860 protein-coding genes, 17 tRNA genes, 9 rRNA genes, 16 pseudogenes, 2 riboswitches and 1 other annotated feature (1 of these 905 running past the window's edge) are annotated in these 922,746 nt (G+C 55.2%); of the genes and pseudogenes, 513 read left to right on the top strand and 389 right to left on the bottom strand.

Annotated features, from left to right (window positions below; translation table 11 throughout):
• Positions 1-68 precede the first annotated feature (68 nt).
• The 5 genes from ftsN to rraA all read left to right on the top strand — a co-directional run bounded on the left by ftsN (position 69) and on the right by rraA (position 4,570).
• Entirely contained in the window at positions 69-1,037 is a 969-nt protein-coding gene (gene ftsN / locus AM329_RS18780; RefSeq protein ID WP_003862037.1) for a cell division protein FtsN, read from the top strand.
• A gap of 94 nt (positions 1,038-1,131) precedes the next feature.
• Positions 1,132-1,662, top strand: a complete 531-nt coding sequence (gene hslV, locus AM329_RS18775; protein ID WP_003862036.1) for an ATP-dependent protease subunit HslV — start codon at positions 1,132-1,134, stop codon at positions 1,660-1,662.
• A gap of 9 nt (positions 1,663-1,671) precedes the next feature.
• Positions 1,672-3,003: an HslU--HslV peptidase ATPase subunit gene (hslU, locus tag AM329_RS18770; RefSeq protein WP_003862035.1), complete on the top strand. Its 1,332-nt coding sequence runs from the start codon at positions 1,672-1,674 to the stop codon at positions 3,001-3,003.
• 62 nt (positions 3,004-3,065) lie between these two features.
• Positions 3,066-3,992 carry a 1,4-dihydroxy-2-naphthoate polyprenyltransferase gene (menA, locus tag AM329_RS18765; RefSeq protein ID WP_086623599.1) on the top strand — a complete coding sequence of 309 codons (927 nt, stop codon included), beginning with the start codon at positions 3,066-3,068 and terminating at the stop codon, positions 3,990-3,992.
• Positions 3,993-4,084: 92 nt separating this feature from the next.
• Positions 4,085-4,570, top strand: coding sequence for a ribonuclease E activity regulator RraA (gene rraA / locus AM329_RS18760; protein WP_003862032.1), 486 nt, complete (start codon positions 4,085-4,087; stop codon positions 4,568-4,570).
• An 80-nt stretch (positions 4,571-4,650) separates the two neighbouring features.
• Here rraA and zapB read toward each other — a convergent pair whose 3' ends face one another.
• Positions 4,651-4,890 (bottom strand): septal ring assembly protein ZapB, encoded by a 240-nt coding sequence (gene zapB / locus AM329_RS18755; protein WP_003862031.1) that lies wholly within the window; start codon positions 4,888-4,890, stop codon positions 4,651-4,653.
• Positions 4,891-5,289: 399 nt separating this feature from the next.
• On the opposite strand from zapB, the gene AM329_RS18750 reads away from it, so the two are divergent.
• The 4 genes from AM329_RS18750 to fpr all read left to right on the top strand — a co-directional run bounded on the left by AM329_RS18750 (position 5,290) and on the right by fpr (position 9,642).
• Positions 5,290-6,135, top strand: coding sequence for an MIP/aquaporin family protein (locus AM329_RS18750; protein WP_003862030.1), 846 nt, complete (start codon positions 5,290-5,292; stop codon positions 6,133-6,135).
• A 21-nt stretch (positions 6,136-6,156) separates the two neighbouring features.
• Positions 6,157-7,665, top strand: a complete 1,509-nt coding sequence (glpK, locus tag AM329_RS18745) for a glycerol kinase GlpK (protein WP_003862028.1) — start codon at positions 6,157-6,159, stop codon at positions 7,663-7,665.
• A 123-nt stretch (positions 7,666-7,788) separates the two neighbouring features.
• Complete coding sequence (gene glpX, locus AM329_RS18740; RefSeq protein ID WP_023315041.1) at positions 7,789-8,799, top strand: class II fructose-bisphosphatase; 1,011 nt, start codon at positions 7,789-7,791, stop codon at positions 8,797-8,799.
• Between the two features lie 96 nt (positions 8,800-8,895).
• Positions 8,896-9,642: a ferredoxin--NADP(+) reductase gene (gene fpr, locus AM329_RS18735; protein ID WP_022652061.1), complete on the top strand. Its 747-nt coding sequence runs from the start codon at positions 8,896-8,898 to the stop codon at positions 9,640-9,642.
• Here fpr and AM329_RS18730 read toward each other — a convergent pair whose 3' ends face one another.
• Entirely contained in the window at positions 9,643-10,062 is a 420-nt protein-coding gene (locus AM329_RS18730; protein ID WP_003862022.1) for a DUF805 domain-containing protein, read from the bottom strand.
• 112 nt (positions 10,063-10,174) lie between these two features.
• On the opposite strand from AM329_RS18730, the gene AM329_RS18725 reads away from it, so the two are divergent.
• Both AM329_RS18725 and tpiA read left to right on the top strand, forming a co-directional pair.
• Positions 10,175-10,771 carry a DUF1454 family protein gene (locus tag AM329_RS18725; protein WP_032608109.1) on the top strand — a complete coding sequence of 199 codons (597 nt, stop codon included), beginning with the start codon at positions 10,175-10,177 and terminating at the stop codon, positions 10,769-10,771.
• A 111-nt stretch (positions 10,772-10,882) separates the two neighbouring features.
• Positions 10,883-11,650 (top strand): triose-phosphate isomerase, encoded by a 768-nt coding sequence (gene tpiA / locus AM329_RS18720; protein WP_003862019.1) that lies wholly within the window; start codon positions 10,883-10,885, stop codon positions 11,648-11,650.
• A 47-nt stretch (positions 11,651-11,697) separates the two neighbouring features.
• On the opposite strand, the gene AM329_RS18715 is transcribed toward tpiA, so the two are convergent.
• The 6 genes from AM329_RS18715 to cpxP all read right to left on the bottom strand — a co-directional run bounded on the left by AM329_RS18715 (position 11,698) and on the right by cpxP (position 17,843).
• Positions 11,698-13,002, bottom strand: coding sequence for an SLC13 family permease (locus AM329_RS18715; RefSeq protein WP_032608110.1), 1,305 nt, complete (start codon positions 13,000-13,002; stop codon positions 11,698-11,700).
• Positions 13,003-13,075: 73 nt separating this feature from the next.
• Positions 13,076-13,819, bottom strand: coding sequence for a CDP-diacylglycerol diphosphatase (locus tag AM329_RS18710; RefSeq protein ID WP_003862014.1), 744 nt, complete (start codon positions 13,817-13,819; stop codon positions 13,076-13,078).
• A gap of 111 nt (positions 13,820-13,930) precedes the next feature.
• Positions 13,931-14,920: a sulfate ABC transporter substrate-binding protein gene (locus tag AM329_RS18705; RefSeq protein WP_003862012.1), complete on the bottom strand. Its 990-nt coding sequence runs from the start codon at positions 14,918-14,920 to the stop codon at positions 13,931-13,933.
• A 231-nt stretch (positions 14,921-15,151) separates the two neighbouring features.
• Positions 15,152-16,114 (bottom strand): 6-phosphofructokinase, encoded by a 963-nt coding sequence (pfkA, locus tag AM329_RS18700; RefSeq protein WP_003862009.1) that lies wholly within the window; start codon positions 16,112-16,114, stop codon positions 15,152-15,154.
• Positions 16,115-16,298: 184 nt separating this feature from the next.
• A complete protein-coding gene (gene fieF, locus AM329_RS18695; protein WP_022652064.1) occupies positions 16,299-17,183 on the bottom strand; it encodes a CDF family cation-efflux transporter FieF in 885 nt (294 codons plus the stop codon).
• Positions 17,184-17,336: 153 nt separating this feature from the next.
• Positions 17,337-17,843, bottom strand: coding sequence for a cell-envelope stress modulator CpxP (gene cpxP / locus AM329_RS18690; protein ID WP_003862006.1), 507 nt, complete (start codon positions 17,841-17,843; stop codon positions 17,337-17,339).
• A gap of 150 nt (positions 17,844-17,993) precedes the next feature.
• Between cpxP and cpxR the strand changes: the two genes are divergently transcribed.
• Together cpxR and cpxA are read left to right on the top strand one after the other, a co-directional pair.
• The gene (cpxR, locus tag AM329_RS18685) at positions 17,994-18,692 is read left to right on the top strand and encodes an envelope stress response regulator transcription factor CpxR (RefSeq protein WP_003862004.1); all 699 of its coding nucleotides are present in this window, start codon (positions 17,994-17,996) and stop codon (positions 18,690-18,692) included.
• Complete coding sequence (gene cpxA, locus AM329_RS18680) at positions 18,689-20,062, top strand: envelope stress sensor histidine kinase CpxA (protein WP_003862003.1); 1,374 nt, start codon at positions 18,689-18,691, stop codon at positions 20,060-20,062. Before cpxR ends, cpxA begins: the two co-directional genes overlap by 4 nt.
• Positions 20,063-20,114: 52 nt before the next feature.
• On the opposite strand, the gene yiiM is transcribed toward cpxA, so the two are convergent.
• Together yiiM and sodA are read right to left on the bottom strand one after the other, a co-directional pair.
• The gene (yiiM, locus tag AM329_RS18675; protein ID WP_003862001.1) at positions 20,115-20,789 is read right to left on the bottom strand and encodes a 6-hydroxyaminopurine reductase; all 675 of its coding nucleotides are present in this window, start codon (positions 20,787-20,789) and stop codon (positions 20,115-20,117) included.
• Positions 20,790-20,855: 66 nt separating this feature from the next.
• The gene (sodA, locus tag AM329_RS18670) at positions 20,856-21,476 is read right to left on the bottom strand and encodes a superoxide dismutase [Mn] (RefSeq protein ID WP_003861999.1); all 621 of its coding nucleotides are present in this window, start codon (positions 21,474-21,476) and stop codon (positions 20,856-20,858) included.
• Positions 21,477-21,764: 288 nt separating this feature from the next.
• Here sodA and rhaT point away from each other — a divergent pair, with 288 nt between their 5' ends.
• A complete protein-coding gene (gene rhaT / locus AM329_RS18665; protein ID WP_022652066.1) occupies positions 21,765-22,799 on the top strand; it encodes an L-rhamnose/proton symporter RhaT in 1,035 nt (344 codons plus the stop codon).
• Here rhaT and rhaR read toward each other — a convergent pair whose 3' ends face one another.
• A complete protein-coding gene (rhaR, locus tag AM329_RS18660; protein ID WP_022652067.1) occupies positions 22,800-23,648 on the bottom strand; it encodes an HTH-type transcriptional activator RhaR in 849 nt (282 codons plus the stop codon).
• A 73-nt stretch (positions 23,649-23,721) separates the two neighbouring features.
• A complete protein-coding gene (gene rhaS, locus AM329_RS18655) occupies positions 23,722-24,558 on the bottom strand; it encodes an HTH-type transcriptional activator RhaS (RefSeq protein ID WP_022652068.1) in 837 nt (278 codons plus the stop codon).
• Between the two features lie 301 nt (positions 24,559-24,859).
• Here rhaS (AM329_RS18655) and rhaB point away from each other — a divergent pair, with 301 nt between their 5' ends.
• From rhaB to rhaM, 9 genes are all read left to right on the top strand, one after another.
• Entirely contained in the window at positions 24,860-26,329 is a 1,470-nt protein-coding gene (gene rhaB / locus AM329_RS18645; RefSeq protein WP_022652069.1) for a rhamnulokinase, read from the top strand.
• Positions 26,326-27,585, top strand: a complete 1,260-nt coding sequence (gene rhaA, locus AM329_RS18640) for an L-rhamnose isomerase (RefSeq protein ID WP_003861990.1) — start codon at positions 26,326-26,328, stop codon at positions 27,583-27,585. The genes rhaB and rhaA overlap by 4 nt, the downstream gene beginning before the upstream one ends.
• Positions 27,586-27,681: 96 nt before the next feature.
• On the top strand, positions 27,682-28,512 hold the full coding sequence (gene rhaD, locus AM329_RS18635; protein WP_003861989.1) for a rhamnulose-1-phosphate aldolase: 831 nt from the start codon (positions 27,682-27,684) through the stop codon (positions 28,510-28,512).
• A gap of 82 nt (positions 28,513-28,594) precedes the next feature.
• Complete coding sequence (gene rhaS, locus AM329_RS18630; protein ID WP_003861987.1) at positions 28,595-29,581, top strand: rhamnose ABC transporter substrate-binding protein; 987 nt, start codon at positions 28,595-28,597, stop codon at positions 29,579-29,581.
• Positions 29,582-29,656: 75 nt separating this feature from the next.
• Positions 29,657-31,159: a sugar ABC transporter ATP-binding protein gene (locus tag AM329_RS18625; RefSeq protein WP_032608115.1), complete on the top strand. Its 1,503-nt coding sequence runs from the start codon at positions 29,657-29,659 to the stop codon at positions 31,157-31,159.
• Complete coding sequence (locus AM329_RS18620) at positions 31,160-32,164, top strand: ABC transporter permease (RefSeq protein ID WP_022652071.1); 1,005 nt, start codon at positions 31,160-31,162, stop codon at positions 32,162-32,164.
• On the top strand, positions 32,161-33,165 hold the full coding sequence (locus AM329_RS18615) for an ABC transporter permease (RefSeq protein WP_032608116.1): 1,005 nt from the start codon (positions 32,161-32,163) through the stop codon (positions 33,163-33,165). The genes AM329_RS18620 and AM329_RS18615 overlap by 4 nt, the downstream gene beginning before the upstream one ends.
• Positions 33,166-33,262: 97 nt before the next feature.
• Positions 33,263-34,411, top strand: a complete 1,149-nt coding sequence (fucO, locus tag AM329_RS18610) for a lactaldehyde reductase (protein WP_022652073.1) — start codon at positions 33,263-33,265, stop codon at positions 34,409-34,411.
• Positions 34,408-34,722, top strand: coding sequence for an L-rhamnose mutarotase (gene rhaM / locus AM329_RS18605; RefSeq protein ID WP_022652074.1), 315 nt, complete (start codon positions 34,408-34,410; stop codon positions 34,720-34,722). The genes fucO and rhaM overlap by 4 nt, the downstream gene beginning before the upstream one ends.
• On the opposite strand, the gene AM329_RS18600 is transcribed toward rhaM, so the two are convergent.
• From AM329_RS18600 to AM329_RS18585, 4 genes are all read right to left on the bottom strand, one after another.
• Positions 34,710-35,987, bottom strand: coding sequence for an MFS transporter (locus AM329_RS18600; protein WP_003861977.1), 1,278 nt, complete (start codon positions 35,985-35,987; stop codon positions 34,710-34,712). The two genes, rhaM and AM329_RS18600, sit on opposite strands and share 13 nt — an antisense overlap.
• Positions 35,988-36,031: 44 nt before the next feature.
• On the bottom strand, positions 36,032-38,155 hold the full coding sequence (locus tag AM329_RS18595; RefSeq protein WP_032608117.1) for an alpha-galactosidase: 2,124 nt from the start codon (positions 38,153-38,155) through the stop codon (positions 36,032-36,034).
• A gap of 105 nt (positions 38,156-38,260) precedes the next feature.
• Positions 38,261-39,256 carry a LacI family DNA-binding transcriptional regulator gene (locus AM329_RS18590; RefSeq protein WP_003861974.1) on the bottom strand — a complete coding sequence of 332 codons (996 nt, stop codon included), beginning with the start codon at positions 39,254-39,256 and terminating at the stop codon, positions 38,261-38,263.
• Between the two features lie 17 nt (positions 39,257-39,273).
• The gene (locus tag AM329_RS18585; protein WP_003861973.1) at positions 39,274-39,822 is read right to left on the bottom strand and encodes a helix-turn-helix domain-containing protein; all 549 of its coding nucleotides are present in this window, start codon (positions 39,820-39,822) and stop codon (positions 39,274-39,276) included.
• Positions 39,823-39,925: 103 nt separating this feature from the next.
• Between AM329_RS18585 and AM329_RS18580 the strand changes: the two genes are divergently transcribed.
• Both AM329_RS18580 and AM329_RS18575 read left to right on the top strand, forming a co-directional pair.
• Entirely contained in the window at positions 39,926-40,585 is a 660-nt protein-coding gene (locus tag AM329_RS18580; RefSeq protein WP_022652076.1) for an AzlC family ABC transporter permease, read from the top strand.
• Positions 40,585-40,908 (top strand): AzlD domain-containing protein, encoded by a 324-nt coding sequence (locus AM329_RS18575; RefSeq protein WP_003861969.1) that lies wholly within the window; start codon positions 40,585-40,587, stop codon positions 40,906-40,908. The genes AM329_RS18580 and AM329_RS18575 overlap by 1 nt, the downstream gene beginning before the upstream one ends.
• A gap of 39 nt (positions 40,909-40,947) precedes the next feature.
• On the opposite strand, the gene AM329_RS18570 is transcribed toward AM329_RS18575, so the two are convergent.
• Both AM329_RS18570 and fdhD read right to left on the bottom strand, forming a co-directional pair.
• Positions 40,948-41,160, bottom strand: coding sequence for a DUF1471 domain-containing protein (locus AM329_RS18570; RefSeq protein WP_003861966.1), 213 nt, complete (start codon positions 41,158-41,160; stop codon positions 40,948-40,950).
• A gap of 114 nt (positions 41,161-41,274) precedes the next feature.
• A complete protein-coding gene (gene fdhD / locus AM329_RS18565; RefSeq protein ID WP_075155268.1) occupies positions 41,275-42,111 on the bottom strand; it encodes a formate dehydrogenase accessory sulfurtransferase FdhD in 837 nt (278 codons plus the stop codon).
• Positions 42,112-42,482: 371 nt separating this feature from the next.
• Here fdhD and fdnG point away from each other — a divergent pair, with 371 nt between their 5' ends.
• The 5 genes from fdnG to AM329_RS18535 all read left to right on the top strand — a co-directional run bounded on the left by fdnG (position 42,483) and on the right by AM329_RS18535 (position 49,242).
• A complete protein-coding gene (gene fdnG / locus AM329_RS18555) occupies positions 42,483-45,533 on the top strand; it encodes a formate dehydrogenase-N subunit alpha (protein WP_086623598.1) in 3,051 nt (1,016 codons plus the stop codon).
• Between the two features lie 12 nt (positions 45,534-45,545).
• A complete protein-coding gene (gene fdxH, locus AM329_RS18550) occupies positions 45,546-46,448 on the top strand; it encodes a formate dehydrogenase subunit beta (protein WP_003861960.1) in 903 nt (300 codons plus the stop codon).
• Positions 46,445-47,080 (top strand): formate dehydrogenase cytochrome b556 subunit, encoded by a 636-nt coding sequence (gene fdoI / locus AM329_RS18545; protein WP_003861958.1) that lies wholly within the window; start codon positions 46,445-46,447, stop codon positions 47,078-47,080. The genes fdxH and fdoI overlap by 4 nt, the downstream gene beginning before the upstream one ends.
• Positions 47,077-48,006 (top strand): formate dehydrogenase accessory protein FdhE, encoded by a 930-nt coding sequence (gene fdhE / locus AM329_RS18540; protein WP_023323896.1) that lies wholly within the window; start codon positions 47,077-47,079, stop codon positions 48,004-48,006. The genes fdoI and fdhE overlap by 4 nt, the downstream gene beginning before the upstream one ends.
• 315 nt (positions 48,007-48,321) lie before the next feature.
• Positions 48,322-49,242 carry an alpha/beta hydrolase gene (locus AM329_RS18535; RefSeq protein WP_023323897.1) on the top strand — a complete coding sequence of 307 codons (921 nt, stop codon included), beginning with the start codon at positions 48,322-48,324 and terminating at the stop codon, positions 49,240-49,242.
• An 8-nt stretch (positions 49,243-49,250) separates the two neighbouring features.
• On the opposite strand, the gene fabY is transcribed toward AM329_RS18535, so the two are convergent.
• From fabY to AM329_RS18505, 6 genes are all read right to left on the bottom strand, one after another.
• Positions 49,251-50,192: a fatty acid biosynthesis protein FabY gene (fabY, locus tag AM329_RS18530; protein WP_015569910.1), complete on the bottom strand. Its 942-nt coding sequence runs from the start codon at positions 50,190-50,192 to the stop codon at positions 49,251-49,253.
• Between the two features lie 44 nt (positions 50,193-50,236).
• Positions 50,237-50,674 (bottom strand): D-aminoacyl-tRNA deacylase, encoded by a 438-nt coding sequence (gene dtd, locus AM329_RS18525; protein WP_015569909.1) that lies wholly within the window; start codon positions 50,672-50,674, stop codon positions 50,237-50,239.
• Positions 50,671-51,552 carry a virulence factor BrkB family protein gene (locus tag AM329_RS18520; protein ID WP_003861949.1) on the bottom strand — a complete coding sequence of 294 codons (882 nt, stop codon included), beginning with the start codon at positions 51,550-51,552 and terminating at the stop codon, positions 50,671-50,673. Before AM329_RS18520 ends, dtd begins: the two co-directional genes overlap by 4 nt.
• A complete protein-coding gene (gene yihX, locus AM329_RS18515; protein ID WP_003861947.1) occupies positions 51,546-52,145 on the bottom strand; it encodes a glucose-1-phosphatase in 600 nt (199 codons plus the stop codon). Before yihX ends, AM329_RS18520 begins: the two co-directional genes overlap by 7 nt.
• A gap of 118 nt (positions 52,146-52,263) precedes the next feature.
• Positions 52,264-53,064: a DeoR/GlpR family DNA-binding transcription regulator gene (locus tag AM329_RS18510; RefSeq protein WP_022652079.1), complete on the bottom strand. Its 801-nt coding sequence runs from the start codon at positions 53,062-53,064 to the stop codon at positions 52,264-52,266.
• 34 nt (positions 53,065-53,098) lie between these two features.
• Positions 53,099-53,995, bottom strand: a complete 897-nt coding sequence (locus tag AM329_RS18505) for a sugar kinase (protein WP_032608121.1) — start codon at positions 53,993-53,995, stop codon at positions 53,099-53,101.
• A gap of 155 nt (positions 53,996-54,150) precedes the next feature.
• Here AM329_RS18505 and yihU point away from each other — a divergent pair, with 155 nt between their 5' ends.
• From yihU to ompL, 7 genes are all read left to right on the top strand, one after another.
• Positions 54,151-55,041, top strand: a complete 891-nt coding sequence (gene yihU / locus AM329_RS18500) for a sulfolactaldehyde 3-reductase (RefSeq protein WP_023323900.1) — start codon at positions 54,151-54,153, stop codon at positions 55,039-55,041.
• Positions 55,042-55,058: 17 nt separating this feature from the next.
• Positions 55,059-55,934, top strand: a complete 876-nt coding sequence (yihT, locus tag AM329_RS18495; RefSeq protein WP_039264662.1) for a sulfofructosephosphate aldolase — start codon at positions 55,059-55,061, stop codon at positions 55,932-55,934.
• A 14-nt stretch (positions 55,935-55,948) separates the two neighbouring features.
• On the top strand, positions 55,949-57,190 hold the full coding sequence (yihS, locus tag AM329_RS18490) for a sulfoquinovose isomerase (protein ID WP_003861936.1): 1,242 nt from the start codon (positions 55,949-55,951) through the stop codon (positions 57,188-57,190).
• A 16-nt stretch (positions 57,191-57,206) separates the two neighbouring features.
• Complete coding sequence (locus tag AM329_RS18485) at positions 57,207-59,231, top strand: alpha-glucosidase (protein WP_032608123.1); 2,025 nt, start codon at positions 57,207-57,209, stop codon at positions 59,229-59,231.
• A 45-nt stretch (positions 59,232-59,276) separates the two neighbouring features.
• Complete coding sequence (locus AM329_RS18480; RefSeq protein WP_032608124.1) at positions 59,277-60,659, top strand: MFS transporter; 1,383 nt, start codon at positions 59,277-59,279, stop codon at positions 60,657-60,659.
• 43 nt (positions 60,660-60,702) lie between these two features.
• A complete protein-coding gene (locus tag AM329_RS18475; protein WP_032608125.1) occupies positions 60,703-62,127 on the top strand; it encodes an MFS transporter in 1,425 nt (474 codons plus the stop codon).
• Positions 62,128-62,201: 74 nt separating this feature from the next.
• Positions 62,202-62,888, top strand: a complete 687-nt coding sequence (ompL, locus tag AM329_RS18470) for a porin OmpL (RefSeq protein WP_003861929.1) — start codon at positions 62,202-62,204, stop codon at positions 62,886-62,888.
• A 79-nt stretch (positions 62,889-62,967) separates the two neighbouring features.
• On the opposite strand, the gene typA is transcribed toward ompL, so the two are convergent.
• Positions 62,968-64,791: a ribosome-dependent GTPase TypA gene (gene typA / locus AM329_RS18465; protein ID WP_003861927.1), complete on the bottom strand. Its 1,824-nt coding sequence runs from the start codon at positions 64,789-64,791 to the stop codon at positions 62,968-62,970.
• A 377-nt stretch (positions 64,792-65,168) separates the two neighbouring features.
• Here typA and glnA point away from each other — a divergent pair, with 377 nt between their 5' ends.
• The 4 genes from glnA to AM329_RS25630 all read left to right on the top strand — a co-directional run bounded on the left by glnA (position 65,169) and on the right by AM329_RS25630 (position 69,440).
• The gene (gene glnA, locus AM329_RS18455; protein ID WP_003861925.1) at positions 65,169-66,578 is read left to right on the top strand and encodes a glutamate--ammonia ligase; all 1,410 of its coding nucleotides are present in this window, start codon (positions 65,169-65,171) and stop codon (positions 66,576-66,578) included.
• Positions 66,579-66,745: 167 nt separating this feature from the next.
• Positions 66,746-67,795, top strand: coding sequence for a nitrogen regulation protein NR(II) (glnL, locus tag AM329_RS18450; RefSeq protein WP_003861923.1), 1,050 nt, complete (start codon positions 66,746-66,748; stop codon positions 67,793-67,795).
• A gap of 11 nt (positions 67,796-67,806) precedes the next feature.
• On the top strand, positions 67,807-69,219 hold the full coding sequence (glnG, locus tag AM329_RS18445) for a nitrogen regulation protein NR(I) (protein WP_003861919.1): 1,413 nt from the start codon (positions 67,807-67,809) through the stop codon (positions 69,217-69,219).
• A gap of 110 nt (positions 69,220-69,329) precedes the next feature.
• Positions 69,330-69,440 carry a YshB family small membrane protein gene (locus tag AM329_RS25630; protein ID WP_017382667.1) on the top strand — a complete coding sequence of 37 codons (111 nt, stop codon included), beginning with the start codon at positions 69,330-69,332 and terminating at the stop codon, positions 69,438-69,440.
• Positions 69,441-69,488: 48 nt separating this feature from the next.
• Here the strand turns inward: AM329_RS25630 and hemN are convergent, their stop codons facing one another.
• Both hemN and yihI read right to left on the bottom strand, forming a co-directional pair.
• Entirely contained in the window at positions 69,489-70,862 is a 1,374-nt protein-coding gene (hemN, locus tag AM329_RS18435; protein ID WP_032608126.1) for an oxygen-independent coproporphyrinogen III oxidase, read from the bottom strand.
• Between the two features lie 188 nt (positions 70,863-71,050).
• On the bottom strand, positions 71,051-71,566 hold the full coding sequence (yihI, locus tag AM329_RS18425; RefSeq protein ID WP_032608127.1) for a Der GTPase-activating protein YihI: 516 nt from the start codon (positions 71,564-71,566) through the stop codon (positions 71,051-71,053).
• A gap of 579 nt (positions 71,567-72,145) precedes the next feature.
• Here yihI and yihA point away from each other — a divergent pair.
• Positions 72,146-72,775, top strand: coding sequence for a ribosome biogenesis GTP-binding protein YihA/YsxC (gene yihA / locus AM329_RS18415; protein ID WP_003861913.1), 630 nt, complete (start codon positions 72,146-72,148; stop codon positions 72,773-72,775).
• Between the two features lie 312 nt (positions 72,776-73,087).
• On the opposite strand, the gene polA is transcribed toward yihA, so the two are convergent.
• Complete coding sequence (gene polA, locus AM329_RS18410) at positions 73,088-75,880, bottom strand: DNA polymerase I (RefSeq protein WP_032608128.1); 2,793 nt, start codon at positions 75,878-75,880, stop codon at positions 73,088-73,090.
• Between the two features lie 439 nt (positions 75,881-76,319).
• Here polA and AM329_RS18405 point away from each other — a divergent pair, with 439 nt between their 5' ends.
• The gene (locus tag AM329_RS18405) at positions 76,320-77,228 is read left to right on the top strand and encodes an acyltransferase (RefSeq protein ID WP_032610145.1); all 909 of its coding nucleotides are present in this window, start codon (positions 76,320-76,322) and stop codon (positions 77,226-77,228) included.
• Positions 77,229-77,250: 22 nt separating this feature from the next.
• On the opposite strand, the gene dsbA is transcribed toward AM329_RS18405, so the two are convergent.
• The 3 genes from dsbA to AM329_RS18390 form a co-directional block, all read right to left on the bottom strand.
• On the bottom strand, positions 77,251-77,874 hold the full coding sequence (gene dsbA, locus AM329_RS18400) for a thiol:disulfide interchange protein DsbA (protein WP_003861908.1): 624 nt from the start codon (positions 77,872-77,874) through the stop codon (positions 77,251-77,253).
• Positions 77,875-77,901: 27 nt separating this feature from the next.
• Complete coding sequence (locus AM329_RS18395) at positions 77,902-78,888, bottom strand: serine/threonine protein kinase (protein WP_003861905.1); 987 nt, start codon at positions 78,886-78,888, stop codon at positions 77,902-77,904.
• 75 nt (positions 78,889-78,963) lie between these two features.
• Positions 78,964-79,233 carry a YihD family protein gene (locus AM329_RS18390; RefSeq protein ID WP_003861904.1) on the bottom strand — a complete coding sequence of 90 codons (270 nt, stop codon included), beginning with the start codon at positions 79,231-79,233 and terminating at the stop codon, positions 78,964-78,966.
• Between the two features lie 68 nt (positions 79,234-79,301).
• Here AM329_RS18390 and mobA point away from each other — a divergent pair, with 68 nt between their 5' ends.
• Positions 79,302-79,886 carry a molybdenum cofactor guanylyltransferase MobA gene (gene mobA / locus AM329_RS18385; protein ID WP_032608129.1) on the top strand — a complete coding sequence of 195 codons (585 nt, stop codon included), beginning with the start codon at positions 79,302-79,304 and terminating at the stop codon, positions 79,884-79,886.
• Positions 79,883-80,386 carry a molybdopterin-guanine dinucleotide biosynthesis protein MobB gene (gene mobB, locus AM329_RS18380; protein WP_003861899.1) on the top strand — a complete coding sequence of 168 codons (504 nt, stop codon included), beginning with the start codon at positions 79,883-79,885 and terminating at the stop codon, positions 80,384-80,386. The genes mobA and mobB overlap by 4 nt, the downstream gene beginning before the upstream one ends.
• 94 nt (positions 80,387-80,480) lie before the next feature.
• Here mobB and rrf (AM329_RS18375) read toward each other — a convergent pair.
• The 4 genes from rrf (AM329_RS18375) to AM329_RS18360 form a co-directional block, all read right to left on the bottom strand.
• Positions 80,481-80,596, bottom strand: a 5S ribosomal RNA gene (gene rrf, locus AM329_RS18375).
• Between the two features lie 72 nt (positions 80,597-80,668).
• Positions 80,669-83,572, bottom strand: a 23S ribosomal RNA gene (locus AM329_RS18370).
• A 182-nt stretch (positions 83,573-83,754) separates the two neighbouring features.
• Positions 83,755-83,830, bottom strand: a tRNA-Glu gene (locus tag AM329_RS18365).
• A gap of 84 nt (positions 83,831-83,914) precedes the next feature.
• A 16S ribosomal RNA gene (locus AM329_RS18360) occupies positions 83,915-85,456 on the bottom strand.
• 455 nt (positions 85,457-85,911) lie between these two features.
• Between AM329_RS18360 and AM329_RS18355 the strand changes: the two genes are divergently transcribed.
• Positions 85,912-86,619, top strand: a complete 708-nt coding sequence (locus tag AM329_RS18355; RefSeq protein ID WP_003862405.1) for a FadR/GntR family transcriptional regulator — start codon at positions 85,912-85,914, stop codon at positions 86,617-86,619.
• A complete protein-coding gene (mdtD, locus tag AM329_RS18350) occupies positions 86,616-88,049 on the top strand; it encodes a multidrug transporter subunit MdtD (RefSeq protein ID WP_003862403.1) in 1,434 nt (477 codons plus the stop codon). The genes AM329_RS18355 and mdtD overlap by 4 nt, the downstream gene beginning before the upstream one ends.
• On the opposite strand, the gene rbsR is transcribed toward mdtD, so the two are convergent.
• From rbsR to kup, 7 genes are all read right to left on the bottom strand, one after another.
• On the bottom strand, positions 88,015-89,007 hold the full coding sequence (gene rbsR / locus AM329_RS18345) for a ribose operon transcriptional repressor RbsR (RefSeq protein ID WP_003862402.1): 993 nt from the start codon (positions 89,005-89,007) through the stop codon (positions 88,015-88,017). The genes mdtD and rbsR overlap by 35 nt on opposite strands.
• A gap of 3 nt (positions 89,008-89,010) precedes the next feature.
• On the bottom strand, positions 89,011-89,940 hold the full coding sequence (gene rbsK, locus AM329_RS18340; RefSeq protein ID WP_003862399.1) for a ribokinase: 930 nt from the start codon (positions 89,938-89,940) through the stop codon (positions 89,011-89,013).
• Between the two features lie 108 nt (positions 89,941-90,048).
• Positions 90,049-90,939, bottom strand: coding sequence for a ribose ABC transporter substrate-binding protein RbsB (gene rbsB, locus AM329_RS18335; RefSeq protein WP_003862397.1), 891 nt, complete (start codon positions 90,937-90,939; stop codon positions 90,049-90,051).
• A 27-nt stretch (positions 90,940-90,966) separates the two neighbouring features.
• Positions 90,967-91,932, bottom strand: a complete 966-nt coding sequence (rbsC, locus tag AM329_RS18330) for a ribose ABC transporter permease (RefSeq protein ID WP_023315066.1) — start codon at positions 91,930-91,932, stop codon at positions 90,967-90,969.
• Positions 91,933-91,936: 4 nt separating this feature from the next.
• Positions 91,937-93,442 (bottom strand): ribose ABC transporter ATP-binding protein RbsA, encoded by a 1,506-nt coding sequence (gene rbsA / locus AM329_RS18325; RefSeq protein WP_003862393.1) that lies wholly within the window; start codon positions 93,440-93,442, stop codon positions 91,937-91,939.
• 7 nt (positions 93,443-93,449) lie between these two features.
• Positions 93,450-93,869: a D-ribose pyranase gene (gene rbsD / locus AM329_RS18320; protein ID WP_003862392.1), complete on the bottom strand. Its 420-nt coding sequence runs from the start codon at positions 93,867-93,869 to the stop codon at positions 93,450-93,452.
• A 225-nt stretch (positions 93,870-94,094) separates the two neighbouring features.
• Complete coding sequence (kup, locus tag AM329_RS18315; RefSeq protein ID WP_003862390.1) at positions 94,095-95,963, bottom strand: low affinity potassium transporter Kup; 1,869 nt, start codon at positions 95,961-95,963, stop codon at positions 94,095-94,097.
• A gap of 222 nt (positions 95,964-96,185) precedes the next feature.
• Here kup and ravA point away from each other — a divergent pair, with 222 nt between their 5' ends.
• Positions 96,186-97,682, top strand: a complete 1,497-nt coding sequence (gene ravA, locus AM329_RS18310) for an ATPase RavA (RefSeq protein WP_003862389.1) — start codon at positions 96,186-96,188, stop codon at positions 97,680-97,682.
• Positions 97,676-99,127, top strand: coding sequence for an ATPase RavA stimulator ViaA (viaA, locus tag AM329_RS18305; protein ID WP_032608131.1), 1,452 nt, complete (start codon positions 97,676-97,678; stop codon positions 99,125-99,127). Before ravA ends, viaA begins: the two co-directional genes overlap by 7 nt.
• Here the strand turns inward: viaA and asnA are convergent, their stop codons facing one another.
• Positions 99,128-100,120, bottom strand: a complete 993-nt coding sequence (asnA, locus tag AM329_RS18300) for an aspartate--ammonia ligase (protein ID WP_003862385.1) — start codon at positions 100,118-100,120, stop codon at positions 99,128-99,130.
• Between the two features lie 151 nt (positions 100,121-100,271).
• Here asnA and asnC point away from each other — a divergent pair, with 151 nt between their 5' ends.
• The 25 genes from asnC (at position 100,272) to phoU (ending at position 126,887) form a co-directional block, all read left to right on the top strand.
• Positions 100,272-100,730: a transcriptional regulator AsnC gene (gene asnC, locus AM329_RS18295; protein ID WP_003862383.1), complete on the top strand. Its 459-nt coding sequence runs from the start codon at positions 100,272-100,274 to the stop codon at positions 100,728-100,730.
• 90 nt (positions 100,731-100,820) lie between these two features.
• On the top strand, positions 100,821-101,270 hold the full coding sequence (mioC, locus tag AM329_RS18290; protein WP_003862381.1) for an FMN-binding protein MioC: 450 nt from the start codon (positions 100,821-100,823) through the stop codon (positions 101,268-101,270).
• Between the two features lie 374 nt (positions 101,271-101,644).
• Positions 101,645-103,534: a tRNA uridine-5-carboxymethylaminomethyl(34) synthesis enzyme MnmG gene (gene mnmG / locus AM329_RS18280; protein WP_003862379.1), complete on the top strand. Its 1,890-nt coding sequence runs from the start codon at positions 101,645-101,647 to the stop codon at positions 103,532-103,534.
• Positions 103,535-103,641: 107 nt separating this feature from the next.
• Positions 103,642-104,265: a 16S rRNA (guanine(527)-N(7))-methyltransferase RsmG gene (rsmG, locus tag AM329_RS18275; RefSeq protein ID WP_003862377.1), complete on the top strand. Its 624-nt coding sequence runs from the start codon at positions 103,642-103,644 to the stop codon at positions 104,263-104,265.
• Positions 104,266-104,881: 616 nt separating this feature from the next.
• Complete coding sequence (gene atpI / locus AM329_RS18270) at positions 104,882-105,262, top strand: F0F1 ATP synthase subunit I (protein WP_003862375.1); 381 nt, start codon at positions 104,882-104,884, stop codon at positions 105,260-105,262.
• An 8-nt stretch (positions 105,263-105,270) separates the two neighbouring features.
• Complete coding sequence (gene atpB / locus AM329_RS18265) at positions 105,271-106,086, top strand: F0F1 ATP synthase subunit A (protein ID WP_003862373.1); 816 nt, start codon at positions 105,271-105,273, stop codon at positions 106,084-106,086.
• A 49-nt stretch (positions 106,087-106,135) separates the two neighbouring features.
• Entirely contained in the window at positions 106,136-106,375 is a 240-nt protein-coding gene (atpE, locus tag AM329_RS18260; RefSeq protein WP_000429386.1) for a F0F1 ATP synthase subunit C, read from the top strand.
• Between the two features lie 48 nt (positions 106,376-106,423).
• A complete protein-coding gene (atpF, locus tag AM329_RS18255; RefSeq protein WP_003862370.1) occupies positions 106,424-106,894 on the top strand; it encodes a F0F1 ATP synthase subunit B in 471 nt (156 codons plus the stop codon).
• A gap of 14 nt (positions 106,895-106,908) precedes the next feature.
• Entirely contained in the window at positions 106,909-107,442 is a 534-nt protein-coding gene (gene atpH, locus AM329_RS18250; RefSeq protein ID WP_003862369.1) for a F0F1 ATP synthase subunit delta, read from the top strand.
• Between the two features lie 12 nt (positions 107,443-107,454).
• Positions 107,455-108,996: a F0F1 ATP synthase subunit alpha gene (gene atpA / locus AM329_RS18245; RefSeq protein ID WP_003862367.1), complete on the top strand. Its 1,542-nt coding sequence runs from the start codon at positions 107,455-107,457 to the stop codon at positions 108,994-108,996.
• Positions 108,997-109,047: 51 nt separating this feature from the next.
• Positions 109,048-109,911 carry a F0F1 ATP synthase subunit gamma gene (gene atpG / locus AM329_RS18240; protein ID WP_003862364.1) on the top strand — a complete coding sequence of 288 codons (864 nt, stop codon included), beginning with the start codon at positions 109,048-109,050 and terminating at the stop codon, positions 109,909-109,911.
• 31 nt (positions 109,912-109,942) lie between these two features.
• Positions 109,943-111,325: a F0F1 ATP synthase subunit beta gene (gene atpD / locus AM329_RS18235; protein WP_003862362.1), complete on the top strand. Its 1,383-nt coding sequence runs from the start codon at positions 109,943-109,945 to the stop codon at positions 111,323-111,325.
• Positions 111,326-111,345: 20 nt separating this feature from the next.
• Positions 111,346-111,765 carry a F0F1 ATP synthase subunit epsilon gene (locus AM329_RS18230; protein WP_003862360.1) on the top strand — a complete coding sequence of 140 codons (420 nt, stop codon included), beginning with the start codon at positions 111,346-111,348 and terminating at the stop codon, positions 111,763-111,765.
• A gap of 138 nt (positions 111,766-111,903) precedes the next feature.
• The gene (glmU, locus tag AM329_RS18225) at positions 111,904-113,274 is read left to right on the top strand and encodes a bifunctional UDP-N-acetylglucosamine diphosphorylase/glucosamine-1-phosphate N-acetyltransferase GlmU (RefSeq protein ID WP_022652099.1); all 1,371 of its coding nucleotides are present in this window, start codon (positions 111,904-111,906) and stop codon (positions 113,272-113,274) included.
• Between the two features lie 240 nt (positions 113,275-113,514).
• Positions 113,515-115,344, top strand: coding sequence for a glutamine--fructose-6-phosphate transaminase (isomerizing) (gene glmS / locus AM329_RS18220; protein WP_023323908.1), 1,830 nt, complete (start codon positions 113,515-113,517; stop codon positions 115,342-115,344).
• A gap of 448 nt (positions 115,345-115,792) precedes the next feature.
• Positions 115,793-116,356: a chaperone-usher fimbrial major subunit gene (locus AM329_RS18215; protein ID WP_023315071.1), complete on the top strand. Its 564-nt coding sequence runs from the start codon at positions 115,793-115,795 to the stop codon at positions 116,354-116,356.
• A gap of 81 nt (positions 116,357-116,437) precedes the next feature.
• A complete protein-coding gene (locus tag AM329_RS18210) occupies positions 116,438-117,130 on the top strand; it encodes a fimbrial chaperone (protein WP_044596304.1) in 693 nt (230 codons plus the stop codon).
• Positions 117,131-117,151: 21 nt separating this feature from the next.
• Positions 117,152-119,683 (top strand): fimbria/pilus outer membrane usher protein, encoded by a 2,532-nt coding sequence (locus AM329_RS18205; RefSeq protein ID WP_032608135.1) that lies wholly within the window; start codon positions 117,152-117,154, stop codon positions 119,681-119,683.
• A gap of 173 nt (positions 119,684-119,856) precedes the next feature.
• The gene (locus AM329_RS18200) at positions 119,857-120,861 is read left to right on the top strand and encodes an IS110-like element IS5075 family transposase (protein WP_000427614.1); all 1,005 of its coding nucleotides are present in this window, start codon (positions 119,857-119,859) and stop codon (positions 120,859-120,861) included.
• 244 nt (positions 120,862-121,105) lie between these two features.
• Entirely contained in the window at positions 121,106-122,050 is a 945-nt protein-coding gene (locus tag AM329_RS18190) for a fimbrial protein (RefSeq protein WP_048859489.1), read from the top strand.
• A gap of 246 nt (positions 122,051-122,296) precedes the next feature.
• Positions 122,297-123,337, top strand: a complete 1,041-nt coding sequence (gene pstS / locus AM329_RS18185; RefSeq protein ID WP_022652104.1) for a phosphate ABC transporter substrate-binding protein PstS — start codon at positions 122,297-122,299, stop codon at positions 123,335-123,337.
• A 127-nt stretch (positions 123,338-123,464) separates the two neighbouring features.
• Positions 123,465-124,424 (top strand): phosphate ABC transporter permease PstC, encoded by a 960-nt coding sequence (gene pstC, locus AM329_RS18180; protein WP_003861158.1) that lies wholly within the window; start codon positions 123,465-123,467, stop codon positions 124,422-124,424.
• Positions 124,424-125,314: a phosphate ABC transporter permease PstA gene (gene pstA / locus AM329_RS18175; RefSeq protein ID WP_003861156.1), complete on the top strand. Its 891-nt coding sequence runs from the start codon at positions 124,424-124,426 to the stop codon at positions 125,312-125,314. The genes pstC and pstA overlap by 1 nt, the downstream gene beginning before the upstream one ends.
• A 47-nt stretch (positions 125,315-125,361) precedes the next feature.
• On the top strand, positions 125,362-126,135 hold the full coding sequence (pstB, locus tag AM329_RS18170) for a phosphate ABC transporter ATP-binding protein PstB (RefSeq protein WP_003861154.1): 774 nt from the start codon (positions 125,362-125,364) through the stop codon (positions 126,133-126,135).
• Between the two features lie 26 nt (positions 126,136-126,161).
• The gene (gene phoU / locus AM329_RS18165) at positions 126,162-126,887 is read left to right on the top strand and encodes a phosphate signaling complex protein PhoU (RefSeq protein WP_003861153.1); all 726 of its coding nucleotides are present in this window, start codon (positions 126,162-126,164) and stop codon (positions 126,885-126,887) included.
• 94 nt (positions 126,888-126,981) lie between these two features.
• Here phoU and yieH read toward each other — a convergent pair whose 3' ends face one another.
• Positions 126,982-127,647 (bottom strand): 6-phosphogluconate phosphatase, encoded by a 666-nt coding sequence (gene yieH / locus AM329_RS18160; RefSeq protein ID WP_003861151.1) that lies wholly within the window; start codon positions 127,645-127,647, stop codon positions 126,982-126,984.
• A gap of 165 nt (positions 127,648-127,812) precedes the next feature.
• Between yieH and adeP the strand changes: the two genes are divergently transcribed.
• Complete coding sequence (gene adeP, locus AM329_RS18155; RefSeq protein WP_003861149.1) at positions 127,813-129,150, top strand: adenine permease AdeP; 1,338 nt, start codon at positions 127,813-127,815, stop codon at positions 129,148-129,150.
• Between the two features lie 86 nt (positions 129,151-129,236).
• On the opposite strand, the gene AM329_RS18150 is transcribed toward adeP, so the two are convergent.
• The 9 genes from AM329_RS18150 to rpmH all read right to left on the bottom strand — a co-directional run bounded on the left by AM329_RS18150 (position 129,237) and on the right by rpmH (position 136,756).
• Positions 129,237-129,803 (bottom strand): NADPH-dependent FMN reductase, encoded by a 567-nt coding sequence (locus AM329_RS18150; protein WP_003861147.1) that lies wholly within the window; start codon positions 129,801-129,803, stop codon positions 129,237-129,239.
• Between the two features lie 36 nt (positions 129,804-129,839).
• Complete coding sequence (locus AM329_RS18145; protein ID WP_032608136.1) at positions 129,840-130,586, bottom strand: 4'-phosphopantetheinyl transferase superfamily protein; 747 nt, start codon at positions 130,584-130,586, stop codon at positions 129,840-129,842.
• A 122-nt stretch (positions 130,587-130,708) separates the two neighbouring features.
• Entirely contained in the window at positions 130,709-131,680 is a 972-nt protein-coding gene (gene yidZ, locus AM329_RS18140; protein ID WP_022652106.1) for an HTH-type transcriptional regulator YidZ, read from the bottom strand.
• Positions 131,649-132,824, bottom strand: a complete 1,176-nt coding sequence (locus tag AM329_RS18135; protein ID WP_032608137.1) for an MFS transporter — start codon at positions 132,822-132,824, stop codon at positions 131,649-131,651. Before AM329_RS18135 ends, yidZ begins: the two co-directional genes overlap by 32 nt.
• Before the next feature lie 111 nt (positions 132,825-132,935).
• Positions 132,936-134,300 (bottom strand): tRNA uridine-5-carboxymethylaminomethyl(34) synthesis GTPase MnmE, encoded by a 1,365-nt coding sequence (gene mnmE / locus AM329_RS18130; RefSeq protein ID WP_015570136.1) that lies wholly within the window; start codon positions 134,298-134,300, stop codon positions 132,936-132,938.
• A gap of 72 nt (positions 134,301-134,372) precedes the next feature.
• Positions 134,373-136,016, bottom strand: a complete 1,644-nt coding sequence (gene yidC, locus AM329_RS18125) for a membrane protein insertase YidC (RefSeq protein ID WP_032608138.1) — start codon at positions 136,014-136,016, stop codon at positions 134,373-134,375.
• Between the two features lie 2 nt (positions 136,017-136,018).
• Positions 136,019-136,276: a membrane protein insertion efficiency factor YidD gene (gene yidD, locus AM329_RS18120; protein WP_001307474.1), complete on the bottom strand. Its 258-nt coding sequence runs from the start codon at positions 136,274-136,276 to the stop codon at positions 136,019-136,021.
• Positions 136,240-136,599 (bottom strand): ribonuclease P protein component, encoded by a 360-nt coding sequence (gene rnpA, locus AM329_RS18115; protein ID WP_003861126.1) that lies wholly within the window; start codon positions 136,597-136,599, stop codon positions 136,240-136,242. The genes yidD and rnpA overlap by 37 nt, the downstream gene beginning before the upstream one ends.
• 16 nt (positions 136,600-136,615) lie before the next feature.
• On the bottom strand, positions 136,616-136,756 hold the full coding sequence (gene rpmH, locus AM329_RS18110; protein WP_000831330.1) for a 50S ribosomal protein L34: 141 nt from the start codon (positions 136,754-136,756) through the stop codon (positions 136,616-136,618).
• Between the two features lie 637 nt (positions 136,757-137,393).
• Here rpmH and dnaA point away from each other — a divergent pair.
• Genes dnaA through gyrB form a run of 4 tightly spaced genes read left to right on the top strand, consistent with a single transcriptional unit; the run spans position 137,394 to position 143,406 of the window.
• Positions 137,394-138,788 carry a chromosomal replication initiator protein DnaA gene (gene dnaA, locus AM329_RS18100; protein ID WP_003861124.1) on the top strand — a complete coding sequence of 465 codons (1,395 nt, stop codon included), beginning with the start codon at positions 137,394-137,396 and terminating at the stop codon, positions 138,786-138,788.
• Between the two features lie 4 nt (positions 138,789-138,792).
• Positions 138,793-139,893, top strand: coding sequence for a DNA polymerase III subunit beta (dnaN, locus tag AM329_RS18095; RefSeq protein WP_003861122.1), 1,101 nt, complete (start codon positions 138,793-138,795; stop codon positions 139,891-139,893).
• The gene (recF, locus tag AM329_RS18090; RefSeq protein ID WP_003861121.1) at positions 139,893-140,966 is read left to right on the top strand and encodes a DNA replication/repair protein RecF; all 1,074 of its coding nucleotides are present in this window, start codon (positions 139,893-139,895) and stop codon (positions 140,964-140,966) included. Before dnaN ends, recF begins: the two co-directional genes overlap by 1 nt.
• A gap of 28 nt (positions 140,967-140,994) precedes the next feature.
• Positions 140,995-143,406 carry a DNA topoisomerase (ATP-hydrolyzing) subunit B gene (gyrB, locus tag AM329_RS18085; RefSeq protein WP_032608139.1) on the top strand — a complete coding sequence of 804 codons (2,412 nt, stop codon included), beginning with the start codon at positions 140,995-140,997 and terminating at the stop codon, positions 143,404-143,406.
• A gap of 33 nt (positions 143,407-143,439) precedes the next feature.
• Here the strand turns inward: gyrB and AM329_RS18080 are convergent, their stop codons facing one another.
• The gene (locus AM329_RS18080) at positions 143,440-144,375 is read right to left on the bottom strand and encodes a LysR family transcriptional regulator (RefSeq protein WP_003861115.1); all 936 of its coding nucleotides are present in this window, start codon (positions 144,373-144,375) and stop codon (positions 143,440-143,442) included.
• A gap of 114 nt (positions 144,376-144,489) precedes the next feature.
• Here AM329_RS18080 and AM329_RS18075 point away from each other — a divergent pair, with 114 nt between their 5' ends.
• The 8 genes from AM329_RS18075 (at position 144,490) to AM329_RS18040 (ending at position 152,777) form a co-directional block, all read left to right on the top strand.
• Positions 144,490-145,515 (top strand): NAD(P)-dependent alcohol dehydrogenase, encoded by a 1,026-nt coding sequence (locus AM329_RS18075; RefSeq protein WP_032608141.1) that lies wholly within the window; start codon positions 144,490-144,492, stop codon positions 145,513-145,515.
• 113 nt (positions 145,516-145,628) lie between these two features.
• A complete protein-coding gene (gene yidA, locus AM329_RS18070) occupies positions 145,629-146,441 on the top strand; it encodes a sugar-phosphatase (RefSeq protein WP_023295661.1) in 813 nt (270 codons plus the stop codon).
• 226 nt (positions 146,442-146,667) lie between these two features.
• Positions 146,668-147,357: a D-galactonate utilization transcriptional regulator DgoR gene (gene dgoR, locus AM329_RS18065; protein ID WP_003861109.1), complete on the top strand. Its 690-nt coding sequence runs from the start codon at positions 146,668-146,670 to the stop codon at positions 147,355-147,357.
• Entirely contained in the window at positions 147,354-148,232 is an 879-nt protein-coding gene (locus tag AM329_RS18060; protein WP_032608142.1) for a 2-dehydro-3-deoxygalactonokinase, read from the top strand. The genes dgoR and AM329_RS18060 overlap by 4 nt, the downstream gene beginning before the upstream one ends.
• A complete protein-coding gene (locus AM329_RS18055) occupies positions 148,216-148,833 on the top strand; it encodes a 2-dehydro-3-deoxy-6-phosphogalactonate aldolase (protein WP_003861105.1) in 618 nt (205 codons plus the stop codon). Before AM329_RS18060 ends, AM329_RS18055 begins: the two co-directional genes overlap by 17 nt.
• Positions 148,830-149,978, top strand: a complete 1,149-nt coding sequence (dgoD, locus tag AM329_RS18050) for a galactonate dehydratase (RefSeq protein ID WP_032608143.1) — start codon at positions 148,830-148,832, stop codon at positions 149,976-149,978. Before AM329_RS18055 ends, dgoD begins: the two co-directional genes overlap by 4 nt.
• Positions 149,979-150,158: 180 nt before the next feature.
• Entirely contained in the window at positions 150,159-151,496 is a 1,338-nt protein-coding gene (locus AM329_RS18045) for an MFS transporter (protein ID WP_015570129.1), read from the top strand.
• A 51-nt stretch (positions 151,497-151,547) separates the two neighbouring features.
• A complete protein-coding gene (locus tag AM329_RS18040; protein ID WP_022650088.1) occupies positions 151,548-152,777 on the top strand; it encodes a DUF3748 domain-containing protein in 1,230 nt (409 codons plus the stop codon).
• Here the strand turns inward: AM329_RS18040 and AM329_RS18035 are convergent.
• A complete protein-coding gene (locus tag AM329_RS18035) occupies positions 152,774-153,106 on the bottom strand; it encodes a YceK/YidQ family lipoprotein (protein ID WP_003861096.1) in 333 nt (110 codons plus the stop codon). The genes AM329_RS18040 and AM329_RS18035 overlap by 4 nt on opposite strands.
• A 247-nt stretch (positions 153,107-153,353) precedes the next feature.
• Positions 153,354-153,428, top strand: a sequence feature (ROSE (Repression Of Heat Shock gene Expression) occurs in the 5'-region of heat shock genes and acts as an RNA thermometer to modulate expression.).
• On the opposite strand from AM329_RS18035, the gene ibpA reads away from it, so the two are divergent.
• From ibpA to AM329_RS18015, 3 genes are all read left to right on the top strand, one after another.
• Complete coding sequence (gene ibpA, locus AM329_RS18025; RefSeq protein ID WP_003861094.1) at positions 153,422-153,832, top strand: small heat shock chaperone IbpA; 411 nt, start codon at positions 153,422-153,424, stop codon at positions 153,830-153,832. (Overlaps the previous feature by 7 nt.)
• A 136-nt stretch (positions 153,833-153,968) precedes the next feature.
• Positions 153,969-154,397 carry a small heat shock chaperone IbpB gene (gene ibpB / locus AM329_RS18020; protein ID WP_003861091.1) on the top strand — a complete coding sequence of 143 codons (429 nt, stop codon included), beginning with the start codon at positions 153,969-153,971 and terminating at the stop codon, positions 154,395-154,397.
• A 189-nt stretch (positions 154,398-154,586) separates the two neighbouring features.
• Positions 154,587-156,248, top strand: coding sequence for a putative transporter (locus tag AM329_RS18015; protein ID WP_032608144.1), 1,662 nt, complete (start codon positions 154,587-154,589; stop codon positions 156,246-156,248).
• Here AM329_RS18015 and AM329_RS18010 read toward each other — a convergent pair.
• Positions 156,228-156,962, bottom strand: a complete 735-nt coding sequence (locus tag AM329_RS18010; protein ID WP_003861087.1) for a GntR family transcriptional regulator — start codon at positions 156,960-156,962, stop codon at positions 156,228-156,230. The genes AM329_RS18015 and AM329_RS18010 overlap by 21 nt on opposite strands.
• A 222-nt stretch (positions 156,963-157,184) precedes the next feature.
• Between AM329_RS18010 and AM329_RS18005 the strand changes: the two genes are divergently transcribed.
• From AM329_RS18005 to AM329_RS17990, 4 genes are all read left to right on the top strand, one after another.
• Positions 157,185-158,807 (top strand): alpha-glucoside-specific PTS transporter subunit IIBC, encoded by a 1,623-nt coding sequence (locus tag AM329_RS18005; protein ID WP_022650091.1) that lies wholly within the window; start codon positions 157,185-157,187, stop codon positions 158,805-158,807.
• Entirely contained in the window at positions 158,804-160,126 is a 1,323-nt protein-coding gene (locus AM329_RS18000; RefSeq protein WP_023323917.1) for a 6-phospho-alpha-glucosidase, read from the top strand. Before AM329_RS18005 ends, AM329_RS18000 begins: the two co-directional genes overlap by 4 nt.
• Positions 160,127-160,218: 92 nt before the next feature.
• Positions 160,219-160,566 (top strand): YidH family protein, encoded by a 348-nt coding sequence (locus AM329_RS17995; protein ID WP_003861080.1) that lies wholly within the window; start codon positions 160,219-160,221, stop codon positions 160,564-160,566.
• On the top strand, positions 160,556-160,903 hold the full coding sequence (locus tag AM329_RS17990) for a DUF202 domain-containing protein (RefSeq protein ID WP_022650092.1): 348 nt from the start codon (positions 160,556-160,558) through the stop codon (positions 160,901-160,903). The genes AM329_RS17995 and AM329_RS17990 overlap by 11 nt, the downstream gene beginning before the upstream one ends.
• Positions 160,904-160,935: 32 nt before the next feature.
• Here AM329_RS17990 and dsdA read toward each other — a convergent pair whose 3' ends face one another.
• Together dsdA and dsdX are read right to left on the bottom strand one after the other, a co-directional pair.
• Positions 160,936-162,222, bottom strand: a complete 1,287-nt coding sequence (gene dsdA, locus AM329_RS17985) for a D-serine ammonia-lyase (RefSeq protein ID WP_032608145.1) — start codon at positions 162,220-162,222, stop codon at positions 160,936-160,938.
• 17 nt (positions 162,223-162,239) lie between these two features.
• The gene (dsdX, locus tag AM329_RS17980; protein ID WP_003861075.1) at positions 162,240-163,577 is read right to left on the bottom strand and encodes a D-serine transporter DsdX; all 1,338 of its coding nucleotides are present in this window, start codon (positions 163,575-163,577) and stop codon (positions 162,240-162,242) included.
• A 204-nt stretch (positions 163,578-163,781) separates the two neighbouring features.
• Between dsdX and dsdC the strand changes: the two genes are divergently transcribed.
• Entirely contained in the window at positions 163,782-164,708 is a 927-nt protein-coding gene (dsdC, locus tag AM329_RS17975; RefSeq protein WP_003861073.1) for a DNA-binding transcriptional regulator DsdC, read from the top strand.
• An 84-nt stretch (positions 164,709-164,792) separates the two neighbouring features.
• Positions 164,793-165,878 (top strand): annotated as a pseudogene (locus tag AM329_RS17970) (cellulase family glycosylhydrolase); the annotation flags it as partial.
• Here AM329_RS17970 and emrD read toward each other — a convergent pair.
• The 4 genes from emrD to tisB all read right to left on the bottom strand — a co-directional run bounded on the left by emrD (position 165,784) and on the right by tisB (position 168,640).
• Positions 165,784-166,968: a multidrug efflux MFS transporter EmrD gene (emrD, locus tag AM329_RS17965; RefSeq protein WP_032610147.1), complete on the bottom strand. Its 1,185-nt coding sequence runs from the start codon at positions 166,966-166,968 to the stop codon at positions 165,784-165,786. The pseudogene AM329_RS17970 and the gene emrD sit on opposite strands and share 95 nt — an antisense overlap.
• A gap of 175 nt (positions 166,969-167,143) precedes the next feature.
• A complete protein-coding gene (locus AM329_RS17960) occupies positions 167,144-167,977 on the bottom strand; it encodes a DMT family transporter (protein WP_023323922.1) in 834 nt (277 codons plus the stop codon).
• A gap of 62 nt (positions 167,978-168,039) precedes the next feature.
• Entirely contained in the window at positions 168,040-168,486 is a 447-nt protein-coding gene (locus AM329_RS17955) for a GNAT family N-acetyltransferase (RefSeq protein WP_003861064.1), read from the bottom strand.
• A 64-nt stretch (positions 168,487-168,550) separates the two neighbouring features.
• Positions 168,551-168,640 carry a type I toxin-antitoxin system toxin TisB gene (gene tisB / locus AM329_RS17950; protein WP_022646551.1) on the bottom strand — a complete coding sequence of 30 codons (90 nt, stop codon included), beginning with the start codon at positions 168,638-168,640 and terminating at the stop codon, positions 168,551-168,553.
• A 719-nt stretch (positions 168,641-169,359) separates the two neighbouring features.
• Between tisB and AM329_RS17945 the strand changes: the two genes are divergently transcribed.
• The 10 genes and pseudogenes from AM329_RS17945 (at position 169,360) to AM329_RS17895 (ending at position 179,335) form a co-directional block, all read left to right on the top strand.
• Positions 169,360-170,073: a hypothetical protein gene (locus AM329_RS17945; protein WP_032608147.1), complete on the top strand. Its 714-nt coding sequence runs from the start codon at positions 169,360-169,362 to the stop codon at positions 170,071-170,073.
• 197 nt (positions 170,074-170,270) lie between these two features.
• A pseudogene (locus AM329_RS17935) lies at positions 170,271-170,749 on the top strand (Hcp family type VI secretion system effector).
• A gap of 107 nt (positions 170,750-170,856) precedes the next feature.
• Positions 170,857-170,955 carry an ilvB operon leader peptide IvbL gene (gene ivbL, locus AM329_RS25620; protein ID WP_057979964.1) on the top strand — a complete coding sequence of 33 codons (99 nt, stop codon included), beginning with the start codon at positions 170,857-170,859 and terminating at the stop codon, positions 170,953-170,955.
• Positions 170,956-171,184: 229 nt separating this feature from the next.
• Complete coding sequence (gene ilvB, locus AM329_RS17925; protein ID WP_003861056.1) at positions 171,185-172,873, top strand: acetolactate synthase large subunit; 1,689 nt, start codon at positions 171,185-171,187, stop codon at positions 172,871-172,873.
• A 3-nt stretch (positions 172,874-172,876) separates the two neighbouring features.
• A complete protein-coding gene (ilvN, locus tag AM329_RS17920) occupies positions 172,877-173,164 on the top strand; it encodes an acetolactate synthase small subunit (protein ID WP_028014960.1) in 288 nt (95 codons plus the stop codon).
• Positions 173,165-173,246: 82 nt separating this feature from the next.
• Positions 173,247-173,840, top strand: a complete 594-nt coding sequence (gene uhpA / locus AM329_RS17915; RefSeq protein ID WP_032608150.1) for a transcriptional regulator UhpA — start codon at positions 173,247-173,249, stop codon at positions 173,838-173,840.
• A complete protein-coding gene (uhpB, locus tag AM329_RS17910) occupies positions 173,837-175,342 on the top strand; it encodes a signal transduction histidine-protein kinase/phosphatase UhpB (RefSeq protein ID WP_032608151.1) in 1,506 nt (501 codons plus the stop codon). Before uhpA ends, uhpB begins: the two co-directional genes overlap by 4 nt.
• Positions 175,335-176,645, top strand: coding sequence for an MFS transporter (locus AM329_RS17905; RefSeq protein WP_003861050.1), 1,311 nt, complete (start codon positions 175,335-175,337; stop codon positions 176,643-176,645). Before uhpB ends, AM329_RS17905 begins: the two co-directional genes overlap by 8 nt.
• 132 nt (positions 176,646-176,777) lie before the next feature.
• Complete coding sequence (uhpT, locus tag AM329_RS17900; protein WP_003861048.1) at positions 176,778-178,169, top strand: hexose-6-phosphate:phosphate antiporter; 1,392 nt, start codon at positions 176,778-176,780, stop codon at positions 178,167-178,169.
• Positions 178,170-178,330: 161 nt separating this feature from the next.
• Positions 178,331-179,335 (top strand): alpha/beta fold hydrolase, encoded by a 1,005-nt coding sequence (locus AM329_RS17895; RefSeq protein WP_032608152.1) that lies wholly within the window; start codon positions 178,331-178,333, stop codon positions 179,333-179,335.
• Here AM329_RS17895 and AM329_RS17890 read toward each other — a convergent pair.
• Positions 179,323-180,225: a LysR family transcriptional regulator gene (locus AM329_RS17890; protein WP_023323928.1), complete on the bottom strand. Its 903-nt coding sequence runs from the start codon at positions 180,223-180,225 to the stop codon at positions 179,323-179,325. The two genes, AM329_RS17895 and AM329_RS17890, sit on opposite strands and share 13 nt — an antisense overlap.
• 99 nt (positions 180,226-180,324) lie before the next feature.
• Here AM329_RS17890 and AM329_RS17885 point away from each other — a divergent pair, with 99 nt between their 5' ends.
• The 3 genes from AM329_RS17885 (at position 180,325) to nepI (ending at position 182,658) form a co-directional block, all read left to right on the top strand.
• A complete protein-coding gene (locus tag AM329_RS17885; RefSeq protein ID WP_003861042.1) occupies positions 180,325-180,777 on the top strand; it encodes a DUF1198 domain-containing protein in 453 nt (150 codons plus the stop codon).
• Between the two features lie 97 nt (positions 180,778-180,874).
• Positions 180,875-181,402, top strand: coding sequence for an SRPBCC domain-containing protein (locus AM329_RS17880; protein ID WP_032608153.1), 528 nt, complete (start codon positions 180,875-180,877; stop codon positions 181,400-181,402).
• 65 nt (positions 181,403-181,467) lie between these two features.
• Positions 181,468-182,658 carry a purine ribonucleoside efflux pump NepI gene (gene nepI, locus AM329_RS17875; RefSeq protein WP_032608154.1) on the top strand — a complete coding sequence of 397 codons (1,191 nt, stop codon included), beginning with the start codon at positions 181,468-181,470 and terminating at the stop codon, positions 182,656-182,658.
• Between the two features lie 48 nt (positions 182,659-182,706).
• Here the strand turns inward: nepI and AM329_RS17870 are convergent, their stop codons facing one another.
• From AM329_RS17870 to AM329_RS17845, 6 genes are all read right to left on the bottom strand, one after another.
• Complete coding sequence (locus tag AM329_RS17870) at positions 182,707-183,612, bottom strand: EamA family transporter (protein WP_023315096.1); 906 nt, start codon at positions 183,610-183,612, stop codon at positions 182,707-182,709.
• 144 nt (positions 183,613-183,756) lie between these two features.
• A complete protein-coding gene (locus AM329_RS17865) occupies positions 183,757-185,136 on the bottom strand; it encodes a carbohydrate porin (RefSeq protein ID WP_022650103.1) in 1,380 nt (459 codons plus the stop codon).
• Positions 185,137-185,274: 138 nt separating this feature from the next.
• A complete protein-coding gene (locus AM329_RS17860) occupies positions 185,275-185,577 on the bottom strand; it encodes a PTS lactose/cellobiose transporter subunit IIA (protein ID WP_014168006.1) in 303 nt (100 codons plus the stop codon).
• Between the two features lie 5 nt (positions 185,578-185,582).
• Complete coding sequence (locus tag AM329_RS17855; protein WP_032608155.1) at positions 185,583-186,959, bottom strand: glycoside hydrolase family 1 protein; 1,377 nt, start codon at positions 186,957-186,959, stop codon at positions 185,583-185,585.
• A 16-nt stretch (positions 186,960-186,975) separates the two neighbouring features.
• The gene (locus AM329_RS17850; protein ID WP_023293713.1) at positions 186,976-188,304 is read right to left on the bottom strand and encodes a PTS sugar transporter subunit IIC; all 1,329 of its coding nucleotides are present in this window, start codon (positions 188,302-188,304) and stop codon (positions 186,976-186,978) included.
• 11 nt (positions 188,305-188,315) lie between these two features.
• Positions 188,316-188,630, bottom strand: a complete 315-nt coding sequence (locus AM329_RS17845; protein WP_008500132.1) for a PTS sugar transporter subunit IIB — start codon at positions 188,628-188,630, stop codon at positions 188,316-188,318.
• A gap of 293 nt (positions 188,631-188,923) precedes the next feature.
• On the opposite strand from AM329_RS17845, the gene AM329_RS17840 reads away from it, so the two are divergent.
• On the top strand, positions 188,924-189,874 hold the full coding sequence (locus tag AM329_RS17840; RefSeq protein WP_003861033.1) for a LacI family DNA-binding transcriptional regulator: 951 nt from the start codon (positions 188,924-188,926) through the stop codon (positions 189,872-189,874).
• Positions 189,875-189,922: 48 nt separating this feature from the next.
• On the opposite strand, the gene AM329_RS17835 is transcribed toward AM329_RS17840, so the two are convergent.
• From AM329_RS17835 to AM329_RS17810, 6 genes are all read right to left on the bottom strand, one after another.
• Entirely contained in the window at positions 189,923-190,219 is a 297-nt protein-coding gene (locus AM329_RS17835; protein ID WP_032608156.1) for a YicS family protein, read from the bottom strand.
• Between the two features lie 82 nt (positions 190,220-190,301).
• Positions 190,302-191,459 (bottom strand): multidrug effflux MFS transporter, encoded by a 1,158-nt coding sequence (locus AM329_RS17830; RefSeq protein ID WP_022650105.1) that lies wholly within the window; start codon positions 191,457-191,459, stop codon positions 190,302-190,304.
• A gap of 49 nt (positions 191,460-191,508) precedes the next feature.
• The gene (locus AM329_RS17825; RefSeq protein ID WP_017694001.1) at positions 191,509-192,873 is read right to left on the bottom strand and encodes an efflux transporter outer membrane subunit; all 1,365 of its coding nucleotides are present in this window, start codon (positions 192,871-192,873) and stop codon (positions 191,509-191,511) included.
• On the bottom strand, positions 192,873-195,983 hold the full coding sequence (locus AM329_RS17820) for an efflux RND transporter permease subunit (RefSeq protein ID WP_022650107.1): 3,111 nt from the start codon (positions 195,981-195,983) through the stop codon (positions 192,873-192,875). The genes AM329_RS17825 and AM329_RS17820 overlap by 1 nt, the downstream gene beginning before the upstream one ends.
• Positions 195,983-197,104 carry an efflux RND transporter periplasmic adaptor subunit gene (locus AM329_RS17815; protein ID WP_022650108.1) on the bottom strand — a complete coding sequence of 374 codons (1,122 nt, stop codon included), beginning with the start codon at positions 197,102-197,104 and terminating at the stop codon, positions 195,983-195,985. Before AM329_RS17815 ends, AM329_RS17820 begins: the two co-directional genes overlap by 1 nt.
• A 147-nt stretch (positions 197,105-197,251) precedes the next feature.
• Entirely contained in the window at positions 197,252-197,821 is a 570-nt protein-coding gene (locus AM329_RS17810) for a TetR/AcrR family transcriptional regulator (RefSeq protein ID WP_032608158.1), read from the bottom strand.
• 185 nt (positions 197,822-198,006) lie between these two features.
• Here AM329_RS17810 and AM329_RS17805 point away from each other — a divergent pair, with 185 nt between their 5' ends.
• A complete protein-coding gene (locus AM329_RS17805) occupies positions 198,007-198,426 on the top strand; it encodes a GNAT family N-acetyltransferase (protein ID WP_022650109.1) in 420 nt (139 codons plus the stop codon).
• Here AM329_RS17805 and AM329_RS17800 read toward each other — a convergent pair.
• On the bottom strand, positions 198,423-199,070 hold the full coding sequence (locus AM329_RS17800; protein WP_003861018.1) for a TetR/AcrR family transcriptional regulator: 648 nt from the start codon (positions 199,068-199,070) through the stop codon (positions 198,423-198,425). The genes AM329_RS17805 and AM329_RS17800 overlap by 4 nt on opposite strands.
• Before the next feature lie 78 nt (positions 199,071-199,148).
• Here AM329_RS17800 and AM329_RS17795 point away from each other — a divergent pair, with 78 nt between their 5' ends.
• Together AM329_RS17795 and nlpA are read left to right on the top strand one after the other, a co-directional pair.
• Positions 199,149-200,648 (top strand): MDR family MFS transporter, encoded by a 1,500-nt coding sequence (locus AM329_RS17795; RefSeq protein ID WP_032608159.1) that lies wholly within the window; start codon positions 199,149-199,151, stop codon positions 200,646-200,648.
• A gap of 241 nt (positions 200,649-200,889) precedes the next feature.
• The gene (gene nlpA, locus AM329_RS17790) at positions 200,890-201,678 is read left to right on the top strand and encodes a lipoprotein NlpA (RefSeq protein ID WP_032608161.1); all 789 of its coding nucleotides are present in this window, start codon (positions 200,890-200,892) and stop codon (positions 201,676-201,678) included.
• 33 nt (positions 201,679-201,711) lie between these two features.
• On the opposite strand, the gene AM329_RS17785 is transcribed toward nlpA, so the two are convergent.
• On the bottom strand, positions 201,712-202,392 hold the full coding sequence (locus AM329_RS17785) for an EAL domain-containing protein (protein ID WP_032608162.1): 681 nt from the start codon (positions 202,390-202,392) through the stop codon (positions 201,712-201,714).
• A 76-nt stretch (positions 202,393-202,468) separates the two neighbouring features.
• Positions 202,469-203,089: a LuxR C-terminal-related transcriptional regulator gene (locus AM329_RS17780; RefSeq protein ID WP_015570093.1), complete on the bottom strand. Its 621-nt coding sequence runs from the start codon at positions 203,087-203,089 to the stop codon at positions 202,469-202,471.
• A gap of 570 nt (positions 203,090-203,659) precedes the next feature.
• Here AM329_RS17780 and AM329_RS17775 point away from each other — a divergent pair.
• The gene (locus AM329_RS17775; RefSeq protein ID WP_032608163.1) at positions 203,660-204,295 is read left to right on the top strand and encodes a LuxR C-terminal-related transcriptional regulator; all 636 of its coding nucleotides are present in this window, start codon (positions 203,660-203,662) and stop codon (positions 204,293-204,295) included.
• A 6-nt stretch (positions 204,296-204,301) separates the two neighbouring features.
• On the opposite strand, the gene AM329_RS17770 is transcribed toward AM329_RS17775, so the two are convergent.
• From AM329_RS17770 to AM329_RS17755, 4 genes are read right to left on the bottom strand one after another with little or no spacing between them, the layout of a single operon-like run.
• The gene (locus AM329_RS17770) at positions 204,302-205,366 is read right to left on the bottom strand and encodes a fimbrial protein (protein ID WP_022650114.1); all 1,065 of its coding nucleotides are present in this window, start codon (positions 205,364-205,366) and stop codon (positions 204,302-204,304) included.
• Between the two features lie 15 nt (positions 205,367-205,381).
• Positions 205,382-207,874 (bottom strand): fimbria/pilus outer membrane usher protein, encoded by a 2,493-nt coding sequence (locus AM329_RS17765; protein WP_032608164.1) that lies wholly within the window; start codon positions 207,872-207,874, stop codon positions 205,382-205,384.
• 15 nt (positions 207,875-207,889) lie between these two features.
• Complete coding sequence (locus AM329_RS17760) at positions 207,890-208,582, bottom strand: molecular chaperone (protein ID WP_001223973.1); 693 nt, start codon at positions 208,580-208,582, stop codon at positions 207,890-207,892.
• Positions 208,583-208,634: 52 nt separating this feature from the next.
• Positions 208,635-209,219 (bottom strand): fimbrial protein, encoded by a 585-nt coding sequence (locus AM329_RS17755; protein ID WP_022646579.1) that lies wholly within the window; start codon positions 209,217-209,219, stop codon positions 208,635-208,637.
• Positions 209,220-209,593: 374 nt separating this feature from the next.
• On the opposite strand from AM329_RS17755, the gene AM329_RS17750 reads away from it, so the two are divergent.
• The 15 genes from AM329_RS17750 to AM329_RS17680 all read left to right on the top strand — a co-directional run bounded on the left by AM329_RS17750 (position 209,594) and on the right by AM329_RS17680 (position 224,284).
• Positions 209,594-210,406, top strand: coding sequence for a winged helix-turn-helix domain-containing protein (locus AM329_RS17750; protein ID WP_022650116.1), 813 nt, complete (start codon positions 209,594-209,596; stop codon positions 210,404-210,406).
• A gap of 18 nt (positions 210,407-210,424) precedes the next feature.
• Positions 210,425-210,895, top strand: coding sequence for a hypothetical protein (locus AM329_RS17745; RefSeq protein WP_032608166.1), 471 nt, complete (start codon positions 210,425-210,427; stop codon positions 210,893-210,895).
• Positions 210,896-211,122: 227 nt separating this feature from the next.
• Positions 211,123-211,746: a common pilus major fimbrillin subunit EcpA gene (locus AM329_RS17740; protein ID WP_003860995.1), complete on the top strand. Its 624-nt coding sequence runs from the start codon at positions 211,123-211,125 to the stop codon at positions 211,744-211,746.
• Positions 211,747-211,791: 45 nt separating this feature from the next.
• Entirely contained in the window at positions 211,792-212,469 is a 678-nt protein-coding gene (locus AM329_RS17735) for a hypothetical protein (protein ID WP_022650117.1), read from the top strand.
• 6 nt (positions 212,470-212,475) lie between these two features.
• Positions 212,476-215,070, top strand: coding sequence for a CS1-pili formation C-terminal domain-containing protein (locus AM329_RS17730; protein ID WP_032608167.1), 2,595 nt, complete (start codon positions 212,476-212,478; stop codon positions 215,068-215,070).
• Positions 215,048-216,646 carry a hypothetical protein gene (locus AM329_RS17725; RefSeq protein ID WP_023315112.1) on the top strand — a complete coding sequence of 533 codons (1,599 nt, stop codon included), beginning with the start codon at positions 215,048-215,050 and terminating at the stop codon, positions 216,644-216,646. The genes AM329_RS17730 and AM329_RS17725 overlap by 23 nt, the downstream gene beginning before the upstream one ends.
• 6 nt (positions 216,647-216,652) lie before the next feature.
• Entirely contained in the window at positions 216,653-217,306 is a 654-nt protein-coding gene (locus AM329_RS17720; protein WP_006812468.1) for a hypothetical protein, read from the top strand.
• Between the two features lie 73 nt (positions 217,307-217,379).
• Positions 217,380-217,574: a hypothetical protein gene (locus AM329_RS17715; protein ID WP_022646586.1), complete on the top strand. Its 195-nt coding sequence runs from the start codon at positions 217,380-217,382 to the stop codon at positions 217,572-217,574.
• A 23-nt stretch (positions 217,575-217,597) separates the two neighbouring features.
• Complete coding sequence (locus AM329_RS17710) at positions 217,598-217,783, top strand: hypothetical protein (protein ID WP_001196016.1); 186 nt, start codon at positions 217,598-217,600, stop codon at positions 217,781-217,783.
• A gap of 67 nt (positions 217,784-217,850) precedes the next feature.
• On the top strand, positions 217,851-219,947 hold the full coding sequence (locus AM329_RS17705) for a peptidase domain-containing ABC transporter (protein ID WP_032608168.1): 2,097 nt from the start codon (positions 217,851-217,853) through the stop codon (positions 219,945-219,947).
• Entirely contained in the window at positions 219,944-220,693 is a 750-nt protein-coding gene (locus AM329_RS17700) for a hypothetical protein (protein WP_003860969.1), read from the top strand. The genes AM329_RS17705 and AM329_RS17700 overlap by 4 nt, the downstream gene beginning before the upstream one ends.
• A 6-nt stretch (positions 220,694-220,699) precedes the next feature.
• Complete coding sequence (locus AM329_RS17695; protein WP_022650120.1) at positions 220,700-221,950, top strand: HlyD family secretion protein; 1,251 nt, start codon at positions 220,700-220,702, stop codon at positions 221,948-221,950.
• Positions 221,951-222,039: 89 nt separating this feature from the next.
• Positions 222,040-222,819, top strand: a complete 780-nt coding sequence (locus tag AM329_RS17690; protein ID WP_032608169.1) for an MBL fold metallo-hydrolase — start codon at positions 222,040-222,042, stop codon at positions 222,817-222,819.
• Positions 222,820-222,844: 25 nt separating this feature from the next.
• The gene (locus tag AM329_RS17685) at positions 222,845-223,831 is read left to right on the top strand and encodes a GlxA family transcriptional regulator (protein ID WP_032608170.1); all 987 of its coding nucleotides are present in this window, start codon (positions 222,845-222,847) and stop codon (positions 223,829-223,831) included.
• Positions 223,832-223,954: 123 nt separating this feature from the next.
• Positions 223,955-224,284 carry a hypothetical protein gene (locus AM329_RS17680; protein ID WP_023315117.1) on the top strand — a complete coding sequence of 110 codons (330 nt, stop codon included), beginning with the start codon at positions 223,955-223,957 and terminating at the stop codon, positions 224,282-224,284.
• Here AM329_RS17680 and AM329_RS17675 read toward each other — a convergent pair.
• The 5 genes from AM329_RS17675 to AM329_RS17655 form a co-directional block, all read right to left on the bottom strand.
• Positions 224,262-225,065, bottom strand: coding sequence for a DUF4225 domain-containing protein (locus tag AM329_RS17675; protein ID WP_022646593.1), 804 nt, complete (start codon positions 225,063-225,065; stop codon positions 224,262-224,264). The two genes, AM329_RS17680 and AM329_RS17675, sit on opposite strands and share 23 nt — an antisense overlap.
• Before the next feature lie 175 nt (positions 225,066-225,240).
• The gene (locus tag AM329_RS17670) at positions 225,241-226,329 is read right to left on the bottom strand and encodes an AAA family ATPase (protein WP_006812462.1); all 1,089 of its coding nucleotides are present in this window, start codon (positions 226,327-226,329) and stop codon (positions 225,241-225,243) included.
• 146 nt (positions 226,330-226,475) lie between these two features.
• On the bottom strand, positions 226,476-227,435 hold the full coding sequence (locus tag AM329_RS17665) for a DUF523 and DUF1722 domain-containing protein (RefSeq protein ID WP_032608171.1): 960 nt from the start codon (positions 227,433-227,435) through the stop codon (positions 226,476-226,478).
• A 102-nt stretch (positions 227,436-227,537) separates the two neighbouring features.
• Positions 227,538-227,948 carry a hydroxyisourate hydrolase gene (gene uraH / locus AM329_RS17660; RefSeq protein ID WP_022650126.1) on the bottom strand — a complete coding sequence of 137 codons (411 nt, stop codon included), beginning with the start codon at positions 227,946-227,948 and terminating at the stop codon, positions 227,538-227,540.
• A gap of 99 nt (positions 227,949-228,047) precedes the next feature.
• Positions 228,048-228,773, bottom strand: a complete 726-nt coding sequence (locus tag AM329_RS17655) for a MerR family transcriptional regulator (protein ID WP_032608172.1) — start codon at positions 228,771-228,773, stop codon at positions 228,048-228,050.
• 117 nt (positions 228,774-228,890) lie between these two features.
• Between AM329_RS17655 and AM329_RS17650 the strand changes: the two genes are divergently transcribed.
• Positions 228,891-229,415, top strand: coding sequence for a lipocalin family protein (locus AM329_RS17650; RefSeq protein ID WP_003860954.1), 525 nt, complete (start codon positions 228,891-228,893; stop codon positions 229,413-229,415).
• Position 229,416: 1 nt separating this feature from the next.
• Here the strand turns inward: AM329_RS17650 and AM329_RS17645 are convergent, their stop codons facing one another.
• Genes AM329_RS17645 through AM329_RS17620 form a run of 6 tightly spaced genes read right to left on the bottom strand, consistent with a single transcriptional unit; the run spans position 229,417 to position 235,452 of the window.
• Positions 229,417-230,424 carry a fimbrial protein gene (locus tag AM329_RS17645; protein WP_032608174.1) on the bottom strand — a complete coding sequence of 336 codons (1,008 nt, stop codon included), beginning with the start codon at positions 230,422-230,424 and terminating at the stop codon, positions 229,417-229,419.
• On the bottom strand, positions 230,424-230,942 hold the full coding sequence (locus tag AM329_RS17640) for a fimbrial protein (protein WP_022650129.1): 519 nt from the start codon (positions 230,940-230,942) through the stop codon (positions 230,424-230,426). The genes AM329_RS17645 and AM329_RS17640 overlap by 1 nt, the downstream gene beginning before the upstream one ends.
• Positions 230,933-233,458: a fimbria/pilus outer membrane usher protein gene (locus tag AM329_RS17635; RefSeq protein ID WP_032608175.1), complete on the bottom strand. Its 2,526-nt coding sequence runs from the start codon at positions 233,456-233,458 to the stop codon at positions 230,933-230,935. The genes AM329_RS17640 and AM329_RS17635 overlap by 10 nt, the downstream gene beginning before the upstream one ends.
• A 23-nt stretch (positions 233,459-233,481) precedes the next feature.
• Complete coding sequence (locus tag AM329_RS17630) at positions 233,482-234,159, bottom strand: molecular chaperone (protein ID WP_023323945.1); 678 nt, start codon at positions 234,157-234,159, stop codon at positions 233,482-233,484.
• Positions 234,160-234,212: 53 nt separating this feature from the next.
• Positions 234,213-234,797, bottom strand: coding sequence for a fimbrial protein (locus AM329_RS17625; protein WP_023315123.1), 585 nt, complete (start codon positions 234,795-234,797; stop codon positions 234,213-234,215).
• Positions 234,798-234,849: 52 nt separating this feature from the next.
• Entirely contained in the window at positions 234,850-235,452 is a 603-nt protein-coding gene (locus AM329_RS17620) for a helix-turn-helix transcriptional regulator (protein WP_032608176.1), read from the bottom strand.
• A gap of 834 nt (positions 235,453-236,286) precedes the next feature.
• Here AM329_RS17620 and AM329_RS17615 point away from each other — a divergent pair.
• From AM329_RS17615 to AM329_RS17600, 4 genes are all read left to right on the top strand, one after another.
• Positions 236,287-237,075, top strand: a complete 789-nt coding sequence (locus tag AM329_RS17615) for a winged helix-turn-helix domain-containing protein (RefSeq protein ID WP_032608177.1) — start codon at positions 236,287-236,289, stop codon at positions 237,073-237,075.
• A gap of 1 nt (position 237,076) precedes the next feature.
• Entirely contained in the window at positions 237,077-237,556 is a 480-nt protein-coding gene (locus AM329_RS17610; protein ID WP_017693981.1) for a hypothetical protein, read from the top strand.
• A 353-nt stretch (positions 237,557-237,909) separates the two neighbouring features.
• The gene (locus AM329_RS17605) at positions 237,910-238,680 is read left to right on the top strand and encodes a GlxA family transcriptional regulator (protein ID WP_263740538.1); all 771 of its coding nucleotides are present in this window, start codon (positions 237,910-237,912) and stop codon (positions 238,678-238,680) included.
• A gap of 48 nt (positions 238,681-238,728) precedes the next feature.
• Positions 238,729-239,172 (top strand): GNAT family N-acetyltransferase, encoded by a 444-nt coding sequence (locus tag AM329_RS17600; RefSeq protein ID WP_017383639.1) that lies wholly within the window; start codon positions 238,729-238,731, stop codon positions 239,170-239,172.
• A gap of 32 nt (positions 239,173-239,204) precedes the next feature.
• Here the strand turns inward: AM329_RS17600 and AM329_RS17595 are convergent, their stop codons facing one another.
• From AM329_RS17595 to AM329_RS17575, 5 genes and pseudogenes are all read right to left on the bottom strand, one after another.
• Positions 239,205-239,792, bottom strand: coding sequence for a hypothetical protein (locus AM329_RS17595; protein WP_223831759.1), 588 nt, complete (start codon positions 239,790-239,792; stop codon positions 239,205-239,207).
• Entirely contained in the window at positions 239,789-240,154 is a 366-nt protein-coding gene (locus AM329_RS17590) for a tlde1 domain-containing protein (RefSeq protein ID WP_023323947.1), read from the bottom strand. Before AM329_RS17590 ends, AM329_RS17595 begins: the two co-directional genes overlap by 4 nt.
• A 9-nt stretch (positions 240,155-240,163) precedes the next feature.
• Positions 240,164-240,649, bottom strand: a complete 486-nt coding sequence (gene tssD, locus AM329_RS17585) for a type VI secretion system tube protein TssD (RefSeq protein ID WP_032608181.1) — start codon at positions 240,647-240,649, stop codon at positions 240,164-240,166.
• Positions 240,650-240,949: 300 nt separating this feature from the next.
• Positions 240,950-241,252, bottom strand: a pseudogene (locus tag AM329_RS17580) (hydroxyacid dehydrogenase); the annotation flags it as partial.
• A 58-nt stretch (positions 241,253-241,310) separates the two neighbouring features.
• Complete coding sequence (locus AM329_RS17575; protein ID WP_032608183.1) at positions 241,311-241,652, bottom strand: SymE family type I addiction module toxin; 342 nt, start codon at positions 241,650-241,652, stop codon at positions 241,311-241,313.
• A gap of 125 nt (positions 241,653-241,777) precedes the next feature.
• Here AM329_RS17575 and AM329_RS17570 point away from each other — a divergent pair, with 125 nt between their 5' ends.
• Complete coding sequence (locus AM329_RS17570; RefSeq protein WP_032610148.1) at positions 241,778-241,969, top strand: toxin-antitoxin system HicB family antitoxin; 192 nt, start codon at positions 241,778-241,780, stop codon at positions 241,967-241,969.
• Between the two features lie 49 nt (positions 241,970-242,018).
• On the opposite strand, the gene AM329_RS17565 is transcribed toward AM329_RS17570, so the two are convergent.
• Together AM329_RS17565 and AM329_RS17560 are read right to left on the bottom strand one after the other, a co-directional pair.
• Positions 242,019-243,356 carry a HEPN domain-containing protein gene (locus AM329_RS17565; protein WP_047930337.1) on the bottom strand — a complete coding sequence of 446 codons (1,338 nt, stop codon included), beginning with the start codon at positions 243,354-243,356 and terminating at the stop codon, positions 242,019-242,021.
• Positions 243,357-243,486: 130 nt separating this feature from the next.
• Positions 243,487-243,581: transfer RNA gene (locus tag AM329_RS17560), tRNA-Sec, on the bottom strand.
• Between the two features lie 287 nt (positions 243,582-243,868).
• Here AM329_RS17560 and AM329_RS17555 point away from each other — a divergent pair.
• Positions 243,869-245,260, top strand: coding sequence for a glycoside-pentoside-hexuronide family transporter (locus AM329_RS17555; RefSeq protein ID WP_032608186.1), 1,392 nt, complete (start codon positions 243,869-243,871; stop codon positions 245,258-245,260).
• Positions 245,261-245,272: 12 nt separating this feature from the next.
• The gene (gene yicI / locus AM329_RS17550) at positions 245,273-247,591 is read left to right on the top strand and encodes an alpha-xylosidase (protein ID WP_032608187.1); all 2,319 of its coding nucleotides are present in this window, start codon (positions 245,273-245,275) and stop codon (positions 247,589-247,591) included.
• A gap of 84 nt (positions 247,592-247,675) precedes the next feature.
• Here yicI and AM329_RS17545 read toward each other — a convergent pair whose 3' ends face one another.
• Together AM329_RS17545 and xanP are read right to left on the bottom strand one after the other, a co-directional pair.
• Entirely contained in the window at positions 247,676-249,370 is a 1,695-nt protein-coding gene (locus AM329_RS17545) for an AsmA family protein (protein ID WP_032608188.1), read from the bottom strand.
• A gap of 118 nt (positions 249,371-249,488) precedes the next feature.
• Complete coding sequence (xanP, locus tag AM329_RS17540) at positions 249,489-250,880, bottom strand: xanthine/proton symporter XanP (protein WP_003860925.1); 1,392 nt, start codon at positions 250,878-250,880, stop codon at positions 249,489-249,491.
• A 225-nt stretch (positions 250,881-251,105) separates the two neighbouring features.
• On the opposite strand from xanP, the gene gltS reads away from it, so the two are divergent.
• The gene (gltS, locus tag AM329_RS17535; RefSeq protein ID WP_023315156.1) at positions 251,106-252,308 is read left to right on the top strand and encodes a sodium/glutamate symporter; all 1,203 of its coding nucleotides are present in this window, start codon (positions 251,106-251,108) and stop codon (positions 252,306-252,308) included.
• 3 nt (positions 252,309-252,311) lie between these two features.
• On the opposite strand, the gene recG is transcribed toward gltS, so the two are convergent.
• From recG to gmk, 5 genes are read right to left on the bottom strand one after another with little or no spacing between them, the layout of a single operon-like run.
• Positions 252,312-254,393 carry an ATP-dependent DNA helicase RecG gene (gene recG, locus AM329_RS17530; RefSeq protein ID WP_015570052.1) on the bottom strand — a complete coding sequence of 694 codons (2,082 nt, stop codon included), beginning with the start codon at positions 254,391-254,393 and terminating at the stop codon, positions 252,312-252,314.
• Positions 254,394-254,396: 3 nt separating this feature from the next.
• Positions 254,397-255,086, bottom strand: a complete 690-nt coding sequence (gene trmH, locus AM329_RS17525) for a tRNA (guanosine(18)-2'-O)-methyltransferase TrmH (protein ID WP_003860922.1) — start codon at positions 255,084-255,086, stop codon at positions 254,397-254,399.
• A 4-nt stretch (positions 255,087-255,090) separates the two neighbouring features.
• Positions 255,091-257,205 (bottom strand): bifunctional GTP diphosphokinase/guanosine-3',5'-bis pyrophosphate 3'-pyrophosphohydrolase, encoded by a 2,115-nt coding sequence (gene spoT / locus AM329_RS17520; RefSeq protein ID WP_003860921.1) that lies wholly within the window; start codon positions 257,203-257,205, stop codon positions 255,091-255,093.
• 19 nt (positions 257,206-257,224) lie between these two features.
• Positions 257,225-257,500 carry a DNA-directed RNA polymerase subunit omega gene (gene rpoZ / locus AM329_RS17515; RefSeq protein WP_000135058.1) on the bottom strand — a complete coding sequence of 92 codons (276 nt, stop codon included), beginning with the start codon at positions 257,498-257,500 and terminating at the stop codon, positions 257,225-257,227.
• A gap of 54 nt (positions 257,501-257,554) precedes the next feature.
• Positions 257,555-258,178, bottom strand: coding sequence for a guanylate kinase (gmk, locus tag AM329_RS17510; RefSeq protein ID WP_006177710.1), 624 nt, complete (start codon positions 258,176-258,178; stop codon positions 257,555-257,557).
• 250 nt (positions 258,179-258,428) lie between these two features.
• Here gmk and ligB point away from each other — a divergent pair, with 250 nt between their 5' ends.
• The 8 genes from ligB (at position 258,429) to etk (ending at position 268,499) form a co-directional block, all read left to right on the top strand.
• Positions 258,429-260,099 (top strand): NAD-dependent DNA ligase LigB, encoded by a 1,671-nt coding sequence (gene ligB, locus AM329_RS17505; protein ID WP_032608189.1) that lies wholly within the window; start codon positions 258,429-258,431, stop codon positions 260,097-260,099.
• A 708-nt stretch (positions 260,100-260,807) separates the two neighbouring features.
• A complete protein-coding gene (locus tag AM329_RS17500) occupies positions 260,808-261,104 on the top strand; it encodes a hypothetical protein (RefSeq protein ID WP_022650140.1) in 297 nt (98 codons plus the stop codon).
• A 115-nt stretch (positions 261,105-261,219) separates the two neighbouring features.
• Positions 261,220-261,864, top strand: coding sequence for a YjbF family lipoprotein (locus AM329_RS17495; RefSeq protein ID WP_032608191.1), 645 nt, complete (start codon positions 261,220-261,222; stop codon positions 261,862-261,864).
• Positions 261,861-262,598, top strand: coding sequence for a capsule biosynthesis GfcC family protein (locus AM329_RS17490; RefSeq protein ID WP_032608192.1), 738 nt, complete (start codon positions 261,861-261,863; stop codon positions 262,596-262,598). Before AM329_RS17495 ends, AM329_RS17490 begins: the two co-directional genes overlap by 4 nt.
• Positions 262,598-264,691, top strand: coding sequence for a YjbH domain-containing protein (locus tag AM329_RS17485; protein ID WP_072163320.1), 2,094 nt, complete (start codon positions 262,598-262,600; stop codon positions 264,689-264,691). Before AM329_RS17490 ends, AM329_RS17485 begins: the two co-directional genes overlap by 1 nt.
• A 43-nt stretch (positions 264,692-264,734) precedes the next feature.
• Positions 264,735-265,868, top strand: a complete 1,134-nt coding sequence (locus AM329_RS17480; protein WP_003860914.1) for a polysaccharide export protein — start codon at positions 264,735-264,737, stop codon at positions 265,866-265,868.
• The gene (locus AM329_RS17475; protein WP_015570047.1) at positions 265,856-266,299 is read left to right on the top strand and encodes a protein-tyrosine-phosphatase; all 444 of its coding nucleotides are present in this window, start codon (positions 265,856-265,858) and stop codon (positions 266,297-266,299) included. The genes AM329_RS17480 and AM329_RS17475 overlap by 13 nt, the downstream gene beginning before the upstream one ends.
• A gap of 22 nt (positions 266,300-266,321) precedes the next feature.
• Positions 266,322-268,499 (top strand): tyrosine-protein kinase, encoded by a 2,178-nt coding sequence (etk, locus tag AM329_RS17470; protein ID WP_032608195.1) that lies wholly within the window; start codon positions 266,322-266,324, stop codon positions 268,497-268,499.
• A 26-nt stretch (positions 268,500-268,525) separates the two neighbouring features.
• On the opposite strand, the gene AM329_RS17465 is transcribed toward etk, so the two are convergent.
• Complete coding sequence (locus AM329_RS17465; protein WP_015570045.1) at positions 268,526-269,143, bottom strand: trimeric intracellular cation channel family protein; 618 nt, start codon at positions 269,141-269,143, stop codon at positions 268,526-268,528.
• 208 nt (positions 269,144-269,351) lie between these two features.
• Entirely contained in the window at positions 269,352-270,215 is an 864-nt protein-coding gene (locus AM329_RS17460; RefSeq protein WP_003860907.1) for a YicC/YloC family endoribonuclease, read from the bottom strand.
• Between the two features lie 125 nt (positions 270,216-270,340).
• Between AM329_RS17460 and rph the strand changes: the two genes are divergently transcribed.
• Positions 270,341-271,057, top strand: a complete 717-nt coding sequence (rph, locus tag AM329_RS17450; protein WP_015570044.1) for a ribonuclease PH — start codon at positions 270,341-270,343, stop codon at positions 271,055-271,057.
• A gap of 66 nt (positions 271,058-271,123) precedes the next feature.
• Positions 271,124-271,765, top strand: a complete 642-nt coding sequence (gene pyrE / locus AM329_RS17445) for an orotate phosphoribosyltransferase (RefSeq protein ID WP_003860903.1) — start codon at positions 271,124-271,126, stop codon at positions 271,763-271,765.
• Positions 271,766-271,847: 82 nt separating this feature from the next.
• Here the strand turns inward: pyrE and slmA are convergent, their stop codons facing one another.
• From slmA to coaBC, 3 genes are all read right to left on the bottom strand, one after another.
• Positions 271,848-272,444: a nucleoid occlusion factor SlmA gene (slmA, locus tag AM329_RS17440; protein ID WP_003860901.1), complete on the bottom strand. Its 597-nt coding sequence runs from the start codon at positions 272,442-272,444 to the stop codon at positions 271,848-271,850.
• 121 nt (positions 272,445-272,565) lie between these two features.
• Positions 272,566-273,024 (bottom strand): dUTP diphosphatase, encoded by a 459-nt coding sequence (gene dut, locus AM329_RS17435; RefSeq protein ID WP_015570042.1) that lies wholly within the window; start codon positions 273,022-273,024, stop codon positions 272,566-272,568.
• A complete protein-coding gene (coaBC, locus tag AM329_RS17430) occupies positions 273,002-274,213 on the bottom strand; it encodes a bifunctional phosphopantothenoylcysteine decarboxylase/phosphopantothenate--cysteine ligase CoaBC (protein WP_169803260.1) in 1,212 nt (403 codons plus the stop codon). Before coaBC ends, dut begins: the two co-directional genes overlap by 23 nt.
• A gap of 173 nt (positions 274,214-274,386) precedes the next feature.
• Between coaBC and radC the strand changes: the two genes are divergently transcribed.
• The 4 genes from radC (at position 274,387) to mutM (ending at position 276,578) form a co-directional block, all read left to right on the top strand.
• Positions 274,387-275,052, top strand: a complete 666-nt coding sequence (gene radC, locus AM329_RS17425; RefSeq protein ID WP_006812419.1) for a DNA repair protein RadC — start codon at positions 274,387-274,389, stop codon at positions 275,050-275,052.
• Positions 275,053-275,269: 217 nt separating this feature from the next.
• Positions 275,270-275,506 (top strand): 50S ribosomal protein L28, encoded by a 237-nt coding sequence (gene rpmB / locus AM329_RS17420; protein ID WP_002436699.1) that lies wholly within the window; start codon positions 275,270-275,272, stop codon positions 275,504-275,506.
• Positions 275,507-275,528: 22 nt separating this feature from the next.
• Positions 275,529-275,696, top strand: a complete 168-nt coding sequence (gene rpmG, locus AM329_RS17415; RefSeq protein WP_003024094.1) for a 50S ribosomal protein L33 — start codon at positions 275,529-275,531, stop codon at positions 275,694-275,696.
• A gap of 72 nt (positions 275,697-275,768) precedes the next feature.
• Positions 275,769-276,578: a bifunctional DNA-formamidopyrimidine glycosylase/DNA-(apurinic or apyrimidinic site) lyase gene (mutM, locus tag AM329_RS17410; RefSeq protein ID WP_003860879.1), complete on the top strand. Its 810-nt coding sequence runs from the start codon at positions 275,769-275,771 to the stop codon at positions 276,576-276,578.
• 2 nt (positions 276,579-276,580) lie between these two features.
• Here the strand turns inward: mutM and coaD are convergent, their stop codons facing one another.
• From coaD to rfaQ, 7 genes are all read right to left on the bottom strand, one after another.
• Complete coding sequence (gene coaD, locus AM329_RS17405; RefSeq protein ID WP_023315165.1) at positions 276,581-277,060, bottom strand: pantetheine-phosphate adenylyltransferase; 480 nt, start codon at positions 277,058-277,060, stop codon at positions 276,581-276,583.
• A gap of 3 nt (positions 277,061-277,063) precedes the next feature.
• Complete coding sequence (locus AM329_RS17400; protein WP_003860875.1) at positions 277,064-277,834, bottom strand: glycosyltransferase family 2 protein; 771 nt, start codon at positions 277,832-277,834, stop codon at positions 277,064-277,066.
• Positions 277,834-279,108, bottom strand: a complete 1,275-nt coding sequence (gene waaA / locus AM329_RS17395) for a lipid IV(A) 3-deoxy-D-manno-octulosonic acid transferase (protein ID WP_003860874.1) — start codon at positions 279,106-279,108, stop codon at positions 277,834-277,836. The genes AM329_RS17400 and waaA overlap by 1 nt, the downstream gene beginning before the upstream one ends.
• Positions 279,109-279,174: 66 nt before the next feature.
• The gene (locus AM329_RS17390) at positions 279,175-280,164 is read right to left on the bottom strand and encodes a glycosyltransferase (protein ID WP_023315167.1); all 990 of its coding nucleotides are present in this window, start codon (positions 280,162-280,164) and stop codon (positions 279,175-279,177) included.
• 11 nt (positions 280,165-280,175) lie between these two features.
• Complete coding sequence (locus AM329_RS17385) at positions 280,176-281,276, bottom strand: glycosyltransferase (RefSeq protein WP_022650148.1); 1,101 nt, start codon at positions 281,274-281,276, stop codon at positions 280,176-280,178.
• Positions 281,277-281,278: 2 nt separating this feature from the next.
• Positions 281,279-282,406 (bottom strand): glycosyltransferase family 4 protein, encoded by a 1,128-nt coding sequence (locus AM329_RS17380; RefSeq protein ID WP_023315168.1) that lies wholly within the window; start codon positions 282,404-282,406, stop codon positions 281,279-281,281.
• Entirely contained in the window at positions 282,403-283,473 is a 1,071-nt protein-coding gene (gene rfaQ, locus AM329_RS17375; RefSeq protein ID WP_072163321.1) for a putative lipopolysaccharide heptosyltransferase III, read from the bottom strand. The genes AM329_RS17380 and rfaQ overlap by 4 nt, the downstream gene beginning before the upstream one ends.
• Positions 283,474-283,623: 150 nt before the next feature.
• Between rfaQ and AM329_RS17370 the strand changes: the two genes are divergently transcribed.
• Positions 283,624-284,577 (top strand): polysaccharide deacetylase family protein, encoded by a 954-nt coding sequence (locus AM329_RS17370; protein WP_032608198.1) that lies wholly within the window; start codon positions 283,624-283,626, stop codon positions 284,575-284,577.
• Between the two features lie 26 nt (positions 284,578-284,603).
• Here AM329_RS17370 and AM329_RS17365 read toward each other — a convergent pair whose 3' ends face one another.
• The 6 genes from AM329_RS17365 to rfaD are packed head-to-tail and all read right to left on the bottom strand — an operon-like array spanning position 284,604 to position 290,789.
• Entirely contained in the window at positions 284,604-285,815 is a 1,212-nt protein-coding gene (locus tag AM329_RS17365) for an O-antigen ligase (RefSeq protein ID WP_032608199.1), read from the bottom strand.
• Positions 285,803-286,702, bottom strand: a complete 900-nt coding sequence (locus AM329_RS17360; RefSeq protein ID WP_032608200.1) for a glycosyltransferase family 2 protein — start codon at positions 286,700-286,702, stop codon at positions 285,803-285,805. Before AM329_RS17360 ends, AM329_RS17365 begins: the two co-directional genes overlap by 13 nt.
• Before the next feature lie 5 nt (positions 286,703-286,707).
• Entirely contained in the window at positions 286,708-287,817 is a 1,110-nt protein-coding gene (locus AM329_RS17355; RefSeq protein WP_032608201.1) for a glycosyltransferase family 9 protein, read from the bottom strand.
• Between the two features lie 3 nt (positions 287,818-287,820).
• The gene (gene rfaC, locus AM329_RS17350) at positions 287,821-288,804 is read right to left on the bottom strand and encodes a lipopolysaccharide heptosyltransferase RfaC (protein ID WP_032608202.1); all 984 of its coding nucleotides are present in this window, start codon (positions 288,802-288,804) and stop codon (positions 287,821-287,823) included.
• Positions 288,805-288,807: 3 nt separating this feature from the next.
• Positions 288,808-289,854, bottom strand: coding sequence for an ADP-heptose--LPS heptosyltransferase RfaF (rfaF, locus tag AM329_RS17345; protein WP_003860863.1), 1,047 nt, complete (start codon positions 289,852-289,854; stop codon positions 288,808-288,810).
• Positions 289,855-289,856: 2 nt separating this feature from the next.
• A complete protein-coding gene (gene rfaD, locus AM329_RS17340; protein ID WP_003860858.1) occupies positions 289,857-290,789 on the bottom strand; it encodes an ADP-glyceromanno-heptose 6-epimerase in 933 nt (310 codons plus the stop codon).
• A gap of 213 nt (positions 290,790-291,002) precedes the next feature.
• Here rfaD and kbl point away from each other — a divergent pair, with 213 nt between their 5' ends.
• Both kbl and tdh read left to right on the top strand, forming a co-directional pair.
• Complete coding sequence (kbl, locus tag AM329_RS17335) at positions 291,003-292,199, top strand: glycine C-acetyltransferase (RefSeq protein WP_032608203.1); 1,197 nt, start codon at positions 291,003-291,005, stop codon at positions 292,197-292,199.
• A gap of 9 nt (positions 292,200-292,208) precedes the next feature.
• Positions 292,209-293,237 carry an L-threonine 3-dehydrogenase gene (gene tdh, locus AM329_RS17330; protein ID WP_017383610.1) on the top strand — a complete coding sequence of 343 codons (1,029 nt, stop codon included), beginning with the start codon at positions 292,209-292,211 and terminating at the stop codon, positions 293,235-293,237.
• Between the two features lie 27 nt (positions 293,238-293,264).
• On the opposite strand, the gene AM329_RS17325 is transcribed toward tdh, so the two are convergent.
• Positions 293,265-294,179: a hypothetical protein gene (locus AM329_RS17325; protein ID WP_075155267.1), complete on the bottom strand. Its 915-nt coding sequence runs from the start codon at positions 294,177-294,179 to the stop codon at positions 293,265-293,267.
• Between the two features lie 15 nt (positions 294,180-294,194).
• Positions 294,195-295,400, bottom strand: coding sequence for a glycosyltransferase (locus AM329_RS17320; protein ID WP_032608205.1), 1,206 nt, complete (start codon positions 295,398-295,400; stop codon positions 294,195-294,197).
• A gap of 205 nt (positions 295,401-295,605) precedes the next feature.
• Here AM329_RS17320 and AM329_RS17315 point away from each other — a divergent pair, with 205 nt between their 5' ends.
• Positions 295,606-296,406, top strand: coding sequence for a glycosyltransferase family 2 protein (locus AM329_RS17315; RefSeq protein ID WP_023323978.1), 801 nt, complete (start codon positions 295,606-295,608; stop codon positions 296,404-296,406).
• 11 nt (positions 296,407-296,417) lie between these two features.
• Here the strand turns inward: AM329_RS17315 and AM329_RS17310 are convergent, their stop codons facing one another.
• From AM329_RS17310 to gpmM, 3 genes are read right to left on the bottom strand one after another with little or no spacing between them, the layout of a single operon-like run.
• Entirely contained in the window at positions 296,418-297,350 is a 933-nt protein-coding gene (locus AM329_RS17310; RefSeq protein WP_032608207.1) for a divergent polysaccharide deacetylase family protein, read from the bottom strand.
• 3 nt (positions 297,351-297,353) lie between these two features.
• Positions 297,354-298,613 (bottom strand): murein hydrolase activator EnvC, encoded by a 1,260-nt coding sequence (envC, locus tag AM329_RS17305; RefSeq protein ID WP_026094345.1) that lies wholly within the window; start codon positions 298,611-298,613, stop codon positions 297,354-297,356.
• Between the two features lie 33 nt (positions 298,614-298,646).
• Complete coding sequence (gpmM, locus tag AM329_RS17300) at positions 298,647-300,191, bottom strand: 2,3-bisphosphoglycerate-independent phosphoglycerate mutase (RefSeq protein WP_023315176.1); 1,545 nt, start codon at positions 300,189-300,191, stop codon at positions 298,647-298,649.
• Positions 300,192-300,439: 248 nt separating this feature from the next.
• Here gpmM and AM329_RS17295 point away from each other — a divergent pair, with 248 nt between their 5' ends.
• The 5 genes from AM329_RS17295 to cysE all read left to right on the top strand — a co-directional run bounded on the left by AM329_RS17295 (position 300,440) and on the right by cysE (position 303,549).
• Positions 300,440-300,871 carry a rhodanese-like domain-containing protein gene (locus AM329_RS17295; RefSeq protein ID WP_003860840.1) on the top strand — a complete coding sequence of 144 codons (432 nt, stop codon included), beginning with the start codon at positions 300,440-300,442 and terminating at the stop codon, positions 300,869-300,871.
• A gap of 11 nt (positions 300,872-300,882) precedes the next feature.
• Entirely contained in the window at positions 300,883-301,134 is a 252-nt protein-coding gene (grxC, locus tag AM329_RS17290; RefSeq protein ID WP_003860837.1) for a glutaredoxin 3, read from the top strand.
• Between the two features lie 31 nt (positions 301,135-301,165).
• A complete protein-coding gene (gene secB, locus AM329_RS17285) occupies positions 301,166-301,633 on the top strand; it encodes a protein-export chaperone SecB (RefSeq protein WP_003860835.1) in 468 nt (155 codons plus the stop codon).
• A complete protein-coding gene (gpsA, locus tag AM329_RS17280) occupies positions 301,633-302,652 on the top strand; it encodes an NAD(P)H-dependent glycerol-3-phosphate dehydrogenase (protein WP_006812398.1) in 1,020 nt (339 codons plus the stop codon). The genes secB and gpsA overlap by 1 nt, the downstream gene beginning before the upstream one ends.
• 75 nt (positions 302,653-302,727) lie before the next feature.
• Entirely contained in the window at positions 302,728-303,549 is an 822-nt protein-coding gene (cysE, locus tag AM329_RS17275) for a serine O-acetyltransferase (protein ID WP_022646641.1), read from the top strand.
• Positions 303,550-303,603: 54 nt separating this feature from the next.
• Here the strand turns inward: cysE and ppiC are convergent, their stop codons facing one another.
• Complete coding sequence (gene ppiC, locus AM329_RS17270) at positions 303,604-303,885, bottom strand: peptidylprolyl isomerase PpiC (RefSeq protein ID WP_006812396.1); 282 nt, start codon at positions 303,883-303,885, stop codon at positions 303,604-303,606.
• Positions 303,886-303,970: 85 nt separating this feature from the next.
• Between ppiC and rep the strand changes: the two genes are divergently transcribed.
• Positions 303,971-305,995 carry a DNA helicase Rep gene (gene rep / locus AM329_RS17265; protein WP_003860830.1) on the top strand — a complete coding sequence of 675 codons (2,025 nt, stop codon included), beginning with the start codon at positions 303,971-303,973 and terminating at the stop codon, positions 305,993-305,995.
• Between the two features lie 50 nt (positions 305,996-306,045).
• Here the strand turns inward: rep and gppA are convergent, their stop codons facing one another.
• The gene (gene gppA, locus AM329_RS17260; RefSeq protein WP_003860828.1) at positions 306,046-307,530 is read right to left on the bottom strand and encodes a guanosine-5'-triphosphate,3'-diphosphate diphosphatase; all 1,485 of its coding nucleotides are present in this window, start codon (positions 307,528-307,530) and stop codon (positions 306,046-306,048) included.
• 6 nt (positions 307,531-307,536) lie between these two features.
• Positions 307,537-308,805 (bottom strand): ATP-dependent RNA helicase RhlB, encoded by a 1,269-nt coding sequence (gene rhlB, locus AM329_RS17255; RefSeq protein ID WP_003860827.1) that lies wholly within the window; start codon positions 308,803-308,805, stop codon positions 307,537-307,539.
• A 144-nt stretch (positions 308,806-308,949) separates the two neighbouring features.
• On the opposite strand from rhlB, the gene trxA reads away from it, so the two are divergent.
• The 17 genes from trxA to AM329_RS17170 all read left to right on the top strand — a co-directional run bounded on the left by trxA (position 308,950) and on the right by AM329_RS17170 (position 324,103).
• Positions 308,950-309,279, top strand: coding sequence for a thioredoxin TrxA (gene trxA, locus AM329_RS17250; protein WP_006812392.1), 330 nt, complete (start codon positions 308,950-308,952; stop codon positions 309,277-309,279).
• A 341-nt stretch (positions 309,280-309,620) separates the two neighbouring features.
• The gene (gene rho, locus AM329_RS17245) at positions 309,621-310,880 is read left to right on the top strand and encodes a transcription termination factor Rho (protein WP_001054528.1); all 1,260 of its coding nucleotides are present in this window, start codon (positions 309,621-309,623) and stop codon (positions 310,878-310,880) included.
• Between the two features lie 240 nt (positions 310,881-311,120).
• Positions 311,121-312,224, top strand: a complete 1,104-nt coding sequence (wecA, locus tag AM329_RS17240; protein WP_032608208.1) for a UDP-N-acetylglucosamine--undecaprenyl-phosphate N-acetylglucosaminephosphotransferase — start codon at positions 311,121-311,123, stop codon at positions 312,222-312,224.
• 13 nt (positions 312,225-312,237) lie between these two features.
• Positions 312,238-313,284, top strand: coding sequence for an ECA polysaccharide chain length modulation protein (gene wzzE, locus AM329_RS17235; RefSeq protein WP_032608210.1), 1,047 nt, complete (start codon positions 312,238-312,240; stop codon positions 313,282-313,284).
• Between the two features lie 56 nt (positions 313,285-313,340).
• On the top strand, positions 313,341-314,471 hold the full coding sequence (wecB, locus tag AM329_RS17230) for a non-hydrolyzing UDP-N-acetylglucosamine 2-epimerase (RefSeq protein WP_032608211.1): 1,131 nt from the start codon (positions 313,341-313,343) through the stop codon (positions 314,469-314,471).
• Positions 314,468-315,730, top strand: a complete 1,263-nt coding sequence (gene wecC / locus AM329_RS17225; protein WP_022650164.1) for a UDP-N-acetyl-D-mannosamine dehydrogenase — start codon at positions 314,468-314,470, stop codon at positions 315,728-315,730. The genes wecB and wecC overlap by 4 nt, the downstream gene beginning before the upstream one ends.
• Positions 315,727-316,404, top strand: a complete 678-nt coding sequence (gene rffC, locus AM329_RS17220) for a dTDP-4-amino-4,6-dideoxy-D-galactose acyltransferase (protein ID WP_032608212.1) — start codon at positions 315,727-315,729, stop codon at positions 316,402-316,404. Before wecC ends, rffC begins: the two co-directional genes overlap by 4 nt.
• Before the next feature lie 4 nt (positions 316,405-316,408).
• Positions 316,409-317,539: a dTDP-4-amino-4,6-dideoxygalactose transaminase gene (gene rffA / locus AM329_RS17215; RefSeq protein WP_032608214.1), complete on the top strand. Its 1,131-nt coding sequence runs from the start codon at positions 316,409-316,411 to the stop codon at positions 317,537-317,539.
• A gap of 1 nt (position 317,540) precedes the next feature.
• Positions 317,541-318,791: a lipid III flippase WzxE gene (wzxE, locus tag AM329_RS17210; protein WP_032665664.1), complete on the top strand. Its 1,251-nt coding sequence runs from the start codon at positions 317,541-317,543 to the stop codon at positions 318,789-318,791.
• Positions 318,788-319,867 (top strand): TDP-N-acetylfucosamine:lipid II N-acetylfucosaminyltransferase, encoded by a 1,080-nt coding sequence (locus AM329_RS17205; protein ID WP_032608216.1) that lies wholly within the window; start codon positions 318,788-318,790, stop codon positions 319,865-319,867. The genes wzxE and AM329_RS17205 overlap by 4 nt, the downstream gene beginning before the upstream one ends.
• Complete coding sequence (wzyE, locus tag AM329_RS17200; protein ID WP_023323983.1) at positions 319,864-321,216, top strand: ECA oligosaccharide polymerase; 1,353 nt, start codon at positions 319,864-319,866, stop codon at positions 321,214-321,216. Before AM329_RS17205 ends, wzyE begins: the two co-directional genes overlap by 4 nt.
• A 12-nt stretch (positions 321,217-321,228) precedes the next feature.
• On the top strand, positions 321,229-321,969 hold the full coding sequence (gene wecG, locus AM329_RS17195) for a lipopolysaccharide N-acetylmannosaminouronosyltransferase (RefSeq protein WP_022646653.1): 741 nt from the start codon (positions 321,229-321,231) through the stop codon (positions 321,967-321,969).
• A 198-nt stretch (positions 321,970-322,167) separates the two neighbouring features.
• Positions 322,168-323,553 (top strand): amino acid permease, encoded by a 1,386-nt coding sequence (locus tag AM329_RS17190; RefSeq protein WP_017693946.1) that lies wholly within the window; start codon positions 322,168-322,170, stop codon positions 323,551-323,553.
• A gap of 102 nt (positions 323,554-323,655) precedes the next feature.
• Positions 323,656-323,732 (top strand) — tRNA-Arg (locus tag AM329_RS17185).
• Between the two features lie 67 nt (positions 323,733-323,799).
• Positions 323,800-323,875 (top strand) — tRNA-His (locus tag AM329_RS17180).
• Positions 323,876-323,896: 21 nt separating this feature from the next.
• Positions 323,897-323,982, top strand: a tRNA-Leu gene (locus AM329_RS17175).
• A 44-nt stretch (positions 323,983-324,026) separates the two neighbouring features.
• A tRNA-Pro gene (locus AM329_RS17170) sits at positions 324,027-324,103 on the top strand.
• A gap of 505 nt (positions 324,104-324,608) precedes the next feature.
• On the opposite strand, the gene AM329_RS17165 is transcribed toward AM329_RS17170, so the two are convergent.
• The 5 genes from AM329_RS17165 to hemC form a co-directional block, all read right to left on the bottom strand.
• Positions 324,609-325,820 carry a hypothetical protein gene (locus tag AM329_RS17165; RefSeq protein WP_032608217.1) on the bottom strand — a complete coding sequence of 404 codons (1,212 nt, stop codon included), beginning with the start codon at positions 325,818-325,820 and terminating at the stop codon, positions 324,609-324,611.
• 167 nt (positions 325,821-325,987) lie between these two features.
• Positions 325,988-327,187, bottom strand: a complete 1,200-nt coding sequence (gene hemY / locus AM329_RS17160; RefSeq protein WP_032608218.1) for a protoheme IX biogenesis protein HemY — start codon at positions 327,185-327,187, stop codon at positions 325,988-325,990.
• Between the two features lie 2 nt (positions 327,188-327,189).
• Entirely contained in the window at positions 327,190-328,383 is a 1,194-nt protein-coding gene (gene hemX, locus AM329_RS17155) for a uroporphyrinogen-III C-methyltransferase (protein WP_022646657.1), read from the bottom strand.
• A gap of 20 nt (positions 328,384-328,403) precedes the next feature.
• On the bottom strand, positions 328,404-329,144 hold the full coding sequence (gene hemD / locus AM329_RS17150; protein ID WP_003860818.1) for a uroporphyrinogen-III synthase: 741 nt from the start codon (positions 329,142-329,144) through the stop codon (positions 328,404-328,406).
• Entirely contained in the window at positions 329,141-330,082 is a 942-nt protein-coding gene (gene hemC, locus AM329_RS17145) for a hydroxymethylbilane synthase (protein ID WP_032608219.1), read from the bottom strand. The genes hemD and hemC overlap by 4 nt, the downstream gene beginning before the upstream one ends.
• A gap of 350 nt (positions 330,083-330,432) precedes the next feature.
• On the opposite strand from hemC, the gene cyaA reads away from it, so the two are divergent.
• The gene (gene cyaA, locus AM329_RS17140) at positions 330,433-332,976 is read left to right on the top strand and encodes a class I adenylate cyclase (RefSeq protein WP_022650172.1); all 2,544 of its coding nucleotides are present in this window, start codon (positions 330,433-330,435) and stop codon (positions 332,974-332,976) included.
• Between the two features lie 91 nt (positions 332,977-333,067).
• Here cyaA and cyaY read toward each other — a convergent pair whose 3' ends face one another.
• Positions 333,068-333,388, bottom strand: a complete 321-nt coding sequence (cyaY, locus tag AM329_RS17135) for an iron donor protein CyaY (RefSeq protein ID WP_003860816.1) — start codon at positions 333,386-333,388, stop codon at positions 333,068-333,070.
• A gap of 135 nt (positions 333,389-333,523) precedes the next feature.
• Between cyaY and AM329_RS17130 the strand changes: the two genes are divergently transcribed.
• From AM329_RS17130 to corA, 8 genes are all read left to right on the top strand, one after another.
• Positions 333,524-333,727, top strand: coding sequence for a lipoprotein (locus AM329_RS17130; RefSeq protein WP_003860815.1), 204 nt, complete (start codon positions 333,524-333,526; stop codon positions 333,725-333,727).
• 35 nt (positions 333,728-333,762) lie between these two features.
• Entirely contained in the window at positions 333,763-334,587 is an 825-nt protein-coding gene (gene dapF / locus AM329_RS17125; protein ID WP_022646661.1) for a diaminopimelate epimerase, read from the top strand.
• Positions 334,584-335,291: a DUF484 domain-containing protein gene (locus AM329_RS17120; protein ID WP_003860814.1), complete on the top strand. Its 708-nt coding sequence runs from the start codon at positions 334,584-334,586 to the stop codon at positions 335,289-335,291. The genes dapF and AM329_RS17120 overlap by 4 nt, the downstream gene beginning before the upstream one ends.
• Positions 335,288-336,190: a tyrosine recombinase XerC gene (gene xerC / locus AM329_RS17115; protein WP_022650173.1), complete on the top strand. Its 903-nt coding sequence runs from the start codon at positions 335,288-335,290 to the stop codon at positions 336,188-336,190. Before AM329_RS17120 ends, xerC begins: the two co-directional genes overlap by 4 nt.
• Positions 336,190-336,906 (top strand): 5-amino-6-(5-phospho-D-ribitylamino)uracil phosphatase YigB, encoded by a 717-nt coding sequence (gene yigB / locus AM329_RS17110; protein WP_003860811.1) that lies wholly within the window; start codon positions 336,190-336,192, stop codon positions 336,904-336,906. Before xerC ends, yigB begins: the two co-directional genes overlap by 1 nt.
• A gap of 79 nt (positions 336,907-336,985) precedes the next feature.
• Positions 336,986-339,148, top strand: a complete 2,163-nt coding sequence (gene uvrD, locus AM329_RS17105) for a DNA helicase II (RefSeq protein WP_017383586.1) — start codon at positions 336,986-336,988, stop codon at positions 339,146-339,148.
• 149 nt (positions 339,149-339,297) lie between these two features.
• Entirely contained in the window at positions 339,298-339,354 is a 57-nt protein-coding gene (gene ysgD, locus AM329_RS26140; protein WP_212743980.1) for a YsgD/CorL family protein, read from the top strand.
• A gap of 150 nt (positions 339,355-339,504) precedes the next feature.
• Entirely contained in the window at positions 339,505-340,455 is a 951-nt protein-coding gene (gene corA / locus AM329_RS17100) for a magnesium/cobalt transporter CorA (RefSeq protein WP_032608220.1), read from the top strand.
• 83 nt (positions 340,456-340,538) lie between these two features.
• Here corA and rarD read toward each other — a convergent pair whose 3' ends face one another.
• Both rarD and yigI read right to left on the bottom strand, forming a co-directional pair.
• Positions 340,539-341,435, bottom strand: coding sequence for an EamA family transporter RarD (rarD, locus tag AM329_RS17095; protein ID WP_017694744.1), 897 nt, complete (start codon positions 341,433-341,435; stop codon positions 340,539-340,541).
• 51 nt (positions 341,436-341,486) lie between these two features.
• Positions 341,487-341,954 (bottom strand): acyl-CoA thioesterase YigI, encoded by a 468-nt coding sequence (gene yigI, locus AM329_RS17090; RefSeq protein WP_006812366.1) that lies wholly within the window; start codon positions 341,952-341,954, stop codon positions 341,487-341,489.
• Between the two features lie 160 nt (positions 341,955-342,114).
• On the opposite strand from yigI, the gene pldA reads away from it, so the two are divergent.
• The 3 genes from pldA (at position 342,115) to rhtC (ending at position 345,586) form a co-directional block, all read left to right on the top strand.
• Entirely contained in the window at positions 342,115-342,984 is an 870-nt protein-coding gene (gene pldA, locus AM329_RS17085) for a phospholipase A (protein WP_003860803.1), read from the top strand.
• A gap of 90 nt (positions 342,985-343,074) precedes the next feature.
• Positions 343,075-344,904 (top strand): ATP-dependent DNA helicase RecQ, encoded by a 1,830-nt coding sequence (recQ, locus tag AM329_RS17080; RefSeq protein WP_003860800.1) that lies wholly within the window; start codon positions 343,075-343,077, stop codon positions 344,902-344,904.
• A gap of 61 nt (positions 344,905-344,965) precedes the next feature.
• Positions 344,966-345,586 (top strand): threonine export protein RhtC, encoded by a 621-nt coding sequence (gene rhtC / locus AM329_RS17075; protein WP_023323988.1) that lies wholly within the window; start codon positions 344,966-344,968, stop codon positions 345,584-345,586.
• Here the strand turns inward: rhtC and rhtB are convergent.
• On the bottom strand, positions 345,583-346,203 hold the full coding sequence (rhtB, locus tag AM329_RS17070) for a homoserine/homoserine lactone efflux protein (protein WP_003860798.1): 621 nt from the start codon (positions 346,201-346,203) through the stop codon (positions 345,583-345,585). The genes rhtC and rhtB overlap by 4 nt on opposite strands.
• A 111-nt stretch (positions 346,204-346,314) precedes the next feature.
• Here rhtB and pldB point away from each other — a divergent pair, with 111 nt between their 5' ends.
• From pldB to AM329_RS17055, 3 genes are all read left to right on the top strand, one after another.
• Complete coding sequence (gene pldB, locus AM329_RS17065) at positions 346,315-347,307, top strand: lysophospholipase L2 (RefSeq protein ID WP_015570002.1); 993 nt, start codon at positions 346,315-346,317, stop codon at positions 347,305-347,307.
• A gap of 31 nt (positions 347,308-347,338) precedes the next feature.
• On the top strand, positions 347,339-348,139 hold the full coding sequence (yigL, locus tag AM329_RS17060) for a sugar/pyridoxal phosphate phosphatase YigL (RefSeq protein WP_023299050.1): 801 nt from the start codon (positions 347,339-347,341) through the stop codon (positions 348,137-348,139).
• 82 nt (positions 348,140-348,221) lie between these two features.
• A complete protein-coding gene (locus AM329_RS17055; RefSeq protein WP_003860795.1) occupies positions 348,222-349,121 on the top strand; it encodes a carboxylate/amino acid/amine transporter in 900 nt (299 codons plus the stop codon).
• Here AM329_RS17055 and metR read toward each other — a convergent pair.
• Entirely contained in the window at positions 349,009-349,962 is a 954-nt protein-coding gene (metR, locus tag AM329_RS17050; protein ID WP_015570000.1) for an HTH-type transcriptional regulator MetR, read from the bottom strand. The two genes, AM329_RS17055 and metR, sit on opposite strands and share 113 nt — an antisense overlap.
• Positions 349,963-350,078: 116 nt before the next feature.
• Between metR and metE the strand changes: the two genes are divergently transcribed.
• Entirely contained in the window at positions 350,079-352,340 is a 2,262-nt protein-coding gene (metE, locus tag AM329_RS17045) for a 5-methyltetrahydropteroyltriglutamate--homocysteine S-methyltransferase (RefSeq protein WP_032608221.1), read from the top strand.
• A 47-nt stretch (positions 352,341-352,387) separates the two neighbouring features.
• Here the strand turns inward: metE and AM329_RS17040 are convergent, their stop codons facing one another.
• Entirely contained in the window at positions 352,388-353,194 is an 807-nt protein-coding gene (locus tag AM329_RS17040) for a dienelactone hydrolase family protein (RefSeq protein WP_023302906.1), read from the bottom strand.
• Between the two features lie 259 nt (positions 353,195-353,453).
• Between AM329_RS17040 and udp the strand changes: the two genes are divergently transcribed.
• The 9 genes from udp (at position 353,454) to tatD (ending at position 361,364) form a co-directional block, all read left to right on the top strand.
• Positions 353,454-354,215: a uridine phosphorylase gene (gene udp, locus AM329_RS17035; protein WP_003860792.1), complete on the top strand. Its 762-nt coding sequence runs from the start codon at positions 353,454-353,456 to the stop codon at positions 354,213-354,215.
• Between the two features lie 139 nt (positions 354,216-354,354).
• Entirely contained in the window at positions 354,355-355,812 is a 1,458-nt protein-coding gene (rmuC, locus tag AM329_RS17030) for a DNA recombination protein RmuC (protein ID WP_032608222.1), read from the top strand.
• 66 nt (positions 355,813-355,878) lie between these two features.
• Positions 355,879-356,634 (top strand): bifunctional demethylmenaquinone methyltransferase/2-methoxy-6-polyprenyl-1,4-benzoquinol methylase UbiE, encoded by a 756-nt coding sequence (ubiE, locus tag AM329_RS17025; RefSeq protein ID WP_003860790.1) that lies wholly within the window; start codon positions 355,879-355,881, stop codon positions 356,632-356,634.
• 13 nt (positions 356,635-356,647) lie between these two features.
• A complete protein-coding gene (gene ubiJ / locus AM329_RS17020) occupies positions 356,648-357,253 on the top strand; it encodes a ubiquinone biosynthesis protein UbiJ (protein ID WP_003860788.1) in 606 nt (201 codons plus the stop codon).
• A complete protein-coding gene (gene ubiB, locus AM329_RS17015) occupies positions 357,250-358,890 on the top strand; it encodes a ubiquinone biosynthesis regulatory protein kinase UbiB (protein WP_022650180.1) in 1,641 nt (546 codons plus the stop codon). The genes ubiJ and ubiB overlap by 4 nt, the downstream gene beginning before the upstream one ends.
• 76 nt (positions 358,891-358,966) lie before the next feature.
• A complete protein-coding gene (tatA, locus tag AM329_RS17010; RefSeq protein WP_003860787.1) occupies positions 358,967-359,221 on the top strand; it encodes a Sec-independent protein translocase subunit TatA in 255 nt (84 codons plus the stop codon).
• 3 nt (positions 359,222-359,224) lie between these two features.
• A complete protein-coding gene (gene tatB / locus AM329_RS17005; RefSeq protein WP_003860783.1) occupies positions 359,225-359,767 on the top strand; it encodes a Sec-independent protein translocase protein TatB in 543 nt (180 codons plus the stop codon).
• 2 nt (positions 359,768-359,769) lie between these two features.
• Positions 359,770-360,540: a Sec-independent protein translocase subunit TatC gene (gene tatC / locus AM329_RS17000; RefSeq protein ID WP_032608223.1), complete on the top strand. Its 771-nt coding sequence runs from the start codon at positions 359,770-359,772 to the stop codon at positions 360,538-360,540.
• Between the two features lie 41 nt (positions 360,541-360,581).
• Positions 360,582-361,364: a 3'-5' ssDNA/RNA exonuclease TatD gene (gene tatD, locus AM329_RS16995; protein ID WP_032608224.1), complete on the top strand. Its 783-nt coding sequence runs from the start codon at positions 360,582-360,584 to the stop codon at positions 361,362-361,364.
• Here the strand turns inward: tatD and rfaH are convergent.
• Positions 361,361-361,852: a transcription/translation regulatory transformer protein RfaH gene (rfaH, locus tag AM329_RS16990; protein ID WP_003860779.1), complete on the bottom strand. Its 492-nt coding sequence runs from the start codon at positions 361,850-361,852 to the stop codon at positions 361,361-361,363. The two genes, tatD and rfaH, sit on opposite strands and share 4 nt — an antisense overlap.
• A gap of 169 nt (positions 361,853-362,021) precedes the next feature.
• On the opposite strand from rfaH, the gene ubiD reads away from it, so the two are divergent.
• The 3 genes from ubiD to AM329_RS16975 all read left to right on the top strand — a co-directional run bounded on the left by ubiD (position 362,022) and on the right by AM329_RS16975 (position 366,095).
• Complete coding sequence (ubiD, locus tag AM329_RS16985) at positions 362,022-363,518, top strand: 4-hydroxy-3-polyprenylbenzoate decarboxylase (protein ID WP_032608225.1); 1,497 nt, start codon at positions 362,022-362,024, stop codon at positions 363,516-363,518.
• Between the two features lie 39 nt (positions 363,519-363,557).
• Entirely contained in the window at positions 363,558-364,259 is a 702-nt protein-coding gene (fre, locus tag AM329_RS16980; RefSeq protein WP_003860778.1) for an NAD(P)H-flavin reductase, read from the top strand.
• A 216-nt stretch (positions 364,260-364,475) separates the two neighbouring features.
• Positions 364,476-366,095, top strand: a complete 1,620-nt coding sequence (locus AM329_RS16975; RefSeq protein ID WP_032608226.1) for an ABC-F family ATP-binding cassette domain-containing protein — start codon at positions 364,476-364,478, stop codon at positions 366,093-366,095.
• A 38-nt stretch (positions 366,096-366,133) separates the two neighbouring features.
• Here the strand turns inward: AM329_RS16975 and AM329_RS16970 are convergent, their stop codons facing one another.
• Positions 366,134-366,421 (bottom strand): HTH-type transcriptional regulator, encoded by a 288-nt coding sequence (locus AM329_RS16970; RefSeq protein ID WP_003860776.1) that lies wholly within the window; start codon positions 366,419-366,421, stop codon positions 366,134-366,136.
• 330 nt (positions 366,422-366,751) lie between these two features.
• Here AM329_RS16970 and AM329_RS16960 point away from each other — a divergent pair, with 330 nt between their 5' ends.
• Entirely contained in the window at positions 366,752-367,462 is a 711-nt protein-coding gene (locus AM329_RS16960) for a DUF3053 domain-containing protein (protein WP_017383576.1), read from the top strand.
• Positions 367,463-367,705: 243 nt separating this feature from the next.
• A complete protein-coding gene (gene cspA / locus AM329_RS16955; protein WP_003860775.1) occupies positions 367,706-367,918 on the top strand; it encodes an RNA chaperone/antiterminator CspA in 213 nt (70 codons plus the stop codon).
• A 58-nt stretch (positions 367,919-367,976) separates the two neighbouring features.
• On the opposite strand, the gene ghrB is transcribed toward cspA, so the two are convergent.
• The 6 genes from ghrB to AM329_RS16925 all read right to left on the bottom strand — a co-directional run bounded on the left by ghrB (position 367,977) and on the right by AM329_RS16925 (position 374,007).
• On the bottom strand, positions 367,977-368,951 hold the full coding sequence (gene ghrB / locus AM329_RS16950) for a glyoxylate/hydroxypyruvate reductase GhrB (protein ID WP_023315194.1): 975 nt from the start codon (positions 368,949-368,951) through the stop codon (positions 367,977-367,979).
• Between the two features lie 27 nt (positions 368,952-368,978).
• Positions 368,979-370,259 carry an MFS transporter gene (locus AM329_RS16945; protein ID WP_017694735.1) on the bottom strand — a complete coding sequence of 427 codons (1,281 nt, stop codon included), beginning with the start codon at positions 370,257-370,259 and terminating at the stop codon, positions 368,979-368,981.
• 117 nt (positions 370,260-370,376) lie between these two features.
• A complete protein-coding gene (locus tag AM329_RS16940; RefSeq protein ID WP_022650188.1) occupies positions 370,377-371,315 on the bottom strand; it encodes a sugar kinase in 939 nt (312 codons plus the stop codon).
• A 3-nt stretch (positions 371,316-371,318) separates the two neighbouring features.
• Positions 371,319-372,068 (bottom strand): sugar phosphate isomerase/epimerase, encoded by a 750-nt coding sequence (locus AM329_RS16935; RefSeq protein WP_032608229.1) that lies wholly within the window; start codon positions 372,066-372,068, stop codon positions 371,319-371,321.
• Positions 372,069-372,170: 102 nt separating this feature from the next.
• Positions 372,171-373,187 carry a LacI family DNA-binding transcriptional regulator gene (locus AM329_RS16930; RefSeq protein ID WP_015569988.1) on the bottom strand — a complete coding sequence of 339 codons (1,017 nt, stop codon included), beginning with the start codon at positions 373,185-373,187 and terminating at the stop codon, positions 372,171-372,173.
• 157 nt (positions 373,188-373,344) lie between these two features.
• On the bottom strand, positions 373,345-374,007 hold the full coding sequence (locus tag AM329_RS16925) for an OmpA family lipoprotein (protein WP_022650190.1): 663 nt from the start codon (positions 374,005-374,007) through the stop codon (positions 373,345-373,347).
• A 122-nt stretch (positions 374,008-374,129) separates the two neighbouring features.
• On the opposite strand from AM329_RS16925, the gene AM329_RS16920 reads away from it, so the two are divergent.
• Entirely contained in the window at positions 374,130-376,499 is a 2,370-nt protein-coding gene (locus tag AM329_RS16920; protein ID WP_071886160.1) for a molybdopterin guanine dinucleotide-containing S/N-oxide reductase, read from the top strand.
• Here AM329_RS16920 and AM329_RS16915 read toward each other — a convergent pair.
• Together AM329_RS16915 and tag are read right to left on the bottom strand one after the other, a co-directional pair.
• Positions 376,468-376,908, bottom strand: a complete 441-nt coding sequence (locus AM329_RS16915) for an N-acetyltransferase (RefSeq protein ID WP_022650192.1) — start codon at positions 376,906-376,908, stop codon at positions 376,468-376,470. The two genes, AM329_RS16920 and AM329_RS16915, sit on opposite strands and share 32 nt — an antisense overlap.
• A complete protein-coding gene (gene tag / locus AM329_RS16910) occupies positions 376,886-377,467 on the bottom strand; it encodes a DNA-3-methyladenine glycosylase I (protein ID WP_022650193.1) in 582 nt (193 codons plus the stop codon). Before tag ends, AM329_RS16915 begins: the two co-directional genes overlap by 23 nt.
• 160 nt (positions 377,468-377,627) lie before the next feature.
• Here tag and AM329_RS16905 point away from each other — a divergent pair, with 160 nt between their 5' ends.
• The 9 genes from AM329_RS16905 to dppF all read left to right on the top strand — a co-directional run bounded on the left by AM329_RS16905 (position 377,628) and on the right by dppF (position 388,039).
• Positions 377,628-378,170, top strand: a complete 543-nt coding sequence (locus AM329_RS16905) for a lipase (protein WP_022650194.1) — start codon at positions 377,628-377,630, stop codon at positions 378,168-378,170.
• A 238-nt stretch (positions 378,171-378,408) separates the two neighbouring features.
• Positions 378,409-379,611 (top strand): MFS transporter, encoded by a 1,203-nt coding sequence (locus AM329_RS16900; RefSeq protein ID WP_022650195.1) that lies wholly within the window; start codon positions 378,409-378,411, stop codon positions 379,609-379,611.
• 239 nt (positions 379,612-379,850) lie between these two features.
• A complete protein-coding gene (gene eptB / locus AM329_RS16895) occupies positions 379,851-381,545 on the top strand; it encodes a kdo(2)-lipid A phosphoethanolamine 7''-transferase (RefSeq protein ID WP_023323998.1) in 1,695 nt (564 codons plus the stop codon).
• A 91-nt stretch (positions 381,546-381,636) separates the two neighbouring features.
• Positions 381,637-381,713, top strand: a tRNA-Pro gene (locus AM329_RS16890).
• Positions 381,714-382,334: 621 nt separating this feature from the next.
• Entirely contained in the window at positions 382,335-383,942 is a 1,608-nt protein-coding gene (gene dppA / locus AM329_RS16885) for a dipeptide ABC transporter periplasmic-binding protein DppA (protein WP_003860756.1), read from the top strand.
• A 161-nt stretch (positions 383,943-384,103) separates the two neighbouring features.
• Positions 384,104-385,123: a dipeptide ABC transporter permease DppB gene (dppB, locus tag AM329_RS16880; RefSeq protein ID WP_006810536.1), complete on the top strand. Its 1,020-nt coding sequence runs from the start codon at positions 384,104-384,106 to the stop codon at positions 385,121-385,123.
• 9 nt (positions 385,124-385,132) lie between these two features.
• The gene (dppC, locus tag AM329_RS16875; RefSeq protein ID WP_003862349.1) at positions 385,133-386,035 is read left to right on the top strand and encodes a dipeptide ABC transporter permease DppC; all 903 of its coding nucleotides are present in this window, start codon (positions 385,133-385,135) and stop codon (positions 386,033-386,035) included.
• A gap of 10 nt (positions 386,036-386,045) precedes the next feature.
• Positions 386,046-387,029 carry a dipeptide ABC transporter ATP-binding protein gene (gene dppD / locus AM329_RS16870; RefSeq protein ID WP_022650197.1) on the top strand — a complete coding sequence of 328 codons (984 nt, stop codon included), beginning with the start codon at positions 386,046-386,048 and terminating at the stop codon, positions 387,027-387,029.
• Complete coding sequence (gene dppF / locus AM329_RS16865; RefSeq protein ID WP_022650198.1) at positions 387,026-388,039, top strand: dipeptide ABC transporter ATP-binding subunit DppF; 1,014 nt, start codon at positions 387,026-387,028, stop codon at positions 388,037-388,039. The genes dppD and dppF overlap by 4 nt, the downstream gene beginning before the upstream one ends.
• 41 nt (positions 388,040-388,080) lie before the next feature.
• Here the strand turns inward: dppF and coaA are convergent, their stop codons facing one another.
• Complete coding sequence (gene coaA / locus AM329_RS16860) at positions 388,081-389,031, bottom strand: type I pantothenate kinase (protein ID WP_015569977.1); 951 nt, start codon at positions 389,029-389,031, stop codon at positions 388,081-388,083.
• Between the two features lie 317 nt (positions 389,032-389,348).
• Between coaA and AM329_RS16855 the strand changes: the two genes are divergently transcribed.
• From AM329_RS16855 to rpoC, 13 genes are all read left to right on the top strand, one after another.
• Positions 389,349-389,424, top strand: a tRNA-Thr gene (locus tag AM329_RS16855).
• Between the two features lie 8 nt (positions 389,425-389,432).
• Positions 389,433-389,517: transfer RNA gene (locus AM329_RS16850), tRNA-Tyr, on the top strand.
• A 116-nt stretch (positions 389,518-389,633) separates the two neighbouring features.
• Positions 389,634-389,708: transfer RNA gene (locus AM329_RS16845), tRNA-Gly, on the top strand.
• A 6-nt stretch (positions 389,709-389,714) separates the two neighbouring features.
• Positions 389,715-389,790, top strand: a tRNA-Thr gene (locus AM329_RS16840).
• A 118-nt stretch (positions 389,791-389,908) separates the two neighbouring features.
• A complete protein-coding gene (gene tuf / locus AM329_RS16835) occupies positions 389,909-391,093 on the top strand; it encodes an elongation factor Tu (RefSeq protein ID WP_023323999.1) in 1,185 nt (394 codons plus the stop codon).
• Between the two features lie 227 nt (positions 391,094-391,320).
• Positions 391,321-391,704: a preprotein translocase subunit SecE gene (gene secE, locus AM329_RS16830; RefSeq protein WP_003862342.1), complete on the top strand. Its 384-nt coding sequence runs from the start codon at positions 391,321-391,323 to the stop codon at positions 391,702-391,704.
• Position 391,705: 1 nt separating this feature from the next.
• A complete protein-coding gene (nusG, locus tag AM329_RS16825) occupies positions 391,706-392,251 on the top strand; it encodes a transcription termination/antitermination protein NusG (protein ID WP_003862341.1) in 546 nt (181 codons plus the stop codon).
• Between the two features lie 156 nt (positions 392,252-392,407).
• On the top strand, positions 392,408-392,836 hold the full coding sequence (rplK, locus tag AM329_RS16820; RefSeq protein ID WP_003862340.1) for a 50S ribosomal protein L11: 429 nt from the start codon (positions 392,408-392,410) through the stop codon (positions 392,834-392,836).
• Between the two features lie 3 nt (positions 392,837-392,839).
• Positions 392,840-393,544, top strand: a complete 705-nt coding sequence (gene rplA, locus AM329_RS16815; RefSeq protein WP_006810530.1) for a 50S ribosomal protein L1 — start codon at positions 392,840-392,842, stop codon at positions 393,542-393,544.
• Positions 393,545-393,833: 289 nt separating this feature from the next.
• Positions 393,834-394,331, top strand: coding sequence for a 50S ribosomal protein L10 (rplJ, locus tag AM329_RS16805; RefSeq protein ID WP_003862338.1), 498 nt, complete (start codon positions 393,834-393,836; stop codon positions 394,329-394,331).
• Positions 394,332-394,397: 66 nt separating this feature from the next.
• Positions 394,398-394,763 (top strand): 50S ribosomal protein L7/L12, encoded by a 366-nt coding sequence (gene rplL, locus AM329_RS16800; RefSeq protein WP_002445276.1) that lies wholly within the window; start codon positions 394,398-394,400, stop codon positions 394,761-394,763.
• A gap of 319 nt (positions 394,764-395,082) precedes the next feature.
• Positions 395,083-399,111 (top strand): DNA-directed RNA polymerase subunit beta, encoded by a 4,029-nt coding sequence (gene rpoB / locus AM329_RS16795; protein WP_008503453.1) that lies wholly within the window; start codon positions 395,083-395,085, stop codon positions 399,109-399,111.
• Positions 399,112-399,187: 76 nt separating this feature from the next.
• Positions 399,188-403,411, top strand: coding sequence for a DNA-directed RNA polymerase subunit beta' (gene rpoC, locus AM329_RS16790; protein ID WP_022650200.1), 4,224 nt, complete (start codon positions 399,188-399,190; stop codon positions 403,409-403,411).
• A 56-nt stretch (positions 403,412-403,467) separates the two neighbouring features.
• Here rpoC and AM329_RS16785 read toward each other — a convergent pair whose 3' ends face one another.
• From AM329_RS16785 to AM329_RS16740, 10 genes are all read right to left on the bottom strand, one after another.
• On the bottom strand, positions 403,468-403,785 hold the full coding sequence (locus tag AM329_RS16785) for a PTS lactose/cellobiose transporter subunit IIA (RefSeq protein ID WP_003862327.1): 318 nt from the start codon (positions 403,783-403,785) through the stop codon (positions 403,468-403,470).
• Positions 403,785-404,093, bottom strand: a complete 309-nt coding sequence (locus AM329_RS16780; RefSeq protein WP_010425948.1) for a PTS sugar transporter subunit IIB — start codon at positions 404,091-404,093, stop codon at positions 403,785-403,787. The genes AM329_RS16785 and AM329_RS16780 overlap by 1 nt, the downstream gene beginning before the upstream one ends.
• Positions 404,094-404,273: 180 nt before the next feature.
• Complete coding sequence (locus AM329_RS16775; protein ID WP_032608232.1) at positions 404,274-405,815, bottom strand: sensor domain-containing diguanylate cyclase; 1,542 nt, start codon at positions 405,813-405,815, stop codon at positions 404,274-404,276.
• 339 nt (positions 405,816-406,154) lie between these two features.
• A complete protein-coding gene (thiH, locus tag AM329_RS16770; protein WP_032608233.1) occupies positions 406,155-407,282 on the bottom strand; it encodes a 2-iminoacetate synthase ThiH in 1,128 nt (375 codons plus the stop codon).
• Positions 407,282-408,049, bottom strand: coding sequence for a thiazole synthase (gene thiG / locus AM329_RS16765; protein ID WP_022650203.1), 768 nt, complete (start codon positions 408,047-408,049; stop codon positions 407,282-407,284). Before thiG ends, thiH begins: the two co-directional genes overlap by 1 nt.
• A gap of 1 nt (position 408,050) precedes the next feature.
• Positions 408,051-408,251 (bottom strand): sulfur carrier protein ThiS, encoded by a 201-nt coding sequence (gene thiS, locus AM329_RS16760; protein ID WP_003862324.1) that lies wholly within the window; start codon positions 408,249-408,251, stop codon positions 408,051-408,053.
• Entirely contained in the window at positions 408,235-408,990 is a 756-nt protein-coding gene (gene thiF, locus AM329_RS16755; RefSeq protein WP_032608234.1) for a thiazole biosynthesis adenylyltransferase ThiF, read from the bottom strand. Before thiF ends, thiS begins: the two co-directional genes overlap by 17 nt.
• Positions 408,977-409,618, bottom strand: coding sequence for a thiamine phosphate synthase (thiE, locus tag AM329_RS16750; protein WP_032608235.1), 642 nt, complete (start codon positions 409,616-409,618; stop codon positions 408,977-408,979). Before thiE ends, thiF begins: the two co-directional genes overlap by 14 nt.
• Positions 409,618-411,513: a phosphomethylpyrimidine synthase ThiC gene (gene thiC / locus AM329_RS16745; RefSeq protein WP_023315206.1), complete on the bottom strand. Its 1,896-nt coding sequence runs from the start codon at positions 411,511-411,513 to the stop codon at positions 409,618-409,620. Before thiC ends, thiE begins: the two co-directional genes overlap by 1 nt.
• Positions 411,514-411,592: 79 nt before the next feature.
• Positions 411,593-411,702: riboswitch (TPP riboswitch) on the bottom strand.
• Positions 411,703-411,756: 54 nt separating this feature from the next.
• Positions 411,757-412,254: an Rsd/AlgQ family anti-sigma factor gene (locus AM329_RS16740; protein WP_022650207.1), complete on the bottom strand. Its 498-nt coding sequence runs from the start codon at positions 412,252-412,254 to the stop codon at positions 411,757-411,759.
• 95 nt (positions 412,255-412,349) lie between these two features.
• On the opposite strand from AM329_RS16740, the gene nudC reads away from it, so the two are divergent.
• The 6 genes from nudC to AM329_RS16710 all read left to right on the top strand — a co-directional run bounded on the left by nudC (position 412,350) and on the right by AM329_RS16710 (position 416,702).
• Positions 412,350-413,123, top strand: coding sequence for an NAD(+) diphosphatase (gene nudC / locus AM329_RS16735; protein WP_022650208.1), 774 nt, complete (start codon positions 412,350-412,352; stop codon positions 413,121-413,123).
• Positions 413,124-413,161: 38 nt separating this feature from the next.
• Complete coding sequence (gene hemE, locus AM329_RS16730; RefSeq protein WP_022650209.1) at positions 413,162-414,226, top strand: uroporphyrinogen decarboxylase; 1,065 nt, start codon at positions 413,162-413,164, stop codon at positions 414,224-414,226.
• A gap of 9 nt (positions 414,227-414,235) precedes the next feature.
• Entirely contained in the window at positions 414,236-414,907 is a 672-nt protein-coding gene (gene nfi / locus AM329_RS16725) for a deoxyribonuclease V (protein WP_003862312.1), read from the top strand.
• Positions 414,908-414,948: 41 nt separating this feature from the next.
• Positions 414,949-415,539: a YjaG family protein gene (locus tag AM329_RS16720; RefSeq protein WP_003862310.1), complete on the top strand. Its 591-nt coding sequence runs from the start codon at positions 414,949-414,951 to the stop codon at positions 415,537-415,539.
• A 186-nt stretch (positions 415,540-415,725) separates the two neighbouring features.
• Positions 415,726-415,998 (top strand): nucleoid-associated protein HU-alpha, encoded by a 273-nt coding sequence (gene hupA / locus AM329_RS16715; RefSeq protein WP_002445246.1) that lies wholly within the window; start codon positions 415,726-415,728, stop codon positions 415,996-415,998.
• A gap of 11 nt (positions 415,999-416,009) precedes the next feature.
• Positions 416,010-416,702 (top strand): DUF1481 domain-containing protein, encoded by a 693-nt coding sequence (locus AM329_RS16710; RefSeq protein ID WP_022646713.1) that lies wholly within the window; start codon positions 416,010-416,012, stop codon positions 416,700-416,702.
• 47 nt (positions 416,703-416,749) lie between these two features.
• Here AM329_RS16710 and purD read toward each other — a convergent pair whose 3' ends face one another.
• Together purD and purH are read right to left on the bottom strand one after the other, a co-directional pair.
• Positions 416,750-418,042 (bottom strand): phosphoribosylamine--glycine ligase, encoded by a 1,293-nt coding sequence (purD, locus tag AM329_RS16705; RefSeq protein WP_023324003.1) that lies wholly within the window; start codon positions 418,040-418,042, stop codon positions 416,750-416,752.
• Between the two features lie 15 nt (positions 418,043-418,057).
• On the bottom strand, positions 418,058-419,647 hold the full coding sequence (gene purH, locus AM329_RS16700) for a bifunctional phosphoribosylaminoimidazolecarboxamide formyltransferase/IMP cyclohydrolase (RefSeq protein WP_032608236.1): 1,590 nt from the start codon (positions 419,645-419,647) through the stop codon (positions 418,058-418,060).
• A gap of 563 nt (positions 419,648-420,210) precedes the next feature.
• On the opposite strand from purH, the gene AM329_RS16690 reads away from it, so the two are divergent.
• The 7 genes from AM329_RS16690 (at position 420,211) to aceK (ending at position 431,204) form a co-directional block, all read left to right on the top strand.
• Positions 420,211-421,752, top strand: a 16S ribosomal RNA gene (locus AM329_RS16690).
• Between the two features lie 198 nt (positions 421,753-421,950).
• Positions 421,951-424,854 (top strand): 23S ribosomal RNA (locus AM329_RS16685).
• A gap of 70 nt (positions 424,855-424,924) precedes the next feature.
• A 5S ribosomal RNA gene (rrf, locus tag AM329_RS16680) occupies positions 424,925-425,040 on the top strand.
• 224 nt (positions 425,041-425,264) lie between these two features.
• Positions 425,265-426,194: a homoserine O-succinyltransferase gene (gene metA / locus AM329_RS16675; RefSeq protein ID WP_003860360.1), complete on the top strand. Its 930-nt coding sequence runs from the start codon at positions 425,265-425,267 to the stop codon at positions 426,192-426,194.
• Between the two features lie 269 nt (positions 426,195-426,463).
• Positions 426,464-428,065 (top strand): malate synthase A, encoded by a 1,602-nt coding sequence (aceB, locus tag AM329_RS16670; protein WP_003860359.1) that lies wholly within the window; start codon positions 426,464-426,466, stop codon positions 428,063-428,065.
• A 31-nt stretch (positions 428,066-428,096) separates the two neighbouring features.
• A complete protein-coding gene (gene aceA, locus AM329_RS16665) occupies positions 428,097-429,401 on the top strand; it encodes an isocitrate lyase (protein ID WP_003860356.1) in 1,305 nt (434 codons plus the stop codon).
• A 51-nt stretch (positions 429,402-429,452) separates the two neighbouring features.
• Positions 429,453-431,204 carry a bifunctional isocitrate dehydrogenase kinase/phosphatase gene (gene aceK, locus AM329_RS16660; protein ID WP_032608237.1) on the top strand — a complete coding sequence of 584 codons (1,752 nt, stop codon included), beginning with the start codon at positions 429,453-429,455 and terminating at the stop codon, positions 431,202-431,204.
• Positions 431,205-431,227: 23 nt separating this feature from the next.
• Here the strand turns inward: aceK and iclR are convergent, their stop codons facing one another.
• Entirely contained in the window at positions 431,228-432,055 is an 828-nt protein-coding gene (iclR, locus tag AM329_RS16655) for a glyoxylate bypass operon transcriptional repressor IclR (protein WP_003860353.1), read from the bottom strand.
• A 193-nt stretch (positions 432,056-432,248) separates the two neighbouring features.
• Between iclR and metH the strand changes: the two genes are divergently transcribed.
• A complete protein-coding gene (metH, locus tag AM329_RS16650) occupies positions 432,249-435,932 on the top strand; it encodes a methionine synthase (protein WP_032608238.1) in 3,684 nt (1,227 codons plus the stop codon).
• A 116-nt stretch (positions 435,933-436,048) separates the two neighbouring features.
• On the top strand, positions 436,049-437,680 hold the full coding sequence (locus AM329_RS16645; protein ID WP_032610151.1) for a Na/Pi cotransporter family protein: 1,632 nt from the start codon (positions 436,049-436,051) through the stop codon (positions 437,678-437,680).
• Here AM329_RS16645 and AM329_RS16640 read toward each other — a convergent pair.
• Positions 437,677-437,964, bottom strand: a complete 288-nt coding sequence (locus AM329_RS16640; RefSeq protein WP_032610152.1) for an addiction module antidote protein — start codon at positions 437,962-437,964, stop codon at positions 437,677-437,679. The genes AM329_RS16645 and AM329_RS16640 overlap by 4 nt on opposite strands.
• A 6-nt stretch (positions 437,965-437,970) precedes the next feature.
• The gene (locus tag AM329_RS16635) at positions 437,971-438,273 is read right to left on the bottom strand and encodes a type II toxin-antitoxin system RelE/ParE family toxin (RefSeq protein ID WP_023315213.1); all 303 of its coding nucleotides are present in this window, start codon (positions 438,271-438,273) and stop codon (positions 437,971-437,973) included.
• A gap of 197 nt (positions 438,274-438,470) precedes the next feature.
• On the opposite strand from AM329_RS16635, the gene rluF reads away from it, so the two are divergent.
• Positions 438,471-439,343 (top strand): 23S rRNA pseudouridine(2604) synthase RluF, encoded by an 873-nt coding sequence (gene rluF / locus AM329_RS16630; protein WP_003860347.1) that lies wholly within the window; start codon positions 438,471-438,473, stop codon positions 439,341-439,343.
• Here the strand turns inward: rluF and AM329_RS16625 are convergent, their stop codons facing one another.
• The 3 genes from AM329_RS16625 to lysC form a co-directional block, all read right to left on the bottom strand.
• On the bottom strand, positions 439,344-439,616 hold the full coding sequence (locus AM329_RS16625) for a DUF3811 domain-containing protein (RefSeq protein WP_003860346.1): 273 nt from the start codon (positions 439,614-439,616) through the stop codon (positions 439,344-439,346).
• A 50-nt stretch (positions 439,617-439,666) separates the two neighbouring features.
• Positions 439,667-440,611, bottom strand: coding sequence for a ketopantoate/pantoate/pantothenate transporter PanS (gene panS, locus AM329_RS16620; RefSeq protein ID WP_032608239.1), 945 nt, complete (start codon positions 440,609-440,611; stop codon positions 439,667-439,669).
• Between the two features lie 93 nt (positions 440,612-440,704).
• Positions 440,705-442,054, bottom strand: coding sequence for a lysine-sensitive aspartokinase 3 (lysC, locus tag AM329_RS16615; protein ID WP_032608241.1), 1,350 nt, complete (start codon positions 442,052-442,054; stop codon positions 440,705-440,707).
• A 374-nt stretch (positions 442,055-442,428) separates the two neighbouring features.
• Between lysC and pgi the strand changes: the two genes are divergently transcribed.
• The 6 genes from pgi to psiE all read left to right on the top strand — a co-directional run bounded on the left by pgi (position 442,429) and on the right by psiE (position 448,792).
• A complete protein-coding gene (pgi, locus tag AM329_RS16610; protein WP_003860343.1) occupies positions 442,429-444,078 on the top strand; it encodes a glucose-6-phosphate isomerase in 1,650 nt (549 codons plus the stop codon).
• Between the two features lie 366 nt (positions 444,079-444,444).
• Positions 444,445-444,687 (top strand): exopolysaccharide production protein YjbE, encoded by a 243-nt coding sequence (gene yjbE / locus AM329_RS16605; RefSeq protein WP_003860341.1) that lies wholly within the window; start codon positions 444,445-444,447, stop codon positions 444,685-444,687.
• A 63-nt stretch (positions 444,688-444,750) separates the two neighbouring features.
• Complete coding sequence (locus AM329_RS16600; RefSeq protein WP_003860339.1) at positions 444,751-445,389, top strand: YjbF family lipoprotein; 639 nt, start codon at positions 444,751-444,753, stop codon at positions 445,387-445,389.
• Positions 445,386-446,123 carry a capsule biosynthesis GfcC D2 domain-containing protein gene (locus AM329_RS16595; RefSeq protein WP_023315215.1) on the top strand — a complete coding sequence of 246 codons (738 nt, stop codon included), beginning with the start codon at positions 445,386-445,388 and terminating at the stop codon, positions 446,121-446,123. The genes AM329_RS16600 and AM329_RS16595 overlap by 4 nt, the downstream gene beginning before the upstream one ends.
• Positions 446,123-448,219 carry a YjbH domain-containing protein gene (locus AM329_RS16590; protein ID WP_032608242.1) on the top strand — a complete coding sequence of 699 codons (2,097 nt, stop codon included), beginning with the start codon at positions 446,123-446,125 and terminating at the stop codon, positions 448,217-448,219. Before AM329_RS16595 ends, AM329_RS16590 begins: the two co-directional genes overlap by 1 nt.
• A 162-nt stretch (positions 448,220-448,381) precedes the next feature.
• On the top strand, positions 448,382-448,792 hold the full coding sequence (gene psiE, locus AM329_RS16585; RefSeq protein ID WP_000202963.1) for a phosphate-starvation-inducible protein PsiE: 411 nt from the start codon (positions 448,382-448,384) through the stop codon (positions 448,790-448,792).
• A 96-nt stretch (positions 448,793-448,888) separates the two neighbouring features.
• On the opposite strand, the gene malG is transcribed toward psiE, so the two are convergent.
• The 3 genes from malG to malE all read right to left on the bottom strand — a co-directional run bounded on the left by malG (position 448,889) and on the right by malE (position 452,650).
• Positions 448,889-449,779, bottom strand: a complete 891-nt coding sequence (gene malG / locus AM329_RS16580; RefSeq protein WP_023324006.1) for a maltose ABC transporter permease MalG — start codon at positions 449,777-449,779, stop codon at positions 448,889-448,891.
• Positions 449,780-449,793: 14 nt separating this feature from the next.
• Complete coding sequence (gene malF, locus AM329_RS16575) at positions 449,794-451,338, bottom strand: maltose ABC transporter permease MalF (protein ID WP_032608243.1); 1,545 nt, start codon at positions 451,336-451,338, stop codon at positions 449,794-449,796.
• 121 nt (positions 451,339-451,459) lie between these two features.
• Positions 451,460-452,650 (bottom strand): maltose/maltodextrin ABC transporter substrate-binding protein MalE, encoded by a 1,191-nt coding sequence (malE, locus tag AM329_RS16570; protein WP_003860330.1) that lies wholly within the window; start codon positions 452,648-452,650, stop codon positions 451,460-451,462.
• A 371-nt stretch (positions 452,651-453,021) separates the two neighbouring features.
• On the opposite strand from malE, the gene malK reads away from it, so the two are divergent.
• From malK to ubiA, 5 genes are all read left to right on the top strand, one after another.
• The gene (gene malK / locus AM329_RS16565; protein ID WP_003860329.1) at positions 453,022-454,131 is read left to right on the top strand and encodes a maltose/maltodextrin ABC transporter ATP-binding protein MalK; all 1,110 of its coding nucleotides are present in this window, start codon (positions 453,022-453,024) and stop codon (positions 454,129-454,131) included.
• A gap of 42 nt (positions 454,132-454,173) precedes the next feature.
• Complete coding sequence (locus AM329_RS16560) at positions 454,174-455,484, top strand: maltoporin (RefSeq protein ID WP_026080558.1); 1,311 nt, start codon at positions 454,174-454,176, stop codon at positions 455,482-455,484.
• Between the two features lie 114 nt (positions 455,485-455,598).
• The gene (gene malM / locus AM329_RS16555) at positions 455,599-456,537 is read left to right on the top strand and encodes a maltose operon protein MalM (protein WP_003860327.1); all 939 of its coding nucleotides are present in this window, start codon (positions 455,599-455,601) and stop codon (positions 456,535-456,537) included.
• 172 nt (positions 456,538-456,709) lie between these two features.
• Entirely contained in the window at positions 456,710-457,207 is a 498-nt protein-coding gene (ubiC, locus tag AM329_RS16550; RefSeq protein WP_022646736.1) for a chorismate lyase, read from the top strand.
• Between the two features lie 12 nt (positions 457,208-457,219).
• On the top strand, positions 457,220-458,089 hold the full coding sequence (ubiA, locus tag AM329_RS16545) for a 4-hydroxybenzoate octaprenyltransferase (RefSeq protein WP_023315219.1): 870 nt from the start codon (positions 457,220-457,222) through the stop codon (positions 458,087-458,089).
• A gap of 89 nt (positions 458,090-458,178) precedes the next feature.
• On the opposite strand, the gene plsB is transcribed toward ubiA, so the two are convergent.
• On the bottom strand, positions 458,179-460,599 hold the full coding sequence (plsB, locus tag AM329_RS16540; protein ID WP_003860322.1) for a glycerol-3-phosphate 1-O-acyltransferase PlsB: 2,421 nt from the start codon (positions 460,597-460,599) through the stop codon (positions 458,179-458,181).
• A gap of 154 nt (positions 460,600-460,753) precedes the next feature.
• Here plsB and AM329_RS16535 point away from each other — a divergent pair, with 154 nt between their 5' ends.
• From AM329_RS16535 to AM329_RS16520, 4 genes are all read left to right on the top strand, one after another.
• Positions 460,754-461,122, top strand: coding sequence for a diacylglycerol kinase (locus tag AM329_RS16535; protein ID WP_003860321.1), 369 nt, complete (start codon positions 460,754-460,756; stop codon positions 461,120-461,122).
• Between the two features lie 108 nt (positions 461,123-461,230).
• On the top strand, positions 461,231-461,839 hold the full coding sequence (gene lexA / locus AM329_RS16530; protein ID WP_003860318.1) for a transcriptional repressor LexA: 609 nt from the start codon (positions 461,231-461,233) through the stop codon (positions 461,837-461,839).
• Positions 461,840-461,902: 63 nt separating this feature from the next.
• Positions 461,903-463,240, top strand: coding sequence for an MATE family efflux transporter DinF (gene dinF / locus AM329_RS16525; RefSeq protein WP_032608244.1), 1,338 nt, complete (start codon positions 461,903-461,905; stop codon positions 463,238-463,240).
• A 119-nt stretch (positions 463,241-463,359) separates the two neighbouring features.
• Positions 463,360-463,569: a CsbD family protein gene (locus AM329_RS16520; protein WP_003860314.1), complete on the top strand. Its 210-nt coding sequence runs from the start codon at positions 463,360-463,362 to the stop codon at positions 463,567-463,569.
• Positions 463,570-463,616: 47 nt separating this feature from the next.
• On the opposite strand, the gene zur is transcribed toward AM329_RS16520, so the two are convergent.
• Positions 463,617-464,129, bottom strand: a complete 513-nt coding sequence (zur, locus tag AM329_RS16515) for a zinc uptake transcriptional repressor Zur (protein WP_003860309.1) — start codon at positions 464,127-464,129, stop codon at positions 463,617-463,619.
• Positions 464,130-464,246: 117 nt separating this feature from the next.
• Here zur and AM329_RS16510 point away from each other — a divergent pair, with 117 nt between their 5' ends.
• The 4 genes from AM329_RS16510 to pspG all read left to right on the top strand — a co-directional run bounded on the left by AM329_RS16510 (position 464,247) and on the right by pspG (position 467,671).
• The gene (locus AM329_RS16510) at positions 464,247-464,735 is read left to right on the top strand and encodes a cupin domain-containing protein (RefSeq protein WP_003860307.1); all 489 of its coding nucleotides are present in this window, start codon (positions 464,247-464,249) and stop codon (positions 464,733-464,735) included.
• A 192-nt stretch (positions 464,736-464,927) separates the two neighbouring features.
• Positions 464,928-466,214 (top strand): conjugal transfer protein TraF, encoded by a 1,287-nt coding sequence (gene traF, locus AM329_RS16505; RefSeq protein ID WP_202552625.1) that lies wholly within the window; start codon positions 464,928-464,930, stop codon positions 466,212-466,214.
• Between the two features lie 82 nt (positions 466,215-466,296).
• Positions 466,297-467,292 carry a tRNA dihydrouridine(20/20a) synthase DusA gene (gene dusA / locus AM329_RS16500; protein ID WP_023315224.1) on the top strand — a complete coding sequence of 332 codons (996 nt, stop codon included), beginning with the start codon at positions 466,297-466,299 and terminating at the stop codon, positions 467,290-467,292.
• Between the two features lie 136 nt (positions 467,293-467,428).
• Positions 467,429-467,671, top strand: a complete 243-nt coding sequence (pspG, locus tag AM329_RS16495; RefSeq protein ID WP_003860302.1) for an envelope stress response protein PspG — start codon at positions 467,429-467,431, stop codon at positions 467,669-467,671.
• A 184-nt stretch (positions 467,672-467,855) separates the two neighbouring features.
• Here pspG and AM329_RS16490 read toward each other — a convergent pair whose 3' ends face one another.
• Entirely contained in the window at positions 467,856-468,839 is a 984-nt protein-coding gene (locus AM329_RS16490) for a quinone oxidoreductase (RefSeq protein WP_003860300.1), read from the bottom strand.
• A gap of 60 nt (positions 468,840-468,899) precedes the next feature.
• Between AM329_RS16490 and dnaB the strand changes: the two genes are divergently transcribed.
• The 6 genes from dnaB to AM329_RS16460 all read left to right on the top strand — a co-directional run bounded on the left by dnaB (position 468,900) and on the right by AM329_RS16460 (position 474,569).
• Positions 468,900-470,312, top strand: coding sequence for a replicative DNA helicase (gene dnaB / locus AM329_RS16485; protein ID WP_003860298.1), 1,413 nt, complete (start codon positions 468,900-468,902; stop codon positions 470,310-470,312).
• 16 nt (positions 470,313-470,328) lie between these two features.
• A complete protein-coding gene (alr, locus tag AM329_RS16480; RefSeq protein WP_032608247.1) occupies positions 470,329-471,408 on the top strand; it encodes an alanine racemase in 1,080 nt (359 codons plus the stop codon).
• A 109-nt stretch (positions 471,409-471,517) separates the two neighbouring features.
• Positions 471,518-472,711: an aromatic amino acid transaminase gene (gene tyrB / locus AM329_RS16475; protein ID WP_023315226.1), complete on the top strand. Its 1,194-nt coding sequence runs from the start codon at positions 471,518-471,520 to the stop codon at positions 472,709-472,711.
• Positions 472,712-472,970: 259 nt separating this feature from the next.
• Positions 472,971-473,684: an acid phosphatase AphA gene (gene aphA, locus AM329_RS16470; RefSeq protein WP_003860292.1), complete on the top strand. Its 714-nt coding sequence runs from the start codon at positions 472,971-472,973 to the stop codon at positions 473,682-473,684.
• Positions 473,685-473,796: 112 nt separating this feature from the next.
• Complete coding sequence (locus AM329_RS16465; RefSeq protein ID WP_022650227.1) at positions 473,797-474,213, top strand: secondary thiamine-phosphate synthase enzyme YjbQ; 417 nt, start codon at positions 473,797-473,799, stop codon at positions 474,211-474,213.
• Positions 474,214-474,215: 2 nt separating this feature from the next.
• Positions 474,216-474,569 carry an MmcQ/YjbR family DNA-binding protein gene (locus tag AM329_RS16460; RefSeq protein WP_003860288.1) on the top strand — a complete coding sequence of 118 codons (354 nt, stop codon included), beginning with the start codon at positions 474,216-474,218 and terminating at the stop codon, positions 474,567-474,569.
• Positions 474,570-474,572: 3 nt separating this feature from the next.
• Here AM329_RS16460 and uvrA read toward each other — a convergent pair whose 3' ends face one another.
• Positions 474,573-477,395, bottom strand: coding sequence for an excinuclease ABC subunit UvrA (uvrA, locus tag AM329_RS16455; RefSeq protein WP_003860287.1), 2,823 nt, complete (start codon positions 477,393-477,395; stop codon positions 474,573-474,575).
• 251 nt (positions 477,396-477,646) lie between these two features.
• Here uvrA and ssb1 point away from each other — a divergent pair, with 251 nt between their 5' ends.
• Positions 477,647-478,171, top strand: coding sequence for a single-stranded DNA-binding protein SSB1 (gene ssb1, locus AM329_RS16450; RefSeq protein ID WP_003860284.1), 525 nt, complete (start codon positions 477,647-477,649; stop codon positions 478,169-478,171).
• Positions 478,172-478,232: 61 nt separating this feature from the next.
• On the opposite strand, the gene AM329_RS16445 is transcribed toward ssb1, so the two are convergent.
• Complete coding sequence (locus tag AM329_RS16445) at positions 478,233-478,514, bottom strand: YjcB family protein (RefSeq protein WP_003860282.1); 282 nt, start codon at positions 478,512-478,514, stop codon at positions 478,233-478,235.
• Positions 478,515-478,957: 443 nt separating this feature from the next.
• Between AM329_RS16445 and AM329_RS16440 the strand changes: the two genes are divergently transcribed.
• Together AM329_RS16440 and AM329_RS16435 are read left to right on the top strand one after the other, a co-directional pair.
• Positions 478,958-480,358: a sensor domain-containing diguanylate cyclase gene (locus AM329_RS16440; protein WP_003860281.1), complete on the top strand. Its 1,401-nt coding sequence runs from the start codon at positions 478,958-478,960 to the stop codon at positions 480,356-480,358.
• A 265-nt stretch (positions 480,359-480,623) separates the two neighbouring features.
• Positions 480,624-482,189: an EAL domain-containing protein gene (locus AM329_RS16435; protein WP_032608248.1), complete on the top strand. Its 1,566-nt coding sequence runs from the start codon at positions 480,624-480,626 to the stop codon at positions 482,187-482,189.
• 6 nt (positions 482,190-482,195) lie between these two features.
• On the opposite strand, the gene soxS is transcribed toward AM329_RS16435, so the two are convergent.
• Positions 482,196-482,522: a superoxide response transcriptional regulator SoxS gene (soxS, locus tag AM329_RS16430; protein WP_003860277.1), complete on the bottom strand. Its 327-nt coding sequence runs from the start codon at positions 482,520-482,522 to the stop codon at positions 482,196-482,198.
• A gap of 98 nt (positions 482,523-482,620) precedes the next feature.
• Here soxS and soxR point away from each other — a divergent pair, with 98 nt between their 5' ends.
• The 4 genes from soxR (at position 482,621) to AM329_RS16410 (ending at position 487,504) form a co-directional block, all read left to right on the top strand.
• Positions 482,621-483,079: a redox-sensitive transcriptional activator SoxR gene (soxR, locus tag AM329_RS16425; protein ID WP_003860275.1), complete on the top strand. Its 459-nt coding sequence runs from the start codon at positions 482,621-482,623 to the stop codon at positions 483,077-483,079.
• Between the two features lie 310 nt (positions 483,080-483,389).
• Positions 483,390-484,061, top strand: coding sequence for a glutathione S-transferase family protein (locus tag AM329_RS16420; RefSeq protein WP_023324014.1), 672 nt, complete (start codon positions 483,390-483,392; stop codon positions 484,059-484,061).
• Positions 484,062-484,355: 294 nt separating this feature from the next.
• Complete coding sequence (gene ghxP, locus AM329_RS16415) at positions 484,356-485,705, top strand: guanine/hypoxanthine transporter GhxP (RefSeq protein WP_023315228.1); 1,350 nt, start codon at positions 484,356-484,358, stop codon at positions 485,703-485,705.
• 152 nt (positions 485,706-485,857) lie between these two features.
• A complete protein-coding gene (locus AM329_RS16410) occupies positions 485,858-487,504 on the top strand; it encodes a Na+/H+ antiporter (protein ID WP_003860270.1) in 1,647 nt (548 codons plus the stop codon).
• 94 nt (positions 487,505-487,598) lie between these two features.
• Here the strand turns inward: AM329_RS16410 and AM329_RS16405 are convergent, their stop codons facing one another.
• Entirely contained in the window at positions 487,599-488,480 is an 882-nt protein-coding gene (locus tag AM329_RS16405) for a LysR family transcriptional regulator (RefSeq protein WP_003860268.1), read from the bottom strand.
• A gap of 102 nt (positions 488,481-488,582) precedes the next feature.
• Between AM329_RS16405 and AM329_RS16400 the strand changes: the two genes are divergently transcribed.
• Positions 488,583-488,993 (top strand): CidA/LrgA family protein, encoded by a 411-nt coding sequence (locus AM329_RS16400; protein ID WP_022650231.1) that lies wholly within the window; start codon positions 488,583-488,585, stop codon positions 488,991-488,993.
• Positions 488,986-489,675, top strand: a complete 690-nt coding sequence (locus tag AM329_RS16395; protein WP_032608249.1) for an LrgB family protein — start codon at positions 488,986-488,988, stop codon at positions 489,673-489,675. Before AM329_RS16400 ends, AM329_RS16395 begins: the two co-directional genes overlap by 8 nt.
• 32 nt (positions 489,676-489,707) lie before the next feature.
• Here the strand turns inward: AM329_RS16395 and actP are convergent, their stop codons facing one another.
• The 3 genes from actP to acs all read right to left on the bottom strand — a co-directional run bounded on the left by actP (position 489,708) and on the right by acs (position 493,716).
• On the bottom strand, positions 489,708-491,357 hold the full coding sequence (gene actP, locus AM329_RS16390) for a cation/acetate symporter ActP (RefSeq protein ID WP_023324016.1): 1,650 nt from the start codon (positions 491,355-491,357) through the stop codon (positions 489,708-489,710).
• Complete coding sequence (locus AM329_RS16385) at positions 491,354-491,668, bottom strand: DUF485 domain-containing protein (RefSeq protein WP_032608251.1); 315 nt, start codon at positions 491,666-491,668, stop codon at positions 491,354-491,356. Before AM329_RS16385 ends, actP begins: the two co-directional genes overlap by 4 nt.
• An 89-nt stretch (positions 491,669-491,757) precedes the next feature.
• Positions 491,758-493,716, bottom strand: coding sequence for an acetate--CoA ligase (acs, locus tag AM329_RS16380; RefSeq protein ID WP_022650235.1), 1,959 nt, complete (start codon positions 493,714-493,716; stop codon positions 491,758-491,760).
• A 423-nt stretch (positions 493,717-494,139) separates the two neighbouring features.
• Between acs and gltP the strand changes: the two genes are divergently transcribed.
• Complete coding sequence (gene gltP, locus AM329_RS16375) at positions 494,140-495,453, top strand: glutamate/aspartate:proton symporter GltP (protein ID WP_003860256.1); 1,314 nt, start codon at positions 494,140-494,142, stop codon at positions 495,451-495,453.
• Positions 495,454-495,536: 83 nt separating this feature from the next.
• Here the strand turns inward: gltP and AM329_RS16370 are convergent, their stop codons facing one another.
• From AM329_RS16370 to fdhF, 4 genes are all read right to left on the bottom strand, one after another.
• Complete coding sequence (locus tag AM329_RS16370; protein WP_032608252.1) at positions 495,537-496,211, bottom strand: tetratricopeptide repeat protein; 675 nt, start codon at positions 496,209-496,211, stop codon at positions 495,537-495,539.
• A gap of 121 nt (positions 496,212-496,332) precedes the next feature.
• Positions 496,333-496,485 carry a Hok/Gef family protein gene (locus tag AM329_RS16365; RefSeq protein WP_003860252.1) on the bottom strand — a complete coding sequence of 51 codons (153 nt, stop codon included), beginning with the start codon at positions 496,483-496,485 and terminating at the stop codon, positions 496,333-496,335.
• A gap of 100 nt (positions 496,486-496,585) precedes the next feature.
• Positions 496,586-497,955 (bottom strand): IS3-like element ISKpn8 family transposase gene (locus AM329_RS25250; protein WP_085949440.1). Its coding sequence is split into 2 segments (ribosomal slippage): positions 496,586-497,475 and positions 497,475-497,955, totalling 1,371 coding nucleotides; the frame shifts between segments, so codons are not numbered across the junction.
• A gap of 297 nt (positions 497,956-498,252) precedes the next feature.
• Positions 498,253-500,400 carry a formate dehydrogenase subunit alpha gene (fdhF, locus tag AM329_RS16350; RefSeq protein ID WP_077870377.1) on the bottom strand — a complete coding sequence of 716 codons (2,148 nt, stop codon included), beginning with the start codon at positions 500,398-500,400 and terminating at the stop codon, positions 498,253-498,255.
• A 256-nt stretch (positions 500,401-500,656) separates the two neighbouring features.
• On the opposite strand from fdhF, the gene AM329_RS16340 reads away from it, so the two are divergent.
• Complete coding sequence (locus tag AM329_RS16340; RefSeq protein ID WP_003860246.1) at positions 500,657-501,388, top strand: response regulator; 732 nt, start codon at positions 500,657-500,659, stop codon at positions 501,386-501,388.
• Here the strand turns inward: AM329_RS16340 and AM329_RS16335 are convergent.
• From AM329_RS16335 to AM329_RS16310, 6 genes are read right to left on the bottom strand one after another with little or no spacing between them, the layout of a single operon-like run.
• Entirely contained in the window at positions 501,370-502,389 is a 1,020-nt protein-coding gene (locus tag AM329_RS16335) for a carbohydrate kinase family protein (protein ID WP_003860244.1), read from the bottom strand. The genes AM329_RS16340 and AM329_RS16335 overlap by 19 nt on opposite strands.
• Positions 502,389-503,249: a ketose 1,6-bisphosphate aldolase gene (locus AM329_RS16330; RefSeq protein ID WP_023315233.1), complete on the bottom strand. Its 861-nt coding sequence runs from the start codon at positions 503,247-503,249 to the stop codon at positions 502,389-502,391. Before AM329_RS16330 ends, AM329_RS16335 begins: the two co-directional genes overlap by 1 nt.
• Positions 503,250-503,259: 10 nt before the next feature.
• Complete coding sequence (locus AM329_RS16325; protein ID WP_023315234.1) at positions 503,260-503,946, bottom strand: D-lyxose/D-mannose family sugar isomerase; 687 nt, start codon at positions 503,944-503,946, stop codon at positions 503,260-503,262.
• 49 nt (positions 503,947-503,995) lie between these two features.
• A complete protein-coding gene (locus tag AM329_RS16320; protein ID WP_003860240.1) occupies positions 503,996-504,937 on the bottom strand; it encodes an ABC transporter substrate-binding protein in 942 nt (313 codons plus the stop codon).
• Positions 504,938-504,983: 46 nt separating this feature from the next.
• Positions 504,984-505,961: a ribose ABC transporter permease gene (locus AM329_RS16315; protein ID WP_032608255.1), complete on the bottom strand. Its 978-nt coding sequence runs from the start codon at positions 505,959-505,961 to the stop codon at positions 504,984-504,986.
• A 2-nt stretch (positions 505,962-505,963) separates the two neighbouring features.
• Positions 505,964-507,478 carry a sugar ABC transporter ATP-binding protein gene (locus tag AM329_RS16310; protein ID WP_032608256.1) on the bottom strand — a complete coding sequence of 505 codons (1,515 nt, stop codon included), beginning with the start codon at positions 507,476-507,478 and terminating at the stop codon, positions 505,964-505,966.
• A 181-nt stretch (positions 507,479-507,659) separates the two neighbouring features.
• Between AM329_RS16310 and AM329_RS16305 the strand changes: the two genes are divergently transcribed.
• Both AM329_RS16305 and yjdP read left to right on the top strand, forming a co-directional pair.
• Positions 507,660-509,939, top strand: a complete 2,280-nt coding sequence (locus AM329_RS16305; protein WP_032608257.1) for a hybrid sensor histidine kinase/response regulator — start codon at positions 507,660-507,662, stop codon at positions 509,937-509,939.
• A gap of 69 nt (positions 509,940-510,008) precedes the next feature.
• Positions 510,009-510,332, top strand: a complete 324-nt coding sequence (gene yjdP / locus AM329_RS16300) for a DDRRRQL repeat protein YjdP (RefSeq protein ID WP_023324020.1) — start codon at positions 510,009-510,011, stop codon at positions 510,330-510,332.
• A 52-nt stretch (positions 510,333-510,384) separates the two neighbouring features.
• Here the strand turns inward: yjdP and phnP are convergent, their stop codons facing one another.
• The 16 genes from phnP to AM329_RS16220 form a co-directional block, all read right to left on the bottom strand.
• Positions 510,385-511,143, bottom strand: coding sequence for a phosphonate metabolism protein PhnP (gene phnP, locus AM329_RS16295; protein WP_023324021.1), 759 nt, complete (start codon positions 511,141-511,143; stop codon positions 510,385-510,387).
• 9 nt (positions 511,144-511,152) lie between these two features.
• Positions 511,153-511,587: an aminoalkylphosphonate N-acetyltransferase gene (phnO, locus tag AM329_RS16290; protein WP_015570217.1), complete on the bottom strand. Its 435-nt coding sequence runs from the start codon at positions 511,585-511,587 to the stop codon at positions 511,153-511,155.
• Positions 511,580-512,131 carry a ribose 1,5-bisphosphokinase gene (gene phnN / locus AM329_RS16285; protein WP_086623593.1) on the bottom strand — a complete coding sequence of 184 codons (552 nt, stop codon included), beginning with the start codon at positions 512,129-512,131 and terminating at the stop codon, positions 511,580-511,582. The genes phnO and phnN overlap by 8 nt, the downstream gene beginning before the upstream one ends.
• Complete coding sequence (gene phnM, locus AM329_RS16280; RefSeq protein WP_032608259.1) at positions 512,128-513,264, bottom strand: alpha-D-ribose 1-methylphosphonate 5-triphosphate diphosphatase; 1,137 nt, start codon at positions 513,262-513,264, stop codon at positions 512,128-512,130. Before phnM ends, phnN begins: the two co-directional genes overlap by 4 nt.
• On the bottom strand, positions 513,261-513,941 hold the full coding sequence (gene phnL, locus AM329_RS16275; protein WP_003860227.1) for a phosphonate C-P lyase system protein PhnL: 681 nt from the start codon (positions 513,939-513,941) through the stop codon (positions 513,261-513,263). The genes phnM and phnL overlap by 4 nt, the downstream gene beginning before the upstream one ends.
• Before the next feature lie 9 nt (positions 513,942-513,950).
• Positions 513,951-514,706 (bottom strand): phosphonate C-P lyase system protein PhnK, encoded by a 756-nt coding sequence (phnK, locus tag AM329_RS16270; protein ID WP_003860225.1) that lies wholly within the window; start codon positions 514,704-514,706, stop codon positions 513,951-513,953.
• Positions 514,703-515,548 (bottom strand): alpha-D-ribose 1-methylphosphonate 5-phosphate C-P-lyase PhnJ, encoded by an 846-nt coding sequence (gene phnJ, locus AM329_RS16265; RefSeq protein WP_032608261.1) that lies wholly within the window; start codon positions 515,546-515,548, stop codon positions 514,703-514,705. The genes phnK and phnJ overlap by 4 nt, the downstream gene beginning before the upstream one ends.
• Positions 515,541-516,605 (bottom strand): carbon-phosphorus lyase complex subunit PhnI, encoded by a 1,065-nt coding sequence (locus tag AM329_RS16260; protein ID WP_032608262.1) that lies wholly within the window; start codon positions 516,603-516,605, stop codon positions 515,541-515,543. The genes phnJ and AM329_RS16260 overlap by 8 nt, the downstream gene beginning before the upstream one ends.
• Positions 516,605-517,189 (bottom strand): phosphonate C-P lyase system protein PhnH, encoded by a 585-nt coding sequence (gene phnH / locus AM329_RS16255; protein ID WP_003860219.1) that lies wholly within the window; start codon positions 517,187-517,189, stop codon positions 516,605-516,607. The genes AM329_RS16260 and phnH overlap by 1 nt, the downstream gene beginning before the upstream one ends.
• A complete protein-coding gene (phnG, locus tag AM329_RS16250; RefSeq protein WP_003860217.1) occupies positions 517,186-517,638 on the bottom strand; it encodes a phosphonate C-P lyase system protein PhnG in 453 nt (150 codons plus the stop codon). The genes phnH and phnG overlap by 4 nt, the downstream gene beginning before the upstream one ends.
• The gene (gene phnF / locus AM329_RS16245; protein WP_003860215.1) at positions 517,639-518,364 is read right to left on the bottom strand and encodes a phosphonate metabolism transcriptional regulator PhnF; all 726 of its coding nucleotides are present in this window, start codon (positions 518,362-518,364) and stop codon (positions 517,639-517,641) included.
• A 20-nt stretch (positions 518,365-518,384) separates the two neighbouring features.
• Positions 518,385-519,164: a phosphonate ABC transporter, permease protein PhnE gene (gene phnE / locus AM329_RS16240; protein WP_023302942.1), complete on the bottom strand. Its 780-nt coding sequence runs from the start codon at positions 519,162-519,164 to the stop codon at positions 518,385-518,387.
• A 53-nt stretch (positions 519,165-519,217) separates the two neighbouring features.
• A complete protein-coding gene (gene phnD, locus AM329_RS16235) occupies positions 519,218-520,234 on the bottom strand; it encodes a phosphonate ABC transporter substrate-binding protein (protein WP_023324026.1) in 1,017 nt (338 codons plus the stop codon).
• A 22-nt stretch (positions 520,235-520,256) separates the two neighbouring features.
• Positions 520,257-521,045 carry a phosphonate ABC transporter ATP-binding protein gene (gene phnC, locus AM329_RS16230; protein ID WP_032608263.1) on the bottom strand — a complete coding sequence of 263 codons (789 nt, stop codon included), beginning with the start codon at positions 521,043-521,045 and terminating at the stop codon, positions 520,257-520,259.
• 173 nt (positions 521,046-521,218) lie between these two features.
• Positions 521,219-521,650, bottom strand: a complete 432-nt coding sequence (yjdN, locus tag AM329_RS16225; RefSeq protein ID WP_003860208.1) for a VOC family metalloprotein YjdN — start codon at positions 521,648-521,650, stop codon at positions 521,219-521,221.
• 80 nt (positions 521,651-521,730) lie between these two features.
• The gene (locus tag AM329_RS16220) at positions 521,731-522,066 is read right to left on the bottom strand and encodes a zinc ribbon domain-containing protein YjdM (RefSeq protein WP_003860206.1); all 336 of its coding nucleotides are present in this window, start codon (positions 522,064-522,066) and stop codon (positions 521,731-521,733) included.
• Positions 522,067-522,657: 591 nt separating this feature from the next.
• Between AM329_RS16220 and crfC the strand changes: the two genes are divergently transcribed.
• Positions 522,658-525,012 (top strand): clamp-binding protein CrfC, encoded by a 2,355-nt coding sequence (gene crfC / locus AM329_RS16215; protein WP_032608264.1) that lies wholly within the window; start codon positions 522,658-522,660, stop codon positions 525,010-525,012.
• Positions 525,009-525,887: a diguanylate cyclase regulator RdcB family protein gene (locus tag AM329_RS16210; RefSeq protein ID WP_032608266.1), complete on the top strand. Its 879-nt coding sequence runs from the start codon at positions 525,009-525,011 to the stop codon at positions 525,885-525,887. The genes crfC and AM329_RS16210 overlap by 4 nt, the downstream gene beginning before the upstream one ends.
• A 35-nt stretch (positions 525,888-525,922) precedes the next feature.
• Here AM329_RS16210 and kdgT read toward each other — a convergent pair whose 3' ends face one another.
• Positions 525,923-526,915, bottom strand: a complete 993-nt coding sequence (gene kdgT, locus AM329_RS16205) for a 2-keto-3-deoxygluconate transporter (RefSeq protein ID WP_003860201.1) — start codon at positions 526,913-526,915, stop codon at positions 525,923-525,925.
• 646 nt (positions 526,916-527,561) lie between these two features.
• Between kdgT and proP the strand changes: the two genes are divergently transcribed.
• A complete protein-coding gene (gene proP, locus AM329_RS16200) occupies positions 527,562-529,064 on the top strand; it encodes a glycine betaine/L-proline transporter ProP (protein WP_003860199.1) in 1,503 nt (500 codons plus the stop codon).
• A 32-nt stretch (positions 529,065-529,096) separates the two neighbouring features.
• On the opposite strand, the gene AM329_RS16195 is transcribed toward proP, so the two are convergent.
• The gene (locus AM329_RS16195) at positions 529,097-530,050 is read right to left on the bottom strand and encodes a nickel/cobalt transporter (protein ID WP_032608267.1); all 954 of its coding nucleotides are present in this window, start codon (positions 530,048-530,050) and stop codon (positions 529,097-529,099) included.
• 485 nt (positions 530,051-530,535) lie between these two features.
• On the opposite strand from AM329_RS16195, the gene AM329_RS16185 reads away from it, so the two are divergent.
• From AM329_RS16185 to rrf (AM329_RS16170), 4 genes are all read left to right on the top strand, one after another.
• A 16S ribosomal RNA gene (locus tag AM329_RS16185) occupies positions 530,536-532,077 on the top strand.
• 84 nt (positions 532,078-532,161) lie between these two features.
• Positions 532,162-532,237, top strand: a tRNA-Glu gene (locus tag AM329_RS16180).
• A gap of 182 nt (positions 532,238-532,419) precedes the next feature.
• A 23S ribosomal RNA gene (locus AM329_RS16175) occupies positions 532,420-535,324 on the top strand.
• A gap of 72 nt (positions 535,325-535,396) precedes the next feature.
• Positions 535,397-535,512: ribosomal RNA gene (gene rrf, locus AM329_RS16170) — 5S ribosomal RNA — on the top strand.
• Positions 535,513-535,607: 95 nt separating this feature from the next.
• On the opposite strand, the gene AM329_RS16165 is transcribed toward rrf (AM329_RS16170), so the two are convergent.
• A complete protein-coding gene (locus AM329_RS16165) occupies positions 535,608-536,228 on the bottom strand; it encodes a DUF2238 domain-containing protein (RefSeq protein ID WP_032608268.1) in 621 nt (206 codons plus the stop codon).
• Between the two features lie 222 nt (positions 536,229-536,450).
• On the opposite strand from AM329_RS16165, the gene AM329_RS16160 reads away from it, so the two are divergent.
• From AM329_RS16160 to AM329_RS16130, 7 genes are all read left to right on the top strand, one after another.
• Positions 536,451-537,326 (top strand): ParA family protein, encoded by an 876-nt coding sequence (locus tag AM329_RS16160; protein WP_032608269.1) that lies wholly within the window; start codon positions 536,451-536,453, stop codon positions 537,324-537,326.
• Positions 537,319-538,689 carry an SPI-7-type island replicative DNA helicase gene (gene dnaB-PI, locus AM329_RS16155; RefSeq protein ID WP_032608270.1) on the top strand — a complete coding sequence of 457 codons (1,371 nt, stop codon included), beginning with the start codon at positions 537,319-537,321 and terminating at the stop codon, positions 538,687-538,689. The genes AM329_RS16160 and dnaB-PI overlap by 8 nt, the downstream gene beginning before the upstream one ends.
• Positions 538,686-540,386, top strand: coding sequence for a ParB family protein (locus AM329_RS16150; RefSeq protein WP_032608271.1), 1,701 nt, complete (start codon positions 538,686-538,688; stop codon positions 540,384-540,386). Before dnaB-PI ends, AM329_RS16150 begins: the two co-directional genes overlap by 4 nt.
• A complete protein-coding gene (locus tag AM329_RS16145; protein ID WP_032608272.1) occupies positions 540,379-541,089 on the top strand; it encodes a DUF2786 domain-containing protein in 711 nt (236 codons plus the stop codon). Before AM329_RS16150 ends, AM329_RS16145 begins: the two co-directional genes overlap by 8 nt.
• A 6-nt stretch (positions 541,090-541,095) precedes the next feature.
• Positions 541,096-541,686: a DUF2857 domain-containing protein gene (locus AM329_RS16140; protein ID WP_006777722.1), complete on the top strand. Its 591-nt coding sequence runs from the start codon at positions 541,096-541,098 to the stop codon at positions 541,684-541,686.
• On the top strand, positions 541,683-541,931 hold the full coding sequence (locus tag AM329_RS16135) for a hypothetical protein (protein WP_004115572.1): 249 nt from the start codon (positions 541,683-541,685) through the stop codon (positions 541,929-541,931). Before AM329_RS16140 ends, AM329_RS16135 begins: the two co-directional genes overlap by 4 nt.
• Before the next feature lie 99 nt (positions 541,932-542,030).
• Positions 542,031-543,269 carry an STY4528 family pathogenicity island replication protein gene (locus AM329_RS16130; RefSeq protein WP_032608275.1) on the top strand — a complete coding sequence of 413 codons (1,239 nt, stop codon included), beginning with the start codon at positions 542,031-542,033 and terminating at the stop codon, positions 543,267-543,269.
• Here AM329_RS16130 and AM329_RS25810 read toward each other — a convergent pair.
• Positions 543,256-543,528, bottom strand: a complete 273-nt coding sequence (locus AM329_RS25810; RefSeq protein ID WP_127341289.1) for a hypothetical protein — start codon at positions 543,526-543,528, stop codon at positions 543,256-543,258. The genes AM329_RS16130 and AM329_RS25810 overlap by 14 nt on opposite strands.
• Positions 543,529-543,596: 68 nt before the next feature.
• On the opposite strand from AM329_RS25810, the gene AM329_RS16125 reads away from it, so the two are divergent.
• Genes AM329_RS16125 through AM329_RS16115 form a run of 3 tightly spaced genes read left to right on the top strand, consistent with a single transcriptional unit; the run spans position 543,597 to position 546,903 of the window.
• Positions 543,597-544,322, top strand: a complete 726-nt coding sequence (locus AM329_RS16125) for a PFL_4669 family integrating conjugative element protein (protein ID WP_032608277.1) — start codon at positions 543,597-543,599, stop codon at positions 544,320-544,322.
• A 1-nt stretch (position 544,323) separates the two neighbouring features.
• A complete protein-coding gene (locus AM329_RS16120; RefSeq protein ID WP_032608279.1) occupies positions 544,324-544,878 on the top strand; it encodes a hypothetical protein in 555 nt (184 codons plus the stop codon).
• A 15-nt stretch (positions 544,879-544,893) separates the two neighbouring features.
• Positions 544,894-546,903 (top strand): DNA topoisomerase III, encoded by a 2,010-nt coding sequence (locus AM329_RS16115; RefSeq protein ID WP_032608280.1) that lies wholly within the window; start codon positions 544,894-544,896, stop codon positions 546,901-546,903.
• Positions 546,904-547,243: 340 nt separating this feature from the next.
• On the opposite strand, the gene AM329_RS16105 is transcribed toward AM329_RS16115, so the two are convergent.
• The 3 genes from AM329_RS16105 to AM329_RS16095 are packed head-to-tail and all read right to left on the bottom strand — an operon-like array spanning position 547,244 to position 549,967.
• Positions 547,244-548,533: an ISL3-like element ISPpu12 family transposase gene (locus AM329_RS16105; RefSeq protein WP_032608281.1), complete on the bottom strand. Its 1,290-nt coding sequence runs from the start codon at positions 548,531-548,533 to the stop codon at positions 547,244-547,246.
• Positions 548,534-548,554: 21 nt separating this feature from the next.
• The gene (lspA, locus tag AM329_RS16100) at positions 548,555-549,067 is read right to left on the bottom strand and encodes a signal peptidase II (RefSeq protein WP_032608282.1); all 513 of its coding nucleotides are present in this window, start codon (positions 549,065-549,067) and stop codon (positions 548,555-548,557) included.
• Between the two features lie 3 nt (positions 549,068-549,070).
• A complete protein-coding gene (locus AM329_RS16095; RefSeq protein ID WP_004364974.1) occupies positions 549,071-549,967 on the bottom strand; it encodes a cation transporter in 897 nt (298 codons plus the stop codon).
• 95 nt (positions 549,968-550,062) lie between these two features.
• On the opposite strand from AM329_RS16095, the gene cadR reads away from it, so the two are divergent.
• From cadR to AM329_RS16025, 14 genes are all read left to right on the top strand, one after another.
• Positions 550,063-550,470 carry a Cd(II)/Pb(II)-responsive transcriptional regulator gene (cadR, locus tag AM329_RS16090; RefSeq protein ID WP_029396360.1) on the top strand — a complete coding sequence of 136 codons (408 nt, stop codon included), beginning with the start codon at positions 550,063-550,065 and terminating at the stop codon, positions 550,468-550,470.
• 448 nt (positions 550,471-550,918) lie between these two features.
• Positions 550,919-551,389 carry an STY4534 family ICE replication protein gene (locus AM329_RS16085; RefSeq protein WP_016807974.1) on the top strand — a complete coding sequence of 157 codons (471 nt, stop codon included), beginning with the start codon at positions 550,919-550,921 and terminating at the stop codon, positions 551,387-551,389.
• Between the two features lie 60 nt (positions 551,390-551,449).
• On the top strand, positions 551,450-551,986 hold the full coding sequence (locus AM329_RS16080) for a single-stranded DNA-binding protein (protein WP_016807973.1): 537 nt from the start codon (positions 551,450-551,452) through the stop codon (positions 551,984-551,986).
• 64 nt (positions 551,987-552,050) lie between these two features.
• Positions 552,051-552,293, top strand: a complete 243-nt coding sequence (locus tag AM329_RS16075) for a DUF4160 domain-containing protein (RefSeq protein ID WP_016807972.1) — start codon at positions 552,051-552,053, stop codon at positions 552,291-552,293.
• The gene (locus AM329_RS16070; RefSeq protein WP_004115558.1) at positions 552,277-552,525 is read left to right on the top strand and encodes a DUF2442 domain-containing protein; all 249 of its coding nucleotides are present in this window, start codon (positions 552,277-552,279) and stop codon (positions 552,523-552,525) included. The genes AM329_RS16075 and AM329_RS16070 overlap by 17 nt, the downstream gene beginning before the upstream one ends.
• 136 nt (positions 552,526-552,661) lie before the next feature.
• The gene (locus tag AM329_RS16065) at positions 552,662-553,327 is read left to right on the top strand and encodes a PilL N-terminal domain-containing protein (protein ID WP_044596300.1); all 666 of its coding nucleotides are present in this window, start codon (positions 552,662-552,664) and stop codon (positions 553,325-553,327) included.
• Positions 553,324-554,082, top strand: a complete 759-nt coding sequence (locus tag AM329_RS16060) for a hypothetical protein (RefSeq protein WP_032608284.1) — start codon at positions 553,324-553,326, stop codon at positions 554,080-554,082. The genes AM329_RS16065 and AM329_RS16060 overlap by 4 nt, the downstream gene beginning before the upstream one ends.
• A gap of 11 nt (positions 554,083-554,093) precedes the next feature.
• Entirely contained in the window at positions 554,094-554,816 is a 723-nt protein-coding gene (locus AM329_RS16055; protein WP_032608285.1) for a TIGR03759 family integrating conjugative element protein, read from the top strand.
• Positions 554,795-555,430 (top strand): transglycosylase SLT domain-containing protein, encoded by a 636-nt coding sequence (locus tag AM329_RS16050; RefSeq protein WP_032608286.1) that lies wholly within the window; start codon positions 554,795-554,797, stop codon positions 555,428-555,430. The genes AM329_RS16055 and AM329_RS16050 overlap by 22 nt, the downstream gene beginning before the upstream one ends.
• Before the next feature lie 5 nt (positions 555,431-555,435).
• Positions 555,436-555,969, top strand: coding sequence for an integrating conjugative element protein (locus AM329_RS16045; RefSeq protein WP_032608287.1), 534 nt, complete (start codon positions 555,436-555,438; stop codon positions 555,967-555,969).
• Positions 555,969-556,541 carry a restriction endonuclease gene (locus AM329_RS16040; protein WP_032608288.1) on the top strand — a complete coding sequence of 191 codons (573 nt, stop codon included), beginning with the start codon at positions 555,969-555,971 and terminating at the stop codon, positions 556,539-556,541. The genes AM329_RS16045 and AM329_RS16040 overlap by 1 nt, the downstream gene beginning before the upstream one ends.
• Positions 556,542-556,551: 10 nt before the next feature.
• Positions 556,552-557,040, top strand: a complete 489-nt coding sequence (locus tag AM329_RS16035) for a hypothetical protein (protein ID WP_032608290.1) — start codon at positions 556,552-556,554, stop codon at positions 557,038-557,040.
• Positions 557,033-559,132 carry a type IV conjugative transfer system coupling protein TraD gene (gene traD, locus AM329_RS16030; RefSeq protein WP_032608291.1) on the top strand — a complete coding sequence of 700 codons (2,100 nt, stop codon included), beginning with the start codon at positions 557,033-557,035 and terminating at the stop codon, positions 559,130-559,132. The genes AM329_RS16035 and traD overlap by 8 nt, the downstream gene beginning before the upstream one ends.
• A complete protein-coding gene (locus AM329_RS16025) occupies positions 559,125-559,883 on the top strand; it encodes a TIGR03747 family integrating conjugative element membrane protein (protein WP_006785966.1) in 759 nt (252 codons plus the stop codon). The genes traD and AM329_RS16025 overlap by 8 nt, the downstream gene beginning before the upstream one ends.
• Before the next feature lie 90 nt (positions 559,884-559,973).
• Here the strand turns inward: AM329_RS16025 and AM329_RS16020 are convergent, their stop codons facing one another.
• Positions 559,974-560,321 (bottom strand): FxLYD domain-containing protein, encoded by a 348-nt coding sequence (locus AM329_RS16020; RefSeq protein WP_032610154.1) that lies wholly within the window; start codon positions 560,319-560,321, stop codon positions 559,974-559,976.
• A gap of 184 nt (positions 560,322-560,505) precedes the next feature.
• Between AM329_RS16020 and AM329_RS16015 the strand changes: the two genes are divergently transcribed.
• Genes AM329_RS16015 through AM329_RS15965 form a run of 11 tightly spaced genes read left to right on the top strand, consistent with a single transcriptional unit; the run spans position 560,506 to position 569,005 of the window.
• Positions 560,506-560,853: an RAQPRD family integrative conjugative element protein gene (locus tag AM329_RS16015; protein ID WP_032608292.1), complete on the top strand. Its 348-nt coding sequence runs from the start codon at positions 560,506-560,508 to the stop codon at positions 560,851-560,853.
• Positions 560,853-561,095, top strand: a complete 243-nt coding sequence (locus tag AM329_RS16010) for a TIGR03758 family integrating conjugative element protein (protein ID WP_003029734.1) — start codon at positions 560,853-560,855, stop codon at positions 561,093-561,095. Before AM329_RS16015 ends, AM329_RS16010 begins: the two co-directional genes overlap by 1 nt.
• Before the next feature lie 35 nt (positions 561,096-561,130).
• Positions 561,131-561,517, top strand: coding sequence for a TIGR03745 family integrating conjugative element membrane protein (locus tag AM329_RS16005; RefSeq protein WP_006785968.1), 387 nt, complete (start codon positions 561,131-561,133; stop codon positions 561,515-561,517).
• Positions 561,518-561,529: 12 nt separating this feature from the next.
• Positions 561,530-561,886: a TIGR03750 family conjugal transfer protein gene (locus tag AM329_RS16000; RefSeq protein WP_004115534.1), complete on the top strand. Its 357-nt coding sequence runs from the start codon at positions 561,530-561,532 to the stop codon at positions 561,884-561,886.
• On the top strand, positions 561,883-562,542 hold the full coding sequence (locus AM329_RS15995; RefSeq protein ID WP_004115533.1) for a PFL_4703 family integrating conjugative element protein: 660 nt from the start codon (positions 561,883-561,885) through the stop codon (positions 562,540-562,542). Before AM329_RS16000 ends, AM329_RS15995 begins: the two co-directional genes overlap by 4 nt.
• Positions 562,542-563,492, top strand: coding sequence for a TIGR03749 family integrating conjugative element protein (locus AM329_RS15990; RefSeq protein ID WP_006785972.1), 951 nt, complete (start codon positions 562,542-562,544; stop codon positions 563,490-563,492). The genes AM329_RS15995 and AM329_RS15990 overlap by 1 nt, the downstream gene beginning before the upstream one ends.
• Positions 563,482-564,984 (top strand): TIGR03752 family integrating conjugative element protein, encoded by a 1,503-nt coding sequence (locus tag AM329_RS15985; protein WP_032608294.1) that lies wholly within the window; start codon positions 563,482-563,484, stop codon positions 564,982-564,984. Before AM329_RS15990 ends, AM329_RS15985 begins: the two co-directional genes overlap by 11 nt.
• 10 nt (positions 564,985-564,994) lie before the next feature.
• A complete protein-coding gene (locus tag AM329_RS15980; protein WP_016151320.1) occupies positions 564,995-565,363 on the top strand; it encodes a hypothetical protein in 369 nt (122 codons plus the stop codon).
• On the top strand, positions 565,363-565,773 hold the full coding sequence (locus tag AM329_RS15975) for a TIGR03751 family conjugal transfer lipoprotein (protein WP_032608297.1): 411 nt from the start codon (positions 565,363-565,365) through the stop codon (positions 565,771-565,773). Before AM329_RS15980 ends, AM329_RS15975 begins: the two co-directional genes overlap by 1 nt.
• Positions 565,773-568,631, top strand: coding sequence for a conjugative transfer ATPase (locus AM329_RS15970; protein WP_032608298.1), 2,859 nt, complete (start codon positions 565,773-565,775; stop codon positions 568,629-568,631). Before AM329_RS15975 ends, AM329_RS15970 begins: the two co-directional genes overlap by 1 nt.
• Positions 568,628-569,005, top strand: coding sequence for a hypothetical protein (locus tag AM329_RS15965; protein ID WP_032608299.1), 378 nt, complete (start codon positions 568,628-568,630; stop codon positions 569,003-569,005). The genes AM329_RS15970 and AM329_RS15965 overlap by 4 nt, the downstream gene beginning before the upstream one ends.
• An 84-nt stretch (positions 569,006-569,089) precedes the next feature.
• Here the strand turns inward: AM329_RS15965 and AM329_RS15960 are convergent, their stop codons facing one another.
• From AM329_RS15960 to AM329_RS15940, 4 genes are all read right to left on the bottom strand, one after another.
• On the bottom strand, positions 569,090-570,034 hold the full coding sequence (locus tag AM329_RS15960) for an Abi family protein (RefSeq protein WP_032608300.1): 945 nt from the start codon (positions 570,032-570,034) through the stop codon (positions 569,090-569,092).
• 209 nt (positions 570,035-570,243) lie between these two features.
• Positions 570,244-570,537 (bottom strand): hypothetical protein, encoded by a 294-nt coding sequence (locus AM329_RS15955; RefSeq protein ID WP_127341290.1) that lies wholly within the window; start codon positions 570,535-570,537, stop codon positions 570,244-570,246.
• A 248-nt stretch (positions 570,538-570,785) separates the two neighbouring features.
• Positions 570,786-571,906 (bottom strand): IS3-like element ISSen4 family transposase gene (locus tag AM329_RS15950; RefSeq protein ID WP_087744867.1). Its coding sequence is split into 2 segments (ribosomal slippage): positions 570,786-571,648 and positions 571,648-571,906, totalling 1,122 coding nucleotides; the frame shifts between segments, so codons are not numbered across the junction.
• Between the two features lie 33 nt (positions 571,907-571,939).
• Positions 571,940-572,794, bottom strand: coding sequence for an FRG domain-containing protein (locus AM329_RS15940; protein ID WP_071886161.1), 855 nt, complete (start codon positions 572,792-572,794; stop codon positions 571,940-571,942).
• Positions 572,795-573,002: 208 nt separating this feature from the next.
• Here AM329_RS15940 and AM329_RS15935 point away from each other — a divergent pair, with 208 nt between their 5' ends.
• The 5 genes and pseudogenes from AM329_RS15935 (at position 573,003) to AM329_RS15915 (ending at position 577,739) form a co-directional block, all read left to right on the top strand.
• Entirely contained in the window at positions 573,003-573,401 is a 399-nt protein-coding gene (locus AM329_RS15935) for a TIGR03757 family integrating conjugative element protein (RefSeq protein ID WP_032608304.1), read from the top strand.
• A complete protein-coding gene (locus AM329_RS15930) occupies positions 573,398-574,390 on the top strand; it encodes a TIGR03756 family integrating conjugative element protein (RefSeq protein WP_032608305.1) in 993 nt (330 codons plus the stop codon). The genes AM329_RS15935 and AM329_RS15930 overlap by 4 nt, the downstream gene beginning before the upstream one ends.
• Positions 574,390-575,864, top strand: a pseudogene (locus tag AM329_RS15925) (integrating conjugative element protein). The gene AM329_RS15930 and the pseudogene AM329_RS15925 overlap by 1 nt, the downstream one beginning before the upstream one ends.
• Positions 575,865-575,874: 10 nt before the next feature.
• Positions 575,875-576,213, top strand: a complete 339-nt coding sequence (locus AM329_RS15920) for a hypothetical protein (RefSeq protein ID WP_004115513.1) — start codon at positions 575,875-575,877, stop codon at positions 576,211-576,213.
• Positions 576,214-576,215: 2 nt separating this feature from the next.
• Entirely contained in the window at positions 576,216-577,739 is a 1,524-nt protein-coding gene (locus AM329_RS15915; RefSeq protein WP_029593071.1) for a conjugal transfer protein TraG N-terminal domain-containing protein, read from the top strand.
• Between the two features lie 24 nt (positions 577,740-577,763).
• Here the strand turns inward: AM329_RS15915 and AM329_RS15910 are convergent, their stop codons facing one another.
• On the bottom strand, positions 577,764-578,165 hold the full coding sequence (locus AM329_RS15910; RefSeq protein WP_004115509.1) for a hypothetical protein: 402 nt from the start codon (positions 578,163-578,165) through the stop codon (positions 577,764-577,766).
• A gap of 278 nt (positions 578,166-578,443) precedes the next feature.
• On the opposite strand from AM329_RS15910, the gene umuD reads away from it, so the two are divergent.
• Together umuD and umuC are read left to right on the top strand one after the other, a co-directional pair.
• Positions 578,444-578,881: a translesion error-prone DNA polymerase V autoproteolytic subunit gene (gene umuD / locus AM329_RS15905; protein ID WP_044596307.1), complete on the top strand. Its 438-nt coding sequence runs from the start codon at positions 578,444-578,446 to the stop codon at positions 578,879-578,881.
• A 2-nt stretch (positions 578,882-578,883) separates the two neighbouring features.
• Positions 578,884-580,155 carry a translesion error-prone DNA polymerase V subunit UmuC gene (gene umuC, locus AM329_RS15900; RefSeq protein WP_029591133.1) on the top strand — a complete coding sequence of 424 codons (1,272 nt, stop codon included), beginning with the start codon at positions 578,884-578,886 and terminating at the stop codon, positions 580,153-580,155.
• Between the two features lie 107 nt (positions 580,156-580,262).
• Here umuC and AM329_RS15895 read toward each other — a convergent pair.
• Positions 580,263-581,338: pseudogene (locus tag AM329_RS15895) on the bottom strand (IS3 family transposase); the annotation flags it as partial.
• Between the two features lie 167 nt (positions 581,339-581,505).
• Here AM329_RS15895 and AM329_RS15885 point away from each other — a divergent pair.
• Positions 581,506-582,474, top strand: coding sequence for an IS110 family transposase (locus tag AM329_RS15885; protein WP_028016388.1), 969 nt, complete (start codon positions 581,506-581,508; stop codon positions 582,472-582,474).
• 18 nt (positions 582,475-582,492) lie between these two features.
• On the opposite strand, the pseudogene AM329_RS15880 reads toward AM329_RS15885, so the two are convergent.
• A pseudogene (locus AM329_RS15880) lies at positions 582,493-582,657 on the bottom strand (transposase); the annotation flags it as partial.
• A 144-nt stretch (positions 582,658-582,801) separates the two neighbouring features.
• Between AM329_RS15880 and AM329_RS25600 the strand changes: the two are divergent.
• Complete coding sequence (locus AM329_RS25600; protein ID WP_223479944.1) at positions 582,802-583,350, top strand: hypothetical protein; 549 nt, start codon at positions 582,802-582,804, stop codon at positions 583,348-583,350.
• Between the two features lie 62 nt (positions 583,351-583,412).
• Here the strand turns inward: AM329_RS25600 and AM329_RS15870 are convergent, their stop codons facing one another.
• On the bottom strand, positions 583,413-584,084 hold the full coding sequence (locus tag AM329_RS15870) for a CPBP family intramembrane glutamic endopeptidase (RefSeq protein ID WP_048859499.1): 672 nt from the start codon (positions 584,082-584,084) through the stop codon (positions 583,413-583,415).
• A 969-nt stretch (positions 584,085-585,053) separates the two neighbouring features.
• On the opposite strand from AM329_RS15870, the gene AM329_RS15865 reads away from it, so the two are divergent.
• Positions 585,054-585,953: an integrase domain-containing protein gene (locus tag AM329_RS15865; RefSeq protein ID WP_006786007.1), complete on the top strand. Its 900-nt coding sequence runs from the start codon at positions 585,054-585,056 to the stop codon at positions 585,951-585,953.
• A gap of 66 nt (positions 585,954-586,019) precedes the next feature.
• Here the strand turns inward: AM329_RS15865 and AM329_RS15860 are convergent, their stop codons facing one another.
• Positions 586,020-586,637 carry a recombinase family protein gene (locus AM329_RS15860; protein ID WP_032608310.1) on the bottom strand — a complete coding sequence of 206 codons (618 nt, stop codon included), beginning with the start codon at positions 586,635-586,637 and terminating at the stop codon, positions 586,020-586,022.
• Positions 586,638-586,832: 195 nt separating this feature from the next.
• Between AM329_RS15860 and AM329_RS15850 the strand changes: the two genes are divergently transcribed.
• Genes AM329_RS15850 through AM329_RS15835 form a run of 4 tightly spaced genes read left to right on the top strand, consistent with a single transcriptional unit; the run spans position 586,833 to position 591,315 of the window.
• On the top strand, positions 586,833-588,515 hold the full coding sequence (locus AM329_RS15850) for a Mu transposase C-terminal domain-containing protein (protein WP_010791757.1): 1,683 nt from the start codon (positions 586,833-586,835) through the stop codon (positions 588,513-588,515).
• 2 nt (positions 588,516-588,517) lie between these two features.
• On the top strand, positions 588,518-589,426 hold the full coding sequence (locus AM329_RS15845) for a TniB family NTP-binding protein (protein WP_000393453.1): 909 nt from the start codon (positions 588,518-588,520) through the stop codon (positions 589,424-589,426).
• Positions 589,423-590,640 carry a TniQ family protein gene (locus AM329_RS15840; protein ID WP_000801210.1) on the top strand — a complete coding sequence of 406 codons (1,218 nt, stop codon included), beginning with the start codon at positions 589,423-589,425 and terminating at the stop codon, positions 590,638-590,640. Before AM329_RS15845 ends, AM329_RS15840 begins: the two co-directional genes overlap by 4 nt.
• A 60-nt stretch (positions 590,641-590,700) precedes the next feature.
• Complete coding sequence (locus AM329_RS15835) at positions 590,701-591,315, top strand: recombinase family protein (RefSeq protein WP_000904941.1); 615 nt, start codon at positions 590,701-590,703, stop codon at positions 591,313-591,315.
• Between the two features lie 52 nt (positions 591,316-591,367).
• On the opposite strand, the gene merE is transcribed toward AM329_RS15835, so the two are convergent.
• The 6 genes from merE to merT are packed head-to-tail and all read right to left on the bottom strand — an operon-like array spanning position 591,368 to position 594,515.
• The gene (gene merE / locus AM329_RS15830; RefSeq protein WP_001087809.1) at positions 591,368-591,604 is read right to left on the bottom strand and encodes a broad-spectrum mercury transporter MerE; all 237 of its coding nucleotides are present in this window, start codon (positions 591,602-591,604) and stop codon (positions 591,368-591,370) included.
• A complete protein-coding gene (gene merD / locus AM329_RS15825) occupies positions 591,601-591,966 on the bottom strand; it encodes a mercury resistance co-regulator MerD (protein ID WP_003465059.1) in 366 nt (121 codons plus the stop codon). Before merD (AM329_RS15825) ends, merE begins: the two co-directional genes overlap by 4 nt.
• 16 nt (positions 591,967-591,982) lie before the next feature.
• A complete protein-coding gene (gene merA, locus AM329_RS15820; RefSeq protein ID WP_000136268.1) occupies positions 591,983-593,629 on the bottom strand; it encodes a mercury(II) reductase in 1,647 nt (548 codons plus the stop codon).
• Positions 593,626-593,871 carry a mercury resistance system transport protein MerF gene (gene merF, locus AM329_RS15815; protein WP_000654684.1) on the bottom strand — a complete coding sequence of 82 codons (246 nt, stop codon included), beginning with the start codon at positions 593,869-593,871 and terminating at the stop codon, positions 593,626-593,628. The genes merA (AM329_RS15820) and merF overlap by 4 nt, the downstream gene beginning before the upstream one ends.
• Positions 593,872-593,873: 2 nt before the next feature.
• On the bottom strand, positions 593,874-594,149 hold the full coding sequence (gene merP, locus AM329_RS15810; protein WP_000735441.1) for a mercury resistance system periplasmic binding protein MerP: 276 nt from the start codon (positions 594,147-594,149) through the stop codon (positions 593,874-593,876).
• Between the two features lie 15 nt (positions 594,150-594,164).
• Positions 594,165-594,515: a mercuric ion transporter MerT gene (gene merT, locus AM329_RS15805; protein ID WP_001294667.1), complete on the bottom strand. Its 351-nt coding sequence runs from the start codon at positions 594,513-594,515 to the stop codon at positions 594,165-594,167.
• A 71-nt stretch (positions 594,516-594,586) separates the two neighbouring features.
• Here merT and merR (AM329_RS15800) point away from each other — a divergent pair, with 71 nt between their 5' ends.
• Positions 594,587-595,021 (top strand): Hg(II)-responsive transcriptional regulator, encoded by a 435-nt coding sequence (gene merR, locus AM329_RS15800; RefSeq protein ID WP_000429838.1) that lies wholly within the window; start codon positions 594,587-594,589, stop codon positions 595,019-595,021.
• Between the two features lie 99 nt (positions 595,022-595,120).
• The gene (locus AM329_RS15795) at positions 595,121-596,125 is read left to right on the top strand and encodes an IS110-like element IS4321 family transposase (protein ID WP_000427623.1); all 1,005 of its coding nucleotides are present in this window, start codon (positions 595,121-595,123) and stop codon (positions 596,123-596,125) included.
• Positions 596,126-596,306: 181 nt separating this feature from the next.
• Here the strand turns inward: AM329_RS15795 and AM329_RS15785 are convergent, their stop codons facing one another.
• The 3 genes from AM329_RS15785 to AM329_RS15775 form a co-directional block, all read right to left on the bottom strand.
• Positions 596,307-596,483: an integrase gene (locus AM329_RS15785; protein WP_074422537.1), complete on the bottom strand. Its 177-nt coding sequence runs from the start codon at positions 596,481-596,483 to the stop codon at positions 596,307-596,309.
• A 35-nt stretch (positions 596,484-596,518) separates the two neighbouring features.
• The gene (locus AM329_RS15780) at positions 596,519-596,845 is read right to left on the bottom strand and encodes a hypothetical protein (RefSeq protein WP_003100858.1); all 327 of its coding nucleotides are present in this window, start codon (positions 596,843-596,845) and stop codon (positions 596,519-596,521) included.
• 254 nt (positions 596,846-597,099) lie between these two features.
• Positions 597,100-597,456 (bottom strand): cupin domain-containing protein, encoded by a 357-nt coding sequence (locus AM329_RS15775; protein WP_003465043.1) that lies wholly within the window; start codon positions 597,454-597,456, stop codon positions 597,100-597,102.
• A 307-nt stretch (positions 597,457-597,763) separates the two neighbouring features.
• On the opposite strand from AM329_RS15775, the pseudogene AM329_RS15770 reads away from it, so the two are divergent.
• A pseudogene (locus AM329_RS15770) lies at positions 597,764-598,237 on the top strand (DUF4158 domain-containing protein); the annotation flags it as partial.
• Positions 598,238-598,477: 240 nt separating this feature from the next.
• On the opposite strand, the pseudogene AM329_RS25595 reads toward AM329_RS15770, so the two are convergent.
• Positions 598,478-598,594: pseudogene (locus tag AM329_RS25595) on the bottom strand (IS110 family transposase); the annotation flags it as partial.
• Between the two features lie 79 nt (positions 598,595-598,673).
• Between AM329_RS25595 and AM329_RS15750 the strand changes: the two are divergent.
• The 7 genes and pseudogenes from AM329_RS15750 (at position 598,674) to arsH (ending at position 605,148) form a co-directional block, all read left to right on the top strand.
• Entirely contained in the window at positions 598,674-599,642 is a 969-nt protein-coding gene (locus AM329_RS15750) for an IS30 family transposase (RefSeq protein ID WP_032608318.1), read from the top strand.
• Between the two features lie 181 nt (positions 599,643-599,823).
• Positions 599,824-600,384, top strand: a complete 561-nt coding sequence (locus tag AM329_RS15745) for a chlorite dismutase family protein (RefSeq protein WP_002718009.1) — start codon at positions 599,824-599,826, stop codon at positions 600,382-600,384.
• A 252-nt stretch (positions 600,385-600,636) separates the two neighbouring features.
• Positions 600,637-602,145: pseudogene (locus tag AM329_RS15740) on the top strand (Tn3-like element ISPa38 family transposase); the annotation flags it as partial.
• A 78-nt stretch (positions 602,146-602,223) separates the two neighbouring features.
• Positions 602,224-603,228 carry an IS110-like element IS5075 family transposase gene (locus AM329_RS15735; RefSeq protein WP_000427614.1) on the top strand — a complete coding sequence of 335 codons (1,005 nt, stop codon included), beginning with the start codon at positions 602,224-602,226 and terminating at the stop codon, positions 603,226-603,228.
• Positions 603,229-603,556: 328 nt separating this feature from the next.
• Complete coding sequence (locus AM329_RS15725; protein WP_050596970.1) at positions 603,557-603,841, top strand: hypothetical protein; 285 nt, start codon at positions 603,557-603,559, stop codon at positions 603,839-603,841.
• 255 nt (positions 603,842-604,096) lie between these two features.
• Positions 604,097-604,429 carry a helix-turn-helix transcriptional regulator gene (locus tag AM329_RS15720; protein ID WP_001549890.1) on the top strand — a complete coding sequence of 111 codons (333 nt, stop codon included), beginning with the start codon at positions 604,097-604,099 and terminating at the stop codon, positions 604,427-604,429.
• Between the two features lie 5 nt (positions 604,430-604,434).
• Positions 604,435-605,148: an arsenical resistance protein ArsH gene (arsH, locus tag AM329_RS15715; protein ID WP_025801347.1), complete on the top strand. Its 714-nt coding sequence runs from the start codon at positions 604,435-604,437 to the stop codon at positions 605,146-605,148.
• Positions 605,149-605,205: 57 nt separating this feature from the next.
• On the opposite strand, the gene arsC is transcribed toward arsH, so the two are convergent.
• The 3 genes from arsC to AM329_RS15700 form a co-directional block, all read right to left on the bottom strand.
• Entirely contained in the window at positions 605,206-605,634 is a 429-nt protein-coding gene (gene arsC, locus AM329_RS15710; protein WP_001549888.1) for a glutaredoxin-dependent arsenate reductase, read from the bottom strand.
• A gap of 49 nt (positions 605,635-605,683) precedes the next feature.
• Positions 605,684-606,967: an arsenic transporter gene (locus AM329_RS15705; RefSeq protein WP_001549887.1), complete on the bottom strand. Its 1,284-nt coding sequence runs from the start codon at positions 606,965-606,967 to the stop codon at positions 605,684-605,686.
• Positions 606,968-607,062: 95 nt separating this feature from the next.
• Complete coding sequence (locus AM329_RS15700) at positions 607,063-607,416, bottom strand: metalloregulator ArsR/SmtB family transcription factor (RefSeq protein ID WP_001549886.1); 354 nt, start codon at positions 607,414-607,416, stop codon at positions 607,063-607,065.
• A 483-nt stretch (positions 607,417-607,899) separates the two neighbouring features.
• Here AM329_RS15700 and AM329_RS15695 point away from each other — a divergent pair, with 483 nt between their 5' ends.
• Positions 607,900-609,378 (top strand): SulP family inorganic anion transporter, encoded by a 1,479-nt coding sequence (locus tag AM329_RS15695; RefSeq protein WP_001549885.1) that lies wholly within the window; start codon positions 607,900-607,902, stop codon positions 609,376-609,378.
• Between the two features lie 18 nt (positions 609,379-609,396).
• Complete coding sequence (locus AM329_RS15690) at positions 609,397-610,224, top strand: universal stress protein (protein WP_004118529.1); 828 nt, start codon at positions 609,397-609,399, stop codon at positions 610,222-610,224.
• 71 nt (positions 610,225-610,295) lie between these two features.
• On the opposite strand, the gene AM329_RS15685 is transcribed toward AM329_RS15690, so the two are convergent.
• On the bottom strand, positions 610,296-611,492 hold the full coding sequence (locus AM329_RS15685) for an MFS transporter (RefSeq protein ID WP_001549953.1): 1,197 nt from the start codon (positions 611,490-611,492) through the stop codon (positions 610,296-610,298).
• A 380-nt stretch (positions 611,493-611,872) separates the two neighbouring features.
• Positions 611,873-611,943, top strand: a riboswitch (Fluoride riboswitch).
• Between the two features lie 77 nt (positions 611,944-612,020).
• On the opposite strand from AM329_RS15685, the gene crcB reads away from it, so the two are divergent.
• Positions 612,021-612,395 (top strand): fluoride efflux transporter CrcB, encoded by a 375-nt coding sequence (gene crcB / locus AM329_RS15680; protein WP_004118534.1) that lies wholly within the window; start codon positions 612,021-612,023, stop codon positions 612,393-612,395.
• A 274-nt stretch (positions 612,396-612,669) separates the two neighbouring features.
• Entirely contained in the window at positions 612,670-613,818 is a 1,149-nt protein-coding gene (gene nhaA / locus AM329_RS15675; protein WP_011977829.1) for a Na+/H+ antiporter NhaA, read from the top strand.
• Between the two features lie 353 nt (positions 613,819-614,171).
• Here the strand turns inward: nhaA and AM329_RS15670 are convergent, their stop codons facing one another.
• A complete protein-coding gene (locus AM329_RS15670) occupies positions 614,172-614,504 on the bottom strand; it encodes a multidrug efflux SMR transporter (RefSeq protein ID WP_004118538.1) in 333 nt (110 codons plus the stop codon).
• Between the two features lie 131 nt (positions 614,505-614,635).
• The gene (locus AM329_RS15665) at positions 614,636-615,193 is read right to left on the bottom strand and encodes a recombinase family protein (protein WP_004118540.1); all 558 of its coding nucleotides are present in this window, start codon (positions 615,191-615,193) and stop codon (positions 614,636-614,638) included.
• Between the two features lie 160 nt (positions 615,194-615,353).
• Between AM329_RS15665 and AM329_RS15660 the strand changes: the two genes are divergently transcribed.
• Entirely contained in the window at positions 615,354-618,362 is a 3,009-nt protein-coding gene (locus AM329_RS15660) for a Tn3 family transposase (protein WP_004118541.1), read from the top strand.
• Between the two features lie 311 nt (positions 618,363-618,673).
• Here the strand turns inward: AM329_RS15660 and merD (AM329_RS15650) are convergent, their stop codons facing one another.
• The 6 genes from merD (AM329_RS15650) to AM329_RS15625 form a co-directional block, all read right to left on the bottom strand.
• Positions 618,674-619,021, bottom strand: coding sequence for a mercuric resistance transcriptional repressor MerD (merD, locus tag AM329_RS15650; protein ID WP_021443905.1), 348 nt, complete (start codon positions 619,019-619,021; stop codon positions 618,674-618,676).
• Complete coding sequence (gene merB / locus AM329_RS15645) at positions 619,018-619,656, bottom strand: organomercurial lyase MerB (protein WP_011405610.1); 639 nt, start codon at positions 619,654-619,656, stop codon at positions 619,018-619,020. Before merB ends, merD (AM329_RS15650) begins: the two co-directional genes overlap by 4 nt.
• A gap of 80 nt (positions 619,657-619,736) precedes the next feature.
• Positions 619,737-620,390, bottom strand: coding sequence for a phenylmercury resistance protein MerG (gene merG / locus AM329_RS15640; RefSeq protein ID WP_011405609.1), 654 nt, complete (start codon positions 620,388-620,390; stop codon positions 619,737-619,739).
• A gap of 35 nt (positions 620,391-620,425) precedes the next feature.
• On the bottom strand, positions 620,426-622,135 hold the full coding sequence (merA, locus tag AM329_RS15635; RefSeq protein ID WP_011405608.1) for a mercury(II) reductase: 1,710 nt from the start codon (positions 622,133-622,135) through the stop codon (positions 620,426-620,428).
• A gap of 187 nt (positions 622,136-622,322) precedes the next feature.
• A complete protein-coding gene (gene merP / locus AM329_RS15630; RefSeq protein ID WP_011405607.1) occupies positions 622,323-622,598 on the bottom strand; it encodes a mercury resistance system periplasmic binding protein MerP in 276 nt (91 codons plus the stop codon).
• A gap of 13 nt (positions 622,599-622,611) precedes the next feature.
• A complete protein-coding gene (locus AM329_RS15625) occupies positions 622,612-622,962 on the bottom strand; it encodes a mercuric transport protein MerT (protein ID WP_001294663.1) in 351 nt (116 codons plus the stop codon).
• 71 nt (positions 622,963-623,033) lie between these two features.
• Between AM329_RS15625 and merR (AM329_RS15620) the strand changes: the two genes are divergently transcribed.
• From merR (AM329_RS15620) to AM329_RS15535, 15 genes are all read left to right on the top strand, one after another.
• The gene (merR, locus tag AM329_RS15620; protein ID WP_032608321.1) at positions 623,034-623,468 is read left to right on the top strand and encodes an Hg(II)-responsive transcriptional regulator; all 435 of its coding nucleotides are present in this window, start codon (positions 623,034-623,036) and stop codon (positions 623,466-623,468) included.
• Between the two features lie 78 nt (positions 623,469-623,546).
• Positions 623,547-624,551 carry an IS110-like element IS4321 family transposase gene (locus tag AM329_RS15615; RefSeq protein WP_000427623.1) on the top strand — a complete coding sequence of 335 codons (1,005 nt, stop codon included), beginning with the start codon at positions 623,547-623,549 and terminating at the stop codon, positions 624,549-624,551.
• 727 nt (positions 624,552-625,278) lie between these two features.
• Complete coding sequence (locus AM329_RS25905) at positions 625,279-625,647, top strand: hypothetical protein (protein WP_154598151.1); 369 nt, start codon at positions 625,279-625,281, stop codon at positions 625,645-625,647.
• Positions 625,640-626,002 carry a hypothetical protein gene (locus AM329_RS15595; RefSeq protein WP_032608323.1) on the top strand — a complete coding sequence of 121 codons (363 nt, stop codon included), beginning with the start codon at positions 625,640-625,642 and terminating at the stop codon, positions 626,000-626,002. The genes AM329_RS25905 and AM329_RS15595 overlap by 8 nt, the downstream gene beginning before the upstream one ends.
• A 107-nt stretch (positions 626,003-626,109) precedes the next feature.
• The gene (locus AM329_RS15590; RefSeq protein ID WP_032608325.1) at positions 626,110-626,475 is read left to right on the top strand and encodes a hypothetical protein; all 366 of its coding nucleotides are present in this window, start codon (positions 626,110-626,112) and stop codon (positions 626,473-626,475) included.
• 86 nt (positions 626,476-626,561) lie between these two features.
• Positions 626,562-627,209 (top strand): hypothetical protein, encoded by a 648-nt coding sequence (locus tag AM329_RS15585; RefSeq protein ID WP_032608326.1) that lies wholly within the window; start codon positions 626,562-626,564, stop codon positions 627,207-627,209.
• A gap of 75 nt (positions 627,210-627,284) precedes the next feature.
• Positions 627,285-627,887 carry a DUF3085 domain-containing protein gene (locus tag AM329_RS15580; RefSeq protein ID WP_032608327.1) on the top strand — a complete coding sequence of 201 codons (603 nt, stop codon included), beginning with the start codon at positions 627,285-627,287 and terminating at the stop codon, positions 627,885-627,887.
• A 67-nt stretch (positions 627,888-627,954) separates the two neighbouring features.
• On the top strand, positions 627,955-628,302 hold the full coding sequence (locus AM329_RS15575) for a hypothetical protein (protein ID WP_029591441.1): 348 nt from the start codon (positions 627,955-627,957) through the stop codon (positions 628,300-628,302).
• An 81-nt stretch (positions 628,303-628,383) separates the two neighbouring features.
• On the top strand, positions 628,384-629,370 hold the full coding sequence (locus tag AM329_RS15570) for an ArdC family protein (protein ID WP_032608328.1): 987 nt from the start codon (positions 628,384-628,386) through the stop codon (positions 629,368-629,370).
• A 105-nt stretch (positions 629,371-629,475) separates the two neighbouring features.
• Complete coding sequence (locus tag AM329_RS15565; protein ID WP_032608331.1) at positions 629,476-630,408, top strand: DUF1281 domain-containing protein; 933 nt, start codon at positions 629,476-629,478, stop codon at positions 630,406-630,408.
• A 108-nt stretch (positions 630,409-630,516) separates the two neighbouring features.
• A complete protein-coding gene (locus tag AM329_RS15560; protein WP_032608332.1) occupies positions 630,517-631,200 on the top strand; it encodes an N-6 DNA methylase in 684 nt (227 codons plus the stop codon).
• A 557-nt stretch (positions 631,201-631,757) separates the two neighbouring features.
• Positions 631,758-632,866, top strand: a protein-coding gene (locus AM329_RS15550; protein ID WP_369798650.1) for an IS3 family transposase whose coding sequence is annotated in 2 segments (ribosomal slippage) — positions 631,758-632,019 and positions 632,019-632,866 — 1,110 coding nt in all. Because the reading frame shifts where the segments join, the coding sequence is not laid out codon by codon here.
• A gap of 222 nt (positions 632,867-633,088) precedes the next feature.
• Entirely contained in the window at positions 633,089-634,867 is a 1,779-nt protein-coding gene (locus tag AM329_RS15545; RefSeq protein ID WP_032608334.1) for a DUF262 domain-containing protein, read from the top strand.
• 402 nt (positions 634,868-635,269) lie between these two features.
• Complete coding sequence (locus AM329_RS15540) at positions 635,270-636,778, top strand: UvrD-helicase domain-containing protein (protein WP_032608335.1); 1,509 nt, start codon at positions 635,270-635,272, stop codon at positions 636,776-636,778.
• Positions 636,779-636,844: 66 nt separating this feature from the next.
• Positions 636,845-638,464 carry a conjugal transfer nickase/helicase domain-containing protein gene (locus tag AM329_RS15535; protein WP_032608336.1) on the top strand — a complete coding sequence of 540 codons (1,620 nt, stop codon included), beginning with the start codon at positions 636,845-636,847 and terminating at the stop codon, positions 638,462-638,464.
• A 494-nt stretch (positions 638,465-638,958) separates the two neighbouring features.
• Here AM329_RS15535 and pcoE read toward each other — a convergent pair whose 3' ends face one another.
• The 7 genes from pcoE to pcoA all read right to left on the bottom strand — a co-directional run bounded on the left by pcoE (position 638,959) and on the right by pcoA (position 645,810).
• Positions 638,959-639,393: a copper resistance system metallochaperone PcoE gene (pcoE, locus tag AM329_RS15525; protein ID WP_000723069.1), complete on the bottom strand. Its 435-nt coding sequence runs from the start codon at positions 639,391-639,393 to the stop codon at positions 638,959-638,961.
• 217 nt (positions 639,394-639,610) lie between these two features.
• Positions 639,611-641,011 carry a copper resistance membrane spanning protein PcoS gene (gene pcoS, locus AM329_RS15520; protein ID WP_001211180.1) on the bottom strand — a complete coding sequence of 467 codons (1,401 nt, stop codon included), beginning with the start codon at positions 641,009-641,011 and terminating at the stop codon, positions 639,611-639,613.
• A complete protein-coding gene (gene pcoR / locus AM329_RS15515) occupies positions 641,008-641,688 on the bottom strand; it encodes a copper response regulator transcription factor PcoR (protein WP_001188930.1) in 681 nt (226 codons plus the stop codon). The genes pcoS and pcoR overlap by 4 nt, the downstream gene beginning before the upstream one ends.
• Positions 641,689-641,742: 54 nt before the next feature.
• Positions 641,743-642,621 carry a copper resistance inner membrane protein PcoD gene (gene pcoD / locus AM329_RS15510; protein WP_229692861.1) on the bottom strand — a complete coding sequence of 293 codons (879 nt, stop codon included), beginning with the start codon at positions 642,619-642,621 and terminating at the stop codon, positions 641,743-641,745.
• Positions 642,622-642,676: 55 nt separating this feature from the next.
• Complete coding sequence (gene pcoC / locus AM329_RS15505) at positions 642,677-643,057, bottom strand: copper resistance system metallochaperone PcoC (RefSeq protein WP_000025662.1); 381 nt, start codon at positions 643,055-643,057, stop codon at positions 642,677-642,679.
• A gap of 39 nt (positions 643,058-643,096) precedes the next feature.
• A complete protein-coding gene (pcoB, locus tag AM329_RS15500; protein WP_001378118.1) occupies positions 643,097-643,987 on the bottom strand; it encodes a copper resistance outer membrane transporter PcoB in 891 nt (296 codons plus the stop codon).
• A 5-nt stretch (positions 643,988-643,992) separates the two neighbouring features.
• A complete protein-coding gene (gene pcoA / locus AM329_RS15495; protein WP_001378117.1) occupies positions 643,993-645,810 on the bottom strand; it encodes a multicopper oxidase PcoA in 1,818 nt (605 codons plus the stop codon).
• Between the two features lie 234 nt (positions 645,811-646,044).
• On the opposite strand from pcoA, the gene AM329_RS15490 reads away from it, so the two are divergent.
• Complete coding sequence (locus AM329_RS15490) at positions 646,045-646,494, top strand: copper resistance protein (protein ID WP_001023257.1); 450 nt, start codon at positions 646,045-646,047, stop codon at positions 646,492-646,494.
• Positions 646,495-646,782: 288 nt separating this feature from the next.
• A pseudogene (locus AM329_RS15485) lies at positions 646,783-647,519 on the top strand (peptidoglycan DD-metalloendopeptidase family protein).
• A gap of 33 nt (positions 647,520-647,552) precedes the next feature.
• On the opposite strand, the gene AM329_RS15480 reads toward AM329_RS15485, so the two are convergent.
• The 7 genes and pseudogenes from AM329_RS15480 to silC form a co-directional block, all read right to left on the bottom strand.
• Complete coding sequence (locus AM329_RS15480; protein ID WP_075155266.1) at positions 647,553-647,783, bottom strand: DUF2933 domain-containing protein; 231 nt, start codon at positions 647,781-647,783, stop codon at positions 647,553-647,555.
• A 6-nt stretch (positions 647,784-647,789) separates the two neighbouring features.
• A pseudogene (gene silP / locus AM329_RS26260) lies at positions 647,790-650,237 on the bottom strand (Ag(+)-translocating P-type ATPase SilP).
• A 126-nt stretch (positions 650,238-650,363) separates the two neighbouring features.
• Positions 650,364-650,801: pseudogene (locus AM329_RS15465) on the bottom strand (DUF411 domain-containing protein).
• A 36-nt stretch (positions 650,802-650,837) separates the two neighbouring features.
• Entirely contained in the window at positions 650,838-654,032 is a 3,195-nt protein-coding gene (silA, locus tag AM329_RS15460; RefSeq protein ID WP_075155265.1) for a Cu(+)/Ag(+) efflux RND transporter permease subunit SilA, read from the bottom strand.
• Positions 654,033-654,042: 10 nt separating this feature from the next.
• Positions 654,043-655,335: a Cu(+)/Ag(+) efflux RND transporter periplasmic adaptor subunit SilB gene (gene silB / locus AM329_RS15455; RefSeq protein WP_000157620.1), complete on the bottom strand. Its 1,293-nt coding sequence runs from the start codon at positions 655,333-655,335 to the stop codon at positions 654,043-654,045.
• A 113-nt stretch (positions 655,336-655,448) separates the two neighbouring features.
• On the bottom strand, positions 655,449-655,802 hold the full coding sequence (cusF, locus tag AM329_RS15450) for a cation efflux system protein CusF (RefSeq protein ID WP_001246155.1): 354 nt from the start codon (positions 655,800-655,802) through the stop codon (positions 655,449-655,451).
• A 27-nt stretch (positions 655,803-655,829) separates the two neighbouring features.
• Complete coding sequence (gene silC, locus AM329_RS15445; RefSeq protein WP_000475506.1) at positions 655,830-657,215, bottom strand: Cu(+)/Ag(+) efflux RND transporter outer membrane channel SilC; 1,386 nt, start codon at positions 657,213-657,215, stop codon at positions 655,830-655,832.
• 189 nt (positions 657,216-657,404) lie between these two features.
• On the opposite strand from silC, the gene silR reads away from it, so the two are divergent.
• The 4 genes from silR (at position 657,405) to AM329_RS15420 (ending at position 660,732) form a co-directional block, all read left to right on the top strand.
• Complete coding sequence (gene silR, locus AM329_RS15435; protein WP_000697968.1) at positions 657,405-658,085, top strand: copper/silver response regulator transcription factor SilR; 681 nt, start codon at positions 657,405-657,407, stop codon at positions 658,083-658,085.
• Entirely contained in the window at positions 658,078-659,559 is a 1,482-nt protein-coding gene (gene silS / locus AM329_RS15430) for a copper/silver sensor histidine kinase SilS (RefSeq protein ID WP_001377740.1), read from the top strand. The genes silR and silS overlap by 8 nt, the downstream gene beginning before the upstream one ends.
• A 244-nt stretch (positions 659,560-659,803) precedes the next feature.
• Positions 659,804-660,235 (top strand): silver-binding protein SilE, encoded by a 432-nt coding sequence (silE, locus tag AM329_RS15425; protein ID WP_000790485.1) that lies wholly within the window; start codon positions 659,804-659,806, stop codon positions 660,233-660,235.
• Positions 660,236-660,381: 146 nt separating this feature from the next.
• Entirely contained in the window at positions 660,382-660,732 is a 351-nt protein-coding gene (locus AM329_RS15420) for a DUF305 domain-containing protein (protein ID WP_000647571.1), read from the top strand.
• 168 nt (positions 660,733-660,900) lie between these two features.
• On the opposite strand, the gene AM329_RS15415 is transcribed toward AM329_RS15420, so the two are convergent.
• The 7 genes from AM329_RS15415 to AM329_RS15380 form a co-directional block, all read right to left on the bottom strand.
• Positions 660,901-662,727 carry an AAA family ATPase gene (locus AM329_RS15415; protein WP_001239419.1) on the bottom strand — a complete coding sequence of 609 codons (1,827 nt, stop codon included), beginning with the start codon at positions 662,725-662,727 and terminating at the stop codon, positions 660,901-660,903.
• Positions 662,728-663,290: 563 nt separating this feature from the next.
• Positions 663,291-663,590, bottom strand: coding sequence for a helix-turn-helix transcriptional regulator (locus tag AM329_RS15405; protein ID WP_001097216.1), 300 nt, complete (start codon positions 663,588-663,590; stop codon positions 663,291-663,293).
• 352 nt (positions 663,591-663,942) lie between these two features.
• A complete protein-coding gene (locus AM329_RS15400; protein ID WP_000262420.1) occupies positions 663,943-664,869 on the bottom strand; it encodes a hypothetical protein in 927 nt (308 codons plus the stop codon).
• 11 nt (positions 664,870-664,880) lie between these two features.
• On the bottom strand, positions 664,881-666,437 hold the full coding sequence (locus AM329_RS15395) for a TnsD family Tn7-like transposition protein (protein WP_001324699.1): 1,557 nt from the start codon (positions 666,435-666,437) through the stop codon (positions 664,881-664,883).
• 40 nt (positions 666,438-666,477) lie between these two features.
• Positions 666,478-667,926 (bottom strand): ATP-binding protein, encoded by a 1,449-nt coding sequence (locus AM329_RS15390; RefSeq protein ID WP_001049180.1) that lies wholly within the window; start codon positions 667,924-667,926, stop codon positions 666,478-666,480.
• Positions 667,926-670,049, bottom strand: coding sequence for a transposase (locus AM329_RS15385; protein ID WP_000351437.1), 2,124 nt, complete (start codon positions 670,047-670,049; stop codon positions 667,926-667,928). Before AM329_RS15385 ends, AM329_RS15390 begins: the two co-directional genes overlap by 1 nt.
• On the bottom strand, positions 670,036-670,878 hold the full coding sequence (locus tag AM329_RS15380; protein ID WP_000090707.1) for a TnsA endonuclease N-terminal domain-containing protein: 843 nt from the start codon (positions 670,876-670,878) through the stop codon (positions 670,036-670,038). Before AM329_RS15380 ends, AM329_RS15385 begins: the two co-directional genes overlap by 14 nt.
• 199 nt (positions 670,879-671,077) lie before the next feature.
• Here AM329_RS15380 and AM329_RS15375 point away from each other — a divergent pair, with 199 nt between their 5' ends.
• A complete protein-coding gene (locus AM329_RS15375) occupies positions 671,078-671,962 on the top strand; it encodes a site-specific integrase (RefSeq protein ID WP_226866570.1) in 885 nt (294 codons plus the stop codon).
• 195 nt (positions 671,963-672,157) lie between these two features.
• Here AM329_RS15375 and AM329_RS15370 read toward each other — a convergent pair.
• Positions 672,158-672,233: transfer RNA gene (locus AM329_RS15370), tRNA-Phe, on the bottom strand.
• Between the two features lie 169 nt (positions 672,234-672,402).
• On the opposite strand from AM329_RS15370, the gene AM329_RS15365 reads away from it, so the two are divergent.
• Positions 672,403-673,248 (top strand): AraC family transcriptional regulator, encoded by an 846-nt coding sequence (locus AM329_RS15365; protein WP_003855901.1) that lies wholly within the window; start codon positions 672,403-672,405, stop codon positions 673,246-673,248.
• Positions 673,249-673,285: 37 nt separating this feature from the next.
• Positions 673,286-673,876 (top strand): LysE family translocator, encoded by a 591-nt coding sequence (locus tag AM329_RS15360; RefSeq protein ID WP_032608340.1) that lies wholly within the window; start codon positions 673,286-673,288, stop codon positions 673,874-673,876.
• Here AM329_RS15360 and AM329_RS15355 read toward each other — a convergent pair.
• From AM329_RS15355 to aspA, 5 genes are all read right to left on the bottom strand, one after another.
• Positions 673,873-674,448 (bottom strand): transcriptional regulator, encoded by a 576-nt coding sequence (locus AM329_RS15355; RefSeq protein WP_003855905.1) that lies wholly within the window; start codon positions 674,446-674,448, stop codon positions 673,873-673,875. The genes AM329_RS15360 and AM329_RS15355 overlap by 4 nt on opposite strands.
• A gap of 49 nt (positions 674,449-674,497) precedes the next feature.
• A complete protein-coding gene (locus tag AM329_RS15350; protein ID WP_032608341.1) occupies positions 674,498-676,207 on the bottom strand; it encodes a protein-disulfide reductase DsbD in 1,710 nt (569 codons plus the stop codon).
• Positions 676,183-676,506: a divalent cation tolerance protein CutA gene (cutA, locus tag AM329_RS15345; RefSeq protein WP_003855908.1), complete on the bottom strand. Its 324-nt coding sequence runs from the start codon at positions 676,504-676,506 to the stop codon at positions 676,183-676,185. Before cutA ends, AM329_RS15350 begins: the two co-directional genes overlap by 25 nt.
• 113 nt (positions 676,507-676,619) lie before the next feature.
• Positions 676,620-677,921, bottom strand: a complete 1,302-nt coding sequence (locus AM329_RS15340; RefSeq protein WP_003855921.1) for an anaerobic C4-dicarboxylate transporter — start codon at positions 677,919-677,921, stop codon at positions 676,620-676,622.
• 116 nt (positions 677,922-678,037) lie between these two features.
• On the bottom strand, positions 678,038-679,474 hold the full coding sequence (aspA, locus tag AM329_RS15335) for an aspartate ammonia-lyase (RefSeq protein WP_003855923.1): 1,437 nt from the start codon (positions 679,472-679,474) through the stop codon (positions 678,038-678,040).
• A gap of 334 nt (positions 679,475-679,808) precedes the next feature.
• On the opposite strand from aspA, the gene AM329_RS15330 reads away from it, so the two are divergent.
• A complete protein-coding gene (locus AM329_RS15330) occupies positions 679,809-680,273 on the top strand; it encodes an FxsA family protein (protein WP_003855925.1) in 465 nt (154 codons plus the stop codon).
• A gap of 23 nt (positions 680,274-680,296) precedes the next feature.
• Here AM329_RS15330 and yjeH read toward each other — a convergent pair whose 3' ends face one another.
• Positions 680,297-681,544 carry an L-methionine/branched-chain amino acid transporter gene (gene yjeH, locus AM329_RS15325; RefSeq protein ID WP_003855927.1) on the bottom strand — a complete coding sequence of 416 codons (1,248 nt, stop codon included), beginning with the start codon at positions 681,542-681,544 and terminating at the stop codon, positions 680,297-680,299.
• A gap of 178 nt (positions 681,545-681,722) precedes the next feature.
• Here yjeH and AM329_RS15320 point away from each other — a divergent pair, with 178 nt between their 5' ends.
• Positions 681,723-682,016 carry a co-chaperone GroES gene (locus tag AM329_RS15320; protein WP_003855929.1) on the top strand — a complete coding sequence of 98 codons (294 nt, stop codon included), beginning with the start codon at positions 681,723-681,725 and terminating at the stop codon, positions 682,014-682,016.
• Positions 682,017-682,056: 40 nt separating this feature from the next.
• Positions 682,057-683,703 (top strand): chaperonin GroEL, encoded by a 1,647-nt coding sequence (gene groL / locus AM329_RS15315; RefSeq protein ID WP_003855930.1) that lies wholly within the window; start codon positions 682,057-682,059, stop codon positions 683,701-683,703.
• Positions 683,704-683,768: 65 nt separating this feature from the next.
• Here the strand turns inward: groL and iadA are convergent, their stop codons facing one another.
• The 3 genes from iadA to AM329_RS15300 are packed head-to-tail and all read right to left on the bottom strand — an operon-like array spanning position 683,769 to position 686,048.
• Positions 683,769-684,932: a beta-aspartyl-peptidase gene (gene iadA / locus AM329_RS15310; protein WP_032608343.1), complete on the bottom strand. Its 1,164-nt coding sequence runs from the start codon at positions 684,930-684,932 to the stop codon at positions 683,769-683,771.
• A gap of 10 nt (positions 684,933-684,942) precedes the next feature.
• Positions 684,943-685,404, bottom strand: coding sequence for a YjiG family protein (locus AM329_RS15305; RefSeq protein ID WP_023315248.1), 462 nt, complete (start codon positions 685,402-685,404; stop codon positions 684,943-684,945).
• Positions 685,401-686,048, bottom strand: a complete 648-nt coding sequence (locus AM329_RS15300; RefSeq protein WP_022650246.1) for a nucleoside recognition domain-containing protein — start codon at positions 686,046-686,048, stop codon at positions 685,401-685,403. The genes AM329_RS15305 and AM329_RS15300 overlap by 4 nt, the downstream gene beginning before the upstream one ends.
• Before the next feature lie 233 nt (positions 686,049-686,281).
• Here AM329_RS15300 and AM329_RS15295 point away from each other — a divergent pair, with 233 nt between their 5' ends.
• On the top strand, positions 686,282-686,635 hold the full coding sequence (locus AM329_RS15295) for a DUF4156 domain-containing protein (RefSeq protein WP_003855938.1): 354 nt from the start codon (positions 686,282-686,284) through the stop codon (positions 686,633-686,635).
• Between the two features lie 65 nt (positions 686,636-686,700).
• Here AM329_RS15295 and epmB read toward each other — a convergent pair whose 3' ends face one another.
• Complete coding sequence (gene epmB, locus AM329_RS15290; protein WP_023315249.1) at positions 686,701-687,729, bottom strand: EF-P beta-lysylation protein EpmB; 1,029 nt, start codon at positions 687,727-687,729, stop codon at positions 686,701-686,703.
• A gap of 40 nt (positions 687,730-687,769) precedes the next feature.
• Between epmB and efp the strand changes: the two genes are divergently transcribed.
• From efp to ecnB, 3 genes are all read left to right on the top strand, one after another.
• Positions 687,770-688,336, top strand: a complete 567-nt coding sequence (gene efp, locus AM329_RS15285) for an elongation factor P (protein WP_003855940.1) — start codon at positions 687,770-687,772, stop codon at positions 688,334-688,336.
• Positions 688,337-688,393: 57 nt separating this feature from the next.
• Complete coding sequence (locus tag AM329_RS15280; protein ID WP_006810410.1) at positions 688,394-688,525, top strand: entericidin A/B family lipoprotein; 132 nt, start codon at positions 688,394-688,396, stop codon at positions 688,523-688,525.
• Positions 688,526-688,633: 108 nt separating this feature from the next.
• Positions 688,634-688,780, top strand: a complete 147-nt coding sequence (gene ecnB, locus AM329_RS15275) for a lipoprotein toxin entericidin B (RefSeq protein WP_003855942.1) — start codon at positions 688,634-688,636, stop codon at positions 688,778-688,780.
• A 37-nt stretch (positions 688,781-688,817) separates the two neighbouring features.
• Here ecnB and AM329_RS15270 read toward each other — a convergent pair whose 3' ends face one another.
• Positions 688,818-689,417: a LuxR C-terminal-related transcriptional regulator gene (locus tag AM329_RS15270; protein WP_032608345.1), complete on the bottom strand. Its 600-nt coding sequence runs from the start codon at positions 689,415-689,417 to the stop codon at positions 688,818-688,820.
• A gap of 262 nt (positions 689,418-689,679) precedes the next feature.
• Between AM329_RS15270 and sugE the strand changes: the two genes are divergently transcribed.
• On the top strand, positions 689,680-689,997 hold the full coding sequence (gene sugE / locus AM329_RS15265) for a quaternary ammonium compound efflux SMR transporter SugE (RefSeq protein WP_003855944.1): 318 nt from the start codon (positions 689,680-689,682) through the stop codon (positions 689,995-689,997).
• Here the strand turns inward: sugE and AM329_RS15260 are convergent.
• Positions 689,994-690,524, bottom strand: a complete 531-nt coding sequence (locus AM329_RS15260) for a lipocalin family protein (protein WP_032608347.1) — start codon at positions 690,522-690,524, stop codon at positions 689,994-689,996. The genes sugE and AM329_RS15260 overlap by 4 nt on opposite strands.
• Positions 690,525-690,682: 158 nt before the next feature.
• On the bottom strand, positions 690,683-691,828 hold the full coding sequence (locus AM329_RS15255; protein WP_032608349.1) for a cephalosporin-hydrolyzing class C beta-lactamase ACT-45: 1,146 nt from the start codon (positions 691,826-691,828) through the stop codon (positions 690,683-690,685).
• Positions 691,829-691,960: 132 nt separating this feature from the next.
• On the opposite strand from AM329_RS15255, the gene ampR reads away from it, so the two are divergent.
• Positions 691,961-692,836: a LysR family transcriptional regulator AmpR gene (ampR, locus tag AM329_RS15250; RefSeq protein ID WP_003855952.1), complete on the top strand. Its 876-nt coding sequence runs from the start codon at positions 691,961-691,963 to the stop codon at positions 692,834-692,836.
• Positions 692,837-692,865: 29 nt separating this feature from the next.
• Here ampR and frdD read toward each other — a convergent pair whose 3' ends face one another.
• Genes frdD through frdA form a run of 4 tightly spaced genes read right to left on the bottom strand, consistent with a single transcriptional unit; the run spans position 692,866 to position 696,159 of the window.
• The gene (gene frdD, locus AM329_RS15245; RefSeq protein WP_000609653.1) at positions 692,866-693,225 is read right to left on the bottom strand and encodes a fumarate reductase subunit FrdD; all 360 of its coding nucleotides are present in this window, start codon (positions 693,223-693,225) and stop codon (positions 692,866-692,868) included.
• A 10-nt stretch (positions 693,226-693,235) separates the two neighbouring features.
• Positions 693,236-693,631: a fumarate reductase subunit FrdC gene (frdC, locus tag AM329_RS15240; protein ID WP_003855953.1), complete on the bottom strand. Its 396-nt coding sequence runs from the start codon at positions 693,629-693,631 to the stop codon at positions 693,236-693,238.
• 10 nt (positions 693,632-693,641) lie between these two features.
• Positions 693,642-694,376, bottom strand: coding sequence for a succinate dehydrogenase/fumarate reductase iron-sulfur subunit (locus AM329_RS15235; protein WP_003855955.1), 735 nt, complete (start codon positions 694,374-694,376; stop codon positions 693,642-693,644).
• A complete protein-coding gene (gene frdA / locus AM329_RS15230) occupies positions 694,369-696,159 on the bottom strand; it encodes a fumarate reductase (quinol) flavoprotein subunit (protein WP_032608350.1) in 1,791 nt (596 codons plus the stop codon). The genes AM329_RS15235 and frdA overlap by 8 nt, the downstream gene beginning before the upstream one ends.
• A gap of 310 nt (positions 696,160-696,469) precedes the next feature.
• Here frdA and epmA point away from each other — a divergent pair, with 310 nt between their 5' ends.
• Both epmA and yjeM read left to right on the top strand, forming a co-directional pair.
• Positions 696,470-697,447, top strand: coding sequence for an elongation factor P--(R)-beta-lysine ligase (gene epmA, locus AM329_RS15225; protein ID WP_003855960.1), 978 nt, complete (start codon positions 696,470-696,472; stop codon positions 697,445-697,447).
• Positions 697,448-697,625: 178 nt separating this feature from the next.
• Positions 697,626-699,125 (top strand): glutamate/gamma-aminobutyrate family transporter YjeM, encoded by a 1,500-nt coding sequence (gene yjeM / locus AM329_RS15220; protein WP_003855961.1) that lies wholly within the window; start codon positions 697,626-697,628, stop codon positions 699,123-699,125.
• Between the two features lie 36 nt (positions 699,126-699,161).
• Here yjeM and mscM read toward each other — a convergent pair whose 3' ends face one another.
• The 3 genes from mscM to rsgA form a co-directional block, all read right to left on the bottom strand.
• Positions 699,162-702,485: a miniconductance mechanosensitive channel MscM gene (gene mscM / locus AM329_RS15215; RefSeq protein ID WP_003855962.1), complete on the bottom strand. Its 3,324-nt coding sequence runs from the start codon at positions 702,483-702,485 to the stop codon at positions 699,162-699,164.
• 19 nt (positions 702,486-702,504) lie between these two features.
• Positions 702,505-703,473 (bottom strand): archaetidylserine decarboxylase, encoded by a 969-nt coding sequence (asd, locus tag AM329_RS15210; RefSeq protein WP_003855963.1) that lies wholly within the window; start codon positions 703,471-703,473, stop codon positions 702,505-702,507.
• A gap of 98 nt (positions 703,474-703,571) precedes the next feature.
• Complete coding sequence (rsgA, locus tag AM329_RS15205; RefSeq protein WP_003855964.1) at positions 703,572-704,624, bottom strand: small ribosomal subunit biogenesis GTPase RsgA; 1,053 nt, start codon at positions 704,622-704,624, stop codon at positions 703,572-703,574.
• Positions 704,625-704,731: 107 nt separating this feature from the next.
• Between rsgA and orn the strand changes: the two genes are divergently transcribed.
• The 4 genes from orn (at position 704,732) to AM329_RS15185 (ending at position 705,791) form a co-directional block, all read left to right on the top strand.
• Positions 704,732-705,277, top strand: a complete 546-nt coding sequence (gene orn / locus AM329_RS15200) for an oligoribonuclease (protein WP_003855965.1) — start codon at positions 704,732-704,734, stop codon at positions 705,275-705,277.
• A 196-nt stretch (positions 705,278-705,473) separates the two neighbouring features.
• Positions 705,474-705,549, top strand: a tRNA-Gly gene (locus AM329_RS15195).
• Between the two features lie 45 nt (positions 705,550-705,594).
• Positions 705,595-705,670, top strand: a tRNA-Gly gene (locus AM329_RS15190).
• A 45-nt stretch (positions 705,671-705,715) separates the two neighbouring features.
• Positions 705,716-705,791, top strand: a tRNA-Gly gene (locus tag AM329_RS15185).
• A 270-nt stretch (positions 705,792-706,061) separates the two neighbouring features.
• On the opposite strand, the gene queG is transcribed toward AM329_RS15185, so the two are convergent.
• Positions 706,062-707,201, bottom strand: coding sequence for a tRNA epoxyqueuosine(34) reductase QueG (queG, locus tag AM329_RS15180; RefSeq protein ID WP_032608352.1), 1,140 nt, complete (start codon positions 707,199-707,201; stop codon positions 706,062-706,064).
• Here queG and nnr point away from each other — a divergent pair.
• From nnr to rlmB, 14 genes are all read left to right on the top strand, one after another.
• Positions 707,200-708,723 carry a bifunctional ADP-dependent NAD(P)H-hydrate dehydratase/NAD(P)H-hydrate epimerase gene (nnr, locus tag AM329_RS15175; RefSeq protein ID WP_032608353.1) on the top strand — a complete coding sequence of 508 codons (1,524 nt, stop codon included), beginning with the start codon at positions 707,200-707,202 and terminating at the stop codon, positions 708,721-708,723. The two genes, queG and nnr, sit on opposite strands and share 2 nt — an antisense overlap.
• On the top strand, positions 708,716-709,177 hold the full coding sequence (tsaE, locus tag AM329_RS15170) for a tRNA (adenosine(37)-N6)-threonylcarbamoyltransferase complex ATPase subunit type 1 TsaE (protein ID WP_003855970.1): 462 nt from the start codon (positions 708,716-708,718) through the stop codon (positions 709,175-709,177). Before nnr ends, tsaE begins: the two co-directional genes overlap by 8 nt.
• A 16-nt stretch (positions 709,178-709,193) precedes the next feature.
• Positions 709,194-710,534 (top strand): N-acetylmuramoyl-L-alanine amidase AmiB, encoded by a 1,341-nt coding sequence (gene amiB / locus AM329_RS15165; RefSeq protein ID WP_003855985.1) that lies wholly within the window; start codon positions 709,194-709,196, stop codon positions 710,532-710,534.
• Positions 710,535-710,543: 9 nt separating this feature from the next.
• The gene (gene mutL / locus AM329_RS15160; protein ID WP_032608354.1) at positions 710,544-712,388 is read left to right on the top strand and encodes a DNA mismatch repair endonuclease MutL; all 1,845 of its coding nucleotides are present in this window, start codon (positions 710,544-710,546) and stop codon (positions 712,386-712,388) included.
• Positions 712,381-713,331, top strand: coding sequence for a tRNA (adenosine(37)-N6)-dimethylallyltransferase MiaA (miaA, locus tag AM329_RS15155; RefSeq protein WP_003855989.1), 951 nt, complete (start codon positions 712,381-712,383; stop codon positions 713,329-713,331). Before mutL ends, miaA begins: the two co-directional genes overlap by 8 nt.
• Positions 713,332-713,416: 85 nt before the next feature.
• Positions 713,417-713,728, top strand: a complete 312-nt coding sequence (gene hfq, locus AM329_RS15150) for an RNA chaperone Hfq (RefSeq protein WP_003855990.1) — start codon at positions 713,417-713,419, stop codon at positions 713,726-713,728.
• Positions 713,729-713,802: 74 nt separating this feature from the next.
• On the top strand, positions 713,803-715,083 hold the full coding sequence (gene hflX / locus AM329_RS15145) for a ribosome rescue GTPase HflX (RefSeq protein WP_003855991.1): 1,281 nt from the start codon (positions 713,803-713,805) through the stop codon (positions 715,081-715,083).
• Between the two features lie 56 nt (positions 715,084-715,139).
• Entirely contained in the window at positions 715,140-716,399 is a 1,260-nt protein-coding gene (gene hflK, locus AM329_RS15140) for an FtsH protease activity modulator HflK (RefSeq protein WP_032608356.1), read from the top strand.
• Between the two features lie 2 nt (positions 716,400-716,401).
• A complete protein-coding gene (hflC, locus tag AM329_RS15135; protein WP_003855994.1) occupies positions 716,402-717,406 on the top strand; it encodes a protease modulator HflC in 1,005 nt (334 codons plus the stop codon).
• A 71-nt stretch (positions 717,407-717,477) separates the two neighbouring features.
• The gene (locus tag AM329_RS15130) at positions 717,478-717,675 is read left to right on the top strand and encodes a DUF2065 domain-containing protein (RefSeq protein ID WP_003855996.1); all 198 of its coding nucleotides are present in this window, start codon (positions 717,478-717,480) and stop codon (positions 717,673-717,675) included.
• 104 nt (positions 717,676-717,779) lie between these two features.
• On the top strand, positions 717,780-719,078 hold the full coding sequence (locus AM329_RS15125; protein ID WP_003855997.1) for an adenylosuccinate synthase: 1,299 nt from the start codon (positions 717,780-717,782) through the stop codon (positions 719,076-719,078).
• Positions 719,079-719,270: 192 nt separating this feature from the next.
• The gene (nsrR, locus tag AM329_RS15120) at positions 719,271-719,696 is read left to right on the top strand and encodes a nitric oxide-sensing transcriptional repressor NsrR (protein WP_003855998.1); all 426 of its coding nucleotides are present in this window, start codon (positions 719,271-719,273) and stop codon (positions 719,694-719,696) included.
• A 38-nt stretch (positions 719,697-719,734) separates the two neighbouring features.
• The gene (rnr, locus tag AM329_RS15115; RefSeq protein WP_023315260.1) at positions 719,735-722,176 is read left to right on the top strand and encodes a ribonuclease R; all 2,442 of its coding nucleotides are present in this window, start codon (positions 719,735-719,737) and stop codon (positions 722,174-722,176) included.
• A gap of 63 nt (positions 722,177-722,239) precedes the next feature.
• Positions 722,240-722,971: a 23S rRNA (guanosine(2251)-2'-O)-methyltransferase RlmB gene (gene rlmB, locus AM329_RS15110; RefSeq protein ID WP_003856001.1), complete on the top strand. Its 732-nt coding sequence runs from the start codon at positions 722,240-722,242 to the stop codon at positions 722,969-722,971.
• A gap of 91 nt (positions 722,972-723,062) precedes the next feature.
• On the opposite strand, the gene AM329_RS15105 is transcribed toward rlmB, so the two are convergent.
• Entirely contained in the window at positions 723,063-724,337 is a 1,275-nt protein-coding gene (locus tag AM329_RS15105; RefSeq protein WP_032608357.1) for an MFS transporter, read from the bottom strand.
• 195 nt (positions 724,338-724,532) lie between these two features.
• Between AM329_RS15105 and AM329_RS15100 the strand changes: the two genes are divergently transcribed.
• Positions 724,533-726,155, top strand: a complete 1,623-nt coding sequence (locus AM329_RS15100) for an isovaleryl-CoA dehydrogenase (RefSeq protein ID WP_032608358.1) — start codon at positions 724,533-724,535, stop codon at positions 726,153-726,155.
• Here the strand turns inward: AM329_RS15100 and AM329_RS15095 are convergent.
• The 3 genes from AM329_RS15095 to bsmA all read right to left on the bottom strand — a co-directional run bounded on the left by AM329_RS15095 (position 726,152) and on the right by bsmA (position 729,007).
• Positions 726,152-728,083 carry a methyl-accepting chemotaxis protein gene (locus tag AM329_RS15095; protein ID WP_003856007.1) on the bottom strand — a complete coding sequence of 644 codons (1,932 nt, stop codon included), beginning with the start codon at positions 728,081-728,083 and terminating at the stop codon, positions 726,152-726,154. The two genes, AM329_RS15100 and AM329_RS15095, sit on opposite strands and share 4 nt — an antisense overlap.
• A gap of 170 nt (positions 728,084-728,253) precedes the next feature.
• The gene (yjfN, locus tag AM329_RS15090; RefSeq protein ID WP_003856009.1) at positions 728,254-728,529 is read right to left on the bottom strand and encodes a DUF1471 family protease activator YjfN; all 276 of its coding nucleotides are present in this window, start codon (positions 728,527-728,529) and stop codon (positions 728,254-728,256) included.
• A gap of 148 nt (positions 728,530-728,677) precedes the next feature.
• The gene (gene bsmA / locus AM329_RS15085) at positions 728,678-729,007 is read right to left on the bottom strand and encodes a biofilm peroxide resistance protein BsmA (protein WP_003856011.1); all 330 of its coding nucleotides are present in this window, start codon (positions 729,005-729,007) and stop codon (positions 728,678-728,680) included.
• A gap of 137 nt (positions 729,008-729,144) precedes the next feature.
• On the opposite strand from bsmA, the gene yjfP reads away from it, so the two are divergent.
• Positions 729,145-729,867: an esterase gene (yjfP, locus tag AM329_RS15080; protein WP_003856013.1), complete on the top strand. Its 723-nt coding sequence runs from the start codon at positions 729,145-729,147 to the stop codon at positions 729,865-729,867.
• On the opposite strand, the gene ulaR is transcribed toward yjfP, so the two are convergent.
• Both ulaR and ulaG read right to left on the bottom strand, forming a co-directional pair.
• Complete coding sequence (ulaR, locus tag AM329_RS15075) at positions 729,864-730,619, bottom strand: HTH-type transcriptional regulator UlaR (protein WP_003856014.1); 756 nt, start codon at positions 730,617-730,619, stop codon at positions 729,864-729,866. The two genes, yjfP and ulaR, sit on opposite strands and share 4 nt — an antisense overlap.
• A gap of 110 nt (positions 730,620-730,729) precedes the next feature.
• A complete protein-coding gene (gene ulaG / locus AM329_RS15070) occupies positions 730,730-731,794 on the bottom strand; it encodes an L-ascorbate 6-phosphate lactonase (protein ID WP_032608360.1) in 1,065 nt (354 codons plus the stop codon).
• A gap of 359 nt (positions 731,795-732,153) precedes the next feature.
• Here ulaG and ulaA point away from each other — a divergent pair, with 359 nt between their 5' ends.
• Genes ulaA through AM329_RS15040 form a run of 6 tightly spaced genes read left to right on the top strand, consistent with a single transcriptional unit; the run spans position 732,154 to position 736,561 of the window.
• Positions 732,154-733,554 (top strand): PTS ascorbate transporter subunit IIC, encoded by a 1,401-nt coding sequence (gene ulaA, locus AM329_RS15065; RefSeq protein WP_032608361.1) that lies wholly within the window; start codon positions 732,154-732,156, stop codon positions 733,552-733,554.
• Between the two features lie 12 nt (positions 733,555-733,566).
• Complete coding sequence (ulaB, locus tag AM329_RS15060) at positions 733,567-733,872, top strand: PTS ascorbate transporter subunit IIB (RefSeq protein ID WP_003856022.1); 306 nt, start codon at positions 733,567-733,569, stop codon at positions 733,870-733,872.
• A 9-nt stretch (positions 733,873-733,881) separates the two neighbouring features.
• The gene (ulaC, locus tag AM329_RS15055; RefSeq protein ID WP_003856024.1) at positions 733,882-734,349 is read left to right on the top strand and encodes a PTS ascorbate transporter subunit IIA; all 468 of its coding nucleotides are present in this window, start codon (positions 733,882-733,884) and stop codon (positions 734,347-734,349) included.
• Positions 734,350-734,361: 12 nt separating this feature from the next.
• On the top strand, positions 734,362-735,012 hold the full coding sequence (gene ulaD, locus AM329_RS15050) for a 3-keto-L-gulonate-6-phosphate decarboxylase UlaD (protein ID WP_003856025.1): 651 nt from the start codon (positions 734,362-734,364) through the stop codon (positions 735,010-735,012).
• A 9-nt stretch (positions 735,013-735,021) separates the two neighbouring features.
• A complete protein-coding gene (locus tag AM329_RS15045; RefSeq protein ID WP_022650261.1) occupies positions 735,022-735,882 on the top strand; it encodes an L-ribulose-5-phosphate 3-epimerase in 861 nt (286 codons plus the stop codon).
• Positions 735,875-736,561, top strand: coding sequence for an L-ribulose-5-phosphate 4-epimerase (locus AM329_RS15040; RefSeq protein WP_003856029.1), 687 nt, complete (start codon positions 735,875-735,877; stop codon positions 736,559-736,561). Before AM329_RS15045 ends, AM329_RS15040 begins: the two co-directional genes overlap by 8 nt.
• Positions 736,562-736,695: 134 nt before the next feature.
• On the opposite strand, the gene yjfY is transcribed toward AM329_RS15040, so the two are convergent.
• Complete coding sequence (yjfY, locus tag AM329_RS15035) at positions 736,696-736,971, bottom strand: DUF1471 family protein YjfY (protein WP_017383944.1); 276 nt, start codon at positions 736,969-736,971, stop codon at positions 736,696-736,698.
• Between the two features lie 340 nt (positions 736,972-737,311).
• Here yjfY and rpsF point away from each other — a divergent pair, with 340 nt between their 5' ends.
• The 5 genes from rpsF to AM329_RS15010 all read left to right on the top strand — a co-directional run bounded on the left by rpsF (position 737,312) and on the right by AM329_RS15010 (position 739,833).
• Positions 737,312-737,707: a 30S ribosomal protein S6 gene (gene rpsF / locus AM329_RS15030; RefSeq protein WP_003856034.1), complete on the top strand. Its 396-nt coding sequence runs from the start codon at positions 737,312-737,314 to the stop codon at positions 737,705-737,707.
• A gap of 6 nt (positions 737,708-737,713) precedes the next feature.
• The gene (priB, locus tag AM329_RS15025; RefSeq protein ID WP_003856035.1) at positions 737,714-738,028 is read left to right on the top strand and encodes a primosomal replication protein N; all 315 of its coding nucleotides are present in this window, start codon (positions 737,714-737,716) and stop codon (positions 738,026-738,028) included.
• 4 nt (positions 738,029-738,032) lie between these two features.
• Positions 738,033-738,260, top strand: coding sequence for a 30S ribosomal protein S18 (rpsR, locus tag AM329_RS15020; protein ID WP_000135199.1), 228 nt, complete (start codon positions 738,033-738,035; stop codon positions 738,258-738,260).
• 41 nt (positions 738,261-738,301) lie between these two features.
• Entirely contained in the window at positions 738,302-738,751 is a 450-nt protein-coding gene (rplI, locus tag AM329_RS15015; protein WP_003856039.1) for a 50S ribosomal protein L9, read from the top strand.
• A 152-nt stretch (positions 738,752-738,903) separates the two neighbouring features.
• The gene (locus tag AM329_RS15010; RefSeq protein WP_023315269.1) at positions 738,904-739,833 is read left to right on the top strand and encodes a DMT family transporter; all 930 of its coding nucleotides are present in this window, start codon (positions 738,904-738,906) and stop codon (positions 739,831-739,833) included.
• Between the two features lie 46 nt (positions 739,834-739,879).
• On the opposite strand, the gene AM329_RS15005 is transcribed toward AM329_RS15010, so the two are convergent.
• Positions 739,880-740,518 (bottom strand): OapA family protein, encoded by a 639-nt coding sequence (locus AM329_RS15005; protein ID WP_022650264.1) that lies wholly within the window; start codon positions 740,516-740,518, stop codon positions 739,880-739,882.
• A 231-nt stretch (positions 740,519-740,749) separates the two neighbouring features.
• On the opposite strand from AM329_RS15005, the gene fklB reads away from it, so the two are divergent.
• On the top strand, positions 740,750-741,370 hold the full coding sequence (fklB, locus tag AM329_RS15000) for an FKBP-type peptidyl-prolyl cis-trans isomerase (protein WP_008502892.1): 621 nt from the start codon (positions 740,750-740,752) through the stop codon (positions 741,368-741,370).
• Positions 741,371-741,684: 314 nt separating this feature from the next.
• The gene (gene cycA, locus AM329_RS14995; protein WP_003856045.1) at positions 741,685-743,094 is read left to right on the top strand and encodes a D-serine/D-alanine/glycine transporter; all 1,410 of its coding nucleotides are present in this window, start codon (positions 741,685-741,687) and stop codon (positions 743,092-743,094) included.
• A gap of 86 nt (positions 743,095-743,180) precedes the next feature.
• Here the strand turns inward: cycA and ytfE are convergent, their stop codons facing one another.
• On the bottom strand, positions 743,181-743,843 hold the full coding sequence (ytfE, locus tag AM329_RS14990) for an iron-sulfur cluster repair protein YtfE (RefSeq protein WP_003856046.1): 663 nt from the start codon (positions 743,841-743,843) through the stop codon (positions 743,181-743,183).
• Positions 743,844-744,088: 245 nt separating this feature from the next.
• Between ytfE and AM329_RS14985 the strand changes: the two genes are divergently transcribed.
• A complete protein-coding gene (locus AM329_RS14985; protein WP_003856047.1) occupies positions 744,089-745,738 on the top strand; it encodes a methyl-accepting chemotaxis protein in 1,650 nt (549 codons plus the stop codon).
• 80 nt (positions 745,739-745,818) lie between these two features.
• Here AM329_RS14985 and AM329_RS14980 read toward each other — a convergent pair whose 3' ends face one another.
• The 3 genes from AM329_RS14980 to AM329_RS14970 form a co-directional block, all read right to left on the bottom strand.
• Positions 745,819-746,784, bottom strand: a complete 966-nt coding sequence (locus tag AM329_RS14980; protein ID WP_032608363.1) for a DMT family transporter — start codon at positions 746,782-746,784, stop codon at positions 745,819-745,821.
• A 75-nt stretch (positions 746,785-746,859) separates the two neighbouring features.
• The gene (locus tag AM329_RS14975; protein ID WP_023315272.1) at positions 746,860-747,684 is read right to left on the bottom strand and encodes an AraC family transcriptional regulator; all 825 of its coding nucleotides are present in this window, start codon (positions 747,682-747,684) and stop codon (positions 746,860-746,862) included.
• Between the two features lie 81 nt (positions 747,685-747,765).
• Positions 747,766-748,614: an SDR family oxidoreductase gene (locus AM329_RS14970; RefSeq protein WP_032608364.1), complete on the bottom strand. Its 849-nt coding sequence runs from the start codon at positions 748,612-748,614 to the stop codon at positions 747,766-747,768.
• A gap of 84 nt (positions 748,615-748,698) precedes the next feature.
• Between AM329_RS14970 and AM329_RS14965 the strand changes: the two genes are divergently transcribed.
• Positions 748,699-749,085: a helix-turn-helix domain-containing protein gene (locus AM329_RS14965; protein ID WP_022650268.1), complete on the top strand. Its 387-nt coding sequence runs from the start codon at positions 748,699-748,701 to the stop codon at positions 749,083-749,085.
• 93 nt (positions 749,086-749,178) lie between these two features.
• Here AM329_RS14965 and AM329_RS14960 read toward each other — a convergent pair whose 3' ends face one another.
• Positions 749,179-751,122 carry a bifunctional 2',3'-cyclic-nucleotide 2'-phosphodiesterase/3'-nucleotidase gene (locus AM329_RS14960; RefSeq protein WP_032608365.1) on the bottom strand — a complete coding sequence of 648 codons (1,944 nt, stop codon included), beginning with the start codon at positions 751,120-751,122 and terminating at the stop codon, positions 749,179-749,181.
• Between the two features lie 190 nt (positions 751,123-751,312).
• On the opposite strand from AM329_RS14960, the gene cysQ reads away from it, so the two are divergent.
• A complete protein-coding gene (cysQ, locus tag AM329_RS14955) occupies positions 751,313-752,053 on the top strand; it encodes a 3'(2'),5'-bisphosphate nucleotidase CysQ (RefSeq protein WP_003856050.1) in 741 nt (246 codons plus the stop codon).
• Here cysQ and AM329_RS14950 read toward each other — a convergent pair.
• Positions 752,047-752,604, bottom strand: a complete 558-nt coding sequence (locus AM329_RS14950; RefSeq protein ID WP_022650270.1) for a YtfJ family protein — start codon at positions 752,602-752,604, stop codon at positions 752,047-752,049. The genes cysQ and AM329_RS14950 overlap by 7 nt on opposite strands.
• A 324-nt stretch (positions 752,605-752,928) precedes the next feature.
• Between AM329_RS14950 and AM329_RS14945 the strand changes: the two genes are divergently transcribed.
• Positions 752,929-753,135, top strand: coding sequence for a DUF1107 domain-containing protein (locus AM329_RS14945; protein ID WP_003856054.1), 207 nt, complete (start codon positions 752,929-752,931; stop codon positions 753,133-753,135).
• Between the two features lie 335 nt (positions 753,136-753,470).
• Positions 753,471-753,878 (top strand): hypothetical protein, encoded by a 408-nt coding sequence (locus tag AM329_RS14940; RefSeq protein WP_032608366.1) that lies wholly within the window; start codon positions 753,471-753,473, stop codon positions 753,876-753,878.
• An 83-nt stretch (positions 753,879-753,961) separates the two neighbouring features.
• On the opposite strand, the gene AM329_RS14935 is transcribed toward AM329_RS14940, so the two are convergent.
• On the bottom strand, positions 753,962-755,299 hold the full coding sequence (locus AM329_RS14935) for a hemolysin family protein (protein WP_022650272.1): 1,338 nt from the start codon (positions 755,297-755,299) through the stop codon (positions 753,962-753,964).
• A gap of 211 nt (positions 755,300-755,510) precedes the next feature.
• Positions 755,511-756,152, bottom strand: a complete 642-nt coding sequence (msrA, locus tag AM329_RS14930) for a peptide-methionine (S)-S-oxide reductase MsrA (RefSeq protein WP_003856057.1) — start codon at positions 756,150-756,152, stop codon at positions 755,511-755,513.
• 224 nt (positions 756,153-756,376) lie between these two features.
• Between msrA and tamA the strand changes: the two genes are divergently transcribed.
• The 3 genes from tamA to AM329_RS14915 are packed head-to-tail and all read left to right on the top strand — an operon-like array spanning position 756,377 to position 762,230.
• Positions 756,377-758,110 carry an autotransporter assembly complex protein TamA gene (tamA, locus tag AM329_RS14925; RefSeq protein WP_022650273.1) on the top strand — a complete coding sequence of 578 codons (1,734 nt, stop codon included), beginning with the start codon at positions 756,377-756,379 and terminating at the stop codon, positions 758,108-758,110.
• Positions 758,107-761,883 (top strand): autotransporter assembly complex protein TamB, encoded by a 3,777-nt coding sequence (tamB, locus tag AM329_RS14920; RefSeq protein WP_032608368.1) that lies wholly within the window; start codon positions 758,107-758,109, stop codon positions 761,881-761,883. The genes tamA and tamB overlap by 4 nt, the downstream gene beginning before the upstream one ends.
• Positions 761,884-761,885: 2 nt before the next feature.
• On the top strand, positions 761,886-762,230 hold the full coding sequence (locus AM329_RS14915; protein WP_017383925.1) for a gamma-glutamylcyclotransferase: 345 nt from the start codon (positions 761,886-761,888) through the stop codon (positions 762,228-762,230).
• Positions 762,231-762,371: 141 nt separating this feature from the next.
• Here AM329_RS14915 and ppa read toward each other — a convergent pair whose 3' ends face one another.
• Positions 762,372-762,902 (bottom strand): inorganic diphosphatase, encoded by a 531-nt coding sequence (gene ppa / locus AM329_RS14910; protein WP_006810347.1) that lies wholly within the window; start codon positions 762,900-762,902, stop codon positions 762,372-762,374.
• A 309-nt stretch (positions 762,903-763,211) separates the two neighbouring features.
• Here ppa and ytfQ point away from each other — a divergent pair, with 309 nt between their 5' ends.
• From ytfQ to AM329_RS14885, 5 genes are all read left to right on the top strand, one after another.
• Positions 763,212-764,168, top strand: coding sequence for a galactofuranose ABC transporter substrate-binding protein YtfQ (gene ytfQ / locus AM329_RS14905; protein WP_017383924.1), 957 nt, complete (start codon positions 763,212-763,214; stop codon positions 764,166-764,168).
• Between the two features lie 133 nt (positions 764,169-764,301).
• Positions 764,302-765,804, top strand: a complete 1,503-nt coding sequence (ytfR, locus tag AM329_RS14900; RefSeq protein ID WP_017383923.1) for a galactofuranose ABC transporter, ATP-binding protein YtfR — start codon at positions 764,302-764,304, stop codon at positions 765,802-765,804.
• Between the two features lie 10 nt (positions 765,805-765,814).
• Positions 765,815-766,840, top strand: coding sequence for a galactofuranose ABC transporter, ATP-binding protein YtfT (gene ytfT / locus AM329_RS14895; protein ID WP_161353898.1), 1,026 nt, complete (start codon positions 765,815-765,817; stop codon positions 766,838-766,840).
• The gene (gene yjfF / locus AM329_RS14890) at positions 766,827-767,828 is read left to right on the top strand and encodes a galactofuranose ABC transporter, permease protein YjfF (protein WP_017383921.1); all 1,002 of its coding nucleotides are present in this window, start codon (positions 766,827-766,829) and stop codon (positions 767,826-767,828) included. Before ytfT ends, yjfF begins: the two co-directional genes overlap by 14 nt.
• Positions 767,829-767,921: 93 nt before the next feature.
• The gene (locus tag AM329_RS14885; RefSeq protein ID WP_023315279.1) at positions 767,922-769,490 is read left to right on the top strand and encodes a methyl-accepting chemotaxis protein; all 1,569 of its coding nucleotides are present in this window, start codon (positions 767,922-767,924) and stop codon (positions 769,488-769,490) included.
• Between the two features lie 40 nt (positions 769,491-769,530).
• Here AM329_RS14885 and fbp read toward each other — a convergent pair whose 3' ends face one another.
• Entirely contained in the window at positions 769,531-770,529 is a 999-nt protein-coding gene (gene fbp / locus AM329_RS14880) for a class 1 fructose-bisphosphatase (protein WP_003856070.1), read from the bottom strand.
• Positions 770,530-770,708: 179 nt separating this feature from the next.
• Between fbp and mpl the strand changes: the two genes are divergently transcribed.
• A complete protein-coding gene (gene mpl, locus AM329_RS14875; protein ID WP_032608369.1) occupies positions 770,709-772,082 on the top strand; it encodes a UDP-N-acetylmuramate:L-alanyl-gamma-D-glutamyl-meso-diaminopimelate ligase in 1,374 nt (457 codons plus the stop codon).
• Positions 772,083-772,168: 86 nt separating this feature from the next.
• On the opposite strand, the gene yjgA is transcribed toward mpl, so the two are convergent.
• Entirely contained in the window at positions 772,169-772,720 is a 552-nt protein-coding gene (gene yjgA, locus AM329_RS14870; protein WP_003856072.1) for a ribosome biogenesis factor YjgA, read from the bottom strand.
• Positions 772,721-772,815: 95 nt separating this feature from the next.
• Here yjgA and pmbA point away from each other — a divergent pair, with 95 nt between their 5' ends.
• Both pmbA and cybC read left to right on the top strand, forming a co-directional pair.
• Positions 772,816-774,168: a metalloprotease PmbA gene (pmbA, locus tag AM329_RS14865; RefSeq protein ID WP_015572506.1), complete on the top strand. Its 1,353-nt coding sequence runs from the start codon at positions 772,816-772,818 to the stop codon at positions 774,166-774,168.
• A 42-nt stretch (positions 774,169-774,210) separates the two neighbouring features.
• Positions 774,211-774,597 carry a cytochrome b562 gene (gene cybC, locus AM329_RS14860; protein WP_022650280.1) on the top strand — a complete coding sequence of 129 codons (387 nt, stop codon included), beginning with the start codon at positions 774,211-774,213 and terminating at the stop codon, positions 774,595-774,597.
• A gap of 70 nt (positions 774,598-774,667) precedes the next feature.
• On the opposite strand, the gene AM329_RS14855 is transcribed toward cybC, so the two are convergent.
• On the bottom strand, positions 774,668-774,823 hold the full coding sequence (locus AM329_RS14855) for a Hok/Gef family protein (RefSeq protein ID WP_017383916.1): 156 nt from the start codon (positions 774,821-774,823) through the stop codon (positions 774,668-774,670).
• Between the two features lie 416 nt (positions 774,824-775,239).
• Between AM329_RS14855 and AM329_RS14850 the strand changes: the two genes are divergently transcribed.
• The 10 genes from AM329_RS14850 (at position 775,240) to AM329_RS14805 (ending at position 783,908) form a co-directional block, all read left to right on the top strand.
• Positions 775,240-775,578, top strand: a complete 339-nt coding sequence (locus AM329_RS14850; protein WP_026080657.1) for a PRD domain-containing protein — start codon at positions 775,240-775,242, stop codon at positions 775,576-775,578.
• Positions 775,579-775,588: 10 nt separating this feature from the next.
• Positions 775,589-775,951 (top strand): SFCGS family glycine-rich protein, encoded by a 363-nt coding sequence (locus AM329_RS14845; RefSeq protein WP_006810339.1) that lies wholly within the window; start codon positions 775,589-775,591, stop codon positions 775,949-775,951.
• Between the two features lie 2 nt (positions 775,952-775,953).
• Positions 775,954-776,253 carry a DUF4312 family protein gene (locus tag AM329_RS14840; protein WP_006810338.1) on the top strand — a complete coding sequence of 100 codons (300 nt, stop codon included), beginning with the start codon at positions 775,954-775,956 and terminating at the stop codon, positions 776,251-776,253.
• A 22-nt stretch (positions 776,254-776,275) separates the two neighbouring features.
• On the top strand, positions 776,276-777,052 hold the full coding sequence (locus AM329_RS14835) for a DUF4311 domain-containing protein (RefSeq protein ID WP_006810337.1): 777 nt from the start codon (positions 776,276-776,278) through the stop codon (positions 777,050-777,052).
• Positions 777,053-777,065: 13 nt separating this feature from the next.
• Positions 777,066-777,707 (top strand): DUF4310 family protein, encoded by a 642-nt coding sequence (locus tag AM329_RS14830; protein ID WP_003856081.1) that lies wholly within the window; start codon positions 777,066-777,068, stop codon positions 777,705-777,707.
• Between the two features lie 42 nt (positions 777,708-777,749).
• Positions 777,750-778,883 carry an amidohydrolase/deacetylase family metallohydrolase gene (locus tag AM329_RS14825; protein WP_022650282.1) on the top strand — a complete coding sequence of 378 codons (1,134 nt, stop codon included), beginning with the start codon at positions 777,750-777,752 and terminating at the stop codon, positions 778,881-778,883.
• Positions 778,867-779,985, top strand: a complete 1,119-nt coding sequence (locus AM329_RS14820) for a DgaE family pyridoxal phosphate-dependent ammonia lyase (RefSeq protein ID WP_032608372.1) — start codon at positions 778,867-778,869, stop codon at positions 779,983-779,985. The genes AM329_RS14825 and AM329_RS14820 overlap by 17 nt, the downstream gene beginning before the upstream one ends.
• Positions 779,982-780,722 (top strand): KDGP aldolase family protein, encoded by a 741-nt coding sequence (locus tag AM329_RS14815; RefSeq protein WP_023315284.1) that lies wholly within the window; start codon positions 779,982-779,984, stop codon positions 780,720-780,722. Before AM329_RS14820 ends, AM329_RS14815 begins: the two co-directional genes overlap by 4 nt.
• 119 nt (positions 780,723-780,841) lie before the next feature.
• The gene (locus AM329_RS14810; protein ID WP_023315285.1) at positions 780,842-781,978 is read left to right on the top strand and encodes a lactonase family protein; all 1,137 of its coding nucleotides are present in this window, start codon (positions 780,842-780,844) and stop codon (positions 781,976-781,978) included.
• Between the two features lie 19 nt (positions 781,979-781,997).
• On the top strand, positions 781,998-783,908 hold the full coding sequence (locus tag AM329_RS14805) for a transcription antiterminator (protein WP_032608374.1): 1,911 nt from the start codon (positions 781,998-782,000) through the stop codon (positions 783,906-783,908).
• A 32-nt stretch (positions 783,909-783,940) separates the two neighbouring features.
• Here the strand turns inward: AM329_RS14805 and nrdG are convergent, their stop codons facing one another.
• The 4 genes from nrdG to treB all read right to left on the bottom strand — a co-directional run bounded on the left by nrdG (position 783,941) and on the right by treB (position 790,171).
• Complete coding sequence (nrdG, locus tag AM329_RS14800) at positions 783,941-784,405, bottom strand: anaerobic ribonucleoside-triphosphate reductase-activating protein (RefSeq protein ID WP_032608375.1); 465 nt, start codon at positions 784,403-784,405, stop codon at positions 783,941-783,943.
• 140 nt (positions 784,406-784,545) lie between these two features.
• Entirely contained in the window at positions 784,546-786,684 is a 2,139-nt protein-coding gene (gene nrdD / locus AM329_RS14795; protein ID WP_032608376.1) for an anaerobic ribonucleoside-triphosphate reductase, read from the bottom strand.
• A 373-nt stretch (positions 786,685-787,057) separates the two neighbouring features.
• A complete protein-coding gene (gene treC / locus AM329_RS14790) occupies positions 787,058-788,701 on the bottom strand; it encodes an alpha,alpha-phosphotrehalase (protein WP_032608377.1) in 1,644 nt (547 codons plus the stop codon).
• A gap of 51 nt (positions 788,702-788,752) precedes the next feature.
• A complete protein-coding gene (gene treB, locus AM329_RS14785; protein WP_032610165.1) occupies positions 788,753-790,171 on the bottom strand; it encodes a PTS trehalose transporter subunit IIBC in 1,419 nt (472 codons plus the stop codon).
• Between the two features lie 306 nt (positions 790,172-790,477).
• On the opposite strand from treB, the gene AM329_RS14775 reads away from it, so the two are divergent.
• The 3 genes from AM329_RS14775 to AM329_RS14765 are packed head-to-tail and all read left to right on the top strand — an operon-like array spanning position 790,478 to position 791,886.
• Complete coding sequence (locus AM329_RS14775) at positions 790,478-791,170, top strand: hypothetical protein (protein WP_003863400.1); 693 nt, start codon at positions 790,478-790,480, stop codon at positions 791,168-791,170.
• Positions 791,171-791,172: 2 nt separating this feature from the next.
• Positions 791,173-791,361 (top strand): hypothetical protein, encoded by a 189-nt coding sequence (locus tag AM329_RS14770; RefSeq protein WP_003863399.1) that lies wholly within the window; start codon positions 791,173-791,175, stop codon positions 791,359-791,361.
• 45 nt (positions 791,362-791,406) lie between these two features.
• Positions 791,407-791,886 carry a type VI secretion system tube protein TssD gene (locus AM329_RS14765; protein WP_003863398.1) on the top strand — a complete coding sequence of 160 codons (480 nt, stop codon included), beginning with the start codon at positions 791,407-791,409 and terminating at the stop codon, positions 791,884-791,886.
• Between the two features lie 11 nt (positions 791,887-791,897).
• Here the strand turns inward: AM329_RS14765 and treR are convergent, their stop codons facing one another.
• Positions 791,898-792,845: a trehalose operon repressor TreR gene (gene treR, locus AM329_RS14760; protein ID WP_032608379.1), complete on the bottom strand. Its 948-nt coding sequence runs from the start codon at positions 792,843-792,845 to the stop codon at positions 791,898-791,900.
• A 387-nt stretch (positions 792,846-793,232) separates the two neighbouring features.
• On the opposite strand from treR, the gene mgtA reads away from it, so the two are divergent.
• Complete coding sequence (gene mgtA, locus AM329_RS14750) at positions 793,233-795,941, top strand: magnesium-translocating P-type ATPase (protein ID WP_039264680.1); 2,709 nt, start codon at positions 793,233-793,235, stop codon at positions 795,939-795,941.
• A gap of 200 nt (positions 795,942-796,141) precedes the next feature.
• On the top strand, positions 796,142-798,526 hold the full coding sequence (locus tag AM329_RS14745; RefSeq protein WP_032608382.1) for a beta-N-acetylhexosaminidase: 2,385 nt from the start codon (positions 796,142-796,144) through the stop codon (positions 798,524-798,526).
• Positions 798,527-798,620: 94 nt separating this feature from the next.
• Here the strand turns inward: AM329_RS14745 and gbpA are convergent, their stop codons facing one another.
• The 5 genes from gbpA to AM329_RS14720 form a co-directional block, all read right to left on the bottom strand.
• Positions 798,621-800,069: an N-acetylglucosamine-binding protein GbpA gene (gene gbpA / locus AM329_RS14740; RefSeq protein ID WP_032608383.1), complete on the bottom strand. Its 1,449-nt coding sequence runs from the start codon at positions 800,067-800,069 to the stop codon at positions 798,621-798,623.
• Positions 800,070-800,207: 138 nt separating this feature from the next.
• Positions 800,208-800,594, bottom strand: coding sequence for a 2-iminobutanoate/2-iminopropanoate deaminase (gene ridA, locus AM329_RS14735; RefSeq protein ID WP_003863373.1), 387 nt, complete (start codon positions 800,592-800,594; stop codon positions 800,208-800,210).
• A gap of 73 nt (positions 800,595-800,667) precedes the next feature.
• Entirely contained in the window at positions 800,668-801,129 is a 462-nt protein-coding gene (pyrI, locus tag AM329_RS14730) for an aspartate carbamoyltransferase regulatory subunit (RefSeq protein WP_003863370.1), read from the bottom strand.
• Between the two features lie 12 nt (positions 801,130-801,141).
• The gene (gene pyrB, locus AM329_RS14725) at positions 801,142-802,074 is read right to left on the bottom strand and encodes an aspartate carbamoyltransferase (RefSeq protein WP_032608384.1); all 933 of its coding nucleotides are present in this window, start codon (positions 802,072-802,074) and stop codon (positions 801,142-801,144) included.
• A 34-nt stretch (positions 802,075-802,108) separates the two neighbouring features.
• A complete protein-coding gene (locus AM329_RS14720; protein WP_022646880.1) occupies positions 802,109-802,213 on the bottom strand; it encodes a pyrBI operon leader peptide in 105 nt (34 codons plus the stop codon).
• Between AM329_RS14720 and AM329_RS25575 the strand changes: the two are divergent.
• Positions 802,193-802,310 (top strand): annotated as a pseudogene (locus AM329_RS25575) (hypothetical protein). The gene AM329_RS14720 and the pseudogene AM329_RS25575 overlap by 21 nt on opposite strands.
• 3 nt (positions 802,311-802,313) lie before the next feature.
• Here AM329_RS25575 and AM329_RS14715 read toward each other — a convergent pair.
• From AM329_RS14715 to arcA, 5 genes are all read right to left on the bottom strand, one after another.
• Positions 802,314-802,793, bottom strand: a complete 480-nt coding sequence (locus AM329_RS14715; RefSeq protein WP_032608385.1) for an arginine repressor — start codon at positions 802,791-802,793, stop codon at positions 802,314-802,316.
• An 80-nt stretch (positions 802,794-802,873) separates the two neighbouring features.
• The gene (locus tag AM329_RS14710) at positions 802,874-804,277 is read right to left on the bottom strand and encodes a YfcC family protein (protein WP_003863365.1); all 1,404 of its coding nucleotides are present in this window, start codon (positions 804,275-804,277) and stop codon (positions 802,874-802,876) included.
• Positions 804,278-804,323: 46 nt separating this feature from the next.
• Positions 804,324-805,328, bottom strand: coding sequence for an ornithine carbamoyltransferase (argF, locus tag AM329_RS14705; RefSeq protein ID WP_003863360.1), 1,005 nt, complete (start codon positions 805,326-805,328; stop codon positions 804,324-804,326).
• An 89-nt stretch (positions 805,329-805,417) separates the two neighbouring features.
• Positions 805,418-806,329, bottom strand: a complete 912-nt coding sequence (gene arcC, locus AM329_RS14700) for a carbamate kinase (protein ID WP_032608386.1) — start codon at positions 806,327-806,329, stop codon at positions 805,418-805,420.
• 10 nt (positions 806,330-806,339) lie between these two features.
• Positions 806,340-807,560 (bottom strand): arginine deiminase, encoded by a 1,221-nt coding sequence (gene arcA / locus AM329_RS14695; RefSeq protein WP_023305333.1) that lies wholly within the window; start codon positions 807,558-807,560, stop codon positions 806,340-806,342.
• 674 nt (positions 807,561-808,234) lie between these two features.
• Here arcA and AM329_RS14690 point away from each other — a divergent pair.
• The 5 genes from AM329_RS14690 (at position 808,235) to AM329_RS14670 (ending at position 815,047) form a co-directional block, all read left to right on the top strand.
• Entirely contained in the window at positions 808,235-808,687 is a 453-nt protein-coding gene (locus AM329_RS14690) for a YhcH/YjgK/YiaL family protein (protein ID WP_003862921.1), read from the top strand.
• A gap of 239 nt (positions 808,688-808,926) precedes the next feature.
• Positions 808,927-809,835, top strand: a complete 909-nt coding sequence (gene yagE / locus AM329_RS14685) for a 2-keto-3-deoxygluconate aldolase (RefSeq protein ID WP_003862923.1) — start codon at positions 808,927-808,929, stop codon at positions 809,833-809,835.
• A gap of 14 nt (positions 809,836-809,849) precedes the next feature.
• Positions 809,850-811,817: a xylonate dehydratase YagF gene (gene yagF / locus AM329_RS14680; RefSeq protein WP_032608387.1), complete on the top strand. Its 1,968-nt coding sequence runs from the start codon at positions 809,850-809,852 to the stop codon at positions 811,815-811,817.
• A 225-nt stretch (positions 811,818-812,042) separates the two neighbouring features.
• Positions 812,043-813,425, top strand: a complete 1,383-nt coding sequence (locus AM329_RS14675) for an MFS transporter (protein ID WP_032608390.1) — start codon at positions 812,043-812,045, stop codon at positions 813,423-813,425.
• A gap of 11 nt (positions 813,426-813,436) precedes the next feature.
• On the top strand, positions 813,437-815,047 hold the full coding sequence (locus AM329_RS14670) for a glycoside hydrolase family 43 protein (protein WP_032608391.1): 1,611 nt from the start codon (positions 813,437-813,439) through the stop codon (positions 815,045-815,047).
• A 4-nt stretch (positions 815,048-815,051) separates the two neighbouring features.
• Here the strand turns inward: AM329_RS14670 and xynR are convergent, their stop codons facing one another.
• The 4 genes from xynR to AM329_RS26135 all read right to left on the bottom strand — a co-directional run bounded on the left by xynR (position 815,052) and on the right by AM329_RS26135 (position 818,086).
• A complete protein-coding gene (gene xynR, locus AM329_RS14665; RefSeq protein WP_032610166.1) occupies positions 815,052-815,810 on the bottom strand; it encodes a DNA-binding transcriptional repressor XynR in 759 nt (252 codons plus the stop codon).
• Between the two features lie 199 nt (positions 815,811-816,009).
• Positions 816,010-816,621: a DUF3828 domain-containing protein gene (locus AM329_RS14660; RefSeq protein ID WP_223831780.1), complete on the bottom strand. Its 612-nt coding sequence runs from the start codon at positions 816,619-816,621 to the stop codon at positions 816,010-816,012.
• Positions 816,622-817,016: 395 nt separating this feature from the next.
• Positions 817,017-818,021: an ornithine carbamoyltransferase gene (argF, locus tag AM329_RS14650; RefSeq protein ID WP_010427327.1), complete on the bottom strand. Its 1,005-nt coding sequence runs from the start codon at positions 818,019-818,021 to the stop codon at positions 817,017-817,019.
• A complete protein-coding gene (locus AM329_RS26135; RefSeq protein ID WP_213014347.1) occupies positions 817,991-818,086 on the bottom strand; it encodes a hypothetical protein in 96 nt (31 codons plus the stop codon). The genes argF (AM329_RS14650) and AM329_RS26135 overlap by 31 nt, the downstream gene beginning before the upstream one ends.
• Before the next feature lie 99 nt (positions 818,087-818,185).
• Between AM329_RS26135 and rraB the strand changes: the two genes are divergently transcribed.
• The 8 genes from rraB to AM329_RS14605 all read left to right on the top strand — a co-directional run bounded on the left by rraB (position 818,186) and on the right by AM329_RS14605 (position 824,349).
• The gene (rraB, locus tag AM329_RS14645; RefSeq protein WP_008501374.1) at positions 818,186-818,611 is read left to right on the top strand and encodes a ribonuclease E inhibitor RraB; all 426 of its coding nucleotides are present in this window, start codon (positions 818,186-818,188) and stop codon (positions 818,609-818,611) included.
• Positions 818,612-818,657: 46 nt separating this feature from the next.
• A complete protein-coding gene (gene miaE / locus AM329_RS14640) occupies positions 818,658-819,416 on the top strand; it encodes a tRNA isopentenyl-2-thiomethyl-A-37 hydroxylase MiaE (RefSeq protein ID WP_032608394.1) in 759 nt (252 codons plus the stop codon).
• Between the two features lie 30 nt (positions 819,417-819,446).
• Entirely contained in the window at positions 819,447-820,169 is a 723-nt protein-coding gene (locus tag AM329_RS14635; RefSeq protein WP_032608395.1) for a hypothetical protein, read from the top strand.
• Positions 820,170-820,274: 105 nt separating this feature from the next.
• Positions 820,275-820,359 (top strand) — tRNA-Leu (locus AM329_RS14630).
• Positions 820,360-820,557: 198 nt separating this feature from the next.
• Positions 820,558-821,805: an integrase arm-type DNA-binding domain-containing protein gene (locus tag AM329_RS14620; RefSeq protein ID WP_032608396.1), complete on the top strand. Its 1,248-nt coding sequence runs from the start codon at positions 820,558-820,560 to the stop codon at positions 821,803-821,805.
• Positions 821,806-822,067: 262 nt separating this feature from the next.
• A complete protein-coding gene (locus tag AM329_RS14615) occupies positions 822,068-822,256 on the top strand; it encodes a hypothetical protein (protein WP_032608397.1) in 189 nt (62 codons plus the stop codon).
• A gap of 16 nt (positions 822,257-822,272) precedes the next feature.
• Positions 822,273-822,875, top strand: a complete 603-nt coding sequence (locus tag AM329_RS14610; RefSeq protein ID WP_020456332.1) for a restriction endonuclease subunit S — start codon at positions 822,273-822,275, stop codon at positions 822,873-822,875.
• Positions 822,868-824,349 carry an N-6 DNA methylase gene (locus tag AM329_RS14605; protein WP_032608399.1) on the top strand — a complete coding sequence of 494 codons (1,482 nt, stop codon included), beginning with the start codon at positions 822,868-822,870 and terminating at the stop codon, positions 824,347-824,349. The genes AM329_RS14610 and AM329_RS14605 overlap by 8 nt, the downstream gene beginning before the upstream one ends.
• Positions 824,350-824,394: 45 nt before the next feature.
• On the opposite strand, the gene AM329_RS14600 is transcribed toward AM329_RS14605, so the two are convergent.
• From AM329_RS14600 to AM329_RS14550, 11 genes are all read right to left on the bottom strand, one after another.
• The gene (locus tag AM329_RS14600) at positions 824,395-825,108 is read right to left on the bottom strand and encodes a M48 family metallopeptidase (protein ID WP_032608400.1); all 714 of its coding nucleotides are present in this window, start codon (positions 825,106-825,108) and stop codon (positions 824,395-824,397) included.
• Positions 825,108-828,203: a type I restriction endonuclease subunit R gene (locus tag AM329_RS14595; protein ID WP_032608401.1), complete on the bottom strand. Its 3,096-nt coding sequence runs from the start codon at positions 828,201-828,203 to the stop codon at positions 825,108-825,110. Before AM329_RS14595 ends, AM329_RS14600 begins: the two co-directional genes overlap by 1 nt.
• The gene (locus AM329_RS14590; RefSeq protein WP_032608403.1) at positions 828,200-830,230 is read right to left on the bottom strand and encodes a DUF262 domain-containing protein; all 2,031 of its coding nucleotides are present in this window, start codon (positions 830,228-830,230) and stop codon (positions 828,200-828,202) included. Before AM329_RS14590 ends, AM329_RS14595 begins: the two co-directional genes overlap by 4 nt.
• Positions 830,223-831,656, bottom strand: coding sequence for a DUF262 domain-containing protein (locus tag AM329_RS14585; protein ID WP_032608404.1), 1,434 nt, complete (start codon positions 831,654-831,656; stop codon positions 830,223-830,225). Before AM329_RS14585 ends, AM329_RS14590 begins: the two co-directional genes overlap by 8 nt.
• Positions 831,653-832,909 carry a restriction endonuclease subunit S gene (locus AM329_RS14580; protein WP_223831779.1) on the bottom strand — a complete coding sequence of 419 codons (1,257 nt, stop codon included), beginning with the start codon at positions 832,907-832,909 and terminating at the stop codon, positions 831,653-831,655. Before AM329_RS14580 ends, AM329_RS14585 begins: the two co-directional genes overlap by 4 nt.
• A complete protein-coding gene (locus AM329_RS14575) occupies positions 832,900-835,362 on the bottom strand; it encodes a type I restriction-modification system subunit M (protein ID WP_032608405.1) in 2,463 nt (820 codons plus the stop codon). The genes AM329_RS14580 and AM329_RS14575 overlap by 10 nt, the downstream gene beginning before the upstream one ends.
• A gap of 205 nt (positions 835,363-835,567) precedes the next feature.
• Positions 835,568-836,179, bottom strand: coding sequence for an inovirus Gp2 family protein (locus AM329_RS14570; protein WP_020456340.1), 612 nt, complete (start codon positions 836,177-836,179; stop codon positions 835,568-835,570).
• A 330-nt stretch (positions 836,180-836,509) separates the two neighbouring features.
• Positions 836,510-836,893, bottom strand: a complete 384-nt coding sequence (locus AM329_RS14565) for a putative zinc ribbon protein (RefSeq protein WP_071886165.1) — start codon at positions 836,891-836,893, stop codon at positions 836,510-836,512.
• Between the two features lie 10 nt (positions 836,894-836,903).
• Complete coding sequence (locus AM329_RS14560) at positions 836,904-837,437, bottom strand: hypothetical protein (protein WP_032608406.1); 534 nt, start codon at positions 837,435-837,437, stop codon at positions 836,904-836,906.
• Positions 837,438-837,544: 107 nt separating this feature from the next.
• Entirely contained in the window at positions 837,545-837,751 is a 207-nt protein-coding gene (locus AM329_RS14555) for an AlpA family transcriptional regulator (protein WP_020456342.1), read from the bottom strand.
• Between the two features lie 39 nt (positions 837,752-837,790).
• Positions 837,791-838,318 carry a hypothetical protein gene (locus AM329_RS14550; protein WP_223831778.1) on the bottom strand — a complete coding sequence of 176 codons (528 nt, stop codon included), beginning with the start codon at positions 838,316-838,318 and terminating at the stop codon, positions 837,791-837,793.
• A 608-nt stretch (positions 838,319-838,926) separates the two neighbouring features.
• Between AM329_RS14550 and AM329_RS14545 the strand changes: the two genes are divergently transcribed.
• The 14 genes and pseudogenes from AM329_RS14545 (at position 838,927) to AM329_RS14480 (ending at position 847,373) form a co-directional block, all read left to right on the top strand.
• Positions 838,927-839,667, top strand: a complete 741-nt coding sequence (locus tag AM329_RS14545; RefSeq protein WP_032608408.1) for a hypothetical protein — start codon at positions 838,927-838,929, stop codon at positions 839,665-839,667.
• A 91-nt stretch (positions 839,668-839,758) separates the two neighbouring features.
• A complete protein-coding gene (locus AM329_RS14540; protein WP_020456344.1) occupies positions 839,759-840,622 on the top strand; it encodes a GTPase family protein in 864 nt (287 codons plus the stop codon).
• A 98-nt stretch (positions 840,623-840,720) separates the two neighbouring features.
• Positions 840,721-841,545 (top strand): annotated as a pseudogene (locus AM329_RS25240) (DUF932 domain-containing protein).
• Between the two features lie 208 nt (positions 841,546-841,753).
• Positions 841,754-842,437, top strand: a complete 684-nt coding sequence (locus tag AM329_RS14525; RefSeq protein ID WP_020456346.1) for a DeoR family transcriptional regulator — start codon at positions 841,754-841,756, stop codon at positions 842,435-842,437.
• Between the two features lie 52 nt (positions 842,438-842,489).
• Positions 842,490-842,612 (top strand): hypothetical protein, encoded by a 123-nt coding sequence (locus AM329_RS26255; RefSeq protein ID WP_020456347.1) that lies wholly within the window; start codon positions 842,490-842,492, stop codon positions 842,610-842,612.
• Between the two features lie 63 nt (positions 842,613-842,675).
• Positions 842,676-843,542 (top strand): hypothetical protein, encoded by an 867-nt coding sequence (locus AM329_RS14520; protein ID WP_032608409.1) that lies wholly within the window; start codon positions 842,676-842,678, stop codon positions 843,540-843,542.
• A gap of 127 nt (positions 843,543-843,669) precedes the next feature.
• Positions 843,670-843,870 (top strand): DUF905 family protein, encoded by a 201-nt coding sequence (locus AM329_RS25570; RefSeq protein WP_050596949.1) that lies wholly within the window; start codon positions 843,670-843,672, stop codon positions 843,868-843,870.
• Positions 843,871-843,975: 105 nt separating this feature from the next.
• The gene (locus tag AM329_RS14510; protein ID WP_032608410.1) at positions 843,976-844,434 is read left to right on the top strand and encodes an antirestriction protein; all 459 of its coding nucleotides are present in this window, start codon (positions 843,976-843,978) and stop codon (positions 844,432-844,434) included.
• Positions 844,435-844,443: 9 nt separating this feature from the next.
• Positions 844,444-844,662, top strand: coding sequence for a hypothetical protein (locus tag AM329_RS14505; protein WP_020456350.1), 219 nt, complete (start codon positions 844,444-844,446; stop codon positions 844,660-844,662).
• A gap of 42 nt (positions 844,663-844,704) precedes the next feature.
• Complete coding sequence (locus AM329_RS14500) at positions 844,705-845,184, top strand: RadC family protein (protein ID WP_020456351.1); 480 nt, start codon at positions 844,705-844,707, stop codon at positions 845,182-845,184.
• Positions 845,185-845,192: 8 nt separating this feature from the next.
• Entirely contained in the window at positions 845,193-845,414 is a 222-nt protein-coding gene (locus AM329_RS14495; RefSeq protein WP_032608411.1) for a DUF987 domain-containing protein, read from the top strand.
• Positions 845,415-845,431: 17 nt separating this feature from the next.
• The gene (locus AM329_RS14490) at positions 845,432-845,749 is read left to right on the top strand and encodes a type IV toxin-antitoxin system YeeU family antitoxin (RefSeq protein ID WP_020456353.1); all 318 of its coding nucleotides are present in this window, start codon (positions 845,432-845,434) and stop codon (positions 845,747-845,749) included.
• A gap of 20 nt (positions 845,750-845,769) precedes the next feature.
• A complete protein-coding gene (locus tag AM329_RS14485; protein WP_032608412.1) occupies positions 845,770-846,111 on the top strand; it encodes a TA system toxin CbtA family protein in 342 nt (113 codons plus the stop codon).
• A 254-nt stretch (positions 846,112-846,365) separates the two neighbouring features.
• Positions 846,366-847,373 carry a restriction endonuclease gene (locus AM329_RS14480; protein ID WP_020456355.1) on the top strand — a complete coding sequence of 336 codons (1,008 nt, stop codon included), beginning with the start codon at positions 846,366-846,368 and terminating at the stop codon, positions 847,371-847,373.
• Positions 847,374-847,553: 180 nt separating this feature from the next.
• On the opposite strand, the gene AM329_RS14475 is transcribed toward AM329_RS14480, so the two are convergent.
• Entirely contained in the window at positions 847,554-848,423 is an 870-nt protein-coding gene (locus AM329_RS14475) for a phosphorothioated DNA-binding restriction endonuclease (protein WP_032608413.1), read from the bottom strand.
• 300 nt (positions 848,424-848,723) lie between these two features.
• Between AM329_RS14475 and AM329_RS14470 the strand changes: the two genes are divergently transcribed.
• Positions 848,724-849,197 (top strand): SymE family type I addiction module toxin, encoded by a 474-nt coding sequence (locus AM329_RS14470; RefSeq protein ID WP_072163380.1) that lies wholly within the window; start codon positions 848,724-848,726, stop codon positions 849,195-849,197.
• A 79-nt stretch (positions 849,198-849,276) separates the two neighbouring features.
• Here the strand turns inward: AM329_RS14470 and AM329_RS14465 are convergent, their stop codons facing one another.
• The 7 genes from AM329_RS14465 to trpS form a co-directional block, all read right to left on the bottom strand.
• Positions 849,277-849,648: a hypothetical protein gene (locus tag AM329_RS14465; RefSeq protein WP_032608414.1), complete on the bottom strand. Its 372-nt coding sequence runs from the start codon at positions 849,646-849,648 to the stop codon at positions 849,277-849,279.
• Positions 849,649-849,762: 114 nt separating this feature from the next.
• Entirely contained in the window at positions 849,763-850,011 is a 249-nt protein-coding gene (locus AM329_RS14460) for a bacteriocin immunity protein (RefSeq protein WP_032608415.1), read from the bottom strand.
• Between the two features lie 58 nt (positions 850,012-850,069).
• Entirely contained in the window at positions 850,070-850,294 is a 225-nt protein-coding gene (locus AM329_RS14455) for a colicin E3-like toxin immunity protein (RefSeq protein WP_032608417.1), read from the bottom strand.
• Between the two features lie 72 nt (positions 850,295-850,366).
• Positions 850,367-850,618 (bottom strand): hypothetical protein, encoded by a 252-nt coding sequence (locus tag AM329_RS14450; protein ID WP_032608418.1) that lies wholly within the window; start codon positions 850,616-850,618, stop codon positions 850,367-850,369.
• Positions 850,618-852,159, bottom strand: coding sequence for a colicin E3/pyocin S6 family cytotoxin (locus AM329_RS14445; RefSeq protein WP_032608420.1), 1,542 nt, complete (start codon positions 852,157-852,159; stop codon positions 850,618-850,620). The genes AM329_RS14450 and AM329_RS14445 overlap by 1 nt, the downstream gene beginning before the upstream one ends.
• Positions 852,160-852,162: 3 nt before the next feature.
• Complete coding sequence (locus tag AM329_RS14440) at positions 852,163-852,645, bottom strand: hypothetical protein (protein ID WP_032608421.1); 483 nt, start codon at positions 852,643-852,645, stop codon at positions 852,163-852,165.
• A gap of 251 nt (positions 852,646-852,896) precedes the next feature.
• Entirely contained in the window at positions 852,897-853,898 is a 1,002-nt protein-coding gene (gene trpS, locus AM329_RS14435) for a tryptophan--tRNA ligase (protein ID WP_032608422.1), read from the bottom strand.
• Between the two features lie 199 nt (positions 853,899-854,097).
• On the opposite strand from trpS, the gene fosA reads away from it, so the two are divergent.
• A complete protein-coding gene (fosA, locus tag AM329_RS14430) occupies positions 854,098-854,523 on the top strand; it encodes a FosA/FosA2 family fosfomycin resistance glutathione transferase (RefSeq protein ID WP_032608424.1) in 426 nt (141 codons plus the stop codon).
• Here the strand turns inward: fosA and AM329_RS14425 are convergent.
• The gene (locus AM329_RS14425; RefSeq protein WP_032608426.1) at positions 854,509-855,516 is read right to left on the bottom strand and encodes a LacI family DNA-binding transcriptional regulator; all 1,008 of its coding nucleotides are present in this window, start codon (positions 855,514-855,516) and stop codon (positions 854,509-854,511) included. The genes fosA and AM329_RS14425 overlap by 15 nt on opposite strands.
• Before the next feature lie 185 nt (positions 855,517-855,701).
• Between AM329_RS14425 and AM329_RS14420 the strand changes: the two genes are divergently transcribed.
• Positions 855,702-856,790 (top strand): cellulase family glycosylhydrolase, encoded by a 1,089-nt coding sequence (locus AM329_RS14420; RefSeq protein ID WP_032608428.1) that lies wholly within the window; start codon positions 855,702-855,704, stop codon positions 856,788-856,790.
• Between the two features lie 45 nt (positions 856,791-856,835).
• Positions 856,836-858,230, top strand: a complete 1,395-nt coding sequence (locus tag AM329_RS14415; protein ID WP_032608429.1) for an MFS transporter — start codon at positions 856,836-856,838, stop codon at positions 858,228-858,230.
• Between the two features lie 34 nt (positions 858,231-858,264).
• Here the strand turns inward: AM329_RS14415 and AM329_RS14410 are convergent, their stop codons facing one another.
• The 6 genes and pseudogenes from AM329_RS14410 to AM329_RS14385 all read right to left on the bottom strand — a co-directional run bounded on the left by AM329_RS14410 (position 858,265) and on the right by AM329_RS14385 (position 866,508).
• Positions 858,265-859,569 carry an McrC family protein gene (locus AM329_RS14410; RefSeq protein ID WP_032608430.1) on the bottom strand — a complete coding sequence of 435 codons (1,305 nt, stop codon included), beginning with the start codon at positions 859,567-859,569 and terminating at the stop codon, positions 858,265-858,267.
• Positions 859,566-861,629 (bottom strand): McrB family protein, encoded by a 2,064-nt coding sequence (locus tag AM329_RS14405; protein WP_032608431.1) that lies wholly within the window; start codon positions 861,627-861,629, stop codon positions 859,566-859,568. The genes AM329_RS14410 and AM329_RS14405 overlap by 4 nt, the downstream gene beginning before the upstream one ends.
• A gap of 132 nt (positions 861,630-861,761) precedes the next feature.
• Positions 861,762-862,583 (bottom strand): alpha/beta fold hydrolase, encoded by an 822-nt coding sequence (locus AM329_RS14400; protein WP_032608433.1) that lies wholly within the window; start codon positions 862,581-862,583, stop codon positions 861,762-861,764.
• A gap of 30 nt (positions 862,584-862,613) precedes the next feature.
• On the bottom strand, positions 862,614-864,233 hold the full coding sequence (locus AM329_RS14395; RefSeq protein ID WP_032608434.1) for an MFS transporter: 1,620 nt from the start codon (positions 864,231-864,233) through the stop codon (positions 862,614-862,616).
• Positions 864,230-864,637: a DoxX family protein gene (locus tag AM329_RS14390; protein ID WP_023324096.1), complete on the bottom strand. Its 408-nt coding sequence runs from the start codon at positions 864,635-864,637 to the stop codon at positions 864,230-864,232. Before AM329_RS14390 ends, AM329_RS14395 begins: the two co-directional genes overlap by 4 nt.
• Positions 864,637-866,508 (bottom strand): annotated as a pseudogene (locus tag AM329_RS14385) (amidohydrolase). Before AM329_RS14385 ends, AM329_RS14390 begins: the two are co-directional and overlap by 1 nt.
• Positions 866,509-866,728: 220 nt before the next feature.
• Between AM329_RS14385 and AM329_RS14380 the strand changes: the two are divergent.
• From AM329_RS14380 to AM329_RS14360, 5 genes are all read left to right on the top strand, one after another.
• Positions 866,729-867,415, top strand: a complete 687-nt coding sequence (locus AM329_RS14380; RefSeq protein WP_003863053.1) for a hydrolase — start codon at positions 866,729-866,731, stop codon at positions 867,413-867,415.
• Between the two features lie 61 nt (positions 867,416-867,476).
• Entirely contained in the window at positions 867,477-867,698 is a 222-nt protein-coding gene (locus tag AM329_RS14375; RefSeq protein WP_003863054.1) for a DUF1427 family protein, read from the top strand.
• Positions 867,695-867,955 (top strand): XapX domain-containing protein, encoded by a 261-nt coding sequence (locus tag AM329_RS14370; protein WP_023324098.1) that lies wholly within the window; start codon positions 867,695-867,697, stop codon positions 867,953-867,955. Before AM329_RS14375 ends, AM329_RS14370 begins: the two co-directional genes overlap by 4 nt.
• 23 nt (positions 867,956-867,978) lie before the next feature.
• Positions 867,979-868,359: a response regulator transcription factor gene (locus AM329_RS14365; protein ID WP_032608435.1), complete on the top strand. Its 381-nt coding sequence runs from the start codon at positions 867,979-867,981 to the stop codon at positions 868,357-868,359.
• Positions 868,360-868,368: 9 nt separating this feature from the next.
• A complete protein-coding gene (locus AM329_RS14360; RefSeq protein ID WP_032608436.1) occupies positions 868,369-873,954 on the top strand; it encodes an ATP-binding sensor histidine kinase in 5,586 nt (1,861 codons plus the stop codon).
• 3 nt (positions 873,955-873,957) lie between these two features.
• Here AM329_RS14360 and AM329_RS14355 read toward each other — a convergent pair whose 3' ends face one another.
• Entirely contained in the window at positions 873,958-874,575 is a 618-nt protein-coding gene (locus AM329_RS14355) for a response regulator transcription factor (RefSeq protein WP_032608438.1), read from the bottom strand.
• A 300-nt stretch (positions 874,576-874,875) separates the two neighbouring features.
• Here AM329_RS14355 and AM329_RS14350 point away from each other — a divergent pair, with 300 nt between their 5' ends.
• Together AM329_RS14350 and AM329_RS14345 are read left to right on the top strand one after the other, a co-directional pair.
• Positions 874,876-875,481, top strand: coding sequence for an ATP-dependent Clp protease proteolytic subunit (locus tag AM329_RS14350; RefSeq protein WP_003863062.1), 606 nt, complete (start codon positions 874,876-874,878; stop codon positions 875,479-875,481).
• 134 nt (positions 875,482-875,615) lie between these two features.
• The gene (locus tag AM329_RS14345) at positions 875,616-876,737 is read left to right on the top strand and encodes a cupin domain-containing protein (protein ID WP_022650334.1); all 1,122 of its coding nucleotides are present in this window, start codon (positions 875,616-875,618) and stop codon (positions 876,735-876,737) included.
• Positions 876,738-876,775: 38 nt separating this feature from the next.
• Here AM329_RS14345 and AM329_RS14340 read toward each other — a convergent pair whose 3' ends face one another.
• Positions 876,776-876,961 (bottom strand): hypothetical protein, encoded by a 186-nt coding sequence (locus AM329_RS14340; protein WP_010427252.1) that lies wholly within the window; start codon positions 876,959-876,961, stop codon positions 876,776-876,778.
• A gap of 219 nt (positions 876,962-877,180) precedes the next feature.
• Between AM329_RS14340 and AM329_RS14335 the strand changes: the two genes are divergently transcribed.
• The 3 genes from AM329_RS14335 to foxA all read left to right on the top strand — a co-directional run bounded on the left by AM329_RS14335 (position 877,181) and on the right by foxA (position 880,735).
• Positions 877,181-877,414 carry a DUF2171 domain-containing protein gene (locus AM329_RS14335; protein ID WP_003863067.1) on the top strand — a complete coding sequence of 78 codons (234 nt, stop codon included), beginning with the start codon at positions 877,181-877,183 and terminating at the stop codon, positions 877,412-877,414.
• 134 nt (positions 877,415-877,548) lie between these two features.
• Positions 877,549-878,505, top strand: coding sequence for an AraC family transcriptional regulator (locus tag AM329_RS14330; RefSeq protein WP_032608439.1), 957 nt, complete (start codon positions 877,549-877,551; stop codon positions 878,503-878,505).
• 121 nt (positions 878,506-878,626) lie between these two features.
• The gene (gene foxA / locus AM329_RS14325; RefSeq protein WP_107769404.1) at positions 878,627-880,735 is read left to right on the top strand and encodes a ferrioxamine B receptor FoxA; all 2,109 of its coding nucleotides are present in this window, start codon (positions 878,627-878,629) and stop codon (positions 880,733-880,735) included.
• 81 nt (positions 880,736-880,816) lie between these two features.
• Here foxA and AM329_RS14320 read toward each other — a convergent pair whose 3' ends face one another.
• Positions 880,817-882,232 carry a PLP-dependent aminotransferase family protein gene (locus AM329_RS14320; RefSeq protein ID WP_003863072.1) on the bottom strand — a complete coding sequence of 472 codons (1,416 nt, stop codon included), beginning with the start codon at positions 882,230-882,232 and terminating at the stop codon, positions 880,817-880,819.
• Positions 882,233-882,408: 176 nt separating this feature from the next.
• On the opposite strand from AM329_RS14320, the gene AM329_RS14315 reads away from it, so the two are divergent.
• Entirely contained in the window at positions 882,409-882,570 is a 162-nt protein-coding gene (locus tag AM329_RS14315; protein WP_003863073.1) for a DUF1127 domain-containing protein, read from the top strand.
• Between the two features lie 85 nt (positions 882,571-882,655).
• On the opposite strand, the gene AM329_RS14310 is transcribed toward AM329_RS14315, so the two are convergent.
• On the bottom strand, positions 882,656-884,044 hold the full coding sequence (locus tag AM329_RS14310; RefSeq protein WP_032608442.1) for a PLP-dependent aminotransferase family protein: 1,389 nt from the start codon (positions 884,042-884,044) through the stop codon (positions 882,656-882,658).
• Positions 884,045-884,146: 102 nt separating this feature from the next.
• Here AM329_RS14310 and AM329_RS14305 point away from each other — a divergent pair, with 102 nt between their 5' ends.
• The gene (locus AM329_RS14305) at positions 884,147-884,626 is read left to right on the top strand and encodes a carboxymuconolactone decarboxylase family protein (RefSeq protein WP_003863077.1); all 480 of its coding nucleotides are present in this window, start codon (positions 884,147-884,149) and stop codon (positions 884,624-884,626) included.
• Here AM329_RS14305 and AM329_RS14300 read toward each other — a convergent pair.
• Positions 884,613-885,515, bottom strand: a complete 903-nt coding sequence (locus tag AM329_RS14300; protein ID WP_003863079.1) for a LysR family transcriptional regulator — start codon at positions 885,513-885,515, stop codon at positions 884,613-884,615. The genes AM329_RS14305 and AM329_RS14300 overlap by 14 nt on opposite strands.
• 100 nt (positions 885,516-885,615) lie before the next feature.
• On the opposite strand from AM329_RS14300, the gene AM329_RS14295 reads away from it, so the two are divergent.
• From AM329_RS14295 to AM329_RS14265, 7 genes are all read left to right on the top strand, one after another.
• Positions 885,616-887,031 (top strand): aldehyde dehydrogenase family protein, encoded by a 1,416-nt coding sequence (locus AM329_RS14295; RefSeq protein WP_032608443.1) that lies wholly within the window; start codon positions 885,616-885,618, stop codon positions 887,029-887,031.
• A gap of 75 nt (positions 887,032-887,106) precedes the next feature.
• Positions 887,107-887,430 (top strand): antibiotic biosynthesis monooxygenase, encoded by a 324-nt coding sequence (locus AM329_RS14290; protein ID WP_003863082.1) that lies wholly within the window; start codon positions 887,107-887,109, stop codon positions 887,428-887,430.
• Entirely contained in the window at positions 887,423-887,818 is a 396-nt protein-coding gene (locus AM329_RS14285) for an amino acid-binding ACT protein (RefSeq protein WP_022650340.1), read from the top strand. The genes AM329_RS14290 and AM329_RS14285 overlap by 8 nt, the downstream gene beginning before the upstream one ends.
• Entirely contained in the window at positions 887,793-888,488 is a 696-nt protein-coding gene (locus tag AM329_RS14280; protein ID WP_032608444.1) for a helix-turn-helix transcriptional regulator, read from the top strand. The genes AM329_RS14285 and AM329_RS14280 overlap by 26 nt, the downstream gene beginning before the upstream one ends.
• A gap of 149 nt (positions 888,489-888,637) precedes the next feature.
• The gene (locus AM329_RS14275; RefSeq protein WP_003863089.1) at positions 888,638-889,108 is read left to right on the top strand and encodes a MarR family winged helix-turn-helix transcriptional regulator; all 471 of its coding nucleotides are present in this window, start codon (positions 888,638-888,640) and stop codon (positions 889,106-889,108) included.
• Positions 889,105-890,172 (top strand): HlyD family secretion protein, encoded by a 1,068-nt coding sequence (locus AM329_RS14270; protein WP_086527941.1) that lies wholly within the window; start codon positions 889,105-889,107, stop codon positions 890,170-890,172. The genes AM329_RS14275 and AM329_RS14270 overlap by 4 nt, the downstream gene beginning before the upstream one ends.
• The gene (locus tag AM329_RS14265) at positions 890,162-891,238 is read left to right on the top strand and encodes a DUF2955 domain-containing protein (RefSeq protein WP_003863094.1); all 1,077 of its coding nucleotides are present in this window, start codon (positions 890,162-890,164) and stop codon (positions 891,236-891,238) included. Before AM329_RS14270 ends, AM329_RS14265 begins: the two co-directional genes overlap by 11 nt.
• Here the strand turns inward: AM329_RS14265 and AM329_RS14260 are convergent.
• Positions 891,235-892,506 carry a DUF445 domain-containing protein gene (locus AM329_RS14260; protein ID WP_032608445.1) on the bottom strand — a complete coding sequence of 424 codons (1,272 nt, stop codon included), beginning with the start codon at positions 892,504-892,506 and terminating at the stop codon, positions 891,235-891,237. The two genes, AM329_RS14265 and AM329_RS14260, sit on opposite strands and share 4 nt — an antisense overlap.
• Before the next feature lie 167 nt (positions 892,507-892,673).
• Between AM329_RS14260 and AM329_RS25235 the strand changes: the two genes are divergently transcribed.
• Together AM329_RS25235 and AM329_RS14250 are read left to right on the top strand one after the other, a co-directional pair.
• A complete protein-coding gene (locus AM329_RS25235; protein WP_048901688.1) occupies positions 892,674-893,633 on the top strand; it encodes a hypothetical protein in 960 nt (319 codons plus the stop codon).
• 139 nt (positions 893,634-893,772) lie between these two features.
• Complete coding sequence (locus AM329_RS14250; RefSeq protein WP_032608447.1) at positions 893,773-895,143, top strand: NAD-dependent succinate-semialdehyde dehydrogenase; 1,371 nt, start codon at positions 893,773-893,775, stop codon at positions 895,141-895,143.
• A gap of 52 nt (positions 895,144-895,195) precedes the next feature.
• Here the strand turns inward: AM329_RS14250 and AM329_RS14245 are convergent, their stop codons facing one another.
• Positions 895,196-895,741, bottom strand: a complete 546-nt coding sequence (locus tag AM329_RS14245) for a YfaZ family outer membrane protein (protein ID WP_003856615.1) — start codon at positions 895,739-895,741, stop codon at positions 895,196-895,198.
• Between the two features lie 411 nt (positions 895,742-896,152).
• Between AM329_RS14245 and AM329_RS14240 the strand changes: the two genes are divergently transcribed.
• On the top strand, positions 896,153-897,511 hold the full coding sequence (locus AM329_RS14240; protein WP_032608449.1) for an esterase-like activity of phytase family protein: 1,359 nt from the start codon (positions 896,153-896,155) through the stop codon (positions 897,509-897,511).
• A gap of 56 nt (positions 897,512-897,567) precedes the next feature.
• On the opposite strand, the gene yjiA is transcribed toward AM329_RS14240, so the two are convergent.
• The 14 genes from yjiA to hpaG all read right to left on the bottom strand — a co-directional run bounded on the left by yjiA (position 897,568) and on the right by hpaG (position 911,784).
• The gene (yjiA, locus tag AM329_RS14235) at positions 897,568-898,521 is read right to left on the bottom strand and encodes a GTPase (RefSeq protein ID WP_032608450.1); all 954 of its coding nucleotides are present in this window, start codon (positions 898,519-898,521) and stop codon (positions 897,568-897,570) included.
• Between the two features lie 10 nt (positions 898,522-898,531).
• Positions 898,532-898,735: a YbdD/YjiX family protein gene (locus AM329_RS14230; protein ID WP_003856610.1), complete on the bottom strand. Its 204-nt coding sequence runs from the start codon at positions 898,733-898,735 to the stop codon at positions 898,532-898,534.
• Positions 898,736-898,800: 65 nt separating this feature from the next.
• Positions 898,801-900,954, bottom strand: coding sequence for a carbon starvation CstA family protein (locus tag AM329_RS14225; protein WP_003856608.1), 2,154 nt, complete (start codon positions 900,952-900,954; stop codon positions 898,801-898,803).
• Between the two features lie 219 nt (positions 900,955-901,173).
• Positions 901,174-901,431 (bottom strand): HTH domain-containing protein, encoded by a 258-nt coding sequence (locus tag AM329_RS14220; protein ID WP_003856607.1) that lies wholly within the window; start codon positions 901,429-901,431, stop codon positions 901,174-901,176.
• 120 nt (positions 901,432-901,551) lie between these two features.
• Positions 901,552-902,061, bottom strand: coding sequence for a 4-hydroxyphenylacetate 3-monooxygenase reductase subunit (locus AM329_RS14215; RefSeq protein WP_003856606.1), 510 nt, complete (start codon positions 902,059-902,061; stop codon positions 901,552-901,554).
• A gap of 17 nt (positions 902,062-902,078) precedes the next feature.
• Positions 902,079-903,641: a 4-hydroxyphenylacetate 3-monooxygenase, oxygenase component gene (gene hpaB, locus AM329_RS14210; protein WP_023324112.1), complete on the bottom strand. Its 1,563-nt coding sequence runs from the start codon at positions 903,639-903,641 to the stop codon at positions 902,079-902,081.
• Between the two features lie 177 nt (positions 903,642-903,818).
• Positions 903,819-904,751, bottom strand: a complete 933-nt coding sequence (gene hpaA, locus AM329_RS14205; RefSeq protein ID WP_022650348.1) for a 4-hydroxyphenylacetate catabolism regulatory protein HpaA — start codon at positions 904,749-904,751, stop codon at positions 903,819-903,821.
• Positions 904,752-904,760: 9 nt separating this feature from the next.
• The gene (gene hpaX, locus AM329_RS14200; RefSeq protein ID WP_003856603.1) at positions 904,761-906,104 is read right to left on the bottom strand and encodes a 4-hydroxyphenylacetate permease; all 1,344 of its coding nucleotides are present in this window, start codon (positions 906,102-906,104) and stop codon (positions 904,761-904,763) included.
• A gap of 21 nt (positions 906,105-906,125) precedes the next feature.
• Entirely contained in the window at positions 906,126-906,920 is a 795-nt protein-coding gene (hpaI, locus tag AM329_RS14195) for a 4-hydroxy-2-oxoheptanedioate aldolase (RefSeq protein ID WP_022650349.1), read from the bottom strand.
• 10 nt (positions 906,921-906,930) lie between these two features.
• Positions 906,931-907,734 (bottom strand): 2-oxo-hept-4-ene-1,7-dioate hydratase, encoded by an 804-nt coding sequence (gene hpaH / locus AM329_RS14190; RefSeq protein WP_015572593.1) that lies wholly within the window; start codon positions 907,732-907,734, stop codon positions 906,931-906,933.
• 65 nt (positions 907,735-907,799) lie between these two features.
• Positions 907,800-908,180 carry a 5-carboxymethyl-2-hydroxymuconate Delta-isomerase gene (locus tag AM329_RS14185; RefSeq protein ID WP_003856599.1) on the bottom strand — a complete coding sequence of 127 codons (381 nt, stop codon included), beginning with the start codon at positions 908,178-908,180 and terminating at the stop codon, positions 907,800-907,802.
• A gap of 9 nt (positions 908,181-908,189) precedes the next feature.
• Positions 908,190-909,041 (bottom strand): 3,4-dihydroxyphenylacetate 2,3-dioxygenase, encoded by an 852-nt coding sequence (gene hpaD, locus AM329_RS14180; protein WP_003856598.1) that lies wholly within the window; start codon positions 909,039-909,041, stop codon positions 908,190-908,192.
• A gap of 2 nt (positions 909,042-909,043) precedes the next feature.
• On the bottom strand, positions 909,044-910,510 hold the full coding sequence (gene hpaE, locus AM329_RS14175) for a 5-carboxymethyl-2-hydroxymuconate semialdehyde dehydrogenase (protein WP_023315340.1): 1,467 nt from the start codon (positions 910,508-910,510) through the stop codon (positions 909,044-909,046).
• On the bottom strand, positions 910,507-911,784 hold the full coding sequence (gene hpaG / locus AM329_RS14170; RefSeq protein WP_023315341.1) for a 4-hydroxyphenylacetate degradation bifunctional isomerase/decarboxylase: 1,278 nt from the start codon (positions 911,782-911,784) through the stop codon (positions 910,507-910,509). Before hpaG ends, hpaE begins: the two co-directional genes overlap by 4 nt.
• Positions 911,785-912,052: 268 nt before the next feature.
• Here hpaG and hpaR point away from each other — a divergent pair, with 268 nt between their 5' ends.
• The gene (gene hpaR / locus AM329_RS14165) at positions 912,053-912,493 is read left to right on the top strand and encodes a homoprotocatechuate degradation operon regulator HpaR (protein ID WP_003856591.1); all 441 of its coding nucleotides are present in this window, start codon (positions 912,053-912,055) and stop codon (positions 912,491-912,493) included.
• Positions 912,494-912,576: 83 nt separating this feature from the next.
• Positions 912,577-914,241: a methyl-accepting chemotaxis protein gene (gene tsr / locus AM329_RS14160; RefSeq protein WP_003856589.1), complete on the top strand. Its 1,665-nt coding sequence runs from the start codon at positions 912,577-912,579 to the stop codon at positions 914,239-914,241.
• A gap of 92 nt (positions 914,242-914,333) precedes the next feature.
• Here tsr and AM329_RS14155 read toward each other — a convergent pair whose 3' ends face one another.
• The 9 genes from AM329_RS14155 to AM329_RS14115 form a co-directional block, all read right to left on the bottom strand.
• Positions 914,334-914,843, bottom strand: coding sequence for a GNAT family N-acetyltransferase (locus AM329_RS14155; protein ID WP_032608453.1), 510 nt, complete (start codon positions 914,841-914,843; stop codon positions 914,334-914,336).
• Positions 914,843-917,134 (bottom strand): phosphatidylglycerol--membrane-oligosaccharide glycerophosphotransferase, encoded by a 2,292-nt coding sequence (gene opgB, locus AM329_RS14150; RefSeq protein WP_032608454.1) that lies wholly within the window; start codon positions 917,132-917,134, stop codon positions 914,843-914,845. The genes AM329_RS14155 and opgB overlap by 1 nt, the downstream gene beginning before the upstream one ends.
• Positions 917,135-917,405: 271 nt before the next feature.
• Entirely contained in the window at positions 917,406-917,870 is a 465-nt protein-coding gene (locus tag AM329_RS14145) for a DUF2501 domain-containing protein (RefSeq protein WP_032608455.1), read from the bottom strand.
• A gap of 101 nt (positions 917,871-917,971) precedes the next feature.
• Positions 917,972-918,709 carry a DNA replication protein DnaC gene (gene dnaC / locus AM329_RS14140; RefSeq protein WP_003856580.1) on the bottom strand — a complete coding sequence of 246 codons (738 nt, stop codon included), beginning with the start codon at positions 918,707-918,709 and terminating at the stop codon, positions 917,972-917,974.
• Positions 918,706-919,251: a primosomal protein DnaT gene (dnaT, locus tag AM329_RS14135; RefSeq protein ID WP_003856579.1), complete on the bottom strand. Its 546-nt coding sequence runs from the start codon at positions 919,249-919,251 to the stop codon at positions 918,706-918,708. The genes dnaC and dnaT overlap by 4 nt, the downstream gene beginning before the upstream one ends.
• 124 nt (positions 919,252-919,375) lie before the next feature.
• Positions 919,376-919,804, bottom strand: coding sequence for an organic hydroperoxide resistance protein (locus tag AM329_RS14130; RefSeq protein ID WP_003856578.1), 429 nt, complete (start codon positions 919,802-919,804; stop codon positions 919,376-919,378).
• Between the two features lie 84 nt (positions 919,805-919,888).
• Positions 919,889-920,341, bottom strand: a complete 453-nt coding sequence (locus AM329_RS14125; protein WP_032608457.1) for a MarR family winged helix-turn-helix transcriptional regulator — start codon at positions 920,339-920,341, stop codon at positions 919,889-919,891.
• Between the two features lie 44 nt (positions 920,342-920,385).
• Positions 920,386-920,859 (bottom strand): threonine/serine exporter, encoded by a 474-nt coding sequence (locus AM329_RS14120; RefSeq protein ID WP_003856576.1) that lies wholly within the window; start codon positions 920,857-920,859, stop codon positions 920,386-920,388.
• A complete protein-coding gene (locus AM329_RS14115) occupies positions 920,850-921,626 on the bottom strand; it encodes a threonine/serine exporter ThrE family protein (RefSeq protein ID WP_023315347.1) in 777 nt (258 codons plus the stop codon). The genes AM329_RS14120 and AM329_RS14115 overlap by 10 nt, the downstream gene beginning before the upstream one ends.
• Before the next feature lie 390 nt (positions 921,627-922,016).
• Between AM329_RS14115 and AM329_RS14110 the strand changes: the two are divergent.
• Positions 922,017-922,746, top strand: a pseudogene (locus tag AM329_RS14110) (LuxR C-terminal-related transcriptional regulator) (it continues 12 nt past the right edge of the window).

Genomic DNA, 922,746 nt, shown 5'->3' with positions numbered 1-922,746 from the left:
TCTGGTCAAAGCCCCGTCGCTTAAGTAACATGGCGGGCTGACGAACGAATAAATACAGCGAAACGATAGTGGCACAACGAGATTATGTACGTCGCGGCCAGCCGGCACCTTCGCGACGCAAAAAGAGTAGTTCAAAAAGCAAGCAACGTAGCCTGTCTGCTGTCTCCCCAGCCATGGTCGCCATTGCTGCGGCCGTGCTGGTGGCCTTTATTGGCGGCCTCTACTTCATTACGCATCATAAAAAAGAAGAGTCTGAAGCCCTTCAGGGTAACAAGGTCGTCGGCAACGGCCTTCCTCCTAAGCCTGAAGAGCGCTGGCGCTACATTAAAGAGCTGGAAAGCCGCCAGCCTGGCGTACGTGCGCCTACCGAGCCTTCTGCCGGGGGTGAAGTGAAGAATGCCGATCAGCTGACGGACGAACAGCGTCAATTGCTCGCTCAGATGCAGGCGGACATGCGCCAGCAGCCTACGCAGTTGAACGAAGTGCCGTGGAACGAACAAACCCCGGCGCAGCGTCAGCAAACATTGCAGCGCCAGCGTCAGGCTCAGCAGCAAACGCAACAGCAGCAGTGGACGCAGACGCAGCCGGTACAGCAGCCGCGTTCACAACCGCAGCAGCAGACGCGTACCGTACAAACTCAGCCTGTCCAGCAGCAACCGAAGGCGCAGCCGCAGAAGCAAACGGCACAGCCGTATCAGGATCTGTTGCAGACGCCTGCGCATACCACTGCGCAACAGCCAAAAACGCAGCAGGCTGCGCCGGTCACCAAAGAGACCGAGGTGCCGAAGCAGACGGCTGAGAAAAAAGATGAACGCCGCTGGATGGTTCAGTGCGGTTCGTTTAAAGGCGCCGAACAGGCAGAAACGGTGCGTGCTCAGCTGGCATTTGAAGGATTTGACTCACGCATTACCACCAATAACGGCTGGAATCGCGTAGTGATTGGACCGGTCAAAGGCAAAGAAAATGCCGATGGCACCATTTCCCGTTTGAAAGTGGCTGGCCACACAAACTGCATTCGACTCGCCTCCGGGGGTTGAAACCCCCAAAATCCCCCCCATCTATCATTTAATTCAGCCCTGAGCACAGGCTCAGGGCTTCTGTTTCCCGAATCTGTAACCAGGGGGTCTGCTCGTGACAACAATAGTAAGTGTACGCCGTAACGGCCAGGTGGTAATTGCCGGTGATGGCCAGGCCACGCTGGGTAATACCGTCATGAAAGGCAACGTGAAGAAAGTACGTCGTCTTTATAACGACAAAGTGATCGCCGGTTTCGCAGGCGGCACGGCTGATGCCTTCACGCTGTTTGAACTGTTTGAACGCAAACTGGAAATGCATCAGGGTCATCTGGTGAAAGCCGCCGTTGAGCTGGCAAAAGACTGGCGTACCGACCGCATGCTACGCAAGCTCGAAGCGCTGCTGGCCGTGGCTGACGAAAACGCCTCGCTGATCATCACCGGTAACGGCGACGTAGTTCAGCCTGAAAACGACCTGATTGCCATCGGCTCTGGCGGCCCGTACGCCCAGGCCGCAGCCCGTGCGCTGTTGGAAAATACCGACATGAACGCGCGCGATATCGCGGTGAAAGCGTTGGATATTGCAGGTGATATCTGCATCTATACCAACCACAATCACACCATCGAAGAATTACCGTCTAAAGCGTAAGGATCGCCCATGTCTGAAATGACCCCACGCGAAATTGTCAGCGAACTGAACAAACACATTATCGGCCAGGACAATGCCAAGCGCTCCGTGGCTATCGCACTGCGTAACCGCTGGCGTCGCATGCAGCTCGACGAAGAGCTTCGCCACGAAGTGACGCCAAAAAATATTCTGATGATCGGCCCGACCGGTGTGGGTAAAACCGAAATCGCCCGTCGTCTGGCCAAACTGGCTAACGCGCCGTTCATCAAAGTTGAAGCCACTAAGTTCACCGAAGTGGGCTATGTGGGTAAAGAAGTGGACTCCATCATCCGCGATCTGACCGATTCGGCGATTAAGATGGTGCGCGTCCAGGCGATTGAGAAAAACCGCTATCGCGCCGAAGAGATGGCCGAAGAGCGTATTCTCGACGTGCTGATCCCACCGGCAAAAAACAACTGGGGACAGGCTGAACAGCAGTCTGAACCTTCTGCTGCGCGTCAGGCATTCCGCAAAAAACTGCGCGAAGGCGAGCTGGACGATAAAGAGATTGAGATCGATCTCGCTGCCGCGCCAATGGGTGTGGAAATTATGGCGCCTCCGGGCATGGAAGAGATGACCAGCCAGTTGCAGTCCATGTTCCAGAACCTGGGCGGGCAAAAGCAGAAAGCGCGTAAGCTGAAAATCAAAGACGCGATGAAGCTGCTGATTGAAGAAGAAGCCGCGAAGCTGGTTAACCCGGAGGAGCTGAAACAGGACGCTATCGACGCGGTTGAGCAGCACGGTATCGTGTTTATCGACGAAATCGACAAAATCTGTAAGCGCGGCAACGCGTCCGGCCCGGATGTCTCCCGCGAAGGCGTTCAGCGCGACCTGCTGCCGCTGGTGGAAGGGTGCACCGTCTCCACCAAGCACGGCATGGTTAAAACTGACCACATTCTGTTTATCGCCTCCGGTGCGTTCCAGATTGCCAGCCCGTCTGACCTGATCCCGGAACTCCAGGGTCGTCTGCCAATCCGCGTTGAGTTGCAGGCGCTGACCACCGAAGATTTCGAACGTATCCTGACTGAGCCAAACGCTTCTGTGACCGTACAGTATAAAGCGCTGATGGCGACCGAAGGCGTGAACATTGAATTTACCGATGACGGTATCAAGCGCATCGCCCAGGCCGCGTGGCAGGTCAACGAAACCACCGAGAACATCGGTGCGCGTCGTCTGCACACCGTGCTGGAACGCCTGATGGAAGACATCTCTTATGATGCGAGCGACCTTAACGGTCAAAGCATTACCATTGACGCAGACTATGTGGGCAAACACCTGGATGCGTTAGTGGCAGATGAAGATCTGAGCCGTTTTATTCTATAATCGCGTTCAATGCATTTTCATCACTGTTGATGGGGGCTATGGCCCCCATTTTTATTGGCTAAATAACTATGACTGATATCAGCCGTACACAGGCGTGGCTCGAAAGTCTGCGCCCTAAAACGCTTCCTCTGGCTTTTGCCGCCATTATTGTCGGTACCTCGCTTGCCTGGTGGCAGGGTCATTTCGATCCGCTGGTAGCAGGCCTGGCGCTTGTCACCGCCGGGCTGCTGCAAATCCTCTCTAATCTCGCCAATGATTACGGCGATGCGGTAAAGGGCAGCGACAAGCCTGACCGTATCGGGCCGCTGCGCGGGATGCAAAAAGGGGTGATTACCCAGGCACAGATGAAACGGGCGCTGATTATCACCGTGGTATTGATTTGCCTGTCCGGGCTGGCGCTGGTGACGGTCGCGTCGAAAACCACCAGTGATTTCATTGGCTTCCTGGTGCTGGGCTTGCTTGCCATTATTGCAGCCATTACCTATACCGTCGGGACGCGTCCTTACGGGTATATTGGTCTGGGCGACATCTCCGTGCTGGTGTTCTTCGGCTGGCTGAGCGTGATGGGAAGCTGGTACTTGCAGGCGCATACGGTGATACCAGCCCTGTTCCTGCCGGCGACCGCCTGCGGTCTGCTGGCGACGGCGGTGCTGAATATCAATAACCTGCGCGACATCGACAGCGACCGCGAGAACGGTAAAAACACGCTGGCCGTGCGTCTGGGTCCGGTGAATGCACGCCGCTATCACGCCTTCCTGCTCATCGGCGCGCTGGTCTGCCTGGCACTGTTCAATCTGATCTCTCTGCACAGCCTGTGGGGCTGGCTGTTTGTGCTCGCCGCACCGCTGCTGATTAAGCAGGCCCGCTATGTCATGCGTGAACTCAGCCCGGCCGCCATGCCACCGATGCTGGAACGTACGGTAAAAGGCGCGTTACTGACTAACCTGCTGTTCGTCATCGGGATTGTCTTAAGCCAGACGCTGAGTTAGCTGACAAATATCAATTAACAATTGATGATTTTGCCAACAACGCATTTCGCACGATATACTGAACACATTCGCAGCAACAGAGCGTTAAACCTATGAAATACGATACCTCCGAGCTTTGTGACATCTACCAGGAAGATGTCAACGTCGTTGAACCCCTGTTCTCCAACTTTGGTGGACGGTCGTCGTTTGGCGGACAAATCATCACGGTGAAATGTTTCGAGGACAACGGGTTGCTGTACGATCTGCTCGAAGAGAACGGTCGTGGCCGCGTTCTGCTGGTGGATGGTGGCGGTTCAGTGCGCCGTGCACTGATCGATGCGGACCTCGCCCGCCTTGCGGTGCAAAACGAGTGGGAAGGGATTGTGGTCTACGGCTCCGTGCGCCAGGTGGACGATCTGGAAGATCTGGATATCGGTATTCAGGCCATTGCCGCCATTCCGGTTGGCGCAGCGGGTGAAGGCATCGGCGAAAGCGACGTGCGCGTTAACTTCGGCGGCGTGACCTTCTTCTCGGGTGACCACCTTTATGCTGACAATACCGGCATTATCCTTTCTGAGGATGCGCTGGATATTGAGTAGTTAATCGGTAAGCGAGATGCATAAAAAAGCCGGGTGGCGGCTACGCCTTACCCGGCCTGTTCAATTCATTCCCAAGGAAATCAGACTTCTTCCATACGTCCCAGCAGCGCCTGCAAGCGTTCCTGCCAGCCGTTCTGCTGTTCGCGCAGCTGGTTGTTTTCGCGCTCCAGTTCTTCGCGGCTGTGCTGAGCGTTCTGAACTTCCTGAGACAGGGAGTTGTTCTTCTCTTTCAGTTCTTCAATTTCCATTTGCAGCAGCGTGATGGTGTCAATCGCCTGCTGTACTTTCGATTCCAGTTTCTCAAACACTTCTAAAGACATGATCCTACCTCTCCTGAATTGCAAGGCGACGCTTTAACGTAAACGCGCACAACATATGTTCCGATTGTATGGAGCGCCGTCGCCCCTGTCCAGCGGCATGCCACGCAGATCGTGGTTTGCAACACTTTTCGGCCTCGTCCTGGTGCGTTCGCCGCATATACCCCTAAGTTGTTAACCCATAAGTTAAAGAAATGATTCAACCCACAATCATTACCTGATGCAAAAACGCGCTTTATGGCGCGAAAACGCTCATTTTATTGACACAGACCACACATTTCGATTTCGATATTTCTCGTTTGTGCTCGTTAACGATAAATTAACACTATGTCTACAGGGCATCGTGACTGTCACGGGCGGTCACGCAAACAATAAACATTACTCTTTTGCAGGATTCCGATTATGAGTCAGACATCAACCTTAAAAGGCCAGTGCATTGCCGAGTTCCTGGGTACCGGGTTGTTGATATTCTTCGGAGTAGGCTGTGTCGCTGCACTGAAAGTGGCGGGTGCCAGTTTTGGTCAGTGGGAAATCAGTATTATCTGGGGTCTGGGCGTGGCGATGGCCATCTACCTGACCGCAGGGGTTTCCGGCGCACATCTTAACCCGGCGGTGACCATCGCGTTGTGGCTATTCGCGTGCTTTGACGGACGCAAAGTTGTTCCTTTCATCATTTCGCAATTTGCCGGCGCCTTTTGCGCAGCGGCGTTAGTTTACGGGCTTTATTACAATCTTTTCATCGACTTCGAACAGACGCATCATATGGTGCGTGGCAGTGTCGAAAGTCTGGATCTGGCAGGCATTTTCTCAACGTATCCGAATCCGCATATCAATTTTGTGCAGGCGTTCGCAGTTGAAATGGTGATTACCGCTATTCTGATGGGCGTCATTATGGCGCTGGGCGACGACGGAAACGGCATTCCGCGCGGCCCGCTGGCACCACTTCTGATTGGCCTTCTGATTGCGGTGATTGGCGCATCCATGGGTCCGCTGACCGGTTTTGCGATGAATCCGGCGCGTGACCTGGGTCCAAAAACCTTCGCCTTCTTTGCGGGATGGGGCGATGTCGCCTTCACGGGCGGCAAAGACATTCCTTACTTCCTGGTTCCGCTGTTCGGGCCAATTGTAGGGGCGGCACTGGGCGCATTCGGCTATCGCAAATTAATTGGTCGCCACTTACCGTGCGACACCTGTGTGGAAGAGGAAAAAGAGACAACTTCCACCACACAACAAAAAGCTTCGCTGTAATCTGACTACGGGACACATACCATGACCGAAAAAAAATATATCGTTGCGCTCGACCAGGGCACTACCAGCTCCCGCGCTGTCGTAATGGATCATGACGCGAACATTGTCAGCGTGTCTCAACGCGAATTTGAGCAAATTTATCCGCGTCCAGGCTGGGTTGAACACGACCCGATGGAGATCTGGGCGTCACAAAGCTCCACGCTGGTGGAAGTGCTGGCGAAAGCCGACATCAGTTCTGACCAGATTGCCGCTATCGGTATCACCAACCAGCGTGAAACGACTGTGGTCTGGGAGCGCGAAACCGGTAAGCCCATCTACAACGCCATCGTCTGGCAGTGCCGCCGTACGTCAGAGATCTGCGAACAGCTGAAGCGCGACGGGATGGAAGAGTACGTGCGCAGCGCCACCGGCCTGGTGGTTGACCCCTATTTCTCCGGCACCAAAGTGAAGTGGATCCTCGACCACGTGGAAGGTTCACGCGAGCGCGCACGTCGTGGCGAGCTGCTCTTCGGTACCGTCGATACCTGGCTTATCTGGAAGATGACTCAGGGACGCGTTCACGTCACCGACTACACCAACGCCTCGCGCACCATGCTGTTCAACATCAACACTCTGGAGTGGGATGACAAGATGCTGGACGCGCTGGACATTCCGCGAGCGATGCTGCCAGACGTGCGTAAATCTTCAGAAGTGTACGGCCAGACCAACATTGGCGGTAAAGGCGGCACGCGTATTCCTATCGCCGGTATCGCCGGTGACCAGCAGGCAGCCCTGTTCGGCCAGCTGTGCGTAAAAGAAGGGATGGCGAAGAACACCTACGGCACCGGCTGCTTTATGCTGATGAACACGGGCGAGAAAGCGGTGAAATCAGAAAACGGTCTGCTGACCACCATCGCCTGCGGCCCGCGCGGCGAAGTGAACTATGCCCTGGAAGGCGCGGTATTCATGGCGGGTGCCTCCATTCAGTGGCTGCGCGACGAGATGAAGCTGATTAGCGACGCGTTTGACTCCGAATACTTCGCGACCAAAGTGAAAGACACCAACGGCGTGTACGTGGTGCCAGCGTTCACCGGTCTGGGCGCACCGTACTGGGATCCGTACGCCCGCGGCGCGATTTTCGGCCTGACGCGCGGCGTGAACTCAAACCACATCATTCGCGCGACGCTGGAATCCATCGCCTACCAGACGCGCGACGTGCTGGAAGCGATGCAGGCTGACTCTGGCATTCGTCTGCACGCCCTGCGCGTGGACGGCGGTGCAGTAGCCAACAACTTTCTGATGCAGTTCCAGTCCGACATTCTGGGCACTCGCGTTGAACGTCCTGAGGTGCGAGAAGTGACGGCGCTGGGCGCGGCGTATCTGGCAGGTCTGGCGGTTGGCTTCTGGCAAAACCTCGACGAGCTTCAGGAAAAAGCGGTTATCGAACGCGAATTCCGTCCTGGCATCGAAACCACCGAGCGCAACTACCGCTACAGCGGCTGGAAGAAAGCGGTGAAACGTGCCCTGGCGTGGGAAGAGCACGACGAGTAAGCCTATATTCCCTCTCCCCTGGGGAGAGGGTTAGGGTGAGGGGCTCCAACCGCACCGGTCCCCTCGACCCTCCCCACTCTGTGATAAACTTCGTGCAATTCCTTTTGATTGTACGAGTACCTCATGAAACGTGAACTTGCTATCGAGTTTTCCCGCGTCACCGAAGCTGCCGCCCTCGCAGGCTACAAGTGGCTGGGCCGTGGCGACAAAAATACCGCAGACGGCGCAGCCGTCCACGCCATGCGCATTGTGCTTAATCAGGTTAACATCGACGGCACTATCGTCATCGGTGAAGGCGAGATCGACGAAGCGCCGATGCTCTACATCGGTGAAAAGGTCGGGACCGGCAAAGGCGATGCGGTGGATATCGCGGTCGACCCGATCGAAGGCACGCGCATGACGGCGATGGGCCAGGCCAACGCGCTGGCGGTACTGGCGGTGGGCGATAAGGGCTGCTTCCTCAACGCGCCCGATATGTACATGGAAAAGCTGATCGTCGGTCCTGGCGCTAAAGGCGCTATCGACCTTAGTCTGCCGCTGGACGCCAACCTGCGCAATATCGCTGCGGCGCTGGGTAAAGCGCTCAGCGAACTCACCGTGACCATTCTGGCGAAACCGCGCCACGACGCCACCATCGCGTACCTGCAAACGCTTGGCGTGCGCGTATTTGCTATTCCGGATGGCGACGTTGCCGCCTCTATTCTGACCTGCATGCCTGACAGCGAAGTCGACGTGCTTTACGGCATCGGCGGCGCGCCGGAGGGTGTGGTCTCTGCGGCAGTGATCCGCGCGCTGGACGGCGATATGCAGGCGCGTCTGCTGCCACGCCATGAGGTCAAAGGCGACAGCGACGAGAACCTTCGCATTGGTGCAGACGAACTGGCGCGCTGCGCGGCGATGGGCATCGAGGCCAATAAAGTGCTCGCGCTAAACGAGATGGCCCGCAGCGATAACGTGGTCTTCTCCGCAACCGGCATCACCAAAGGCGATCTGCTGGACGGCATCACCCGCAAGGGCAACATGGCCACCACTGAAACCCTGCTGATCCGCGGTAAATCCCGCACTATTCGCCGCATTAAGTCCATTCATTATCTCGATCGTAAAGATCCGGACGTACAGACGCACATTCTGTAAAACCGTTTGATCGATAGAGCTTTCCGGCCCGAATGGGCTGGAAATGTTTCCCACAAGTACGGAAGATAGAAGAGAGAAACAGCACAGGAGAAGATCATGGCGGACTGGGTAACAGGTAAAGTCACAAAGGTACAGTTCTGGACCGATGCGCTATTTAGCCTCACGCTGCACGCTCCCGTTCATCCGTTTACTGCCGGGCAGTTTGCCAAACTCGGGCTGGATATCGACGGTGAACGCGTACAGCGCGCCTACTCTTACGTTAATGCGCCTGATAACCCGGACCTTGAGTTCTATCTGGTCACCGTCCCGGACGGTAAGCTCAGCCCGCGCCTCGCCGCGCTGAAGCCAGGCGATGAAGTGCAGATTGTCTCCGACGCGGCGGGGTTCTTCGTGCTGGATGAAATCCCCGACTGTGACACGCTCTGGATGCTGGCGACCGGCACGGCCATCGGCCCGTATCTTTCCATTCTGCAATACGGCAAAGATCTGGAGCGCTTTAAAAATATCGTGCTGGTTCACGCCGCGCGCTACGCCGCAGACCTGAGCTATTTGCCGCAGATGCAGGCGCTGGAACAGCGTTACGGCGGGAAATTAAAGATTCAGACGGTGGTCAGCCGCGAAACCGCAGACGGCTCGTTAACCGGCCGCGTTCCGGCGCTGATTGAAAGCGGCGCGCTGGAAGAGGCAGTGGGTTTACCGATGAATACCGAAACCAGCCACGTGATGCTGTGCGGCAACCCGCAGATGGTGCGCGATACGCAGCAGCTGCTGAAAGATACCCGACAGATGACGAAGCACCTTCGCCGCCGGCCGGGCCACATGACCGCTGAACACTACTGGTGATCAGCGGTACTTCACCTCAAGGGTATCTTTACCATATTTGTTCTCGCTCTGGGTGCCGATAAACGCGCCCAGTTCGACAACCATCATTACAAAGATAACCGTCGGCAGCAGTCTGCCCACCACCCATGGGAGGATTGAGGGCAGCAATGACCAGTTCCCCGCCACCAGCATCCACGCCAGGATAATCAGGAAAGCCCATGCGCCGGAGCGGCCACGATCGTGCAGACGTTTCACCACCACGGCGGCGGTTGGCCACAGTAAACAGACCAGCGCAAATGCCGCGGTTTGCGTGCTCAGCCATGCGTTGTAGGCAACAAAAAACAGAAGCAGCATGGCGACAACCCACGTTGCAATCCAGATCCAGAAGTCACGGCGCCCAATACGCCCTTTGAATGAAAACAGCCACTGCTGTATGGTCATGTAAGGTTCCTTATTATTGTTTAGCCCGCATTTTACCCTGGAGTTGTGACCTTTTGACAAGCCGACCAGATATCGTTTTAATCATGGGCAATGACGGCCAGGGGCAATGTTGATGAAAAGTTCGGCACACTCTCTTTATTTGTGTTTAGCGATGCTGAGCGCCAGTTTTTCCCTGTACGCCACGGAAACGGCTTCCCCGGTCACCGCCCCCTATCTTCTGGCGGGCGCTCCCTCTTTCGATCAATCTATCAGCCAGTTCCGCGAAGCCTTCAACAAAGAAAACCCCTCACTTCCGTTGGGAGAGTTCCGAGCGATTGACAGCGCCCGCGATACGCCGACCCTGACCCGCGCGGCCAGCAAAATTAACGAGAATCTGTATGCCTCTACCGCCCTTGAGCGCGGAACGTTAAAAATCAAAAGCATGCAGATCACCTGGCTGCCGATTCAGGGCCCAGAGCAGAAAGCGGCGAAAGCGAAAGCGCTGGAGTACATGAGCGCTATTCTGCGCGCCTTTACCCCCACCTTCACGAAAGTACAAAGCCAGCAAAAGCTGCAAAAACTACTTACCGCGGGGAAAAACAAACGCTATTACGCCGATACGGAAGGTGCCGTTCGCTATGTCGTCGCAGATAACGGCGAAAAGGGGCTGACCTTCGCGGTTGAACCGATTAAGCTGGCCCTATCAGACGCACTCGAGGGGGCGAATTAATGACAAAAAGCAAAGCCTTTCGAGGGAAAATCTCTATACTGATTCACAGACCATGCTGCCCTTAAGGGTGGCCATATTCCTTAATTCGCTTATTGAGCGTGGAGAATTGAAATGCGACATCCTTTAGTGATGGGTAACTGGAAACTGAACGGCAGCCGCCACATGGTAAACGAACTGGTTGCTAACCTGCGTAAAGAGCTGGCTGGCGTGACCGGCTGCGCGGTTGCTATCGCTCCGCCGGATATGTACCTGGATCTGGCTAAACGTGCCGCTGACGGCAGCCACATCATTCTGGGCGCGCAGAACGTTGACGTTAACCTGTCTGGCGCGTTTACTGGTGAAACCTCCGCTGAAATGCTGAAAGACATCGGCGCGAAATACATCATCATCGGCCACTCTGAGCGTCGCACCTACCACAAAGAATCTGACGAGTTCATCGCGAAGAAATTCGCTGTGCTGAAAGAGCAGGGTCTGATCCCGGTTCTGTGCATCGGTGAAACCGAAGCAGAAAACGAAGCGGGTAAAACCGAAGAAGTGTGCGCACGTCAGATCGACGCTGTGCTGAAAACCCAGGGCGCGGCAGCGTTCGAAGGCGCGGTTATCGCTTACGAGCCAGTCTGGGCGATCGGTACCGGCAAATCTGCAACTCCAGCGCAGGCACAGGCGGTGCACAAGTTCATTCGTGACCACATTGCAAAAGCAGACGCGAAAGTGGCGGAGCAGGTCATCATCCAGTACGGCGGTTCCGTTAACGCATCAAACGCAGCTGAGCTGTTCACCCAGCCAGACATCGATGGCGCGCTGGTTGGCGGCGCATCCCTGAAAGCAGACGCTTTCGCGGTGATCGTTAAAGCGGCAGAAGCGGCTAAGCAGGCGTAATTGCCTTTGGGGCGGGTGGCGCTTCGCTAACCCGCCCTACAAAACCACTACAAACGTCCTAATACGCTAAACCACAAATAATCCAGCGGCAGCAGCACCAGATACGTCGCAATCGCCAGCGCCAGGCAGAGCAGCATCCCCGCCTTCGCAGGCACTTTCCCTAAGCCCATCGCCACCACAATCGGCGACGCCTGATACGGCAGCAACGGTGTGGAATACCCCAGCACCTGAATCATGATCACCGACAGCAGCGGGAAGCCGGTCGCGTCCGAGAAGCTCTGCGCCAGCGTGGTGTACAGCGCCGGAACGCCATTGGCGGTCATAATGAAGTTGAGCGCCGTGGTGATCCCCGTCAGCGCCAGGAAGCTGGTAAACGGGCGATCTGCATCCAGCGGCATGATATGGAGCAACGCCTCGCCTACGGCCGCACCGATACCGGTCTGCGTTACCGTAATGGCCAGCCCGAGTATACCCGCGACGTAAATACAGGTACGCATATTCACCCCCGCCGAGAACTCCTCCCCGGTGATAAAACCTATACGCGGCAGCATAACGACGACCGAGGCCGCCAGCCCTGTCCACGCTGGGCCCACGCCGTGCCAGCTCTCCGTCACCCACATCGTCAACACCACCGCCAGCAGCCAGGCGAGCCGTTTTTCGTCACGCCCCATCGGTTCCGATGGCGCGAGATCCTTCGCCGGTTTCGGGTTGCCGGGGAACAGCCAGCAGATCAGGCCAATCAGAATCAGGCCTTTGAGAATACCCAGCACCGGGGTGTGCAGCAGCAGATACGGAACATAGTTCAGGTGGATGCCGTATGAGCCTTCCGCCGCGCCGCTCATCACCAGGTTGGGCACGTTGGCGGGCAAAATAGTGGCCGAGAGCTGGAAGGTGCCAAACCCGACCGCCAGCGCCAGGCCAAACCAGGCCCGCGAGCCATCAGGAATGCCGGCCCGCTTCGCCATCGCGGCGACAATCGGCATCAGCAGCGCAATACGTCCCATGTTCGACGGCATCACGAATGCCAGGGCATAGCTCAGTAGCACAACGCTTGCCACCATCAGCACCCAGGAGTCGGTAAGCTTTGCCGACAGCGCCCGGGCGGCCCTGTCCGCCAGGCCGGTTTTCCGAATCGCCACACCCAGCACAAAGCCGCTGAACACCAGCCAGAAGGCAGACGAGGCGAAGCCGCCGAAGATTACTTCCGGCGGGGCGATTCTGGCGGCCATCGCCGCCGTGAAAAACAGCAGCGCGGTGATAAATTCGGGCAACAGCGACGTCGCCCACAGCACGATGGTGACGCCGACGATCAGCGAGGGAAGCAGCAGAGGATGCGTTAACCAGAGCGACATACCTGTCTCCTGTAGAATTTTTCAGCAAGTCTACGGCGACAGGCAGGGCGAGTAAACGCTATTTATGGTGGGGTCACTTCAGGATATCGCATTGATGATCCTGCAATTCCTCAGCCGACGCGCGGTTAAAGGTAAGCAAATTACGCTCTGTCGCCAGCAATACAAACGAGCCGTCTGACTGCTGCGCCATCGCCAGCGCGAAGCGTCCCATATGGTCGCGCGCTTCTGGCAGCTCTTCCGCCAGCATCATAAACGGGCTGCGCTGCACCAGTTCGTTCTCCGTCACCCGACGGGCAAGGTATTCATGCCCTTCCAGCCCGCCCGGAAGCGGTAACCACTGGGTGCTGATTTGCCCCTGCGACGCGTTCAGCTTCTCGCGCACGTCTGGGCGCAGACAGGAGATGTGGATATGAAAATGGTTTTGCGTGCGCCCGGTCGGGGAGTTGATGGTTAGCGAAACGGCGCTGTCAGGCACGTCGGCCCCTCGTTTCATGCTCATAAAATGACGAGACTGCCATGCCAGCCAGAAGAAATTCGGTGTCTGCGGCTCTGTCAGCAATGGGCTTTCGGTGCCGTTGATACGGTACGTGGGCATCAGCAGGTATTGCAGCGGTCCGTTGCGGTCTTTGAACACCACGTAGCCCGCATCTGGCTTCACCTGCGCGCACGGTGCCGGGTTACGGTTATGCAGCTGGTTGGGCACACACTGGTCGAGAACGATATGACGCAACGCATTCGGATTACCCGCTTTCATCCAGTACACGCCGCCTGCGGCAAGGGCGATAACGATCAGAATCAGTAAGATAATTTTTTTCACAACGCGTTCCCTGTTTTCAATAGAGGCAAAAGAGTAACGCAAAATGATGACCAAATAAAAAACCCGGCGGATTTCTCACACCGGGTTACCGTGTCGTTCTTTGTAAAACGCTTAGCGCTTGCTGATCTGGTCGAAGGTGCCGCCGTTAGAGAAGTGCTCTTTCTGCGCTTTGGTCCAGCCGCCAAAAACATCATCGATAGTAAACAGCTTCAGTTTCGGGAAGGCGTTTTCGTATTTCTTCGCGACGGCCTCATCGCGTGGGCGGTAGAAGTTTTTCGCCGCAATTTCCTGCCCTTCCGGTGAGTAGAGGTACTTCAGGTAGGCTTCCGCCACCGCTTTGGTGCCCTTCTTATCAACAACCTTATCGACGACGGAGACGGTCGGCTCAGCGAGGATGGATTCGCTCGGGGTGACGATCTCGAACTTGTCTTTACCCAGCTCGTTGGTCGCCAGCAGGGCTTCGTTTTCCCAGGCGATCAGCACGTCGCCGATGCCGCGCTCGACGAAGGTGTTGGTTGCGCCGCGCGCGCCGGAGTCCAGCACTTCGACGTTTTTAAACAGTGCTTTGACGAAGTCCTGTGCTTTGGCCTGATCGCCGTTGTTGTGGTGCAGCGCGTAGCCCCAGGCCGCCAGGTAGTTCCAGCGTGCGCCGCCGGAGCTTTTCGGGTTCGGGGTGATGACAGACACGCCCGGCTTAATCAGGTCGTTCCAGTCTTTAATCTGTTTCGGGTTGCCTTTGCGCACCAGGAAGACGATGGTCGAGGTGTATGGCGCAGAGTTGTCCGGCAGGCGCTTGATCCAGTTTTTGTCGATACGGCCACGCTCCGCGATCGCATCCACGTCATAAGCCAGCGCCAGGGTCACCACGTCGGCTTCGATACCGTTGATCACCGATGTCGCCTGCTTACCGGAACCGCCGTGAGACTGGCGAACCACCACGTTATCGCCGGTTTCCTGTTTCCAGTGCGCCGCGAAAGCTTTGTTGTACTGGTCGTACAGTTCACGCGTCGGATCGTACGACACATTCAGTAACTGAATGTCCTTTGCCAGAACGCTGGTTGATGCCAGCAATAATGTTAACCCCACGCCCCATTTATTCATCGCCCAGCTCTCTTGTGTAGTGTTTTGATGAATGCAGCGTGCCAGAAAGCTAACCGATGATTAAAGAATAAAAAAAGATTGGCTATAACGTGGAGGAATAAAAAAAGTGAATGAGCGGACTGATGCCCTCACCCCAACCCTCTCCCACAGGAGAGGGAGCAACCATAAAAAACGGTAACCCAAGGGTTACCGTTTTGCATTTACCTTGCCGCCACCGGGCAACAGAGCCAATCAGTACAGTTTTTTCGCGCAGTCCAGCCAGTCACCTTTGAACGGACGCTTCATGTTTTCAATGGCATCGATGATGTCATGGTGAACCAGTTTCTCGTTCTGGATACCGACGCAGCGGCCGCCGTGTCCCTGAAGCAGTAGCTCGATCGCGTACGCGCCCATGCGGGACGCCAGGATACGGTCGTACGGGCCTGGGGAACCACCACGCTGAATGTGACCCAGAACGGTCGCGCGGGTTTCGCGTTTGGTTTCGGTTTCGATGTACTTCGCCAGCTCGTCAACGTCACAGATGTGCTCGGTGATAGCAACGATGGCGTGTTTCTTACCTTTCGCGATACCGGCTTTGATTTCAGCGACCAGATCTTCACGGCTAAATTCCACTTCCGGCACCACCACGAACTCACAGCCACCGGCAATTGCCGCTGCCAGAGTCAGGTCACCGCAGTAACGGCCCATCACTTCAACAATGGAAATACGCTGGTGAGAGGAAGAGGTGTCACGCAGGCGGTCAATCGCTTCCACAACGGTACCCAGCGCGGTGAAGTAACCGATGGTGTAGTCGGTGCCTTTAATGTCGTTGTCGATGGTGCCAGGCAGGCCGATGCACGGGAAGCCCATTTCAGTCAGACGTTTTGCACCCATGTAGGAGCCGTCGCCGCCGATAACCACCAGCGCATCCAGACCCCGTTTTTTCATGTTTTCGATAGCCACTTCACGGATGTGTTCGTCACGGAATTCCGGGAAGCGTGCAGAACCGAGGAAAGTACCGCCACGGTTGATCATGTCAGACACGCTGTAGCGGTCGAGCTGAACCATGCGGTCTTCATACAGACCCAGGTAACCGTCATAGATACCAAAAACTTCCAGACCTTCCGTCAGCGCTGCACGGACAACCCCACGGATTGCCGCGTTCATGCCCGGCGCATCACCGCCGCTTGTCAACACACCGATTTTCTTAATCATGACTACCTCTGAACTTAGGAATGCAAAATTGAAATCTGCTGCCGGAAGAAACTGTTCAACCGTCGAATACTGCAAATAGTATATCAATCCCTTCCAGCTGAATTGATTCAGGTCAGGCCATATGGTGGTAATTTATCCACAAAATGCTGCTCTGGCTCACTTTTTTACAACGAATTACGAAAGCTCAAAACGCCCTGGGTACGACAGAGCATGGGTCCTGGTGAATAATGACGTCTGACCCAGGGAAACGCTGCAAAATCGCCTGCTCCACCTGTTCAGCGACCATATGCGCCTGAACCAGTGGCAGGTTGTCTTCCATTTCCAAATGAATCTGAATAAAGCGGGTCGGCCCTGACTGCCGCGTACGAAGATCGTGAGCACCACTGACGCCGGGCCAGTTGGTCACGATGGCATAAATTTCATCACGTTCTGCATCCGGAAGCGCACGGTCAAGAAGCGACTGTACCGCGTCATACCCCATCCGCAAGGCGCTGTATAAAATATAGATCCCTATCCCTAACGCAAACAACGCATCGGCCCGATGCCAGCCATACCAGGCCAGACCAAGCGCAATAAGAATAGCCCCATTCATCATAACATCAGACTGATAATGAAGCATATCGGCCCGTACAGCCTGGCTTTGTGTTTTGCGTACAACCCAGCGCTGGAAAGTTACAAGAACAAGTGTGCTTATAAGTGCAACTACCGTTACGACCACGCCAACGCCCGGATCGTTCATCGGTGACGGCGAAACAAGATGCTGAATGCCGGTCAAAAACAGGAAAAGCGCAGAGCCCGAAATAAACATGCTTTGTGCCAGCGCGGCCAGCGATTCCGCTTTGCCGTGGCCAAACGTATGCTCTTCATCCGCCGGTTGCAGCGAGTAGCGCACCACCAGCAGGTTGGTCAGCGAGGCGGCAATATCCACCAGTGAGTCCACCAGCGCCGCCAGAATACTGACCGATCCGGTGTACCACCACGCGAAAATTTTAATGATCAGTAAACACGACGCCATCACCGTCGCGGCTATTGCGGCCCGGCTTACCAGCCGTCCATAGGATTGATTCATAAACACTCCTGTCATGCCATGGCGCTAGTATAACGGATGGTGGTGGAGTGAAAGGATGAATAAAGCGTTAACAAACCGGAACGATGGGCAAAAAAAACCCCCACATCATGTGGGGGAAGACAGGGATGGTGTCTATGGCAAGGAAAACAGGGTTTACTGGTTACTACGGGTACTGCTATTGCTACTGAAAAGCGTCATATCTGAGCTTCGCTGCATCCGTGCAACCTCACGCAACTGGTTCATACGTTGCTGATGTTTGGTATTCAAAACCGCTTGCTGCTCGGGCGTTAGCAGGTGGAACATCTGGTTGCGAACCTTCGCCATCTCTACCTGGCGGGCAACCTGTTCCTGCGCCATTTTTTCGGCCTGAGCGCGTACAGCGCTTTCGTCAAAATTTTCTGCGGTGACAAGGCGATGCATTGTCTCCATTTCGCTAACATTAACAGGGGGCTGGTCGTGTCTTGCCCTCTGCATCAGATCTCGCATCTGTTGACGCTGATGTTCGGTTAAACTTATGCCGTCAAACATATGGCTTTGGCTGCTGTGCTGCGTTGCGCCCTCTGCTGAGGAACCGTTATCGCTGATGATAGCTACAGCAGCCTGGCTAAACGCACTGAAGGCCAGCGTTGAGGCCATGACGGCAGCGGTAACTTTGCGCATCACTTGCTCCCAAAATCTTTCGTGTCGCGATTCAACGATAGACAGTCTACGATTCAGGCTGCAAACATGCGTCAGGGGGTGTAAAACAACGTAAAGTCATGGATTAGATAGCCTTGATGTCGTAATTTCTGCCTCGGAGGTATTTAAACAATGAATAAAATCCTGTTAGTTGATGATGACCGAGAGCTCACATCTCTTTTAAAGGAGTTGCTCGACATGGAAGGTTTCAACGTCCTGGTTGCCCATGATGGCGAGCAGGCGCTGAGTCTCCTTGACGACAGCATCGATTTACTTTTGCTCGACGTCATGATGCCGAAGAAAAACGGTATTGATACGTTGAAAGAGCTTCGCCAGACACACCAGACCCCCGTCATTATGCTGACCGCACGCGGCAGCGAGCTTGACCGCGTACTCGGCCTTGAGCTGGGTGCGGATGACTATTTACCTAAGCCGTTCAACGACCGTGAACTGGTGGCCCGTATTCGCGCGATCCTGCGCCGCTCTCACTGGAGCGAGCAGCAGCAGAATACCGACAACAGCTCACCTACGCTGGAAGTGGACTCCCTGAGCCTGAACCCGGGCCGACAGGAAGCGAGCTTCGACGGTGAAACGCTGGAGCTAACCGGCACCGAGTTCACCCTGCTGTATCTGCTGGCGCAGCATCTCGGCCAGGTGGTGTCGCGTGAACACTTAAGCCAGGAAGTGCTGGGCAAACGCCTCACCCCGTTTGACCGCGCCATCGACATGCATATCTCGAACCTGCGCCGTAAGCTGCCGGAGCGTAAAGACGGTCATCCCTGGTTCAAAACCCTGCGTGGTCGTGGTTATCTGATGGTTTCCGCTTCATGATAGGCAGCTTAACCGCCCGCATCTTCGCCATCTTCTGGCTGACGCTGGCACTGGTTTTAATGCTCGTTTTGATGTTGCCAAAACTCGACTCACGCCAGATGACGGAGCTACTCGACAGCGAGCAACGTCAGGGCGTGATGATCGAGCAGCACGTGGAAGCGGAGCTGGCAAACGATCCGCCGAACGATTTAATGTGGTGGCGCAGGCTGTTTCGCGCTATCGACAAGTGGGCGCCCCCCGGACAACGTCTTTTACTGGTCACCAGCGAAGGTCGCGTGATTGGGGCCGATCGCAATGAAATGCAGATTATCCGCAACTTTATTGGCCAGGCGGATAACGCCGATCACCCACAGAAAAAGAAATATGGTCGGGTAGAGATGGTTGGTCCTTTCTCGGTTCGGGACGGGGAAGACAATTATCAGCTCTACCTGATTCGCCCTGCGAGCAGTTCCCAGTCCGACTTCATCAACCTGCTGTTTGACCGTCCGCTTTTGCTGTTGATTGTCACGATGCTGGTCAGTTCCCCGCTGCTATTATGGCTGGCGTGGAGCCTGGCGAAACCGGCGCGTAAGCTGAAAAATGCGGCGGACGAAGTGGCGCAGGGCAACCTGAGGCAGCATCCGGAGCTGGAATCCGGGCCGCAGGAGTTCCTGGCCGCCGGAACCAGTTTTAACCAGATGGTCTCTGCTCTTGACCGCATGATGACCGCGCAGCAACGCCTGCTGTCGGATATCTCGCACGAACTGCGTACCCCGCTCACGCGCTTACAGCTGGGTACCGCCCTGCTGCGTCGCCGCAGCGGAGAAAGCAAAGAGCTGGAGCGCATCGAAACCGAAGCGCATCGTCTGGACAGCATGATCAACGATCTGCTGGTCATGTCGCGCAATCAGCAGAAAAACGCGCTGGTGAGCGAAACGGTGAAAGCCAATCATCTGTGGCATGAGGTGCTGGACAACGCGGCGTTTGAAGCGGAGCAGATGGGCAAATCCTTCACCGTTAACTTCCCGCCGGGGCCATGGCCGCTGTACGGTAACCCCAACGCGCTGGAAAGCGCGCTGGAAAATATCGTGCGTAACGCCCTGCGCTACTCGCACACGAAGATTGAGGTGGCGTTCTCGGTGGATAAAGACGGGATCACCGTCATCGTCGACGACGACGGTCCTGGCGTCAGCCCGGAAGACCGCGAGCAGATATTCCGTCCGTTCTACCGCACCGACGAGGCGCGCGACCGGGAATCGGGCGGTACGGGACTGGGGCTGGCGATTGTGGAAACCGCCATGCAACAGCACCGTGGCTGGGTGAAAGCCGATGACAGCCCGCTGGGCGGGCTCAGGTTAACGCTGTGGCTGCCGCTGTATAAGCGTTCGTAACCGTATGTGCCGGGTGGCGGCTTCGCCTTACCCGGCCTACTTTCTGCGGGAACTATTTCCCCCATAATCTCCGCGAACTGCTCTCGATCTTGCCGCTTATCCGCCGCTTCTGCATCGTTCTGGTCCAGCTGGTGGATAATCCCGCCGCTGACAGCAGACGGTGATACTGATCGTCATCAAACGGCATATGCCAGGCAATTGCGCAGGCCTCGTACACCGACACCTCACTCAAACGCGAAGCCAGCTCAAGCGGCGCATCCGCCGAAACCTGTCCCGCCTGCACAACGCGATACAGCCAGCCGGTTTTACCCGCGTTTTGCAACTGGGCCGACATATCCTGAATGCCGAAATGGTAATTAAGCTTAAAGCACGGTGAGCGCGGCTGGGTGACCTGAATCAAAGCATCGCCCCAGCGGTAAATATCGCCGATAAAGACGTTCTTCTCCGTCAGCCCCTCCGTTGAGAGATTTTCGCCAAACGCGGGGGCGACGAAGAGGTCAGCCTGTTCAGGAAATTCGGTTTTCCAGTGCTGATAGTGCTCGCGCGGATAGTGGCACAGCGCGCGATCGGGCCCGCCGTGGATTTTCTTTTCAGCCTGCTGGTCACCCGCAAGCCCGAGATCGGTCAACGTCAGCTCACCGTCGACCTGCACTTTGGCGATGGCACTCGGGCGGCTGCCTTCGTACTCCCTTACCTTGCCTGTAAACACATTCACCGGGTAATGCATCTCCACTCCTTCAGATACAAAAAAAGCGAGTCATCAGACTCGCTTCTCACAGGCGTCAATGCAACCTTATTTTTTAGCGGCGAAACGCGCTGCTGCTTCGTCCCAGTTCACTACATCCCAGAAGGCTTTGATGTAGTCAGGGCGACGGTTCTGGAACTTCAGGTAGTAAGCGTGTTCCCACACGTCCAGACCCAGAATTGGGAAGCCGGATGCGCCAGAGATAGCTTCACCCATAAGCGGGGAATCCTGGTTAGCGGTAGAAACGACCGCCAGTTTGTCACCTTTCAGAACCAGCCACGCCCAGCCAGAGCCGAAACGGGTTGCAGCGGCTTTTTCGAATTCCGCTTTGAAGTTGTCAACGGAACCGAAGTCACGCTCGATAGCCGCTTTCAGGTCGCCCTGAAGGGTGGTGCCGGTTTTCAGGCCTTTCCAGAACAGGCTGTGGTTAGCGTGACCGCCCGCGTTGTTGCGCAGCACGGTTTTCTTGTCTGCTGGCAGCTGGTCCAGTTTGGTGATCAGCTCTTCAACAGGCAGATTAGCGAACTCTGGCAGGCTTTCCAGCGCAGCATTCGCGTTGTTCACGTAGGTCTGGTGGTGTTTAGTGTGATGGATTTCCATCGTCTGCTTGTCGAAATGCGGTTCCAGTGCGTCGTAGGCATACGGCAGGGATGGCAGTGTATAACTCATAATCCTCTCCATTATTGTCGGGCGGCACAGCTGTTAATGCCGCGTAAGCAGTTGGTTCATTATAGTTAATTAAATGATATTGAAAATGATTATCAATGCCGTAGTTTTTATAAGGTTATTCGGTTTTTGAGAAATGAAGGAATTGTGAGTCTGCTCACGCGGTTAACGTGCTGATTGCCATTCAAAACAAAAGTGCGGCAACCTTCTGAAGGTTCCCAAACCGCCTCATTTTTACACTCATCAAGTCGGCGGGAAGCCTCCGGCTATAAAAACGATGAGGATGTAAAAATGAATCATGCGATTACGATGGGTATCTTCTGGCATTTGATAGGCGCGGCCAGTGCAGCCTGTTTCTATGCCCCGTTTAAAAAGGTGAAAGGCTGGTCATGGGAAACCATGTGGTCCGTTGGCGGTACCGTGTCCTGGCTGATTTTGCCGTGGACAATCAGCGCCATGCTGCTGCCCGATTTCTGGGGCTACTTCTCCTCCTTCAACGCCTCCACCCTGCTGCCGGTATTCCTGTTCGGCGCGATGTGGGGCATCGGTAATATCAACTACGGCCTCACCATGCGCTACCTCGGCATGTCGATGGGGATTGGCATCGCGATTGGCATAACGTTGATTGTTGGCACCCTGATGACGCCAATCCTCAACGGCAACTTCGATGTGCTGATCAACACCCAGGGAGGGCGAATGACCCTGCTGGGCGTGCTGGTGGCGGTGATCGGCGTGGGCATCGTCACCCGCGCGGGCCAGCTGAAAGAACGCAAGATGGGCATCAAAGCCGAAGAGTTCAACCTGAAGAAAGGGCTGCTGCTGGCGGTGATGTGCGGCGTCTTCTCGGCGGGCATGTCGTTCGCCATGAATGCCGCCAAACCGATGCACGACGCCGCTGCGGCGCTGGGCGTCGATCCGCTGTACGTTGCCCTGCCAAGCTACGTGGTGATCATGGGCGGCGGCGCGCTGGTAAACCTCGGCTTCTGCTTTATTCGTCTGGCAAAAGTGAACAACCTGTCGGTAAAAGCCGACTTCTCGCTGGCAAAACCGCTGATCGTCACCAACGTCCTGCTCTCCGCCCTTGGCGGCCTGATGTGGTATCTGCAATTCTTCTTCTACGCCTGGGGTCACGCCAGTATTCCGGCGCAGTATGACTACATGAGCTGGATGCTGCACATGAGCTTCTACGTGCTGTGTGGCGGGCTGGTTGGGCTGGTGCTGAAAGAGTGGAACAACGCCGGGCGTCGTCCGGTTGGCGTGCTGAGCCTGGGCTGCGTGGTGATTATCATTGCGGCCAATATCGTCGGCCTCGGCATGGCGAACTGATTACGCTGCCTTTCGACTGCGATGACGCCACTGAACCGGCGTCATCCCCACCTCACGGTTAAACACCACCGAGAAGTAGTTACTGTCCTCAAAGCCGCAGCGCATCGCCACTTCACTCACCATCAGCTCCGTATGCTGTAACAGGTACTGGGCGTGGCAGATGCGCAGCTGGCGCAGATAGTGGTTTACCGTCATCCCCGTCTGGGTGCGGAACTGCTGGCGCAGCGCGCGCTCGCTGCACTGCTCCTGCTCGCAGAATTTTTCCAGCACGAAACTCTTGTTCAGACTGCCCGCAAGCCGGGTGATGAGCTTATCCAGCAGCGCTTCCTGCATGGTGGCAGAGGGATTATCCGTAGCGTAACGATGGCGCTTCAGGGTCATCACCAGCTGGGCGAAAAGCAGCTCCGACATCTGGTTAGCCGCCGGATCGCTCTTCTGGCTCTCCTGCTCCAGCTGGGAAATCGTCTGGCGCACCTGAGCCATGCCGTTGCTGCTTAAGCGCCAGTGCGGTTCGCCTCTGGCATTATGAAAACCGGGGATATTGCCCGCCCAGTCGACATTCAGTTTAAGTCTGTCGGGGCAATAGATGACGTTCTGCAACACCAGATCGTTAACCGAGGCGTAGGAGTGTTTGTCTTCAGCGCGGATGTAGAACAGGTCTCCGCGCGTGATGCGGTAGGGACGGTCGTTGAGGACGTGCAGGCCATTGCCCCGCCACACCAGCACCAGCTCGCAAAACTCGTGGGTGTGCTCGGCGAAGACGTTTTGCGGGTAGCGGTCGGCCACCGCGACGGCCTGACTCGCGGAGGCAAAAAAATCATCTTTGCGAAGAATGAGCTGAGCAGCCACACCACAACCTCTACGGCGAATAACCGGACATTATTAGCCTTTTTGCAGCAAAAAAACGGTGACTGCCCTCGCGTTACTGAAGCAACGCGTCTTTCCCCTGACGAATATCGCGCGGCGACCAGCTAAACTCCCGGCGAAACAGCGTCGAAAAGTGGTTACTGTCGCCGAAACCGCAGCGATAGGCGATATCGGTGACGCTTTCGTCGGTATGACGTAAAAGGTGACGCGCTTTGATCAGGCGCAGACGGTTAAGGTAACGCTGCGGCGTCAGGCCGGTATGCTGCTTGAGCTGACGATGCAGCGTGCGCAGCGAGAGCGAAAAGTCATCCGCCAGCGTTTCCCAGCAGACATCTTCGGCGAAATGATCTTCCAGCCATGCCATCAGCTGATTCAGGCGCGCGTCGTTATTTTCCAGCCCTTCCACCAGGCTGCTGCGCCGCAGCAGCACCAGCAGCTGCATAAACAGCAGCTCGCGGGTAGCAATGGCGTGCGTCTCCTGTCCATCCTCGCTCTGCTCCATCTGGCTCACCAGCTGACGCACCTGCTGCAACGTGGACTGATTCACCCGCCAGTGCGACGGATAATGGCCGTCCTTCTCCTGCGGCAACAGCTGATTCAGCCCGGAAAGAAACTGGAACGCATCCGGAGAACGATAGAGCACATTGGTCAGGCACAGGTTGTCGGTATGTTCATACAGGTGCCTGTCGTGATCGCGCACGAAGCACACCGTACCGCCGCTGATGGTATACGGCTGACCGTTAAACACGTGGATGCCCGTTCCGTGCTCAACAATCACAATTTCATGAAAATCATGATGATGCTCCGGGAACGCAGCCTGAGGCAGCCGTGGCTCAATCGCGACCGGCGAAGCCCCCGTAGGAAAAAAATCGACGCTGTGCAGTACGGTCATAACGGCCCCCACCAATGAGAAAAGTTCTCAAAATAGTAATTAAGGCCTTTCACGCTCACCTTAAATTTTTGACAGCAAACCGCGCAAAAGCTGTCGGTTTTTCAAGAAACAGGCGGAAAGATCGGGAAATGCGGTCAGCGTCACACTGCCTGCAAACCCCGCCATTACTGGAAACTGTGAACTCCCTCACGTTCATCTTTGCTTTCTTGCCAGCGCGAGATTTGGGCTGTCAGTGGCGAGAAGGTGGCTATTTCTTCCCTTTCTTACACTCCTCGCTAATGACTTAAGAAAGGACCCGACCATGACTTTTCGCCATTGTGTGGCTGTCGATTTAGGCGCATCCAGCGGCCGTGTAATGCTCGCCACCTGGGACTGCGACCTGCACACCCTTACGCTTCGCGAAATGCACCGTTTCGCCAATTGTCTGCAAAAACAGGACGGTTTTGTTACCTGGGATATCGACGCCCTGGAAGCAGAGATCCGCACCGGACTTCACAACGTCTGCGAAGACGGTATTCGCATCGACAGTATCGGCATTGATACCTGGGGTGTGGATTACGTACTGCTGGACCGTCACGGCGAACGCGTCGGCCTGCCCGTCTCCTACCGCGACAGCCGCACCGATGGGCTAATGGCGCACGCCATCGCCCAGCTTGGCAAGGAGAACATCTATGGTCGCAGCGGCATTCAGTTTCTGCCGTTTAACACGCTGTATCAGCTGCGCGCGCTGGTTGAGCAACAGCCAGAGCTGGTCGAAAAGGTGGCGCATGCGCTGCTGATCCCGGACTACTTAAGCTACCGTCTGACCGGCAACATGAACTGGGAATACACCAACGCCACCACCACGCAGTTGGTCAACATCAACACCGATAACTGGGATGAACATCTGCTGGCCTGGACGGGCGCCTCGCCGTCCTGGTTTGGCGCGCCAACCCATCCGGGCAATGTGATCGGCCACTGGCTTTGCCCGCAGGGGAATAAAATCCCCGTTGTCGCCGTCGCCAGCCACGACACCGCGAGCGCGGTCATTGCCTCGCCGCTCGCCGGCAAAGATGCGGCCTACCTCTCATCCGGCACCTGGTCGCTGATGGGCTTTGAGAGCAAAACGCCCTACACCAGCGATGCCGCGCTGGCCGCGAACATCACCAACGAAGGCGGTGCCGAAGGGCGCTACCGGGTGCTGAAGAACATCATGGGCCTGTGGCTGCTCCAGCGGGTGCTGAAAGAGCAGAACATCACCGACCTGCCCGAGCTTATCGCCGAAACCGAAACGCTGAAGGCCTGTACCTTCCTGATTAACCCGAACGATGACCGCTTTATCAACCCGGCGCACATGAGCGCCGAAATCCAGGCCGCCTGTTTTGAAGCGGGGCAGCCGGTACCTTCCCGCCCCGCCGAGCTGGCACGCTGCATTTTTGACAGTCTCGCCCTGCTGTATGCCGACATCCTGAGCGAGCTGGCTGACCTTCGCGGCAAACCGTTCACACAACTGCATATCGTGGGCGGCGGCTGCCAGAACCAACTGCTGAACCAGCTCTGCGCGGATGCATGCGGCATTACCGTGGTGGCAGGTCCGATTGAAGCCTCCACGCTCGGCAATATCGGCATTCAGCTGATGACCCTGGACGAACTGTCCAACGTCGACGATTTCCGTTCGGTGGTGACGGCGAATAACAGCCTGACCACCTTCACCCCCCATCCCTGCCATGAAATTGCCCGCTACCGGGCGCAGTTTCAGCAAAAACGACTGACTAAGGAGCTTTGCGCATGACCACTCAACTTGAACAAGCCTGGGACCTGGCTAAACAGCGTTTCGCCGCCGTCGGCGTGGATGTCGAAGAGGCGCTGCGCCAGCTCGATCGTCTGCCCGTCTCCATGCACTGCTGGCAGGGTGATGATGTCGCCGGTTTCGAGAACCCGGGCGGTTCCCTGACGGGGGGTATTCAGGCCACGGGTAACTATCCTGGCAAAGCGCGCAACGCCACCGAACTGCGTGCGGATCTGGAGCTGGCGCTGAGCCTGATCCCCGGGCCAAAGCGCCTGAACCTGCACGCCATTTATCTCGAATCCGATGAGCCGGTCGCGCGTAACGAAATCAAACCGGAACACTTTACGAACTGGGTGGCGTGGGCAAAAGCCAACCGGCTGGGTCTGGATTTTAACCCGTCCTGCTTCTCGCACCCGCTGAGCGCGGACGGGTTTACCCTTGCGCATGCCAACGATGAAATCCGCCAGTTCTGGATCGACCATGTCAAAGCCAGCCGCCGCGTCTCGGCTTATTTTGGCGAGCAGCTTGGCACGCCATCGGTAATGAATATCTGGATCCCGGACGGCATGAAGGACATCACCGTAGACCGACTGGCCCCGCGTCAGCGCCTGCTGGCCGCGCTGGATGAAGCCATCAGCGAGAAGCTGGACCCGGCGCACCACATCGACGCCGTCGAGAGCAAGCTGTTCGGCATTGGCGCAGAGAGCTACACCGTGGGCTCAAACGAGTTCTACATGGGTTATGCCACCAGCCGCCAGACCGCGCTGTGCCTGGATGCCGGCCACTTCCACCCAACGGAAGTCATCTCCGACAAGATCTCCGCCGCCATGCTCTACGTGCCGCGCCTGCTGCTGCACGTCAGCCGCCCGGTGCGCTGGGACAGCGACCACGTGGTGCTGCTGGATGACGAAACCCAGGCCATTGCCAGCGAAATCATCCGCCACAACCTCTTTGACCGCGTACATATCGGCCTCGACTTCTTCGACGCCTCCATCAACCGCATCGCGGCGTGGGTTATCGGCACCCGTAACATGAAGAAAGCCCTGCTGCGCGCGCTGCTGGAGCCTGTCGCCGCCCTGAAACAGCTGGAAGAAAACGGCGACTACACCGCGCGCCTGGCGCTGCTGGAAGAGCAGAAATCCCTGCCGTGGCAGGCGGTGTGGGAGATGTACTGCCAGCGTCACGATGCACCTGCGGGCAGCCAGTGGCTGGATAACGTGCGGGCGTATGAGAAAGAGGTTCTTGCCGCTCGTCAGTAAAAAACATCGCCCGGCGGCGCGTTGCTTGCCGGGCCTACAGATAAGACCAGGCCGGGTAAGCGTAACGCCACCCGGCATTTTCAAAGGAACTACAGTATGCAGACCATCACCACCTCCTGGTTCGTCCAGGGCATGATCAAAGCCACCTCCGACGCCTGGCTGAAGGGCTGGGATGAGCGCAACGGCGGCAACCTGACGCTACGCCTGGACGACGCGGATATCGAGCCATTTGCCTCCGATTTCCACCAGAAGCCGCGCTATATCGCCCTGAGCCAGCCGATGCCGCTGCTCGCCAACACGCCGTTTATCGTCACCGGTTCCGGGAAGTTTTTCCGCAACGTACAGCTGGACCCGGAAGCCAACCTCGGCGTGGTGAAGGTGGACAGCGACGGCGCGGGTTACCACATTCTCTGGGGACTGACGGACGACGCGGTACCCACATCCGAACTGCCGGCGCACTTCCTCTCCCACTGCGAGCGCATTAAGGCGACCAATGGCAAGGACCGCGTAATCATGCACTGCCACGCCACCAACCTGATCGCCCTGACCTACGTGCTGGAAAATAATTCTGATTTCTTCACCCGCAAACTGTGGGAAGGCAGCACCGAGTGTCTGGTGGTGTTCCCGGACGGCGTCGGCATTCTGCCGTGGATGGTGCCGGGTACCGACGAAATCGGCCAGGCGACCGCGACGGACATGCAGAAGCACTCACTGGTGCTGTGGCCGTTCCACGGCGTCTTCGGCAGCGGCCCGACACTGGATGAAACCTTCGGCCTGATCGACACCGCCGAGAAATCCGCGGAGGTGCTGGTGAAGGTCTATTCCATGGGCGGCATGAAGCAGACCATCACCCGGGAAGAGCTGATTGCCCTGGGCAAACGCTTTGGCGTCACCCCGATGCAGTCGGCGTTAGATCTGTACCAATAACAACATCGCGCCCCGCTCACCGAGACGGGGCGAAAACCACCTGCAATCCCTACAACTAACTCAAGTCAGTGGAGTAAAAGCAATGAAAATAAAAGCAAGCTTGATCCTCACCGTTGCCGCTCTGGCGTTGTCCGGTTCCGCTTTAGCAGAAGTGAAAATCGCCCTGGTGGCGAAGTCCTTAGGGAATGGATTCTTCGAGGCAGCGAACGTCGGCGCGCAGGAGGCGGCCAAAGAGTTAGGCGATGTAAAAGTGATTTATACCGGCCCGACCACCACCACGGCGGAAGCGCAGATCGAGGTGCTGAACGGGCTGATCGCCCAGGGCGTGGATGCGATCGCAATTTCCGCGAACGATCCGGACGCCGTCGTGCCGGTGCTGAAAAAAGCGATGCAGCGCGGCATTAAGGTTGTGTCGTGGGATTCCGGGGTGGCGAAAGCCGGGCGTCAGATCCATCTCAACCCGTCCAATAACGCCCTGATTGGCGAAACCAACGTCAAGCTCGCCGCCGATGCCCTGAAAGCGCTGAACGTGGAGAAGGGCGAAGTAGCGGTGCTGAGCGCCACGCCAACCTCCACCAACCAGAACACCTGGATTGCGGAGATGAAAAAGGTGCTGCCGAAGTACCCGTCCGTCAATCTGGTGACCGTGGCCTACGGAGACGATCTCTCTGACAAAAGCTACCGCGAAGCGGTCGGCCTGCTGAAAACCTACCCGGAGCTGAAAGTCATCGTCTCGCCGTCGTCCGTGGGCATTGTGGCTGCCGCGCAGGCGGTGAAGGACCAGGGCAAGATTGGCAAAGTGTACGTCACCGGTTTAGGCCTGCCGTCTGAGATGGCGGGCGCGGTGAAATCCGGCGCGAGCAAGAGCTTTGCCATCTGGAACCCGATTGACCTGGGCTATGCCGCGACTTACTTAGCGGACGATCTGGTGAAAGGCACGGCCACGAAAGGTGAGGCCAGCATGGGCAAACTGGGCAAAGTGAAGCTGGATGCGGACGGCAACGGCGCGATGGCCGAGCCGTTCGTCTACGATGCCAGCAATATTGATAAGTTCTCGAAAATCTTTTGATCCTTTCCCCCCTCACCCTAGCCCTCTCCCAAAGGGAGAGGGTCGGGGTGAGGGTGAACCAAACGGAGAACTATCATGACCCCATTGCTACAGCTTTCTGGCATCACCAAGGTGTTCCCCGGCGTACGTGCTCTTGAGAACGTGCAGCTTGCGCTGTGGCCCGGCAAAGTGACGGCGCTTATCGGCGAAAACGGCGCGGGCAAGTCGACGCTGGTCAAAGTGATGACCGGCATATACCAGCCCGACGAGGGCGAAATTCTCTACAAGGCGATCCCCGTTCACCTTCCAACGCCGGAGTCGGCGCATAAAATGGGTATCACCGCCATACACCAGGAAACCGTCCTGTTTGATGAACTCTCGGTCACCGAAAATATCTTTGTTGGTCAGTACCTTCACAAAGGCTTCCTGAAAAAGCTCGACTGGCCGGAAATGCACCGCCGGGCGCAGGCTATTCTCGCCCGCCTTGAGGTGCAAATCGACCCGCGCGCAACGCTGAAAACCCTAAGCATCGCCCAGCGTCACATGGTGGCGATTGCCCGCGCGCTGTCGTTTGAGGCGCAGGTGGTGATCCTCGACGAACCCACGGCGGCGTTGTCGCAGCATGAAATCCTCGAGTTTTACCAGATTGTGGAGCGCTTAAAGCAGGAGGGAAAAGCCATCCTGTTTATCTCCCACAAGTTCGACGAGATTTTTGAGCTGGCCGATCACTACACCATTTTGCGCGACGGCGTGTTCGTCGGTGCAGGGGCAATAAATGAGATCACCGAGGAGCGGATGGTGTCGATGATGGTCGGGCGCGCCATTACCCAAACCTTCCCGAAAATCGACTGCGAAAAAGGCGAGACGGTGCTGGAGGTGAAAAACCTCTGCCATCCGACCGAGTTTGCGCATATCTCGTTCTCCCTGCGTAAAGGGGAAATCCTCGGCTTTTACGGGCTGGTGGGTGCCGGGCGTACCGAATTGATGCAGGCGCTTTCCGGCATCACGCGGCCATCGTCCGGGGAAATTATCCTCAACGGACAGCCCCGGCGCTTCCGCCAGCCTGCGGATGCGATCAAAGCCGGTATTGTCTGCGTGCCGGAAGAAAGGCAGAAACAGGGGGCGATTATCGCCCTGCCGATTGCCCAGAACATCAGCCTGCCTCAGCTTGGCACGCTCAATCCGAACGGCGTGCTGCATGACGACCGTGAATGGAAACTGGCGAACGAGTACGCCAAACGCCTGCAAGTGAAAGCCTTCAGCTGGAAGCAGGCGGTGGAGACCCTCTCTGGCGGCAACCAGCAAAAGGTGGTGATCGGCAAATGGCTGGCGACGCACCCTGACGTGATCATCCTCGATGAGCCAACAAAAGGCATCGATATCGGCTCAAAGGCAGCCGTTCATCAGTTTATGTCCGAGCTGGTCAGTCAGGGGCTGGCGGTGATTATGGTCTCGTCCGAACTACCGGAAGTGATGGGCATGGCGGATCGCATTATCGTCATGCACGAGGGGCTGATGGTGGCCGAATACCAGGCGGGAGACGCGACGGCGGAAACCATCGTCAGCGCCGCCAGCGGTGCAAAACAGGAGGCGGCATAAATGCTTAGCTCACTCTTAAAACACCGCGAAGCCCTGCTGGGCGCGGTGATTATCCTGATGATCGTCGCCATTGGCAGCCGCGTGCCATCGTTTATCGCGCCGGGCAACCTGGTGGAGATGTTTAACGACACCGCCATTCTGATCGTCCTCGCGCTCGGGCAGATGATGGTGCTGCTCACTAAAGGCATCGACCTGTCGATGGCGGCCAATCTGGCCCTGACCGGGATGATTGTCGCCCTGATTAACTTCCATTACCCGGACGTGCCCGTCTGGGCGCTGCTGATCCTCGCCAGCGCGCTTGGGCTGCTGATGGGCGCGATAAACGGCCTGCTTGTGTGGAAGCTGGGCATTCCGGCGATTGTGGTAACACTCGGCACCATGAGCATCTACCGCGGAATGATCTTTTTGCTCTCCGGCGGCGGCTGGGTGAACTCCAACCAGATGGGTGCAGACTTCCTCGGCCTGCCGCGTGCGTCAGTGCTGGGCCTGCCGGTGCTGAGCTGGTGCGCCATCGCCGTACTGCTGCTGGTGGGCTACTTCCTGCGCTACAGCCGCACCGGACGGGCGCTCTACACCGCAGGCGGTAACGCCACGGCAGCGTACTACACCGGGATCAACGCCGGGAAAATGCAGTTCATCAGCTTCTGCCTTTCCGGTCTGCTGGCCGGGTTCTGCGGCTACCTGTGGATATCGCGCTTTGCCGTTGCGTATGTTGACGTCGCTAACGGTTTTGAATTGCAGGTGGTGGCAGCCTGCGTGATTGGCGGGATCAGCACCATGGGCGGCACCGGCCGCGTGCTCGGCTGTCTGTTCGGGGCGCTGTTCCTTGGCGTCATCAACAACGCCCTGCCGGTGATCGGCGTCTCCCCGTTCTGGCAGATGGCGATTTCCGGCTCGGTCATTGTCATCGCTGTGCTGCTGAACGAGCGCGGCAACAAACGCAAAGGCAGGCTGATCCTGCGCGACGCGGCGCTGGCACGTCAGAAACTGGCGGTGAAACCATGAGCAAAATGATGACATCTGAAGAGTTCAAACCCACTTCTGCGCCGGGCATCTTCCAGCGTCTGCTGTGCTGGGAGGGCTTCCTGCTGGCGGTGACGCTGGCGGTGTTTGTGGTGAACGCGCTCGCCTCGCCCTACTTCCTCAATATCTGGAACCTCTCCGACGCGACGTTCAACTTCACGGAAAAAGCGATCATTGTGTTGCCGATGGCGATGCTGATTATCGCCCGGGAAATTGACCTGTCGGTGGCCTCCACCATCGCGCTCAGCTCGACGGTGATGGGCTTTTGCGCGGCGGCGGGCGTCGATACGCCACTGCTGGTGTGCGTGGGATTAGGCGTCGGGCTACTGTGCGGGTTGTTCAACGGCATTCTGGTGACGCGCTTTAACCTGTCGTCCATCGTCATCACCATCGGCACCATGAGCCTGTACCGCGGGATCACCTACATCCTGCTCGGGGACCAGGCGCTGAACAGCTACCCGGAGAGCTTTGCCTGGTTCGGCCAGGGCTACGTCTGGGGCGCGTTGTCGTTTGAGTTCGCGCTGTTTATCGTCCTGGCCACTCTGTTTGCCTTTGTGCTGCACCGCACCAACTTTGGCCGCCGCACCTACGCCATCGGCAACAACCCGACCGGCGCGTGGTACTCCGGCATCAACGTGAAGCGCCACAACCTGATCCTCTTCGCGCTGGTGGGGCTGATGTCCGGCCTGGCGTCGGTGCTGCTCACCTCGCGTCTGGGCAGCACCCGTCCGACCATCGCGATGGGCTGGGAGCTGGCGGTGGTGACGATGGCGGTGCTCGGCGGCGTCAACATTCTCGGCGGGTCCGGCAGCATGGTGGGCGTGATTATCGCCGCCTTCCTGATGGGGCTGGTGACCTTCGGCCTGAGCCTGCTCAACGTGCCCGGCATTGTGATGTCGGTGATTATCGGCGCGATGCTGATCGTGGTGATTTCGCTGCCGATTATTACCCGCCGGATTATGCAGCGAAGACGGATCTCATAGCCGGGTGGCACTGCGTTTACCCGGCCTGCTTAACCGTAGGCCCGCGCAAGCGCAGCGCCGCCGGGCATAAAATTCACAGTAATTAAGGAGAATTATCATGAGCTTTATGTTGGCACTCCCCAAAATCAGCCTGCACGGCGCGGGCGCGATCGGCGATATGGTCAATCTGGTGGCAAACAAACAGTGGGGAAAAGCGCTGATTGTCACCGACGGTCAGCTGGTGAAGCTGGGCCTGCTCGACAGCCTGTTTACCGCGCTCGACGCCCATCAGATGTCGTATCACCTGTTCGATGAGGTATTCCCGAATCCGACGGAAGCGCTGGTGCAAAAAGGCTATGCGGCATATCAGGATGCGGAGTGTGATTACCTGATTGCCTTTGGCGGCGGCAGCCCGATTGATACCGCCAAGGCAATCAAAATCCTCACCGCCAACCCCGGTCCGTCAACCGATTACTCTGGCGTCGGCAAGGTGAAAAACGCGGGCGTGCCGCTGGTGGCGATCAACACCACCGCAGGCACGGCGGCGGAGATGACCAGCAACGCGGTGATCATCGACTCCGCGCGGCAGGTGAAAGAGGTGATCATCGACCCGAACATCATCCCGGATATCGCCGTGGACGATGCCAGCGTGATGCTCGATATTCCCGCCTCCGTGACCGCCGCAACCGGCATGGATGCGTTGACTCACGCCATTGAAGCTTACGTGTCCGTCGGCGCGCACCCGCTGACCGATGCCAACGCGCTGGAGGCGATTCGCCTGATCAACCTCTGGCTGCCGAAAGCGGTCGACGACGGTCACAACCTGGAAGCGCGCGAGCAGATGGCTTTTGGTCAGTATCTGGCGGGCATGGCGTTTAACAGCGCCGGTCTGGGGCTGGTGCATGCCCTGGCGCACCAGCCGGGCGCGACGCACAACCTGCCGCACGGCGTGTGCAACGCCATTCTGCTGCCGATCATCGAAAACTTTAACCGCCCGAACGCGGTTGCCCGATTTGCCCGCGTGGCGCAGGCGATGGGCGTTGACACGCGCGGCATGAGCGATGAAGCGGCCAGCATGTCAGCCATTCAGGCGATTCGCGACCTGAGCGCCCGGGTCGGCATTCCGTCCGGATTTAGCCAGCTCGGCGTGACCAAAGCCGATATTGAAGGCTGGCTGGATAAAGCTCTCGCCGACCCGTGCGCGCCGTGTAACCCGCGCACCGCCAGCCGCGATGAGGTCCGCGAGCTGTACCTGGAGGCGTTATGATCCGCAAAGCGTTTGTGATGCAGGTAAACCCGGACGCGCACGAGGAGTACGCGCGTCGCCACAACCCGATCTGGCCTGAGCTGGAGGCGGTACTGAAAGCCCACGGTGCGCACCACTACGCCATTTACCTCGACAAAGCCCGCAACCTGCTGTTTGCAACGGTGGAGATTGAATCGGAGGAGCGCTGGAATGCGGTGGCAAACACCGATGTCTGCCAGCGCTGGTGGAAACATATGGCTGACGTTATGCCGTCTAACCCGGATAACAGCCCGGTGAGTGCGGCGCTGAACGAGGTGTTTTACCTGGACTGATGTGTTAACGCTGCTGCCCCAGCGGTAGCAGCAATCTCCCGCCTGCCACTCAGCGTAAACGCCGACACCACCGTGATCGCCAGCACGAAACAGCCCAGTATCAGATACGTCTCCTGGAAGCCGACCCGGTCATACATATTTCCGGCAAAGGCGGAGAGGAAGATCGCCGCCGACTGTTTGGCAAACTGGAAGCCAATCAGGTAGATGGTGGCCGACAGGCGCGTATCAAACACCCCGGTGATGTACTTGAATGCCCCCACCAGCAGGAACGGGACTTCCAGCGCGTGCAGCATCTTCAGGGCAATCACCTCCACGGCGGTGGTGGCAAACGACGATCCGATAATGCGCGTCGCCATGATCACCCCGGCAATCAGCAGCGTGTTTTTCGCACCGATGCGGTTAATGATCCACGGCGAGCAGAACATGATGATCGCGTTACAGATTTCCCCCGCTGTGGTGGCGAAACCAAAGGCGCGGGTCCCCTCCTGCGGCGTGGCGAAGAAGGTTTTGAAGAAGGTAGCAAACTGCTGGTCGAAGACGTCATATACGCAGGCCACGCCAATCACGTACAGGATGAACATCCACATTCTGCGCTGGCGGAACAGGTTGAACACGGTTTTAGCAGTGATCTGCCGCTGGTTCGCGCCCAGGGCGTTCATGACCTGCGCCGTCTGGTTGGGCTTCGGTTTCGCGACCACCAGCAGCAGCATCAGCAACAGCGCCGCCGCCGATCCCATCCAGAAAACATACGACGGATCGATGCCGAACAGGATGCCGCCCGTTGAGGCGCACAGCCCCCAGCCGAGACAGCCGAACATGCGCGCCTTGCCGTACTCAAAAAAGCTGTTGCGGCTCACGCGTTCAATGTAGGCCTCAATCGCCCCCGAACCCGCTGAGAAGACAAAGCCGATATACAACCCACCGCTCAGCGCCCCCAGCCAGATATTGGTTTTCAGCAGCGGGGCGAAGACGTACAGGAAGAACGGCGCGAACAGGAACAGCAGCACCGAAATGATCCAAAGCAAATGTTTTTTCAGCCCCAGCTTGTCCGAAATGACCCCCAGCACCGGCTGGAAGGCAATGGCCGACAGCGAGATGCAGGAGAAAACAATCCCCGTATGGGTTTTGTTCAGGCCGATGATGTCCGACAGCCAGATCGGCAGGAACGGAAAACAGGTGGCCATGATGAAGAAGTAGAGAAAGAAGAACAGCCCGAAGATCCAGAAGTTAGGGTTGTCTTTGTGGGTACAGGTTGTTGTGTTCATTATTTTTATCCTCAACGGAGGGCCGGTTGCCCGGCCCGTCACCCTTACACGCGTTCCACACCAATCAGAATGGTGGTTTCCGGATCCAGAATCGGCAGCGCAATACCCGCCTGCATCAGCCATTCACCGCTTACCGTTTGCGGCGCGTCCATCCACGCCGGCAGCTTGCGCATGGTGTGCCCGCCCTCGCCCGTAATCTGAATGTTCGGGTGATCGAGCAGCGTGATGCGGTACTGCGCGCTGGCGTCTAACCCCGGCATGCGCAGCGGCATCATCAGGGTGTAATCCGGCATCGCGAGCTGGCTGACCAAAAACAGCCCCTGCGTCTTGTCTTCGCTCACTATACCCTGCGCCAGGGTGGTGGCGTCCGGCATATCCACGCGCCACTGGGTGCCGTGATGAATGACCCCGCGCCACCGCTTATACAGCGCGGCGTAATGTCGATAGCCTTCACGCTCCTGCGCGTCGACGGTGAGCGGATCCAGCTCCAGCCCCATGTGACCAAACAGCGCCGTCAGCCCGCGGAACTGAATGCTGTGCTGGCGGAAGGTAGCGTGACATTTATGATGACCGATATGCGCCCCCATCACCTCCGGCGGGAAGAAGTAGCTCATGCCGCGCTGGATAGTGTTGCGCTCCAGCGCGTCGTTATTGTCGGACGCCCAGAAGCGGTGGCAGCGGGTCAGCACTTCATAATCGATTCGCCCGCCGCCGGAGGAGCAGGATTCAAACTCAATGTGCGGGAAACGCTCGCCCAGCACGTCCAGCAGGCGATAAAACTGGCGCGTCTGGGCATCGGCGGCGGCTTTGCCCTTGTGCCCTGGCTGCACCAGCTCGCGGTTCATGTCCCATTTCACGTAGTCGACCGCGTGTTCGCCCAGCAGCCAGCTCATGCGCTCGACCAGATAATCAAAGGCCTGCGGAATATTAAGATTGAGCACCAGCTGATGTCGCCCGGTCGCCTGGGCGTAGCCCGGCAGCGCCAGCACCCAGTCAGGGTGCGCGCGGTACAGATCGGAATCCGGGTTAATCATCTCCGGCTCAACCCAGATACCAAACTCCATGCCGAGCTGTTTAACGTGATCGATTACCGGCTTAAGGCCGTTCGGGTATTTTTTCTCGTCCAGATACCAGTCGCCCAGCGCGGCGTGGTCGTCGTTGCGGCCTTTGAACCAGCCGTCGTCAATGATAAAGCGCTCCACGCCCAGCGCTGCGGCCTCGTCGGCCATGCGCATGATGTAGTCCGGATCGTGGTCGAAGTAGATCCCCTCCCAGGTGTTGAGATGCACCGGGCGCGGTTTATCTTCCGGGAAGCGGATAACGTTATCGCGCAGGTAGCGGTGGAACTGCTGGCTCATGCCGTTCAGCCCGTGCGGGGAGTGGCTGGCATACAGGCGCGGCGTCCAGAGCGTTTCCCCCTCTTCAATCGCCATTTCACCCGGCAGGTAGAGCGCTTCGGCCTGCATATAGCGGCGGCCATCGGTTTTCGCCTCTGCGCGCAGGCGGTGGTTGCCGCTCCAGCCCAGATGCACACCCCAGACGTGGCCGTGCATTTCACTGAATGACGGCGTACCTGAAATCAGTGCCGGGAAATGTTCGTGGGAGGTTTTACCCCGACGGTTTTCAATCACGAAGCTGTCGTGCTCAAGCGTAACGCGGTGCGGCTGAAACTCCCTGATCCATCGTCCGTGGAAGGCCATCACCTCCTGCGCGCGTTCGGCCACCGGCAGCGTCACGGCAAAGCGATCCACCTGCCACGCCAGCGTTTTCAGGTTGGTTAACCCATGGCGCACCACCAGTACGCCGCTGGCATCCAGCGTTATTTCACTGGTCAGGCGCAAGCCTGCATGCTCGTCTTCAGCAGTGATTGTCAGGGCGTTTAACGCCTGCTGCACCTGCGTGGTTTTAAATACCGGCGATCCGTCCAGCCCCTGGCGATGCCCCTCGATGCCCGGCGAGCCAAACAGCCCATGCCCCAGCTCTGCCATCAGCGTGACGGGGGAGTCGACGTCCAGCCTGCCGTTAGCAACCGGGCGCGCAATACTCAGGACATCCTGCGGCGAGAAGTGCTGAAGGTGCGGCCCCCAGTAGAGAATTTCGGCGAACGGGTGGGTTTTTAGCACCACGTCAACCGTATTGCTTTCAAGTCGAAAAATGGCATCTTGCATCGGACATCTCCTGTCATCGGGATGTCCTGAGTTTTGATCCGAAACGTTTCGGATACAAACCAAAACGTTTCGGATCTGTGATCGGGTTTGGAATTTTTCGTGTGATTAGGCCGTCTGGCCTGGGGAGAATTCTGGCTGCCAGAGCACCTGAAGGGTGTCAATGTCGTCGCCGTTAATCAGCTGGCGCACCATATCGGCAATCTGTTTCCCGACGCCTTGACGGGTAGACTGGATCACCGCCGCGACGTCGATATCGACAATGCTGTCCTGCGGTAAGCCGTCATAGACCACCAGCGAGACGGCATTTTCACCGGTTAAGCGTCCCATCTGCGCCAGGGCCATCGCTGCGCCGTCGCCGTGGGTGTTGCAGTCGGTAATGATGGCCGTGGGCGGCTGCGGCAGGGAGAGAAGTTCTTGCGTGGTGGCATAACCCACGCGGCGCGAAGGAGGCATGGCGCGCAGCCATTCGCTGGAAAGTCCGGCTTCCCGCAGCGCGTCCAGGTAGCCCTGGCGGCGCTGGGTGATGAATGCCTGGTTGTTGCTTTCGCCCAGCAGCGCAATGCGCTGATGGCCTTTCTCGATCAGCCAGCGGGTGGCCTGATACGTACCGGCATAGTTGTCGAAATCGAACCACGCGTACGGCTGCGGAAGCTGGCTGCGGCCGAGCGCCAGGAACGGGAACCCGGCGGCCTGAAGCTGCTCAAGACGCGGATCGTGATCCAGCGTATGCGCCACTATCAGCGCATCCACGCGTCGGCTCTGCACCATGCGCATATAGCTGTGTTTATCGGCCAGATCGTCATCGGCAATCAGCAACAAATCGATTTCATGTCGCGCCAGTTCGTGGCTAATTTCGCCGACCATGTCCATAAATACGCTGTTATTGAGCGGAACAGGATGGACCGGGAACACCAGCCCGACGGCGTCGATTTTGCCCATCTTCAGGCGACGGGCAAAGGTATTTGGTCGGTAGCCACGGCGCTGGGCCTCCGCTTCCACGCGGGCGCGCGTCTCAGCAGAAACGTCGTCATATCCGTTGAGGGCGCGGCTGACGGTGGTAACAGACAGCCCCAGTTCTTTGGCAATGGCTTTAAGCGACATGATTTTCCGTATCTTCTTTAGTTTTGTTCCGCCACCAGCAGCGCGTGCGTATCGGGCTCCAGCGCCTTAAAGATATGCGGCTGGTCAGCGGGGTAGCAAATGTAATCTCCCGGGCCGAGTTCTTCCGCCGCGTCGATCAGACCGACCATCGCCCGCCCCTGGGTCACGATAATATGCTCAACCGAACCAGGCGGATGGGGCTGGGAAATACGGTCTGCCCCCGGCTGAGTCAGCAGCAGATAGATATCACGACGCGCGCCCGGCGGACACGCCGCGAGCAAAATCGCCTCGTAGTTCGCCTGCCCGGCGACGACTTTTGTGCCCTCGCCGCGGCGGATCACCTGCGTGACGGGTTGCTGCGGCTCCAGTAACCGGGCAAACGGAATATCCAGCGCCACGCAAAGCGACCACAGCGTTTCCAGGCTAGGATTGCCGTTGCCAGACTCCAGTTGTGAAAGCGTGGATTTGGCGATCCCGGCACGGCGGGCAATTTCCGCCAGTGAGAGCCCGGTTCGCAGGCGTTCTCGTACCAGGCTTTTGGCGATCACGCTGATTGGCTGCGTCATAAAAACGGCCTCTTTCTCTCTATAACGAACGAATCGTTCGCCTTGTAAAACGATTTTGATGCGTTCATTATAATGGAAATACGTTCGATATGGCTAAAATGGTATGAAGAAACACCTCTCCTGTCTGAAAGGCGACACGATAAAAGCGATCGTCCTGGTCTGCCTCGCGGTGGGCGTAGTCGGCATGTCTTATGGCTCACTAGCGATGGCCTACGGTTTCCCGCTGTGGGTGCCGTTTGTCCTCTCCCTCACGGTGCTGGCAGGCGCATCCGAGTTTATGTTTATTGGCATCGTGGCAAGCGGCGGCAATCCGCTGGCAGCGGCCGCGGCCGGTTTACTGGTAAACGCGCGCCATGTGCCGTTCGGCGTAACGGTGCGTGACCTGGTGGGCAAGCGCGGCCTGAGCTTTCTGGGCTGTCATATTATGAACGATGAAAGCGTGGTGTTCGGCCTTTCGCAAAAAACCGCCGAGCAGCGTAAAGCGGCCTACTGGCTGTGCGGCCTGGGCGTGGCAATTATCTGGCCGCTGGGGGCGGTACTGGGGGCGATGGTCGGCAAGCTGCTGCCAGACCCGGAAACCATCGGGCTGGACGCGGTGTTCCCGGCGATCCTGCTGGCGTTAGTGGTGCCGGCATTTAAAAACCGTACCACGCTGATCCGCGCCTGTAGCGGCGCAGTGTTGTCGCTGGCCGCCGTACCGTTTGCGCCGGTGGGTCTGCCGGTACTGCTCTCTTTGCTCGGCCTTGCCGCGAGGAAAAAATAATGGAAAACATGACGGTCTTTATTCTCGGCATCGCCATTCTTTCTGCCGGAACCTATCTGATGCGTCTTGGCGGAGCGAAGCTTGGCAACCGGCTGGCGCTTTCAGAACGGTCGCAGGCGCTGCTTTCAGACGCGGCTACCGTTTTGCTGTTCTCCGTCGCGTTGGCGACAACGTTTTATGAAGGGGACCATTTTGCCGGGATGGCACGTGTGCTGGGCGTGGGGTTCGCGGTGTTTCTGGCCTGGCGCAAAATGCCGTTAATTGTGGTGATCGTCGCGGCGGCGGTGGTGACCGCACTGCTGCGTCTGGCAGGCATAAACTAAAAAGCGCCCCAGGGGCGCTCTTTCGACGGTATAGCGGAATTATTTGTTCAGTTCAGCGGTCATGTGTACGCGGTTACCGGTGAATGCCTGGGTAATTTTGTAGGATGACGCGCCCGCTTCCTGAGCCTGTGCAGCGATTTTAGCTTCTGCACCATCCAGGGTAGAGGCGGATGCGGTCACTGTCTGCGCAGCGAAAGAACCAAAAGAGGTAGCCAGAGCGATTACTGCGACAAAAGTTTTGATGCTTTTCATGAGATAAACCCTTTCGTTAAGTTGTTTAGATAAGGCGCTGTGCCTTGATGAGATAAATATTAGACCTCATCATGAACAACTAAAAGCGGAAGGATTTGCTATACTCATTCAAAATTACTGATCAACTATCAATCGCTGCGGATGGGTGTAAATAGTTGCTCTACCCGGCTTGCAGAACCCCACCAGCGTCAGGTTGCAGCGCTCCGCCACTTCCACCGCCAGCGTGGTTGCCGCTGACACCGCAAACAGAATTTCCACGCCGCACATGGCGGACTTTTGCACCATCTCATAGCTGGCGCGGCTGGAGACTAACGCCGCGCCCTGCTGCCAGACGTTGCTTTCCCGAGCGCGGCGACCTAAAAGCTTATCCAGCGCGACGTGGCGGCCCACATCTTCATGACCGTCGGCAATGTTGCCTGACGGCAATATCCATGCCGCCGCGTGGGTACAGCCGCTGAGCTGACCGATGGGTTGCACGTCGTTCAGGTGCTCAAGCGCCCGATCAAGGTGCGCCAGATTGAACGTCTGGGTGAACGGCAGCGGGATAATGGGTTTGCCGATATCGTTAAGCTGTTCAACGCCGCACACGCCGCAGCCGGTACGTCCGGCCAGCGCCCGGCGGCGCTCTTTCAGCCCCATAAAGCGGCGGCTGGAGAGTTCGATTTGCACTTCAAGACCATTACAGGCATGAACCACATCCATGCCGTAGATCTCCTGCGGATGCGCAATGATGCCTTCCGAGAGGGAAAAACCTATGGCGAACAGCTCCAGATCTTTCGGCGAGGCCATCATCACCACATGCGAAATACCGTTGTAAACCAGGGCAACGGGGACCTCTTCCGCCAGAAAATCCGGCGTGGCATGTGAAATGTGAGGCGGTCTGTGTACCGACAGTTCCACAATACCCGCAGGCAGTGGCGACGCGTGGGCAACACGGTTTTGTTTAGACACAACGGTATTCCTGAACAACCACGGAAGTGAGCCTGCTATTGCAACACAAACGGCAGGCCTTACGCATAGTATGGATCAACTTTTCAGCAACCATTCTCCTACTCAATACGGAGGGGTGCAACCGATCACCTGCTACACCTCTTTAACATGCACAGGGTAAAATGTGATTGATATCACATTTTATAATCAATGCCGTGATAATACGTTCACTTTGTTTTAACCCCGTTGGAACAGGCGTACCGACATTGTGGTATTCTGGGCTTATCCCTCGGAGAAATGAGGGATTAACGCAAATTTTTCTCCTTTGCGGTTAATTCTCAACCGCAGAGTAAAACTACATAGCAATGTCGTAATGAACCAAGGAGTGACCCATGCAGGTCAGCAGAAGGCAGTTCTTTAAGATCTGCGCTGGCGGTATGGCAGGCACCACGGCGGCGGCACTGGGCTTTGCGCCCGGTGTAGCGCTGGCGGAAACACGGCAGTATAAACTGCTGCGCACCCGCGAAACCCGTAACACCTGTACGTACTGCTCCGTCGGCTGTGGGCTGTTAATGTATAGCCTCGGCGACGGTGCGAAAAACGCCAAAGCATCTATTTTCCACATCGAAGGCGATCCGGATCACCCGGTAAACCGTGGTGCACTCTGTCCGAAAGGGGCCGGTCTGGTAGATTTTATCCACTCCGAAAGCCGCCTGAAGTTTCCTGAGTATCGCGCTCCCGGCTCTGACAAATGGCAGCAAATCAGCTGGGAAGAAGCGTTCGATCGCATCGCTAAGCTGATGAAAGAAGACCGCGATGCCAACTTTATCGCGAAGAATGCCGAAGGCACCACCGTTAACCGTTGGCTCTCCACCGGCATGCTGTGTGCTTCAGCGTCCAGTAACGAAACCGGCTATTTAACCCAGAAATTTACGCGCGCACTCGGTATGCTCGCGGTCGACAACCAGGCGCGTGTCTGACACGGACCAACGGTAGCAAGTCTTGCTCCAACATTTGGTCGCGGTGCGATGACCAACCACTGGGTCGACATCAAGAACGCCAACCTTATTGTGGTGATGGGCGGTAACGCCGCTGAAGCGCACCCTGTCGGGTTCCGCTGGGCGATGGAAGCCAAAATCCACAACGGCGCGAAGCTGATTGTGATCGATCCCCGCTTTACGCGTACAGCGTCAGTGGCGGATTTCTACACCCCGATTCGTTCAGGTACTGACATCACTTTCCTGTCAGGCGTACTGCTGTACCTGATGACCAACGAAAAATATAACCGCGAGTACACCGAAGCCTATACCAACGCCAGCCTGATCGTGCGTGAGGATTACAGCTTCGACGATGGCCTGTTCAGCGGTTATGACGCCGAAAAACGCAAATACGATAAAACCAGCTGGAACTACGAGCTGGACGAAAACGGCTTTGCGAAGCGCGACACCACCCTGCAACACCCCCGCTGCGTGTGGAACCTGCTGAAAGAGCACGTTTCCCGCTATACGCCGGAGGTTGTCGAAAACATCTGTGGGACGCCGAAAGCGGATTTCCTGAAGGTGTGCGAGTTGATTGCGGAAACCAGCGCGAAAGATAAAACCGCGTCGTTCCTGTATGCGCTCGGCTGGACGCAGCACTCCATCGGCGCGCAGAACATCCGCACCATGGCGATGGTTCAGCTGCTCCTCGGCAACATGGGGATGGCAGGCGGCGGCGTGAACGCCCTGCGCGGTCACTCCAACATTCAGGGTCTGACCGACCTCGGCCTGCTGTCTCAGAGCCTGACGGGTTACATGAACCTGCCGAGCGAGAAACAGACTGACCTGCAAACCTACCTGACGGCCAGCACGCCAAAACCGCTGCTCGAAGGCCAGGTGAACTACTGGGGCAACTATCCGAAGTTCTTCGTCTCGCTGATGAAAGCCTTCTACGGCGACAAGGCGACGGCGGAAAACAGCTGGGGCTTTGACTGGCTGCCGAAGTGGGACAAAGGTTACGACGTACTTCAGTACTTCGAAATGATGCACCAGGGCCAGGTCAACGGCTATATCTGCCAGGGCTTTAACCCGGTGGCGTCGTTCCCGAACAAGAACAAGGTTGTCGAGTCTCTGTCGAAGCTGAAGTTCCTGGTGACGATTGACCCGCTCAATACCGAAACGTCGACGTTCTGGCAGAACCACGGTGAGTCGAACGACGTCGATCCGTCGAAGATTCAGACCGAAGTGTTCCGTCTGCCGTCCACCTGCTTCGCGGAAGAGAACGGGTCTATCGTCAACTCCGGCCGCTGGTTGCAGTGGCACTGGAAAGGCGCAGACGCCCCGGGCATCGCCCTGAATGACGGCGAGATCCTGGCCGGCATCTTCTTACGCCTGCGTAAGATGTACGCCTCTGAGGGCGGCGCAACGCCTGAGCCGGTACTGAACATGACCTGGAACTACTCGACGCCGGAAAACCCAGCGCCGGAAGAAGTGGCCATGGAGAGCAACGGTAAAGCGCTGGCGGACGTTATCGACCCGGCGACCGGTGCGGTGCTGGCGAAGAAAGGCGATCAGCTCAGCACCTTCGCGCACCTGCGCGATGACGGTACGACGTCAAGCGGCTGCTGGATCTTTGCCGGGAGCTGGACGCCGAAAGGCAACCAGATGGCCAACCGCGATAACGCCGACCCGTCGGGCCTCGGTAATACGCTGGGCTGGGCATGGGCGTGGCCGCTTAACCGCCGCATCCTCTATAACCGTGCCTCCGCTGATCCGCAGGGCAACCCGTGGGATCCGAAGCGTCAGCTTCTGAAGTGGGACGGCGCGAAATGGGGCGGCGTGGATATTCCGGACTACAGCACTGCCGCACCAGGCAGCGATGTCGGGCCGTTTATCATGCAGCCTGAAGGGATGGGCCGTCTGTTTGCTATCGATAAGATGGCGGAAGGGCCATTCCCGGAACACTACGAGCCGTTTGAGACGCCGCTGGGTACTAACCCGCTGCACCCGAACGTGGTCTCTAACCCGGCAGCCCGTATCTTCAAGAGCGATTTTGAAGCGCTGGGTAAAAAGGACAAGTTCCCGTATGTCGGCACCACTTACCGTCTGACCGAGCACTTCCACTACTGGACCAAGCACGCGCTGCTGAATGCCATCGCGCAGCCGGAACAGTTTGTGGAGATCGGCGAGAAGCTGGCGAACAAACTCGGCATTGCCCATGGCGATACCGTGAAGGTCTCCTCTAACCGCGGCTACATCAAAGCCAAGGCGGTGGTGACCAAGCGTATTCGCACGCTGAACGTTCACGGTCAGCAGGTGGATACCATCGGCATCCCGATTCACTGGGGTTATGAGGGCGTGGCGAAGAAAGGGTTCATTGCGAACACCCTGACGCCGTTCGTCGGTGATGCGAACACGCAGACGCCGGAGTTTAAGGCCTTCCTCGTGAACGTGGAAAAGGTGTAACGGAGACGACTTATGGCTTATCAATCTCAAGACATTATCCGTCGTTCCGCGACTAACGGTTTCACGCCCGCGCCTCAGGCGCGGGACCACCAGCAGGAAGTGGCGAAGCTTATCGACGTGACCACCTGTATCGGCTGTAAAGCCTGTCAGGTGGCCTGCTCTGAGTGGAACGACATCCGTGACGAAGTGGGTCACAACGTCGGGGTGTACGACAACCCGGCGGACCTGACCGCCAAGTCCTGGACGGTAATGCGTTTCTCGGAAGTGGAGCAGAACGACAAGCTGGAATGGCTTATTCGCAAAGACGGCTGTATGCACTGTGCGGATCCGGGCTGCCTGAAGGCGTGTCCGTCAGAAGGGGCTATCATTCAGTATGCCAACGGCATCGTCGACTTCCAGTCCGAGCAGTGCATTGGCTGCGGCTACTGCATCGCGGGCTGTCCGTTCGACGTGCCGCGCATGAACCCGGAAGACAACCGCGTCTACAAATGTACGCTGTGCGTTGACCGCGTAAATGTCGGCCAGGAGCCAGCGTGCGTGAAGACCTGTCCAACCGGCGCTATCCACTTTGGCTCTAAAGAGGATATGAAAACGCTGGCGGCAGAGCGCGTGGGCGAGCTGAAAACTCGTGGTTACGATAACGCGGGCCTGTACGATCCGGCCGGGGTTGGCGGTACGCACGTCATGTACGTGCTGCACCACGCCGACAAGCCGAACCTGTATCACGGCCTGCCGGAGAACCCGGAAATCAGCGCCACCGTGAAGTTCTGGAAAGGCATCTGGAAACCGCTGGCAGCGGTCGGTTTTGCTGCCACCTTCGCAGCGAGCATCTTCCACTACGTCGGCGTTGGTCCGAACCGCGCGGAAGAGGAAGACGATAACCTGCATGAAGAGAAAGACGAGGTGCGCAAATGAGAAAACGTGACACCATCGTGCGCTACACCGCGCCGGAACGTATCAACCACTGGGTCACCGCCTTCTGCTTCATGCTGGCGGCGATAAGCGGGCTGGGGTTCTTCTTCCCGTCCTTCAACTGGCTGATGCAGATCATGGGGACACCACAGCTGGCGCGTATACTGCACCCGTTTGTGGGCGTCATCATGTTCGCGTCGTTCATCATCATGTTTTTCCGTTACTGGCACCATAACCTAATCAATCGGGATGATATCTTTTGGGCGAAGAATATTCGTAAGATCGTCGTCAACGAGGAAGTAGGTGATACCGGGCGTTATAACTTCGGCCAGAAATGCGTATTCTGGGCGGCGATTATCTTCCTGGTCCTGTTGCTGGTGAGCGGCGTGATCATCTGGCGTCCGTACTTTGCGCCTGCTTTCTCAATCCCGGTGATCCGATTTGCGCTAATGCTGCATTCATTTGCCGCAGTGGCGTTAATTGTGGTTATCATGGTGCATATTTACGCCGCCCTTTGGGTGAAAGGCACCATTACCGCGATGGTGGAAGGCTGGGTCACCAAAACGTGGGCGAAGAAACATCACCCGCGCTGGTACCGTGAAGTCCGCCAGAAACAGGAAAAGTCATCTGAATGAGTATTCGCATAATCCCGCAAGATGAGCTGGGGTCGAGCGAGAAACGTACGGCGGAGTATATTCCGCCGTTGTTATTCCCCAGACTCAAGAACCTCTACAACCGCCGCGCAGAGCGTCTGCGCGAGCTGGCAGAGAACAACCCGCTGGGCGATTTTCTGCGTTTTGCCGCGCTGGTCGCCCATGCGCAGGAAGTGGTGCTGTACGACCATCCGCTGCAAATGGACCTGACCGCACGCATCAAAGAAGCCAACGAACAGGGCAAGCCGCCGCTGGACATTCACGTCCTGCCGCGCGACAAGCACTGGCATAAGCTGCTGCATTCGCTGATTGCCGAGCTGAAGCCCGAGATGAGCGGCACGGCGCTGGCGGTCATTGAGAACCTGGAAAAAGCCTCAGAGCAAGAGCTGGAAGAGATGGCGAGCGCGCTGTTTGCTTCCGACTTCTCGCTGGTGAGCAGCGATAAAGCGCCGTTCATCTGGGCTGCGCTGTCGCTCTACTGGGCGCAAATGGCGAGCCTGATCCCAGGCAAAGCCCGCGCCGAATACGGCGAAGCGCGCCAGTTCTGTCCGGTGTGTGGTTCAATGCCGGTCTCCAGCATGGTACAGATTGGTACGACACAGGGGCTGCGCTACCTGCACTGCAACCTGTGTGAAACCGAGTGGCACGTGGTGCGCGTGAAGTGCAGCAACTGCGAGCAGACCCGCGATCTGAACTACTGGTCGCTGGAAAACGAAGACGCAGCGGTGAAAGCCGAAAGCTGCGGCGACTGCGGGACTTACCTGAAGATTCTGTATCAGGAAAAAGACCCGAAAGTCGAAGCGGTGGCCGACGATCTCGCCTCGCTGATTCTGGACGCCAAAATGGAGCAGGAGGGCTTTGCCCGCAGCTCTATCAACCCGTTCCTGTTCCCGGGTGAAGGGGAGTAATCTCCTGTGACAGTGCCGGGCGGCGCGAGCTTGCCCGGCCTACACCTCGACAGCAATACCTGCCGTCTTATATGCCAGATGCTCTTCAGCCCGTAGTCCAGGATCCGTCTAAAGACGCGTTATCGCTTTAGCATCGCTTCCACGGCAAATCTCAGGCAACATCCGCACTTTATGTCTGTGACGAAAGCAGATAATAAAAAAGCTCTCGCCTTTGCGAGCAGCTTTCAAGACTTTTCCCCTCAATAATATTCTTGTTTTCTTTTGAATCAAACCAGGCTATAAAGCTGTACATTCATACAGTTAAAAGGTGTTTTCATGGCACTGGAAAAGGGTATTGAACGGCTGGTTCAAGGATTTATCGCTGCAGGTCGCCCCTCATCGCGTCGCCAGACAATTGAGGTACGACGAGCAGGCTATATTGCCAGCACGGAGCTTGCCGGGAAGACCGAAACGCGCGTTCAGCTGGAGACGCTTGTTCTTGAGGGTCTTACCATTCGGGTATTTTCACCTCTCAATGCGCCTGAAATATTGCCTGCTGCCATCTACTACCACGGCGGATGTTTTATCAGCGGCGGCTTTGATACCCATGACAACCAGCTCCGTCAGTTAGCCTACTACGGCAATTGCCGGGTGATTGCGATTCAGTACAGACTGGCGCCGGAGCATACCTTCCCCGCCGCACATGACGATGCTGAAAGAGGTGCGAATCTGGTCTGGCAGTATGCAGACGAATTAGGCGTGGATAAGAACCGACTCACCCTCTGTGGAGACAGCGCAGGAGGGCATTTGGCGCTGGTAACGGCGCTGCGGCTTAAGGTTAAAGGGCTGTGGCAACCTGCGCAGCTTATTCTTATCTATCCCATGCTCGACGCCACGGCCAGTTTTGAAAGCTATACCCTCAACGGCATGGATTACGTGATTACTCGCGATACCCTTTTGAGCGGCTATGAAATGTATCTGGCTGGAGCCGACCGTCAGCATCCTGAAGTCAGTCCACTGTGGCGCAACGACTTTAGCGGTCTGCCGAAGGTCCATATTGTTACCGCTGAGTATGATCCGTTACGTGACGAAGGCGAGGCGCTTTATCAGCGCCTCACGGCGCAAGGCGTGAAGTGTACCGCTCAACAATGGCGGGGTGTAATTCACGGCTTCTTCCAGTTGGGTGGAATTAGCCAGTCAGCGCGAGACATTATGCGAGATATTGCCTGGCGCATTAACCATGCCGGGCGAGAGTGAGAAGGAGACTACTCCTCCTCGTTCCCACCCTCTTCATACGCGCCATACGGCTTCGCAGGCAGAACGATATAGGTGCCTTCAAACACCGCGCCTGGCGTTTCATCGCCGAACAGCTCAACCTGCATCTGTACGCGTGCTTTACGTCCACGCGCCAGACGGTCGAGATCGCCGCCCAGTGCGCCCAGGTCAGCTACCGCGCTCGGCTTGCCGCTGATCGGCGCGCTGTAGCGGATATGGGCATCGGCCAGAATAATGGTGCCGCCGAGATGACGTTCGCGCAGCATCAGCCAGATCAGTCCCCATCCGGTGAGCGTGGCGAGTGAAAACAGGCTGCCGGCAAACAGGGTATGGTGCGGGTTCTGGTTGCCGGTTTCCGGCATGGTGGTGATAAATTTTTGTCCGGTATACTGCTGAATACGCACACCCATTTTTTCACTGAGCGGAATGTGCTGATACCACGCCTGCTGGAGCTGCCCGCACCAGTCGGCGCGATGGAGAATATCGTCCAGCGTGGCGATGGGTTTGATCATCAAAAAGTGACGAATCGGCGTAGTTTGCGGGGCGGTGATTTCCCCCTGATTCACGAAACCAAGCTTGGCAAAGAACTCAACGGCATCTTCGCGGGCGCTACAGGTGACGCGCTTGACCCCTTCCTGACGGGCAACGGATTCCAGCGTCATTGCCATCAGCGTTCCAAGGCCTTTGTCCTGCACGGAGGGATGAACGGCCATAAAGCGGATTGAAGCTTCGTTGTCGGCATTGATGTACAGACGTCCCACGGCAACGAGGTTGCCCTCTTCATCAACCACCATCTGGTGGTGCGCCATCGCGTCCCAGGCGTCGCGTTCAGAGCCTTTCGGTTGATGCAGTGGTTTGCGCAGCATTTCCCAGCGGAAATGGTAATAAGCGTCTAATTCTTCTTCCGTTTGCGGTACTCGAAGGTGATACATAGCTGTACTCTCTCTTGTTACCCGCGGCCATACCGCCAGTTGGCTCATACCTGGAGCCAGAATGTGACGGGGCCATCGTTCACCAGCGAAACCTGCATATCCGCAGCGAATCGTCCGGTTTGTGTATTCATGTCCTGTTGGCGACAGCGCTCAACAAAGTACTCGTATAGAGCTTCTGCGCGATCCGGTGCCGCGCCCTTCGAAAAACTCGGCCGCATGCCGCGTTCGGTATCCGCAGCCAACGTAAACTGGGAAACCACCAGCACGCTGCCGCCCGCCTGCTGAACGTTCAGGTTCATCTTGCCTTCCGCATCGCTGAAAATGCGGTAGCCCAGCACGCGCTCACATAAGCGGTTAGCTTTTTGTTCGTCGTCATCTTTTTCGACACCCAGGAGCACCAAAAGTCCTGGGCCAATTTCACCCGTCACCTCATCCGCCACGGTGACGCTGGCACGGGTTACGCGCTGAATCAATGCAATCATGGTTGGTCTGCTTCTTGTTGTTTTTCAGCTTCTGCTGCTTTTTTGAGTTCGCGGTAGACTCCGAGAGTGACAGTTATTTCGGCGCCAAGCAAGACGATACACCACGTCCAGTAGACCCAGACAAACAAAATGGGGATCACCGCCAGCACACCGTAAATCAGCTGATAAGAGGGGAACATGGTGATATAAAGCGCGAATCCTTTCTTGCCCAGCTCAAAGAGCAACGCCGCGACCAGCGCACCCACCACGGCATCCCGGTTGGGTACGCGCGTGGTTGGTACCACGCTGTAGAGCAGCCAGAACGAAAGCCACGATAAAATCAGCGGGAAGATACGCAGCACGTTATCGATCACGCTGTTTAAGTCGGTCGCCCAGCGCAGCGAAAGAAGGTAGGAGCTGATCGCCAGGCTTGCCCCCGCCAGCAATGGGCCAAGGGTTAAAATCATCCAGTAGACGGCAAAGGAGTAAACCTTCGGGCGGACTTTTTTGCTCCGCCAGATGGTGTTGAGCGCACTGTCGATGGAGTACATCAGCAGCAGCGCGGTAACAATAAGCCCACACGCCCCCACCGCCGTCATCTTGCTGGAGTTTGCGACAAACTGCTCAATGTAGTTCTGGATCACATCGCCGGTGGCAGGAATAAAGTTTGCGAAAACAAAATGGCGAAGCTGCATGCTCACATCGGCAAACATTGGAAATGCCGAAAAAAGCGCAAAAATCACCGCCACCAGCGGCACCAGCGAGAGCAACGACACGTAAGCGAGATTGCCCGCCAGCGTGGTCATGTTGTCCTCATCAATGCGATGCCAGAGGAGTTTCAGCCACGCCCTCAGCGGGCGCGTGTGGTGATTGGCTTTTTGATGAACGGTTTTTAGCATAACTGCTTCGCAAAGTAGTTCGGTATCGTCTCTTTTCCGGTCACCAGAATGGAGGTGATACCTAACTGATTAGCCCCTTCTATATTATCGGCGTTGTCGTCAAAAAAGACCGCATCCGCTGCCGTGAATCCTTCTTCCTGCAATACTGCCTGATAGATGCGCGCCTCAGGTTTACGCATCCCCATCTCCTGGGAGAGATACACTTTATCTGCCGCCGCGTGAATTTCCGGGTATTCATCCGGCCAGAAGGTGGTATGCAGGCGGTTAGTATTAGACAGCACGACAACACGATGCCCCTGCTCGCGCAGCTTGTGCATGATGTCGATCACTTCCGGGCGGATCGCGACAAATATGGCCTGCCAGCCGTGGGAAAACTGCTCGTAGCTTAACGAAAGACCCATTTCCTGGCAGAAACGCTCTGCGAACGCTTCGTCGCTGATCTCACCTCGCTCGTGCAGATGGAAAGTCTCACCCATCGCGAAATTCTGCTTTAACGTCGCCAGCGGAACACGGCTAAAATCGCTCCATGCGCCCAACACCCGGTTAAAATCGATATCGACGATTACATTTCCTAAGTCAAAGATATAAAGCATGTTTATCTCCTTTCGCCGTGGAGAAGTAACTGTAGCGGGAAAGAGAAACTTTAGCTATGCGCCAGATTCAGCTTAGAGAAAGGAAAGGCCCGAATCGCAATATCGGGCCATAGGATGATCAGCCAGCCTGCTGTTCTTCTCCGGAATTGACTTCGACAACCTCAACCTTGCTGGATTTGAGGTGATTTTGCAGCGCCGGGCCGGGCAGTTCATCAGTGAACAGCGCCGTCGCCTGCGCCACGTTGCCAATTTCAACCGCCGCGGAGGCGTGGTATTTCGTATGATCGGCCGCCAGTAAAATGTGGCGGGAGTGGGCAATCATGGTTTTCACCACGCTGGCTTCGTTAACGTCAAATTCCATCATCGCGCCGTCGTGCTCTATCGCCCCGACGCTGGTGACCAGGTAATCTGCGCGAAATCCTGACACGAACGCCGTTGCCGCAGGACCGATAATGCCGCCGTTATGCGGGCGCAGCGTACCGCCGGGCACCATCACCTCAAAGCGCGGATTCTTATAAAGAATGTGCGCCACCCGCAGGCTGTTAGTGATGATGCGCAGATGATTATGGTTAAGCAGTGCCCGGGCAACGTGCTCCACGGTCGTCCCGATGGTGATAAAAATGGTCGAACCGTCGGGAATATAGTCCGCAATCGCTTCGGCAATCGCCCGTTTCTCTTCGGTAAGCGAGACTTCACGCTGCTCGAACGCCGTGTTCATCACGCTGGATGCCCTGCCCGCCCCGCCATGATGACGCGTGATCAGCCCCTGCTCGCTGAGCTTACGGATATCCCGACGCACGGTTTGCGTCGACACATCCAGCAGCTGCGCCAGTTCATCAATGTTCATATAGCCGCGATCGGCAATCAGCGTCAGCAGCTGATCGTGACGCGGGTTGCCGGTCAGTTCGGTAAGGCTCATGGGCTGTCCTCTGAAAACCATCACGCCCCGCATTTTATACAAAAAGTGACAAAAAAGAGCGGGTTTGATCACAGTCGGGTATACCCGCGCGTCCACCGGGCTTTGTGCATTTCAGCGCTGCGACGGCGCTGGCAAAACGCACGGCGTCTGAAGTGGACGATTGTTGCCCCAGACTGACCGCCAGCGCACCGTGGAACACGTCGCCCGCCCCCGTGGTATCCACCACGTTCACCTCAAAGCCGGGCTGATGACACAGTGCGCCGTTTTCCAGCCAGAAGCAGCCGTCTCGCCCCTGCGTAACATACACATGTCCATTTGTGAGCGTTTGTGCTTTTTTCAGCGCGTCTTCGGTGTCATCCCGCTGCGTTAAACGCCGCAATCCCGGCGCGGAGAAGGCCGCGTGGTCGCTTAGGGCGATCAGCTCCGCGATGTCCTGCGGGGTGACATCCGCATCAAGCAACGTCGGTACGCCCTGCTGACGGGCCAGGGTAAATGCCTGTTTTGCCCCGTCATGCCAGCGCACATCGGCTAAGACAATATCCCACTGCGAGAAGTCGATTTCTTGCAGCCAGTCTGCCACCGCAGGGAGATCGGGGCTGGAATAGTTCGCTATAACACGCTCCCCGCTGCCGTCCACCAGCACCGCCGATTGCGACGATCGGGCTCCCTTAACTACGCGCGTGTAGCGGGTATTCACCCCCAGGGATTCCAGCTCCGCGAGCAGCCGTCTGCCGGTATCGTCGTCCCCCACCCGGCCAATAAAATCCACTTCCGCGCCCAGTTTCGCGGCTGCCACTGCCGCCGTTGCCGCCGGGCCACCGCCCACTTCCGTATAGTCTTTTGCGACATATTTCCCACCTTCTTTCGGTAAATCATCGAGATACCAGATGCGATCCAGCACGGTAATGCCGACACAAACGATGCGAGTCATGGTGATTCCTTCTGCGATTTCTGATGCCTTCATTTTAATTTCACCAAATGTTTAAAAAGTGACCCGTGTCAATTTTTTGACTATAAATTACAAATACGATCAAAAACAGACACTACAAACGCGCAAAAATTGACACGATGTGACAGGAGAGAGGCATGTCAGCAATCGCATTTATCGGCTTAGGACAGATGGGCGCGCCCATGGCGAAGAATCTGTTGAAACAGGGCCACCAGCTTAACGTTTTTGATGTGAACCCGCAGGCGGTTCAGGCGCTGGTAGAGAGCGGCGCTCGGGCGGCGGCTACGCCAGCACAGGCAGCAACGGACGCGGAATTCGTAATTACCATGCTGCCAAACGGCGACCTGGTACGCAGCGTCCTGTTCGGCGAGCACGGCGTGTGCGAAGGATTATCCCGCGACGCGCTGGTCATTGATATGTCCACCATTCACCCGCTGCAAACCGACGCGCTGATACGCGACATGGCTGAGCAAGGCTTCAGCCTGATGGACGTGCCCGTCGGACGCACCTCTGACCATGCCATCGCCGGCACGCTGCTCCTGCTGGCAGGCGGCACGGCCCAGCAGGTTGAGCGCGCCACCCCGGTCTTAATGGCGATGGGCAATGAGCTGATTAACGCCGGCGGGCCAGGCATGGGCATCCGCGTGAAGCTTATCAATAACTACATGAGCATTGCCCTGAACGCCCTTTCCGCCGAGGCCGCCGTGCTGTGCGAAGCGCTTGGCCTCTCCTTTGACGTGGCGCTCAAGGTCATGAGCGGTACGCCTGCGGGTAAAGGCCACTTCACGACATCCTGGCCGAACAAGGTGCTGAAAGGGGATCTTTCTCCCGCCTTCATGATCGACCTTGCGCATAAAGACCTGGGGATCGCCCTCGACGTGGCCAACCAGCTCCACGTTCCGATGCCGCTGGGCGCGGCCTCCCGCGAAGTTTACAACCAGGCTCGCGCCGCCGGGCGCGGGCGCGAGGACTGGACGGCCATTCTTGAACAGGTTCGCGCATCTGCCGGGCTGAAAAAATCACACTGATACGAAAGGACTGAGGAATGACGATGTACACCCTGAAAGATATCACCCGACCTTCCGGCGGTTTTGCGATGCTGGCCGTGGATCAGCGCGAAGCGATGCGCCTGATGTTTGCGGCGGCAGGCGCGCCGGTACCGGTAACCGACCAGCACCTGACGGATTTTAAAGTCAACGCGGCAAAAATTCTGTCGCCGTACGCCTCTGCGATCCTTGTCGACCAGCAGTTCTGCTATCGCCAGATTGTCGGGCAGCAGGCCGTGGCAAAAAGCTGCGCGATGATTGTTGCAGCCGACGAGTTTATTCCGGGGAACGGTATTCCGGTCGACAGCGTGGTGATCGACAAGAACGTCGACGCGCAGGCGGTCAAACGCGATGGCGGCAAAGCACTGAAGCTGCTGGTGCTGTGGCGCAGCGATGAAGATCCGCAGCAGCGCCTGGAGATGGTGAAAGCGTTCAATACGCTGTGCCACGATAACGGTCTGCTGAGCATTATCGAGCCGGTGGTGCGTCCACCGCGTCGCGGTGCCGCGTTTAACCGCGAACAGGCGATTATCGACGCGGCCAAAGAGCTGGGCGACAGCGGTGCCGACCTCTACAAAGTGGAGATGCCACTGTTTGGCAAGGGCACGCAGCAGGAGCTGCTGGCGGCCTCGCAAAAGCTTAACGAGAACATCGCCATGCCGTGGGTGATCCTCTCGTCCGGCGTTGACGATAAGTTATTCCCGCGCGCGGTGAGCGTGGCGATGCAGGCGGGGGCATCGGGCTTTTTAGCCGGTCGCGCCGTCTGGTCCTCTGTGATTGGCCTGCCGGACACCGAGCTGATGCTGTGTGATATTTCCGTACCAAAACTTCAGCGTCTGGGTGAGATCGTCGACGAAATGATGGCTCGCCGTTAAGAAAGGATCCGAACATGAAATGGTTTAACACCCTGAGCCATAACCGCTGGCTCGAACAAGAGACCGACCGCATTCTCGATTTCGGTAAAAACGCCGCCGTACCGACCGGCTTTGGCTGGCTGGGCAATAACGGGCAGGTGCGTAGCGATATGGGCACACATCTGTGGATCACCGCCCGCATGCTGCATGTGTACGCGGTGGCGGCGAACATGGGGCGCCCCGGCGCGTACGCCCTGGTTGAGCACGGCATTAATGCCCTGAACGGTCCGCTGCGCGACAAGCAGCACGGCGGCTGGTACGCCTGCGTAAACGATGAAGGCGTGATTGATGCGTCCAAGCAGGGCTATCAGCATTTCTTCGTTCTGCTGGGCGCGGCGAGCGCCGTCACCACCGGCCATCCGCAGGCACGCAAGTTGCTGGACGACGCCATCGAGGTGATTGAGCGCTACTTCTGGAGCGAACAGGAGCAGATGTGCCTGGAGTCCTGGGACGAAGCCTTCAGCAAAACGGAAGACTATCGCGGCGGTAACGCCAACATGCACGCCGTGGAAGCTTTCCTCATCGTTTATGACGTGACCCACGACCGCAAATGGCTCGACCGCGCCCTGCGCATCGCCTCGGTGATTATTCACGACGTGGCGCGCAAAGGGGAGTACCGCGTTAACGAGCATTTTGACACCAACTGGAACCCGATCCGCGACTATAACATCGATAACCCCGCCCACCGCTTCCGCGCCTATGGCGGCACGCCTGGGCACTGGATTGAGTGGGGCCGCCTGATGCTGCACCTGCGCGCCGCCCTGGAAGCGCGCTTTGAAACCCCGCCGGAGTGGCTGCTGGAAGATGCGAAAGGACTGTTCCACGCCACCATCCGCGACGCCTGGGCACCCGACGGGGCGGACGGCTTTGTCTACTCCGTGGGCTGGGACGGCAAGCCAATCGTGCGCGAACGCGTGCGCTGGCCAATCGTCGAGGCGATGGGCACGGCCTATGCCCTCTATACCGTGACCGGCGAGGCGCAGTACGAAGCCTGGTATCAGAAATGGTGGGATTACTGCATCAAGTATCTGATGGATTACGAAAACGGATCCTGGTGGCAGGAGCTGGACACCAATAACGAAGTGACCACCAAAGTCTGGGACGGCAAGCAGGATATTTACCATCTGCTGCACTGCCTGGTGATCCCCCGCCTGCCGCTGGCGCCGGGCTTAGCGCCTGCCGTCGCCGCCGGATTACTGGATAGCCAGGCCAAATAATTAAGACGGAGTTTTTATGCGTACCCTACACAATATTGACCTGAAAAATAACGAAAGTGGCTTCACCCTGCGCTGGCAGGACCGTCTGATTTTATCCCACACCGCGGATGCCCCTTGCCTGTGGATTGGCGCAGGTGAGGCGGATATCGAGATGTTTCGCGGCAACTTCAGCATCAAAGACAAGCTCAACGAAAAGATTGCCCTGACGAACGCGACCGTTACGCAGCAAAGCGCGGGCTGGGCAATCCGCTTTACCCGCGGCGATGCGGTAAGCGCCACGCTGCTGGTGGGCGTGGATGCGGAAGGCCGTCTGGAGCTGAAACTGAAAAATGATGCTCCCGGCCATAACCGCATCTGGCTGCGGCTGGCGGCGCAGCCAGAAGATCATATTTACGGCTGCGGCGAGCAGTTCTCGTACTTCGATCTGCGCGGCAAGCCGTTCCCGCTGTGGACCAGCGAGCAGGGCGTGGGCCGCAACAAGCAGACCTATGTCACCTGGCAGGCCGACTGCAAAGAGAACGCAGGCGGTGACTACTACTGGACCTTCTTCCCGCAGCCCACCTTCGTGAGCACCCAGAAGTACTACTGCCACGTGGATAACAGCTGCTACATGAACTTTGACTTCAGCGCCCCTGACTTCCACGAGCTGGCGTTCTGGGAAGATAACGCCACGCTGCGCTTCGAATGTGCGGAAACGTACGTCGATCTGCTGGAAAAACTGACCGGCCTGCTGGGACGCCAGCCGGAGCTGCCGGACTGGGTGTACGACGGCGTGACGCTGGGCATCCAGGGCGGCACCGAGGTGTGCCAGCAGAAGCTCGACACCATGCGTAACGGCGGCGTAAAGGTGAACGGCATCTGGGCGCAGGACTGGTCCGGCATCCGCATGACCTCCTTCGGCAAACGCGTAATGTGGAACTGGAAGTGGAACAGCGCGCTCTATCCGCAGCTTGATACGCGGATTGCGCAGTGGAAAGAAGAAGGCGTGCAGTTCCTCTCCTATATCAACCCGTACGTCGCCAGCGATAAAGATCTCTGCGAAGAGGCCGCGAAACGCGGCTATCTGACCAAAAACGCCGACGGCAAGGACTACCACGTCGAGTTCGGCGAGTTCTACGCGGGCGTTATCGACCTGACCAACCCGGCAGCCTACGACTGGTACAAAGAGGTCATTAAAAAGAACCTGATCGAACTGGGCTGCGGCGGCTGGATGGCCGATTTCGGGGAATATCTGCCGACCGATACCTTCCTGCACAACGGCGTGAGCGCGGAGATCATGCATAACGCCTGGCCTGCCCTGTGGGCGAAATGTAACTACGAGGCGCTGGAAGAGACCGGCAAGCTCGGCGAGATCCTGTTCTTCATGCGCGCAGGCTACACCGGTAGCCAGAAGCACTCGGTGATGATGTGGGCGGGGGATCAGAACGTCGACTGGAGCCTGGACGACGGTCTGGCGTCCGTCATCCCTGCGGCGCTGTCGCTGGCGATGACCGGGCACGGCCTGCACCACAGCGACATTGGCGGCTATACGACGCTCTTCGAGATGAAGCGCAGCAAAGAGCTGCTGCTGCGCTGGTGCGACTTCAGCGCCTTTACGCCGATGATGCGTACCCATGAGGGCAACCGTCCAGGCGATAACTGGCAGTTCGACGGCGACGCGGAAACCATCGCGCACTTCGCGCGCATGACCACTGTCTTCACCACTCTGAAGCCGTACATCAAAGCCGCGGTCGCGCAGAACGCGAAAAGCGGCCTGCCGGTGATGCGTCCGCTTTTCCTGCACTACGAGGACGACGCGCGCGCCTACACGCTGAAATACCAGTATCTGTTTGGCCGCGATCTGCTGGTGGCGCCGGTCCATGAAGAGGGACGCCGCGACTGGTCGCTCTATCTGCCGCAGGACACCTGGGTCAATGCGTGGACCGGAGAAACCTGCCAGGGCGGTGACATCACCGTTGATGCCCCGCTCGGCAAACCGCCGGTCTTCTATCGCCAGCAAAGCGAATGGGCCGATCTGTTTAGCACCTTACGTCATATCTGATAAGGCTCGCCCGCGGGGAAACCTGCGGGCAGACGGAGAACAATAATGAGTCAACATACTTCTGATCCGGCAACCCTGCGCCTGCCGTTTAAAGAAAAACTCGCCTACGGGATGGGCGATCTCGGCTCTAACATCCTGCTTGATATCGGCACGCTGTATCTGCTGAAGTTCTACACCGACGTGCTGGGGCTGCCGGGCACCTACGGCGGGATTATCTTCCTGATTGCGAAGTTTTTTACCGCCTTCACCGATATGGGCACCGGGATCATGCTCGATTCCCGGCGCAAGATCGGCCCGAAAGGGAAATTCCGCCCGTTCGTGCTGTATGCAGCCTTCCCGGTAACGTTGCTGGCGATTGCCAACTTCGTCGGCACACCGTTTGAAATCACCGGTAAAACGGTGATGGCGACGGTGCTGTTCATGCTGTACGGCCTGTTCTTCAGCATGATGAACTGCTCTTACGGCGCGATGGTGCCCGCCATCACCAAAAACCCGGACGAGCGCGCCTCGCTGGCGGCCTGGCGTCAGGGCGGCGCCACGCTCGGCCTGCTGCTCTGTACGGTGGGCTTTGTCCCGGTGATGAACCTGATTGAGGGTAACGGCCAGCTTGGCTACATCTTTGCCGCCACCCTCTTCTCGCTGTTCGGGCTGTTCTTTATGTGGTGGTGCTATAAGGGCGTTACCGAGCGTTACGTCGAGACGCAGCCTGCTAACCCGGCGCAGAAACCGGGGCTGTTGCAGTCGTTTCGCGCCATCGCCGGGAACCGTCCGCTGTTTATCCTGTGCATCGCTAACCTGTGCACGCTGGGCGCCTTTAACGTTAAGCTCGCCATTCAGGTCTACTACACGCAGTACGTGCTGAACGACCCGATCCTGCTGTCGTATATGGGCTTCTTCAGCATGGGCTGTATTTTTATCGGCGTCTTTATGATGCCCGGCGCGGTGCGGCGCTTCGGCAAGAAAAAGGTCTACATCAGCGGGCTGATGATTTGGGTGGCGGGCGATCTGCTTAACTACTTCTTCGGCGGCGGCTCGGTGAGCTTTGTGGCGTTCTCCTGCCTGGCGTTCTTCGGTTCCGCGTTCGTGAACAGCCTGAACTGGGCGCTGGTGTCCGATACCGTGGAATACGGCGAGTGGCGCACCGGCGTGCGCTCCGAGGGAACGGTCTATACCGGCTTTACCTTCTTCAGGAAGGTCTCGCAGGCGCTGGCGGGCTTCTTCCCGGGGATCATGCTCACCCAGATCGGCTATGTGCCGAACGTGGTGCAGTCCGCCGGGACGGTTGAAGGGCTGCGGCAGCTGATATTTATCTACCCGAGCCTGCTGGCGGTCATCACCATCGTGGCGATGGGCTGCTTCTACAACCTCAACGAGAAGATGTATGTGCGCATAGTGGAAGAGATCGAACTGCGCAAACGTACGGCATAAATGACGTGATTGAGCGCCCTGCGGGGCGCTTTGAGGATCGACCATGACACATAATACTGATCCGTTAACCCTGAAATTGAGCCTGCGAGAGAAGTGCGCCTACGGGATGGGTGATTTTGGCTCGAACCTGATGCTGTGTATTGGCACGCTGTATCTGCTGAAGTTTTACACGGACGAGCTGGGCATGCCCGCGTTCTACGGCGGCATCATTTTTCTGGTCGCCAAGTTCTTTACCGCGTTCACCGACATGCTGACCGGGGTGCTGCTGGATTCCCGGCGTAACATTGGCCCGAGGGGGAAGTTCAGGCCATTCATACTTTACGCCTCCGTTCCGGTGGCGCTGGTCGCGACGGCGCAGTTTATGGCCAACGACTTTAGCCTGACGGTGAAAACGGCCCTCGCCACCGTGCTCTTCATGATGTTTGGCCTCTGCTACAGCCTGATGAACTGCGCCTACGGTGCGATGGTCCCAGCCATCACCAAAAACCCGAACGAGCGCGCGCAGCTTGCCGCGTGGCGTCAGGGCGGCGCAACGGTAGGACTGTTGCTCTGCACCGTCGGCTTTATGCCGATTCAGGCGCTGTTCATCAGCCAGCCCTCACTCGGCTATCTGGTGGCCGCGCTGGTGTTCGTCACCGGGGGGCTGTTCTGCATGTGGTGGTGCTACAGCGGGGTGAAAGAACGCTACGTCGAGCTTACGCCCGATCACCATAAGCCCGGCATTCTGAAATCATTCTGCGCGATTTTCCGCAATCCGCCGCTGCTGGTGCTGTGCATCGCCAACCTCTGTACCCTCGCCGCGTTTAACATCAAGCTGGCGATTCAGGTCTATTACACCCAGTACGTGCTGAACGATCTGCATCTCCTGTCGTGGATGGGCTTTTTCAGCATGGGCTGCATTCTGATTGGCGTGTTTCTGGTGCCCGGCGCGGTGAAGCGCTTTGGCAAGAAGCCGGTCTATCTGGGCGGGCTGGCGCTGTGGGCGGTGGGCGACGTGCTGAATTTCTTCTGGGGGACCAGCTCCCTGCTGTTTGTGCTCTTTTCCTGCATGGCCTTCTTCGGCACGGCGTTTGTTAATAGCCTGAACTGGGCGCTGGTGCCGGATACCGTTGATTACGGCGAGTGGAAAACCGGCATTCGCGCCGAAGGGTCGGTGTATACCGGCTATACCTTCTCGCGCAAAATCTCCGCCGCGCTCGCCGGTTTCCTGCCCGGCATTATGCTGACCCAGATTGGCTACGTACCCCATGCCGTGCAGAGCGCGGGCACGCTGCTGGGTTTGCGTCAGCTTATTTTCCTCTGGCCGTGCGGCCTGGCGATTGTTGCCGCCGTGACCATGGGGCTATTTTATAAACTCAACGAAGCGCGCTTCGCCTTTATTATCGAGGAGATTGGAAAACGGAAGAAACAGACAGCAAATACCCCTGAGATAACCACCAACAATAAAGCGTCAGCAGTCACTTTATAACTATAAATCCGGCCACTATGTCCTTCCTGTTTAGCAGGAGGGAGGCCTTTCTGTACCTGATACATGGACAAATTATGAAAAGAATCATCACCGTACTGATCGTGTCGTCTGTGTCCTGCCCGGTATTTGCCGGGGCCTATGTCGAAACGCGCGAAGCCTACAACACCGCCTCAGAGCTGCACGAAGTGATCCTGCGTGCGGGCTATAACTTCGATATGGGCGCGGGGCTGATGTTCACCAACGCTTATAACGTGGGGAAATGGGACGAACTGAAACACAGCTATAACGAAATCGAGGGGTGGTATCCGCTCTTCAAACCGACCGACAAACTGACCTTCCAGCCCGGCGGCTTAATTAATGACAGCAGCGCAGGATCAGGTGGCGCGGTTTATTTAGATACCAATTACAAATTTACGGACTGGTTTAATCTGACGTTCCGCTATCGCTATAACCATAACAATTACGATACGCCGGACTATAACGGGCAGATGGATAAGAACGACACGCATGAATTCGCCAACTACTGGAATTTCAAAGTGACGGATGCGTTTTTCTACACCTTTGAGCCGCACTTTTTCCAGCGGGTGAATGATTACCACAGCAAAAATGGCAAAGATCATCACTGGGAAATTACTAACAAGTTCAGCTATAAAATCGACAGAAACTGGCTGCCGTATCTTGAGCTACAGTGGCTGGACCGATGGAATGATTACAACCGGGAGCAGTACCGGATCCGTTTAGGGTTACGGTATTCGTTCTAATAAAAAAGCCGCTGATCGCTCAGCGGCTTTTTCGTTGCCGGGTGGCGCATGCGCTTACCCGGCCTACGGCATAACCGAATTAGTCTTCTTTCGCACCGCGCATTGCACGTTTACGATCGTTCTCAGTCAGGTGACGTTTACGGATACGAATTGACTGAGGCGTCACTTCGACCAGTTCGTCATCATCGATGAATTCCAGAGCCTGCTCCAGCGTCATCTTGATCGGTGGAACCAGAACCGTTGCTTCGTCAGTACCGGACGCACGCATGTTGGTCAGTTTCTTACCGGTCAGACAGTTTACCGTCAGGTCGTTAGAACGGCTGTGAATACCGATGATCTGGCCTTCGTAAACTTCAGCACCGTGACCCAGGAACAGCTTACCGCGATCCTGCAAACCGAACAGCGCAAACGCAACCGCTTTACCCTGACCGTTGGAGATCAGCACGCCGTTGTTACGCTGGCCCACTTCGCCCGGACGAACGTCGTCGTAGTGGCTGAAGGTGGAGTACAGCAGACCGGTACCGGAAGTCATGGTCATGAACTCAGAACGGAAGCCGATCAGGCCACGGCTTGGGATCACGTAGTCGAGACGTACGCGGCCTTTGCCATCTGGATTCATGTTTTTCAGGTCGCCTTTACGCTCACCCAGTGCCTGCATCACAGAACCCTGGTGCTGCTCTTCAACGTCCAGCGTTACGTTTTCGAACGGCTCTTGTTTACGGCCATCGATTTCGCGGAAGATAACTTTCGGACGGGAAACCGCCATCTCGAAACCTTCACGACGCATGTTCTCAATCAGAACAGACAGGTGCAGCTCACCACGACCCGAAACGCGGAATGCATCAGCGTCTTCGGTTTCTTCAACGCGCAGCGCAACGTTGTGCACCAGCTCTTTGTTCAGGCGGTCAAGGATCTGACGAGAGGTAACGAACTTACCTTCTTTACCACAGAACGGAGAGGTGTTGACGTTGAAGAACATGGATACGGTTGGTTCATCAACGGACAGGGCTGGCAGCGCTTCGACGTTCTGCGGATCGCAGATGGTGTCGGAGATGTTCAGTTCACCCAGACCGGTGATAGCGATGATGTCGCCCGCTTCAGCGATGTCGCTCTCGATACGCTCAAGACCCAGGTGAGTCAGCACTTTACCAACTTTACCGTTACGGGTTTTCCCTTCGCTATCGATGATAGTGACCTGCTGGTTAGGCTTCACTTTACCGCGCTTGATACGACCAATGCCGATTACGCCAACATAGTTGTTGTAGTCGAGCTGAGAGATCTGCATTTGCAGGGTGCCTTCCAGGTCAACGTTTGGCGCAGGAACGCGGTCAACAATCGTCTGGTACAGCGGAGTCATGTCTTCCGCCATGTCTTCGTGATCCAGACCGGCGATACCGTTCAGCGCAGACGCATAAACGATAGGGAAGTCCAGCTGTTCGTCGGTCGCGTCGAGGTTAACGAACAGGTCGAAGACCTGGTCAACAACCCAGTCAGGACGCGCGCCAGGACGGTCAACCTTGTTGATCACAACGATAGGTTTCAGGCCGTGGGCAAATGCTTTTTTGGTCACGAAGCGCGTTTGCGGCATAGGGCCATCAAATGCGTCAACCACCAGCAGCACGGAATCCACCATGGACATCACGCGCTCAACTTCACCACCGAAGTCGGCGTGCCCTGGGGTATCAACGATGTTGATACGGTAGTCATTCCATTTGATAGCGGTGTTTTTGGCGAGGATGGTAATCCCACGCTCTTTCTCCAAATCGTTGGAGTCCATCACACGCTCTTGAGTTTCGGCACGAGCATCAAACGTACCGGACTGCTGTAGCAGCTTATCAACCAGGGTAGTTTTACCATGGTCGACGTGCGCGATGATGGCGATATTACGCAATTTTTCGATCACAACTTTGCCTCAGGCATTTAGAAATAGCGCGTTATTGTACACGGATTAATCGCACTACAAAACAGGATCACAAACATCCCCCGCAAACAAGTATTGCAGAGATGCTTTGTGATCGCTTTCACGGAGCGGTAAAAGGGCACTTTAACGTAAATTGCACCAATATGGTGCTCGATGTTCACACAGAAGCACTATAATGGTGCAACAAATCCAATGTGGTGCAGCCCTTCTGCACTATGGTGCGCATGATAACGCCTTTTTGGGGTGTTTTAAAAGTTGGCACAGATTTCGCTTTACAGAAATACAGTAAAAATATGGCAGCCCAGCCGATTTGAAGACCTCGTTACCACGACGACAATGACCAATCTGGAGAGTTAAGTATGTCCGCTGAACACGTTTTGACGATGCTGAACGAACATGAAGTGAAGTTTGTTGATCTGCGCTTCACCGATACCAAAGGTAAAGAACAGCACGTTACGATCCCTGCTCATCAGGTGAACGCCGAATTCTTTGAAGAAGGCAAAATGTTTGACGGCTCCTCCATTGGCGGCTGGAAAGGCATTAACGAATCCGACATGGTTCTGATGCCAGATGCAACCACTGCGCTCATTGACCCGTTCTACGAAGAACCTACGCTGATCATCCGCTGCGATATTCTGGAACCTGGCACGCTGCAAGGCTATGACCGTGACCCACGCTCCATCGCAAAACGCGCTGAAGAGTACCTGCGCTCTACCGGCATCGCAGACACCGTTCTGTTCGGGCCAGAGCCAGAGTTCTTCCTGTTCGACGACATCCGTTTTGGTGCTTCCATTTCTGGCTCCCACGTCGCTATCGATGACATCGAAGGCGCATGGAACTCTTCCACCAAGTACGAAGGTGGTAACAAAGGTCACCGTCCGGGCGTGAAAGGCGGTTACTTCCCGGTTCCTCCGGTCGATTCTTCACAGGACATCCGTTCTACCATGTGTCTGATCATGGAAGAGATGGGCCTGGTTGTTGAAGCGCACCACCACGAAGTGGCAACGGCTGGCCAGAACGAGATCGCTACCCGCTTCAACACCATGACCAAAAAAGCGGATGAGATTCAGATCTACAAATACGTTGTACACAACGTTGCGCACCGTTTCGGTAAAACCGCGACCTTCATGCCAAAACCAATGTTTGGCGACAACGGTTCCGGCATGCACTGCCACATGTCCCTGTCCAAGAACGGCACCAACCTGTTCTCTGGTGACAAGTATGCGGGTCTGTCTGAGCAGGCGCTGCACTACATCGGCGGTGTTATCAAACACGCTAAAGCGATCAACGCCCTGGCGAACCCGACCACGAACTCCTACAAGCGTCTGGTTCCAGGCTACGAAGCACCCGTGATGCTGGCGTACTCTGCCCGTAACCGTTCTGCTTCTATCCGTATCCCGGTGGTTGCGTCTCCGAAAGCGCGTCGTATCGAAGTGCGCTTCCCGGACCCGGCGGCTAACCCATACCTGTGCTTCGCAGCACTGCTGATGGCCGGTCTGGACGGTATCAAGAACAAGATCCACCCGGGCGAAGCCATGGACAAAAACCTGTACGACCTGCCGCCAGAAGAAGCGAAAGAGATCCCACAGGTTGCCGGCTCTCTGGAAGAAGCCCTGCAAGCGCTGGACGCAGACCGCGAGTTCCTGACCGCTGGCGGCGTGTTCACCGATGAAGCTATCGACGCTTACATCGCGCTGCGTACCGAAGAAAACGACCGCGTTCGCATGACGCCGCACCCGGTTGAGTTTGAACTGTACTACAGCGTTTAATTGTTTTGTTTTACTCGGCGCATACGCGTCGGGAGTAGTTGCCGTGGAAACTTTAGCCCATCTTCGGATGGGCTTTTTTCTCCACCAACAACCTGATCTCACGCGCTTTTTACCTCTAAAACGCTATACTGCACTAAAATAGTGCAACGACTCCAGGAGACTGCTGAATGGCAACTGGCACGCTGCCCGATGCTGGGCAGATCCTCAATTCTTTGATTAACAGTATTTTGCTGGTCGACGACGAGCTGGCGGTGCATTACGCCAACCCGGCGGCGCAACAGCTGCTCGCCCAAAGCGCCAGAAAACTGTTTGGCACGCCGCTGCCGGAACTGCTGAGCTATTTCTCGCTGAATATTGGTCTGATGCAGGAGAGTTTGCAGGCGGGTCAGGGCTTCACCGATAACGAAGTGACGCTGGTGATTGACGGACGCTCGCATATTTTGTCCCTCACCGCACAGCGCCTGCCAGATGGCATGATTCTGCTGGAAATGGCGCCGATGGATAACCAACGTCGTCTCAGCCAGGAGCAGCTTCAGCATGCGCAGCAGATTGCGGCGCGCGACCTGGTGCGCGGGCTGGCCCATGAGATCAAAAACCCGCTGGGCGGCTTACGCGGTGCGGCACAGCTTTTGACCAAAGCGCTGCCTGACCCTGCCCTGGCGGAGTATACCAACGTCATTATTGAGCAGGCGGACCGTCTGCGTAATCTGGTCGATCGCCTGCTCGGGCCACAGCAGCCGGGGATGCATGTTTCAGAAAGCATTCACAAGGTCGCGGAGCGGGTGGTGAAACTCGTCTCTATGGAGCTGCCGGATAACGTCACGCTGGTGCGTGATTACGACCCAAGCCTGCCGGAGCTGGCGCACGATCCGGACCAGATTGAACAGGTGCTGTTGAACATTGTGCGTAACGCGTTGCAGGCGCTGGGCCCGGAGGGTGGCGAAATTATTCTGCGTACCCGCACCGCGTTCCAGCTGACGCTGCACGGCGTGCGTTATCGTCTGGCGGCACGTATTGATGTGGAAGATAACGGGCCGGGGATCCCGCCGCATCTCCAGGACACTCTGTTCTACCCGATGGTCAGCGGTCGCGAAGGCGGCACCGGGCTGGGGTTATCCATAGCCCGAAATTTGATTGACCAACACTCCGGCAAAATTGAATTTACCAGTTGGCCGGGACATACCGAGTTTTCGGTTTTCCTGCCGATTAAAAAATAAAGGTGACGTTTATGCAACGAGGGATAGTCTGGGTAGTCGATGACGATAGCTCCATCCGTTGGGTGCTTGAACGCGCACTCACGGGAGCGGGATTAAGCTGCACGACGTTTGAGAGCGGCAGCGAGGTGCTCGACGCACTCACCACCAAAACGCCGGACGTTCTGCTCTCGGATATTCGCATGCCGGGCATGGACGGACTGGCGCTCTTAAAGCAGATCAAACAGCGCCACCCCATGCTTCCGGTCATCATAATGACCGCCCACTCCGACCTGGATGCCGCCGTTAGCGCCTACCAGCAGGGGGCGTTTGATTATCTGCCAAAACCGTTTGATATCGACGAAGCCGTTGCCCTGGTCGAACGCGCCATCAGCCACTATCAGGAGCAACAGCAGCCCCGCCACGCGCCGGATTTCGGGCCTACGACGGACATCATCGGTGAAGCGCCGGCCATGCAGGACGTGTTTCGCATCATCGGGCGTCTGTCGCGCTCGTCTATCAGCGTCTTGATTAACGGTGAATCAGGGACCGGTAAAGAGCTGGTTGCGCACGCCCTGCATCGCCACAGCCCGCGGGCGAAAGCGCCTTTCATCGCCCTGAACATGGCAGCGATCCCTAAGGATTTAATTGAATCTGAGCTGTTCGGCCACGAAAAAGGGGCGTTTACCGGGGCAAATACCATTCGTCAGGGACGCTTTGAACAGGCTGACGGCGGAACGCTATTCCTGGATGAAATCGGCGATATGCCGCTGGATGTTCAGACCCGACTGCTGCGCGTGCTGGCAGATGGCCAGTTTTACCGCGTGGGCGGGTATGCGCCGGTGAAGGTGGACGTGCGCATTATTGCCGCGACGCACCAGAACCTGGAGCTGCGCGTGCAGGAGGGGAAATTCCGTGAGGATTTATTCCATCGTCTGAACGTGATCCGTGTCCACCTGCCGCCGCTGCGCGAGCGTCGGGAAGATATCCCGCGTCTGGCGCGCCATTTCCTGCAAGTGGCGGCCCGTGAGCTGGGCGTGGAAGCCAAGCAGCTTCATCCGGAAACGGATGCCGCCCTCACCCGTCTGGCATGGCCTGGCAACGTGCGTCAGCTGGAAAACACCTGTCGCTGGCTGACCGTGATGGCCGCCGGACAGGAAGTGTTGATTCAGGATCTCCCCGCCGAGCTGTTTGAAGCCACCGTGCCCGAAAGCACCGCCGGACATGCGCTGCCGGACAGCTGGGCGACGCTGCTGGCGCAGTGGGCAGATCGCGCGCTGCGTTCCGGTCATCAAAATCTGCTCTCCGAAGCGCAGCCGGAGATGGAGCGCACGCTGTTAACTACCGCGCTTCGTCATACCCAGGGCCACAAACAGGAAGCGGCTCGCCTGTTGGGATGGGGTCGAAACACCCTGACGCGCAAGCTGAAAGAGCTGGGAATGGAGTGATCTTACTCCGCTGTGTAAAGGTTACTAAGTGAGCGCAAAGTGCCGTTATTTTGCGCTTTACTGTTCCGATGAGTTTTGTATGATCGTGCCCGGAAACAGGGGGGAGCATCATGCTGGAATCATTAGTGACTTTGCTTTCGAGCGGAGCAGCAGAAAGCCACACGCCACAAACTGCCGTTGCGGCGGTGCTGTGTGCGGCGCTGGTTGGGCTGTTTAGCTAACGAGCTGATGAAAAGCCGGGTGGCGCTTCGCTTACCCGGCTTTTCAACTTAAATCACCCGCGAGAACTGCTGTAAACGCGCCTTCTGACGCAGATAGGCATCGAAGCACATGCAGATATTACGAATCAACAGACGTCCTTTCGGCGTGACGACCACCGCGCTTTCCGACACATCCACCAGCCCGTCCTTCGCCAGCGGCGCAAGGAGTTTCAGGTCTTCGGCAAAGTAATCGCTGAATTGCAGATCCCATTGCGACTCCACCTCGCGGAATTCGAGACGGAAGTTGCAGATAAGCGCCTTAATCACATCACGACGGATGCAGTCGTCACGCGTTAACGCAATGCCGCGCCACAATGCGTTACCCGTTTCATCAACCTGCTGGTAGTACAGCTTCAGCTCTTTCTGGTTCTGAGCGTAGCAGTCGCCAATCATGCTAATGGCGGAGACGCCCATTCCGAGCAGATCGGTATCGCCCTGGGTGGTGTAACCCTGGAAGTTACGGTGGAGAACACCTTCGCGCTGGGCAATTGCCAGTTCGTCGTCAGGGCGGGCAAAGTGATCCATCCCGATAAACTGATAGCCGGTTTCGGTCAGCGAGGCGATGGTCTCCTGCAAAATGTCTAGCTTCTGCTGGGCGGAAGGCAGATCCGCATCTTTGATTTTGCGCTGAGCGGCGAACAGCGTCGGCAGGTGCGCGTAATTAAAGACGCTCAGACGGTCCGGGTTAAGCTCAGCCACGCGTTTAAGCGTGTAGGCGAAGCTCTCCGGCGTCTGCTTCGGCAGGCCGTAAATCAGGTCTATATTCGTTGAGGTAAAGCCGATTTCACGCGCATGGTTGAGTAAGGCAAAGATAAACGCTTCGTCCTGCTCGCGGTTTACCAGGCGCTGTACTTCTTTATTGAAGTCCTGTACGCCCATACTCAGGCGGTTGAAGCCTTCAGCGCGTAAATGATCCAGCACATCCAGCTCGATTTCACGTGGATCGACCTCGATCGAAATTTCGGCGTCGTCGTTAAAACTGAAATTGTCGCGCAGCAGCGCCATCAGGCGGCTGATCTGCGCTTTATTCAGATAGGTTGGCGTACCACCGCCCCAGTGAAGCTGGCTAACGTGACGCCCTTTAAACAGCGGTGCGCGGTGCAGAATTTCCTGTTCGAGCGCATCGAGGTATTGATCGGCTTTGTGCTGCTGGCGGGTAACGATTTTATTGCAGCCGCAGAAGTAGCAGAGCTTATGGCAGAATGGAATATGGACGTAGAGCGACAGCGGGCGCTCGGGATAGCGCGCCACAGCATGCTGAAAATCCGCCTCGCCGAAAGCGTCAGAAAACTCCAGCGCGGTGGGGTATGAGGTATAACGCGGCCCGGAATAGTTATATTTCTGGATCAGGGCAAAATCCCAGTCGATAGATGGTACAGACATGCTCACTCCTTCCGTTGGTGTCGCGTTCGTATACGGCGGCCCGTTCTGGTCCCGTTGCGGGCCATCATTCGGGTGCGCAGCCACTTCTGTCGCCGCGACAACCGCCGTAGTTTAACGAATAACCACACCAGATAACATATAACCGGAAGGGTTATAAGCAGGACGAGTGTACCTGCCGGGTGCAAATGTTAGTTTCCACCCTTCAGAAGACGCATCATATCTTCCTGCTTTTCGTCTTCCTCTTCGTCTTCTTCATCATCGTAGGACAGACCCAGCTTCTGCATCAGCTCGTCGATGCGATCCAGTTTGGCATCCACCCATGACTGCTCTTCGGCGGTCAAGGTTTCACCCTCTTCAAGACGTTCCAGCAGCGCGTCCAGGCGCTCATCGTTCTCCAGCAAATCCAGCTCAGCCTGCGGTGAAAGCATAGGTTTCTCGCTCTTTGGTTTGTGCTGCTTAGTGACCGGGGTGTCTGTCACGCCCAGTGGAATGGGAGTTTTACTGCCGATACGAGGATCTTTCTGCTGCTTGCTTTTTGCAGAAGCGCCTGCGGCACCGCCACCGTTAGCACGGCTACCCGCAGCATGGCCACGATGTTTTTTATCGCGTTTGCGATCGCGCGCTTCCTGATTCAGTTCTTCGCGCGTTTTGCGGCGTGCTTTTGCAGGGCGTTTCGCGCCCGCAGCGGAGGTCGGTTTTTTCATGATGTTTTATCTTTAAGTCGTTTTCTTCAGTATAGAATTGCGGCGAAATCTAGCAGAAAGCAAGCAAAGAAAAAAGGCGACAGAGCAATCTGTCGCCTTTTTTCCTGACTCACAACCCTTAACGGGTCAGACATTCCCTGTTTGCCTGCAACAAACCCTGTTTATCCCTTGGCTACTACCGTCCGTGATACGGTTCCGTTTCCTGTTAAAAACGCCTCCAGGCGCCGGTCATCCTGACAATCCTGAGTCTTCGCCTCCTGGCGCTCCTGACCCTTATCCTTAAGTCGTTATCCTGTTGGCATCCTCGCCGTAGCACACACTTTACCTTGTTCCTTTAAACTAACAAGCAACGAAAAGATACAAAACCGGATTTTCAGATAATTACTCATTAATAACTCTTTGAATTTTAATATCTTGAGTTTTTTAGCGCCTGCGATTTCTCTTAAATTTCTCATACGCTTAAGGGCAAATCTCTTACATTTCGCAGGGCTTTCACTTACATGTCAATGACGAAGGGAAAAGCCTTTTGCCCGCATTCAGGTATAATCCCCGCAGATTACGATTTTTGGAGACGACCACGTGACTACCTGGAACTACCAACAGACGCATTTTGTCACCAGTGCGCCCGATATTCGCCACCTGCCCTCAGACACAGGGATTGAAGTGGCATTTGCTGGCCGCTCCAATGCGGGAAAATCCAGTGCCCTGAATACGCTGACCAATCAGAAAAACCTGGCGCGTACCTCAAAAACACCTGGCCGTACACAACTGATTAACCTGTTTGAAGTGGCTGAAGGCAAACGCCTGGTCGATTTACCGGGCTACGGTTACGCGCAGGTACCGGAAGAGATGAAGATCAAATGGCAGCGTGCGCTGGGTGAATACCTGGAAAAACGCATGTGTCTGAAAGGCCTGGTGGTGCTGATGGATATTCGTCATCCGCTGAAAGATCTCGACCAGCAGATGATTGACTGGGCGGTGGCAAGCGATATTGCGGTGCTGGTACTGCTGACAAAAGCGGATAAGCTGGCGAGCGGCGCGCGCAAGGCACAGGTGAATAAGGTTCGTGAAGCGGTGCTGGCATTCAACGGTGATGTACAGGTTGAACCGTTCTCCTCGCTGAAAAAGCAGGGCGTGGATAAACTGCGTCAGAAGCTCGACAGCTGGTTTAACGATCTGGAACCGGCGACAGAAGCGGAAGCAGAGTAATAACAGGCGCGGCGATGACCGCGCTTTTTTTCGCCTGAAACTTTCTTTGCCGCAATAAAAAACGCCCCAGTCATTACTGACTGGGGCGGCTAAAATATTCAGCCAAATCCGATTACGTGAAGTAAAAGGTCTGAAAGATAGAACATCTTACCTCTGTACCCTACGTCGTTAACTCTACTCTTTTTTTATCGCTGGACAAAGCACTTTTTGTAGTTTTTTTTCATTCTTTACATAGGGAATTCTAATGATCGTCACAAAACGCGCGTACTTATGTTGCTTACTTACATAAAACGCGCGTTATTCCGTTAACCCTTAGTGAGCCTGATCCCAGTTTTCGCCGCTACCCACTTCCACCAGCAACGGAACGTCCAGCTTCATGCTGTTTTCCATCAGTTCATGGATCTTCTGAGAGACCGTCTCCAGATCGTCTTTATGAACTTCAAAGACCAGTTCATCGTGTACCTGCATGATCATTTTCACGCGCGGCTTCTCTTTTTCCAACCAGGCATCGACGGCGATCATTGCGCGTTTAATGATGTCCGCCGCAGTGCCCTGCATAGGGGCGTTAATCGCAGCACGTTCAGCACCCGCGCGGCGCGCGGCGTTGCTGGATTTGATGTCCGGAAGGTAGAGACGACGGCCATCCAGCGTTTCAACGTAGCCTTTCTCTTTCGCCTGCGCGCGGGTACGTTCCATATATTCCAGCACGCCCGGATACCGCTCGAAGTAGAGATCCATATACTTCTGCGACTCTTTACGCGGAATATTGAGCTGGCGTGAAAGACCAAAGGCACTCATGCCGTAAATCAGACCGAAGTTGATCGCTTTTGCGCTACGACGCTGCTCATTTGTCACGCTCTCCAGCGGCAGCCCAAACACTTCGGCAGCGGTTGCCCGGTGGATGTCCTTCCCTTCGGCAAAGGCCGTCAGCAGGCCTTTGTCGCGTGACAGGTGCGCCATAATACGCAGTTCGATTTGCGAGTAGTCCGCGGAGACAATCAGATAATCCTCTGGCGCAATGAAAGCCTGGCGAATACGGCGGCCCTCTTCATTACGCACCGGAATGTTCTGAAGGTTAGGATCGGTTGACGAAAGTCGCCCGGTCGCCGCCACAGCCTGGTGATAGGAGGTGTGCACGCGGCCCGTTTTCGGGTTGATCATCAACGGCAGTTTGTCGGTATAGGTCGATTTCAGCTTAGCCAGACCGCGGTATTGCAGAATAACTTTTGGCAGCGGATAGTCCAGCGCCAGCTCTTCCAGCACCTCTTCAGACGTTGAAGGAGCGCCGCCCGGGGTTTTCTTCAGCGGCTTGATACCCTGTTTTTCAAACAGGATGGTTTGCAGCTGTTTCGGTGACGACAGGTTAAATGCCTCGCCAGCAAGCTCATGCGCTTTCTGTTCAAGCTCGGTCAGGCGCTGCGCCAGCTCACCAGAGTGGTTATGCAGCACCGTTGGGTCGATTTTAACGCCATTGCGCTCAATGCGGGACAGCACAGGCACCAGCGGCATCTCAATGTTCTCGAACACATTCAGCGGCCCTTCGTGCTTCTGCAATTTCGGCCACATTTTGAGATGCAGCTGTAGCGTGACGTCAGCGTCTTCCGCGGCGTAGCGGCCTGCCTCTTCCAGCGCGATCTGGTTAAAGGTCAGCTGATTTTTACCCTTACCGGCAATTTCTTCAAAGGTGATGGTTTTGTGTTTCAGCCAACGATCGGATAAGGAATCCATATCATGGCGGCCCGCCACGCTGTCCAGAATGTAAGATTCAAGCATGGTGTCAAAAGCGATACCACGCAGCTCAATGCCGTAGTTTTGCAGAATACCGCGGTCATACTTCAGGTTTTGCCCGACCTTCAGCGCTTTCTCGTCTTCCAGAATCGGCTTCAGTAGTTCTAAGGCGCGCTCGCGGGAGATTTGCTCCGGCGCATCCAGATAGTCGTGAGCAACCGGAACATAGGCGGCAACACCCGGCTCCGTCGCGAATGACAGACCCACCATATTAGCCGTAATGTTATCAAGGCTGTCCGTTTCGGTATCGAAAGCAAATACTGGCGCTTTTTTCAGCTTTTCAATCCAGGCGACGAGCCGTGACTCTTCCAGGATGGTTTCATAGTTGTCGAAGGAGAGCGCTATCGCCTCTTCTTCTGCCTGCTCTTCGGCATCGACAACGATGGTCTCTTTCGGCTTCGCCGCAGGTTTAGCCCCTTTCGCCTGAAGCCATTTCCCGGCTTCAACATCCGCGGTCCAGCGTTTAAATTCGTATTTTCTGAACAGACCAAGCAGTTCGTCGGCGGCGGGTTCCTGCACTTCTAGCTGCTCGCAGGTAAGCTCCAGCTCTACGTCAGTTTTGATAGTGGCCAACTGATAGGAGAGATAAGCCACCTCTTTGTTATCGGCGAGTTTTCCGGCCATGGTTTTTGCGCCACGGAAGGTAAGACCGGCAATTTTGTCGGACTCTGCATACAGCGTATCCAGCCCGCCCAGCCCTTGCAGCAGCGCCTGAGCTGTTTTTTCACCCACGCCCGGCACGCCAGGAATGTTATCCGAGGAATCGCCCATCAGGGCGAGGAAATCAATAATGAGCTCTGGCGGCACACCATATTTGGCGACCACTTCTTCCGGGCCAAGAATGGTGTTTGTCATGGTGTTGATCAGCGTAATCCCTGGCGTTACCAGCTGCGCCATGTCTTTATCACCGGTACTGATCAGAACCGGGCGGCCTGCTTTTTCCGCTTCGCGCGCCAGGGTACCAATAACGTCGTCAGCTTCAACGCCAGAGACCGCCAGCAGTGGCAGCCCCATCGCTTTCACCATAGCGTGCAGCGGTTCAATCTGCGCACGCAGATCGTCAGGCATAGGGGGACGGTGTGATTTGTAATGCTCAAATAATTCATCGCGGAAGGTTTTACCCTTCGCATCAAACACCACGGCCGCATGGGTTGGGTGGTATTGCAGAATCAGGCTGCGCAGCATATTCAGCACGCCGTACATTGCGCCGGTAGGTTCCCCTGCGCTGTTGGTCAGAGGAGGAAACGCATGATACGCCCGATACAGGTAAGAAGAGCCATCGACGAGTATAAGTGGGTTTTCTGGGATCTGAACCATAATGTCCGTGCCTGTTATGAATTTATGGGTAAAGGATGCCACAGAAGGATGAAAACATCAGGTTTTAGCGCTTTATACAGAAAAAGATTTTGCGATCGGGAAGATCGCTCGCAAAACAAAACTGTGGATAAGTTTGTGCATATTTTTAATACAGGTGAATAACAGCTTGATAAAAGTGATATTGAAAACTTATTTATCTATTTAAATCAAACAATTAATACAAGATCAATTAAGATCACACCTCACTGATGGTTATTTAGTCTATGTGGATATAAGGCTTAAGCACCTTGTCTATAGGGAAAAATTCGAGGCCTGCCAGGAAAAGCCGCGGCCTCCTGGTGTGAAAGCGCCCTGGTCTGAGCGAATTTCTGATAAGATCGGCGCCCAGCACCGGATAGCCGGCTGCTCAATTACAGCTAACTATCTGAAAAAATTCATCATGTCGAGAATACTCGCTGCGATAACATTATTATTTAGCGTCATTTTAACTATTCTGGTTACTATCGCCTGTTCTGTGCCAATCATCGTTGCCGGAATAATTAAGCTCCTGTTGCCTGTCCCTCCGGTATGGCGCGCGGTGTCTGCTTTTTGTAATTTTATGATGTACTGCTGGTGTGAAGGCCTGGCGATCCTGCTGCATCTGAACCCCTGGCTGAAGTGGGACGTTCAGGGTCTGGAGAAGCTGAACAAAAAGAACTGGTATCTGCTGATCTGCAATCACCACAGCTGGGCCGACATTGTTGTATTGTGCGTACTGTTTCGCAAACACATTCCGATGAATAAATACTTTCTGAAACAGCAGCTGGCCTGGGTGCCTTTCATTGGTCTGGCCTGCTGGGCGCTGGATATGCCGTTTATGAAACGCTATTCACGCAGCTATTTGATTCGTCATCCGGAACGCCGCGGTAAGGACGTGGAAACCACGCGCCGTTCTTGCGAGAAGTTTCGCGCGCATCCCACCACCATTGTTAACTTCGTCGAAGGATCGCGCTTTACCGAAGAGAAGCGCCAGCAAACTCGCTCTCCTTATCAGAACCTGTTGCCGCCAAAGGCTGCGGGCATCGCAATGGCGCTCAACGTGCTGGGTGAGCAGTTCGATAAATTGTTGAACGTAACGCTCTGCTATCCGGAAAACGACAGGACGCCATTCTACGACATGCTCAGCGGCAGGCTGACGCGTATCGTTGTCCGCGTTGATCTGGTGCCCGTCAATACTGAACTGCACGGGGATTACGTCAACGATAAAAACTTCAAACGTCGTTTCCAGCTTTGGCTTAATACACTCTGGAAAGAGAAAGACGAGCAGATAGCGAAGATTAAATCTTCATACAAAAACGCCGGTCAGTGACCGGCGTTTTTCTTTATGGTTGTTACTTTTTCTCAACCAGGTATTTCACGGTATCAGCGTACTGTTGTACGAAGATATCCATGCTGGTCGTGTCCATACCACGCATATTCACCTGGTATTTGCCGTTAACATACATCGCCGGCACGCCCTGCAACTGGAAGTCAGCGGCAGCTTTTTCCTGCTGTGCCACGAGAGATTTCACCACAAAACTGTTCCAGGCAGCGTCGTAGTCTTCACCTTTCACACCGGCATCTACGAACACTTTACGGATATCTGCCGTAGTTTGTACGGTCTGGGTTTTCTGTACGGCTTCAAACATAGGCGCGGTGATCTTATCTTCCACACCCAGCGCAATCGCGACCGCCCATGCCTGAGTCAGATCTTTGCCCAGTGGGCCAAGGAACTCAACGTGGTATTTCGTCATTTTGGTGCCTTCCGGCAGCTTTTTCTTCACGTTGTCAGAAACATGAAGTACCTGCTCAAACTCGTAGCAGTGCGGGCAGTAGAAGGAGAAGAACTCCAGCACCTGAGGCTCGCCAGCAACAGGCTTGTCTAGCGTAATGTACTGCTTGCCGTCGGTAAACTGCGCAGCAGTTGCGCTAAATGCCAGAATCATACCAGCCAGCGCCAGCCAAATTTTTTTCATGATCAACTCTCTCCTGGGTGTGTCCAATTAATACATCGGCGTTAATTGCAAAGGGGGTTCCTGTAGAACCTTAACCTGCTCGGTAAATGTGGATATCTGGTTGCGCCAGTAATCCTCCCCGGTAAGCCAGGGGAAATTTCGGGGAAAAGCCGGGTCTTCCCAACGCCTGATTAACCACGCGAGATAATAAACAAATCGCATCGCACGTAAAGGCTCTATCAAGGCAATTTCGTCTGAATTAAAGGGGATAAATTCTTCATAAGCTTCAATTATGGTCTCAAGCTGCATGCGCTGCTCGGCTTTATCACCGTTGAGTAGCATCCATAGATCCTGCACCGCGGGTCCCATACGTGCGTCATCAAGATCGACAAATAGCGGCCCATCGCGCCAGAGAATATTCCCGGCGTGGCAGTCACCGTGCAGGCGCAGAGTAGTAATATCATCCCGCCAGCAGGCTTTTACAGCATCAATAAGCTTATCGGTCGCCGTGAGGAAATTATCCTTTAGTGCATTCGGGATCAGCGCCGATGTTTCGAATACCTGTCGCGGCTCAATAAGATATTCCTGAACACCAATCGTCGGACGGGCAACAAACGGTTTTTTACGTCCCGTCTGATGAATGCGCCCCAGATAGCGGGCAACCCATTCCATCTGATCGATATTATCTGCCTCAAACTGTCTTCCGCCCAGGCTCGGAAATACCGCGTAGTAAAAGCCCTGATGGGTCAGCAGCGTTTGGTTATTGAATTTAATCGGTGCCGCAACGGGAACATCATCATCCAGTAGATCGTGGGCAAACTGATGTTCTTCCTGAATTTGTTCTGCGGACCAGCGCTGTGGACGGTAAAACTTTACGACAAAGCGCTGGCGCTCTTCGTCCTGAAATTGGTAGACACGGTTTTCGTAGCTGTTTAAAGCGGTTAACCCGGAATCCACCCGAATACCCTGCTCGAACAGCGCATCCATAATGGTATCCGGGTGTAGTGTCTGGAAAGTAAAAGCCTGGTCGTTCATCCGATCATCCGGAAATTATACGAATGATTCAGGATATCATCTTGTGGCGATTTCGGTGGCTCCGCTTACAAGCTTTTACTCTTTAATTACGCCTCGGGCGCGCAGTAATGCGGTTTTAAAATCCTCTTCATAATCTTTCTGAATGCCAGGAATAACAGCATCTTTAGCCGAGTCACGCATTTTCAGGTGGTAGATCAGGATGTCGTCAGAAAGGTCCGCCAGTTCGCCATCAAAACCTGACTCTTTCGCCAGTTTCTGTAAAAATTGCATCAGATTCAGCTCTGGCTCTTTTTGCCAGGCCGGCTGGAGAAGCTCAATGACTTCATTAAGACGTTTACATTTCATGGTAGTGCTCCTTTCATTTAGAGAGACACGTTAGCAGGGTAAATCCCACAATAAAAGAGGCGATATTCGTGAATCAATGCCAGGAAATCATCGGGGTTGTTCTGGCCGGGGGCAGGGCAACGCGAATGGGTGGAAAGGATAAGGGACTTCAGCTCCTGAACAACACACCATTATGGCAGCATGTTGCTGATACGCTTGCAGATCAGGTGTCATCGATGGCGATCAGCGCTAACCGACATGTTGATATCTATCAGCGCAGCGGGTATCCGGTTTATCAGGATAACCTGGCGGACTACCCCGGTCCGCTGGCGGGAATGCTTTCTGTTATGCAGCAGTCGTACGGAGAGTGGTTTCTCTTTTGTCCATGTGATACGCCCTTCATCCCGTCCTGTCTGGTTGAACGTCTGGTGCAGCGGCGCGGTGGTGCTCCCGTCGTCTGGGTACACGACGGTGAACGCGACCATCCAACGATCGCATTGATTAATCGCTCGTTAATATCCGCGCTGGAAGATTACCTGGCCGCAGGAGAGCGACGCGTCATGGTATTTATGCGCCAGTCCGGAGGGCATTCCGTTGATTTCAGCGACATGAAATCGGCGTTTGTGAATGTAAACACGACGGAAGATTTGCAGATGATGCAGGAGAGAAAATGATACCCGTATTAGCGATCTCAGCCTGGAGTGGCACCGGGAAAACTTCGCTGCTAAAAAAACTGATACCTGCACTTTGCGCCAAAGGCATTCGTCCCGGATTGATTAAGCATACGCACCATAACATGGATGTCGATAAACCGGGGAAAGATAGCTATGAGCTGCGTAAGGCTGGCGCTGCACAAACGATGGTGGCGAGTAACCAGCGCTGGGCGTTAATGACAGAAACACCGGATGAAGCACCGCTGGATCTCGCTTATCTTGTCAGCCGGATGGATCACTCCACGCTGGATCTGGTGCTGGTTGAGGGGTTTAAGCATGAGGCTGTTGCGAAGATCCTGCTATTCAGAAGCGATGCCGGACATGACGTAAGTGAGTTAACGCTGGATGAACATGTGATTGCCGTGGCCAGTGACGTTGCGTTGACGCTGAAAGTACCGGTTCTGGATTTGAATAATGTGGAGGGGATTGCAGCGTTTATTTCGGCGTGGTGTGCAGTCTGAAATCTGCCGGGTGACGGCTTCTTAAGGCCTGCCGTTTTTCAGCAAACAAACGCAAAAAGGCCATCCTTGCGGATGGCCTCTTCACTTGTTTGATGCCTGGCAGTTCCCTACTCTCACATGGGGAGACCCCACACTACCATCGGCGCTACGGCGTTTCACTTCTGAGTTCGGCATGGGGTCAGGTGGGACCACCGCGCTAAAGCCGCCAGGCAAATTCTGTTAATCTGTATCAGGCTGAAAATCGTGTCTGTCTCTCGTTCGCCAAAACATCTTCGGCGTTGTAAGGTTAAGCCTCACGGTTCATTAGTATCGGTTAGCTCAACGCATCGCTGCGCTTACACACCCGACCTATCAACGTCGTCGTCTTCAACGTTCCTTCAGGAGACTCAAGGTCTCAGGGAGAACTCATCTCGGGGCAAGTTTCGTGCTTAGATGCTTTCAGCACTTATCTCTTCCGCATTTAGCTACCGGGCAGTGCCATTGGCATGACAACCCGAACACCAGTGATGCGTCCACTCCGGTCCTCTCGTACTAGGAGCAGCCCCCCTCAATTCTCCAGCGCCCACGGCAGATAGGGACCGAACTGTCTCACGACGTTCTAAACCCAGCTCGCGTACCACTTTAAATGGCGAACAGCCATACCCTTGGGACCTACTTCAGCCCCAGGATGTGATGAGCCGACATCGAGGTGCCAAACACCGCCGTCGATATGAACTCTTGGGCGGTATCAGCCTGTTATCCCCGGAGTACCTTTTATCCGTTGAGCGATGGCCCTTCCATTCAGAACCACCGGATCACTATGACCTGCTTTCGCACCTGCTCGCGCCGTCACGCTCGCAGTCAAGCTGGCTTATGCCATTGCACTAACCTCCTGATGTCCGACCAGGATTAGCCAACCTTCGTGCTCCTCCGTTACTCTTTGGGAGGAGACCGCCCCAGTCAAACTACCCACCAGACACTGTCCGCAACCCGGATCACGGGTCTACGTTAGAACACCAGCCATTAAAGGGTGGTATTTCAAGGGCGGCTCCACGCAGACTGGCGTCCACGCTTCAAAGCCTCCCACCTATCCTACACATCAAGGACCAGTGTTCAGTGTCAAGCTATAGTAAAGGTTCACGGGGTCTTTCCGTCTTGCCGCGGGTACACTGCATCTTCACAGCGAGTTCAATTTCACTGAGTCTCGGGTGGAGACAGCCTGGCCATCATTACGCCATTCGTGCAGGTCGGAACTTACCCGACAAGGAATTTCGCTACCTTAGGACCGTTATAGTTACGGCCGCCGTTTACCGGGGCTTCGATCAAGAGCTTCGCGTTGCCGCTAACCCCATCAATTAACCTTCCGGCACCGGGCAGGCGTCACACCGTATACGTCCACTTTCGTGTTTGCACAGTGCTGTGTTTTTAATAAACAGTTGCAGCCAGCTGGTATCTTCGACTGATTTCAGCTCCGTCCGCAGGGACTTCACCTACATATCAGCGTGCCTTCTCCCGAAGTTACGGCACCATTTTGCCTAGTTCCTTCACCCGAGTTCTCTCAAGCGCCTTGGTATTCTCTACCTGACCACCTGTGTCGGTTTGGGGTACGATTTCGTGTTACCTGATGCTTAGAGGCTTTTCCTGGAAGCAGGGCATTTATCACTTCAGCACCGTAGTGCCTCGTCATCACACCTCAGCGTTAACAAGGTACCGGATTTACCTGGAACCTCCGCCTACATGCTTAAACCGGGACAACCGTCGCCCGGCTGACATAGCCTTCTCCGTCCCCCCTTCGCAGTAACACCAAGTACAGGAATATTAACCTGTTTCCCATCGACTACGCCTTTCGGCCTCGCCTTAGGGGTCGACTCACCCTGCCCCGATTAACGTTGGACAGGAACCCTTGGTCTTCCGGCGAGCGGGCTTTTCACCCGCTTTATCGTTACTTATGTCAGCATTCGCACTTCTGATACCTCCAGCATGCCTCACAGCACACCTTCAACGGCTTACAGAACGCTCCCCTACCCAACAACACATAGTGTCGCTGCCGCAGCTTCGGTGCATGGTTTAGCCCCGTTACATCTTCCGCGCAGGCCGACTCGACCAGTGAGCTATTACGCTTTCTTTAAATGATGGCTGCTTCTAAGCCAACATCCTGGCTGTCTGTGCCTTCCCACATCGTTTCCCACTTAACCATGACTTTGGGACCTTAGCTGGCGGTCTGGGTTGTTTCCCTCTTCACGACGGACGTTAGCACCCGCCGTGTGTCTCCCGTGATAACATTCTTCGGTATTCGTAGTTTGCATCGGGTTGGTAAGCCGGGATGGCCCCCTAGCCGAAACAGTGCTCTACCCCCGAAGATGAGTTCACGAGGCGCTACCTAAATAGCTTTCGGGGAGAACCAGCTATCTCCCGGTTTGATTGGCCTTTCACCCCCAGCCACAGGTCATCCGCTAATTTTTCAACATTAGTCGGTTCGGTCCTCCAGTTAGTGTTACCCAACCTTCAACCTGCCCATGGCTAGATCACCGGGTTTCGGGTCTATACCCTGCAACTTAACGCCCAGTTAAGACTCGGTTTCCCTTCGGCTCCCCTATACGGTTAACCTTGCTACAGAATATAAGTCGCTGACCCATTATACAAAAGGTACGCAGTCACACCCGAAGGTGCTCCCACTGCTTGTACGTACACGGTTTCAGGTTCTTTTTCACTCCCCTCGCCGGGGTTCTTTTCGCCTTTCCCTCACGGTACTGGTTCACTATCGGTCAGTCAGGAGTATTTAGCCTTGGAGGATGGTCCCCCCATATTCAGACAGGATACCACGTGTCCCGCCCTACTCTTCGAGTTCACAGCATGTGCATTTTCGTGTACGGGACTATCACCCTGTACCGTCGGACTTTCCAGACCGTTCCACTAACACACAAGCTGATTCAGACTCCGGGCTGCTCCCCGTTCGCTCGCCGCTACTGGGGGAATCTCGGTTGATTTCTTTTCCTCGGGGTACTTAGATGTTTCAGTTCCCCCGGTTCGCCTCGTTAACCTATGTATTCAGTTAACGATAGTGTGTCGGAACACACTGGGTTTCCCCATTCGGACATCGCCGGGTCAAGGGTTCATATCACCTCGCCGGCGCTTTTCGCAGATTAGCACGTCCTTCATCGCCTCTGACTGCCAGGGCATCCACCGTGTACGCTTAGTCGCTTAACCTCACAACCCGAAGATGTTTCACTTCTGATTGCGAAAATTTGAGAGACTCGAACACACATGAGCTGTGTGTCGTTTCAATTTTCAGCTTGATCCAGATTTTTAAAGAGCAAATATCTCAAACGTGACTCGCAAGTCAGTTTTGAGATATGACGGCAGGTGACTTTCACTCACGAACCAGCAAGTGGCGTCCCCTAGGGGATTCGAACCCCTGTTACCGCCGTGAAAGGGCGGTGTCCTGGGCCTCTAGACGAAGGGGACGTACAGTCTCAATCGCAAGACGCCTTGCTATTTACTTTTCATCAGACAATCTGTGTGGACACTACAAAGGCAGGTTCTTTAAGGTAAGGAGGTGATCCAACCGCAGGTTCCCCTACGGTTACCTTGTTACGACTTCACCCCAGTCATGAATCACAAAGTGGTAAGCGCCCTCCCGAAGGTTAAGCTACCTACTTCTTTTGCAACCCACTCCCATGGTGTGACGGGCGGTGTGTACAAGGCCCGGGAACGTATTCACCGTGGCATTCTGATCCACGATTACTAGCGATTCCGACTTCATGGAGTCGAGTTGCAGACTCCAATCCGGACTACGACGCACTTTATGAGGTCCGCTTGCTCTCGCGAGGTCGCTTCTCTTTGTATGCGCCATTGTAGCACGTGTGTAGCCCTACTCGTAAGGGCCATGATGACTTGACGTCATCCCCACCTTCCTCCAGTTTATCACTGGCAGTCTCCTTTGAGTTCCCGGCCTAACCGCTGGCAACAAAGGATAAGGGTTGCGCTCGTTGCGGGACTTAACCCAACATTTCACAACACGAGCTGACGACAGCCATGCAGCACCTGTCTCAGAGTTCCCGAAGGCACCAAAGCATCTCTGCTAAGTTCTCTGGATGTCAAGAGTAGGTAAGGTTCTTCGCGTTGCATCGAATTAAACCACATGCTCCACCGCTTGTGCGGGCCCCCGTCAATTCATTTGAGTTTTAACCTTGCGGCCGTACTCCCCAGGCGGTCGACTTAACGCGTTAGCTCCGGAAGCCACGCCTCAAGGGCACAACCTCCAAGTCGACATCGTTTACGGCGTGGACTACCAGGGTATCTAATCCTGTTTGCTCCCCACGCTTTCGCACCTGAGCGTCAGTCTTTGTCCAGGGGGCCGCCTTCGCCACCGGTATTCCTCCAGATCTCTACGCATTTCACCGCTACACCTGGAATTCTACCCCCCTCTACAAGACTCTAGCCTGCCAGTTTCGAATGCAGTTCCCAGGTTGAGCCCGGGGATTTCACATCCGACTTGACAGACCGCCTGCGTGCGCTTTACGCCCAGTAATTCCGATTAACGCTTGCACCCTCCGTATTACCGCGGCTGCTGGCACGGAGTTAGCCGGTGCTTCTTCTGCGGGTAACGTCAATTGCTGAGGTTATTAACCTCAACACCTTCCTCCCCGCTGAAAGTACTTTACAACCCGAAGGCCTTCTTCATACACGCGGCATGGCTGCATCAGGCTTGCGCCCATTGTGCAATATTCCCCACTGCTGCCTCCCGTAGGAGTCTGGACCGTGTCTCAGTTCCAGTGTGGCTGGTCATCCTCTCAGACCAGCTAGGGATCGTCGCCTAGGTGAGCCGTTACCCCACCTACTAGCTAATCCCATCTGGGCACATCCGATGGCAAGAGGCCCGAAGGTCCCCCTCTTTGGTCTTGCGACGTTATGCGGTATTAGCTACCGTTTCCAGTAGTTATCCCCCTCCATCAGGCAGTTTCCCAGACATTACTCACCCGTCCGCCACTCGTCAGCGAAGCAGCAAGCTGCTTCCTGTTACCGTTCGACTTGCATGTGTTAGGCCTGCCGCCAGCGTTCAATCTGAGCCATGATCAAACTCTTCAATTTAAAAGTTTGATGCTCAATGAATTAAACTTCGTAATGAATTACGTGTTCACTCGTTGAGACTTGGTATTCATTTAGTGTCCGAGGACATTAAGAATCCATGTCACTTTGAGTGCCCACACAGATTGTCTGATAAATTGTTAAAGAGCAGTGCCGCTTCGTTTTCGCTGCGGCGCGGGGTGTGCATATTACGCTTTCCCGCTTCAGAGTCAAGCGTTTGTTTTGCTTTTCTCTGCTGACCCGGCGGCGTGTGTGCCGTTGTTCCGTGTCAGTGGAGGCGCATTATAGGGAGTTCTTCTGAAGTGACAAGAGGAAATTTAAAAAAAATTTCTGACCGTGTTTTTTTTCACCAAAAGCGATGAGATCCAGCTACAAATTGTTCTATTTGATGTATCTGCAACCACAATCACACCTGAGATGGCATAATTAGCCGCATCAATATCTAAGGAATAAAAGCGATGCCATTAAGCGCACAACAGCTGGCAGCTCAAAAAAACCTGTCCTATGTGCTGGCAGAGAAACTGGCGCAGCTGATCTTAGCGGGTAAATATGCTCCAGGTAGCATCCTGCCCAGCGAGATGGAGCTGGGAGATCAGTTTGGCGTTAGCCGTACAGCCGTTCGCGAAGCGGTAAAAACATTAACGGCGAAAGGGATGGTGCTTCCACGCCCGCGCATTGGCACCCGCGTTATGCCTCAGGGAAACTGGAACTTTCTCGATCAGGAGTTGCTCACCTGGTGGATGACCGAAGATAACTTTAATCAGGTCGTCGATCACTTTCTGGTCATGCGCAGCAGTCTTGAACCTCAGGCCTGTCTGCTTGCCGCCACGCTCGGCACAGCAGAGCAAAAAGCGCAGCTCAATACTTTGATGGAAGAGATGGTGGATCTGAAAAAGCACTTTAACCGCGAGCGCTGGATAGCGGTCGATATGGCCTGGCATGAACATATCTATAATATGAGCGGAAATCCTTTCCTGACCTCCTTTGCTTCTTTATTCCATTCTGTGTACCACACTTACTTTACCTCTATCACACAGGATGAGGTGGTGAAGCTGGATCTGCATCAGGCGATAGTCGATGCCATTCAGGAGAGCGACGGGCAGCGAGCCCTGAGTGCGTGCCAGGCGTTGCTGGCCGCGCCAACCCACCAGCAGGTAAATAAATGACAGAGAAAAAAGCACGCAGTATGGCCGGATTGCCGTGGATTGCAGCCATGGCGTTCTTTATGCAGGCACTTGATGCCACTATCCTCAATACCGCCCTTCCCGCCATAGCCCAAAGCCTTAACCGCTCCCCGCTGGCGATGCAATCCGCCATCATCAGCTACACCCTGACGGTGGCGATGCTTATTCCGGTCAGCGGCTGGCTGGCCGATCGTTTCGGCACGCGTAAAGTATTCATGCTGGCGGTGACGTTGTTCACCCTCGGTTCTCTGGCTTGCGCCCTCTCCACCTCTTTGACGGAACTGGTTATCTTCCGCGTTCTACAGGGGATAGGCGGCGCGATGATGATGCCCGTCGCGCGTCTGGCGTTATTGCGCGCCTATCCGCGCAGCGAACTGCTCCCGGTGCTCAACTTTGTGACTATGCCGGGGCTTGTCGGCCCGATACTTGGCCCGGTTCTCGGTGGCGTACTGGTGACCTGGGCAAGCTGGCACTGGATCTTCCTGATTAATATTCCGATTGGTGTGGCAGGGCTGATTTATGCCCGTAAATATATGCCGAACTTCACCACGCCAAGACGCAGCTTCGATATGGGCGGCTTCTTCCTGTTTGGCCTGAGCCTGGTCCTGTTCTCCAGCGGGATGGAGCTGTTTGGCGAGAAAATCGTAGCGACGTGGCTGGCGCTGGCCGTCATCCTTAGCGGGATTCTGCTGTTCCTTCTATATATACGTCATGCGCGTCGCCATCCGACACCGCTTATCTCTTTATCTCTGTTTAACACCCGAACGTTTTCCGTCGGGATCGCGGGCAATATTGCCTCGCGTCTGGGCACGGGCTGCGTACCGTTCCTGATGCCGCTGATGCTCCAGGTCGGTTTCGGCTATCCGGCCCTGATTGCTGGCTGCATGATGGCGCCCACGGCGATGGGCTCGATTCTGGCAAAATCGACGGTCACGCAGGTGCTGCGCTGGTTTGGCTATCGTAAGACGCTGGTTGGCGTGACGATCTTTATCGGATTGATGATTGCGCAGTTCTCTCTGCAATCTGCGGCGTTACCAATCTGGATGCTGATCCTGCCGCTGTTTGTGCTGGGTATGGCCATGTCGACGCAGTTTACGTCGATGAACACCATCACCCTTGCGGACCTCACCGACGAGAATGCCAGCAGCGGCAACAGCGTACTGGCGGTCACTCAACAGCTGTCGATCAGCCTCGGGGTTGCCGTAAGCGCGGCGGTACTGCGGTTTTATGAAGGGTTTGACGGTACTAATACCGTTGAGCAGTTCCACTATACCTTTATCACCATGGGCGCGCTTACCGTGGTATCGGCGGTGGTCTTTATGTTGTTAAAACCAAAAGACGGCCGGAACCTGATTAAAGAGCGTCACAAAGAGAAGGCTAAACCGAACCGCGTTCCATCAGAACAGGAGTAAGCTGCAAACGTTGCTGTTGCAGCGTGGGCTGGGCCATGCGGTGGATCAACACATCGATGGCCAGCTCGCCCAGTTCATCTTTCGGCTGATGGATGGTGGTCAGCGGCGGCGTCATGTAGCGCGCCAGTTCGATATCATCGTAACCGACGATCGCCATGTCGTCCGGGACACGTAATCCCGCCTGATAAAGCGCCTGATAAGCTCCGAATGCCATCGCATCATTACCGATAAACACCGCCTGCGGGCGCGGCTCTTGCGCCAGCAGTTTCTGCATTGCTTCAAATCCACCGTTAAATTCGAAATCGCCGGTGATGCGATAGCCATCAGGAATGGCAAGCCCCGCACGTTCCATGGCCGAAAGATAGCCTTCCAGACGCAAGCGCGCCGGGGTTTTATCCAGCGGGCCGGTAATACAGGCAATGCGGGTATGACCTTTATCGATCAGATGCTGAGTCGCCATATCGCCGCCCAGCAGCGAGTTATCCTGGATCAGATCGCTGGTGCCGTCGAACGGCGCCCAGTCCATCATCACCGTGGGAATAGAAGGGTAGCGCTGGATGATCTCTTTCGAAGGTTGATGCGTTTCGGTACAGAGCAGCAGCAGCCCGTCGACGCGTTTTTGCATCAGCGTTTCCAGGTTACGGTTCATGCGCTGCTCATCGCCTTCGGTATTGCACAGCACCAGGCTGTAGCCGCGCTCGAAGCAGCTGCGCTCCACGCCGCGCACCAGTTCAGAATAGAAAGGATTGGTACTGGCCGTGATCAGCATGCCGATGGTGCGCGTCTGGTTAAGCTTCAGGCTGCGCGCCAGCGCGGACGGCGCATAGTTGAGTTCTTTAATTGCAGCGTCAACTTTCTCCCGAATCGCCTCGCTGACGAAGCGATCGTTATTGATAACGTGGGAAACAGTCGAGGTAGAAACGCCCGCCATACGGGCGACATCTTTCATTGTGGCCAAGCGTTACCCCTGCTGACTTAAGAATTCATCAATCTCTTTACGCCATGGAACAGAAGGCTGAGCGCCTTTACGCGTCACCGCGATCGCAGCGGCGGCATGCGCGAAGCGGATCGCGTCATCCATTGCTTTTCCTTCCAGCAGCGCCGTTACCAGCGCACCGTTGAAGGTGTCTCCTGCGGCGATGGTATCAATGGCTTTGACCTTAAAGCCCGGCACGCGACGACCTTCGCCATTGACGCTAGCCCACACCCCACGGCTGCCGAGGGTGATGATCACGGTGCCGATGCCTTTATCATGCAGCGCAAGCGCGGCACGCGCTGCATCGTCATCATTTTCGACACGGATACCCGTCAGCTTTTCCGCTTCGGTTTCGTTCGGGGTGATAATATCCACCAGCGCCAGCAGCTCGTCTGATAATACACGGGCAGGTGCCGGGTTAAGTACGACAGAGGTATGATTTTCATGCGCAATTTTCGCAGCGGCCAGCACGCTTTCAACCGGTGACTCCAGCTGCATCAGCAGGGCTTCCGCTCCGGCGATGATTCCACGCTGCGCTTCGACGCGTTCAGTCGTTAACGCGGCATTAGCCCCCGCATGAATACCGATGACATTCTCACCTTCCGCATTGACGAAAATCAGCGCCACGCCGGTAGATTCCCCTGCAACCACGCTGACGGGTGCGATGTCGATGTTGTCGCTTGCGAGCTGTTTGCGTACGCGCTCGCCGGTATCGTCATCACCCGTACAGGCGATAAACGCGATATTCGCCCCGCTGCGTCCGGCGGCAACCGCCTGGTTTGCGCCCTTACCGCCGAACGCCACCTGATACTGATTGCCGGTGACGGTTTCGCCCGGAGTGGGGAACGTTTCAAGGTTAAGAATGTGATCGGCATTGATACTGCCAAGGACGACGAGGTTGCCTGCGGTTTTCATGTATTGAGGTGTCCATCTGAGAGCGCCACCGGTATTACCCGGTGGCGTATGCCACACTTTTCTTTTATTTGGTGTCCCTCAGGCAGCCAGCGACTGCCTGAATCGCCTTCACTGCTTAATGACCAGTTTCAGGTCAACAGGATATTTGGCCTGAACTTTTTCGCCCTTCAGCACTTTATCGGCAGTTTGCACGCCAGTCGCGCCAATCTGCTCAGGCAGCTGAGCGATGGTCGCAGCCAGTTTGCCATCATTTACTGCTTTTTCACCATCCGGCGTGCCGTCAAATCCGACAACCATCACATCTGATTTACCCGCAGTCTGGAGCGCACGCAGCGCACCGAGCGCCATTTCGTCGTTCTGTGCGAATACGGCCTGCACATCAGGATGCGCGGTCAGCAGGTTCTGCATGACGTTCAGACCCTTTGTACGGTCGAAGTCTGCCGGCTGGCTCGCCAGCACGTTGAATTTGTGCGCCGCTACAGCCTGCTGGAAACCTTCACCACGTTCACGGGCCGCGGAAGTCCCGGCGATACCCTGCAACTCAATCACTTTCGCGCCTTCACCGGCTTTCTTCGCGATGTAGTCGCCGGCGATTTTTCCGCCCAGTACGTTATCAGACGCAATGTGGCTGACCACATCCCCTTTCGTTGCCTGACGGTCAAGGGTGATTACCGGGATCTTCGCCTGGTTTGCCATCTTCACGGCATTACCGACCGCGTCGGAATCGGTTGGGTTGATCAGCAGGATTTTGGTGCCACGAACGGTTAAGTCCTGAACGTTAGCCAGCTCTTTCGCCGGGTTGTTCTGAGAATCCAGCACCACCAGGTTGTAGCCCAGTTTATCTGCTTCTTTCTGCGCGCCATCCTTCAGGGAGACGAAGAACGGGTTGTTCAGGGTAGAGACAACCAGCGCGATGGTGTCCTTCGCCATGGCGTTAGCACTTACGGTTGCGCTCAGCGCGACAGCAGAAACCAGGGTAGCCAGTTTTTTCATGTTCATATCTAAGATGTCCTGTAGTGTCGTCAGTTACTGTTTTTTGTTGTCTACCAGTACCGCCAGCAAAATCACCACTGCCTTAACGATCATCTGGTAATAGGAGGAAACACCTAACAAATTCAAACCATTATTCAGGAAACCGAGGATCAGTGCGCCGATCAATGTCCCAACAATGCGACCTTTACCGCCCGCAAGGCTCGTACCGCCCAGAACCACTGCCGCGATGGCATCCAGCTCATAGCCCGTACCCGCCGTTGGCTGTGCGGAAGAGAGGCGCGCCACTTCGATGATGCCCGCCAGAGACGCCAGCAGGCCGCACAGGGAGTAAACGATAATTTTGACTTTATTAACGCTGATACCGGACAGGCGCGTTGCCGCTTCGTTACCGCCCAGCGCATATATATAACGACCCAGACGGGTATGGTGCAGCATGTACCACGCCGCCAGGAAAACGATAGCCATGATCCAGACCGGGGTCGGGACACCCAGCGGGCGACCGATACCGAACCAGCCAAACAGATCGGCGTTATCGGTAAAGCCGGTATTAATCGGGCTGCCGTTGGTGTACACCATGGTCACACCGCGCAGCAGCAGCATCATCACCAGCGTGGCGATGAACGCCTGAACGCGACCTTTCGCCACAATTACGCCGGTTACGGCGCCAATTGCCGCACCTGCCGCCAGCGCAGCGGCAACGGCCACCAGCGCGTTGACCTCAATACCGACAATCGACGCGGCGATCGCGCCGGTGAGGGCCAGCAGGGAACCGACGGACAGATCGATACCCGAGGTCAAAATCACCAGCGTCATCCCCACCGCCATAATGGCGTTGACAGAGGTCTGCTGAAGAATGTTGAACAGGTTATTGACGGTAAAAAAGTTCGGGCTCATGGTCGAGACAATCGCGATCAGCACCAGCAGGGCAATCAGCGATTTTTGTTCCATCAGCCACGTCTTTGTGAAATAGCGGCGACCAGAAACAGCCTGGGTAGTCATCTTCTTACTCCTGATTCACGCGATTAAGCTTGCCCACAGCGGCAGCCATCAGAACTTCCTGGGTGGCCTGCTCGCGAGTGAATTCACCGCCGAGATGCCCTTCATGCATGACGATAATGCGATCGCTCATGCCCAATACTTCTGGCATCTCGGAAGAGACCAGAATGATGCTCAGACCGTCGGCCTTGAACTGGTTAATCAGCTGATAGATCTCTTTTTTCGCGCCCACGTCCACGCCGCGGGTGGGCTCATCGAGGATCAGTACTTTCGGGCGCGTCATCAACCCGCGGGCAATCGCCACTTTCTGCTGATTACCGCCGGACAACAGGCCAATCGCCTGCTCCATCGATGGGGTTTTAACGTTAAAGAGACGGATAAAATCGCTGACCGCCTGCTGCTCATCTTTGTGTTTCAGGCTGCCGCCGCTGCGGCTGAAATAGCCTAGCGCAGTCAGGGACATGTTCTCTTTTACCGACATGCCCAGCACTAAGCCGTCGCGCTTACGGTCTTCAGAGATATAGACGATGCCATTCGCCAGCCCGTCCTGCGGCGAGCGGGTGACCACTTCATGACCGTCAAGGGTAACGTAGCCGCTGGTGCGCGGCAGTGCGCCATAGAGCACTTTCATCAGTTCAGTACGCCCCGCCCCCATCAGGCCCGCGACGCCAAGGATCTCGCCCTTGCGCAGGGTAAAGGAGACGTCATTCACGCCCGGTCCGCAGAGGTTATCCACCTTCAGGCGGATCTCACCCGGCGCTTTCTCCAGATGTGGATACTGATCTTCGAGCTTACGTCCCACCATCATTTCGATCAGCGAATCTTCGGTCAGGGTTGCTACTTCGCGCTCGGCAATAAACTGCCCGTCGCGAAAGACGGTGACGTCGTCGCAGATTTCGAAGATCTCTTTCATGCGGTGTGAGATATAGACAATGCCGCGGCCCTGGGATTTCAGCTCACGGATCACGCGGAACAAGGATTCGGTTTCGGTATCGGTCAGGGCGTCGGTCGGTTCATCCATAATGATGACCTTCGACTCGAAGCTCAGCACCTTCGCGATTTCCACCATCTGCTGATCGCCGATGGAAAGGTCGCCCACCAGTCGGTCGCTCTTAAAGCGCAGATTCAGCTTCGCCAGCAGTTTGTCCGCTTCGGCATACATGGTTTTCCAGTCGATTTTGCCAAACCGGTTCACGAACTCACGGCCGAGGAAGATGTTCTCCGCAATGGTGAGCTGCGGGATCAGGTTCAGCTCCTGGTGGATGATGCCGATGCCCGCTTCCTGAGAGGATTTAGGGCCGTTGAAGGTGGTCTCTTTACCCAGCCACAGCAGCGAACCGGCATCGCGTTGGTAGATACCGGTCAGCACTTTCATCATGGTGGATTTGCCGGCGCCGTTTTCGCCCACCAGCGCCATGACGCGCCCGGAATAGACGTTCAGCGCCGCGCCGGAGAGGGCTTTTACGCCCGGGAACGATTTATCGATCCCTTTGAGTTGCAGTAATGCGTCCATGATGGCCTCAGAAGGTGACGCCAGCACAGAGAATGATATTCGCATACGGGGAACACTCCCCGCTGCGAATCACCGCCTGACTGTCTGCGGTTTGTTGTTTGAACTGCTCGTGCGTTGTGTAACGAATTTCTATGGTGTTTCCCTGGTGCTGTTGCAGTTGCTCAATGTGGCTGAGCAACGTTTCGTGGAGTTGCGGATTATGTTGTTTGATTTCCGCCGCGAGAATGGCCGCCTCAACCTGCATCTCCGCGGTGACCACTTCCAGTACCTGCATGAACGAGGGCACGCCCTGCGTTAACGCCATATCGATACGGGTTGTGCTGCGCGGAACCGGTAAGCCTGCATCGCAAACCACCAGCGTATCGGTATGCCCAAGACGGGAAATCACCGATGAGATTTCTGAGTTGAGTACTGTGCCTTTCTTCATTTTTTGCTCCACTAGCGAAACGTTTCGCTAAAAACAGTGTAGCCGCAGAAGTGTTCAGAAAACCATCATGACGTAACGGATTTGTGATCAACGTCGAAACGTTTCGCTAAGTGAAATGCAGAGGAGGTAAATGCAAAACGGTAACCGTCAGGTTACCGTATTTTATGGTTGCGCCCTCTCCCTGTGGGAGAGGGTCGGGGTGAGGGCATCAGCCCGCACGGAGTCTTAAATCTCGACCTGCGTGCCCAGCTCAATCACGCGATTAGGCGGGATCTCAAACTGGTCAGGCGCACGCAGGGCGTTACGTTGCAGAATGAGATACAGCTTGCCGCGCAGGCGCAGATACCATGGGCGCTTGCCGATGATCAGCGACTCGTGGGACATAAAGAACGACGTCTCCATCATGCGGCAACTCAGGCCTTCCAGACCGCAGCGGTGGAACACCTCTTCCACGTTCGGCGTTTCGCGCCAGCCGTAGCTTGCCACCACGCGCCAGAAGGTTGGCGACAGCTGTTCAATCTGTACGCGACGCACGTTGTGAACGTACGGCGCATCTTCAGTACGCAGCGTCAGCAGGATCACGCGCTCGTGCAGCACTTTGTTGTGCTTGAGGTTATGCATCAGCGCAAACGGGATTACGTTCAGCGCGCGAGACATATACACCGCCGTGCCCGGCACGCGCACCGGTGGGGATTTCTCCAGCGAGGCAATCATCGCCTCCAGAGAGTTACCGTGCTCATGCATACGACGCAGCAGGCGGAAACGTTCGCTCTTCCACGTCGTCATCACAATAAACATCACCAGACCCAGCGTCAGCGGCAGCCAGCCACCGGAGACAATCTTGTCGAGATTCGCAGAAAACAGCGGCACGTCGATACAGAGGAAGCCAACCAGGATCAGCCCCACGAGGAACTTATTCCAGTGCCAGTTACGGTACGCCACGGTGGTGGAGAGAATAGAGGTCAACACCATCGTTCCGGTTACCGCGATACCGTACGCCGCCGCCAGATTACTGGAGTGCTCAAAGCTGACGATGACAATCACCACCGCGAAGTAGAGCAGCCAGTTGACGAACGGAATGTAGATCTGGCCAGACTCCATCTCTGAGGTATGGATAATGCGCATTGGGGAGAGATAACCCAACCGCACGGCCTGACGCGTCAGGGAGAATACGCCGGAAATGACAGCCTGAGAGGCAATGACCGTCGCCAGCGTCGCCAGGATCAGCATCGGAACCAGCGCCCAGTCCGGCGCCAGCAGGAAGAACGGGTTTTTAATCGCTTCAGGGTGTGCAAGCAGCAGCGCGCCCTGACCGAAGTAATTCAGCACCAGTGAAGGCAAGACCACGCTAAACCATGCGACGCGAATAGGGAGTTTCCCGAAGTGGCCCATATCCGCATACAGCGCTTCAACACCGGTAATGGAAAGTACCACCGCGCCCAGCGCCACAAACGACACCACTTTATATTCCAGGAAGAAATGCACCGCCCACAATGGGTTCAGCGCGTGCAGGACATCCGGGTTGGCGATAATACTGCGTAAGCCCAGCGCCGCCAGGATCAGGAACCAGGCCAGCATAATAGGCGCGAACAGCTTACCCACCAGCCCGGTACCGTGTTTTTGTATAGCAAACAGTAACGTCAGCACGATAATAGCGAGTGGCACCACCCACGTATCAAGCTGTGGCGCGACAATCTCCAGCCCCTCTATGGCCGACATTACCGAAATCGCCGGCGTAATCACGACTTCTCCATAGAAGAAGCTGCCGCCAATCAGGCCAATGATGACCAGCACGGAGGTCATTCTTGCAGACGTATTGCGCCCGGCAAGGGACATCAGGGTCAGAATACCGCCCTCGCCCGCGTTATCAGCCCGCATAACGAAAGAGAGATACTTAAGGGAGACCACCAGGATCAGCAGCCAGAAGATGAGCGAGAGGAAACCAAATACGGCGTCACGCTCTACACCAAAACCAAACTGACCGGACAGACATTCACGAAGCGTATAAAGCGGGCTGGTGCCGATATCACCGTAGACAACCCCGATCGCCGCAAGCGTTACTGCGGGTAATGATTGCTTATTATCAGTGCTCATAGACTAGTCTTTTCGTTTGAATAACAAATGTGTGCTTAGTCCCTTGGCCCACAAAAAGCGCACAGTATGCACGATTCAATGCAAAATCGTACCCCTAAATGCAGCCACATTAATGTAGCGCAAAGAAAATAGCGCCGCACTTCAGCCTATTACCAGGCCAGACCGAAACGTCTATACTCGCTTCAATTAGCCGCCACGACGGCGAAAGGATGCAAAACTATTATGGCTCACTCACATTTATTAGCAGAAAGAATTTCCCGCCTCAGCAGTGCGCTGGAAAAAGGCCTTTACGAGCGTAGCCACGCCATTCGCCTCTGTTTACTGGCGGCGCTGAGCGGGGAAAGCGTGTTTCTGCTGGGGCCGCCGGGCATTGCCAAAAGTCTGATCGCACGCCGCCTCAAATTCGCTTTCCAGAACGCGCGCGCATTCGAGTATTTGATGACGCGCTTCTCCACGCCGGAAGAAGTTTTCGGCCCACTCTCCATTCAGGCGCTAAAAGATGAGGGACGCTATGAACGTCTGACGGCGGGCTATCTCCCGGAAGCGGAAATCGTCTTTCTTGATGAGATCTGGAAAGCCGGCCCGGCCATTCTGAATACCCTGCTGACGGCAATTAACGAACGCCGATTCCGCAACGGCGCCAGCGAAGAGAAGATCCCCATGCGCCTGCTGGTGGCCGCGTCAAACGAACTGCCCGAAGCCGACAGCAGCCTGGAAGCGCTGTATGACCGTATGTTGATCCGCCTGTGGCTGGATAAAGTCCAGGATAAATCAAACTTCCGTTCTATGCTGGTAAGCCAGCAGGATGAAAACGAAAATCCGGTGGCAGCGTCATTGCAGGTCACGGACGAGGAATACCACCAGTGGCAGGAGGAGATCGGCAAGATAAAACTGCCCGATCCCGTTTTTGAGCTGATCTTCATGCTGCGCCAGCAGCTTGATTTACTGCCCTCCGCGCCGTACGTCTCCGATCGTCGCTGGAAAAAAGCAATTCGCCTGCTCCAGGCAAGCGCGCTGTTTAGCGGCCGCGATGCTGTCGCTCCCATCGATCTGATCCTGCTGAAAGACTGCCTGTGGCACGACGCAGAAGGGATGAATCTGATGCAGCAGCAGCTGGACGTTTTGATGACCGGACACGCGTGGGGTCAGCAATCCATGCTTAATCAACTGGGGGCGATTGCTCAACGTCGCCTTCAGCTCCAGCAGCAGCAAAGTGACAAAACCGCGCTGAAGGTGAACCGTCTTGGCGGGATGTTTGCCCGTAAACCGCACTACGAACTGCCAGCCGGGCTGACTGACGCCTCGCTCACGCTTCTTCTTCAGCAGCCGCTGAAGCTTCATGATATGCAGGTTGTGCATGTGACTATCGAACGCGTTGCGCTGGTTCAGTGGCTGGATAAGGGCGGTGAGATCCGCGGTAAACTCAACGGTATCGGCTTTGCACAGCCGTTGTCGATGGAAGTCGACAGCAGCCAGCACCTTGTGATCCGCGACGTCAGCCTTCAGGGATCGCGCCTGGCTCTGCCGGGCACGGCCTCCGACACTGTGCCGGAGGAGATCAAACAGCAGCTCGACGCGCTGGATAACGAATGGCATCAGCAGCACACCCGCTTCAGCGAGCAGCAGAAATGCCTCTTTATCCATAGCGACTGGTTAGGTCGCATTGAAGCCAGCTTGCAGGATGTCAGCGCGCAGATTAAACAGGCGCGTCAATGCTAACGCTGGACACGCTTAACGTCATGCTGGCGGTTAGCGAGGAAGGGTTGATCGAAGAGGTCGTCATTACCCTGCTCGCTTCACCGCAGCTGGCGGCCTTCTTTGAAAAATTCCCGAAGCTTCGAAAAGCAATGACGGACGATCTTCCCCGCTGGCGCGATAACCTGCGCCAGCGGTTTAAGGAGACGGAAGTCCCGCCGGAACTGACAGAGGAAGTGGCTGGTTACCAGCAGTGCCAGCGGCTTTCAACGCCGCAGTTTATTGCCCAGCTACAGCAAACTCTGACGCTGCTTGATAACGTTCACTCCCCGTTTGCCAGCCAGGCCAGAGCGCTGGTCACGGACAACCCCAGCTTCACTCCCGCCCTGCATACGCTGTTTTTACAGCGCTGGCGACTGAGCCTTGTGGTCCAGGCCACGGCCCTCAATCAGCAGTTGCTGGACGAAGAGCGCGAACAGTTGCTCAGTGAGGTCCAGGAGCGAATGACCCTGAGCGGCCAGTTAGAACCGGTGCTGGTGGAGAATGAAAACGCCGCTGGTCGACTCTGGGATATGAGTGCCGGCCAGTTAAAGCGGGGCGATTATCAGCTGATCGTGAAGTACGGCGACTTTCTGGCGCAACAGCCGGAGCTGATGAAGCTCGCAGAACAGCTCGGCCGCTCCCGGGAGGCCCGGTCGGTCCCAAAGAAAGATGCGCCGATGGAGACCTTCCGAACGCTGGTACGCGAACCCTCCACCGTACCGGAGCAGGTGGACGGGCTACAGCAAAGCGATGACATCCTGCGCCTGCTGCCAACGGAACTCAGCACGCTGGGAATGACCGAACTGGAGTATGAGTTTTATCGTCGGCTGGTGGAAAAACAGCTCATTACCTATCGACTGCATGGCGAAGCCTGGCGCGAGAAGATCAGCCAGCGTCCGGTGGTGCACCAGGATTTTGATGAGCAACCGCGCGGCCCATTCATTGTTTGCGTCGATACGTCCGGATCGATGGGGGGCTTTAATGAACAGTGCGCAAAAGCGTTCTGCCTGGCCCTGATGCGCGTGGCGCTCGCCGATCGTCGTCGCTGCTACATCATGCTCTTTTCCAGCGAAGTGGTGGGGTATGAACTGACCAGCCCGCAGGGGCTGGAGCAGGCGATCCGCTTTTTAAGCCAGCGCTTTCGCGGCGGCACCGATCTGGCCAGCTGTTTTCGCAGTATCATTGAGCGCATGCAGGGCGGTGACTGGTACGACGCGGATGCGGTGGTGATTTCCGATTTTATTGCCCAGCGGCTGCCGGACGACGTCGTGAATAAAGTGAAGGAGATGCAGCGCGTGCACCAGCACCGTTTCCATGCCGTGGCGATGTCTGCACATGGAAAACCCGGCATCATGCGCATCTTCGATCATATCTGGCGCTTTGATACCGGGTTGCGTAGCCGCCTGCTCAGACGCTGGCGACGTTAATTAAAGAAGAGAACCGACGCTCTCACGTACCTGCTGCGGCCAGACCCCACACTGCACCTGACCGATATGGGACAGTTGCAACAGCAGCATGGTCAGACGAGACTGGCCAATACCACCGCCGATGGTCTGCGGCATTTCACCGCGCAGCAGCGCCTGGTGCCATTCCAGTTGCAGACGATCCTCATCACCGGTCACGGCCAGCTGACGCTTCAGTGCTTCAGCATCCACGCGGATCCCCATTGAAGAGAGTTCAAACGCATCTTCCAGAACCGGGTTCCAGACCAGAATATCGCCGTTCAGACCGGCATATTCGCTTTCGCCCACTGTGCTCCAGTCATCGTAATCCGGCGCACGGACGTCGTGACGTTTACCATCAGACAATTTTCCGCCAATGCCGATCAGGAATACCGCGCCAAGCTCTTTGGCAATGGCGCGTTCACGGCCTTTGGCATCCAGATCCGGGAAACGGCTCAGCAATTCCTGACTGTGAACAAAGTGGATCGTTTCCGGCAGGAACGGTGCCAGACCAAACTCTTTGCTTACGGCCGCTTCGGTCGCTTTGATCCCGGCGTAGATCGCCTCAACGGTAGACTTCAGCGTGCCAACGTGGCGCTCGCCGTCACCCATTACGCGCTCCCAGTCCCACTGGTCAACGTAGACAGAGTGAATGGGGGAGAGGCGGTCTTCATCGGGGCGAAGGGCTTTCATATGCGTGTAAAGCCCTTCGCCCGCACTGAAGTCGTGTTGTCCCAGGGTTTGACGCTTCCACTTCGCCAGGGAATGAACCACTTCGAACTGAGCGTCTGGCAGTGTTTTTACTTTTACCTGTACCGCTTTTTCGCAACCAGACAAGTTATCCTGCGTCCCGTCACCCACGCGGCTCAGAATCGGCGCCTGAACTTCAATAAGGCCAAGCTTCTCTTCCAGCTGGCGGGAAAAATGGGATTTAACGAAACTGATCTGGCGTTGTTTTGCGATGTAAGCGGTTTTCATTATTTATACTCCTGCGTCCTGTTGATACTGATTAAGCAACAGAACAGGCGCTTAATTCAATAACTCATCAACAAAAAGCCTCCTTCACTTTTGATTCGTTAAAATAAGACGCTAGAATAGAAGGAATCATTAATCTTCATAAGAAAAACCTATGGAAAATTATCAGATCGACAATCTGGACCGCGGCATTCTGGAAGCGCTCATGGCCAACGCACGCACCGCGTATGCCGAACTGGCGAAACAATTTGGCGTCAGCCCGGGGACCATTCACGTTCGCGTAGAGAAAATGAAGCAGGCCGGGATCATCACCGGCGCACGCATTGATGTCAGCCCGAAGCAACTCGGCTACGACGTCTGCTGCTTCATTGGCATTATTCTGAAAAGCGCCAAAGATTACCCCTCCGCGCTGGAGAAACTGAACGCGCTGGATGAAGTCACTGAGGCGTACTACACCACCGGGCACTACAGCATCTTTATAAAGGTCATGTGCCGATCCATTGACGCCCTCCAGCAGGTACTTATAAACAAGATCCAAACAATCGATGAAATTCAGTCCACTGAAACCCTGATCTCCCTGCAAAACCCGATCATGCGTACTATCCGCCCGTGATCGGGCAATTTCATTCCCACATTTTCCACAGGTAGATCCCAGCTCGTTCACAGCGTACAATGGCCGCCTCTTTATCTGAGCGAGCGATCAATGGCGGACATTACTCTTATCAGCGGCAGCACCCTGGGCGGTGCGGAATATGTAGCGGAACATCTGGCTGAGAAGCTGGAAGACGCGGGCTTTTCTACACAAACGCTGCATGGACCGCTGCTGGAAGATCTCCCGACTGACGGGGTCTGGCTGCTGATCACCTCCACGCACGGCGCGGGCGATCTGCCAGATAACCTGCAACCTTTATATGACGAACTGCTGGAACAACAGCCCGATCTGTCAAACGTCCGGTTTGGCGCTGTGGGGATAGGTAGCCGTGAATATGACACTTTCTGTGGCGCCATAGAGAAAGTAGAAGCTGCGGTGACCGCCTGCGGAGCAAAACAGCTGGGTGAAACGCTGAAGATCAATATCCTCGATCATGATATTCCCGAAGATCCAGCCGAGATCTGGCTCGCGGAATGGAAAAATTTACTCAAAAACGATTAAAGATCGTGCGAACAGATGTGGATAACTCTGGTTAAAAGCTCGTATTAAGCCGTAGTTATCCAAATAACAATGTTGGTTTAGTTTTTGACCTGTGTATAAAGTGGCGATCTGATCCCAGCTTATACGGTCCAGGATCACCGATCATTCACAGCAAACGATCCTTCCTAACCGCATGATCTTATTTATGGGATCGGACTTATCCACAAAGGTCTGCGATCCTAATAAGAGATCACAATAGAACAGATCTCTAAATAGAAAGATCTTCTTTTTAATAGCCCAGGATCCCAATGCTTTCTCGAAAGACTAAAGTTGAGTAGAATCCACGGCCCGGGCTTCAATCCATTTTCATACCGCTTTACGCGAGGCAGACCACCATGTTTTATCAGGATCCTTTTGACGTCATCATCATTGGCGGGGGTCACGCAGGCACTGAGGCCGCAATGGCCGCAGCGCGAATGGGTCAGCAGACCCTGCTTTTGACACACAATATCGACACGCTGGGACAAATGTCCTGTAATCCGGCGATTGGCGGCATTGGGAAAGGACACCTGGTAAAAGAAGTGGATGCACTTGGCGGCCTGATGGCGAAAGCGATCGATCATGCAGGCATCCAGTTTAGGATACTAAACGCGAGTAAAGGTCCGGCTGTTCGCGCCACCCGTGCACAGGCAGACCGTGTGCTTTACCGTCAGGCTGTGCGCACCGCGCTGGAAAACCAACCGAACCTGATGATCTTCCAGCAGGCGGTAGAAGATCTTATCGTGGAGAACGATCGTGTTGTTGGCGCCGTGACCCAAATGGGTCTCAAATTCCGCGCAAAAGCGGTGGTGCTGACGGTCGGGACATTCCTGGACGGTAAAATCCATATTGGTCTGGACAATTACAGCGGTGGTCGTGCTGGCGATCCGCCGTCAATTCCGTTATCTCGTCGTCTGCGTGAGCTGCCGCTGCGCGTAAGCCGCCTGAAAACCGGCACGCCGCCGCGTATTGATGCGCGCACCATTGATTTCAGCGTGCTGGCACAGCAGCACGGCGATAACCCGATGCCGGTGTTCTCGTTCATGGGCAATGCGGCGCAACATCCGCAGCAGGTGCCGTGCTACATCACGCACACCAATGAAAAAACCCATGACGTGATCCGCAATAATCTCGATCGCAGCCCAATGTATGCTGGTGTGATCGAAGGGATCGGCCCGCGTTATTGCCCGTCGATCGAAGACAAAGTGATGCGCTTTGCCGATCGTAATCAGCACCAGATCTTCCTCGAACCGGAAGGGCTGACCTCTAACGAAATTTACCCGAACGGCATCTCCACCAGCCTGCCGTTCGACGTGCAGATGCAGATTGTGCGTTCAATGCAGGGCATGGAAAACGCGAAGATCGTTCGTCCTGGCTACGCTATTGAGTACGATTTCTTCGATCCGCGTGACCTGAAGCCGACGCTGGAAAGCAAATTCATCCAGGGTCTGTTCTTCGCAGGCCAGATTAACGGCACCACCGGGTACGAAGAAGCTGCCGCGCAAGGGCTGCTGGCCGGTCTGAACGCCGCTCGCTTCTCTGCCGAGAAAGAGGGCTGGGCACCGGCGCGTTCTCAGGCTTACCTGGGCGTTCTGGTCGACGATCTCTGCACGCTGGGGACCAAAGAACCGTACCGCATGTTTACTTCTCGTGCGGAATATCGCCTGATGCTGCGCGAAGACAATGCCGATCTGCGTCTGACCGAGGTGGGCCGCGAGCTGGGTCTGGTGGATGACGAGCGCTGGGCGCGCTTCAACGAGAAGCTGGAACGCATTGAACAGGAACGTCAGCGCCTGAAAACCACCTGGGTGAATCCGCAGGCGGAAACTGCTGCTGAAGTGAATGCTCACTTAACAGCACCGCTGTCGCGCGAAGCCAGTGGGGAAGATCTGCTGCGCCGTCCTGAAGTCACCTACGAGAATCTGGTCAAACTGACGGCGTTCGCACCGGGCCTTGAAGACGCTGAAGCGGCCGAGCAGGTCGAAATTCAGGTGAAGTACGAAGGCTACATCGCGCGTCAGCAGGATGAGATCGAAAAACAGCAGCGCAACGAAAACACGCTGCTGCCGGAAATGCTGGACTACCGTCAGGTGACGGGCCTTTCCAACGAAGTGATCGCTAAGCTGAACGATCACAAACCTGTGTCGATTGGCCAGGCCTCACGTATCTCTGGCGTCACACCTGCCGCGATTTCGATTCTGCTGGTGTGGCTGAAAAAGCAGGGCATGCTGCGCCGTAGCGCGTAATGCTCTGTAAATAGCCCGGTGGCGCTGCGCTTACCGGGCCTACTGAACCCGTAGGGCGGGTTAGCGAAGCGCCACCCGCCACTTAAGTTTCTCAACAGGTATCCACCGTGCTCAATAAACTCTCTCGTCTGCTGGAACAGGCAGGTATTTCGCTCACCGATCACCAGAAAAATCAGCTGGTGGCCTATGTCGATATGCTGAACAAATGGAATAAAGCGTACAACCTCACCTCCGTACGCGATCCCAACGAGATGCTGATTCGCCATATTCTCGATAGCATCGTCGTGGCGCCGTATCTGAACGGTGAACGTTTTATCGATGTGGGCACCGGTCCGGGCTTGCCGGGCGTTCCGTTGTCTATTGTTCGACCGGAGAGTCATTTCACGCTGCTGGACAGCCTGGGCAAGCGCGTACGCTTTTTACGCCAGGTTCAGCATGAGCTGAAGCTGGAAAACATTACGCCCGTACAGAGCAGGGTAGAGGAGTTCCCGGCAGAGCCACCGTTTGACGGTGTTATCAGCCGCGCGTTTGCCTCACTCAATGACATGGTGAGCTGGTGCAAACACCTGCCAGCGGAGAAGGGGCGTTTTTATGCGCTGAAAGGGCAACTTCCGGGGGACGAAATCGAGCAGCTTCCGGACGGTTTTGTTGTCGAATCCATTGAGAAACTCCAGATCCCTCAGCTCGAAGGTGAGCGTCATCTGGTGATAATTAAGCCAAACACTTTTTAAAAAATTAATAAAAAATGTGGAATTTGTGCTGTTCTGATCGTGTTAAAAAGCAGCACATCCAGTCTGATTTGGTCGTCGTTAATTTAACCTTGTTGTTACCATGGATTTTCTTATGGTTAACCTGACGTGATTCGTTCACTCAGAGGATAGTCAGCCATGAAATTATCAGTCTGCTAAAAGTGGGTAAAAGCAACAAGAATGGAATGTTAAATATTTATTAAGAATGTCAATAAAAGGTTTTTGTTGTATACGGCTCTGTTTTAAAAATAGTTGCGGTTTTTTTGCTTTAATTTCATGCAGATGAAATTAATCGTTTTACGTCTTTGATAAATACCATTTTATCGCAAATGTGTATTTTGTGATCTCGTGCACGCTTTATCACCAACGTTTCCGCGCTGTTTGCAGTTTTGCCTGAAGGTCAACGCTTGGGTCAAAAGTTGAAAAATAGGACTGGGGAAAAATATTTAAACATTTATTCACCTTTTCGCTACTTAATGTTTGAAATCACGGGTACGCACCGTATAATTTGACCGCTTTTTGATGCTTGACTCTGAGCCTTAAAGGACGTTTTATACGACACGCGGCATACCTCGAAGGGAGCAGGAGTAAAAACGTGATGTCTGTGTCGCTCTTGAGTAGAAACGTTGCTCGTAAGCTTCTGTTCATTCAGTTTCTGGCTGTGATAGCAAGTGGACTGCTGTTTAGCCTCAAAGACCCCTTCTGGGGCATCTCCGCCGCGTGCGGAGGTTTGGCGGTGGTTCTGCCAAACGTGTTGTTTATGATTTTTGCCTGGCGTCATCAGGCGCATACACCTGCCAAAGGCCGCGTGGCCTGGTCCTTCGCTCTCGGCGAAGTGTGTAAGGTGTTGCTGACCTTTGCTCTACTGGTGATGGCGCTGGCGGTTTTGAAAGTGGTATTCATGCCGCTGATAGCAACGTGGGTTTTGGTGCTGGTGGTACAAGTTCTGGCTCCAGCTGTAATCAATAACAAAGGGTAAAAGGCATCATGGCTTCAGAAAATATGACGCCGCAGGATTACATAGGTCACCATCTGAATAACCTTCAGCTGGACCTGCGTACATTCTCGCTGGTGGATCCACATAACCCCCCGGCCACCTTCTGGACGATCAACATCGACTCCATGTTCTTCTCGGTGGTTTTGGGTCTTCTGTTCCTGGCCATGTTCCGTAGCGTTGCTAAAAAGGCGACCAGCGGTGTTCCAGGGAAATTCCAGACGTTCATCGAGATGATCATCGGCTTCGTCCATGGCAGCGTGAAAGACATGTACCATGGTAAGAGCAAACTGATTGCTCCGCTGGCCCTGACCGTGTTCGTTTGGGTCTTCCTGATGAACCTGATGGACCTCCTGCCTATCGATTTCTTACCTTGGATCGGTGAGCACGTACTCGGCCTGCCTGCACTGCGCGTGGTTCCGTCTGCCGACGTGAACATCACCCTGTCGATGGCGCTGGGCGTATTTATCCTCATTCTGTTCTACAGCATCAAAATGAAAGGCGTAAGCGGCTTTGTGAAAGAGCTTACCTTGCAGCCGTTCAACCACTGGGCGTTTATTCCGGTCAACCTGATTCTGGAAGGCGTTAGCCTGCTGTCCAAACCTGTTTCACTGGGTCTGCGACTGTTCGGCAACATGTATGCGGGTGAGCTGATTTTCATTCTGATCGCGGGTCTTCTGCCGTGGTGGTCACAGTGGATTCTGAATGTGCCATGGGCCATTTTCCACATCCTGATCATTACGCTGCAAGCCTTTATCTTCATGGTTCTGACGATCGTCTATCTGTCGATGGCGTCTGAAGAGCACTGATTTTTTACCAACACTACTACGTTTTAATTGAAACAAACTGGAGACTGTCATGGAAAACCTGAATATGGATCTGCTGTACATGGCTGCCGCTGTGATGATGGGTCTGGCGGCTATCGGTGCTGCGATCGGTATCGGCATCCTCGGGGGCAAATTCCTGGAAGGCGCAGCGCGTCAACCTGATCTGATTCCTCTGCTGCGTACTCAGTTCTTTATCGTTATGGGTCTGGTGGATGCAATCCCAATGATCGCTGTAGGTCTGGGTCTGTACGTGATGTTTGCTGTCGCGTAGTAGTTGTTTTAAAACCCCAAGCCACAGAAATTTAAGAGGTATTGTGCTGTGAACATGAACGCAACAATCCTCGGCCAGGCCATCGCGTTTATTCTCTTTGTCTGGTTCTGCATGAAGTATGTATGGCCGCCTTTAATGGCTGCCATCGAAAAACGTCAGAAAGAAATTGCTGACGGTCTGGCTTCCGCAGAACGCGCTAAGAAAGATTTGGACCTTGCACAGGCCAACGCGACAGACCAGCTGAAAAAAGCGAAAGCTGAAGCTCAGGTAATCATTGAACAGGCTAACAAACGCCGTTCTCAGATCCTGGACGAAGCCAAAGCTGAAGCAGAACAGGAACGTACTAAGATCGTGACACAGGCTCAGGCTGAAATTGAAGCTGAGCGTAAACGTGCTCGTGAAGAACTGCGTAAGCAGGTTGCGATTCTGGCTGTTGCTGGCGCCGAGAAGATCATCGAACGTTCCGTGGATGAAGCTGCTAACAGCGACATCGTGGACAAACTTGTCGCTGAACTGTAAGGAGGGAGGGGCTGATGTCTGAATTTGTTACGGTAGCTCGCCCCTACGCCAAAGCAGCTTTTGACTTTGCTGTCGAACACCAAAATGTCGATCGCTGGCAGAATATGCTGGCGTTTGCCGCTGAGGTGACGAAAAACGAACAAATGGCCGAGTTGCTTTCCGGTGCGTTAGCACCTGAAACTCTCGCCGCGTCGTTTATCGCCGTGTGCGGAGAGCAACTGGATGCCAACGGCCAGAACCTGATTAAGGTGATGGCAGAAAATGGTCGTCTCCGTGTGCTCCCGGATGTTCTCGAGCAGTTTGAGCACTTACGTGCCCTTAGTGAAGCTACCGCTGAAGTTGAAGTAACTTCCGCGACTGAACTGAGTGACGAACAGCTTGCGAAAATCACCGCCGCGATGGAAAAACGTCTGTCACGCAAAGTTAAGCTGAATTGCAAAATCGATAAGTCTGTAATGGCAGGCGTAATCATCCGCTCGGGTGATATGGTCATTGATGGCAGCGTACGCGGCCGTCTTGAGCGCCTTGCAGACGTCTTGCAGTCTTAAGGGGACTGGAGCATGCAACTGAATTCCACCGAAATCAGCGAACTGATCAAGCAGCGCATTGCTCAGTTCAATGTTGTGAGTGAAGCTCACAACGAAGGTACTATTGTTTCTGTAAGTGACGGTGTTATCCGCATCCACGGCCTGGCCGATTGTATGCAGGGTGAGATGATTTCCCTGCCGGGTAACCGTTACGCTATCGCACTGAACCTGGAGCGCGACTCCGTAGGTGCCGTTGTGATGGGTCCATACGCTGACCTCGCCGAAGGCATGAAGGTTAAGTGTACTGGCCGTATTCTGGAAGTGCCGGTTGGCCGTGGCCTGCTGGGTCGTGTTGTTAACACCCTGGGTGCGCCAATCGACGGTAAAGGTCCGGTTGAGCACGATGGCTTCTCCCCAATCGAAGTTATCGCACCAGGCGTTATCGACCGTCAGTCAGTTGATCAGCCAGTACAGACGGGTTATAAGTCCGTTGATGCCATGATCCCAATCGGTCGTGGTCAGCGTGAACTGATCATCGGTGACCGTCAGACCGGTAAAACCGCGATGGCAATCGACGCCATCATCAACCAGCGTGACTCCGGCATCAAATGTGTGTACGTGGCTATCGGCCAGAAAGCGTCCACCATTTCCAACGTGGTTCGTAAACTGGAAGAGCACGGCGCACTGTCTAACACCATCGTTGTGGTAGCAACCGCGTCTGAATCTGCTGCACTGCAATACCTGGCACCATACGCCGGTTGCGCAATGGGCGAATACTTCCGTGACCGCGGTGAAGATGCGCTGATCGTATACGATGACCTGTCTAAACAGGCTGTTGCTTATCGTCAGGTTTCCCTGCTGCTCCGTCGTCCACCAGGACGTGAAGCATTCCCGGGCGACGTATTCTACCTCCACTCTCGTCTGCTGGAGCGTGCTTCCCGCGTTAACGCGGAATACGTCGAGAACTTCACCAAAGGTGAAGTGAAGGGTAAAACAGGTTCTCTGACCGCCCTGCCGATCATTGAAACCCAGGCGGGTGACGTTTCTGCGTTCGTTCCGACCAACGTAATCTCCATTACCGATGGTCAGATCTTCCTGGAAACCAACCTGTTTAACTCCGGTATTCGTCCGGCGGTTAACCCGGGTATCTCCGTATCCCGTGTGGGTGGTGCTGCTCAGACCAAGATCATCAAGAAACTGTCCGGTGGTATCCGTACCGCGCTGGCACAGTATCGTGAACTGGCTGCGTTCTCTCAGTTCGCATCCGATCTGGACGAAGCAACCCGTAAACAGCTGAGCCACGGTCAGAAAGTGACCGAGCTGCTGAAGCAGAAACAGTACGCGCCAATGTCTGTTGCTCAGCAGGGCCTGGTACTGTTCGCGGCTGAACGCGGTTACCTCGAAGATGTGGAACTGGCGAAAATCGGTAGCTTCGAAGCCGCTCTGCTGGCTTACGTCGACCGTGATCACGCTCCGCTGATGCAAGAGATCAACCAGACCGGTGGCTATAACGACGAAATCGAAGGCAAGCTGAAAGCTATCCTCGATTCCTTCAAAGCAACCCAATCCTGGTAATCGTCCGGCGGCTTGTCTCAGGACAAGCCGTCTGGCATTGAGGAGAAGCTCATGGCCGGCGCAAAAGAGATACGTAGTAAGATCGCAAGCGTCCAGAACACGCAAAAGATCACTAAAGCGATGGAGATGGTCGCCGCTTCCAAAATGCGTAAATCGCAGGATCGCATGGCGGCCAGCCGTCCTTATGCAGAGACCATGCGCAAAGTGATTGGTCACCTTGCAAACGGTAATCTGGAATATAAGCACCCTTACCTGGAAGAACGCGACGTTAAGCGCGTGGGCTACCTGGTGGTGTCGACTGACCGTGGTCTGTGTGGCGGCTTGAACATTAACCTGTTCAAAAAACTGCTGGCGGATATGAAAGGCTGGTCCGATAAAGGCGTTCAGTGCGATCTGGCACTGATTGGCTCTAAAGGCGTCTCTTTCTTTAACTCCGTTGGTGGCAACATTGTCGCTCAGGTGACCGGTATGGGTGATAACCCGTCCCTGTCCGAACTGATCGGCCCGGTTAAAGTGATGTTGCAGGCCTACGATGAAGGCCGTCTGGACAGACTGTACGTTGTCAGCAACAAATTTATTAACACCATGTCTCAGGTGCCTACGCTCACTCAGATGCTGCCGTTACCGGCATCAGAAGATGACGAGCTGAAACAGAAAGCCTGGGATTACCTGTATGAACCCGATCCGAAACCGCTGCTGGATACCCTGCTGCGTCGTTACGTTGAATCTCAGGTTTATCAGGGCGTTGTAGAAAACCTGGCCAGCGAGCAGGCCGCACGAATGGTGGCGATGAAAGCCGCGACCGATAATGGCGGCAGCCTGATTAAAGAGCTGCAGTTGGTTTACAACAAAGCTCGTCAGGCCAGCATTACTCAGGAACTCACCGAGATCGTCTCGGGGGCCGCCGCGGTTTAACCAGGTTTACGAATTACGTAGAGGATTCAAGATGGCTACTGGAAAGATTGTCCAGGTAATCGGCGCCGTGGTGGACGTCGAGTTCCCTCAGGACGCCGTACCACGCGTGTACGACGCGCTTGAGGTACAGAATGGTAACGAGAGCCTGGTGCTGGAAGTTCAGCAGCAGCTCGGCGGCGGTATCGTGCGTACCATCGCCATGGGTTCTTCCGACGGTCTGCGTCGTGGTCTGGAAGTAAAAGACCTTGAGCACCCGATCGAAGTCCCGGTAGGTAAAGCAACACTGGGTCGTATCATGAACGTATTGGGTCAACCAATCGACATGAAAGGCGACATCGGTGAAGAAGAGCGTTGGGCTATCCACCGCGCGGCACCTTCCTACGAAGAGCTGTCCAGCTCTCAGGAACTGCTGGAAACCGGCATCAAAGTTATCGACCTGATGTGTCCGTTCGCGAAGGGCGGTAAAGTCGGTCTGTTCGGTGGTGCGGGTGTAGGTAAAACCGTAAACATGATGGAGCTGATCCGTAACATCGCGATCGAGCACTCCGGTTACTCCGTGTTTGCGGGCGTAGGTGAACGTACTCGTGAGGGTAACGACTTCTACCATGAAATGACCGACTCCAACGTTCTGGATAAAGTTTCCCTGGTTTACGGCCAGATGAACGAGCCACCAGGAAACCGTCTGCGCGTTGCGCTGACTGGCCTGACGATGGCTGAGAAGTTCCGTGACGAAGGCCGTGACGTTCTGCTGTTCGTTGATAACATCTACCGTTACACCCTGGCCGGTACTGAAGTATCTGCACTGCTGGGTCGTATGCCTTCAGCGGTAGGTTATCAGCCTACGCTTGCGGAAGAGATGGGTGTTCTTCAGGAACGTATCACCTCTACCAAAACTGGTTCTATCACCTCCGTTCAGGCGGTATACGTACCTGCGGATGACTTGACTGACCCATCTCCAGCCACCACCTTTGCTCACTTAGATGCAACCGTGGTACTGAGCCGTCAGATCGCGTCTCTGGGTATCTACCCGGCCGTTGACCCGCTGGACTCCACCAGCCGTCAGCTGGATCCACTGGTTGTTGGCCAGGAGCACTACGACACCGCGCGTGGCGTACAGTCCCTGCTGCAACGTTATCAGGAACTGAAAGACATCATCGCCATCCTGGGTATGGATGAACTGTCTGAAGAAGACAAACTGGTGGTAGCACGTGCGCGTAAGATCCAGCGCTTCCTGTCCCAGCCGTTCTTCGTTGCGGAAGTATTCACCGGTTCTCCAGGTAAATACGTTTCCCTGAAAGACACCATCCGTGGCTTTAAAGGCATCATGGAAGGCGAATACGATCACCTGCCAGAGCAGGCGTTCTACATGGTTGGTTCCATCGAAGAAGCCGTGGAAAAAGCCAAAAAACTTTAACGCCTTAATCGGAGGGTGATATGGCAATGACTTACCACCTGGACGTCGTCAGCGCAGAGCAACAAATGTTCTCTGGTCTGGTCGAGAAAATCCAGGTAACGGGTAGTGAAGGTGAACTGGGTATTTTCCCGGGTCACGCACCGCTGCTCACCGCCATTAAGCCTGGTATGATCCGCATCGTTAAACAGTTCGGTCATGAAGAGTTTATCTATCTGTCCGGCGGCATTCTTGAAGTGCAGCCAGGCAGTGTGACCGTTCTGGCCGATACCGCTATTCGTGGCCAGGATCTCGACGAAGCGCGAGCCCTGGAATCGAAGCGTAAGGCTGAAGAGCACATTAACAGCTCTCATGGTGACGTGGATTACGCTCAGGCGTCTGCGGAGCTGGCCAAAGCGATCGCGAAACTGCGCGTTATCGAGTTGACCAAAAAAGCGATGTAACACCGGCTTGAAAAGCACAAAAGCCAGTCTGGATCCCAGGCTGGCTTTTTTTTTCGGCCTTAATTCATGATGAAAAAGATGTAGAATTTTAAGCATCAAACGTTTTTACTTCTCACACAAACTACCGTCAGGATGCGTATGTTAAACAGTGCGATGAGCGTGGTGATCCTTGCCGCAGGCAAAGGTACCCGCATGTATTCCGATCTGCCTAAGGTGCTCCACACGCTGGCAGGAAAGCCAATGGTTCAGCATGTTATTGATGCAGCGAATGAATTAGGCGCCAGCCAGGTGCATCTGGTTTATGGACATGGCGGCAATCTGCTGAAAAAAACGCTGCGTGACGACAATCTCAACTGGGTGCTTCAGGCAGAACAGCTGGGTACGGGTCATGCAATGCAGCAGGCTGCACCCTTCTTCGCTGATGATGAAGATATCCTGATGCTCTACGGCGACGTCCCGCTGATCTCCGTTGAAACCCTCACCCGCCTGCGTGAAGCCAAACCGCAGGGTGGCATCGGTTTGTTGACCGTCGTGCTGGACGATCCAACCGGCTATGGCCGCATTACGCGTGAAAACGGCAACGTGACGGGGATTGTTGAGCATAAAGATGCCACTGACGAACAGCGCCAGATTCAGGAGATCAACACCGGCATCCTGATTGCGAACGGTGCGGATATGAAGCGCTGGCTGTCCAGACTCAACAATAACAACGCGCAGGGTGAATACTACATCACCGACATCATTGCGATGGCTTACCAGGAAGGGCGTGAGATTGCTGCCGTTCATCCGGCGCGTATCAGCGAAACGGACGGGGTAAACAACCGTCTCCAGCTTTCCCGTCTTGAGCGTATTTACCAGTCCGAGCAGGCAGAAAAGCTGTTGCTCGCGGGCGTTATGCTGCGCGATCCGGCGCGTTTCGATCTGCGTGGCACGCTGACCCACGGGCGCGACGTTGAAATAGATACTAACGTTATCCTGGAAGGTAACGTCACGCTGGGCAACCGCGTCAAAATCGGCACCGGCTGTGTGATTAAAAACAGCGCGATCGGTGATGACTGCGAAATCAGCCCGTACAGCGTGGTGGAAGATGCCCATCTTGAGGCGGCCTGTACGATTGGCCCATTTGCGCGTCTGCGCCCGGGCGCTGAGCTGCTGGAAGGTGCTCACGTAGGTAACTTCGTGGAAATGAAAAAAGCGCGTCTGGGTAAGGGCTCTAAAGCGGGTCATCTGACCTATCTGGGCGATGCGGAAATTGGCGACAACGTAAACATTGGTGCAGGGACGATTACCTGTAACTATGACGGCGCCAATAAGTTTAAAACCATCATTGGTGATGACGTGTTTGTAGGCTCCGATACCCAGCTGGTGGCGCCTGTTACCGTGGGCAAAGGCGTGACCATTGCCGCCGGGACAACCGTTACGCGCGATGTGGCCGAGAACGAGCTAGTGTTAAGCCGCGTTCCGCAGGTCAGCAAGCAGGGCTGGAAACGCCCGGTGAAGCAGAAGTAACGGATTTATACCCCTCACCCTAACCCTCTCCCCACAGGGGAGAGGGGATTGTTCGGTGCGGTGTTTTTCTCCCTCGCCCCTTTGGGGTGAGGGCCGGGGTGAGGGGATAACATAATCCTCCCCCCACAAGCAGTACCCATAAAAATAACCCCACTCTCTACAAGGCTCGGGGCGCCCGGAAAGGGCAAATACAGGTCAGCGACAACGCATGGCATAACGCCATAATCAGGAAATATAACTATGTGTGGAATTGTTGGCGCAGTTGCGCAGCGTGATATTGCTGAAATCCTTCTCGAAGGTTTACGTCGTCTGGAATACCGTGGTTACGACTCAGCCGGGCTGGCTGTCGTTGATGCAGAAGGTCATATGACCCGTCTGCGCCGTCTCGGTAAAGTACAGATGCTGGCCCAGGCTGCGGAAGAACATCCGCTGCACGGTGGCACCGGTATTGCGCATACCCGCTGGGCGACCCACGGTGAGCCATCTGAAGGCAACGCACACCCGCATGTGTCTGAACACATCGTGGTCGTGCATAACGGCATTATCGAAAACCACGAACCGCTGCGTGAAGAACTGAAAGCGCGCGGCTATACCTTCGTCTCTGAAACCGACACCGAAGTGATTGCTCACCTGGTGCACTGGGAGCTGGCAAAGGGCGGTACACTGCGTGATGCGGTGCTGCGTGCTATTCCTCAGCTACGCGGTGCTTACGGTACGGTGATCATGGATTCCCGCGACCCGTCCACGCTGCTGGCCGCGCGTTCCGGTAGTCCGATGGTGATTGGTCTGGGCATGGGTGAAAACTTTATCGCTTCCGACCAGCTGGCGCTGCTGCCGGTTACCCGTCGCTTTATCTTCCTCGAAGAGGGAGACATTGCCGAGGTGACACGTCGCAGCGTGACCGTATTCGACACGAAAGGCGAGCAGGTTAAGCGTCAGGAGATCGAATCAAACCTGCAATACGACGCGGGCGACAAAGGCGCTTACCGTCACTACATGCAGAAAGAGATCTACGAACAGCCAAACGCCATTAAAAACACCCTGACTGGTCGCATCAGCCATGGTGAAGTGGATCTGAGCGAGCTGGGCGCCAATGCCAACGAACTGCTGAGCAAAGTCGAGCACATTCAGATCGTGGCCTGCGGTACCTCTTACAACTCCGGTATGGTCTCGCGCTACTGGTTTGAATCCCTGGCGGGTGTGCCGTGTGATGTGGAAATCGCCTCTGAGTTCCGCTATCGCAAATCTGCGGTGCGTCGTAACAGCCTGATGATCACCCTTTCTCAGTCTGGCGAAACGGCCGATACCCTGGCGGCGCTGCGTCTGTCTAAAGAACTGGGTTACCTCGGCTCGCTGGCCATTTGTAACGTGCCGGGCTCTTCGCTGGTACGTGAATCCGATCTGGCGCTGATGACCAAAGCGGGTACCGAAATCGGCGTGGCTTCCACCAAAGCGTTTACTACTCAGCTGACCGTTCTGCTGATGCTGGTGGCGAAACTGGCGCGTCTGAAAGGCCAAGATGCTTCCGTTGAACACGACATCGTGCATGGCCTTCAGGCGCTGCCGAGCCGTATTGAGCAGATGCTGTCTCAGGACAAACGCATTGAAGCTCTGGCGGAAGATTTCTCTGACAAACATCACGCCCTGTTCCTGGGCCGTGGCGATCAGTATCCGATTGCGCTGGAAGGCGCGCTGAAGCTGAAAGAGATCTCTTATATTCACGCTGAAGCCTATGCGGCAGGCGAGCTGAAGCATGGCCCGCTGGCGCTGATCGATGCGGATATGCCAGTTATCGTGGTGGCACCTAACAACGAACTGCTGGAAAAACTGAAATCTAACATCGAAGAAGTGCGCGCCCGTGGTGGTGTTCTGTACGTCTTTGCGGATAAAGATGCCGGTTTCGCCAGCAGCGACAACATGCACATCATCGAGATGCCGCATGTGGAAGAGGTGATTGCGCCGATCTTCTACACCGTACCGCTGCAACTGCTGGCTTATCACGTCGCGCTGATCAAAGGCACCGACGTAGACCAGCCACGTAACTTGGCTAAATCGGTTACCGTTGAGTAATCACTTCCTGTAAAAAGGCTGCCATTTGCGTGGCAGCCTTTTTATTTGTTGCTACTTCTTTACACGCCTCATTTTTACTTTCTTGTGTACCCTATGGCGTAAAATGTTTCATGTAAAACATGTGGTTACATTTTTTTCGCTCTCCGTTTTTTGGACTTGTGCTGTTGCAAAAACGATCAAATAATAATTGTTTATTATTAAGATATTAATATATTCCTAAAATAATCCTCCTGCCAGTAGATATCGCATTTATTGTTTGTGGCTGATATTTATAACATGATTGAATCTGATACATTTCATTCATCCTTCTTAAAATAAAATATTACAAGCTGGAAAACTTATTTGTCAGAGGCGTTTTTAGGATCGTAATATTACGCCGCTTCAATTTTAATCATTTTATTTGGTTAATAAATAAAATATCAGCGATATAAAATTAATAGGGGTTGTCATGAAACTAAATGCTATCGCCAGCGCAATAATCTTGTCTTCATCCATATTATCTGGTGCTGCTCTGGCATCTGATGGTACTGTACATTTCCGTGGTGAGATCATTGATAGCGCTTGTGAAATTACCACCGTTACGAAAGAACAAAACGTTGATTTAGGTAAAGTCAGTAAAACGGCATTCAACGGTGTAGGCAGCACCTCCGCACCAACGCAATTCACTATCAGCCTGGAGAAATGCCCGCCAACCTATACCAAGGCATCGGTTCGATTTGACGGTACTGAAGCTGGCAATGGCGATCTGGCGATAGGTAACCCGGAAAAAACAGGCACGCCAGGCGACTTTACGGGTACAGGCGACGCGGTCACTGCAACGGGCGTAGCGATTCGTATCTATAACCGCGCAGACAACTCTCAGGTTGAGTTATACAAAGATTCTGCCACAACTGATATTGTGGATACTAAGGCCGATTTAAAATTCATTGCACGTTATATTGCAACCTCTACGACCGTAACGCCAGGTACAGCTAACGCTGACTCTCAGTTCACCGTTGAATATGTGAAATAATTACATTTATTAGTTAAAAGACGCCCTTATTCGCGTTGCTAATAATAAACATTTTAAGGGCGTCAACTAATGAGAGGCTGTATGGTTGCTTTTACACGTTTATTTAAAACATTCATGGCTGCGACAATGTGTCTCAGCTCGTCAATAGCCTGTGCAGGCATCATTGTCGGCGGCACGCGCGTCATTTTTTTGGCTGATAGTCCTGATGCCACTATATCGATTTACAACAAAGAGAGCGATCTGCCGTACCTGATACAAACCTGGGTCGACCCCTTTGACAAAGAAGATAAACATAAACCGCCTTTTACCGTCATACCACCCGTTTCCAGGCTTGAGCCAATGCAAGAAAAGGTCTTACGCGTACTTAAAATGGCCGGGACGTTGCCCACCGATCGCGAATCCGTTTTTTGGCTGAACATAAAAAATATTCCGCCATCCAGCAGTAAAAAAGAGACCAGCTCGCTGGAAATTGCGATTAAGACACGTATCAAACTGTTCTGGCGACCGGCGGCTATTACGTTAATCCCTGAGAAGGCGGTAGCGAACGTCGCATGGTCAAAACAAGGTCGGCAACTTATTGTTCAGAATAATAATCCTATCCATATCAATATCATGGATGTATCAGTTGATGGTAAAGACATACCAGTCAATATGATCAAACCCTTTGAAAAACTCTCGCTGACATTACCACCAGGAAGTGCAGGCCATACGCTTGTTTGGCGTTTTATTAATGATTACGGCGCCGTCAGCAACCCAGTAAAACAGGTGCTTTAATATTCTGATAGGGATGTCTTAATGATTGGCTTACGTCACTGCATTGCCATGATATCGGGGTTATGTCTGAGCATTCCTGTTCAGTCATTAGCACAGGACAGCCTGTTTAACCCGAAACTTCTGGAAATCGATCATCCGGTCGATGTCGATATTCGTCAATTTAACCGTTCCAACGCGCTTCCCCCTGGCAGCTATAAAGTTGATGTATTCATTAACGGCAAATTTTTTGAACGTAAGGAAGTGACGTTTGTGCAGGATGCTCCCGAGGACGAACTCCATCCTTGCTACGTCGCTATCAATGATGTCCTTATATCTTACGGCGTAAAGGTTGAGGCGTTGAAAACGCTGCGTGGAGTGGATAGCACCGCCTGCGTCAACCCCGCTCCGTTGGTGGAGGGATCACGCTGGCTATTCGACGGCAACAAGCTGGTGTTGAACATCTCCATTCCACAAATTTATCTTGATTCAGCGGCGTATGATTATATTAGTCCCTCGCGATGGGATGAAGGCATTAACGCCTTGATGACCAACTATGACTTTTCCGGTTCGCATACTCTTCGATCAAATTATGATTCTGAGGAGGATGACAGCTACTACCTGAATTTGCGCAATGGTCTTAATCTCGGGTCCTGGCGGCTTCGCAACTACAGCACAGTGGATTCGACAGCAGGCAGCGCTGAGTACCACTCCATCAGCAGCTATGTGCAGCGAGATATCGCCGCGCTACGCAGCCAGATCATGGTTGGCGATACCTGGACCGCAAGCGACATCTTTGACAGTACGCAGATCCGCGGCGTCAGACTCTATACCGATGACGACATGCTACCGTCCAGTCAGAATGGCTTTGCGCCGATAGTGCGCGGTATCGCAAAAAGCAACGCGACCGTGACGATCCGCCAGAATAACTATGTGATCTATCAGTCGGCGGTACCGCAGGGCGCGTTTGAAATCACCGATCTGAATACCACCAGCGGTGGCGGCGATCTGGACGTAACAATCAAAGAGGAAGACGGCAGCGAGCAGCGTTTTACACAGCCTTACGCTTCTCTGGCAATACTGAAACGCGAAGGACAGACCGACGTTGATGTCAGCGTCGGTGAAATGCGCGCTGAGAGCGGCTTTACACCCGATGTGTTACAGGCGCAGGTATTACACGGGATGCCGTGGGGATTAACGCTCTACGGTGGAACGCAGGTTGCGCAAGATTATGCCTCCGCAGCTATAGGGATGGGGAAGGATATGGGTGCGCTGGGTGCGATGTCGCTAGATATAACCCAGGCTCGCTCGTCTTTTGACAATGGCGACGAGGAAAAAGGGCAATCATACCGTTTCCTCTATTCCAAACGATTTGATGATACAGATACCAATTTTCGTCTCGTAGGATACCGGTACTCTACAGAAGGCTTTTATTCACTAACCGAGTGGGCATCTCGCCAGAATGATGTTTCTGATTTCTGGAACATGGGAAACCGGCGTAGTCGCCTGGAAGGTACCTGGACCCAATCGTTGGGGCCCGATCGGGGAAATTTCTACCTGACGCTGAGCCGTCAGCAGTACTGGCACACCGATGAGGTCGAGCGTCTGCTTCAGCTTGGTTACAGCAATAACTGGCGGCAGATATCATGGAACCTGACATGGAATTATACCGACTCGATCAACCGCTATTCCAGCGGCAGCCACAGCGACGACTACACCGATAGCGAACATATTTTTATGTTCACGGTTTCTTTGCCGCTCTCTGGCTGGTTGGAAGGGAGTTACGTTAACTACTCCATGACCCAGAATAATCATAACGACAGTAGCATGCAGGCCGGGATCGGCGGCACTCTGTTGGAAGGCCACAATCTGGCGTATAGCGTGCAGGAGTCCTGGACGAATACATCGAATAATACCCATAGCAGCAATGCCAGCCTGAACTACGACGGCACCTACGGATCGGTAAATGGCAGCTACGCCTATAGCCAGGATTCGCAGCGTATAAACTACGGGGCGCGTGGCGGTATTCTGATTCACCGCGACGGCGTGACCTTTTCCCAGGAGTTGGGTGAAACGGTGGCGCTAGTGGAAGCGCCAGGAGCGGGCGGCCTGTCGGTTGAAAACACGACCGGGGTAGCGACGGACTGGCGTGGATACACCGTCAAAACGCAGCTTAATCCTTACGAAGAAAACCGTATAGCGATTAACAGCAACTATTTTTCACGTGCTAACGTCGAACTGGATAATACCGTTGTTAATCTTGTACCTACCCGCGGCGCGGTAGTGAAAGCAGCGTTTAAAACTCGCATCGGCTATCGCGTTTTATTCAGCGTCATTATGGCTAACGGCAAACCTGCGCCGTTTGGCGCAATGGCGACGGCCGATCTGGATACGGGAACGGTAACCGGGATTGTGGGGGATAACGGCGAGCTTTATCTTTCAGGAATGCCCTTAGTTGGCCGTTTTAATATTACTGGTCAATCCATCTGCCAGGTTGAGTATCATCTCGAAGCGCCAAAGGACAATGGGCTGTTACAACTGCCGGTAACATGCGCTAATAACGGAGTATCAAATTGAATATCGTTAAATTAATCATCGTGCTGTGCATCTGCGCAGTGTGCCAGCACGCATGGTCTGCGGATACATATTGCGAAGCTAAAGGCGGTACACACCACAGCATACTTAATGAGATGGTCACTCCCTCCTTCCCAGTACTATGCTGAGGACAGGCTTTCATTCGGAGAACCATCATGGAAAACATTGCGCTTATTGGTATCGATCTGGGTAAGAACTCTTTCCATATTCATTGTCAGGATCATCGTGGGAAGGCCGTTTACCGTAAAAAATTCACCCGACCAAAGCTAATCGAATTTCTGGCGACATGCCCGGCAACAACCATCGCGATGGAAGCCTGTGGCGGTTCTCACTTTATGGCACGCAAGCTGGCAGAGTTAGGGCATTTTCCAAAGCTGATATCACCGCAATTTGTCCGCCCATTCGTTAAAAGCAACAAAAATGACTTCGTTGATGCTGAAGCTATCTGTGAAGCAGCATCACGTCCATCTATGCGTTTCGTGCAGCCCAGAACCGAATCTCAGCAGGCAATGCGAGCTCTGCATCGTGTCCGTGAATCCCTGGTTCAGGATAAGGTGAAAACAACTAATCAGATGCATGCTTTTCTGCTGGAATTTGGTATCAGCGTTCCGCGAGGTGCTGCCGTTATTAGTCGACTGAGTACCCTTCTTGAGGACAGTAGTTTGCCTCTTTATCTCAGCCAGTTACTGCTGAAATTACAACAGCATTATCACTATCTTGTTGAGCAGATTAAAGATCTGGAATCTCAGTTGAAACGAAAGTTGGACGAAGATGAGGTTGGACAGCGCTTGCTGAGTATTCCCTGCGTTGGAACGCTGACTGCCAGTACTATTTCAACTGAGATTGGCGACGGGAAGCAGTACGCCAGCAGCCGTGACTTTGCGGCGGCAACAGGGCTGGTACCCCGACAGTACAGCACGGGAGGTCGGACGACATTGTTAGGGATTAGCAAGCGGGGCAACAAAAAGATCCGAACTTTGTTGGTTCAGTGTGCCAGGGTATTCATACAAAAACTGGAACACCAGTCTGGCAAGTTGGCCGACTGGGTCAGGGAGTTGTTGTGTCGGAAAAGCAACTTTGTCGTCACCTGTGCTCTGGCAAACAAGCTGGCCAGAATAGCCTGGGCACTGACGGCGCGACAGCAAACTTACGAAGCATAAAGGCAGAAATACACCAGTTTAAACAATCATTCATCTGGTTTTGCGAATACTGATATTGATGATACTAACGGCCCACCGGCCTGTTGAGGAACCTGTAAAACGGAAAGGCTCATTGAAGCCGTATATTTTCTGGAGGTTCATCAGGCGCGGAACTCATCGAGGCGCGGGAATAAAATCCCATTCAGACGCCGGATAGATTCAAGCAAGCCAACTTGTCGTCAAAATCGGTGTTGCAAAAACGGGAGTGACCATAGATTCGTTTTCCGGCACTACGCTCAGCGCCTCACAGAATAAAGCTGGCCAGACAATTAGCAAACAAGTAGATAACGGTGGTCAGTATGAAGGGGTATGCCACTGTAATCGCGATTATAACTATGTTTACTTTACAGCCAAAGATAACCCCGCCTTGCAGAAAAGCGTCAGCCGAAATAAAGTGCAATACTATGTATTAGATGAGTATTTAGATGTTGGATTGTCGATCATGATCATGGGGCGCGGTTATATCAACGTTCCCTTTGAGGACCGGCCTAACAACCCCAGTGGTTATTACAACTGCGTTAATTCCCTTAATACGACCACCTTTACAAGCGGTTCCGACGCAACCATTTATTTTTATGTCAAAGAACCGTTTATCGGCACCGTTACTATTCCGTTGACGTTACTCGCTTCGCTGTATGCTAATACTTCTAGTGTATTAGCCACCGACTATGGCAATAAACTGGCTGATGTTTTTATTCAAGGGGATATTACCGCGCCGCAGGAGTGTGAAGTTAACGGCGGTCAAATCATTGAAGTGGATTTTGGTAAAATCTCTGCGTCTTCATTTTCATCTGTAGCGGGCACTGGCCTTTCCGATAAGAAAATACCCATCAAGGCGTCGGTAAGATGCACTGGGATGAGCTCAGGGCAAGATGTTGAAGTTTCACTCCATGCCACCCAGGCAGGCGCGTTTTCAACCATGATTGAGACAACAAACCAGGATGTGGGTATTAAGGTCTACGACGAGTTTAATCAAGAAGTGGATGTTAACGGCGGACGCATGGAAACGGACATGGGAACCCGTTCTCGACTGGGTGTGGAGACGGGTGAGTTTAATTTTTCTGCTGCGCCGGCGAGCGCGACGGGAGCCAGGCCTGAGCCAGGAACGTTTACCGCGACTGCCACCATTACGATGGAAATTAAAAACTGATTCGTCAACGGCTGTTTATGACAGCCGTTGTCATATTGCGCATTTTGAACCAGACTAAACATGCTTATTGTGACAATTTTATGGCAGGGAGTTGAATATATAATTATCATTTTCAATGACTTATATCCAACGCCTTGATTGTCATAAAACTGTCATATTTCGTACATTTATCTGTCACCTGTTTGTCCTATTTTGCTCATCGTAGCCACTTAAACAATGATTTACGAAATCCTTGCAGGAGACATTATGAAAGTTATGCGTACCACTGTCGCAACTGTTGTCGCCGCGACCTTATCGATGAGCGCTTTCTCTGCCTTCGCAGCAGCAAGCCTGACTGGCGCTGGTGCAACCTTCCCTGCGCCGGTGTATGCCAAATGGGCGGATACCTACCAGAAAGAGACCGGTAACAAGGTCAACTATCAGGGTATCGGCTCCTCCGGTGGCGTAAAACAAATTACCGCGAATACCGTTGATTTCGGCGCATCCGACGCTCCGCTGTCTGATGAGAAACTGAATCAGGAAGGCCTGTTCCAGTTCCCGACCGTGATTGGCGGCGTTGTGCTGGCTGTTAACATCCCTGGCCTGAAATCAGGCGAGCTGGTGCTGGACGGCAAAACCCTGGGTGACATCTACCTGGGCAAAATCAAAAAATGGGATGACGAAGCCATCACTAAGCTGAACCCGGGCGTTAAGCTGCCTTCGCAGAATATCGCGGTGGTTCGTCGTGCTGACGGCTCTGGCACCTCTTTCGTGTTCACCAGCTACCTGGCGAAAGTGAACGAAGAGTGGAAATCTAAAGTCGGTTCCGGCTCTACCGTTAACTGGCCAACCGGTCTGGGCGGTAAAGGCAACGACGGTATCGCAGCCTTCGTACAGCGTCTGCCTGGCTCTATCGGCTACGTAGAGTACGCCTACGCTAAGCAGAACAATCTGGCCTACACCAAACTGGTTTCTGCCGACGGCAAACCGGTTAGCCCGACCGAAGAGAACTTCGCCAACGCCGCCAAAGGCGCTGACTGGAGCAAATCCTTCGCTCAGGACCTGACTAACCAGAAAGGTGAAGACGCGTGGCCAATCACCTCTACCACCTTCATTCTGGTTCACAAAGAGCAGAAGAAACCAGAGCAGGGCGCAGAAGTGCTGAAGTTCTTCGACTGGGCATACAAAAACGGCGGCAAACAGGCTAATGACCTGGATTACGCCAGCCTGCCAGACAGCGTGGTTGAGCAGATTCGTGCTGCATGGAAAACCAACGTGAAAGACAGCAGCGGTAAAGCGCTGTACTAACAGGATATTTTTAACGAAGATGGCGGGTGGCGCGCAGCGATCCCGCCCTACGGTTTACTCTGTAGGCCCGGTAAGCGTCAGCGCCACCGGGCATATTCGTAAGACGTCTCATAAAGAAGAGTAATTTATGGCTGCAACCAAGCCTGCATTTAACCCTCCGGGTAAAAAAGGTGACATGATTTTCAGCGCGCTGGTGAAACTGGCTGCGCTGATTGTGCTATTGCTGCTGGGCGGCATTATCGTGTCCCTGATTTTCTCCTCCTGGCCGAGCATTCAAAAATTTGGTTTCGCCTTCCTGTGGACCAAAGAGTGGGATGCGCCGAACGATATTTACGGTGCGCTGGTGCCGATTTACGGCACGCTGGTGACCTCTTTTATCGCCCTGCTAATTGCGGTTCCGGTGAGCTTCGGTATTGCCTTGTTCCTGACGGAACTGGCGCCAGGCTGGCTGCGGCGTCCGCTGGGTATCGCCATTGAACTGCTGGCGGCCATCCCAAGTATCGTTTACGGCATGTGGGGCCTGTTTATTTTTGCTCCGCTGTTTGCAACGTACTTCCAGGAGCCGGTCGGTAACGTGCTTTCTGCCGTTCCGTTTGTGGGGGCGCTGTTCTCCGGCCCGGCATTCGGTATCGGCATTCTGGCGGCGGGTGTGATCCTCGCCATCATGATTATTCCGTACATTGCGGCGGTCATGCGCGATGTCTTCGAACAAACCCCGGTGATGATGAAAGAGTCCGCCTACGGCATCGGCTGCACCACCTGGGAAGTTATCTGGCGCATCGTCCTTCCGTTCACCAAAAATGGGGTGATTGGCGGCATTATGCTGGGCTTAGGTCGCGCGCTCGGTGAAACCATGGCGGTCACCTTTATCATCGGCAACACCTACCAGCTCGACAGCGCTTCGCTCTATATGCCGGGGAACAGTATTACTTCTGCGCTGGCGAACGAATTTGCCGAAGCGGAATCCGGGCTGCACGTCGCGGCGCTGATGGAACTGGGCCTGATCCTGTTTGTTATCACCTTTATTGTGCTGGCTATCTCCAAGCTGATGATTATGCGTCTGGCTAAAAACGAGGGGGCACGCTAATGGCAACTCTCGATATGCAAAATACCGCTCAGCTTGCGGAATCCCGTCGCAAAATGCAGTCAAAGCGCCGGATTAAAAACCGCATTGCGCTGACGCTTTCCATGGCCACGATGGCGTTCGGCCTGTTCTGGCTGATCTGGATCCTGATGTCAACCATCACCCGCGGCATCGATGGAATGTCCCTGGCGCTGTTCACGGAAATGACGCCGCCGCCGAACACGGCGGGCGGTGGTCTGGCAAACGCCCTGGCGGGTAGCGGCCTGCTGATCCTGTGGGCGACCGTTTTCGGTACACCGTTGGGCATCATGGCGGGTATCTATCTGGCGGAGTATGGGCGCAAGTCCTGGATCGCTGAAGTCATCCGCTTTATTAACGACATTCTGCTTTCTGCCCCGTCGATTGTCGTGGGTCTGTTTGTTTACACCATCGTGGTGGCGCAAATGGAACACTTCTCCGGCTGGGCGGGTGTGATTGCGCTGGCGCTGTTGCAGGTGCCTATCGTTATTCGTACTACTGAAAACATGCTGAAACTGGTGCCGGACAGCCTGCGTGAAGCGGCTTACGCGCTGGGCACGCCGAAATGGAAAATGATTTCGGCGATCACCCTGAAAGCGTCCGTCTCGGGGATCATGACCGGTATCCTGCTGGCTATCGCCCGTATCGCCGGTGAAACCGCACCGCTGCTGTTTACCGCCCTCTCCAACCAGTTCTGGAGCACGGACATGATGCAGCCGATCGCCAACCTGCCGGTGACGATCTTTAAATTTGCGATGAGCCCATTCGCGGAATGGCAGCAGCTGGCCTGGGCCGGGGTGCTGATCATCACCCTTTGCGTACTGTTGCTGAACATTCTGGCGCGCGTCATTTTCGCGAAGAAGAAACACGGTTAAATTTTTACGGCGCGGCAGCTCGCGGCGCCGAATGAGGAAATGAGTCAATGAGTATGGTTGATACTGCCCCGGGTAAGATTCAGGTTCGTGATTTGAACTTCTACTACGGCAAATTCCATGCCCTGAAGAATATCAATCTGGATATCGCGAAGAACCAGGTAACGGCATTCATCGGTCCGTCCGGCTGTGGTAAATCCACGCTGCTGCGCACCTTTAACAAAATGTATTCGCTCTATCCGGAGCAGCGCGCAGAAGGTGAAATTCTGCTGGACGGTGACAACATCCTGACCAATACCCAGGATATCGCCCTGCTGCGTGCGAAAGTGGGGATGGTATTCCAGAAACCCACGCCGTTCCCGATGTCGATCTATGACAACATCGCCTTTGGTGTGCGTCTGTTTGAGAAGCTCTCCCGTGCGGATATGGACGAGCGCGTGCAGTGGGCATTGACCAAGGCCGCATTATGGAACGAAACCAAAGATAAACTTCACCAGAGTGGGTACTCTCTCTCCGGTGGTCAGCAGCAGCGTCTGTGCATTGCGCGCGGTATCGCCATTCGCCCGGAAGTCTTGCTGCTGGATGAGCCGTGCTCAGCCCTGGACCCGATCTCAACCGGGCGTATCGAAGAGCTGATCACCGAGCTGAAGCAGGATTACACCGTGGTGATCGTGACCCACAACATGCAGCAGGCTGCACGTTGTTCTGACCACACGGCGTTTATGTACCTGGGCGAGTTGATTGAGTTCAGCGATACGGATGCGCTGTTCACCCGTCCGGCGAAGAAACAAACCGAAGATTATATTACTGGCCGCTACGGTTGATTTGCCTTAGTGCATGTGGAGAAACCATGGACAACCTCAATCTTAATAAACACATTTCCGGCCAGTTTAACGCAGAGCTGGAAAGCATTCGCACCCAGGTGATGACCATGGGCGGCATGGTCGAGCAGCAGCTTTCTGATGCGATCACGGCGATGCACAACCAGGACAGCGAGCTGGCGAAGCGCGTTATTGAAGGCGACCACAACGTCAATATGATGGAAGTCGCCATCGACGAAGCCTGCGTGCGCATCATTGCGAAGCGTCAGCCGACGGCGAGCGACCTGCGTCTGGTGATGGCGATCATCAAAACCATCGCCGAGCTGGAGCGTATCGGTGACGTGGCGGATAAAATCTGCCGCACCGCGCTGGAGAAATTCTCCCAGCAGCACCAGCCGCTGCTGGTGAGTCTGGAGTCTCTCGGTCGCCACACCGTGCAGATGCTGCACGACGTGCTGGACGCTTTCGCGCGCATGGATCTGGACGAAGCGGTCCGTATCTACCGTGAAGACAAGAAAGTTGACCAGGAATACGAAGGCATAGTGCGTCAGCTGATGACCTACATGATGGAAGATTCCCGTACCATTCCAAGCGTACTCACCGCGCTGTTCTGCGCGCGCTCAATCGAGCGTATCGGTGACCGCTGCCAGAACATTTGCGAATACATCTTCTACTTCGTGAAGGGGCAGGATTTCCGACACGTGGGCGGCGACGAGCTGGACAAGCTGCTGGCGGGTAAAGATCCGAAAGAGTGATTTTTACCCTCACCCTAACCCTCTCCCACAGGGAGAGGGGACCATTCGGTTTTCTCCCTCTCCCTGTGGGAGAGAGCCGGGGTGAGGGGAAAACTCAGCGAGTAATATCCCACCCGCGCGCCTTCCACAACGCTGGCAGTTGCGCCAGATCGGTAAAGGTCGTCACTTTTGGATGATCGATCGGCTTGTTGTGCGGATCGGCGCAGAAGTAAAACACCTCCATCCCCGCATCAATCCCCGACTGCGCGCCCGCAGACGAGTCATCCACCAGGATGCAGTTCTCCACGTTGACGTTCATCGCCTTCGCCGCGTGGAACATCAATGCCGGATCCGGCTTCCAGCGCTGGATATCGTAGCCACTGAACAGTTTTTCCGGGAAGTGGTGCAACATGTTCAGCTTGCCGAGCGAGTGCTGCATTTTGCTGACCGGGCCGTTAGAGACCACGCAGATCGGCACCGTCATCGCATCCAGCAGCGTGTTAGCGCCAGCGATAACTTCCAGCTCGGCGTCGAAGAGGCGTGCGACCTCGGCGCGGTACACCGGTTCCAGATCCGCTTTCGCCAGATCCACCCCGTGCTCTTCGTTAATGATGTCGATGATCTCGTACAGCTTCACGCCCTTAAAGCGTTTAAACACCTCTTCGAGATCGAGCGTAATACCAAATTCCTGGAACATGGCGACATACGCGCGGGAACAAATGACCTCACTGTCGACCAGCGTACCGTCACAGTCGAAAAATACCGCTTCAATTCCGGACATGCCTTTCCCTTTTAACAAGTTTAACGTTTTCGTACGGCAGTTCACCGGGACGCAATCGTTGCCGTATAAGCAAAATCAATGAAAAAAGTATCCCGTAACCGCCACTATTGTCGCATTTTGGTATAGGATAGCGACGAATTTTCCCTCCTTGTTCGGAAATTGATGATGAGTCAACAACACACTACCCAGACGTCTGGTCAGGGGCTGCTTGAGCGCGTGTTCAAACTGCGCGAGCACGGCACAACGGCACGCACCGAAGTGATCGCCGGTTTTACTACCTTCCTGACGATGGTCTATATCGTTTTCGTTAACCCGCAAATTCTGGGCGTGGCTGGCATGGACACCAGCGCCGTCTTCGTGACCACCTGTCTGATCGCGGCGCTTGGCAGCATCCTGATGGGCGTTTTCGCTAATCTGCCCGTGGCGCTGGCCCCGGCAATGGGTCTGAATGCGTTCTTTGCGTTCGTGGTGGTTCAGGCGATGGGCCTGCCGTGGCAGGTCGGGATGGGCGCTATTTTCTGGGGCGCGGTCGGCCTGCTGCTGCTGACCATCTTCCGCGTGCGCTACTGGATGATTGCGAACATTCCCGTGAGCCTGCGCGTGGGTATCACCAGCGGTATCGGTCTGTTTATCGGCATGATGGGGCTGAAAAACGCTGGCGTTATCGTGGCGAACCCGGAAACGCTGGTGAGCATTGGTAACCTGACCTCTCACAGCGTGCTGCTGGGCGTGCTGGGCTTCTTTATCATCGCGATCCTGGCGTCGCGCAACATCCATGCTGCGGTGCTGGTCTCTATCATTGTGACCACGCTGCTGGGCTGGATGCTGGGTGACGTACATTACAACGGTATCGTCTCTGCGCCACCAAGCGTCTCTACCGTGATTGGCCACGTTGATCTGGCGGGCTCGCTGAACCTGGGTCTGGCCGGGGTGATTTTCTCCTTCATGCTGGTCAACCTGTTTGACTCCTCCGGTACGCTGATTGGCGTGACCGACAAAGCGGGTCTGGCGGATGAAAAAGGCAAATTCCCGCGCATGAAGCAGGCGCTGTATGTGGATAGCATCTCGTCCGTCGCTGGCTCTTTCATCGGCACCTCGTCTGTTACCGCTTACATTGAATCCTCTTCCGGTGTGTCCGTGGGCGGTCGTACTGGCCTGACGGCGGTAGTTGTGGGTCTGCTGTTCCTGCTAGTGATCTTCCTCTCTCCGCTGGCGGGGATGGTGCCACCATACGCGGCAGCTGGCGCGCTGATTTACGTCGGCGTGCTGATGACCTCAAGCCTGGCGCGCGTGAAGTGGGAAGATTTGACGGAAGCCGTTCCGGCGTTTATTACCGCGGTGATGATGCCATTCAGCTTCTCGATCACCGAAGGTATCGCGCTGGGCTTTATCTCTTACTGCGTGATGAAGATCGGTACCGGCCGCTTCCGCGAACTCAGCCCGTGCGTGATTATTGTTGCGCTGCTGTTTGTGCTGAAGATTGTGTTTATTGATTCACACTAAGATGCTGGTGGTGTCAGGTGGCGCTTCGCTTACCTGACCTACGGGCAAAGTTCCCTCTCCCTGTGGGAGAGGGTTAGGGCGAAGGCTTACGCCTTCACCCGCTTAATATAATCCCCAAACGCGGTCAGCTGGCCAGAGAGATGGTCACGCGTACTCTGATCCACCACTTCACCCGTCTGCGGGTCGACCTTGTTCTGAATCACGCCGCCCATAAATTCCGGCTTGTTCATCACCATCGCATCCAGGAACACCAGGATCTGACGCAGGTGATACTGGCAGCGCGCGCCGCCAATGGCGCCCATTGAGCTGGTCTGGATCAGCACAGGTTTACCAGACAGCGGCTGCTCCGGTAAACGGGACAGCCAGTCAATGGCGTTCTTCAGACCACCCGGCACCGAGTAGTTATACTCAGGCGTCACAATCACCACGCCGTCAGCCTGACGGATCTGCTCGGCTATCGCTTCCACGCTTTGCGGGAACCCTTCTTCCTGCTGAACGTCAGCATCATAAAGCGGGATGTCGCCAATGGACGGCAGGGCACTGATCTCCATTCCCGCAGGCGCCAGCTGCGGCAGCGTACGGGCAACCATCCCGTTAAAAGAACCTTTGCGCAGGCTTCCCAGTAACGTAACAACTTTCAACGTATCAGACATGATTACTCCTGTTTCATCATGATGACCCTGGACGGATCAGCTATGGGTGTATGCTTTTTCTGCCGGTAAACTGGTTAATCGCATCAGGCGCGCGGCGGGCTCGTTGGCGCGCTCAGGGACATCCGGAAGACTACGCCAACCGCGAATACTGTCAAATTCCCAGATTTTCAGCCGTTCGATGGCGGGGCTCACCGCAACGGACCAGATCAGTACGTCCTCAGCGTCGCTGAGCGCCTCTACCAGCGAGGCTTTTGTCGCGCGCAGGCGTCCGGAGCCGGGGAGCAGCTGCAACAGGCTGGCGTCGTCTGACGCCGCGCCGTTCAGTTTGCGGATGCTCTGGCGAAGGGTGATGAGCTGCGCTCTGGCTTCAACAGGGTCGTTCTGGTTACGTATCCACAGCTTTTCATTGCTGGAGAGCGGGTATTCATCGAGCGCGTTAGCACCATGGAAGCTACGCGTGACGCGTTGCAGCTCCATATCCAGGCCACAATCACCTTCAGTCGTCAGCGCGACGCCAACAATGTTGCCGGTGTACGCAATGGAAAAATGGGGGAGTGCCGGGTCCGCAAAAACCGGGCGACCTTCTGGCTGGGTGATTATGTCCGGTAGTTCGCTAGTGCCGTAGAGCATAAAAAGCAGTTCTGCGAGGAGCGCTCTGGAAGCTAAAAACCGCGTCCTGCGGTGTTCAGGTAGTTTGAGCGCCTCACTGTGACAGGCTGAAGAAAGTCTGGCCGATACGAGATGCCCTTCCGTTAATGTTCCTCGTGCAAAGTGCGTAGCCATTTTTCGCTCCTTGATAATGGTCGTAGTCGGTTAAACGGTTACATGATTATCGCTTAACTTAGCTTCTGTTTTAATCAGTAAATGGAAATAAGAGAAGCCTGAGCACTGAACTTTACATTATCTTAGGCAAAAACCTGATCTGGTGCGGTATACAGCGCTTTAATTGTCTCACGCAGCCAGAGGATTTTCGGATTATGGCTGTTCCGTTTATGCCAGATCAGCGTGAAGGGTACGGTGAGCTTTTCTGCCTGCGCCTCATCGATGGGAATGGGCAGACAGACCAGATTACGCTGGTGGAGTTGGTTGTAGTGATGGCAGTAGTGCGGCGCAGTGGCTATGTAGTTGTGATCCGGCTGGGCCGCCATAAACATCGACTGTTCAAAACCGGGCAAACTCATGGCGATGTTACGCTCCCGGCCCATCTCCCTTAGCACCTCGTCGAGCGCCCAGGTGTCACTGCGTTCCCAGAAGATGCTGATATGCGGGTAGCGCAGAAACGTCTCCAGATCCCACGCTTCCTGGAGCGCGGGATGATCCTCGCGCAAATACACGCACGGACGGTCACTGAACAGGATTTCGTAGTCGATAAACCACGGCATCAGCTTTAGCAGTTCGCGCGAGCGAGGGTGCGTTTCACGCCCGGTGAAGCCCAGATCCACTTCTCCGCGCGTAATGGCGTCCAGCGAATCGTAATCCCATTGCCGCAGCTTCACCGTCGCCTGTGGGTAGCGCTCGTTCACCTGCTCCAGCAGGGTATTAAAGCGGATCAGCATCAGCGGTGTTTCGGCGGCGAGCACAAACTTAAGCCCGCCTGGAGAGCTATGGTGGAATTTATCGAGGATCTGATTGCCAATCTGCATCCAGTCGGCCAAATCCTGTTCCAGACTCACCGTCAGAGGCGTGGGCAGTAGCCCTAAAGGCGTTTTCACAAACAGCGGATCGTCGAACCAGTCGCGCAGCTTCGCCAGCGATTTACTCACCGCGGACGGCGTCACGTTCATCCGCTTCGCGGCTTTGGTGACGCTGCGCTCCTGCAACAAAAGTTGCAGGCAAAGTAAAAGATTAAGATCGAGACTGCTGATGGGCTTCTTCATAGTGCGCCGCGGGCTGGATGACCATAAGTAAGGTAATGCAGAGTATGCTACAGCCAATCAGAACCCCGATCAGCATATTCAGCGCGTTAAGGCCGATCACCGCCGCCAGCCAAATCCATAGCGAAGAACCGCAGACCTGCGCAATGCCCAGCACCGAGCTGGCCACGCCTGCCCGCAGCGAGAAGGGGCCAAGCGCCTGACTCATCGCCACACCAAAGCCGACGGAGAATCCGGCGCAGATCAGAGTAATGCCCACCAGCATTACAGCGTGTGAGGTGGCGGTCGCCAGGATCACGCCTGCGGCGAGAAACAGCGTCTGTGAGGTGAGCATCAGCGTGCGCTGGCGGAAGATGTTGAGCGCAAAGGGCGTTGAGAATGAAACCGCCATGCTCACCATCGCGGTTAGCGCCATCACCGTCGAATACTCACCGCGATCGAAGCCCATCGTCTCCATCAGCAACACCGGGGAAACGTTTACATAGGTGAGGATCACCGCCACGCTAAGCGTGGTGATTGCCAGCCGACTCAGGAAAAAGCGATTCACCAGCTTTTCAGCCGGATGGAGGGTTGCGGTGTGATATGGCTGTTGCGAACCGGGATGGGTCTCTTTCAGCACCGTCACGGACAGGATAAAGACGATGGCGCCCATGGCTGCCATGGTCCAGAAAAGACTCTGCCACGGAAATTTAAGCATAATCAGGTAGCCTACAACCGGTGCCAGCACCGGGATGATGCAGGTAATGCCGTTCAGCATCGACAGCACCTTGGCGCGGCGCTGGGCGCTCAAGGTATTGCGCAGAATGGCAAAGGCCACCACGTAACAGCCGCCTGCGCCAATGCCCTGGATAAAACGTCCTGACAGGAACATTGTGCTTTCCTGAGCCACTGAACAGAGTACTGATGCCAGCGCAAAGATAACTGCACCCGTAATCGCGACGGGCTGGCGGCCTGCTTTATCCGCGATTTTCCCGGCAAATACCATCGACGACGCCATTCCCGCGAGGTAGGCCGAAAACGCGATGTGCAGTTGCGCCTCGCTGGCACCCAGATCGCGGGCAATATGCGGTAGCCCCACCAGATACATATCAATGCCGGACGGATAAAGCAGAACTAATGCGAAACTACAAAACAGAAAACGCGCCATAAACCCCCCATAGATGCAGGCATGCAGGATAGGGGGTGAAAGGGGATTAGGCGAGTTGCCATTTGGACAATGGTGATTTCCCTGGAGGAAATCACCCTGTATTAACGTGAATTACTTACCAATGCAGAAGCTCGAGAAAATCCGTCCAAGCAGATCGTCCGACGTAAACTCCCCGGTGATCTCGCTCAGGTTCTGTTGCGCCAGACGCAGCTCTTCCGCCAGCAGTTCACCGGCCCACGCGCCGATCAGCTGGGCTTTACCCTGCTCAAGGTGGCGAGCCGCCTCTTCCAGCGCCTGCAAGTGACGACGACGCGCCAGGAAGCCACCCTCCATGCTGGTGTCGAACCCCATGCTCTGTTTGAGATGGCTTCGCAGGGCTTCCACGCCTTCACCGGTACGGGCCGACAGGCGAATAAGTGAGTGACCATTCACATCGCTGATGCCCAGCGTTTCGCCGGTAACGTCGGCCTTGTTGCGCACCACGGTGATCGGCAGTTTAGCCGGGAGACGGGCGATAAAGTCTGGCCAGATTTCAGCCGGGTCAACGGCGTCGGTTGTGGTGCCGTCCACCATAAACAGCACGCGGTCGGCCTGCTCGATCTCCTGCCAGGCGCGTTCGATACCGATACGCTCGACTTCATCGCTCGCATCGCGCAGGCCAGCGGTGTCGATGATGTGCAGCGGCATGCCGTCGATGTGGATATGCTCGCGCAGCACGTCGCGGGTGGTGCCGGCTATGTCGGTGACGATCGCCGCTTCACGGCCCGCCAGGGCGTTCAGCAGGCTCGATTTCCCGGCGTTGGGGCGTCCGGCAATGACCACCTTCATGCCTTCACGCAGCAGGCTGCCCTGGCGCGCTTCGGCGCGGACGGCATCGAGATCGTTCATCACCTGGTTGAGCTGAGCTTCAATTTTACCGTCTGAGAGGAAGTCGATCTCCTCGTCCGGGAAGTCGATAGCCGCTTCGACATAGATTCGCAGGTGAGTAAGTGCTTCCACAAGGTGATTCACGCGTGCGGAAAATGCCCCCTGCAACGAGTTCAGCGCGGAGCGGGCCGCCTGTTCGGAGCTGGCGTCGATCAGATCAGCAATCGCCTCGGCCTGCGCCAGGTCGAGCTTATCGTTGAGGAAAGCACGCTCGGAGAACTCACCCGGCTTCGCAATGCGCAGGCCAGGCAGGGTCAGAATACGTTTTAACAGCAGGTCGAGGATCACCGGGCCGCCGTGGCCCTGAAGTTCCAGCACATCTTCGCCGGTAAAGGAGTTTGGGCCGGGGAACCACAGCGCGATGCCCTGGTCCAGCGGTGTGCCGTCAGCATCTTTAAACGGCAGATAATCAGCGTAGCGCGGCTTTGGCAGTTTACCCAGCACCGCTTCGGCCACCTCACGCGCCTTCAGGCCGGAGATACGCAGAATGCCTACACCACCGCGTCCCGGTGGGGTTGCCTGGGCGACGATAGTGTCGTTATGGCTCATGGTTGCTCTCGTTCAATACAAATAAAAAAGGCGGTCAATCGACCGCCCTTATTTTAGCGTTAAGTTACCGAATCAGGACTTTTTCTTTTCGCGGCTATGCAGGCCACGTTTTTCCAGACCACGGTAAATCAGCTGCTGCTGGATGATGGTCACCAGGTTGCTGACGATATAGTACAGCACCAGACCTGACGGGAACCACAGGAAGAACACGGTGAAGATGACCGGCATAAAGGTCATGATCTTCTGCTGCATCGGGTCGGTCACGGTGGTCGGAGACATCTTCTGAATGAAGAACATCGTCACGCCCATCAGGATCGGCAGGATGTAGTACGGGTCCTGTGCGGACAGGTCATGGATCCACAGGGCGAACGGCGCGTGGCGCAGCTCAACGGAACCCATCAGCATGTAGTACAGCGCAAGGAAGATTGGCATCTGAATCAGCAGCGGGAAGCAACCACCCAGTGGGTTCACTTTCTCTGCTTTATACAGGGCCATCATCTCCTGGCTCTGACGCTGTTTGTCATCGCCCAGACGCTCACGCATAGCCTGAATCTTCGGCTGTAGCATACGCATCTTCGCCATGGAGGTGTACTGCGCTTTAGTCAGCGGGTACATGATGCCACGAACGATAAAGGTGATAACGATGATGGAGAAGCCCCAGTTACCCAGGAAGCTGTGAATGAACTTCAGCAGCTTAAACAGCGGCTGAGAGATGAACCACAACCAACCGTAATCCACGGTCAGATCCAGGTGCGGCGCAACGGCAGCCATTTTGTCCTGGATTTCCGGGCCGACCCACAGGGTGCTTGCCAGTTTACGGGTTTGACCCGGCTGCACCAGAACCGGCTGAGATTTGTAGCCGATGGCTGCAATACCGTTGCCGAGGTTCGCGGTGTAGAAGTTGTTCGTACCGTCGTTATTCGGTACCCACGCCGTCGCGAAATACTGTTGCAGCATTGCGACCCAACCGCCTTTAGAGCTGACGTTCAGGTTTTCGTTATCGGCAATGGTGTCGAATTTGTATTTCTCGTACTTGGTATCTGGCGTGGAGTAAGCCGCGCCACGGAAGGTATGCAGCGCAAAGTTGCTGCTTCCGGTATCACGGTGAGACGGCAGATTGATGGACTGCTTCAGCTGACCAAAGGTAGAGATTTCCAGCGGTTTCGCACCGGCGTTCTGTACGCTGTAGCCCACGTTCACCGCATACTCACCGCGTTTCAGGGTGAAGGTTTTGGTGAAGGTGTTGCCTGCCGCGTCGGTGTAGGTCATCGGGATAACCAGTTCGTTCTGACCATCAGCCAGTACAAACGTGTCATTCTCGACGTTGTACAGTGGACGCGCACCGTTAGCCGGATTATCCGGGCCATCACGACCGGTCAGGCCGCTCTGCGCCTGGTAGATAAATTCAGGCGTGGTTTCCAGTAACTGGAACGGTTCGGTAGACTTCAGTTCTTTCGGGTAGGTCAACAGCAGCGCCTGCTCAACATCACCACCACGGGTGTTGATAGTCAGCTCAAGCACATCGGTCTTAACCGTAATCTGTTTCCCCTGGCCACTGGCCGGTACGCCCTGGTCGGCGGCGCTACCCGCTGCGGTGGTCGTGGTCTGCGTGGTCTGCTGCTGGGGTTGAGGATTTTTATCCTGCTCCCATGCCTGCCAGATCATGAAAGACACGAACAACAAAGCGATGATAAGAAGATTGCGTTGCGAATCCATCGTTAGTGTTCTCTGGTATCAAAAGGTCCTGGAGGGACGGGGTCGTCTCCACCTGGGTGTAAAGGGTGGCATTTTAATACGCGTTTCACCGTCAACCAACTGCCTTTTATCACTCCAAACCTGCGCAATGCCTCAATTCCGTAGCTTGAGCATGTTGGCGTGAAACGGCAGTGTGGCCCGAGTAGCGGACTAATCAGGCGTTGATAGACCCGAATGAGGGCTATCAGGACCCGCGAGCCAGGCGACAGTGGCGGCGCCATAATTTTTCCAACGCTTCCGAGAGAGCACGGTTATCGAGGTCGGCAACCCCTTTTTTCGCCACCACCACGAAATCCATTGAAGGCAGTTCGTGCTGACGTAAACGGAAACTTTCACGCGTCAGACGTTTAATCCGGTTGCGTTCATGCGCACGCTTAACGTTTTTCTTGGCGACTGTGAGACCGATGCGGGGATGCCCCAGCGAATTTTGGCGGCCGAGGATGGTGATTTGCGGCGTGCCAGCCCGTTGTGGCTGCTGGAAGACGAAAGTGAAATGAGTGGGAGTTAACAAACGTAACTCCCTGGGAAATGCGAGCTTAACCACTCAGGGGTTAGCTTTATTACTTGGAAACGGTCAGACGAGCGCGGCCTTTAGCACGACGACGTGCCAGAACCTGACGACCATTTTTAGTAGCCATACGAGCACGGAAGCCGTGAGAACGGTTGCGCTTCAGTACAGACGGTTGAAAAGTGCGTTTCATGGCGATTTCTACCTAAACTTGAATAAATTCACTGACTTTTGCGTATACCCGAACGAGATTCGAACGACTAACGCCTCAGCGTGGGTGATTAAAGAGGCCGGATTGTAATAATTGTACACTCCGGAGTCAATTCTCTTTCCTTATTTCCCGCGTATTTCCGCACGATTTCGCGTGGAAAATGAGCAACGGACGACGCAGGAAGATGAGCATCACGCGCCGGGTCGAGGATTATACGGGCTCGCCAACAAAGCGCAAGGATCGTCCCGGATCTTCGTTAGATCATTTAAGCCAAAAATTGTCTGTGCTCATTAAATTTTCCAATATGCGGCCTAAATCGCGAGGCACTCGCGTCAGGATCGTTTACACTTACCCGATTCCGGATCTTCCTGTGGATAAATCGGGAAGAATCTGTGAGAAACAGAAGATCTCTGGCTCAGTTTAGGCTATGATCCGCGGTCCCGATCGGGATCCAGCGATCCTGGTCGGGCATAAACACAACATCGTTCAGGCTGTATCAACGATAGCGTGTATAACCGCAGATAGCGGTTCGCACATCACCCTGATGGGGTCATGTCGATGTGCGCCAACAATCATGAATATTCAATAGTTTTCTTTTATTGTTCGAGTGGAGTCCGCCGTGTCACTTTCGCTTTGGCAGCAGTGTCTTGCCCGATTGCAGGATGAGTTACCAGCCACAGAATTCAGTATGTGGATCCGCCCGTTGCAGGCGGAACTGAGCGATAACACGCTGGCTTTGTATGCGCCAAACCGTTTCGTGCTCGATTGGGTAAGGGATAAATACCTTAATAACATCAATGGACTGCTGAATGATTTCTGCGGGTCAGATGCCCCACAGCTGCGTTTTGAAGTGGGCACAAAGCCGGTCACCCAAACCGTTCGTGAAGTTGTCAATGTGGCAGCCCCTGCACAGGCGGCGCCCGCTCCAGCGCCTCGCGTTGCACCGGCTCGTCAGGGCTGGGATAACGTTCCAGCCCCCGCTGAGCCTACCTACCGCTCTAACGTTAACGTGAAACACACGTTCGATAACTTCGTTGAAGGTAAGTCGAACCAGCTGGCGCGCGCGGCGGCTCGCCAGGTTGCCGATAACCCCGGTGGCGCTTACAACCCGCTGTTCCTGTATGGCGGCACGGGTCTCGGTAAAACGCACCTGTTGCATGCGGTGGGCAACGGCATTATGGCGCGTAAGCCCAATGCCAAAGTAGTGTATATGCACTCCGAACGCTTCGTTCAGGACATGGTAAAAGCCCTGCAAAACAATGCGATCGAAGAGTTTAAACGCTACTACCGTTCCGTTGATGCGCTGCTGATCGATGACATTCAGTTCTTTGCCAATAAAGAACGATCGCAGGAAGAGTTTTTCCATACCTTTAACGCCCTGCTGGAAGGTAATCAGCAGATCATTCTGACCTCGGATCGTTATCCAAAAGAGATCAACGGCGTTGAAGATCGTCTCAAATCCCGCTTCGGCTGGGGCCTGACCGTGGCGATCGAGCCGCCGGAACTGGAAACCCGCGTCGCGATCCTGATGAAAAAAGCCGACGAGAACGACATTCGCCTGCCGGGTGAAGTGGCGTTCTTTATTGCCAAGCGCTTGCGTTCCAACGTGCGTGAGCTGGAAGGGGCGCTGAACCGCGTTATCGCTAACGCCAACTTCACTGGTCGTGCGATCACCATCGATTTTGTGCGTGAAGCGCTGCGCGATTTATTGGCTTTGCAGGAAAAACTGGTCACTATCGACAATATTCAGAAGACGGTGGCTGAGTACTACAAGATCAAAGTGGCAGATTTACTGTCTAAACGTCGTTCCCGCTCGGTGGCGCGTCCGCGTCAGATGGCGATGGCGCTGGCAAAAGAGCTCACCAACCACAGCCTGCCGGAAATCGGTGATGCGTTTGGTGGCCGTGACCATACGACCGTGCTGCACGCTTGTCGCAAGATCGAGCAGCTACGCGAAGAAAGCCACGACATAAAAGAAGATTTTTCCAATTTAATCAGAACATTATCATCGTGACGCTATGAAATTTACCGTTGAACGTGAACATTTATTAAAACCGCTGCAACAGGTGAGTGGCCCATTAGGCGGCCGCCCTACGCTGCCTATTCTTGGAAACCTGCTGCTTCAGGTCGCGGACGGTACGCTGTCGCTGACCGGCACAGATCTGGAAATGGAAATGATCGCGCGCGTTACGCTGACTCAGCCGCACGACGCGGGCGCGACCACGGTTCCGGCACGTAAATTCTTTGATATTTGCCGTGGGCTGCCGGAAGGCGCTGAAATCGCCGTGCAGCTGGAGGGCGACCGCATGCTGGTGCGCTCTGGCCGCAGCCGTTTCTCCCTCTCCACGCTGCCCGCTGCGGACTTCCCGAACCTGGATGACTGGCAGAGCGAAGTTGAATTTACCCTGCCGCAGGCGACGATGAAGCGTCTGATTGAAGCCACGCAGTTCTCCATGGCGCATCAGGACGTTCGTTACTACTTAAACGGCATGCTGTTCGAAACCGAAGGTGAAGAGCTGCGTACCGTGGCGACCGACGGTCACCGTCTGGCGGTCTGTTCCATGCCGATTGGCGATTCACTGCCAAACCATTCGGTGATCGTACCGCGTAAAGGCGTAATTGAACTGATGCGCATGCTCGACGGCGGCGATACCCCACTGCGCGTGCAGATTGGCAGCAACAATATTCGTGCCCACGTGGGCGATTTTGTCTTCACATCGAAGCTGGTAGACGGTCGTTTCCCGGATTATCGCCGCGTATTGCCGAAGAATCCGGACAAAACGCTGGAGGCGGGTTGCGACATCCTCAAGCAGGCGTTTGCGCGTGCCGCTATTCTCTCGAACGAGAAATTCCGCGGCGTACGTCTGTACGTGAGTGAAAACCAGATCAAAATCACCGCCAACAACCCGGAGCAGGAAGAGGCAGAAGAGATTCTGGACGTCACCTACGCCGGGGCTGAGATGGAAATCGGCTTCAACGTTAGCTACGTGCTGGATGTGCTGAATGCACTGAAATGCGAGAACGTTCGCATCCTGCTGACTGACTCCGTTTCGAGCGTACAGATTGAAGATGCCGCATCACAGTCGGCTGCTTATGTTGTTATGCCAATGAGACTGTAATGTCGCTCACCCGTCTGTTGATCCGCGACTTTCGCAATATCGAAAGCGCGGATCTCGCTTTATCCCCTGGCTTTAACTTCCTGGTTGGCGCGAACGGCAGCGGCAAAACCAGCGTGCTGGAAGCCATCTATACGCTCGGCCACGGCCGGGCGTTTCGCAGTTTGCAGATTGGTCGCGTGATTCGCCACGAGCAGGATTCTTTTGTTCTGCACGGGCGTTTGCAGGGAGAGGAGCGAGAGACCGCCATCGGCCTGACCAAAGATAAGCAGGGTGACAGCAAGGTGCGCATCGACGGCACCGATGGCCACAAGGTGGCGGAGCTGGCGCTGCTGATGCCGATGCAGCTGATTACGCCCGAGGGGTTTACTTTACTCAACGGCGGCCCCAAATACAGAAGAGCGTTCCTCGACTGGGGATGCTTTCACAATGAAGCCGGTTTCTTTAACGCCTGGAGCAACCTGAAGCGTCTGCTTAAACAGCGTAACGCCGCATTGCGCCAGGTCACGCGCTACGCCCAGCTGCGTCCGTGGGACATGGAACTCATCCCTCTAGCGGAACAAATCAGCCGCTGGCGTGCCGAATACAGCGCAGGTATCGCCGAAGACATGGCCGACACCTGCAAACAGTTTTTACCCGAGTTCTCTCTCACCTTCTCTTTCCAGCGCGGCTGGGAGAAAGAGACGGATTATGCTGAGGTGTTAGAGAGAAGCTTCGAGCGCGATCGCATGTTGACCTACACCGCGCACGGCCCGCACAAGGCGGATTTCCGCATTCGTGCCGACGGTGCGCCGGTGGAAGACACGCTGTCGCGCGGGCAGCTGAAGCTCCTGATGTGCGCGCTGCGCCTGGCGCAGGGGGAGTTCCTCACCCGCGAAAGTGGGCGACGCTGCCTGTACCTGATAGATGATTTTGCCTCGGAACTTGACGACGCGCGGCGCGGGCTGCTTGCCAGCCGCCTGAAAGCCACGCAGTCGCAGGTTTTCGTCAGCGCCATTAGCGCTGAACACGTTATGGACATGTCGGACGAAAATTCGAAGATGTTTACCGTGGAAAAGGGTAAAATAACGGATTAACCCAAGTTGAAATGAGCGAGAAACGTTGATGTCGAATTCTTATGACTCCTCCAGTATCAAAGTCCTGAAAGGGCTGGATGCGGTGCGTAAGCGCCCGGGTATGTATATCGGCGACACGGATGACGGCACCGGTCTGCACCACATGGTATTCGAGGTGGTAGATAACGCTATCGACGAAGCGCTCGCGGGTCACTGTAAAGACATCGTGGTCACGATCCATGCGGACAACTCCGTGTCCGTTACCGATGACGGTCGTGGCATCCCAACCGGTATTCACCCGGAAGAGGGCGTCTCCGCGGCGGAAGTCATCATGACCGTTCTGCACGCAGGCGGTAAGTTCGATGATAACTCCTATAAAGTTTCCGGCGGTCTGCACGGCGTAGGCGTATCCGTAGTTAACGCCCTGTCGCAGAAGCTGGAGCTGGTTATCCAGCGCGAAGGCAAAATTCACCGTCAGATCTACCATCACGGCGTGCCTGAAGCGCCGCTGGCCGTCACGGGCGATACCGAGAAAACCGGTACCATGGTGCGTTTCTGGCCGAGCCTTGAAACCTTCACCAACGTCACCGAATTCGAGTACGACATTCTGGCGAAACGCCTGCGTGAACTGTCGTTCCTGAACTCCGGCGTGTCGATTCGTCTGCGCGACAAACGCAACAACAAAGAAGACCACTTCCATTATGAAGGTGGTATCAAGGCGTTCGTTGAGTATCTGAACAAGAACAAAACGCCAATTCACCCGAATATCTTCTACTTCTCTACTGAAAAAGACGGTATCGGCGTGGAAGTGGCCTTGCAGTGGAACGACGGTTTCCAGGAAAACATTTACTGCTTCACCAACAACATTCCACAGCGCGACGGCGGTACGCACCTTGCGGGCTTCCGCGCGGCGATGACCCGTACCCTGAACGCTTACATGGACAAAGAAGGCTACAGCAAAAAAGCGAAAGTCAGCGCCACCGGTGACGATGCCCGTGAAGGCCTGATTGCCGTGGTCTCCGTGAAGGTGCCGGATCCGAAGTTCTCCTCACAGACCAAAGACAAGCTGGTCTCTTCTGAGGTGAAATCGGCGGTTGAACAGCAGATGAACGAACTGCTGAGCGAATACCTGCTGGAAAACCCGTCCGACGCGAAAATCGTGGTGGGTAAAATTATCGATGCGGCGCGTGCCCGTGAAGCGGCGCGTAAAGCGCGTGAAATGACCCGTCGTAAAGGCGCGCTGGACCTGGCAGGCCTGCCGGGCAAACTGGCTGACTGTCAGGAACGCGACCCGGCGCTGTCTGAACTGTACCTTGTGGAAGGGGACTCCGCGGGCGGTTCTGCAAAGCAGGGCCGTAACCGCAAGAACCAGGCGATTCTGCCGCTGAAGGGTAAAATCCTCAACGTTGAGAAAGCGCGCTTCGACAAGATGCTCTCTTCTCAGGAAGTAGCGACGCTCATCACCGCGCTCGGCTGCGGCATTGGTCGCGACGAGTACAACCCGGACAAACTGCGTTATCACAGCATCATCATCATGACCGATGCGGACGTCGACGGCTCGCACATCCGTACGCTGCTGTTGACCTTCTTCTATCGTCAGATGCCGGAAATCGTTGAGCGCGGCCACGTCTACATTGCGCAGCCACCGCTGTACAAGGTGAAAAAAGGCAAGCAGGAACAGTACATTAAAGATGACGACGCGATGGATCAGTACCAAATCGCGATCGCCCTTGATGGTGCGACCCTGCACGCAAACTCCAGCGCGCCAGCGCTGGCCGGTGAGCCGCTGGAGCGTCTGGTTTCCGAGTTCAACGCCACGCAGAAAATGATTGGCCGTATGGAGCGTCGCTATCCGAAAGCGCTGCTGAAAGAGCTGATTTATCAGCCGACCCTGACCGAAGCCGATCTGAGCAACGAGCAGACCGTCACCCGCTGGGTGAACACCCTGGTGAGCGAGCTGAACGAGAAAGAGCAGCACGGCAGCCAGTGGAAGTTCGACGTTCAGCAGAACGCTGAGCAGCAGTTCGAGCCGATTGTTCGCGTGCGTACCCACGGCGTCGATACCGACTACCCGCTTGAGCACGAGTTTGTTACCGGTCCGGAATACCGCCGTATCTGCACCCTCGGCGAGAAGCTGCGTGGTCTGATCGAAGACGATGCGTTCATCGAACGTGGCGAGCGTCGTCAACCGGTAACCAGCTTCGAACAGGCGCTGGAGTGGCTGGTAAAAGAGTCCCGTCGTGGCCTCTCTATTCAGCGTTATAAAGGCCTGGGCGAAATGAACCCGGATCAGCTGTGGGAAACCACCATGGATCCGGAAAGCCGTCGCATGCTGCGCGTCACCGTTAAAGACGCAATCGCAGCGGATCAGCTGTTCACGACCCTGATGGGCGATGCGGTTGAACCACGTCGCGCCTTCATCGAAGAGAACGCCCTGAAGGCGGCGAATATCGATATTTAATCGTCGCTTTACGACAACATAACTGGCCGCGCTTTAGCGCGGCTTTTTTATGGACGCAGGAAACTCCAGCGACATCACTGCCGGTAAACGTTTGACCAGCATATCTATGGCAATTCTTACCCTTAGCGGCAGGTGTGGCGTCTGCTGCCAGACGGCATGAACGTCGAAGCGTACATCCGGGGCCTGCTTAAAGAGCGGGACAAGATTTCCCTGATGAATTTCTTTGATGACCATCCAGCAGGGTAACCATGCAATACCGTGGCCGGCCAGCGCCGCGTCGCAGATCGCCTGCAAATCATCCATATTGAGGGATGAGCGGGGAATAAACGTGCGCGACGTGCCATCGTAATCCATCAGCTGCCAGGGTAAGACTCTGCCCGCACGCGTGTAGTTAATGGCCGTATACTGGCGTAAATCATCAACGCTTTGCGGCTGGCCATTCTTAATCAGATAATCCGGCGCGGCACACAGAACCATTCGGTGCACTCCCAGCCTTCTGGCGACCAGCACGGCGCTGTCAGCCAGGGTGCCATTGCGCACCGCCATATCAAACCCTTCTTCCACAAGATCCACGATGCGGTCGCTAAAGGACATTTCAAGCTCAAGCCCGGGATGCTCCTGCGCCAGCTCTATTAGCAGCGGGGCGATACACTGGCGACCAAACAGCACCGGCATGGCAACACGCAGCCGACCGCTGACCTGATGTTTTCCGGTTTCAAGCTGCGATTCAGCGCCACGGATCTCTTCCAGCGCGCGCAGGCAGCGTTCATAAAAAAGCGCGCCGTTATCGGTCAGCCTCTGGCTGCGGGTGGTCCGATGAAACAGACGAACCCCCAGCCTCTCTTCAAGACGAGCAATGCTTTTTCCTACCGCCGAGCGCGACAAATGCAGACGGACGGCGGCCTGGGCAAAACTTCCTGCCTCAACGGAGGCAACGAAAACGGGAATATCTTTCAGCGTATCGGTCATGGACGAATTGTATCAATTTGGTCATCAATGAAGGGAAAACTTATCGCCACTGGTGACGCTGAGTCAACGGTAGACTGTCAGAACTGAACAATCATCTGATGACAGGAGAAAAAAATGACAGCAACAATGCAACGCTGGTCAATGGATGCCCTTGGTCGTGAAAGCCTCAGGCTCGTTCAGGAGCCTGTTCCACAGCCAGGCCCGGGTGAGGTCCGCGTACGGGTAAATGCCGTTGCGCTCAACTACCGGGATAAAATGGTGATTGAAGGCACGATGCCGATTCCGCTTTCCTTCCCGTTTACCCCAGCATCTGACATGGCAGGCGTGGTGGACAGCATCGGTGAAGGCGTTACGCGTTTCAAACCCGGCGCACGCGTCATCTCAACCTTCTTCCCGGAATGGATCGACGGCAAGCCGCAGGCAGACGCGCGCGATTTGCCCTATAAAACGTCCGGTGGATACTTCCAGGGCATGCTGGCCGAATATGTGGTTGTGAGTGAAAACGCGCTGGTGGCGTCCCCGGAAAGCCTGGATGACGCTGAGGCCAGTACGCTTCCTTGCGCGGGGCTTACCGCATGGTTCGCGCTGGTGGAGCGCGGTCATTTACGCGCCGGGCAATCGGTGCTGGTACAAGGGACGGGCGGTGTGGCGCTATTCGCTTTGCAGATAGCAAAAGCGCACGGCGCAGAGGTGTTTGTCTCCTCGGGAAGTGATGAAAAACTGGCGCGGGCCAAAAAGCTGGGGGCCAGCCAGGGCATCAACCGACTGAAAGGCGACTGGGCTGAAAATACGCTGGCACTGACGCAGGATCGCGGCATCGACCATATTATCGAAACCGTGGGTGGGGAGAACCTGAGACATTCCCTGCGCGCCGTTGCCGTTCATGGGCGGATATCGGTCATTGGCGTGCTGGCCGGGACAGAAATTTCTCTGCCTGCAAGCGAGCTGTTGCTGAAATCCCCCGTCATTCAGGGGATTGGGGTTGGACACCGCCGGGCGCTGGAAGATTTTGTCCGTGCTGTTGATGTCACGGAGTTAAAACCGGTGATTGAGCATCGCTACCGCTTTGACGAGCTGGAACAGGCGCTTGAGCATCTGGATCGCGGTGCGTTTGGCAAAATCGTTCTCACCCGCGAGTGAGTTCCCGTTCCCGGAATAAACGTAAAAGGGGCTTTTTGTTGCGCAAGGTAGCTCTATTTTTGTGTGCTTAATCGCGTTAGCATGAGGTAGCACTCATTTATCCCGGGGACCCCATGGCCATCAAACTCATTGCAATCGATATGGACGGCACGCTGCTGCTGCCAGACCACACTATCTCTCCTGCCGTTAAAAATGCGATCGCCGCCGCACGCGAAAAAGGCGTGAACGTGGTGCTCACCACCGGACGCCCGTATGCCGGGGTGCACAGTTACCTGAAAGAGCTGCACATGAACCAGCCTGGCGATTACTGCATCACCTATAACGGCGCGCTGGTGCAAAAGGCAGCCGATGGCAGCACGGTGGCGCAAACTGCACTGAGCTATGATGACTATCGGTTCCTGGAAAAACTCTCCCGCGACGTGGGCTCTCACTTCCACGCGCTCGATCGCAATACGCTTTACACCGCCAACCGCGATATCAGCTACTACACGGTGCACGAGTCCTACGTTGCAACCATTCCACTGGTGTTCTGTGAAGCGGAGAAAATGGATCCGGCAACACAGTTCCTGAAAGTGATGATGATTGATGAACCTGCGGTTCTCGACAAAGCCATTTCACGCATTCCGGCTGAGGTAAAAGAGAAATACACCGTGCTGAAAAGTGCGCCTTACTTCCTCGAAATCCTCGATAAACGCGTCAATAAAGGCACGGGCGTCAAATCGCTTGCCGATGCGCTGGGCATCAAGCCTGAGGAGATCATGGCGCTGGGCGACCAGGAAAACGATATTGCGATGATCGAATATGCAGGCATGGGCGTGGCGATGGATAACGCCATCCCGTCGGTAAAAGAAGTGGCGAACTTCGTGACCAAATCTAACCTGGAAGACGGCGTTGCCTGGGCGATCGAGAAATTTGTCCTCTCCTAGCAGCTGTCTGTAATCATCAGCCTCGGTTATCTACCGGGGCTTTTTTTGGCCCTGAATTTATCGGATTGTTCTTTTTGTGATCTGGATTGTAGTACAATATTAACTGATTGTACTACATTGTCACCACGGCAAAGACGAAAGGCCTCACGTTTGTACTGCAAAAGTGAGGCGAAATTCAGCGGTCGCGGTAAAGTAGTGATGGACTTACAGAGCACAAGGACTCTCCATGACACTCAATAAAACCGATCGCATTGTCATCACGCTGGGCACTCAGATTGTGGGTGGCAAATACGTTCCCGGTTCGCCGCTGCCAGCAGAGGCGGAACTGTGCGAGGAGTTTGAAACCTCGCGCAACATCATCCGGGAAGTGTTCCGCTCGCTGATGGCGAAGCGGCTGATTGAAATGAAGCGCTATCGCGGCGCGTTTGTGGCGCCGCGTAACCAGTGGAACTACCTCGATACCGATGTTCTGCAATGGGTACTGGAAAACGACTACGACCCACGGCTTATCGGCGCGATGAGCGAAGTCCGAAATCTGGTGGAACCGGCCATTGCCCGCTGGGCGGCTGAGCGCGCAACGTCAGGTGACCTGGCACAGATTGAGTCGGCTTTAAACGACATGATCGCCAATAACCAGAATCGGGAGGCGTTCAACGAGGCGGACATTCGCTACCACGAGGCGGTATTGCAGTCGGTGCATAACCCGGTGTTACAGCAGCTTAGCGTGGCGATCAGCTCGCTACAGCGAGCAGTATTTGAACGTACCTGGATGGGTGATGAGGCCAACATGCCGAAAACGCTTCAGGAACATAAAGCGCTGTTCGATGCGATACGGCATCAGGACGGCGATGCGGCAGAGCAGGCGGCGCTGACCATGATCGCCAGCTCGACACGAAGGTTGAAGGAAATCACATGACATCACGCTACATCGCAATTGACTGGGGATCGACCAATCTGCGCGCCTGGCTCTACCAGGGTGAGCAGTGCCTGGAACGCAGGCAATCAGAAGCAGGTGTGACGCGCCTGAACGGTAAATCCCCAGCAGCGGTGTTAGCAGAGGTGACACAAAACTGGCGCGACGGTACTACGCCAGTGGTGATGGCCGGAATGGTCGGCAGTAACGTAGGCTGGAAGGTTTCGCCTTATCTGTCGGTTCCGGTGCATTTCACTGCCGTTGGCGAGCAGTTAACGTCCGTTGGCGACAATGTCTGGATTATCCCCGGTTTATGCGTCTCTCGCGACGATAACCATAACGTGATGCGCGGTGAAGAGACGCAACTGCTCGGGGCGCGCACGCTTTCTCCTTCTTCTGTCTACGTCATGCCCGGGACGCACTGCAAATGGGTCCAGGCGGATGCTGAGCAAATTCATGACTTTCGCACCGTGATGACCGGCGAATTGCACCACTTGCTGCTTAAGCATTCGCTGGTGGGGGCCGGTTTGCCGGAGCAGACCCCTTCGCCGGAAGCGTTTGCCGCCGGGCTTGAGCGCGGGATCGCATCCCCTGCCGTTTTGCCGCAACTTTTTGAGGTTCGCGCCTCGCACGTGCTGGGAAATCTTCCGCGCGAACAGGTCAGCGAATTTCTGTCCGGCCTGCTGATTGGCGCAGAGGTCGCCACCCTGAGCGACGCGTTCGCCGGGCAGCAGGCCATCACGCTCGTCGCGGGTTCATCGCTGACGTCTCGTTACCGCCAGGCGTTCCACGCTATCGGACGGGATGTTGCTGCGGTGGAAGGCGACACGGCATTTCAGGCAGGCATAAGGAGCATCGCTCATGCAGTGGCAAACTGAACTTCCCCTGATCGCGATTTTGCGCGGTATCACGCCCGGTGAGGCCTTAGCGCACGTTGGCGCGGTGATCGACGCCGGGTTCGACGCGGTGGAAATCCCGCTCAACTCCCCGGAGTGGGAAAAAAGCATTCCGGCAATTGTGAAGGCGTTTGGTGATAAGGCGCTGATTGGCGCTGGCACCGTATTACAGCCGGAGCAGGTGGATGAACTGGCGAAGATGGGCTGCAAGCTTATCGTCACACCGAATATCAACCCCGAGGTGATCCGCCGGGCGGTGGAGTACGGCATGACCGTTTGCCCGGGTTGCGCCACGGCTACAGAAGCCTTTGCCGCCCTCGATGCAGGCGCACAGTCTCTCAAAATTTTCCCGTCGTCGGCCTTTGGTCCGGATTACATCAAAGCGCTGAAAGCGGTCTTACCCGCCAGCGTGCCGGTCTTTGCCGTGGGCGGCGTCACGCCGGAAAACCTGGTGCAGTGGATAAAAGCGGGCTGTGTGGGCGCCGGGCTGGGCAGCGATCTCTATCGTGCCGGACAGCCCGTTGAGCGTACCGCACAGCAGGCGGCAGCATTTGTGAAAGCGTATCGAGAGGCAGTGCAATGAAAATAACCAAACTCACCACGTACCGTTTACCCCCGCGTTGGATGTTCCTGAAAATCGAAACCGACGAAGGCGTGGTTGGCTGGGGCGAGCCGGTGATTGAAGGCCGTGCGCGCACCGTTGAAGCCGCGGTTCACGAGCTGGGCGAATACCTGATTGGCCAGGATCCGGCGCGCATCAACGACCTGTGGCAGGTCATGTACCGGGCGGGATTTTACCGTGGCGGTCCGATCCTGATGAGCGCCATCGCCGGTATTGATCAGGCGCTGTGGGATATCAAAGGCAAAGTGCTGAATGCCCCGGTCTGGCAATTAATGGGCGGCCTGGTGCGCGACAAAATCAAAGCCTACAGCTGGGTGGGCGGTGACCGCCCTGCGGAAGTGATCGACGGTATCCGGCAACTGCGCAACATCGGTTTTGACACCTTCAAACTCAACGGCTGCGAAGAGATGGGCGTTATCGACAACTCGCGCGCGGTAGACCGGGCGGTGAACACCGTGGCGCAAATCCGCGAGGCTTTCGGCAACGAGATTGAGTTTGGCCTGGATTTCCACGGCCGCGTCAGCGCGCCAATGGCCAAAGTGCTGATTAAAGAGCTGGAGCCGTATCGCCCGCTGTTTATCGAAGAGCCGGTGCTGGCCGAGCAGGCGGAATACTATCCGAAACTGGCTGAACAGACGCACATTCCCATCGCGGCGGGTGAACGCATGTTCTCGCGCTTCGAGTTTAAACGCGTGCTGGAAGCGGGCGGCATTGCGATCCTGCAACCGGACCTCTCCCACGCGGGTGGCATCACCGAATGCTACAAAATTGCCGGAATGGCAGAAGCCTACGATGTGGCGCTGGCCCCGCACTGTCCGCTTGGGCCAATTGCGCTGGCGGCCTGCCTGCACGTCGACTTCGTCTCGCGCAATGCGGTGTTCCAGGAACAAAGCATGGGCATTCACTATAACAAGGGCGCGGAGCTGCTCGACTTTGTGAAAAACAAGGAAGACTTCAGCATGGAAGGCGGTTTCTTTAAACCGTTAACGAAGCCGGGCCTTGGCGTGGAGATCGACGAAGCCAAAGTCATTGAGCTGAGTAAATGTGCGCCGGACTGGCGTAACCCACTGTGGCGTCATGAAGACGGTTCCGTAGCCGAGTGGTAAATGCGCGTCATACTTCGCGCTGGTGATGCGTTGGCTGCGTTTTCTTACCCCGGTCACATACTTTTGTATGCTCCCGGGGATGCGAAAACTTGCCGCCTTCCCCCAGCACGAATTATTTAGCGCATTCCGTTTACGTTTTTAATTAAAAAAACCAAATACACCCTCTGTAAATTACAGGGCATGGTGAGCGGCTTCGCTATGCCCAAAATCTGGAGACAGATTGCGATGGATATTCCAGTTACTGCTGCAAAAACCGGGCGTCGTCGTTACCTGACGCTGATCATGATCTTTATTACCGTGGTCATCTGTTATGTCGACCGCGCCAACCTTGCCGTGGCATCGGCTCATATTCAGGAAGAGTTTGGCATCACCAAAGCGGAAATGGGCTACGTCTTCTCGGCGTTTGCCTGGCTGTATACGCTCTGCCAGATCCCGGGTGGCTGGTTCCTTGACCGCGTGGGGTCGCGTCTGACCTACTTTATCGCTATTTTTGGCTGGTCCGTGGCGACCCTGTTCCAGGGCTTCGCCACCGGGCTGATGTCACTGATTGGCCTGCGCGCCATCACCGGGGTGTTTGAAGCGCCCGCGTTTCCGACCAACAACCGCATGGTGACCAGCTGGTTCCCGGAACACGAACGCGCTTCCGCTGTTGGTTTTTACACCTCCGGGCAGTTTGTTGGCCTGGCATTTCTGACGCCGCTGTTAATCTGGATCCAGGAGCTACTGAGCTGGCACTGGGTGTTCATCGTCACCGGCGGGATCGGCATTATCTGGTCGTTAATCTGGTTTAAGGTCTATCAGCCGCCGCGCCTGACCAAAAGCATCACCAAAGCCGAACTGGACTACATCCGCGACGGCGGTGGCCTGGTGGACGGCGATGCGCCCGTGAAAAAAGAGGCGCGCCAGCCGCTGACCAGAGCGGACTGGAAGCTGGTCTTCCACCGTAAGCTGGTGGGCGTTTATCTGGGTCAGTTCGCGGTGACTTCCACGCTGTGGTTCTTCCTCACCTGGTTCCCGAACTATCTGACCCAGGAAAAAGGGATTACCGCGCTGAAGGCGGGCTTTATGACCACCGTACCCTTCCTTGCGGCATTTTTCGGCGTCCTGCTCTCGGGCTGGCTGGCGGACAAACTGGTGAAAAAAGGCTTCTCACTGGGCGTTGCGCGTAAAACGCCTATTATCTGCGGCCTACTGATCTCTACCTGCATCATGGGAGCGAACTACACCAACGATCCGGTGTGGATCATGACCTTGATGGCGGTAGCGTTCTTCGGGAACGGTTTTGCCTCCATCACCTGGTCGCTGGTGTCGTCGCTGGCGCCGATGCGTCTGATTGGCCTGACCGGCGGCGTGTTTAACTTCGTTGGCGGCCTGGGCGGGATCACCGTGCCGCTGGTCATCGGTTACCTGGCGCAGGACTACGGCTTTGGTCCGGCGCTGGTGTATATCTCTGCCGTGGCGCTGATCGGGGCGCTCTCCTACATCCTGCTGGTCGGCGACGTGAAACGAGTAGGCTAATCCCTTCGGATGTTTTACCCTGATGCGATAACCGCGCATCAGGGTATTTTCATGAAACAAATCACCTTCGCTTCCCGCAACCACCAGCTCACCAACATCAACACCTGGACGCCAGACAGTCAGTGGCTTGTCTATGATGTCCGCCCGTCCGGCGCGTCGTTTACCGGTGAAACCATTGAGCGGGTCAATGTTAGTACGGGCGAGGTTGAGGCGATCTACCGTGCGACTGACGGCGCGCATGTTGGCGTGGTAACCGTTCATCCGGCGCAGGACAAATATGTTTTTATCCACGGCCCGAAAAACCCGGATGCAGACTGGCAGTATGATTTTCACCATCGTCAGGGGGTGATTGCGCACAATGGTCAGGTGAGCAATCTTGATGCGATGGATATCACCGCGCCTTACACGGCAGGTGCGCTGCGTGGCGGCACCCACGTTCACGTTTTTAGCCCGAACGGGCAGTTCGTCAGCTTTACCTATAACGACCATGTGCTGCACGCGCGCGATCCGCAGCTGGATTTGCGTAACGTCGGGGTGGCGGCGCCTTGTGGTCCGGTAAACCCACAGGGGAACCATCCGCGGGAATATGCCGGAACCTTCTGGAGCGTACTGGTAAGCCGGACAACGCCGAACCCGAAACCGGGCAGCGATGAGATCAACCGCGCCTATGAAGAGGGCTGGGTGGGCAACGACAGGCTGGCGTTTATCGGCGATACGGTGTCTGCGAAAGGCGAGAAAGTGCCCGAACTGTTTATTGTCAATCTTCCCAAAGACGAGCAGGGCTGGAAACGAGCGGGCGATGCGCCGTTGCAGGGAACGCCGGATACAATGCCCGCGCCGCCTGCGGGCGTCATGCAACGCCGCCTTACCTTCACCCATCAGAAGGCGTATCCGGGGCTGGTGAACGTGCCGCGCCACTGGGTGCGCAGCAATCCACAGGGGACGCAGGTCGCGTTTTTAATGCGGGACGATAACGGCGTTGTGCAGCTGTGGCTTATCTCCCCTGAGGGCGGCGAGCCGCGCCAGCTGACCCACACTGAGCGTGATATTCAGTCGGCTTTTAACTGGCATCCTTCTGGCCGCACACTTGGGTTTGTGCTCGAAAGCCGTATTGCCTGCTGCGATGCGCAGACCGGTGAGGTGACGTTTTTGACCTCCGATCACGGCAATCCGCCGTCTGCTGACGCTGTGGTGTTTTCCCCGGACGGACGATTTATTACATGGATGGAAGAGAAGGACGGTTTCCGCCAGCTGTGGCTAACGGAAACCGCACAGAATTAGCGTGGAGGCATCGCTGCGGGCGGGATGACGGAGTTGGTTGCCAGCGTCTCCTGCTCGCTTTTCTCAACGCGCGAACGCACTGAGCTGTCGGTGCGGAACATATCCCACGGCAGCAAAAGCGTATCGGCAACCGCCGTAAACGGCATATCAAGAATCGCCAGAGATTTGGTACCCCAGTTTGTCTCATCATCAGAGATCATTGCGGCACTGGCGCGCGTCCCCGGATATGTTCCTTCTTTACCGCCGGTGTGCGACATCACGCTCGAACACCCGCAAAGTAAAACAACCCCGCTGAACGTCGCCAGCTTAATCAGAACATTTCTCATCATCACTCAGTCATCATTAGTAGCACGGCATTGACCTGCAACTCAGGGTTATAGCGAGGCGCGTCCAAAATGGATAGCTCCAAACTCCCGCACTGTGGTCGCCATCGCAATTTAACCCTTTGTGCTGTGCCCCTGAGTCTATGCGACAACCAGCAAAGTGCAAAAAAATCTCACATCAACAGGCTTGAAAAGGCCGTATCCATACCCATTTTAAGAATGTAACCCGATAACGGACACGCCTGATGGGTGTTCGGGGAAGCAGAAGCCTGTCCATGGTGGAAGGCTACATTTTCTCGCTGATTTCAGGAGCATTTATCTATGCGTAATTTCGATCTCTCTCCGCTATACCGTTCTGCCATTGGTTTTGATCGTCTGTTCAACCACTTAGAAAACAACCAGAGCCAGAGCAACGGCTATCCTCCTTACAACGTTGAACTGGTTGACGAAAACCACTATCGCATTGCGATTGCTGTTGCCGGTTTCGCAGAGAGCGAACTGGAGATCACCGCGCAGGACAATCTGCTGGTGGTGAAAGGCTCCCATGCGGGCGAGCAGAAAGAACGAACCTACCTCTACCAGGGTATCGCAGAGCGTAACTTTGAACGCAAGTTCCAGCTGGCTGAGAACATCCACGTCAAGGGCGCGAACCTGGTGAACGGCCTGCTGTTTATCGAACTGGAACGTGTGATTCCGGAAGAGAAAAAACCGCGTCGTATCGAAATCAATTAATTAAGCGGGTCGCGGCTGCGGCCCACCTGAAATTGCTTGCCGTAAAGGGAGCATATGCGAATCCGCAAGGGTTTGCAGGTACAACTGTGCACAAAATTAAACTGTGCCGAACTCGCTTCTCAGAAGGAGATTTAGTATGCGTAACTATGATTTTTCCCCTCTGCTGCGTCAGTGGATCGGTTTTGACAAACTGGCTAACGCGCTGCAAAGCGCAACCGAACAGCAGACCTTTCCGCCGTACAACATCGAAAAAAGCGATGATAACCACTACCGCATCACGCTTGCGCTGGCCGGGTTCCGCCAGGAAGATCTCGACATCCAGCTTGAGGGTGCGCGCCTGACCGTGAAAGGGTCACCGGAAAAACCAGACACCGAGACCAAATGGCTGCATCAGGGGCTTGTCACTCAGCCGTTTAGCCTGAGCTTTACCCTGGCAGACCATATGGAAGTTTCTGGCGCGACGTTCACTAACGGGCTGCTGAACATTGACCTCACCCGTAACGTGCCGGAAGCCATTGCGCCTCAACGCATCGCCATTAGCGAACGCCCGGCGTTGAATAGCTAATCGTGTGCGGGCTGGTGCCCTCACCCCGACCCTCTCCCTGTGGGAGAGGGTGCAAACACTAAAAACGGTCACCTTCGGGTGACCGTTTTGCGTTTACCTTCGGCTTTTTTGTGCGCCATCGCCCATACAACCGCCGCCAGCTCTGAGAGAATCCTTATCATAACTAAGGTTATACACAGGATGTGGAACATGAGTGATATCGCGTTAACCGTCAGCGTGTTGGCCCTTGTCGCGGTAGTGGGGCTATGGCTGGGGAATATCAAAATCCGCGGCGTCGGGTTTGGGATTGGCGGGGTGCTGTTCGGCGGGATTTTTGTCGGCCATTTTGCCGACCAGCTTGGGTGGGTGCTCAGCGCCGATATGCTGCATTTCATCCAGGAGTTCGGCCTGATCCTCTTTGTGTATACCATCGGTATTCAGGTGGGGCCGGGCTTCTTCGCTTCCCTGCGCGTCTCCGGTTTACGCCTTAATCTCTTTGCCTTCGGCATTGTTGTGATGGGTGGGCTGGTCACCGCGATCCTGCATAAACTCTTCGCTATTCCGCTGCCCGTCGTGCTGGGCATCTTCTCCGGCGCCGTCACGAATACGCCCGCGCTCGGGGCGGGCCAGCAAATTCTGCGCGATCTGGGTATCCCTGCTGATGTCGTCGATCAGATGGGGATGAGCTACGCCATGGCCTATCCGTTTGGCATTTGCGGTATTTTGCTCTCGATGTGGCTGGTGCGCGTGCTGTTCCGCGTTAACGTCGAGCAGGAGGCAAAAGAGCATGAAAGCACGCTGACCAACGGCCATGCGCTCATTAAAACTATCAATATTCGCGTCGAAAACCCTAATCTGAACAATATGGCGATTCAGGATGTTCCCATTCTGAACAGCGCGACCATTATCTGTTCCCGCCTGAAACGTGATGACACGCTGATGGTGCCTTCACCGGATACCCTTATTCAGCACGGCGATCTCCTGCATCTGGTAGGGCAACCGGCGGATTTAAACAATGCCCGGCTGGTGATCGGTCAGGAGGTGGATACCTCACTCTCAACCCGTGGAACGGACATGCGCGTGGAGCGCGTGGTAGTGACCAATGAGAAGGTTCTGGGCAAGAAAATACGCGATTTGCAGGTTAAAGAGCGTTATGACGTGGTGATCTCCCGGCTTAACCGCGCCGGTGTCGAGCTGGTGGCCAGCCAGGATGCCAGCCTGCAATTCGGTGATATTCTCAACCTCGTCGGGCGTCCTTCATCTATTGATGCCGTAGCGGACATGGTGGGCAACGCCCAGCAAAAACTCCAGCAGGTGCAGATGCTGCCGGTCTTTATCGGCGTCGGGCTTGGCGTCATGCTTGGCTCCATCCCCCTGTATGTGCCCGGCTTCCCGGTAGCACTGAAGCTGGGTCTGGCAGGCGGGCCGCTCATTATGGCGCTTATCCTCGGGCGTATCGGCTCCATCGGTAAGCTCTACTGGTTTATGCCGCCGAGCGCTAACCTGGCGCTGCGGGAGTTGGGCATCGTGCTGTTTCTGGCGGTGGTGGGGCTGAAATCCGGCGGCGATTTTGTCGATACTCTGGTGAACGGCGAAGGGATGAGCTGGGTAGGATACGGCATATTTATTACCGCTATCCCACTGATAACTGTCGGATTATTGGCGCGTATGTTCGCTAAAATGAACTATCTCACGCTGTGCGGCATGCTGGCCGGTTCCATGACCGATCCGCCCGCGCTGGCGTTCGCCAATAACCTGCACGCCACCAGCGGCGCGGCGGCGTTATCCTACGCCACGGTTTATCCGCTGGTGATGTTTCTGCGCATCATCACCCCGCAGCTACTGGCGGTGCTATTCTGGGGGATGGGCTAATAAGTCTTCCGGGTGGATACGCCGCAGATGGTAGTCCACCTGGTAATCGCTTGTGTTCCGGAACATCACGGAATAATTGAGGAACTCGCCGCTGTCGCTGTAGGAAAGGGAAGTGATGCGCAGCAGCGGCGTCTGTTCCGGCACATTCATATAACCGGCCAGCTGTTTATCAGCCAGCACCGGCGTCAGGCTCTCGTAGTTGCCGCTGATGGTGATCCCACACTCCTTCTCGATGTAATCAAACTTAGACCCTTCGAGATGCGCCAGGGAAAGATTGCGGAACAGCTTCACCGGCATAAAGCTGTCCTCCAGCATCAGCGGTTTTCCGTCCACGTAACGCACCCGCCTTGAAAAATAGATCCGCTCATCAACCTGAATCCGCAGCTGGCTGGCGATGGCGGGCGGCGCGGGCATCACTTCAAACTGCAACACCTTGCTTTGCACTTCTTTCCCCTGCTGGCGCAATACCTCCACCAGCCCAGTCAGGTTAGTCGTTTCATGATGAACGTCTTTGCGCGCCACGAACGTCCCGCTACCGTGTCGACGTTCAACCAGCCCCCAGCTTACCAGCAGATCCAGCGCTTTGCGGACGGTCATCCGGGCTACGCCAAACTCCTTTGCCAGCGCTTTTTCTCCGGGTAACGGACTGCCAATGTTGTAGTCCGAAGAATTCAGCCGCAGCCGTAGCCGATCGGCAATTGATTTGTAGATCACCAGTAGACCTCTCTGCGCACATCATAGCGTGGAATACGTCTTAACTTGTCCATGTTTAGTTTAAAAAGTAGACCTGATTGGTCAAATTAAAACCATGAATGCGATCACGAATCGCAGCGGCACGCCATGTTCCCGCATCAGTAACTTCTTATGCTCACCTCAGGCCAGTAAAAAACCATAAAGGCCTCTATCCCCTACAGGTTGTTTCATGAGGATTTAAAAATGCTCAGTCAAATACAACGTTTTGGCGGCGCCATGTTCACCCCGGTTTTGCTGTTTCCCTTTGCCGGGATCGTGGTTGGGATCGCCATCATGCTTCGCAATCCGCTGTTTGTCGGTGAGGCCTTAACCGCGCCTGATAATCTGTTCGCGCAAATTGTTCACATCATCGAAGAGGGCGGCTGGGCGGTGTTCCGTAATATGCCGCTGATTTTTGCTGTCGGCTTACCGATTGGCTTGGCAAAGCAGGCGCAGGGCCGCGCCTGTCTGGCGGTGCTGATTAGCTTCCTGACCTGGAACTATTTTATCAACGCGATGGGGATGACCTGGGGCCACTTCTTTGGCGTCGACTTCTCTGCTGAACCCACTGCCGGCAGCGGGCTGGCGATGATTGCCGGAATCAAAACGCTTGATACCAGCATCATCGGGGCGATTATCATTTCCGGGCTCGTCACCGCCATCCACAACCGATTTTTCGACAAGCCGTTGCCGGTCTTTCTGGGGATTTTCCAGGGCACCTCGTTTGTCGTTATCCTCGCGTTCTTCGTGATGATCCCCTGCGCCTGGCTGACGCTGCTGGGCTGGCCGAAAGTGCAGATGGGCATTGAGTCGTTGCAGGCCTTTCTACGTACCGCTGGCGCGCTGGGCGTATGGGTTTATACCTTCCTGGAACGCATTCTGATCCCAACCGGATTACACCACTTTGTCTACGGCCCGTTTATCTTCGGCCCGGCTGCGGTAGAAGGCGGCATTCAGGTCTACTGGGCACAGCACCTTCAGGAATTCAGCCAGAGCACTGTGCCGCTGAAAACGCTGTTCCCGGAGGGCGGATTCGCGCTGCACGGCAACTCTAAGGTGTTTGGCTCAGTCGGTATTGCGCTGGCTATCTGGTATACCGCGTCACCGGAGAACCGCGTCAAAGTGGCAGGTCTGCTGATCCCGGCCACGCTTACCGCCGTGTTGGTGGGCATTACCGAACCGCTGGAGTTCACCTTCCTGTTTATCTCGCCTTTGCTGTTTGCCATCCACGCCGTGCTGGCCGCAACGATGGCGACGGTGATGTATATCTTCGGGGTGGTGGGGAACATGGGCGGCGGTCTGCTGGACCAGTTCCTGCCGCAAAACTGGATCCCGATGTTCCATAACCACGCCTCGACGGTATTCACCCAGATTGGCATCGGCCTCTGCTTCACCGGGATCTACTTCGTGGTCTTCAGAACGCTTATCGAACGTCTGAATCTCAAAACGCCGGGCCGGGAAGAGAGCGAAATCAAGCTCTACAGCAAGGCCGACTATAAGGCCGCTCGTGGGCAAACCACCGCCCCGGCGGCAGCCAGCCAGCAGGTCGGACAGGCCGCTGGGTTCTTACAGGCGCTCGGCGGCGCAGCGAATATCGAAAGTATCAATAACTGCGCCACCCGCCTGCGTATCGCCCTGGTGGATATGACGAAAACCCAAAGCGATGACGTATTCAAAGCCCTGGGCGCACACGGTGTGGTGCGGCGCGGCAACGGCATACAGGTGATTGTCGGTCTGCACGTTCCTCAGGTGCGCGACCAGCTGGAATCGCTGATGAAAACCCCTTTAACAAACGAACAAACCACTCTGACAGAGGCTATATCATGAAAAAATTCTCAGTTGTTATTGCAGGCGGCGGCAGTACATTCACGCCTGGTATCGTCCTGATGCTGTTAGCCAACCGTGACCGTTTCCCGCTGCGTGCGCTGAAGTTCTATGACAATGACGGAGCACGTCAGGAGATCATCGCCGAGGCGTGTAAAATCATCCTTAAGGAGCAGGCGCCGGAGATTGAATTTAGTTACACCACCGATCCTGAAGCGGCCTTTACCGATGTGGATTTCGTGATGGCGCATATTCGCGTTGGCAAATATCCCATGCGTGAAAAAGATGAAAAAATCCCGCTGCGCCACGGCGTGCTGGGCCAGGAAACGTGCGGGCCGGGCGGCATCTCCTACGGCATGCGCTCCATCGGCGGCGTGCTGGAGCTGGTGGATTACATGGAGCAGTACTCCCCGAACGCGTGGATGTTGAACTACTCCAACCCGGCGGCGATTGTCGCGGAAGCCACGCGCCGCCTGCGTCCGAACGCGAAAATCCTCAACATCTGCGATATGCCGATCGGCATTGAAGGGCGTATGGCGCAAATCGTCGGCCTGAAAGACCGCAAAGAGATGCGCGTGCGCTACTACGGTCTGAACCACTTCGGCTGGTGGACGTCGATTGAAGATCAGAACGGCAACGATCTGATGCCGAGACTGCGCGAATACGTGGCGAAAAACGGTTATGTTCCGCCTTCGGAAGATGTGCATACTGAAGCGAGCTGGAACGATACCTTCGCCAAGGCCAAAGACGTACAGGCGCTGGATCCGGACACCATGCCGAACACCTACCTGAAGTATTACCTGTTCCCGGACTATGTGGTCGCCCATTCCAATCCGGAGCGTACCCGCGCCAATGAAGTGATGGATCACCGTGAGAAGCATGTATTCAGTTCATGTCGGGCGATTATCGAAGCCGGTCATTCTTCTGCCGGTGAACTGGAAATTGACGAACATGCGTCGTACATCGTCGATCTGGCGACCGCGATTGCCTTTAACACCCAGGAACGCATGCTGCTGATTGTGCCTAACAATGGGGCTATCCATAACTTTGATGCTGACGCGATGGTAGAAATCCCTTGTCTGGTCGGCCACAACGGACCGGAGCCGCTGACCGTGGGTGATATTCCGCACTTCCAGAAAGGGCTCATGAGCCAGCAGGTGGCGGTGGAAAAACTGGTGGTGGACGCCTGGGAGCAGCGCTCGTATCAGAAACTCTGGCAGGCGATTACCCTGTCGAAAACCGTACCGAGCGCATCGGTGGCGAAGGCGATTCTGGACGATCTGATTGAAGCGAATAAGGATTACTGGCCAGAGCTGCACTAATCTTTCTGACCGGCATCGCCTGATGCCGGTCTCCTTGTCCTGGCTGAATTACGCTATGCTGAAGCCTGCATGCAGCACGACAAGGAACTTTCATGAACATTTCCCGCCTCGGTGAAGCACCGGACTACCGCTTCTCACTGGCTAACGAACGCACGTTCTTAGCGTGGATCCGCACCGCCCTGGGCTTTCTGGCCGCAGGCGTCGGCCTTGATCAGCTCGCCCCCGATTTTGCCACCCCGTTGATTCGCGAAGTGCTGGCCCTGCTACTGTGCCTGATTGCCGGCGTGCTGGCGATTTATGGCTATCTGCGCTGGCTGAGAAATGAAAAGGCGATGCGTCTGAAGCAGGATCTCCCCTACACGCGCGGCTTGCTCATTATCAGTACGATTTTGCTGATGGTTGCGGGCGTAGTGATGTTACTGGTGCTGTATGCCGGATAGCCGCAAAGCGCGGCGGGAAGCGGACCCCGGCCTTCAGCCAGAGCGAACCTCGCTGGCCTGGCTGCGCACGCTGCTGGGGTATGGCGCGCTGATCGCTCTTGCCATTAAGCACAACTGGCACCGCACGGGGGCGCCATTCTGGATCTCCATTGTTGTGCTGGCGCTGGTAGCCATCATTTTATGGCGCTACACCCGCAGCCGTAACCTGATGGACGTGTCGCAGAACGACTTTGCGCAGCCGAAAGCGGTGCGGGATAAGTTCCTCATCGCCCTGGCCGTGCTGTCGTTGTCACTGCTGTTTGCGGTAACCCACATTCAACAAATTTTGCACCTGTAGGCCGGGTAAGGCGCAGCCGCCACCCGGCATAATTACTTCCCTTTCGCTAAATATTTCGCCATCTCGTCTTCCGGCACCATGCCGCCGCCGGTCGCCCACACCAGGTGGGTAACGTTCTCATCGGCATCGACGCGCAGCGGCCCGGCCATCCCCGCCAGCGCCGACGGCTCCAGGCGAATCCTTTCCTCCTGCGCCAGCCAGCCGAGCATGTCGTACATGCTTTGATCGGAGAGGGTATAGAACCCGTCGAGCAGGCGCTCCATCGCGCGGCCCACGAAGCCGGAGGCACGTCCTACCGCCAGTCCGTCCGCCGCCGTCACGTTATCAATACCCAGGTCCTGCACGGCGATTTCATCGTGCAGCCCGGTATAAACGCCCAGCAGCATGCACGGTGAGTGCGTTGGCTCCGCAAAGAAGCAGTGGACGTTATCGCCAAAGGCCAGCTTCAGGCCAAAAGCCACGCCGCCGGGGCCGCCGCCGACGCCGCACGGCAGATAGACGTACAGAGGATGATCGGCATCCACCACGCGGCCCTGTTCGATAAACTGCGCCTTCAGGCGCTCGCCAGCAACCGCATAGCCCAGGAACAGCGTGCGTGAGTTCTCATCGTCAATAAAGAAGCAGTTCGGATCGCTTTCCGCCGCTTTGCGTCCCTGCTCTACCGCCACGCCGTAATCCTGCTCATATTCCACGACGATCACGCCGTGGCTGCGCAGTTTGGCTTTCTTCCACTCGCGGGCGTCGGCGGACATATGCACCGTCACCTTAAAGCCAATGCGTGCGCTCATAATGCCGATGGACATCCCCAGATTGCCGGTTGAGCCCACCGCGATGCTGTACTGGCTGAAGAAGTCCTTAAAGCGCGGCTCCAGCAGAACGCTGTAGTCGTCTTCAACGCTCAACAACCCGGCTTCCAGCGCCAGTTTCTCCGCATGGGTCAGCACCTCATAGATGCCGCCGCGCGCTTTGATCGAGCCGGAAATCGGCAGATGGCTGTCTTTTTTCAGCAGCAGCGGGCCTGTAACAGGCTTCGCAGATTCTTTCTCCAGCCGCGCCTGCATCGCCGGGATCGCGACCAGGTCGGATTCGATAATCCCGCCCGTTGCCGCCGTTTCCGGGAACGCTTTCGCCAGATACGGCGCGAAGCGTTTCAGGCGCGCGTGCGCGTCGTCTACGTCGGCTTTCGTCAGCCCGACATACGGCAATCCTTCCGCCAGCGTCGTGGTGCGCGGGTTAAGCCAGGTGGTTTCTTTCAGGGCAATCAGATCCTCAACCAGAGGAAACTGTGCGGTTAAAGTAGTGATAGTTGCGTTTTCCATAATACGTCTCTTCGCGCTCAGATAATGAAAGAAAGCAGGAATGTGCCGCCAAGTGCAAGCACCGAGGCGATAAACGTCGCCGTCGTATAGTATTTGAAGGTCTCATTCAGGGTCGCGCCGCAGTACTGCTTCACCAGCCAGAAGAGAGAGTCGGTCACGATCGTGCAGCCAATAGCGCCGGACCCGATGGCAATGGTGATGATCTCCGGGCTTACGTTCGGGTAGAGCGGCAGCATCGGCGCCACTATCGCCGTGGCACCCATCATCGCTACCGTTGCCGAACCCACGGCGGCGTGCAGCACCAGTGCCACCAGCCAGGCGAGAAGGATAGGGTGCATATGCAGGTTCGAGAGAATATGCGCCAGCGTCTCCGCCAGACCACTGATTTTAAGGATGGCGTTGAACGCCCCGCCCGCACCGATAATCAGCAAAATGTTGGCGATAGAGCCAAAGCCGTGCTCCGTATGGATCAGCATTGCGCCCATGCCCATGTGCTGGCGGATCCCCAGCAGGTAGTAGGCGACAAACACGGCGATAAACATCGCGGTGATGGGGTTGCCGATAAACTCCAGCAGGGTATACAGCGAGCCTTCTTTTGCCATGTTCAGCTCGGCAATGGTTTTCACCAGCATCAGGGCAATCGGCAGCAGCACGGTGAACAGCGTGGCGCCCAGCGACGGCAGAGTGTGCTCTTCCCGCACCTTCAGGTCTGAAAATTCCGCCGGAACCGGCTTATAGGGCAGACGGTTGCCGAGCAGCTTCAGGAACAGCGGGCCACCAACCAGAGACGCCATCAGGCCCACCACCAGACCGTAGACAATCACCGTCCCGACGTCCGCCCCTAATTTGTTGGTGACAAATAGTGCGGCCGGATGCGGAGGCACCACGCAGTGCACTGCCATTAGTGCGGTACAGAGCGGAATGGCCAGCTTGAGCAGCGACGTGTTGGTCTTTTTGGCGATGGAAAACGCCAGCGGGATCAGCAGTACCACGCCCACTTCAACAAACAGCGTAATGCCGCAGATCAGGCCGACCAGGACCATAATCACGTCCGCCGACAGCCAGCGGCAGCGCTGCAACGTAATCCCGATGCGCTCTGCCGCGCCGGAGACTTCCATCATTTTGCCGAGAATAGTGCCAAGACCGATAACCGCCGCCAGGAAGCCCAGCGTACCGCCAATCCCGCTCTCAATGGCGTTAACCATATCCAGCGGGCTCATCCCCATCATCGCGCCAACGAAAAAGCTTGCCAGCAGCAGCGCGAGGAACGGGTGAAACTTCAGTTTTACGATGGTTAAAACAATCAACACGATGCTGACAAGCAGCGTTGCCACAACCCAGACCTGAGATCCCATATCTCACCTCACCCTTATGTCATCTGGGGATATTGGACGAAAAAACGGCTTGGGCTGACAAACGATATAAATTGGCGTTCAGATGAGCCAGATTGGATCAACTGAGTGACTGGATTCTAAAAAGCGCACTTATTTTGCCGTTGGTTCACATAAATTCATTCTTGAGCGGTATGCTGAACGCAGAAATTACGTGTGGGAATTGTGATGACCGATGCGAATGAAGGCAGAAACCGGCTGTTAAACGGCTGGCAGCTGTCGAAAATGTACACCTTTGAAGTGGCTGCCCGGCATGAGTCCTTCGCCCTGGCGGCGGCGGAGCTGTCGCTCAGCCCCAGCGCGGTGAGCCACCGCATTAACCTGCTGGAAGAGGAGCTGGGCATTCAGCTGTTTGTCCGCTCACACCGTAAAGTGGAGCTGACGCAGGAAGGCAAGCGCGTTTACTGGACGCTGAAATCGTCCCTCGACACCCTGAATCAGGAGATCCTGGACATTAAAAACCAGGCGCTGTCAGGTACGCTAACGGTGTACTCCCGGCCCTCGATCGCCCAGTGCTGGCTGGTGCCGATGCTGGGGGATTTTACCCGCCGCTACCCGTCGATTTCACTTACTATTCTGACTGGTAATGATTACGTCAACATGCAGCGAACCGGCATCGATCTGGCGCTCTATTTCGACGATACGCCGCCAAACCACCTTTCTCATCACTTTTTGATGGATGAAGAGATTTTGCCCGTCTGCTCGCCAGCGTATGCCCGGGAGCATGAACTGCTGAAAAACCCCCATAACCTCAGCCACTGCACGTTACTGCACGACCGTCAGGCCTGGAGCAATGATTCCGGTACGGATGAGTGGCTGAGCTGGGCGCAGCATTTCGCGGTGAATATGCCGTTATCATCGGGTATTGGCTTCGATCGTTCTGATTTAGCCATTATCGCGGCCATGAGTAATGTCGGGGTGGCGATGGGGAGAAAGCGGCTGGTGCAAAAACGTCTCGAACGGGGGGAGTTGATCGCACCCTTTGATGGGGAAACCCTCAAGTGCCATCAGCATTATTACGTCTCAACGCTTCCCGGCCGTCAGTGGCCGAAAATTGACGCCTTTATCGGCTGGCTAAGAGAGCTGGCGGGTTGAAGAATTATTACGCTTTCGCTCTACACCAAATGTGAAAAAGCGTGCTAAATACAGGTAATGCTTTTGATTTTTCCAGGGTAAACCGTGTTAAAGCCTTTTATTGCCACTGCGATCTTACTCTCTTCCGGCTGGGCGACTGCCGCTGAGCCGCCGCTGACGGCTGCCCGTTATGCGCAGCAGCTGGGCGTCGGGATGGATGTGGACTGGGCACGCACCGAGCGCGGTATCCGCGAATTCGACCCGCTGGTGGTCCGTGATTTTCAGGCGAAAGGCATACACCATGTCCGTATTCGGGTGGCGGGCGAACCGACGGAAGCGCGGCTGATTCACCTGCGTAAGCTGGTGGAGGCCTGCGAGCAATACGGCGTCATCCCCATCATCGCTTATCAGGCCGATGAATATAAAAACGACCCGAAAGCGGATACCGAAAAAGAGGTGATTAACTGGTGGATTGCCGTGGCGCACTATTTTGGTCAGCGCTCGCCGTTGCTGGGCTTTGACTTGATCTACGAACCGGCGGACAAGCTCAACCACAACGTTGCTTCGCTCAACCGGGTGTATGAGAAAGCGATCAAAGACATTCACGCCATTGATGCCAGCCGCATGATTTTTATCGCCCCTCGTCTGCGCGCCGCGCCGGAGGATTTATCCACCCTGAAGCTGCCCGCGCACAGCCAGAATTACCTGCTGGCGGAGTGGCATATTTTCCCCTGGGGTCCGCTGAAAACGAACGGTAAATACCCGTGGACGTCCGGAACTGCGGCTGAGAAAGCGGCTATCCGTAACCGAATTAACGCCGCGCTGCACTGGCAACAAAAAACCGGGCATGTGAGCTGGGTTGGCGGCTGGGGGGTGGGCGAATCGAAAAGCCTGACGCCAACTGCCTCGCAGATGACGTTTGCCACGTTTATGGCGTGCGAGCTGCAACAGGCCAACATCCCGTATGCGATAAACGCCGATGTTCAGTTTTATGACGGGGAAGAGGGGGCGTGGCGGCCTGCCCCAGAGCGGCTATTGCAGGCGATGATTGCGCCCGTCTGTGAAAAGCCCGGCGAGAAGCCGGGCCATCATGCGGTTAAACCGGCTGTTCGTGATGCGAGACACGCGACGCCAGCGGCAGCCAGCACAGCAAAATCAGCAGCCCCATCAGGGTCATCAGCAAGCCTAAACTCGCCTGCCCGGTCTGCGGCATCATAGCCGAAAGCCAGGCCAGCGCGCCGGAACCGATGTTCTGCAAACCGCCCACCAGCGCGCCTGCCGTGCCTGCGAGGAACGGGAACGGCTCCATCGCGCCGCTGGTGGCGAGGGGAAACAGCATGCCCGCGCCGAAGAAGAACAGCGCCGCCGGGATGAGCAACGTCCAGACCGACATCACGTCAAACAGCCCCGGGATCCACATCATCAGCCCGGCCAGCAGACAGCTGATCACCGACTGCCACATCAGGGTGGAGAAACGCTTGTTCGGACGTCCGGCGAACCATGCGCCGAAGAACGCCGCCGGGATCGGCAGAATAAACAGAATACTCACCACCATACTGCTCAGGCCAAGGCCCGCGCCCAGCAGCACGCCGGAACAGGCTTCAAACACCGCAATGCCCGCCAGGCCGCCGATTAGCATCAACAGATAACAGGTAAAGGACCCATTACCGAACAGCGTTTTGTAGCTGGCGATGAGCTTCGTGCGCGGCGCGTCTTTTGGGCGGGTTTCCGGCATCCAGCGCCCCATGCTGAAGGTGACAATAATGCACAGCACCAGCAGGAAGGCATAACAGGCGCGCCAGGACCAGACGGTGTCCAGCAGACCCCCAATCAGCGGGGCCAGCAGCGGGCTGACCAGAATACCCATATTTAACAGACTGTTGGCGTGGCGAAGCTGTGTGCCCTGGTACATATCACGCGGCAGGGTACGCGCCATAACCCCGCCGACGCCGGTGCCCACACCCTGAAGGGCGCTGGCGGCAATCAGGACGTTCAGGCTGTGAGTGGTAATGGCGATCATCGTCGCTACCATGAAAATGCTCATGCCCACCAGAATGACCGGACGACGCCCGACGCGATCGGACAGGGGACCATAAACCAGCTGTGAAACGCCATAGGTTAGCAGATAGGCTGCCATCACGCTCTGGACTGCACCTTCGCGGACGCTCAGATCTTTTGCCATATCGGCAATCGCCGGAATGTAGATGGTTTGCGCCATCTGCCCGACGGCCACCAGTAACACCAGCATCAACAATAAGTTCACGTTCCGTTGCTTTTTCATGTCGCTGAATACTTTTGCCAAAAGAGATAAATGAAGAATAAGTGACTATGCATTCCCATAAATGCGCGAGGAATCTACCACAGAGAGATGACAATTTAAGCATTACTGTGATGAATGACAGAAGACGTGAAGGCATGATTTGTAAACAAGATCGGCAACTAATGTTGCCAGCGAATTACGCCAGGCGCAGCAGGATCGCACCGGCAGCAATACCCAGTGCCGCCGCGATGCGCAGGCCGGCAACCTTCTCTTTTAAAAGCACAAATGCGATTAATGCGCCGAAGAGAATAGAGGTTTCACGCAGTGCGGCGACCACAGCCAGCGGTGCCTGGGTCATCGCCCAGAGTGCCAGACCGTAAGATCCCATCGTCCCGACGCCGCCGAGCAGCCCTTTTTTCCAGTGCAGGCGCAGGTAGCTGGACGCTTCGCGACGCCGCGCCACCATTGCCCAGCTCAGCAGACAGAAACCATTCATGAAGAAGGTCCAGAGCGTGTAGCCCAGCGCAGTGTCCGAGAGTCGCACACCGGTGCCGTCCACCAGGGTATACCCGGCGATAAAACAGGCGTTCAGCAGCGCCAGCCAGATCCCCTTGCGTGACTGCATGCGGCCGTTCATCGCCATCGCCAGAATCGAAAGACAAATGACCCCGATGCCGGACCACGCAAGCCAGGAGAGATGATCCCCGAGCACCATTACGCTGATCAGCGCCACCAGCAGAGGGGCCGTCCCGCGCATAAGGGGGTAGGTCTGGCTCATGTCGGAGACCTGATAAGTTTTTGCCACCAGTACCGTATACACCACCTGTAACGCACAGGAGACGAACAAGTATGGCCAGCTTGCGGCAGTTGGCTGAGGAGAGAAGGGCAGTAAAATCAGGGCAATAAGCGCGGCTGAACCGCTGACCCCGATCGCCGAGTAGAGTTTATCCGTTCCGGCTTTAACGATGGCGTTCCAGCTGGCATGCAGCAGTGCGGCGAACAGTAAAATGCAGAAAACGGTGATGGTCATGGCGTATCGGTTGGTGAAATGTCATCCAACTGTAACATTCACCCGTCGATGCTGCCAGCCGCTTACACTGCGCAAAAAAGGCGGTGCGTCACCCGGGGTTCGTCTGACACCAGCCTGAAGCCCGCCCGATGGTAAAATCCGTACGCGGTTTCCGGCGCATGGGTATTAAGAAAATCAAACCAGATGCTGGCATCCGCCATCACCACGGTCAAAAGTTGTTTGCCAATGCCCTGCCCACGGCACTTTTCGCTGACGTAGAGATGACGAATACGTCCGGCGCGCGGCTGCTGGCTGAACGGATCGCGGTTGAGGCCGCACACGCCCACCAGCCTGCCGTTAAGAAACGCCCCCAGCAGCTTTTCACCCGGCGCGTTAAAGCGGTTTTCACCCCGCTGCCAGTTCTCTTCCAGCCTGCGCAGCATATTGAAATTCAACGCGATACTCTCCGCCTTCAGGGCGATATAGCCCGGTTCATCAGGCGTAACAGGCTCAATTAACAGACGCGACATAGCATTCCCTCGTTATTAAAGAGGGGCGGTTGCCCGCCCCTCTCAGGTGCGACTTGAACCTGAATCACTTAACGTATTTCAGGACAGCATCAAGCAGTTGCAATACAGCAACAATGAGTTTGAGGACAAGTATGACCATATCCACGACGCTCATACGCGTCTCCTTTTGGTTAAAAGGAGCACGATGCTGGCGTACCTTTCCGCCGCCTGTGGCCAGCACCTGGATTGACGTAACACAGTGTGCTCACTTCAGGGGTTAAGGCACTGACGGCACCACCCGTTTCAGCCAGGACTTCGTTGCGCCGGTAAACTGCGGCCCCCTCGCTCACTGCGAACACCCTCAGTATAGATAAATACTGTATGCATGAACAGTATTTTATGGACAAATTTTGGAAGGCGATCCATACTCAAAAACGTCAAAATCCGTGCCGGAATTGCGCGTTCGTCTTCGATCGCGTATACTTTTCGCGTTGACGTAACACAGTGTGTTCTGCGGCAACCAACCGCAAAACCCTGATAAAAACCTCGCTTAGGCGGGGTTTTTTGTTTTCTGGTCTGCCCATAAAAAGACTGCTGTAAAAGCGAGGTTTCTGCTATTTAGCTTCGTTGTGAACGGGATAGCATCGCTTATGCAACTCTCTTTATAGAGATAGGTATTAGACTCATTTTGCAATGATTAAACTAAAAATGTGTGAACTAATAAAAACCGCTAATGCCCTTCAAGTAATTAAGTTGTTTCGTATATAACCTAATAAATAAAATCGTACTGACTTATTTTTTATGTGAATGTTTATGTAAAGCAATTTTACTGGTTTGAATTTCTGGACTTTTCAATGTATATTTCTATAGCCGCAATCATTGTGTGGACACATTATGCAAGCATCTGATTATTTAAAGATGAAGTTCCAGAGTGACAGGCAGTTGACTATTTATGGACAGCAAGGTGTTGCAGGAACATGGAGAGCATTAAAGGGGATCGGCTCTGATATTTACTCAGGAATTGAGCGTGTAAGTTGGTACTCATCATGCTTAATCCCCAGCTATCACGATGTATGTGACGAGCTTCTCTCAGAAGAAAAGAGAATGTACCTCTCAATTCTCTCGCTTTACCGTTATCGCGATGTAATAGCACACATGCTCTATCTTTATTTTGAACGTGTTATTTCCGATTCAGAAAATGGGAATGAACACAATCGCGTTCGTAAGATAGATTCAAAAGTAACAGGGCTTGTTAATAACATACCGACCAGCAAGGCCGCGCGTTTAGCAATAGCATGGGGTCTGGCCAAATCCCTGTCCGAATCAGGCCTGCTGTCTGAAATCGTCGTCGAACGGCTTGCACGCCGCGTACCTAACGTTGTCATGGCGCTTCAATTGATTGGAACGGAACAGAAGTGCGCTCTTGCTGCTCGCCGCCTGAAAACATTGGACCCTAAGTATTACGCCACCCTCTATGCCGCACAACTGGAGATGCTTTACTACTTTTTTGAGCCTTTCCTGTCTGAACTCATTAAGAAGGTGCAGTTGGGATTCTATAAGGATTTCGATGCAATTTATAAAGACTTAAAGGGCAAGGAGCATGTTTAAGAGTCTGTTATCAATTCTATTTACGGATATTTTATTTCCTGTTTATATTTTTGCGTGCGCCTCCTTGTTCCTGTGGTTGGTGCCTGACCACTGGGTATTACTAACATTCATTTCTATCATTGTATTTATTATTGTACATCCGATAATTTTCGGCCACTTTGATAAGTACGATTAAATAATATAAAAAGGATTTTTTTATGTCAAACCCAGCTTATTTGTTTTTAACAGATGAAAATGGTTCTCCCATGGTTGGCTCTTGCCTTGTGTCAGGGCGTGAAGGTGCAATTGAACTCAAATCGTTCACTCATAATGTCAACATTCCAGTCGACGGAAATACCGGAAATTAACGGGCACGCGCATACACATGCCCGTCATGTTTCAGAAGAAATTTGATCGTGTAACCCCGATTTTATTTCGGGCGCTGAGTACGGGAAGAATGCTCAAGTCAGCCACTATTAAGATGTATCAGATTAATGAGGCGGGTTTAGAACAGGAATATTTTAATATCCTCCTTGAGAATGTGAAAATAACCTCAATCACACCAGACCTGTATCCCGGCGCAAACACCGGAACACATCTTAAAACGGTTCTTATACGCTACGAGAAAATCACCTGGAAGTATTGTGACGGCAATGTCATCTATAGTGATGCCTGGAATGAGCGAGCAACTTACTGAAACGTGATCCCTGACGCATTTTTGCGCAGATGAAAATATTTCCATTGTCACGCCCGAAAACCTGTGTTTGTATAAATTCAATCAATGATTCCAAACACAGGTCCCCAATGACTTCATCCATCTTCACTTCGACCCTACTAAAAACTGCGCAACCTGCCGCAGTGGTCGTCGTGCGTGTGGTGGTGGTCGTCGGCAATGCGCCGTAGGGACTGGATCAACACACGAATCCAAAACCCCGCCGGCGCAAACCGGGCGGGGTTTTTCGTTTAGGGCCCCTCCCGGATACGCTAAGTAGTTCGGGTTGCAGGAAGGCGGCAAGTGAGCGAATCCCCAGGAGCGTACATAGGTACGTGACTGGGGTGAGGGAACGCAGCCAACGCATCTGCAACCTGAACTACGACGCGTAAAGCTGGCTCAGAAGAAAAGGACTGGAGCATGGCAAGTTCGGGCACAACATCCACCAAGACGCGTTTTACAGGCGCGCAGCTGATTGTTCATTTACTGGAACGACAGGGCATCACCACCGTTGCGGGCATCCCGGGTGGGACCGTGCTGCCGCTGTATGATGCGTTAAGCCAAAGCACACAGATCCGCCACGTGCTGGCGCGCCACGAGCAGGGCGCAGGCTTTATCGCCCAGGGCATGGCGCGTACCCAGGGTAAACCAGCGGTCTGTATGGCCTGTAGCGGGCCGGGCGCCACTAACCTGGTGACCGCCATCGCCGACGCGCGTCTCGACTCCATTCCGCTGATCTGCATTACCGGCCAGGTGCCGTCCTCGATGATCGGCACCGATGCGTTCCAGGAAGTCGATACCTACGGCATCTCTATCCCCATCACCAAACATAACTATTTAGTTCGCGATATCAGCGAGCTGCCTCAGGTTATCAGCGATGCGTTCCGCATCGCGCAGTCTGGCCGCCCGGGCCCGGTGTGGATAGACATTCCTAAGGATGTCCAGACCGCAGAGATCGAGATCGACATTCTGCCGGAGCCGGGCGAGCGTGCCCCCGCGCCGGAGTTCAGCGCTGAGAGCGTGCGCGATGCGGCGGCAATGATCAACGCCGCCAAACGCCCGGTGCTGTATCTGGGCGGCGGGGCGATCAACGCCGCGGATGAAATCCGCCAGTTTGCGGAAAAAGCCAACCTGCCGACCACCATGACCCTGATGGCGCTGGGTATGCTGCCCAAAGCGCATCCATTGTCTTTAGGGATGCTGGGCATGCACGGCGCGCGCAGCACCAACTACATCCTGCAAGAGGCGGATTTGCTGATAGTTATGGGGGCGCGTTTTGATGACCGGGCGATTGGCAAAACCGAGCAGTTCTGCCCGAACGCCAAAATCATTCACGTGGATATCGACCGCGCCGAGCTGGGTAAAATCAAGCAGCCGCACGTGGCGATCCAGGGCGACGTGGCCGAGGTGCTGGCGCAGCTGATCCCGCAGACGGTGGCAACCGACCGCGCCGACTGGCGCCAGCTGGTGGCCGATCTGCAACGCGAGTTCCCGGGCGCTATCCCAACCGAGGGCGACCCGCTGAGCCACTATGGTCTTATCAACGCTGTTGCCGCCTGCGTGGATGACAGCGCGATTATCACCACCGACGTCGGCCAGCATCAGATGTGGACTGCCCAGGCGTATCCGCTGAACCGCCCGCGCCAGTGGCTGACCTCCGGCGGCCTTGGCACCATGGGCTTCGGCCTGCCAGCAGCGGTTGGCGCGGCGCTCGCCAACCCGGACCGTAAGGTGATCTGCTTCTCCGGTGACGGCAGCCTGATGATGAATATTCAGGAGATGGCGACGGCGGCCGAAAACCAGTTAGACGTCAAAATCATTCTGATGAACAACGAGGCGCTGGGTCTGGTACACCAGCAGCAGAGCCTGTTCTATAAGCAGGGCGTGTTTGCGGCGACCTATCCGGGGATGATCAACTTCATGCAGATTGCCGCTGGTTTTGGCCTGCACACCTGCGATCTGAACGCCGAAGAAGATGCCCACGCGGCGTTGCAGGATGCGATTTCTCGCCCTGGCCCGGCGTTGATCCACGTGCGTATCGACCCTGAACAAAAAGTGTATCCGATGGTGCCGCCGGGTGCGGCAAATACTGAGATGGTGGGAGAATAAGCCATGCAGAAACAACATGATAACGTCATTCTGGAACTCACCGTCCGCAACCACCCTGGCGTCATGACCCACGTCTGCGGGCTGTTTGCCCGCCGGGCATTTAACGTGGAAGGCATTCTCTGCCTGCCGATTCAGGGCAGCGAGCACAGCCGCATCTGGCTACTGGTCAACGACGACCAGCGTCTGGAGCAGATGATAGCGCAGATCGACAAGCTGGAAGACGTCACCAAAGTGGCGCGCAACCAGTCCGATCCCACCATGTTTAACAAAATTGCGGTGTTCTTCGAATAGATCGCTTAAGGTAAGCGTCTTTCGCTCTTGTAGGCCGGATAAGTGCAGCGCCATCCGGCTTTTTCAGACCGCAGGAACACACATGACCACCATCGCCCTTATTGACGACCACCTTATCGTCCGCTCTGGCTTTGCCCAGCTTCTCAACCTCGAACCGGATTTCCAGGTCGTGGCCGAGTTTGGCTCCGGTCGCGAGGCGCTGGCGGGCCTGCCGGGGCGCGGGGTTCAGGTCTGTATCTGCGACATTTCGATGCCGGATCTCTCCGGGCTGGAGCTGTTAAGCCAGCTGCCGAAAGGAATGGCGACCATTATGCTCTCGGTCCACGACAGCCCGGCGCTGGTCGAGCAGGCACTCAACGCGGGCGCACGCGGCTTCCTCTCTAAACGCTGCAGCCCGGACGAGCTGATTGCCGCCGTGCGCACCGTCTCCACCGGCGGCTGCTACCTGACGCCGGAAATCGCCATCAAGCTGGCGGCTGGACGACAGGATCCGCTCACCCGGCGCGAGCGTCAGGTGGCAGAGAAACTTGCCCAGGGCATGTCGGTGAAAGAGATTGCCGTAGAGCTGGGGTTGTCGCCAAAGACCGTTCACGTTCATCGCGCCAACCTGATGGAAAAACTCAACGTCAGTAACGATGTCGAGCTGGCGCGCCGTATGTTTGACAGCTGGCAATGAACTCCCTTTTTTCGCGGCTGATCGCCGTTGTCGCCAGCTTTTTTATCTTCTCCGCCGCGTGGTTCTGCCTGTGGAGTATCAGCCTGCATCTGGTGGAACGCCCGGAGCTGGCGGTGCTGCTGTTCCCCTTTGGCCTGCGTCTGGGGCTGATGCTGCAATGCCCTCGCGGCTACTGGCCGGTGCTGCTGGGCGCAGAGTGGCTGATGCTGATCTGGCTGGCGCAGGAAGTGGCGCTGGCGCATCTGCCGTTATTGATAACCGGAAGCCTGCTCACGCTTATCCCGGTCGCCCTCATTTCCCGCTACCGTCACCAGCGCGACTGGCGCACGCTGCTGCGTCAGGGGGCGGCGCTAATTGCCGCCGCGCTGTTGCAGTCCCTGCCGTGGGTGGGTGAAAAGGAGGTGCTTAACGCCCTGCTGCTGACCCTTACCGGCGGCCTGACGCTGGCCCCGACCTGCCTTGTGATCTGGCATTATCTTACAAGCACTGTCTGGCAGCCGCTCGGCCCGGCGCTGGTCTCCCAGCCGGTGAACTGGCGCGCCCGGCATCTCATCTGGTATCTGCTGCTGTTTGTGGTGAGCCTGTGGCTCCAGCTTGGTCTCCCAGCTGAATTATCACGCTTCACGCCGTTTTGTCTGGCGCTGCCGATCATCGCCCTTGCCTGGCACTACGGCTGGCAGGGCGCATTGATCGCCACGCTGATGAACGCCATCGCGCTGATTGCCAGCCAGACCTGGCACGATCATCCGGTAGATTTACTGCTTTCCCTGCTGGCCCAGAGCCTGACCGGGCTGCTGCTCGGCGCGGGCATACAGCGCCTGCGCGAGCTGAACCAGTCCCTGCAAAACGAGCTGGCGCGCAACCGCCGTCTGGCGGAGCGTCTGCTGGAGACGGAAGAGAGCGTGCGGCAAGAGGTTGCCCGCGAGCTGCACGACGACATCGGCCAGACCATCACCGCCATCCGTACCCAGGCGGGCATTGTTCAGCGCCTGGCGGCAGAAAACGCGGGCGTGAAGCAGGGCGGGGCGCATATCGAACAGCTTTCGCTGGGCGTCTATGATTCCGTTCGTCGCCTGTTAGGGCGGCTGCGCCCGCGCCAGCTTGACGATCTCTCCCTGGAGCAGGCGGTACGCTCCCTGATGCGCGAGATGGAGCTGGAAAGCCGCGGCATTGTCAGCCATCTCGACTGGCGAATTAACGAATCTGCGCTGAGCGAAGGCCAGCGCGTAACCCTGTTCCGCGTCTGTCAGGAGGGGCTGAACAATATCGTCAAACATGCCAGTGCCAGCGCGGTCACGATCCAGGGCTGGCAGCAGGACGAGCGCCTGATGCTGGTAATTGAAGACGACGGCTGCGGCCTGCCGCCGGGCTCCGGCCAGCAGGGCTTTGGCCTGGCGGGCATGCGCGAGCGCGTAAAGGCGCTTGGCGGCACGCTGAGCCTCTCCTGCACCCACGGGACGCGCGTCAGCGTCAGTTTGCCGTTAAGGACGCATCATGTTTAAAACCCCCGCCAGCGCCGCCCCGCTAAGCAACAAAGCGGAAATCGACTCCCGCTACCGCTACTGGCGTCGCCATATCCTGATTACCATCTGGCTCGGCTACGCGCTGTTCTACTTTACCCGCAAAAGCTTCAACGCCGCCGCGCCGGAGATCCTCGCGAGCGGCGTGATGACCCGCACCGACATCGGCCTGCTGGCGACGCTGTTTTACATCACCTACGGCCTGTCGAAGTTCTTCTCCGGCATCGTCAGCGATCGCTCCAACGCGCGTTATTTTATGGGCGTCGGGCTGATCGCCACCGGCGTGGTGAATATTCTGTTTGGCTTCTCCACCTCGCTCTGGGCCTTCGCCCTGCTGTGGGCGCTGAACGCCTTTTTCCAGGGCTGGGGCGCGCCGGTCTGCGCCCGCCTGCTGACCGCCTGGTACTCACGCAACGAGCGCGGCGGCTGGTGGGCGATATGGAACACCGCGCATAACGTCGGCGGGGCGCTGATCCCGATGGTGGTGGGTGCCGCGGCGCTGCACTACGGCTGGCGCGCGGGGATGATGATTGCCGGTGGCCTGGCGATTGTCGCCGGGCTGTTCCTCTGCTGGCGCCTGCGCGACAGGCCGCAAACCGTCGGCCTTCCACCGGTGGGCGACTGGCGGCACGACGAGATGGAGATCGCCCAGCAGCAGGAAGGGGCCGGGCTGTCCCGCCAGGAGATCCTCACCAAATACGTGCTGAAAAACCCCTACATCTGGCTGCTGTCGCTCTGCTACGTGCTGGTCTACGTGGTGCGCGCGGCCATCAACGACTGGGGCAACCTGTACATGTCCGAGACGCTCGGCGTGGATCTGGTGACCGCCAACTCGGCGGTGACCATGTTTGAACTGGGCGGGTTTATCGGCGCGCTGGTGGCGGGCTGGGGCTCGGACAAGCTGTTCAACGGCAACCGCGGCCCGATGAACCTGATTTTTGCCGCCGGGATCTTGCTCTCCGTCGGCTCACTATGGTTGATGCCGTTCGCCAGCTACGTGATGCAGGCGGCGTGCTTCTTCACCATCGGATTTTTCGTCTTTGGCCCGCAGATGCTGATCGGCATGGCGGCGGCGGAGTGTTCCCACAAAGAGGCGGCCGGCGCGGCGACGGGCTTTGTCGGGCTGTTTGCCTATCTTGGCGCATCGCTCTCCGGCTGGCCGCTGGCGCGGGTGATCGACATCTGGCACTGGAGCGGGTTCTTCGCGGTGATCGCCATCGCGGCGGGCATCTCCGCCCTGCTTTTACTGCCGTTTTTGCACGCGCAGGCGCCGCGCGAAGCGTGACGCGCCTCACCTTTTGCTGCCGAGACGCGCAAAACTAAGAAATTTTCCCGGTTTCACCTGGACGCTGTCTCAGGCATCTCTCCTGGCTGGTTTTTACAATGCTGCAAAAATCAGCTCAGGAGTAAACCAACCATGCTGGCCTTCTTAAACCAGGTGCGCAAGCCGACCCTGGATCTGCCGCTCGACGTGCGGCGCAAGATGTGGTTCAAACCGTTCATGCAGTCTTATCTGGTGGTCTTCATCGGCTACCTGACCATGTATCTGATCCGCAAAAACTTTAACATCGCGCAGAACGACATGATCTCGACCTACGGGCTGAGCATGACGCAGCTGGGGATGATTGGCCTGGGCTTCTCCATCACCTACGGCGTGGGGAAAACCGTTGTCTCGTACTATGCAGACGGCAAAAACACCAAGCAATTCCTGCCGTTTATGCTGATCCTCTCCGCCATCTGTATGCTCGGCTTCAGCGCCAGCATGGGCGCGGGGTCCGTTAGCCTGTTCCTGATGATCGCCTTCTACGCCCTGAGCGGTTTCTTCCAGAGTACCGGCGGGTCGTGCAGCTATTCCACCATTACCAAATGGACCCCGCGCCGCAAGCGTGGTTCCTACCTCGGCATGTGGAACATCTCCCACAACCTCGGCGGGGCGGGCGCGGCTGGCGTAGCGCTGTTCGGCGCAAACTACCTGTTCGACGGCCATGTGATCGGCATGTTTATCTTCCCGTCGATTATCGCCCTGATCGTCGGCTTTATCGGCCTTCGCTACGGCAGCGACTCCCCGGAATCGTACGGCCTCGGCAAAGCCGAAGAGCTGTTCGGCGAGGAGATCAGCGAAGAGGACAAAGAGACCGAAGAGAACGAGATGACCAAATGGCAGATCTTTGTTGAGTACGTGCTGAAAAACAAAGTGATTTGGCTGCTCTGCTTCTCAAACATCTTCCTCTACGTGGTGCGTATCGGCATTGACCAGTGGTCAACCGTGTATGCTTTCCAGGAGCTGAAGCTTTCTAAAGAGGTGGCGATTCAGGGCTTCACCCTGTTCGAAGTGGGCGCGCTGGTCGGCACGCTGCTGTGGGGCTGGCTCTCCGACCTCGCCAACGGCCGTCGCGCGCTGGTGGCCTGCATCGCGCTGGCGCTGATTATCGCCACGCTCGGCGTTTACCAGCACGCCAGCAACCAGTACGTTTATCTGGCGTCCCTGTTCGCGCTCGGCTTCCTGGTGTTTGGCCCTCAGCTGCTGATTGGCGTGGCGGCCGTAGGGTTCGTGCCGAAAAAAGCGATCGGCGCCGCCGATGGGATTAAAGGCACCTTCGCCTACCTGATCGGCGACAGCTTCGCCAAGCTGGGCCTGGGGATGATCGCCGACGGCACGCCGATTTTCGGCCTCACCGGCTGGGCGGGCACCTTCGCGGCGCTGGATGCGGCAGCGATCGGCTGTATCGTCCTGATGGCGATGGTCGCGGTGCTGGAAGAACGTAAAATTCGCCGTGAAAATCGCGCGCAGAAATTAAAAACAGCCTGAGTGTGCAGGTAACTTCTTTGCCCGGTGTGTGATGCCGGGCTTTTTTATTTGCACGCCACACCTTTACCCCGCTTTACACACTCACCCTTCTCCATGCTCTACAGTGTTTTTGCTGCCGCCTTTCGTGCAGCCTTAGCCCCTTTTGCTAACGGAGAGCTTGCATGTTAACCCGACGATTGTCCTGCCTGGCGCTGCTGATGGCGCTGGCCTCCCCCGCAATGGCCGCGAATGCACCTACCTACGGCGAGAAGCTGGAAGGTTTTGACTACGGCTGGCCGGTAAAACACTTTACCTTTACCTCGCAGAACCAGCCTCTGGATATGGCTTACCTGGACGTGAAGCCGGAAAAACCCAACGGCCGCACCGTGGTGCTGATGCACGGCAAAAACTTCTGCGCCGGTACCTGGGACGGCACGATCCGCGCGCTTTCAGCCAGCGGGTATCGCGTGATCGCACCCGACCAGATCGGCTTCTGCAAATCCACCAAGCCGGAGCATTATCAGTACACCTTCCAGCAGCTGGCGGATAACACCCACGCGCTGCTGAAAACGCTGGGCGTCGATCGCGTCACGGTCATCGGCCATTCGACCGGCGGCATGCTGGCGACCCGCTACGCGCTGATGTGGCCGCAGCAGGTGGAGCAGCTGGTGATGGTGAACCCAATAGGGCTTGAAGACTGGAAAGCGCGCGGCGTGCCGCATATTACGGTCGACCAGTGGTACCAGCGTGAGCTGAAGGTCAGTGCCGACGGCATTCGTCAGTACGAGAAAAACACCTACTACGCCGGGGAGTGGAAGCCGGAGTACGAGCGCTGGGTCACCATGCTTGCCGGGTTAAACAACGGGCCAGGCAAAGCGCGCGTGGCGTGGAACTCGGCGCTGCTCTACGACATGATTTATACCCAGCCGGTCGTCTATGAATTTAACGAGCTGAAGATGCCGGTATTATTGATGATCGGCACGAAGGACAACACCGCCATCGGGAAAGATCTCGCCCCGCCTGAGATCCGCAAAACGCTCGGCAACTATGCGGTGCTGGGAAAGGAGACGGCGAAGCGCATCCCGCACGCTACGCTGGTGGAATTTAACGACATGGGCCACGCGCCGCAGATGCAGGATCCTGAGCGCTTCCACGAGGCGCTGCTTAAGGGGCTTCAGGCCCGCTGACTGGTTTGCAGCAACAGCCCGCGCAGCCACGCCTGCGCGGGATTGCGGTGCGTTCTGCCGTGCCAGGCCATGCTCTTGGTAAAGCCTGGCACTGGAACTGGCGTCTCGCAGATGAACATCCCCGTCTGATTTTCCGCGATGCGTGACGGCACGACGGCAATCATATCGCTGAGGGCCAGCACGTCCGGCAGAACCAAAAAGTGGCTCACCGAGAGCCCCACGTGCCGCGTCCGGCCAATTTTCTCCAGCGCGCTATCGGTTACCCCGCGAAAGCCGTCCCCCTCGTAAGAGACCAGCACATGCTCAAGGGCGCAAAATCGGTCTAACGTCATTGGCTCTCCGGCGTTTGGATGATCGGCGCGCATCATGCATACGTACCGTTCATCATAAAGCGCACGGCTGTGAAGCTCATCGGGCGTGGTGTGGGGGGTGATAAGCGCTACGTCAATAGCGCCCTGCTCAAGCTGGCTGACAAGGCTACCGGGGGTAACGGGCACCACGCGCACGCGTATGCCAGGCGCCTGTGTTTTAAGGGCGGCGATAAACGGCACAACAACCGCCCGAAGTGCATAATCCGTAGCGGCAAGAGTGAAGGTGAGGCGAGCGGTATTTGGGTCAAAGGCAACGGGCTGAAGCAGCACGTCGATATCCGCGAGAATGCGCTTCACCGGAGCGGCCAGCGCTTCCGCGCGCGTGGTTGGCACCATGCCGTGCGGGGCGCGGATAAAGAGCGGATCGTCGAAGTAGTCCCGCAGGCGGTTGAGCATGCCGCTCACGGCGGGCTGGGTCAGAGCAAGACGCGCCGCCGCGCGGGTGACGCTGCGTTCATCCAGCAGAGCGTCAAGCGTTTTCAGCAGGTTTAGATCCAGCGTGCGCAGATCCGCTTTCATGATGTTTTGCTACCTCTTTTCCGTTCACTATTATGGCGCTGCCCGCTGTCGACGCGTTGCGTTTCCCGCTATGATGGGCGGCTAGTCTAAGGAGAACGCATGGTCTGGATAATGCTGGCAACGCTTGCCGTGGTGTTTGTAGTTGGGTTTCGTGTCCTGACCTCGGATTCCCGCCGCGCCATCAAACGCTTGAGCGAACGGCTGGGTATCACCCCGATGCCGGTAGAATCGATGATCGACCAGTTCGGTAAAACGCCGGGCAATGAGTTTATCCGCTACCTTGAGCGCCCAGACGAAGCGCACCTGCAAAACGCCGCCCAGGTCCTGCTTATCTGGCAGGTCTGCATCGTCGACGGGAGCGAAGAGAATCTGCATACCTGGCACCGCATGCTGCGTAAAGCCCGCCTGGCCGCACCGATCACCGATGCGCAAATCCGCCTCGCGCTCGGCTTCATGCGCGAGATAGAGCCCGATCCGCAGGAGCTTGACGCCTTCCAGCTGCGCTATAACCAGCTTTTCCTCCCGGAAGAGGGCGTGTTTTATCTGCACTGATATCACGAAACGTGATGAAGAGTATAAAGCATCGTCATTAGATTTATATCTGCCGCAGGCGCACCATCACTTCATCCACTCGCTGATGAGGTGAACCATGAAACAATCCGCCATTATCTGGCCAAACGACTACCTGCCAGGCACAACCGATAACTTTGCATCCAACGAAATCATCGTCGCCGGGCTGAGCGCAAAAGAGATTTGGGCGCAGCTTAACGACACTACCCTGTGGCCGAACTACTACAGCAACGCCAAAGATATTCGTTTTCACGACGGCAGCGGTCCGGAACTGAGCGCCAACGCCCGCTTCCGCTTTACGACCTTTGGCTTCCCGGTTGAGGCGCAGGTCACGGAGTATGTTCCGCCCGTTGACGGCGAAGCCGCACGGATCGCCTGGCACGGCTGGGTGGAGGGCGATGCCAGCTCGCGTCTGGATGTGATCCACGCCTGGCTGTTTGAAGACTTGCCGGGAAACCGCGTCCGTATTCTGACTCAGGAGTCGCAGAAAGGCGTTCCTGCACAGGAACTTGCTCGCACCGTGCCGAATCCGATGATCAACGGGCACCAGGAGTGGATCGTTGGGCTGGCGAATGCAGCGATGCAAGAAAAGTTGTCGAAACGTTAAATTCGTCACACTTTTGATGATAAACTGCGCGACTTTTCCGCACGTTTTTATCTTCAGGTGATGCCATGACAGAACATACCCAGCCCACGACCACACCGCAGCCCAAAGAGGTGTCGCGCCCCAACTGGTCGGCGGTTTTCTCCGTGGCGTTCTGCGTCGCCTGCCTGATTACCGTTGAGTTTCTACCGGTGAGCCTGCTGACGCCGATGGCGCAGGATCTGGGCATTTCCGAGGGCGTGGCGGGGCAGTCCGTTACCGTCACCGCGTTTGTGGCGATGTTCGCCAGCCTGTTTATCACTCAGGCGATCGGCACCATCGACCGTCGCAAGGTGGTTATTCTGTTCAGCGTGCTGCTGACGCTCTCCTGCCTGCTGGTCTCTTTCGCTGAAAGCTTCACCCTGCTGCTGCTCGGCCGTGCCTGCCTGGGGCTGGGATTAGGCGGCTTCTGGGCGATGTCCGCCTCGCTGACCATGCGCCTGGTGCCCGCGCGTACGGTGCCGAAGGCCCTGTCCGTTATCTTCGGTGCGGTCTCCATCGCGCTGGTGATTGCCGCGCCGCTGGGCAGCTTCCTCGGCGGGATTATCGGCTGGCGTAACGTGTTCAACGCGGCGGCGGTGATGGGTGTGCTGTGCATTATCTGGGTGTGGAAAGCGCTGCCGTCCCTGCCGGGGGAAGTGGCGCACCACAAACAGAACATGTTCGCGCTGCTGAAACGTCCGGGCGTGCTGGCGGGGATGACCGCCATCTTCATGGCCTTTGCCGGGCAGTTTGCTTTCTTCACCTATATCCGCCCGGTGTATATGACCATGGCGGGCTTTGACGTGGACGGCCTGACGCTGGTGCTCCTGAGCTTCGGTATCGCCAGTTTTGTCGGCACCTCACTGTCGTCTCAGTTCCTGAAGCGCTCCCTGAAGGTGGCGCTGGCGGGTGCCCCGCTGGTGCTGGCGATCAGCGCCGCGGTGCTGGTGTTGTGGGGTAGCGATAAGTGGGTGGCTTCGGCGATCGCGATTATCTGGGGCTTTGCCTTTGCGCTGGTGCCGGTGGGCTGGTCGACGTGGATCACCCGCTCACTTGCCGATCAGGCGGAAAAAGCCGGGTCGATTCAGGTAGCGGTGATCCAGCTGGCGAACACCTGCGGCGCGGCGGTGGGCGGCGTAGCGCTCGACCATCTGGGGCTGACGTCACCGCTGGTGATTTCCGGCACGCTGATGCTGCTGACGGCGCTGCTGGTGGCGGGGAAGGTTAAGGCGAAGTAGTGCTTTTCTCCCTCTCCCGTGGGAGAGGGTTGGGGTGAGGGCATCAGGCTACGCCGATGCCTTAACCCTTCTGCGTGAATCCATCGAAATCAACACCACCGACGACACAATCAACAGCGTCCCCAGCCAGTCCGGCAGGGTGAATGCCACCCCCAGCAACACCACCGACAGCAGCGCGCTGCTCAGCGGTTCGGCGCAGCTCAGAATGCTCGCTTTCGGCCCGCCGATCATCTGTGCGCCTTTCAGATACAGGCTGAACGTCAGCGCGGTGCCAATCACCACCAGGTAGAAAAACGCCAGCAGCAGGCCGCCGTCGATCACGAAGGTGGTGCCGCGTCCGGCGTAGAACGGCGTCAGCATTAATCCCGCAATCAACATACTCCAGCCGACAATCGGCAGCGTGCCGTAGCGGGCTATAAGCGTTGATGGATAGGTGGTGTAAAACGCCGCGGCAAACGCTGAGGCGATACCGAAGAACAGCGCGGCAGGCGAGATGGAGAGCGACGTCGGGTCGCCGTGGGTGACCAGCAGGAAGGTACCCACAAGCGACGTGAAAATCGCGGATAAGACAAATATGCCGGGACGCGTTTTCCGCGCCAGCGCAAACCATGCCACGATAATGGTCGGCGACAGAAACTGGAGCACGGTGGCCGTCGCAGCGTTGGATTTTTCAATCGTCAGCAGGAAGGTGAGCTGCACGGTGAGCGCGCCAACCAGCGAGAAAAACAGCAGGCTGAGGGCGTCTTTGCGGTTTTTGATGACCGAGAAAATCTTGTCGCCGTGAACGAAGGAGAGCGTCAACAGGATCACGCCGGTAAACAGCAGACGAACCATGGTCAGGTAAGGCGAAGAAATGTGGCTTTTCTCCATGATGTACTGCGCGCAAACCCCGGAACTGCCCCATAAAACGGCGGCGATCAGGACGTTGAGCATCCCTTTGCGTGTGGAACCCATGTTCTCCCCTGTTATGTTGTCGTTAATTCGGTCAACAGCATAGCATGGTTGTGTGCGGCCTGATGCCCTCACCCCGGCCCTCTCCCACGGGGAGAGGGAGCGAACACTAAAAACGGCAACTTTCGTTGCCGTTTTGCTTTTACTTTAGAACCACGCCTCCCACATCGCGCCGACGTTGAAGTCGTCCAGCGTCTCATCTTTGGTGTTGTTCACGCGCGCGGTGCGTTCGTTATCCACCTTGCCGCCGGTCACGTAGAAGCGCAGCATCGGGCGGAACTCCGGCCCCATGGCGATAGACATGTTCTGCGACAGGGTCAGCTTCCAGCCCTTGTTGTCGCCGCCGTTGTCGTAATCCACGTGCTGCCAGCCCGCTTCCAGCCAGGTGGAGTGAACGTCGTTCCACCAGTGCATCGGGCGCACGATGGCATTGTAGTTCTTGCGGTTGTCGGTCTTATCGCGGCTATTGTCGTAATCGTGGAAGGCGAGGATGTACTCCACCTGCGTCGCCTGGGTGAATTTGTACAGCCCTTCGAAGCTGGCGTAGACCGTGGTCAGGTCTTCGGTTTTATTGAACACGCTGTTGTCCGAATTATCGGAGTAGCGGGCGATCACCTTGTTCACGCCGCTGTCGTTGGTGTGGCTCAGCACCACGCCGCCCTGCCAGGCGTTAAGACGCTCGTCGCTCTCTACCGCTTTTGAATCAAAGCCGTAGTTGGCGTACAGCTCCAGATCCAGCGGACCGAGCTTCATGCCGTGGATTTTAGAGGTGGCCGCGTAGTTACCTTTGTCGCCCGTGCCGGACCCGCCGGTACAGGTGATGCGTGACGGGTTCGCTTCGTCTTCCATCACTTCCGGGCTACAGGATTCCACTGCCGCCACGGCAGCGACGTCAAACTGCACGCCGCCGATATCGAAGTTCTTCACCCCGGCGCCCTGACCGTCGTGGTTCATCCAGAAGTAATCGTTGATGCCCTGCTGCGGACGCTGGTGGAAGTCGCGACCCGCCCAGAAGTAGGCGTTCGGGTTGGAGGCCATAATGTTGGTCACGCCGGCGTAGGCTTTCTTGAGGTTAACTTCGTCGCCCCAGTGGTCGATCATCACGTTGATGTCCCAGATGGCGCCGTTTTCGCCCTTGAAGGCTTTAGAGAGCTGGAACTCGCCACCGTTGCCTTCGTTACCCAGACGACCAATGGCGGACGCGCCGTTGTAGGAGCCGTCCACCGCCACGTATTTCTGATCGGCAGCCTGGAAGTGCGCCCCGTAGCGGGCGTAGCCGGTAAATTTAACCCCGAACGGGATCGCCATATCCGGAGATTGCGCCGCGCTCTGCGGCTCGGTCACCACGTCCGCTTTTTTCGCGACCGCCGCATCCATTTTAGCCTGACGCTCGGCCAGGGCTTTATCCACCGCTTTCGCCACAATGGCGTCGATTTGCTCCTGCGTGAATTCCTGAGCGAGGACGGAAATTGGGCAAAGCGCGGCGATAACCGCCATGGTTAATGGAAGTTTTTTAATCGTATTCATGGTTATCTCAATATAGTTTAATTTTATTCAGACAATAACCATCCCGCTCCGATCTGACAGAATATGTCGCTATCATCAGAACAAGTGGATTTCTAGTTTTAGGTACAGAGGTATTACATTAAATTATTTCGCCATAGACTATCTCTGATATAAATGAATAATCTCTTCAGATAATTCACGCGCTAATAGCGAATTCATTAAATGATCCTGCGCGTGCACCATAATTAATGTCATCGGCTGGCGGGCTTCGCCCGCGTCCTGCTCAATCAGTTTGGTCTGCATCTTGTGCGCCTGGCGCGCGTAGCCGTCGGCTTCGCGCAGCAGGCTTTTGGCCTCGTCAAGGTTGCCCTGGCGCGCCGCGTGCAGGGCTTCAAAGCACAGGCTGCGGGACTGACCGGCGTTGACGATAATTTCCATTACGGCTTCTTCTAGTGCGATCATTATCTTTACTCTTTATCAAAACTATTATTTAAGGCGGTAGCGGCAAACCACTCTCCGCTTTTTTTAATGGTGCGCTGCTGCGTCTTTAAATCGAGCTGGATAAATCCGTAGCGATTTTTATACGCGTTACACCACGACCAGTTATCAATAAACGTCCACATATGGTAGCCAAGGCAATTGCAGCCTTCGCTAATACCTTTGTGCAGCCACGATAAATGCTCAGAAATAAAATCAATGCGGTATTGATCGTTAATCTGGCCGTTTTCAATAAAGTGCTGCTCATTTTCGACACCCATGCCGTTTTCCGAAATAAAGCAGCGGGGGTTGCCGTAATGGTCGCGCAGGTTAACCAGAATATCGTAAATACCCGGCTCGTAGATTTCCCAGCCGCGGTACGGGTTCATCTTGCGGCCCGGCATCTCGTAGCTATCAAAGAACCACTCCGGCATAAACGGCGCCTGCGGGTTCACCGCGCTGTCGCGACACTTCACGCGACGCGGCTGATAGTAGTTAATGCCGAGCAGGTCGATTTTCCCTTCCGCAATCAGGAAACCGTCTTCCGGCTTGCAGGCGGGCAGCTGGTCGTAAGATTTCAGCAGCGCCACCAGATCCGCCGGGTATTCGCCGCGCAGGACCGGGTCGAGGAAGCTGCGGTTAAACATTAGATCCGCAACGTGCGCCGCCTTCACGTCTGCCGGGTTCCGGGAGCGCGGGTAAGACGGCGTCAGGTTCAGCACGATGCCGATCTCCCCCGCGTAGTGCCCGGCGCGGTAGGCCTGAACCGCCTTCGCATGGGCCAGCACCGTGTGATACGCCACGGTGGCTGCCCGACGAAAATCCACCACGTTCGGATAGTGGAAGTCGTACAGATAACCGCCTTCCACCGGAACAATCGGCTCGTTGAAGGTAAACCAGTGCAGCACGCGGTCGCCGAACAGCTCGAAGCATATCTGCGCATAGCGGGCGTAAGCGTCCACCACGTCGCGGTTTTCCCATCCGCCGATTTCCTGCATCGCCATCGGCATGTCGAAATGGAACAAGGTGATAAACGGCGTGATGCCCTGTTCATTCAGCTCATCAATAACCTGATTGTAAAAATCGACCGCGTCCGGGTTCACTTCACCGATACCGTCGGGGATCAGGCGCGCCCAGCTAATCGAGGTACGAAAGCTGTTGTGGTTCAGCTGCTTTAACAGCTGAATGTCCGTTTTCCAGTGCTGATAAAACGTGGAGGTGTGCTGCGGCCCCACGCCGTTGTGAAAACGGTTCGGCTCGCGGGCAAACCAGTAGTCCCACGTGGTTTCACCCTCTCGTGTCCCTTCCGTCTGGAGAGCGGAGCTTGCGCTGCCCCACCAGAAGTTATCGGGAAATGCGTATTTCATGACCCTTCCTCTTTGCTTAATTGCTTGTGGCTTCAGCGGCACCCACGGTTGCAGCCTGGGCTTTCTGCTCTTCGTTTTTAATCAGCGTACGCTCATAGGCGCGCAGGAACGGCAGGTACATCAGGGCGGACATCACCATGCAGACCAGGCACATCACCACCGGGCTCAGCGCCCAGTTCGCCGCCCACGAGGCGCCAATCGGCGCGGGCGTGGTCCAAGGGGTTAACGAAACCACCTGAGCCAGCCAGCCGAGCTTAGTTGCGCCGTACGCCAGGCAGGCGTTGACCAGCGGAACGAACACGAACGGGATAAACAGCATCGGGTTCATGATGATCGGCGCGCCGAACAGAATCGGTTCGTTGATGTTAAAGAAGCTTGGCACAACGCCCATTTTGCCGATGGTGCGCAGATGGGTAACGCGGCTACGCAGCAGGAGGAACGCCAGCGGCAGGGTCGAGCCTACGCCGCCAATCAGCAGGTAGTGATCCCAGAAACCTTGCAGATAAACGTGCGGCAGCGCCGCGCCCGCCGCCAGCGCCGCCTGGTTTGCAGAGAGGTTCGCCATCCAGAACGGGTTCATGATGCCGGTGACAATCAGCGAGCCGTGGATACCCGCGAACCAGAAGATCTGGCACAGCAGCACGGAGAGCAGAATCGCGGGCAGGGAGTCAGACGCCGACACCAGCGGCTCCAGCAGGTGCATGATCGCCTGCGGGATAATCATGCCGGTCTGCGCTTCAATGAACAGGTTCAGCGGGTGCAGCGTCCCGATCACCACCATCACCGGGATCAGGATCTCAAACGAACGCGCCACGCCGGTCGGCACCTCTTTCGGCAGGCGGATGGTGACGTTGTTCTGCTTCAGCCACGCGTACACGCGGGTGGAGTAGATCGCGGTGATAAGCGCAGTGAAGATCCCCTGGCCGGAGAGATACTGGGTCGAAATTTTGCCATCGGCATAGGGTGCTGCGACCAGCAGGAAGGCCATAAAGGCCAGCAGGCCGGACATCACCGGATCGAGGTTAAACTGACGCCCCAGGCTCGCCCCAATCCCCACCGAGATGAAGAAGGTCATCACGCCCATGCTGAGGTTAAACGGCAGCATCAGCTGTTCGCGGTAGGTCTGGGAGAAATCCAGCCAGCCGCGGGCGAAGCTGTTGGTGGTATCCGCCGAGAACGGCGGGAAGATGAACACCAGCATAAACGAGCCGATGATCATAAACGGTAGCGCGGCGGTAAAGCCGTCGCGGATGGCAATCACATACTTTTGCTGACCCAGCTTTGCGGCCAGCGGGGTAATTGATTGCTCAATCACCGCAACCATGGATTGATATAACGAACTCATGTGAACACCTTTTAGTGTGCCGCTTCGATGAGCGACAGAGCAAAGTCCAGTACTTTATCGCCACGCTGCATGCCGTAGTCCATCATGTCGATGGGCTGCACCGGAATGCCATGCGTCGCCGCCTTGTCTGAGAGTGTCTGTAACATGTATTTCACTTGCGGTCCGAGAAGTACCACCTGGTATTGCGGAAACTGCGTATCAAATTCGGAAACACCGTACGCATCAATCTTCACCGGCAAACCACGTTCTTTCGCGACATCGACCATTTTGCTGACCAACAGGCTGGTGGACATCCCGGCAGAGCAGCACAGCATAATCTTGAACATCGACAACCATCCTCAAAATGTAAAAAGTTATTGCGAGGATGATTGGACATGATACGGAAACCGGTTTCCATTTATAAAAGACAGAACTGTGACAACCATCAAGATCCCTTACTTATGAGGCTAATTAACCGGATGTGGGTCACATAATTTGGCTGTTTTGGCATCAATTTGAGTGGAAACGGAAAATCGGTTTCCATGGAAAACGGAAACGGATATACTCCGTTCTGGCTATAATGTGAGCCGTAGCGGTGATGGAAATTACAGACGCCAGTTGCGTCTGACAGGGGAGAGAGATGTCTACAATCAACGATGTATCGCGTCTGGCCGGGGTGTCCAAAGCCACGGTATCACGGGTGTTGAGCGGGTCGCGTGGCGTTAAAGAAGCCAGCCGCCAGGCTGTTCTGAAAGCGGTGGACGAGCTGAACTATCGTCCCAACGTGATCGCCCAGTCGCTGCTCAGCCAGTCGACGGGCTGCATTGGGGTGATTTGCGCGCAGGAAAACATTAACCAGACCACCGGTTACCTGTACGCGCTGGAAAAACACCTCAGCCAGCATCAAAAACATCTGCTGCTGCGTTTCGCACACACGAAAACAGAAGTGATGAACGCCCTTGAAGAACTCTCCTGCGGCTTATGTGATGACATTCTGGTGATTGGCGCGCGTTTCCCGCTGGACGTGGACATGGACAACGTGATTCTGGTCGACTGTATGGAAGCCGATAACGCCAACAGCATTCAGTTCGATCACGCGTTCGCGGCTGAAACGGCCTGCAACTATCTCACCAGCCAGGGGCGTCGCCAGATAGCGCTCATCCACCCGCACGGCAGCGGCTTTGCCGATCAGGTGCTGTTGGGTTACAAACATGCGCTGGAGAAAAACTTCCTGCCCTTTAATCGCAACCTCGTGTTTATGGACGCAACTTCATCGTCCGTTGCGCTTCAGGAATTACTCAACAACGCGTCCACGCTGAACTTCAACGCGCTGCTGGTGGCGGATGAGCAGGAAGCCCAGCGGGTGATCCCGCAGTTACAGGCGTTTAATAAATCGGTACCGGAAGACATCATGGTCTTTAGCCTCGGCGGTTCGCTGCATCTGCCGGGTATCCCGGTGATCCCGGCCATTGAGTATTCCATGGACGCCATGGCGGCGCGCATCGTGAGCTGGCTGACAGAGAAAACGCAGATGCTCGGGTCCTACGTTCTGCGCGGGGATTTGATTATTCCGGATGTGCGGAAGCGTTAAACGTGTGATGTAGGCCGGGTAAGCGCAGCGCCACCCGGCGCTCAATCCTCAGTAATCTTCCATACAATCCACCTGACTGACTGCATCCCAGTAGGCGTCCAGGTTGTCACGCTTCATGGCGGTGATGGCGTTTTTGATCAGCAGCTGATTGGCCTCAGACGACAAAATCATCGCCTGCCAGGCCTTATCGCTCTGCTTTTTCTGCGGGGTACAGGTTTTCTTTACATCTTTCAGGACCTGCTGTTTTATCTGGGCCTCTTTCTCCGGAGCGCTCTTCTCCTGCGCGTGAACAAACGCAGCGAAAATCAGGCAAACGAGCAGGCAAACCAGGTATGCAGATTTCATCGAAACCTCCTTTGAAAGTCACATGCTTCCCCTGAAATATATCGTTACATTCATCAACGCGATTCAAGCCAAAAGTATGAATTTACGCATTCTGCGTGCGGGATCCGATCGCCAGTGCAATGCCATAGCTTACTAACACCGCGAGACTCATTTTCAGCATCGTTTCTCCGCCGATACCCGCGAGAGGCGCTGCGATCCCGCCGAATAAAAACATCAGCATGCCCAGAATGGCTGACGCTGTGCCGGACTCCTTCGTGTCGACTGCGCTCATCGCTTCTGAACCCGCAATGGTGCTGATCCCGCTGTTAAATGCGACGGTGAAAAAGAGTGCAACCAGTGCCGGAACGGAAAGCTGCATCCACGCAAAGAGCAATGTCAGCCCCGCGCAGGACAACGCCAGAACGAGGCCTGTTCGCATCAATCTTTCCGCCAGATGGCGGCGTGCCAGACGGGAGAAAATCAGCGCTGAGACGATCAGGCCGATACCGTTCACACCGAACAGCAGGCTGAACTGCATGGCGCTCAGGCCATACTCGTTTTGCATCACAAAGGAGGATGCCCCGATATAGGCGAACAGCCCCGCCAGCATGAAGGCCTGGATCAGGCAGTAGCGCATAAAGCGACGATTTTTAAGTACCGTCCTGGCGGTTTGCGTCAGCGATCCCCTGCCCTGTTTCTCTGTGAGGGACTCGCGGATAAAAAGCTGGCTGGCGATCAGCAGCGCCAGACCCGCCCCTGCCATTACCCAGAACAGCATCCGCCAGTCGAAATGCGACGCGATATAGCCACCGAGTACCGGGGACACCACGGGCGCGATGCCGTTGACCGTCATCAGTAGGGCAAAAAACTGCGTTAGCATCGTGCCATGATAGTTATCGCGGGCGATGGAGCGGGCAAGTACGGAGCCGCCCGCCCCGGCAACGCCCTGCACAAATCGCCAGCCGATCAGGGCGTAAATATTCTGCGTGCTGGCGCAAAGCACTGAAGCCAGTACAAACAGCAAAAGTGAGAACAGCAGCGGCGTTTTACGTCCGATGCGATCGCTTAGCGGGCCGAAAAAGAGTTGTCCCAGCCCCAGGCCAATCAGCGCCGAGGTGAGAGAAAGCTGCGTCAGCGTTGTGGATGTGTTGAGCTGGGTGGCGATCTCCGGCAGCGCCGGAAGATAAAAATCGGAACACAGCGGCCCGATCGCCGTCAGCAGGCCAAGGATGGCCGCGAAAGAAAAAGAGACTTTTGCCATAGGTATTTACTCTGATGGCCGGGCAACGTTGCGCCGCCCGGCAGTGATGTTACTGAATCCCGCCGCCCAGCGATTGCCACAGCGTGATGCGGTTTTCCAGGTCGGTTTGCTGCAAGGCAATCAGTGATTCCTGCGCCGACCACAGCGACCGCTGCGCGGTGAGCACCGTCAGATAATCGCCCGCGCCAGCCTTGTAACTGCGCGTCGCCACATCCAGCGTTTTTTGCTCCGCCGCCACGTATTCACGCTGGGCATCAAGCTGTTCACTCAACGTTTCGCGCCGGGCCAGCGCGTCGGCCACGTCCTTGAACGCGCTCTGGATGGTTTTCTCATAGGTCGCAATTAACCCTTTTTTCTCGGCTTCCGCATAGCGCAGCTGCGCCATATTGTTGCCGCCGCTGAACAGCGGCAGGGTGATGGAAGGTGCAAACGACCAGACCTTCATCCCGTGGCTGAACAGGGACGACAGCGAATCGCTGCCGACGCCCGCGCTGGCGGTGAGCGAGATGGTCGGGAAGAAGTTGGCGCGCGCCGCGCCGATGTTGGCGTTGGCGCTCAGCAGGTTGTGTTCCGCCTCCTGAATGTCCGGACGACGCAGCAGCGCGCTGGAGCTAACGCCCGCCGGGATCAGCGTGATGGCGTTGTCGCTCAGGCTCTCCAGCGTGCCGGGTAGCAGGTTCTCGGGCACCGTATCGCCCGCCAGCAGGTTGAGAGCGTTTTTGTCCTGCATCACCAGCGTCTGGTAGCTCGCCACGCTGGCGCGCGCCTGCTGGTAAACCGCCATCGCTTCACTGACGTCCGTTGCCGCTGCCACGCCTACTTCCTGCTGGCGCTTCACAATCTTGAGTGAGTTTGCGGCGCTCTCCAGGGTGGACTTCGCCAGCGCCAGATTGCTGTTATCCGCCGCCAGCGTCACCCAGGCCGTGGTCAGCTCGCTGACCATCGTCAGGCGCGTGTTCTGCGCGGTGAATTCGCTGGCAAGCCAGGTTTCACGCGCGGCACGCGACAGGCTCTGGTTGCGGCCAAACAGATCCAGTTCGAAGCTGGAGACCGCGCCGTTGGCTTCGTCACTTGTCGCGACACCGCTCGCCAGCGTGCGGCTGCGGGTGTGGCTCAGTTCCGCGTCCACCGTCGGGAACAGGGACGAGCGCGTTTCGCCATACTGGGCACGGGCGGCGTCGATATCCGCAATCGCTTTTTGCACGTCGCGGTTGCTGTTGAGCGCCATCGTCACCACGCTTTTCAACCGCGCATCATTCATCACCTGCTGCCACTGGCTCACCACGGCGTTGGCTTCGCCATGGGCGCCAGGCAACGTCGCCGGGACGGGGGCGTCCGGGCGTTGATACGTTGGGTCTAACGACACACAGCCCGCGCTCAGCAGCGCTAATGTTAATACGGTTACACGAAACATTATGACCTCCGGTTTGCGTGCTTACCGGAGAACAGACGTTTCACCAGTACAAAGAATAAAGGAACAAAGAAGATGGCCAGCAGCGTCGCGGCCAGCGTCCCGCCGATAATACCGGTACCGATCGCCACGCGGCTGTTGGCCCCGGCGCCGGTGGCAATCGCCAGCGGCGTCACGCCTGCGATAAACGCCAGCGAGGTCATGATGATCGGACGCAGACGCGTCTGGGCGGCCCGCAGGGCGGCGCGCGTCAGGGAGTAGCCTTCGGCCACTTTGGCTTCGGCAAACTCGACAATCAGAATGGCGTTCTTCGACGACAGACCGATGGTGGTCAGCAGCGCCACCTGGAAATAGACGTCGTTGTTCAGGCCGCGCAGGGAGGCGGCAACCGCCGCGCCCAGCACCCCTAGCGGGATCACCATGATGACCGAAATCGGTACTGACCAGCTCTCATACAGCGCTGCCAGGCACAGGAACACCACCAGGATCGAGAGGGCATAAAGGCTCATCGCCTGGCCGCTCGCCAGTTTTTCCTGCAACGACAAACCGCTCCACGCCCATGTGCTGCCGGACGGCAGGCTGTTTGCCAACTGCTCCATTTTGCTCATCGCCGTGCCGGAGCTGGCGCCACTGGCGTTTTCGCCCTGAATCTCATACGCCGCCGAGCCGTTGTAGCGCACCAGGCTTTCCGGGCCGTACTCCCAGCGGGTGGTGGCGAAGGCGGAGAACGGTGTCATGGTGCTGTCGCTGCCGCGCACATACCACTTGTTGAGATCCGACGGCACGGCGCGATAGTCGCTGTCGCCCTGGATGTAGACCTTTTTCACGCGGCCGCGATCGATAAAGTCGTTCACGTAGGTCCCGCCCCAGGCGCTGGAGAGGGTGTCGGTGACGTCGCTCAGGGACAGCCCCAGCGACACGGCTTTGTTGTTATCGATATCCACCTGAAGCTGCGGCATCTGCGGCAGATCGTTGGCGCGCACGGCGTGCAGCGAGTTGTCCTGGTTGGCTTCGCCAATCAGCTGGTTACGCAGTTTCAGCAGCGCGTCGCGGTCGGTGCCGCCGCTGGCCATCAGCTCAAAGGTAAAGCCGTTGCTCTGGCCTAAACCATCCACCGCCGGGGGCGTCATGGCGAAAATTGTGGCATCCCGAATGGTGCTCAGCTCCTGCGTGGCGCGCAGGGCAATGGCCTGGGCGGTATTCTCATCGCCTTTGCGCTCTGACCAGTTTTTCAGGGAGACGAACGCCATCCCGGCGTTCTGGCCGCTGCCGCTGAAGCTGAAGCCTTCAATGGTGAAGATCACGTCGGTATTGGCTTTCTCTTTGGTGAGGAACCACTCGCGTACCTGGCGGCTTACCTCGGCGGTACGCACCGCGGTTGCGCCGGCAGGCAGGGTGTACTGCACCATGATTTCACCCTGGTCTTCGGTTGGCAGGAAGCTGCCCGGCAGTTTTAGCATGGCGAACCCCATCGCGCCGCAGAGCAGGGCGTAGATCACCAGCATGCCACCGGAACGGCGCAGGGCGCGCAGCACCTTGTTCTGATAGCTGTGCTCGGTCTTACTGTAGAAGCGGTTAAACGCGCCGAAGAAGCCCTTTTTGTGCGGAGCGGTGTGATTCAGGATCGAGCCGCACAGCGCGGGCGTCAGGGTCAGCGCCACCACCACGGAGAGGAACATCGCCGAAATAATGGTGACCGAGAACTGGCGGTAAATGACCCCGGTAGAGCCGCCGAAGAAGGCCATCGGCAGGAATACCGCAGAGAGCACCAGCGCAATGGCGATCAGCGCGCCGGAAATTTCGCCCATCGATTTTTCGGTCGCTTCCCGGGCGGGCAGCCCTTCGTCGCGCATAATACGCTCGACGTTTTCCACCACCACGATGGCGTCATCCACCAAAAGCCCTATCGCCAGCACCATCGCAAATAGCGTCAGGGTGTTGATGGAGTAACCGAACAGCGCCAGCACGCCGAAGGTGCCCAGCAGCACCACCGGCACCGCCAGCGCCGGGATCAGCGTCGCACGGATGTTTTGCAGGAACAGGTACATCACCACCACCACGAGGATAATGGCTTCGAACAGGGTCTGAATCACGTCCTCAACGGAGATCTTGATGAACTCGGTGCTGTCTTTCGGGTAGGCCACGTCGTAGCCTTCCGGCATCGACTTTTTGAACTCGGCGATCTTATCTTTTACCGCCGTGGCGGTGTTAAGCGCGTTGGCGCCCGGTGAGAGCATCACCGCCATACCCGCCGCCGGGTGGCCGTTCAGCTTCGCGGTGGCGGTGTAATCTTCGCTGCCCATCTCCACGCGCGCGACGTCGCTGATGCGCACCACCGCACCGTTGGACTGGCTCTTGACGATGATCTTTTTGAACTCATCGACCGTTTGCAGACGCGACTGAGCGCGGACGGTGGCGGTCAGCTGTTGGGCGTTCGACGAGGGCAGCGCGCCGATTTTACCGGCGGAAACCTGCACGTTCTGCGCTTCAATCGCGCTCTGCACGTCGGAGGGCATCAGCGAGTACGACGCCAGCTTCGCCGGGTCGAGCCAGATGCGCATCGCGTATTCTGCACCGAACACCTGTAGGCTACCGACGCCATCCACGCGCGCCAGCGGATCCTGCATATTACTCACCAGCCAGTCGGCGATATCCGAGCTGCTGGCGGTGTCGGTTTTGTCATATACGCCCATGATCAGCAGGAAGTTGCTCTGGGATTTTTCGACGGTGATCCCGGACTGCTGCACCTCGGTCGGCAGGCGCGATTCTGCCTGCTGGACTTTATTCTGCACCTGTACCTGAGCGGTGTCCGGATCGGTTCCCTGTTCAAACGTGACGTTAATGCTCACCGACCCGTCCGAGCTGCTGGTGGAGGTGAAGTAGAGCAGGTTATCCAGCCCGGTGAGCTGCTGCTCGATCACCTGCGTCACGCTGTTCTCCAGCGTTTGTGCGGAGGCGCCGGTGTAGGTGGCGGATATTTTGATCGACGGCGGGGCAACGTCCGGGTACTGCGCAACGGGCAGCGTGCGGATCGCCAGTATCCCGGCGAGCATGATGAGAATGGCGATAACCCAGGCAAAGACCGGGCGACGCACGAAGAAACGGGAAAACATCAGGCGTTTCCTCCGTTGGTTTTCATCTCTTCAGCTTTCACTTCCTGCCCGGCGGTGACTTTGTCGGTGCCTTCCACAATCAACTTATCGCCAGCCTTCAAACCGCTCAGCACCAGCCATTTGTCGCCGTAGGTGTCACCCGTCTCCAGCTGACGCTGTTCGACCTTGTTGCTGGCGTTCACCACCAGCGCGGTGGCGGTGCCTTTGGCGTCGCGAGTGATGCCCTGCTGCGGGGCGAGGATCGCGTCATTCATGATGCCTTCATCCACTCTGGCGCGGACGAACATGCCCGGCAGAAGCTGATGCTGCGGGTTCGGGAAGACGGCGCGCAGGGTAACTGAGCCGGTAGACTCATCCACCGCCACTTCGGTCAGCGCCAGGCGGCCTTTTTCGCTGTAGCTGCTGCCGTCTTCGAGAATCAACGACACGTTCAGCGTATCGCTGTTGCTGGCGAGGGTTTGCTTGCGTAAACGCAGCAGATCGGCGCTGGAACGGGTTAAATCGACGTACATACTGTCCAGCCCGCGAATGGTGGCCAGCGCGGTATCCTGCTGGGCGGTCACCAGCGCGCCGGGGGTCACAGAGGAGATGCCGATACGTCCGGCAATCGGCGCGGTGACGGTGGTCCAGTTGAGGTTAATGCGGGCGCTTTCCAGCGCGGCTTTCTTTGACTCGACGCTGGCCTTGTCCTGCGCGCAGGTGGACTTCGCGTCTTCCGCATCCTGACGTGATACGCCGTCGTCCTTCACCAGCTGCGCATAGCGTCGGGCTTTCTGGCAGTCGGCCTGCACCAGCGCCTGCGCCTGTTTCAGTGCGGCGGCAGCTTCATTATAAGCGGCGCGGTAGCTGGAAGGATCGATCTGATACAGCGCCTGCCCGGCCTTGACCGTATCGCCTTCGGTGAACAGGCGCTTCTGGATAATGCCACCTACCTGGGGGCGCACTTCGGCGCTCATTGCGGCGGCGGTGCGGCCGGTCAGCTCGCTGACGACGGACACCGGCTGGCTCATGAGTGTGACAATCCCCACTTCCGGAAGAGGACGCTGGGGAGCAGATGTTTGCGCATTATCGCACCCTGTCAGGAGGAGTAATGCCGCGATGGAGGTTGTTATGGTTTTCATAATCTTTTTCCAGGGTGAACGAAGCCTGCCCTGTTAATCGCTTAACAGGGAGGAGGGCTAATTAAAAGCACAGCGATCCCGCATCTCTGGCTGAGCCAGAAATGAAAAAAGGGAAATTAATTATTTCCGCTAATTATTCACATGCGATTACTTCGCAGAGAAAAGCATATTTAAAATATTCTGGTATATGGGCTCTAATTGTTCTGACGGTAATTTTAAAGGCGTGAGTCGACGGTAAATCGTGCCTTCGATCATCACAGCGGTAATCTCCACGCAGCAGCGAATATGCTCATCGCTCAGGTGGGGGAACTGCTTTTTAAGGTGCTCACAGGCGTTGGCGAACATGCGGGCTTCGGCTTCGATCAGCATGTTTGCCACCAGCGGATTGCGCGTGGCCTCTGCGGACATTTCGAGCATTAGCGCGTCATCATCTTCGTTAAGCGTCTGGCGCCAGGCAAGCGCCTGCGGCATCCCTTCAACCAGGGTTTTGCCCTGCATCTCCTCAATACGTGAGTCGATAATGCGCCGGATCATCTCTTCAATGATCGCGTCTTTGTTACTGAAATAGCGATAGATTTGTCCGACGCTGAGCCTGGCTTCGCTGGCGATCTGCGACATGCTGGCAGCGTGAAATCCACTGGCGCGAAAGCAGCGGCGCGCGGCGGTGATGATTTCGTCCTGCCGTAGTTTTTGTCGTTCTTCCAGCTTTGTGCTCATCGTCGGCTACCGTAAAAAGTGAGAATGATCGTTCTCATTATACGTTTTCGGAGCCTATTGGAAAGGTTTTTTTTATTTACATATTGAATGAATATTTCCTTGTTTAAACAATGGAGGAAATAAGGAGTTTTTATGAAGGTTAAGCTGTGAGATATTCAGATTGCGCTGAAAATAAGGAGAGATTTATGCACCTGAGCATTACAGATAAAGTCACGGCTGAAGAAAAAGAAGAATTATTAACGGGGCTAAGAGCCTATAACGCGCAGTATTTAGATCTGGCGACGTTTAGTGGCGATATTGGCGTATATATGCGAGACGACAATGGCGTCATGCTGGGCGGGTTAATCGGCGTACGGAAAGGCGACTGGCTGAACATCGACTATCTGTGGGTCAGTGACAGCGTGCGGGGTACGGGTGTGGGAAGCCAGCTTATCAAAACGGCTGAAGAGGAGGCCCGTCGCAAAGGCTGTCGTCACGCGCTGGTGGATACGGTCAGCTTCCAGGCGCGTCCGTTCTATGAAAAACAGGGTTATCAGGTGCAGATGTCCTTGCAGGATTACCCTTATCAGGGAATGCAGAGACACTATCTGTCCAAAAATCTTTAACCGCCGATCCCGGTGCCTATCACGGCTAACACGTGGCGCACCACGATCTCCGGCGAGAGGGCGCTAAGCCTCTCGTCATTGCGCATGCGGGAGAACGGCACCAGCACCAGGCTCAGCAGCGTAGTGAACAGCAGTTCGGGGGCCAGCGCCGGATTCAGCTTTCCTTCCTGCTGCCAGCCTTTGATGGTTGCCAGCGTGGTGTGATATTTCTCATCGCCAAAGCGTGCCTGCAAATGGGTGCGCAGTACCGGCATCTCGCCAATCACCTCCTGCATCCACAGCGGGGCAAACCAGCGATACTTTTCCGCCAGTTCGGCCAGCACCCTGACCATTTCCGTCAGGGCATCCACCGGCGAATCCCGGTTGTCGGCGAAAATCGCCCCGATCCGCTCGCGTAACGGCAGGAAGCGCTCCTCAATCATCGCATCCAGCAACTGTTCTCTGGAGTTGAAGTAGTAGTGCAGCATGGCGGGCGTCACGCCTGCTTCGCGGGCAATAGCGTTCAACGACGTATTGGCGATCCCCTGGCGGGAAAAGAGATTCAGGGCGATATCCAGCAGCTGTTCACGGCTGGCGGTAACGCGCTTGCCGCCGCGTGGCCGACCGGGGCGGCGGGGTTCAGAATTGTCCTTTTGTGCTGACATGGTCACCGTATCTCTTGATCTTATTCATCACTTCCACAAATATTAATTATACGATTAATTAATTTCAAGTGATGTCTTATGGAGTCCGACGTAATGACTCAACCTGCGAAAAAGGCGCCGTCGATTAAGCTGCTGTTCAGCGCACTCCTGCTGGTGATGCTGCTCTCGGCGCTGGATCAGACCATTGTTTCCACCGCGCTGCCGACCATCGTGGGTGAGCTGGGCGGGCTGGATAAACTCTCGTGGGTGGTAACGGCCTATATCCTCAGTTCGACCATCGTGGTGCCGCTGTACGGCAAATTCGGCGATCTGTTTGGCCGAAAAATCGTTCTGCAAATCGCGATTGTGCTGTTCCTTGTGGGGTCCGCGCTGTGCGGTCTGGCGCAGAACATGACCCAGCTGGTGCTGATGCGCGCCCTGCAAGGGCTGGGGGGCGGGGGGCTGATGGTGATCAGCATGGCTGCCGTGGCGGACGTGATCCCGCCTGCCGATCGGGGTCGCTATCAGGGGCTGTTTGGCGGCGTGTTTGGCCTGGCGACGGTGATAGGGCCGCTGATCGGCGGGTTTATCGTTCAGCACGCATCCTGGCGCTGGATTTTCTACATCAACCTGCCGCTGGGGCTGTTTGCGCTGCTGGTGATTGGCGCGGTTTTCCACGGCAGCGCGCGGCGCAGCAAGCATGAGATTGATTACCTGGGGGCGATTTACCTCAGCATGGCGTTGCTGTGCATCATTCTGTTTACCACCGAGGGGGGGACGATCCGCCAATGGAGCGACCCGCAGCTGTGGTGCATTCTGGCCTTCGGCCTGACGGGGATCGCCGGGTTTATCTACGAAGAGCGGCTGGCGTGGGAGCCGATTATCCCGCTGTCGCTCTTCCGCGACCGCAGCTTCCTGCTCTGTAGCCTGATCGGTTTTATTATCGGCATGTCGCTGTTTGGCTCCGTCACTTTCCTGCCGCTCTATTTACAGGTGGTAAAAGACGCCACGCCGACGCAGGCCGGTTTGCAGCTCATCCCCCTGATGGGGGGGCTGTTGCTCACCTCCATCATCAGCGGGCGCATCATCAGCCGTACCGGGAAATATCGTCTGTTCCCGATCCTCGGCACGCTGCTCGGCGTGGTGGGGATGATGTTACTGACGCGCATTTCAATCACCTCTCCAACCTGGCAGCTTTACCTGTTTACCGGCGTGCTGGGCATGGGGCTGGGACTGGTGATGCAGGTGCTGGTGCTGGCGGTGCAAAACAGCGTGTCAGCCGATCAATACGGCGTCGCGACGTCTGGGGTGACGCTGTTCCGCTCCATTGGCGGGGCGATTGGCGTCGCGCTGTTTGGCGCGGTGTTCACCCATATTCTGCAATCAGGTCTGATCGACAGGCTGCCGGAAGGGGCGGAACTGCCGCGCGAACTTAATCCCGTTGCCATACACCATCTGCCTGATGCCCTGCGTCTGGACTATCTGGATGCGTTCGGCTCGGCGATCCATGCGGTGTTCATGCTGGCGGCGGGGATTATGGTGCTGGCGTTTGTGTTGTCGTGGTTTTTGCGCGAAGCGCCGCTGCGTCGGCAGGCGTGAGGTTAGCGGTTCTGCTTGCGCCTGGACTACCGTAGCCTGATGCCCATCGCCCGGTGGCGCTACGCTTACCGGGCCTACACTTCCCCCGTCACGTAGGCCGGGTAAGCGCAGCGCCACCCGGCAACAGGCCGCATATAACTTAACCGTCTTACTGATTCCTTTTCGTTTTTTAGCCTGCCGTCTCGTTGTCGATATAGTCTTCAAAACGTCTTTCAAAAGGAACTGTCTCGTGAAACTTCGAATGGGTGTGCTTCTCCTGACTGGCCTGCTGCTCGCGGGCTGTGACCAGGGCGGCAATGATGCCAGACACATTAAAGTCGGCGTAATCAATGGCGCTGAGCAGGACGTGGCGGAAGTCGCCAAAAAGGTGGCAAAGGAAAAATACGGTCTGGATGTTGAGCTGGTGGGCTTTAGCGGCTCGCTGCTACCCAACGATGCCACCAACCAGGGCGAACTGGACGCCAACGTCTTCCAGCATCGCCCTTTCCTTGCAGAAGATAACAAGGCGCACAATTACAAGCTGGTCGCCGTGGCCAATACCTTCGTCTTCCCGATGGCGGGTTACTCCCGAAAGATTAAATCGGTGTCTGAGCTGAAGGACGGCGCAACCATTGCGATTCCAAACGATCCCACCAACCTTGGTCGCGCGCTGTTGCTGCTGCAAAAAGAGAAGCTGATTACCCTTAAACCGGATGTTGGCCTGCTGCCAACGGCGCTGGATATTACCGCGAACCCGAAAAACTTACAGATTATGGAGCTGGAAGGGGCGCAGCTGCCGCGCGTGCTGGACGATCCGAAAGTGGATGTGGCCATCATCAGTACCACCTATCTCCAGCAAACGGGGCTGTCTCCGGTACACGACAGCGTCTTTATTGAAGACAAAAACTCACCCTATGTGAATATTGTGGTCACGCGTGAAGACAACAAAGACGCTGAAAACGTGAAGGAATTTATCCAGTCCTATCAGTCGCCGGAAGTGGCGAAAGCGGCAGAGACCCTTTTTAACGGTGGCGCGGTGCCGGGCTGGTAAGCCCCGGTAAAAAGGCCAGCGCTCCGCTGGCCGTCAAAGCGTTACGCGGGCATCGGTTCGGCTTTCGGGCCACAGAAAACCCTGGCCAGACTGTGCGCCGGACGCGCGGGCGCGCGCCAGATCCCGCGAATTCTCGATGCCTTCGATAAGAATTGATTGCGCGATACCTGCCCTGACCTCCTGTACAAACGGGGCAAGCGGCGCGCGCTCGCGCAGTGCTGAACGGTCAATTTTTACCCCATCCAGCGGTAGCGCAAGCCGCGCGAAGGCCTCAGCCAACTCCCGGGTTAAATCGTCCAGCCAGATTTGCCATCCCGCCTCTTTTAACCGAACAAGCGTGGCATGAAGATGACGTTGCTCAGCCTCGCTCAGCCGTGTGATGGTCAGGGGATCCTGAATTTCAATCGTTAACCGCTGCTGATGGCGTAACGCCAGCAACAACCGGATAGCGCGTTCGTCGAGAAGGTGTTCTGCCGGAAGGTTTAGCCAGTAAGCGTCCCGGGCGGGTATCTGTAACAGAGTGTTGGCCTGCCAGAAGAAGATTTGCAGCGCGCTGCGCGAGGGCAGCGAGGCAAACAGCACCTCAAGATTGACGTTATGGATCTCCACGAGAACTTCATGCGCGAACACCTGGCCCGAATGAAGATCGACAAGCGGCTGGAAGCGCAGCCCTGAGATACGTTGCAACAGGGGAGAGGGAAGAACGGTATACATGGAACAGCCTTCAGGAAATGAAAAAAAGGTTCCCGCGGACACGGGAACAAAAGGCAAACGACACACGGTCAAATTCTTAATTCAGGATCCAGCGAATGCTCTGGTAAAACGAGGGGCCACGCACGGCTTTAAGCTTGTTCATGGCGTTGTTCTTATAAAAGTAAACCAGCCTGACGTTACACCCCAGCTGACGGGCGATTTGCTTGGTTTTGAGATTACAGGAATAGCCGCGCAATACGCTGGCCTCCTCGCTGGACAGCCTCGCCGGGGTGCGTAAGCGGGTCGTCATGCCTACATTGTAACGGCCAGACTCTTGCGGCGTCTGGCTCATCAGTATTTGCCACAGCGCTTTGATATCCCCCAGGGAGACTCTTTTACTGATTACCCCATCAACATGTTTGAATTTCAAATAGCCGGCGGATAACGAATAGATATAGATCTTCGCCGTCACTTGTTTCTGTTTAATGCAGAGAATGTCGTCATTTGTCGTCACCCGGAAATGACGCGTATTCAACGGATCATAAATGATGATATCAAAGAGTTGTTCACTCATAGCAAGTTCTTCGATATGGGTAAACCCATGGAAAATAACGTCGTGTTTTTCATCAGGCTCACGCTTTCCAAGCGATTGCAGGCCAATCATCGTGAATTCGCAGCTGTCAACAACGGCAACGTGAATTGTTTTTTTATTTTGCATTGGCATTCTCCTTTCGCTGAGTAAACAGTCCATATAAGAGAAAATGGCGGTTCGCACTCTCTTATTAAAAGAATAGCGAGCACTTATTTAAATAACGCGATGCGATGGCATCAATGTAAGCCAATACAAACCGTCGAGTAAAGCTTATGCCAATTATTAGAGGAAGATAAAATTGAAAAAGGGTTTTAATGGTATATGCAATTGTTTTAATCTTCTAATAATATTCATGCCAGATTTTTATTCTGTAAATGAGCGGATAATAAGCATCGGACGGTTAATTAATGGGGTTAATCAACCGATTTTTCAGTGGCTTAATGCTATTTCTGTAAGAAAAATTGTGATCGTGGCAGAGTTATCGACAAGGCTTTATCTGCAAGGGGAAACAGCGCGCAGAATAAAATAGAATTTTTTCTATGAATTTAATGACCTTGTTCAGATTTTTAAGCCTGAGAAGGATAAAATCCTGGCGCGAAGAGGTTGTGAGTGGTATGTACATAAACTATTATCATTTCCCTCCGGTCACGAAAATTTAGAAAAGACATGAATAATACTGAACGTATCGTAAGGGTAATGGTGTTTTACAAAATAAATATATTTAAAGAGATAATATTCCGGGCGCTCCAGGATCTTTTACCCGATTACGTACTGAATATTACTCAGGTCGATTCCACAGAACAGGCACTGGCGGCGGTGGCGGATAATAACGTGGATGTTTTCTTCACTGAATTTAATTATCTGCTTAATCATAAAGAGTGGAGTGCGGAGGTCAGCAGCCGTTTTACATCTTTATGTAAAACCCATCACGTCAGGCGTGTTCTGTTGGTGCCCGAGCTGCCTTACGGGCTGTTAAAAAAAGTTCTGGAGATGAAATTTGAATTAACCATCAGTCAGCAGGATGAATTGACTGAACTGAAAAAGGAATTACCCGCGTTGCTCATGGCGGACGGGCAAAAACCGTCGATCTCTTCGTGGCTCAGGCGGGTAATGCGGTCCGGCTCCCGGGCGCGCTCCATCCTCTCGGCCAGAGAGTGGGAGGTGCTTCATCTTATTGTGGAAGGATTTTCAACGACGGAGATTGCCCGTCATCGAAACCGTTCGGTCAGTACCATTGCGACGCAGAAGCATAATGCGATGAAAAAGCTGAATCTTTCCAACCACAGCGAACTGATTAAGTATGTGCAGACGGTTGGAAAGATGGAGGAATAGTCCACATCAGGGGTAGATAATATTCAGCGTAGCCGATGTATTGATCTTACCCTGGCTCACCTGGGCGGGTGCCCACACGTAATAGTACGCCGCCATCGGAAGGGTGAAATGTTCGTCCAGCGCCGCGCCAGCCGCCACGCTGAAGATCATTGTGGCGTTGCCACGGCTGGTGGTCGAGGTAGAGAAGGTCACCGGCGTTTGCGGGGCGTCACGTTTTATCAGGCGGAGCCCCACGCCCTGCGCCGCGCTACTGCTGCTGTCGATCAGCACCGAGCTGTCGGTCGAAAGCAGCTGCGTGCTGGACAGAAACATCTCAATTGCCCGATCGGAATTGCCATTAACCCCGACGTTCTGACAGCTCATGTTCAGTGAAAAAGGCGTAAGCCCCGGCTGTGAGGATGCACTGAGCTGGGGAATGCCGAGCGTCGGCAGCGCCACGGTCAGCCCCGCATTATCAAAGGAACAGGTAGTCAGTTTCGGCGCGTATTTGATGATCATCGGCTGACCAAACATATCGCGGTTGTCGTAAGGCCACTTGAACCCGCTGAATAACCACTGCGCTATCTTGATGACCTGATTGATTGGCCAGGTGATGATTTCCCAGATAGATAACCCGCTCATGTCGCTGACGAACAGAACGTCGCTCATGTTCGCCGTATCCCCCGTCAGGGTGGTGCCGCTCTGGTTAACGAGGGTGAAGCGAACCGTAAACGGTGTATTCAGCTCAGACGCCGTATGGCTACCGCTGGCAGACAGGGTTTTATTGGCCGGGGGATTGGTGATCTCCGCCCGCACCATATACTTGTTGTTGCTGAATCCGAGGATGGTGGCGTATTTGCTGTCGGTCGAGAGGATCGGCGTGTAAGAAAATTCGCTATTACCCGTCGTACAGTTGAACGAGCCGCTGTACTGGGTGGTGAAGCTGCCGGTCCATGTGGGCGTGGCCGGGCTCAGCTTATCCGATAAATCAATGGTAATCGGTGTGCCATAAACGATGCTGCTGCCGGAGCAGGTGGCATAGCTCATCCCGCTAACGCTGGTGAGGAGCAGGAACATGAATGATCGTAACATTTTGATAATCCGTAATTAATGGCAAACCGATGAGGGGCTGTTCAGCCCCCAGGCCGGGGAGGAGATTTCGCACTTTCCGCCGCGGAGATGCACGTTGAGCGCGCGTGGCGGCCGTTCAGCACGGATATACAGTACGCTGGCCTGTCCGACATACCCGACAGATTCACCATGTTCATCCAGCACTTCGGTGCCAAAGGGCAGCGGTTTGCCGTCGGCGCGCGTCGCATGAAGTACCCATGACTGGCGCTTGTCGGTTTCAAAGCGGATATAGCTCACCGCCCCGTCGTAAGGAGCCACGTTAGCCATATTGCCGATCACTTCCGCGCCAGCGCTGTTTTCAGTTTCAGTTAACGTAATGGCGTTTTTGCGATACGGGGTGGCGTAAGGCACCAGCGCCACGCCATCGCGGTTCGTCATAATGCTTTCATCGCCGTTCACCATCAGCCCCTCCGCCTTTGGCGCATCGACGATAGTCATGGTTGTGCCGGTTTCGTTTGAGGCGAGAACGTGCCACGGGTAGGCCACCAGGCTGCCGCGTCCGCTGAGCCCGGTCTGGCGGTAGTCGGAGGATTCGCTGTAAGAGCCACCGAGTGTTGCGAAGTTCGAACGGTACGCGGCGTTAACGCTTGCCGCATTTTTACCCCCCCGCGCATTACTGCCGGAGAGGGTGTAGCTCAGTCGGTTCGACGCCAGCGCGTTCCCGCTCATGCTGATATTGCTCTGCTCGTAATGCGAATCGCTGGCCGTCAGGCTGGAGGTGATCCACGCATTATTATCAAACAGCGAGAACGGCAGGCTGAGGGAGAGGTAAAGGCGCGTCTCTTCTTCACTGTCCCTGTTCCGTACCCGGCTGGCCGACAGGGTATAGCTGGCGCGGCCGATGGCGTTGGAATAGCCCATCTGGTATTCGCGCGTGGTTTGCTGTGAGTTCCAGTAATCGCGCTGTGTGCCGGAGACAAACACCGTGCCCCAGTTATTGAGCAGGCGCTGATTAAGGTTAAGCGTAAAGGTATTCTTGGGCTGCGCCGCGCGCATGGCGTCCCAGGTGCTTAGCGACATGTCGGGCGCAACGCCAAACCGATCTTCATAGTCGTCGTACTGCGCTCTCAGGCGCTGATACCCTTCGCGCGAATAGAGCGCGTCGCTGAAGCTGTAATAGCCTTTAGTGGAATAGCGATAGGCCGCCAGGGTGAAGTTGGTGGCGGTGGTATCGATAAATTTGCTGTACGACACGCGATAACTCTGACCGCTGCTGGTGCGATCTTGTAGGGTGGTTTTGGCGTGGGTGACATCAAACGAGACCGCGCCAAAGGGAAGGTTCCACCCGGTACCGACAAGCCCGGCCTGGTAGTTATCGCTAATAATCGTCCCGGTATACCCGGTGATGAGGTTATTAAACCCGTAGCGCAGCGTGGCCTGCATGAATGCGGGTTCGGCATCGAGCGTGTTCTGATGCACTTTACCCGCCACCACGCTGTACTGACTCACCCCTTCTTTTAGCATCCCGGGTACGGCGGAAAACGGCACCGTGAAGGACTGCTGTGAACCGTCCGCTTCACGCACCACCACCAGCAAATTGCCCGCGGAGCCGGTAGGCTGAATGCTGTCGAGGGTAAACTGGCCCGGCGGCACATTCTCCTGATAGATCACGTTGCCATTCTGGATAACTTTCACCAGGGCGTTCGTCCGTGCCACGCCGTGAACCACCGGTGAAAAACCCTGCTGTGAATTTGGGCGCATCTTCATGTCCGACGCCAGCGACACGCCGCGCACGCGCAGGGAATCAAACAGATCGCCAGGAATATAAAAGTCACCCAGCGTCAGGTTGGATTTCAGCGAGGCCAGGGGACGGCGCAGGTAGCGGGTATTATTCTGCCAGCTACTCTCTCCGCTGGCCGTTTTCCGCCAGGCGCTGCTGTCGCGAAACTGCCAGCCGAACAGGTTGGCGCCGGAATCCAGCCCGGCATAAAAATCATCATTTGTGTCTTTCGCAGCGCCTTTCGCGCGGGTGTTGTACCAGGTCGTGTTCCACGAGAGCATCAGCGCCGGTATCCCCTCGTCCCAGAACTGGGGGGCAATGTAACCTTCTTCAGTACGCAGCACGGCCGCCTGCGGAACGGTAAGCGCCAGACTCAGAGTGCTGGTATCGGTTTTGACTTCACCGCCCTGAACCAGATCGCGCAGCTGAACCTGCCCGTGCGCAATGGCGGGCGCAGGCACGGACGTGGTGTTGATGCCAAGCGACCGGGCATCTTTCCAGGCAATGCGGATGTCGTCACGCTGCTCGCCGTAGATGACGGTATAACGTCCCTTCCAGCTGCCGTTTACGTAGATATCCATCTCCTGGCTGCCGGCAGGCATGGCGTTGTTTTCGGAAAAGCGAGACAGATCGGACTCACCGGATGCGCCAGCAAGCAGGGAGGGATCAAACGAGACGGCCCCTGATTTATGCGAAAGCAGAAGCGTGCAGACTGCCAGCAGACAGAGTCTGTTTTGTTTCATTTTCATGGTGAGTCTTTCCGATCACTGACTGGTGAAAGTCCGGGTTTTATACGCGCCAAGATCGTCCACATACATCAGCTGGAAGGTCTGTCCGCGCTTAACCGTATTTTTTGCGGCGACCGTCAGCTGCCCAAACGGGGAAACCATAGGGGACTCCTGGAGCAATTTCGTTTTACCCAGCGAAATATTGGCGACCGTAATATGGAACGGACTGTTATTTGTAATGCGAAAGCGATCGCCTTCGGCGGCGAGCGTCAGTTTCGCCACCGCGTCATCCAGCGTGCCTTTCAGCGCAGCGGGCCGGTAAAAAAGTTTGATACGGGATTTAATCGCCAGCTGAACGGTATTCTGGTTTTGCAGATTTTCAGGTCTGGGCGGAATGTCGAGAACATTCAGGAAAAAGACGGATTCGCGATCCGCAGGCAAGCTGGACGGCAGCTTTTTAATACGAAGCTGTTGGCCATTATGTTCGTTAACCTTTATCACTGGCGGCGACAGCAAAAACGGCACATTGGCTGTTTCCGGCGTGGAATTAATATCACCGTCATCTATCCAGGATTGCACCAGAGCGGGCGCATCGCCCGTATTCATTAACTGGACGATCACCTCTTTGTTATTTTCAGGATAAAGGACACGGGTGCCATTAATGACAATATTGGCCCATGAGTGACCGGTGCTTAGCAGTAAGCCTGCCAGCAAAATTGCCTTGCGCATGATTGCAACCTTAAATACAGGCTCTGCGAAAACAGAGCCTGAATAATCATTATTACAGGTAGGAAATGGTATACGTTACGTTGGAGCTTAACTCGCCCACGGTGGCGGCAGCGGCGTTCGTTTTATAATAATAAACATCCAGCGTCAGCGTCTCGGAATCTGGCGCGGTCGCTGTACCCATAATATCCGTGGTGTAAGGCTGGTTCAGGGTAATTGGCGTAGACGAACCTGGCTCCACTAACGCAAAACCGACATTACGTGCCACGCTGGCATCGCTTTCGTTCACGCTGTTATTCAGCAGGTATTTACCGTCAGTGGAAATATTATCCGCGCTGGAGAAATACACTTTCAGCGGGGTGCCGGTCGTTCCGGCTGCTGGTGAACAACCTGAGAAAGTCAGCGCAATAGATTTTTTATTCTTAGTGATCAGGCCAACCGTGGTGCCTGCATCTTTTACCGAAATAGGGGAAAGCGCAACGGTAAAGTCTGCGCTTTTACCGCCGTTAATGGTACAGGTTGTATCGGTAATAGCGCCGGTAAAGTTAATAATACCACCCGCTGAATTGTCTGCGGCCACTGCGCTGGTAGAGGCAATAGCAGCGGCCAGCAGTGATACGGTCATGATCGATTTGAACATGATAAACTCCATGAAGATTTGTGTTATTTAAAATGAATGTTAATCGGCTACACATGTCCCTGATGTACCGGCTAGACGCATGGCGACTCGGGAGAATGCTTTGACGATATTATGTTGCACTAAAAAAGTACATAACAAAACATTATTCCAACAATTTCTAAAGTTTAAGATTATAATCTTGTGTGTTAGTTTTTTTTAATGTTTTAACCTAAATGCGTTGGTTCAAATATTTTTATTAATGATTTAATAATTGTTAATTAATGAAGCTTTATGAATTCATCTCTCAATTAATATCACGCGACTTGACCACACAAACTTTAGACTTATTATTGCCTGGCAAATGCACATAATTTTAACAATGGCGTAATAATAATATGAAGTATCTCATTGATCTTACAATGCTTTATGAAGTCGACACCGGTATGATCATGATTAATGGAGAGGAAGAGTCATCCATTAAGTTATCTAACCAGGCGGGTCGTCTGCTTTATGAACTTATCATCAATAATGGTAAAACTCTCGACAGAGACGACCTGATAAAGAAGGTCTGGGAGGATCATGGTTTCTCTGGTTCTTCGGTGAGTCTGAATGTTGCCATAAGTGAAATCAGAAAAGCATTTCGTACATTAGGATGCGACCCTTTACTGATAAAAACGATACGTGGCAAGGGATTTAGCCTTGCCGCGCATATTGAACACCACACGGTCAGGCCGCCGGTTGTTTCAACGCTTAGTGAACAATCTGCCTCTGAATCATTCGATACGCTAGCGCATAAGAAAGATGCCGATCCGCCTAAACAATTAATATCGCTGCACAGACTCTTTATTTCTCTCTGCACCTTATTACTGATTACCGTTATCGGCACCGCTGTTTTACTGTTGCACCAACGGGATTCCTATGCCGAGAGCCTGAAAGATTCTGATATGCATCTGCTCGGTAAAGTGGACCGGTGTACGGTATACCTGATCGATAAGAATATGTATCAGCCGCGACAGCACTACTTTAATCACGTAAAAGAGGTCATCGCCAGTCAACATATCGACTGTCAACATCAGGTTGCAGATGCTTACTATTCCAGGTTTAAAAAGTCGCAGATAGAAAATTATTTCCTGGCCATCTGTTATCAGCAGGACAGTATCGACGATTATAAGAACTGCATTTCTTACAGAAGCCTGACCGGGAGTTAAAATATGTCAAGGACTAAAATGAGTGTACTGTTCAGTATCGTACTGGCGCTGTCTGTCATCGCGTTGTTATGGATCTATTTTACCAGAGCGCAGGATGAGGGGTTTGGCTGCCAGTCAGATACCATTTCCTGGAAAACCTATTCCACGGGTGAGTCAACCGATATGTCGCTAACCACGCTTTTCCTGTTTAACAACAAAGATGTTGTGACGGTTATTCATAAAGGCGTGCTCAAGAAAGAGGGCAAAAGCTACCTGATTGACCGAAATTACACGCTCAGCGTGGAAAAAGTCGATGGAAGCAATATCTTTTATATTAAGGATAAAAAGCTGAATAAATCTGAAGATGATGCGGCGCCGGATGGCGTTGTAAACGAAATGTTACTTGATAATATCAACTTCTTCTATATTACCAGCGTAAAAAAACATGCGTGGTTAATTAAGGGGCTGGTGTTGCCTGTAATGATGTGTGTGGCTGTCCCGACGTCCTGATATTTCTCTTTATTAAAAAATCGATATTTATCTATTACTCGGGAAAGTGAGTAATTTACTCAATACGTAACAATAAGATACGAGAAATTTATTTATATTTTTATTGTTGCTCTCCGTCGAGTGAATTTTTCTGTATTGCCTCGTTATTTTGCGGCTGTCTATACTCCGCCTCGAAAAAGGGGCTCCCCTTTTTATACACGTGGATTCTTTTTTGAAGGACTAAATAAATGAACAAACTGAACGCTATCGTTCTGGGCTCCCTGCTGTCTGTTTCTGCCCTGAGCGCAGTTAATGCAGCAGAAACGACGGCTTCTGCCACATGGCAGGCAACCGCGACCAAAGACAGCGAATCCGATCTGGTTGTTACGCCAACGCGTGCTCTGAACTTTGTTTACAGCGCCAACACCAAATCTTTCAACACCGACACCGGTCTGTTTGATGTGGCTATCCGTGGCGATCACTCTACGGCGACCAGCTTCAAACTCGAAGCTATCCTCGACGATTCAAACAACACGCTGTTCAGCGTGGGTGGTGAAGCGACCAAGCTGAAAGTGGGTGCGCGTTGGGGCGGTAACGACCTGGGCTCTATCGGTGGCACCGTGGGGGCGAAATCAACCGCATGGACCACGCTGGTTGATTCCTCTTCTAACACCGGCGTCTCTTCTGGCCTGTGGAACCTGACCACCAGCGCAGGCGCGGCGGCAGATACCGAAATTACCGGCCAGGACAAATTCGTCTTCTACGTTGACTCCGCTCAGGACAATGCCGGTACGGCGAAAGAGTTCAAAGACCTGACCAACAGCCTGTGGGAAGGGACCGTGTCTGTTGCGTTCCGCGCAACCTGGGGCTAAGGCCTGATCGATCCAGGGGCGCAAGCCCCTGTTTAGGGAAATAGCATGTTTAACCTCAAATCCGCCTTCTTATTTTTATTATTTATCTCTTCCTCCGCGCTGGCCATTAATGTGGGAAAAGTCACCACCATTATTTCTGCGGATGCTGACTCCACCGCCAAGGAAATAAAAAACGAAGCAGACAGCGTGCGTATTGTTTCTGTTCGCGCACAGCGGATCAGCAGCCCAATGGATGAAGGGATCGTCATTAATCCGGAGAAAGTGGACGAACTGTTGCTGACGCCCACGCGCATGGTGATGCCCGCCGGTACCAGCAATATAGTCAAATTTTACTATCACGGGAACGCCGATAACAAAGAGCGTTACTACCGCATTACCTTCACGGATGAAGGGGTAAGCGAAGAGGTGGACAGCGGTTCGCCAAAAAACGGCACCGGGATGACGCGCGCGGTGGTGAGCACCATTCTGGTGGTTCAGCCCCGGGATAAGAAGATTGATTTCGTCTATGTGGCGGGAAAAATAACCAATAAAGGGAACACCTCGTTTCGCGTCAATGCGACCGGGACCTGCCTGAAGCCGAATCCGGAATCCCCCGGCACGCCGTGTAGCAAAAACTTCTACCTGATGCCAGAGACCTCGCGCGCTATCGAGGATATCAACGTTACGGATAACCATTTTCATCTCGGAATATGGGACCTGAAACAGTTCATTCCTGTTAAGTAAGGATGCATGGTGAAAAATAAATTAGTGTTGCCGGTGATGATGGCTTGCGCATCCGGCACGCTGCCCGCGCTTGCGCATGCAGCCTCAAGCTCCGTGGTTATCGCTAATTACCGTTTTCCCGACTCGCTTTATGCACTGCTGGAGCAGGGGATCAAAATTCCCGTCTATCTGGTGAATACGCGTCCACACTCAGCACAACAAGGGAACCACGAAGGCACGGCGAGTGAATATGTTCGTATCGGTGACGTGACGCTCTTTGCAAAAGATCTGAAGCTGGGGCTGAGGGACGTTCAGGTCCAGGAGTCTGATAACGGCATTCGTCTGTCAAAAGAGATGCGGGCGTTACTGCAAAGCATTAACGATAAGCAGTTTGATGACCAGATGCGTATTCCGGTTAGCGCGGGTTCGGCGTTCGAACTGGATCAGAAAAAAATGCGCCTGTTGCTGAATCTGTCGCAGAGCGACTACGGGGTGAATATTCGCCCGCGTGAGGTGGATATTGATGCGCCGGAGTCTGACGACCTGAGCGGCACGTTCTCCTACAACCTCGGGGCGTATCACACCGAGAGCGGCTACGGTGACAGCTGGTCGTCGGGCTATCTGAACGCGAGAAACTGGATCTCAATGGGCGTCGATCATGTGCTGATCGATGGCTCTGGCTACGTCAACGAGAGCAGCAGCGATACCCAGATGAACGCGGTTATGTGGGAGCGCGACTATCAGGGGATGCGCTACGCCGCAGGCATGCTGAACGGCTGGGCGATGCAGTCTCTGGCGAGCGTCAGCGGGATTTCCGGCGGTGAAGTCTACGGCGTTTCCATGGGCAACCAGGCCAACTCCCGCAAACGCGATAACACGCTCTCTCTGACGCCGGTGGTGGTCTATTTCCCCACGGCGGGCGAGGCCCGTATTCGTCGTGACGGGCAGCTTATCGGCATTCAGCGCTTTGACGTCGGCAACCATGAAATTGACACCAGCAGCCTGCCCTACGGGATCTACAGCATCGAAGTTGAGGTGGTGAGCGGAAGCCGCACCGTGTCGCGTAACATGTACACCGTAAATAAGCCGTTCTCCAGCAACGTGTCGGAAACGCTGCGCTGGCAGATGTGGGGCGGGATGTATAGCCGCGATAAATCCGTCGTCAATTATAAAAAATACGCGAAACGCAAAAACGAGCAGGACAACACCTACTACTACGATTACGACACCAAACATAAAGACACCATGTCGCTGGTGGGAGCCTCGTTCAGCAAGCGCAGCGGGATGGTCGACTGGAACGCCTCCACCTACATGATGCGGGAACACATCGTCAGCGAGCTGTGGGCCTCCCTGAACCTGACGGGCTATTTCTCGGTGAATACCCAGACCATGGCCGCCTCCGACGGAACCTATCGCGCCAACTATGGGGCGAATCTCAGCCTGCCGTGGCAGATCGGCTCGGTGTGGTACTCCCATGAACAGCTCTCCAGTGGCAAGTTCCTCGATATCTATGAGAGCAAGGGCAATACCTGGGGCGCCTCCTTTAGCCTGCCGTCGTTCGGTCTGCCCTCGGCGGGCAACCTGAGCCTGATGCGCCAGGAGGACGACCTCTATCGCTATAAACGCTATCAGCTGGACTACTCCCAGGGGTTATACGCCGGTCGCTACGGTACGGCGCGCCTGCGGGTGGGAATGTCGCGCAACAAATACGACGGGTATTACGAAGAGAAAGATCGTTACGTGATGCTCGATTTCGCTATACCGCTCGGCAATACCGTGTCGGTTGGCGTTTCCCACAATCGCGATACCGGCACGGCGCTGAACGTCAGCGCCAGCCGCCAGTTTGAAGGCGATTACCTGAAATCGGCTACTGCCAACGTCTCAAAAGCCTTTAACAGCCGCCAGGATCGCAGCGTAAGCGGCGGCGGCAGCGTGAACTTCGACACGCCGTGGAACAGCAACATCCTCAGCGTCCAGAGCGGCATGAGTAAAGGCTGGAACTCCACGCTGACCAGTGACGGCAGCGTGGGCTGGTCCAAAGAGGCCATCGCCGCCGGGAAAGGCACCGAAAGCGCAGGGGTGATTGTCAGTACCGGTCTCAAATCTGATGAAGCGCTGACCCTGAAGCTTAACGGCCGGGCAGAACGCATCAAAGGGGATAAGACCTGGCTGTCGCTGCCGGCATACCAGGCTTATGACCTGGAAGTGATGAACAGTGAAACCGGTACGGAAAGCTATGAGATTGGCGCGAATGCGCGTCGCCATATCACGGTTTATCCGGGCAATACCGTGGTGATGAAGCCGCAGGTGAAGAAAATCGTCACTCTGTTTGGTCGTCTTGTGGATGCAAACGGGGCCCCGATTGGCGCCATGCAGATCAAAAACCACGTCGGGCTGACCCGGACGGAAAACGACGGACGCTTCGTGATCGACGTTGATAAGAACAACCCTGTCCTGAGTATCGCCACGCCGGACGACAGCGTCTGCGAAGTGCGCCTGGACATCGAGTCTAACCGCGGTGCGCTGTGGCTTGGGGACATCTCCTGCGACAAAGGCGATTTCGTCTGGCAGGAAGCAAAAGGAACGCAGGAACGTGACGATGAAAAAGATATTCGCTCTTAATTTACTGCTGATGAGCGCGGCGGCCCAGGCGCAGGAGCTGCCCTATTTCGCCATTAATAACCCGGACAATAACGGTACGGGAAACAGCGCAGGGCTGTTTAGTCTGAACAGCACGTCGACCGCGTTTTTACACGGTTCGCGCGAGTGGCCGACCCTGAGTGCGAAAACGAATAACGGTATCGCCACTTACATCCCGGACAACAGCTTCAACGGCCCGGCAGGCAGCGCGTTAACTATCGACTTTTCGGTGACCGGTTCCAGCGCTTCTCCGTTCTTTAAAGGGACGGCGTGTTCCTCGTCCTGCGGCAACACGGGGTACACCCCGACGACCAGCTATACCGACACGTCGATGGTGGTTAAGCCGCCGGTGATGGAGCCCGGCACGTCATACGGGCGCTGGGTACTGGGCGATCCGTTCTTTAACTATTTGCTCAACGCCGCGCCAGGGGATGAAGTGACCATCACCTCCACGCCGCAAATCAGCTCAATCAACAAAGTGACCACCACCAATACGCTTCACAAGGTGGGCACGCTGACCATGACCAACTCCAGAGCGCTTAACCTGGGTATTGACCCGATCAGCGGCGAGGTGACGATTGTCGATGGATCAACGGGGGCCACCTGCACCAAGTACACCCGTAATACGGTCTCTGGCGTCCTGTGCGACCTGCTCGAATACACGTTTGTTGGGGAAGATATCTCCGGTTACAACGGAGGGCTGGCGCTCACCTCTTCCCGCGTCAACAGCGTGCTGCAATCGCACATGAGCGGCGGCACCGGGCTTGCCGCCGAGCTGACCTTCGATGAAAACACCTGGTACAGTATCTCCGGCGGTATCCTGAGCGATACGCGTGTCCTGGCGAACACCTTCCTTGCAGCGCCGCAGAAAAACGGCGGCAAAGCGTACCTTAAAATCTTTTTGCCGAAAGCGTTAATTCTGAGCGTGGCGCAGGCGGGGGACGGCAGCAACATTGGCAATATCGTCAGCCTGTGTCTGACGCCCGGCAACAGCTCGCTGGCGGCGGATTTCTGCTTCCAGCCGGGGGGCGGCCTGGTGATTAACCCTATCGAACCCGGGCTGGAAATTGTGCCAGACAACCCGGATTACACCCTCGATCCTGACGGTCTGGGCGGCTCAGGGAAAGGCATTATCGGCGAAGCGCCTATTGAGATCCCCTACACCATCACCTACAGCGGGGCGCAAAAAGATGCGGCGATTGCGGTCACGGTAAAAGTCACCGGGCCTACCCAAAGCCTGAATGGGGTGGACTACTGCGCCTTTAGCGGCAACGGCTTTACGGTTCCCATTCCGGGCAACGTGCTGGTGGGGAAAAGCCAGACGCTGATGGCGCACAACTGTAAAGGCGAAGTACTGTCGATCCCGGCGCCGGCCACCCATGCGGAAGAGTGGGACAAAATGAGTTCCGGCGTGACCGATATGTGGCTCTGGAAAACACCGCTGATCCTCCAGTTCGTTATGGATAATCCGGTATCGAAAACCACCTATGACGGAAATAGCTGGTTTGGTGAAGTGACCGCGCAGGGAAGAATAGATGTTAGCGCATCCTGGAATTAATCAACCATGACTGGAAAATTCCTGGCTATTTTTGCAATAAATTGCTTCATTTCCACAGGGGCAAATGCTTTAATTATCGAAAGTCTGAATATTGATTTTCTTCCCGAAAGAGAAGTTGTTTTTCAGCCGATAAAAAACGATACCAGCGAGCGTCAGAATTATACCGTGTCGCTTATTCAGGTAGACGTTCCTAAAGAGAAGGGAAAAGAAACCGAAATAAAAGACGGCGAAGTCATGTATTCGCCTAAGCAATTAACGCTGGGGAGCGGTGAACGCGCGGGTTTTAAATTTTATTATACCGGCCCGCATGACAACAAAGAGCGATACTATCGCGTAAAATTCACCGAGACGCCGCTCCAGGCAAAGGTGATCACGCGCAAAGGCCAGCGCATCCAGTCGGATGTGGTGGTCTCGCTTGAGGCTATTTTGATTGTCCGACCATGGACACGACATTTTGATTATGCGTTTAGCAACGGGGTGGTGAGTAATACCGGGAATACCTATTTTAAATATGTTTCCTCGGTCGGGTGCAGTACGCAATACAACAATTCAAAATATATTCCACCGGGGCAACGGCTGGAAATAGATAATGCCGGGCAGGCTGCAAGGCGGATGATTATTTATGGCAATAAAATCATTCCGCTGACCACCTGCCCGTAGCAACCGCTTTCCTTCATAAAAGGAAATTAGCCTTTAGCATCATGCTAAAGATCCATCACTACAGGAGATAAAAATGAAAGCGATTTCATTCGTAGAAGCGAAAGACATTATTGGCGGCGCGTTAAACCCGTTCGCTGGTCTGGTTAAAGGTGCACAGCTGGGTTACGACACCGGCGCCAGCATCATGGGCATGGTTGGCGGTGTGGTTGGCGGAGTTCTGGGTGGCGCAATGGGCTTCCTGGGCGCGCTGGTTGGTAGCTACAACTAATTCACGTTAACAGGAAAAGTATCATGCAAGTTATCGATTTCAAAAAAGCACAGGCCATCATCGGTGGTTGGGATCCGTTTGCTGCCGCTATTCAGGGCGCAAGTGCGGGCTATAACGCGGGCAGCCAGATGTTAGGCGCGCTGGGCGGCACCATCGGCGGCGTATTCGGCCTGGTGGGCGGCTTCATCGGCGGTTTCTTCAGCGCCTAAGCGAGAAGCACGTTGTACGCATGGCCCGCATTGCCGGGCCATTTTTTTATTTCAGCCACGGATCATTATGTTTTCGCTCTTTCAGTATAAAAAACAGGGTAAGACCCCTGTTATTCGCCAGCATGAATTTACCGAATGTGGACTGGCCTGCCTGGCGATGGTGTTGGGGCACTACGACCACCATGTCTCCGTCAGCCAGCTGCGCCGGGAGATTTCCGTTTCCGCCGATGCGGGAACCTCAATGGCGGAATTGATGACCCTTGCCAGCGATAAAAATATGTCTGGCCGGGTGCTTAAAGGCGAAATCACTGAAATAGAAACGTCTGAGCTGCCGCTCATCGCCTTCTGGCGCGGCAACCATTTCGTGGTCATCGTGAAGATCGACAGCCGCAGCGTGACCGTTCACGACCCGGCCAGCGGCGTGCGTCGTTACCGTCTGAAAGAGGCGGAAAAACTCTTTTCCGGCTATGTGCTTGAGCTTAAGCCCACGCCGTGCTTCGAAAAGAAATCCCCGGATGAAAAGCTCACGCTTGGCCGTTTAGCCAATAAATCTCCGAGCCTGTTCCAGCGCCAGCTGCTGCTGTTTGTGCTCTGTATTTTTACTCTCATCACCATGCTGGCAAGCCCCACCTACGTGCAGCTGATTATGGATGAGGCCATTTCCCGCAGCGACAGCGATCTGGTGATCCTGCTCACCGCGATCTTCGCTATCGTCTTTATCTTTGAAGTCATCGGTAAATTCCTCAAGCAGCTGCTTGAGATCCTGATGCGTAACATTGCCTATGACGATTTAAGCCAGTCCGTGCGCCACTACATGCTGCGCACCCAGACCAGCTGGTTCCGCTCGCGCCCGCCGGGCATCGTGCTGGCTATTGAGAAATCGCTCCACGCCTGCGCGGAGTTCATCAGCAATGGTTACGTGCAAATTCTCTTTTCCAGCCTGATCGCCGTCACCAGCCTGCTGTTTATGCTGCTGTATAACGTCAAAATTGCGCTGCTGACAATGCTGCTGATGGGCGTGTTTTTTCTGATCCGCTTTTCGCTGATCGGCCCCTATCAACGCGCGGTGGATGACTCCATCGAGCGCACCGCCCAGTATGAGTCTCTGCTGGTGGAGACGCAGAAAGGGATCATAACGCTCAAAGCGAACAACATGGAGCAGGCCCGGGATGCGGTGATGGACAAATCCCAGCGCGAGCACATCGCCGGGCTAATGCGTAAAGAGCGGCTACTGGCCCGCTTTGACGTGGCTTCGCTGCTGGTGATCAATGCCGAGCAACTGCTGGTGGTCTGCTTTGGCGCGTGGCTGATCCTGGAAGGGCAGATGAGCATCGGGATGCTTTACGCCTATATCAGCTATAAGCGCTATTTTTCCGATGCCATGGTGCAGGTGGCGCAGAAGCTGCTGGACAAAAATGCCCTCAAGGGGCCGCTGGATCGCGTGGGCGACCTGCTGTTTGCCCCCTCTGAAACCAGCCAGTTTGGGAAGCGGATTGTCACCTCGCCGGTCTGTCTGCAATTTGAGGATGTCTCATTTGCCTATCCTGGCCGGGAGGCCACACTACAGCATATCAACATGACCCTGAAGCAGGGCGAAGAAGCGGTGATTGTGGGCCAGAGCGGGTCGGGAAAAACCACGCTGCTGCGTCTGATCTCCGGCATGCTGCTGGCATCGTCTGGCACGCTGCGGATCAATAAGATCCCCATTGACGAGTGCGATCTTTCCTCGCTGCGTCAGCACATCCGCATCGTCCATGCGGACGATATTCTCTTCACCGGCTCGATTCTGGACAACATCGCCTGCTTTGACAGCGCACCGGATAAAGAGCAGGTCATTGCCGCGTGTCGGCTGGCGGAGGTGGATCACGTCGTCGCCCGGCTGCCGCACGGCTACGAAACGGAGATGCTGCCGGGGAACACCTTTTTCTCTGCCGGGGAGATGCAGCGTCTGGTTCTGGCGCGCGCCCTGTACAGCCAGCCTAAGCTTCTGCTCTGTGACGAAGTGACGGCGAATCTGGATAAAACGACCGCGCAGAAAGTGCTGGCGAACCTGCGTAGCCTGGGGATTGGCCTGGTGTTTGTCACCCACTCGCCGGACGTGGTGGGCTGTCAGGGGCGTCTCTATACCATGGAAAACGGCACCCTGCGGGAGAGTGAGCAATGATGCTTTTGCCGCGTCTCTATGCGCGACTCTGCGCGCGCCAGGCCGGGCGCACGCTGCTGGCAAACCGGATCACGCAAAACTACAGCCAGTTTATGCGTTGCCCGGAGGCCGATGTTCCGGCTGATTTTCTGCATCAGAATGCGCATGAGCTGAGCGGGTTTAACTTCGTGGAGCAGATCTTCCCGCCCGCGCTTTGGGCGCGCAACGTTAGTTTTGATCTGCACGGGTACGTGGCGCAGTGGACGCGGGAGCAGGCATTTTACAGTTCATCTCGCACCCTGCTACTGGGCATGCGCTGGGCGGGCTTTGGTCTGATCGTGGATGCGCTGCTCGCCACCGCGCCAGCCGATGTGCGCTTTCAGTTTATTACCCGTCACCCTGCGCTGCATAAGCTGATGGCCGCGCACGAAGGCCGACGCGCCAGCTCGTTTTTCGCCCCTCACCGCCTGGTGACGGTGCTGCTGATGGACGAACGCCTGCCGGATGCGCCGCTGTTCTCCACCCAGGCAGGGGATCAAAAGGCGTGGTTAACGGACGTCTCAACGCGGTTTTTATCGCGCTATGGCTACAGCGTCCGAACGCTGCTGCCGATCTGTTCGCTGCACGCGGCGGAGTTTGGGCTGGAGAGTCAGGCGTATGCGCCGGAGGATTACCGTCAGGCCGCCGCCGACACGCTGAACGCGCTGCGCAAAACCCCCACGCTCTGGAGTGCATGGGATGATCTTTCAGTGATTTATCATGGATGACATATCGTGAAATTAAAAAACCGAAGCGGACAGCGGCGGGCGCTGATCCCGCATCACTTCTCAAAAAGCTATCACATCAACGCGCCACGGCTGAAAGCCGTGCTGACCTTGTTCATCGCCTTTTTTCTCTGCCTGCTGGTCTTTGCGATTGTCTTTAATTTTTCGGAAACCACGCTGGCACGCGGGGTGCTGATCCCGGCGCAGGGCGATGTGGAGGTGCGCGCCAGAGAGTCCGGAACCCTTGTTGATTTTGCCGTCCGGCCCGGCCAGTACGTGAAGGAAAACGATCCGCTGTTCACCGTGTCGCAGGACTATGGCGGCAAGCAGGGCTCGGTGGTGCAGTTTGACCGCCAGCAGATGGAAGCGGAGAAGAAGCGCAGCGAGCAGCGCATTCAGGCCATTGAGGACTCGATTGCGTCGTATCGCAAAAATCTGGCGCAGCAGCTGGCTCTCACCGACAAGCAGATCGCCGTTTCCCGCGATAAGGTGAAGAAGCTGCGCGCGCTGTTAAAAAACAGCACCGACACCTACGAGGCGTGGAAATCCGTCTCCGGGAAGGGCTATGTCTCCAGAGTGGATCTCGATAAAAGCCACAATGATGTGCTCAATGCGCAGCTCAACCTGACGCTGGAGGAGAGCACTATTCTTGAGCTTGAGGCACGCAAAACCAGCCTGACCGACAGCACCCAGTCGCAAATTGACTCTCTGAGCGAAGAGCAGCTGTATGTGAAAAACCGCATCAGCGAAATCGATCGCAACCTGTCCAGCCGGGGAAGTTCCACCATGGCGATGCTGGCCCCTTCCGATGGTTACGTGGTGGCGATTAACTTCCCGCCTGGCCGGGCCATTACGCAAAATAGCGAGGTGGTGGTGGTGATCCGTAAAAATACCGCGGCGACGATGGAGGGGTACCTGTATGTTCCGGCAACGGGGGTGGGGCGCGTGGCGAAAGGCGATAAGGTTAAGCTGCGCTTCGACTCCTGGCCCGTGGACAAATACGGTTCGGTGGAGGCGACGCTGTCCGATTTCTATGAGGTAAACATTGATGCCCATTCGGCGCTGATCCCGCTCCAGGAAGGGCAGAACTACTACCTGGCTAAAGTGCGCGTCCCCTCCTGGTTTACCGACCCGGACAAGAAAAAGCGCATGCTGATGGGCGGGATGACGGTGAACGCCGATATCGTTATCGATCGTAAGCCGCTTATCAATCTGCTGATTGCCCCGCTGGAAAGGGTGCGCAAGCGGTTTATCGATTGACCCGATTTCATCGATCATCGCCCTTTGGCCCACATTCTTAACGGCACCCTGGGGCTATTCTCCTTCTCATACCAACCGGAGGATAGCCCATGAACATTACGCAAATTCGCAATGCCACCCAACTGATCACTTACGCGGGAAAACGCTTTTTAATCGACCCAATGCTGGCGCCAAAAGGCACTTATCCGGGTTTTCCCGGCACGGCGCGGGCTGATATTCGCAACCCGATGGTCGAGCTTCCCGTTGACGTTCAAACGCTTCTGGATGCTGACGCGGTGATCGTCACCCATACCCATGCCGATCACTGGGATCAGTACGCCGTTGAGCTGATCGCCAAAGGCAAGCCGATCTACGTGCAAAATGATAGCGATGCCGCGCTGCTGCGCAGCCAGGGATTTACCAACCTGACGATCATGACCGGGGAAACAACATACGGCGATATCCGGATAGTGAAAACCCACGGCGGCCAGCACGGTACTGACCGCGCTTACGCCGTGCCGGAGCTGGCAGAGTTTCTGGGGGAAGCCTGCGGCGTGGTGTTCCGTCATCCCGATGAGAAGACGCTTTATATCGCAGGGGATACCATCTGGCGCGATGCGGTGGCGGCCAATCTGCAAAAGCACCAGCCGGATATCGTCGTGCTCAACGCCGGTTACGCTCATGTCATTGGGTTTGGGCCGATTATCATGGGGGAAGAAGATCTGCTTAACGTGCATTTCCTGCTGCCGCAGGCGAAAATCGTGGCGACCCATATGGAAGCTATCAACCACTGCCTGCTGACCCGCCGCGCGCTGCGCGAGTATGTTGACGCCAACGAGATAAGTGACGCGGTGAGCATTCCTCAGGACGGCGAAACCGTTATATTCTGAGTGTTAAAGGGGAAAGGAGAGACAGATGCCGCTTGTTAACGTTGCTATTGTCGCGGTGGACGGGTTTAGCCCGTTCCACTACTCCGTCCCCTGCATTCTGTTTGGCGATACGGTATCCGGGGAAAAGCGCTTTAACGTTACGATCTGCGCTGAAAAACCGGGATTCCTGACCTCGAAAGACGGTTTTGCCCTGCATGCGACGCAGGATTTTTCTGCAATCGCATCGGCTGAAATTGTGGTTGTACCCTACTGGCAGCACGTGCTGGAGCGCCCGCCTCAGACGCTGCTCGACAGCCTGGTTCAGGCCAGAGACAACGGGGCGGAAGTTGTTGGGCTGTGTCTGGGATCGTTTGTACTGGGCTATGCGGGCATACTCAGCGGCAAACGGGCCGCCACCCACTGGGAGTTTGAACACCAGTTTCAGACGCTGTTTCCGGACGTTCGACTGGACATCAACGCCCTCTACGTGGATGACGGCAATGTGATCACCTCGGCGGGTACCGCCGCCGCGCTCGACTGCTGTTTGTATATCATCCGCCAGCGCTTTGGCAGCGTTGTCGCCAATCAGATTGCCCGCCGGATGATCGTCCCGCCGCACCGCGAGGGCGGGCAGGCGCAGTTTATTGCGCAACCTGTGCCGAAAGATACCCGCGACGGGCGGATTAACTGTCTCATTGACTACCTTCAGCAGCACATTTCCGAACCGCATAACCTGGATTCGCTGGCGGACGTGGTGTCGATGAGCCGACGCACGCTGACCCGCCATTTTATCAAGGCGACGGGCATGAGCGTTGCCGACTGGCTTACCGCCGAGCGCCTGCGGCGCAGCCAGATCCTGCTGGAGTCCGGCAGTCTGCCAATCGAAAGCGTCGCTGAGCAGGTGGGGTTTTTATCAGCGGTGACGTATCGGCAGCAGTTTAAGGCGCGCTTTGGTGTCAGTCCGGCGGAGTGGCGTAAGACGTTTCGCGTTAAGCCGTATGCAGCGAAAAATAATGCTGGCGCGATGGAATAAAAAGACGTGGGCGGCTTCTTTGCCTTTAAAGCTGGCGGCAATGGATATGCATCAGACGGGTTACAAGCACTTCTCTTCCGGTTAAGATAATCCACGTTACTTTCCAGAAGAAAAGGTAGTGGCATGAACAATATTGAAACGCAGTTACTTGAATCAGGTTTCACCGTAAAAGAATTAGCGTATCTGAACCGAAACATTAGCCGTTATGGTTCATCCCTGCTCGAGGTAGTGCTTGAGTTAGGTAAGCGATTTATCATGGTTCTGTGTATTACTGCGACTGTGGCCCTGATTTTCCTGGCGCTTCTTTTTTTCGCTGAACATTATAATATTGTTTCCGGTGGCATTTCTCTTTTCATCGTATTGATTATTGCCTGGTTTTTTCAACCCCCGATCATTACCTACAAAGCCTGGCGCTTCAGAAAGAAATACATTAGTTCTGTCCAGACGCATTAGAAATTAAATCAAACGAGACTTTTGCAGAGACACCCCAGCCGACAATTTTCATAGTGAGCGCTGCGCGATTCATTCCGTCGACTTTGCGGTAGAAATCCAGCGGGAGATAACGAAACAGACGCCATGATTCGGGTTTCCGGATGGCGCCAAATACCGTATAGACGCTTGCTGCCAGGCTTACGCTATTGAATACCCCAAGTGCTGATTCACGTTTAAATCCCATAAACTGAGCGATATCCATGACGCCATCTGCCAGCATACCTTCGGAGTTTGGTTGATGTTGAAGCGTTCTGTTAATTTCTTTTGAAATGGCATTTGCACCATCCATAACCAGAATCGCTCCTGCAAGCGCACCCACTGGATTCATTGTCATCATTGCACCAACACCTGCAACAATCTGTAACCCTGAAAGCACAACCTTAATCGATGAGATAACGTAACCGACGACTTTGTTATTTTCTTTAACCAGTTCAATCTGAGCAAAAAGCTGAGCTGTACGGGAGCGAAGCATTCTGCTTTGCTCAAGAAGACTTTCGTTCTCAGCCCGGATGTTTTTCAGGCATTCCATGCACTCCTCATCACTTCTGGCTGCCCGGGTAGCACTAAATTGTTGCATCACAAACTGCCGAATATCATCCATAAATTTAATCCGTGCGAGTCCGTCGCTGAGATGTTGCCCTCCGACAATATTCGCAGTATTGATGAGCTTGCGGGCTTCAAGATTTATCATTGTTTCAGCCCATGCGCGGGCGTTCTGACCAGGGAAAAGTACAATATCCATTTTAATTTTCTCATCTGATAACCAACGTTTACAGATTATCCTGGCATCAGAAACTGGCAACAATAAATTGGATAATCTGTCGCGAGCGCAGAATTCGCCGAAGGTATATACCGACGGAAATCATCTTCGTCGTTGATGGCGACCTTGAAAGTGGTGACAGCATAAAAGAAGTGCATTACCCCAGCCGCTCCATCCGTGTCTCCCCCTCCGCCATCGACAGCTGATACAGCGAAAACGATCGGTGCTTCTCAATCAAATGCGCCAGCTCCGGCGAATGGCTGGTGAGCCAGATCTGCGAATAGCGGCTGGCCTCGGCAATGAGGCTTGCCAGGGCGGGCAGCATCTGCGGATGCAGGCTGTTTTCCGGTTCGTTGAGGGCGATAAATGCGGGAGGGCGCGGGCTTAACAGCGCCACCGCCAGGCATAAAAAACGCAGCGTGCCGTCGGAGAACTCTGCCGGTTCCAGCGGTCTGCTCAGCCCCTCGCGCTGCATCATCATGCGGAAGCGCCCGCCGGTGTTGTCGCTGTAAAACACGCAGCCGGGGAAGGCCTGGTCGAGAATGCGCATCAGCAGCAGCTCGTCGCCAATTTCGACAATGGTCTGAAACGCGGCGGCCAGGTTCGCGCCGTCGCTGGCCAGCACCGGGGAGCGGAAACCCACCTGCGGCGCGCGGATCGCCGAGCCGGATGAAACGGAAAACTCATGATAAAAGCGCCAGTTACGCAGGGACTCACGCATCTGCGACACTTCGGGGTAGAGGTGCGGTTCACCGAGCTGACCGAACACTGACTCGTTCTCATACAGCGTACCGCTGTGGGTCACTTTTTCGTGATGTACGTTGTTCAGGAATACGGCCTGATTCTTACGCTTCATCAGCTGTGACGACGGACGACGGTGCTGGCCGCTCAGCCAGATAGATTCCTCTTTGATCACCGGATCGAGCTGAAACTGTGAGGGGTAGGGCAGCTTTTCCACGAACCCGACCTGAAGCTCATATTCATAGGTTTCCGTTTCCACCGCCAGGTTCATGCGCCGCAGCTGGTCGCTGCGGGTTTTGCCCGCCCAGAACACTTTCAAAATGCCGCCCTCGTTTGCCAGCGCCTGGGAGAATTGCCCCTGCGCCGCGCTGTGCATCAGGTAAATCGCTTTATAAATATTGGATTTTCCGGTGCCGTTGGGGCCGAACACGATATTGAGTTGTTCCAGCTCAAGCGACATATCGCGAATTGAGCGGTAGTTTTGAATATGCAGATTTTTGATCATCGGGTTACTCCGCTGTGCACGCTTAACCTGTACAGAATTACAGTATTTTACGCTGAGCGCAAAAAAAAGACGACAGTGAGGGTGTCGTCTAAACGGGGTACAGCTTTGGGCCTCTGTGGGTCAATGGGGCCTTCGCTTCTTTCTTATCAGGTAACGGCCAGACGCAGACCCAAATCATCAGGATAGGGATCAAAGTAGTTTTGCGTCATCAGATACCGGTCAGGGTATTCAGCCAGATAATGCTTAAGCAGCGTCAGCGGCGCGAGGATCGGCAGCAGTCCGTCCCGGTAATGCAGGATCACATCACGCAGTTCTCCGCGCTGGCGGCTGTTCAACTGGTTACGGAAATAGCCCTGAATGTGCATCAGCACGTTAGTGTGATTCTTCCGCGAAGCAGGTTTTTTCAGTATGGTTATCAGTTTGTCGCGATAGGCCACGAAAAACGCGTCCAGATCGTCCCACTCGTGCAGTGATGCCACGAACGGGCCAATTTCACGGTAGCCTGCCTGATGGTGCGCCAGAAGCTGAAGCTTATAGCGGCTGTGAAAGTCCAGCAGAGCACGGCGCGTCAGGCCATTTTTACGCATTACGTTCAGTTCGTGGAGGGCAAAAACGCGCTCAACAAAGTTTTCCCGCAGTACCGGATCGTGCAGGCGACCGTCTTCTTCGACGGGCAGCCAGGGGAAAGTTTCAAGGAGGGCGGCGGTGAACAGCCCGACACCCTCCTTGCGGCCCCGGTTGCCGTTTTCGTCGTACAGCCGCACGCGCTCCATGCCGCAGCTGGGGGATTTTGCACAGACGATAAACCCCGACAGATCGCCGATTTTCGGCAGATAATCTGCCGTAAATGCGGCCATCTTGTGCGTGACGTCATCGTGGGGCGCTTTGCTGAACCGCATTTCTGTCTCGCCGCCGGTGGTCATCACCAGGCGCAGCGCCGGACGAGGCGTGGGCAGGCCGATAGCCATTTCAGGGCATACCGGGCGGAAAGCGACCCACTGCGCCAGCTCATCCATCACAAAGCCCATACGCTTATGCCCGCCGTCAAAGCGAACGGCGGAACCGGTCAAACATCCGCTAATACCCAGCACAGGTTTTGTTGTCATGGTGTGCACCTCCCGATCTCATATCTAAAAGTTACACAACAATGCGAGTTTGTCCAAGTATTGGCGGGATTATTTTTTAATCGTCTTTAAAATCAAGAGCAATCAGCTGCCCTTGTAGGTTGAGTAACCGTACTGGCTGAGCAGAAGCGGGATGTGCAGTTTTTCATTGGTGCGGGTGACGGTGAACAGCACCGGCACTTCCGGGAAGAAGGAGTCCAGCTTTTTGCCGTGGAAGTAATCGGCGGTTTTGAAGGTCACTTTATACACGCCAGGTGCCATATCCTGATCCTGCGGATAAAGCGATTTAATGCGCCCGTCGTGGTCGGTTTTACCGCTGGCAATCGGGGTCCACTTGTCCTGCTCCTGCTTCTCCAGCGTAACGGTCACATCTGCTGGCGGCATACCGGTTTGCTGGTCCAGAACGTGGACGCTCAGGGTGCCTGCCGGGGCGCTGAATGCGGCAGGCGCGAAAGCCATTGCAGCCAGCATCATCAGAGGGAGTGTCTTTTTCATCGTGTTTTCCTGTTGAGTTGTCGGTGACAGGAAAACGTTAGCACTCGCTGCGCGAAAAAATATTCAACTTTTCGTGAAGATTGCCACAGCAGAAAATAATCAGAGGATAATTACCTCAAGGGAAACCTGCTGCTGCCACTGCGCAACCTGCTTTTTCCGCGCGGCGGTGAGTTTGCCGCTGGTGACCAGCAGCCATTTGCGATCCGGGAAAATTTCCGGGGCCAGCGCGGCAGGGGGAACCGGCAGGATGTCGATGCGGTGGCCCTGGCCGGTGCGCGTCAGGGCTTCAAGCCAGATCTCACACGGGTCGTTGAGGTACCAGCCGCTGATGAGGATGTTATCGCCCGGCGCTTTTTTATCGCCCTCAAGGCAAAACGAGGTATAGGCGATGAGGATGCCGTCGAGGATCTCACGCAGCGTCATGGCGGCGGCGACGTTGGCCGATATCTGGCTGCGCAACGGACGCAGCACGTTAGTGACCAGCTCTGGCCTTGGGTATTCGCGTCCGGCGTCGTAAATCATCTGACGCAGGGATTCAATTTTCCCCTCCTGCAACTTTTGCATCATGGCCTGTTGCAGGGTTTGCCAGTTATTGGCGCGGCGCGGCGCAGGGCGTTCCAGCAGTGATTTAACCTGACCGATGGGTACGCCTTTTTTTACCCAGTCGAGGATTTTCAGCGCCTGCTGAACGTCCTCATCGCTGTACAGGCGGTGACCGCCGTCCGTACGCTCGGGTTTGAGCAAGCCATAGCGTCGCTGCCACGCCCGCAGCGTGGTGGCGGTGATGCCGCTGAGTCTGGCGAATTCGCCGATGGAGTAAGCCATGTCTGCATCCGAAGAGAAGGAGTTGTCTCAATATACTACGAATATTCTCCGACGGGATGAAGCGCCGCACGGGTGCGCTACACTTAACGTCCAACCGCGTAAATGAAAGGAGTTCTCATGAGGCTATGGCCTGTAGTTACCGGTGTCGCCATTGCGCTGACTCTGGTTGCCTGTAAATCTCCCACGCCGCCGAAAGGCGTGCAGCCCATTACCGGCTTTGATGCCAGCCGCTATCTCGGCAAATGGTATGAAGTCGCCCGACTGGAAAACCGCTTTGAGCGCGGTCTGGAACAGGTCACCGCGACGTACGGCAAGCGCAGCGATGGCGGTATCAGCGTACTGAACCGCGGCTATGATCCGGTGAAGAACAAATGGAATGAGAGCGAAGGAAAGGCGTACTTTACCGGCGAACCGACTACGGCTGCGCTGAAGGTATCGTTCTTCGGCCCGTTCTACGGCGGCTATAACGTGATCAAGCTGGACGATAAGTACCAGTACGCGCTGGTCAGCGGCCCGAACCGTGACTACCTGTGGATTTTATCGCGCACCCCGACCATTCCGGATGCGGTAAAACAGGACTACCTGAACACCGCACGCGGTCTGGGCTTCCGGGTCGATCAGCTGGTGTGGGTGAAGCACTAACCTACTGATACGAAAAGGTGATGCTTGCCAGGGCATTGGCCGAGCCGGGGACCAGGTCTCCGGTTCGGATGTACTGCGCCTGGAACGGCAGCGACAGCGTTTGTGCTGCGCTGGTGGTCTGGATGAAAAACTGTCCCGTCGTGCCTGCGGCCGAGCTGTCTGGCCCCATCATCAGCGGCCCGGTACCGTTATAGAAAAACTGCACGCCAATGCCGGAGGCCGTGGAGTCCCCGGTCAGCGTCACGACCGACGAGGTATTTGACGGTGTGGTCTGATCGGTCATCACTGCATTAACCGCCACGTTCTCATCGCAGGTCAGGCTGACGTTAAACTCCCCCGACGGCGAGGTGCTGCCTACGCTGGGCAGCGTGTGAACATCAATGGTGCCCAGGTCGACGTTGGCGCTTTTTGTGCCTACCGTGCAGCCGCTTGCCGTCACCGTGATGGTGGTGGGGTTGATGATCACCTGCGCGGTTTTCACTTCGTTGTTATAGGCCGTCAGGATCGCCGCGTTAATGGTCGGGGTCTGGTATACGCCGGATTTCAGCGGAACGCCGGTCTTGATAAACGTCACTTTTGCCGACCAGCCCAGTGCGGTGGCGTAACCGTTAGTCCCATCGGCCGGATAGCTCTGCGTAATGCCCGTCTGCATCGGCACATAGGTGGTGCCGTTATAATCTTTGAGCCCAAGAATGAAGCCGATGCCGGGCACGCCCGTTTCAAATACCATGTAATTTGCGCCATCAAGAATAACCGTGATGCCGGTGGCGGTTATACTGCTGCTCGGCTCCAGCGTCCCTTTGGAGCAGGTAAATACCAGGCCGCACCAGAACACTTCCGAGACGCTCGCAGTGGCGCTCCATTCAGAGCCGATCGTCTTTCCAGGCACGATGGAGTCTGCCGGGCCGGACCATGACATGGGCGTTGGCGAAAGGGTGATATCCGATGTCCAGGAGAGGGCAAGTGCCTGAGAGGACATGAAAAACAGGGCTAAAAACAGTAAACGCATTATTGATACTCCGTCGTCCAGGTCGCCACTGCCGAAACGTCTCCGGCATTGACCGGCGCACCCGTGGCGGCCAGTCGCGCATAGAAGGTCATTTTTACGCTGTCATCCCCCGCCGCGCCGTAAGCAGCGGTTTGGGTGTCCAGCGGGATAAGTACGCTGTCTTTATCCAGTATCTGCACTGCCACGCCGGTCGCGCCGCCGTCAGCGACTTTCAGAAGCTGCGGGTTTTCGTCATCCGGCGTACCGCTGAAGCGGATTTTCACGCCAGCAAAGGTGGGGCCGCACGCTTCAAGGGTGAGCGTGAAGGGCGTTTTGATATTGCTGACCGCCCCCGCCTCGCTAAATTGCTTCACGCCGAGGGTGCCCAGCGGCACGTTTTGCTCCTTCGAATCTTCCGAGACAATGCAGGTATTGCCGATCACGTTGCCGGTCACGGAAACCAGCACGTCATAGCCGCGCGCGGGGACGGTGATGACCATCAGCAGGATCAGGGGGAGGAAACGGACGGTTACTGACATATGGCCTCCTGGGAATAAAGCCCGGTGCGGGCGTGATAATTCTGCGGGTTCAACGCATAGCGGATCGTGCAGCGCTGGGCGCTGTCGCGTCCCCATACGGCATGCAAGGTTCCCTGCGCTGACAGGCCGGTCAGATACACGCTGCCGCCGTCGCCGACGATACCGCTGGCTTTGTCATCCTCTGACGAGACCAGCGTGCCGAAGGGGAGCACGTCTTTAGCGTGACGTACGATAAACATCGCTTTTGCTCCCTGACGCGTGGTGAGGGTGGCGCGAACCAGTGCCCCGTCGGTGGGAATTTTATTGGCGATGGCGTTCTCAAGTTCCACGTCATTGCCCACGGTGGTGACATCCAGCGCAACCTGATTAACGCGATACGGCGTGGCGTACGGGATCACCGCATAGCCCCGGCTGTCGGTTTTGATGCCCTTGTGGTTGAGCACGGCGACATGGCTGGCGCCCGGGGCTTTCACCAGAATATTGGTGTTCCCGAGCGGCTGGCTCAGCGTCAGACCATCCTCATGCAGCACCGCTCCGCCGCTCATCCCGTAGCTGAGGTTGCGGGAGTCACCGGCGTAGCTGTAGCCCAGGTTATAGTCTCCCCACGCGCCCTCGTATTGCAGCGCGGCATCGCCGCCGTAGTGCTGCTGCGCGCTGTAGCGCTGGTTGACGCTATAGAAAAGATTCTCCTGCCCCGGCAGATAACCACTGACACCGGTACTGGCGGTGGTGCCAGCGGGATCCGCATGGGTAGCGGTAAAACGGAGACGGGTCGACAGCGCCGGATTACCCAGCGGCACCGACAGGGACAACGCGAGGATATTGTCTTTCTTGTTGTCGTACAGGCCAGAGCTACGCTGGGCGCTGATGCCAAGCGACAGGTTACGAAACGTCGCGTTCCACGCGAACTGCAAACTTTGCGTGGTTTTTGACGTATTCCAGTAGGTTTGTTGATCCCAGGACAGCGACAGCGCGCCGTATTCGCCCATCGGCTGCGACAACAGCAGCTGATTTTTTGCCTTACGCGACATATGCAGGTTGTAAACCGTGTCGTAGTGAGTGGTGACGGTGCCATCGTCTTCCACGGTCTGTTCTGGCGCTCCGCCCGCCATGCCTTTGTAAGTGGTATCGCTGAGAGTATAAAACCCTGCCGTTGAGTAACGCAGCGAGAAGAAATTGACTCGCGTACCGATATCGTTCAGCAGCTTGCTGTACCGCAGGCGCACCGAATCACCGGTGTAGTGCTGGTTATCAGCCAGCTGGCTGAGGGCATGGGTGAGGTCGAGAGAGTAGGCGCCAAAGCGGCCGAGATTCTGCCCGATCCCGAAGGCCAGGCCGGTGTAGCGATCGGAAAACTGCGCCCCGCCATAAAACGTGAGGCCGTATCGCCAGCCCAGGAACAGCTCGCCCTGCGCGAAGGAGGGCGAGATCTGATTGCCCGCAGGGCGGTATTTCCCCGCACCCAGAGCATATTTGACCTGACCGTTACGCACCAGATTCGGCACGCTGGCAAAGGGCAGGGTGTATTGCGTCTGGCTACCGTCGCTCTCCTGAATGGTGACCGCGAGATCGCCGCCGGAAGAGGTCGGATAGAGATCTTTCAGCACAAACGCCCCCGGCGGAACGGAGGTTTGATAGATGACGTTACCGTTCTGGCGAACCGTCACCGTGGCATTGCTGCGCGCGATGCCGCGCACTTCAGGCGCGTAACCGCTCAGGCTGGCGGGCAACATATTGTCATCGGTCTTCAGGGCAATCCCACGCAGGCCAACGGCGTCAAACACCTGCGAGGAGGTGAACGTTTCACCGGCATAAACCTGGGCACGCAGGGCGCGGATATCCCGCTGTAGCCAGGTCTGGACGTGGGTGAGCTCGTTACTCTCTTTGGTCCACGTGGTGAAATCACGCAGCCGCCATGCGCCCAGGTTGGCGCCGCTGTTCAGGCTCACAAACAGCTGTTGTTCCCGCGTGCGCGTCTCGCCCCGGTAGTCATTATTCGCGCCATTGACCACATAGTTCAGCCACGCGGCAGGGATGCCGGACTCCCAGCTCTCCGGGCTGACGTATCCGCGCGGCAGAGCGCGCATCGCGCTTTGCGGTACGGTGAAGTTGAGGGTAAGCGTCCTCTGGTCAAAATCAAACCGGGTATCGGCGAATGACTGGGTTAAAAAAATGCAGCGCTGCGCAGGCGGCAGCTCACCCCCTTTAGCCTGACGGCTGTCGATGCCAAGTGCGGCGAATTGTGCAGGCGTAAGGCACGGCAGGGCTTCACCGGCGGTGCTTTCAGCGACGCGAAACGTGACGTTACCTGTGAACGCGAACTGGGTATTGATATACACGTTAAGATTGTACTCGCCCGGCGGCAACGCGCTCCCGGCGTTGACCCAGGCGAGATCGGCGCTGTTGGCGCGCTCGCCGTTGAGAAACGCAGGATTAAATTGCAGCTCGCTTTCGGCAGCCACGGCTTGCCGAATCACCAGGGCGATCGCCGTGGCGCACAGGATTTTAATTTTCATGTGGTCACGCCTTACTGTTTTTATTATTGGGACAATGACGTGCGGGTGACGGGCGTCCAGGCCCCATAATCGTTAATCGTCTGGTAGCTCATGCTGCTCGCATGGCTGAAGGTGTCTGCCAGCGTCACGCTGGCTTTCGGCGGTACCATGACGGGCGATACCGGCCTGCCATCAATTTTCACGTTAATGGTGGTGAGGTAATACGGCGTTGGGTTGGTCAGCGTGACCTTGCCCGCGCGGTAGGCGCCGGCAAGGTTTTTCCATGCCTCCCCTGCACCTTCCCTGAGCCGCTCCGGGCGATAAAAGACCTTGATGCGGTTGGCAGAGGCGAATTGCAGCGAATTGCCGGAACCGTTTTTAACCTGCTGTGGGATAGCTTTGACCGTCATCCAGTACAGCGTCTCGCGATCGGCTGGCAGGGCGTCACCGCTGAACATGATTTTCACCGCGCTTTCGCTGGCGGGCTTCATGACGTACAGCGGCGGCGTGATGACGAAGTCGTTGGTACGGCTCCCTTTCTCGTCTTCCATCCATGACTGGATCAGGAACGTGGCATCAGGGTGGGTATTTCTTACCTGCATCATCGTCTGCGTAGCCGCGCCTGCGTAGACCAGCCGCGTTGCGCCTAACCCCACGCCGCCTGCGTACACGGCGGATGAACATAACGTGCCAGCCAGACAAATCCATGTGTTTACGCGCATTGTGCGTCTCCTGAAAGCTGAGTCAGACCCGGCCAGCAGACCGGGCCTGAAGATTACGAATAGGTCACGGTGTAGGTGGCGACCGCGCTGGCATCACCCGCCGTGGCGTTGCCCAGTGGGGAGTAATATTTCGCGCTGAAGTTCAGGGTGTTCGCCCCCGCACGCAGGGGGATCGCTGCTGCCGGCTCACCCAGCCTGACGACGTTGCCCTGTTCGTCATAAAGACGGATAGCGACATGCTGCGCCGAGCCCGCGCCGCCGTTTACTCCCGCGGCCAGGCTATTGACATCGGTACTGTCCGGCGTACCGGTGAAGGTGATAGCCACGGTCGTTGCGGCGATGGGGTTATTTTCCGTGGACGCGGAGGTATCGGCGATTTCGCAATCCTCCAGCGTGATGGAGAAGGCTTTTGCGGTACTGGCTTCACTGCCTGCGGCAGCCAGCGTGGCGGTACGCACTTCCCCCATGTCGACGTCGATATTGGCGCTACCGGCGCTGATGGCACAGGCGGAGGTCACCACTTTACCGCTGAAGTTTACCGTGCCGCCGCTGGTGGTGGCGGCCAGTGCTGAGCCCGCTGGCAGCAGGGCGGCAATGCTTAATGCCAGCAGAGAATGGCAAGTAAGGCGTGCTTTCATTTCATAATTCCTTGATTTTTTTATTACGAGATTTGCTCTGAAAGCGGCAGGTCTAACTGGTTAAAAAGACCAGCAAATCTGTCTTATTCCTGAGCCCGAGTTTCCTTATCGCTGAGCTTTTTAAGGCGCTCACGCGGCGATAAGAAAGTTTCTCCAGTTCTGCGATGTAACGTATATCCAGTCCATTCCTGAGTTCCTTTAATACCCTCCTTTCTCCAGGCGTCAGCGATAACGCCGCTGGCTGCTTTTGGGGCCGATAATGGCTATCGACCATTTTTGCTAGCTTTATCCGCCACTGATAAACCGTGTTCTGTAGCGAGATATAGGCATCAATATCTTCCCGGACCCATAACAGGGAATGGGCAGAGGTTGAGTACAGGCAGATCATCACTTCAGGCTGCGTGGCTTTGATTTTTTTTAAATATTTCAGTGAGTCATACCCTGTATGGTATTTCTCTGCGCCAGATATAAATAAGATATCGATACGAATCGACGACAGCGCCTTATCCAGTTCCTGATAACCTCCTTCGATGATAATGATGTGAAGGTCGTCGCGGATGCTGCTTAATAATGTTTTAATGCCGTTTCTTGCATAATGATCGCCGCCCATCAGTGCAACAGTTATATGCTGTGTTATTTGGCTATTGTTCGTCATGTTATTCCTCGATTTATAATAGTAATCAGGCGAATTATTTATAAGGTTATCGCCAGTATTCTCGAAGCAATGACGTGTTGCATAGTGTAGGCCTACTATACGTCGGCCAATAAAGAGGTAATCTGAATTAATCTAAAATTGTATTAATTACTAAGATCGAGACCGGTTACGACGCTTCCCTCTGATTGGTCTTATTCCGCTTCGCTTTCTGTAAATTATGATAGCCGCTATTTTTAATGAAAATTTAGCTTTGATAAATGTTTTGTAAGGAGTTTGTCGTCTGGTGTCAGTGCGGGTGTGAAGTTGCTGACGGGGAATAACAATTTACGAATGTTATCATCGATAAAAACTGATAGAAAGGTGGCTGAAAAGCATACAAAAACCATATAAGTTATTGATATTGGTCAGGTTGAGAAAACTTAAGGCTTAAGGGTGCTGAATATTTCAGACACGCATGTCCGTGGCGTACAATGTTTTTTTATGTAGATATTTGTCAATGTCAAGAGGCGAGGAGTGCGCCAAAAGGTGAGGCTCTGATAAATGAGATGCTGCCGGTAGTCAGATACTTCTGTGGAGCGGAAATTCACTTCACAAAACATCATAATGAGGATGATCGCGGATGAAGTGGCTCTGCAAGCCGCATTCTACAAGGGTTGAGTTCTTATGCAGGTTCAGTGAAGCTTAAGGGATGAAATATAAATTAAGATTTTTCGCCAATGGCGAAGATATACAGCATGCCGTTAATCAGTCACATTAATCCCGACGTGAATGTCATCCCATACATGCGGTGACCCAGGTTCAACATCTGTTAACCGGAGAATTCATACTGCCCCTATGCATAAGCATTACATTATAAATAATATCGTCGAATTTCATCCTGCGGCCAGCACGTTACGTGATATCAACAATCCTGACCGTGTGGTTGTGTTAAATTCGCCAGCAGGCCGATGCCTGTTGTTATTAATCGACAGAGCGGGGTCGATTGTCACTCAGCAAGAGTTCCTTGATATTGTCTGGCAAAGCCGCGGCATGCTTGTCTCCTCCAATACCTATTACCAGAACATCTCCATCCTGCGCAAAGGGCTCAAAAAGATTGGTTTTGAAACTGACCCTATCGTTACCATTCCGCGGATTGGGTTGACGCTGGCAAGCGACACGCAAATAACCGTCAGAGAGTCTTCACCTGTCGCGCCTCAACCCGCAGAGGAACAATGTGTGGAGGCGCCAGCGATCGAGGAGGTCTCAGCATCCTCCGAGCCAGCAACGCCCGTTGCCAGGAAGCCCACGCGCTGGCTGGCTGTTGTCATGGGGCTATTGATCGTCCTGGCCGGGGCAGGCGTGACGGGATATATGAACGCCACAGAAAACCGTTTTGTTGAGGATTACCGTTTTGCGGCATCCGTCGGAGCCTGTCGCGTTTATCTTGCGAACGACATTCAGACTCACGCTGAACGCGCTTCCGCGCTGACCTATGTGGAACAATTCAAGGCTGAATGCGCGCAATATCCCTGGGTTTACATCAGCTGGTACGCTCTGCTTCCTCGTGCGTCGGTTATTCGCTGCGACCGGCCAATGAAAGAACCGAACCGCTGTATATCTGATTATTTCCTGAAGGATAGCTAGCATGACTCGTTTTCGGCAGATGCTGTATATCATCGTGACGGGCCTCGTCACGGCAGGCGTGCTGACGGGCTATTACCTGTGGCACCGAACTTACGTTCAGCCTTTTTCATGCCAGGCTAATCTGGTCCAGCACCATCCGGATGAGACGCTGACGGTCTGGCTGAATTACACCTTCGACGGGAAATTCGGCACCCTGAGCATGAATGGCCGGGCAAAGAGCGATCCGGGTAAAACCATCGACAGGAAAATTTCCTTTCGGGTGGAGAGACAAGATCATCTCTATTTGCTGACGTCAGAAAAAAATATGACGTTCCCGGACGATAATGTTGACGACAGCTGGCTGGAAAAATATGAACCGCAATTTTTTGTCTATCCGGGCAAGAGTATTTATATGCGGATCAATGAACAACATAATGGTAACTATATCTTTACCTTAGGAACATTACCGACATATGTGTGTCGTGGTTCAAAAAAAGAATGATATAAACGAGAAAAACATTATATTTTCCTCCCGTCTCATTTATGCTTGATTTAAAATATCAGCATTATCTTAGAAATATAAAGTGCGACAGATCATGTTGCGATAATGTAATTAATTTTAAATTTGGCAAGTAAATGAAAAGTGTATTTGACTCCTCCGATGGGGGAAAATCAGTACCGGAAAAGTGTCTGCATATTGGGTTGATATTATGGCCCCGTTATTCACTCCTGGCCGTCTCCGGATTGCTGGAGGCGCTGCGTTATGCAGCGAAAGCTCAGGATAAATTAGCATTTAAAATCAGCCTGATAAGTGAATTTCCTGATATCCCGATTATCAGCAATGCGGGGATTATCATGAGACCGGATTCCACCCATGCGCCGCCGGACAGTTTTAACTACCTTGCTGTTATCGGCGGTGAATTGCAGTATCTGGACTTAGGGTATCAGGGGGATAAAGCGTATCTGGCACATGCCCACCATGCCGGGGTTCCGCTCATTGGCATTGGCACCGGCAGTTTTGTCCTCGCACAGGAAGGATTGCTGAATGAACGACGAGCGTCCATCCATCCTTTCCACCTTGATGCATTTCGGCAGGCTTTCCCGCTGGTTTATGCTGAGCAAGGGTATGATTTCATCGACGATGGCGATGTGCTGACCTGCCCGGGCGGTATTTCCACCCTGACGCTGGCAACTGAGCTTATCCGCGCCCATGCCGGGGATGATATCGCCAGCACCACCTGTCAGCGTTTGTCGCTCGTTCCGCATGAAATTGCCACCCCACGTCCGGCGAATCTTGCGCTTATCCCTGACTCGCGGTTGCGCCGCGCCGTCATGCTGATTGAACAGTTCCTGACCCGGCCGCTCACCACCGCCGGGCTTGCGCGAGAAGTGGCATTGAGTGAACGCCAGCTCAACCGCCTGTTCCACGCAGAATTCGGCAAAACGGCCCGCGAATTTATCCGCAGCGCCAGGCTGCGCTATGCTTGCTGGCTGCTGAAGAACTCGCAGCAAAGCGTGACGGATATTGCGCAGCGGATGGGATTCAGCGACTGCGCGCACTTTATTCGTCATTTCCAGACGGAGTATGGTTGTACGCCTGGGGTGTGGCGCACGTCGCAGAGCTGAATATCATTACATTGCTGCCCTGAAACTTTACTCAACCGGAATATCACCATGAAAATAGAAGCCGCACACCCCTCGCAATTTGAACGCCTCGTCGCAGTCTGGGAGTCGTCCGTACGCGCCACGCACCGCTTTTTGCAGGAAAGCGATATCGCGGCGCTGCGTCCGTTATTGCTCAACGCATATTTGCCTAATCTCAGGGTTGTGATTGCCCGGGATGACGTGGGTATTATTCACGGCTTTTTGGGCGTGGATAAAAATCGCATTGAAATGCTGTTTGTGGATGATGCGAGCCGGGGGAAGGGTATCGGGAAAATGCTGCTGCAATATGCCATTGCAGAATTCGGCGTAAATGAAGTGGATGTGAACGAGCAGAATCCGCAGGGGGTGGCGTTTTATCGCCATATGGGGTTTGAGCAGGTCGGGCGTTCGGAACTGGACGGGCAGGGGAATCCGTTTCCGCTGTTGCATATGCGGTTGAGTGGACAGGCTTAACGCCCTCTTCTGTAAAAGAGGGAGCCTGCAAGCTAGTTACTGGTTATTTGCCCGATAATTACGCCGCGCAATTTTTCGCCATCAAAGTAATAAGAGACGGTATTGTTCTGAACAAATCCATCCTGTACAGGTGTCTCCTGATAAAGCAGGATCTTTTTTCTGTTGCCGATTGTTTTTTTGCCGAACAATTCAACTAAATCCCCGTGAGTGGCATTTAACAATGGAACGCCAGAGACTGAGACACTGACTCGTTCCGTTGTATTCACACACTCTTTATGGATGCCATCCCTGGATATGGCTAGCGCAGTTAACAGCCCTGCACCCATTTCGTTATCTGAAATGAACCAATAATTGGTGCCATCGTCGTCATGAAGGCAGATCCAGTGCGCGGAGCTGTCTTTCTCCACGTATGTACTGAAAATCTGAGACAGATGAGTAACTTCCATCTGAACCGTTTTCTTGCCGATCGTGATGGTCGGGGAAAGGGGCACTATGGTTGAAATTTCCGTCAGCGAGCCGTCTTCATCGTAATACTGTGTTGCGAAGCCGGTCATTTCAGATGCTGAGACGTGCGAACTGACTGCAACGAGTAATGGCAATGAACAAATTAAACGCTTCATTTGACAATCAACACCGTATCGTTGCTTTTCCAGATGCTTCTTCTCGCACTCAAAGGAGCAATAATGCAGCCGTCTGAAGAGTCATCAGGGTGCAAACTGCTTTTGCCATGAATTTTAAATGAGTCTCTGCCACACATATCATTTGTCGAGTAGGGCGTGAGGCTGAGGGTATATTTTCCTGTGTGGGCAGAATTATGAGGGGAACCAATTGTGTATTTCCCTCGAGGTAGAAGCCCACTGTTTTTTACACATTCTTGAGATGGATCGTTTTTGTAACCACTTGCTCCTGCATAATCTGCATCGAACTGATAAACACCATCAAGATAAAATTTGTGCTCTTTTACATTATATTCCCAGGACATACTTTCTCCTTAAGCGCGTTCCTTCCAGGTATCAGAATGAATGATGTTTCCATCTATGTAATGCCATGTTATTTTTTCATATGTTAGATCTACATATTCACAATGTGTATAGCGTTCGTTTTGCGGTAGTTTAATGTCAAACATGAGTGGTTCAATTTGAACTACTCTTGCATTTTCTAAAGTTGTCTTAAAGTAAGCCTCTTCGAGCCCGTTATAGTTGATCCTGTAAAATATAAATTCTGCTCTTGTTAGTGTTTGTCCAGTGCTCAAGGCCTTGTATAGATATGAGGATGAGGAATCAATCTCTTTCATGAATGCATAGGTGCTACAAATACGTTTTGAAGTGATTTTTCCGGAGAATTTCTCTATAGATTGTTCTATTGAATGCATAAATTCAATCACTTCTATTGAGCCTTCGCGATCCTTTATATCGACAGATCCATTAATCTTCCGGCCTGCATCGTCCTCAAGCCATAAGTAAACAGGTATAGCCATCTCAATCTCCTTTTAAAGACTGAGGGAAACTACGCTTCATTAATATCTTAAATTGTGACTTACCATTCAAAATGGGAATGCTGAAGAACTTTGCCTGCTTAAAAAGAAAGTTATCGTTGCGAGATATATGTGGTATGAATTGATATTAAAAAAGTATAAAGTTGATTTATGGTTGTTCTTCCATTTTAAGAACAATAATGACATAAAAAATGTATCAAGTATCAAAATGGTGAATATCGTTAAATAACGAACATGTACTGGAATTATCGCTTAGCCTGCTTTTCCCATTTTAATAAGCCGACGATAGCCGATGGTGAGAATAACGGGCAGGCTAAAATATTGAACGTTGTATACTTTACCATCGCTGGCAGTTGTTCGGTAAAACCGAACAACTGAATTTTCGACCAGTTCACCCTCATCAAAAATATTCTTGATATGCCCGCTGATCGTAGCTTTGGCTTTGCCGTATAACTCACAGATCGTGGCCTGTGAGAGCCACAACGTATCGCTTTCGAAGCGGCATTCAATGCGAACTTTTCCATCCTTGCTGGCAAACATGACAAACTCACCGGCTGGCGAATTTATTAATTCCTCATATGTCATGCTGCCTCCGCGTCATAAGGTTGATGCCTGTAAGCTCGTAGTATGACAGAAACAGCCGTTAAGCCAGATGGTTTGTATTTGATTTTGCGAGGCGCTTTCCAGCATGTGGAATTTGGATCGCTGCAAGCGCTTTCTCTATCTCAATAAGCTTTGCTTTCGTCCGTTTATAATCATCCTGCAACCTCTGCTCCTGCTCGTTATACGCCACCAGAACGATGCATCCTTTCATGACCTTTACCGTGACCTGCTGTCCGGTATCAAACCCCGCCGCGCGCAGCCACTTGCCGGAAAGGATGATTTTTGGTGTAGATTTGTCGTAAACATTCGGGCGGTATCCCACAATTAACGAACGCTCGGTTCCGGATTGGTCTGTGTCTGGGGTAGAATGCGAATCAGCCATAATCAACTCCTTGATAGTTGGTGAGGTTAGACGCTCCGGTTGTGTTCCCGCACATCGGGGCGTTGCAAATACAGGAGGTTTAGGTGGCCTCCTATATGTTTAAGAGTAGATGGATAGGTGGCCTCATGTCAATCATATCGCGCGAAAAAAAACCAAAAGGCGGTGGGCAATCTCCGCAGTTTAAGATGCGTATTGATCCGGCATTGAAGGAACAGTTGGATGCAGTGGCAGCTGAGGAAGGGGTGAGTCTTGCTAGTTGGTTGAAAGAACTAGCGAGGGAAGCGCTAAGGAAGAAAGGAAAAGAACCAAGAGGGTGATTAATTTCCCAATGGGATTTAATTACTGATTGAAGGTTAGGTATGTAAGTTAGGATTGGTTATTTTTGGAAAGATAATCATAAAAAGAGTTAATTAACTTTATGTCATCCTCTCTTTTTAAGCCAACGTGAAAGAAACCTATACATGCTGATATAAGAGCTTTGCTGGTAAGTTCACTATATCGGCCGGCATATAACGGTTTTGTTTGACGATAAAGCGACCATGAACCATGTACGATTTCTGAGCGATAGTTATACATTTCTTTTGCTATGCTACTCCAGTCGCTGTTGTCTTTATGGTACATATTCAGCAGAAGTGTAACTCTACTTATAAATGTGGAAGTGATGTTATCTTTTTGTGTGTTTACAAGGCGTTCAAGTGCTGTAGTTAGTTTTACGATTTTTGATGAGTCATCATTATCTTGCATTGCACTTCTAAAAATAAATATTGCATCTATGAGCCTATCCACCAAAACGGGATTCGATTTTGGGGTTGTTGCATGAATTATAATCTGTTTTATTATGCTACCAAGTTCTGATGCATTCTCTTGTTTGAATTTTTGCCAAAACACTGCGCTATGAACAATTGTTCCTTTGCTCGAAAAACAATAATTGTATCCATCATCATTATTTGTAATGTAAAAGGACTCGTAGTTAGGATACGGGTTTAATGATAAAGCAACCACGTCTGAATCTATTTGAAAATGTTCACTAAATAATTGTATTATTCCAACGATAAAGTTGGCGATTTGCTTAGATAAATACTTCCTTCTCTCTTTAGAGCAGTTTTTTATGGTTATTTTAAGGAAGTGTTTATAAGGATGTAATTGTGAATTACAAAACTCTTCGGCTAGTTCAATTACGTCGGTTGTAAAATTGGGTTGGATATCCGAGAAGATGTTTTCTTTGGGAATGATCGAAGCGATACCTAAATTTATCTCATCTTTTTCTAGACCGTTGGCTAGTATCGGGAAATAAAAATCTTCGTCGAGTAGACTGTCTTTTATTCTATTGACCACTTCATTAAGTATTTTAAGGCAACCATCATGATCTATATTTCCATCACCAAGAAAGAAATGATTATAAAATATCTTTTTAAATTCAATATAAAACTCATTGGTTGTTGAGTTCATCTCTAAGTTTACTTCTTTGATGAGTTCATTTAGCATATGAAGTATGGCAGATTTAGATTTGTTAGAAAGTTTTATTTCTCTTCTTGGGTCATGTTTATATTCTTCAGTGAAATCATTCGGTGAGCTTATAGACATGCCTAATCCAGCCAACCCTTCCCCATACTCTTTTTGAAGAAATTCATTGTAATTTTTATTTTTCAATGCTTTAAAAATCTCATCATCAATTCTTATGGATTCAGAGATAATAAAACGCATTGTGTTAATTCTGGCTTTAGTAATTCTCATTTTATTAAATCTTAATTTTAATGATAGTAGGTGTTATAATAATGTATTTAGGAAGGATAGTTAAATTTCTAATGAATTTTATGGGGGGAATTTAAAATTTTGGCGGAAGATCACAGGAGTCGAACCTGCCCGGGAACGCTGGCGTCCCCAACTGGATTTGAAGTCCAGCCACCTCACCGGAGATGACGATCTTCCGCGCCTGCATTGCTACATGGAGGCGGGGCGCATTATAGCTACTTTCAGGCATTTACCACATACCCCACACCACTTTTTTCACCTCTCTTTTGACCTGAATCCCCCTGTTTCAGCTAATTCTTAAGAAAATCCTCAGGTTAGCATTTCGTGCTCATCAACTTTTATCCCGATCACAAAAAACAAGAAACGTAATCTCTTAACCAGAAAACGCAATACCCGCTCCTGAAACAATGGTTTAAAAAACGGTAACCGGTCTCAGCGCCCCCTACAGCGTGAAGGATAAAAATATGAGCGAAGTACTGTCAGTAAAAGAGAAGATTGGCTACGGCATGGGAGACGCCGCCAGCCATATCATTTTTGATAACGTCATGCTTTATATGATGTTTTTCTACACCGATATTTTTGGTATTCCCGCCGGGTTTGTCGGCACCATGTTCCTGCTGGCCCGCGCGCTGGATGCGATCTCCGACCCGTGCATGGGGCTGATTGCCGACCGCACCCGCAGCCGCTGGGGCAAGTTCCGTCCATGGATTTTGTTTGGCGCTATCCCGTTCGGCATCGTCTGCGTGCTGGCGTATACCACGCCGGACCTGAGCCTCAACGGCAAAATGGTTTACGCCGCCATCACCTACACGCTGCTGACCCTGCTCTATACCGTGGTCAACATCCCGTACTGCGCGCTGGGCGGCGTGATCACCAACGACCCGACGCAGCGTATCTCCCTTCAGTCGTGGCGCTTTGTGGTGGCGACGGCGGGCGGCATGCTCTCCACGGTGCTGATGATGCCGCTGGTGAACCTGATTGGCGGCGACGATAAAGCGTTCGGCTTCCAGGGCGGGATCGCCGTGCTGTCGGTGGTCGCGTTCCTGATGCTGGCGTTCTGCTTCTTCACCACCAAAGAGCGCATCCAGGTGCCACCGAGCACCACCTCCATGCGGGAAGATCTGCGCGACATCTGGCAAAACGACCAGTGGCGTATCGTCGGCGTGCTCACCATCCTCAACATCCTCGCCGTCTGCGTGCGCGGCGGCGCGATGATGTACTACTGCACCTGGATCATGGGCTCGCCGGAGGTGTTCGTCGCCTTCCTCACCACCTACTGCGTCGGTAACCTGATCGGCTCCGCGCTGGCGAAACCGCTCACCGACTGGAAGTGCAAGGTGAGCATCTTCTGGTGGACCAACGCCGCGCTGGCGGTGGTCAGCGTGGCGATGTTCTTCGTGCCGATGCATGCCACCGTACTGATGTTCGGCTTTATCTTCGTTATCGGCGTGCTGCACCAGCTGGTGACGCCGATTCAGTGGGTAATGATGTCCGATACCGTCGACTACGGCGAATGGACCAACGGCAAACGTCTGACCGGCATCAGCTTTGCGGGCACGCTGTTCGTGCTGAAGCTCGGCCTGGCGCTGGGCGGGGCGATGATCGGCTGGATGCTGGCAGGCGGCGGCTACGACGCGGCGGCCAAAACCCAGAACAGCGCGACCATCAGTATCATTATCGGCCTGTTTACGCTGGCACCAGCGATCTGCTACGTGCTGAGCGCCATCATCGCCAAACGCTACTACACGCTGAAAACCCCCTTCCTGACCAAAATCCTGCGCGAGCTGGCGCAGGGTGCGCGCCGCAATCAGCAGGAGTTTGAAAACCTGCCGGTCAGTAAAGAATTGCAGAACTAAGAGGACGAAAGCATGAAAATCAGTGATGGAAACTGGCTTATTCAACCGGGCCTGAACGTGACGTATCCGGTTCAGGTGTTCGACGTGGAGCAGCAGGGCAATGACCTGGTGGTGTACGTCGCGCCGCGTGACGTGCGCGAACGCACCTGGCAGCTCGACACGTTGATGTTCACGGTGCGCCTGTTTGCCCCGCAGGAAGGGATTGTCGGGGTGCGCATTGAGCACTTCCAGGGCGCGCTGAATAAAGGCCCGCACTATCCGCTGAACGTTCTGAAGGATGTAAAAGTTGAGATTGAAAACAACGCCGAGTTTGCCGAGCTGAAAAGCGGCAGCGTCAGCGTGCGCGTCACCAAAGGCGAGTTCTGGGCGCTGGATTTCCTGCGCAACGGCCAGCGCATTACCGGCAGCCAGCTGAAAAACAACGGCTACGTACAGGACAGCAATACCGATCGCAACTATGTGTTTGAACGTCTGGATCTGGGCGTGGGGGAAACGGTCTACGGCCTGGGCGAGCGCTTCACCGCCCTGGTGCGCAACGGTCAGACGGTCGAGACCTGGAACCGCGACGGGGGCACCAGCACCGAGCAGTCCTACAAAAACATCCCGTTCTACCTGACCAACCGCGGCTACGGCGTGCTGGTGAATCACCCGGAAAACGTCTCGTTTGAAGTCGGCTCCGAGAAAGTGTCCAAAGTGCAGTTCAGCGTGGAAGGGGAATATCTCGAGTACTTTGTGATCGACGGCCCGACGCCGAAAGAAGTGCTGAACCGCTATACCCGCTTCACTGGCCGTCCGGCGCTGCCGCCTGCGTGGTCGTTCGGCCTGTGGCTCACCACCTCGTTCACCACCAACTACGACGAAGCCACGGTGAACAGCTTTATCGACGGCATGGCCGAGCGCGACCTGCCGCTGCACGTCTTCCACTTCGACTGCTTCTGGATGAAGGCCTTCCAGTGGTGCGACTTCGAGTGGGACCCGGTGACCTTCCCGGATCCGGAAGGGATGATCCGCCGCCTGAAAGAGAAAGGGCTGAAGGTCTGCGTGTGGATCAACCCGTACATCGGCCAGAAATCGCCGATCTTCCGCGAGTTGAAAGAGAAGGGCTACCTGCTGAAGCGCCCGGACGGCTCCCTGTGGCAGTGGGACAAATGGCAGCCGGGGCTGGCGATCTACGACTTCACCAACCCGGACGCGTGCCGGTGGTACGCCGACAAGTTGAAAGGCCTGGTGGAGATCGGAGTCGACTGCTTCAAGACCGATTTCGGCGAGCGTATCCCGACGGACGTCCAGTGGTTTGACGGTTCCGATCCGCAGAAGATGCACAACCATTACGCCTACATCTACAACGAACTGGTGTGGAACGTGCTGAAAGAGACGGTGGGAGAAGAAGAGGCGGTGCTGTTTGCCCGCTCCGCGTCCGTGGGGGCGCAACAGTTCCCGGTACACTGGGGCGGCGACTGCTACGCCAACTATGAATCGATGGCCGAAAGCCTGCGCGGCGGGCTGTCGATTGGCCTGTCCGGCTTCGGGTTCTGGAGCCACGATATCGGCGGGTTCGAAAACACCGCTCCGGCGCACGTCTACAAACGCTGGTGCGCGTTCGGGCTGTTCTCCAGCCACAGCCGCCTGCACGGCAGCAAATCCTACCGCGTGCCGTGGGCGTACGATGACGAGTCCTGCGACGTGGTGCGCCACTTCACGCAGCTGAAATGCCAGCTGATGCCGTACCTGTATCGTCAGGCGGCTCTGGCGCGTGAGTTCGGCACGCCGATGCTGCGGGCGATGATGCTGGAGTTCCCGGACGATCCGGCGTGTGACTATCTTGACCGTCAGTACATGCTGGGGGATTCAATGATGGTGGCGCCGGTGTTCTCCGAGGCGGGCGATGTGCAGTTTTACCTGCCGGAAGGGCGCTGGACGCACCTGTGGCACAACGACGAAATCGAGGGTAGCCGCTGGCATAAGCAGCAGCACGATTTCATGAGCCTGCCGGTCTATGTGCGCGACAACACGCTGCTGGCGCTCGGCAATAATAACCAGAAGCCGGACTATGCGTGGCACGAGGGGACGGCCTTCCAGCTTTTCAACCTGAGCGATGGCGCAACGGCGGTGAGTGAAGTGCCTGCGGCGGACGGTTCCGTGTTGTTTACGCTGAAGGCGTCACGTCAGGGCGACGTCGTGACCTTTACCGGCACGGGAGATGCGCAAAACTGGTCGGTGTGCTTGCGCAACGTGCAGAAGGTCGGCGGCGTAAAAGGCGGTTCACATGCGGGCAGCGAGTGGGGTGTGGTGGTGAAAGCGGAGGGGGATGAGGTGGTGGTGCACCTCTGAGCCGTAAAAATGCCCGGTGGCGCTTCGCTTACCGGGCCTACATGAGATCGTAGGCCGGGTAAGGCGAAGCCGCCACCCGGCTATTTACTGTGCCGGAGCCACCGCCGACACCATCCCGCGGGTCATGGTCTGTTGCACCTGCTGTTTATCCATATTCACCGCGCTCAGCTTCCCGTTCACCGTCGGCTTCAGCGGCGCATTCGCCTGCACGCTTCCGCTGGCGGTGAGCTGAATATTGCCGTCGCCCGCAATCGGCAGCGCTGGCCAGCCCCACTGCTGCAAGACGTTGAGTGGTACACCGCGCCCGTTCAGGCTCACGGTGGTCTGCCGCTGCGGCAGCTGTGAAACCGTGGCGGTCGCCTCCAGGATCCCTTTCTCGGTAAAGGCGCTCAGGTCGGTAATATTTACCGTTGCGGCGTTGGCATTCAGCGCCAGCGACGGGCGACGCACGTCGACGCGGTTAAAGGTCGCTGCCGCCCCGTTGAGGGTTGCGTTACCGCCCCACACGCCCCACTTGTGATCCTGCGCCAGCCGCAAATTAGCGCCATAACCGTCGAGGGAGGTGATCTGCCACGGGAACGCCGGATCGATGTCGATCACCAGGTTGCGGCTCAGGCCGAATTTTTTCAGCGTCACGCTGTTCAGCCATGCCGGGAGCGGGTCCATCCACAGCGTTTTCCAGTTTTCCGGAAGCGTATATTCCAGCCCGGCAATCGCAACGTCGTCCAGCACCAGCGCCTGACCCTCGCGCAGCCAGTTGCCGGAGGTGCGCACCATGCCCCCTTCCCAGCGGGAGGTGAACTGACGCAGCGCAATGCCCTGCGGGGAGAATTCCGCGTTCAGGATAGGGTCAAACAGATGCAGCGAGCCGTAGATAAATTCGCTGGCGTTCATGGATAACCGTCCCTCCTGGCTTTGCCAGTCACCTTTACTCAGGGTGAGGTTACGCAGGCTGAGATCGAGGTCGGTTACTGCCCAGTCTGGCCCCTGTAGACGGGCATCGGTCACTTCCAGCCGCCCAATCTGTAACGAAGGCAGGGTGGAGAGAGGGGCGAAGAAATCCAGCAGCGATTTGTCGCTTTGCAGGCGGATCTCATTCAGACGCAGGGTGTTGATAACCCAGCCACCGTCGGCATTACGCAGAGCCGAGCCCGTAAGCGAGCCGCGCGCCATATCGGCACCGATGGTATTCAGCGCCACCTCTTTGCCGTTGAGTTGTCCCTGAATCAGCACGTTGTTGGCCGGTATGCCGTTGAGGGTGAGCGACCCGGCGCTCATCTGGATTTGCGCATTTTTCCCCAGTACGTTCCCCGCCTCGGGCTGCCACGGGCTGACGCCGCCGGTCACCTTTTGCGCACTGAGATCCCACTCCGTATTCGGGCTGTTAAAGGCCATGTTATTCAGTTGCAGACGGTCGGCCTGGAACGGCAGCGGCGCCGTCTGCGGCGATAAATTCAGCGTGCCATCGAACAGGGTGATGGCATCCATATGCAGCGGGTCGGTGATCTGGCGGCTGCTTAAGCCAATATCCACTTTTTTAGCGACCAGCGTGGCCGGTTTGCCATCTCGTCCGAAGGTAACGTTTTCCAGAAGGATGTGAGAAGGGGATGAAAAGCGGTGATCCATCAGGTCAAAGTTGAGCTCGTAATCGGTATTCACCGTGATCCAGCTGCTGACCTGCGATGCGCCCCAGCGGGTCTGGAGCAGAAAATAAAAGGCGAGCACTACAATGAGCAGGGCTACCAGAAGATAGATAAGCAGCTTTCCAATAAATTTCATGGTCTTCCTTCCCGCGAAACGCACATAAGGGTGTTATGCACGATTTATGCGCAATGCTCAAGGCGGGAATGGTGTAAAGAGATGTCACGGCAGGCATTGACAGCCTGCCGTGTGGGGATCAGTTCTTTTCAGGCGGGAAAATGAGATTCAGCACGATAGCGGTAATACCGCCCGCGGCGATGCCGGAAGAGAGCAGGTTTTTCACCCAGTCCGGGGCAAACTGCAAAATCATCGGCTGCTGGGAGACGCCAAGCCCTACGGCGAGAGACAGCGCAATAATCATGATTGCGCGGCGGTTCAGCGGCTCGCGGGAGACGATACGCACGCCGGAGGCCGCGATGGTACCGAACATGACCAGCGTCGCGCCGCCCAGCACCGGCTCGGGAATGTGCTGTACAAATCCGCTTACCGCGGGGAACAGACCGAGGACCACGAGCATCAGCGCCACCACGAAGCCCACGTAGCGGCTGGCCACGCCGGTCAGCTGGATCACGCCGTTGTTCTGGCCGAAGCAGGAGTTCGGGAAGGTGTTGAACACCGCCGAGACAAACGAGTTCAGTCCGTTCGCCAGCACGCCACCTTTAAGACGTTTCATGTACAGCGGGCCGGAGACCGGCTGCTCGGACACGTCGGAGGTGGCAGTGATATCGCCAATGGTTTCCAGCGAGGTAATCATAAAGACCAGCATCAGCGGCAGGAGCAGACTCCAGTCAATGCCCAGGCCATAGTAGAGCGGCGTTGGCACGGTAATCAACGCGCTGTTGGTTGGGGTGGTGTTCTCCGGGAGCATACCCAGCGCCCACGCCAGCAGGTAACCGGCCGCCATGGCGATCACCAGCGATGCCACGCGCAGGTACGGGTTACGCTGACGGTTAAGCAGAATAATGATCGCCAGCACCACGCCTGCCAGCAGCAGGTTTTTCGGCGCGCCGAAGGTATGGTCGCTCATTGCCGCGTAGCCGCCCCCGATGGAGGTCAGACCCACCTGAATCAGCGACAGGCCGATAATCATCACCACCACGCCGGAGACCAGCGGGGTAATCACCCGGCGCGCCAGGTGCAGAACGCGGGAGATGAACATCTCTGTGCAGCTTGCCAGCATCAGGGTGCCGAAAAGCGCCGCCATCATCGTCGGGACATCTGCGCCGCCGGTTTTCAGTGCCGTACCGCCCATGATCAGCGGAGCCACAAAGTTAAAGCTGGTGCCCTGAATCGACAGCAAACCTGAACCCACCGGACCCCAGGCTTTAATTTGAATGATGGAGGCCACGCCGGAAGCGAACAGAGACATACTGATGATGTGTTGCGTATCCTGCGCCGGTAACCCTAGCGCCTGGCAAATCAGCAGAGCCGGCGTGATGACCGCAACGAACATCGCCAGCAGGTGCTGGCAGGCGGCAAACAGGGTTTGTGGCAGCGGGGGACGATCTTCAAGGCGGTAAATCAGTTCGCTGTTTTGCTTCTGCGCAATCGGTTGCGCATCAGCAGACTCCAGAGTGTTAACAGACATCGGCGGCAATCCCACGGTGGAAAAGCGGGCATTTTAGCTGACCACCTGGTAAAAGCAAACGATTGCCAGCAAAAAAAAGAGAGAAAATCTGCCGGTGTGAGCAGCTTTTCTACAACGAACAGGAAAAAAAAATTACACTTTTCGCGCCGGCGGCTCATGACGAGCATCACCCGGCCCAGGATAACGCCGCGTGTGTATGGAATACGCGCATAACAGGAGCCTTTTATGATTCATCTCGATACGTTGTCGACCCTTGTTGCCGCAACGCTGGTTCTTCTGCTTGGTCGCAAGCTGGTACACAGTGTTTCCTTTCTGAAAAAGTACACCATTCCTGAACCCGTCGCCGGTGGTTTGCTGGTGGCGCTGGCCCTGCTGATACTGAAAAAAAGCATGGGCTGGGAAATCGATTTTGATATGTCCCTGAAAGATCCGTTGATGCTGGCCTTCTTTGCCACTATCGGCCTGAACGCTAACCTCGCAAGCCTGCGTTCGGGTGGCAAGGTGCTGGGCGTGTTTCTGATTGTTGTGGTGGGCCTGCTTCTGATGCAAAACGCCATCGGCATCGGTATGGCGTCATTGCTGGGGCTGGATCCGCTGATGGGTCTGCTGGCGGGGTCGATTACCCTGTCAGGTGGCCACGGAACTGGCGCGGCGTGGAGCAAGCTGTTCATCGAACGCTATGGCTTTGAAAACGCAACGGAAGTGGCGATGGCCTGCGCGACCTTTGGCCTGGTGCTTGGCGGGCTGATTGGCGGCCCGGTGGCGCGCTATCTGGTGAAACACTCCACCACGCCGGAAGGCAGGCCAGACGATGAAATGGTGCCGACCGCATTTGAAAAACCGGACGTTGGCCGTAGTATCACCTCGCTGGTGATGATTGAAACCATCGCCATGATTGCTATCTGCCTCACCGTGGGCAAAATCGTTGCGCAATGGCTGGCGGGAACGGCTTTCGAACTGCCAACCTTTGTCTGCGTGCTGTTTATCGGGGTGATCCTGAGCAACGGTCTGGCGCAGATGGGCTTCTACCGCGTCTTTGAGCGCGCAGTGTCCGTGCTGGGGAACGTCAGCCTGTCGCTGTTCCTGGCGATGGCGCTGATGAGCCTCAAGCTGTGGGAACTGGCCTCGCTGGCGCTGCCGATGGTGGCGATCCTGGCGGTACAGGCCGTGTTTATGGCGCTGTATGCCATCTTTGTTACCTGGCGCATGATGGGCAAAAACTATGATGCGGCGGTACTGGCAGCGGGCCACTGTGGGTTTGGACTGGGGGCAACGCCAACGGCCATCGCAAACATGCAGGCGATCACTGAACGGTTCGGTCCGTCGCACATGGCGTTTCTGGTGGTGCCGATGGTGGGGGCATTCTTCATTGATATCGTCAACGCGCTGGTCATTAAGCTCTACCTGATGCTGCCGATGTTTGGCTGATCGTCAGGCGTTGGAATACCGCTCGGTTTCCGGCATCCAGCGTTCAATTAACGCTGCCGCCTGTTCGGGGTAGCGTTCATGAATATGACGCGCAAGGCGTTGTACTTCGGGGATCATGGCCTGATCGCGCAACAAATCCGCCACTTTAAATTCGGCGTTACCCGTCTGACGCGTGCCCAGCAGTTCACCCGGGCCGCGGATCTCCAGATCTTTTTGCGCAATGACGAAGCCGTCATTGCTGTCGCGTAATACCTGCAAACGCATCTGCGCGGTTTTCGACAGCGGGGCTTTGTAGAGCAGCACGCAGTGAGAGGCGATCGCGCCACGGCCCACGCGGCCTCGTAGCTGGTGGAGCTGCGCCAGGCCCAGGCGCTCCGGGTTCTCAATAATCATCAGGCTGGAGTTCGGCACGTCCACGCCCACTTCGATAACCGTGGTCGCAACGAGTAAATGCAGTTCACCCTGTTTGAACGACTGCATCACCGCCTGCTTTTCGGCAGGCTTCATGCGCCCGTGAACCAGACCGACGTTCAGCTCCGGCAGGGCGAGCTTTAACTCTTCCCATGTGGCTTCGGCAGCCTGCGCTTCCAGCAGCTCAGACTCTTCAATCAGGGTACAGACCCAGTAAGCCTGACGTCCTTCGTGGGTGCAGGCGTTGCGCACGCGGTCAATGATGTCGCTGCGGCGCGTGTCCGGAATGGCGACCGTTGTCACCGGCGTACGACCCGGGGGGAGTTCGTCGATGGTGGAGGTATCCAGATCGGCATAGGCCGTCATCGCCAGGGTGCGCGGAATCGGCGTGGCGGTCATGATCAGCTGATGCGGGTGGAAGCCCTGTTGCAGACCTTTCTCCCACAACGCCAGACGCTGATGAACACCAAAGCGGTGCTGTTCGTCGATAATCACCAGCGCCAGGCCGTTAAACTGCACCTGTTCCTGGAAAATGGCGTGCGTGCCGACAATCATCTGCACCTGCCCGCTGGCTATCGCCTCCTGCTGCGCAAGGCGCGCTTTGCCCTTCTGCTTCCCGGCCAGCCAGCCCACTTCAATTCCCAGCGGGGCAAACCAGTTACGGAAATTGTTGGCGTGCTGCTCGGCCAGCAGTTCCGTCGGTGCCATCAGCGCCACCTGCTTGCCGTGGGCGATAGCGCGCAAAGCGGCCAGCGCGGCGACCAGCGTTTTACCGGAACCCACATCGCCCTGCACCAGGCGCATCATCGGCACATCCAGCGCCATATCGCGTTCGATCTCGGCGGTCACCCGCGCCTGGGCGCCGGTGGGTTTAAACGGCAGTGAGGCCAGCAGCTTATCTTTGAGCTCATCACGCTGGCTTAATGGCTGCGCGTGGAAACGCTGCGCACCTGCGCGCAGGGCCAGCATGCTCAGGTTGTGAGCCAGTAATTCCTCAAGGATAAGACGCCGTTGGGCGGGGTGTTTACCGCTCTCTAAATCAACAAGCTGAAGCGTTGGCGGTGGGCGGTGCAGGGTGCGCAACGCCTCTGGCAGGCTCATCATGCCCTGCGCCAGCTCCGGCGGCAGCAGCTCGTTAATGGCGCAGGTATCGAGCAGCTCCAGCGCCTGGTCGGTGAGCTTGCGCAGCGTAGCCTGCTTAATGCCTTCAGTGGTTGGATAGACCGGCGTGAGCGTCTCCTGTAGCTCAGGTGAGCTGAGATCGCCCTGCACGCGGTATTCCGGGTGGATCATCTCCGCGCCGTATTTGCCCCGTTTGGCTTCACCGTACGCAAGTACGCGTCGTCCAGTGGCAAGGCTGTTTTTCATTGCCGCATTGAAGTTGAAAAAGCGCATGGTAAGAATACCGGTGCCGTCGCTGATCTGGCAGGTCATCATCCTGCGTCCGCCAAAGGTGATGTTGCAGTTCAGCACTTCCCCTTCAACGGTGGCGTAAATAGCGGGCAGCAGATCGCCAATTTTATAAAGCTGAGTACGGTCTTCGTAACGCAGGGGGAGGTGGAGCAGGAGATCCTGCACGGTGTGCAGGCCAATCTTCGCCAGTTTACTGCTTTGTGCCGCGCCCACGCCCGTCAGGCTGTTGAGCGGTATAGCGTCCAGCAGGCGGCCTTTCATGATTTATCCCGCGTACTGCATGGTGGACCACCACTCGGCATCGGCTTCAATTTCGCCCTGCGCGTTGACGTGGGGGTAAGGCAATTTCTTCTGCTTCGCAACGCGAGCCAGCACCGGATAGCCACCTTCAAACAGCAGGCGCTGCTGCTCCTCTTCCGGCAGCATGCTGTTGCTGCGCTCGTACATTCCGGCATTCTGACGCTGGCGCTGCGCTTCATACAGGATCAGCGCTGAGGCGACCGACACGTTGAGTGACTGGACCATGCCAATCATCGGAATGATGATGTCCCGATCGGCCAAATCCAGTGCTTCCTGCGTGATCCCCGTTTTCTCCTGGCCCATTAAAATACAGGTCGGACGGGTGTAGTCGATCTCACGGAAATCCACGGCTTTAGCAGAGAGGTTGGTTGCCAGAACCTGCATGCCACGCCCTTTCAGGTGCGAGACCGCTTCACCAATAGTCTGGTGAGTTTTCACGGATACCCAGCTGTTGCTGCCTGCGGCGGTGGAGGCCATGGTACGCATACGTGCGCCTGGCCAGACGGCGTGGACTTCATGCACGCCGACGGCATCTGCGGTGCGGACGATAGCAGAGACGTTATGAGGTTTATGGACCTGCTCCATGCAGACCGTCAGATCAGGCTGACGCCTGGCGAGCATTTCGCAGATTCGCTCGTAACGTTTTGAATTCATAATGCTAGTTTCGGTTACGGGTGACTTTAATGACATCCGGCATCACGCGGATCTTGCGCATAATATTTGCCAGATGCACGCGGTCACGGGCGGTCAGGCGAATAAAGGCGCTGTAAACGCGGCCATCTTTTTCTTCCGTATTCAGGCTTTGAATGTTGGACGAGGCCGTGTTAATCGCTGCCGTCAGGTTCGCCAGTGCACCCTGGTGGTTGAACATATCCACCTTGATTTCAGTGATAAATTCCTGCGCCGTCTCTTTATCCCACTCGACCGCCATGAACTTCTCAGGCTCTTTCTGATAGCCACGGATGTTACGGCAGGATTCGTGGTGGATCACCAGCCCTTTACCCGGGCTGACGTGCGCAATAATCGGGTCGCCTGGGATAGGACGGCAGCATTTGGCGAAGGTGATGAGCACACCGTCAGCGCCTTTGATCGGCAGGTGACCATGATTTTGCGTGGTGGCAGGAACGGCTGTCGTTTCACCTTGTTGCAGGTTCTTCGCCACGACCACGCTCATGGCGTTGCCGAGACCAATCTCTGCCAGCAGGTCATCCAGCGAGGCGAGCTTCATACGCTCCAGCTCATGCTGAATGTTTTCTGGCGGGATCTCTGCCAGTTTGCGGCTGCCACCCAGCGCGTGATTGAGCAGACGACGCCCCAGGCTAACGGAGTCGTCGCGCTTAAGGTTTTTCAGCAGCTGGCGGATTTTTGCGCGCGCTTTTGAGCTCACGACAAAGTTCAGCCAAGCGGCGTTAGGACGTGCCCCCGGCGCGGTAATGATCTCCACCGTCTGTCCGCTGAAGAGCGGCTGCGACAGCGGATAAGGCTGCCTGTCGACGCGGGCACCTACGCAGGCATGGCCGATATCGGTATGCACGGCGTAAGCGAAGTCGACCGGTGTCGCGCCCGCAGGCAGTTCGACAATGCGCCCTTCCGGCGTGAAAACGTAAATCTCATCCGGGAAGAGATCGGATTTAACGCTCTCGATAAATTCAAACGAGCTACCTGCGCTCTGTTGCAGCTCCAGCAGGCTCTGCATCCAGCGCTGGGCGCGGATTTGCGCGGTGGTGCTGCTTTCACCACCGTGCTCTTTATAGGCCCAGTGTGCCGCGACACCCATTTCCGCCATCTGATCCATGTCTTCGGTACGAATTTGCACCTCAACCGGAACGCCGTGCGGGCCAATCATCGAGGTGTGCAAAGACTGGTATCCGTTCGCTTTTGGAATGGCGATGTAATCTTTGACGCGCCCCGGGCGTGGCTTGTACAGGCTATGCATCTGCCCCAGCACGCGGTAGCAGGTGTCCGAGTCGTGGACGATCACGCGGAATGCGTAGATATCCATGATCGAGTGAAAACGCTGCTCTTTGAGCACCATTTTGCAGTAGATAGAGTACAAATGCTTTTCGCGACCGCTCACGCGGCACGGAATGCCCGCTTCCTGCAAACGCCCTTCGATTTCAGAGAGGATCTTTTGAATCATCTCTTTACGGTTACCGCGAGCGGCTTTCACCACCTCTTTAATCACGCGATAGCGGTTCGGGTACAACGCCTCAAAACCCAGCTCTTCCAGCTCGGTTTTAATGTGATGAATACCTAAACGGTGCGCCAGCGGACTGTAGATTTCGAGGGTTTCACGGGCGATGCGGCGACGTTTATCCGGGCGAAGTGAGCCCAGCGTGCGCATATTGTGGGTGCGGTCAGCGAGTTTGATGAGGATGACGCGGATATCCTGCACCATCGCCATGATCATCTTGCGAAAGTTTTCGGCCTGCGCCTCTTTCTTGTCGCGGAATTTCAGCTTATCAAGCTTAGAGACCCCTTCCACCAGCTCGGCAACGCTTTTGCCAAACAGCTGTTCCATGTCCTGGTAGGTGGCAGGGGTATCTTCAATCACGTCATGCAGCAGGGCGGCCATCAGCGTTTCGTAGTCGAGTTTCATCTCGGCCAGAATACAGGCCACCGCTACCGGGTGCGTGATATAGGGTTCACCGCTTGAACGTGTCTGGCCCTCGTGAGCGTCACGTGCAACGAGATACGCCTGCTGAAGACGCTTAATCTGGTCTTCAGGCAGGTAGGTTTGAATCAGTTGATTCAGGCTTTCAAACAGATACAAGGGCGACCCGCAGGTTTAATTAACGACGACCTTCAGCAATAGCGGTAACAGCTTGTAATTCAGCGGCTTCCTGCTCTTGCTGCTCCTGGCGCTCACGCACGTCGAGGATCTGGTTGTTGATCAGACCTTCTTCGATTTCGCGAAGTGCAATAACGGTGGTTTTATCGTTTTCTTCCGGTACCAGCGGATCTTTACCGCCTACCTGCATCTGACGAGCGCGACGCGCGGCGACCAGCACCAGGTCAAAACGGTTACCAATTTTCTCTACAGCGTCCTGAACAGTTACGCGTGCCATACTTAAAATGCTCCACAGGTGAAGAAATGACTGGGCATGATACTGAAAGTGGGTTCAGTCTGCCAACAGTTTGGTGATTAATGCGTCATGTCGCTGCTTCTGGCGGCTCATACGCAGGCGTTCTGCGCGAAGGATAGTTTTGAGATCGCTCAGCGCGGCATCAAAATCATCATTCACAATAAGGTAATCATATTCCGCGTAATGGCTCATTTCTGCAACAGCCTGCGCCATACGCTTCGCGATAACTTCTTCGCTGTCCTGGCCGCGACCACGCAGGCGGCGATCCAGTTCATCTTTCGATGGCGGTAAAATAAAGATACTGCGCGAATCAGGCATTTTCTTACGAATTTGCTGCGCGCCCTGCCAGTCGATATCCAGGAACACGTTCACGCCGGTCGCCAGAACCTGCTCAATGGTTTCACGCGAAGTACCGTAGTAGTTACCGAATACTTCTGCGTGTTCAAGAAACGCGTCTCTGCCAATCATCGCTCTGAATTCGTCGTGATTTACAAAGAAATAATGTTCACCGTGCACTTCACCCGGACGCGGTGCTCGCGTGGTGTGAGAAACAGAAACCTGCGTATCGTACAACGGTTGGGTTTTTAACAGTGCCTGAATAAGGCTGGATTTACCCGCGCCACTAGGGGCAGAAACAATATAAAGCGTGCCTTGAGCCATGAGAGTCTTTTGTATGTGTTAACGAAGAAGTCCTACATACGGGCTTATTATACACGTCGCCGCTGTGTGACGTAGTCTTTGTCACACTTTTTCCCCCGGATGATTAAATTTTGCGTGCCGTTTTCAGCTTTTACCTTCCTTTTGCTGCAACAAAAACAATGCGCTGAAGCGCGCTCGTAAAATGCATTTTTGCAGCTGGTCTACGGCTCCCGGGCAGGGTATACCCTTCGCAAAACAGGGAGGGGTAATAATGGTGAAATGGATAAGCATACTGATGATCTTCTTAAGCAGCGGGGCGATGGCTATCTGCCCGGTCTGGTCACCGGCTAAAGCCGGGCAGGAGATCGCGGCCCTGAAGGCGCAGCTGACCCGCTGGAATGAAGATTACTGGAAGCAGGGCAGCAGCGAGGTGAGCGACGACGTTTACGACAGGCTTAACGGCCGCTTAAAACAGTGGCAGCGCTGTTTTCACGATGAGCCGCTGCACGACGATCGCCCTGCCGCCAGCGGGACGGTGAAGCATCCCTTCGCCCATACCGGCGTGCATAAAGTAGAAAGCAAGCAGGCGCTTAGCCGCTGGATGGCGACGCAGCAGGATCTCTGGGTACAGCCAAAGGTGGATGGTGTTGCGGTCACCCTGGTCTACAAAAACGGCAAGCTGGCGCAGGCGATCAGCCGGGGCGACGGCTTACAGGGGGAAGAGTGGACGGCACAGGCGCGAATGATCCCCGCTATTCCGCAAACACTGGCCGGGCCGCTTGTCAACAGCGTGTTGCAGGGGGAACTTTTTCTGCTGCGCGAGGGGCATATCCAGCAGCGGATGGGGGGGATGAACGCGCGTGCGAAGGTAGCGGGGGCGATGATGCGCGCGACCGATCGCGCAGCGCTGAAGCAGACAGGCATTTTTATCTGGGCCTGGCCGAACGGCCCAAAAGTGATGAAAGCACGCCTTTCCGCGCTGGCGGAGGCTGGTTTTACCCTGACGGCGCGCTATACCCTGCCGGTTAAAAACGCGGCTGACGTGGAAGCGCAGCGGACGGCCTGGTTTAAGGCTTCGTTGCCCTTCGCCACGGATGGCATCGTGGTCCGCGCCTCGGCAGAGCCGCCGGGCGAGGAGTGGCTGCCGGGGGAAGGAAGTTGGGTCGTCGCATGGAAATACCTTCCTGTGGCCCAGGTGACGGAAGTCAAAGCGATTCACTTTACCGTTGGCCGTACCGGGCGGATCACCGCGATTGCGCAGCTTGAGCCGCTGATGCTCGACGATAAACGCGTACAGCGCGTCAGCTTAGGGTCAGTTAACCGCTGGCAGAGGCTGGATATTGCCCCCGGCGATCAGGTGCTGGTAAGCCTGGCGGGACAAGGTATTCCCCGGCTGGATAACGTGGTGTGGCGCAATGTGGATCGCCGTAAACCACAGCCGCCCTCATCGCGCTATAACGGCTTAACCTGTTTCTATGCCTCCCCGGAGTGCATGGAGCAATTTTTTGCCCGGCTGACGTGGCTAAGTTCCAGGCAGGCGTTAGATATCGAAGGTATGGGCGAATCAGGATGGCGGACCCTCTATCAGGGGCATCGGTTTGAGCACCTCTTCTCCTGGCTACAGCTCACGCAGGCGCAGCTCACCGCGACGCCGGGGATATCGGCATCGCATGGCGCTGCGCTGTGGCATCAGTTTAACCTGGCGCGGGAGCGTCCTTTTATCCGCTGGATCACCGCGATGGGAATACCACTGGCCCGGTCGACGATCAAGGCGGCAGGGGATCGCACCTGGCAGGCGCTGATTCAGCGAAGCGAAGCGGAGTGGCGGATGCTACCGGGTGTCGGGCAGGAGAAAGCCCGCCAGATCGTAAACTGGCTGCATCAGCCTCAGATTGATGCCCTGGCAAAGTGGCTGGCCGCAGAGCACATCGGTGGATTTTAATCTGCGTGCGCTCCTGAACAGACTGGCGAGGGAGGAAAACATTTTCGCTGCCGTGAAATAGCGTATTTATGAGACGCGGTTTATATACGCAATAATTATGAATACAAATGAATTATTCATGATAAATATATTTTGAGGAAATATTATTCCCGATCCTGATTTCAGGGTTTACTCTGCTTGTGTTTTTATTTTTCTCGAGAGGTTGGTTTAATTGATCTCAATCATTATTAATCGAGAACACTAGCCGGTAATGAAGGCGTTATAGGTGATGTAGTCTGTGTGCTTGACGTGGTTTTGCTTTTAATTTCAGTTGGTTAAATGTTTAATTAATAATATATTGAGTTTTTTCTGGTTAACAATTGGTCATATTTATTCTGCCGGAAATCATTGCGTCAAATTATTATAAGAATTATCTTATCCAAAATTTTTAAGGTAGTTACCGCTGGGGTGCATTTTGCATCACTTCTGCGTTTTCCTTTCTTTTTGCACCCCGTGAGGGAGTTAACTATCTGAACTCCAATTGAAGCAATTAAGGGTACCGAAATATATCCTGGCGGTTTATATGCGCTGGTGTTCAGAGCCCAGGGCTTTTACATGGATGATTTTCCGTCCCTGTCGGGCCGGAATTCAGCCCCGGGCTTTATGCCCGTTAACCGGGACCTGGTTTCCAGGTGCTCATATTTTCCTTCATTTGAATGAGGACCAAAAATGAAAAGGACGCTTTGTACAGTGCTGACGGCACTCACGCTGGCGACTGCCTTGCCTGCTATAGGCGCTACCACCGAAGCAGGTAGCACCAGCGCAGCAACAACCGGAACAACAACCGGAGCAACGGTGGGAACTACCGCTGGCACTACGGGGGGACTGGCGGCAGGGGCGATTGGGACAACCGCTGTTGTCACCACCGCTGCGATTGCCGGCGTAGCGACGTTAGCCGTTGTCGCGGCAAGCGACAGTGGCGATGACTCAAGCAATGGTACTTCCACGACGACAGTTACCCGCTAAGGCTGGTGCGCAAGGCGATATAACCTTGCGCTGAACAGCGCAACGACTTGACCCGGCGTCGATATCAAAGCCGGGTATTTAATTGATTTCAATGTTATTTAATCAAGGATTTCTGGTGAGACTGTTTATTCTGCTCATCATGACTCTGCTGATCCAGGGGTGTACGCCGAGCCAGCAGAGCATTATTGAGACCTTTAACGCCAGTCTGGACGGGCGCCAGGATGTGACGGTAACGGACGGGCAGATTCAGGCGCTCCCATACTCAACCATGTACCTGCGACTGGATAATGGCCCGAGGATCCTGGTGGTTCTCGGATACATCGAACAGGGAAACAGTAAATGGTTATCGCAGGATAATGCGATGATCGTCACGCATAACGGTCGCCTTATCCACACGCTCAAGCTTCCTTATAACCTGCTTGAGGTAACCAATCTTGAGCACGATCCGCTGCGCCACACGCCGCAGCTCCGCGACGGCAGCCAGTGGTCGCGTGATGTGCGCTGGCAGGAAAAGGGGCGGTATCGCTCCGCACACCTGACCTCGCGCTTCTCCCTGAGCGGGACGGAAAACCTGACCCTTGCCGGAAACACGCTACGTTGTCAGGTCTGGCAGGAGGCGGTGCAGGCCGACGGCCTCGATCGTCGCTGGCATAACACCTTCTGGATTGATTCCGCTACCGGCCAGGTACGCCAGAGCAAACAGATGCTCGGCGCGGGCGTATTCCCTGTCGCCATGACGATGTTGAAGCCCGCCCCATGAACAGACTCAGAAAATGGTTACCTGGCGTAGGGCTATCTCTCTTCAGCCTGTCCGCCCTATGCGCAAGCGTCGTTACCGTGCATCAGCCGGGCAAAACGTGGTCTGCTGAACCGGCTGATACGCTCTCCCGGCTGGTCACCCAGCCGCAGCTGAACAACGTCTGGTGGCAGGGGGCTGTCATCGCAACCCCTTCCGCCACGCTGCGCGCGCAACAGACGCAACAGCAGGTGCTGGCGTCGCTTTCAGCCTGGCAGAATCGCGCCGATGACGAGCGGATCGCGACCATTCGCGCTGTCGCTGCACAGATCCGCTCCCTGCGGATCGTCGGGCGGCAGTTTGTCAGCCTCGACCCAGATGCCGTGCGTACCGACGCCCGCGGCGATCGCTCCCTTGAGGGCCGTTACGATCTGTGGCTCTCTCCTGCGCCCCGTACCGTCACGCTGATGGGGGCGGTCGTCACGCCGGGGAAACGGGCCTGGCGACCGGGCGCAAGCATCCGGGACTACTTACAGGGGCAGTTGCGGCTGGCCGGCGCCGACAGGAATAACGTGACCGTTATCGATCCTGACGGCAGTACGGTTGTTGCGCCGGTGGGGTACTGGAACGCACGCCATATTGAAGCAGAGCCGGGCGCTGTTCTGTGGGTGGGGTTTGATCCCCGGGCGGTACCGGACGATTTTACCGGTCTGAATGAGCAAATCGTTGCGCTCCTGACGCGGCGGATACCTGACTGATGAACAAACTTTTTTTACTGAGCGGCCTTGCTCTGGCGATCTCTTCTGCCTGCCACGCGGAGCTGCGTACCTGGCCCGATCCGACCGGACCGTCACAGTCCGATTTTGGCGGCACCGGCCTGATGCAAATGCCCGACGCGCGCTTTGGCCGGGAAGGGGAATTCAGCGTCAACTACCGCGATAACAACCAGTACCGTTTTTACTCCTCTTCGGTCGTGCTCTTCCCGTGGCTGGAAGGGACAATTCGCTATACCGACGTCCGCACCCGTAAATACAGCAGCGACGAGGATTTCAGCGGCGATCAAAGCTACAAGGATAAGTCGTTCGACTTTAAAGTTCGTCTGTGGGAAGAGGACTATAGCCTGCCGCAGGTGGCGCTCGGCAAGCGTGATATTGCAGGCACCGGCCTGTTCGATGGTGAATATCTGGTTGCCAGTAAAATGGCCGGACCGGTCGATTTTACCTTTGGAATAGCCTGGGGATATCCCGGTAATAGCGACAACGTGGGTAACCCGCTTTGCCATGACAACAATAAGTATTGCACCCGCGGCGAGTCGCATGATGCCGGAGATATCAGCTTTAGCGATATGTTTCGTGGTCCGGCGTCTCTGTTTGGCGGCCTCCAGTATCAGACGCCCTGGCAGCCCCTGCGCCTGAAGCTTGAGTATGACGGCAACAATTATGCCGATGATTTTGCCGGCTCCATTAAGCAGTCGAGCCATATTAACGTGGGGGCGGTCTATCGCGTTGCCGACTGGGCCGATCTCAACCTCAGCTACGAGCGCGGCAATACGCTGATGTTTGGCTTCACCCTGCGGACCAACTTTAACGACCTGCGCCCCGCGCTGCGTGATAACCCGAAACCGGCCTGGCAACCGGCACCGGCAGGCGAGACGCTGGACTATACCTCTGCGGCGAACCAGCTCACCGCGCTTAAGTACAACGCAGGCTTCGATGCGCCGGAGATCCTTCAGCACGGCAATACCTTATACATGACCGGCGAACAGTATCGCTATCGCGATCCGCGCGAAGCGGTGGATCGTGCCAACCGTATTCTGATCAATAACCTGCCCGACGGGGTCGACACGATCGCTATCACCCAGCAGCGTGATCATCTGCCGCTGGTCACGACGCAAACCGATGTCGCCAGCCTGCGCAAACAGTTGGCGGGGCAGCCGCTCGGCCAGGAGGAGGCGCTCAGGCAGCAGCGCGTCGAGCCTGTGGATACCACAGCATTCGGGCGTGGCTACCGTATTCGCGCCGATCGCTTCAGCTACAGCGTTAAACCGACGCTGGCGCAGTCGCTGGGCGGTCCGGAAGATTTCTATATGTTCCAGGTGGGGGTGATGGCCAGCGCCAGCTACTGGCTGACCGATCGTCTGCTGCTCGACGGCGGCGTGTTCGCCAACCTCTATAACAACTACGACAAGTTCAAATCCTCGCTACTTCCCGCTGACTCCAGCCTGCCGCGCGTCAGAACCCATATTCGCGATTATGTCAGCAATGACGTCTACATCAACAACTTACAAGCCAACTATGTCGATGCGCTGGGGAACGGCTTCTATGCCCAGATTTATGGCGGCTACCTCGAAACCATGTACGGCGGCGTGGGAGCAGAGGCGCTCTGGCGCCCGCTGGATAGCGACTGGGCGCTGGGCGTGGATGCGAATTACGTCAAGCAGCGCGACTGGGACGACATGATGCGCTTCACCGACTACAGCGTGCCAACCGGATTTATCACCGCCTACTGGAACCCGGCGAAGCTCAACAGTGTGCTAATGAAGCTGAGCGTCGGGCAGTACCTGGCGAAGGATAAAGGCGCCACCCTCGACGTCGCGAAGCGATTCGACAGCGGCGTGACGGTAGGCGTCTGGGCGGCGCTGACCAACGTCTCGAAAGAGGATTATGGCGAAGGTGGCTTTAGCAAAGGCTTCTACATCTCGATCCCGCTTGATCTGATGACGATCGGCCCAAATCGCAACCGGGCGGTGGTCTCGTGGACGCCTCTCACGCGTGATGGCGGCCAGATGTTAGGCCGTAAATATCAGCTCTATGACATGACGTCAGAACGCGAAACCCCGGTAGGGCAGTAGTACCGGATGAAACAGGCATTACTTAACCAGATGATTTTCCTGAATGAAAAACGTTAAATTTTCCGTGCTGGCGTTGGCTATGATGGCGTTAAGCGGTTGTACTATCGTACCGGGCCAGGGACTTAGCACCCAGGGCAAAGATATTATCGATCTGCCTGACAGCAATTACGATCTGAATAAGATGGTCAACGTCTATCCTCTCACGCCGGGGCTGGTGGAGCAGTTGCTGCCTGGCAAAGTCGACTCCCGCGCGAATCCTGAACTGGATCGCCAGCTTCAGAACTACCAATATTGCATCGGCGTCGGCGACGTGCTGATGGTTACCGTCTGGGACCACCCGGAGCTGACCACCCCCGCAGGTCAGTACCGCAGCGCCAGCGATACGGGCAACTGGGTGAATGCCGATGGCACGATCTTCTACCCCTATATCGGCAAAATCCGCGTCGTCGGCAAAACGCTGGCCCAGGTGCGCGATGAGATCGCCGCCCGGCTGGACTCGGTGATTGAGAGCCCGCAGGTGGATGTCAGCGTCGCGGCATTCCGCTCGCAAAAAGCCTACGTGACGGGCGAAGTGGCTAAGTCGGGCCAGCAGCCCATCACCAACATTCCGCTGACGATAATGGATGCGATCAATGCGGCTGGCGGCCTGACATCTGAGGCGGACTGGCGCCATGTGGTGCTGACCCACAACGGCCAGGACACGCACATTTCGCTCTACGCGCTGATGCAGCGCGGCGATCTCACCCAGAACAAACTCCTCTATCCGGGCGATATCCTCTTCATTCCCCGTAATGACGACCTGAAAGTGTTTGTCATGGGCGAGGTGGGTAAACAGAGCACCCTGAAGATGGACCGTAGCGGCATGACGCTGGCGGAAGCGCTGGGTAATGCACAGGGCGTGAATCAGGATATGGCCGACGCCACCGGAATCTTTGTGATTCGTCCGTTGCAGGGCAAGCAGAACGGCAAAATCGCCAACGTCTACCAGCTTAACGCCCGGGATGCCACCGCGATGGTGTTGAGCACCGAATTTCAGCTTGAGCCTTACGACATCGTCTATGTCACCACCGCGCCGCTGGTGCGCTGGAACCGCGTGATCTCTCAGCTTGTGCCGACCATTACCGGCGTACATGACCTGACTGAAACAGGGAGATATATCAGAACATGGCCAAACTAACGTTTAACGCCATCCTGGTGATCTGTACCGGCAATATCTGCCGCTCTCCCATTGGGGAACGGCTGCTGCGCCGGCTGCTTCCCGCTGCCCGGGTCGATTCAGCGGGAACGTGTGGCCTGGAAGGGCGCACCGCCGATTCACAGGCGACAGAGATCGCCGCCGAACGCGGCACCCTGCTTGAGGGCCACGTGGCGCGCAGGCTCACCCCCGCCATGGTGCGCGACTACGATCTGATTCTGGCGATGGAGCTGGAACATATCGAGCAGGTCACGGCTATCGCACCGGAGGCGCGCGGCAAAATGATGCTCTTTGGTCACTGGACGGGCAGAAAAGAGATCCCGGACCCCTACCGTAAAAACCGGGACGCATTTGAATATGTTTATGGGCTGCTGGAGCAGGCCAGTCTGGAATGGGCGAAACGGCTCAGTTAATCACACGGGATAGTTACGTTTTATGTCAACAAATAACCTTCACGCCCATGATGCGTCTGCCGCGAATAACGAGATCGATCTTGTGCGCCTGTTGGGTGAGCTGCTCGACCACCGAAAATTCATTCTCATCCTTACCGCGCTGTTCACGCTGGTGGCCCTGCTTTATGCGCTCTTTGCCACACCGGTTTATCAGGCCGATGCGCTGATACAGGTGGAACAGAAGCAGGGCAACGCGCTACTCAGTAACCTTAGCGAGTTCATCCCTGACTCCTCGCCGGAGTCGGCACCGGAGCTTCAGCTTCTCCAGTCGCGCATGATCCTCGGTAAAACGATTGATGACCTGAACCTGCGCACGCAGGTAAGTGAAAACTATTTTCCCCTTGTCGGACGCGGCTGGGCGCGGCTCACCGGCCAACAGCCTGGCATCGTCGATATCCGTATGCTCAATCTTCCCCCTGTCGCGGGCCGGGCGCAAAAGCTGACGCTGACCGTCGGCGAGAAGGGCCACTATCAGCTGGAAGGCGATAATGTGACGTTACAGGGCGTTGTGGGACAACCCCTGAGCGCGGCGAATATCGCCATTACCATTGCCGATATCCAGGCGAAGCCGGGTACGCAATTTACGATTACACAGCAGAGTGAGCTGGAGGCCATTGACGCGCTACAGCTGCGTTTTTCCGTGAGCGAGCGCAGCAAGGACAGCGGGATGCTTGGCCTGACCATCATGGGAGAAGATCCCGATGAGATGGCTCGCGTGCTTAACTGCATCGCCGACAACTATTTACAACAGAACGTGGCTCGCCAGGCGGCGCAGGATGCGAAAAGCCTGCAATTTTTGAAGCAGCAGCTTCCGCAGGTACGCAGCGAGCTGGACCAGGCCGAGGAGAAGCTCAACCGCTATCGCCAGCAAAACGACTCCGTTGACCTGAACCTGGAGGCAAAAGCGGTGCTGGAGCAGATTGTAAATGCGGACAATCAGCTCAATGAACTGACCTTCCGGGAAGCGGAAATTTCGCAGCTCTACAAAAAAGATCACCCCACCTACCGGGCGCTGATTGAGAAACGCCAGACGCTGGAGCAGGAAAAAAACCGCCTGAATAAACGGGTATCGTCCATGCCGTCAACCCAGCAGGAGGTCTTGCGCCTGAGCCGTGATGTGGAGTCGGGACGCGTTATCTACCAGCAGCTGCTTAACCGCGAACAGGAGCTGAGCATCGCCCGGTCGAGCGCAATTGGTAACGTCCGCATTATCGATCCGGCCGTGACCCGGCCGCAGCCAGTCAAGCCGAAAAAAGCGCTGGTCGTCGTTCTGGGGGTTCTCCTGGGTCTGTTCGTCTCTGCGGGCTGGATCCTGGCGCGCAGTATGCTGCGTATGGGCATTGAAACGCCGGAGCAGCTGGAGGAGCACGGGATTAACGTCTATGCCACCGTACCGCTGTCAGAATGGCTGGCTAAAAAGATGCGTTTGCGTAAAAAAGACTTTATGTCCCCAGGGCTGCGCCATAAGACCAAACATATCCCCTTCCTGGCGGCGGATAATCCGGTCGATCTCTCCGTGGAGGCGATTCGCGGCCTGCGCACCAGCCTGCATTTCGCGATGATGGAGTCAGCGAACAATATACTGATGATCTCTGGCGCCACGCCTGACAGCGGTAAAACCTTTGTCAGCAGTACCCTGGCGGCCGTCGTGGCGCAGGCGGGCCAGAAAGTGCTCTATATTGATGCGGATATGCGTCGCGGGTATGCCCATGATCTGTTTAAGCTCGACAATACCTGCGGCTTGTCGGAGATGTTGTCCGGTAAGGCGGAGTATACCCAGGGCGTTCAGACCTTCGATAAAGGCGGGTTCGATACCATCGTGCGCGGGCAGATCCCTCCTAATCCGGCGGAGCTTCTGATGCATACGCGTTTCCAGCAGCTGCTGGACTGGGCGAATGAACGCTACGATCTGGTGATTATCGATACGCCACCGATCCTGGCGGTCACCGACGCGGCGGTTGTCGGCCGTCGCGCAGGCACCACGCTGCTGGTCGCCCGCTTCGGGATGAACAGCGTGAAGGAGATGCTGGTCTGTGTACAGCGTCTGGAGCAGAGTGGCGTCAATACCAAAGGAGTGATTCTCAACGGCGTCGTTAAGCGGGCAAGCAACGCTTACGGCTACGGCTACCATCACTACGGTTACAACTATTCGAGTAACTGATTATCCGGCGCCTGCCCGTTCTGACATTAATGCGCATTGTGTTTGTAATGAAAAACGGGCAGGCCCAGCTTCAGGCGCAATGCCAGCATACGCGCGGTGAAACCAAACAGCAGGGTGGAGATAACCACCACATCGTGGCTGGTGACATAGTGCTGCAAGGCGACGTAAAGCACTGCCGCAGCAAAGGAGATGCCGGCATACAGTTCCTTCTGGAAAACCAGCGGGATACGTTTGCAGAACATATCCCGCAGCACCCCGCCAAACACGCCCGTGATCACGGCAGCAATGGTGGCGATAACCGGGCCTTCACCCATATCGAGAGCGATTTGTGCGCCAATGATGGAAAAAACAATCAGCCCAAGCGCATCCAGCACCAGGAACACGCGGCGCAGATGAGGCATCACCGGGGCCACAATCGTGGTTAGCACGGCTGCCGTTGCCACGATAATGACGTACTCAGGGTTTTTTACCCAGCCGAGCGGATAATGGCCAAGCAGGATATCGCGTACGGACCCGCCGCCGAGCGCGGTGGCTGTGGCAATGATAATCACGCCGAAGGTGTCCATACGGCGACGTCCGGCAGCGAGCGCGCCGGTCATGGCTTCTGCGGTAATGCCAATAAGATAAAGAATGTGAAGCAGCATAAACCCTCCGGAATGAAGAGAAGGAGATTAGCGATTTGTGCGGAAGATCACGATTGAGATTTTCTAAGGTGAGGGGGTTTGCCCTACAGAAAATTATCAACGCATGCCAGGCAGGCTTGATATAAGGCGGGATAGAAAGGAAGTAGGGCTAAGAAAGGATTAGAAAAAGTAATGGGTGGTATGCGAGGCAATACCACCCTGAAAGGAATTACTCGATATTCTGGATCTGCTCGCGCATCTGCTCAATCAGGACCTTCAGTTCAATCGCTGAATTGGTTACCTCTGCATTGATAGACTTAGACGCCAGCGTGTTCGACTCGCGATTGAACTCCTGCATCATAAAGTCGAGACGGCGGCCTACCGCTTCTTTCTTCTTCAGAATGTTGTAGGTCTCTTTAACGTGCGCTTCCAGACGATCCAGCTCTTCAGCCACGTCCACACGCTGCGCCATCAGCACCAGCTCTTGTTCCAGACGGTTGTTTTCCAGCTGGACTTCCGCCTCTTCCAGTTTGGCGACAAGACGCTCACGCTGCCATTGCAGCACTTCTGGCATATGAGCGCGCACTTTAGCGACTTCGGCGCTCACGCCCTCAAGGCGTTGCTCAATCATCGCTTTCAGCGCCTGGCCTTCGGTTTCGCGGGCAACGATAAAGTCGTCCAGCGTGCCGTCGAGTGCAGCCAGGATCTCAGCGGTAATCGCGTCCAGATCCTGCTCTCCGGCGGCCATCACGCCAGGCCAGCGCAGAATATCAACCGGGTTGATCTCGCCTTCATCGCTTTGCATTTTGACCCAGTTCGCCGCATTAACCAGCTGTTTTGCCAACTTTTCGTTCAGGATCAGTTCGCCCTGTGCACTGGCATCGGGCTCAAAACGTAGGTTACATTCCACTTTCCCGCGGGTCAGACGCGTACGGATACGCTCACGCACCACAGGCTCCAGGCTGCGGAACTGTTCCGGCATACGGAAATACGTTTCCAGATAGCGCTGGTTTACCGAGCGCATTTCCCAGGTAGCGCTACCCCAGCTACCCTTGATTTCACGCCGGGCGTAGGCGGTCATACTGCGGATCATAGACATTCCCGTTTTTAAAGGAGAGATGGGGGGATTATAGCTTTCAGGGGCTTCTCAGGATAGGAATAAGCGTCCTTTATCCGTATAATGCGCAGCCACATTCGTTTCAAGCCGGAGAATCCATCATGCGTCCAGCAGGTCGTAGCGCCAACCAGGTGCGTCCCGTCACCCTGACCCGTAACTATACAAAACACGCTGAAGGCTCCGTGCTGGTTGAGTTTGGTGACACCAAGGTGCTTTGCACCGCGTCCATTGAAGAGGGCGTGCCTCGCTTCCTGAAAGGTCAGGGCCAGGGGTGGATCACCGCCGAATACGGTATGTTGCCGCGCGCAACCCATACCCGTAATGCCCGTGAAGCGGCAAAAGGTAAGCAGGGCGGCCGTACTATGGAGATTCAGCGCCTGATCGCGCGTGCGCTCCGCGCCGCGGTTGACCTGAAAACGTTGGGTGAGTTCACCATCACGCTGGACTGCGACGTGATCCAGGCCGATGGTGGCACGCGTACGGCCTCTATTACCGGTGCCTGTGTGGCGCTGGCAGACGCCCTGAACAAGCTGGTTGCCGCCGGTAAGCTGAAAACCAACCCAATGAAAGGGATGGTTGCTGCTGTCTCCGTTGGTATCGTTAACGGCGAAGCGCTTTGCGATCTGGAATACGTTGAAGATTCTGCCGCAGAAACCGACATGAACGTGGTGATGACCGAAGATGGTCGCATCATTGAAGTGCAGGGTACGGCAGAAGGCGAGCCATTCACCCACGAAGAACTGCTCACCTTGCTGGCGTTGGCCCGAGGGGGAATCGAATCTATTGTAGCGACGCAGAAAGCGGCGTTAGAAAATTGATTTTAAGGCGACCAATGAGTCGCCTTTTTTTTGCCTGTAAGACTGAAAAGACAAAGGAGCAAATCCATGAAATCGTATCAGCGCCAGTTTATTGAGTTTGCGCTTAACAAGCAGGTACTTAAGTTTGGCGAGTTCACGCTGAAATCCGGGCGTAAAAGCCCGTATTTCTTCAACGCCGGGCTGTTTAATACCGGGCGCGACCTGGCACTGTTAGGCCGCTTCTATGCCGAAGCGCTGGTGGATTCCGGGATTGATTTCGACCTGCTGTTTGGCCCCGCGTACAAAGGCATTCCAATCGCAACCACCACGGCGGTGGCGCTGGCGGAGCACCATGACCGCGACGTACCGTACTGCTTTAACCGTAAAGAGGCCAAAACCCACGGTGAAGGCGGCAATCTGGTAGGCAGCGCGTTGCAGGGCCGCGTGATGCTGGTGGATGACGTGATCACCGCAGGTACCGCGATCCGTGAATCGATGGAGATAATCCAGGCTAACGGTGCAACCCTTGCGGGCGTGCTGATTTCGCTCGATCGTCAGGAGCGTGGGCGCGGCGACATCTCTGCTATTCAGGAAGTGGAGCGCGACTACAACTGCAAAGTGACGTCGATTATCACCCTGAAAGATCTGATTGCGTATCTGGAAGAGAAGCCTGAGATGGCTGATCATCTGGCGGCGGTGCGTCAATACCGCGAAGAGTTTGGCGTATAATTCAATTGCCCGGTGGCGCTGCGCTTACCGGGCCTACCCGTTCGTAGGCCGGATAAGGCGAAGCCGCCATCCGGCGATGGCGTTACTGTAACTGAGCAGCCACTAACGGCCAGCGGGCGTCAAAATCGTCCGTTGGTCGATATTTAAACTCGCTGCGCACAAACCGGGAGAGCATCCCTTCGCAAAATGCCAGGATCTGGCTTGCCAGCAGGGTCTCATCCGTATTATATCCCTCGCCTTCCCGCATTTTCTTCTCGCGCAGAACCTGACGCAGCTGGGCTTCGATACGCTCAAAAAGCTGGTTTATACGGCCTTGCAGACGATCCTGTTCAAACATCAGCGCGTGGCCGGTCAGAATACGGGTCAGACCCGGGTTACGTTCACCAAAGCCCAGAATCAGCAGCACAATCAGACGCAGACGCGTGCTGGTGTCTTTTTCATCCTTCAGAATCAGGTTGATGCGCGTGATCAGGCTGTCTTCGATAAACTCGATCAGGCTGTCAAACATCCGGGTTTTGCTCGGGAAATGACGATACAGCGCCGCCTCTGACACGCCCACAGAGGCCGCCAGTTTTGCGGTGGTGATGCGTTGACTGCCGTCGCTGGATTCAAGCATCAGAGCCAGAGATTGAAGTATTTCTTCGCGACGATTCCTTTTCGCGGTTTGTTTTTCTGCCATGTTACAAAATACCCCTGAAAATAAGCACTTGTCAGGCTGGCAACCACACAGCGACCCGCAAACTGACGTTTGCGGTTTGTTATTGCATTATGGCGCTGTGAGATGCGTGTTTGTCGGGCGGTTATTTGCGCCCGGAATGGCCGAAGCCGCCTTCGCCACGGTCGGTAGCGTCGAAGTCTGCCACCAGGTTAAATTCTGCCTGCACCACCGGTACAAACACCATCTGCGCGATACGCTCGCCCGGCTCAATGGTGAAGCTGTCCTGGCCACGGTTCCATACGGATACCATCAGCTGACCCTGATAGTCAGAGTCGATCAGGCCGACCAGGTTACCCAGCACGACGCCATGCTTATGGCCCAGGCCAGAGCGCGGCAGGATCACCGCTGCCAGTGACGGGTCAGCAATGTGAATCGCCAGCCCGGTCGGGATCAGGGTCGTTGCACCCGGCGCCAGTTCTACGGCGTCATCGAGACAGGCGCGCAGGTCAAGACCGGCAGAGCCGGAGGTGGCATACGTTGGCAGCGGAAATTGCTCGCCAACGCGCGGGTCCAGAATCTTAACGTCGATTTTTTTCATCATAACGGGTAACGATCTCGTCCAGTAAGTGTTGGCCCAGGAGTTCTTTGCGCTCAAGCGGTAAGACTTTATCTCCATCCTGCCAGAAAAGGTGCAATGCGTTGCTGTCGCTGTTAAATCCTTGCGTGGACAGCGATACGTCGTTCGCGCAAATTAAATCGAGGTTTTTGCGGGTACGTTTTTGCCGGGCATATTCTTCCACATTATTCGTTTCTGCGGCAAACCCAACAACGTAAGGACGATGAGTTTTCAGTGCGGCGACACCGGCAACGATATCCGGGTTCTTCACCATTTTTATTGTTAATTCATCGCCTTGCTTTTTAATTTTGGCGTCAGCAATAGTTTCGGCGCGGTAATCAGCGACGGCCGCACAGCCGATAAAAATATGCTGCTGTTGAGCATGTGCCTGTACGGCGGCGTTCATTTCCAGCGCGGTCGTCACATCAATACGCTGCACAAACGCAGGGGTGGTAAGCGACACCGGGCCGCTCACCAGCGTGACGTTCGCGCCGCGTTTGGCTGCCGCGGCAGCAATCGCAAAGCCCATTTTGCCGGAGCTGTGGTTGGTGATGTAACGCACCGGATCCAGCGGCTCGCGCGTGGGGCCCGCGGTAATCATGATGTTGAGATGTTGCAGATCGTTGACAGGCGAGAAATGGGTGGCGGCCATATCAACAATCGTTAATGGGTCGAGCATACGCCCTGGCCCCACGTCGCCGCAGGCCTGGCTGCCGCTGTCCGGTCCCCAAATCAGCAGGCCGCGCGAGGCCAGCGTGTCCAGATTGTGCTGGGTAGCGGCGTTGCGGTACATCTGCTGGTTCATTGCGGGCACAACCGCGACGGGCGCAGGCGTGGCGAGGCAAATGGTCGTTACCAGATCGTTCGCCATACCGGCTGCCAGGCGGGCAATTAAATCTGCCGTGGCGGGGGCAAGGATAACCAGATCGGCCCATTTCCCCAGCTCAATATGGCCCATTGCGGCTTCGGCCGCCGGGTCGAGAAGGCTGTCGGATACCGGGTATCCCGAGACGGCTTGCAGGCTCAGTGGGGTGATAAAGGCTTTGCCGCCTTCGGTGATCGCGACCCGTACGTCGGCCCCGCGCTCGCGCAAACGGCGCACCAGGTCTGGCGTTTTATAGGCAGCAATACCGCCGCTGACGCCAAGAACGATTTTTTTACCGGCCAGGCTCATCATGATTCTTTCCTGTTGGGTTTCACCAGAGAGCGGGCATTTTATCACAATCCCTAAAACGGGGTGATGATGTCCTTAATTCACTTTGCGAGGCGTTACGCAAGAACGAAATGCCAGCATCGAACCCCGAATTTGCCTGTGGCAGCATAATGGCAAACAGAAGGAGGCCAGGCATGGAAGAGACTGAACTGCTGCTACCGCGTGAAAAAATGCTGCGTCATGGCGTCACGTTGTTAAAGGACGACGAGCTGCTGGCGCTCTTTTTACGCACAGGCACGCCGGGGAAAACGGTATTTACGCTGGCGAAAGAACTGATAGACCATTTCGGTTCACTGTATGGATTGCTGACCGCTGAGCTGGAGGCGTTTACGCACGTTGAGGGCATTGGCGTGGCGAAATATGCCCAATTGCGGGGCATTGCCGAGCTGGCCCGGCGATTTTACAACGTGCGTATGGAGGAAGAAGACCCGATCCTCACCCCCGACATGACCCGCGAATTTCTGCAAAGCCAGCTCTCCGATCTGGAGCGGGAGATCTTTATGGTGATCTTTCTCGACAACAAAAACCGGGTACTGAAACATACCCGCCTTTTTTCGGGAACATTGAGCCATGTTGAGGTGCATCCGCGTGAAATTGTGCGGGAAGCGATAAAAGTGAATGCAGCCGGCGTGATCCTCGCGCATAATCACCCCTCTGGCTGTGCAGAACCAAGCAGAGCTGACAAAGCAATTACCGAACGTATTATCAAATGCTGTCAATTCATGGACATTCGTGTGCTGGACCATCTGATAATTGGCCGCGGAGAGTACATTTCTTTTGCCGAACGTGGCTGGATTTAGGCCTTTTCTCGCGATCCATCGGGATCTTTGTCTGTTCGGGACTTGAGCACACCGCCGAGTCAGCGTATACTACGCCACCTTTGAGAATCTCGGGTTTGGCATTTGGGCCTGGCAATCGAGAGTTCAATAGAACTATGCGATGACCGGGCTGTAAAGCCTGACGAGGCGCCGATACCCCATACGAAGCTCGAGCTAATTTGATTTTTGGAGAATAGACATGTCCCGAGTCTGCCAAGTTACTGGCAAGCGTCCGGTGACCGGTAACAACCGTTCCCACGCACTGAACGCGACTAAACGCCGTTTCCTGCCGAACCTGCACTCTCACCGTTTCTGGGTTGAGAGCGAGAAGCGTTTTGTCACCCTGCGCGTATCTGCTAAAGGTATGCGTGTAATCGATAAGAAAGGCATCGATACAGTTCTGTCCGAACTGCGTGCCCGTGGCGAAAAGTACTAAGTACTTAAAGAGGAAATAAATCATGGCTAAAGGTATTCGCGAGAAAATCAAGCTGGTTTCTTCTGCTGGTACAGGTCACTTCTACACCACCACGAAGAACAAACGTACTAAGCCGGAAAAACTGGAACTGAAAAAATTCGATCCAGTTGTACGCCAGCACGTACTGTACAAAGAAGCTAAAATCAAATAATTTTAGTCTCCTTGTATTGAAAAACCCCGCAACTGCGGGGTTTTTTGCATTCTGCATCTCAACGGAGGAACCATGCCTGAATTACCTGAGGTAGAGACCAGCCGCCGCGGCATTGAGCCCCATCTGGTTGGCGCGACTATTCTTCATGCTGTCGTTCGCAACGGGCGTCTGCGCTGGCCGGTGTCCGATGAGATCCACGCGTTAAGTGACAAACCCGTCCTGAGCGTGCAGCGCCGCGCGAAATACCTGCTGCTGGAGCTGCCTGACGGCTGGATCATTATCCATCTGGGCATGTCGGGAAGCCTGCGTATTCTTACCGAAGAGTTGCCTGCGGAAAAGCACGACCACGTTGATCTGGTGATGAGTAACGGCAAAGTGCTGCGTTACACCGACCCGCGTCGCTTTGGCGCATGGCTGTGGACCAAAGAGCTGGAAGGACACAACGTGCTGGCGCATCTCGGACCTGAGCCGCTCTCAGAGGCGTTTAACGCGGATTATCTCAAAGAGAAGTGCGCGAAAAAGAAAACCCCGATTAAACCCTGGCTGATGGATAACAAGCTGGTGGTGGGCGTGGGGAATATCTACGCCAGCGAATCGTTGTTTGCCGCCGGGATCCATCCCGATCGGCTGGCCTCCTCGCTGTCGGCGCAGGAGTGCGAGCTGCTGGTCAGAGTTATTAAAGCGGTACTGCTGCGCTCAATTGAGCAGGGCGGGACGACGCTGAAGGATTTCCTGCAAAGCGACGGGAAGCCGGGTTATTTTGCGCAGGAGTTGCAGGTTTATGGCCGTAAGGGTGAGCCGTGCAGAGCCTGCGGGACGCCGATTATTGCCACGAAGCACGCTCAGCGCGCCACGTTTTACTGCCGTCAGTGTCAGAAGTAGGGTTACTTTAGCTTTTCCATCAACGCCTGGTGGACGTTAACCGGCAGGAAGTGGGTAACGTCCCCGTGATGGCGCGCCACCTCTTTCACCAGCGAAGAAGAGATGAAGGACCACTCTTTGGAGGGCATCAGGAATACGCTCTCCAGCTCCGGCATCAGATGGCGGTTCATGTGTGCCAGCTGCATCTCATATTCGAAGTCTGCTACCGCGCGAAGACCGCGGATCAGGATATTGGCATGCCGGTCACGGGCAAAGTTTGCCATCAAGTCGCTGAATCCGACGACCTCAACATTCGACAGATGCGAAATCGCATCGGTGGCAAGCTGCACGCGTTCGTTCAGGTCGAACATCGGCTTTTTGCTCGGGCTGGCGGCAATGGCCAGAATCACCTTGTCGAACATACACGCCGCACGGGTGATGATATCAAGATGACCGTTAGTGATCGGATCGAAGGTACCCGGATAAATCGCTTTTGTGCTCATGGCTCACGTTTTCTCTGAGTAGCCGCGGTTCAGCGCCCACAGCTCGGTGTATTTGTTAAAAGTATACTGGGCATTCACTACGGCCAGTAACCAGCCCTGTTTGCCGTCTAGCACGCCGCCACGCAGCAGCAGCGTTTTCAGAAACGCGCCCAGCGTGTGGGTGAAGATGCCGGTCAGCGTGGCCTTCTTGCCGCGCGCATGCCGCTCCTGTGCCCAGGCGGTGGCATAGTTCAGCTGTTTACGCTGGAAGCTGGCGAAATCGCGGCAGGTCAGATGAAGCAGATCGCCCGTCAGGGGGATGACCTGAGCGTTATCGCAGGCCAGAGACTCATGGACCAGGTTATCGTTGTACTGATAACGCTCGCGGGCATAGAGGCGCATCACGCGGTCGGGGTACCAGCCGCTGTGGCGCATAAAGCGGCCCAGGAAATAGTTACGACGCGCGATACTGTAGACCGCGCCAGGCTGTGGCGCGGCAAGCACCGTTTGAATGGCCTGTCGGAGTTCTGGGGTGACGCGCTCATCGGTATCGATCATCAACACGTAATCGCCCGTGGCGTAACCCTGCGCACGCTGACGCTGAATACCGTAGCCCTGCCAGTCGGTGTCGGTAAAGACTTTTGCCCCGGCTGCACGGGCAACGTCCGCCGTATTGTCCGTACTTCCGGAGTCGAGAATGACGATTTCGTCAGCCCAGGCAACAGAGGCCAGGCAATCCGGAAGCAGGTCGGCGGCGTTTTTGGCGATCATCACGACCGACAGACGCGTTGACATTAGTGGCTCCGCTGCGGCAGATAAGGTTGCAGAAGTTGCAGCAGACGGGTCAGTGCGCCCTGGTTCTGATGCAGGACTTCAACGGCGTGACGACCGTACCACAGGCGGTAATCTTCGTCAGTCAGAAGGGTTGAGACCTCTTTGACCACCGAGTCCGCATCGGTCACGGTGATTAAGCCATCGGCTTGCTGCAATTTCGCGCAGATATCTTTGAAGTTAAACGTGTGTGGACCCATCAGCACGGGAATGGCGTGGGCTGCCGGCTCCAGCGGGTTATGACCACCTCGCTCCACCAGGCTACCTCCAACAAAGGCGAGGTCTGCAATGCCGTACAGCAGCATCAGTTCGCCCATCGTATCGCCAATCACCACCTGCGTGCTGCCAGAGGGGATTTCGCCGCTGCTGCGCAGGGTAAAGCTGAAACCGCCTTTTTGCACCATCTCGCGGGCATCTTTAAAACGCTCCGGATGGCGAGGAACCAGAATCAGCAGTAAATCAGGGAATTTTTCCAGCAGCTGGCGGTGAGCCTGAAGGATAATGGCTTCTTCGCCGTCATGGGTGCTGGTGGCAATCCAGACCTGGCGACGCGGCGCCCACTGACGACGCAGCGTTACCGCACGGGCGGCGAGTTCAGGGGTGACGGAAATATCGAACTTCAGGCTACCCGTGACCGCAAGCTGGTTGCGCTTCAGACCTAGGGCGATAAAGCGCGCGGCATCTTCTTCGTTCTGCGCGGCGATCAGCGTGATTTTGCTGAGCAGGCGACGCATAAATTTACCCAGCTTGCCGTACCCTTTAGCCGAGCGTTCCGACAGACGCGCGTTGGCGATAACCAAAGGAATTTTACGGGCATGCAGGGCGGAAATCATATTCGGCCACAGTTCGGTTTCCATGACGATCACCAGTTTAGGGCGCACGGTATTCAGGAAACGGTTCATGGCGCAGGGGAGATCGTACGGCAGGTAGACGTGATGCACGTCTTTACCGAAGGCAGACATCACGCGCTCTGAGCCGGTTGGCGTCATCGTGGTGACGGTGATGGGCAGTGACGGATAACGGTGGCGCAGGGCACGCACCAGTGGAATGGCGGCCAGCGTTTCCCCGACTGACACGGAATGCAGCAGAATACCGTCCGGCGCCACTTTATTGCGGCAGTAGCCATAGCGTTCGGCCCAGCGTTTACGGTACGCAGGCGCTTTACGGCTACGAAGCAACAGTCGCAGCCAAACCAGTGGCTGAATGATGTAGAGCAGGGCGGTATACAACAATTCCAAGCGATTATCCGTTTTTTTAGTTTCGGCCGGGAAATTCTAAGCATTTAAGCGTGCTAAAGCTATCTCTTATGCCAGATACCGTTTTAAACGGAAGTAGCGTCGGCCCAGGCGCCAGCGCAAACGCGGGCTTTTGGCACTTTTCCAGATGAGCTTCCAGATCCCGGTGTCGAAGAACTCTTTGATTATCATTGCTTTCTTCGCCTCATCCTTCATGTTGTCGAAGGTATGAATAATTCCCAGACCCTCTTTGGCGATTTGCCAGTGGCAGGCCGGGATATTTTTCACTTTATCCGGGTAGCGCTGGTTAATGGCATCAAGCATCTTCAGTATCTTCATGTAATGGCGCGCAGAGCGAATCAGCGTGTCGTCATTATCCGGGGTGTGCGATACCGAGGCGGAGTGAATGTAGTAGTCGTAAAAGCGTTCGCTGGTGTACTGAACGCGTTCCGCGGCAAGCAGCACCTCAGTCGTCCACGGAATATCCTGATGGCGCAGGCCAGGCTCGAAACGGAAGCCGTGCTGACGAATAAAATCGTGACGATAGATATTCAGCCAGGTCACATGCAGGAACTTACGTGAATCTAGCGCCTTTTTTAACCATACCGCACCATTCATGACGCCCGTCGAGGCGAGCTTATCTTCAGGGAAGATAGGGCGAGACGGTTTTTTGTTATTTTCCCAGACGTAGTTGCCATTGCAGGTGGCGACATCCAGATTCTGCGTGACGGCCATATCCAGCAGACGCTGGTACATGCCGGGTTTGAAGACATCATCAATATCCGGGAAAGAGAGATACTGCCCGGTCGCAACCGCCAGGCCGGTATTACGCGCGATAGACACGCCCTGATTAGGTTGTTCAATAACCCGCATCTGTGGCAGCTTTTCGCGCCATTTTTCGACAATCTGCATCGAGCGGTCAGTGGAGCCGTCATTCACGATGATGACTTCCATACTGTCGATGTGTTGATTTACAAGGCAGGTAAAGAACTGATCGAGAAAAGCTTCACCGTTATAAACGGCAACCACCACGCTTAATAAAGGCGCTGAATTTTGCATATGAAACCTGATTATTTTTGGTTGTCGACCAAAGCAATGTATTGCTGGCAAATGGCGTTAATACCGAACGATGCGATCGTTTCGCGATCAACAACTGGCGGAGAGGCATACAATTCTGCCAGTGTTTTCGCCAGTGATTCGTCGGTTAACGCTGTCAGACCTCGCGCCAGGGGGCCAGTAAGGATCTCAGCAGGACCGCCAGGGCAGTTTGTACTCACCGGTGGGGTCTGACAGATAATGGACTCTACCAGTACATTACCAAAACCTTCGCAGTCGGAACTTAACACTAAAAGGCGTGCCCCTTTGATCCACGGGTAGGGGTTGGTTTCGAACGGGCGGAAGACGATCTTGTTTTCAATTCCCAGCTTAGCGGCAAGCTGTTTGAGCTGGTTTATTTTCGCGTCAGAACCTTTGCCCATCAACACCAGCGATGCGTCGATCTTGCTCAGCGCAAACGCCCGCAGCAGCCGGTCGTGACGTTTGTGTTCATGAAAACGGCCAACGTGGATAATGTAATCCTGCCCCTGCATCTCAAAGGGCGCTTCCGCCAGACGCTGAATTTCAGGGATATCAAAGGGGTTATGGATAACCGCTTTGCGCCGCAGGGGGATCGCGAGTACTTCAGAGAGGTCGTGCAGCACGGCGCCGGAAACCGCCACCACGTTGCGGTTTTCATAGGTATGCCGAATTTTATAATGCTTAAACCAGCGAGAAAGCCCGCTGCGATGGCGCAAATAGGAGAAGGAGAACATCCCGTGAACGCAGAACCAGACCTTATCCCGATCCAGCACGCGGCTGTGCGCCACGATACGGTCGGTTTTATGCAGATGCGAGAACACGACGTCAAATTTACCGCTGCGTTCTGCCTTCTCGATGGCGCGATCCAGCAAACGGGCGCGACGCGGGATCTCGGTCAGCTTCCGCCAGGGTTTTTTACAGGTATCCTGCACAATCTGAAAATCGATGCCTTCCGGAATGGCGTAGTCGCACACCTTCCGTAAGGAGAAAAGGGTGACCTGATGCCCCAGTTCTGTCAGTCCGCTGGAGAGGGTGAGAACCGTTTTTTCGGCTCCTCCACCGGGTAAACCATCAATAATCATTAGGATGCGCATTATTAATCCAGTAATTTTTGATAAAGCGAAATAAGCTGACTTGATAGTTTTTCAGGGGTTGCTTCTCTGACGCGTTCACGCGCCGCAAGCCCCATATTATTATTTTTTTCCAGTGAAGGGATGGACATGACGGCCTCCTTCAATGTGTGGATATCAAGTGCATCACAGTAAAACCCGTTCTGGCCTTGCTCAATAAATTCTGAACCACCGCAACTCTCTGACGTAATGACGGGCAATCCACAGGCCATTGCTTCAAGTATGACGTTAGGGAAAGGATCATACAGCGTCGGCAGCAGTAAACCATCAGAAAGCTGATAAAATGGCAGCGTCTCTTTTTGCATCCCCAGGAAACGGATTTGCCCCTCACAGCCTAATGAACGGGCGAGGTCGCGATAACGGCTTTCCGCTTTATCCTGACCGACCACAACCAGCCATGCCGATGTTCCTGCTATAGCCCGAATAGCGCTTGCCAGCCCCTTGCGTTCAAACCCTGAACCCACGAAGCAGAAAATGACGGCATCAGCGGGTAAGCCAAATTGCTGACGCAGTACAGCGCGTTGTCTCTCTTCTGCCGGAACGAAGCGGCTGGAATCTATTGAATTATAAATCACATGTATCTTTTTTGCGTCAATATCAAAGTCTTCGACGATTTCGCGTTTGATCATCTCCGCATTACAGATAACGGCTTTCAACTCGGGAGCCTGGTACATTTCACGTTCTGCGTTCATCACGTAGCGGTGATAACGATCGTGCATAAGCAGCTTCGCACGCCAGGCGGGAAGAATACGCGTACGCTGTAGCAGCCAGCGTCGATGTACACCATCCCCGGCGCGGTAAATATCGCAGCCCGGAATACGTTCGTGGCTCTGGACAATATCAAACTGCTGTTGCTGCCACAGCGCGCGTGCGGCGTGTGCAAAGCCGCGCTCACGGCTGATGCGGCCCCACTTTCGTGGATCGCAAATATGAATATGCCAGTCGTCCTGCTTTTCGCCCTGCCACTCGCGGGTGATGACGTTGAGCTCAAGATTTTGATTGCTCAGCGCGGTAAGTGCCCTGGAGACAAAACGTTCTGCTCCTCCATCCGGACGATATTTTTGGCGCACAATGGCCAGACGATGAAGCTTCATTGCAGGTATCTCCTTGCGGCGGAGACGACAGCATCAACGGGGATGGCGTCGAGATAACGTTCCGTCGTTTTTGTATCAATGGCGTCAGGGTTGGGAAGCGGGCCGTAGTTACCTGCCCAGATGACCTCGCCGTTAACCTGCCATGGCGACCAGAACGTCAATTTTGACGGGCCAAACAGCGCCACGCAGGGCGTCTGAAGGGCGGCGGCCATGTGCATGGGTACGGAGTCAACGCCAATGAACAGGATCGCGTGATCGATTAGCGAGGCCAGCTGGCGCAGGGTTAACTGCCCTGCCAGCGATACAACACCCGTCTGCGGGGAGGCGGCAAGAATGCGGTCAATCATCGCCAGCTCTTTCTTATCCGGTCCCGCCGTAAGGACGATAGTGTGGCCGTCCTGCTGCAACGTGGCGATAGTTTGCGCCATTTTGCCTTCGTCCCAGCACTTAAAGAACCAGCGTGACGTGGGTTGAATAACGATGTAGCGGTCTCCCACGCCCTTTTGTGTCAGCTTTTGGTGAGCATGGCGCCAGTCATCCGCGCTGTAAGCCATGGTGACGGTAGGGTTGGCCATTACCGGCAGCGCTGACAGTATGGAGAGATTTTGTTCAACGGTGTGCAGCGACTGATGGCTGGCGACCGAGACCAGTTCACTGTGACAAAAACGCCAGAAGGCATTCTTGCGCTTGTTAAAAGCGAACCCGAGCCGAACCGGTGCGCCGGTGAAGCGGGTAACAATCGCGCTGCGCCACTGATCGGCAAGATTGATCACCAGATGATAATGCTGAGCGCGTAAAGCACGAAGCAACTGCCACTCTTTTTGCAGGTGCTTCAGCGTCCCCAGCTGCTTCCATTTACGATCGATACCATAGATCGTCCCGATTGCCGGATGCGCGGCGAGCATGTCTCGCGTCTCTTCATAGAGAAGCACGTCGATTTGGGCTTCAGGCCATTTCTGGCGTAATGAATTGATGACGGGGGTGGTGAGTAACATGTCGCCATGATGGCGAAGTTTGATCAGTAAAATGCGCAAATCAGGCGTGTCAGGTAAGTTATTCATCATCATCTTATCGGCGTTGTACTATTGGCAATTCTAATAGACCTGGTAACGACTTGCACTCTTTCTCCATAATGTCAGGAATTTCCCTGGAAGGGTTTACTCCTGCTTTCGGGCGTGCGTAACATAGCGCTAACTATTTTGTCTTGCGGACTTATTATGAAAAAACCAGCGTTTATCATCACGATCGATACCGAAGGGGATAATCTCTGGCAGAACCACCGGGTGATCAAAACGGAAAACGCGCGCTACCTGGCGCGGTTTCAGGCGCTTTGTGAACGCTTCGGCTTTAAGCCCGTCTGGCTGACCAACTACGAGATGGCCGTCGAACCGGTATTCATTGAGTTCGCGAAAGAGGTCATAGCCCGCGGCCAGGGTGAGGTGGGAATGCATCTCCATGCCTGGAATAGCCCTCCGGAGCACGATCTGACCGGTGATGACTGGCGCTGGCAGCCTTATCTGATTGAGTTTTCAGACGAGGTCATGCGTGAGAAAGTGCTGTTCATGACCCGCTTACTGGAAGAGACTTTCCAGACAAAAATGCTCAGCCATCGCGCCGGGCGCTGGGCATTCGACAGCCGTTACGCCCGGTTGCTGATTGAGCTGGGGTATCAGGTAGATTGTTCCGTTACGCCGCGCGTGAACTGGCGCAACGCGAAAGGTGCCCCGCAGGGTAATGGCGGAACGAATTACCAGCATTTTCCCGATCGCGCCTATTTTTTGGACGTAGACGACATTTCCCGGCCGGGAAACAGCCCTCTCCTCGAAGTGCCGATGAGTATCCAGTATAAACACCCGGCATGGCTGAATTCCCTGAAGCAGGGTTACGATCGTCTGCGCGGTAAATACCGTTCTCCGTCAGTTAACTGGTTACGCCCGTCCGGCGGTAACGCGCAGGAGATGATTAAGGTTGCGCAGCAGTGCCTGGCTCAGGGGAATGACTACGTAGAGTTCATGCTGCATTCGTCGGAATTTATGCCTGGCGGCAGCCCTACTTTTAAAGACGAGGCCGCGATTGAGGGACTGTATCAGGATCTGGAGCAGCTCTTTACCTGGTTATCAGATAAGACCGTGGGGATGACGCTTGCGGAGTTTTACCAGTACAAAAAATAGTTATGCCCGCCAGGCGGGCATATTTGTTATTGCTGCTTTGTTTGTGAGAAAGGTGTACTTAACGCAAACAAAATCATAAAGAAGATTAAGGCTTCTGAACTGAGCAGTATGACATCCGTCAGTCCATACAAAAGCAAAAGAAGCATTGACGTTAGCAGCAGCGCGTTTTTACTTCTAATAGAGTAAGCTATTATCGAAACAAAAAAGAAGCACAAAATTAGCAGTCCAGGAATGCCTTGCAGTGAATATTTTTCAATAAACTCATTGTGCAAATGAATTCGAATGTAACCGAGCGCTGCTGCAACATGTTGATGTCCATTTGCGACATAATTTCGAACCCATGATTCCCTGCTTTCAATAGACTGTCCCAGTGGATGCGCAATGCCAGTCATAAGACCCACGTTCCACATTGAAAAACGAGCCCCCAGAGAAGTTGCATCATGCCCTTCCTGATATTTAGTTATCTCAGTCACTGTTTGTTGAATTTTAGGTGATATCAATGGTTTATAACTTACAACTATGATCCCTGCAACGATGCATAAAAAAATCATTAATGATTTAAGGTGAATTTTTCGGAAATGATAAAGTGTAAGAATAATAGCCAGTAACAGGTAAAGGGCCATGGCGGCACGCGTGGCTGTCAAAAGAATCAGGAAGAAAGATATCAGGACTACGACGCCTGCCAAAAGGTATAATTTCACATTATTCTTTAGGTATAAGCTGTAAACAAAGGCTAATGATAGAACAGAATATACATACGCTGCGATAGTTGGACGGTTTATAGCCATCTCTACGCGATTAATACCTTGTACAGCCTGATAAAGGCCATAAGCTGTGGCAAGGGTATAACCTACAGCTGTACTAATTAAGAAGTATTTCACAAAATTATCTTTTGTTACATAATTTTTGAAACGGTCAAGGTAAAAAATCAAAAGGCTTGCCAGGATTAATTTTTTACTCGATCCAAGATAATCACTGTATGCGTTTAATCCCTCATTATGCAATTCATAAGTGACATACCAAATAAGATTAAGTAACCCTATCAGCATAATAGGATAGGCGATACTAAAAGGATGCCAGGAGATTTTTTTATACTCAAATGCCAAACCCAAGATACTTGCATATATTGCAATATAGAAAAACTCTCGTTGTTTCCCTGAATTAACAAGCACAAGAGCTAAAGAGATAAGGCTCAATGCGAGTGTTAACTGGTAAGTTCTTAACTTTATTTTTTCCATAACGCCTCAATAACCCTTTTTTTGTAGCTAAAACGAACATCGGTGGACAGGAAAAAAGACAATGTGTACATGGCCTTTACGCGTTGTTTCACGAGTTGTAATTGTTGGTCTGTAAGACAGGACCGATGGTTGCTGTAAATATCAAACCAGTGGCAATTGACAAGATGCCTGTAGCTTGACGGAAATGTTCTTTCCATCTGTAACGTGCATTCGACAAGCGTTAAAATTTTGCTGGCGTCCAGACTGCTCGACAAACTGTCGCGACGCTTGACGTAATAATAATGCCCCTGGCGTTGATAGACTATTTTGCTCGACTGCATCAACATTCCGGGGAAGACAGCGAAATCCTCATAACATAACATTGGAGGAATAGGGTTGCTTTCGTACAGGCTACGATGAATAAACTGGCCAATGAGATGCGCCTGAAAGTCTTTATGGCGTAAGAAACGAGCGACTGCTTCATGTTGTGACAATGGCACAGGGTTGAATCCCTGCCAGTCTGAAGTCATTTTCCGGGGATCGCGAATCTCAAGCAAACGTGTCAGTAACATATCCGGACGTTGCGCTTTCAGGAAGGTCATTGCGTCCCTGAGGCTGCCCGGCTTTAAGCAATCGTCACTGTCGAGCATCGTAATATACTCTCCCGATGCCAGCGCGACAGCGCTGTTTCGTACCCGGCCTACGTTACGAAAGTTCACGGTGCGCGTGATCATCTGAGGAAATTTCGGCGACCACTCTTCAATTATTGCCTGCGTGGCATCCTCAGAACTGTCATTGAAAATAATGACTTCAGTGTCCTGACCGATTGCTGCCAGCAGGCTTGAAAGCGTGGCGTGCAGCGTAGCTTCAGCGTTATGCGCAGCAATAATGACGCTTAAAAAAGCCATAAAAATTAGTTTCCTTGAGCGTCGGTAGCGCTAGCCAGTGAGCGGGCTTTGGGTAATGTACGGACAAACTGCTGAAGATCGTGTAACGCGGAGTCAGTGACAGAGAATAGCGCTTCCCGTTCTTGCGGGAAGTAATAGCGCGTTTCAAACACATAAGAACAAATGTTGTCGTCATTCCCGATCAGCATCACATTGCCAAGCGGACGCTGTTCGTAATGACAACACGGTCCAAACAGCAGGACCACCGGCACGCCGACGGCGTCTGCGATGTAGACATTCCCCGAGTCAGACGCGATATAGCAGTCCATCTTTGAAATGGCCCAGGGAAGCTCTTCTAGCGAAATTTTGCCAATAAGATTAATAAAATTAGGGATTTCACCGTAAAGGCGGGTGATATCATCCATCCACGACTGTTCGTTTGGCGCGCCGAAGACATAAAACTCGCAGGGTAAATCAGCGAGTTGATCAACAATCCGCTTCCAGATACCCGGAGGGACGGTTTTGGCTTTATTGCCTGCCGCAATACTGATGCCGATGCGGATAACGTCAGGTTTATCAAGAATAGCCGGCCAGGTCGTCGGCTTGAAGAGCGGTTTTGTGGCGTGCTTGGGAGAGTCTTGCCATGTGAGCGAGCGGTCGGCCAGTTTCAGGTAGTTCGTCACCGAAAGCGTTTTTTTGCCATGCTCAACGGTACCGTCGGCCGCGAGATAGAAAATCCCGTGATACCACCTGCGCGTGTAAATGCTTAAAAATTGTTTGTTTTTGGCATTGCAGACGGCGGCAAAAAAGAGGTTCACGCTGTTGGGCTGTAGCAGGTAGACGTTGTCGTAGCGGTTCATGATCCTGCACGCGAAGCACAGTTTACGCCACAGGTTGCGCTTATGCTGCTCAATAAAATAGATCTGCTCGATAGTCTCATCATGCTTCGCCAGCGCACCAACGCTGCGACTGATCAACACATCGCTTTTTTGCAGCCAGGCCAGAAGAGGCGTCGCATTAATAAAGTCACCGATTTTGGCTGTTTGAATGACAAGGTTCTTGCCCGTGTCCTTTCGAAACAGCTTCCGGATGAGTTTCACCGGAAAGAGTAAAATCAGCAGAAATACATAACTCATGGGTTAAATATCCCTGTTGGAAAGCCGATGGCTGCCCTGTAAAAATGAAAAAATAGCATCTGCGCTAATATCCTTCGTTTGTTGCGTAGGGCTGACCATCTGATGCTGGTTTTTACCGTAACCCCCGATCAACCCCGGATCGGTCGGGCCGAAAATCGTGATATTAGGTCGATCCAGTGCGGCGGTTAAATGGCTTAACCCTGTATCCACAGAAACGACGGCGTTTGCGCCCGCCAGCTGTGCGGCAACTTGCGCCAGCGTGAGTTTGGGTAACACCTCGACATGGGAAAAACCGGCTGCCAGACGCTCCGCACGCTGACGCTCATGTTCAGCGCCCCACGGGAGTTTAATATGGATACCGCAAGGTTGCATTAGTTCAATCAGCCTTCGCCAGTGCGTTTCCGGCCAGTGCTTATCGTCGCGCGTTGTGGCATGCAGGAACACCAGATACGGCGCGGCATGCTCCTCCGTCTCGCGCAAAAAATGCTGTGCAATAGCGTAGTCACCCTGGGCTTCAGGTTTTGCATAGCCCAGGCTTTTCGCGAACAGCTCGCGGGTGCGCTCCACGGCGTGCTGTTGTTTCGCAATATGGTGTCGACGGTTATAGAACAGGCTCGCCAGCGGTTCGCGGGCGGTTTGCCAGTCCATGCCGTGCTTTACGCCATGCGCCAGACGCGTGACCAGCGCGGCGCTTTTCACCAGCCCCTGGGCGTCGACGATCGCGTCGTAACGCCGGGCCTGCACCGCTTCGCGGAAGGCTTTGCGTTCGGCTTTAATCGGTGCGGAGAACCACGCTTTGCGCCAGCGGCGAATGGCCACCGGGATCACACGATCAACCGCTTCATGCCAGGTGGGGATCTGCGCGAAGCCTTCTTCCACCACCCAGTCAAAACGGATGCCGGGAATGGCCCGCATGGCGTCCGTCAGCGACGGCAGCGTATGCAGAACATCACCCATTGAGGAGGTTTTAACGATCAATACCCGCATCCGTTATCCTTCTTCGCTCAACAGCAATGCGTTGAGTTCTTCAAGGACGCGCTGCGGCGTGATGTCGATCAGGCTCTGATGATAGCCTTCTGCGGCATCGCCTTTACGCACCTTGTGGTAGCCGGTGATTAAACGGATCACGCGCGCCTTGTGCGACAGCGGCGGCGTGAAGTCCGGGCTGCTTGGGCCATACAGCGCAACCAGGGGACGATCCAGCGCGGCGGCGACGTGCATTAAACCGGAGTCGTTCGTCACCACGGCTTTACAGGCGGCAATCAAAATAACCGCCTGCTCGAGCTGCGTTTCCCCAGCCAGGTTTCGGCACCAGGCCTGTTGCTCGGTACTGAGCGTGGCGAGAATTTCATTGCCCGCCTCATGATCTTTCGCCGAGCCAAACAGCACAATCTGATAGCCTTCATCGATAAGCTGTTTCGCCAGCTCTGCATAGTGATAGTGCGGCCAGCGTTTTGCCGGACCAAACTCCGCGCCAGGGCAGAACCCAATCATCGGGCGTTCGGACGAAATGCCAAATGCGTTGCAGGTGTGGGATTTCTCCCCATCGCTTACCTGGAGCTGCGGCCACAGCAGCGGCTGCGGCAGATCTTTCGCGCTGCGCATCACGCCTTTGTCGTAGGCCAGCGCCACGTAGCGCTCGACCATCAGCGGCCAGGCCTCTTTATCCAGCACACGGGCATCGTTCAGCAGGCCGTAGCGCATTTCACCGCGCCAGCCGGTACGATGCGGGATGCCCGCAAAGAAGGGCACAAGGGCAGATTTGAAGGAGTTAGGCAGCACGTAGGCGCGGTCATAGCGTTTCTCGCGCAGGCTGTGGCCGAGTTTGCGGCGTTCACCGATTTCCAGCGCCCCGTGGCCGAGCGGCATCGGGATCGCCTCGTTCACTTCCGGCATACGCGATAACAGCGGACGGCACCATGCGGGTGCCATCACGTCGATTATCGCCTGGGGATAACGCGCCTTGAGCGTGCGATAGAGACTTTGCGACATCATCATGTCGCCCACCCATGACGGGCCGATCACCAGAATTTTCATACTTATGCGTCGCGGTTCAGCCAGGCCATATATTCCGTTACGCCTTCGGCAACGGTCTTGAACGGCTTGTCGTAGCCTGCGGCGCGCAGGTTAGTCAGGTCCGCCTGAGTGAATGCCTGGTAGCGGCCTTTCAGCTTATCCGGGAACGGAATGTACTCGATGCTGCCTTTCTTATGGTACGCCAGCGTCGCGTCTGCCACCGCCTGGAAGGATTCCGCGCGGCCGGTGCCCAGGTTGAAAATGCCGGACACGCCATTTTCCAGGAACCACAGGTTCACTGCCGCCACGTCGCCCACGTAGACGAAGTCACGCTTGAAGCCGTCGCTGCCTTCGAACAGTTTCGGGCTTTCGCCGTTATTTAACTGGGTGTTCAGGTGGAACGCCACGCTCGCCATGCTGCCTTTGTGGCCTTCGCGCGGCCCGTAGACGTTAAAGTAGCGGAAGCCGACAATTTGCGAGTTCGCTTCTGGCAGGATCTGACGCACGTACTCATCAAACAGGAATTTGGAGTAACCGTAGACGTTCAGCGGCTGCTCATATTCGCGGGATTCGATGAAATCTGAAGTGCGCCCACCGTAGGTTGCCGCGGAAGAGGCATACAGGAACGGAATTTCACGCTCCAGGCAGTAGTGCAGGAGCTCTTTGGAGTACTGATAGTTGTTATCCATCATGTACTTGCCGTCCCACTCGGTGGTGGAGGAGCACGCACCTTCGTGGAAGATGGCTTCGATCTCGCCGAACTCTTCACCCGCCATAATCTGGATAAGGAAGTCTTCTTTATCCATGTAGTCAGCGATGTTCAGATCCACCAGGTTCACGAACTTGGTGCCGTCTTTCAGGTTGTCCACCACCAGAATGTCGGTGATGCCTTTGTCATTGAGGGCCTTAACAATATTGCTGCCGATAAAGCCCGCGCCGCCAGTAACGATGATCATAACTGTAACCTTTGAAGTATGAGTCGGGGAATATCCCGAACGCTAATCTCTTTATCATATCATCACAATGCTCAGGCTTCAGCCATTCACCGATATGCAGCAGGGGTACGCGTGATTTATGCTGCAAAAACGAGAAGAGATACTGCGTCATCTCGTCATGAACTATTGGTTTGGGTAATATGTGCCAAAATTTGCCGAGTCTGGAGAATTGCAATGCGTGGTGATTTTTACAAACAGTTAAACAGCGACCTCGAGACCGCACGTGCGGAAGGGTTGTTCAAAGAAGAGCGTATTATCACGTCTGCCCAGCAGGCGGACATCACCGTTGCCGACGGCAGCCATGTGATCAACTTTTGCGCGAACAACTACTTAGGTCTTGCGAATCACCCTGAGCTGATTGCCGCGGCGAAAAACGGCATGGACACCCACGGTTTCGGTATGGCCTCCGTTCGCTTTATCTGCGGTACCCAGGACAGCCACAAGCAGCTTGAGCAAAAGCTGGCGAACTTCCTCGGAATGGAAGACGCGATTCTGTACTCATCCTGCTTCGACGCCAACGGCGGTCTGTTTGAAACCCTGCTCGGCGCAGAAGATGCGATTATCTCCGACGCCCTGAACCACGCCTCCATCATCGACGGTGTTCGCCTGTGTAAAGCGAAGCGTTTCCGCTACGCCAACAACGACATGGTTGAGCTGGAAGCCCGCCTGAAAGAGGCCCGTGAAGCCGGTGCCCGCCACGTGCTGATCGCCACCGACGGCGTGTTCTCCATGGATGGCGTGATCGCCAACCTGAAGGGCGTGTGCAATCTGGCGGATAAATACGACGCGCTGGTGATGGTGGATGACTCTCACGCGGTTGGCTTTGTCGGCGAAAACGGTCGCGGCTCCCACGAATACTGTGACGTAATGGGCCGCGTGGACATCATCACCGGTACGCTGGGCAAAGCGCTCGGCGGCGCGTCTGGCGGTTATACCGCTGCGCGTAAAGAGGTGGTTGAGTGGCTGCGTCAGCGCTCCCGCCCGTACCTGTTCTCCAACTCCCTGGCGCCGGCGATTGTGGCTGCCTCTATTAAAGTGCTGGAGATGGTGGAATCAGGAGCTGAACTGCGCGAGCGTCTGTGGGCTAACGCCCGCCTGTTCCGTGAAAAAATGAGCGCAGCAGGGTTCACCCTGGCCGGTGCTGACCACGCGATCATTCCGGTGATGCTGGGTGACGCGGTTGTCGCACAGCAATTTGCTCGTGAGCTTCAGAAAGAAGGGATTTACGTGACCGGGTTCTTCTTCCCGGTGGTACCAAAAGGTCAGGCGCGTATCCGCACCCAGATGTCTGCGGCGCACTCGCCTGAACAAATTGAACGTGCGGTGGAAGCCTTTACCCGCATCGGCAAACAGCTGGGCGTAATTGCCTGAGGACGTGTGATGAAAGCGTTATCCAAACTGAAAGCGGAAGAAGGGATTTGGATGACCGACGTACCGGAGCCGGAAGTCGGTCATAACGATCTGCTGATCAAAATTCGTAAAACCGCCATCTGCGGTACTGACGTTCACATCTACAACTGGGACCAGTGGTCGCAAAAAACTATTCCCGTGCCAATGGTAGTCGGCCACGAATATGTCGGCGAAGTAGTCGGCATCGGCCAGGAAGTGAAAGGCTTCAACATTGGCGACCGCGTCTCCGGTGAAGGCCACATTACCTGTGGTCACTGCCGCAACTGTCGCGGTGGGCGTACCCACCTGTGCCGCAACACCGTCGGCGTGGGCGTGAACCGTCCGGGCTGCTTCGCGGAATACCTGGTGATCCCGGCGTTTAACGCGTTCAAAATCCCGGACAATATCTCTGACGATCTGGCCTCCATCTTCGACCCGTTCGGCAACGCGGTACATACGGCGCTCTCCTTCGACCTGGTGGGGGAAGACGTGCTGGTCTCCGGCGCAGGCCCCATCGGTATTATGGCGGCTGCCGTGGCGAAGCATGTGGGTGCGCGCAACGTGGTGATCACCGACGTGAACGAATACCGCCTGTCGCTGGCGCGCAAAATGGGCGTCACCCGCGCGGTGGATGTCTCGAAAGAGAGCCTGACCGACGTGATGGAAGAGCTGGGCATGACCGAAGGCTTTGACGTGGGTCTGGAGATGTCCGGCGCGCCACCCGCGTTCCGCACCATGCTCGACACCATGAACCACGGTGGTCGTATCGCGATGCTGGGTATTCCGCCGTCAGATATGTCCATCGACTGGAACAAAGTCATCTTCAAGGGGCTATTCATTAAGGGCATCTATGGCCGCGAGATGTTTGAGACCTGGTACAAGATGGCCGCGCTGATCCAGTCTGGTCTGGATCTGTCCCCGATTATCACTCACCGTTTCTCCATCGATGAGTTCCAGCAGGGCTTTGACGCGATGCGTTCCGGCCAGTCAGGGAAAGTGATCCTGAGCTGGGATAAATAATGAAAAAGGGGCCAGCGGCCCCTTTTTTTACTGATTCTTTTTCTCTTCGTCCGTCAGGTAACGCACCTTGCGGGTGTAGTCCTGACCTTTGAACAGCAGTTTGTTATCCGGCGATTCCAGATACTTCTGCCACTCGGAAAGCGGGAAACCACCGTGCGCGCCAATCACCTCTTTCGGCACAACGGCTTCCTGACCGCCGATCTTCTTGGAGACCGGCCAGTTCATCCAGTCGCCCAGGTTAACCGTTTTTACATCCAGCATGTCCAGCAGCGCAGCGAGCGGCAGCTGATCGGTCGGCGGCTGCGTATCGTCCATCAGCTCCCAGGTATCCTGGAACAGCGTCAGCCACAGCGGGCAGATACGGCGCCAGGTCTTTTTGGTGGCCGCAAGAAACGCGCCGTTAACGTGATCGACCAGATACGGGCGCACCGTTTCTTTGTAATATGCCGGCACTTTCTCCGCTGGCGCACCGTCCAGCTTGGCAATCATTTTGCCCTGACGGAAGCTGGAGTAGATGTGCATATCCGCCATGTTGATCTCTGGCATTTTAAGCCGGTTGAGATCGGAGTCGATCATCAGCACCCCTTCACCGCGCGCCTGCAACGGAGCATTAAGCTTCACCAGACGACTGAGGTAGATCTGCTTATAGCGGTACCCCTCTTCACGTTTTGGAAGCGTGAGGGTGACAACGCGGGTTTTTAGCGGCAGCTCGCCGAAAGCGGATTCAGGCTGATCGCTGACGATAACAATCTCGCTGACGTCGGTGGCGTAACGCTCTGCAAAGGTCGCTGATAATAACGCCTCTTCGACGAAATCCGCGCCCGTACAAGGGATCACGATGGAATCAACCGCAACGAGATCGCGCGTGACCGGAAGGGAAGCGTAGGGAATGTTATGACGCCCGGTAATGTGGCGGTAGCGAGCATTCAGGAATTTAAACATGTTCTTCTCGTTTGGTTATTGCGCGCCAAGAACGGCCTCGACACCGTTAACATAGCTTTCAATGGCATACACGTTGCAGACATTCTGGTGCGCGGCTGCGGCGAGCCGGGCGCGCAGAGCAGGATCCTGCCAGATATTATCCAGATGTTGAGCAAGTTGCGACACGTCGCTCCACGGAAACAGCAGGCCGGTCGACTCGTGGTCGATCAATTCTGCCGTGCCGGTCACCTTTGAACCAATCACTGGGATGTTCAGCAGCATTGCCTCCAGCACGACGCGCGGCAGACCTTCGCTCTTCGAGGCCAGAATAAACGCGTCAAAGGTAGCAAGGTAGTCAAAAGGCGTGTTCTGGAAACCGGTAAAAATCACGTGTTCAGCAATCCCCAGCGCGTCAGCCTGTGCCGTCAGCGCGCCGCGCTCAGCCCCTTCACCGACCAGCACCATCTTCCATTTTGCCTGCGGGTGCCTCTGGTTGAACTGGGCCAGCGCCTCCAGCGTGTGATGATTGGCCTTGCGAGGGATTAACGAGCCAACGCTGCCGAACACAAACGTGTCATCATCAATGTTCAGGCGCTGGCGCATCGCGCGTCGGTCGGGCAAAGGCTGGTGGATGTCGATGGCATTGTTGACCGTGGTACACAGCGCTGGCCGGACGCCATGCTGAAGTAGCACACGTTCAACGCCGTGCGAGACGGCGATGATTTTTGTGGCATGGGTATTCACCAGCTTCACCAGCGGCGGGGTTAGCACCGGTTCAATCCGGCAGTGCTGGATTATCCGCGCATGCAGGTTTGCGCCCGCCAGATACCCTTCTTCGTTAGAGCCTGGCTGGTTGTTCATATACAGCGTATCGAATCCACCTTCCCTGAAAATGGTCTCGATCTTGCTGACGTTGGGGCGAATGCGCCACAGGGTATCGATATGCCGCGTAAATGCTTTGCGCGCTGAACGCGAGAAAAACAGCAGACCACGTCCCGCTTCTTTCAGGAGTTTTGCCCATGCCGGTTGCTTACGTTGAGGGATAACGAGTAGAGGTATCCCAATGCTATTGAGCACCTGGCCTATCGTTTCACCTTCAGCACGACTATAATCACTGTAAAAACAACAAGTAATGTCGAATTTTTCGCGGTTGATTCGCTTCAGAAGCTCAAGCATACTGTTGGTACCTCCCCCCCATTCTTTGCCCGTGTCCAGGAGGAGGATTTTACGTTTTTGCGGCATGTCTGAATCCGTATGCTACCCTTCATCTGACCGCATTATAAAGAATTTGTTGAAATAAAATAGATTTTTTGTATTTCTTTGTCTTTTTATAAGAAAACGTTTTAAACACGCTTATTTTAAAAGTGTGATTTAAGACTTTAATCGCCTCTTCTCAATTAGATACTATTAGCGAAAATATTTATGTTGTTATTGAGAGAGTGAGAAAATGTTTAAAATAACGGTCTGCTTATTAACGTTTAACTCCGAAAGAACGTTGCACGATGTTATTCCTCCTCTTTTAAAAATAGCGGATGAATTCGTTGTAGTTGATTCCGGAAGTACAGACGCAACGATATATATTTGCCAGAGTTATGGATTGTCGGCCATATTCAAAAAATATAGCTGGCACGGCGAGCAGATGAACCATGCCGTATCCCATGCGCACAACGACTGGGTGCTGTGCATGGACAGCGACGAAATACTCGATCAAGAAACCGTTGATGCTATTTTAAAATTAAAAATGGGCGATGAACCCGAACCGGATATGGCGTGGCGGATATGTCGTCACTGGTTTGTTCTGGGAGAAAATGTCCGAACGATTTATCCCGTCTCATCACCGGATTATCCGGTGCGTCTTTTTAACCGTACGCAGTCGCGATTTAATAACCGGCCAGTAGACGATCAGGTCGAAGGTTTTCTCCATTCTGAACGTATTCCTGGCTATGTCAGACATGATACATTTTATTCACTGCATGAACTTTTCAATAAATTAAACGGATATACCACTCGCCTGGTTCAATATCAGACGATACGTCCCTCTCTTGGTCGCGGAGCGATCAGCGCTATCGGCGCATTTTTCAAATGGTATCTGTTTAGTGGTGCCTGGCGTCAGGGCAAAGTGGGTGTGGTGACAGGGTTTTATGCCACGGCGTACAGTTTTTTGAAGTATTTCAAGGCCTGGTATCAGAATCGGGAAAAGAAAGAGTCCGTTGCAAAAGAGCAGTCGGACTCTTATCTGGCAGAATAGGCGTTAGCCGATCAGGCTTTTTTTCCCCAACCCTGCCACTGTTGCTGGACGTATTTAACCAGCGTACTGCTGCTGATGCTTTCGCCAATCACCGTGAAGAAGCGGGTTGCATAGACCGGTTCAGGCGGCTGTTTCAGCGTGCAGTTCTTCACGCCGCGGAATGGATTACGCGGCTGCGTTGCGGGTGGTTGCGCGCTACCCGGACGAGAAGTATCCACCTGAGGTTCATTGAGCAGATCGCTCGGACGCACCAGCGTGATATCGGCGGGTAATCCCGGCAACATTTGCTGCAAAACGCGAACGGTAGATGGATGCGGATGCCCAATGGCAATCGCCGAACCGTTACGGCGCGCCAGCTGTACCGCGCGGTTGAACTGCATGCGGATATCCGCTTCGTTCTGGGAGTCATCCAGGAATACTTTGCGCTTGATGACTTTCACGCCCGTTCCCTGAGCGGCACGCATCGCCTGGCTGTTGCCGATGGTCATGCTGTCGAGGAAATAGAGGTTGTAACGCTCCAGCGCCTGCATCACTTTCAGCATACCGTACAGGCTGGAGGTCATCGCGCTGCCCATATGGTTATTCAGACCCACGGCATACGGCACTTTATTGTATGCATCGCGGATGATGCGATCGATCTCGTCGCTGCTCATGTCCGGGCGCAGGGTATCTTTTTCCAGCGGCTGCTTGCTGAGGGGGGCCATCGGCAGATGGATAAGGACCTGATGGCCGCCATTGTGAGCTTTGGTCGCCATTTCATGCGCGTGAGGCGCATTAGGCAGGACGGCGACAGAGATGGCTGACGGCATCGCCAGCACCTGATTTTCATAGTGTGGTCGATAACCGAAGTCATCAATCACAATCGCGAGTTTGCCTGCATAAACCGGTGCAGCCAGCGCCAGTGCGCTGACTACGGAAACAACAATTCGACGAAATTGAAGCAAAACTTATCTTCCCAACCACGGCTGTGGATTGACCGCCTGACCCTGACGACGAATTTCGAAATAGAGTGACGGGCGGCCCTGACCGCCACTGCTGCCCACAAGGGCAATGGGTTGACCCGCGCGCACCTGGGTGCCAACGCTGACCAGCGCGCTCTGGTTGTAGCCGTAAAGACTCATATCGCCTTTACCGTGTTCAACCACCACCACGAGCCCATAACCCTGTAGCCAGTCGGCCAGGATCACGCGGCCATCGGCGATAGCTTTCACTTCGCTACCTTCAGACGCACCGATAACGATCCCCTTCCAACGTAGCTCACCCTGCAACTGTTCGCCATAGCGATGCAGGATCGTACCGCGAACGGGCCAGTAAGCCTGACCACGCGGGGAGCCGAGGCCGCCGGTACGGGACATCAGGGAACGTTCATTTTCAGTCGGTTTGTAGGTGGTGCCTTTCCGGGAGGCTTCCTGCTGCTTATTACGCACCGCCTGCGCTTCGCGCGCTTCTTTTTCGGCGCGCGCTTTGGCCGCGGCTTCTGCCCGGGCAATGCTGTTACGCAGTCTGGATTCGTTGGCGCGCATTTCGCTCAGCTGGCTTTGTCCTGCCTGGATAGAGGATTCCAGCCCGGCGAGCGTCTTCTTACGCTCATTGCGCGCCTGCTCAAGCTTCTCCTGCTGCGCCTGCTGATCGTAGAGCAGCGTTTGCTGCTGGCTCTGCTTCTCTTCCAGCTCGGCTTTTTGCGTGGTGACTTCTTCGCGCGTCTGTTTCAGCTGCGCAATGGTCTCCTGACGCGCCTGGTTAAGATAGCCGAAATAGGCCTGTAAACGCTGACCTCGCTGGCTCTCTTCACCGCTGAGGATCAGCTGAAGGCCTGTGTGTTCACCCTGACGGAAAGCAGCATCAAGCTGTGCAGCAAGGTTCCGCTCCTGGGCATCGCGCTGACGCTCCAGTTTCGCAATCGACGCGTTCATTTCATCGATTTGCTTATTGAGCTGGGCAAGGGTGTTTTGTGTTTCACGCAGCTTACGCGCGGCGGCGGAAATGGCCTCTTCCTGCTTTTTAAGCTGGGCGAGCAGGGTGGCGCGCTGCTGTTGCTGCTGGCGTACCGCACGCTCTTTGGCGGCGATATCGGCCTGAATGGATTTAAGCTGATCGCGGTCATCCGCATGGGCGGATGCGGCGCACAGCAATACGCCAGCGCTGAGTGCGCTGGCGCAAAGCAGAGGTCTGACTGATAACCGAAGCGGCTTCACGACCCATGTGATTGAAAAAATCGCCTTTCCCCTCATGGGGAGCGATTATTCCACGATGAACAGCGGCTTGCCAGTCATCTCTTCAGGGATTTCCATACCCATCAGCGACAACATGGTTGGCGCGATGTCGGAAAGCTTGCCGCCTTCCACTGCTTTCACTGATTTATCACCCACATAAATCAGTGGAACAGGCAGGTTGGTATGGGCGGTATGTGCCTGACCGGTTGCCGGGTCACGCATCTGTTCTGCGTTACCGTGGTCAGCGGTAATCAGCAGTTGGCCGCCTACGGATTCAACCGCTTTCGCAACCTGCTCAACGCAGTGGTCCAGCGCTTCAACCGCTTTAACGGCTGCTTCCATCACGCCGGTGTGGCCCACCATATCGCCATTCGGATAGTTACAGATGATGGTGTCGTATTTACCGCTTTGGATCGCGGCCACCAGTTTTTCGGTCAGCTCCGCAGAGCTCATTTCTGGCTGGAGATCGTAAGTGGCGACTTTCGGTGAGTTAATCAGGATGCGGTCTTCGCCTTTAAACGGCTCTTCTACGCCGCCGTTAAAGAAGAATGTCACGTGCGCATACTTCTCAGTTTCGGAGATGCGCAGCTGCGTTTTGTCATTTTTCGCCATCCACTCGCCGAAGGTGTTTGCCAGGGAAGCGGGTGGATACGCGCATGGGGCTTTGATATCCGCTGCATACTCGGTCAACTGGATGAAATCGATCTTCGCCACTTTCTTACGGGCGAAACCGTCGAAATCGCTGTTGACGAAGGCGCGGGTGATTTCGCGCGCGCGATCGGCACGGAAGTTCATGAAGATCAGCGCATCGCCATCTTCCATGGCGGCATCGGCCTGGCCTTCAGCGCGGATCACGGTTGCCTTCACAAATTCGTCGTTTTCATCACGCGCGTAAGCCGCTTCCAGGCCTTCAACGGCGGTCGGGAACTGGAACTCGCCTTTTGCCAGGGTCAGCAGATCATAGGCTTGCTCAACGCGGTCCCAGCGGTTGTCGCGGTCCATGGCATAGTAACGACCAATGATGGACGCCACGCGGCCTTTGCCCAGTGCGGCAAATTTGTCTTCAAACGCTTCAAGAGAACCTTTTGCGCTGCGTGGCGGCGTATCGCGACCATCCAGGAAGGCGTGCAGATAGATTTTTTCCGCACCGCGCTCAGCGGCCAGTTCTACCATCGCCATGATGTGATCTTCGTGGCTGTGAACACCGCCCGCAGAGAGCAGACCCATAATGTGAACGGCCTTGCCTGCGGCAACGGCTTTATCAACCGCTCCGGTGAGCGTTGGGTTGACAAAGAATGTACGTTCTTTGATTTCAACGTCCAGGCGCGTCAGGTCCTGATAAACGATACGGCCCGCACCCAGGTTAACGTGACCCACTTCTGAGTTGCCCATCTGACGATCCGGCAGACCCACTTCCAGGCCAGACGCATCAATCAGGGTGTGGGGACGTTTTGCCCATAGCGCATCCATAACCGGGGTTTTGGCGTTGAAAATGGCGTTATCCTGTTGATCTTCACGGTAGCCATAGCCATCGAGAATCACCAGTACCATAGGTTTTTTAGAAACCGACATTGCGACAACCTCATGCTCAAGAGACAAAAAATTTGCGTAATTTTACTACAGCTGAATCGATAAAATAGCCGCAGAAGATCAAAGAAAGCGCGGGGGCAAGGCTGTTCTCAGGCCATTTTGAGGCTTTTTTTACGTGGCATGCCGCAGAAAATAGATTAGCTTTATGTCGCTGGCTGTATTTGCCACAGCGCACAGGTATACTCCTGTCCTGGTTTTTTTAATCACTTAGTCGGGAGTTGTTACCCCCCATGCAAGAAATTATGCAATTCGTTAGCCGCCACCCGGTTCTGAGCATCGCGTGGATTGGCCTGCTGGTCGCTGTACTGTTCACCACATTTAAGGGACTGACGTCTAAAATTAAGGTGATCACCCGCGGTGAAGCGACACGTCTGATCAACAAAGAGGACGCCGTGGTTGTCGATCTGCGTCAGCGCGACGATTTCCGCAAGGGCCATATTGCAGGTGCTATCAACCTGCTGCCAGCGGAAATTAAAGCGAACAACATTGGTGAGCTGGAGAAGCATAAAGCCCAGCCGATTATTGTTGTTGACGGCACTGGCATGCAGGCGCAGGAATCTGCCAACGCACTGCATAAAGCAGGCTTTGAAAACGTAACGGTGCTGAAAGAAGGCATCTCCGGCTGGAGCGGGGAGAATCTTCCTTTAGTGCGCGGTAAATAAGGAGTTAAGTGATGGCCAATATTGAGATCTACACCAAAGCAACGTGCCCGTTCTGCCACCGAGCGAAAGCGCTGCTGTCCAGCAAAGGCGTAACGTTCAAGGAATTGCCGATCGATGGTGACGCGATTAAACGCGAAGAGATGATCCAACGCAGTGGTCGCACAACGGTTCCACAGATTTTTATTGATGCGCAGCACATTGGCGGCTGTGATGACTTGTATGCGCTCGACGCCCGTGGTGGACTCGATCCGCTGCTGAGCTAGAGACTTTAGGACAATTAAAAAGGGTTTTTCCATGTCAGAACAAAATAACACCGAGATGACTTTCCAGATCCAGCGCATCTATACCAAGGATGTCTCTTTCGAAGCGCCAAATGCGCCGCACGTTTTCCAGAAAGACTGGCAGCCAGAGGTTAAACTTGATCTGGATACCGCATCCACCCAGCTGGCGGATGATGTGTATGAAGTCGTACTGCGTGTCACCGTGACCGCCTCTCTGGGCGAAGAAACTGCGTTCCTGTGCGAAGTTCAGCAGGGCGGTATCTTCTCCATCGGCGGCATCGAAGGTAACCAGATGGCGCATTGCCTGGGTGCATACTGCCCGAACATCCTGTTCCCGTATGCGCGTGAATGCATCACCAGCCTGGTTTCTCGCGGTACTTTCCCGCAACTGAACCTCGCGCCAGTAAACTTTGATGCGCTGTTCATGAACTATCTACAGCAGCAGGCTGGCGAAGGTGCCGAACAACATCAGGATGCCTGATGAGCACTGTTAATGCGTCAATGACTGTGATCGGTGCCGGCTCTTACGGCACCGCTCTTGCCATCACGCTGGCAAGAAATGGTCACGACGTGGTCCTGTGGGGCCACGATCCAAAACATATCGCGACGTTGCAACACGACCGCTGCAACGTGGCGTTTCTCCCGGACGTTCCGTTCCCTGACTCTCTCTATCTGGAAAGCGACCTCGCGACCGCGCTGGCGGCCAGCCGCAATATTCTGATTGTGGTGCCAAGCCACGTGTTTGGCGAAGTCCTGCGTCAGATTAAGCCGCTGATGCGTGCGGATGCGCGTATTGTGTGGGCGACGAAGGGGCTGGAAGCGGAAACCGGACGTCTGTTGCAGGACGTTGCCCGCGAAGCGCTGGGAACAGCGATCCCGCTGGCGGTGATCTCGGGGCCGACCTTTGCCAAAGAGCTGGCTGCGGGCTTGCCGACGGCGATCTCGCTGGCGTCCACCGACCAGGCATTTTCAGACGATCTTCAGCAACTGCTGCACTGCGGCAAAAGCTTCCGCGTGTACAGCAACCCTGATTTTATCGGCGTACAGCTGGGCGGTGCGGTGAAGAACGTCATTGCCATCGGGGCCGGGATGTCTGACGGCATCGGTTTCGGCGCGAATGCGCGTACGGCGCTGATCACCCGTGGTCTGACCGAAATGTCCCGCCTGGGCGAAGCGCTGGGTGCCGATCCGGCCACCTTTATGGGAATGGCAGGGCTGGGCGACCTGGTGCTGACCTGCACCGATAACCAGTCGCGTAACCGCCGCTTTGGCATGATGCTCGGACAGGGCAGCGATGTAAAAAGCGCGCAGGAGAAGATTGGTCAGGTGGTTGAAGGCTATCGCAATACCAAAGAAGTTCGCGAATTGGCGCACCGTTTCGGTGTCGAAATGCCAATAACCGAGGAAATTTATCAGGTATTGTATTGCGGAAAAAATGCGCGCGAGGCAGCATTGACCTTATTAGGTCGTGCGCGCAAGGACGAGCGCAGCAGCAATTAGCCGGGAAGTATCGTCACCTGAATGACCCAGCCAGCGCAGAACTGGCTGGTCATTAACTATCGTCTGGAGCAAGCAATGCCGTGTGAAGAACTGGATATCGTCTGGAATAATATTAAAGCCGAAGCCCGAGCTTTGGCCGACTGTGAGCCCATGCTGGCCAGTTTCTATCACGCGACGCTACTTAAGCACGAAAATCTCGGCAGCGCCCTGAGCTATATGCTCGCCAATAAACTGGCTTCCCCTATCATGCCTGCTATTGCCATTCGCGAGGTGGTGGAAGAGGCCTACGCCGCAGATCCGGAGATGATTGCTTCTGCCGCCTGCGACATTCAGGCCGTGCGTACGCGTGACCCGGCGGTGGATAAATACTCCACGCCGCTACTGTATCTCAAAGGATTCCACGCCTTACAGGCGTACCGCATCGGCCACTGGTTATGGAATGAGGGACGCCGCGCGCTGGCCATCTTCCTGCAAAACCAGGTGTCCGTAACCTTCCAGGTCGATATTCACCCGGCGGCGAAAATTGGCCGTGGGATCATGCTCGACCACGCCACCGGCATTGTTGTCGGTGAAACGGCGGTGATCGAAGATGACGTGTCGATCCTGCAATCCGTTACGCTGGGCGGTACCGGTAAAACCAGCGGCGATCGCCATCCGAAAATTCGTGAAGGGGTGATGATTGGCGCGGGTGCTAAAATCCTCGGCAATATTGAAGTCGGACGCGGCGCGAAGATTGGCGCGGGGTCGGTTGTGCTCCAGCCTGTACCGCCGCACACCACCGCCGCTGGCGTCCCGGCGCGCATCGTCGGTAAGCCAGACAGCGATAAGCCGTCGATGGATATGGATCAGCACTTCAACGGTATTCACCACACCTTCGAATACGGCGACGGCATCTGAACGCCGGAACAGCCAAATAAAAAAGCCCGGTGAGTCAATGCACCGGGCTTTTGATTAGTTGCGGTATAACACTTTGATAATGTGATAGCCGAACTGCGTATGCAGTGGGCCGGTTGGCTCCAGCACCGGGCAGGAGAAGACCACTTTATCAAACGCCGGGACCATCTGGCCCTGGCGGAACTCGCCTAAGTCACCACCGCGTTTGCCTGACGGGCAAATCGAGTGTTTCTTCGCCAGTTTGCCGAAGTCGGCGCCGTTTTTAATCTGTTCGAGCAGATCCTGTGCCAGTTTTTCTTCTTTAACAAGGATATGCAGTGCTGCTGCTGTTTTTGCCATGATCGTGCCTTGAGTCAACGAGTTTACGATCGGTATACTACCACGCGTTTTTCCTCCTCTCCCGACTTTCATTGAGTGATCATTTATGCGTTTAAACCCCGGACAACAACAAGCTGTCGAATTCGTCACCGGACCCTGCCTGGTGCTGGCGGGAGCGGGATCCGGTAAAACACGCGTGATCACCAACAAAATCGCCCACTTAATTCGGGGTTGTGGATACCAGGCGCGCCATATCGCGGCGGTCACCTTTACCAACAAAGCGGCGCGTGAGATGAAAGAGCGCGTCGGCCAGACGCTGGGCCGTAAAGAGGCGCGCGGGCTGATGATCTCCACCTTCCACACGCTGGGTCTGGATATTATCAAGCGCGAATACGCGGCGCTGGGCATGAAGTCCAACTTTTCTCTCTTTGATGACACCGACCAGGTGGCGCTGCTTAAAGAGCTAACGGAAGGGCTGATCGAAGATGACAAAGTGCTGTTGCAACAGCTGATCTCGACGATCTCGAACTGGAAAAACGATCTGATGACGCCGGCCCAGGCAGCGGCAAGTGCCAAAGGCGAGCGCGACCGCATCTTTGCCCACTGCTACGGTCTGTACGACGCGCATATGAAAGCCTGTAACGTCCTGGATTTCGACGATCTGATCCTGCTGCCGACGCTGCTGCTTCAGCGGAATGAAGAGGTGCGCGAGCGCTGGCAGAACAAAATTCGTTACCTGCTGGTGGATGAATACCAGGATACCAACACCAGCCAGTACGAGCTGGTAAAGCTGCTGGTAGGACAGCGCGCGCGTTTTACCGTCGTAGGCGATGACGATCAGTCGATTTACTCATGGCGTGGCGCACGTCCGCAGAACCTGGTGCTGCTGAGCAAAGACTTCCCGGCGTTGCAGGTGATTAAACTGGAGCAGAACTACCGTTCCTCCGGGCGTATCCTGAAGGCGGCGAATATCCTGATTGCCAATAACCCGCACGTCTTTGAGAAGCGCCTGTTCTCCGAACTGGGTTACGGCACCGAGCTGAAAGTGCTCAGCGCCAATAACGAAGAGCACGAAGCGGAGCGCGTAACTGGCGAGCTGATTGCCCATCACTTCGTCAACAAAACTGAATACAAGGATTACGCGATCCTCTATCGCGGTAACCACCAGTCGCGCGTCTTTGAAAAGATGCTGATGCAGAACCGCATCCCCTACAAAATCTCCGGCGGTACGTCGTTCTTTTCGCGTCCGGAAATCAAGGATCTGCTGGCCTATCTGCGCGTGCTGACCAACCCGGATGACGACAGCGCTTTCCTGCGCATTGTAAATACGCCGAAGCGCGAGATTGGCTCTGCGACGCTGCAAAAGCTGGGTGAATGGGCGATGACCCGCAACAAAAGCCTGTTCACCGCCAGCTTCGATATGGGGCTGAGCCAGACCCTGACCGGGCGCGGCTATGAGGCCTTAACCCGCTTTACCCACTGGCTGGGTGAGGTGCAGCGTCTGGCTGAGCGCGAGCCTGTGGCGGCAGTACGCGATCTGATCCACGGCATTGATTACGAATCCTGGTTGTATGAAACCTCCGCCAGCCCGAAAGCGGCAGAGATGCGCATGAAAAACGTTAACCAGCTCTTCAGCTGGATGACCGAAATGCTTGAAGGATCTGAGATTGACGAGCCCATGACCCTGACGCAGGTGGTCACCCGCTTCACGCTGCGCGATATGATGGAGCGCGGGGAAAGCGAAGAAGAAGCCGATCAGGTTCAGCTGATGACGTTACATGCCTCGAAAGGGCTGGAGTTCCCTTATGTCTATCTGGTGGGGATGGAAGAGGGCCTATTGCCGCACCAGAGCAGCATTGATGAAGATAACGTCGACGAAGAGCGCCGTCTGGCCTACGTTGGGATCACCCGTGCGCAGAAAGAGTTGACGTTTACGCTGTGCAAAGAGCGCCGTCAGTATGGTGAGCTGGTGCGCCCGGAGCCGAGCCGTTTTCTGCTGGAGTTGCCTCAGGACGATCTTATCTGGGAGCAGGAGCGTAAAGTCATTACCGCTGAAGAGCGTATGCATAAAGGGCAGGCAAACGTGGCAAACATTCGCGCGATGCTGGCAAAAGCCAAAGAGAAGGGATAACTATTTGTAGGCCGGGTAAGGCGAAGCCGCCACCCGGCACGCTTCAAGGGTCACTTCACATCAAGCGCCCAGTGCACATAGCTCTGCCACTGGTACTCCTGCTCAATCAGTTCCGCCCCAAGCGGATGATCCTCAAGCCAGTTTTCCGGTAGCGTCAGCGTCAGTTTCTCATCGTCTGCCGCCAGCGTAATGGCTGGCAGCAAATCATCTCGACGCCGACTGGCAAACAGGATCGCCAGCCGAAGCAGACGACACAGATGCTCCGCCACGCGCGGCGGCACAGCGTTCTGCTGGTGAAGGGAAGAGAGATCGACGGCGTTAGTCTGATTCAGCAGCAGGGTGGCCAGTAGCTTCTTCTGGGCGGGCGTATAACCCGGCAAATCGAGATTACGCACCAGCCAGGCCGCGTGCAGCGGTGCCTGCTTGTACTCCACGCTGAGACCAATTTCATGTAGCGCACAGGCGCTTAGCAACAGATCGCGGCTTAACGGTTCAATATCCCAGCTTTTTTTCACCTGATCGGCAAACTGTGACGCCAGTTGACTCACTCTCTGCGCCTGGTCGGTATCCACAATAAAGCGGCGTTGAACGTTACGCAGCGTACGGCTACGGATGTCCTGATCGACCGACTGGTGCAGCATTCCGTAGACCAGACCTTCACGCAGCGCACCGCCTGCCAGGGTCATACACTGGATATTAAGCTCGGTGAAAATGGCAATCAGTATGGCGAGCCCACTGGGGAAAACCAGCGCGCGTTCAAGCGTCAGCCCTTCTATTTCAAGCTCTTCCAGACGACCACACTGGATGGCGCGCTGTTTAAGCTGCTGGAGTTTGGCAAGCGTGATCCGCTCGTCCATCCCCTGTGCCATCATGATTTCCTGCAACGCCTGCACGGTTCCGGACGCGCCGACACACACTTTCCAGCCGTGATAGCGCAGTTCGTCCATGACCGGGCGCAGGACCGCACGCGCCGCGTTTTCCGCCTCGTCAAAATTCTCTTTGGCAAGGTTTCGATCGGTAAAGTAGCGTTCCAGCCAGGTCACACAGCCCATTGACAGGCTGAAGAGCGACGTCGCCTGCGCGCCTGTGCCCGTGACCAGTTCGGTACTGGCGCCACCGATATCGACCACCAGACGACGATCGTCGCCGCCGGTCGTATGCGCCACACCCTGATAAATCAGACGCGCTTCTTCTTCACCGCTGATGACCTGCACCGGACAGCCCAGAATTTCCTGTGCTCTGGCAATGAAATCGCCAGCGTTAACCGCCAGACGTAGGGTCGCCGTGGCAACAACGCGAATTTGACTGAGCGGGATATCCTGTAAACGTTCTGCAAACAGACGCAGACACTGCCAGCCACGTTCCATGGCTTCCGGGGAGAGATGATTATCGCTGCTCAGGCCCGCCGCGAGGCGGACCTTGCGCTTAATGCGCGTCAGCGTTTGTATGCTTCCCGCCACCTCGCGCACAACCAGCATATGAAAACTATTCGAACCGAGATCAATTGCCGCATAAAGCGAGGTGGAGCTGAGCATATTTTCTTAACCTGAACGACGACGATTACGCGGTGCACCGCCGGAACGACGCGGGCCATTGCCGGAGCGTGGACGTGTAAGGCGCTTAGGTGGCGGCAACTCGCTTAACAGCGCTTCCGGATTGTATTTGCTCTGTGGAATAGAGTGACCGATGTAGGTCTCAATGGCCGGAAGGTTCAGCGCATACTCTTCACACGCAAGGCTGATGGAGTGACCGCTTGCGCCTGCACGACCAGTACGACCGATACGGTGTACATAGTCTTCACAGTCATCTGGCAGGTCATAGTTAAAGACGTGCGTCACGGCTGGAATGTGCAGGCCACGGGCCGCCACGTCGGTCGCGACCAGAATATCAAGGTCGCCACGAGTAAATTCGTCGAGAATGCGCAGGCGTTTTTTCTGCGCCACGTCGCCGGTCAGCAGACCCACACGGTGACCATCTGCCGCCAGGTGTCCCCAGATATCTTCACAGCGGTGTTTGGTGTTCGCGAAGATAATCGCGCGATCCGGCCACTCTTCTTCGATCAGGGTTTGCAACAGGCGCATTTTCTCTTCATTAGAAGGATAAAAAAGCTCTTCTTTAATGCGGTGCCCGGTTTTCTGCTCCGGTTCTACTTCCACATATTCCGCATTGTTCATCTGCTCGAATGCGAGTTCACGTACGCGGTATGACAGGGTTGCGGAGAACAGCATGTTCAGACGCTGGTTTGCCGCAGGCATACGGCGGAACAGCCAGCGGATGTCTTTAATGAAGCCCAGATCGTACATGCGGTCTGCTTCATCCAGCACCACGACCTGGATTGCGCCGAGGTTGATATGGTTCTGTTTGGCGTAGTCGATAAGACGGCCGGTGGTCCCAATCAGGATATCGACGCCGCTTTCCAGCACTTTCAGCTGTTTATCGTAGCCGTCGCCGCCGTAGGCCAGGCCAAGTTTCAGGCCGGTGGCTTGCGCCAGGGGCTCAGCGTCTGCGTGGATCTGTACCGCCAGTTCTCGCGTCGGGGCCATAATTAGCGCGCGCGGCTGGTTAACTTTGCGGTCTGCAATCGCTGGGTGAGAAAGTAAATAATGAAACGTTGACGTTAAAAACGCCATCGTTTTGCCAGTACCGGTTTGCGCCTGCCCTGCAACATCGCGACCGGCCAGCGTCAGCGGCAGGGCGAGAGCCTGAATGGGCGTGCAGTTATGAAACCCTTTAGTTTCAAGGGCTTCGATCACCTTTGGGTGCAGGGCGAAGTCGGAAAACTTCTGTTCTGTTAAATGTGTTTTGCTCATAGTGTGGTAGAATATCAGCTTACTATTGCTTTACGAAAGCGTATCCGGTGAAATAAAGTCAACCTTTAGTTGGTTAATGCGACATCAACACGTCGTTGGTGGAGACAAAACCAACGTACCAGGCTTATTCCTGTGGAGTTATATATGAGCGATAAAATTATTCACCTGACTGACGACAGTTTTGACACGGACGTACTTAAAGCTGACGGGCTGATCCTCGTTGATTTCTGGGCTGAATGGTGTGGTCCTTGCAAAATGATCGCTCCGATTCTGGATGAAATCGCTGACGAATATCAGGGCAAACTGACCGTTGCCAAGCTGAACATCGACCAGAACCCGGGCACCGCGCCAAAATACGGTATCCGTGGCATCCCGACCCTGCTGCTGTTCAAGAACGGTGACGTGGCAGCGACCAAAGTGGGCGCACTGTCCAAAGGTCAACTGAAAGAGTTCCTGGACGCTAACCTGGCGTAAGGTTTCTCAGCTGAGCGTCCAGAGCGCCTAATTAACGGCGAGATCTGGACGCCCGGCTTTAGTCGTGCTAAGTTAGCTATGACTACGTTTTAAACATATCTTGTTGTTTGAATCTTGTTTTACCCGATACTTCCCGTTGTTAACATAAACAGTGCGTGAAGTTGCTAGATTCCGGGCTTGTCACTCAATCCGTCTTGTCGTTTCAGTTCTGCGTTCTTTCCCTGTGACCAGACAGCGAACAGACATGAGGTGATGGCCGCTAAACAGGCATGGATGACCCTGCCATACCATTCACAACATTAAGTTCGAGAATCACCCCGAGTTTAAGAACCCACACCATTATGAATCTTACCGAATTAAAGAATACGCCGGTTTCTGAGCTGATCACTCTCGGCGAAAATATGGGACTGGAAAACCAGGCTCGTATGCGCAAGCAGGACATCATTTTCGCCATCCTGAAGCAGCACGCTAAGAGTGGCGAAGATATCTTTGGCGACGGTGTGCTGGAGATACTGCAAGACGGATTTGGTTTCCTCCGCTCCGCAGACAGCTCCTACCTCGCCGGCCCTGACGACATCTACGTATCCCCTAGCCAAATCCGCCGTTTCAACCTCCGCACTGGTGACACCATTTCAGGTAAGATTCGTCCTCCAAAAGAGGGTGAACGCTACTTTGCGCTGTTGAAGGTTAACGAAGTCAACTACGACAAACCGGAAAACTCCCGCAATAAGATCCTGTTCGAGAACTTAACGCCGCTGCACGCGAACTCTCGCCTGCGCATGGAGCGTGGTAACGGGTCTACTGAAGACTTAACCGCGCGTGTGCTGGATCTGGCATCGCCAATTGGTCGTGGCCAGCGTGGTCTGATTGTGGCGCCGCCAAAAGCCGGTAAAACCATGCTGCTGCAAAACATCGCGCAGAGCATTGCTTACAACCACCCAGACTGTGTGCTGATGGTGCTGCTGATTGACGAACGTCCGGAAGAAGTGACCGAGATGCAGCGTCTGGTGAAAGGGGAAGTGGTTGCGTCTACCTTCGACGAGCCTGCTTCCCGCCACGTTCAGGTTGCGGAAATGGTTATCGAGAAGGCGAAACGCCTGGTTGAGCACAAGAAAGATGTGATCATCCTGCTCGACTCCATCACCCGTCTGGCGCGTGCCTACAACACCGTGGTGCCGGCTTCCGGTAAAGTACTGACCGGTGGTGTGGATGCCAACGCCCTGCATCGTCCGAAGCGTTTCTTCGGTGCGGCGCGTAACGTGGAAGAGGGCGGTAGCCTGACCATTATCGCGACGGCGCTGATCGATACCGGCTCCAAAATGGACGAAGTTATCTACGAAGAGTTCAAAGGTACAGGCAACATGGAACTGCACCTTTCTCGTAAAATCGCAGAAAAACGCGTCTTCCCGGCGATCGACTACAACCGTTCCGGTACCCGTAAAGAAGAGCTGCTTACCACTCAGGAAGAGCTTCAGAAAATGTGGATCCTGCGCAAAATCATCCATCCAATGGGCGAAATCGACGCAATGGAATTCCTCATCAACAAACTGGCGATGACCAAAACGAACGACGATTTCTTCGACATGATGAAACGCTCGTAACGCAAATAATCCCAGTAAACGCCACGTTTTTACGTGGCGTTTTTTATTTATGGACTATACGCTATTACCACACACTCCCAATTTTGACCGGTCGGTGCGACAATAAGAAAATTCGCACAGTAAAAATATTAATAGCTTGAATAATAAACAAATGGGTCGCAAGAGGTGTGCTTTATGCCTTCTGGCTTGATGCCATCATGGTTATACTTCTTTGACTAACATATGTTGAGAACATCCGTTGTGAACCTATTCGATACGTTTGCTGAACTCACCAGTATTTTTTTGTTCACTACTTGCTTTCTTTTTTTAGCACGTAAGGTAGCAAAATATGTCGGTTTAGTGGACAAACCTAACTTCCGTAAACGGCACCAAGGTATGATTCCCTTGGTGGGCGGAATCTCCGTTTTTGCAGGTGTTTCTTTCACTTTTGCTATCGCGGATTACTATATCCCACATGCCAGGCTGTACCTGTGCTGTGCGTCTGTTCTGGTTGTTGTGGGGGCACTTGATGATCGCTACGATATCAGTGTAAGAATTCGAGCCTTCGTGCAGGCTGCAGTTGCTCTTGCCATGATGGTGGCGGCAAACCTTCACCTTAGCAGTCTTGGATACATTTTTGGTTCTTGGGAGATGGTACTTGGGCCGTTTGGTTACTTCCTTACACTCTTTGCCGTATGGGTCGCCATCAATGCATTTAATATGGTAGATGGGATTGATGGTTTATTGGGCGGACTATCTTGTGTTTCATTTGCTGCCATTGGCATAATCTTATGGTTTGATGGTCAATACAGCCTGGCAATGTGGTGTTTTGCTATGATTGCGGCCATTCTGCCCTATATTCTTTTAAATCTTGGCGCGCTGGGCCGTCGCTATAAAGTCTTTATGGGCGATGCGGGTAGCACATTGATTGGTTTCACTATTATCTGGATCTTATTGGAAACCACTCAGGGTAAAACACATCCAATCAGCCCGGTTACAGCGCTTTGGATCATTGCCATTCCGCTGATGGATATGGTGGCGATTATGTATCGTCGTCTGCGTAAAGGAATGAGCCCATTTTCTGCGGACCGGCAGCATATTCATCATCTGATTATGCGCGCCGGCTTCACGTCTCGTCAGGCGTTTGTGCTGATTACGCTAGCGGCTGCTATTCTGGCTGCGATTGGCGTTGCCGCGGAATACGCTCATTTCATTCCTGAATGGGTAATGTTGGTATTATTCTTGCTAGCATTTTTCATGTACGGTTACTGCATCAAGCGTGCATGGAAAGTCGCGCGTTTTATTAAACGTTTAAAACGCAGGATGCGTCGGAACAGTGGCAAAAACACAACTTTAACTAAGTAAAACCGGGACTATGATGACTCAACCGTTGGCGGGAGCGAAATCAGTGGGCACTGAGAACGAGCTGGATATTCGTGGTTTGTTTCGCGTGTTATGGCAGGGCAAACTGTGGATTGTAGGGATTGCCCTGGGGTTCGCGCTGTTAGCGCTTGCTTACACCTTCTTTGCAAAACAAGAGTGGAGCGCCACGGCGATCACAGACCGACCAACGGTGAATATGCTTGGAGGCTATTACTCCCAGCAGCAATTCCTGCGTAATCTTGATATCAAGGCCAATCTGGCGACCCCGGATCAGGCCTCGGTGATGGATGAATCCTACAAAGAGTTTGTGGTGCAGCTGGCGTCGTGGGATACACGTCGCGATTTCTGGTCCCAGACGGACTACTACAAGCAGCGCATGGTCGGTAACAGCAAAGCGGATGCCGCGCTGCTGGATGATCTGATTAATAACATTCAGTTTATGCCTGGCGATGTGCTTCGTAACGTTAGCGACAGCGTGAAGCTGATTGCGGAAACGGCGCCGGACGCCAATAACCTGTTGCGTCAGTACGTTGCTTTTGCCAGCCAGCGCGCGGCCAGTCATTTGAATGACGAGCTAAAAGGCGCCTGGGCTGCGCGCACTATCCAGATGAAAGCGCAGGTCAAACGTCAGGAAGAGGTCGCTAAGGCCATCTTCGCCCGTCGCGTGCATAATCTTGAGCAGGCGCTGAAGATTGCGGAACAGCACAATATTTCCCGTAGCGAAACGGATGTTCCGGCGGACGAACTCCCGGATTCAGAAATGTTCCTTCTTGGTCGCCCAATGCTTCAGGCTCGTCTGGAAAATATCCAGGCCGTTGGCCCTGACTTTGACCTTGATTACGACCAAAATCGCGCCATGCTCAATACGCTCAACGTCGGTCCAACGCTGGACCCGCGTTTTCAGACCTATCGTTATTTAAGAACGCCTGAAGAGCCTGTAAAACGCGATAGTCCGCGTCGCGCATTCCTGATGATCATGTGGGGGATTGTGGGCGCACTGACTGGCGCTGGCGTAGCGTTATTGCGTCGCCGCACAAACTAAGAACGCCGTCTACGATGAAGGCTGTGGCCTTCATCGTCTAATCGAAGAGAATCGATGTGAAAGTACTAACCGTATTTGGCACCAGGCCGGAGGCCATCAAGATGGCGCCTCTGGTTCATGCGCTGGCCAGAGATCCTGATATTGAAGCGAAAGTGTGCGTGACTGCCCAGCACCGTGAGATGCTCGATCAGGTCTTAACCCTCTTTTCTATCGTCCCGGATTACGATCTCAATATAATGAAACCGGGACAGGGACTGACGGAAATAACCTGCCGTATTCTGCAAGAATTAAAGCCTATTCTGGAGTCGTTCAGGCCGGATGTAGTGCTGGTGCACGGCGACACCACCACTACCGTGGCAACCAGCCTGGCCGCGTTCTATCAGCGTATCCCCGTTGGTCATATTGAAGCGGGTCTGCGTACCGGCAATCTCTATTCCCCGTGGCCGGAAGAGGCCAACCGTACGCTCACCGGTCACCTGGCGATGTACCATTTTGCGCCAACCGAGAACTCACGCCAAAACCTGCTGCGCGAAAATATCAGCGACAGCAAGATCTTCGTCACCGGCAATACGGTCATTGATGCGCTGATTTGGGTGCGTGACCGCGTGCTGGCTAACAGCGAGCTTCAGGCAGAACTTGCTGCGCGCTATCCGTTCCTGAACAACGGCAAGAAAACGATTCTGGTGACGGGCCACCGCCGCGAAAGCTTTGGCCGTGGCTTTGAGCAAATCTGCCACGCGCTGGCTGAAATCGCCGCGCAGAACGAGGATGTGCAGATTGTCTATCCGGTGCACCTCAACCCGAACGTCAGCGAACCGGTCAACCGTATCCTGGGTCACGTGGAAAACGTGCTCCTGATCGAGCCGCAGGACTATCTGCCATTTGTCTGGCTGATGAACCACGCCTGGCTGATCCTGACCGATTCTGGCGGCATTCAGGAAGAGGCGCCTTCACTCGGTAAGCCGGTACTGGTGATGCGTGAAACCACCGAACGCCCGGAAGCGGTCACTGCTGGTACCGTGCGTCTGGTGGGAACGGATCCGCGTCGTATTGTCGAAGAGGTCACGCGCTTACTGCATGACGATGAAGAGTATCAGGCGATGAGCCGGGCCCACAATCCGTACGGTGACGGGCAGGCTTGTGGTCGTATTTTGCACGCACTTAAACACAATCGGGTAACGCTATGAGTTTTACTACCATCTCTGTTGTTGGTCTTGGCTATATCGGGCTGCCTACTGCGGCGGCCTTTGCCTCTCGTCAAAAGCAGGTCGTTGGCGTAGATATCAACGCGCACGCGGTGGAAACCATCAACCGTGGCGAAATTCATATCGTGGAGCCCGATCTCGATCGCGTGGTGAAAAAGGCGGTGGACGGTGGCTTCCTGCGCGCCAGCACCACGCCGGTAGAAGCCGATGCGTACCTGATTGCGGTTCCAACACCCTTTAAAGGCGATCATGAGCCTGACATGGTTTACGTCGAGGCGGCGGCAAAATCCATTGCGCCTGTGCTGAAGAAAGGGGCGCTGGTTATCCTTGAGTCCACTTCACCTGTTGGGGCAACCGAGCAGATGGCGCAGTGGCTGGCCGAGGCGCGTCCCGATCTTAGCTTCCCCCAGCAGGTGGGCGACCAGGCCGATATCAATATCGCCTACTGCCCTGAGCGCGTACTGCCAGGCCAGGTGATGGTGGAACTGATTAAAAATGACCGCGTGATTGGCGGCATGACGCCAGTCTGCTCCGCGCGCGCCAGCGAGCTGTATAAAATTTTCCTTGAAGGCGAATGTGTGGTGACCAACTCCCGCACCGCCGAGATGTGCAAACTGACCGAAAACAGTTTCCGCGACGTTAACATCGCGTTTGCGAATGAACTGTCGTTGATTTGCGCCGATCAGGGGATTAACGTCTGGGAACTTATTCGCCTTGCCAACCGTCACCCCCGCGTGAACATCCTTCAGCCGGGGCCGGGCGTGGGTGGGCACTGCATCGCGGTCGATCCGTGGTTTATCGTGGCGCAAAATCCGGAACAGGCACGCCTGATTCGCACCGCGCGCGAAGTAAACGACCATAAACCGCACTGGGTTATCAACCAGGTCAAAGCCACGGTCGCGGATTGCCTGGCCGACAGCGGCAAACGCGCCAGTGAGCTGAAAATTGCCTGCTTTGGTCTGGCATTCAAACCGAATATTGACGATCTGCGCGAAAGCCCGGCGATGGAAATTGCCGAAATGATCGCTGCCTGGCACAGCGGTGAAACGCTGGTGGTTGAGCCGAATATTCATGCGTTGCCGGCAAAACTTGCCGGTCACTGCACCCTTACCGCCCTGGATGACGCGCTGGCGACGGCGGATGTGCTGGTGCTGCTGGTGGATCACAATGCGTTTAAAGCGGTCTCCGGTGATGCCGTACGTCAGCAGTATGTTGTTGATACCAAAGGCGTGTGGCGTTGAGTATCCTCAACGGCGTGCTGGAGTCTCTTGAGTGGGAAAGCGCATTTTTTGCGCGTCCCTCAGCGATAGTGCGTCTGCACGACAATGCCCCTGCGTTGCAGGATGCAGACTTCAGCGCCTGGCAGCGCGTACAGGCTAAGATCCCGGCGGACCGCGCCGATCTGCTGGACGCCCTCCAGCAGCACGGATTCCGGCTGGTCGAGGGCGAGGTTGATCTCTCTGTTACCGTGGCGCGCTACGCCTCACCGGGCGCGGAAATTGCAACGGAGCAGGATATCCCCACGCTGCGCAAGATGGCGGCGCTGGCCTTCGCTCAGAGCCGTTTCCGGGCGCCCTGGTATGCGCCCGATGACAGCGGTCGCTTTTATGCTCAGTGGATAGAGAATGCGGTCAAAGGCACGTTTGACCACGTATGTCTGGTGTTCCGTACTGACGGGGGACAGATTCAGGGTTTTGTTTCGCTTCGCAGGCTCACCGAGCACGAGGCGCGCATCGGACTGTTAGCCGGGCGCGGCATGGGCGAGAAACTCATGCAGGCGGCGCTGCACTGGGCGGAGCAACAACAGGTATCGACGCTGCGGGTCGCAACCCAGATGGGCAACACCGCTGCGCTTAAACGTTATATTGCGAGTGGTGCCAGCATCGACGCCACCGCCTACTGGTTATACAGGTGACAAGATGATTCCATTTAACGCGCCTCCCGTTGTGGGCACTGAACTTGATTACATGCAGTCGGCTATGGGCAGCGGCAAGCTCTGTGGCGACGGCGGTTTTACCCGCCGCTGCCAGCAGTGGATGGAGCAACGTTTTCACAGTGCCAAGGTGCTGCTGACGCCGTCCTGTACCGCATCGCTCGAGATGGCGGCGCTGCTGCTGGATATCCAGCCTGGCGATGAAGTGATCATGCCGAGCTACACCTTCGTCTCCACGGCGAACGCGTTTGTCCTGCGCGGGGCGAAAATCGTGTTTGTGGATATCCGTCCGGATACCATGAACATCGACGAAACGCTGATTGAAGCGGCGATCACTGACAAAACGCGGGCGATTGTGCCGGTGCATTACGCGGGCGTGGCCTGTGAGATGGACACCATCATGGCCATCGCCAAAAAGCACAACCTGTTTGTGGTGGAAGACGCCGCGCAGGGCGTGATGTCCACCTACAAAGGGCGCGCGCTGGGCACCATCGGTCATATCGGCTGCTTTAGCTTCCACGAAACCAAAAACTACACCGCAGGCGGCGAAGGCGGCGCGACGCTGATTAACGATCGTGCCCTGGTGGAGCGTGCGGAAGTGATCCGTGAAAAAGGGACCAACCGCAGCCAGTTCTTCCGCGGTCAGGTGGATAAGTACACCTGGCGCGATATCGGCTCAAGCTACCTGATGGCGGATTTGCAGGCCGCGTATCTCTGGGCGCAGCTGGAAGCGGCAGAGCGAATCAATCTGCAACGCCTCTCCCTGTGGCAAACCTACTACGACGCGCTGGAGCCGCTGGCAAAAGCCGGACGTATTGAACTGCCGACTATTCCGGCAGACTGTATCCACAACGCTCACATGTTCTACATCAAGCTGCGCGATAACGACGATCGCAGCAAGCTGATTGCCTGGCTGAAAGAGGCGGAAATTATGGCGGTATTCCACTATATTCCGCTGCACTCCAGCCCGGCTGGCGAAGCCTTCGGGATGTTTGCCGGTGAAGACCGCTACACCACCAAAGAGAGCGAACGTCTGCTCCGCCTGCCCCTGTTCTACAACCTCGCGCCGGTGAACCAGCGTACGGTGATCAATTCGCTTCTGAGTTATTTCGCCTGATATGTCTCTGGCAAAAGCGTCGGTGTGGACGGCAGCGTCCACGCTAGTAAAAATTGGCGCCGGGTTACTGGTCGTCAAGCTGCTGGCCGTCTCATTTGGTCCGTCAGGCGTTGGGCTGGCAGGGAACTTCCGCCAGCTGGTCACGGTGCTTGGCGTGCTGGCGGGAGCCGGGATATTCAATGGCGTCACCAAATACGTCGCGCAGCATCATGACGATGCCGAAAAGCTCCGCACGGTGGTGGGCACCTCCTCGGCTATGGTGCTGGGCTTCTCTACGTTGCTGGCCGTCGTCTTTTTGCTGGCGGCGGCACCCATCAGCCAGGGGCTGTTCGGACACACGCATTATCAGGGGCTGGTGCGCCTGGTGGCGCTCGTTCAGATGGGGATCGCCTGGGCAAACCTGCTGCTGGCGCTGATGAAAGGCTTCCGTGATGCCGCCGGGAATGCGCTGGCGCTGATCCTCGGCAGCATCATCGGCGTTATCGCCTACTACTTTTGCTATCGGCTGGGCGGCTATGAAGGCGCGCTGCTGGGGCTGGCGCTGGTGCCTGCGCTCGTTGTCATTCCGGCTGCGTTTATGCTGATGCGCAGAGGCAATGTCCCGCTGAGTTACCTGAAACCGCAGTGGGACAAGATACTGGCGGGGCAGCTCGGTAAGTTTACCCTGATGGCGCTCATCACTTCGGTAACGCTTCCCGTTGCCTACGTGATGATGCGAAACCTGCTGGCAGCGCATTACAGCTGGGATGAAGTGGGGATCTGGCAGGGCGTGAGCAGTATTTCAGATGCTTACCTCCAATTTATTACGGCTTCCTTTAGCGTCTATTTGCTGCCAACCTTATCGCGCCTGACTTCCAGGCAGGATATTACCCGCGAGATTTTTCGCTCCCTGCGTTTTGTGTTGCCGGCGGTTGCGATCGCCAGCTTTACCGTCTGGTTAATGCGTGATTTCGCCATCTGGCTGCTGTTTTCGGCGAAGTTTACCGCCATGCGCGATCTGTTTGCCTGGCAACTGGTCGGCGATGTGCTGAAAGTGGGGGCATACGTTTTCGGCTATCTGGTGATTGCGAAGGCTTCGCTGCGGTTGTATATCCTGGCTGAGATCGGCCAGTTTGCGCTGCTGACGGCATTTTCTCACTGGCTGATCCCCACCCACGGTGCGCTGGGGGCGGCTCAGGCCTATATGGCAACTTATATCGTTTATTTCGCTGCCTGTTGCGGCGTATTTTTACTTTGGCGTAAACGCGCATGACTGCACTGATACACATACTGGGATCGGATATCCCGCATCACAACCAGACCGTTCTACGTTTCTTCAATGATGAACTGGCATCCGGCACGCCCGATGCGCGCGAGTTTATGGTCGTTGGACGCGATAACGGTCTGAGCGCGGCGTGTCCGGCATTGCACATCACCTTCTGGCCAGACAAAGCGGCGCTGACCAAAGCCGTTGTCGCGAAAGCTAAAGCGGACCGAAGCCAGCGTTTCTTCTTCCACGGACAGTTCAATACTGGCCTGTGGCTGGCGCTGTTAAGCGGCGGGATAAAACCTTCCCAGTTCAGCTGGCATATCTGGGGAGCGGATCTCTACGAAGTCTCCCGTGGCTGGAAATTCCGTCTTTTCTATCCGCTGCGTCGTCTGGCCCAGGCGCGCGTGGGCTGCGTTTTTGCTACCCGTGGCGATCTCAACTATTTTGCTAAACAGCACCCGAAGGTTCGCGGGGAGCTGCTCTATTTTCCGACCCGTATGGATCCTGCGCTGAACACCCTGGCGAATGACGCGGTTCGTGAGGGCAAACTGACCATCCTGGTGGGAAATTCCGGCGATCGCAGTAACGAGCATGTCGCGGCGCTGCGGGCGGTACATCAGCAGTTTGGCGATACGGTGAACGTAGTGGTGCCGATGGGCTATCCCGCCAATAACGACGCCTACATCAATGACGTTCGCCAGCAGGGGCTTGCGCTGTTTAGCGCGGAAAATCTGCACATTCTCAACGATAAGCTGGAATTTGATGACTATCTCGCGCTCCTGCGAAAATGCGATCTGGGCTATTTCATCTTTGCCCGTCAGCAGGGGATTGGTACGCTGTGTCTGCTGATTCAGGCGGGCGTACCGTGCGTGCTCAACCGCGAAAACCCGTTCTGGCAGGACATGGCCGAACAGCATATTCCGGTGCTGTTTACCTCTGACACGCTTAATGTCGAGGTAGTACGGGAAGCGCAGCGTCAGCTCACGCTGGTGGATAAAAATAGCATCGACTTTTTCAGCCCGAACTACCTCACGCCGTGGCACCACGCGCTGCGTATTGCTTCAGGAGACAACGCATGAGCCAGTTGCAATTTAGCGGCTTGCTGGTGGTCTGGCTGCTGAGCACGCTGTTTATCGCCACGCTCACCTGGTTTGAGTTCCGGCGCGTACGTTTTAACTTCAACGTTTTCTTCTCGCTGCTGTTTTTGCTGACCTTTTTCTTTGGCTTCCCGCTGACCAGCATCCTCGTGTTCCGCTTTGATGTTGGCGTCGCTCCGCCGGAAATCTTGTTGCAGGCACTGCTCTCTGCGACCTGCTTCTACGCGGTGTATTACGTCACCTATAAAACGCGCCTGCGCGCGGCGAAAGACACCGCACCCCGTCGTCCGCTGTTTACCATGAACCGGGTAGAAACCCATCTGACGTGGGTTATGCTGATGACCATCGCCCTCGTCAGCGTGGCGATTTTCTTCATGCATAACGGCTTTTTACTGTTTAAGTTACAGTCCTATAGCCAGATTTTCTCCGCCGAAGTCTCCGGCGTCGCGCTCAAGCGTTTCTTCTATTTCTTTATCCCGGCGATGCTGGTGGTCTTTTTCCTGCGTCAGGACAGCAAAGCCTGGCTGTTCTTCCTGGTCAGCACCGTCGCATTTGGCATTCTGACCTACATGATCGTCGGCGGCACCCGCGCCAACATCATTATCGCCTTCGCGATTTTCCTGTTTATCGGCATTATTCGCGGCTGGATCTCGCTGTGGATGCTGGCGGCGGCAGGCGTCTTTGGCATTGTGGGGATGTTCTGGCTGGCGCTGAAGCGCTACGGACTGAACGTGGCGGGCGACGAAGCGTTTTATACCTTCCTGTATCTGACGCGCGACACCTTCTCGCCGTGGGAAAACCTGGCATTGCTGCTGCAAAACTACGACAAAATCGAATTCCAGGGGCTGGCGCCGATTGTTCGCGATTTCTATGTCTTTATACCGACGTGGCTGTGGCCCGACCGTCCCGGTATTGTCCTGAACACGGCGAACTACTTTACCTGGGAAGTGCTGAACAACCATTCGGGTCTGGCGATTTCCCCAACCCTGATTGGCTCGCTGGTAGTGATGGGCGGAACGTGGTTTATCCTGCCGGGCGCGATCGCGGTCGGGCTGATAATAAAATGGTTCGACTGGCTATATACGCTGGGTAATGAAGAGACCAACCGCTACAAAGCCGCTGTTTTGCACAGTTTCTGTTTCGGTGCCATTTTCAATATGATCGTTCTGGCGCGCGAGGGGCTGGATTCATTCGTCTCACGCGTGGTGTTCTTTATGGTCGTTTTCGGTCTATGTCTGCTGCTGGCAAAACTGCTGTACTGGTTGTTTGACAGTGCAGGGCTTGTGCACAGACGTGAGCCACAGGGCAGCACAACGCTGTCGCAAGTCTGAGTAGGGATTATCATGACGGATACAACTTCAGCCCCGCGTTATGCGCTGCGCGGGCTACAGCTGATTGGCTGGCGAGACATGCAGCACGCGCTGGATTTTCTGTTCGCGGACGGGCAGATGAAATCGGGCACGCTGGTGGCCATCAACGCAGAAAAAATGCTGGCGGTTGAAGATAATGCGGAAGTGAAAAGCCTGATTGAAGCCGCGGAGTTTAAATACGCAGACGGTATTAGCGTGGTGCGTTCAATTCGTAAAAAGTTTCCAGACGCTAATGTGTCTCGCGTGGCGGGAGCTGACCTTTGGGAGCGGCTTATGGAACGCGCAGGCGCTGAAGGCACACCGGTATTTTTGATCGGCGGCAAGCCAGAGGTGCTGGCGCAGACCGAACAAAAGCTGCGTAACCAGTGGAATGTTAATATCGTGGGCAGTCAGGATGGCTATTTCAGGCCGGAAGATCGCCAGGCGTTATATGAGCGCGTACGCGACAGCGGGGCGAAAATTGTCACTGTCGCCATGGGGTCGCCGCGGCAGGAAATTCTGATGCGCGATTGCCGTCTGGTCAGCCCGGATGCGCTCTATATGGGCGTCGGCGGCACCTACGACGTCTTTACCGGCCACGTTAAGCGTGCGCCCAAAGTCTGGCAAAACCTGGGGCTGGAGTGGCTCTACCGCCTGCTTTCTCAACCGACACGAATCAAACGACAGATTCGTCTTCTGCGCTACCTCGCCTGGCACTACACCGGGAAAATGTAATCAATATGCAGCGCGATCTGCTGTTCGCGCTGCAACGCCCCCTGCAAAGCTGCTGAATTTCTGTGCAATGCATTCATTTTTTTAATGCATTGTTTGCCATTTGCCAGAATTTAAGAAACCATTCGCTCCGTATTTCAGTACCCCTCAAAAACAATACCCGGCAATAAGTCGGGAAACAGCAAACACAACCGAGGAATTATGGCAGAGAAAAAACCGGAGCTTCAGCGTGGGCTGGAAGCTCGACATATTGAATTGATCGCGCTGGGCGGGACTATCGGCGTTGGCCTGTTTATGGGCTCGGCAAGCACGCTGAAATGGGCGGGGCCTTCCGTCCTGCTGGCGTATATTATTGCCGGACTGTTCGTCTTCTTCATCATGCGCTCAATGGGCGAAATGCTGTTCCTGGAGCCGGTAACGGGCTCTTTCGCCGTTTACGCCCACCGGTATATGAGCCCGTTCTTTGGTTATCTCACGGCCTGGTCGTACTGGTTTATGTGGATGGCCGTCGGGATTTCGGAGATCACCGCCATCGGGGTCTACGTGCAGTTCTGGTTCCCGGAGATGGCCCAGTGGATACCTGCGCTTATTGCCGTAGGGCTAGTGGCGCTGGCGAACCTTGCCGCCGTTCGTCTTTACGGTGAAATCGAGTTCTGGTTTGCGATGATCAAAGTTACCACCATCATCGTGATGATTGTTGTGGGTCTGGGTGTCATCTTCTTTGGCTTCGGTAACGGCGGGCACGCTATCGGTTTCGGTAACCTGACCGGGCACGGCGGCTTTTTTGCGGGTGGCTGGAAGGGCTTTCTGACGGCGCTCTGTATCGTTGTCGCCTCCTATCAGGGCGTTGAGCTGATCGGCATTACCGCCGGTGAGGCGAAAAACCCGCAGGTGACACTGCGTAGCGCGGTAGGCAAGGTGCTGTGGCGTATCCTGATTTTCTATGTGGGCGCGATCTTCGTTATCGTGACCATTTTCCCATGGAACGAGATCGGCACCACCGGCAGCCCGTTTGTCTTAACTTTCGCTAAGATTGGCATCACGGCGGCAGCCGCCATTATCAACTTTGTGGTACTGACGGCGGCGCTTTCCGGCTGTAACAGCGGAATGTACAGCTGTGGGCGTATGCTTTACGCGCTCTCGCAAAACAAACAGCTGCCGGCTGTGATGGGCAAAGTCTCCCGCGTAGGTGTACCGGTGGCGGGCGTAGCGGTGTCGATTGTGATTTTGCTGATTGGCTCTTGCCTGAACTACATCATCCCAAATCCGCAGCGCGTGTTTGTTTACGTCTATAGCGCCAGCGTGCTGCCGGGGATGGTACCGTGGTTTGTCATTTTGATTAGCCAGTTGCGTTTCCGGCAGGCGCACAAAAAAGCGATCGCCAGCCATCCGTTCCGCTCCATTCTGTTCCCGTATGCGAACTATTTGACGATGGCGTTCCTGATTTGCGTATTAATTGGAATGTACTTTAATGAAGATACACGCATGTCGCTGTTTGTCGGGATGATCTTCCTGGCTGCCGTCACAGCTGCATATAAACTTTTTGGCCTGGGTCGCCGTGGCTCCGCCCATAAAGTGGAGGAATAAGCGGCAAAATGTGCAAACCATAACCAAACGCGCATTTTTTTCAAAAAAGCACTAGACAGCGGGGACGGAGGTACGTAATATCCAGCCCCGCAACGGCGCTAAGCGCCCGTAGCTCAGCTGGATAGAGCGCTGCCCTCCGGAGGCAGAGGTCTCAGGTTCGAATCCTGTCGGGCGCGCCATTTTAGTCCCGGCGCTAGAGCTGCGGTGGTCTGAGAAGTAGTCAGAACCGCGTGAAAGAATACAGTGGTGGCTATAGCTCAGTTGGTAGAGCCCTGGATTGTGATTCCAGTTGTCGTGGGTTCGAATCCCATTAGCCACCCCATTATTGAAAGAGTTGTGAATTGCGAAGGTGGCGGAATTGGTAGACGCGCTAGCTTCAGGTGTTAGTGTTCTTACGGACGTGGGGGTTCAAGTCCCCCCCTCGCACCACGACTTTTAATGAGTTGAACTAAAAATTCAAAAAAGCAGTACATCGGCGAGTAGCGCAGCTTGGTAGCGCAACTGGTTTGGGACCAGTGGGTCGGAGGTTCGAATCCTCTCTCGCCGACCAATTTTGAACCCCGCTTCGGCGGGGTTTTTTGTTTTCTGCGTTTTTTTATCCTGTAGTCATTTCCCGACAACACCCCACATCCTTGTCGCGATTCAGCGACATATAAACCATTAATATTTAAGTATTTGTTATTTTACCTCTTAACCTGTCTCCTTGTGGCGACAGTTCACCGACTTTAGCGCGATGTTGTATGGCTTCAGGCGGTTCTTAACAGCATAATTTCCTTTTATCTTAAAATGTTGCGCGATGTAAAAGTTCTGCGTGTAAACCTGGCACATTACATGCAATGATATGCGTGTAGATGCTCATTCCATCTCTTATGTTCGCCTTAAGGCCTCATAAACTCAGGAATGACGCAGAGCCGTTTACGGTGCTTATCGTCCACTGACAGATGTCGCTTCGGCCTCATCAGACACCATGGACACAACGTTGAGTGAAGCACCAAATATGTTGTCTTACAGACCTGTTTTAACGCCTGCTTTTATAGCAGGCGTTTTTTTATGCCTTATTCACGATAATGGGCCAGGACCAGCGCCACTAACAGCAGAGCGATAGCAGAGACAGCATATAGCGTCTGAGCCGCTCCCATTATCGTCGCCGTCATTGCGGCGAGGCCCGTAAAAAGGGAAGCGCTCAACGTTTGCCAGCGCCAGGCCTTACCGCTGGCAGCGGATATCTGTATAGCCTGAAAATTACTCAGTACCCCAAACGTACCCGCCGCAAAAACGATATTCGACGCCAGATGCGCGATAAAGATCATCCCCAGCGCAAGCACGACCCATGCGGATAAAAACGGAAGCAACCCATAGGCTGCCAGAAAAAGAGCAAGACAGCTAAGTAGCAAAGGCGATCTTGCTGCAAAGCGCGTCAGACTCTCTTTTCTGAGCAGCAAGGGGCCACAAAGCTGTCCCAGACTTCTGGCAAAAAGCAAGGGCAGCGCAAGCCCAGCGGCATTCTCGGGGTTGATCTGCTGCGCCAGTGCTGGCAGCAACGCCATTGCAGGCGAGCCTACGGCAGCAAGGGCAGGCAAAATCAGCAAACTGCGTTTTTGTCGAAGGGTCAGAGTTTGCCAGCGCAATGCCACAGGTTGAGGGTCCCCGACAGGCAACGGTGCTGGACGCGCTACATACTGGCGTTCTGCGAGAAACAGCATGACCAGCGATCCCATAAAACTGGCGGCGTCGATGACCAGTAAGGCGAAGACCGGGATGCGCTGGAACAACACTACACCCAGCCCGGTTCCTAACAAAACCTGGGAGGCAAAAATCACATTTTCCAGACACGTTGCCGCAGGCAGTTCTGCCTCATGCAGTCCGCGTTTAAACAGAAGCGTTAACGCAGGCCAGCTCATCCCGCTCAGCAACGCTTCTGTGGATTGCACCGCAAGCAGCGCCGGTATGCTGTGGTAATGTGCGCCTGAAAGGGGAAAGAGCAGGGCGAGCAAGCCCAGCCATTCGGTCAGCATCAACAGGTAGAGAGGTGAAAACCGCTGGCACAGCTTTTCACCAATCAGGCTGCCGATAAAACCGGGCACCGTAGCAAAAAGGAAGGCGAGGGTTAACAGCGCTGACGGGGCTGACCACCGTAACAATAATCCGAAAACAACAACCTGAGTTAAGCCATTACCCAGGGAGCTAAAGATAAAGGCGCAGGCCAGCAGGCGGAGCCAGCGATGGCACCGCAGCGCTTCGAAAAGCGCATATAAAAGCGAGTTCATGACGATATCCTTTCAGAAACGGTTTATTCCACGCGGGTAAGCGCGTGTGCAAAAAAAAGTTAAGGAAAAGACATCGTTACATTGGCGGGTTCGTTTGCAGGTGAGTGTTAAAAGAATGTAGCAGGAGAAATGAGATAAAAAAAGGAGGCCATCTGGCCTCCTGTTAATTACTGCTGCGTTCCGTTATTTTGCAACGTCAATAACAGCCCATCACGGCGCATAGCTGCGGCCTCTTCCGGCTTGTGCTGCTTGTCCAGCGAATCAGCAAGCCAGGCGTAATCAAATGCGTCCGGGCGTTGCTTCAGCGCGGCGCGGAAGGCGAGACTCGCCTCCTGCCACTCGCCGTGTTTCATCAGAGACTGGCCCAGCGTACTCCACAGCAGCGGACGATCGCCCACGGTTTTGATCTGCTGGCGCAGTGCTTTTTCAATTTGTTCCGGATTGTTGGTTTTCAGACGCGGGATGACCATCACCAGGCGGTCATCATACTGTCGCTTGAGACCGTCGAGGAGGATCTCCTGCGCGGTGTCATGGTCGTCACACTCAATCAGATGTTCTGCCATCGCAACCTGAAGAGGAACCTGCTGGCGCGTTTTGCGGCTCTGGTTTTTCCACCAGGTTTTCAGGCCGTCGCTTCCGAGATCGGCGCGCGCCTGATCCATCAGGCCAATCCAGGCCAGACGCTGAAGTTCATCACGATGTTCATCATCACCCACGTCGGCTTTCGCCATGGAAGGGATAATGTCCAGCAGCGAGCCCCATGCACCGGTCCGAATATATGCCTGCTCAGCAAGACGCAGCACTTCCGGATGACGAGGGGTAATTTCCAGCAGACGGTCAACGCCGTGACGTGCGGCATGGTTTTCATTGCGCGCCAGTTGCAGACGAACGCGGGTGATCTCAACCGGAATCGGATCCTTAGTAGAGAGCTCAGACGCGCGTTCAAGATGCTGATTGGCGCGGGCCTCATCGCCTCGCTGTTGCGCCGCCTCAGCGGCCAGCAGATAGTTAACAACCGGCTGTTCTGCATGGTCGGCATTTTTCGACATCAGCTTTTCAACCTGCTGATAGTCGCCTTCGGCCAGCTTCAGCAACGCCTGCTCGGTCTGCTTACGGGCGCGACGGCGCTTACGGCCAACGAACCAGCCGCGCGTATGTACGCCGATACGGAAAATACGACGCAGGAGCCACTCCACTGCCAGCAGAACGACCACACCCAGGATCAGGATAATCACCAGCCCTGTTACGCTGGTTTCGATGTTGTAGTTATCGGTCTGGATCAATACGTAACCCTGGTGACCCGCAAGCATCGGCCCCAGTACAATCCCGGCGATCAGCAGGATGAAGAGTAAGAAGACTTTTAGCATCATTACTCTCCTTGCGGCGCGCTTTCAGGCGCTGGCGCGGCGGCAGGTGCTTCAGCCGGACGCTCTGCCGGAACGCCCGGCTGGGCCAGCAAGTTACGCACGCGCGTCTGCATGATCTTCTCCAGAATCGGCTGACTTTCCAGCTTGTCCGGTACGTTCATGGTGATGTTTTGCTGGCTCAGCTTGTCGATATCCTCAAGGAACGCGGTCGTGGTTGCATCATTGGTATCGTAGTAAGCACGTACCCAGGTTGAAACGTTATCCAGCGCCTGTTTGTAGGTCTCTTCCTGGTGACGCGGCACGGCCTGCGCCGCGACCAGCAGGCGGGAACGAATGTTTTCGCGTAGATAGACGTCCTGGTTCGGTGCCAGCAGCGGCACGGCAGTTTCATCGCGGCGGCGAATGGTTATAAAGCTGTCCATAAAGTTCTGCCAGCTCTTTTGCAGGTTGATACGCCATTCGCTCAGGGAACTGGACAGCTCGGTACCGTCGGAATCCATCGGAGAGTCATCGTCGTTGTTATCGGCCAGCTGAAGGTTATCAATCTGGTTCGAGAGCTGATTCACCTTAAGGATGATACCGTCGTAGTCGACCTGAGAAACCGCGGACAGGCTGGCGATATCTTCCGTAATAGCGCGGCGTGCGTTGATGAGGCTCGGATCGTTCATATCAGCCAGGCTTGCGTCGGCGCTTTTCAGCAGCGCGGCGGCGGTGGTGACATCCTGATCGCTCCAGAGCTTGCGCCCGGCTAGTTTCACCAGAAAATCGGCCTGTGAAAGTAGCCAGGTTTTGGCATCGGTTCCCGAAATTGTGGCGACTTTTTCCTGCACTTCGCTCAGCTGTTTGGTCAACTCTTCACGTTTGCTGTTCGCGTCGGCGAGGGCGGCAGCCTGCTGTTTGATCACACCTTCCAGCTCAGCTTTTTGCGTCTCCTGCGCTTTCTGTAGGGCAGTGATTTGGTTAACCAGCGCGTCGCTGGTGGCCGTCTGGTTGGTGCCTTGTTTCTTCACCAGTCCGTAGAGACCCACGCCTGCGGCCAGCGCAATCGCGATGGCAATCACGCTCAGCGTGAGGCTGGTTTTATTGCTGCCGTTTTTCTTCTCAACGGTTTTGTCTGTCGTCTCTGGCTGTGACGTGGTGTCCACAGTCTCCCTGGTCTCTTCAACCACGGCGGAGGATTTTTCGTGTTCCGTCATTATGGCTTCCCATTTGAGAGTTATTGTAATGCGCGCAGCAGCGCATCGTTGTCGGCGTTTTCAGCGATCCGAATATCCTGCCAGCCCAGTTCCCGGGCGTGGTTCGCCAGACGCTCACTGACGACCAGAAGCCGACAGCGGAGTAACCAGTTTTCGCGATACCAAAGCGGAATCAGCGACCAAAGCTGTTGTAACATTTCACCGCTGGTGACCACCAGCGTATTAATACCGCGGGCGTGCCAGCGCATTGCTTCTTCCGCGCCATCATAGTGTTTTGCACAGCGCTGATAGCACTCCACAAACGTCACGTCTGCGCCGCGTTCGCGCAGCGTCTCGCCCAGCAGTTCGCGGCCACCGTTGCCGCGCAAAATAAGCGCGCGCTTTCCGGCAATGTTTTGTAATTCAGGTAATTGTAGCAAGACTTCGCTGATTTCCCGATCTAACGGGTAACGAACATCGATTCCGCTCGCGGTATGTAAGGCCAGCGCCGTAGTGCGCCCGATGGCGAAATAGCGGGGGGCGTGAGGCCAGCGAACGCCCTGTTGTTGCAGTTGCGCATGGGCAAACTCCACGGCATGCTGCGACAGCGCAAAGAGCAGATCGCCTTCCTGCAAGAGACGCATCTGGTCAGCGAGCTCAGGCAGCTCGCGACCGGGGGAGAATTCAATCAGCGGAAAACTCCAGGCCACCTGCCCCAGTGCGCGCAGACGGCTCACTAACTGCTCTCCTGCGGGAGAAGGGCGGGTGACAAGTATGCTCATGCAGGGGGCTCTCCGTTATAGACCTCGGCCAGAATTTCACGTGCGCCGTTATTCAGCAGCTCTTCCGCCAGCGATACGCCAAGCGCCTCGGCATCTTGCGGTTTGCCGCGACGTTCACCGCGAACCATATGCGAGCCGTCCGGCGCGCCAACCAGCGCACGCAGCCACAGTTCACCGTCAGTTAATTCAGCATAGCTGCCAATTGGCACCTGACAGCCTCCTTCGAGGCGTGTATTCATCGCGCGCTCGGCTTTTACGCGAACGGCGGTATCGTCATGATTCAGCGGCGCCAGCAGTGCCTGAGTGCGCACATCATCCAGACGACACTCAATGCCGACGGCGCCCTGGCCGACGGCGGGCAGCGACAGCTCCGGCGGCAACGCCACGCGAATGCGTTTTTCCAGCCCCAGGCGTTTCAGGCCCGCAACCGCAAGAATAATGGCATCGTAGTCGCCGTTATCCAGCTTGCCAAGGCGTGTGCCGACGTTCCCACGCAGCGAGCGAATCACCAGATCCGGGCGACGTTCAGCCAGCTGACACTGGCGGCGTAAACTTGACGTGCCGACCACGCTGCCTGCCGGCAACGCACCGAGCGAGTCATATCGATTAGAGACAAACGCATCGCGCGGATCCTCGCGCTCGCAGATGGTCACCAGCCCCAGCCCTTCCGGGAACTCAACGGGCACATCCTTCATCGAATGCACGGCGATATCGGCGCGGTTCTCAAGCAATGCCAGCTCCAGCTCTTTGACAAACAGACCTTTTCCGCCCACTTTGGCCAGCGGCGTATCCAGTATGACATCGCCACGCGTAACCATTGGCACCAGCTCAACGCGTAATCCGGTGTGGCAGGCTTCCAGGCGCTGCTTAACATAATGTGCCTGCCAGAGTGCAAGAGGACTTTGGCGTGTGGCAATTCTCAAAACATTGTCTAACATGCTTGTTACCGTCATTATCAATCGCTAACCATCCTAACATTGTTGACACTCGGATGGCAGTTTTACGGTTGATGAAGAGTGAGAGGGACAGGGCGGCGTATTCGTCAGCCATCGCCGTATTCAGGAATTTACACGTACAGAACGGTGCTACACTTGTATGTAGCGCATCTTTCTTTACGGTCAACCGGCAAGGTGTTAAATTGATCACGTTTTAGACCATTTTTTCGTCTGTACCACCAGAAAAGCAAAAGGCGAAAAAAGGGTAACGGTTATTTTTTGAAATACTGCGGGTCCGCTGCTTTTTCTGTTCTGACTGGCATGCGACACCCGGAAACATCAGGCGATACGTCTTGTACCTCTATATTGAGACTCTGAAACAGAGACTGGATGCCATCAATCAATTGCGCGTGGATCGCGCGCTTGCTGCCATGGGCCCTGCTTTCCAGCAGGTATACAGTCTTCTGCCGACATTGTTGCACTATCACCATCCGCTAATGCCGGGTTACCTCGATGGTAACGTTCCCCAGGGCATTTGCCTTTTCACGCCTGATGAAACCCAACAGCATTACCTGACTGAACTTGAACTCTACCGTGGTATGCCGCCGCAGGATTCGCCGAAAGGCGAGCTGCCGATTACCGGGGTTTACTCCATGGGCAGCACATCATCGGTTGGGCAAAGCTGCTCTTCTGACCTGGATATCTGGGTCTGCCATCAGTCCTGGCTCGACAATGAAGAGCGCCAGTTGTTGCAGCGTAAATGCAGCCTGCTGGAGAGCTGGGCGGCGTCGCTCGGCGTGGAAGTGAGCTTCTTCCTGATTGATGAAAACCGTTTCCGCCATAACGAAAGCGGCAGTCTTGGTGGTGAAGACTGCGGCTCGACTCAGCACATCCTGTTGCTGGATGAGTTTTACCGTACTGCCGTTCGCCTGGCCGGGAAACGTATTCTGTGGAATATGGTGCCGTGCGATGAAGAAGAGAATTATGACGACTACGTCATGTCGCTTTACTCGCAGGGCGTTCTGACGCCAAACGAGTGGCTGGATCTGGGCGGCCTGAGCTCCCTGTCCGCCGAAGAGTACTTTGGCGCAAGCCTCTGGCAGCTTTATAAGAGCATTGATTCACCGTACAAAGCGGTGCTGAAAACCCTGCTGCTGGAAGCTTACTCCTGGGAATACCCCACGCCGCGCCTGCTGGCGAAAGATATTAAACAGCGTCTGCACGACGGGGAGATCGTCTCCTACGGGCTTGATGCCTACTGCATGATGCTGGAACGCGTCACCGAATACCTGACAGCCATTGAGGACGCCACGCGTCTTGACCTGGTGCGTCGATGTTTCTATCTCAAAGTTTGTGAAAAACTGAGCCGCGAACGCGCCTGCGTGGGCTGGCGTCGTGAAGTCGTCAGCCAGTTAGTCAAAGAGTGGGGATGGGACGAAGCGCGTCTCGCCATGCTGGACAACCGCGCCAACTGGAAGATCGATCAGGTGCGCGAGGCGCACAACGAGCTGCTTGATGCGATGATGCAGAGCTACCGCAACCTGATCCGCTTTGCCCGCCGTAACAACCTTAGCGTTTCTGCCAGCCCACAGGATATCGGGGTGCTGACCCGTAAACTGTACGCCGCGTTTGAAGCGTTGCCGGGCAAGGTTACGCTGGTTAACCCACAGATTTCGCCTGACCTGTCTGAGCCGAATCTGACCTTTATCTACGTGCCGCCGGGCCGCGCAAACCGCACCGGGTGGTATCTGTACAACCGTGCGCCAAGCATGGATTCGATCATCAGCCATCAGCCGCTGGAATATAACCGCTATCTGAACAAGCTGGTGGCCTGGGCCTGGTTTAACGGCCTTCTCACCTCACGCACCCGGTTGTTTATCAAGGGTAACGAGGTGGTCGATTTAGCCAAGTTGCAGGAGATGGTGGCGGATGTCTCGCACCACTTCCCACTGCGTCTGCCTGCGCCGACGCCAAAGGCGCTCTACAGCCCGTGTGAGATCCGCCATCTGGCGATCATCGTCAACCTGGAATACGACCCGACGGCGGCCTTCCGCAATCAGGTAGTTCACTTTGACTTCCGCAAGCTGGACGTCTTTAGCTTCGGCGAGCAGCAAAACTGCCTGGTGGGTAGCGTGGATCTGCTGTACCGCAACTCGTGGAACGAAGTGCGTACCTTACACTTTAACGGCGAGCAGGCGATGATCGAGGCGCTGAAAACGATCCTCGGCAAGATGCACCAGGACGCCGCACCCCCGGACAGCGTGGAGGTGTTCTGCTACAGCCAGCACCTGCGCGGCCTGATTCGTACCCGCGTGCAGCAGCTGGTGTCTGAGTGCATCGAACTGCGTCTCTCCAGCACCCGTCAGGAAACCGGGCGCTTTAAAGCGCTGCGCGTCTCCGGCCAGACCTGGGGCCTGTTCTTTGAGCGCCTGAACGTGTCGGTGCAGAAGCTGGAGAACGCCATTGAATTCTACGGCGCGATTTCACACAACAAACTGCATGGCCTGTCGGTTCAGGTGGAAACCAATCACGTTAAGCTGCCGCAGGTGGTAGATGGCTTTGCGAGTGAAGGGATTATTCAGTTCTTCTTCGAAGAGTCGGGCGATAATGCCGGGTTTAACATCTACATTCTGGATGAAACCAACCGTGCCGAGGTGTATCACCACTGTGAAGGCAGCAAAGAGGAGCTGGTGCGCGACGTCAGCCGCTTCTATTCGTCTTCGCACGATCGCTTTACCTACGGCTCAAGTTTTATCAACTTCAACCTGCCGCAGTTCTACCAGATTGTGAATGTGGATGGGCGAGCGCAGGTGATCCCGTTCCGTACGCAGGCGATTACCCCTGCGGCGCCCGCTAACCAGGAAACTGCGCCGCTGTTGCAGCAGTATTTTTCCTGAGGCTTTTCGCCGGGTGGCGCTATCGCTTACCCGGCCTACGGTCCGAGCCGTTGTAGGCCCGGTAAGGCGTAGCCGCCACCGGGCAACAAAACTACCTGAAACTCACGTCCTCACCCGCCTGCGCGGTCGCCGCCTGCTCCAGCAGATCCCAGAACGTTTCGCCGCTGCGGTCGCAGACCCACTCGTCACCTTTCAGATCAAAGTGATAGCCGCCCTGTTTCGCCGCCAGCCACACCTGGTGAAGCGGCTCCTGACGGTTAATAATAATCTTGCTGCCGTTTTCGAAGCTTAAGGTCAGGATCCCGCCGTTGATTTCACAATCGATATCGCTGTCGCCGTCCCAGTCGTCGATACGCTCTTCGATGGTCATCCACAGGGTATCGGCAAGGCGATGAAATTCACTGTCGTTCATGGTTTTATTCCTGTTTTTCGTGATGGCGGCAGTATAACGCTAAATAATTCCCGTTGCAGGAAAGCGGCAAACTCTTGCTTTTGTGTCTTCTCCTGCGATGATAGAAACAGATTTGAACTTACGGGCAACCTCTACATGAAAAACGTCTTCCGAACGCTTGTCGTTCTTGTCACTCTGTTTAGCCTGACCGGCTGTGGACTGAAGGGACCACTGTACTTCCCGCCAGAGGATAAAAACGCACCACCGCCGACAAAACCGGTGCAAAGTGGTATCGAGTCATCTACGCCGGATACCAACGATCGCGGCAATAACGGCGGCCCGACTCAGGTCAATCTCTGACAATTACGTTCTGTACCCGCGCAATGGAGCAAATGATGCAGTTCTCTAAAATGCATGGCCTTGGCAACGACTTTATGGTCGTCGACGCGGTAACGCAGAATGTCTTTTTCTCCCCGGAACTGATCCGTCGTCTGGCGGATCGACACGTGGGCGTGGGGTTTGACCAGCTGCTGGTGGTGGAGCCGCCTTACGATCCTGACCTGGACTTTCACTATCGCATTTTTAACGCCGACGGCAGCGAAGTTTCCCAGTGCGGCAACGGCGCGCGCTGTTTTGCCCGCTTTGTACGGCTGAAAGGGCTGACCAACAAGCGCGATATCCGCGTCAGCACCGCCAATGGCCGGATGGTGCTCAGCGTCACCGACGACGAACTGGTGCGCGTGAACATGGGAGAGCCGAACTTCGAACCCTCTGCCGTGCCGTTTCGCGCCAACAAAGCGGAAAAGACCTATATCATGCGTGCCGCCGAGCAGACAGTATTGTGCGGCGTCGTCTCAATGGGTAACCCGCACTGCGTGATTCAGGTGGATGATGTGCAAACCGCGGCGGTTGAAACGCTCGGCCCGGTGCTGGAAAGCCACGAGCGCTTCCCGGAGCGGGCGAACATCGGTTTCATGCAAGTGGTGAAGCGTGAACATATTCGCCTGCGGGTTTACGAGCGCGGCGCGGGCGAAACCCAGGCCTGCGGAAGCGGTGCCTGTGCGGCGGTGGCCGTCGGTATCTCACAGGGGTTACTGGCAGAAGAGGTTCGCGTGGAATTACCAGGCGGTCGGCTTGATATCGCCTGGAAAGGAGCGGGTCATCCACTGTACATGACTGGCCCGGCGACACATGTTTATGACGGGTTTATCCATCTATGAAGCAACCAGGGGAAGAACTGCGGGAACCTGTAACAGAGCTGGACGACAGCACTGTTGTGGATTATCTGCTGCACAATCCTGAGTTTTTTATCCGCAATGCACGCGTCGTCGAACGGATGCGCGTGCCGCATCCGGTTCGCGAGACCGTGTCGCTGGTTGAATGGCACATGGCGCGCTCGCGCAATCACATCAATCAGCTCGAAGAGAACATGACGCTGCTGATGGAGCAGGCCAGCAATAACGAAAGCCTGTTCTACCGTCTTCTGCACCTTCAGGCGCGTCTGGCTTCCGCACACAGTCTCGAAGAGTTCCTCAACCGCTTCCACCGCTGGGCGCGCGAGCTGGGGCTGGCAGGCGCGACGATCCGTCTCTTCCCTGACCGCTGGCGCATTGGCGCGCCGTCCGGGTTTACCCATCTGGCGCTGAGCCGTCAGGCGTTTGAGCCGCTGCGCATTCAGCGTCTGGGCCATGAGCACCATTATCTGGGGCCGCTCAACGGGCCAGAACTGCTGGTGGTGCTGCCGGAAGCCAAAGCTATCGGCTCGGTGGCGATGTCGCTGATGGGGCGCGATGGTGACCTGGGCGTGATGTTATTTACCAGCCGCGACGCGCATCACTATGAACAGGGGCAGGGTACGCAACTGTTGCAGGAGATCGCCCTGATGTTGCCTGAGTTGCTGGAGCGCTGGATTGAGCGCGTATGACGGACGGACTGCTCGCCACTGACGTCACCCGCTTTCTGCGCTATCTGGGCGTAGAACGCCAGCTCAGCCCTATTACGCTGCTCAACTATCAGCGTCAGCTTGATGCCATCATGCAGATTGCCGATGAAATCGGCCTGAAAAGCTGGCAACAATGTGACGCCGCCACGGTACGCGGGTTCGTCGTGCGTAGCCGTAAAAAAAACTTAAGCCCGGCGAGCCTGGCGCTCCGACTCTCTGCCCTGCGCAGTTTCTTCGACTGGCTGGTCAGTCAGGGCGGTCTGAAAGCCAACCCGGCGAAAGGGATCGCCACGCCGAAAGCCCCGCGTCATCTGCCGAAAAATATCGACGTCGACGACGTAAACCGCCTGCTGGATATCGATCTTAACGATCCGCTGGCCGTTCGCGACCGCGCAATGCTGGAGGTGATGTACGGCGCGGGCCTGCGTCTCTCTGAGCTGGTGAACCTCGACTTGAAGCACCTCGATCTGGAATCCGGCGAGGTGTGGGTGATGGGCAAGGGCAGCAAAGAGCGCCGCCTGCCGATCGGCCGCAATGCGGTCTCCTGGATTGAGCACTGGCTGGACCTTCGCGGGCTGTTTGGCGCCGACGAAGATGCGCTGTTCCTGTCGAAACTCGGCAAGCGGATCTCGGCGCGTAACGTGCAGAAGCGCTTTGCGGAGTGGGGCATTAAGCAGGGGCTGAACAGCCACGTTCACCCCCACAAGCTGCGCCACTCCTTTGCGACGCACATGCTGGAATCAAGCGGCGACCTGCGCGGCGTACAGGAGCTGCTTGGTCACGCGAATCTGTCGACCACCCAAATCTATACCCACTTAGACTTCCAACACCTTGCCTCGGTGTATGACGCGGCGCATCCACGCGCCAAACGGGGGAAATAATGCGTTTTTACCGCCCACTCGGTCAGATCTCAGCCCTGACGTTTGATCTTGATGACACCCTTTACGACAATCGTCCGGTGATCCTGCGTACCGAGCAGGAGTCGCTGGCGTTTGTGCAGAACTACCATCCTGCGCTGAAAACAATGCAGAACAAAGATTTCCAGAAGCTGCGTCAGTCCCTGCGGGAAACCGAGCCGGAAATTTATCATGACGTGACCGAATGGCGCCGCCGTGCGGTTGAGCAGGCGATGCTCAATGCCGGCCTGAGCGCGCAGGACGCGGCCACGGGTGCCGAAGCGGCCATGGAAAACTTCGCCAAATGGCGCAGTCGCATCGACGTGCCGCAGGAGACCCACGACACGCTGGCGAAGCTCGCCGAAAAGTGGCCGCTGGTGGCCATCACCAACGGCAACGCTCAGCCTGAACTGTTTGGTCTGGGGAACTATTTTCAGTTCGTGCTGCGCGCGGGCCCGCACGGACGCTCGAAGCCGTTCAACGATATGTATCATCTGGCAGCGGAAAAACTGGATTTGCCGCTCGGTGAGATCCTGCACGTGGGCGACGACCTGACCACGGACGTCGCCGGGGCGATCCGCTGCGGCATGCAGGCCTGCTGGATCAAGCCGGAAAATGCCGATCTGATGACTACCCCGGATAGCCGTCTTCTGCCGCACGTGGAAATTTCACGGTTGGCATCCCTCACGACGCTGATATAATCATCAATTGTTCTGTATAAATTAACAGGGTTTTGGCGAATGGAAACATTTGCCTGCCCGCCATGACGTGACGGTGCCAATGGACGTTTCTTACCTGCTCGACAGCCTTAATGATAAACAGCGTGACGCGGTTGCCGCCTCGCGTACAAACCTGCTGGTACTGGCTGGAGCGGGCAGTGGTAAGACGCGCGTGCTGGTTCACCGTATCGCCTGGCTACAGAGCGTGGAGAACTGCTCGCCGTACTCGATTATGGCCGTGACGTTCACCAACAAGGCGGCGGCGGAGATGCGCCACCGTATCGCACAGCTGATGGGCACCAGCCAGGGCGGCATGTGGGTTGGCACCTTCCACGGCCTGGCGCACCGTCTGCTGCGCGCGCACCATATGGACGCTAACCTGCCGCAGGATTTCCAGATCCTCGACAGCGAAGATCAGCTGCGCCTGCTGAAACGCCTGATCAAGGCGATGAACCTCGACGAGAAGCAGTGGCCGCCGCGTCAGGCGATGTGGTACATCAACGGTCAGAAAGACGAAGGGCTGCGTCCGCATCATATTCAGAGCTTCGGTAACCCGGTCGAGCAGACCTGGCAGAACGTCTACAAGGCCTATCAGGAAGCGTGCGATCGCGCCGGTCTGGTGGATTTCGCCGAACTGCTGCTGCGTGCCCACGAGCTGTGGCTGAACAAACCGCATATCCTGCAACACTACCGTGAACGCTTTACCAACATCCTGGTGGACGAATTCCAGGATACCAACAACATCCAGTACGCCTGGATCCGCCTGCTGGCCGGGGATACCGGCAAGGTGATGATCGTAGGCGATGACGACCAGTCTATCTACGGCTGGCGCGGCGCGCAGGTGGAGAACATCCAGCGCTTCCTCAACGATTTCCCCGGCGCGCAAACCATCCGTCTGGAACAGAACTACCGTTCTACCAGCAACATTCTGAGCGCGGCCAACGCCCTGATTGAGAACAACAACGGGCGCCTGGGTAAAAAGCTGTGGACCGATGGCGTCGACGGCGAACCGATTTCGATTTACTGCGCCTTCAACGAGCTCGACGAAGCCCGTTTCGTTGTGAACCGCATTAAAACCTGGCAGGAGAACGGCGGCGCGCTGGAGCAGTGTGCCATTCTCTATCGCAGCAACGCCCAGTCGCGCGTGCTGGAAGAGGCGCTGTTGCAGGTGAGCATGCCGTACCGCATTTATGGAGGTATGCGCTTCTTCGAACGTCAGGAGATCAAAGATGCGCTCTCGTACTTGCGTCTGATTGCCAACCGTAACGACGATGCGGCATTTGAGCGCGTGGTGAACACACCGACGCGCGGCATCGGCGATCGTACGCTGGACGTGGTGCGTCAGGCCTCGCGCGATCGTCAGCTCACGTTGTGGCAGGCATGCCGCGAGCTGTTACAGGAAAAAGCCCTCGCCGGGCGCGCCGCCAGCGCATTGCAACGCTTTCTGGAGTTAATCGACGCACTGGCGCAGGAAACGGCCGACATGCCGCTGCACGTCCAGACCGACCGGGTGATTAAAGATTCCGGCTTGCGCACCATGTACGAGCAGGAAAAAGGCGAGAAGGGCCAGACCCGTATTGAGAACTTAGAGGAACTGGTGACGGCAACGCGCCAGTTCAGCTACAACGAAGAAGACGAAGACCTGATGCCGTTGCAGGCATTCCTCTCTCACGCCGCGCTGGAGGCGGGTGAAGGGCAGGCCGATACCTGGCAGGATGCGGTTCAGCTGATGACCCTGCACTCCGCGAAAGGTCTGGAGTTCCCGCAGGTGTTCATCGTCGGGATGGAAGAGGGGATGTTCCCGAGCCAGATGTCGCTGGATGAAGGCGGGCGTCTGGAAGAGGAGCGTCGTCTGGCCTACGTGGGCGTGACCCGTGCGATGCAGAAACTGACTCTGACCTACGCGGAAACCCGCCGCCTGTACGGGAAAGAGGTGTATCACCGTCCGTCGCGCTTTATCGGCGAACTGCCGGAAGAGTGTGTGGAAGAGGTGCGCCTGCGCGCCAGCATCAGCCGTCCGGTCAGCCATCAGCGTATGGGCTCGCCGATCTCTGAAACCGACACCGGTTACAAGCTGGGCCAGCGCGTGCGCCACTCGAAGTTTGGCGAAGGCACCATCGTCAACCTGGAAGGCAGCGGCGAGCACAGCCGTTTGCAGGTAGCGTTCCAGGGGCAGGGGATCAAATGGCTGGTGGCAGCCTATGCCAAGCTGGAAAGTGTGTAACTTTCAGAAAAATATCACTATTTTGTAATAATCTGCTAGCCTTATACGTTGAAGGTCAATTAATGCCCTTCAGCGTTCCGTTGCGTGTTGACGCCACAGTTATTGCTGGCGTAACATGCGCGCACGATTACGCTAAGAGGACATTCGCCTTGGACACACCCAGTAGATACTGGCTCAATTCCCTGTCATCCAGGAACAACTCCTAAGGCTATCTCCTCTTGCTGATGGCCTTAGTGGTTGTCAGCGACTGCATCATTCCCGTCGCGCTGAGTCAGGCTGTTTAATGGTCTGAAACCCAATTTGTTTCTGTGTGCCCACCGAACTGTCCGATATTTTTTGCATTGGGAGTCCCGGTCATGTTGAGCGCATTTCAACTCGAAAATAACCGACTGACTCGGCTTGAAGCCGAAGAGTCACAGCCCCTCATTGATGCCGTATGGGTGGATCTGGTCGAGCCGGACGACGATGAGCGCCTTCGCGTACAATCTGAGCTGGGGCAAAGCCTGGCAACGCGCCCGGAACTGGAAGACATCGAAGCATCCGCCCGTTTTTTTGAAGACGAAGACGGCCTGCACATTCACTCCTTCTTCTTCTTCGAAGATGCCGAAGACCACGCGGGGAACTCCACCGTGGCGTTTACCATTCGCGATGGCCGCCTGTTCACCCTGCGCGAGCGCGAACTGCCTGCGTTTCGTCTCTACCGTATGCGCGCCCGCAGCCAGGCGATGATGGACGGTAACGCCTATGAGCTGCTGCTGGATCTGTTCGAAACCAAAATCGAACAGCTGGCGGATGAAATCGAAAACATCTACAGCGACCTGGAAAAGCTGAGCCGCGTGATCATGGAAGGCCATCAGGGCGATGAGTACGACGAAGCGTTGTCCACGCTGGCTGAGCTGGAAGATATCGGCTGGAAGGTGCGTTTGTGTCTGATGGATACCCAGCGCGCGCTGAACTTCCTGGTGCGCAAGGCGCGTCTGCCGGGCGGTCAGCTGGAGCAGGCGCGTGAGATCTTACGCGATATCGAATCCCTGCTGCCGCACAACGAATCCCTGTTCCAGAAGGTCAACTTCCTGATGCAGGCGGCGATGGGCTTCATCAACATCGAGCAGAACCGCATCATCAAGATCTTCTCGGTGGTGTCCGTGGTGTTCCTGCCGCCGACGCTGGTAGCCTCCAGCTACGGGATGAACTTCGAGTTTATGCCGGAACTGAAGTGGAGCTTTGGCTACCCGGGGGCGATTATCTTTATGATCCTCGCCGGGCTGGCGCCGTATCTCTATTTTAAACGCCGGAACTGGCTGTAAAAATCTGGCGGGTGGCGCTGCGCTTACCCGCCCTACGATCGAATTCCCTCTCCCTGTGGGAGAGGGTTAGGGTGAGGGCAACATCACAGCCCTTTGCGCACCCTGCGCTGGGTATAAATCGCATCCGCAACAAAGATGGCCAGCGCCACCCAGATAAAGGCGAACGTCACCATCTTATCCGCACCCGGCACCTCGCCGTAAAACACCACCGCCAGCAGGAACATCAGCGTCGGGCCAATGTACTGGAAGAAGCCCAACGTGGAGAGGCGCAGACGCGTTGCCGCGCCGGTGAAGCACAGCAGGGGTATCGTCGTGACCACGCCCGCGGCCATCAGCATCAGGTTCAGCGACCATGGGTTGCTGCCCATATGGCTGGTGGCGCTGTCGGCAATACCGAACAGGTAGATCGCGGCGACAGGCAGCAGCCACAGGGTTTCAAACAGCATTCCCGTCTGCGCTTCCACGGCGATTTTTTTACGCACCAGGCCGTAGAAGGCAAAGCTGAACGCCAGCCCCAGGGCGATAACCGGCAGTGAGCCGAAGGTCCACAGCTGTACCAGCACGCCGCAGAAGGCCAGAATCACTGCCACCCACTGCATCCGGCGAAAGCGCTCGCCGAGGAAAATCATCCCCAGCAAAATATTGACCAGCGGGTTAATAAAGTAGCCCAGGCTGGCTTCGAGCATGTGATGGTTATTCACCGCCCAGATAAACAGCAGCCAGTTTCCGCCAATCAGCACCGCAGAGAGGGCGAGCAGGAAGACCTTCTTCGGGGTTTTCAGCAGCGTTTTGACGCCTGACCACTGACGGCTGATACTCATCAGCGCAATCATGAAGAAAAACGACCAGATGACGCGGTGAGTGAGGATCTCGTCCGCCGGGACATAGGCGATAAGTTTGAAGTACGCCGGTGCTATACCCCAAATAAAATAAGCGGCAAGGGCGAGTAAAACGCCCTGCCGCGTCTGTTTAGCATCCATCGGGAAAATCCGTTACAAAAAAGTGAAGTAATTTTACCCGAATTTGCCGTCTCAACCCACCATATAAGTGGCGGTTGCGCTGGCGATATAAACCTGCTCCTCGTTATGCAGCTCAACGCGGGCGACGGCAACTTTATTCCCGGCGCGCAGCAGGCTGCTGGTACAGGTGAAGCGGTTTCCGCGTCCTGGGCGCAGGTAGTCGACGCGTAAATCGATGGTGCCCATGCGCGACAGGCGCTGGCGTAACTCATCTTCGTTGATGGTGTCGTGGCGCGTCAGCGTGCTGCCCACGCACACCAGACCGGCCGCCACGTCCAGCGCGGAGGCAATTACCCCGCCGTGCAAAATGCTTTGCGCCCAGTTACCGACCATCATTGGCTGATTATTGAAACTCAGCTGAGCGAAGTCTTTTTCGTATCGCTCCAGCTCAAGACCCAGTGCACGGTTGAACGGCATGTGGTACACAAAAATCTCGCCCACGAGCTTTAAGGTTTCTTCGGCGGTGAGTGTGGCTGACATCTGACGTGGCATCCTTGTTGTTAACAAAATGTTGATTTTATGCTTCAGGATAAAGGAATGCCACTTTAAGAAACGAGGAAGCGGAAGTTATCGCAGAAGTCTGTAGAATGCCCGGACAAAACTATTCATTAAATGTCACCATTTCAGGAGAACACCACCGATGCGGACGTATCTGGGTTGGTTACTGGCGGCGGTTGCGCTGCCCCTCACAGCATATGCGCAGGAAGCGACGATCAAAGAGGTGCATGATAAACCTGCCGTTAAGGGTAGCATCATCGCCAATATGCTTCAGGAGCATGACAATCCGTTCACGCTGTACCCGTATGACACAAACTACGTGATCTACACCCAGACCAGCGATCTCAACAAAGAGGCGATAAGCTCCTATAACTGGTCTGATAATGCGCGTAAAGATGAGGTGAAGTTCCAGCTCAGCCTCGCCTTCCCGTTCTGGCGCGGCATCCTGGGGCCGAACTCGGTACTTGGCGCGTCCTACACGCAGAAGTCATGGTGGCAGCTCTCCAACAGCGGGGAATCATCACCGTTCCGCGAAACCAACTATGAACCGCAGCTGTTCCTCGGTTTCGCCACCGATTATGAGTTTGCAGGCTGGACGCTGCGAGACGTGGAGGTGGGCTATAACCACGATTCCAACGGTCGTTCCGACCCAACCTCACGCAGCTGGAACCGCATCTATACGCGTCTGATGGCGCAGAACGGCAATTTCATGGTGGAAGTGAAGCCGTGGTACGTAGTAGGCAGCACCGATGACAACCCGGATATCACCAAATATATGGGCTACTATCAGCTTAAAGTGGGCTATCAGCTGGGTGACGCGGTGCTGAGTGCCAAAGGCCAGTACAACTGGAATACCGGCTACGGCGGTGCAGAGCTGGGCCTGAGCTACCCGGTAACGAAACACGTTCGTCTCTATACCCAGGTGTATAGCGGCTACGGCGAATCGCTGATCGACTACAACTTCAACCAGACCCGCGTCGGTGTGGGCGTCATGCTGAACGATATTTTCTAAGCTGCTCGAATGTTTTTGCGTTAAACGTTGAAGTTTCTCTCTCAGGCGCTGAAAATAGCGCCTGTTTCATTTCTGGCATATGGGGTTAACGTGGCGCAGGCGGAAGTATTGAATCAGGAATCGCTGGCTAAACAGGTTTTGCATGAAACCTTTGGCTACCAGCAGTTCCGTCCTGGCCAGGAAACCATCATTGAAACCGTGCTGGAAGGCCGCGATTGCCTGGTGGTCATGCCGACCGGCGGCGGTAAATCGCTCTGCTATCAGGTGCCCGCGCTGGTGCTTAATGGCCTGACGGTTGTGGTATCACCCCTTATTTCCCTGATGAAAGACCAGGTCGACCAGCTGCTCGCCAACGGCGTGGCGGCGGCCTGTCTTAACTCAACGCAAACTCGCGAGCAGCAGCAAGAGGTGATGGCCGGGTGCCGCACCGGACAGGTTCGCCTGCTGTATATCGCGCCAGAGCGCCTGATGCTGGACAACTTCCTCGACCACCTGGCGCACTGGAACCCGGTGCTGCTGGCGGTGGATGAAGCGCACTGTATCTCCCAGTGGGGGCACGATTTCCGCCCGGAATACGCCGCCCTCGGCCAGCTTCGTCAGCGCTTCCCCGAGCTGCCGTTTATGGCGCTTACCGCCACGGCGGACGACACCACGCGTCAGGACATCGTTCGCCTGCTGGGACTGAACGACCCGTATATTCAGGTCAGCAGCTTCGACCGCCCGAACATCCGCTATATGCTGATGGAAAAGTTCAAGCCGCTGGATCAGCTCCTGCGCTACGTGCAGGAGCAGCGCGGCAAGTCCGGCATCATCTACTGCAACAGCCGCGCAAAGGTGGAAGACACCGCTGCGCGTCTGCAAAATCGCGGCTTTAGCGCGGCGGCATACCATGCCGGGTTAGAGAACCACATCCGCGCCGATGTTCAGGAAAAATTCCAGCGCGACGACCTGCAAATCGTGGTCGCAACGGTGGCGTTCGGGATGGGGATCAACAAGCCCAACGTGCGCTTTGTGGTGCATTTCGACATTCCGCGCAATATCGAATCCTACTATCAGGAAACCGGCCGCGCCGGGCGTGATGGTCTGCCTGCGGAAGCGATGTTGTTTTACGACCCGGCGGATATGGCGTGGCTGCGCCGCTGTCTGGAAGAGAAACCGCAGGGGCAGTTGCAGGATATCGAACGCCACAAGCTTAACGCGATGGGGGCCTTCGCCGAAGCGCAAACCTGCCGCCGTCTGGTGTTACTCAACTACTTTGGTGAAGGGCGTCAGGCGCCGTGCGGCAACTGCGATATCTGCCTCGACCCGCCGAAGCAGTACGATGGCCTGATGGACGCGCGCAAAGCGCTCTCGACTATCGGACGCGTGAACCAGCGCTTTGGGATGGGCTACGTCGTTGAAGTGCTGCGCGGGGCTAACAACCAGCGTATCCGCGATATGGGTCACGACAAGCTGCCGGTTTACGGCATCGGGAAAGACCAGAGCCATGAGCACTGGGTGAGTATTATCCGCCAGTTGATCCACCTCGGCTTTGCCACGCAAAATATTGCCCAGCATTCTGCGCTTCAGCTGACCGAAGCGGCGCGACCTGTCCTGCGTGGCGAGGTTGAACTGAAGCTCGCCGTTCCGCGCGTCGTCGCCCTGAAGCCGCGCGTGATGCAAAAATCCTACGGCGGTAACTACGACCGCAAGCTGTTCGCCAAGCTGCGTAAGCTGCGTAAAGCTATTGCCGATGAAGAGAACATCCCGCCATACGTGGTGTTCAACGACGCGACGCTGATCGAGATGGCCGAGCAAATGCCGCTCAGCGCCAGCGAGATGCTCAGCGTCAACGGCGTCGGCACGCGCAAGCTGGAGCGCTTCGGTAAAGAGTTTATGGCGCTCATCCGTTCCCACGCTGATGGTGATGATGAGGAGTAGTCAGCCGGGCGAAAAAGTGCCAGGATGGTGACTCACTGTATTATTTCCCCGCGAGCTAATTATGTTAATGCTATTTCTCACCGTGGCGTTAGTGCACATCGTTGCGCTGATGAGCCCAGGCCCTGATTTTTTCTTCGTGTCGCAAACGGCCGTCAGCCGCTCCCGCAAAGAGGCGATGATGGGTGTGCTCGGTATTACCATGGGCGTCATGGTCTGGGCGGCGGTTGCGCTGCTCGGTCTGAACCTGATCCTGGCGAAAATGGCGTGGCTGCATAACATCATTATGGTTGGCGGTGGTCTGTACCTGTGCTGGATGGGCTACCAGATGCTGCGCGGGGCGCTGAAGAAAGAAGAGAACAAGCCGGAAGAGCCAAAGGTTGAGCTGGCAACGGGCGGCCGTAGCTTTGTGAAAGGGCTGCTGACCAACCTGGCGAACCCGAAAGCAATTATTTACTTCGGCTCGGTATTCTCGCTGTTTGTGGGGGATAACGTCGGCGCGGGCGCGCGCTGGGGGATCTTCCTGCTGATCGTTGTGGAAACGTTCGCCTGGTTTACCGTTGTGGCAAGCCTGTTTGCCTTACCGGCGATGCGTCGCGGCTACCAGCGCATCGCGAAGTGGATCGACGGCTTCGCCGGCGCGTTGTTCGCCGGCTTCGGCATTCATCTCATCATTTCTCGCTAAGCATGACGCGCTGACGCAAGCAGCGCGCCAACCAGCATAAACAGCGAACCAAAGACTTTGTTCAGGGCCTTCATCTGCTTAGGCCCTTTGATCCACGCCGCAATTCGCTGCGCCAGCGTCGCGTAACCAATCATCACAATGATATCGACAATAATGGTGGTTGCGCCCAGCACCACGTACTGCATCACCTGTGGCTGATGCGGCACGATAAACTGCGGGAACAGGGCGGCGAGGAACACGATGCTTTTCGGGTTGGTCAGGTTAACGAACACCGCGCGCTTAAACAGGTGGCCGCGTGTTTGCGTCCGGGAGAGCGTATGCAGATCAATCGAGCCAGCGGCGCGCCACTGCTGAATGCCCAGCCAGATAAGATACGCTGCGCCAGCCCATTTCAGCACCTCGAAGGCCAGCACCGAACGGGAGAACAGCGTGCCCAGACCAATCCCCACCAGCACAATATGAATGCCAAGCCCGGTCTGTAAACCGGCGATTGACGCCACCGCGCCGCGATAGCCGTGATTAATTGAGGTGGTCATGGTGTTGATTGCGCCCGAGCCAGGTGAAAGGCTGAGGATGATGGATGTCAGCAGGTAGGCGAACCACCACTCGAAGGTCATTTGAAACTCCCGGATCGTCTGTTTTTATGCCACAATACGCTATTGTTGAGTCATTTTGTGACCGGTGACGAAAAAAACGATATTCCCTGAATTACGGGGGGTGGAAACCCAATGTTTCAGCAGAAAAAGGACTGGGAAACACGAGAAAACGCATTTGCTGCTTTCTCCATGGGGCCGCTGACCGATTTCTGGCGCCAGCGTGAGGAAGATGAGTTTATGGGCGTCGGGGAAATCCCGGTACGCTTCGTTCGTTTCCGTGATGAAAAAAATGACCGGGTGATTGTGGTCTGCCCCGGGCGCATCGAAAGCTATATCAAATATGCCGAGCTGGCGTATGACCTGTTCCATCTGGGCTTTGATGTGTTAATTATCGACCATCGCGGGCAGGGGCTTTCCGGCCGGATGTTGCCGGATACCCATCGCGGCCACGTGGATAACTTCAGCGATTACGTCGACGATCTGGCCGCGTTCTGGCAGCAGGAAGTGCAGCCCGGGCCGTGGCGCAAGCGTTATATTCTTGCCCACTCCATGGGGGGCGCGATCTCGACGTTGTTTTTGCAGCGCCATAAGCACCAGTGCGACGCCATTGCGCTGACCGCGCCGATGTACGGCATTGTGATACGTTTTCCTGACTGGATGGTGCGCCATCTTCTCGACTGGGCTGAGGGCCATCAGCGCATTCGAGAAGGCTATGCCATCGGAACAGGACGCTGGCGGGCGTTACCGTTTGCCATCAACGTGTTAACCCACAGTCGGCAGCGTTATCGGCGCAACCTGCGTTTTTATGCCGATGAACCGCGTCTGCGGGTCGGCGGCCCCACCTGGCACTGGGTGCGGGAAGGTATTCATGCCGGTGAACAGGTGCTGGCAGGCGTAGGCGATGATGACACGCCGACGCTCCTGATCCAGGCGGAAGAAGAGCGTGTGGTGGATAACCGCATGCATGACCGCTATTGTGAACTTCGCGCCGCTGCGGGCCATCCCTGTGAAGGGGGTAAACCGCTGGTCATCAACGGTGCGTACCATGAGATCCTTTTTGAAAAGGACGCTATGCGCTCAGTCGCGCTCAACGCCATTGTTGAATTTTTCAACAGGCATAACTGATTATTGTTTTCCACCAGAGGTTGAAATCCCTATGTACCAGGTTGTTGCATCTGATTTAGATGGCACGCTGCTTTCCCCCGACCACACCCTGTCGCCTTATGCGAAAGAGACCCTAAAACTCCTGACTGCCCGTGGCGTGAACTTCGTGTTCGCCACTGGCCGCCACCACGTGGACGTGGGGCAGATCCGCGATAACCTGGAGATCAAGTCGTACATGATCACCTCTAACGGTGCGCGCGTACATGACACGGACGGCAACCTGATTTTTACCCATAATCTCGATCGTGACATCGCCACCGATTTGTTCGGCATTGTGCATAACAACCCGGATATCGTGACTAACGTTTACCGCGACGACGAGTGGTTTATGAACCGCCATCGCCCGGACGAAATGCGTTTCTTCAAGGAAGCCGTCTTCAACTACTCCCTGTATGAGCCGGGTTTGCTGGATCCTGAAGGGATCAGCAAGGTGTTCTTTACCTGCGAAAGTCACGAAGCGCTGCTTCCGCTGGAGCAGGCGATCAACGCCCGCTGGGGCGACCGCGTGAACGTGAGCTTCTCCACGCTGACCTGTCTGGAAGTGATGGCGGGCGGGGTGTCCAAAGGTCACGCGCTGGAAGCGGTCGCGAAGCGTCTGGGCTTTGATCTGAAAGACTGTATCGCCTTTGGCGATGGCATGAACGATGCCGAGATGCTCTCCATGGCGGGTAAAGGCTGCATCATGCAGAACGCGCACCAGCGCCTGAAAGATCTGCACCCGGAGCTGGAAGTGATTGGCACGAACGCAGACAACGCGGTACCTAAGTATCTGCGCAAACTGTTCCTTGAATAACCTTCATTTGATTGTTTATTGTTCAGATGTCAACTAAAGAGTTCGCTACAATGCCTCTCCTTCTTTCTGAGAGACAAGCATTGTGGCGCTACTCATTATCACGACTATCCTGTGGGCCTTCTCCTTTAGTCTGATTGGCGAATACCTTGCCGGATCGGTCGACAGCTACTTTTCGGTGCTGATGCGCGTGGGGCTGGCGGCGCTGGTGTTCCTGCCGTTCCTGCGTACCCGCGGGCAGTCGCTAAAAACTATTCTGCTGTACATGCTGGTAGGCGCGATGCAGCTCGGCATCATGTACCTGTTCAGCTTCCGGGCCTACGTTTACCTGTCCGTCTCGGAATTTCTGCTCTTCACCGTGCTGACGCCGCTCTACATCACGCTGATTTATGACTTGCTCAGCAGGCGCCGCCTGCGCTGGGGATATCTGCTGAGCGCTGCGCTGGCAGTCATTGGCGCGGCGATTATTCGCTATGACAAGGTAAGCGATCACTTCTGGACCGGGCTGATGTTCGTCCAGCTCGCTAATATCAGCTTTGCCATCGGGATGGTGGGTTACAAACGCCTGATGGAGACCCGCCCGATGCCGCAGCATAACGCGTTTGCGTGGTTCTATATGGGCGCGGCGATTGTCGCGATTGCGGCATGGTTTATGCTCGGCAACCCGCAAAAGCTGCCGACCACCCCCGTGCAGTGGAGCGTTCTGGTCTGGCTGGGCGTGGTGGCCTCGGGGCTGGGCTATTTTATGTGGAACTACGGCGCGACGCAGGTAGACGCCGGAACGCTGGGGATCATGAACAACGTGCACGTGCCGGCAGGGCTACTGGTGAACCTCGCCATCTGGCAGGAGCAGCCGCACTGGCCGAGTTTCCTTATTGGGGGAACGGTGATCCTGGCTTCGCTGTGGGTACATCGCCGCTGGGTCGCTCCGCGCTCCGCACAAACGGAAGATGGTCGCACGCGTGGTTCCGCGCTGAGCGAATAAACGCTTCCGTAATTGGCTGACGTTGCTCGCCATCGCGCACGGCGGCGTACAGCCGGCTCCACAGTCCTTCACCCAGGGTTTTGGTAACCACCAGACCCTGGCGTTCAACCGTCTCGACCACCCAGTGCGGCAGCGCCGCAATCCCCATTCTGGCCGCCACCATCTGAATTAACAGCAGCGTGTTATCCACGCTTTTCAGCTGTGGGCTGATGCCCGCGGGTTGCAGGAAATGGCGCCAGATATCCAGACGACTGCGCTGTACCGGGTAAATCAGCAGCGTCTCCGTTGCCAGATCTTCCGGCGTGATACGCGTTTTGGCGGCCAGCGGATGGTCCGGGGCCAGCACCAGACGCACCTCAAAATCAAACATTGGCGAATAGTGCAGACCGCTGCGTGGCAGAATATCTGAGGTCATCACCAGATCCAGCTCACCCTGCTGAAGCGACGGCTGCGGATCAAACGTGACGCCGGATTTGAAGTCCATCTCCACCTGCGGCCACTTCTGGCGGAAGTTCTCAAGCGCGGGGGTCAGCCACTGAATACAGCTGTGACACTCAATGGCGATGCGCAGGGTGGTCTGCTGCGGCTCGTTGCAGGACTGCAACGCGCTGGCAATCTGCGGCAGCACCTGGTTCGCCAGCTGAAGCAAAATTTCGCCCTGCGGCGTAAAGCGCAAAGGCTGGCTCTTACGCACAAAAAGACGAAAGCCGAGGCGTTGTTCCAGATCGCTGAACTGGTGAGAAAGGGCAGACTGAGTCTGGTGCAGCGTGGCCGCTGCCGCCGCAAGAGAACCGCAGTTCCGCAACGCTTGTAGCGTTTTCAGGTGTTTAATCTCGATCATGAAAGTCCTTCACTTCGGCATGAACATTTTGCGCTTGAGGAATATACAGTACCTGCCAATTATAGAAGTGTAAACATCTGGACGTCTAAATAACGAATTTCTACAAGGGGTATGCCATGACAATCCGCACTCACACTCTCGGTTTCCCTCGCGTTGGTCTGCGTCGCGAGCTGAAAAAAGCGCAAGAAAGCTACTGGGCGGGTAACGCCACCCGCAAAGAACTGCTGGCGGTGGGACGCGAGCTGCGCGCGCATCACTGGGATCAGCAAAAACAGGCGGGCGTAGACCTGCTGCCGGTGGGCGATTTCGCCTGGTACGACCATGTTCTGACCACCAGCCTGCTGCTTGGCAACGTGCCGGCTCGTCATCAGAACAGCGATGGATCGGTGGATATCGATACCCTGTTCCGCATCGGCCGTGGCCGCGCGCCAACGGGTGAGCCAGCGGCAGCGGCGGAAATGACCAAGTGGTTTAACACTAACTATCACTATATGGTGCCGGAGTTCGTTAAGGGCCAGCAGTTCAAACTGACCTGGACCCAGCTTCTGGATGAAGTGGACGAAGCGCTGGCGCTGGGTCACCAGGTGAAACCCGTGCTGCTGGGGCCGGTCACCTACCTGTGGCTGGGCAAAGTGAAAGGTGAGCAGTTCGACCGCCTCAGCCTGCTGAACGATATTCTGTCGGTTTATAAGCAGGTGCTGATTGAGCTGGGTAAGCGCGGTATTCAGTGGGTGCAAATCGATGAACCGGCGCTGGTGCTTGAGCTGCCGCAGGCGTGGCTGGATGCCTTCAAACCGGCGTATGACGCGCTCACGGGCCAGGTGAAGCTGCTGCTGACCACCTATTTCGAGGGCGTAACGCCTAACCTCGACACCATTACTGCGCTGCCGGTTCAGGGTCTGCACGTTGATCTCGTTCACGGCAAAGACGATGTGGCAGAGTTGCACAAGCGTCTGCCTGCGGAGTGGTTGCTCTCTGCCGGTCTGGTGAATGGTCGTAACGTCTGGCGTGCCGATCTCACCGAGAAATATGCACAAATTAAGGACATTGTCGGTAAACGTGAATTGTGGGTAGCCTCTTCCTGTTCCCTGCTGCACAGCCCGATCGACCTGAGCGTGGAGACCCGACTCGACCCTGAGGTGAAAAGCTGGTTTGCCTTTGCCCTGCAAAAGTGTGAGGAGCTGGCTCTGCTGCGCGACGCGTTGAACAGCGGCGACACGGCAGCGATTACCCACTGGAGCGCTCCGATCCAGGCGCGCCGTCACTCGACGCGCGTGCATAACCCGGCGGTGGAAAAACGTCTGGCGGCCATCACTGCCCGGGACAGCCAGCGCCAGAGCCCGTATGAAGTGCGCGCCGAAGCCCAGCGTGCGCGCTTTAACCTGCCCGCGTGGCCGACCACAACCATCGGCTCCTTCCCGCAGACTACCGAGATCCGCGGCCTGCGCCTGGACTTCAAAAAGGGCAATCTGGATGCGAATCACTACCGCACCGGCATTGCGGAACACATCAAACAGGCGATCGTCGAGCAGGAACGTCTGGGTCTGGACGTGCTGGTGCACGGCGAGGCCGAGCGTAACGATATGGTGGAATACTTCGGTGAACACCTGGACGGCTTTGTCTTTACCCAGAACGGCTGGGTGCAAAGCTACGGCTCCCGCTGCGTGAAGCCGCCGGTGGTGATCGGCGACGTCAGCCGCCCGGAAGCGATCACCGTGGAGTGGGCGAAGTATGCCCAGTCTCTGACCGACAAACCGGTAAAAGGCATGCTGACGGGGCCGGTGACCATTCTCTGCTGGTCGTTCCCGCGTGAAGATGTTTCCCGGGAAACCATCGCCAAACAGATCGCCCTGGCGCTGCGTGATGAAGTGGCGGATCTGGAAGCGGCGGGGATTGGCATCATTCAGATCGACGAACCGGCGCTGCGTGAAGGGTTGCCGCTGCGTCGCAGCGACTGGGATGCTTACTTACAGTGGGGCGTGGAGGCGTTCCGCCTCAACGCGGCCGTCGCGAAGGACGACACGCAGATCCACACCCACATGTGTTACTGCGAATTTAACGACATCATGGACTCCATTGCCGCGCTCGACGCCGATGTGATCACCATCGAGACCTCGCGTTCAGACATGGAGCTGCTGGAGTCGTTCGAAGAGTTCGACTACCCGAACGAAATCGGGCCGGGCGTGTATGACATTCACTCCCCTAACGTGCCAAGCGTGGAGTGGATTGAATCGCTGCTGCAAAAAGCGGCCCAGCGCATCCCGGCGGAACGTCTGTGGGTAAACCCGGATTGCGGCCTGAAAACCCGTGGCTGGCCTGAAACCCGCGCGGCGCTGGCGAACATGGTGCAGGCGGCGCAGAATTTGCGTCAGGCGTAGTGGTGCTGGATTGCCCGGTTGGCGTAGCCGCCACCGGGCTTTTGGTATTACGCTTTCTTCCCGCCGTACTGGCTGAACCACGCCAGCATTCTCTGCCAGCCATCTTTCGCGGATTCCGCGTGATAGCTCGGACGATAATCGGCATTAAACGCGTGTCCCGCATCCGGGTACACCACGATTTCGGCCTTCGCGTTTGCCGCCCGCAGCGCGTGGCGCATGGTCTCGACGGTATCAAGCGGAATGCCGGTATCCTGACCGCCATACAGCCCTAGCACCGGGGCATTTAAATCGGTGGCGATATCAACCGGATGTTTCGGCGAGTTCAGCGTCTTTTCGCCCACCAGTTTGCCGTACCAGGCCACGGCCGCTTTCAACTGCGGATTGTGCGCGGCATACAGCCAGCTAATGCGTCCACCCCAGCAGAAGCCGGTCACCATCAGACGGTGTGGGTCGCCACCGTTGCGCGCCGCCCAGCTGGCAACGTGGTCGAGATCGGCCAGTACCTGCGCGTCCGGCACTTTGCTGACCAGGTTGCTGAACAGCGTCGGGATGTCGCTGTAATCATTCGGATCGCCCTGACGGAAATAGAGTTCCGGCGCAACGGCCAGGTAACCTTCCAGCGCCAGACGGCGGCAGAGGTCGCGAATATGTTCATGAACGCCAAATATTTCCTGCACCACGATCACGATGGGCAGCGGGCCATCGGCAGATTTTGGCCGCGCGTGGTACGCTGGCATGTTCTCTCCCTGGGAGGGAATGGAGGTCTCGCCTGCGGTAATGGCTTCTTCAGGGGTCGAGACGATGGTTGAAGCGTGCGGGGCCGCAGCAGGTGCAAAACCGATTTTTTCAGTCATGGCATTCTCCGTACCAATGAATGGATTAGCGCAAAGATAAATATAGACACCAGGTTAACAACCCACAGTGCCTTATAGCGTCTATCTTTTGTGCAGCACCCGGCGATATAACTTGTTAATGTGATGTGAATCACTATTTTATGGAAATTAACTGCAATCATTTTCATTCATGGTGAGGTGTGTCACGAAATAATGCACATTGCTTCTGTAAAGTACCGTTTTACTTCTTCTGACAAACCGACCCACAGAGGAGTCACCTATGTCTAAGTCTGATGTTTTTCATCTCGGCCTCACTAAAAACGATTTACAAGGGGCTACGCTTGCTATCGTCCCTGGCGATCCAGAGCGTGTGGAAAAGATCGCCGCGCTGATGGATAAGCCGGTTAAGCTGGCAGCGCATCGCGAATTCACCACCTGGCGCGCAGAGCTGGACGGTAAAGCGGTGATCGTGTGCTCTACCGGTATTGGTGGCCCGTCTACCTCTATCGCCGTTGAAGAGCTGGCGCAGCTGGGCATTCGTACTTTCCTGCGCATCGGCACCACAGGCGCCATTCAGCCGCACATCAACGTGGGCGACGTGCTGGTTACCACCGCATCCGTGCGGCTGGACGGGGCAAGCCTGCACTTTGCTCCGATGGAATTCCCGGCAGTGGCCGATTTCGAATGCACCACCGCGCTGGTTGAAGCCGCGAAATCCGTGGGCGCCACCACCCACGTGGGCGTAACTGCCTCTTCCGATACCTTCTACCCGGGCCAGGAGCGTTACGACACCTTCTCTGGTCGCGTGGTGAGCCGTTTCAAAGGCTCCATGGAAGAGTGGCAGTCGATGGGCGTCATGAACTACGAAATGGAATCTGCGACGCTGCTGACCATGTGCGCGAGCCAGGGTCTGCGTGCCGGTATGGTGGCGGGCGTTATCGTCAACCGTACCCAACAGGAGATCCCGAACGCTGAAACCATGAAGCAGACTGAAAGCCATGCGGTGAAAATCGTGGTTGAAGCGGCGCGCCGCCTGATCTAATTCTCTCTTCAGTGCTAAAAGGCCGACATGCTCGGCCTTTTCTTTTTGCGTAACGCCTCGCAGGAAAACCCTTTCAAACTGGACGTTCATACAGCACAATTCTATTTTGTGCGGGTTAGACGTGGATGCAGGGGGCATTGTGGATATTTCAATCCTGGTTTATGCGGTAGTTGCGCTGGTGAGCGTGGGGATTGGCTGGCTCATTTGCGGCTACCAACATGCTCAGCAGAAAGCCGATCAGCTGGCAGAGCGCGAAGAGATCGTCGCCGAACTCAGCGCGACGAAACAACAGCTTGCGCTGAGTGACCACTGGCGCGATGAGTGTGAACTGCTCAATAACGAACTGCGCAATCTGCGCGACATTAACACCTCGCTGGAGGCCGATCTCCGGGAAGTGACCACCCGCCTTGAGTCCACCCAACTGCACGCCGAAGACAAAATCCGTCAGATGATCAACAGCGAGCAGCGTCTTAGCGAGCAGTTTGAGAACCTCGCGAACCGCATTTTTGAGCACAGCAATCGCCGCGTGGATGAGCAGAACCGTCAGAGCCTGAACAGCCTGCTGACGCCCCTGCGTGAGCAGTTGGACGGCTTTCGACGTCAGGTACAGGACAGCTTTGGTCAGGAGGCCCGCGAGCGCCACACGCTGGCGCATGAAATTCGTAATCTCCAGCAGCTGAATGCGCAGATGGCGCAGGAGGCGGTTAACCTGACGCGCGCACTGAAAGGTGATAACAAAGCGCAGGGAAACTGGGGCGAAGTGGTCATGACGCGCGTGCTGGAGGCCTCTGGCCTGCGCGAAGGATACGAATACGAAACGCAGGTCAGCATTGAAAACGATGCGCGCTCGCGGATGCAGCCGGATGTCATTGTTCGTCTGCCACAGGGCAAAGATGTGGTTATCGACGCCAAAATGACGCTGGTGGCCTATGAGCGCTACTTCAACGCGGAAGATGACTACACCCGCGAAACAGCGTTGCAGGAGCACATCGCCTCCGTGCGTAACCATATCCGTCTGCTGGGCAGAAAAGATTATCAGCAGTTGCCGGGGCTGCGATCGCTGGATTATGTGCTGATGTTCATTCCGGTTGAGCCAGCCTTCCTGCTGGCGCTCGACAGACAGCCCGAACTGATCACCGAAGCGCTGAAAAATAACATTATGCTGGTCAGCCCCACCACGCTACTGGTGGCGTTACGTACCATTGCCAACCTGTGGCGCTATGAGCACCAAAGCCGTAACGCGCAGCAGATTGCCGATCGCGCCAGCAAGCTGTACGACAAAATGCGGCTGTTTGTGGACGATATGTCCTCGGTGGGGCAAAGCCTGGATCGCGCGCAGGATAACTACCGCCAGGCGATGAAAAAACTCTCCTCCGGGCGTGGCAATTTGCTGGCGCAGGCGGAGGCGTTTCGCAGCCTGGGGGTGGAAGTTAAACGCGAGATTAATCCGGAACTGGTGGAGCAGGCTACCGCTCAGGACGAAGAGTTTCGTCTGCGTGAAGGCGGCGGTGAGCAAAATAGCCGCAATGAAGACAACGATTTAGCGGCGAGTTTATCCCCCGAAGCGCAGCCGGCGCGTTTCTTTCACGGTGGTTGAAACGTAGGGCAAATGCGCCCAATCTGTTACACTTCACGAACATTTGACTGATTAGCAGGCTCTGAGATGGTTGACGATTCACAAGACACAACGCACTTTGGCTTTCAGACTGTCGCCAAAGCGCAGAAAGCTGACATGGTGGCCCACGTATTTCATTCCGTGGCGGCGAAGTACGATGTGATGAATGATTTGATGTCATTCGGCATTCATCGCTTGTGGAAGCGCTTCACTATTGATTGCAGCGGCGTGCGCCGTGGACAAACGGTGCTGGATTTAGCCGGAGGCACAGGGGATCTGACCGCTAAATTCTCCCGTCTGGTTGGCGAAACCGGCCGCGTGGTGCTGGCGGATATCAACGACTCCATGCTGAAAATGGGACGCGAAAAGCTGCGTAACATCGGCGTGGTAGGCAACGTTGAATATGTTCAGGCCAACGCCGAAGCGCTGCCGTTCCCGGATAATACGTTCGACTGCATCACCATCTCTTTCGGTCTGCGTAACGTGACCGATAAAGATAAAGCGCTGCGCTCCATGTACCGCGTGCTGAAGCCGGGCGGCCGACTGCTGGTTCTCGAGTTTTCTAAACCGATTATCGACCCGCTGAGCAAAGCTTACGATGCCTATTCCTTCCACGTTCTGCCGCGCATCGGCGAGCTGGTGGCAAACGATGCAGAAAGTTACCGTTATCTGGCCGAATCCATCCGAATGCACCCGGATCAGGACACGCTGAAAGCGATGATGCAGGATGCCGAGTTTGAAAACGTGGAATACTTCAATATGACGGCGGGTGTCGTCGCGCTGCATCGTGGTTACAAGTTCTGAGTGGAGGTTTCCTGTGCCCATTAAACCCTTAGTCACCGCAGGCATCGAGAACGTACTGAATGCCTTTCTGTATCGCGCTCCGGCGCTGAAAACCGCACGTCAGCGGCTTAACGGAAAGGTGCTGCGCATCGTGTTAAAGGAGTTCTCGACGCCGCTTGTGCTGGTCTTCAGCGAACGCCAGCTTGACGTTCTGGGGGAGTGGGAAGGCGAAGCTGATTGCTCGGTAATTACGCACATGAGCGTCTTACCAAAACTGCGTGACCGTCAGCAGATGACGGCGCTTATTCGCAGCGGTGAGCTGGAGGTCGAAGGCGATATTCAGGTGGTACAGAACTTCGTTGCACTCAGCGATCAGGCTGAATTCGACCCGGCGGAACTGCTGGCGCCCTATATCGGCGACATCGCGGCTGAAGGGATAAGCAAAACGCTGCGCACGGGGTCCGCTTTCCTGCGTAAAGGTCTGCTCCGTCAACAGCGCTATGCTGCCGAGGTGCTGACCGAAGAGTGGCGTATGGCGCCGGGGCCTTTAGAAGTCGCCTGGTTTGCAGAAGAGACCGCGGCAGTTGAGCGCGCAGTTGATGCGTTAACCAAACGGCTGGAAAAACTGGAGGGCAAATGACGCCTGGTGAAATTCGGCGCCTCTATTTTATCGTTCGCACCTTTTTGAGCTACGGGCTCGACGAGCTTATCCCCAGAATGCGTATCACCCTGCCGCTTCGGCTTTGGCGTCGCACGCTGTTCTGGATGCCGAATCGCCATAAGGATCAGGAGCTGGGCGCACGCCTGCGTCTTGCGTTGCAGGAGCTGGGACCGGTCTGGATCAAGTTTGGGCAGATGCTCTCAACACGTCGCGACCTTTTTCCACCGCAGATTGCCGATCAGCTCGCACTATTGCAGGATCGCGTCGCTCCGTTTGACGGAGAGAGAGCGAAGAAACAAATCGAAGAAGCGATGGGCAATATCCCCATCGAGACCTGGTTTGATGATTTCGATATTCAGCCTCTGGCCTCTGCCTCTATTGCGCAGGTTCATACTGCGCGCCTGAAGGAAAATGGCAAAGAGGTGGTCATTAAAGTGATTCGTCCGGATATCCTGCCGGTTATCAAAGCAGACATGAAGCTGATTTATCGCCTGGCTCGCTGGGTGCCGCGTCTGTTGCCGGATGGCCGCCGTCTGCGTCCGCTGGAAGTGGTACGGGAATACGAAAAAACGCTGATTGATGAGCTTAACCTGCTGCGTGAATCGGCGAACGCCATTCAGCTGCGTCGAAACTTTGAAGACAGCCCGATGCTGTATGTTCCTGAAGTCTATTCTGACTATTGCAGTCAGAACATGATGGTGATGGAACGTATCTACGGTATTCCGGTCTCGGACGTGACGGCGCTGGAAAAACAGGGCACCAACATGAAGTTGCTGGCCGAACGTGGCGTGCAGGTCTTCTTTACTCAGGTTTTCCGCGACAGCTTCTTCCATGCTGACATGCATCCGGGCAACATTTTTGTCAGCTATGAGCACCCGGAAGATCCTAAATACATCGGCATCGACTGCGGTATTGTCGGCTCGCTGAATAAAGAGGATAAGCGTTATCTCGCCGAGAACTTTATCGCTTTCTTCAATCGCGACTACCGTAAGGTGGCCGAACTGCACGTGGATTCAGGCTGGGTTCCGCCAGATACCAACGTGGAAGAGTTTGAATTTGCGATCCGCACCGTCTGTGAGCCGATTTTTGAAAAGCCGCTCTCGGAGATCTCTTTCGGACACGTCCTGCTCAACCTGTTCAACACCGCACGCCGTTTCAATATGGAAGTGCAGCCACAATTAGTTTTACTTCAGAAAACATTACTTTACGTTGAGGGCGTAGGCCGCCAGCTCTATCCTCAGTTAGACTTGTGGAAAACCGCGAAACCGTTCCTCGAATCCTGGATTAAGGATCAGGTCGGTATTCCAGCCCTGGTTCGCTCGCTTAAAGAGAAAGGCCCGTTCTGGATTGAAAAAATGCCTGAAATTCCTGAACTGGTTTACGACAGTTTGCGTCAGAGCAAGAACCTTCAGCACAGCATGGATAAAATCGCGCACGAGCTTCAATCCAGTCGCGTGCGTCAGGGGCAGTCCCGCTATCTCTTCGGAATTGGCGCGACGCTGCTGATAAGCGGCACGTTGCTGTTGATCAATCGTCCGGACTGGGAAATGATGCCAGCCTGGATTATGGCTGCCGGTGTGGTTGTCTGGCTTGCTGGCTGGCGAAAAACGCGCTGAATTAGCGTCGCTATCGAGAGATTGCATACGTATAATGCGATCTGACTAATTAATCATCTATCACTGGGGAACACGCATGGGTGGTATCAGTATCTGGCAGTTAGTGATCATTGCCGTCATCGTTGTGCTGCTGTTTGGCACGAAAAAACTCGGATCGATTGGTTCCGACCTGGGCGCGTCAATCAAAGGCTTCAAGAAAGCCATGAGCGATGATGAGAATAAGCAGGAAAAAACCAGTCAGGATGCTGATTTTACCGCTAAATCCATCGCCGATAAGCAGGACGAAGCCAAAAAGGAAGAGGCTAAACGTCACGATAAAGAGCAGGTGTAATTCGTGTTCGACATTGGTTTTGGTGAGTTACTGCTGGTCTTTGTGATTGGTCTGATTGTGTTGGGGCCGCAGCGTTTACCCGTTGCGGTGAAAACCGTCGTGGGCTGGGTGCGGGCACTTCGCTCGCTGGCAACTACCGTGCAGAACGAGCTGGCGCAGGAGCTGAAGCTTCAGGAATTTCAGGACAGCCTGAAAAAGGTTGAAAAGGCGAGCATGGATAACCTGACGCCGGAGCTGAAAGCATCAATGGATGAGTTACGCGAAGCGGCTGAATCCATGAAGCGCTCTTACAGCATTAACGATCCTGAGAAGGCGAGCGATGAAGCAAACACCATCCACAATCCGGTGGTGAAGGGTAGCGAAGAGCAGCGCGAGGGTGTAACGCCTTCCAGCGCGGAGCATCAGGCTGCTTCGCCAGAGCAATCGCCGCAGGAGCCCGAAGTGAAAAAGCAGGTGCCGCCGGAAGAGCCCGTGGTCAAAACGGCTGAGGTAAAACCCGCCGCGCCCGTTTCCGAATCATCCCCCTCGTCGAGTGATAAAGCGTAAACATGGCAGTAGATGATACTCAACCGCTGATTGCGCACCTCATTGAGCTGCGTAAGCGCCTGTTAAACTGCATTATTGCGGTTTTCCTCATTTTTTTATGTCTGGTCTATTTCGCCAACGATATCTATCAGGTGGTTTCCGCGCCGCTGATTAAACAGATGCCGCTGGGCGCGACGATGATTGCAACGGACGTTGCTTCACCGTTCTTTACCCCCATCAAGCTGACCTTCTGGGTATCGTTGATTGCATCTGCACCGGTCATTTTGTATCAGGTCTGGGCATTTGTGGCGCCCGCGCTGTACAGGCATGAACGCAAGCTGGTTATTCCGCTGCTGGTGTCCAGTTCGCTGCTGTTTTATATCGGCATGGCGTTCGCCTACTTCGTTGTCTTCCCGCTGGCCTTTGGCTTCCTGACGCATACCGCGCCAGAAGGGGTGCAGGTGTCGACGGACATCGCCAGCTACCTCAGCTTCGTGATGGCGCTGTTTATGGCCTTTGGTGTCGCCTTCGAGGTGCCCGTAGCGATTGTCCTGCTCTGCTGGGTAGAGGTGACCACGCCTGACGATCTGCGTAAGAAGCGCCCGTACATCCTGGTGGGGGCATTTGTTGTAGGTATGCTGTTAACGCCACCGGACGTCTTCTCGCAAACCTTACTGGCGATACCGATGTACTGCCTGTTTGAAGTCGGCGTATTCTTCGCTCGTTTCTACGTCGGAAAGGGGCGTACCCGGGACGAAGAAGACGAGCCGTCTGAAGAGACCACTAAAGAATAAAACCAACCGCCCGTCAGGGCGGTTGTCATATGGGGATACGTATGTTTGATATCGGGCTTAACCTCACTAGCTCCCAGTTTGCGAAAGACCACGATGAGGTGGTGGCGCGCGCCTTTGCCGCCGGCGTGGGTGGGCTGCTACTGACGGGAACGAATCTGCATGAGAGTGAGCAGGCACGGCAGATGGCGCAACGCTATCAACACTGCTGGTCCACCGCAGGCGTGCATCCTCATGACAGCAGCCAGTGGACGCATGAAAGCGCTGAGGCGCTTCATCGTCTGGCACAAACGCCAGAAGTGGTTGCCATTGGCGAATGCGGGCTTGATTTCAACCGTAACTTCTCGACGCCTGAAGAGCAGGAGAAGGCATTTACCGCCCAGCTCGCGCTGGCAGCAGAGCTGGAGATGCCGGTGTTTATGCACTGTCGCGATGCGCATGAACGTTTTATGGCGCTACTGGAACCCTGGCTGGAGAAACTGCCGGGCGCGGTGTTGCACTGCTTTACGGGCTCCCGTCAGGAAGCGCTGGATTGCCTGAACCGCGGGCTTTATTTGGGTATCACGGGCTGGGTCTGCGATGAGCGTCGTGGGCTGGAACTGCGTGAGCTGTTACCCGTTATCCCGGCCGATCGTTTGCTGCTGGAAACGGATGCGCCGTATCTGTTGCCCCGGGATATGCAGCCCAAACCGCCATCACGACGTAATGAACCGGCCTACCTGGGGCATATTGCTGAGCGAGTGGCGCACTGGCTGGGAGAAGATGTGCAGTGGCTGGCAGCACAAACCGATGATAACGTGCGTCGTCTGTTCGGCGTGCAGTTCTAAACTTTGCGGAAATCGGTGTTTTTCACGCTCTGCAACACCTCTTTGTTCAGCAGGTTGAGCAGCAGCATGGAGCGCGCTTCACCGTCCGGCTCAGCGAAGATGGCCTGTAAGCCTTCAAAGGCGCCTTCGGTGATCACCACGCTGTCGCCGGCATAAGGGGTTTCCGGATCGGTAATATCTTCAGGCTGCTGGTAGACAGAAAGCTGATGAATAACCGATGACGGTACTCTTGCCGGATGGGCGCCAAAACGCACAAAATGGCTGACGCCGCGCGTGGCGCTGATCGTCGTGGTGTGGATCACTTCGGGGTCGAATTCGACGAACAGGTAATTCGGGAACAGAGGCTCACTGACGGTCGTGCGTCTTCCACGCTGCATTTTTTCAAGCGTGATCACGGGTGTCAGGCAGTTAACAGACTGACGTTCAAGATGTTCCTGCGCGCGCTGAAGTTGCCCGCGTTTGCAATACAGTAAATACCAGGCCTGCATAATCACTCTTCCCATTGTTCGGGGCGCAAGCATACCAAAACCCTGGCGGGATCGCTAAGGTGATTATAATGGCGAAAAAGAGAGTAAGTCGTGGAAGTTCACGCTAATTTAACAAAATTACAGCATCACGCGGTCTTACGCCGTATAATGAAGCGCTTACAGAGAGGCCATGATTAACTGCATGAAATACCACGATCTACGCGACTTCCTGGCGCTGCTGGAAAAGCAGGGCGAACTCAAACGCATTACGCTTCCTGTTGATCCGTATCTGGAAATGACAGAAATCGCTGACCGCACCCTGCGCGCGGGCGGCCCGGCGTTGCTGTTTGAAAACCCAAAAGGCTACACCATGCCGGTGCTGTGCAACCTGTTTGGCACACCTCGCCGCGTGGCGCTGGGGATGGGGCAGGAAGATGTCACGGCGTTACGTGAAGTGGGCAAACTGCTGGCCTTTCTGAAAGAGCCGGAGCCGCCAAAAGGGTTCCGCGACCTGTTCGACAAACTGCCGCAGTTTAAGCAGGTGTTGAATATGCCCACCAAACGCCTGCGCGGTGCGCCGTGCCAGCAAAAAGTGCTGGAAGGCGATGCGGTGGATCTGACCAATATTCCCATCATGCAGTGCTGGCCTGAAGATGCCGCACCGCTGATCACCTGGGGCCTCACCGTGACGCGTGGGCCGCATAAAGAGCGTCAAAACCTCGGCATTTACCGCCAGCAGCTGATTGGCAAAAACAAGCTCATCATGCGCTGGTTGTCCCATCGCGGCGGGGCGCTGGATTTCCAGGAGTGGTGCGCGGCCCATCCGGGCGAACGCTTCCCGGTTTCCGTCGCGCTGGGTGCCGATCCGGCAACCATCCTGGGCGCGGTGACGCCTGTTCCTGATACGCTGTCTGAATATGCCTTTGCAGGGCTGCTGCGCGGCACCAAAACCGAAGTGGTGAAGTGCATCTCCAATGACCTGGAAGTACCGGCCAGCGCAGAGATTGTGCTGGAAGGTTACATTGAACAGGGCGAGCTGGCACCCGAAGGGCCGTACGGCGACCACACCGGCTATTACAACGAAGTGGATAACTTTCCGGTGTTCACCGTCACCCACATTACCCAGCGTGAAGATGCCATCTATCACTCCACCTATACCGGCCGTCCACCCGACGAACCGGCGGTACTGGGCGTGGCGCTGAACGAAGTGTTCGTGCCGATCCTGCAAAAGCAGTTCCCGGAAATCGTTGATTTTTATCTGCCGCCGGAAGGGTGTTCGTATCGCCTGGCGGTGGTGACGATGAAGAAGCAGTATGCCGGTCACGCTAAGCGCGTGATGATGGGCGTATGGTCTTTCCTGCGCCAGTTTATGTATACCAAGTTTGTGATTGTCTGCGATGATGACGTCAATGCCCGCGACTGGAATGACGTTATCTGGGCCATCACCACGCGTATGGATCCGGCGCGTGATACGGTGTTAGTGGAAAACACGCCGATTGATTACCTGGATTTTGCCTCGCCGGTTTCCGGACTTGGCTCAAAAATGGGACTGGATGCCACGAACAAATGGCCTGGCGAAACCGACCGTGAATGGGGTCGCCCGATCGAAAAAGATCCTGCCGTGACCGCGCGAATTGACGCGATCTGGGACGAGCTGGCCATAATGAATAACGGTAAGGCAGAATAAGACCGTTTAGCCCTATAGACTTCCCGACAGAGAGAGCGAATGACAACCTTAAGCTGTAAAGTGACGTCGGTAGATGCTATTACCGACACCGTATATCGCGTCCGTTTGGTTCCTGAAGCGGCATTCTCATTCCGTGCCGGTCAGTACCTGATGGTCGTGATGGACGAGCGTGATAAGCGTCCTTTCTCTATGGCCTCAACGCCAGCAGAGAAGGAATTTATTGAGCTGCATATTGGTGCGTCTGAGCTTAACCTGTACGCGATGGCCGTGATGGACCGCATCCTGAAAGAGCGTGAAATCGTGGTCGATATTCCTCATGGCGAGGCCTGGCTGCGTGAAGACGAAGACCGTCCGCTGATCCTGATTGCCGGTGGCACGGGCTTCTCCTATGTCCGCTCTATTCTGCTGACGGCGCTGGCGCGTAATCCAAATCGCGATATCACCATCTACTGGGGCGGCCGTGAAGAGAAGCACCTTTACGATCTGTCTGAGCTGGAGGCGCTGAGCGTAAATCATCCAAACCTGCGCATTGAGCCGGTTGTCGAGCAGCCGGAAGAGGGCTGGCGCGGGCGCAGCGGTACGGTGCTGACTGCGGTATTGCAGGATCACGGGACGCTGGCCGGGCACGATATCTACATTGCCGGTCGCTTTGAAATGGCAAAAATTGCCCGCGACCTGTTCTGCAACGAGCGTGACGCGCGGGAAGATCGTCTGTTTGGCGATGCGTTTGCGTTTATCTGATTGAGAGACCCGCTTCGGCGGGTTTTTTATGCTCGGGCAATAGCCTGGTGAAAATTTAACCTTGAAATGGGCGGCGCATTGCCGTTATTCTTGTTCCCGTTAAATTTCGCCCTCAGGAGCGCCCCCCAAAAATGAACAAACACGACTGATGAATTTCGATCCTTGCTCAACGCATCGCGTCGGCAGGGGATGTTTTGATTTCATTCAGGAGTGCTTATGGCTCATTTTGCGCAGTCCCCCTCTTTTATTTTGCATCAGGTCACCTGTCAGTTTGCGACGGGCGATATCCTTTTTGGTCCACTGAATCTTTCTCTGGATGCGTCAGTGTGCGCGCTGGTTGGCCGCAACGGCAGCGGTAAAACACGCCTTCTCCGGTTGCTGGCAGGAGTTGATGAACCCGCCAGCGGTCATATTGAACGCTTTGGTACACACGTCTACGTGGCGCAGCAGCAGGATATTTCTGCGGATACCACGCTTGCCGAACTGCTTGGTTACGACGCGATCTTTGCGGCGCGCACGCGCATCGACAGCGGTCATTATGAACCCGACGATCTCGACACGCTCGACGGTTATTGGGATCTGGCTGAACGGCTGAGCCAGGCTTTTATCGCTGCAAAACTTCCCCCTTTTGACCCGAGTAAACGCGCGGCAGAGTTGAGCGGTGGCGAGCGCATTCGTGCCTTGCTGTGCAGCGCATTCACCGCGGATGCTGACTACCTGCTGCTGGACGAACCGACCAACCACCTCGACAGGCAAGGCCGCAAGTGGTTCTACGAGCAGCTTTCCAGGTATCAGGGCGGGGTGCTGGTGGCCTCTCACGACCGTGAGTTGCTGGCCCAGGTACCGCGAATCCTTGAACTGAGCGCGTTGGGCTTGCGCAGCTACGGTGGGAATTATGCTGACTATCGAACCCAGCGTGATGCTGAACAGCTGGCTGCCCGCGCCGCGCTGGAGCATGCTGCCACCGAGCGCAAGCGTACCCGCGCCCGTATGCATAAAGAGCATGACGACAGCCTGCGGCGTTCAGCCAAAACGCTTCGCACGGTCGACAGCCTTAACATCGCCTCGTTTGAACGGGTCAAATACAAAGGGGCGGCGAAAGAGCGTATTGGTTCCTGGAAAAAACAGCATAGCGATCAAAACCATGCTTTGAACGCTGCGGTCAACCAGGCACGCGAGCGGGTTGAAGAGGATAATGCGGTGATGTTTACCCTGCCGGGCAGTGAAATCCCGGAAGGGAAACAGGTGCTGGTGCTGGAAGAACTGGTGCTTCCGCACGTGCCTGTCCCACCGATAAACTGGCGAATGGATGGCCCGATGCGCGTGGCGCTACGCGGGCCGAACGGCTGTGGAAAATCCACGCTGTTGAAAGTGATGTTGGGCGAAACCGCCCCTGTTACGGGAATCTGTAAGGTCTCTGTCAGGTGTGCTTATCTCGATCAGCATCTTTCCCGGCTGGATCTGTCGCAGTCGGTGATGACTCACCTTAGCCTGGGCAATACGCCGCTCGAAGAGGGGGCGCTGCGTACCCGTTTAGCGCAGCTTCAGCTGGGCGCAGAGAAAGTGACACTACCACTGGCCGAACTGAGTGGCGGCGAGCGCCTGAAGGCCGCGCTGGCCTGCGTATTGTGGCGTGAAGCGGCAACGCAGCTGTTGCTTCTGGATGAGCCGACCAACCATCTTGATCTGGCCTCTGTTCAGGCCATTGAAGCGGCCTTAGCCGATTACCCCGGCGCGCTGCTGGTGGTGTCGCACGATGAAGCTTTTCTGGCAGGGCTGAAGCTGACGCATGAACTGGTGTGGGAAGAGACGGGATGGCGATGTGAAAGCCTGTAAACACAAGCCCCCGCAAGGGCGGGGGCAAACAAACTTTATCAGGCTAACTGCTTGCGAAGGTCAGGGTTTGCCTGGATCAGGCGCATAAGCTTTAGCTCGGCTGGGGTAGGTTTTTCACGTTTTGACTCCCACTCCAGCACCATTGCTACGCTGACACCCATCGCTCTTGCGAATTCATCTGTTTTCAGGCCCGATCCTTTGCGTAAACGCTCAAATTCACTAAAAGGATTGGACTTTTGATTCAGGGTAACCGTCGGCGGTACATCTTTAAAAATAATCTGTTCCAGGCTGCTCAGCAGCTCAAACTCAGGGTCTTTTAATTCCATTGAGAACTCCTCATAAATCACACATCGGGATCATGAACATCAGAGAGCCTGTTAAGAATAGTCCCTAAACCAGACACAGGATCGTCACGGCTGTGATTAATTGTGCGATAACGATCGCTTTACACGTTTCAGCTATATGGATAGTTATGCTAATTACCTGATTAGTCATATGTAGGGATGCACAGGTATTTTTTTGTAAATAGTCAGTACAAAAACGGGAATACCCGTTTTGCATGAAAACTCTATCTTGCAAGGCTGACCTGGACTATCCTTGTCAGCGTTGGGCACGCGTGTGCCGGTGTGCGCTTTTTGGGTGAAAGGAGTAATAAAATGGCGACAGGAAAGTCCTGCTCTCGCTGGTTTGCGCCTATTGCGGCGTTATTGATGGTTGTTAGCCTGAGTGGGTGTTTCGATAAAGAAGGCGATCAGCGCAAAGCGTTTATCGATTTTCTACAGAATACAGTGATGCGTAGCGGCGAGCGTTTACCAACGCTGACTGCGGATCAGAAAAAACAGTTTGGTCCATTCGTGTCGGATTACGCCATTCTGTATGGCTATTCTCAGCAGGTAAGCCAGGCGATGGATTCCGGTATTCGCCCGGTAGTGGATAGCGTGAATGCCATCCGTGTTCCACAGGATTATATGACCCAGCGCGAACCGCTACGCCAGTCAAATGGCGCGCTTGGGGTACTGAGCCAGCAGCTGCAAAATGCCAAAATGCAGGCTGATGCGTCGCGTTCCGCGTTGAAGCAGGGCGAGGATCTTAAACCGGTCTATGACCAGGTGTATGAGAAAGTCGTGACCAAGCCGTCAAACGCTTTGCAACCGCTGATCCCGGCGGCGCAGGTCTTTACTCAGCAGTTGGTCCAGGTGGGTGACTTTATTAGTGAACAAGGTACGCAGGTGAGCTTTGTCTCTAACGGTATCCAGTTCCCGACCTCCCAGCAGGCGAGCCAGTATAACGCGCTGATCGGTCCGCTCGCGTCCCAGCATCAGGCCTTTAGCCAGGCCTGGAGCGCAGCGGTCGCTGCTACGGAATAAGAAAAACCCCCGCTTCGGCGGGGTTTTTTTATGCTTGATGAAAATAACGCTTGTCATTCATCTACCACATCGGTATAACTATGTTCGTCGGTTTGTTACACAGACCTAAAGCAGTTTAGTAAAGCAGTCCAGATTGTTATCCATAGATACCCTTCGTAGTGACCCTTCCTTCATCGCTTAAAAATCTGTAACGCAATCCATCAAGCCGGAAGGCACAATATATTTGTTAATAAGGTAATTTCTATGTCTGCTAAAATGACTGGTCTGGTAAAATGGTTCAACGCTGATAAAGGTTTCGGCTTCATCACTCCTGACGATGGCTCTAAAGACGTGTTCGTACACTTCTCTGCTATCCAGAACGATGGCTACAAATCTCTGGATGAAGGTCAGAAAGTTTCCTTCACCATCGAAAGCGGCGCTAAAGGCCCAGCAGCTGGTAACGTTGTAAGCCTGTAAGCTTCCAGCCCAGTAGCACTAAATTCAAAAACCCGCCTTCTGGCGGGTTTTTTCGTTTCTACTGTTGTATCTGCGGGTTAACGCAGTTCTTATCCACTTTACCGCCGAGCGCGGCAATCAGGTTATCCACGGCGGTCGCCGCCATGTTGTAGCGTGTTTCATGAGTTGCAGAGCCGATGTGAGGCAGGGCGACGACGTTCGGCATGGTCAGTAGCGGAGAATCCACCGGCAGCGGCTCTTGTTCAAACACGTCCAGACCAGCGGCGTGGATCTCACCGTTTTGCAGTGCCTCAATCAGCGCCTTCTCATCGACCACCGGACCACGACCCGCGTTGATGAAAATGGCCGATTTCTTCATCTTTTCAAACGCCGCTTTGCCGATGAGATGACGCGTTTCATCCGTCAGCGGCAGGATCAGGCAGACAAAGTCGGCTTCCCGCAACAGCGTATCAAGCTCGCAATAAAGGGCGTTGAAACGTTCTTCAGCTTCACTGTGGTGACGGCGCGCGTTATACAGAATGGGCATGTTGAAGCCAAAATGCGCGCGCTGTGCCAGCGCCAGACCGATACGGCCCATCCCAACAATCCCCAGCGTTTTGCCATGAACGTCCACGCCGAACCAGTCCGGGCCAATGCTTTTGGTCCATTCGCCCGCTTTCACGCGCTCGGCCACTTCCACTACACGACGGGCGGTGCTAAGCACCAGCGCCATCAGCGTGTCGGCGACGGTCTCCGTCAGGGCATGGGGCGTGTGCATCAGCAGGATGTTGCGCGCGTTTAGCGCATCCACGTCGAAATTGTCGTATCCCACCGAAACGGTTGAGGTAGCACGAAGCTTCGGCATTTTCTCCAGCAGCGCTGCATCCACCTTTTCGCTCGAACCCAGCAGGCCCTCGGCGCTGGCAAACGCGTCGGCGTGCTGTGCCACGGTTTCCGGGCTGAGGTTCTTTACCCGGGTAACGGTAAAGTGTTCCTCCAGGCGTTTTTGCAGATCTTCAGGCAGTGCTTTGTACAAAATGACGGACGGCTTCATGCTAATCTCCGTTGATTTTAAAAGGATTCAGGCGTGGCGTGCGCCGACGGGTAGCTGTTGATTATTAGCAGGCTTAACAATCAGAGTAAGCCATACCGAGGCAAAAAGCGCCACCCCCATAAAGATGTAAGAGGCCGACGGGCTGCCGGTGGCACCGTTAAGATAGCCCACAAACCACGAGCCAAAGAACGAACCCAGCGCACCCATACTGTTGATCAACGCCATCGCGCCCCCTGCGACGTTACGCGGCAGCATTTCCGGGATGATGGCAAAGAACGGACCATACGGGGCATACATGGCCGCACCCGCAATCACCAGCAGAGTGTACGAGACCCAGAAGTGGTTCGCGCCTACGGCCCAGGAGCCAATGAAGGCAAAAGCAGCGATCAGCAGCAGTGGCCAGACGAACAGCTTACGGTTTTGCAGCTTGTCCGATGCCCAAGAGACGATAATCATCGCGATGGTCGCAGCCAGGTAAGGCACCGATGACAGCCAGCCCACTTCCACCATGCCAAGGTTTTCACCGCCGCTGCGGATAATCGACGGCAGCCACAGCACAAAACCGTACACGCCAATACTCCAGGTAAAATACTGTGCACACAGCAGAATAACGTTCCGGGAGCGGAAGGCTTCGCCGTAGTTACGCACCGCTTTAAGCCCCTGCTGCTCTTTATCCAGCTGCGCCTGGAGTGCGGCTTTTTCGTCTTCAGAAAGCCATTTCGCCTGGGCTGGCTTATCTTTCACCAACACCCACCAGCAGAAGGCCCAGATAATCGCGGGAACCCCTTCGATGATGAACATCTCGCGCCAGCCGAAGGACTGGATCAGATAGCCGGAAACCACCGACATCCACAGCACGGTGACCGGGTTACCGAGTATCAGGAACGTATTAGCACGTGAACGCTCCGATTTTGTGAACCAGTTGCTGATGTAAATCAGCATTGCTGGCATGACGGCCGCCTCAACCACGCCGAGAATAAAGCGAATAGCCGCCAGAGCAGGAATGTTATTCACCACGCCAGTAAGCGACGCACAGGCACCCCATAAGATCAGGCAGATGAAAATGAGCTTTCGCACGCTGCGGCGTTCAGCGTAAATCGCGCCGGGGATCTGGAAGAAGAAATACCCCAGGAAGAAGAGGGCGCCCAGCAGGGACGAGACCCCTTTGGTGATCCCGAGGTCTTCGTTGATCCCGGCGGCGGATGCGAAACTGAAGTTGGCACGATCCAGGTACGCCAGGCTGTACGTGATAAACACGATTGGCATGATGTACCACCAGCGTTTTACTGCATTGGTCGAACTGTTCATAGGCTTGCCTCTGTTGTTGAGGTTGTTGCCGCCGTTGTCTGTAGGGTACACGGTGGCTTTATTATCTGGTGCGGATTGCTGCCCTCACCCTGGTCCTCTCTCACGGGGAGAGGGAATTTAGACGCCGAGCTCTGCTCGTGTTGGTAATCCTTCGCTGTCGCCCTGCACCTGAATCGCCAGCGAACCAATTTTGTTGCCTCGCGCCACGGCCTGCGACAGCGGTTTGCCCTCCAGCAGGGCGCTGATGACCCCGACGGCAAACCCATCGCCCGCGCCCACGGTATCGATCACGTTGTCGACTTTTACCGCAGCGACAGCGCCTTGCTCACCGTCGGCAGTTTTAAACCATGCGCCGTCGGCACCGGTTTTCAGCACCACGGCTTTTACCCCTCTGTTGAGGTAAAAATCAGCAATGCCTTCGGGCGTGCTTTCGCCAGTGAGGATCATTCCCTCTTTTATGCCCGGCAGAACCCAGTCCGCCTGAAACGCCAGTCGGTTGAGTTTCTCAGCCATCTCTGCTTCGCTTTTCCACAGTACCGGGCGCAGGTTCGGATCAAAGGAGATCGTTTTGCCCTGCGCTTTCATTGCCGAAGCCGCGTGATCGAGTAAATCGTACGAGCTGGCCGAGAGCGCCGCCGCCACGCCGCTCAGGTGCAGGTGGCGCGCGGAGGAGAAATACGCGGCGTGATAATCATCCACGGAGAGATGGCTTGCCGCTGAGCCTTTGCGGAAATACTCCACGATGGGATCGGTTCCATTTTCAACTTTAGATTTCAGCTGAAAGCCCGTCGGGAAGCGTCCGTCGAGCGTGACGCCTGCGGCATCAATGCCCTCTTTTTTCAGCGAGTCGAGAACGAAATGGCCAAAGCTGTCATTGCCCACGCGGCTCACCCAGCCGACATTCAGCCCCAGCCGCGCAAGGCCGGTAGCGACATTCAATTCGGCGCCTGCCACGCGTTTGATAAAGTGCTCCACTGCGCTCAGCTCGCCCGTTTCGGTGGCGACAAACATCGCCATGGCCTCGCCGATAGTGATAACGTCCAGCGTCTTGTGCATGGTTTACTCCTCGCGCAGCAGGTTGACGTAATGGCGGGTGACGGCGGTGAGATCCGTCCCTTCGAGCGGAAATTCGATACCGCGCGGCGCGTCGGCAGGCAGTTGATTAAGCAGATCCCGCCAGCGAGAATCGGTCTGATCCGGCGCGACGGCGCGGAACTGCGCCTTATGCGGGACTGCGGCCTTCACATGAATATAGCTCACGGCGGGAGCCAGCTGACGTGCAGCCTCTTCCGGGGAGTCGCCAACCCACAGCCAGTTGCCCATATCGAACGTCAGTGTGACCGGCAGCGCCATTACCCGGCAGGCGGCTTTGAAGCGCTGCATCGGCGCGAGCTGCCCGCAGTCGGTCTGGTCGTTTTCCACCACCAGCGTCATGCCGCTTTCATCCAGCAGTGCGCGCAGGGCTTCAAGCGGTTGTTTGTCGCTGAAATGACCCAGCGAGACTTTAAGCCACAGCGCGTTCAGTGCGCTGGCTTCGCTAAGGTAGCGTGGAAGATCCGGGTTGAGGGTTCCATCGGGCATAAACAGGGGGGCCGGGGCGGAGTAGCACGCCAGTAAACCCAGCAGTTCAATGGACTCGCCCAGCGCAGGCAGGGCCATTAACTCGTCGTGGCTGAAGAGCTCTCGGCGGATTTCAACGCCATCAGCCCCTGCGCCGGCAATAACGGGAAGCATTGCCCGTTGACCGCCTGCCTGTCGCACCTGATCCGCACCATACGCGGCGGTGACCACCATAATTTTCCTGCTCATTTCCTGACTCCAGAGCGTAATCGATAGTATTACGCTAGATGGAACCGGTTCCAAAGAAAAGATCGGGATGCTGAATTTATGATCGCTGTCACGAAGGGGAAATTAACGGGCAGTAGAGCCGCGAACGATCAGCTCGCCAGAAAAAACCTGCTCGCGTACGGCGTCGCGGGTGCCTTCAATGCGGCGAACCACTTGTTCAACCGCGGCATAGCCGATCTGCCAGGTGGGTTGTTTGAGGGTGGTAATGCCTACGCCAGCAAGTTCAGCCCACTCCAGTTCATCAAAGCCGAGCAAGCCGATGTCGCTGCCCCAGTGCAGGCCAATGCGTTTAAGCGAGCGGGCAACCTGAAGCGTCAGCGCCCCGTTAGCGGAGATCACCGCCTTACGCATTCCCCGATGGCGGGTATGGAACTGGCGCAGGGTATTATCCAGCTGTCCGGCTTCATGGAGGGGGATTTCAGCATTTTCGGCGATCACACCGGGATAACGCGCCAGCGTGGCGCGAAATGCAGCCAGGCGGTCGCGGCGGGTGTTAACCATACCCAGCGGTTCGCTCAGGAACAGAATGGCTTCGAAACCCTGTTCAATCAGGTGCTCGGTGGCAGTGGTGGCCGCCTGGGTGTTATCCAGCCCGACCACATCGCAGGCAAATTCCGGGATTTTGCGGTCAATAAGCACCATCGGGAGAGACGATTGTTGCAGACGATTTAGCCCCTCTTCGCGCATCCCGACGGCATTGACCACGATCCCTTCCACCTGATAGCTGCGCAGCAGATCGAGGTAATGCAACTCCTGATCAACTTCGTTATTGGTGTTACAGACCAGCGGGGTAAAGCCTTTTTCCCGGCACGCCGCTTCGATGCCGCTGAGTACGTTAACGGAGTAGGGGTTAGTGATATCGGCGATGATAAGCCCAATCAGGCGGGTGCGACCCCGCTTGAGGCCGCGCGCCATCAGGCTGGGACGGTAGTCGAGATCGGCAATGGCTTGTTCGATTCGCGCCAGCAGCGCATCGGACAGCAGGTGTTTCTCGCCGTTGAGGTAGCGTGAAATGCTGGTTTTACCGGTTTTGGCGGCTTTCGCCACGTCGCTGATGGTGGCCCGGGTTGGTTTGATCATCGCTGATTTCCCTGAATTTAGTGAGAATACCTTAGCGGGAAAATCTGGCGAATCAAGCAATTTGCCGGGTGGCGGTCTGATGCCCTCACCCCAACCCTCTCCTACAGGAGAGGGCGCAAATACTAAAACGGCAACGGGGTTGCCGTTTTGCTTTTACCTACTGCACAGGACTCAACGTAATTTCAACGCGGCGGTTCTGCGCTTTGCCTTCCGCCGTGCTGTTGCTGGCGATCGGGTTAGCCGGACCCATGCCGCTGGTGCGGATGCGGTTCGCTTCTACGCCCTGGGTGATCAGCGAGCTGGCCACGGAATCGGCGCGCTGCTGCGACAGACGCATGTTCAGATCCTGGCTGCCGGTGCTGTCGGTGTAACCAATCACGTTCACGGCAGTTTTATTGTACTCTTTCAGCACTGCGGCCACGCCGGTCAGGGTGTTCGCGCCTGCGGGTTTCAGCGTCGCGCTGCTGCTGTCAAAGGTCACGTTGTTTGGCATGTTCAGGATGATGTTGTCACCGCTGCGCGTCACGCTTACGCCCGTACCTTTCATTTTGTCACGCAGTTTTGCTTCCTGCACGTCCATGTAATAACCCACGCCGCCGCCCAGGGCTGCGCCTGCCGCTGCGCCAATCAGCGCACCTTTGCCGCGATCTTTCTTGGAGGAGGAGAGTACGCCAACGCCAGCGCCTACCAGGGAACCAATACCCGCGCCAATGCCGGATTTGCCCGCTTCGCGTTCACCGGTGTAAGGGTTGGTTGTGCAGCCTGAAACAGCCAGTGCGCCGCTCACCAGAGCGGCAATAACGAGTACGCGTTTTTTCATCTTATTTCCTTAATCCTTTTTATTCTTTGCCACGACGGACGTGGCAGTGGATTATGACGTCCGGATACGGAGAAAATTCAGTGTATAACTCTGAAATTTGTCACAAACGATAAATTGCCTCAATGAAAGGCCGAAACACCTGCACGCAACCAGGAGCGCACGCTTTGAGCACCTCAACAAAAACCATTCTGACCGCCGCCCACTGGGGGCCGATGCTGGTCGAAACCGATGGCGACACTGTGCTGTCGTCTCGCGGGGCTTTGCCTTCGCGCCATCTCAACTCTTTACAGACCGTCGTTCGCGATCAGGTACACAGCAAGACCCGCGTCCGCTGGCCGATGGTGCGTAAAGGCTTTCTGGCGTCACCGGATAAACCGCAGGGTATTCGCGGGCAGGATGAGTTCGTGCGCGTGAGCTGGGACGATGCGCTGGCGCTGATCCATACGCAGCATAAACGCATCCGCGACAGCTATGGCCCGTCGTCCATTTTTGCCGGCTCCTATGGCTGGCGCTCAAACGGCGTGCTGCATAAGGCTGCAACCCTGCTGCAACGCTATATGAGCCTGGCCGGAGGATATACCGGCCATCTGGGTGATTACTCGACCGGCGCGGCGCAGGCGATCATGCCGTATGTCGTGGGCGGGAATGAGGTTTATCAACAGCAGACCAGCTGGCCGCTGGTGCTGGAGCATACAGAGGTGGTGGTGCTGTGGAGCGCCAACCCGCTCAATACCCTGAAAATTGCCTGGAATGCGTCCGACGAGCAGGGCGTTTCCTACTTCGATGCGCTGCGCAAAAGCGGCAAGCGCATCATCTGTATCGATCCGATGCGCTCTGAAACCCTGGATTTCTTCGGCGACAGCGCCGAGTGGATCGCGCCGCATATGGGCACCGACGTGGCGATGATGCTGGGCATCGCCCACACCCTGGTGGAGAACGGCTGGCACGACACGGAATTTCTGGCGCGTTGTACCACGGGGTTCGATAAATTTGCCGACTATCTGACGGGACAAAGCGACGGTATTGCCAAAACCGCAGAGTGGGCCGCGGCGATTTGCGGCGTTAATGCCGTTAAAATCCGCGAACTGGCGGCGTTATTCCATAGCCATGTCACGATGCTCATGTCCGGCTGGGGGATGCAGCGCCAGCAGTTTGGCGAGCAAAAGCACTGGATGTTGGTGACGCTCGCCGCGATGCTTGGGCAGATTGGCACACCCGGCGGCGGTTTTGGCCTTTCCTATCACTTTGCCAACGGCGGCAACCCGACGCGTAAAGCCGCGGTGCTGGCGTCCATGCAGGGCTCGGTGCAGGGTGGCGTGGACGCTGTGGAAAAAATTCCGGTGGCACGCATTGTTGAAGCCCTGGAGAACCCCGGCGGGTTTTATCAGCACAACGGTCAGGATCGCCATTTCCCGGATATTAAGTTTATCTGGTGGGCGGGTGGGGCCAACTTCACCCATCACCAGGATACCAACCGCCTAATCCGCGCCTGGCAGAAACCGGAGCTGGTGGTGATCTCGGAGTGCTTCTGGACTGCGTCAGCGAAACATGCCGATATCGTTTTGCCTGCCACGACCTCGTTCGAGCGTAACGATCTCACCATGACGGGGGATTACAGCAACCAGCATATGGTGCCGATGAAGCGCGTCGTGGCTCCCCGGAATGAAGCGCGGGATGATTTCGACGTCTTTGCCGACCTGAGTGAAATGTGGGAAGCGGGCGGGCGGGAGCGTTTCACCGAGGGCAAAACGGATCTGCAATGGCTGGAAACATTTTACCAGATTGCCAGCCAGCGCGGGGCTGCGCAGGGCGTGTCCCTGCCGCCATTTGCTGAGTTCTGGGAGGCGAATCAACTCTTCGAAATGCCAGAAAGCGAGCAGAACGCGCGGTTTGTGCGCTTTGCTGACTTCCGTCGCGATCCGGAGAATCACCCGTTAAAAACCGAAAGCGGGAAGATTGTGATCTACAGCGAACGCATCGCCAGCTTTGGCTACGCGGACTGTCCGCCGCATCCGGCGTGGCTGGAGCCGGACGAATGGCATGGCAATGCGCAGCCGGGGCAGCTTCAGCTGCTGTCTGCCCATCCTGCCCATCGTCTGCACAGCCAGCTCAACTATTCGGCTCTGCGCGAGCAGTATGCGGTGGCGGGTCGTGAGCCGATCGCGCTGAATAGCGACGATGCAAAGGCGCGGGGGATTAACGACGGCGATCTCGTTCGGGTCTGGAACGCGCGCGGGCAGGTGCTGGCAGGCGCCGTGGTGAGTGACGGGATCCGCCCTGGCGTTTTCTGCATTCATCAGGGCGCATGGCCGGATCTGGCGCTGGACGAGGGCGGTATTTGTAAGAACGGCGCCGTAAACGTGCTGACCAAAGATCTCCCCAGCTCGAAGCTGGGGAATGGCTGCGCGGGGAATACGGCGCTGGCATGGGTGGAGAAATATGAGGGGCCGGCGCTTACCCTTACGGCGTTTGATCCGCCTGCCAGCTCATGATCCACGTCGGGTGTTGGGTATCATCCTGCCAGGCGCTGTCTTCGATGCGAAAACCCTGAGCATGATAGAAATTCACCGCCCGCACGTTTTTCTGGTACACCTCCAGGGTTAAATACGGGTAGTGCTGCTGAACGTGGTTCAGCAGCGCACGCCCAATCCCCTTTCCGATGAACGCCGGGGCGACAAACAGCGCCCCCACGAACTGGAACTGCATGACGCTGATAAAACCGCACAGGGTACCGTTTTCTTCCCAGACCCAGGTCTCGGCGGCGGGAAGGTATTCATCCCGCACTACCGCTTCATTCGCTTGCCAGTAACTTGCGTCGATAAACGGATGCGCCTCGGTGGTGCTCTCCAGCCACAGACTCAAAAGCGGCGCGGTGTTCTCACTTTGCCATTTGCGGATCATGGTGGCCCTCCGGATGGCAGAAGCAGCCCGTAATGTGGTCATTGACCAGCCCGCAGGCCTGCATAAAGGAGTAACAGATGGTGGTGCCCACAAACTTAAAGCCGCGTTTTTTCAGCGCTTTCGACAGGGCATCTGAGGCGGGGGTCGACGTTGGGATCTCTGCAAGCGTGGCGGCCTGCGTCACCTTCGGCTCGTTATCCACAAACGACCAGACAAATGCTGAAAAGGGTTCGCCATTTTGCTCCATCGCCAGATAAGCACGCGCGTTACCAATAATGGCCTGAATTTTACCGCGATGGCGGATGATACCGGTATCCAGAACCAGCTTTTGTACGTCGTCGTCGGTCATGGCGGCAACCGCAGCCGGATCGAACTGGTGGAAGGCTTTGCGATAGTTCTCACGCTTTTTCAGAACGGTGATCCACGACAGCCCGGCCTGCTGGCCTTCAAGGCAAATCATTTCAAATAGTTTTTTACCGTCGGTTTCCGGTACGCCCCATTCCTTGTCGTGATAATCGATATAAAGCTGATCCTGGCTTACCCAGCCGCAACGTTGCATAGGTCATCTCCCTTCCTGATACGGTAAACGCAAAAATTTCAATCTGCCCGGCTTGACGTGTCTGCTAAAGAGACAATAGTTAATACAGGGCTATACGCCCTAATACCTCTTCGAACAATGACATATATCGCCGAACTCGGCTCTTTCTGGAGTCGCTTTGATGATGATAAAAAAAATCAGTGGTCGCCATGCTGCTTCTGGCCTGGTGGGTGTTTCAGTCTGCCTGCTTTTTTGTCACACCGCTTTTGCGTGGCAACAGGAATATATCGTTTCAGATGCACAAAGTAATACGACGGAACGTTATACATGGGACGCCGATCACCAACCTCGTTATGAAGATATTCTCGCGGAGCGTATTAACCGCACGCAGAATGCTACGGGGTTTACCCTGAACGATCCCTCCGGTTCGGATGCGGAAACCGTTCTGAGCGTTGGCTGGAATTTTCCCGTGGCGGGACATTTCACCACCGGGCCCGTCATGGCGTGGCGCACTGATGGCGCCCCCCCTGTAACGGTGAATGCGTTTGAGGATACAACCACCACGCAGTCGCTTACCGATCCCCTCTGGCATGCCAGCGTGAACTCATTGGGTTGGCGTGTTGATACGCAGTATGGTGATTTACACCCCTGGGCGAAGATCAGCTATAACCAGCAAACTGAAGAAGAATATTTATATACGCTGGGATTGAGCGCCAAATTTTAAGGGTTGTTATTTTTTTAAACGATACGATAACATATTTAATACAATTATGACGGGGTCTGGAGCGATAGTGCCCACTAACAGAACAGCGCTTCATTCCCCGGCAAGGTCATTCATTCCAGATCCCAGGCATTTCATTCCTTCTCTCCTGCATTTCATTCCGTTTTTCCCCAACGCTATAAAGGTTTTGTTTATCGTTGTCCTCAGCGAATTTCCATAATTTATCTTGCAGGACACTGCCATGAACACATCAACTTATAACCGCACGCGTTGGCTGACGCTATTCGGCACCATCGTTACCCAGTTCGCACTGGGATCGGTCTATACCTGGAGCCTGTTTAACAGCGCCCTGTCCGATAAGCTCGGCGCGCCGATAAGCCAGGTGGCATTCTCCTTCGGCTTGCTGAGTCTTGGGTTAGCAATTTCCTCTTCCGTGGCGGGCAAACTTCAGGAACGTTTCGGCGTGAAGCGTGTAACCATGGCCTCCGGGATCTTGCTGGGCTTGGGATTCTTCCTGACGGCATATTCTAACAACCTGATGATGCTGTGGCTGAGCGCCGGGGTGCTGGTGGGGCTGGCGGACGGCGCAGGTTATCTGCTGACGCTGTCTAACTGCGTGAAGTGGTTCCCGGAGCGTAAAGGGCTTATCTCCGCATTTGCCATTGGTTCATATGGCCTGGGCAGCCTCGGCTTCAAATTCATCGATGCGCATCTGCTGGCCTCGGTTGGGCTTGAGAAAACCTTTATGATCTGGGGCGTGATTGTGCTGGTAATGATCCTCTTCGGCGCCACGCTGATGAAAGATGCGCCGCAGCAGGAAGTGAAAACCGTTAACGGCGTGGTGGAGAACGATTTCACCCTCGCTCAGTCCATGCGTAAGCCGCAGTACTGGATGCTGGCGGTGATGTTCCTGACGGCCTGCATGAGCGGTCTGTATGTCATCGGTGTGGCGAAAGATATCGCGCAGGGAATGGTAAAACTGGACGCGGCGACGGCGGCGAACGCCGTAACGGTCATCTCTATCGCTAACCTCTCGGGTCGTCTGGTACTGGGTATCTTGTCTGACAAAATCGCCCGGATCCGCGTGATTACGCTGGGGCAGGTGATCTCCCTGGTGGGTATGGCAGCACTGCTGTTCGCTCCGCTGAACGAGGCGACATTCTTTGCGGCGATAGCCTGCGTAGCCTTTAACTTTGGCGGCACTATTACCGTCTTCCCGTCGCTGGTGAGCGAGTTCTTCGGCCTGAACAACCTGGCGAAAAACTACGGCGTGATTTATCTCGGCTTCGGTATCGGCAGTATTTGCGGTTCACTGATTGCCTCGCTGTTTGGTGGCTTCTACGTGACATTCTGCGTGATATTTGCCTTGCTGATTATTTCGCTGGCGCTGTCCACCACGATTCGTCAGCCGCAGCGCGAGGTATATAAAGAAGCGCATGCATGATTCGATAAAAAGGGGCCGCAGGGCCTCTTTTATTTATTTCTAAATCGCTTCCGGACTTGCTATTTTGTAAAAATCTTCATCGATTCACATTCTCTGCTGCCACTTTTCTTTCCTGCTGTGGTCTACTTATCGCGCTTGTAGACGTTTCTGATAACGGTTTCTCTCGCATCTACTTACTCTGTCAGCTTTCTCACTGAGATTCGGCGGGTCTTTATACCCCTTCCCCCAGGGTTGTTTGCATGAAATATATTAGGTCTCTTACCCAGCAAAGATTGTGTCTGATGCTGGCTGTCTATATCGGTTTGTTTCTGAATGGCGCGGTGCTGTTCAGACGAGTGGAAGGTTATTTCGAACACCTCACTGTAAGAAATGGAATTTTTGCCGCGATTGAAGTGTTTGGCTCAATTCTGGCGACCTTCTTCCTGCTACGTCTGCTCTCGCTTTTTGGCAGACGTACATGGCAGGTTCTGGCCTCGCTGGTGGTGATTATCTCCGCCGCCGCAAGCTATTACATGACATTCATGAATGTGGTCATTGGCTACGGTATTGTGGCCTCGGTGATGACCACGGACATCGACCTCTCGAAAGAGGTGGTGGGTCAAGGGTTCATCCTGTGGACGATTCTGACCTGCCTGATCCCGCTCTTCTTTATCTGGAGTAACACCTGCCGCTACACCCTGTTACGCCAGCTGCGTACCCGGGGACAGCGCATCCGCAACGTCGCCGTCGTTCTTCTGGCGGGTCTGCTGGTGTGGGCGCCTATTCGCCTGATGGAAAAACAGCAAAAAAGGATCGAAAAAGCGACAGGCGTGGATATGCCAAGCTACGGCGGCGTGGTGGCTAACTCGTATCTGCCGTCTAACTGGCTGTCGGCGTTAGGTCTTTATGCCTGGGCTCAGGCGGACGAATCCAGCGATGTGAAATCGCTGATTAACCCAACCAAAAAGTTCACCTACCAGGCTCCGGCTGACGGGCTGGATGATACTTACGTGGTCTTCGTTATCGGCGAAACGACGCGCTGGGATCATATGGGTATCCTCGGTTATGACCGCGATACCACCCCGAAACTGGCGCAGGAAAAGAATCTTGTAGCTTACCGCGGCTACTCCTGCGATACCGCCACGAAGCTCTCGTTGCGCTGTATGTTTGTTCGTGAGGGCGGTGCGAGTGATAATCCTCAGCGTACTCTCAAAGAGCAAAACGTGTTTGCTGTTCTGAAGCAGCTTGGATTTAGCTCCGATCTGTTCGCCATGCAAAGTGAGATGTGGTTCTACACCAACACCATGGCGGATAACATCGCCTACCGCGAGCAGATTGGCGCCGAGCCGCGTAACCGCGGAAAGAACGTTGATGACATGCTGCTGCTCTCTGAGATGGAACAGTCACTGAAAAACCATCCGCAGGGTAAGCATCTTATTGTTCTGCATACCAAAGGGTCACACTACAGCTACTATCAGCGTTACACGCGCGATTTCGCCAAATGGACGCCTGAGTGCGTCGGCATTAACAAGAACTGTAGCAAGCAGGAGCTGATCAATGCCTATGATAACTCGATTCTGTATGTGGATACCTTCCTCAGTCGGGTGATCGACCAGCTTCGCGATAAGAAAGCGATTGTGATCTACGCGGCCGACCACGGCGAGTCCATCAACGAGAAAGAGCATTTACACGGTACGCCGCGTAAGCTGGCCCCGCCTGAGCAGTTCCGCGTGCCGATGATCATGTGGATGTCGGATAAGTACCTGGAAAATCCGGACAAAGCCAAAATGTTTGCCCATCTGAAACAGCAGGCAGAGATCAAGGTACCGCGCCGTCACGTTGAGCTGTACGACACCATTATGGGCTGTCTCGGCTATACCTCACCGAACGGTGGGATTAACGAAAACAACAACTGGTGTAAACTCCCTGATAACACCACAAAAGCCGCGCAGTAGCTGGTCTGGCGAGAATATCGCCAGTTGAATGGCTTTTTGAAAATAAGGGATTGACGGGGGCGCACCTCAGCAGTAAGATGCGCTCCGCATTCGGCGAGTAGCGCAGCTTGGTAGCGCAACTGGTTTGGGACCAGTGGGTCGGAGGTTCGAATCCTCTCTCGCCGACCACATTCTAAAAAGGGCTAACCGCAAGGTTAGCCCTTTTTGCATTAACGCGTTACCCCGCACGAGTCCTCAAAATACCCCTTAGCCCTGCTTCCCCCTGCCTGCTTGCGGTTTTGTGACATAATCCATTGTATTTTTTTATATATAGTTTGATCTTTTTTCGCGTTGCTTATGGATAACCTCAGCATTTTTCGCTGTGCGTTTTAACGTTCGCGGTATTTAGTGCTCAGATAATCACCATCCTGTAAGAAAATTTACCCATTCTGAATAAAACTTAATCACTGAGTGTTGCGAAATATGAAGATAATTGTGCTGCATCATGGCGAGTAGCATAAATTTCTCTGCTGAAAACTCACGGTCAGGGTTTTTTTAATCTTTGTTTGCGGTTTCTCACACTCCAAGTAAATCCCCGCCACCTGTATTGACGTTTTCACATTCTGTTGACAGATTGTAGGGCACGAGGGGCATTTCAGGGAGGATCTGCGCTGCAACTCAAACGCTCTTCTGAAAGGATTCTCTATCCCTTTTAACGCCTTCGGGCATCACCGACCGGACCGGGTAAAAAATAAATAAAGGTCAGGCGGCGTAACACAACAAAGCAAAACATCACATTGGAGCACAATAATGAGTATTTCCTTGAAGAAGTCAGGGATGCTGAAGCTTGGTCTGAGCCTGGTGGCCATGACCGTTGCAGCAAGCGTACAGGCAAAAACCCTGGTTTACTGTTCTGAAGGCTCTCCGGAAGGCTTTAACCCACAGCTCTTTACCTCTGGTACGACTTACGACGCAAGCTCTGTACCGATCTATAACCGTCTGGTTGAATTTAAAACCGGCACCACGGAAGTGATTCCTGGCCTGGCTGAAAAGTGGGATATCAGCGAAGACGGTAAAACCTATACCTTCCACCTGCGTCAGGGCGTGAAGTGGCAGGACAGCAAAGAATTTAAACCTACGCGCGACTTTAACGCCGACGACGTTGTGTTCTCCTTCGACCGTCAGAAAAATGCCCAGAACCCGTACCATAAAGTGTCTGGCGGCAGCTATGAATACTTCGAAGGGATGGGTCTGCCAGACCTGATCGCTGAAGTGAAAAAAGTGGACGATAAAACCGTCCAGTTTGTGCTGACGCGTCCGGAAGCGCCATTCCTGGCTGACCTGGCGATGGACTTCGCCTCGATTCTCTCTAAAGAGTATGCGGACAACATGCTGAAAGCCGGCACTCCGGAAAAAGTGGACCTGAACCCAATCGGTACCGGCCCGTTCCAGCTGCTTCAGTACCAGAAAGATTCCCGTATTCTGTATAAAGCCTTCCCGGGCTACTGGGGCACCAAGCCGCAGATCGACCGTCTGGTCTTCTCCATCACGCCTGACGCATCCGTGCGTTACGCAAAATTGCAGAAAAACGAATGTCAGGTGATGCCGTATCCAAACCCGGCTGACATCGCGCGCATGAAGCAGGACAAAAATATCAACCTGCTGGAGCAGGCGGGCCTGAACGTGGGTTATCTCTCCTTCAACACCGAGAAGAAACCGTTCGATGACGTGAAAGTGCGTCAGGCGCTGACCTACGCGGTGAACAAAGAAGCGATCATCAAAGCCGTTTACCAGGGCGCAGGCGTTGCGGCCAAGAACCTGATCCCACCAACCATGTGGGGCTATAACGACGACATTAAGGACTACACCTACGATCCTGAGAAAGCGAAAGCGCTGCTGAAAGAAGCGGGCCAGGACAAAGGCTTTACCGTTGAGCTGTGGGCGATGCCGGTACAGCGTCCTTACAACCCGAACGCACGCCGTATGGCGGAAATGGTTCAGGCTGACTGGGCGAAGATTGGCGTACAGGCCAAGATTGTGACCTACGAGTGGGGCGAGTACCTGAAGCGCGCCAAAGCGGGTGAACACCAGGCGGTCATGATGGGCTGGACCGGTGACAACGGGGATCCGGACAACTTCTTCGCGACCCTGTTCAGCTGTGCGGCAGCGAAAGACGGTTCTAACTATTCTCGCTGGTGCTACAAGCCGTTTGAAGATCTGATCCAGCCGGCGCGTGCGACCGACGATCACAACAAACGTATCGAACTGTACAAGCAAGCGCAGGTTGTCATGCACGATCAGGCTCCGGCGCTGATTGTTGCTCACTCCACCGTGTACGAGCCAGTGCGTAAAGAAGTGAAGGGCTACGTGGTCGATCCACTGGGCAAACACCACTTCGAAAACGTGTCTGTTGAATAATAAGTAGGGTGTTCTCCCTCTCCCTCCTGGAGAGGGCAGGGGTGAGGGGCGTGCATGCACCCCCTCACCCTAACCCTCTCCTACAGGGAGAGGGAATTTACATTTGTGAGCAATACAGACGTCACGCCACTGAGTGTGCGTCATCAGAGAGAATCCGGGTTATGTTGCAGTTCATCCTCCGACGTCTGGGACTGGTTATCCCGACGTTTATCGGTATCACCCTTCTCACTTTTGCCTTCGTCCATATGATCCCGGGTGATCCGGTGATGATTATGGCGGGCGAGCGTGGTATCTCCCCTGAACGTCATGCGCAACTGCTGGCTGAACTCGGCCTTGATAAGCCGATGTGGCAGCAGTATCTCCACTATATCTGGGGCGTGTTGCACGGCGATTTAGGGATTTCACTGAAAAGCCGTCTTCCGGTGTGGGACGAGTTCGTACCTCGCTTTAAAGCGACGCTGGAACTCGGTATCTGCGCCATGATCTTCGCGACCGCGGTAGGGATCCCCGTTGGCGTACTGGCTGCCGTTAAACGTGGCTCTATTTTTGACCACACCGCTGTTGGCCTGGCACTGACCGGCTACTCCATGCCTATCTTCTGGTGGGGCATGATGCTGATCATGCTGGTCTCGGTGCAGTGGAACCTGACGCCGGTCTCCGGACGCGTCAGCGATATGGTTTTCCTTGACGACACCAATCCGTTAACCGGCTTTATGCTGATTGATACGGCGATCTGGGGCGAAGAGGGCAACTTCATTGATGCGGTTGCGCACATGATCCTGCCTGCAATGGTGCTGGGCACCATCCCTCTGGCGGTGATCGTGCGTATGACCCGTTCCTCCATGCTGGAAGTGCTGGGCGAGGATTATATTCGTACTGCCCGCGCTAAAGGCCTGACCCGTATGCGCGTCATCATCATTCATGCCCTGCGAAACGCTATGCTGCCGGTGGTAACCGTTATCGGTTTGCAGGTCGGTACGCTGCTGGCGGGGGCGATCCTGACCGAAACCATCTTCTCCTGGCCGGGTCTTGGACGCTGGCTGATTGATGCGCTGCAACGCCGTGACTATCCGGTTGTGCAGGGCGGTGTACTGCTGGTCGCGACGATGATTATTCTCGTCAACCTGCTGGTCGATTTGCTGTACGGCGTGGTGAACCCGCGTATTCGTCATAAGAAGTAAGGGGCCATCATGTCACAAGTTACTCAAAATAAAGTGGTCACCGCACCGGTGCCAATGACGCCGATGCAGGAATTCTGGCACTACTTCAAGCGCAACAAAGGCGCGGTCGTCGGGCTGGTGTATGTTTCCATCATGATCCTGATTGCGGTGTTTGCGAACGTCCTTGCGCCGTATAACCCGGCTGATCAGTTCCGCGATGCGCTGCTGGCACCTCCTGCATGGCAGGACGGCGGAAGCCTGGCGCACCTGCTGGGCACCGACGACGTGGGTCGCGATGTGCTTTCGCGCCTGATGTACGGCGCACGCCTGTCGCTGCTGGTTGGCTGCCTCGTTGTCGTACTGTCGCTGATCATGGGGATCGTACTCGGCCTGGTGGCAGGCTACTTCGGCGGCATTGTTGATAACATCATCATGCGCGTCGTCGACATTATGCTGGCATTACCAAGCCTGCTGCTGGCGCTGGTGCTGGTGGCGATCTTCGGTCCGTCGATTGGTAACGCCGCGCTTGCGCTGACGTTTGTTGCGCTACCGCACTATGTGCGTCTGACCCGTGCGGCGGTGCTGGTGGAAGTGAACCGCGACTACGTTACCGCCTCTCGCGTGGCGGGTGCCGGTGCGATGCGTCAGATGTTTATCAATATCTTCCCAAACTGCCTTGCGCCGCTGATTGTTCAGGCGTCGCTCGGTTTCTCTAACGCCATTCTTGATATGGCCGCTCTTGGCTTCCTTGGCATGGGTGCGCAGCCGCCAACACCGGAGTGGGGCACCATGCTCTCCGACGTGTTGCAGTTCGCGCAAAGCGCCTGGTGGGTCGTCACCTTCCCGGGTCTGGCGATTCTGCTGACGGTGCTGGCATTTAACCTGATGGGTGATGGTCTGCGTGATGCACTTGATCCCAAACTGAAGCAGTAAGAGGCACGAGATGGCGTTATTAAATGTAAATAAATTATCCGTGCACTTTGGCGACGAAGGCACACCGTTTCGCGCCGTGGACCGTATCAGCTACAGCGTTAATCAGGGCGAAGTGGTCGGGATTGTAGGAGAGTCGGGCTCCGGTAAGTCAGTGAGTTCGCTGGCGATTATGGGGCTGATTGACTACCCCGGCCGCGTGATGGCAGAAAATCTGGAGTTCAACGGTCAGGATCTGAAGCGTATTTCCGAAAAACAGCGCCGCCAGCTGGTGGGCGCGGAAGTGGCGATGATCTTCCAGGACCCCATGACCAGCCTGAACCCATGCTACACCGTGGGTTTCCAGATTATGGAAGCGATTAAGGTGCATCAGGGTGGGAATAAGAAAACCCGTCGCCAGCGTGCTATCGATCTGCTGAACCAGGTGGGGATACCTGACCCAGCATCGCGTCTGGACGTTTACCCGCATCAGCTTTCCGGCGGCATGAGTCAGCGCGTGATGATCGCCATGGCGATTGCCTGTCGACCAAAACTGCTGATTGCCGATGAACCAACTACCGCGCTGGACGTGACCATCCAGGCGCAAATCATCGAGCTGCTGCTGGAGTTGCAGCAGAAAGAGAATATGGCGCTGGTGCTGATTACGCACGACCTGGCGCTGGTGGCGGAAGCGGCACACAAAATCATCGTGATGTACGCGGGTCAGGTGGTGGAGACCGGAAGTTCGCACGATATCTTCCGCGCGCCGCGTCATCCGTATACGCAGGCGTTGCTGCGTGCGCTGCCGGAGTTTGCCCAGGACAAAGCGCGTCTGGCGTCACTGCCGGGTGTGGTTCCGGGTAAATATGACCGTCCGCAGGGCTGCCTGCTGAATCCGCGCTGCCCGTATGCGACAGATAAATGCCGCGCCGAGGAGCCAGAGCTGAATCTGCTGGCCGATGGTCGGCAGTCAAAATGCCACTACCCACTCGATGATGCCGGGAGGCCAACACTATGAGTACGCACCAGGCCACCACGCAACAGCCGCTGTTGCAGGCTATCGACCTGAAAAAACATTACCCGGTGAAGAAGGGGATTTTTGCCCCCGAGCGCCTGGTAAAAGCGCTGGACGGCGTCTCCTTCAGCCTTGAACGCGGTAAAACGCTGGCGGTCGTCGGGGAGTCGGGCTGTGGGAAATCCACGCTGGGCCGTCTGCTGACGATGATTGAAACGCCAACCGGCGGCGAGCTTTACTATCAGGGCCAGGATCTGCTCAAGCACGATCCGCAGGCGCAGAAGCTGCGTCGCCAGAAAATCCAGATTGTGTTCCAGAACCCGTACGGTTCTTTAAACCCGCGTAAAAAAGTGGGGCAGATTCTGGAAGAACCGCTGCTGATTAACAGCAATCTGAGCAAAGAGCAGCGTCGTGAAAAAGCGCTGGCGATGATGGCGAAGGTGGGGCTTAAAACCGAGCATTACGATCGCTACCCGCATATGTTCTCTGGTGGTCAGCGTCAGCGTATTGCCATCGCTCGTGGGCTGATGCTTGACCCGGACGTGGTGATTGCCGATGAGCCGGTCTCAGCGCTTGACGTGTCCGTTCGCGCGCAGGTGCTTAACCTGATGATGGATTTACAGCAGGATCTGGGACTGTCGTACGTCTTCATCTCCCATGACCTGTCCGTGGTCGAGCACATTGCCGATGAGGTGATGGTGATGTATCTGGGACGCTGCGTGGAGAAGGGGACGAAAGATCAGATCTTTACTAACCCGCGTCATCCGTATACCCAGGCACTGCTGTCTGCGACGCCGCGGCTGAACCCGGATGACCGCCGTGAGCGCATTAAGCTGACCGGTGAGTTGCCAAGCCCGCTTAACCCGCCGCCGGGATGTGCGTTTAACGCCCGCTGCCGTCGCCGCTTCGGTCCGTGTACGCAGTTGCAGCCACAGCTAAAGGATTATGGTGGACAGCTGGTGGCCTGCTTCGCGGTCGATCAGGATGAAAACGGCGAAAAGCCGCATGCATAAATAAAAAACCGGCGATAAGCCGGTTTTTTTACGTCTGAGGTCTACTTCCGTAAACGAATCTGGTCGACGGCGTGTTTCTCACTCTTGGTGAGGATCAGGCTTGCGCGTTCGCGCGTCGGCAGGATGTTCTCTTTGAGGTTGACGTAGTTGATCTCATTCCACAGCCCGGTCGCCACGCTGATAGCCTCTTCTTCAGAGAGCTGGGCGTAGTTGTGGAAGTAGGAATCCGGGTCGGTGAACGCCCCTTCGCGGAACTTCAGGAAGCGGTTGATATACCAGCGTTGCAGCAAATCTTCCGGCGCATCGACATAGATTGAGAAATCGACAAAGTCAGAGACAAACACATGATGCGGATCGTGAGGGTAATCCATCCCGCTTTGCAGGACGTTTAAGCCTTCCAGAATCAGGATGTCGGGCTGCACAACCGTTTTGTCGCCATCCGGGATGCGGTCGTAGATCAGATGTGAGTAAACCGGCGCGGTAACGTGAGGTACGCCCGATTTTAGATCTGAAACAAACTTTACCAGGCGGTGCATATCATAAGAGAGCGGGAAGCCCTTCTTTTTCATCAGGCCGCGTTCTTTCAACACCTCGTTGGGATGCAGGAAGCCGTCGGTGGTGATCAGCTCCACGCTGCGGTGTTCCGGCCAGCGGCTCAGCAGCGCCTGAAGCACGCGCGCGGTGGTACTTTTACCCACTGCCACGCTGCCCGCAATACTGATGATATAAGGAATACGTTGACCGTTCGTGCCGAGGAACTGTTCCAGGACGGCCTGACGACGCAAATTGGAGCTGATATAGAAGTTAAGCAAGCGAGAGAGGGGGAGATAGATTTCTGCCACCTCTTCCAGGGAGAGATCTTCGTTTATCCCTTTTAGCCGTGCGATTTCACCTTCCGTCAGTGTCATAGGGACGGAGTCACGCAGGGCTGCCCACTGGCTACGGTTAAACTGAAGATAGGGCGTCATTAACGTTTGCTCTTTTTTGCTCATAAGCATGCTTCTGTGAACCATCACGAAACGGCGGGTGCGGGCTCATCACATAGTTAATTTTGGACAATGGGCAGGAGGTTAACACCAGATGAGAGGAATAATAAGAAAAAATATGGGAAAGCGATGCTTAACCGGGCAGGTATCACGTGGGGCTATAGCGTGCCGAAATCAGGCGTTCATGTTGAATTTTTAACCGTGAGCGGATGAATTTACAGCGGTTAGCCCTGGTTTCGAATAAAATGTGAGCGAAAGAACGTTTTATGCAATTTTTTAGTTGCATGACTGCGCAGGTCTCCATAGAATGCGCGCTACTTGATGCCGACTTAGCTCAGTAGGTAGAGCAACTGACTTGTAATCAGTAGGTCACCAGTTCGATTCCGGTAGTCGGCACCATCAAGTCCGGTGGGGTTCCCGAGCGGCCAAAGGGAGCAGACTGTAAATCTGCCGTCACAGACTTCGAAGGTTCGAATCCTTCCCCCACCACCACTTTCTGGCAGCGTCAACGCCGCCGGAGCTGGTTGGAAAAATTGACCAGCTCGAACAGAAAAGAGAGAAATCTCTTTTTTTGTTACAGAAAGAACTGGGTAGCCGAGTTTCAGGATGCGGGCATCGTATAATGGCTATTACCTCAGCCTTCCAAGCTGATGATGCGGGTTCGATTCCCGCTGCCCGCTCCAATACGTGCTGATATGGCTCAGTTGGTAGAGCGCACCCTTGGTAAGGGTGAGGTCCCCAGTTCGACTCTGGGTATCAGCACCACTTCACTTCTCCCTCCCTTTCTCTCTGTTTCAATGTAAATGTATTCAACAGTTCAGGCATTTTCGCCTGGTTGATGTGGTGATATCACCGATTTATCCGTGTCTTAGAGGGACAATCGATGTCTAAAGAAAAGTTTGAACGTACAAAACCGCACGTTAACGTCGGTACTATCGGCCACGTTGACCATGGTAAAACAACGCTGACCGCTGCAATCACTACCGTACTGGCTAAAACCTACGGCGGTGCTGCTCGTGCTTTCGACCAGATCGATAACGCACCAGAAGAAAAAGCTCGTGGTATCACCATCAACACTTCTCACGTTGAGTATGACACCCCGACTCGCCACTACGCACACGTAGACTGCCCAGGCCACGCCGACTATGTTAAAAACATGATCACCGGTGCTGCGCAGATGGACGGCGCGATCCTGGTTGTTGCTGCGACTGATGGCCCTATGCCTCAGACTCGTGAGCACATCCTGCTGGGTCGTCAGGTAGGCGTTCCTTACATCATCGTGTTCCTGAACAAGTGCGACATGGTTGATGACGAAGAGCTGCTGGAACTGGTAGAGATGGAAGTTCGTGAACTGCTGTCTCAGTACGATTTCCCAGGCGACGACACTCCAATCGTTCGTGGTTCCGCGCTGAAAGCGCTGGAAGGCGATGCAGAGTGGGAAGCGAAAATCATCGAACTGGCTGGCTTCCTGGATTCTTACATCCCAGAACCAGAGCGTGCGATTGACAAGCCATTCCTGCTGCCAATCGAAGACGTATTCTCCATCTCCGGTCGTGGTACCGTTGTTACCGGTCGTGTAGAGCGCGGTATCATCAAAGTTGGTGAAGAAGTTGAAATCGTTGGTATCAAAGAGACTGCGAAGTCTACCTGTACTGGCGTTGAAATGTTCCGCAAACTGCTGGACGAAGGCCGTGCTGGTGAGAACGTTGGTGTTCTGCTGCGTGGTATCAAACGTGAAGAAATCGAACGTGGTCAGGTTCTGGCGAAGCCAGGCTCAATCAAGCCACACACCAAGTTCGAATCTGAAGTGTACATTCTGTCCAAAGACGAAGGCGGCCGTCATACTCCGTTCTTCAAAGGCTACCGTCCACAGTTCTACTTCCGTACAACTGACGTGACCGGTACCATCGAACTGCCAGAAGGCGTAGAGATGGTAATGCCAGGCGACAACATCAAGATGGTTGTGACTCTGATCCACCCAATCGCGATGGACGACGGTCTGCGTTTCGCAATCCGTGAAGGCGGCCGTACCGTTGGCGCGGGCGTTGTTGCTAAAGTTCTCGGCTAATCGCTGATAACATTTGACGCAATGCGCAATAAAAGGGCATCATTTGATGCCCTTTTTGCACGCTTTCACATCAGAACCTGGCTCATCAGTGATTAATTTTGTCATAATCATTGCTGAGACAGGCTCTGCGGAGAGCGTATAATACGAAAAGCGAATAGCATTTCGATTGGTTTGCCTCGCACTCGCGGGGTGAAAATGTTTGTAGAATACTTCTGACAGGTTGGTTTATGAGTGCGAATACCGAAGCTCAAGGGAGCGGGCGCGGCCTGGAAGCGATGAAATGGGTAGTTGTAGCCGTGCTGCTGATTGTGGCGATTGTCGGCAACTATCTTTATCGTGACATGATGCTGCCGCTACGCGCGCTTGCAGTGGTAATTCTGATTGCTGCGGCGGGTGGTGTCGCGCTGTTGACGACGAAAGGCAAAGCGACCGTTGCGTTTGCCCGCGAAGCGCGTACCGAAGTCCGCAAGGTCATTTGGCCGACTCGCCAGGAAACATTGCACACCACGCTGATTGTAGCGGCGGTAACCGCTGTAATGTCACTGATCCTGTGGGGACTGGATGGTATTCTGGTTCGCCTGGTATCCTTTATCACTGGCCTGAGGTTCTGAGATGTCTGAAGCCCCTAAAAAGCGCTGGTACGTCGTTCAGGCGTTTTCCGGTTTTGAAGGCCGCGTAGCTACGTCGCTGCGTGAGCATATCAAATTACACAATATGGAAGAGTTATTTGGCGAAGTTATGGTTCCGACCGAAGAAGTGGTTGAGATCCGTGGCGGCCAACGTCGCAAAAGCGAACGTAAATTCTTCCCGGGTTACGTGCTGGTTCAGATGGTGATGAACGACGCGAGCTGGCACCTGGTGCGCAGCGTACCACGCGTGATGGGCTTTATCGGCGGCACATCTGACCGTCCGGCGCCAATCAGCGACAAAGAAGTTGATGCGATTATGAACCGCCTCCAGCAGGTGGGTGATAAACCGCGTCCGAAAACGCTGTTTGAACCGGGTGAGATGGTTCGTGTTAACGACGGTCCGTTTGCTGACTTTAATGGCGTCGTCGAAGAAGTGGACTACGAGAAGTCCCGCCTGAAAGTTTCCGTTTCTATCTTTGGTCGTGCGACCCCGGTAGAGCTGGACTTTGCTCAGGTAGAAAAAGCCTAAGCAGCGATCAAAAAAGCGACGATTTAATCGTTGCACAGGGCGCGAGATTGGAATACAATTTCGCGCCTTTTGTTTTTATGGGTCCCGACCCGTAAAACGAATTTTATTCACGGGGAGCCTCTCCGAGGCGTTATTACCCAATCAGAGGATTTTAGAATGGCTAAGAAAGTACAAGCCTACGTCAAGCTGCAGGTTGCAGCAGGTATGGCGAACCCAAGTCCACCAGTTGGTCCAGCTCTGGGTCAGCAGGGTGTGAACATCATGGAATTCTGTAAAGCGTTCAACGCCAAAACTGAATCCATGGAGAAAGGTCTGCCAATCCCAGTTGTAATCACTGTTTACGCTGACCGTTCTTTCACTTTCGTTACCAAAACCCCTCCAGCAGCAGTTCTGCTGAAGAAAGCAGCGGGCATCAAGTCTGGTTCCGGTAAGCCGAACAAAGACAAAGTGGGTAAAATTTCCCGCGCTCAGTTGCAGGAAATCGCGCAGACCAAAGCTGCCGACATGACTGGTTCCGACATTGAAGCGATGACTCGCTCCATCGAAGGTACTGCACGTTCCATGGGCCTGGTAGTGGAGGACTAAGAAATGGCTAAACTGACCAAGCGCATGTCCGTGATCCGTGACAAAGTTGATGCGACCAAACAGTACGACATCAACGAAGCTATCGCTCTGCTGAAAGAACTGGCTACCGCTAAGTTCGTTGAAAGCGTTGACGTTGCCGTTAACCTGGGCATCGACGCTCGTAAATCCGATCAGAACGTTCGTGGCGCAACTGTACTGCCACACGGTACTGGCCGTTCCGTACGCGTAGCTGTATTTGCTCAGGGTGCAAACGCTGAAGCTGCTAAAGCTGCCGGCGCTGAACTGGTAGGTATGGAAGATCTGGCTGATCAGATCAAGAAAGGCGAAATGAACTTTGACGTTGTTATTGCTTCTCCAGATGCAATGCGCGTTGTTGGCCAGCTGGGCCAGGTTCTGGGTCCACGCGGCCTGATGCCAAACCCGAAAGTGGGTACTGTAACCCCTAACGTTGCTGAAGCGGTTAAGAACGCTAAAGCAGGTCAGGTTCGTTATCGTAACGACAAAAACGGCATCATCCACACCACCATCGGTAAAGTGGACTTTGACGCTGACAAACTGAAAGAAAACCTGGAAGCTCTGCTGGTTGCGCTGAAAAAAGCAAAACCAACTCAGGCGAAAGGCGTGTACATCAAGAAAGTTAGCATCTCCACCACCATGGGTGCAGGTGTTGCAGTTGACCAGGCTGGCCTGAGCGCTGCTGCAAACTAATGCCTTTACGTGGGCGGTGATTTTGTCTACAATCTTACCCCCACGTTTGCTAACAAAAGTTAGCGGCTAAAAGAATTGTTCGTTGGAGCCTGGCCTATCCAGGCCTCCGTCGAAGACCGCAGGTGTTTCGCAAGAAACTTAATCCCCTGCGTAGACGGTGACAGAACGCTAAGATTATTTTAAATACTCTGGCTTGTTTCTGCTCACCGTATTAAGACGCTCTTCCCGTTGGGTCGAGTGAAGTGAGTTCCGGAACATGAGTTCCGGCAAACATCCAGGAGCAAAGCTAATGGCTTTAAATCTTCAAGACAAACAAGCGATTGTTGCTGAAGTCAGCGAAGTAGCCAAAGGCGCGCTGTCTGCAGTAGTTGCGGATTCCCGTGGCGTTACTGTAGACAAAATGACTGAACTGCGTAAAGCAGGTCGTGAAGCTGGCGTATACATGCGTGTTGTTCGTAACACCCTGCTGCGTCGCGTAGTTGAAGGTACTCAGTTCGAGTGCCTGAAAGACACGTTTGTTGGTCCGACCCTGATTGCATACTCTATGGAACACCCGGGCGCTGCTGCTCGTCTGTTCAAAGAGTTCGCGAAAGCGAATGCAAAATTTGAGGTCAAAGCTGCAGCCTTTGAAGGTGAGTTGATCCCGGCATCGCAAATCGATCGCCTGGCAACCCTGCCGACCTACGAAGAAGCAATTGCACGCCTGATGGCAACCATGAAAGAAGCTGCGGCTGGCAAACTGGTTCGCACTCTGGCTGCTGTACGCGATGCGAAAGAAGCTGCTTAATCGCAGTTATCTTTATAAAGCATTTGCTTACGTATAAACTTATTCTGATTTTCAGGAACAATTTAAATGTCTATCACTAAAGATCAAATCATTGAAGCAGTAGCAGCTATGTCCGTAATGGACGTTGTAGAGCTGGTTTCTGCAATGGAAGAAAAATTCGGTGTTTCTGCTGCTGCTGCTGTAGCTGTAGCTGCGGGCCCGGCTGAAGCTGCTGAAGAAAAAACTGAATTCGACGTAATTCTGAAAGCTGCTGGCGCGAACAAAGTTGCTGTAATCAAAGCAGTACGTGGCGCAACTGGCCTGGGTCTGAAAGAAGCTAAAGACCTGGTAGAATCTGCTCCAGCTGCGCTGAAAGAAGGCGTGAGCAAAGACGACGCAGAAGCACTGAAAAAATCTCTGGAAGAAGCTGGCGCTGAAGTTGAAGTTAAATAAGCCAACTTTTCTGGTTGCAGCCTAAGCAATTAGGCTGATGGCTGGTGACTTTTTAGTCACCAGCCTTTTTGCGCTGTAAGGCATCAGCAGCATTTCACACTGTTTGACTGCTGGTTGTCCTGACAATGCTTGTTTCTATCGACGACTTAATATACTGCGACAGGGTGCTCGCTCTGTGTAAATCGCAATGAAATGGTTTAAGCGTGATAGCAACAGGTATTGCGGAAAGTATTCAATTTTCCGGTCCACAAAATGGTGTTGCACAAACTGTCCCTTCGTCGGACAGATGGGTCGACTTGTCAGCGAGCTGAGGAACCCTATGGTTTACTCCTATACCGAGAAAAAACGTATTCGTAAGGATTTTGGTAAACGTCCACAAGTTCTGGACATTCCATATCTCCTTTCTATCCAGCTTGACTCGTTCCAGAAGTTTATCGAGCAAGATCCTGAAGGGCAGTACGGCCTGGAAGCAGCCTTCCGTTCCGTGTTCCCGATTCAGAGCTACAGCGGTAATTCCGAGCTGCAGTACGTCAGCTACCGCCTTGGCGAACCGGTGTTTGACGTTCAGGAATGTCAGATCCGTGGCGTGACCTATTCCGCACCGCTGCGCGTAAAACTGCGTCTGGTGATCTACGAGCGCGAAGCGCCGGAAGGCACCGTAAAAGATATTAAAGAACAAGAAGTCTACATGGGTGAAATTCCACTCATGACGGACAACGGTACTTTCGTTATCAACGGTACTGAGCGTGTTATCGTTTCCCAGCTGCACCGTAGCCCGGGCGTCTTCTTCGACAGCGATAAAGGTAAAACGCACTCTTCCGGTAAAGTACTGTATAACGCACGCATCATTCCTTACCGTGGTTCATGGCTGGACTTCGAATTCGATCCAAAAGACAACCTGTTTGTCCGTATCGACCGTCGTCGTAAGCTGCCTGCAACCATCATTCTGCGTGCACTGAACTATACCACTGAGCAGATCCTGGACCTGTTCTTTGAGAAAGTGATCTTTGAAATCCGCGACAACAAGTTGCAGATGGAGTTGGTGCCGGAACGTCTGCGTGGTGAGACCGCGTCGTTCGACATCGAAGCCGACGGCAAAGTGTATGTGGAAAAAGGTCGCCGTATCACCGCGCGCCACATCCGCCAGCTGGAAAAAGATGATATCAAACACATCGAAGTTCCGGTTGAATACATTGCAGGAAAAGTAGCCGCGAAAGATTACGTTGATGAATCAACTGGCGAGCTGATCTGCCCGGCGAACATGGAGCTGAGCCTGGATCTGCTGGCTAAGCTGAGCCAGGCTGGCCACAAACGTATCGAAACGCTGTTCACCAACGATCTGGACCACGGTCCGTACATCTCTGAGACTGTACGCGTCGACCCAACCAATGATCGTCTGAGCGCGCTGGTCGAAATCTACCGCATGATGCGTCCTGGTGAGCCACCAACTCGCGAAGCGGCTGAAAGCCTGTTCGAGAACCTGTTCTTCTCCGAAGACCGCTACGATCTGTCCGCGGTTGGTCGTATGAAGTTCAACCGTTCTCTGCTGCGCGACGAAATCGAAGGTTCCGGTATCCTGAGCAAAGACGACATCATTGAAGTGATGAAGAAGCTCATCGATATCCGTAACGGTAAAGGCGAAGTGGACGATATCGACCACCTCGGCAACCGTCGTATCCGTTCCGTAGGCGAAATGGCGGAAAACCAGTTCCGCGTTGGCCTGGTACGTGTAGAGCGTGCGGTGAAAGAGCGTCTGTCTCTGGGCGATCTGGATACCCTGATGCCTCAGGATATGATCAACGCCAAGCCGATTTCTGCGGCAGTGAAAGAGTTCTTCGGTTCCAGCCAGCTGTCTCAGTTCATGGACCAGAACAACCCGCTGTCTGAGATCACGCACAAACGTCGTATCTCCGCACTCGGCCCAGGCGGTCTGACCCGTGAACGCGCAGGCTTTGAAGTTCGAGACGTACACCCGACTCACTACGGTCGCGTATGTCCAATCGAAACGCCTGAAGGTCCAAACATCGGTCTGATCAACTCCCTGTCCGTGTACGCACAGACGAACGAATACGGTTTCCTCGAGACCCCGTATCGTAAAGTGACCGACGGTGTTGTTACTGACGAAATTCATTACCTGTCTGCTATCGAAGAAGGCAACTACGTTATCGCTCAGGCGAACTCCAACCTGGATGACGAAGGCCACTTTGTAGAAGATCTGGTTACCTGCCGTAGCAAAGGCGAATCCAGCTTGTTCAGCCGCGACCAGGTTGACTACATGGACGTATCCACTCAGCAGGTGGTATCCGTCGGTGCGTCCCTGATCCCGTTCCTGGAACACGATGACGCCAACCGTGCATTGATGGGTGCGAACATGCAACGTCAGGCCGTTCCAACTCTGCGTGCTGACAAGCCGCTGGTTGGTACCGGTATGGAACGTGCTGTTGCCGTTGACTCCGGTGTTACAGCAGTTGCTAAGCGTGGCGGTACCGTTCAGTACGTTGACGCATCCCGTATCGTTATCAAAGTTAACGAAGACGAGATGTATCCGGGCGAAGCGGGTATCGACATCTACAACCTGACCAAATACACCCGCTCTAACCAGAACACCTGTATCAACCAGATGCCATGTGTGTCTCTGGGTGAGCCAGTTGAGCGCGGCGACGTGCTGGCAGATGGTCCGTCCACCGACCTCGGTGAACTGGCGCTCGGTCAGAACATGCGCGTAGCGTTCATGCCGTGGAACGGTTACAACTTCGAAGACTCCATCCTCGTCTCAGAGCGTGTGGTTCAGGAAGATCGTTTCACCACCATCCACATTCAGGAACTGGCATGTGTGTCCCGTGACACCAAGCTGGGGCCAGAAGAGATCACTGCCGACATCCCTAACGTGGGTGAAGCTGCGCTCTCCAAACTGGATGAATCCGGTATTGTTTACATCGGTGCGGAAGTCACCGGCGGTGATATTCTGGTAGGTAAGGTGACGCCGAAAGGTGAAACCCAGCTGACGCCAGAAGAGAAACTGCTGCGTGCTATCTTCGGTGAGAAAGCGTCTGACGTTAAAGACTCTTCTCTGCGCGTACCAAACGGTGTTTCCGGTACGGTTATCGACGTTCAGGTCTTCACTCGTGATGGCGTTGAGAAAGATAAGCGTGCGCTGGAAATCGAAGAGATGCAGCTCAAACAGGCTAAGAAAGACCTGTCTGAAGAACTGCAAATCCTCGAAGCAGGTCTGTTCAGCCGTATCTATGCGGTGCTGGTTGCCGGTGGCGTTGAAGCTGAGAAGCTCGACAAACTGCCACGCGATCGCTGGCTGGAACTGGGCCTGACCGACGAAGAGAAACAGAATCAGCTGGAACAACTGGCTGAGCAGTATGACGAACTGAAACACGAGTTCGAGAAAAAACTCGAAGCGAAACGCCGTAAAATCACTCAGGGCGACGATCTGGCACCAGGCGTGCTGAAGATTGTTAAGGTGTATCTGGCTGTTAAACGTCAGATCCAGCCTGGTGATAAGATGGCAGGTCGTCACGGTAACAAGGGTGTTATCTCTAAGATCAACCCGATCGAAGATATGCCGCACGATGCTAACGGTACGCCGGTAGATATCGTACTGAACCCACTGGGCGTACCGTCTCGTATGAACATCGGTCAGATTCTGGAAACCCACCTGGGTATGGCTGCGAAAGGTATCGGCGATAAGATCAACGCCATGCTGAAACAGCAGCAGGAAGTCGCGAAACTGCGCGAGTTCATCCAGCGTGCCTATGATCTGGGTACCGACGTTCGTCAGAAAGTCGACCTGAACACCTTCAGCGATGAAGAAGTGCTGCGTCTGGCAGAGAACCTGCGCAAAGGTATGCCAATTGCAACGCCGGTATTCGACGGTGCAAAAGAAGCTGAAATTAAAGAGCTGCTGCAACTGGGTGGTCTGCCAACGTCTGGTCAGATTACGCTGTTTGACGGCCGTACCGGTGAACAGTTCGAGCGTCCGGTAACCGTAGGTTACATGTACATGCTGAAACTGAACCACCTGGTCGACGACAAGATGCACGCTCGTTCTACCGGTTCTTACAGCCTGGTTACTCAGCAGCCGCTGGGTGGTAAGGCTCAGTTCGGTGGTCAGCGCTTCGGGGAGATGGAAGTGTGGGCGCTGGAAGCATACGGCGCAGCATACACCTTGCAGGAAATGCTCACCGTTAAGTCTGATGACGTGAACGGTCGTACTAAGATGTATAAAAACATCGTAGACGGCAACCATCAGATGGAGCCGGGCATGCCAGAATCCTTCAACGTACTGTTGAAAGAGATTCGTTCGCTGGGTATCAACATCGAACTGGAAGACGAGTAATTCTCGCTCAAACAGGTCACTGCTGTCGGGTTAACGCCCGACAGCAGAGTGTGCTAACTCCGACGGGAGCAAATCCGTGAAAGACTTATTAAAGTTTCTGAAAGCGCAAACTAAAACCGAAGAGTTTGATGCGATCAAAATTGCTCTGGCTTCGCCAGACATGATCCGTTCATGGTCTTTCGGTGAAGTTAAAAAGCCGGAAACCATTAACTACCGTACGTTCAAACCTGAGCGTGACGGCCTTTTCTGTGCGCGTATTTTCGGGCCAGTAAAAGATTACGAGTGCCTGTGCGGTAAGTACAAGCGCCTGAAACACCGTGGTGTGATCTGTGAGAAGTGCGGCGTTGAAGTGACCCAGACCAAAGTACGCCGTGAGCGTATGGGCCACATCGAGCTGGCGTCTCCGACCGCTCACATCTGGTTCCTGAAATCTCTGCCGTCCCGTATCGGCCTGCTGCTGGATATGCCGCTGCGCGATATCGAACGTGTTCTGTACTTCGAATCTTATGTGGTTATCGAAGGCGGGATGACCAATCTGGAACGTAACCAGATCCTGACCGAAGAACAGTATCTGGACGCGCTGGAAGAGTTCGGTGACGAATTCGACGCGAAGATGGGTGCGGAAGCTATCCAGGCCCTGCTGAAGAGCATGGATCTGGAGCAAGAGTGTGAAACTCTGCGCGAAGAGCTGAACGAAACCAACTCCGAGACCAAGCGTAAAAAGCTGACCAAGCGTATCAAACTGCTGGAAGCGTTCGTTCAGTCTGGTAACAAACCAGAGTGGATGATCCTGACCGTTCTGCCGGTTCTGCCGCCAGATCTGCGTCCGCTGGTTCCGCTGGATGGTGGTCGTTTCGCAACGTCAGATCTGAACGATCTGTATCGTCGCGTGATCAACCGTAACAACCGTCTGAAACGTCTGCTGGATCTGGCTGCGCCGGACATCATCGTACGCAACGAAAAACGTATGCTGCAGGAAGCGGTAGATGCCCTGCTGGATAACGGTCGTCGCGGTCGTGCGATCACCGGTTCTAACAAACGTCCTCTGAAATCTTTGGCCGACATGATCAAAGGTAAACAGGGTCGTTTCCGTCAGAACCTGCTCGGTAAGCGTGTTGACTACTCCGGTCGTTCTGTAATCACCGTAGGTCCATACCTGCGTCTGCATCAGTGCGGTCTGCCGAAGAAAATGGCACTGGAGCTGTTCAAACCGTTCATCTACGGCAAGCTGGAACTGCGTGGCCTGGCCACCACCATCAAAGCCGCGAAGAAAATGGTTGAGCGTGAAGAAGCTGTCGTTTGGGATATCCTGGACGAAGTTATCCGCGAACACCCGGTACTGCTGAACCGTGCACCAACTCTGCACCGTCTGGGTATCCAGGCCTTTGAGCCGGTACTGATCGAAGGTAAAGCTATCCAGCTGCACCCGCTGGTTTGTGCGGCCTATAACGCCGACTTCGATGGTGACCAGATGGCTGTTCACGTACCGCTGACGCTGGAAGCCCAGCTCGAAGCGCGTGCGCTGATGATGTCTACCAACAACATCCTGTCTCCAGCGAACGGTGAACCTATCATCGTTCCTTCTCAGGACGTTGTACTGGGTCTGTACTACATGACCCGTGACTGTGTTAACGCCAAAGGCGAAGGCATGGTGCTGACTGGCCCTAAAGAAGCTGAGCGTATTTATCGCGCTGGCCTGGCCTCTCTGCATGCGCGCGTTAAAGTGCGTATCACCGAATACGAAAAAGATGAAAACGGCGAATTCGTTGCGCACACCAGCCTGAAAGACACGACCGTTGGCCGTGCCATTCTGTGGATGATCGTACCGAAAGGTCTGCCTTTCTCCATCGTCAACCAGGCGCTGGGCAAGAAAGCGATCTCCAAAATGCTGAACACCTGTTACCGCATTCTGGGTCTGAAGCCGACCGTTATCTTCGCTGACCAGACAATGTACACCGGCTTTGCTTATGCAGCGCGTTCAGGTGCATCTGTTGGTATCGATGACATGGTCATCCCAGAGAAGAAACACGAGATCATCTCTGAAGCGGAAGCTGAAGTTGCTGAAATCCAGGAGCAGTTCCAGTCTGGTCTGGTAACCGCAGGCGAACGTTACAACAAAGTTATCGATATCTGGGCTGCGGCGAACGATCGTGTATCCAAAGCGATGATGGATAACCTGCAAACCGAAACCGTGATTAACCGTGACGGCGTAGAAGAGCAGCAGGTCTCCTTCAACAGCATCTACATGATGGCCGACTCCGGTGCGCGTGGTTCTGCGGCACAGATTCGTCAGCTGGCAGGTATGCGTGGTCTGATGGCGAAGCCAGATGGCTCCATCATCGAAACGCCAATCACCGCGAACTTCCGTGAAGGTCTGAACGTACTCCAGTACTTCATCTCCACGCACGGTGCGCGTAAAGGTCTGGCGGATACCGCACTTAAAACGGCGAACTCCGGTTATCTGACGCGTCGTCTGGTTGACGTTGCGCAGGATCTTGTCGTCACCGAAGACGATTGTGGCACCCTCGAAGGTATCACCATGACCCCTGTTATCGAGGGTGGTGATGTTAAAGAGCCGCTGCGCGATCGCGTACTGGGTCGTGTGACCGCGGAAGACATTCTGAAGCCGGGCACCGCAGACATTCTGGTTCCACGCAACACCCTGCTGCACGAACAGTGGTGTGACCTGCTGGAAGCGAACTCTGTTGACTCCGTGAAAGTGCGTTCCGTTGTATCCTGTGACACCGACTTTGGTGTGTGTGCGCACTGCTACGGTCGTGACCTGGCGCGTGGCCACATCATCAACAAAGGTGAGGCTATCGGCGTTATCGCGGCACAGTCCATCGGTGAGCCGGGTACACAGCTGACGATGCGTACGTTCCACATCGGTGGTGCGGCATCTCGTGCGGCTGCTGAATCCAGCATCCAGGTGAAAAACAAAGGTAGCATCAAGCTCAGCAACGCGAAGTCGGTTGTGAACTCCAGCGGTAAACTGGTTATCACTTCCCGTAACACCGAGCTGAAGCTGATCGACGAATTTGGTCGTACCAAAGAGAGCTATAAAGTGCCTTACGGTGCGGTTATGGCGAAAGGTGATGGCGAGCAGGTTGCTGGCGGTGAAACCGTTGCAAACTGGGATCCACACACCATGCCGGTAATCACCGAAGTAAGTGGTTTCATCCGCTTTACTGACATGATCGACGGCCAGACCATTACTCGTCAGACCGACGAGCTGACCGGTCTGTCTTCTCTGGTGGTTCTGGATTCTGCTGAACGTACTACCGGTGGTAAAGATCTGCGTCCTGCACTGAAAATCGTTGATGCGCAGGGTAACGACGTTCTGATTCCTGGTACCGATATGCCTGCGCAGTACTTCCTGCCGGGTAAAGCGATTGTACAGCTGGAAGATGGCGTACAGATCAGCTCTGGTGATACCCTGGCGCGTATTCCTCAGGAATCCGGCGGTACCAAGGACATCACCGGTGGTCTGCCACGCGTTGCGGACCTGTTCGAAGCACGTCGTCCGAAAGAGCCTGCAATCCTGGCTGAAATCAGCGGTATCATCTCCTTCGGTAAAGAGACCAAAGGTAAGCGCCGTCTGGTTATTACGCCTGTAGATGGCAGCGAGCCGTACGAAGAGATGATTCCTAAGTGGCGTCAGCTCAACGTGTTCGAAGGTGAACGCGTAGAACGTGGTGACGTGGTTTCCGACGGTCCAGAAGCGCCGCACGACATCCTGCGTCTGCGTGGTGTGCATGCTGTTACCCGTTACATTGTTAACGAAGTACAGGACGTATACCGTCTGCAAGGCGTTAAGATTAACGATAAACACATTGAAGTTATCGTTCGTCAGATGCTGCGTAAAGCGACCATCGAAAACGCGGGCAGCTCCGACTTCCTGGAAGGCGAGCAGGTTGAATACTCACGCGTTAAGATCGCTAACCGCGATCTGGAAGCGAACGGCAAAATTGGCGCGACCTTCTCGCGCGATCTGCTGGGTATCACCAAAGCGTCTCTGGCAACCGAGTCCTTCATCTCTGCTGCATCGTTCCAGGAAACCACGCGTGTCCTGACCGAAGCGGCTGTTGCAGGTAAACGTGATGAACTGCGCGGTCTGAAAGAGAACGTTATCGTGGGTCGTCTGATCCCGGCCGGTACCGGTTATGCGTACCACCAGGATCGTATGCGTCGTCGCGCAGCGGGCGAACTGCCAGCTGCACCGCAGGTGACTGCCGAAGATGCATCCGCGAGCCTGGCAGAACTGCTGAACGCAGGTCTGGGCGGTTCCGACAACGAGTAATCGTTGATGCCGTAAATAAAAAACCCGCCTCGGCGGGTTTTTTTATATCTGCATTTTCAGTTTACCAGCGGGATGCGTCGATAAAGCTCAATCATGTCGCCCGCCAGATCCTGAATAACCATCGCGTTCATCAGGTGGTCCTGAGAGTGAACGGTGATCAGGTTAACCGGCAGTTTTCCTGTCCCTTCGTCAAGACCGATAAGCTGCGTCTGGATCGTATGCGCATGTTTCACATATTCACGCGACTCTTCCATCGCTTTCTCGGCTTCGTCAAAGTCGCCTTTTCGCGCCATCTGCAACGCCGTCAGAGCCGCGCTGCGCGCCGCGCCTGCGTTGACCAGCAGTTCCATGATCGTGGTTTCTAAGTCTTCCATTATGACTCCAGAAGTTTGAGCGCTTTTTCCAGTACGGCATCACCTTTCATCATGCCGTAATCCATCATGTCGATGACCGCGACCTTTTTTCCGAGCGGATCGGCCTGCGCCTGGAGTTTTGCCTGTTCGTATTTGACCTGTGGCCCCAGTAATACGATATCAGCCGTCGCGATGTTATCTTTGAACTCCGCGACCGGAACGGCTTTAATGGTTACTTCGACTCCTTTTTTCTGCGCGGCATCTTTCATACGTTGAACCAGCATGCTGGTTGACATTCCCGCTGCACAGCATAAAACGATGTTCTTCATAGTCAGCCTCGATCTACATGTGTTTATTGATAATTATCCCGTGCAGACTGCTTCAACAACCGCTTTACCGCGATTGTGTGTCAGGCATCACAAAGAAATCGGCATTTTTCTGAAACCGGTTACAATTTTACCGCGGAGAGCATTCTGCCCGTCAGATCGGGCAGAATTTGAGGAAGGGTATTATCGGATGGCCGTGCTTACGATGCGGTTTTTACCCTGTTGTTTAGCGGTATACAGCGCTTCATCTACGCTACCGATAAATTGTTCCAGCGGTTCGAAGTGCCACTCTCCCGTCCCGGCGCTGAAGGTCACTCGCAGGTTCTCTTCCCGCCAGGTCCGCTTTTCAACGGCGGTGCGCCAGGCTTCCAGTAGCGCGTGCGCGGAGTTCATCAGCTCGGCCGGGAAGATCACGCCGAACTCTTCTCCACCGTAGCGGTAAACGGAAACGTGGTGCGGCTGCATGATCTGAATACCTTCGCGTGCCACGTTGCGCAGCACAATATCCCCGCTCAGGTGGCCCCAGGTGTCGTTAATGGACTTGAAGTTATCGATGTCGATCAGCGCCAGAACGAAGGGTTGATGGGCGGTCAGCAACTCATCCACATCATTGTCGAACGCACGGCGGTTTTTGCAGCCTGTCAGCGCATCATGGGTGGCCTGACGGACATAGGCCAGCTCGCGTTCTTTATTGGTTCGAATGGTATGGCTGAGCATCGCTTCAAGGCGTGGCGCCTGGTTGACGTCGCCGGTTTTGATGGCGTTGATAATGTTCATCAGCACAGAACGCGAGGCATGACGAAGGTAAAGCCCGAACAGAATGATGATGATTGCCGCCAGCGCAAATCCCCAGCCGACGACGGTGGTTTCATGCCGGGTGATGACGGTAAGCGTGGCATCGGAGACCCGATAAATCACAAACCAGTCCGGATTGGTGAAAGAGTAGTAGTAATACCAGGTTTTACTTTTGGGGTCGAAAAGATGGCCCTCGCCGCTGGTCATTTGGTCCATCAGCGCTTCGCTTACGTACTGCTTAAAGAGCGCCCCCGTGTCCGGATGCAGCACAACAGCGCCGTCACGCTCCACAACAAAAAACTCACCCTGAACCGGCGCCACCATCTGGCGCAGGGTATACCCCATGGACGTTAAATCAAGATGGAAAGCGAGCGTGCCCTTCAGGCGGCCTTCCGGTGAAATGACCGGCTTATAGAGAGTGACCGTAGGATGTTGGGTAAAATAGTCCAGATAGGGGCGGGTGTAGTGAGGAAAGTTGCTGGCTTCCGCTTGTCCGATAAACCATGGACGGGTCCGGGCGTCGAACGACTTACCCTTCTCCGTTGGCAGCACTTCCGGCGCGCGCAGATGGCGCCCTACTGTGTCCGCCAGAGAGATAGACGACACCGTCGGCATCAGGTTCTGCAAATGCATCAACATCTGCAAACCGTGTGTCGGGTCGATATTAATTGTCTGATTTACTCTGTCGTTACGGGCGAAGTACATCGCAGCACGACCAAGAATATAGTCATTTTCTCGCAGGATGGATTCGGTATAGTTTACCGCCAGATTATGGGTGAAGTTACCATTAATCTTATGATAATCCTCAAGAAAATCCTTTCTCTGTGAAAGGATAACCAGGATGGCGATCAGCGCAAAACTGAACAGGATCCCCGCGAAGCTGACCATAATTGGCCGGGTAAAAGAGAGCTTTTTACTGTGGAGTGCCATGAGTTGTACATCAATCCAGATGGTAGACGCGTTGCGTCTGTCGATACCCTCAGCATAGTCGCTGTCCGGTTGCTGGTAGTAAATTATACAGAAGGCGATTACCGACGAGATGATTTATCTTAAGCGTAGATAAGAAACGACGTATTTATTGTATCAATTAAAATTTTGTTTAAGAGGCGGAGGGCAGGGCGAAACGAGGAAGAAGCATTTTCACCCTGGTCAGCGTCCGTTGCTGACGTGGTAAAGCATAAGAAAACCAGGCAGATCGCCTCAATCGCCCGGTTTTGATCTTACGAGCCGCCTCGTAACCTTTTCGCGTTTTTGCAGTCGGTTTCAGCGCTAATGCGAGGCTCTTCCCAGCCAGCTATCCCAGTCTTTCCACACGGGCTGTAGCCCCTGTGCAGTCAGGGCTTCCGCCACCGCTTCGGGCCGTCGTCCGTCGTGCGGTGCAAACTGTTCCAGTTCCGGGTGATCGTCCGCGTAACCGCCCGGCTGCGTTTTGGAAAAGGCGCTAACGTTATTGATCGCCAGCGGGATCGCGCGGTCGCGAAACGCGGGTGATTCACGCGTGGAGAGCGACAATTCCACTTCCGGCGCGAACAGGCGAAATGCACACAGGGTTTGCACCAGCTGGCGCTCATCCATCAGCGAAGCGGGTTCAACGCCTCCCGTACACGGACGCAGCCGCGGGAAAGAGATGGAATAGCGGCTTTGCCAGTAGCGCTGCTGTAGCCACAGCAGATGCTCCGCCACCATATAGCAGTCCACCTGCCAGCTGTCGGACAGACCGATAAGCGCGCCCAGCCCAATTTTATCGATACCGGCGCGCCCCAGCCTGTCCGGCGTTTCCAGCCGGAAGATGAAATCCTGCTTCTTCCCTTTCAGGTGATGCCGGGCATAGGTCGCCTCGTGGTAGGTTTCCTGATAGACCATGACGCCGTCCAGCCCGAGCGTTTTCAGCTCCGCATATTCCTCCTGCGACAGAGGCTGCACTTCCATTTGCAACGAGGCAAATTCGCGGCGGATGGCCGGAAGATGCTGGCGAAAATAGTCCATCCCCACTTTGCCCTGATGTTCACCCGTCACCAGCAGGAGATGTTCAAAACCCATCTCACGAATAGCCGCACACTCGCGGGCGATCTCATGCTCATCCAGCGTTTTACGCTTAATACGGTTGCTCATGGAGAAACCACAGTAGGTGCAGTCGTTGGCGCACAGGTTAGAGAGATAGAGCGGCACGTAAAAGCTCACCGTGTTGCCAAAACGCTGGCGGGTGAGGCGTTGCGCGCGCTGCGCCATCGGTTCAAGGTACGCGCCGGCTGCCGGAGAAAGCAGGGCCATCAAATCCTCGCGGGTCAAATGTTTGGCTGTTAATGCCCGCTCTACGTCCGCAGAGGTTTTTCTGTTGATGCGTAAGGCAATATCGTCCCAGTTCAGCTGACGCCAGCGATCGGTAAAGGTAGCCATCAGAGCGCCTCCAGAAAATCGGTCAGCGGGCTGGTGGCCTGCGCCTGAACGCAGCGCGAGCCAGGGCCGGACTGGCGTGCCAGCAGACCGGACTCCACGGCAAGGCGGAACGCACGCGCCATCATCACCGGGTCGTCGGCCACCGCAATCGCGGTATTGACCAGCACCGCATCGGCCCCCATCTCCAGCGCCTGCGCGGCGTGACTGGGTACGCCGATGCCCGCATCCACCACCACGGGCACGGTCGCCTGCTCGATGATGATCTCCAGCATCGCGCGGGTCTCCAGTCCCTGGTTGGAGCCAATGGGTGCCCCTAACGGCATTACGGCCGCGCAGCCGACCTCTTCCAGACGCTTGCACAGCACGGGGTCGGCACCGCAGTAGGGCAGGACGGTAAATCCCTGCTGCACCAGCTTCTCTGCCGCTTTCAGGGTTTCGATCGGATCGGGCAACAGCCAGCGGGCGTCCGGATGAATTTCCAGCTTCAGCCAGCGGGTGCCGAGCGCTTCCCGCGCCAGTTGCGCAGCGAAAATTGCTTCCTCGGCCGTTTTCGCACCGGAGGTATTCGGTAAGAGCGTCACGCCTGCCTCCAGTAACGGCGCAAGTATGGCATCGTTGTGCTGACGCAAATCCACGCGCTTCATCGCCAGCGTCACCAGCTGGCTGCCGCTCTCACGAATGGCATCCACCATCAGCTGCGGAGAGGCGAATTTTCCGGTTCCGGTAAACAGATGTGAATCAAAGACTTTGTCGGCAATACGTAACATCTCAGCCCCCTGCGATAACCTGAAACAGCAGGATCTGGTCGCCTTCATTGACCTGCTGATGTTCCCACCGCTCGCGCGGCAGGATCTGTTGATTGAGCGCCAGCGCCGTTCCCGGCTTCAGCTGGCGCAGCGTGTCGAGCAGGGCGGCAACGGTAAGATCGTCGTCGCACGTCATCGGCTCATCGTTAAACAGAATGCGCATTGCGGCCTCCGCATACCGGGCAGTGGCTGGCGCGGTTTAACACCAGATGACGCCATCCGCTGGAGCGGGCGTCGAACAGCCGCAGCGTGTTGCGTTCTGTCTCTATGCCGCTGAGCAACTTGATGGCCTCCAGCGCCTGAAGAGTACCCATCACGCCCACCACCGGGCCCAGAATGCCTGCCGTGCGGCAGTTACGCTCCGGTTCAGCCTCGTCCGGCCACAGGCAGCGGTAGCAGCCCTGTGCCCACGGCGGCGTAAGCACCATTATTTGCCCGCCGAAACCGACCGCGCTGGCGGTGATCAGCGGCGTGTTCTGCGCAACACAGACCGCGTTGATGGCCTGACGCGTCGCCATATTGTCCGTACAGTCCAGCACCACGTCGGCAAGGGCCACTTCGCGTTGCAGATCTTCCCCGCTCAGCCGCGTCTGGAGCGCGACCAGTTCGATATCGGGGTTAAGCTGGTTCAGCCGCTGGCGCGTAACGTGCGCTTTAGGCTGGTTGATATCTTCTGTCGTGAAGAGGATTTGCCGTTGCAGATTGCTGAGATGTACCTCATCGTCATCGGCCAGCACCAGCGTGCCCACGCCCGCGCCAGCCAGATACAGCGCGGCGGGGGCGCCTAATCCACCCAGACCGACAATCAGTACCCGGCTGGCGAGCAGCTTTTGCTGCCCGTCAATGGCGATATCCTCCAGCAGGATCTGGCGGCTGTAGCGCATAAAATCACGATCTTTCATCGCCTGCTCCTGCCAGTTGTAAAAGCCGTGCGGTGGCGGCCTGCCAGTCTGCGGCCTGGGTGATAGCGCTGACGACGGCGATACTGCCGACGCCGGTCTCCAGCACCGCGGGCGCACGTTCAAGGCTGATCCCGCCGATGGCAACGGTGGGGTAATCGGCAAGGCGCTTAACGTGGGCCGCCAGCTGCGTCAAGCCCTGTGGAGCGGACGGCATCTGTTTGGTTTGCGTCGGGAAAACGTGACCGAGCGCGATGTAAGAGGGGCGGGCCGCCAGCGCCACGTCGATCTCCATATCATCATGGGTAGAAACGCCCAGCCGCAGACCGACGTCACGGATCGCGTTGAGATCGGTCGTTTCCAGATCTTCCTGTCCCAGATGCACGCCGTACGCCTGGTGTTTAACCGCCAGCCGCCAGTAGTCGTTGATAAACAGGCGGGCGTGGTAGCGACGTCCCAGCGCGATAGCGGCGATCACGTCGGCCTCCACCTCTTCATCGCGTTTATCCTTAATGCGTAGCTGGATCGTGCGAACGCCTGCCTCCAGCAGGCGAGCGATCCACGCCACGCTGTCCACCACCGGGTAAAGCCCTAAGCGGAAGGGGACAAGGGGGAAATCAGGCTGGTACATTATGCCTCCTCTTTTTTGAGGTAGATTTCGCCGCCTTTCGCGCGGAAGGTTTCCGACATGTCCGCCATGCCGACTTCAATGGTCTGCGCGGCGGCGTAATCGCGTACTTCCTGGCTGATTTTCATCGAGCAGAATTTTGGTCCGCACATGGAGCAGAAGTGCGCGACTTTGCCCGATTCCTGCGGCAGGGTTTCGTCGTGGTAGGCGCGGGCGGTGAACGGATCGAGGGCCAGGTTAAACTGGTCTTCCCAGCGGAATTCAAAGCGCGCTTTGGACATGGCGTTGTCGCGAATTTGCGCGCCCGGATGGCCTTTCGCCAGATCCGCCGCGTGGGCGGCAATCTTGTAGGTAATCAGTCCCTGCTTCACGTCCTCTTTGTTTGGCAGGCCGAGGTGCTCTTTCGGTGTCACGTAGCAGAGCATGGCGCAGCCGAACCAGCCGATCATCGCCGCCCCAATGCCTGACGTGAAGTGGTCATAGCCCGGCGCGATGTCAGTTGTCAGTGGCCCCAGCGTGTAGAACGGTGCTTCGTGGCAGTGCTCCAGCTCTTCGGTCATGTTGCGACGGATCATCTGCATCGGCACATGGCCCGGGCCTTCAATCATCACCTGCACGTCGTACTCCCAGGCGATTTTGGTCAGCTCGCCCAGCGTGTGCAGCTCGGCAAACTGCGCCTCGTCGTTAGCATCGCGGATGGAGCCAGGACGCAGGCCGTCGCCCAGCGACAGGGAGACGTCGTACGCGGCGCAAATTTCGCAGATTTCGCGGAAGTGTTCGTAGAGGAAGTTTTCCTGATGATGGGAAAGGCACCATTTCGCCATAATCGAACCGCCGCGTGAGACGATACCGGTCAGACGTTTCGCCGTCATCGGCACGTAGCGCAGCAGCACGCCCGCGTGGATGGTGAAGTAGTCCACGCCCTGTTCCGCCTGCTCCAGCAGCGTGTCGCGGAACGCTTCCCAGGTGAGGTTTTCGGCGATGCCGTTGACCTTCTCCAGCGCCTGATAAATCGGGACGGTGCCAATCGGCACCGGGCTGTTACGCAGGATCCATTCGCGGGTTTCGTGAATATAGCGGCCGGTGGAAAGGTCCATCACCGTATCCGCGCCCCAGCGCGTCGACCAGACCAGCTTTTCCACCTCTTCTTCGATGGATGACGTCACCGCTGAGTTGCCGATGTTGGCGTTGACCTTCACCAGGAAGTTGCGGCCGATAATCATCGGCTCGGATTCCGGGTGGTTGATGTTGGCGGGGATAATGGCGCGCCCGGCGGCCACTTCATCACGCACAAATTCCGGCGTGATGTTCTCCGGCAGGCGAGCGCCAAACCCTTCACCCGGATGCTGGTGGCGCAGCACTTCGCTGCGGATGCGCTCGCGGCCCATGTTTTCGCGGATGGCGATGAACTCCATCTCCGGCGTGACGATACCCTGGCGCGCGTAGTGCAGCTGGGTTACGCATTTGCCCGCTTTAGCGCGTTTCGGCGTCAGCAGGCCGGTAAAGCGCAGCGCGTCCAGACCGTCGTCGGCCAGGCGTTCTTTGGTGTACGCAGAACTGCGTACGCTCAGTTCTTCGCAGTCGTTACGCGCCTCTATCCACGGCTGGCGCAGCTTTGCCAGACCCTGCTGGACGTTGATAGCAACATCAGGATCGCCGTACGGGCCCGAGGTGTCATACACCGGCACGGCTTCGTTGTCTTCAAACTGCGGGTTGTCTTTGCTGCCGCCGATAAGCGTCGGGCTGAGCTGGATTTCGCGCATCGGGACGCGGATATCAGCCTGTGAGCCGGAAATGTAGATGCGTTTCGAGTTCGGGAAAGCGGTGCCTTCCAGGGTGTCGATGAAGCGTTGTGCGTGTTCGCGCTGTTCGCGGCGGGTCAGTTTTGCAGTAGACATAGCTCATTCCAAAAGTGAAGGACATGGCTTGTCAGACGACGGATGAAGCAAGAGAAGATCGCCTCAGGGGCGATACAACAGCAGTGTGACTCTTGTTCCCTTCGCAGGTATTAACCTGATCAGGTTCCGCGGATCCCGAATTAACGGTCTCAGCCCGTGCTTTCACACTGGGCACTCCGACAAGAAAAATCCCCCTCCGCAGAGGGGCGAATGGTTGTAAATTACTCGTTAACGATTAAGAACTCAAGCAGGGCGCGCAACGTTATCGCTGGTGCTGATATTCAGGTTGTTGTCCAGCACGAGGGCGATGAGCTTGTCTTCCAGCGTGAATCGCTCTTCCAGCGCTTCGCCAAGGTCGGAAAGCGCCTGCTGAAACTCAAGATAGTTATCGTGATCGATAGCGTTCTCCAGCGCGGAATCGTAGTAGTCCATGATCCGCTGGGTGTTGGCTTCCAGCAGCGGACAGAGTTTACTGGCCGCTAAATACGGCGTTGTCCCTTCCATTTCGCGGATAATGCGTTCATAAAGGTTGAAATGGCCGTCGGAGAGGTAGTCGACAAGGCTCTGACAAAAATCATCCAGCGCTTTTTCGTTCAGCCGCATAAAGGATTCTTTGCCAGGCTTAAGACCGACCAGATTGTAATACGCCACAAGGAGATGCTTGCGCACATGTAGCCAGCGATCCACCAGGGTGTTACTTCCTCCAACGCGCTCAGTCAGGCTTTCCAGCTGGTTTAACATGGTCGACTCCATAAGGTTTAGAATGGGATCTGCTTATCCAAAATGTAACCACAATGCTAACAACATGTCAGTGAAGCGAAGGTAGTGCAATAGATATGGATCGTATTATTGAAAAATCAGATCTGGGTTGGTGGATCGTCAGTCACGAGCAAAAGTTGTGGCTGCCCGGTGGGGAGATACCCTACGGTGCGGCAGAAATCTTCGATCTCGTCGGCCAACCTGCGCTGCGGATCGGCGAGTGGCAGGGCGATCCGGTATGGTTGATCCTACAGGCTCGTCGTCAGGATATGGGATCCGTTCGTCAGGTGTTGGATCGGGATGTCGGCCTGTTCCAGCTGGCGGGGCGCGGCGTGCAGCTGGCGGAGTTTTACCGCTCGCACAAATACTGCGGCTACTGCGGCCACACCATGCACCCGAGCAAAACCGAGTGGGCAATGCTTTGCGGCCACTGCCGTGAACGCTACTATCCGCAAATCGCACCGTGCATCATTGTCGCCATCCGCCGTGATGATTCCATCCTGCTGGCGCAGCATACCCGTCATCGCAACGGCATTCATACTGTCCTCGCCGGGTTCGTGGAAGTCGGCGAAACGCTGGAACAGGCGGTGGCGCGTGAGGTGATGGAGGAGAGCGGCATTAAGGTGAAAAACCTGCGCTATGTGACGTCGCAGCCGTGGCCGTTCCCGATGTCCCTGATGACCGCGTTTATGGCGGAATACGACAGCGGCGAGATTGTTATCGATAAGAAAGAGCTGCTGGAGGCGAACTGGTATCGCTACGACGATTTACCGCTGCTGCCCCCGCCGGGAACGGTGGCGCGTCGCCTGATAGAAGATACCGTGGCAATGTGTCGGGCCGAGTATGAGTAGTGTTACACTGACGGACTGACGCAATAAGGAACTGCAAAATGACCGAACTGAAGAACGATCGTTATCTGCGTGCGCTGCTGCGCCAGCCCGTTGATGTCACCCCGGTGTGGATGATGCGCCAGGCGGGACGCTATCTGCCAGAGTACAAAGCCACGCGCGCGCAGGCGGGCGATTTTATGTCGCTGTGCAAAAACGCCGAGCTGGCCTGTGAAGTGACGCTCCAGCCGCTGCGCCGCTTCCCGCTCGATGCCGCCATTCTTTTTTCGGACATTCTCACCATTCCGGATGCGATGGGCCTTGGGCTCTATTTCGAAACCGGCGAGGGCCCGCGTTTTACCTCACCGATCAAAAGCAAAGCCGACGTTGATAAGTTGCCGATCCCCGATCCGGAAGGCGAGCTGGGCTATGTGATGAACGCCGTGCGCACCATTCGCCGCGAGCTCAAAGGCGATGTGCCGCTGATTGGCTTCTCCGGTAGTCCGTGGACGCTGGCCACCTACATGGTGGAAGGCGGCAGCAGCAAAGCCTTTACCGTCATCAAAAAGATGATGTACGCCGAGCCGCTGGCCCTGCATGCGCTGCTCGACAAGCTCGCGAAGAGCGTCACGCTCTACCTCAACGCGCAGATTAAAGCAGGTGCGCAGTCGGTGATGATTTTCGACACCTGGGGCGGCGTGCTGACCGGACGTGATTATCAGCAGTTCTCCCTGTACTACATGCACAAAATTGTCGATGGCCTGCTGCGTGAAAACGAAGGCCGTCGCGTGCCGGTGACGCTGTTTACCAAAGGCGGCGGCCAGTGGCTGGAAGCGATGGCGGCCACCGGCTGCGACGCGCTGGGCCTCGACTGGACCACCGATATTGCCGATGCGCGCCGTCGCGTGGGGGACAAAGTGGCGCTTCAGGGCAACATGGACCCGTCCATGCTCTATGCACAGCCTGCCCGTATCGAAGAGGAAGTGTCGACTATACTGTCTGGTTTCGGCCAGGGTGAAGGCCACGTCTTTAACCTCGGCCACGGCATTCATCAGGATGTGCCGCCTGAACACGCAGGCGTATTTGTGGAGGCGGTGCATCGGCTTTCTGCCCAGTATCATAAGTAAGGAGTGGTTATGGATCTCGCGTCGCTACGCGCTCAGCAAATCGAACTGGCTTCATCGGTGATCCGTGAGGATCGTCTGGATACGGACCCTCCGCGGTACATTGGCGGGGCGGACGTCGGGTTTGAGCAGGGCGGTGAAGTGACGCGAGCGGCGATGGTGGTGCTGAAATACCCGTCGCTGGAGCTGGTGGAGTACAAGGTGGCGCGTATCGCCACCACCATGCCCTATATCCCCGGCTTTCTCTCCTTCCGCGAATATCCCGCGCTGCTGGCCGCTTGGGAACAACTCTCGCAAAAACCTGACCTGCTGTTTGTTGATGGGCATGGTATCTCTCATCCGCGTCGCTTAGGCGTTGCCAGCCACTTTGGTCTGCTGGTGGACGTGCCGACCATCGGCGTGGCGAAAAAACGCCTGTGCGGCGCGTTTGAGCCGCTCTCTGCCGAACCGGGCGCGCTGGCGCCGCTTATTCATAAAGGCGAGCAGCTGGCGTGGGTCTGGCGCAGTAAAGCGCGCTGCAACCCGCTGTTTATCGCAACCGGGCATCGGGTGAGCATGGACAGCGCCCTGGCGTGGGTGCAACGCTGTATGAAGGGCTACCGTTTACCGGAGCCAACCCGCTGGGCTGACGCCGTGGCCTCTTCACGTCCGGCATTCATTCGTTGGCAGGAAATTCAGCCGTGATTCAGGTAAACTGCGGCTAATTTTCGATTCGAGACATCATCATGTTACAAAACCCGATTCATCTGCGCCTTGAAAAGCTGGAAAGCTGGCAGCACGTGACGTTTATGGCTTGCCTGTGCGAGCGCATGTATCCCAACTATGCCGCGTTCTGCAAGCAGACAGCGTTTGGCGAAGGCCAGATTTATCGTCGTATCCTGGATTTAATCTGGGAGACGCTGACGGTCAAAGACGCGAAGGTGAATTTTGACTCTCAGCTCGAAAAGCTGGAAGAGGCTATTCCGGCTGCGGATGATTTCGACCTGTATGGCGTCTACCCGGCCATTGATGCCTGTGTGGCGTTGAGCGAGCTGATCCACTCCCGTCTGAGCGGTGAAACCCTGGAACACGCCATTGAAGTAAGTAAGGCATCCATTACCACCGTTGCGATGCTGGAAATGACCCAGGAAGGCCGTGAAATGACCGACGAAGAGCTGCGTGCTAACCCGGCGGTAGAACAGGAATGGGACATTCAGTGGGAGATTTTCCGCCTGCTGGCAGAGTGTGAAGAGCGTGATATTGAGCTGATCAAAGGGCTGCGCGCGGACCTGCGCGAGGCCGGCGAGAGCAATATTGGTATAATTTTTAACCAATGAGACAACAAAACGTGATTTAACGCCTGTTTTGTCGCTCCTCGACTCTTCCCTTTCGCCCCCCGTCTGGTCTACATTTGGGGGGCGAAAAAAAGTGGCTATCGGTGCGTGTATGCAGGAGAGTGCTTTTTTGGCATTTTCGTCGCACTCGATGCTTAGCAAGCGATAAACACATTGAAAGGATAACTTATGAACAAGACTCAACTGATTGATGTAATTGCGGACAAGGCTGATCTGTCTAAAGTGCAGGCTAAAGCTGCTCTGGAATCTACCCTGGCTGCTATTACTGAGTCTCTGAAAGAAGGCGATGCTGTACAACTGGTTGGTTTCGGTACCTTCAAAGTGAACCACCGCGCTGAGCGTACTGGCCGCAACCCGCAGACCGGTAAAGAAATCAAAATCGCCGCAGCTAACGTGCCGGCATTTGTTTCTGGTAAAGCACTGAAAGACGCAGTTAAGTAAGACGCGTGGCAGTGAACAGTTTTAACGAAGGGGCGGCAACGCCCCTTTTGTCATTCTGGCGTGGACCGCTCGCGCTGGCAGGCGTACTGTTGCTCTCTGCCTGTAGTCATGATTCCTCACTCCCCCCGTTTACCGCCAGCGGCTACGCTGACAACCAGGGTGCGGTCAGGATCTGGCGCAAAGATTCCAGCGATGAAGTCCATATGCTCACCGCGTTCAGCCCATGGCATAACGGCAATACCTCGACCGCAGAATACCGCTGGCAGGGCGATGCCCTGTCGCTCATTGAACTGAATATCTACAGTAAGACTCCCGAACACGTGAAGGTGCGTTTCGACGACCACGGCGAGCTGAGCTTTATGCAGCATGAGGTCAGTGGACTGAAACAGCAGCTTTCCAGCGATCAGGTCGCCCTCTACCGCTACCGTGCTGAACAACTTCGCCAGACCAGCGATGCACTGCGTCAGGGCCGCGTGGTGCTGCGTCAGGGGCGCTGGCATGCCGACGGCACGGTGACCACCTGCGAAGGGCAGACGGTGAAGCCTGAGCTTGAATCCTGGGCAACCGAACACATTCAGCGTCGTCAGCGGCATTCATCTGTGGAGGTGAGTGTGGCATGGCTGGAAGCGCCGGAAGGCTCTCAGCTGTTGCTGGTGGCGAATGAAGATTTCTGCACCTGGCAGCCGACAGAAAAGAGTTTTTGATTTAAGTCCCCTCTCCCTTGAGGGAGAGGGTTAGGGTGAGGGGGAAATTACTCTCCCTGCTCCCGCGCAATAGCACGATAACCGATATCCTGACGGCTGAAGCTGCCGTTCCAGTGAATATCCGCCATCAGCGCATAGGCGCGTTTCTGCGCTTCTGCCACGGTCTGGCCCAGCGCGGTCGCACACAGCACGCGGCCGCCGTTGGTGAGCACGCGGTCATCGTCAGCCAGCTTCGTACCGGCGTGGAACACCTTCGCGCCGTCAATCTCTTCCAGCGGCAGGCCGTGGATCTCATCTCCAGTGTTGTAGCTACCCGGATACCCACCCGCAGCAATCACCACACCTAAAGAGGCACGCTCGTCCCACTCTGACGTTTTCTCATCCAGTTTGCCTTCGCAGGCCGCAAGGCACAGATCCACCAGGTCGGATTTCATGCGCAGCATGATCGGCTGGGTTTCCGGATCGCCAAAGCGGCAGTTGAATTCGATCACCTTCGGGTTACCCTGCTTGTCGATCATCAGGCCTGCATAAAGGAAACCGGTGTAGGTATTGCCTTCCGCCGCCATCCCTTTCACGGTTGGCCAGATGATGCGGTCCATGGTGCGCTGATGCACCTCATCGGTAACAACGGGAGCAGGAGAGTAAGCGCCCATTCCCCCAGTGTTGGGGCCGGTATCGCCATTGCCCACACGCTTGTGATCCTGGCTGGTGGCCATCGGCAGAACGTGCTCGCCATCGACCATCACGATAAAACTCGCCTCTTCGCCGTCGAGGAACTCTTCAATCACGATGCGGTGGCCCGCATCGCCAAAGGCGTTACCTGCCAGCATATCCTGAACTGCGGCTTCGGCTTCTTCGAGGGTCATCGCGACGATCACGCCTTTACCCGCGGCCAGACCGTCGGCCTTGATAACAATCGGCGCGCCCTTCTCACGTAAGTAGGCCAGAGCAGGCTCCACTTCAGTGAAATTCTGATATTCCGCCGTCGGGATGTTATGACGCGCGAGGAAATCTTTGGTGAAGGCTTTTGAGCCTTCCAGCTGTGCGGCACCCTCCGTTGGGCCAAAGATTTTCAGGCCAGCTGCGCGGAAGGCGTCTACGACGCCAATCACCAGCGGCGCTTCCGGGCCAACGATGGTCAGATCGATGTTCTCGGTCTGGGCAAAGCTCAGCAGTGCCGGGATATCGGTCACGCCGATGGCGACGTTTTGCAGCGCGGGTTCCAGCGCCGTACCGGCATTACCCGGTGCCACAAAGACGGTTTCAACCTGCGGGGACTGCGCTGCTTTCCACGCCAGGGCGTGCTCGCGCCCGCCGTTACCAATCACTAATACTTTCATTTTCTGCTCCGGGAATTAATGGCGGAAGTGGCGCATGTCGGTGAAGATCATTGCGATGCCATGCTCGTCGGCAGCGGCAATCACTTCGTCATCACGGATTGAACCGCCAGGCTGGATCACACAGGTGATACCCACAGCAGCGGCCGCATCGATTCCGTCGCGGAACGGGAAGAAGGCATCAGAGGCCATGGCGGAGCCTTTCACTTCCAGGCCTTCGTCGCCTGCTTTGATACCGGCAATTTTTGCAGAGTAAACGCGGCTCATCTGGCCTGCGCCTATCCCGATGGTCATGTTCTCTTTGGCGTAGACGATGGCGTTGGATTTCACGAACTTAGCCACTTTCCAGCAGAACAGCGCGTCACGCAGTTCCTGCTCGGTTGGCTGACGTTTGGTGACGACACGCAGATCGGCTTCGCTCACCATCCCCAGATCGCGGTCCTGAACCAGCAGACCGCCGTTCACGCGCTTGAAGTCCAGGCCCGGCACGCGTTCCGCCCACTGACCGCAAACCAGCACGCGCACATTCTGTTTTGCCGCAGTGATTTTCAGCGCTTCTTCTGATGCGGACGGCGCGATGATCACTTCGACAAACTGGCGGGAGATGATGGCCTGCGCGGTTTCCGCATCCAGCTCGCGGTTAAAGGCGATAATGCCGCCGAACGCGGAGGTCGGGTCGGTTTTGTAGGCGCGATCGTAGGCATCCAGAATAGAAGTGCTTACCGCAACGCCGCATGGGTTGGCGTGCTTGACGATAACGCAGGCCGGCTCGCTGAATTCTTTCACGCATTCCAGCGCGGCGTCGGTGTCGGCAATGTTGTTATAGGAAAGGGCTTTGCCCTGAACCTGCTGGGCGGTCGCAACGGAGGCTTCCTTTACCTCTTCTTCTATATAGAAGGCAGCCTGCTGGTGGCTGTTCTCACCGTAACGCATATCCTGCTTCTTAATGAAGTTCAGGTTCAGGGTGCGCGGGAAGTGGCCAGAGGGATCTTTGCTTTCACCATGGTAAGCCGGTACCAGGCTACCGAAGTAGTTGGCGATCATGCTGTCGTAGGCGGCGGTATGCTCGAAGGCTTTGATGGCGAGATCGAAACGCGTTTCAAGTGTCAGGGACCCTTCGTTGGCATCCATCTCATTAATAATGGCGTTGTAGTCGCTGCTCTTCACCACGATGGCCACATCTTTATGGTTCTTGGCTGCGGAGCGCACCATGGTTGGGCCGCCGATATCAATATTTTCAACCGCATCTTCCAGAGAGCAGCCTTCGCGGGCGACGGTCTGGGCGAACGGGTAGAGGTTAACAACGACCATATCGATAGGCGCGATATCGTGCTGTTCCATAATGGCGTCGTCCTGACCGCGACGGCCAAGAATACCGCCGTGGACTTTCGGATGCAGGGTTTTGACGCGTCCATCCATCATTTCCGGGAAACCGGTGTAATCGGACACTTCGGTTACCGGCAGACCTTTCTCTGCTAACAGGCGCGCGGTGCCACCTGTAGAAAGCAGCTCCACACCGCGTGCGGAAAGTGCCTGGGCGAATTCGACGATACCGGCTTTATCAGAAACACTGAGCAGAGCGCGGCGGACTGGACGACGTTGTTGCATGGTAAATCCCCTGGATTTCACGATTACAGAGAGCGTTAGATGAATTTTCCTGTGAAAAACTCATCTAACACACCTGACGAGGCATCCTTGTAAAGCGCGAGCATTTTAACGAAAACGTTTGCGCAACGCTCGCACATTTTCACTTTTTCGTATCATTGTGGATAAGTCTGTGTGTAAAAAGGTATAAGGCGGGGTTTTGCTGTGGAATGCAGCAGTCAGTCATTTTTCTGTCATTTAGCGGTTGCGGCCTGCGGAGAACTCCCTATAATGCGCCTCCATCGACACGGCGGATGTGAATCACTTCACAAACAACCCGGTCGGTTGAAGAGAAAAAATCCTGAAAATCAGGGTTGACTCTGAAAGAGGAAAGCGTAATATACGCCACCTCGCAACGGTGAGCGAAAGCCGCGTTGCACTGCTCTTTAACAATTTATCAGACAATCTGTGTGGGCACTCAAAGTGACATGGATTCTTAATGTCCTCGGACACTAAATGAATACCAAGTCTCAACGAGTGAACACGTAATTCATTACGAAGTTTAATTCATTGAGCATCAAACTTTTAAATTGAAGAGTTTGATCATGGCTCAGATTGAACGCTGGCGGCAGGCCTAACACATGCAAGTCGAACGGTAACAGGAAGCAGCTTGCTGCTTCGCTGACGAGTGGCGGACGGGTGAGTAATGTCTGGGAAACTGCCTGATGGAGGGGGATAACTACTGGAAACGGTAGCTAATACCGCATAACGTCGCAAGACCAAAGAGGGGGACCTTCGGGCCTCTTGCCATCGGATGTGCCCAGATGGGATTAGCTAGTAGGTGGGGTAACGGCTCACCTAGGCGACGATCCCTAGCTGGTCTGAGAGGATGACCAGCCACACTGGAACTGAGACACGGTCCAGACTCCTACGGGAGGCAGCAGTGGGGAATATTGCACAATGGGCGCAAGCCTGATGCAGCCATGCCGCGTGTATGAAGAAGGCCTTCGGGTTGTAAAGTACTTTCAGCGGGGAGGAAGGCGATAAGGTTAATAACCTTGTCGATTGACGTTACCCGCAGAAGAAGCACCGGCTAACTCCGTGCCAGCAGCCGCGGTAATACGGAGGGTGCAAGCGTTAATCGGAATTACTGGGCGTAAAGCGCACGCAGGCGGTCTGTCAAGTCGGATGTGAAATCCCCGGGCTCAACCTGGGAACTGCATTCGAAACTGGCAGGCTAGAGTCTTGTAGAGGGGGGTAGAATTCCAGGTGTAGCGGTGAAATGCGTAGAGATCTGGAGGAATACCGGTGGCGAAGGCGGCCCCCTGGACAAAGACTGACGCTCAGGTGCGAAAGCGTGGGGAGCAAACAGGATTAGATACCCTGGTAGTCCACGCCGTAAACGATGTCGACTTGGAGGTTGTGCCCTTGAGGCGTGGCTTCCGGAGCTAACGCGTTAAGTCGACCGCCTGGGGAGTACGGCCGCAAGGTTAAAACTCAAATGAATTGACGGGGGCCCGCACAAGCGGTGGAGCATGTGGTTTAATTCGATGCAACGCGAAGAACCTTACCTACTCTTGACATCCAGAGAACTTTCCAGAGATGGATTGGTGCCTTCGGGAACTCTGAGACAGGTGCTGCATGGCTGTCGTCAGCTCGTGTTGTGAAATGTTGGGTTAAGTCCCGCAACGAGCGCAACCCTTATCCTTTGTTGCCAGCGGTCCGGCCGGGAACTCAAAGGAGACTGCCAGTGATAAACTGGAGGAAGGTGGGGATGACGTCAAGTCATCATGGCCCTTACGAGTAGGGCTACACACGTGCTACAATGGCGCATACAAAGAGAAGCGACCTCGCGAGAGCAAGCGGACCTCATAAAGTGCGTCGTAGTCCGGATTGGAGTCTGCAACTCGACTCCATGAAGTCGGAATCGCTAGTAATCGTGGATCAGAATGCCATGGTGAATACGTTCCCGGGCCTTGTACACACCGCCCGTCACACCATGGGAGTGGGTTGCAAAAGAAGTAGGTAGCTTAACCTTCGGGAGGGCGCTTACCACTTTGTGATTCATGACTGGGGTGAAGTCGTAACAAGGTAACCGTAGGGGAACCTGCGGTTGGATCACCTCCTTACCTTAAAGAACCTGCCTTTGCAGTGCTCACACAGATTGTCTGATGAATGATGAACTTCTGAATGTACTTTTGAGTGCATTAAGAAGTTTTGCTCTTTAAAAATCTGGATCAAGCTGAAAATTGAAACGACACACAGCTCATGTGTGTTCGAGTCTCTCAAATTTTCGCAATCAGAAGTGAAACATCTTCGGGTTGTGAGGTTAAGCGACTAAGCGTACACGGTGGATGCCCTGGCAGTCAGAGGCGATGAAGGACGTGCTAATCTGCGAAAAGCGCCGGCGAGGTGATATGAACCTTTGACCCGGCGATGTCCGAATGGGGAAACCCAGTGTGTTCCGACACACTATCGTTAACTGAATACATAGGTTAACGAGGCGAACCGGGGGAACTGAAACATCTAAGTACCCCGAGGAAAAGAAATCAACCGAGATTCCCCCAGTAGCGGCGAGCGAACGGGGAGCAGCCCGGAGTCTGAATCAGCTTGTGTGTTAGTGGAACGGTCTGGAAAGTCCGACGGTACAGGGTGATAGTCCCGTACACGAAAATGCACAGGTTGTGAACTCGAAGAGTAGGGCGGGACACGTGGTATCCTGTCTGAATATGGGGGGACCATCCTCCAAGGCTAAATACTCCTGACTGACCGATAGTGAACCAGTACCGTGAGGGAAAGGCGAAAAGAACCCCGGCGAGGGGAGTGAAAAAGAACCTGAAACCGTGTACGTACAAGCAGTGGGAGCACCTTCGGGTGTGACTGCGTACCTTTTGTATAATGGGTCAGCGACTTATATTCTGTAGCAAGGTTAACCGTATAGGGGAGCCGAAGGGAAACCGAGTCTTAACTGGGCGTTAAGTTGCAGGGTATAGACCCGAAACCCGGTGATCTAGCCATGGGCAGGTTGAAGGTTGGGTAACACTAACTGGAGGACCGAACCGACTAATGTTGAAAAATTAGCGGATGACCTGTGGCTGGGGGTGAAAGGCCAATCAAACCGGGAGATAGCTGGTTCTCCCCGAAAGCTATTTAGGTAGCGCCTCGTGAACTCATCTTCGGGGGTAGAGCACTGTTTCGGCTAGGGGGCCATCCCGGCTTACCAACCCGATGCAAACTACGAATACCGAAGAATGTTATCACGGGAGACACACGGCGGGTGCTAACGTCCGTCGTGAAGAGGGAAACAACCCAGACCGCCAGCTAAGGTCCCAAAGTCATGGTTAAGTGGGAAACGATGTGGGAAGGCACAGACAGCCAGGATGTTGGCTTAGAAGCAGCCATCATTTAAAGAAAGCGTAATAGCTCACTGGTCGAGTCGGCCTGCGCGGAAGATGTAACGGGGCTAAACCATGCACCGAAGCTGCGGCAGCGACACTATGTGTTGTTGGGTAGGGGAGCGTTCTGTAAGCCGTTGAAGGTGTGCTGTGAGGCATGCTGGAGGTATCAGAAGTGCGAATGCTGACATAAGTAACGATAAAGCGGGTGAAAAGCCCGCTCGCCGGAAGACCAAGGGTTCCTGTCCAACGTTAATCGGGGCAGGGTGAGTCGACCCCTAAGGCGAGGCCGAAAGGCGTAGTCGATGGGAAACAGGTTAATATTCCTGTACTTGGTGTTACTGCGAAGGGGGGACGGAGAAGGCTATGTCAGCCGGGCGACGGTTGTCCCGGTTTAAGCATGTAGGCGGAGGTTCCAGGTAAATCCGGTACCTTGTTAACGCTGAGGTGTGATGACGAGGCACTACGGTGCTGAAGTGATAAATGCCCTGCTTCCAGGAAAAGCCTCTAAGCATCAGGTAACACGAAATCGTACCCCAAACCGACACAGGTGGTCAGGTAGAGAATACCAAGGCGCTTGAGAGAACTCGGGTGAAGGAACTAGGCAAAATGGTGCCGTAACTTCGGGAGAAGGCACGCTGATATGTAGGTGAAGTCCCTGCGGACGGAGCTGAAATCAGTCGAAGATACCAGCTGGCTGCAACTGTTTATTAAAAACACAGCACTGTGCAAACACGAAAGTGGACGTATACGGTGTGACGCCTGCCCGGTGCCGGAAGGTTAATTGATGGGGTTAGCGGCAACGCGAAGCTCTTGATCGAAGCCCCGGTAAACGGCGGCCGTAACTATAACGGTCCTAAGGTAGCGAAATTCCTTGTCGGGTAAGTTCCGACCTGCACGAATGGCGTAATGATGGCCAGGCTGTCTCCACCCGAGACTCAGTGAAATTGAACTCGCTGTGAAGATGCAGTGTACCCGCGGCAAGACGGAAAGACCCCGTGAACCTTTACTATAGCTTGACACTGAACACTGGTCCTTGATGTGTAGGATAGGTGGGAGGCTTTGAAGCGTGGACGCCAGTCTGCGTGGAGCCATCCTTGAAATACCACCCTTTAATGGCTGGTGTTCTAACGTAGACCCGTGATCCGGGTTGCGGACAGTGTCTGGTGGGTAGTTTGACTGGGGCGGTCTCCTCCCAAAGAGTAACGGAGGAGCACGAAGGTTGGCTAATCCTGGTCGGACATCAGGAGGTTAGTGCAATGGCATAAGCCAGCTTGACTGCGAGCGTGACGGCGCGAGCAGGTGCGAAAGCAGGTCATAGTGATCCGGTGGTTCTGAATGGAAGGGCCATCGCTCAACGGATAAAAGGTACTCCGGGGATAACAGGCTGATACCGCCCAAGAGTTCATATCGACGGCGGTGTTTGGCACCTCGATGTCGGCTCATCACATCCTGGGGCTGAAGTAGGTCCCAAGGGTATGGCTGTTCGCCATTTAAAGTGGTACGCGAGCTGGGTTTAGAACGTCGTGAGACAGTTCGGTCCCTATCTGCCGTGGGCGCTGGAGAATTGAGGGGGGCTGCTCCTAGTACGAGAGGACCGGAGTGGACGCATCACTGGTGTTCGGGTTGTCATGCCAATGGCACTGCCCGGTAGCTAAATGCGGAAGAGATAAGTGCTGAAAGCATCTAAGCACGAAACTTGCCCCGAGATGAGTTCTCCCTGAGACCTTGAGTCTCCTGAAGGAACGTTGAAGACGACGACGTTGATAGGTCGGGTGTGTAAGCGCAGCGATGCGTTGAGCTAACCGATACTAATGAACCGTGAGGCTTAACCTTACAACGCCGAAGCTGTTTTGGCGAAGAGACAGACACGATTTTCAGCCTGATACAGATTAAACAGAATTTGCCTGGCGGCTTTAGCGCGGTGGTCCCACCTGACCCCATGCCGAACTCAGAAGTGAAACGCCGTAGCGCCGATGGTAGTGTGGGGTCTCCCCATGTGAGAGTAGGGAACTGCCAGGCATCAAACAAGAAGAACCCCGTACCGTAAGGTGCGGGGTTTTTTGCTTTTGTTTTTCTCCCTCTCCCTGTGGGAGAGGGCCGGGGTGAGGGCACCAAACCGCACCATCCCCTCCTTGAAACTTTCTCACCTTACGCTTGCAGGCTCGACATTAACCCCGTTTCTGGGTATCGTTAGCTGTCTGGATGTCTAAACGTTTATACGTATGCTGTGAGGATTTAAGGTTATGCCGATTCGGGTGCAGGACGAGCTACCAGCCGTCAATTTCTTGCGTGAAGAGAATGTCTTCGTAATGACAACTTCGCGTGCTTCTGGTCAGGAAATTCGCCCGCTGAAGGTGCTGATCCTTAATTTGATGCCAAAGAAGATCGAAACAGAGAACCAGTTCTTGCGTTTGCTCTCCAACTCTCCGCTTCAGGTTGATATCCAGCTGCTGCGCATTGACGCGCGTGAGTCACGCAACACGCCTGCTGAGCATCTGAATAACTTCTACTGTAATTTTGAAGATATTCGCGATGAGAATTTCGATGGGCTGATCGTCACCGGCGCACCGCTGGGTCTGGTGGAATTTAATGACGTTGCCTACTGGCCACAGATCAGGCAGGTGCTGGAGTGGGCAAAAGATCACGTCACGTCCACCTTATTTGTCTGTTGGGCGGTACAGGCCGCACTGAATATCCTCTATGGCATTCCCAAGCAAACCCGCAGCGACAAACTTTCTGGCGTATACGAACACCACATCCTTCACCCGCATGCGCTGCTGACGCGTGGTTTCGATGACACTTTCCTGGCCCCGCATTCTCGCTACGCCGATTTTCCGGCACAGCTGATCCGAGATTACACCGACCTGGAAATCCTGGCCGAAACGGAAGACGGCGATGCCTACCTGTTCGCCAGTAAAGACAAACGCATCGCGTTCGTTACCGGCCATCCTGAGTACGATCCGCATACCCTCGCGGCAGAGTATTTTCGTGACGTTGAAGCGGGTCTGAATCCGGATGTCCCGTACAACTATTTCCCGAAAAACGATCCACAAAACACGCCTCGGGCAACCTGGCGTAGTCATGGAAATTTGCTGTTTACCAACTGGCTCAACTATTACGTCTACCAGATTACGCCGTACGATCTTCGCCACATGAATCCGACGCTGGAGTAATCGTCTGCATTAAACGATCCTAAAGCGTTTCAGCTATTCAGATCAGGCACCTTCGGGTGCCTTTTTTATTTCCGAAATCCTGTTCAACATACCAGGAAACTTTAACTCTATAGTAATCATGAAGTTGCGTTGCAATTAAAATTAAAATGGAAATTGTTTTTGATTTTGGAAAAATTATAGATAGTCTTAATTCTGCTGAGCGAAAACTACACAACGATCTTTCGCTCGCGTCGGGGGCGTGATTTGGATCTTTGATGAGGAGCAGAACGATGACTCAACAGGCAACAACGGTCGATGAACTGACCTTTACCCAGCCGAATGGTGAGCAAGAACAGCAAGTTTTGACGGCAGAAGCGGTAGAGTTTCTGACTGAACTGGTGACTCGCTTTACGCCACAGCGTAATAAACTGCTGGCGGCGCGCATTCACCAACAGCAGGGGATCGATAACGGCAAGTTGCCAGGATTTATTTCGGAAACTGCTTCCATTCGTCATGGTGATTGGAAAATCCGCGGAATCCCTGAAGATTTACAGGATCGTCGTGTGGAGATCACCGGCCCGGTAGAGCGCAAAATGGTGATCAACGCCATGAATGCCAACGTCAAAGTCTTTATGGCCGATTTTGAAGACTCGCTGGCACCGGACTGGCAGAAAGTTATCGACGGGCAGATCAACCTGCGCGACGCCGTCAATGGCACCATCAGCTATACCAACGAAGCCGGTAAAATTTACCAGCTCAAACCGAATCCGGCGGTGCTGATCTGTCGCGTACGCGGTCTGCATTTGCCAGAAAAGCACGTCACCTGGCGCGGAGAAGCGATTCCGGGCAGCCTGTTCGACTTTGCGCTGTACTTCTTCCACAACCATAAAAACCTGCTGGCGAAAGGCAGCGGCCCCTATTTCTATCTGCCGAAAACCCAGTCCTGGCAGGAAGCGGCGTGGTGGAGTGAAGTTTTCAGCTACGCAGAAGACCGCTTCAGCCTGCCGCGCGGCACCATTAAAGCCACGCTGCTGATTGAAACCCTGCCTGCCGTATTCCAGATGCATGAGATCCTCCATGCGCTGCGTGACCATATTGTGGGCCTGAACTGCGGCCGCTGGGATTACATCTTCAGCTACATCAAAACGCTGAAAAACCATGCCGACCGGGTATTGCCGGATCGTCAGGTTGTGACCATGGATAAACCGTTCCTCAGCGCCTACTCGCGCCTGCTGATTAAGACCTGTCACAAACGCGGCGCCTTTGCGATGGGCGGCATGGCGGCCTTTATCCCGAGCAAAGATGCTGAGCGTAACAACCATGTGCTCAACAAGGTGAAAGCCGATAAAGAGCTGGAAGCCCGTAATGGCCACGACGGGACGTGGATTGCCCATCCCGGTCTGGCCGATACGGCGATGGAAGTCTTTAACCGCGTACTCGGCGACAACAAAAACCAGCTGTTTGTCACCCGTGAAGATGATGCGCCCATCGCAGAAGAACAGTTGCTCGCGCCGTGTGCGGGCGAGCGTACGGAAGAGGGCATGCGCGCCAATATTCGCGTCGCCGTGCAGTACATCGAGGCATGGATCTCCGGCAACGGCTGCGTGCCGATTTACGGCCTGATGGAAGATGCCGCCACGGCGGAAATTTCACGTACCTCCATCTGGCAGTGGATCCACCATCAAAAAACGCTCAGCAACGGCAAACCGGTAACCAAAGCCCTGTTCCGTCAGATGCTGGCCGAAGAGATGCGGGTCATCCAGGACGAACTGGGCGAGCACCGCTTCAGCAGTGGGCGTTTTGACGATGCTGCACGTCTGATGGAGCAAATCACCACCTCTGATGACTTAATCGACTTCCTGACCCTGCCGGGCTACCGCTTCCTGGCGTAATTCACCACATAACAATATGGAGCATCTGCACATGAAAACCCGTACCCAACAGATCGAAGAGTTACAAAAAGAGTGGACCCAACCGCGCTGGGAAGGCATTCGCCGCCCGTACAGCGCAGAGGAAGTGGTGAAGTTACGTGGCTCGGTTAACCCGGAATGTACGCTGGCGCAGAACGGCGCGGCAAAAATGTGGGATCTGCTGCACGGGGGAGCTAAAAAAGGCTATATCAACAGCCTCGGCGCACTGACTGGCGGTCAGGCATTGCAGCAGGCGAAGGCCGGCATTGAAGCTATCTATCTTTCCGGCTGGCAGGTCGCGGCGGATGCTAACCTTGCCTCCAGCATGTATCCGGATCAATCTCTTTATCCGGCGAACTCGGTGCCGTCAGTGGTGGATCGGATCAACAATACCTTCCGCCGTGCGGATCAGATCCAGTGGGCCGCGGGTATCGAACCCCACGATCCGCGTTTTATAGACTATTTCCTGCCGATCGTCGCCGATGCGGAAGCCGGTTTCGGCGGCGTGCTGAACGCCTTTGAGCTGATGAAATCCATGATTGAGGCCGGTGCAGCGGCCGTTCACTTTGAAGATCAACTGGCGTCGGTCAAGAAGTGCGGGCATATGGGCGGGAAAGTGCTGGTACCAACCCAGGAAGCGATCCAAAAGCTGGTTGCCGCGCGTCTGGCTGCTGACGTGCTCGGCGTGCCGACGCTGGTGATTGCCCGTACCGATGCTGATGCGGCGGACCTGATCACCTCTGACTGCGATCCGTACGACAGCGAATTTATTACCGGCGAGCGCACCAGCGAGGGGTTCTATCGCACGCATGCCGGTATCGAACAGGCCATCAGCCGCGGTCTGGCCTATGCCCCTTACGCTGACCTGGTCTGGTGTGAAACCTCCACGCCGGATCTGGCGCTGGCGAAGCGTTTTGCCGATGCGATTCATGCGAAGTATCCGGGCAAGCTGCTGGCCTATAACTGTTCGCCGTCCTTCAACTGGCAAAAGAATCTGGACGATACCACCATCGCCAGCTTCCAGCAGCAGCTGTCGGATATGGGCTACAAGTACCAGTTCATCACCCTGGCGGGTATCCACAGCATGTGGTTCAACATGTTCGACCTGGCGCACGCCTACGCGCAGGGCGAAGGCATGAAGCACTATGTTGAGAAGGTGCAGCAGCCAGAATTTGCGGCAGGCAAAGAGGGATATACCTTCGTTTCGCACCAGCAGGAAGTGGGAACCGGCTACTTCGATAATGTGACCACGATTATTCAGGGCGGGGCCTCCTCCGTCACGGCATTAACGGGCTCAACGGAAGAAGCACAGTTCTAATCTTTTCCCCCTCTCCCCCCTCGGGGAGAGGGTTGGGGTGAGGGGGAATATATGTCGCGTGGTCTGGAATTACTGATTGCCCAAACTATTTTGCAGGGCTTCGATGCCCAATATGGCCGCTTTCTGGAAGTCACCTCCGGCGCGCAACAGCGTTTTGAGCACGCCGACTGGCATGCGGTTCAGCAGGCCATGAAGCAGCGTATCCATCTTTATGATCACCATGTAGGTCTGGTGGTGGAGCAACTGCGCTGTATCACCGACGGTAAAAGCCCGGATGCGGATTTTTTACTGCGCGTGAAAGAGCATTACAACCATCTGTTACCCGACTACCCGCGCTTCGAGATTGCGGAGAGCTTTTTCAACTCCGTCTATTGCCGGTTATTTGACCACCGCTCATTATCTCCTGAGCGGTTATTTATCTTCAGCTCCCAGCCGGAGCGCCGCTTCCGTACCATTCCGCGTCCGCTGGCGAAAGATTTCTTTCCCGATCGCGGCTGGGAAAAGCTCCTGCACCGCGTCTTAACGGATTTGCCGCTGCGCCTGCCGTGGGAGAATAAACCCCGGGATATCGGCTATATCCATGCGTATCTCAATGAAACCTTCGGCGAGGAGGTGCTCAGCCGCAGCCATTTGCAGGTTGCCAACGAGCTTTTCTACCGGAATAAGGCCGCCTGGCTGGTGGGCAAACTGGTTACGCCGACAGCCATCGTGCCGTTTCTGCTGCCCATTCACCGTACCGACGACGGCCAACTGTTTGTCGATACCTGCCTGACTACCAGCGCTGAGGCCAGTATCGTATTTGGCTTCGCCCGTTCCTATTTCATGGTCTATGCCCCACTGCCTGCCGCCCTGGTGGAGTGGCTGCGCGAGATCCTGCCGGGCAAAACCACCGCCGAGCTGTACATGGCGATTGGCTGTCAGAAGCATGCCAAAACGGAAAGTTATCGGGAATACCTGCGTTATGTCACCACGGCTGATGAGCAGTTTATCGAAGCGCCGGGGATCCGCGGCATGGTGATGCTGGTTTTCACACTGCCGGGCTTCGACCGCGTGTTTAAGGTGATTAAGGATAAATTCGCCCCGCAGAAGGAGATGAGCGCCGCGCACGTTCGCGCCTGCTATCAGCTGGTTAAAGAGCACGATCGTGTCGGGCGAATGGCCGATACCCAGGAGTTTGAAAACTTTGTGCTGGATAAGCAGCAGATCGATCCGTCGCTGATGTCGCTGCTAATGCAGGAAGCGCCGACGAAAATTACCGATCTTGGCGATAAGATTGCGATTAGCCATCTCTATATCGAACGCCGGATGGTGCCGTTAAATATCTGGCTGGAGCAGTCCGAAGGCCAGGCTTTACGAGACGCCATTGAAGAGTACGGCAATGCGATTCGCCAGCTCGCCGCCGCCAATATTTTCCCCGGCGACATGCTGTTTAAAAACTTCGGCGTCACCCGTCACGGGCGGGTGGTGTTCTACGATTACGATGAAATTTGCTACATGACCGAGGTGAACTTCCGCGATATCCCGCCGCCGCGCTATCCGGAAGATGAACTGTCCAGCGAGCCGTGGTACAGCGTATCGCCGGGCGATGTGTTTCCGGAGGAGTTTCGCCACTGGCTGTGTGCCGACCCGCGCATCGGGCCGCTATTCGAAGAGATGCATGCCGATCTGTTCCGCGCCAGCTACTGGCGCGGGCTGCAAACGCGGATCAAAAACGGACACGTGGAAGATGTCTACGCTTACCGCCGCAAGCAGCGGTTTTGCATCCGCTTTTCTCCCTCTCCCTGTGGGAGAGGGCCGGGGTGAGGGCATCAGGCGGCAATGCACGTTTAACGAATCCCACCATACGCCAGCGTCACCTCTTTCGCGGCCTTAATCACCATCGCGCCCAGCTCGGTGACGCGGTCGTCGGTCATGCGTGAAATCGGCCCGGAGATGGAGATGGCGGCAAACGGCTCGCGGTGCTCGTCAAAAATGCAGGACGCGAGGCAGCGCAGCCCGAGGGCATGTTCTTCGTCATCAAACGAATAGCCGCGCTTGCGGGTCAGAGCCAGATCTTCTTTCAGATGTACGGGCGACACCAGCGTGGCGTGGGTATAGGCGTGCAGCCCTTTACGGTGCAGCAGCCCCGTTACCTGCTCTTCGCTCAGCTGCGAGAGAAACGCTTTCCCTGCGCCAGAGGCGTGCATCGGCAGCTTGCCGCCAATCGGTGCGGACATGCGCATCAGCTGCGTACACTGCACCTGGTCGATAATAATCGCCTGGTGATCGCTCTGATCCAGTACGGCCAGGTTTACCGTCTCGCCGGACTCCTCCATCAGCTTGCGCAGAATCGGGTGGACAATCGCCAGCAGGTTGCGGCTTTGCAGGAAGCTGCTGCCGACAATAAACGCATGCGCCCCCACCGCCCAGTGTCCCAGCTCGCCCACTTGACGCACGAATCCCAGCTGCTGCATGGTGGTCAGCAGACGGTGCGTGGTGGAGTTCGGCAGGCCAGCCTGCTGCGCCAGCTCCGTCAGGGCCACGCTGCCGTGCGATTCGGCTATCCATTCCAGCAGCTTCAGGCCGCGCGTCAGGGATTGAACCTGTCCGCCAGGTTGTGCAGCGGTGGTTGCAGCAGGTTTTCTGCCGCGTTTAGCGGGAACGGTCGTAACCATGACGAACTCCTTTTTCTGTATCGTGGAAATCATTTTCGTTTTATTTGGTGGTTTTGCAACCGCTTTCCTGACTGATCGGAGGAGTGATAGTGAACATGTCTCATGTTACCGCTGTGTGACTTTTCGACCCTGCGAGATTATGCCAGTATGGAACGCAGCCTTTTGGCCATGTTGAGCGTTGTCGGGAGCAAGTGTGAGCAGCAAAGTAGAGCAACTGCGTGCGCAGTTAAATGAACGAATTCTGGTGCTGGACGGCGGCATGGGCACCATGATCCAGGGCTATCGTCTGAGTGAAGACGATTTCCGCGGCGAGCGCTTTGCCGACTGGCCTTGTGACCTGAAAGGGAACAATGACCTGCTGGTGTTAAGCAAACCGTCAGTCATCATAGATATCCACAACGCTTACTTCGAAGCGGGTGCGGATATTGTAGAAACCAACACCTTCAACTCGACAACCATCGCCATGGCGGATTACCAGATGGAATCCCTGTCGGCGGAGATCAACTTTGAAGCGGCGAAGCTGGCGCGCGCCTGCGCCGACGAATGGACGGCCCGTACGCCGGACAAGCCGCGCTACGTAGCCGGTGTGCTGGGCCCAACCAACCGCACCGCGTCGATTTCTCCGGACGTCAACGACCCGGCGTATCGTAACATCACCTTTGACCAGCTGGTGGCCGCGTATCGGGAGTCCACTAAAGCGCTGGTGGAAGGCGGCTCCGACCTGATCCTGATTGAAACCGTATTCGACACCCTCAACGCCAAAGCGGCAATTTACGCGGTAAAAGAGGAGTTCGAGTCGCTGGGCGTCGACCTGCCGATCATGATTTCCGGCACCATCACCGATGCCTCGGGGCGCACGCTTTCCGGCCAGACAACCGAAGCGTTTTATAACTCTCTGCGCCATGCCGAAGCGCTCTCCTTCGGCCTGAACTGCGCGCTGGGGCCGGACGAGCTGCGCCAGTACGTGCAGGAGCTTTCGCGCATCGCAGAGTGCTACGTCACCGCCCACCCGAACGCCGGTCTGCCGAACGCGTTCGGTGAGTATGATCTGGATGCCGACACCATGGCGGCGCAAATCCGCGAGTGGGCCGAATCTGGCTTCCTCAACATCGTCGGCGGCTGCTGCGGCACCACGCCGGAGCATATCGCCGCCATGAGCCGCGCCGTCGCCGGGCTTCCACCGCGCAAGCTACCCGAGCTTCCGGTAGCCTGTCGTCTGTCCGGCCTGGAGCCGTTGACCATCGGCGACGACAGCCTGTTTGTGAACGTGGGTGAACGTACTAACGTTACCGGTTCTGCGAAGTTCAAGCGCCTGATCAAAGAAGAGAAGTACAGCGAAGCGCTGGACGTTGCCCGCCAGCAGGTGGAAAGCGGCGCGCAAATTATCGATATCAACATGGACGAGGGGATGCTCGACGCCGAAGCGGCGATGGTGCGTTTCCTCAACCTGATTGCCGGTGAGCCGGATATCGCCCGCGTGCCGATCATGATTGACTCCTCCAAATGGGACGTCATCGAAAAAGGGCTGAAGTGCATTCAGGGCAAAGGCATCGTTAACTCTATCTCAATGAAAGAGGGGGTCGATACCTTTATCCACCACGCGAAGCTGGTGCGTCGCTACGGGGCCGCCGTGGTGGTGATGGCCTTCGATGAAGTGGGTCAGGCCGATACCCGCGAGCGCAAGATTGAGATTTGCCGCCGCGCGTACAAAATTTTGACCGAAGAGGTGGGCTTCCCGCCGGAAGACATCATCTTCGACCCGAACATCTTCGCCGTCGCGACCGGCATCGAAGAGCACAACAACTACGCCCAGGACTTCATCGGCGCGTGTGAAGACATTAAACGCGAACTGCCGCATGCGCTGATCTCCGGCGGCGTGTCAAACGTCTCGTTCTCGTTCCGCGGCAACGACCCGGTTCGTGAGGCGATCCACGCCGTGTTCCTCTACTATGCCATCCGCAACGGGATGGACATGGGGATCGTCAACGCCGGCCAGCTGGCAATTTACGACGATCTGCCAGCCGAGCTGCGCGACGCCGTAGAAGACGTGATCCTCAATCGTCGTGACGACGCCACCGAACGCATGCTGGATCTGGCGGAAAAATACCGCGGCAGTAAATCTGACGAATCAGCCAACGTTCAACAGGCCGAATGGCGCTCCTGGGATGTGAATAAGCGTCTGGAATACTCGCTTGTAAAAGGCATTACCGAGTTTATCGAGGAGGATACTGAGGAAGCGCGTCAGCAGGCCGCCCGTCCGATTGAAGTGATCGAAGGGCCGCTGATGGACGGCATGAACGTGGTCGGCGATCTGTTCGGCGAGGGCAAAATGTTCCTGCCGCAGGTGGTGAAATCCGCCCGCGTCATGAAACAGGCCGTGGCGTATCTGGAACCCTTTATCGAAGCCAGCAAAGAGAAGGGCTCCAGTAACGGTAAAATGGTCATCGCCACCGTGAAGGGCGACGTACACGACATCGGCAAAAACATCGTTGGCGTGGTGTTGCAGTGTAATAACTACGAAATTATCGATCTTGGCGTGATGGTCCCGGCGGATAAAATCCTCAGGACCGCGCGTGAGGTGAATGCGGATCTGATTGGTCTTTCCGGGCTGATTACGCCGTCGCTGGACGAAATGGTCAACGTGGCAAAAGAGATGGAGCGCCAGGGCTTCACCATTCCACTGCTGATTGGCGGGGCAACCACCTCGAAAGCCCACACGGCGGTGAAAATCGAGCAGAACTACAGTGGGCCGACGGTGTATGTCCAAAACGCCTCGCGCACCGTGGGCGTGGTCTCCGCGCTGCTGTCCGACACCCAGCGCGATGACTTTGTCGCCCGCACCCGCAAAGAGTATGAAACCGTCCGCATTCAGCATGGACGTAAGAAACCGCGCACGCCGCCGGTTTCGCTTCAGGCGGCGCGCGAAAACGATCTGGCGTTCGACTGGTCCAGCTATACGCCGCCGGTCGCACACCGTCTGGGCGTGCAGGACGTGACGGCCAGCATCGAAACGCTGCGTAACTACATCGACTGGACGCCGTTCTTCATGACCTGGTCGCTGGCGGGCAAATATCCGCGCATTCTTGAAGATGAGGTGGTGGGCGAAGAGGCGAAGCGCCTGTTTAAAGATGCTAACGACATGCTCGACAGGCTGAGCGCAGAGAAAGCCCTCAACCCGCGCGGCGTGGTGGGGCTGTTCCCGGCGAACCGCGTGGGCGACGACGTGGAAATCTACCGCGATGAAACCCGCACCCATGTGCTGGCCGTGAGCCACCATCTGCGCCAGCAAACCGAGAAAGTGGGCTTTGCCAACTACTGCCTGGCGGATTTCGTCGCACCGAAACTCTCCGGTAAAGCCGACTATATCGGCGCCTTTGCCGTAACCGGCGGTCTGGAAGAAGACGCGCTGGCGGATGCGTACGACGCGCAGCACGATGATTACAACAAAATCATGGTGAAAGCGATTGCCGATCGCCTGGCGGAAGCCTTTGCCGAGTATCTGCACGAGCGCGTACGTAAGGTGCACTGGGGCTACGCGGCGAATGAGAACCTCAGCAACGAGGAGCTGATCCGCGAAAACTACCAGGGCATTCGTCCGGCACCGGGGTATCCGGCGTGTCCGGAACATACCGAGAAGGGCACTATCTGGAAACTGCTGGACGTAGAAGCGCATACGGGCATGAAGCTCACCGAGTCATTTGCCATGTGGCCGGGCGCGTCCGTTTCCGGCTGGTACTTCAGCCATCCGGACAGCAAGTACTTCGCCGTGGCACAGCTTCAGCGCGATCAGATTGAGGATTACGCTCTGCGTAAAGGCATGAGCGTGTCAGAGGTGGAACGCTGGCTGGCGCCGAATTTAGGCTACGACGCAGACTAACGTCACTTTTCCTTACAACAAACAGGGCACCGCTATGGTGCCTTGTCTCTTTCTTACGTTTAAACCCTTATACTGAACCTCAGGAAAACGAATAACGATAAGGAGGAATGCCTACCGTGTTGACGTTGTTACACCTGCTCTCCGCAGTCGCACTGCTGGTATGGGGCACCCATATCGTTCGTACCGGCGTGATGCGTGTGTTTGGCGCACGTTTACGTACCGTTCTCAGCGGCAGCGTTGAGAAGAAGCCGCTCGCCTTCTGCGCGGGTATTGGCGTCACGGCGCTGGTGCAAAGCAGCAACGCCACCACCATGCTCGTCACCTCGTTCGTGGCGCAGGATCTGGTGGCGCTCGCCCCGGCGCTGGTGATTGTCCTGGGCGCCGACGTCGGTACCGCGCTGATGGCGCGTATCCTGACGTTCGATCTCTCCTGGCTGTCGCCGCTGCTGATTTTTATCGGCGTCATTTTCTTCCTCGGCCGTAAGCAAAGCCGTGCCGGGCAGCTTGGCCGCGTCGGTATTGGCCTCGGGCTGATCCTGCTGGCGCTGGAGTTGATTGTGCAGGCTGTCACGCCGATCACCCAGGCCAACGGTGTACAGATCATCTTCGCCTCGTTAACCGGCGATATTATGCTGGATGCGCTGATCGGCGCAGTATTCGCCATCGTCAGCTACTCCAGCCTGGCAGCGGTCCTGCTGACGGCGACCTTAACCGCCGCAGGGGTCATTTCCTTCCCGGTGGCGCTGTGCCTGGTGATCGGTGCCAACCTCGGCTCTGGCCTGCTGGCGATGCTCAACAACAGCGCCGCCAACGCTGCCGCCCGCCGCGTGGCGCTGGGGAGTTTGCTCTTCAAGCTGGTGGGTAGCCTGATCATTCTTCCGTTTGTGCACCCGCTGGCGAACCTGATGGACAATCTCTCTCTGCCGAAAGCGGAGCTGGTGATCTACTTCCACGTCTTCTACAACCTGGTGCGCTGCCTGGCGATGGTGCCGTTTGCCGCGCCGATGGCCCGCTTCTGCGAGCGGCTAATTCGTGATGAACCGGAGCTGGACGCGCGCCTTAAACCGAAGCATCTGGACACCTCTGTGCTGGACACGCCCGCGCTGGCCATCGCCAATGCCGCCCGCGAAACGCTGCGCATGGGTGACGCGATGGAAACCATGCTGGAAGGGTTGCAAAAGGTGATGCACGGCGAGCCGCGCGAAGAAAAAGAGTTGCGCAGGCTGGCGGACGATATCAACGTGCTGTATACCGCCATCAAGCTCTATCTGGCGCGGATCCCCCAGGACGAGCTGGCGGAAGAGGAATCCCGCCGCTGGGCGGAAATCATTGAGATGTCGCTTAACCTGGAGCAGGCTTCGGATATTGTCGAGCGTATGGGCAGTGAAATCGCGGACAAATCCCTGGCAGCACGTCGGGCGTTTTCTGTGGAAGGGCTGAAGGAGCTGGAAGCGCTGCACGAACAGCTGGTCAGCAACCTGAAGCTGGCGATGTCGGTCTTCTTCTCCAGCGACGTGCCGAGCGCGCGCCGCCTGCGCCGCAACAAGCATCGTTTCCGCATCCTTAATCGCCGCTACTCGCACGCCCACGTTGAGCGTCTGCATCAGCAGAACGTGCAGAGTATCGAAACCAGCTCGCTCCATCTGGGGCTGCTGGGCGATATGAAACGTCTCAACTCGTTGTTCTGCGCGGTGGCGTACAGCGTGATGGAGCAACCGGATGAAGACGACGAGCGGGATGAGTATTAATCCCCAGAGGGTTTGATTGTTAACCCAAGGCCCAATGCTTTCATGACCGCCAGCGTGGTTTTGAGCGTTGGGTTCCCCTTATCACTGAATGATCGATACAGTTGTTCTCGTGACAGGCCCGTTTGCAGGGAAATGGTCGACATCCCTTTCGCTCGGGCGATGACGCCCAGCGCTTTAGCAATGTACGCTGAGTCACCCGTCTCTAATGCATCAGCCATAAACACAGCGATTTCCTCGTCATCCACCAGTGCGTTGGCTGGATCGTAGGGTGTTAATTTATGCATGCTCATTCACTCCTGCCATTGGGATACATTGCTCAGCATTTTTGCCATAAGTATGTCTCTGGCCTGGCTGCTTTTGTCACCACCACATAACAGCACGATGATGCAATTGCCCTGGTCCTTAAAATAGACTCTGTAGCCCGGGCCAAAGTGGATCCTCAGTTCACTGATACCTTCCCCCACGGGTCTAATGTCGCCCGCTAAGCCATTTGCCAGCCTAAAGAGGCGGGAAGCGATAATCGTCTTTGCCCGCCTGTCCTTTAAATTTTGCTCCCAGCGTCGGAAGGATTCTGTCTGAACGATCTCCTTCATATTACTCCCTGTGATTTATAAACTACAAGCAATTGTCTCTGGAGAGTAAAGCTAAAAGGAGTTAGCTCAAGGATAAATAGCCTGACGCTAAATCCTGAAAGCGTCTCGCAAACTAAAAAACCCGTCTCAGTAACCGTCGGCTAATCTTTTTTTCCAGCCCAAACCTAAGGTATATTTCGCCCTTCACAGGAGAAACTATGCTGCCAACTCAATCAACCCGATTAAACAAATACATTAGCGAGAGCGGGATCTGCTCACGTCGCGAGGCTGACCGTTACATTGAACAGGGTAACGTGTTTCTTAACGGCAAACGCGCCACCATTGGTGATCAGGTGGTACCTGGCGATGTGGTGAAAGTGAATGGTCAGGTCATCGAACCGCGTGATGCCGAAGACCTGGTGTTTATCGCGTTGAACAAACCGGTTGGGATTGTCAGCACCACGGAAGATGGCGAGCGGGACAACATTGTTGATTTCGTGAACCACAGCAGCCGCATTTTCCCGATTGGCCGTCTGGATAAAGACTCTCAGGGGCTGATTTTCCTCACCAACCACGGCGATCTGGTCAACAAAATTCTGCGTGCCGGTAACGACCACGAGAAAGAGTACATCGTGACGGTGAACAAGCCGGTGACGGACGAGTTCATTCGCGGGATGGGCGCAGGCGTGCCGATTCTGGGTACCGTGACGAAGAAGTGTAAAGTCAGAAAAGAGGCGCCGTTTGCGTTTCGTATCACGCTGGTGCAGGGCCTGAACCGCCAGATCCGCCGCATGTGCGAGTACTTCGGTTACGAAGTGACGAAGCTGGAACGCACGCGCATCATGAACGTCAGCCTGTCCGGGATCCCGTTGGGCGAGTGGCGTGACTTAACGGACGACGAGCTGATCGAGCTGTTCAAACTTATCGAAAACTCCTCGTCCGAAGCGAAGCCGAAAGCCAAAGCCAAACCGAAAACGCAGGCGATTAAACGTCCGGTGGTGAAGGCACCGCAGGCAGAAGAGAAAGGGCGGGGCAAGCCGGGTAACGGAAAACGCTTTACCCAGCCGGGGCGCAAAAAGAAAGGGCGCTAATTAGCGCCTTCCACGGGTTGATGTATTGGCGGACCAGGAAAAGGTCGCCTCTGCATCCGGCTTATAAGCCTGCTCTTTTTTCAGCTTGCGGGCTTTTTTCGCCGCAGCTTCACGTTGCGCCATCAGCTTGTCGATGTACTCTTTTTTAACCTGATTGGTTTCGGCGTTCGTCAGCGTGCGGCCATGCGCGATGCGGGCGCGGTCGAGAAGCGTTTTAAGTTCGCGCTGCTCGGCTTCGGTCATGTCTTTCTGGGTCAAACGTGGTGTAGCCATTGCTGAAGCCTCCTGATGGGGAGGCTTCAGTGTAAAGCAAGCCGGGACAATTAACCCTGTTTCACCGCATCTTTTTTCGGTTGGTCATCAATCGGCTTACCGGACCAGTACCCTGCTAACAGCGAACCGGACAGATTATGCCAGACGGAGAACAGCGCCCCCGGTAGCGCTGCCAGCGGTGAGAAGTAAATTTTACCCAGCGCCGCCGCCAGGCCGGAGTTCTGCATCCCCACTTCGATCGCCAGCGTGCGGCAGGTGGATTCGTCAAAGCCAAACAGCTTCCCGCCCCAGTAACCGCCCAGCAGACCAATAGTGTTATGCAGCACAACCGCGACGATCAGCACAAAGCCCACCGAAGCAATGTGCGATGCGGAACCGGCTACCACGGCGCTGATAATGGCCAGTATGCAGATCATCGAAAACGCGGGCAGATACGGCTCAACCGCTTTTACCACCCGCGGGAAGAGATGGTGGATCACCAGCCCCAGCGCAATCGGGATCACCACGATTTGCAGGATGCTGAGCAGCATGCCCATCACGTCCACCTGGATATGTGCGTCCACGTACAGGCGGGTTAACAGCGGCGTGGCAATCACGCCCACCAGCGTGGAAACGGACGAGATAGTGACGGAAAGCGCCACGTCGCCTTTCGCCAGATAGATCATGACGTTAGATGCCGTGCCGCTGGCGACGCTCCCCACCAGCACCATCCCGGCGGAAAGGTCGGGCGGCATATTAAAGGCCATCGCCAGCAGCCAGGCCGCGAGCGGCATCACCAGGTAGTGCAGGAAAATCCCTGCGGCAACCGGCGCCGGGCGAGACAGCACGCGTTTGAAATCGTCAATTTTCAGATGCACGCCCATGCCGAACATAATCAGCATCAGTAGCGTGGTGACCCACGGACCAATGCCCGTGAACGTGGCAGGAGTGTAATACGCGAGTACGGAGAGCAGCAGCGCCCATAACGGGAACAGCCGGGTGATAGCGGAGAGCATAGTGAATTCCTTGCAGTATTGTCGTGTTGTTTTGTTATAAAAAAGCCGGGTCTGTGCCCGGCTTATCGATATTGTTTAACGTGCTAACGAATTTTATTCAAACAAATTCTGATGAAGTTTCTGCACGACCTGCTCGGCCTGATCGGCAGGGACCAGGAAGCAGAGGTTGTAGCTGGATGCACCGTAGCAGATCATGCGGATATTGAACGGGTCGAGCACGCCGAACACCTCTTTACCCACGCCACAGGCGCGCGACAGCTTGTTGCCGATGATGGCCACCAGCGCCAGGTCTTCTTCTACTTCCACACGGCACAACTCGGAAAGCTCAATCAGCAGCGACTGCGTCAGCAGGGTATCACCCGTTGAGGTTGAACCGGTGGTGTCCAGCGTCAGCGCAATACTCACTTCGGAAGTGGTAATCAAATCTACAGAGATATTGTGGCGCGCCAGGATGCCAAACACTTCTGCCAGGAAGCCGCGGGAATGCAGCATATTATGGCTGTGCAGGGTAACCAGCGTCTGCTTACGACGCAGGGCCAGCGCGCGGAACAGCGGCGGGTTCTCGGTTTTCTTGCAGACCAGCGTCCCGCCCGCCTTTGGATCTTTACTTGAGCCAACGAAGACCGGAATGTCGCTGCGCACGGCGGGCAGCAGCGTGGCCGGGTGCAGCACTTTCGCGCCGAAAGTCGCCATTTCAGCCGCTTCTTCAAAGGCGATCACGTCAATACGTTTTGCCGCAGAGACCACGCGCGGGTCGGTGGTGTAGATTCCCGGCACGTCCGTCCAGATATCCACGCGGGTGGCGTGCAGGGCTTCACCCAGCAGGGCGGCGGTGTAGTCGCTACCGCCACGGCCCAGCGTGGTTGTGCGCCCTTTGGCTTCGCTGCCGATAAAGCCCTGGGTGATCACTATGCCTTCATTCAGGCGCGGGGCAAGCTGCTGGTTAGTCAGCTCAGCCAGGACTTCCACGTCCGGCTCGGCGCGGCCAAAGCGGTCGCTGGTGCGCATGACTTTACGCACGTCGAACCACTGCGCCTGAATATTGCGCTCGCGCATGATCTCAACGAACAGCAGGGTAGACATTAGTTCACCGTGGCTGACCAGCTCATCGGTCAGGGCGGTAGAGGTTGCCAGCGACGCGGCTTCGGCCAGAGTGGTGATATTTTCCAGCAGGCGTTCCACTTCCTCACGAATGACGTTCGGGTTTTGCAGACGCTCGAGAATGTCGAACTGAATTTTGCGCAGTGCATCCAGCTTCACGAAACGCTCGGTCGCTTCCAGTCCTTCAGACAGAGAAACCAGCAGGTTCGTCACGCCGGCTGAGGCGGAAAGTACCACCAGGCGGGTATTCGGATCGGCCAGCACCACATCGGCGCTGCGGTTCATGGCATCGTAGTCTGCCACACTGGTGCCGCCAAACTTGGCGACCACAAAACTCGTCATAACAACCTCGTGTCAGGGAATGAATAGAGCGACCTTGGCACAAGAATGAAGCGAGAACAGGTGCAGGCGCAAAATACGGCCCTATAAATAAAATGCGGGGGAGGTCCTGTCAATGCTGGGATTATGCGGATTTTTCATGGGGGGGTACCCCTCAGAAACAGGACTTATAACAGGCCCATATTTTATGCTCCTTTTTACCCCTTTTTGACCAACATTTCGCCACGCCGGAAGGGCGCGACAGCAGCTATACTTTTCGGGTCTTTTCACCTGCGTTTGATGCAGACCAGGGCAATGGCATAAAAACCATCACAATTTTTATTTGCAGGCGCTACAATCGACCGCAGTCACAATTCTCAAATCAGAAGAGTATTGCTATGAAAAACATCAACCCAACGCAGACCGCTGCATGGCAGGCACTACAGAAACATTTTGATGAAATGAAAGACGTCACCATCGCGGATCTGTTCGCGAAAGATGCCGATCGTTTCAGCAAGTTTTCCGCCACCTTCGATGACCTGATGCTGGTGGATTTCTCCAAGAACCGTATCACCGAAGAGACGCTGGCGAAGCTGCAAGATCTGGCGAAAGAGACTGAACTGGCAGATGCCATCAAATCCATGTTCTCCGGTGAGAAGATCAACCGCACCGAAGACCGTGCCGTGCTGCACGTGGCGCTGCGCAACCGTAGCAATACCCCAATCATCGTTGACGGCAAAGATGTGATGCCGGAAGTGAACGCGGTGCTGGAAAAGATGAAAACCTTCTCCGAAGCGATCATCTCAGGTAGCTGGAAAGGCTACACCGGCAAAGCGATCACCGACGTCGTAAACATCGGTATCGGCGGCTCTGACCTCGGCCCGTTCATGGTGACCGAGGCGCTGCGCCCGTACAAAAACCACCTCAACATGCACTTCGTGTCCAACGTCGATGGGACCCACATCGCTGAAGTGCTGAAAAAGGTGAACCCGGAAACCACGCTGTTCCTGGTGGCGTCTAAAACCTTCACCACTCAGGAAACCATGACCAACGCCCACAGCGCGCGCGACTGGTTCCTGAAAACCGCGGGCGACGAAAAGCACGTGGCGAAACACTTTGCGGCGCTGTCCACCAACGGTAAAGCGGTAGGCGAGTTCGGCATTGATACGGCGAACATGTTCGAGTTCTGGGACTGGGTTGGCGGCCGCTACTCTCTGTGGTCTGCAATCGGCCTGTCCATCATTCTGTCCGTCGGCTTCGACAATTTCGTTGAGCTGCTCTCCGGCGCGCACGCGATGGACAAACACTTCTCCACCACCGCGCCTGAGAAAAACCTGCCGGTACTGCTGGCGCTGATCGGGATCTGGTACAACAACTTCTTCGGCGCTGAAACCGAAGCGATTCTGCCGTACGACCAGTACATGCACCGCTTTGCGGCCTACTTCCAGCAGGGCAACATGGAATCCAACGGCAAGTACGTTGACCGTAACGGCAACGCGGTGGATTACCAGACTGGCCCAATCATCTGGGGCGAGCCGGGCACCAACGGTCAGCACGCGTTCTACCAGCTGATCCACCAGGGCACCAAAATGGTACCGTGCGATTTCATCGCCCCGGCGATTACGCACAACCCACTGTCCGACCACCATCCGAAGCTGCTGTCTAACTTCTTCGCCCAGACCGAAGCGCTGGCGTTCGGTAAATCCCGCGAGGTGGTTGAGCAGGAGTACCGTGATCAGGGTAAAGATCCGGCAACGCTGGAGCACGTGGTGCCGTTTAAAGTGTTCGAAGGCAACCGTCCAACTAACTCCATCCTGCTGCGCGAAATCACGCCGTTCAGCCTGGGGGCGCTGATTGCCCTCTACGAGCACAAAATCTTCACTCAGGGCGCTATTCTGAACATCTTCACCTTTGACCAGTGGGGCGTTGAGCTGGGCAAACAGCTGGCAAACCGCATTCTGCCAGAGCTGGGTGACGATAAAGCGATCGACAGCCACGACAGCTCCACCAATGGTCTGATTAACCGTTATAAAGCCTGGCGTGCGTAATAAATATGTCATGAACAATGCCGGCGATATGCCGGCATTTTTTTATCGGATAATTCCTGATGTCTGTTAGTTATCTCAAATTCTGAATCTGAGTTTAATCCGAAAAAGACAGTAACCCCGTTAATTGCTGAGGTTTATTTTAAGAAAATACGGAGTGATGCTTTAATGTTCTTATATTATAAATTATTGATTTATATTGATTATATATTTACTTGATTCTTTTTTCCTTCCATTTTTAACCATTAGTCTGAAAACCTCATCCCTATTTACCCCCACGGTAAACCCACTGCTTTAGTTGTGTATACTCGAATCCGCCTGAATTTCTTTTCGGGCAAATCTCCATTCATTCATTGAAGGGAAATTGTTATGAAGAAAGTACTGTATGGCATTTTTGCCATATCTGCGCTTGCGGCGACGTCTGTCTATGCAGCTCCGGTCCAGGTCGGGGAAGCAGCAGGGTCGGCAGCGACGTCTGCGTCTGCGGGGAGTTCTACCGCAGCCAGCACCAGCGCCGTAAGTTCAGCCGTGGGTGTCGCGCTGGCGGCAACCGGTGGCGGTGATGGCTCCAATACCGGAACCACGACCACTACGACGACCAGCACCCAGTAATACCGGGTGTTTTAATCATAACCACACTTCGGTGTGGTTATTTCGCCCCTTCGGAGAAGAGTCGTGAAGCGACCTGCAATCATCCTGATTTGCCTGCTGTTGCAGGCGTGCTCAGCTACCACCAAAGGGCTGGGCCACTCACTGTGGGACAGCATGTTCGGCACGCCGGGCGTGCATCTGACCGATGACGAACTTCAGAACATGCCGTATGCCAGCCAGTACATGCAGCTAAACGATGGTCCGCAACTGTTTGTGGTGCTCGCTTTCGATGAAAACGGGCAGCAGAAATGGGTGACGCAGGATCAGGCCACCATCGTGACGCAGCATTCCCGCATCGTGAAAACGTTGCTCGGCGGCGACAACCTGCTTGAGGTGAACAACCTGGCTGAAGATCCGCTCATCAAGCCGAATCAGATTGTCGATGGCGCAAGCTGGACGCGCACGATGGGCTGGACCGAGCACAAACAGGTGCGCTACGCCACGGCCCGCTCCACCTTCCGCTGGGACGGTACGGATAGTGTCAAAGTGGGCAGCGACGAAACGCAGGTGCGCGTGCTGGATGAAGAGGTGACAACCGATCAGGCCACCTGGCATAACCGCTTCTGGGTGGACGAAGAGGGGCAAATCCGCCAGTCCTTGCAGTATCTCGGTGCCGGTTTCTTCCCGGTGAAGACCACCCTGATCAAGGCGGCGAAATCATGAAAATGTTCATCCACATTGCGCTTCTCGCCAGCCTGGCCTCGCCGCTGGCGTGGTCTGCGGGAACGGTACAGGTCTACACCCCGGACAGCGAAAAACCTAAAACCTTAACCAATGCCGGGCATCTGCTCGATCTGGTGGGGCAGCCGAGGCTGGCGAAAAGCTGGTGGACCGGGGCGGTTATCAGCGAGCGTCAGGCGACGATTGTAGCGGAACAAAAACATCAGGCGCTGCTCGCCCGACTGAGCGGGCTGGCACAACAGGAAGATGCCGACGATGCCGCGGCTATTACTAGCCTGCGTCAGCAGCTTCAGGCGGTTAAGGTGACGGGGCGCCAGAAGGTGAATCTCGATCCCGACGAAGTGCGTGTCGCGGAAAACGGCAATCCGTCGCTGGAAGGGGACTATACCCTGTGGCTTCCGGCTCAGCCTTCCACCGTCACCGTGATGGGGCTTCTCAGCAGCCCTGGCAAAAAGCCGTTTACGCCGGGCCGGGACGTGGCGAGCTATCTCGACGAGCAAAGTCTGCTCAGCGGAGCGGATAAAAGCTATGCCTGGGTGGTCTATCCGGACGGGCATACGCAGAAAGCGCCGGTGGCTTACTGGAATAAACGCCATATCGAACCTATGCCGGGCAGCATCATTTTTGTCGGTTTTGCCGACCATTTCTGGACGAAAGCGTATGACGGGCTTAATGCCGATATCCTTCGCTCCCTGATACAGCGGATACCGGAATAATGAAAAAAACCTATCTCTACAGCATGCTTGCACTGTGCGTGAGTGCCGCCTGTCATGCAGAAACGTATCCGGCACCCATCGGCCCGTCGCAGTCCGATTTTGGCGGCGTGGGCTTACTGCAAACCCCAACCGCGCGTATGGCCCGCGAGGGGGAAATCAGCCTTAACTATCGCGATAACGATCAGTACCGTTACTACTCTGCGTCCGTACAGCTGTTCCCCTGGCTGGAGACCACGCTGCGCTACACCGACGTGCGTACAAAACAGTACAGCAGCGTAGACGCTTTCTCCGGCGATCAGACCTACAAAGACAAAGCCTTCGACGTGAAGCTGCGTCTGTGGGAAGAGAGTTACTGGATGCCGCAGGTCTCCGTTGGTGCGAAAGACATTGGCGGGACCGGCCTGTTTGACGCGGAATACATCGTGGCCAGCAAAGCCTGGGGACCGTTTGATTTCTCACTCGGTCTGGGATGGGGCTATCTGGGTACCAGCGGCAACGTCAAAAATCCGTTCTGCTCCTACAGTGATAAATACTGCTACCGTGATAACAGCTACCAGAAAGCGGGCTCCATCAACGGCGACCAGATGTTCCACGGCCCGGCCTCGCTGTTTGGTGGTGTAGAGTATCAAACGCCATGGCAGCCGCTGCGCCTGAAGCTGGAGTACGAAGGTAATAACTACAGCGAAGATTTTGCCGGCAAAATTGAGCAGAAGAGCAAGTTTAACGTCGGCGCCATTTACCGCGTCACCGACTGGGCCGACGTTAACCTCAGCTATGAGCGCGGTAATACCCTGATGTTTGGCTTTACCCTGCGCACTAACTTTAACGACATGCGGCCGCACTATAATGACAACCCGCGGCCAAAATATCAGCCGGAGCCGCAGGATGCGATCATTCAGCACTCCGTGGTAGCGAACCAGCTGACGCTGCTGAAATATAACGCGGGCCTGGCGGATCCGAAGATCCAGACCAAAGGCGATACGCTGTATGTTACCGGCGAGCAGGTGAAATACCGCGACTCCCGCGAAGGGATTGAGCGCGCCAACCGGATCGTCATGAACGATCTGCCGGAGGGGATCCGCACGATCCGCGTGACGGAGAACCGCCTGAATCTGCCGCAGGTCACCACCGAAACCGATGTTGCCAGCCTTAAGCGTCATCTTGAAGGCGAACCGCTCGGGCATGAAACCGAGCTGGTGCAAAAACGCGTTGAGCCGGTGGTGCCGGAAACCACCGAGCAGGGCTGGTATATCGATAAATCGCGCTTCGATTTCCATATCGATCCGGTGCTGAACCAGTCCGTGGGTGGGCCGGAAAACTTCTACATGTATCAGCTGGGCGCGATGGCGACGGCGGATCTGTGGGTGACCGACCACCTGTTGACCACCGGTAGCCTGTTCGGCAACCTTGCCAACAACTACGACAAATTTAACTACACCAACCCGCCGAACGATTCAAAACTGCCGCGCGTGCGTACCCGCGTGCGTGAATACGTGCAGAACGATATCTACGTGAATAACCTCCAGGCCAACTACTTCCAGTACTTCGGCAACGGTTTCTACGGCCAGGTTTACGGTGGCTATCTGGAAACCATGTTCGGCGGCGCCGGGGCAGAAGTGCTTTATCGTCCTGTCGACAGCAACTGGGCGTTTGGGGTTGATGCCAACTACGTGAAACAGCGTGACTGGCGCAGCGCGCAGGACATGATGAAGTTCACCGACTACAGCGTCAAAACCGGCCACCTGACCGCCTACTGGACGCCGTCGTTCGCGCAGGACGTGCTGGTAAAAGCCAGCGTCGGCCAGTATCTGGCGGGCGATAAGGGCGGCACGCTGGATATCTCCAAACACTTTGACAGCGGCGTTGTGGTGGGCGGCTATGCCACCATCACCAACGTTTCGCCAGACGAGTACGGGGAAGGGGACTTCACCAAAGGGGTGTACGTGTCGATTCCGCTGGATCTGTTCTCATCAGGCCCAACCCGCAGCCGTGCGGCAGTGGGCTGGACGCCGCTGACGCGCGACGGCGGTCAGCAGCTTGGACGTAAATTCCAGCTGTATGATATGACCAGCGATAAGAACATTAACTTCCGCTGATGCTTCACGCCGGGCGGCACTGCGTTTGCCCGGCCTACGGTTTTTGTAGGCCCGGTAAGCGCAGCGCCACCGGGCGAATGCGCCAAACATAAACAAAAAATATAGATCCCCGTCACATTTTTGCGTTATACAGGAACCTCGCCCTGGAGAATGAGGTGCTGTATGACATCCCTGACTCGTCCGCGCGTTGAGTTTATCTCAACGATACTCCAGACCGTACTGAACCTCGGTCTGCTGAGCCTTGGCCTGATCCTGGTCGTTTTTCTGGGTAAAGAGACGGTGCATCTGGCGGATGTGCTCTTCGCTCCTGAGCAAACCAGCAAATACGCACTGGTGGAAGGCCTGGTGGTCTACTTTCTCTACTTTGAATTTATCGCCCTGATTGTGAAGTACTTTCAGTCCGGCTTTCACTTCCCGCTGCGCTATTTTGTCTACATTGGCATCACCGCCATTGTGCGGCTGATCATCGTCGATCATAAATCCCCGCTCGACGTGCTGATCTACTCGGCGGCGATCCTGCTGCTGGTGATCACCCTCTGGCTGTGCAACTCAAAGCGGCTAAAACGCGAATAAAAAAAGGGCGCTCCGAAGAGCGCCTAACAACAGTCACAAGTTGGTTCAATACAATACGTCTAAAGTTGAGGGTTGCAGTGGCATAACAAATGAAACTTAACCTTTCACACCGCCCGCCGTCAGGCCGTTGACCAGCCAGCGCTGGGCCAGCAGGAACACCACGGTAATCGGGATGGCAGAGAGGACGGCCGCCGCGGCAAAGTCGCCCCACAGGTAGTTTTGCGGGTTGAGATACTGCTGCATACCGACGGCCAGGGTGTAGCTGTTTACATCGCGCAGTAACAGAGAGGCGACCGGTACTTCGGTGATCGCCGCGATAAACGACAGAATAAACACCACCGCCAGAATCGGCACCGACAACGGCAGCAGCACCAGGCGGAACGCCTGCCACGGTGTCGCGCCATCCAGTGCCGCCGCTTCTTCCAGCGAGCCGTCGATGGTTTCGAAATAGCCTTTAATGGTCCACACGTGCAGGGCGATACCGCCGAGATAGGCGAAGATCACGCCGCCGTGAGTGTTCAGGCCGATGAACGGCACGTACTGGCCCAGACGGTCAAACAAGGCATATAACGCCACCAGCGACAGTACGGCCGGGAACATCTGGAAAATCAGCATCCCTTTCAGCAGGGTCGCTTTGCCCGGAAAACGCATACGGGCGAAGGCGTAAGCACAGGTGGTGGAGAGCGTCACGATGCCGATGGCTGTGATGGTTGCCACCTTCACCGAGTTCCACAGCCACAGCAGCACCGGGAACGGCGGCGGCGTGACGCGGCCATCCGCGTGTTCCACGCTGAAGCCCAGCGCGAGCTTCCAGTGCTCCCAGGAGATTTCGTCCGGGATCAGGCTCCCGGTGGCGAAGTTCCCCGAACGCAGGGAGATGGCGATAACCATCAGCAGCGGGAACATGATCGCCGCGATGAAAATCAGCAGGCCTAAGTGCGTCACGAGGAGGCGCAGTTTCTGAGATTTGGGTTGTACCATTGCCATGTTCAGTGCCCTCCTTAGTCAAATTTCATACGTGTGGCTTTCAGGTTCACAATCGCCAGGGCGCCCACCAGCAGGAAGATCAGGGTGGCAATCGCCGCCGCCAGGCCGAAGTCCTGACCGCCGCCGCCCTCGAAGGCGATGCGGTAGGTGTAGCTCACGAGCAGGTCGGTATAGCCTGCCGGCGTGGTGGTGCCGAGACGGTCCGGGCCACCGTTAGTCAACAGCTGAATCAGCACGAAGTTGTTAAAGTTAAAGGCGAAGCTGGCAATCATCAGCGGCGTCAGCGGCTTAATGAGCAGCGGCAGGGTAATTTTGAAGAAGTTCTGGAACGGACCCGCGCCGTCCATCGCCGAGGCTTCGTAAAGGTCGTCCGGGATGGCCTTCAGCAGCCCCATGCACAGGATCATCATGTACGGATAGCCCAGCCAGGTGTTCACGATGATAATCATCGAGCGAGCGGTGGTCGGGTCGCTGAACCAGGCCGGTTTAATGCCGAACAGCGCGCTCAGCATCATGTTGATTTCACCGAAGCTCTGGTTAAACAGCCCTTTGAAAATCAGAATCGAGATGAACGACGGCACGGCGTACGGCAGAATCAGCAGCACGCGGTAAATCGCTTTGCCCTTCAGGGACTCCCACTGCACGAGGCAGGCCAGCACCATGCCCACGGCCACGGTCAGGATCACGGTCAGCACCGAGAAGACCACCGTCCAGACGAAGATGGCGAAGAACGGTTTCTGGATGCCTTCGTCGGTAAACACGCGGATAAAGTTGTCCCAGCCGATGGTGACGGTATAGCCCGGGCTGAGTTTGTCATCCCCCCAGCTGCCGTCGGCATTCACCGACTGATAGAAACCGATATCGTTGTTCGGGCGGTACTTCACGCCGCTCTGGTTGTTGGTCAGCGTGCCGTCATCCGCCAGGGTATAGAGCGGTTGGGTGCCGGAGAACTGGCGCAGCGAGCTCATGATCACTTTGCTTTCGTCTGGCAGTACGGCGGTGAGCTGGGTCAGTGCCTGGCGATTCTGAGTGATGATACGCAGGTTGGCACGTTCACCTTCCGGCAGGGCCGCAGCCTCTTTTAAGGTCAGCTTCTGCTCACCGCCAAATTTGAACGCGTCGGAAAGATAGGTTTTGCCGCTCTCACCGTCAGTGAGCGCTAACTTCCACTCATCACCCGCAGGATACAGGCCGAAGTTAAAGGTTTTACCCGCCTGATAAGAACGGTCCAGAAGCACCTGGGTGGCACGCTCCTGCGCGAGCTGGTTGGTGCTGCTGTAGTTGGTAAAGGCAATCGCGATGGTGCAGATCAGCGGAAAGAGGACAAACAGCCCCATCCCGGCAACACCCGGGTAAACATAGCGCCAGGCATACGCTTTACGGTTGGCGAAAATATACAGGCCAACCGAGCTTAAAATCAGCGTCATGATGGCGAATAGGTATTCCCCTTGCACGTACATTAAAACAACAAGGTAACCCACCAGCAGACACAGCAGACCTATCACTGACCACTTCAGTGCGTCGCTTTGCCACCAGTGTTTCTTTTTAATGACATCCATGGGGTTCTTCCTCTACAACGGTGGAAACTTATCGTCAGGTGGCGCCGCGCTTACCTGACCTACGGATCGTGCCGTAGTCGTAGGGCGGGTAAGCGCATGCGCCACCCGCCGTTTTTCAGACTTACTTAGTAATACGACCCTGAGCATCTTTCAGCGCGGCATCGACAGTCTGGCGACCGCTTGCAGCGTTGATGACGGCGGTACGGGTGGCGTACCAGAATGCAGCCATCTGAGGGATGTTCGGCATGATTTCGCCTTTCTGGGCGTTATCCATGGTGGCCGCAATACGTGGATCTTTCGCCAGCTGATCCTGGAAGGATTTCAGCGCAACGGCGCCCAGCGGTTTGTCCTTGTTCACTTCATCCAGACCCTGATCGGTCAGCAGGTAGTTTTCGAGGAACTCTTTCGCCAGCTCTTTGTTCGGGCTGGCGGCGTTGATGCCTGCGCTCAGCACGCCCACGAACGGTTTAGACGGTTTGCCGTTGAAGGTTGGCAGCAGGGTCACGCCGTAGTTGATTTTGCTCTTGTCGATGTTGGTCCAGGCCCACGGACCGTTGATGGTCATCGCGGTTTCGCCTTTGTTGAACGCCGCTTCCGCGATGGAGTAGTCAGTATCCGCGTTCATGTGTTTGTTCTTAATCAGGTCAACCAGGAAGGTCAGACCTTTTTTCGCGCCCGCACTGTCCACCCCCACGTCTTTCACGTCATATTTGCCGTTTTCAAACTTGAACGCGTAGCCGCCGTCGGCAGCAATCAGCGGCCAGGTGAAGTACGGTTCTTGCAGGTTGAACATCAGAGCGGATTTACCCTTCGCCTTCAGCTCTTTATCCAGAGCAGGGATCTCTTCCCAGGTTTTCGGTGGGTTTGGCACCAGGTCTTTGTTGTAAATCAGTGACAGGGCTTCAACCGCGATTGGGTATGCGATCAGCTTGCCGTTATAGCGAACGGCGTCCCAGGTGAACGGGAACAGTTTGTCCTGGAAGGCTTTGTCTGGCGTAACTTCTGCCAGCAGGCCAGACTGCGCGTAGCCCCCGAAACGGTCATGCGCCCAGAAGATAATGTCCGGGCCATCGCCCGTTGCCGCAACCTGCGGGAACTTCTCTTCCAGTTTGTCCGGGTGCTCTACGGTGACTTTGATACCGGTGTCTTTCTCAAATTTTTTGCCCACTTCGGCCAGACCGTTATAGCCCTTGTCGCCGTTAATCCAGATAACCAGCTTACCTTCTTCAATTTTGGCGAGAGCCGGTGCGGAAATCATCATTGCTGCGAGGGCGGACAATGCGAAAACGCGTGCGCCAGTCTTGATCTTCATATCTGCCATCCTTTATTGGTGATGTGCTCGTGGATACATAAGGTGGTTCAACGTGACTCAGTCTCCTTATTTGACATCCTCTTTCCATCCTCCCAGTCCCTACGCCCCACCCCCTGTTTGTGTGATCCCTGTAACATAAATTTAAGTTATGAGTGCTGGCGCACATAAAAACCCACTGAATTTTGCAGGCCGCTTCACGATTTTCGCCTCGGCCCCTCAGCTGCGGTCGCAGAGCCTGCTCTCTCATCCTCCCGCCTCCTCCCCCATAAAAAAGCCGGGGGGTGGAGGATTCACGAAAGTAATGGAACACGCATAGTGAACTTATCTTGAATGTTTCTGTCGGTGACAGGTTGTAACGAAGGGAGAAGGGCATGGCGAGCGTACAGCTGCGTAATGTAACGAAAGCCTGGGGCGACGTAGTGGTGTCAAAAGACATCAATCTGGACATCCACGAAGGTGAATTTGTGGTGTTCGTGGGTCCATCAGGCTGTGGTAAATCGACTCTGCTGCGTATGATTGCCGGTCTTGAAACCATCACCAGTGGCGATTTATTTATTGGTGATACCCGAATGAACGACATCCCACCAGCAGAACGCGGCGTGGGCATGGTGTTCCAGTCTTATGCGCTTTATCCGCATCTTTCCGTTGCCGAGAACATGTCCTTTGGCCTGAAGCTGGCCGGCGCGAAAAAAGAGACCATTAACCAGCGCGTCACCCAGGTGGCGGAAGTGCTTCAGCTGGCACATCTGCTGGAGCGTAAACCGAAGGCGCTCTCCGGCGGTCAGCGTCAGCGTGTGGCGATCGGCCGTACGCTGGTGGCCGAGCCGCGCGTGTTCCTGCTCGATGAACCTCTCTCTAACCTGGATGCCGCCCTGCGCGTCCAGATGCGTATCGAAATCTCCCGTCTGCACAAACGCCTTGGACGCACGATGATTTACGTCACCCACGATCAGGTCGAAGCGATGACGCTGGCCGACAAAATCGTGGTGCTGGATGCCGGTCGCGTGGCGCAGGTGGGCAAACCGCTGGAGCTGTATCACTACCCGGCAGACCGCTTTGTTGCGGGCTTTATTGGCTCGCCAAAGATGAACTTCCTGCCCGTAAAAGTGACCGCGACGGCAATCGAACAGGTACAGGTGGAGCTGCCAAACCGTCAGCAAGTCTGGCTGCCGGTCGACAGCGCCAACGTACAGGTGGGGGCCAATATGTCCCTCGGTATCCGTCCTGAGCATCTACTGCCAAGCCACATTGCGGATGTGACGCTGGAAGGTGAAGTTCAGGTCGTCGAACAGCTTGGTCACGAAACACAGATTCATATCCAGATCCCCGCCATCCGTCAGAACCTGGTCTACCGCCAGAATGACGTGGTGTTGGTAGAAGAGGGTGCCACATTCGCTATCGGTTTGCCGCCAGAGCGTTGCCATCTGTTCCGTGAGGATGGCACTGCATGTCGTCGGTTGCACAAAGAGCCAGGCGTTTAAGCATTCCAATTACAAAGAAAAGCAATGATCTCAGGAGATAGAATAATGATTACTCTGCGCAAAGTCCCTCTGGCTGTCGCCATTGCGGCAGGCATCCTGTCTGCCCAGGCGGGCGCCGTAGACTTTAAAGGTTATGCTCGTTCCGGCATTGGCTGGACCGGAAGTGGCGGTGAACAACAATGTTTCCAGGCAACAGGCGCACAAAGTAAATACCGTCTCGGTAACGAATGTGAAACCTACGCCGAACTGAAACTGGGCCAGGAAGTGTGGAAAGAAGGCGACAAGAGCTTCTATTTCGACACCAACGTAGCGTACTCCGTTTCTCAACAGAATGACTGGGAATCCACCAGCCCGGCCTTCCGTGAAGCTAACGTGCAGGGTAAAAACCTGATTGAATGGCTGCCAGGCTCTACCATCTGGGCCGGTAAGCGCTTCTATCAGCGTCATGACGTACACATGATCGACTTCTACTACTGGGATATCTCTGGTCCTGGTGCCGGTATTGAAAACATCGATCTGGGCTTTGGTAAACTCTCTCTGGCAGCGACCCGTTCTTCTGAGTCCGGCGGTTCTGCAACCTTCGCCGATCGTGATGCGAACGGCGACCGTATTTATGACAACGTGGTACCAAACGATGTCTTCGACGTCCGTTTAGCCGGTCTGGAAACCAACCCGGGCGGTACGCTGGAGCTGGGCGTTGACTACGGTCATACCAACATTCCTGACGACTACTATCTGCAACCTGGCGCCTCTAAAGATGGCTGGCTGTTCACCGCTGAACACACCCAGAGCATGATGAAAGGCTTCAACAAGTTCGTACTGCAATACGGTACGGATTCCATGACCTCTAACGGTAAAGGTATTCCACAGGGCGGCAGCATCGATAACGACGGCTCTATGTGGCGCGTGCTGGACCACGGTGCAATCACCCTGGCAGACCGTTGGGACCTGATGTACGTCGGTATGTACCAGAACATCGATCGTGACAACAACAACGGTACCGAGTGGTGGACCGTGGGTGTTCGTCCAATGTTCAAATGGACGCCGATCATGAGCACCTTGCTGGAAGTGGGCTACGACAACGTTAAGTCTCAGAAAACTGACGACAAAAACAGCCAGTACAAAATCACCCTGGCACAGCAATGGCAGGCAGGCGACAGCATCTGGTCCCGTCCGGCTATCCGTGTCTTCGCAACCTACGCGAAGTGGGATGAGAAATGGGGCTATGCAAACAACGACTCAGGTGCAGGTTACACCTCTGGCGTAGCGTATAGCGACACCTCCGCGAAAACCTTCAGCCGTGGGGACAACGATGAGTGGACCTTCGGCGCCCAGATGGAAATCTGGTGGTAATTCGTCGAGCCTGACGTAATGACCTGAAAAGAGGGGCGTAAGCCCCTCTCTCCTTAGGGTGCTGCGCGCTATTGCCTGGCCACCGCAGTGCTCACGCTATCAGAGGTAATAACAATGAAAATGAAGAAAAGTCTCGTCGCGCTGTGCCTCTCTGCGGGGCTGTTGGCCTGTGCGCCTGCGCTCACCTATGCAGATGTGAATTTTGTTCCTCAAAATACCAGTGCTGCGCCAGCTATTCCGGCTGCGGCACTTCAGCAACTGGTGTGGACGCCAGTTGATCAGTCGAAAACGCAAACCACCCAGCTTGCCGCTGGCGGTCAGTCGCTGAACGTGCCGGGTATCAGCGGTCCGGTTGCGGCTTTCAGCGTGCCGGCGAATATCGGCGAGCTGACCCTGACGTTAACCAGTGAAGTCAATAAACAGACCAGCGTCTTCGCGCCTAACGTGCTGATCCTCGATCAGAGCATGACGCCATCCGCATTCTTCCCAAGCGACTATTTCAGCTATCAGGAGCCTGGCGTCATGAGTGCCGATCGGCTGGAAGGCGTTATGCGCCTGACGCCAGCCCTGGGTCAGCAGAAGATTTATGTCCTGGTGTTCACGACTGAAAAAGATCTGCAACAGACAACGAAGCTGGTTGATCCGGCGAAAGCCTACGCAAAAGGCACCGGTAACGCTGTCCCGGATATCCCGGATCCGCATGCTCGCCATACTACCGACGGCCTGATCAAGCTGAAAGTCTCCACCAACAGCGCCTCCAGCGTACTCGTAGGCCCGCTGTTTGGCTCATCTGGCCCGGGGCCGGTAACGGTGGGTAATACTGCCGCGCCTGTGTATGCCGCGCCAGCCGCAACACCGGCCGCGGCTCCGGCCCCGGCGAAAAAAGCCGAGCCGGTGCTTAACGATACTGAAACGTACTTTAACAACGCCATCAAGCAGGCAGTTAAAAACGGCGATGTCGATAAAGCGCTGAAACTGCTTGATGAAGCCGAGCGTTTAGGTTCAACCACTGCCCGTTCCACCTTTATCAGCAGTGTAAAAGGCAAGGGGTAACCGTCTCCCCACAGTGCTGATTTTGTTAGTCCTTTGGTGCGCCTTCACGGGCGCACTTTTTTTGGCTAAGTTGCACCATTGTTGCGATAGTGATCGTTAAATTCTGTTTGTCCGTCCTCATTTTGCCAATCTGCGATACAATGCTTTTACGTTATGTATCGGAGAGTCTGGCATGTCACACCCCGCGCTCACGCAGCTGCGTGCGCTACGCTATTTCGACCACATCCCTGCGCTTGACCCGGAACAGCTGGACTGGCTGCTGCTGGAAGATTCCATGACAAAACGTTTTGAGCAACAGGGTAAAACGGTCACGGTGACGATGATTCAGGAAGGGTTTGTCTCGCCTGCGGAGATTGCCAGCGAGCTGCCGCTGCTGCCGCAGGAAGAACGCTACTGGCTGCGTGAAATTTTACTCTGTGCGGATGGCGAGCCGTGGCTTGCCGGGCGGACGGTGGTTCCTGAGTCTACACTTTCCGGGCCGGAGCTGGCATTGCAACGCCTCGGCAAAACGCCCCTGGGGCGCTATCTGTTCACCTCGTCTGAACTGACCCGTGATTTTATTGAAATAGGTTGCGATGCCGATTTGTGGGGGCGCCGTTCCCGCCTTCGTTTGAGTGGCAAGCCGTTAATACTGACGGAACTCTTTTTGCCTGCATCGCCGTTGTACTAAGAGGGAGAGAAAATGGAGTGGAGTCTGACGCAGAATAAGCTGCTGGCCTATCACCGCCTGATGCGTACTGATAAACCCATTGGCGCGCTGCTGCTGCTGTGGCCGACCTTATGGGCGCTGTGGGTTGCCACGCCGGGCGTGCCGCCGCTGTGGATCCTGGCGGTGTTTGTGGCGGGTGTCTGGCTGATGCGCGCTGCGGGTTGTGTGGTCAACGACTATGCTGACCGGAAATTTGATGGACATGTTAAGCGCACCGCGAATCGTCCTCTGCCGAGCGGTCAGGTGACCGGGAAAGAGGCGCGCATTCTGTTTGTGGTGCTGGTGCTTCTCTCTTTCATGCTGGTGTTAACCCTTAACACCATGACCATTCTACTGTCCGTTGCGGCTCTGGCGCTGGCCTGGGTTTACCCGTTCATGAAGCGATACACCCATCTGCCGCAGGTGGTATTGGGTGCGGCATTTGGCTGGTCGATTCCCATGGCGTTTGCCGCGGTCAGCGAGTCCGTTCCGCTCAGCTGCTGGCTGATGTTCCTGGCGAATATTCTCTGGGCCGTTGCGTACGATACCCAATACGCGATGGTCGATCGCGATGACGATCTCAAGATTGGCATCAAATCGACGGCGATCCTGTTTGGTCGTCACGACAAGCTGATCATCGGCATATTACAGGTGGCGGTGCTGGCGCTGATGGTGGCGATTGGTCGCCTGAACGGGCTGAACTGGGAGTTTTACTGGTCCGTACTGGTGGCGGGGCTGCTGTTTGCGTATCAGCAGAAGCTGATCGCAAAGCGCGAGCGTGAAGCCTGCTTTAAAGCGTTTCTGAATAATAACTACGTCGGGCTGGTGCTGTTTCTGGGCCTGGCGATGAGTTACTGGTCATAAAAAAGCCGGGTGGCGGCTTCGCCTTACCCGGCCTACGATTTAGCGGAACATGTAGGCCGGGTAAGCGTTAGCGTCACCCGGCTTTAGCATCATTCGCCCTGCGTCGAACTCTCAATCGTTAAACGCACATCCGCGGTAATCAGCTCTGCCAGCATCTGGTAAACCTTCATCGTCTCTTCCGGCTCGGCATCGCCCGTATCGCTAATGTACCCTTCGTCGCGCAGCGTCAGCACCAGGGAGCTGAATACCGCTTTGTCGAAGAATTCCGGGGCGTTAATGCCATGCAGAACGGAGAGGCGCTGGGCCAGCGTCCGGCTCTCTTTTTCCAGCGTACCGCGGTTGATGGACGGATTTGCACTCAGCAACCAGAAGGTAATAGCGTAGCGCTGCAACGTCTCACGCGCACCGGAAGCCAGGAGCTGCAAGGTACGTGAACGTGACGGATTGATATGCAGTTCATCATCACTGATGGTAATCAGCCCCTGACGATGCATCTCTGCCGTCATTTTATCGAGCTCTGCCGCCAGTTCATCCTTACTCCAGCGCAGGAACAGCTCCGCTTTCAGCATCGGGTAGATGGCCTGAATATGGCGCAGCAGCTCCTGACGCGAAATACGGCGGTGCTGGGTAATAATGGCCGCCATCAGCGACGGCAGCATCAGCATGTGCGTGATGTTATTACGGTAGTAGGTCATCAGCACGGCCTGCTCGCGCGGCAGAATGATGATGTCACCAATCGTATCTTTCTCGACTTCGAACTTGTTCATCTGCAACGCGTGATCGATCAGCTCGCTGGCGGTGGCAGACGGCACGGTCGAATCCACGGAATACGGCACGTTGCGCATGATATCCAGGTAGCAGTCAATCTGCTCGGTCAGCTGTTCGCGGGTCAGTGAACGCTGGCGAGAGGCCAGAAGCGCAGTACAACACAGGTTCATGGCGTTTGCCGCACCAGCATTGTTGATGCGTACCATCAGCTCGGATGCAATGCCGTTGACCGTTGGCGTCAGCCAGGCCGGACGTACCGCTTCGATAGGATCGATAGACTCGCGCCACTCCGGAACATGATGGTTCAGATATGTCATCAGCGGCAGGGGCTCGCCAAAGTTCACGTATCCCTGGCCGAGGTTGCGCAATTTACTCAGCCCACGCAGCATCTGCGGCAGACTCTCTTTCTCTTTGGTTGCACCGCGCAGCTCTTTCGCGTAGGTGCCCACTTCCATCACGTGTTCATAACCGATGTAAATCGGCACCAGCGTGATAGGACGGGTACCGCCACGCAGCATGGCCTGAATGGTCATCGACAGCGTGCCGGTCTTTGGATCGAGCAGACGACCGGTACGCGAGCGACCGCCTTCAACAAAGTACTCCACAGAATAACCGCGGCTGAACAGCTCGCCCAGATACTCCCTGAAGACGGTGGAGTAAAGCTTGTTACCTTTAAAGGTACGACGAATGAAGAACGCACCCAGACGGCGGAAAATCGGGCCTGCTGGCCAGAAGTTCAGGTTGATACCGGCAGCAATATGCGGTGGCACCAACCCCTGGTGATAGAGCACGTAAGAGAGCAACAAGTAGTCCATGTGGCTGCGGTGGCAGGGCACATAGACAATCTCGTGGCCGTCGTGCGCTAACTGACGCACGCGTTCGGCGTTGTGGACGTTAATCCCCTGATAGAGGCGGTTCCACGTGAAGCCGAGGATACGGTCAGAGAGGCGAATCATCTCGTAGGAGAAGTTCGCGGCGATCTCTTCCATCAGCGCGATTGCGTTCTGCTGCGCTTTCTCGTGCGAAATTTTCTTGCTGCGCGCTTCGTCTTCTACGGCACGGGCAATCGCTTTGGAAGCCAGCAGCTTGTTGAACAGATCCTGACGTGCCGGGAGACGTGGTCCAACGGCCGCCAGACGCTGACGTGCAAAGTGCATACGCGCAACGCGCGCCAGCTTTTGCGCAATGATTTTGTCAGTGCCGTGTTCATCCGCCATGCGGCGCAGTGAAACGGAAGGTGAGAAGCGGACAAAACTGTCGCGTCCCAGCCAGGAGACGGCGAAAAACTTCTGAATGCCGTTGAGCATACGCAGCGGCGGGTTCTCTTCCCCTTTTTCGCGCCCCGGACGACGGCCAAACATCACCGATACCGGCACCATCTGCACGTCCAGATCGGGGTTGCTGCGGTGCAGATCGAGGTAATCATGGAACAGCTTAATGGACTCTTCTTTCGGCGTGTAATAGGTGAACACGCGCGGCCCGCCATGGATGAACACGTAGCGTGGCAGCAGCGTACCGTCGACTTCCAGCGGTTCAAGTGGGTCAGGTAAATCGTGCGCCAGACATTGAGCGCGAAGCGTCAGCAGGTCTGCCTTCGAGTTATAAGGCAAAACGTACATAATAGGGCGCGACGTATCGAGCCCTAATTCCAGCGCAGGTTCTGCTGGGATAGACTTACTTTTTACCAGGACGCTTAATGGTAAATTAAGTAATTTGTAGTAAATTCGTGGCCAGCCGGACATAAACGATGTAAAGCCTCTGGTTAATAATGCAATTGCGGCGCAAGGATAACAGAAAGCGCGCAAAATTTCTGTTGTTACCCGTCATACTTCAGGTTGCAGCAAAACGCGCTGCGGCTTTAGTTACAGACGCTATTTATCATAAAAGGTTCTTTTAATGGCCAATAATACCACTGGGTTAACTCGAATCATTAAAGCTGCCGGTTATTCATGGAAAGGTTTCCGCGCTGCATGGGTTAATGAAGCCGCTTTCCGCCAGGAGGCGGTTGCTGCAATCGTTGCCGTTGTCATCGCCTGCTTCCTTGATGTTGATGCTATCACCCGCGTACTGCTCATCGGATCTGTCTTTCTGGTGATGATAGTGGAAATTCTTAATAGCGCTATTGAGGCCGTTGTTGACCGAATCGGGTCGGAATTCCATGAATTGTCTGGCCGGGCGAAAGACATGGGTTCCGCTGCCGTACTGCTGGCGATTATCACTGCGGCGATCACCTGGGTCACGCTGCTTTGGTCGCATTTCCGATGAGCCTCGAGGAATAATTAAGTCCCTGGTTTTTTGTGCAGTTTTTGGTTCCAAAATCGCCTTTGACTGTATATACTCACAGCATAACTGTATATACACCCAGGGGGCGGTATGAAAGCGTTAACGACCAGGCAGCAAGAGGTGTTTGATCTCATTCGGGATCATATCGGCCAGACGGGTATGCCACCCACGCGTGCAGAAATTGCGCAGCGTCTGGGCTTCCGTTCTCCTAATGCTGCCGAAGAGCACCTTAAAGCGCTGGCGCGTAAGGGCGTGATTGAGATTGTTTCCGGCGCCTCACGCGGTATTCGTCTGCTGGTGGAAGAAGAGAGCGGTATTCCGCTGGTGGGTCGCGTAGCGGCAGGTGAACCTCTGCTGGCGCAACAGCACATCGAAGGGCACTATCAGGTTGACCCAGGCATGTTCAAGCCGAGCGCCGATTTCCTGCTGCGCGTTAGCGGAATGTCCATGAAAGATATCGGTATTCTGGATGGCGATCTGCTGGCGGTACACAAAACGCAGGACGTGCGTAACGGGCAAGTCGTGGTGGCGCGCATTGATGATGAAGTGACGGTTAAGCGCCTGAAGAAACAAGGCAATACCGTGCAGCTTCTGCCTGAAAACAATGAATTCTCCCCGATTGTGGTGGATCTCCGCGAGCAGAGCTTCTCTATTGAAGGACTGGCGGTCGGCGTTATCCGCAACGGTGAATGGCTGTAATCTCTTCCTGACAGGCTGTAGTTCCTCTACAGCCTGGCCTGTTTTCTGATTCCGGTAATTTCCATGGCATTGCTAACTTCTGCCGATAAGGCGTTGTGGCGTCTTGCGCTACCGATGATTTTTTCCAATATTACCGTTCCTCTGCTGGGGCTGGTGGATACGGCGGTTATCGGGCATCTTGATTCGCCGATTTATCTCGGCGGCGTCGCGATCGGCGCAACGGCGACCAGCTTCCTCTTTATGCTGCTGCTTTTTCTGCGCATGAGTACGACAGGCCTGACGGCCCAGGCGTATGGTGCAAAAGATCCTCTGCGTCTGGCGCGTGCGCTGGTTCAGCCGCTCATTCTGGCGTTCGGTGCTGGCGCGTTAATCGTTCTGTTGCGTACGCCGCTGATTGATTTTGCGCTCCATATTGTGGGCGGCAGCGATGCCGTACTGGAACAGGCCCGGCGGTTCCTCGAAATTCGCTGGCTCAGCGCGCCCGCTTCACTGGCAAACCTGGTCCTGCTGGGCTGGCTGCTGGGCGTGCAGTACGCCCGCGCGCCGGTGATCCTACTGGTGGTGGGCAACCTGCTTAACATTGTGCTCGATCTCTGGCTGGTGATGGGGCTGCACATGAACGTCCGGGGCGCGGCGCTGGCCACGGCGATTGCCGAGTACGGTACGCTGCTGATCGGTTTGGGGATGGTCTGGCGCGTGCTGGCGATGCGCGGTATCACCCTGGATCTGCTGAAATCGGCCTGGCGCGGCAACATTCGAAAGCTGCTGGCGCTTAATCGCGACATCATGCTCCGTTCGCTTCTGCTGCAACTCTGCTTTGGTGCATTAACCGTTTTTGGTGCGCGTCTTGGGCCTGAGATCGTTGCCGTCAACGCAGTGCTCATGACATTACTGACCTTTACCGCTTACGCGCTGGATGGTTTTGCTTACGCCGTGGAGGCGCATTCAGGGCAGGCCTATGGCGCGCGTGAAAGCGGCCAGTTACGTGAGGTCTGGCGTGCTGCCTGTCGTCAGGCGGGTCTGGTGGCGCTGGCCTTTGCTCTGGTATACGCCTGTTTTGGTGGGCATATTGTCGCACTACTCACCTCGTTGCCCGCGCTACGTGAGCTGGCCGATCGCTACATCCTCTGGCAGGTAGTATTACCGGTGGTGGGTGTGTGGTGCTATTTGCTGGACGGCATGTTTATTGGTGCGACGCGAGGGGCGGAGATGCGCAACAGCATGGCCGTCGCGGCGGCGGGGTTTGGCCTGACGCTGCTGACCCTGCCGTATCTCGGCAATCATGGTCTGTGGCTGGCGCTGGCGGTGTTTCTCTCACTGCGTGGCCTTTCGCTGGCCGTTATCTGGCATCGTCACTGGCGAAACAATACCTGGTTTCCAGCCCCGCACGATATATCGTAACGGTTAAAGATTCCGAATATAAAAACAACTACCGAATCCTTAACTACAATAATAATCACGTCCAGCAGAAAAGAACGTAGCGGGCGATACTCATAGACGCTTAACACGAGGACACGATTATGAATAAAGACGAAATCGGCGGCAACTGGAAGCAATTCAAAGGTAAAGCGAAAGAACAGTGGGGTAAGCTGACAGATGACGATATGACCGTCATTGAAGGTAAGCGCGATCAGCTGGTAGGTAAAATCCAGGAGCGCTACGGTTACGAAAAAGATCAGGCGGAAAACGAAGTCAAAGACTGGGAAACCCGTAACGACTACCGCTGGTAACCGGTACTATCCCCAAGGGCGGCCCTGAGCCGCCTTTTTCTTTGGCTTTAACGCGGCTTTTTCTTCACCAGGATAGAGTGATCGTGCTGACAGTCATCCTGATGACGGCATGACTCCACCTCCACGCAGGCAGAACATAAGCCGTGGGCTTCAATCACGTTATGGCGCAGCGCAAAGCCCATTCTGGCTGCCAGCGTATGCATAATATCTTCCACACCTTCCGCACACTCTTCCTTCACCACACCACAGCGATCGCAGATAAACATGGCGGACGTGTGAGTTGGCTGGTCAAAAAGATGGCACAGCACATAGCTGTTTGTTGATTCCACTTTATGCACAAACCCTTGCTCCAACAGAAAATCCAGCGCCCGATAAACGGTCGGCGGTTTTGCCTGCGGCTCGCTTTCACGCAGCAGATCGAGCAGATCGTAGGCGCTGATGGCGCCCTGTTGCAGGCTCATCAGACGCAGTACCTCAAGGCGCTGCGGGGTCAGGCGCACATTGCGTTGCGCGCACAGCTTTTCAGCTTGCGCTAACAGCTCTTTTGTGGACTTGTCCATCGGGCACCTCGGATGTGGTAAGGGGTGAAAACTCTCACTTTATCATGTTCTGCTAAAAACACCGAGATCCGCCAGGCTGTGCTATACCTGACGCATCGCAAATCAGGAGATCGCAAAATGAAAAGACCTGACTGTATTCGGCACTGGCGGGACGTGGAAGGCGCTGATGACGCAACGTATCCTGACAGCAACGAACGTTTTTCTATTGGCGCGCCGCTGGCCCGCAAACTGGGTCTCGGCCGCATTGGTATTCACCATGAACGGCTGCCGCCCGGACGCCGCACATCTTATCCGCATGCGGAAAGCGACGAAGAGGAGTTTGTTTACGTTCTGGAGGGTTACCCTGAGGCCTGGATCAATGGCTATTTATGGAAGCTCGAACCCGGAGACAGCGTGGGATTTCCAGCAGGGACGGGCGTGTGTCACACCTTTATCAACAATACCGATGAAGAGGTGCGCTTACTGGTGGTGGGTGAGGCCAATAAAAAACATAACCGTATCTACTATCCGCTCAATCCGGTGTATGCCGCGACGCGCGAAGACCGCTGGGTCGACCATCCGCCTCAGTTTTTTGGGCCGCACGATGGAAAACCTGGGCGAAAATAATTTCCTCTTCTATAAATATTGATGGTCGTCACATATTACAACAGGCCGGGATGGAATTTAACTTAAGGAAATAGCGGGTCTTTTTGCACTTATTCACAGCAATAGTTCGTTCCTGTTTGGGTGATAACAGACAGGGTTAACTAATAACAAACTATTTACGAGCACACTGTGAAAAAACATTTTAAATTTTCGATGGTTAGCATCGCTGTCTCCTTTTTTATGGCAAATCAGGCGGGAGCAGCCAATACCTGGACGGAAGCGCGTAGCGACGCAATGGGCGGAACGGGTGTCGCGGCAGGGAGCTATGGCAGCGGGGCGTTAATCAACCCCGCGTTGCTGGCAAAATCTAAGCCCGAGGATGATGTGACGGTTATTTTGCCGTCCGTTGGCGTGCAGGTGACCGATGAAGACAATCTTCAGGACGAGATTGATACCATTAACGACAAAATCAATCATTACAAGGATGTGGTTGATAGTCTGACCCCCATTGAAGTTATCACCAATCCATTAGGTTCGATCAATCAGTTCCAGGGCGCAGCGAAAGATCTCGCTGATGAACTGGACTACCTGAAAGGCAAGACCGCACACGCCACCGCAGGGGCGGGGATTGCCGTCAGTATCCCTAACGATGTTCTTTCCGTGGCCTTTATGGCAAAAGGCTATGCCCATGGCCGGGTCAGCTCTTCAATCGATCAGCAGGACATTGATTATCTGCGCGGTATACAACGAAGCGATGCGGTGGCTGCCGGTGTGGCGCTGGATGCCGTGCTAAACGGTACCGATCAGATCACCAAAAACCTTAACTCTACGGCGTCTGGTCGGGTGGCGATTGTGTCCGACTACGGTATTGCGGTGGCCCGTCAGTTCGATCTTGGCGGCGTTCCGGTTTCCGTTGGCGTCACGCCGAAGTTGCAAAAAACCTGGCTCTATAACTACACCACCTCAATCTACGATTACGACAGTAATAAGTGGAACGACAGCCGCTACCGTACCGACGACACTGGCTTCAACGTCGATGCCGGTATTGCGGCTGATTTCGGTGAAAACTGGACGGTCGGTGTGAGCGGACAAAACCTGATGTCGCGCGATATCGATACCAAAGATATCCGCATTCGCAACGGACGCACGGGAGAGGTAGTGAGTTATAAAGACACCTATCAGATCCGTCCGCTGGTCACTGCCGGGGCCGCCTGGCATAACGATCTGGTCACGCTTACCGCAGACGGCGATCTGACCGAAACCAAGGGCTTTAAAAGCGAAGACACCTCCCAGTACGTTGGCGTCGGTGCCGAAGTCACGCCGCTGAGCTGGCTGGCAGTACGCGCCGGATATCGTGCGGATATGAAAGGGAACGACAGCAACGTCTTTACCGGCGGTGTCGGTTTCGCGCCGTTCAACGCCGTCCACGTTGACCTGATGGGGCTTTATGGCGAAGACGAGACCTGGGGCGCAGGGGCACAGTTGAGCATGACGTTCTAAAGCCCACCGGAGGCGCTGCGCCTCCGGCTTTTCTTTATGCTATAGTAGCGCCCCTTTTCCACCAGATGCTTAAAACTTCGCCATGTCGTCAGAATTCCAGACCGCTTTCCCTGCACACCGTTTCTCCATTGCGCCAATGCTCGACTGGACGGACAGACACTGCCGCTATTTCCTGCGCCAGCTCTCCCGCCATACGCTGCTGTACACCGAAATGGTCACTACCGGCGCAATTATTCATGGCAAGGGCGATTATCTGGCGTACAGCGAAGAGGAGCATCCGGTTGCGCTGCAACTGGGTGGCAGCGATCCGGCTGCGCTGGCGCAGTGCGCGAAGCTGGCTGAAGAACGCGGCTATGACGAGATTAACCTCAACGTCGGTTGCCCGTCCGACCGTGTGCAAAACGGTATGTTCGGCGCGTGTCTGATGGGTAATGCACACCTGGTGGCGGACTGCATCAAAGCGATGCGCGACGTCGTCTCTATCCCGGTCACGGTCAAAACCCGTATCGGCATAGACGACCAGGACAGCTATGAGTTTCTGTGTGATTTCATCAACACGGTATCAGGGAAGGGTGAATGCGAGATGTTTATCATCCACGCCCGTAAAGCCTGGCTCTCAGGCCTCAGCCCGAAAGAAAACCGCGAGATCCCGCCGCTGGACTACCCGCGCGTGTACCAGCTGAAACGCGACTTCCCACACCTGACCATGTCGATCAATGGCGGTATTAAGTCGCTGGACGAGGCCAAAGCGCACCTCGAACATATGGATGGCGTGATGGTCGGACGCGAGGCGTATCAGAATCCGGGCATTCTGGCGACGGTTGACCGGGAAATCTTTGGCGTTGAGGATGCTGACACCGATCCCGTGGCCGTAGTGCGCGCCATGTATCCGTACATTGAGCGCGAGCTGAGTCATGGTACGTATCTGGGCCACATTACCCGCCATATGCTTGGCCTGTTCCAGGGCATTCCTGGTGCGCGCCAGTGGCGTCGTTATCTCAGCGAGAACGCGCATAAAGCCGGTGCGGATATTGAGGTACTGGAACACGCGCTGCGTCTGGTTGCGGATAAACGTTAAATTTCGCTAAAAGATGGTCAAATACGCCACGCCCTGCAACACATTGCGGGGCGTTTTGCTTTCAGAACAACAACTTATTTTTGGCATGATTCTTGTAACGATCGCAGCATCATTCGGGAACTCGTGGGAGAGCACCATGCTTGAACTACTTTTTGTGATTGGTTTCTTTATCATGCTGATGGTCACGGGCGTGTCGCTGCTCGGTATCCTGGCCGCGCTCGTTGTGGCCACGGTGGTGATGTTTGTCGGCGGTTTATTTGCCCTGACGATTAAACTCTTGCCGTGGTTACTTCTGGCGATTGCGGTGGTATGGGCGATACGGGCGATTAAATCGCCAAAACTGCCCAGTTATCAGCGTAATAACCGCTTCCGTTACTAAGGTATTGAGGGGTACGTCACATACCTGCAACTTTTCCGGCAGCAATCCTTAGAACAGAATAGGATTTACTTATCGAATCTGTCACTATGGCTGCCGCTAAAGAATTCATCGAGCTGTACCCTACATACAGCCGAACTAAAAAAAGAAAGGGCTTCCCACGGGAAGCCCAATTTCTTTTTATGGCTCAGGGAATTAACAGACTCGACCCCTGCGTTGCCCGGCTCTCCAGCACCTCATGCGCACGTTGCGCATCGGTCAGCGGATATTTCTGCGCCTCTGCCACATCCACTTTAATCACCCCGCTGGCGATCAGCGAGAACAGCTCGTTGCTGGCTTCCTCAAGTTCTTCCCGGTTGGTGATGTAACCTTGCAGGGAAGGGCGAGTGACGTACAGTGATCCTTTCTGATTCAGAATGCCCAGGTTCACCCCGGTGACAGCCCCGGAGGCGTTACCGAAGCTCACCATCAGCCCGCGACGTTGCAGGCAGTCCAGCGAAGATTCCCAGGTGTCTTTCCCCACCGAGTCATACACCACGCGGACCTTTTTGCCGCCAGTGATCTCTTTTAGCCGCTCAACGATGCTCTCTTCCCGGTAGTTGATCACCTGCCATGCGCCCGCGTCCAGCGCACGCTGCGCTTTTTGCGCGCTGCCTGTGGTGCCGATCAGCTTCGCGCCCAGGGCTTTCGCCCACTGGCAGGCGATCAGCCCCACGCCACCTGCGGCTGCGTGAAACAGGAATTGCTCGTCAGGCTTAATTTCGTAGGTTTTACGCAGCAGATAATAGACCGTCAGCCCTTTCAGGAATGAGGCGGCAGCCTGCTCGAAGCCGATCGCATTTGGCAGAAGCGCCGCTTTCTCGGCCGGAACGTTATGGATGGAGCTGTAAGCGCCCAGCGCCGACTGCGCGTACACCACGCGATCGCCTTCCTTAATGTGCTTAACCGCGCTGCCCACTTTGCTGACGATGCCGGCCGCCTCTGTGCCCAGCCCGCTCGGCATCGACGGAGGCGGATAAAGGCCGCCGCGAATATAGGTATCGATGTAGTTAATGCCGATAGCTTTGTTTTCCACCTGGATTTCGTTCTCGCCAGGCGCAGCGGGGGTAAATTCCACCGCTTTGAGTACGTCAGGGCCACCATGCTTGTGAAATTCAATACGTGTTGCCATGCTTCCTCCAGAATGTGGTAATCTTTCGACCCACTCTTTATCTCGGTAACTCCATTCACTATGGCAGGAAACAAACCCTTCAACAAACAGACTGAACCTCGTGAGCGTGATTATCAGGTCGCCGGGTTAAAAGTCCCGCCGCACTCGATTGAAGCGGAACAGTCGGTGTTGGGCGGTTTAATGCTGGATAACGAACGCTGGGACGACGTCGCCGAGCGCGTTGTCGCGGAAGACTTCTATACCCGCCCGCACCGCCACATCTTTACGGAAATGGCGCGTTTGCAGGAGTCGGGCAGCCCGATCGACCTGATTACGCTCGCAGAATCGCTGGAGCGTCTGGGACAGCTCGACAGCGTCGGCGGATTTGCCTATCTGGCAGAACTGTCAAAAAACACGCCAAGTGCCGCGAACATCAGCGCTTACGCTGATATAGTTCGTGAACGTGCCGTTGTCCGCGAGATGATCTCGGTGGCGAATGAGATCGCCGAGGCCGGTTTCGATCCCCAGGGGCGCACCAGCGAAGATCTGCTCGACCTGGCGGAATCCCGCGTCTTTAAAATCGCCGAAAGCCGTGCGAATAAAGACGAAGGCCCGAAAAACATCGCCGATGTGCTCGACGCCACCGTCGCACGTATTGAGCAGCTTTTCCAGCAGCCGCACGATGGCGTGACGGGGGTGAACACCGGTTATGACGATCTCAACAAGAAAACGGCAGGTCTTCAGCCGTCGGATTTGATTATCGTGGCCGCACGTCCGTCGATGGGTAAAACGACATTTGCAATGAACCTCGTCGAAAACGCGGCGATGTTGCAGGATAAGCCGGTGCTTATCTTCAGTCTGGAGATGCCCTCTGAACAGATCATGATGCGTTCTCTGGCGTCCCTCTCGCGCGTGGATCAGACCCGCATCCGTACCGGTCAGCTGGACGATGAGGACTGGGCGCGGATCTCCGGCACCATGGGGATTTTGCTGGAAAAACGGAACATCTATATTGATGACTCCTCCGGCCTGACGCCGACGGAAGTGCGCTCCCGCGCGCGCCGTATCGCCCGTGAACACGGTGGCATCGGTCTCATCATGATCGACTACCTTCAGCTGATGCGCGTTCCGTCGCTTTCCGACAACCGTACGCTGGAGATTGCCGAGATTTCGCGCTCGCTCAAGGCGTTAGCCAAAGAGCTGCACGTGCCGGTGGTGGCGCTGTCGCAGCTTAACCGCTCTCTGGAACAACGTGCAGACAAGCGCCCGGTCAACTCCGACCTGCGTGAATCCGGCTCCATCGAGCAGGATGCCGACTTAATCATGTTCATCTACCGTGATGAGGTTTATCACGAGAACAGCGACCTGAAAGGGATCGCCGAAATTATTATTGGTAAGCAACGTAACGGCCCCATCGGTACGGTACGTCTGACCTTTAACGGCCAGTGGTCGCGTTTCGACAACTATGCCGGTCCTCAATATGATGATGAGTAATTTCTAAGGAATTCAAATGCAAGCGGCAACTGTTGTTATTAACCGCCGCGCTCTGCGACACAACCTGCAACGTCTGCGAGAACTGGCGCCCGCCAGTAAGCTCGTTGCAGTCGTGAAAGCGAACGCTTACGGACACGGTCTTCTTGAGACCGCGCGAACGCTCCCCGATGCCGACGCTTTTGGCGTCGCCCGTCTCGAAGAAGCTCTCCGCCTGCGCGCAGGTGGAATTACGCAACCGATTCTGCTCCTCGAAGGCTTTTTTGAAGCCTCGGACCTGCCGACCATTGCCGATCAGCACCTGCACACGGCGGTGCATAACGAAGAACAGCTGGCCGCGCTGGAAACGGCCGAACTGAGCGAACCGGTCACCGTCTGGATGAAGCTCGACACGGGCATGCACCGTCTGGGCGTGCGGCCGGAAAGCGCGGAGGCGTTTTATCAGCGTCTGTGTCAGTGCAAAAATGTGCGTCAGCCGGTAAACATCGTCAGCCACTTTGCCCGCGCCGATGAGCCTGAATGCGGCGCAACGGAACAGCAGCTTGATATCTTCAATACCTTCTGCGAAGGCAAACCGGGGATGCGCTCGATCGCGGCATCCGGCGGTATTCTGCTGTGGCCGCAGTCGCACTTCGACTGGGCGCGTCCGGGCATCATTCTTTACGGCGTATCGCCACTGGAGCACAAACCCTGGGGGCCGGACTTTGGCTTTAAGCCGGTGATGTCGCTGGTTTCAAAGCTGATTGCCGTGCGTGAGCACAAAGCGGGAGAGCCGGTAGGTTACGGCGGCACCTGGATCAGCGAGCGCGATACCCGTCTTGGCGTGGTGGCGATGGGCTACGGTGACGGCTATCCCCGCGCCGCACCAACGGGCACGCCGGTGCTGGTCAACGGTCGTGAAGTGAAGATTGTCGGCCGCGTGGCGATGGACATGATTTGTGTTGATCTGGGGCCCGACGCGCAGGATAAAGTGGGGGACGATGCGGTGATGTGGGGCGAAGGCCTGCCGGTAGAACGTATTGCTGAAATAACAAAAGTGAGTGCTTACGAACTTATCACGCGTCTTACCTCAAGGGTCGCGATGAAATACGTCGACTAAGCATGAGCGGGATGCGGTGCATCCCGCTTCTGTTAACATCCCCTCGATCTTCTTCCGCTTCCGGTTTATTGTTGAATTCCCTGCCTCATAATAATCCGGAGAACATCGCGTGTTTCAGAAAGTAGACGCCTACGCCGGCGACCCTATCCTCTCCTTGATGGAGCGTTTCAAAGAAGATCCTCGCAGCGACAAAGTGAACCTCAGCATTGGTCTTTACTACAACGAAGACGGCATCATTCCTCAGTTGAAAGCCGTTGCCGAAGCTGAAGCGCGTCTTAACGCAACCCCGCACGGTGCTTCGCTTTATCTGCCGATGGAAGGATTAAACACCTACCGCAACACTATCGCGCCGCTGCTGTTTGGTGCGGACCACGCGGTGCTCGCGCAAAAGCGCGTAGCGACTATCCAGACGCTGGGTGGCTCGGGTGCGCTGAAGGTAGGCGCAGATTTCCTGAAAAAGTACTTCCCGGATTCCGGCGTGTGGGTCAGCGACCCGACGTGGGAAAACCACGTTGCGATCTTCGAGGGCGCGGGCTTTAAGGTTGAAACTTATCCGTGGTTCGACAGCGAAACGAACGGCGTGCGCGTTGATGCGCTGCTGGAAAAACTGAACACCCTGCCGGAGCGCAGCATCGTATTGCTGCATCCGTGCTGCCATAACCCGACGGGTGCGGACCTCACCAATGCCCAGTGGGATGCGGTGATCGAGATACTGAAGGCGCGTAACCTGATCCCGTTCCTCGACATCGCCTATCAGGGCTTTGGCGCGGGCATGGAAGAAGACGCCTACGCCATTCGCGCGATTGCCAGCGCGGGGCTTCCCGCTCTGGTCAGCAACTCCTTCTCAAAAATCTTCTCCCTGTACGGCGAGCGCGTTGGCGGTCTGTCCGTGGTGTGTGAAGACGCTGAAGCGGCGGGCCGCGTGCTGGGCCAGCTTAAAGCGACGGTCCGCCGTATCTACTCCAGCCCGCCGAACTTTGGTGCGCAGGTGGTGGCGACAGTTCTCGGTGACGAAACACTGAAATCGTCCTGGCTTGCCGAAGTAGAAGCGATGCGTAAGCGCATCCTGTCGATGCGTCAGGAGCTGGTTAACGTCCTGAAAGAGGCCGTGCCTGGGCATAACTTTGATTATCTTCTCAAGCAGCGCGGGATGTTCAGCTACACCGGACTGAGCGCAGCGCAGGTCGATCGCCTGCGTGAAGAGTTCGGTGTCTACCTGATCGCCAGCGGCCGTATGTGCGTGGCGGGTCTGAATGCCAGCAACGTCCAGCGCGTGGCGCAGGCGTTTGCAGCTGTGATGTAAGTACTCACTACTTATTATCTCCCTCTCCCTGTGGGAGAGGGCTGGGGTGAGGGCATCAGGCCGCAGAAAATCTTGCCCGGTGGCGGCTGCGCCTTACCGGGCCTACATCACTCATCCACACTTTGTGATCGTCTTCTTTTTATTCCGCTTCATAAGTAAAAACTCCTTTCCTTCCCCTCCCGCTGGGGTTATGGTCGGATAGTTTTTTGACCATCCGCTCAAAATAAAAAGATAACAAACTGAATATTCAGGGGAAAATATGCGCAAGATCACACTGGCGCTCAGCGCCGCCTGCTTATTGTTCTCGCTTAATAGTACCGTTGTTGCGCGGGCTTCTGCACCCACGCCGCTTTACACCGGCACCACCGCCGCCATTCTTGCCGAACAGGCCCCCATTCACTGGGTTTCAGTGGCACAAATTGAAAACAGCCTGACGGGTCGCCCGCCGATGGCCGTGGGCTTCGATATTGACGATACCGTTCTCTTCTCCAGCCCCGGTTTCTGGCGCGGCAAAAAAACGTACTCCCCGGACAGCGAAGCCTATCTGAAAAACCCGGAATTCTGGGAAAAGATGAACAACGGCTGGGATGAGTTCAGTATCCCGAAAGAGGTTGCCCGCGCGCTGATCGCCATGCACGTAAAGCGCGGCGACAGCATTTACTTCGTGACCGGACGTAGCCAGACCAAAACCGAAACCGTCTCGAAAACGCTACAGGATGATTTTCTGATCCCGGCGGCCAGCATGAATCCGGTCATTTTTGCCGGGGACCAGGAAGGGCAAAACACCAAAACCCAGTGGCTGGAAAAGAAAAATATCAAAGTGTTCTACGGGGATTCAGATAACGACATCACCGCGGCGCACGACGTGGGAGCCAGAGGCATCAGGGTGTTACGCGCCTCGAACTCCACCTACCGACCGCTGCCGATGGCCGGAAAATTTGGTGAAGAGGTGATCGTTAACTCTGAATACTGATGCATTAACGGCGGGGTGAATGCTTTTTTAAGCAAATCTCGCTGCGCGGGTTTTACCTTTCGCTTTCTTGCTGCACACTTAGAAAGATTCACCTTTCATAATGGAGCAGCACATGTGGTATCAACAGACCCTGACCTTAAGCGCAAAACCACGCGGATTTCACCTTGTGACGGACGAAGTCATCGGGCAAATCCGCGACCTGTCGCGCGTCAAAACGGGTTTGCTGCATCTGCTGCTTCAGCACACGTCTGCTTCTCTCACGCTCAATGAAAATTGCGATCCCACCGTCCGGTCTGACATGGAGCGGCATTTTCTGAAAACCGTCCCGGATAACGCCCCGTATGAGCATGATTACGAGGGGGCGGATGATATGCCCTCACACATCAAATCCTCTTTGCTGGGCGTCTCGCTGATGCTGCCGGTCCACAACGGACGGTTACTGCTGGGAACGTGGCAGGGGATCTGGCTGGGAGAACATCGCATTCACGGTGGTTCGCGTAAAATTATCGCAACGCTACAAGGGGAATAAAGATGACAATTTCGGAGATACTTCAGTACTGCATGAGCAAGCCGGGCGCAGAACAGAGCGTTCACAGCGACTGGAAAGCCACGCAGATCAAAGTGGGGGATGTGTTGTTCGCGATGGTGAAAGAGGTGGATGCGCGGCCAGCGGCATCACTGAAAACCAGTCCTGAACTGGCCGACTTACTGCGCCAGCAGCACGATGATGTCAGGCCTAGCAAGCATCTGAATAAAGCACACTGGAGTACGGTGTTTCTCGACGGCTCGCTGCCAGATTCGCAAATTTACTACCTGGTAGATGCGTCGTATCAACAGGCGGTAGAACTGCTGCCGGAAACGATCCGACAGCAGCTCTCCGTGTAACGATTACAGCAACGGTTTGAGGAAGCGCGCGGTGTGCGAGGCTTCGCACTCTGCAACGGTCTCTGGCGTACCGGAGACGAGGATTTCACCGCCGCCGCTGCCGCCTTCCGGGCCGAGATCGACAATCCAGTCCGCGGTTTTAATCACGTCCAGGTTGTGCTCAATCACCACGATGGTGTTGCCCTGATCGCGCAGCTGGTGCAGCACGTCCAGCAGCTGCTGGATATCCGCAAAATGCAGGCCGGTGGTCGGCTCATCCAGAATGTACAGCGTCTGACCGGTACCGCGTTTAGACAGCTCACGCGCCAGCTTCACGCGCTGCGCTTCACCACCGGACAGCGTTGTCGCTGACTGCCCCAGACGGATATAGGTCAGACCCACATCCATCAGGGTTTGCAGCTTACGCGCCAGCGCAGGGACGGCGTCAAAGAACTCGCGCGCCTCTTCGATGGTCATATCCAGCACTTCGTGGATGGTCTTGCCTTTGTACTTAATCTCCAGCGTTTCACGGTTATAGCGCTTGCCTTTGCACTGGTCGCACGGCACGTAGATATCCGGCAGGAAGTGCATCTCAACCTTGATTACGCCGTCGCCCTGGCACGCTTCACAACGGCCGCCGCGCACGTTAAAGCTGAAACGTCCTGGCGTGTAGCCGCGCGAACGCGCTTCCGGCACGCCGGCAAAGAGTTCACGTACGGGCGTAAAGACGCCGGTATAGGTCGCCGGGTTGGAACGCGGCGTACGGCCAATCGGGCTCTGGTCGATGTCGATAACCTTGTCGAAATGCTCCAGCCCCTGAATGTCGCGGTACGGTGCAGGTTCAGCCAGCGTCGCGCCGTTCAGCGCCGTCTGCGCAATCGGGAACAGCGTATCGTTGATCAGCGTCGATTTACCGGAACCGGACACGCCGGTGATGCAGGTAAACAGCCCGACAGGCAGCGTCAGGGTCACGTCCTTCAGGTTGTTGCCGCGCGCCCCGGTTAGCTTCAGCACTTTTTCCGGGTTCGCCGCCACGCGCTGTTTTGGTACTTCAATTTTGCGCTTGCCGCTCATGTACTGGCCGGTCAGCGACTCGGGCACCGCCATAATGTCTTTCAGCGTCCCTTCTGCCACCACCTGTCCGCCGTGCACGCCAGCGCCCGGGCCGATGTCGATCACGTGGTCCGCGGCGCGGATCGCATCTTCGTCGTGCTCGACCACGATTACCGTGTTGCCGAGGTTACGCAGGTGAACCAGCGTGCCGAGCAGGCGTTCGTTGTCGCGCTGGTGCAGGCCGATAGACGGCTCATCCAGCACGTACATCACGCCGACCAGACCGGCACCAATCTGGCTCGCCAGACGGATACGCTGAGCTTCACCGCCGGAGAGCGTTTCAGCCGAGCGGGAAAGCGTCAGGTAGTTCAGGCCAACGTTCACCAGGAACTTCAGGCGATCGCCAATCTCTTTCAGCACTTTTTCGGCGATTTTTGCGCGCTGGCCGGAGAGCTTCAGGTTGTTAAAGAAGTCCATCGCGTGGCCGATGCTCATGTCTGAGATGGTCGGCAGCGCCGTGTTTTCGACAAACACGTGACGCGCTTCGCGACGCAGACGTGTACCCTCGCAGGTGGCGCAGGAGCGGTTGCTGATGAACTTCGCCAGCTCCTCACGCACCGCGCTGGATTCGGTCTCTTTGTAGCGGCGCTCCATGTTGTGCAGCACCCCTTCGAACGGGTGGCGACGCACGGAAGTGTCACCGCGATCGTTCATGTACTTGAACTCAATGTTCTCTTTGCCGGAACCGAACAGGATCACTTTATGTACGTTCGCGCTCAGGCTGGCCCACGGGGCTTCAACGTCGAACTTGTAGTGCTCCGCCAGCGACTTCAGCATCTGGAAGTAATAGAAGTTACGCTTGTCCCAGCCGCGAATGGCGCCACCCGCGAGCGACAGCTCCGGATTCTGGATCACGCGGTCAGGGTCGAAATACTGCTGAACGCCCAAGCCGTCACAGGTCGGGCACGCGCCCGCCGGGTTGTTGAACGAGAACAGGCGCGGTTCCAGCTCGCGCATGCTGTAGCCGCAAATCGGGCAGGCAAAGTTGGCGGAGAAGAGCAGCTCTTCCGCTTTTGCATCGTCCATGTCTGACACCACCGCCGTGCCGCCCGACAGTTCCAGCGCCGTTTCAAAGGATTCCGCCAGACGCGTCGCCAGATCTTCACGTACCTTAAACCGGTCAATCACCACTTCGATGGTGTGTTTCTTTTGCAGCTCCAGCTTTGGCGGATCGGACAGGTCACACACTTCGCCGTCGATACGGGCGCGGATATAGCCCTGGCTTGCCAGATTTTCCAGCGTTTTAGTATGTTCGCCCTTACGCTCTTTAATGATCGGCGCCAGCAGCATCAGGCGTTTGCCTTCCGGCTGCGACAGCACGTTATCCACCATCTGGCTGACGGTCTGGGCCGCCAGCGGAACGTCGTGATCCGGGCAGCGCGGCTCGCCCACGCGCGCATACAGCAGACGCAGGTAGTCATGGATTTCGGTAATGGTACCGACCGTGGATCGCGGGTTATGCGACGTGGATTTCTGCTCAATGGAGATAGCAGGAGACAACCCTTCAATGTGGTCGACATCCGGTTTTTCCATCAGCGACAGGAACTGACGCGCGTACGCCGAGAGCGATTCAACGTAACGACGCTGTCCTTCGGCATACAAAGTGTCGAAAGCCAGTGAGGATTTGCCAGACCCCGAAAGCCCGGTCACGACGATGAGTTTGTCGCGAGGGATTATGAGGTTGATATTCTTGAGATTGTGGGTGCGGGCGCCCCGAACTTCGATCTTATCCATTCACCTTTCCCGGTTGGAACACGGATTGCCTGATTTGTTTGAAGGACAAACGGCTGTCAGAAACGGCTAATTATGACACAAAATGACCTGTTTGAATATACAGTATTGGAATGCATTTTCTGATTCACTGTGTAACAATGTCGAGTCCGCGAGAGAACTCTGGAACATGCTACGCAACTATCAAAGTGTCGCATGGAAATGGTACACTCGCGCGTTTACACTATTAAGAAACGTATTCAGGAGACACGAACATGGCCAGCAGAGGCGTAAACAAGGTGATTCTCGTCGGTAATCTGGGCCAGGACCCGGAAGTACGCTACATGCCGAGTGGTGGCGCAGTTGCCAACATTACGCTGGCTACTTCCGAATCCTGGCGTGATAAAGCGACCGGTGAAATGAAAGAGCAGACCGAATGGCACCGCGTTGTGCTGTTTGGCAAACTGGCTGAAGTGGCCGGCGAGTATCTGCGTAAAGGCTCTCAGGTTTACATTGAAGGCCAACTGCGTACCCGCAAATGGACCGATCAATCCGGTCAGGAAAAATACACCACGGAAGTGGTGGTGAATGTTGGCGGCACCATGCAGATGCTGGGTGGCCGTCAGGGCGGCGGCGCACCGGCAGGTGGCGGCCAGCAGCAGGGCGGTTGGGGCCAGCCTCAGCAGCCGCAGGGCGGCAATCAGTTTAGCGGCGGCGCGCAGTCCCGTCCGCAGCAGCAGTCTGCTCCGGCACCGTCTAACGAACCGCCAATGGATTTCGACGACGATATCCCGTTCTGATATCCAGACGCGTGAAACACAAAAAACCCAGATAATGTCTGGGTTTTTTTATAACAGGCTATCAGGTAATCACCATCGGCCAGTCTGGTGGGGTGTGGCTCATGGCTTCAACCATCACCACTTTAATGTTTTCCCAGACAGCGGCTATATCCACCAGCGTAATACCGAGCAAACCTGTTGCGAACCAGCATGCGGCGCCTAACCCTAACAGGGTGCTAATCACAGCAAGACCTGCGTAGTCGGACTTTCGGAACTGAATGTTTAACGTGCTGGCCAGGAACATCAAAACCGCGCTCAACAACGGCCAGCGCAGGAGCACCATGCTGGTGGTAATGGTTGCCATAAAACTCATCCTCGACAAAACAGACGAACTGGAATGAAACAATGTTTCTCGTTACATAAGATGTGTGAACTATATCACATTTGCTGTTTTATTAGCCAGTATCCGCGTGAGGTAAAAGTGGGTTTATTACCAGGGAAAATATATCGTCGTCGCTCGTATCCGCGTCTGGTCGGAATTTTTATTTTTAATTCATTCAGATAGCAAAACCTTTGCAAAACACCTTCGGCTGTATAGCGTTTACAGCAGTATGTCTATGGATTATGCTTGTGTGGAACAATAAATGTACCCGCAGAAATAATTCATCGCATTGAATTAATTGCCTTTTTTGGATTTTATATTCTTTGTTTTACACTCAGCATGCTCTTTGATTTCGTGGTCTTATTCTTTTATTCAGATATGAGTTATTGCGGTTGCTCTCTCGATTAATGACCTGCGAAAAGATAATGAAAGAACAAAGACGCGAGATTATTAACGACAGCATGCAGGCGCTGCACGCCCTGGCGAAGCTGATGCCGCAACTCAACGCGCAGTGTTCGCCGGTGGAAATGCTGGAAACCATCAACAGCGCTCTGGGGGCAAATCTCTCGTGGGTCAGTGTCGAATCCGCAGACGGGCCGCGCGTGGTTTGTGCCGGCGACGTGACGTGTCACGCCTTCAACGTGGCGGATTTTCTTGCCAGCACCCTGTTGCAGCGGCATCACCGCGCCTGGCGGGTTATCTACTGGAAAGCGCATATTGGCCGGGCGGTATTTTCCCCTCAGCACCCGGGCTATGCGCGGCTGCAAAGCGGCGTCCTGTGTAAACTCTCAGCGCATGGCAGACAGTGCAGTGGTTATTTCTTTTTGGCTTTTAATGGAAAACTTACCTCGTTGCCGATACTGAAAAATATCGTGGTGGTATTGGTTGAGAAGCTAAAAGATTATTTTGATGACATCATCGTGCGGGAAAAAACGGCGCAAGAAATGCAGCGCGTCGTCACGCAATATAAAACCTTATTTGAGCGTGCGCCGGTATTAATGAACGCCTTTGACAGGCATAACCGGTGTGTATTGTGGAATGCCGAATGCGAAAAAGTCTTTGGCTGGAGTATGACTGAAATCGACGAGCACCCCGATCCGCTGGCCCTGTTTTATCCGGATCCCGAGGAGCGACAGCGCGTGCAGGAGTCGGTTCGTTTCGCACCACTTAAGGATATGTACGAATGGCACCCGGTGCGTAAAGACGGGACGCAGTTAACGATTCTCTGGTCAAACATCCTTTTGCCGGATAACTCCATTCTCAATATTGGCCTGGATATCACCGAACGTAAAAAAGCAGAACAGCAGCTGACCGTCAAAGCCACCACGGACGATCTGACGGGCTGTCTGAATCGCTCGACAATCTTACAGCAGCTCAAAATGGCGCTGGCAGCCAGTTCGCCGCAGGATGTCAGTAGCCACTTCTGTCTCCTGATGTTCGATCTCGATTATTTCAAGCAGATTAACGATCGGTGGGGACATCAGGTTGGCGATGCGGCATTGATTCACTTTTGCGACCGTATTCGCGAGGTGAGCCCGGCCGGGTCAGCGCTGGGACGGGTGGGGGGCGAAGAGTTTGTTCTTCTGCTGGCGCGTACGGATGGTATGGCCGCTACGTTGCTCTCTTCTCGCCTGCGTGCCGCGCTGATCTCAAAACCGCTGCGTGTGGGCGATAAAACGCTGGTACTCTCCTTCAGCGCCGGGGTGGTTGAAGTCTGTCAGGGGCAACGAGATACTTCTGCCATACTGATGCGTGCCGATAAGGCATTATATGACGCCAAGCGTACGGGAAGAGGAAAAACGGTCCTGGCGTCTGATTATTTATAAATCAGCATAAGAACAAAGAGCAGGCTATTTCAGCCAGCGAATTTTCCACACCTGTCGCGGGTAATTATTTTCCTTATCAGAAACGAAATGAATACTTTTAGTTTGGCTTACGGGAAAATATTATCGGCATCACGAATTTTAGGATTTCTAATACCAAAAGTCAGTTGCTAACTTCCTATGATTCATGCAACGTAATCACCTGTTTATCAAAGCAGCCGGTCTTCATTGCTACAGGCGTACAACATGCAGGGATACAGAGCGGGAAATGAATCGTAGCGCGCGGCGCAAAATGCTCAAAGTGGTCGGGATTATCATGGTAGTTATACTGCCGGTGATGCTTGCGCTATGGTTTGCCCAGCTTAGTGCAGTGTCGGAAATCAGCGCCCAGCTGCGCACGTTTGCTGAACTTGCTTTAAATAAAACTGAACGGGTTATTCAACAGGTTGACCTGGCCCGGAAAGACGCGGAAAAATATCATGGCAAAGTGTGTACGCCGGAGCATCGTCAATATATGTTGAACGTTTCCCGCGGTCGCCTTTTTGTTGCCGATTTAATTTATGCTGATGGCCAGGACTTTCTCTGCTCGACCCTTTTTACGCCGGAGCATCCTTACATCATCCCCGCTGCCAATTACACACGTAAACCCGACGTTGCTATCTATTATTTTCGCAATACACCATTTTTTAATGGTTATAAAATGATATATATGCAGCGCGGAAATTATGTCGCAGTGGTCAACCCGCTTTCGTATAGTGAGGTGATGTCAGACGATCGTTCCCTGTCGTGGGGAGTGTATGACACCGTCAGCAATGCATTCTTTTCTGTGAGCCAGAAAGCCAATATTTCTTTATTGCATTCGATGCTTCGACATCAGGAAACGACTTTTCAGAAAGATGACCGTTTTTATACGATCGTAAAATCAGAGCAGCGGCCCATTGCGGCCATCGTTTCAACCTCCAGTGCCCGTTTTTATAAAACGCTTTATCATCAGGCTACCCTGACGCTACCGCTAGGGATAATTTGCAGCATTATTATTCTGCTGGTGTGGTCGCGTACACATCGTGAATTCAATTCGCCTGGCCGACTTCTGCACCGTGCGCTGAATAAACGCCAGCTGTGCGTCCATTATCAGCCCATTATTGATATTAAAAATAACCAATGCGTGGGGGCAGAGGCGTTGTTGCGCTGGCCTGGATTCAACGGTCAGGTTATGAGCCCGGCGGAATTTATTCCTCTGGCAGAAAAAGAGGGGATGATTGAGCGCATTACGGATTACGTCGTGGAGGAGGTGTTCAGCGATCTGGGCCATTTTCTTGCCGCTCATCCCGATCTGTATGTCTCGATTAACCTGTCGGCGTCAGATTTCCACTCTTCACGTCTTATCGCCCTGATCTCCGACAAAGCCCGCTTTTACTCGGTTCGCGCGCAGCAGATCAAAATTGAGGTGACGGAGCGGGGGTTTATTGACGTGCCGAAAACCACGCCGGTCATTCAGGCGTTTCGTCAGGCGGGGTATGAAGTGGCGATTGATGATTTCGGAACCGGCTACTCTAACCTGCATAACCTCTATTCGCTGAACGTCGATATCCTGAAAATCGACAAATCCTTTATCGATACCTTAACCACCAACAGCACCAGCCACCTGATTGCCGAGCACATCATTGAGATGGCGCAAAGCCTGCGGCTGAAAACCATTGCGGAAGGGGTCGAGACGGGGGAGCAGGTGAGCTGGCTGCTGAAGCGTGGCGTACAGTATTGCCAGGGATGGCACTTCGCGAAAGCGATGCCGCCCCTGGCATTTATGGCCTGGCAGCAGCAACCCTTGCGTTAACACGCATTAATTGAGCTGATGGCGGTAGTCGCTCGGCGTACGGTCAAACTCGCGGCGGAAGACGCGGGAAAAGGTCTGCTGCGACACATAGCCCAGATCCATTGCGATATCAAAAATGGGCCGCTGCGTTGAGCGTAACGCCTGCGCCGCCAGCAGGAGCCTGCGCTGGCGAATGTAATCACCCAGCGTTTGATGCATTACGGTGCGGAACATTCTCTGTAAATACCATTTCGAATAGCCCGACTTTTTAGCGACCACATCAATGTTCAACGGCTGGTCGATATGTTCATCAATCCATTCAATAAGCGTCTGAATAATTTGCTGATGCGACATAAGGTTACCCCTCTGTGGAGACATCTGTCCTGGTTGATTCGTCATTTTCTCTGCGGGGGAGTATAATTCCTCAAGTTAACTTGAGGTAAAGAGGTTTTATGGAAAAGAGATTACCGCGCATCAAAGCACTGTTAACCCCCGGTGAAGTGGCTAAGCGAAGCGGTGTGGCGGTGTCGGCGCTCCACTTCTATGAAAGCAAAGGGTTAATAAAAAGTATCCGTAACGCCGGAAACCAGCGGCGCTACACGCGCGATGTGCTCCGCTACGTGGCGATTATCAAAATTGCGCAACGTATCGGCATTCCTCTGGCCACCATTGGTGACGCGTTCGGCGTATTGCCGGAAGGGCACTCACTGAGCGCGAAAGAGTGGAAGCAGCTGTCGTCCCAGTGGCGAGAAGAACTGGATCGTCGTATTCACACGCTGGTGGCCCTGCGCGATGAACTGGATGGCTGCATTGGTTGCGGGTGTTTATCACGTAGCGATTGCCCGCTGCGTAACCCGGGTGACAGGCTGGGCGAGCAGGGAACAGGGGCACGGTTGCTGGAGGAGGATTGAGAGGTGTTTGCCGGGTAAGGCGCAGTCGCCACCCGGCAACAAACATAAAGAACTAAAGCGCCACTAAGGGCGCTTTAGTTTTTTCCGGTCTTTGTCTTTCTCTCTATCCCGCTGGCTCACGGGAGGGTTTCCCCCGACATCAGTACCCCTCGTGTCGAGCTTGTGAAGGAGGTTCCGGTTTGTACTGACACTTTAATTTTATGCCCGGCCGCCGTTTTTGCCACCGGAGACGGTGAGATTTTAGCCGAATTTTTTTCGTGAAGTTGTTCAGTTTTCTATAGTTAAAAAGTATGAATCATCGGAGAACATCATGCTAACGGTCCACCACCTTAATCAGTCTCGTTCACATCGTGTCCTCTGGGCGCTGGAAGAGCTGGATCTGACGTACGACATCGTGCGCTACCAGCGCGAAAAAACCATGCTCGCGCCAGACTCGCTCAAAAAAGTGCATCCGCTGGGAAAATCCCCGGTACTCGAAGATAACGGACTGGTTCTGGCCGAATCAGGTGCGATTCTGGAATATCTTCAGGAAACGTATGATTCGGCGTCACGATTCAAACCGTTAGATCCCGCCCATAAAGTGCAGTATCGCTTCTGGCTGCATTACGCCGAAGGGTCTTTGATGCCGCTACTGTTAATGAAGCTGGTGTTTAACAGCCTCGGCAAACCACCCGTCCCGTTTGGCCTGCGCACGCTGGGTAAGGCGCTGGGGCAGGGGGTGCAAAAAGCGTATCTCAACCGCCAGCTGGAAACGCATGCGCGCTTTATTAACGATCATCTTGCCGAAAACAGCTGGTTTGCCGGCGACACGCTGACCATGGCTGATATCCAGATGAGTTTTCCCCTCTTCGCCCTGCTGGCGAGAGGCGGCATCGACAATCTCGACCACATAGCGGCGTGGAAACAGAGAGTGGAGGCACGTCCGGGCTGGCAGACAACGCTTGCGAAAGGCGGCCCGCTGACGATCCCCGGCGAGGGATGAAATTTAACGAAATTGCGCATGGACGATAACGTTTGCGCATCCTCTGCTTAATTCTTCATCGTCATGAGGCAATTTTAGCGAAAAACGAGAAAGTTCAGTTGAAAAGGGCGGGTATTAGGCTAGATAATCGTTTGCCTTAATTTGACCACCCGTTTGTAAGCGCGGAGCTAAACGTTTGCTTTTTCTGTGACGCCCTTTCGTCGCAAACGCAACACAAGGATTTGACGTTTAGCTGGCAGTGGCGTCTCCACCTCGCTTACGGACTTCCTAAAAAACTCTCAGGGGATGTTTTCTATGTCTACGCCATCTGCGCGTACCGGCGGTTCACTTGACGCCATGTTTAAAATTTCTGCTCGCGGCAGCACCGTGCGCCAGGAAGTTGTTGCCGGTCTGACCACGTTTCTGGCGATGGTGTACTCCGTCATCGTGGTGCCGGGCATGCTCGGCAAAGCGGGCTTCCCGCCAGCGGCGGTCTTCGTTGCCACCTGCCTGGTTGCGGGTGTGGGTTCGATTGTGATGGGCCTGTGGGCGAACCTGCCTCTGGCGATCGGGTGCGCCATCTCCCTGACCGCATTTACCGCCTTCAGCCTGGTGCTGGGCCAGCAGATCAGCGTCCCGGTAGCGCTCGGCGCCGTGTTCCTGATGGGCGTGCTGTTCACCGTAATTTCAGCAACCGGCATTCGTAGCTGGATTTTGCGCAACCTGCCGCAGGGCGTGGCGCACGGCACCGGCATCGGTATTGGTCTGTTCCTGCTGCTGATCGCTGCCAACGGCGTCGGCCTGGTCATCAAGAACCCGCTGGACGGCCTGCCGGTTGCGCTGGGTAACTTCGCGAGCTTCCCGGTGATCATGTCGCTGGTGGGTCTGGCGGTGATCATTGGCCTGGAAAAACTGAAAGTGCCGGGCGGCATTCTGCTGACCATTATCGGCGTGTCCATCGTCGGCCTGATCTTCGACCCGACCGTTCATTTCTCCGGGATTTTCGCCATGCCGTCGCTGAGCGATGATAAAGGCAACTCCCTGATTGGCAGCCTGGATATTGTGGGCGCGCTGAACCCGGTGATCCTGCCAAGCGTGCTGGCGCTGGTAATGACCGCGGTTTTTGACGCCACCGGCACCATCCGCGCGGTGGCCGGTCAGGCGAACCTGCTGGATAAAGACGGACAGATTATTGACGGCGGCAAAGCGCTGACCACCGACTCCCTGAGCAGCGTTTTCTCTGGTCTGGTGGGTGCGGCGCCTGCGGCGGTGTACATCGAGTCCGCAGCGGGTACGGCGGCGGGCGGTAAAACCGGCCTGACGGCCATCACCGTTGGCGTACTGTTTCTGCTGATCCTGTTCCTCTCTCCGCTCTCTTATCTGGTGCCAGCTTACGCGACCGCACCTGCGCTGATGTACGTTGGCCTGCTGATGCTGAGCAACGTGGCGAAAATCGACTTCGCGGATTTTGTTGATGCCATGTCCGGCCTGATCACTGCGGTATTCATCGTGCTGACCTGTAACATCGTGACCGGCATTATGATCGGCTTCGCCTCGCTGGTGATTGGGCGTCTGGTCTCCGGTGAGTGGCGTAAGCTGAACATCGGTACCGTGGTCATCGCCGTTGCGCTGGTGGCGTTCTACGCGGGCGGCTGGGCCATCTGAATTGACTTTTTATGCGAAAACGGGTGGCTCAGGCCGCCCGTTTTTATTTTCAGGACTCATCCTGTTGCCTTTTACGTTACTCTGGAGAGGATAGAATAAGAGGCACGACGCCTCAGGTTTGGCATATAAGAAACACAGCAAACAGGGAACGCATGGAAATTTTCTTCACAATACTCATCATGACCCTTGTGGTCTCATTATCCGGGGTGGTTACACGCGTACTGCCCTTCCAGGTCCCCCTGCCTTTAATGCAAATAGCTATCGGTGCGCTGCTGGCGTGGCCGACGTTCGGTCTGCACGTGGAGTTCGATCCGGAACTGTTCCTCGTGCTGTTTATCCCGCCGCTGCTGTTTGCCGATGGCTGGAAAACGCCGACGCGCGAATTTCTGGAGCACGGGCGAGAGATCTTCGGCCTGGCGCTGGCGCTGGTGGTCGTCACCGTGGTCGGGATTGGTTTCCTGATCTACTGGGCCGTACCGGGGATCCCGCTCATACCCGCCTTTGCGCTGGCCGCCGTGCTGTCGCCTACCGACGCCGTGGCGCTGTCCGGCATTGTGGGCGAAGGGCGCATTCCAAAGAAAATCATGGGCATTTTGCAGGGCGAGGCGCTGATGAACGACGCCTCTGGCCTGGTCGCCCTGAAGTTTGCCGTGGCGGTTGCCATGGGCACCATGGTCTTTACCGTCGGCGGCGCGACCCTGGAATTCTTCAAGGTGGCGATTGGCGGTATCCTCGCGGGCTTCGTAGTGAGCTGGCTGTACGGACGCTCGCTGCGCTTCCTTAGCCGCTGGGGTGGTGATGAACCGGCGACGCAGATCGTCCTGCTGTTCCTGCTGCCGTTTGCCTCTTACCTGATTGCCGAACACATTGGCGTGTCGGGCATTCTGGCGGCGGTAGCCGCGGGGATGACCATCACCCGCTCCGGCGTTATGCGGCGCGCGCCGCTGGCGATGCGCCTGCGCGCGAACAGTACCTGGGCTATGCTCGAGTTTGTGTTTAACGGCATGGTGTTCCTGCTGTTGGGTCTGCAACTGCCGGGCATTATGGAATCCTCGCTGATTGCGGCCGAAGCGGATCCAAACGTTGAAGTCTGGATGCTGTTTACCGATATCGTGCTCATCTACCTTGCGCTGATGCTGGTACGTTTCGGCTGGCTGTGGACGATGAAGAAATTCAGCGTTCGCTTCCTGACCAAAAAGCCGATGGAGTTTGGCTCGTGGACCACGCGCGAGCTGCTGATTGCCTCTTTCGCGGGCGTTCGCGGGGCGATCACCCTTGCTGGTGTACTCTCCATTCCCCTGCTTCTGCCGACGGGCGACGTCTTCCCGGCGCGCTACGAGCTGGTGTTCCTGGCGGCGGGCGTGATCCTCTTCTCGCTGTTTGTCGGCGTGATTATGCTGCCGATTCTGCTGCAACATATTGACGCGGGTGACTCCTCGCAGCAGCACAAAGAAGAGCGGATTGCCCGTGCGGCGACGGCGGAAGTGGCGATTGTCGCCATCGAGAAAATGGAGGAGCGTCTGGCCGCCGATGCCGAAGAGAACATTGATAACCAGCTGCTGAAGGAAGTCAGTTCACGCGTGATTGGTAATTTGCGTCGCCGTGCTGACGGACGTAACGACGTGGAAAGTTCGTTGCAGGAAGAGAACCTCGAACGCCGTTTCCGCCTGGCGGCGCTGCGCTCCGAGCGTGCCGAGCTGTATCACCTGCGCGCGACGCGGCAGATCAGCAACGAGACGTTGCAAAAGCTGCTGCACGATCTGGACCTGCTGGAAGCGTTGTTGATAGAGAATCAGTAGCGCGCTTTGCCCCCTCACCCTAGCCCTCTCCCCATAGGGGAGAGGGAACCGATCGAGCCCCTCGCCCTATGGGGAAAGGGGTTGGGGTGAGGGGTCAGGGCACCCAAAACCCCTCACAGCATTGCAACCACGCCTGCGCGCTGTGCGACAGATAGACCCCTTCACGCCAGATCATCCCCAGCTGCCAGTGCAGGTCGCTCTCCAGCGGGATCCAGCGCAGCGTGTTTTTATCCAGCCGCTCGCAGATCGGCTGCGGCAGAATGGCAATCCCCACGCCCGCCTGTACCATCGCCGCCAGAAAATCCCACTGGCCGCTGCGCACCGCAATGCGCGGCTTTACGTTGTGCTGGTTAAACAGCGCCATCAGCTGGCGGCTTAAGGCAAAATCTTCGTTGTAAATCAGCAGCGGGTGTTCGCCGAGCAGCTCGGGTTTTACTGAGTCTATCTTCAGCCAGTCGCCGGAGCGCGGCACCAGCACGCACAGCGGGTGGCTGAACAGCGGCAGCGTCGCCAGGCCGCTTTCCTCCTCTACGGGAAGGGCCGTCATGGCCACGTCCAGTTCACCGTTCATCACCGCCTGCTGCACGGTCAGGCCGCCAAATTCAGAAATTTTTAGCTCAACGCCGGGATAGCGCTGACGAAACAGGCTTATCGGCCCGGCCATCATCATGCCGACCATCGGCGGAATACCGAGCCGCAGCAGCCCTTTTGTCAGGTGGTTGATGTCCCCAAGCTCGGCCTCCAGCTGGCGGAACTCTGCCAGAATGGCCAGCCCGCGCTCGAACACTACGCGACCGGTATCGGTCAGCAGTAGCTTGCGCCCGTCGCGGATCAGCAGGGTACAGTTCAGCTCATCTTCGAGGTTTTTCAGCATCTTGCTGATGGTCGGCTGGGTTACGAATAACTTCTCCGCTGCGCGAGTAAAACTTTGCTGGCGAACCACCTCGACAAAATAGCGCAGCGTTCTTATGTCCATGATTATTCCTCGAAACTATACCTTCGATGATTTTAATTCATTTCAGTCGATACCGTACGCTCACTATACTGGCGCCTCGTCTCATTTCTGAGGAAAACCCCCATGGCCGTGGCGTTAAGCCGTGTTACGCCTGCCGTTGTGCAACGACTTCAGGTACCGGTTCAGGTACTGCTCTACGCGGGACTGTTTGTTTTCGCAGAATATCTTGTCGACTGGCTGCATCTGCCTTTACCCGCCAACCTGGTGGGGATGGTGCTGATGCTGACGCTGATCCTCTGTCGCGCGTTGCCCCTTAACTGGGTGCGCGCCGGGGCGCGCTGGCTGCTGGCGGAGATGCTATTGTTCTTTGTGCCGGCCGTGGTGGCGGTGGTGAATTATGCACAACTGCTGATGGTCGACGGTTGGCGCATCTTTGCGGTTATCGCCCTGAGCACGCTGATGGTGCTGGGCGCCACCGCCTGGGTGGTGGATAAGGTGTATCGCTTTGAAATCAGCAGGCAGAAGCATGACTAACTTTCAGATAAGCCTGCTGTGCCTGATTGCGACAGTTGTCATCTACTTTGCCAACAAGCGCCTGTATCGCCGCTTTCGCGCGCTGCCGCTGATGCCGTTGGTCTTTACGCCGATCCTGCTGGTGCTGATGCTGGTCTTCGGCCATATCTCCTGGCAGAACTACATTGGCGAATCCCACTGGCTGCTGTGGCTGCTCGGCCCGGCGACCATTGCCTTCGCCGTACCCGTTTATGACAACCTCGCTATTATCAGACGCCACTGGATGTCGCTCAGCGCGGGCGTCGTCACCGCGACGGTGGTGGCGGTGTGCAGCTCGGTCTGGCTGGCGCGGCTGTTTACCCTGTCGGATGAAATCCAGCGCAGCCTGGCGGTGCGTTCGGTGACCACGCCGTTTGCGCTGGCAGCCGCCAAACCGCTCGGTGGCCAGCCGGATCTGGTGGCGCTGTTTGTGGTGGTGACGGGCGTCTTTGGGATGGCGGTGGGGGATGTGCTGTTTCTGCGGCTTTCTATTCGGGAAGGAATGGCCAAAGGCGCGGGATTTGGCGCGGCGTCGCACGGCGCGGGCACGGCACGTTCCTATGAGCTGGGACAGCAGGAGGGCGTTGTCGCGAGCCTGGTGATGATGCTTTCGGGCGTCACGATGGTGCTGATCGCACCGCTGGTGGCGTGGGTGATGTTTTAAGCTCCCCGGCCAGAATGGCCGGGGAGAAAGGTTTAGTGCGCGCGGCCCTGCTCAACGCCAAGACCGGTTTGTGAACGAATAAACTGGGCGCGGAATTTCTCGCGCTCCAGGTTACCTTCCGGCGAATTGTCGGTAGCCGAGAAGACCCAGATACCGACAAACGCCACGGCAATGGAGAACAGCGCCGGGTATTCATACGGGAAGATAGCGCTTTCGTGACCGAGGATCTGCACCCAAATCGTTGGGCCCAGAATCATCAGGATCACCGCCGTCAGCAGCCCCAGCCAGCCGCCAATCATCGCCCCACGGGTGGTCAGTTTTGACCAGTACATTGAGAGCAGAATGATCGGGAAGTTACAGCTTGCCGCAATCGAGAAGGCCAGCCCGACCATAAAGGCGATGTTCTGCTTCTCGAACAAAATCCCCAGCAGGATGGCGACGACGCCCAGCACCAGCACGGTGATTTTGGAGACTTTTAGCTCATCGCGCTCGCTCGCGCCTTTACGGAAAACGTTGGCGTAGAGGTCATGCGAGACCGCCGACGCGCCGGCCAGCGTCAGCCCTGCAACCACCGCGAGGATGGTGGCGAAGGCCACGGCAGAGATAAAGCCAAGGAACAGGTTGCCGCCCACCGCGTCGGCCAGATGCACCGCCGCCATGTTGTTACCGCCGATAAGCGCGCCCGCCGCGTCTTTAAACGCCGGGTTCGCCCCCACAAGCATGATCGCGCCAAAGCCGATAATAAAGGTCAGGATATAGAAGTAACCCATAAACCCGGTGGCGTAGAACACGCTCTTACGCGCTTCACGCGCATCTGACACCGTGAAGAAGCGCATCAGGATATGCGGCAGACCTGCGGTACCGAACATCAGGCCGAGACCGAGCGAGAGCGCGGATATCGGATCTTTCACCAGCCCACCCGGGCTCATGATCGCTTCCCCTTTCGGATGCACTGACATGGCTTCGGTAAACAGATTATTGAAGCTGAACCCAACGTGCTTCATCACCATAAAGGCCATAAAGCTGGCGCCGAACAGCAGCAGTACCGCTTTGATGATCTGTACCCAGGTGGTGGCCAGCATGCCGCCGAACAGGACATACATCACCATCAGCACGCCCACCAGCACCACCGCGATGTGGTAGTTCAGGCCGAACAGCAGCTCGATCAGCTTACCCGCACCCACCATCTGCGCAATCAGGTACAGCGCCACCACCACCAGCGAACCGCAGGCGGAGAGGGTACGAATCGGCCCCTGCTTCAGGCGATAGGAGGCGACGTCAGCAAAGGTATAGCGCCCCAGGTTACGCAGGCGCTCGGCAATCAGGAACAGAATGATCGGCCAGCCGACAAGGAAGCCGAGGGAGTAGATCAGGCCGTCATACCCTGAGGTATACACCAGCGCGGAGATCCCAAGGAACGAGGCGGCAGACATAAAGTCTCCCGCAATCGCCAGACCGTTCTGGAAGCCGGTGATGTTGCCGCCCGCGGTGTAGTAATCGTTACGGGAGCGCACGCGTTTCGACGCCCAGTAGGTGATATACAGCGTCAGCACCACGAAAATCAGGAACATGATAATCGCCTGCCAGTTGGTTGGCTGGCGCTGGACCTCGCCGGTAATGGCATCTGCTGCATGGGCAGCAAAGGGAAGTGTGGCGGCGAGCGCCGTCAGAATTCTCTTCATGATGCTTTTACCTCGCGCAGAACTTCTCTGTTAAGACGATCGAATTCACCGTTCGCACGCCAGACGTACACACCCGTGAGCACAAACGAAATGATGATAACGCCAATCCCAATCGGAATACCGCGCGTGACGCTGGTACCCTCATGCAGCGGGGTGCCCAGCCAGTGCGGCGCAAAGGCGATCAGCAAAATAAAGCCGACGTAGATAATTAGCATGATGATGGAAAGCAAGAAGGCAAACCGTTGCCGTTTTTCGACCAGCTCCCTGTAGTGCGCACTATTCTCTATCTGCTGACAAATATCGTTATTCATCACAGAAATCTCCAGAAGTAAGGTTGGTTTGTTTTATCCCCTCTCCCCTATGGGGAGAGGGTTAGGGTGAGGGGAGAGGGAGAAAAAAATTATGAAGGCATTGCGATGGCCTGCTTCTCTTCGAGCAGTTTGTCCACCACGCCAGGATCCGCGAGCGTTGAGGTATCACCGAGGTTACTGGTGTCGCCTGCCGCGATTTTGCGCAGGATACGGCGCATAATCTTGCCGGAACGGGTTTTCGGCAGCGAGTCGGTCCAGTGCAGCACGTCCGGCGTGGCAAGCGGGCCGATCTCTTTACGCACCCAGTTGCGCACCTCGGTATACAGCTCTGGCGACGGCTCTTCGCCGTGGTTCAGGGTGACGTAGGCGTAGATCGCCTGGCCCTTGATGTTGTGCGGAATGCCGACAACCGCCGCTTCGGCAATCTTCGGATGCGACACCAGCGCAGACTCAATCTCCGCCGTGCCCAGACGGTGGCCAGAGACGTTCAGCACGTCGTCCACGCGTCCGGTGATCCAGTAATAACCGTCTTCATCCCGGCGCGCGCCGTCGCCGCTGAAGTACATGTTTTTGAAGGTCGAGAAGTAGGTCTGCTCGAACCGCTCGTGGTCGCCGAACAGGGTACGCGCCTGGCCAGGCCAGGAATCGACGATCACCAGATTGCCCTCGGTGGCGCCTTCCTGCGGATTGCCTTCGTTATCCACTAGTGCAGGCTGTACCCCGAAGAACGGACGGGTGGCCGAACCGGCTTTCAGCTGCGTGGCGCCCGGCATCGGGGTGATCATAAAGCCGCCGGTTTCGGTCTGCCACCAGGTGTCCATCACCGGGCACTTCTCGTTGCCGATCTTCTTCCAGTACCACTCCCAGGCTTCCGGGTTGATCGGCTCGCCCACGGAGCCGAGGATGCGCAGGGAAGAGCGGTCCGTGCCTTCGATGGCTTTATCGCCTTCCGCCATTAATGCGCGGATCGCCGTTGGCGCGGTGTAGAGAATGTTGACCTGATGCTTATCAACCACCTGGCACATACGCGCCGGCGTTGGCCAGTTCGGTACGCCTTCAAACATCAGCGTCGTTGCGCCGCAGGCCAGCGGGCCGTACAGCAGGTAGCTGTGGCCGGTGACCCAGCCCACGTCGGCGGTACACCAGTAGATGTCGCCCGGATGGTAGTCGAAAACGTATTTAAAGGTGGTGGCCGCGTAAACCAGATAGCCGCCGGTAGTATGCAGCACGCCTTTCGGCTTGCCGGTGGAGCCGGAGGTATAAAGAATAAACAGCGGATCTTCCGCGTTCATCTCTTCCGGCTGATGCTGGTCGCTCGCTTTTTCAATCAGATCGCTCCACCACAGGTCACGCCCCTCGTGCCAGTCGATTTTGCCGCCCGTGCGTTTGAAGACAATGACGTTACTGATGGATTTCACGTTCGGGTTTTTCAGCGCTTCATCAACGTTTTTCTTCAGCGGAATACCGCGCCCGGCGCGCACGCCCTCGTCAGCGGTGATCACCAGCTTCGAATTCGAGTCGACAATACGCCCGGCAACCGCCTCCGGCGAGAAGCCGCCGAAGATAACGGAGTGGATCGCGCCGATGCGCGCGCAGGCCAGCATCGCCACCGCCGCTTCCGGCACCATTGGCATATAGATCGCCACTACATCGCCTTTTTTAATGCCCTGGGCCAGCAGCACGTTGGCAAAGCGGCACACGTCGCGATGCAGTTCTTTATACGAGATGTGTTTACTCTGAGAGGCATCGTCGCCTTCCCAGATGATAGCCGTTTCGTTGCCGCGTTCGGCAAGATGGCGGTCCAGGCAGTTCGCCGCCAGGTTCAGCGTGCCGTCTTCATACCATTTAATGGAGACGTTGCCCGGCGCGAAAGAGGTGTTCTTTACCTTCTGATAAGGTTTGATCCAGTCGAGGATGTGACCCTGCTCACCCCAGAACGCGTCAGGGCTGGAAACGGACTGCTGGTATTTCTCCTGGTACTGCTCCGGACTTATCAGGCAACGGTCCGCAATGTTTGCGGGAATGTCGTGTTTGTGTATTTGGCTCATGGCTTTTTTTCTCCTTGTAAGATGTTAATAATATGTCGCAAAAACGTTAATAGTAGGGGCTTTACAAGCTTTGTTTAGTATTTGGGCGACAGATCACGCAATGTCTGAAGAGTATGAAAATTGAGCGAATGAAACTTTGAAGGGAAATAATTCATCTAAAGAATTATTCACTTTTTTGAAGTGAAAATATTTTGTATAACAAACGGTTATTTATGCGAATTGCTATAAATTACCGTCGATGACACTTTTTGCAGTGAAATGCCTTGTTCTTTAAGGCTTGCGCAGCATGCCGTGCAAATGATACTCATACGGCGCGTTAAAAAATCCCATAAACCAACGCAACACAATTCATACCCTTTCAGTATGTCTCCATAATCATGCAGTTTTGATGGTGCGGAGATTTCATTGAGGAAGTCAGTTTCTATGAAAAATTTGAAAGTCAGCCTGGCCTGGCAGATCCTGCTGGCCCTTGTGCTGGGCATCTTGCTGGGCAGTTACCTCCATTATCATAGCGACAGTCGCGAGTGGCTGATTGCGAACCTTCTCTCCCCTGCGGGCGATATCTTTATTCATCTGATCAAGATGATTGTTGTGCCGATTGTGATCTCGACGCTGGTGGTCGGTATCGCGGGTGTTGGTGATGCGAAACAGTTAGGCCGCATCGGCGTTAAAACCATTCTCTATTTCGAAGTGATCACCACGGTTGCCATCGTTCTTGGCATCACCCTGGCGAACGTGTTCCAGCCTGGTGCCGGGATCGATATGTCGCAGCTGGCGACGGTGGATATTTCGAAATACCAAAGCACAACCGCCGATGTGCAGAGCCATTCGCATGGGTTGATGGGGACTATTCTCTCGCTGGTACCGACCAACATTATCGCGTCCATGGCGAAGGGCGAGATGCTGCCGATCATCTTCTTCTCGGTACTCTTTGGCCTGGGGCTTTCTTCCCTGCCCGCGACGCACCGTGAACCGCTGGTGACCGTGTTCCGCTCTATCTCCGAAACCATGTTCAAAGTCACCCACATGGTGATGCGTTATGCGCCGGTCGGGGTGTTCGCGCTGATTGCGGTGACCGTAGCGAACTTCGGCTTTGCCTCCCTGTGGCCGCTGGCGAAGCTGGTGATTCTGGTGCACTTCGCGATTCTGTTCTTCGCGCTGGTGGTGCTGGGCATTGTGGCGCGCCTGTGCGGGCTCAGCATCTGGATCCTGATCCGCATCCTGAAGGATGAGCTGATTCTGGCGTACTCCACGGCAAGCTCCGAGAGCGTACTGCCGCGTATCATTGAGAAGATGGAGGCCTACGGTGCGCCGGCGTCCATTACCAGCTTCGTTGTACCGACCGGTTACTCCTTCAATCTGGATGGTTCAACGCTGTATCAGAGTATTGCAGCGATCTTTATCGCGCAGCTGTACGGCATTGACCTGTCGCTGTGGCAGGAAATCGTGCTGGTTCTGACGCTGATGGTGACTTCAAAAGGGATCGCAGGCGTGCCGGGCGTCTCCTTCGTGGTGCTGCTGGCGACGCTGGGCAGCGTCGGTATTCCGCTGGAAGGCCTGGCGTTTATTGCCGGTGTGGACCGTATCCTCGACATGGCGCGTACCGCGCTGAACGTGGTGGGTAATGCGCTGGCGGTGCTGGTAATCGCTAAGTGGGAACACAAGTTCGACCGTAAAAAAGCGCTGGCGTATGAACGCGAGGTACTGGGTCGTTTTGATAAAACGGCTGACCAGTGATGTAAAAAGCCGGGTGGCGGCTTCGTCTTACCGGGCCTACATAAGCCGTAGGCCCGGTAAGCGCAGCGCCACCGGGCAACAATTTACTCCCCGCTCAATGCATCAAACTCTTCACACCCGGTATCAAACCCTTCGGTACAGCTCAGGTTTAACCAGTAAAGCGCTTTCTGCTTATTCGGGGTGATAAAGCCTTTCTCACCCTGCCTGAACAGCATTCCTGCCCAGTACTCCGCATAGCCCGTCCGGGACAGAGTCGAACTCCGCTTGAACCACGATGCGGCCTGCACGTCATCCTGAGGAACTTCAACGCCGTTGGCATAGATCAGCCCCAGCAGCTGTTGCGCGTCTACCGCCGAGTCGCTATCGATGTCTTCGGTCGCCGATTGCAGCAGTGCGATGGCCTGCGGGTAGTCGGTTTTGCCCGCCTGCGTGTTCACCAGCACACGCGCCAGCATGATCGCGCCGCGTTTGCTGCCCGCAATGTTTGCCTGTTGGGCCAGGGCTTTAGCCTGCGCATAGTCACCCTGTGAAAAGTGGATTTGCGACAGCAGCGCCATGGCGTCGACATCACCGCCTTTTGCCGCTTTTTCCGCCCACAGCGCCGCCTGCGCGCTGTCGCCGGAACTGAACCAGGTATCGGCGAGATAATACTGCGCGCGCGCATCGCCCGCTTCAGCCTGCTTTTTATACTGGCTGCCTATCTCATCGGCATGGGCAAACGCGGTTAAAAATAACAACATCAGAAAAAGGATTTTCATGGATTCTTATCATCTGGGTACACGCCGCGCAGTATAATCGCGGCGACAGAAGAAAAAAACGGGTGCGTTAAGACCTCAGCATCCCACAAGCCGGGCGGAACACGCGTTCCGCCCGAAGAGGTTAGCCTGCGTTACAGGCTAATTTCGCCGCCACCTCCTGATGTTCACTCTTTATTGAAAACTCGCAGAGCCTGCCGCGAGTAATAAAGGTAAAGATCACTATCGTCAGGCAAACAATAAAGACGATGCCTAACGCAGTTTTTAATGGCGTCATGCCTTTTACTCCTTGTCAAAAAAAGAATAAGAGGCTACTCTCAACTTGTTGGAGTTGAGGGAGTAGCCTCGGGTTGTACTGACCCCAAAAAGTTGGACAGTTAAACACGAGGCACATAGGTCTGGGTTCGATATTCAATTGGACTCAGACCTTTTAATTTCAGGCTAATTCTTCTGCTGTTGTAGTAGTCAATATATTCCGTAACAGCATCCTTCAGTTCGCTTATATTACTGAACTCGTCAAGATAAAAACACTCCGACTTTAAGGTTCCAAAGAAACATTCCACGACTGCATTATCCAGACAATTGCCTTTTCTGGACATGCTCTGTGTAATGCCTTGTTCTTTAAGGATGTTTTGATACCTTCTCATACGATACTGCCATCCCTGGTCAGAGTGCAGAATAGGATGCTCGTGAGGCTTAAGCTTTTTGAATGCCTGATCGAGCATATTCTCGACCATGTTCATCACAGGTCTTTCCGACAGGCTGTAAGAAATAACTTCGTTGTTGAAGAGATCTATTACTGGAGACAAATACAGCTTTCGCCCATTGACTGCAAATTCAGTAACGTCGGTAACCCACTTCTCGTTTGGCCGTGTAGCCTTGAAATCCCTTTGGAGAACATTGGGGGCGGTTTGCCCTACCTCTCCTCTGTAGGAGCTGTATCGCTTGACCTTAATCGCTGCCTTAAGCGAGAGGGTTCCCATCAGGCGCTGAACGGCTTTATGGTTAATCCGTTCCCCGTCTCGATGGAGAGACAACGTTACCCTACGGTATCCGTAACGACCTTTATTCTCGTGATAAATCTCACCAATACGCTTTTTAACATCCGCATACTTATCAGGCTTGCTGAGAGCCTTTAGATGGTAATAAAACGTACTGCGCGGTATCTCCGCTGCCTTGAGAAGCTCATCAAGAGGGTAAAACTGCCTTAGCTCGTTGAGTACTTTCACTTTTTCGCGGGATGAGCTAAGGCTTTCAGCTTTTTTAGATACGTAAGCCGCATTTCAAGGAATCGAACTTGTCTTTCAAGATCCTCAATACGTCGGTCTTTCGACAGCTCCAATGCTAACGCCGCTTTTTCTGGATCAACTGACATTGTAATGTTTCTTTTGGTGCCGATCTTGAGTGCGCGTAAACCAGCTTCTCCGTGCTCCTCATAGACTTTCAGCCACTTGGCTACAGAACCACTACCAGCAAGCATAAAGTGAGCAGCAGCCTGATTGAGGGACATCTGCTGCTCGGTCACGGCTTTCACGACCTTAATGCGCAACTCTGGATCAGCACTAACGCCTTTAGGTTTGGGAATTAAACCTTTTTCTCCATGTTTTTCATAGAGGGCAACCCACGTCCTGACCTGGGTTCGAGGCACACCAAAACGTGCAGAGATGATCCTGTAACCATCATCAGTTGTGAAGTAGTGATTCACGACTTCAAGGCGCTTTTCGAAGGGGTATTTTGGCTTTGACATATCAGGGACTATTCCATTTCATCGTCCAACAAAATGGGTGCAGTACAGGTAAATGAAAATTTCCCGGGGCTTTCTACTTTCTGTCCCTCAACAATGCTCAAGACAGAAAGTCTTAAGCACCCGCCGCACATCTTATCCCTCTGAATTAAAATGCAAAGATGTAATTCTATTCTGCGTAAATTACATTATTTCTGCGAGCCGCTTTCCAGAATAATAATTTCTATTTCTTATGAATTAATCGGAAATAAAAAGGGAGTGAATATATCACTCCCTTTATTCAACGATAAATTAACGGCTTCAACCCATTGCGCTTTCGCGCAGTCGGGCTTTCAGCTTGTTATATTCGTCGATCACATACTGTTCCGCAGCGTGTTGATCCGCAATGGGCTCCACGTTTACGGCGCAGTATTTATACTCCGGCGTTTTGGTTATCGGGCTTAAGTTCTCGGTCACCAGCTCGTTGCAGGCGCCAATCCACCACTGGTAGGTCATATAGACTGCCCCTTTGTTCGGACGGTCGCTGACCTGCGCGCGGGTAATGATGCGGCCTTTACGCGAATTCACCCACACCAGCGCTTCATCTTCAATACCGAGCCGTTCGGCATCGGCGGTGTTGATCTGCGCGTAACCCGGTTCATCCGCCAGCGCCGCCAGCGCGGCGCAGTTGCCGGTCATGGAACGGCAGGAGTAGTGGCCCACTTCACGCACGGTGGAGAGCACCATCGGATACTCGTCGGTGAGCTTATCGATCGGCGCGACCCAGTCGCAGGTGAAGAACTGCGCCAGCCCGTTCGGGGTGTCGAACTTCTCTTTAAAGAGGTATGACGTCCCCTGATCGGATTCTGACTCATCCCGGCACGGCCACTGGATGTAGCCCAGCTCACCCATTTTTTCATAGGTTGCCCCATAAAAGTCCGGGCACAGATGCCGCAACTCGTCCCAGATCTCCTGGGTGTTGTTGTAGTGCATCGGGTAGCCCATGCGGGTGGCGATTTCGCTGATGATCTGCCAGTCCGTTTTCAGATCCCATTTCGGCTCGACGGCCTTGAAGAAGCGCTGGAAGCCGCGGTCTGCCGCCGTATAGACACCTTCATGCTCGCCCCAGGAGGTCGACGGCAAAATCACATCCGCCGCTGCCGCGGTTTTGGTCATAAAGATATCCTGAACAATCACCAGCTCCAGATCCTCAAAGCCTTTGCGCACTGCGGACAGTTCGGCGTCGGTCTGGAGCGGATCTTCACCCATGATGTAGGCCGCACGCACTTCACCGTGCGCCGCGCGGTGCGGCAGCTCGCTGATGCGATACCCGGTGTGTGCCGGCAGGCTCTCCACGCCCCAGGCCTTCGCAAACTTCTCGCGGTTTTCCGGGAATTTGACGTACTGGTAGCCCGGATAGGTGTCCGGCAGCGCGCCCATATCACACGCACCCTGCACGTTATTCTGACCACGCACCGGGTTCACGCCCACATGCGCTTTACCCAGATTGCCGGTCAGCATGGCGAGGCTGGTGAGCGAGCGCACGGTTTCCACGCCCTGGTAGAACTGGGTCACGCCCATGCCCCAGAGAATGGCGGCGGTTTTTGCCCCGGCATACATTCTGGCCGCCTGACGAATCTCCTGCGCGCTGACGCCGGTTATCGCTTCGACGGATTCAGGCGTATAGCCCTCGACTATTTTCTTATACTCTTCAAAGCCTTCTGTACGGGTCGCGACAAACGCCTGGTCGTACAGGTTCTCCTCAATAATGACGTGCCCCATTGCGTTCAACAGCGCGATGTTTGAACCGTTTTTCAATGCAATGTGCATATCCGCAATGCGCGCGGTTTCAATTTTGCGCGGATCGCAGACGATGATTTTCGCCCCATTCTGTTTAGCGCGAATAACGTGGTTCGCGACGATAGGGTGAGAATCCGCCGGGTTATAACCAAAGATGAAGACGAGATCGGTATTATCTATCTCGTTGATGGCATTACTCATTGCGCCGTTACCGACCGACTGGTGCAGACCTGCAACCGATGGGCCGTGTCAGACGCGAGCGCAGCAGTCGACGTTATTGGTACCAATAACGGCGCGCGCGAATTTTTGCATCACATAGTTGGTTTCATTCCCGGTTCCGCGTGAGGAGCCGGTGGTCTGAATCGCATCCGGGCCATACTTGGCCTTGATGGCGCTGAGGCGCGTGGCGACGTAATCCAGCGCTTCATTCCAGGAGACGGCTTCCAGCTTGCCGCCGCGCTCGCGGCGGATCATAGGGGTTTTCAGGCGCGGGGTGAGGATTTGGGTATCGTTAATAAAATCCCAGCCGTAATATCCTTTCAGGCACAGCGTGCCCTGATTGGTTTTACCCTGCGCCGCTTCCGCCCGGACGATTTTGCCGTTATTGACCACCAGGTGGATCTTGCAACCTGAGGCACAATAAGGGCAAACCGTGACGACTTTTTTCATCACTTTGCTCCAGTTAAACAGTTCTTACCTGCCCAATATGCAGCTTCTATGCCATGTTTTTATTATGGGTATTTCCTGACTTTACGACCCTTTGCGGGGCAAAACCCTGACGAAAAACAGCCAATCGTCAAAATTGACGTGTCGAAAGGGCAGGGGATGTGACATGGATTGAATTTCCGTCACGTAAAAAACAATTCGGCTGGAGCCGGCGGCAGAATGGTTCAGACTTAACATAATTCCCTGACGGAAGCATGCGATGAAACCGGCGATTCTGGTGGTTGACGATGATGTCGCAGTCTGCGAACTGCTACAGGATGTGCTCAGCGAGCACGTCTTTACCGTACTGACGTGTCACTCTGGGCAGGACGCGGTGAACCGTGTCCAGCAGGACTCCGGCATTGCGCTGGTTCTGCTGGACATGATGCTGCCGGATATCAACGGATTACAGGTTTTACTGCAACTGCAAAAGCAGCGACCATCGCTACCGGTGGTAATGCTGACGGGGCTGGGAAGTGAATCAGATGTGGTCGTCGGGCTGGAAATGGGCGCTGATGATTACATCGGAAAACCGTTCAATCCGCGCGTGGTGGTCGCCCGCGTTAAGGCGGTGCTGCGTCGTACCGGCGCGCTGGACGCGGAGCCTGCCGCGCCGCGCGTTGAAGGTATTGCCTTTAACGGCTGGACGCTGGACACCACCCGCTGCGAGCTGAGCGATCCGCAGCGTAATACCGTGCCGTTAACACAAGGCGAATATGGCCTGCTGCTGGCATTAACGCAAAACGCCCGCCGGGTACTGAGTCGTGAACAGCTGCTGAAGCTGACCCACAGCGAAAGCGCCGAGGTCTTTGACCGCACTATCGACGTGTTGATCATGCGGCTACGGCGAAAAATTGAGGTCAATCCGCACCAGCCTCTGCTGATCAAAACCATTCGCGGTCTGGGCTATGTTTTTGCCACGGACGTTTCCCATCATGAGAAAGCCGCCTGACCGTTCTCCTGAATAAACGCCTGAAGCTCGGCCAGCGTTTTCGCGCCGTCAATTGCATTAGCCGCCAGCAGGCTGGCCCGCGCGCAGGCGTGCGCCAGATAAATACTCTCCGTCAGCGGCAGGGATTCATGGCAGCCGTATAAAAAGCCCGCGCAAAACGCGTCGCCCGCGCCGACGCTGCCGATAATCTCGTCCTGCGTCAGCTTCCACGACGGAACCCATTGCCCTTTTTCACCCGGCGCTTCACCCCATGCCCCTTCCGGACAGTGGATCACCACCCGCTGCCGCACGCCTGCCGCCAGCAGTTGTGTGGCAGCGTCGGCGATATGGGCCATGTTCAGCGCATCATGGCCGTCACGGATCTCAAGCCCGCTAAACTCACCGGCTTCCAGCTCGTTAATCACCAGATAATCAAGATGGCGCAGGGCAGGGAGCACCAGCGGCTGATAGCGCGGATCGCCCTTGCGGGACACCAGATCGAGCGAGGTTTCATACCCCTGATCGCGCATCTGTGCCAGTAACCGCGCGCTGCGGGTGCCAAATTCCTCGTCCGGCATGTCCAGGCTGTCGAGCAGCAGCAGGTAGCCGAGATGGAAGATCTTCAGCGATCCGTCTAAACGATCGAAGGCGGGAAGATCCAACAGGCGGTTGGCGCCCGGCGAGTGGAAAAAAGTGCGCTGTCCGCTGGGGTCGGTCATCACCTGCGACATCGACGTTGGGGCGAACGTTGTACGCTGCACGCGCTGGCGATTGACGTGATACTGGTCGAGCATCGCCAGAATATAGTCTCCGTCGCTGTCTTCCCCAATCAGCCCCACCGCCTGTAACGGCAGGCCGACGTGCATTTTCGCCAGCGTCAGCAGAACGTTGAGCGGCGCACCGCCGGTTGAGCGCTCACTGTGGGTGATTTCCGCCAGCCAGCCGCGCTCCGGCCACTGTACGATCTGGTGGACGTGATCCACCAGCATGTTGCCTGCGGCGATAATCCCTTTGCGTTCCATTATGCCTGCCCCGCGCTGCCGAAGATGCGCATCTGTTCCGCAACCGTATCGGTAATGGCCTCTTCAATGCCCAGCAGCAGCTCTGCAAATTCATCGTACAGCGGCTGGCGGTTTGCCATGCGCTGCTCAACGGCGGCGAGCGCGGCCTGCGACATGCCGGTATAAAAGTTGATTTTATGAATGCCCAGCTCGATGGCGCGGCGGAAATCAGTATCGCTTATGCCAGAGCCGCCGTGTAAAACCAGTGGCAGGCCCGTCTGCCGTCGAATGGCGTCCAGACGCGGGAAATCAAGCTTCGGCTCGCCCTTGTATTTGCCGTGCGCGTTGCCAATGGCGACCGCCAGCGCGTCGATACCGGTTAAATCGACAAACTCGCGCGCCAGCTGCGGATCGGTGAAGAAGGCTTCATCCGCATGCCCGTAAAGCGCGCCCCCTTCATCACCCCCGACCGCGCCCAGCTCCGCCTCTACCGAGACGCCCACCGCATGGCACATCTTCACCACTTCCCGCGTCTGGCGGATATTTTCCTCATAGCTCAGCGTCGAGCCGTCGAACATCACCGAGCTGAACCCTAAGCGCAGGGCGCGCACGACGGCCTCAAAATGCAGCCCGTGGTCGAGGTTAAGCACCACGGGAATATCGTGACGGGCGGCTTCGAACTTCACTGCTTCGACAAGCGACTCCAGAGACACGTACTTAAAATGCACTTCGGCGATGTTGATGATAAACGGCGAGCGTTCCTGCTTCGCGGCGGCAAACAGCGCGCGCAGGAAGTGGGAGTCGAGCACGTTGAACGCGCCCAGGGCGTAGCGGTGTTCCCTGGCGTGGGCCAGACCATCGGCAAGAGAAATCAATGGCATCATTCACTCCTTATATCCGAAACAGGTTGTACTCGTTGCACAGCACCAGCACCGCCGGTTCGTCTTCTTCAATGGTGTTGTAGCGGTCAATGGGCTGTAAAAAGTGGTTGTCGTGTTCATCGTCATTGACCGACGACACTTCGCCCACCAGCACGTCGCCAAAGCCGCGTTCACCCCAGAAACTGTGGTACAGGCCGGGCGTCAGGCAGATGCTCTCCCCTGGTGTGAGGCGCAGCTGGCTGCCGGGCGTGTGCGTCTGCCGACAGCCGTCGACGGTAACGGTCACGTCGGTGTTTTCGGTCTCTTCATGCGCGCCCGCATTCCATAACTCAATAATCAGATTCCCGCCGCCGCGGTTAATGATGTCCTCCCGCTTGCGCCAGTGAAAATGCATCGGCGTCACCTGGCCGTCGCGGACGTGCATGATTTTTTCGGCATAGCACTTTTCATAGGGCACGCCGTTGGGGGAGCCGTTGCGCAGGGTGAACAGCGTTAACCCCTGTGCAGCGAAGTTGTTGCCACCAAATGCCGTCACGTCCCAGCCGAGCCTGAGGTCAAACACCTCCTGCCATGCGGCCTGGTCAAGCTGCTGCCATTTTGTCGGCGGAAAGCTGGCAAAAGGCGGGAGATGCACGTCGTGCATGGAGAAGAACTGCCGCGTATGGCCGAGGATTTCATTGATGTCGGAGCGTTTCATGGGGACTCCTTGAAAACAGTTCCCTCTCCCGGTGGGAGAGGGAAAAGGATCATTTAACCGTCCACCCCTTATACGTGCCGACGTTCTTTTTATCGATCATCGTCACCGGGATCAGCACAGGCTCTTTCGGCGCAGGTTTGCCCTGAAGAATGTCATAGCCGATCTCCACCGCCTTCGCCGCCATCACCTGCGGATCCTGCGCTGGCGTCGCCACAAACAGGGAGTTTTCGCGCTTCAGGGCTTCTTCACCGTCCGGGCTGCCATCCACACCAACGATAAAGAACTCGTTGCGCTGCGCCTGCTTCGCGGCCAGATCGGCGCCGATCGCGGTAGGATCGTTAATCGCGAATACGCCGTCTATCTTCGGATTAGCCGCCAGCAGGGAGGTCATGACCTCCAGCCCGCCTTCACGGCTGCCTTTGGCGTTCTGGTTATCCGAGAGCACTTTGATATCCGGGTGGCGCCTGAACTCGGTCTGGCAGCCCTCCACGCGGTTTTGTACCGCAGAAACCGGCGGCCCGTTGATGATCACCACGTTGCCTTTACCTTTCAGGCGGTCGGTAATGTACTTACAGGCCATCTCACCCGCCTGGGTGTTATCGGAGGTGATGGTCGCATCGGCCCCTTCCGCCGCCACGTCAACCGCCACGACCACGATCCCCGCCTCTTTGGCGCGTTTTACCGCCGGGCCGATCCCTTTGGAATCCGCGGCGTTGAGGATGATCATGTCCACTTTCGCCGCAATGAAGTTATCAATCTGCGACACCTGCTGGCCCAGATCGTACCCGCTGGAGACCAGCGTCACCTTGACGTTGTCCCCCGCCAGCTTGCGCGCTTCCAGCTCGGCACCTTTGGTGATCTGCACGAAGAACGGGTTAGCCAGGTCGCCCACCGTCACGCCGATGGATTTCAGATCTTTTGCCTGCGCAAACGGGGTTGCGGCCAGCAGCGCGCCAGCACAGAGCGCGGTCACTAAGGGCTTCAATCTCATGCTGTATTCCTCACGTAGGGTATTGTTGTTATGCACTTTGATGGTGTCAGGTACGGTATTTGTCGATCAGCACCGCAATGATGATCACCGCCCCTTTGATCACCAGCTGCCAGAAGTAGGAGACGCCCATCAGCGTCATGCCGTTGTTGAGGGTGGCGATGATCAAGGCACCGACCAGCGTGCCGGTGATCGTGCCGATCCCGCCGACGAAGCTGGTGCCGCCGAGGATCACCGCCGCAATTGCATCCAGCTCATACCCCGTGCCGAGGTTGCCATTGGCGCTGTAGAGACGTGAAGCGCTCATGACGCCGCCGAGACCGGAGAGCAGGCCGCTCATGCCGTAGACAAACAGCAGCACCAGCCAGACCTTAATGCCCGTTAAGCGCGCCGCCTGCATATTGCCGCCGACCGCATAGATGTGAACGCCGAGGGTTGTGCGACGCAGAATAAACCAGCACACCACAATCACCGCCAGGGCGATCACAACCAGCCAGGGGATCGGGCCGAGGTAGTTATTGCCGATCCACTCGAAGTTGATGTTGGAGTTAATGACCGTCGTGCCGTCCGCCAGCAGGTAGGCCGCGCCGCGCAGCGCCGTGTAGGTGCCGAGCGTGACGATAAATGGCGGAAGTCCGGCGAAGGCCACCAGCGCGCCGTTGAACAGCCCCAGTACCATACCGAGCATTAGCGCCGCCGGAATGGAGAGCATCGCAAATTCAGGGATAAGCGAGACCACCATCGCCGCCACCGCCGTGGTGCCCAGAATCGAGCCCACGGAGAGGTCAATCCCGCCGGTCAGGATGATGAAGGTCATCCCGGCCGCCAGAACAATGTTGATCGACGCCTGCCGGGTAATATTGAGCAGGTTACTTTCTGTGAAAAAGTTCGGAGCGATAAAGCCAAATACAGCCACAATCAGGATTAAAATCGGCAAAATGCCGATCGTTTGCATCAGATCGCTCATCAGCATTTTTTTGGCAGAGGCGGATTTCGCCACCTGCTGCGGATGGGTTGGAGTTGTCATAATTACACCGCCTGATGATGTGTGTCGTTCACGCCGGTTGCCAGCGTCATGATGTTTTCCTGAGAGATGTCGCGCCCGTGCAGTTCACCCGCAATGCTGCCTTCCCGCATCACGTACACCCGGTCGCTCATTCCTACTACTTCCGGCAGCTCGCTGGAGATCATCAGGATCGCCACCCCTTTGCGCGCCATCTGGTTCATGATGCGGTAGATCTCGCTTTTTGCCCCGACGTCCACGCCGCGCGTGGGTTCGTCCAGAATCAGAATGCGCGGGCCTATCGCCACCCAGCGGGAGATCAGCAGTTTTTGCTGGTTGCCGCCGGAGAGCCCGCCTGCGCGCACCTGAGAATGCGGCACGCGGATATTGAGCAGGGCGATGGCGTCATCGGAAATCGACTGCGCTTTTTTGCGGTTCAGCCAGCCGAAGGTGGCGTCGCGCTCCAGCGTCGCCATGGTGATGTTCTCCTGCGCCGCCAGCTCCAGAAATAGCCCCTGCTCCTTGCGGTTCTCGGTGAGAAAACCGATGCCGTTATCAATGGCCGCGCGCGGGGAGTGGATCACCACCGGTTCGCCGTCCACCTCAATCATGCCGCCGGTGGCTTTGCGCACGCCGAAGATCAGCTGCGCCAGCTCAGAACGCCCGGCGCCGACCAGCCCTGCCAGCCCGACGATTTCACCGGAGCGAACCTGCAAACTGCACGGCTGCACTTTTTTGCCATCCGTGAGGTGATGCACGTTCAGACGCGGGCTGCCGAGCGGAATATCGCGCTCTTTGTTGAACAGGTCGCTTAACGGACGACCCACCATCATGCGCACCAGCTCGGAGGCGTTGAGCTTGTCGCGCGTCAGGCTGCCGACGTATTGCCCGTCGCGTAGCACGCTGACGCGGTCAGAGAGTTCATACACTTCCGCCATGCGGTGGCTGATGTAGATAATCGCCATCCCTTCATCGCGCAGGCGCAAAATCAGTTCGAACAGACGGTGGGTTTCGCGTGAGGAGAGGGCGGCGGTAGGTTCGTCCATCACCAGAATGCGGCTGTTGCGGTGCAGCGCGCGGGCGATCTCCACCTGCTGTTGCTCGGCGATGGTCAGTTTCATGACCAGGTCGGTGGCGCTGAACTGCGCGCCCAGACGGTCAATGACCGCCTGGGCCTGGGCAGCCATCTCTTTGCGCTGGACCAGCCCGCCGCGCGACAGCTCGCTACCGAGAAAAATGTTTTCCGCCACGGTCAGGTTAGGAGCAAGCTGCATCTCCTGATAAATCAGGGTAATGCCTGCGGCCAGCGCATCCTTCGGCCCTTTGATGTGAAACGGCTGACCGTCGATGAGGATGTCGCCGCTGCTGGCGGTATAGGCGCCTGCGAGGATCTTCATCAGCGTGCTCTTTCCGGCGCCGTTTTCCCCCATCAGCGCGTGGATCTCACCGGGGAAAACCGTCAAATCCACGCCCTTGAGCGCGTGGAAATTGCCAAAGGTTTTGGCAATGTGGCGCATCTCTAAAACCGGGGTTCTGCTCATGGCGGATCTCCTGTGAATGTCGATATCTGCACTTCATCACAGGCGCGTAAATGCAAAATGTCAGAAGCTGTTCATATTTGTCATAGTTATGAATAGCTAATCGCCATCACATTTTCCTTTTCCCTCTCCCTGTGGGAGAGGGCCAGGGTGAGGGCACCAAACCGCAGAGGAGCCCAAACCCATGCCATCACGCCCCCCGTTCTTCACCAGCGCCCGCGGTCGCCTGCTGATATTTAACCTGCTGGTGGTGGCGGTAACGCTGATGGTCAGCGGCGTGGCGGTGCTCGGCTTTCGTCATGCCAGCCAGATCCAGGAGCAGGTGCAGCAGCAAACGCTGGATGACATGACCGGCAGCATGAACCTCGCGCGCGACACGGCCAATGTGGCAACGGCGGCGGTGCGGCTGTCGCAGGTGGTCGGTGCGCTGGAGTACAAAGGCGAAGCTGAGCGGCTTAAACAGACGCAGATGGCGCTGCGCCACTCGCTGGAGCAGCTTGCCGATGCGCCGCTGGCGCAGCAGGAGCCGGCGCTGGTGACGCGTATTATTCGCAGGAGCAATGAGTTACAGCAGAGCGTGACGGGAATGCTGGAGCGCGGGCAAAAACGGCATCTGGAGCGTAACGCGCTGCTCAGCGCGCTGTATCAAAGCCAAAGCTACCTGCGTCATTTGCAGGATATCAACCGTCGTTACGCGAGCAATGTGCCAGACCCCCGGCAGCTTGCTGAGATGGACAGGCTGATCGTTGCCGCCATTGATACCCCTTCACCGCGCGCCACGGTGCAGCAGCTGGATGCAGTAACCGCGATGTTACCCGCGAGCGCCCTGCAACCGGTGGTCAACCTGGTGCTCCCGGATTTTAATGATGAGCTGCGCAAGCTCGCGCCACTGTCGAAGCAGCTGGAAGAGAGCGATCTGTCCATCAGCTGGTACATGTTCCACATCAAGGCGCTGGTAGCGATATTAAACCGCGACATCAATCAGTACGTTGAACAGGTGGCACAGGCCTCCCGGCTGCGTACCGCCCAAAGTCACCAGGAGCTGCGCTCCATCAGCGTGTTTATCAGCGTTTTCGCGGTGCTGGCGCTGATCATCACCGGCTGCGCCTGCTGGTATATTTATCGCAATCTGGGCTCCAACCTGACGGCTATCTCAAGGGCAATGTCGCGTCTCGCTCACGGAGAGCAGAATGTGTCGGTGCCCGCACTACAGCGGCGTGATGAGCTGGGGGAACTGGCGCGCGCGTTTAACGTTTTTGCACGCAATACCGCTTCGCTGGAGCACACCACGCGGCTGCTTAAGGAGAAGACCTCGCAGATGGAGGTCGACCGCATCGAACGTCAGGGGCTGGAGGAGGCGCTGCTGCACAGCCAGAAAATGAAGGCGGTCGGGCAACTGACGGGCGGTCTGGCGCATGATTTTAATAACCTGCTGGCGGTGATTATCGGCAGTCTGGAGCTGACCGATTCAGCGTCACCGGACGCGCCGCGCATCACTCGTGCGCTCAAAGCCGCGGAACGCGGGGCCATGCTCACCCAGCGTCTGCTGGCCTTCTCGCGCAAGCAATCCCTGCAACCCCATGCGGTAGAGATGAAGCCGCTGCTGGAGAACCTGAGCGAGCTGATGCGGCACTCCCTTCCCGCCACGCTGACGCTGGATATTGAAGCGCAAACCCCGGCCTGGCCCGCATGGATTGACGTCAGCCAGCTGGAAAACGCCATTATCAACCTGGTGATGAACGCCCGTGATGCAATGGAGGGGCAAAACGGTGTGATTAAAATCCGCACCTGGAACCAGCGTGTGACCCGCAGCGACGGGCGCAGGCAGGATATGGTCGCGCTGGAGGTGATTGACCACGGCTGTGGGATGTCGCAGGAGGTGAAATCTCAGGTCTTTGAACCGTTCTTTACCACCAAACAGACCGGCAGCGGCAGCGGATTAGGGCTGTCGATGGTGTACGGCTTTGTGCGTCAGTCCGGGGGGCGCGTTGAGATCGAAAGCGCGCCGGGGCAGGGAACCACCGTGCGGCTCCAGCTGCCGCGCTCGACGCTGCCCGCGTTCTCCAATGATGCCGCGCTGGCGACCACGGCCCCGACAGAAAGTGAGCTGCTTGTGCTGGTCCTGGAAGATGAGGCGGGCGTGCGGCAGACCCTGTGTGAGCAACTGCACCAGCTTGGCTACCTGACGCTCGAAGCCGAAAACGGCGAGCAGGCGCTGAACATGCTGGACGCATCACCGGATATCGGCATGTTTATCAGCGACCTGATGCTGCCGGGCGGCCTGAGCGGTGCGGAGGTGATCGGCCATGTACGCAGCCACTATCCGCAGTTGCCGGTGCTGCTGATCAGCGGGCAGGATTTGCGCCCGGCGCATAACCCGCAGCTGCCGGACGTTCCGTTACTGCGTAAGCCGTTTACCCGCCAGCAGCTGGCGCAGGCACTGCGGAAGGTGATGGTAATTTGAGATTCCTCCGCTACTCCCGTTAACAGCCAGTCATTACTTTAAGGCCAGTTCACCTGCGAGTCTGGCCTTATGAAACGTTACTCTACCGCTCTGTTATTGGGTCTGCTGACTTTAACCAGCCAACTGGCGCATGCCGATGTGATTGATGATGCTATTGGCAATATTCAGCAGGCGATCAACGACGCCTATAACCCCGGCAGCAGCCGTAATGACGATGACGACGATCGTTACGACCGCAGCCGTCAAATCGACAGCCGACAGTACGACGATCGTCGTCGACAGTTAGAAGATCGACGCCAGCGTTTAGACGAGCGTCAGCGTCAGCTGGACGACGACAGGCGTCGGTTAGAAGAGGACGAGCGCAGGTTGGAAGACGATTACGATCGCGGCTAAGTGCGGCCTGTTGCCCTCACCCCAACCCTCTCCCACGGGAGAGGGAGAAAACCTAATCCAGCACCAGCACCATCCCGTCATACCCCGCTTCAATGCCGGACGGCAGCGGGTTATCCATCATCCACACGTCAAACTGATGGCTGATATGCGTCAGGATCACCTGCGGACAGCCAATCACCTCGTTCAGCGCAATCACCGTATTCAAATCACAATGGTTGCGCGGCGTCTCCGGGCGCGGTTGATGGCTACAGTCGATAATCATCGCCTGCGGCTGATTGTTTAGCAGAAACGTCACCGTTTTATCCGGCAGTCCGGCGGTATCAGAAAGCCACGCCACGCGGCTGTGGGCGGACTCCAGCAGATAGCCAAACGTGAGTTTTGAATGGTTGAGCGGCAGCGGCGTGACCCGCAAGCCCTGAAGTTCAAACGTCACAAATGGCTCCACCGTGTGGCTGAAATCCAGGATGCCCGGATGTTTGAACAGATCGTCACAGCCTGCCTCGTCTGGCGGACCGTAGACGGGAATGGTGGCGCCTACGCCCCAGCGCAGAGGGAAAAGCCCCTGAACGTGATCCATATGATAATGGGTAAGCAAAAACTGCTGGAAGCTGCCCGCAGGCCAGTCGTCCATCAGGTGTGGAATACCCGCGTCCAGCAAGGTGACCGCATCGTTGAATTTCACCGCCGCGCTACAGGGGCGACGGCGATAATTTTCCTGTAAACGCGCCCGTCGGCACGCCGCGCAGTCGCAGCCAAACACCGGCACCAGCTGCGCCCCTCCGGTTCCTGTCAGCGTGATCGTCAGACTCATAACGCCCCTCTACAGCGGTTTGGTGAAGCGGAAATGGCTTTGCGTATACCCTTCACGAACATAAAAACGGTGCGCGTCCACGCGCTTCACGCTGGTGGAAAGCTCGGTCAGCTCGGCGCCTGCCTGCCGTGCGACGTCCTCTGCCCAGGCCAGCAGCTGGCTGCCCACTTTTAATCCACGCGCCTGCGGCATCACCACCAGTTCCTGGATCTCGCCGATCCAGCGGGCGTGATGCAGGTGAAACTGCATATGCAGGCCGATCATCCCGATGATCTGCCCGTCCAGCTCGGCCAGCTGGTAGCGCATATTGTGATCCTGCAAGTTGGCCAAATACCCGGCGTGAAACGCCTGATGATCGAACTCGGCCTGCTTAAGTTCGCAGATCAGCGCGTAAACGATCGGCGCATCGTCGGCGGTGGCGGGGCGAAGCTGGCAGTCAGGCATGCTGTTTCTCCTTCTGGCGAATAAGCGATAGAAAGGTCTCGACTGACTGTAGCAAACTTCCGTCGTTATTGAGGAGATGGCAACCCGACGGGGTGTAACGCGCCGCCCGTTCCAGCCGCTGGTCGATCTCGCGCGCGTTTTCGCGCCCCCGCTTTTGCAGCCGGCTACGCAGAACGTCCGGGGAAACCTGCAAACAGACCGGGAGCAGCGCCGCTTCGTACCGGGCGTGAGCCTGCGGGAGATGCGCCCGCGAGCCGTTGACCAGCACGTCAAAGCCCGCGTGCAGCCAGAGGTCGATCTCGATGCCGACGCCATAGTAGTAACCGTTGGCATGCCAGCTCAGCGCCAGCAGGTTTTGCCCGGCGCGGGTAAAAAACTCCTGCTCGCTCAGGGCGATATGGTTTTCACTCCCGGCGTTTGCCGCGCGGGTAATGTAGCGGTGCGCTACCAGCAGCTGTGAATGTTCCCGCTGCCGTAACGCCGACAGCAGGCTGTCCTTCCCGGAGCCGGACGGGCCCATTAACCAGATGAGTCTTCCCATCAGAACACCCTTTTTCCCTGACGCCAGACGTGGTCGATATGAACGTGCTTGCCCTTGCGGTGCGCCAGCACCAGGTCTGCCCGTTTGCCTTCGGCAATCTCACCGCGATCGTGAAGGTTGAGCGCGCTGGCCGGGTTTTTTGTCACCAGGCGAATCGCCTGTGGCAGCGTGAAGCTGTTGCCCTCATCGTCCGCCACCCGGAACGCCGCGTCCACCAGGCTGGCGGGGTAATAGTCAGAGGAGAGGATATCCAGCAGGCCGAGCGAGGCGAGCTTGCTTGCCGCCACGTTGCCGGAGTGCGACCCGCCGCGTACGATGTTCGGCGCGCCCATCAGGACGTTCATGCCATGCTTACGTGATGCTTCTGCCGCCTCGAACGTTGTGGGAAATTCGGCGATCACGCTCCCAAGCTGGTGGGATTCGCGCACGTGATCGTGCGTGGCGTCATCATGGCTGGCCAGGGCAATATTACGGTCCCGGCACATAGCGGCAATGGAGAGGCGATTCGGCTGCGACCACTGGGCCGCCAGCGCCAGCTGCTCTTCTTCGTAACGGGCCATCTCCGCGTCGCTGAGAGAATATTTGCCCTGATAGTATTCGCGATACTTTTCAATGTTGGCGAACTGGCGCTGTCCCGGCGAGTGATCCATCAGGGAAACCAGCGAGACCGGCTCGCGGCCCACCAGCTTCTCAAACAGCGGCAGGGTGGTGTGGTGCGGCAGCTCGCAGCGCAGGTGCAGGCGGTGCTCGGCGCGGTTGAGGCCGCGCTTTTGCGTCTCCTCCACGGCGTTGATCATCTTCTCCAGGTTCTCCAGGCGATCGCCGCCGTCGCGCACGTCGCCGATCGCCACCGCGTCCAGCACCGTGGTGATGCCGCTGGCGACCATCAGCGCGTCGTGGCTGCTCATCGCTGAATGCGCAGGCCAGTCCACCTTCGGGCGCGGGGTGAAGAATTTATCGAGATTATCGGTATGCAGCTCAATCAGCCCCGGTAGCAGCCAGCCGCCTTCGCCGTCCATCGCGTCCGGTGAGCGGCTCTGGGTTTCGGCAAAGGCGCGGATGACACCGTCCCGCACCTCAACCGAGCCGTTCACGACCTCATTTTCCAGCACCAGCCTGACATTATTGATAATCATACGTTTGTCCCCATCGGGTGCAGTCTGTCCGCCACGCGATGGCGTACGGCGTCGTCGTGGAAGATCCCGACGATCGCCGCGCCGCGCGCTTTGGCCTGTTCGATCAGTTCTATCACCGCTGCGCTGTTTTTACTGTCGAGCGAGGCGGTGGGTTCATCCAGGAGTAAAATCGGGTAATCGACGATAAAGCCACGGGCGATGTTGACGCGCTGCTGCTCGCCGCCGGAAAAGGTCGACGGGGCGAGGTGCCACAGACGCTCCGGTACGTTGAGACGCGTCAGCAGGCTGGCGGCTTTAGCGGCGCAGGTTTCGCGCGGCACGCCGAGATCCAGCAGAGGCTGCATGACCACGTCCAGGGCGGAGATCCGCGGGATCACCCGCAGGAACTGGCTGACCCAGCCGATCGTCGAGCGGCGTACTTCCAGCACTTTGCGCGCGGGAGCCTGGACCAGATCAACCCATTCATTGTTATGGCGGATATGGATATGGCCTTCGTCCGGCAGATAATTGGCGTACAGGGAGCGCAGCAGGGTGGATTTTCCGCTGCCGGAATGGCCATGCAGCACCACGCATTCGCCGTTGCTGACCTCTAATGAGGCATTTTGCAGTACCGGCAGGCGGACACCGTTTTGCTGGTGGAGCACAAAGGTTTTACTGACATTTTCAACGTGGATCATGTTGGCCTCTTAATTCTGTAATACCGAGGACACCAGCAGTTGGGTGTACGGATGATGGGGATCGTCGAGCACCCGATCGGTCAGCCCACTTTCCACCACCTGACCCTGCTTCATCACCAGCAGGCGGTCCGCCAGCAGGCGCGCAACGCCTAAATCGTGGGTGACAATCACTACCGCCAGGTTCAGCTCCACCACCAGGCCGCGCAGCAGATCCAGCAGGCGCGCCTGCACGGAGACGTCCAGCCCACCGGTCGGTTCATCCATAAACACCAGCTTCGGATGGGTGACGAGATTGCGGGCAATCTGTAAACGCTGCTGCATGCCGCCGGAGAAGGTTGTCGGCAGGTCGTCGATGCGCGAGGCGGGGATTTCAACCTCTTCCAGCCAGTGCTGCGCCGTGGCGCGGATGTTGCCGTAGTGGCGCGCGCCGGTGGCCATCAGCCGTTCGCCGATGTTGCCCCCCGCCGAGACCTGGCGGCGCAGGCCATCCATCGGGTGCTGGTGCACCACGCCCCACTCGGTGCGCAGCAGGCGGCGGCGCTCGGCTTCGCTCATGCCATACAGCGACACGCCCTCATACAAAATGTCGCCATTCTGCGGCGTCAGGCGCGCGGAGATGGACTTCAGCAGGGTGGTTTTACCGGAGCCGGACTCGCCGACAATGCCCAGCACTTCGCCCGGCCACAGCTCAAACGACACGTCGCTAAAGCCTTTGCCCGGCGCATAAAGGTGAGTCAGGTTATTAACCGAAAGCAGCGGTTTCATTGGCTGTTCGCCTCGCTCTGTTGGCGGCAGTAATCGGTGTCGGAGCAGACAAACATCCGTTTGCCCGTGTCGTCCAGCACCACTTCATCCAGATAGCTATGCTTCGAGCCGCAGATGGCGCACGGCTCGTCCCACTCCTGCACCGTAAACGGGTGATCGTCAAAATCCAGGCTCTCCACACGGGTGTACGGCGGTACGGCGTAGATGCGTTTTTCCCGTCCGGCACCAAAAAGTTGCAGGGCGGGCATCATGTCCATCTTCGGGTTATCGTATTTCGGGATCGGCGACGGGTCCATCACGTAGCGGCCGTTCACCTTCACCGGATAGGCGTAGGTGGTGGCGATATGGCCGAAGCGGGCGATGTCCTCATACAGTTTGACCTGCATGATCCCGTACTCTTCCAGGGCGTGCATGGTGCGGGTTTCGGTTTCCCGCGGCTCGATAAAACGCAGTGGCTCCGGGATCGGCACCTGGAAAATCAAAATCTGATCTTCAGTCAGCGGGGTCTCCGGAATGCGGTGACGGGTCTGGATCAGCGTCGCGTCTTCGGTTTTTTCAGTGGTGTTGACGCCCGTTACGCGCTTAAAGAAGTTGCGGATCGACACGGCGTTGGTGGTGTCGTCTGCCCCCTGGTCGATGACCTTCAGCACGTCCGCTTCGCCGATCACGCTGGCGGTGATCTGAATACCGCCGGTGCCCCAGCCGTAGGGCATCGGCATTTCGCGGCCGCCGAACGGCACCTGGTAGCCGGGGATCGCCACAGCCTTAAGGATGGCGCGGCGGATCATGCGTTTAGTTTGCTCGTCCAGATAGGCAAAGTTGTAGCCGCTTAAGTTAGCCATTGGCGCGCTCCCGTTGCAGGCGTTTCAGCAGTTCCAGTTCGGCCTGGAAATCGACGTAGTGCGGCAGCTTGAGGTGCGAGACAAAGCCGGCGGCCTCAACGTTATCCGCGTGGGCCAGCACGAACTCTTCGTCCTGTGCCGGGCCTGCAATATGCTCGCCGTAGTCCGGCGCCTGGAGCGCACGGTCAACCAGCGCCATCGCCATCGCCTTGCGCTCGCTCAGGCCATACACCAGCCCGTAGCCGCGGGTAAAATGCGGATCTTCATTCTCTGGCGCGACAAAACCGTTGACCATTTCGCACTCGGTCATCAGCAGTTCGCCGATGTTCACCGCAAAACCCAGCTCTTCCGGCACAATTTCGACATCGAGATAACCGCTGCGGATCTCTGCCGCGAACGGGTGGTTGCGCCCGTAGCCGCGCTGCGTGGAGTAGGCCAGCGCCAGCAGATACCCTTCATCGCCGCGCATCAGCTGTTGCAGGCGGGACGAGCGCGAACAGGGATAGACCGGCGGCGTGCGGGTGATGTCATCCGGTGTGCTGCCGGTGTCTTCTTCCGCCTTCGCCAGCCCCTGGTTTGCCAGCAGGCTAAAGACGTGCGGGGAGGCGTCTTGTTCAGCGTCAGAGACGCTGAGCTGCGGTGTTTCACCGTTCGCCAGTAGAGTGAAGTCCAGCAGGCGATGGGTGTAGTCGTAGGTCGGACCAAGCAGCTGGCCGCCAGGAATATCTTTGTACACCGCAGAAATACGGCGCTCTAAACGCATTTCCGCCGTTTTCACCGGCTCGCTTACCGCCAGCTTCGCAAGCGTAGTGCGGTAAGCGCGCAGCAGGAAAATGGCTTCCACGTTATCGCCGCTGGCCTGTTTCAGCGCCAGCGCCGCCAGCTCGCGGTCTGCGATGCCGCCTTCGGTCATCACGCGGTCGACGGCCAGGTTTAACTGCTGTTCAATCTGGGCGACGCTCAGCTCGGGTAAGGCGTCATCCCCCCGGCGTCTGTGCTCCTGCAAGGCATGGGCGGCGGCGATCGCCTTCTCGCCCCCTTTGACGGCAACGTACATCAGCACACCTCCACGTGAGTGGTTCTCGGGATCGCCAGCAGGCGCTCGCCGCAGGTCAGGATCAGGTCGATACCGAGCGGGAACGGATGCGGGCGCTCGGTCAGCTCATGAATGATGCACTCCGGCAGCTGGGGGGCGACCATCCGCTCGTCGGCGATCCCTGCCCCCGTCAGGCGTAGCATGCGGCCACCGCTCAGGCTGGAGACCTGCAAAATCAGCGTAGCGCTGGTTTCCGGTGCGACGGCGCTGCCTTCGCTCAGGGCATTAAGTTGTTCATGGCTGATTTGCTCGTCGGCCACGGCGAAGACCGCCTGCTGGGGCTGCTCGACCAGCGGCGCGTTGGTGTGAAAGCGCAGGTTCTGGCTGGCGATATCGTTCAGCAATGCCCCTGACAGCCATACCGGGGTGTCGTTGTCCGCCAGCGTCAGCAGCACGCTGGTAGAGGCGAGGTTCAGCGGCAGCCAGCCCTGGGAGAGCTGGTGCAGCGAGACAATGACGCCCGGCTCGCTCATGGCTTTCAGCAGTCGACGGAAACTCTGTTGGGCATCCTGGACGGCCAGGGTAAAAGCAGGTTGAAGCGTCATGCGTTGTCTCCGCGAACGAGCGTAAAGAAGTCGACCCGGCTGGTATTTACTTCGGCCTGACGCGCGGCAAGGCGTGCGGCGCGGTCAGCTTCCAGCGGGGCAATAAGGGTTTCCATTAACGTCTGAAAATGCGGCTGTTCCTGTAAAAGCGCGTCGATAGCTGCGCAGCGCTCGGCGTGCGTTTTGTCGCGGCCAAGTACGTAGCCGTAGCCCAGCGTGCCGCTTTTCAGGCGGATCACCGCGCGGGTGAGGGTGGCATCGCCGGCGAAGAAGCGCTCGCCGGTGCCGCCCATGCGTGCCTGGATCTGCACCAGGCCGATCTCCGGCGCGCGGATCGTGTCGTAATCCGGCGTCAGGCCGAGCGCGTTCATGCGGGCAGCCAGCGCAGCAGGCTGGCTGTGGGCCAGCACGCGCATCCAGCGCTGACGAGTGGAGGTGTCGAAGTGCATTCAGTGCTCCATGGTAAATTCAATCATGTCGGCGCGGGTCAGGCTGACGGAGTATTCCGTTGCGTTGACGTCGCCGTCACGGTGGTTGAGGGTGCGCACGCAGAGCAGCGGGGCCATGTTGGGGATCTCCAGCACCTTGCTCTCTTTCGCCTGCGCGCGGCGGGCGCTGATGCGCGTCTGGGTGCGTTTGAGCACGATACCCGTCGCGTCCTGAAGAAAATCATGCAGGGAACCGCTGGCGAAATGTTGCAGAACGGGCCAGAGGGTGAGGTCCGCGAAGTAGTGGTCGATCTGACAGACCGCCACGCCGTTCACCCGGCGCAACGTGCGCAGGTGAACGACGTTGTCGCCCTCCTGAATCCCCAGCGCGTCCGCCACGTGGCGGGAGGCCGGGCGCAGGACAGACAGCAGCTTTTCGCTGGTGGGGTGGCTGCCCTGATCGAGAAGGTTCTGGCTAAAACGCGCCTGGGCATTAAGCGGGTAGTCAAACGGACGCATCAGCACCAGCACGCCGACGCCCTGACGACGCTGGACCCAGCCGCGCTCCACCAGTTGATCGATGGCACGACGCAGGGTGTGACGATTCACTTCGTAGCGGTCGGCAAGCTGCTGCTCGGCAGGCAGGTAGTCCCCGCAGCGATAGTGCGTGCGCAGCTCCACTTCGAGCTTTGCCGCAATCTCTTGCCAGCGGGTGGGGTAACTGGTCGGATGTCTGGATAAGTGCATACCAATCAAAGCCTCGCTTCTCAGATGAAGTGCTTACGCAAACGTTGAGAGAGGAAATCCAGCAGGCTGACGGTGACGATGATGAGCACCATCAGGGCGCAGGTTTGCTGGAACTGGAAACCACGAATCGCTTCCCACAGGGTGACGCCAATGCCGCCTGCGCCCACCATGCCGACCACGGTGGCGGAGCGAACGTTGGACTCGAAGCGGTACAGGGAATAGGAGATGAGCAACGGCATCACCTGCGGCAGGACGCCGTACAGGATCTCTTCGATTTTGTTCGCTCCGGTTGCCCGGATGCCTTCCACCGGGCCGGGCTCGATGGCTTCAACCGCTTCGGAGAGCAGCTTGGAGAGCACGCCGGTGGTGTGGATGAACAGCGCCATCACGCCCGCGAACGGACCCAGGCCGACGGCGACCACGAATAGCATCGCAAAGACCATTTCGTTGATGGCGCGACAGGCGTCCATCAGGCGGCGCATCGGCTGGTAAACCCACCATGGCACGATGTTTTCGGCGCTCATCAGGCCAAACGGAATGGAGAGGATCACGGCGAGGGCGGTGCCCCAGACGGCAATTTGCAGGGTGATCGCCATTTCACCGAGGTAGTCCTGCCACTGGCTGAAGTCCGGTGGGAAGAAGTCGGCGGCGAAGGTCGCCATGTTGCCTGAGTCCCTGAAGAGCAGCAGCGGATCCATCTCCGCGCCCTTCCAGGAGATAACGAGCACCGCCAGCAGAACAGCCCAGCTTATGAGCGAGAACCAGCTGCGTTTTGGCGGCGGGAGGGTGATGGTTTGCATGTTGGCTCCTTTGGGTTTAGTCCCCTCTCCCTTGAGGGAGAGGGAGAAAGGCGTTACTGCACCGCTTTATTCACGCTGGTCATGGCGCCGAGCGCGGCGGTCAGGCGGTCAAGATCGTCCAGCTGCGCCTGAATTTCCGACACTTTGCTGTTCTTCTCTTCGTCCTTCAGGCCTTTGTTGTCCTTCACGCCCTGCATCTGCTTGAACAGCGCCAGCTGGCGAATCGGCACCAGTTGCAAATCGCTGGACGCGCGGAACGGTGCCCAGCCCAGACGTGCCAGAACCGCTTTCTCTTCCGGCGTTTTGCCGTAGTTCATAAAGAAGTCGTAGACCTTGTCCTTGGTGTTCTCGGAGAGGTTTTTGCGCCACACGATCGGGTCGCCCGGGATCAGCGGTGATTTCCAGATAACCTTGATTTCCTTCAGCTTTTCCGGCGCGGAGGTCTTCAGCTTGTCGAGGTTTTCAGTGTTGTTGGTAGCAACGTCAACCTGCTTATTCGCCACGGCCAGGGCATTGGTTTCGTGGCTGGCGTTAACCGTGCGCTTAAAGTCGCTGGCGGAGACGTTGTTTTTCGCGAAGACGTAGTAGCCAGGGACGAGGAAGCCGGAGGTAGAGTTCGGGTCGCCGTTACCAAAGGTCAGCTCTTTGCGTTTGGCGAGCATGTCGTTGAGGTTGTTGATCGGGCTGTCTTTGTTAACGATCAGCACGCTCCAGTAGCCCGGAGAGCCGTCTGCCGCAACGGTCTGGGCGAACACCTGGCCGTTCGCGCGATCTACCGCTTCCATAGCAGAGAGGTTGCCATACCAGGCGATGTCGACTTTGTTGAAGCGCATTCCCTGAATGATGCCCGCGTAATCCGGGGCGAAGAACGCGTTCACTTTGATCCCCAGTTTGGTTTCCATATCTTTCAGGAACGGTTCCCACTGGGGTTTCAGGTTCTGCTGTGATTCTGTCGAAATGATGCCAAAGTTCAGTGCTTTTTCCTGCTCCTCGGCGTGGGCCGGGCTTAACAGGGTGCTGATGCTGAACATGCTGGTGAAGGCCAGCGCGGCAACCGTTTTATAGCTCATTTCCATTCCTCGTTATGGGTCGTTATGCAGCCTGCGCGCGCTCTTCGACGCGGTTTACGCTGCGGTAGAGATGGTCAAAACGTTCGTTATCAAACTGGTGGCTTGCGCCATCAAAGAACACATGTCCCTGACGCAGGGCGACGATGCGCTCGCAGTAGCGCAGGGCGTAATCCACCTGATGCAGCGTCACCACCACGGTGATGCCGTCGTTCTGATTGATGTCGCGCAGGGTTTCCATCACGATGCGGGCGGACTCCGGATCCAGCGAGGCGATAGGTTCATCGGCCAGGATAATTTTGGCTTTCTGCATCAGGGCGCGGGCAATGGCGACGCGCTGCTGCTGTCCGCCGGAGAGCGTGGAGACGCGCTGGTGGGCGAAATGCGCCATGCCGACGCGGGTCAGCGCCTGTAAGGCTTCTTGCTTCTGGGATAGGGAGAACCAGCGCAGGCAGGTGCGCCAGAACGGGGTGCTGCCGAGCGCGCCAATCAGCACGTTCTCGAGCACGGTCAGGCGGTTCACCAGGTTGAACTGCTGAAAGATATAGCCCGTCTGAGCGCGGCTTTTGCGAATATCGCTCGCCAGACGCCCCGCATGTTGCACGGTGTTCCCCAGCAGTTCGACGCGGCTTTCCGGCGTTTTGTCACAGGTAATCAGGCCGCTCAAGTGACGAAGAAGGGTGGATTTACCTGAACCAGACGGCCCCAACAGCGCCACCATTTCGCCCTGCTGGACGGTCAGATCAACGGCATGCAGCGCCTTGTTGTGATGGAAGGTTTTGCTCAGTTTCTCGACGCGAATGACAGTTTGCATGTGCCCGGCCTCACGATAAATGTGGCCTCATGCTGGCGCATCAATATGACATTCAGGTTAAGTGTTGGTTGCGGGAGTTTGAAGAGTTGAGGGGAGTTTGATGACAATCACCCTAGGCCCGGCCAGCGCAGCGCGACCGGGCGCTGTTGCCGGATGCGCTGCGCTTATGCGGCCTATGATTTAACGACATTAATCATCCACGGCACGCCGTATTTATCGGTGACTTTCCCGAATCCGTGCGCCCAGAAAGTCTCCTGCCAGGCCATTTCGACATTGCCGCCATCAGAGAGGTTGTCGAACCAGCGTTTGCCTTCATCCACGTCCTGCGTGTCGAGCACCAGCGTAAATCCGGCGTACTGCGTGCTGCTACCGGGTGGCAGACCATCGCTCATCATGATATCGCTGCCGGCAATGCGGACATTAGAGTGGGCGATGGCGGTATCCGGGAAGTTCATGCCTGACGGACAGCCTTCTTCGCTGTTTTCGTCTTTGGGCATTTCGCCGAAGGTGATTTTGTAGAGGAGTTCTGCGCCGACGGCCTGCTGATAGAAGGCCGTCGCCTCCGCACAGTTGCCGGCGAAAGAGATGTAGGGACTTAACGGCATAATCTTTACCTCACGTAAGAAAAGCCCGTTAAGTGTAGTTCCCGAACGCCCGGTAAGCGAAGCGTCACCGGGCGGGACAATCAGTTCTTTTTCACGAACTCAGATTTCAGTTTCATCGGACCGAAGCCGTCAATTTTGCAGTCAATATTATGATCGCCTTCAACCAGACGGATATTTTTAACTTTAGTGCCGATCTTCAGCATGGAGGAGCTGCCTTTTACCTTAAGATCTTTCACAACGGTAACGCTGTCGCCGTCTGCCAGCAGGTTGCCATTCGCGTCTTTCACGATCAGCGCATCGCTGTCCTGCGCAGGCTCCGCATCGTTCCATTCATGGGCGCATTCCGGGCAAACGAACATGCCATTGTCTTCATAGGTGTATTCAGAATTGCATTTCGGGCAGTGTGGAAGTTGCATGTGGGTATCCTCAAAAGTGTTAACACGCTGGAAAACGCCAGCTAAATGACGGCAGTGTGCCGAAAAAGGCAGCGAGTATAACGCAAATCCCCACTTTTGTCGGTGATATTGTTTTATAAAAATAGCGCATAAATGCGCAAGCGATGACACGAACTGTCAGTGAATTAAGAGAAGCGTATGCCCTGAACGGCAGAGATCGTAATCATGCTAAATGTATCGAATATTTTATTACAGCAAATTGCTACGCTGTGCCATTTCGGATAAGGTGAAGGAACAAGCCGTTATTTATCTACCCTCCTCTGACGACATACATCTTTTGGCGTCAGGGAATACCTCTCTTTTTTGGTGGGTAAATAACGATGATATATCCTGATGTTTCCTGAAAATGCGTTTTGTCTATTCACTTTTGGCTTTCTGGCCAGGGGATGTTTTACACGTATTACGAGGGTGGGTTTTAAATTCTCATTATCTTCAGTTAGTTGTATTAAATGAACATGTTTTCCATACGTGATCATATAAGCCTGAAAAGTATAATTAAAACATCGTGGCTTAATAAAAGTAATAAATTTGCGTTAAGGGAAGGCTTTTATCATGCACACACAGACCATATTTGAATTAAGCCAGGAAGCTGAACGTTTGTTACAGCTCGCTCTGAACAATCTTGATTCATTAAAATCTATGCCGATTGCAAAACTGGATAGCACAACCGCTGCCATGAGCGGCGTTAATAACAACGTTTTGCCATTGCATTTTAGCGCACGAGGTGTCGACGCTCAGCAGGCGATGCTGAATAATGAATTACGCAAAATAACCCGCCTCGAAATGGTACTGGCGATTGTGGGTACCATGAAAGCGGGAAAATCGACCACCATTAATGCGATTGTGGGCACGGAAGTGCTGCCGAACCGCAATCGTCCGATGACGGCGCTTCCCACGCTGATCCGCCATACGCCGGGCCAGAAGGAGCCGGTGCTGCATTTTTTGCACGTTTCGCCCATCGATACCCTGATTACCCAGTTGCAGAAAAAACTGTGCGATAAAGATCGCGGCAAGCTGGCGCGGCGTCTGGAAATCGACAAGGACATGAATACGCTGCTGGAGCGCATAGAAAGAGGTGAGGCGTTTGAAAAACATCACCTGGGCGCGGAGCCCATCTTTCATTGTCTGAAAAGCCTGAACGATCTGGTGCGGCTTTCTCAGGCGCTAGGCGTGGAGTTTCCGTTCTCTGAGTATGCCGCGATTGAACATATTCCGGTGATTGAGGTGGAGTTTGTGCATCTCGCCGGTCTGGATGCGCACCTGGGGCAACTGACGCTGCTCGACACGCCGGGGCCGAACGAGGCCGGTCAGCCGCACCTGCAAAAAATGCTCAATGAGCAGTTGGCGCGCGCCTCCGCCGTTCTGGCGGTGATGGACTACACCCAGCTTAAATCCATTTCTGATGCTGAGGTTCGTCAGGCAATTTCGGCTGCCGGGAAATCCGTGCCGCTTTACGCCCTGGTCAACAAATTCGATCAGAAAGATCGTAATAGCGACGATGAAGAGCAGGTGCGGGCGATGATTTCCGGCACGCTGATGAAAGGGAATATTTCTCCGGGGCAAATTTATCCGGTCTCTTCCATGTGGGCCTATCTGGCAAACCGCGCCCGCTATGAGATGAACGTCCATGGGCGCCTTCCCGATCATCAGGATCAGCGTTGGGTACAGGATTTTGCCGAGGCCGCGCTGGGCCGCCGCTGGCGAACGGCCGACCTGGACGATATTGACCATATTCGCCATGCGGCGGATCTGCTGTGGGAGGATTCGCTGTTCGAACAGCCCATCCGCAAACTGATTTACGCGGCTTACGCCAACGCCTCACTGTTCGCTTTACGGTCGGCATCGCATAAGCTGCTGAACTATGCGCAAAATGCCAGAGAATACCTGGACTTTCGCCATCAGGGACTGACGGTCGCTTTTGATGAGCTGGAGCTGAATATTGCGCGCCTGGAAGAGGATATGACGATGCTGCGTCAGCGGCAGAGCGTGGTGAGCGATGAGGTCCAGCATGAAGTTGAAGAGGCGCTCAACGCAACGGATGCTTTTCTGCTTCGCCAGAAAGATGAACTTCACCAGGCGCTGGGCGACATTTTTAGCCGCCCGTCTATTCTTGACTTAGCAGGCCGCGAGCCATCCAGTTTGCGTGAAGACGACGCGGATGCGATCCAGCAGCTGGTGCTTGACGATGAAGGGCAGGCGCAGATTGTCCTGAGCAAGATCCGATCGTCATGCGAGCAGATTATGCTGAATGCGCAGAGCAGAATTGGCCGGGAGCTGGCGTTACGCTTCGATCAGCTGGAGTCTACGCTCGCCCGATCGTTGAATGAGGCGATGCGACCCATCGAGACGCGAATTAAGGAACAGCTCAGTCATGCCGGATTTCGGGCGCGGATTAGCTTCCCGGCGTTTCAGGCAAACCAGCTTAATTTCAATACGCGCGGGTTATTTAATGATGCCATTGTGCAGGACACCCCTCCCGCCAGTCAGCCAGCAGGGGCAGGCAGCGTACGTAATACCGTCTCGCGCTGGCTCAATAATCCCGGCTGGGGCTGGGAGGAGTATGTCGTGACGCGCACACGCTATGTCATCGACATCGCTCAGCTTCATGGCAAATTTACGCAACATACCGATCAGTTTTGCGATCAAATTCGTAAAGCTTTGGCCGCGCAGGTCGATGTCTCTGTTACGGCAGGTATGGCAACGTTCTTTGCAGAGTTTTCGTTGTGCCTGACCGGGTTACAGGAAAGCTTGCGTGATAGCCTTGCCGTTCGGCAGCAGAATGAGCATTCAACCCGGGCGCTTAGCCAGTTGTTGAAGCAAAGTATGACCACTGCGGCGTGGATTCAGGAAGATACCCGACTGTTACGCGATGATATTCAAACCTTATTCGCGGCAGAGCAACCATGACAACACAGCTACTGGACGGTCCCGGGCGGACGCTGGAGTGTATTCATCCAAAATTTATGGTCGATTTGGTCCAGGGGGCGGATGCTGCACGTCACGCCCTCCTGGGGCCACAGCAACTACAATTTCGTGAGCGTTTGACGCAGGAGATCATTACGCAGACCCGGCTGCGGCCGTGGGCAATGGCGGGAATGCTCAACGAAAATGCAGCACTGCGGCTGGGTCTGGCGGAGAAACTTGCCGGTATGCTCGACCCCGGACACCTTGCGCTGACCCGTATGTCCGACAGGCTGGTAGCCCTGCGCCAGCAGGTGAATCCACGCCTCCCTCAACCTCCCGGATTGTTGCAACAGTACGAGGAGCTCTCCGCACATTTCAACCAGCGTGCCGCCTATAAAGAGAAAGCGCTCGCGCAGCGAGGCCTTACGGTTCAGGCGGGTGAGCACAGCGAGCAAATTTTTACCCGCTGGCGAGCCGGGCAGTATGACGGCTGGTCGCTGGCTGGCCGCTGCTTTATCGTGCTGGAAGAGTTGCGCTGGGGGGCGTTTGGCGATGCCTGTCGTCTGGCGAATAGTGATGTGGCGGCCATGCTGAAAGATAACCTGCGCAGCATGGCCGCAAATTATCTGGCACAGGAGATTAATGCTTCTCCCACCACCCGGCATTTTTACCATCAGTGGCTGACGACGCCCGCTTCTCCCGGTCTGATTGATTATAAAGATATGCTGGGCTGGCTGGGGGACTGGTGTCAGGCGGAAAAACATCCGGTGAGCTGGTCAGCGACGCAGAGCTGGCAAACGGTCGCGCTGGGGATGCCAAGACTCTGTTCGGCAAAACGGCTTGTGGATGGCATGGTGGAAGAGATATTTGGTACGTGATTGCCCCCCTCTTTTTAAAGAGGGGGGCGAAAGGGTTAGTGGTGCATTTCTACCGCTTCATGTTCTGTCCGGGACTCAGGCACATGCCCAAAGCGTCTGGCGTACAGTGCCGTGATGATAGGGACCAGAATTGCCGTCACAATCACGCTGGCGGCAACCAGAGCCGTGGCGGAAGCGGCTACGGGTTCAAAGGCCGGGTTAATCTGGGCGATAATCACCGGGTTGGCTACCGCAGCGCCTGCGGCCGAAGAGGCGGCCACACCCGCGGTTCCGTTGCCGCCCCCGATGACGCGGTCTGCAATAATCAGCGGAATACCCGTGATGACGATGACGGCAACACCCAGCACAATACCCAGCAGGCCGGTTTCCAGAATTACGTTCAGGTTGATGGTATTGCCCAACGCGAAGCCGAAGAACGGGATCAGTACCGGGGTGGCTTTGCTGAAGAAATCGCGCAGATCGTGATCGAGGTTACCCAGCGCAAAACCAATCAGGAACGGCAGGATCGCCCCGACAAAATGGTGTAGTTCAAAGGAGGCAAGGCCAGCAGAACCCAGAATCAACATCGTCATCAGTGGACCCGACTCCAGGGACATCAGCACGAACGCGCCCGATTCTTCTTTGGTGCCATATTGATTCATCAGGCTGGCATAGAGACCGCCGTTGGTCATATCCATTGCTGAGACAATGGCCAGAACGGATAATCCGGCGAAGAAGCCAGTCTGAATTCCATTCTCCGGAATGAACATCGCACAGATCATGGCAACAACCCAGGCGACCGCAATTTTAGTAATGACCAACGTCCCTGATTTACGTAATACCGTACCTGTTGCACGCAAGTTAATAGATGCGCCGATGCAAAAGAACCAGACTGCCAGAATCGGTACCGTTCCGGTGATCATACCTTTTGTAAAACCGCCAAAATAAGCACCGGTATTCGGGGCCAGCGTATTTAATATCGCGCCAAGTACCAGCGGGACCAGCATCATCCCGCCCGGGATGCGTTCTATAGTTGCTTTAATCTTCATCATTAACCCTCACATCTCGCCCGCGTGGCTGGCGGAAATCTCAAAAAATAGATCAACAAATTCAAATGATTGCCTTTTTAGAGGCCAATCGATTCGTTACTTATGCTGTAAAGTGAAATTAAGGCGTTCAGTATTCCTTCATTTGAAAGCCGCTGAGATATCGTGTTCGGATTTATCATGCGATCTTTGGAATTGCGATTCAATGAAAACGAAACGCTGTTTTAGTTATCTCCGTCACATATTGAATGGAAACAGGATTGCCCACGATTAATAATTAAATTTTGTGTAAATTCGCTGTGAAGAAATGTGATTGTATTTTGTTTGGGAATGAATAATAACGGGCGTTAAGATCTGTTTGATAAGGGGGTTGAGAATGACCTTACTTATCGTGAATTGACAAAAGCTGAAGGCATCTTACGAACAGGAAAAATATATGTGAAGTTGATCACATATATAAACGCTGGTAGGGTAAAAAGGTCTTTAACTGCCCAGACAGGCGTCAACAGGTTCGGTTGTATTGAGGTAAAACGTCAATGTAAGTAAACCTGCTACGCTTGAATAAGGAGATTCGCATGGAGCGGATCTCTGGTTCACAGCTTGCAAAATGCGCTGTGAAACGGACGGGGCTGAGTCTACGAGGAAAGCTATGCTTAGAAGGAAAAAAGTAAAACCCATCACGCTGCGCGATGTCACCATTATTGATGACGCGAAACTGCGCAAAGCGATTACAGCGGCCTCGCTCGGTAATGCGATGGAGTGGTTCGATTTTGGTGTTTACGGCTTTGTGGCCTATGCACTTGGTAAAGTGTTCTTCCCCGGTGCCGATCCCAGCTTGCAGATGATTGCCGCGCTGGGTACGTTCTCCGTTCCCTTCCTGATTCGCCCTCTTGGTGGTCTTTTCTTCGGCATGCTGGGTGATAAATATGGTCGCCAGAAAATCCTGGCTATTACTATTGTCATCATGTCGATAAGTACATTCTGTATCGGCCTTATTCCGTCCTATGCGACCATTGGTATATGGGCGCCGATTCTGCTGTTGATCTGTAAGATGGCGCAGGGCTTCTCCGTTGGCGGCGAATATACCGGTGCATCGATTTTTGTCGCCGAGTATTCTCCGGACCGTAAACGCGGCTTTATGGGCAGCTGGCTGGACTTTGGTTCGATTGCCGGATTCGTCATGGGCGCGGGGGTTGTGGTTCTGATTTCAACCGTAGTGGGTGAAGAGAACTTCCTTGACTGGGGCTGGCGTATTCCGTTCTTCCTGGCGCTGCCGCTGGGCATCATTGGGCTTTACCTGCGTCACGCCCTGGAAGAGACGCCTGCGTTCCAGCAGCACGTTGAAAAGCTGGAGCAGGGTGACCGTGAAGGGTTACAGGATGGCCCGAAAGTGTCGTTCAAGGAGATTGCGACCAAACACTGGCGCAGCCTGCTGACCTGTATTGGTCTGGTGATTTCCACCAACGTCACCTATTACATGCTGCTGACCTACATGCCGAGCTACCTGTCGCATAACCTGCACTACTCGGAAGACCACGGTGTGCTGATTATTATCGCCATCATGGTAGGTATGCTGTTTGTGCAGCCGATTATGGGTCTGTTGAGCGACCGCTTTGGCCGTAAGCCATTCATTATTCTCGGCAGCGTCGCCTTGTTCGCACTGGCAATTCCGGCCTTTATTCTGATTAACAGCAATGTGCTGGGGCTGATTTTCGCCGGTCTGCTGATGCTGGCGGTGATCCTCAACTGCTTCATCGGGGTGATGGCTTCTACGCTGCCGGCAATGTTCCCGACGCATATTCGCTACAGTGCGCTGGCGGCAGCCTTTAATATCTCCGTTCTGATTGCGGGCCTGACGCCGACACTTGCTGCTTCACTGGTGGAGAGCACGCAGAACCTGATGATGCCTGCTTACTATCTGATGGTCATTGCGGTGGTCGGCCTGATTACCGGTATTACCATGAAGGAGACGGCGAATCGTCCCCTGAAAGGGGCAACGCCTGCGGCGTCTGATATTCAGGAAGCGAAAGAGATCCTGCGTGAGCACTACGATAATGTAGAGCAGAAGATTGAAGATATTGACGCAGAGATCGAGGCGCTCCAGAAAAAACGTTCTCGCCTGGTTGACCAGCATCCGAGAATTAACGAGTGATAAAAAACCCGCCGCTGGCGGGTTTTCTTTTATTAGCATCCTGCGGCGATGTAGTCGCCGCCAGCGCTGACGGGGATCACCGTCAGGAACAGGACCGTCGCGAACAGTATCAGAACAACCCCTCCGGCAATTTTGACCATCGGCATTATCCAGTTCAGGGACGTGCCGCCACCAAACCAGGCTACTGTGCGTTCACGTGCGTAACGTACTGCCAGCGACAGCCCCATAATCGACAGCGCCGTGCCCAGCGACATTGTCATCACAGCAGCAATCCCCCAGCTAATAATGCCGAGCGCATTCGAGAACATCAGGATCATAATTGCCCCGCTGCACGGGCGTGCGCCTATGGCCAGCACCACGCCCAGACGGGTTTTCCAGTCGCTTTTAGCCAGATCCACCCCTACGCCGTGATGGCCGCAGCCACAATGTTCATTATGCTGGTGAAGCGGCTTGATGGCGCTAATCGCCATTTTGCGCGGACGCAGGCTGCTGAGCGCCTGATAAATGATAAATGCACCGAAGGCGGCAATCAGTAGGGCGCTGATTTTCTCGACGTACCAACGGCTGGTGCTGATATCCCCTGACGCGAGGTTCAATCCAACCGCCAGGATAAAGACAAAGGCGATTGCGCTGACGCCCTGCATCAGGCTACCGATAAACGGTACGACGCGCGCCGCGAGCTGGCTCTCTTTATTGGTGGTGAGATACGTGGTGACGATGAATTTGCCGTGTCCCGGTCCAACGGCATGGAGTACACCATAAAGAAACGCACCGGTTAACAACCACAGCCCACCGCTGTACTGATGATTATTAAGTTGCAGCAAATACATCACCAGATAACGGTGCAGGGTGATCTGGGTGGCGAGGCACCACTGAATAAAAGCATTCCAGTGCTCATGCAGTGCAAAACCTGCCATAAGTAACACCAGCACGGCGAGCCCGGCAGTTGGGAGACGCCAGTCACGTTGAAGTCGTTGTGTCGTCATGAGGTTGACCCGCGAGAGAAATATTTGCCGCTAGTATAGTGTTCAAATCGCTGGATCACACCGGGATCGTCAATGGATTGTGGATAAGTCTGTGCGTAAAAAGGTATAAGGCGGGGTTTTGCTGGGGAATACAGCAATCAGTCATTTTTTTGCAACTTTTCTGTTGCGGTCGCTCGGGAACTCCCTATAATGCGCCTCCATCGACACGGCGGATGTGAATCACTTCACAAACAACCCGGTCGGTTGAAGAGAAAAAATCCTGAAAATCAGGGTTGACTCTGAAAGAGGAAAGCGTAATATATGCCACCTCGCGACAGAGCGCTGAAGCGCGTCGCAACTGCTCTTTAACAATTTATCAGACAATCTGTGTGGGCACTCAAAGTGACATGGATTCTTAACGTCCTCGGACGCTAAATGAATACCAAGTCTCAACGAGTGAACACGTAATTCATTACGAAGTTTAATTCATTGAGCATCAAACTTTTAAATTGAAGAGTTTGATCATGGCTCAGATTGAACGCTGGCGGCAGGCCTAACACATGCAAGTCGAACGGTAACAGGAAGCAGCTTGCTGCTTCGCTGACGAGTGGCGGACGGGTGAGTAATGTCTGGGAAACTGCCTGATGGAGGGGGATAACTACTGGAAACGGTAGCTAATACCGCATAACGTCGCAAGACCAAAGAGGGGGACCTTCGGGCCTCTTGCCATCGGATGTGCCCAGATGGGATTAGCTAGTAGGTGGGGTAACGGCTCACCTAGGCGACGATCCCTAGCTGGTCTGAGAGGATGACCAGCCACACTGGAACTGAGACACGGTCCAGACTCCTACGGGAGGCAGCAGTGGGGAATATTGCACAATGGGCGCAAGCCTGATGCAGCCATGCCGCGTGTATGAAGAAGGCCTTCGGGTTGTAAAGTACTTTCAGCGGGGAGGAAGGCGATAAGGTTAATAACCTTGTCGATTGACGTTACCCGCAGAAGAAGCACCGGCTAACTCCGTGCCAGCAGCCGCGGTAATACGGAGGGTGCAAGCGTTAATCGGAATTACTGGGCGTAAAGCGCACGCAGGCGGTCTGTCAAGTCGGATGTGAAATCCCCGGGCTCAACCTGGGAACTGCATTCGAAACTGGCAGGCTAGAGTCTTGTAGAGGGGGGTAGAATTCCAGGTGTAGCGGTGAAATGCGTAGAGATCTGGAGGAATACCGGTGGCGAAGGCGGCCCCCTGGACAAAGACTGACGCTCAGGTGCGAAAGCGTGGGGAGCAAACAGGATTAGATACCCTGGTAGTCCACGCCGTAAACGATGTCGACTTGGAGGTTGTGCCCTTGAGGCGTGGCTTCCGGAGCTAACGCGTTAAGTCGACCGCCTGGGGAGTACGGCCGCAAGGTTAAAACTCAAATGAATTGACGGGGGCCCGCACAAGCGGTGGAGCATGTGGTTTAATTCGATGCAACGCGAAGAACCTTACCTACTCTTGACATCCAGAGAACTTAGCAGAGATGCTTTGGTGCCTTCGGGAACTCTGAGACAGGTGCTGCATGGCTGTCGTCAGCTCGTGTTGTGAAATGTTGGGTTAAGTCCCGCAACGAGCGCAACCCTTATCCTTTGTTGCCAGCGGTTAGGCCGGGAACTCAAAGGAGACTGCCAGTGATAAACTGGAGGAAGGTGGGGATGACGTCAAGTCATCATGGCCCTTACGAGTAGGGCTACACACGTGCTACAATGGCGCATACAAAGAGAAGCGACCTCGCGAGAGCAAGCGGACCTCATAAAGTGCGTCGTAGTCCGGATTGGAGTCTGCAACTCGACTCCATGAAGTCGGAATCGCTAGTAATCGTGGATCAGAATGCCACGGTGAATACGTTCCCGGGCCTTGTACACACCGCCCGTCACACCATGGGAGTGGGTTGCAAAAGAAGTAGGTAGCTTAACCTTCGGGAGGGCGCTTACCACTTTGTGATTCATGACTGGGGTGAAGTCGTAACAAGGTAACCGTAGGGGAACCTGCGGTTGGATCACCTCCTTACCTTAAAGAACCTGCCTTTGTAGTGCTCACACAGATTGTCTGATGAAAAGTAAATAGCAAGGCGTCTTGCGATTGAGACTGTACGTCCCCTTCGTCTAGAGGCCCAGGACACCGCCCTTTCACGGCGGTAACAGGGGTTCGAATCCCCTAGGGGACGCCACTTGCTGGTTCGTGAGTGAAAGTCACCTGCCGTCATATCTCAAAACTGACTTGCGAGTCACGTTTGAGATATTTGCTCTTTAAAAATCTGGATCAAGCTGAAAATTGAAACGACACACAGCTCATGTGTGTTCGAGTCTCTCAAATTTTCGCAATCAGAAGTGAAACATCTTCGGGTTGTGAGGTTAAGCGACTAAGCGTACACGGTGGATGCCCTGGCAGTCAGAGGCGATGAAGGACGTGCTAATCTGCGAAAAGCGCCGGCGAGGTGATATGAACCCTTGACCCGGCGATGTCCGAATGGGGAAACCCAGTGTGTTCCGACACACTATCGTTAACTGAATACATAGGTTAACGAGGCGAACCGGGGGAACTGAAACATCTAAGTACCCCGAGGAAAAGAAATCAACCGAGATTCCCCCAGTAGCGGCGAGCGAACGGGGAGCAGCCCGGAGTCTGAATCAGCTTGTGTGTTAGTGGAACGGTCTGGAAAGTCCGACGGTACAGGGTGATAGTCCCGTACACGAAAATGCACATGCTGTGAACTCGAAGAGTAGGGCGGGACACGTGGTATCCTGTCTGAATATGGGGGGACCATCCTCCAAGGCTAAATACTCCTGACTGACCGATAGTGAACCAGTACCGTGAGGGAAAGGCGAAAAGAACCCCGGCGAGGGGAGTGAAAAAGAACCTGAAACCGTGTACGTACAAGCAGTGGGAGCACCTTCGGGTGTGACTGCGTACCTTTTGTATAATGGGTCAGCGACTTATATTCTGTAGCAAGGTTAACCGTATAGGGGAGCCGAAGGGAAACCGAGTCTTAACTGGGCGTTAAGTTGCAGGGTATAGACCCGAAACCCGGTGATCTAGCCATGGGCAGGTTGAAGGTTGGGTAACACTAACTGGAGGACCGAACCGACTAATGTTGAAAAATTAGCGGATGACCTGTGGCTGGGGGTGAAAGGCCAATCAAACCGGGAGATAGCTGGTTCTCCCCGAAAGCTATTTAGGTAGCGCCTCGTGAACTCATCTTCGGGGGTAGAGCACTGTTTCGGCTAGGGGGCCATCCCGGCTTACCAACCCGATGCAAACTACGAATACCGAAGAATGTTATCACGGGAGACACACGGCGGGTGCTAACGTCCGTCGTGAAGAGGGAAACAACCCAGACCGCCAGCTAAGGTCCCAAAGTCATGGTTAAGTGGGAAACGATGTGGGAAGGCACAGACAGCCAGGATGTTGGCTTAGAAGCAGCCATCATTTAAAGAAAGCGTAATAGCTCACTGGTCGAGTCGGCCTGCGCGGAAGATGTAACGGGGCTAAACCATGCACCGAAGCTGCGGCAGCGACGCTTATGCGTTGTTGGGTAGGGGAGCGTTCTGTAAGCCGTTGAAGGTGTGCTGTGAGGCATGCTGGAGGTATCAGAAGTGCGAATGCTGACATAAGTAACGATAAAGCGGGTGAAAAGCCCGCTCGCCGGAAGACCAAGGGTTCCTGTCCAACGTTAATCGGGGCAGGGTGAGTCGACCCCTAAGGCGAGGCCGAAAGGCGTAGTCGATGGGAAACAGGTTAATATTCCTGTACTTGGTGTTACTGCGAAGGGGGGACGGAGAAGGCTATGTCAGCCGGGCGACGGTTGTCCCGGTTTAAGCATGTAGGCGGAGGTTCCAGGTAAATCCGGTACCTTATTAACGCTGAGGTGTGATGACGAGGCACTACGGTGCTGAAGTGATAAATGCCCTGCTTCCAGGAAAAGCCTCTAAGCATCAGGTAACACGAAATCGTACCCCAAACCGACACAGGTGGTCAGGTAGAGAATACCAAGGCGCTTGAGAGAACTCGGGTGAAGGAACTAGGCAAAATGGTGCCGTAACTTCGGGAGAAGGCACGCTGATATGTAGGTGAAGCCCCTGCGGGCGGAGCTGAAATCAGTCGAAGATACCAGCTGGCTGCAACTGTTTATTAAAAACACAGCACTGTGCAAACACGAAAGTGGACGTATACGGTGTGACGCCTGCCCGGTGCCGGAAGGTTAATTGATGGGGTTAGCGGCAACGCGAAGCTCTTGATCGAAGCCCCGGTAAACGGCGGCCGTAACTATAACGGTCCTAAGGTAGCGAAATTCCTTGTCGGGTAAGTTCCGACCTGCACGAATGGCGTAATGATGGCCAGGCTGTCTCCACCCGAGACTCAGTGAAATTGAACTCGCTGTGAAGATGCAGTGTACCCGCGGCAAGACGGAAAGACCCCGTGAACCTTTACTATAGCTTGACACTGAACACTGGTCCTTGATGTGTAGGATAGGTGGGAGGCTTTGAAGCGTGGACGCCAGTCTGCGTGGAGCCGCCCTTGAAATACCACCCTTTAATGGCTGGTGTTCTAACGTAGACCCGTGATCCGGGTTGCGGACAGTGTCTGGTGGGTAGTTTGACTGGGGCGGTCTCCTCCCAAAGAGTAACGGAGGAGCACGAAGGTTGGCTAATCCTGGTCGGACATCAGGAGGTTAGTGCAATGGCATAAGCCAGCTTGACTGCGAGCGTGACGGCGCGAGCAGGTGCGAAAGCAGGTCATAGTGATCCGGTGGTTCTGAATGGAAGGGCCATCGCTCAACGGATAAAAGGTACTCCGGGGATAACAGGCTGATACCGCCCAAGAGTTCATATCGACGGCGGTGTTTGGCACCTCGATGTCGGCTCATCACATCCTGGGGCTGAAGTAGGTCCCAAGGGTATGGCTGTTCGCCATTTAAAGTGGTACGCGAGCTGGGTTTAGAACGTCGTGAGACAGTTCGGTCCCTATCTGCCGTGGGCGCTGGAGAATTGAGGGGGGCTGCTCCTAGTACGAGAGGACCGGAGTGGACGCATCACTGGTGTTCGGGTTGTCATGCCAATGGCACTGCCCGGTAGCTAAATGCGGAAGAGATAAGTGCTGAAAGCATCTAAGCACGAAACTTGCCCCGAGATGAGTTCTCCCTGAGACCTTGAGTCTCCTGAAGGAACGTTGAAGACGACGACGTTGATAGGTCGGGTGTGTAAGCGCAGCGATGCGTTGAGCTAACCGATACTAATGAACCGTGAGGCTTAACCTTACAACGCCGAAGATGTTTTGGCGAACGAGAGACAGACACGATTTTCAGCCTGATACAGATTAACAGAATTTGCCTGGCGGCTTTAGCGCGGTGGTCCCACCTGACCCCATGCCGAACTCAGAAGTGAAACGCCGTAGCGCCGATGGTAGTGTGGGGTCTCCCCATGTGAGAGTAGGGAACTGCCAGGCATCAAACAAGTGAAGAGGCCATCCGCAAGGATGGCCTTTTTGCGTTTGTTTGCTGAAAAACGGCAGGCCGTAAGGCGAAGCCGCCATCCGGCAACTCAGAGCGCACTATCCACATTCAAACGACGCAATTGCCGCTGATGGAAACGCCCAAGGATCAGCACCGTCGTTAACGCACCAAGCAGCGCGCAAAACATATCAGACTGGGTATCCCATGGATCGCCCTGCGTCCCCAGAAAATCATCCGCACCCTGTCCCATCGCCAAAGCAGCCCACCACTCAATGAGTTCATAGGTGGCGCTAATGGCCAGAGCAACACAGCACACCAGAAACCCCGTCATCTTATGTCCACGAACATACCCACCGCGCAGCAGAATTTCTCGCGCTGCCAGTGCGGGAACCAGCCCCTGGAAGAAGTGACCGAGCTTGTCATACGGATTTCGGCTAAGCCCGAGCATCTCCTGAACCTCAAAACCAACCGGAACCTTTGCGTAGGTGTACATTCCACCAACCATCAGAATGATGGCGTGGAAGAAAACCAGAGTATAGAGAAGGGGAGTCAAAGGGTATCGCCGGTGTGTGGCAAGCAGAAGTGGGATGATGATAATGACGGGCGTCACCTCCATCAACCAGGTGACGCGATCGCTCGTGAACAGGCCGGTATAAAACAGGATCATCAGCAGGAGCAGTGACCCGGCTTTTAAAGCAGATAAGGTCATATCATTTTCATTGTCAGGAAAAAAAAATCACTATTACCTGACAGAAGGGAAAATTCAATGCGTAGCGGGGACAGAAAAGCAAAAACCCAGCCATAGGCTGGGTTCTTTAAATAGTGGTGCCCGGACTCGGAATCGAACCAAGGACACGGGGATTTTCAATCCCTGAGTCAAAGTTAATAGTTTGTAAACAGGCGTATTTGCATACTGTAAAGAGTGTGCAAAATGAAAATACTTCCCGTTATCTCTCCCAAAGGTGGAGAAGGCAAATCCACGTTTGCTGCTTACCTTGCCGGTTTTCTTGCCGATGCCGGCCTGAACACCCTTCTTGTGGATGCAGACTATTCCCAGCCCACAGCCAGCAGTATCTTCGCGCTGGAGCATGAATCCCCTTTCGGTCTCTATGAATTGCTGATGCAGATGGTCAGTGACCATACGCAATGCATTTCGCAGACCGCCATAAAAAATCTCGATGTCATCTACTCTAACGACCCGGACGAACTGTTGCCGACCGCGATGCTCCACGCTGCAGACGGCCGTCTGCGCCTGCGTAACATACTTCAGCATTCTTTCTTTAACCGTTATGACGTCATTATTGTGGATTCGAAAGGCGCAACAGGCGTCATGACCGAGCTTTCCCTCCTTTCCTCTACCGGTAATGTGATGGGCGTTGTTAAACCCATCCTTCCGGATGTCCGTGAATTTATCCGCGGCTCCCTTCATATGCTTACCCGCCTGAAAACCTATGAAAATTACGGTATTCGCCTTCCTGATATTTCCATTCTCGTCAACTGTATCGAAAACACTCTGCTTGACCGTGAAGCAATGGACGGTCTTGCCGCCATCATTAACGAAAAACATTACGACGCCTCTGCGCTGGGCAACCGTGACGTTTATCGTTTACTCGATACCCGTATCGAGGCGCTGGATATTTTCAAACTGGGGCACGTCAAGCAGCAGCCCGTGCATCGTCTGGAATACAAAACACGCCGCAAAGGTCCGGCCGCAGCCGTCACCATGCACGACCTCGCGTCTGAACTGTTCCCCGAGTGGCAGAGCCATTTCAGTGACGTTCTGACCCGGGAGGTGCGTCATGTCTGAGATGATGATGCCCTGCTCTTATGAGGCTGAGCAGGCCGTACTGGGCGGACTGATGCTTGATAACGACCGGTGGGATGAGGTGATACTGCAAATCTCCCCGGAAGATTTGTTTTCTCGGCCGCACCGTATGGTCTTTCGCGTGATGGCTGAGCTGGCCGGAGAAGGGCTACCGCTCGATCTCATCACTATTACGGAACGGCTGGAGAACAGAGGCGACCTTGAACAGTGTGGCGGCTTTGCTTATCTGGCTGAAATGAGTAAAAACACGCCGTCTGCAGCCAATATCCTGGCTTACGCCGGGGTGGTGGCGGAGAAAAGCCGCCTGCGGCAGCTGATGACTGTGGGTAACAGTCTTCTTTCCGATGTGCAGGCCCCGAAAGCCAGCTCGGCGGGCATTCTTGAGTCGGCCGAAGGTAAGTTGTTTAACATTGCCGAACAGGGAGCCATGCAGCTCAACAGTGAGACCGGCGTTAACGAGGCGCTGGATAAACTGCTGACGCAGCTGGAAAGCATGTCCGCCAGTGACGGCCTCACCGGGACACCGACAGGGTTCAGTGAACTGGACGCGATGACCTGTGGTCTCCAGCCCGGCGATCTGGCCCTGCTGGCCGCCCGTCCTTCTATGGGGAAAACGTCGCTGGCCATGGCCGCCTGCACAGCGGCCGTGAGCGCAAAACCTGACGATAACGTCTTTGTGTTCAGTCTTGAAATGCCCTCAGAGCAGCTGATGATGCGCCTGCTGGCGATGGAAGGCCGGGTGGAACTGTCCCGGCTTCGCAGCGGCAACATGGATGATGAAGACTGGGCTCGCGTGTCCGAGGCAACCGGTCGCATTATTGAGTGGAAAAACCGTCTGATCATTGATGATACCAGTTACCAGACCCCGGCCACACTGCGCGCCCGCGCCCGACGCTATGTCCGCAAATACGGCAGACCCTCTCTCATCATGCTGGACTATCTGCAGCTTGTCCGCTCCCCCGAGCAGGAAAACCGCACGCAGGAAATAGCGGAAATTTCCCGCTCGCTTAAGGCGCTCGGTAAAGAGCTGGGCTGTCCGGTACTGGCGCTTTCCCAGCTCAACCGCCTGGTGGAGCAGCGGGCCGATAAACGCCCCAATAATGGTGACCTGCGTGACTCCGGTGCGCTGGAGCAGGATGCGGACCTCATCATGTTTATTTACCGGGATGAGGTTTATAACCCCGGCACCCCTGATGCCGGGGTGGCTGAGATCATTGTCGGCAAGCAGCGGCAGGGGCCAACCGGCACGGTAAAAGTCAAATTTGACGGGCGTTACACCCTCTTTTCGGAGTTTCAGGAAGGCAGCTATGACTTCGGTTACCGCAGCGGGAGGAAACAGGCATGAGCCGTAAAAGTTCTAATGTGGGGGCTGCCATGCTGCAGCCCGGACGCCAGTCGCAGGCGGCCGGCAATATCAGCGTCATGCCGGCGGCTGAAATGCCCATGGTCCTGACGCTCGACCAGTTAAGCCCGAATCCTGATAATCCGCGAACATCACGCAATCCGCGTTATGACGATATCAAGGCTTCCATCCGTTCGCGCGGGCTGGACACCGTGCCCAAAGTCACCCGTGACCCGGATGGTGAGCCCGATATGTACATCTTCAGCGACGGGGGTAATACACGTTATCAGATCCTGTCAGAACTGTGGCAGGAAACCGGAGAAGACCGGTTTTTCCGCGTCCATGTGTTGTTCAAGCCGTGGCCGGGACGGCTGCAGTGTGTTATTGGCCATCTGGCAGAGAATGAAGTGCGCGGGGAGCTGAGTTTTATTGAAAAAGCGCAGGGGATCCACAAAGCCCGCTCTATATATGAAGAGCAGATGGGAAAGACGGTTTCGTTGCGTCAGTTGTCAGAGCTACTGACCCATGAAGGTTTGCCAGTCCATTACTCAACAGTCAGCCGTATGGAAGATGCGCTGAAATATCTTTATCCGTGGATCCCAGACCTGCTTGAGTCCGGGCTTGGCAGGCCACAAATAACGTCACTGCTGGCGCTCCGGCATGATGCGGAACGCGTGTGGGATGAATTTTGCCTGATTTCAGACACAGGCGACAAATCCTTCAGCGACGTTTTTGGCCAGTGTTGTGGCCGTTTCAACTCCCCGGAACTGTGGTCTCTGGAGATGTTTCGCGATGAATTTATTGGTGATTTACTGCAGGCGTTACCCCATCCGGAACTGGACTATGACCGCTGGATGATGGAACTCGATCCTAAAGAACGCAACCGCAGACATCATTTTGGCGAGCCGGAGACGGTTGCCTTTCCCGCCGCAAACAAGCCTGTTAATGCTGATCACGCCCTGCATACCACAGGCTCAGATGAGAGTGAAGGCGTCCCGCTACCTGTCTCCAGTTCACGTCCTGAGGTCTCAGGAGGGGCTGTAACGCCCGTTCCGGGTAATGCGTCTTCTCCTTCTGAAACACCGATTAATGAGCCCCCCCGGCATGAGGTTCAGCCAGATATGTACGGTGCCGCGCCGGTTATTTCAGGTGAGAGCGGGGATGTTAGCGGGCTGGTTACCCTCTCCAATGGGTACGGAGAAGAGAATGGCGGAGAAGAGGACAATGGGGAGGATGGCCTGCTTTCTCTTTTAACACCAGAACCTGAAGTTGTCCTGCAGGATGACGCGCCGGTGACTAATGACAGCATCTGGCATGTGCCGGCCCATCAGGACGATATCGAACACCTGCAGAATACCGCTTTTCGTCTGGCATGGGAGCTGGGTGAGGTCCTTGGCTGCGAAGATGAAATTCTTCCTCAACGCGACAAGGACACGTCTGCCGGTTACGTCGGGGCAGGTGAGGTGTGTTCTGAAGCCGCCGCATTTCTGCTGGGCCTGACCGGCGAAGCGCCTGTGCTGCATCCGGCGGCAGGGGTGTGTGGTCTGCCGGAGCTTTTCACCGGCGGCCCGGGTGAGGGGGAAGCACCTGTCCTGACAGATGAAGATGCTCTGAAACTGCTCCGCCTGATGCGCGTTATGCGCCGTCTCCGGGAGCTGCAACGCGGTCTGAAGTACGGGGAGGATAACAGTGATGAATAACTCACAGCGACAGTTGCGACTGCTGAATCTTGTCAGGAAACTGCTGAAGCTGGGCCGCAGCAACAGTAATGCCCATGAGGCAGGACTGGCTCTGCAGCGTGCCCAGAAGCTGATGGCCAGATACGGTATCAGCGAGCTTGACGCCGGCCTTACATCCGTGCGCGAAGCGTCTTCCCGCACGGCCCCTTCGGATGCTGAAAAAGTTCCGGAATGGATGGTGACCCTTGTCCGGGGCGTCTGTCATGCCTTTGGCTGCCAGGCTTATTACTCATGGCGTCAGACCTCTGCCGGGTATCGCCGTTCGGTAACCTTTTACGGATTCAGTGAAAAACCTGAGATAGCAGCCTATGCCTTTGATGTGCTGACGCGCCAGCTGAAAGATGCCACAAATTCTTATCTCAAAACCCAGAGTAAGCGGCTGAAACTGGCCACACGCCGGGCGAGAGCGGAGCAGTTCCGTAACGGCTGGGTATGTGGGGTGCGTGAGGTGATATCGGCAACTGACATCAGCAGCGAGGAGCAGCAGGTGATGAGCCACTGGCTGGAAAGCCGCAGTATGAAAACAGTCACAACCCGTGAACTGAAAGCCTGCCGCGGGGCGGATACAGCACGTTATCAGGGGTATGAAGCCGGACAAAATGCCCGTCTTCATCAGGGTGTCAGCGGCCGGGGTCCGGCAGCCATTGGTTACCGTCAGGATTAAGGGGGAATGATGAACAGTTTATCTCAGGCTGCAAACGGATTATTGATGCAGCTGGTTATGGATCTCAGAAGTGGCTATCTCCGCCGCTGCGAATCGCTGGGACTGAACCGCGAGGAAATGCAGATGCTGCAGGGGCTCTCGCTCGAAGAGCTTCACTACCTTTCCGGCAGTGAGGTGTCGATCATCAGTGTGGGCATCAATCACGGCAATCTGGTGCGCATGCTGCAGCAGGCCCGGACTGAACAGAAACGACTCCAGCGTATCGATCGGGCGCTGGCGCTGGGCGGCTCCATTGAACTGATGGCCAATTACTTCGGGCTCTCCAGTACGGACGTGGCGGCCCGCCGTCGTATTGCCGGTATCGATGTCCGGCCGGGGCGCGGTAACGCACTGGGTGATGAGGAAAACGCCGCCCTGTGGCGTCAGTGGCAAAAGTCCGGCGTTGAAGATGCGGAAAGTGCTGACGGGCTGGACGTGATGATGCTGGCTGCAGAACAGATGAACGTCTCGCTGACGTCGGTCTGGCATGCGGTCCGTGGCTGGCACAAGACCCGGCAGCCTTCTCCGGCACGAACGCCGGTAAGGAAGACGGCATGAAATACAGGATGGTTGCGCCGGGCCTGCGGGCTCCCCATGGTACGCCGCCGCAATGCTGTCAGAAGGCGTTACGTCAGGTTCGCCGTTTCCGGCAGGGGGCGCGTAATTACACCCGGCTCGATGAGAAAGGCTGCGGTTACTACAAAATCGATCTCGGCCCGTTCTGGCGTCTGCTGAGTCGCAACGAAGGCCGGACATGGCTTCTTCTCAGCCACGAACGCTATAACAGCGCCATACGGAAATAGCAGCATGACAGCCTGTTTACCCTGCACCCGTACGCGGGTGCAGTACTAAGCATACTGACAGTTCAGAACGGCCGTGATGGCGGCCGAAAAGGAAAAATAATGAGTCTGCCTGCAGAAAGCCTGATTGCTTATACGCTGGATAAAATGAATGCCCGCCTTGCGGCCAGTCCCCGGCGGGATGATGGCAGGATACGTAACGGCCTGCTGTTTACCGGAAATGTGCATGATTCCATTCCCCGCCGGCTGTTGCTCGACACGCGGTTGTCACCACTGGACAAGATGGGCTGGATGATGATCCGGCTGTATGCACAAAATAATGAGGGGGCGGTTTTCCCCAGCTATGACGAACTGCAGCTGCAGCTTGCCTCACCCGGAAAGGGGAACGCCTCAAGGGAAACGGTAAGCCGCGTCCTGCTTATGCTGCGAATAACCGGCTGGCTCAGCCTCTGTAAACGCGTGCGGGATGATAAAGGGCGGGTGCGGGGGAATATCTATGCTCAGCACGATGAGCCCCTGACGTTCAGCGATGCGGAAATGCTCGACCCCCGCTTCCTTGATACGGTAGCGGATGCCTGCCTGAGTAAAAACCGGACTATCAGCCAGACCGCCCGCGAAGTGCTCGACGATATAAAAAACGACCCCACCATGCGCCATTATCGCAGCCATCTTGCGCTGATCGAATCGCGTCTGGACCGCCCACAGACGCCCAGCCAGATGGCGAAACATCATCACCGAATACCCTGTCCCGCACCGGGTTCGGAAACCGAACTCAGTCATAAACGGCCAGGAATCGTCGCTAAAAAACAGGGTTCGGATACCGAACTCAGCCCAGAAAGATACAACAATTCACTGAGTTCGGAATCCGTACTGCCAGTAAAAACAGGCAGTTATGGCCGGGTTCGGAAACCGAACCATTACGTACGTAGTATCACACACAGTGTGAATAAAAATACGTACGTACCGGGTAAACCTGTGCTTCCCGACAGTCTGCATGAACTTGTTCCGGCAGAAGATATTGCCATGCTGACCGCACAGCTGCAGGCGTTGCCTGAGGAGCAGGCACAACTTGTGCTGCTCAGCCTGCAAAAGGTGATGGCACGCCAGCAGCTCAGCAACCCGGTAGGCTGGTTGCTGGCCGTGATGAAGAAGGCGCGTGAGGGCAGGTTATACGCGCCCCGTCAGGGTGGCGATATATCTGACAGTGTCGGGCAAAAAACAGTTCAGCGTCCCGAACAGCAACGATGGAAACCCGAACCACGCGCCTCTGCCCGCCCGGTATCGGAGGAAAATATCAGGGATCTGGTGAAGAAAATTCGGGAAAAAATCATAAATTCATGAGATTGCAGATTTTTACAGGCAGCGGCGCATGAAGTCTTGCACTTTTGTCAGCAAAAATGCTGGCTAAAAAGTGAGCGCTGTTGCCAGTGGCAACACTGACTAAAAAGTAAGCACTGTTGCCAGTGGCAACACTGGCTAAAAAGCGAGCACTGTTGCCAGTGGCAACAGTGGTTAAAAGCCAGGCAATATTTCTTCGCCATAAAAGAGATGAAGGTCCTGCAAATTTGTAATGGTGACGATCTGGTTTTAAGTTGTTCATATACCCCTCTCGCCCGGACTATCTCAAGCGTGTCAAAACTCATTACCCACTAAAGAGAGGCGTTAGACATGTCTGATGGTAAAACAAAGGGCGGAACAACCGCTTCACGAGCGGGGGCCCTACAGTCCTCTGTTAATATCCTGCTCCATACACATTATGCAATCCGGCTTTGGGAGGGCAGGAAACGTGATGCTCCGGACGAGACAGGGGTGAAAAAAAAGAGGCCTGAAATAATCAGCATGCCGCAAGCTATTGCGCGAGCTGGTAATGCTTCCCGAGACTCAGCGGCAGATAATCCCTATGCCGATATGGCTCTGGTACGGCTCGAAGAAGCCCTGCAACGAGCAACACTTAAAATTAATGAAAACGTCAGTTCACTGGATGCCAGATTGTCAGCCGTACCCAAAGGGGTAACGCTCTCGGAAGTTGAATCAGCCGATCCGTTAAATATCAGCGTTTTCAGCCGTTCACCGTTAGGATACCGGTGCGTATGGCTTCTGGTTGGATATGATCAGTTAGCAATGAAAGCTTTCCAGGCTTTTCATTACGGACTGATTTCGCGTTCGCAACGTGACACTATCCTGGACAATGGTGGCCATGCTGTTCGTCAGGTCTATGGCGTGATTCAGCCTTACCGAACACTTGCAGTGACTCGCCGTGATATTGCAGAAAAAACCACGCAAGGGCTTGTTGCGATTGAGCGAAATGGCGAACCTGATCCGGATGTGTTAAGCGGTAAAAAACGCTCTTCGTTCTCACCTCCGCTTAAAAACAACATAGCAGAGGAGGAATAATATGATTCGCCCTGTGTTCCTCCTCACCTCCTTCTTTTTACTGAGCGGATGCGCAACAACGGACTGGGCTGCGATTAATAAACAGGTCAGTGACACAGCCGCAAACCTGACAAAAACGTTGGGCGGCAACAGCAGCGGAGAAAGTGGCGGGATGCCGCTGATGAGTCCGGCGGGGCAACAGGCCATGAAGTCCGTCGATAAAACGTTCTCCGTGCCGGTCGATGTGGATACCGCGGCGGCCCGCCTGAAGCGCCATTACAAATTTATATCCACGCAGGAGCTTGAGGCACTGCGGCAGGCCGCAAATGACGGGGACTGGAAAGCGGCGGCTGAAGATGATGCGCATCCCGTCTGGGACGCCATGCCGGGCAGCTACTACAAAATGGGCTCCGACTGGAACGAACGTGATCACCTGGATATCGAAATCGAGAAAAACGGGTCCGGCAGCAGGCTCTATGTTGTCTATCGCTCATCATCATCACAGCGTCTGGCCGGGTCCGGCGTCACGAAGCTGATGAATGATGTCCGCGCTGTTGCGGCGGGTGAAAAACGCTGATGCGGGAGGCAACACATGCAACTCTTTCTGTGTGAAAAACCATCACAGGCAAAGGATATTGCCCGCGTGCTGGGTATCAGCAAGCGTGAGCAGGGATTTATCAGCGGCGGTAACATCGTTGTGACCTGGGCGGTCGGCCATTTACTCGAAACTGCCAGCCCTGAAGCCTATGGTGAGCAGTATGGCAGGCCATGGCGTGCCGATGTCCTGCCTGTGCTGCCTGAGACCTGGGAAATGGTCGTCAAGGAGCAGACAAAATCGCAGTTCACTGTTATCAGTAAGCTGCTCAAAAAGGCCTCTGAGGTGGTCATCGCCACCGATGCCGACCGCGAGGGCGAGGTGATCGCGCGTGAGCTGCTGGAATACTGCCGCTACAGTGGCGCGGTACGCCGGCTCTGGTTGTCAGCCCTGGATGAGGCCAGTGTGAAGGAAGCACTGGGCAATATTCTTCCCGGAGAAAAAACAGCCCTGCTGTACGATGCCGGCAAGGGCCGGAGCCAGGCTGACTGGCTCATCGGTATGAACCTGACCCGCCTTTATACTCTCAAAGCCCGTGACTCAGGGGTGTCAGAAGTGCTGTCCGTCGGGCGGGTACAGACGCCGACGCTTGCCATGGTGGTTAACCGGGATAATGAAATTACGTCCTTCGTGCCAAAGCCCTGGTGGCAGGTACATGCGCTTATTGAAAAAGAGGGCGTCCGGTTCCGGGCTGGCTGGGTGCCCGTTGAGCAGTACTGTGATGAGGAAAAGCGTTGCATCAATCCTCAGGCTGCCCGGGCGGTGGGACAGCTGTGTCAGCAGCAGGGCAGGGCTGCGGTACTGGAGGTGACACAGAAGCGGGAGAAAACGGCGGCACCCCTCTGTTTTGACCTGGGCACCCTTCAGCAGGTCTGTTCCCGAAAATTCGGCATGGGCGCAAATGATGTGCTCGCCATTGCTCAGTCACTTTACGAAACCCACAAAGCGACCACCTACCCCCGTACAGACTGCGGTTTTCTGCCAACTTCCATGCAGCAGGAAATATCCGACGTGCTGGCGGCAGTGGCGAAATCCGATCCGGCTGTGGCCCCGGTACTGAATCAGCTGGACAGGCAGTTTGTCTCGCGTGTCTGGAATGACAAAAAAATCACCGCGCACCATGCCATCATTCCCACCCGACAGGCATTTGATTTGTCACGCCTCAGTGCCGATGAGCTGAAGGTCTACCAGCTGATTCGCCAGCATTATTTCGCCCAGTTCCTTCCGCTGCAGGAATCTGACGTGACGGAGGCCTCTTTCAATATCGGTGGACAGCTGTTCCGTACACGCGGGAAAGTCGGTGTGGTGACGGGCTGGAAGTCATTGTTCCAGGCTGAAAAAGATGACGATGAAGAGGACGTCGACGGTGACAGTATGGCGCTGCCGGCGCTGGCAAAAGGGGATATTTGCGCTGTCACCGGTTCTGAGGTTAAGGATATGAAAACCAGTCCGCCCAAACCGTTCACGGAGGGGACGCTGATTGCTGCCATGAAGAACGCGGCCAGTTTCGTCAGTGACCCGAAGCTGAAGAAAGTGCTGCGTGATAACGCCGGTCTGGGCACAGAGGCGACGCGTGCGGCTGTGCTTGAAACCCTCTTCAAACGACACTACCTGGAGAAAAAAGGGAAGCACATCCACTCAACGCAGATGGCCCGGGAGCTGATTGCGGCCCTGCCGGAAACGCTGACGAGCCCGGGCATGACCGCATTATGGGAGCAGGCACTGGATGATATTTCGCAGGGGAAAATGTCGCTTGCGGTCTTTATGCAAAAGCAGCTGCAGTGGACCCGTCACCTTGTCGAAAAAGGCCGCCAGGACAGTGTGAAAATTACTGCTCCCGTCACGCCTCCCTGCCCGTTATGCAAAGGACCCACGCGTAAACGTAAAGGTAAAAATGGTGATTTTTGGGGGTGCATACGCTATCCGGACTGTGAGGGAATTATCAGTACAGGTAAGAAGAAAGCAGCGAAGCGTAAAAAAACATCGGTTAAGGCTAAAACAGAATAATCCGCGCAGTATTGAACTATTTCACTGTACAACCCCGGGCCGGGTTCTGCTATTGTTGCCAGGCTTTGATGCATAGGTGCCCCGCTGGCCACGGTGCTGTAAGGTAAACTTTAACGGGATTTACCCCCAGCAGGCCTGGCAGGAAGTTATTGCACACTAACTGACCTGTAAGACGCATGCACTCCGTGAAAACCGCGTCGGGATTATTCCCCGGAGACAGATGAGACGACCGCAGGTTAAGGCACTGACCCCAGGGCACCGGAAACGGTGCCCTTTTATTTTGGGTATACGGATTTAATGGTTGATGGGGCACCTTCACCCCATCAATCTGATACCACCCTCAGATGGTTGATAAATCGACTCCGTAGTTGAGTTCCTCTGCGAAGTCCGGCAGTCCGTAACCGATGGTTTTCTTGTAGAAAGGAGAGACCTTCGCAGTCGGTGCCTTCTTCTTGTGCTTCGTGGTGTAGAGCATTCGTGCCCGCATCACCTCGAAGGAGTAACCGCGCCCTTCACGGTTCTTGTCCTTGGCCAGTCGGTTGATGGACTCCGTGTAAGCGTTGGTGACGGGCATGTCCGTCTCGAAGTAGGTCATGGTCTCTTCGCGCCAGTTTCCCACTGCCCTGACCAGATCGCTCCAGACTTCCTTTTGGCCCTTCGGGATGGTGGCTATCCACTCGTCCAGGGCGGCTTCTGCCTGGAGCCGTGTGGTGGCGTCCCAGATGCCGTAGAAGCGCTCCTTGTGCTCGTAGGCGGCCAGCAGTTGCGGGAACGCGCCTGTCCAGGTCTCCATGATGAGGCGCTCCCGGTCTGGGACTTCGTGAGCGCGTTTCAGCAGGATTTTCCGGTCTCCCTTGAGAGTCCGGCTCTGGGACGGTTTCAGCTCCTTTCTGAGGCCCTTGCGCACTCTCTCTGGGGCATCGTTGGCCATGCGCACCACATGGAACTTATCGACCACGATACGGGCCTGGGGCAGCACAGCCTTGACCGCTGCCCGGTAGGGGTTCCACATGTCCATGCTGACGATCTCGACCTTCTGCCGGTCTTTCAGCTTCATCAGGTAGTTGGTCACCACGTCCTGGCGGCGGGTGGCCAGCAGGTCGAGCAGGGTTCGCTCCTCAATGTTGGTCAGAATGCAGCGGTAGCGCTTGTTCAGGTATAGCTCGTCAATGCCCAGGATGCGGGGCGTCTCGAAGCGGTGCCAGCGCCCCAGGAACTCGGCGCGGGCGTTGAAGATGTCGCGCACCGTCTTCTCGTCCAGGCCGGTCTGTGCCGCCACAAAGGTGTAGGGGTGGTTGAAGGATTCCTTCTCCACGTACTCATGCAGCCGCAGTGTCATACGGAATCCGTCCACCATCTCCGGTAGCTGGGGCCTGAATGTTGTCTTGCAGGCCCGGCAGGTGTATCGGCGGCGGACCACCCAGAGAGTGACCCGCTTGCCGTGGATGGGCAGATCACGATAGGGAACGTCACGCTTGCCGAACCGTACGAACTCACCCTGCACGCCGCATTCCTCGCAGGCGATGGGATCGGGCATGTCCACCTGGAAGTGCATTTCGTCGTCGGTTGATTTGCAGCCCAGTACTTGGTATTGCGGCAGGTGAAGGATGTTGTCGGGAAGTTCGGTCATGGTGTTGTATAGGCGTAGGTGTCAGTCAGATCCATCCGACTCGGCATTGGTGTTTGCTTTTTTACCCAACAAGCTGCTGGAAACGAAAAGTAAGGCACCGAGGACAATTGCAATATCAGCCAGGTTGAAGGCCGGCCAATGCCAGTCTCGCCAATAGAAATCAAAGGAATCCACAACATAGCCGCGAAAGACCCGGTCAATCAGGTTGCCCATGGCGCCACCGAGGATAAGACTGTAAGCGATGGCTTCTCCTTTATGACGATTTTCAAGGATCAGCTTGATCAGAAAAATCGAGATCACTACCGCGATTCCGATAAAAAAGTAGCGCTGCCAGCCTCCACCATTCGCAAAAAGACTGAATGCGGCACCGGTGTTCCATAGGTGCACCCAGTTAAAGAACGGGGTCACCGAAACATACTCGCCATAGGCCATTGATTGCTGCACCAGCCACTTTACAGCCTGATCAGACGCTGCCAGCAGGCCCGATATGGACAATAGGGCATACGGCGAGAGCTTTTTGCCAATAATGAGCATTATTTAACCCTTCAACGCCAAAATGCGTCTGGCACCGTTAAGTACAATGCCCCCCGCGATGGTGCCGATAATCAGATCCGGATAATTGGAACCGGTCCACGCGACCAGGGCGCCGGCGGTGATGACCCCCAGGTTGATCACCACGTCGTTGGCCGAGAATATCCAGCTTGCCTTCATGTGCGCCCCGCCTTCCCGATGTTTGGATATGAGCAGCAGACAACTGGTATTGGCAATCAATGCGACGAATGCGATAGCCATCATCACCAGCGATTCAGGCTCACTACCGAATACAAAGCGTCTCACCACCTCTACGAGCACGCCCACAGCCAAGATCAGTTGCAGTACACCAGCAAGATGCGCGGCACGTACCTGCATTTTCACGCTATGTCCAACCGCATAAAGGGCAAGCCCGTACACCGCCGCATCGGCAAAATTGTCCAGGGATTCTCCAATCAGGCCGGTGGACCGGGCGATCAGACCGGCAGTCATTTCCACCACGAACAGAAGTGCATTGATGCCGAGCAACCAGCGCAGGGTCCCGGATTCTTGCTTAGCAGAAGCTGCCGAAAACTCGGCGGCCTTGATGGTCTCCGGATTTGCAGCGACGGTTTCCTGAAGCGAGGCGCCTAGCCCCAAGGTCTTCAGTTTCGAGGTGACGGGCTCGACCTCGCCGTCATGCACGACCTTCAGCCGGCGGTTCGACAAGTCGAAGGACAGCGCCCGAATCTCCTCAAAGCCGTTCAGGGCTAGGCGAATCATTCGTTCTTCTGATGGACAGTCCATCTTCGGCACGGCATAAACACTGACCCATCTCCCTGGCGCCTCGGAGGAGGCCTGTATATCGGTATCCGCTGCGGACGTTGCATCACCGCCACAGGCGCCACCACAGGATTTGCTCATGATACGACTCCACTTGAACAATGTTGTGGTACCATTTAAAACTATAAAGCTACTATAAGGTCAATAGAGTAAAGAATCCGTTGGGGAGGAGGCTGATGCGCATTGGTCAGTTGGCGCAGTTGGTAGGGGTCGAAACACAGACGATCCGCTTCTATGAACAGCAGGGCTTGTTGCCGCCGCCTGATCGGCAGGACAACGGTTACCGTGTCTATACCGAGAAGCATGGTGAGGGGCTGGCCTTCATCCGTCGCTGCAGAATCCTGGGCCTGTCACTGGCTGAGATTCACGAACTACAGAGCTATCAGGACGCCCCTCATCAGCCTTGTACCGCCGTCAACGCCTTGCTCGATGATCACATCTCTCATGTGCGGTCGCAGATAACCGCTCTGCAAGCGCTTGAGAAACAACTCGTTTCACTGAGAGCGAGTTGCAACGATGACCGGGAAGTTGAGGCGTGTGGGGTTCTTGCTGGAATTAGCGAAGGAAACATGCACCAGCAGTAGGTGAAGCATCAACCAGATAATCCGATGAGATGCCGGTCTGTCTCACTCTCATGCAAAGGTAAGATCAACCATTTAATCCGCTTACCCTTTATTTTTACGGATCACGTTTTCCATTTTGACCGTTGACATTCCGGGAGGACGGTTTAATTATAAAAGTGCTAAACCGTCGTTCATACGACCACCAATGATTCAGTAGCCTGTGAGAATCGCCTTCGGGTGGCTACAGCGAAAGCTCCTGTAACCTGAAAGGGAGCAAACTTTGGTACATCTGCGCACCTTTGAAAGCAGATATCGCCTGTACAAGCGCATTACGACGCGGCGATGAAGGTTCCTTCAACATACCAGACTCTCAGGATTCAACCGATCCTGACCCCCGACGGGAAACCACTCCCGTCAGGGCAGATGGTTTCTCTGTCGTACCTATTTTTACCTCCATGGAGAAAACATCATGTCTGCAAACAATACTTCTGCATCTGCAAAATCTGAGTACTTCAACCTGACTATTAAAGGCATCGGGTATCTCAGCAACATCCGCCAGGTTAACCATCAGAATGGCTCGTTCCTCAGCTGCGTAATCAATGCACTGAGCGGTCCGACTGACAATCCGGCCTACGTCCGTTTTGACATTTCTGTCGCAGGTAAAGAGGCTACCAGCCTTATCGCCCGCTGCCAGAAAGCCGTCGATGAAGACAAAAAAGTCCTGCTGGGCTTTAACCTGAGTAATCCGTCCACGGACATATTTACGCTGAACAAGGGCGAGCATGCCGGCGAACAGCGTGTCAGTCTGAAAGCCCGCCTGATAAAGGTGGACTGGATCAAAATAGGCCAGGACATGGTCTACAAGACTGAAAAATCTGACTCCGTGCCGCCGCAGAATGGCTCTGCCGCACAACAAAACTACGCAGAAAACTCATTCTGATGCGCACCTGACACACCCCGTTCGCGGGGTGTTTCTTTATTCTTTACAGGAGAAATGATTATGTCCTCACGCGGCGTTAACAAGGTGATTCTTGTCGGTAATCTCGGCCAGGATCCTGAAGTGCGTTATATTCCCAATGGCAGTGCAGTTGCCACCCTTTCTCTGGCCACGTCTGAGAGCTGGCGTGATAAGCAGTCCGGTGAACAGAAAGAAGTGACCGAATGGCACCGGGTGGTTATTTTCGGCAAGCTGGCAGAAATTGCGGGTGAATATCTGCGCAAAGGCTCCCAGGTTTACATCGAGGGCCAGCTGCGCACACGCAAATGGACCGATCAGTCCGGCCAGGAGAAATACATCACAGAGGTGGTGGTAAACATTGGTGGCACCATGCAGATGCTTGGCGGTCGCCAGTCCGGCAGCGGTCAGAATACGTCTTCCCGGAATGACTGGGGCCAGCCTCAGCAACCTTCCGGACCGACTCACAGTGGCCAGGCTTCCGGCAGCAGTGCCGGTGCGCCACCGATGGACTTCGATGACGATATACCGTTCATTGGATTCGGGTATGGAGTACCAAAATCGGCAATCCATGCACTCTGAACAGCCTTTATGGCAGTCGCTCTGAACTTACACATAATCCGGTCAGCATTTAAGGATAACTGACATGCCTGTTATACTGAGGATCAACGGTTTCCGGTTCTTTTTTTATTCTAATGAAGGTAACCCGCTCGAACCTGCACACATTCACGTAATGAAAGCAGGTAGTGAAGCCAAATTCTGGTTAACGCCATCAGTGGCTCTGGCCAGTAACGATGGGTTTAATTCACGGGTATTAAAAGAACTGACGGGGATCGTTGAAGATAACCAAGCATTGTTTCTGGAGGCCTGGAATGACTATTTCAGCTAAACGGGTCAGCTTCGATGAGGCCACGATGTGGGTTGAACTCAACGACGCCCGTACCATCGGTGTGCCGCTGGCATGGTTTCCACGCCTGTTGCATGCTTCAACTGAACAGCTTAACAGCTATGAACTGAGTCCCCGTGGTATCCACTGGGACGCGCTGGACGAAGACATTTCTATTGCGGGTTTGCTTGAAGGCCGCGGCGATGTGACCCATCGTCCCCATAAAGTAGCCTGACAGCGCGCTATTAGTGAAAAACGCTGGCTTTTGCCGGCGTTTTTTTTCATCAACGGAAAATCAGTTGTTAATTGAGTGAAACCGGACCGATTCCGCACAGTGAGGGCTGTTTTATCACTGTACAGGAAAATTCCGGATGAAACGTAACACCTCTCACAACATATTTTCACCAGGCAGGCTGGCCACTGTTCTTCCCCTGCTGCTCCTTGCGGGCTGTGTTTCCCAGCCGCAAAAGTTGCAGCAACGCGCGCCTGCCGACCCGACACCCGGCACCACCGTCACCCGCAACGTTCAGCCGGTCTCTCCGGACGAGTATGCGCGGACGCCGGAAGTGGTGCGCTACGATCGTTATCTGCTGGTCAGTACCGATCCGCAGGCGGCCCAGCGTGACCCTCTCTCGCAGATTATTGATATCCGTATCCCGTCATCCCTGCATCCTACCGTGGCTGATGCGCTGCGTTATGCCCTGCGCCAGTCCGGTTATTCCCTGTGTGCGACCGGCTCCGCCAACGGCGTGCTTTACCGCCAGGCATTGCCGGCAGTCCAGTACCAGCTGGGCCCGATGCGCCTGCGTACTGCCCTGCAGGTTATGGCCGGTCCGGCCTGGCAGCTGGAAGTGGACGATGTGCAGCGGGTGGTCTGCCACAGCCTGCGCGACGGCTACCAGCTGCCGGTCTCCCAGCTTCCGCCGCCGGTCAGCAGCTGGTCCACGCCTGCGCCGTCCGCCGTGTCACAACCGGCCATCAGCGCCCCTCAGTCCGTCCCTGTTAAACCTGTCAGCGGAGGGTTTCTGAGAAAATGAGCGAACAGCAACCATTCCATACTGACCCCGCGCCGGCCCGTAAAAGATTCAGCTGGCGTCCCCGCCGCCGCCTCATCTGGGGCGTTGCCAGCGGTGTGGCGCTGGCCGGCATTCTGGCGCTGGGCTACACCGCCTTCAGTCTGGGCATATCGAACCTTGATGAACGCCTTGCACGCCTTGAATCTCAGGGCAGTACAGCGGCCACTGTTGAGACAGTCGCGGCCCTGCAGTCAGATGTGACCACGCTCAAAACCGGCCTGCGGGATACCCGGAAAAAACTTGGTGAGATGCAGCAGGAGCTGAGCGCTGCTGCGAAACAGGCCGGCAGCGACGACGCCATGCGTCAGTCATTGCGAACCCTTCAGGACGCCCAGCAGGGGCTGGAAACCCGCCTGAGTGCGCTGACTGAGCAGCTGACAGCGCTGAAATCACAGCCGGCACCCGCACCCGCCGCACCTGTCGCCGCACCGGTCAAAAAAAACGCGCCTGCTGCAAAAAAGCCCCGTCCCGCTGACACACGTCGTGCTGCTCCGTCCCTTCGCGTGGCCCGCACTGCGCCTTTTGTGCTGACGGGCGTGGAGAAGCGGGGGGCAGAGTCCTGGGCTGCCATCGCGCCCCGGGGCTACAGCAGCCTGTCGCAGGTGGCCCTGGTCGGAGAGGGCGAAACCGTTGCCGGCTGGACGCTGGTCAGTGCCGGTTATGGTGAGGCGACGTTTCGGGTTAACGGCCGCCTGACCGTGCTCAGAGCAGAATAACGGAGCGAATGATGAAACTGAAACATACCTTTTTAGCCGCCATGCTGCTGAGTCCCCTGACCCTGGTCGCGACCACATCAGGACAGACGGATGTCAGCCGACAGGAATCAACACAACGGGCGGACTCCGCACAGCAAAACCTGCAGCAGCAGGCCGGTCAGTGGGGACTCAGTGCCGACGATTATCAGCGTTATCAGCAGCTGATGAAGGGACCCCGGGGTACCCAGTCGCCGGGTCTCGATCCGCTTTCCACCCTCGGTATCGAGGCGCAGACGCCGGCAGAGCGCCGTAAGTTTGCTGAAAAGTGGGTGAAGGAAGAGTTTGCCCGCACCCAGAAAGAGCTTGATTTCCAGCGTGAGGTGAACGCGGCTTGGCAGCGCCTGTATCCGGGCACACTGCCGGTCAATATGGGGAACGCCTCCGGCGTGGCGCACGACAGTGGCGGCCGGCTGGCGCTGTTCGTCAGGTCAAAAGACTGCGCCACCTGCGACGCGAAACTGTCTGCCGTTCTGGCTGACAACCGGCCGGTGGACATCTATCTGGTCGACAGCCAGGGCAGTGATGATGCGCTTCGCAGCTGGGCACGGGACCATCACATTCCCGTGGAAAAGGTCCGCAAGCGCCAGATCACGCTTAACCACGACGGCGGCCGGTGGATGCGCTTTGGTAACGGCCTGATGCCGGTTTTACTGCAGCAGGCGGGAGACGGTAAATGGGCAATCGCAGCATTCTGACCGGCGCACTGGCGCTGGGCTTACTGATGGCGGCCGTCCCTGACGGCCATGCTGACCAGACGGTGCCGGAGGGTTACGTCCGCGTGGCCATGGCGCACGGCGTGCCCCCCGAAGCGCTTTACTCGGTATCACTGAGCGAGTCTTCGCGCAAACTTCCCCGCGGCGTGCGGCCATGGCCCTGGACCATCAATGTGGCAGGCAAAGGGTATCGCTATGAGACGCGCCTGCAGGCCTGGCAGGCGCTGCAGGTCTTTATGAAGCGTCACCCGCTTAAGCGCATCGATGTCGGTATTGCCCAGGTCAATCTGGGCTGGAACGGTCATCATTTTGCCTCGACGTGGGATGCGTTTGACCCTTACACCAACCTGAACGCCGCCGCCACCATTCTGCGTGAGTGCTGGGCGCGTAAGCCAGGCAGCTGGCTGGATGCGGCCGGCTGCTACCACCATCCCGCAGGTGGTCAGCCTGCTGCACGTTACCGCGCCATTGTGAGAGGGCATCTGGTAAAAATCAGCCCTGCACCCCGCATTTCTGCGCCGGCAGCTGAAGCGCCCCGCTCGGTTGCTGCGCTCACCCCCGATCCAGGCTTCGTCTGGACTGAACCCGGGAGATAACCCTGATGAAAACGCTGTCCTTACTGCTGTTTACCCTCCTTCCCCTGACCGGCCATGCTGAACTGAATGTGATTGCTGATCTGGGCGGTGAAGATGCTGCGCCGTATTTTGAGGCCGTTAATAAACAGCCCGGCATGCCCGGCGTCAGTGACGTACAGCCTTCACGCCAGCCGGACCACGGTGTTCCGCTGGCTGACGGGATGGCGGGTATGTTACCCGTTAACACACCTGAACTGAGCCCGGGGAATACAGCAGACCGGCCGCTGCAGTTGCCCGGCATTGGGGCGTTGTTTCTGATCGGGGATGATGCTCTGTCCCGTGAATGGCTGAAAGCCAATGCCGGCGCGCTGGCTGAACAGCATGCGGCCGGGATGATAGTCAACGTCACAGACATGGATACCGTGCGCGAGCTGCGCGAACTGGCACCCGGTGTCAGCCTGGTCCCGGCTTCCGGCAGCGAGCTGGCCCGTCGCCTGCAGATTGCGCATTATCCGGTACTCATCACCGATACCGGCCTGACGCAGCAGGTTAAGCCGTAATGAGCGCGCCAGATATCAACGGTCTGCTGATGGCACACCCTTACGGGGCGGTCATACTGATAGTCCTTTTCCTGGTGGTGATGGCCTTTCTGAACCTGCGCTGGCGTGAGAAAGCCAGCACCCGCCGTCACCGGCGATACCGGGCAACGGCGGGGCGGGTACTGAATAAACTGACCCTCCTGCCGGGAGACGGGCAGCGTCTGACCTATCTGCGCAAAATCAGCCCCTATGTCTTTGAAGAGCTGTTGCTGTCTGCCTTTGAACGTCAGGGGCTGACCGTGGTGCGCAATGCCTCCTACAGCGGTGACGGCGGCCTTGATGGCCAGGTCATCATCGACGGCGAGCACTGGCTTATCCAGGCCAAACGGTACAGTCGTGCTGTTTCCCCCGCACATGTTGAGGACTTCGACCGGCTTCTCCTGCACTCCGGCCGCCGGGGGCTGTTTATCCACACGGGCCGTACCGGAAAAATGAGCCGCACCCTTCATATGGCGTCACCGCGCCTGCGCATCATCAGCGGGCAACGCCTGCTGGCCATTCTCGCCGGGCAGGACGTCCGGCAGTATCTCTGAGGAATCCCTTATGCATATCATCGTGAACAGCCTGCGCTACGCTTTGTGGCTTGTGTTCTGTTTATTCCGTCATGCCGTTTTCGTGCCTGCCGCTTTCGGCGGTGTCTGCCTGCTCGCCTGGCTTGTTTTCGGCCATCCGGTCAGTGACCTGAACGACCAGTTGCAGAAGGAGGCAACGGCATGGCGCACCGCGCCGCCCGGACATTACATGTGGGAGGAATGCCCGGTGCCTGATAATGCGGCTCCGCCTGAGGCAAAGCCGGCAGCCTGTACCGTCACTGCCGTCTCCACAGAAACCGCGGCGAACAATTACCTGCTGTCATTGCGGGCCGTATGGATCATTTTTTTCATCCTGTCGAATGTTCTGTATGTGCTCTGGCGCTTACTGGCGGATGCCCTGCGTTACCACTCCCTTTCCTGCAGGGAAGCCGGTGCCGGGAGGGTAACGTATATCCGTATGGCCGACGGTAAAATTATAAAGGAGGCAGACGATGAGTAACCGTTACGTCATTGAGGCCCTGCTGCGTCCGGCCGTTGAGCTGAATACCGCCGTGGTATCGGGCATGGCGGCGTATGTCTGTGTGCAGGCACCCTGGGCTGTCGCTCTGGCTCCGTCTGTCAGCTATGTCACCGCAGCCGGGTTTGCGGCGCTGGCCGTCACCCGCACGCATCAGGGGATGAAGATTATTCGCTACCGCCGGAATCTCCGCCGCCTGCCGCGCTATGTCATGAGTACTAAACAGATCCCCGTCAGTCATCGTCGCCTGTTTCTAGGCCGGGGGTTCCGCTGGACGCAGAAACACACCCAGCGGCTGCAGGATACGCTGCGCCCTGAAGTGGCCCGTTACCTGCAGCCAAACCGCTTTTACCTGGGGGCGCGTCAGCTCGAAATGATGACAGAGCACCGTCTGCCCTGGCTGGGCAAGCTGCTGAGTGCCGATACGCCGCTGAACCCGGTGCGGCCGTTACCACCGGTGGGCGGCAATCCGGCGCTGCACGGCATCGAGCCCGACGAAAAAGACGTCACCCTGGCTCTGGGGGAGCGCGTTGGCCATACGGTGGTGTACGGCACCACGCGCGTCGGGAAGACCCGGCTGGCAGAGCTGCTGGTCACCCAGGACATCCGGCGGGGTGAAGTCACCATCGTGTTTGATCCGAAAGGCGACGCAGATCTGATGAAACGCGTCTGGGCAGAGGCCCACCGGGCCGGACGCGGGGACGAGCTGTATATTTTTCATCTTGGCTGGCCTGAAATTTCAGCCCGTTATAATGCCGTCGGGCGTTTTGGTCGCGTGTCAGAGGTGGCGTCCCGCGTGGCCGGTCAGCTGTCGGGTGAGGGGAACAGCGCGGCATTCCGCGAATTTGCCTGGCGGTTCGTCAACATCATCGCCCGTGCGCTGGTCGCCCTGGGTGAGCGCCCTGACTACACGCTGATCATGCGCTACGTGAACAATATCGCCGATCTCTATATCCGCTATGCGGAAAAAATCATCCAGGCGCAGCTGCCGGCTCTGCAGACGCAGATTGAGAATAATCAGCAGGTGCTGGGAGAGGACGACGTGCCCCGTAACATGCAGGGTCAGCCGGATGCCTTACGTATCTGGGCCATTGAGGTTGCCCTGAGTTCAGAAGAGGGTAAAAAACTCTATGATCCCATCCTTGACGGGCTGCGGTCAGCGGTACGTTATGACCGTACTTACTTTGACAAAATCGTGGCGTCGCTGCTGCCGCTGCTGGAAAAACTGACCACCGGTAAGACCGCCGAGCTGCTGTCGCCGGATTATCAGGACATTGACGACACGCGGCCGATTTTTGACTGGGAACAGATCATCCGTAAAAAAGCCGTGGTGTATGTGGGGCTCGATGCGCTCAGTGACAGTGAAGTGGCGAGCGCGGTCGGTAACTCCATGTTCGCCGATCTGGTGAGTGTGGCCGGGCACATTTATAAACACGGTATCAATGCTGGCCTGCCGGGCGGGAAAGAAGGGAAGTCCCTGATTAACCTGCACTGCGATGAGTTTAACGAGCTGATGGGGGATGAGTTTATTCCTCTCATCAACAAAGGGGGCGGTGCCGGCATGCAGGTGACGGCCTATACCCAGACGTCTTCTGATATTGAGGCACGCATCGGGAATGCGGCCAAGACGGCCCAGGTACAGGGTAACTTTAACAACCTGATTATGCTGCGCGTCAGGGAGAACCGCACCGCCGAGCTGCTGACCACGCAGCTGCCGCAGGTGGAGATTTACACCAAAACGCTGGTCTCTGGGCACCAGGACACGGCGGATGTCAATGCAGACCAGGACTTCACCTCAAGCACCCAGGACCGCGTCGGGACGGTAAAAGTCCCGCTACTGGAGCCGGCCGATATCGTGACGCTGCCAAAAGGGCAGGCGTTTGCCCTGCTGGAAGGCGGGCAACTGTGGAAAATCCGCATGCCGCTGCCTGCCGGGGATGCTGATGATGTGCTGATGCCGGAAAGTATTGAGAAAATAGCGGAGGAGATGCGGCGCAGCTATCACAGCGGCGAATCCTGGTGGCGGGACGGTCCGGCCCTGAACGTGCCGGTCACAGGAGGGGCGAATGGCTGAGGTAAAACGTCCCCCACAGCAGCAGACGCTGCCGGAACGCAAGCACGGCATTCTGTATAATCTGCTCTGGGGCTGGCCATGGGCCCTGGTGGGCGTGGTGCTGTCCTCGCTGCTGCTGAGCCTGCTGATTGAATATATCGGCATCGCCTTCTTCTGGCCGGAAGCCGGGGCGGCGCACAGTGAAGCGGTCATGAACACCGAGCTGGGGTGGCTGTCCACAGAGTTCACCCGCAGCCTGCTGCTGTCTGAACCATCGGTGACGGTTGTGCGCTGGGTGAGCACCGCGTATCAGTGGGCCTTTGTGGACAGTGGCTTCCTGGACTGGGTCCGGCAGCAGTATGCACACCAGATGCACAGTGACAATGCCGTCACCCGGGAAATCAACAGCTGGAGCGGCTGGCTTGCCGGCTACCTGCGTGAATACCTGCTGGCCACGGTATGGATCAGCATTATCACCCTGGTACGCGTCACCATCCTGGTGCTGTCCGTGCCGTTGTTTGTGCTGGTCGTGGTGGTGGCGCTGGTTGAGGGGCTGGGGCGGCGTGATCTGCGGCGGTACGGCGCGGGGTATGAAAGTTCGTTTGTCTATCATCATGCCAAGAAGCTGGTCAAACCGGCCGCTGTGGTGCCCGCCATGCTGTATCTTTCCTGGCCCACGGCAGTCTACCCCAATCTGCTGTTGTTGCCGGCGGCTGTTCTGCTGGGGATCGCCGTAACGGTGACCACTGCGTCGTTCAAGAAGTATCTTTAAATCAGGGCTGGACGGAGGCGTGCAAAACTTGTTTTGCGCGCCTGCCGTCAGCAGACAAGCCATGAAACGACCGTTACTGGCGCGTCAGTGTCAGTTATTAAATACCGTCAGTTCTGTCACTTTGAAGCTGTCTGGCTTGTTGGTTATGCTGTCGTAGGGGGCCTGTAGCTTCCATTGCTGACCCGGCTCCAGATTTTCAGCCATCGCTGCCGTATTTCCTATTACTGCCCCATTCTGAAGCAAGTTGAATTTGACAATTACAGTCTTCACAGGCCCACCTGACACGTTTGTTCCCGTGCCTTCAATTTGCTGCAAACCATTTGCTGCTGTGGCGAAATGCAGGTCTGAAAGTTGGACTTTGCCATTACCGTCGGCCGCAAGAACAGGGCCGGTAATCAGTGCAGTGATTAACGTGGCCTTCAGAACAGTCTTCATCATTTTCATTTTCCCTCTGTTTACCGTTGAGTTTTCTTAATATCACAATGAACCTTTATTTACAGCTAAACCTGCCACCGGCACAGACCTGCAATTAATTTTGAAATTCCTGTTTAGGGTTTATCGCTGACCCGACGCTCCCTCTTCCGCATCCTGTCCGCACCCCTTAATCCTTCTGGAGGTGCGTATGAACTCACATCGTCCGGCCATGCGGCGCAACCGTCGTGTCCCGGGCATCACTGGCCTGGTATTGCTGACCTTTCTGGCATCAGCTGCTGCACAGGCATCCGAGAAAGACGAGCTTGCGTCTGTTCAGCGTCAGCTGGACCAGGTTCAGGCGTCGCTTGAACGGGCCCGCGTGGCGGCTGCACAGGCCGACCCGGCTGACCGTGGCCGCTTTTTCTTTGATTACCGTCAGGCCACATCCGATCTCAACACCATCCGCAGCGGCATTGACCGCTATCTGGAGCCCTCCCGCGCGCAACCGCGTGACCCGTCTTATGTGGCCGGTAATTACCGGCGGGAGCGGCCCTGATGCCCATGACATCCGAACAAACGAACGCGTTTAAAGCCGGCTCCGGCAGTCTTGATGTGAACATCCTTCATCTGCTCTGCATCGGGGCACTGCTGGCATTTCTTTTTTTATGGGCCGCGTGGGCGCTGTCGGATGTCTGGACCGGCTGGAGTAACACCAAAGTGCGGGACGCGGCCCTGGGGCGTTTTGCCGTCCGCACCGTGCTGCTGTTGCTTGTGTGTATCTGGATGTTTGCCAGTTAACCCGATTATGAACGTTAAGTCAGGAGATGAATTCCATGCACCATTCTGAGTCTGTTGTTGCCCGCCTGCGCCGTCTCGCCAGTCGTACGCTGACCCGCGCCGGTACGCTTGCCCTCCTGGGCTGGCTCACCTGCAAACCGGCCTTTGCGGACTTGCCAAGCGTTGAAGCGCCTGAATCCGGAGGCGGAAGCGGGCTGTCCGGACAAATCAAGGGCTACCTGCAGGACGGCATTGTTATCGGGGGGCTGGTCGTGGCGGCCGTTGCCTTTATCAACGTTGCCATTGCCGCCCTGCACACCTTCACCGAAGTCCGCAATGAGAAAGCCACCTGGACCAAATTCGGGGCCATTGTGGTGGTGGGTGTGGTGCTGCTGGTTGCCGTTATCTGGCTGCTCGGCAAGTCTGCCGACATTCTGTTGTAGGAGCCTGCGACGATGCAGACCATTCGTTTTTTACCTGACCGTCTCAACAGTGAGCCCGTGGTGTTTCGCGGGTTTACCACCCATGAGATGGGGCTGGCAGCCCTTGCCGGCGCGGGTGCGGGTCTGCTCCTGTCACTGCCGTTTATCCCGCTTGCCGGCTGGGTTGTTGTTCCCACCGGCCTGCTGGTCATGCCGCTGCTGCTCGTCTGGTTCGGCGGCCGCTGGATGGCCAGGCTCAAGCGCGGTAAGCCTGAGAACTGGCTCTGGCAGCGACTGGAGACGAAAAAACGCCGGCTGGGGATGGGCAATCCGAAACTGATAGTGGATGCCCGGGGCTGGTCAGTGAAACGTAACAGGAGAGCCTCATGAGCCGTTTTCGCCATGCGGTAAAAGACCGCGACCAACATATTCAGACGCTGCGCATCGCCTGCGCCGTGCTCGCCTTTTTCCTTTTATTCACCTGTGCCGGCTGGATGCTGGCGCCCAGCAAGCTGACCGTGCATAACCCGCCGGATTTACGTACCGGCAGCACGCGGCCCTGGTGGGAAGTGCCACCCCCGACGGTCTACTCCTTTGCGTTCTACATTTTTCAGCAGCTCAATGCCTGGCCGAAAAACGGCGAGGTGGATTATTCCGCCAAAATCAATGCGCTGTCGCCGTATCTGACGCCGTCCTGTCAGGATTTCCTGAAAGCGGATGCAAAGAAACGCGGTGACGCCGGGGAGCTCACCGACCGCGTGCGCGTGGTGTATGAAGTGCCCGGTCGCGGTTACCAGTCACAGAGCGTGACCGTACAGGATCGCGATCACTGGATTGCCCGCCTGGACGTGGTGGCCGACGAATATTTCCATGCCGAGCCGGTCAAACGCGCCCTGGTACGTTACCCGCTTAAAGTGGTGCGCTGGGAAGGTGATGCGGAGCGCAACCCGTTCGGGCTGGCGCTGGACTGTTATGCCGGTGTGCCCCAGCGTCTGGAGGCGGCACCGCCTGCACCTAAACCGGAGAAGTCAGGAGTGTTTCAGTGATGAGTAAAAACCCCCACTACCGCGCCGGGCTGATGGCGCTGTCCTTCGCCCTGCTGCCCCTGGCAATGCTGGTATCACGTCCTGCCGGCGCAGATGAGCTGATGAAATGGGAGCGTATTCCGCTGCAGATCCCCCTGAAGGTGGGGCAGGAGCGGGTGGTCTTTGTGGACAAAAACGTCCGCGTCGGTTTTCCGCCGGCGCTTAACGGTAAACTCCGGGTGCAGAGCACCGGGGGAGCCGTCTACCTGAAAGCCGACAGCGCCTTTCCGCAGACGCGGGTGCAGCTGCAGGATGTGGAAAGCGGCGAGGTTCTGCTGTTTGATATCGCCGCCGGTGAAAAAGGGCCGACTGAGCCGGTGCGGCTGGTCTACAGCGGTGATGTCAGCACGCTGAGTCACGCCGGCGATGCGGCCGGTCAGCCAGGTGGTGCAGACCGGGCTGCTTCCGGATCAGGCTCATCTGCTCCCACCGGCAGCGATGATGGTACTCAGGCAAAGCGTAAAAAAATCCGCTACAGCGCCCCCATCCCGGTGCTGCTGACCCGCTATGCCGCTCAGAGCCTTTATGCTCCGGCACGTACGGTCGAGGCGGTCCCGGGTATTCATCCGGTCAATCCTCATCTGCCCCGACGTGTCAGCACGCTGTATCCCTCTGAACCATTAACGGTCACGCCGCTGGCTGGCTGGGGTGTGGCAAACCGCAGCGTGGTGGCACTCAGGCTCACGAACACCGGCAGCCGTAAGGTCGTTCTGGATCCACGCTCGCTGCAGGGACAGTTTGTGTCCGCCACCTTCCAGCACCGCTGGGTCGGTCCGGCCGGCACGCCTGAAGACACCACCACGGTGTATGTGGTGACCGCCGGTCGTCCGGAGAGCGCATTCATTGCTGAGCCGTCTGCACTGCGTAAAGCGACCCGCACGGTAAAACAGGAGGCCCGCCATGCAGATTAAATCTAATGCCCTGGTGAAAATTATCGTGCCGGCCGTGGTGATTGCCGGGCTGGCCGTGGGGCTCAAAAGCTGCAAAAACGAACCGGCAGAACAATCTCAGGCAAAACAAAGCGGCGGCCCCCTGCATAATCTCTCGCCGGATGAACTGAAGGCGCTGGGTGTGGAAGGCGACACGCCGGAGGACACCCTGCGCACGCTTATCGGCCGGCTGAACGATGTGCGTGACCGCCAGAAAACGCTGGATAAGCAGAACGCGGATTTGGTGAAAGAAAACGAGCGGTTGCGCCGACGCAATCAGGACGTTTCAGGACAGGTGAATGAGGCCGTTAATGGTCTGCGCGAGCAGTACGACAAGCGGCAGGCGCAGCTTCAGAACGAACAACTGAGCCTGACGGCGAAAATCCAGGAGCTGACCGACAAACTCAAAAAGCCTGACACCGAGAAAAAAACGGCGGACAGCGATATCCCGCTGGGGCTGGGCCTGGACGGCATGGGCAGCAGCACCGGGGGGAGCGCTTCTCAGGGCAGCGACGGCATGATGTGGGTCGCGCCGACGGACCAGAAAGAGACGGACCCGCGGGATGCGGCCAGCGGCAAGGCATCACCTCAGTTCCCGACTTCTTTTCTGGGTGAAAATGAGCTGACCCGCCAGAAAGCGGCCTATGAGGAGAAAGTGAAGGGCCGTACGAATGAAAAAGGGGCGGAAGAGAGCGCCGAGCCGGTTTACACGCTACCGGAAAATTCCACGCTGGTCGGCAGCCGCGCCATGACGGCACTGCTTGGCCGGGTGCCCATCAACGGCACCGTGACCGATCCTTATCCGTTCAAGGTGCTTATCGGTAAGGATAACCTGACGGCGAACGGCATCGAGTTACCGGACGTCGAAGGGGCGATTGTTTCGGGGACGGCCAGCGGCGACTGGACGCTGTCCTGCGTGCGCGGGCAGGTTAACAGCGTCACCTTTGTTTTTTCCGACGGTACGGTGCGCACCCTCCCCAGACCCGACACCAGTAACAACGCCGGCGGGCAAAATAATAACGCTCAGGCTAAACAGGATACCGGCACCAGTGGCGGTATCGGCTGGATCTCGGATGAAAACGGGATCCCGTGCATTGGCGGCGAACGTAAGTCCAACGCCTCCACCTACCTGCCCACCATCTTTGGCCTGTCGGCTGCCGGTGCGGCCGGTGAAGCGATGAGCCAGGGACAGTACACCACGCAGAACAACGTGAATGGCATTTCCGCCACCATGACCGGCGACGCCGGACAGGCGGCGCTGGGGAAAGCCATTTCCGGCGGCATGTCTGAAACCACCGACTGGATCAAACAGCGTTACGGGATGACGTTTGATGCCATTTATGTGCCGCCCGGTGCCCGTCTCGCCGTGCATATCACCCGTCAGCTGGCCATTGATTATGAAGATAAGGGCCGTAAGGTGCGCTACGACTTCACCCTGCCGGGTGGCGTCAGTGACAACGGCGGACTGGACTGAGTACACGGCCATGGCGGGACAGATAACGTTTTTCCCTCTTTCATCCGTGTGCTGGACGTTCAGCGACGGGGCAGGCTGGCATATTGACGTGATCCCTGCGTCTTCTGCGGTTCTGTTGCTGCGACCCGTAGCGCTGTTGCCTGCCGGCGCACCTTTACTGCGCTGGCGCGATGGCCAGCTTTTACTGGATATCGGCAGGTTCTCCCTGCCGCTCAGTGCCCGGGAGTGTGCCGTTTCGTGGCGCAGCCCGAAAATCCCGCGCCGGCTTTACTGCCCGCGTATGACATTACGGGAGCTGGGGCACCTGCTGAATGTCAGTGCGTTCGTTTTTATCTGCGGCGGTTACGATCCGGCCGCCTCACAAAGGAGATACCGGTAATGTACAGAACGGTTTTCATTCTGGCCCTGAGCTGTGTAATGCTCAGCGGCTGCTCAACCTCCAAAGAGGAAATGCTGCCGGCGGGCGATAACTCCATGCTTGAACTGTGGAACGGGGCGGATGGCGGCGGCAGTACTTCCCGCCAGTCTGCGGCGGCCCGCGACACGCTGCGACGCCCGCTGACGGGCAGCGAAACGCAGGCGGACGCGCAGGCCGACCGCAGCTACAGCCGTACTCAGGAAAGCGAAATCACCCAGCAGTTTCCCCGGCTGCCCAACCCCGACATGGTGATGTACCTGTATCCCCATCTGGCAGACGGTAACACGCCGGTGCCGGGTTACAGCACCGTGTTCCCGTTCTACAGCCAGACGCAGTATGCCATGCCTGGCGAGCGTACGGAGGCCCTGTAATGCTTTCACTGTTTACGCGTACTAAATCCACCGACCGGCAGACGCCGGTTGATGACGGCCAGTCCGTTCAGGCAGATGAAACCCTGACCGCAGCCGTGAAGGGCCGGCAACCCCTGAAGCGCCCCGGGAAAATGACGCGCCAGGATGAGGAGAAGGTTTATCACGCCAGTCCGTCCATCATTGACTTTTTGCCCTGGGCAGAATTTCTCGATGAAGAGCAGTGTCTCCTGCTCGATGACGGCGTGTCGGTGGGGGCCGTTTATGATGTGACACCGGTGGCGACCGAAGGGCGAACCGAAGAGCGCCTGGAGCAGATCCGGGACTCGGTTGAGGATGCACTTCAGGACAGCTTTGATGAACATGACGTGAATCCCTGGGTCGTGCAGTTCTTCTGCCAGGACGAGGACGACACTGACGCGTACCTGGACAGGCTGCGCGGGTATGTCAAACCACATGCACAGCGCACGGCGTTTACCGACGCCTGGCTGGGTGAAATGGAGCGCCATATCCGCAGTATCTCCCGGCCTGAGGGACTTTTTACTGACTCGCTGATTACCGGCCAGCCGTGGCGCGGGCAGCAGCGCCGCACCCGGATGGTTGTTTATCGCTGGCTTGGTAAAAGCCGGGATCCGATGCCGCCGGTGGCGATGCTCAATCAGGTGTGCGACCGGGTCGTTAATGCCCTGGGCGGGGCGGGGATCCGCTGCACCCGGCAGAACGGCCTGCAGGTGCATGGCTGGCTGCTGCGGCTGTTCAATCCGTCACCGGACTGGGTGGAGAAAACCACGCTCTATCGGCAGGCTGCTTACGCAGACCCGCGGGAGACACCTGAAGGCACCGTGCCGGTCAGCAATGATTTTGCCGAAACCCTGTGGTTCACGCCGCCGGTTTCAGACCCGGAAAATGGCGTGTGGTGGATTGACAACAAGCCGCACTGCGCGGTGGCGGTGGAAAAACTGCGTACACCGCCGGAGCCGGGCACCCTGACCGGCGAGAAAAGCCGGGGTGAAAAGAAAATTAATGCCCTGATGGATATGTTTCCGGAAGGGACCATGGTGTGCATGACCGTGGTGGTACAGCCCCAGGACCGGCTTGAAGAGCAGTTTAACCGGCTGTCGAAAAATGCGGTCGGTGAGAATACCGAGTCGGGCCGCGTCCGCCAGGATGTGAAGACGGTCAAAGAGTATCTGGGCAACCGGCACAAGCTGTACCGGGCGGGGATCACCTTCCTGCTGCGCGGCGACGACATGACCAGCCTGAAGCGCAAGCGGCTGGAGCTGTCCACCGTATTGCTAGGGGCCGGTCTGCAGCCGGTACGGCCGGAGTTTGAAGAAGGTCCGCTGAACAGCTGGCTGCGGGCGCTGCCGATGTGCTTTAACCCGGACAGCGACAAAAAACACTGGTATACCCGTCTGACATGGGTTCAGCACCTGGCAGGACTTTTGCCGGTAACCGGGCGGGAAACCGGCACGGGGCATCCCGGCTTCAGCTTTTTCAACCGCGGCGGGGATACCCTTACATTCGATCCGCTCAACAAGCTCGACCGCACCCAGAACGCGCATCTGCTGTTGTTCGGCCCGACCGGGGCGGGCAAGTCGGCCACGCTGTGTGCCGCGCTCTCCCAGCTGATGGCCGTCCACCGTCCGCGGCTGTTTATTGCGGAGGCCGGCAACTCGTTCGGCCTGCTGGCCGACTTCTTTGACAGCCTCGGGCTGACGGTGAATAAAATCAGCGTCAAACCCGGAAGCGGCGTCAGTCTGCCGCCGTTTGCTGATGCTCACAAACTGGTGGAAGAAGGCCTGGCCGCCCAGGCCGTGGATGAGAGCGACCTGCCTGATATCGACACGGACGACGATGGCGAGGATGACAAGCGTGACGTTCTCGGTGAAATGGAAATCTCCGCGCGCATGATGATCACCGGCGGCGACCCGAAAGAAGAGGCTGACCTTAAGCGTGCCGACAGGGCGATGATACGTGAGGCGCTGCTGATGGCGGCGCATGCCACGTATAAGGAAGGGCGGCAGATGCTGCCGTCTGACCTGCAGCAGGCGCTGTATGACATTGCCTCTGACAACGATGAGGGCGTCATCAATGTCCGCAATGCCCAGCGCAAGGCGAAAGCGGCGGAAATGGCGGAATCCCTGGGCATGTTTACCCAGGCCGGGAGCTTTGAAGCGGAGCTGTTCAACCGCGAAGGGGAGCTGTGGCCGGAAGCGGACGTGACGCTGGTCGACCTGGGGCATCTGGCGCGGGAGGGCTACGAGGCGCAGATGGCCCTGACCATGGTCTCGATGACCAACATGATTAATAACATCGCGGAGCGTGACCAGTTCCTGGGCCGGGATATTGTCTTCACGGTGGATGAGGCGCATATCGTGACGGTCAACCCGCTGCTGTCGCCCTACATGACGAAGGTGGTCAAGATGTGGCGTAAGCTCGGTGCCTGGCTGTGGCTGGCCACCCAGAACCTTAAGGACTACCCGGATATTGCCGAAAAAATGCTGAACATGGCGGAATGGTGGATTTGTCTGACCATGCCCCCGGAGGAGGTCAAAGATATCAGCCGTTTCCGCGCGCTCACGCCGGAGCAGGAATCGGTGCTGCTTTCCGCCAGTAAACTGTCGGGGTGTTATACGGAAGGCGTGGTGCTGGCGAAACGGATCGAAGCGCTGTTTCGTGCCGTGCCGCCCAGTCTCTTCCTGGCACTGGGCATGACGGAAAAAGAAGAGAAAGCCGAACGCCGGGCGCTGATGAATGAATTTCACTGCAGCGAACTGGAGGCGGCAAAACGCGTCGCGCAGAATCTGGACCGTCTGCGCGGTCTGACGGAAAAACAACAGGAGCCTGCCACGGTATGATGACACTGAAGTACCCTGAACCCGCCATTTATGAGCACAGTGGCGGTGCGCTATTCACACTGTCGCCTCAGGGGGAGCCCGGCGTGCTCCCGGCGACACATCAGCACCTTGTGAGGCTGCGGGCGATGCTCAGGCAGCGCCTGACCGGGCCGGTCAAAATGACGTGTCACCCGCACCGGGTGGGACTCAGCAGCAGCGTGGCCATCTATCTTGAGGGAAAGCTGAAGCAGGCGGTGAACATCCTTATCACCGTGACGGGGCAGACAAGCTGGCCGCAGGAAGAGGAGTATGCGCATCCCCGCTGGTATATCACGGTGCCGGATTCGGCCGACTTGGTGTATCTGATGCTGTGGATTAACGGGCTTGAAGTGTAACTCCAGACTTGCCTTCACCAGGGGCATGATAATAAAAATTACTTAATGCTTTTTTGATACCGGCCGCTGGGGCCGGTTTTTTTATCATCTTATTTTATAGAAAACACACGAGTTATCACCTACGTACATCGGTACAGATGATCTTCCACCATTTGTCCGCTCAAATATCTTGTTTAGTACCTTTAGATCTTCGTCCTTAATAGTTTCATAATCGAGATTCGTATATATAGCTAATTCGGACGTTGAGCATATGCGTCGGGCATTTTCAAACATTCCCCATGCGTTTAACGCGTTGCAAGTTATCGGGCTTATCGCTCTTATTATTTTTTCTATAAGGTTAATTTTTTCCCTTATTGACTCGATGGCCGTTTGAGCGTCGACTGTTTTAGATTTTATCCAGATGCAATCATGATGAAAAAGTCTGTTTCTATAATCACGAATTTCTTTTAGCATGTTAATTAGTTTGCGGCGTGCTTCAATAGGTTTGTTATCGATTAAATTTAATCGCCTGAAGGCTTTTGAAAGAGAAAGGGGCCAAAGATAATCATTTTTTTCAGAATTATCATCTGTATGAAGTGCCTCTAACAGGACTGACTCCCATGTTGAGAATGTTGTTGTGGCGATAATATCATCATGATCAAATGCCGGAGGTTGTGTGGTTACCAAGTTTGAGCTAGCCAGTCCTAGACGCGCAGCTTCTTTTTCTTTCCATCTTTTTTTGAGAGTGGATTCCGCCTCTCTAATGCAGTTTATAAACTTGCTGTGATTATCTTTTGTAGTGTCATATTTAATCTTATCCCACCACTTATCTTGGAATCGCTGCCTGGCCGCTTTATCAATTGAGTTTCTCAAAACCAATTCAAGTTGTTGCATTAAGGGGTACAGGGAAGCTGCTGCATTCTGTAGCCAGAGGCTAAACCCATACGTTTCTAATCCGGGCTGGACGTTGAAAGTACCTTGAACAGCCCCTAGCCTTGCCGTTGAGAGCAAGGAAAGGATTGGCGTATAATCCTGTATGCTTTTAGGCATAGTATCTCCTGATGCTTTAGCCATTATTACTGGGCATTTTTCATGCTTCACAAGCTAGTTGACGACTCCGTCATCATAAGCTAATCTATAAGCACAACGTTAGCCAGTGTCGAATCTTCCCCCATGTTTCATGGGTTCTAGTGAAAGCACATTAGGCAAAAGTATTGAAAGACCCCGGCTCTGCTGGGGTTTTTCGCATCTGAACTTGGCTATATTTTCAGCTCACCAACAATGTTAGTTTGCTCTTGCAAGTAAATTTCTATGATTTGAAGTGCTGAGATGTGCGCTTTGTGGACTCTTGAATCCCCACAACCACACTCCATTGTATGCTGTTCCCTTGCCCATAAACCATTTTCATCCTTTCGGTAAAACCATCCTCTAACAAACCCAACTCGGGTCATATCCATACCTGGATGTTCAACCATAAGTTCGCTTACCTCAAATAAATTGGCACCACGGGATATAACACCAATTCCTTTTTGATAAAGAGATAAGTGTCCCATATTTACGTGTTGGATAAGATCGTCTATCTCGAATGCAACTGAACCTTTAATATTTATCAGATCTTCAATTCTAGAAAAGTGTAATGTAGCGTTTTCATCAGACTCACCATATAGAGCCTCCTCAGGTACGTTAATTATGACACAGCCGTTAGGGTCGCCATCAATTGAATTAAAGGTTTGTGATATTTTGGTACCCCGAAAAAATGCAGCTTGAGGCCATGACCTGCCCCCACGATTAGATACAACACTCAGTTAGTAACGTCGGAATCTTCATTCTCAGAATGACCCTTTCTCCAGCCCGCTGCAAATTCAGACGGTGTCTGATAATTCAGCGTGGAGTGCGGGCGGCATTCGTTATAATCCTGCCGCCAGTCATTAATAATTTTCCTGGCATGAACGATATCGCTGAACCAGTGCTCATTCAAACATTCATCGCGAAATCGTCCGTTAAAGCTCTCAATAAATCCGTTCTGCGTTGGCTTGCCCGGCTGGATTAAGCGCAACTCAACACCATGCTCAAAGGCCCATTGATCCAGTGCACGGCAAGTGAACTCCGGCCCCAGGTCAGTTCTTATCGTCGCCGGATAGCCTCGAAACAGTGCAATGCTGTCCAGAATACGCGTGACCTGAACGCCTGAAATCCCAAAGGCAACAGTGACCGTCAGGCATTCCTTTGTGAAATCATCGACGCAGGTAAGACACTTGATCCTGCGACCGGTGGAAAGTGCGTCCATGACGAAATCCATCGACCAGGTCAGATTGGGCGCCGCCGGACGGAGCAGCGGCAGACGTTCTGTTGCCAGCCCTTTACGACGTCTTCTGCGTTTTACGCCCAGGCCACTGAGGTGATAAAGCCGGTACACGCGCTTATGATTAACATGAAGCCCTTCACGGCGCAGCAACTGCCAAATACGACGGTAGCCAAAACGCCTGCGCTCCAGTGCCAGCTCAGTGATGCGCCCTGATAAATGCGCATCAGCAGCCGGACGGTGAGCCTCATAGCGGCAGGTCGACAGGGATAAACCTGTAAGCCTGCAGGCACGACGTTGCGACAGACCGGTCGCATCACACATCAACATCACGGCTTCCCGCTTCTGGTCTGTCGTCAGTACTTTCGCCCAAGAGCCACCTGAAGCGCCTCTTTATCCAGCATGGCTTCGGCAAGCAGCTTCTTGAGTCTGGTGTTCTCTTCCTCAAGCGACTTCAGGCGCTTAACTTCAGGCACCTCCATACCGCCATACTTCTTACGCCAGGTGTAAAACGTGGCATCGGAAATGGCATGCTTGCGGCAGAGTTCACGGGCGGGTACCCCAGCTTCGGCTTCGCGGAGAATACTGATGATCTGTTCGTCGGAAAAACGCTTCTTCATGGGGATGTCCTCATGTGGCTTATGAAGACATTACTAACATCGGGGTGTACTAATCAACGGGGAGCAGGTCAGCCATGCAATCTTAACATAGCTCTCATGATACTCTGGTAATTCAAGGGCCCTATGAAACGCAGGGATGGGGAATGATTTATCTTTTACGTCAGCTAATTCTCTCCAAGGTAATCCGAGTAACATCCTTAGAATAGGATCGTCCGTTATAGGAGGGAAAAGGTCACTTGTTGTATCAAAGCCATTCTTTGAAGAGTACTTACGCAAAATCTCACTACTGCATTTAATTTCAGAGAGAAAACAATTTTGAGGGAGATCAGTTTGCTGTAGAGGTCCCACTAACCATGCCGCCTGAGCCTCCATCCTGGGATGGAAACCCTCTAACTTTAAAGAAGCTAAATCGACTAAACCAACCTGTTCTGCTGCTTTCTTATCTAGGATATAAAGATAACCCACACCCTCGCTATGAGTATATCGCGCCTTTAGCTTTCGTAACCAGACGGGTCGCTCTGCAAAGTCTTCACTCATTTCTAATGTATGCTGTTGATCATACTGATGGCTGGCGAACCACGCCCCAACAGCTGCGTTCGACGAGCAATCAATATAAAAAGAGCGCCAACCATAATGTTGGAGGAGTGCCTGTATAAATTTAAAGTCGTTAACGTGATGCCCGATAGTCGTGCTAAGAACATTTTTTGCGTAACGACTCCACTTGAGCATTTCACTAGGTATACATCCATGTCGGTCAAAAGAAGTTTTGACCGAAGGCAACCCTGGATCTCCGTATCTAGTATTTTGACCACGGAATAAGACATCAGTACCATGCTTGGAAAGTATATTCTCTAGTTCATTCAGAGAGTTGGCTGTGTATAGTTCCAAACTTTTTCTCCTTTCGAATCTAAAGCGGGCTAAAAAACACCCACTTCCTAATTAATCATCGCTTTGAAATAATAACTTTAACTAACTTCCTAAAACTTAGCTGTAGCTAACCTCTAAATTATTAGAACTGCGTTATCAATTTATTGCGGCCTTTCTGAGCCGTTGCGGGCACGCTGTCAGACGATTCAGTCTGACGGAGTTCCGATTCATGAAACTGACCTCTCTTGTTTTCCTGCCGGCTCTGCTGCCGGCATCCGTACTGGCCGGCACGGCCGTCTTCACCGACAGTCAGCATCTGCCGGCAAATCTGCCGCCGGACGTGCCGGTGGTTCTTCTTGATGGTCCTGACCGGCTGCAGGCCGACATGTTCGGGGAATTGCCTGCAGACCCGCAGCAGGCCGAGGCACAGGTCAGGCAGGCTATGACGTCTCCTGCCTGGCAACAAAAACAGCTGCAACTAAACGATTCCTATCGCCAGGTGGTCCGGGCCTGGGAACTGGGCATTAAAAAAGTGCCGGCCGTGGTGTTTGATGACCGCGATGTGGTGTACGGCACCACGGATGTGGCCGTGGCCACATCCCTGCGTAACCGGGGAGGTGGTCAGTGAATACAACACCTTCCCGCATCAGAACCACGGTGTGCTCGCTGGCGGTTGCCACTTTACTGGGTACGGCAACCGCGCCAGCTGCTGTTGCAGCACTTAACACGGCGCAGATTATTGCCAGCGCCGTGTCGCAAAACTGTATCAGCTGGCGTGTCAGTGGCATCTGTTACTGGCTGTTCTGCACCCCCTTTGGCTGCAAGGTGCGCACGTCGGTCAAAGTCACCCACTTTATTCCTCAGGCAGTCGTTTCAACCTATGTCGCGCCGGGCGGCAACCCGTGGCAGGAAATGGCGTTTGTCAGCCAGACCGCCGGCGGGCTGGAGAGTGCCGTGACCCGCGGGCTTTCCGGTGTTTCTGCCGGAGGAGCCAATCCGGCCGACATGAAAAATCCCGGCCAGCGCAAGTCCGCCGTGCGTTTCAAGTATGCCGATGCGATTGGCCACCCGGCCACCTCCCTGATTGGCGGCAGTATTCCGGGCTATTCCTGTGATACCGCAGCCACCCCGTTAATGCCTTACTTCCTGAGTACGCTGGATTCGGCGGCCTGGCGCACGGGCGTACCGGAATCCCTGTATCCGGAAGCGCTTGTACCCGGCCAGCGGGAAATCGGCAGTCAGGCAGCAGCCAACATGTGGGGCAACATCTATCCCCGTTCGGGGTTTATCAGCCAGACCGATGATGACAAAGCCTCTGCCGTGGTGGCGCAGCGTGTGGCAGACATTATCACCCGCGCCGGGCAGCCCCATGTTTATCAGGTGCTCCGGGGCAACCGCCATGACGGGTACTGGCCACCGGGCGAGGTCACGGAAAACACCGGCACGCGCAATCACAAATGGCAGCGGCTGGCTCCCCACATGACACAGTCATGTGCCGTATTCCCGGACGGGAGCTATACCGCCGCGAGCGATAACAACGAAGCCTTTGCGCTCTGGCAGCCCTACAGCTGCTGCAAAAAGCGCGGGCAGAAATTTCTGGGCAGCACAGATATCTGATGAGGAAAACCGTGAAAAAAACACCTTCATTTTCAGCCGTTCGCGTAAGCCTGCTGCTGACCGGCTCCCTGCTGACCGTTCTCCCGGCCGCGCACGCGGCCGATGATGACAATACCATCCTGGGCATGTCCCTGCCGCAGGTGAACAACAGCGCCATCGGTTACGGCAAGTCCGTCGATGGTGCGGTGTCGGACAAACTGTTCTACACCCTCGGGGGCGGGTCGGTCATTTCCCAGCCGGCCACGCGCGGCAATATGCAGAAGCTGGGGCTGAATACTGGCTGGAGCAGTGACCTGATGTGCGGCAATTTCGACCTGAAAACCACCGTCGGCAACCAGCTCAACGGCGTCACATCCGGCTTTAAAAACCTGATGGGCGACGTGATTCAGGGGGCCACCGGCGCGGTGGCCAGTCTGCCGGCGATGGTCATTCAGCGGGCCAACCCCGGTCTGTACGACATGCTCACCAACGGCGTTCTTCAGGCCAATGTGTCATTCGACAAGGCGCAGCTTAACTGCCAGAACATGGCGAAAAAGATGATGGACTTCAGCGACAGCAGTAACTGGACGCAGCAGGCCATGATGGATGAATACAAGTCTGTTGTGAACAGCGGAGATACTGACGCGGTTCGTGCAGATGAGGCGGGGCGGAAAGTCACCGGCACGTCGGGCAACAACTGGATTGGTGGTCAGAAACGTGGGGGGCGGGGCAGCCCGCCATCCGTGTCACCCATGACCTTGTCGCTGCCGGCTACAACATGATGAACGGTTTACCTGTCACCGCTAATTCGACTGTCGGCGAAAGCAGCTGTAACGGTGGCGCATGCTCTAAATTCGGCAGTGCTGAAGAGGCGGCGGCCATGACCGTGAAGGTACTGGGCGATCGCTCGATGCGCACCTGTGCCAACGCGAGCGAATGTACCAGCGGTGATGCGGATGACCAGCCCGGTACGACCGTTGCCGGCACCGGCTTTGCCCCACTGCTGGAAGAGGCAACTAAAGCCAACGCTGAGCAGCTGGTCAGGCTCGTCAACGGTACGGAAAAGCCCACGGCCGCGAATCTGGCTAAGCTGAAAACCGGCGGACTGCCGGTGACGGCCGGCGTGATTAAAGCCCTGCAGCGTGATCCGGATAACGCGGCCCTGACCGCCCGTCTTGCCGGCGAGCTGGCCATGTCTGACACGGTGGAAACGGCGCTGCTGATGCGTCGCATGATGGTTACCGGTATGTCGGAGCCGAATGCCGCTGCCCAGCCAAAGGCCATTGATACCGCCGGTCAGCGTATCGAGGCGCTGGATCGGGAAATCGCGGCGCTGAAAAACGAGATGGAGATGAAGCGTGAACTGTCACGTAATTCAGTGCTGACCATTATCGACAGGGAGAATCAGCGCGTCGAAACCAACCCGCAGACCCAGTCAGATGACAATACCGACAGTCGCTTCAACCAGATGGCAGCGCCGCAGTCGGCTGAATGAGGGAATAAGGATGCGTAATAAAACGACTGTCAGGAAAGTCCTGACCCGTGCCGGCATCTTCCTCGCCTGCATGGCGCTGTTCATGGTGGTCTCACTGATGATGGCTGACACCGCCATGAAACATCCGACTGAAGCTGCTGCATTCCGGAGCTGGATGCAGTCGACGCGTTACGGCTGGCTGATGTGGCGACTGGCGCTATATGCGCTGGTTGCGTGGGGCCTCTGGAAAATCCGGCATGCGCCGGGCTTCCGGGAGGCATACCGGCGGCCGCTGCTGCGCATCAGCGTGGTCAGTGTGCTTTTTATCGCGTTGTGTGAGTACGCGATGTTTACCGGTCCGGGAGTCTGAAGATGACGACAAACAGCTATCTTGAGTATTTTCTCACGCTGCTCGGCTGGGTGATCAATAACGGTCTGTGGAATGTCCTGCTGAGCACCGGCCTTTTTGTCCTTCCGCTGGCGTTTAAGGTGGTGGGTATCTGGCTCAGGGTCCGTGAAGAGGGGGAGGATGAAGGCAACAAGGGGATGCTGTCGCTGCCCCGTATCGAGAACGCGCTGTATGCCGGCTTCCTGGTGATGATTGCCTGCTGCGTACCGCTGATTAATGTCAGCCTCAGTACGATGCAGTACGACACAACCCGGGCAAAGAGCTGTGGTGTGTGGACGCCCAAAGCGCCGGATGAAAGCGGCTATGCCGGCGTGGTCACCAGTCTCAACGACCAGACGGCTGCAGCACCGGTATGGTGGGTGCTGATTCATAAACTCTCAAAAGGGGTAACCCAGGCGGCCGTGGCGACCATTCCCTGCCGCCCTGACATGCGCCAGATCCGCTTTGAAGTGCAGCATACGCGTATCGACAACAAAGCGCTGGCGCAGGAGCTGCAGGACTTCACCAACGACTGCTATTCGGTTGCGTTGTATCTGTGGAAGCAACAGGATCAGGGCCAGACAAAGGACAAAACCACGCTGCGTGATATCGAATGGATTGGCAGCAGTACATTCCTGAGCCGGTATTATCCTTCGTTGCAGTCCAAACTGCCCCGGGCTGCGTTCCCATGGTCTGACAGCCGGGACAGCGGTCGACCCAATACCGGAAGAGGAGGCTATCCCACCTGCAGCGAATGGTGGAGCAGTGCGGATACCGGTCTGAAAGCCCGCGTGAAGGACCAGGCTGACCCGGATATGTGGCTGCGTATCTCGGCCGCCATGAAAATGTCAGGCTTTAACGACAGTGACTATCAGGAAGCTGTCATACGGCGCCTGGTCAGCCCGGAGAGCCTGACGGTCTCACAGAGTGGCCATGTGTATGCCGGCTATGGCGGCAACGCCGATTTTACCCTGGATAATGCAGCGGCACGCGTGGCGGCTATTGGCGGGACATCTCTCGGCAGTCTGGCGGCATTCCCGGCGTTCGATGCGATGCGACAGGCGCTGCCAATGGTGCAGGCTATCCTGCTGATGGCAATATATGTCATGCTGCCGCTGATTCTGGCGTTTGCGGCTTACGAGTTCAAGACCGTTATTACGCTGACCTTTGTAATATTCGCCCTGAACTTCCTGACGTTCTGGTGGGAACTGGCGCGCTGGCTCGACAGCTGGCTGTTAACCGCGTTGTACAGTTCGGATACACACAGCCGCTTCAATATGGCGGGACTGCAGAACAGCTCAGATGACCTCATTATGAATCTGGTGATGGGAGCGATGTTTATTGTACTGCCTGCCGTTTGGCTGGGAGCTCTTTCGTGGGCAGGGGCCAGCGTGGGTGTCGCTGTTAGCGCTGCCTTTCAAAAGGGTACTGAAACTGCTCAGAATACAGGCGGGAAACTTGGAGAAGCTGCTGGTAATGCTATCGGCAGTAAAGCAACCAAAGGGTAGTTTTACTGGCCGAGTTAATTGGGCCTAATCTTCACTCGGGGATTTGTAAGGAGCGCCATCATATTCATTATTGATGGCGCTATTCATTACAAATTCATCATGAAAATTATTTTCATCTTTCTTTTCATTAAAACTATTTATTGAAGCATCTTTAGAGCTAGATCCTATATGTGTTATGGCAGCAATAAAAGTCCATAATAAAACTGCGCTGCAGCTTATCAAGAAACCGCCTGCTATAAGTGCAACTAACGAACAAAGGACAGCTAAAAGCAGCGGTATGTGGCCTAACCACTTCGGCAGTTTGTATTGTTTAGCCAGTATGACGCAGCGCTGATCTAAACGTGTAAAAATTTTTTTGATACCCTTCCATATTGCAGCGAGACGAACACCACGTTCCCAGGCGCGTTTTTCTTGAGACTGATACATCTCCCCCTCCGAATTAGGTGAGTTCTAAAGGGACTATAGCGGATTTTTTGAGCAATTACTAATTACTGCTTCAGTACTCAGAGTTACTAATAAATTCTCTAATATCATCGGGTTAATTTTTTCAATGCGTTACGACTTGTCATCATTAAAAAAGCATCACTATACTGTGTTTATATACAGTATAATTTGAGGGGCGAGTTATGCCAATTCCTTTAGAACAGACGATGTGTTGGGATAAAAGTTCGCAGAAAAATTCAGCAAACACACCGGTTTTGATGATGGCGGCTATCTCCAGACTTACAGGTAGCAATCCATCACTGGCATGCGTTCCGTTGTTTGTTGATGGGGTTTCATGTGGTTTCCCTTCTCCAGCACAGGATTATGTCGAAAAACGTCTTTCCCTCGATGACCTTTGCATCCGCTATCCGGAAAGTACCTATCTGGTGCGAGCAGAGGGGGATTCGATGCTTAATGCCGGGATTAAAGACGGTGATTTACTAATAGTGGAGTGTATTCGTGAGGCAAAGCACGGTGACATTGTCATTGCAGCCGTAGATGGGGAGTTTACCTGTAAGAGGCTTCAGCTATTGCCATCACCAGCTCTGGTCCCGGCTAATCCAGCTTATTCTTCAATCCCCCTTACTGAGGATATAGAAACAGTGGTCTTTGGTGTGGTACGTCATCTCGTTCACTCCTTCAAATTCCGGGATGCCTGAGCATGTTTGCGCTGGTCGATGTGAATTCTTTTTATGCTTCATGCGAAACCGTTTTCAGGCCAGACCTCCGTGGCAAACCTGTGGTTGTACTATCCAATAATGATGGATGCATAATAGCCCGTTCAGCAGCTGCGAAGTCACTTGGGCTAAAAATGGGTGACCCTTGGTTCAAGGTTGGCCGCGAGGCGGAAAGAAGAGGCGTTGTTGCCTTTTCCAGTAATTACAGCCTTTATGCTGACATGTCTGACAGAGTGATGACTATTTTGCAGATGTTAGCTCCCCGCGTAGAAATATACAGTATTGATGAAGCCTTTTGCGATCTTACGGGAGTAAGTGGTCTTTTATCACTTGAGGTTTTTGGCCATCAGATACGTGAGCAGATCAGGCGCAGGACACACCTTACCGTGGGGGTGGGGATAGGCCCAACGAAAACTCTGGCTAAACTGGCCCAATATGCAAGTAAACGCTGGCCAGCTACGCGAGGAGTAGTTGACCTGAGCAATATAGGGCGACAGCGAAAGTTAATGGCCTTGGTGCCAGTCGAAGAGGTCTGGGGTATTGGCCGTCGGCTCGGTAAAAAATTGCAGTTGATGGGGATTAACAATGCACTCCAGCTGTCTGAGCTGTCTCCTTCATTTATTCGTAAGCAATTTTCAGTGGTTGTTGAACGAACAGTAAGAGAACTCAACGGCACGCCCTGCCTGGGCCTTGAAGAGTTTACAGCTCCAAAGGAGCAAATCATATGCTCCCGCTCCTTTGGAGAAAAACCTACAGATGAATTCAGCATCCATCAGGCCGTCTGCGCTCATGCCGAACGTGCAGCAGAAAAGTTACGCGCAGAGCACCAGTTTTGTAAACGAGTAGCGGTATTCATCAGTACCAGTCCCTTTGCAGAGAATGAATCGTTCTATAAAAATCAGGCTGTAACGGAGCTTGCTGTTCCGGCCCGTGATTCCCGGGATATCATCAAGGCGGCTGTAAGAGCTCTTGAAACAATATTCATCCCGGGGCATCGTTATCAACGCGCAGGTGTAATTCTCACCGATTTTCGCAGCGCGGCAGTATCACAACTTACCCTGTTCGATGACCTTCAGCCTCATCGTAATAGCGATGAATTAATGACACTCATAGACAGCATTAACAGCTCTGGTAAGGGTTCAGTCTGGTTTGCAGGGCAGGGCATTAAAAGTGATGCCACAGGCTGGAAGATGCGAAGAGAAAGACTTTCGCCCGCTTTTACAACCAGATTGGATGATATTGTCAGAGTAAGGTAATCATCTTTTTTATATTTGCTCGAAACCGCACCATTGACATTACAAACTCTATACGGCAGGGTTTACAGTCTGTTACATGGTGAATAAGTCAAGCGTTGGATTGGCCCCTATATTTCCAGACACTTTTTATCGCTTAACCCATTACTGGTTCGCCGCCGCAGATATTCCCGTGGCGAACGATATCCCAGTGCACTGTGCGGATGCCATTCGTTGTAATGTTCGAAGGCCTCCGCAAGGTTCTTTGCCGCTGTTAACCCGTCAGGTTTTGGCATGATACTGATGTAGTCGCGCTTCATCGTTTTCACGAAGCTCTCCGCCATTCCGTTGCTTTCTGGACTACGTACCGCCGTATGTTTTGGCTCCAGTCCTACCATTCTGGCGAACTGACGCGTCTGATGAGAACGGTAGGCTGAACCGTTGTCTGTCAGCCACTCAACGGGGGATGTCGGCAGCCTGTTACCGAAGCGACGCTCTACTGCACCCAGCATGACGTCCTGCACGGTTTCACTGTCATATCCACCGGTACTTGCCGCCCAGTGAAGTGCCTCGCGATCGCAACAGTCCAGCGCGAACGTGACCCGCAGTTTTTCACCGTTATCACAGCTGAACTCGAAGCCGTCGGAGCACCACCGCTGGTTACTTTCTCCAACGGCCACTTTCCCTCTATGCGCCCGCTTCGAGGGCGGTATTGCCGGTTTACGCTCAAGCAGCAGCGCATTCTGACGCATGATACGGTATACGCGTTTGGCATTGATCACCGCCATGTCGTCAGTTTCTGATTGTCTGCGCAGCAGTGCCCATACACGACGATAACCATAGGTGGGCAGATCGTCGATAACGGTATGGATACGAGCCAGCGCTTCAGTATCATCAGGCTTGCGCTTGCACCGACGATCCTGCCAGCCCTTCGACCGACGGGCCATGGCATGCAGTTGCGCACGTGAGACCCGGAGGCAACGACTGACAAGGCTTATTCGCCATCCTCCGGCAACAAGGGCACGTGCGCTATCCACTTTTTTTGTCGGCCATATTCAACGGCTTCTTTCAGCAGCTCGTTTTCCATGGTTTTTTTGCCCAGCAGGCGCTGTAACTCTTTAATTTGCTTCATTGCAGATGCCAGCTCCGACGCGGGTACAACCTGTTCACCAGCGGCAACCGCAGTGAGACTGCCTTCCTTGTATCTTGGAGACTGATTAAAATTAATACGATTAGATTTGGCAAAACGTATGCAGCCCGATGCCTTCCAGGGTTCAAGCCCGTATATCAGCGACTGGCGCATACGCTGAGCCACTCATCTGAAACCCGAACAGTTGTCCGTATTCCATAACGTATTTGCAAGGAGGGGTAAAAATGAGTCAGCCAAATCCACTTTGTGTGGGCATCGATGTTTCCAAAGCCACACTGGACATCGCTGCCAGCAGTGATGTTGCTCAGTTTACAGTCAGCAATGACTCTGATGGCTTTAACGCGATTATTACCGGACTGAGACGGCACTCCGTTGCTCTGGTTCTGATGGAGGCCACTGGTGGGCTGGAAGTTGCGGTGGCCTGTTCGCTTCAGGCCGAAGGTTTTGAGGTTGCCGTGGTCAATCCCAGGCAGGCCCGTGACTTCGCCCGTGCAATGGGATATCTTGCGAAGACCGACCGAATTGATGCCAGAGTCCTCACGCAGATGGCTGAGGTTATTAATCGTCACCCTGAGCGGAAACGCTTTATCAGGGCACTGCCGGATGCTGAACGTCAGGCCCTTGCTGCAATGGTGGTTCGCAGACGCCAGTTGATTGCGATGTTGGTGGCTGAGCGTAACCGACTGTATCCATCCCATCCACAGAACAAGAAAAGCATTAATACCATCATTAAAGCGCTGGAAGATGAGCTTGCCAGGCTCGAGAAAGACATGAACAGTCACATCCGGAACCACTTTAAAGAGATTGCTGAGCGCCTGAGCAGTATCAAAGGTGTAGGCACCATGACCGTTTCCGCGATGTTGGCGGAGATTCCGGAACTGGGAACGCTCTCCCGGCGCGAAATCAGTGCGCTTATAGGTGTTGCTCCTGTCAACCGGGACTCAGGGACTATGCGTGGCCGGCGAACCATTTTTGGCGGCAGGGCTGGCGTAAGATCAGCACTGTACATGGCTGCGCTTGTGGCAACCCGCTTTAATCCGGTGATAAAAACGTTTTATGTGCGCCTGCTTGCAGCCGGAAAGGCCAAAAAAGTGGCGCTGGTAGCCTGTATGCGTAAGCTGCTTACCATCCTGAACGCAATGCTCAGAAAGAACGAAGAATGGGATGAGTCGTACCACCACGTTGCTCCATAATTTTTACCTTCAAGACAGTTGCTGATATTGCTTACGCCACAGGAACAGCTGACTGGCAGCAACGCCATGCTGACGGGCGACCAGCGACACGGTCATTCCGGGCTCAAAGCTCTGCTGAACAATGGCGATTTTTTCCTGAACGCTGCGCCGTCTGCGCTTCTCTGGACCTAGAACATCAATCATTCGGACTCCAACGACTAGTCTAAAACTAGTATTAAGACTATCACTAATTTAAGTGATACCAACTGTCTGGAGATTCATGGGGCCAGTCTAAGCGTACTTTTCATTGACCGCTTTTTTAGTAAATATGTTTGGAGGATATGGATCGTGAGGAGTCTTACCGCCATTTTAATAATTCCTGCTCTTGTCACAGCCTGTAGCATGCAGGAAATAGCAGATACAAATAAGAAAATCAGTGATGGTGCTTCAGGTATAATGAACTCTTTGAGGGGAAACTCTAACCCATCAACTGATGTTACAACACCAATGCATTTACCTCAGTCATTAAAAAAAGAATCCAAGTCTAAAAATTATACTGTAGCTGTTGATGTAGATACTGCTGCTGCCAGAATAAAAAGACATTACAAGTTTATGTCAAGTCAGGAGCTGGATAGTTTACGGAATAGCTCTAATGACGGGGCATGGAAAGCGGTCGCTGAAGATGATGCACATCCAGTTTGGGAGGCAATACCTGGTAGCTATTATAAAATGGGATCTGACTGGAATGATAACGATCATTTAGATGTAGAAATTGAAAAAAACGGGAGTGGGAGTAAACTCTATATAACATATTCTTCGGCATCTGCAGAAAGGCTATCGGGATCTGGCGTACAGAAGTTGATGAAGGAAATTCATTCCGTGGCTATAGGTGAGTGATATTTTATCGGGAAAAGGTAGTTATCATTATGTGTTAATGATAACTACCTTTTGTAGTTGGTTTATTTTAACTCAATATATAGGCCAAGCGCGATACAAAAAGCATGCAGTAGAATTGGTAAAAGAAGCCCTCTGCTTTGATATCTTGCTCCACAGAAAATTAATGAAAGTGAAAACATTTGGATTTTGGTGGGCAATGAATACTGTGTGTGTATAACTGCAAACAAAACAGAAACTGTCAGCCCACCGATGATATAGCCCGCCTTTTCACCAAGGGCGTTTAAAAAAGAACTCAGGATAATTCCTCTGAAAACCAGTTCCTCCAGTAGAGGGAAAATAATAATTGTGGCTGCGATTTTTACAGCTGCCATTCCATGTGACAAACCTTTAGTAAATTCTGTAACGAAGGGTTCTTTCGGCGTAAGGTAGTATGAAGCAGTGTAAGCAATAATTATGAGCAAGAAAAAAACAAATGACTGCTTGTTAGGTTTCCCCCAGGTTAATCCTTGGTAAAGTGAGGTGTTATTTAATAAGTGAGTTATGGATAAAAAAATTAAAAGCATCATCAGAGGCTTAATTATCTGCAAATGTAATATTGAGAAATCAAGCCTAGTCATTAAGAATATATTTAGATCAATAGAGGTTAATAATAAATAAAAGAATAAAAAGTTATAGAATCCGAAAGTCAGAATCATAAGGCGTTGTTTTAAAATATCCATATCAACCACTTTCATCGGAGAAAACTACATATTACTCACCCAAAAAACGATGTCTACATCCATTTGACGTCGTATTTCCCTGTTGGTACTATCAAACTGTTGTACTGTCGCACTGGCGACCACCAATGCTCTTGTAGCCTGTGATGAGCGCCTTCGGGTGGCTACAGTCGCACTTAAGCTGCGACCACCAATGTTCCGGCAGTCTGTGAGGAGCGCCTTCGGGTGACTGCACAATAAAACTCTCTAAGCCTGAAAGGGAGTACATGAAAAATGTGGCAAATCTGCTCACCTTTGAAAGCAGATATCGTCTATGAAAGCGCACTATGACGCGGCGATGAAGGTTTACTGTGTAGCAAATCTGCCAGTTTCAATTCACTTCCGTTCTGTGAACGGCATCAGTTCAACGTCTTCTCATTTGCAGTGATACGCCCTGAGTTTCGTACGACTTTTGCATCGACGGATAAGGCCATTTGGTACATTTGGCCGCTTACGGAGTTGCATTAGGAGCACGAAGCTGCGCGGCGTCACTTGTGAAGTGGCGAAGACACTACCAAGTGACGCGCGCAGCGCATAACGTCTCAACCCACGTACGACGTGGTTTTCAACGTTTTACTACCATCTGACCAACATGTAGTCCGTGTCAGTACGGTATTAAACTCACTTTTACATCAACGTAAGCACGACGGAAGGCCGTCTGAACGTTCAACTATCAGTAAGGAGGAAATCGACTCGGTATCGATGGCGACACTACGAACAGTAGTGTTGGAGGCAGCTTGACGTAAGTCAGCTCTGCATAAGCAGCAAACAGATCAGAGATCTGGGGTGCCTCGCAAGAACTCAACAATTCGCCGCCCCGATGCACAGATACCAGTTGAGACGCAGGAAGCGCAAAAGCAACCGTGTCGTCGGGGATGAATTACTGGGGTACAGATCCGTCCGCTTATTTACAAGCCGAGGGACGTGTATCCCTGTGGAGATATAGGAATGTCCAGATTCAGTAAACAGCTGTGCAAACAACTTGTCACACTTGCTCGTCAGGGACGGGGAAGTTATAAAACTGTGGCTGACCGCTCAAGAATTGCAGAACGTTTTTCTGAACGTCTGTCTGAACTGAATATTCAGATTAGGGACGTAAAACATATCAAAACTTCCCATATTGAAAAGTATATTGAGAGCAGGAAGGCAGACAGTTTGTCTCTCCGGACGTTACAGAATGAGATGTCTGCTATCCGCTCTGTTTTATTATCAGCAGGGAGAAATAAACTGGCCGATCCCAATCATACCAGCCTGAGTAATCAGGCCCTGGGAATTTCTGGTGCTAACCGGGATGGAACTAAACTCCCTATTACAGATGAAAAACTTAATGCGGTTGTGAATTTTGCGCTTAAAAAAGATGAAGGTGTTGCGCTCGCGGTACAACTTTCCCGATATCTGGGATTGAGAACGGAAGAAACCGTGCAGTCCGCAAAGTCGTTAAAAACATGGAAGCAGTCATTGATTAACAATAATGAGCGTGTCCGTGTTGTTTTCGGGACGAAAGGCGGGCGGCCGAGAGAAACAACAGTTTTCAATCGTGAAAAAGTTTTATCAATTCTGGATAAGGCAATTCATTATGTCAGTGAACATAACGGAAAGCTGATTGATAAACCCTCTCTGCATACCGCAATTGATCGTTACCGAAATATTGTAAGAGAGGCAGGGATGAATGGTAAAAATGCGCCGCACAGTTTACGTTATGCTTACTCACGGGATGCTGTAAATCATCATATTAAAAATGGAATGAGTCGCGACGAAGCCGAGGCATTAGTTTCAATGGACCTGGGCCACGGAGATGGCCGGGGGCGGTATATCAAACAGGTTTATTTTCGTGGGGAAACAGAATAGACGTTTTTACACTTCAATTTTAGGATGTAACGCCACAGCACAATCAGGGCTGTGGCTTATTCAAAATCAATCTTTATTCTTACATGCTCTAATAACGGTCATGCGTGATACGCCAGCGAGCCTTGCCGTTTCGTTTATTGACTTTCCGTTTTTCTTGCGGAGAGTTCTTATTAATTCATGTTTTTCCTTGTCTGCCAGCCTTCCCCTGTATTTTCCCTTCTCCCTGGCGCTTGTAATTCCCACCATCTGCCTTCTGCGGCGATCTTCATAATCTTTACGAGCAATTGCGGCTAACATGTCCAGCATCATATTATTCACTGCCCGGAGCATACTACGGGTAAAGTCATCAGCTGAGGAGCTGGATAGCGCAATATGACTTGTAGGCAGATCAAGGCTTATTATTGAAAGCGATTTCTCATGAATCATCTTTTTTAAAGACTCCCAGCCGTTATCATCCAAACGTGAAAGCCGATCTACTTGTTCTATAACTATCGCATCTCCTGGCTCTGCATCCTGAAGCAGTCTCATCAGTTCCGGTCGATGCAATGCTGCACCTGAAGCATTTTCAACATACCAGCCAGCTATGCGATGATTGTGTTGTTGAGCAAAGTCCTTGAGCCTCGCTTTTGCACGCAACGCATCCTGTTCTTGTGTTGAAGCACGAAGATATCCAAATATAAACAAAGTCCCTCCGGCAGTAACATTAAAATAGTCACATTCCAATTGGTATCATATGTGTCATTTTCAGAAGACGACTGCACCAATTGACGGGGCGTAACGCCAGATGTGCAGGCGACTCCTGACAACGCAATATCAGAAGTCATCTGCACCAATCTCGACTATGCTCAATACTCGTGTGCACCAAAGCGAGGTGTGAGCATGGCGTCAGACACATCATTGATTGCCGAGCAAGGCGTGGCCACCCTGCCCGATGCGGCTTGGGCGCAGGCCCGGCAACGGGCGGAAATCATCGGGCCGCTGGCAGCGCTTGATGTGGTCGGGCATGAAGCCGCCGATGCCGCTGCTCACGCGCTTGGCCTGTCCAGGCGGCAGGTGTATGTCCTAATCCGCCGTGCCCGGCAAGGTGCTGGGCTTGTGACGGACCTGGCTCGCAGCCGATCCGGCGGCGGAAAAGGCAAGGGACGCTTGCCGGAATCAGTTGAGCGCATCATCCGCGAGTTGCTGCAAAAGCGCTTCCTGACCAAGCAGAAGCGTAGCCTGGCAGCGTTCCACCGCGAGGTCGCGCAGGCTTGCAAAGCGCAAAAGCTGCGGGCGCCGGCGCGCAACACCGTGGCTCTGCGGATCGCCGGCCTCGATCCGCTCAAGGCCACTCGCCGCCGGGAAGGTCAGGATGCGTCCCGCAGCCTGCAAGGTGTCGGTGGTGAGCCTCCCGCCGTGACCGCGCCACTGGAACAAGTGCAGATTGATCACACGGTCATCGACCTGATCGTGGTGGACGAGCGCGACCGGCAACCGATTGGCCGTCCGTATCTGACCATCGCCATCGACGTGTTTACCCGCTGCGTGCTCGGCATGGTCGTCACGCTGGAAGCGCCGTCATCTGTTTCGGTCGGCCTGTGCCTTGTGCATGTCGCCTGCGACAAGCGTCCCTGGCTGGAGGGTCTGAACATAGAAATGGAGTGGCCGATGAGCGGCAAGCCCAGGCTGCTCTACCTGGACAACGCGGCCGAGTTCAAGAGCGAAGCGCTACGCCGAGGCTGCGAGCAGCATGGCATCCGGCTTGACTATCGCCCGCTCGGGCAGCCGCACTACGGCGGCATCGTGGAACGGATCATCGGCACGGCGATGCAGATGATCCACGACGAATTGCCAGGGACGACCTTCTCCAACCCTGACCAGCGCGGCGACTACGATTCCGAAAACAAGGCCGCCCTGACGCTGCGTGAGCTGGAGCGCTGGCTCACATTGGCGGTCGGCACCTACCACGGCTCCGTGCACAACGGCCTGCTCCAGCCGCCGGCAGCGCGCTGGGCCGAAGCTATCGCGCGGACCGGCGTGCCAACCGTCATCACTCGCACCACGGCTTTTCTGGTCGATTTTCTGCCCATCATCCGCCGCACGCTGACCCGCACCGGCTTCGTCATCGACCACATCCATTACTACGCCGATGCGCTCAAGCCGTGGATAGCTCGGCGCGACCGCTTGCCTGCGTTCCTGATCCGGCGCGACCCGCGCGACATCAGCCGCATTTGGGTGCTGGAGCCGGAGGGGCAGCACTATCTGGAAATTCCATACCGCACCTTGTCGCACCCGGCTGTCACCCTCTGGGAACAACGACAGGCGCTGGCGAAATTGCGGCAGCAAGGGCGCGAACAGGTGGATGAGTCGGCGCTGTTTCGCATGATCGGCCAGATGCGCGAAATCGTGTCCACCGCGCAGAAAGCTACGCGCAAGGCGCGGCGCGACGCGGATCGACGCCAGCATCTCAAGGCAACGGCAGTTCTTTTCAAAACCACGCCACCACCGGACGCGGACATGGCTGACCCGCAGGCAGACAACCAGCCACCTGCCAAACCGTTCGACCAGATTGAGGAGTGGTAGCCGTGGAAGAATATCCCATCATCGACTTGTCCCACCTGATGCCGGTGGCCCAGGGCTTGGCCCGTCTTCCGGCGGACGAACGCATCCATCGCCTTCGCGCTGACCGCTGGATCGGCTATCCGCGAGCAGTCGAGGCGCTGAATCGGCTGGAAGCCCTGTATGCGTGGCCGAACAAACAACGCATGCCCAACCTGCTGTTGGTCGGTCCAACCAACAACGGCAAGTCGATGATCGTCGAGAAATTCCGCCGCACCCACCCGGCCAGCTCCGACGCCGACCAGGAGCACATTCCGGTACTGGTCGTGCAGATGCCATCCGAACCGTCGGTAATCCGCTTCTACGTCGCGCTACTTGCCGCGATGGGCGCGCCATTGCGCCCGCGCCCACGGCTGCCGGAAATGGAGCAATTGGCGCTGGCACTGCTACGCAAGGTCGGCGTGCGCATGCTGGTGATCGACGAATTGCACAACGTCCTGGCCGGCAACAGCGTCAACCGCCGGGAATTCCTCAACCTGCTGCGTTTCCTCGGCAACGAGCTGCGCATCCCGCTGGTCGGGGTCGGCACACGCGATGCCTACTTGGCGATCCGCTCGGACGACCAGTTGGAAAACCGCTTCGAGCCGATGATGCTGCCGGTGTGGGAGGCCAACGACGATTGCTGCTCACTGCTGGCCAGCTTCGCGGCTTCGCTCCCGCTGCGGCGACCCTCGTCGATTGCCACGCTGGATATGGCCCGCTACCTGCTCACGCGCAGCGAGGGCACCATCGGCGAGCTGGCGCACCTGTTGATGGCGGCGGCCGTCGCTGCCGTGGAGAGCGGTGAGGAAGCGATCAACCATCGCACGCTCAGCATGGCCGATTACACCGGTCCCAGCGAGCGGCGGCGGCAATTCGAGCGGGAACTGATGTGAAGCCAGCGCCACACTGGCCACTGCATCCGGCTCCCAGGGAAGGCGAAGCCTTGTCTTCGTGGCTCAACCGCGTGGCCCTTTGCTATCACATGGAGGTGTCCGAGCTGCTGGAGCACGATCTTGGTCACGGCCAGGTTGATGACCTGGACACCGCGCCACCACTGGCGCTGCTGGCGATGCTCTCCCAGCGGAGCGGCATCGAGCCGGACCGGCTGCGTTGCATGAGTTTCGCCGGCTGGGTGCCTTGGCTACTGGACAGCCTTGATGATCAGATTCCAGACGCATTGGAAACCTATGCGTTCCAGCTCTCGGTGCTGCTGCCGAAACTCCGCCGTAGGACGCGATCCATCACGAGCTGGCGTGCCTGGCTGCCCAGCCAGCCGATACATCGCGCCTGCCCGCTCTGTCTGAACGACCCGGCAAACCAAGCCGTACTGCTTGCATGGAAGCTGCCCCTGATGCTGAGCTGCCCGCTGCATGGCTGCTGGCTGGAATCCTATTGGGGCGTGCCTGGGCGGTTTCTCGGCTGGGAGAACGCCGACACTGCGCCGCGCACCGCCAGCGACGCGATTGCGGTGATGGACCGGCGCACCTGGCAGGCACTGACGACCGGCCATGTGGAGCTGCCGCGCCGACGCATCCACGCTGGATTGTGGTTTCGGCTACTACGCACGCTGCTCGATGAGCTGAACACCCCGCTTTCGACGTGCGGAACCTGCGCGGGGTATCTCCGCCAAGTCTGGGAAGGCTGCGGGCATCCGCTGCGTGCTGGGCAAAGTCTGTGGCGACCGTATGAAACCCTGAACCCGGCAGTACGGTTGCAGATGCTGGAGGCGGCGGCAACGGCAATCAGCTTGATTGAGATGAGGGATATAAGCCCGCCGGGCGAGCATGCAAAGCTGTTCTGGTCCGAACCCCAAACCGGTTTCACCAGTGGCCTGTCGGCGAAAACGCCGAAGCCCGAACCCGTCGATCACTGGCAACGGGCAGTCCAGGCCATCGATGAGGCCATCATTGAAGCGCGGCACGACCCCGAGACGGCACGCTCGCTGTTCGCGTTGGCTTCCTATGGTCGGCGCGACCCCGCTTCCCTGGAACAGTTGCGCGCCACCTTCGCAAAGGAAGGCATCCCCCCGGAATTCCTGTCACATTACGTGCCTGATGGACCCTTTGCATGTCTTAGACAGAATGACGGGTTAAGTGACAAATTTTGACGACCAGAACTTTCCGGTGCACACTGTCACATAATCGAACGTATATGTGACAGGTACGACATGCTGATAGGCTACATGCGGGTATCGAAGGCGGACGGCTCCCAGGCTACCGATTTGCAGCGCGACGCGCTGATTGCCGCCGGGGTCGATCCAGTACATCTTTACGAGGACCAGGCATCCGGCATGCGCGAGGATCGGCCCGGCTTGACGAGCTGCCTGAAGGCGTTGCGAACTGGCGACACACTGGTCGTGTGGAAACTGGATCGGCTCGGACGCGACCTGCGACATCTCATCAACACCGTGCACGACCTGACTGGGCGCGGCATCGGCTTGAAGGTATTAACCGGGCACGGCGCGGCCATCGACACCACGACCGCCGCCGGCAAGCTGGTCTTTGGCATCTTCGCCGCCCTGGCCGAGTTCGAGCGCGAGTTGATCGCGGAGCGCACGATTGCCGGCCTAGCCTCGGCCCGCGCGCGCGGGCGGAAAGGCGGCCGGCCGTTCAAGATGACCGCCGCCAAGCTGCGGCTGGCGATGGCGGCAATGGGTCAGCCAGAGACCAAGGTCGGCGACCTGTGCCAGGAACTTGGCGTCACGCGGCAGACCCTGTATCGGCATGTTTCACCCAAGGGTGAGCTACGTCCAGATGGCGAGAAGCTACTCAGCCGAATTTGATGCCGGCATGAGGCAACGTAGCGACAGCGTGGTTTGTCTCAATGGGAAGCGCTCATGATCGATCTTTGAAGGCCCGCAGCAGTCGTGTCACAGACAGGACGAACAAACCGGTCAGCGTGAGGGCTGCGATACCCCAGTACTCTCCGATGAACGCGCCGGCCGTCGTGCCGGCCAGCACAATGGCGAGAATCGGCAAATGGCAGGGACAGGTGAGCACGGCCAGCGCGCCCCACAGGTAGCCGGTGATCGGTTTGTGCGTCTCGGACGGCAAGCGCTCGGGGCTGTTCATGGCAGACTCTCCGCGTGCTGTGCCGGCTCGGTCGGCATGGTGGCCAACTGCACCTCCAGATCGGCCAACGCTTCGCGCCGACGCTCGACGAACTGGCGCAGAACGGCAAGCTGCGCGGCCGCTTCATCGCCGTCCGCAGCATCCAGCGCCCGGCACAGCCGCGCCAGCGCGTCCAGGCCGATGCCCGCCTCGAAGGCCGCCCGCACGAAGCACAGCCGTTGCAAGGCGGCATCATCGAACAGGCCATAGCCGCCCGGGGTGCACGCCACCGGACGCAGCAATCCGCGCAGCAGGTAGTCGCGCACGATATGCACGCTCACCCCGGCATCAAGGGCCAGCCGGGACACGGTGTAGGCGCTCATTGAAAACCTCCTTTTTTTATCCAGCGCAGCAGGAAAGCTGCTTCACGTCCTTGTTGAAGGTCTGCGCCGCAAGCTTCAACCCCTCGACCATTGTCAGGTAGGGGAACAACTGGTCGGCCAGTTCCTGCACCGTCATGCGGTTGCGGATGGCGAGCACCGCCGTCTGGATCAGTTCGCCCGCTTCCGGGGCCACCGCCTGCACGCCGATGAGCCGTCCGCTACCTTCCTCGATGACCAGCTTGATGAAGCCGCGTGTGTCGAAGTTGGCAAGCGCTCGCGGAACGTTGTCGAGTGTCAGCGTGCGACTGTCGGTCTCGATGCCATCGTGGTGCGCTTCCGCCTCGCTGTAGCCCACGGTGGCGACTTGCGGGTCGGTGAACACCACTGCCGGCATCGCGGTCAGATTGAGGGCTGCGTCGCCGCCGGTCATGTTGATCGCGGCACGGGTGCCGGCGGCCGCTGCCACGTAGACGAACTGCGGCTGGTCGGTGCAGTCGCCGGCCGCGTAGATGTTCGGGTTGCTCGTGCGCATGCCTTGGTCGATAACGATGGCCCCTTGCGCATTGACAGTGACCCCCGCCGCGTCCAGCGCGAGGCTGCGCGTATTCGGTGCCCGACCGGTGGCAACCAGCAACTTGTCAGCGCGTAATTCACCGTGTCCGGTGGTCAGCACGAATTCGCCGTTCACATGGGCGACCTGGCTGGCTTGCGTGTGCTCCAGCACCTCGATGCCCTCGGCGCGGAAAGCGGCTGTCACGGCCTCGCCGATGGCCGGGTCTTCCCGGAAGAACAAGGTGCTGCGTGCCAGGATCGTGACCTGGCTGCCGAGCCGGGCAAAGGCTTGCGCCAGTTCCAACGCCACCACCGACGAACCGATCACGGCCAGGCGTGCGGGAATGGTGTCGCTGACAAGCGCTTCGGTGGAAGTCCAGTAGGGTGACTCTTTCAGGCCCGGAATCGGCGGCACGGCCGGACTGGCACCGGTGGCGACCAGGCAGCGGTCGAACGTTACCTCGCGCTCGCCACCCTCGTTCAAACGGACGACCAGGCTCTGGTCGTCCTTGAAACGCGCTTCACCGTGCAAAACGGTGATGGCTGGATTGCCGTCCAGGATGCCTTCGTATTTGGCGTGCCGCAGTTCATCGACACGGGCCTGCTGCTGGGCCAGCAGTTTGCTGCGGTCAATCGCAGGCACAGTTGCCGCAATACCGCCGTCGAACGGACTTTCCCGGCGCAGATGGGCAATATGGGCAGCGCGGATCATGATCTTGGACGGCACACAGCCGATATTGACGCAGGTGCCGCCGATGGTGCCGCGTTCGATCAGCGTGACCGTCGCGCCTTGCTCGACGGCCTTCAGCGCCGCCGCCATCGCGGCCCCGCCGCTGCCAATGATGGCGATATGCAAACCGGCGCCCTCAAGTGCATCACGGATTTTTGGTTCATCTTTGAAATCACCAACCCGGATCGAGCCTTGATAACCCAATGCGGCGATGGCGGCCAGCAGTTGGTTGTGGCTCACGGCGGTGTCTGCCATGACTTGCGCGCGGCTTTCTGGATAGGACACCACAGCGGCATTCACGCCGGGAATCTTTTCCAAAGCATCTTTGACATGGGTGGCGCAGGATGTGCAGGTCATGCCATTCACGGTGATTTCGGTCATTTTTTTACTCCATTGAATTTCGGGGTGCAGCAGGCATCGGCTTGGCGTTTTCGTTGGATGGCGTAGATGGTCAAGCCGATGAAAATCGCCAGCGCAGGCAGCAGCACATAGTCCAGATAGCCGGTCAGCGCGGACAAGCCGACCACACCGAGCAAAATGACCAGAACAGGGGTGAAGCAACACAGCGCCACGAGGGTTGTGCCAATGATGCTGACCCGCAGCAGTGTCTTCGGGTCTTTCATGATCAGTTCTTGACTGATGATGGGTAGCCCGCATCCTCGGTAGCCTTGGTCAGTTTCTGCACGCTGGTCTTGGCATCATCGAAGGTGACCACCGCTTCGCGCGTCTCGAAGGTCACGTCAACTTTACTGACGCCATCGACCTTGGAAATCGCCTTCTTGACAGTGATCGGACAGGCCGAGCAGGTCATGCCCGGTACGGACAGCGTAACGGTCTGGGTGGCGGCCCACACGGGGGCAACAACGGCAGCGAGGGCAAGGGCGGAAAGCAGCTTTTTCATGGTGAACTCCTGTGATCAATAGAAAAATGGCACGACGTAGGGAAATCCGAGCGCGACCAAAACCAGCACGGCCACGCCCCAGAAAATGAGCTTGTAAGTAGCTCGCACTTGGGGAATCGCGCAAACCTCACCCGGTTTGCAGGCGGCTGACGGCCGGTAGATGCGCCGCCAGGCGAAGAACAACGCCACCAGCGCCACGCCGATAAAGATGGGGCGATAGGGTTCCAACACCGTCAAGTTGCCGATCCAAGCGCCGCTGAACCCCAAGGCGATCAGAACCAGCGGCCCGAGGCAGCAAGCCGAGGCGAGGATGGCGGCCAGCCCGCCAGTGAAGAGCGCGCCGCGCCCGTTTTGAGGTTCAGACATACGTTTGTCCTTTCGAATCTGAATTGGATAGCTTAAGCTTACTTCCGTAGTTATGTACGGAGTCAAGCGATATGGAAAACAATTTGGAGAACCTGACCATTGGCGTTTTCGCCAGGACGGCCGGGGTCAATGTGGAGACCATCCGGTTCTATCAGCGCAAGGGCTTGCTCCCGGAACCGGACAAGCCTTACGGCAGCATTCGCCGCTATGGCGAGACGGATGTAACGCGGGTGCGCTTCGTGAAATCAGCCCAGCGGTTGGGTTTCAGCCTGGATGAGATCGCCGAGCTGCTGCGGCTGGAGGATGGCACCCATTGCGAGGAAGCCAGCAGCCTGGCCGAGCACAAGCTCAAGGACGTGCGCGAGAGGATGGCTGACCTGGCGCGCATGGAGGCCGTGCTGTCTGATTTGGTGTGCGCCTGCCATGCGCGGAAGGGGAACGTTTCCTGCCCGCTGATTGCGTCACTGCAAGGGAAGAAAGAACCGCGCAGTGCGGACGCGGTGTAGCCCGAGGGAACTACGCCTTAGCGTGCTTTATTTAATGAGATGGTCACTCCCTCCTTCCCGGTACTATGCTGAGGACAGGCTTTCATTCGGAGAACTATCATGGAAAACATTGCGCTCATTGGTATCGATCTGGGTAAAAACTCTTTCCATATTCATTGCCAGGATCGTCGCGGGAAGGCTGTTTACCGTAAAAAATTTACCCGGCCAAAGTTGATCGAATTTTTGGCGACATGCCCCGCTACAACCATCGCAATGGAAGCCTGTGGCGGTTCTCACTTTATGGCACGCAAGTTGGAAGAGTTGGGGCATTCCCCAAAGCTGATATCACCACAATTTGTCCGCCCGTTCGTTAAAAGCAATAAAAACGACTTTGTCGACGCCGAAGCTATTTGTGAAGCTGCATCGCGTCCGTCTATGCGTTTTGTGCAGCCCAGAACGGAATCTCAGCAGGCAATGCGGGCTCTGCATCGTGTCCGTGAATCCCTGGTTCAGGATAAGGTAAAAACAACCAATCAAATGCATGCTTTTCTGCTGGAATTTGGCATTAGCGTTCCCCGAGGAGCTGCCGTTATTAGCCGACTGAGTACCATTCTTGAGGATAATAGTTTGCCTCTTTACCTCAGCCAGTTATTGCTGAAATTACAACAGCATTATCACTATCTTGTTGAGCAGATTAAAGATTTGGAATCCCAGTTGAAACGAAAGTTGGACGAAGATGAGGTTGGACAGCGCTTGCTGAGCATTCCCTGCGTCGGAACACTGACAGCGAGTACTATTTCAACTGAGATTGGCGACGGGAAGCAGTACGCCAGCAGCCGTGACTTTGCGGCGGCAACAGGGCTTGTACCCCGACAGTACAGCACGGGAGGTAGGACGACATTGCTGGGAATTAGTAAGCGAGGTAATAAAAAGATCCGAACTTTGTTGGTTCAATGTGCCAGGGTATTCATACAAAAACTGGAACACCAGTCTGGCAAATTGGCCGATTGGGTCAGGGATTTACTGTGCCGGAAAAGCAACTTTGTCGTCACTTGTGCTCTGGCAAACAAGCTGGCCAGAATAGCCTGGGCCCTAACGGCACGACAGCAAACTTATGTAGCATAACGGCAGAAATACACCGGTTTAAAGAATTACTGATCTGGTTTTGCGAATACTGATATTGATGATACTAACGGCCCACCGGCCTGTTGAGGAACCTGTAAAACGGAAAGGCTCATTGAAGCCGTATATTTTCTGGAGGTTCATCAGGCGCGGAACTCATCAAGGCGCGGGAATAAAATCCCATTCAGACGCCGGATAGATTCAAGCAAGCCAACTTGTCGTCAAAATCGGTGTTGCAAAAACGGGAGTGACCATAGATTCCGTTTTCTGAGGCGACTCCAACGTCAGAAAAGACCGTGCGGTCGACTTTTGATATTTCGTGCTGTCGCCTTCTGAAAGTGACACCCGGAGCACCGATCATCCAGAACAGCGCAATGTGCTGATGGAAGGAGAGCTTCATTTGCTCATCCACTTGCGCAGCAGGCGCTTTTTCAGGGAGGCGCGTTCTTGCGGGTTGCGTCCCTTGTGATTGGCGATGCGATCCGCCGTGGCGGCCTGGCGCTTGACGGGCCAGTAGGAGCGGCCATCCTTGCCCATCGACCAGACGCTGCTGGCCTGGTTTTCCAGCAGGGGCAGATGGGCGCTCAGGGCTTCGGGCGACGCGCTGGTCAGCGCCGTGCGCTCACGGGTGCGCCAGCGCTGATGCCAGAGCTTCTTGTCCTCGCGCTCGCTGCCGCAGGTCGTGTGCCCGACGATGGGTGTTTTGCGGCGGCTGCGGCTCATAACGTAGTGGTCTCCAAGAACATTCAGGACTGATCCCAGGCGTCGATGGTCAAGACCTGATCGGCAGGACAGGCGGCTACGCGGTCGGGAACTGGATGGTGTTCAGTCTCATGCCGACCCCATTCGATTGATCGCGTCGCTTGCGGCACGCTGCGACGCAAGGAGGTTTGCGACCTGGTTTAGCAGCCGTGTCCGCTGCATGTCTGTTACCTATCTCCCCGACCGCTCATTGGACCAACTCCAGAGATTGGGCTCTATCGCTCAGCCAATACGAAACCGGCATTGGCTGATGCCACAACCGAGACGAACACAAATGGCTCGGTACCTGTATTTCGCGCCCCGTGCACTTGGCCCGGTCTTGCCACGGCTATCTCACCTTCCCTGAGGGCACGAACAATCCCATTGCCCTGAAAGTAATCAGCCATTCCCGACAAAACAGTCCACGTGTCTTGGCCGTGAGGATGAATGTGAGCCGCAATTTCCTGCCCGGGATGGACATGCCAAACCACGATAATTGAGTCTCGGGTTTCAAGCACAACGGAACGAATAGGCTCGCCTTCGGACGGCTGAACATACTCGGCTACAGAAAATATTCTCGATTCAACAGTCATCGGACATCCCTCTTTCACAGTGCCCCCAGACAGGCTGGATATGAGTTCTAACTCGAATTTGAACGGGAGGCTGGTCGTGCGGTCGTGCAGTTGCCGATGAGCGTGTCGGCTGCTGCCTCCTTGCCCACCAGCGAACCAGACGGTCGCATGCGCATCCTTTCTTATCGAAACTCGTTGAGATGATATGCAATCAAGAATAGAATTTCAAGAACTATTTTCGAGAATCGCAATGCCTTGATTCCCGTGCCGCGCCGGTTGCCTTGGCGGGCTTGTCACAAACCTACGTTTTCAAGAAGAAGGAAACCGCATGCCCCGCCGTTCGATCCTCTCCGCCGCCGAGCGCGAAAGCCTGCTGGCGTTGCCGGACACCAAGGATGAGTTGATCCGTCACTACACGTTCAGCGAAAGCGACCTCTCCATCATCCGGCAGCGGCGCGGCCCGGCCAATCGGCTGGGCTTCGCGGTGCAGCTCTGCTACCTGCGCTTTCCCGGCGTCATCCTTGGCGCTGATGAGCCACCGTTCCCGCCATTGCTGAGACTGGTCGCCAACCAGCTCAAGGTCGGCATCGAAAGCTGGGACGAGTACGGGCAGCGTGAGCAGACCCGACGCGAGCACCTGGTCGAGCTGCAAACGGTGTTCGGCTTCCAGCCGTTCACGATTGGCCACTACCGGCAGGCTGTCCAGTTGCTGACCGAGCTGGCCATGCAAACCGACAAGGGCATCGTGCTGGCCAGAGCCTTGATGGGGACGATAGAGAAAACGGAATCTATGGTCACTCCCGTTTTTGCAACACCGATTTTGACGACAAGTTGGCTTGCTTGAATCTATCCGGCGTCTGAATGGGATTTTATTCCCGCGCCTCGATGAGTTCCGCGCCTGATGAACCTCCAGAAAATATACGGCTTCAATGAGCCTTTCCGTTTTACAGGTTCCTCAACAGGCCGGTGGGCCGTTAGTATCATCAATATCAGTATTCGCAAAACCAGATGAATGATTGTTTAAACTGGTGTATTTCTGCCTTTATGCTTCGTAAGTTTGCTGTCGCGCCGTCAGTGCCCAGGCTATTCTGGCCAGCTTGTTTGCCAGAGCACAGGTGACGACAAAGTTGCTTTTCCGACACAACAACTCCCTCGCGGTTTCGGATAATAAGTGCAATTGGTAAGAGGGCGGCCAGCTGGTAGAGTCGGCGCTCCTCCCGACCAAGAGAAAAGCACTGATGAGCTACAACCAGCTGACCGAAAACGAACGATACCAGATTTACATTCTAAAAAAAGCAGGCCACAGCCAATTGGCGATAGCGGAGAAAATGGAGCGGAGTCCGTCCACGATCAGCCGGGAGCTTCGCCGTAACAGAGGGCTTCGAGGTTATCGGCCTGGGCAGGCACAGAAGCTGTCGAGCGCTAGGAGGCATGATGCCTACAAGGCACGGAAGGTGACGGACGAGGTGCGAGGTGAGATAGAAACCTTGCTTCGTCAGGAGCTGAGTCCGCAGCAGGTTGCCGATTACCTGAGAAGGCACACAGGCGTATGTCTGCACCACGAGACGATTTACCAGTTGATTTACGCAGACAAGGCCAACGGTGGCGATTTGTATAGGCATCTTCGGGTAGCGTCAAAGCCCTATCGCAAGCGCTATGGCAGCTATGATCGGCGAGGGAAGATCAAGAACAGAGTGAGTATTGATGAGCGCCCTGCGGTCGTTGACCGGCGTAGCCGAATTGGTGACTGGGAAGGCGATACGATCATCGGCAAGGGTCGCAAGGGCGTTCTGCTGACGATGGTTGAGCGTAAGACGCTGTATACGGTCATTGTTCGCCTGACGGGCAAAAGAGCCGACCTGCTGGCGGCTGCAGCGATTGAGCATTTGGCGTCGCTCAAAGCCAGAATCAAAACCATCACCTTGGATAATGGTCTTGAATTTTCTGGGCACGAGGATATAGCGAAAGGTCTGGAGGCGGATATTTATTTTGCCCACCCTTATGCATCATGGGAACGAGGGATCAATGAGAATACCAACGGCCTTATCCGCCAGTACTTCCCCAAGGGAACAGACTTAAGCAAGGTGACGGATGAGCAGGTTCAGTTTGTTATGGATCGACTGAACAGCAGACCCAGAGCGACCAGAGGTGGACGATCACCGAATGAGTTATTTATAGGGCGGCGAGACGATTTACTCGCCGCGTAATGAAATTGCAGTTATTACTTGAAACCAAGCGATGCTATATTTACAATTTAACTGGGGGCGCTGGTAAGCGTAATGCAATACTACGCTAAGCGAGGCGAGACGATGATGCACAAGCATGGGATGGGCAGATAGGTTTTTTGAGGCTGTAAAAAAGTTAACACACTCACATGAAGGGGGTGAAATGGATACACGATTATTTGCATTCGTCGGCGGAGACAGCGGTCTTTGGCGGATCGTTGGAACCGAAACCATAGTTGGCAAGTCACTGCCTGAAGCCAAAAGGCTCAACGTAATATCTGCCTCAGAGTTGCAGCCCGAAACCAATGCACCCTGGGTACTTCGCGGAATAACAAGCAATGAACGGTATGTCATGCGCGAAGAGAAGAACGAAATTGTGGTGAAGCAGCAAGGGCTAGCGCGCCCAGAAGCAACTTGCGCTGCGTTGATACCGATCCGAAAAAACGCAGCTTGGTGGGAATTCACGCAAGACGAGCGCCGGAGCGTTTTCGAAAAGTCAAAGCACATCCAAATCGGGCTCAACTACTTGCCTGCAGTAGCGCGCAAGCTCCACCACTGCCGCGACCTCTCTGAAAATGAACCGTTCGATTTTCTCAATTGGTTCGAGTTCGCGCCAACCCATGAGGCTGAGTTCAACGCATTGCTTTCCGAACTGCGTGCAACAGAGGAATGGAAGTACGTTGACAGAGAAGTCGATATCCGTCTCGTGCGAGAGGCGGCGTAGGTCAATCCCCGTCTGACCGCTCAGAGGCGTTAGCGGGCAGCCGGCACTGCATCTATTGATTTTGGATAGCTTGGAACCCGGCATTTCACTTGCAATTAATTCGAGCACGCCGCCATGAAATGCGAGCCGCCGCCGTCGATTGCAAGCTCGTTTGCAGATAGCGTGAGCATCAGCGCGCCGTCAGTTGCAGTTAATTCGAGCCGAAAGCGGCGTCGAATGCGAGCACGCCCGTTTTCAAACGCGAGCCGCTACAACTACCTGGTGCCGCCCGCGAAATTCGCCAGCCTCAAGCAGGCCAGCGAATTGCCGCTGGCCGTGGCCACCGATTGCGACCAGTACCTGCATGACCGGCTGACGCTGCTGGAAACGCAGCTCGCCACCGTCAACCGCATGGCGCTGGCCAACGAGCTGCCGGACGCCATCATCACGGAGTCGGGCCTGAAGATCACGCCGCTCGATGCGGCGGTGCCCGATACCGCACAGGCCCTGATCGACCAGACGGCGATGATCCTACCGCACGTCAAGATCACCGAATTGCTGCTGGAGGTAGACGAATGGACGGGTTTCACCCGGCACTTCGCCCACCTGAAGTCAGGCGACCTGGCCAAGGACAAAAACCTGTTGCTGACCACGATCCTCGCCGACGCGATCAACCTGGGCCTGACCAAGATGGCGGAATCGTGCCCCGGCACGACCTACGCCAAGCTGGCCTGGCTGCAAGCCTGGCACATCCGCGACGAAACCTACGGGGCGGCACTGGCCGAGCTGGTCAACGCGCAGTTCCGACATCCCTTCGCCGAGCATTGGGGCGACGGCACCACGTCATCGTCGGACGGCCAGAACTTCCGCACCGGCAGCAAGGCCGAGAGCACCGGCCACATCAATCCGAAATACGGCAGCAGCCCAGGGCGGACGTTCTACACCCATATCTCCGACCAGTACGCGCCGTTCCACACCAAGGTCGTGAACGTCGGCGTGCGCGACTCGACCTACGTGCTCGACGGCCTGCTGTATCACGAATCCGACCTGCGGATCGAGGAGCACTACACCGACACGGCAGGGTTCACGGACCACGTCTTCGCGTTGATGCACCTGCTGGGCTTCCGCTTCGCCCCGCGCATTCGTGACCTGGGCGACACCAAGCTCTACATCCCGAAGGGCGATGCCACCTACGAGGCGTTGAAACCGATGATCGGCGGCACGCTCAACATCAAGCACGTCCGCGCCCATTGGGATGAAATCCTGCGGATGGCCACCTCGATCAAGCAGGGCACGGCGACGGCCTCGCTGATGCTCAGGAAGCTTGGCAGCTACCCGCGCCAGAACGGCCTGGCCGTCGCCCTGCGTGAGCTGGGACGCATCGAGCGCACACTGTTCATCCTGGACTGGCTGCAAAGCGTCGAGCTGCGCCGCCGCGTGCATGCCGGGCTGAACAAAGGCGAGGCGCGCAACGCGCTGGCCCGCGCCGTGTTCTTCAACCGCCTGGGGGAAATCCGCGACCGCAGCTTCGAGCAGCAGCGCTACCGGGCCAGCGGCCTCAACCTGGTGACGGCGGCCATCGTGCTATGGAACACGGTCTATCTGGAGCGGGCCGCGAACGCCTTGCGTGGCCACGGTCAAGCCGTCGATGACGGCCTGTTGCAGTACCTGTCGCCGCTCGGCTGGGAGCACATCAACCTGACCGGCGATTACCTCTGGCGCAGCAGCGCCAAGATCGGCGCGGGCAAGTTCAGGCCGCTACGGCCGCTGCAACCGGCTTAGCGTGCTTTATTTAATGAGATGGTCACTCCCTCCTTCCCAGTACTATGCTGAGGACAGGCTTTCATTCGGAGAACCATCATGGAAAACATTGCGCTTATTGGTATCGATCTGGGTAAGAACTCTTTCCATATTCATTGTCAGGATCATCGTGGGAAGGCCGTTTACCGTAAAAAATTCACCCGACCAAAGCTAATCGAATTTCTGGCGACATGCCCGGCAACAACCATCGCGATGGAAGCCTGTGGCGGTTCTCACTTTATGGCACGCAAGCTGGCAGAGTTAGGGCATTTTCCAAAGCTGATATCACCGCAATTTGTCCGCCCATTCGTTAAAAGCAACAAAAATGACTTCGTTGATGCTGAAGCTATCTGTGAAGCAGCATCACGTCCATCTATGCGTTTCGTGCAGCCCAGAACCGAATCTCAGCAGGCAATGCGAGCTCTGCATCGTGTCCGTGAATCCCTGGTTCAGGATAAGGTGAAAACAACTAATCAGATGCATGCTTTTCTGCTGGAATTTGGTATCAGCGTTCCGCGAGGTGCTGCCGTTATTAGTCGACTGAGTACCCTTCTTGAGGACAGTAGTTTGCCTCTTTATCTCAGCCAGTTACTGCTGAAATTACAACAGCATTATCACTATCTTGTTGAGCAGATTAAAGATCTGGAATCTCAGTTGAAACGAAAGTTGGACGAAGATGAGGTTGGACAGCGCTTGCTGAGTATTCCCTGCGTTGGAACGCTGACTGCCAGTACTATTTCAACTGAGATTGGCGACGGGAAGCAGTACGCCAGCAGCCGTGACTTTGCGGCGGCAACAGGGCTGGTACCCCGACAGTACAGCACGGGAGGTCGGACGACATTGTTAGGGATTAGCAAGCGGGGCAACAAAAAGATCCGAACTTTGTTGGTTCAGTGTGCCAGGGTATTCATACAAAAACTGGAACACCAGTCTGGCAAGTTGGCCGACTGGGTCAGGGAGTTGTTGTGTCGGAAAAGCAACTTTGTCGTCACCTGTGCTCTGGCAAACAAGCTGGCCAGAATAGCCTGGGCACTGACGGCGCGACAGCAAACTTACGAAGCATAAAGGCAGAAATACACCAGTTTAAACAATCATTCATCTGGTTTTGCGAATACTGATATTGATGATACTAACGGCCCACCGGCCTGTTGAGGAACCTGTAAAACGGAAAGGCTCATTGAAGCCGTATATTTTCTGGAGGTTCATCAGGCGCGGAACTCATCGAGGCGCGGGAATAAAATCCCATTCAGACGCCGGATAGATTCAAGCAAGCCAACTTGTCGTCAAAATCGGTGTTGCAAAAACGGGAGTGACCATAGATTCCGTTTTCTGAGGTGCCCCCTACCAGCAACGCACCGCCGAAGACCGGCAGCAGGAGCGCGAGCAATTCCAGATGGTTAACCGGGGCCTGAAAGACCAGATTCAAGACCTGCAAAACCGGCTCATCCAAGCCGAGTCAAGAGCGTCCGAGCTGATAGACACTAATGCGCAATTACAACGACAAACGCATGAGCTCGAACAGGCCAATGCGATGCACAAAAGCACCTTGGATAGGCAAGTGGCCGATATCCAGAACTTGGAGCATCAACTTAACGACGCCTCGGCAAAAAACCGGGAGCGGAAGCATGAAAGCAAACAATTGGCGGATAATATTGCCGCACTCGCAAGCGGGGTCTGAGGTCCAACCATGCGAAAAACCACGTTAAGAAAGCAACCTTCTGAAAAGGCGACGTTTATCAGTTTTTTTTCCGGCCATAAAGGGGGCGGAAATTATTCCCTGCACGGGTATTCGCAAGGATTTCGGTAGTGCTCTGGCTCTGCCCCCCATAACCTGGCGGACAGAGCATGATTGGGAAAGCGGTACCCTCACGGCAGAAACGATTGACGCAGGCTATATTTCTATTATTCTGGAAATATAGATAAAGGAGGTATTATGGATTTAAACACTGCTGCAAACGCACTTCGAGAACTGGGCCACCCGACACGTCTCAGCATATACCGGGAGCTGGTCAGGGCGGGTCATGAAGGCCTGCCGGTTGGCGAACTGCAGAAGCACCTTGAGATTCCTGCCTCCACGCTCAGCCATCATCTTTCAGCGCTGATATCCGCTGGACTCATAAGCCAGGAACGGCAGAGTCGTACCCTGTTCTGCAGGCCCTGCTATGCGCAGCTTGAGCAATTGATGGCCTTTCTGACAGAAGAATGCTGCGCAGGCGGCAGCTGCAGTCTGTCACCCGCAAAGACTCCCGAAGAGACCCCATTGTGAACAACCTGACTGATGCCCTGAAAAATATCGATCCGGCCCTCCTGGACGCGCCGCTGACGGAAGATAAGCTGAAGGCCAGAGAGATAACGCATCCGCCCCGCATCCTGATGCTCTACGGCTCGCTGCGGGCGCGCTCTTACAGCCGGCTGACAACGGAAGAAGGTGCCCGGCTGCTGACGGCCATGGGCGCGGAGGTGAAAATTTTCAACCCGTCCGGCCTGCCACTGCCCGATGATGCGCCGGAGACGCACCCGAAAGTGGCTGAGCTGCGGGAGCTGGTTCTCTGGTCGGAAGGCATGGTCTGGTGCTCTCCGGAGCGTCACGGGGCCATGACCGGCATCATGAAGGCCCAGATTGACTGGATACCGCTGACGTCAGGCGCGGTCCGCCCGTCACAGGGAAAAACCCTGGCCGTCATGCAGGTCAGCGGCGGCTCACAGTCGTTCAACGCTGTAAATCAGATGCGTATTCTTGGACGCTGGATGCGGATGATCACCATCCCGAATCAGTCATCCGTGGCAAAAGCCTGGGCCGAGTTTGATGAGGATGGCCGCATGAAGCCTTCTTCGTATTATGACCGCATAGTGGACGTCATGGAGGAACTGATGAAGTTCACCCTGCTGACGCGCGGTCGCAGTGATTATCTCACCGACCGCTACAGCGAAAGGAAAGAGAGTGCCGCGCAGCTTTCTGAGCGGGTCAACCAGCGCAGCATATAAAAAAGCCGGCAGATGCCGGCTTTTTCCACACTGTTATGCCCGCAGCCTGGTAAAAAATCAGTGGCTGACGCGGTTCCCGTGCTCATCAATGACGGCTTCGCCGTCCTCTTTGGTAAACGCGCCCTGCTGCGGGTCCGGCAGTATGTCCAGAACCACTTCGGAGGGACGGCACAGCTTCGTGCCGAGCGGTGTCACTACCACCGGGCGATTAATGAGGATCGGATGAGCCAGCATGGCATCGAGCAGTTCGTCATTGCTGAAGCGGTCTTCTGCCAGGCCGAGCTGTTCGTACGGTTCGGTATTTTTGCGCAGCAGGTCGCGCACGCCGATGCCCATATCCGCAATCAGCTTCTTCAGCTCATCGCGTGACGGCGGCGTTTCCAGATACAGAATAACCGTGGGTTCGGCGCCGCTGTTACGGATAAGCGCCAGGGTATTGCGGGATGTCCCGCAGGCCGGGTTGTGGTAAATGGTAATGTCAGTCATAAGCGGTACTCCGTAAAGGGGCTGCACGGGCGCAGCCCCGGGGTTAAAGTTAAACAGACAGGCGCAGGGCCAGCGCGGCCAGCGTGACAAAAAGCACCGGCAGGGTCATCACGATGCCCACGCGGAAGTAATAGCCCCAGCTGATGGTGATGTTTTTCTGTGCCAGCACGTGCAGCCACAGCAGGGTTGCGAGGCTGCCGATAGGGGTTATTTTCGGGCCGAGGTCACAGCCGATGACGTTGGCGTAAATCATCGCCTGCTTCACCACGCCCTGTGCGCTACTACCGTCAATCGACAACGCGCCAACCAGCACGGTGGGCATGTTGTTCATGACGGACGAGAGTGCCGCCGTCAGGAAGCCGGTGCCGAGCGTTGCGCCCCATACGCCGTGCTCTGCAAACCGGTTCAGGGCGGCGGAAAGGTAATCAGTCAGTCCGGCGTTACGCAGTCCGTATACCACCAGATACATGCCCAGCGAAAAGATAACGATCTGCCAGGGCGCGCCTTTCAGCACCCTGCCGGCGTCAATCACGTGTCCTTTGCGGGCAACCAGCCAGAGAATAAACGCCGCCACCGCCGCCACCAGGCTGACCGGCACGCCGAGCGGCTCCAGAGCAAAAAAGCCAACCAGCAGAAGAACCAAAACCACCCAGCCAGCCTTAAAGGTTCGTGCATCCCGGATGGCTTCCCGCGGTGCCTTCAGCTTCGCCAGGTCATAGGTGACCGGGATGTCCCTGCGGAAAAAGAGATGAAGCATCACCAGCGTGGCCGCAATGGAGGCAATGTTCACCGGCACCATGACGGATGCGTACTCGCTGAAGCCCAGCGTAAAGAAGTCAGCCGTTACGATGTTCACCAGGTTCGATACGATGAGCGGCAGGCTGGAGGTGTCAGCGATAAAGCCCGCTGCCATCACAAACGCCAGCGTGGAGCCGGGAGTGAATCCCAGCGCCAGCAGCATGGCAATAACGATCGGCGTCAGAATTAGCGCGGCTCCGTCATTGGCAAACAGCGCCGCCACTGCGGCACCCAGCAGAACGATATACGTGAACAGCAGCCGGCCCCTGCCGCCTCCCCAGCGGGAAACGTGCAGCGCGGCCCACTCAAAAAAGCCGGACTCATCGAGCAGCAGGCTGATAATGATGACCGCAATGAACGTGCCCGTGGCGTTCCAGACAATCTGCCAGACCACCGGAATATCACCGATGTGCACCACGCCGGTCAGCAGCGCCAGCGCCGCACCGATGACGGCACTCCAGCCAATGCTCAGCCCCTTCGGCTGCCAGATGACCAGTACCAGCGTCAGGATGAAAATCGCACCTGCCAGAAACATACCCGCTCCTATTGAATACAAATGCCTGTTAAACCGGACTGATAAATTTTCGATGCGTAATATATTCGATAATCCAGATATATACCGGTAAATTTTTAAATGCAGACAGGCTTGCCGTTGGTGGTGGCGTTATCGCGTTCAGCCTGCCGGCTGAGCTGGCGGATATCATCCCGCTGGCAGAGATAAGCCTGTTCGATAACCGCCGCTGCCCACGCCGGCATATGAGGCGACAGACGATAGTGGATCCATTTTCCGTCCCGCCGGTCGGTAAGCAGCCCGTTTTCTCTCAGCAGAGCCAGATGCCGTGAGATTTTGGGCTGAGTTTCTTTCAGCACGGACGTAAGTTCACAGACGCAGAGCTCCCCTTTTTCGCGTAGCAGCAGCACGAGGCTGAGTCGGGTTTCGTCGGAAAGGCTTTTAAAAAGCTGCAGGGGGGACACGGGTGGCATGGTGACTCCTTATTGTGACTGACCTGAGTGTACCTGTGAAACTTTCTCCGTCAAATTTATATTCACTTAATCATATGTATGTGCGAACGCCGGACGAGCCTGAGCATGCAGAAGGACTTTCCGTCCGGATGCGCCTGACCGGCATTCCATGAACAGCGTTTTTGCCCTGCGCGTTGACCCCGTTAACAATTCGTGTAGAGTAAAAAGCGCTTTTTGCCGTGGTTCATCTGCCCGGCGGGCATTTGTGGCCGGTACTGAACGTCTGTTCATCCGGTCTTTCTGATTACCCGCGCTGCTCTGTCAGCCGTGAAGGAGTGATAAACACCACCATGCGTCTTACGCCACCCTGAGTCGTACCCCTCCTCTGTCGCACTGAATAAACTTCGGCGCGCACTCAAAAACATCCCGTCTGCGGATGTGCTTTTTCGTACGTAAAATTTTTGCCCTCACGGGCTGACCGTAATCAAAAACTGAGAAATGACTATGCTGCTGTCCTCGACGCGTAAGGACTGGCTGGGTAACGTCCGTGGTGACGTCCTTGCCGGTATTGTGGTCGCGCTCGCGCTTATTCCCGAAGCGATCGCCTTTTCCATCATCGCCGGAGTCGACCCGCAGGTCGGGCTCTACTCTGCGTTCTGTATTCCCCTGGTTATGGCCTTCCTCGGCGGCCGTCCGGCAATGATATCGTCCGCCACCGGTGCGATGGCGCTGCTGCTGATCACGCTTGTAAAAGACCACGGCCTGCAGTATCTGCTGGCGGCCTCGGCGCTGACCGGCGTACTGCAGCTGGCGGCCGGCTACCTGAAGCTGGGCAGCCTGATGCGCTACGTCTCCCGCTCGGTGGTCACCGGTTTCGTGAACGCGCTGGCCATCCTGATATTTATGGCGCAGCTGCCGGAGCTGACCAACGTCACCTGGCACGTTTATGCCCTGACCGCTGCGGGCCTGGGCATCATTTATCTCTTCCCGTATCTGAACAAAACCATTCCCTCGCCGCTGGTCTGCATCATCGTGCTGACCGCCATTTCCATGTGGCTGCACCTGGACGTGCGCACCGTGGGTGACATGGGCAAACTGCCGGACAGCCTGCCGGTGTTTCTGATCCCGGATATCCCGCTTAACCTCGACACGCTGATGATTATTCTGCCGTACTCGGCAGGACTTGCCGTGGTGGGGCTGCTGGAGTCGATGATGACCGCCACCATCGTGGACGACATGACCGACACGCCGAGCGATAAAAACCGCGAGTGCAAGGCGCAGGGCGTGGCCAACATCTGCACCTCCTTTATCGGCGGCATGGCGGGCTGCGCGATGATTGGCCAGTCGGTGATCAACGTCAAATCGGGCGGGCGCGGGCGGCTTTCCACGCTCACCGCCGGCGTGGTGCTGCTGCTGATGGTGGTGTTCCTGCGCGACTGGGTGTCCCGGATACCCATGGCGGCTCTGGTGGCGGTGATGATCATGGTCTCCATCGGCACCTTCTCCTGGCGCTCCATCAGCAACCTGCGCAGCCATCCGCTGTCAACCAGCGTGGTGATGCTGGCCACCGTGGTGGTGGTGGTGGCGACCGATAACCTGGCGTTTGGCGTGCTCACCGGCGTGCTGATTGCCTCGCTGAACTTCGCCACCAAGGTCGCCCGCTTTATGGCGGTCTCCTCTGAGCTGAAGGACGACACCCGCACCTATACCGTAGCCGGCCAGGTATTCTTTGCCTCATCCGATCGCTTTATGAGCCACTTCGACTTCCGTGAAGCGGTGGAGCGCGTGGTGATTGACGTAACGCACGCCCACTTCTGGGATATCACCTCCGTGAGCGCGCTGGACCGGGTGGTTATCAAGTTCCGTCGCGAAGGCACGGAAGTGGAGATCAAGGGTATGAATGACGCGACCCGCACCCTCGTTGACCGCTTCGGAGTGCATGACAAGCCTGAAGAAGTGGAAAAGCTGATGGGTGGCCATTAATTTACTGGAGAAAGCATCATGAATAACACCGTTATTGCCTGCGTTGACGGCTCGCCGTCAACCCGGCCGGTCTGTGAGTATGCTGCCTGGGCAGCCGGTAAACTTGGCGCGCCGCTGGCGCTGCTGCACGTGCTCGAAAAGAGTGAGACTCCCGCCGTGTCTGACCTGACCGGGAGCATTGGTATTGACAGCCGGGAGCAGCTGACCGAAGCGCTGGTCCGCGTCGAGGGTGAGCGCAGCCGGCTGCTGATGGCGCAGGGCAAGGCCGTGCTGGCCGGCTGTGCGGAGCTCCTGAAGCAGACCGGACAGCCGGACGCACAGCTGCTGCAAAAGCACGGCGCACTGGACGAAATCCTGGCGGAGCTGGGCGAAGTCCGGCTGATGGTGCTGGGGCGCCGCGGGACGCAGAATCAGGTAGGCAGCCATCTGGAAAGCGTCATTCGCCTGCAGAAAAACCCGGTGCTGATTGTGCCGGAGACGTTTACGCCGCCGGCGCGGGTGATGTTTGCGTACGACGGCAGCAGTGAGAGCCGTAAAAACCTGACGCGCCTGACGGTCAGCCCGCTGCTGCACGGCCTGAGCTGTCATATCGTGATGGTCAACGGTGACATGTCAGCCCTGCAGGATGCGCAGGCTGTTCTTCAGGAAGCCGGTATCACGACCGAGACACGCCTGCTGGAAGACGAGTCCGTAACCGGGGCGCTGTGCCGCTACGCGGACGCCCATGATATCGACCTCACGGTAATGGGGGCCTGCGGGCACTCCCGGTTACGGCGATTCTTTATTGGCAGCCACACCACGGAAATGCTGTCTGAAAGCCGTCAGCCCCTGCTGATGCTGCGATGAAACAGGCGGGCCTGATATCAGGCCCGCCTTCACAGGGGAAAGAGGATGACGGGTATGAAGGTAAAGGCGCGTTATTGCGGCGCATCCGTCCTGATACCGGTGGCCAGCAGGCTGGCGCCAAGAATGTAGACCAGGCAGAACAGGGCCTGAAGATGCAGGGTGACATGGTTATCTATCAGCACGCCCATGATTACCGGGGATGCCCCGCTGGCAATCACCGTCCCTGCCTCAACCGCCGAGCGCACCCTGGCCAGCTGCGCCGGACCAAACAGCTGTACCCAGAGCGCGGTGGCAAGCGTTGAGGCAATGGCCGACGATACGCCGGTCATAATCAGGTAAAAAGGCGTCACCCACTGACCGTTGCTGAGCCATAGCGCCAGCATGGCCAGGGCCTGTGGCATCAGAAACCACGGCAGCAGCCTGCGTGGTGAGAGCCGGTCAATCAGCGGGCCAAACGACAGCAGCGATACCGCCTGGGTAATGGCATAGGCAATAAACCATACCGCCACCCACGACAGCTCCCAGCCTTTCTCCTGTGCCAGCCTCGCCTGGTGGAAGAAGAAGCCGGTGGTGATAAAGGGGGAGGCCAGCACGACAGGCAGCGCCAGCAGCAGGTTGCGGTTTCGCCATACCGGCGCCTCTTTTTCTTTCTCCTCACCCCGCTTTCTGAACGTACGCAGCGGCTTCTCTTTCCCGCGGGGCAAAAACATCAGCGCGACCCCCACGCCGGCAACAAGCATTCCGGCATTGATGCCCCAGGCAGCGCGCCATCCCGTCAGCGCGCTTATCTGCACCGCAATCACAGGAAAAACGGCCTGCGCCAGCGAGAGCCCCAGCGCGATGGCGCCGAGCGCCTTGCCTGCATCAAGGGGGAACTGGCGCGCCGTTGCGGTCAGCGCAGTATGCACCATCAGTCCCTGGCCGCCGAGGCGCAGAAAGTAAAACCCGATGCACAGCATCCACGCCGCCTGTGCGCCGGAAACCAGCAGGCAGGCCGTGAGCAGCAAAAGGGTGACCGCCAGCGTGAAGCGGCGGGTCGTGGTGTAGTCAATCAGCCGTCCGGCCCAGGTCAGCGTGATGGCGCTCATCACCGTTCCGATTGCGTACAGGCCGCCCAGTCCGCCGTCGGTGAGCCCAAAGGCCTCACGAAAATCCTGCCCGTAAAGTGAGACAAAATAGGTCTGTCCAAAGCTGGACATGGCCATCAGCATCGCACCGAACGTAAGGTGAGAGGCGTGATGAAACATAAACCGAAAAAGCTGACGCATGAATATCCCTGAAGGCGGGCTGCAGCCCGCCGATTAATCACGACGTGTCCGTACCGGCTGCTGCGGACACGGCGCCTGCGTCCCTGAAGCAGGTACACGCGGGTTCACCGTGAAAGGTGGCAGTCCCGTAACGGATATGAGAGAACGGTACCCGGCGCGGACTGGCTGTCGCGGCAGGCTCTCTGATAAAGGACGGGCGAAGAGAAACTCAGGGTGGCGTAATGTGCATGACTCACAGTCAGATATAAAATGCTGCCGAAACGATAATTTTTAATGCTCTTCAGGTCAAGCCTGAAAACGGGCTCCTCATGCCCGCCGCAGGGGGAGTCGCACAAAAACAGTGGATAGCCGCTTGATTAACGCCCGTGACCGGGCCAGAATTGCGGCGAGGTGATGGCGTTCCACCTTACCCAACCGCTTCCCCTGAGAAGCTGATGACGCCTGATATTACTCCCCTTTAACCGGGAGTATGTCAGGCCGCCCCGTATCATCAGCCTGCATACTCCCTCTGACACAGAGGTAAACCCCGTGAAATCTTATCTGGCCATTATCATTGGTGGATCCGCTGGCTGCCTGATCCGCTGGCTGCTTGGCGCACGCCTGAACAGCCTGTTTCCTGACCTGCCACCGGGCACGCTGGTAGTGAACCTTGCGGGCGGATTTATCATTGGTGCGTCGCTGGCCTGGTTCATGCGCCATCCTGACCTGGATCCGGCCTGGCGATTACTTGTTATCACCGGGCTGTGCGGTGGGCTGACCACGTTTTCCACGTTTTCCCTGGAAATATTCTCACAGCTGCAGTCCGGTAATTATTTCTGGGCGTTTACTTCACTGCTGGTACACGTAACCGGCTCCATTCTGATGACTGCCCTGGGTTTTTTTGTCGTCACATGGCTGCTGTGAGCGTGTGGCTGATGACGGATAAAAATGCCCCTGCCTGCGGCAGCTTTACAGGGCTTTACCTCTTCCGCCTGAAGCGGGCCGGACGTTATGATAAAATTAACGTCACGCTAATTCGTTAATTTATCAGCAATTAATTATCGTATTTTTTATATCTTCAGCGTAGCTCAGCCGGCTTATCCTCTGATAACCAGCGGTTGTATATCAGGGGAAGGCCTGTTTTTTTTGAATAAAGGGAGGGAGTGTGTCAGAAATCCCAGACAGAAATAAAAAGAGGATGTCAGAAGTGCCATCTGCATTTTTCAGCTCGCCCGCAGCCGGCGGCATCGTGCTCATCATCGCCTCAGCAGCCGCTATCATCGTGGCTAACTCTCCGCTCAGGGAGGGATATGAGGTATTCCTGAAATACAACGCCGCCGGCCTCTCCGTTGAGCACTGGATAAACGACGCCCTGATGGCCGTGTTCTTCATGATGGTCGGCCTGGAAATCAAGCGCGAGCTTCTCACCGGTCAGCTTGCCACCTGGGGCCAGCGCGCGCTGCCGGGATTTGCCGCGCTGGGCGGGATGGCCGTGCCTGCGGCCATTTACGTATGGTTTAATGCGGGCAGCGATGAAACCCTCGCTGGCTGGGCAATTCCTGCCGCCACGGACATTGCCTTTGCGCTCGGGGTACTGGCACTGCTGGGCAGTCGCGTACCTGCCTCGCTGAAAATTTTCCTGTCGGCGCTGGCTATTCTGGACGACATGGGCGCAGTGGCTATTATTGCGCTCTTCTATACCAGTAATATTTCGTTTCTGATGCTGGCCGGTGCGGCGGTCACGGTTGCTCTGCTGTTTATCATGAACCGTGCCGGGATTACCCGGCTGTTTCCCTATCTGCTGGCGGGGGGCGTGCTGTGGTTTTTCATGCTTCAGTCCGGGGTGCACGCCACCATCGCGGGTATCCTGCTGGCGCTCTTTATCCCGCTGCGGGTAACCGATCCGGATAAACAATCCCCTCTTGCCCGGCTGGAGCACGGCATCAATCCGTGGGTGACGTTTCTGATACTGCCGCTGTTTGGCTTCGCAAATGCGGGGGTCGCGCTCTCCGGTATGACGGCTGATGACCTGATGTCGCCGGTACCGGTCGGCGTTGCGCTGGGCCTGTTTGTTGGCAAGCAGGCGGGCATTTTCGGCCTGTCGCTGCTGGCCGTCAGCCTGGGCCTGGCAAAACGGCCTGAAAAAAGTACCTGGCTGCAGGTTTACGGCGTATCGGTCCTGTGCGGAATAGGGTTTACCATGAGCCTGTTTATCGGCAACCTGGCGTTTGCAGAAAGCCCCCTGTTGGTGGACGAGGTCAAGGTGGGGGTACTTGCCGGCTCTGTACTGGCAGCACTGGCGGGTATGCTGATACTGCGCTTTTCTCCTTCGCATCCTTCCCGGTAACGCATTCGGGTCCGGAAAATCCCCGTGATGACGGGGATTTTTATTTCCCTGCAAACTTATTAATCAACAGGGCCACCTTCATTACCGTCGGCATTTATTCAGGTGCTTATCATCACACTGGTGCCCGCATTTATAGTTTGCCGAAAAAATTCGCACCGTTAATCATGCAGGTACAAACAAAAAGCAGTCTTTTTGTCAATCATGGCAACTTTTCCTGGCCGCCCCCGGTTATGTCGGTTCTCTCGCCTGTTATTAATGTAGCGGGTAATGTCCCATTTCAAAAAGGGGAAAGGGAGAGGCATGCTGATGTCTAAAATCAGAATGCCCCCGGAGTTCTGTTTATGGATGAGAACCTACAGCTGCTTGTGTCCTGCCAGAATTTTCAGGCCAATGATACCCGCCAGAATCAGTCCGAAACAGGCAATGCGTAACAGGCCCTTATCTTCATTTAAGTAAATTATTCCGTACGCTGCTGTCCCTAAAGCACCAATCCCGACCCAGACCGCATAAGCGGTTCCTACAGGAATAGTCCGTGTTGCCAGGGACAAAAAGTACATGCTCACACCGATAAATGTCAGGCAAAAAATACTGGGGTAGATCCGGGTAAATCCCTCAGTCCGGAGCATTGACGCGGCATAAAAGACTTCGGCTATGCCGGCAATCACCAGATACATCCATCCATTCATAAAACTCCTTTAACGGCTCATCAAAACCAGCAATATTGTGGGCAATGTTAACTCTGTTTTTAAGCAGGGGATCATCAGCATCAACCGCGAAACCCTTTCCGGCACAGGAAAAAATCGCTGCCTGCGTCGGGTTAACTGCCTGGGCCCAGTTTTTTTAACCTGAAATAGGTGGCCCTGGATATGCCGGTTTTCTCCATCACCAGTTTAATGGGCGTTTCGTGCCGGATAAGCTCCAGTGCGGCGGCCGATTTGTGATGAGGTTTCCGTCCAAACCTGACGCCTGCCGCCATGGCGATGACCCGGCCTTCGTTTGTGCGCTCCAGGATCCGCTCCCGCTCAGCTTCAGCAACGGCAGCAAGGATCTGAATGACCATTTTACCCATCGTGCCTTCAGTACTCAGTCCATTCTCCAGAAACCGGATGGCTATTCCCTTTTTATAGCAGGCATCAACAATGTGGATCATATCCGCTGTGTTGCGGCCAAGCCGGTCCATTTTGGTACACATGATAATGTCATCTTTTTCGGCACGGGCAAGCAGCCGTTGTAACCCTTCACGTTCGTCCGTGGCGCCCGACATCATGTCAGTAAAAATCCGGTCATCTCTGACGCCTGAAGATTTCAGCTCCATGATCTGCGCCGTCAGTTTCTGATGGCTCGTTGATACCCTTGCATATCCCAGTAATGCCATATTGGTCTCACAAATCGATACTGATACTGCGTAGTATCATAAAGCATAAAACACGATTTTTGATACTCATGTAAGCACGCACTTTAAAAGGTCTCAAAACTTATAATATCTGAGACTATCAAAATTTGAGCAGAGCGATACCCTTACGAAAGGATGCGGGATGAGTGACGGTTTTCTGACCAGTGAACAGACCGAAAACTACGGACGGTATGCCGCCGAGCCTAACGAGGTTCAGCTGGCCCGGTATTTTCATCTTGATGAACGCGATCTTGTTTTTATTAATCAGCGCCGGGGGAAACATAACCGATTTGGGATTGCCCTTCAGCTAACCACGGCCCGTTTTCTGGGAACCTTCCAGACCGATCCCTTGCAAATACCTCCCGGCGTCCGAAATTACGTTGCATTACAGCTGAACATTCATCGCCCTGAGATCATGGCCCGATACGCCCAGAGAGAGAATACCCGTTGGGAGCATCAAAGGCTGATCAGGCAACACTCTGACTACCATGATTTTGGCGATTTCCCCTGGTCGTTCAGACTGAAACGTCTGCTTTATATCCGCACATGGCTCAGTAACGAGCGCCCCGGTCTGATGTTCGATTTTGCCACGGCATGGTTGCTCCAGAATAAAGTATTGTTGCCCGCAGCCTCAGCGCTGACGAGGCTCATTGGCGAAATTCGTGAGCGGGCAAGCAGGCGTTTGTGGCGCAGACTGGCTGCATTACCTGACAGCTGGCAGACTGAGCAACTGGCCGGTCTGCTTGTCATACCGGAAGGACAGCGGGTTTCCGTGATGGAGCAGATACGAAAAGGGCCCGTCAACGTCAGTGGTCCGGCCTTTACTGACGCACTTCAGCGCTACACACGCCTGCGCAGCCTGGAGTTTTCCCGGCTGAATTTTGCCGGGCTGCCTGCAATTCAACTCCGCAACCTGGCTCGTTATGCTGGCATGGCTTCGGTAAAATATATCGCCAGAATGCCGGAGGAACGGCGGCTGGCCATCCTGACCGCGTTTGTTAAAGCACAGGAAATTTTGGCACTCGATGAGGCTGTCGATGTTCTGGATCTGCTGATCCTCAATATCACGCGTTCAGCGAAGCAAACCGGGCAGAAAAAACGGCTCAGAACGCTCAAAGATCTTGATCGCGCGGCGCTACTTCTGGCACATGCATGTACGCTTTTACTGGATGATAAAATGGATGACGCAGCGCTGCGTCAGACTATTTTCAGCCACGTACCAAAGAACCGGCTGGCGGAATCCGTAGGTAAAGTCAATGAGCTTGCCCGCCCGCAGGACACAAATTTCCAGGATGAAATGGTCGAGCAATATGGACGGGTTAAGCGCTTTCTGCCAGCGATGCTGCGTGATTTACATTTTCAGTCTGCCCCTGCCGGCGAAAATACGCTATCGGCCATACATTACCTGGCCGAACTGAGTGGTTCGAAAAAACGCCTCCTGGAGAATGCGCCTGAGCAGATCATTACAGGTCCCTGGAAACGTCTGGTGTACGACTCCGAAGGCCGGATACAGCGTGCAGGATACTCATTGTGCCTGCTGGAACGCCTTCAGGATTCGCTGCGTCGCCGCGATATCTGGCTGGAGAACAGCGATCGCTGGGGCGATCCGCGTCAGAAGTTTCTTCAGGGGAAAGAATGGCAGGCTCAGCGGATCGCCGTATGCCGGGCGCTTGGACACCCCACCGATGGTGGAAATGCCGTTAAACAGCTGGCAACCGAACTGGACGAAACCTGGAAAACGGTGGCCTCACGCTTTGAGCTGAATGCTGCCGTGAGCATCTGTCATCAGGGTAAATATCCGTCCCTGACCATCAGCAGTCTGGAAAAACTGGAAGAACCGCAGCCGCTGATTCTTCTGAACAGCCGCGTCAGGCAGCTGGTCCCCCCTGTTGATCTGACAGAGCTGCTGCTTGAAATTGACGCCCGGACTGGTTTTACCCGCGAATTCACTCATGTGAGTGAGTCTGAAGCCCGTGCTCAGGATCTTAACATCAGCCTGTGTGCCGTACTGCTCGCTGAAGCCTGCAATATCGGACATGAACCGCTGATCAAACACAGTATTCCGGCACTGACCCGCCACCGTCTGAGCTGGGTAAAACAAAACTACATTCGGGCTGAAACGCTGGTCAGCGCTAATGCCCGGTTGGTCGATTTTCAGTCCACGCTGGAACTGTCTGAGCGCTGGGGCGGCGGAGAAGTGGCTTCTGCAGATGGGATGCGCTTTGTCACTCCTGTAAAAACGCTGAACTCTGGCCCTAACAGAAAATACTTTGGCTCAGGGCGTGGGATCACCTGGTACAATTTTGTTTCTGACCAGTATTCCGGCTTTCACGGCATCGTTATCCCCGGTACGTTGCGTGACTCTATCTTTGTGCTGGAAGGGCTTCTGGAGCAGCAGACGGGGCTGAATCCGGTGGAGATTATGACGGACACTGGAGGGTCCAGCGACATTATCTTTGGCCTGTTCTGGCTGCTGGGCTACCAGTTTTCGCCCCGCCTGGCAGATGCCGGTGAGGCGGTATTTTGGCGTGCAGATAAAAATGCGAACTACGGGGTACTGGATGAGCTGGCGCGGGGATGCGTTGAACTGTCAAAGATAGAAACCCAATGGGATGAAATGATGAGGGTTTCCGGTTCTCTGAAGCTGGGTACAGTCCACGCCTCAGAACTTGTGGGCTCGCTTTTAAAAAGTTCCCGTCCGTCAGGGCTGGCGCAGGCGATTATGGAGGTGGGACGGGTCAACAAGACGCTGTACCTCCTCAACTACATTGATGATGAAGAATATCGTCGCAGGATACTGACTCAGCTTAACCGGGGAGAAGGCCGTCACGCCGTGGCAAGGGCGATCTGTTACGGCCAACGTGGTGAGATTAGAAAACGTTACCGTGAGGGGCAGGAGGATCAACTGGGTGCGCTGGGGCTTGTCACTAACGCAGTTGTATTGTGGAACACGCTTTATATGCAGGAAGCGCTATCACATTTGCGCAGCGCTGGTGAGATCCCGGAAGACGAGCATATCTCACGCCTGTCGCCACTGATGTACGGTCATATCAACATGCTGGGACATTATACGTTCACGCTGCCGGAAAATATTCTGAAGGGAGAGTTGAGGCCATTAAATTTCAATTCAAACAATGAATTATTGCCTTAACGTGGTTTTTTACACGATTGAACCTCGAACCCCCAAGCCAGAAAGCAGATGCCGATAAGCAGGTGGCCGTACTATCCCAAGCATTAGAGGTCACCAAAACGGATCTGAAAGCCTCTCAGAATAGAGCGGAAGTTCTGTCCGATGAGAACAAGTTGATTCTTCAGGAAAAAGCGGTGATTCAGGGGCAGTTTAAGCAGCTTCAGGAGTCACTGTCGCGATAAAGGCTTTAGTCAAACATTCATCGAAAAAGCTATATTAATCAATATATTATATACGAAGTGGCTAATTCCAACGCTTTTACCGGCCGGACCTCAAGTAGCTGCACCGGCCGCCATTTCATTCAAAGAGGCCTCGACGACAGTCAAAACTGTTCGACGCACGTCGATCTTCCATCGCACGCGCTCGACGCATCGGTCCAGGCTTTCGCTATCGTCTGCGTCCAATGCTTTGCAAAGTCGCGCCAGTTCGTCGAGCCCAATTCCGGACTCGAAGGCTGCGCGGAGAAACCGCAGCCTTCCGAGTGTTTTGTCATCGAAAATGTTATAGCCACTTTCGGTTCGCCGAGCAGGGTGCAACAAGCCGCGTATCATGTAGTCGCGCACGACATGCACGCTGACGCAAGCATCATCAGCCAGCTTCGATATCGAGTACGCATTCATACTGGGCTTTCCTCGCAGTCCTCTAGCAGCTTAAGCGCGACATCATGACCAAGGTCGAACGCACTCTCGACAGGCACGACCTCAATCCCTTGGTGGGTCGAAGCCCACGAATTTGCAATAGACGGAGACGCAAAGAAATGCACATGACAGCAAAACGAACAACGAATGTCGGGCGAAGTATCCGGAGTTCGCAGTGAAACCATTGCTTCTGCCGGTTCGACATGAAGCACTGCTTCTGGTGCAACGGTGAGAGTGATCGGCCTACCGGTGGCGGCGCAGCGGGAAGTGACACGGGCAATCTTGCCGGTCAAGGCGGGAAACATCAAGGTGTCCAGCGCACACCATGTGTACAAATGACGGCCATCCACCTCAAAAACGTGAGAGGTTTCACGTAGTGTCAGCCCCAGTCCAATGATATTGGCCTCGTCGTCATATTCCGTACCAGGTGCCTGCTCAAGTACCGTTGCAACTCTCGCTCCAGACCATCCGAGTGCGCCGGCGAGCTTTTCGCGTGATACAGGTCCCCCCATCGCTAGCTGTCGGAGCAGCGCGACAAAGAGCGTTGCGAACTCTTTAGGATGATTGCCAGATGAAAGGCTTTCGGCAATCTTTTTGGAATAAATAGTCTTGTCCATTTTCCACCTGTTATATCGGGCAGCGATCAACCGAGATAAACCTTACTCGGCGGTTACGTCCTGCGCTTAAAAAAGACGAATTACTTTGTGCCTTGCCGGCGTTGCCATTCCTCGGCCAGCAGCTGGGCTTGCTGTAACTGTTCGGGCTTCATTTGAGCTGCATAGTCTGCAACGACTTTTGCTGCTGTCGGTTCTCCCGACGCTGCGGCCAGACTCATCCACTGGTATGCCTGCACCTGGTCGGGCGCGATGTCGGTAAGACCCTTTGCAAACAGCTGGGCCAGCCTGACTTGAGCCTGCGTGTGTCCCTGCTCGGCAGCGAGGCGGTACCACTTGAAAGCCTCTGCATCGTTGGCAGGAGCCGCACGCCCATTCTTATACATACCGTCGACTTCACTTCCGTAGAGGCGCCCGAGGTTGAACTGTGCATCGGCTTCACCCTGCTCGGCCGCCCTGCGGAACCACTGGATCGATGCCGCGTGGTTTTGCTTTACGCCCATACCGCATTTGTACGCAAGACCCATGATGTTCTGAGCCATGGCATCGCCAGCCCTGGCCTTCTTTTCCCAATCACTGACGGTCTCTGGCGACAATGTTTCAATCGCGGCGCCGAGCTTAGAAAAATCATAAGCCGCCAACGCTTGGTTTGGCATGCCTAACGTTGCGGTACTTGCCAGTACGATCGTCAAGCACGCGCGTACACGGCGTAATTTAAGTCTGATGTCACAAAACATAAAAACTCCTCTGTCCCTGTTTTGGTGCCCAAGGTTTAGCCGGCACAGCACGATAGCTGTGTCACATCCTTCGAAAAAGTCTGTGCCACCAGTTTGAGACCTTCAACCATGGTGAGGTAAGGGAAAAGCTGGTTAGCCAGATCCTGGACGGTCATGCGGGCCCGGATGGCAATCGCGGCAGTCTGGATGATTTCGCCTGCTTCCGGTGTCACAGCCTGGACTCCGAGAATGCGTCCGGACCCTGCCTCAGCAACAAGCTTGATAAAGCCGCGGGTATCGAAGTTGGCGAGTGCACGCGGCACATTGTCGAGCGTGAGCGTACGGCTTTCGGTTTGCAGACCAATGCGCTGGGCCTCTGCTTCACTGTAGCCTACCGTGGCAACTTGCGGATCGGTGAACACGACTGCCGGCATGGCGTCGAGATCGAGCTTTACGTCGCCGCCGGTCATATTAATGCCAGCCCGGGTACCAGCCGCGGCTGCAACGTAGACGTACTGAGGCTGGTCAGTGCAGTCGCCAGCTGCGTAAATGTTCGAAGCACTCGTGCGCATGCCTTGATCGATCAGGATGCGATGTTGCGAGTCAAACGTCACACCTGCGCGCTCGAGATTCAGGCTTGCGGTATTTGGCGTGCGGCCGGTGGCAACAAGCAATTGATCCACCTTTAACTCGCCCTGCGCGGTCGTCAGGATGAATTGGCGGTCGCAATAGGTCACGGCACTCGCCTGCGTCTGTGTCAGCACCGTGATGCCTTCCGCACGGAAAGCTGCAGTCACGGCCTCGCCAATGGCAGGGTCGTCACTGGCAAACAAGGTGCGCCGGGCCAGGACCGTCACCTCGCTGCCCAAGCGCGCAAACGCTTGTGCCAGTTCCAGTGCTACGACCGAGGCGCCAATTACTGCCAGCCGTTTAGGAATGGCTTCGCTAACCAGGGCTTCGGTGGACGTCCAATATGGCGTTCCTGCAAGACCAGGCAACGGCGGGATGGCAGCGCTTGCACCAGTGGCAATGAGACAGCGATCGAAGGCCACTTCGCGAGTGTCACCTTCTGCCGCTTCCACGATAAGCGTTTGGCCATCCTTGAATCGGGCGCTGCCTCGCACCAGATTGATCGACGGATTGCTTTCGAGGATGCTTTCATATTTAGCATGACGCAGCTCGTCCACACGGGCCTGCTGTTGCGCCAGCAGACGGTCACGCAGGACAACTGGGGGCGTTGCCGACAGTCCCACGTCAAAAGGACTTTCGCGTCGCAGATGAGCGATATGCGCTGCCCGAATCATGATCTTAGAAGGGACGCAGCCCACGTTGACGCAGGTGCCGCCGATAGTTCCCCGCTCGATCAGGGTGACACGGGCACCGTTTTCAGCTGCCTTCAGCGCTGCTGCCACAGCGGCGCCGCCAGTACCGATGATCGCCACATGCAGCTGACCTGCCGGTTTCTCCACCGCGCGCTCGCCGCTCAGCCACTGGGCGGCTTTGCCAAGGAGTCCTGGCTGTTCAACACTGCGCTCTTTGCTTTCAAATTCGTCTGTAGGCGTAGCACCGTAACCAAGGGCGCCCACTGCTGCTACGAGCGCGGACACGTCAAGCCTATTGCCTGTGACTTGCGCCTTGTTCGATGGATAATCGACAGCCGCTCGCGTTACGCCGGGGACCGCCAGCAGCGCGTCCTCAACGTGCCTTGTACAACTTGGGCAAGTCATTCCCGCCACGCTCAAACCAACTTCGTTTAACTCTTGCATTCCGCTCTCTCTTTTATCCGTTGTGCCCAAGCCAACTAGTACGACGCCTCGGTCACTGAATCGGTTGTGCGCTTCAGGGAACAGGCTCCGTGGGTCGTTTACAGGCTGCTCACGCGATGACGACCGGCAGAATCGCCTGAGCGGCATCTCTGCCGTGGTTCTAGCGATGCTGCCGTTATTTGTTGCCTTACTTCTTCAGCTCAGATGGGTAGCCTACATCCGTCGTCGCCTTGCTAAGCGCCTGGACGTTGGTCTTCGCATCGTCAAACGTTACGACGGCAAGCTTGGTTGAGAAGTCGACCTCGGTCTTGCTAACACCGTCGACCTTGCTCAAGGCCTTTTTAATGGTGATAGGACAAGTCGCGCAGGTCATGCCAGGAACGGCCAAGGTGACCGTCTGCGTGGCGGCCCACACCGGGGCAACAGCGGCGGCGAGGGCAAGGGAGGCAAACAGTTTCTTCATGATGAACTCCTGGTTAATAGAAAAATGGAACGACATAGGGAAATCCAAGCGCGACCAGGACCAGCACGGCCACGATCCAGAAAATCAGCTTGTAGGTGGCGCGCACCTGCGGAATCGCGCAGACCTCACCTGGCTTGCATGCCTGCACGGGCCGGTAAATCCGCTTCCAGGCGAAGAACAGCGCCACTAGCGCCGCGCCGATGAACAACGGTCGATAGGGTTCCAGCACCGTCAGGTTGCCGATCCAAGCACCGGAGAAGCCCAGGGCGACCAGTACTAGCGGCCCCAGGCAGCAGGTCGATGCAAGAATGGCGGCCAGCCCGCCGGCGAAGAGCGCACCGCGCCCGTTTTGTGGTTCAGACATACGTTGGCCCTTTTGAATTTGGATTGGATAGCGTAACCTTACTTCCGTACTCATGTACGGAGTCAAGCGATATGGAAAATAATTTGGAAAACCTGACCATTGGCGTTTTCGCCAGGACGGCCGGGGTCAACGTGGAGACAATCCGCTTCTATCAGCGCAAGGGCCTGTTGCCGGAACCGGACAAGCCTTACGGCAGCATCCGCCGCTATGGGGAGGCGGACGTGGTTCGGGTGAAATTCGTGAAATCGGCACAGCGGCTGGGGTTCAGTCTGGACGAGATTGCCGAGCTGTTGCGGCTCGACGATGGCACCCACTGCGAGGAGGCCAGCAGCCTGGCCGAACACAAGCTCAAGGACGTGCGCGAGAAGATGGCCGACTTGGCGCGCATGGAAACCGTGCTGTCTGAACTCGTGTGCGCCTGCCATGCACGAAAGGGGAATGTTTCCTGCCCGTTGATCGCGTCACTACAGGGCGAAGCAGGCCTGGCAAGGTCAGCTATGCCTTAGCGTGCTTTATTTAATGAGATGGTCACTCCCTCCTTCCCGGTACTATGCTGAGGACAGGCTTTCATTCGGAGAACTATCATGGAAAACATTGCGCTCATTGGTATCGATCTGGGTAAAAACTCTTTCCATATTCATTGCCAGGATCGTCGCGGGAAGGCTGTTTACCGTAAAAAATTTACCCGGCCAAAGTTGATCGAATTTTTGGCGACATGCCCCGCTACAACCATCGCAATGGAAGCCTGTGGCGGTTCTCACTTTATGGCACGCAAGTTGGAAGAGTTGGGGCATTCCCCAAAGCTGATATCACCACAATTTGTCCGCCCGTTCGTTAAAAGCAATAAAAACGACTTTGTCGACGCCGAAGCTATTTGTGAAGCTGCATCGCGTCCGTCTATGCGTTTTGTGCAGCCCAGAACGGAATCTCAGCAGGCAATGCGGGCTCTGCATCGTGTCCGTGAATCCCTGGTTCAGGATAAGGTAAAAACAACCAATCAAATGCATGCTTTTCTGCTGGAATTTGGCATTAGCGTTCCCCGAGGAGCTGCCGTTATTAGCCGACTGAGTACCATTCTTGAGGATAATAGTTTGCCTCTTTACCTCAGCCAGTTATTGCTGAAATTACAACAGCATTATCACTATCTTGTTGAGCAGATTAAAGATTTGGAATCCCAGTTGAAACGAAAGTTGGACGAAGATGAGGTTGGACAGCGCTTGCTGAGCATTCCCTGCGTCGGAACACTGACAGCGAGTACTATTTCAACTGAGATTGGCGACGGGAAGCAGTACGCCAGCAGCCGTGACTTTGCGGCGGCAACAGGGCTTGTACCTCGGCAGTACAGCACGGGAGGTAGGACGACATTGCTGGGAATTAGTAAGCGAGGTAATAAAAAGATCCGAACTTTGTTGGTTCAATGTGCCAGGGTATTCATACAAAAACTGGAACACCAGTCTGGCAAATTGGCCGATTGGGTCAGGGATTTACTGTGCCGGAAAAGCAACTTTGTCGTCACTTGTGCTCTGGCAAACAAGCTGGCCAGAATAGCCTGGGCCCTAACGGCACGACAGCAAACTTATGTAGCATAACGGCAGAAATACACCGGTTTAAAGAATTACTGATCTGGTTTTGCGAATACTGATATTGATGATACTAACGGCCCACCGGCCTGTTGAGGAACCTGTAAAACGGAAAGGCTCATTGAAGCCGTATATTTTCTGGAGGTTCATCAGGCGCGGAACTCATCAAGGCGCGGGAATAAAATCCCATTCAGACGCCGGATAGATTCAAGCAAGCCAACTTGTCGTCAAAATCGGTGTTGCAAAAACGGGAGTGACCATAGATTCCGTTTTCTGAGGCGACTCCAACGTCAGAAAAGACCGTGCGGTCGACTTTTGATATTTCGTGCTGTCGCCTTCTGAAAGTGACAATATGAATGGTAACTTATTTATATTCTATCAATAAATTGGGTGGTATTTAATAGGTATACCCATTTGATACCACAGTTGACATAAGCTCCATTTGCTCTGAAAATGAACAGGCTTATACGTTGCTTTTGCAACCACCAATGGTTCAGTAGCCTGTGAGAATCGCCTTCGGGTGGCTACAAAAAAGCTCCTGCAACCTGAAAGGGAGCAAACTTTGGTAAATCTGCACACCTTTGAGAGCAGATATCGTCAATGTAAGCGCACTATGACGCGACGATAAAGGTTCCTTCTGTACTAACCAGACAGTCAGAATGTTGTCTTCACTGACTCCCCGACGGGAAACACTTCCCGGTCGGGCAAGTGTTTCCTTTTTTTATGGAGAAACACAATGTCTGTCATCTCTTCTGCGATTTTCCCTGAACATCTCCTTACTCAGCTTCAGCAGTCTGCTGACGCAGCTGTCCGGAAATTGAAATCTTTCATTTACCTGCATCGCAACAGCAGCTGGTATGTCAACGGCTCGGGCAATTATGCCGTCCGTGCGCATATCTCTTCTGTCAAAGACCAGGGCGTTAACGTCTTTCTTACCGTTCGTACAGGTTGCCACCGCGCCGAGTATGTTTTTCACCGCCTGCCGGTTTCCTTTCCTGAGGGAATAACAGGTCGTCGAAACGCATACCGCCATGCTTGCCGTCAGGCACAGCATCTGGCACACCTGCGCTACCGTTTTCTTTCCGGAGGGCATTCTCATGACTGAAGCACTGCACGATGTCACTTTCCGTATTCTGTCGATGTCTGAGACGCGACGGGATGTATGTCCTGCTCAGTATGGCCCCGTAAGTGGCGTTTTCATCCGGGGCGAAATCCTCAGAGATAACGTCTCCTGTGGCGAACAGGTTTTTGTTGCACCGCTCGGTGATTGTGATCCGGCTGACCCCGAACTCTGTGTATGGTGTCAGTATTATGGATACTCTCCCCGGGTTAAGGCCGGCGACATACTGGATGGCGTGGCCGTTTCTGGCATAAATTTCGCTGATCCACTGTCGTTAGCTGTGCTGCAACGCCTCCGATTTAATCCTGAATATGTGACTGATCAGCAGTCTGATTCATAAACACTGAACTGAACGGCTGATAATTTCAGTCAGCAAATGTTGTGGACCCTGACGGGGATATCTCTCCGTCGGAGGGAGTATCCCGTTATTTACCTGAGGATATACCCATGTACGCAGACGTTTATACGCTTAAAACACCACTGGACACACTCAGCTGGCTTTGCCTGCTTGAGAGTGAACTCCTGAGCATCAGGGCATTCCAGCGTCTCGATCTTCATACAGACCGGGATGAACCGAATGAACTGACGTATCTGGAAGATGCCATTATTAACGCCGGCACAGCTTATGGCTGGTTTGTCTGTTTTCTCAGGGACGGTGATATTCCGCCGCTGCCTGCCACTGCCAGACAACTTCTCTGCACACTGGACAGTCTCGGTAAAGAAATTAACCGGCCTTTCTGGGAGCAGGCTGTGACCCGCGGGCAGGATGAGGCTTGTGGTGACAAAGCTATCGCGGTCCTCGAAATGATGTAATCAGACAGACAGAACACACCCTGACGGGGATTTACTCCCGTCCGGGGGATAAATCCCCCTTTTTTTTCTTCGCGGAGGATTTATCAATGAAAGACCTGTCTTCTTCCCCGGCTTCCATGTCGGTTGTCTATACCATTGAGCACGTCAGCACGGTTCCGTTGCGACACTGGCATGCTTTCGTTCTGGCCGTAACAGAAACCTTCTGGCAACTGCCGGTGCGTCTGCGTCCGGGAAATATGTATCTGCCGTCGCTTAACCGCGCGGCTGACCTGTTTCCGGTTGCTGATGTCATGGCGTTCTGTGGCGATTCAGGCGGCTGTTTCTGGCCGGTCAACATGACCATTGAGCGGGAGCGCAGCCACAATACGCTGAGTATCCAGGAGCTGGATTTTCAGCATCAGCCCTGCGATTTCTTTGCGCGTGTTGTGATGGTCCTGCTGCATAACCTGTGTCCGGACAGCTTCCGGATACATTCTTCAGACGAGGGTCGCAGCTGGGCGTTACCGTTACGCTGGATTGAACAACACCTCGGCCTGCCTGAGCAACCGACGCTGACCGTGCCTCAGCCGGTACTGAAAACACCGGTAGGCGAGGGCGCGTTTGATTCCCTGCTGCTGCAACTGCTCTCAGGTGGTGAGCGGGTGCTGAGCAATGAGGACTGGAATGCCTTCGTGCTGGCGGAATTCCATCTGTACGAACTGAAGCGGGTCGCGGAAAAATCTGACTCGTTTTAAACAGTAATGACTTTAACCCCGTCGGGAGAGATGACTCCGGACGGAGCGGCTCTCCCGGTTTTACAGGAGAGCCCTATGCTTTTTTTCGACAATAAAGACCTGACGAACGTCCTGCTGACCGTCCGCATGCAGGGAGGCCAGCTTCATCTGGCAAAGGATGAAGGTGTTTATCTTATGCCGGCCACCGGTGCCTGGCAGGGCAACGATCCGGTGCCGCGTATTGCGTATGCCGCAGGGTGCCACCCTCAGAAAAATGAGGACTGGTACGACACGGCGCGCCTGCTTGCCGGCGGCGATGATTTCATTGAATCACTGTCGATAAGCGACGCGGTAGCCACCTCTGTACTGTCTTGCAGGAAGGACCTGAGGATCCTGATTACCGACACACAGATACAGGTGCTCACCGCAGCGACTGACCGGGTGAAAGTGGCGCAGTATCGCCAGAAGGCCGATCAGCTTCTGGCGAGCGCGGTCTGTCACTTCAGTGCCTGTGTCGGGCCTGATGAACTCTGCCGCTGGCGTGAAAACGCCGTGCGTCTGCTGACCCAGGCGGCCTTCATCAGCAGTAAGCGGGCGAAGGCTGAAGATCATCAAACCTTTCTGAACGCCTGTGGCAGGCTGCAGGCCAGATTATCGCAGGTGACCCCGCAGGGGGCGCTGCGAATAACCGGACGTTAATTCACCCCGGCAGGGACTTTTCCTGCCGGAAAGGTTCCTGCCTCTTTCTGAACCGAAGGAGGCCCGTATGGGACTGGATATTTTTCTCTACAGCCAGCACAGGCAGATCGTCGCAGTGCCGGCACCGTATCATCCGGTGTGTGAACTGAGCCGCGATTTTTCACTGATTACCTGGGTGGATAAGCACGTCGGTGAGGTGGAAAACGCGACCTGTCTGGAACTGTCACGCGAGCATATTCAGCAACTGAAAGAGAGGCTGGACTGTGCGATTGCGACATTTACAGAGGGGAATGAGGATAATCCGCTTCTTCAGCGCCGGCTGCAGTACGTTTTCACCCTGCGTGACAGGCTGGAAAGCCTGCTCAGTGATTTTGACTTTGAACATGAATACCTGTGGTTTTATGCCGCATGGTAACTGACTTCTGAATTTCCCGTCGACGGGCGTATCTCTGCGCCCGCCGGCGCAGGGGTATGCCTCTGATTAAAGGTATATCTCATGAAAAAAACGACTTCACGCAAGGCGGCCCGCCGCCCGGCAAAACAGACTGACCTTTATCGTCAGATCACTGACCGCATTGTTGTCGCGCTGGAAAACGGCGTCGCGCCCTGGCGTAAGCCGTGGCGCGCGGCTGCCGGCAGCGGTCTGGCCGGTCTGCCCCTGAATGCCACAACCGGACGTCACTATAGCGGCGTGAATGTCCTGCTTCTCTGGATGTCAGCGGAAGAGCAGGGTTTTCGCAATAACCGCTGGATGACTTACCGGCAGGCGCAGCAGGCTGGCGGGCAGGTGCGTAAGGGTGAGAAAGCCACCCTGGCGGTGGTTTATAAGGACTGGACGAAGCAGGCGGAGGATCGCGAAGGCAACCGCCTTTATGACAGTGACGGTAAACCGCTGATGGAAACCGTGCCGATGCTCAAACCCCTGCAGCTGTTCAACGCTGAGCAGTGTGAGGGGTTGCCGGCAGAGGTTGCGGCTTCACCTGAGCAACCACCGACGGTGGATGAGGACGGCATACTCTGTCCGGACGTGATGAACAGGGTGATCCGGATGTTTAACGCCACAGGGGTTAAACACCGGATGCTGCCTCAGAACCGGGCTTATTACCGCCCGCTGACGGATGAAATTGTGATGCCGGTGGCTGAGCAGTTTTTTACGGAGGCGGACTGCTGGTCCACGCTGTTGCATGAGCTGGTACACAGTACCGGTCATGCGAAGCGACTTAACCGGGAGGGGATAACCTCCTCATCCCGGCAGTTCGGGGACCCGGTGTATGCCTTTGAGGAGCTCATCGCCGAAATGGGCAGCGCGTTTTTGTGTGCTCAGCTCGGCGTGTCCGGTGAGGTTCAGCACGACAGCTATGTGGACCACTGGCTGAAGGTGCTGAAATCTGACAAAAAGGCCCTGTTCCGCGCCTGCCGGCATGCCCGGGAAGCGTCGGAATATCTGCTGGCACTGCCTGAAAGTCAGGCTGTGGCGGCGTAATTAACTTATCCGGTGGCGGTTATTCCGTAACTGTCACCGTCCCGTGAGGACACCGCTCCTCACGGGGCTGTGTCCTCTTTTTTTTATGAAAGAGGAGTATTCACTATGTCCGAATGGTGTCATAACCGCCTGGAAATCACCGGTAAATCCGTCTGCATCGATGTCATGCTGCAGTGGATAAACGGCACTGACGTACCGCGTCACCGCCACGCCGTGCAGCAGAGCATACAGTTGTTTCTGGCCGGCGCGGCGGGGATACTCAAGCCGGTGCGCACAACGTCGTATCCGCCCTGTCAGGGTCTGGTTCGTGCAGGCACAGGGCTTTCCACTGCGGCCAATCAGGCGTTTGAAAGCTGGCTGGCGCTCCTGCTTAAGGATGCCGTCCTCGATACGGAAACTATCAGGGCCATTGACCGGCTGTATCACCAGTCAGGTCTGGGCGCGCTGAAATGGGAAAACATACCTGTCTCAGCCCGTGACGTTATGGCGGAGCTGATTGCCAGACAGTATACCGACTGGTTTGGTCTGGTCAGTACCGGCGATGAGTCTGATGCCGCAACTGCCTGGGAGCGGCTCAGCCAGTATCCTGAACGCTCCCAGCCCTGCGATATGCTGGCCGTCATACCTACGCGGCTGGCAGCAGAGCTGAACGGTTCCGGGGGGCTGATGTCAGGCGTGTCGACCACAACCAGCCTCTACTGCCGGCAGTACGGCATGGAGTGGCCGGCCGGGCACAATGTCAACTGGCAGCGCCATACGCCAAACAGTCTTACGCTGCAGATGGATACGCCCTGGTTCCCGCCGTCAGGTGAGGTTGTCGGGGAAATTTCTGCGGTGTTTGACTGCGAGGTGCGTCACAGCTACAGCGAGCCCGTGAGCGGGCTCAGCGGTTACGACTGCTATGACGGCGGCGAACATGTCGACGGACACAAAGGTGCGGCCGGCGCGTCTCAGCCCGGTCAGGTGCTTTATCTCGTCAGCGATGAGCCAGCGTTACCTGCTCAGGAAGCAGTATCTTATCGTGAGGTCCGGGGGTAAAAGCCTGTACCTCCGTTAACCCAGCCACGGCAATGCCGTGGCTTTCTACCCTCAGGGGACACGTCCCCTGGTCAGGGTGCGTGTTCCCTTTTTTTATGGAGAAGACGCATGGCTGGCATGATTAACCACGAAAAAGCCTTTGTTAAGTTGTTCAGTCAGACGGCCCGGTATCATCACCGGTTTAAAGTGTTCGAAGACTTCATCAGCTGCAGCGTCATCGCGCTGGAAAACCGGCTTTGCTTCAGTGAAGCCCGGGAGCAGAAGTATTTGCGTATAGTCGGTGGATACGAAAAGGAGGACGTCACGCGCATGGCGCAGCTGCTGGCCCACGTTGTTAACGGGCTGGGTGAAGCACCCGGGGACTTCCTGGGCCGCGTCTTCATGCAGCTGGAGCTGGGTGACAAGTACCGGGGGCAGTTTTTCACGCCCTGGGATGTGGCCAGAATGATGGCGGCCATGCAGCTGGGCGACACTGAAACGCTGTTCCGGGATAGACCCTTTATCACGCTGAGTGAACCTGCCTGTGGTGCTGGTTGCATGGTGCTGGCGTTTGCCGATGTTCTGCGAAAAGCGGGCTGGCCACCACACCGTTATCTGTGGGTTTCAGCAACAGATATCGATCCGCTTGCGGCCGGTATGGCTTACATGCAGTTATCCCTGAGTGGGATCGCCGGAGAAGTAGTGGTAGGCAATACTCTGGCGAATGAACGACGCCGGATACTCTATACCCCCGGGCATTATCTCGGTGGCTGGCCTGTCCGTCTGGGTTCACGGCACTTTCAGGCTGCATAATTTGCACATTACGCTCCCGAAGGGGAGCTTTTTTTGTGAAGCAGGAAAGCTGTTTCTTTTTCGAAGCAAGTGCGGAGCTTTTTATTTGTCTGAAATGGCTTTTTGAGCAAGCTGCACAGAGTTTCGAAGTCCTCGCTGAATGAACTCCTCCGTTAGAGATATTGATATCGATGAGGGGTAGTACAGATAAAAGGTAAACAATATGTAGTTGAGAATTGAGCCCCTCAGTCATATCCCAGCCTTATAATAAACTGTGACTGTATCGTGCCGCATCTTCTCACAGCAAACCTCACCCAGGCGCAGGTTTGCTCTGTGCCAACAGCGGACGCGATAGCTCCTTAGACCTGGCGATAATTATGGTTTTGGAACGTCAAAATTAATCGCGTATTGAGGAAATTCATAGACTCTTTTTCGAAGTATTTTCCCATATTTTATATATGGCGATAGTTAGTTTGTATGGCATAAATGCACAAGCAATGACCCTGACCCGAAATCCTGCTCCATTCAGAAACAGAATTCCGGCATGATAATGACTCCCCTGAACGGAGGTGGTGCCGATGAAAAAGTCACGATTCACCGAAGAGCAGATTGTCTTTGCCCTGAAGCAGGCCGAGCTGGGGACGTCCGTGCCGGATGTCTGCCGCAAACTCGGTATCTCCGATGCCACGTTTTACACCAGGCGCAAGAAATACGGCGGAATTTCCCCGTCTGAACTCAAACATATGCGCCAGTTGGAAGAGGAAAACCTGCGTCTGAAGAAGCTGGTTGCCGATCTGAGCCTCGACAAGGCCATGCTGCAGGACGTGCTGGCAAAAAAGAGTTGACGCTGGCACGCCTGCGCGAGTGGGTCAGGGATTTGCAGGTCCGCTACGGTGCCAGTGAGAGACAGGTCTGTTTTGCGCTGCGGGTCAGCCGTAGCTCGTTTCGCTATCGTTCTGTGGCCACCGACGACAGCGCACTGCGGCTGCGCATCCGCGAGATCACCGAAACCCGGGTGCATTACGGTTACCGCCGGGTACACGTGATGCTCAGGCGGGAAGGCTGGCGCGATAACCACAAAAGGATTTACCGGCTTTACAGCGAACAGGGGCTGTCGCTGCGCCTCAAACGGCCACGCCGCAATAAATCTGCACAGCGCCGCCAGCCGCAGCCTCAGGGCCTGTATCCGAATCACGTCTGGGGCATGGATTTTGTCTCTGATGCGCTGTTTGACGGGCGACGACTGCGCCTGCTGACGGTTATCGACCTGTATACTCGCGAATGCCTGGGGATCTGCGTGGGGCAGAATCTGCGCTCAGCAGAAGTGGCAGAAATGCTGAACAGCATAGCGCTCAGACGTCCTTTACCTCAGTTGCTGAAAACCGATAATGGTTCTGAATTTGCAGGGAAAATGCTGGACAGGTGGGTATATGAACGAGGGATCAGGATCGACTTCTCACGCCCAGGAACACCAACGGATAATGCGACGGTGGAGTCCTTCAACGGCAGGCTCCGGCAGGAGTGTCTGAACGAGAGCTGGTTCATGTCTCTGGAGGATGCACGGTGCAAAATCGAGGCCTGGCGCATACACTATAACCAGAGACGTCCCCATTCTGCGCTGGGCTGGATGACGCCGTCAGAATTTGCTGAGAAGTCTGCCGGTTGCCAGGATATACAACCAACATGAAGCCGGATATTCCTGATTATGAATGGATCATATTCGGGGTCAGGGTCAGCAAACAGATCTTACCAACTGACGGTTGTATCGAATACTGGGGGCAGGTCAACCTGAAAAGGTGCTCTAATGCACACATTACTTCATCAACGTTTTACTAGATGAAATTTTTAATAAAGTTAGTGTATTATCAGGCTTGTTTTTTCAAACCCGCAAAGCCGCTAAGGATCTGAAATGGCTAATGAAAATCTAGATATTGATTCAAAAACAGCTGAAGAGCTTTACGAATGGTTTTTAGACCAAAAATTAATAGTTAACCGTAGGTATCAAAGAAAATTAGTATGGTCTATTGAAGAAAAAAATGCTTTAATTTCTTCGATGATACAGCAATACCCTATTCCATTATTGCTATTCGTTTCTATTGATGCTAAACGTGAAATTCTTGATGGAATGCAACGCCTTGAAGCACTTATGAGTTTTATTGAGCAGCGATTTTCATTGAATGGCTCCTTTTTTAATTTAGATGCAATAGCTCTCACAAAGCAGCTTAAAGATAGCGGGAAGCTAATACAAAATGAACCAATGTTATCTCGTGAGGAATCAGCACTGATTGCAAGATATAGATTTGCCATTTCAGAATATTCATCCACAGAGGATAATATCGATGAGGTTTTTCGAAGGATTAACTCTAATGGCAAGATTCTTTCGAAGCAAGAACTACGCAGTGCGGGCTGTGTAAGTAACTTTTCAGAAATTGTAAGAAAGATTTCTACTTTAATACGAGGTGACACGACGCATTCTGACGTTATGGGTTTAAACAAAATACATAGCATCTCAATAAGTAATGAAGGTTTAAGCTATGGCATAAATATAGACAATCACTTTTATATACGAAATCACATTTTAACAAGAAGAAGTATTCGAGACTCGGATGACGAAGAACTGGTAGCTAATATTTTAGGTTATATATTTCTTGAAGACAAACCGACTTCCGGCTCAACCTCTTTAGATACTTTTTATGGAGCAGGAACCTCTAGCCATGCTATCGGGCAGCGTGCGCATTTAGAAAGTTTCATTCAAACTAAAGGTGCTGAAAAAATCATTGACAGTTATCTAATTGTTTATGAAACCATACAAAAATTATATGATGATCATTTGATCAACTTCAGAAGTCATATCTTAGGCAATGATTCTACATCTCAGGAATGTCCTAGATATTATCAAGCTGTCTTTTTAGCTATGTATAGTCTGTTGATTGAAAAAAACATGCAGTTAGCTGATCCAGAAGGGTTTTTCTCCCAGCTAGGAGAAAGTGTAAGTAAGACGATGGTGCAGACTGAAGGAGGCCGATGGGCAGCAAGTGCTCGCGAGAAGTGCGTTGAGGATTTGAAGGCACTTATAATTAGATATTTCACCCCTTCTCAAAAACACTATGAGAATCATGCTTGGCAAACTTTAATAAGAACCATTTTAAACAACTCTAAAACTGAACAGCCATCTTATGATTTTAAACAAGGTCTATTTAATCTTTCGGGAGAAAACAAGGTTGATGAAAACAGCCTAATTAATATTGTCCAAACTTGCGTTGCAATAAACAACATTGGCAGATCATCAAGGGGCTATATATTAGTTGGCATTTCCGAAACACAAGCCACTTCGGACAGATTAGTAAGGTTATTTAACATCAAGCCACAAGAGTTTAATGGCTTTTTTATAAATGGATTGGATCATGAGGCAAAGATTAACTCAAAAGATATTGATAATTATTTCTTATTTATAAAACAAAAAATTCAATCTTATAACTTCACCAATGCTTTAAAACAACAAATATTAAAAGACATTGAGCTTTGCTCTTATAACGGCTTGCATGTTTTGAAAATTGAAATCAAGAGTGTTGGACAAGTCTGTCATTTTGAAAATAAATTTTACATAAGACAAGGATCTTCAACTGAGTGTTTAGAAGAAGGCGATGAAATAACTGCCTTAAATGCTTCTTATTATTCAATTAGTTAATAATAGGCGGCTTGCCGCCTATTTATTCTTTTTAAGCTGCTCAATATTCTACCAATTAATTAGCTCTTGCGATTAGTACTGTAAGCATCCCGGTAAACCGGGCCATTCACTTTTAGAGATCTTCCGGCATACTGACTATGTTTTTGAGCAAGATTGCCGGTGAGGTTGTGACCGATAACACTCTATCATATTGACGATGCCGAATACTTTACATCCCCGGCACCACCTCGGCAGCAGGCCTGTTGGTCTGGATCCGCAGTACTTTCAGGCTACATAATTTCCACCATATGCTACCGAACTTGAGCGTTTTTTATTTCTGAAGCAGGGTATCTGGTTTTTTATCGCAGTTAACGCTTCCCGCTGCCAGTCTGGCTTCTTCATACGCAGCTGTCGGAGAACGCCATGACCTGGAAAAACACAGCCGAGCAAAACGCCATCATCGAGTGGAAGGGCACTCATCTAGTGGTAAACGCATTTGCCGGCACAGGAAAAACCACCACGTTAGTCAGCTACGCTGAATCCAACCCGGAAAGCAAAATGCTTTACCTCGCCTATAACCGCGCGGTGCGGGATGAAGCTGAGCGCAAGTTCCCCTATAACGTAGAGTGTAAAACGTCCCATCAGCTGGCGTGGGTCCGCTTCGGTAAACATTTCAGTGACCGGCTGACAGGCAGTCTGCGCATTACGGATGTGGCCCGCAAACTCAACACCCGCCACTGGCCGCTGGCAAGGCTGGCGCTCAGCGGGCTGAACATGTTCCTCTGCAGCGCCGACCCCGAGCCTGGACTGGTACATCTGCCGGCAGAGGATGATCGCCACGGTCTTGATGCAGGTAAGATTCTGGGGGCGATTCAGGTTCTCTGGTATGAAATGAGCCGGACCGATTCTACCTTCCCCGTTACGCACGATACGTACCTCAAACTGTTCCAGCTTTCTCAGCCTGACCTGTCTAAACGCTGGGACACCATCCTGTTTGATGAGGCGCAGGATGCCAACCCGGTGACCAGTGCGTTTGTGCTGAATCAGCCCTGCCGGGTCATTCTGGTCGGCGACCGTTACCAGCAGATTTACCGGTTTCGCGGGGCAGATAATGCACTCAGCGCCCCTCAGCTGGCGCAGGCGGACCGGTTATGGCTGACGGCGAGTTTTCGTTTCGGCCCTGAGGTCGCGCGTATGGCCAATATCCTGCTGGAGCGTGCCGGAGAAGAAAAGCGGGTGACGGGGAACGGGGGGCAGGACGCCGTCGTCAGCAACATCCCGGATGAGGCTGAACACGTAGCTGTACTGAGCCGGACGGTGTCCGGCGTGATCGGCAGCGCCTTGACGGCAAGCCTCATGGAGAAAAAAGTCTTCTGGGTCGGAGGGATTGAAGGCTATAAAACGGAGGAGCTGGAAGACCTGTACTGGTTCTCCGCCGATATGCCTGAAAAGATGCAGTCCCCGCGCCTGAGCCGGGACTACCGGGATTTTGACGAGTACTGCTCGATAGCCAAAGCCACGCAGGACGTGGAGATGAACCAGGCTATTCGCCTGCTCGATGACTTTTTCCCGCTCCCTCAAAAGCTGGCCATTATGCGCCGTCAGGTAGTCACTCATGAAAAAGAGGCTCAGGTCACGGTTTCAACCGCACACCGCAGCAAGGGGCTCGAATGGCCGGTGGTAATGCTGAGTGAGGATTTTACTGACATTACCGACCCGCTTCTTTCGCAGGATGAGCGGCAGGATGAGACTAACCTGCTGTACGTGGCTGTCACCCGGGCCAGAAGAACGCTTGTGCTTAACGAACTGATGCGCTGGCTGAGCGATGAAGGCGGGAAAAACCGCGAGACGACGCACGAAACCGTACCGTCCGGAAATGGAGAGAGCGCCGACAGGCACGAAGAAACGGGAAAAACTTCTGAGAGTGAGTAACTGGTTTTTTATGGTGAAGCGCGGGGAGTGTCACAACACTGGGCAGCCCTATACCAGGAGAAAATCATGCGCGACAGAATCAGGACCCTGAGGTTTCTGTTTTCAAAAGGTGAACCGGAACCAGTACATCATGTATCCGTTGTCACACCTGCCGGCTACCACACTCCGCGTACGGTCGATACGCTGTGCCGTAGTCCGTTAAGAAAAACCTGCCTGCAACAAATATGGGAAAACAGCTCACTTCCGGCGGATGTTTATCACCGGTTTTATATAACGCCACTGCATAGCTTACTGGCCAGGGTACAGAATGTGCCGGCAACACAGCAGGGAAGGTGGTCGCAGTCAGACGGCTTCGGGGACCTTACGCTGCAGTTCACAACCTGTGCGGTCAGACTGGCCAAAGGATACATGTTTCCACCCGGAGCTGCGCCAGAAGAGCAGGCAGAGCAAAACGTGATGTGGAATGCGGTCATTTTCTGGTCTGCACTGTTCTGGCATTTGCCGCTCCTGGCGTCTCTGGAGGGTGAGCTGCTTGACGGTAAAAGCTGGCTTCCGGGAATAACCGTTCCGGACTCATCTTATCGATTTCGCTTCCGGGAAGCTGACAACTCTTCAGCTTTTGCAGCGCTGGCAGCCGGACAACTTATGCCAGCGGAAGCGACAGGCTGGCTGGCAGAAAATCCCGAAGCTCTGGGCAATCTTGCCGGTTCCCTATGGAATCAGCATCCGGCGATGCCACTTATCAGAAGCTTAATGAAGCAGGCTGCCGAAAAGGTGGAATCGCCTTCGCTGGAGGTATCCGGGGCAAATGAGAAAGTTAACACCCTCATAGAGCCGGCTCTTTCAGTTCCGCAAACGCCGTCTGATCAAGAGATTGAATTAGAACCGTCAGTAGAAACAACACTGAAAACTACATCGCCAGAAGCTGCAGATTTGCAGGGAATTCAACTCGCATCTTCTATTGCACCGGTGCCGATGGCTGATGGCAGCAATCTCGTCAGCAATGAAAAGGCAGGCGAGAGGAGGGAATGTGATCCAAACGAAACAGAGAAGGCTGATACAGAGATGCTGCTAAGCATTTTCAGTGCCATTGAAGAGCCTGATATGACCGGGACTGAAGCATGTGATGAAGAGTCTTCAATCAGTACGAGAACAGAAAATGAGGCAGAATTTTCCCCCCTTAATGAACTACTTCCAGATGCTGATAAGCCTGAGATAAATCAGACAGTAGCAGAAGACTCTTTCCCTGAACACGCTGTAGAGGATAACATCCCTTTACACAGCATTAACATTGACGCACAAAAAACAGTGATAAAAAAACAGACTGGCACTGAATTTCTCAGGTGGCTTTCTGAAGGACTTAAGAGCAAGCGAATTGATATTAATCAGCCTGATTCGAGGGCGCATGCAGTTGCAGGGTTCATCTTTCTCAGGGTTCCGGACATATTTTATCTTTACATCAGAGAAAGCGGAGCAGAGCTAAGCAGGGATACCATACAAATGGAATTTGAGAAGCTGCATATTCACAAGGTGCGCCGGGGAGAGCGTTTTATTAAAGCGAAACTGTACCACTCTCCTGGCAAAGAAGGCACGTTTAAACCTGTAAGTGGATATCTTGTCAAGACTACACACCTTTTCAGAGGAGCGTCTTCCCCTGAAGACAGCGGGCTTCTGTCTTTCCTGTGAAGGAGGGGCAGTCCATGAGGGCCCTTAAGGGCAGCTTGATTTAGAAAAAGGAAATGCTGTATGTCTGACAAAAACCATTATACGACATGGGAAGAATTGCTTGAGGAGTACTTCTTCGCCCGAAACCTGCGCGCTGCAACAGAATGGAGCTACGCAAAGGTTGTAAAGGGGTGTGTAGAGACATTAAAGTTGTATCCTTTAACCTGAAAAAGACTTTAAAGTTGTAAAGTTTTAAAAAAACACATACAAAACATGATGCTAAGTGTGTATCACACGCTGTTCCAACATTATACCTTGATGTTCTTGCAGGAACTGCAATTTACAGGAGGAAAAAGGTGTTTTTGTAGTTATCTGGCGTTACGTGACAGTGTTGGTCAGATACTTCCACCTCTTCAGAGTTAAAGTTTGATATATGGGAAAAAAAACGCTCCCGGACGGGAGCGTAAGCCAGTGACTTCGGCGTCAAATGAGGGTCTAACAAGTGGAGCTGCGGGTTAATTCTGGGTGATCTGACTGCGATGCTTATCAGCCTGCTGCTGGTGAACAACGGAAGACTGACCATTATTCGCCTTCTCATGTACAGCTGCGGCCTTCTCATGCTCGCTCATTTCAGAAAATGACTTTGCTGTTTCGTTGGTAGCTCCGGGTTTAGCTTTCATCATTTTTTTATGCATTTCAGCCATGTCCTGGTGGGCAGCAGAATTGCTGTTTTGCATCATGTCATGGGACATTGCGGCCTGATCGTGACTGCTCATATCCATCATTGTCATGCTGTCTCCCTGAATTGCACTTTTTTCAGCAGATGACTGCATCTGGTGGGCAGGTGCCTGTGCATTATTTACCTGGTCATGCATGTTCATTGTCTCTGCAGCCATGGCAGATGAAGCGGCAGCCATAATGGCAACAAATGATACGAGAATCTTTTTCATGGTTGGGTCTCCGGTGTTTACATACCCAAACAATCAATGGCTTATAACAGAGAAAGCAGTTGATCTCAGGGCGGGTTAATCATCACTCCAGGAACCAGGTGATTGTGTTATCACGCTGCTCCTGATTTATGAATAATTATAAAAAACCGCCTCTGTTTATCGCGTGACTGAATGATGACAATTTTGTCACCTTCCAGGTTTCTCCTGAACAACGGGATTAATCCATTAACAGGCGCACTTTGAACACAATTTCACGCCCCTGCTGTTCTGCTGACAGCTCGCCGCCGTGAGCATGAATGATCGACCTTGTAATTGATAATCCCAGCCCCGCGCCTTCCGTGTTGTAGAACCTTGATGAGTCTGCGCGATAGAACCGGTCAAACAAACGTTCCAGATTAGCGGGAACCTGGCCGGACATCGTATTCGTAATCATCACGTTCACACAGTCACTGTCACGCTCAAGGTGTATCGCTGTACAGGTGTTATCGGGAGAATACTTGATTGCATTGGAAAGCAGGTTACTGAAAGCACGTCGGAGCATATCGCTGTCTCCGGCAACAACGCCCTCTCCTTCAACCGTGATTGTCTTTCCTGTTTCGTCTGCCAGGGGCTCGAACAACTCACGTAATTCATTCAGTTCGGCTGCCAGATCCACATCATGTTTATCCAGCCGCAGCAGACCATGCTCTGAACGTGCCAGAAAAAGCATGTCACTGGTCATTCGTGACAACCTTTTCAGTTCTTCCAGGTTAGCGAATAAAATTTCGCGGTAATGCGAAACATCCCTTTCCTTAGCCAGTGCAAACTGCGTCTGCATCATCAGATTACTGACTGGTGTGCGCAGCTCATGCGCGATGTCAGACGAGAAATCTGACAGTTTCCGGAATGCCCCCTCCAGGCGATCAAACATATTATTGAACTCCTGCATGGTCTCAGAGATTTCCGGCGGAGCCAGATCGGGATTTAGACGCTGATCCAGGCTGTGTACGGTCATGGAGGAAGCCAGACTGGTCATTTCCCGTAGCGGTTTCAGACCAATACGTGTGGTCAGCCAGCCCAGAAAAACAGAAATAAAGACCAGACCGATATTGAACCAGAACAGCCAGGTACTGAGTTTGTCCATAAACAGGGTGTGATACCCAGTATCCGTGGCAACCGTAATGATGACATGTTTGCTTTTACCCTGTTCCGGCGTCACGGCAACCCGCCGCGAGATACTGCGGTACACGGTGTTATTTTCTTCCGTCTGGATCATATAGTCGAGAATATCACCCGACTTATTAAGCAGGACCGCTGGAACAACAGAATTTTTGGCATAGAGTTCAACAATTTTTTCATTTTCCATGTTTTTTATAGAAATGAATAAGCCATTGTGCCCCACCATCGCATCGTTTATTTTTTCTGATAATGACTTAATATCCGTTTTGTTCCTGAACGTCTCTGTTTTAAGAAACTCTTCGGTGAGCTGAAGTTTACCTGTCAGAAAATCGCGGTCCTGATTATCGAAATAGCCATTAAGGGTGCTAATCAGGATAAAACTTGATAACCACCATACCGTAAGCATCACCGCAGAAAAAATCAGGCTCAGGCGTGTGGTCAGGGAAATTTTGAACCTCACTCTTCTCTGATCTCCAGGACATATCCGGCACCGCGAACGGTATGGATCAGTTTTGGCTCAAAGTCATCATCAATTTTACTTCTCAGACGTCTCACGGCGACATCAATCACATTCGTATCACTGTCAAAATTCATGTTCCAGACCAGGGACGAGATAAGACTCCTGGGTAACACTTCTCCGGTGCGTTGCAGCAGCAACTCAAGCAGAACGTATTCTTTACCGGTGAGATGGATCTTCTTCCCCGAACGGATCACGGTCCGGCGCACCATATCAACGGTCATATCGGCGATGGTGCAGACTGTTGCGGCCTGCGAGCGTGCCCGGCGCAGTAGGGTTCTTACACGTGCAACCAGCTCCGTAAAATCAAAGGGCTTAATCAGGTAGTCATCTGCGCCAAGCTCCAGTCCTTTCACTTTGTCCCGCACGTTGTCCTTTGCGGTTAAAAACAGGACCGGTTCTTCGTGCCCGGACTCCCTCAGTGCGCTGATGATTTGCCACCCGTCGAGGAAAGGCAGCATCACGTCCAGTATTATCAAATCATACTGTCCCTTCGACGCGGCCCCGAGACCATCGCGGCCATTATTAAAGAGATCGGCCTGATAGCCTTCCTCAACCAGTCCCTGCTGCAGGTAACGACCTGTTTTTTGTTCGTCTTCAACGATTAAAATACGCTGCATGGTCAACTCGCTGATATGAAAGTAAAAATCTCACGCATGAGCTTTGGCTGTCCCCTAGCTGACCTGAGACGGAGCAAGCATTCCGAGCCACGCTACGGCGCCCAGAATGATAATCGCAACAACGAATTCTGTCAGGATGCTGTTTCGCATCAGGGCAACGCTGCGATCATAATTCCCTTCCCTGACCATAACTTCAAGCCGGGGACCCAGGTGAAACCGGTTTGCTGCAGCCAGAAGAAGCATCAGAACAAACAGAGCCGTCTTGGCAAGCAATATCCTCCCCCAGGAACTGTTGAATAAGGGAGTTAAGTTACCCTCAGCAATATACAGATAGTTGACCAGCGCACTCAGGATCAGGGCTACAACAATCACCGTTCCTGCCGTGGCAAATTTTGCCAGGGAGTCAGATATCACAATGACGCTCTGTGCATTATGCTCGTTTCTGCGCATCAGCAGGATAGCAAATGCAACCAGAGCACCTGTCCAGGCACCTGCAGCGCCGAGATGGGTCAGATCGCTCAGTAAATGGAGATAGTAATGCAGACCGTCATGCATAACGGCGTGTCCTCCCCAGGCAAGTGTAGCCAGCGCCACGCCCCCACTCATCGTCATCAGCAGGCAGGACAATACTCTCTTATTAGTGTAAAGGAACAAAGCACCGAGTGTGGTAAACAGGGCACAGAGCCTGACAATCCAGCTAATACCCACATCAGTTTCTTCTATCACCATCTCGATAACATGGATGGATAATTCTCTGAGGTCAGTTACTCCACTCATGGCATTAGATACCAGGAGCATATTAATGCCAGTAAGAATGATGCCTGTAACAACAGCAAAAGTTATAAACGACCTGAAATTAGTCAGGTTATAGGTTTCATGTCTGACACCGCTTATTCCATATATCTGAAAAAATGGCAATCCAAATATTACCATCAAATCCAGATAAAGAAGAAAACGAATAACAATCATAATCAGGTCGTTCATAATATTACTTCACTGTAAAGGTGTAATTACCGGTAATAGGGTGCGTATCTGAAGAAACCGCGCGCCAGTCAACACGATAAGTGCCAGCGGGTAAAGGCTCTCGCGGAATAATGACCATCGATTTAGGGTCAGCGCCTGGCGCCACTTTTGCCGCGACCGGCATCGGAGAATGTGATGACATGCCTTTCATACCCGTCATCGTTAATTTTGCACCTGAGAATTTCACGGTCAGATTTTCCGAGAAATTAAGCTGAATCTTTTCCGGGGCCGCTACGGCTGAATCAGCCTGTGGCACAGAGCTTTTTAATTCCGGATGGGCCATAGCAGAGAAAGCAACGCCCATAACGAGGCCACCTGTAAGAATGGCTTTATTTAAAATCGACATTTTATTTACCTGTTTAGTTGAGTGTTTTATATCAGTGCGTTAAAACCAGATTCTGGCTCCCGCCAGGAATACTACCTGATGGTCTTTCTCACCTTCTCTTTTCGCCATATCGGATGTTTTCCCGTAAAGTTGATTCCAGGAAACGCCTATATAGGGTGCAAACTCACGGCGTATTTCATAGCGCAGCCGGAGCCCCAGCTCTGTGTCAGTCAGTCCCCTGCCGCGACCCCGCGATTCATCATCCTGACTGTAGAAATTCACCTCATAGGATGGCTGGAGTATGAGCCGGTTAGTCAGTAAAACGTCGTATTCTCCTCCCAGACGAAGGGCTGCTTTTCCGCCATTACTGACAAAACCCGTAATTTCAGACTCAAAATTATAGAGTGCCAGCCCCTGAAAACCGACAGCAGCCCAGGTCCGGGCAGAAGCAGGTCTGAAATCCTGCCTGACACCCGCAACCAAATCCCACCATGGGCCAACCGCATGTCCCCAGAGTAACTGCGCTTCAGCCGCCTCCGTTTCCCCATTGCTTCGTTCACCTTCACTCTTTAGCCAAATCCGATCTGTGTCGCCTCCAATCCAGCTGTTAACACTCCAGCTGAAATTGTTGGTGTTATCCGACCGTTGCCATTCCAGTTGATCCAGCAGAACCAGATAATTAATCGCACTGTCGTGAATCGCATGCCCCTGTAAATTGCCGAATGCAGCCTTCCGGTCGGCATCGGTAACAGGCGGAATTGGCGTTCTGCTCTCAGTTACAATGGGCTCCATTGACGTCATCTCAGTGAAATTCTCATCTGCTGGCATCTGCATGGCAGACATGTCGTGCCCGGCGTGGGGATCTGCAGAGACGGAGCCCGCCGCAATAGAAAGCTGTGAGGTAAACAAACCGGCGACCAGAACAGGTATGGCCTTCAAATTTCTCTTCATTCGCATCATTCCTCCACCCGGACTTCACGAAACATTCCCATTTCCATGTGATAGAGCAAATGGCAGTGATACGCCCAGCGGCCAAGCGCATCTGCTGTCACTCTGTAACTGCGTTTTGTACCAGGGGGAACATCTATTGTGTGTTTACGAACCATGAAATTACCGTTTTCATCTTCCAGATCGCTCCACATACCATGCAGGTGAATGGGGTGAGTCATCATGGTATCGTTGATCAGCGTGATCCTGAGCCGCTCACCGTATTTCAGCAGCACCGGTGCGGCATCTGAAAACTTGATTCCGTTAAATGACCAGGCAAACTTTTCCATGTGGCCGGTTAAATGCAGTTCTATGGTACGGCCAGGTTCACGTCCGTCAGGATCCTCAAAGCGGCTTTTCAAATCCGCGTACGTGAGAACCTTTCTTCCGTTATTTCGAAGACCAATACCCGGATCATTTAATTTCGGAGAGACGCTCATCGCCTGCATATCAACCAGTGGGTTATCCGTTTCTGACGCAGGATGACTTTGCATACCCGGCATTCCGGCCATCCGGGAATGATCCATACCGGCCATGCTGCTGTGATCCATGGGCGCGGAGGATGTCCCGCTATCCGGAAGGCCAGCACCGTCCATAGACATCATCTCTCCGCTGTTATCCATGCCTCCCATCTGGCTGTGGTCCATTCCTGCCATATCATGTCCCATTCCCCCCATACCCATATCTTCCATGGTCAACAGAGGACGGGGATCGAGGGGGGGAACGGCAGCACTTAACCCCTCTCTCGTGGCCAGTGTCCCTCGAGCGTAACCGGTCCTGTCCATGGATTGTGCGAAGATGGTATAGGCCTCACCCTGAGGCTCCACAATGACATCATAGGTTTCGGCAACGGCAATCCTGAATTCGTCAACGGTAACCGGGTTTACATACTGGCCATCTGCAGCCACGACCGTCATTTTCAGCCCGGGGATACGGATATCGAAATAGGTCATTGCCGAGCCGTTGATAAACCGTAAGCGTATCTTTTCACCGGGACGGAACAGTCCGGTCCAGTTTTTCAGCGGGGCCTGCCCGTTCATGAGATAGGTGTAGGTGTAGCCACTGACATCCGCGAGGTCAGTCGGATTCATTTTCATTTCAGCCCACATTTTCCGATCGGCAATGGTGGCTGACAGCCCCCTGGTATTCACGTCGCGGAAAAAAGAGCCAACGGTTGGTTTATTGAAATTGTAGTAATCCGACTGTTTTTTTAATTTTTTCAGCAGGCTGTGAGGATTTTCATCGGTCCAGTCAGACAACATGACCACATGCTCACGATCGTAAGTAAACGGTTCTGGCTCCCCGGCATCGATGATAATGGCACCGTATACCCCCTCCTGTTCCTGCAGACCGGAATGGCTGTGGTACCAGTAAGTCCCGTTCTGCTTAACCTTAAAGGTGTAAACGTAGGTATCATCAGGCTCTATGCCCATAAAACTCAGCCCCGGAACACCATCCATATTGGCCGGAAGAATAATGCCGTGCCAGTGAATGGACGTCTGTTCATTAAGACGGTTTTTGACCTTCAGGGTAATGGTGTCACCTTCTTTCCAGCGAAGAACGGGCCCCGGCAGGCCTCCATTGATTGTTTTGGCCTGACGCTCACTGCCCGTGATATTGACGGCCGTTTCACCAATGGTCAGGTCAAACTGAGTACCCTGCAGGGATGCGGCAACTGGCAGGCTCAGACTGGAACGCGCATTGAAACTCCATACGCCAAGACTTCCGGCTACGCCAGAGAGGGTTAACCCCTTCAGGAAAGTTCGTCGAGACGTTTTCAACAGCATGCGCATTCCCTTATTTAAAGTATGGTTACTGACAGAATTCGAGAACCGATTTAAATTAAATTACTGGTTCATCCACTTACAATGAAATGAATCTAGCACACCTTAAGAAACAAATTCATTACAATCGTGTAATGTACATAGCTGTATTACATTTACGTCATCTTCCCCACAGGTTGATTATTTTTATATATGATCATAAGGACATCTTTTATGTACCTCAGAAGGTAATTACACATGAATATATTAATCACGACCACTGCGTTTACAGCTTTATTTTGTGGGGCAGCTTTTGCTCAGTCCAGTGATATTGCCCATGAAGCACATCGATTTGTTAATAATGCCTCAGCCGTCAGTCATGTGAATTCCTCGACGCATGAAAACTTACCGGACAGGGTTAATAAAAACAACACGCCCTCATTCTCTGAAATGAATGAACATGAAAGGGCCATTGTTGCTCATTCATTTATGAACAACAGCGCGTCCTATGCGCATCAGAAAATGATTGAGGAACATAAAAAAATGCTGTCCGGCAGTGATGCAAATTCAAAGACCTCGTCTTCTTCTTTTAACGAACTGAATGCCGGAGAAAAAGCCGCTCTCGTGCATGAGCAGGTCAATAATGCCGGTGCGGAAGCACATCAGACGCAGGCAAGAAAGCTTCGCGGGCTGTATTCGACCAGGTAACTGCAGGCGGGTTAGTGCTTAGCGTCAGGTGCGCAGCAGGGCTTTACTGACGGGTTACGTAGCAGGACATGAGCCCCATATTGCTCTGCCGTAACCTGTTTCAGTCCCGTTAATCATCACCGTCGGGCTGGTCATACAGTTCCCAGAGCTTCAGGAGCAAACGGGAAACAAGATATGTTACAAAAATGACGACCATCAACGGTGCTCCCGATTAACTGACAGATGACACGCCTCCTGAAAACCCCTAGCATACGCCGCAGTGTTCATGCTAACGGCGAATTCCAGTAAATGTATTCTACCGATGTCGTAAAAGAAAATGCCTACCTTTCAGCCACCCGCTCGGGGCTGGAATCGAACGAGATCGCTACTCTTCAGCGCTCCTTGCCTTCCCGGTTTAATCTGCGGCATTTGAAAAAAAATGAATCATTAAAACTCGTACTGCAAAAGAAAGCGGGAAAATCACGTGTCGTGGCCTATAAATTTACGTCCGGTTCATTTAATTACACGGCGTATCGTATATCAGATAAAAAGTTCTATAACCTTTCCGATACTTCCGGGAAAGGCAGTCTCGATTATCCGTTACCGGCCACAGCAAGACTCAGTTCGCCTTTCAATCCTGCAAGACTTAACCCGGTATCGGGAAAAGTGAGTCCCCATAATGGCATTGATTATTCCATGCCCATGAACACGAAAATAGTCAGCGTCATCGACGGAAAAATCACCCGGGCCGAATACAACAGTACCATGGGATATTTTGTTGAAGTAACGGGAAAAGCCGGTGTTAAAACTCGCTATCTCCACCTCAATAAAATACTCGTTACTAAAGGGCCAGGGTTACACGGGGAGGTGCTATTGCGTTATCCGGTAACAGCGGACGTTCATCCGGTCCTCATCTGCATTACGAGCTGGTCATCAATAACAACCCTGTTAACTCTCTGGCGTTCCGGGCAGCGGCACCCGCTGATAACAAACTCGAACAGCATGCCTTTGCGCATGCCAGAGACTACGAACGATACCTGGACTGATAACGGGACCGCGACGCGGCCCCGTCTGCCGGATTAATTTTTTTTATCGTTTTCACTTCCGTGATGTTGATGATCTCCATGCCCTCCGTGGCCGTGGAAAAGATGCATTAGCGGGCAGACCAGCAATAACAGATATGGCCAGTAACCTGCCACATGTGACCAGTGTTCGCGCAGGAGGGCAAATGCCGCGATCGCGGCGACAGCAATAAGCGCATAGGTGGTACTTTCATACTGGACTCCTTCTGTTCGTAACTGACCCTTCACTCAGTGTTATTTCCCGAGCCTGACACTTTTCAGACGCAACGCATTCACAATGACGCTGACGGAGGAAAGAGCCATGGCCGCCGCCGCAATAACTGGCGACAGCAGTATTCCATACACAGGATAAAGCAGACCTGCAGCCACAGGCACGCCAAGTGCGTTGTAGATAAATGCAAAAAACAGATTCTGACGGATATTTTTCATGGTGATCTCTGACAGATGACGGGCCCTGTTCAGTATCATCAAGTCGCCTTTGAGAAGGGTGACTCCGGCACTTTCAATTGCCACATCTGTACCCGTTCCCATGGCTATACCCACGTCAGCCGCTGCCAGCGCCGGGGCATCATTCACACCGTCTCCGGCCATCGCAACCACATGGCCAGACTCTTTCAGTCGGGTTATCACTGCTTTTTTGCCATCCGGCAGAATTCCGGCTTCAACCTCATCTATTCCCAGTTTCCGTGCGACTGCTTCAGCAGTAAGCTGGTTATCCCCGGTGAGCATAACGATGCGGATCCCCGCCTGACGCAAAGCTTTAAGCGCATCCGGCGTGGTTGTTTTCACGGGATCCGAGATAGCTATCAGGCCTGCAAGGTCCCCGTCTGTGGCCACATAGATAACGGTAGCGCCTTCCATCCGCAACGTATCCGCAACGGCCTTTTGATTATCAATAACTATACTGTTTTCCTGCATAGCCAGTTCATTACCAATAACAACCCGTTGACCTTCGACATCGCCTGAGACACCTTTACCCGACGGTGCATCGAAATGAGTGACTGCGGGTATTGCGATCCCCTTTTCCTGTGCTGCTTTAACTACTGCCATACCCAGCGGATGCTGCGAGCCTTTTTCCACTGCGGCTGTTACACGCAAAAGAGATGTTTCCCCACCCGGATTGAGACTGATAATCCCTGTCACCGTAGGCGAACCTTCCGTGAGCGTGCCTGTTTTGTCGACAACCAGCGTGTCCACTTTTTCAAGACGCTCAAGGGCTTCGGCATTCCTGATTAACACCCCCGGCCTGGGCTCCTTTGCCCACCCCACCATTATCGACATCGGCGTGGCCAGCCCCAGCGCGCAGGGACAGGCAATAATCAGGACCGACACAGCCGCAATGAGACCGTGCGCCATCCTGGGCTCGGGCCCCCAGACAGACCAGATCACGAAAGCAACAAACCGCGATAAGTATCACCAGAGGAACAAACCAGCCTGAAACGCTGTCAGCCATTCTCTGGATGGGGGGCACGCGAACGCTGTGCATCAGCGACCATCTGAACAATTCGTGAGAGCATTGTTTCATCACCGACTTTCTCTGCACGGATGATGAGACTCCCTGTCTGATTAATGGTCCCCCCGATGACAGGGTCACCCTCCGTTTTGGTAACCGGCATAGATTCCCCGGTCACCATCGATTCATCAACGGTTGTTTTGCCTTCGATCACGATACCGTCGACCGGAATACTCTCTCCAGGTCTGATGCGGAGCTTATCGCCAGGCAGGACATCTTCCGCATTAATATCCGTTTCATGACCGTCATGATCCAGCCGTCTGGCGGTTTTGGGGCAAGGTTCAGAAGCGCAGTAATGGCGCCTGAGGTTTGTTCCCGTGCCCGCAGCTCAAGAACCTGTCCCAGCAGAACAAGCACCGTAATAACTGCTGCGGCTTCAAAATAAACGGCCACCAGGCCATCCATGTTTCTGAACGATGCAGGAAACCAGGAGGGGAAGACGGTTGCAATGACGCTGTAAACCCAGGCTACGCCGGTCCCCATTGCAACAAGGGTAAACATATTCAGGGAGCGGTTACGTAACGACATTCCGGCCCGGGCGAAGAATGGCCAGCCACACCACAACACGACAGGGGAGGCCAGAAGCAGCTGCAGCCATGTGTTGTACTGTGGCGGTACTGTATTCCTCAACTCGGGAAACAGATGAGATCCCATTTCGAGTACCAGAACCGGAAACGCCAGCAACAACCCCAGCCAGAAGCGTCTTGTCATGTCGTGAAGTTCATCACTCGGCCCCGTGGATGCCGTAGCTACGAGCGGCTCCAGTGCCATTCCACAGACAGGACAGCTTCCGGGACCACTGCGGCGTATCTCCGGGTGCATCGGACATGTCCACACACCTTCAGAATTCTCTTTTTCCGCCTGGTGGTGAGGCTGTTTTATCTGATCAGGGCTGACTTCATGATGATCGTGGTGATGGTGATGGGAATGTTCACTGGCATCTTCGGTAAGATAACGATCGGGATGGGCTTTAAATTTACTCTCACAGCTGGCGGAGCAGAAATAAAGTGATGGTCCTGGTATCGAATGCTGCTGTGCGCCCTGTCGGGCAGGATGGCCATCCCGCACACGGGATCTCTCACCTTATGCAATACGTGGCCCTCGTCCGGGGATAATGTCTGCTCAGAAGCAGTCTGGTTGTTGTGTTGCACTGCATTGTCATTTTTCACAGTAACTCTCCTTATGCATACCGAAGCATCTTCTGTCTTCAGGGTATGTCATGGATGCGATTACCACGAATATCGCCGGCACAGGAGTGCCTGCTACCGGCGTCCCGTTATCAGCCGTTCCGCTGACTATTCGATTCGCTGGAAGACTTTTTTACTTCCATCCGGTGAGAATGCGATAACATCGTAAGCCTCTTTTCGGGCTCCCATCTCCATTCCAGGACTTCCTGCTGGCATACCGGGGGTGGCGAGACCGTATATACCTGAACCAGACTGCATTGCCTATGTATCGTTGTCGCAGGCACATGGCCTTCAATGATCAAATTACCGGCAACCGCGGTATGACAACTTCGCAGTCCTGCAGGAATAGCATGCTTTCTTTCAGGGCTGACAGCGCCTGATCATTCATGACGTGAGTTCGTACTTCAAACCCGTCTTTTCCATCGCCTTGCCCCACAGGGAACAACAGCCACAGTTGTCAGATTTGTACATATCAATCACTTTTTCACTCGCCATCGCGGGCAGTGAAAGGCCGAGAGCCAGCGCCATCAGAACCACTTTTTTCATACTCACCTCTGTATATTATCGATTTAAACCCTGACGTCAGGGTGAATCAGTAAAGAAGGACACCCACAGGGGGTGCCCTTTCAGGTCAGGACACGCTTTTTTATGTCTGCGCAGCCAGATTAATTTGTAGGCGGCAGGAATAATGAACAGGGACAGCAGCGGAGCCGTGATCATCCCACCAATCATGGGTGCCGCGATACGGCTCATGACTTCTGAACCTGCACCGGTTCCCCAGAGTATTGGCAGCAGACCCGCAATGATCACCGCCACGGTCATGGCTTTCGGCCGGACACGCAGTACGGCACCATGATAGAGGGCTTCATCAAGGCCTTCCGGTGTGAACGTCTCTTTACGGGACAATTCCGGGTGCGCTTCAATGGCATGACGCAGATACATCAGCATGACCACGCCAAACTCTGCTGCCACCCCGGCCAGAGCGATAAACCCCGTTCCGGTTGCGACAGACATATGGAAGCCCTGCCAGTACAGGAACCATATCCCGCCAACCAGGGCGAACGGCAGGCTCATCAGGATCAGCAGGGCTTCATCAACCCGGCGGAATGCCAGATACAACAGGATGAAGATGATCATCACCGTCATCGGCACCATCAGCTTCAGTTTCTTGTTGGCATGCTCAAGCAGTTCAAACTGTCCGGAGAATGACACGCTGGTACCCGGTCTCAGTTTCACTTTCTGACTGATCGCCGTTTTAATGTCATTAACCACCGACACCATATCCCTGCCGCGCGCGTCAATGTAAATCCAGCTGGCTGGACGGGCATTTTCCGTTTTCAGCATAGTCGGCCCGGAAACGACCTTAATATCCGCAACATCGCCCAGCGTGATCTGCTGCTTCATCGGGGTCAGGATCGGCATCTGTTTCAGGGCCTGCGGGCTGTTCCGGTAATCCTGCGGATAGCGGATATTAATCGGGTACCGGGCCACGCCTTCAACCGTTTCCCCTACCGTCGCGCCGCCGATGGCTGATGAGATGAACAGCTGCACATCGCCCACCGTCATTCCGTAGCGGGAGGCTTTTTCCCGGTTGATATCCACATCAATGTAGCGCCCGCCTTCCAGTCGCTCTGCGAGAGCAGACACTACGCCGGGTACGGTTTTGGCGACCGCTTCGATACTCTGCGCCGTTGCATCGATATCGGACAGAACCGTTCCGGACACCTTGATACCTATCGGGCTTTTGATCCCGGTTGAGAGCATATCAATACGGTTACGGATTGGCGGCACCCAGAGGTTTGCCAGCCCCGGTAAACGGACGGTCCTGTCGAGTTCTTCAATAATCTTGTCAATCGTCATGCCTGGACGCCACTGATCCTCAGGTTTGAGCTGGATCGTGGTTTCAACCATTTCGAGCGGTGCGGAATCCGTGGCGGTCTCTGCTTTACCGGTCTTGCCAAATACAGAGGCCACTTCAGGAACGCTTTTGATTAACTTGTCCGTCGTCTGCAGGAGCGCTGCAGCTTCAGCCGGAGAGACACCCGGCAGGGTCGACGGCATATACAACAGGTCGCCCTCGTTAATCTTCGGCAGAAACTCACCGCCCACCTGGCTCAGCGGCCAGATAACGGTGAAAATGGACAAGGCCGCAACCAGCAGGGTTGTTTTTGGCCAGTGGAGAACCCGCAACAGCAATGGATGATACGCTTTGATCAGTACCCGGTTCAGGGGGTTACTGGTCTCTGCAGGAATTTTCCCCCGGATCCAGAATCCCATCAGAATCGGAATGACGATGATGGCCAGCGCGGCCGCGCCCGCCATGGAGTACGTTTTCGTGAATGCCAGCGGGCCAAACAGACGTCCTTCCTGACCTTCCAGGGTAAAGATAGGAATAAAGGACAGGGTGATGATCAGCAGGCTGATAAACAGTGCGGGTCCCACTTCAACGGAGGCATCGGTAATCACCTTCCAGCGGGTGGCGTTGTCAATCTGCTCACCCGGATGCTGATGATCCCACTCCTCAAGCCGCTTATGCGCATTCTCAATCATCACAATGGCGGCATCCACCATCGCACCGACGGCAATCGCTATCCCTCCCAGCGACATGATATTGGCGTTCAGTCCCTGGAAGTGCATGACGATAAAGGCGATACACAGACCAAGCGGCAGAGAGATAATCGCCACCAGGGCAGAACGTACGTGCCACAGGAACAGGGCACAGACGATGGCCACCACGATAAACTCTTCCAGAAGTTTGGAACTGAGGTTATCAATCGCCCGGTCGATGAGCTGGCTGCGATCGTAGGTGGTCACGATTTCAACGCCTTCCGGCAGGCTGGCCTTCAGCGTCTCAAGTTTATCCCTCACTGCCGTGATAACGTCGCGTGCATTTTTACCCGACCGCAGGATCACCACGCCGCCAGCGACTTCGCCCTGGCCGTTCAGCTCGGCAATACCACGCCGCATTTCAGGCCCGGTCTGCACGCGGGCAACATCCCGCAGATAAACCGGCACGCCGTTCTCGCCTGTTTTCAGGACGATGTTATTAAAATCATCAATGCTCTGAAGATAACCGCTGGCACGGACCATATACTCAGCTTCGGCCATTTCAACGGATGAGCCACCGGCCTCCTGGTTAGACGATTCAAGGGCCTGTTTCACTTCGGGCAGGCTGATACCATACTGAGACAATTTTACCGGATTGACCTGAATCTGGTACTGTTTCACCACGCCGCCAACCGAAGCGACCTCAGCCACGTTCGGGATGGTTTTCAGCTCAAATTTCAGGAACCAGTCCTGCAGAGAACGCAGTTCTGAAAGGTCGTGTTTTCCGCTGCGATCGACAAGGGCATATTCAAATATCCAGCCCACCCCCGTGGCGTCCGGACCGATTTCAGAACTCACACCGGCGGGCAGTTTTCCCTGTACCTGGTTCAGGTACTCCAGCACGCGGGAACGGGCCCAGTACAGATCGGTGCCGTCTTCAAAAATGACATACACATACGAATCACCGAACTGTGAAAAACCACGCACGGTTTTTGCGCCAGGCACGGACAGCATGGTGGTGGTAAGTGGATAGGTGACCTGGTTTTCTACAATCTGCGGGGCCTGGCCGGGATAGCTGGTTTTGATAATGACCTGCACATCTGACAGGTCAGGCAAGGCATCGACAGGCGTGTTAATAATCGTCCATGTGCCCCAGATGCTGAGAAACAGGGCCCCCATCATGACCAGGAAACGGTTGGCGACAGAGCGCCGGATAATCCATTCAATCATCGTCGTCTCCTCAGTGCCCTGAATGCATATTTACAGGCTGGTCAGACATTGCTGGCATACTGCTTTCTGTTTTTTCAGGGTGGCGCATACGTTCCAGTGCGCCCGTAATATTGGCTTCAGAGTCAATGAGGAACAGGCCACTGACCACCACGGTATCGCCTTCATTCAGGCCGGAGCCGATGCCGGACTGTTGCTGTGACTCATGCAGAACGTGGATCTGTTTCGGCACAAACTTGCCTTCATCATCAACAGTAATCACGCGCTGTTCTTTGCCGGTATCGATAACGGCCTGGCTTGGTATCAGCAGCATCTCCTGGCTTCTGGTATTCAGTTTCAGATAGGCATTCATGCCCGGCTTGAGAAACTCATCCTTATTAGAAACCTGGAGACGGACCTGAAGCGTACGGGTTGTCTGATCCACGCTGGGAAGAATATTCCATTTTTCGACATGGAATGTTTTATCCGGATAAGCCGGTACCGAAATTTCAAACTGCGACGTATCTTTCAGCAGATAGGCGATAGATTCTGGCACTGCAGCGCTGATCCAGACCGGGTCCATTCCCTGAATCTGAGCCACCACCTTATCTTTCGAAATATTCATGCCGGTGCGCAGGTCAAATGCAGTAATGACACCATCAATAGGTGCTTTAATGGTAAAACGGGTCTGAATGCTCCGGGTAGAACGCAGTCTCTGAATATCCTCTTCCGGCATACCTGCCAGGCGAAGCCGTTCCAGAACGCCTTTAATTTGCGTGGAAGTACCACCGGTGCTGGATAACAGAAGGAATTCACTCTGTGCTTCCACCCAGTCCGGAATGGTAATATCGATAAGTGGCGTCCCCTTCTTCACATGATCGCCAATCGTCATGGGGTAGACTTTTTCGACAAACCCGTCAGAACGCGCCTGCACAATAACAAACTGATACTCGTTATAGCTGACATTAGCCGGGATTGTCTGAGAATAATTCAGCATTCCTCGCGTGACTTTTTGCGTTTTTAATCCCAGATTCTGAACCTGGGTTGGGTCGATACGGATCCCGCCACTGCTTTTATCGCCACTGTCATCAGCATATTTTGGCACCAGGTCCATATCCATAAAGGGCGATTTTCCGGGTTTATCAAATTTGGTATCCGGTTTCATTGGGTCATACCAGAAAAGCACCTTTCGTTCCGGTGCCTTTTGTTCTGTTTTTTCTGTCTTTTGTGCTGAGTTTACATACTGCCAGGCAGTAACCGATATCAGCCCCCCTGCTATGAGGCTGCTGATAATTATTGCAGCATATTTTATCTTTAAAGAAGCCATACAATTTTCCGCTAAAAAATCAAAACACCTGGCATATGCGCCTGACGGTTAACTCACACATATACCTATGTGAATGTACAGGCGCACAGGATGTAATCGCTCCGGACAGCCAATCAGGACTGCGTCACGTTAATGCTTTTGAGTAAGGAGATATTGCCCTGCTGAATAAACGAGAAATCGACATGGTTGCCTGTTTTCAGGGCATTAATAGCATCGTCTGCATTAACAAAAGTAAAGCGCATGGTCATTGCAGGCCAGCCCACCGCTGGAATTGCTTCATGCGAAATGGTGATTTTCTTAGTATTCATATCAATGTCTTTAACGACACCGGTGCCCTTGATAACTTGCTGTACCGAAGCATCACTGGCAGTATTCATATCGCCATGCTGATGTGTTTCAGCATGAAGACCGGCAGAAAACATGACAGAGAAGGCACCAAATAAAACGGCTTTAAGTGAATTACGCATTTTAATTTCCTGATTAATTAAATAAATTTACTCTACCCAACCGCCACCCAGCGCGGTAAACAGATTAATTTCGTTAACCTGCCGGGAATAGGTAAGATCGAGAATGGTTTGCTGGGTAGCGAAGAGGGAACGTTCTGCATCCAGCACTTCGATGTAACTGACAGCACCACTTGCATACAATCCTCTGGCACGCTGGAGAGTTATCTGAAGTGAATCAAGATAACGCTGCTGTGACTCAAGTTGCTGGCTAAGGCTGTCGCGCAGCGCAAGCGTGTCGGAAACATCCTTAAAGGCTGACTGAATTTTTTGTTCGTAATTAACCACCGACTGTTGCTGGCGAATTTCAGCCAGCTTCAGATTGGCTTTATTCCTGCCAGCATTAAATATAGGAATTTCAATTTTAGGGATAAAATTCCACATTCCACTTCCTGACGTAAACAGGCTGGACAGCTCCGTACTGCTTGCGGAAAGACCACTGGTCAGGGTAATTGAGGGGAAAAAGGCCGCTCGCGCTGCGCCAATATTGGCATCAGCCGCTTTCAGCTGATATTCCGCTTCCATAATATCCGGTCGCTGCAGCAAAATTTGTGAAGACAGATTTGGTGGCAATTTTACTGGGGCTATCTCCCCGCCTTTCATCCCTTTTTCTGACGGAAGTGCGCGGTACGTTCCCAGCACCAGTTGCAGGGCATTGTTTGCCTGAGCCAGATCGCCTTCTCGTTTGGCTATTTCGGCGCGGGTACTTTCGATTTGTCCTCGCGCCTGTTCAAGTGCCAGAACGTTCGTACTCCCGGTCACGAGCTGCTGCTCAACGAAAGCATAGGACTGTTGATAATTTTTCAGCGTTTCCCGCGCAATACGAAGTTGTTCGTACGCCAGTTGCTGGCTGAAATAGCTTTGTGAAACGTTGGATACCAGCAGGATGTGTACGGCCCGACGGGCTTCTTCGCTGGCAAAGTAGTTCTGGCGATCAGCATCACTCATGTTCTTAAGTTTGCCGAAAAAATCGAGCTCATAGCTGAGCTCCAGTCTCGCGTCGTACTCCTGTGTGGTCGGCTTGTCACCTTTCAGACCACCGCTGTATGTTATCCCGGATGAGGCATTCAGCTGGGGATAACGATCTGCATCCGTGACGTTGAACTGGGCTCGGGCCTCTTCAACCTTCAGGGCAGCCATTCTCAAATCACGGTTATTAGTCAGAGCTTCACCGATCAACCGGGTAACCTGGGGATCGACAAAAAAGTTACGCCAGCCCGTATCCTGATAGCCATTTACCGCTGGCGTCAGGCTGTTATGGGACAGTGAAAACTGCTGGGGTACCGGTGCTGCGGGCCGCTGATATTCAGGCGCAAGCGACACGCAGCCTGCCAGGATGAATATCGTGCTAATGCTGAGTAATTTTAATTTGAACATAACGCTTCTCGTCCAGGCAGACCTGGTAAATGGTTCAAATGAAGTCCAGAGTATTGATAGGGGTACTTTACCTAACGCTCTCTGTTTGCCGGGTGACAGGATAATGACAATGTTGTCATTTTTGCTGTAATCCGTTGATAACGATCGTGGGCGCAATAGAATGACATTAGCAGCCAGCCGGGGAGCAAGATGAAAATATTGATCGTCGAAGACGAAATTAAAACAGGTGAATATCTCAGCAAAGGGCTTACAGAGGCAGGGTTCGTAGTGGATCACGCTGATAATGGTCTTACCGGATATCATCTCGCCATGACAGCCGAGTATGATTTAGTCATTCTGGATATCATGCTACCTGATGTGAACGGCTGGGATATCATCCGCATGCTGCGCACTGCCGGAAAGGGTATGCCGGTCTTACTGCTGACAGCCCTCGGCACGATCGAACATAGGGTCAAAGGACTGGAACTGGGTGCGGACGATTATCTGGTTAAACCCTTTGCGTTTGCCGAACTGCTCGCCCGGGTGAGAACCCTTCTGAGGCGGGGAAACACGATGATCACGGAAAGCCAGTTTAAGGTGGCTGACCTCTCGATTGATCTCGTATCCAGAAAAGTCAGTCGCGCCGGAAACCGCATTGTGCTCACCAGTAAAGAGTTCAGCCTGCTGGAATTCTTCATTCGCCATCAGGGAGAGGTTCTTCCCCGCTCCCTGATTGCCTCTCAGGTCTGGGACATGAATTTTGACAGCGACACTAATGCGATCGATGTCGCAGTAAAGCGACTCCGCGCTAAAATAGACAACGATTACGAGACAAAGCTGATCCAGACAGTCCGGGGCGTGGGCTACATGCTGGAGGTCCCGGATGCATAGCAAACCTTCCAGACGCCCTTTCTCACTCGCTCTGCGGCTGACCTTTTTTATCAGCCTGTCCACGATACTGGCTTTTATCGCATTCACCTGGTTTATGCTGCATTCTGTTGAAAATCATTTTGCCGAGCAGGATGTCAGCGATCTTCAACAAATCAGCACCACACTGAACCGTATACTGCAGTCCCCGGTGGATCCGGATGATAAAAAAATAAGCAAAATAAAGGAATCAATTGCCAGCTACCGCAACGTTGCCCTTTTGCTCCTCAATCCCAGGGGGGAAGTGCTCTTTAGCTCAGCTCAGGGGGCGGCACTACGCCCGGCAGTGAATTCAGCAGATTTTAGCGAGCACAGCCGCGCACGGGATGTCTTTCTCTGGACGGTGGAGGATCCTGCGGGACCGATGGATACCGGGTCCAAAATGAAGATGGAAACATACAGGATTATCGCCTCCTCTGGTCAGGCGATATTTCAGGGCAAACAGCAGAACTATGTCATGCTGACTGGCCTATCCATTAATTTCCATCTCCATTACCTCGATGCGCTGAAAAAGAACCTGATTGCGATTGCCGTCGTGATAAGCCTGTTGATTGTTCTGATCATTCGAATCGCTGTCCGTCAGGGGCACCTGCCCCTTCGTAATGTCAGCAATGCCATTAAAAACATCACCTCCGAGAATCTTGATGCGCGACTGGAACCGACACGCGTTCCCATTGAGCTGGAGCAACTGGTTATCTCGTTCAATCATATGATTGGAAAGATTGAGGATGTCTTTACCCGCCAGGCCAATTTCTCTGCCGATATCGCGCATGAGATCAGAACGCCCATCACCAATCTGGTGACGCAGACTGAAATCGCACTGAGTCAGGATCGAACACAGAGGGAACTTGAGGATGTCCTCTATTCCAGTCTTGAAGAGTATAACCGGATGACCAAAATGGTCAGCGATATGCTGTTCCTGGCACAGGCAGATAATAATCAGCTGATACCTGACAGGGTCATGTTTGACCTCAGAGCGGAAGTCATGAAAGTCTTCGAGTTTTTCGAAGCCTGGGCCGAAGAACGCAATATCACGCTCAAATTTAACGGGATGCCCTGCCTGGTTGAGGGAGATCCACAAATGTTCAGAAGGGCGATCAATAATCTGTTATCCAATGCCCTGCGTTATACCCCGGAGGGACAGGCAATCACCGTCTCAATAAGAGAGCAGGAGAGCTTTTTTGACCTTGTGATTGAAAATCCGGGGAAACCAATCCCTGAAGAGCATTTATCAAGGTTGTTTGACCGTTTTTATCGGGTGGATCCGTCCAGACAACGAAAAGGAGAAGGCAGCGGCATCGGCCTTGCGATTGTGAAGTCAATCGTGGAAGCACATCACGGAAGAGTGCAGGTGGAATCGGACGTACACTCAACGCGTTTTATCTTATCCGTGCCCAGACTGGAGAAAATGATTCCGGACACCCAGTGCTGGGAATAAAGATTTAAATGACAAAGATGTCATTAGCCTGTCATGCAGCAAACAGAAGCCATTCGATATAATTAGTGCAACTTATCAGGAAGGCTGGATTGCTTTATCAATATCCGGCGTCAGTGGACGCCAGGAAATGAATATCCAGTCCCCTCCCGGAGAAATAAACACTTCCGAACCTGTTTCAGTTATGGAACTGAAAACACCGGTTGTACTCCCCCGGACATCACTAATTAAGAAATGGAGAGTTATCATGAAAAATATCGTATTAGCATCCTTGCTGGGCTTTGGCTTAATTTCTTCGGCCTGGGCCACTGAAACCGTGAATATCCATGAGCGGGTCAACAATGCACAGGCACCTGCTCACCAGATGCAGTCTGCTGCGGCTCCTGTCGGGATCCAGGGGACTGCACCTCGTATGGCCGGTATGGACCAGCATGAACAGGCCATTATTGCTCATGAAACCATGACGAACGGGTCGGCGGATGCGCACCAGAAAATGGTGGAAAGTCATCAGAGGATGATGGGAAGTCAGACCGTTTCCCCTACCGGGCCGTCGAAGTCATTAGCGGCAATGAATGAGCATGAAAGAGCTGCAGTTGCCCATGAATTTATGAATAACGGTCAGTCTGGCCCACATCAGGCCATGGCCGAAGCGCATCGTCGCATGCTCAGTGCAGGCTGACGGCGAGGGAAGTATCTGTGCTGTCCTTATTTCCTTGATAGATTTTTCCGTAACCGGATATATGGCAACATCTTTGCCCCCTACAGGGGCATTTTTATCAGATTCTGCTACAGTTAACGGGCATCAACGCTAAAAGGATATTTTTTATGAAAGCCAGAAACACTTTATTTGCAGTATTAATGTTATCCCTGCCAGCGATTTCAGCAGAACATTCAGAAATGAAAATGACTGATATGTCTACCTCGGCTTCGTCACAGGAATATATGGCTGGCATGAAAGACATGCATGACAAAATGATGGCTGCCGTAAATGAGTCCGATCCCGACAAGGCTTTTGCGAAAGGCATGGTAGCGCACCATGAAGGGGCAATAGCAATGGCTGAGACCGAGCTCAAATACGGAAAAGATCCGAAAATGAGAAAGCTCGCGCAGGACATCATTAAAGCTCAAAAAGGTGAAATTGAGCAGATGAATAAATGGCTTGATAGTCAAAAGTAAACATTGTAGAAATGTCACGACAAGCGTGATTTTACATCGTTCCTGGGCGCGGGAGTCGGTTAATCTTTATATAATTCAAACCCGATTAATTTCGGGTTTTTACTACTCTGTACTCCGGTCCTTTGTTGAGGACCGGAATATATGCACCTGAGATGCTTATTTAATACATTATCTCGTCATGGATACAATGTCGCTCAGGATCTCAACCAGCTCGCTTCTCTCCTGCGTTCCGTCATGATAGGTTGATCTTGAGATGATTCTTTCTGATGTCATCTGAGGCCAGAATTTATCTAGTACATTATCGGGTTTCATTCCCACAGCCCGGCCGATTATTTTTTTAGCGTCACAGGTGTCCGTAAACGTGACGGCTACACCAGTAATTTCCTCGATAAGATCCGGGCACAGATAGTTTTCTATCTCACGTTTGCGCGTAGCGAAAAATACCTTACCGGCCTCCTCTACTTCTTTTTTACGCTTCTGGATGGACAGAACCTGTGCAGGGTCTCCCCCAATATCGGAGTCCAGAAATACGCACCAGGGAAGCCCCAGATCTTTGGCCAGATTCAATGTAACCCAGTGTTTGACGCTACCACACCCTCCTATGAGGACTGGCACTATTTTCACGTCCTCCAGAGAGGCTGGCAGCGCACCTGACTGTTTTAATGAACTGGCCGCATGCCTCAGGAAAGTAACATCCGACTTTCCCTCTACCAGAACAATCCCCTGCGCCCTTTCCATACCGGTCTCTGGCAGCACCCCCAGGCTTTCAGTGGCTTCCTTCAGCACTGCGTCATCCGGCATTTTTACTACGGGTTCACCCGCCTCATTTCGGGTAACATAACGTACGCCTTCGACAGGGATTAATCCGGCCAGCGCCGGGACATGGGTGGTGACGATAATCTGACGGTGCGGCTGGCCTGCCAGTGCCAGTAACGCTTTCATCAGCATCATCTGATAGTTCGGATGCTGTGACGTTTCAGGCTCCTCTATGGCATAAATCACATTTCTGGGCGTCCCCGCGACATTCTTTTCAGCCTCAGCCCGAAAAAAATTCAACAGGATAAGCCTCCTTATCCCGCTGCCGCGCTTATTGATGGGGATGCCATTTTCCCCGTCCAGGGTGAAATTGAAGGTCCACTTGGGTTTCTCCTTAAATCGTGGAGTCAGTTCACTGGCGAGTTCGGGGGCCATTTCACGTAATTTATCCAGCGTTCTCTGTGCGACATCCAGGACGCTGTCCTGAATCTCATTTTCCAGCGCTGTAATTTTGTCCTGCAGCGCAGCCTGAGCGTCTTTTACGGCCTGCTGTAAGGGGTTTTTAGCTTCGGAATCCCCGTCGCTGCTTTCCCTGTCGGCTTTGAAAATCGCATACGTGGGCAGCAAATCGAGGATCTTACCCCATAATGATTTTGTGTCGGTTCCGAACTCTTTATCGACATCCAGCATAATTTCCGAACAGGTATAGGGGGCTGCGGCTTCCCTGATGGCCTGACGCCATAACGATGCAGTGCGTTTATCCGCCACATTTTTTTCAACTTCTTTTCCCACCGCCTTGAGCTCAGAAATTTTCATGCCCAGTAAATTTCTCAGGGGCTCCTCATCCGGGTGGATGCAGCGGATGCAGGTCTGCTCCGGTTTTCCTGAGGTCGTTGCTTTAAACGTTTTGACGATTTCAAAATTGCCGTCCTCATTCAGCAGATGTTCTGAGGCGAGCGTGGTCTGCACCCTGTCGTCGATCATGATAAAATCGGGCAGGTCATCAAATTCACAGGCTATTTCAAAACGGCCGTCCCCTTCTCTTAGGCTGAAACAGTTCATGTCATTCTTGTCAGCCTTCATTCCTTCTGTTTCAAAAAAAATAGCCAGCGCTTCCAGAAGCGTTGATTTCCCAAAGTCATTACGACCGACAATACCCGTCATGCTTTCATCAATAATGATTTCAGTAGAGTTTCTGTAGCCTCTGAAGTTTTTCAGTTTTAATTTTCTGAGCCGCATATGAAGTCCTGTGTGTAAGAAAGCGTTTTGCTGCAACCTGAATACAAAATATATTTTCAAATGCCTGCCAACAAGCAGGGATAACCGTTATTCAGAATATCTTAACGACATTTCGGGATTATGATCTGGTCGCGCTTTCAGAACTTTACTGCCCCTCAAAACACCGGAAACTAACTTGTGGTTGGTTACATGGCAAAGTTAAAACTCCAGAATCACGGGTAATGATTTCAATGCTTATTATATTTTTTGGAATTGACTCATGAGCTTTATAATTTAAATGATAATAATAACCATTCTTTTATGCGTAATATTTGCTACTGACACTGATGAATTTAAAAGAAGATAGATTTTCATTTACGGATTATTTCCTAAATTCATCGATAATGTGATCGACATAAAATTTTCACTGAAGAATGAAGAGATAATTTAAGGCCGAGCGAAATAGCTCAAAATGGTGTATTTAACATAACAGAAGAAATGAAAGGCTCTATCGCAACCTGATACTTCAGGCCGCTAAGGGGTTAATCTTGTTGAAGAAAAATTAGACCGGGAAGCGCCAGGCGTCACCATTTCTCCCGCCTGGCTGGAAGTGAAGAATAATTGTGCATAGCTCCGTATTCGGGCTTTGCATCTGACAATGGTTCCCTGGATGAAAGTACGATCTCCACTCCAAGGACGCTGAACACCCTAAACAAACGCTCAAAACCCGCACTTGCAGGGTTGGCCTCTAGTCGGGCATAAGTTTGCTGTGTTATACCCAAACGTTCAGAAACATCTTTTTGCGTCAGTCCATTGGCTTTGCGAAAGCCGATTAAAACAGGACGTAACTGATTCAAAGTCTTCAAAGCGTATTGAGTGTTCATAAGTGACCTTCCGTATCGACGAGTTAACAAGCATAACGCAGGGATTTACAGCATATAGGCTGTAATGCTCATTAACAGACTATAGGCTGTAATACGAATCCTGCCAAGATGCGGCATCTTTCAAATACAAGGCCGTATTGGGTAAGCAGTACACCGTTATATAGCACCCCTTGCCCCTTTGCTGGAGAGGGACCCACGTGATCGCAGGTCTTTTAGACGTTGTTGCTAACCGGCATCATACACAGGTGGTAACCCCCAGGGAAACTCTATGAGTGATAATTTATTCCTGCCCCAGTCAAAATATAAAACCTTATCTAACTAGCTTTCTTAGTATTTTATAAATGAAGTGAAATTAGCGAAGAAGTTTTACATTGTAAAGTGAGCAAAAATATTTACCATTCAACTGGCAAAATTTACAATCTGCAGCCCTTAGCCTGAGAAAATGCACATTAACAGAATAATCATCAAGTCCGATAGAGGCATAACTTACGTCCTCAAAAATATCAGAAATAAATGAGTTGAAATTACAAAAATTAACTTCACTTAACATCTTGAACACCGCAGAAATATATCTATCATGCATTATCTTGACTTCGATAACCTTAGATAAACTTGAATGCGACTTACATTTGAAGAGATCAAAGAGAAAGTAAATCAGCATATTTTTATTGTCCGAAATCCATTTTAAAATTTTATTACGTGCACATGGTAATATATACACTGGATTTTTGAAAGGGTTTGAAACGTCAACCACAAGGGAACAATAACCATGAGGATTTATTCCACTTATAATTAAGTCACTAAGTCCTTTCACTGCATTCAAATAGTTATCAAAACAAACCTCATATAAACTGGTACTATGAACTGCACATTTAGATTCAAACAACCATCTATGACGCAGATAACCAATGCCTTTAGAGTGTATATCTTCAACAATACATTTGTGACAGTAACGAATGTTTGAGATGTTTACCAATGGATATGAATTAGTTATGTGAAAATTTTTCCGACAGGCATCTTCAATAGCGTTAAAATACCCGTAAACACCAGAAGATAACGACACTATATTGGAAGTTAGTATATAACCATTTCTAGTGGCAAGAATGTCATATATATCCTGCAAGCTATGCAATTTGTACATATCAATCAGTTCGAAACGAGGAAAGGCATCGTACCTTAGTGCGCCATGCTTTGATATTATGTTCCTGCAATTGGATAAGTTATACATTATCTGTGAACGCAGAAGAAAACTGTGCCACAATTCATTTTCGTAAACCATATAACTCCCTCTTATTTAATTAGTTCCATTTTTCTGAGAAGTATCATTGTCATTGGTAGTTTATCTCTGTATTTCAAAAGCCAGCCATGCCCTCCCAGTAAAGCATCTAGACTTGTAAGTGACATCGAGTACTGCCCCTGAGATAAAACATCATTTATTAATGATGATGAGATAATATCTCTCTCGCTCCAGTCTACTCTTTTATTTTTATAGCATCGTATTGTTTTAGGAAGACAGGAATTAAGCCAGTCACATTCATGTTTATTTAGCCAATAGAAACTTGCATAACAACTTTCTTTGACTAACTTTCGTGTTATAGAAACGGATTGATTATGTATAAATCTTAATATTTTCTGCTTATGACGCCGTCTTAAAGAATCTTTTTTACATTTTTTACGCCATGAGCATAAACCGTAACAAGATGAAATTACAGAGGATACAGCTCCTTCCGATAATGAGTTTTTCTCAGCTATGGATGCCAGACTAAACCCCCTTACAGCCATAGACTTGATAAGCAATTCAGTGAATATATTAATTTTTGTGTTTCGCTTAAACGCCCTCAGGTATTTTTTATAAATAAGTGTTTTAATGTAACATCTGCTGCGACTAAATTCCTTCCCAAGGTTGCTAACACTAGTATTATTTTCAACTATATGAAAACTGTATTTCTTATGACTTTTAAAGATTTCTTTCTTTTTATTAGTACGACTTCCTGCATACGTTGGCCAGCAAGTATTTAACAAACAATAACAAAGCAAAAGATGCTTTGTGGGATGCTGACAACATTTGTCTTTGAGTATAGGCTCCCAGTAATGATAATCAGTTAGGGATGTTGGTATAAGTCCCGATGAACCCTCCCCAAATAACTGGCACTTAGCATAAACATGTGCGTAGAATACATTTTTCTTTAAATTTCCATCCAATGATAATAAATTCAACTTTTTAAGTACATCCATGTAATTGGGGTGTGTAATATCTTTTCTTCTGATTATATTTAGGGACTCATAACAAAACTTAGCAAAATCGAAGTCTATCTCATTGCTAAGTTGTTCTGTATACGAAACAGGAGGCATCAGTCCAATACGTATGTGCGGTGAAGAAGGGACATGGATGCTTTCAAGCGCTACCGGATGCCGATGGCAGGTTGTAACCCCATGAAGCTGATGCGCCAGATGCCAATAAGTAACACCATAATGAAAAGTATCTTCACGAGCGCAAACCGGGCAAAACTTCAATAGTGTGCGCTGCCCTAGTGAAAAATTACTAAGGCGGCACAATCGATTAAGCCTGGCAGGGGTCGTGTTGAAATCCATAATTTCATTACGACTGATTGGTAGTGCCCAGGCAAAAAGAGGGAGTAAAGTCTGTTCATGCCAGAGCTGATCTGCACTTTCGGATGTATGAAGAGAAATAGCCTTTAATCCTGAATTGAGAATTGGATGGACGTTCATATCAGGTTTGTTGAAAATGATCGTTAACAGAGAAGATGGGGACATACCGTACACGGTAGTTGTCCGACAAAACCGGCTGAACAAGGATTCATCAGGCAAAACAGGCAACATTCTCATTTCCCACACCTCTCTTTGACCGTTACGAACTGTTACCTCATTACAATTTATTAAGTGGATCTATATTTATAAGCCCGCAACGCTGAAGAGCATCGTAGGTATTTTTCTTTTCAGCTGTTCTGTTGATAACAAGATCGTGGTCAAGAGACAGTATTTTCTCGTCGAAATTGCGCAAAACCTCGTCTATTTTTCCTACGAATTCCTTGTGCTGTGGCCTGTCTATATCCCCAGGGATCAAAGACTTTAGGGACTTCTCTGCCATGATTTTAGCCGAAGCATCACCCTCATTAGATGCAGAGAGCCATTTAGCTTCCTCATCTTCAGTCGCGGCCCCCGGGAGTGGAGTATCCTTATATTCCTCCGTATGACTCACGAGTACCGGTACAGAGGCCGACAAGACTGCGCCAGTGATGATTTCATTGCCGCTACCGATAACCTTTAATTGTGCCCCCCGATAAATCATCTGAGCCAATCCAATATTGCCTTTAGATAAAATGAATAATTTTTCGTTTAACTCATCATTTAATGGAGTTTCAACATTTGTCCATTGTAATGGCCATAAATAATGAATAAACGATTGCCAGTCTTGTGAATCGTATCTAACATTCTTAATTTTCATGTAACCACCAGACTCTGCCCGCCTGGCAATTCTCATTTTCTTTGTCAGCGTCTCGTCAAAAGGATGATTTCCACAAAAAACCATAGATACCCCCATGGAATCTACAATTTCATGTAAAAAATCAATCAACTTACTCTCACCCCCGGTTCTTGAAAATTTAAGCCTCTGCATTTCATCAATAACAAGGATACCCAAAAATGATGATTTAATTCTTTGTGCAATCTGGCGAGCCAGAGCACCATTTCTAATCTCAGGTGTAGTTCGTTCAATACCAATTGCATCATCTAATTTTTGTAAAATCTCTTCACAAAGGTCTCTCACACTTGAATTGTATGGACAATTAATCTTTACCCATACAATTTGCTTACTGAAGCCGGGAAAAACTCCTTTATAGCTGCTGTGTTCTATAATCTGAGGGAAATGATCCATGACTTGCTCAATCATGGTAGTTTTTCCAGAACCACTCATTCCAACTATCGTAATAGTTTCAGCCTGGGATTTAAAATATCCACTTTCTGGCTCAATATCAGGACGCTCATTTCCATAGTAATGAAGATATTGAATTGTTCCGCTTTTTAAAGGATTACGAGCTGCATAGCTTTCCCTAAGTGCCCGTAAGATCATCTTATAAGCCTGGATAAGATTGGTTTGAGGGCAACGGAATTTCTTTATACGTTCGACATACTGCTCTCTAACATTCGCCGGGGCAGTCCAGCGGATTTTTTCGTCAATTTCGGGGAAATAACTCATTTCCAGAAGTACTTCATCTTCCGTAAGCGCTTCAGGAAGTGCTTCAATTAAGGGATTGCCACGATACTCAGGTAACTCCTGTTCTTTATATATCGCTGAAACGCGCCGTATAAGATTCATTATTCTGCGTCCTCAGTCTTCTTCTTACCTTTTAACCATCTTTGTTTCTCCTCCCGGCCAGGCAAAAGCAGAACATTACTGGATGAAGGAAGTAGGGGTTCAGATCTTCCATTAGCAACATGAGTTCGTCCTAATGAATCAAGTTCATTTTTCCTGTTCTTTTTAATATCTTTACCATGTACCCGGCGAGATTCGTATATTTCATTTAATCTTTCGTTACCTTTCCTGTTAAATTCATCTTTATTATTGATATTGCTGAGCGAATCCAGAGTAAATAAATTAATTTCTTTTTGAGTATCTACCCAATCAGCCATTACATCTGTATCAAGATGAGCTTTCCCTTTAAATACATCTCTTTTCTTAAGTAGGTAATGTTTTTTGAAAATGCTATTTTTGTCAAATCTTACATATATATAATCTACGCAATTGTCATCTATTCTTGCTTCACAAGTGGTTCTTCCAAATACTCTGACACCTGATGCAATTTCAGGATCACATTCATAAAAAAGATTATTGTACTGAATCCCACCGGCGGTAATGTTAGCGTTCACAGGGATTAACAATCGTGCGATCACTTCGTCGGCCCCAACGGCTCTTGCGCTGAATCTCCCGTGCTTTAAGCTTATCATCCAACTATTTTTTGGTGATATTACGAGATCATTTTCAATCAGTAAGGGATTGATATAAGCCAGTTCCTCATACGTTCTCTGATTATGTGCAAGTATCTCCCGAATCAGTAAAGACGTGACCTCCTGAATCGTTAAACAAGCCCTGGATTGCGGTGTTGGCTCTCCTTTAACAATCTTTCCCCTTCGTGTTGTTCCAATAAGCCTATGAATAACCTCATCATTCAGAATGCCGAAACAGCGTTCAACAATGCTTTTTCTGTCGCCTCTACCGACTGGCGCAAACTCAAGTTTTGTCAGGGGGGTCATCTCTTCCTGAGGTTTAAGACCAATCATCTCCCCGTTGTCACACATCAATGTTAATGGAATGTGAGAACAAGGCCAATCATCATCAGTAATAGAGATTCCAAATAATCTACAATATTCTTTTTTTGGCATAAAGCAATTTGCTAACGCTTGTCGGGCGGCTCGCCATGAAGCATGGTATAAAGAAACATGAAGGCCAACAATCATTCTTGTTGCACGATCCACCACTGTATAAATAGTAGGACGCCCAATGACTTTTCGTCTGTTTAAACTCGAAATAAGATGTACATCAGCGACAGTTGAGTCTATTTCGAAAACATCACCCGGCAAAACAGTTGTATTAGCCACACTACCTAAAAGCGCCCGCATTTTGAGGTCTATTTCTTTTTTCGTGTTCTTCTTATTTATCGAGAAATCTTTAGTGAAGAGTTTTTTATTCCAGTATGAAAATTGTTTTAAAGAAGGAACATATGGAGCTCTATTTTCTAGGTTTGCTGTTTTAATTTCATCCCTAAAATACAAATCAATATGTCTCTCTAATGTTTTCTTTATCGTATCTCCGTTAACTTTATAATGATACGTAATGAGAGATTTTCTAATATTATTTATATCTCTTTCATTAAGAATGAAAACACGTGATCGTTCATTAGGTAATGCTCTGTTTTTTTTGGAATTCCCAAGTTTAATTTCATGTTTGATTCTACTTTTCCCAGCGGCGCCACAGTTCGAGAATGCGGGTAGCAATGCATAAATATCCTGCCCATGTCGCCAATACAACGCCAGAAGCGTTCTGATAGTATATTGTGATATTTTTTTATTTCTTGAGTAATCCATTAAAAGGTGCGACTTTTTATGTAATGCATAGTCGAACAGAAACATTCTGTCATCTACAAGATCTTTAATGATATTGTAATTTTCATCTCGCCTTCCTCTGTCTTTATCTGTTAATTCTTTCTCATCTACTAACATATATGAAGGATATATATAATCTTTACAAGTTATGCTATTTGATTCAATATAATATTTAAACATTGAAAATGAGAAAGGGATTGGCTTACCCGTTCTTTCTGATTTTATTTTAAACAAAATTAACAAATCGACCTTTCTGTCAAAATCCAAAACACGGTAAAGTCCCTCTGCAAGCAAATCAGTGCCTTGAGAGAGCCAGACTGAATTCCTAATAATATCCATTTGCGTTCAGTCCTATATAGTGGTCATTGGAAATTATCTTTATCAGACCGGTTTCGAGTATTGGATATGATAAATCAACATTTATCATTTTTAATCCAATCATTGCCTGCAATAACATCATCGCTTCTTGTGCATCTACCCCAAAGATTGATGAAATCATTGCACGTAGTCCTACTATGGGATAAACATCTGGTTTAAGCTTCCATAGGATTTTATCAAGAGGATATTTATCATAAAATTCAGAACCATCTCTTAATACAGAAGTAGCCCAGCAAATGTTTTTACCGACGACGTTATTGAGTTCCGAGCCAACATAAATTTGAAACTCAACATCAATCAACTGCCAAAACATCCTCTCTATTTCAAGTTTTTGGGCTTCGCGTTCAGGTATGCTCTCGTTATGTTTTACTGCTATAGCTTTGTATCGAAGTCCGCCTTCAGGAGTTCTCAAGGTCAGTAAAAAATCGGTTGTCATAACATTCAGAACTTCGACAGGTACTCCTCTTACTCCCCTCACCATAGGATGTTGAAAATGTAGATGATTTGCTATTTGTTGGGTAAGCCGGAGAGGAAAGAGTGGGAATTGTTCCCGGATATCAATCACCGAGTCATTAAACTCAGCCAGATAGAAAAAGTTACTTTCGACAGAAGAAAGGAGATGATGGTTTCGAAACGTCTTAAGGCCAAAGACTATCGAACGGTTTCCACGGGATTTAACGTCCTGAGCTCTAAGCCAGGGCTGATAACTTTGGCCATAGCCCACTCCTATGCCGTCACCTAGCGCATTTTCATAATCCAAATAGGATTTGAGACGCCTACCCCTAGCCATGATCGTACCCTAAAAACGACATTGATACGTACCTATATGTGTATTTTATAGTCTCCAACCCTATAACCACACATTCAGTAAGTATACAACATTAGCGTCGTTTTTTGAGAATGGTTACAACTTTAGTGCTTTGTGTACAACTTTATTGTCCTCGGACAAGGGGTTCCTGAAATTTACGGGGGCTGACATAACCCCATCAATGGTTACTCATCATGAAGTTCTAAGATGGCGGCGATATGTACTCAGAGAAAAACAACAATCGGCGCAGACCTGGAACAATAAAATTGCACATCTCAGGGCCCTCTATAACTATGCTATGGAAAGTGGTTTATTGCCTGCGGGCAAAAACCCTTTTAACAACTGCACTGTACAGCGGGACAGAAAGAAAAAACGGACTTTAAACCGCTCTCAGCTAACCCGCCTTTATCTGATAATGCAGCAGGCTGAAATTGAATCCAACCGGAAAATTTTCGCACGTGGCGGGCGGAGTGCGCTTTACCCGGCTTGGTTCTGGATAACCGTCCTGGATACGCTCAGATATACGGGAATGAGGCAAAATCAACTGCTGCATATTCAGCTCAGGGACGTCAATCTGACAGAAGGCTATATAGATCTGCGCCTTGAGGGGAGTAAAACGCACAGGGAATGGCGCGTTCCCGTTGTTAAGCAGCTGCGTTTGCGGCTACAGCTTCTTCTTACACGGGCAACGGAGGCTGGAGCCGGGCCAAAAGATAACCTCTTCGATGTCAGTTTTTACATTGCCGGGAAAAAAGCAAAATCTGACAGAAATGATGTGACAGTGATGCATCAAAAGATCCGCTCCTTTTTTCGCCGTCTGTCAAAGGAATGTGGTTTTGCCGTTTCGCCGCACCGTTTCAGACATACCCTGGCTACAGAACTGATGAAAGCACCGGAAAGGAATCTTCAGCTGGTTAAAGATTTACTGGGTCATCGTAGCGTAAGCACAACAATGGAATATGTGGAACTCAAGATGGACATTGTGGGAAAAACACTGGAAGAAGAATTGTCCCTGCACACAGATCTCTGTGTAGAAAGGGAATTACAACTATTGACACAAAACTGATTGACTGGGATTATTGCCAGTGATCGAGAGAAGGGGGCCTGCGCGAACAGGCTCCCTCACTTGAGGGACTGATTCAGAAACGTTAACCAGTGCAGATACGCCTACACCGGAGGACATTCCGTAATGACCGGCCCCTGTATTAACCGCCCGTTAAGGTTCTCATCTCTTAACCAGCGTGCTTTGATGCAAAATTAGTGGTGCCCGGACTCGGAATCGAACCAAGGACACGGGGATTTTCAATCCCCTGCTCTACCGACTGAGCTATCCGGGCAACGGAGCGCATTAAACCGCAATCGCGCGCGATCGTCAACATTATTTCGGGAAAAGCTGTTCAACTGCTTAAGTTTGCGGCAATCTGTCCGTTTGTGCCCTGGAATTGCACAAATCTTCCAGACAGTTCAGGCAAGATGTGACAATGCTGACGGTAAGAGGAGGGCAGTATGGCAAACGACTGGCTTGAGCTGCGTCAGCATGCAGAAACAGGTATTGAGACAATTAAGGCGCATTTCGAAGGACATGCCTTTGATCCCCACTGGCATGATAGCTATCTGGTCGGAATAACCCTTTCCGGTACGCAGCAGTTCCACTGTCGCCGTGAACGCCACCGTAGCCAGCCGGGCGATGCTTTTTTACTTGAGCCCGGGGAGATCCATGACGGTGATGCGCCGGTAGAGGGCGGCTTTACTTATCTGACCTTTTATCTGGATGAACACTGGCTCACCCATACGCTTCAAGGCCTGTATGACTCTACTCCCGGGAGTTACACTCTCCACTTTGCCCAAACGCTGACGCGAGAGCCTCAGTTGGTGCGCGCTATCGGTGATACATTTGCCTCGTTGCATAACGATGAGATGAAGATCGTCCAACAGAGCACAATGGATAACCTGCTCTCTCAGATAACTACCCACTGTCACTGGCGTAAGAAACTCCCGTCGCAATTACAAAGCTCCGCTGTGGCGCATCGTGCCCGCGACTATCTCTATGCGCATATCGGCGAGAACGTGGGGCTATCAGACCTTGCCCGCGAGACGGGTACGGATCGCTTTACCCTCACCCGCTGTTTTAAACGCGAATTTCACCTGGCACCGCACGCCTGGCTTATCCAGCTGCGACTGGCAAAGGCCCGACAGATGCTGGCGTGTGGGGAACTGCCTGTTGATGTTGCGACGGCAGTGGGTTTTGCCGATCAAAGCCATCTTGGTCGCTGGTTCCAGCGTGCATACCGTATTTCTCCGGCACACTACCGCCGGTTGTGCACAAACCTTCCAGACGTTTCCAGAAAATAACGGCACATTCGTGGCTCTAATAAAAAAGGAGTCACCTGTGAATTTATTACCCTTCCTGCTGTTTGCATTTGTCGCCTCGATTACACCGGGGCCAACCAACATTCTGGTACTGGCTAACAGTCAGCACTTTGGCGTAAAAAATACGGTTCCTGCGATCCTGGGCGGGTGTATTGCCGCCAGCGCTATTGTTCTGGTTTCAGGCGCTGGGGCAGGAGAAGTGTTACGCCAGTATCCATTGATACGTCAGGTAATGAGCTGGGCGGGTGTGCTGTGGCTTTCCTGGATGAGCTGGCAGCTGTTTAGCGCCACGGCCGCGAATCTCTCCTCCAGCAGTCACGTCCGATTTACCGCGCGGGCGGCGGCGTTACTACAGGTTGTAAACCCAAAAACATGGATGATGGCGCTGGCAGTTGTCAGCCTGTTTGCTCCGGCAAGCGACCATGCATTACGGGATATTACGCTGATGGCGCTATGGTTTCTGGCGATCTCCGTGGTCTGTTTGTTGTGCTGGGCGTGGCTGGGGAAGGCGGTGAACCGGATTTTCCGCACCACCGTGGCGATGGTGCGATTTCAGCGCGCGATGGCGCTGTGTTTGTTTATTTCCGCCTGGATGGGAATGCTGGCTTAGGTCAGTGCACCACCCATACGACACTGCGCGAACCGCAAAATATCTTCCGCCAGACGGTGCGCCGTATCCACATCCGCCTGGCTACGGTTCACCAGCATGCGGCTCAGGCAACCTTCCAGCACCAGCTCCATCTGCTTCGCGACCATTGCCGGATCATCCACTTCTAGTGTGGTCAGCAGCTCATGTGTGAACTCGTGCGCGGCTCGTTTTTGCTGATCTGCCAGTTGATGGATGGGGTGCCCAGGATCCGGATAGTAGGTGCAGGCGGCGATAAACAGACAACCTGGGTAACGGTTGTTGGTAACACACTCCGTCAGTGCGGTATAGCGCGCCAGCAGCTTTTGCTCGGTGGTCAGTTCTTCATTCAGCATCAGCTGCCTGCGCCAGATATCCACCTGCTGGCTGAGATAGCGCAGGGCATCGTACAGCAGCGCCTCTTTATCCGGCCAGAAGCGCCTAAGTTCATCCAGAGGGTAATCGATACGGTCGGCGACCATCTCAAGCGTGGTGCTGGCGATCCCTTGAATCTCAAGCAATTGCAGGGCTTGTCCCAGTACGTCTTCGCGTTGCACGGTTATCTCCTCCGCTATTCCCAACGGTTTGTCCCGTCTAAAGTGTTGTTTACGGTTGGCGATTGCGCAAATGCGCGTTGAATGCCGTCGCGTCCATAAACCCGGTTACACGCTGCGTCGGCTGTTCTTCCCCCTGTTCATTGAAGAACAGGATGGTAGGCAACCCGAGCACTTTAAGTTGCTTCAGCAGAGCCTTATCCTGCGTGCTGTTGGCGGTAACGTTCGCCTGGAGCAGAACGGTATCGCTCAGCGCATGTTGTACCTGCGGATCGCTGAAGGTGTATTTTTCAAACTCTTTGCAGGCCACGCACCAGTCGGCATAGAGATCGAGCATGACCGGTTTGCCTTTCGCCTGCGCCAGGGCGTGGTTAAGGTCATCTACGTTTTTAATCTGTATAAAATTCAGATGAGCCTGCGTTTGACCTGCCGGGGTGCCAAACGCCCAGTCCTGTAGCGGACGGACGCTCACCAGCGCGGCCGCCAGCAGAAGGATCTGTAGCAGGCGCATCCACGGTTTCTTCGCCCCCAGACTCACGATAAACGCCCAGCTGAAGAAGGCCACGCCGAGCATCGCCCAAAGACGTGTACCCCACACATCACCGATGATGCGCTCCAGCAGAAATACCGGCAGCGCCAGAATGACAAAACCAAACGCGGTTTTCACCGTCTCCATCCACGGGCCGCTTTTCGGCAGCAGACGATTGCCAAACACCGTCACCAGGATCAGCGGCAGGCCCATGCCGAGCGCGTAGAGGTACAGCGTGCCGCCGCCGAGCCACAGGTTGCCGCTCTGAGCAATGTATAACAGAATGGCGCTCAGCGGCGCAGTGGTGCAGGGGGAGCAAATCAGCCCGGCGATGGCACCCATGGCGAACACGCCGCCCGCAGAGCCACCCTGCTGACGGTTGCTCATCAGCGTCAGACGGGTTTGCAGGGAAGAGGGCAGTTGCAGGGTGAACAGGCCAAACATCGACAGCGCCAGCAGAATAAACACCGCTGACAGTCCGATAAGCACATAAGGATGCTGAAGGGCGGCCTGGAACTGCAACCCGGCAGCGGCGACCACTAGGCCGAGCGCCGTATAGGTTAACGCCATGCCCTGTACATAGATAAAGGCCAGCAACAGCGCACGGGCGGTGGAAAGGCGTTGTTTACCGCCCAGCACGATGCCAGAGATAAGCGGGTACATAGGCAGTACGCAGGGCGTAAAGGCGATGCCGATACCAATCAATAACGCCCAAAGTGCTGATAACGGAAGGTCTGAAGTGGCTTCGCCTGCGCCTTCACCCTTCATCCTGGCCCTCTCCCCTGATGGGAGAGGGGAGGCAGCGCCTTTCACTTCGCTAAGCGGAACGACCTTTGTTTCAGGTGGGTAACAGAATCCGGCGTCTGCGCAGCCCTGATAGGTGACCGTTAATGTGGCACCTTTATCGGCATGGTTCACCGTGACGGGCACGCTTAAGCGCTGGCGATAAATTTCACTCTTACCGTAGAACTCGTCCTCGTGCCACACGCCAGCGGGCATCTGCAATGCGCCGACGTTCGCCTTTGTCGGCGTGATGCTGACCTGCTTGCGATAGAGGTAGTAACCCTCTTTCACCTGCCAGGTGAGACTGAGATCGTGCTGGTTTTGCTGAAAGTCGAAAACGAATGCCTGGTCGGCAGGAATAAAGTTCGAACGGCCGGGTGCGTCAAACAACCCGGCAAAAACTGACGTGCTGCACAGCAGCAGGATCAGCGTAATGAAGCGTTGAGCCATGAGAGATAATCGTTATCGCCGTGGACCACTGGCAGCACCAGCAGCTCCGGGGTTTGGTATGGATGATGAGACTTGAGGCAGTCGAGGAGAGCCTGCTGGTTTGTCAGGTTGGTTTTGAGCAACATCTGGACTTCGTACTCTTGCTCCAGCTTGCCTTCCCAGTAATAAAGGGAGGTGGCGCCGGGAAGAAGCGTGACACAGGCAGCCAGTTTTTCGGCCAGCACTTTGGCGGCCAGATCCTGGGCAGAAGCTTCATCAGGGGCGGTGCACAGTACAACAACAGCATCAGGCGTGTTCACAAGTCGACCTCCTCATCACGAAAGTCTTCACTATATCACGCAAGGCGGTTGGTCATTAATGAAACGGGCCGCAGAGCGGCCCGTTTTTAACTATTTTTACAACGGCTAATCGTTTACAGCACAATGCCGCCGATGATAAAGCCGAGGATCACGCAGAGCGTAATCGCCACCACGCCCGGGATGAGGAACGCGTGGTTAAACACGTACTTACCAATACGGGTTGAGCCGGTGTCATCCATCTCAACTGCGGCCAGCAGGGTTGGGTAGGTTGGCAGCACGAACAGGGCGGAAACCGCTGCAAAAGAGGCAATCGCCGTCAGCGGCGTCACGCCCAGCATCAGTGCCGCAGGCATCAGCGCTTTGGTGGTCGCAGCCTGGGAGTACAGCAGCGTCGCGGCAAAGAACAGCACTACTGCCAGCAGCCACGGATAGTTGTGCAGCAGGTCGCCTGCAACGGTCTGGATATCGCTGATGTGCGCTTTCACAAAGGTATCACCGAGCCACGCCACGCCCAGCACGCACACGCAGGCGCTCATACCGGATTTGAAGGTGCTGGCGTTCAGCACTTCGCTGGTGTCGATTTTACAGGTGATGCTGATCAGCGTCGCGATGGTCAGCATAAACACCACAATGGCTTCGTTACGCGGCAGAACCGGGTTCTGGATCAGACCTACCGTGTCGCTGATGGCGGTCGCGTAGAACATCACGGCGACGATACCAATCAGAAACAGCAGCACGGAGCGTTTTGCATGCGGCTTCAGCTCGAAGACCTGGCTACCGCGCAGGCTCACTTCACCTTTTGCCAGACGCTCCTGGTAAACCGGATCGTCTTTCAGCTCGGCACCGAGGAAGTTACACAGCACGGCAGTGATCATTACCGCAATCAGCGTGACCGGAATACAGATTGCCAGCAGCGTCAGGTAACTTACGCCCATTGGCTCAAGGATGCCCGCGAAGAAGACCACCGCCGCGGAAATAGGCGAGGCGGTAATCGCAATCTGGGAGGCGACCACGGCAATAGAAAGAGGGCGAGACGGGCGAATACCCTGCTCTTTCGCCACTTCGGTGATGACCGGCAGCGTGGAGAAGGCAGTATGGCCAGTACCGGCGAGAATGGTCATAAACCAGGTCACCAGCGGGGCAAGGAAGGTGATGTATTTCGGATGGCGACGCAGCATACGCTCCGCCAGGCTCACCAGGTAGTCCATACCGCCAGCGACCTGCATGGCCGCGATAGCAGCAATAACCGCCATGATGATTTCGATAACGTCAAAAGGGATTGCGCCGGGTTTAATCTGAAAGATCAGGGTAAGTACAAGCACTCCGAGACCGCCAGCAAAACCGATGCCGATTCCCCCGAGTCGTGCGCCCAAATAAATCGCCAACAGGACGATGACGAGTTCTGCTCCAAACATAAAGACCTGCCTTGCTCATTAACAAGTTGATATTGAATTGTTGTGTTTTGGTAACGCCCATAAAGAAAAAAGGCACGTCACAAGTGACGTGCCTTTCGGAAGCTTAGCCTGAACGGTTACTGTTCGCTTTCATCGGTATATCGTTTCGCTTTATATGCCGGGTGCATCAGGTTCTGGGCGGAGAAGATATCGTCCAGTTCGGCTTCGGTCAACAATCCTCGCTCGAGAACCACCTCACGTACGCTCTTACCGGTTTCGGCACAAATCTTCCCGACGATATCGCCGTTGTGGTGGCCGATGAAGGGGTTGAGGTAGGTGACGATGCCGATGGAGTTATAGACGTAGCCTTCACACACTTCTTTATTCGCGGTGATGCCGTTAATGCATTTTTCCAGCAGGTTGTAGCAGGCGTTGGTCAGAATATGGATAGATTCAAACATCGCCTGGCCAATCACCGGCTCCATCACGTTCAGCTGGAGCTGACCGGCTTCGGAGGCCATGGTGACGGTCGTATCGTTACCAATAACCTTGAAGCAAACCTGGTTCACCACTTCTGGCACCACCGGGTTCACTTTAGCTGGCATGATGGATGAACCCGCCTGCAACTCTGGCAGGTTGATTTCATTCAGGCCAGCGCGCGGACCGGAGGAGAGCAGGCGCAGGTCGTTACAGATTTTGGACAGTTTCACCGCCAGACGTTTCAGGGCGCTGTGCACCATCACGTAGGCGCCGCAGTCTGAGGTAGCTTCAATCAGGTCTTCCGCAGGCACAACCGGCAGGTTGGACACTTCAGCCAGCTTCTGTACCGCCAGTTGCTGATAGCCATCTGGCGTGTTCAGGCGTGTACCGATGGCGGTTGCGCCCAGGTTCACTTCCAGCAGCAGTTCGGACGTACGCAGCAGGTTTTTCGTCTCTTCGTTCAGCAGCACGTTAAACGCGTGGAATTCCTGTCCGAGGGTCATTGGCACCGCGTCCTGCAACTGGGTACGGCCCATTTTCAGGATGTCCTGGAACTCAACGGCTTTACGCTGGAAGCCATCGCCCAGCTGATTAATCGCGTCGACCAGTTTGACGACAGAGGCATACACCGCGATGCGAAAGCCGGTTGGGTAGGCGTCGTTGGTGGATTGACATTTGTTAACGTGGTCGTTCGGGTTCAGGTACTGGTATTCACCTTTCTGATGACCCATCAGCTCCAGGCCGATGTTTGCCAGCACTTCGTTGGTGTTCATGTTGACAGAGGTGCCCGCGCCGCCCTGATAGACGTCGACCGGGAACTGATCCATGCATTTGCCGTTGTTCAGCACCTCATCGCACGCGGCGATAATCGCATTTGCAGCGCTTTTAGGAATGGTTTGCAACTCTTTGTTTGCCAGAGCCGCGGCTTTTTTTACCATCACCATGCCACGCACAAATTCAGGGATGTCGCTGATTTTGCTGTTGCTGATGTAGAAGTTTTCAATCGCTCTCAGAGTGTGAACACCATAGTAGGCATCCGCTGGAACTTCCCTGGTACCCAACAAATCTTCTTCGATACGAATGTTGTTTAACATGTGAACCTTCTTTTCAAGCTGCCGATGGATTGTACTAAACACACAGTATATATGTGGTTTTGAATATTTTATGACCGACGATTATTCCCTCAATCGGCCAGATGTTCGAGATCATATGCTGATGATAGCGAATTGCCGTAAGCTGGATCACTTATTATCGACCCGATTTCATGATAATTATTAATCTGTGAAATATGTCACCGCTTTAATATTTCCAGAAAAAATATCCGTGCAAACCGATTGAAATTTGGCTAACCGTCGCCATCTCTTATCTACGCGCTTCGCGAACACATTCAGTCAGGGCCAGAAGGCACCTGCCATACAGGAGATGCCAGTGCGCTGGATACCATTTATTGCTTTCTTTCTTTATGTTTACATTGAAATTTCGATTTTCATCCAGGTTGCCCATGTGCTGGGCGTCCTGCTGACGCTGATTCTGGTGATCTTCACCTCCGTCATCGGCATGTCGCTGGTGCGCAATCAGGGTTTCAAAAATTTCCTGTTAATGCAGCAGAAGATGGCCGCAGGCGAAAGCCCGGCCGCCGAGATGATCAAAAGCGTGTCGCTGATTATTGCTGGTTTGCTGCTGATCCTGCCGGGCTTCTTTACAGACTTCCTCGGCCTGCTGTTGCTGTTGCCGCCGGTGCAGAAGCACCTGACCATGAAGCTGCTGCCGCATCTGCGTTTCAGCCGTATGCCAGGCGGTGGTTTCAGCACCGGCCCGGGGGATACCTTTGAAGGGGAATACCAGCGTAAGGATGAGCAACGCGACCGGTTAGATCATAAAGACGATCGGTGAGTTTCTGGCCCGGTGGCGCTCGCTCACCGGGCCTGCGGAGCTTGCCGCTTCGGTAAAAACACCCACAGCCCCGCCAGCATGACGATGGCGTACACACTCTTCCATCCCACCATCGCCAGCAGCATCAGGCACAGGACACACCCGACAGCCGCCAGCGCCTTAAAACGTCCTTTCAGTAGCCGACAGCCCGCCAGCATGCACAGCAGGTAGATCATGATGAAAATACCGTTGGCGTAGACAATCAGCGCGTCAAGGTTGATGTCGAGGAGATAAATGGCCAGGGAACTCACCACGCAGCAGCCCAGTACGGTATTCAGCGCATTCACCGGAAGCTGACGCTTTGACAGGCGTGAGAGGGGGCTATCCGGTTTATAAAGTGCCTGAGACCACACCAGCCGGGCGAAGCTCTGAATATAAATGTTGAGGCTGGCAAAGCAGGCGAGATAGCCAATCACGCAGGCTACCCACAGGGCTTTAACACCAAACAGCTGCACCACGATGCCCGGCAGCGACGCGGCGGCGGCTTTCTCTTCACTGAACGCGTTGAAGTGCAGCACCAGTACGGTACAGGCCCAGTACACGGTGCCCGCCAGCAGCAGGCCAATCATCAGAGCGCGGGGAAAGTCACGCTCGGGCTGTTTAAACTCGGATGCCAGATGAGCGAACGCCTCCAGACCGACGAAACACCAGAACATGACGGATAGTGCAGCGAAAAGCTGTGCGTGGTCGATGTCGTTAATCGCGGGGAAAGGGATATCCGCCACCGTAATGTCACCCGCAAACCAGATGGCGACGATCAGCGCGACAATTAACACGGCGACCAGCGTTTGCAGATTGGCGCTGGAACTGGCCCCTCGCGAGCCAACCCACCAGACAATCGCCAGCGTACCGATTTCAGCCAGCAGCAGTTGTTCATCGTGCCAGCCAAACAGCGCCTGTCCGAAGCCGGTTGCGATATGCAGGGCTGCCGGAAGGCCAACGGGTATCACCGACAAAAATAGCCAGCCGGTGACACGCTCCATCCGCGGCCCAAACGCCATGCCGACAAAATGCGCTACGCCGCCTGCGCTCGGGAAGTGCCGCCCGAGTATGGCAAAGACAATCGCCACCGGAAACACCAGCACGATCAGCACCGGCCATGCCCAAAGACTGTTATTGCCGGCAACCAACGCCGCCAGCGCGGGAACCGCAAATACCCCCGTGCCTAACAAAGACGTTGAGAGTAAGCCAATGCCCTGCGCCAGCCCCAACTCCTGCCTGAGTCCACTCATTTACCTCGTCCCGCCACCATCAAAAGAGAGTGGATGGTAACACTTTCGCAAATTTTTTTTCGATTACCCCTTGAAGGGGTAAAAAGCTATCCCCATCTCTCAGGGCACTAGCCGGAAAACCGCATGCGGGCCGGCGTCATCCATAACTGATAATGACTTTCTCAAAGGAGAGCTATCAATGAGTATTCGTCCGTTACATGATCGTGTGATCGTCAAACGTAAAGAAGTTGAAACCAAGTCTGCTGGCGGCATCGTTCTGACCGGTTCAGCAGCAGCAAAATCAACGCGTGGCGAAATCATCGCTGTCGGTAAGGGCCGCATCCTGGAAAACGGAACTGTGCAGCCACTGGACGTTAAAGTTGGTGACATCGTCATTTTCAACGATGGCTACGGCGTGAAATCCGAGAAGATCGACAATGAAGAAGTGTTGATCATGTCCGAGAGCGACATTCTGGCAATTGTTGAAGCGTAATTAACGCACGAAAACTGTACGAATTTGAGGAAATAAGAACATGGCAGCTAAAGACGTAAAATTCGGTAACGACGCTCGTGTAAAAATGCTCCGCGGCGTAAACGTACTGGCAGACGCAGTGAAAGTCACTCTCGGCCCGAAAGGCCGTAACGTAGTGCTGGACAAATCCTTCGGCGCGCCAACCATCACCAAAGATGGTGTTTCTGTTGCACGTGAAATCGAGCTGGAAGACAAGTTCGAAAACATGGGCGCACAGATGGTGAAAGAAGTTGCCTCTAAAGCGAACGACGCTGCCGGTGACGGTACCACCACCGCGACCGTACTGGCGCAGGCGATCATCACCGAAGGCCTGAAAGCCGTTGCTGCGGGCATGAACCCAATGGATCTGAAACGTGGTATCGACAAAGCCGTCGCTTCCGCTGTTGAAGAACTGAAAGCGCTGTCCGTACCGTGCTCTGACTCTAAAGCCATTGCTCAGGTTGGTACTATCTCCGCTAACTCCGACGAAACCGTAGGTAAACTGATCGCTGAAGCGATGGATAAAGTCGGTAAAGAAGGCGTGATCACCGTTGAAGACGGTACTGGTCTGGAAGACGAACTGGACGTGGTTGAAGGTATGCAGTTCGACCGCGGTTACCTGTCCCCATACTTCATCAACAAGCCAGAAACTGGCGCTGTTGAGCTGGAAAGCCCGTTCATCCTGCTGGCTGACAAGAAAATCTCCAACATCCGCGAAATGCTGCCAGTGCTGGAAGCCGTTGCGAAAGCAGGCAAGCCGCTGGTAATCATTGCTGAAGACGTTGAAGGCGAAGCGCTGGCGACCCTGGTGGTTAACACCATGCGTGGCATCGTGAAAGTGGCAGCGGTTAAAGCACCTGGCTTCGGCGATCGTCGTAAGGCGATGCTCCAGGATATCGCTACCCTGACCGGCGGTACCGTGATCTCCGAAGAGATCGGTATGGAGCTGGAAAAAGCGACTCTGGAAGACCTGGGCCAGGCGAAACGCGTTGTGATCAACAAAGACACCACCACCATCATCGACGGTGTGGGTGAAGAAGCCGCTATTCAGGGCCGTGTTGGTCAGATCCGTAAGCAGATCGAAGAAGCAACTTCCGATTACGACCGTGAAAAACTCCAGGAGCGCGTAGCGAAACTGGCAGGTGGCGTAGCGGTAATCAAAGTCGGTGCGGCTACCGAAGTTGAAATGAAAGAGAAGAAAGCACGCGTTGACGACGCCCTGCACGCGACCCGTGCTGCGGTAGAAGAAGGCGTGGTTGCTGGTGGTGGTGTCGCGCTGGTGCGTGTAGCCGCTAAACTGGCTGGCCTGACTGCTCAGAACGAAGACCAGAACGTGGGTATCAAAGTTGCGCTGCGCGCAATGGAAGCTCCGCTGCGTCAGATCGTGTCCAACGCCGGTGAAGAGCCGTCTGTGGTTGCGAACAAGGTGAAAGCGGGTGAAGGTAACTACGGTTACAACGCGGCAACTGAAGAATACGGCAACATGATCGACTTCGGTATCCTGGATCCAACTAAAGTGACCCGTTCTGCTCTGCAATACGCGGCATCTGTAGCTGGCCTGATGATCACGACCGAGTGCATGGTGACCGACCTGCCTAAAGGCGACGCGCCTGACTTAGGTGCTGCTGGTGGTATGGGCGGCATGGGTGGCATGGGCGGCATGATGTAATCATGCTGTTCTGAACCTCTCATAACGAGCCCCGGGCAGCAATGCCCGGGGTTTTTTATTATCTTCTACTCAAACGTGCCTTTCACGCACACCACGCCTTCACGCACCATCTGGCGGCCTTTCGCCCAGACCTCACGGATCTTCAGGTCATCCGTCAGCACCAGGAAATCGGCATCGCATCTGGGCGCGATCCGCCCTTTATGCTCCAGACCGAGAAACTCCGCCACGTTACGCGTAAATGGCAGAAGTGCCTCCTCCAGAGGCAGGTGATACCGGCCGACCAGCTGCTGTAGCGTATCAAGCAGGGACTCAAAACCCGCCACGCCAATGCCAACAAGATTACCGTTTGCGTCAAAATTCGGCTGGCTGCCGTTGCCATCCGAGCTGAGCGTGAGCCGGTTAAACGGCACCTGCGCGTCACGGGCCGTCGCGATGGCGGTAGCGGCATCAATGGGCTCACTGATGCTGGTGGTGATGTCGATGTACCCCCCTTCGCGAGCATAGTCCAGTGCGGCGTGGAACAGTGCCTGGGCGCGGTTGACGTGGGTTGGCAGCAGCTTCGTGCGAGGCACGTCGGCGTTATTCAGGATGTTAAGCAGTGGCTCCAGCAGTTTAGGGCTGTTGCCGAGGTGAAATACGGATATCCCCGCTTTGGCGCCCAGCAGCCCGCCGACGCGCGACTGGGCGGCCATATTCGCGAGCTGGTCATCTGCCGGTGCGGAAGAGCGATGGTCAGAAATCGCGCATTTCACGCCAATGATTTTATCAATTAGCGCCACATCCTTTTCGATACTGCCAGTGATCGTCGGAGAAGGCAGGCCATACGCGCCTGTCAGCATCCATGCGCTGATCCCTTCATGCTCAAGTGCCCGCGTTTTCGCCAGCAGCGACTCGGGATGGCGGGTCACGCCGTCGGTGCCCAGCAGGCCTACAACGGAGGTGATGCCAGCCGCCACCAGCGCAGACAATCGTACCTCTGGCGTCCGGGTGTGGGGACCGGCTTCACCGCCGCCGCCAATCAGGTGTACATGCTGATCGATAAACCCCGGGCAAACCACCGCTCCGGCGAGATCGCTTTCAGGGCAGTCTGGCCTCATTGTGGCGTGGCCAGCTTTTTCGACTGCGACGATTTTTCCTCCGGCAATCAGCAGATCGCAATGCCCAAGATCCTCGGGAGCGTAAAGCTGCGCATTGCGGAAAAGGTGCGGTTCCAGCACTGAAAAATCCATTTTTATCTCCTCAGAAGAGTAGTTGCATCACCCACATTGAGAGCAGGGCGTTAATGACGCAGACAGCGATGATGTGCGGATAATACTTCGGGTTGACGCCTGCGGTGCCAAGGCAACGGCCCGTGTTTTGCACCGGATTACCCATCAGATAGATGGCGGGCAGCAGGATGGTGGCATCGTGACCGTTGAGCGTGCCGGCAGCGACCAGACTGGCGCAGACCCCCACACCGCCCCCCATGCTCATCACCGAGGCCAGAAGAACCGTTGCCGCCGCACCCGGAAGTCCCCACAGAGCCATGATGGGCTCGCATACCCTGCCGACAATATCCAGCAGGCCGGTTACCTTGAGCGCCTGAATGATAACAAACGCCATGACCACGTTCGGCAGCAGGCTGGTGGTGGCGATGGTAAAGCCGCGGCGGGCGCCATCGATAAACAAGTCCATGATATTTTTACGCGACCGGGCGATCATTTTTCCTCCTGAGCGCAGCGAACTTCCATGTGGGCGATCCACAGTCGCAGAAAGTTCGCGCCAACAAATTTGAACACCAGAATGACGGCAAGCGGCGTGATTACGGGGACGGTAATAAAGGTAAAGAGTGCGGCGCCGGAAGAAAAATAGTTGGTAATAATGGCGCTACCGCTGGTCTGGAAGGTGGCGAAAATGGCGCGCTCATGGTCAGTAATTGCCCCTTCGTTGGTCAACTCTTTGGTCATCCCTGCGGCAGCATCAGTATTTTGCAGGTTGGCGATAAGCGCCAGAGAGCAAATGCCCGGCACGCCGAGCAGCGGGCGCAGAATGGGCGTCATAAGCTGTTGTGCGGCGCGCAGCCCGCCCAGCCCCTCGGTAACGGCAATGATCCCGAGCGATAAAATGACCGAGGGCGCCAGTTCAAGGGCAAACAAAAACCCATCTTTCGCTCCCGTGCCGCCCTCGCCGCGAAACGTCAGCGCACCGTTCACCGGTCCAAAGCTGCCGTTCAGGACGGTAAAATCCAGCACGCGCCACCATTCGGTACTTTTGGCGAAAAAACCTGAGAAAAATACGATGGTGAGCACGAACGCCAGATAGCCCACCCAGGTTACTTTTTCCTCTCCTGAGGATGATGCACTCATGAAACCCCCTTTTTTGAGTCGCGTACAAAAGTTGTACGTCGCATCACTAAAAACGATCGGGGGCTAAAACACGATATCCCAAAGGTTATTATCAGAATTCATTTAAGATGTCGGAGGAGTGCCAGCGGAATCTGGCTCGCAGAAATGCTCAGCATTTTTCTTTTGGTCATCTTTTTAGTATAAGGTTTACACGCGGACAACTACTGTCCAGCTTATTGAAAACGAGGAATAACATGCGCATAAAAGTCTGTGCAGGGATTGTAGGTGCAGCATTGCTGCTGGCGGGTTGTAGCACCAGCAATGAGCTGACGGCAGCGGGCCAGAGCGTTCGCTTTGTGGAAGATAAGCCGGGCAGCGAATGCCAGCTGTTAGGCACCGCCACTGGCGAGCAAAGCAACTGGATGTCGGGGCAGCACGGCGAAGAGGGCGGCTCTATGCGCGGTGCGGCCAATGCCCTGCGTAATCAGGCTGCGGCAATGGGCGGCAACGTGATTTACGGGGTAAGCAGCCCGACGCAGGGGATGCTGTCCAGCTTTGTGCCAACCGCCAGCCAGATGAACGGCCAGGTCTATAAGTGCCCGAACTGATATAACCGTTTGATGGCGCTGCCGCTTTATCTCCAGGGCAGGTAAGCGTAGCGCCACCTGCCTTTTTACTGCTGACGCAGCTGCAAATCCAGCGGCGTCTTACTCGGCTCTCCGCCAATCTCACGTGCCAGCTTCGGCACCATATAACCTGAAACCAGCGTTAACAGCTCGCGCATAATCTTCCGGGCCTCTTCATCTGTCACCATGAAGTGCGCCGCGCCCTGGACGCGATCCAGAACATGCAGGTAATAGGGCATAACGCCCGCATCAAATAAGGCATTGCTGAGATCGGCCAGCACGCGGGCGCTGTCGTTCACGCCGCGCAGTAATACGCTCTGGTTGAGCAGCGTCACGCCTGCCTTTCGCATACGCGCCATTGCCTCACGAAAGTCCGCGTCAATTTCATTCGCGTGGTTGATATGGTTTACCAGCAGCACCTGCAAACGGGACTGCTCCAGGCGCGTGACCAGGGCGTCGGTGATACGCGCCGGGATGACGATCGGTAAACGGCTGTGAATGCGCAGACGCTTAATGTGCGGGATGGTCTCAAGCTGAGTCAGCAGCCAGTCCAGCTCATGATCTTTTGCCATCAGCGGGTCGCCGCCGGAAAAGATGATTTCATCCAGTTCCGGGTGCGCCGTGATGTAGTCCAGCGCCACCTGCCAGTTGCGCTTATTGCCCTGGTTTTCGGCGTACGGGAAGTGGCGACGGAAGCAATAGCGGCAATTTACCGCGCAACCGCCCTTAACCAGCAGCAGGGCACGATTGCGGTATTTATGCAGCAAACCCGGTACGACACTGTTCTGCTCTTGCAGCGGATCGGTGCTGTAGCCGGGGGCGGTAATAAACTCATCCTGAGAGGTAAGCGTTTGTTTTAATAACGGATCATCAGGATTGCCCTTTTCCATTCGGGCAACAAACGCGCGGGGAACGCGCAGGGCGAAAAGGCGTTTCGCCTCACGACCTGCACGCAACGCTTCGTGCTGTTCGAGGTCTAAAAGACGCAGCAATTCATCAGGACTGGTGATTACATCGGCAAGTTGCGATAACCAATCTTCTCTGGACGGGGTGTTTAGGGTTACAATATGCGCCATTTTGTGGCTTAGCTACCAGTTAACAAATTTAGAGGGCCTTATGGCAACGTACTATAGCAACGATTTTCGTGCTGGTCTTAAAATCATGATGGACGGCGAACCGTACGCGGTTGAAGCCAGCGAATTCGTTAAACCAGGTAAAGGCCAGGCATTCGCACGCGTAAAGCTGCGCCGCCTGCTGACCGGTACCCGTGTTGAGAAAACCTTCAAATCTACTGACTCCGCTGAAGGCGCTGATGTTGTCGATATGAACCTGACTTACCTGTACAACGACGGTGAGTTCTGGCACTTCATGAACAACGAAACCTTCGAGCAGCTGTCTGCGGACGCAAAAGCGATTGGTGACAACGCCAAGTGGCTGCTGGATCAGGCTGAGTGCATCGTGACCCTGTGGAACGGTCAGCCTATCGCGGTTACGCCTCCGAACTTCGTTGAGCTGGAAATCGTTGAAACCGATCCAGGTCTGAAAGGTGATACCGCAGGTACTGGCGGCAAGCCTGCCACTCTGTCTACCGGCGCTGTGGTGAAAGTGCCACTGTTCGTACAGATCGGTGAAGTGATCAAAGTGGATACCCGCTCCGGCGAATACGTATCCCGCGTGAAGTAATTTACGTCATGATGTAAGGCGCAGCGCCCGCTGCGCCTGATTTTGCAGGCAGGGAAGATGAAACGTACCGTTAAAATTCTGCTTCTGTTAGCGCTCTCCAGCGCAATTCTCTCCGGTTGCAACACCGCGCGTGGCGTGGGTGAAGATATCCAGGATCTTGGCCATATCATTTCCCATGCGGCCAGCTAATTCCGTCTAATTTTCCTAAAAATTCTTCCTTTTCCGTCAAACGACAAGATCTTGTCTATTCTTAAGTTGCTATACACAAAATAACTTTGGCTATAAAAGGAAGATATTATGGTTAAGAAAACAATTGCAGCGATCTTTTCTGTTCTGGTGCTTTCTTCGGTACTGACTGCATGTAACACCACCCGTGGCGTAGGGGAAGATATCTCCGACGGTGGTAACGCGATTTCTGGCGCAGCAACTAAAGCTCAGAACTAATGAAAGCGACGGTACGGCAGGTCATTTCACCGTACCGTCAATTCTCCACTTCCTGTAGCGATAAAAACGGGGAGTAGCGCGTATCCATATGTAGCTTCATGCGGATATTGCGTTTGTACGTGTACACCGTTTTTCCGTTAATGCGCAGATTGCTGGCAATTTTCTGGTTGCTCGCGCCATCCATCCACAGGCTAAGAACTCTCTCTTCCTGACGCGTCAGTAACGGTGCCGCCATCTCCGGAAGCTCCGCGCTTGCGCATAACGTTAGCGCGTCATTTATCACCGCCGCTAGTTTTTCCAGATCGGTATTTTTGGAAAGAGAAGACCATATCGGGAACTGCGCCAGATAATCTGTCATCTCTTGCTCCTGGCCTGATTGCAGCATAATAAATGGCAATGTTTCGCTGGCAATCAGCAGGGAGGATAGCTGCTGAAAATGGTGTAAATCCTGCCGGAAGCCAGATAAATCAGCGATGACCAGCGCAGGTTTCCATTGCAGGATATGCTCTCTGGCGAGGAAAAGATTATTTACCCCGGTTACGACGAAATGACCCGAAAACAGGTCTGAATGATTGACCCAGGCTTCAAATCCCGTGCGGGTGAAGTGACAACGGTCAATCAAAAGAATTTTAAACATAAAATTTTCGCAGTCGGCTAGTGGTTTGGCTTCCTGCCATCAGAAAGCCTATCATCATAGAGAAGTCGGATGAGTCATAAATGCCTGAACTCCGTGTCTTACTGAGGCTATTTCTTGCCTTAACATGTTCAGCAGAAAAAGTTTGAAAAAAAATTCCATGCTAACCAAAATATAAGGCGCAACCTCAGCCTTGCGGGACGACCCGTAAGCGCTTCATTCATCGGGGACGGCCCCAACTTGTCGTTAAGTTAAGGAGCCTGATATGTCCTGGATCGTTCTTGTTATTGCCGGTTTGCTCGAAGTGGTATGGGCAATTGGCCTGAAATATACCCATGGTTTTACCCGCCTGACGCCCAGCGTCATCACTATCGCCGCAATGATTGTCAGTATCGTCATGTTGTCATGGGCGATGCGAAGCTTGCCAGTCGGAACGGCTTACGCTGTCTGGACGGGAATTGGCGCGGTAGGGGCTGCCATTACCGGTATTCTGCTGCTGGGGGAGTCTGCGAGCCTGGCGCGCATCGCCAGCCTCGCGTTAATCGTCGCGGGTATCATCGGGTTAAAACTCAGTACCCACTAATGCGGCTGTTTTACCCAGAGTAATTTCGTCACGTCAAACCCTTGCCGGGTCGCTATGTCCAGCATCTGCTGTTTCATTTCCGCCGGGATCGTTGGCGTGCGGGAGAGGATCCACAGATAGTTGCGATCCGGCCCACACACCAGCGCATGGCGGTACTCTCTGTCCAGCGCAATGACGTTATACCCGCCGTAGAATGGGCCGATGAAAGAGACTTTCATGGCCGCGCGGTTAGACGCGCTGGTGAAATAGGCCTGACCAACTGACTGCTGCCACATCTGGCGATCCGGGTTATAGCCGCGGTTAATGACCCGGATCCCGCCGTCATCCATCGCGCTGTAGTTGACCGTGACTTTTTCTAAGCCCCGTTCGAACTGATGGTCCATTCGGGCGATTTCATACCAGGTGCCGAGGAAGCGCTGTGCGTCGAAATTACTGACTACCGTGACGCCAGGCGGAGGAGTAGGGGAACTGCAAGCAACCACTAAAAACGCGGCTGTTACTGCGGCAATAACAGGCAGAATGCGCATAGGAGTTTCCTTACTGTTTTTTGTTAAGTGTAGATGACAGCAGGGAAAATGCGGGAGATTGTGTAGGGTGTTTTGCCGGGTGGCGGCTTCGCCTTACCCGGCCTACAAAGTTCACGCGTTGTGTAGGCCGGGTAAGCGCAGCGCCACCCGGCAATGTTTTACTGAAGCGCCTTGAGGATATGGTATGCCGCCTCAACGCGTGCCGGGTTCGGATAGCTTTTATTCGCGAGCATCACAATACCGATCTGCTTTTCAGGAATAAAGGCCACGTAGCTGCCAAACCCGCCAGTAGAACCCGTTTTATGGACCCAGGACGCTTTGACCGGGGGAGCCGGTGGATTCACTTCTGCCACGGGTAACGGCGCCAGCGCTACCTTACTGTCGCTGCCTTCGACCACCGTGTTGGCCTCCACGGGCCAGTTGAGCATCTCCCAGCCCAGACCCTGATACATTGACCCGATACGCCAGTAGCGCGACTGCGCCAGCGCGATGCCCTGCTTAAGTGAGGCATCGGCAACCTTTTCCGGCGCCATGTTTGCCATGACCCAGTTCGCCATATCCTGCACGTTGGTTTTCACGCCATAGGCTTGTGCATCCAGCGTTCCCGGCGAAACGCGCACCGCTTTACCGTCACGATAGCCCCAGGCGTAATGCGCCTCTTCCGCTTTCGGAACGTTAATCCAGGTATGGTCCAGCTTGAGCGGCTTAAGGACCCGCGTCGTCATGGCCTGCTCATAGGGCATGCCGGAAGGTTTGACCGCCAGCGCACCAAAAAGACCGATGCTGGCGTTGGCGTAAAGACGCGTTGTGCCAGGCTTCCACTGCGGCTGCCAGTTTTGATAAAAGCGCAGCAGGGAGGCGTTATCCGTGACCTCATCCGGTACCTGTAGCGGCAGGCCGCCAGCGGTGTAGGTGGCGAGATCCAGCATACGAATACCCTGCCACTGCTTGCCCGTCAGCTGTGGCCAGTATCTGGTCACCGGATCGTCCAGCGAAATTTCACCGCGAGCAATGGCATCCCCACCTAAAACGCCGGTGAAGGTTTTACTTATAGAACCCAGCTCGAACAGGGTCTGAGGCGTAACGGGTTTATTCGCCGCGATATCGGCCTTGCCAAACGTGTAATAGTGCGGTTTTCCCTGATAAATAACGGCCACCGCCATGCCTGGAACAGACTGGGCTTTCATCAGCGGGGTAACCGTATTCGCGACCACCTCCGCCAGCTGTTTTTCTGATACTGGCGCGGCGAGAGCAGAGCAAGAGAGGCCCAGCAGCAGGGCGCAGCAAAGGGATTTTTTCATCATCAGTAATCTTCCGTAATAGCGAGTCAAGGGGGTGTCCGGGCCCATCAGACAGGCGTAGTCTGTTGGATTTGACTGTGCCTGACAAACGGTTAAATTTAGCATTAGCTGTTAATTTTTCTAACGGAAGAGACCATGACGCGAAGCTATCTCCCCCTCAATTCGCTTCGAGCTTTTGAAGCCGCCGCGAGACATCTCAGCTTTACGCATGCGGCCATTGAGCTGAACGTGACCCATTCAGCCATTAGCCAGCATGTGAAAACGCTGGAGCAGCACCTGAACTGTCAGCTGTTCGTTCGCGTGTCGCGCGGGCTGATGTTGACTACCGAGGGTGAAAATTTACTGCCGGTGCTGAATGATTCTTTCGATCGTATAGCCGGAATGCTGGATCGCTTCGCTAACCATCGTGCGCAGGAGAAGCTGAAAATCGGCGTGGTGGGTACATTTGCCACCGGGGTTTTATTCTCGCAGCTGGAGGATTTTCGCCGTGGCTATCCGCACATCGATCTTCAGCTTTCCACCCATAACAACCGCGTTGATCCGGCTGCTGAAGGGCTTGACTATACGATCCGCTACGGTGGCGGGGCGTGGCACGGCACCGAGGCTGAATTCCTTTGTCATGCGCCGCTCGCGCCGCTGTGTACGCCCGATATCGCCGCCAGTCTGCACAGTCCGGCCGACATCCTCAGGTTTACGCTGCTGCGCTCTTACCGACGCGATGAATGGACCGCGTGGATGCAGGCGGCCGGCGAGCATCCCCCTTCGCCAACGCACCGCGTGATGGTATTTGATTCGTCCGTGACCATGCTGGAGGCCGCTCAGGCAGGGGTGGGCATTGCCATTGCGCCTGTCGATATGTTTACCCATCTGTTAGCCAGCGAGCGCATTGTACAGCCCTTTGCGACGCAGATTGAGCTCGGCAGTTACTGGCTGACCCGATTGCAGTCCCGGGCAGAAACGCCAGCCATGCGCGAATTTTCCCGGTGGCTGGTGGAGAAGATGAAAAAGTAAAAAGCCCGCCGGATGGCGGGCCTGTTCAGTCAGATGGTGACCACGGCAATCAACGTGACGACCGTCAGAATGGTCGCCAGACCGTAGAAGACCCATTTACCGCTTGGCACATGGATTTTCAGATCGTGCATCGCATGGTGGATACGGTGCAGACCACACCACAGCGGCAGGACGATCATCAGGAAGATGAACACGCGGCCAATAAAGCTGCTCGCAAAGGCCAGTACGCGCTCATAGCTCAGCGCATCGCCCGGGAACAACCCCAGCGGCAGCATGATCCCGACCAGCAGGATAATGACCGGGGCAATAATGGCGCTCCACATGCCGCCTGCGCCAAACAGCCCCCAGAAAACCGGCTCGTCTGAACGTTTAGGATTTGGATTGATCACAGTAGTCTCCTTACCAAAACAGTGCGACAAACAGAATGACCACAGAGACAACTGCTGTCACTGCCCAGAGCCCTTTAATGACCGGCTCTGGCCCCATTTTTTCGCCTTTTACAATGATGTTCGCTGCTTTTGGCGCCAGTTCAAACCAGGTTTTGGTATGAAGCAGCGCGGCGGCGAGCACAATCAGGTTCAGTACTACGATGATTGGGTTTTGCAGGAAGCCCACAAAACTGGCCCAGGCTTCCGGGCCGTGCTTGAGGGCATACACCCCGTACATCAGTTCGAGGCTGAACCAGACCGCGGGAACTGCCGTGCCTTCACGCAGCATATAGAAGCGATAAAACGGCAGTTTTTTCCACCAGGTGGACGGCATTGGTCGCACGTAGGCTTTGCGTTTAGTCGTCATCATGCACTCCTTAGCGTGGTTTCAGGGTAGCGATAAGAAAGTCTTTCGAGCTTTCCACCTTACCCTGCTGAATGGCGGCGGCCGGGTCGACATGCTTCGGACAGACTTCGGAGCAGTAACCGACAAACGTGCAGGTCCAGACCCCGTTCTGGCTGTTCAACTGGGCCATACGTTCTTTTTTGCCGTGGTCGCGGCTGTCTTCGTTATAGCGGTGCGCCAGGGTAATGGCGGCCGGGCCGATAAACTCAGGGTTCAGGCCAAACTGTGGACAGGCGGCGTAGCACAGGCCGCAGTTGATGCAGCCGGAGAACTGATGGTATTTCGCCATCTGCGCGGGCGTCTGAGTGTTTGGCCCCTGATCCGGTGTGCGCGGGTTGCCGATGATGTACGGCTTAATCGCTTCGAGGCTTTCGATAAAGTGGGTCATGTCGACCACCAGATCGCGCTCAATCGGGAAATTGCCCAGCGCTTCAACCTTGATGCCTTTGGTGTAATCACGCAGGAAGGTTTTACACGCCAGCTTTGGCACCTTGTTGACCATCATGCCGCAGGAGCCGCAAATTGCCATGCGGCAGGACCAGCGGTAGCTCAGGTCTGGGGCCAGGTTATCTTTGATATAGCCGAGCGCATCCAGCAGGGAGGTTTGCTCGTCGTAAGGGACTTCATAGAAAGCGCTATGCGGCGCGGCGTCCACTTCCGGATTGTAGCGCACCACTTCAACTTTCAGTTTTTGCATCTCAGCCATTCGCCTTCTCCTTCTTATCGGCGGCTTCTGCTTCTGCACCGTACACGCGTTTCGCCGGTGGCAGCGTGGTGATTTTCACGTCGCTGTAGTCCAGACGGGTGGTGCCATCCGCATCGCGCCAGGCGAGAGTGTGTTTAAGGAAATTGACGTCGTCACGTTCAGTGCAGCCCTCATCCAGACGCTGGTGCGCGCCGCGGGACTCTTTACGCGCCAGGGCTGAATGGGCCATACATTCTGCGACGTTCAGGCCGTGGCCCAGTTCAATGGTATAAAGCAGATCGGTATTGAAGACGCTGGAAGTGTCGGTGATACGCACGCGCTTGAAGCGCTCCTGCAACTCCGCCAGCTTATCGACGGTTTTCTGCATCAGCTCTGGCGTACGGTAGATCCCGCAGCCTTCTTCCATCGACAGCCCCATTTCGTCGCGGATCTTCGACCAGTTTTCGTTACCTTCCTGGTTCACCAGGTCTTTCAGGCGTTTTTCGACGTCTGCAACCTGCGCATCCAGCGCCGCGCTGTTAGCTTCACCTGCCGTTGCGGCACGCTCCACCGCACGTTCGCCCGCCATGCGACCAAAGACCACCAGCTCAGCCAGCGAGTTCGAGCCCAGACGGTTTGCGCCGTGCAGACCGACGGAGGAACACTCGCCCACCGCAAACAGCCCTTTGATGCGGGTTTCGCACTGCTGATCGGTTTCGATGCCGCCCATGGTGTAGTGCGCGGTTGGACGCACCGGGATCGGTTCTTTCATCGGATCGACGCCCACATACGCTTTCGCCAGCTCGCAGATAAACGGCAGACGCTCCAGCAGTTTCTTCTCGCCGAGATGACGCAGGTCGAGATGCACCACGTCGCCGCGCGGCGTTGAGATGGTGTTGCCTTTGCGCCACTCGTGCCAGAAAGCCTGAGAGACTTTGTCGCGAGGGCCGAGTTCCATGTATTTGTTTTTCGGCTCGCCAAGTGGGGTTTCCGGACCCATGCCGTAATCCTGCAAATAGCGATAGCCGTTTTTGTTGACCAGAATTCCGCCTTCGCCGCGGCAGCCTTCCGTCATCAGTATGCCGGAGCCCGGCAGGCCGGTTGGGTGATACTGGACGAACTCCATATCACGCAGCGGGACGCCGTGGCTGAGCGCCATGCCCATACCGTCACCGGTGACGATGCCGCCGTTGGTGTTGTAGCGGTATACGCGGCCCGCGCCGCCCGTTGCCATCACCACCGCATTAGCGCGGATCTGGACAAGCGTGCCTTCCATCATGTTCATCGCCACCAGTCCGCGCGCATGACCGTCGTCGACCAGAATGTCGAGAACGAAATGTTCGTCAAAGCGCTGGATTTGTGGGAACTGGAGGGAGGTCTGGAACAGGGTGTGCAGCATGTGGAAGCCGGTCTTATCGGCGGCAAACCAGGTGCGTTCGATCTTCATGCCACCGAAGCGGCGGACGTTGACGCTCCCGTCCGGACGGCGGCTCCACGGGCATCCCCACTGTTCCAGCTGGGTCATCTCCGTTGGGCAATGGTGCACGAAGTAATCAACGACATCCTGTTCGCAAAGCCAGTCGCCCCCTGCAACCGTGTCGTGGAAATGGTATTCGAAGCTGTCATGATCCTGCGCGACGGCAGCGGATCCTCCTTCTGCGGCTACCGTGTGGCTGCGCATCGGATAGACTTTTGAAATCAATGCGATTTTAGCGTTCGGATTGGCTTGTGCCGCAGCAATTGCAGCGCGTAATCCAGCCCCGCCAGCGCCTATTACGGCAAGATCGGCTTGAAAAGTTTGCACGACATTCCTCCAGATTTTTGTTTTCCCGCAACGCGATGAGCTAAAGGACGTTCACCTGCCCGAACGGGCGATTGCGGAAGCGATTCCACTGCTCCTTTATGGGTAAAACAGTATAACCGCGTAGAAGGGAGGGAAATTTGACGTGTTCGATTTTTTTGCTGTTCTGTGCGGTGATTTATCATTGTGATTAATGAATGGCGTCACAGTATTTCTCTGTGCAATGAAAAGGGACTTTTACTGTGCAAAATTTGTCTCTGCCCCGGCTTACGAGTAGACTTCGTGCCCTTGTCTGAAAACGGAGAAATAACTCATGAGCGAAACGGCCACCTGGCAGCCGAGCGCATCCATTCCAAACCTGCTAAAGCGCGCAGCAATTATGGCGGAGATCCGCCGTTTCTTTGCCGACCGCGGCGTCCTGGAGGTGGAAACGCCGTGCATGAGTCAGGCGACGGTCACGGATATTCATCTGGTCCCGTTTGAAACCCGTTTTGTTGGCCCAGGCCACTCTCAGGGCATGAATCTGTATCTGATGACCAGCCCGGAATACCATATGAAGCGTCTGCTGGCGGCCGGGTGTGGTCCGGTCTATCAGCTGTGCCGTAGCTTCCGTAATGAAGAGATGGGCCGACACCATAATCCGGAATTCACCATGCTGGAGTGGTACCGCCCGCACTACGACATGTATCGTCTGATGAACGAAGTCGATGATCTGCTGCAACAGGTGCTGGATTGCGCGGAAGCTGAAACGCTCTCCTATCAGCAGGCCTTCCAGCGCCATCTGGAAATCGATCCGCTGTCGGCTGATAAAACACAGCTGCGTGAAGTGGCGGCAAAACTGGATCTGAGCAATGTGGCGGATAACGAAGAGGACCGCGACACGCTGTTGCAACTGCTGTTCACCTTTGGCGTTGAACCGCAAATTGGTAAAGATCGCCCGACGTTTGTCTATCACTTCCCGGCCAGCCAGGCCTCGCTGGCGCAGATCAGCACCGAAGATCACCGCGTGGCGGAACGGTTTGAGGTGTACTTCAAAGGCATTGAGCTGGCGAACGGTTTCCACGAGCTGACCGACGCGCGCGAACAGCAGCAGCGTTTCGAGCAGGATAACCGCAAGCGCAACGCGCGCGGTCTGCCGCAGCAGCCGATTGACACCAACCTGCTGGAAGCGCTTAAGGCCGGTTTACCGGACTGCTCCGGCGTGGCGCTGGGTGTGGATCGTCTGGTCATGCTGGCGCTGGGTGCCGAGCAACTGGGCGATGTGATTGCCTTTACGGTCGATCGCGCCTGAAAAAATGCCGGGTGGCGCTGTCGCTTACCCGGCCTACTCGGTCATTTAACTCTGCCACATTAAAAACTGCTCTTTTCGCTATGCACGGGTCTTTTTCTTAAATTGACTCGGATAGCCACAATATTTGTCTGGTCATCTGCTACCATCCGCGCAGTTTAATTCCGTTTCGGATGGTTATATGTCTCACTCACTCAAAAAAATGACCCTTACCGGGCTCATTCTGATGATTTTTACGTCAGTCTTTGGCTTTGCCAATAGCCCGTCCGCGTTTTATCTGATGGGCTACAGCGCGACGCCGTTTTATATCGTTTCCGCTCTGTTCTTCTTTATCCCGTTTGCGCTGATGATGGCGGAGATGGGCTCGGCGTACCGGAAAGAAGAGGGTGGCATCTATTCGTGGATGAACAACAGCGTCGGCCCCCGTTACGCGTTTATCGGTACGTTCATGTGGTTTTCATCCTACGTCGTCTGGATGGTCAGCACGGCGGCCAAGGTCTGGGTGCCGTTCTCAACGTTTCTCTTCGGTGCGGATAAAACGCAGGTCTGGTCTCTGGCGGGGCTGAGCTCCACGCAGGTGGTCGGTATTCTGGCGGTGTGCTGGATGGTGGTGGTCACGCTGGTGGCCTCGAAAGGCATCAACAAAATTGCCCGTATCACTGCCGTTGGCGGTATTTCCGTGATGTGCCTGAACCTGGTGCTGCTGCTGGTCAGCATCGCCATTCTGTGCCTGAACGGCGGGCATTTCGCACAGGAAGTCAACTTCGTTTCATCGCCTAATCCGGGTTACCAGTCCGGACTGGCCATGCTCTCCTTCGTGGTGTTTGCCATCTTTGCTTACGGTGGAATTGAAGCCGTGGGCGGCCTGGTCGACAAAACCGAAAATCCGGAAAAGAACTTCGCCAAAGGCATTATCTTTGCCGCCATCGTCATATCCATTGGCTACTCACTGGCGATTTTCCTCTGGGGCGTCAGCACCAACTGGCAGCAGGTACTGAGCAATAACACTACCAACCTCGGCAACATTACCTACGTGTTGATGAAAAGCCTGGGGGTGACGCTGGGCAACGCCATGGATCTCGCGCCGGAAACGTCGGCCACCCTGGGGATCTGGTTTGCGCGGATTACCGGTTTGTCGATGTTCCTCGCCTATACTGGCGCGTTCTTCACGCTGATCTACTCGCCGCTGAAAGCGATTATTCAGGGGACGCCAAAGGCGCTGTGGCCTGCACGTATGACTCAGCTGAACGCTGCCGGTATGCCTGCCAACGCGATGTGGATGCAGTGCATGCTGGTGTGCGTGTTCATTCTGCTGGTGTCCTTCGGCGGTGATACCGCGTCGGCGTTCTATAACAAGCTGACCCTGATGGCAAACGTATCGATGACGCTTCCGTATCTGTTCCTGACCCTGGCGTTCCCGTTCTTTAAGGCGAAGCAGGATCTGGAACGACCGTTTGTGATCTTCAAAACCCGTGCGGCGACGCTGCTGGCGACCACTGTTGTGGTGCTGGTCGTCGCGTTCGCCAACATTTTTACCGTCATTCAGCCCGTTGTTGAGGCAAATGACTGGAACAGCACGCTGTGGATGGTTGGCGGACCGATCTTCTTCTCGCTGCTGGCAATGGGGATTTATGAGCATTACCGTCGTCGCTCGACGGCCTGTGTAGCAGAAGTGGCATAAAGGATTGACCCCCTCCCGATGGGGAGGGGGAAAGGATTACAAACTTCCCGCCGGGCGCGTACGCGCCGCTGACGTCAACGTTCTTCCCGTCTTACGTCCGTCCAGCGTTTCCAGACGCATCTGGAACGGTGGGAACGGCATATCAATTCCGTGCTCGCGGAAGCCAGCCAGAATCAGCTGGTGGATCTCATGGCGCAGCGGCATACGGTGTCCCATCTCGGCGGCGTAGATACGCAGCTCGAAAATCTGGATCCCCTGCTGCAAATCAACCAGGAAGACTTCCGGCGGTGGGTTGTCGATTACCAGCGAACAGCGTTCAGCAGCCGTATACAGGATCTGCGTCACCTCTTCGCTGTTGGCATCCGACGGAGCGGGTACGGTCAGCACCACACGCGTGACGGAGTCGGACAGCGACCAGTTGATAAACTGCTCGGTGATAAATGCCTTGTTCGGGACGATGATCTCTTTACGGTCCCAGTCGCTGATGGTGGTGGCACGGGTGTTGATCCTGGTGACGCTGCCGGTGAGATCGCGGATGGTCACCGTATCACCAATTCGAATCGGCTTTTCAAACAGAATGATCAGACCAGAAACGAAGTTGGCAAAAATCTCCTGTAAACCAAAGCCCAGGCCTACGGTCAGGGCGGCAACCAGCCATTGCAGTTTTGACCATTCGATACCAATCATCGAGAAGCCGACCAGCCCACCAAACAGCATGATTAAATACTTGGTGATGGTGGTGATGGCATAGCCTGTGCCTGGGGTTAAATCCAGATGCTGCAACAGCGCCAGCTCCAGCAAGGCAGGGAAGTTACGTATCAGCTGGGTGGTGATGATCAGCACCAGAATCGCAATCAGCACGGCCCCTAAGGTGATGGGCTCCAGGCTTTCGACTCCCTGCACCGTGGATGTCACATCCCATAAAGAGATGTTCTCCAGGAAGCCAAACGCGGAGTGGATTTCTGACCACAGGTAGATCACCGACAGCAGGGCAACCAGCATCAGAATTGAGCGTACCAGCCGCAGGGACTGGGTACTTATCGCATCCAGATCCAGTTCGACGTCATCAGCGTCTGTAGTCCCTTCGGTGCTGTTGACGTGGTTTGGCTCTTCCTCACCCCGCGCGCGCTGGGCCAGAATTTCTGCGCGACGATGTTTAGCACGGTCAAACGCCAGACGACGACGCTGGATCAGCATGCCGCGGCGGATAACATGGTAGACCACCAGCAGCAGGAACCAGATGGCCACCGACGTTTCCAGTCGGGCGAGCAGCGCCTGCGACGTGGCGAGATAACCGACCGCTGCCGCCAGCATCGCCGCCAGCGGCGCGCTGAGCAGCAGGTTCCACAGCAGACGGTTTAACATGTTATCGCCGCTGCCGGTCTTGTCGAGATAGAGCGGGATCCCGGCGCGTTTCAGGCTGAGCGTCACTACCGCTAACGCCCCGCAGATCAGCATAAAGCACAGCCGTCCCAGCGAGCCGGAGAACTCCCGGTCATTGAGATTATCGAACATGATCAACGCCATAATCAGCGGCACAATCAGCCCGATACTCATCAGGTAGTAACGCATCGCCCGCGCAACGCGATTACGCGGCCAGCCAAAGTGAGCGATGAACAGACCATTTGGCCGCGCAAACGTGGCGCAAATCATCACCACCCACAGCAGCGGGACGGTGGCGGTCACGCCATCGCCAATCGCGACGGCAAGCGGGTAGGGCCAGGCTTCACGCAGTCCGTATCCGAGCGTCATCCACAGCACCGGCAGCGGAGACGCGACCAGAATTGACCAGAACACCGTACGCAACGTCAGCCAGAAGTGATCCTGCGTTACTTTTCCCACTCGGGCGCTGGAGCGCTCAAGGAAACGGGTAAAGTGACGACGGGAATAAATACTGAAGCCCACCAGAATCAGCGCCCCCAGCAACGGGAAGATAGTCTCCTTACTGGTTATCATCATTACGCTGGCGAGGCCCAGCTGGCTAAAGGTGTCCAGCGAAATGAGGCGGCGCAGATCCTGCACGATCTCAATCGGCCAGGCGAAGGTCATCGGCCGCACGTCGGACGTCCAGAAAAGGTAACGGTGCGTGGCTTCGTTGACCTCTTTCAGCGCATCCTCCAGCTGGCTATTCGAGACTTTCAGCTTGGTCAGCTCAAGGATCAGCGTATCGCCCCCCTGCAACAGGGAATTGAGCAGTTCGCGTTGGGTGCGCAGCTGCGCTTCCAGAATACGACTTTGCTCGCCGGTGAGCGGCTGTCCGTCAGCCTGACGGATCTGGCGGATTTGCGGCTGCTTGTTGAGGAGATCTTCATAATGAAGACGCTGAACACGCAGCTGCGCCATCTCCGTATCAAGCTGCTGTGGTTTTGGCATCTCTGGCAGACGGGCCACCTGCGCGCGTAACGCTTCGCCCAACAGGTTAGACGAGCCAAGCCACTGGGACTGTTCACGCAGCGTGTTGAGTGCCTGACGAACCTGAAGGGTTTGATTGGTAGCCTGACGCTGCTGCGAGGCCACCAAATCCATGCGCTGCGCCTGCTGATTCAGCGCAGCAGAAAGCTCGCGGTTAACCTTAAACTGGGCGACGATGCTGTCGGGCAGGTTAGCGCTGTTTTCGGCCAGTAACTCTGTGCTTTCCAGAGCACGTTCAGCTTCACGCTGACGCTGGCTGTTGAGTTGATTTCTCAGCGCCTGGAGATACGCATCCAGCTGCTGGCTCTGCTTCTGCGCCAGCTCGGAACGCATCCGCGACAGCTCCTGGCGGTTGTTAGCGGAAAGCTGCGCCAGCTCCAGTTCATCAACCAGGGCTTTTAGTCTGGCGGATTCCGCCTGCAACCCAAGATTTTGCGCCTGATTCTGCGGTGTGCTGCCTGTCTGCGTCCCGATGCGGCGTTCCACCTCATTTAACTGACGGCGGGCATCGGTTTGCTGCTGTGGAAGCTGACTGAGGGAATCGGCAATTTCACGCGCCCGTTCCTGCTCCTGCTGCGCCAGACGGCTTTTTTCCAGCAGCTGGCTGCTGACTTGCAGGATCTCCTGATTCAGCGCCTCGGACGTCATCCCCGCGGGGACCTGGCGTGGTTCATCGCGCAGGTTGTTTAGCTGCGAGCGCAGGGTCTGAGAGAGTTTGGGGAAATTGTCGATAACCTGTTGATACTGCTGCGCGCGCTCAAGGGAACCCTTTCGTTCCTCAAGCGCGTTCAGTGCAGACTGGAGTGACTCAACGGTCTCCGGCTGAGCGGGTTTTGCCGCTTTTGCCTGCTCCAGCTCCTGGGTTATCTGTTTGGCGTCGGGGGCCGTCGCTGCGTACGCCCCCATGCTGAGGCACCAGGCCATCAGTAATACGATAATCGGGCGCACGTCAGCGATCCTTCTGTTGTTAGCCTTCGTCTTTTTTGTCGTCAACCAGCGGGCTGGCGTCGTGCTCGGCTTTGATCTCATCTTCCGGCAACGGGGCTGGCGCAACGTCTGGTGTTGCAAAGACCTCCGTCGATACTGCCAGAGGCTGGCCGAGTTTGGTCACGGACAGGCTTTCCAGCTCGTCGACCAGGTTAACTTTGCCCGGAGCGAACAGGTTGATGACCGTTGAGCCCAGCTTGAAGCGGCCCATTTCCTGACCTTTCAGCAGGGCCACAGAACCTTCTTCTTCGCCGGCAGGCCAGGTCCAGCGCTTGATCACGCCTTCGCGTGGCGGAGTAATGGTGCCCGCCCAGACGGTTTCGATGCTGCCTACAATGGTAGCACCCACCAGAATCTGCGCCATTGGGCCAAATTCAGTATCAAACAGGCAGATGACGCGCTCGTTACGGGCAAACAGGTTAGGAACGTTTTGCGCCGTCAGGTGATTGACGGAGAACAGATCCCCCGGCACGTAGATCATCTCGCGCAGAATACCGTTACACGGCATATGCACGCGGTGGTAATCGCGCGGGGAGAGATAGGTGGTCGCGAAAGTCCCGTTACGGAACAGATCGGCCATTATGTAGTTACCGGCCAGCAGCGCTTCCAGGCTGTAGTTATGGCCTTTCGCCTGCAAAATTTTGTCGTTTTCAATTTTACCCAGCTGGCTGATCACGCCGTCCGCTGGCATCACCAGCACGTTCGGGTCGGTATTCAGCGGACGCACTTCGTCGCGCAGCGGACGCACAAAAAATTCGTTGAAGGTACGATAGCTTGCCGTATCCGGCTTCTGCGCTTCTTTCATGTCGACCTTGTAGTATTTCACGAACAGGTCGATGACCAGTTTGGTCAGCCAGCCCGCTCGTTTGCTCGCGCCCCAGCCCGCCAGGCGAGTGAGCCACAGTTTCGGCAGAATGTATTGAAGCGAAAGTTTAAATGAGTTTAACAAGGTAGCCTCCAGGCCATTGTTTTGTCGTTCCTGATCCGGCATTACGCTGCCGGAACCTGAAAAAAAGGGGACGATTTTAGCGACGCTTAGCTTAGTTGTCAGTTATCAGAATCAGAAAAGTTTTTACGCGTTTTTACCTGATCCATGCTTTCGAGAATGCGGTGGTAATTTTCGAAACGGGTTTCCGCAATTTCACCGTTCTCCACCGCTTCGCGGATGGCGCAGCCCGGATCGTTGTCATGTTTACAGTCGCGGTATTTGCAAGCGCCTAAATAGTCATGGAATTCGACAAATCCGTTAAAGATTTGTTCCGGCTCGAGGTGCCAGAGACCAAATTCACGCACGCCCGGGGAGTCAATCACATCGCCGCCGTGCGGGAAGTGATAGAGACGTGAGGCGGTGGTGGTGTGCTGGCCCAGCCCGGAGACGTCCGACACATCGTTGGTCAGGATCTCCTGCTGAAGGCCGAGCAAATTGTTAAGCAGACTGGATTTACCCACGCCGGACTGCCCTGCAAAGATGCTGATGCGGTCGGTTAGCGCATCTTCCAGCGGCTTCAGGCCGTCTTTGGTGCGGCTGGACACCATCAACACGCGATAGCCAATGTTGCGGTAAATATCCATCTGCTCATTGACAAAGGCCATGGCCTCGTCATCCAGCAGATCGATTTTATTCAGCACGATAAGCGGCTCAACCTGTAGCGTTTCGCAGGCCACCAGATAACGGTCAATAATGTTGAGTGAAAGCTCAGGCAAAATCGCCGAAACGATCACGATCTGGTTAATGTTGGCGGCAATGGGCTTCACGCCGTCGTAGAAATCCGGACGGGTCAGAACCGACGTGCGTTCATGCACGGCTTCAACGATGCCTTTAACCGTTACCCCTTCCGCCGCCTCCTTGCCCGGACGCCAGACCACGCGGTCACCGGTCACCAGGGAACGGATGGTGCGACGGATATTGCAACGGTGGATATCCCCGTCGGCAGATTCGACATCGGCGTGCATGCCGAAGCGGCTAATCACAACGCCTTCTGTCGCTTCGCCAAACAGGTTGTCGTCGTAATCGGGCTTCTCCGTAGTGGTTTTAAGACGGCGCTGGTGATTTGCATTCACGCGGCGCTGCTGCCCTTTGGAGAGTTTATTTTTACTCAATCGCGCTGGCTCCTGGTCGCCCGTAGCGGGCAAAACCTCTATGATACACTCTAATTAATACTAGTTAACCTGCTACTGCCGGTTATGCGAGAAGGGTGGAAAATAACATGAGCGCGGACGAAAACAACCTGATTTGGATCGATCTGGAGATGACCGGCCTTGATCCCGAGCGCGATCGCATTATTGAGATCGCCACACTGGTCACCGATGCCAACCTCAATATTCTGGCGGAAGGCCCAACGATTGCCGTGCACCAGTCCGATGACCAGCTTGCGCTGATGGATGAGTGGAACGTGCGTACCCATACCGGCAGCGGGCTGGTGGAACGCGTGAAGGCCAGCACCCTGGGCGACCGCGAAGCGGAGCTGGCGACGCTTGAATTTCTGAAGCAGTGGGTGCCGGCAGGAAAATCGCCTATCTGTGGCAACAGCATTGGTCAGGATCGTCGTTTCCTGTTTAAGTACATGCCGGAGCTGGAGTCCTACTTCCACTACCGCTATCTGGATGTGAGCACCCTGAAAGAGCTGGCCCGCCGCTGGAAACCGGAAATTCTCGACGGCTTCACAAAGCAGGGGACGCACCAGGCGATGGACGACATCCGTGAGTCTGTTGCGGAGCTGGCGTACTATCGCGAAAACTTTATTAAGCTCTGATTTTGCGATCCGGCGCCTTGCGTGGCCGGATTTTTGTCGCTAAATTGTTCAGCTTGCCGATTAAATAAGCACTTGAACTGAATTTCAAAAAAATCGCTTTGAGGGGGGTTGCAGCTAAACGGATTTCTCGTATAATGCGCCTCCCGTAACGACAGAGAATTACACGTTACGACAGCAACAAAAGCAGTACAGATTTGCGGGAATAGCTCAGTTGGTAGAGCACGACCTTGCCAAGGTCGGGGTCGCGAGTTCGAGTCTCGTTTCCCGCTCCAAAATTTGAAAAGTATCGCAAGATACGCCAGCACCAGAACACCCAAGCGGGAATAGCTCAGTTGGTAGAGCACGACCTTGCCAAGGTCGGGGTCGCGAGTTCGAGTCTCGTTTCCCGCTCCAAAATTTGAAAGTATCGCAAGATACGCATAGCACCAGAACACCCAAGCGGGAATAGCTCAGTTGGTAGAGCACGACCTTGCCAAGGTCGGGGTCGCGAGTTCGAGTCTCGTTTCCCGCTCCAAATTCTTCTTCATCTCCAGATTATCCACAGCGAAGTGCTTCGTTGGGGACGTTTTCTGTTGTATCTGAAATACTCTTGTGAACAGAGTTATCCACAGAAACCGTGATAAAATCAGTCTGTACGAAATGTTAGCAGGGTGAATAATATCTTCGTAATTCCCTGTAATTTATGAAGAAAATTTGATTTCAAAATGTTATTGAGATCACTTGACCTGTTTGCCAGAGCTGATGGCGCCTGAATTCTTATTTTTACTCACAGCCTGTGAATATATCACACATCCCGCGGCAGCCCTTTTTCAATCACCCTGACCAGACGCTGTTTCTTCGGTAACTGCACTTCAACTATGCCTGCATTTCGCTTCTCAATTTGCTGCGCAATCGCCCATTCTATGTGCTCATCAAGAAGTGGGTGCTCACCTCTGCGGCTTTCGAGCGCCTGAAGATTTGCCTCATCCCACGGGGCATTCCCCAGCGCAACGGCCACATTACGCAGCCAGCGCAGGTGGCCGATACGACGTATGGCGGAACCCTCCGTCACCTTCAGGAACCAGGCTTCGCTCCAGGCGAACAGTTCGATCAACTGCGAGGCATGTAACGCCTTGCGCGGACTGAAGTCTTCTTCGTCCGTCAACTGTGAATAACGGTTCCACGGACAAATCAGCTGACAGTCATCACAGCCGTAGATGCGGTTGCCAATAAGCGGACGAAACTCCTCTGGAATAGCGCCTTCCAGCTCGATAGTGAGATAAGAGATACAGCGGCGCGCATCAACGGTATACGGTTCGACAATCGCGCCCGTCGGGCAGATGGTCATACAGGCCACACAGCGGCCACAACCTTCTTCCACCGGACTGTCTACCGGAAGAGGTAAATCAATCAGTAGTTCACCCAGGAAAAAGAATGAGCCCGCGTCGCGGCTTAAGATAAGTGAGTGCTTACCTGTCCAGCCGAGCCCGGCTTTTTCGGCGATCGGGCGCTCAAGAATAGGCGCAGAATCGACAAAGGGTCTAAAATTCAGCGAAACACAGTGCTGCTGAATGGTTTCCCCGAGCTTTTTTAGACGGTTGCGCAGAAGTTTGTGGTAATCACGCCCCAGCGCGTATCGGCTGACGTAACCCAGAGAGGGATTTTTTAGCGTGCGCGCAAAGGCCGCGTTAGCGGGCAGATAGTTCATGCGTACGCTAATAACGCGCAGCGTACCCGGCAACAGCTCGTGGGGGCGGGCACGCATCATACCGTGACGCGCCATCCACTCCATCTCGCCGTGGTATTGTTTATCCAGCCATGCCTGGAGCTTAGGCTCACTGGCAGAGAGGTCGGTGTCAGTAATACCGACCTTCTGGAAGCCCAGTTCAGCACCCCACTGTTTTATTTTTTGCGCTAATTCATTGAGATCGAGGGGCTGTGACATGACGGACCATACTGTGAAGAAAAACCCCGCAAGTATACCACATTCCATCTGGCATGCGGATGACCTCCGTCGGGCCGAGAAAGAGGCCGCAGATAGCCTCGGCATTACCCTTTACGAACTGATGCAGCGCGCGGGCGAGGCGGCGTTTAACGTGGCGCGCACGGCTTATCCTGATGCCTCGCACTATCTGATCCTGTGCGGGCACGGCAATAACGGTGGCGATGGCTATGTGGTGGCTCGTCTTGCGGTGGCGGCGGGGCTGCGCGTCACCCTGATGACGCTGGAGAGCGACAAGCCGCTACCGGAAGAGGCTGGCATGGCGAGAGAGGCCTGGCTGAATGCGGGGGGCATTATTCATGCGCCTGATATTATCTGGCCCGAGGATGTCGACGTGATTGTTGATGGTCTGCTGGGGACGGGACTGATGCGCGCGCCTCGCGATGACGTCGCCGCGCTGATTACGCGCGCTAATGCGCACCCCGCCCCGGTGGTAGCGCTGGATATTCCCTCCGGCCTGATGGCACAAACCGGCGCGACGCCGGGCGTGTCGATTGAGGCGGCGCACACCGTGACCTTTATCGCCCTGAAGCCGGGGCTGCTTACCGGGAAAGCGCGGGATGTCGTGGGCACGTTACACCACAACGCCCTGGGGCTGGAAAACTGGCTGATCGGACAGGATACCCACATCACCCGCTTTGATGCCTCCCAGCTTGCACAGTGGCTACCGCCGCGTCGTCCCACCTCCCATAAGGGTGACCATGGCCGACTGCTGATTATTGGTGGCGATCATGGCACGGCAGGTGCGATTCGAATGACCGGAGAGGCCGCGTTGCGCAGCGGCGGCGGATTAATACGCGTGCTGACCCGCAGCGAAAACATTCCGCCCATTATTACCGCGCGGCCGGAGCTGATGGTCCACGAGCTTACCCCGCAGGCGATTGAAGAGGGGCTTGAGTGGGCGGACGTGGTGGTCATTGGTCCGGGCCTGGGTCAGCAGGAGTGGGGTAAACAGGCCCTGCAAAAGGCCGAGAATTTTCGTAAACCGATGCTCTGGGATGCCGACGCGCTTAACCTTCTGGCAATAAACCCGGATAAGCGTCACAATCGCATTCTGACGCCGCACCCCGGCGAAGCCGCACGGCTGCTTAACTGTAGCGTGGCAGAAATTGAAAGCGATCGCTTACTTTCAGCCCAACGTCTGGTAAAACGTTACGGAGGTGTTGCCGTTTTGAAAGGGGCGGGAACCGTTATCGCCAGCGATGATGCGATGGGCATCGTTGATGCCGGTAATGCAGGCATGGCGAGCGGCGGCATGGGCGATGTGCTCTCCGGCATCATTGGCGCATTGCTCGGACAGAAACTTCCCCCTTATGATGCAGCCTGTGCGGGCTGCGTGGCCCACGGTGCGGCGGCTGACAGGCTGGCTGCTCGTTACGGAACGCGCGGTATGCTGGCCACCGATCTTTTTTGCACGCTGCGGCGTGTTGTTAACCCGGATGTGATTGACGTAGAAAATGACTAATCGAGCGATTCCTTTACCTGATGAACAAGCCACTTTAGATCTCGGCAAGCGCGTGGCGCAGGCCTGTCAGGGGGCGACCGTCATTTATCTGTATGGTGATTTAGGCGCGGGTAAAACAACCTTCAGCCGTGGCTTTTTGCAGGCGTTAGGCCATAACGGGAACGTAAAAAGCCCGACCTACACGCTGGTGGAACCGTACACGCTTGAAAATATCATGGTGTACCACTTTGATTTATATCGTCTTGCGGACCCGGAGGAGCTGGAATTTATGGGGATCCGCGATTACTTTGCCAACGACGCCATCTGCCTGGTGGAGTGGCCGCAACAAGGTGCGGGTGTGCTGCCTGACCCGGATGTCGAAATTCACTTAGATTACCAGGCACAAGGGCGTGAGGCACGCATCAGTGCGGTTTCCTCATCAGGCTGTTCCTTACTGGCGCGTTTAGCCGGTTGAGCGTAGGGATAACGGGATGATTAATCGCGTTAAAGGTTGGGTGCTGGCTGCCACGGTCCTGCTGTGCGCGCAGGTCGGGGCGGCCAGCCTCTCGGATATTCAGGTGTCGAATGGCGATAGCCAGGCCCGCATTACGTTCAGCTTTATGGGCGATCCTGAATATGCTTTCTCACAAATCGACAGCCGCAGCGTGGCGCTCGATATTAAACAGACCGGGGTGATCCAGGGGCTGCCGCTCCAGTTCAGCGGCAACAATCTGGTGAAAAGCATCCGTTCGGGAACGCCGAAGGATACGCAGTCTCTGCGTCTGGTGGTCGATCTCACCGAAAAGGGCAAAACGAAGGCGGTTAAGCAGCAAAACGGCGCCAATTATACGGTGGTCTTTACCATTAATGCTGATGTTCCGCCGCCGCCACCGCCTGCACCTGTTGTAGCAAAACGCGTGGAAGCGCCGGTTTATACCCCAAGGCCGTCTGAGCCAGCCCGTAATCCGTTTAAATCACAAAATGACCGACTTACCGCCGTGACCAGCAGCAACACGGTGACGCGTCCGGCGGTCAGCGCGCGGCGAACACCGGTCAGTGGCGACAAAGTGATTATCGCCATCGACGCCGGACACGGCGGGCAAGATCCTGGCGCGATTGGCCCGGGCGGCACGCGGGAGAAAAACGTCACTATCGCCATTGCCCGTAAGCTGCGTGCGCTTCTGAATGACGATCCGATGTTTAAAGGGGTCATGACCCGCGACGGAGATTACTTTATTTCAGTGATGGGACGCTCGGATGTGGCGCGTAAGCAAAACGCCAACTTCCTGGTGTCGATTCACGCGGATGCTGCGCCGAACCGTAACGCCACCGGCGCGTCGGTATGGGTGCTGTCGAACCGTCGAGCCAACAGTGAAATGGCGAACTGGCTTGAAGAGCACGAGAAGCAATCTGAACTGTTAGGTGGGGCAGGCGATGTGCTGGCAAACAGCCAGGCCGATCCGTATCTCAGCCAGGCGGTACTGGATTTACAGTTCGGTCATTCTCAGCGCGTCGGGTATGATGTCGCCACTAACGTACTGAGCCAGCTGCAAAGCATTGGATCGCTGCATAAGCGTCGCCCGGAGCATGCAAGCCTTGGTGTCCTGCGTTCGCCGGATATCCCGTCGATTCTGGTAGAGACGGGCTTTATCAGTAACCATGGTGAAGAGCGTTTACTGGGAAGCGACAGCTATCAGCAGCAAATTGCCGAAGCGATTTATAACGGTCTGCGTAAATACTTTGACGCGCATCCGCTTCAGTCTGCGCCGCAGGGCGGGGCAGCCCAGACGGCAAGCGCCGCGCTGCCGGGTGAAATGACCGCGACTAATTAAGGAGAGTTCATGCCGATTCAGGTTCTACCGCCGCAGCTCGCGAACCAAATCGCCGCCGGTGAGGTGGTGGAACGCCCTGCGTCGGTGGTGAAGGAACTGGTGGAAAACAGCCTCGATGCAGGGGCGACCCGCATTGATATCGATATCGAACGCGGGGGCGCAAAGCTTATCCGCATTCGTGATAACGGCTGTGGAATCAAAAAGGACGAACTGGCGCTGGCGCTGGCGCGTCATGCCACCAGTAAAATTGCCTCACTTGACGATCTGGAAGCGATTATAAGCCTGGGTTTTCGCGGCGAAGCGCTGGCCAGTATCAGCTCCGTTTCCCGCTTAACGTTGACCTCCCGCACGGCCGACCAGCAGGAAGCCTGGCAGGCCTACGCCGAAGGGCGTGATATGGACGTCACGGTTAAACCTGCGGCGCACCCGGTAGGCACCACGCTTGAAGTGCTGGATCTCTTCTATAACACGCCCGCCCGGCGCAAGTTTATGCGAACCGAGAAGACCGAATTCGGACATATCGACGAGATCATCCGCCGCATCGCGCTGGCGCGCTTTGATGTCACGATCAACCTTAGCCATAACGGCAAAGTGATGCGCCAGTATCGCGCAGTGGCGGAAGGCGGGCAAAAAGAGCGTCGGCTGGGCGCTATCTGCGGCACACCGTTCCTGGAAAAAGCGCTGGCCATTGAGTGGCAGCATGGCGATCTGACCTTGCGTGGCTGGGTTGCCGATCCGAACGCCAGCAGCGCCGCTTTTGCTGAAATTCAGTATTGCTACGTCAACGGCCGCATGATGCGCGACCGCCTGATTAACCACGCTATTCGACAGGCCTGCGAAGATAAGCTCGGCGCCGATCAACAGCCCGCCTTTGTGCTTTATCTGGAGATCGACCCGCACCAGGTTGACGTTAACGTGCACCCCGCCAAGCACGAGGTGCGTTTCCACCAGTCGCGCCTGGTGCATGATTTCATCTACCAGGGCGTTGCCGCTGTATTGCAGCAGCAGGCAGAGCCAGAGTTGCCGCTGGCAAAAGAAGAGCCCGCGCCGCGCCCACTGCCGGAAAACCGCGTGGCGGCCGGGCGTAACCATTTTGCCGAACCGGCGGTCGCGCGCGAGCCGGCTGCTCCACGTTTATCCCCGGCGGGCAACGCGCCGCGACCAACCGGTGCCAACTATCCCAACGCTCAGCCGGGCTATCATAAACAGCAGGGGGCGCTGTACCGCAAGCTGCTGGATACCCCGTCCGTTGAGCATAAAGAGCACATCACGGTTTCACCCCCCTCTCTGGATGGGCATAGCCAGAGTTTTGGTCGGGTATTAACCATTATTGCCCCCGACATGGCATTGCTTGAACGCGAAGGTAAACTCCTGTTGCTGGCGCTTTCCGTGGCGGAGCGCTGGCTCAAACAGGCGCAGTTAACTCCGGGGGTGAATGCCGCCTGCGCGCAGCCGCTGTTGATTCCCGTTCGCCTGAAAATAACCCCTGAAGAAACAGGGGTTTTGCGGCGCGTGCAGACGCAACTGGCCGAAATGGGGATTGAAATCGTACTGGACGCGCAGCATGTGACAATTCGCGCAGTGCCTTTACCCTTACGCCAACAAAATTTACAAAACTTGATTCCTGAACTGATAGGCTACCTGGCGCAGCAAACGACGTTTGATGCCGCCGATACCGCGCAGTGGATCGCCCGCCATCTGGCCAGCGAACATTCGCCGTGGAGTATGGCGCAGGCGATTACCGTTCTGGCGGAGGTAGAGCGCCTCTGTCCACAGCTGGTGAAAGCACCTCCAGGTGGCTTGTTACAACCTGTTGATTTACAAACGGCGATGACCGCCCTGAAACATGACTGATGTAAGTAAGGCGAGCCTGCCAAAGGCGATTTTTCTAATGGGGCCAACGGCCTCCGGCAAAACGGCGTTAGCCATTGAGTTACGTAAAGTTTTGCCAGTAGAGTTGATTAGCGTTGATTCAGCCCTCATCTACCGAGGGATGGACATCGGCACGGCGAAGCCCAACGCAGACGAACTGCGTGCGGCACCGCACCGTTTACTGGATATTCTCGACCCGGCACAGGCTTACTCCGCGGCAGATTTTCGCCGCGACGCCTTAGCCGAGATGGCCGAGATTACCGCCGCGGGACGCATACCGCTGTTAGTTGGCGGCACGATGCTCTACTTTAAGGCGCTGCTGGAGGGGTTATCGCCTCTGCCATCGGCCGATCCGGAAGTGAGAGCGAAGATTGAGCGGCAGGCGGCAGAGCAGGGGTGGGACGTTTTGCACAGGCAACTGGAAGAGATTGACCCGGTTGCCGCAGCGCGGATCCACCCAAACGATCCGCAAAGGCTTTCCCGGGCACTGGAAGTTTTTTTCATTTCGGGTAAAACTTTAACGGAACTGACGCAAACGTCAGGAGACGCTCTGCCGTATCAGGTGCATCAGTTCGCCATCGCCCCGGCGAGCCGTGAACTGCTCCATCAACGAATTGAGCAGCGTTTTCATCAGATGTTGGCTTCAGATTTTGAAGCAGAAGTGCGGGCGCTTTTTGCCCGTGGAGATTTGCATACGGACATGCCTTCCATTCGTTGTGTGGGGTACCGCCAGATGTGGTCGTATCTTGAAGGCGAGATTTCATACGATGAAATGGTTTATCGAGGTGTTTGCGCCACGAGACAGTTAGCGAAGCGCCAGATCACCTGGTTACGCGGTTGGAAGGGGGTTCACTGGTTAGACAGTGAAAAACCACAACAGGCGTTAAACGAAGTGATTGAGGTTATTGGTGATATCGCTGACTGAATGTGTACAATTAAGCCGTATCGTGCGCAATTTTTCAGAATCGCAAGGTTCTAAGTACAAAACAAGCATATAAGGAAAAGATAGAATGGCTAAGGGGCAATCTTTACAAGATCCGTTCCTGAACGCATTGCGTCGGGAGCGTGTTCCAGTTTCTATTTATTTGGTGAATGGTATTAAGCTGCAAGGTCAGATTGAGTCTTTCGATCAGTTCGTGATCCTGTTGAAAAACACGGTCAGCCAGATGGTCTATAAGCACGCGATTTCTACTGTTGTTCCGTCCCGTCCGGTATCTCATCACAGCAATAACGCTGGCGGCGGCACTGGCAGTAACTACCATCACGGCAGCAACGCGCAGGGTTCTTCAACACCAGCGCAGGACAGCGAAGAAACCGAATAAGGTTTTGGGCTGTTATCCACACGGGGAGCCAGGGATCCTGCGTTCCCCGCTGATCTTTTTAGAGAGGTTTACGCTTGTTTGACCGTTATGACGCCGGTGAGCAGGCGGTGCTGGTACACATCTATTTTTCGCAAGACAAAGATATGGAAGACCTCCAGGAGTTTGAATCTCTGGTCTCTTCCGCCGGTGTCGAAGCAATGCAGGTGATTACCGGTAGCCGTAAAGCGCCGCACCCGAAGTATTTTGTAGGTGAAGGTAAAGCAGTAGAAATTGCGGATGCCGTAAAAGCAACCGGCGCATCTGTTGTGCTGTTTGATCATGCGCTGTCTCCGGCTCAGGAACGTAACCTGGAAGCTCTCTGCGAATGCCGTGTTATCGATCGCACGGGGTTGATCTTAGATATTTTTGCTCAGCGTGCGCGTACCCACGAGGGTAAGTTGCAGGTTGAGCTGGCGCAGTTGCGCCATCTGGCGACGCGTCTGGTGCGTGGCTGGACACACCTTGAAAGACAAAAAGGCGGGATTGGTTTGCGCGGCCCGGGTGAAACCCAGCTCGAAACCGACCGCCGTTTACTGCGTGGGCGTATTACCCAGATCCTTTCACGTCTGGAACGTGTAGAGAAACAGCGCGAGCAGGGGCGTCGGGCGCGAACGAAAGCTGACATCCCAACGGTGTCGCTGGTGGGCTATACCAACGCCGGTAAATCCACTCTGTTTAACCAGATAACCGAGGCCCAGGTGTATGCCGCAGACCAGCTGTTTGCGACCCTGGACCCAACCCTGCGCCGTATTGACGTCGCAGACGTGGGTGAAACGGTGCTGGCGGATACCGTAGGGTTTATTCGCCATCTGCCGCACGATCTGGTCGCGGCGTTTAAAGCGACGTTGCAGGAGACGCGTCAGGCGACCCTGCTACTGCATGTGATTGATGCGGCTGACGTACGCGTGCAGGAGAACATCGACGCGGTGAACGTGGTGCTCGAAGAGATCGACGCCCACGAAATTCCTACCCTGTTGGTGATGAACAAGATCGATATGCTGGACGATTTTGAACCGCGTATTGACCGAGACGAAGAGAACAAACCGATTCGGGTCTGGCTGTCTGCTCAGGCCGGGATTGGTGTGCCACTGCTTTTCCAGGCTTTGACAGAACGTCTTTCCGGTGAGGTAGCTCAGCACACGCTGCGACTGCCGCCACAGGAAGGCAGGCTGCGCAGCCGGTTTTATCAGCTTCAGGCGATAGAAAAAGAGTGGATGGAGGATGACGGCAGCGTGGGGATGCAGGTGCGTATGCCGATCGTTGACTGGCGTCGCCTCTGTAAACAAGAACCTGCGCTGGCGGACTATATCGTCTGATCAGAAAGGGGAAGCCTGAAAAATTCGCCCTTGCATAACAAATATGGAGCATATACATGGCGTGGAATCAGCCCGGTAATAACGGACAAGACCGCGACCCGTGGGGAAGCAGCAATAATCAAGGCGGCAACTCTGGGGGAAATGGCAACAAAGGTGGTCGCGAGCAGGGGCCGCCGGATCTGGATGATATCTTCCGCAAACTGAGCAAAAAGCTTGGTGGCCTTGGCGGAGGAAAAGGTTCTGGCTCGGGTGGCAATTCCACTCAGAGTCCGCACCCGCCAATGGGTGGCCGCGTGGTGGGCATTGTCGCCGCTGCGGTAGTAATCATCTGGGCAGCCAGCGGGTTCTACACCATTAAAGAAGCAGAACGCGGTGTGGTCACCCGTTTCGGTAAGTTCAGCCATCTGGTTGAACCGGGCCTGAACTGGAAGCCGACCTTCATTGATGACGTGACCGCGGTTAACGTGGAGTCCGTCCGTGAACTGGCCGCCTCTGGCGTGATGTTGACCTCTGACGAGAACGTGGTGCGCGTTGAGATGAACGTACAGTACCGCGTGACCGATCCGGAACGTTATCTGTTTAGCGTGACCAGCGCCGATGACAGCCTGCGTCAGGCGACCGACAGCGCCCTGCGTGGCGTGATCGGTAAATACACCATGGACCGTATCCTGACCGAAGGTCGTACCGTTATTCGTAGCGATACCCAGCGTGAGCTGGAAGAGACCATCCGTCCGTACAACATGGGTATCACCCTGCTGGACGTCAACTTCCAGGCTGCACGTCCGCCGGAAGAGGTGAAAGCCGCCTTTGACGATGCGATTGCCGCGCGTGAAAACGAACAGCAGTACATCCGTGAAGCGGAAGCGTACACCAACGAAGTTCAGCCGCGTGCAAACGGTCAGGCGCAGCGTATTCTGGAAGAAGCGCGTGCGTATAAGACCCAGACCATCCTGGAAGCACAGGGTGAAGTGGCTCGCTTCGCGAAGATCCTGCCGGAATATAAAGCCGCGCCGGAAATTACCCGTGAGCGTCTCTATATCGAGACCATGGAAAAAGTGCTGAGCCATACGCGTAAAGTGCTGGTTAACGACAACAAAGGCGGAAACCTGATGGTCCTGCCGCTGGATCAGATGCTGAAAGGCGGTTCTGCACCGGCAGCAAAAGACAACAGCGGTGCGAACAACCTGCTGCGTCTGCCACCGGCCTCGTCTGGCAGCGCCAGCGCGAACACAACGCCTTCTTCGAACGATGGTGACATTATGGACCAACGCCGTGCCAACGCGCAGCGTAACGACTACCAGCGTCAGGGGGAATAAGGATGCGTAAGTCAGTTATTGCGATCATCATCATTGTACTGGTCGTGCTCTACACCTCCATCTTTGTGGTGAAAGAGGGCGAGCGTGGGATCAAGTTCCAGTTCAGCAGCGTCGTGCGTGACGGCGACAAGCGTCCGGTGATTTATGAGCCGGGTCTGCACTTTAAGATCCCGTTCATTCAGTCAGTGAAAACGCTCGATGCGCGTATCCAGACCATGGATAACCAGGCCGATCGTTTCGTGACCAAAGAGAAGAAAGACCTGATCGTTGATTCCTATATCAAATGGCGCATCAGCGATTTCAGCCGCTACTTCCTGGCAACCGGGGGTGGCGACGTTTCTCAGGCAGAAGTGCTGCTGAAACGTAAGTTCTCTGACCGTCTGCGTTCTGAAATTGGTCGTCTGGATGTGAAAGACATTGTGACCGACTCCCGTGGTCGTCTGACGCTGGAAGTGCGTGATGCGCTGAACTCCGGCTCTGCGGGCACCGAGGATGAAGTTGAAACCCCGGCGGCAGACGATGCGATTGCCAAAGCGGCTGAACGTGTTCAGGCTGAAACCAACGGTAAAGTGCCGGTGATCAACCCGAACAGTATGGCGGCGCTGGGCATCGAAGTGGTTGATGTGCGCATCAAGCAGATCAACCTGCCAGCGGAAGTGTCCGAGGCGATCTACAACCGTATGCGCGCCGAGCGTGAAGCGGTAGCCCGTCGTCACCGTTCACAGGGTCAGGAAGAAGCGGAAAAACTGCGCGCGGCAGCGGACTATGAAGTCACCAAGACGCTGGCGGAATCTGAGCGCCAGGGTCGTATCCTGCGCGGTGAAGGTGATGCGGAAGCCGCGAAACTGTTTGCTGATGCATTCAGCCAGGATCCGGACTTCTATGCCTTCATTCGTAGCCTGCGCGCTTACGAGAATAGCTTCAAGAGCAACCAGGATGTGATGGTGCTCAGCCCGGACAGCGATTTCTTCCGTTATATGAAGACGCCGACCAACGCAACGCGATAAACTCAGGCTCGTTTGAGTATTCAAACCACCGCTCTTCACGGAGCGGTGGTTTTCTTTTATAAGGATGAAAAATGAATTCAACGATCTGGCTCGCGCTGGCCCTGGTTTTGGTGCTGGAAGGCCTCGGCCCGATGCTTTATCCGCGCGCATGGCGCCGGATGATCGCCACCATGAGCCAACTGCCGGATAATATTTTGCGTCGTTTTGGCGGTGGTCTTGTGGTTGCTGGTATCGTTATCTACTACATGTTGAGGAAAACGATTGGCTGATCAAAAACTAACCGCAATTGGCATATTTTAGGGTCAAAAAGTGCTGTATATCTGAAAAAGCGATGGTAGAATCCATTTTTAAGCAAACGGTGATTTTGAAAAAAATGGGTAACAACGTCGTCGTACTGGGCACCCAATGGGGTGACGAAGGTAAAGGGAAGATTGTTGATCTTCTGACTGAACGGGCTAAATATGTTGTACGCTACCAGGGCGGTCACAACGCAGGCCATACTCTCGTAATCAACGGTGAAAAAACCGTCCTCCATCTTATTCCATCAGGCATTCTTCGCGAAAACGTCACCAGCATCATCGGTAACGGCGTTGTGCTGTCTCCTGCTGCGCTGATGAAAGAGATGAAAGGTCTGGAAGACCGTGGTATCCCTGTTCGTGAGCGTCTGCTGCTCTCCGAAGCCTGCCCGCTGATCCTGGACTATCACGTGGCGCTGGACGTGGCGCGTGAAAAAGCGCGTGGCGCGAAAGCGATCGGCACTACCGGTCGTGGCATCGGCCCGGCATACGAAGATAAAGTGGCTCGTCGCGGTCTGCGCGTCGGTGACCTCTTCGACAAAGCAACCTTCGCTGAAAAACTGAAAGAAGTGATGGAATATCACAACTTCCAGCTGGTGAACTTCTATAAAGCCGAAGCCGTTGACTACCAGAAAGTGCTGGATGACGTCATGGCGATTGCAGACATTCTGACCGGTATGGTTGTTGATGTGTCCGATCTGCTGGACCAGGCGCGCAAGCGTGGCGATTTCGTCATGTTCGAAGGTGCGCAGGGTACCCTGCTGGACATCGACCACGGAACCTATCCGTACGTTACGTCCTCTAACACCACCGCGGGTGGCGTGGCGACCGGCTCTGGCCTGGGTCCACGTTATGTGGATTACGTTCTGGGCATCATCAAAGCGTACTCCACTCGCGTGGGTGCAGGTCCATTCCCGACCGAACTGTTTGATGAGACCGGCGAGTTCCTCTGCAAGCAGGGTAACGAGTTTGGCGCGACCACCGGTCGTCGTCGTCGTACCGGCTGGCTGGACGCCGTTGCCGTACGTCGCGCAGTGCAGATCAACTCCCTGTCTGGCTTCTGCCTGACCAAGCTGGACGTACTGGACGGCCTGAAAGAAGTGAAAATCTGCGTTGGCTACCGCATGCCAGATGGCCGCGAAGTGACCACCACTCCGCTGGCTGCTGACGACTGGGAAGGCATTGAGCCAATCTACGAAACCATGCCGGGCTGGTCTGAGACCACCTTCGGTGTGAAAGAGCGTAGTGGCCTGCCAAAAGCCGCGCTGGACTACATCAAGCGCATTGAAGAACTGACCGAAGTGCCGATCGATATTATTTCTACCGGCCCGGATCGTACTGAAACGATGATCCTGCGCGACCCGTTCGACGCATAATCTTCGTGACTGCTGGCCTGCGGGGAAACCCGTAGGCCGGATAAGCGCAGCGCCATCCGGCGACCGCTCCTGGATCTCCGCTTTTTCGCCCCGTCTGTCAAATAAATTAGCCGCTAACTATCTGGCTGGTTTATCATCATTAATGAATATCTCTGCGGTTTAACCGCGTTTTCCCTTTTTCCTGAGGTTGATGTGCAGTTAACAAGTTTCACCGATTACGGCTTACGCGCGCTGATTTACATGGCGTCGTTACCCGATGGGAAGATGACCAGCATCTCTGAAGTCACAGAGGTGTACGGTGTGTCCCGTAATCATATGGTCAAAATAATCAATCAACTTAGTCGTGCCGGATACGTTGCTGCCGTCCGCGGGAAGAATGGAGGGATCCGTCTCGGTAAACCGGCACAGAGTATCCGTATTGGCGATGTGGTACGTGAACTGGAGCCGCTCTCTCTGGTGAACTGTAGCAGCGCGTTCTGCCACATTACGCCCGCTTGCCGCCTGAAGCAGGCGCTTTCAAAGGCCGTGCAAAGTTTTCTCAAGGAACTGGATAACTACACGCTGGCCGATTTGGTTGAAGAGAATCAACCGCTTTATAAATTATTGCTGGTGGAATGAAGAAAATTTCCACCGGAGCTGACAACGGAGGAACCGACATGTCACAAGATCCTTTCCAGGAACGCGAAGCCGAAAAATACGCGAATCCTATCCCCAGCCGCGAGTTCATCATTGAACACTTAACAAAACGCGAAAAACCCGCCAATCGTGAAGAACTTGCCGTTGAATTAAACATTGAAGGTGAAGAGCAAATTGAAGCCCTTCGCCGCCGCCTGCGCGCCATGGAGCGTGACGGGCAGCTGGTCTTTACTCGTCGCCAGTGCTACGCGCTGCCAGAACGCCTCGACCTGCTGAAAGGCACCGTTATTGGTCACCGCGATGGCTTCGGCTTCCTGCGCGTGGAAGGCCGTAAAGACGATCTGTACCTCTCATCCGAACAGATGAAGATGTGTATTCACGGCGACCAGATCCTGGCGCAGCCGCTGGGTGCAGACCGTAAAGGCCGCCGCGAAGCGCGCGTGGTCCGCGTGCTGGTGCCGAAAACCAGCCAGATCGTTGGCCGTTACTTTACCGATGCGGGCGTAGGTTTTGTGGTGCCGGACGACAGCCGTCTGAGCTTCGACATTCTCATCCCGCCTGAAGAGGTGATGGGCGCACGCATGGGCTTTGTGGTGGTGGTTGAACTCACCCAGCGCCCGACCCGCCGTACCAAAGCGGTGGGTAAAATCGTTGAAGTGCTGGGCGATAACATGGGCACCGGCATGGCCGTCGATATGGCGCTGCGCACCCATGAAATTCCGTACGTCTGGCCGAAAGCGGTTGAAGACCAGATCGAAAACCTGCGTGAAGAAGTGCCGGAAGAGTCCAAAGCAGGCCGCGTGGATCTGCGCGATCTGCCGCTGGTCACCATTGATGGTGAAGACGCCCGTGACTTCGATGATGCCGTATATTGTGAGAAAAAACGTGGTGGCGGCTGGCGTCTGTGGGTGGCTATCGCGGATGTGAGCTACTACGTGCGTCCACACACGCCGCTGGATAACGAAGCGCGCAGCCGCGGTACGTCGGTCTACTTCCCGTCTCAGGTTGTACCGATGCTGCCAGAAGTGCTCTCCAACGGTCTGTGTTCCCTCAACCCGCAGGTGGACCGCCTGTGTATGGTCTGCGAAATGACCATCTCCAGCAAGGGACGTCTGACGGGCTATAAGTTCTACGAAGCAGTGATGAGTTCCCATGCGCGCCTGACCTATACCAAGGTCTGGCATATGTTGCAGGGCGATCAGGATCTGCGCGAACAGTACGCGCCGCTGGTCAAACACATCGAAGAGCTGCACAACCTCTACAAAACGCTGGATCAGGCGCGCGAAGAGCGCGGCGGGATCTCCTTTGAGAGCGAAGAAGCGAAGTTTATCTTTAACGCTGAGCGTCGTATCGAGCGTATCGAGCAGACCCAGCGTAACGATGCGCACAAGCTGATTGAAGAGTGTATGATCCTGGCAAACATCTCGGCGGCACGTTTCGTTGAGAAAGCCAAAGAGCCTGCGCTGTTCCGTATTCACGACAAGCCAACCACGGAAGCCGTAACCTCGTTCCGCTCCGTGCTGGCTGAACTCGGCCTGGAGCTGCCTGGCGGTAATAAGCCTGAGCCACGCGATTACGCCGAGCTGCTGGAATCCATCAGCGATCGTCCTGACGCGGAAATGCTGCAAACCATGCTGCTGCGCTCCATGAAGCAGGCGATTTACGATCCGGAAAACCGGGGCCACTTTGGTCTGGCCTTACAGTCGTACGCGCACTTTACCTCGCCGATCCGCCGTTATCCGGATCTGTCCCTGCACCGTGCGATCAAGTATCTGCTGGCGCACGAGCAGGGTCATAAAGGCAATACGACCGAAACCGGAGGGTATCACTACTCCATGGAAGAGATGCTGCAACTGGGCCAGCACTGTTCCATGACCGAGCGTCGTGCGGATGAAGCAACGCGCGACGTGGCGGACTGGCTGAAGTGTGACTTTATGCTGGATCAGGTGGGTAATATCTTTAAAGGCGTGATTGCCAGCGTCACCGGCTTTGGCTTCTTCGTGCGTCTGGATGAGCTGTTTATCGACGGTCTGGTGCACGTTTCCAGCCTCGATAACGATTACTACCGCTTCGACCAGGTCGGACAACGTCTGATCGGCGAATCCGGCGGCCAGACCTACCGTCTGGGAGATCGGGTGGAAGTGAAGGTTGAAGCCGTGAATATGGACGACCGTAAAATCGACTTCAGCCTCATCTCCAGCGAGCGTGCTCCGCGTAACGTCGGGAAAACCGAGCGTGAGAAAGCGAAAAAAGGTGGCAACGGTAAAGCGGGCGGCAAGCGACGTCAGGCAGGTAAAAGAGTAAACTTTGAGCCAGACAGCGCTTTCCGTGGCGAGAAGAAACAGAAGCCCAAGGCGGCAAAAAAAGACGCTCGTAAAGCGAAAAAACCGTCGACCAAGACCCAAAAAATAGCGGCCGCGACCAAAGCGAAGCGCGCGGCGAAGAAACAGCAGGCGGAGTAATTTCCCCTCACCCTGACCCTCTCCCCAACGGGAGAGGGAAAATATTTATTACGAGAACCATCAATGAGTGAAATGATTTACGGCATCCACGCGGTGCAGGCCCTGCTGGAGCGCGCGCCGGAGCGTTTTCAGGAAGTTTTTATTCTGAAAGGGCGAGAAGATAAACGTCTGATGCCGCTGATCCACGCGCTGGAAGCGCAGGGCGTAGTGATCCAACTGGCGAACCGCCAGTATCTGGATGAGAAAAGCGAAGGAGCTGTACACCAGGGCATTATCGCGCGCGTGAAGCCAGGCCGTCAGTATCAGGAGAACGATCTGCCGGATCTGATCGCTGAGCTGGATAACCCGTTCTTCCTGATCCTTGATGGCGTAACCGACCCGCATAACCTGGGCGCGTGCCTGCGTAGCGCCGATGCAGCAGGCGTGCATGCGGTGATTGTGCCAAGAGATCGTTCCGCGCAGCTTAACGCTACCGCTAAAAAAGTTGCCTGCGGCGCGGCGGAAAACGTTCCGCTGATCCGCGTGACTAACCTGGCGCGCACCATGCGTCTGTTGCAGGAAGAGAATATCTGGATCGTCGGCACAGCCGGTGAAGCGGATCACACCCTGTATCAGAGCAAAATGACCGGCCGCATGGCGCTGGTGATGGGGGCAGAAGGTGAAGGCATGCGTCGTCTGACGCGCGAGCACTGCGACGAGCTGATCAGCATCCCGATGGCAGGCAGCGTGTCGTCCCTGAACGTTTCTGTTGCGACGGGTATCTGCCTGTTCGAAGCGGTGCGTCAGCGCGGGTAGCCTGTTGTGCCGGGTGGCGGCTTCGCCTCACCCGGCCTACAAAAGCATGGTAACGTAGGCCCGCTAAGCGCAGCGCCACCGGGCAACAATCTCACTCCTCCAACGACCGTAAATGGTCATCCTTCCTCAGCGTCATCAGCGCGAAAATACTCACCACCGCCGTTGCCATCACGTAGTACGCCGGAATATCCAGATTGCCCGTCTCTTTAATCAGCCCGGTAATGATCAGCCCCGCGCAGCCCGAGAAGATCGCATTCGACAGAGAATAGGCCAGCCCCAGCCCGGTATAACGCACGCGCGTCGGGAACATCTCAGACAGCATTGCCGGCCCCGGCCCTGCCAGCATCCCAACCAGACCTCCCGCAATCAGCACCACAATCGCTTTGACCGCCAGCGTACTGGTTTCCGCCTGCAAAATTTTCAGCAGCGGCAGGGCGAGGATCAGCAGGAGCACGGTGGCGATAATCATCACCGTCCGCCGCCCGATCCTGTCGCTCAGCATGCCCGACGGAATGATCGTGAGCGCAAACCCAATGTTAGAAATCACCGCAATCAGCAGCGCCTGGTTAAAACCGGTGTGCAGCGCAGATTGCAGATAGGTCGGCATAATCACCAGATAGGTATAGCCCGCCGCAGACCAGACCATCACGCGGCTAATGCCCATCAGGATGGTTTTGAACGTGGCGGCGGTGGTGGCCTGAGTAACAACCGGTTTTTCCCGTTGCTGCACAAAGCTCGGCGTCTCTTCCATGCTCACCCGCAGCCATAGCGCGACCGCACCCATCGGCAACGCCAGGAAGAACGGAATGCGCCAGCCCCAGTCGTGCAAGGCTTCAGGGGAGAGCAGGGCAGAGAGCAACGCGACAATGCCTGCGCCCGCTAACAGCCCGAGCGCCACGGTGAAGGACTGCCATGCCCCGTAAAGACCGCGCTTGCCGCGCGGGGCGAACTCCGTCATCAATGAGACCGCACCGCCATACTCACCGCCCGCGAACAGTCCTTGCAGAATACGCAGGAGTGTAACGATCAGCGGCGCGGCAATCCCGATACTGGCGTAGACCGGCACAATACCGATGGCAGCGGTGGCGAGCGTCATCAATACCAGCACGATAATCAGCGTCGGTTTGCGGCCAATCCTGTCGCCAATGCGGCCAAAGACCACCGCACCCAGCGGACGGAAGAAGAAAGCGATGGCGAACGAGGCCCAGGTAAGGATCAGGCTGGTGAGCTCCGCTTCCCCCTCAAGCTGGAAGAAGTTTCTGGCAATCACCGTTGCCAGAAAACCGTAGACCGCAAATTCATACCACTCGATGAAATTACCGATGGAGCCTGCAATTAATGCACGTTTGTGCGCATCCTGTTGCATAACGATCCTCACAAAAACAGGGTAAGAATAAATTATTCAGCATTAGTGAAGTAATGAAATAGTTTATTCTTATGTTCTGTGAGCTATTTCACGAATGATATCAACACGATCGTCATCGTGTGACCCCCCTCCCATGCAGCGTGCATGCCCTCTGTCCATACTTACCTTTATTGCCAATGAAAGGAGGGAGACAGCATGCACTGGCAGACTCATACCGTTTTTAATCAACCTGCACCGCTATCGAACAGCAACCTTTTTCTCTCTGATTGCGCCCTGCGCGATGCGGTAGCGCGCGAAGGGGCTGAGTGGGATGTGGATCTTCTTGCCAGCATCGGACAGCAGTTGGGTACGGCGGAGTCGCTGGAGCTGGGCAGGCTGGCGAACGTTAATCCGCCGGAGCTGCTGCGTTATGACGCCACGGGAGAGCGGCTGGACGACGTCCGCTTTCATCCAGCATGGCATCTTCTGATGCAGGGGCTTTGCGCCAACCGGGTGCACAACCTGGCGTGGGAGGAGGAGGCGCGGAAAGGATCGTTCGTCGCCCGGGCCGCGCGTTTTGTGCTGCATGCTCAGGTGGAGGCGGGAACGCTATGCCCGGTGACCATGACCTTTGCGGCCACGCCGCTGTTGCTACAGTCGCTACCCAAACCGTTTCACGACTGGTTAACGCCGCTGATGAGCGATCGCTACGATCCCCATCTCGCACCGGGGGCGCAAAAGCGCGGCCTGCTGATCGGCATGGGGATGACGGAAAAGCAGGGCGGTTCGGACGTACTCAGTAATACCACCAAAGCAGAGAAATGCAGTGATGGCAGTTACCGGCTGGTGGGGCACAAATGGTTTTTCTCCGTGCCGCAGAGCGATGCGCATCTGGTGCTGGCACAGGCGAAGGGCGGGTTGTCCTGCTTTTTTGTCCCGCGTTTCTTACCCGACGGGCAACGCAATGCCGTGCGCCTTGAGCGTCTGAAGGACAAGCTCGGTAACCGTTCAAATGCCAGCAGTGAGGCTGAGTTCCTTGATGCTTACGGCTGGCTGCTGGGCGAAGAGGGTGAAGGTGTCCGGCAAATTCTGAAGATGGGCGGGCTGACGCGCTTTGACTGCGCGCTTGGTAGCCACGGACTGATGCGCCGTGCGCTCTCGGTGGCGCTTTATCATGCCCATCAGCGGCAGACCTTCGGCAAAAATCTTATCGACCAGCCGTTAATGCGCGACGTGCTAAGCCGTATGGCGCTGGTGCTGGAGGGACACACGGCACTGCTGTTCCGACTCGCCCGGGCGTGGGATAACCGCACCGACCCGCAGGAAGCCGCATGGGCGCGGCTATTCACTCCGGCGGCAAAATACAGCGTCTGCAAAGCGGGCATACCGTTTGTGGCAGAGGCAATGGAGGTGCTGGGCGGCGCAGGCTATTGCGAAGAGAGTGAGCTTCCGCGGTTGTACCGTGAAATGCCCGTCAACAGCATCTGGGAAGGCTCTGGCAATATTATGTGCCTGGATGTACTGCGCGTACTGGCGAAGCAGTCGGGCATTCTCGACCTGCTCGCCGATGATTTCGCGCAGGTAAAAGGCCAGGACAGGCACTTCGATCGCAGCTGGCGGCAGCTACAGCAGAAGCTGCGTAAACCGCAGGAAGCGCAGGGCAGGGAGATCGCGCGGCAGCTCTTTTTACTCGGGGCCGGAAGCCAGATACTGCGGCACGCAACGCCGCCCGTAGCGCAGGCGTGGTGCCGCATGATGCTGGATACCCGGGGCGGCACGCTGATGAGCGAACAGGTGCAAAACGATCTGCTGCTGCGCGCCACGGGCCGGGTCGGTTAAGCTTTAAGCTGGAACAGGCTCACCAGCCGGGTGAGATGTGAACCCTTCTCGCGCAGCGTCTGCGCCGTCTGCTCGCTGCGTGAGATACGATCGGCATTGATGTGCGATGCCTCACCGATGTGCGTCATCGCCAGATTCACCTGACCAATCCCCGCAGACTGCTCGCGGGAGGCGTGGTTGATCTCGGTAACAAGCTGGCTGATGTTATCGATATGAACAATGATGGCATCCATCGCCAGACGCGTCTGCTCAGAAAGCGCATGGCCTTCGCTCACCTTGTTCAGCGTGTCGCCAATCAGCTGCTCAATCTCTTTTACCGCGTTGGCGCTGCGTGCGGCCAGGGCGCGCACCTCTTGCGCCACCACTGCGAAACCTTTCCCGTGCTCGCCCGCCCGCGCCGCTTCAACCGCCGCATTGAGCGCCAGGATATTGGTCTGGAAAGCGATGGACTCAATCACGCGGGTGATGTCTTCAATGCGTTTCGATGCATCACGAATATCATCCATGGTGGAAACTGCGTGGGTCACCGTCTCTCCACCCTGATGCACCGCGCGCGAGGTTTCCCCCACCAGCTGCTGAGTTTGCTCCATGTTGGCGGCATTTTGCTGCACGGTGGCGGCTAATTGCTCCATGCTGGCGGAGGTCTCCTCAACGCTGCTGGCCTGTTTGTTGATTTGTTCAGAGATCTCGCCGGTATCTGAAGCCAGCGCGTTAGTCCCCAGATGGATTTCGCTTGCGGCCTCGCGGACCTGCAACACAATTTTTTGCAGGCCGCCCCCGATCCCGTTGATGGCATCAATCAGCTGGCCGACTTCATCCTGGCGGGTTACCGGCAGGCTGGCGCGAAGATCGCCTGCGGCATACTGCCGGGCAAGCGCGATCACTGCGCGCAGTGGGCGGGTTAGCATCCGGCGAATGAGGATAACGAACAGGCCCGCGAAGAGCGCGGATAGCACCACGCCCGCCATCAGGAAGCGATCGCGCAGCGTGGTGACGCTTGAAAGCAGTACGGCTTTATCCACTTCACCCACGATGGTCCAGTTCCAGCCCGGCAGCGGCGTGTAGGCGACTTTGAGCGTACGGCCATCCGCGCTCACGCGTTCCAGCGTGCCGGCTTTATCACTCAGAAGCTGCTGCTGTGTCGCCGTGTCCCAGTTGGGCAGTTTGCCCTCTTCGCTGGCATGGAACAGATACTGTCCGCGCGTTTTACCGCTGCTGCGATCCAGTACAAAGAAGTGACCGCTCTTGCCCAGACGACGGTTAAGGATTTTCTCGCGCATGACGTTCCAGGAATGGGTGATGTCGACGCCAACAAAGATAATCCCGATAACCTGGCCTTCCGCATTTTTAACAGGCTGGTACTGCGTGATATAGCGCTTGCCGAACAGCAGCGCGAGGCCGCGATAGACCTCCCCTTTGGTGACAGCCGCAAATGCCGGGCTGGTGGTATCAAGAACGGTTCCGATGGCGCGGTCGCCATTCTCTTTGCGCAGCGACGTGGCCACGCGGATAAAATCGTTACCGCTGCGGACAAACAGCGTCGAGATGGCCCCCGTTCGGCTCAGGAAGTCATCAGAAAGCGTATTGTTTTCATGCAACTCCGTTTCACCGCCCTTCAGCAGAGGAACGGTAAGGCCGTTAATGGTCCGGCTCTGGCTGCTGTCGCTGTTCAATGGCTGTGGCAAAAAGGTGGTGAACAGGCGGGTATAGCTCTCGACCTCTTCGCTCAGGCTGGTGTTGAACATCTCTACCATATCCACCATGCCGGTAGACTGGTTATGCAGGTCTTCAACCGCAAGATCTTCAAGCTGCTGGCTGGCGTTGTGGCTCAACAGAAAAGTGAACAGCAAAAAAAGCGTGGCGACACTGGCACCTGTTAGCAGCGATAGCTTCGTGCCCAGACCTGCCCGGCGGAAAAAGGTGATCATAAATTGCTCATTATTGAAAAGTGATGGCTGTTCAACGGCAGAGCAGAGATAACGTTTACCTTTTTAATGTAACTTAATGTTACATTTTTGTTTTCGTTAGGTTTTTGGGGAGATAAAAAATTTGCAAAAGTGAAAAGCCACTAAAATTAAGTGGCTTTTATCGCAAGGGATTAGGCATAAAGAATGGCCTGCACGCGCCAGTGATTAACATGGTGATCTTCCTGCATCTGGACGATGCGATACCAGGATGCGCCCTGTTCATCGGCCTTCAGAGCGACGACACGTTCAACGTCTTGCGGACTCCCCGTGATATTATTGACGGAGATCTGACCAATCTCGTTCAGGCCCGTGACGCAATCCGCGCTGGCAAATTCGGCCGACTGCGCCGTGGTGCTCAGCAGGCCCGCTGAAAGCAATAGCGTCGTTAAAGCAAGGGTTCGTTTCATCGTCAGCTCCTTTTCACGTGTCTCCGGTATCCGCCGGGCAATCCTTCGCGAATAAACTCATTTCCATTGTTGCTGGCATGGAGTTTATTGTGGACAGGAAAATGTCTACGGACGCAAAGCAGTGTAAAAGTCGTTCAAATGATGATGCTTACTTACGGTACAAAATGCCCTGGGCGTACCACTGTCCCGTAATAATGGTTTCATCAATCATCGTGATGACGTAATAATCTGCTTTTGCGGCAACGGCCTGCGCTTCAATTGCGTCTTCTGCATCATCCGGGGAACCACGAACCATCGCGGATACGGTACCCAGGCGTTGTAATCCTTCCGTCTGATTACGACGAATTTCCTGAGGATGATCGGTAACCGGCGGCGCCGGTTCTGGCGTACCCTGCAATACGGAACATCCGCTGAGCAGCGAGACCAGCAATAAAGCGGTAAGCCTGCGCATAAACCTGTCTCTTTTCCTGATAGCCATAGTGTAGTTGTCTGCGAATTTAGTTTTGGGGGAATGTTCCCGAAGTGTTATCTGGGACGTAGATTTCGAATGAAAATATCGTGAAACCGTAATCCAGCTCTCAACATTATGAATCATTCATCAGCACAGGATCGACAATGATTGAAATTGAAACTCGCCAGCTGAGTGAGCATGAAATCATCCATGCTTTTCCGGCTGGTAAAGGTGAACAGCCGCTGCCGACGGTAGTTTTCTATCATGGCTTTCTCTCCTCGAAGCTGGTCTACAGCTATTTTGCCGTCGCGCTGGCGCAGGCCGGTTTCCGGGTGGTCATGCCTGATGCGCCGAATCATGGGGCACGCTTTACGGGCGATGAGCAGGCGCGGCTGGGGCTGTTCTGGCAAACGCTGCACGGCAATCTGACCGAGTTCGCCGGGCTGCGTGACGCGCTCTTGCAGGCCGGGCTGGTGGAGGGGAAACGGCTGGCGGTCGCAGGCGCATCAATGGGCGGAATGACGGCGCTGGGGATCATGGCCAGGCATCCGGAGGTGACGTCCGTGGCTTGCCTGATGGGATCGGGCTACTTTACGTCGCTGGCAAAGACGCTATTCCCGCCGCAGGCCCCTCAGGAGATTGAGACCCTGTTGTCTGAATGGGACGTCAGCCATGCGCTTTCGCAGCTGGCCGATCGTCCGCTGCTGCTGTGGCATGGGGATGCCGACGACGTCGTACCGACCGGTGAAACTTTCCGCCTGCAACAGGCGCTACAGCGCGAAGGGCTGGACAGCAATCTGACCTGCCTGTGGGGAGCGGGTGTCCGGCACCGTATTACCCCGGAGGCGCTGGAAGCCACCGTGGCGTTTTTCCGCCAGCACCTTTAAACGCGCAGCACCGTGACACCCTGATCCTCCAGCTTGCTGAGGATCTCGGGGTTGGCGTTTTTGCCGGTGATCACCATGCTGATTTGCTCGGCGCGGCTGAAAAGCATGCCGGCGCGTTCACCGACCTTGCTGCTGTCGACCAGCACCACCAGCTTGCCCACCACGTTAAGCATGTTCTGCTCTGCCATTGCGGTGAGCATATCGGTTTTATACAGGCCATCCGCCGTCAGACCTTTGCCGCTGGTAAACATCCAGTGCCCGGCGTAGAGGCTGTTTTCACTGTCCTGCGGGCTCAGGGTTATGGACTGGCTCTTGTTATACTGGCCGCCCATGATCACCACGCTTTCATGTTCCTGGTCAATGAGATAATTGGCCAGCGGCAGATAGTTGGTAATGATTTGCACCGGCTTGCCGCACATTTCACGGCCCAGCAGAAACGCCGTCGAACCGCAGTTGATCACCACGCTCTCCCCGGGATTCACCAGCTGTGACGCCGCTCTGGCAATCCGCACCTTTTCATCGTGATTCTGCGCCTGGTGGATGTTCATCGGCGTCCAGCGTGGACGCTGCTGGCTGATGGCCTCTGCGCCATTGCGGACTTTTTTCAGCTTGCCGCTCTCATCCAGCTTGTTGATATCCCGTCGCGCGGTAGCGGGGGAGATCCCTAAACGTTCGATCACTTTCTCGACGGTGATAAACCCTGTTTGCGCCAGGAGTTCCAGTAAAATTTGATGCCGTTGCGCTTCCGTCATGAGCTATTCCGATAAGAATTGATTTGAAAAGATGATATTTGAAATAGCGTGAAATTACTAAAATAAAAATGACATCGCCAGACGCAGGGTCTGGCGATTGGGCCTCGGTATCAGAGGAAGGACTTGAACGGCAGATCGGGTTCAATCGTAAAGCAATCATCGAAACCACGCGGGTAGTGATACTCAAGATTGTCTTTATCCAGCGGCCAGGTGAACTTGCCGCCAACCTGCCAGATGAACGGCTTGAAGCCATACTTGAGGCGGTCTTTTTTCATCTCCCACAGGACGCGGATCTCTTGCGGATCGGCCTGGAAGTTTGACCAGATATCATGGTGGAACGGGATCACCACTTTGGTGTTCAGCGCTTCGGCCATACGCAGCATATCCGCGCTGGTCATTTTGTCGGTGATCCCGCGCGGGTTTTCACCGTAAGAGCCAAGCGCCACGTCAATCTGGTGCTCGTTACCGTGCTTCGCGTAGTAGTTGGAGTAGTGGGAGTCACCGCTGTGATACAGGGAACCGCCAGGCGTTTTGAACAGATAGTTCACTGCGCGCTCGTCCATCCCGTCTGGCAGTACGCCTGCGGCTTTCTGATCGGCAGGCAGGGTGATCAGCGCGGTGCGGTCAAAGGCATCCAGCGCGTGAATCTCATTGTCTTTGATTTTCACCACGTCGCCCGGCTTCATCACGATGCAGCGCTCTTTTGGCACGCCCCAGCCAATCCACAAATCCACGCAGGTCTGCGGCCCGATAAACGGTACGTCGTCCGCGCAGTTTTGCATTACCGCTGCCGCCACGTTCACGTCGATATGATCGTTGTGATCGTGGGTAGAGAGAACGGCGTCGATCTGGCGAATGGCAAAAGGATCAAGCACAAAAGGCGTGGTGCGCAGGTTCGGCTGGAGCTTTTCAACGCCGGCCATACGCTGCATCTGGTGGCCTTTTTTCATCAGTGGATTGCCGTGGCTCTGTTTGCCGGTGCCGCACCAGAAATCAACACAAATGTTGGCGCCGCCTTCTGATTTCAGCCAGATCCCGGTGCAGCCCAGCCACCACATCGCAAATGTGCCAGGAGCAACCTGTTCCTGCTCGATCTCTTCGTTCAGCCAGCTACCCCACTCCGGAAAGGTACTCAGAATCCATGATTCACGGGTGATGGTTTTCACTTTACTCATCGTTTGACTCCTGGTTTTAATCAAAAGTAATCACGCTGTGACTTGTTGTGATTAATGCTGGCACTGTTTAAATCGATTTGCAATGGCTTATTTACGGAAAATTCCCCTCGCCACATCACAGAAAAAACATCATGACGTTGATAAGATAACCGCTATAAATGATTAATATACTGAAAATTAAGAATTTATTTATTGGATTGGTTCGGTAGTGAAAATCATTACTAACGCCATGGAAATAAATTGCGTGATTCGTCACAAATAATCAAATGCAATCTTGTGATGATTATTTGTGATTAATAGAGTGATGACACCAACCACACAGGGATTGCCCCTCGTGTTCTCATTTTCTGGAGAGAGTTATGGAGATCCTCTACAACGTCTTTACCGTTTTCTTTAATCAGGTAATGACCAACGCCCCGCTGTTGCTGGGTATCATGACGTGCCTGGGGTACATCCTGCTGCGCAAAAGCGTCAGCGTGATTATCAAAGGCACCATCAAAACCATCATTGGTTTTATGCTGTTGCAGGCGGGGTCTGGCATTCTGACCAGCACGTTTAAGCCGGTTGTTGCCAAAATGTCAGAGGTGTACGGCATTAACGGCGCCATCTCTGACACTTACGCGTCCATGATGGCCACCATCGATCGCATGGGAGATGCATACAGCTGGGTTGGGTATGCGGTACTGCTCGCGCTGGCGCTGAACATCATTTACGTGCTCCTGCGCCGTATCACCGGTATTCGCACCATCATGCTCACCGGGCACATCATGTTCCAGCAGGCGGGTCTGATTGCCGTTTCTCTCTATATCTTCGGCTACCCAATGTGGACCACGGTCATCTGCACGGCAGTGCTGGTCTCACTTTACTGGGGCATCACCTCCAACATGATGTATAAGCCAACGCAGGACGTTACGGACGGCTGCGGTTTCTCCATCGGTCACCAGCAGCAGTTCGCCTCCTGGATTGCTTACAAAGTCGCGCCGTACCTGGGCAAAAAAGAGGAGAGTGTTGAAGATCTCAAATTGCCTGGCTGGCTGAATATCTTCCACGACAACATCGTCTCCACGGCAATTGTGATGACCATCTTCTTCGGCGCCATCCTGCTCTCCTTTGGCATTGACGTGGTGCAGGCGATGGCGGGTAAAACCCACTGGACGGTCTATATCCTGCAAACCGGTTTCTCCTTCGCTGTTGCTATTTTCATCATCACCCAGGGCGTGCGTATGTTCGTCGCCGAACTGTCGGAAGCGTTTAATGGCATCTCCCAGCGCCTGATCCCTGGCGCGGTGCTGGCGATTGACTGTGCGGCTATCTATAGCTTTGCGCCAAACGCCGTTGTCTGGGGCTTTATGTGGGGCACCATCGGCCAGCTGATTGCGGTCGGCATTCTGGTGGGCTGTGGCTCCTCAATCCTGATTATTCCTGGCTTTATCCCGATGTTCTTCTCCAACGCCACTATCGGCGTGTTTGCTAACCACTTCGGCGGATGGCGCGCAGCGCTCAAGATCTGCCTGGTGATGGGCATGGTTGAAATCTTCGGGTGCGTGTGGGCGGTCAAGCTCACCGGCATGAGCGCCTGGATGGGCATGGCGGACTGGTCAATTCTGGCGCCGCCGATGATGCAGGGCTTTGCGTCCGTCGGGCTGGTCTTTATGGCCGTCATCATCCTGATTGCCCTGGCTTATATGTTCTTCGCTGGCCGTTCGCTGCGGGCTGAAGAAGATGCGGAAAAACAAACAGCAGAAGTGTCTGCTCATTAAGGAGTTTCGATTATGACCGTACGTATCCTGGCTGTGTGTGGCAATGGGCAAGGTAGCTCCATGATCATGAAGATGAAAGTGGACCAGTTTTTAACCCAGTCAAACATTGACCACACGGTGAACAGCTGCGCAGTGGGTGAATACAAAAGTGAACTGAACGGCGCGGACATCATCATCGCCTCAACGCACATTGCCGGCGAGATTAGCGTGTCGGGCAACAAATACGTGGTAGGCGTACGCAACATGCTGTCGCCTGCGGATTTCGGACCAAAGCTGCTGGAAGTGATCAAAGAACACTTCCCACAAGACGTGAAGTAAGGATGCCACATGAAACTACGTGATTCGCTGGCAGAGAATAACTCCATCCTTTTACAGGCCGAAGCCAGCACCTGGCAGGAAGCGGTGAAGCTGAGCGTGGATCTGCTGGTTAAGGCTGACGTTGTCGAGCCGCGTTACTACCAGGCGATTCTGGATGGCGTGGCGCAGCATGGCCCTTACTTTGTGATTGCGCCAGGCCTGGCGATGCCGCATGGCCGCCCGGAAGAGGGCGTCAAGAAAACCGGCTTCGCGCTGGTGACGTTGAAAACGCCGCTGGTGTTTAACCACGAAGATAACGACCCGGTCGACATCCTTATCACTATGGCGGCTGTCGATGCCAATACCCACCAGGAGGTGGGCATCATGCAGATCGTCAATCTGTTTGATGATGAAGCTAATTTTGACCGTTTACGCGCCTGCCGTACCGCGCAGGACGTGCTGGATTTAATTGATAACGCCACTGCGGCGGCCGTTTAAGAGGAATTTAAAATGTCATTACCAATGTTGCAGGTCGCGCTGGATAACCAGACTCTGTCTCACGCTTACGAAACCACCCGTCTGATTGCGGAAGAAGTGGACATCATCGAAGTCGGCACCATTCTGTGCGTGGGCGAAGGCGTTCGTGCGGTTCGTGACCTGAAGGCGCTCTATCCGCATAAAATCGTGCTGGCGGATGCCAAAATCGCCGATGCGGGCAAAATTCTCTCTCGCATGTGCTTTGAAGCCAACGCCGACTGGGTCACCGTGATCTGCTGTGCGGATATCAACACTGCGAAAGGCGCGCTGGACGTGGCGAAGGAGTTCAATGGCGACGTGCAGATTGAACTGACCGGTTTCTGGACCTGGGAGCAGGCGCAGGAGTGGCGCGAAGCAGGTATCCAGCAGGTGGTTTATCACCGCAGCCGTGATGCGCAGGCCGCAGGCGTGGCGTGGGGTGAAGCCGATATCAGCGCGATCAAACGTCTGGCCGATATGGGCTTCAAAGTGACCGTAACCGGTGGCCTGGCGCTGGAAGATCTGCCGCTGTTCAAGGGGATTCCAATTCACGTCTTTATTGCCGGTCGTAGCATTCGCGATGCGGAATCTCCGGTGGAAGCTGCGCGTCAGTTTAAACGCTCAATCGCTCAGCTTTGGGGTTAAGGAGCGGGTATGTTGTCAAAACAGGTCCCGCTTGGCATCTATGAAAAGGCACTCCCTGCGGGGGAGTGCTGGCTGGAGCGGTTACAGCTGGCGAAGCAGCTGGGTTTCGATTTTGTCGAAATGTCGGTGGATGAGACGGACGAGCGTCTTGCTCGCCTGGACTGGAGCCGCGACCAGCGTCTGGCGCTGGTGAGCGCCATTGCCGAAACCGGCGTGCGCGTGCCATCCATGTGCCTGAGCGCTCATCGTCGTTTTCCGCTTGGCAGCGAAGATGATGCCGTACGCGCCGAAGGGCTGGAGATCATGCGTAAAGCTATTCGCTTCGCACAGGATGTCGGCATCCGCGTGATTCAACTGGCGGGTTACGATGTTTACTATCAGGAAGCCAATGATGAAACGCGCCGTCGTTTCCGTGACGGCCTGAAAGAGAGCGTTGAGATGGCAAGCCGTGCGCAGGTGACGCTGGCGATGGAGATCATGGATTATCCGTTGATGAACTCCATCAGCAAGGCGCTGGGCTACGCGCACTATCTGAATAACCCGTGGTTCCAGCTTTATCCGGATATCGGCAACCTGTCGGCATGGGATAACGACGTACAGATGGAGCTTCAGGCGGGCATCGGGCATATCGTGGCGGTGCACGTTAAAGATACCCGTCCCGGCGTGTTTAAAAACGTACCGTTCGGCACCGGGGTGGTGGATTTCGAACGGTGCTTCCAGACGCTCAAACAGACAGGTTATTGCGGGCCTTACCTGATTGAGATGTGGAGCGAAACCGCGGACGATCCGGCGGCAGAAGTGGCGAAAGCCCGGGACTGGGTGTGCGAGCGCATGGCGCGGGCAGGACTGATGGAGGCGGAACATGCTTAAGCTGAAACAGCAGGTCTTTGAAGCCAATATGGATCTCCCGCGCTATGGACTGGTGACGTTTACGTGGGGCAACGTAAGCGCCATCGATCGCGAGCAGGGGCTGGTGGTGATTAAGCCGAGCGGCGTGGCCTATGACGCCATGAAAGCGGACGATATGGTGGTGGTTGACCTGGAAGGACTGGTCGTTGAAGGCAAATGGCGTCCTTCTTCTGATACGGCAACCCATCTGGCGCTGTACCAGCGTTACCCGTCCTTGGGGGGGATTGTACATACCCATTCCACGCACGCCACCGCCTGGGCACAGGCCGGGCTGGCGATCCCTGCTTTGGGTACAACGCACGCGGACTACTTCTTCGGTGATATTCCCTGCACGCGGGCGTTAACGCAGACTGAGGTCGAAGGCGAGTACGAACTTAACACCGGCAGGGTCATTATCGAAACGCTGGGTGAGACGGAACCACTGCATACGCCGGGTATTGTGGTGTACCAGCATGGTCCATTCTCCTGGGGTAAAGATGCGCATGACGCCGTGCATAACGCGGTGGTGATGGAAGAGGTGGCCAGAATGGCGTGGATTGCGCGCGGCATTAACCCACAGCTTCAGGGCATTGATGATTATCTGATGAACAAGCATTTCATGCGTAAGCACGGCCCGAATGCTTATTACGGGCAGAAGTGAATAAGTGCTCTGGAATACCGAAACAGTTGTAACCGGTGGTATTCCGGAGCCATTCATAAAAAAGCCCCCGGGCAGGGGGCAAATTATATATGGCTTTGATTTTCTTTTGCTTTCCTGGTGCTAGCGATAAAGCGTTACTGGTAAATATCTGCACTGGCGTGCATATTACCGTTGCTGCCGGGCTCACGTGTCAGCATGACGTGATAGTATTTTGCGCCCTGCGCATCGGTTTCTTCATTAAGCGCCTGATCTGCTTCACTTTCAGTGGCGAAGTTATGATTGATGTAAATAACGCCTAAGCTCTGCACATCATCCATGTTTCTGGCCTGTTGGCTGTCTATTCTGATGGCTGCCATCGCGTTTGCACTGAGCAAAAGCGCAGCCAAAATGGCGATTGCGATTCTTTTCATGATATGCGCTCCACGACTGCGTGCTGTGATACGGCGGAATGCTCTCCTTCTCTGTTCAGGGTTTCTGATTAAAGTGTAATCGCTACCCGGGTTGGGATGGGTGACCATTTCTGATGATGTTGTTCAAAAAAACAGCGCTTCTGATGAGTGCGATTTTAAATCACCCACTTAGAACAGCTTTACCCTTTGTGCGAATTATTTGTGCAATCAGCTTGAGTTTCCTGGGGGGCGCAAGTATTATGACGCGTCAATTTTTCAGCCGACCTTTAACACGTTCCTTGCCTCCCCGGGCCTCGGCTGACCCAGACAGGAGGCTGAATAATCCGTAAGGAGCAATTCGATGCGTCATTACGAAATCGTTTTTATGGTCCACCCTGACCAGAGCGAACAGGTTCCGGGCATGATCGAGCGTTACTCTGCTGCCATCACTGGTGCAGAAGGCACGATCCACCGTCTGGAAGACTGGGGCCGCCGTCAGCTGGCTTACCCGATCAACAAACTGCACAAAGCACACTACGTTCTGATGAACGTTGAAGCTCCGCAGGAAGTGATCGATGAGCTGGAAACTACCTTCCGCTTCAACGATGCCGTTATCCGCAGCATGGTTATGCGTACCAAACACGCAGTGACCGAAGCATCTCCGATGGTTAAAGCGAAAGACGAGCGCCGTGAGCGTCGCGATGATTTCGCAAACGAAACCGCAGATGATTCTGATGCTGGGGATTCTGAAGAGTAATTTCTGATGACCAACCGTCTGGTGTTGTCCGGCACCGTGTGCAGGACCCCCCTTCGAAAGGTCAGCCCATCAGGAATTCCGCATTGCCAGTTCGTGCTTGAGCATCGTTCTGTGCAAGAGGAAGCCGGGTTTCACCGGCAGGCGTGGTGCCAAATGCCCGTAATTATTAGCGGACACGAAAACCAGGCCATTACTCACAGTTTAACGGTCGGTAGCGCAGTAATCGTTCAGGGGTTCATTTCTTGCCACAAGGCAAAGAACGGCCTGAGCAAAATGGTTCTGCATGCCGAGCAGATTGATTTGATAGATTCTGGAGACTAGCCATATGGCACGTTATTTCCGTCGTCGCAAGTTCTGCCGTTTCACCGCGGAAGGCGTTCAAGAGATCGACTATAAAGATATCGCAACGCTGAAAAACTACATCACCGAAAGCGGTAAGATTGTCCCAAGCCGTATCACCGGTACTCGTGCAAAATATCAGCGTCAGCTGGCTCGCGCTATCAAACGCGCTCGCTACCTGTCTCTGCTGCCGTACACTGATCGTCATCAGTAATCGGGCACGGTCCATTAATACGACTTTAAGAGGATAAGGTAATGCAAGTTATTCTGCTTGATAAAGTAGCAAACCTGGGCAGCCTGGGTGATCAGGTAAACGTTAAAGCGGGTTACGCTCGTAACTTCCTGGTTCCACAGGGTAAAGCTGTTCCAGCTACTAAGAAAAACGTAGAGTTTTTCGAAGCACGTCGTGCTGAACTGGAAGCCAAACTGGCTGACGTTCTGGCGGCTGCTAACGCTCGCGCTGAAGCAATCAACGCACTGGGCACCGTTACCATCGCGTCCAAAGCTGGCGACGAAGGTAAACTGTTCGGTTCCATCGGTACCCGCGATATCGCTGATGCAGTTACTGCGGCAGGCGTTAAAGTGGCTAAGAGCGAAGTTCGTCTGCCGAACGGCGTTCTGCGTACCACTGGTGAGCACGAAGTTGACTTCCAGGTTCACAGCGAAGTGTTCGCTAAACTGGTTGTTAACGTAGTAGCTGAGTAATTTTTTACTCTGCTCGCGTCGAAGCGCCGGCCTTGTGCCGGCGTTTTGCTTTTTAGCGTGACCCTGCGTCATCTTTTGCTCTTGTAAGGTCGCTATTCCTGACGCATTCTCTGATAATAAATTGAAACGCAATTTTATTTATGAGATTTGTCATGGATACTGCTCTGCCCACGCCCGTCTTTGCCCGTCGAAATGTGGCCTATGCCTGCGCCACGCTCTGCTGTCTGCTTTGGGGAAGCTCGTACCCGGCCATTAAAAGTGGCTACGAACTCTTTCAGATCGCGACCGATGATATCCCCTCCAAAGTCGTCTTTGCCGGATACCGTTTTCTGTTTGCCGGCGCGTTGCTGCTGCTTTTTGCCCTGGCCCAGCGAAAACCGATTGGCAGGCTCACGCCCACGCAGTTTGGCCAGCTCACGATCCTCGGACTGACCCAGACCTCCCTCCAGTACACCTTCTTTTATATCGGCCTGGCCTACACGACCGGGGTGAACGGCTCCATCATGAATGCCACCGGGACCTTCTTCAGCGTGCTGCTGGCGCACTTTATCTACCACAACGACAAACTCAGCTATAACAAAACGCTGGGGTGTGTTCTGGGCTTTGCCGGGGTGATGCTGGTGAACTTCCACAGCGGGTTAAGTGAGTTCCAGTTTGTGTGGAAAGGTGACGGATTTGTGGTGCTGGCCGCCTTTATTCTCTCTGCGGCCACGCTTTACGGGAAACGCATTTCCCAGACCGTTGACCCGACGGTAATGACGGGATGGCAGCTGGGGATAGGCGGGGCGGCACTGGTTGCGGGAGGCTATGCCACGGGCGGGACGCTGGAGGTGCACAGCATGAAAGCCGTCGCCGTGCTGGGGTATCTGACGCTGCTCTCATCCGTGGCGTTCGCCCTGTGGAGCGCGCTGCTGAAAGTAAACCGCGTGAGTATGATTGCCCCGTTCAACTTTGTCATACCTGTAGCAGGGACGGTGCTCTCCGCCATCTTCCTCGGCGAAAACATTATGGACATTAAATACGCGATTGCGCTGGTGCTGGTCTGCTCGGGGATCTGGTGGGTGAATAAACGGCGTGCCTGAGAACAAAAGTGCCGGGTGGCGGCATCGCCTTACCCGGCCTGGGCCATTAACGTGCTCTGATGAAACTGCCGTCCGGCTGGCGGGTAAACAGTACCTGCTGCCCGTTGCCGGTATCGATCGTTAACCCGGTCACCACCCCGCTGGCGTTCTGACGGATCTGCACCATCTGACCATTTTGCAGGTTGCTGAGCGGCTTGCCTGCCCCCTCGACTTGCGCCATGGCATACACATCCGTTGCGGGCAAATTGTGGTCGCGGAACAGCTGGGCAAGAGTTTTCCCAGGCTCTACGCGATACGAACGCCACTGCTGCTCAATGCCGGTGGGCTGTTGCGCCTGTGGCTCTGAAGGGGCGGCGGCCAGCTCCTGATCTTCCTGAACAGGTTCAGGTTCAACCGGCGCAACCTGGCCCGGATCGTTAGACGGTGTGACCAGCTGCGTCTGCATCGGCTGTGAACCAGGCTGCGGCTGGCTTTGCGACTGGATATCCAGCTCAGCATTCCGGCTGACCGGCGCGGTATCAACGTTGTCACTGCCGGAAGGAAGCAGGAAGCCGATGACGATCAGCAACGCGCCGATGATAATGCCTCTGCGATGCAAAGGCGGCAGCGGGTCCATGATGCGAAAGTTATCCGGCGCATGCCAGATTTTCGCCAGGGTAGGTTTCAGTTCAAATCGCCCGGGCATGGCTCTCCTCCTGCTCCGCGTCTTTTTATCCTGTCCTGAGAAGTGTAGTTTGCTAACTGCCTGATGGGCGTAACAAAGCCAGCTTTCGTGACATATATTAGGGAAAATCCTGACGGCTACTATTGTTTCCGTTTCGTCGCAGTTTGTCACCTTTACTTAAGACAAAGTTTTACCCATAAGGGCATGGCTGATATGCTGCCCGCTACTTTAAATGTGATGGAAGGAAAACCCATGACCACCCCGACTTTTGACACTATCGAAGCGCAGGCAAGCTACGGCATCGGCTTGCAGGTAGGACAGCAGCTGAGCGAATCCGGCCTGGAAGGTCTGTTACCGGAAGCGCTGGTGGCGGGTATCGCTGACGCGCTGGAAGGCAAGCAGCCCGCTGTGCCGGTTGACGTTGTGCACCGTGCGCTGCGTGAAATCCACGAACGTGCTGACGCCGTACGTCGCGCGCGTTTCGAAGAGATGGCGGCAGAAGGCGTGAAATATCTGGAAGAGAACCGTGAGCGTGAAGGCGTGAACAGCACCGAGTCCGGCTTGCAGTTCCGCGTAATCAATCAGGGTGATGGCGCAATCCCGGCGCGTACCGACCACGTTCGCGTACATTACACCGGTAAGCTGATCGACGGTACCGTGTTCGACAGCTCCGTCGCGCGTGGCGAACCGGCTGAGTTCCCGGTCAACGGCGTTATCGCAGGCTGGATCGAAGCCCTGACCCTGATGCCAGTAGGTTCCAAATGGGAACTGACTATCCCGCACAACCTGGCTTACGGCGAGCGTGGCGCTGGCGCGTCCATTCCGCCATTCAGCACCCTGGTGTTTGAAGTCGAGCTGCTGGAAATCCTGTAATCGGTTTTTCTTATTTTCCTCTCTCCGATCGGGGAGAGGAAAATAGCGATAAAACCCGGAGTTACGACGGAATCAACATTTTGTATTGCAAACGAAACTGTTACGTGTATTTTTGTGAGCTGTTTCGCGCTGTATGAGTGATATGACACTCACTTTCAACATATTATTAACATAATATTCAAATCATAGTATTCATCCCGCCGATTCTTACCTACTATCGATTAGTCCTTACACAGGGGCCGTCATTTATTTGGCGTAAATAAAGGCCAGAAGAGCCTTAACAACACAGACAGGCATAAACAGGAAAATATCACATGGTAGATCAGGTCAAAGTCGCCGCCGCAGAAGAGGCGACGTCTGAACAGTCGCTACGGCGAAATCTCACGAACCGTCACATTCAGCTTATTGCCATTGGCGGAGCCATCGGCACAGGGCTGTTTATGGGCTCGGGCAAAACCATCAGTCTTGCCGGCCCGTCGATCATCTTCGTTTATATGATCATCGGTTTTATGCTCTTTTTCGTGATGCGTGCAATGGGTGAATTGCTGCTCTCGAATCTTGAATACAAATCCTTCAGCGACTTCGCGTCAGACCTGCTCGGCCCGTGGGCGGGCTATTTTACCGGCTGGACCTACTGGTTCTGCTGGGTGGTCACCGGCATGGCTGACGTTGTGGCCATCACGGCGTACGCGCAATTCTGGTTCCCAGGGCTATCGGACTGGGTGGCTTCGCTGGCGGTGATTGTCCTGCTGCTGAGCCTGAACCTCGCCACCGTTAAAATGTTCGGTGAGATGGAGTTCTGGTTCGCGATGATCAAAATCGTCGCCATCATCGCGCTGATTGTCGTCGGGCTGGTGATGGTGCTGACGCACTTCCAGTCGCCAACCGGCGTACAGGCGTCGTTTGCCCATCTGTGGAATGACGGCGGCTGGTTCCCGAAAGGGATCAGCGGCTTCTTTGCCGGCTTCCAGATTGCGGTGTTCGCGTTTGTCGGGATTGAGCTGGTCGGTACCACGGCGGCGGAAACCAAAGATCCGGAGAAATCCCTGCCGCGCGCGATCAACTCCATTCCGCTGCGTATCATCATGTTCTACGTGTTCGCGCTGATCGTCATTATGTCCGTGACGCCATGGAGTTCGGTGGTGCCAACCAAGAGCCCGTTCGTCGAGCTGTTCGTGCTGGTGGGACTGCCTGCTGCCGCGAGCCTGATTAACTTCGTGGTGCTGACCTCTGCGGCCTCTTCCGCGAACAGCGGCGTCTTCTCCACCAGCCGTATGCTGTTCGGTCTGGCGCAGGAGGGCGTTGCTCCGAGCGCGTTTGCCAAACTGTCTAAACGCGCGGTACCGGCGAAAGGGCTGACCTTCTCCTGCATCTGTCTGCTGGGCGGTGTGGTGATGCTCTACGTCAACCCGAGCGTAATCGGCGCGTTCACCATGATCACTACGGTGTCGGCGATCCTGTTCATGTTCGTCTGGACCATTATCCTCTGCTCATACCTGGTGTACCGCAAACAGCGTCCACACCTGCATGAGAAGTCGATCTACAAGATGCCGCTGGGCAAGCTGATGTGCTGGGTGTGCATGGCGTTCTTCGTCTTCGTGCTGGTGCTGCTGACGCTGGAAGAAGATACCCGCCAGGCGCTGATCGTCACGCCGCTGTGGTTTATTGCGCTGGGGCTGGGCTGGCTGTTTATCGGTAAGAAACGTATGGCGAGCATGCGTTAAGCATGTTGCCGGGTGGCGCTGACGCTTACCCGGCCTACGTTCGCGGACGTTGTAGGCCCGGTAAGCGCTAGCGCCGCCGGGCTTTTTTATTCCCCCGCTAATGCACGCGGGAACAGAACGTTATTCTCAAGACTGATGTGTTCCATCAGATCGTCGATCATCTCGTTAATGCCGTTGTACATGGCTTTCCAGGTGGTGCACGCCTCTGGCGGCGGTGTGACGTTGTCGGTGGTGTGTTTAATCACTTCCAGCAGTTCGCCGGCGTCATCATGTTCGCTTTCCATCACGCTGATGGGCCCCATGGCCTGGCTGCCCATGCCCTGTTTGATCATCGGGAAGAGGATCTGCTCCTCTTTCATCATGTGGCTGGAAAGTTCTTCGTGCAGCATGGTCAGGTATTTCGCCAGGCCGCGCGGTACGGAAGGTTTATCGGCATGAACGCGTTCAACTTTGGTCGCCTGTAAAATCAGCTCCGGCAGCTGCTCGCGGTGACGATCGTGGTAACGCACAATGATATGGTCGATGATTTCAGCCAGCGGCGCAGTGCGCCAGTCTTTGTCGACGGGCTGTTCAGCCAGCTGAGCCAGCTCCGCTTCGATAGCCTCTACATCCAGCTCTTTACGCGACGCTGCGCGCGCCAGCGTTTGCTTACCACCGCAGCAGTAATCCATATCATATTTACGGAACAGCGCAGAAGCGCGAGGGATGGAGAGCGCCAGCTCGCCTAAGGGTTGGTCGCGGAAGGCCATAGCAGTTACCTCATCATCAGAAATATAAGATGCATTTTAAATGCATCTTTAAGTGGATACTATAACCCTTTAGAGGCAAGGGTGAAAACGAGAAAGGGATCACAAAAAAAGCATGCTTTTAACTTGCTGATTGAATGCAGAAAAGGGCTTTCGAAAGTTTTTAAAGGTGGAGAAACAGTAAACAACCTGCCGCGCGTGCCGATAGATACAGGTCAGACAATACCTGTATATAAATAAGGCAACGCATGTTTAAACGTATAAAAGTCATTACTCTTTTGATTTCGGTGCTGCTTGTGCTCGGCATCATGCAGCTGATCTCCGCTGGCATTTTCATTAATGCACTCAATAACGATAAAGAGAACTTCACCGTTTCTCAGCTTTCCAGCCAGAACGTCGCGGAGTTTACCGACGCCTGGATCAGCCTGAACCAGGCGCGCGTCACCCTCAACCGCGGCATGCTGCGCCTGCAAAGCAGCATGGCGTCGCAGATTAACGGCGGGCAGCTGAACGAGCTGGTCAATACCGCGAAAAACCTGCTGGCCGATGCCCAGACCCATTACGATAAATACTATGCGCTGCCGGAAACGCCGGGTATGGACGAGCACCTGGCCGATCGCCTGGAAGAGCAGTACCGCGTCTACTCCGCCACGCTGACGCAAATGAACGTTCTGCTGGGGCAGGGCAATCTGGAAGATATGTTCAAACAAAATGCCGAACAGAAGCAGACCGCGATGCAAAAGGTTTATCGCGAGTGGCGTGAGGCGCAGGCCGCGCTGACCGCCAAAGGTATCCAGGACAATGAAAGCGACTACAAACGCATTCTGTGGATCCTTTCTGCGGTGATGCTGCTGGTGATCGCGGTGATTATTTCCAGCTGGATTGCGATGCGCCGCGTGCTGCTGCTGCCGCTGGAAGAGGTGATCAACCATATCCGCGCCATTGCCGCAGGGGATTTAACCCAGCCGATTCAGGCTGAGGGTAAAAATGAAATGGCGATCCTGGCGCGCAACGTTCAGGAGATGCAGACTGCGCTGGCCAACACGGTGGGCGTGGTGCGTGAAGGCGCAGATACCATCTACACTGGCGCGGGTGAAATCTCGGCGGGCAGCAACGATCTCTCCTCCCGTACCGAACAGCAGGCCGCTTCTCTGGAAGAGACGGCAGCCAGCATGGAACAGTTAACCGCTACCGTGAAGCAAAACGCCGATAACGCGCGTCAGGCGTCACGCCTGGCGCTGGACGCCTCCTCCACCGCGAAGAAGGGCGGTAACGTGGTGGAAGGCGTGGTGCGGACGATGGACGAAATCGCCACCAGTTCCAGCAAAATCGCGCAAATTACTAACGTGATCGACGGCATTGCTTTCCAGACCAATATTCTGGCGCTGAACGCGGCGGTAGAAGCGGCGCGCGCGGGCGAGCAGGGACGTGGCTTCGCGGTTGTCGCGGGCGAGGTGCGTACCCTTGCCCAGCGCAGTGCGCAGGCGGCGAAAGAGATCAAAGCGCTGATCGATGATTCCGGCGAGCGTGTTAACGCGGGCTCTCAGCTGGTGAATGAGGCGGGCGCGACGATGGCGGAGATCGTCAATGCGGTTACGCGCGTGACGGACATCATGGGTGAGATTGCGTCGGCCTCCGACGAACAGAGCCGCGGTATCGACCAGGTGGGTCAGGCGGTGGCGGAGATGGATCGCGTCACCCAGCAGAATGCCTCGCTGGTGGAAGAGTCTGCGGCGGCGGCGGCGGCGCTGGAAGATCAGGCTGCACGCCTGAACGACGCGGTGGCAGTGTTTAAGATCACCCGCAATCAGGCGGTGAAAGCCGCGCCGGTAAAGACCTATGCACCTAAAGCGCAGCCCGTCGCGGCGGCGTCTGAAGCGAACTGGGAAACGTTCTGATACTGTGCCGGGTGGCGCTGACGCTTACCCGGCCTACGGTTTTGTAGGCCCTGCAAGCGAAGCGCCGCCGGGCGAAAAGCTCACCCCTCCGACGCCGGAACGACCATCGGTTTTTCCGGCTTCGCTCTCACCGCAATCACCACCCCAACGACCAGCAGCGCGATCCCGCAGGCCGTTAGCAGCGGCGGCACGCTCTGACGCATCAGGAAGGTATAGAGCAGCCCGGCCAGCGTCTCAAAGACAATCAGCGGCCCCAGTATCACCGTCGGCAGCTTCTGGCTGGCAATGTTCCAGCACAGCGCGCCCACCCACGAACAGAGCACGGCAATGGCGACCATTAGCCCGACGAATACCCACGGGCGCGGTCCGAGGGGCAGGGTAAATGCCGGTTGCTGGCTACCCAGCCAGACACACGCGCCCACATAGCCCAGCAACGAGACAGGGAGGGTGACCAGCGCCTGCGCCGTCGCCCACATCATCGGATGTTTATCCGGGTTTTCCCGCAGCCAGCGTGCGTTGCGCAGGGCATACCAGGCCCAACAGACAACCGAAATAAACGCCAGAAAGATCCCTGAACCGTAACGCCACACGCTGAAATTTTCCAGACCATGGCGAAGCTCGGCAATATTCACGCACACCAGCCCCACGGCAATGCAGACCAGCGCCGGCGCCATTTTTGACCACGCCAGTTTGCCGTCACGCTGGCTGTAAAGCAGGTTCGCGAAAACCGGGATGACCACCGGCAGCGTGCCGATAATCATGGTCGACACCGGCGCACCGGTGCGCTGAATGGCGCTCGCCAGACAGACGTAGTAGATCAGATTACCCATCATGGTCAGCCCCAGCGCGGTGAGCCAGTCCTGGCGGCCCAGCTGACGCAGACGCGCGCGCCCCAGCCACGCCAGCGGCACGGCAATCAGCCCCAGCGCCAGGTAACGTCCGGTCGACTGCAATATTGCCGGGTACTCCGGCACAATCAGCGGGCCGACAAAAATCAGCCCCCACATCAAACCCGCAAGCAGGGCATACAACACGCCGCTAATCATTCTTCCATCCATCTTGATTCACTTTGCGCTCAGTGTAGGAGGGCAAAACGGGCGCGTATTGTATGAGGTTGCGCATTAGCGCGGCATAACCTGTTTCTGGTAGCGCACGGGTGTGATGCCGTAGCGACGGGTGAAGGCGCGGGTCAGGTGCGACTGATCGGTCAGCCCGGTCGCGGCGGCCACCTCGGCGGCAGGCATGCCATGGGTGAGGAATGCTTTGGCGCGCCACAGCCGGATGGCCATCAGCATCTGGTGGGGCGTAACGTGGAAATGGGCTTTGAACTGGCGCTGAAAATGGTACGGGCTGAGCGAGACAACGTTAGCCAGCTCGTCCAGGGTCAGCGAGCGCATATAGTTGTCGTGCAGGTAGTCGCGAACGCGTTCGAAGCGGTGCGTGGCCTCCTGCACCACCGGCGCATGGTGGGCCAGCGGCTGAAAAGTCTGAATCAAATCCAGTAGCAGCCCCTTCTGCGCCAGCGGATCGTCCGTGTGCCACAGGCCATAAATCAACTGGCCTATCTGTTGCGAGCGCAGCGGATCGTGACGCGTGACGTCGCTAAACCACCAGTGACGCAGGCCAGTGACCTCTTCCAGCAGGTCGGGTTCGATGTAGACCATCCGGTAGCGCCAGCCGCCTTCAGTGGCGGATTCCCCGGTGTGGATCTCGTCCGGGTTCATGGTCACGACGGATTTTTCCGCGGCAAGATGCTGGGTACCGCGATAGCGGAAGCGTTCGGCACCGGTTTCGATGGTGCCGATACCAAAGGCTTCATGAGTGTGCGGCTCGAAGGCGTAGTCAGAGATATGGGCGTGATAAAGCTCCAGGCCCGGCAGCTGCGCCAGATGGCGAAAGCGCGCGCTGTCTCTCTCATCAGTGAACTGTTCCGGTACGCCTTGCACGGTGAGCCTCCTTGTGGGTCATCGCTTCATTATCAGAGATGACCCGAGGGGACGCCACAAAAAATAACCAATTTTTAACAACTACAGGATGGCTTTGACGCTTTCCGCCAGCGGTGTGGTTGGGCGGCCAATGAGCTTGCTCAGGGTATGGCTGTCGTCGAACAGGCCGCCTTTGGACGCGCCGGTGTCGGAGTCCGCCAGCATTTCCGCCAGCCCGGCAGGCAGACCAACGCCCTTCAGCGCAGCGGCGAAATCGGCTTCGCTGAGGTTCTGATACGTTACCGGCTTACCGCTCTGCTTGCTCAGTTCCGCAGCCAGTTCGCTCAGCGTCCAGGCATTATCACCCGCCAGTTCATACACCTTGCCGGCATGACTCTCTTCAGAAATCACTTTCGCTGCCGCCGCCGCGTAATCCGCACGGGTCGCAGAGGCAATTTTGCCTTCGCCTGCGGCCCCCATAAACACGCCGTGTTCCAGCGCTGGCGGCGCGCTTGCCAGGTAGTTTTCGGTGTACCAGCCGTTGCGCAACAGGGCGTAAGGCACGCCGGAGGCCGCCAGGGCATTTTCGGTTTCGACGTGCTCAACGTGCAGACCCAGCGGGGATTTGTCAGCATGCAGCAGGCTGGTATAGGCGATGAATTTCACCCCGGCGGCTTTGGCGGCGTTTATCACGTTCTGGTGCTGTACGGCGCGCTGGCCCACTTCGCTGGAGGAGATGAGCAGCAGTTTATCCACGCCGTTCAGCGCGGTGGTAAATGCGGCTTCATCGGTGTAATCCGCCTGACGCACAACGACCCCTTGCTGACGCAACGCTTCGGCTTTCGCCAGGTTACGCACAATAGCCACGATCTGGCTGGCCGGAACGGTTTTCAGTAGTTCTTCAATAACGTGTTGGCCAAGCTGGCCGGTTGCGCCGGTAATCGCGATCATGATGAATCTCCTTCGTGTTTGTCTGGTGTTGTGGCACACTATCACCTTAACTAACTTTTAGTAAGTACGTACAAAAAGGTAAGTATGAAAACAACAATACCAACGCTCAGCGAGCAAATGCGCGATGGCAACCTCTTTGCGGAACAGTGCCCGTCACGGGAGGTGCTCAAACACGTAACCAGCCGCTGGGGCGTGCTGATCCTGGTGGCGTTACGTCAGGGGACGCATCGCTTCAGCGATCTGCGCCGCAAGATGGGCGGCGTCAGCGAGAAGATGCTGGCTCAGTCTTTACAGGCGCTGGAACATGACGGGTTTGTCGATCGCGTGTCGTATCCGGTCGTGCCGCCGCATGTGGAGTATAGCCTGACGCCGCTGGGGCGGGAGGTAAGCGAGAAGGTGGCCGCGCTGGCCGACTGGATTGAGGTCAATACGCCGCAGGTGATGGCGAATAGGGACGAGCGTGCGGCATGAAATGCCGGGTGGCGCTTGCGCTTACCCGGCCTACGGGATCGAGGATTGCGGGTAGGCCGGGTAAGGCGAAGCCGCCACCCGGCACAATCATCGCTACCTGCTCAAATCCACCTGATAAATCGCGAACCCAATATCATCCGTCGCGACCTTTTGCATCGGATACTGCGCCTTATCCTTGATAAACGCGGCTGCTTTATCGGACGGAGATGTCTCAAAGCGAATATCCAGCTTAGTGTCGCTGTGGATCGGCGCAAGTCGCCAGTTGTTATCCACCGCCGGATGAATTTCACCCGCCTTTTTCGACTCCGCGCTGATCCACGCCGCCAGCACCGAACGGTTCTCATCCGGTGAGGCAAAGGCGATATGGCTGTCACCCGTACCGGCAAACTTACCGCCATAGGCGCGGTAGTTGTTGGTCACCACCAGGAAAGTGGCATTCGGATCAATCGCTTTGCCGTTGAAGGTCAGGTTTTTGATGCGTTCTGCCTGCGGATTAATGGCCTGACATTCGCCGTCATATTTCGCGGGCTGGGTAACGTCAATCTGATAATCCACGCCGTCGATCACGTCGAAGTTGTAGGTGCGGAAACCGTCCCAGTTAATCAGCGACTGCGGTTTGCTGCTGTGCGGATCGATCTGGTTGAACTGTCCGGCAGAGCACTCCAGCCACTCCTTCACCTCTTTCCCGGTGGCTTTCACCACCACGAGTGTGTTGGGATAGAGGTAGAGATCGGCGGCATTACGGAAGGTCAGCTGGCCTTTTTCCACCTCAACGTAGCTGGCCGGATCGTTCTTACGTCCGCCCACTTTGAATGGCGCCGCGGCAGACAGTACCGGCAGATTTGCCAGATCCGGATCGCCCTGAATATAGTGCTCCGCATAGGCTTTCTGCGCCATGTTGACTACCTGCACGGTCGGGTCATCCTGTACCAGCGCGAGGAAGCTGTACATGTTATCAGCCGATTTACCGATCGGCTTGCTGACAAATTCACGCGTCGCGTCGTGGTCATGCTTCAGGACGTCGACCAGCTTTTTATCTTCCCCTGCCAGAGATTTTTTGGCCGCAGCGTCGTAGATCGGACGCGCTTCCGCTTTCGACTGCGTGACTTTCCAGCTTCCGCTGTCGTTATTCAGCACCAGATCCACCACGCCAAGGTGGTCACCCCACATGCCCGGCATCACCGATGGCACACCGTTGAGCGTCCCTTTTTCGATGTCCGCGCCTTTGATATCAGCGAAATCTTTGCCCGGGAAGACGGCATGGGCGTGACCAAACAGGATCGCATCCACGCCCGGCACCTGGCTGAGATAGTACACGGAGTTCTCAGCCATCACCTGATACGGGTCGGCCGAGAGGCCGGAGTGGGCCACGACGACCACCACATCCGCCCCTTTCGCCCGCATCTCCGGCACGTATTTGCGCGCGGTTTCGGTAATGTCGTTGACGGTTACTTTCCCGTCGAGGTTGGCTTTATCCCACGTCATGATCTGCGGCGGTACAAAACCGATATAGCCGATTTTCAGCGTCTGTTTTTTACCGTCCTGGTCGACAACCTCGGTCTCTTTAATCAGATAAGGGGTGAAGAGCGGCTTCTTCGTCTTAACGTCGATGATATTGGCGTTAACGTACGGGAATTTTGCCCCTGCCAGCGCGTCGTGCAGGTATTTCAGACCGTAGTTAAATTCGTGGTTGCCCAGGTTGCCAACCGCATAATCCAGGGTGTTCATCGCTTTATAGACAGGGTGGATCTCGCCTTTTTTCAGCCCCTTCGCCGCCATGTAGTCGCCGAGCGGGCTGCCCTGAATTAAGTCCCCGTTATCGACCAGCACGCTGTTTTTCACTTCACCGCGGGCGGCGTTGATCAAACTTGCCGTGCGTACCAGTCCGAATTTTTCCGTAGGGGTATCTTTGTAGTAATCGAAGTCCATCATATTGCTGTGCAGATCGGTGGTTTCCAGAATACGGAGATCCACCGTCGCTGCCTGAACGCTTGCCGCAATCAGCGTTGCCAGGAGCGTTGCGCTAAACTTAATCATCTGAGGAGTCCTTTTTTCGATCCAAGCCACAAAAGAATATGTATGTAGTATTTGTTGCTTACAGAAGTGTGAATGCTGCCAGAAAAAAGGGCGCTGAAACCAGAATTGCTTCACAGATAGCGGAATTGTTCACATTACGATATAACTAAAACAATAAGTTATGCCCACTGCGTTAACGAAGAGGTGGAGAATGTTAGATAAAATTTGTCAGCTCGCACGGGATGCGGGTGATGCCATTATGCAGGTGTACGACGGTGCGAAACCGATGGATGTTGTCAGCAAAGCGGATGACTCCCCGGTGACGGCGGCGGATATCGCGGCGCATGCGGTGATCTTGAAAGGTTTGCAGGCCCTGACGCCGGATATTCCGGTCCTTTCTGAAGAAGCGCCCCAGAGCTGGGATGAACGTCAGCACTGGCAGCGTTACTGGCTTGTCGACCCGCTGGACGGCACGAAAGAGTTTATCAAGCGTAACGGTGAATTCACCGTCAACATCGCTCTGATTGAAAACGGGAAAGCGGTACTGGGCGTGGTTTATGCCCCGGTGATGAAGGTGATGTACAGCGCGGCGGAAGGTAAAGCCTGGAAGGAAGAGTGCGGCGTGCGTAAGCAGATCCAGGTGCGTGATGCCCGTCCTCCGCTGGTGGTGATCAGCCGCTCGCACAGTGACAGCGAGCTGGAGGAGTATCTGCAACAGCTGGGTGAACACCAGACGACGTCGATTGGCTCGTCGCTGAAGTTCTGTCTGGTGGCGGAAGGGCAGGCGCAGCTGTACCCACGTTTCGGGCCGACGAACGTCTGGGATACGGCGGCAGGGCATGCGGTGGCGGCGGCCGCTGGCGCGCATGTGCATGACTGGCAGGGTAAGCCACTGGACTACACCCCGCGCGAGTCATTCCTGAATCCGGGCTTCCGGGTGTCACTTTACTGAGTCAGCAGCTTATGCAGCAGGGCAACCACCTGCTGCACCTCATCCTGCGTCAGCGCGCCGTCTTTAACCCACTCTACGCGACCGTTTTTGTCCAGCACGACAATCGCTGAACTCTCCTCTTCCAGCTGCCACGCCTTACGCGTCACGCCGTTGCTGTCGACAATAAACTGCGACCAGGGATAGAGCTTCTTATTGCTCTCAAGGCTTGAGCGCACAAACATGCCGGAGCCGGGAATGGCGTCGTCGGTGTTCACGATGGTGGTGGTCTGGTAGCGATCGTGCGGGAGTTTTGCGGCCTTGATCGCCTCCACGAGGGTAGCGTTTTTCTCTTTAGCGGATGTACGTCCGGCAATATGTTGTACAACTCTCACTTTGCCCGCAAGCTGCGCGCTATTCCAGGCTTTATAGCTAAACTTATCATTGTCGAGAATCAATTCTCCCCGGTCAGCAATCCCGACCGGCGGGACACGTTGTCCTTTTTCAATGTTGTGTGCGGAAGCCATCAGCGGCAGCAACAGGCAAGCTGCTGCCAGGAGGTTACGTAGGGTCATGGTGTTTCCTTATTGTTAGCAGGTGATCCGACCACTTGGTCATGCGCTTTTAATCATAAGTGCGATCAATAGGCTTTTCCCGCAATCCCGATGCCAGTTTGCGGGCGGACGCACATATCTATGCAAAAACGACGGCATATACTGCGCTGTATCACGCTTTGCAAAGATTATTCTGAATAATTGTAATCAAACGGTAAATAAACTTATGCACACTGGGTAAGTACGAGGTTCTGGTCTATAGTCATTGGGCATCAAAATTTGCGCTCAGGACAGTCGGGCCGATTGTGGCACCGCAAGAGCGTATGATTCGCAGGAGATACAAGAATGAAAATTTTCCAACGCTACAACCCGCTTCAGGTGGCGAAGTACGTGAAGATCCTGTTCCGTGGACGGTTGTACATCAAGGATGTTGGCGCTTTTGAGTTCGATAAGGGCAAAATCCTTATCCCGAAAGTGAAGGACAAACAGCACTTGTCTGTGATGTCCGAAGTCAACCGTCAGGTTATGCGTCTGCAAACTGAGATGGCTTAACCAACGTGCTATGCAGTAGTTGTTAAAAAGACGGCTCCCAATGGGAGCCGTTGATGTTTGTAGGGCCAGTCCAGAGACATACCCTGAAGCAGATAGTTTTGACTTGGCGTTATTTGTATTAACGGGCATAACCATGAATTGATGAAGTTTTTCTTAAAATCTTTTTCAGTGCTAAAAATTGATATAAAACATTAAAAACTTGGATCACTATTGGACTTATTATCCATGGCATAAACAATACCCCTATACTTTTTATAAGCGAGTTGTAAAAAGGTCAGCTTTAACTGTTGGCTGAGAAGGGAAGCCGTTACGCATGGAAAATAAATGGAATAATTATGCATCGAGATCTGGTTTTTAAAAATAAGAATATATTTGTGTTATTTATGTTAGCTACCATAGGATATGGGATTTGGCGCATGCTTGGTGACTTTTTTTACCTTGAACAGACTATAGTTTATCGGCATGCCGTAGTTGATAAGTCTATGTTGTATATCACGGAAAGCAGCGCGGGTGCGACGACTTCTTTCGTATATAAATATTATCTTTACACGGCACAAAAGACCGATGAAGTTTTTTTAGAAGACATTAAAAATGGTTATGAACCTTTCCTTGTCACCACCGATCCTGGCGTGAAAGTTAGCATTGAAGACAGAACGATTTTTCTTAAAGTAAGCGGGGATATTTTTAAATTTAATAATATCGTAGGCTCTGCCTTTATTTATCTCAATTCGTCCCCCTTCTAAGGACTTAAAAAATTATTTAAATTACATAAACGGCAGCTTCCGTTTTAAAACAAAAAGGGCAGCTCAACGCTGCCCTTCATAAATTACGCCGACACCTTCTCTTCCGCATCCGGCAGTTTCGGCACCAGCACGGTCGGTTTGCTATCAATACGCGTTACCAGCAGCTGATCGATGCGGTAGTTATCAATATCCACCACTTCAAACTTGAAGCCGGAAAACTTCACTGAGTCGGTACGTTTCGGGATTTTACGCAGCATAAACATCATAAAGCCGCCGATGGTCTCGTAGTTTCCGGACTGCGGGAACTCGTCGATGTCGAGCACGCGCATGACGTCTTCAATCGGCGTACCGCCATCGATGAGCCATGAATTTTCGTCACGCTGAACAATCTGCTCTTCCAGCCCCTGGCCGACCAGGTCGCCCATCAGGGTCGTCATAACGTCGTTGAGGGTGATAATGCCCACCACCAGCGCGTATTCGTTCATGATCACCGCGAAGTCTTCCCCGGCGGTTTTGAAACTTTCCAGCGCTTCGGAGAGCGTCAGGGTGTCCGGCACAATCAGGGTGTTGCGGATCTGCACGCCGCTGTTCAGCGCCAGGCTCTGGTTTGCCAGCACGCGGTTCAGCAGGTCTTTGGAGTCCACATAGCCGATGATATGGTCGATATCTTCGTTACAGACCAGGAACTTGGAATGTGGATGCTGCGCCACTTTGGTCTTCAGGCTCTGCTCGTCTTCATGCAGATCGAACCAGATGATGTTTTCACGGCCGGTCATGGAGGACGGCACGGTACGGGATTCCAGTTCGAAAACGTTCTCAATCAGCTCGTGCTCCTGCTTGCGCAGCACGCCTGCCAGCGCCCCGGCTTCCACCACGGCATAAATATCATCGGAGGTGATGTCGTCTTTACGCACCATCGGCAGCTTAAAGATGCGGAAAATGACGTTCGCCAGGCCGTTAAAGAACCACACCAGCGGACGGAAGACATACAGGCAGAAGCGCATCGGGTTGATGATACGCAAAGCCACTGCTTCTGGCGCAATCATACCGATGCGTTTCGGGGTCAGGTCCGCGAATAAAATGAACAAGCCGGTCACCAGGGAGAAGGAGAGGATGAAGCTCAACTGCTCGGCCAGCTCTACGGACATGTACTTAACAAAGAGGCCATAAAACGCCGGAGAAAACGCTGCATCACCCACGATACCGCCAAGAATGGCGACCGCGTTCAGGCCAATCTGCACCACGGTAAAGAACATGCCGGGGTTTTCCTGCATTTTCAGAATGCGTGATGCGTTGATGTTGCCCTCGTCGGCAAGCAGCTTCAGTTTGATTTTACGGGAGGCAGCCAGCGAGATCTCCGATATCGAGAAAAATGCACTGACGGCAATAAGACAAAGTATTACTAAAATACTGTTTAACATAGTTTATCCGGCTTCTCGCCAGATCCTCAGAAGGGGAGTTGATACCATTCGTGTGAAGACACATTGAAGTCAGCTCGTAGCGTTGAGCCGATTATTTCAGCGGTAGTATAGCGTAAAGACGTGTAAACCTGCCAGAGGTCACGTTTTCGGCAAAAAGTGGCCGGAGGGAGAGGCTGTGCGCCACGCGGCTCGCGTGGCGCTGAAGCCGTAATCAGTCCTGTTGTGGAGGCAGACAGACGCCGATGCCGCCAATGCCGCAGTAGCCGTACGGATTTTTATGCAGGTACTGCTGGTGGTCGTCTTCGGCATAGTAGAACGGTTTCGCGGTAGCGATTTCCGTCGTGACCTGACGTTTATCACCGGCCGCCTGCATCGCTTCCTGGAAACGCGTCAGGCTGGCGTGGGCCGCGGCCTCCTGCTCTGGGGTGAGCGGGTAGATGGCCGAACGGTATTGGGTGCCGTGATCGTTACCCTGACGCATGCCCTGCGCCGGGTCATGGTTTTCCCAGAACACCTGGAGCAGCTGTTCATAGCTAATGACGCTCGGGTCATACACCACACGCACCGCTTCAGCATGACCGGTCTCACCGGAACAGACTTCGCGGTAGGTTGGGTTAGGCGTATATCCTCCGGTGTAGCCCGCAGCGGTGCTGTACACGCCCGGCAGTTGCCAGAACAGGCGTTCTACGCCCCAAAAGCAGCCCATGGCAAACAGGGCGATCTCCATTCCATCAGGAACGTTTGTCATTGAATGGTTGTTTACGGCGTGTAATGTCGCCACTGGCATAGGGGTGTTGCGTCCCGGTAACGCATCGGCTTGTGATACCAGATGCTTTTTATCAAATAAACTCACGGTGGGGCCTCCGGGGTAGCGTTGTTTCGGTTAAGGTTGTCACGAAGCGTTTAATTGAACACAATAAATGCGATGAATGAGTCTAGATTTAATCATAAGAAATATTTGGGTGTTACACCCTTTTTCAACCCGTAATTTGGGTTTTTGGCTTTCAGGCCGTATTTTGCCGCGGAGCGGCACTGCATTTGCTTCCAGGGTGGAAACAGGGATATTCAGGAGAAAACGTGACAAAGATCCGCCAGTTATGTTTAGTCAGCTTACTGCTGACCAGCGGGATTGCCAGCGCGGCGAATGTCCGTTTGCAGGTTGAGGGGTTATCCGGGGCGCTGGAAAAAAACGTGCGTGCGCAGCTTTCTACTATCCAGAGCGATGAGGTCACGCCGGATCGGCGTTTTCGCGCGCGCGTGGATGACGCCATTCGCGAAGGCTTAAAGGCGTTGGGGTACTACGAACCCACCATCGATTTCGATTTACGCCCGCCGCCGGCAAAAGGACGTCAGGTGTTGATTGCCCGCGTCTCGCCGGGCGAACCCGTCCTGATTGGCGGCACGAACGTGGTGCTGCGCGGCGGCGCGCGCACGGATCGTGACTACCTGGATCTGCTCAGCACCCGTCCGAAAGTGGGCACTGTGCTCAATCACGGGGATTACGATCGTTTTAAAAAATCATTAACCAGCGTTTCGCTGCGCAAAGGCTACTTCGACAGCCAGTTCAACAAAAGCCAGCTAGGCGTTGCGCTTGAGCGACGTCAGGCATTCTGGGATATCGATTACGACAGCGGCGAGCGCTACCGGTTTGGCGATGTGACCTTCGAAGGATCGCAAATCCGTGACGAGTATCTGCAAAACCTGGTGCCGTTTAAAAAGGGCGACTACTACCAGTCCAGCGACCTGGGCGAGCTGAACCGTCGTTTGTCCGCGACGGGCTGGTTTAACTCCGTGGTGGTGGCGCCGGAATTTGATAAATCCCGTAAAACGAAAGTGTTGCCGCTACATGGCGTGGTCTCTCCACGCACCGAGAACACCATTGAGACCGGTGTCGGCTACTCCACGGACGTCGGCCCGCGCGTGAAAGCCTCGTGGAAAAAACCGTGGATGAACTCCTACGGCCACAGCCTGACAACCAGCGTCAGCCTGTCTGCGCCTGAACAGCAGCTGGACTTCAGCTATAAAATGCCGCTGCTGAAAAATCCGCTTGAGCAATACTACCTCGTGCAGGGCGGCTTTAAGCGTACCGATTTGAACGATACCGAGCAGGACTCGACGACGCTTGCGGTATCACGCTTCTGGGATCTCTCCAGCGGCTGGCAGCGCGCCATTAACCTGCGCTGGAGCCTCGACCACTTTACCCAGGCAAACGTCACCAACACCACCATGCTGCTTTATCCGGGCGTGATGATCAGCCGTACCCGCTCGCGCGGTGGCCTGATGCCGACCTGGGGCGATTCTCAGCGCTACTCCATCGATTATTCCAACACCGCCTGGGGCTCCGACGTAGACTTCTCCGTCTTTCAGGCGCAAAACGTCTGGATCCGCACGCTGTACGACAAACACCGCTTTGTGATGCGCGGTAATCTCGGCTGGATCGAAACCGGTGATTTCGAACGCGTCCCGCCGGATCTGCGCTTCTTCGCCGGGGGCGACCGCAGCATTCGCGGGTATAAGTACAAATCGATCTCACCTGAAAACGACAAAGGCCAGTTGACCGGGGCCTCTAAACTGGCGACCGGCTCGCTGGAGTACCAGTACAACGTCAGCGGCAAGTGGTGGGGAGCGATGTTCGTTGACGGCGGTGAAGCGGTGAACGATATCCGCCGCAGCGATTTCAAAACCGGCGCGGGCGTAGGCGTGCGCTGGCAGTCACCGGTCGGGCCCATCAAGCTCGATTTCGCCGTTCCGGTGGGCGACAAAGATGAACACGGTTTACAGTTTTACATCGGTCTGGGGCCTGAATTATGAGTTTATGGAAGAAGATAAGCCTCGGGGTGCTGATTTTTATCGTATTACTGCTCGGTACGGTGGCGTTTCTGGTGGGCACCACCACGGGCCTGCATCTGCTGTTTAACGCCGCGAACCGCTGGGTGCCAGGGCTGGAAATCGGCCAGGTAACGGGCGGCTGGCGCGATCTGCGCCTGAAAAATATCCGTTACGAACAGCCCGGCGTGGCGGTGAACGCGGGCGAGTTTCATCTGGCGGTCAAGCTCGGCTGCCTGCGTGACAGCCAGCTATGTGTAAACGATCTGTCGCTAAAAGACGTTAACGTGGCGATAGATTCCAAAAAAATGCCGAAGTCCGAGCCTGTCGAAGAAGAGGACAGCGGCCCGCTGAACCTCTCCACGCCGTACCCGATTGCGCTCTACCGGGTCGCGCTGGATAACGTCAATATCAAAATCGACGACACGACGGTATCCGTGATGGATTTCACCTCCGGTCTGCGCTGGCAGGAGAAAAACCTCACCCTGACCCCAACCTCCCTGCAAGGGCTGCTGATTGCGCTGCCGAAGGTGGCCGACGTGGCGCAGGAAGAGATCGTCGAGCCGAAGATCCAGAACCCGCAGCCGGAAGAAAAACCGCTGGGCGAAACGCTGAAAGATCTCTTCTCGAAACCGGTTCTGCCGGAGATGACCGACGTGCATCTGCCGCTGAACCTCAATATCGAAGAGTTTAAGGGCGAGCAGCTGCGTCTGACGGGTGATACCGATCTGACAGTCTTCAACATGCTGCTTAAAGTCAGCAGTATCGACGGCAACATGAAGCTCGACGCGCTGGATATTGATACTAACCAGGGATCGGTCAACGCCTCAGGCAATGCGCTGCTGCGCGACAACTGGCCGGTAGATATTACGCTGAACAGCGCCCTGAACATCGATCCGCTGAAAGGCGAAAAGGTGAAGGTGAAAGTCGGCGGCGCGCTGCGCGAGAAGCTGGAGTTCGGCGTGAACCTCTCCGGACCGGTGGATATGGTGCTGCGCGGGCAAACCCAGCTGGCAGAGGCCGGTTTACCGCTCAACCTTGAGGTGGTCAGTAAGCAGCTTTACTGGCCGTTCACCGGCGAAAAACAGTTCCAGGCTGACGATCTGAAGCTGAAGCTGAGTGGCAAAATGACCGACTACACGCTGTCGTTCCGCACGGCAGTGAAGGGGCAGGGGGTACCGCCCGCCGATATCACCCTGGATGCGAAGGGTAACGAGTTGCAGGTTAACCTCGACAAGCTGACCGTGGCGGCGCTGGAAGGAAAAACCGAGCTGACCGCGCTGCTCGACTGGCAGCAGGCGATCAGCTGGCGCGGCGAGCTGAAGCTGACCGGGATCAACACCGCTAAAGAGGTCCCGGACTGGCCGTCAAAACTGGATGGCCTGATCAAAACCCGCGGTAGCCTGTACGGTGGCACCTGGCAGATGGACGTGCCGGAACTCAAGCTCACCGGCAACGTGAAGCAGAACAAAGTCAACGTAGAGGGCTCGCTTAAGGGCAACAGCTATCTCCAGTGGGTGATCCCGGGCCTGCACGTGGCGCTGGGTCGCAACACGGCGGATATTAAAGGCGAGCTGGGCGTGAAAGACCTCAATCTGGATGCCACCATCGACGCGCCAAATCTCGATAACGCCCTGCCGGGTCTTGGCGGCACGGCGAAGGGGTTAGTGAAGGTTCGCGGTACGGTGGAGGCGCCGCAGCTGCTGGCGGACATCACCGCCAATAACCTGCGCTGGCAGGAACTTTCTATTGCCCGCGTACGCGTCGAGGGGGACGTGAAATCCACCGATCAGATCGGCGGAAACCTGGATCTGCGCGTGGAGCGTATCTCTCAGCCGGACGTGAACATCAGTCTGGTCACGCTGGCGGCAAAAGGTAACGAAAAGCAGCACGATCTCCAGCTACGCGTGCAGGGCGAGCCGGTCTCCGGGCAGCTGCACCTGACGGGCAGTTTTGACCGCCAGGCGACGCGCTGGAAAGGCGTGCTGGATAACACCCGCTTCAGCACGCCGGTCGGCCCGCTGGTGCTGTCGCGGTCTGTCGCGCTGGATTACCGCAACGCGGAGCAAAAGATCAGCATTGGGCCACACTGCTGGACCAACCCGAATGCTGAGCTGTGCGTGCCGCAGACCATTGATGCGGGCGCGGAAGGACGCGCGCAGATCAACCTCAACCGTTTCGACCTGGCGATGCTGAAACCGTTTATGCCGGAAACCACCCAGGCCAGCGGGGTCTTCAGCGGCAAAGCGGACGTCGCGTGGGACACCACCAAAGAGGGACTGCCGCAGGGCAGCGTTACCCTCTCCGGGCGTAACGTGAAGGTGACGCAGGAGGTCAATGACGCGCCGCTGCCGGTGGCGTTCGACACCCTGAATGTGAACGCTGACCTGCGTAACAATCGTGCGGAACTGGGATGGCTGATCCGCCTGACCAACAACGGTCAGTTTGACGGACAGGTGCAAATTACCGATCCGCAAGGGCGGCGCAATCTCGGCGGCAACGTCAATATTCGCAACTTCAACCTGGCGATGGTGAATCCGATCTTCTCGCGGGGAGAAAAGGCGGCGGGGATGCTCAGCGCCAACCTGCGTCTGGCGGGGGATGCGCAAAGCCCGCAGCTGTTTGGCCAGATGCGGTTAAACGGCGTGGACATTGACGGTAACTTTATGCCGTTCGATATGCAGCCAAGCCAGCTGACGATGAACTTTAACGGCCAAAGCTCAACCCTCAGTGGCTCAGTGCTGACGCAGCAGGGACAAATCAACCTGAGCGGTGACGCAGACTGGAGCCAGCTCGACAACTGGCGCGCCCGTATTGCGGCCAAGGGCAGCAGGGTGCGTATCACGGTACCGCCGATGGTGCGCCTGGACGTGTCGCCAGACGTGGTCTTTGAGGCAACGCCGAGTCTCTTCACCCTGGACGGCCGTGTCGACGTACCGTGGGCGCGCATCGTGGTTCACGAGGTGCCGGAAAGCGCGGTTGGCGTCTCCAGTGACGAAGTTATGCTCAATGAAAATCTGAAACCTGTTGAACAGAAGAGCGCTGGCATACCGATCAATAGTAATCTTATCGTGCACGTGGGGAATAACGTGCGTTTGGACGCGTTTGGGCTGAAGGCGAGACTCACGGGTGACCTGAAAGTGGCGCAGGATCAACAGGGACTTGGCCTCAATGGACAAATCAATATTCCTGAAGGGCGCTTCCATGCCTACGGTCAGGATTTGATTGTGCGTAAAGGCGAGCTGCTGTTCTCCGGTCCACCGGATCAGCCGGTACTCAATATCGAAGCGATCCGTAACCCGGAAGCCACCGAAGATGATGTGATTGCGGGTGTGCGTGTGACGGGCTCCGCCGATGAACCTAAGGCAGAGATCTTCTCTGACCCGGCCATGTCGCAACAGGAAGCGCTCTCTTACCTCCTGCGCGGCCAGGGTCTGGATAGCCAACAGGGCGATGGCGCGGCAATGACATCAATGTTAGTCGGTCTGGGGGTTGCACAAAGTGGTCAGGTTGTGGGTAAAATCGGCGAGACGTTTGGCGTAAGCAATCTGGCGCTGGACACTCAGGGCGTGGGTGACTCTTCGCAGGTAGTGGTCAGCGGCTATGTACTGCCGGGTCTACAGGTAAAATATGGCGTGGGGATCTTTGACTCACTGGCTACACTCACGTTACGTTATCGCCTGATGCCTAAGCTATATCTGGAAGCAGTGTCCGGCGTAGACCAGGCACTTGATCTGCTCTATCAGTTTGAGTTTTAGCAATGCGAATATTTGTTTACGGCAGTTTACGAACCAGGCAAGGCAACAGCCACTGGATGACCAACGCCCAGTTGCTGGGAAATTACACAATCGAAAACTACCAGTTGTACAGTCTGGGCCACTATCCAGGCGCGGTTCCGGGGAACGGAACGGTACAGGGTGAGGTTTATCGTATTGATAATGCCACGCTGGCCGAACTTGATGCCTTGCGCACCAGGGGCGGTGAATACGCTCGCCAGTTGATCCAGACACCTTACGGTAGTGCATGGATGTACGTGTACCAACGTTCGGTTGACGGGTTAACGTTGATTGAAAGCGGTAACTGGTTAGACAGAGACCAGTTCTGAAAAACGACAACGCCACCGTAAGGTGGCGTTGTCGTTTTGCGCCTCTTGCTGATTGTAGGCCCGTGCAAGCGTAGCGCCGCCGGGCGCATCGACAGGCACAAAAAAGCCCCGACGCGCGGGGCTTAGTCTCAGCAGTAAGAATTACTTCTTAGCCGCACGCTCGAAAGAGGCGATGATTTCTGCTTTCGCCGCTTCTGCGTTATCCCAGCCTTCAACTTTAACCCATTTGCCTTTTTCGAGATCTTTGTAGTGCTCGAAGAAGTGGGCGATCTGCGCTTTCAGCAGCTCTGGCAGGTCGTTCACATCTTTAATGTGATCGTACTCTTTGCTCAGCTTGGTGTGCGGTACGGCAACCAGTTTCGCATCTTCACCCGCTTCGTCAGTCATTTTCAGCACGCCAACAGGACGGCAGCGAATGACGGAGCCTGGCTGCAATGGGTATGGCGTCGGGACCAGTACGTCAACCGGGTCACCGTCCAGAGACAGAGTGTGGTTGATGTAGCCGTAGTTGCACGGATAGAACATGGCGGTAGACATGAAACGGTCAACGAACAGCGCACCGGTGTCTTTGTCGATTTCGTATTTGATTGGATCTGCGTTGGCCGGGATTTCGATCACAACGTAGATGTCTTCTGGCAGTTCTTTACCCGCAGGGACGTTGAGTAAGCTCATGTCGGTGTCCTTTAAAATGGATGGTAAACAAGTGGCAGGTATTATAGCCAACTGGCGCTGAAAGTCTCCGCCTGTTTTCGTCTTCTCTGCCTCGCGCCTTCACTTTTCAGACCGTTTCCATGACAGGATAATCCATAAACTCAGCCGCATTTTAAATGTTGAAATGAAAGCGATTACAAACTTGTGATTAACGTTTTATTCACTTTTCTGAAGTGTGATGTAACGCAATCCGTAACATATTCGATTGGCTATAGTTCATCCGCGGAACATCTTTTAACCAACAATAATCTACCCTACGAGGACGTTCATATGTGGAAGCGCTTACTTCTTGTTACAGCAGTTTCGGCAGCCATGTCGTCTATGGCGATGGCCGCACCTTTAACCGTTGGATTTTCGCAGGTCGGATCTGAATCCGGCTGGCGCGCCGCTGAAACGAATGTGGCGAAAAGTGAGGCCGAAAAGCGCGGTATTACGCTGAAAATCGCCGATGGTCAGCAAAAGCAAGAGAACCAGATTAAAGCGGTGCGCTCGTTTATCGCTCAGGGCGTGGATGCCATCTTTATTGCCCCGGTTGTCGCCACGGGCTGGGAGCCGGTGCTGAAGGAAGCCAAAGATGCTGAAATTCCGGTCTTCCTGCTCGACCGTTCCATCGACGTAAAAGACAAATCTCTCTATATGACCACCGTCACCGCCGATAACGTGCTGGAAGGCAAACTGATTGGTGACTGGCTGGTGAAGCAGGTGGATGGCAAGCCGTGTAACGTGGTTGAGTTGCAGGGCACCGTCGGGGCGAGCGTGGCTATCGACCGTAAGAAAGGTTTCGCGGAGGCCATCGCCAAAGCACCAAACATCAAAATCATCCGTTCTCAGTCCGGCGACTTCACCCGCAGCAAGGGTAAAGAGGTCATGGAAAGCTTCATCAAGGCAGAAAATAACGGCAAAAATATTTGCATGGTTTACGCCCACAACGACGACATGGTGATCGGCGCCATTCAGGCCATCAAAGAAGCGGGCCTGAAGCCGGGCAAAGATATCCTCACCGGCTCGATCGACGGCGTACCGGACATCTACAAAGCAATGATTGACGGCGAAGCGAACGCCAGCGTGGAGCTGACGCCAAATATGGCGGGCCCGGCATTCGATGCGCTGGAGAAATTCAAGAAAGACGGCACCCAGCCTGAGAAGTTGACCATCACCAAATCCACGCTCTACCTGCCGGACACGGCGAAAGAAGAGTTAGAGAAGAAGAAAAATATGGGCTACTAAGCCCTCGCCCCCTCACCCTAGCCCTCTCCCCGGAGGGGAGAGGGAAAAGGGCGGGTTGGGCAGAAAATTAAAGATGGGCACGACATAGTCCCCTCTCCCCTCCGGGGAGAGGGTCAGGGTGAGGGGGAAAACCATGACCACCGAACAACACCAGGAAATCCTTCGCACAGAGGGCCTGAGTAAATTTTTCCCTGGCGTTAAGGCGCTGGATAACGTTGATTTCAGCCTGCGGCGGGGGGAGATCATGGCGTTGCTCGGCGAAAACGGGGCGGGGAAGTCGACGCTGATTAAAACCCTGACCGGGGTCTATCACGCCGATCGCGGCGCTATCTGGCTGGAAGGTAACGCCATTTCGCCCAAAAACACCGCACATGCCCAGCAACTGGGGATCGGCACGGTCTACCAGGAAGTAAACCTGCTGCCAAACATGTCGGTAGCGGATAACCTGTTTATTGGCCGCGAGCCCAGACGTTTTGGCCTGCTGCGCCGCAAAGAGATGGAAGCGCGCGCCGCGAAGCTGATGGAATCGTATGGCTTCTCTCTCGACGTGCGCGAACCGCTGAACCGTTTCTCCGTGGCGATGCAGCAGATCGTGGCGATCTGTCGCGCTATCGATCTCTCGGCGAAAGTGCTGATCCTCGATGAACCCACCGCCAGCCTCGATACCCAGGAAGTGGAGATGCTTTTTACCCTGATGCGCCAGCTGCGTAATCAGGGCGTTAGCCTGATTTTCGTGACGCATTTCCTCGATCAGGTTTACGAGGTGAGCGACCGTATTACGGTGCTGCGCAACGGCAGCTTTGTCGGCTGCCGGGAAACCCGCGAGCTGCCGCAGATAGAGCTGGTCAAAATGATGCTGGGCCGCGAGCTGGAGACCAACGCGCTTCAGCGCGCGGGCCGTACGCTGCTGAGCGAAAAACCGATCGCCGCGTTTCACGATTACGGCAGAAAAGGGACCATCGCGCCGTTTAACCTCGAGGTACGCCCCGGTGAAATTGTGGGACTGGCGGGTCTGTTAGGCTCCGGGCGCACCGAAACCGCCGAAGTCATCTTCGGGATCAAACCTGCCGACAGCGGAACGGCGCTGATCAAAGGCAAACCACAAACGCTACGTTCACCGCATCAGGCGTCGTGCCTCGGCGTGGGCTTCTGCCCGGAGGACAGGAAAACGGACGGTATTATTGCCGCCGCCTCGGTGCGGGAAAACATCATTCTGGCGCTACAGGCCCAGCGCGGCTGGCTGCGTCCGATCCCTAAGCGCGAGCAGAACGCGATTGCCGAGCGCTTCATCCGCCAGCTCGGTATACGTACCCCGAGCGCGGAACAGCCCATCGAGTTCCTCTCGGGCGGTAATCAGCAGAAGGTGTTGCTCTCGCGCTGGCTGCTCACCAAGCCGCAATTCCTGATCCTCGACGAGCCCACGCGCGGTATCGACGTGGGCGCGCACGCCGAAATCATCCGGCTTATCGAAACGCTCTGCGCCGACGGTCTGGCGCTGCTGGTGATCTCGTCTGAGCTGGAGGAGCTGGTCGGCTATGCCGATCGCGTCATCATCATGCGCGATCGCAGGCAGGTGGCAGAGATCCCGCTGGATAAACTGTCGGTTCCGGCGATCATGAATGCCATCGCGGCGTAAGGAGTCAAATGTGATGTCCCGTTCTCTTTCGCAAACTGGCGAAGCGAAGCGCCGCTTCAGCTGGCCGACCGGCACGCCGCAAATCGTGGCGCTGCTGCTGGTGCTGCTGGTGGATAGCCTGGTAGCTCCGCATTTCTTTCAGATCGTCGTGCAGGATGGCCGCCTGTTTGGTAGCCCGATCGACATCTTAAACCGTGCCGCGCCCGTGGCGCTGCTGGCGATTGGTATGACGCTGGTCATTGCCACCGGCGGGATCGACCTCTCCGTCGGTGCGGTAATGGCGATTGCGGGCGCCACCGCCGCCTCGATGACCGTCGCCGGGCACAGCCTGCCGGTGGTTCTGCTGGCCGCGCTGGGCTCCGGCGTGCTAGCCGGGCTGTGGAACGGCATTCTGGTCGCGGTGCTCAAGATCCAGCCGTTTGTCGCGACGTTGATTTTGATGGTGGCCGGGCGCGGTGTGGCGCAGCTTATTACCTCCGGTCAAATCGTCACCTTTAACTCCCCGAGCCTGGCGTGGATCGGCAGCGGTAATTTTCTGTTCTTCCCGACGCCGGTGATCGTCGCGCTGGTGACGCTGGTGGTGTTCTGGCTTTTCACCCGCAAAACGGCGCTCGGGATGTTCATCGAAGCGGTGGGGATTAACATTCGGGCCGCGAAAAACGCCGGGGTAAATACGCGGCTGATGGTGATGCTGACTTACGTGCTGAGCGGCGTCTGTGCTGCGATTGCCGGGGTGATCGTGGCCGCCGATATTCGCGGAGCTGATGCCAATAACGCCGGACTCTGGCTCGAGCTGGATGCAATCCTTGCGGTGGTTATCGGCGGTGGATCGCTGATGGGCGGACGTTTTAATCTGCTGCTCTCGGTGGTGGGGGCGTTGATTATTCAGGGTATGAATACCGGTATTTTGCTCTCCGGGTTCCAGCCGGAGCTGAATCAGGTCGTCAAAGCGGTCGTGGTGCTTATCGTGCTTATCGTGCAGTCGCCGCGCTTTATCACTCTCATTAAGAGGTTCCGCGGTCATGATAAAACGTAATTTGCCGTTAATGATCACGCTGGGCGTGTTCGTGCTGGGATACCTTTACTGCCTGACCCAGTTCCCGGGCTTCGCCTCCACGCGGGTGATTTGCAACATCCTGACCGACAATGCCTTTTTAGGCATTATCGCCGTCGGCATGACGTTTGTGATCCTCTCCGGCGGGATCGATCTCTCCGTTGGGTCGGTGATCGCCTTTACCGGCGTGTTCCTTGCCAAGGCGATTGGCTTTTGGGGCATTTCGCCGCTGCTGGCTTTTCCGCTGGTGCTGGTCATGGGCTGCGCGTTCGGCGCCTTTATGGGGCTTTTGATCGATGCGCTGAAAATCCCGGCCTTTATTATCACCCTCGCCGGGATGTTCTTCCTGCGCGGCGTGAGCTATCTGGTGTCGGAGGAGTCAATTCCGATAAACCACCCGATCTACGACACGCTCTCCAGCCTGGCGTGGAAAATCCCCGGCGGGGGGCGCCTGAGCGCAATGGGGCTGCTGATGCTGGGCGTGGTGGTGATCGGGATCTTCCTCGCCCACCGTACCCGGTTTGGTAACCAGGTTTATGCCATTGGCGGCAGCGCCACGTCCGCGAACCTGATGGGAATTTCCACGCGCAGCACGACTATCCGCATCTACATGCTTTCGACCGGGCTGGCCACCCTCGCGGGGATTGTATTCTCAGTTTATACCCAGGCAGGCTATGCCCTGGCGGGGGTGGGCGTTGAGCTGGACGCCATTGCCTCGGTAGTGATTGGCGGTACGCTGCTCAGCGGCGGAGTGGGGACAGTCCTCGGCACGCTGTTTGGCGTGGCGATCCAGGGGCTGATTCAGACCTATATCAACTTCGACGGCACGCTCAGCTCCTGGTGGACCAAAATCGCCATCGGCATTCTGCTGTTTATTTTTATCGCGCTCCAGCGCGGCCTGACGGTGCTGTGGGAGAACCGCCAGAGCTCGCCTGTTACCCGGGTGAATACATCTTTAACAGAGCGATAACATGCTGAAATTGCTTAAACTCTAAACATTTTCCGGTAGCGGCCGATACTCTTTTTTTATGCCCAGAAATATCTCGCTACCGGAAATAACATCATGCTTAAAACGCTATCGATTCGTACCGGCTTGCTCTCTTTACTGGCCGTTATGACCCTTCTGCTGCTGATTGTCAGCGGCATCGGCATTTATGCCCTTACACAAAGTTCCGCTTCTCTCCAGCGCATCAATCATCTTCAGGGTGAACAGATGGTGCAGCTGAATGCCGGCTATACGCTGATCCTGCGCGCGCGTAACGAAGCGGGGCAGGCCGTCCGCATGATGGAGGTCGGCCTGCTGGACGATGCGGCCAGGGCGGTCAAAACCATTAACCAGGAAGTGGCGCTGGCACAGAAAACGCTGAAGGACGTGATCGGCAGCGGCGTGGCGGATGAGCAGGGGCAAAAGCTGCTGGATAACGTCGCCGCGAGCCTGGCGGTGTACAACCAGCAGGGTATCAGCCCGATGCTGAAAGCCCTGAACGAGCAAAGCGCGGACAGCTATTACGATCTGCTGGAAAACAAGCTGGTCCCGGTGGCGAAGCAGTTTGATAACGATATGCAGGCGTTCCAGGCATGGAGCGAGGCGCGCGGCAAAGCGGAGGTGAGCGCCGTGCAGGCGAGTAAAACCCGCGTGCTGATCCTGATTATCGTCGCGGCGCTGCTGACGGCTGGCATTATCGTGCTGGCCTGGCTGGTTCTGCGCCATATGCTGCTCGAGCCGCTTTCAGCCTCGATTGCCCAGCTGGAACATGTGGCGGCCGGGGATTTAACCCATACCCTGAACGCGCCGGCGAGCCAGGAATTTAATCGCCTTAACGCGGCGATCGAAGGGATGCGCCAGTCGCTGATGGACTCCGTTCTGCGGGTGCGTGACGCCAGCTCGCAGATTGATACCGGCAGCCGCGAGCTGACGGCCGGGAATATGAACCTGGCTCAGCGCACGGAATCCACCGCCACCTCGCTGGAGCAGACGGCCGCCAGCATGGAAGAGATCACCGCCACGGTGAAACTTAACGCCGATAACGCCGAGCAGGCGCACCAACTGGCGAAGTCGGTCTCCGATACCGCCGATCACGGCAGCGAAATGGTCTGCTATGTCATTGAGAAGATGCGCGACATCTCCGGCAGCTCGGCACGCATCGCCGATATCCTGAGCGTCATCGACGGCATTGCCTTCCAGACCAATATTCTGGCGCTGAACGCCTCCGTTGAAGCGGCGCGTGCGGGTGAGCAGGGGCGAGGTTTTGCGGTCGTGGCGGGTGAGGTGCGTAATCTCGCCAGCCGCAGTGCTGATGCGGCGAAAGAGATCCGCTCGCTTATCAGCGATTCGCAAACCCACGTGAACGAGGGCAGCGAGCTGGCGCAGCAGGCCGGTGAGACGATGGACGAGATCGCCACCGAAGTACTGCGTATGACCAAACTGATGCGTGAAATTGCGACGGCCTCTCAGGAGCAAAGCCGCGGTATTGAGCAGGTGAATATCGCTGTCAATCAGATGGATGAAACGGCGCAGCAAAATGCGGCGCTGGTCCAGCAATCATCTGCGGCAACACGTTCCCTGGAGGAGCAGTCTCGCGAGCTGATGGAAGCGATGGCCTCCTTCAAATTGACGACGCAAACGGCATGACGAAAAAAAGGGGAGCCTGACGGGCTCCCCTTTTCGTGCGTTACGCGTCCGGGAATTCGCGGATCATGCGTTCAACGTCATCCACCATATGGCGGTTGCCGACGAAGAAGGAACGGCGCTGGTGCAGGCTTTCTGGCACGATATCCAGAATACGCTCTTTACCGTCGCTCGCCTTGCCGCCTGCCTGTTCGGCCAGGAACGCCATTGGGTTGCACTCGTACAGCAGACGCAGTTTTCCGTCCGGGTGGCTGGCGGTGCTTGGGTAGAGGTAAATACCGCCCTTCAGCAGGTTACGGTGGAAATCCGCCACCAGCGAGCCGATATAGCGTGAGGTGTACGGGCGCTGGGTGGCTTTATCCTCTTCCTGGCAGAATTTGATGTACTTCTTCACGCCGTTCGGGAATTTGATGTAGTTGCCTTCGTTGATGGAGTAGGTGTTGCCCTTCTCCGGGAAGCGCATACGCTCCTGGCACAGGCAGAACACGCCCAGGGACGGATCGTAGGTAAAGGCGTGTACGCCGCAGCCGGTGGTGTACACCAGCATGGTGGACGAGCCATACACCACATAACCGGCAGCAACCTGTTTACTGCCCGGTTGCAGGAAGTCTTCTTCCGTCACCGGCGTGCCAACCGGCGTGACGCGACGGTAGATGGAGAAAATGGTACCGACAGAAACGTTAACGTCGATGTTGGAGGAGCCGTCCAGCGGATCCATCAGAACAACGTATTTCGCGTGTTCACACCCTTCGAATACGACGATCTCATCTTCTTCTTCAGAGGCGATACCCGCAACGATGTCGCGCGCGCGCAGTGCTGCTTTCAGTTTTTCATTGGCGAACAGGTCGAGTTTCTGCTGAACCTCACCCTGAACGTTCTCGGCACCGCTGGCACCCAGGATATCGACCAGACCGGCCTTGTTGATATCGCGGTGGATGATCTTAGCGCCCAGCTTTATTGCCGACAGCAAAGCAGTGAGCTCACCCGTAGCATGAGAGAACTCGTGCTGCTTTTCGACAATAAATTCACCTAACGTTTTCATAACACTTTCCCTGCATCTTATGTTGAGTAAAGCGGTTGATGTCCAACAATCTTAACAAACATTCAAATATTAGCGCAGAGGTGAATCGCGCCAGCAAAATACGGATTTACCTGAAATGCGTTTCACAGCCGCTGACATGTGAGTAAAATGTGCGCCACATTGAAGAAGGATAGTGACGTATGCGCATTCATATATTGGGGATTTGTGGCACTTTCATGGGCGGACTGGCAATGCTGGCGCGCTCGCTGGGCCATGAAGTGACAGGTTCGGACGCCAATGTGTATCCGCCGATGAGCACGCTGCTCGAGAAGCAGGGAATTTCTCTGATTCAGGGATACGACGCCAGCCAGCTGGAGCCGCAGCCGGATCTGGTGATCGTGGGTAACGCCATGACCCGTGGGAATCCATGCGTTGAAGCGGTGCTGGAGCGCAATATCCCGTACATGTCTGGCCCGCAGTGGCTGCATGATTTTGTCCTGCGCGACCGCTGGGTTGTCGCCGTTGCCGGGACGCATGGCAAAACCACCACCGCCGGTATGGCGACCTGGATCCTCGAAGCCTGCGGCTACAAGCCGGGCTTTGTGATCGGCGGCGTGCCGGGCAATTTCGACGTCTCCGCACGTCTGGGCGACAGCCCGTTCTTTGTGATTGAAGCGGATGAATACGACTGCGCGTTCTTCGACAAGCGCTCCAAGTTCGTGCATTACTGCCCACGCACGCTGATCCTCAACAACCTTGAGTTCGATCACGCGGATATCTTTGACGACCTGAAAGCGATTCAGAAACAGTTCCACCATCTGGTGCGCATTGTTCCGGGTCAGGGCCGCATTATCCTGCCGGAGAACGACATCAACCTGAAGCAGACTATGGCGATGGGGTGCTGGAGCGAGCAGGAGCTGGTGGGCGAGCAGGGGCACTGGCAGGCGAAAAAGCTCAACGCGGATGCCTCCGAATGGGAAGTGCTGCTCGACGGTGAGAAAGTGGGCGAGGTGAAGTGGGGCCTGGTGGGCGAGCACAACATGCACAACGGCCTGATGGCGATCGCCGCGGCGCGTCACGTTGGCGTACTGCCTGCGGATGCCGCCAATGCGCTGGGCACGTTTATCAACGCCCGTCGCCGTCTGGAGCTGCGTGGCGAAGCCCACGGTGTGACGGTGTATGACGATTTCGCGCACCACCCAACGGCCATTCTGGCGACGCTTGCCGCATTGCGTGGCAAAGTTGGCGGCACCGCGCGCATTCTGGCCGTACTGGAACCGCGTTCGAACACCATGAAAATGGGCATCTGCAAAGACGATCTCGCGCCGTCCTTAGGGCGTGCCGACGAAGTCTTCCTGCTGCAACCGCAGCATATTCCGTGGCAGGTGGCCGAAGTGGCCGACGCCTGCATTCAGCCGGCGCACTGGAGTGCGGACGTGGATGTCTTAGCGGATATGGTGGTGAAAGCCGCACAGCCTGGCGATCACATTCTGGTGATGAGCAACGGCGGGTTTGGCGGGATCCATCAGAAGCTGCTGGACGGTCTGGCGAAGAAAGCCGCGGCCGCAGAGTAAAAAAAGACCCGGTGGCGCTAGCGCTTACCGGGCCTACATTATCTCTTCTCCCTCTCCCCTTTGGAGAGAGGGCTGGGGTGAGGGGTTTACTCTTCGTTCTCAGACAGCTCGCGCAGATACTGGAAAATCAGACGCGCTGACTTCGGCGGCTTATTCCCTTCTTTCTCTTTCTTCGCGTTACGGATCAAAGAACGCAGCTGCTGGCGGTCGGCATTCGGCCACAGGTTCAGCACTTCAGGTACCGCGTCATCACCTTGCTCGATCAAACGATCGCGGATCTGCTCCAGCTTATGGAACAGCGCAACCTGCTGGTTGTGGCGGTTTTTCAGTTTGTCCAGCGCCTGACGGATCGGCTCCACGTCGCGCTGACGCAGCAGTTTCCCGATAAGCTGAAGCTGGCGGCGACGCCCTTCTTTCTTGATTTTCTGTGCCAGTTCAATGGCATCACGCAGATCCTGGTCGAGCGGGATCTTATCCAGCGCGTTTTTACCCAGTTCTACCATTTCTGCGCCAAGCTGTTTTAACTCTTCGGCGTCACGTTTAATTTCACTTTTACTGACCCAGATGATCTCATCATCTTCGTCTTCGATGTCATCACCGGGAACGTCGTCGAGCCAGTCTTCGGGCTGCTTAGTCATGTCAGGCTCCTTAAAAAAAGAGGCTAATGTTACCAGTTAAGACGCGCACTGAAAAACGGTTCTCTGTTAGACTTCACTTAACTCTCTCTTACAGTATGGCATTTGCGATGAAAGTAACCTCACAAGTTGAAGCGCAGCGTAAGATTCTGGAAGAAGCCGTCTCCACCGCGCTGACGCTCGCTTCAGGTAAATCAGATGGCGCCGAAGTGGCGGTCAGCAAAACCACCGGCATTAGCGTGAGCACCCGCTATGGCGAAGTGGAGAATGTAGAATTTAATAGCGATGGCGCGCTGGGGATCACCGTGTATCACCAGAATCGCAAAGGCAGCGCGTCGTCTACCGATCTCAGCCCGGATGCCATCGCCCGAACGGTGCAGGCGGCGCTGGATATCGCGCGTTACACCTCCCCGGATCCTTACGCTGGCGTGGCCGATAAAGAGCTGCTGGCGTTTGACGCGCCGGATCTCGATCTGTTCCATCCCGCGGAAGTGACGCCGGACGAAGCCATTGAGCTGGCCGCGCGAGCCGAGCAGGCTTCTTTGCAGGCTGACAAACGCATCACCAATACCGAAGGCGGCAGCTTTAACAGCCACTACGGCATCAAAGTGTTTGGTAACTCCCATGGCATGTTGCAGGGGTACTGCTCAACCCGCCACTCGCTTTCCAGTTGCGTCATCGCCGAAGAAAACGGCGACATGGAGCGCGACTACGCCTATACCATTGGCCGCGCGCTGGGGGATTTGCAGTCTCCGGAGTGGGTGGGTAAAGCGTGCGCCGAACGCACGCTGTCTCGCCTGTCGCCGCGCAAGCTCTCCACCATGAAAGCCCCGGTGATTTTTGCCAACGAAGTGGCGACCGGTCTGTTTGGCCATCTGGTAGGCGCTATCGCGGGCGGTTCGGTGTACCGTAAATCGACCTTCCTGCTCGACTCGCTGGGCAAGCAGATCCTGCCGGAATGGCTGACCATCGAAGAGCACCCACACCTGCTGAAAGGGCTGGCCTCCACGCCTTTCGACAGCGAAGGCGTACGCACGGAACGCCGGGATATCGTGAAAGACGGCATTCTGACCCAGTGGCTGCTGACCAACTACTCTGCGCGTAAGCTGGGGCTGAAAAGCACCGGGCACGCGGGTGGCATCCACAACTGGCGCATTGCCGGACAGGGCCTGAATTTTGAACAGATGCTGAAAGAGATGGGCACCGGCCTGGTGGTCACCGAGCTGATGGGGCAGGGCGTGAGCGGTATCACCGGCGATTACTCTCGCGGTGCAGCGGGCTTCTGGGTCGAAAACGGTGAAATTCAGTATCCGGTGAGCGAAATCACCATCGCCGGCAACCTCAAGGACATGTGGCGCAATATTGTTACGGTCGGTAACGATATTGAAACACGCAGCAATATTCAGTGTGGTTCTGTATTACTGCCTGAGATGAAAATCGCCGGGCAATAATCCCCGTAAAAGCGTGATTAATAATAAAAAAGGAAGTGAGCAATGCGTAAACACCTGTTAGCGATCGTCGCGGCTTCAACGCTGGTTCTTGGCTCATCTGCGTTTGCTGCCGATCTCGAAGACAACATGGACATCCTCAGTCAAAATCTGAAGGTGGTGCAGAAAACCGACAATGCGGCGGAAATGAAAGACGCACTGACGAAGATGCGTGAAGCTGCGCTGGATGCGCAAAAAGCGACGCCGCCGAAGCTGGAAAGCAAAGCGGCAGACAGCGCCGAGATGAAAGACTACCGCCACGGCTTTGACGTGCTGGTCGGCCAGATTGACGGCGCGCTGAAGCTGGCGAACGAAGGCAAAGTGAAGGAAGCCCAGGCGGCAGCCGACCAGTTTGCGGCGACCCGCAACGCGTATCACAAGAAGTATCGTTAATTGGGTGCCTGAGCTGTACGTCCTCTCTCCGTATGCGGAGGCGCATGATGCGCCCCCGCATCGTTGCTCCCTACTTGCCGGAGCGACAATCCATCCGCGCTGTCACTTCAAGCGAGCCATTACGAAAACGGATCTCGCACAGTGTTTTCCTCGTTACCAGCGTTAAGATGATTATTGTCAAAGAAATAATCATCAAAACCCCGATACTTGGGTTTCTGCGTTTCATGGATGCCTCCTTGCTTTAAAGCGGGCGAGGTAGCGAACTCCACGGTGTGACGTGTCGTTTCGAGCCCCCGCCCTGATTTTTTATCAGGCGGGGCTTTCCACTTTCCGTCCCATGCCTGAGACGGTCAGTCTCAAGCACCCGCCGCCACTCTAGCGAATCTCCATAAGAAAACCTTATCCACGTCACATTTCTACGAGCCTGCTCGTAATCTTTTCCACTCCGCTTATCAGTCTAATACCGCGTAATAGCGTGATATTCATCACGTAAATCCAGCGATTTATACAGATTCACCGCATTTATGTGGCACAGATCACTGCCGCTGCTCGCCTTTCCACTTCGAAGTGGAAAACAACTCGCTACAAACAATTCCCCCCCAACGTTAGTTTTATTCCAGAGCCATTAACGGGGTAAGACGAGTGATTAACGGAGCGGTAATGAACGACGTTGGGGAACAGGCGGTGCAAACAGAACAGCTCGCGAACACCATGCTTCAGCAGGTCTACGCCCTGCTGGCCCGGCACAACATCATCCCCAACGCGGTACAGGAGCAGATGCTGACCTCCCACGTTCGCGCAATGGCGCACCGGTCCGTGACCGGCGAGCCGCTGCCGGAGGTTGAAGCAGAGCTGTTCGACGAAATTTCACCAGATTCAATGCAACTTGCCCGTGAAGTGGTAGCGCAGTTCGGCAACCTTCCTGATGAAGAGGCCTGGCTGCTCTCCGTTCACTTCGAAGTCGCGAAAGACAACCTTTAAGGAGCAACACATGGAACAGATTACAGTCGTGATTGGCGATCGCCTGGGTAAAGGGCAGAAAGTGGCTGCGGGTGTGGAAAAAGCCGGCGGACGCGCGGTTGTCGTACCGGGCATGGCAGCGGATATGAAGCTCGGTGACGTGATGAAAGCAGAAAACGCCACCTTCGGGATCTCCTTCTGCGGCAGCGGCGGCGCGGGCGCCATCACCGCTCAGACCAAATATGGCTACAAGGCCAAATACGGGATGCGCTCCGTGGATGAGGGTGTGACCGCCATCAACGAAGGCTGCAACGTGCTGGGCTTTGGCTTTATGGATAAAGAAGAGCTGGGCGAGCGTCTGGTACAGGCGTGGCAGAAGAAATACGGCGCGTAAGCATGAAAGAACAGTTCACAACCACGGTGAGAGTGAAGGGGAAGGGCGACGCCAAAGCGCGCGCCTTTGCCGACGCGCTCAACCACGTTCAGGCCGCGGTGATGAAAGCCTCACCGCATATCTTACTGCGTATTGAGCCACAGGATGTGCAGGTCGTTCAGGCGCAAGAAGCGGTGCGAAAAGAAGCGTTTCTGTTCTTCTTTCTGCGCCGGGAAAGACGCACCTACAGCGTGGAGCTGGATGTGACCGTCAACGTGACAGCCATCAATCTCGACCAGGTGGATTTCGTCACGCAACGCTGATTATTCATAAAAGGGCAGACTGATGTTCTTAATTATATTAATAAAATCGCTCATCATCGGCGGCCTGGTAGGCGTCGGTGTCGGGGCCGGGGCTGCACGCATGTTTCATGCGCCTACCACTCAGGGTATGGGCGCGTTTCGTACGTTGGGGGAACTGAACTCCTGCGAAGGGGATCCGGCGTCCCACTTCTCTTTTGGGTTAGGTTTCTTCTTTAACGCCTGGGCCTCTTCCGTGGCCGCAGGTGCCTTCACACAGGACGTTGACCACCGCATCATCCCGAACTGGGGTGCTGCTGCACTGATGATCAAAAACCGTAATGTCGGTGAAACGCTGCATGACCCGCGCAAAATGGCGATTGCCTGCGGCATCATCGGCATGATTGTCGTGACCTTCCTTAACCTGACCGCCTCCTCCGTGCCCGCAGCGCTTCAGGTCACCGCCGTGAAGGTGCTTGTACCGGCGGCTAACCTGCTGGTCAACACCGTGATGCCGGTGATCTTCTGGCTGGCGGCCATCGACGCGGGTAAAAAATCGGGCTTCTGGGCCACCATCTTTGGCGGCGCGGCACAGCTGATCATGGGTAACGCCGTACCGGGTCTGGTACTGGGTATTCTGATCGGTAAAGGCGTGGAGGAGAGCGGCTGGAACCACGTCACCAAAGTGATGATGGCGGCGATCGTTCTGCTCTTCGTGCTGAGCGGCTTCTTCCGCGGCTTCGACATGAAGATGATCGAATCCTTCCATCTGACCGTGCCGAACTGGCTCGACATGATCCACAACTCGCTCAGCGGTAAATAACAGGAGCCTCGACATGGAACAGAATAAAGGTTTTTGGTATGCCGACTGGTCGTTCCCGATCTTCGTTGGCCTGCTCTCCTCCGGCGTCTTTGCCGGGACGCACATGTACTACCTCTACGGCATCGGCGCGTTTAACGAAGTGGCCTTCGTGGCGATGCTGAAAGCGGGCATTGATACCGGCGTTTACGGCGCAGTGGCGGCATTTGGCGCGAGCTTCCTGTTCGCCCGAATTATCGAAGGGTCGCTGGTAGGTATTCTTGATATCGGCGGGGCGATCCAGACCGGCGTGGGCCTCGGCGTACCGGCGCTGCTGCTGGGCGCGGGGATCATGTTCCCGGTGACCAACTTCATTGCCTCGCTGATTACCGGCCTGGTGATTGGTCTGGCGATTGGCTACGTCATCATCCTGGCGCGTAAGTTCACCATCAACCAGAGCAACTCCACCTACGGCGCAGACGTGATGATGGGCGCGGGTAACGCCTCCGGCCGCTTCCTCGGGCCGTTGATTATCCTCAGCGCCATGACCGCCTCCATTCCAATCGGCGTCGGTTCCCTGGTAGGCGCGTTGCTGTTCTACATCTGGCAGAAGCCGATAACCGGTGGCGCCATCCTCGGCGCAATGATTTTGGGCTGGCTGTTCCCGGTCGCCCTTTAATACCCGCGGGCGCTCCGGCGCCCGCCCTATCAGGAGAACCCCATGTTTGATTTACTCCTGCGCCGTGCGCGCCTCGCCGACGATACCCTGACCGATATCGCCATTCAGGACGGGAAGATCGCCGCGACAGGCGACATTAACGCTCCCGCCCGCAAAACGGTTGAGCTTAACGGTGATGTGTTCGTCAGCGCGGGCTGGATTGACTCCCACGTCCACTGCTACCCGAACTCCCCGATTTACCACGACGAGCCGGACAGCGTGGGCATTGCCACCGGCGTCACCACCGTGGTGGACGCGGGCAGCACCGGGGCCGACGACGTGGACGATTTCTACGCCATCACCCGCAAAGCCTCCACCGAGGTGTTTGCCCTGCTGAACATCTCCCGCGTGGGGCTGATCGCCCAGAACGAGCTGGCCAATATGGCCAATATTGACGCCGACGCGGTGAAAGAGGCGGTGAAACGCCATCCTGATTTTATCGTCGGCCTGAAGGCGCGCATGAGCAGCAGCGTGGTCGGTGAAAACGGCATCACCCCGCTGGCGCGCGCGAAAGCGATCCAGAAAGAGAACGGCGACCTGCCGCTGATGGTGCACATTGGCAACAACCCGCCGAACCTCGACGAAATCGCCGAGCTGCTGAGCTCCGGCGACATCATTACCCACTGCTACAACGGCAAGCCAAACCGCATCCTGACGCCCTCCGGCGAGCTGCGTGCCTCCATTACCTCCGCCCTGAAGCGCGGCGTGCGTCTGGACGTTGGCCACGGTACGGCGAGCTTCAGCTTTGAAGTGGCGAAGCGCGCTATTGCGATGGGCATTCTGCCGCACACCATCAGCTCGGATATTTACTGCCGCAACCGCATCAACGGTCCGGTCGGCTCGCTGGCAAGCGTGATGTCGAAATTCCTCGCCATCGGCATGTCATTGCCGCAGGTGATTGACTGCGTCACCGCCAACGCCGCCGACGGCCTGCGCCTGACGCGCAAAGGCCGCATTCAGCCTGGCCTCGACGCCGATCTGACGCTGTTTACCCTCAAGCGCCAGCCGACGGTGCTGACGGATGCCGAAAACGACAGCCTACAGGCTGAACACATTCTGGTGCCGCTTGCCGCGATCCGCGCGGGCAAGGGCTACATGACCGAACAAGGGAGCACGGAACATGCCTTCGATTTATGAGAAGTACAACTTAAAGCAGGTTATCAACACCTCTGGCCGCATGACGGCGCTGGGCGTCTCCACGCCGCGCCCGGAAGTGGTGCAGGCGGCGATGGACGGCATGAATCACTATTTCGAGATGAAGGATCTGGTCAATAAAACCGGGGAATACATCGCGAAGCTGCTGGAGGTGGAAGGGGCGACGGTGGTCTCCTGCGCGTCGGCGGGCATTGCCCAGTCCGTGGCGGCTGTGCTGGTGAAAGACAGCGACTGGCTGCTGGAAAACCTGCACGTCACACCGATTGAAAATAACGAGATCGTCCTGCCGAAAGGCCACAACGTGAATTTTGGCGCGCCGGTGGGCACCATGGTGGCGCTTGGCGGCGGCAAGCTGGTGGAAGCGGGCTACGCCAACGAATGTTCCGCCGATCAGCTGGCGGCGGCGATCACCCCGCGCACGGCGGCTATCCTCTACATTAAATCGCACCACTGCGTGCAGAAAAGCATGCTCAGCGTCGAGCAGGCGGCGGTTGTCGCGCGTAAACACGACTTGCCGCTAATCGTTGATGCCGCGGCGGAAGAAGATCTGCATACCTATTACCGATCCGGCGCCGATCTGGTGATCTACAGCGGCGCGAAGGCGATCGAAGGCCCAACCAGCGGCCTGGTGATTGGCAAAACCCAGTACGTTGAGTGGGTGAAGCGCCAGACGGCGGGCATTGGCCGCGCGATGAAGGTGGGCAAAGAGGGCATTCTTGGCCTGACCTGCGCCATCGAACACTACCTGACGGCCACCAAGGAGAGCGGCGCCGAGATGGTGGCGAAAATGACGCCGTTTATCGAGGCGCTCAACACCCTTAACGGTGTGACCGCGCGCGTGGTCTGGGACAGCGCCGGACGCGACATCGCCCGCACCGAAATTAAGTTCGACGAAGCCACCACCGGCGTCGGCACGGGTGACCTGGTGAATGCGCTCAAGCAGGGCGAATACGCCATCTATTTCCGTGGCTACAAGGCCAACGAAGGGATTATTGAGGCGGACGTGCGCAGCGTAAACGCTGACCAGCTGAACATTGTGTACCGCCGCATTAGTGAAGTATTAGGACAGGAGAAAAACGCATGAAACTGACCCCCAACTTTTACCGTGACCGCGTCTGTCTGAACGTGCTGGCAGGCTCAAAGGCCAACGCCAGCGCCATCTATGAGGCGGCGGAAGGCCACGTGCTGGTGGGCGTGCTCTCCAAAAATTACCCGGACGTGGCGAGCGCGGTCGCGGATATGCGTGAATACGCGAAGCTGATTGATAACGCGCTCTCCGTTGGCCTGGGCGCGGGCGATCCGAACCAGTCGGCGATGGTGAGTGAAATATCCCGCCAGGTGCAGCCGCAGCACGTTAACCAGGTCTTTACCGGCGTGGCCACCAGCCGCGCGCTGCTGGGGCAAAATGACTCCGTGGTCAACGGTCTGGTCTCTCCGACCGGTACCGTCGGGATGGTGAAAATCTCCACCGGCCCGCTGAGCAGTAACGCGCCGGATGGCATTGTGCCGGTTGAAACCGCCATCGCCCTGCTGAAAGATTTCGGCGGGAGCTCCATCAAGTACTTTCCGATGGGCGGCCTGAAATGCCGTGACGAATACCAGGCGGTGGCGGAAGCCTGCGCCCGTCACGACTTCTGGCTGGAGCCGACCGGGGGAATCGATCTGGAGAACTTCGAGGCGATCTTGCAGATCGCCCTGGATGCGGGCGTGAGCAAAATCATCCCGCATATCTACAGCTCGATTATCGATAAAGCCAGCGGTGATACGCGTCCGGAAGATGTGCGTACGCTGCTGGCGATGACGAAGAAGCTGGTTAAGTAGAACCTGCCCCTCACCCCAGCCCTTTCCCCAAAGGGGAGAGGGTGTAATCGTCCCCTCTCCCCTTTGGGGAGAGGGTTAGGGTGAGGGGAAACAAACCGCACACACCCGAAGGAGCCACCATGCACACCCGAACCCTGCTTGTCGCTTCACTCTCAATGCTCGCCACCGCCGCTGTCGCCCAGACGCAATACGCCTGGGTGGGTACCTATAATCCGAACGGCGAAGGGCTGTACCGCTTTACCGTCGACCCGCAAACCGGTGCGCTGAACGATAAAACGCTGGTGAGCAAGCTGCCGAACGCCGCGCAGTTAACCGTCTCACACGACGGCAAAACGCTCTATCTGGCAAGCGAAGTGGAGCAGGGCGTGGTGCAGGCGCTGCGCATCGGCGATAACGGCACGCTGAGCGAGCTGAATCAGGTGGCCTCCGGCGGCGCGGGGCCGGTATATCTTTCCCTGACGCCGAACGGTAAACATCTGCTGGTGGCAAACTACATCAGCGGAACTGTCGCGGTGCTGCCCGTTAACGCAGACGGCAGCCTGAGCGATGCTACGGACACCCATCAGGACAAAGGCGAACCGGGCGCGGCGAAGCCGGAAGCTGCCGTCGAGGGCAGTTTCGCCATCAGCGATCATAACGGCCCGCATGCGCACATGATCGCCGCCGATCCGAGCGGGAAATACGTTTTTTCCACCGATCTGGGGCTGGATCGCATCTATCAGTACCGTTTTGACGATCAAACCGGGAAGCTGACTCCGAACGATCCGCCGTTTATCAGCGCCTCCTCAAAAGGGGCCGGGCCGCGCCACTTCGTCTTTACGCCGAAAGGTGATGCCCTGTGGCTGATTAACGAAGAGGCGTCTACGCTCACCCATTATGCGCTGGACAGTAATGGCAGGCTGAAAGAGGGTAAAACGGTTTCAGCCCTGCCGGACGGTTATAAAGGCACCAGTTTTGCTGCCGGGCTGGCGCTAAGTGCCGACGGGAAACAGCTGTATGTCGCTAACCGTTTGCATAACAGCATCGGGCACTTTACCGTAACGGCAGAGGGTACGCTGACGCATCAGGATGATGTCTGGACGCGCGGCGACTATCCGCGCACCCTGACGCTCGATAAGCAGGGTCGCTGGCTGTACGTCATGAACCAGCGCAGCGACAACATTACCCGTTTCCGCGTGGCACCGGACGGCAAGCTGAGCGCCGAGCCAGACTATACCCCGGTCGGCAGCCCATCCCAGATGGTCATTTCACCTTAAGCCGTAAGAGGACAACGACGTGCGATTTCCGAACCAACGTTTAGCGCAACTTTTCGATCTGTTGCAAAACGAGACGCTGCCGCAGGACGAGCTGGCGCAGCGGCTGTCGGTTTCCACGCGAACCGTCCGGGCGGATATCACCGCCCTGAACGCGCTGCTGGCCAGCCACGGCGCGCAGTTCATTTTGAGCCGGGGCAACGGCTATCAGCTCAAAATTAATGATGTGGCGCGCTATCAACAATTGCAGGCGTCCCACCCGCGCGCGCTGCGTATTCCGCGAACCGGACCTGAGCGCGTGCACTATCTGGTGGTGCGTTTTCTGACGTCAGCCTTTTCCATCAAGCTGGAGGATCTGGCCGATGAGTGGTTCGTCAGCCGGGCCACGTTGCAGAGCGACATGGTGGAAGTGCGCGAGTGGTTTCACCGTTACAACCTGACGCTGGAAACCCGCCCTCGCCACGGCATGAAGCTGTTTGGCAGCGAGATGGCGATCCGCGCCTGCCTGACCGACCTCCTGTGGGAGCTGGCGCAGCAGGACAGCCTGAACCCGCTGGTGACCGACGTGGCGCTGAACGCGGGCGTGGCGGAAAAGATGGTGCCGGTGCTGCACGATGCGCTGACGCGCCATCACATTCGCCTGACCGACGAAGGCGAGCTGTTCCTGCGCCTGTACTGCGCGGTGTCGGTGCGGCGCATCAGCGAAGGGTATCCGCTGCCGGAATTCCACGCGGAAGACGTGGAAGAGAACGTGCATGAGGCGGCGAAAGATATCGCGGTGGCTATCCAGGAGCTGGCGGGCAAAGCGCTGTCGCCGTCAGAAGAGAGCTGGCTGTGCGTGCACATTGCGGCGCGGCAGATCCAGGAGATCGCCCCGAGCGCCATTAATGCTGACGACGACGAAGCCCTGGTCAACTACATTCTGCGCTACATCAACACCCACTATAACTACAACCTGTTGAGCGACGAGCAACTGCATGCAGATCTGCTCACGCACATCAAAACCATGATTACCCGCGTGCGGTATCAAATCATGATCCCCAATCCGTTGCTGGATAACATCAAGCAGCACTACCCGATGGCGTGGGATATGACCCTCGCGGCGGTGTCGAGCTGGGGCAAATACACCCCGTATGTGATCAGCGAAAACGAAATTGGTTTTCTGGTGCTGCATATCGGCGTCGGGCTGGAGCGCCACTACAACATCGGCTATCAGCGCCAGCCGCGGGTGCTGCTGGTATGCGACGCAGGTAACGCGATGGTGCGCATGATCGAGGCGGTACTTCAGCGTAAATACCCGCAGATTGAGGTGACGCGCACGCTCACCCTTCGCGAGTACGAGCTTGCCGATGCCATTGGCGAAGACTTTGTGATCTCCACCGCCCGTGTGAGCGAAAAATCCAAACCGGTGGTGATGATCGCCCCGTTCCCGACCGATTATCAGTTAGAGCAGATCGGCAAGCTGGTGCTGGTGGACCGCACCCGGCCGTGGATGCTGGAAAAATACTTCGACGCGGCCCATTTCCGCATTATCGACAAGCCTGTCGACCAGCAAACGCTGTTCCGCGAGCTGTGTGAACAGCTTGAAGCAGAGGGCTTTGTCGGTGCGGAGTTTCTGGATTCGGTTATCGAGCGTGAAGCCATCGTCAGCACCATGCTCGGCGACGGCATTGCGCTGCCGCACTCCCTCGGCCTGCTGGCGCAAAAAACGGTGGTCTACACCGTGCTGGCGCCGCAGGGCATTCAGTGGGGAGATGAAACCGCCCATGTCATCTTCCTGCTCGCCATCAGCAAAAGCGAGTACGAAGAGGCAATGGCGATTTACGACATCTTTGTCACTTTCCTGCGTGAACGCGCGATGGCGCGCCTGTGCCAGTGCGAGAATTTTGCGGCGTTTAAGGCTGTGGCGATGGAGAGTTTGAGTCGGTTTTGACGTTCAGGCGGACAGAGGATATCCGCCTTCATTCAACGCAGATGATGCACAACCTGGTTGCTGCTGCCGCGCCAGATAAGCATAGGATCTTTTAGATCCTGCATGAACTTGCCGTCGACCAGGACGTTAATTAGATCCACCACTTCCATCTGCTGCGCATTCAGTTCATCCAGCTTATAGCCCGTCCAGACCCAGATGTCTTTTCCCGCGCACTCGTGGTGGATGCGTTTTACCAGCTTCAGGATCTCCGGCACGTTTTGCGGATGGAGCGGGTCGCCGCCGGAGAGCGAGATCCCCTGGCGTTTGATGCGCGTGTCGTTCAGGTCGTTGATGATGCGGTCTTCCATCTCAGCGGTAAACGGCATACCCGAGTTCAGGCGCCAGGTGCTTTTGTTGTAGCAGCCGGGGCACTCGTGAACGCAGCCTGATACAAACAGGGTACAGCGGGTGCCGGGGCCGTTGACGATGTCGACGGAGTAGTACTGGTGATAATTCATAGCGTTAACCTGATGCCCTCACCCCGGCCCTCTCCCACAGGGAGAGGGAGAACACCGGTGGCCGGAATAACAATGTGCTCGATCGGTTCCCTCTCCCTTGAGGGAGAGGGGTAGGGTGAGGGGGACACCCTGCGCAGAACTTACCCGATCTGCCCATTCCCCAGATGTTTCACCCTGCGCTTCACCTCTTCCTGCTTACCGGCGTTAAACGGACGGGCATCCGGGCTGCCGAGGTAGCCGCACACGCGGCGGGTCACGGAGACGCGGGCTGCATCGTGGTTACCGCATTTCGGACAGGTGAAGCCTTTGCTGGTGCACTCGAACTCACCGGTAAAGCCGCACTCGTAGCACTCGTCAATTGGCGTGTTGGTTCCGTAGTACGGCACGTGCTGATAGCTGTAATCCCACACGTCTTCCAGCGCCTTCAGGTTGTGCTGAATGTTCGGGTACTCGCCATAGCAGATAAAACCGCCGTTCGCGATGGGCGGATAAGCCGCTTCGAAGTCGATCTTGTCGTACGGGTTCACCTTCTTCTCCACATCGAGGTGGAAGCTGTTGGTGTAGTAACCTTTGTCGGTCACGCCTTCCACGATGCCGAATTCGGCGGTGTCCAGGCGGCAGAAGCGATCGCAGAGGTTTTCACTCGGCGTGCTGTACAGGCTGAAACCGTAACCAGTTTCCTCTTTCCACTGGTCTACCGCATCGCGCAGGCGCTGCACAATCGCGATACCCTTCTCACGCAGGGCGTCGTTGTCATAGATATGCTTGTCGCCAAACAGCGCGTTAATCGTTTCGTGAATGCCGATATAGCCAAGAGAGATCGACGCGCGACCGTTTTTGAAGATCTCCGACACATCATCGTCCGCTTTCAGGCGCACGCCGCAGGCCCCTTCCATATAGAGAATTGGCGCGACGCGGGCTTTCACCCCTTCAAGACGGGCGATGCGGGTCATCAGCGCCTTACGTGCCAGCTGTAAACGTTCATCCAGCAGCGTCCAGAAGGCCGCTTCATTCCCTTTGGCTTCCAGCGCGATGCGCGGCAGGTTCAGGCTGATGACGCCCAGGTTGTTGCGCCCGTCGTGGATCTGCTCGCCGTTCTCATCCTCGTACACGCCGAGGAAGCTGCGGCAGCCCATTGGCGTTTTAAACGAACCCGTGACTTTTACCACCTGGTCGTAGTTGAGGATATCCGGGTACATACGCTTGCTCGCGCACTCCAGCGCCAGCTGTTTGATGTCGTAGTTCGGATCGCCAAACTTGTGGTTCAGGCCGTCGCGAATGGCGAACACCAGTTTCGGGAACACCGCCGTTTTACGGTTTTTACCGAGGCCGGAGATACGGTTGCGCAGAATAGACTGCTGGATCAGGCGTGATTCCCAGCTGGTGCCGAGGCCAAACCCGAAGGTCACAAACGGCGTCTGGCCGTTGGCGGTGTGCAGCGTGTTTACCTCATATTCCAGCGACTGGAAGGCGTCGTAGCACTCTTTCTCGGTGCGGGAACGGGCGTAACCGTCAGCATCCGGGATCTGCCACTCTTCCGCCGTTTTACGGTGTTTGTTGAAGCTCTCGGTCACGAACGGGGCCAGCACTTCATCAATGCGGTTAATGGTGGTGCCGCCATAGATGTGGCTCGCCACCTGGGCGATGATCTGCGCCGTGACCGCCGTCGCGGTGGAGATGGATTTCGGCGGCTCAATCTCGGCGTTACCCATTTTAAAACCGTGGGTCAGCATGCCTTTCAGGTCGATCAGCATGCAGTTAAACATCGGGAAGAACGGCGAGTAGTCGAGATCGTGATAGTGGATCTCACCGCGCTCGTGCGCCGAGACTACATCGCGCGGCAGCAGATGCTGACGGGCATAGTGCTTGGCGACGATACCGGCCAGCAGGTCGCGCTGGGTCGGGATCACTTTGCTGTCTTTATTGGCATTTTCATTGAGCAGCGACGAGTTGGTTTGCTCTACCAGGCCGCGGATCTCCTGGTTAAGGCGACCCCGTTTCTCACGCTGGACGTCACGGTCGTGACGATACTCAATGTAGGCGCGCGCCAGCTGCTTGTACGGACCAGACATCAGCTGGTTTTCAACCGCGGTCTGGATCTCGCTGATATCCACCTGGCTGCGTTCGTGCATCTGGCTGCTAACGACTTCTGCGACGGTGGCGCAGTAATCTGCGTCATCGACTCCCGCTGCTTTAGCTGCACGCAGAATGGCTTCTTTGATGCGCTCTGATTTAAACGGCACTTTACAGCCATCACGTTTCATCACATGCGGTGTCATGATCACTCCATTTTAAAAACAGGTTATCCACAGAGGTGGAGAAGTATTCACCGGGCGTATTCCTCGCCGCGGCAAAGACTTCCCGCGTGCCCAGCCCGTGTTATCCACAATTCCGGCCAGCGTAAGCGCCGTCTTGTTGTTGGAATAGTAGACGATAAATACAAGATGTTGGGTCGGCGTGCATTTTAAGTGCTACATATAGTGATTTGCATCAAACATGTTTGCGATTTTTTTGATGCAGGACAAAGTAAAAAGACGAGAGTACAAACGGCGGGCGCTGGGGCAATTGTAAAGACGCGAAGGAAAAATCTGATTAATTATTCAACAAAAACAGCAAAGTAAGCCGGACACGGCATCGTGCCCGGCGGAGGAATTACTGCTTTAGCCACCACACGGCTTCAAACGGACGAAGCATTGAGGTTTGAGGGGCGGGGTAGTTGCTTATCACCACCTGCGACTCGCCGCTGAGAGCGTCCGCTTGCCATTCCTGAGGCAAATGGCTCAGGTTCGCCACCACCATCAGCGTTTGCCCCTGCCACTGGCGGCGATAGCACCACAGGGAAGGGTGGTCAGGCAGGAGATCCTCATAATCCCCCCACGTCAGTACCGGCAGGGTTTTGCGCAGGCGAATCAGCGACTGATAGGTGTAGAACACCGAATCGGGGTCGTCCAGCGCCGCGCGGACATTCACGGTTTCGTAGTTGTCGCAAACGCCGATCCACGGCTCGGCCTCGGTAAAGCCCGCATTATGCGAGGCGTCCCACTGCATCGGCGTGCGGCCATTGTCGCGTGACTTACTCGCCAGAATCGCCAGTAGTTCATCGGTATCGCGTCCGTTAGCCCGCTGTTCGGCGAACATGTTCAGACTTTCCACGTCGCGGTAGTCGGTGATACGGCTGAAATGCGGGTTGGTCATACCCAGCTCTTCACCCTGGTAGATATACGGCGTGCCCTGCATCCCGTGCAGCACCATGCCGAGCATTTTCGCCGCCGCCACGCGGTGTTCCCCTTCGTCACCAAAGCGCGACACGATGCGCGGCTGGTCATGGTTACACCAGAACAGCGCGTTCCAGGCTTTATTGTGCATCCCCTGCTGCCAGTGGCGGAAAAGGGTTTTCAGCGCCACGAAGTCCGGCTTTGCCTTCGTCCATTTTTCGCCGCCGGGGTAGTCCACCTTGAGGTGGTGGAAGTTAAAGGTCATCGACAGCTCGCGGCCATCAAGAGACGCGTACTGCTGGCAGTTCTCCAGCGAGGTGGAGGACATCTCGCCCACCGTCATCAGGTTACGCGGGGTAAAGACGTCCCGGCTCATCTCCTGAAGATATTCGTGGATGCGCGGCCCGTCAGTGTAGAAGCGGCGACCGTCGCCGAGGGTATCGTCCGGGAAATCCTGATCTTTTGAAACCAGGTTGATGACGTCCAGACGCAAGCCGTCCACGCCGCGATCGGCCCAGAACTCGCACACTTTTTTCAGCTCGGCGCGCACCGCCGGGTTTTCCCAGTTGAGATCCGCCTGCTCCGGTGCGAACAGGTGCAGATAATACTGTTCGCTTTCGGCGTGCCAGCGCCAGGCGTTGCCGCCAAATTTGGAGCGCCAGTTGTTGGGAAGCGTATCCGGCGTACCGTCCCGCCAGATATAGAACTGGCGGTACGGACTCGCTTTATCCAGCGACTCGCGGAACCAGGCGTGCTGCGTGGACGTGTGGTTAAAGACCATATCCAGCACGATGCGGATGCCGCGTTCATGCGCCCGGGCAACCAGTTCGTCAAAGTCGTCCAGCGTGCCGTAGGTCGGGTCAATGGCAGTGTAGTTCGCCACGTCGTAGCCGTTATCCACCTGCGGCGAGATATAAAACGGCGTCAGCCAGATAGCGTCAATGCCGAGGGTTTTCAGGTAGTCCAGGCGCTGCGTTACGCCGCGTAGATCGCCCGTGCCGCTGCCGGTGGTATCCTGGAAACTCTTTGGGTAAATCTGATAGATGACGCCGTTCTGCCACCAGTGAGGAAGGGTATTCATAGTGCGTTCCTGCAAATGCGAAGGGGCGCAACTGCGCCCCGAAAGAGAGAATTAAACAATCTGCAACGTGCCCTGACGGAACTTACGCTGATAAACCACGGTAGTCAGCGCCATTGGGATGATAATCGCCACCGCCATCGCCAGCGCAAATACCTGCCAGAAAGCGGGCTGAATGGAGAGGATCCCCGGCAGGCCGCCGACGCCAATCCCGTTTGCCATCACGCCGTTCAGGCCGCACAGCAAGCCCGCCAGACCGGAGCCGATCATCGCGCAGAGCATCGGGAAGCGGTATTTCAGGTTGATACCGTACATCGCCGGTTCAGTGACGCCGAGGTAAGCGGAGATAGCAGCCGGAACGGAGATCTCACGCTCGTTGTGCTTACGGCTGACGATGATGATGCCGGTTACCGCCGAGGCCTGCGCAATGTTAGACAGGGCGATGATCGGCCAGACAGGCGTACCGCCGAGGCTCTGGATCATTTGCATATCGATCGCCAGCGTGGTCTGGTGCACGCCGGTGATCACCAGCGGAGCGTAGAGGAAGCCAAACAGCGCGGCACCGATTGGCGCGAAGCTGCCGGTCATCAGGTGACGGACCGCGAAGGCCACGCCGTCGCCAATCATGCGGCCAAACGGACCGATAAAGGCGTGCGCCAGGAACACCGCCAGGATCAGCGAGCAGACCGGGACCACCACCAGATACAGGTAATCCGGCACGATGCGCTTCAGGCGCGTCTCAATAAAGCTCAGCGCCAGACCCGCCAGCAATGCCGGGATCACCTGCGCCTGATAGCCCACTTTGGCGATGGTAAACAGGCCGAAGTTCCACACCTCTGGCGTTTGCTGACCAAGTAAGTAAGCGTTCATTAACTGCGGAGAGACCAGCGTCACGCCGAGCACGATACCGAGAATTGGCGTTCCGCCCATCTTGCGCACCGCGGACCAGCAGATTCCGACCGGCAGATAGAAGAAGATCGCTTCGCCAATCAGCCACAGGAAGTCATAGATACTTTGCAGCGCCGGGTACATCTGCGCCAGGGTTTTGCCGTCGCTCATTGGCACATCGCCGATGACGTTACGGAAGCCCAGAATTAAGCCCCCGCTGATCAGCGCTGGCAGCAGCGGGAAGAAGATCTCCGCAAAATGGGAAATCAGCTGCTCATGCCATTTCATATTCTGACGCGCGGCCTTCTTCGCCTGCTCTTTATCTGCGGAAGAGTGCCCGGTAGTCGCCAGCAGAGCCTGATAGTAATCGCCCACTTCGGTACCAATCACCACCTGGAACTGCCCGGCATTGGTGAAGCAGCCTTTAACCATGGAAAGCTCTTCAATGGCCTTCGGGTTGGCTTTGGCCGGATCGTTCAGCACGAAGCGCAGGCGGGTAATGCAATGGCTGACGGTGGCGATGTTGTCGCGTCCGCCGACCAGGACGATCAGCTGATCGATATCTGTTTGTTTGACTTTACTCATCATGAAACCTCATGACAGATGGTGATAGGGGTTATGACCTGTGCGCAAGCCTACTCCTTCAACGTGACGGCGAAAATGGGAACGTTCCCGAAATCGGGCGAAGATCACAATAATCCGCTGTGTGAGGGCACACTGGATTGCATTTCACTCGCAGTTTTTATGAATTTCTTCTCAAGAGTGTTTAAAAAATATCAGGTCAATATCTTAAAAATACAGGGAAGATCTTAAACATGATCTGGCCGGAACTTTACAGTCGGTTTCAGGCATAAGCTTGTCTTCATATACTGAAATAAACGTAGAGCAGTAATGTACGGGAACAACGAGATCGTCAGTTATTTACAGGCCAATAAAATACTTGCGCTTAAACTCGACCATGCTGTTACTGCGGTCGGCCAGAACGTCAAAACACAGGTGAATATGATAGGGAAAGGCGCCACTCGGCTGTTGTATTACGCCTCATGTTTCACTGATGAATACAATGATGTTTGCCTGAGACAGAAGAGCGAAGACCTACGCTTCAGAGATGCCGTTTATAAATTAGTAAGCGGTGTGGATGTAGTCTATGAAATGCTTAGACTGTATTTTGAGGAAGTTTTCAAATACAAAAATCCTAAACAGTTAGAGTATATTAAACAGCGGCTAATGGCTGTAAATGTCCACATCGCTGCGGTTAGCCTTACCGGTGCCGGGTTTACATTAGCCGTTGCCGCCTGCGTTCGCCTTGGATTAAATATCAGCCTCGAATTAAGCGCCATTACCGGAAGATGGGCTTCCCGAGGTATTGCTTTTATTGGGCTGTATGGGGTAGTACAGCAAGCCGCCGATAGCGCGCATCGTCTGTACGTTGAATTTCCCGCCTGGTACTCGGCACTTTATGCTCAAGGGCTTGAAATGCTTTATTTTCTCATTGAGCCTGTGTTTCGCAGGACGGACGCGACACGTGCGCAATGGGCATCTGATGACGACATTGCGGATATCATCACCAGGTTGATCAGATAACAATGATGAATTACATCAAACGTTTTTTACGTTGGCAGGGGCGAATTATATTTTCGGTCTACGGCCCGGCCGCGTTAACAATCCTGTTTGCCCTGATACAGGCCCATTTCTTCCCCGGCAGTCCTGTCTGGCCAATTGGGCTTTTCTTCATTGTGGTCATGATTGTTTTTGGCTGCTATGTGAAATGGTAAAAGGCCAAACATTTCAATACAGATAACCACTAATAAGGTATTTCTATGTCTGCTCCCGCACATTTATGGCTTGAAGATGAGAATGGCTCGCCGATTGTCGGTTGTTGTGCAATGCCACTGCGTCTTGGATCTATTGAATTAAAATCCTTTTCCCATGGCGTAACTATTCCGGTTGACCCAAGCTGGGGAAAACTCACTGGTACACGCGTACATCGGCCTATAACAATAGTCAAAGAATTTGATCAGACAACGCCGCTTCTTTACCGGGCAGTTTGCGAAGGGCGAACCATGAAGAAGGCGACAATTAAAATGTACCGTATTCTTGAGTCTGGGATTGAGGCTGAGTATTTCAATATTATTCTGGAAAACGTCAAGTTCACAACGGTAGCGCCGTATCTCTCCCCCGGCAGTATGACCAGTACCCACCTGGAAACGCTGGAGCTGCGCTATGAGGCAATTACCTGGAAGTATACCGAAGGCAATATCCTGTACCGTGATTCATGGAACGATCGCTGTTGCGCATGAAAGCGAAAGGACTATGAGAGACGGGCAGGAATAACGATCTGACGCGGCTCAGCGCGCCCGTTGATCTGCTCTATCAGCTGCGCGGCAGCCTGCCGGCCAGATTCGGCGTAACCCGGATCAACGCTGATAATCTCCGGGTGTAAGAACTTCATCAGCGGCGTGCTTCCCACGCTCGCTAATTGCAGCTCCCCGATGCGCTGCTCCTGCAAATATTTGCTCGCACCCAATGCAAGGGTATCCGTGGCGCATACCAGGGCGGTGGTTTGTGGCGTCAGCACGCTGGCGACCTGTTCATATCCCTGTTTCATACCCAGACCAGGCAGCGCGGCCACGGCGGGGAGATTGTGTTTTTTACAAAACGCCAGGTACGCTTCATGGCGACGCTTGCCGGTGGTGATGTCGGCATGCGGCACGCCGAGATAGCTAATATGCCGATGGCCCTGTTCATACAGGCGCTGCATCAGGATCACGATCGCCCCTTCGTCATCGTAACAGACAGAGGCAAACCCGCTTGCGTCGCGCGCCAGCAGCACCAGTGACGGCTGCCAGGGTTTAAGCACGTCCTCTTTTAGGCCGGTAAATCCGAACAGCACCACCCCATCAATATTACGGCGCTGAAGCATACCGAGATGCTCCTCCACCATTTGCGCGGAGAACTTGCTCTCCATCATGATCGGATCGTAGCCCTGCTCGTAGAACGCGGGCAGCATCGTCTGTACGGCGAGGTTTTCGGAGAGGGAATCCAGACGCGAGACGATAATGGCGACCACTTTATCGCTCTGCCCGCGCATGGCGCGCGCGGAGCGGGAAGGGGAAAAACCGTGCTGATTCATCACCGCCTCGACGCGCTCGCGTGTGCGCTCGCTGACACCGCTTTCGTTGTTCAGCACGCGTGAGACAGTCGATTTCCCCACGCCGCTTAAACGCGCGATGTCTTTAATCGTAAGGCGGTTCTGCATGCTGTATTCCCTGTAACAACGATAAAATAATCAATTGAGCCTAATGCTATCCTGCGAATTCGCTATGGGCAAAGTCTGGTTTACGTTCGGTTTATTTGCAGGGCGTTATAATACCGCCCGATTAGTCACAAACGGTATGGATAAATCTCTATACTGCGCGCCGATACCCAACTTTTTACTTACCGGAGGCCACATGGATCCCGATCCCACACCTCTCCTGACCCGGAGAAAACCTTCTTACCGGTAAGCCAGCTTTTTGCTGTCTCACCGGCGTGAGGCAGCAACGTTCATACGTTCCTGCTTGATAAATTAAGTGCCTGACAGGTACGGCTTTGCCACGCCTGCGGGAAAGACTGCGTCCGCCTTTGCGGATGCGGGGGAATGACTATGTTGAAAAATATCACCCGGCAGCTGCAAGCGCTGCTGAGCCGTCACCTGCCACATCGCCTGATTGCGCGCGATCCGCTGCCAAATGCCAACACCATGGCGGGAGCGGCGATTCCCACCTCCCTGACCGAGCGCTGCCTGAACGTGGCGGCGATGGATGAAAACGAAGTCTGGCGCGCCTTTGGCGGCCACCCGGAAGGGCTGAACGCGCAAGAAGTGTCAAAAATCCGCGCGGAACATGGCGATAACCAGATCCCGGCGCAGAAACCCTCTCCCTGGTGGGTCCACCTGTGGCTCTGCTACCGCAATCCGTTCAACCTGCTGCTGACGGTGCTCGGGATTATCTCTTACGCCACTGAAGATCTGTTTGCCGCAGGCGTGATTGCCCTGATGGTAGGGATCTCCACGCTGCTGAACTTTATTCAGGAAGCGCGCTCCACCAAAGCGGCGGATGCGCTGAAAGCGATGGTCAGCAACACCGCCACCGTGTCGCGCGTGATTAACGACCTCGGCGAAAACGCCTGGATTGAGCTTCCCATTGACCAGCTGGTGCCGGGCGATCTGGTGAAGCTGGCGGCGGGGGACATGATCCCGGCGGATTTACGTATCATCCAGGCGCGGGATCTGTTTGTCGCGCAGGCGTCACTCACCGGTGAATCCCTGCCCGTAGAGAAGGTGGCGCGGACCCGCGATCCGCAGCAGATGAACCCGCTGGAGTGCGACACCCTGTGCTTTATGGGCACCACGGTGGTTAGTGGCACCGCGCAGGCGATTGTCACCGCCACCGGCGGCAATACATGGTTTGGACAGCTTGCCGGACGCGTCAGCGAGCAGGAGAGCGAGCCGAATGCGTTCCAGAAAGGCATTGGCCGCGTCAGCATGCTGCTGATCCGCTTTATGATGGTCATGACGCCGATTGTCCTGCTGATCAACGGCTACACCAAAGGCGACTGGTGGGAAGCGGCGCTGTTCGCGCTCTCCGTGGCTGTGGGCTTAACGCCGGAAATGCTGCCGATGATTGTCACCTCCACGCTGGCGCGCGGGGCGGTCAAACTCTCTCAACAAAAGGTGATTGTTAAACACCTCGACGCCATCCAGAACTTTGGCGCGATGGACATTCTTTGCACCGATAAAACCGGCGCCCTCACCCAGGACAAAATCGTGCTGGAGAACCACACCGATATCGCCGGAAAGACCAGCGAACGGGTGCTGTACAGCGCGTGGCTGAACAGCCACTACCAGACCGGGCTGAAAAACCTGCTCGACGTGGCGGTGCTGGAAGGTGTGGATGAAGAGTCTGCCCGCATGCTCTCCGGGCGCTGGCAGAAGGTGGACGAAATTCCGTTCGACTTCGAGCGCCGCCGCATGTCGGTGGTGGTCAGCGAGCAGCCGGACGTGCATCAGCTGATCTGCAAAGGGGCATTGCAGGAGATCCTGAATGTTTCCACGCAGGTGCGCCATAACGGCGAGATCGTGCCGCTGGATGAGACCATGCTGCGCCGCATCAAACGCGTCACCGATAACCTGAACCGCCAGGGGCTGCGCGTGGTGGCGGTAGCCAGCAAGTTCCTGCCCGCGCGGGAAGGGGACTACCAGCGTATCGATGAATCTGATTTGATCCTCGAGGGGTACATCGCATTCCTCGATCCGCCGAAAGAGACCACCGCACCTGCGCTGAAAGCGCTGAAAGCGAGCGGTATCACCGTCAAAATTCTCACCGGCGACAGCGAGCTGGTGGCGGCAAAAGTGTGCGCCGAAGTGGGGCTGGACGCAGGCGACGTGGTGGTGGGGAGCGACATCGAAACGCTTTCTGACGACGAACTGGCGCAGCTTGCCCAGCGCACCACGCTGTTTGCCCGCCTGACGCCGATGCACAAAGAACGCATCGTAACGCTGCTGCGTCGTGAAGGGCACGTGGTGGGCTTTATGGGCGACGGCATCAACGATGCGCCGGCCCTGCGTGCGGCGGATATCGGTATCTCCGTAGACGGCGCGGTGGATATTGCCCGCGAAGCGGCGGATATCATTCTGCTGGAAAAGAGCCTGATGGTGCTGGAGGAGGGCGTCATCGAAGGGCGTCGCACCTTCGCCAATATGCTCAAATACATCAAAATGACCGCCAGCTCGAACTTCGGCAACGTCTTCAGCGTGCTGGTGGCGAGCGCGTTTCTGCCGTTTCTGCCGATGCTGCCGCTGCATCTGCTGATCCAGAACCTGATGTACGATGTCTCTCAGGTCGCCATCCCGTTTGATAACGTCGACGACGAGCAGATCCAGAAGCCGCAGCGCTGGAACCCCGCCGATCTGGGGCGCTTTATGCTGTTCTTTGGGCCGATCAGCTCCATCTTCGACATTCTGACCTTCTGCCTGATGTGGTTTGTGTTCCACGCCAACACCCCGGAACACCAGACGCTGTTCCAGTCCGGCTGGTTCGTGGTGGGGCTGCTGTCTCAGACGCTGATTGTGCACATGATCCGCACCCGCCGCATTCCGTTCATTCAGAGCCGTGCCGCGTGGCCGCTGATTGTGATGACGGGCATTGTGATGGCGCTCGGGATCGCGCTGCCGTTCTCGCCGCTGGCAAGCTACCTGCAACTTCAGGCGCTACCGCTGAGCTACTTCCCATGGCTGGTGGCGATCCTCGCGGGTTACATGGTGCTGACGCAGATGGTGAAGGGGTTTTATAGCCGTCGGTATGGGTGGCAGTAACGGCAAGCCCGGTGGCGCTGCGCTTACCGGGCCTACGATCCGAACGTAGGCCGGGTAAGGCGAAGCCGCCACCCGGCAGCTGGCTTTCCTCCCAAATTCAACAACCTGTGATCTCCGTCGGCGCATTCGCTTGACGACAATTTGAGCGCATGTTAACAGAATGTTTTGCCTGTATTTGGCCCGTCAGATAAGGAACATTCATGTTACGGTACAGTCTCTTAACCGCCGGGCTCATGCTCGGCGCCTCCGCCTTTGCCGCACCGGCAGGCGACCTTCCCTTAATGCCCTGGCCTGCGAAGGTTGAACGCCCGACCACTCAGGGCGCGCTGGAGCTTAACAATCAACTCACCGTGAGCGTAAGTGGCGACGATCTGGGGGATGCGGTCAACCGCCTGCGCCAGCGCATCGCCCTTCAAACCGGCTGGACGCTACAGCCGCAGGCCGAAAAACCTGACAAGCCGACCATCCGCATCGCCATCGCCAAAAAGGTGAAGCCGCAGCCGCTGCCGGACAGCGATGAGAGCTATAAACTCACGGTGGACGCCAACGGCGTAAATATCTCCGCCAATACCCGCTTCGGCGCGCTGCGCGCCATGGAAACCTTGCTTCAGCTGATGCAGAACGGCGCCGAAAACACCTCGATCCCGTGGGTGACCATTGAAGATTCGCCGCGCTTCCCGTGGCGCGGGCTGCTGCTCGATTCGGCGCGCCACTTCCTCCCGATTCCGGATATTAAACGCCAGATCGACGGCATGGCCGCGGCGAAGCTCAACGTGCTGCACTGGCATTTGACCGACGATCAGGGCTGGCGCTTCAGCTCAAAGCGCTACCCTAAGCTGACCCAGCTTGCCAGCGACGGGCTGTTCTACACCCCTGAGCAGATGCGCGAGATTGTGCGTTACGCTGCCGAACGCGGCATACGCGTGGTGCCGGAAATTGATATGCCGGGCCACGCGTCGGCGATTGCCGTCGCCTACCCGGAGCTGATGAGCGCGCCGGGGCCATACGCCATGGAGCGCCACTGGGGCGTGCTGAAGCCAGTGCTGGATCCCACCAAAGAGGCAACTTATACCTTTGCCGACGCGATGGTCAGCGAACTGGCGGCGATCTTCCCGGATCCATATCTGCATATTGGCGGCGATGAGGTTGACGACAGCCAGTGGAAAGCGAACGCTGCGATCCAGAGATTCTTGCGCGACAACAAACTGGCGGACAGCCACGCGTTGCAGGCGTATTTCAACCGCAAGCTGGAGACGATCCTTGAGAAGCACCACCGGCAGATGGTTGGCTGGGATGAGATCTACCATCCCGATCTGCCGAAAAGCATTCTGATCCAGTCCTGGCAGGGACAGGACGCGCTGGGGCAGGTGGCGCAGAACGGCTATAAGGGCATTCTCTCAACCGGTTTCTACCTCGATCAGCCGCAATCCACCGCCTACCACTACCGCAATGAAATTGTGCCGCAGGGGCTGAACGGCGTGGATGTGATAGCGGACACCGACAGCGTCCAGAGCTGGGCTTTCTCCATGCCGCGCCTGAAGGGCAAGCCGGTGGAAGGTAGCTTTACGCTGGTGAAAGGCGATGCTGGCTGGCGCGGATTTATTGATTTTGCCGGGAAATCGCGTCGGGCGGTGGATAACATTCAATGGCGGGACGACAATCAGGTAACGTTTACCGTTGATACCTGGATGGGTGAAACGCGTCCGGTCGTTTCTGTTGAGAACGATAAGCTCAGCGGCTATTTCCTGGTGGGTAACGCCCGCTACCCGATTAGCGGCACGCGTCTGGACGCGGTCCCAAAAGGCATACCGCCGGTGGTGCCGGACCCGGCGAACGAGGCCAATCTGCTCGGCGGTGAAGCCGCGCTGTGGGCGGAAAACGTGGTCGCGCCGGTGCTGGATATCCGTCTGTGGCCGCGCGCCTTTGCGGTGGCGGAGCGGCTATGGTCGGCGAAGGACGTCAACGACATCGACAACATGTATACCCGGCTCCAGGCGATGGACAGCTGGTCGACGGTGTCGGTTGGACTACAGCAGCATACCCAGCAGCAGGTGCAGTTCACGCGCCTCGCCAACAATGCGGATACCCTGCCGCTGCAAATTCTCGCCCAGGCGCTTGAACCGGCGCAGTATTACACCCGCCAGCATCTTAAGTTCCAGGCTGGAAACTATCATCAGTTTGAGCCGCTCAACCGGCTCGCTGATGCGCTAAACGCGGAAAGTGCGACCGTGCGTCAGATGAATAAATGGGCGGACCGTCTGGTGAGCGACGCGGAAGACACGGAAAGCGCCGACGCGCTGCGCCACGTCTTTAACCGCTGGCAGAATAACACCAGCGACGCGCTGGCGCTAAGCGAAAACAGCTATCAGTTGAAGGCCATCAAGCCGGTGATCCAGGAGGTGGATAAGCTGGCCGCGATTGGCCTGAGGCTGACGGATCTGGTGGCGCGCCAGGGCACGCTGGATGATAAAGAGATCGCGTCGATCCAGTGCGAACTGGATAACGCGGCGAAGGTTCAGGACGAGGTGGTGATTGCGGCGGTGTACCCGCTGGAAACGCTGCTGCGCGCGACGCGGAATCAGTAGTAAAGAACCCTCACCCCAGCCCTCTCCCAAAGGGAGAGGGTGTATAAATTCCCTCTCCCTTTGGGAGAGGGTTAGGGTGAGGGAATCAGATCACTCAGTTCTTCAACACCCATGCCTCTCTCCAGTGCGCGCCCACGCCTGGTTCAAACTGGTTTGCGGTTGGGCTGTACTGCACGCAGTAGCCGCTGAACGGGACAGGCCTGCATTCGTAGGTCTTACCGTCTTTCGGCTGTAGCACTACGGTGCCCGCTTTGTAGGACGCGACGTTATCCGGGAAGATAAAGTCATGCGGGCCGTTGCTGTCCGCCGCGTCGCTTTCCAGCATCAGATCCAGCACGTCCTGCGCGAACAGGGTGCCGTCTTTGTTGGTGGCGTAGTATTTCAGCATATGGTGCCCCGCCGTGACGTCAGTCAGGGTCATGGTCACGTCCTGGCTGGCGTTATTCATCTCCTGCTTCAGATACCCCTTTTCCGCACCGCTGTGGTTCATCACGTGCGCTTCAACGTTCACGTCGCCTTTGGTGTTCACGTGGAAGGTGACGGATGCCTTGCCATTCTCGATTTTGCTGTAGTGCAGGTTAGATACAGCGATGGTTTCATTCACTTCCGCCTTCTGCTCTTCGTACGAAATCGCAACGGACTGGAGGGCGCTGCCGTCTTTGACGAAGACGCTGTTCGCGCCGTGAACCGGGCTAATTTCGCCCGCCTCATCCTTCACCCCGACACGCACATCGCTGTACGCGGCGTTGATCTTCTGCGCCAGATCGTAGGACCACTGGTTCGCATCCTCCTGGGCAACGGAGCCGATGGACAGCTCGGTACGCAGGGCGGCAACTTCCCCGTTGGCGTCGAAGAAGCGTGCAATCACTTTATCGCCCGTGTTCAGGTTATTCCCGGCAATCTGTCCGCTCAGGGTTTTACTCCACTGGGATATCACCGCTGGGGTGTCGTCCGGCGTGACGTTGCCGCCGTTACCGAAATCAACGTCAATGGCCTGATAGAAACTGTTTGCGGTATCCGCAATTTCCCACACGCCATAAATAACCTGGTAGCCCGTACGTTCCGGGACATTACAGGTCATGGATTTTGTCATCGCCGGTGCCTGACCATTTCCGTTAATAGTACAGAACGGCGTTAATTCGAACTGGTCACGGGTCAGCGGTTTATTGGGGTCCCAGTTTTGTTTGGTAATGTAATAACGCCAGTTGGTGGTTTTATGCGGCGCGGTATGGTGCCAGACAAATTCATGCGGGCCTGCCGTCATGGGATTTTTGGTCCAGGCGTTCAGGCTCTGCTTATCAAGCTGGGAGTAGCTGGCAATACCGGCGCTGGCAAGCTGGCCGTCAGGCGGCATCGCACCCGTCGGGAAGCCGGAGGTCTTTTCTACGCTCTGCGGTTCATATTGTACAGAGCCACAGTCAGTATTCTGGCCGAGCTTACACATATAGGCGCGGCTGGCAGGGGATTCTATATATCCGTGTGCAAGTGCGGAAGACGCAACCGTTAATGTGGTTACCGCCAGCGCAATTTTAGAGAGTTTCATTCATCATCCATTAATTAGAATAGAGCAAGGCAGCGTCAGTCTATTAATGGAGTGGCGGATGCGTCATTTTCCGGAGAGAGTAAAAATGGTCGAAATAAAAAAAGGCAGCCAGAGCTGCCTTCTCTTTCTTGAAATAAATTAGCGACGTACGGCAATCGCTTCAATTTCAATTTTCACGTCTTTTGGCAGACGCGCCACTTCCACGCAGGAGCGCGCCGGGAAGGTGGCGTTGTGCTCGGTGAAGAACGCTTCGTAAGTGGCGTTAACGGTCGCAAAATCATTCAGATCTTTCACGAACACGGTGGTTTTGACGATATCGCCCACTTTCAGACCGGCAGATTCGACGATCGCCTGCACGTTTTCCAGCGACTGACGCGCCTGCGCCGCTACGTCGGCGGGTACTTCACCGGTTTTTGGGTTCACCGGGATCTGGCCAGAAGTGATGATCATGCTGCCCAGATCAACGCCCTGAACGTATGGGCCGATAGCCGCTGGTGCATTTTCCGTCGCGAGTACTTTGCTCATTTTTTCTCCAGAATTACAGCGTTAAGAATGTTCCCGGCCATTATAACAGCCGGGATTTCATTACCAACCTCAATTAGTTGGCCAGCACCACATAATGAGAAAACTCTTTTTCGCAGTATTTGCATTTGAGTGCGATGTCATTGGCGCGCTTTTTCACTGCGAAACTGGAGGAAACCGGCTCAGCATGACTGATGCAGTTGCTGTTCGGGCAGACCAGCACGCTTTCGATGCGATCCGGCAGGCTTGGGCGGGATTTGCCCACCACGTCGTAATCGTCGATGCGGTTAACCGTGGCGTCCGGCGCGTACAGCGACAGCTGGTTAACCTGCTCGTCGGTCAGGAAAGTGTTCTCGATCTTGATCAGGTCTTTGCGGCCCATCTCGCCCGACGGCAGGTTCAGGCCGATGGTGATGCGCTGGTCGGTTTCGGTCAGTTTGAACAGCGTCAGCAGCTTAAAGCCCACCTGCGCAGGGATATGGTCAATCACGGTGCCACGCTTGATGGCTTCAACCTGGAGTTTGTTATCGTGTGTCATGGTCGTCTCCCCTTACAGAGCTAATTCGTGATTCAGAACCAGTGCCAGTAACGCCTGGCGAGCGAAGATGCCGTTCCCGGCCTGCTGGAAGTACCAGGCGTGCGGCGTTTTATCCACGTCTGTGGTGATCTCATCGATGCGCGGCAGCGGATGCAGCACCTTCATATTGTCGCGCGCGCCTTCCAGGTCGCTGGCGCGCAGCACGAACTGCGCCTTCACGTTGGCGTATTCGGACGGGTCCAGACGCTCTTTCTGCACGCGGGTCATGTAGAGAATATCCACGTTGCCTATCACCTCTTCGATGCTGGCATGCAGGCTCCACGCAATGCCTTTTTCGTCCAGCATATCGAGAATGTACTGCGGCATCGCCAGCGCGTCCGGCGCGATGAAGAAGAAGCGGTTGCCGTTAAATTTCGCCAGCGCCTGGGTCAGGGAGTGGACGGTGCGGCCATACTTCAGGTCGCCGACCATGGCGATGTTCAGGTTCTCAAGCGTGCCCTGCGTCTCCTGAATGGTGAACAGATCCAGCAGGGTCTGCGTCGGGTGCTGGTTGGCACCGTCACCGGCGTTCAGCACCGGAATGCCGCCGGAAAACTCGGTCGCCAGACGCGCCGCGCCCTCCTGCGGGTGGCGCATCACAATCGCGTCGACGTAGGTGCTGATAACCGAAATGGTATCCGCCAGGGTCTCGCCTTTTTTACCCAGCGACGTGTTGCTGCTGTCTGAGAAGCCCACCACGCTCGCGCCCAGACGGTGCATGGAGGTTTCGAAGGAGAGGCGCGTGCGGGTCGAGGCTTCGAAGAAGCAGCTCGCAATCACCTTGTGCTTCAACAGCTCCGGTTGCGGATTGGCCTTCAGTTTTGCCGCGGTTTCCAGAACCAGTTCCAGCTCTTCGCGGCTGAGGTCGTTTATGGAAATGATGTGTTTTTGATAAAGCGGATTCATGTTTATCTCCTGACGCCGGGCAAAAAAAAGCCCCTCAAATGAGGGGCTCTGGGAATAGGTTTAGCAACGGGAAGAAAAACGGCAGGCCAGCGTCTGATTTCAGACGCGGTAAGACGTTGTGTCGTACACGCTTGACCATGCTTCCTCCCGGCAAATTGTCGGGCATTATACGCAGCTCGCTTTTGGGATCAAGCGATTTAATGCACGCTTTACTCAATGCAAACGGTTCTTTATGAATATTAATGCGTTCTGAGTAAATAATTAATTTGCTTATGCACCAGCGCGGTGCGCTTCACTATGCGGGGCGCGACCCAGACAATACTGCTTCCGGCCACCACGCCTAAAATTTCCGGTAACTGGTGATAATCCAGAATACGCGCCACCGCGCGGCCATATCCGGCGACGGTATGGATAAGGATAAATTCGCTGTTGTGCTCCACGCTCACCACCATTTCAGAGACGGTACGCGCCGCATCGGGGGCCGGGCGCAGCTGGGGATTCAGCGAATAAATCTTTAGCCCTTTGGCATTGCGAATTTTTATGACACCAAGCAACTTGAGCAGACGTGAAACGGTGGACTGGCTGATGGTCTCAAAACCCCGCTCCTGTAAGTCGCGGCGGATCTCTTCCTGGGAGAGATAGCTCTTTTCCGCGATCAGACGCTGGCAGACCGTTAGCTGTAGTTGCTCTTTGGGAGAGTACTCTTCGTAATCCATCATAGTTCCCATATCAGTTCCCGAAATAACCGGTGGCACCGCACCGATCCGTAGGCCGGATAAGCGCAGCGCCATCCGGCAAATCACAACAAAGCGCCCAGGCTTAACGCCACCATAATCACCACCGTTAAAATCCCCAGCAGCGGCGCGACCCATTTCAGATAACGCACGTAGGGCACGCGGGCGATAGCCAGCCCGCCCATCACGACGGCAGAGGTGGGAGTGATCAGGTTAACGATGCCGGACGCCGACTGGTAAGCCGTAACCACCAGGTCGCGGTTGACGTTAGCGAAATCGGCAAGGGGCGCCATGATCGGCATCGTCAGAACGGCCAGGCCGGACGAAGAAGGCACAAGAAACGACAGCACCACTTCCAGCCAGTACATCACGTTGATGAACGCCACCGTCGACAATCCGGTGACCATTCCCTCGGCGCTGTGCAAAATGGTGTGGGTAATCATGCCCTTATCCATGATCACTACGATACCGCGCGCGATGCCGATAATCAGCGCGACGCCCAGCAAATCTCGCGCGCCGTTGATAAAGGTTGAGGTCAGCTCCTCTTCGCTCATGCGGGCGATCAGCCCGACGATAATGGCGCTGGCGAGGAACACCGCCGAGATCTCCGCCATCCACCAGCCCAGCACCGCCACGCCGTAGATCATCACCGCAAAGGCGAGGGCGAAGATCACCAGGATGAGTTTGCGCACCGGGGTAAACTCCAGCGACTGCTCGCCCTTGTTGCCGAGGAAGTGGGCGCGGTTCTCTTCCTGCTTATCCGCCACGATCGACAGCGACGGATCCTTGCGCACCTTACGGGCGTAACGCATTACCCACGCCACGCAGATGATCCAGCCGATCACCAGCAGCGCGATGCGCAACATGATGCCGTTGGTGAAGGGGATCCCGGCGGCGTTGGCGGCGATCACCGTGGCGAACGGGTTGATGGTGGAGCCGAGGGTGCCGATCCCCGCGCCGAGCAACACGGTAGAGGCCGCAACCACCGGATCGAACCGCGCCGCCAGCATCACCGGCACCAGTAAGGTATAGAAGGGCAGCGACTCTTCTGCCATGCCGTAAATCGTTCCGCCCGCGGCAAACAGCGCCATCAGGATCGGGATCATCCACTCTTCGCGTCCGCGCAGCCGGGTAGTCACACGCTCGATCCCGGCGTCAATCGCCCCGGTTTTGGTGACGATCCCGAGGAATCCCCCGATGATCAGAATAAACAGCGCCACGTCGATGGCTCCGGCCTGGCCGGATTCCGGATCGTACAGCCCGGCAATCGGCGCCATCAGCACGGAGACCAGACCTTGCGGGTGCGCTGCCACGTGCGCGTAGGTGCCAGCAACCGGCACTTCTTTACCGAGCGCCTCGTTCATTGCCATATGGTACTGCCCGGCCGGAACAATCCACGTCAGCACGGCAACCACGGCAATCAGAAAAAAGAGAATGGTGTAAGCGGAGGGAAACTTGAACTTGCCCATGATGTTCTCCTGAACCCGGCGCACCCCGCGGCGCGTCGGGCGGTGATTAGTCGCCGAGTGTCGCCACCATGACCGCTTTAATGGTGTGCATGCGGTTCTCTGCTTCGTCGAAAACGATGGAGTTCGGGGATTCAAAGACCTCCTCCGTCACTTCCAGCCCCTTCAGCCCGTACGCCATCTCGATTTCGCGGCCCACTTTGGTGTGCTCGTTGTGGAATGCCGGCAGGCAGTGCATGAACTTGACGTTCGGGTTACCGGTGGCCTTCATCACGTCCGCGTTAATCTGATATGGCTTCATCAGGCTGACGCGCTCGGCCCAGGCTTCCTTCGGCTCGCCCATGGAGACCCACACGTCGGTGTAGAGGAAATCGGTCCCCTGCACGCCTTCTTCCACGTCGTCGGTGAGGGTGATGCGCGCGCCCGTCTCTTTCGCAATGGCGCGGCACTGCTCAACCAGGCCTGCCTCCGGCCAGAAGGATTTCGGCGCCACGAGGCGGATATCCATCCCCATCTTGGCCGCACCGACCATCAGCGAGTTGCCCATGTTGTTGCGCGCGTCGCCGAGATAGGCAAAGCTCAGCTCCGGCAGGGTTTTGCCCGGGGAGTGTTCCAGCATGGTCATCAGATCGGCGAGAATTTGCGTTGGGTGGAACTCGTCGGTCAGGCCGTTCCACACCGGCACCCCCGCGTACTCGCCCAGCTCTTCAACGATGGCCTGGCCGTAGCCGCGATATTCGATGCCGTCATACATGCGGCCCAGCACGCGGGCGGTGTCTTTCATCGACTCTTTATGGCCAATCTGCGATCCGCTTGGGCCGAGATAGGTCACCTGCGCGCCCTGGTCGAACGCGCCCACTTCGAAGGCGCAGCGGGTGCGGGTGGAGGTTTTTTCAAAGATCAGGGCGATGTTTTTCCCGACCAGGGTTTGCTTCTCGCGCCCGGCTTTTTTGGCGGCCTTGAGCTCGATGGCGAGGTCGATCAGGTACTGGATCTCCGCCGGGGTGTAGTCCAGCAGTTTCAGGAAGTTGCGGTTTTTCAGGTTAATGGTCATGGGGAAATCCTTTTTAAAATTTGTGCTGTCTGATGCCCTCACCCCGGCCCTCTCCCTGTGGGAGAGGGTTAGGGTGAGGGGAAAACGACTCAGTTACGAATCAACGTGCCTTTCTCGCCCGCCAGGATCTCCGCGCCGTCATTCAGCGCGCCGATCCCGGCAATGCCGCCGCAGGCCTCAACAAACTCGCGGCAGGCGGCTACTTTCGGCCCCATCGATCCGGCGTCGAACTGCATGCCTCTGAGCAGCTCCGGCGTCACCTGCGCCAGCGGACGCTGGGTTGGCTTGCCCCAGTCGAGGTACACCGCGTCGGCATCGGTGAGGATCAGCAGGGCGTCGGCCTCGATCTGGCGCGCCAGCAGGGCGGCGGAGAGGTCTTTGTCGATCACCGCCTCAATGCCGCGATAGCCGTTGGCGTTTTCCACCACCGGCACGCCGCCGCCGCCGTTGCAGATCACCAGATGGTCGCGCTGGATCAGCGCCGTGATGGCGTCGCTCTCGACAATGCGCTTCGGCTGCGGAGAGGGCACCACGCGGCGGAAGTAGCTGCCGTCGGCCTTAAACACCCAGCCTTTCTCCGCGGCCAGCGTTTTGGCCTGGGCTTCGCGGTACACCGGGCCGATGTACTTGGTCGGGTTACTGAAGGCCGGGTCGGCGGCGTCCACTTCCACCTGCGTGAGCAGGACGCTGACCTCGCGCTGGGGCAGATTGTTTTTCAGCGCCTGCTGGAGCATGTAGCCGATCATTCCCTGGCTTTCGGCGCCGAGAACGTCCAGCGGGTAGGGCGTGACTTTGTCGTAGGCGCTGTTTTGCAGCGCCAGCAGTCCGACCTGCGGGCCGTTGCCGTGCACCAGCACCACGCGCCACTGCTCCGTTAAGCCGGCGATGGTGCGGGCGGCCTGCTCGATGTTCTGGCGCTGGATGTCCGCTTCAAGCGGTTCGCCGCGCTTGAGCAGCGCGTTGCCGCCAAGGGCCACAACCAGAGTGGGTTTTCGTTCCATGATGGCTCCTTTAAATTCCGTCGCGTTCCAGCGGGCAGCTCATGCAGCGCGCGCCGCCGCGACCGCGTCCCAGCTCGTCGCCCGGGATCGGCAGCACGGTGATGCCCGCTTTGTCGTACTTCTCGTTGGTCCAGACGTTGCGCTCGTAGCCGATCACCACGCCCGGGCGGATGGTCAGGACGTTGTTAGCGTCGTTCCACTGCTCGCGTTCGGCTTCAAAGGCATCGCCGCCGGTGGTGATCAGGCGGACCTGGTTAATGCCGAGCGCTTTCTCAATGGCGTGCAGCAGGTCGGTTTCCTGGGTGCGCAGCAGGCCGCCGCGGCCGTCCGGGGTGAGCGTCCAGCACTGGGCGTCTTTGCGCACCACTTCCGGGTAGACGGAGAAGGTATCCACGTCGATGTGGGTCATGACGGTGTCGAGGTGCATGCAGGAGCGGTGTTTTGGCAGCTCAACGGCAATCACGCGCTCGGCCTGGCGGTGTTTAAACAGGCTGTTAGCGAGGAACTCCACGCCCTGCGGGGTGGTGCGTTCGGACATGCCGATCAGTACCGCCCCGCGACCAATGACTAATACGTCGCCGCCTTCTAAAGTGGCGTGGTCGTAATTAATATTCTCGTCGCCGAAATACTTAATAAACTCGCCGTCGGCAAATGCGGGATGCCAGCGATATATTGCCCGCAGGTTATTCGTTTCACGCTGGCGGGCGGGTTTCGCCATCGGATTAATGGAGACGCCGTTATATATCCAGCAGGAGGTATCGCGGGTAAATAAGTGGTTCGGCAGCGGCTTCATAATAAAATCATTCGCCGTGTGGGTATCGACCACCATATTTTTAATGGCCGCCGGAATTTCACCGTAGGTTAATCCGCCGCTTAACCTGCGCGCCAGTTCGCGGTGCGGCATATCCGCCAGCCAGCCGCGTACGTCGGCGGCGAAGGTTGGCCCCAGGCGATAGTCGGAGATTTGTGTTTCAAGAAGCCAGGCTTTTGCTTCCGCAATATCAAGCGTTTGCGTAAGAAGGTCGGTCAACAGGAGGACTTCCACACCCTGCTCGCGCAGCGTGTTTGCGAAGATGTCATGCTCTTCACCCGCCCGTTCAACCGAGAGCACGTCATCAAATAACAGCTCCTGACAGTTTGAGGGGGTTAACCGTTTCAGACTTAAATTAGGACGGTGCAGCATAACGCTACGCAATTGACCAATTTCAGAACCGACGTAATGCTTTTCCATAATTATTCCTTTAACTTTTTTCAGAATAAAAAGGGCATGCGCCATGTGAGGTGTTTAATTTCATGGCGGCTAAGCTCAATAGACTTCGTGAGTTATAGTAGGCGCTTAAATAATGGTTATTGTGACATTGCTCACGCGAAAACCGATATTGATGAGTTTGTTTTCAATTGCATGATTCGTATCAGATAATGATTAATTTCATATTATTACGGGATGAATAGCTAAGCAGGAACGGGTGGCAATATTTGAGTTTGTTATTATTTTGTAGAATTACACGTTTTGAAATATTTAGTTATATGGTTGATTTTAATAGATAAAATGTTGATTCGGGAATAGCTATGCAATAATGACAGTTAACTATTTTTCACTTAAGATAAATCAATAAATAATTATGGATTTTTAAAGGAAATAACCAAAGTGATAAAGTGTGATATGCCAACAGGTTTTGTGAGTTACGTTTTAAATTCAGTGAGTTAGACCCTATGTGCAAAGTGCATGAAATGAGGTTATGCATAACCACTGCATAAATGCCTGTGTGCAATTAACAGTGGATTAACACATTTCCCGATAAACATGCGCTGACGCAAATCTTGTCAAAAAAGGGCTGGTATGGAAGAAGCAATTCTCGTATAAAACATGAAAATGAAACAATGTTTTAATCTGAGGGTTGTATCATGATTATTGGCAATATTCATCATCTCCAGTCCTGGCTGCCAGAAGAGCTGCGTCAGGCCATTGAGCACGTTAAGGCCCACGTCACCGACGCGACGCCGACCGGCAAGCACGACATCAACGGCAACAGCCTGTTTTATCTGGTTTCGGAGGACATGACCCAGCCGTTCGCCGAGCGTCGTGCTGAATACCATGCACGCTATCTGGATATTCAGATTGTGCTGAAGGGGCAGGAAGGGATGACCTTCAGTACCCTGCCGCACGGTACGCCGGACACCGACTGGCTGGCGGACAAAGACATCGCGTTCCTGCCGGAAGGCGAGCAGGAGAAAACCGTGGTGCTGAGCGAAGGGGATTTTGTGGTGTTCTGGCCGGGCGAAGTGCATAAGCCGCTGTGCGCGGCGGGAGCACCTGCTAAGGTCAGGAAAGTGGTTGTTAAAATGCTGGTGGAGTAATTTTCCCTCACCCTAACCCTCTCCCACGGGGAGAGGGAACTTTTACACCCTCTCCCCGTGGGAGAGGGCCGGGGTGAGGGCACCAGACCGCACCCACGCATAATGTGATCCAGCTTAAATTTCCCGCACTCCCTCTCCATCTCTCATTTACCTGCGCTTTTCCTGCGTCATAGTATGATCGTTAATTTAACGAACACTGTTCTATAATGTAGAACAAAATGATTCAGCAAGGAGATCTCATGCCGCAGTCCGCGTTGTTTACGGGAATCATTCCCCCTGTCTCCACCATTTTTACCGCCGATGGCCAGTTCGATAAGCAGGGCACCGCCGCGCTGATCGACGATCTCATCAAAGCAGGCGTTGACGGCCTGTTCTTCCTGGGCAGCGGCGGCGAGTTCTCCCAGCTCGGCGCCGAAGAGCGTAAAACCATTGCCCAATTTGCGATCGATCATGTCGATCGCCGCGTGCCGGTCCTAATCGGCACCGGCGGCACCAACGCCCGGGAAACCATTGAGCTCAGCCAGCACGCGCAGCAGGCGGGCGCGGACGGCATCGTGGTGATCAACCCCTACTACTGGAAAGTGTCGGAAGCGAACCTGATCCGCTATTTCGAGCAGGTGGCCGACAGCGTCACGCTGCCGGTGATGCTCTATAACTTCCCGGCGCTGACCGGGCAGGATCTGACCCCGGCGCTGGTGAAAACCCTCGCCGACTCGCGCAGCAATATTATCGGCATCAAAGACACCATCGACTCCGTCGCCCACCTGCGCAGCATGATCCACACCGTTAAAGGCGCCCATCCGCACTTCACCGTGCTGTGCGGCTACGACGATCATCTGTTTAATACCCTGCTGCTCGGCGGCGACGGGGCGATTTCGGCCAGCGGCAACTTTGCCCCGCAGGTGTCGGTGAATCTTCTGAAAGCCTGGCGGGATAAAGACGTGGCGAAAGCGGCTGAGTATCATCAGACCCTGCTGCAAATCCCGCAGATGTATCAGCTGGATACGCCGTTTGTGAACGTTATTAAAGAGGCGATTGTGCTCTGCGGTCGTCCGATTTCCACGCACGTCCTGCCGCCAGCCTCGCCGCTGGACGAGCCGCGCAAGGCGCAGCTGAAAACCCTGTTACAACAGCTCAAGCTCTGCTGAGCCGGACGATAACCATGACCATTGAGAAAATTTTTACCCCACAGGACGATGCGTTTTATGCGGTGATCACCCACGCGGCGGGGCCGCAGGGCGCGCTGCCGCTGACCCCGCAGATGCTGATGGAATCCCCCAGCGGCAACCTGTTCGGCATGACGCAGAACGCCGGGATGGGCTGGGATGCCAACAAGCTGACCGGCAAAGAGGTGCTGATTATCGGCACCCAGGGCGGGATCCGCGCCGGGGACGGACGCCCGGTCGCGCTGGGCTACCACACCGGGCACTGGGAGATCGGCATGCAGATGCAGGCGGCGGCGAAGGAGATCACCCGCAACGGCGGGATCCCGTTCGCCGCCTTCGTCAGCGATCCGTGCGACGGGCGCTCTCAGGGCACGCACGGCATGTTCGACTCCCTGCCGTACCGCAACGACGCGGCGATCGTGTTTCGCCGCCTGATCCGCTCCCTGCCGACACGCCGGGCGGTGATCGGCGTGGCAACCTGCGATAAAGGGCTGCCCGCCACCATGATCGCGCTGGCCTCCATGCACGACCTGCCGACCATTCTGGTGCCGGGCGGGGCGACGCTGCCGCCGACCGTGGGGGAAGACGCGGGCAAAGTGCAGACCATCGGCGCGCGCTTCGCCAACCATGAACTCTCCTTGCAGGAGGCCGCCGAGCTCGGCTGTCGCGCCTGCGCGTCGCCGGGCGGCGGCTGCCAGTTCCTCGGCACGGCGGGCACCTCGCAGGTGGTGGCCGAAGCGCTGGGGCTGGCGCTGCCGCACTCCGCGCTGGCGCCGTCCGGGCAGGCGGTGTGGCTGGAGATCGCCCGCCAGTCGGCGCGGGCAGTGAGCGAGCTGGATAACCGTGGCATCACCACGCGCGATATCCTCACCGATAAAGCCATCGAAAACGCCATGGTGATCCACGCGGCGTTCGGCGGCTCGACGAATTTACTGCTGCACATCCCGGCCATCGCCCACGCGGCGGGCTGCACGATCCCGGATGTAGAGCACTGGACGCGCGTCAACCGCAGGGTGCCGCGCCTGGTCAGCGTGCTGCCCAACGGCCCGGACTATCACCCGACCGTGCGCGCCTTCCTCGCGGGCGGCGTGCCGGAGGTGATGCTCCACCTGCGCGATCTCGGTCTGCTGCACCTGGACGCCATGACCGTCACCGGCCAGACGGTGGGCGAGAACCTCGACTGGTGGCAGACGTCCGAACGCCGGGCGCGCTTCCGCCAGTGCCTGCGCGAGCAGGACGGCGTGGATCCGGATGACGTGATCCTGCCGCCTGAGAAGGCAAAAGCGAAAGGGCTGACCTCAACGGTTTGCTTCCCGACGGGCAACATCGCGCCGGAAGGCTCGGTGATCAAGGCCACGGCGATCGACCCGTCGGTCGTCGGTGAAGATGGCGTTTACCGCCACATCGGCCGGGCGCGGGTGTTTGTCTCGGAAGCGCAGGCAATCAAGGCCATCAAGCGGGAAGAGATCAAGCAGGGCGATATCATGGTGGTGATCGGCGGCGGGCCGTCCGGCACCGGCATGGAAGAGACCTACCAGCTTACCTCCGCGCTGAAGCATATCTCGTGGGGCAAGACGGTATCGCTCATCACCGATGCGCGCTTCTCCGGCGTGTCGACGGGGGCCTGCTTCGGCCACGTATCGCCGGAGGCGCTGGCGGGCGGGCCGATTGGCAAGCTGCGCGATAACGACATCATCGAGATTGCCGTCGACCGGCTGACCCTCACGGGCAGCGTGAACTTCATCGGCACCGCGGACAATCCGCTGACGCCGGAGGAGGGCGCGCGCGAGCTGGCAATGCGGCAGACGCACCCGGACCTGCACGCCCACGACTTTTTGCCGGACGACACCCGGCTGTGGGCGGCATTGCAGTCCGTGAGCGGCGGCACCTGGAAAGGCTGTATTTATGACACCGATAAAATTATCGAGGTAATTAACGCCGGTAAAAAAGCGCTCGGCATTTAATTATTTCATTAGATAAAACCGTCTGCGGGAAATATTCCGCGGGCGGCTTTTTATATCTGTAATTTATTAATTTAAACAATAAGTTGCGATATATCGGTGGCGTCACAAAAGCAAAATAACGTAATTCAGAAATAAGATATGACCATTGCTGGTTAATTGAACAGCTCATTACACTCCATTAACACGATGTTGTAATTCAGCACACTACATAAGGGTGTAATTCTGATGACGCAATTAACCATGAAAGACAAAATTGGCTACGGGCTGGGTGACACCGCCTGCGGCTTCGTCTGGCAGGCCACGATGTTCCTGCTGGCCTATTTCTACACCGACGTGTTCGGTCTCTCCGCGGGCATTATGGGGACGCTGTTTTTAGTTTCACGCGTGCTAGACGCCGTGACCGATCCGCTGATGGGGCTGCTGGTAGACCGCACCCGTACCCGCTACGGCCAGTTCCGCCCGTTCCTGCTGTGGGGCGCCATCCCGTTTGGCATCGTCTGCATGCTGACCTTCTACACGCCGGACTTCTCCGCGCAGGGCAAAATCATCTACGCCTGCGCGACCTACATTCTCCTGACCCTGGTTTACACCTTCGTTAACGTCCCGTACTGCGCCATGCCGGGGGTGATCACCGCCGACCCGAAAGAGCGCCACGCCCTTCAGTCCTGGCGTTTCTTCCTCGCCGCCGCGGGGTCGCTCGCCATCAGCGGCATTGCCCTGCCGCTGGTGAGCATCATCGGCAAGGGGAATGAGCAGGTGGGCTATTTCGGCGCCATGTGCGTGCTGGGACTGACCGGCGTGGTGCTGCTCTACGTCTGCTTCTTTACCACCAAAGAGCGTTACACCTTTGAGGTTCAGCCGGGCTCGTCAGTGGCGAAAGACCTTAAGCTGCTGCTGGGCAACGGCCAGTGGCGCATCATGTGCGCGTTCAAGATGATGGCGACCTGCTCCAACGTGGTGCGCGGCGGGGCGACGCTCTACTTCGTGAAATACGTGATGGATCACCCGGAGATGGCGACGCAGTTTTTACTCTACGGCAGCCTCGCCACCATGTTCGGCTCGCTCTGCTCGTCTCGTCTGCTGGGCCGCTTCGACCGCGTCACCGCCTTTAAGTGGATCATCGTCGCTTACTCTCTGATTAGCCTGCTGATCTTCTTCACGCCGGCGGAGCATATTGCCCTGATTTTCGCCCTCAACATCCTGTTCCTGTTCGTCTTTAACACCACCACGCCGCTACAGTGGCTGATGGCCTCTGACGTGGTGGATTACGAGGAGAGCCGCAGCGGACGTCGCCTCGACGGGCTGGTGTTCTCCACCTACCTGTTCAGCCTGAAGATTGGCCTGGCGATTGGCGGGGCGGTGGTGGGCTGGATCCTGGCCTGGGTGAACTACTCCGCCAGCAGCAGCGTGCAGCCGGTAGAGGTGCTGACCACCATCAAAATCCTGTTCTGCGTGGTGCCGGTGGTGCTCTACGCGGGCATGTTCATCATGCTGTCGTTTTATAAGCTCACCGACGCCCGCGTGGAGGCCATCAGCCAGCAGCTGATCAAGCACCGCGCGACGCAGGGCGAGGCCGTTCCCGACGCCGCGACAGCCGCATCCCATTAACCGGAGGCAACATGGAAATCACTAACCCCATTCTGACCGGCTTCAACCCGGACCCGTCCCTCTGCCGCCAGGGCGAGGACTACTACATCGCCACCTCGACCTTCGAGTGGTTCCCCGGCGTGCGCATCTACCACTCTCGCGACCTGAAAAACTGGTCGCTGGTCAGCACGCCGCTGGACCGCGTGTCGATGCTGGACATGAAGGGCAACCCGGACTCCGGCGGCATCTGGGCGCCGTGCCTGAGCTACGCCGATGGCAAATTCTGGCTGCTCTACACCGACGTAAAGATTGTCGACTCGCCGTGGAAAAATGGCCGTAACTTCCTCGTCACTGCGCCGTCCATCGAAGGGCCGTGGAGCGAGCCAATCCCGATGGGCAACGGCGGGTTTGACCCGTCCCTGTTCCACGACGACGATGGCCGCAAGTACTACCTCTACCGTCCGTGGGGGCCGCGCCACCACAGCAACCCGCACAACACCATCGTGTTGCAGGCGTTTGATCCGCAGACCGGCACGCTCTCGCCGGAGCGCAAAACCCTGTTTACCGGCACGCCGCTCTGCTACACCGAAGGCGCGCACCTGTATCGCCACGCGGGATGGTACTACCTGATGGTGGCCGAAGGCGGCACCAGCTACGAGCACGCCGTCGTGGTGCTGCGTTCAAAAACCATCGACGGGCCGTACGAGCTGCACCCGGACGTGACGATGATGACCAGCTGGCACCTGCCGGAGAATCCGCTGCAGAAGAGCGGCCACGGCTCGCTGCTGCAGACCCACACGGGGGAGTGGTACATGGCCTACCTCACCAGCCGCCCGCTGCGTCTGCCCGGCGTGCCGCTGCTGGCCTCCGGCGGGCGCGGCTACTGCCCGCTGGGGCGCGAGACCGGCATCGCCCGCATTGAGTGGCGCGACGGCTGGCCGTACGTGGAAGGCGGCAAACACGCGCAGCTGACCGTGCCCGGCCCGCAGGTGGCGGAGCAGCCCGCAGCCGCTCAGGGTAACTGGCGGGATGATTTCGACGGCAGTACGCTTGACCCGGAGCTACAGACCCTGCGCATTCCGTTCGACGACACCCTCGGCTCGCTCACCGCCCGCCCGGGCTACTTACGGTTGTACGGCAACGACTCGCTCAACTCGACCTTTACCCAGTCGACCGTGGCGCGCCGCTGGCAGCACTTCGCCTTCCGCTCAGAAACACGGATGCAGTTCTCGCCGGTCCACTTCCAGCAGAGCGCGGGGCTGACCTGCTACTACAACAGCAAAAACTGGAGCTACTGCTTTGTGGATTACGAGGAGGGGCAGGGCAGAACGATTAAGGTGATCCAGCTTGACCACAACGTGCCGTCATGGCCGCTGCACGAGCAGCCGATTCCCGTGCCGGAGAGTGCGGAGAGCGTCTGGCTCCGGGTGGATGTGGATAGGCTGGTCTACCGCTACAGCTACTCGTTCGACGGCGAGACGTGGCACACCGTGCCGGTGACGTATGAGGCGTGGAAGCTGTCGGATGACTACATTGGCGGGCGCGGCTTCTTCACCGGCGCGTTTGTGGGGCTGCACTGCGAGGACATCAGCGGCGACGGCTGCCACGCGGACTTCGACTACTTCACCTACGAGCCGGCCTAACGGCTCAGGCCGGGTAGCCCAGAGCGCGTGAGAGCTGGAGCCCAGCCTGCTGAAGCTGCTCGCGGAAATCAGCCAGCTCTGCATCGTCCACGCGCGAGGTCAGGGTCGACAGGCTCAGGGCGGCAATCACGCGGGACTCGTGGTTCAACACTGGGACCGCCACGCAGCGCACGCCCTGCTCGTTCTCTTCGCTATCCAGGGCGTAGCCCTGCTCGCGGGTCTGCGCCAGGGCGCTTATTAGGGCTTCGCGAGAGGAGAGAGTGGCGGGAGTAAAGGTGGTGTACTGATAGCCCTCCAGCAGGGCGTTCAGCTCGGTCTCGCCCAGCCAGGCAATCAACACCTTGCCGATGGCGGTGGCGTGAACCGGCAGGCGGCGGCCGATGCGCGAATAGGCGATGGCGGCCAGCTTGCCTTCAATCTTCTCGATATAGACCCCTTCACGCCCGTCCAGGATCCCCAGATGGGTGGTCTGCCCGGTCCGCTGAGACAGCTCCGTCAGCCAGCCCTTCGCCTTCTGGCGAATATCGATGGAGCCCACGACAAAATGGCCGCGCTCGACCAGCTTCATGCCGAGGCGATATTTGCCGTTCTCCGGGTTCTGATCGATATAGCCGTGAAGCTGCAGAGTTTTCAGCAGCGAGTGGAGGGTACTCTTGCTCAGCCCCATCAGTTTGCTGATGTCGGTGATCTTAAGCTCGGTGGCCTGCTCGTTGAACAGGTCGAGGATCTGCAACGCACGTTCAACAGACTGAATAATCGGCATAATGCTGGCATGTCCACGCTGGAATGAAGGCGAAAACGTACCTTTTTCGGGGTGAAAAATCAATGAAATGGAGCTGGCCTGATTCGCCCGGCGGCGCTTCGCTTGCACGGGCCTACGGGTTGTGTAGGCCGGGTAAGCGCAGCGCCACCCGGCAAAAAGAGCGCGCAGTATCAATATTTTTGCCGGTACGTCGTTTGGCTCAGTTCGGTATAGTCAGGTTTCTTGAAAATTCAACAGCAGAAACTGACTGTACCTTCCATAAGTTGTCTTCTTTAACCATGCAGTCTATGACTATGTGGTCCTGCTTTTTACCGAATGCAATGTATACGTTGACACAGACTGGATCGGTATCCCCGGCTATGGCTGTTACATTCTGCGGCCAGTCATCGCCGATGTATTGCGCTTTTAAAAATATATCGGCCTCGTAAAACTCTTCGTCTGCATAGCGAGGATCCTGCGCGTGACGGAGTTTTTTCATTGTTGATGCTGTGACATATTTATCTATTTCGTTTCCATCAGTAATGGGAAATACGTCTTTGTTGATTTGATTTACGTACCAGCTGTTAAATTTTACAGCACGCTCAATTGGATCAGAAAGGCCAGCCGTTGCATAGAAAGAAAATATTAAGAGAAGCGGTAAGATATTTTTCATATCAATAGTGCCTGTAAAGGGTGATTTTTGGCCGTATCTTCCGATGCGCACCAGGCAATGCGTCAATGACTGCAACATCACCCTCAATAGGGGGGCCATACACTTTACTGAATCCTGCCTTCTCAAGAGAACGCCAGAAGTTTTTTGCATCAGCGCCATCAATCTTCAGTCCTCCGGCGCGGATAGCTGCAGCAACGGCGCGGGGGCAGTAACCGGTATTTTTATGATGTGCGTGGCTGCGGGCATACGACACAGCTTCATGCTTATTCCATGACATAAATAATCATTATTAACGAAATGCAGCAATAAGGAAATATTACGCCGCTAATATACGGTGTTTTGTAATTGATAATGATCTGATATTAACCATTATCTACTCAGTAAATAATGGTCAATAAAAATATAAATATCTATTATGGTTAATGCCTATCTGAGAAAGTGTCAGTAAAATGAATTTTTCTGCCCGACGATAACGCTGTTGTCGTTTTTAGTGTTTTCTCCCTCTCCCCGTGGGAGAGGGCCGGGGTGAGGGCACCAGACCGCAGAGGAGTCAATCATTCCCCAAGCGTCGCCACCATCACCGCCTTAATCGTATGCATCCGGTTTTCCGCCTGGTCGAACACGATGCTCGCCGCCGACTCAAACACCTCGTCCGTCACTTCCATCCCGCCGTGCAGGTCGAACTCTTTCGCCATCTGCTTGCCGAGTGTGGTCTGGTCGTCATGGAACGCCGGCAGACAGTGCAGGAACTTCACGTCTGGGTTGCCGGTGAGCGCCATCATCTGCGCGTTCACCTGATACCCGCGCAGCAGCGCAATCCGCTCCGCCCACTTCTCTTTGGCTTCGCCCATCGACACCCACACGTCGGTATAGATAAAGTCTGCGCCCTTCACGCCCGCCGCCACGTCTTCCGTCAGGGTGATTTTCCCGCCGTGCTTTTCCGCCAGCGCGCTGCACTCCGCCACCAGGCTCTCTTCCGGCCAGCAGGCTTTCGGGGCCACCAGGCGCAGATCCAGCCCGGTCAGCGCCGCCGCTTCCAGCATCGAGTTGCCCATGTTGTTGCGCGCGTCGCCCGCGTAGACCAGAGTCATCTCGTTAAACGCCTTGCCCGGCAGGTGCTCCTGCATGGTCAGCAGGTCCGCCAGCAGCTGGGTCGGGTGGAACTCGTTGGTCAGCCCGTTCCACACCGGCACGCCCGCATACTGCGCCAGCGTTTCGACCACTTCCTGGCCGTGACCGCGATACTGAATGCCGTCGTACATCCGCCCGAGAACCCGCGCGGTGTCCTTAATTGACTCTTTATGCCCAATCTGGCTGCCGCTCGGCCCTAAATACGTGACGCGTGCGCCCTGGTCAAATGCGGCAACTTCGAAAGAGCAACGTGTACGGGTCGAGTCTTTTTCGAAGATGAGCGCGATGTTTTTACCGGTAAGCTTCTGTACTTCCTTGCCATTTTTTTTATCGGCTTTGAGCTGTGCGGCAAGAGTCAGCAGAGAAGTGAACTGTGCAGGGGTAAAGTCGAGCAATTTCAGAAAGTGTTTCTTGTACAAATCAGACATTTTATCCTCACATGGCGAACGCCACTTATTGAATTAAAATTCACTTTATATGTGTAATTATTCATTTGCAACCCCGTTTCACAAATCTTTCCAACAAAGGTGGAGGCAAACCCGTCCGTGTGTGAAAATAGAAGTATCTGCCGCACTTTAAAGAGGATTGAGCCATGGCAAACCCGGAATTACTGGAAGAGCAACGCGAAGAGACGCGTCTGATTATTGAAGAGCTGCTGGAAGACGGTAGCGATCCGGACGCGTTGTACACCATCGAGCACCATTTCTCTGCGGATGATTTCGACGCGCTGGAAAAAATGGCCGTGGAAGCCTTCAAGCTGGGTTACGAAGTGACCGAGCCGGAAGAGCTGGAAGTGGAAGAGGGCGACACCGTCATCTGCTGCGACATCCTGAGCGAAGGCGCGCTGAAGGCGGAGCTGATCGACGCGCAGGTAGAACAGCTGATGAACCTGGCCGAGAAGTTTGACGTGGAATACGACGGCTGGGGAACCTACTTCGAAGATCCGAACGGTGAAGACGGCGAAGAAGGCGACGACGAAGATTACGTCGACGAAGACGACGACGGCGTGCGTCACTAAGCGTTTCAGGCGGTGGCGCGCGCCACCGCTTTTTCAAGGCAGAACCATGGATTACCCGCAGATACTCGCCCCCGTACTCAACTTCCTCCAGTGCCCGACCCCGCAAGCATGGATTGATAAAGCCCGCGACCCGGCGAACCTGCCGCTGCTGCTCACCGACCACATGGTGTGCGAGCTCAAGGCCGCCCAGACCGCGCTGTTACTCGTGCGTAAATACGTCGCCGACGAAAGCGGTGCCGACGCGCTGCTCGACTGGCTCAAACCCTACGAACAGTTCACCTTCCGCGACGGCCCGGAGCCGGACTTCATCGCCCTGCACAGGCAGATTGGCAAAAGCGTGATGCCCAAAACCGACGACCCGTGGGGCCAGGCGCTCATCGACAGCATGGTGCTGCTGATTAAAGAGGAGTTGCACCACTTCTGGCAGGTGCGCGAGGCGATGCTGGCCCGCGACATTCCGTACGTCAAAATCACCGCCAGCCGCTACGCCAAAGGGATGCTGAAAGAAGTGCGCACCCACGAACCGCTGACGCTGATCGACAAGCTTATCTGCGGCGCCTACATCGAGGCCCGCTCCTGCGAACGCTTCGCCGCGCTGGCCCCGTTCCTCGACGACGACCTGCAGAAGTTCTATCTCTCGCTGCTGCGCTCGGAAGCACGCCATTATCAGGACTACCTGACGCTAGCCCGGCAGGTGAGCGACGACGATATCTCACCGCGCATACAGCTTTTTGGCGAAATTGAAGCCACACTTATCTCGACACCGGACAACGAGTTTCGCTTCCACAGCGGCGTGCCGGTGTAAACCGGCATAACTCAAGGATAAGGATGCGAGATGAATAAAACGTGGACCCGTATTGTGATTGTCGTCATTGCGGCTGCCGCCGTGGCGTTCTGGGTGTTTTTCGACAGGCAGCGCGCCCCGGAACGGCAGATGGATAACGCCCTTAACGCGATGCCCGCCTGGCAGGTGATTAAGGAGCAGGAGCCCGCGCTGCATCAGCGCATCCTCGACCAGATGGCCGCCCTGCAAAAAGCGGGCGAGCCGGAGCAGCAGATTATCGACACCATCCAGCCGCAGATCCTGCATTTGCAGATGTCGCGCCTGCAAAACGCCCCGGATGCCAACGTGGTGAACTACATGACCATCAACATGGAGCAGACCGCCGCCATCCAGAAGGTGAGCGACGACGCCTGCTTCCGCTTCCTCTACCCGATGGTGAAGGGCGGCATCAACCCGATGCGCATGCTGGATAAAGACCTGATGGCGCGGCGCATGCAGGCCGACGCCGACATGATGCGCGCGGCCTACGGCAAAAACCGCCACACCGTGACACCGGGAGAACGCGAGGCGGCTGTCGAGGATGTGCGGCCGATTATGAAGGCGCTTGCCGATAAGTACGGCGAGGACATCCAGCTGCTGCAGATGCCGGAGAAGGCAGCGGGCAAAGAGAAGCTCTCCTGCGATATGGTGCAGGAGATGTGGGCCAAGGTGCTGGCGCTGCCGGAGCAGAAGGCGGCGAGGGTGATTCGGCTGGCGGTGTCTGAGCTGGACTGACGGTAGCGCTGGTTTTTTGGGCACTTAGCGCGGGTTTCGCGCGTCGTCGCTTGCATGGCGGCGCGCGACAGGTATAATCCACAACGTTTCCGCATCCCCTTCAGTGCCGAAGTGGCGAAATCGGTAGACGCAGTTGATTCAAAATCAACCGTAGAAATACGTGCCGGTTCGAGTCCGGCCTTCGGCACCATCGGAACATCAATAGACGTCAACGGACGTCTTTTTTTGTGCCTGAAATCCAGTATCCGCAAGGCTTTCCTCGCTTTTTCACTCAACCTAAGTCAACCTGATTCAATCTACATCAACTTACTGATGCGGGTACAGCTGCGGGTATATCGCGGTTCGATAATGTTTGTACCCACACAGAACCCTTGAAAGGATACTCATCATGGCTCTGAGTGATGTGAAGGTTCGTTCGGCTAAGCCTGAAGCAAAAGCCTATAAGCTGACCGACGGTGAAGGCATGGTTTTGCTGGTTCACCCGAATGGCTCAAAATACTGGCGGCTTCGTTATCGCTTTGGCGGCAAAGAGAAGATGCTGGCGTTTGGTAAATACCCCGAAGTGTCATTGGCGGATGCCCGGGCACGCCGGGATGAGGCCCGTAAGCTATTAGCTAACGGCGTCGACCCTAGTGAGAATAAGAAAGCTGTTAAGGTAGAACAAGAGCAGGAAGCGATAACGTTTGAAGTGGTTGCCCGAGAATGGCATGCCAGCAATCAGAAGTGGTCCGCATCGCATAGTGCTCGTGTATTGAAAAGTCTTGAGGATAATCTCTTTGCTGCTATCGGCAAACGCAATATTGCTGACCTGAAGACACGAGATCTGCTTGTGCCCATTAAGGCTGTGGAATCATCCGGACGACTCGAAGTCGCCGCCCGTTTACAGCAGCGTACTACCGCGATTATGCGCTTTGCTGTGCAGAGTGGCTTAATCGATTATAACCCGGCGCAAGAAATTGCCGGTGCGGTTGCTACGGCGAAAAGAAAGCACCGTGCTGCTCTGGAACTTAACCGCATTCCTGAATTGCTTCACCGCATCGATCACTATTCCGGAAGACCATTAACCCGACTGGCTGTCGAACTTACCTTGTTAGTCTTTATCCGCTCAAGCGAACTGCGTTTTGCCCGCTGGTCAGAAGTGGATTTTGATACTGCCATGTGGACAATTCCAGGTGAGCGTGAACCGCTGGAAGGTGTTAAACATTCTCAGCGTGGTTCAAAGATGCGGACTCCCCATCTTGTTCCTTTGTCGCGGCAGGCTCTGGCTATTTTTGAAAAGATCAAAAGCATGAATGGGAATCGAGAGCTGATCTTTGTGGGCGATCACGATCCGCGTAAGCCGATGAGTGAGAATACGGTTAACAAGGCTCTGCGAGTGATGGGCTATGACACGAAAACGGAGGTCTGTGGGCATGGATTCAGGACGATGGCCTGTAGCTCATTGATTGAATCGGGTTTGTGGTCGAGGGATGCTGTAGAAAGGCAGATGAGCCATCAGGAGCGTAGCTCTGTTAGGGCTGCCTACATCCATAAAGCGGAACATCTGGGGGAGCGCAGGTTGATGTTGCAGTGGTGGGCGGATTATCTGGATGCGAATCGGGAAATAGGGGTAAGTCCGTTTGATTTTGGAAAGTAACACCTAAATATTTTTCTATCATGAATTCGCAAGATAAATGAGAATAATCATGAGGTTAGTGAGCCCATGATGCATAGCGGCAATGACATCGTGAAAAAGTAGTACGACGCTACTATTGCATAAATTCTCTGTAACCTGTTATAGTCTTCTCACTGACCTAGTACGACGCTACTACCTAGGTAAGAGAGGGAGTAAATAGCAGTTGCCGCTGCTATTTACCCGAAACATTCTGATTAAAACCGCTCTGAGAGGCTCTAACAAAATGAACGAGAAAAAATATCAATCCCTGCGTAAAAAGTCAATAAGTAAGGGGGGGAATATGGCTTGTATTGTTATGCTGGTACAGGCGCTCTCCTTTTCCTCATTGCAGATGGATTTAGATGTACGTGTTGGGGATGTGAATTGGAAACACTCGATTGTGCTTAAAACTACTGGAGGAAAGGGAGAGTAATCTCCCTAACTTACTTATGCATAAAATTGTTACATTAGAGAGTGTTGCTGAGATCCGCTTAGGGATGCCCTTTAAATCGGCGATACAAGATGCTGGTGAGCAAGGCTCCTGTTATCTTATCCAGACGAAAGATATTGGACTTGACGGCATTTTAGATCTAGGTGCTTTAACCTCTGTTATCCCAGAGGGTAATCCTGAGAAGCATTATCTTTTCCCTAATGATATTTTATTACGTCTGCGGGGGCCTGTGTTTTCTGCTGGGATTATCGAAGGAAATTTAGGCAAACCAATCATTACGTCCAATCAGTTAGCAGTAATTAGATGTAATGATAATCTAATACTGCCACATTATTTACATTGGTATATAAACTCTACTTCTGGAAGTAAACATATTCGCAGTTTGAGTGAAGGTACTAGTATTAGTAAAATTAATTCAAAAACAGTTTCTAAAATGACTGTTAAACTTCCAAATTTGGGGGTTCAAGAAAAGATTGGTTCTATTAATAGAAACTGGAATAAACAAAAAACAGTTTATAATTCACTAATACAAAATGGTGATATGCTCTTTGATGGTATATGTGAAAGTATCATTAATAGCGAGGAGTTAGAAAATGAGTGAGATGAAGGCGCTTCATGAATCACTTTTACTTGCTTGTGATTTGTTTAGAGGGAAAGTTGACTCATCTTCTTATAAAGATTATATATTTTCAATGTTATTGCTGAAATATATTTCTGATGTTAAGGCTGATTATGAATATGATTTAATTAATGAAGAATATTCTGGGTTGTTAGAGATTGTTTCTCGAGTACCAGAGGTTGCGAGTTTTTATAAAATATATCATGAGGCTAAGAATCATGGTGATTATATTGGCGAGAGGATTGACGACTCGCTGAAGTTAATTGATCAGGCTATTGATTCTGTCTGTCAAAGTAGAGGTGGTTATTTATTCGAGTCTATACAATTTGCGACGGTTAATTTTGGTGCAAGATCAGCGAGAGATCGAATGCTTGTTGATTTACTCGCTATTTTTGCACGTCCTGAAATGAATTTTGGTTATATTCAAGGTGGTAATGAAAAGATAAAAGTAGCATGTAGATATCTTTTTGAAAAGATTGCATCTGACTCGGCGATGAGGGGTGGAGATTTTTATACTCCAGAAGGTATTTCGTTACTATTTGCAGAGTTATTGCAGCCTAAGGATGGAGATAGTATTTGTGATCCTACTTGTGGATCTGGTTCTCTTTTAATTACCCTAGGGGAAAAAATAAAAAAATCCTTTAAAAGCAATAACTATACCTTGTTTGGTCAAGAGGCTAATAGATCCAGTTGGGCCTTGGCTAAAATGAATATGATTATCCATAACGAAATTAATAGTCGGATAGAATGGGGGGATGTAATATCTAACCCTCAGCTTCTGGATACAGATAATAGATTGATACAGTTTGATGTAGTTGCTTCTAACCCTCCATTCAATATTATCGGTTGGAATCATGATGATTTAATACATAATGATTATGGTCGTTTTAATTTAGGTTTTCCACCTCAGTCTAAGGGTGATTATGCCTTTATTTTGCACATGATTTCAACACTTAAAAGTGCAACTGGTAGAATGGCCATACTGGTATCTCACGGGGTATTGTTCCGTGGAGGTCAAGAGGAGAGTATAAGGAAAAATTTAGTTAGTGAAGGGTTGTTAGATGCGGTAATAGGTCTACCAGATAGGTTGCTTCTTGGGACAGGGATATCATGCGCCATTTTGATCTTCAGGAGAGATAAAAAACATTCTAATGTTGTGTTCATCGACGCATCTGATTTGGCTAAACCCGTAAAGGGGCGCAATTTAATAACAAATGAAATCATTGAGAAGGTATCAGAATGCTACTTTGAAAGAAGTAGTATCAGTAATTTTTCACATGTTGCTTCTTTTGATGAAATACAAGAAAATGATTTTAATTTAAATATATCTCGGTATGTTAAGAAGCATGAGGAGCAGGCTTTTGTTGATCTTGAGAGCTTACGTCAACAGCGTGAGGAACTACTATCAACATTGCATGAATTAGAAAGAGAAATGAAAGATTTTATTGATAATTGATGGAGATGGTTGATGCAATAGTATCAACCATTTTCTGATTAAATTTCAATATCCCCAGTGATTATAAGCCAAGGGCATCTTATTCAACTTAGCTCTGTGTTCGCGCCAGTTCGGGAGGTACATGTTCATCAGGCCGATAAAACGCTCATTGTGCTTGCGTTCGTGTAGATGAACTAGCTCGTGAACCACAATGAATTCAAGGCATTCAGGAGGTTTTTTCACCAGTTCGAGATTGATCCAGATACGTGCGGTTTGGGGGTTACAGCTACCCCATTTAGTCTTCATTCGCTTGATGCCAACATAACTGGCTTCAACTTTAATTTCCTGCTGCCATTTTGGCATTAACTTAGGCAGTCTTTGTTTTAAAATACCGCGATACCACTGGTTGAGAACAGCTTCCCGCTGGGCCGTATCATAATGTGGAGGTACTTTCATGCGTATCCAACGACCCTGAAGTTTCACTTCAGCGGGCTTATCTACTAAAACTACATCCAGCCGATATCCTCTTCCCCAAAGGTAGTGTGTTTCGCCACTACACATTTCTCGTTCACTCTGGCGCGGCTGAGCCTGAAATTGTGCTTGCTGCTGTCGGATCCATACCAGCCTTCTGACAACAGCCATCCTGATAGCTGTGTCTGACAGTGAGACGGGGGCCGATACTCTCACTCGGCCATCCGGAGGCAGTACGCTGATATGCAGGTTTTTGATTGGCTTACGCTGCAAATCGAGAGTGAGCTCACCAAAGGTAACCAATGGCATCAGCGATACTCCTTCTGTGCCTTCACCAGGGCCATTACATCTGCGACCGTCACTGAATAACCTTTAATCTCTTCCGCGATAGCGAAACTAATCTCGCGTTCTTTAAAACGATCCCCGTACCAGTCGGCCTTTTTGGTGTGACGGACTGCAGCATCTATCTTTGTCACCAAGACTTCATCCTGCCCGAGGTTGTCAAACAACGCTTTCTTGGCGAGGGTATCAATACTTGCTGGATAAGTACTTTTACTACCTGACTGCGGATGTTTAACCTGCTTCGCCAGTTCACGTACGTGCTCCAGATACTCCTGATAGGAAATCGCCTGTTGACGACGAAGTGCGATCAGTTCATCAAGCAACACCGACATTTTTTCGTAGTATTTCGGGTTGACGGGGTTTTCATCAACAATAGTTCTGCGAACGTTATTTTCAATCGCTTCAGCCATGGCCTCCTGGTTGCCACGCATGTCGGCTGGAAGTCCATCCAGTGCTTCTTCTCCGCGTTCAATAATCAACTCAAGCAGCCCTAGTTCCTCAAAGTCCATAAGGGTTTCACTAGGATCGGCATCCACCCAAAGATCCAGCATCTGCCGCATCCCTGGCTCGAATTGCTTCATGTCCACGAAATCGCCACTGGCTATTTTGATTTCATCGCGGACTTTTGTATAAAACTCAACATCAATGCGGATTTGATTTGCCTGCTGCTCGCTATAACCAGCATCTGTTAGCTCACCTGCCAGATTGGTAAAAGCACGGATAAGCTTCGCCACGGATTGATACAATGTTAGACGTAAAGCTTCTTTCTCAGATAACTGCTCTATCGACGCCCCTGATTCCCCACAGAAATAATGCTGATAATCAAGTTGATTGCGTGGCATTTTTACTGGTTCGCAAAGGGTGCGAACGGCATCCAGAGCACCATCAAGATCGATTTTGGCTTGTTGCAAACGATCTTTCAGTAACCCGGCTACATCTTCTTTGTCGTAGCCGTCAAAGGCTTCTGCGGTGTAGTCCTGAACTGTTTTTTCCAATGAGCGGAAAAGGTCTTTATAGTCGACAATATAGCCGTATTCTTTATCTTCACCATCCAACCGGTTAACGCGACATATCGCCTGGAAAAGGTTGTGATCGGCCATTTTCTTGTCGATATAGAGGTAAGTGGCTGATGGGGCATCAAAGCCAGTCAATAACTTATCAACGACTATTAGAAGGCACATCTGGCCTGGTTCTTTGATGAAGCGTTGTTTGACCTCTTTTTCGAAATCACTCACACGTTTGGCTGCTTCAGCCTCAGGTTGTTCAAAATATTCCGCAAGCATTTTGCGGTAGATGTTGTACTTGGCTAGTTTCTCAGTCAGTCCTTCACCGCTCTCTTCGCCTTTAATCTCACTGGCATTTGGCTGGTAGCTCGTCACAATCGCACATTTACCGGCAAAACCTGCGTCACTAAACATCTCATAGCATTTGCAGGCCTGATAGACGCTGGAACAGACCAGCATGGCGTTACCTCGGCCGTCGGCGAGCCGTGGTTTTTGTTCAAAATCGAGAAGGATGTCAGCCACAATCTGTTCCAGCCGCGAGCGGCTCGACAACAGCTTCTGCATCGAAGCCCATTTCTGCTTGAGTTGCTGTTGGCCAAGGCGAGAAAGTTTAGATGTCTTAGCATCAAACCACTGGTCGACTTTTTTCTGAGATTTGACCCGCTGATCAATGTCACGAGCTTCGTAGCGCAGGTCCAGTACAACCCCATCATTGACTGCTTCATCAAATTTATAAGTGTGGATATAAGGCCCGAAGACCTCCACTGACTTCTTCTTATCTTTCTTCATCAGCGGGGTACCGGTGAAACCGATAAATTGTGCATCTGGCAAAATGCTTGTCATTGCCGCATGCAATTTGCCGGATTGGGTTCGGTGGCACTCATCCACAAACACGAATAATTTTCCCTTCGGGCTAAAATCGGCAGGGATATTTCGTTTCATTTGTTCGATAAAATCGTCCGTGTCAGCATCTCTGTCTTCCTCCTCCTTACGACCAAACTTATGCACTAACGAGCATATAAGCCAGGGCTTGGTTTGATTCAGGCGAGTCACCAGATCTGCGCCGCTTCTGGTGCGAAGGATCTCTTCTTCCACACCGTTAAACACTTTCTCGATCTGTTCATCAAGTTCTGTACGGTCGGTAATGATCAAAACTCGGCTGTCGGTAATATTTTCTCTGATCCATTTTGCTAGCCAAACCATAGTCAGACTTTTACCACTGCCCTGGGTATGCCAGATAATCCCGCCTTCATTGCGTTGAATAAACGGTTTCGTTGCAGTGACACCAAAATATTGGTTATGACGGCAGGTTTTTTTCACTCCAGCATCGAAAACGATAAAGTCGTGGATCAATTCCAGCAGGCGCTGTTTATTACATATCTGAGCCAGGTGACGATCAAGCATGTTGGCGTGGGGGGATTCAGCGGCTTCTTTCCATTGAAGGTAATATTTCTCCGGCGTTTCAATTACACCATAGCGAAGCCCTTCTAAATCATTACCGGCCATCACCAGTTGGATGGTAGTGAAGAAGTTGCGGATGAAGGCTTTTTGCTGATTATCAAGGTTTTGGCGGATGCCCTCTGAGACTGACACTGTAGAACGTTTTAGTTCAATGACACCAAGCGCAATACCGTTAACATACAGCACCAAATCCGGGCGCTTTTTATTTTCACCGTTGTAGGTCACTTCTTCAGCTATAGCAAAATCATTGGCTTCTGGATTTTTCCAATCTACCAACCACACGGTTTGATTCTGCTCACCAGCACCTTCTTTATCCTTTACGCCGTAGCGTAGCAGACGATACACCTCTTTGTTTGCATCATAGAGGATACGACCTTCACCGAGGCTTGCGGCTCGATCCAGCTGCCGTAATGCTCGGGCGATTAGGATTTCTGAAACACCGCGTTTTGATAGCCAGGCTGAAACTAAGCTAGGCTCGATGTTGCGGTTGTCTTCTCTTTTGTGCCAGTTACCAAGATAGTGATAACCGAGATGATCGGTGAATAACTGGATAACACGTTTTTGTGTTATGCGTTCACGTTGACCAACACTGTTCATAACACCTCCCTAAATACGCTATCACTACCACCTGCACCGGTTAACACTGCCAGCATTTCCGCTTCGTGAGTGGCGATTTCTTCTTCCCCCCACTGATTGTTCTTCTTCATCAGCTCGATCATGGCGAGCAGTTTCAGGCTATCTATTTCATTCCGTTCAAGACTCGCTTCGAAGTGCTCTTGCTTTTGTTTTGGCTGGAAATTACTCAGTCGCGAATTCTTGCTGTGGCTAATCAGACAGAGGTTGCCGAAGGAGTGCAGCGATGTATCTGGTAATATCCTGTAGCTATCCATGGGATGTTGAGGGTAGAAATGCTCTACCGAACTTCGGAAGGTGAATTCAAAACGTTTGACTGCCTCTGATTTTTTTCTGTCACGACACCAGAGTAAGTAGTCCAGGTAATTAAATACCAGGTTGTTCGCTATCATACCAAAGCGCATCTTCTTCTGAATCTTGTCGGAAAGTATCGCTGGTTGGATATGTACCTCTTTGCCGTAGATAATTTCAAAATATGATTTTGGTTCTTGTTCTGCCAGGAAGTTTTGAAAGACAAACGTGGAGGCGAGATGCTCCAGATACCCAAGGTACTTCCTTGCATCTATCTGTTTTTTAGCTGAATGGGCATTAAATAGATAGTACAAAGCTCCATTCAACCAGTGTTTATAAACCAGAGTAGGGGTTGAAACGTGGAAAGCGGATAGCAGCATCAAAATCTGCCGGTTGGCTCCAGCATAATCTCCATTTTCTTTCTGAAATGTGTTTGTATAGCTGGTACTTGTGCTTGAATTCCAACGCAGACGTTTGAGGCTCCACCCATCACTACCCTTGGCGAACTCTCGTTTTATCAAGTATTGATCAAAAAGGTATTTGCATTTGAGAAGTGCAAATACGAAATCTTGTACTGCTTTAACTGGGTCATTCTGCTTTAACAGCCGAAGTTCGAACTGTTCAATTAATTGTTTGTCGTCAAGAGGAACATCTACTCTGTTCTTACCTGTGTTGCTACAGACACGTAGCACATGAAGCAGGAAGTTGGAGAAGTTGATAATACTATTAAAACGCTCTGAGCTACCTTCATCTTCTTCACCTATATCACCACTTATGGTTGAAGATGACTTGATAATGTCAGCCAGTGTGCGGCTTGTTTGGTTCTTTCTTGTACCATGCTCCGAAGCCGATGAGATAAGCATGCCAGCCAGCGAATTAAAATCAGCAGGCACAAATTTCCCCCAATTTTCCTGCCCAAATAACTGATGACGTTCGGTAGGTGTAAAACCGTACTGGACATAACGTTCCATGTTGGAGCAGGCATCCCAAACTCGTGAGAGGGTGCTCAAGCTGCTCTGTCGATCTTGCTTGTCCGTTATCTTGTTGAGCGCAGCCATGAGTCGCGCTTTCACCACTTCATGCTTTTCAAGTTGCTCGCCACGGTTATTCATCACCTCAAAAAAATGGTTGAGGTCGGTATCGGCAGGCACTTCTATTCGGGCAATTTGTACATAGTCGAATAGATAGGTACAAAAATGGTTTAATGGCTCTCCAACTAGCTTCAAGTCGCGCAGCACTTTGCCAATCAGCTCATAGCCATTAATCAACCCTTCGTTAAATTCCTTGCTTCGAAGTTTATGTGGTTCGACGCCTTGCCAGAGGCGTGCAAAGGTCTCACTGGATTTTGGTCTACTCTCGAACCCCAGATTAATGCCCTGGTACCAGCTCATATCCAGCGAGGATCCCGCATGTTTTTTTAACCAGTTAGCAAGAAGGGATAGGGTAGTGAAACGCTGTTGTCCGTCGATGATCTCTAACTGCCCATCAGGGCGAGTGAACACGACCAACGTACCGATGTAGTAAGTTTGAGGGAGTGGGCTATGAAGGCTTTTTTGCTGGTAGTCGAGTATGTCCTGCACAAGTTGAGTGATCTCACCCTCTCCCCAGGCATAGTTACGCTGGTACATGGGGATAAGATAACGAGATGCATCACCCAGCAATGATCTGACCGTAAAGGAAGTTACCTGTGCATCACTCATAGTAGTTCATCTCCTTGAACAGCCTCACCAGTTCATCTTGTTCATAGTTACCTTTACGGCGGTTATTGTAATTTTCTGAAGCCCGAACTGTGAGTAGCTGCATAGATAGTACATCACCAGGTACTCTCGCTTCTTTGATCACCCGGAACAGATTATTTTCCAGCACGTACTTATCCATAGTCGCTAGCTGTACCACCTGCTGCCGAATTCGGCATCTGTAGGCCCAGATAAAGCTTTTTTCAACCGCTGCAGATAACGACTGCCCACCAAATTTGTCGATATAAAAGATCAGAGCACAATCAAACATTGTGCGTATATATTGATCCCCTGTTCGATAGCGATTTCTATAGCTATTTAACGTTCTTAGTATCTGGGTTGCCATTTCACCAAGGACTACGCCCTGAATCATTAACGGCTTTTGAGTGCGAGTGCTGGCGTGCTCACTGGCGATAATTGCCGATACCTGTTGCTGGTAGTGTTCCGCCATTTCGAAAAAGCGTCTTCCATTGATAATCATTTGATCGAGATGGAAAGGGAAACGCATTTTCTGGCCATCAATCTTGCGCTGATACTGATTGTTATAGTCATCTACAAAATGGTGAGCTATGCGCATAGATTCCACATAAGGGAACTGACCAATCTGATCAAGGTTGATCCCTTTGAATAGGCCGACTTCATCCTTACCAAAGAAACGAGCTGAATTTCCCTGCGACCATTGACGTACCCTGTAGAGATAGGATGCGAAAAGATTAGCCAGGTCATCGCTGGGTAATCCTTCCCAATGGGCAACGGAAGCAGCTTTCAGTTCTACCTCATGGCTGGCGAATTCACGTAGATGGAAGGCCTTAAGCAGATCGTGTGGATCCAGATCCCGCCCTCGGGCATTTTGTGAGTCGAAGAACTGAAAGGCTTCAGACAAGTCAGCCAGCACAAAGACCACCACCTGGCAGCGGTTGAGGAGAAAATCAATATGGTGCTCGCTGAATTGTCGATGGCTAACCCGACGTTTTAGCTCCTGATAATTCTGGTACAGATTGTTTTCAGACACCTGACTGGCAAAGTGCTGCCTGCCCATAAAACCTTCAACGATGGGTCTTAGCTGGGCAAGCGTTTCCCGCAAATCCTGGCGTTCCAATCCAGCAAGTCGGGTTTCGATAATGGCCCATACGGCCAGCATTAATGTCAAAGTACGTTGCTGGCCATCGACGATATCCAGTCGGTTTTCTTCATTGTTCTCAGTCTGATGAAACACCACTGAGCCCAACCGGTAAGCCGATTTATCAAGATGGCTATCAATATCCGCAAACAGTTCGCTTATATTTTTTGCCGTCCATTTATAAGGACGCTGATAGGCCGGAATGGTTACGTCAGTCAGGCTCAAAAGACCCTTGATGGACAGAACTGTCTTATCAAGGGTATGTTTCATGACTGCTGTTCCAACGGTAAACGGATACGGCCGGTCAGCAGTTGCTGCATCATTCCTTGTTTTAAATCTCGGGTCTTAGCGAGTTTTTGTTCCAATGCTTTGAGTTCATCGTCCATGTCTGAGAGGATACTTGCAATAGCGGTTTGTTCCTCTAAATTGGGTAATGTGACCAACACATTTTCAATGGTGTGAGCATTTAAACTAGGAACACCGGATGCTTCGTTATACTGCATCCAGTCAATCATACAGAACTTGTAATAAATAAATTTTACACAAAAATCCTTTTTTATTTCAGAGTAAAATAGTGTGTCCACTGTCCAGAAAGGCGTCTCAGCATATCTGGGTTTGTCTATTGTACCTTTCCGCCCAATTAATACTGATGGTTTATCAAATAAAAAAGATGTTGCATTTCCAATCTGCCCACCAGTCGCGTAAATAGGATATTGTCCACTTGGTGATTCGACTTCTTTTTGATTTTTACCATGCTTTATCGTGAGCACATTTTTAAAAGGAACTACTTGCCAGTCCTCAGGAATAGCTCCCAATTCGCTGGATCTATGGCCTTTGAGTGTCCCATCTGAATGCTTGGAAAATTGTGGCAGGCGAGTGCGGCCAGTCAACAGTTGTTGCATAGTTGCGGTTTTGATGGCCTGTTTTTTGGCGATCAGCTCTCCAAACTCAGTAATTAGCGCATTTGTATCGGATAGTACTTTAGCGATGATTATTTGTTCTTTTTTAGGAGGGATAAGAACCTCTAAACGTTTTATAATTCCGCTGCTTAGATTTTCTTGTCCCCCAGAGTTGCTTAACTCTCTGATTTGTTCATATTTTGAGATCAACAAATGTAAAACGTATTCTTTTGAGCACAATTCGCTTAATTCGATAGCGGCACAGGCTTGGTTTATCGTTGCATCAATCCCTAGAAGTGCAACCTTACCGCGAGTTTTTCCTTGACCATACATAGCCATTAAAATGGTGCCAGCTTTACACCACTTAGCAGACGATCCTTTTAATCCATTTTGTGTGATGAATTCATTAGCTTCAAATATCTCACTACCATCAATTAGAGTTGTAGTAATCCATGGAATATCGCCATCCCAGTATTCTGGGTTTTTTCGGTTAGGAGTTCCCCCAGAAAAGATAGTGGCAAGTTCTCCAAGTAACCTTAACTCCCAACCCTCCGGAAATGACACTTGCGGCATAGATTTTCCATTCACTTCCATTTTTTCACACAGTTCTAGAATCATGCCCATTCTAGCCCCATTGCCTTAAGGTGAGCTGCAACTTTGGTTTCTAGCTTATCCACATTTTTTATAAGATCGGGCAGCGTCGCACTATAACGTCCTTCCAGTTCTTTCACTCGATTTGCCAATCGCTGCGTGACAAGCTCAATCTCCCTTTCTAGGGCACCAGCCAAACTGGCCTTCCATTTATCATGTACCAGCAAAATTTTAATGTCATTATCATCGAGCTTTGGATAATGAGCAAATACCGCAAGATCCAGTCGTTCCTGTGCTTCTTTATGCGCTTTTTTGGCTTTGGTTTCTGCATCGAACAATACCTGAGCAATCCTCAGTCCAGCCTTTTCTTCTTTATCTGTTGTGACTTTAAGTCGAGCTTTAACACTGGTAGCTGTCACTTTCTCTTTGTCGTTCATCGCATCGGCAAGTAGTCCATCTTCACCGCTGTTTTCTTCAAGGAAACTTTCAAGTGCTTGCGCAGCTTCATCATAAGCGACCTGAAGTTGATCCAGTTCCAGCTTCTCTGTAGCAAAATAGCGAGTTACTAACAGTGCAGGCGGCAAAAGTTCAGCCTTATACTTTTTCTTGCCTATTACCAAATCCGGTGTTTCTTTGAGTTTTTCCCCTTTTTCTACAATAAGTTCACGAAGCACTTTGCCCGCCTGCCAGCCATCCTGACTCAGGACATAAACATCGTCTTGCATCACATCCATCCAGTAGTCCATCAGTAACTGATAGATGGCGTAGTTCTCAAGTAGCGGGATGTCAGCTTTAGTTTCAGAAGCATAGGCAGCGAGGAGCCGCTCGCCAATTTCTTCAATCAGCTGTTTGGGTGAGTCCCCACGAGCAATTTCTTCAAGCTGACAGTCTGCAAACCACTTTTCAAAGGGGATCAATGCTCCAGCTCTGAAAGCGGCAAATTCCGGGTGCGCAAGGATAGTGGTCTTTACTTCATTTGCTTCGACTCGTGCATTGCTGTAACCAGGTCGGGCAGGTTCGAACAGTTCCTGACGTAAAGTCGGGAAAATTTTCCAGTAAGCGCTAAGGGCATCAATATCGCGATTAGGAATGCCACCAGCCAAATGGCCAGAAAGGTCGTGTAGATCTTCCGGATCGCTGCTGTCGATATAGCGAGGGATATTGAGGTTGAAGTCGTTGGCCGCAATTTCTGACAGCGGGACCATGCGACTGAAGCGGGGGATTTCCTGCTCGCGATTAAACGCATCGACAATTTTATGAATGTCCTGGGCGCGCAGGCGATTTTTATTGCCGTCTTTAATAAAGCCCTTACTGGCATCGATCATAAAGATGCCTTGCTGACTCTCGCCATTAGCGTTGAACGCTCGGAGCTGGGCATCTTCTTTATCGATGACAATAATGCATGCCGGGATACCCGTGCCGTAGAACAAGTTAGCGGGCAGGCCAATGATGCCTTTGATATAACCCTGTTTGAGCAGATTTTCACGAATACGCGCTTCGGCATTGCCACGGAACAGAACGCCGTGAGGTAAGATCACAGCACCTTTGCCGGTACTTTTCAGGCTCTTGATTATGTGCAACAGGAAAGCATAATCACCATTCTTTTCTGGTGGTGTACCCCAGACAAAACGGTCAAAAGTATCGTTCGCAGCATCCAGCCCGCTGGTCCAGTTTTTGTTGGAGAAAGGGGGGTTAGCTACAGCAAAGTCGAAGGTTTTCAGATTATCGTTGCCATCTTTCCAGTGTGGATCGGCCAGGGTGTTACCTTTCCAGATTTTAGCGGTAGCGTTGTCATGCAGGATCATGTTCATGCGTGCAAGTGCGCTGGTCGCATAATCCATCTCTTGACCATAAATGGTCAGTCCTTTCGGACCGGCTTCGTCACTGGCTTTCAACAACAGTGAGCCTGAACCACAGGTAGGGTCATAAACGGTAGCATCCTGTGGTGTCTGTTTACTGATGCCAATTACTTTCGCCAGAATGCGTGACACCTCTGCCGGGGTATAAAACTGCCCCTTGGATTTACCTGACTCTGTAGCAAAGTGACGCATTAAATATTCGTAGGCATCACCCAGCAGATCGTCTCCATCAACGCGGTTGGCTGAGAGATCCAACCCTTCGAAGATTGCCACCAGCTTGGAAAGGCGGTCGATCATCTCCTTGCCTTTACCCAGCTTGTCCTCATCATTGAAGTCGGCGATGTCAATAACACCTTTCAGGTCATTAGCTTCAGCCAGTAATCTGATGGTTTTGTTAATTTTTTCGCCAATTTCTTTGTTGCCCTTGAGAGCAACCATATCGTCGAAACTTGCACCTTCCGGCACTTCAATCATCGCGTAAGGGTTGCCCTTAGCTTTGTCAGAGACGTACTTCATAAACAGTAGGGTCAACACATAGTCTTTGTACTGTGAAGCGTCCATTCCGCCACGCAACTCGTCGCAGCTCGCCCAAAGGGAGGAGTAAAGTTCGTTCTTCTTGATAGCCATATGGTGTCCGGTGAAAACAATACTGAGAACGCGCCAGGGGGTAACAAGCACCAGTGCTGAAACGCTGCCTATGGCGTGAGAAATTAGGCGAGAGTTTACCAAGTTGAAAGCGTTGAGACTATGCCGATGAGGGTAAAGTACGATGTAACCAGTGCATTATAACTTGGTCAAAACCAATGTTTATAATGTTGTAATATCGAGCCTATTAGCTTTGACTGCATCCAAAAGATCGTTCCTCCCTGCTGTAATCTTTAGTGCGCTCTTTCGCAAAATAACTTAACCGAAACGTCAGTTGATCATAAACCTCACTGTAACCAGGTGAGTTAATATCCAAGTAATAAAGTGGATTATCGGGAAAGCGGGCTAGTGTCCAGTGCTCTAGGCGGTGACTAAGCTGTAAAGCACTTAGCCAGGCTTCCCGTATCAGAGACGCCAGGCCCGTCCCGTCTTCTTTGTAACTCCCTAGTCCATTGAACGTATCGTTATTCACGAACAACACCATGTGGTAATGCGATTTCTGATTAATCTCACCCACCTCCCGAACCCAGGCATAGCGAAGGTGGCATGGATACGTTCGTGTACCCTGCTTCAACTTACTTCTGTAGCGTGCTGCAATCTTCGCATCGAGGGATTCAATGAAGCGAGATATCAGGCCCTGTCGGTTAATGAGCATATTGTCAGGAAGACGCAGGTCTACCCGTACCGCCATTGTACGTGCGTGCTCTACAGTCGCGTTATTTATAACGCGTAGAATACGCTGTAGGTAAGTGGTGTTGAATGGTGCGTGCCGCCTATCGAGACGGATATCATCAATCATATAATTTTCCTTGGGTAATGAATTACGGGCAGGGCAAAGCCTTACCCGTAATAGGCAGTTAAAGGGATTAAGGATTTAAAGGGTGGTAATACCAGCCATTAAGGCTGTCGTGTATGAGTGACCGTATATAGGTATGATGTTGAGATGATATTGTTTATATATAAGTCCTTTAATTAATATTACCAACCCGTCATGGGTTACTAATGACCAATCCACCAGCACCAGAGGCCGGATGATGGAAAGTGATTGATTTTTACTCCGAAGTTATATGCCCCCATATAATAATTTTCTGGTGTACTAATCAATCCTATGATTGCCTGGTACGTATCGCTAAATTCGTATCTCCCGACTGTATATCCCTTTTCTGCATTGAGGGCAGCGTTTCTCGCCGCCATATGACAGACCGCACATAGTGCATTGCCATTGGGTTGCTGTAATGACTGGAGGCAGTTGTGCCAGAAGACGCTGTAGCTTCGCCACTGCTGAAGGCCTTCCATTGACGGGAGCGAGATAGTGGCATTGCAGCATTGCTTCCGGTTGTCTGTGAAGGATGTCGTGTTCGAACCAAGGCGATGACGTTCTTGTGGGGGGGTGGAAAATCAACGGGCATCGGCAATGGTGGCAGAACCATTCATCATCAACTGAATTAAGCTGGCTGATTGCGACGATCTCACCCGTTTTACGCTGTGCGATATAGCATTTGGGTATTTGCATGATCCGGTCCTCACACTGGTCGGGTGGCTAGGATGTAATCATCAGCGAGAGCCTTGAGGCCCCGGTACGTACGCTGTTTTATTGCCAGCCATTGCTTCAGGGGGTCAGGAAGCGACAGGTGCAGTTCATACCATTCCTTCATATCCTTGCCCGTTACCAGTTCACACCAGCACAGCAATGTCAGCGTCTGGCGTAAGCCTGGCTGTACATGCAAACGGAACAACATCTGCAACTGGTCCGCCAGTCGACTTTTTCCCAGTCGGTAACATTCGCTGAGCAGTACTCCGGGCAGAAGGGAATAATCGATGTTCTTGGTCAGACGGGGAATGGTAGTACACGACTCAACAAGCCCGGTGCGGGTTAACGGCAACAGGCGCTGGGGGAGCACTACTTCAACTGAATGACCTTCCGGTATCAGGCAGGACGTTATAGTCAGTCGGTGCCACTGCGTTATTTGCTGATGGTATAAGCCGTGGAACACATTAATACGAGTAAAATCATCAAGCCAGGTCTGATAATGGTTGAGCAAAGGTGAATTGTTCATTTTGATATTCCTTAATACATAAATGACAGGCAGCCGTGAGTCTCCGCGAGGCGCGGTTAAGGCATGATGGACAGGATTTTTGTTGACGCGTGGAGAAGGGCTTTACGCTAAGTGCGGGATTCTTCAATACGGGCCTGAAGCCAGGCTTCGACTTCACTCTGTAGCCAGCGGGAACTGCGCCCCAGTTTGATGGGTTTTGGAAATACTCCATCTTTGATGAGCTTGTAAAACCACTTATCAGTTAGCCCGGTGAGCCGGGTGATAAAAGCCATATCGACAAACTGATCTTCAAGCAGGGAAGGTTTACTGGTCATAACTGGGCTCTCCGGTATCTAAAGGGGACCGGAGTCGGTTTATGAATTACTGCTGCCCACTCCGGCATAGGTACCGGTGGTGCTGTAAAAAAGTGTCGTTAGCTTATTCTGTTTTTCTGGGGCGGCCCTATCTTGCAGGTTCAGGAACCACATTACATCCCAAATCAGATAACCATTCTTCTGGGATTCTTTCGTTAGATAGCTGGCAATACGCCTCAAACTTTTAACGTCTTCGTCGTTGTAATAGTCAACGACGTTATTGATGTTGTCCTGGTAGCAGTCCTTCGGTTTACAACGTTCGTATTTCCTTTCGTCGTTAGTTATCTTCAGCCACAAGTCACCTATCTGTTGAATAAACGGAAATGACTTCTGGTGCTTTTGCCCCTTAAGATAAAAAATGGCATGAGCATGGATAGCATTTGTTTTTGTCCATTCCAACACCCAGAAGCAACCGCAGAGAGGAGGCATTTGCATTACAGCCTGAGTTAATTCCCGGAGATCATCCTGTATCTCAAATGAGGAATTACGAATGAATCGGTTAGTACCACGGTGGTAATCAAAATCCATTCGAAATGCCAGTATTATTGATTGACATTCAAGGATCTTATTCAGATGGTGGTTAATCATATTCAGCAAGAAATCATTGGGAGTGATTTTTTAAAGTGTGGGAAATGTCTCTGCATTGTGTTGTTCCTTTGGATGAGCCCAAAGGAACAGTAGTAACTGTTTTTTTTTGTAATGCAATCAAGAATGTTACCTGTCTAGCTGATCCAGTTTTTTACTGCTAGTAATGTACCATCTACTGGTGGGATAGTTGTAATATGCTGAGATCTACTTTCCTATAATACCAATTAACCTTAATTATCAAATTCGGACAAGTAACCCCCATTCTGATCGCTAATGAGACTCACACCCGATAACGAGATCCTGAATGCGTTGGCTTAAACATTTTCAGTAAACATCGAGAGGTGTTTATCATGGTCCTTGTTCGATATAACAATCGGCGATAACGTAAGAATTATGTATTGGCTACTCCATCGGCTGGATCAGCGTTGATGAGGAACAGGGTTATGCTACCACCATCTTACGGGTGAAATGTGACTCGCATCGCAACAAAATGAGGCTTTTATGTTATCGTTATGCACATTCTTAAATTTGCATAACGAATAACCATTATGAGAATAACATTTAACTCAGATAGTGAGTTGACAATTAATACAATTGATAGATATGCGAAAAGCTATGGAGTCTCAAGATCGAAAGTAATTTCTGATTTGCTTGATTCAATAGCACCCGCTCTTGATTATCTGGTTTTTCAAAACAGCTTAAAAAGAGAAATGGAGACTAAATTATTAAATTTATTTGCATATGAGCTTAAAGAAGTAGAAGCTAAAGTATCTAAGGATGAGGTTTTTTTTAGGTATTTTTATCAAAGTATAAAAAAGATTTCCTACGTATTTGTAAGTGAAGGTACAATTCGATTTTCACTGCCCGATAGAGAATTGTGGTTTGACCTTAGAGAAAAATTCAAATTAAAAGTAAGTGAGTTAGTCGAAATATATAGGCCTTTTGATAATGGCCACTATATTTGTGTTTTTTATCCTGACCCTCTTGAAGAGGGAATGTACACATCAGTTATAATTAACTTCATGTCGTTAATTGTCGATAACTACTGTTTCGATATTAATTCTTTGTGTTTTGTAAGAGAGGAAGATTTCTTTTATTGCGGCATTAATGATTACATGAAAAGAAATCTTAAAAACAAAAATCGGTTGCATCTCTCATGGGCTCCGCTAACAAAAATTGCTGACGGGTATCTATTTATGGCTGCAATGCGCAAAGAAAACTCAAACTATTCAGCCAGCCAAGAAGGAGATTTTACAGTGAACTTCCCTTACGATATATGGAAGCAATAATCCAAATATTTTCAGACAGATATTATCTCTACGAACCGTCCCCACTCCTTCACTGGAATGGGGATTTTCTTTTTCTGTCTGAGAAAGTGCTATGAATAAAAATGAAGGACAACTATTCCTGCAGAACTCGCTTGATAGCTTGCCCCAATGGGTATCTGAACGCATTCTGCAGCAGATAAATCAGTTAACCCACTACGAGCCTGTAATAGGCATTATGGGGAAAACCGGCGCGGGCAAGAGCAGCTTGTGCAATGCACTGTTTGCCGGGGAGGTGTCGCCGGTCAGTGATATTACAGCCTGCACACGCGAACCCTTACGCTTTCACCTGCAGGTGGGAAAACGCTACATGACACTAGTGGATTTACCCGGTGTGGGGGAAAGCAATGCGCGTGATGCGGAATATGCCACGCTGTACCGTAAGCAACTTCCCCGGCTCGACCTGGTACTGTGGCTTATTAAGGCCGATGACCGGGCTCTTGCGGTGGATGAACATTTTTACCGTCAGGTGATCGGTGAGTCTTACCGGCATAAAGTGCTGTTTGTTATCTGCCAGTCGGATAAGGTCGAACCCACCAGCAGTGGCAATAAACTATCCACGGAGCAGAAGCAAAATATCAGCCGCAAAATCTGCCTCCTGCATGAATTGTTCCAGCCGGTAAACCCAGTCTGTGCGGTGTCAGTTCGTCTGCAATGGGGACTGCGGGTGATGGCTGAGCGGATGATTCGTTGTCTGCCGCGTGAGGCTAGCAGTCCGGTGGCTGTACAGCTTTGTGCTCCACTTCGTACCGATGCCGTTAATAAAAAAGCCCGTGACGATTTTGGTGAAACGGTCGGCTCGGTGCTGGACACAGTAAGTTCCATGCCCCTGATACCGGACCCGGTTCGGACAGTCATCCAGTCTGTACGCGACATCGTGGTATCAGTCGCTCGTGCAGTCTGGAGTTTCTTCTTCTGAAAGTTAACCCTTCTAATCTAACTCGTAGTTTCCTGAGCCCTGCCGCGACTTTGCGGCGGGGCTTTTTGTATTTATTTTCCATCATGAGGAGTCTGCTTATGACCCGTCTGGCTTCGCGCTTTGGCGCAGCAAACCTTATCCGTCGTGACCGTCCATTAACCCGTGAAGAGCTGTTTCGCGTGGTGCCCAGCGTGTTCAGCGAGGACAAACACGAATCCCGCAGTGAACGATACACATATATACCCACCATCTCTCTGCTGGACAGTCTGCAGCAGGAGGGCTTTCAGCCGTTCTTTGCCTGTCAGACCCGCGTGCGTGATCCTGGTCGTCGTGAACATACGAAGCACATGATGCGCCTGCGTCGGGAAGGGCAGATTACCGGCAAACAGGTTCCGGAAATTATTCTGCTCAACTCCCTGATGGCTCCAGTTCGTATCAGATGCTACCGGGATTATTCCGTGCGGTATGCCAGAACGGCCTCGTCTGCGGTGAGTCGTTTGGCGAGGTGCGGGTGCCACACAAAGGGGATGTGGTGAGTCAGGTGATTGAAGGGGCTTATGAAGTACTGGGGATTTTTGACCGTGTGGAAGAGAAGCGGGATGCCATGCAGTCGCTTATGCTGCCGCCACCTGCACAACAGGCTCTGGCACAGGCTGCACTGACGTACCGTTTCGGTGAGGACCACCAGCCGGTGACAGCACCTCAGGTGCTTTCCCCCCCGGCGCTGGCAGGATGCGAGCAATGACTTGTGGACCACTTATCAGCGTATTCAGGAGAACCTGATTAAGGGCGGGCTCAGTGGTCGGAGTGCAAAAGGCGGGCGAACGCATACCCGCGCCGTGCGTGGTATCGACGGAGATGTGAGGCTCAACCGGGCCCTCTGGGTGATGGCTGAAGCGATGCTGGGTGGGTTTCAGTCCTGAGCTTGTTATCAGCATGTTAGGAAAGGACACTCCCTGTCCGTTTTACCTCCAGTGGATAGAGTGTTTTATCACCGCATTTCACGGTGTGCCGCGTCGGGCCTGCCTCCGGTGGCAGATAAAAAATAGTTCATTCCATGTCCATACCCTGTCCGCCCCCCTCTTTAGAATCATTTCATATTCAGTCAGTTAATTATTACGGAGATTCGAGATGACACAGGCAGAGCGCCGTCACGACCGGCTGGCTGTCAGGCTGTCACTGATAATCAGCCGCCTGGTTGCCGGTGAAACGCTGAACATGGCGCGGCTTGCTGCAGAGTTTGGTGTGTCAGTCCGTACCCTGCGACGAGATTTTCGCGAACGGCTGATGTACCTCGACCTGGAGTATCGACGGGGGCAGTGTCGCCTGCGCAGCACCGGTGGGGGCGTACAGGGCGAGCTGGATGCGCTGACCTTTGCACACAGGGCTGGTCTGGGCGATATCTTTCCTGGGCTGGACCGGCGTCTGGCGGGCATGCTGCTCACTGCAGGAGGGATGCCCTGTCTGGTATGGCAACCGCCACAGTCTGTGTCACCGGCCATCGCACTGGTGTTCTACCGTCTCGTCAGTGCCATTACCGCATGTAAGCGCATACTGCTGTTGGCTGAGGGAGAGCGCTGTGACGGCCTGGCTCCGTACCGCCTGATATTACTCGACGGTTGCTGGTACCTCACAGGTGAACTGAACGGGCATATCACCGTGCACTCTCTCGCAGCCATTCATGCGGTCACAGTCCTGAACACCACGTTTACCCCGAGAAAACGTCTCAGCCAGTTAACCACACAGGCTGGCTTTATCCGGGCTCTTCCGCACTTCAGTTGTATCCGCGAAGTCCTGTCTCCTGAGCCCTTTTAGGAGGAACCGGGCAGGACTCTGCTTCAATAACCTCTGTTAACAAGGAAAAACAATGATCTGGCATAACGAGCAAAATGATGTACGTCACGACAATATGCCCGATGACGATATCACCGACGCTCATGCTGACAGGACTGATGCGGATAACACTGCCTCATCTAACCACCTTATTTAAGTTAGTTAAGAGGTCTGTCGATAGTTAACAACTTATCTTTTTGAACATTTAAAGAGGATACCTGTGAAAATACTACTAATTACCTTAACATTATTTTTGAGCTTTAACGTCAATGCCACTCCGATGGAGGTGGCAACCACATGTACCGATAATTGTCCTTATCCTAGCGAACTGTATAAATCAGACAAAGCATTTGCAGAAGCCCTTGCCGGGAACTTGCGTACTATCGGGATTAAAAATGCCTTCACCAGCACTGGCGCACTCAATGGAACCGAATCCCCGATAAGATCATATAAATATAACGGCGATACCGTGGTGACGGGAACTATTTGTGCCAGCGACTGTTTTACCCACTTTAATTTCATATACGACGTAGTCACCAAAACTGCCGCATCAGCTTACATAGAAGGTAATAAAGCCACCTTAATGGGTAACCCGCCGAAGGACATTACCAATTTCCTGCTGAAAGATGAAAATGTTGCTACCACAACCATCGCTCCCTTAGCGCCCAAGGAAAAATCTGTACAAAAAGATGATTCAGCCAAAACGATTTGGGACTTGAAAGACAACAGCGGAAGGTTACTGGGGAACGTTTGTAATGGAAAACCAGGTACGTGTGTCATTGTGATGAATACTACAAATCTGGTGGCAGTGATTAATCATAAATCGCTCAACGGGTGTGCCATGGGGGATTTCTACGTTGTCAGCAGACCAGAGCAGTTTTGGAGCCAGTATGATACGGGAACATGTAGCAAAGACGCCATATTTGCTGAAGGAACAATGAACAATGGTCAATATCGAACCATTGATGTTCGTCTTCATGGTGAACTGGTTAAACAGTTTCCAATTGAATACTGGTCATTGGTCAAATCCTTTTCGGGCAAAAATCGCCCTTCGTGGGATAAAGCGAAGCAAAACCGTCAGCAGTAGGGTTGACTGATAACAATAAGACTCAATATTTTTCAAATCCCTCAGCCCCTGTCGCTTTAGCGCCGGGGGTTAATGCATTTAAAGGCATGAGGAAATGTCATAACTTTCTCTATTACCATCTGAACCTTTGCTCCGCAAGTACACTGAAGTAATCACAGCCCTCTATCGCAACATCACGATCGAGGGCAACCAGGCCAGTCACTTCCACTTGGTTGTTCGTGACTCTGAAAGCCGGATGGCCTCGCGGCATAGTGTTTTGCAACAAGTGCCGAAGCTTGCCTTAATCGCGGTCTCCGACGGGACGGTACCCCATAGCTTCATCCTTTGACTGACCACTGCTATTCATCAGAAGACATTTTACATTCGCACACGTTCTTTACCCCCTTGTACGCCAGCCATCGCCGCTGGCGTTTTTTATTTACGGAGAAAATCCATGACGACACAAACTCAATACGAGTTGGTCCCCACGAAAGAACCGCAACTCAACCTTACCGCCACGTCAGTTCCTGACGAACAGCGTATCCATTTCTGGCCTCAACGCTTTGGCTCCATCCCGCAGTGGATAACGCTGGAACCACGCATTTTCGCCTGGATGGACCGCTTCTGTGATGAATACAGCGGTGGTATCTGGTCCTTTTACACACTCAGTAATGGCGGAGCGTTTATTGCCCCTGATGCTGACAGTGACGATAAATGGCCTCTGTTCAACAGTATGAACGGCAATAGTGCGGAAATGAGCGTGGAAGCCGCAGGCATCGCTGTCTGCCTGATTGAATACAGCCATCACGCCTGTCGCACCGAATGCGATGCCATGACTGAGCACTATTACCGCCTGCGGGATTATGCCCTGCAGCACCCTGAATCCAACGCAATTATTCGCATTACTGACTGAGCGATCGTAATGAACAGTGAAGAACTGTCCCGGTCTGATGCCCTGTGGGAGTTGCTAAAACACGCTCCGGTAACAGAGGAGGATGACGAAGTGGTTATAAGCGAGCCTTTCTTACATTTTCCGGCGGGAACAGGCATCACGACTGTCTGGGCATGGTTCGAAGCCATCGACCCAACCTTTAGTGTGGCCCTGAAACTGTATGGTAAGAGAGCGGGCCTTTTGAAGTAATACTTCCCTCATCAATATTCCTTACTTAACGGAAAACAGAAAATGGGTACATCTTTTCATCCGCAGTATGGCTCGCTGTCCCTGAACACGCTGAGGACAGTAAAACGAGCTCTTAACCTGCTTGACCGACATCTGCACGAAACAGGCGTGGCATTTACCTCTACCCAAGCAGCTCGTGACTGGCTGAAACTGAAAATGGCGGGGCTGGAGCGTGAAGAGTTTATGGTGATGTATCTGAATCAACAGAATCAGTTGATTGCCCATGAAACTCTATTTGCCGGTTCCATCAGCAGCACCGAGGTACATCCCCGTGAGGTGGTCAAACGCGCCCTGTATTTCAATGCAGCCGCAGTGATACTGGCGCATAACCATCCCTCCGGCGACACCACGCCCAGCCAGGCAGATAAGACCATCACGCAGCGTCTGGTGCAGGCGCTTCAGCTCGTTGATATCCGTGTGCCTGACCATCTCATCGTCGGTGGCACGCAGATATTGTCGTTCGCTGAACACGGTCTGCTTTGAGGTATGACATGAGAATTGTCAGTAAACGCCGGGCGATGGCGATTTACCGTCAGCATCCGGCCTCCTGCATTTTTCGATACTGCACCAGCAGATACCAGTGGCACGGCAGTGTCTGTCATTACACCGGTAAGGTAGTTCCTGACATTCCCGGCGTGCTGGCGGTATACGCCGAACGCCGCCAGGACCGCAACGGACCGTATGCCTGTCTGATGAGTATCATCCTGAACTGAAAATAAAGAGGTTATAAATGAGCAACACCACATGGGGACTGCAGCGGGATATCACGCCGCGCCTGGGAGCACGTCTGGTTCAGGAGGGCAACTGGCTGCACTATTTGGCTGACCGAGCCAGTATTACCGGTAAATTCAGCGAAGCAGAATGTCTTAAGCTGGATGTGGTATTTCCGAATTTTATCAGCCAGTTGGAGTCAATGCTTACCACTGGTGAAATGAACCCTAGCCATGCCTATTGTGTCACCCTGTACCACAATGGTTTCACCTGCGAAGCCGATACCCTTGGCAGTTACGGCTACGTATACATCGCCGTTTACCCCACTCAACGTTAACTAACTCCACAAGAGCAAATATGAAAACTCTACCTGCAACAACTCCGCAGGCGGTGACGCTATGTCTGTCGCCCGTGGCAGTGTGGCAAATGCTGCTTGCACGCCTGCTGGAACAACATTATGGCCTGACACTCAACGACACACCATTCAGTGATGAAACGGTAATTCAGGAACATATCGATGCCGGTATATCTTTGGCCGATGCCGTTAATTTTCTGGTGGAAAAGTACGGGCTGGTTCGTATTGATCGCAGGGGATTCAACTGGCAAGAACAGTCCCCATATCTGCGGGCGGTCGATATTCTGCGGGCGCGACAGGCAACTGGTTTATTGAAAAGAAATCGTATTAGCGCGGCACGGTGAACATTGGGAATAGCCTCCCTGATTCACATTGCAGTCTTACTTATTTACTCACTCCAAAAAGCACCTGCCGATGCTGGTTGGTGCTTTTACTTATATGGACGAAACATCATGCAAATTGGAGCTGTAATTTTAACTGGGCACATTATCGCAAGTACAATCCGAGAATGCTGGGCCGTCGTTGTTGGTGGTTTTGACGCCTACGGCTAACAAGCTTATGATCCAGCATAATTTCTTTTCCTCATGAAGGGACGGGTATGGACAACAGAATGTGGATGATCCGCGGCGATGGTGGCAAGCTCTATGACGATTTTCGCGATAAGCAAATTGTAGGCATCGGTTGGTCTCAGCTGGCTCCATTAGTCAAACCCGGCCTGTCCCGAGCTCAGCTACTTGCCTTATACCAGGAAGCAGACCCTTTAACGAAGCTGGGAACAGCCCGTTCTGGTGCATCGCAGGTCTGGCGTTTTGTTAATGAGATCCAAAAGGGTGATTGGGTTATTACCTATTCGCCAGCCAACCGTACTTATCTGCTAGGTAAGGTTACATCTGATTTCCAGTACCACCCTGAATGGGTAGAAGAGGGGATGGGAATCGCTCGACAGGTTAAATGGAATACTCAAGAAATTGACCGCGATCGACTATCCGTTGCTACGAAAAACACATTGGGTTCTACGCTGACGGTTTTCCAGCTTCCGGAATATGCTCTAGAAGAGCTTTTGCAGGATAAGAAACCTACGGTAGATGTGATTACTCAGAATCCAATTGCGATGGATGAAGATGAGGTCGTTTCTGATCCGCTCCGCGATATGGAAATGCTCGCGTTTGAAGGTATCAAAGATCGCATCAACTCTCTTGACTGGGACGAGATGCAAAATCTGGTTGCCGGAGTTTTACGCAGTATGGGCTATAAAACGCAGGTCTCACCTGCGGGAGCCGATCGGGGTAAAGATATCATTGCTTCACCTGATGGATTCGGTTTTGAAAATCCACGTATTATCGTTGAGGTAAAACATCGCAGGGAGCAAATGGGAAGCCAACAGATCCGCAGCTTTATCGGCGGTCGCCATAAAGACGATCGCGGGCTTTATGTCAGTACAGGGGGTTTTACGAAAGATGCTCGATATGAAGCCGACCGTTCGACGATACCACTAACGCTCTGGACGCTTGATGATCTCGTCCGTGCGCTTATTGAGAACTATGAGCAAGTGGATATTGAGACCAAACTTTTGGTACCTCTGAAGAAAACTTTCCTGCCTGCCTGAATCTTGCTTTGGTAGCCATATCGGTGTTCTACTGGTATGGCTTTATACCCACTCGTAGTGTCTATTTTTTGTACGGATTTTAACTTGTGGGTACAAGTGTGGGTATAAATAATTATTCCTTCTTATAAACTACATTGATATCAGTCTATTGGGTGTGAAATTCGAGTCCGGCCTTCGCACTCATCCTCTAAATACCTCCCTCCGATGCCACTCCACAAACCCTTCCCCTGGATAATTCCCTTTTACTATCGGCAGCGCAATCTGATTCCCGGCAAAATCCCAAAACAGCCGCCCAACAATCCCGCCCCCATTCACCGCCTCGGACACCAGCACCCGCATACTCTCATCCAGCCCAATCGATCCCTTATCAAACGCCTTATGATGAATTGCACACAACGCCAGTCCGTTCGGGATCTCACACGGCCCGCCAAACTGCTTCCACTTGATATGCGCAGCTTCGAGTCCAACGGAGGCGTTATCATGTCGCATGTTGAATCCGCAGATGGCACATTCATAGTTATACGCACGCAGCACCTGCTGGCGAAATAGCGGATCGCGAACCTTACGGATCTGCTGGATATCAAAACCCATCTCATCAGCGATCTCTTCCTGAATGCTTTCCGGAAAATGCGCTTCAAGGATCTGCTGCGCCAGCGAGCCGATCAGGTTTTTGTTCTTACTCAGTAGCGCAAAGTGTTCTTCATCAAACCCGCCTGCAACGTTATGTTCCACAAGTTCTTTTACTGGTGGCTGTTTGCTACCCGTGGTGGAACAGAACTCAGTATTTTGAAGATCCCAAAACCCATCCCCTTTGAGCCGCCAGAAAGGCATATTCGGGTAATGCGCCTTCCTCTGCGGGCCAAAGCGTTCTAACAGGCTAAGCAATTGTTCGTGGACTTCGGTTCCGTAATCAAACAACCTTGCATGCCCCTGCTGATAGTTCGCCAGCACGTACAGAAGCAATAAAGGCTTATGCGGCGCGCGTTGTTCGCCTTTGCGCCAGATAGTGATGTCGGCAATCGCCTGTTCGAGAGTTTTGCTGGAAGCCATCGTGTTACGGAAGAAGGTAAATAATTGCGATAATGCTCGCAAAACCCAGACCAATCAACCCACAATCAACAAAAACATGACCTTACCGCACCCGGCTCTATTTCCTGAATCCCCCTCGCAAATTCCAAATTTACCCCACACGAAACCGCTGTATTTATATTCAGTCCTTTATAATGAGCACCAGAAATTACGCCGAACGGCAAAGGAAATATCAAAGAGAATTTAACGAGGAATTCGCGATATGAAGGTGCTGCAACACCCCCATACCGCTAACCACAAACAACTAAGATGGAGTTGAAAATGGCTGCGACGAATTTTAAGCCAGAGTTTACCGTTTGCAAAACAGAATCAGACGCTTTCACCGGCATGATTGAAAACCGCGAGCTGGTCCGCAAAAACAGCACCCGCCGACTTCACGGCAACCCGCCCAACGCGGCGCCCGTCCATCCGCGAGCGGAGACACCGCAGGACAGTGCCGCCTGTTGCGAACTGTATGCGCGCATAGACATGAAATATCTTCTGCTGGGCGGTGACTGGTTAAACCGTGCAGGCTTTATCAACGGTATGCCGGTGAAAATCCGCGCCATGAAAGACTGCATTGTGATTACCCCACAGCATACAAGAGAATTATGGGGATGCCTGGAAGGTATGAGCGTGGTGAATATAAATAAGCAGAAAGTCGCGCAGTGGTTAAAAACGTTTCCGGGAGCGCTAAATGATACAGGTGATATACCGGCTGTTAAGCGTGGAACAGGGCAGGCGATGTCGGAGTAACCGTGCTTCCCACCTCATGTAATCCTTGAAGCAATAAAACGATACGGGCATGTTATCCCATGCCCGTAGTCTTCAGAAATCACTCGTGCTTTACCTGCTCTTTCAGAGCCTTAACCAGCACAGCGTGAAGTTCGCCAACGGTTAAATCGCGTATCACAGGTTCGGGTATGCCACGCACCCAGCGCATAAACCTACAGATGCCAAAAAAATCTATACCCTCACCCGTAAACAGATACTCGTTCTCAGCAAGAGAGAACGTTTTCATATAGCCATCTTCTTCCGTGGCAAGCTGAACGCCAAAAGCTTCTTCGCAGTCTTCCAGTAGGTCTTCGCCATCCATACCGCAAATATGCAAATCGGCCTCAATCCAGGTGTTGCTATCAATAGGTTTACGATGTATCCCAGATGACTCACGTACGACCTCAATAACTTGTGCGAGAGTAGGTTCCATTTACAAAATATTCCGTATTCGTTAGTTTCAATGGGCTATCCGGAACTTAACAGTCACCCGCTATTCGATAAGGTGTGAAGTAAAGTACTGATCCAGAAAGTGTGATTATATTTACTATGGTTTGAAACCGGGTTTACCATTTTCCCTACGCCACTCCTTTACTTCCTGGACAACGCCTTCGGGGCTGTCTTCTCTATCTTCTCGTGGATAGTAAATAAGATCGGAACCATCAGGGTGCTCGGTCAATCGTTTAAATTCGAGGATATTTTTTATATCTTCAGCTTCAGTGGTACCAGATACATCAAAAATTTTTCTTACAAATTCCAAAAATTTTTCTTCTGTGTAATCTTCAATTTTATCCATTTTTTCATTTTAGATGAGATCTTTTAGTATGCCCGATACGATTATCGGGCAATGCCTCTCACCAATTATCCCTATAGTCGAAAGAAACCTGATAGTCATAAACAGTGGGGGGTATTTTATGTAAGAAATGGGGTTGAAGAACGGGTATCCATTCGGCTTCAACATCAAAAAAACCATTATTCACATTGTTCTTAGTCGGTATACGAAGACCTATGGTCATGATCTCCATGTTTTCGCCGAAATCGTTAGAAAATTCTGTACCTTCACCTAGTTCAGTCCTCATGTCATACCATTGCAATCTAATCTTCAAACCCTGGCAGCCCTCTTTTTTTAAATTATTGATTCTAAAGTTAGGTTAAATTTCCCCTCCAGAAAGCTGAAAGGTTAAATCATCAGAATAAAATGTTCTTCCAAGAAGGATTTCTAAAAGATGTGCCTGATGCTCATTGATATTATAGACGCCAATACCATGCGAAAAATCGCTTCTATCTTCAGCATTCATCTCCATAATCATACATAGATCATTGAGGTTTTGATGAGGTATTTCGATTTCGAAAAGCAAATCTTCATCTGTTTTGCTGTATGCATCAATTGTGTAAATGATCATTATTTTTCTACCTTTCTGGTTGGGTCTGCTGGTTTAGTTTGCTTACCCGTAGTGGGATCAAACTCACCGAGGTGATTGCGTCCTGAACGATCATAGACCTCAACTGTACCGTGTTGAGAGTCCCATTCGTAAATTTTACCTTTTGAATCCTTCCAACGGGTACGCAGTTTTCCTCCCCCTTTAATTGGTGTTTTCGCTTGAGCTTTCTTAGCATCAGGAAATGCAGATAAAGGAGGGTTTCCTTTAGGAGGTGAATGGTATTTGTGATCTGAATTAATATAGACATAAATCGGCGGCACCCCGCCCACCGGCAGAATCAGAATATAATCCGCAAACGTCTTCTCTTCCGGTGTCGGGCTGGTCGTCACACCAATCCCCGTATCCTCCGGCAGCGGATCAACCACAACCGGGTTCGGTATCCGTACCGGGTTCTGATTGCCCGTATCCCACGGCTTACTCTCTCCGGTGCGGTCCGGTGTCCAGATGAGGGTGATGCCAGGGTCTTCTTCGGTGGTAAAGGTGTACGCCTGGCGTCGGCTATCCCACTCCATCCTGCGAACGCGCACGCTGTCTTTGCCGGGTGGCGTATGCCAGCCGCGCGGCGTCGGGTTACCGCTGGCGTCGTTCTCCCAGGTGAAGCGAACGCGGGTAGGGGCTTCCCGCATCTGCTCGGCGCGCATGCGGTCGATAAAATCCTGCTCTCCGTCGTTCAGCTTGCCGGGATACATCCCTATGAGCAGCCCTGCGACAGGTGCACCAAGGCCTCCCGTCGCTATCTCACCAAGTGCAGCGCCGCGCACGGCCCATGTGCCGGAAGTGATGGTGCGCCCGCCAACGAGTGCGAGTTCGCTGGCATCGGCTATCGCGTTCCGCGCGGTCCAGGCCCTCTCTTCGGCCGCAATGGCAGCCTGATAGTCCATCTCCTCGTGATGCCCATTCCACCAGAGATAAAGCGCGCTGCGTTGCTTTGGTTTTGGGATCGCCTTACGCTTTGCCGCCTGGGCGTGTTGCGGGGCATTGTTGGGTATGGCCTGGTAAAACGCCATCTCAGCGAAGTTGGTGTGCGGCTCACTTCCGGTGCCTGCATCGTTACAGCCTTCACCGCGCAGGCAGGATTTCGCAAAGACCCGGTTGCGATCGCGTTCTTCTGCTTGTCGCTGCGCTTTGGCCTCTTGCTCTTTTCGGCGCGCTGCGAGCATGGCCTGATGCTTTTCCTGTGCGATCTGTTCAGGAGAGGGACCGGATCCGAGCCACTCTCCCGATGGGGCAATCACGCGGTTGGTTCCGTGCGGGCAGCCACAAATGACGACAGAACCATCGACGGCTGAGGTTTGTCCCATCCAGTTAACGCGAGGTTCGCCGTCTGCAACAACGCCCTGTTTGCCGCATTTAGGGCATGCCGTAGTTTTATCGCCAACGCGGATAACGCCGCGACCGTGCTCGGTGCAGTTGGGCAGGGTGCTACAACATATTGCGCCGGTGGTCGTTCTGTCGCCGTGCAGCGCCTGACCGCGGCCGTAGTTCGTTGAACGGTAGCCCATGGCCTATTCTCCGGGCCAGGTTAAGAAATCCTCTTGAGGTGGAATACCTTCCCGGGTGACCAGATAAGTACTGCCGAGCGGTGTGCTGATAATCTCGTCATCGTTATCAAGCAGGCTGCCTACCAGGGCAACGCCGTGTCCTTTCCAGGTAAAAGCGGTTCCTGAGGAAGTCATGATCGTGGAGAGCGTACCATCCGGATAGGCCACACAATCCCCTTCGACAATCGCGCTGGTATAACTCCCATCGTCCATGAGCATTGTGGCTTCACGATCGACAGGAAGAACTACGCCGCCCAGTCGGGTTTGGCTGCCAGCCGTGGCAATCCGCCAGATGGCGGTGACGGGATGTTGTCGATGAAAGGCTTCCTGTTCGGCAATAATGGCGCGCGCGTCCTCAGGCATGGCGGCCAGTTGTTCATCGGAAAAAGGCGAACGATCTATTTCCGCTTTCAACTCAGCGGTAAATTCATTGGTATAAAGCTGCATGACAATTCCTTGTAGAGGCAGAAGAGTAAATGCAGCAATGCTAGGTGTTAGACTGTAAGGGGAATATACATAAAGTGGTTAATAAACCGGGCTAAAATCCGAAATAAATATCCAGATTGATATTGGTCATCTTTTAAAGAAGGGATAGTAATGGTTCCTGTTAATTATAAATGCAATATTCGCTGAATTGCCGATAAATAATATTATGCAGCGTATGTATTATTTGAATACATGCGCTGCATGACGTTATTTTAAAACACCGGCACCCCCAGCCCAACCTTCACCTCCCTCAACGTCTCTTGCGTCACCCCCTGCGCCCGTTCCGTCCCGCGTTTCAGCATCGCCATCAGCTCGCCCCTGTCACGCATATACATCGCCCTCCGCTCCCGCATCGGCGCAATCAACTCCTGCAGGCACGCTTCAAGCTCGTTCTTACACGCCCGGTCGCCCAGCCCGCCCGCCTGATAGTGCGCCTTCATCGCCGCCACTTTGTCCTTGTCCGGGTGAAACGCATCGAGATACGTAAACACTACGTTCCCCTCAATCTGCCCCGGGTCGCTCACCTTCAGGTGGTTCGGGTCGGTGTACATGGCGCTGACCGCACGGTGAATGGTCTCTTCGCTGGCCGAAAGGTGCAGCGTGTTGCCCAGCGATTTCGACATCTTGGCGCTGCCGTCGATGCCGGGCAGGCGGCTGGTGTCGCTCAGCATCGCCTTGCAGTGGCGCAGCACCGGGGCGGGCAGCAGGCTATTCATCTTGTGCACAATCTCGTTGGTCTGCTCAATCATAGGCAGCTGGTCGTCGCCGACCGGCACGCACTCGGCCTTGAACGCGGTGATGTCCGCCGCCTGGCTGATGGGGTAGGCCATAAACCCGACCGGCAGCGAGCGGGCGAAGCCCTTCTGCGCAATCTCGTTTTTCACCGTCGGGTTACGCTCCACGCGGGCGACGGTGACGATGTTCATATACAGCATCGTCAGCTCGGCGAGGGCGGGCAGGGCGGACTGCAGGCAGATCGTGGTCAGGCTCGGGTCGATGCCGGCGGCGAGGTAGTCGGCCAGCACTTCGGGGATGTTGTCGCGAATTTTTTGCGGGTTGCTGCCGTTGTCGGTCAGCCCCTGCAGGTCGGCAATCAGCACAAACTGGTTGTGCGTCTGCTGCAACGCCACGCGCTGGCGCAGCGATCCGACGAAGTGGCCAAGGTGCAGCGGGCCGGTTGGGCGGTCGCCGGTGAGGATGGTTGGTGCGTTCATAAAGACTCCTTAATGTGCAATTGCCGAAAGGGGTCTTAGATGTGAGAAAGCCGCCTTTCGGCGGCTATCTGAAAATGGGAAAAACTACTCCGTGCCGCCTTTAAGAAGGCAGCCACCAGCGGTTTACGGTAAGCACGGCGTGGTTTATGTTCATGCTTTTACCGTATCACGTCCGGCGCAAAAAACAAAAGGGCACGTCATGCTGCAATCACTCAACCACCTGACCCTCGCGGTCAGCGACCTGCAAAAAAGCGTCACCTTCTGGCACGAACTGCTGGGGCTGACCCTGCACGCCCGCTGGAATACCGGGGCCTATCTCACCTGCGGCGATCTGTGGGTCTGCCTGTCGTACGACGAGGCGCGCCGGTACGTGCCGCCGCAGGAGAGCGACTACACCCATTACGCGTTTACCGTGGCGGAAGAGGATTTTGAACCGTTCTCGCAAAGGCTCGAGCAGGCGGGCGTCACCGTATGGAAGCAGAACAAAAGCGAGGGGGCGTCGTTCTATTTTCTCGACCCGGACGGGCACAAGCTGGAGCTGCACGTGGGCAGCCTCGCCGCGCGGCTGGCGGCGTGCCGCGAGAAGCCCTACGCGGGGATGGTGTTTACCTCAGACGAGGCTTGAGGCGCGCACCTTCAGCCTGCCCGCCAGCGTCACGTGCGTGGCAGCATCTTCCTGATTACACAGGTACTCCACCGCCAGCCGTCCCAGTTCGCTGTAGGGCAGCTGAATACTGGTCAGCGGCGGGGTGAGCTGTTCGGAAATCTTCTGGTCGTCGTAGCCCGCCAGCAGCATGTCCTGCGGGATGCGCACGCCGTTCACCGCCAGCGCCTGATAGCAGCCAATCGCCAGCCAGTCGCTGGCGCAGAAGATGGCGTCAGGGCGCTCGGCCAGTTCCAGCAGGGAGATCGTGGCGGTAAAGGACTCGCTGAACTGCCAGTTGGTCTGGCGCACCAGGCCGTCGTCGCACGCGAGTCCGGCCTGCTGCAGCGCGGCCTGGTAGCCCGCCAGACGCTGGCGCGAGGCCTCCATCCAGCTCTCGCCGGTGATGTGGGCGATGCGCGTCGCCCCGCAGGCGATGAGGTGTTTAGTCACCTGAAAAGCGTTGGCGTAGTCGTCCGGGATAAACGACGGCAGCAGCGGCGAGCCGGGGTCGCGCTGGTTGAGCAGCACCAGAGGGATGCGGGTGCAGTCCTGAAACGCCGTCATGTCCACCAGCGTGGTGACCGGTGAGGCGAGGACAATCCCGATGCAGTTGCGCTTCTCCAGCTGGCGGATGATGTTCAGCGCCAGCTCGATGTCGTCGCCGTAGTCGTAGACGGTGAGCAACGTCTCATTGCGCCACGCGGCCTCCCGCGCCTGGCTGATGGCGTCGATAAACGGGTCGAAGCTCTGCATGGAGCTCACCAGCAGGGCGATCTCTTCCTGGTTGCGCGGGGCGTGAACGGCGGGGAGGCGGTCGTAGCCGAGCTCGGTAGCCACATTAATCACCCGCTGGCGGGTGTCGTCGCTGAGCTTGATGTTGCGGGACTGGTTAAGCACCAGCGATACCGTCGCCTGCGACACCCCTGCCGCCCGCGCAATATCGTTCATCGTCACTTTCGTTTTTCGCTTCATCCGTCCTCTCCCTTTCGCGAATTCGCATCATACCCTAACCGCACGCTTTAGCGCCGTCGATCACGTTTCTCATTCATCGAAGCGTGAACTTTGTGAGGGGCATCGCTTTTCTAAACGCCGTGATTTGCGCATTTATCCTGCAACTAATATTTATTAGCTAAACATTATCAGTGAGAGGATGCGTAATGAAAGAGCAGTGGAGCAGGGAGCAGGCACAGGCGTGGTATCAGCAAAAAGGCTGGCTGTGCGGGTTTAACTATCTGCCGTCGACGGCGGTGAACTGGACCGATATCTGGCAGGCAGAGACCTTCGATGCCGAAACCATCGAGCGCGAGCTGGGCTGGGCGGCGGAGGCGGGCTATAACACCCTGCGCATCAACCTGCCGTTTATCGTCTGGGAGCATGACCGCGACGGGCTGATGGCGCGCATCGACCGCTTTTTGACGATTGCCGACGGTCACGGCTTCAGCACCATGCTGACCCTGATGGACGACTGCGGCTTCTCCGGCGACGAACCGTACCTCGGCCCGCAAAAGCCGCCCGTACCGGGCAAACACAACAGCCAGGCGGCGGCGAGCCCGGGGCGCGACAAGGTGTGCGATCCCGACTGCTGGCCGCAGATTGAGCGCTATATCCGCGACGTTGTCCGCCAGTTCCGCGACGATAAGCGCGTGCTGCTCTGGGATCTGTATAACGAGCCGGGCAACCGCGGCATTTTCGCGACGGGCACGCAGGAGGTGCAGTACGACGCGAAGCTGGAGACCTGCGCGCACGAGTTGATGAAGCTGGCGTTCCAGTGGGTGCGTGAAGAAGACCCGACCCAGCCGCTCACCGTCTGCGCGTGGCGCCTGCCGCCGGAAGAGGAGGGCGAGACGTTCTTCCAGCATCCGCTGGACCAGACCGCGCTGGCGCTCTCGGACGTGGTGAGCTTCCACGCCTACACCCACACCGGGCGCATGACGGCGATTATCCAGCAGCTGCAGGCGCTCGGTCGCCCGCTGTTCTGTACCGAATGGCTGGCACGCCACGTGGGCAGCACCATCGAAGAGCAGCTTCCGCTGATGTACGCGGCGAAGGTCGCGCCGTATCAGTGGGGGCTGGTGCGCGGCAAAACCCAGACGTGGCTGCCGTGGCCGGTGGTGATGAAGGAGTCCACGGACTACTGCCGCCTCTGGTTCCACGACGTGTTCGAGGAGAACGGTATCCCGTTTTCACGCGCTGAAATCGCGCTGATGAAGAAGCTGCGCAAAATCGCCCCGGATCCGCAGGGCTAATAATAACGACCCGGCGCGCTGTCGCCGGGCAACCAGGTACGCACTATGGCAACGACAATGAAAATACCCTCTCGCGAGCTGTGGTCTTATTTTGGCTATGGTTTAGGTCAGTGTTTTAGCTTTGGTTTAGTGGGTTCGTTTATTAACTATTTTTACACCGACGTGCTGGGGATCTCGGCGCTGGCGGCCAGTACCATCTTCCTGATTGCCCGCGCGTGGGACGCGGTTCACGATCCGCTGTTTGCCAGCATTATGGACACCATTAACAGCCGGTTCGGCAAGTTTCGCCACTTTTTGCTGATCGCGCCGCTGCTGATCACCGGCGTCACGCTGCTGTCGTTCTATAAAATCGAAGCGGACATGACCACCAAAATCCTCTACGCCGGGGTGACGTATATCCTGTGGGGGACGCTGTACGCCATCTCCGATATCCCGTTCTGGTCGATGTCGTCGGTGATGACCAACGACTCCGGCCAGCGCACCCGCGCGGTGACGGCGGCGATGCTCGGGGTGAACGCCGGGATCGCTTGCGCCAACATCTTCTTCCCGAAGCTGGCGGCGTTCTTCGCCCAGTACAGCAGCGATAAAGGCTACTTTATGGCGGCGCTGGTGATGATGCTGGTGGGCCTGCCGCTGATGCTCAACGGCTTTATGCAGATCAAAGAGCGCGTGCCGCCGAGCCCGGAAAAGGTGACCATCCGCGACACCTTCCACAACCTGCGCCAGAACAAACCGTTGTTTATCGTCCTGCTGTCGTTCTTTTTCTGTGTGTTCCATAACGTGGCGGGCGGTCTTTATATCTACTTCTTTATCAACAATATGGGCGACGGCAGCCTGCAAATGGCGATTGGCGTGATGGGCATTGTCGCGGCGGTGCTGTGCCTGGTCGCCCCGATGCTGACGCGCCGGATGCAGAAGCGGAAGCTGTTTATGATCCTCTGCGGGCTGGACGTGGCGGTGCGCGTGGTGATGTGGTTTGTCGGTTATCAGCAGGTGACGATGCTGTTCATTCTGCTTGGCCTGAGCACGCTGTTCGTGATGATGACCAACATCCTCACCTCGTCGATGATTGCCGACACCATCGAGTACGCGGAGTACCACACTAACAAGCGCTGCGCGGCGATCACTTTCTCCGGGCAGACCTTTACCGGCAAGATGTCGGTGGCGGTGGGCGGCGGGTTAATCGGCGTGTTTCTGACGATGATCGACTATGTGCCGCAGGCGCAGGCCCAGAGCGATAGCGTGCTGTCGGGGCTGTTCTTCGGGATTTGCCTGCTGCCGGCGATAGGCTCGCTGATCCGCATGGGCTTTATGTCGCGCTTTACCTTTACCGAGGAGAAGCATGCGGAAGTGTGTCGGCTGCTGGCGGAGCGCAGGCGGGGGAGCGAGCAGAATGGCATCGGGGATGAGGCGTTGACCCGCCCGGTATCGGTCAATTAATCGCTTCAGACGCCTGCTTTGCAGGCGTCTGCTTCTAATTCCGCAGCTTCAGGGACTCGGGGAGGTGGAGTATCGAGCTCTGAATACTGGTTCCGATGGTAAAAGGGACGATCCACAAACGTAGCGCATGGCTGTCCGGCTTATGAAGTTCGAAGGGATGGGGAAGCGCATCGCTAAAACCGTCATGCTGCGGGTAGATCAGGATCATATCGCCGCGGCTATCGAGATATTTCGTTCCGTAGGCCAGCATCTGGTAAAGATCGCTTTGCGAAATGTTAAAGCCAGGTTTATGAGGCTTAATCTTTTTCCATTTCGTATCGCAAATAATTGAAGAATGTTTCGACGTGTCATACGGGCGAAGCCAGATATCCGGCTTGAGTCTAAACATATACCTGGTGTGATATCGAGCCAGAGTGTGTGTTTTTGCTTGGGTATCAATTTGGTAACGTTGATGATGATGATGCCTCATCCACGCCGCAACAAAGGATTCAAATACCGCTTCCATTGGAAAGAGCAGCGATATGGCATCAGCATGACCCTGCATACAAAGTGGTGACTCCCCGTGTAGGATCAATTTGGCCCACTCCAGCGCCTGTTCATAGTGATGCATATGCCTGTCGAGGCGAACCAGATCGAACGCGTGTGCGGTATCAACAACGGGAGGAATACCTTCGAAGGCCGACTGCAAGGGGCGAAGCTGCTGGATGAGCTGAGGGTTGCGGGTCAGGCGCGAAACCGTATCGATGGCCGTTTTGAGAATGCGGTTCTCCGGTCGGTCAACACTGTACTCGTCATACTCCACCTGAAAGCGATCCCGGCGAACGCTATTTGTCGACAGTTGTGCTGAAACCCGCAGTTTTCCCTTCATCCACGGTAGATTCTCCTGCTGGCGAAGGTAGTCACGCTTAAGACCCTGCTGCAGGACCGCCTGGACGCTCTGGATAAATTGATGAATAAAGATATCCATCAGCGGCATGCGCGAGGTTTTGATACTGGCGGAGGTTGTGGCGATGTGCCGGAAGGTTTTCAGCGTGCGCAGCATCATCATCAGCTGTTCGCGGGCGTTATCATGGCCGGTCTTTGGCAACACCTCGATGAACGCTCCTCCCGGCAGCGCAATGACGCCGACATAGTTTTTCACCTGCAGCACCTTCACGCGCCCGACCGTTTTCAGCGTCAGCAGGCGCGCGTCGTATTCCGCATCGTCGTTCAGGCAGCATTGCTCCAGCCACGCAAAACAGGCCGGAGGAAGCTCCACTGCGTCCTTAACCCGGCCGCTGTCCTCTTTACTGACCAGATAACCGTATTCAAAGGTGGACCACTGCCGCCGCCCGGTCATTCGTCGTTCTCCGCGCCTCGCGCACCTGCATCGTAAATCTGACGCCAGGCGATGGCATTATTCCAGACAGGATCGTCTTCGCCTGCAAGGTGATAGCGCTCTCCCTCTTCCTGCAGATCGTCCGATGCATCCGTTCCAAACAGCCGCTGAATATTTCCCTCGTTTTTGATCGAACGGATGAAGCACAGGGCGGGATCCTGCTTCTGGTTATCTCCAAGGACCAGACGAATTTTCTGCCAGTCGTTGTAAAAGTACTCCTCCAGCAGCGGCAGCACTTTATTTTTAATCACCCGCTGCAGACGGGCGAAAGCAACGTCATCGTCCTCCGTCTCAATTACCGGTATGAAAAAAGCGTGCCCGAGCGTGTGCTCGCTATCGTACAGTGCCTCAATGCGTTCATTGAGCATCTGCAGTAGCCGTTTGAGATCGATACCTTTGATGACGTGGCCTTCCAGAATGGAGGCTTTCGGCAGCATGGCCTTAAACTCGAAGCGGCGGCGCAGGGCGGTGTCCAGAGCGGTCAGGGAACGGTCCGCGGTATTCATGGTGCCGACCAGGAACAGGTTGTTTGGCACGCTGAATTTTTCGCCCGAATAGGGTAGCGTCACGCTCAGGGCCTCGGGTTCACCCATGCGCTTGGATTTCTCAATTAAGGTGATGAGCTCTCCGAAAATTTTGGAGATATTGCCGCGGTTAATCTCGTCAACAATCAGCACGTAGTTCTGGCGTTTTGCCGGTGCATTTTTTTTCGGTGTGACGGGAAGATTATAATTATCATGAAGATAGTTGAGGATACCCCGGACATACGACTCGTTGTGGATATCTATCCCGTTGTTCTGATACCAAGCTTTGATGTCCTTCACGTAGGCGTTGTATCCATTCCCCAGATCCCCTTTTTTGCTGTTTAAAGGGAAGATGCCGAAGTTCGTTTCACTTTTATAGGTGACGCCGAACGGTTTACCTGATGTCGTTTTGAGCGTGGCGGCTTCGCCATTCAGCAGTTCTTTTTGAAACTTTGATAGCGCCTCGTTCAGCGCCAGCTGTTCACCTGCGTAACCAAACGCCGCATCCTCACAGATTTGCTTAAAGACGCCGGATTTAATGTCATAGCGAACGTTACCGTCACGGGTGGTATCGGCGCGTAGCCCTTCAATAAACTCTTCATAACCAAAGCTTTGGTGGAAAGTGACAAAGCGGATGCGCTGTTCGGAGACCAGCCGGTCATAAAGCGCTTTAAGTGCGTTTCGGTAATCACTGCCCTGAAGGCCATCCAGCAGGCGGGAATACTCAGCGGGTTCACAGGCACGGACGGCATGCTCAACGGTGGAATAGGTTTTACCCGTCCCCGGAGGGCCATAGAGAATGACGTTCAGTGGAACATCCGCCACGCTCTCATCCGTATCCTGATCGTCGTCTTCGGCCCAGGACTCGCTACCTACCAGGCCGATATCGCTCTTATCTTTGATGAAATGCGTGTAGAGATGCCACAGCGACATATTGAGTTCGACAGGGTCTACATGGCCGCCCAGCTCGCGGTTCAGAGCCGCCTTCAGCTCCAGGTTTTTTTCAAACCACGTCCCTTTCCCGGCGAGCCCAAGCCCGAAGCGGTTATTACAGTAGTTATAAATGCGGGAAAACATTTTGGTATTTACCACGTTCGAAACCCGCTCAGGGTACAGCGTGGCAAAAGCCCGGTGACACAACGCCCAGTACTGTTTCTTGAGAATGGATTTGGCCTTAAGCGCCTGTAGCTTGTTGACCACCTTTTCATATACGGCCGGGGTGCAGCCCTGTGCCATCAGGGTTGTGATTTCCCGCAGGTGAATCTGGGCCGCATTGTATTCGTTCTGCGACATTCCACCCTGTTTAATGCTGGCGACGCCGTTGGAGCGTTCATACCAAAGTGCCTTGATAAGGCTTTGATCACGAAACTCGGGTCGCTCTGTCGCTACGCGTTTGACCATCTGGTGATAGGCTGGCCCCCATTTAGGGCTGTATCGGCTGTTGTTATTGATATGCTCATTAAAGAAGGGGGCTAACGCGGTGCGATCCTGAACCATCATAAACTCCGGAAGTCGGGTAAAGGCGGTAAAGGTCAGTATTTTATAGGATTAATCTGAATAGTGTCACTGCTTGTTCAGGTGGGTTGAGGTGAAAAGGGGGCTGTCGCCGTTGGCATCAGCCCTCAGACATTACAGCGACTTCACAAACGCCAGCAGATCTTCGTTGAGCTGGTCCTGGTGGGTCAGCGCGAAGCCGTGCGGCGCGTTGTCGTACACCTTCAGCGTGGCGTTTTTGATCATCTCTGCCGCCAGCTTGCCGGTCGTTTCAAACGGCACGATCTGGTCGTTGCTGCCGTGAATAACCAGCGTCGGCACGTCGATTTTCGCCATATCCGGGCGGAAGTCGGTTTCGCCGAACGCGGTCACGCAGTCGATGGTGCCCTTCAGGGACGCCAACAGGGCGATGTTCAGCGTCTGGGTCAGCGCGCCGGCAGAGACGGTCTGCCCGGCATTGATACCGTAGAACGGCGTCGCGAAGTCGCTGATGAACTGGGCGCGATCTTTACGCAGCCCGTCGCGAATGCCGTCGAACACGCTCTGATCCACACCCTGCGGGAAGGTATCCGATTTGCCGAAGATCGGCGTCACCGCGCCCAGCAGCGCAAGACCGGCCACGCGCGCGCTGCCGTAGTTGTTGATGTAGCGCGTCACGTCGCCGCCGCCCATGGAGAAGCCCACCAGCGTCACCTCCTGAAGGTCCAGGGTGGTAATCAGGTCGTTGATGTCGGACGCAAAGGTATCGTAGTCGTAGCCGTTCCACGGCTGATCCGAGCGGCCAAAGCCGCGACGGTCAAAGGCGATGGCACGAAAGCCGCGCTCGGCCAGGTAGTTCAGCTGGCTGTCCCACATGTCGCCGTCCAGCGGCCAGCCGTGGCTGAAGAGAACCGGTTTGCCCGCGCCGTAATCTTTGTAGTAAATCTGCGTGCCGTCTTTAGCCTTAAACGTTGCCATAGTGTGTTCCTGTGCAGGTGATGGTTGTGGTTATACCGGCGCGACCAGGTAGCGAATAGCCGGTGATGTTGTGCCCTGATGAAAAGCCAGAACGCGGCTCTGCAACAGGAGGTCATTCATGGTGTGGCGTTCCTGCTGGCGCAGATGCTCAATCCACGAGCCCATCAGGAAGGTCTCGATAAACAGTCCGGGGCGCTCAATATCCTCGTATACCGCCCAGCTCATCGCCCCGGCGCGGCGGCGCACCCGGCGCAGCTCGTGCACCGCCTGCAAAAACGCTTTCGCGTTGTGCGGGTCGATGATGTACTCGTGCGAGACCAGCACCGGGCCGCGCTCGTTCGGCAGGTCGATCTTCACGCCGTCCAGCGGCTGGCCGCTGAGGTCGAGATTTAAATCAGGATCTTTCTCCAGCTTCCAGCGGAACACCGTTGCGCTTGCCAGCACCATCCCCAGCGTGGCGACCACCAGCGAGGTCGGGGTGCCAAACTGCGACGCGATCTGTCCCCAGAGGGCGCTGCCTGCGGTCATCGAGCCGAAGAACACCGTCAGATAAACCGCCAGCGCGCGGGCCTTCACCCAGCGGGCGGCGCTGCGCTGCGCGCCGAGGTTCAGCGTCGAGAGCACCGCAATCCACGCGAAGCCGGTGAAGAACTCAAACAGGTTGAGCAGCCAGACGTGGCGCACGAACGCCAGCGCCAGCATGGTGAGGGCAAAAACCAGGCTCGCGGCTACCATCAGCCGGTCGGCGTTCAGCCGCTGGCGCAGGCGCGGCAGCAGAATGGCCCCGGCAATCGCCCCCAGGCCAATGCACGCCAGCATCACGCCGTAGCCTGCCGGGCCCAGGCCCAGCTCGCGGCGCGCCACCAGCGGCAGCAGTGCCCAGCCCGCGCTGCCGAAAACGAAGAACGCCACGGTGCGCACCAGCACGTTGCGCAGCACCGGCGCGGCGTGCACGTAGCGAATGCCGGAGCGCACCGCGGAGAAGAAGTGCTCCGGCGGCAGGCGCTGCACGGACGGCGCAGGACGCCAGCGCCACAGCACCCACGCCACGCCGACCACGGAGAGCGCGTTCAGGGCAAACACCATCCACGGCCCGGCGAGCGAGAGCAGAAAACCGCCCAGCGCAGGGCCAATCGCCCGGCTGATATTGACCCCGAGCGAGTTCAGCGCCACGGCGGCGCCCAGTTCCGGCTTGCTCACCAGATCGGGCACCACGGCCTGGAACGGCGGCGAGCTCATCGCCGCGCCCACGCTCAGCAGAAACGTCGCCACCAGCAGAACGGTAGGGGTGACGTGTCCGGTGAAGGAGAGCAGCGTCAGCCCGGCGGCGGCGATGAACACCCACAGCTGGGAGAAGAGCAGGTATTTACGTCGGTCAACGATGTCCGCCATCACCCCGGACGGCAGGGCGAAGAGGAACATCGGCAGGCTGCTCGCCGCCTGCACCAGCGCGATATCCAGCGGATCGGCGCTGAGCGTCAGCATGCTCCAGTTGATACCGACGTCGCTCATCCATGAGCCGACGTTAGAGACCACCGTGGCGATCCACAGCATGCGGAACACCGGCTGGCTCAGCGGCTGCCAGGGTGAAACCGCCGGGGCGGGCGTCGTCTCGACGTGTGCGTCGCGAACGTCGTTTACCTGGGTCATGCGAACCTCTCCGTTGTTTTACGCTGCACTCGCCACTGGCCCGGCCCGGTGAGGGCAAGGGTGGTGAAGATAATCAGCAGCAGCCAGCCAAACTGCCCTTCGGCAATCGACCAGTTCGGATGAACCGCCAGCATCGCCACCAGCAGCACGGCGATAATCGGCAGGCACGCCAGGCGGGTGTAAACCCCCGCAATGATAAACAGCGGGCAGATCACCTCGGCGACGATCGCCGGGATCAGACTGGCATACGGCCCGAAACCAAACGGATCTTCGATGCGCGTCAGCTCTTCGCTGAAGTGCAGCACCTTCGGCAGGCCGTGCACGTAAAGCAGCAGCAGGCTGCCGGTCAGGCGCAGAAAGAACAGCCCCGGATCGATCCGGGACGAAGCGTCATTTTGTTTCATTAGAATGCAAAGCAGCTGCAACCCAGCGCCCCCCAGAAAGCGTTATCGTCGGATACCGGCATCGCTGACGTGCGGGCAAAGTCATGCTGGTGGCTGTGAACCCCGCACGGGCCGCTACAGTGGTGAACCACACTCATACCCACGCGTGCGGCCTGCGGCGGCGCGCTGCGGTAGTGGCCCGGCACCTTCACCACCGGGGACCACTCGGGCAGAACCGGGATGGCCGGCGGCGCGAGCGGGCCAAAGCTGCCAGCGGCGTAGACGATATCGCCGTTCACCACGGTGAGGACGGACTCGATGCCCTTGATCTCCTCCTCCGGCACGCGGAAGTAATCTTTGCTGAGCACCGCCAGATCCGCGAGCTGGCCGACCTTGATCTGCCCCTTCTGATTCTGCTCGCTGGAGAACCACGCGCTGCCCTGGGTCCAGAGCATCAGGGCGGTATCGCGATCCAGGCGGGCGCTGTGGTCGTACATCTGCATCCCGCCGACGGTGCGGCCGGAGACCAGCCAGTAGAGCGCGGTCCACGGATTGTAACTCGCCACGCGGGTGGCATCGGTGCCTAATCCCACCGGCACGCCGGTCTCGAGCATTTTTGCCACCGGCGGCGTGTGGCGGGTGGCTTCGATGCCGTAACGCTAGGCAAAATACTCGCCCTGGAAGGCCATGCGGTGCTGGACGGCAATGCCGCCGCCGAGCGCTTTGATGCGGTCGATGTTGGCCTGGGTGACGGTTTCCGCATGGTCGAAGAACCAGTGCAGGCCGTTGAACGGAATGTCGCGGTTCACCTTCTCGAACACGTCCAGCATGCGGCTGATGGATTCGTTGTAGGTGGCGTGCAGGCGGAACGGCCAGCGATGCTCCACCAGATGGCGCACCACGCGCTCCAGCTCGTCCTCCATGCCCGGCGCGAGGTCCGGGCGCGGCTCGAGGAAGTCTTCAAAATCGGCGGCGGAGAAGACCAGCATCTCGCCCGCGCCGTTGTGGCGGAAGAAATCGCTGCCCTGGCCCGGCGTGAGCATGTCGGTCCATTTTTCAAAGTCTTCCAGCTCGTGGCCCGGACGCTGGGTAAACAGGTTGTAGGCGATGCGGATGGTCATCTGCTTTTTCTCGTGCAGCTCGGCGATCACCTCGTAATCTTCCGGGTAGTTCTGGAAGCCGCCGCCCGCGTCGATGGCGCTGGTCAGCCCCAGACGGTTCAGCTCACGCATGAACTGGCGGGTGGAGTTCACCTGCTGCTCCAGCGGCAGCTTCGGCCCTTTGGCCAGCGTGGCGTAGAGGATCATGGCGTTCGGACGGGCAATCAGCATCCCGGTCGGGTTACCGTTGGCGTCGCGCTGGATCTCGCCGCCCGGCGGGTTTGGCGTCTCTTTGGTGTAGCCGACCACCTTCAGCGCGGCGCGGTTGAGCAGGGCGCGGTCGTACAGGTGCAGGATGAAGACCGGGGTGTCCGGCGCGGCGTCGTTAATTTCGTCCAGGGTTGGCATGCGGCGCTCGGCAAACTGGAACTCGCTCCAGCCGCCCACCACGCGCACCCACTGGGGCGACGGCGTGCGCAGCGCCTGCTCTTTCAGCATCCGCAGGGCGTCGGCGAGCGACGGCACGCCTTCCCAGCGCAGCTCGAGGTTGTAGTTCAGCCCGCCGCGGATCAGGTGCAGGTGCGAGTCGTTCAGGCCGGGGATGGCGGTGTGGCCTTTTAAGTCGACCACCTTAGTGCCGTCGCAGTGGTGTTGCATCACCTCGGCGACGGTACCCACTTCCAGAAATTTTCCGTCGCGCACGGCGACGGCTTCCGCGAGAGGATTCTCGCGATCGACGGTGTGAAACTGGCCGTTAACCAGAATGAGATCGGCTTTACCGAGGGTAACCATAAGAGCTCCAGACTAAGAGGGGAATGGTCAGGATTATGGGAACCGGTTTCGGCAAAGATCCAGTTATACAATAGGATAGCTATACCAAAGTATAACTATACCTAAGGTTAACTATACGAAGAGATAATTACACCACAGCGCTGTGGGTCATAGGATGAACGCGATTTTATCGGCGTGCTGTTCGCGGCGATTTTAACCTTTAACCTCACTGGATAATCTTATGACCACTTCTAAGCTCGAAGTCTTAACCCCTGCCAACTGTCAGATCATTTTCATCGACCACCAGCCGCAGATGGCGTTCGGCGTGCAGTCTATTGACCGCCAGGTGCTGAAAAATAACACCGTGGCGCTGGCGAAAGCGGCTAAGGTGTTCAACATCCCAACCATCATCACCACCGTTGAGACTGAAAGCTTCTCCGGCAATACCTATCCGGAACTGCTGGACGTGTTCCCGGGCCAGGACATTCTGGAGCGTACCTCCATGAACTCCTGGGACGACCAGAAAGTGCGTGACGCGCTGAAGGCCAACGGCAAGAAGAAAGTGGTTGTCGCCGGTCTGTGGACCGAAGTGTGCAACAACAGCTTTGCCCTGTGCGCGATGCTGGAAGGCGACTACGAAATTTATATGGTGGCAGACGCCTCCGGCGGCACCTCCAAAGAAGCCCACGACTTCGCGATGCAGCGCATGATCCAGGCGGGCGTGATCCCGGTGACCTGGCAGCAGGTGATGCTGGAGTGGCAGCGTGACTGGGCGCGCAAAGAGACCTACACCGCGGTGATGGATATCGTGCGCGAGCACTCCGGCGCCTACGGCATGGGCGTGGATTACGCCTACACCATGGTGCACAAAGCGCCGTCTCGCCAGAAGAGCGAGCACCGCACCTTAGCGCCGGTTCCGGCTCGCTAAGTCCCGTCGGCGGGCTGGTCCCTCATCCGGCTCGCCGCTGCCTCTTTCTCTGGAGTTCACAATGAGTACTGGGCTGATATCCCTTGCGGCAGGCGTGTTGATTGGCCTGATGTATGCCGTGCTGAAGGTGCGCTCCCCCGCGCCGCCAGCGCTGGCGCTGATTGGCCTGCTGGGGATGCTGGCGGGTGAACAGGCGATGCGTCATCTTTTATCCCGCGATAATCCGGCTGCCGTGCAGGTGACGGTTCCCCACGTTCAACACCCGACCGGAGCGTCATCATGAAGGCCTGGATTATTTCGCTGGTGTGCGGGGCCGCGGCTGGGGTACTTTACGCCCTGCTCGACGTACATTCCCCGGCGCCGCCGGTCGTCGCGCTGCTAGGCCTGTTCGGCATGCTGGTGGGTGAACAGCTGATCCCCATCGGGCGTCGTCTGGTGAGCCGCGAACCGCTGACCCTGGCCTGGTTTCGTCATGAATGCGTACCGAAAATCAGCGGTACTGCGCCCCCCGCGCCCGCGAAGGAAAGCCGCGACGCGTAACGATTTGTTTGAGGAAAGACAGCATGACGCTGCCGTGGCGCATTGCCATCATCGATGACGAACGCTCTGTTCGCAGCGGGCTCAGTAATCTGCTGCAATCGGAAGGGTATGCTACCGATACCTTCGATTCGGCAGAGGTGTTCTTGAGCCACCCTCTCGCCCTGTCCGGCGCGTCGCTGGTGATCGCCGACATCAAGCTGCGCGGCATGAACGGCATCGAGCTGTTTGAGAAGCTGCGGTTGCTGGCCATGCCGCCACCGCCAATACTCTTTATCTCCGGCCATGCTGATGAAAATATGCAGCGGTATGCACTCAGTCTGGGCGCCGCTGCATTTTTGCATAAGCCGATTAACATCGATATTCTGCTGGATCATATTCAGCGGGAGCTGACCCGCCGACAATAAGGATCGCGGATGAACGAACATACGTCGCCTGCATTTTGGCCCGCCCGGGGTTGTCTCCATGAAGGGCGGGCTTTTGTTCTGAAAGAGGATGTCATTTTTACCGTGCTGGCGCAGGAGGGCGGCATCTCCTGGATGAACGGGCGGCATCCCCAGTCCGGCGGTTCGTTTATTATTGCCACCGCGGTCAGCGATGAAGAAGAGGAGCGGGCAACGCGGCTGCTGAAAAACGAGTTTGCCCTGCGCGATCGCCTTCATGACGGCTGGGCTATCCGGCCCGTCGCTTCAACCCAGTACCGCGGACGTTTTGCGCTGGTCTACGCGCCGTTCTGCTTTGAACTGCTGGCGTGCCGGGCAGGTAAGGCGATTTCCGGGATCGCCCGCTTTATCGAGATGGCGATCCGCATCTGCGGTCCCCTGCGCCAGATGCATCAGCACAACCTGATCCACGGCGATATCAAACCCGGGGCGATCTTCGTTCATCACGACGCCACCTGCCGTCTGTGCAGCTTCGGTCTTTCCTGCGACACCTCCGACGCCTTCTCCCAGTCCCGGCTTGCCGCGTCTGGCGGCACGCCCGCCTACATGTCACCGGAACACACCACGCGTACCCGGCGCGCCGTTGACAGCCGGAGCGATCTCTACAGTCTGGGGATCGTGCTTTATGAACTTCTGACCGGGCGATTGCCGTTTGAACTGAGCGCTGATGACCAGACCAACTGGGCGCATTATCACATTGCCTCTGAACCGCTTGCGCCGGGTCGGGTGCGCCCGGACGTACCCGGCATGTTGTCGACCATTATCCTTAAGCTGCTGGAGAAGAATCCGGAGAATCGCTATCAGACCGTCGACGGGCTGATTGCCGACCTCAGGCGCTGCCAGGCGACGCTGACCGTTGAAGGCGAAATTGTCGACTTTATTCCCGGCCAGCAGGATCGCTCTCCGGCGATCCATCTGGCCGATTCGCTTTTCTCTGCGCATCCGCAGGCCAGCGACGTCATCGCCGCGTTTGAGCGGGTCAGCCAGAGCGGTGCGCCGGAACTGGTGACGATTGGGGGACCTTCGGGGATCGGCAAATCTTCCGTGATCGCCACCACGCTGAAATCGCTGCAACAGCGCAAGGTGCTGCTGGCGGTGGGCAAGGTCGATCAATATTCTCCCACGCTGCCCTACGGCGTGCTGAGTTCGGCGTTTCGGACGCTCACGCTGCACCTGCTCGGGCTGCCAGCCGGGGAGGTGGCGACGTGGAAAATCCGTCTGTCGCGCGCGCTGGAAGGCTTCGAGGAGTTGGCCGTCAGCCTGGTGCCGGAGCTGAATTTACTCCTTGAGAACAAACCGCGTTTCTCCGCGGATACCTTTTCCATCGACGCGCGGGCGCGCTTCGGCCATATGGTGCTGGCGCTGGTGAAAACTTTCGCCACCCAGGGCGCGCCGCTGGTGCTGCTGCTGGATGATGTGCAGTGGATCGACGCCGCCAGCCTGCGAACGCTCGATCACCTGCTGCGCGCCTGCGGCGCCATCCCGCTGCTGGTGGTGGTGGCGCACCGCGATCTCAGTTCGCTTTCTGATCCCACCTTGCAGACCGCGCTGGCGAGCCTGCCGGAGGCGGCGCAATACGCCACGACGATTGTGCCGCAGCCGCTGTCGGTGAAGGCCGTGGCGCGCTGGCTCGGGGGAATTTTTCATGCCCGCAGTACGGGCACCGCCGATCTTGCCACGCTGATCCATGAAAAAACCGGTGGCAACCCGCTGTTTGTGCAGGAATTTTTCCGCCGCATCGTCGATGACGGACTGGTGGTGCACAACAAATATCAGGGGAAATGGCATTACGATCTCCAGGCCATCCGCGCCCGGCACTACACCGAAAACGTGGTGACGCTGGTACTTGAACAGCTCAAGGAGATGCCCGACGAGACGCGCCGCCTGCTGGGCAGCATCGCCTGCCTCGGCTGCACGGGCGAGCTGGAGATGCTGTGCCGCGTGGTGGGGCGGTCGGCGGCGGAAATCCGCTACGCGCTTCACCCGGCGGTTACTGCTCAGCTGATTGTGCTGACGGAGAAAGAGTACACTTTTACTCACGATCGGGTGCAGGAAGCCGCCTTTGCCCTGCTGGATGAGGGCGAGAAAAGCCATCTGCACCTGACCACCGCCAGCCTGCTGGCGGATGCCGCACGGCAGACGGCGGGCAACGAACTGCTGTTCCGCGCGGTTCACCACGTCAGCGCCGCGCTGGACTGCATCCAGCCTGCACCCCAGCGGCAGCGATTCCGGGAGCTGAGCCTTCAGGCCGCGCGGCGTGCGAAGCGTACCGGCGATTACCTTTCCGCCTTAAGCTATATCCAGACCGCCAGAGCGCTGGGGAATGCGGGCCCGGTCTCGGACTTTATGCTGGATATCGAAGAGGCGGGCTGTGAGTTTGCGCTCGGGCACCTGGAGCGTACGCGTGCGCTGTGCGATGCGATCCTCGGTTCACCGGGCGGGCTGACGGAGAAAGCGCTGGCCGCCAACCTGCTGGCGGAAGTGTATATGCGCCAGTCGGAGATCCGCCTGGCGCTGGAGGCGTCGTTATGTTGGCTGGGCGTGTTCGGGATCCAGATCAGCCGCTACCCGGAAAATGCCGAATGTGACGAGGCCTGGCAGCAGTTCTGTCAACGCACCGCCGACGCGCCGCTGAACCCGTTTTCTCAGCTTAAGCTGATGGAGAACGCAGAGACCGAAGCGGTGATGAACCTGCTTTACAGCGCCAGTATTTTCGCCAGCTTTACCTGCCCGCGCCTGCACTTTTTACTCCTGTGCCGGATGATGCACCTCACGCTCGATCACGGCATCACCGGCGCCTCCACCACGGCGATGGCCTGGTTTGGCGTGCTGATTGGTCACCGCTACGCCGAATACCGTCTCGGATTTGAGTACGGCACGCTGGCTCGTGAGCTGGTGAACCGCCACGGCTATGATGCCTATGAAGCCAAAACTCTGCTGCCGCTCGACCAGCTCAGCGTCTGGACCCAGCCGCTGTCGTACACTATCGAGTGCGCAAAGGCCTGCTTTACCTCGGCGGTGACCCACGGCGACATGACGATGGCCTGTTTCGCGGCCTGTCATCAGATCATTAACTTCCTCTCCCGGGGCGATCATCTGGATGGCGTGCTGACCAGCATCGATCGCGGTCTGGCCTTTGTGCGCAAAACGGATTACCAGGACATTGAAACCGTTCTGCACATTCAGCGCCGCTACGTGGAGTTTTTACGCACGCCGGTGACGGGCCCATGGAGCGCCGCCCAGGCGCTGCCTGACGATCTGCTGCCCGCGCCGCCGGAGCAGGCGCCCGAGCAGACCTCGACCATGCTGTTCTGGTACTGGCTCTATCGCGGGATGGCGCACTTTTCCTGCGGCGAATACGCCGACGCGCAGGCGGATTTAGAGAGGGCGGGCTGGTATGCGTGGTCCGCGCCGGGTCATATTCATCTGCTGGATTACCATTTTTACAGCGCGCTGGCGCTCTCCCGTCAGCTCACGCCGGAGACCTTCTCGGCGGATTATCGCCGCAGTATTCATCACCATTACGACAAAATTGCCCTCTGGGCGCGGATCAATTCGGGCACGTTTGCCGATAAAGAAGCGCTGATTTACGCCGAAATCGTCCGTCTGGACGGCATGAACAGCATCGCGCTGGAGCAGTATGAAAAAGCGGTGCGGCTCTCGCGGGAGGGCGGCTTTAACCCGATCAATGCCCTGGCGCACGAGCTGGCAGGGCGTTTCTCGCTGGCCTGCGGCTACCCGACCGCCTCCGACGCCCATTTCCGCGGCGCGATTGCCGCCTGGGGGCGCGCCGGGGCGCAGGCCAAGGTGCGCCAGCTGGAGCAGGATTTCCCGCATCTGCTGGCCTCCGGGCAGAGCCGCGCGTATGACACGGCGGCCTTCGCCCAGAACGAGGTGATCCGCGATTTACAGAGCGTCATCAAAGCCTCACGCGCCTTGTCCGAAGAAATTAACCTCGAGCGTTTAATTGAAAACCTGATGACGCTGCTGCTTGAACGGGCCGGGGCGCAGCGTGGCCTGCTGCTGCGCGTTAGCGATAATCACATCCCGGAGATCGAGGCCAGTGCCTGGACCAGTACCGACGGGGTGCGGGTGCGCATCCTGAAGGCGTCACCGATGGCGACGGACATGCCGCTGTCGGTGCTGGCCGCAGTGATCCGCACCGGGCAGGAGATCCGCACCGGCAAACCGGAGGAGTTCCACCCGTTCAGCCAGGATCCGTATCTGGTGACGTCCGGCGCCGCCGTGATGTGTGTCCCGATGTTCAAACAGGCGCGGCTGGTGGGGGTGCTGTATCTGGAAAACCGCCTGATGCCGGAAGTGTTTACCGCCGAACATTCGCGCGTGGTCAGCCTGCTGGGCGCGCAGGCGGCGGTTTCGCTGGAGACGGCGCGGCTTTACGCCGAGCTGCTGGCGGAAAACATCCAGCGCCGACGGGTGGAGAAAGAGCTGCGCGCCAGCCAGACCTCACTGATGTTGGGCGAGCAGATCAGCCATACCGGCAGCTGGCGCTGGGAGCTGGTGCAGGATCTGATGTTTATGTCTGAAGAGTACGCCCGTATCCTTGGCCTGCCGGAGCAGCAAAAGATGATCTCAATGGCGGAGTTTTTAACCTTCGTGCATGAGGACGATTATGGCCGGATCAGCACCCTCGTTAACCAGAGCGTGCGCGACGGGCTGTCGATGCGCGCGGAGTTTCGCATTATCCGCACCGACGGCTCCGTTCGCTACATCCTCGGGATTGGCGATCCGGTCGGCGTCGGCAGCGAAGTGAATGAGTATTACGGCATCATTACCGACATCACCAGCCAGCGGGCGGCGGAAGATGCGATGCGGGTGGCGCAGGCGGATCTGGCGCGAGTCTCACGGGCCACCACCGTCGGGCAACTGACCTCCTCGATCGCGCACGAGATCAACCAGCCGCTGATGTCGATTGTCTCGAACGCCGGCGCGAGCCTGCGCTGGCTCAACCGCGATCCGGCGCGGCTGGACAAAGTGCGCGAGGGGCTGGAGGAGATCGCCGCCGAGGGCGAGCGGGCAGGGGAGATCATTCGCAGCATTCAGTCTCTGACGCGCAAGCAGGACCCCACGTTTACGCGTATTGATCTGCACTTCCTGATCCACCACATCATTATGCTTTCACGCAGCGAACTTGAGCTGCGACACATAAGCGTTGATTATCTTCTGAACGCTGACGACAGCTTTATCATCGGCGACAGCGTGCAGATCCAGCAGGTGCTGCTTAACCTGGTGATGAATGCGATGGAAGCGATGGCGGAAGTGACGGATCGCCCGTGCAGCATCACGATCTCCACCGCGAACTGCGGCGAGGGGAAGGTGATCTTTGAGATCGCCGATACCGGCAGCGGCATTGAGCCGGAGCTCACCGAGCGGATCTTTGACTCGTTCTATTCGACCAAAGCGCAGGGAATGGGGATGGGGCTGACCATCAGCGCCAGCATCATTGAACGGCACCGGGGGAAACTGAGCGCGCGCCGCAGAGAGCCGTACGGCACGGTATTTACCTTCGCGTTGCCGCTTGCCGGACAGGAGGAGTAACGGTTATTCCACTGGTTGATGTTTGGTCAGGCGCTCGACGGCCCTGACCAGTTCGGCCACGGAGCGGACCTGCATTTTCTCCATTACCCGGCGGCGGTGCACTTTCACCGTGATCTCACTGACGCCCAGCTCGGCGGCGATCTGCTTGTTGAGCTTGCCGCTGATGGCCAGCTCAAGCACCTCATTCTCGCGCGGCGTGAGGGACATGTGGCGCTGCTTCAGGGCGTAGTGCTCTTTGACGCGGGCGGCGTTGTGCTGTGCCAGTCTGAGCGCGGATTCGATGGAGCCGATGAGCGCGCTGGATTCAACGGGCTTAGTGAGAAATTCGTAGGCTCCGCCTTTGATCGCCCGGACGGACATAGGGATGGTGCCGTGACCGGTGAGAAAGATGATCGGTATTTCCCGCCCGCTGGCTTTCAGCGCATCTGCGACATCAAATCCGGTTATCGTGGGCATCTGCATATCGAGGATCACGCAGGAGGGCAGATCCTCAAAGGGATGGCTGAGAAAGGCTTCTGCTGAGGAAAAGCCAAGGGCGTGCATATCCGCGGATTCCAGCAGCCTGACAACGGACTGTCTGACTGTGTCATCGTCATCAACCACATAAACAATGTGTTCCATTCACCGCCCCGGTGTGTGATCAGTAAATCATCGACAATAAAATAGCGCCTTTTTGAACGTAAGCGACTGTTTGCTATCCTCATTCATACTAACACATTAATTATTATTATCATTTACCAATATGAAGATGATATGAAAGTGTAATAAAAATGTGGCGAATTAGTTAGGAGTGGAGCGCTGTTTTTAGTGACCTTTCCGGGGGCGGAGCCAGCGCACGACACGCGATGTTTTGTGTGAGGACGCCGACGGGTAAAACAGGCTACACTCTGATTTTGAGCGCGACAAGCTGAGGACATAACGATGCACTACACACTGAAAAGCAGTGACGATAAAGAAAAAGCGGAAGGAACAAACGGCGCGGGCGCTCTACAGCAAAAACTGCTGGAATCCCGTTCGATTGTCATCTCCGGTGAAATCAACCAGGAGCTGGCCCAGAAAGTCATCACTCAGATGATCCTGCTGCAAAGCGTCAGTAACGATCCGATCAAGCTGTACATCAACAGCCAGGGCGGCCATGTAGAAGCGGGCGATACCATCCACGACTTCATTAAGTTTATCCGTCCGGAAGTACACGTTATTGGCACCGGCTGGGTGGCAAGCGCCGGGATCACCATCTTCCTGGCGGCGAAAAAAGAGCACCGCTACTCGCTGCCAAATACCCGCTTTATGATCCACCAGCCGCTGGGCGGCGTGCGCGGTCAGGCAACGGATATTGAGATCGAAGCGCGGGAGATCATCCGCATGCTGGAACGTGTGAACAAGCTGATTGCCGACGCCACCGGCCAGCCGCTGGAGAAAGTGAAGAAAGACACCGACCGTAACTTCTGGATGTCACCGGCGGAAGCGCTGGACTACGGCATCGTGGGCAAACTGATCACCCATTATGACGAGCTGAACCTGGATTAAGTTTTAGCCCGCGTGTGCGTCGGGTGACGGCTTCGCCTTACCCGACCTACACGCGCTCGATTGACCCATGACAAGTTCCCCCTCTGCTTTCTTACCTATAATCGCGCCTGTTTACCCTCTCACTGGTGCTAACCATGGCGTATCAACTGAACCTGAACTGGCCGGAATTTCTTGAAAAATACTGGCAAAAACAACCCGTTGTACTGAAAAATGCCTTCCCGAATTTTGTCGACCCCATTACCCCTGATGAACTGGCGGGTCTGGCGATGGAGCCGGAAGTCGATAGCCGCCTGGTAAGCCACGCTAACGGCAAGTGGCAGGCGAGCAATGGCCCGTTTGAGCATTTCGATAACCTCGGTGAAACCGGCTGGTCTCTGCTGGCGCAGGCGGTGAACCACTGGCATATGCCCGCCGCAGAGCTGGTGCGTCCGTTCCGCGTCCTGCCGGACTGGCGTCTCGATGACCTGATGATCTCCTTTTCTGTCCCGGGCGGCGGCGTTGGGCCGCATATCGATCAGTACGATGTGTTTATCATCCAGGGGATGGGCAGCCGCCGCTGGCGCGTGGGTGACAAGCTGCCGATGCGTCAGTTCTGCCCGCATCCGGCTCTGCTACATGTCGATCCTTTTGAGCCGATCATCGACGAAGATCTGGCGCCGGGCGATATCCTCTACATTCCGCCTGGATTCCCGCATGACGGCTTCACCCATGAAACCGCGCTCAACTACTCTGTCGGTTTTCGCGGGCCGAACGGTCGCGATCTGATCAGCAGCTTTGCCGACTATGCGCTGGAGAACGATCTGGGCGGCGAACACTACAGCGATCCGGATCTGACCTGCCGCGAACACCCGGGCCGCGTGGAGCAGTACGAGCTTGATCGCATTCGCGAGATGATGATCGACATGATTAGCAAGCCGGATGATTTCACGAAATGGTTTGGCAGCTTCGTCTCCACGCCACGTCACGAGCTGGATATTGCCGCCGCCGAGCCGCCGTATTCCGCAGAAGAGGTGCTGGACGCGCTTCAGGGCGGCGAAACGCTGTCGCGCCTGAGCGGCCTGCGCGTGCTGAACGTTAACGGCAGCTTCTTTATCAACAGTGAACAGCTGGAAACGGCGGATGTGAACGGGGCAGACGCGCTGTGCCGCTACACCGAGCTCGGCCAGGCCGAGCTGGGCGAGGCGCTGAATAATCCGGCGTTTGTGGACGAACTCACCGGGCTGATTAACCAGGGGTACTGGTACTTCGACGAGTAACATGAGGCGGCGTTTAGTCAGCCTAAACGCCGCTACGTTCAAACCAGCATATTACACGCCTTCCAGTAGTTAAGAAGCCGCTCATCGTCGCGCTCTTTCTCCGCTTTGATTTTCATCGCCTGGGCGAGATTTTCTCGCGATACTTCATGGCCTTTTTGCACGATGTCTAAAACCGCTTCACCAAGAGCCAGCGAAATTTCTGTCCGATTGTTGCGAATCGTCATAAATACCTCCTCGTTGGTTGCGATAAGTTAATTATGAACGGGAAATAATCAGTCGGTAATAATTCATCTCATTCTTATTTTTTCATTTCGGCGTTAAGTAGAATGAATATTCGGTTCTGTCAATGATGTTTCAAAATGCTAATAGGGCGTTTAAGCCTTAATTTATGCGCTACAGTTAATTTCGTGCAACAGGCAAATAACCGAAACAGGAGAATAATTATGGTAGATAAAAGCGCAATTAAGGATCACACTCAGGTTGTCGCCAGCTGCGGAACGCACGTCGGGGTTGTGGACCATCTTGATGGTGAGCGTATCAAGCTTGCGAAGAGCGATCCGGAATCGGGCGGCAAGCACCATTTTATTCCTCTCGGCTGGGTTGATAAAGTCGAAGATAATAAAGTTGTCCTGACCAAAAACCATAAAGAGGTTTTTGCTGAGTGGCAGGAAGCATAAATATATCTCTCGCAAGGAAATATATGCCTTCGCTCCGGCTTTGTCCGGAGCGTAATAGTGTCTGCGCCCGGTGATTGCTGCCATTGCAAATGGATGGTACTGTTTTGCCTGTCCTTTCCCGATGCAGGCCCCGAATGATGCTCCAGAGTGAAAATAGATCAGCGAAACGCATATTTTTTGTTGAAGATTTTCAGGTATTCGGCGAGCGCTACGGCATCGACTACCGTTTCCCCCAGTTAAAAGAGGCGCAGGTCAGCGGTAGCCCCGTGTTGCAGGGGAATGTTGAAGAGATGATGCTCTCGTCCGGCATTTCGCTGACCCATTCCGACGTACGTGTATTACAGCCCTATGAAACCACCTCTCGCCACAGCAGCCCGCTCTATATGCTGGTGGTGCTGGAAGGGTGCGTGACGCTCACGCTCAATGGTATCAATTATCCCGTCCGCCCGGGCATGGCGTTCAGCTCACGTCTGAGTGAAGATCAGGTAATGAGCGCGCGTCACGATGCCGACAGCACGCTGAAAACGCTCTCGTTTGGCGTGTACCCGCACGATGCCGGACGTGAAGCCTTGCTTGAGTCATTGCTTCTGGAATGGCAAAGCCTGAATGCACCCGCGTTTGTCTGGCAGGTTCCTGAGTTTGTGATGTCAGGTATTCTGCATGCGCAGCGGCAGGGGGTAAGCGTGCTTTCACGCAAGCTTTTGCTTGAGGGGCTGATGTATCAGCTGCTCGGCCATGGCCTCAACCAGCGCCAGCAGCCTTGCCCAAGCCGCCCTGAACATGCGCGTCTTGAACGCGTGCGGAGCCTGCTGGAACAGTCTCCTGAACGGGATCATACTCTCGCGCAGCTGGCAGCCCTGGCTGCAATGAGCCCAAGCAGCCTGCGTAGCAAGTTCCGTCAGCGCTATGGCTGCACCCTCTTCGACTATCTCCGCAACTGTCGCCTTGCGCTGGCGCGACGCTATCTGCTGGAAGGCCACAGCGTGCAGCAGGCGGCGTGGATGTGCGGGTATCAGCATGCCACCAACTTCGCCACCGCGTTTCGTCGTCATTACGGGATTTCACCGGGTGACGTGCGCAAACTCCGCTAACGTAATTTCTCCTGTCGCGCGAATGCATCCCGTGCGGTTTAGCATCGCGCATACGTAACCTGGCTGTACGCATAGCCGTTTGCACTCTCAAAAAGGTAATAATTCTTATTAACAATAAGAAATATCTCTGGAGAGGGTTATGTTTGCTAAATCGCGTCTGGCACTGCTGGTGGGATGGGTTACCGGTAGCGTCGCTTTTCCTTTACTGGCGCAGGATGCCCAAAAAACTGACACCGTGGTGGTGACCTCGCAGATGCAGTCTGCGGCCACCAAGCTTGAAACACCGGATATTGAAACCCCGCAGTCGGTCTCTATCGTCACGCGCGAGCAGTTCGAAGAGCAGGGCGCAACCAGCGTGCGTCAGGCCGTGAGCTACACGCCGGGGGTCTACAGCAACCAGATCGGGGCGTCAAACCGCTTTGACTACATGGTGCTGCGCGGCTTCTCGGACGGCAGTCTGGACAACGTCTACCTCGACGGCCTGAAGATGATGGGCGACACCAATTCCCACAGCTCGCTGGTGGTTGACCCGTGGTTCCTGGACAGTATCGAAGTCGTGCGCGGTCCAGCCTCCGTGCTCTATGGCCGCTCATCGCCGGGCGGGATTGTGGCGCTCACCTCCCGTAAGCCATCGTTCGATCCTGGCGGGGAGATTAAGCTCTTCGCCGGTAACAATAACCAGCGTGGGGCGATGTTCGACGTGACCGGCCCGGTTGATGATAACGACCGCGTGGCGGTGCGCCTCAGCGGGATGACCCGCTATGCTGATTCCCAGTTCGATCCGCTCAAAGAAGAGCGTTACGCCCTGATGCCGAGCCTGACCTGGCGTATCACCGACAGCACCCGTCTGGATCTGATGGCCTACCTGCACCGCGATCCGGAAGGCGGCAGCCACTCCGGCCTGCCATATGAGGGCACCGTTGTACCGCACAGCGGTAAGAAAATCTCCAACACCTTCTTCGAGGGCGAGGACGATTACGACAAGTACGATCGTCGGGAAAACATGGTCGGCTATAACATCGAGCACCTGTTTGACAGCGGCTGGTCTGTGCGCCAGAAGCTGCGCTACCTGCACACCAAAGTCGAGCTGAACCAGGTGTATGCCGCAGGCTGGCTGAATGACACCGAGCTGAATCGCGGCTATTCCGGCTCTGACGAGAAGATGAACGCCATCACCCTGGATAACCAGGTCGACGGCAGCTTCGACACCGGGGCGGTGAACCACCGCGTGCTGATCGGCATGGACTACCAGGACCGCACCAACAACGTCACCGGCTACTACGGCGGCTTCCCGCCGATTGACGCCTTCCACCCGGTTTACGGTGCGAAGCCGGACTACATCACCCAGTACAGCAGGGAAAAGCATAAGCTTCGCCAGACCGGTTACTACCTACAGGATCAGATGTCCGTTGACCGCTGGCGCCTGACGCTCGGCGGGCGTTACGACCAGGTGAGCGTGTCGAACGTCGACAACTTTAACCACACCCGCAGCGATCTGGATAAAAACAACTTCAGCAGCCGCGCGGCGCTGCTGTATCTGTTTGATAACGGCGTTGCGCCGTACGTCAGCTACTCCACCGCCTTTACGCCGACCAGCTTTGCCGACGAGCAGGGCAATATCCTGGATCCGATGAAGGGCAAGCAGTGGGAAGCGGGCGTGAAGTATGAGCCAGAAGGGATGAACAGCCAGTTCAGCGCTTCGGTGTTCCGCATCAACCAGAAGAACATTGCCACTAAAGAGGAGCCGACCGATCCGTACCGTTCCATTGGTGAAATCGAATCCGAAGGCGTTGAGCTGGAGGCGATTGGTCAGCTGACCGACAGCCTGCGTATGCAGGCGGCGTACACCTACACGGATATTCGCTACAAGAAGAGCAGCCCGGAAGAGGAGGGCAAGCGCGCCGTTTATGCCCCGCGTAACATGGCCAGCGCCTGGCTGAGCTACGACGTCAAAACCGGCCTGCTGGACGGCCTGACCGTCGGCTCCGGCGTGCGCTATGTCAACGGGATCGCCAGCGATCGCCAGAACACCCATACGCTTCCGTCGTACACGCTGGTGGATATGACCGTGGGGTATGACCTGTCAAAAGTGGGGCTCACGGGCGTGAGCGCGCAGTTGAACGTCAATAACCTGACGGACAGAAGCTACGTCGCGGCCTGTAACTCTCTCTCTTACTGCTACTTCGGTGCAGAACGCAGCATTGTGGGCAGCGTTTCGTGGAAGTTCTGAGTTGTTGATTTTGCCGGGGGGCGGGAGCGGTTTTCTCCCTCTCCCTGTGGGAGAGGGGCGGGGTGAGGGCAAAATGCCGCACTACTCCTCCATCGCAATCACAATCGCTTCACCCATCTTTTTCAATGCCTCGCGATTTTTGTCTGTCGGCGGCAGCGCTACGTTGATCCGCAGGCAGTTGCGGTACTTCCCGGAGGCGGAAAACAGCGACCCGGCCGCGGCCTGGATCTTCAGCCGGCACAGCTGCTTGCTGACGCACACCATATCGACCGTCTCCGGCAGCTCAACCCACAGCAGGAAGCTGCCCTGCGGGCGGGTGACGCATATCTCTGCCGGAAAATACTGCCGCACCCAGCAGGTGTAGGTCTCCATATTCTGCTGATAAATCTGGCGCATACGCCGCACGTGGCGATGGTAATGGCCGTCGCGGATAAACGCCGCCACCGCCATCTGCGTGCCCGGCACGTTAAACCCGCCCGCGGCGTACTTCATGTGCATCACCCGATCGTAATAGCGCCCCGGCACAATCCAGCCGACGCGCAGGCCCGGCGCCACGGTCTTGGTAAACGAACTGCATAACAGCACGCGACCATCAATATCCATAGAATGAATGGTGCGCGGACGCGGATACTCCGCCGCCAGCTCGCCGTAGATATCATCCTCAACAATCACGATATCGTGCCGCTGTGCCAGGGCTAAGACCTGCTTCTTCCGCGCCTCCGGCATGATAAACCCGAGCGGGTTATTGCAGTTTGGCACCAGGATCACCGCCTTGATCGGCCACTGCTCCAGCGCCAGCTCCAACGCTTCGATGCTGATCCCGGTTTCAGGATCGGTGGGAATTTCAATGGCCTTGATGTCAAAGCCGCGCAGCATCTGCATGGTGCCGTGAAACGACGGCGATTCCACCGCCACGATATCCCCCGGTTTGCACACCGAGAGCAGGGCGATCGACAGCGCGCCGTGGCAGCCGTTGGTAATGACAATTTCGTTTGCCGCGACGGTGGAGCCGCCGTCCAGCATCAGGCGGGCGATTTGCTCGCGCAGCTCCAGGCGCCCGTCGAGCACGTCATAGCTTAGCATCTCGCCGGGGTTATGCTGCGCGATGCGGCTCATCTCGCGCCACAGGGGCTTCAGGCTCGGCTGGTTAATGTCCGGCGAGCCGCCGCCAAAGGAGATCATCTCTTTGTCGGCGCGGGCGTCCAGCAGCATCATCACCTCATCCCACTGAGTGACGTCCACAGGGCGCTGCACCGGGCGGGTCATTGCCGGTACGGGCGGCTGGGCTTTGCGTTTCGAGACAAAATAGCCGGAGCGCGGCTGAGGCGTGATCAGCTGGAGGTTTTCGAGGATCTGGTAGGCCTGCTGTATGGTGCTGATGCTCACGCCGTGCTCCTGGCTCAGCGTGCGTACCGACGGCAGACGTTCGCCGCTGCGATACAGCCCTTGTTCAATGCGTTCCGCCAGGAGGTTGGCCAGATGTTGATAGCGCGTCATGCTGTATCCTTTGTTTTCACCATACAGAGCATTAAACCAGTACAGATGGATGAATAAACCACCATGCAGATACCGTTTTAGTGGATCTGTATGGTAAACAAAAGCAGTTTTTGAATCTGTATTGTACTGGCCGTTTTCCATGATGATAACCCCACTGGCATAGCGAGGAGAGCATCATGGAATTCTACGAGAATCGTTCAAAACGTCCGTTTATCGCGTTTGTCTGGGTAGCGAAAACGCTGCGTAACTGGTATCGCATCAACCGTACCCGCCGTATCCTGAGCCAGATGAGCGACGAGCAGCTCAAGGACGTCGGGTTATCGCGATATGATGTGTGAGCATAGGGTTGCCCGGTGGCGCTACGCTTACCGGGCCTACAGGAGACCGTAGGCCGGGGAAGGCGCAGCCGCCACCCGGTGGTTTTCAGCTCAACAGTTCTAGCGTCTGCCGTTTCGGCCTTTCCAGCAAATCCAGCGCCTCCTGATACGACCGCACGTTGTTATAGCCCATCACCAGCCCGTAGCGTTTTCCTGATCCTTGATACCACGCCGAAAGCGCATTGACCTGCAATTGCTGTTCCTGCCAGCAGCGGGCGATCTCCCGGTCAGCGCTTCCCTTTGCGAGGAACGCGACAATATGCATCCCGCCGTCGTTTTGCTCGGTGAAAAACAGATCGCCATAGACCTCACGCAGGGCGGCAATCATCCAGTCGCGGCGGGTCTGATAGAGCGCGCGCATCTTTTTCAGATGACGGAAAAAATGCCCTTCGTTGAGAAACGCGGTGAGGATCTTTTGCGTCAGCACCGGCTGGCCGCTGGTGAGGATGTCCGCGCTGTCGGTAAACGCGCCGACGGTGCTGGCGGGCATCACCACGTAGCCCATGCGCAGCGATGGCATGATGGTTTTGCTGAAGGTGCCCATAAAGATCACCCTGTCATGCTGGTCGAGGCTTTTCAGCGACGGCAGCACTTTGCGGGTGTAGTGAAATTCGCCGTCATAATCATCTTCGATAATCCACGCCTCGTTTTGTGACGCCCAGTCGAGCAACTGCTGCTTGCGCGGCAGGGAGAGCGTCACCGCCAGCGGGCTCTGGTGAGACGGAGTAACGATGGCGAAGCGGGCATCGTGATGATTACGCAGCAGGTAGTCCGTATCCATCCCTGCGCGATCGACCGGCACGGTGTGCAGGCGGGGCACAATGCGCTTGAGCAACTGCTGGCCCATAAAGTAGCCTGGATCCTCAAATACCACCTTATCGCTGCGGCTGGCGAGCGTGTCGAGGATCAGGCGCAGGCTGCCGCTGTAGCCGCTGGTGATCATTACCTGTTCCGCAGTGCAGGATAACCCGCGCGAGATATTGAGATAGCGGGCTATCGCCTCGCGCAGCGGATACCAGCCCAGAACGGGCGGGTTGAGCATTTCATCCTGACGCATGGCGCGCGTCGCCTGGCCCGCCAGCAGCAGCCATTTTTTATAGGGGAAGCTGTCGAGCGCGGGAATGCCGGGGCGCAGAAAACCGGCCCGTTCGCGCTGGCTAATCAACGACGCCGGCAGCGTGCCGGTCGCTTGTTCTGTGGGGGCGTTTTGCGCGGGCAGCAGAAGATCCGGATTCACCCGCGTCCCGCGCGCGCCCTGGCTCACCAGATACCCTTCGCCCGTCAGAATGGCATACGCCGTCTCGACGGTTTTGCGCGCCACCTTCAGCTCTTCCGCCAGCAGGCGGATGGCAGGTACCCTGTCGCCCGGCTTCAGCACGCCGCGCATGATGTTGTCGCGATAGCGGGAATAAATCTCGTGATAGCCCGGCTTCATGTCCTACCTCATTTCACGCTTTTTGTATCTTTTTACTATGTCATGAACGGCGTAGATTTGCTTCATCGCATGACACATGCCGCACAAAAAAGAGGAAAGACAATGAGCACTCGCGTAAACCACCACAAAGCCACACCTGCACTCACCAACGCGCTTTCCGCCCTGAGCATGGAAGTGGCGAAAACCTCTATTGATCCGGCGCTGAAGCACCTGATCGACATTCGCGTGTCGCAGCTGAACGGCTGTACGTTCTGTCTTGATATGCACTCAAAAGAGGCGAAAATTGCCGGCGAGCGCGAGCTGCGCCTGTACCATCTGGCGGCCTGGCGCGAGTCCCCGCTGTTCAGCGCCCGTGAAAAAGCGGCGCTGGCCTTCACCGAAGCGCTGACCCAAATCGGCGTTCACGGCGTGAGCGATGCGCTGTACCGCAGCGTGGCGGAGCACTTCTCGGACGTGGAGATTTCAGAGCTGAACTTCGCCATCGTGGCGATCAACGCCTGGAACCGCCTGGGCATTACCTCCCGCATGGAGCCGGGCTCGCTGGATGCGGCGTACGGGCTGAACAAGGCTAACCTGGAATAATCCCGCGCTCGCGGATCATCGCCACCAGCGCCCGCAACCCCGGCGGGACGTGGCGATGGCCGGGGTAGTACAGGCGCAGCCCGGCAAACGGCTGCGCCCAGTCGTTTAAGACGCTCACCAGCTCCCCGCTTTTCAGCTCGTCCTGAATATAGATTTCCGGTAAAAATCCCACCCCTAACCCCGCTTTTACGGCGCGGATCGAGGCAAAAAGATCGGACGTCGCAAAGCGCGGCGGCACGGCAAGGGCGTACGTTTCCCCCCGACGGGCCAGCTCCCAGCGGTAGATCCCGCCGTGGGCCATACGCATGCCGATCCCCTGATGTGAAAGAAGATCGTCCGGCGTCTCGGGTATGCCGTGACGGGCGAAATAGTCCGGCGTGGCGGTCACCAGCTGGCGGATCTCACCGGTCAGCGGCACAGCGATCATGTCCTGCGGAACGGACTCTTCGAGGCGGATCCCCGCGTCATAACCTTCCGCTACGATGTCGATCATCCTCGCTTCGCTCACCGTTTCCACGCGCATTTTCGGGTAGCGGATCATGAAGTCGATCAGCAGCTGGTCCAGAAACAGGGTGCCGATATGGTTCGGCACGTTGAGGCGCAGCGTTCCGGCGGGTTCCCCGGTGTCGCTGTGGATCTCCTCCCCGGCGAGACGGATCTCCTGCAGCGCCGGGCCGATACGCGCCACGTAGCGCTGCCCGGCGTCGGTGAGCGCCACGCTGCGGGTGGTGCGGTTGAAAAGTCGCGTCTCAAGGCGGCTCTCCAGCCCGGCGATGGCGTTGCTGACCGCCGTGGCGGACATCCCCAGTTCCTGCGCCGCGCCGCGAAAGCTGCCGCGCCGCACCACCGCCATCACCACTTCCAGCTCTGTCAGACCTGAACGATGCATAGATTATCCTGAAAATCGAAACAACCCTTGCAGCATAGCGTGGATTATCGCAACGGAGAAGGCGTGACAGACTGGGCTCACACAGCCTGAGGAGGTTTATATGCACACCATCGAACAGATCTTTATTAACGGCGAATTTGTTACCCCGCACGGCACCGAGTGGTTTGATGTGTACAACCCGGCGACGGCGCAGGTCATCGGTCAGGTTCGCCTGGCGGATGAGGTTGACGCTGAACGCGCTATCGCGGCGGCAAAAGCGGCGTTTCCGGCGTGGTCGCAGACCACAAAGCAGGAACGCATCGCCGCGCTGAAGCGCATGCACGCCGCCGTGGCCGCTCGTCACGACGCTCTGCTGGAAGCGGTCATTGAAGAGTACGGCGCGCCCGCCTCGCGCTCGGCGTGGATGGCAAGCTATCCGGCAGAGGTGATTGCTCAGGCCATCGAGGCGCTGGAGGCATTTGAGTTTGTCACCTCCGCAGGTGCCGCAACGGTGCAGATGACGCCGCTCGGCGTGGCCGGGCTGATTACGCCGTGGAACAGCGATGCGGGGTTTATCTGCGGCAAACTGGCGGCCGCGCTGGCGGCGGGCTGCACGGCGGTCATCAAGCCGAGCGAAATGAGCGCCCTGCAAACGCAGATTGTCACCGAAGCGCTGCGCGACGCCGCGCTGCCGCCGGGCGTGTTTAACATCGTCACCGGACGCGGCGAGACGGTGGGCGAAACCCTCAGCCGCCATCCGGACGTCGCGAAAATCTCGTTCACCGGTTCCACGAATACCGGCAAGGCGATCCTGCGCAACGCGGCGGAAAGCTTTAAGCGCGTAACGCTGGAGTTGGGCGGTAAATCGCCGACGATCCTGCTGGATGATGTGGATCTCGAGCAGGCGATCCCGCTGGTGATCCAGGCCGGGTTTATGAACAGCGGGCAGGCGTGCGTGGCCGGGACGCGCATTCTGGTGCCTTACTTGCGCAAGGCGGAGATCGAAACCGCGCTGGCGCAGGCCGTGGCGGCGGTGAAATCCGGCGACCCGCGCAACAGCACGACAGACGTCGGCCCGATGGTCAGCGAAAAGCAGTGGCTGCGGGTGCAGGGCTATATCCGCAAAGGAATCGAAGAAGGGGCGCGCCTGCTGGCGGGCGGCGAAGGGCGACCGGAAGGCACGCGGGACGGCTGGTTTGTGCGTCCGACGCTGTTTGCCGGCGTGAACAATCGGATGACCATTGCCCGCGACGAGATTTTCGGCCCGGTGCTGTGCGTAATCCCTTATCAGGACGAGGCGGAGGCGATTGCCATTGCCAACGATACCGAGTACGGCCTGAGCGCGATGGTGCTGGGCGGCGATGTGGACCGCGCGCGACGCGTGGCGCAGCAGATTGTTTCCGGTCGCGTGCTGGTGAACACCCTGGCTCATGAACCGAAAGCGCCGTTTGGCGGGTTTAAGCACTCCGGCGTGGGGCGCGAGATGGGCGAGTGGGGGATCCGCGCGTTTATGGAGTCGAGGTCGGTTCTGGGCTAAAGCTTCGCTCTTTACCGAAGCATTGTGCTTTTCCATCCTGCATTCTCTCCTCAACATCACAGCGGAGAGACCATCATGATCGCAGTCCTTTTCGAAGCCAAAGCCGCGCCTGCCCATCAGGCGCGCTACCTCCAACTTGCCGCAGAGCTTAAGCCTTTGCTGGCCGACATCGACGGCTTTATCGATATCGAACGGTTCCAGAGCCTGACGACCGACGGCAAAATCCTCTCCCTTTCCTGGTGGCGGGATGAAGAGGCCGTCCGCCGCTGGAAGCAGAACGTCTTTCATCAGGCGGCGCAGGCCGAAGGACGGGCGTCGATTTTCTCTTTCTACCGTATTCGCGTGGCGCAGCTGGTGCGGGAATACAGTTCCGAAACCGGAGGGCACGCGGATGTATGACGTTCACGTGATTTTCCGCGACGGGCCCGGCGAGCTGGCGCGCTTTGGACAGCTGTTGGGGCGCAACGGCGTGGGGCTTGAGGGTGGCGGCGTATTCGGTACCGATGCCCATTTCCTGGTGGAGGACGGGGAAAAAGCCCGCCGTGTGCTGCTCGACGCCGGGTTTACCGTGCAGGCGCTGCGAAAGCCGGTGATCAGAAAGCTTAAGCAGGAGCGTCCTGGCGAGCTGGGCGAGATAGCGGCGGCGCTGGCGGCACGCGGCGTGTCTATCCTGACTCAGTACAGTGACCATGCGAATCACCTTATTCTGCTGACGGATGATGATAAGCTGGCCGCTGAGATCACCACACCCTGGGCGACGAATGTTAAAGACGAGCTTACCCTCTGATAACAGCGCGATGCTGGAAAAGGCGATTGCCGCGGTGGCGGCTGCAATGGCCGATCCGTCGCGCGTGAAGATGCTTTGTGCGCTAATGGACGGGCGTGCGTGGACGGCCACTGAACTGAGTGCGGCGGCAGACGTTGCGCCGTCGACCGCCAGCGGGCATCTTGCCCGGCTGGTTGAAGGGCAGCTAATTACCTGCCTGTCGCAAGGGCGGCATCGTTATTATCGTCTTGCCGGGCACGACGTGGCGGCGCTGGTGGAACAGATGATGGGGCTTTCGTGGAGCCGCATTACCCCGCCGGAAACCAGCGCGCCGAAAGCCATGCGTGAAGCCCGGACCTGCTACGACCATCTCGCAGGCGCGGTGGCGGTGCAGATCTATGATTTCATGCAGGCGGAAGGCTGGCTGGAGGCTGACGGTTCCGCATTGACCCTGTATGGTCGGGAGCAGTTCCTGGCGCTCGGTATTCCGTTAAGCGCTCATCCGCGTCGGAAGGCCTGCTGCGCCTGCCTGGACTGGAGCGAGCGGCGGTTTCATCTTGGCGGTGAGGCGGGCGCTGCGCTGCTTATCCACATGGAAAGCAAAGGCTGGATCCAGCGGGTGGCGGGTTATCGGGAGGTGGTGGTGACGGCTTCGGGGAAAAGTGCTGTCAGGAAGCATTTTAGCCGCTAAACGCCGCTGCGGGCTGATGCCCTCACCCCGACCCTCTCCCACAGGGAGAGGGAGAACATCGTTTCGCAATTCCTGCGCTTTAACTTCTCGTTTCTTGATACTTATCCTGATAACTATTATCGTGATGGCGTACTACGAGAGGGCTCCCCATGAGTGAAGAAGATCTGTTTAGCCGCAGGCCGATGGGCATGCGGATGGCGATGATCGTGCGTCAGTGGCGCGCAGTCATCGACGACGCCATTCTCGACACCGGGTTAACCCAGTCGAGCTGGACGGTGATGATGCAGCTTCATCAACTCGGGGATAACGTCTCGGTCAGCGAGCTGGCGGAAGTGCAGGGCATTGAACTGCCTCCCCTAATGCGCACGCTGACACAGCTGGAAAAGCAGGGCTACCTGCTGCGCACCGTCTCGCCGTATGACAAGCGTATCCGGCTGCTGACGCTGACGCCTGAGGGAAAAGCCATTCTTGAAAGGCTCTCTCAGGTGATTGAGACGTTCCAGGCGCGCGTATCGCAAAACATCGCGCCGGAACATATCGATATTTTCAGCGCCACTCTCAATCAAATCGCCTGCAATTTGCGGACAATCCGCGAAGAAGATAATAAGACCGAAAAATAATGACTCCTGAACAAAAGTTTGCCCGCTGGGTAAGGGTGAGTATTGCCTCTTTCCTGCTGATGTTTGTTTACTTTATCGTCGCGGATATCTGGATCCCGCTGACGCCGGACTCCACCGTGATGCGCGTGGTGACCCCGGTGTCTGCCCGCGTCTCCGGGTATGTGGCGGCGGTACATGTCCATAACAATAGCCAGGTTAAGAAAGGCGATCTGCTGTTTGAGCTCGACGCCACGCCGTTTCGCAATAAGGTCGAGGCGGCGCAGATCGCGCTGGAACAGGCGCGTCTGTCTAACGATCAGCTGGATGCGCAGATTGCCGCAGCGCAGGCCAGCCTGAAAACCGCCGTGCTGACCGCGCGTAACGACAAAGTGACATTCGACCGCTACCAGAAACTGAGCACCTTGCAGAACGTATCGCAGGCGGATCTGGATAAGGTCCGTACCACCTGGCAGAGCAGCGAGCAGTCCGTCAGCTCGATCCAGGCGAATATTCATAACCTGCGCATTCAGCGCGGCGAGCGGGATGAGCACCGTAACGTGACGCTGCAAAAATACCGTAACGCGCTGGATGAAGCGGAGCTGAATCTTGGCTGGACGAAGGTCTACGCCGAGGCGGACGGCACGGTCAGTAACCTGCAATTAAGCCCCGGTTTTTACGCCTCATCCGGTTCGGCTGCGCTGGCGCTGGTGAACACCCGGATCGATATCGTGGCGGATTTCCGCGAGAAGAGCCTGCGTCATACCCATCAGGGGACCGACGCTGCCGTGGTGTTTGACGCCTTCCCGGGGCACGTTTTCCGTGCCCACGTTACCAGCAGCGACGCGGGGATCCTCGCCGGACAGGAGGCCGTAAACGGTCAACTTTCTGAACCGGAAACCTCCAACCGCTGGGTGCGTGATGCCCAGCGTATGCGCATTCACGTAGCGCTGGACGAAGCCTTACCGAAGCCGCTGCCGACCGGCGCGCGCGCCACCGTGCAGCTCTACAACAGCGAAGGGCCGTTTGCGCGATTCTTCTCCGGGATGCAAATCCATCTGGTGAGCCTGCTTCACTATGTCTATTAGCACCCTGGCACGGGTATTTACCCCGCACGGCAACATCGTCTATACGGCAAACGACTTTCGCCAGACCCTGCGTATCGTCTTTGCCGGGATGATTGCGCTCAGCATTTCGAGTTTCTACAACACCAGCTACGGCGTGTTTTTTGTGGTCTACCCGATCATGCTGCTGTCTCTGGTACCAGTGTTTAATCGCCACGTGGCGAAGCAGTTTATCTTCAGCGCCTCGCTGAACTGCGTCGAAATGGTGTTGATTATCGGCTATCTGTCGCAGTGGCCGGTCATCATGACGCTGGTGGTGTTTGCCCTGTACGTGATGCGTTTTCGCTTTATGAGTAAGGGGCCGCTGTTCCTGTTCGGCTCGATGGGCGTGGTTTGCCAGAGCGTGATGCTCAACTTTATGAGCTACCCCACCACCAACTGGCACACGCTTTTATTCTCTAACATCGAAGCGAGCGTGATGGCGGTGTGCCTGAGCGCGCTGATGAACTACCTGCTGCCGGACGTGGAGCCGCGCAAGCCGCCGCCGCTGATTGAGAAAGACGACGCCCGCGTGCGCCACGAGTCGCTGCTATCCGGCACCGTGGCGACGCTGATTTTCGTGGTGTTTCAGATTAGCGACTTAAGCGATTCGCTTTCGGCGCTGATGGCGGGGATTTTGATCCTGTTCCCGATGCACTATCGCGGCTCGGTTATCAGCTCCATCTGGCGCGTGGTTGGCGTGGTGCTGGGGTGCCTCTATATCCTTGTCGTCCAGCTTATCCTCTACGATCACAGCAGCCATATGCTGCTGATGATGCCGCTGATTGGCCTTGGCCTGGCGTTTGGCGCGCGTCTGCACGTAATGGAGAAGGTCGGCGCCGGGGTAGGCTTCGCCAGTATCACCACCATCGGCATTATGTTCGGGCAGAACATGCACCCGGACAGCGACCTGGTGTTCAGCGATCTGTACCGCATCACCTCCGTTACCTTCGCGCTGGTGGTCACGCTGACGATGGTCTTTCTGGTGCACCTGATCCTGAATCGCTTCGAGGCGACGCGCTACGTTATCGCGCCGCCAAAAGCGGATTAATGCCCCAGCACGGCGGGTAGCTGCGAGAGCAGAAACAGGATCAGGCCAATCGTACCGCCCACCAGGGTACCGTTAACGCGAATGAACTGAAGATCTTTACCGATATTGAGTTCTATCTGGCGTGACATGTCTTTGGCATCCCAGCTTTTCACCGTGTCGCTGATATGGCGCGTCAGGAACGCGGCGAAATCCGGCGCCACGCGGTGCGCGGCCTGCTCCAGATGCTCATTCAGCGACGCCCGCAGGCTGGCGTCGTTGGTCAGCGTTTCGCCAAACCACAGCCCGGCGTTGGCGATACGCTGCTTCACGCGGGAATCATCGCTCTGCATGTCATTTTTCAGCCACTGGCGCAGGTCAGCCCACATTTCCCCCAGATAGCGGTTAAAGGCCTCATCATTCTTGAGGTAGTGTTTGATATTCTCGGCTTTCGCCGTCATCTCCGGATCGTTTTTCAGATTGTCGATGAACTTGATCGTGGCGCGGTCAAACGCCTGACGAATCTGGTGCGTGCGGTCGTGGCTGATATCGTCCAGCAGCGTGTTCACCGCGTTCGACACCATCTCCGCGCTTTGATCGCCCAGCCACTCGGTGGGCAGCACCATCGCCTTGCGCGGATGCTCGGTCTTAAGCCAGTGGACGATCTGGTCGGCAATAAATTCCCGCGTGCTTTCCCGCTGAATCAGGGTAATCAGGCGGTTGATGATGGCGTCCAGCAGCACCTGGTGACGGTTGTTTTTGGTCATGCTTTCCAGCATGACGGCGCTGGTCTCGGTTAAATCGACCTTGTCGATAGCCTTATGCACCGCGCGTTTGAGCAGGCGCTGGATGCGCCCATCGTCGGTAAGTTCCAGAAAACCGCCCATCACCTGCACCAGATGCTGCCCCACGCGCCGGGCGTTATCGGGCTGGCTGAACCAGGTCCCAATCATCTGTGCGGGCTCGTAGCGACGGATAAGATCGACAAGGGATTGCGTATCGAGAAACTTTTCCTGCACGAACTGGCCGAGATTGTCGCCGATGCGGTCTTTATTGCGCGGGATAATCGCCGTATGGCGCGAGATAAAGGGAATGGGCACCCGGCGGAACAGCGCGACAACGGCAAACCAGTCCGCCAGCGCGCCAACCATCGCCGCCTCGGCAATGGCCTTTACGCCGCGCACCCAGAAGGTTTGCGGCATGAACAGGGTGGTGATAAACGCTGCGACGGCAATCAGCAGCAGCGACAGCGCGAGAAGCTTGGCGCGTTTGAGTTCGGTATGCTTTTCCATGGGTTAAGGATAGAGGGTGATGGAGGTAAAATGCAAAATGTGCTATCTGGTGAAGAATTAAAATTCCTCTTTTAACTGACAGATCAGAAGATTTGTTGCATTCTCTTTCTGGTTCGGAGTATTCGTTTCTCATAGCTAATAATAATCTATTTTCTGGGGTATATAAAATGAATTTACTGTATCGTTTTATAAATGGAATAAAAAATAAATCCTTGGATTTATATTTGTTCCTTTTCTTTGCAGGTTGTTTTGTTTTGTTGAAAATAAAAGATCCAGTTCGGGTTTATTTGTCATATGCATTATTTATTGGCCTTTTAGTCATGCTGTATTTAAAAAGGCAGCGTGCCCGGGAAATTATTATTCATTTTATTCGGTTCGAAAGTGGCGATGTTGTAAATAAGTTGGCTGGATGGGCGTCGCTCCTTGCCTGGGGTGCGTTTCTTCTTTTTCCTTTTGCAATAAATATACAGTTTGGTTTTCTTGCAAAAGTACTATTGGTGATGTTCTCCATTTTTATTGTTATTAGCAGCGTTTTAACAATTTTTGTTCTCGAGAAAGATGGCCATGAGAAAGTAAAAAATATACGGGTTATGTTATTTTCATTTATATCAATCTGTTATGTTTTATCTAGTGCGTTCTCGGCAAGTTTATTTCTTCAGTTGAGTAATATGGATTTATCATCCAGTCCATGGCTGGAGTTTACATGGAAGCTCAGTTCATTTTTTGTATTGATATTTTTTATATTGCAGTTGACTACTTACGTAATATTCATCGTGACTGCTGATCATGCAAAAGGATATAGACTTTTTACTATTTTTGGTGCTTTGATTCTAACGAGTTTAATCGTATTATTTGTCTCAAGCAGGCCGGATGTAGTAGCATATTATGTTTTAAAATATTCTACTGGCAGTGAATGGCGGAGTGATTTTACATGTGAGAATGAAAAAATATCACGCCCTAACGAGAGATATTTCGGTTATAATACCGATAAGTACACAGCTTACTTTTTCAATCGTAACGGAAAGTGGGGGTTCGATGAGATAACTTGTGTTAAAAACTCGCAAGAGGGGAAAGGATATACTGTAAAAAATGTATCGACAGAAAATATCCCTCATTGGGTGAAATAATTAAAATCACAGTTCCCCCTGTCGGTAAACGAAAGGGGGAAAACGTATAAGAACCCTCCGTATATACCCAACTTTACCTTCATAGTCAGACAGATTGACTACCCTTAATACCCTAAGCGGTAAAACAAGGAGATTCGATATGGCTTACCAGACAGTAAATCCTGCCACGAACCAGCTCATCAAAGAATATCCCTCTCACACTGACGCAGACGTTGAAGCGGCGCTGAAGGCAGCCGATGCGCTCTATCACTCCGACTGGGCGAAAGGTGACATAAGCCAGCGCCTGCCGGTGCTGCATAAGCTGGCGGACCTGATCGACGAACGCGTGGAGGATCTGGCGAAAATCGCCAGTCAGGAGATGGGTAAGCTCATCGAACAAAGCCGCGGTGAAGTGAAGCTATGCGCGCAAATCGCCCGCTACTATGCTGACAACGCGAAGCAGTTCCTGGCCCCGGTGAAGTATGACTCTGAACTCGGGGAAGCATGGGTTGAACATCACCCCATCGGCGTGCTGATGGCCGTCGAACCATGGAACTTCCCATACTATCAGCTGATGCGCGTTCTGGCGCCAAACCTGGCAGCGGGCAACCCGGTGATCGCCAAGCATGCCAGTATCGTGCCGCACTGTGCAGAAACCTTTGCACAGCTGGTACGTGAAGCGGGCGCGCCGGAAGGGGCGTGGACCAACCTGTTTATCTCGTCCGAACAGGTGGCGAACATCATCGCCGACGATCGCGTACAGGGGGCGGCGCTGACCGGTTCAGAAAAAGCGGGTAGCGTGGTTGCGGCACAGGCTGCGAAACACATCAAAAAATCGACCCTTGAACTGGGCGGGAACGACGTCTTCGTGGTGCTGGACGATGCGGATCTGGAGAAAGCCGTGAAGATCGGCGTTAACGCGCGGCTTAATAACGCCGGGCAGGTCTGTACCGCGGCGAAGCGCTTTATCCTGCATGAAAAGATTGCAGACGCCTTCCTGAACAAATTCACCGAGGCGTTTAAGCAGGTGAAGATTGGCGATCCGCTGGACGAAAGTACCACGCTGGGGCCTTTGTCATCCAAAGACGCGCTGGAGACGCTAACTAAACAGGTTAACGAGGCGGTGAAAAACGGCGCGAAGCTGCACCATGGCGGCAAGCCGGTTCAGCGTGACGGGAGCTTCTTTGAGCCGACCATCCTGACCAATATCTCGCGCGATAACCCGGCGTATTTCGAAGAGTTCTTTGGTCCGGTAGCGCAGATTTATGTGGTGAAAGACGACGACGAGGCGGTTGCCCTGGCGAACGACTCCCACTACGGTCTGGGCGGAGCGGTGTTCAGCCAGAACATCGAGCGCGCGAAGAAAATGGCGTCGCGCATTGAGACCGGGATGGTGTACATCAACTGGCTCACCGATACGGCGGCAGAACTGCCGTTCGGCGGCGTAAAACGTTCGGGTTACGGACGCGAGCTGTCGGATCTGGGGATCAAAGAGTTTGTGAACCAGAAGCTGGTGGTGGTGCGTAAGTGACGTAGTAATAAAAAACCTGCCGAAGGGCAGGTTTTTTTATCTATCAGGTGGCTTAGAAGCTCACGCCGCCGCCGAAGTAAGCGCCGTCTACCAGCGTGTGGTTTGGACGACCGTCTTTGCCATCAACGCTCACGTGGCGGTAGCCCACTTTCAGCGTAACCGGTTTGACCGGGGTCCAGCTTACGCCGCCGTTAGCTTCAACGTAGTTCTTCACGCTGTTGTTCAGTCCGTCTGGCGCAACGTAGCCTTCACCGAATACCCTGATGCTGTCGGTCAGGGCAACGTTCACACCGCCGCCGACCGGGAACGCCACGCCGTTATCGCCTTTCTTCGGGCCAACGTAGAGGGCCTTAGCGCCTGCGTTCAGCATTACCGGGCCGACTTCGAAATTGTAGCCTGCGCCCACGCCACCGGTCGTGGTGCCGTCGTCGGTGTTTTTCAGCCAATTACCTTCGGTGTACAGACCGGAAGTTGATTTGCCCATTTCCACATTCAGATTGGTAAAGTTTTTACCCTGCTCAATGCTGCCGCCCATTGCCAGTGCGGAGCCCGATACGGCGGTGAGAGCAGAAAGGATGAGAACGTTAAGCTTTTTCATGCGTGTTTCCTCGTCATCAAATTAATCTGAGGGCACCTTAACAAGGGATGTTTATGACTGCAAATGTGATGGGTATCGCAGTTTTATGCTGTTTTTGTTGGTTTTTTTAATCTTAAATGTTGATGAGATGTTTTTATGGCAGATCGTCAATCCTCAATCCATTCGTGTTTAGGGAAAGTTTATATTTTTGGCTAAACGTTTAATGAACGAGGCGAAGAAAGCCGTTTGAGGTGAATTAATTAATTTTCTAATAATTTCCAAAAGTATTTCGGCTGTCACAGATCAAGACAGAGGTTTACATTTCTGGTGATTGCTATACGTATTTCTTTGCCGATCCGCTGTCTTTTCATGTCATTTTTCTGACACGTTTCTTCATTACGTTGTTGGCTTCACTTACTGGATGCTAACAATATGAAAAGAAAAATTATTCCTGTGCTTATCGGTTGTGCGCTCTCTTTCTCTGGCCTGGCTGCGCAGCCTACCGCTGAGCGCTATATCGTCAGCTTCCCTGACGGCTCCCATGTGAAATACAGCGGCGCGTTTGCCGATGCGTTCCCGAACGGGCTCCCGGTGGGGATGGGTTCTGGTCTGCTGTTTACGGGCAAGCAGGGCGATGCGCTGACGTTTGCGACCGTGACCGATCGCGGTCCTAACGCGGATTCGCCAAAAATGGGGAAAAACGATGCCAAAATATTTGTTACCCCGGATTTCGCTCCGCTGCTGATGACGATCCGCGTGCAAAACGGTAAAGCGGAGGCCGTGGACGCGCGACCGCTGCATGACGATAAAGGCGAGATCAACGGCCTGCCACTGCAAAGCGGTGTGATTGGTTCCACCAATGAAGTCGCGCTAAGCGACACCTTAAAAGTACTGAAAGGCGATAACCGCGGGCTGGATACGGAAGGCATCACGTCGGACGGGAAGGGCGGCTACTGGCTGTGCGATGAGTATGGCCCGTTCCTGATTAACGTCGACAGTAAAGGGAAAATCCTCGCGATCCACGGTCCGCAGGCGACGCAAGGGGAGAAATCCATCGCGGGCGGTCTGCCAAACGTTATCAAATGGCGTCAGGCAAACCGGGGCTTCGAAGGGCTGACCCGCATGCCGGACGGACGTATTATTGCCGCCGTGCAAAGCACGCTGGATATCGACGGGAAGAGCAAAAAACAGGCGCTGTTTACCCGTCTGGTGAGCTTCGACCCGGCGACCGGGAAAACCGCGATGTACGGCTACCCTGTCGACAGCGCGGCCTACAGCAAAAACAGCGACGCCAAAATCGGCGACATAGTGGCGCTGGATAACCACACCATCCTGCTGATTGAACAGGGTGAGGATAAAAATGACGCAATGCGTAACCTCATCTACAGGGTGGATCTGAGCAAGGCGAGCGATCTGGCCGCCTTCGACAAGCCGGGCGAATACCCGGAGTTTGATGATGAGAAAACGCTGGCGCAGCGCGGCATTACACTTGCTGAAAAAACGCAGGTGGTCGATCTGCGTGCGCTGGGCTGGCAGCAGGAAAAGGCCGAAGGGCTGGCGCTGATTGACAGCAAAACGCTGGCGGTAGCGAACGATAACGATTTTGGCGTGAAGGTAGCGATGCAAAACCCGGTCGAGGGCAAGAAGCTCAAGGATTATCGGGTGAACGCGGAAGGCAAGCTGACGCTGGATGATAAACCGGTGGAAACCACGCTCAGCGTGAAGCCGCTGAAGAAGCCGGAGTCCGACAGCGAGCTGTGGATTGTGACGCTGCCGGAGGCGTTGAAATAAGTTTCCCCCTCACCCTAACCCTCTCCCCGCGGGGGAGAGGGGATGATCGGTGCGATTTACTTTTTCAGCCCCGCAAACGCTGCCCGAATTTCTTCTTCCGGCAGCTGTATTCCAATAAACACCATCACGCTGTGCGGCGTTTCATCGCCCCACGGGCGATCCCAGTCGGCGCTGTACAGGCGCTGCACCCCCTGGAACAGCAGGCGGTTCGGCTCGCCGTCGATCCACAGCATCCCTTTATAGCGCAGCAGCTTGTCGGCAAACGACAGCAGCAGGTTTTCCATCACGCGGGAGACCTCGCTGATGTCTACCGGGTAGTCCAGCTCCACCACAATCGACGCCACGTCGTTTTGCTTGTCGGAAATAAAGTGAAAGCGCGGTTTCGCGGTAACGTTCTCTTCCAGCATAAAGCCGTTGGTGTTGAACAGCTGAGCGAGATCGATATCGCCATGCGTCACCGTGTAAATGGGCGCACGCGAGTTGATGCGCGTCAGGCGCTCGCGCAGTTTTTCACTTTCACCCGCCACGTCGGTTTTGGTCAGCAGGATGCGGTCGGCGTAGCCAACCTGGGACTGGGCGATGGTGAACTGGTTCATCTGCTCGTCGGCATGGACCGCATCCACCAGAGCGATGACGCCGTCCAGCAGGTAGCGCTGGCAGAGGATCTCATGGGAGAAAAAGGTCTGAATAATCGGGCCGGGGTCGGCCATGCCGGTGCACTCGATCACCAGACGGTCGAAGACGATGTCACCGCGATCGCGGCTGTCGAGCAGGTCCAGCAGGGCGTCTTCTAATTCGTTAGAGCGGGTGCAGCAGATGCAGCCGTTGGTCAGGGTTTTGATCTGGGTGGCGCGGTCGCCAATCAGCTGATCGTCAACGGAGACTTCGCCAAATTCGTTTTCGATGACGGCGATTTTGAAGCCGTGCTGCTCGTTCAGAATGTGGCGCAGCAGGGTGGTTTTACCGGCGCCGAGAAAACCGGTCAGCAGGGTAACGGCAATCGGGGTCATGGTTTCTCCTTTAGCAGCAGCGGACGCCGCCTTCTCCACTTCCGCCGTAGCGCGCTTCCTGACGCTCGCGGAAGAATTCAGTGTAGGTCATGTACGGCTTATCCGGATGGTTGGTCTTCATATGCTCAACGTAGTTGTCATAGTCCGGAATGCCAATCAGCATTTTCGCCGCCTGACCGAGGTATTTTTTTGCTTCGCCTAAGTTACCAAACATTGAGGGTTCCAGATAGAAGAAGCCCGGAGGCGCGCAGCGATCCGGGCCTACAGTATCATGCTTAATTAATGGTGTGAGGAGGTCTTCACGCCGCCTTCCGGCACCGGCACGTACGGGGTTTCTTTATCCGTACGGCCCTCAACGTTACGCACTTTCATCCAGGTTTTGATGCCGTAGAAGATAATGCTGTACACCACCACCAGGAACAGAATGCTCAGACCCGCGTTGGTGTAGTTGTTCACCACGATATGGTTCATGTTGGCAATCTGCTGCGCGGTCAGATCCGCGCCGCCTGCGGCAATCTTCTCTTTGTACTGGTTAGCCATGAAGAAGAAGCCTTCCAGCTGCGGGTTGGTGCTGAACAGTTTCAGACCCAGCGCCCAGGTAGTGCAGAGCAGTAGCCACAGCGCAGGCACCACGGTGACCCAGATGTATTTGGTGCGTTTCATCTTCACCAGGACAACGGTACCCAGCACCAGGGCCACAGCCGCCAGCATCTGGTTAGAGATGCCGAACAGCGGCCACAGGCTCTTAACGCCGCCCAGCGGGTCAACAACGCCCTGATACAGCAGATAACCCCACAGGCCTACGCAGCCCGCGGTACCCAGAACACCGGCCACCAGAGAGTCGGTTTTCTTCAGGAATGGCACGAAGTTACCCAGCAGATCCTGCAACATGAAGCGGCCTGCACGCGTACCGGCATCCAGCGCGGTGAGGATGAATAGCGCTTCAAACAGAATACCGAAGTGGTACCAGAAGCCCATGTCCGCCCACGGCAGCACTTTGTGGAACACGTGTGCGATACCCACCGCCAGCGTTGGCGCGCCACCTGCGCGGTTCAGCACGGACGGTTCGCCGATGTCTTTCGCGGTCTGCATGATCTGCTCAGGCGAAATTACGAAGCCCCAGGAGCTGACGGTCGCCGCCGCGTGTGCGCTGGCGTCTTTCAGCTGCGCCAGGATCAGCGCGGTATTTTCGCCGCCCATCTCATGCAGGTTTGGCATGGTGATGCCGAGACCCGCTGGTGGGGTGTTCATCGCAAAGTACAGACCTGGCTCGATAATCGACGCTGCAACCAGCGCCATGATCGCCACGAAGGACTCCATCAGCATCGCGCCGTAACCGATGAAGCGCGCGTCGGTTTCGTTGGCCATCAGCTTCGGCGTGGTGCCCGAGGCGATCAGCGCGTGGAAGCCAGACACGGCACCGCAGGCGATGGTGATAAACAGGAACGGGAACAGAGCGCCTTTCCACAGCGGACCGGTACCGTCAATGTACTGTGTCACCGCTGGCATTTTCAGCTCAGGATTGATGATCACAATCCCGATTGCCAGCCCGACGATCACGCCGATTTTCAGGAAGGTCGCCAGGTAGTCGCGCGGAGCCAGAATCAGCCACACCGGCAACAGCGCTGAGATGAACGCGTAACCGATCAGCGCGAAGGTGATGGTGGTGTCTTTAAAGGTCAGCGCCGGGCCCCAGTACGGGTCGTGCGCAATCACGCCGCCGAAGTAGATGGAGGCGACCAGCAGCACGATACCGATGACCGACACCTCGCCAACGCGGCCAGGGCGCAGGAAGCGCATGTAGATGCCCATGAACAGCGCAATCGGTACGGTAGAGCAGACGGTGAAGACGCCCCACGGACTTTCGGCCAGCGCTTTCACCACGATCAGCGCCAGCACCGCGAGGATGATGATCATGATCAGGAAGCAGCCAAAGAGGGCGATGGTGCCCGGCACGCGGCCCATCTCTTCTTTGATCATCTCACCCAGCGACGAACCGTTACGGCGCGAGGAGATAAACAGCACCATAAAGTCCTGCACCGCTCCCGCCAGCACCACGCCCGCCAGCAGCCAGAGCGTACCCGGCAGGTAGCCCATCTGCGCGGCCAGTACCGGGCCGACCAGCGGACCCGCGCCTGCAATGGCGGCGAAGTGGTGACCAAACAGCACGTAACGGTTGGTTGGCACGTAGTTCAGGCCGTCATTGTTAATGACCGCCGGGGTGGCGCGCGTCGGGTCGAGCTTCATGACCTTCTGCGCGATGTACAAGCTGTAGTAGCGATAAGCCACAAGATAAACGGAAACCGACGCGACCACGATCCACAGGGCGCTGACGTGTTCGCCCCGGCGTAATGCGACAACCGCCAGACAGAAAGCACCGATGATCCCGAGGATGGCCCAGGGCACGTGCTTAAGTAGTTTTTTAGTATCCATAGTAAGACCTGGTTTTTTATGTAAAGAAAAAAGGGTCAGGGTTTGTTGTGAGGAGGTATTGATTAATGCTGGAGCGATCGTGCCAGATCCTCGCGCGTATAAAGCACGGTAAATAGGTGAGTGGTTGAAAGCGATGCGTGAGCGGTCAAAAGCGAGGGTGAGTGGTTAAGGCTCACCCACGGTGGAAGAAAATATGTGATTGAGATCACTGAGAATAATCTACCCCTGCGGGGTTTCGTCGTTCGCTTCAGGGCAGTGCACGCAGCGGCAGGTCTGATACGCAGGCAGCAGCTGATAGCGCCCTTTGCCGTCGTGTTCAATAATCGGGGAAAGCGCCTGCAAATCGCGGTACACCGTACGTTCGGTAATGCCAAATTTTTGCATCAGATCGCGGCGATTAACGCTTCCGTTGCGGTGCAGGGCAATAATGATGTCAACCAGACGTTCAGCCGAGCGGCTTCGGGGTGAAGGGGCCATAAGACTTTCCAGCGTTAAGGGGGCGCCTGACGACGTCGCCAGCCGCCCCGGAAAATTTATCTTATGGATAGTTAACGGCGCACCTTTGCGGAAACCTTAGCGTTTTTTTGTGCAACGGGATCAAACCGCGGCTTCCATCTCCATCATCACCGGGTGGAAACGGCGTTTGAAGTAGATCAGGCCGTGCCCCTCGCTGCTGAGGATGATGTTCTTAATCTCCACAAGGTAGACCAGATGGGTACCGATGGTTTGCACCTGGGTTATCTCGCCTTCCAGGCTTGCCAGAGCGCCTTTCAGCACCGGCTGCGCCAGCGGTCCTTTCTGCCAGCAGGAGAGAGCAAAGCGCTCCTCCATTGCCATGCCGGTCATCCCGGCAAAGTGGCGGGCCATGATCTCCTGCTCGTGGTTCAGCACGTTGACACACAGTTTGCCGTTGCCCTGGAAGACCGGGTTCATGGCGCTGTTGGCATTGATGCAGACCATGACCGAAGGCGGGGTGTCCGTGACCGAACAGACGGCGGTGGCGGTAATGCCGCAGCGACCCGCATCGCCCTCGGTGGTGACCACATTCACCGCCGCCGACAGGCTGGCCATCGCGTCGCGAAAACGCAGGCGTTCTTCAGATTGCATTGAAACCTCCCGCTGCGTTATTTCAGCAGCTTATCCAGCATGTTGATATCAGTGTTGTTGTGCAGGTGCGGTACGGTCCAGCCGTGCTGGTCGTACTCGGACATGCAGCGGTCAACCATCGCCATCATCTTGTCCATGTTGCCGGAGCTTTGCGCCTGACGCAGGCATTGCAGGCGGATCTCATCCTGGCTACCGGAGTAGTTGATTTCGTACAGCTCGTGACGTCCGCCAAACTCGCTGCCGATGGCATCCCACATCAGTTTCAGAATCTTGATGCGTTCGACATGATCCATCCCGTTGGAGCCGCGCACGTACTTCGCCAGATACTGGTCGATCTGCGGGTTGTTCAGGTCCCGCGCGCTGGACGGCAGGTAGATCAGCCCGGAGGTCACGTTACGTTCGATGATGTTCTTGATCTTCGCATAGGCCATTGGCGCCATCACGCGGTAGGTCTGTAACGCCGCGTGGTCAGGCAGATACGCGCCGTTTACCCACGGCGTGGCTTCGGAGCACATGGAGTCGCTCAGCGCCCAGAACATGTTGCGCCACGCCACCACTTCGCCGAGATCCGCCTGCACGCCGCGGAACTCGAGGGTGCCGGTACACTCCAGCGACTTCTTCAGCAGAGCGGTGATGAAGTCGAGCTTCACTGCCAGACGCACGCAGGCCTGAAGCGGGTACATGCGGGCGAAGCCACCTTCCATCGTCCAGCGACGGCAGCGGTCGAAATCGCGGTAGATCAGCACGTTTTCCCACGGGATCAACACATGATCCATCACCAGAATGGCGTCGTTCTCGTCAAAACGGCTGGAGAGCGGGTAGTCGTACGGGGAACCGGTCGCCCCTGCCACCATCTCGTAAGAGGCGCGGGAGATCAGCTTCACCCCTTCGGCATCCATCGGCGCGACGAACATCAGCGCGAAGTCCGGGTTTTCGCCCATCACCTGCGCAGAGCCGAAGCCGATCATGTTGTAATGGGTCAGGGCGGAGTTGGTGGCCACCACTTTCGCGCCGCTGACGATGATCCCGGCGTCGGTCTCTTTCTCCAGCTTGATGTAAACGTCTTTCACCTCGTCTGCCGGTTTATGGCGGTCGATCGGCGGGTTGACGATGGCGTGGTTAAAGTACATGCCGGTTTCCTGAATACGTGTGTACCAGTTGCGGGCGTTCTGCTCGAACTGACCGTAGAAGGCAGGGTTCGCCCCCAGCGCGCAGCCGAACGCGGCTTTGTAGTCCGGCGTACGCCCCATCCAGCCGTAGCTCAGGCGCGACCACTCGGCGATGGCGTCACGCTGCTGGCGCAGATCGTCGGCGCTTTTTGCCACGCGGAAGAATTTATGGGTGTAGCCGCCGCTGCCGGTGTCCGTGCCCCAGCAGAGGGTATCCTGCATGTCTGGCTTGTGCAGGGCATCGTACATCTGGGCGATGGACGCCGCCGCATTGCGAAATGCTGGGTGGGTAGTGACGTCCTTAACGCGCTCGCCGTAGATATAAATCTCACGGCCATCTTGCAGGCTTTTTAAATACTCTTCACCGGTTAACGGACGTTTGGCATCAGCGCGGAAATCTTCAGGCTTCATAGGGACCTCGTATCGGAAGATGGTTGTTAAATTTATGTTTTGTTTTTGTTGTTTAATTGAAGCGTGAGAGGGGCGGAACGTGAAGGGACGATTGGGACAACGGCAGGTACTTTTCGCGAGAGATCACAGAGTGTGATTTCCCTCACCCTAACCCTCTCCCAGAGGGAGAGGGGACGGTTACTCTCTCTCCATCTGGGAGAGGGCAGGGGTGAGGGGAACAGGCGACACCGGTACTTTCTGCGCCCGGTACGCGCTGGGTGAGCACCCCGTCAGTCGGTTAAAAAAACGGGCGAAATAGGCCGGATCTTTAAAACCCAGCTGCCAGGCAATTTCGCTCACTGTGCTGTCGGAAAACAGCAGCAGGCGTCTGGCTTCCCGCAGCTGGCGGTCGAAGATCAGCCGTTTCGGCGAGCGGTTGGCGAAGCGGCGACAGATATCGGTCAGGCGGGATTCGGTGAGATGCAGTTCGCTGGCGTATTCCGGCACCGTCCAGTGCTCGTGGTAATGAGCATCTGTCAGCTGGTTAAAGCGCTGAAACAGCTTCAGCTCACCGCGCATGCCGCCTGACGCGTGGTCGTCGAGCTTCGCGTTGCGCAGCAGCAGGGTAAAAACGGCCTGCGCCAGCAGGACCAGCGTATGCTCGCGACCGGGCAGCTGTTCCGTGGATTCCCGGGCAATCAGCTGCCAGTAGTGCTTCAGCGCCGCCAGCTCATCAGGCTTGTCGGCAAGCGACAGGCAGATCCCCGGCAGGCCGAACGCTTCCCGCGTGCCCGGGTAGAGCACTTCTAACAGCGGCCAGATGAGATCCTCGCGCACCGTCAGCACGTGGCCGTCGCTGTCGGATTCGGTGATAAACGCGTGCGGCACCGACGGTGGCGTCAGCACGAACAGCGGCGCCTGCACCGAGTAACGGTGGTCGTCGAGCTGGAGCTCAATCTGCCCGGTGTCGAGAAAATGCATCTGAAAATACTGGTCGTGGCGGTGCGCCTGCATGTCGCGGCCAAAAAAGGCCGCCATGCGGGCGAACGACTGGTAGTGCACATCGTCGGTGCCCAGACTTTCGTCGTACTCCTTGCTGATATCGATGTTGGTGATGGGGCTCTGACACATAGCGGCTCCTCAGTGGATCTTTTGCGCCGCGATGTCCGGCTCACGCTCAAGGCTTTCCCGGCGCGTCATCGGAATGCGCGTCAGCACCAGCGCGCCCACCACCAGCAGACCTGCCACGAACCACAGTCCCGAGCTGAAGCTGCCGGTCGCGTCGCGCAAAATACCTATCAGCAATGGGCTGACGGCAGACCCGACGTTGCCGATGGCGTTGATCACCGCCAGCGCCACCGCGCGGGATTGCAGGCTAATAACCTGATCCGGCGTGGTCCAGAATATCGCCATGGCGGTAAACGATCCGGTTGAGGCCATGATGATGCCAAGCAGCTGGATCAGACTGTGATCGGTCGCCGAGGCCAGCATCCATCCCGCCGCTGCAAAAAGATACGGCAGGATAGTGTGCTTTTTTCGCTCTTTCAGCCTGTCGGAGCGGCGGCTCCACCAGATCATCCCGAGGATGGTGCAAAACTGCGGGATCGCCGCCAGCAGGCCAATCACGATATTGCTGCTGCCGGTGTTGAAGCTTTGCAGGATCTGCGGCGTCCAGATGTTGATCGCGCTCAGCGTATTCGTCAGGCAGAAGTAGGCCAGCGTGTAGAGCAGCACGGCGGGCGTCAGCACCTCGCGCAGCGTCGATCGCGGCGTGGCGGCATGCGCAATGGCCAGCTCCTGCTCCCGGGCGATCATCGTTTTGAGTGCCTGCTTTTCGTCATCATCCAGCCAGGTGGCCTGATCCGGGGTGTCGTTAAGGTAGAACCAGGTCACCACGCCGAGCACCACCGACGGCAGCCCCTCCAGCAGGAACAGCCACTGCCAGCCCTTAAGGTTCCACAGTCCGTCCATCGCCAGAATGTACCCGGAGAGGATCGAACCGAGCATCATGGTCACCGGCATGGCGATCATAAACAACGCGTTGGCGCGGGCGCGGTGATACGCCGGGAACCACCAGGTGAGATAGACCAGAATGCCCGGCAGGAAACCGGCTTCGGCAATGCCCACCAGCATGCGCAGGACGTAGAGCGTTTCGGGGCTGGTGGCGAACATGGTGCAGGTAGAGGCGATGCCCCACACCACCATGATCCCGGCGATCCAGCGGCGGGCGCCGATCTTCGCCAGCATGATGTTGCTGGGGATCCCGCACAGCACGTAGGTCACGTAAAACAGCGTCGCGGCCAGGCCAAACATGGTCGACGTGAGGCCCAGATCTTTGCCCATCGTCAGCCCGGCAAAGCCGATGTTGATGCGATCGAGAAACGAGAAGACAAACAGGATAAAAAGAAACACGATCAAACGACGGAACAGCTTATTAATAACGCGATGTTCAACAGCTTTATTGTGCAGGGTTGAGGTCGTCATGTTGCGCTCCACATCGTACGTTTAGTAGACGGATTTATTGTTATCAACTGCTGTGGTGACATCGGTAAAGCGGGCCGCCAGCGCTTCGGCGCTGCGGGCGAGCAGGGTGGTATCCACGCCGACCGCGACAAACAGCGCGCCGAGTTCAAGATAACGTTTTGCCAGTTGCTCGTTCGCCATCAGGATGCCGGGCGCTTTGCCCGCGCTGAGGATTTGGGCGATCGCCTGCTCTATGGCGGCCTGCACCTCCGGGTGCTGCGGATTACCGGCGAAGCCCATGTCGGCGCTCAGATCCGCAGGGCCGATAAACACGCCGTCCACCCCTTCCACGTCCAGGATCTGCGGCAGGTTTTTCAGCGCCTCGCGAGTTTCGATTTGCACCAGCACGCACATGGCGTCGTTAGCCTGATGCAGATACTCCGGGATGCGGTTCCAGCGCGACGCCCGCGCCAGCGCGCTGCCGACGCCGCGAATGCCGGCAGGCGGGTAGCGGGTGGCGCTGACAGCCAGACGGGCTTCGTCGGCGTTTTGCACCATCGGCACCAGCAGGGTTTGCGCCCCCACGTCCAGCAGCTGCTTGATCTGCACCGGATCGTTCCACGACGGGCGCACCACCGGCTGGCTGGGATAAGGGGCGATGGCCTGGAGCTGAGTCAGGATGGTTTGCACGCTGTTCGGCGCGTGCTCTCCGTCGATCAGCAGCCAGTCAAAACCGGCCCCGGCCAGTAGCTCAGCGCTGTAGCTGCTGGTCAGCCCCAGCCATAACCCGATTTGCGGACGGCCCGCCTTCAGCGCCGCTTTGAATGCGTTTTGCATGGTCATCTCCTTACACAAAGCGGCAGCTGATGGAGCCCATGTTGCCGTAGTCGACGTGGAAGGTGTCGCCTCTGCTGGCGGCAACCGGGCGGGTAAACGAGCCGCCGAGGATGATTTGCCCTGGCTCAAGCTGCACGTCGTATGGCGCGAGTTTGTTCGCCAGCCACGCCACGCCGTTCGCCGGGTGGTTAAGCACGCCTGCGGCGACCCCGGTCTCTTCGATCACGCCGTTGCGGTAAAGCAGGGCGGAGATCCAGCGCAGATCCAGCTCGTCGGGTTTAATCGGGCGGCCGCCGAGGATCACGCCCGCGTTGGCGGCGTTATCGGAGATGGTGTCGAACACCTTGCGCGGGCGCTGGGTTTCCGGGTCAACGTTATGGCAGCGGGCGTCGATCAGCTCCAGGGCGGGGATGACGTAATCCGTGGCGTTGTAGACGTCGAAGATCGTGCAGTTCGGGCCGCGCAGCGGTTTTGCCAGCACGAAGGCCAGCTCCACTTCGATGCGCGGGACGATAAAGCGATCCACGGGGATGTCGCTGCCGTCGTGGAAGAACATATCGTCCAGCAGCGCACCGTAGTCCGGCTCGCTGATCTGCGAGCTGGCCTGCATCGCTTTGGAGGTAAGGCCGATCTTGTGGCCTTTCAGCACGCGGCCTTCGGCAATTTTCAGGCTCACCCATTCGCGCTGGACGGCGTAGGCGTCTTCAATGGTGATCTCCGGGTACTCCAGCGAGATCGCGCGGATCTGCTCCCGGGATTGTTCCGCCTGATGCAGACGGTGGGCGATCAGGGTATGGGTGTGTTTGTCGAGCATGGCGATATCCTGTTTTTATTTGTTTTCTCCCTCTCCCTGTGGGAGAGGGGACAGACCGTGCGGTGTTATTTAAACAACGCGTGCACGTTGTTTTGCTTGTAATTAAGCGTCGGGTGCAGCTCGTCCAGCTCGAACGAGAGCGCCAGATATCGGCCCGCCATTAGCTCTGCGAAGTGCGTTTTGATCAGCGCAAACAGCATTTCACCGACCTCTTCCCGGCTTTCCAGGCTGCGCCCCGCGCCGATCTTCAGCGTCATATGCACAAAGGCGTAATCGTGCTTACCGTCGGCCATCTGCCAGGTATCCAGCCAGTGGGCGCGGCTGCGGATGCCCCCGAGCGGGAAGATCCCCGTGGCGGCGAGCGCCTCGTTCACTTTGGCGAACAGACCCGGCAGGTCGGCCTGCTCGCGGATGTTGTTGGTACATTCAGCAATAAAGTGCGGCATAACGACTCCTTAGGCGGGCAGCGGGAAAACGGCGTTGACCTGGCCGGTGCCGGAGCTGGCGAACAGCTCGGTGAGAAACTCCACCTTACCGTCGTATTTGTCCCAGCCGAGCATCCCCAGCAGCATCACCGTGTCGTGCATGTTGCCCTCGCCGTAGCAGTAGTCGGCGTACTCCGGCAGCATGCTGCAAAACTCCTTGAACTGCCCCTCGCGCCACAGCTTCACCACGCGCTCGTCCATCTGGCGATCAAACTCGCGGGTGTAGCTGTTCATCCCTTCCTCCGCGCGCTGGTCGTCGATAAAGCGGTGCGACAGCGAGCCGCTGGCGAGCACCGCCACGGTGCCGTCGTATTTTTCGATGGCGCTGATGATGGCCTCGCCCAGCCTGCGGCTGTCGGCGAAGTCGTGAACCGTGCAGAACGCCGAGATGGAGACCACTTTGAAGTGCTTATCCGCGTTCATGTAGCGCATCGGCACCAGCGTGCCGTACTCCAGCTTGAGGCTCGGGATGTTGTGCGCCTTGGCGCGAACGCCAAGCTTCACCGCTTCGTCGGCAATCAGCTGGCCGAGTTCCGGGTTGCCGTCGTAGTCGTAGGTCATGTCGCGAATAAAATGCGGCAGCTCGTTGCTGGTGTAGACGCCTGAGAAATGGTCCGCGCAGTTGATGTGATACGCGCTGTTCACCAGCCAGTGGGTGTCGAAGACGATAATGGTATCCACGCCCAGCTCGCGGCAGCGCTTGCTGATCTCTTTATGCCCGTCGATGGCGCCCTGGCGGCAGCCGTGGTTTTTGCCCGGCAGTTCAGAGAGATACATTGACGGCACGTGGGTGATTTTTGCCGCTAACGCTAATTTTCCCATGATCAGATCCCCCACTTTGGAATCGGATGGTCGCCCATGGAGATGCACACGTTCTTCATCTCCGCGAAGACCTCGAAGCTGTACTCGCCGCCTTCGCGCCCGGTGCCGGAGGCCTTCACGCCGCCAAACGGCTGGCGCAGGTCGCGCACGTTCTGGGTGTTGACGAACACCATGCCCGCTTCGATGTTGCGCGCCAGACGCAGCACTTTGCTGACGTCCTGGGTCCAGATGTACGACGCCAGGCCATACTCCACGTCGTTCGCCAGGCGCAGGCCTTCCGCTTCGTCCTTAAACGGCAGCAGGCAGGCCACCGGCCCGAAGATCTCTTCCTGCGCCACGCGCATGCGGTTATCGACATCCGCCAGCACGGTCGGGCGCAGGAAGTTGCCGCCTTCCAGGTGCGCAGGCAGATCGGTCGGTTTGTCCGGGCCGCCCGCCAGCAGGGTTGCCCCCTCTTCAATGCCGAGGCGGATATAGCCGGAGACTTTTTCCCAGTGCTGCTGGCTGATGAGCGCGCCAATCTGGGTGTTCGGATCGGTCGGGTCGCCCACGCGCAGGCGGTTGGCGCGCTCGGCAAAGCGTTTGACGAACTCCGGGTAGATGCTCTGCTGGATGAAGATGCGCGAGCCGGCGGTGCAGCGTTCGCCGTTGATGGAGAAAATGGTGAACAGGGCGGCGTCCAGCGCGCGCTCGATGTCCGCGTCTTCAAAAATCAGCACCGGAGATTTGCCGCCCAGCTCCATAGAATACTTCTTCAGCCCGGCGTTTTTCATGATGTTACGCCCGGTGGCGGTGCCGCCGGTGAAGGAGACGGCGCGCACGTCATGATGACGCACCAGCGCGTCGCCCGCCGTGGCGCCATAGCCCTGCACCACGTTGAGCACGCCCGCCGGAATGCCCGCTTCGAGGGCCAGCTCGCCCAGACGGTCGGCGGTCAGCGGGGAGAGTTCAGACATCTTCAGCACCGCGGTGTTACCCAGCGCGAGACAGGGCGCGACCTTCCAGGTGGCGGTCATAAACGGCACGTTCCACGGCGACACCAGCGCGCAGACACCCACCGGCTGCACCAGGGTGTAGTTGAGCATCTTGTCGTCGACCGGGTAGGTTTTGCCGTTCATCTGCTGGCACACCTCGGCGAAGAACTCGAAGTTGTGCGAGGCGCGCGGAATGAGCACGTTTTTGGTCTGGTGGATCGGCAGGCCGGTGTCGGCGGTCTCCATCGCGGCAATGTCCGGCACGTTCTGGTCAATCAGATCCCCCAGGCGACGCATCAGGCGCGCACGCTCCTTCATCGGCAGGTTGGCCCATTTCGGGAACGCCTCTTTGGCGGCGGCAACGGCCTGATGGATTTCGGCTTCGCCCCCGGAGGCTACTTCAGCCAGCACCTCGCCGGAGGCCGGGTTAGTGGTTTGGAAGTACTCACTTCCGGCGACGTTTTTCCCGTTGATCCAGTGGTTAATCTTTTTCATTTTGCAGTCTCCTCACTGACAATTCGGTTTACCAGACGGCCTACGCCCTCCACTTCCACCACCACTTCATCGCCCGGTACCACGTCGGACAGCCCCTTCGGCGTGCCGGTGGCAATCATGTCGCCCGGTTGCAGGGTCATGAAATCGCTCAGATACGCAATCAGGAATGGGATGCTGAAAATGAGATCGGCGGTGGTGCCTTCCTGACGCAGTTCACCGTTAACGTAGGTGCGAAGACGAAGGTTGTGCGGGTCAGGGATGGCTTCTTTTGGTACCACGTTCGGGCTGATGGGGGTCAGCCCGTCGCGGCTTTTCACCCGCAGGTTTGGGCGATAGTAGTTTTCGAGATAATCGCGGATGGCGTAGTCGTTGCACACCGTGTAGCCCGCAACATAGTCCATCGCCTCGGCTTCGCTGACCTTACGCGCGGTTTTACCGATGACCACCACCAGCTCGGCTTCGTAATGCATATATTCAATGTTGTTTGGGCGCACCGAGGTCTGGTTGTCGTCATTAAAGGTGTTCGGCGCTTTGATAAACACCAGCGGCTCGGTAGGCGGTTTGAAGTCCAGCTCGCTGGCGTGATCGGCGTAGTTCAGCCCGAGTGCGAACAGCGTGGCGTGCGGCGGCGTGCGCGAAGCAATGGTAACGTCGCGTTCCACTACCACCGGGTTTTCCAGCGGCGGAAATCCCTCTGCCAGAATGCGTACCCGATCGCCCGGGCGAATTTCGACACGGCTTTGTGGGGTACCGAGCAATATCGCATCGCCGGGGTTCAGGGTGGCAAATTCGCTCAGCGCGCTCAGCAGTTCGGCGGCGTTGCGGTGCAGATCGGCCGTGTTCCAGTGGTCCGCTTCGCGACCGTTGATCTCGGTGATGATGGTCAGGTTGTCCACGTTATCAACGGCGACAGGTTCGCCGAGCGGGCAAAATCCATCCCGACATTTGGCCTTGATCGCCGGACGGTAGAAGCTCTCTTCCGGCAGGCTGATTTCGTTGGCCAGCGCGTAGCCAGCGATGTACGCCGCCGCCTCTTCAACGCGGACTTTGCTGGCGGTTTTGCCCACCACCAGCGCCACCGTTGCGCCGCTTAACACGGTTTCTCCCTGTGGGAAGGGAATCGGCTCGCCTGCGCGAATAACGGTGTTATGTGGCTTGATAAACCACACCGCCGTTTTTGGCGGCGCGTTATAGGGGGCTTTTTCAAACGCCTCAGCCCAGGCTGCACGCTGGCTTTGGTGGTTTAGCGCTACGGCAAAAACAGTACCTTTCATTCCCATACTCCTCAAACCGGCTGTCCGGTTTTGATTTCATTAATATGTTAATGATCTGGTTTTATGCTTTTGCTGTTCGTTTCGCAATCAGAAGTGAATAATTTGTGATATGAATAACAATAAATTTACATAAATGAGTTAATTATCTTTTAATTCAATGGATTAAAAAAATGGCGTTGTTTCTGTTAGACTTTTTGGGTTACAACGTGCTGTCTATAAAAGCATCTGTTTTAAATTGTTTACTTGTTAATGATGTAAGGGGAAGGTGATGCATGACTCATTAACCATCGCGCTGTTGCAGGCGCGTGAAGCGGCGATGGGCTACTTCCGCCCGATAGTGAAGCGGCATAATCTGACCGAGCAGCAGTGGCGTATCGTCCGCGTGCTGGCCGAGCATCCCTCCATGGATTTTCACGATCTGGCGTTCCGCACCTGCATTTTGCGCCCAAGCCTGACCGGCATTCTGACGCGGATGGAGCGCGACGGCCTGGTGCTGCGCTTAAAGCCGGTGAATGACCAGCGCAAGCTGTACGTATCGCTGACGAAAGAAGGCAACGCGCTGTACCAGCGTGCTCAGGCTCAGGTGGAAGAGGCGTACCAGCAGATTGAGGCGGAATATACCCCGGAGAAGATGACGCAGCTCACGGCGCTGCTGGAAGAATTTATTGAACTTGGAAACCGACATATTGCCGCGCGGGACGAAGAGTAAAAACCCTAAATTCCAGGATGATTTTCGTAAAGTTTTCCCTTTCCAGGCCGAAAATTCTGTATCTGTCTGAGGAAAGAGAAAACATGTTAAATCGTATCAAGATTGTCACCAGCTTACTGCTGGTTTTAGCGATATTTGGCCTTTTACAACTCACATCCGGTGGTCTTTTCTTCAATGCCCTGAAGCATGACAAAGAGAATTTCACCATCCTGCAAACCATTCGCCAGCAACAATCCACCCTGAACGGTAGCTGGGTGGCGCTGCTGCAAACCCGTAACACTCTGAACCGCGCGGGTATCCGCTATATGATGGATCAGAACAATATCGGTAGCGGCTCAACCGTCGCCGAGCTGATGCAGATTGCCTCTGCGTCTCTGAAACAGGCGGAAAAAAACTGGGCGGATTACGAAGCGCTGCCGCGCGACCCGCGTCAGAGCGACGCTGCGGCACTGGAAATCAAACGTAATTACGATATCTACCACGGCGCGCTGGCCGAGCTGATCCAGCTGCTGGGGGCGGGCAAGATCAATGAGTTCTTCGACCAGCCGACCCAGAGCTATCAGGATGGCTTTGAGAAGCAGTACGTCACCTATCTGCAACAGAACGACGCGCTGTATCAGACCGCGGTTGAAGACAGCAACAGTTCTTACCGCCAGGCTATCTGGGTGCTGATTAGCGTGCTGGCTGCGGTGCTGGTGGTGATTGTTGCCGTCTGGCTGGGTATTCGTCAGGCGCTGATTTCGCCGCTGAACCGTCTGATTGACAGCATTCGTCATATCGCCAGCGGCGACCTGGTGAAGCGCATCGACGTGGAAGGCTCCAACGAGATGGGGGAACTGGCTGACTCCCTGCGCCACATGCAGGGCGAGCTGGTGCGTACCGTGGGTGACGTGCGTAACGGCGCAAACGCCATTTACAGCGGTGCGAGCGAAATCTCGATGGGTAATAACGATCTCTCATCCCGTACCGAACAGCAGGCTGCCTCTCTGGAAGAGACCGCCGCCAGCATGGAACAGCTGACTGCCACCGTGAAGCAGAACGCCGAGAACGCCCGTCAGGCGAGCAACCTGGCCCTGAGCGCGTCTGAAACCGCGCAGAAAGGCGGCAAGGTGGTGGATAACGTGGTACAGACCATGCGCGATATCGCCGGCAGTTCGCAGAAAATCGCCGATATCATCAGCGTGATCGACGGGATTGCCTTCCAGACCAATATTCTGGCGCTGAACGCGGCGGTAGAAGCGGCGCGTGCGGGCGAGCAGGGCCGCGGCTTTGCGGTGGTTGCAGGTGAAGTCCGAAACCTGGCGCAGCGCAGCGCCCAGGCGGCCCGTGAGATCAAGAGTCTGATTGAAGACTCCGTGGGGCGCGTGGAAATTGGTTCAACGCTGGTGGAAAGCGCGGGTGAAACCATGGGTGAGATCGTGAATGCGGTAACGCGCGTGACGGACATCATGGGCGAAATCGCGTCTGCGTCTGACGAGCAGAGCCGCGGTATCGACCAGGTTGGGCTGGCGGTGGCTGAGATGGATCGCGTGACCCAGCAGAACGCCTCGCTGGTGGAAGAGTCTGCGGCGGCGGCCGCGGCACTGGAAGAGCAGGCGAGCCGTCTGACGCAGGCTGTTGCGGTGTTCCGTATTCAGCAGGAACAGATGAAGGCGCGCGAGTTCGCCTCCGCGAAAAGCGTTGCCGCTCCGGTAGTGGCGCGTAAACCGGCGACCGCAGATGCGGGCGATAACTGGGAAACGTTCTGACGCTGTGCGTTTTGCCGGGTGGCGGCTGCGCCTTACCCGGCCTGCGGAATTGGGTTTTGTAAGCCCGGTAAGCGCAACGCCACCGGGCGATCTTACAGAGGCAGGCGCATGGCGCAGCGGGAACCATACGCTAAACCGTGCGCCGTCTCTTCCTCGCGTTTCTGGCGCAGTTCCGGCGTCAGCGTCGTCATCATTTCAAACCCTAATCGCCTGTAGAAGGGCGCATTCCACGGGACATCACGAAACGTCGTTAACGTCAGCGAGTTCAGCCCCAGACTGCGGGCATGCGCGGCGGCACGGGCGATTAACTGGCGTCCGAGACCTCGTCCCTGCCAGTCCAGGTGAACCGACAGTTCCACAATAAACAGCGACGATGGATGAGCTTCGGCGAGAATAAAGCCCACAGGCCTGTCGTCAGCCAGCGCCAGCCAGCTTAATCCGCGTCCGGCGTAACCGAGGTGATCTTCAACACAAATAACCTCATTGTCTGCCAGCCAGGCCAGCTCAGGAACGTCGCGAAACCGCTGCCCCGCCGCACGTTCGATGGCGGGCAGGGCAGCGACGTCGTCGATGCGCGTCGGGCGAAGGGTGAACGCCGTCATCAGCCAGCGCTGCTCACAATTTTAATCTCCACCATGCCGATCCCCAGCTTGCGCGGAGCGTGACCGAGAATATTCCCTTCGTTAGTGGACTGCGGATCGGGCGGCACAATGACCAGCGTATTGCTGCGCGTTGGGTTATCGAAGTGCAGCGTGCTGGTGGTGACATCATTGCTCAGCGTCAGCGTCTGTTCTTTATCGCCGACGCGCACCGGTATAGGACGGTTTGCGTTGGGACCAAATGCCCTGGCGGTGATCACCAGATCGAATTTCTCCGGCAGCGGATGGGTATATTCAATTTTCACCTCATCGCCTAACTGGGCGTTAGACCAGCGCCCCCATGATTCCGGCCGCGAAATACCGCTGAACTGCTTCACCTCTTCCGGCGCGCCGGCAACATTAAAGATGAAGCTGTCTGCTTTATAACGAATGTCGTTGTCGACGATTTTCAGCAGGTCAACGTTGCGCTGATAGCGTGCGGTATCAATAACCGTATCTTTAAACGCGGTTCTTCCCTGCCACTGCGGTTTGTCAACGTGTTGCACGGTCTGCTCGCCGCCGAGTTGCCCCTGAGAGACGCACCAGTCGGTGGACAGCGACAGCTGTTGCGACCAGAGCTGGCCCATTTTGTAGCATTTGTCGACCCAGACGAAATTATCGCGCGGGGCGAATTCCGCCAGCTGGAAGCGCAGTGGCGCGGAGTATTCGCTTTCCGGCAGCGGCTCGACGCGGTTATCCGACACGCGCAGCAGCAGTGGCAGGCGGAAATGGCTGCCGGAGAACGCGATCATTTTTTTATCCTGATCGATGGTGAAGTCTTTTATCTCTTTCGGGAAGTTCCACAGACGAATGATATCCGGCTTCCAGGCGAGGATTTTTTCCTTCATGTTGAGGAAGATTTCCGACAGGGACTGGCCCGACAGCGTACTGCGGCCCAGTCCAATGAAGTTATCGCCACCCAGAATATCCAGCACGGTAGCGCCGTTATCCATCGAGTTACGTTTAGCGGCAATGATCTCCTGCTGCGGTTTATCGCCGCGCAGCACAAAGAACAGGTTGCTGCGATCCAGCTTATTCAGCTCATCCCAGGCGCTGTTTTTCATCGCCAGATGGTCAGATGAGACGACGATGACCGTATTTTTGAAATACGGCGACGCTTTGATTTTCTCGATTAACGCCGCGATATGCTCCTGGCTACAGGTCACGGCGCTGAACGACTTGTTGTTTTTACCGTCAATGTCGTAGCCCTGACGTTTACAGGTGCGTGAGACAAAACCATCCGGATGATGCGTGTCGACGGTCAACGCAAACAGCGAGAAGCGTTTACCGGCGCGGGAAAGCTCCTCGAATTTCTTCCAGGTTTCATCCAGAACGGTATCGTCGTAAAAGCCCCAGTCGTTGCGGTAGGCCGGATCGGCCACCGTGGTTTTCAGCTCTTCGGAACCATACAAGTGATCGAAACCGTGGGATTTCAGGAACACATCTTTCCCGGCAAAGCGCAGGTTAGCGCCCTGCATAAAGTAGTTTTCATAGCCCGAGTTTTTCAGGATATCGCCGAGGCAAATGTTCTGCGGGAAGAAGCTCGACATCGAGGCGGAGGCGTTGCCTTCAAACGGAGCGAACAGCGGAATGCCGCACTGGGAGGCCACCATCCCGGCGATGGTGTAATCCGTGCCAGGGAGCTGCATGGTGTGGCTGAAGTCGAGGCCCTGGTTTTTCAGCGCGCCAAGCTCTGGCGTCAGGTTCGGGAAAGCATCGTTATCAAAATAGGTGCGCTCCAGACTTTCGCCGTAGATATAGACCAGGTTGAGTCTGGGATTGTCGATCTTCTTCGAGGGTTCTTTGTAATAGGCCGCAAAGTCCGGGTCGCCATCGCGCGACTGGGATTTTACCAGCTCGGTAATTTGATGGAATGCGGGGCTGGCATCCACGGAGGCCAGCGCCAGGCACAGCGCCAGCAGGCTGTAGCCATGATGATGCGGACGGTGACGGCGACGGCGCAGAACCCAGGCCAGCGCGGCGAAGATGCCCACCAGGGCGACCACCAGCCCCAGACCCGGAAGGATATACTTACCTACACCAGCGCCGGTCAGGCTGTTGGTCAACGTGTAGAGCACCGCGTCGTTAATACCGTCGCCGGTAAAATAATCGCTGGCATATAACGTAATGTTTAAAACAATAAAAATGCCGAGCACCACCAGGGTGGCCACAAACCACCAGGTGTGACGACCAGCTTTCCAGGCATAAACGCCGATGGAAGCCAGGAAAAGGACAAGGGACATTAACTCTGACAACAGCAGATCCTCATCATGCCGGACGCTTAGCCGGCTAATTGCTTATTTTTTGGGTAATACAATGTAATTGCGATGTCGCTTAGCTGCAATTTTAGTGTCACGAAAGTGTGCTGTTGTTAGGATTTGGTTTATAAAATCGGATTTTTGAATACAGTCGCATCGTGGTATACGGAGGCTGAGGTGGTGGCAGGGGATAAAAAAACGCCCTTCACGCCGCGGTGTAAGACTAACGTAATAAACCCGGCGTGTTGTGGCAGAAAATGGGAGACGATCAGGAGAGGAAATTAACGCCTTGTTTCAGCACCAGATCGCAGGCTTTCGTTTTCACCTGTTTCGCCAGAGATGAATTTCCAAGGGTGCTGAGGTTCAGCTGCTGGCCATTTTGCGCGTTCAGCAGGCCCTGAATACCGTCCATATAGTTGGTGTCCGCTTTCTGCTCCTGGGTGTCCAGACCCAGTTTACCCAGCACCTGGTTTTTGATGTTTTCGGTATCGGTGACGGAAGCCAGTTTCTGCTTCGCGCAGTATTCCAGAATGCCCGCCGCATTGTTCATCGTTCCGGCGCTCAGGCTTTGGGAGCTGTTACTCAGCAGGCCGGTGAGGGACGAGGCTGACAGCCCGCCCTGGGAAGAGCCGCTCTCTTTGGTTAACTCACTTGCTGCGCTGGAGAGCGACTCCTGCCATGATGCGGCCTGCGCTGCGCCAGTCACCAGCAGGGTGCCAGTAAGGATGCTGATAAGAAACTGTTTTTCATAATGATTTACTCAACAAGGTCCGTTTTGGGCCAGAAGTGGGTTCAGTATATACCTCTGCTCTTCCGGCGCTCCCTGGAAATATCTTAATACTCTTTGCCGGTGACGCGGCTGCGGTAGCTGTCCCAGTCGAAGATGACGTACAGGCTGTTACCCAGCTTCATGCGATCCATCACCCGCTCGCCAAGAAGTCGGGTCATCTCGTCGATATTGTGGTTCGTCAGCATACCTGTTGGGCGTTTTGACGACGAACGGCGATCGACAATCTGGTTGATGATCACTTTTTCGTAGCGGGACTCCGTCTGGACGCCGATCTCGTCGATGACCAGCAAATCCACATTACTTAAATCATTCAGCAGCTGTTCTTCGCTGGTTTCGCGGTTGCTGAAGGTGTCCTTCATGGCGGACATAATATCGGCCACGGTGATAATCAGCACTGACTTCCCGCGCAGCAGCAGCTCGTTGCAGATAGCGGCCGCAAGGTGATTTTTCCCCGTGCCGGGTTTTCCGCTAAAGATGAAGCTGGCAATGTTGCCGTCAAATTCATCCACATACTGGCGCGCCTGGTTGAGGGCGTTCATCTGCCCCTGCGACTCGACCTTATAATTCTCGAAGGAGCAGTTCTGGTGCAGAGGGCGAATGCCAGAGCGGTTAAAGGTGCGCTGCATTTTCATCGCGCGGTTTTCGCGGGCGAGGGCAGCCGCGCGAATTTTACCCTGCTCTTTTTGCCACGCCAGCAGCTCTTCACCGGTGGTGAAGGCGGGCTTCACGTTGGCGGGCATCATCTTCTGCAAACGTTTCATCAGGTCGCCGACGTTTTTCATTTCGCACCTCGGAATCCATCAGGGATTTTTTTGTCCGGTTCTGAAAAGGCATTGATATCACGTTTTGGCTGGCCATTGTTGCTGGCGCGGTTGATTTGCAGACTGCGCGCGAACTTTTGCTGCCACTGAACATGGTGGAAGACTTTTCCTTCAGCCTGCCAGTAAGCGGTAAAGGCCGCCAGCTCTTCTGGCGTCGCGGGCTGCGCGAGGGCTATTCCCCATAAGGCCGCCTGCCGCTGAAAATCGGCGTCCGGCTGCCAACCGGCGTACATGGGAAATTTCCCCATTGGAACGGCCACCGGAGCGCTGGCGGGTTCGTCAAAAAACTGATTATCCAGCATGACATCGCTCGCCGGGCGCGACAGCTTCGCTTCAATTTCCAGAAGCTGCGCCAGACGTTCCGGCGTGACCGCATAAAACGCCGGGGCGTTGTCGGCAAATACCGCGAGCGTGCCGCCTTCGGCGTGCGTCAACACACCGCGAGGATCGCGCATAAAGGCATCAATGCCAGCAATGCTGGTGGTCAGGATTCTGGAGGACATAACACTTTCTCAACTGATTACTACGGGCGTGATTGAGGGTTATGGTAGCACAGAGAGAGGAGAGGAAAGGAGAGGATTTCCCCGGCGGCGTTACGCTTACCGGGGCTAAAATCACAGGAGCTGATTACGCGATGATGTTCAGCGTCACGTCGATATTGCCGCGCGTCGCGTTAGAGTACGGACAGACAATATGCGCCGCATCCACCAGTTTTTTGGCTTCCGCTGCGTCCATCCCTTCAACGTGGATGTTCAGCTTCGCTTCGATACCAAAACCGGTTGGCAGCGGGCCAATCCCCACTTCGCCTTCAATAAAGGCATCTTTTGGCAGAGCGAATTTGTCGCGTGCCGCAACGAACTTCATTGCGCCCAGGAAGCAGGCGGAGTAGCCCGCAGCGAACAGCTGTTCAGGGTTGGTTACTTCACCCCCCATGCCACCCATCTCTTTGGGGACACCCAGTTTGACATCCAGAACGCCATCGGAAGACGTTGCGCGGCCATCACGGCCTCCGGTTGCTTTGGCTTTGGCAGTGTAAACAACTTTTTCTAAAGACATGGCAGGTTCCTCATCTTACGTTTATATGCACTATTAAATAGCGCGCGATGTATTAAGTTAAAATCAGGCGCGTAAAGTATAGCCTTACGCGCGATGAAGCTGTTGGCGCAAAAGTTCGAGCTGGTGCTTGAGCGCCAGCATGGTGTCGGTATCACACTGCGCTGCACAGCCCACGGCGTGGGGTATCGTCACGGCCTGCTGTTGCAGCGCCCGACCCGCGTCGCTCAGGGTGACGGCGACCTGACGCTCATCCTGACGGGAACGCTGGCGGAAGATTAATCCTGCACTTTCCAGGCGTTTCAGCAGGGGCGTCAGCGTGGCGGAATCCAGGAACAGCCGCTCGCCAATGTCTGATACCGTAATATCATCCTGCTCCCACAGCACCAGCATCACCAGGTATTGCGGGTAGGTCAGGTTAAGCGGCGCCAGCAGTTGCCGGTAGAGCTTGTTAAGCGCCAGATTTGCCGAATAGAGGGCAAAACAGAGCTGGTTATCCAGCAGAAGCGCGTTAGTGGTGTCGTTCATTTTTGCATCCATGAAATGAATATAGATAGTGCGCGATACAATTGCAAGCTATTTTATTATACGCGTGGACGTTTGCGGTAAAGCCATAAGCCGGGGATCGACAGGCCGATGGAGAGCGCGCCCACAATCGACGAGGCTTTAAGGAAGTTGCTCAGAAGCAGGATCATCTGCGGTTCGCTGTAGCCAAAGTGGCTGATTTTGACGGCGGAAATCATCGCCGTATAGGCTGAAATACCCGGGAACATAGGAATGACTGCCGCCACGGTGAACACCTTCGGATGCGCCAGATACCAGCGGGACCACTGAATACCGATGCTGCCGACCAGCATGGAGGCGATAAACGTCGACCATTCGATATTAAAGCCCGCGGTCATCATGATCATACGTGACCCGTGGCCAATGGCACCCAGCAGCGCACACCAGGGTAATGCACGTTGCGGGACGTTAAACACCATCGCAAAGCCAACGGCGGGAAGGGCTGCCAGGAGCATGTCCTGCGCCAGTGCGAGCAGAAAATCGATCACGCCCATCCGCGTAACCCCCAGAGTGTCATGGCCATTACCACCCCGATACAGGTCGCCAGCGTCAGCAGGCTGGCTATCGCCCAGCGTGCCAGACCGGTGTTGATGTGGCCTTTGAACATATCAGCGACGGCATTGATTAAGGGAAAACCCGGCACCAGCAGCAATACGCTGGCGGCCATCGCAACAGTAGGCGTGTTGGCGAAGTAAGGCTGGCGCAAAAGCAGGCCGGATACGGTTGTCGCCACAAATGCCGTGATGCAGAAGTTAATTTGCGGATGCAGTTGCCTGTGCGTCAACAACTGGCGGACATACATCGCGATGCTGCTGGCAAAGAAGGTCACGACTGCGCCGTCCCATCCGCCCGCGTTGAGCTTGCAGAAGCAGGCGCAGGAGAGTCCCACCATCAGCACAACCAGCCAGCGTGGATACCGGAGAGGTTTGATCTGGTTGAAGCGTTTCTCTATTTCCCGCAGATCGAGCAGCCTGTGTTCAGCAAGGATCACAATGTGCTGCACTTCCGTCACGACGTGCATGTTAATGCCGCGGTCATGATTTTTACGAGTGGAGGTGAGGCACTGTCCGTCTTTAATGGTGGTCAGTACAATGGCATTTGACGAGATGGAGCTCTCAACGCTGTCCATCCCCAGCGCCAGACCAAGGCGTGTGGAAAGTTCTTCGACGAGGGCGCTTTCTGCCCCGTGTTGTAAAAGAAAAAGTCCGCACTGAATACATAGCCGCGTGGTAGCACGTTGCGTAGACCGATCTGCCTGCATGAAACGCCCTGAAGAGAAGAGAGATTGCTTACTTTTAACACAAAGGGCAGGGCCCTTTGCGCTGGACCAGATCAACATTTGTGCGATCAGTTGCGTGTCCAGCATGGCGAAGAGGCCGTATCTTTATTTATTTAATGAATATGTGACGAGAATTTATAAAAAAAATATATTAAGTATTTCTAATTTCATATTTTCGATCTTTTCACACAACCAGAATTAAATTCTTGTAGTCTTTATGCGATATTAAGACTGTATTGGGCGTTTCATAACCCATGTGACATTTCTTCTGGTTTACGAATATTAAGCCGTTTTGTACTAAGGAATACAAACGTGTTTAACCTCGTAGGGTTAGTTCGTTCTTAAATAATGAATTCATGACATGGAGGGTCTATATTGCCATTGAATGGTAAACACGGAGTTGTGATTAGCAGAGTGCCGGTTATGCAAAATGGGTTAGGTGGCGTCATGTCGCGTCATTTTCCCGATTTTGAGATAACGTACTGCCGTTCGATGCAGGAGTTGACGCTACTTCAGTTGCGTCGCGCCGGGGTCGTTATTGCCGATATTTCGGGTGAGTATCGTAATCCTCGCGGCACGCTTGAGCAGTATTATGGATTAATGAATCAGTATCGGGATATTCACTGGATATTCCTTGTCTCGCGTCCTCTTTATCCGCTTGCAGTAGAGCTTCTTATGCGTCCGGAAAGCACGCTGCTTTCAGATATGGAGCCTATTGAAGGCGTCATTAACGCTATTCGCGCGGGCAGTGAACGTGCCGAGCGAATAAGCCAGACGTTATTAATACCGGAAACGCCCGATATTGAAGAGGAGAGTGAGCAAATGATTGCACTCACTCACTCACTCTGAACGCAAGGTGTTGCGTTTACTCGGTAAAGGTTGGGGAATCAACCAAATTGCCACACTACTGAATAAAAGTAATAAAACGATCAGCGCACAGAAAAACAGTGCAATGCGTCGCTTATCACTTCGCAGTAATGCCGATATGTACGCGTGGATAAGCAGTACCCAGGGAATGCGAGAACTCAGTTTAATGTCGGCTTATGGAGAGTTTGAGGAATGGAAAAGACCACTGCAACAAGACATATCGCCGTCATCGAAA

This window comes from Enterobacter cloacae complex sp. AR_0002 (assembly GCF_001922365.1).
GTDB classification, from domain to species: domain Bacteria; phylum Pseudomonadota; class Gammaproteobacteria; order Enterobacterales; family Enterobacteriaceae; genus Enterobacter; species Enterobacter hormaechei_C.
This window is presented reverse-complemented; position numbering and strand designations above follow the sequence as displayed.

Excerpts from the sequence above, each read along its gene's own strand:
- hslU (WP_003862035.1), top strand. The coding sequence starts at position 1,672 with ATGTCTGAAATGACCCCACGCGAAATTGTCAGCGAACTGAACAAACAC.
- rraA (WP_003862032.1), top strand. The coding sequence starts at position 4,085 with ATGAAATACGATACCTCCGAGCTTTGTGACATCTACCAGGAAGATGTC.
- zapB (WP_003862031.1), bottom strand. The coding sequence starts at position 4,890 with ATGTCTTTAGAAGTGTTTGAGAAACTGGAATCGAAAGTACAGCAGGCG.
- AM329_RS18750 (WP_003862030.1), top strand. The coding sequence starts at position 5,290 with ATGAGTCAGACATCAACCTTAAAAGGCCAGTGCATTGCCGAGTTCCTG.
- glpK (WP_003862028.1), top strand. The coding sequence starts at position 6,157 with ATGACCGAAAAAAAATATATCGTTGCGCTCGACCAGGGCACTACCAGC.
- glpX (WP_023315041.1), top strand. The coding sequence starts at position 7,789 with ATGAAACGTGAACTTGCTATCGAGTTTTCCCGCGTCACCGAAGCTGCC.
- fpr (WP_022652061.1), top strand. The coding sequence starts at position 8,896 with ATGGCGGACTGGGTAACAGGTAAAGTCACAAAGGTACAGTTCTGGACC.
- AM329_RS18730 (WP_003862022.1), bottom strand. The coding sequence starts at position 10,062 with ATGACCATACAGCAGTGGCTGTTTTCATTCAAAGGGCGTATTGGGCGC.
- AM329_RS18725 (WP_032608109.1), top strand. The coding sequence starts at position 10,175 with ATGAAAAGTTCGGCACACTCTCTTTATTTGTGTTTAGCGATGCTGAGC.
- tpiA (WP_003862019.1), top strand. The coding sequence starts at position 10,883 with ATGCGACATCCTTTAGTGATGGGTAACTGGAAACTGAACGGCAGCCGC.
- AM329_RS18715 (WP_032608110.1), bottom strand. The coding sequence starts at position 13,002 with ATGTCGCTCTGGTTAACGCATCCTCTGCTGCTTCCCTCGCTGATCGTC.
- AM329_RS18705 (WP_003862012.1), bottom strand. The coding sequence starts at position 14,920 with ATGAATAAATGGGGCGTGGGGTTAACATTATTGCTGGCATCAACCAGC.
- pfkA (WP_003862009.1), bottom strand. The coding sequence starts at position 16,114 with ATGATTAAGAAAATCGGTGTGTTGACAAGCGGCGGTGATGCGCCGGGC.
- fieF (WP_022652064.1), bottom strand. The coding sequence starts at position 17,183 with ATGAATCAATCCTATGGACGGCTGGTAAGCCGGGCCGCAATAGCCGCG.
- cpxP (WP_003862006.1), bottom strand. The coding sequence starts at position 17,843 with ATGCGCAAAGTTACCGCTGCCGTCATGGCCTCAACGCTGGCCTTCAGT.
- cpxR (WP_003862004.1), top strand. The coding sequence starts at position 17,994 with ATGAATAAAATCCTGTTAGTTGATGATGACCGAGAGCTCACATCTCTT.
- cpxA (WP_003862003.1), top strand. The coding sequence starts at position 18,689 with ATGATAGGCAGCTTAACCGCCCGCATCTTCGCCATCTTCTGGCTGACG.
- yiiM (WP_003862001.1), bottom strand. The coding sequence starts at position 20,789 with ATGCATTACCCGGTGAATGTGTTTACAGGCAAGGTAAGGGAGTACGAA.
- sodA (WP_003861999.1), bottom strand. The coding sequence starts at position 21,476 with ATGAGTTATACACTGCCATCCCTGCCGTATGCCTACGACGCACTGGAA.
- rhaT (WP_022652066.1), top strand. The coding sequence starts at position 21,765 with ATGAATCATGCGATTACGATGGGTATCTTCTGGCATTTGATAGGCGCG.
- rhaS (WP_022652068.1), bottom strand. The coding sequence starts at position 24,558 with ATGACCGTACTGCACAGCGTCGATTTTTTTCCTACGGGGGCTTCGCCG.
- rhaB (WP_022652069.1), top strand. The coding sequence starts at position 24,860 with ATGACTTTTCGCCATTGTGTGGCTGTCGATTTAGGCGCATCCAGCGGC.
- rhaA (WP_003861990.1), top strand. The coding sequence starts at position 26,326 with ATGACCACTCAACTTGAACAAGCCTGGGACCTGGCTAAACAGCGTTTC.
- rhaD (WP_003861989.1), top strand. The coding sequence starts at position 27,682 with ATGCAGACCATCACCACCTCCTGGTTCGTCCAGGGCATGATCAAAGCC.
- rhaS (WP_003861987.1), top strand. The coding sequence starts at position 28,595 with ATGAAAATAAAAGCAAGCTTGATCCTCACCGTTGCCGCTCTGGCGTTG.
- AM329_RS18625 (WP_032608115.1), top strand. The coding sequence starts at position 29,657 with ATGACCCCATTGCTACAGCTTTCTGGCATCACCAAGGTGTTCCCCGGC.
- AM329_RS18620 (WP_022652071.1), top strand. The coding sequence starts at position 31,160 with ATGCTTAGCTCACTCTTAAAACACCGCGAAGCCCTGCTGGGCGCGGTG.
- AM329_RS18615 (WP_032608116.1), top strand. The coding sequence starts at position 32,161 with ATGAGCAAAATGATGACATCTGAAGAGTTCAAACCCACTTCTGCGCCG.
- fucO (WP_022652073.1), top strand. The coding sequence starts at position 33,263 with ATGAGCTTTATGTTGGCACTCCCCAAAATCAGCCTGCACGGCGCGGGC.
- rhaM (WP_022652074.1), top strand. The coding sequence starts at position 34,408 with ATGATCCGCAAAGCGTTTGTGATGCAGGTAAACCCGGACGCGCACGAG.
- AM329_RS18600 (WP_003861977.1), bottom strand. The coding sequence starts at position 35,987 with ATGAACACAACAACCTGTACCCACAAAGACAACCCTAACTTCTGGATC.
- AM329_RS18595 (WP_032608117.1), bottom strand. The coding sequence starts at position 38,155 with ATGCAAGATGCCATTTTTCGACTTGAAAGCAATACGGTTGACGTGGTG.
- AM329_RS18590 (WP_003861974.1), bottom strand. The coding sequence starts at position 39,256 with ATGTCGCTTAAAGCCATTGCCAAAGAACTGGGGCTGTCTGTTACCACC.
- AM329_RS18585 (WP_003861973.1), bottom strand. The coding sequence starts at position 39,822 with ATGACGCAGCCAATCAGCGTGATCGCCAAAAGCCTGGTACGAGAACGC.
- AM329_RS18580 (WP_022652076.1), top strand. The coding sequence starts at position 39,926 with ATGAAGAAACACCTCTCCTGTCTGAAAGGCGACACGATAAAAGCGATC.
- AM329_RS18575 (WP_003861969.1), top strand. The coding sequence starts at position 40,585 with ATGGAAAACATGACGGTCTTTATTCTCGGCATCGCCATTCTTTCTGCC.
- AM329_RS18570 (WP_003861966.1), bottom strand. The coding sequence starts at position 41,160 with ATGAAAAGCATCAAAACTTTTGTCGCAGTAATCGCTCTGGCTACCTCT.
- fdxH (WP_003861960.1), top strand. The coding sequence starts at position 45,546 with ATGGCTTATCAATCTCAAGACATTATCCGTCGTTCCGCGACTAACGGT.
- fdoI (WP_003861958.1), top strand. The coding sequence starts at position 46,445 with ATGAGAAAACGTGACACCATCGTGCGCTACACCGCGCCGGAACGTATC.
- fdhE (WP_023323896.1), top strand. The coding sequence starts at position 47,077 with ATGAGTATTCGCATAATCCCGCAAGATGAGCTGGGGTCGAGCGAGAAA.
- AM329_RS18535 (WP_023323897.1), top strand. The coding sequence starts at position 48,322 with ATGGCACTGGAAAAGGGTATTGAACGGCTGGTTCAAGGATTTATCGCT.
- fabY (WP_015569910.1), bottom strand. The coding sequence starts at position 50,192 with ATGTATCACCTTCGAGTACCGCAAACGGAAGAAGAATTAGACGCTTAT.
- dtd (WP_015569909.1), bottom strand. The coding sequence starts at position 50,674 with ATGATTGCATTGATTCAGCGCGTAACCCGTGCCAGCGTCACCGTGGCG.
- AM329_RS18520 (WP_003861949.1), bottom strand. The coding sequence starts at position 51,552 with ATGCTAAAAACCGTTCATCAAAAAGCCAATCACCACACGCGCCCGCTG.
- yihX (WP_003861947.1), bottom strand. The coding sequence starts at position 52,145 with ATGCTTTATATCTTTGACTTAGGAAATGTAATCGTCGATATCGATTTT.
- AM329_RS18510 (WP_022652079.1), bottom strand. The coding sequence starts at position 53,064 with ATGAGCCTTACCGAACTGACCGGCAACCCGCGTCACGATCAGCTGCTG.
- AM329_RS18505 (WP_032608121.1), bottom strand. The coding sequence starts at position 53,995 with ATGACTCGCATCGTTTGTGTCGGCATTACCGTGCTGGATCGCATCTGG.
- yihU (WP_023323900.1), top strand. The coding sequence starts at position 54,151 with ATGTCAGCAATCGCATTTATCGGCTTAGGACAGATGGGCGCGCCCATG.
- yihT (WP_039264662.1), top strand. The coding sequence starts at position 55,059 with ATGACGATGTACACCCTGAAAGATATCACCCGACCTTCCGGCGGTTTT.
- yihS (WP_003861936.1), top strand. The coding sequence starts at position 55,949 with ATGAAATGGTTTAACACCCTGAGCCATAACCGCTGGCTCGAACAAGAG.
- AM329_RS18485 (WP_032608123.1), top strand. The coding sequence starts at position 57,207 with ATGCGTACCCTACACAATATTGACCTGAAAAATAACGAAAGTGGCTTC.
- AM329_RS18480 (WP_032608124.1), top strand. The coding sequence starts at position 59,277 with ATGAGTCAACATACTTCTGATCCGGCAACCCTGCGCCTGCCGTTTAAA.
- AM329_RS18475 (WP_032608125.1), top strand. The coding sequence starts at position 60,703 with ATGACACATAATACTGATCCGTTAACCCTGAAATTGAGCCTGCGAGAG.
- ompL (WP_003861929.1), top strand. The coding sequence starts at position 62,202 with ATGAAAAGAATCATCACCGTACTGATCGTGTCGTCTGTGTCCTGCCCG.
- glnA (WP_003861925.1), top strand. The coding sequence starts at position 65,169 with ATGTCCGCTGAACACGTTTTGACGATGCTGAACGAACATGAAGTGAAG.
- glnL (WP_003861923.1), top strand. The coding sequence starts at position 66,746 with ATGGCAACTGGCACGCTGCCCGATGCTGGGCAGATCCTCAATTCTTTG.
- glnG (WP_003861919.1), top strand. The coding sequence starts at position 67,807 with ATGCAACGAGGGATAGTCTGGGTAGTCGATGACGATAGCTCCATCCGT.
- AM329_RS25630 (WP_017382667.1), top strand. The coding sequence starts at position 69,330 with ATGCTGGAATCATTAGTGACTTTGCTTTCGAGCGGAGCAGCAGAAAGC.
- hemN (WP_032608126.1), bottom strand. The coding sequence starts at position 70,862 with ATGTCTGTACCATCTATCGACTGGGATTTTGCCCTGATCCAGAAATAT.
- yihI (WP_032608127.1), bottom strand. The coding sequence starts at position 71,566 with ATGAAAAAACCGACCTCCGCTGCGGGCGCGAAACGCCCTGCAAAAGCA.
- polA (WP_032608128.1), bottom strand. The coding sequence starts at position 75,880 with ATGGTTCAGATCCCAGAAAACCCACTTATACTCGTCGATGGCTCTTCT.
- AM329_RS18405 (WP_032610145.1), top strand. The coding sequence starts at position 76,320 with ATGTCGAGAATACTCGCTGCGATAACATTATTATTTAGCGTCATTTTA.
- dsbA (WP_003861908.1), bottom strand. The coding sequence starts at position 77,874 with ATGAAAAAAATTTGGCTGGCGCTGGCTGGTATGATTCTGGCATTTAGC.
- AM329_RS18395 (WP_003861905.1), bottom strand. The coding sequence starts at position 78,888 with ATGAACGACCAGGCTTTTACTTTCCAGACACTACACCCGGATACCATT.
- AM329_RS18390 (WP_003861904.1), bottom strand. The coding sequence starts at position 79,233 with ATGAAATGTAAACGTCTTAATGAAGTCATTGAGCTTCTCCAGCCGGCC.
- mobB (WP_003861899.1), top strand. The coding sequence starts at position 79,883 with ATGATACCCGTATTAGCGATCTCAGCCTGGAGTGGCACCGGGAAAACT.
- AM329_RS18355 (WP_003862405.1), top strand. The coding sequence starts at position 85,912 with ATGCCATTAAGCGCACAACAGCTGGCAGCTCAAAAAAACCTGTCCTAT.
- mdtD (WP_003862403.1), top strand. The coding sequence starts at position 86,616 with ATGACAGAGAAAAAAGCACGCAGTATGGCCGGATTGCCGTGGATTGCA.
- rbsK (WP_003862399.1), bottom strand. The coding sequence starts at position 89,940 with ATGAAAACCGCAGGCAACCTCGTCGTCCTTGGCAGTATCAATGCCGAT.
- rbsB (WP_003862397.1), bottom strand. The coding sequence starts at position 90,939 with ATGAACATGAAAAAACTGGCTACCCTGGTTTCTGCTGTCGCGCTGAGC.
- rbsC (WP_023315066.1), bottom strand. The coding sequence starts at position 91,932 with ATGACTACCCAGGCTGTTTCTGGTCGCCGCTATTTCACAAAGACGTGG.
- rbsA (WP_003862393.1), bottom strand. The coding sequence starts at position 93,442 with ATGGACGCATTACTGCAACTCAAAGGGATCGATAAATCGTTCCCGGGC.
- rbsD (WP_003862392.1), bottom strand. The coding sequence starts at position 93,869 with ATGAAGAAAGGCACAGTACTCAACTCAGAAATCTCATCGGTGATTTCC.
- kup (WP_003862390.1), bottom strand. The coding sequence starts at position 95,963 with ATGAGCACTGATAATAAGCAATCATTACCCGCAGTAACGCTTGCGGCG.
- ravA (WP_003862389.1), top strand. The coding sequence starts at position 96,186 with ATGGCTCACTCACATTTATTAGCAGAAAGAATTTCCCGCCTCAGCAGT.
- viaA (WP_032608131.1), top strand. The coding sequence starts at position 97,676 with ATGCTAACGCTGGACACGCTTAACGTCATGCTGGCGGTTAGCGAGGAA.
- asnA (WP_003862385.1), bottom strand. The coding sequence starts at position 100,120 with ATGAAAACCGCTTACATCGCAAAACAACGCCAGATCAGTTTCGTTAAA.
- asnC (WP_003862383.1), top strand. The coding sequence starts at position 100,272 with ATGGAAAATTATCAGATCGACAATCTGGACCGCGGCATTCTGGAAGCG.
- mioC (WP_003862381.1), top strand. The coding sequence starts at position 100,821 with ATGGCGGACATTACTCTTATCAGCGGCAGCACCCTGGGCGGTGCGGAA.
- mnmG (WP_003862379.1), top strand. The coding sequence starts at position 101,645 with ATGTTTTATCAGGATCCTTTTGACGTCATCATCATTGGCGGGGGTCAC.
- atpI (WP_003862375.1), top strand. The coding sequence starts at position 104,882 with ATGTCTGTGTCGCTCTTGAGTAGAAACGTTGCTCGTAAGCTTCTGTTC.
- atpB (WP_003862373.1), top strand. The coding sequence starts at position 105,271 with ATGGCTTCAGAAAATATGACGCCGCAGGATTACATAGGTCACCATCTG.
- atpE (WP_000429386.1), top strand. The coding sequence starts at position 106,136 with ATGGAAAACCTGAATATGGATCTGCTGTACATGGCTGCCGCTGTGATG.
- atpH (WP_003862369.1), top strand. The coding sequence starts at position 106,909 with ATGTCTGAATTTGTTACGGTAGCTCGCCCCTACGCCAAAGCAGCTTTT.
- atpA (WP_003862367.1), top strand. The coding sequence starts at position 107,455 with ATGCAACTGAATTCCACCGAAATCAGCGAACTGATCAAGCAGCGCATT.
- atpG (WP_003862364.1), top strand. The coding sequence starts at position 109,048 with ATGGCCGGCGCAAAAGAGATACGTAGTAAGATCGCAAGCGTCCAGAAC.
- atpD (WP_003862362.1), top strand. The coding sequence starts at position 109,943 with ATGGCTACTGGAAAGATTGTCCAGGTAATCGGCGCCGTGGTGGACGTC.
- AM329_RS18230 (WP_003862360.1), top strand. The coding sequence starts at position 111,346 with ATGGCAATGACTTACCACCTGGACGTCGTCAGCGCAGAGCAACAAATG.
- glmU (WP_022652099.1), top strand. The coding sequence starts at position 111,904 with ATGTTAAACAGTGCGATGAGCGTGGTGATCCTTGCCGCAGGCAAAGGT.
- glmS (WP_023323908.1), top strand. The coding sequence starts at position 113,515 with ATGTGTGGAATTGTTGGCGCAGTTGCGCAGCGTGATATTGCTGAAATC.
- AM329_RS18215 (WP_023315071.1), top strand. The coding sequence starts at position 115,793 with ATGAAACTAAATGCTATCGCCAGCGCAATAATCTTGTCTTCATCCATA.
- AM329_RS18210 (WP_044596304.1), top strand. The coding sequence starts at position 116,438 with ATGGTTGCTTTTACACGTTTATTTAAAACATTCATGGCTGCGACAATG.
- AM329_RS18205 (WP_032608135.1), top strand. The coding sequence starts at position 117,152 with ATGATTGGCTTACGTCACTGCATTGCCATGATATCGGGGTTATGTCTG.
- AM329_RS18200 (WP_000427614.1), top strand. The coding sequence starts at position 119,857 with ATGGAAAACATTGCGCTTATTGGTATCGATCTGGGTAAGAACTCTTTC.
- pstS (WP_022652104.1), top strand. The coding sequence starts at position 122,297 with ATGAAAGTTATGCGTACCACTGTCGCAACTGTTGTCGCCGCGACCTTA.
- pstC (WP_003861158.1), top strand. The coding sequence starts at position 123,465 with ATGGCTGCAACCAAGCCTGCATTTAACCCTCCGGGTAAAAAAGGTGAC.
- pstA (WP_003861156.1), top strand. The coding sequence starts at position 124,424 with ATGGCAACTCTCGATATGCAAAATACCGCTCAGCTTGCGGAATCCCGT.
- pstB (WP_003861154.1), top strand. The coding sequence starts at position 125,362 with ATGAGTATGGTTGATACTGCCCCGGGTAAGATTCAGGTTCGTGATTTG.
- phoU (WP_003861153.1), top strand. The coding sequence starts at position 126,162 with ATGGACAACCTCAATCTTAATAAACACATTTCCGGCCAGTTTAACGCA.
- yieH (WP_003861151.1), bottom strand. The coding sequence starts at position 127,647 with ATGTCCGGAATTGAAGCGGTATTTTTCGACTGTGACGGTACGCTGGTC.
- adeP (WP_003861149.1), top strand. The coding sequence starts at position 127,813 with ATGAGTCAACAACACACTACCCAGACGTCTGGTCAGGGGCTGCTTGAG.
- AM329_RS18150 (WP_003861147.1), bottom strand. The coding sequence starts at position 129,803 with ATGTCTGATACGTTGAAAGTTGTTACGTTACTGGGAAGCCTGCGCAAA.
- AM329_RS18145 (WP_032608136.1), bottom strand. The coding sequence starts at position 130,586 with ATGGCTACGCACTTTGCACGAGGAACATTAACGGAAGGGCATCTCGTA.
- yidZ (WP_022652106.1), bottom strand. The coding sequence starts at position 131,680 with ATGAAGAAGCCCATCAGCAGTCTCGATCTTAATCTTTTACTTTGCCTG.
- AM329_RS18135 (WP_032608137.1), bottom strand. The coding sequence starts at position 132,824 with ATGGCGCGTTTTCTGTTTTGTAGTTTCGCATTAGTTCTGCTTTATCCG.
- mnmE (WP_015570136.1), bottom strand. The coding sequence starts at position 134,300 with ATGAGCCATAACGACACTATCGTCGCCCAGGCAACCCCACCGGGACGC.
- yidC (WP_032608138.1), bottom strand. The coding sequence starts at position 136,016 with ATGGATTCGCAACGCAATCTTCTTATCATCGCTTTGTTGTTCGTGTCT.
- yidD (WP_001307474.1), bottom strand. The coding sequence starts at position 136,276 with ATGGCGCCGCCACTGTCGCCTGGCTCGCGGGTCCTGATAGCCCTCATT.
- rpmH (WP_000831330.1), bottom strand. The coding sequence starts at position 136,756 with ATGAAACGCACTTTTCAACCGTCTGTACTGAAGCGCAACCGTTCTCAC.
- dnaN (WP_003861122.1), top strand. The coding sequence starts at position 138,793 with ATGAAATTTACCGTTGAACGTGAACATTTATTAAAACCGCTGCAACAG.
- recF (WP_003861121.1), top strand. The coding sequence starts at position 139,893 with ATGTCGCTCACCCGTCTGTTGATCCGCGACTTTCGCAATATCGAAAGC.
- gyrB (WP_032608139.1), top strand. The coding sequence starts at position 140,995 with ATGTCGAATTCTTATGACTCCTCCAGTATCAAAGTCCTGAAAGGGCTG.
- AM329_RS18080 (WP_003861115.1), bottom strand. The coding sequence starts at position 144,375 with ATGACCGATACGCTGAAAGATATTCCCGTTTTCGTTGCCTCCGTTGAG.
- AM329_RS18075 (WP_032608141.1), top strand. The coding sequence starts at position 144,490 with ATGACAGCAACAATGCAACGCTGGTCAATGGATGCCCTTGGTCGTGAA.
- yidA (WP_023295661.1), top strand. The coding sequence starts at position 145,629 with ATGGCCATCAAACTCATTGCAATCGATATGGACGGCACGCTGCTGCTG.
- dgoR (WP_003861109.1), top strand. The coding sequence starts at position 146,668 with ATGACACTCAATAAAACCGATCGCATTGTCATCACGCTGGGCACTCAG.
- AM329_RS18060 (WP_032608142.1), top strand. The coding sequence starts at position 147,354 with ATGACATCACGCTACATCGCAATTGACTGGGGATCGACCAATCTGCGC.
- AM329_RS18055 (WP_003861105.1), top strand. The coding sequence starts at position 148,216 with ATGCAGTGGCAAACTGAACTTCCCCTGATCGCGATTTTGCGCGGTATC.
- dgoD (WP_032608143.1), top strand. The coding sequence starts at position 148,830 with ATGAAAATAACCAAACTCACCACGTACCGTTTACCCCCGCGTTGGATG.
- AM329_RS18045 (WP_015570129.1), top strand. The coding sequence starts at position 150,159 with ATGGTGAGCGGCTTCGCTATGCCCAAAATCTGGAGACAGATTGCGATG.
- AM329_RS18040 (WP_022650088.1), top strand. The coding sequence starts at position 151,548 with ATGAAACAAATCACCTTCGCTTCCCGCAACCACCAGCTCACCAACATC.
- AM329_RS18035 (WP_003861096.1), bottom strand. The coding sequence starts at position 153,106 with ATGATGAGAAATGTTCTGATTAAGCTGGCGACGTTCAGCGGGGTTGTT.
- ibpA (WP_003861094.1), top strand. The coding sequence starts at position 153,422 with ATGCGTAATTTCGATCTCTCTCCGCTATACCGTTCTGCCATTGGTTTT.
- ibpB (WP_003861091.1), top strand. The coding sequence starts at position 153,969 with ATGCGTAACTATGATTTTTCCCCTCTGCTGCGTCAGTGGATCGGTTTT.
- AM329_RS18015 (WP_032608144.1), top strand. The coding sequence starts at position 154,587 with ATGAGTGATATCGCGTTAACCGTCAGCGTGTTGGCCCTTGTCGCGGTA.
- AM329_RS18005 (WP_022650091.1), top strand. The coding sequence starts at position 157,185 with ATGCTCAGTCAAATACAACGTTTTGGCGGCGCCATGTTCACCCCGGTT.
- AM329_RS18000 (WP_023323917.1), top strand. The coding sequence starts at position 158,804 with ATGAAAAAATTCTCAGTTGTTATTGCAGGCGGCGGCAGTACATTCACG.
- AM329_RS17995 (WP_003861080.1), top strand. The coding sequence starts at position 160,219 with ATGAACATTTCCCGCCTCGGTGAAGCACCGGACTACCGCTTCTCACTG.
- AM329_RS17990 (WP_022650092.1), top strand. The coding sequence starts at position 160,556 with ATGCCGGATAGCCGCAAAGCGCGGCGGGAAGCGGACCCCGGCCTTCAG.
- dsdA (WP_032608145.1), bottom strand. The coding sequence starts at position 162,222 with ATGGAAAACGCAACTATCACTACTTTAACCGCACAGTTTCCTCTGGTT.
- dsdX (WP_003861075.1), bottom strand. The coding sequence starts at position 163,577 with ATGGGATCTCAGGTCTGGGTTGTGGCAACGCTGCTTGTCAGCATCGTG.
- dsdC (WP_003861073.1), top strand. The coding sequence starts at position 163,782 with ATGACCGATGCGAATGAAGGCAGAAACCGGCTGTTAAACGGCTGGCAG.
- emrD (WP_032610147.1), bottom strand. The coding sequence starts at position 166,968 with ATGAAAAAGCAACGGAACGTGAACTTATTGTTGATGCTGGTGTTACTG.
- AM329_RS17960 (WP_023323922.1), bottom strand. The coding sequence starts at position 167,977 with ATGACCATCACCGTTTTCTGCATTTTACTGTTCGCCGCACTGCTGCAT.
- AM329_RS17955 (WP_003861064.1), bottom strand. The coding sequence starts at position 168,486 with ATGTCGCGTCTGTTAATTGAGCCTGTTACGCCTGATGAACCGGGCTAT.
- tisB (WP_022646551.1), bottom strand. The coding sequence starts at position 168,640 with ATGAGCGTCGTGGATATGGTCATACTTGTCCTCAAACTCATTGTTGCT.
- AM329_RS17945 (WP_032608147.1), top strand. The coding sequence starts at position 169,360 with ATGCAAGCATCTGATTATTTAAAGATGAAGTTCCAGAGTGACAGGCAG.
- ivbL (WP_057979964.1), top strand. The coding sequence starts at position 170,857 with ATGACTTCATCCATCTTCACTTCGACCCTACTAAAAACTGCGCAACCT.
- ilvB (WP_003861056.1), top strand. The coding sequence starts at position 171,185 with ATGGCAAGTTCGGGCACAACATCCACCAAGACGCGTTTTACAGGCGCG.
- ilvN (WP_028014960.1), top strand. The coding sequence starts at position 172,877 with ATGCAGAAACAACATGATAACGTCATTCTGGAACTCACCGTCCGCAAC.
- uhpA (WP_032608150.1), top strand. The coding sequence starts at position 173,247 with ATGACCACCATCGCCCTTATTGACGACCACCTTATCGTCCGCTCTGGC.
- uhpB (WP_032608151.1), top strand. The coding sequence starts at position 173,837 with ATGAACTCCCTTTTTTCGCGGCTGATCGCCGTTGTCGCCAGCTTTTTT.
- AM329_RS17905 (WP_003861050.1), top strand. The coding sequence starts at position 175,335 with ATGTTTAAAACCCCCGCCAGCGCCGCCCCGCTAAGCAACAAAGCGGAA.
- uhpT (WP_003861048.1), top strand. The coding sequence starts at position 176,778 with ATGCTGGCCTTCTTAAACCAGGTGCGCAAGCCGACCCTGGATCTGCCG.
- AM329_RS17895 (WP_032608152.1), top strand. The coding sequence starts at position 178,331 with ATGTTAACCCGACGATTGTCCTGCCTGGCGCTGCTGATGGCGCTGGCC.
- AM329_RS17890 (WP_023323928.1), bottom strand. The coding sequence starts at position 180,225 with ATGAAAGCGGATCTGCGCACGCTGGATCTAAACCTGCTGAAAACGCTT.
- AM329_RS17885 (WP_003861042.1), top strand. The coding sequence starts at position 180,325 with ATGGTCTGGATAATGCTGGCAACGCTTGCCGTGGTGTTTGTAGTTGGG.
- AM329_RS17880 (WP_032608153.1), top strand. The coding sequence starts at position 180,875 with ATGAAACAATCCGCCATTATCTGGCCAAACGACTACCTGCCAGGCACA.
- nepI (WP_032608154.1), top strand. The coding sequence starts at position 181,468 with ATGACAGAACATACCCAGCCCACGACCACACCGCAGCCCAAAGAGGTG.
- AM329_RS17870 (WP_023315096.1), bottom strand. The coding sequence starts at position 183,612 with ATGGGTTCCACACGCAAAGGGATGCTCAACGTCCTGATCGCCGCCGTT.
- AM329_RS17865 (WP_022650103.1), bottom strand. The coding sequence starts at position 185,136 with ATGAATACGATTAAAAAACTTCCATTAACCATGGCGGTTATCGCCGCG.
- AM329_RS17860 (WP_014168006.1), bottom strand. The coding sequence starts at position 185,577 with ATGATCGCACTAGAAGAAGCCGTAATGGAAATTATCGTCAACGCCGGT.
- AM329_RS17855 (WP_032608155.1), bottom strand. The coding sequence starts at position 186,959 with ATGAAATACGCATTTCCCGATAACTTCTGGTGGGGCAGCGCAAGCTCC.
- AM329_RS17850 (WP_023293713.1), bottom strand. The coding sequence starts at position 188,304 with ATGAGTTCGTTATATCAATCCATGGTTGCGGTGATTGAGCAATCAATT.
- AM329_RS17845 (WP_008500132.1), bottom strand. The coding sequence starts at position 188,630 with ATGTTCAAGATTATGCTGTGCTGCTCTGCCGGGATGTCCACCAGCCTG.
- AM329_RS17840 (WP_003861033.1), top strand. The coding sequence starts at position 188,924 with ATGTCTACAATCAACGATGTATCGCGTCTGGCCGGGGTGTCCAAAGCC.
- AM329_RS17835 (WP_032608156.1), bottom strand. The coding sequence starts at position 190,219 with ATGAAATCTGCATACCTGGTTTGCCTGCTCGTTTGCCTGATTTTCGCT.
- AM329_RS17830 (WP_022650105.1), bottom strand. The coding sequence starts at position 191,459 with ATGGCAAAAGTCTCTTTTTCTTTCGCGGCCATCCTTGGCCTGCTGACG.
- AM329_RS17825 (WP_017694001.1), bottom strand. The coding sequence starts at position 192,873 with ATGTTTCGTGTAACCGTATTAACATTAGCGCTGCTGAGCGCGGGCTGT.
- AM329_RS17820 (WP_022650107.1), bottom strand. The coding sequence starts at position 195,983 with ATGTTTTCCCGTTTCTTCGTGCGTCGCCCGGTCTTTGCCTGGGTTATC.
- AM329_RS17815 (WP_022650108.1), bottom strand. The coding sequence starts at position 197,104 with ATGAAAACCATAACAACCTCCATCGCGGCATTACTCCTCCTGACAGGG.
- AM329_RS17810 (WP_032608158.1), bottom strand. The coding sequence starts at position 197,821 with ATGAGCACAAAGCTGGAAGAACGACAAAAACTACGGCAGGACGAAATC.
- AM329_RS17805 (WP_022650109.1), top strand. The coding sequence starts at position 198,007 with ATGCACCTGAGCATTACAGATAAAGTCACGGCTGAAGAAAAAGAAGAA.
- AM329_RS17800 (WP_003861018.1), bottom strand. The coding sequence starts at position 199,070 with ATGTCAGCACAAAAGGACAATTCTGAACCCCGCCGCCCCGGTCGGCCA.
- AM329_RS17795 (WP_032608159.1), top strand. The coding sequence starts at position 199,149 with ATGGAGTCCGACGTAATGACTCAACCTGCGAAAAAGGCGCCGTCGATT.
- nlpA (WP_032608161.1), top strand. The coding sequence starts at position 200,890 with ATGGGTGTGCTTCTCCTGACTGGCCTGCTGCTCGCGGGCTGTGACCAG.
- AM329_RS17785 (WP_032608162.1), bottom strand. The coding sequence starts at position 202,392 with ATGTATACCGTTCTTCCCTCTCCCCTGTTGCAACGTATCTCAGGGCTG.
- AM329_RS17780 (WP_015570093.1), bottom strand. The coding sequence starts at position 203,089 with ATGCAAAATAAAAAAACAATTCACGTTGCCGTTGTTGACAGCTGCGAA.
- AM329_RS17775 (WP_032608163.1), top strand. The coding sequence starts at position 203,660 with ATGGTGTTTTACAAAATAAATATATTTAAAGAGATAATATTCCGGGCG.
- AM329_RS17770 (WP_022650114.1), bottom strand. The coding sequence starts at position 205,366 with ATGTTACGATCATTCATGTTCCTGCTCCTCACCAGCGTTAGCGGGATG.
- AM329_RS17765 (WP_032608164.1), bottom strand. The coding sequence starts at position 207,874 with ATGAAAATGAAACAAAACAGACTCTGTCTGCTGGCAGTCTGCACGCTT.
- AM329_RS17760 (WP_001223973.1), bottom strand. The coding sequence starts at position 208,582 with ATGCGCAAGGCAATTTTGCTGGCAGGCTTACTGCTAAGCACCGGTCAC.
- AM329_RS17755 (WP_022646579.1), bottom strand. The coding sequence starts at position 209,219 with ATGTTCAAATCGATCATGACCGTATCACTGCTGGCCGCTGCTATTGCC.
- AM329_RS17750 (WP_022650116.1), top strand. The coding sequence starts at position 209,594 with ATGAAGTATCTCATTGATCTTACAATGCTTTATGAAGTCGACACCGGT.
- AM329_RS17745 (WP_032608166.1), top strand. The coding sequence starts at position 210,425 with ATGAGTGTACTGTTCAGTATCGTACTGGCGCTGTCTGTCATCGCGTTG.
- AM329_RS17740 (WP_003860995.1), top strand. The coding sequence starts at position 211,123 with ATGAACAAACTGAACGCTATCGTTCTGGGCTCCCTGCTGTCTGTTTCT.
- AM329_RS17735 (WP_022650117.1), top strand. The coding sequence starts at position 211,792 with ATGTTTAACCTCAAATCCGCCTTCTTATTTTTATTATTTATCTCTTCC.
- AM329_RS17730 (WP_032608167.1), top strand. The coding sequence starts at position 212,476 with ATGGTGAAAAATAAATTAGTGTTGCCGGTGATGATGGCTTGCGCATCC.
- AM329_RS17725 (WP_023315112.1), top strand. The coding sequence starts at position 215,048 with ATGAAAAAGATATTCGCTCTTAATTTACTGCTGATGAGCGCGGCGGCC.
- AM329_RS17720 (WP_006812468.1), top strand. The coding sequence starts at position 216,653 with ATGACTGGAAAATTCCTGGCTATTTTTGCAATAAATTGCTTCATTTCC.
- AM329_RS17715 (WP_022646586.1), top strand. The coding sequence starts at position 217,380 with ATGAAAGCGATTTCATTCGTAGAAGCGAAAGACATTATTGGCGGCGCG.
- AM329_RS17710 (WP_001196016.1), top strand. The coding sequence starts at position 217,598 with ATGCAAGTTATCGATTTCAAAAAAGCACAGGCCATCATCGGTGGTTGG.
- AM329_RS17705 (WP_032608168.1), top strand. The coding sequence starts at position 217,851 with ATGTTTTCGCTCTTTCAGTATAAAAAACAGGGTAAGACCCCTGTTATT.
- AM329_RS17700 (WP_003860969.1), top strand. The coding sequence starts at position 219,944 with ATGATGCTTTTGCCGCGTCTCTATGCGCGACTCTGCGCGCGCCAGGCC.
- AM329_RS17690 (WP_032608169.1), top strand. The coding sequence starts at position 222,040 with ATGAACATTACGCAAATTCGCAATGCCACCCAACTGATCACTTACGCG.
- AM329_RS17685 (WP_032608170.1), top strand. The coding sequence starts at position 222,845 with ATGCCGCTTGTTAACGTTGCTATTGTCGCGGTGGACGGGTTTAGCCCG.
- AM329_RS17680 (WP_023315117.1), top strand. The coding sequence starts at position 223,955 with ATGAACAATATTGAAACGCAGTTACTTGAATCAGGTTTCACCGTAAAA.
- AM329_RS17675 (WP_022646593.1), bottom strand. The coding sequence starts at position 225,065 with ATGGATATTGTACTTTTCCCTGGTCAGAACGCCCGCGCATGGGCTGAA.
- AM329_RS17670 (WP_006812462.1), bottom strand. The coding sequence starts at position 226,329 with ATGATCAAAAATCTGCATATTCAAAACTACCGCTCAATTCGCGATATG.
- AM329_RS17665 (WP_032608171.1), bottom strand. The coding sequence starts at position 227,435 with ATGACAACAAAACCTGTGCTGGGTATTAGCGGATGTTTGACCGGTTCC.
- uraH (WP_022650126.1), bottom strand. The coding sequence starts at position 227,948 with ATGAAAAAGACACTCCCTCTGATGATGCTGGCTGCAATGGCTTTCGCG.
- AM329_RS17655 (WP_032608172.1), bottom strand. The coding sequence starts at position 228,773 with ATGGCTTACTCCATCGGCGAATTCGCCAGACTCAGCGGCATCACCGCC.
- AM329_RS17650 (WP_003860954.1), top strand. The coding sequence starts at position 228,891 with ATGAGGCTATGGCCTGTAGTTACCGGTGTCGCCATTGCGCTGACTCTG.
- AM329_RS17645 (WP_032608174.1), bottom strand. The coding sequence starts at position 230,424 with ATGCGTTTACTGTTTTTAGCCCTGTTTTTCATGTCCTCTCAGGCACTT.
- AM329_RS17640 (WP_022650129.1), bottom strand. The coding sequence starts at position 230,942 with ATGTCAGTAACCGTCCGTTTCCTCCCCCTGATCCTGCTGATGGTCATC.
- AM329_RS17635 (WP_032608175.1), bottom strand. The coding sequence starts at position 233,458 with ATGAAAATTAAAATCCTGTGCGCCACGGCGATCGCCCTGGTGATTCGG.
- AM329_RS17630 (WP_023323945.1), bottom strand. The coding sequence starts at position 234,159 with ATGCGCGTAAACACATGGATTTGTCTGGCTGGCACGTTATGTTCATCC.
- AM329_RS17625 (WP_023315123.1), bottom strand. The coding sequence starts at position 234,797 with ATGAAAGCACGCCTTACTTGCCATTCTCTGCTGGCATTAAGCATTGCC.
- AM329_RS17620 (WP_032608176.1), bottom strand. The coding sequence starts at position 235,452 with ATGACGAACAATAGCCAAATAACACAGCATATAACTGTTGCACTGATG.
- AM329_RS17615 (WP_032608177.1), top strand. The coding sequence starts at position 236,287 with ATGCATAAGCATTACATTATAAATAATATCGTCGAATTTCATCCTGCG.
- AM329_RS17610 (WP_017693981.1), top strand. The coding sequence starts at position 237,077 with ATGACTCGTTTTCGGCAGATGCTGTATATCATCGTGACGGGCCTCGTC.
- AM329_RS17605 (WP_263740538.1), top strand. The coding sequence starts at position 237,910 with ATGAGACCGGATTCCACCCATGCGCCGCCGGACAGTTTTAACTACCTT.
- AM329_RS17600 (WP_017383639.1), top strand. The coding sequence starts at position 238,729 with ATGAAAATAGAAGCCGCACACCCCTCGCAATTTGAACGCCTCGTCGCA.
- AM329_RS17595 (WP_223831759.1), bottom strand. The coding sequence starts at position 239,792 with ATGAAGCGTTTAATTTGTTCATTGCCATTACTCGTTGCAGTCAGTTCG.
- AM329_RS17590 (WP_023323947.1), bottom strand. The coding sequence starts at position 240,154 with ATGTCCTGGGAATATAATGTAAAAGAGCACAAATTTTATCTTGATGGT.
- tssD (WP_032608181.1), bottom strand. The coding sequence starts at position 240,649 with ATGGCTATACCTGTTTACTTATGGCTTGAGGACGATGCAGGCCGGAAG.
- AM329_RS17575 (WP_032608183.1), bottom strand. The coding sequence starts at position 241,652 with ATGGCTGATTCGCATTCTACCCCAGACACAGACCAATCCGGAACCGAG.
- AM329_RS17570 (WP_032610148.1), top strand. The coding sequence starts at position 241,778 with ATGTCAATCATATCGCGCGAAAAAAAACCAAAAGGCGGTGGGCAATCT.
- AM329_RS17565 (WP_047930337.1), bottom strand. The coding sequence starts at position 243,356 with ATGCGTTTTATTATCTCTGAATCCATAAGAATTGATGATGAGATTTTT.
- AM329_RS17555 (WP_032608186.1), top strand. The coding sequence starts at position 243,869 with ATGAGCGAAGTACTGTCAGTAAAAGAGAAGATTGGCTACGGCATGGGA.
- yicI (WP_032608187.1), top strand. The coding sequence starts at position 245,273 with ATGAAAATCAGTGATGGAAACTGGCTTATTCAACCGGGCCTGAACGTG.
- AM329_RS17545 (WP_032608188.1), bottom strand. The coding sequence starts at position 249,370 with ATGAAATTTATTGGAAAGCTGCTTATCTATCTTCTGGTAGCCCTGCTC.
- xanP (WP_003860925.1), bottom strand. The coding sequence starts at position 250,880 with ATGTCTGTTAACACTCTGGAGTCTGCTGATGCGCAACCGATTGCGCAG.
- gltS (WP_023315156.1), top strand. The coding sequence starts at position 251,106 with ATGATTCATCTCGATACGTTGTCGACCCTTGTTGCCGCAACGCTGGTT.
- recG (WP_015570052.1), bottom strand. The coding sequence starts at position 254,393 with ATGAAAGGCCGCCTGCTGGACGCTATACCGCTCAACAGCCTGACGGGC.
- trmH (WP_003860922.1), bottom strand. The coding sequence starts at position 255,086 with ATGAATTCAAAACGTTACGAGCGAATCTGCGAAATGCTCGCCAGGCGT.
- rpoZ (WP_000135058.1), bottom strand. The coding sequence starts at position 257,500 with ATGGCACGCGTAACTGTTCAGGACGCTGTAGAGAAAATTGGTAACCGT.
- gmk (WP_006177710.1), bottom strand. The coding sequence starts at position 258,178 with ATGGCTCAAGGCACGCTTTATATTGTTTCTGCCCCTAGTGGCGCGGGT.
- ligB (WP_032608189.1), top strand. The coding sequence starts at position 258,429 with ATGGTGAAATGGATAAGCATACTGATGATCTTCTTAAGCAGCGGGGCG.
- AM329_RS17500 (WP_022650140.1), top strand. The coding sequence starts at position 260,808 with ATGAAAAGGACGCTTTGTACAGTGCTGACGGCACTCACGCTGGCGACT.
- AM329_RS17490 (WP_032608192.1), top strand. The coding sequence starts at position 261,861 with ATGAACAGACTCAGAAAATGGTTACCTGGCGTAGGGCTATCTCTCTTC.
- AM329_RS17485 (WP_072163320.1), top strand. The coding sequence starts at position 262,598 with ATGAACAAACTTTTTTTACTGAGCGGCCTTGCTCTGGCGATCTCTTCT.
- AM329_RS17480 (WP_003860914.1), top strand. The coding sequence starts at position 264,735 with ATGAAAAACGTTAAATTTTCCGTGCTGGCGTTGGCTATGATGGCGTTA.
- AM329_RS17475 (WP_015570047.1), top strand. The coding sequence starts at position 265,856 with ATGGCCAAACTAACGTTTAACGCCATCCTGGTGATCTGTACCGGCAAT.
- etk (WP_032608195.1), top strand. The coding sequence starts at position 266,322 with ATGTCAACAAATAACCTTCACGCCCATGATGCGTCTGCCGCGAATAAC.
- AM329_RS17465 (WP_015570045.1), bottom strand. The coding sequence starts at position 269,143 with ATGCTGCTTCACATTCTTTATCTTATTGGCATTACCGCAGAAGCCATG.
- AM329_RS17460 (WP_003860907.1), bottom strand. The coding sequence starts at position 270,215 with ATGATCCGCAGTATGACCGCCTACGCCCGGCGTGAAATCAAGGGTAGC.
- rph (WP_015570044.1), top strand. The coding sequence starts at position 270,341 with ATGCGTCCAGCAGGTCGTAGCGCCAACCAGGTGCGTCCCGTCACCCTG.
- pyrE (WP_003860903.1), top strand. The coding sequence starts at position 271,124 with ATGAAATCGTATCAGCGCCAGTTTATTGAGTTTGCGCTTAACAAGCAG.
- slmA (WP_003860901.1), bottom strand. The coding sequence starts at position 272,444 with ATGGCAGAAAAACAAACCGCGAAAAGGAATCGTCGCGAAGAAATACTT.
- dut (WP_015570042.1), bottom strand. The coding sequence starts at position 273,024 with ATGATGAAAAAAATCGACGTTAAGATTCTGGACCCGCGCGTTGGCGAG.
- coaBC (WP_169803260.1), bottom strand. The coding sequence starts at position 274,213 with ATGAGCCTGGCCGGTAAAAAAATCGTTCTTGGCGTCAGCGGCGGTATT.
- radC (WP_006812419.1), top strand. The coding sequence starts at position 274,387 with ATGGAAGAGACTGAACTGCTGCTACCGCGTGAAAAAATGCTGCGTCAT.
- rpmB (WP_002436699.1), top strand. The coding sequence starts at position 275,270 with ATGTCCCGAGTCTGCCAAGTTACTGGCAAGCGTCCGGTGACCGGTAAC.
- rpmG (WP_003024094.1), top strand. The coding sequence starts at position 275,529 with ATGGCTAAAGGTATTCGCGAGAAAATCAAGCTGGTTTCTTCTGCTGGT.
- mutM (WP_003860879.1), top strand. The coding sequence starts at position 275,769 with ATGCCTGAATTACCTGAGGTAGAGACCAGCCGCCGCGGCATTGAGCCC.
- coaD (WP_023315165.1), bottom strand. The coding sequence starts at position 277,060 with ATGAGCACAAAAGCGATTTATCCGGGTACCTTCGATCCGATCACTAAC.
- AM329_RS17400 (WP_003860875.1), bottom strand. The coding sequence starts at position 277,834 with ATGTCAACGCGTCTGTCGGTCGTGATGATCGCCAAAAACGCCGCCGAC.
- AM329_RS17390 (WP_023315167.1), bottom strand. The coding sequence starts at position 280,164 with ATGCAAAATTCAGCGCCTTTATTAAGCGTGGTGGTTGCCGTTTATAAC.
- AM329_RS17385 (WP_022650148.1), bottom strand. The coding sequence starts at position 281,276 with ATGCGCATCCTAATGATTATTGATGGTTTACCCGGTGGAGGAGCCGAA.
- AM329_RS17380 (WP_023315168.1), bottom strand. The coding sequence starts at position 282,406 with ATGAAGCTTCATCGTCTGGCCATTGTGCGCCAAAAATATCGTCCGGAT.
- rfaQ (WP_072163321.1), bottom strand. The coding sequence starts at position 283,473 with ATGATGATGAATAACTTACCTGACACGCCTGATTTGCGCATTTTACTG.
- AM329_RS17370 (WP_032608198.1), top strand. The coding sequence starts at position 283,624 with ATGAAAAAACCAGCGTTTATCATCACGATCGATACCGAAGGGGATAAT.
- AM329_RS17365 (WP_032608199.1), bottom strand. The coding sequence starts at position 285,815 with ATGGAAAAAATAAAGTTAAGAACTTACCAGTTAACACTCGCATTGAGC.
- AM329_RS17360 (WP_032608200.1), bottom strand. The coding sequence starts at position 286,702 with ATGGCTTTTTTAAGCGTCATTATTGCTGCGCATAACGCTGAAGCTACG.
- AM329_RS17355 (WP_032608201.1), bottom strand. The coding sequence starts at position 287,817 with ATGAGTTATGTATTTCTGCTGATTTTACTCTTTCCGGTGAAACTCATC.
- rfaC (WP_032608202.1), bottom strand. The coding sequence starts at position 288,804 with ATGCGGGTATTGATCGTTAAAACCTCCTCAATGGGTGATGTTCTGCAT.
- rfaF (WP_003860863.1), bottom strand. The coding sequence starts at position 289,854 with ATGAAAATTCTGGTGATCGGCCCGTCATGGGTGGGCGACATGATGATG.
- rfaD (WP_003860858.1), bottom strand. The coding sequence starts at position 290,789 with ATGATCATCGTTACTGGCGGCGCGGGCTTTATCGGCAGCAATATTGTT.
- kbl (WP_032608203.1), top strand. The coding sequence starts at position 291,003 with ATGCGTGGTGATTTTTACAAACAGTTAAACAGCGACCTCGAGACCGCA.
- tdh (WP_017383610.1), top strand. The coding sequence starts at position 292,209 with ATGAAAGCGTTATCCAAACTGAAAGCGGAAGAAGGGATTTGGATGACC.
- AM329_RS17325 (WP_075155267.1), bottom strand. The coding sequence starts at position 294,179 with ATGTTTAAATTCCTGAATGCTCGCTACCGCCACATTACCGGGCGTCAT.
- AM329_RS17320 (WP_032608205.1), bottom strand. The coding sequence starts at position 295,400 with ATGCCGCAAAAACGTAAAATCCTCCTCCTGGACACGGGCAAAGAATGG.
- AM329_RS17315 (WP_023323978.1), top strand. The coding sequence starts at position 295,606 with ATGTTTAAAATAACGGTCTGCTTATTAACGTTTAACTCCGAAAGAACG.
- gpmM (WP_023315176.1), bottom strand. The coding sequence starts at position 300,191 with ATGTCGGTTTCTAAAAAACCTATGGTACTGGTGATTCTCGATGGCTAT.
- AM329_RS17295 (WP_003860840.1), top strand. The coding sequence starts at position 300,440 with ATGCAAGAAATTATGCAATTCGTTAGCCGCCACCCGGTTCTGAGCATC.
- grxC (WP_003860837.1), top strand. The coding sequence starts at position 300,883 with ATGGCCAATATTGAGATCTACACCAAAGCAACGTGCCCGTTCTGCCAC.
- secB (WP_003860835.1), top strand. The coding sequence starts at position 301,166 with ATGTCAGAACAAAATAACACCGAGATGACTTTCCAGATCCAGCGCATC.
- gpsA (WP_006812398.1), top strand. The coding sequence starts at position 301,633 with ATGAGCACTGTTAATGCGTCAATGACTGTGATCGGTGCCGGCTCTTAC.
- cysE (WP_022646641.1), top strand. The coding sequence starts at position 302,728 with ATGCCGTGTGAAGAACTGGATATCGTCTGGAATAATATTAAAGCCGAA.
- ppiC (WP_006812396.1), bottom strand. The coding sequence starts at position 303,885 with ATGGCAAAAACAGCAGCAGCACTGCATATCCTTGTTAAAGAAGAAAAA.
- rep (WP_003860830.1), top strand. The coding sequence starts at position 303,971 with ATGCGTTTAAACCCCGGACAACAACAAGCTGTCGAATTCGTCACCGGA.
- gppA (WP_003860828.1), bottom strand. The coding sequence starts at position 307,530 with ATGCTCAGCTCCACCTCGCTTTATGCGGCAATTGATCTCGGTTCGAAT.
- rhlB (WP_003860827.1), bottom strand. The coding sequence starts at position 308,805 with ATGAGCAAAACACATTTAACAGAACAGAAGTTTTCCGACTTCGCCCTG.
- trxA (WP_006812392.1), top strand. The coding sequence starts at position 308,950 with ATGAGCGATAAAATTATTCACCTGACTGACGACAGTTTTGACACGGAC.
- rho (WP_001054528.1), top strand. The coding sequence starts at position 309,621 with ATGAATCTTACCGAATTAAAGAATACGCCGGTTTCTGAGCTGATCACT.
- wzzE (WP_032608210.1), top strand. The coding sequence starts at position 312,238 with ATGACTCAACCGTTGGCGGGAGCGAAATCAGTGGGCACTGAGAACGAG.
- wecC (WP_022650164.1), top strand. The coding sequence starts at position 314,468 with ATGAGTTTTACTACCATCTCTGTTGTTGGTCTTGGCTATATCGGGCTG.
- rffA (WP_032608214.1), top strand. The coding sequence starts at position 316,409 with ATGATTCCATTTAACGCGCCTCCCGTTGTGGGCACTGAACTTGATTAC.
- wzxE (WP_032665664.1), top strand. The coding sequence starts at position 317,541 with ATGTCTCTGGCAAAAGCGTCGGTGTGGACGGCAGCGTCCACGCTAGTA.
- AM329_RS17205 (WP_032608216.1), top strand. The coding sequence starts at position 318,788 with ATGACTGCACTGATACACATACTGGGATCGGATATCCCGCATCACAAC.
- wzyE (WP_023323983.1), top strand. The coding sequence starts at position 319,864 with ATGAGCCAGTTGCAATTTAGCGGCTTGCTGGTGGTCTGGCTGCTGAGC.
- wecG (WP_022646653.1), top strand. The coding sequence starts at position 321,229 with ATGACGGATACAACTTCAGCCCCGCGTTATGCGCTGCGCGGGCTACAG.
- AM329_RS17190 (WP_017693946.1), top strand. The coding sequence starts at position 322,168 with ATGGCAGAGAAAAAACCGGAGCTTCAGCGTGGGCTGGAAGCTCGACAT.
- AM329_RS17165 (WP_032608217.1), bottom strand. The coding sequence starts at position 325,820 with ATGAACTCGCTTTTATATGCGCTTTTCGAAGCGCTGCGGTGCCATCGC.
- hemY (WP_032608218.1), bottom strand. The coding sequence starts at position 327,187 with ATGCTAAAAGTCTTCTTACTCTTCATCCTGCTGATCGCCGGGATTGTA.
- hemX (WP_022646657.1), bottom strand. The coding sequence starts at position 328,383 with ATGACGGAACACGAAAAATCCTCCGCCGTGGTTGAAGAGACCAGGGAG.
- hemD (WP_003860818.1), bottom strand. The coding sequence starts at position 329,144 with ATGAGCATACTTGTCACCCGCCCTTCTCCCGCAGGAGAGCAGTTAGTG.
- hemC (WP_032608219.1), bottom strand. The coding sequence starts at position 330,082 with ATGTTAGACAATGTTTTGAGAATTGCCACACGCCAAAGTCCTCTTGCA.
- cyaY (WP_003860816.1), bottom strand. The coding sequence starts at position 333,388 with ATGAACGACAGTGAATTTCATCGCCTTGCCGATACCCTGTGGATGACC.
- AM329_RS17130 (WP_003860815.1), top strand. The coding sequence starts at position 333,524 with ATGAAAAACGTCTTCCGAACGCTTGTCGTTCTTGTCACTCTGTTTAGC.
- dapF (WP_022646661.1), top strand. The coding sequence starts at position 333,763 with ATGCAGTTCTCTAAAATGCATGGCCTTGGCAACGACTTTATGGTCGTC.
- AM329_RS17120 (WP_003860814.1), top strand. The coding sequence starts at position 334,584 with ATGAAGCAACCAGGGGAAGAACTGCGGGAACCTGTAACAGAGCTGGAC.
- xerC (WP_022650173.1), top strand. The coding sequence starts at position 335,288 with ATGACGGACGGACTGCTCGCCACTGACGTCACCCGCTTTCTGCGCTAT.
- yigB (WP_003860811.1), top strand. The coding sequence starts at position 336,190 with ATGCGTTTTTACCGCCCACTCGGTCAGATCTCAGCCCTGACGTTTGAT.
- uvrD (WP_017383586.1), top strand. The coding sequence starts at position 336,986 with ATGGACGTTTCTTACCTGCTCGACAGCCTTAATGATAAACAGCGTGAC.
- corA (WP_032608220.1), top strand. The coding sequence starts at position 339,505 with ATGTTGAGCGCATTTCAACTCGAAAATAACCGACTGACTCGGCTTGAA.
- rarD (WP_017694744.1), bottom strand. The coding sequence starts at position 341,435 with ATGGATGCTAAACAGACGCGGCAGGGCGTTTTACTCGCCCTTGCCGCT.
- yigI (WP_006812366.1), bottom strand. The coding sequence starts at position 341,954 with ATGTCAGCCACACTCACCGCCGAAGAAACCTTAAAGCTCGTGGGCGAG.
- pldA (WP_003860803.1), top strand. The coding sequence starts at position 342,115 with ATGCGGACGTATCTGGGTTGGTTACTGGCGGCGGTTGCGCTGCCCCTC.
- rhtC (WP_023323988.1), top strand. The coding sequence starts at position 344,966 with ATGTTAATGCTATTTCTCACCGTGGCGTTAGTGCACATCGTTGCGCTG.
- rhtB (WP_003860798.1), bottom strand. The coding sequence starts at position 346,203 with ATGACCTTCGAGTGGTGGTTCGCCTACCTGCTGACATCCATCATCCTC.
- pldB (WP_015570002.1), top strand. The coding sequence starts at position 346,315 with ATGTTTCAGCAGAAAAAGGACTGGGAAACACGAGAAAACGCATTTGCT.
- yigL (WP_023299050.1), top strand. The coding sequence starts at position 347,339 with ATGTACCAGGTTGTTGCATCTGATTTAGATGGCACGCTGCTTTCCCCC.
- metR (WP_015570000.1), bottom strand. The coding sequence starts at position 349,962 with ATGATCGAGATTAAACACCTGAAAACGCTACAAGCGTTGCGGAACTGC.
- metE (WP_032608221.1), top strand. The coding sequence starts at position 350,079 with ATGACAATCCGCACTCACACTCTCGGTTTCCCTCGCGTTGGTCTGCGT.
- AM329_RS17040 (WP_023302906.1), bottom strand. The coding sequence starts at position 353,194 with ATGACTGAAAAAATCGGTTTTGCACCTGCTGCGGCCCCGCACGCTTCA.
- udp (WP_003860792.1), top strand. The coding sequence starts at position 353,454 with ATGTCTAAGTCTGATGTTTTTCATCTCGGCCTCACTAAAAACGATTTA.
- ubiE (WP_003860790.1), top strand. The coding sequence starts at position 355,879 with ATGGTTGACGATTCACAAGACACAACGCACTTTGGCTTTCAGACTGTC.
- ubiB (WP_022650180.1), top strand. The coding sequence starts at position 357,250 with ATGACGCCTGGTGAAATTCGGCGCCTCTATTTTATCGTTCGCACCTTT.
- tatA (WP_003860787.1), top strand. The coding sequence starts at position 358,967 with ATGGGTGGTATCAGTATCTGGCAGTTAGTGATCATTGCCGTCATCGTT.
- tatC (WP_032608223.1), top strand. The coding sequence starts at position 359,770 with ATGGCAGTAGATGATACTCAACCGCTGATTGCGCACCTCATTGAGCTG.
- tatD (WP_032608224.1), top strand. The coding sequence starts at position 360,582 with ATGTTTGATATCGGGCTTAACCTCACTAGCTCCCAGTTTGCGAAAGAC.
- rfaH (WP_003860779.1), bottom strand. The coding sequence starts at position 361,852 with ATGCAGGCCTGGTATTTACTGTATTGCAAACGCGGGCAACTTCAGCGC.
- ubiD (WP_032608225.1), top strand. The coding sequence starts at position 362,022 with ATGATTAACTGCATGAAATACCACGATCTACGCGACTTCCTGGCGCTG.
- fre (WP_003860778.1), top strand. The coding sequence starts at position 363,558 with ATGACAACCTTAAGCTGTAAAGTGACGTCGGTAGATGCTATTACCGAC.
- AM329_RS16975 (WP_032608226.1), top strand. The coding sequence starts at position 364,476 with ATGGCTCATTTTGCGCAGTCCCCCTCTTTTATTTTGCATCAGGTCACC.
- AM329_RS16970 (WP_003860776.1), bottom strand. The coding sequence starts at position 366,421 with ATGGAATTAAAAGACCCTGAGTTTGAGCTGCTGAGCAGCCTGGAACAG.
- AM329_RS16960 (WP_017383576.1), top strand. The coding sequence starts at position 366,752 with ATGGCGACAGGAAAGTCCTGCTCTCGCTGGTTTGCGCCTATTGCGGCG.
- cspA (WP_003860775.1), top strand. The coding sequence starts at position 367,706 with ATGTCTGCTAAAATGACTGGTCTGGTAAAATGGTTCAACGCTGATAAA.
- ghrB (WP_023315194.1), bottom strand. The coding sequence starts at position 368,951 with ATGAAGCCGTCCGTCATTTTGTACAAAGCACTGCCTGAAGATCTGCAA.
- AM329_RS16945 (WP_017694735.1), bottom strand. The coding sequence starts at position 370,259 with ATGAACAGTTCGACCAATGCAGTAAAACGCTGGTGGTACATCATGCCA.
- AM329_RS16940 (WP_022650188.1), bottom strand. The coding sequence starts at position 371,315 with ATGCACAAGACGCTGGACGTTATCACTATCGGCGAGGCCATGGCGATG.
- AM329_RS16935 (WP_032608229.1), bottom strand. The coding sequence starts at position 372,068 with ATGAGCAGGAAAATTATGGTGGTCACCGCCGCGTATGGTGCGGATCAG.
- AM329_RS16930 (WP_015569988.1), bottom strand. The coding sequence starts at position 373,187 with ATGATCAAACCAACCCGGGCCACCATCAGCGACGTGGCGAAAGCCGCC.
- AM329_RS16925 (WP_022650190.1), bottom strand. The coding sequence starts at position 374,007 with ATGAAAAAACGCGTACTCGTTATTGCCGCTCTGGTGAGCGGCGCACTG.
- AM329_RS16920 (WP_071886160.1), top strand. The coding sequence starts at position 374,130 with ATGAAAGGCCGAAACACCTGCACGCAACCAGGAGCGCACGCTTTGAGC.
- AM329_RS16915 (WP_022650192.1), bottom strand. The coding sequence starts at position 376,908 with ATGATCCGCAAATGGCAAAGTGAGAACACCGCGCCGCTTTTGAGTCTG.
- tag (WP_022650193.1), bottom strand. The coding sequence starts at position 377,467 with ATGCAACGTTGCGGCTGGGTAAGCCAGGATCAGCTTTATATCGATTAT.
- AM329_RS16905 (WP_022650194.1), top strand. The coding sequence starts at position 377,628 with ATGATGATAAAAAAAATCAGTGGTCGCCATGCTGCTTCTGGCCTGGTG.
- AM329_RS16900 (WP_022650195.1), top strand. The coding sequence starts at position 378,409 with ATGAACACATCAACTTATAACCGCACGCGTTGGCTGACGCTATTCGGC.
- eptB (WP_023323998.1), top strand. The coding sequence starts at position 379,851 with ATGAAATATATTAGGTCTCTTACCCAGCAAAGATTGTGTCTGATGCTG.
- dppA (WP_003860756.1), top strand. The coding sequence starts at position 382,335 with ATGAGTATTTCCTTGAAGAAGTCAGGGATGCTGAAGCTTGGTCTGAGC.
- dppB (WP_006810536.1), top strand. The coding sequence starts at position 384,104 with ATGTTGCAGTTCATCCTCCGACGTCTGGGACTGGTTATCCCGACGTTT.
- dppC (WP_003862349.1), top strand. The coding sequence starts at position 385,133 with ATGTCACAAGTTACTCAAAATAAAGTGGTCACCGCACCGGTGCCAATG.
- dppD (WP_022650197.1), top strand. The coding sequence starts at position 386,046 with ATGGCGTTATTAAATGTAAATAAATTATCCGTGCACTTTGGCGACGAA.
- dppF (WP_022650198.1), top strand. The coding sequence starts at position 387,026 with ATGAGTACGCACCAGGCCACCACGCAACAGCCGCTGTTGCAGGCTATC.
- coaA (WP_015569977.1), bottom strand. The coding sequence starts at position 389,031 with ATGAGCAAAAAAGAGCAAACGTTAATGACGCCCTATCTTCAGTTTAAC.
- tuf (WP_023323999.1), top strand. The coding sequence starts at position 389,909 with ATGTCTAAAGAAAAGTTTGAACGTACAAAACCGCACGTTAACGTCGGT.
- secE (WP_003862342.1), top strand. The coding sequence starts at position 391,321 with ATGAGTGCGAATACCGAAGCTCAAGGGAGCGGGCGCGGCCTGGAAGCG.
- nusG (WP_003862341.1), top strand. The coding sequence starts at position 391,706 with ATGTCTGAAGCCCCTAAAAAGCGCTGGTACGTCGTTCAGGCGTTTTCC.
- rplK (WP_003862340.1), top strand. The coding sequence starts at position 392,408 with ATGGCTAAGAAAGTACAAGCCTACGTCAAGCTGCAGGTTGCAGCAGGT.
- rplA (WP_006810530.1), top strand. The coding sequence starts at position 392,840 with ATGGCTAAACTGACCAAGCGCATGTCCGTGATCCGTGACAAAGTTGAT.
- rplJ (WP_003862338.1), top strand. The coding sequence starts at position 393,834 with ATGGCTTTAAATCTTCAAGACAAACAAGCGATTGTTGCTGAAGTCAGC.
- rplL (WP_002445276.1), top strand. The coding sequence starts at position 394,398 with ATGTCTATCACTAAAGATCAAATCATTGAAGCAGTAGCAGCTATGTCC.
- rpoB (WP_008503453.1), top strand. The coding sequence starts at position 395,083 with ATGGTTTACTCCTATACCGAGAAAAAACGTATTCGTAAGGATTTTGGT.
- AM329_RS16785 (WP_003862327.1), bottom strand. The coding sequence starts at position 403,785 with ATGGAAGACTTAGAAACCACGATCATGGAACTGCTGGTCAACGCAGGC.
- AM329_RS16780 (WP_010425948.1), bottom strand. The coding sequence starts at position 404,093 with ATGAAGAACATCGTTTTATGCTGTGCAGCGGGAATGTCAACCAGCATG.
- AM329_RS16775 (WP_032608232.1), bottom strand. The coding sequence starts at position 405,815 with ATGGCACTCCACAGTAAAAAGCTCTCTTTTACCCGGCCAATTATGGTC.
- thiH (WP_032608233.1), bottom strand. The coding sequence starts at position 407,282 with ATGGCTACCTTTACCGATCGCTGGCGTCAGCTGAACTGGGACGATATT.
- thiG (WP_022650203.1), bottom strand. The coding sequence starts at position 408,049 with ATGTTACGTATTGCCGACAAAGTCTTTGATTCACATCTGTTTACCGGA.
- thiS (WP_003862324.1), bottom strand. The coding sequence starts at position 408,251 with ATGCGCATTCTGTTTAACGATGAGCCGATGACGTGCGACGACGATCTT.
- thiF (WP_032608234.1), bottom strand. The coding sequence starts at position 408,990 with ATGAAAGATCGTGATTTTATGCGCTACAGCCGCCAGATCCTGCTGGAG.
- thiE (WP_032608235.1), bottom strand. The coding sequence starts at position 409,618 with ATGTACCAGCCTGATTTCCCCCTTGTCCCCTTCCGCTTAGGGCTTTAC.
- thiC (WP_023315206.1), bottom strand. The coding sequence starts at position 411,513 with ATGTCTACTGCAAAACTGACCCGCCGCGAACAGCGCGAACACGCACAA.
- AM329_RS16740 (WP_022650207.1), bottom strand. The coding sequence starts at position 412,254 with ATGTTAAACCAGCTGGAAAGCCTGACTGAGCGCGTTGGAGGAAGTAAC.
- nudC (WP_022650208.1), top strand. The coding sequence starts at position 412,350 with ATGGATCGTATTATTGAAAAATCAGATCTGGGTTGGTGGATCGTCAGT.
- hemE (WP_022650209.1), top strand. The coding sequence starts at position 413,162 with ATGACCGAACTGAAGAACGATCGTTATCTGCGTGCGCTGCTGCGCCAG.
- nfi (WP_003862312.1), top strand. The coding sequence starts at position 414,236 with ATGGATCTCGCGTCGCTACGCGCTCAGCAAATCGAACTGGCTTCATCG.
- AM329_RS16720 (WP_003862310.1), top strand. The coding sequence starts at position 414,949 with ATGTTACAAAACCCGATTCATCTGCGCCTTGAAAAGCTGGAAAGCTGG.
- hupA (WP_002445246.1), top strand. The coding sequence starts at position 415,726 with ATGAACAAGACTCAACTGATTGATGTAATTGCGGACAAGGCTGATCTG.
- purD (WP_023324003.1), bottom strand. The coding sequence starts at position 418,042 with ATGAAAGTATTAGTGATTGGTAACGGCGGGCGCGAGCACGCCCTGGCG.
- purH (WP_032608236.1), bottom strand. The coding sequence starts at position 419,647 with ATGCAACAACGTCGTCCAGTCCGCCGCGCTCTGCTCAGTGTTTCTGAT.
- metA (WP_003860360.1), top strand. The coding sequence starts at position 425,265 with ATGCCGATTCGGGTGCAGGACGAGCTACCAGCCGTCAATTTCTTGCGT.
- aceB (WP_003860359.1), top strand. The coding sequence starts at position 426,464 with ATGACTCAACAGGCAACAACGGTCGATGAACTGACCTTTACCCAGCCG.
- aceA (WP_003860356.1), top strand. The coding sequence starts at position 428,097 with ATGAAAACCCGTACCCAACAGATCGAAGAGTTACAAAAAGAGTGGACC.
- aceK (WP_032608237.1), top strand. The coding sequence starts at position 429,453 with ATGTCGCGTGGTCTGGAATTACTGATTGCCCAAACTATTTTGCAGGGC.
- iclR (WP_003860353.1), bottom strand. The coding sequence starts at position 432,055 with ATGGTTACGACCGTTCCCGCTAAACGCGGCAGAAAACCTGCTGCAACC.
- AM329_RS16640 (WP_032610152.1), bottom strand. The coding sequence starts at position 437,964 with ATGCATAAATTAACACCCTACGATCCAGCCAACGCACTGGTGGATGAC.
- AM329_RS16635 (WP_023315213.1), bottom strand. The coding sequence starts at position 438,273 with ATGAAGGAGATCGTTCAGACAGAATCCTTCCGACGCTGGGAGCAAAAT.
- rluF (WP_003860347.1), top strand. The coding sequence starts at position 438,471 with ATGCTGCCAACTCAATCAACCCGATTAAACAAATACATTAGCGAGAGC.
- AM329_RS16625 (WP_003860346.1), bottom strand. The coding sequence starts at position 439,616 with ATGGCTACACCACGTTTGACCCAGAAAGACATGACCGAAGCCGAGCAG.
- panS (WP_032608239.1), bottom strand. The coding sequence starts at position 440,611 with ATGCTCTCCGCTATCACCCGGCTGTTCCCGTTATGGGCGCTGCTGCTC.
- lysC (WP_032608241.1), bottom strand. The coding sequence starts at position 442,054 with ATGACGAGTTTTGTGGTCGCCAAGTTTGGCGGCACCAGTGTGGCAGAC.
- pgi (WP_003860343.1), top strand. The coding sequence starts at position 442,429 with ATGAAAAACATCAACCCAACGCAGACCGCTGCATGGCAGGCACTACAG.
- yjbE (WP_003860341.1), top strand. The coding sequence starts at position 444,445 with ATGAAGAAAGTACTGTATGGCATTTTTGCCATATCTGCGCTTGCGGCG.
- AM329_RS16595 (WP_023315215.1), top strand. The coding sequence starts at position 445,386 with ATGAAAATGTTCATCCACATTGCGCTTCTCGCCAGCCTGGCCTCGCCG.
- AM329_RS16590 (WP_032608242.1), top strand. The coding sequence starts at position 446,123 with ATGAAAAAAACCTATCTCTACAGCATGCTTGCACTGTGCGTGAGTGCC.
- psiE (WP_000202963.1), top strand. The coding sequence starts at position 448,382 with ATGACATCCCTGACTCGTCCGCGCGTTGAGTTTATCTCAACGATACTC.
- malG (WP_023324006.1), bottom strand. The coding sequence starts at position 449,779 with ATGGCAATGGTACAACCCAAATCTCAGAAACTGCGCCTCCTCGTGACG.
- malF (WP_032608243.1), bottom strand. The coding sequence starts at position 451,338 with ATGGATGTCATTAAAAAGAAACACTGGTGGCAAAGCGACGCACTGAAG.
- malE (WP_003860330.1), bottom strand. The coding sequence starts at position 452,650 with ATGAAGATCAAGACTGGCGCACGCGTTTTCGCATTGTCCGCCCTCGCA.
- malK (WP_003860329.1), top strand. The coding sequence starts at position 453,022 with ATGGCGAGCGTACAGCTGCGTAATGTAACGAAAGCCTGGGGCGACGTA.
- malM (WP_003860327.1), top strand. The coding sequence starts at position 455,599 with ATGAAAATGAAGAAAAGTCTCGTCGCGCTGTGCCTCTCTGCGGGGCTG.
- ubiC (WP_022646736.1), top strand. The coding sequence starts at position 456,710 with ATGTCACACCCCGCGCTCACGCAGCTGCGTGCGCTACGCTATTTCGAC.
- ubiA (WP_023315219.1), top strand. The coding sequence starts at position 457,220 with ATGGAGTGGAGTCTGACGCAGAATAAGCTGCTGGCCTATCACCGCCTG.
- plsB (WP_003860322.1), bottom strand. The coding sequence starts at position 460,599 with ATGTCCGGCTGGCCACGAATTTACTACAAATTACTTAATTTACCATTA.
- AM329_RS16535 (WP_003860321.1), top strand. The coding sequence starts at position 460,754 with ATGGCCAATAATACCACTGGGTTAACTCGAATCATTAAAGCTGCCGGT.
- lexA (WP_003860318.1), top strand. The coding sequence starts at position 461,231 with ATGAAAGCGTTAACGACCAGGCAGCAAGAGGTGTTTGATCTCATTCGG.
- dinF (WP_032608244.1), top strand. The coding sequence starts at position 461,903 with ATGGCATTGCTAACTTCTGCCGATAAGGCGTTGTGGCGTCTTGCGCTA.
- AM329_RS16520 (WP_003860314.1), top strand. The coding sequence starts at position 463,360 with ATGAATAAAGACGAAATCGGCGGCAACTGGAAGCAATTCAAAGGTAAA.
- zur (WP_003860309.1), bottom strand. The coding sequence starts at position 464,129 with ATGGACAAGTCCACAAAAGAGCTGTTAGCGCAAGCTGAAAAGCTGTGC.
- AM329_RS16510 (WP_003860307.1), top strand. The coding sequence starts at position 464,247 with ATGAAAAGACCTGACTGTATTCGGCACTGGCGGGACGTGGAAGGCGCT.
- traF (WP_202552625.1), top strand. The coding sequence starts at position 464,928 with ATGGTTAGCATCGCTGTCTCCTTTTTTATGGCAAATCAGGCGGGAGCA.
- dusA (WP_023315224.1), top strand. The coding sequence starts at position 466,297 with ATGTCGTCAGAATTCCAGACCGCTTTCCCTGCACACCGTTTCTCCATT.
- pspG (WP_003860302.1), top strand. The coding sequence starts at position 467,429 with ATGCTTGAACTACTTTTTGTGATTGGTTTCTTTATCATGCTGATGGTC.
- AM329_RS16490 (WP_003860300.1), bottom strand. The coding sequence starts at position 468,839 with ATGGCAACACGTATTGAATTTCACAAGCATGGTGGCCCTGACGTACTC.
- dnaB (WP_003860298.1), top strand. The coding sequence starts at position 468,900 with ATGGCAGGAAACAAACCCTTCAACAAACAGACTGAACCTCGTGAGCGT.
- alr (WP_032608247.1), top strand. The coding sequence starts at position 470,329 with ATGCAAGCGGCAACTGTTGTTATTAACCGCCGCGCTCTGCGACACAAC.
- aphA (WP_003860292.1), top strand. The coding sequence starts at position 472,971 with ATGCGCAAGATCACACTGGCGCTCAGCGCCGCCTGCTTATTGTTCTCG.
- AM329_RS16465 (WP_022650227.1), top strand. The coding sequence starts at position 473,797 with ATGTGGTATCAACAGACCCTGACCTTAAGCGCAAAACCACGCGGATTT.
- AM329_RS16460 (WP_003860288.1), top strand. The coding sequence starts at position 474,216 with ATGACAATTTCGGAGATACTTCAGTACTGCATGAGCAAGCCGGGCGCA.
- uvrA (WP_003860287.1), bottom strand. The coding sequence starts at position 477,395 with ATGGATAAGATCGAAGTTCGGGGCGCCCGCACCCACAATCTCAAGAAT.
- ssb1 (WP_003860284.1), top strand. The coding sequence starts at position 477,647 with ATGGCCAGCAGAGGCGTAAACAAGGTGATTCTCGTCGGTAATCTGGGC.
- AM329_RS16445 (WP_003860282.1), bottom strand. The coding sequence starts at position 478,514 with ATGGCAACCATTACCACCAGCATGGTGCTCCTGCGCTGGCCGTTGTTG.
- AM329_RS16440 (WP_003860281.1), top strand. The coding sequence starts at position 478,958 with ATGAAAGAACAAAGACGCGAGATTATTAACGACAGCATGCAGGCGCTG.
- AM329_RS16435 (WP_032608248.1), top strand. The coding sequence starts at position 480,624 with ATGAATCGTAGCGCGCGGCGCAAAATGCTCAAAGTGGTCGGGATTATC.
- soxS (WP_003860277.1), bottom strand. The coding sequence starts at position 482,522 with ATGTCGCATCAGCAAATTATTCAGACGCTTATTGAATGGATTGATGAA.
- soxR (WP_003860275.1), top strand. The coding sequence starts at position 482,621 with ATGGAAAAGAGATTACCGCGCATCAAAGCACTGTTAACCCCCGGTGAA.
- AM329_RS16420 (WP_023324014.1), top strand. The coding sequence starts at position 483,390 with ATGCTAACGGTCCACCACCTTAATCAGTCTCGTTCACATCGTGTCCTC.
- ghxP (WP_023315228.1), top strand. The coding sequence starts at position 484,356 with ATGTCTACGCCATCTGCGCGTACCGGCGGTTCACTTGACGCCATGTTT.
- AM329_RS16410 (WP_003860270.1), top strand. The coding sequence starts at position 485,858 with ATGGAAATTTTCTTCACAATACTCATCATGACCCTTGTGGTCTCATTA.
- AM329_RS16405 (WP_003860268.1), bottom strand. The coding sequence starts at position 488,480 with ATGGACATAAGAACGCTGCGCTATTTTGTCGAGGTGGTTCGCCAGCAA.
- AM329_RS16400 (WP_022650231.1), top strand. The coding sequence starts at position 488,583 with ATGGCCGTGGCGTTAAGCCGTGTTACGCCTGCCGTTGTGCAACGACTT.
- AM329_RS16395 (WP_032608249.1), top strand. The coding sequence starts at position 488,986 with ATGACTAACTTTCAGATAAGCCTGCTGTGCCTGATTGCGACAGTTGTC.
- actP (WP_023324016.1), bottom strand. The coding sequence starts at position 491,357 with ATGAAGAGAATTCTGACGGCGCTCGCCGCCACACTTCCCTTTGCTGCC.
- AM329_RS16385 (WP_032608251.1), bottom strand. The coding sequence starts at position 491,668 with ATGAATAACGATATTTGTCAGCAGATAGAGAATAGTGCGCACTACAGG.
- acs (WP_022650235.1), bottom strand. The coding sequence starts at position 493,716 with ATGAGCCAAATACACAAACACGACATTCCCGCAAACATTGCGGACCGT.
- gltP (WP_003860256.1), top strand. The coding sequence starts at position 494,140 with ATGAAAAATTTGAAAGTCAGCCTGGCCTGGCAGATCCTGCTGGCCCTT.
- AM329_RS16370 (WP_032608252.1), bottom strand. The coding sequence starts at position 496,211 with ATGAAAATCCTTTTTCTGATGTTGTTATTTTTAACCGCGTTTGCCCAT.
- AM329_RS16365 (WP_003860252.1), bottom strand. The coding sequence starts at position 496,485 with ATGACGCCATTAAAAACTGCGTTAGGCATCGTCTTTATTGTTTGCCTG.
- AM329_RS16340 (WP_003860246.1), top strand. The coding sequence starts at position 500,657 with ATGAAACCGGCGATTCTGGTGGTTGACGATGATGTCGCAGTCTGCGAA.
- AM329_RS16335 (WP_003860244.1), bottom strand. The coding sequence starts at position 502,389 with ATGGAACGCAAAGGGATTATCGCCGCAGGCAACATGCTGGTGGATCAC.
- AM329_RS16330 (WP_023315233.1), bottom strand. The coding sequence starts at position 503,249 with ATGCCATTGATTTCTCTTGCCGATGGTCTGGCCCACGCCAGGGAACAC.
- AM329_RS16325 (WP_023315234.1), bottom strand. The coding sequence starts at position 503,946 with ATGAAACGCTCCGACATCAATGAAATCCTCGGCCATACGCGGCAGTTC.
- AM329_RS16320 (WP_003860240.1), bottom strand. The coding sequence starts at position 504,937 with ATGAGATTGAAGCCCTTAGTGACCGCGCTCTGTGCTGGCGCGCTGCTG.
- AM329_RS16315 (WP_032608255.1), bottom strand. The coding sequence starts at position 505,961 with ATGACAACTCCAACCCATCCGCAGCAGGTGGCGAAATCCGCCTCTGCC.
- AM329_RS16310 (WP_032608256.1), bottom strand. The coding sequence starts at position 507,478 with ATGAGCAGAACCCCGGTTTTAGAGATGCGCCACATTGCCAAAACCTTT.
- AM329_RS16305 (WP_032608257.1), top strand. The coding sequence starts at position 507,660 with ATGCCATCACGCCCCCCGTTCTTCACCAGCGCCCGCGGTCGCCTGCTG.
- yjdP (WP_023324020.1), top strand. The coding sequence starts at position 510,009 with ATGAAACGTTACTCTACCGCTCTGTTATTGGGTCTGCTGACTTTAACC.
- phnP (WP_023324021.1), bottom strand. The coding sequence starts at position 511,143 with ATGAGTCTGACGATCACGCTGACAGGAACCGGAGGGGCGCAGCTGGTG.
- phnO (WP_015570217.1), bottom strand. The coding sequence starts at position 511,587 with ATGCCTGACTGCCAGCTTCGCCCCGCCACCGCCGACGATGCGCCGATC.
- phnM (WP_032608259.1), bottom strand. The coding sequence starts at position 513,264 with ATGATTATCAATAATGTCAGGCTGGTGCTGGAAAATGAGGTCGTGAAC.
- phnL (WP_003860227.1), bottom strand. The coding sequence starts at position 513,941 with ATGATCCACGTTGAAAATGTCAGTAAAACCTTTGTGCTCCACCAGCAA.
- phnK (WP_003860225.1), bottom strand. The coding sequence starts at position 514,706 with ATGAAACCGCTGCTTTCGGTTAATAACCTGACTCACCTTTATGCGCCG.
- phnJ (WP_032608261.1), bottom strand. The coding sequence starts at position 515,548 with ATGGCTAACTTAAGCGGCTACAACTTTGCCTATCTGGACGAGCAAACT.
- AM329_RS16260 (WP_032608262.1), bottom strand. The coding sequence starts at position 516,605 with ATGTACGTTGCCGTCAAAGGGGGCGAGAAGGCGATCGCCGCCGCCCAT.
- phnH (WP_003860219.1), bottom strand. The coding sequence starts at position 517,189 with ATGACGCTTCAACCTGCTTTTACCCTGGCCGTCCAGGATGCCCAACAG.
- phnG (WP_003860217.1), bottom strand. The coding sequence starts at position 517,638 with ATGCACTTCGACACCTCCACTCGTCAGCGCTGGATGCGCGTGCTGGCC.
- phnF (WP_003860215.1), bottom strand. The coding sequence starts at position 518,364 with ATGCACTTATCCAGACATCCGACCAGTTACCCCACCCGCTGGCAAGAG.
- phnE (WP_023302942.1), bottom strand. The coding sequence starts at position 519,164 with ATGCAAACCATCACCCTCCCGCCGCCAAAACGCAGCTGGTTCTCGCTC.
- phnD (WP_023324026.1), bottom strand. The coding sequence starts at position 520,234 with ATGAGCTATAAAACGGTTGCCGCGCTGGCCTTCACCAGCATGTTCAGC.
- phnC (WP_032608263.1), bottom strand. The coding sequence starts at position 521,045 with ATGCAAACTGTCATTCGCGTCGAGAAACTGAGCAAAACCTTCCATCAC.
- yjdN (WP_003860208.1), bottom strand. The coding sequence starts at position 521,650 with ATGCCGTTAAGTCCCTACATCTCTTTCGCCGGCAACTGTGCGGAGGCG.
- AM329_RS16220 (WP_003860206.1), bottom strand. The coding sequence starts at position 522,066 with ATGCAACTTCCACACTGCCCGAAATGCAATTCTGAATACACCTATGAA.
- crfC (WP_032608264.1), top strand. The coding sequence starts at position 522,658 with ATGCACACACAGACCATATTTGAATTAAGCCAGGAAGCTGAACGTTTG.
- AM329_RS16210 (WP_032608266.1), top strand. The coding sequence starts at position 525,009 with ATGACAACACAGCTACTGGACGGTCCCGGGCGGACGCTGGAGTGTATT.
- kdgT (WP_003860201.1), bottom strand. The coding sequence starts at position 526,915 with ATGAAGATTAAAGCAACTATAGAACGCATCCCGGGCGGGATGATGCTG.
- proP (WP_003860199.1), top strand. The coding sequence starts at position 527,562 with ATGCTTAGAAGGAAAAAAGTAAAACCCATCACGCTGCGCGATGTCACC.
- AM329_RS16195 (WP_032608267.1), bottom strand. The coding sequence starts at position 530,050 with ATGACGACACAACGACTTCAACGTGACTGGCGTCTCCCAACTGCCGGG.
- AM329_RS16165 (WP_032608268.1), bottom strand. The coding sequence starts at position 536,228 with ATGACCTTATCTGCTTTAAAAGCCGGGTCACTGCTCCTGCTGATGATC.
- AM329_RS16160 (WP_032608269.1), top strand. The coding sequence starts at position 536,451 with ATGAAAATACTTCCCGTTATCTCTCCCAAAGGTGGAGAAGGCAAATCC.
- dnaB-PI (WP_032608270.1), top strand. The coding sequence starts at position 537,319 with ATGTCTGAGATGATGATGCCCTGCTCTTATGAGGCTGAGCAGGCCGTA.
- AM329_RS16150 (WP_032608271.1), top strand. The coding sequence starts at position 538,686 with ATGAGCCGTAAAAGTTCTAATGTGGGGGCTGCCATGCTGCAGCCCGGA.
- AM329_RS16145 (WP_032608272.1), top strand. The coding sequence starts at position 540,379 with ATGAATAACTCACAGCGACAGTTGCGACTGCTGAATCTTGTCAGGAAA.
- AM329_RS16140 (WP_006777722.1), top strand. The coding sequence starts at position 541,096 with ATGATGAACAGTTTATCTCAGGCTGCAAACGGATTATTGATGCAGCTG.
- AM329_RS16135 (WP_004115572.1), top strand. The coding sequence starts at position 541,683 with ATGAAATACAGGATGGTTGCGCCGGGCCTGCGGGCTCCCCATGGTACG.
- AM329_RS16130 (WP_032608275.1), top strand. The coding sequence starts at position 542,031 with ATGAGTCTGCCTGCAGAAAGCCTGATTGCTTATACGCTGGATAAAATG.
- AM329_RS25810 (WP_127341289.1), bottom strand. The coding sequence starts at position 543,528 with ATGAACAACTTAAAACCAGATCGTCACCATTACAAATTTGCAGGACCT.
- AM329_RS16125 (WP_032608277.1), top strand. The coding sequence starts at position 543,597 with ATGTCTGATGGTAAAACAAAGGGCGGAACAACCGCTTCACGAGCGGGG.
- AM329_RS16120 (WP_032608279.1), top strand. The coding sequence starts at position 544,324 with ATGATTCGCCCTGTGTTCCTCCTCACCTCCTTCTTTTTACTGAGCGGA.
- AM329_RS16115 (WP_032608280.1), top strand. The coding sequence starts at position 544,894 with ATGCAACTCTTTCTGTGTGAAAAACCATCACAGGCAAAGGATATTGCC.
- AM329_RS16105 (WP_032608281.1), bottom strand. The coding sequence starts at position 548,533 with ATGACCGAACTTCCCGACAACATCCTTCACCTGCCGCAATACCAAGTA.
- lspA (WP_032608282.1), bottom strand. The coding sequence starts at position 549,067 with ATGCTCATTATTGGCAAAAAGCTCTCGCCGTATGCCCTATTGTCCATA.
- AM329_RS16095 (WP_004364974.1), bottom strand. The coding sequence starts at position 549,967 with ATGAGCAAATCCTGTGGTGGCGCCTGTGGCGGTGATGCAACGTCCGCA.
- cadR (WP_029396360.1), top strand. The coding sequence starts at position 550,063 with ATGCGCATTGGTCAGTTGGCGCAGTTGGTAGGGGTCGAAACACAGACG.
- AM329_RS16085 (WP_016807974.1), top strand. The coding sequence starts at position 550,919 with ATGTCTGCAAACAATACTTCTGCATCTGCAAAATCTGAGTACTTCAAC.
- AM329_RS16080 (WP_016807973.1), top strand. The coding sequence starts at position 551,450 with ATGTCCTCACGCGGCGTTAACAAGGTGATTCTTGTCGGTAATCTCGGC.
- AM329_RS16075 (WP_016807972.1), top strand. The coding sequence starts at position 552,051 with ATGCCTGTTATACTGAGGATCAACGGTTTCCGGTTCTTTTTTTATTCT.
- AM329_RS16070 (WP_004115558.1), top strand. The coding sequence starts at position 552,277 with ATGACTATTTCAGCTAAACGGGTCAGCTTCGATGAGGCCACGATGTGG.
- AM329_RS16065 (WP_044596300.1), top strand. The coding sequence starts at position 552,662 with ATGAAACGTAACACCTCTCACAACATATTTTCACCAGGCAGGCTGGCC.
- AM329_RS16060 (WP_032608284.1), top strand. The coding sequence starts at position 553,324 with ATGAGCGAACAGCAACCATTCCATACTGACCCCGCGCCGGCCCGTAAA.
- AM329_RS16055 (WP_032608285.1), top strand. The coding sequence starts at position 554,094 with ATGAAACTGAAACATACCTTTTTAGCCGCCATGCTGCTGAGTCCCCTG.
- AM329_RS16050 (WP_032608286.1), top strand. The coding sequence starts at position 554,795 with ATGGGCAATCGCAGCATTCTGACCGGCGCACTGGCGCTGGGCTTACTG.
- AM329_RS16045 (WP_032608287.1), top strand. The coding sequence starts at position 555,436 with ATGAAAACGCTGTCCTTACTGCTGTTTACCCTCCTTCCCCTGACCGGC.
- AM329_RS16040 (WP_032608288.1), top strand. The coding sequence starts at position 555,969 with ATGAGCGCGCCAGATATCAACGGTCTGCTGATGGCACACCCTTACGGG.
- AM329_RS16035 (WP_032608290.1), top strand. The coding sequence starts at position 556,552 with ATGCATATCATCGTGAACAGCCTGCGCTACGCTTTGTGGCTTGTGTTC.
- traD (WP_032608291.1), top strand. The coding sequence starts at position 557,033 with ATGAGTAACCGTTACGTCATTGAGGCCCTGCTGCGTCCGGCCGTTGAG.
- AM329_RS16025 (WP_006785966.1), top strand. The coding sequence starts at position 559,125 with ATGGCTGAGGTAAAACGTCCCCCACAGCAGCAGACGCTGCCGGAACGC.
- AM329_RS16020 (WP_032610154.1), bottom strand. The coding sequence starts at position 560,321 with ATGATGAAGACTGTTCTGAAGGCCACGTTAATCACTGCACTGATTACC.
- AM329_RS16015 (WP_032608292.1), top strand. The coding sequence starts at position 560,506 with ATGAACTCACATCGTCCGGCCATGCGGCGCAACCGTCGTGTCCCGGGC.
- AM329_RS16010 (WP_003029734.1), top strand. The coding sequence starts at position 560,853 with ATGCCCATGACATCCGAACAAACGAACGCGTTTAAAGCCGGCTCCGGC.
- AM329_RS16005 (WP_006785968.1), top strand. The coding sequence starts at position 561,131 with ATGCACCATTCTGAGTCTGTTGTTGCCCGCCTGCGCCGTCTCGCCAGT.
- AM329_RS16000 (WP_004115534.1), top strand. The coding sequence starts at position 561,530 with ATGCAGACCATTCGTTTTTTACCTGACCGTCTCAACAGTGAGCCCGTG.
- AM329_RS15995 (WP_004115533.1), top strand. The coding sequence starts at position 561,883 with ATGAGCCGTTTTCGCCATGCGGTAAAAGACCGCGACCAACATATTCAG.
- AM329_RS15990 (WP_006785972.1), top strand. The coding sequence starts at position 562,542 with ATGAGTAAAAACCCCCACTACCGCGCCGGGCTGATGGCGCTGTCCTTC.
- AM329_RS15985 (WP_032608294.1), top strand. The coding sequence starts at position 563,482 with ATGCAGATTAAATCTAATGCCCTGGTGAAAATTATCGTGCCGGCCGTG.
- AM329_RS15980 (WP_016151320.1), top strand. The coding sequence starts at position 564,995 with ATGGCGGGACAGATAACGTTTTTCCCTCTTTCATCCGTGTGCTGGACG.
- AM329_RS15975 (WP_032608297.1), top strand. The coding sequence starts at position 565,363 with ATGTACAGAACGGTTTTCATTCTGGCCCTGAGCTGTGTAATGCTCAGC.
- AM329_RS15970 (WP_032608298.1), top strand. The coding sequence starts at position 565,773 with ATGCTTTCACTGTTTACGCGTACTAAATCCACCGACCGGCAGACGCCG.
- AM329_RS15965 (WP_032608299.1), top strand. The coding sequence starts at position 568,628 with ATGATGACACTGAAGTACCCTGAACCCGCCATTTATGAGCACAGTGGC.
- AM329_RS15960 (WP_032608300.1), bottom strand. The coding sequence starts at position 570,034 with ATGCCTAAAAGCATACAGGATTATACGCCAATCCTTTCCTTGCTCTCA.
- AM329_RS15955 (WP_127341290.1), bottom strand. The coding sequence starts at position 570,537 with ATGGGACACTTATCTCTTTATCAAAAAGGAATTGGTGTTATATCCCGT.
- AM329_RS15935 (WP_032608304.1), top strand. The coding sequence starts at position 573,003 with ATGAAACTGACCTCTCTTGTTTTCCTGCCGGCTCTGCTGCCGGCATCC.
- AM329_RS15920 (WP_004115513.1), top strand. The coding sequence starts at position 575,875 with ATGCGTAATAAAACGACTGTCAGGAAAGTCCTGACCCGTGCCGGCATC.
- AM329_RS15915 (WP_029593071.1), top strand. The coding sequence starts at position 576,216 with ATGACGACAAACAGCTATCTTGAGTATTTTCTCACGCTGCTCGGCTGG.
- AM329_RS15910 (WP_004115509.1), bottom strand. The coding sequence starts at position 578,165 with ATGTATCAGTCTCAAGAAAAACGCGCCTGGGAACGTGGTGTTCGTCTC.
- umuD (WP_044596307.1), top strand. The coding sequence starts at position 578,444 with ATGGCGGCTATCTCCAGACTTACAGGTAGCAATCCATCACTGGCATGC.
- umuC (WP_029591133.1), top strand. The coding sequence starts at position 578,884 with ATGTTTGCGCTGGTCGATGTGAATTCTTTTTATGCTTCATGCGAAACC.
- AM329_RS15885 (WP_028016388.1), top strand. The coding sequence starts at position 581,506 with ATGAGTCAGCCAAATCCACTTTGTGTGGGCATCGATGTTTCCAAAGCC.
- AM329_RS15870 (WP_048859499.1), bottom strand. The coding sequence starts at position 584,084 with ATGAAAGTGGTTGATATGGATATTTTAAAACAACGCCTTATGATTCTG.
- AM329_RS15865 (WP_006786007.1), top strand. The coding sequence starts at position 585,054 with ATGTCCAGATTCAGTAAACAGCTGTGCAAACAACTTGTCACACTTGCT.
- AM329_RS15850 (WP_010791757.1), top strand. The coding sequence starts at position 586,833 with ATGGCGTCAGACACATCATTGATTGCCGAGCAAGGCGTGGCCACCCTG.
- AM329_RS15835 (WP_000904941.1), top strand. The coding sequence starts at position 590,701 with ATGCTGATAGGCTACATGCGGGTATCGAAGGCGGACGGCTCCCAGGCT.
- merE (WP_001087809.1), bottom strand. The coding sequence starts at position 591,604 with ATGAACAGCCCCGAGCGCTTGCCGTCCGAGACGCACAAACCGATCACC.
- merD (WP_003465059.1), bottom strand. The coding sequence starts at position 591,966 with ATGAGCGCCTACACCGTGTCCCGGCTGGCCCTTGATGCCGGGGTGAGC.
- merA (WP_000136268.1), bottom strand. The coding sequence starts at position 593,629 with ATGACCGAAATCACCGTGAATGGCATGACCTGCACATCCTGCGCCACC.
- merF (WP_000654684.1), bottom strand. The coding sequence starts at position 593,871 with ATGAAAGACCCGAAGACACTGCTGCGGGTCAGCATCATTGGCACAACC.
- merP (WP_000735441.1), bottom strand. The coding sequence starts at position 594,149 with ATGAAAAAGCTGCTTTCCGCCCTTGCCCTCGCTGCCGTTGTTGCCCCC.
- merT (WP_001294667.1), bottom strand. The coding sequence starts at position 594,515 with ATGTCTGAACCTCAAAACGGGCGCGGCGCGCTCTTCACTGGCGGGCTG.
- merR (WP_000429838.1), top strand. The coding sequence starts at position 594,587 with ATGGAAAACAATTTGGAGAACCTGACCATTGGCGTTTTCGCCAGGACG.
- AM329_RS15795 (WP_000427623.1), top strand. The coding sequence starts at position 595,121 with ATGGAAAACATTGCGCTCATTGGTATCGATCTGGGTAAAAACTCTTTC.
- AM329_RS15785 (WP_074422537.1), bottom strand. The coding sequence starts at position 596,483 with ATGATCGGTGCTCCGGGTGTCACTTTCAGAAGGCGACAGCACGAAATA.
- AM329_RS15780 (WP_003100858.1), bottom strand. The coding sequence starts at position 596,845 with ATGAGCCGCAGCCGCCGCAAAACACCCATCGTCGGGCACACGACCTGC.
- AM329_RS15775 (WP_003465043.1), bottom strand. The coding sequence starts at position 597,456 with ATGACTGTTGAATCGAGAATATTTTCTGTAGCCGAGTATGTTCAGCCG.
- AM329_RS15750 (WP_032608318.1), top strand. The coding sequence starts at position 598,674 with ATGAGCTACAACCAGCTGACCGAAAACGAACGATACCAGATTTACATT.
- AM329_RS15745 (WP_002718009.1), top strand. The coding sequence starts at position 599,824 with ATGGATACACGATTATTTGCATTCGTCGGCGGAGACAGCGGTCTTTGG.
- AM329_RS15735 (WP_000427614.1), top strand. The coding sequence starts at position 602,224 with ATGGAAAACATTGCGCTTATTGGTATCGATCTGGGTAAGAACTCTTTC.
- AM329_RS15725 (WP_050596970.1), top strand. The coding sequence starts at position 603,557 with ATGGTTAACCGGGGCCTGAAAGACCAGATTCAAGACCTGCAAAACCGG.
- AM329_RS15720 (WP_001549890.1), top strand. The coding sequence starts at position 604,097 with ATGGATTTAAACACTGCTGCAAACGCACTTCGAGAACTGGGCCACCCG.
- arsC (WP_001549888.1), bottom strand. The coding sequence starts at position 605,634 with ATGACTGACATTACCATTTACCACAACCCGGCCTGCGGGACATCCCGC.
- AM329_RS15705 (WP_001549887.1), bottom strand. The coding sequence starts at position 606,967 with ATGTTTCTGGCAGGTGCGATTTTCATCCTGACGCTGGTACTGGTCATC.
- AM329_RS15700 (WP_001549886.1), bottom strand. The coding sequence starts at position 607,416 with ATGCCACCCGTGTCCCCCCTGCAGCTTTTTAAAAGCCTTTCCGACGAA.
- AM329_RS15695 (WP_001549885.1), top strand. The coding sequence starts at position 607,900 with ATGCTGCTGTCCTCGACGCGTAAGGACTGGCTGGGTAACGTCCGTGGT.
- AM329_RS15690 (WP_004118529.1), top strand. The coding sequence starts at position 609,397 with ATGAATAACACCGTTATTGCCTGCGTTGACGGCTCGCCGTCAACCCGG.
- AM329_RS15685 (WP_001549953.1), bottom strand. The coding sequence starts at position 611,492 with ATGCGTCAGCTTTTTCGGTTTATGTTTCATCACGCCTCTCACCTTACG.
- nhaA (WP_011977829.1), top strand. The coding sequence starts at position 612,670 with ATGTCAGAAGTGCCATCTGCATTTTTCAGCTCGCCCGCAGCCGGCGGC.
- AM329_RS15670 (WP_004118538.1), bottom strand. The coding sequence starts at position 614,504 with ATGAATGGATGGATGTATCTGGTGATTGCCGGCATAGCCGAAGTCTTT.
- AM329_RS15665 (WP_004118540.1), bottom strand. The coding sequence starts at position 615,193 with ATGGCATTACTGGGATATGCAAGGGTATCAACGAGCCATCAGAAACTG.
- AM329_RS15660 (WP_004118541.1), top strand. The coding sequence starts at position 615,354 with ATGAGTGACGGTTTTCTGACCAGTGAACAGACCGAAAACTACGGACGG.
- merD (WP_021443905.1), bottom strand. The coding sequence starts at position 619,021 with ATGAATGCGTACTCGATATCGAAGCTGGCTGATGATGCTTGCGTCAGC.
- merB (WP_011405610.1), bottom strand. The coding sequence starts at position 619,656 with ATGGACAAGACTATTTATTCCAAAAAGATTGCCGAAAGCCTTTCATCT.
- merG (WP_011405609.1), bottom strand. The coding sequence starts at position 620,390 with ATGTTTTGTGACATCAGACTTAAATTACGCCGTGTACGCGCGTGCTTG.
- merA (WP_011405608.1), bottom strand. The coding sequence starts at position 622,135 with ATGCAAGAGTTAAACGAAGTTGGTTTGAGCGTGGCGGGAATGACTTGC.
- merP (WP_011405607.1), bottom strand. The coding sequence starts at position 622,598 with ATGAAGAAACTGTTTGCCTCCCTTGCCCTCGCCGCCGCTGTTGCCCCG.
- AM329_RS15625 (WP_001294663.1), bottom strand. The coding sequence starts at position 622,962 with ATGTCTGAACCACAAAACGGGCGCGGTGCGCTCTTCGCCGGCGGGCTG.
- merR (WP_032608321.1), top strand. The coding sequence starts at position 623,034 with ATGGAAAATAATTTGGAAAACCTGACCATTGGCGTTTTCGCCAGGACG.
- AM329_RS15615 (WP_000427623.1), top strand. The coding sequence starts at position 623,547 with ATGGAAAACATTGCGCTCATTGGTATCGATCTGGGTAAAAACTCTTTC.
- AM329_RS25905 (WP_154598151.1), top strand. The coding sequence starts at position 625,279 with ATGTCTGTCATCTCTTCTGCGATTTTCCCTGAACATCTCCTTACTCAG.
- AM329_RS15595 (WP_032608323.1), top strand. The coding sequence starts at position 625,640 with ATGACTGAAGCACTGCACGATGTCACTTTCCGTATTCTGTCGATGTCT.
- AM329_RS15590 (WP_032608325.1), top strand. The coding sequence starts at position 626,110 with ATGTACGCAGACGTTTATACGCTTAAAACACCACTGGACACACTCAGC.
- AM329_RS15585 (WP_032608326.1), top strand. The coding sequence starts at position 626,562 with ATGAAAGACCTGTCTTCTTCCCCGGCTTCCATGTCGGTTGTCTATACC.
- AM329_RS15580 (WP_032608327.1), top strand. The coding sequence starts at position 627,285 with ATGCTTTTTTTCGACAATAAAGACCTGACGAACGTCCTGCTGACCGTC.
- AM329_RS15575 (WP_029591441.1), top strand. The coding sequence starts at position 627,955 with ATGGGACTGGATATTTTTCTCTACAGCCAGCACAGGCAGATCGTCGCA.
- AM329_RS15570 (WP_032608328.1), top strand. The coding sequence starts at position 628,384 with ATGAAAAAAACGACTTCACGCAAGGCGGCCCGCCGCCCGGCAAAACAG.
- AM329_RS15565 (WP_032608331.1), top strand. The coding sequence starts at position 629,476 with ATGTCCGAATGGTGTCATAACCGCCTGGAAATCACCGGTAAATCCGTC.
- AM329_RS15560 (WP_032608332.1), top strand. The coding sequence starts at position 630,517 with ATGGCTGGCATGATTAACCACGAAAAAGCCTTTGTTAAGTTGTTCAGT.
- AM329_RS15545 (WP_032608334.1), top strand. The coding sequence starts at position 633,089 with ATGGCTAATGAAAATCTAGATATTGATTCAAAAACAGCTGAAGAGCTT.
- AM329_RS15540 (WP_032608335.1), top strand. The coding sequence starts at position 635,270 with ATGACCTGGAAAAACACAGCCGAGCAAAACGCCATCATCGAGTGGAAG.
- AM329_RS15535 (WP_032608336.1), top strand. The coding sequence starts at position 636,845 with ATGCGCGACAGAATCAGGACCCTGAGGTTTCTGTTTTCAAAAGGTGAA.
- pcoE (WP_000723069.1), bottom strand. The coding sequence starts at position 639,393 with ATGAAAAAGATTCTCGTATCATTTGTTGCCATTATGGCTGCCGCTTCA.
- pcoR (WP_001188930.1), bottom strand. The coding sequence starts at position 641,688 with ATGCAGCGTATTTTAATCGTTGAAGACGAACAAAAAACAGGTCGTTAC.
- pcoD (WP_229692861.1), bottom strand. The coding sequence starts at position 642,621 with ATGGTAATATTTGGATTGCCATTTTTTCAGATATATGGAATAAGCGGT.
- pcoC (WP_000025662.1), bottom strand. The coding sequence starts at position 643,057 with ATGTCGATTTTAAATAAAGCCATTCTTACAGGTGGCCTCGTTATGGGC.
- pcoB (WP_001378118.1), bottom strand. The coding sequence starts at position 643,987 with ATGAAGAGAAATTTGAAGGCCATACCTGTTCTGGTCGCCGGTTTGTTT.
- pcoA (WP_001378117.1), bottom strand. The coding sequence starts at position 645,810 with ATGCTGTTGAAAACGTCTCGACGAACTTTCCTGAAGGGGTTAACCCTC.
- AM329_RS15490 (WP_001023257.1), top strand. The coding sequence starts at position 646,045 with ATGAATATATTAATCACGACCACTGCGTTTACAGCTTTATTTTGTGGG.
- silA (WP_075155265.1), bottom strand. The coding sequence starts at position 654,032 with ATGATTGAATGGATTATCCGGCGCTCTGTCGCCAACCGTTTCCTGGTC.
- silB (WP_000157620.1), bottom strand. The coding sequence starts at position 655,335 with ATGGCTTCTTTAAAGATAAAATATGCTGCAATAATTATCAGCAGCCTC.
- cusF (WP_001246155.1), bottom strand. The coding sequence starts at position 655,802 with ATGCGTAATTCACTTAAAGCCGTTTTATTTGGTGCCTTCTCTGTCATG.
- silC (WP_000475506.1), bottom strand. The coding sequence starts at position 657,215 with ATGTTCAAATTAAAATTACTCAGCATTAGCACGATATTCATCCTGGCA.
- silR (WP_000697968.1), top strand. The coding sequence starts at position 657,405 with ATGAAAATATTGATCGTCGAAGACGAAATTAAAACAGGTGAATATCTC.
- silS (WP_001377740.1), top strand. The coding sequence starts at position 658,078 with ATGCATAGCAAACCTTCCAGACGCCCTTTCTCACTCGCTCTGCGGCTG.
- silE (WP_000790485.1), top strand. The coding sequence starts at position 659,804 with ATGAAAAATATCGTATTAGCATCCTTGCTGGGCTTTGGCTTAATTTCT.
- AM329_RS15420 (WP_000647571.1), top strand. The coding sequence starts at position 660,382 with ATGAAAGCCAGAAACACTTTATTTGCAGTATTAATGTTATCCCTGCCA.
- AM329_RS15415 (WP_001239419.1), bottom strand. The coding sequence starts at position 662,727 with ATGCGGCTCAGAAAATTAAAACTGAAAAACTTCAGAGGCTACAGAAAC.
- AM329_RS15405 (WP_001097216.1), bottom strand. The coding sequence starts at position 663,590 with ATGAACACTCAATACGCTTTGAAGACTTTGAATCAGTTACGTCCTGTT.
- AM329_RS15400 (WP_000262420.1), bottom strand. The coding sequence starts at position 664,869 with ATGGTTTACGAAAATGAATTGTGGCACAGTTTTCTTCTGCGTTCACAG.
- AM329_RS15395 (WP_001324699.1), bottom strand. The coding sequence starts at position 666,437 with ATGAGAATGTTGCCTGTTTTGCCTGATGAATCCTTGTTCAGCCGGTTT.
- AM329_RS15390 (WP_001049180.1), bottom strand. The coding sequence starts at position 667,926 with ATGAATCTTATACGGCGCGTTTCAGCGATATATAAAGAACAGGAGTTA.
- AM329_RS15385 (WP_000351437.1), bottom strand. The coding sequence starts at position 670,049 with ATGGATATTATTAGGAATTCAGTCTGGCTCTCTCAAGGCACTGATTTG.
- AM329_RS15380 (WP_000090707.1), bottom strand. The coding sequence starts at position 670,878 with ATGGCTAGGGGTAGGCGTCTCAAATCCTATTTGGATTATGAAAATGCG.
- AM329_RS15375 (WP_226866570.1), top strand. The coding sequence starts at position 671,078 with ATGGTTACTCATCATGAAGTTCTAAGATGGCGGCGATATGTACTCAGA.
- AM329_RS15365 (WP_003855901.1), top strand. The coding sequence starts at position 672,403 with ATGGCAAACGACTGGCTTGAGCTGCGTCAGCATGCAGAAACAGGTATT.
- AM329_RS15350 (WP_032608341.1), bottom strand. The coding sequence starts at position 676,207 with ATGGCTCAACGCTTCATTACGCTGATCCTGCTGCTGTGCAGCACGTCA.
- AM329_RS15340 (WP_003855921.1), bottom strand. The coding sequence starts at position 677,921 with ATGTTTGGAGCAGAACTCGTCATCGTCCTGTTGGCGATTTATTTGGGC.
- aspA (WP_003855923.1), bottom strand. The coding sequence starts at position 679,474 with ATGTTAAACAACATTCGTATCGAAGAAGATTTGTTGGGTACCAGGGAA.
- yjeH (WP_003855927.1), bottom strand. The coding sequence starts at position 681,544 with ATGAGTGGACTCAGGCAGGAGTTGGGGCTGGCGCAGGGCATTGGCTTA.
- AM329_RS15320 (WP_003855929.1), top strand. The coding sequence starts at position 681,723 with ATGAGTATTCGTCCGTTACATGATCGTGTGATCGTCAAACGTAAAGAA.
- groL (WP_003855930.1), top strand. The coding sequence starts at position 682,057 with ATGGCAGCTAAAGACGTAAAATTCGGTAACGACGCTCGTGTAAAAATG.
- iadA (WP_032608343.1), bottom strand. The coding sequence starts at position 684,932 with ATGGATTTTTCAGTGCTGGAACCGCACCTTTTCCGCAATGCGCAGCTT.
- AM329_RS15305 (WP_023315248.1), bottom strand. The coding sequence starts at position 685,404 with ATGATCGCCCGGTCGCGTAAAAATATCATGGACTTGTTTATCGATGGC.
- AM329_RS15300 (WP_022650246.1), bottom strand. The coding sequence starts at position 686,048 with ATGAGTGCATCATCCTCAGGAGAGGAAAAAGTAACCTGGGTGGGCTAT.
- AM329_RS15295 (WP_003855938.1), top strand. The coding sequence starts at position 686,282 with ATGCGCATAAAAGTCTGTGCAGGGATTGTAGGTGCAGCATTGCTGCTG.
- epmB (WP_023315249.1), bottom strand. The coding sequence starts at position 687,729 with ATGGCGCATATTGTAACCCTAAACACCCCGTCCAGAGAAGATTGGTTA.
- efp (WP_003855940.1), top strand. The coding sequence starts at position 687,770 with ATGGCAACGTACTATAGCAACGATTTTCGTGCTGGTCTTAAAATCATG.
- AM329_RS15280 (WP_006810410.1), top strand. The coding sequence starts at position 688,394 with ATGAAACGTACCGTTAAAATTCTGCTTCTGTTAGCGCTCTCCAGCGCA.
- ecnB (WP_003855942.1), top strand. The coding sequence starts at position 688,634 with ATGGTTAAGAAAACAATTGCAGCGATCTTTTCTGTTCTGGTGCTTTCT.
- AM329_RS15270 (WP_032608345.1), bottom strand. The coding sequence starts at position 689,417 with ATGTTTAAAATTCTTTTGATTGACCGTTGTCACTTCACCCGCACGGGA.
- sugE (WP_003855944.1), top strand. The coding sequence starts at position 689,680 with ATGTCCTGGATCGTTCTTGTTATTGCCGGTTTGCTCGAAGTGGTATGG.
- AM329_RS15260 (WP_032608347.1), bottom strand. The coding sequence starts at position 690,524 with ATGCGCATTCTGCCTGTTATTGCCGCAGTAACAGCCGCGTTTTTAGTG.
- AM329_RS15255 (WP_032608349.1), bottom strand. The coding sequence starts at position 691,828 with ATGATGAAAAAATCCCTTTGCTGCGCCCTGCTGCTGGGCCTCTCTTGC.
- ampR (WP_003855952.1), top strand. The coding sequence starts at position 691,961 with ATGACGCGAAGCTATCTCCCCCTCAATTCGCTTCGAGCTTTTGAAGCC.
- frdC (WP_003855953.1), bottom strand. The coding sequence starts at position 693,631 with ATGACGACTAAACGCAAAGCCTACGTGCGACCAATGCCGTCCACCTGG.
- AM329_RS15235 (WP_003855955.1), bottom strand. The coding sequence starts at position 694,376 with ATGGCTGAGATGCAAAAACTGAAAGTTGAAGTGGTGCGCTACAATCCG.
- epmA (WP_003855960.1), top strand. The coding sequence starts at position 696,470 with ATGAGCGAAACGGCCACCTGGCAGCCGAGCGCATCCATTCCAAACCTG.
- yjeM (WP_003855961.1), top strand. The coding sequence starts at position 697,626 with ATGTCTCACTCACTCAAAAAAATGACCCTTACCGGGCTCATTCTGATG.
- orn (WP_003855965.1), top strand. The coding sequence starts at position 704,732 with ATGAGCGCGGACGAAAACAACCTGATTTGGATCGATCTGGAGATGACC.
- nnr (WP_032608353.1), top strand. The coding sequence starts at position 707,200 with ATGACGGACCATACTGTGAAGAAAAACCCCGCAAGTATACCACATTCC.
- queG (WP_032608352.1), bottom strand. The coding sequence starts at position 707,201 with ATGTCACAGCCCCTCGATCTCAATGAATTAGCGCAAAAAATAAAACAG.
- tsaE (WP_003855970.1), top strand. The coding sequence starts at position 708,716 with ATGACTAATCGAGCGATTCCTTTACCTGATGAACAAGCCACTTTAGAT.
- amiB (WP_003855985.1), top strand. The coding sequence starts at position 709,194 with ATGATTAATCGCGTTAAAGGTTGGGTGCTGGCTGCCACGGTCCTGCTG.
- mutL (WP_032608354.1), top strand. The coding sequence starts at position 710,544 with ATGCCGATTCAGGTTCTACCGCCGCAGCTCGCGAACCAAATCGCCGCC.
- miaA (WP_003855989.1), top strand. The coding sequence starts at position 712,381 with ATGACTGATGTAAGTAAGGCGAGCCTGCCAAAGGCGATTTTTCTAATG.
- hfq (WP_003855990.1), top strand. The coding sequence starts at position 713,417 with ATGGCTAAGGGGCAATCTTTACAAGATCCGTTCCTGAACGCATTGCGT.
- hflK (WP_032608356.1), top strand. The coding sequence starts at position 715,140 with ATGGCGTGGAATCAGCCCGGTAATAACGGACAAGACCGCGACCCGTGG.
- hflC (WP_003855994.1), top strand. The coding sequence starts at position 716,402 with ATGCGTAAGTCAGTTATTGCGATCATCATCATTGTACTGGTCGTGCTC.
- AM329_RS15130 (WP_003855996.1), top strand. The coding sequence starts at position 717,478 with ATGAATTCAACGATCTGGCTCGCGCTGGCCCTGGTTTTGGTGCTGGAA.
- AM329_RS15125 (WP_003855997.1), top strand. The coding sequence starts at position 717,780 with ATGGGTAACAACGTCGTCGTACTGGGCACCCAATGGGGTGACGAAGGT.
- rnr (WP_023315260.1), top strand. The coding sequence starts at position 719,735 with ATGTCACAAGATCCTTTCCAGGAACGCGAAGCCGAAAAATACGCGAAT.
- rlmB (WP_003856001.1), top strand. The coding sequence starts at position 722,240 with ATGAGTGAAATGATTTACGGCATCCACGCGGTGCAGGCCCTGCTGGAG.
- AM329_RS15105 (WP_032608357.1), bottom strand. The coding sequence starts at position 724,337 with ATGCAACAGGATGCGCACAAACGTGCATTAATTGCAGGCTCCATCGGT.
- AM329_RS15100 (WP_032608358.1), top strand. The coding sequence starts at position 724,533 with ATGCACTGGCAGACTCATACCGTTTTTAATCAACCTGCACCGCTATCG.
- AM329_RS15095 (WP_003856007.1), bottom strand. The coding sequence starts at position 728,083 with ATGATCACCTTTTTCCGCCGGGCAGGTCTGGGCACGAAGCTATCGCTG.
- yjfN (WP_003856009.1), bottom strand. The coding sequence starts at position 728,529 with ATGAAACGAACCCTTGCTTTAACGACGCTATTGCTTTCAGCGGGCCTG.
- bsmA (WP_003856011.1), bottom strand. The coding sequence starts at position 729,007 with ATGGCTATCAGGAAAAGAGACAGGTTTATGCGCAGGCTTACCGCTTTA.
- yjfP (WP_003856013.1), top strand. The coding sequence starts at position 729,145 with ATGATTGAAATTGAAACTCGCCAGCTGAGTGAGCATGAAATCATCCAT.
- ulaR (WP_003856014.1), bottom strand. The coding sequence starts at position 730,619 with ATGACGGAAGCGCAACGGCATCAAATTTTACTGGAACTCCTGGCGCAA.
- ulaG (WP_032608360.1), bottom strand. The coding sequence starts at position 731,794 with ATGAGTAAAGTGAAAACCATCACCCGTGAATCATGGATTCTGAGTACC.
- ulaA (WP_032608361.1), top strand. The coding sequence starts at position 732,154 with ATGGAGATCCTCTACAACGTCTTTACCGTTTTCTTTAATCAGGTAATG.
- ulaB (WP_003856022.1), top strand. The coding sequence starts at position 733,567 with ATGACCGTACGTATCCTGGCTGTGTGTGGCAATGGGCAAGGTAGCTCC.
- ulaC (WP_003856024.1), top strand. The coding sequence starts at position 733,882 with ATGAAACTACGTGATTCGCTGGCAGAGAATAACTCCATCCTTTTACAG.
- ulaD (WP_003856025.1), top strand. The coding sequence starts at position 734,362 with ATGTCATTACCAATGTTGCAGGTCGCGCTGGATAACCAGACTCTGTCT.
- AM329_RS15045 (WP_022650261.1), top strand. The coding sequence starts at position 735,022 with ATGTTGTCAAAACAGGTCCCGCTTGGCATCTATGAAAAGGCACTCCCT.
- AM329_RS15040 (WP_003856029.1), top strand. The coding sequence starts at position 735,875 with ATGCTTAAGCTGAAACAGCAGGTCTTTGAAGCCAATATGGATCTCCCG.
- yjfY (WP_017383944.1), bottom strand. The coding sequence starts at position 736,971 with ATGAAAAGAATCGCAATCGCCATTTTGGCTGCGCTTTTGCTCAGTGCA.
- rpsF (WP_003856034.1), top strand. The coding sequence starts at position 737,312 with ATGCGTCATTACGAAATCGTTTTTATGGTCCACCCTGACCAGAGCGAA.
- priB (WP_003856035.1), top strand. The coding sequence starts at position 737,714 with ATGACCAACCGTCTGGTGTTGTCCGGCACCGTGTGCAGGACCCCCCTT.
- rpsR (WP_000135199.1), top strand. The coding sequence starts at position 738,033 with ATGGCACGTTATTTCCGTCGTCGCAAGTTCTGCCGTTTCACCGCGGAA.
- rplI (WP_003856039.1), top strand. The coding sequence starts at position 738,302 with ATGCAAGTTATTCTGCTTGATAAAGTAGCAAACCTGGGCAGCCTGGGT.
- AM329_RS15010 (WP_023315269.1), top strand. The coding sequence starts at position 738,904 with ATGGATACTGCTCTGCCCACGCCCGTCTTTGCCCGTCGAAATGTGGCC.
- AM329_RS15005 (WP_022650264.1), bottom strand. The coding sequence starts at position 740,518 with ATGCCCGGGCGATTTGAACTGAAACCTACCCTGGCGAAAATCTGGCAT.
- fklB (WP_008502892.1), top strand. The coding sequence starts at position 740,750 with ATGACCACCCCGACTTTTGACACTATCGAAGCGCAGGCAAGCTACGGC.
- cycA (WP_003856045.1), top strand. The coding sequence starts at position 741,685 with ATGGTAGATCAGGTCAAAGTCGCCGCCGCAGAAGAGGCGACGTCTGAA.
- ytfE (WP_003856046.1), bottom strand. The coding sequence starts at position 743,843 with ATGGCCTTCCGCGACCAACCCTTAGGCGAGCTGGCGCTCTCCATCCCT.
- AM329_RS14985 (WP_003856047.1), top strand. The coding sequence starts at position 744,089 with ATGTTTAAACGTATAAAAGTCATTACTCTTTTGATTTCGGTGCTGCTT.
- AM329_RS14980 (WP_032608363.1), bottom strand. The coding sequence starts at position 746,784 with ATGATTAGCGGCGTGTTGTATGCCCTGCTTGCGGGTTTGATGTGGGGG.
- AM329_RS14970 (WP_032608364.1), bottom strand. The coding sequence starts at position 748,614 with ATGATCGCGATTACCGGCGCAACCGGCCAGCTTGGCCAACACGTTATT.
- AM329_RS14965 (WP_022650268.1), top strand. The coding sequence starts at position 748,699 with ATGAAAACAACAATACCAACGCTCAGCGAGCAAATGCGCGATGGCAAC.
- AM329_RS14960 (WP_032608365.1), bottom strand. The coding sequence starts at position 751,122 with ATGATTAAGTTTAGCGCAACGCTCCTGGCAACGCTGATTGCGGCAAGC.
- cysQ (WP_003856050.1), top strand. The coding sequence starts at position 751,313 with ATGTTAGATAAAATTTGTCAGCTCGCACGGGATGCGGGTGATGCCATT.
- AM329_RS14950 (WP_022650270.1), bottom strand. The coding sequence starts at position 752,604 with ATGACCCTACGTAACCTCCTGGCAGCAGCTTGCCTGTTGCTGCCGCTG.
- AM329_RS14945 (WP_003856054.1), top strand. The coding sequence starts at position 752,929 with ATGAAAATTTTCCAACGCTACAACCCGCTTCAGGTGGCGAAGTACGTG.
- AM329_RS14940 (WP_032608366.1), top strand. The coding sequence starts at position 753,471 with ATGCATCGAGATCTGGTTTTTAAAAATAAGAATATATTTGTGTTATTT.
- AM329_RS14935 (WP_022650272.1), bottom strand. The coding sequence starts at position 755,299 with ATGTTAAACAGTATTTTAGTAATACTTTGTCTTATTGCCGTCAGTGCA.
- tamB (WP_032608368.1), top strand. The coding sequence starts at position 758,107 with ATGAGTTTATGGAAGAAGATAAGCCTCGGGGTGCTGATTTTTATCGTA.
- AM329_RS14915 (WP_017383925.1), top strand. The coding sequence starts at position 761,886 with ATGCGAATATTTGTTTACGGCAGTTTACGAACCAGGCAAGGCAACAGC.
- ppa (WP_006810347.1), bottom strand. The coding sequence starts at position 762,902 with ATGAGCTTACTCAACGTCCCTGCGGGTAAAGAACTGCCAGAAGACATC.
- ytfQ (WP_017383924.1), top strand. The coding sequence starts at position 763,212 with ATGTGGAAGCGCTTACTTCTTGTTACAGCAGTTTCGGCAGCCATGTCG.
- ytfR (WP_017383923.1), top strand. The coding sequence starts at position 764,302 with ATGACCACCGAACAACACCAGGAAATCCTTCGCACAGAGGGCCTGAGT.
- yjfF (WP_017383921.1), top strand. The coding sequence starts at position 766,827 with ATGATAAAACGTAATTTGCCGTTAATGATCACGCTGGGCGTGTTCGTG.
- AM329_RS14885 (WP_023315279.1), top strand. The coding sequence starts at position 767,922 with ATGCTTAAAACGCTATCGATTCGTACCGGCTTGCTCTCTTTACTGGCC.
- fbp (WP_003856070.1), bottom strand. The coding sequence starts at position 770,529 with ATGAAAACGTTAGGTGAATTTATTGTCGAAAAGCAGCACGAGTTCTCT.
- mpl (WP_032608369.1), top strand. The coding sequence starts at position 770,709 with ATGCGCATTCATATATTGGGGATTTGTGGCACTTTCATGGGCGGACTG.
- yjgA (WP_003856072.1), bottom strand. The coding sequence starts at position 772,720 with ATGACTAAGCAGCCCGAAGACTGGCTCGACGACGTTCCCGGTGATGAC.
- pmbA (WP_015572506.1), top strand. The coding sequence starts at position 772,816 with ATGGCATTTGCGATGAAAGTAACCTCACAAGTTGAAGCGCAGCGTAAG.
- cybC (WP_022650280.1), top strand. The coding sequence starts at position 774,211 with ATGCGTAAACACCTGTTAGCGATCGTCGCGGCTTCAACGCTGGTTCTT.
- AM329_RS14855 (WP_017383916.1), bottom strand. The coding sequence starts at position 774,823 with ATGAAACGCAGAAACCCAAGTATCGGGGTTTTGATGATTATTTCTTTG.
- AM329_RS14845 (WP_006810339.1), top strand. The coding sequence starts at position 775,589 with ATGGAACAGATTACAGTCGTGATTGGCGATCGCCTGGGTAAAGGGCAG.
- AM329_RS14840 (WP_006810338.1), top strand. The coding sequence starts at position 775,954 with ATGAAAGAACAGTTCACAACCACGGTGAGAGTGAAGGGGAAGGGCGAC.
- AM329_RS14835 (WP_006810337.1), top strand. The coding sequence starts at position 776,276 with ATGTTCTTAATTATATTAATAAAATCGCTCATCATCGGCGGCCTGGTA.
- AM329_RS14830 (WP_003856081.1), top strand. The coding sequence starts at position 777,066 with ATGGAACAGAATAAAGGTTTTTGGTATGCCGACTGGTCGTTCCCGATC.
- AM329_RS14825 (WP_022650282.1), top strand. The coding sequence starts at position 777,750 with ATGTTTGATTTACTCCTGCGCCGTGCGCGCCTCGCCGACGATACCCTG.
- AM329_RS14820 (WP_032608372.1), top strand. The coding sequence starts at position 778,867 with ATGCCTTCGATTTATGAGAAGTACAACTTAAAGCAGGTTATCAACACC.
- AM329_RS14815 (WP_023315284.1), top strand. The coding sequence starts at position 779,982 with ATGAAACTGACCCCCAACTTTTACCGTGACCGCGTCTGTCTGAACGTG.
- AM329_RS14810 (WP_023315285.1), top strand. The coding sequence starts at position 780,842 with ATGCACACCCGAACCCTGCTTGTCGCTTCACTCTCAATGCTCGCCACC.
- nrdG (WP_032608375.1), bottom strand. The coding sequence starts at position 784,405 with ATGAATTATCACCAGTACTACTCCGTCGACATCGTCAACGGCCCCGGC.
- nrdD (WP_032608376.1), bottom strand. The coding sequence starts at position 786,684 with ATGACACCGCATGTGATGAAACGTGATGGCTGTAAAGTGCCGTTTAAA.
- treC (WP_032608377.1), bottom strand. The coding sequence starts at position 788,701 with ATGAATACCCTTCCTCACTGGTGGCAGAACGGCGTCATCTATCAGATT.
- treB (WP_032610165.1), bottom strand. The coding sequence starts at position 790,171 with ATGAGTAAAGTCAAACAAACAGATATCGATCAGCTGATCGTCCTGGTC.
- AM329_RS14775 (WP_003863400.1), top strand. The coding sequence starts at position 790,478 with ATGTACGGGAACAACGAGATCGTCAGTTATTTACAGGCCAATAAAATA.
- AM329_RS14770 (WP_003863399.1), top strand. The coding sequence starts at position 791,173 with ATGATGAATTACATCAAACGTTTTTTACGTTGGCAGGGGCGAATTATA.
- AM329_RS14765 (WP_003863398.1), top strand. The coding sequence starts at position 791,407 with ATGTCTGCTCCCGCACATTTATGGCTTGAAGATGAGAATGGCTCGCCG.
- treR (WP_032608379.1), bottom strand. The coding sequence starts at position 792,845 with ATGCAGAACCGCCTTACGATTAAAGACATCGCGCGTTTAAGCGGCGTG.
- mgtA (WP_039264680.1), top strand. The coding sequence starts at position 793,233 with ATGTTGAAAAATATCACCCGGCAGCTGCAAGCGCTGCTGAGCCGTCAC.
- AM329_RS14745 (WP_032608382.1), top strand. The coding sequence starts at position 796,142 with ATGTTACGGTACAGTCTCTTAACCGCCGGGCTCATGCTCGGCGCCTCC.
- gbpA (WP_032608383.1), bottom strand. The coding sequence starts at position 800,069 with ATGAAACTCTCTAAAATTGCGCTGGCGGTAACCACATTAACGGTTGCG.
- ridA (WP_003863373.1), bottom strand. The coding sequence starts at position 800,594 with ATGAGCAAAGTACTCGCGACGGAAAATGCACCAGCGGCTATCGGCCCA.
- pyrI (WP_003863370.1), bottom strand. The coding sequence starts at position 801,129 with ATGACACACGATAACAAACTCCAGGTTGAAGCCATCAAGCGTGGCACC.
- pyrB (WP_032608384.1), bottom strand. The coding sequence starts at position 802,074 with ATGAATCCGCTTTATCAAAAACACATCATTTCCATAAACGACCTCAGC.
- AM329_RS14720 (WP_022646880.1), bottom strand. The coding sequence starts at position 802,213 with ATGGTCAAGCGTGTACGACACAACGTCTTACCGCGTCTGAAATCAGAC.
- AM329_RS14715 (WP_032608385.1), bottom strand. The coding sequence starts at position 802,793 with ATGATGGATTACGAAGAGTACTCTCCCAAAGAGCAACTACAGCTAACG.
- AM329_RS14710 (WP_003863365.1), bottom strand. The coding sequence starts at position 804,277 with ATGGGCAAGTTCAAGTTTCCCTCCGCTTACACCATTCTCTTTTTTCTG.
- argF (WP_003863360.1), bottom strand. The coding sequence starts at position 805,328 with ATGACCATTAACCTGAAAAACCGCAACTTCCTGAAACTGCTGGACTAC.
- arcC (WP_032608386.1), bottom strand. The coding sequence starts at position 806,329 with ATGGAACGAAAACCCACTCTGGTTGTGGCCCTTGGCGGCAACGCGCTG.
- arcA (WP_023305333.1), bottom strand. The coding sequence starts at position 807,560 with ATGGAAAAGCATTACGTCGGTTCTGAAATTGGTCAATTGCGTAGCGTT.
- AM329_RS14690 (WP_003862921.1), top strand. The coding sequence starts at position 808,235 with ATGATTATTGGCAATATTCATCATCTCCAGTCCTGGCTGCCAGAAGAG.
- yagE (WP_003862923.1), top strand. The coding sequence starts at position 808,927 with ATGCCGCAGTCCGCGTTGTTTACGGGAATCATTCCCCCTGTCTCCACC.
- yagF (WP_032608387.1), top strand. The coding sequence starts at position 809,850 with ATGACCATTGAGAAAATTTTTACCCCACAGGACGATGCGTTTTATGCG.
- AM329_RS14675 (WP_032608390.1), top strand. The coding sequence starts at position 812,043 with ATGACGCAATTAACCATGAAAGACAAAATTGGCTACGGGCTGGGTGAC.
- AM329_RS14670 (WP_032608391.1), top strand. The coding sequence starts at position 813,437 with ATGGAAATCACTAACCCCATTCTGACCGGCTTCAACCCGGACCCGTCC.
- xynR (WP_032610166.1), bottom strand. The coding sequence starts at position 815,810 with ATGCCGATTATTCAGTCTGTTGAACGTGCGTTGCAGATCCTCGACCTG.
- AM329_RS14660 (WP_223831780.1), bottom strand. The coding sequence starts at position 816,621 with ATGGCGCTGATGCAAAAAACTTCTGGCGTTCTCTTGAGAAGGCAGGAT.
- argF (WP_010427327.1), bottom strand. The coding sequence starts at position 818,021 with ATGTCTGATTTGTACAAGAAACACTTTCTGAAATTGCTCGACTTTACC.
- AM329_RS26135 (WP_213014347.1), bottom strand. The coding sequence starts at position 818,086 with ATGAATAATTACACATATAAAGTGAATTTTAATTCAATAAGTGGCGTT.
- rraB (WP_008501374.1), top strand. The coding sequence starts at position 818,186 with ATGGCAAACCCGGAATTACTGGAAGAGCAACGCGAAGAGACGCGTCTG.
- miaE (WP_032608394.1), top strand. The coding sequence starts at position 818,658 with ATGGATTACCCGCAGATACTCGCCCCCGTACTCAACTTCCTCCAGTGC.
- AM329_RS14635 (WP_032608395.1), top strand. The coding sequence starts at position 819,447 with ATGAATAAAACGTGGACCCGTATTGTGATTGTCGTCATTGCGGCTGCC.
- AM329_RS14620 (WP_032608396.1), top strand. The coding sequence starts at position 820,558 with ATGGCTCTGAGTGATGTGAAGGTTCGTTCGGCTAAGCCTGAAGCAAAA.
- AM329_RS14615 (WP_032608397.1), top strand. The coding sequence starts at position 822,068 with ATGAACGAGAAAAAATATCAATCCCTGCGTAAAAAGTCAATAAGTAAG.
- AM329_RS14610 (WP_020456332.1), top strand. The coding sequence starts at position 822,273 with ATGCATAAAATTGTTACATTAGAGAGTGTTGCTGAGATCCGCTTAGGG.
- AM329_RS14605 (WP_032608399.1), top strand. The coding sequence starts at position 822,868 with ATGAGTGAGATGAAGGCGCTTCATGAATCACTTTTACTTGCTTGTGAT.
- AM329_RS14600 (WP_032608400.1), bottom strand. The coding sequence starts at position 825,108 with ATGCCATTGGTTACCTTTGGTGAGCTCACTCTCGATTTGCAGCGTAAG.
- AM329_RS14595 (WP_032608401.1), bottom strand. The coding sequence starts at position 828,203 with ATGAACAGTGTTGGTCAACGTGAACGCATAACACAAAAACGTGTTATC.
- AM329_RS14590 (WP_032608403.1), bottom strand. The coding sequence starts at position 830,230 with ATGAGTGATGCACAGGTAACTTCCTTTACGGTCAGATCATTGCTGGGT.
- AM329_RS14585 (WP_032608404.1), bottom strand. The coding sequence starts at position 831,656 with ATGAAACATACCCTTGATAAGACAGTTCTGTCCATCAAGGGTCTTTTG.
- AM329_RS14580 (WP_223831779.1), bottom strand. The coding sequence starts at position 832,909 with ATGGGCATGATTCTAGAACTGTGTGAAAAAATGGAAGTGAATGGAAAA.
- AM329_RS14575 (WP_032608405.1), bottom strand. The coding sequence starts at position 835,362 with ATGGCTATCAAGAAGAACGAACTTTACTCCTCCCTTTGGGCGAGCTGC.
- AM329_RS14570 (WP_020456340.1), bottom strand. The coding sequence starts at position 836,179 with ATGATTGATGATATCCGTCTCGATAGGCGGCACGCACCATTCAACACC.
- AM329_RS14565 (WP_071886165.1), bottom strand. The coding sequence starts at position 836,893 with ATGCAAATACCCAAATGCTATATCGCACAGCGTAAAACGGGTGAGATC.
- AM329_RS14560 (WP_032608406.1), bottom strand. The coding sequence starts at position 837,437 with ATGAACAATTCACCTTTGCTCAACCATTATCAGACCTGGCTTGATGAT.
- AM329_RS14555 (WP_020456342.1), bottom strand. The coding sequence starts at position 837,751 with ATGACCAGTAAACCTTCCCTGCTTGAAGATCAGTTTGTCGATATGGCT.
- AM329_RS14550 (WP_223831778.1), bottom strand. The coding sequence starts at position 838,318 with ATGGATTTTGATTACCACCGTGGTACTAACCGATTCATTCGTAATTCC.
- AM329_RS14545 (WP_032608408.1), top strand. The coding sequence starts at position 838,927 with ATGAGAATAACATTTAACTCAGATAGTGAGTTGACAATTAATACAATT.
- AM329_RS14540 (WP_020456344.1), top strand. The coding sequence starts at position 839,759 with ATGAATAAAAATGAAGGACAACTATTCCTGCAGAACTCGCTTGATAGC.
- AM329_RS14525 (WP_020456346.1), top strand. The coding sequence starts at position 841,754 with ATGACACAGGCAGAGCGCCGTCACGACCGGCTGGCTGTCAGGCTGTCA.
- AM329_RS26255 (WP_020456347.1), top strand. The coding sequence starts at position 842,490 with ATGATCTGGCATAACGAGCAAAATGATGTACGTCACGACAATATGCCC.
- AM329_RS14510 (WP_032608410.1), top strand. The coding sequence starts at position 843,976 with ATGACGACACAAACTCAATACGAGTTGGTCCCCACGAAAGAACCGCAA.
- AM329_RS14505 (WP_020456350.1), top strand. The coding sequence starts at position 844,444 with ATGAACAGTGAAGAACTGTCCCGGTCTGATGCCCTGTGGGAGTTGCTA.
- AM329_RS14500 (WP_020456351.1), top strand. The coding sequence starts at position 844,705 with ATGGGTACATCTTTTCATCCGCAGTATGGCTCGCTGTCCCTGAACACG.
- AM329_RS14495 (WP_032608411.1), top strand. The coding sequence starts at position 845,193 with ATGAGAATTGTCAGTAAACGCCGGGCGATGGCGATTTACCGTCAGCAT.
- AM329_RS14490 (WP_020456353.1), top strand. The coding sequence starts at position 845,432 with ATGAGCAACACCACATGGGGACTGCAGCGGGATATCACGCCGCGCCTG.
- AM329_RS14485 (WP_032608412.1), top strand. The coding sequence starts at position 845,770 with ATGAAAACTCTACCTGCAACAACTCCGCAGGCGGTGACGCTATGTCTG.
- AM329_RS14480 (WP_020456355.1), top strand. The coding sequence starts at position 846,366 with ATGGACAACAGAATGTGGATGATCCGCGGCGATGGTGGCAAGCTCTAT.
- AM329_RS14475 (WP_032608413.1), bottom strand. The coding sequence starts at position 848,423 with ATGGCTTCCAGCAAAACTCTCGAACAGGCGATTGCCGACATCACTATC.
- AM329_RS14470 (WP_072163380.1), top strand. The coding sequence starts at position 848,724 with ATGGCTGCGACGAATTTTAAGCCAGAGTTTACCGTTTGCAAAACAGAA.
- AM329_RS14465 (WP_032608414.1), bottom strand. The coding sequence starts at position 849,648 with ATGGAACCTACTCTCGCACAAGTTATTGAGGTCGTACGTGAGTCATCT.
- AM329_RS14460 (WP_032608415.1), bottom strand. The coding sequence starts at position 850,011 with ATGGATAAAATTGAAGATTACACAGAAGAAAAATTTTTGGAATTTGTA.
- AM329_RS14455 (WP_032608417.1), bottom strand. The coding sequence starts at position 850,294 with ATGAGGACTGAACTAGGTGAAGGTACAGAATTTTCTAACGATTTCGGC.
- AM329_RS14450 (WP_032608418.1), bottom strand. The coding sequence starts at position 850,618 with ATGATCATTTACACAATTGATGCATACAGCAAAACAGATGAAGATTTG.
- AM329_RS14445 (WP_032608420.1), bottom strand. The coding sequence starts at position 852,159 with ATGGGCTACCGTTCAACGAACTACGGCCGCGGTCAGGCGCTGCACGGC.
- AM329_RS14440 (WP_032608421.1), bottom strand. The coding sequence starts at position 852,645 with ATGCAGCTTTATACCAATGAATTTACCGCTGAGTTGAAAGCGGAAATA.
- trpS (WP_032608422.1), bottom strand. The coding sequence starts at position 853,898 with ATGAACGCACCAACCATCCTCACCGGCGACCGCCCAACCGGCCCGCTG.
- fosA (WP_032608424.1), top strand. The coding sequence starts at position 854,098 with ATGCTGCAATCACTCAACCACCTGACCCTCGCGGTCAGCGACCTGCAA.
- AM329_RS14425 (WP_032608426.1), bottom strand. The coding sequence starts at position 855,516 with ATGAAGCGAAAAACGAAAGTGACGATGAACGATATTGCGCGGGCGGCA.
- AM329_RS14420 (WP_032608428.1), top strand. The coding sequence starts at position 855,702 with ATGAAAGAGCAGTGGAGCAGGGAGCAGGCACAGGCGTGGTATCAGCAA.
- AM329_RS14415 (WP_032608429.1), top strand. The coding sequence starts at position 856,836 with ATGGCAACGACAATGAAAATACCCTCTCGCGAGCTGTGGTCTTATTTT.
- AM329_RS14410 (WP_032608430.1), bottom strand. The coding sequence starts at position 859,569 with ATGACCGGGCGGCGGCAGTGGTCCACCTTTGAATACGGTTATCTGGTC.
- AM329_RS14405 (WP_032608431.1), bottom strand. The coding sequence starts at position 861,629 with ATGGTTCAGGATCGCACCGCGTTAGCCCCCTTCTTTAATGAGCATATC.
- AM329_RS14400 (WP_032608433.1), bottom strand. The coding sequence starts at position 862,583 with ATGGCAACGTTTAAGGCTAAAGACGGCACGCAGATTTACTACAAAGAT.
- AM329_RS14395 (WP_032608434.1), bottom strand. The coding sequence starts at position 864,233 with ATGACCCAGGTAAACGACGTTCGCGACGCACACGTCGAGACGACGCCC.
- AM329_RS14390 (WP_023324096.1), bottom strand. The coding sequence starts at position 864,637 with ATGAAACAAAATGACGCTTCGTCCCGGATCGATCCGGGGCTGTTCTTT.
- AM329_RS14380 (WP_003863053.1), top strand. The coding sequence starts at position 866,729 with ATGACCACTTCTAAGCTCGAAGTCTTAACCCCTGCCAACTGTCAGATC.
- AM329_RS14375 (WP_003863054.1), top strand. The coding sequence starts at position 867,477 with ATGAGTACTGGGCTGATATCCCTTGCGGCAGGCGTGTTGATTGGCCTG.
- AM329_RS14370 (WP_023324098.1), top strand. The coding sequence starts at position 867,695 with ATGAAGGCCTGGATTATTTCGCTGGTGTGCGGGGCCGCGGCTGGGGTA.
- AM329_RS14365 (WP_032608435.1), top strand. The coding sequence starts at position 867,979 with ATGACGCTGCCGTGGCGCATTGCCATCATCGATGACGAACGCTCTGTT.
- AM329_RS14360 (WP_032608436.1), top strand. The coding sequence starts at position 868,369 with ATGAACGAACATACGTCGCCTGCATTTTGGCCCGCCCGGGGTTGTCTC.
- AM329_RS14355 (WP_032608438.1), bottom strand. The coding sequence starts at position 874,575 with ATGGAACACATTGTTTATGTGGTTGATGACGATGACACAGTCAGACAG.
- AM329_RS14350 (WP_003863062.1), top strand. The coding sequence starts at position 874,876 with ATGCACTACACACTGAAAAGCAGTGACGATAAAGAAAAAGCGGAAGGA.
- AM329_RS14345 (WP_022650334.1), top strand. The coding sequence starts at position 875,616 with ATGGCGTATCAACTGAACCTGAACTGGCCGGAATTTCTTGAAAAATAC.
- AM329_RS14340 (WP_010427252.1), bottom strand. The coding sequence starts at position 876,961 with ATGACGATTCGCAACAATCGGACAGAAATTTCGCTGGCTCTTGGTGAA.
- AM329_RS14335 (WP_003863067.1), top strand. The coding sequence starts at position 877,181 with ATGGTAGATAAAAGCGCAATTAAGGATCACACTCAGGTTGTCGCCAGC.
- AM329_RS14330 (WP_032608439.1), top strand. The coding sequence starts at position 877,549 with ATGATGCTCCAGAGTGAAAATAGATCAGCGAAACGCATATTTTTTGTT.
- AM329_RS14320 (WP_003863072.1), bottom strand. The coding sequence starts at position 882,232 with ATGACGCGCTATCAACATCTGGCCAACCTCCTGGCGGAACGCATTGAA.
- AM329_RS14315 (WP_003863073.1), top strand. The coding sequence starts at position 882,409 with ATGGAATTCTACGAGAATCGTTCAAAACGTCCGTTTATCGCGTTTGTC.
- AM329_RS14310 (WP_032608442.1), bottom strand. The coding sequence starts at position 884,044 with ATGAAGCCGGGCTATCACGAGATTTATTCCCGCTATCGCGACAACATC.
- AM329_RS14305 (WP_003863077.1), top strand. The coding sequence starts at position 884,147 with ATGAGCACTCGCGTAAACCACCACAAAGCCACACCTGCACTCACCAAC.
- AM329_RS14300 (WP_003863079.1), bottom strand. The coding sequence starts at position 885,515 with ATGCATCGTTCAGGTCTGACAGAGCTGGAAGTGGTGATGGCGGTGGTG.
- AM329_RS14295 (WP_032608443.1), top strand. The coding sequence starts at position 885,616 with ATGCACACCATCGAACAGATCTTTATTAACGGCGAATTTGTTACCCCG.
- AM329_RS14290 (WP_003863082.1), top strand. The coding sequence starts at position 887,107 with ATGATCGCAGTCCTTTTCGAAGCCAAAGCCGCGCCTGCCCATCAGGCG.
- AM329_RS14285 (WP_022650340.1), top strand. The coding sequence starts at position 887,423 with ATGTATGACGTTCACGTGATTTTCCGCGACGGGCCCGGCGAGCTGGCG.
- AM329_RS14280 (WP_032608444.1), top strand. The coding sequence starts at position 887,793 with ATGTTAAAGACGAGCTTACCCTCTGATAACAGCGCGATGCTGGAAAAG.
- AM329_RS14275 (WP_003863089.1), top strand. The coding sequence starts at position 888,638 with ATGAGTGAAGAAGATCTGTTTAGCCGCAGGCCGATGGGCATGCGGATG.
- AM329_RS14265 (WP_003863094.1), top strand. The coding sequence starts at position 890,162 with ATGTCTATTAGCACCCTGGCACGGGTATTTACCCCGCACGGCAACATC.
- AM329_RS14260 (WP_032608445.1), bottom strand. The coding sequence starts at position 892,506 with ATGGAAAAGCATACCGAACTCAAACGCGCCAAGCTTCTCGCGCTGTCG.
- AM329_RS25235 (WP_048901688.1), top strand. The coding sequence starts at position 892,674 with ATGAATTTACTGTATCGTTTTATAAATGGAATAAAAAATAAATCCTTG.
- AM329_RS14250 (WP_032608447.1), top strand. The coding sequence starts at position 893,773 with ATGGCTTACCAGACAGTAAATCCTGCCACGAACCAGCTCATCAAAGAA.
- AM329_RS14245 (WP_003856615.1), bottom strand. The coding sequence starts at position 895,741 with ATGAAAAAGCTTAACGTTCTCATCCTTTCTGCTCTCACCGCCGTATCG.
- AM329_RS14240 (WP_032608449.1), top strand. The coding sequence starts at position 896,153 with ATGAAAAGAAAAATTATTCCTGTGCTTATCGGTTGTGCGCTCTCTTTC.
- yjiA (WP_032608450.1), bottom strand. The coding sequence starts at position 898,521 with ATGACCCCGATTGCCGTTACCCTGCTGACCGGTTTTCTCGGCGCCGGT.
- AM329_RS14230 (WP_003856610.1), bottom strand. The coding sequence starts at position 898,735 with ATGTTTGGTAACTTAGGCGAAGCAAAAAAATACCTCGGTCAGGCGGCG.
- AM329_RS14225 (WP_003856608.1), bottom strand. The coding sequence starts at position 900,954 with ATGGATACTAAAAAACTACTTAAGCACGTGCCCTGGGCCATCCTCGGG.
- AM329_RS14220 (WP_003856607.1), bottom strand. The coding sequence starts at position 901,431 with ATGGCCCCTTCACCCCGAAGCCGCTCGGCTGAACGTCTGGTTGACATC.
- AM329_RS14215 (WP_003856606.1), bottom strand. The coding sequence starts at position 902,061 with ATGCAATCTGAAGAACGCCTGCGTTTTCGCGACGCGATGGCCAGCCTG.
- hpaB (WP_023324112.1), bottom strand. The coding sequence starts at position 903,641 with ATGAAGCCTGAAGATTTCCGCGCTGATGCCAAACGTCCGTTAACCGGT.
- hpaA (WP_022650348.1), bottom strand. The coding sequence starts at position 904,751 with ATGTGTCAGAGCCCCATCACCAACATCGATATCAGCAAGGAGTACGAC.
- hpaX (WP_003856603.1), bottom strand. The coding sequence starts at position 906,104 with ATGACGACCTCAACCCTGCACAATAAAGCTGTTGAACATCGCGTTATT.
- hpaI (WP_022650349.1), bottom strand. The coding sequence starts at position 906,920 with ATGCAAAACGCATTCAAAGCGGCGCTGAAGGCGGGCCGTCCGCAAATC.
- hpaH (WP_015572593.1), bottom strand. The coding sequence starts at position 907,734 with ATGCTCGACAAACACACCCATACCCTGATCGCCCACCGTCTGCATCAG.
- AM329_RS14185 (WP_003856599.1), bottom strand. The coding sequence starts at position 908,180 with ATGCCGCACTTTATTGCTGAATGTACCAACAACATCCGCGAGCAGGCC.
- hpaD (WP_003856598.1), bottom strand. The coding sequence starts at position 909,041 with ATGGGAAAATTAGCGTTAGCGGCAAAAATCACCCACGTGCCGTCAATG.
- hpaE (WP_023315340.1), bottom strand. The coding sequence starts at position 910,510 with ATGAAAAAGATTAACCACTGGATCAACGGGAAAAACGTCGCCGGAAGT.
- hpaG (WP_023315341.1), bottom strand. The coding sequence starts at position 911,784 with ATGAAAGGTACTGTTTTTGCCGTAGCGCTAAACCACCAAAGCCAGCGT.
- hpaR (WP_003856591.1), top strand. The coding sequence starts at position 912,053 with ATGCATGACTCATTAACCATCGCGCTGTTGCAGGCGCGTGAAGCGGCG.
- tsr (WP_003856589.1), top strand. The coding sequence starts at position 912,577 with ATGTTAAATCGTATCAAGATTGTCACCAGCTTACTGCTGGTTTTAGCG.
- AM329_RS14155 (WP_032608453.1), bottom strand. The coding sequence starts at position 914,843 with ATGACGGCGTTCACCCTTCGCCCGACGCGCATCGACGACGTCGCTGCC.
- dnaC (WP_003856580.1), bottom strand. The coding sequence starts at position 918,709 with ATGAAAAACGTCGGCGACCTGATGAAACGTTTGCAGAAGATGATGCCC.
- dnaT (WP_003856579.1), bottom strand. The coding sequence starts at position 919,251 with ATGTCCTCCAGAATCCTGACCACCAGCATTGCTGGCATTGATGCCTTT.
- AM329_RS14130 (WP_003856578.1), bottom strand. The coding sequence starts at position 919,804 with ATGTCTTTAGAAAAAGTTGTTTACACTGCCAAAGCCAAAGCAACCGGA.
- AM329_RS14125 (WP_032608457.1), bottom strand. The coding sequence starts at position 920,341 with ATGGATGCAAAAATGAACGACACCACTAACGCGCTTCTGCTGGATAAC.
- AM329_RS14120 (WP_003856576.1), bottom strand. The coding sequence starts at position 920,859 with ATGGGCGTGATCGATTTTCTGCTCGCACTGGCGCAGGACATGCTCCTG.
- AM329_RS14115 (WP_023315347.1), bottom strand. The coding sequence starts at position 921,626 with ATGCAGGCAGATCGGTCTACGCAACGTGCTACCACGCGGCTATGTATT.